The following is a 922746-nucleotide window of genomic DNA, read 5'->3' as shown; positions in this document are numbered from 1 at the left end:
AGCTGGTGCAGGCCGCTCACCGCTGGCTGGGCGAGCAGCGCCTGCAGCTGGCGGAAGATCCGGAAGCTGCCGAGGCACATGCCGCCCTGCTGGCGCGCATGGAGAACGAGTCGCTGGAGCGCGCTGAAGAGCGCCTGACGCGTCGCAAGCGCAAGAAGGATGACGAAGAAGAGGACGATGACGACTTCAATGACGACGATTACGACGTCGAAGTCGAATACGCGCCCTGAGGTCTCGGTTCGTTCGGTGGCTGTCCTGCGCGACAGCCTCTGAGTAACGAGCGACCCGCTTCGCGATTCACGCCCCGCCCCGAGCCTCATGGTCTCGCGGCGGGGCGTTTTCGTTGTCGGGGCCGGCGAGGAGTGATGACAGCGGGCTGGCGGGAGCAGACAATGGCAAGCAGGGAGGCAGGGCCTGCCGGGCGAGGGATTACATGACAGGAGAGAGCGCGGTGTCGGAGCAGAAGGTGGCGGAAGTGGCGGAACTGGGCAGTCAGACGGGGCGCGAGGCCTTGGCCAATGCACGACGCGTGGTGGTCAAGATCGGCAGTGCGCTGCTGACCGATGACGGCCGCGGGCTGGATGATGCCGGCATCGGCCGCTGGGTCGATCAGATCGCGGCACTGCACGCGCGGGGTGTCGAGGTGATCGTGGTGTCCTCCGGGGCGATCGCCGTCGGCATGTCGCGGCTGGGCTGGTCGGCTCGCCCCAGCGGCGTGCATGAGCTGCAGGCGGCAGCGGCGGTCGGTCAGAATGGCCTGACCCAGTGCTATGAAGAGCATTTCCATCGTCACGGCCTGACCACGGCGCAGATTCTGCTGACCCACGATGACCTCTCCAATCGCAAGCGCTACCTGAATGCACGCTCGGCGCTGCGCACCCTGGTCGACCTGCGGGTGGTGCCGGTGATCAACGAGAACGACACCGTGGTCACCGACGAGATCCGCTTCGGTGACAACGACACCCTCGGTGCGCTGGTCGCCAACCTGCTCGAGGCCGATGCGTTGTTGCTGCTCACCGATCAGGAAGGCCTCTATGATGCCGACCCGCGTCATGACCCGGCGGCCAGCCTGATCGAGGAAGCCCAGGCCGATGACCCGATTCTGGTCAAGGTGGCCGGTGGCGGTGGCGTGCTCGGGCGTGGCGGCATGGCGACCAAGGTGCGCGCGGCGCGTCTGGCGGCACGTAGCGGTGCGCTGACGGTGATCGCCTCCGGTCGTCAGCCCGAGGTGATCACCCGGCTGGCTTCCGGAGAGCGCTTCGGCACGCTCCTGCTGCCAGAGCATGCACCGATCGCGGCGCGCAAGCGCTGGATCGCGGGGCAGCTGCAGGTGCGCGGCACCCTGACGCTGGATGCCGGTGCCGTCAATGTATTGACCACGCGTGGCTCCAGCCTGTTGCCGGTGGGCGTCAGGAAGATCGAAGGCGCCTTCAAGCGCGGTGATCTGGTGCAGTGCGTCGATGAATCCGGTCAGCGCATCGCCAAGGGGCTGGTGAATTACAGCGCCGAAGACGCCGGGCGGATTCTCGGCCTGCCCAGCCATCAGATCGAGGCGACGCTGGGCTATATCGAGGCGCCGGAACTGATCCATCGCGACAACCTCATCGTGCTGTAGCGCCCATGAGGCTTGCTTCCTGGCTCTGTACCTGGGGCAAGCTCAGGCTGGCGATATGCGCTCGGGTCATGCTAGACTCTGCCGTCCTGTCGGGTGCTGGTCCGCCCCGATGGCGAAGGTTTGGCGGGGCTTCCACGTCAAGTCGCTGATTTCTCGAAAGTCTTCACATCAGTGTCGAAAGGCGAGAGATGATCGGACTCGCTGTCGCGGTGCGACAACGTCTTCCAAATTCAAGTTCATGAGTACGCGCCTACGGGTGGACTCATAAGGAGCATCAAAGTGGCAAATTCCAAGCAAGCACGTAAGCGCGCTCGTCAGGCTGAAGTTCGTCGTCAGCACAACTCCGCACAGCGTTCCGCCGTGCGTACCAGCATCAAGAACGTGCTGAAGACCGTCAAGACTGGCGATCACGCTGCTTCCATGGCCGCTTTCAATGTCGCGCAGAAGGTCCTCGACCGTTACGCCGACAAGGACATTCTGTCCAAGAAGAAGGCCGCTCGTCTGAAGAGCCGTCTGAACACTCGCGTCAAGGCACTGGCTGTCTAAGACGTGTGAGTGTGAAAAAACCGGCTTCGGCCGGTTTTTTTGTGTCTGTCTGTCGAGTGGATGACATCGGTGTCAGGTCAGGGAAGCGAGAGGGGTGTCAGGGTGAGCAAGCCGCAGGATGAGTCGCCCGCAGGCGAAAAGGAAGTCAGGGGAGAAGACGGCAAGGCAAAGGCCGCCGCGCAGTCCGCTTCACAGGCGAGTGCCCAGGGCGAGACCCGCTCGGGCGACAGCCTGCCGGTGCGGGGTGGCCTGTTGCGTTCCGGGTTGATCGTCAGTGTGATGACGATGCTGTCGCGCGTGCTGGGGCTGGCGCGCGATGTGACCATCGCATCCCTGCTGGGTGCCGGCAGCGGGGCGGATGCCTTCTTCGTCGCCTTTAAGATCCCCAACTTCATGCGCCGCCTGTTTGCCGAGGGTGCCTTCAACCAGGCCTTCATTCCGGTGCTGTCGGAGTATGCGACCCGCCGGACACGGGAAGAGGTCCGCGAGTTGCTAGACGCCGTCAGCGGCAGTCTTGGTGTCATACTCGCGTTGATCACCGCGCTGGCGATGCTGTGTGCGCCCTGGCTGGTGTGGGTCTTCGCACCCGGGTTCGGTGATGATACCGGCAAGCTGGCACTGACCGGTGACATGCTGCGCCTGACCTTCCCGTATCTGCTGCTGATCTCGTTGACCGCCTTCGCCGGCAGCGTGCTCAATACCTGGAATCGCTTTGCGGTACCGGCCATCACGCCGGTGCTGCTCAACCTGAGCCTGATCGGCGCGGCGCTGTTGCTGGCCCCGCGCTTCGAGACACCCGCCATGGCGCTGGCCTGGGGCGTGTTGATCGCAGGTGGCGTGCAGTTGTTGTTCCAGGTGCCATTCCTGCTGCGGCTTGGCCTGATGCCCAAACCATGGCCGAATTTCGCCCATGAAGGTGTACGCCGCATCCTCAGGCTGATGACCCCGGCGCTGTTCGGTGTCTCGGTCTCGCAGATCAATCTGCTGCTGGATACCGTGCTGGCCTCGTTTCTGGTTACCGGCAGCGTGTCGTGGCTCTATTACTCCGACCGTCTGGTCGAGCTGCCGCTGGGCATCATCGGCATCGCCATCGGGACGGTGATTCTGCCGGCGCTCTCCAAGCGCCACGCCGAGCAATCACTGGAGCATTTCCAGAAGATGCTCGACTGGGCGCTGCGCTCGGTGCTGTTGATTGGTGTGCCGGCGGCATTGGCGCTTGGCGTGCTGGCCGAGCCCCTGCTGATCACGCTGTTCCACTACGGCGCGATGACCGACAACGATGTGGTGATGTCGGCCCAGAGTCTGCGTGCCTACAGCTTCGGCCTGTTGGCCTTCATGCTGATCAAGGTGCTGGCGCCGGGCTTCTATGCGCGTCAGGACACGAAAACGCCGGTCAAGATCGGTATCATCGCGATGGTCGCCAACATGGCCTTCAATCTGGCGCTGATCGTGCCGCTGGCGCATGCCGGGCTCGCGCTGGCCACGGCGCTGTCGGCCTTCCTCAATGCGGGCCTGCTGGCGCGCGGCCTGTATCGTGATGGCGTGCTGCGCTTCCAGCCCGGCTGGGGACGCTATTCGCTGACCCTGATCGGCGGTTGCGCTTTGATGGGCGGCGGCCTGATGTGGCTGTCGCCGGACTGGACCACCTGGCTTGGTTGGGGCCTGTGGGAGCGCTGTGCGATGATGGGAGCTCTGGTCGTCGGCGGTGTGCTGGCCTATGCGGCGTGGTTGGGGCTGTGCGGTGTCCGCCCGCGCCATTTCCGCATGCAGAGCTGAGCCTGCTGCCCGGGTACCACTACCACCCAGGTTGGTGCCCTCGGTTCCAGCTGTTTTCTCCCTGGCGGGGCTACGGTGGCTGTCAGCGCCGTGCCCCTTCGCTATAATCGACCACTTTCGGCGGCTTGTGTGATGCACGCATGGACTTGATCAGAGGACTCCACAATCTCGCCCGCCTGCGCAAGCAGGATGGCAGTCGCGGCTGTGTGGCCACCATCGGCAATTTCGATGGCGTGCATCTCGGCCACCAGGCGATTCTGGAGCAACTTCGCGAGCGCGCGGCAGCCTATGGTCTGCCCGCCACGGTGGTGGTGTTCGAGCCGCAGCCGCGTGAGTTCTTCGCGGGTGACAAGGCGCCGCCGCGGCTGACGCGTCTGGCGGACAAGGTGCGTCTGCTGGGCAGTCATGGCGCCGAGCGCGTACTGTGTCTGCCCTTCAATGAGGCGCTGCGCTCGCTGTCGGCACGTGAATTCATCGAGCAGGTACTGATCGATGGGCTCGGTGTGCGTCACCTGGTGGTCGGTGACGACTTCCGCTTTGGCTGCGATCGCGCCGGAGACTTCGCGTTGCTGGAACGCATCGGCGCCGCCGAAGGCTTTGCGGTGGAGCATACCCGCACCTTCGAGATCGCCGACGAGCGTGTGTCCAGCACCCGCGTGCGTGAGGTGCTGGCCGCAGGCGACATGGCGCTGGCCGCCAGACTGCTGGGGCGTGCCCACCACTGGCAGGGGCGCGTGGTCGCGGACCGCCAGCTGGGTCGCACGCTGGGCGTGCCGACCGCCAACCTGCCGTTGCCGAATGCGCCGCTGGCGGTCTCCGGCGTCTATGCGGTGATGGCGCATCTGGCCGATGGCCGCGACTGCCCGGCGGTGGCCAATATCGGCTGGCGCCCGACGGTCGGCACGCCGCGGCCGGTGCTAGAGGTCCATCTACTGGACTTCGCGGAAGACCTCTATGGCCAGCCGATGCGCGTCAGCTTCTGCGCCTTCCTGCGCGGTGAGCAGCGCTTCGATGGCCTGGAAGCCCTCAAGGCCGCCATCTACGCCGACATCGCCCTGGCGCGACGCTTCTTCGCGCTGGCCGCGGGCGAGACGCCTGCCGGTGACGAGCAGGCGTTGCTCGATTGCATGACCTCGATGGCTGACCTGCCGCTGGCCAGCCGTCCGCTGAGCGCATTGATGACGGATGCGCCGACGGCACCCTTACACGGCACTGCTGAGGTGTCTGATTCCACAGCTCGGGAAGCCCAGGCTTCCCGCCCCCACGACGGCTGACCCGAAAGGCTATGAGCGACTACAAGCACACTTTGAATCTGCCCGATACCGACTTCCCGATGCGCGGCAATCTCCCCAAGCGTGAGCCGGACCAACTGGCGCGCTGGAACGAGATTGACCTCTATGCGCGTCTGCGTGAAGCAGGCAAGGGCCGTCCGAGCTTCGTGCTCCACGATGGCCCTCCCTATGCCAACGGCAATATTCACATCGGTCATGCCGTCAACAAGATTCTCAAGGACATCATCGTCAAGTCCAAGACGATGGCGGGCTTTGACGCGCCGTACGTGCCGGGCTGGGACTGTCATGGTCTGCCCATCGAGCACAAGGTCGAGACGACCCACGGCAAGCATCTCGAGTCCGAGAAAGCCCGCCACCTGTGCCGTGAATACGCCGGCGTGCAGGTGGAAGGTCAGAAGCACGAGTTCATCCGTCTCGGCATCGTCGGTGACTGGGGCAACCCGTACCGCTCCATGGACTTCGCCAACGAAGCCGGCGAGATCCGTGCGCTGGCCGAGATGGTCAAGGGCGGTTATGTCTTCAAGGGCCTGAAGCCGGTCAACTGGTGCTTCGACTGCGGCTCTGCGCTGGCGGAGGCGGAAGTCGAGTACGCCGACAAGACCTCTGATGCCATCGATGTCGCCTTCGCGGCAGATGACAGCGCGGCGCTGGCCAAGGCCTTCGGCCTCGAGTCACTGAGCAAGCCGGTGGCGATCGTGATCTGGACCACCACTCCGTGGACCATCCCGGCCAACCAGGCGCTCAACGTTCATCCGGACTTTGTCTACTCGCTGGTCGATACCGGCGAGCGCCTGCTGGTGCTCGCCGAGGAGCTGGTCGAGGACAGCCTGGCGCGCTTCGGGCTGAGTGGCGAGACGCTGGCGACCGTCAATGGCGCGGCACTGGAGAATCTCAACTTCCGCCACCCGATCTACGATCGTCTGTCGCCGGTCTATCTGGCCGACTACGTCGAGACCGGTGCCGGTACCGGTATCGTCCACTCCGCGCCGGCCTACGGCGAGGATGACTTCCACACCTGCCGTCGTTACGGCATGAGCTTCGACGAGATCGAGAGCCCGGTGCAGGGCAACGGTGTCTACGTGCCGGACCTGCCGGAATTCGGTGGTCAGTTCATCTGGAAGGCCAATCCGAACATCGTCGCGCGTCTGGAAGAACTCGGCGCGCTGATGGCGCACGAGAAGATCACCCACAGCTACATGCACTGCTGGCGCCACAAGACGCCGGTCATCTATCGCGCCACGGCCCAGTGGTTCGTCGGCATGGACATCGCCGGCACCGATGGCGTGACCCTGCGTGACAAGGCGCTGTCCGCCATCGAGGACACCACCTTCATCCCGGCCTGGGGCCAGGCGCGCCTGAAGAGCATGATCGCCAACCGCCCTGACTGGTGCATCTCGCGTCAGCGCAACTGGGGCGTGCCGATTCCGCTGTTCCTGCATCGCGCCACTGGCGAACTGCACCCTGACAGCGTCGCGCTGATGGAAGCGGTCGCGGATCGCGTCGCCGAGCACGGCATCGATGCCTGGTGGTCACTCGACAGCCAGGAGCTGCTGGGCGATGAGGCCGAGAACTACGAGAAGGTCACCGACACGCTGGACGTGTGGTTCGATTCCGGAACGACCCACTGGCATGTGCTGCGTGGCTCGCACCCGCATGGTCACGATCAAGGCCCGCGTGCCGACCTGTACCTGGAAGGTTCCGACCAGCACCGTGGCTGGTTCCACTCGTCACTGCTGACCGGCTGTGCCATCGATGGCCACGCGCCCTACAAGGCACTGCTGACTCACGGTTTCACCGTGGATGCGCAGGGTCGCAAGATGTCCAAGTCCGTCGGCAACGTGGTCGCACCGCAACAGGTGATGGACAAGCTGGGTGCTGACATCCTGCGTCTATGGGTGTCCTCCAACGACTATTCCGGCGAAATGGCCGTCTCGGACGAGATCCTCAAGCGGACCGCCGATGCCTATCGTCGTATCCGCAACACCTCGCGCTTCCTGCTGTCCAATCTGAACGGCTTCGAGCCCGAGCGTGATGCGCTGGCCTTCGACGACATGCTGGCGCTGGACCAGTGGGTGGTCGATCGTGCCGCCCAGCTGCAGGCACGTGTCGAGCTGGCCTACGAGGAATATCGCTTCCTCGACATCTACCAGCAGGTGCTGACCTTCTGCTCGCGTGAGCTGGGCGGCTTCTATCTGGATGTCATCAAGGACCGCCAGTACACCACGCAGCCGAACTCGCGTGCGCGCCGTAGCTGTCAGACGGCGCTGTATCACGTGATCGAGGCGCTGGCACGCTGGATGGCGCCGATCCTCTCCTTCACCGGTGAAGAGATCTACGCCAACATCCCGGGTCCGCGCAAGGACACCATCTTCCTCGAGACGGCCTACACCGGCCTGACCACCCTGGCGGATGATGCCCCCATGGGGCGTGAGTTCTGGGAGCAGGTGCTGCACGTCAAGCAGGCGGTCAACAAGACGCTGGAAGGCGCGCGCAACGCCGGTCTGGTCAAGAATGGCCTGGCGGCGGAAGTCACCCTTTACGTCAATGACGAGCTCAATACGCTGCTGGCAAGTCTCGGCGACGAGCTGCGCTTCGTGATGCTGACCAGCGGCGTGACCCTGGCGCCTCTCGAGGCGGCTGGCGCGGCAGAAGAGACCGACGTATCCGGCCTCAAGGTGGCGGTCAAGGTTAGCGAGAATGCCAAGTGCGAGCGTTGCTGGCACCACCGTCCGGAAGTCGGCACCCTGCCGGAACATCCGACGCTGTGCAGCCGCTGCGTGACCAACCTGCCGGACGGCGAAGGCGAGACGCGTCACTTCGCTTGATCGCTGATGCGGCCGCGGGATCGTTCAGCCCCCGCTGAGCGCTGATATCGAACGCCGGGCTCTGGCCCGGCGTTCGTGTCTTGCCGGTCGCAGACTCATTTCACGACAGGAAGGTAACATGACGTCTTCTTCACAAGGCCCCGCGACGAATACCCCCTCGGCCGGTAGTGAGCCGATGCGCTCGCCGCTGCGCTGGCTGTGGCTGTCGCTGGTGATCGTGGTGCTGGACCTGGCCACCAAGTGGCTGGCCAGCAGTTCGCTGGTCTATGGTCAGGCCAACGAAGTGCTGCCGATCTTCAATCTGACGCTGCTCCACAACACCGGCGCGGCGTTCAGCTTTCTGGCCGGCCATGATGGCTGGCAGCGCTGGTTGTTTGCGGGCATCGCGGTGGTGGCAGCCATCGGCCTGAGCATCTGGCTTGCGCGCCTCAAGCGTCACGAGACCTTCACCGCGCTGGGCATCGCGCTGGTGCTGGGGGGCGCGCTTGGCAATCTCTATGATCGTGTCGTGCATGGCTTCGTGGTGGACTTCCTGTCCTTCCACTGGGGCAATGCCTTCTTCCCGGCCTTCAATGTGGCGGACGTCGCCATCAGCCTGGGAGCCGTGGCACTGATTCTTGAATCTTTCCGTGGCCGCTCCGAATGAGCGCCACAAGCGAGGTCAGCATGAGCGAGCATCGTATCGCCGATAACATGGAGGTCAGCCTCCATTTCCGTCTGCGTCTGGAAGACGGCACCGAGGTGGACTCCACCTTCGACAAGACACCGGCCACCTTCCAGGTGGGTGACGGCAATCTGCCGCCGGGCTTCGAGCGTTCGATCATGGGCATGGCGGCGGGCGAGACCGGCAGCTTCACGATCACGCCGGAGCATGCCTTTGGTCAGCACAATCCGCAGAACGTGCAGACCGTGGCACGCAAGAGCTTCGATGACGAGATCGAGGTCGGCATGGTGATGTCCTTCGCTGAGCCGTCGGGTTCGGAGCTGCCGGGCATCATCCGCGAGATCGATGAGCGTGACGTCAAGGTCGACTTCAATCACCCACTGGCCGGGCGTACTCTGACCTTCGAGGTCGAGGTACTGTCAGTCGCCCCCGCGACCACGCACTGAGTCTTCTTTTCAAAGGTGCGTTCCCCGTGAACGCACCTCGCCATCAAGCGGAGCCTGTCATGCAGATCAAGCTGGCCAACCCGCGCGGTTTCTGCGCCGGAGTGGATCGCGCCATCGATATCGTCAACGGGGCGCTCGACGTGTTCGGGCCGCCGATCTACGTGCGTCACGAGGTGGTGCACAACCGTTTCGTGGTCGACTCCCTCAAGGAGCGCGGCGCCATCTTCGTCGAGGAACTGCACGAAGTGCCGGATGACGTCATCGTCATCTTCTCGGCGCACGGTGTCTCGCGTGCCGTGCAGGAAGAGGCCGAGCGTCGCAACCTCAAGGTCTTCGATGCCACCTGTCCGCTGGTGACCAAGGTGCACATGGAAGTCCTGCGCTATGCGCGCAAGGGCCAGGATTGCGTGCTGATCGGTCATGAGGGCCACCCGGAGGTCGAGGGCACCATGGGCCGCTATGACACTTCCAGGGGTGGCACCATCCATCTGGTGGAAGACGAGTCCGATGTGGCGCGTCTGGAGGTCAAGGACCCGGAGCAGCTGGCCTTCGTCACCCAGACCACGCTCTCGATGGATGATACGGCGCGGGTGATCGACGCGCTGCGCGAACGCTTCCCGGCGATTCAGGGCCCGCGCAAGGATGACATCTGCTACGCGACCCAGAATCGTCAGGACGCCGTGCGCATGCTGGCGGAAGCCTGCGATGTGGTGCTGGTGGTCGGCAGCCCCAACAGCTCCAACTCCAATCGCCTGCGCGAACTGGCCGAGCGCATGCAGACCCCGGCCTGGTTGATCGATGATGCCGAGCAGATCGAGGCCGCCTGGCTCGAGGGTATCGGCAGTATCGGTATCACCGCAGGGGCCAGTGCACCCGAAGTGCTGGTGCAGGGTGTGATCGATCGTCTGATGGCGCTGGGAGCCTCGGCACCCGAGGAGCTCGAGGGTCAGGAGGAAAACATCGTCTTCTCCATGCCCAAGGAGCTCAAGGAGCGCTTGATCGCCTCGGATCAGATTCGCGAGCTGTAACGCCTTGTAAGTTTCTGCCAGTGAAGAAGCCGCGACCCCGTCGCGGCTTTTTTGTGCACGCCATTCGCAATTTGCCATTCAATTCAGCATTTTCTTGTATAAGTGACAGCATTTCTGAGCTAGATCGTTGATCCATTTGGCACGCATTGAAAAAAAAATGTAATGCGCAGTTACCAAAATGATACATAATAGAGGTATGGTTCGTATTCTGGAGAATTCCCCATGCCGCGACTGTTGTCGGTCACCGGTGTCAGCAGTGCAGTTGCACGCCGTGAGCCGAAACCGGGGCGCGGGGCATCTGGCAGACGTCGGGCTCAGGGCTTCACCTTGATCGAGATGATGATGGTGGTCGCGATCATCGGCATTCTGGCGGCGGTCGCCATACCCTCCTATCTGGGTTATGTGGAGCGCAGCTGGCGCTCCCATGCCCAGCAGGCGCTGGGGCAGCAGGCCAGACAGCTGCATGGCTTCTACTATCAGAATTTCTCCGAGGCACCCGTGGGGGATGATGACCAGCCGACGGATGGCGTCAGCCGTATAGAGGACAGCGGTGGCAATCTTCGCTACCTGATCACGTATCGCAGTCTGTCTGCCTCGGCCTTCGTCCTGCAGGCGACGCCTCAAGGGGCACAACTCAATGATGACTGCGGCGTGCTGTGGATGGATCAGGACATGAATACCGGTGCCGAAGGAGGAGGCCGGTGCTGGTGATGGTGGGCCCCACAAGACAGACTCGAGTCCGGCATGGCCGGTCGACCCCTAGCGGCAAGGAGAAGTACCTCTCATGCGCCAATCCCGTGGTTTCACCCTGATCGAGCTGGTCGTGACAGTGGCGATCATTGCCATCATCGCGACCTGGGCGGTGCCGGCCTGGCAAGGTCTGGTGCAGCGCTCTCAGGTGGAGTCCGATGTGCGTGCCCTGACCCATGCGCTCGGCATGGCGCGCAGCACCGCCACCACGCGCGGTGTGGATGTGAGTGTCTGTCCCTATGCGCCGAGTGTTGCCACCCCCGATCCCACGACTTGCGACGACGATTGGGCGAATGGCTGGGTCGTCTATGTCGGGAGTACTTCCAACTTCACCCTCGACGACCGCCTGTGGATCCATCAGGACAGCAATGCGGTTGCCCAGTCGGGTGGTGCCTCCAGGATCACCTATAACGATCGCGGCACGCTGACTAGTGGCAACAGTACGCTGGTGTTCTGTGCGGCATCCAATGCGACCTCTGTGGTAGTGGCGCCTTCAGGCCGTGTTCGTCTTGAATCAGGAGGGGACTGCTCATGACAGCATCGCTGATGATCACATCCCTCAAGCAAGCCCGGCAGCCGAGAGCGCTGAGGAAGACATTGCTGTCTCGCCTGCAACGGCGTCGTTCCGCTCGTCACTCTCAGCGCGGCGTCGGCCTGATCGAGGCGCTGGTCGCGGTCATGCTGCTGGGGGTTTCCCTGCTGGGCCTGGGGTTGTTGCAAGTTCAGACGCTACAGCATCAGCGCGTCAGCTACAGCAATACCGTGGCACAACTGCTGTCGCTGGACATGGCCGAGCGTATCCGCGCCAATCTTGAGGCCATCGATCAATATGATGATGCCGACACCACCGATGCGCCGGCGGATGGATGCAGTTCGGATTGCGTGCCCGCAGAGCTGGCGGACCAGGACATCATTGATTGGCGTGACGCCATCATCAGCTCCACGTTGACCAGCGGCGTCGGCAGTGTGGAAGTCGACGAGCGTGTTGTCGGCGGCGCCGGTATCGGCGTTCATGATGTGAGTGTCCAGGTACAGTGGAGTGACCCCATCAGCGGGGGAGTTGACCAGCAGACCTATCGTTTTGAGGTAGAGCCATGAATCGCTGTTCCCCTGAATCGGTCCGCCGACGCTTGGCCCCCGACACCGCCCGTTCTCATGGCTTGAAGCGCCAGGCGGGCGTGGGGCTTGTCGAGCTGATGATCAGCCTGGTGCTGGGGCTGCTGATCACGGCGATGGCGGTGCAGATGTTCTCGACCTCACGCAGCACCGTGAGTACCCAGGAGGCGCTTTCCTATCTGCAGGAATCGGCCCGTTACGTGTCCTTCCGGCTTCAGCCGCTGATGCGCAATGTGGGCTACGCAGGCTGTGCCAATAGCCGCGATATCACCAATGCCAGCTCAGTGGATGCATCACACGACCTCACAGCGCCTTTCGGTGGTCAGCAGCGTACCCAGCGGGGCCTCAGCTATTTCAATCTGACGTTCGTCGCTGCCAGCAAGGATGGCGATGAAACCACGCTGACCAGCAGCATGACGTCACTGGGCGGCCCTCTGTCCGTGCGCAATGGTAGCGAAGATGCCTTCGTGACCAACGAGTATGCGCTGGTCAGTGATTGCAGCAGCACCGATGTCTTCAGGGTGTCGGGCACTACCCAGGGCAATGTGGAAACCAACGACACCCTGTCACGTTCCTACGGCAGCTCTCAGTCCTCGAATGCCTATCTCTACCCGGTACAGGCCTGGGAGCTACGGCTGGATGACCAGGCCAACGATTCTTCGGTGCGTTCACTGTATCTCGACCGTATCGATGCCAATTTCGCGCGCGAAGAGCTGGCTTCCGGCGTCGAGGGATTCGATGTCAGTTTCAGCCTGGATACCACCGGCAATGGCAGTGTCGATCGCGTCAAGGTGCCGGCCGCCACGGTGCGCAGCGAAGGCCGTTGGGATGAGGTGCGTCGTATCGAGATCGCTCTGACGCTCGAGAGCCTGCCGGGAGTGGTGCCGGGCGGGGATAACGATGGCCGTTTGACGCGAACCTTCAATCTCACGTTCACACCGCGCAACCTTCAACTGAGGGGCAGCTGATGAATGCATCGTCTTCACCGTCCAGAGTCTGCGCGGCCACCCGGGGGCCAGCACGTCAGCAAGGCATCGCCTTGCTGATCGTGTTGGTGATGCTGGTCGTGATCGGTCTGCTGGCCGTCACAGGGGTCGAGGACAGTCAGCTGCAGACACGCATGGCCGTCAACAGCCGAAACTTCGAGCAGTCCTATTACAACGCGGAAACCAGCCTGAGCATCGGTGAGCGTGCGCTGCAGGAAAGCCTGGAGGATGGCACCTGGAGCCTGAACAGCTTTGATGACTCGCCTGGCCTGATGCTGGCACTACCCGAGGATGCACCGCCGATCAATCCGCTCTCGGAAGCGGATTGGCAAGCCAGCGGTATCCAGACGCTGGACAGTGATACCGGCGCGGTCATCGGGGCCTATGTGATCGAGTATCTGGGCAAGGTCGGCGAGCCGCCGCTGAATGCCAGCAACGAAGTGAATGCGGTGGGCACGCGCCTGGATGCCTTCCGTATCAACGCGATGGGCACAGGAGGCGGCAATGGTGCCTCCTGGACAGTAGTGCAAAGCGAGATGGAACTGGGCCCTTACTTCTGAGAGGAGCATGAACATGCGTTATCTGCTGAGTGGTGCCCTGTGCCTTGTCGCCTTGCCCTGTCTGGCGGCCCCGGGGGAAATCGCCCGCGCCCCGGTCACGGAAGCGACCGGGGTCCAGCCCAATATCCTGTTCATTCTGGATGATTCGGGCAGCATGGCCTGGGAAGATACTCTCAACAAGGGGGTGGAACACTGGAGCCTCCAGCCGGCTTCCTCGCTGATGGGTTACACAGGGGTGTATTCCAAGAGCCTTGTTACGGTAAGAAACAATCATGATGCCGATGATCGTATCGTTTCCTATACGGATCTTGGCGGGGCGATCGGGGCCTGTATGGGCTTCAATGTCATGGCCTACAATCCTGCGCTGACCTACACCCCCTGGGCGGGTGCTGATCGAGCGGGAATCGCCTATCAGAACATGAGCCTGTCGAATGTCCGTGAAGATCCCTACGAGCCTACCAGCTGGGCCAGGATGAGCGATGACGCCTACTACGTCCGCTGGGACGACAATGGTGATGGGGACTATGACTACGGTGAATGCGGGCTCTACCGGGATGGTGCGGGGCGCCTGTATCTGGACGAAGATCATGTCGTTGAAGTAGAAGATCTGTCCGCGGCACAGCAAGTCAATTTCGCCAACTGGTTCACCTACTATCGCGACCGCATGCTGGTGGCCAAATCTGCCATGGCCGGTGTGATCAACGCCAATGAGTCCCGAGTAGGGCTGCGCACCATCCAGGGCCGCAACAATCGCAACGTTGCGGACATGACGGATACTGATGAACGTGAAGCCCTGCTGGAGGAGCTGTTTACCGCCTATCCCTCCGGTGGCACCCCTCTGCGTACCGCGCTCAAGAATGCCGGGGAGTATTACTCCAGCACTGGTCGTTCGGCCCCCATTCTGAGTGCGGATGAGGGCGGCATGTGCCAGCAGAACTATTCCATCATGATGACCGATGGCTACTGGAATGGCTCCAGTCCCAGCGTCGGCAACGTCGACGGTGGCAGTGGCGACTTCATCAGTGCCAGTCACCGTGACAGCTATTCCGATACGCTTGGCGATGTCGCGATGAAATATTATCGCGAGGACCTGCGGACTGACTTGATCGACAGCGTGCCGACCATACCGGGAGTGGATGAAAATTCCGCTCAGCACATGGTGACCTACACCGTCGGGTTCGGCGTGGATGGCTCACTGTCCGAGAACCCTGCTGATCTCGAATCTGCCTTTACCTGGCCACAGCCGGTTGCCAACGCCAATACCACCATCGACGATCTGCGCCATGCGGCCTGGAACGGGCGTGGTGAATATCTCAGCGCCGCCAATCCGCAGGCATTGATTGATGCGTTGAACAATATCGCTCAGTCGATCGCAGGACGCGCGGCCAGTACCGGTAGCCTGGACATCAGCAGTGGTGGGCAGACCAGCGGCGCGTACGTGATTCAGACCATCTATGACCCCGCTGATTGGTCGGGTGATGTCGTTGCACGCAAGATCGGCACCAATGGCACCTTGAGCGCCACCTCGGATTGGTCCGTCGCGGAGTGGTTGCGTGACGATGATAGCCGTAGCTCCAGTCGCAAGGTAATTACCTATAACCCGGGAATCGCGGAAGTTGACGAGAAGGCCTTCTTCTTCGATATCGAGGAGGCCGGATCACTGGAGGCCGAACAGGTACTGGATCTCGTGGGTTTCCTCGATGAAACCCTGCTGTCAGAAACTCTGTTGGCAACGCTGCGTAGAACCGTTCGGGATGATGACGATGACGATGACGATGACGACGACGACGACGATGATGATGATGATGATGGCATTCTAGGTGGAGTCGGCTCAGTGGTCGGAGGCGTCACCAATGGCGTGGCTCAGCTGACGGGACGCGTCCTGGACACTACCGGTACCTTCCTGAAGCTGGATGGCACCAATCTTGGCGTCAGAACATCGGATCTCGAGAACCTGATCGGCTATCTCAAGGGTGATGATGCCTATGAAGGGACCTTGTTCCGCGAGCGTGATGACAACTATCTCGGAGATATCGTCCACGCCTCCCCAGCGATCGTCGGGCCGCCTTCGGCCAGCTATCGCAATGACATGGAAGTGTCCTCGTACCGCTCCTTCAAGACGCTGTATGAGGATCGCCAGAACATGATCTACATCGGTGCCAACGACGGCATGCTGCACGCCATCGACATGGAGACCGGTGAAGAGAAGTTCGCCTACATGCCGTACGCCGCCTTCAGCATCGAGAACGGGCGTGGTATTCGCCAGCTCGCTGATCAGAACTATGTCCACCAGTACTATGTCGATGCCACGCCAGTTGCGCGTGACGTGCATGTTCAACTGGGGGATGAGGATGCGCCCGGTTGGCACTCGGTCCTGTTGGGTGGACTGGGCGCTGGTGGCAAGGCGGTCTACATGCTGGATATCACTGATCCTGAAGGCTTCGAGTCATTGGGGGAGTCCAATGGCACCTCGCCGGCCGATATCGTGCAGTGGGAATTCACCCACGAGGACCTCGGCTATACCTTCAGCGATATCCAGGTAGCGCGCCTGGATGATGGCAAGTGGTATGCCATCTTCGGCAATGGCTACAACGCCGACAGCGACGGACGTGCAAAGTTGTTCATCGTGGACCTGGAAGATCCCGACAACTATGCGCTGCTGGATTCTCAACAGGGCAGCAATGCCGGTGGGTCGTGCACCTCTGCCAGCAGTGACTGCAATGGCATGTCGAGTCCTGAGCTGGCTGACATCGATGCCGATGGCATCACCGACTGGGTCTATGCCGGCGATCTGCATGGCAATGTCTGGGTATTCGACATGCGCGACTTCTCGCTGAGCAACATCGGCAGCAGCGAGATGTCGCGTCTGTTCCAGTCATGTGCCGTTGCCTTGAACAGCACGTCATCGACCTGCCCGGCAGCTTCCCGTCAGCCCATCACGTCGCGGGTAGCCGTGGCACGCAGCGGTGTCTTCAACAGCACCGTCGATACGCCGTACCTGAATGTGTACTGGGGCACCGGGCAATTGCTGACCCTGCAGGATGCGGTCGATACCTCGACGCAATCCTTCTACAGCGTGCTGCATACCGGGTCTTCGACTCGTCGTCATCATGGCCAGCTGGAAAAGCAGAGCTTCTCCAATATCAGTGGCGTGAGTGACGCGCGTACGGTCACGGGGGTAGGCGTCGATTATTCCAATCAGAACAACAATGGTATCCAGTACGGTTGGTACCTGGAGCTGCCTGACGCCGGTGAGCGCCTGGTGACCATTCCGGCTGTCCGCGGTGATCTGATTGTCTTCAATACCACCATCCCGGGCTCCAATGGCCCCTGTACTGGCGGGGCCAGTGGTTGGCTGAATGCCCTCAGCTTGCGCAACGGCCTGCAACCGGTACGCAGTTACAACAATGTGCAGCAGGTCTTTGATTACAACGCGGATGGCGAGGTCAACGCGAGCGACAACGTCAACAATCAGGTCGTGCTCTCGATCAAGACAGAAGGCGAGCCCACCTCACCGAAATTCCTGGGTGATACCCAGTATGTCGGTCAGGGTGGCACCAATCAGGTGGTCGAAATGGCCATGGACTTCGGGATCGATGGGCTGGAAGGCCGTAGTGCCTGGTATCAGCTGCGCTAGGAGAGAGACCATGAAGACATCACGACTCAAGCTGGCTGGTAGTGGACTGTTGCTGGCGGCAGGCTTGCTCTTCACGAGCTGGAGCGCCCGAGCTCTGGCGGAAGATACCCCGATACCGCTGGTCATGGAGCAGAGCATCACGGGCGTCATCGACGAGCGAGAGGGAGATCAGCTGCTCGTCGACGACATGGGGTTCGTGCTTCAGCCGGATAGCCGGATACTCAATCGCAATGGGCGCGAGCTGAAGGCCTTCCATCTCACGCCGGGGCAGGAGGTCGAGGTGCGCTTCGACCCACGTGGTGAGCCGAAGCAGGTCATCGACATCACGCTGCTGCGTCGGGGGCGCTGATGAGCAGGCGAACAGGGGGGGCTCGGGCACAAGGCGGCTTCGGTCTGCTGGAGCTCATGATAGCCGTGGCCATCATCGGCATTCTGGCGGCGATCGCCTATCCCAGCTATCAGGATCAGGTGGAGCGCTCACGTCGTACCGACGCCACCACCGCACTGCTGGCGCTTGCCCAGACGCAGGAGCGCATCATGGCAACCTGCGGTGAATACGCGACGGCCAGCGTGACAGCGGCGACCAGCTGTGGAGATGCGCTCGGAGGTGGCGGCGATGGTATCGGGCTGGGACAGGCAGATGCCGTCAGTGAGGAAGGTTTCTACAACCTGGTCGTCGCAGGAGATGCAGACAGCTATACCCTGACCGCCACTGCCACCGGCAGTCAGGCCAATGATCAGGACTGCGCCACCTTTACGCTCACGGAGTTGGGAGTGAAGGGAGCGGCAGTCCTTGAGGACTCGGAAGATACCGACAGCAGTGATTGTTGGTAGGCACTGACAACCGACATTGCATGGCAAGCGCCTGAAGCCTCGATCTACGATGATCGGGGCTTTTTTGTCTGGTGGGTGAGGCTCAGCCCAGAAATATGGAATAACGGTGATTATGGGGAGTTTTCGGAATGATGGGTAATCTTGTGTAACATAATGATTCCATCTGTGGTTCATAGACGTTAAATTGCCCAATTTCACGCCCTGCAGGGTGCTTTGGCCTGCGTGGCTTTCAGGGGTAAGACGATGCAGCTTTTTCCTGCACTTCGGCATGGATGTCGGCAGGGCCGCCAGCAAGGCTTCACGTTGATTGAACTGATGATCACGCTGGCCATTCTCGTGATCACCATTACGATCGCCGTGCCCGCTTGGCAAGGGGTAGTCGCGCGCAACGCCGTCACCGGCACGGCCGAGACGCTCGTGGCTTCCATCAACTATGCGCGTAGCGAGGCGGTGGCCAGCGGTAACGACATCACGCTCTGCCCCCTGAATGCCCAGGGTAATGCCTGCATGAATTCCACCAGCTGGAGCAATGGCTGGGCGGTGGTGCAGGGCAGTCAGGCCGAGGCACGGGCGTCGCTGGGCGATGACCTGTTGCGCGTGTTTGATGCCGCCATCACCGTGCAGGCGAGTGTTGCCGGCGTGACCTTCGATGATCAGGGTGCGACCTCTGATTCCACCTGGTTGTTGATCTGTGACCAGTCGGGCGGGCAGGGTCATCGCCAGCTTGAATTGACGCCCATCGGACGAGTATTGACGGAGACTTATGGCAGCGATGACCAGAGTTGCTGAGCTTGGCGTGCCCCGCGCAAGCGACGGTCAGCAAGGTACCAGCCTGCTTGAGGCGTTGATCGCGCTGCTGTTGATGGGGCTGACATTGCTGGGTTTCGGGCTCATGCAGATGGAGAGCCTGCAGGCCAACAACGAGAGTTATGCGCGCACCGAAGCTCGTATTCTCCTGGTCAGCATGGCTGAGCGCATCCAGGCCAACCCCGATGGTGTGGATGACTATGATGGTCTTTCCACCGCGGGGGCAGGAAATCCGGGGGGGTGCCCCTGCAGTGTTGCCGAGCTTGCCGCCCGTGACGTGGCGGTGTGGGCGGACAGGCTTGAGGACAGCAGTCTGAACGCGCCGGTCGGGTCCATCGCCAGTAGTGGTAGCGACCTTCTCACCCTGACCCTCGGCTGGAGCGGCGCCGCGCAGCTCGGGCAGAACGAAGACAGCATGGACGCCGATGCCCAGGCATTGAGCGAGACCCTACAGATACGAGTGGTGCCCTGATGTCGTCGAAAGCCTTCCTCTCGCTGCGAGCCTTTGCATCGCGCTCGCCTCGGGCGTCGCGCTCGATTCCCTCACGGCGTGCCCAGCAAGGCGTCGGCCTGGTCGAATTGATGCTGGCGCTGGTGCTGGGGCTGTTCATTTCCGCCATGGCGCTGGAATACTTTTTGGCCTCGCGTTCTACCCTCAACACCACGTCTGCCGTCTCTTACCTGCAGGAATCTGCGCGCCACGTCACGCGTCGCCTGCAGCCATTGGTGCGCAATGCCGGTTTTTCCGGCTGTGCGTCGGTGAGCAGTGTCAGTGATGGTACCGGCAGTCATGCGCTGTCCGATTCTCCTCTGACGGCCGAGTCCGATACGGTGGCGGAGATCACCTATGACCGTCTGGCCTTGCAGGTACCGGCGCTGGGGGCGCAACGCGGTTGGCAACTCGGGGCGAGCGTCGCCCAGGGCGATACCTCGCTGACCCTGGAGGACTACACCTCCGGCACGCTGGAAACGGACAGCGTCGTGCTGATCAGCGACTGCGAGAGCGGCGACATTGCACGCCTCTCGGGCGATGGCAACAACTCGCTCGATCTGTCGAGCGCCGTCGAGCACGGCTATGGCGGCACCATACAGACCCAGGCGTATGTCTATCCACTGCAGCGTTGGTACCTGTTGCTGTCACAGGCCGATGACGATTCCCCCGTTCGGCTCTGTCTGAACGGCGAGGATGTCGATGGTGACCCGACCGCAGGCTGTGGCGAAGAAGTGGCGCGATACGTCGAAGCGTTCAACCTGACCTTCGATACGGCCTCCGGCAGCGGTAGCGCGAGTCGCTTTGCCGTGGAGCGTAGCGTGGCGGAAGTGGAAGCCGCGAACGACTGGAGCAGTGTTAGACGGATCCACATCAGTCTGACCCTCAAGACGCCGCCGACGATCAATGTCGAGGGAGAGGGGGACGGTGAGTTGCAACGCACCTTCGATATCACCCTGAGCCCGAGGAATATCGGTCTATGAACCAGTTGAGTTCTCCCCGGCCGCCGCGCCAGCAAGGCATGGCATTGCTGGTCGTGCTGATCATGCTGATCGTGGTGGGCGTGATGGCGGTGACAGGCAATGAAGATACCCAGTTGCAGACCCGCATGTTGATGAATACCCAGTTCTACGACAACGCCTATGCGGAGGCCGAAAGTCTTCAGCAACAGGCGGAGAGTCGTCTGCTCGAGGGGGAGCTGACCCTGGATGATTTCGGCGGGGACGGCTTCTACGACGTGACGGCGGGGGAGGAGCTGGGCTTCGATCCTCTGCAGGCAGACGCCTGGGAGGGAGAGGGTGTCTTGAGCGGTGATGCGGCTGACAACGGCAACTATGTCATCGAGTACCTCGGGGAGACGACGGAAGGCGTTCTGAATGACGATAACCTGAGCAGCAGCAAGTTGTTGAATGCCTTCCGCATCACGGCCGCCGGCTGGAGTCTTGAGAGCGCAGGTGACCCTGAGAGCAAGAAGCGTGCACTGGCAGTGGTGCAAAGCGAAATCATGATGGCCGATTGAAGGGAATCTATCGATGAAATCGAAGCACTCACCCCGCCGCAGCGGCTTGCGTCGTCTTCACCTGCCAGCCTTGCTGTCAGGCGGACTGCTGGTCGCCTTGCCCGTGCTGGCAGACAGCGACACGCTACTCCAGTTGCCCACCACCCAGAGCGTCGGCGTTACCCCCAACGTCCTGCTGGTATTGGATGATTCGGGCTCGATGACCTGGGAAGACACCTTTGATGGTGGTAGCTCCTACCAGGGTTACAGCATGCTGTATGCAGAGCAGGAAGTTTGCACCACCACGACGAACAACGGGAACGGCAGGAGGAACAATAGAACGACGACAACCTGCGAAGATGTCTTCAAGCCGCAAGACCTTTCTAATAAATACTTCTGTGCCGATTCCAATAGCCAGGCCTATGACCCGGATCAGACTTATCTGCCCTGGAAATTGGGCAATGGTGACGAGCGCTACGATGACATGGACCCGACAGCGGCGTGGATTGATTTCAATGAAGGCGATGATGAAGACAATCTGGTTGACCTGACGGACCCGGACCTCGAGTTTCGTTATTATACTGGCAGCAATTGTAGTGACAGTAGTGAAGTCCAGGTCTCGGATCTCACCCCGGATGAGCAGGTCAACTATGCCAACTGGTTCACTTATTATCGCAGTCGCCTGAATGTCGGCAAGGCTGCCGGGCTCGAGCTGCTTTCAGATATCGAATATCGTACCGGCTTCATTACCATCAACCCCGGTTCTGAAACGGCCACCAAGGTGAAGGTCGATGATATTCTGGATTCGATCATAGAATATGTCACCAATGTACTGGGTAATCTGGTATCAGTCGTCACGACAAGTGACAGTGGCAACGATCATCTTGATGATATCAAGGATGCCATCGTCAAAACGGAAATCAGCTCAAGCAACACCTATGTATCGACGCCCTTGCGTGAGGCACTCTATCGCGCTGGTGAATATTACAGTGACAATTACTCCAGCCTGGGCTCCACACCGATTCTTTCCGAAGATGAAGGTGGCATGTGTCAGCAGAACTTCACTGTTTTGATCACGGATGGTTTCTGGAATTCCGAGAACTCTACCGCCTCCAATAACATTGAAAGCAAGATCGGCGATGCCAATGGTGACGGACGGACCTGGCGGGAAAGTTATAACTACAATTATGGCGGTTATGCCACGTTGGCGGATGTTGCTTATTATTATGCCCATAATGATCTGTTGCCGAAGCTTGGAAGCGGGACCTATGAAAAGCAGGTAATGACGACCTATACGGTGGCATTCGGTGTCGAGTCGACCAGTAATGATTGGGATGACAAGGATCGCGTCATCGAGAGCAGCTCCAGCACCATCGATGATCTGGAACAGGCGGCCATCGATGGCGGCGGCTCCTACTTCAATGCCTCCAGCCCGACGGACCTCGTCTCGGCGCTGGCGGCAATCGCCTCCGAGATCGTCGCGGTAGGCAACAGTGTCAGTGGTCTCTCCACCAACCTGACGACGGCCAGTGTCGAGACGGACAGCCGACTGGTCGAGAGCCGCTATTCCGCCTCGACCTGGACGGGAGATGTGGTGGCTTCGTCGGTTCAGGAGGGCAAGGATGTCGAGGACGACGACCAGGTCTGGAGTGCTGCCACCCAGCTGAGTGAGGCATTGGAGGATGAGGATGGCCTTGAATCGCGTACGGTCTTTACCATGTCCGGCGGCAACGGAGTCGAGTTCACGCCCGACAACGCGGGCCGCCTGAGCTCCAGCCAGCGCAATGATCTCGCGCGCATGGAGGTCGGTGGCAACTCCACCGATGACTACGTGGAGGCGGCGATCGAGTGGCTGCGGGGCAGCGATGAATACGAAGGTGATGGCCTGCGCAATCGCACTGGCGTCCAGCTGGGCGACATCATCGGCTCGTCGCCTGTCGTCGTGACACGTGACGACTCAACGACAGAGGGCAGTGTCTTCGTCGGGGCCAACGACGGCATGCTGCATGCTTTCGACCTCAAGACCGGCAACGAGCAGTTCGCCTATATTCCGGAACTGCTTTACAGCGAAGAGGACGACGCAGGGCTGGGGTATCTGACGGACCCGGGCTATCAGCATCGCTACTATGTCGACGGTGAACTGCGTCTGGCCAGCCTGAATGGTGAGGAGTGGCTGGTATCCGGTCTCGCCGGTGGTGGGCGCGGCCTGTTCGCGCTCAATGTCACCAAGGCCGTGGCAGGCGAAGACTTCGACGAAGATGATGTGGTGCGCTGGGAATTCGGTGCCAGCGACGATGATGACATGGGGCATGTCTACGGCAGCGCGCATATCGTGTCACTGAACAACGGCGACAGCGCGGTGCTGGTCGGCAACGGGCTGGAAACGGCCGATGAGAACGCCGCGCCGACGTTGTTCGCGCTGGAGCTTGATGGCGTCAATGCCGGCGGCGTGATCGCCAAGCTGTCCCCCAGCGGAGTGACCGGCGGATTGGCAAACCTGCAGGTCGCGGACCTCGACAGCAATGGCACCGTCGATTTCGCCTATGGTGGGGATCTGCAGGGACGGCTGTGGAAGTTCGATCTCAGTGATGATGACAGCAGCAAGTGGACGGTCACGCGTCTGTTCACGGCCTGTGCCACGAGTCTTTCGGGTGGCGAATGTCCGACGGCCGCGCTGCAGCCCATCACGGTCAAACCGACGCTCAGCCGCTACTCCGGCGGCACGCAGACCATGACCTCGCCCAATCTGCTGGTCTCCTTCGGAACAGGGCAGGACATGTACGCTGATGCCGAGGACGAGGCCTGGGTCACCCAGAGCCTCTATACCGTGCTGGATGCTGGTGGCAGCCATACCAGCTTGATGCGCAGCAACCTCGAGGAGCGGACTTTCGTCAGTGGCAGCTACACCAACGGCGAGCTGACAGGCCGGACCCTTGGCGGCGACAGCTTCAGCTATTACCCCAGCCAGCTGGAAGATCAGGACAGCGATCGCTTCGGCTGGTATCTGGATCTGGACGCCTCCGAGCAGGAAGAGCTGGTCGAGCCGGCCAATCTGCTCTCCAACCTGGTGGTCTTCTCCACCAGCACATCCAGTACCGGAACCAACTTCTGTGAAAGTACCGGCGGTGGCTGGCTGGTCGCGCTGGACACCGAGACAGGGCTGCCGACCTATGACGATAGTCAGGGCAGCTATGTGACCATCTTCGACTTCAACCAGGATGAGGCCTTCAGCGCCGATGACCTGGTCGGCACTCTCGTTGATGACACCGTCGCCGTCGGCAATGTCATCGTCAGCGTCAAGTTGAGCGGCACACCGACATCCAGTGTCAGTGTCGGCGATACGGTCTACGTGGGTACCAGTTCGCTAGGCAGCGAGGAGGGCGGTGTCTCGTCCTACGATCTCAACGTATCCAGCTCGACGGATACCGGCCGTGTCTCCTGGTATCAGCTGCGCTGAGCCCGTCTCGGTCATGAGGCAAGGATGACATGCTGCGCCGCCACGCCTTTCCCGGGGTGGCGGCGCCTTGCCTTTCAGCAAGGTGTACTTCCTTCAGGCAGGCTTGCCCGGAGCCTTTTAGCCGAGTCTTGCGCCTTGGTCTTTCACTCAAGCCCTTCGTCTTAGCCTTTCACCCAAGTCCTTCATTCACGTTCTTCAAGGAATCACTTCATGGCCAGTATTTTCTCTTCCCGTTCGCGTCTGTCTCGGCGTCGGTACGCCTCAGGCTTCACCCTGACGGAGATCATGATCGTGATCGTCATCGTCGGCATCCTCGCGGCGATCGCCTACCCGAGCTATCAGGATCAGGTGATCCGCTCGCGTCGTGCCGATGGGCAGGCGGCACTGATGTCATTGGCCCAGGCCCAGGAGCGTTACATGGCGCGTTGCGGCGGCTACGCGACCAGCATCGCCGGCGACAGTGATTGTGATGAGGAAGGGCTGGGACGTGCCACCGAGTCGCCGGAAGGCTATTACGCCCTGAGCCTGGAGGATGGCGCCACGACGACCCGCTTCACGCTCATCGCAACCGCGGTGGCGCCTCAGAGTGCCGATACCGACTGCCCCGCGCTGACTCTTACCAATACCGGTGTCCGTGACACGACCGGCGATGGCGATTGCTGGTAGCCGCGAAGCCCTCGGCTATGGCCAATGCTGGAGACGCTGCTCAATGCTGGAGACTTGGCGCAATGCTGGATTGCATGTGGCTCGCTTGCACCGCCTTGCGGGCGGCGTATTCTTGACCCCTTTCCCGGGCTGATGGCAGGAGCGAACAGGCGTGAATGACTTTGTGGTGGTAGGCGGTGGCGTGATCGGCATGCTGACCGCGCTGGAGCTGGCGGATGGCGGTGCCGAGGTCACGCTGATCGAGCGAGGCCAGTGTGGGCGTGAGGCGTCATGGGCGGGCGGTGGTATCGTCTCACCGTTGTATCCGTGGCGTTATAGCGCGCCGATCTCGCGCCTGTCTGCCTGGTCGGAAGGCTTCTATCCTACGCTGGCCGAGCGTCTGATCGCGTCCACCGGCATCGACCCCGAATATCGCCAGCAGGGTCTGCTGTACCTGAATGTCGAGGATGCCGAGCAGGCACTGGCCTGGTCCCGTGAATATGCCAAGCCGCTGACGCGCGTGGACGCCGGCTTCGTCTATGACAAGGCACCGGCGGTCGCGCCCGGTTGCGAGTCGGCGCTGTGGATGCCGACGCTGGGCAGCATCCGCAATCCGCGTCTGGGCAAGTCATTGCGTGCCGCGCTCGACGCTCACCCGCGCGTGCGCCTGCTGGAGAATGTCGCGGTGCAGGGCATTCTGCTGCAGGACGACACCGCCATTGGCGTACAGACCGCCAATTCGGTGTTGTCTGCCGGGCAGGTCGTGGTCTGCGGTGGTGCCTGGAGTCGTGAGATTCTGAGCGAAGCGGGGCTCGAGCTGCCGGTACGTCCGGTGCGCGGTCAGATGGTGCTGTTCAAGGCACCCAAGGGGCTGGTGGAGCGCGTGGTGCTCAAGAATGGACGCTACGTGATTCCGCGTGCCGATGGTCGTGTGGTCGCGGGGTCGACGCTGGAAGAGGTCGGTTTCGACAAGGCCACCACCGAGGAAGCTCGCGAGTCACTGATCAAGAGCGCCTGCGAGATCATCCCCGCGCTTGCCGAGTGTGAGGTCGAGCACCACTGGGCGGGACTGCGCCCGGGTTCACCGACCGGCACGCCGTTCATCGGCGCCGTGCCGGAGCGCCGCCATCTGCACGTCAACGCGGGCCACTACCGCAATGGCTTGGTACTGGCGCCGGCCTCGACCCGCCTGCTGGCGGACCAGTTGCTGGGCCGTACGCCGATCATCGACCCCGCCCCCTACCAGCCTGAGGCCCTGCTGGCCGAGATCGCCACGCTGGATACGGCGTCAAATGCCGGTGAGACCCGCTGGGCCTGAGTGATTGTGTGCCGTCTTTCGTCATCGAGCGCTTTGCCTCGGTGGCGAATCATTTGCGCGGTCCTTCATCGAGGAAGTGTTGCTGGTGTTCCTGGCAGCAGAAGTGCAGCGCCTCATGGCGGATGGCGTCATTTTCCGGCAGATGCAGATCGCAGTAGGCGCAGCGCACCATGTTCTGAGCCTCGCGCTCGGCAGGCTGGCCGTCACTGTGGCTGTCCTGGCTCAGCTTCCATTGGCGATACATGCGGTAAAGGCGCAGGCCGGCCCAGAACAGGGCGACGAAAACCAGCAGACGGATGATCAACAGGCTCATTCCTATATGACTCCCAGATGAGGCGGCGCGCGTGGCTTTTGCCAGCGGCGCGACCTTGCGGGACAATGGCGGCCAACATGATGACAGGTGGGCCGGTGCACGGCTCAGTGATCTGAGCCAGATGTCTGGCCACAGTGTACTGGCCCCTTATCGAACCGCCAATCGAGAGATCCTTACCGCATGCAAGATCTGACTCTGGTGATGGCCCAGCTCGACCCGCTGGTCGGTGATATTCCCGGCAACACTGCGCGTGCCATCGAATCGGTGCGTGAAGCGAGTCTTGAGCACAAGGCCGATGTCGTAGTACTGCCCGAGTTGTGTCTGACCGGCTACCCGCCGGAAGACCTGCTGCTGCGCGAGTCCATGGAAGCGCGCCTGGAAGAGGCACGCGCGCAGATGGCGAAGAAGGTCGCGCCGGGCGTGATGGTCATCGTCGGCTATCCCGGCATGCGAGATGGCAAGCGCTACAACCTCGCTGGCGTACTCAAGGACGGTGAATGGGTCGCCGAATATGCCAAGCAGGCCTTGCCCAACTATCAGGTCTTCGATGAGCAGCGCTACTTCACGCCGGGCAGCGAGCCGTGTGTGGTCGAGTGCCGTGGCGCCCGTCTGGGCATCGTCATCTGTGAAGACCTGTGGGACGGCGCACCGATCCGTCAGGCGCGGGATGCCGGTGCCGAGATTCTCGTCAGTCTCAATGCCTCGCCCTATCATCTGGAGAAGCCGGCCGAGCGCAATCAGCTGTTCGCCGAGCGGGCAGCCGAGGTCAATTGCCCGCTGGTCTACGTCAATCAGATCGGTGGTCAGGATGAGCTGGTCTTCGATGGGGGCTCTGCCGCCATCGATGCCGACGGCAAGACCTGCGTGCAGGCGCCGTGGTGGGATGTCGGCCTGATGCCGGTGCAGTTCCTGAAGGAGGAAGGTGGCAGCTGGGTGCCGCAGAGCGGCGAGATCGCCGAGCTGCTGTCGCCGGAAGAGTCACTCTACTGTGCGCTGGTCACCGGGCTGCGTGACTACGTCAACAAGAGTGGCTTCAAGGGCGTGGTACTGGGTCTTTCCGGCGGCATCGATTCCGGGCTGTCGCTGGCGATTGCCGTCGATGCCCTCGGTGCCGACCGCGTGCATGCCGTGATGATGCCGTATCACTACACCGCGGACATCTCCAAGGAAGACGCTGCCGAGCAGGCCAGGCTGCTGGGCGTGAATTACGAGGTGATGCCCATCGCGCCGATGGTCGAGGCCTTCACCGAGACCCTGGCGGAGAGCTTCGCCGGCAGCGAGCGCGACACCACCGAGGAGAATCTGCAGTCGCGCTGTCGTGGCGTGCTGCTGATGGCCATCTCCAACAAGAAGGGCCTGATGGTGCTGACCACCGGCAACAAGAGCGAGATGGCGGTGGGTTACGCCACGCTCTACGGCGATATGGTCGGCGGCTACAACGCGCTCAAGGATGTCTACAAGAGCTGGGTGTTCCGCCTCGCCAACTGGCGCAACACCATGGGCCCGGCGATTCCGGAGCGTGTCATCACGCGCCCGCCGTCCGCCGAGCTCGCCGAAGACCAGCTCGACAGTGATTCGCTACCGGATTACGACACCCTGGATGCGATTCTCACCCACTATATCGAGGGTGACATGAGCGCCGAGGCGATCATCCGCTCGGGCTTCGAGGAAGAGGATGTCTATCGCGTGGTGCGTCTGGTCGACCGCACCGAGTACAAGCGTCGTCAGGCGCCGGTGGGCGTGCGCGTCACGCCACGCGGCTTCGGGCGTGATCGTCGCTACCCGATCGTCAATGGCTGGGTGGCCGGCGATTGAGGCGATTCATGTCCGGTGTCAGGGATTGCGGATTCTTTGCGCAAGCCGCTGAAAGCGCCTGAATCCGACGATTCTGGCCATGCTGTCAGCACGAAAAAAGCCCGTGATCGATGATCACGGGCTTTTCGATGGTGACGCCTGCCGGTCGTCAGACCGTCAGGTCGTCAGCCTTCACGTAACGCGGCTCGAAGGTACGGCCATCCAGACGTTCGTTGTCCGGATCATTCTGGATCAGCACCTTGAGCGTCTCGCTGGCACGGTCACGCAGACCGAGGCCCAGATAGCCCTCGACCATCACGGCCAGCGCATCGCGGGTGGCAGGAGTGTTAGGGTAGTGCTCAATGACCCACTCACCACGCTTCACGGCAGCCAGATAGGCCTGCTTGCGCAGGTAGAAATCGGCTGTCTGCAGCTCGCCGCGCGCCAGTACGTTGCGCAGATAGATGATGCGCTGACGGGAATCTGCCGCGTAGGTGCTGTTGGGGAAGCGACGCACCAGCTCACCGAAGTCGACGTAGGCATCGCGTGTCGCGCCCAGGTCACGCTTGGAAATATCGATCAGATCGAGGGATTCCAGGCTGAAACGACCCGCGCTGTACGCTGCCAGTCCACGCATGTAGTAGGCATAATCGACCTGCGGGTGATCGGGGTGCAGGCGAATGAACCGGCTGGCCGCGGCACGTGCCGCCTCCCAGTTGTCGACCTGGTAATAGGCGTAGATCAGCTCCAGCTGCGACTGTTCGGCGTAGCTGCCGAACGGGAAGCGAGTATCCAGGGCTTCAAGTTGTTGCACAGCGGAGTTGAAGCGGCTGGTATCCAGGGAAACCTGGGCCTGACGATACAGGTCCTGCTCCTGAAGATCCGGTGCCGGCTCGTTGGACGCACAGCCAGCCAGCAAGGTGCTGGCCAGGGCGAGGGCAGTCAAGGGAAGGGCGCGCATCGGTTTCCTCATCTCGGGCAATCCATGGCGGGCATGCTAGAATCCGCCGATCCGCACTCACTATAAAGCAAAGGCCCTTTCGTGCGAAACGGCCTCAGAGAGCAATATGGCAGACACCATCAACCGCGAAGAGCGGATCCCGGAGGCGATGATTGGCATGCGCCTTGATCAGGCCTGCGCCGAGATCTTCTCCGACTATTCCCGCGAGCGTCTCAAGCACTGGATCAAGACCGGTGCGCTGACCCTCGACGGTGCCGCCGTCAAACCCCGCGAGAAGGTCTATGGCGGTGAACGTCTGGCCCTGACCGCCGAGCTGGAAGAAGAAGTCAGCCACGAGCCGGAAGATATCGAGCTCGAGATCGTCTATGAAGATGACGACGTGCTGGTCATCAACAAGGAGCACGGCATGGTCGTGCACCCGGGTGCGGGTAACCACGATGGCACGCTGCTCAACGCCATCCTGCATCATTGCCCGGGCAATTCCATGATGCCGCGTGCCGGTATCGTGCATCGTCTCGACAAGGACACCAGCGGACTGATGGTGGTGGCCAAGTCATTGACCGCCCAGGCGGACCTGGTCGAGCAGCTGCAGGCCCGTACCGTGTCACGCGAGTACGATGCCGTCGTCACGGGCGTGCTGACCTCCGGTGCCACCGTGGATGCGCCCATCGGGCGTCACCCCAAGGACCGCAAGCGTCAGGCCGTCACCCACAGTGGCAAGCCGGCGGTCACCCACTTCCGCGTGGTCGAGCGTTTCCGGGGGCACACCCATATCCGCTGCAAGCTGGAAACCGGGCGTACCCACCAGATTCGCGTGCACATGGCACACCAGCGCTATCCGCTGGTCGGAGACCCGGTCTACGGCGGGCGTCTGAAGCTGCCGCCGGGGGCCAGTGACCCGCTCAAGGAGCTGCTGCGTCAGTTCCCGCGTCAGGCACTGCATGCCCGCCGTCTCGCCTTCATCCACCCGATCACGGGCAAGGAAGTCGAATTCCGCGCCGAGATGCCGGGCGACATGCTGGTGTTGATCGACTATCTCAAGGAAGACATCGCTCGCTGAGGCGGCAGGCTCGCGCGACACGCCGCACAAGGAGAGGTTATGCACGACGAGAGTCTACGCCCGACCCTGATACTGCCGGACTGGCCCGCGCCGAGCCCGGTGCAGGCCTTCGTGACCACGCGTGAGAGCGGCCCCAGTCAGGGGCCGTATGCCGGCTTCAATCCGGCGCTGCATGTCGGCGATGACCCGGCGATGGTGGCGCAGGTGCGCGAGCTGCTCGCCGCGGAAGTCGATGACGGCCGTCCGCTGGCGTGGCTGGACCAGGTGCACGGCACTCAGGTGGTAGATGCCTTCGATGTCTGCCACGCCGAGGGCCGGCCAGATACTCCGCCACGGGCGGATGCCTGCATCAGTACCGGCACCGGGCAGGCCTGTGTGGTGATGACGGCGGACTGCCTGCCGGTGCTGTTCTGTGATCGGCAGGGCACGCGTGTCGGCGTGGCGCATGCGGGTTGGCGCGGGCTGGTCGAAGGCGTGCTGGAAGCCACCATCGAGCATCTTGGTGATGACCCCGGCGAGCTGATGGCCTGGCTGGGCCCGGCGATCTCCAATGCCCAGTTCGAGGTAGGCCCCGAGGTGCGTGATGCCTTCATCGCGGATCTGCCCGAGGCCGATGATGCCTTCGAGGCCAGCCCCTACCGGCTAGGTCACTACATGGGGGATCTCTACAAGCTGGCACGCCTGCGTCTCGAGCGTGCCGGAGTCGGTCATGTCAGTGGCGGCCACTTCTGTACCGCCTCGGAATCACGCTTCTATTCACACCGGCGTGACGATGGGGTGACTGGACGCCTCGCCACAGTGATCTGGCTGCGCTGAGGCGCTGATCAGGAATCGCTGATCGAGAATTGGGTCAGCGCATTCCACAAGCTCGACATGCAGTACCCACAAACGCCCCGTTGACCTGATGTCTCAGGTTGGCGGGGCGTTTCTGCATGTGGCAAAGATGATGGCCGGCGGGTCGTCATCGTGGCGGCGGGAATCTGACCTGGATCAGGCAAATGTCACACCATGCTGCAGCGCGGCGAATCCTGCCTTGAAAGCCGTGCGCCAGCCCCCATCTTGAGAGTCAGATACGAAATGTTACAGGCGAAGCTCCTGAGAAAAGGAGTACCGCCATGACTCTCAGGAGAAGGCACCATGCGCATCGACAAACTCACCAGCAAGCTGCAGAACGCTCTGGCGGATGCCCAGTCACTCGCCGTCGGGCGAGGCCATAATGAAATTCACCCGCAGCATCTGCTGCTGGCACTGCTGGAAGACCGCGATGGCGGTCTCAAGGCACTGGTCAACAAGGCGGGCGGCGATGCCACCAGCCTGATGAGTGGCCTCAAGCGCCAGCTGGATGATCTGCCGACCGTGTCCCAGTTCGACGGGAATGTCGCGCCCTCGCAGGCACTCGGCAAGCTTCTGAATCTGGCCGATCGTGAAGCGCAGAAGCGCGGCGATCAATACATCGCCTCCGAGCTCGCGCTACTGGCCGCGCTGGAGCTGGGTGGTGATCTGGGCAAGCTGTTCACCTCATCGGGCATCAAGAAGCCCGCTCTGACCTCCGCCATCGATGCACTGCGTGGTGGCGAAGCCGTGGGCGACGCCGATGCCGAGAACAATCGTGAAGCGCTCAACAAATACACGCTGGATCTCACCGAGCGCGCGCGGGATGGCAAGCTCGACCCGGTGATCGGGCGTGACGAGGAAATTCGCCGCACGATTCAGGTCCTTCAGCGTCGCACCAAGAACAACCCGGTGCTGATCGGTGAGCCCGGCGTCGGCAAGACCGCCATTGTCGAGGGGCTGGCCAGCCGTATCGTCAATGGCGAGGTGCCGGAAGGCCTCAAGAACAAGCGCGTGCTATCTCTCGACATGGGCTCGCTGCTGGCAGGGGCCAAGTTCCGCGGTGAGTTCGAGGAGCGCCTCAAGTCCGTCCTCAAGGAGCTGGCGCAGGAAGAAGGTCAGGTCATCCTGTTCATCGACGAGCTGCACACCATGGTCGGCGCGGGCAAGGCCGAAGGCGCGATGGATGCCGGCAACATGCTCAAGCCGGCACTGGCGCGTGGCGAGCTGCACTGTGTCGGTGCCACCACGCTTGACGAGTATCGCCAGTACATCGAGAAGGATGCCGCGCTGGAGCGCCGCTTCCAGAAGGTGCAGGTGGATCAGCCCAGCGAGGAAGACACCATCGCCATCCTGCGTGGCCTGAAGGAGCGCTACGAGGTGCACCACGGTGTCGACATCACCGACAGCGCCATCATCGCCGCCGCACGGCTGTCCTCGCGTTACATCACGGACCGCCAGCTGCCGGACAAGGCGATCGACCTGATCGATGAAGCCGCGTCACGCATCCGCATGGAGCTGGATTCCAAGCCGGAGGAGATGGACCGTCTCGACCGCCGCCTGATCCAGCTCAAGATGGAGCGTGAGGCGCTCAAGAAGGAGACCGATGAGGCGGCGCTCAAGCGTCTCGGCGCGCTTGAGGACCAGATCTCGGAGCTGGAGCGGGAATACGCCGACCTCGATGAAGTCTGGAAGGCCGAGAAGTCCAGCATCCAGGGCGCGGCCCAGTTCAAGGCCGAGCTGGAACAGGCTCGTATCGATCTGGAGCAGGCGCGTCGCGCCGGCGACCTCAGCCGCATGTCGGAACTGCAGTACGGCGTGATTCCGGGGCTCGAGAAGCAGATCAGCGAAGCCGGCGAAGGCGAGGCGGATACCTCCGGCCACGTGTTGCTGCGCTCCAATGTCACCGAGGAAGAAATTGCCGAGGTCGTCTCGCGCTGGACCGGTATTCCGGTCGCCAAGATGCTCGAGGGCGAGCGTGACAAGCTGCTGCGCATGGAAGAGGCGCTGCACGAGAAGGTGATCGGCCAGGACGAGGCGGTGATCGCGGTATCCAATGCGGTGCGGCGCTCACGCGCGGGGCTGTCGGACCCGAACCGTCCCAACGGCTCCTTCCTGTTCCTCGGCCCGACCGGGGTCGGCAAGACGGAGCTCTGCAAGTCGCTGGCCAACTTCCTGTTCGATACCGAAGAGGCGATGGTGCGCATCGACATGTCCGAGTTCATGGAGAAGCACTCCGTGGCTCGCCTGATCGGCGCGCCTCCCGGCTATGTCGGCTATGAAGAGGGCGGCTATCTGACTGAGGCCGTGCGCCGCAAGCCGTACTCCGTGCTGCTGCTCGACGAGGTCGAGAAGGCGCATCCGGATGTCTTCAACATCCTGCTGCAGGTGCTGGAAGATGGCCGTCTGACCGATGGCCAGGGGCGCACCGTCGACTTCCGCAATACCGTGATCGTGATGACCTCCAACCTGGGGTCGGAAATGATCCAGCGCATGAGTGGCCTCAATGGCGAGCTCGCGGACGAGGAAGACACGCAAGAGAGTGTCGATCGCAAGGCGGCCTTCCAGTACGACGACATGAAGACGGCAGTCATGGAAGTCGTCGGCAATCACTTCCGCCCGGAGCTGATCAACCGCATCGATGAAGTGGTCGTGTTCCACGCCTTGGGACAGGCGCAGATCGCCTCCATCGCCGGCATTCAGCTCGAGCGGCTCAAGGCGCGTCTGGCCGATCGCGATCTCGGCTTCGAGATCACCGATGCCGCGATGGCGCTGCTGGCCAAGGCAGGCTTCGATCCGGTCTACGGTGCGCGTCCGCTCAAGCGCGCCATCCAGAGCCGTATCGAGAACCCGCTGGCCCAGGCGCTGCTGGGCGGTGAATTCGTGCCCGGTGACGTGATCCAGGTCGGCGAAGAGGGCGGAGAACTGACCTTCACGCGCTGAATCGCGCACCCGTGAGTGACGCCCCACCGTGACGGAAGTCTGTCTTCCGCTTGCGGTGGGGCGTTTTCGTGTCTGCCGTCCGGGCGCAAAATGACAACCCGGGGTGAGGCAGGCTGAAATTCACGAAGCAGAAAATTGCGAATTTATTGCCATTGGTGAGGTTTCACGCACGCTTATGGCCTGATTCATTGTTATCGGTGTGGCATTTGGCGCAGGCGGCGCACACTGGCGTAAGGTTGAGTTGACAGCCCCTTGCGGCTGTTGGACTCTTGACCATTCCTGATTGCGGGCGCGGCCATTCGGGCGACCCTCGAAGCGCCGCGTGAAGGACAGACGCTGAGTCGCTGTCCGCCTGTCAAAGGATACGCCGGTCCGGGTACGCCAACCGTACCGACCGGCCATCAGCCCCGACCGCATCCAACCGATGCGACAAGAGTGCAGGCCCTAACCGGGCCGCAGACGCCAGGGTTTGGCATCAGGTGCCGCAATTTCTGCGGTAGCGACATTCAGGTCGCACTCGATCCGGCTTGCGCATTGCCGCCGGACGCACTCGAGACCTCCAGGGGAGAATAACCAAGTGGAATTGCTTTCCGGCGCTGACATGATCGCCCGCGCCCTGCACGACGAGGGCGTGGAATATATATACGGCTATCCCGGTGGAGCGGCGCTGCACATCTATGACGCCCTGTTCCGTCAGGACAAGGTCCAGCACATTCTGGTCCGCCACGAACAGGCTGCTACCCACGCCGCCGATGGCTACGCACGCGCTTCCGGCAAGCCCGGAGTCGTGCTGGTCACCTCAGGCCCCGGCGCGACCAATGCCGTGACCGGTATCGCCACGGCCTACATGGACTCGATTCCCATGGTCGTGCTGTGTGGCCAGGTCGCCAGTCACCTGATCGGTGAAGACGCCTTCCAGGAAACCGACATCGTCGGTGTGACTCGCCCGATCGTGAAGCACAGCTTCTCGATCAAGCACCCGAGCGAGATTCCGGAAGTCATCAAGAAGGCCTTCTATCTGGCCTCCAGCGGACGCCCGGGGCCGGTCGTCATCGACATCCCGAAGGACATGACCGCCCCGACCGAGCGTTACGAGTACAGCTACCCCAAGAAGGTACGCATGCGCTCCTATAGCCCGGTCACCCGTGGCCACAGTGGCCAGATCAAGAAAGCCGTCGAGCTGATGCTCAAGGCACGTCGCCCGCTGTTCTTCACCGGCGGTGGTGTGGTGTCCGGGCGTGCCAGCGAAGCGCTGACTGACCTGGTACGCCGCCTCAACTTCCCGATCACCACCTCGCTGATGGGCATCGGTGCCTACCCGCAGGGCGATCGGCAGTGTCTGGGCTGGCCCGGCATGCACGGCTCCTACGAGTCGAACAATGCCATGCACCACACCGATCTGATCATCTGCATCGGTGCGCGCTTCGATGACCGCGTGACCAACAACACCTCGAAGTTCTGCCCGACGGCCAAGATCATCCACGTCGACATCGACCCGAGCTCGGTCTCCAAGACCGTGCGCGCCGATGTGCCGATCGTCGGTCCGGCCGATGCCGTGATCAACGAGATGATCAGCCTGGTGCAGGGCCGTGAGCTGGCCAATCCCGATGCACTGGAGGCCTGGTGGTCCCAGATCGATGGCTGGCGTGCCGAGCGTGAAGGCAAGCTGTATGAGCCGTCCGCCCCGGGCGAGCCGCTCAAGCCGCAGCAGGTGGTGGAAGCCGTGCACCGCGCGACGCGTGGCGAAGCCTTCGTCGCCACCGATGTCGGTCAGCACCAGATGTTCGCCGCCCAGTACTACAAGTTCCAGCGCCCCAACCGCTGGATCACCTCCGGTGGTCTGGGCACCATGGGCTTCGGCTTCCCGGCGGCCATGGGGATCAAGATGTCCTACCCGGATGACGATGTGGTGCTGTTCACCGGGGAAGGCAGCTTCCAGATGATGATGCAGGAGTTCTCGACCTGTAAGCAGTACGGGATCGGGGTCAAGATCATCAACCTCAACAACCAGTCGCTGGGCATGGTGCGTCAGTGGCAGGACCTGAACTACAAGTCCCGTCACTCGCATTCCTATATGGAGTCGCTGCCTGACTTCGTGCAGCTGGCGGGCGCCTATGGCTTCCGTGCCATCAAGGTGCACACGGTGGAGGAGCTCGAACCTGCGCTGGAAGAAGCCTTCCGCAACAAGGACGAGCTGGTGTTCCTCGACATCTATGTCGACCCGCGTGAACACGTCTATCCGATGCAGGTGCCTCTCGGCTCCATGCGTGACATGCTGCTTACGAAGACGGAGCGGACCTGATGCGCCATATCATCTCCATTCTGATGGAAAACGAACCGGGCGCGCTGTCACGGGTCGTCGGCCTGTTTTCACAGCGCAACTTCAACATCGAGACCCTCAACGTGGCCCCGACCGAAGACGCGACCCTGTCCCGTCTGACCGTCACCACGGTCGGTGAAGATCGCGTCATCGAGCAGATCACCAAGCACCTCAACAAGCTGGTGGATGTGGTCAAGCTGGTGGATCTCACCGAGGGCAGCCACATCGAGCGCGAGCTGATGCTGGTCAAGGTCAAGGCGTTGGGCGCCCAGCGTGACGAGATCAAGCGTACGGCGGACATCTTCCGTGCCCAGATCGTCGACATCACGCCGAGCCTCTACACCATCCAGATCACCGGTGACGGTGGCAAGCTGGATGCCTTCCTGGCGGCGATGCAGCCGGTAGGCGTGCTGGAAGTGGCACGTACCGGTGTCTCCGGCATCGCCCGCGGCGAGAAGGTGTTGAGCCTGTAAGACGGTGGTGGAATCGCAAGACAAGAACGGCGCCCCTCGGGGCGCCGTTTTCGTTTGATCGCTATCAGGCATCAGTCAGCGGGTCGCTGCGACGAGCCGGGCAGTTGCTCCCATAACGCGCGCACCAGCGGATGACGCAGGCGTTTCTCCTGTACGCACAGACCGACCTTGTAGGGAGTCAGGGGCGGATCGACATCGAGGATGCGCACCTGATCGGCCAGCGGCGAATTGTCGAGGACGATCTGTGGCACCACGCCGATCCCGAAGCCCAGTCCCACCATGCTGACGATGGCCTCGTTGCCGGCGACCTGGGCATACAGGCGCGGCTTGATGCCACGCTCATGGCACCAGGCATCGAAGCGCTCACGTGCCAGGCCGGTCTCCGACAGGATCATCGGCACGCGTGTCCAGTCGATGTGGTCGTCGCCCGCCGCCGAATCGTCCGCCTCGCCGATGCCTTCCAGTTGCTGGCCGGGGCCATCACGACGCGGGGCAATGAAGCGCAGCGGTGACTCGGCGAAGTCAGTGAAGGCGAGACGTGAAGGCAGCACATCGGGGCGCGCGGCGATCGCCAGGTCCTCGTGGCCCATCAAGACGCGCTCCAATGCCACGGCGGGGTCACCGGTATGCAGCTTGAGCTCCACATGCGGATGGCGGGCACGGAAGGAGGCCAGAATCTCATACAGGAAGCTGTAGCTGGCGGTCACCGAGCAGTACAGGGATAGCTCGCCACGCAGCTCATCGCTGTCTTCCAGCAGTGACTGGCGAATGTCATCCCATTGACTCAGTAATTCGCGAGCATGACGACGGAAGCGTTCTCCTGCCGGCGTCAGCGCGACGCTGCGGTTGTCGCGTTCGAACAGACTGACGCCCAGTTCCTCCTCCATGGCACGAATGGCACGTGACAGGGCAGAGGCGCTCAGGTGGCAGGCAGTGCTGGCGCGCCCGAAATGCAGCGTTTCGGCGAGGGTCAGGAATTGCTTGAGTTGACGATTGTCCATGCCGGGGTCCGCTGTCGATGAGTGCTGAAGAGGGAAATGTCTTGTGTTGCGCTATATGGCATATGATGGTGCAAATATAGCATTTTACGCAATGTCGAGGTGCAGGTAAGGTGGACTCATCGCCGCGCAGGAGGAGGACGGCAGACCTTGATCCAAGGTGCACGACCTCCCGGGGACGCAGAGCGGCCGAGACAGATGGCCGTCGGCGCTGGACACTGACACAAGCCTTTCCCTTGCGGGAAGGGGCGCAAGAACAACAGACACTCTTTCAAGATCTCACGCCATCCCGCTGACGGGGTGAGCCGCCAGGAGCAATGACGATGAAACTCTATTACGACAAGGATTGTGACCTCTCCCTCATCCAGGGCAAGAAAGTGGTCATCCTCGGTTACGGTTCCCAGGGCCACGCCCACGCGAACAACCTGAAGGAATCCGGCGTCGACGTCACCGTAGCCCTGCGTCGCTCTTCCTCCAGCTGGGCCAAGGCCGAAGCGGCTGGCCTGAAGGTTGCTGAAGTCGAGGAAGCGGTCAAGGCGGCCGACCTGGTCATGATCCTGGCGCCGGACGAGAACCAGAAGGCCATCTACGAGAACCAGGTGGAACCGAACCTGAAGCAGGGTGCGACCCTGGCCTTCGCTCACGGCTTCAACGTCCACTACAACCAGGTCGTGCCGCGTGCTGACCTCGACGTCATCATGATCGCGCCGAAGGCACCGGGTCACACCGTGCGTTCCGAGTTCGTGAAGGGCGGCGGTATCCCGGACCTGATCGCCATCCATCAGGATGCGACTGGCCAGGCCAAGGACATCGCGCTGTCCTACGCGGCAGGCGTCGGTGGCGGCCGTACCGGCATCATCGAGACCACCTTCAAGGACGAGACCGAAACCGATCTGTTCGGTGAGCAGGCTGTCCTGTGTGGTGGCGCGGTCGAGCTGGTCAAGATGGGCTTCGAGACCCTGACCGAAGCGGGCTACGCACCGGAAATGGCCTACTTCGAGTGTCTGCACGAGCTCAAGCTGATCGTCGACCTGATGTACGAAGGCGGCATCGCCAACATGAACTACTCCATCTCCAACAATGCGGAGTATGGCGAGTACGTGACCGGCACCGAAGTCATCAACGAGCAGTCCCGTGTCGCCATGCGCAATGCACTCAAGCGCATCCAGAGCGGTGAATACGCCAAGATGTTCATCCAGGAAGGCAACACCAACTACCCGTCCATGACGGCCCGTCGTCGCCAGAACGCCGAGCATCCGATCGAGCAGACTGGTGAGAAGCTGCGCGGCATGATGCCGTGGATCACTGCCAACCAGCTGGTCGACAAGTCACGCAACTGATTCTTCGTTCTGGATCTAGCGTGAAATGAGCGGGGCGCTCTCCATCAGGAGGGCGCCCCGCTTGCGTTGCTGCTCTATAAGCGCTATCGAATGGGAGAGGGAAGTGACAGTCGACGGTGAGGCCGCTAGGGTGTCACCACTATTCGCGCTCACTGGCAGGTGTAGAATGTGATTACCCTGCCACGACGAGGCATGATGCAAGGAATCCCATGACTGACGAAAATCGACATCTCGGCGCAGAAGAAGCCCCCGAAGAACCGACCCGCCGTAGCAGTTCCGTGCTGGACAAGGTAGTGGAAGAATTCACCGACGACAGCGAAGTCGTGGAAGAGGCCATCGAGGACGGTAAGCCCGTTCGTCGGCGTGGCATCTATCTGCTGCCCAATCTGTTCACCACCTCGGCACTGTTCTCCGGTTTCTTCGCTGTGGTGTGCGCGCTGAACGGGGAGTTTGCCAACGCCTCCATCGCCATCTTCGTCTCGATGGTGCTCGACGGCCTGGACGGTCGTGTGGCGCGCCTGACCAACACCCAAAGCGCCTTCGGTGCCGAGTACGACAGCCTTGCGGACATGTTGTCCTTCGGCGTGGCGCCGGCACTGGTCACCTTCAGCTGGATTCTGCAGGATGTCGGCAAGATCGGCTGGATCGCCGCCTTCGTCTACGTGGCAGGCGCTGCGCTGCGTCTGGCGCGCTTCAATGTCCAGATCGGCTCCACCGACAAGAAGTGGTTCATCGGTTTGCCGAGCCCGGCCGCGGCGGCACTCGTGGCCGGCTGCGTATGGACCATGCACAACTTCGACGCCGAGACCTTCGCCTTTAAGTCGCTGATGGTCTTCGTGGTCGCGGCTGCCGGTATCCTGATGGTGTCGAACATCCGTTATTACAGCTTCAAGGAGATCGACCTCAAGGGGCCGGTGCCCTTCGTCGCGCTGCTCGCCATCGTGCTGGCCTTTGTGGTCATCTCACTGGAGCCGTCCGTGATGCTGCTGGGCCTGTTCGGTTGTTATGTCGCCAGTGGCCCGATCATGGCGCTGGGGCGCAAGCTGCGTGGCAACAAGTAGGCGTCAGCTGCCATCAATGTGATGATCGATATTCGGCCCCGTCATTCCTGGCGGGGCCGAATGCGTTTCTGGCTGGGGAAGAGGTGTGTCAGCAAGCAAAGGAGAGACGAAGGCTAGAAGAAAAGAGAAGCAGAATGAGGAGAGAAGAGAAAGGCAGAGCAGAGATGTCACCCGTATGTCCCGAGAATAACATTCTCTTGAAAAATCCCTTGCCCTCACGGCGGTTCGTGCGTAAAGTACGCATCCGCTGCCGGGGACGCATGGCGTTACCAGCGGTAAAAGAGGTTTGCAGGTGGTTGTTTTGCATGATGTTTTTGAAGTCCGCTTCGACATCATCGATTGACAATCCCGGGTGATTCGCTAGAATACGCCGCACTCCTTACGGAACAGGTGATCGGGCAACGCTCCTCACCGCTTGATGATGCTTAGAGGCAGTCGATTGACTCATCATCAAGTGCTTGACTTATCAAGCGTTCCGGGTAGAATATGCCTCCTCGCTTAACAGCGACGCTCTTTAAAAATTTGATCAGGTAATTCGTGTGAGCGCTTGCCGATGAGTGGTGACAAGGTCACCAAATATCGGAGCAAGCCTCTCACGAGAAGTTTGACTCTGAACCAAGTTTGGTCTGCTTAACAGACTATCAAGCTTTCAACTGAAGAGTTTGATCATGGCTCAGATTGAACGCTGGCGGCAGGCTTAACACATGCAAGTCGAGCGGAAACGATTCTAGCTTGCTAGAAGGCGTCGAGCGGCGGACGGGTGAGTAATGCATGGGAATCTGCCCGATAGTGGGGGACAACCTGGGGAAACTCAGGCTAATACCGCATACGTCCTACGGGAGAAAGCAGGGGATCTTCGGACCTTGCGCTATCGGATGAGCCCATGTCGGATTAGCTTGTTGGTGAGGTAATGGCTCACCAAGGCGACGATCCGTAGCTGGTCTGAGAGGATGATCAGCCACACTGGGACTGAGACACGGCCCAGACTCCTACGGGAGGCAGCAGTGGGGAATATTGGACAATGGGCGAAAGCCTGATCCAGCCATGCCGCGTGTGTGAAGAAGGCCTTCGGGTTGTAAAGCACTTTCAGCGAGGAAGAACGCCTTGGGATTAATACTCCCGAGGAAAGACATCACTCGCAGAAGAAGCACCGGCTAACTCCGTGCCAGCAGCCGCGGTAATACGGAGGGTGCAAGCGTTAATCGGAATTACTGGGCGTAAAGCGCGCGTAGGTGGCTAAGTCAGCCAGGTGTGAAAGCCCCGGGCTCAACCTGGGAACGGCATCTGGAACTGCTTGGCTAGAGTGCAGGAGAGGAAGGTAGAATTCCCGGTGTAGCGGTGAAATGCGTAGAGATCGGGAGGAATACCAGTGGCGAAGGCGGCCTTCTGGACTGACACTGACACTGAGGTGCGAAAGCGTGGGTAGCAAACAGGATTAGATACCCTGGTAGTCCACGCCGTAAACGATGTCAACTAGCCGTTGGGTCCCTTGAGGACTTAGTGGCGCAGCTAACGCAATAAGTTGACCGCCTGGGGAGTACGGCCGCAAGGTTAAAACTCAAATGAATTGACGGGGGCCCGCACAAGCGGTGGAGCATGTGGTTTAATTCGATGCAACGCGAAGAACCTTACCTACCCTTGACATCCAGAGGACTTTCCAGAGATGGATTGGTGCCTTCGGGAACTCTGAGACAGGTGCTGCATGGCTGTCGTCAGCTCGTGTTGTGAAATGTTGGGTTAAGTCCCGTAACGAGCGCAACCCCTATCCTTATTTGCCAGCGAGTAATGTCGGGAACTCTAAGGAGACTGCCGGTGACAAACCGGAGGAAGGTGGGGACGACGTCAAGTCATCATGGCCCTTACGGGTAGGGCTACACACGTGCTACAATGGCAAGTACAAAGGGTTGCAATACGGCGACGTGGAGCCAATCCCATAAAGCTTGCCTCAGTCCGGATTGGAGTCTGCAACTCGACTCCATGAAGTCGGAATCGCTAGTAATCGTGGATCAGAATGCCACGGTGAATACGTTCCCGGGCCTTGTACACACCGCCCGTCACACCATGGGAGTGGACTGCACCAGAAGTGGTTAGCCTAACCTTCGGGAGGGCGATCACCACGGTGTGGTTCATGACTGGGGTGAAGTCGTAACAAGGTAGCCCTAGGGGAACCTGGGGCTGGATCACCTCCTTATCGACACTGTCTACTGCTCGCGGCAAGTGCTCACAACGAATTACCTGATCTTATTGCTGGCTTAGCCGGCAGTGGCAAGCGTGCTCATCAGAGCGCGCTTCTCACTGTTCTCTGAACAGCCGCTCTTTAACAATGTGAATCATGCTGACGATGGAATGTGCGCCAAGCACATCTCCATCAAAACGATATGTCGGAGAGGTCCGACAGATTCGTGATCCTTGACAGACCCCTTGGGGTTATATGGTCAAGCGATTAAGCGCATACGGTGGATGCCTTGGCAGCCAGAGGCGATGAAGGACGTGATAGCCTGCGATAAGCGTTGGCGAGGTGGCAAATACCCTGCGACCCAACGATTTCCGAATGGGGAAACCCACTCACCATCAGGTGAGTATCTATAGGCCAATACATAACCTATAGAGGCAAACCCGGGGAACTGAAACATCTAAGTACCCGGAGGAAAAGAAATCAACCGAGATTCCCCAAGTAGCGGCGAGCGAACGGGGACCAGCCCTTAAGCGTGACAACTGACAGACGAACAGGCTGGGAAGCCTGACGATACAGGGTGATAGTCCCGTAGTCGAAGTCTGAGTCACGTGAAATCGAGTAGGTCGGGGCACGAGAAACCTTGACTGAACATGGGGGGACCATCCTCCAAGGCTAAATACTCCTGGCTGACCGATAGTGAACCAGTACCGTGAGGGAAAGGCGAAAAGAACCCCGGCGAGGGGAGTGAAATAGATCCTGAAACCGTATGCGTACAAGCAGTGGGAGCACCTTCGTGGTGTGACCGCGTACCTTTTGTATAATGGGTCAGCGACTTATATTCTGTGGCGAGCTTAACCGTATAGGGGAGGCGTAGGGAAACCGAGTCTTAACTGGGCGACCAGTCGCAGGGTATAGACCCGAAACCGGGCGATCTATCCATGGCCAGGGTGAAGATTGAGTAACATCAATTGGAGGCCCGAACCCAAGTATGTTGAAAAATGCTGGGATGAGCTGTGGATCGGAGTGAAAGGCTAATCAAGCCCGGAGATAGCTGGTTCTCCTCGAAAGCTATTTAGGTAGCGCCTCACGTATCACCGCTGGGGGTAGAGCACTGTTTCGGCTAGGGGGTCATCCCGACTTACCAACCCGAGGCAAACTCCGAATACCAGTGAGTGCAGCGTGGGAGACACACAGCGGGTGCTAACGTCCGTTGTGAAAAGGGAAACAACCCAGACCGTCAGCTAAGGTCCCAAAATCCTGATTAAGTGGGAAACGATGTGGGAAGGCTCAGACAGCTAGGAGGTTGGCTTAGAAGCAGCCATCCTTTAAAGAAAGCGTAATAGCTCACTAGTCGAGTCGGCCTGCGCGGAAGATATAACGGGGCTAAATCAGGTACCGAAGCTACGGGTTCATCCTCTGGATGAGCGGTAGAGGAGCGTCGTGTAAGCCAATGAAGGTGGATTGAGAAGTCTGCTGGAGGTATCACGAGTGCGAATGCTGACATGAGTAACGATAAGGGGAGTGAAAAACTCCCCCGCCGGAAGACCAAGGTTTTCTGTTCTACGTTAATCGGAGCAGAGTGAGTCGGCCCCTAAGGCGAGGCGGAAACGCGTAGTCGATGGGAAACGGGTTAATATTCCCGTACCGGATGTGGTTGCGATGGGGGGACGAAGAAGGCTAGGTGAGCCAGGCGTTGGTTGTCCTGGTGAAAGCATGTAGGCCGAGGAATCAGGCAAATCCGGTTCCTCTGAGGTCGAGATGCGAGACGAACTGACCACGGTCAGGAAGTCATCGATGCCACGCTTCCAGGAAAAGCCTCTAAGCTTCAGATCACATGCGACCGTACCCCAAACCGACACAGGTGGTCAGGTAGAGAATACCAAGGCGCTTGAGAGAACTCGGGTGAAGGAACTAGGCAAAATGGCACCGTAACTTCGGGAGAAGGTGCACCGGTTCGAGTGAAGGACTTGCTCCGTAAGCTCTTACCGGTCGAAGATACCAGGTGGCTGCAACTGTTTATTAAAAACACAGCACTCTGCAAACGCGCAAGCGGACGTATAGGGTGTGACGCCTGCCCGGTGCCGGAAGGTTAATTGATGGGGTTAGCTCACGCGAAGCTCTTGATCGAAGCCCCGGTAAACGGCGGCCGTAACTATAACGGTCCTAAGGTAGCGAAATTCCTTGTCGGGTAAGTTCCGACCTGCACGAATGGCGTAATGATGGCCACGCTGTCTCCACCCGAGACTCAGTGAAATTGAAATCGCAGTGAAGATGCTGTGTACCCGCGGCTAGACGGAAAGACCCCGTGAACCTTTACTATAGCTTTACACTGGATGCTGATGTTGTCTGTGTAGGATAGCTGGGAGGCTTTGAAACCACGTCGCCAGATGCGGTGGAGCCAACCTTGAAATACCAGCCTGACATCATTGGCGTTCTAACTCAGGTCCGTTATCCGGATCGAGGACAGTGTATGGTGGGTAGTTTGACTGGGGCGGTCTCCTCCTAAAGAGTAACGGAGGAGCACGAAGGTACCCTCAGCACGGTTGGAAATCGTGCATTGAGTGCAAGAGCATAAGGGTGCTTGACTGCGAGACAGACACGTCGAGCAGGTACGAAAGTAGGTTCTAGTGATCCGGTGGTTCTGTATGGAAGGGCCATCGCTCAACGGATAAAAGGTACTCCGGGGATAACAGGCTGATACCGCCCAAGAGTTCACATCGACGGCGGTGTTTGGCACCTCGATGTCGGCTCATCACATCCTGGGGCTGAAGTCGGTCCCAAGGGTATGGCTGTTCGCCATTTAAAGTGGTACGCGAGCTGGGTTTAGAACGTCGTGAGACAGTTCGGTCCCTATCTGCCGTGGGCGTCGGAAGTTTGAGAAGAGCTGCTCCTAGTACGAGAGGACCGGAGTGGACGAACCTCTGGTGTTCGGGTTGTCATGCCAATGGCATTGCCCGGTAGCTACGTTCGGACGGGATAACCGCTGAAAGCATCTAAGCGGGAAGCCCCCTTCAAGATGAGACTTCCCTGAGGCCTTGCGCCTCCTGAAGGGCCCTTGAAGACTACAAGGTTGATAGGCTGGGTGTGGAAGCACAGCAATGTGTTGAGCTAACCAGTACTAATTGCCCGTGAGGCTTGACCATATAACACCCAAGGGGTTTGCCCAGGCAAACCGCCGGGATTACGACAGGATCGAGACATATCGGTCAGCATGATTCATATTGCGAGTCGCGAGGCCACAAGCCTCGAGACTCAGGCATCGCAAGATGCCACCGTTTCGCCTGACGACCATAGCGAGCGTGAACCACCCGATCCCATGCCGAACTCGGAAGTGAAACCGCTTAGCGCCGATGGTAGTGTGGAGTTTCTCCATGTGAGAGTAGGTCATCGTCAGGCACTTATCCCGAACCGCCCCTGTAGCCCAGCTGCAGGGGCGGTTCTCTTTGTGCGCAGGAAAAAATTGGCGCGTAAAAAGTCCATGGATGGCCATCTCATGGGAGGCCCGCATCAAGGGCAGTCATGAAAAGCTCGTCAGGCACTTGTCCCGAATCACTCCTGTCGCCTTGCTATAGAGGCGGTGCTGTCTGTGGCAGTGCATTGAGGCGCAAGGCGCCCTGCTGAGGAAGGGAGGCGTGTAGGGATACGCCTGTGGACAACCGGGATATGGGAGTGGCACCTGAATTATCCACAAGGGCTTGTCGAGCAGAGGAGTTTCCGGGAGTAGGCAAGCCTTGCTGAAACCGAGGGTACAGCCGGCTGATGGTGGAGTTGATCAGGCGTCGCGGGTACTGCACCTCAGGGTTGCTCATGTTTTTTACGATCAGGCTGAACTAAAGCTCTATTGGTGACTCTGAGTATGTGAGTTTCGACGTTCCCTTGCTTAGAAACTTGTCTGTGCTATCCCATCAGCAGACTTTTTGCGATCTGGCGCTCCTGCCTTGCAGTCGAGCAGCCTATCCGCCGGTCACTTCCCCAGTGGCCGGTTTTTTTATGCCTGTCATTCGAGGCGGAGCCTTGGTGGTCTTCGGCGAACTGTTGTGAAGCCCTGGTAGATCTTCTGCAGCGAGACACAAAAAAGCGGCCGGATGAGTGATCATCCGGCCGCTTTTGCATCTGACGTGGCCTTCATGGAGTGAAGGCCACGTCAGTGAGCAAGGAACGTCTTAGCTGTTCTGCTCGATACCCTGGATGTGCCAGTCGGCGCCATCACGCAGCTCACGGACCAGGTGCCAGGTCTCGTTGAACTCGTTCTGCTCGCCATTTTCATCCAGCACGCCGTGGAACAGAACGGTCGCTTCCGCCTGCTTGCCAATTTCCTGCACGCTGCCCAGTTCAGCAAACAGACGCACGATCTCGGTACGGTTGTTGGCCGGTTGCTGAGCGCGCTCTTCACGCAGCAGGTTGTAGAGCTCTGGCGTGACGTACTCCTGAATGCGCGGCAGGTCATTGTTGTCCCAGGCGCGCTGCAGAGTCATGAAGTGTTCCTTGGCGCCGCCGAGGAACTGCTCCTTGTCGAACCAGGCCGGTTCGCTGGTCGGGGCACCGCCCGTCAGGCCTGCCCCGATACCACCAGCCGGAGCCAGCGACTCGCCTTGCGGCTGATGCGCTTCACGCGCCTGCACATTGCGCGGCTGGTCATCGTGGCGTGTAGAGGAACCACCACCGCTACCTGCCGGCCCACCGCTCGCCATGGAGGCCTTCTTGCGCGCGCTGAGGAACTTGAATGCGATGAAGGCGATCACCGCGATGATCAGGAAGTCTGTCATGCGCAGACCATCGAAGGCGCCGCCGAAGAACAGCGATGCCAGCAGACCGCCTGCCAACAGGCCTGCCAGAGGTCCGGCAAACTTGGACAAGCCGCTGGAGGGCTTGGACTTCGCTGCAGTGCTGTTGCTGGTGGCCTTGTTGCTGCCAAACAGTGAGCTGGAGGATTTTCCGCTGTCAGCGGATCGTGAGTAGCTACCGAAACTCTTGCCGCCGCCGAGGCGCTTGGCCTCTGCGTGTTCGACGCTCAGACCGAAGCCGAGCAAGCCGACCATCAGCATGATGAACAGATGGCGCATGTGGGATCTCCTTGGATGCGCTAGCGTGTAAGTGGAGGCCCCATTCTAGCCCTAGAATCGTCGTAGGAGGACCAATGGACGACGAAAAGACGCAACACCTGATGGCGAGGCGCTCATTGCTGTTGCTGATCGATTTCCAGGCACGCCTGATGCCGGTTCTGAGTGGCGGAACAGAGGCCATCAACAGCGCCGTCTGGCTGGGAGGCATCGCTCAGGCGCTGGAAATTCCCGTCTGGCTGACCGAGCACTGCCCCGACAAGTTGGGCACAAGTGCCCCGATGACGCATCTGCTGAGCGAGCGCACCCGTTGCTTCACCAAGCGCAGTTTCAGTGCGCTGGATGCGCAGGACTTTCGCAAGGCATTGGAGCAGAGTGGCTGCGACCAGTTGGTGGTATGTGGTGCCGAGGCGCACGTCTGTGTGATGCAGACTGTGCTGTCTCTGTGTGGCGCAGGCTATCGAGTGGCGCTGGTTGCCGATGGCGTCGCCAGTCGCCGCCCGCGGGAGGCGGCGCTGGGAGTGGCCCGTTGCGAGGCCGCGGGTGCCAGTATCGTCAGTGCCGAGATGGTGGCGTATGAATGGCTTGGATGTGCAGATCACGTCCTGTTCGGCGATATTCATCGCCGTTACCTCAAACCGCGTGCTGCAGAAAACCTGGATTTCCCGGGGCTGGGCGGATGAGGCGTCAAGTGACTTACCGGTCACGTATCAGGTGCGTGCCGCGTCGGCCTCACTGCGCGTGAAGACCAGCGTATCGCCTTCAGAGGCGGCATTGGAGAAGCGATAACCGGCCACGTCGAAGTCCTTGAGGTCCTCGGCTGTCTCGATATCGTGCTTGAGCATCCAGGCGCTCATCAGGCCGCGTGCACGCTTGGCGTAGAAGCTGATGATCTTGGACTGGCCATTCTTCTCGTCCTTGAAGACCGGCGTCACGATGCGGTGGCGGAACGCCTTGGCATCGATGGCCTTGAAGTATTCATTGGAGGCCAGGTTGACCAGAATCGGCGTGCCACTGTCTTCCACGGCCTGCTCCAGTGCCGGTGTCAGCGTCTTGCGCCAGTAGGCGTAGAGGTCCTTGCCGGCCGGGTTGCTCAGACGCGTGCCCATCTCGAGACGGTACGGCTGGATGAGATCCAGCGGGCGCAGCAGCCCATAGAGGCCGGAGAGAATGCGCAGCTTGTGTTGTGCGCGCTCAAAATCTTCCTCGCTGAACGAATCCGCCGCCATGCCCTGATAGACATCCCCCTGGAAGGCCAGCACCGCCTGTTTGGCGTTATCCGGCGTGAAGGGCGGCTGCCATTCCTGGAAGCGAGCGGCATTGAGGCCGGCCAGCTTGTCGGAGAGCTTCATCAGGCTTGCGATGTCCTGCGGCGACTGTTCGCGCAGGATGTCGATCAGCGGTTGAGCCTGCTCGAGAAAATCGGGTTGGCTATGACGGGAGGTCACGGGGGCGTTGTCGAAATCCAGCGATTTGGCGGGCGAAATCACACTCAGCATGTAGACCTCCTGGCAGGGAAAGGTCTCAGTATATCAGGCAGACAAGATGGCCCCGAGTCCGCCAGGACTATCGGGGCCATAGATTGCACTGCGTGACGCCAGAGGCATCAATAGCGGCGGATCAGGAAGACCCCCGCGAACAGCAGCAACACGCCTGCCACGCGCCCCAGCGAAAGATCATGCTGCGGGAAGGTCGCCCAGCCGAAGTGGTCCAGCACCACCGAGGCCGTCAGCTGCCCCGCCAGGAAGGTGGCCATCATGGTGGCTGCACCCAGCTTAGGCACCAGTATCACGCTGGCCGCGACGAAGAAGGCGCCCAGCAGACCGCCGGTCCAGCTCCACCAGGGGGCTGCCTTGAGGGCGCCGACGCCCGGCATGGGCAGGCGCATGGCCAGCACGATGACGACCAGCGCGATCGAGCCGACCACGAAGCTGACCATGGCAGCCATGAGCGAACTGTGGGTCTGCAGGGCCAGCGTGGAATTGACGCCAGCTTGAATCGGCATCATGGCACCGGCGGCGACAGCCATGAGGATCATGCTCAATTCAGCGGGATTCATGAGGGGTCCTTGGTCACGAGCAGGCCGGTCATGATGACCGGCCTGTCGGGGGTGTGTATTCGCTACGGGTCAGTGGCGATTCAGGGGCACGGGTTGGGTGCGGTGTTGTGGATCATCTCGATCTCGGCCAGCACTTCCTCGCTCAGCTCCACCTCGAGGCTTTTGATGTTGCTTTCCAGCTGGGTCATCGTCGTGGCACCGATGATGTTGCTGGTCAGGAACGGGCGAGTGTTGACGAAGGCGAGAGCCATCTGGGCCGGGTTCAGGCCGTGACGACGCGCGATGTCCACGTAGCAGGCGATGACGTGCTGAGCCGGCTCGGCGTTGTAGCGCTGGAAACGCTCGAACAGCGTCAGGCGAGCGCCTTCCGGACGGGCGCCGTCCAGATACTTGCCGGACAGGGTGCCGAAGGCCAGCGGCGAGTAGGCCAGCAGGCCGACATCTTCGCGATGCGCGAACTCGGCCAGGCCCACTTCGAAGCTGCGGTTGACCAGGTTGTACGGGTTCTGGACGCTGGCCACGCGCGGCAGATTCAGGCGCTCGGCCAGATTGAGGCACTGCATCACGCCCCACGGCGTCTCATTGGACAGACCCACGGCGCGAATCTTGCCCGCGGTGACCAGTTCGCCAAGCGCGGAGAGGCTTTCTTCCAGCGGCGTCATGTCTTCATCTTCGGTCGGCTGGTAGCCCAGCTTGCCGAAGAAGTTGGTCTTGCGGTCCGGCCAATGCAGCTGATAGAGGTCGATGTAATCGGTGCCCAGGCGACGCAGGTTATCGTCACAGGCGGCGATGATCTGCTCACGCGTCAGGCGTGAACCACCGCGCAGGTAATCCATGCCCGGGCCGGTGACCTTGGTGGCGATCTTGACCTGATCACGATTGCCGCGAGCCGCCAGCCAGCTGCCGATGTATTCCTCGGTACGGCCCTGGGTCTCGCCATTCGGGGGCACCGGGTACATCTCGGCGGTGTCGATGAAGTCGATGCCAGCGTCGAGCGCGCGGTCCAGCTGCTGGTGGGCATCGGCTTCGCTGTTCTGCTCGCCGAAGGTCATGGTGCCAAGGCATAGCAGACTGACGTCGATGCCAGTACGGCCAAGAGCTCTACGTTGCATGCAGGATTCCCCTATCGGGTAGGTGTCAATGTAGCGGGCAGGACGAGTGCTTCCAGCACGCGCGTGGCGCGCGGTTCGCGCGCGTACTTTACCCCAAGGATGGCGCACATATTAGCAGCGTAACAAAAACCCACAAGGCGGGCTTGAGTCCCCCCGATTGCGCGAGTATGCTTGGCGCCCCGCTGTCAGGGGAGCAGTCTTTCTAGGCCGCCCGCAAGGGCAAACTGACAGTGTTGGCAAGGAGAATAGCGTCGCGGGCTCAGGATCGGGCCAGGACACGGCGTCACCCCTCTTATTCTGTATCAAGGTTACTCGTCATGCCGCAGGCCCCAACCCTGATGACTGGACTGAAATACCGCCTGGCGGAGCGTCTGTTCCACGCCTCCTGGCTGTCCGGCTCTCAGCAGAAGCATCGTCTGACCATGCGTCTGTTCAATCACTGCGCCAATGCCGGTCACACCGGTGCGTTGTCTTTGTACGGGCACATGCTGTTCCAGCGTGGCAACTCCGCTCAGGAAAAGGCCAAGGGCGCGCGTTTCGTCATCAAGGCCGCGCAGGCCGGCGACGTGCATGCCCAGTATCAGGCGGCGCGTATCTATGAGTATGGCTGTGCCCAGTATCAGAGCGATCCGGCCAAGGCCGTGACCTGGTACGCACGTGCCGCCGAGTGCCGCCATGCTCTCGCAGCCCAGCGTCTGGCGCGTGCCTATCGTGAAGGCTCCCTCGGTCTGGCGGTCTGCCCGCACAAGGCCGAGCAGTGGGAAGCCCACGCCCGCACGGGTGGTGAGGCAGACCTGCACTGAGCTGATGTGCTGCCCTTGCTGCCACTGATAACGCCCTCTTCGTGAGGGCGTTGTCGTCTCCGGCCCTCCTGCGCGTGTCTCTGAACGTGATGTGAGCGTGATGGAGCAGATCGACCTGATGTCTGCGTTGACAGCGTCGCGCTCAGGACTCGCCAAGCAGGGGGCAATTCCCGTAACCTGAAGACATTCAACCTCTTCTCGCCCGGGCCCTGTCTGCCTGAGATACCTTGGGAGATTCGTGTGACGCTGCCTATTCTGCTCGATATTGAAGCCTCCGGCTTTGGCCGTGGTAGCTATCCGATCGAGATCGGGCTGGCGCGTGCCGACGGCAGCAGTTGCGCCTTCCTGATACAGCCTCTTGATGAGTGGGTGCATTGGGACCCGAAGGCGGAGCTGTTGCACGGCATCTCACGGGCACGGCTGGCACGCGAAGGGCGACCAGTGCGTGAGGTGGCGCAGTGGGTCAATGATGAGCTGGGGGAGGCGGGAATCGCTTACAGCGACAGCTGGGGCTACGACAATACCTGGCTCTCGCTGTTGTTCTATCATGCCGGCATGCTGCCGCGCTTTCGACTCGAAGCGCTCAGACGGCTGCTTGATGAGGAGCAGCTGAATTGCTGGGCGGAGCTCAAGGAAGCGGTGATCGCCGAGGGCGGCATCCAGCGTCATCGCGCCGGAGACGACGCCCGTCTGCTGCAACTCACCTGGCAGAAGGCCCAGGCGATCGGTCGCAGCGAGTAAGCCTGCGCCAGATGCCTCGGGGCCTACGTCTGGCGGCATGAGTGTCACTGCTGTCAGGCGGGGGGCGTCAAGCGGAGCAGCGAGCACGAGATGGCGCCTATAAAGCCAAAAAAGCGGCAGCCCACTGGGCTGCCGCTTTTTTCATGCTGCCGATTTTTATGCTGCTGATGTCATCAGTGCCATGACGAGGCTCAGGCGCCGGTCACCGCCAGCAGCACCTTGCCTGTGCTGGCGTTGTCCTGCACATAGGCATGCGCGGCATCGGCCTGCTGGATTGGCCAGCTCTTGTCGATATGCGGGCGCAGCTCGCCCCGCGCCAGGCGTGGCCACACATGCACGTAGAGCGCATCCAGCACCATGCCCTTGCCCTCGGGGGAGCGTGAACGCAGGGTCGAGCCGATCAGGCGCTGACGCTTTATCAGCATGCGACCCAGATCCAGCTCATCCATGCGCCCACCCATCAGGCCGATCAGCACCATGCGGCCATCCTGTTTCAGCACCTGCTGATTGTCGGCCAGATAGCCGCCGCCCACCGGGTCGAGAATCATGTCGGCGCCGCCCCAGTCGTTCACGGCCTCGACGAAGCTGCCATCGTGGCGATTCCAGCCGGCATCCGCGCCGAGGCGCAGGCAGGTGTCGAGCTTCTCCTGGCTGCCGACCGTCACGAAGCAAGGATGTCCGAACAGCCCGCATAGCTGGATGGCGGTGGTACCGATGCCACTGGCGCCGGCATGCAGCAGCACGCGCTCCTTGTGCTTGAGATTGCCCTCGATGAACAGGTTCAACCAGGCGGTGGCGAACATCTCCGGCAGGGCGGCGGCGTCTCTCAGGCTATAGCCCTCCGGCACCGGCAACACCTGCAGGGCATTGACCACCACCTCCTCGGCATAGCCGCCACCGGCCAGCAAGGCGCAGACCGGATCTCCCACCTGGAAGCGCTCCACGTGGCGGCCGACCTCGAGGATGGTTCCGCTAACCTCGAGGCCAAGAATCTCGCTTTCCCCGGCCGGCGGCGGATACTGACCCGCACGCTGCATCAGGTCAGCGCGATTGACGCCGGCCCAGGCCACCTGGATTCGCACTTCGTCCGAGGCGATGCCTTCGGGAGCCTCCGTTTCCTGCCAGACCAGTGCCTCGTTCTCGACGGCTATCGCATACATTCGCTCTCTCCTTGGCTGGGCAGACCTGCTGCCTTGCTGTGACCGCGTCGTACGCAGACGGATCTCTGTCATCTCACTGTACGGGGACTGTGATGCACCTGTCATGAAGTGGCGTGATGCTGACGTGATATCAAGCCCCATGATCCAGACATCGCGTTCCGCACTCCGTGCGGCCAAGGAGAGAGCATGATCGATACTGCCCGCGTCATCGCTGCCAAGTACCCTGCCTTTGCCAGACGCCATCCCTTGATCCGTCGTCCGGCGCTGGCCTTGTTGCGGCGCCTGGTCCACGAGGGTGAGATCAATGCCTTCCTCGGCGAGAACTCGGACCAGCGCGGCTTCGACTTCATTGACCGCGTGCTCGATCACTTCTCCTTCGGCTACTCGGTGTCCTCGCGGGAGCGTGAGAACATCCCCGCCTACGGGCGGGTCGTCATCGTCGCCAACCATCCGCTGGGATCACTGGATGGCCTCGCGCTGCTCAAGCTGGTCGGCGAGGTGCGCCGCGACGTCAAGATCGTCGCCAATGACATCCTGATGAAGGTCGAGCCGCTGGCACCCTTGCTGCTGCCGCTGGACAACCTCAGTCGCCGTGGCTACCGCAAGAGCAGTGGTCAGATCTGCGATGCGCTGATGAATGAAGAGGCCGTGATCATCTTCCCCGCCGGCGAGGTCTCGCGTGCAGGCCCGACCGGGCCGCGTGATGGCAAGTGGCTGTCGGGCTTCCTGCATTTCGCACGCAAGACCAACGCGCCGGTGCTGCCTATCCACGTCAGCGGTCGCAACTCGACGCTCTTCTATGCGCTGTCGTCGATCAACCGCAGCTTCGGCACGCCTCTGCTGGCGCACGAGATGTTTCGTCAGCGCGAGCGTCAGCTCAAGCTGCGCATCGGCGAGCTGATCCCGCTGGAGCGCCTCGACAGTGATGCCCTGAGTACCAATGCCAAGACACGCCTGCTGCGCAAGCACTTGTATCGCATCGGTCGTGGCAAGCGCGGCCTGTTCGTGACCGAGAAGGCCATCGGTCATCCGGAGGAGCGCCAGGCGCTGCGTGAGGAACTGACGCCCTGTGAACTGCTGGGCGAGACCCGCGACGGCAAGAAGATCTATCTGTTCGATGCCTTCCCCGGTTCCAGCGTGATGCGCGAGATCGGCCGGTTGCGCGAGATCAGTTTCCGGCGGGTCGGCGAGGGCACCGGCGAGCGACGCGATATCGATCGCTATGACGCCCACTACCGGCATCTGGTGCTGTGGGATGACGCTGATCTCGAGATCGCCGGTGCCTACCGCATCGGTGAGGTGCGCAAGATCATGGCGGCACATGGCGAGAAGGGGCTCTACAGTCCGACCCTGTTCCGCTTCACGCCGGAGATGTTCGAGCGCATGCAGGACGGTCTGGAACTGGGGCGCAGCTTCGTGCAGCCGCGTTACTGGGGGCGGCGCAGCCTCGATTACCTGTGGCAGGGGCTGGGCGCCTATCTGCGCTGTCATCCCGAGATTCGCTGGCTGTTCGGCCCGGTCACGCTCTCCAACAGCTATCCGGAGGCCGCCAGGGCGTTGATCGTCAGCTACTACCGTCACTATTACGGGGATGATGAGGGGCTGGCGCGCGCACGGGCACCGGTCGCCCAGAGCGTGCCGGGCAGCAGCGCCCATGAAGCGGAGCGGCTGTTCGATGGTCAGGACGCCGATGGCGATTTCCGCCGCCTGCGTGCCCAGCTGGATGCGATGGGCGTGACGGTGCCGACGCTCTACAAGCAGTACGTCGAGGTCACCGAGCCCGGTGGCACCCGCTTCCTCGATTTCAGTGTCGACGCCGATTTCGGTTACTGCATCGACGGCCTGGTGATGGTCGATGTCGAGCAGGTTACCGCCAGCAAGCGGGCGCGCTATATCGGTAGCCCCGTTCAGCAACAGGTCGCCTCAGGTGACGCCGTTGAGGCAGTTGGTGAGGCGGTGCACTGCTGAAAGAGCGCGCTGAGCTGAGATGGTCGCTTGCATCGTCACTCCCCATGGCGCTGGCGTCATGCGCTTGAAGGGGAGTGACGCGACAGCCTGTCAGGCCTTACGTCTCATGCCTTACATCTCGGGCGCCAGACGCTCCAGCAGGGGCGTGATCTCGCGCTCGCTGATCAGGCGCGCGCGAGTGTCCGCATCGAGGAAGCCCGCCTCGACGGTGCGATCCAGAAACTCGAGCAGGGGGGCGTAGAAGCCGTCGCTGTCGAGCACCGCGATCGGCTTGGCATGGAAGCGCAGGTACTGCCAGGTCCAGGTCTCGAACAATTCCTCCAGGGTGCCGATTCCGCCCGGTAACGTCACGAAGGCATCCGCCAGCGCGGCCATCTGTGCCTTGCGCTCATGCATGTCGGCCACCTCGATCAAGCGCGTGAGGCCGGTATGCGCCTTCTCGTTGCGGACCAGCACCTGCGGGATCACCCCGATCACCTCGCCACCCGCCGCCAGCGCGGCATCTGCCAGTGCGCCCATCAGCCCGGCGCGCGCGCCACCATAGACCAGCCCCCAGCCGCGCTCGGCGATGGCGCGGCCCAGTGCTTCGGCCAGTTGACGATGCTGTGGGGAGACGCCCTCGCGGGAGCCCAGATAGACACAGATGCGATGCATGTTGCTCTCCTGAATGTTTCTCGGCGGCGCTCACTGCTGGCTGCCGTGCCTTGATGTCATGTCCTGCCTATCCTACGCGAGTTGTGCGGCGACGCTATGACGCCGGTGAGGAACTCGGCATTGCCTCGTGGCCAACGCTGGCACGTGCTGACTTTCGGCGTTGACGCCTGCATTCGCGGGCCTGCTCTGCTACCCTTGCCGCCCCCGCAGGCGACGGCTGGCGGGCGCTGGCGCCCCGTGAGCTTGCACCGGGATGCACCCCAACTCATCGCGTCGTCGTCTTCGACGGACGCGGAACAACAAGGCAGGAGAGGCAGATGGCGCAGGTGCGCGGACGCTTTGCCAGTCGGCTGGGCTTCTTGATGGCCGCCGCTGGTTCGGCAGTAGGACTTGGCAACGTATGGGGCTTCCCGTCCCAGACGGCCAACAACGGAGGCGGGGCCTTCGTGGTGATGTATCTGGTGCTGGCCTTCCTGCTGGCATGGCCGGCCTTGATGGCCGAGCTGGTCATCGGCCGTCATGGTCAGGCCAACATCGTCACCAGCATGAGTCTCGGTCGAGGCATCACCAAGCGCTTCGGCGCGCTGGCGGGCTGGGTGGGCATGCTGACCGCCAGCCTGATCCTGGCCTTCTATGCCATCGTCGCGGGCTGGTTGCTGGGGTATACCGCCGCGCCGGTCGCTGATGCACTGGGCATGGCCTCCGCGTCCAGTTGGCTGACCACCTTCGATTTCACGCGCAATGTCTCGCTGACGGCGGTCTTCCTCGCCCTGACGATGGCAATCGTGGTCGGTGGCGTGCGCGGCGGGATCGAGAAATGGTCCACGCGTCTGATGCCGCTGTTGCTGATGCTGCTGGTCGGATTGATCGGCTACGTTTTGACTCTGCCGGGCGCCGATGAGGGCCTGAGTGTCTACCTGACGCCGCAGTGGGACCGCATCTTCGATGCCGATCTGATGCTGAGCGCGATGGGCCAGGCGTTCTTCTCGCTGTCGCTCGGCGTGGGCGCGATGCTGATCTACGGCTCCTATCTGGGGCCGGAGCAGAACCTGCCGCGTCTGGGCGTGCTGGTGACGCTGATCGATGTCGGCATCGCCTTCCTCGCCGGCCTGCTGGTGATTCCGGCCATGTATGCCGCGCGTCATCTGGGCGTCGAGATCTTCGATGCCGACGGCCTGCTCAAGAGCTCGGACACCCTGCTGTTCGACACGCTGCCGGCGCTGTTCGGCCAGATGGGCGGGGCAGGTGACATCTTGATGGTGGCATTCTTCGCGCTGATGAGCGTGGCGGGCATCACCTCGTCCATCTCGATGCTGGAAGTGCCGGTGTCCTTCGTGGTCGAGCGTGGCTGGCTGGGTCGGCGTGCCGCTACCCTGGCTGTCGGGGCCACCATCATGGCCATCAGCCTGACCATCGCCGCCAACTTCGGGGTGCTGTTCGGTCTGGTGATCATGTTGACTACCCAGTACAGCCAGCCGCTGGTCGCGCTGGTGATGTGCCTGCTGGTCGGCTGGGCGATGTCGCGTCATGCGCTGCTCAAGGAAATCCAGAGCGGGGCGCCGGACATCGAGTCCAGCCTGTTCTGGAAGATCTGGCCGTGGTACGTGCGCCTGATCTGCCCGCTGTGCATCGCGCTGGTCTTCGCGCACTCGCTGTAGGCCTGACGCTCGTCCCAACGCAAGAAGCCCGCCAATTGGCGGGCTTCTTCGTCTTCTGCACTCAAGCCGACGGCGTCGGGTCGATCGTTGTCAGGGCTCAGGGCAGCTCGGACAGCACGTCGTAATGGGCATCGACCCAGTGACCGATGGCGTTGCCCTCGGCGTAGGCGAGATGCTGGGCGTACTGGGTATGCAGGCAGCGCACCTGATTCCAGTCGCGGATGCCGCCGACGCCACGTTCACGCATCAGCTCGGCGAAGCCCTGGGACTCGATGGCGCTGCGCTCGGCCTCGCTCATGAAGCTCCAGCGTTCGGCGACATAGGCTTCATGACTGGCACGATAGCGCGCCAGCAGGTCCTCATCGGTCTTGAGGCTCTCTTCCAGTTCCTTGATGACGCCTTCGGCCTCGATGCGTGACAGCGAGATCTTGAGGCGTTCGTCGCACAGCCAGTAGAGGGTCGGGAAGGGCTTGCCATCCACCAGCGAATGCATGCGCAGCACCAGCGGGGTGCCCTCGCCATCGGTGGCGGCCACGGCCTGGATGCCGCGCGGCTTGCGCCCGAGCTGGCGCTCGATGATCTCGAGCTCCCGCGCGTCGGGACTATGATTGGTCAGAATCACCATGCTTGCAGTCAGGCTCCAGCACACACTTGTTGGACCGGGAGACGGCCCGGAAGAACGCCTGGTTGAGCTGTTGGGGGCTTGGCACATAGCCATGCCACTCGCGCTCGCAGTAGTCACTGCCGCGCGCCATCAGCTCCGGGGCCAGACGATTGAACCAGCCATCATAATCGTAGGGGTCAAGGCCCGGCAAGCTGATGTGCGGGTAGTCGGCGAAGCGCTCACTGAACCATTGCTCCAGCGCCGCCTCGACCTGCGCATGCAGCTCGGTCATGTCCGGGTAGATCCACTTGCTGTAGCGAATGCCCATCGGGCCTCCTCGCTGACGCGGTGCTGGGGCGGGTGGTCGTCATGGAGAGTCCATCGTGCAAGGTCTGCCAGGAAGTGCCTGCCCTTGGATGTCACGCCCGTGGCCGTCAGTCGTCACGGGCCAGCGGCGCGAACTGGCCATTGCCCAGCTCACACAGTAACGCGGGGGCGAGCGCTATCTCCAGTCCTCGGCGGCCACCGCTGATGAAGATTTCCGCCTGTGTCGCGGCGCTGTCATCGACCCACAATGGCAGGCGCCTCTTCTGCCCCAGCGGACTGATGCCGCCGACCACATAGCCGGTGGCACGCTCGGCGGCCTCATGCGTGGCCAGCGCCGCCTTGCGGGCGCCACAGGCGCGTGCCAGTGCTTTGAGGTCGAGCGTGCCGCTGACCGGCACCACGGCGACCACCAGCGGCTGACGTGCATTGCCGCCTTCCAGCTGGCAGACGAGGGTCTTGAAGACCTGAGCGGGTTCAAGCCCCAGCGTGCGGGCGGCTTCTTCCCCGTAGGCGGGTGCACGCGGGTCGTGGGCATATTCGAGTGTGCGGTGCGGCTTGCCCTTGAGCAGCTTGAGCGCGGGTGTCATGCCGGCACGCTCCCCTCGGAGGCTGCGCTGTGCGTCCCGAGTGCCCGGGCGGCCTCGCGCAGAGCCGGGACATCCAGTTCGGCGCTGTCGGTGTGTTCGTGCACATGGCTGACCAGGGTCGCGCGCAGCTCGCCCTCGATGGGCAAGGATTGCTTGGCATGATGATCGAACTGCACCAGCACGCAATGCCCGCGTGCACCGCACACCCCGTTCTGCCAGGCCTCCTGGGTCACGGTGAAGGAGCTGCCGCCGAGGCGCGACAGCCAAGTGCGAATCTCCACCGGCTGGCCATATTGCAGCTCGGCGAGGAAGTCGACCTCGATGCGCGCCATGATCAGCGGCCACTTGCGCGGGTCGAGGTCCGGCACGAAGACGCGGAACAGGTCATTGCGCGCCCACTCGAACCAGGCCGGCAGGCGCGTGTTGTTGACGTGCCCGAGGGCATCGGTGTCGAAGAAGGCCGGTTCCAGCGTCTTGAAGTACATGTCATCGCTCCTGGGCATCCATGCGGCATTTCAGCCTATCAGGAAGCTCAGGCGCTGGCTGTACGTCGTGAGGCTAGTCGACGTTGCAACGGCGTGAACACGCCCAGCCACGCCGTTGCGACCACAAAGCCGAGGAGGGTCCCCAGACCGACTCCCATGGAGGGATAGCTGAGCGAGACCACCAGTGCATAACACAGCAGCGAGCCGAGGCCGGCCGGATAGTGCTTGATGACGGTGGCGACGGCCACTGGCCCCTGGGTGAGATGCAGAATCACCAGCAGCGGGTACATGGTGACCGGGAAGGCCGCGACCAGGCCTGCCCATGAAGGCGGTAGCAGGTGGGCCAGCGCGGTGATGCCGAACACGATGCCGGCGGCCAGTCCGGCGCGCGCCAGCAGCGAGACCCAGGAGAAGGGCGACTTGCGTGCCGTACTCTCCGGTACGCCGCGATAGAGGCGCATGCACAGCACGATGGCGATCAGCGTCACGATCACGCCGCTGACGCGGGTGAACTCGAACTGTGCCAGCGCCACGCTGGCCGCCAGCCAGCCCAGCAGGCCGCCCAGGGTGCCATTGATGACGCCACGTAGCCCTTCGGCGCGGCCGCATAGCCAGTAGCCGACACCGAGGGCGAGAGTCGATGAGAAACCGGCCAGAGTATAGACGGCGCTCTGGCCGGCAAACTCGGGGGAGATCTCCACGCCGATGAAGCCCAGCGTGATGGCCGTGCCGAGCGGATAGCCGGACAGCAGCCCGGCCATGCGCGTCGAGAGACGCTCCGCGACCAATGACAGCCCGATCACCACCGCCACCGAAATCAGTAGCTTGAGCAGTTGCAGGCCCAGCTCACCCTGAAGCGCTGCACTCATTGGGCGGCGTCCCAGAATTGACGACGCACCAGCGAGATCTTGCCCACCGCCTTGCCGGAGGCCTGATGACGATGGGCCTCGGCGACCTCGCTGAAGTCGAACTGACGCTCATCGAGACGCACCTTGAATTCGCCTTCCTCGACCAGTTCTACCAGCTTGCCCAACGCCTGGCGCTGCTGTTCATGCCCGATGCCCGCGCTGAGCGGCAGCAGGATCGACAGCACTTCCAGACTGCGGCTGCCAGCGTGCAGCGGCGAGAGATCCACCGTGGTGCGCGCATTGATGGTCACGATGCGCCCGCCCAGCTTGCTGGCTGCGAAGCTGGCGGCCAGGTTGTCGCCGCCCACGCAATCGAAGACCAGATCGAAGCCCTCGCCACCCGTCAGTCGGGCCACGTAATCGGCCACCGCTTCCTCGCGATAGCGAATGACGTGGTCCGCGCCGCAGTCGCGTGCCGCCCGGGCCTTGTCATCCGTGGAGACGGTCGTGGCGACTTCCGCGCCGATGCAGCGGGCGATCTGCAATGCCACATGGCCGACGCCACCGGCGCCGCCGTGGATCAGCACGCGTTGTCCCGCTTCCAGCCGGCCACGCTCTACCAGTGCCTGCCAGGCGGTGATGAACACTGCCGGCAACGCGGCGGCTTCCATGAAGCTCAGGCGGCGCGGCTTGCGGGTGATCAGGCGTTCATCGGCGAGCATGTAATCCGCCAGCGCGCCCGGATGAGCGGCGACACCGCCGGCAAAGCCGAGCACCTCGTCGCCGGGCGAGAAGGTCAGCACGTCATCCCCGACGGCATCGATCACACCGGCCACGTCGCCGTGCAGCACGCAGGGTGCTGGCGGCAGGAGAGGCACCTGGCCGCTGGCCAGCTTGAGATCGAGTGGATTGACGCTGGAGGCGGCGACACGAATGCGCACCTGGCCGGGGCCGGGAGTGGGTAGCGGGCATTCGGTCGCCACGAAGTCGGCATCCGGGCCGGGATTGCGCAGCACCATGGCATGCATGGAAGCGAGCATGAGACGTCCTCATTGATACGGGTTCCGGCCAGTGTGGCCAGTGAGCGCCACACCCTACCCATTGCACTGCGTTGCGGCAATCCGACTTGAGTGGTTTCAGTCGTCCAATGCACGGAATTGCACGATCGACAACGAAAAAGCCCCTGCCGATGGGCAGGGGCCTTGAGTCATGCGGCGGCTGACGGCTGTGTCAGACCCGCCTGGGCGTGATGGGGATCACGCGTTCTGGCGCTTGGCCTCCTTGTCGACCGGTGCGATCTCGCCGGACTTCAGCTTGGCCAGGTACTGGGCCAGCTCACGCTTCACGACCGGCATCAGGTAGTAGAGGCCGATGATGTTGGCGATGGACATGGCGAAGATCATGGCGTCGGAGAAGTCGATGACCGGGCCGAGGCTCATGGAGGAGCCGATGACCACGAAGGCGAGGAAGATCAGCTTGTAGACGATCTCGGCACCCTTGCCCTCACCGAACAGGTAGGTCCAGGCCTTCAGGCCGTAGTAGGACCAGGACAGCATGGTGGAGAAGGCGAACATCAGCACCGCCAGCGCCAGCACATACGGGAACCACGGGAAGGCGGTCTCGAAGGCGTAGGAGGTCAGCTGGACGCCGCCGAGGCCTTCGACCTGGTAGGCACCGGTGATGACGATGACCAGCGCGGTCATGGTGCAGATGACGACGGTATCGATGAAGGGTTCGAGCAGGGCGACGATGCCTTCGGTCGCCGGCTGGGAAGTCTTGACGGCAGAGTGGGCGATGGCCGCGGAGCCGATACCGGCTTCATTGGAGAAGGCAGCACGCTTGAAGCCCTGGATCAGCACGCCGACGATACCGCCGCCGACCGCGACCGGTGCGAAGGCACCTTCGATGATGGCGCCGAAGGCAGCCGGAATCGCGCTGAAGTTGAAGCCGAGGATGATGATCGCCGCGATCACATAGATGACAGCCATCATCGGCACCAGCTTCTCGGTGACACGTGCGATGGACTTGATGCCACCAATGATGACCATGCCGACGATGGCGGCCATCACGAGACCGAACAGCCAGCCGTAGCCGACCAGGAAGCTGGCATCACCGCCGGTGACGTTGACGGCCTGCTGATAGGACTGGTTGGCCTGGAACATGTTGCCGCCGCCGATGGAGCCGCCGATGGCGCAGATGGCGAAGAACACCGCCAGAACCTTGCCCAGCCCCGCCTTGCCATTTTCCGCGAAGCCCTTGGAAAGGTAGTACATCGGGCCGCCGGAGATGGAGCCATCCGCGTTGACGTTGCGGTACTTCACGCCAAGGGTACATTCACAGAACTTGGAGGCCATGCCGAGCAGACCGGCCAGAATCATCCAGAAGGTCGCGCCCGGGCCGCCCAGCGAGACGGCGACCGCGACACCGGCGATGTTGCCCAGGCCAACCGTGCCGGACAGTGCCGTGGCCAGTGCCTGGAAGTGGGATACCTCGCCTTCATCCTTCGGGTCGGTGTAGTCACCCTTGACCAGGCGCACGGCATGGCCGAACAGGCGGAACTGCACGAAGCCGAAATAGAGCGTGAAGACGACCGCCGCGATGATCAGCCAGCCGACGATCAGCGGGAACTGGGTGCCGGCCACCGGCACGGAATAGAAGATGGTCGAGACGATCGGGTTGACGATCGGTCCGACGATGTCACTGATGGCCTGGTCCATGCCTTCGGCACGGGCGGAGCTAGCGGCCATGAGGGCTGCCATCGCGGCAGCCCAGGGGGCCAGGGAGCGGAATCGACTCATGAGAGGTAACCTCGAAAAGCGAATTGTCGTTATTGTCGGGTGCGAATCTCTGCAGGCGGCTGGTGCGGGAGGCGCCTGTCTCAGGGAACGATGGTGACGGGCACCGAGGCCTCTTGAATCAGATGGGCGGTCACGCTGCCGAAGATGCGTGAGCGGACGCTTTCCCCCTTGCGGCCGACGATGATCTGCTCGGCATTCACCTCACGCGCCAGCAGGCTGAGAATCTCGGCGGCATCGCCGTGGCGAACACGCCCCTCGACCTGATAGCCCTCCTTTTCCAGCTCGCTGATGGCAGGCGTCAGCACACGCTCGCGGGCCAGCTTTATCTCGCTCTCGCGGCGGCTGGCACGCTGGGCGTTCTCCTCCGGCGTGTTGAAGCTGTAGGGCGACCATTCGACCACGTAGCAGAGAATGATCCTGGTTTCCGCGCCCACCAGAGAGGCGACGCGCTTGGCATAGGCAATGGCACTGTCGCCGCCCGGGGTTCCATCCAGTCCGACAATCAGGGAGGTGGTCATTGAGCTTCTCCTGAAGCTTGCTGGTCGTCGTGTCGCGCCAGCGGATTCTTGTTGAATTACCGTTTCGTTGCGGTTGAAAGAACTTTACTCCTCGCTCACACAAGAAATCCCTTCGGGTGTATCGCTTCACAAAACGATGATTAAACGAAATGACGTCAGTTAGGCGTTGACGAGTTTCAGGTTTCCACTACGCCATTAGCTGGTGGTGAGAAGATTCGCTGAGAAAATTGCTACCCATGACTGTCAGCAATGCTGAGAGCGGGACGAGCTGCCTTTTGAGGACGTCAGCAGGGTCACTGCCAGAGTCGCTGTCAGTCGCAGGGGATGAGCGGGCGTGAAGAGGATGTGGCTCGGGAGTGACGCAGGGGCAAGGAGCAAGAGCCGCAAGGAGAAGGAGCCGTAAGGAGGGTGCGGGCAGAGAAACTGCAGAGCGGGCAGGAACGGGCGGGAGCGGGTAAGGGGGGAAGCAGGGGAGGGAAAGCAGTGCAGAGGAGAGGGCGGTGAGGGAGGAGAGCAGAGGAGAGAGAAACGCAGCGCTGCTCACCAACAGCGCTGCGGACGCACGACAATCGAGCGCGGCTAGATGAGCCGCTGGTGCGTCAGGTCTTGCCAGGCGGCTTCGATGGGCCAGGCCAGCGGCTGGCGCAGATGTTCCGGTAATGCCATCAGAGCGGCCGTGGGACTGTCGTGTTCGCGCATGCGCAACCAGCAATAGGCCCAGGCGCAGGCGTCCTCCGGCCCCTGCGGCACCGGGCGTGCCGGCATCTGCATCAACAGGAACAGCGCTGCCTTGGGTGCCCATAGCGGCGCACCGCCCTCTGCGGCCCACTGCTCCAGCGTCTCGCCATCGGGATTGCTGGCGGGCTGGCCTAGACTTGCAACGCGCGCGGTATCGGCCAGCAGCACGGCGAGACGCTCGCTGTCGCCGCGGCCATGGGTCAGCCAGGCGCGCAACAGACCGGGCAGCCCGCGCTGGGCCTGTGGGTAAAAGGTGTCTTCAGACATGCACAAAGCCTTATGCTGTAGTTGGTCCACAGGTATTCTTCTTGCCGCCCTCGGGCGGCGTGAGTCGAGCGCACTGCTCGCGTTGCCTGCCAAATTTGCCCGCCACAGGGAGACATCATCTTGCCATTCGATTTCATCACCCCGCTCGATCGACGCCAGTATCCCTCCCAGAAGTGGGATCGCTACGCCTCGGACGTCATGCCCCTCTGGATTGCCGACATGGACTTCAGCGCCCCGCCCGCCGTGACGCGAGCGCTGGCCGAGCGAGTGGCACATCCGGTCTACGGCTATGCCAAGCCGTCGGAGAGCCTCGATGACAGCCTGTGTGACTGGAGTCGCGAGCATTATGGCTGGGAGGTGCCGCGTGACGCCATCGTCTGGCTGCCGGGCGTGGTGCCGGCCTTGCACCTGGCCAGTCTGGCATTGACCTCTCCCGGCGCGGGGGTGGTCACGACGACCCCGATCTACCCGCCCTTCCTCAAGGTGGCCCAGAAGACCGGGCGACTGGCGCAGATGGCACCGCTTGCTGAGCCCGAGACGCAAGGCGGCCCCTGGCGTCTGGATCTGGAGGCCCTGGAAGCGGCCATCACGCCCGAGACCGAGCTGCTGCTATGGTGCCACCCGCACAATCCTACCGGCCGCGTCTGGCGTGAGGAAGAGCTCGAGGCGCTGGCGGAGCTGGTCGAGCGTCACGATCTGCTGGTGGTCTCCGATGAGCTGCATGCCGATCTGGTCGTGGACCCGACGGCCCGCCATATTCCGCTGGCCAGCCTGAGCGAGCGACTGGCGGCGCGCTGCGTGACCCTGTGGGCGCCCTCCAAGACCTTCAACACCGCCGGGCTTACGTTCGCCTGCGCGGTGATCACCGATCCCAAGCTGCGTGCACGATTCACCGGCGCCGCCAATGGCTTGATGCCCGATACCAATGTGCTGGGCATGGCCGCGACCGAAGCGGCGTGGCGCGAGGGTGAGCCGTGGCGTCAGGAGTTGCTGAGCGTGCTGCGTGACAATCTCGATCTGCTGGAAAGCCATGTGGCACGCTGGGACGGCGTCAGCATGTCGCGCCCGCAGGCCACCTATCTGGCCTGGCTGGATATGCGCAAGGCAGGGCTTGGAGAGTCTCCGCAGCAGACCCTGCTCGAGGAATGCGATGTCGCGCTGTCGGATGGCGCAGATTTCGGCTGGCCGGGCTTCGTGCGCTTGAACTACGCCACCACGCGCGTGCAGCTGGAGCAGGCGCTGCAGCAGATGGACGAGCGCCTGCAGAAAGGCTGAGGTTGCTAAAGAGAGCCGGAGTTGATCTGGGTCAGCCTGGGGCGTTTCGTTGGCAGCTATCTCTCATTGCAAACTTGAATTGAGAATCATTATCGTCAACTCTGAAGACAGGCCGCTCATCGGGAGGGGCTTGTCATCAGGAGATGCGACGATGAGACATGAGGTGGCAGAGACGCCGCGACAGGGGCGGCCAGCAAGCAGGGATGCAGGCGTGACGGCCTGTCGTGAATGGTGTTGTCAGGGCGGGAGCCTGCGCCTGGCGCGTTCATCGCCGCCATCTTCCCGCTGTCGTGCACCCGCGGCGTCATCTGCCACCCCGTCTGCGCCAGACGCCGTGACCTCTGCGGGCCAGGAGCTTGAGGTGGACTTTCCGCCCAGCGTGCGCGAATCGCGTGCTCGCCCCTCGCTTCTCAAGGGCTGGAGCCGTCGTTAGCCCTTGAATCGGCGCGACGGCTGGCCCTCGATGACAAGGCCCCGCTTCCTTTACCGGAGGCGGGGCCTTGTCGTCTGCGTGGCTGTTCAGCTCATCAAGACGGTCAGCGGTGCGAGCAGCTCATCAGCACGATCAGTACATCAGAGCGAACAGTTGGCGGCGGAAGCGCACGGTCAGCTCATGGGTGGCGCCGAGGGCATCGAAGACACGCAGCAGCGTCTTGCGTGCCAGATCCTCGCCGTACTGGCGGTCGGTCTTCACCAGGCTGATCAGGGCATCCAGCGCCAGTTCGTAGTGGCCATCCGCCAGGTCACGCATGGCGCGCTGGTAGCGGGCTTCGCTGTCGTCCCGCTCGATCATCGCCTGCACCTCTTCGGGAGAGGGAGCCTCGGCGATGAAGTCGATGCGCGCACGCACGCCACGCGCCTGGGCGCCGTCACGGTCTTCCGGCTTGAGGGAGTCCAGCAGCTGGCGGGCTTCTTCACCATTGCCCTCGGCGACCAGCACCGAGGCGAGGTGGATGCGGTATTCCGGTGTGTCGGGGGATTCCTGCGCCAGTTGCTGATACAGCGCCTTGGCGGTGACGAGGTCGCCGCTTTCCAGCGCAGTAGCTGCCTGCTCTGAAAGGCTGGGGCCTGCCCCTGCCGCCGGCTGGACCTTGTGCTGCTCGAGGAACTGGCGAATCTCGGCTTCCGGACGCGCGCCGGTGAAGTTGCCTGCCAGACCGCCCTGGATGACCAGCTTGACGTCCGGCACCGAGCGTACGCCCAGCTGGGCGGCGATGTCCTGCTGCTCCTCGGCGTTCAGCTTGGCCAGGATGAAGCCACCCGCATATTCACGTGCCAGCTTCTCGAGGATCGGTGTCAGGACGAGGCAATGCTCACTCTGCGGCGACCAGCAATCCAGCAGTACCGGCACTTGCTGTGAGGCTTCCAGTACCTGCTGAAGATTGCTCATGTCCACATCGATGATGTAGGTGTTGGCGTCTTCTGCCTGGCGCGGTGCACTGGCGGCACCGCCGCCGACCACCCCTTGTGGCTGGGCGGCGGTGGTGTCATTGCCGGTCAATGGCTGGCCGGTATTGGGATCGATGATCATGGTGCATGCCCCGAAATTCTGTCTGCGATTCAAGGCTCGCGCGCGAGCCGGTTGGCCTGATGATGCGGCCCGTCGCAGTGGAGTTCAAGGCGCTGCCGGACACTTCCTCACGTGCGCGCCCCGGGCGCGTCGGTTCATGGCAGCAGAGTGTCGCCGGCCAGGCTGGCGATGCAGGCAGCTTCGCTCTCGCTGAGCGGCATCACGGACAGGCGTGCACGGCGCACCAGGTGGCTGTCCGCCAGCTCGGGCCGGGCCTTCAGGCGCGCGATGGGCAGGGAGTTGCGCAGCGGGCGAAGGTAGCTCAGACGCGGGGCGACCCAGCGTGGAGGCTTGTCGGCATCGATGTCCGCCACCTGACGTGGGTCGAAGCCCTTGTGCTCGGGGTCACTGGCCGTCGGGTCGGGCAGGGCGAGTTCGCTGACGACAGCCAGTCCGACCACTGCAGGTACCTTGCAGCTGGAGTGCTGGATGAGCACGACATCACCGAGCTGCATCTCGCGCAGGAAGTTGCGCGCCTGATAGTTGCGCACGCCATCCCATAGCGCCGGTGTTTCGCGGCGCAGGTCATCCAGCGAGAAGGCATCGGGTTCGGTCTTGACCAGCCAGTGACGCATGCAGGCACTCCCTTGGGGCTGACGTGATGAGTGGGAAGGTGATGGGCGTTGAGAAAGGGACAAGCGAGGTCCGGGCGCTGGCCTCAGCGATATCCTCGCACAGGAATTTCACGCATACGAAAAAGGCCTGATGCATGGCATCAGGCCTTTCGAATTCTTGGTAGCGGGGACCGGATTTGAACCGATGACCTTCGGGTTATGAGCCCGACGAGCTACCAGACTGCTCCACCCCGCAACACTGGGTACTGCCTTTGCTCCAACTCTGACGCATCAGAGGTTGGTAGCGGGAACCGGATTTGAACCGATGACCTTCGGGTTATGAGCCCGACGAGCTACCAGACTGCTCCATCCCGCAACATCACGTTGGTGTCTGACCAGCAATTGCCTGATAGGCAACGATTTGTCAGTGGTAGCGGGGACCGGATTTGAACCGATGACCTTCGGGTTATGAGCCCGACGAGCTACCAGACTGCTCCACCCCGCATCAACGTGGGGCGTAGTATAAGGATATACAGTGCTGCGTCAACCGTTATCCCGTAATTGGCGCAAACTTCTCGTGCCCGGTGAGTCGTCACCAACCCGTCTGCGTGCCTCGAGCGATTATCGGCATCTTGTGTGAGAGATCTGCTACATACATTCCCGCTGCATCCTGTCCATACTGAGGAGGACGCGCCTCGCGCAGGCGGATGGCAGGCGTCACAGAGTGCACGATTGTCATCAGGCTGTTAGAGACGCGGGTCATTGTTGTCGTTGCAGGCATTCTCGTTTTCTCAGGGCGGGGGTGTCCGCAGATTCGCCAAGCTGTGCCCAAGCCAAGGACACAGGACGTTCCAGGATTAGGGAGACACAATAAGATGACTCAAACAGCACCCGTCGCATGGGTTACCGGTGGTACCGGTGGCATTGGTTCCGCCATCTGCCGCGAGCTGGCGAACCAGGGGTATCAGGTAATTGCGGGTTACAGGAACAAGGAAAAGGCAGAGGGGTGGCTGACGGAACAGCGCGCTGCCGGGTTCGAGAACATCGCACTGTCCGGCATCGAGCTGGACAACTTCGAAGCCTGTCAGGCAGGCGTCAACGAAATCCGCGAGCGCTTCGGTCCAATCGCGGTACTGGTCAACTGCGCCGGCATCACGCGTGATACCTCCATGCGCAAGATGAGCTATGAGCAGTGGCGCGAAGTCATCAACTGCAACCTCGACAGCGTCTTCAATACCTGCCGTGCCGTCATCAATGACATGCTGGAGCACAAGTACGGCCGCATCGTGAACATCTCCTCCATCAATGGCCGCAAGGGCCAGTTCGGCCAGGTCAACTACTCGGCCGCCAAGGCGGGCATGCATGGCCTGACCATGGCCCTGGCGCAGGAAACCGCGACCAAGGGCATCACCGTCAACACTCTGTCGCCGGGCTATATCGCCACCGACATGATCATGAAGATCCCCGAAGAGATCCGTGAATCGATCCGCGAGACCATCCCGGTCAAGCGCTACGGCCAGCCGGATGAGATCGCACGCGCGGTTGCCTTCCTGGCCGACGAGAAATCCGGCTTCATCACCGGTGCCAACCTGGACATCAATGGCGGTCAGTTCATGGGCTGATGCTCTGTGATAGCGCGAGCCAGAACAGGGTTGGCACCCGGCCCCGCCTGACGAGAGAATGAAAAAGCCCCCGTCTCGAGAGAGGCGGGGGCTTTTCGTTGCGTTACTCGCTCAGGCGTCAACGGTTCAGGCGTGCTGGCTCAGTGATTGAACAGCGCATCGAAGCGCGGCAGCTCGGTCTGCCAGGCGTCCCAGTCCAGCGGACCGTTGGCGAGCAGCGCATCCAGCACCTCATCCAGCTCTTCTTCACGCTCCATGCGCTCACCCAGCTGCTGGTTGATGCGCGCGACCTGCACGGTCAGGCGGCGTGATTCATCTTCGCTGCCCAGCGGGGCCTCGAACAGAATGGCCAGGTGAACACGCAGCTCGGCCAGGCGCTCGTTGGCAGCGCTGCAGTTGCTCGGCAGGGCCTGGCGCATCTGGTTGCGCGCCGCATTGGCCTGACGGCTGTTGTCGTCGAAGGCCGAGGTGTTCGGCAGCTCGACATCCTGCACGTCGCCGTTGCGCGCGCTGGCATCCGCCACGGCGTGCTGCTCGAGCAGATCACGCCATTGCTGCCATTCCTCGCGCAATTGCAGGGCGTGCAGTTCATCCAGACGCTGCTCGCGACGCTTGAGAATGCCGGTCCAGCGACGACGCATGCCGTCGCCCCGCTTGCCACGCGGAAGCGGGCCGAGGGTGTCGGCTTCCTTCAGGGCGTCATCGAGCAGTGCGGCGTCTTCCAGCGTCTCCGGCTCCCAGTTGTCGAGGCGCTCGATCAGCGCCTGCCACTGATCCAGGCGGGCCTGCTCGCGGCTGTCGCGGTCTTCGCGGTCCTGATCGCGTGCGGCGAAGATACGATCGCACGCCGCGCGGAAGGCGGCCCACAGACGTTGTTCTTCGCCCTTGGGCGCGCGGCCCATCTCGCGCCAGCGACTCTGCAGTGCCTTGGCCTGTTCGGCACGGGCACGTGCCGGCGAGTCCTCATTGGCCAGCGTCTCGACGGCGTCGACCAGTGCCTGCTTGGCGGCGGCGATCTGGCCTGCACGGCTGTCGATCAGCCCCTGCAATGCGGTCAGCGCCTCACCGAAGCGATGCGACAGCTGGCGACCGGGGCCCGCGGGCACCGGCGTGTGGCGCCGCCATTCCTCACGGGCGCGATCACGGATCTGGCGCAGGGAGTCGGGGTCGGCATCATCCATGGCGTGGCCGTTGAGCGATTCGAGTTGCTCGCAGAGCGCTTCGCGCATGGCCAGATTGTGTTCACGCAGCTGCTTGCGCGATTCACGGTAATCCCGCAGGCGCAGCTTGATGGCGTCAGAGGCGGTGCGGAAGGCCTGGCTAGCATCGCGGCTGGCGGCCGCATCACCCAGTTCACGCCATTGCTGAATCAGCTGCTGATGCTGGCGGTCACGCTGCTCATCGCTGATGTCTTCGCGCTCGCTCAGGGTGGTGATGGCCTCGAGCAGCTGCTCGCGCTTGGGCGCCGCGACGAAGTTCTGCCAGTCACGGAGTTCCGCGACACGTGCGCCCAACTGGCGCAGGCGTGTCTGGCGGGCATTGTCGAGCTGGCCTTCGGTGCGATCGCGCAGCGAGCGATGCAGACGGCTGGCCGGCTTGAGCTTGCCGGCATCGAGATCCGCTTCCAGGCGTGCCAGTTCGGCATCCAGCGCTTCCAGGTCCAGGCTCGCCTTGCGCGCAGTGCTGTCGGCCTCGCGGGAGGCATCAGCCGACTCGGCGTCTGGTGCAGGGCTGCCATCGACCGCGTCTTGCTCTTGCGCCGCCTCTGTCGGCTCTTCCGGCTGTGCCGCGCTGATCGCCTGACGCACAGCGCTCAGGCTGGCGGTCTGCGGCAGACCCGCAGGCCAGGCCACTTCGCTTTCCAGGCGACGCAGCTGGTCGATGTCATTGTCGATCAGCGCGGCATCCAGCTCGCCCTGGCACAGCTGATGGCGATGCCAGGCGTCGAGTGCATCCTGCAGCTGCTGTTGCAGGCGCTGCTGACGTTCGAGCAGTTCGGCCGGGGCCGAGAACTGGTCGGTCAGCTCGCGCCAGCGCTCTCCCTGCAGGCGGCGTTGGGCCTGCAGGCTGGCGAAGTCGTGATCATTGACGCAGTCGCGGCTGTAGAGGTCTTCCCTCGCCTGGTCCACGGCGCTGAGAATCTCTTCCAGGTGCGTATTGAGGTTGGCGCTCAGACGCTCATGGGCGCGAATGGCTTCCTCGCGGGCCTCATGGTCGCTGATGACCTTGTGCGCCTGCTGACGTGCCTCTTCGAAGCGCTGCTGGATGTCGTAGTCCGCGGCCGGCAGACGCTCCCACTCGCGCAGCAGCGAGCGGTAACGCGAGGGCACGCTGTCTTCCCATGCCTGACGCGGCAGCTTTTCCATCTGGCGCAGCAGGTTGTCGCGGCTGGCGGCCAGCGCATCGGCCTGCTGGGCATCGGCACGACGCCGAGCGAGGGTGTCGCGCGCCTGACGCTGCACGTGACGATCACGCTTGGCATCACGTACCAGACGCTCGAGACCGGCCTGGCTGGTGATGCGGGCGGCAGCGGCATGACGCACGGCAGCGATGGTGTTGTGGCAGGCCTGGTGGATCAGCGCCTCTTCATCTTCCAGACGGCTCAGTGCCGTCAGGCGAAGTTGCTGGTTGTCGCCGCGAGCCGCCACGGCGGACAGCAGCTCGCGATCGTCCAGGCGCGCGACCAGCTGTTCACGGCTCAACAGAGAGGGCGCATCCTGGCCGCCGCTCAAGAGTTCGATCAGGCGCTCGCGTACCAGGCCATCGGCGCGGTCGAGCAGTGGCAGCAGACGCTCGGGAGATTGCATGCGCGTCAGGGCGGCATGGCGGACTTCCAGAGCATCATCTTCGAGAATCAGGGTTTCCAGGATCTTGCGCTGGTCTGGAATCTCCGGATCAAGCTGGTCAGTGGCAGCGGAGCGAATGGCAGGGTTGGCGTGTTGCCAGCGAGGAGTGAACAGGCGGCCAGTGAGGCGGGAGAGCAGTCCGGTCATGAGAGAGCGGTTATCCAGGCAAAAAATAGAGGGGCGCAACAATTGGCCGCACACTCGGCGGGTGCAATCGGGTGGGCACGACGGAGTGGGCGGAGTGACGGCGCATGAATTTCGTCACCCCGCTATCTTACCAGTCACAGCCCCCTGTTGTGTGGTATCGCATGTCGATCGATGTGCCTTATTGCACGCGCGCGGCGGCGTGCAGGGCGACCGGCGGCGGGTGTCAGGTCGGCAAGTGAGCCACGTCGTAGGCTCGCGACACCTGACAGTGCCTGCTGCTGGCCGTATCATCAGTTGCAGCACTGTGTTCGCTCACATAGTTTTGTACGTTACCGCTATGCCATTCAGTGTCTGTCATTCATGCTCGGCGCCTATCAAGCAGTCGCTGTGCCGTGTGCGACGGCGAGCTATGTTATTCAGGTGGCCTTTCCCATCGAGGGTCGCCTTGAGGATGCCGTGAACAGCACGGGCATCATCAAGAGTGTCGGAGGGCTTCGACACTCATTACGCAACCGGAGTCAGGTCATGAGTCTCAGTACGGACAGGGCCCCTCAGGCCTTCACCTTCAAGGGCGGCATGCTGCCGATGACGGTCATGGAGCTGGTCAGCGGTGATCCGGAGCAGATCCGTGCTCAGCTGGCCAGCAAGCTCAGCCAGTCGCCGGCCTTCTTTCAACATACGCCGGTGGTGCTGAGCGTCGAGAAGCTCGACGAGCCGCATCTGGCGCTGGAGCGCATCTGTGCCGTCTGCCGTGGCCACAAGCTGCTGCCGGTCGCGGTGCGTGGCGGTGGAGACCCGGTGCGTCAGTCCGCCTGGGCGTTGGGGCTGGGGTGGTTCCCGCCGCAGGAGAATCGCGGGCGCTCCCTCGAGTCCGTGCCGCCGGTGGCCGCTGAGCCGGTCGCCGAGCCTGCCGACACAGTCGCGGACAGCGCGGCCGAGAAAGCGGAGCCAGCCCATGCCAGCAAGGTGTATCGCGGTACGGTGCGCTCGGGCCAGCAGGTCAGCGCACCGGAGGGCGATCTGGTCATCATCGGTGCGGTGAATGCCGGCGCCGAGATCCTGGCCGCCGGCAGCGTGCATATCTATGGCGCTCTGCGTGGCCGCGCGCTGGCCGGTATCCATGGCGATCGCAATGCCAGCATCTACTGCAAGGAACTGCACGCCGAGCTGCTCTCGGTGGCCGGAACCTACAAGCGGCTCGATGACATCGACAATCGCCTGCTGGGTGCCAATGTCGAAGTCGTGCTTGAACACGATCAACTCTGTATCGCACGACTCGGCTGACCCCAGCACTGTGTTCTGAACGATATCCAATATTTACAGGTGATCCTCGCTCGGCGAGGGACTCTCAGCAAGGAAGATACCTTTGGCCAAGATTATCGTAGTGACGTCAGGCAAGGGCGGAGTCGGCAAGACGACCAGCGCCGCCGCCATTGCCACCGGACTGGCTTTGCGCGGCAACAAGACCGTAGTGATCGATTTCGATGTGGGCCTGCGTAACCTGGACCTGATCATGGGCTGCGAGCGCCGTGTGGTCTATGACCTGGTCAACGTCATCCAGGGCGAAGCCAATCTCAAGCAGGCCCTGATCCGCGACAAGCGCATCGACAACCTGCACATCCTTCCGGCCTCCCAGACCCGTGACAAGGACGCGCTGACGCTGGAAGGCGTCGAGAAGGTGCTCGACGCGCTGCGCGAGGAGTTCGACTACGTCATCTGTGACTCGCCGGCCGGTATCGAGCGTGGTGCCCAGCTGGCGATGTACTTCGCTGACGAGGCCGTGGTGGTGACCAACCCGGAAGTCAGCTCGGTACGTGACTCCGACCGCATCATCGGCCTGCTGTCTTCCAAGACGCGTCGCGCCGAGAATGGCGACACCCCGGTGCGTGAACACCTGCTGATCACCCGTTACCATCCGGCGCGCGTCACCGGCGGTGACATGCTCAACCTGACCGATATCCAGGAAATCCTGTCGATCCCGCTGATCGGCCTGATTCCGGAGTCCGACGCCGTGCTGCGCGCGTCCAACCAGGGTGTGCCGGTCACGCATGACCAGAAGAGCGATGCCGGCCAGGCGTACGTGGATTGCGTGTCCCGCCTGTTGGGCGAGGAAGTGCAGCTGCGTTTCCATGAAGTCGAGAAGCGCGGACTGCTGGCCAGAATGTTTGGAGGGGGGCGCAAGTGAAATTACTGGATTTTCTGAAGCGAGAGCGCAAGAAGACCGCCAATGTCGCCAAGGAGCGGCTGCAGATCATCGTCGCGCACCAGCGCAGCCAGCGTGACCAGCCGGATTACATGCCGATGCTGGAGCGAGAGCTGCTCGAGGTGATTCGCAAGTATGTGCAGGTCGACCAGGATGCCATCAACATCTCGCTGGACCGCGAAGACGACTGCTCGGTGCTGGAACTCAACGTCACTCTGCCGCGCCCCGGCGAGGCCTGAGTTCGCGGGGCGTCGGGTGCCTGCCACCTGAGGCGTTGCCGAGCGTGCACCGTCTGCGACGCCCCGACCCAGCCCATGTCCATTGCCTGCCAGAGCACCGTGCCAGCCTTGCTGGAGACGGTGCTCTGGCACGTTCATTTTTCGACCGCCCGCGTGGAGACATCCTGTGGCAGAGCCCACCTTCCTGTGGCACGACTACGAGACCTTCGGCGCCGACCCGCGCCGTGACCGTCCTTCGCAGTTCGCGGCCATCCGTACCGATGCTGACTTCAATGAGATCGGCGAGCCGCTGACCCTCTATTGCAAGCCGGCCGATGACTTCCTGCCCCAGCCGATGGCATGCCTGATCACCGGCATCACCCCGCAGCAGGCCGAGCGTCGCGGCATTCCCGAGGCCGAGTTCGCCGGGCGCATCAATGACGAGATGAGCGTGCCGGGGACCTGCACGCTGGGCTACAACAGCCTGCGCTTTGATGATGAAGTCAGCCGTCATCTGTTCTACCGCAACTTCCTCGATCCCTACGGACGCGAGTGGCAGAACGGCAATTCGCGCTGGGACCTGATCGATGTTGTGCGCGCCTTCCATGCCCTGCGCCCGGAAGGCATCGAATGGCCCAGGCGAGAAGATGGTGCACCCAGCTTCCGTCTGGAGCACCTGACGGCGGCCAATGGTATCGAGCACGCCGGCGCGCATGACGCGCTGGTGGATGTGCGCGCCACCATCGCGCTGGCACGCCTGCTCAAGTCGCGCAATGCACGGCTGTTCGATTATCTGCTCAAGCTGCGCAACAAGCGCCATGTCGCCAGTCTGCTGGATATCGGCGCACGCAAGCCGATGTTGCACATCTCGCGTCGCTATCCGGCCTCGCGGGCCTGTGGCGCACTGGTGGTACCGCTGGCGGAGCATCCTTCGAATGCCAATGGCGTGATCGTCTATGACCTCTCGGTCGACCCGGCGCCGTTGATGGAGCTGTCACCGGAAGAGATCCGAGCCCGTGTCTTCGCCAGTGCCGATGACCTCGCGGAAGGCGAGGAGAGGATTCCGCTCAAGGTCATCCATCTCAACAAGAGTCCGGTACTGCTGCCGGCCAATGCGCTCAAGGATGTGTCCGGGCCGCATGAGGGCGAGTACGGCGAGATCGCCGCCCGCTTCAAGATCGACCCCGCCCAGTGTCGCGTGCACTGGAAGTGGCTGAAGGACAACGCCGGTGTCGGCGTGAAGGTGGCGCAGGTATTTGCCGAGGCGCCGCCGGCCGGTCCGGCCGATCCGGACCTGATGCTCTACTCCGGTGGCTTCTTCTCGCCCGCGGACCGCAAGGAGATGGAGCGGGTACGCGCCACCCATCCCGAGGCGCTGGACGATACGCCGTTTGCCTTCCAGGATGGTCGGCTCGAGGAGATGCTGTTCCGCTATCGTGCGCGCAGCTACGGCTACACGCTCAACTCCGCCGAGCGCGAACGCTGGGAGCAGTGGCGCTGGGAGCGCATGAACGATGAGCAGGTCGCGAGCCTGACCGTGAAGGGCTTCGTCAGCGAGATCCAGCGGCTGGCCCAGAGCGAACAGGACCCGGACCGCGTGCAGATTCTCGAAGAACTGGCGATGTACGTGGAAGGCATCATGCCGCCACAGGCCTTCGGCTGATGAGGGGCTAGCCGGCCCGCTGTGCTTGCCGGCAAGGCATGAAGGAACAAGACCCCGACGCGGTGATTGAACTGCACCTCGTCGGGGTCTTGTCGTTTCAGGCGCCCGGCCGGTGAGGGCCAGCGCTTTGTTTGCCCGTCAAGCCGCTGGCGGGCTGTCGAGACTCAATGCTGAGCATTGCCGCTGGCCTCGGCAGAGGGTGCCGCCAGGGTCGCGCCTGTCTCGGCGCGCGGTGCCTCGGGCAGCGGCGGCAGGTCCAGTTCCGTGAGGCGCTGCTCGAAGTCGCTGGGCGTGCCAGGGTCGAAGGCCAGTTCCAGCGCGCTGGAGTCATTCAGCTGCTGCCAGATGGCGCGGATATCCTGCGCGCTGACCTGCTCGACGGCCGCGACCAGTTGCTGGCGACGGTCAAAGCCTGTCCAGCCGAAGCTCAGCTCGCTCCAGTTGCGCGCTGCCAGCTCGGACAGCTTGCGTGGCTTCTGGGTCAGGCTGTCGACGACGGCGTCACGGTAGCTGGCAAGCGCTGCCTCATCCAGCGACTGCACGCGGCTGTCGAAGCGGGTGAGGAAGGCATCCATGCGCGAAAACAGCGTCTTGCTGTCCTTGGACGGCGACTGCACCAGCAGGCTGAGCCCCGGCGCATCGAGCATGGGCGAATAGCGCGCGGAGACGATATAGCCGAGTTGCTCCTCGGTGCGCAGCTGGCTGTAGAAGGGCGCTTCAAGCAGCTGACCCAGCACCGCGATGCGTGCCTGGGTCTGCAGCGTACGGTCCTTGCCCTGCAGGTAGCGCAAGGCGCCGGCATCGCCGCGTGTGCTGTCCGGGCGCAGCACCGTGTGCTGTGTGACCTGACGCACTTCCAGGTCTGGCACCGCCTCGCGCGTGATGCGCGGCGCGAGCCCGTTGATCACCAGCTGGCCGGTCTCGCGGGCCTGGTCGGCGGTCAGATTGCCGGTCACCATCGCCTGCACGTGCAGCTTGGCAAGGAAGCGCTTGCGGAAGTTGTCCAGTGACTGGGCGTCGATCTTGTCCAGAGCCGCCAGCTGTTGCTCGGCGGTGCTCGGCAGACCGACCAGCGTTTCGCTGAGACTGCGGCCCAGGCGCGTGTAGAGCGGTGCCTGAACGCGGTTCTGCAGGCTGCGGCGCAGGCGTTGCGTGATGCGCTCCAGGGGGGCGGGGGCCATCTCGCCATTCACCAGCTGATCGAGCACTTCGCGCATTTCCGGCTGCTGGCCATCCCGCCAGCCACTGAACTGCAGCGTGATGCCACGCCCATGCGCGTAGACCAGCGCGTCCTGCCCTGCCAGGCGTGCCGGATACAGACGTGCGTTGAGGCTGTCATTCAGCCACGCCGCCAGCACCTGACTCATGGCCTGGTCTTCCACCGAGCGACTGACGTCGGGATTGAGCAGGCCGAAGCGCCATTCAGCTTTCGGCACGCCGAAGCTTGCATCGCCCTGATACCAGAGCTCGGCACCGGGCTCATCGATCAACTGGCTCGGCATGGCGTCGGGCAGGTCGAGTACGCGGAAGTCCTTGGCCAGATAGGGGTTGGGTCTGGGCAGCGCCAGTTGGCTGGCCAGGGTGTCGTCGCCGGCGGTCTGAGCAGCGGCATCCGCCGTCAGACGCGTCAGGGTGTAGGGCGCCTTGAACCACTCGCCCTGCTGATCCCCCTCCACCTGCGGGCCGGAGTAGACCTCGAGCAGGTTGTCGGGGGTCAGGCGAGCGAGGGTGTCCTGGATCAGGTCCGGGTCGAAGTCATGCATCAGGTAGGGCGCCGCCAGCACGTCCTCGATCGGGTAGCGCGTCATCATCATCGCCAGATTGCTGGCCAGATTGACCGGCGAGCTGCGCTGCTGGAAGCGGAAGCTCTGCTCGCCCAGCTGCGCCTGCTCGGTATAGCGCCAGTCGTTGATGCCCTCAGCGCGGATCAGGGCCAGGTAATCGAACAGCGCGGCACGGATCTGTGTCTGATGCTGCGCGCCCTCCGGGGTCAGGCTGATGTCGACGCTGAGCAGGGCATGCTCGCCATCACTGAGGCCACCGCCGGCCGAGAGGCCATCTGCCCAGCCCTTGTCCTTGAGCACCGCTAGCAGACTGCCTTCGCCCTCATGGCCGATCAGGTTGGCCAGGTAGCTGACCGGCTGTGAGCGGTAGTGGGCGATCGGATCGTCGATGGGGAACATGAACGACAGCTTGCGCTCCTGCTTGAGCGCCTTGACCTCGAGGCGTGCCGGCAGCTCGTCACCGCTGGCCAGGGGCGTGGTGATCTCGGGGCGCGACAGTCCACGGTCGGGCACATCACTGAAGTTGTCACGGGCCAGCTGTTCGAGCGTTTCCAGCGACTGCGGCCCGACCAGTGACAGGCGCATCACATTGGCGCCGTAGTGAGCCTGATAGAAATCGACCAGGCGCTGGCGCAGGCTACCGGCCTCGGTGTCCTTGAGGGTCTCGAGGCTGCCGACACTGAAGCGGTTGAAGGGGTGTTCCGGGTTGAGGGCCGCTTCGACAGCCTCGTAGATGCGCCGACCATCGTCCTGCAGGCGTGCCTGATACTCGGAATTGACCGCATGGCGCTCGCGATCCACGTAGTCGGCGTTGAACTGCGGGGCGACGAAGAAGCGCGCAAAGCGCGGCAGTGCCTCCTCGAAGGCATCCGGGTCGATGTCGAAGAAGTAGTTGGTGTCCTGGCTGGCGGTGAAGGCGTTGTGCTGGCCGCCATGCTTGGTGATGAAGTCCTGGTAGGCATCCGGATCCGGATAGCGATCGGTGCCGAGGAACAGCATGTGTTCCAGGAAGTGCGCCAGCCCCGGGACGTCGTCGGGATCCTGGGCGCTGCCGACTTCGACATCGACGGCGGCGGCGGCCTTGTCGGCCTTGGCATCACTGACCAGCAGGACCTTGAGCCCGTTGTCGAGGGTCAGGCTGCGATAGAGCCGCTGATCATTCTCGCTCTTGATGACGGGGCTGGTCTGCTCGGCTCTGGCGGGCACCGCGCTTGAGGCTGAGTTGGCAGCCGGCGCGAGGGACGATGCGGGTGCAGAACCCGGGCGGGCATCGGCATGACTGATGGCTGGTGCCAGGCCACTCATGATGATGGCGGCAATGGCCGTGCTCAGTGCAAGAGGGCGAAATCCTGAAGGCAGTGACATCTTCTCTCCTGATTCATGCCACCGCTGCTCGGGCAGGTGGCGCTGACTCGGTGATGGTTCTCATTGGGCGAACATGCGCGTGAGGCGGTAGAGCGATGCAGTGCCGCCATCCTCGATACGTGCCGTCGGCGCAGGCGGATTCAGGTCAGCATCGGGCCGGTGGGGTGGGCGACGCTCCACTCCTGATGCTCGGGGTCGTTGACGAGCCGTGCGACCGGAAAGGCGGCCAGGCTGGCATTCGGCGTCAGCATGCTGCGTACCGTCTCCAGTGGCGTCTCGGCATTCAGCCAGTCGCGTACCTGATGCGGCGCGATCACGGCGGGCATGCGATCGGTCAGGCGTGACGTGACCCCGGCACACTCGACACTGATCAGCGCGAAGCTGTCGCGACCCTCGGGGGGCAGCCCCTCCATCAGGGGGGCGCTGAAGTGACGCGTCCACAGGGCGGCCAGCAACAGCGGTGCGCGGGTCGGGTGCGTGACCAGAAACGGCTGCTTCATGCGCGGTTGTTCCTTCCACACATAGACACCGCCGACGGGGATCAGTGCCCGCTGGCTGATGAACGACTCGCGGAACATGCGTCGCGTTTCCAGCGACTCTGCACGTGCCACGTGGGGGGCGTGATCCATGATCTCCAACCAGCTGGGTGTCAGGCCCCAGAGTGCAGGCACCAGTCGCAGGCGGGGGCCTTCCAGACGCAGCATCGAGGCGGGCATGCGCGGGGCGCGATTGGCGCTGACCAGCAGTTCGCTGCGCAACTGGCGTTCGAGCGCGGGAGTCGCCAGCGACCCGAACAGTTCGTCGGGGGGCAGGTCAGCAGGGTAGGGGGGGATATACAGACGACCGGCCACGGGAATCCTTTGAGGCGATGAGGCGAAGGGAACATGCAGCGGCAGCTGCTGCCTGAGATGGGGTGTGGATCGCGCTGCACGCCACGGATGCCAGCATGCCACACCTTGGTGGTGCTTGCGTTTGTGCTCAGTCTCGATATGCTGGACGGAAACACTGTTCGATTCAATGACCGATACGGGGTGCTCCAAGAGATGCCCGCAAGGCGTCGCAACCCTTTGCCCACCCGTGCTGTCCGAACACACACCGCGTCAGATTCGCTACGCGGTAACGCATCTCAAGCATCAGAGGAATTCGATGGCCCGTCCACGTCAGCATGCACCGGAAGCGCTGCATGCGCGGGTAATGGAGACCTGCGATGAATGGCTCAAAGCGCAGCCCGTTCACGCCCTGTCTCTGCGCAACCTGGCTCGCGAAGTCGGTTGTGCGCCCAGCACCCTGCTCAAGCTCTATGGCAGCTTCGGCAACCTGCTCCAGCACGTCAATCTGGCGACGCTGGACAGGCTGCGCGATGCGATAGCCGGACAGGAGACGCCGAGTCCTTCGGAGCGCCTCAAAGCCCTGGCGCGCGCCTACTGGGGTTTCGCCCAGCGCGACCCTTACCGCTGGCAGCTGCTGTTCGACTTCCCGCTCGCCCAGGAAGGGGAGCTGGACCAGCGTCAGAACGCGATGATCGAAGGGCTGTTCGAACGCGTGGAGGTGGCTTTGGTCGAGTACGCCCCACGCGTCGAGTCCGTCGAGGCCAAGCGCATGGCACGCACGCTGTGGGGTAGCGTGCACGGTCTGGTGCAGCTGGGCATGAACGAGCGTCTGGGCCTCTGGCAGGGGCAGCCACTGGAAGTGACGGAGCTGCTCGATCAGTTGCTGGACACCATGTTGGCGGGGCTCAAGGTACGCAGCGAGGCTGCGTGTGCGGGGGATGCCACGGAAGCTGGCAAATGAGTCGAGAACTGCTCCGGCGACCCCGCTTCGCACCCTTCTTCTGGACCCAGGCCCTCGGGGCCTTCAATGACAATCTGTTCAAGAACGCCTTGCTGCTGCTGATGACCTTCGTGGTCATCGAGCAGCGGGGCTGGGACACCGGTATCGTCAACAACCTGGCGGCCGGTCTGTTCATCCTGCCTTTCCTGCTGTTCTCCGCCTGGGGCGGCCTGTTGGCTGACCGCCTCGACAAGCAGCGCCTGATCGTGCGACTCAAGTGGCTGGAGCTGGCTACCATGAGCGTGGCGGCCGGCGCCTTGATCTTCGAAGCCTGGGAGTTGCTGCTGGCGCTGCTGTTCATGATGGGCACCCAGTCGGCACTCTTCGGCCCGGTCAAGTACGCCATCCTGCCCCAGCACCTCAAGCCGGATGAGCTGGTCAGCGGCAATGCCTGGGTCGAGCTAGGCACCTTCCTCGCCATCCTGGTCGGTACCCTTGCCGCCGCGGCCTTGATGGCACTGGGCGGCGAGCTGGCACGCTGGGCGCTCTCCGCGTCGCTGGTCTCGCTGTCCCTTCTTGGCGTGATGGCGGCCGGCAGGATTCCGTCGGCACCCTCCGCTTCGCCCGGCCCCGTGCCGTGGCGTCCGCTCTCCGGCAGCATCGCGGTGATGCGTGAAGGGCTGAGCAATCGCCGGCTACGCTGGGCGCTGCTGGGCATCAGTGCCTTCTGGTTCCTCGGCGCCAGCTATCTGACGCAGTTGCCGGCCTATGCGCGCGATATCGTGCATGGGGCCGAAGGGGCGACCTCTGCCTTGCTGGCGGCCTTCGCCATCGGCATCGGGCTGGGATCGCTGGCCTGCGAGCGAGTCTCGCGCGGGCGTCTCGAGACGGGGCTGGTGCCCTTCGGCGCGCTGATCATCTTCGCTGGCGGGCTGGACCTTGCCCTGCGCCCGGCGCTGGCCGAGGCACAGATGGCCACGCCGCTGATCGAGCTGCTGGGCATCGCCGGTTTCTGGCGCATGTGGCTGGATCTCGGTGTCATCGGTTTCGGCGGCGGCCTCTATATCGTGCCGCTTTACACCCTGCTGCAGATCCGCAGTCCTGAAGATCACCGCGCGCGCATGATCGCCGCCAACAATGTGCTCAATGCGCTGCTGATGGTGCTGTCGGCCGGTGCCGGCATTCTGGTGCTGGGCGTGATGGGGCGCGATATTCCGGACTTCCTGCTGTTGCTGTCCCTGATCAGCGGGCTGATCGCGGTGGTCTGCATGCTGCGTGACCCGCGGCCCTTCCTGCGCCTCAATATCTTCATCCTCATCCACCTGATGTATCGCCTGCATCTCAAGGGTCGCTGGCGGATACCGGCGGAAGGGGCAGCGCTGGTGGTGTGCAATCACGTCAGCTTCATGGATGCGCTGATTCTGGGCGGGGCCAGTCCGCGGCCGCTGCGTTTCCTGATGGATGCCGAGATCTATCACTCGCCGTGGCTGAAATGGTTCTTCCGCATCGCCGGGGCGATTCCGGTGGATTCCTCACGCAAGGACCCGGCAGGGGTGCGCCGTTCGCTGGAGGAAGTCGGCAAGGCGCTGCGCGAGGGAGAAGTCGTGATGATATTCCCCGAGGGCAAGCTGACGCGTGACGGTGAGGTGGGGCGCTTCCGGCGCGGGCTGGAGCTGATTCTGGCGCGTGACCCGGTGCCGGTGATTCCGATGGCACTGGGTGGTCTGTGGGGGTCCTGGTTCTCCCACGGCGGCGGGCCTGCCTTCGCCAAGTTTCCGCGACGCCTGCGCGGGCGGGTAGAGCTGTGTGTCGGGCGTACCTTCGACCCTGCCGGCACCAAGGCAGTGGAGCTCGAAGAGGCCGTGCGTGATCTGCATCGCAAGGCGACGCGCCTGGCGCGCTCCCGTTAACCGCTGGTCTCTCACTCTTTTCAGCGCTGCATGAAAATGCCGCCCATGCCGACACGATCGTCAGGCAGGGGCGGCATTTCACGTTCTGGCGACCAGTGGATGGTCACTGGCGTCGAGCGCGGCGTCGCGTCAGTCGCTGGACTGCTCGGAGGGCGCGGTGTGGCGCGTGACCCAGAAGCCGAAGACGCCGATGGTCCAGGCGCCCAACATGACCAGCGGCACCGCCAGCATGTCATCGCCGCTCAGCCACAGGCTGGCCAGGGCGCCATAGAGGCCGCCGCCGAGATACAGCACCGTGCCGGAGATGGCATTGGCAGCGCCGTGGCCACGTGTGAACAGCGACTGGTAGTCGGCCATCACGTTGGGCGTGATCATGCCGCCGGCGCCCAGCACGAACAGGATGCCCGGAATTAGTGTGGCGACCTGGACGTTGTCGGTGATGACCAGCGAGATCAGCCAGGTGATGCCGATCCCCTGCATGCACAGCGCCATCTGAACCAGCTTGCGTGTGCGCAGATGCTTGAGGCCGAAGTGGTTGAGACGGTTGCCGATCAGCATGGCGACGACATTGGCGCCGAAGGCCAGCGCGAACTCACCGGGGGTCAGCCCCAGCACGCCCTGATAGAGATAGCTCGCGTTGGTCAGGAAGGTGAACATGATGCCGGGGCCGCACAGCAGCAGCATCAGGTGCCCGGGCACGCCGCGCGTGGTCAGCACCCTGCGATAGCTGGCCAATGCGCCGCGCAGGCTGAGCGGTGAACGCTCGCTGGCAGGCAGGGTCTCCGGTAGCCACTGGCGAATGGCGACTCCGGCGATCACGCCATAGACGGCCAGGCCGATGAAGACCATCTGCCAGGTGCTCAGCGCCAGGATGAGGGCGCCGAGGCTGGGGGCGACCAGCGGTGCTGCCATCAGCACCATCATGACGTTGGTCATCAGGCGCGCGGCGTCCTTGCCGGTCGCGACATCGCGCACCACGGTGCGAGAGACGCCGCCGGTCATGCCGGTCGCGATCCCCTGCAGGACACGGAAGACCATCAGCCATTCCAGGCTATGCGTCATGGCGCAGCCGAGACTCGCGATCAAGAACAGCACGATGCCGCCCAGCGCGATCGGGCGACGTCCCAGGCTGTCCGACAACGGGCCACCACTCAGCTGACCGAAGGCGTAGCCGGCCAGAAAGAAGGTGATGGTCAGGCCGAGGCGGGAGTGATCGACACCGAATTCCGCGGCCATGGCGGGGATCGCGGGCAGGAAGGCATCCATCGATAGCGGGGCGAGCGCCACCATCAGGGCCAGCAGCACGGTGAAGTGAGGTTGTCGATGCAGGGCGGGAGTCGCCGTTGGGGCGGAAGCTGAAGTCATGAGGGCCATTCGAAGGTTGTGGGGCATTGCAGGGGGAGCGGTGATTCAGCCTGCTCTGGCGCAGGTCCGTGGCGTCTGGCGCTGGCGGGCAGCGCGAACGCGCACAGCATAGCGTGGGTTCGGGCCGCTTGCGTGTCGTGGTCTGCAACACCGTATTGCAGCTGGTTCTTGCACCTGAGCAGCTGCGTCTGAGCACCCGCAAATGAGCACCTGCAAATGAGTGCCTGGGCGAATTGGCGTGCCCCAGACGCGACAGGCCCGCCAATTGGCGGGCCTGTCGTCGAGAGTGCCGTGCTGCGTGGCAACGCGCATGGCGCGTCAGCTGCGCGTGGTGCGAGCCGCCTGCCAGCAGCGTGCCGAGGTGATCTGGTTGTCCTTCACCTGCTGGATCTCGATGCGCGTGGTGCCGATGGCGAGACTGGCCGGGGCATCGGGGAATGATTCCAGGTGCTCCAGAATCAGGCCGTTGAGCGTCTTGGGACCGTCAGTCGGCAGCTGCCAGCCGATGGCCTTGTTGATCTCGCGGATGTTGGCGGTGCCCTCGATCACGTAGCTGCCGTTGTCCTGCGGGTGGATCTCCTGATGCGTACCGGCGACATCAGTGGTGAACTCGCCGACGATCTCCTCGAGGATGTCCTCCAGCGTCGCCAGCCCCTGCACATCGCCATACTCGTCGACCACGATGCCGATGCGACGCTTCTGCTTCTGGAAGTTGAGCAGCTGGGTATGCAGCGGCGTGGATTCCGGGATGAAGTAGGGCTCGCGGGCTTCCTGGATGATGGAGGCCTTGGTGACCTCGTCCAGCGACAGGAAACGCGCCGCGTTGCGCAGGTGCAGGATACCGATGATGTTGTTGATGTCACCCTTGTAGACCGGCACCCGCGTGTGCTGACTGGCGCGGATATGGCTGAGGATGATGTCGAGATCATCGTCCAGGTCGATGCCGAAGATCTCCTGACGCGGCACCATGATGTCATCGACGGTGACGTTCTCGAGATCGAGAATCGACAGCAGCATGCCCTGGTGGCGCCGCGGGATCATGCTGCCGGCTTCGTGGACCACGGTGCGCAGCTCGTCGCGGGTCAGGCTGTCGGCGCCGCCGCTGACATCGCGCACGCCGAACAGGCGCAGCAGGCCATTGGAGATGCCATTGACCAGCCAGACCAGCGGGTAGAGCAGCTTGAGCAACGGTTCCAGCACCAGCGAGGCCGGATAGGCGATGCGTTCCGGATTCACGGCGGCCATGGTCTTGGGCGTCACTTCGGCAAAGATCAGCACCACGATGGTCAGCACGGCGGTCGAGACGGCCGGGCCCGAGACATCACCGAAGTAATGGATCGCGATGATGGTCGCCAGCGAGGCGGCCAGGTTGTTGACGAAGTTGTTGCCGATCAGGATGACGCCGATCAGGCGGTCCGGGCGGGAAAGCAGGCGGGTAACACGCTTGGCGCCGCGCTCACCGCCCTTGGCGCGGTGACTGAGACGGTAGCGGTTGATCGACATCATGCCGGTCTCGGAACTCGAGAAGAAGGCAGACAGGATGATCAGGATGACCAGTAGGCCGAACAGCAGCCCCAACGGGGTGTCGTCGCTCAAGAGTGAAGGGTCCTCGGTGGCGGATTTAGGCGCATGATACTGACACGCTCGCTGCAATGCATCAGGCGCAGCGAGCGATCTCTGTCGGGGTGGCAGGGCTTAGTGGGAAAATACCACTTGCAGCACGAACTTGGTGCCGAAGAAGGCCAGCGCCAGTACCAGGCAGCCGCCCAGTGTCCAGCGGGCGGCACGCTGGCCGCGCCAGCCCAGTACGTGATGCCCGAACAGCAGCACGGCGAAGATGATCCAGGCGCCGAGGCTGAGCACCGTCTTGTGCGCCAGATGCTGGGCGAACATGTTGTCCAGATAGATGGTGCCGCTGATGATCGACACGCTGAGCAGGATCATGCCGGCCCAGATCAGCTCGAACAGCGCACGTTCCATGCTGGTCAATGCCGGCAGCACCTGGACGATGCCGCGGGTATGACGTTTCTTGAGCGCGTGCTGTTGCAGCGACAGCAGTCCGGCCTGCATGGCCGCGATGCTGAAGAAGGCCAATGCGGCTACCGAGGTGAAGATGTGGGCGACCAGACCGGGGGAGAGCGGATTCTCGGTGGTGGCGCTCGGCAGGTTCATCACGCCGAGCACGCAGGCGGCGGCGACCGGGAACAGCGCCGCGCCCCCGGCGATCACCGGCTTGAACAGGCTGGCGACGACCAGCAGCAGGCAGATGGCCCAGCTGACCAGCGACGCGCTCTCGAACAGTCCGAGGTGCAGCGCGCCGCCGTGGTTGAGCGTGACCCAGACGATCACGGCATGGCAGGCGATGGCGATCAGCGCCAGACTGCGCACCAGACGCGTGCGTGCCGGAACGCGGCGTGTCAGGGTAAGGCCCTGCCAGAGGCCGGCGCCGAGATAGAAGATGATGGCCAGAAAGGCAAAAGGCAGAGCCTGCATGTGCTGTTGTCCAGGTGCCGGAGGGTAGCGGGAGATCAGGCCTCGCTTGAGGCACTGTCTATCTGCAGAGACTATACCGAATGCGCCGCCGGGATTGCATCCACTCGCGGTGTCCTGTCGCGTGTTCTCGCGGGCGATGAGGCCTGCGCGGCGACAGACTCCGTATTGCATGACGATTGTCGGCACTGTCTCCTGCAGGCATGTCATCACCAGGATGGCGACTTGCAAGCCTTGCATGCATGGAGACACGGCCGCCCTGTGCGTATAATGCGCGACAGGATAACCATTCACGCGCTGGGGCGTCATGCCGTGCGCCGGTCACGAGGTGGCTTACGCCCTCGTCCCCGCAGCGCGGACCCCAGACGTCCCTAGCCGGAGAGGCCCATGTTTCAAAGTTTGAGTGATCGCCTGTCGCATACGCTGAAGTCGATTACCGGCCAGGCCAAGCTGACGGAAGACAACATCAAGGACACCCTGCGCGAAGTGCGCAAGGCGTTGCTTGAAGCCGATGTCGCGCTGCCGGTGGTCAAGGCCTTCATCGAGCGAGTGCGCGAACGTGCCGTCGGTCAGGAAGTGTCCAAGAGCCTGTCGCCGGGCCAGCAGTTCGTCAAGATCGTCCAGCAGGAGCTGGAAGCGATCATGGGCGAAGCCAATGAAGGCCTGACGCTCAAGGGCAGTCCGGCCGTCATTCTGATGGCAGGCCTGCAGGGTGCGGGCAAGACGACCACCGTCGCCAAGCTGGCACGCTACCTGCGCGAGCGCGAGAAGAAGAAGGTGCTGGTGGTCTCGGCCGACGTCTATCGTCCGGCCGCCATCGACCAGCTGGAAACGCTGGCCAAGGAAGTCGGGGTCGATTTCTTCCCCTCCGACTCCTCCCAGCAGCCGGTGGCCATCGCCGAGGCGGCGATGAAGCACGCGCGCATCCAGTTCCACGACGTGGTGCTGGTCGATACCGCCGGTCGTCTGCATGTCGATGCCGACATGATGGACGAGATCGCCGCCCTGCACCGCAGCGTCAATCCCGACGAGACACTGTTCGTCGTCGATGCGATGACCGGTCAGGATGCCGCCAACACCGCCAAGGCCTTCCACGAAGCCTTGCCGCTGACCGGTGTCGTGCTGACCAAGGCCGACGGTGATGCGCGTGGCGGTGCGGCCCTGTCCGTGCGTCACATCACCGGCAAGCCGATCAAGTTCATGGGCATGGGGGAGAAGGTCGACGCCCTCGAGCCCTTCCACCCGGATCGTATCGCCTCGCGCATCCTCGGCATGGGCGACATGCTGTCGCTGATCGAGGAAGCCGAGCGCACCGTCGACAAGAGCAAGGCCGAGCAGCTGGCCAGCAAGGTCAAGAAAGGCGAAGGCTTCGATCTCGAGGACTTCCGTGACCAGTTGCAGCAGCTCAAGAACATGGGTGGCATGGGTAGCCTGATGTCCAAGCTGCCGGGCATGGGGCAGCTGGCGGAAGTCGCCCAGAGCCAGGCCAGCGAGAAGGAGCTGGGCAAGCTCGAGGCGATGATCAACTCCATGACGCCCAAGGAACGTCGCAACCCGGATCTCATCAATGGGTCGCGCAAGCGCCGCATCTGCATGGGTTCCGGTACTCAGGTGCCTGATCTCAACCGTCTGCTCAAGCAGCACAAGCAGATGGCCAAGATGATGAAGAAGGCCGGCAAGAAAGGTGGCATGCAGAAGATGATGCGTGGCATGTCCGGCATGATGGGCGGTGGCGGTGGTCCTGGCGGCCCCGGTGGTATGGGTGGCATGGGTGGTATGGGTGGCCCCGGCGGCATGGGCGGCGGACGCTTCCCGCGTCGCTGATTGCTGACCCGATGCCCGATGCAGCGCTGATGAGACATGGGCGCTGACACCAGGAATTGCGCTCCGTGGCACGTCCCGTGCCACGGAGCGTGTGTATGGCCTTGGAAAAAGGTTTCCAAGGCTTGCCAATTTCCGTAGAATGTCGCCTCTTCGTGTGGACCCTCCATGCGAAGACGAGTTCTGTGGCACGATTTTCACTTCAACACGAAGGACAGATTACGCAATGGTTACCATTCGTCTGGCACGTGGTGGCGCCAAGAAGCGTCCCTTCTACCACCTCGCTGTGGCTGATTCCCGCACAGCTCGTGATGGCCGCTTCATCGAGCGCGTCGGCTTCTTCAACCCGGTCGCTCGCGGCCAGGAAGAGCGTCTGCGCGTCGATCTCGAGCGCGTCGCTCACTGGCAGCAGCAGGGCGCACAGGTCTCTGACCGTGTCGCTCAGCTGATCAAGGAAGCTGGCAAGCAGCAGGCTTGATTCCAGGATGCCTACTCAACCGAACAACCCGCAGCCGACCGCAGCGTCATCGCATGACGATGATGTCGTGGTAATGGGGAAGCTTACCAGCCCCTATGGCGTCAAAGGCTGGCTCAAGGTGTATTCCTACACCAGCCCGATTGACGGCATCTTCGATTACGCTGGCTGGATGCTGAAGCTGGACGGGAAGCAGATTCCCGCCCGCCTCGCTCAGGCGCGTCGCCATGGCAAGGGCCTGGTGGCACAGCTCGAAGGTATCGACAGTCGCGAAGCAGCACAGGAGCTGGCCGGGGCGGAGATTCTCCTGCCCAAGCAGCACCTGCCGCAGCTGGAAGTCGGTGAGTACTACTGGCATCAACTGGAAGGTCTCGAGGTGGTGACGCTGGATGGCCAGCGCCTCGGGAAAGTGAGCACCCTGATGGAAACCGGTGCCAACGACGTTCTGGTGATAAAGCCTAACGACGACAGCATCGATGAGAAGGAACGGCTCGTGCCGTACCTTCCCGATCAGGTGGTTCGCGATGTGGATCTCACTGCTGGGCGCATGAGCGTCGACTGGGATCCCGAATTCTGATGTTAAGCACAGAGAGCTGACGCCTGTGTGGATTGGTGTAGTGAGCCTGTTTCCGGAAATGTTCACGGCGATTACCGCCAGTGGCGTGACCGGCCGAGCGGTCGACAAGGGCCTGCTCGAGGTCGATTTCTGGAATCCTCGCGACTACGCCACCGACAGGCACCGTACGGTCGATGATCGTCCCTACGGCGGTGGTCCCGGCATGTTGATGAAGGTCGAGACCCTGCGTGGCGCCATTCGTGACGCCCGCGCCGCTGGCGGTGACAACGCTCGTGTGATCTATCTCTCCCCGCAAGGCCGCAAGCTGGATCAGGCCGGTGCCCGCGAACTGGCGACGCAAGAGCGTCTGATCGTGGTGGCCGGACGCTATGAAGGCATTGATGAGCGCGTGGTGGAAGAGGAGATCGACGAGGAGTGGTCGATCGGCGATTACGTCCTGTCTGGCGGGGAACTGCCGGCCATGGTCCTGATCGATACGGTGGCACGCCTGGTGCCGGGCGTACTCGGGCATGAAGCCAGCGCGGAGGAGGATTCCTTCACCGATGGCCTGCTCGATTGTCCGCACTATACCCGCCCTGAAGTCATCGACGGCAAGCGGGTGCCGGATGTTCTGCTCAGTGGCAATCATGCCCTGATCAAGCGCTGGCGGTTGCAGCAGTCTCTGGGACGTACCTGGCTCAGGCGTCCGGATTTGCTGGAGAGTCGCACGTTGACTCGTGAGGAGCGCAAGCTGCTCGACGAGTTCATCGCGCAGCACGCCCGGAAAGGCAAGGCCTGACCGCTGCGAACCGAAGGTTCGCTGTCAGGAGAAGGCCGCCACCGTGGCGGAGGTGCGGCACGGCCCGGAGTCATCTTGCGGGAGTTCCGTGGCGCGTCACACACAAGGTCGATCCCCGTGTTCAAGGCCGTTTGCGGTGCCGGGGTCATGACGAACATCAGCCTCAGGGTTGATGCTAACGAATTTGGAGCTAGCGATGAGCAGCAAGAATAAACTGATCCAGGCGATCGAAAACGAGCAGATGGCCAAGGAAATCCCGGCCTTTGCACCGGGCGACACCATCGTCGTCCAGGTCAAGGTCGTCGAAGGTACCCGCGAGCGTCTGCAGGCCTTCGAAGGCGTGGTGATCGGCAAGCGTAACCGCGGTCTGAACTCCGCCTTCACCGTCCGCAAGATCTCCCACGGTGTGGGCGTCGAGCGTACCTTCCAGACTTACAGCCCGCAGGTTGCCGCTATCGACGTCAAGCGTCGTGGTGACGTCCGTCAGGCCAAGCTGTACTACCTCCGTGAGCGTAGCGGCAAGTCTGCACGCATCAAGGAAAAGCTGGGCTAAGCGCTCCGCATTCCCTGACTGCAGAACTCGGCAGTACTGCGGAGGAGCGAATTGCCACTTGCTCCTCCGCCATACGAAGACCCCGCCATGCGATGCATGGCGGGGTCTTCGTGTTTGTGCATCAGGGAAATCCGGTGTGACTTGCAGCAGATTCATTTCATCGTCAGGGCATCACGGTAGAATCGAGGCTCACGCAGGCTCGGTGCCGCGGTACATGACGGCCACGGCGAGCGCGGATGGCGCGTCATTCAGGATGGGGAAGCGGGAATGATGGACGACGATGCGTTGGTCGAGGCCTTTCTCGATACGTTGTGGCTAGAGCGGGGTGCCAGTGACAATACGCTCGGCGCCTATCGCAGTGATCTCGCGGCCTGGCGGCGCTGGTTGGTCGATCAGTCGGAGACGAACGCTGACGCGGTGCCGTTGCTGAGCGTGGCACCGCAGAAGGTGCAGGCCTTCTGTGACTCGCGGCGTGAGTCGCATGCGCTGCGCTCCACGGCGCGCCTGCTGTCGGCATTGCGGCGCTTCTATCGCTGGGCACTGGCCGAAGGCATGATCGAGGCGGACCCGCTGCATGAGGTGCGCCTGCCGCGCGTGATTCCCAGCCTGCCGGGCACGCTGGATGAGGAGGAGGTCGAGCGCCTGCTGGAGGCGCCGGATCTCGAGACGCCCATCGGGCTGCGCGACCGCACCATGCTCGAAGTGCTCTATGGGGCGGGGCTGCGTATCAGCGAACTGGTCAATCTGAGTGTCGATGCGCTCAATCTGCGCCAGGGCGTCGTGCGTGTCACCGGCAAGGGCGATCGTGAGCGGCTGGTGCCGCTGGGCGAGGAGGCCTGTGACTGGTTGTCACGCTGGCTGTCCGTTGGCCGACCTGCGATGATGGCCGACCAGACGCGTCCGGCACTGTTTCCCGGCCGGCACGACAAGGCCATGACGCGACAGACCTTCTGGCATCGCATCCGGCGTCACGCCGTGACTGCGGCCATCAGCAAGCCTCTGTCACCGCATACGCTGCGCCATGCCTTCGCCACGCACCTGCTCAATCACGGTGCCAACCTGCGTGTCGTGCAGCTGTTGCTGGGACATCGTGATCTTTCCACGACCCAGATCTATACCCATGTGGCCCAGGCGCGTCTGGAGCGTCTGCATGCCGAACATCATCCGCGTGGCTGAGTGTCCTTCCCTCTGCGCGCGGACGCCAAGGAGTGTTTGATGAGCAAGTCTTTCCGTCGTCCGCAGGCCCTGTCCCGTGCGATCCGCCTCCTGAGCGCCGGCGCCATGCTGACGCTTGTGGCGCCATTGGCCCAGGCTGATGCGCTGGATGATCTGCGCGACAAGCTCGTCGTCAATGGCCAGCCGCTGCCGGTCGAATCACTGGCCTCCAGCCCGATCGATGGTCTTTATGAGGTGCGCCTGACCAGTGGCGAGAGCTTCTTTACCGATATCGACGGCAAGCATCTGATCGTGGGTGAGATGTACCGCAATGATGGCGACAAGGGGCTGGTCAATCTCAGCGAGCAGAAGGCCAATGGCGAGCGCCTCAAGCTGCTGGCCGAGGTGAGTGAGGATGATATGGTCATCTTCCGCCCCGCGGGTGAGGTCAAGGCGGTGATCAGTGTCTTCACCGATACCACCTGCCCGTACTGCCGCAAGCTGCACCAGGAAGTGCCGGAGCTCAATGCACGTGGCATCGAGGTGCGCTATCTGGCCTTCCCGCGCGGTGGCATGCGCTCGCAGGGCGCGCGTGAACTGGCGCAGGTGTGGTGCGCCGAGAATCGTACCGAGGCGATGAACCAGATCAAGAATGAAGGCGAAGTGCCCAAGCAGGCGGCCAGCTGCGATGCGCCGGTGCAAAGCCAGTATCAGCTGGGCACGCGCATGGGAGTGCAGGGCACCCCGGCCATCGTGATGCCGGATGGCCAGATGGTGCCGGGCTACCTGCCGGTGGAGCGTCTTGCCACCATGCTGGGCATCGATGACTGAGCCACACGAATCACATGAACCACAGGCGACAAGACTGCGCGTTGACAGGGCGTCCTGCCTTGCTACCGTGGTCACGACAGACGTACGTGCAGGATGTCTGGATAATAGACCGACGTGAGATCGGCAAGGCCGTCGCTGACAGTGGCGCGGCCCTCAAGGCTGGATACCGTAACAAGAGAGGAAAGCGACGTTGAAACCGGTGAAAGTAGGAATCTGTGGTCTAGGGACCGTAGGCGGCGGCACTTATAACGTGCTGATTCGCAATGCCGATGAGATTGCGCGTCGTGCTGGACGCCCGATCATCGTCGAACAGGTCGGCGCACGACGCGACAATCCTGACTGCGATATCACCGGCGTCAGCCGCACGCATGACATCTTCGAGGTCGCGCGCAATCCCGAGATCGACGTGCTGGTCGAGCTGATCGGCGGCTACGATGTCGCCTATCAGCTGGTGATGGAAGCCATCGCCAATGGCAAGCATGTCGTGACCGCCAACAAGGCGCTGATCGCCGTCCACGGCAACGAGATCTTCCGTGCCGCGGCCGAGAAGGGCGTGATGGTGGCCTTCGAGGCCGCAGTGGCCGGTGGCATTCCCGTCATCAAGTCGCTGCGTGAAGGCCTGGGTGCCAACCGTATCCAGTGGCTGGCCGGCATCATCAACGGCACCGGCAACTTCATCCTCAGCGCGATGCGTGATGAAGGTCGCAGCTTCGAGGACGTGCTGGCCGAGGCACAGGCGCTGGGCTATGCCGAAGCCGATCCGACCTTCGATGTCGAAGGCATCGATGCCGCGCACAAGTTGACCATCCTGGCCTCGATCGCCTTCGGCGTGCCGCTGCAGTTCGACAAGGCCTACACCGAAGGCATCTCGCGCATCACGGCCGAGGACATCGAGCAGGCCGATAACCTGGGTTACATCATCAAGCATCTGGGCATCACTCGCGCCACGGCCAAGGGCCTCGAGCTGCGCGTGCATCCGACGCTGATTCCCAAGGAGCGTCTGCTGGCCAACGTGCATGGCGTCAAGAATGCCATCGAGGTGATGGGCGACGCTGTCGGTCCGACTCTTTACTACGGTGCCGGCGCCGGTGCCGAGCCGACGGCCTCTGCCGTGGTCGCGGACCTGCTCGACGTGGCGCGCGATATCGCCACCGACCACCGCTACCGCGTGCCGTATCTGGCCTTCGCCGAGATCAATCAGCACGGCGACACCCTGCCGATCCTGCCGATGGAAGAGATCGAGACGGCCTGCTATCTGCGTCTGCACGCAGTGGACCGCCCGGGCGTGCTGGCGCGTGTCGCGTCGATCCTCTCCGAGCAGGGCATCTCCATCGAGGCGATCATCCAGAAGGAAGCCACCGAAGGGGAGCTGGTGCCGATCATTCTGCTCACGCACCGTGCGCGCGAACTGCACATGAACGAAGCGATTCGTCAGCTGGAAGCGCTGGTGGATGTCGCCGGTTCCGTGGTGCGCATTCGTGTCGAGGATCTCGACGACAACGCCTGATCGCGGGCAAACGGGGCGGGGCTATCGACGGTGATGGCACTGCCCCGCTGGGCAGCCGGCGCAGGCCGGAAGAGCAAGAATCATAACGGTGGCAAGAGCCACGGGAAGACACGACATGCGTTATATCTCCACGCGCGGCCAGGCGCCGGCGCTCGGTTTTGAAGATGTGGTTCTCACGGGGCTTGCCAGCGATGGTGGCCTGTACGTGCCGGAAACCCTGCCGCAGTTCAGCGCCGACGAACTGACGGCGATGGCCGGTGAGTCCTACGCGGAAATCGCCTTCCGTGTCATGAAGCCCTTCGTCGATGGCGCCATCGATGACGAGACCTTCCGTGACATCGTGCGCGAGACCTACGCGACCTTCAGTCACGATGCCGTCGTGCCGCTCAATCAGCTCGACAGCAACCATTACCTGCTGGAGCTGTTCCACGGCCCGACACTGGCCTTCAAGGATGTCGCGCTGCAGCTGCTGGGTCGCCTGCTGGATCACTTCCTCGCCAAGCGCGGCGAGCGCGCGGTGATCATGGGCGCGACTTCCGGTGATACCGGTTCCGCCGCCATCGAAGGCTGCCGTGCCTGCGATCATGTGGATATCTTCATTCTGCATCCGCACAACCGTGTCTCCGAAGTGCAGCGCCGCCAGATGACCTCCGTGCTGGCACCCAACGTCTTCAACATCGCCATCGAAGGCAACTTCGACGATGCTCAGGCGATGGTGAAGGCCAGCTTCGCCGACCAGGACTTCCTGAACGGCACGCGTCTGGTCGCGGTCAACTCGATCAACTGGGCGCGTATCATGGCCCAGACCGTCTACTACGTGGCCGCCGGTGTGGCGCTGGGCGCCCCGGCGCGTCAGGTCAGCTTCACGGTGCCGTCGGCCAACTTCGGCAACATCTTTGCCGGTTATCTGGCCTCACGCATGGGGCTGCCGGTGCGCCAGCTGGTGATCGCCACCAACGCCAACGACATCCTGCATCGCACCATCTCCTCCAATGACTTCTCGCGTCAGGAGCTGAAGGCGACGCTGGCACCGTCGATGGATATCGTGGTGTCCTCCAACTTCGAACGTCTGCTGTTTGAGGCCTATGGCCGCGATGGTCAGGCGATCCGTGAGCTGCTCGAGCACTTCTCGCGTGAACCGGCAGCGCTGGCGGATGCCCCGCTGGCCAGGCTGCGTGAGCTGTTCTCCAGCCACAGTGTCGATGATGAGACGATCCTCGAGGTCATCCGTGAGGCGCACCATCGCACCGGCGAGATTCTCGATCCGCATACGGCAACTGGCTATCGCGCGGCAGAGGTCTGCCGTACCGATAGCGCGACGCCGATGATCACGTTGGCGACGGCGCATCCGGCCAAGTTCGCGGAAGCGGTGGCGCGAGCCGGCTTTGCTGGTGTCGATCTTCCGCCGCATCTGCATGACCTGCTGGAGCGCGAGGAGCGTTACAGCGTACTGCCGGCAGAATTGGCGGCAGTGCAGGACTTCGTGCGCGAGAATCGCCGCGGGTGATTGCAATAACTGCCGGTTGGCCCGCTCGGGGTGATCGGCAGTCATCTTTTCATGGCCGTCATGTCTGCAGTCCGCTGCCGAGATGACGGCCATGTCGTTTGTCAGGAGCTCTTCATGTCTGTCACTTCCCCCGTGTCGCCCCCATTCTCGCAAGACCCCATGAGTCGTCCGGACGAGCGCACGCTTGCGGCCAGCATTGCGCGGGTCATTCAGCCGCGCGCGCGTGACGAGCATCTCTATCAGCAGGGCATCGCGACCGGGCTCAGCGAATTGCAGGCACGTGTACTGGCAGGGCGCCTGACGCTGGAGAGCTGCAAGGCCCCTCTGGAGGCGCTGGTCACGCCGGCGCTCCGGCATATCGAGCATCCCGAACGGCTGGCCGATGGCCGGCGTGCGGCAGAGCGCATCGCGAGCGCCGTTGTCGAGGGGGAGCATATCGGCATCCTCACCGACTATGACGTGGATGGCATCACCTCGCATGTGGTGATGCTACGCACGCTGACCGAGCTGTTCGATGTGCCCTACGACCGCGTGCACAGTCTGATCGGCCATCGCATCCATGATGGCTATGGCATCAGTCTGCCATTGGTTGAACGCATCATGACGCTCTCGCCGCGCCCGTCATTGATCGTGACCGCGGATTGCGGCTCCAGTGATGAGGCGCGTCTGGCGTTGCTCAAGGAGGCGGGGATAGAGGTCGTGGTGACGGATCACCACGCGTTGCCTCAGGAAGGGCCGCCGGCTTCCGCCTACGCGACCGTCAATCCGACGCGAGACGACTGCGCCTACCCCGACGCGACCATTGCCGGTTGCATGGTCGCCTGGCTGACCATGTCCTTGACGCGCAACATCTTGATTGAACAGGGTAGGTTGCCGAGCGACGCACCCAAGTTGTCGCCGTGGCTGTCCTATGTGGCGCTGGGAACGGTGGCGGACTGTGTGTCACTGGGAGGAAGTGCGATCAACCGCGCGGTGGTCAATCTGGGCCTTACGTTGATCAACCGCATGCAGGAGCCCTGCTGGCGCGCGATGGCAGAGCGGCTCGGGGCGGATAGTGTGCCCTTCAATGCCGAGACGCTGGCCTTCCAGATGGGGCCGCGCATCAACGCCCGCTCGCGTCTGGATGATCCCTACGCCGCGCTGCATTTCATGCTGGCGCGTGAAGACGACGCGGCGCAGCGTGCACTGGAAGTGCTCGATCAGGACAACCAGTCACGCAAGGCGATCGAAGCCGAGATGGTGGAGTCGGCACGTGCCCTGGCCCTCACCTCCTTGCGGGAAGGGCACCAGGTGATCGTGGTCCACCTGGAGGATGGTCATCCCGGGGTGCAGGGCATCGTCGCTTCGCGTCTTGTGCAGCAGTTCGGGCGACCGACCATCGTGCTGACACCAGCCGCGGTGCCCGGCATGTTGACGGGCTCCGGGCGCTCCATCGAAGGATTGCACCTGCGGGATGCGCTGCAGCGCGCCCATGATCTCGCGCCGCAGTGTCTGCCGCGCTTCGGTGGGCATCGCGGCGCCGCCGGGGTGGGCTTGCCGCTGGCGGAAAAGGATAACTTCACTCGTGCCCTGCAACAGGCAGCCGCGGAGCAGTTGGGGGAGAGGGCGCTCAATCCCTTGATTCTCAGTGATGGTGAGTTGGTGGAAGGGCAGTTGAGTCTGGAGACGCTGGATGAGCTCGAGCGTCTGGCGCCCTTCGGGCGTGAGTTTGAGTCGCCTCTCTTCGAGGGCAGCTTCCTGGTCGAGAGTCTCAGGCCGGTAGGCGCCGATGGCACGCACTTGTCATTGGAACTCTCGCTCGGGCGTACGCGCCTCAAGGCGATCTGGTTCCGTGCGCTGTCGCCGGGAGAATCACCGGCATTCGGCGTGGGGGCCTCTCTGGAGTGTGCCTACAAGCTGTCACGCAATCGCTGGCGGGGGAGAGAGTCACTGCAGTTGATGCTGGAGCACGCAGTGCCTGCATGAGCTTGTTTGAATTGACAGGGATGTCTGGCTAAAAAGCCCTTGCCATCAAACCGATTCCTGCGTAAAGTACGCATCCGCTGCCGGGGACGCATGGCGTTACCAGCGGTGAAAGAGGTTTGCAGGTGGTTGTTTTACTTGATGTTTCTTGAAGCTCGCTTCGACATCATCGATTGACAATCCCGGGCGATTCGCTAGAATACGCCGCACTCCTTACGGAACAGGTGATCGAGCAACGCTCCTCACCGCTTGATGATGCTTAGAGGCAGTCGATTGACTCATCATCAAGTGCTTGACTTCTCAAGCGTTCCGGGTATAATATGCCTCCTCGCTTAACAGCGACGCTCTTTAAAAATTTGATCAGGTAATTCGTGTGAGCGCTTGCCGATGAGTGGTGACAAGGTCACCAAATATCGGAGCAAGCCTCTCACGAGAAGTTTGACTCTGAACCAAGTTTGGTCTGCTTAACAGACTATCAAGCTTTCAACTGAAGAGTTTGATCATGGCTCAGATTGAACGCTGGCGGCAGGCTTAACACATGCAAGTCGAGCGGAAACGATTCTAGCTTGCTAGAAGGCGTCGAGCGGCGGACGGGTGAGTAATGCATGGGAATCTGCCCGATAGTGGGGGACAACCTGGGGAAACTCAGGCTAATACCGCATACGTCCTACGGGAGAAAGCAGGGGATCTTCGGACCTTGCGCTATCGGATGAGCCCATGTCGGATTAGCTTGTTGGTGAGGTAATGGCTCACCAAGGCGACGATCCGTAGCTGGTCTGAGAGGATGATCAGCCACACTGGGACTGAGACACGGCCCAGACTCCTACGGGAGGCAGCAGTGGGGAATATTGGACAATGGGCGAAAGCCTGATCCAGCCATGCCGCGTGTGTGAAGAAGGCCTTCGGGTTGTAAAGCACTTTCAGCGAGGAAGAACGCCTTGGGATTAATACTCCCGAGGAAAGACATCACTCGCAGAAGAAGCACCGGCTAACTCCGTGCCAGCAGCCGCGGTAATACGGAGGGTGCAAGCGTTAATCGGAATTACTGGGCGTAAAGCGCGCGTAGGTGGCTAAGTCAGCCAGGTGTGAAAGCCCCGGGCTCAACCTGGGAACGGCATCTGGAACTGCTTGGCTAGAGTGCAGGAGAGGAAGGTAGAATTCCCGGTGTAGCGGTGAAATGCGTAGAGATCGGGAGGAATACCAGTGGCGAAGGCGGCCTTCTGGACTGACACTGACACTGAGGTGCGAAAGCGTGGGTAGCAAACAGGATTAGATACCCTGGTAGTCCACGCCGTAAACGATGTCAACTAGCCGTTGGGTCCCTTGAGGACTTAGTGGCGCAGCTAACGCAATAAGTTGACCGCCTGGGGAGTACGGCCGCAAGGTTAAAACTCAAATGAATTGACGGGGGCCCGCACAAGCGGTGGAGCATGTGGTTTAATTCGATGCAACGCGAAGAACCTTACCTACCCTTGACATCCAGAGGACTTTCCAGAGATGGATTGGTGCCTTCGGGAACTCTGAGACAGGTGCTGCATGGCTGTCGTCAGCTCGTGTTGTGAAATGTTGGGTTAAGTCCCGTAACGAGCGCAACCCCTATCCTTATTTGCCAGCGAGTAATGTCGGGAACTCTAAGGAGACTGCCGGTGACAAACCGGAGGAAGGTGGGGACGACGTCAAGTCATCATGGCCCTTACGGGTAGGGCTACACACGTGCTACAATGGCAAGTACAAAGGGTTGCAATACGGCGACGTGGAGCCAATCCCATAAAGCTTGCCTCAGTCCGGATTGGAGTCTGCAACTCGACTCCATGAAGTCGGAATCGCTAGTAATCGTGGATCAGAATGCCACGGTGAATACGTTCCCGGGCCTTGTACACACCGCCCGTCACACCATGGGAGTGGACTGCACCAGAAGTGGTTAGCCTAACCTTCGGGAGGGCGATCACCACGGTGTGGTTCATGACTGGGGTGAAGTCGTAACAAGGTAGCCCTAGGGGAACCTGGGGCTGGATCACCTCCTTATCGACACTGTCTATCGCTCGCGGCAAGTGCTCACAACGAATTACCTGATCAAGTTAGTTTATCGAGTAGTAGTGTCGGGTCTGTAGCTCAGTTGGTTAGAGCGCACCCCTGATAAGGGTGAGGTCGGCAGTTCAAATCTGCCCAGACCCACCAAAAGCTTCGTGCTTTTGTCGACACGGTTTTGCCGACTTTGGGGCCATAGCTCAGCTGGGAGAGCGCCTGCCTTGCACGCAGGAGGTCAGCGGTTCGATCCCGCTTGGCTCCACCATCAAGTTCCGGTTCAAGCTTCTACTACCTGATAACGCTGACAGTTCACAGTGACAAGCATATCGCCTTCCTCGAGAAGGTTGTGTGACTTCTCACTGTTCTCTGAACAGCCGCTCTTTAACAATGTGAATCATGCTGACGATGGAATGTGCGCCAAGCACATCTCCATCAAACGATATGTCGGAGAGGTCCGACAAAATCGTAATCCTTGACAGACCCCTTGGGGTTATATGGTCAAGCGATTAAGCGCATACGGTGGATGCCTTGGCAGCCAGAGGCGATGAAGGACGTGATAGCCTGCGATAAGCGTTGGCGAGGTGGCAAATACCCTGCGACCCAACGATTTCCGAATGGGGAAACCCACTCACCATCAGGTGAGTATCTATAGGCCAATACATAACCTATAGAGGCAAACCCGGGGAACTGAAACATCTAAGTACCCGGAGGAAAAGAAATCAACCGAGATTCCCCAAGTAGCGGCGAGCGAACGGGGACCAGCCCTTAAGCGTGACAACTGACAGACGAACAAGCTGGGAAGCTTGACGATACAGGGTGATAGTCCCGTAGTCGAAGTCTGAGTCACGTGAAATCGAGTAGGTCGGGGCACGAGAAACCTTGACTGAACATGGGGGGACCATCCTCCAAGGCTAAATACTCCTGGCTGACCGATAGTGAACCAGTACCGTGAGGGAAAGGCGAAAAGAACCCCGGCGAGGGGAGTGAAATAGATCCTGAAACCGTATGCGTACAAGCAGTGGGAGCACCTTCGTGGTGTGACCGCGTACCTTTTGTATAATGGGTCAGCGACTTATATTCTGTGGCGAGCTTAACCGTATAGGGGAGGCGTAGGGAAACCGAGTCTTAACTGGGCGACCAGTCGCAGGGTATAGACCCGAAACCGGGCGATCTATCCATGGCCAGGGTGAAGATTGAGTAACATCAATTGGAGGCCCGAACCCAAGTATGTTGAAAAATGCTGGGATGAGCTGTGGATCGGAGTGAAAGGCTAATCAAGCCCGGAGATAGCTGGTTCTCCTCGAAAGCTATTTAGGTAGCGCCTCACGTATCACCGCTGGGGGTAGAGCACTGTTTCGGCTAGGGGGTCATCCCGACTTACCAACCCGAGGCAAACTCCGAATACCAGTGAGTGCAGCGTGGGAGACACACAGCGGGTGCTAACGTCCGTTGTGAAAAGGGAAACAACCCAGACCGTCAGCTAAGGTCCCAAAATCCTGATTAAGTGGGAAACGATGTGGGAAGGCTCAGACAGCTAGGAGGTTGGCTTAGAAGCAGCCATCCTTTAAAGAAAGCGTAATAGCTCACTAGTCGAGTCGGCCTGCGCGGAAGATATAACGGGGCTAAATCAGGTACCGAAGCTACGGGTTCATCCTCTGGATGAGCGGTAGAGGAGCGTCGTGTAAGCCAATGAAGGTGGATTGAGAAGTCTGCTGGAGGTATCACGAGTGCGAATGCTGACATGAGTAACGATAAGGGGAGTGAAAAACTCCCCCGCCGGAAGACCAAGGTTTTCTGTTCTACGTTAATCGGAGCAGAGTGAGTCGGCCCCTAAGGCGAGGCGGAAACGCGTAGTCGATGGGAAACGGGTTAATATTCCCGTACCGGATGTGGTTGCGATGGGGGGACGAAGAAGGCTAGGTGAGCCAGGCGTTGGTTGTCCTGGTGAAAGCATGTAGGCCGAGGAATCAGGCAAATCCGGTTCCTCTGAGGTCGAGATGCGAGACGAACTGACCACGGTCAGGAAGTCATCGATGCTACGCTTCCAGGAAAAGCCTCTAAGCTTCAGATCACATGCGACCGTACCCCAAACCGACACAGGTGGTCAGGTAGAGAATACCAAGGCGCTTGAGAGAACTCGGGTGAAGGAACTAGGCAAAATGGCACCGTAACTTCGGGAGAAGGTGCACCGGTTCGAGTGAAGGACTTGCTCCGTAAGCTCCTACCGGTCGAAGATACCAGGTGGCTGCAACTGTTTATTAAAAACACAGCACTCTGCAAACGCGCAAGCGGACGTATAGGGTGTGACGCCTGCCCGGTGCCGGAAGGTTAATTGATGGGGTTAGCTCACGCGAAGCTCTTGATCGAAGCCCCGGTAAACGGCGGCCGTAACTATAACGGTCCTAAGGTAGCGAAATTCCTTGTCGGGTAAGTTCCGACCTGCACGAATGGCGTAATGATGGCCACGCTGTCTCCACCCGAGACTCAGTGAAATTGAAATCGCAGTGAAGATGCTGTGTACCCGCGGCTAGACGGAAAGACCCCGTGAACCTTTACTATAGCTTTACACTGGATGCTGATGTTGTCTGTGTAGGATAGCTGGGAGGCTTTGAAACCGCGTCGCCAGATGCGGTGGAGCCAACCTTGAAATACCAGCCTGATATCATTGGCGTTCTAACTCAGGTCCGTTATCCGGATCGAGGACAGTGTATGGTGGGTAGTTTGACTGGGGCGGTCTCCTCCTAAAGAGTAACGGAGGAGCACGAAGGTACCCTCAGCACGGTTGGAAATCGTGCATTGAGTGCAAGAGCATAAGGGTGCTTGACTGCGAGACAGACACGTCGAGCAGGTACGAAAGTAGGTTCTAGTGATCCGGTGGTTCTGTATGGAAGGGCCATCGCTCAACGGATAAAAGGTACTCCGGGGATAACAGGCTGATACCGCCCAAGAGTTCACATCGACGGCGGTGTTTGGCACCTCGATGTCGGCTCATCACATCCTGGGGCTGAAGTCGGTCCCAAGGGTATGGCTGTTCGCCATTTAAAGTGGTACGCGAGCTGGGTTTAGAACGTCGTGAGACAGTTCGGTCCCTATCTGCCGTGGGCGTCGGAAGTTTGAGAAGAGCTGCTCCTAGTACGAGAGGACCGGAGTGGACGAACCTCTGGTGTTCGGGTTGTCATGCCAATGGCATTGCCCGGTAGCTACGTTCGGACGGGATAACCGCTGAAAGCATCTAAGCGGGAAGCCCCCTTCAAGATGAGACTTCCCTGAGGCCTTGCGCCTCCTGAAGGGCCCTTGAAGACTACAAGGTTGATAGGCTGGGTGTGGAAGCACAGCAATGTGTTGAGCTAACCAGTACTAATTGCCCGTGAGGCTTGACCATATAACACCCAAGGGGTTTGCGCAGGCAAACCGCCGGGATTGCGACAGGATCGAGACATATCGGTCAGCATGATTCATATTGCGAGTCGCGAGGCCACAAACCTCGAGACTCAGGCATCGCAAGATGCCACCGTTTCGCCTGACGACCATAGCGAGCGTGAACCACCCGATCCCATGCCGAACTCGGAAGTGAAACCGCTTAGCGCCGATGGTAGTGTGGAGTTTCTCCATGTGAGAGTAGGTCATCGTCAGGCACTTATACCGAACCGCCCCTGCAGCCTTGCTGCAGGGGCGGTTCTCTTTGTGGTGAGAAAAGTTGCGCACAGGAAAAGTGGTGCTCGGAGAGGTGCACGCATTGCGTGAGAGGGGAGAGATAGGAGATAGCTCTGCCTGGACGGTGTTTCTCCCTGTAAGAGTCGCGGACGGCCGCCCCACGACCGTCATGAAAAGCTCGTCGGGCGCTTATCCCGAACTATCCCGAACCGCCCCTGTAGCTTTGCTGCAGGGGCGGTCTGCGTTGGACATCGAGGTGGGCAGAGTAAGGTAAAGCGGGAAGACGCTTTGCCGAGGTAGTGACGCAACGATATGCAGAACCGCTGGGAGAGCGGGTGTGGATAGGTGGGCACCAACCAGGAAGACAAGTTGTCCACACCCTCTGGAGGTGTGAGAGTGTCCCGTCTTGCGAGGCAACGGTCGCTGTTGCATGGCGCTGTCCCGGGAGAGCGACAGGATTTTGGCAGACACATCGGACCCGCTAGAGGCTGACATGAAGACGCCCTGCCACACAGTGTGTGGCAGGGCGTCTAGAGTTGCCTTCACTGATCAAATGAAGGCGCTACGGATCAATGGTAGAGCTGTGGTTCATGACTTGGCCAGCCAGAACCACCAGACGATGGCAGCGATCAGGCCAAGCCCTATCAGATTGACGAGTATGCAGATCATGCTGACTCTCCTTGTGGCATGGTGGAAGAATTTCCTGTGCTGTCCGTATGTGACCGAGCTGCCCCCGAGGGAGTGAACCCCCGCAGGCGGTTGGCGTTCGTCACGACCGTCACGGAAGACAGTGACATGGCCAGCCCGGCGATCACCGGCGACAACAGCATGCCGGTGAAGGGATAGAGAATGCCTGCCGCAATCGGAATGCCGATCAGGTTGTAGCCGAAGGCGCCCACCAGGTTCTGCTTGATGTTGCGCAGCGTGGCCTGACTGATGGCGATCGCGTCCGCGACCCCGCCCAGCGACGGCTGCATCAGCGTGATACCGGCGGTCTCGATGGCGACATCGGTGCCTTCGCCCATCGCGAAGCCGACATCGGCCAGTGCCAGCGCCGGCGCATCATTGATGCCGTCGCCGACCATTCCCACCACATGGCCTTCCTGCTGCAGGCGGGCGATCTCATCGTGCTTGTCGTCCGGTGAGACGCCGGCGCGATAGTCGTCGATCCCGGTCTCGCGGGCCACGGCAGCGGCCGTGTGCTGATTGTCACCGGTCAGCATGATCACCTTGAGACCGACGGCATGCAGGCGAGCGATGACATCTCGGCTATCGTCACGCAGCGGGTCTGACAGCCCGAAGACAGCGATCAATTCAGCGTCACGTGCCATCAGGATCAAGGTGCATGCATTGTCCTCCAGGGAGGTGATCTGATCCTTCAAAGGCGCAAGGCTGATCTCTGCATCCTCGAGCATGGCAGCGTTGCCCATGCGCCATGTGCGGCCTGTATCGTCCTGGGCCTGAATACCGCGCCCGCTGATGGTCTGGTAGTCATGGAAGGCCTTGCTGCGCGAGGCTTCGGGACGTCTGGCTTCGATATGTGCCAGCAGTGCCGCGGCCAGCGGGTGCTCGGAGCCACGCTCCAGTGCATGGGCGGCATCCAGGATGTCCTGCTCGCGTTCCCCCGCGGCCAGATGCGTTTCAGTGACTTCCGGCTTGCCGCGCGTCAGGGTGCCGGTCTTGTCGACCACCAGTGCGGTCAAGCGACTGGCGGTCTGCAATGCCTCACCGCTGCGCACCAGCACACCATGCTCTGCCGCCTTGCCGACCCCGATCATGGTCGAGATGGGCGTCGCCAGACCCAGTGCACAGGGGCAGGCGATGACGAGTACCGCCGTCGCGACCACCAGCATATGCACGCCAGTCGGCGCCGGCCCGAAGTTGAACCAGAGAAGCGCCGCGACGATGGCGATGATCATCACGCTGGGCACGAATACGCCGGAGATGGTATCGGCCAGCCGTCCGATCGGGGGGCGCGAATTCTGTGCCTGACGCACCTGACTGATGATGCGGCCCAGTCGTGTCTCGCTGCCGATGCGCTCGACCTCGAAGACCAGACTGCCACGCGTATTGAGCGTGCCGGCCGCTACCTCGTCGCCGATACCGCGTGACACGGGCAACGGCTCCCCGCTGAGCATCGATTCATCGATGTGGCTCTGACCCTCGGTGACCTTGCCATCCACCGGGATGCGCTCACCGGGGCGAATGCGCACGTGGTCCCCGCTGCGGACCTCATTGATATCGATCTCGCGCTCTTCGCCCTCGCGAATGACCCGAGCGGTACGGGTCTGCAGATCCAGCAGCGCACGCAGTGCCTGCTGAGTACGGCCGCGAGCGCGAACTTCCAGCGCCTGACCAAGACTGATCAGGCCGATGATCATGGTCGAGGCTTCGAAGTAGAGGCCTCGCGCCGCCTGCGGCACGGTCTCGGGGAAGATCAGCACGCCCATGGAATAGAGCCATGCCGCCCCGGTACCGAGTGCCACCAGCGTGTCCATGTTGGCCTGGTGATGCGTGAAGGCCTTCCAGGCGCTAGTGAAGAAGCTGCGTCCTGCCGTGGCCAGGACTCCCAGCACGGCCATGCCGATGGCGAGCCACACTCCGCGTTCGAGCCCCTCGAAGCCGGGATGATGGAAGAACATGCTGATCATCAGCGGGATACCGATGCCCAGTGACAGCACGCTGTCACGGATGCGAGAGCGATATTCCTGGTCAGCCTCTTCCTGCTGTTGCGCGTCATTGGCGCCCGGGTCTTTCACTACGCTTGCCCCATACCCCACGCCTTCGATGGCCGCGATGATCTCGGTGGTCGCAAGCTGGCTTTTGACCTGTGCCGTGCGCGAAGCGAAGTTGACCTCGGCATGTTCCACGCCATCCAGGCCATCCAGTGTCTTCTGAATGGTGGCGACACAGCTGGCACAGGTAATGCCGGACAACGATAGCTCCAGACTTCCGCTATCCGTCGGGCTGGCCGGAGAGGGTTCTGCTGCCGATGGAGCCGCCGTTGCGTGATCCTCCGTGGTGTCGTCGGACTCAGTGAGCTCCGCTGATGTGTCGCCCTCGGCAGGAGGTTCCAATGCATAGCCCGCCTCGACGACAAGACGTTCAAGCAAGGCTTCCGGCAGCCAGCTGGAGACCTGCAGGACGTTGTCTGCCGGCGTACCGCTGACGGTCGCGGACGAATCCCAGTGCTGAATGGCATTGCGCAGCTTGGCGACGCATTTCTGGCAGTGCATGCCGTAGACGTTGATCTCGAGGTTCGCAGGGGTGGCCGGTGCTGCCGGGGTGAGCGGATAGCCGCTGTCCTGTGCCACCTTCGCCACCCCTTCCTCATCCAGGCGCGTATGCATCAGCAGCAGCTGGGCTTGGGGGGCGCCGACCAGTTCGGCCTGATCATCCTGTGCCAGCAAGGCCTTGCGGATTCGGCTGACACATCCCTGGCAGCTGATGCCTTCCGTGTTCATCACGCTGATCGTGGCAATGGGGTCGTGGCTCATGAGGTCCTCCCGGTGTCAGGGGTGTACGTTCCGCTCTCTTCTGAGGGGGGCGGGAACGATTGCCCCTCGATCAGGCAGCACACGCTGTTGCCATCCGGCACGCCGTCCGGCATGTCCTGCCAGCTCTCCATGGCATGCTCCATACGCTCTGCCAGGGCTTCCAGCTCGCGGATGCGCTCACGCACTCGGGGCAGATGTTCCTTGAGCAGGTCTCTCACCATGGGGCAGGGAGAGTCATGCTGGTCAGCCTGCTGCAGAATCTGCTTGATATCGGCAAGGCTGAAGCCCAACTGGCGTGCCTGACTGATGAACTTGAGACGTACCAGCGCCTGCTCATCGAAGCGCTGGTAGTTGTTGACGGGATCACGTCGGGCCGTGATCAGCCCTTGGCGCGTGTAATGGCGAACGGTTTCAGCGGTAACGCCTCCCGCGCGGGCCAGTTCAGCGACTTTCATTGCATCATCTCCTGGTGATCAAGAGTGGCGGAGAGAGCATTCGGTTGCCCTGAAGGTCTATCGGCAGCCAATGTTCCGTGAATGATCCTCAGTGTAAGACCTATGTGCAGCACATAGGTCAAGCGACCCGCTACATACGAAAAACCTGATGTTCGACCAATAGGCTAGAGAGGAAAGCGAGAGCCGCACCATGTTTTAAACGCTGGCGAACAGACGCTAAATGATCGCCAGGACATGGGGTTAGCAACACGATGACAGTGCAGACATGAATGAAAGTTCCCCAGATACTAGAAATCTCCCTATTCAAACAAACGTTCGCCCTTGACTTGAACGAGCGACTCGCCCAAAACGTAGGTGTCAGGGCTATGCATCAACGAACGATAACAACAACATGCAGCTCTCCAAGCCACCTGCAATGGGACGCCATCCATAATGAAAAACAAGATGAACAAACTCACCCTCGGGGTCGCGCTGGCAGCGGCTGCCACGGCTTATGCCGGTGGCGTTCACGCGGGGGCCTTCCAGCTGAACGAGCAGAGCGTCAGTACTCAGGGCACCTCCTTCGCCGGGCGCGCCTCGAATGCCAATGATGCTTCCACCGTCTTCGGCAACCCGGCCGGCATGTCCTTCCTGGATCGCGCCCAGATCACCGGTGGGGTGACCTATCTGGACGTCAATACCGATATTGATGTCGCCAGCGCGAATGATGCACTCGGTCGGCCAGTCTCTGGCGGAAATGATGGCGACATGGTGCCGGGGGCGGCAGTGCCTTCCTTCTATTACGTGCAACCGATTAACGATCAGGTAGCACTGGGCTTCGGGGTCTATGCGCCCTTTGGTGTGATCACCGATTATGGCTCTGATTTCCGTGGCCGTTATTTCGCCAATTACAGTGAAGTCGAGGTGGTCACCGCCCAGCCGACCATCTCCTATCGCATCAATGACAAGTGGGCCATCGGTGCCGGTGTGACCTACAACAGCATCAAGGGTGAGTTGACGTCGAATACTGTCGATGTCGGCGCAGGGGATGGCAAGGTCAAGATCAAGGGCGACGATGCCGCCTGGGGCTACAACGTCGGGGTCATCTTCCAGCCGGTGGAAAGTACCCGTCTCGGTCTGTCCTATCGCTCCAAGGTGGATTACAGCCTGGACGGCGAGGCCAAGTACAACAATGTCTTCACTGGCGCGGGCTTTGCGAATACCGAGCAGGATGCGTCGCTGGACGTGACCTTGCCGGAAAGCATCGACTTCTCCGTGACGCACAAGCTGGATGATCGCTGGACGCTGATGGCGGGCGTGACCTGGGTGCACTGGAGCCGCTTCGACGAGATCGCGGTGGAAGTCGACAACATGAACGACATCGTCGAGGAGCAGGGCTACGAGGACAGCTGGCAGTATGCGGTCGGTCTGAGCTATCAGCTCAATCCGCAGTGGGTGCTGCGTACCGGCATGGCCTTCGATGACAGCCCGACCGTGGATGAGCATCGCAGTGCGCGTATCCCGTCCGGGGATCGCACCATCTTCTCGCTGGGGGCCGGCTGGACGCCGATGCCGGAGCTGACCATCGACATGGCCTACACCTACCTGTGGGAAGAGACGGCCACCGTCAGCCTGAGCGAGCCCAACCGTGGGACCTATGAAGCCGATTACGAGAATGAAGCGCATGGCTTCGGTCTTGGCGCGACCTATCGCTTCTGAGTAGGTAAGCGGCTGATACGCTGAGCGGATCTCAGGACAACCCATACAGAAACGCCCGGTCACATGACCGGGCGTTTTTTGTTGCCCCCGCCGGAGGCCATCCGGCAGGGGCGGGACCATCGCCTCAGCGCGAGCTTCGGCGGTCCGTCACCAGCGTCTGACATGACGATCAGAAGTCGTAGCGTGCCAGGAACATCAGCTGGTCGCGGTCGGCGCTGTACTCGCTGCCGTCTGACTGGCGGCTGTTGTCGAAGCGATACTCGGTGGCCAGCGTCAGGTCCTTGACCCGCCAGGCCGCGCCCAGAATCTGATAGGCGTAGCGGGCTTCGCTGTCGGTGTCTTCCAGGTGGTTCAGGCCGCCATAGAGCTCGACGCTGTCATCGCCCCAGATGACCTCCTTGAACTTGTAGTTGATCACGAATTCCGCGCCGCGCGCCTTGTCGACGAAGGCTTTCGAGGAGTCCAGGGTGCTGCCGGCGATGTGGTTGCGATATTCCCCGCCGACGAGCGCGATGTACCAGTTGCCCGGCGACCAGTGACCGCCGAGCAACCAGGCATCGACATCGCCGTTCTCGCTGTTGCCGCTCTCGTAGTCGCTCAGCTCCGTATGGTGGAAGACCCCGCCCACCGTGACGTCCTCGTTCGGATGCCAGTTGAGCGCGGCTTCATAGCTGTAGTCGCGCTCATAGCCTGAGTACTCGGTCTCGGTGGTGAAGACGCCGTCCTCGAAGAGCGAGGTCTCGTTGCTGTGCTGGCCATCATGACCGAGCTGGTAGAGCAGGCCGACGGTGAACTCCCCGAAACCCTTCTTCCAGTACAGCGAGTTGTCCGGGCGTCCCGTGCCATGCAGACCCCCATCTCCGCTGCGGCCTTCGAAGGTACCGGATGCCTCGCCACCATTGATCCAGAACCAGTCGGTGTTGACGGCCACCATGTCGTACCAGGGGCCATACTGCTTGCCGACCGTGAAGCTGCCCCATTTCTCGTGTGCCGCTCCCGCGTAGAGCATGCGCTTGTAGTGAGCATCGGTGCCATCCTTGAACCAGGGGTCGAAGCCCCATTCGGCGCGGATGATGGAGCTCCAGCCCTGCTCGAACTGATGCTCGTGGATCAGGCGAACCCGCGAGCCGCCGTTGTAGACCTCATCGTGTGCGCCATCCTGGATCACGGCAAACGCCGCCAGGCGGCCACTGAACTCGACGCGGTCGGTATCCGTCTTGTAGACCTCGATGGCCTGAGCCATGGGGCTCATGCTCAGCAGTCCCATGCCGAGCAGGGCTGTGCCAATCGCGTGACGCAGACGAGGGTGAGTGAGAAGGGGGATGCTGGCTGTTGTTGTAGGTTGCATCGTCATCCTGTGCATGTCTTTCCATCGGTGTGGGGAATGCCGGAGCATCCTGCTCCGGCCTCGGTCGGGTGCAAGCACCCGGTTGGCAGCCAATGTCGATTCGCGTGACCGACTCGGCTGCCCTTGCCTGAGCCTTTTCTCAGGCAAAGCGGGGTCTTGATGGGCGCCGCAGCGCCCATCAGGCATGTCATCTTTTCAGGGTGTCAGTGGTGCGCCTGGCCCAGGTCCGGGGCGAAGGCGGCCTGCATCAATTCACGCGTATAACGCTCACGGGGTGCCTCGAAGATGGCGTGGGTACTGCCGCTTTCCACCACCTCGCCTTCCTTCATCACGATGAGGTGGTCTGACAGTGCACGCACGACCGCCAGGTCATGGCTGATGAACAGGTAGGTCAGGCCATGACGCGCCTGCAGGTCGCGCAGCAGGTCGATCACCGTGACCTGTACCGAGCGATCCAGCGCCGAGGTCGGCTCATCCAGCAGCAGGAATTCCGGCTTGAGCACCAGGGCGCGCGCGATGGCGATACGCTGGCGCTGGCCACCGGAGAATTCATGCGGATAGCGATTGCGCATGCCGGGGTCGAGGCTGACCTCACAGAGTGCCTCACAGACCTGTGCGTCGCGTTGGGCGCGATTGAGCTCCGGATGATGCACGCGCAGGCCTTCGCTGATGATCTCGCCCACGGTCAGGCGCGGCGACAGGGAGCCGAAGGGGTCCTGGAAGACGACCTGCATGCGCGAGCGCAGTGGCCGCATGCCGGACTTGTCCAGCGCGGCGATGTCCACGCCATCGAAGTCGATGTTGCCCTGGCTCTTGAGCAGACGCAGCAGGGCACGACCCAGCGTGGACTTGCCGGAGCCGGACTCGCCGACGATGCCGATGGTCTGGCCACGACGGACCTCGAGATCGATGCCGCGCACCGCCTCGAAGGCGACCTTGGGGCCGAACAGCGGACGCTTGATGGTGAAGCTGACGCGCACATCGCGTGCCGACAGCAGTACCGGTGCATCCGCGGCCACCGGTGCCTTCTCGCCGGCCGGTTCGGCATCGATCAGCATGCGGGTGTAGGCGTGCTGCGGGTTGTCGAAGACCTCGTGGGTGGTGCCGGTCTCCAGCAGCTCGCCGTGGCGCATCACGCAGACGCGGTCCGCGAAGTGGCGCACGATGCTCAGGTCGTGGGTGATGAACAGGATCGCCATGCCGTAGCGTTGCTGCAGCGACTTGAGCAGCCGCAGGATCTGCGCCTGCACCGTGACATCCAGCGCGGTGGTCGGCTCATCGGCGATCAGCAAGTCCGGCTCGCAGGCCAGCGCGATGGCGATCATCACGCGCTGACGCTGACCACCGGACAGCTCATGGGGGTAGCTGTCGATACGTCGCGCCGGCTCCGGAATGCCGACCTGCTCGAGCAGCTCCAGCGCCTTGTGACGGGCCGCGCGGCCCTTGAGATCACGATGCAGTGCCAGTACCTCGATGATCTGCCGTCCGATGCGATGCAGCGGGTTGAGCGAGGTCATCGGCTCCTGGAAGACGGTGGCGATGCGGTTGCCGCGCAGCTCGCGCATGCGCCGCGTCGAGGCACTCAGCAGGTCTTCGCCGCGCAGGCGGATGGCGCCCTTGATCTCGGCGAGTTCCGGCAGCAGACGCAGGATGGCGGTGGACGTGACCGACTTGCCGGAACCGGACTCGCCGACCAGCGCCAGCGTCTCGCCCTTGTTGAGGGTGAAACTGACGCCCTTGACGGCGGGTACCGCGCCGTCCGGGAGCTGGAAGTCGACCTTGAGGTCATCGACTTCCATCAGCGGCGGTGTGCCCGGCGCCTCGGCGGCCAGCCCCAGGCGAGTCAGGGTGTCGGCGCGTGCCTGGTCGGCGGCATTGCGCGCTGGCGGCAGGCTGGAGGCGGTGCCGGAGGGTGAAGGTGAAGAGGTCATGATCAGCGCTCCGGTTCAGCGAGTCTTGGGGTCGAGGGCGTCACGCAGGCCATCGCCGAGGAAGTTGAGGCAGAACAGGGTCGCGGCGAGGAAGGCCGAGGGCACCAGCAGCATCCAGGGCGCGGTCTCCATCATGTCCTTGCCTTCGGAGATCAGCACGCCCCAGGAGGTCAGCGGTTCCTGCACGCCAAGCCCGAGGAATGACAGGAAGCTCTCCAGCAGGATGACCTTGGGCACCGTCAGCGTGACGTAGACGATCACAGGGCCCAGCGCGTTCGGGATCAGGTGGCGGGTGACCACCTGCAGATCGCGCACGCCGAGTGCATGCGCCGCCTCGACGAATTCACGCTTCTTGAGTGCCAGCACCTGGCCGCGCACGATGCGCGACATGTCCAGCCACTCCACTGCACCGATGGCGGCGTAGATCAGGAAGATGTTGCGACCGAACACCACCATCAGCAGGATCACCAGGAACATGAACGGCAGCGAATACATGATGTCGACGAAGCGCATCATCAGGTTGTCGGTGCGTCCGCCGAAGTAGCCGGAGACAGCGCCGTAGAGCACGCCGATCACCAGGCTGACGAAGGTGGCGACCAGCGCCACCGACAGCGAGATCTGGCCGCCATGGAGGGTACGGGTCAGCAGGTCACGGCCGTTGACGTCGGTGCCGAAGATGTGGCCGGAGGCCAGGTCCGGGCCGGTGCCGATGGCGTTCCAGTCGACCTCGTCGAGTTCGTAGGGCGTCAGCCATGGGCCGATCAGGCAGGCCAGCACGACGAGGGTCATCACCACCAGACTGCACATGGCGGCGCGGTTCTGCTTGAGACGACGCCAGGCATCGCGGGTCAGGCTGTCGCCTGCCGGTGCCGCAGGGGGCTGGCCGTCGAAGGCACTGGCAGCGCCGGTGCCGTGGGGGGCGGGAGTTGTCTGTGACATGTCAGGGCCTCGGGTCAGTCGTCGTAGCGGATCTGCGGGTCGAGCATGCTGTAGAGCAGATCGACGATCAGGTTGAGCAGCAGGATCAAGGCGCCATAGAAGACCACCGTGCCCATCACCAGGGTGTAGTCACGATTGAGCGCACCCTGCACGAAATAGCGCCCGATGCCGGGAATGCCGAAGATCTGCTCGATCACCACCGAGCCGGTGATGATCCCGGCGATGGCCGGGCCGAGGTAGGAGACCACCGGCAGCATCGCCGGTCGCAAGGCATGGCGCAGAATTACCTTCCACTCGCTCAGCCCCTTGGCGCGGGCGGTGCGGATGTAGTGACTGCCCAGTACCTCGATCATGCTGGCGCGCATCATGCGGGCGATGTAGGCGATCTGCTGGATGGAGAGTGCCACCACCGGCAGCAGCAGGTTCTGCCAGGCGCCACCGTTCCAACCGCCGGCCGGCAACCAGCCGAGCAGCACGCCGAACACCAGCGCCAGCAGCGGGGCGATCACGAAGTTGGGCACCGCGATCCCCGCCAGCGCAGTACTCATCACCACGTAATCTGCCGTCGAATTGCGCCGGATGGCCGCGATCACCCCCAGCGGCACCCCGATCAGCAGCGCGGCCAGAATCGCCCACATGCCCAGCTCCAGACTGGCCGGGAAGCCCTGGCTGATCAGCTCGCTGACATCGAAGTCCTTGTACTTGAAGGACGGACCGAGATCGCCCTGCACCAGATCGCCCAGATAGCGCAGATACTGCATCGGCAATGGCTCATCCAGGTGATAGGCCGCGCGCAGGTTCTGCTCGATTTCCGGCGGCAGGCGGCGCTCGCCATCGAAGGGGCCGCCCGGGGCGACCCGCATCAGGAAGAACGACAGGGTGATCACGATCAGCAGGGTGGGAATCGCCTGCAGCAACCGTTTGAGGGTGTAGCTCAGCATCCAGTGCTCCGTTCGGGCCGCTGCCCGGGTGTGTCGTTGTTATGGGTGGCTGTCATCGGTCAGTGCGAGGTGTCGATATGCAGATAGCGACTCGGGTGAACGTCCAGCGCGTTGGGGGCCCAGCCGCTGATGGCGGGGGTCACGAGGCTGGAGGTGACGTAGTCGTAGAGCGGCAGCACCACATCGTGGTCGAGCAGATACTGCTCGGCATCGTGCAGTTGTTGCCGGCGAGCATCGTCATCGCCCTCGCGCGCCACCGCCTCGATCAGCGCATCGTAGGCCGGTGAGCTGAGCCCGGGTGCGTTGGAGGTGTTGTCGCTGCTGAAGGCGTTCAGGAAGTCGTAGGCATCGGCGATGGTCGCGATCATGCCGTAACGGCCGACCTCGAAATCGCCCAGCGCCAGATCCCGGTAATGCACCGCAGCCTCGGTATTGGTCAGCGTCACTTGCACGCCCAGCGGCTTCCACATCGCGCCGAGCGCCACGGCGATCTTCTTGTGGTCTTCCAGGGTGTTGTAGCGCAGAGTCAGCTCAAGCGGGTGGTCTGGCCCGTAGCCCGCGTCTGCCATCAGCTCGCGGGCCTTCGCCATGCGCCGGTCCATCGACCAGTCGGCGAAGTCGAAGCGCGCGCCCTGATGTTCACTCAACGCCTCGGGCACGAAATGCCAGGAGGGGATCTGGCCCATGCCGAGGATGTTGTCGGTGATCACCTCACGACGCGTGGCCAGATTCAGCGCACGACGGATGCGTTTGTCGGCGACCGGAGAGCCATCACGAAGATTGAAGACATAGAAATACTCGCCGAGGATCGGGTAGGTATGCAGGGCCTCGGGCAGATTGTCCTGAATCCATGCGAAATGGCTGGCGGGCACCCCGTAGGCGAGATCGACCTCGCCCGCGCGGAAGCGATTGAGTGCGGCATGCGTCTCCTCGATGGGCAGATAGACCACCTCGCCGAGGGCGACGTTCTGAGCACCGTGATAGCGTGCATTGGGTGTCAGGGTGATATGTGACTGTGGCGTCCATTCCTTGAGCACGAAGGCGCCGGAAGTGACCATGTTGGCCGGACGTGTCCAGTCATCGCCCTTGGCCTCGATCACGTGGCGGGGCAGCGGGGCGGCTTCGCTCATCGCCAGTGTCTGTTCCAGTGTTGCCGACGGATGACTGAGCGTGATGGTGAGTGTCTGCGCATCGGGCGCGGCCACGCCGAGCTGATCCGAGGGCAGCGCGCCGGTATTCACTGCGCGGGCATTGACGATCGGGTAGTAGAGGGTGGCGTTGTGGGCCGCGGTAGCCGGTGTCAGCAGGCGGCGCAGCGCAAAGACCGCATCCGCGGCGGTCAACGGCGTGCCGTCTGACCACTCAAGCCCCTCGCGCAGATGGAAGGTCCAGATCCGTCCATCGGCGGACGACTCCCAGCGCTCTGCCAGCCCGGGAATCAGCTCGCCGTCGGCGGAGTAGGCGATCAGCGGCTCGAACAGATCACGCACGATGCGTGTCTCCCAGGTGCCGCTGGTCTGCTGCGGGTCCAGCGAGCCGGGTTCGGCGCCATTGGCGATGCGCAGGATCTGTTCGTCCTGGCTTGCGGGGCTTATGGAGCTTGTAGCTTGTGCTGCCATGGCGCTACCGGAAGCGCCAAGGGAGAGGGAAAGAACGGACAGCAGCAGGCCTGCGCCGAGGCTTGCCGCGCATTGCATCGGTGAGGTGGGGGACATGCATGAACTCCTTGTCACGCCCGTGGGGCACGACGTCATCTTCTGGTGCCATCCTTGGCAGATGCCACGCTCCTGCCCTGACGGACACGAGCGTGGACCCATGACGATCTGGAGAGCGGCGAGCCAGATCAGAGGCTCACAGGGCTCGCCTCACTCGGAGAACGAGACCCAGCGCGAGCGGTGGGTATCCTCGATATTGTCCTGCCAGCCGCTGAGCTTGGGGTTCACCAGATTGCGCGACACGTAGTAGTAGATCGGCAGCACGGCATAGTCATCCAGCGCCTTGCGCTCGGCGTCCTGCATCAGGGCCTCTCGGTCATCCATGTCGAGCGTATCGGCGGCCTTGTGCATGTCGTCATCCAGCGCCTGGTTGGAATAGGCGCCGTAATTGTTGGGCACGCCGGTTTCCAGCAGGTTGAGGAAGTTCTGGGCGTCGTTGTAGTCGCCGATCCAGCCGGCGCGACCGACATCGAACTTGCCCTGGCGCATGTCCTCGTAGTGCACCGCGACCTCGGCATTCAGCAGATTGACCTTCACGCCCAGCGGTTTCCACATCGCGGCGGCGGCAATGGCCACCTTCTTGTGGTCTTCGCTGGTGTTGTAGCGCAGGGTCAGCTCCAGCGGGTTGTCCGGGCCGTAACCGGCGTCCTCCATCAGAGACCTTGCCTTCTGCATGCGTTCATCCATCGACATGTCCTTGAAGGGCATCTCCTGGATGTCGTAGTGGTTCACGCCGGTGGGTACGAAGCTGTAAGCCGGCACTTCGCCGGTACCGAGAATCTTGTCGGTGATGACCTTGCGGCGGATGGAGAGGTTGAGTGCCTCACGCACCCGCGGGTCTGCCGTGGCATGGCCATCGCGCGAGTTGAGCACGTAGTAGTAGATGCCCAGGTAGGGCGCGACGTGGGTGGCGTCCGGCAGGTTGTCCTTCAGCCAGCCGTATTGCTGGGTCGGGAATTCGCGTGCGATGTCGATCTCGCCGGCACGGAAGCGCTTCAGGGCGCTGTTGCGCTCCTCGATGGGGTAGTAGATCACCTCATCCAGCGCGACCTCCCTGGCATCGTGGAATTCAGGATTCTTGAGCGCGACGATGCGGGTCTGTGGCTGCCACTCGCTCAGCTCGAAAGCGCCGTTGGAGACCATCTTGCCGGGGTCGGTCCAGTCCTTGCCGTACTTCTCCACCACATGTTTCGGCAGCGGGTAGGCGGTGTAATGCGAGAGCTGGTCCAGGAAGTAGGGCGTCGGGCGCTCGAGGGTGATCTCGAGAGTGTGGTCATCCACGGCTCGCACGCCGAGGGTATCCGGCTCGGCCTCGCCGCTGTTGATGGCCTTGGCATTCTTGATCGGATACAGGATATAGGCGTAATCCGAGGCATTCTCGGGTGTCATGATGCGCTTGAGCGCGAACACGAAGTCCTCGGCGGTCACCGGCTCGCCGTCGGACCACTTGCCGTCCTGACGCAGCGTGAAGGTGTAGGTCTTGCCGTCCTCGGAGATGTTCCATGACTCGGCCGCGCCGGGGATGCGCTCGCCATCGGCGGCTTCGGTGACCAGCCCCTCGAAGAGATCGCCCACCACGTCATTTTCCCAGGTGCCGGAGATCTGCTGCGGGTCCAGCGAGGCCGGTTCCCCCATGATCGCCAGCTTGAGGGTATCGGCCATCACGCCCGGGGACGCGGCGATGCTCCCGACCAGCAGCAGGGAGCTTGCCAGGCGTTTGAGCGCGAAGCGTTTGGGGAGCACCGGGGTATGAGAGGGGGAGTGCAGTCGTGCCATGATAGGGAGGCTCGCTATTGTTGTTAGGGGTAATACGAGTGTCGCCTTCTACCATCGAATCTTTTGCTGCCCGCTGTCCATGTTAAAAAATGGATGGCTTATGCATGCATTCGATAAACGTCATGCAATGCGTGGAAAATCGGGCCATTCGGGGCTGACGGACGTTTGAATGACTTTGGTCGTATTCGCCGCCTGCCCGCTGAGGGGCGGCATGCCTGACAGCCGAGAGCCATTGCTTGCCAGCTGGCCACGGATGATGGGCCGGGCATGGTCGCCACGCCGGGAAATGGCTACAATATCGGGCTTTGCGCGCTGTCGATCTGCACATCCACCTTCGGGTGGCATGTGGCGGAACCCGTCGCTTGCGACAGGATCGCCGCGCACCCATTCACGCATCATCGCCTCAAGACAGGACGACCATGCAAGAGATCAATCCGATCACCAACCTCATCAAGGACCTGTCCGAAAGGGCAGAAGTCCTGAGGGGGTACCTTTGACTATGCCGAAAAGCAGGATCGGCTAGAGGAAGTCACTCGCGAGCTCGAGAATCCGGATGTCTGGAATGACCCGGACTACGCGCAGAAGCTCGGCAAGGAACGTGCGTCGCTGGAGCTGGTCGTCAAGACCCTCGACGACATGAGCAACGGTCTGTCCGACTGCTCCGACCTGCTGGAAATGGCGGTCGAGGAAGAGGACGAAGGCACCGTGGACGAAGTCGTCCGCGAGCTGGACCAGCTCAAGGCCAGTCTCGAGAAGCTCGAGTTCCGTCGCATGTTCTCGGGTGAGATGGACGCCAATAACGCCTACCTCGACATCCAGGCAGGCTCCGGCGGTACCGAAGCGCAGGATTGGGGCAACATGTTGCTGCGCATGTACCTGCGCTGGGCCGAGCATCACGGTTTCAAGACCGAGATCGTCGAGGCGAGCGCCGGTGAAGTCGCCGGCATCAAGTCCGCGACCATCCACGTCGAGGGCGATTACGCCTTCGGTTGGCTGCGCACCGAGCTGGGCGTGCACCGTCTGGTCCGCAAGAGTCCCTTCGACTCCGGCGGCCGTCGTCACACCTCGTTCGCGTCCGTGTTCGTGTCGCCGGAAATCGATGACAACATCGAGATTGACATCAATCCGGCCGACCTGCGCACCGATACCTATCGCTCCTCCGGCGCCGGTGGTCAGCACGTCAACACCACCGATTCCGCGGTACGTATCACCCACGTGCCGACAGGCATCGTGGCGGCCTGCCAGACCGAGCGTAGCCAGCACTCCAACCGTGACCGCGCCATGAAGATGCTGAAGGCGCGTATCTACGAAGCCGAGATGCAGAAGCGCAACGCCGCCAAGCAGGAACTCGAGGACTCCAAGTCCGATATCGGCTGGGGCAGCCAGATCCGCTCCTACGTCCTCGATGACCAGCGCATCAAGGACCTGCGGACCAGCGTCCAGTCGAGCAACTGTGACAAGGTGCTCGACGGCGACCTCGATGACTTCATCGTCGCCAGCCTCAAGATGGGGCTCTGAGCGCGAGTCCCCTCGCGGCCCAGCGCCTATTCGCCTCCGCCGGTCTCGCCGGCGGAGGCCACGAATCCCCGTATCGCGGTCAGCCCTGATGGTCACAATCGTCAGGCTGATCATGATCTGTCGTGGCCCAGGCCATGACCCTTTGACACGAGACAGGCCCCTCCATGTCGACAGAGCAGACCCCCGCCATTGATGAGCAGCAGGCCGCCGAACAGGCTCAGGAAGAGAACCGCCTGATCGCCGAACGTCGCGCCAAGCTGAATGCCCGCCGCGAGCAGGCCGCCGCCGAAGGCAAGAGTGCCTTCCCGAATGATTTCCGTCGTGACAGCCTCGCCGCTGACCTGATGGAAGAGCTGGGCGAGAAGGACAAGGCCGAGCTGGAGACGCTGGACCGCAAGGCCGCCGTCGCCGGGCGTATCATGCGCAAACGTGGCCCCTTCATCGTGCTGCAGGAAGTCTCCGGCCAGATTCAGCTCTACGTCGACAAGAAGGGCCTGCCGGAAGCGCTGCTCGAGGACATCAAGAGCTGGGACATCGGTGACATCGTCGGTGCCAGTGGCCCGGTGCACAAATCCGGCAAGGGCGATCTGTACGTCATGATCGAAAGCGCGCAGCTGATGACCAAGAACCTGCGTCCGCTGCCGGACAAGTTCCATGGTCTGTCCGATCAGGAAATGCGCTATCGCCAGCGCTATGTCGACCTGATCATGAACGAGCAGTCACGCCGCACCTTCGCGCTGCGTGCCGGCATCGTCGCCTCCATTCGTCGTTTCCTCAGCGATCGCGGCTTCATGGAAGTCGAGACGCCGATGCTGCAGCAGATTCCGGGTGGCGCGACCGCACGTCCGTTCATCACGCACCACAATGCGCTGGACATGGAAATGTACCTGCGCATCGCGCCGGAGCTTTACCTCAAGCGTCTGGTGGTGGGTGGCTTCGAGCGCGTGTTCGAGATCAACCGCAACTTCCGCAACGAAGGGCTGTCGACGCGTCACAACCCCGAGTTCACCATGCTCGAGTTCTACTGGGCCTACGCGGACTACCGTGACCTGATCGCGCTGACCGAAGACATGATCCGCACCGCGGCCCAGGAAGTGCTCGGCACCACGCAGATCACCTGCCAGGGTAGCGAGTACGACCTGAGCCAGCCGTTCATCCAGATGACCATGCGCGAGTCGATCATCAAGTACGGCGATGGCATCACCGAGGTCGACCTGGCCGATTACGACGCCGCACGCGCCACGGCGGAGCGACTCGGTATCCAGGTCAAGCCGATCTGGGGGCTGGGCAAGCTCGAGACCGAGATCTTCGAGGAAGTCGCCGAGCACCGTCTCGACCAGCCGACCTTCATCACTGAATATCCGGCCGAAGTCAGCCCGCTGGCGCGTCGCAACGATGCCAACCCGCACGTGACCGATCGCTTCGAGTTCTTCGTCGGTGGCCGCGAGATCGCCAATGGCTTCTCGGAGCTCAACGACGCCGAGGACCAGGCCGAGCGCTTCCAGGCTCAGGTGGCCGAGAAGGACGCCGGTGATGACGAAGCCATGTTCTACGACGCCGACTACGTGCGCGCGCTGGAATACGGCATGCCGCCGACCGCCGGTGAAGGCATCGGCATCGACCGTCTGGTGATGCTGCTGACCGACAGCGCCTCCATCCGCGACGTGCTGCTGTTCCCGGCGATGCGTCCGCAGCAGGGCTGAGCAGCAGGCCGCCAGCCCCTCAGATGCGTCAGCGTGATGCGCCATCGTGAGGGGCCACGCTGAGGGCACCCACAACGCCTCCGATTTCTGATCGGGGGCGTTGTGGTCTCTGCCTCACACGAATGACTGACGATAAGTGCCTCGCGGGGCATGCTCGGGGTTGATGAGGCAAGGTGGCGCTTGGCTTTGTTGCCCGCGAGCGGCCATAATGGTCGGCGTCCAGTCTGCTGGCGCCCTGGCACTGCCAGAGTGGCGCGCTGGACACCTCGAGGCTCACCCGCATCGCGTGCCTGCTTCATGAGCGGCGCTGCCATCCACGGTGTGTCCTGTCTCGGAATTGTCCCTGAATGTCCTGGAGAGTGCAGAATGAAGCTGCTTAACCGTTCCGCCCTGAGCGTCAAGCCGACCCAGGCGTTTGTCGACTGGATCAACTCGCTGGAATCCGAAGGCGAGGGAGGCGAAGATCTGGCGCTGGAGGATGTCAATCAGGAGAGCACCGTCTACCTGATTCCCGAGATGGACACGCGTGAGGCGCTGGATGGCTTCGTCTCCGAGCGCTGGCTGGACGTGCTGGAAAGCGAGCTGCGCGCCTGGGAGGAAGACACCCGCCATTGGCCGGAGCCGATGGACAAGGCGCTCTTCGAGCGCTTCCTGACCGTCGAGCACAGTTATCTGGCGGTCGACCTGGACGACGAGGCACCGCTGGAAGTCAGCGAAGTCGATGACGAGCTGCTGGCCGATCTTGACTGACTCTCCGACATGATGGCTGCCGTCGCCTCACTTTCCGCAAGCGCTGTCGGCAAGCGCCGTCAGCAATGACTGTCAGTGATGGCGACAGGCGCTACAATGGCCTCGGGCATAATGCCCGAGGCCATTTGCGTTGTGACGATCGCATCGTCACCCTCTATTTTCCGCATGTCCGTCGTGCGGCTTCCCCCCTTCAAGGAGATTGCGCATGAGCATCCAGACCCAGATAGACACCAAGCTCGCGACGCTTGACCCGTTGATGGTCGAAGTCGTCAACGAGAGCCATATGCATAGCGTGCCGGCCAATTCCGAGACCCACTTCAAGGTCACCCTGGTCAGCGACCGCTTCAGCGGCCTGTCGCGGGTCAAACGTCACCAGCAGTTATATTCATTGCTCAGCGAAGAGCTGGATGGCCCGGTGCACGCACTGGCGCTGCACCTGTACACCGCGCAGGAGTGGGCGGCACGCGGCGGCGAGATTCCGGATTCCCCCAACTGTCTGGGCGGCGGCAAGCACTGACCATGACCCCTGAACCGCAACGCCTGCAATATCTGGACGCGATGGGACTGACCGCCTGGGTCGGTCGCTATCAGCTGCCCAATGCCTTGCCCACCCAGGCGTGTGACTGGCCCGAGCCGCAAGCGGTGGAGGCGGTCGCACCCCAGGCGCGCCTGCACGCGCTGATCGATGAGGCGCCGCGTCCGGCTGCTGCCCACCAGGCGGAGAATGCCAGTCATGCCTCCTCCGCTCAGGCTGGCGGCATGGCCGGCAGCGCGACGCCACGCCCGGCAGGGCCTTCTCCGGCCTCGAGTGCGCGCGCCTTGCTGGGCATGGCGCCGGCGGCGGTCGAAGCCCCCGCTGCGGCTGCCTCGCCGGCGCTCGGCGCTGCCGAGACCAGCAGCACCGCCCCGTGGGGGACGCCACCGACGCAGGTCTCGGCCGAGGCACCGACAGCGGATGAGGCTGTGACGCCACCAGCGGCAGACAAGCCGCCACTGCGTTTCAGCGTTCAGCTGGCGGCGCTGGGGGGGCGCTGGTTGATCATGCTGCCCGGTGACGAGGCACCACATCTGGAAGGGGAAGCCTTGCTCAAGGCGCTGTGGCGTGCCGCCGGCATCGAGGCGGCATCAGGACTCACCTTCAGCCACTTCCGCTGGCCGCTGTTGCCCAACCTCAAGGCCAATGCGCCACTCGAAGAAGCTCGCGAAGGATTGCATGCCTTCCTGAGTGGTCCGGCGCGGCGCGGCTGGCAGCCGGAGCGGCTGTTGATCTTCGGCAATGATGAGGCAAGCCAGACGCTGCGCGAGGTGCTTGGCATCACCGCTTCCGAGCGCGGCGAGGCGACCTCAAGTCTGCTGAATCTGCCGGTCTGGCAGGGGCCGGCATTGCCGGCGCTGGCGCGCTCCAGTGAGGCCAAGCGTAAACTTTGGCCATTGTTGATTCGCTGGGGACGCGAGTGGCAGTCGGCATCGCCGCAGATGGACGCCTCATGAGCGAGTCAGCTGCCCGGCGCCTCAAGATCCGTGAGCTGGCCGATGATCAAGCGACCCTGCTGGCGCTTGAGGCTATCGAGGCCAGCCAGGCACACGGCCTGAGCCAGTCACAGCTGGTCGATGTGCTCAACGATGACGCGCGCTGCGTGCTGGGTGCCTGGTGGCAGGCCTGCGAATCGTCGGACGGTAAAACGCCGACCGCGGAGCTGATCGGCTTCGTGGTACTGGCGCGCGGCCCCTTCGAGGCCGAGATCGAGGCGATCACCGTGTACGCAGCACGGCGCGGGCAGGGGGTAGGTGCACGCCTTTTGGCCGCCGCCATCGCGCAGGCGCGTGGCTGGCAGCGTGACTCGGGGCTTGAGCGTCTGCTGCTGGAGGTGCGCGCCAGCAATGCTGCCGCCGTAGCCCTCTATGCGAAGGCTGGGTTCACCCGAGATGGAGTGCGCAAGGGCTACTATCCGCTGGCGGACGGCGGGCGAGAAGATGCCTGGCTCATGTCGCTGCCGTTGGTGTAATCCTGGCCCCTCTGTCTTGGGCTCCGGCTATCTCCCTTGTGCTGGTGCCGATACAAAAACGCCGCCGACAGTCTCCTGTCGGCGGCGTTTTCATGAGCTCTCGTTCAAGTGCTCCTGTTCAAGAGCATTGTTCAAGAATGCAGGTTCACGTGGCCCTGCGCGGACGCGCGGGGCATCAGGCGCTCTGGGTTTCGCTTTCGGTCTCGCTGAAGCGTGCGACCAGCGCTTCCAGACGGCTCGCCCACTGGTCACGCTCTTCCTGCAGTTGAGCATTGGTCTGGCGCAGTTGCTCCAGCTCTTCGCCCTGACCTGTCTTGGCTTCGGTCAGGCGCTGGTTCTCTTCCTTCAGCTCTTCGACTTCCATCTTCAGCATCTCGATGCTGTCGATGGCCTGGCCGACTTTCTGCTCAAGTTGGGTAAAGAGTTCGGTGCTCATGCTATCTCCTTGTCGAGTCACGGTCGTGGCCCGAGGGGGTTCGTTTAGGGCGGTAAAGGTATGCGGTAAATGCTGGTGCGATGAATATCGGCCATGTCGGGAATCCTTGCCGGATGGCGCAGCGATACCCGCCTGCAGGCAGACTACGACGCCGCCTGAGTCGACACAAGTGGGAAGGTGGCTCAGGCGGGCGCAAGGCGCCGATACAGGCGGCCGTGACTGTCGCCGGCACGGCTTTCCCGGTGCAGCTGCCAGTTGGCGGGCACCACGGGGTCGAGGCCGGATTCCACTTCCAGATAGATCATGGCGTCATCGCTCAGCCAGCCATGTGATTCAAGCAGTGCGCAGCTCGCGGCGGCCAGCTCGAGCCGGAAGGGCGGATCGAGCAGCACCAGGTCCATGCCGCCCGCTGCGGGAGTGGCCGTCTCGAGCCAGTGCAGGACATCGCCGGTCACCACCTGTGTTGGCAGACTGTCGCCGTTGGCGAGGGTCGCAAGATTGGCCTCGAGCGCACGCGCGACGCGGCTGTCGCGTTCCACGAAGGTGACATGCGCCGCCTCACGGGACAGCGCCTCGAGGCCCAGCGCGCCGCTGCCGGCATAGAGGTCAAGCACGCGGGCGCCGCCGACATGAAAGCCCAGCCAGTTGTAGAGCGTCTCACGCACGCGGTCGGGCGTCGGGCGCAGGCCCGGCGCATCGATCACGTTGAGCAGGCGGCGCTTGAAGCGCCCGCCGATGATGCGCAGGCGACCTGGCCCACCGGCGGGCTGGCCACGCTTGCCGCTCTGCTTGCCGTGCTGCTTGTCAGCGCGCGAGGGCGCGTTGGATTTGCCCCGTGCGGGGCCTTGGGAGGATGCGCGTTTTTTCATGCCGCGAGTCTAGCATGTGCGACGCCGGATGCCGCGCGGTGCGTACCTTCAGCCCCGAAGGGATGGTAGGATGACGCCACTTTCACGAGTTCAGGACTGTCTCGCCATGTTCGGTTTTTTCAAGCGCAAGAAACACAAGGCTCAGGAGCAGAAAGCCTCCGAGCAGCAGGCCCTCGAGCAACAGGCTCTTGAACAGACACAAGACGCCACCCCCCACGAGCAAGCCGATGCCGAGCAGGCAGCGCGGCTCGAGGCGAAGCGTCTCGAGGCCGAGAAGGTAGAGGCAGAGCGCCTTGCCGGTGAAGAGGCGGCTCGGGCCGAGGCTCAGAAGGCCGAAGAGCAGCAGGCCGAGGCTCAGAAGCTCGAAGAACAGAAGGCCGAAGCTGAAGCCGAGCGCCGCGCCTCTGAGCAGGCGGCTGCCGACCAGGCCGCCAAGGCAGAAGCCGAGCGCATCGCGCAGGAACGCGCAGCGCAGGAGCAGGCCGCTCAGGAACAGGCCGCCCGAGACGAAGCGGAGCGCATCGCCCAGGAGCAGGCCGCTGCAGAACGCGCCGCCGCCGAAAAGGCCGCCCGCGAAGAGGCGGAGCGTCTGGCTGCCGAGCAGGACGCCCAGGCAGAGGCCGAGCGCATCGCAGCCGAACAGGCCGCCCAGGCCCGTGCGGAAGAAGCCGCCAGTGAAGCGCGTGCCGAAGAGGCACGTATCGCGGCTCGCGAGGAAGAAGAGCGTCAGGCCGCCGCGCAGCTGGCCGCCATCGAGGCCGAAGAGCAGGCCGCGCTGGAACAGGCTCGCCAGGAAGAAGAGGTTCGTGCCGCCGAGGCTGCCGCCGCTGGCGCAGACGCCGTGGTCGAGGACGACGATGCGCGTGACACGGCCCGCGACGGACGGGAAAAGCCGCGTCGTGGCTTCTTCGCGCGCATCAAGGCCGGCCTTGGCAAGACACGCGCCAATCTTACCGAGGGCGTCGCCAGCCTGTTCCTCGGCAAGAAGCAGATCGATGATGAGCTGATGGAAGACCTCGAGACCCAGCTGCTGATGGCAGACGTGGGCATCGAGGCGACCACCGAGATCATCGACAACCTGACCGCGCGCATCTCGCGCAAGGAATTGAAGGAGCCGCAGGCGCTCTACGAAGCGCTGCAGGAAGAGCTGCGCGTGATGCTGGCGCCGGTCGCCAAGGACCTGGAGCTGCCGGCCAAGGGCAGCGGTCCCTTCGTGATCCTGATGATCGGCGTCAACGGTGTCGGCAAGACCACCACCATCGGCAAGCTGGCCAAGCGCTATCAGAGCCAGGGCCGCAGCGTGATGCTGGCGGCGGGCGATACCTTCCGCGCCGCGGCGGTGGAGCAGCTCAAGGTGTGGGGCGAGCGCAACAAGGTGCCGGTCATCGCTCAGCATACCGGCGCCGACAGTGCCTCGGTCATCTATGACGCCCTGGAAGCCGCCAAGGCGCGTAACGTCGATATCCTGATCGCCGATACCGCGGGCCGCCTGCACAACAAGAGCCACCTGATGGAAGAGCTCAAGAAGGTGCAGCGCGTGATGGCCAAGCTGGATGTGTCCGCGCCCCACGAGGTGATGCTGGTGCTGGATGCCGGCACGGGCCAGAACGCGCTGTCACAGGCTTCCACCTTCCATGAAGCGGTCAACATCACCGGCCTGACGCTGACCAAGCTGGATGGGACCGCCAAGGGCGGCATCATCTTCGCGCTGGCCAAGCAGCTCAATCTGCCGATCCGCTATATCGGTGTCGGGGAAGGTGTCGATGACCTGCGTCCCTTCGCGGCTGATGACTTCGTCAATGCCCTGTTTGCACGTGCGGGCGATGAGGCAAGCGAAGAGGCCAACGCCGAGTCGCGCGAGGCATGATTGCCTTCGAGCATGTCGGCAAGCGCTATGGAGGGCGCTTCGATGCACTGGCCGGGCTCGACTTCAGGGTCGAGCGTGGCGAGATGGTCTTTCTGACAGGCCATTCCGGTGCCGGCAAGAGCTCGTTGCTCAAGCTGATCATGCTCCTCGAGCGCCCCTCGCGCGGGCGCATCATGGTGGCGGGGCATGATATCGGGCGGCTGCATACCTCCCAGGTGCCGTATTACCGCCGCCAGATCGGCGTGGTCTTCCAGGACCACCAGCTGCTGACCGACCGCAACATCTTCCACAACGTGGCCCTGCCGCTGATGATCCAGGGTGTCCCGCCGCGTGAACAGGCGCGGCGGGTGCGAGCGGCGCTCGACAAGGTCGGCCTTTTGCATCGTGAGAAGGCGCTGCCGATCGAGCTGTCCGGTGGTGAGCAGCAGCGCGTCGGCATCGCGCGTGCCGTGGTCAACAAGCCCGCGCTGCTGCTGGCAGATGAACCGACCGGCAATCTGGACCCCGCACTGTCTGCCGACATCATGCGTCTGTTCGAGGACTTCAATCGCATCGGTACCACGGTGATGATTGCCAGTCACGATCTGGCGCTGATCGCCCGCCTGCACCATCGCACGCTGGAGCTGTCCGATGGCCGTCTGATCGCCGACAAGGATGCCCGATGAGTCCCCCGCGTTCCCGCAACGAGTCTCCCTCTTCTTCACGCGAGCGTGGCCAGCCCCGCGCCGAGATGCGCTCGCGCAAGGCTGCCGCGAATGCACCTGAATCACCGGAGGCCGCCGAGCGTGCGGTGCGCAAGGGTGCGCGCTCCAGTCGTGTCTCGGTCGAGAGCCGCTATCGCAGCTGGCTGCGTCATCACGCTGCCATGGCACGCGACAGCGCACGTCGCCTGCTGGTCGCGCCCATCGCCAGTCTGCTGACCATGCTGGCCATCGCCATCGCGCTGACGTTGCCGGCGGCGCTGTGGCTGGCACTGGACAGCGCGCGCCTGCTCGACAATGAACTCAATGACAGCGCTCAGCTCACCCTCTATCTCGAGACGTCGGTCGACGAGAGTCAGGCGCTGACGCTGTCGGACTCGCTGCGCGATGCCGCCGGTGTCGGGGGAGTGCGCCTGATCACCGCCGCCGAGGGCATGCAGGAATTCGCCCAGGCGCTGGACCTCAAGCGCTCGCTGAGCCTGCTGGATGACAACCCCCTGCCGGCCAGCATCGTCATCACGCCGCTGGACACCACGCCGGAATCCGTTCGTGCCCTGGCCACGCGCCTCGAGGGCGAGCCGGGTGTCGCCAGCGCACGTCTGGATCTGGCCTGGCTCGAGCGGCTGCGCCAATTGGGTGAGCTGGGTCAGAAAGTGACGCTGGGTCTCGCGTTACTCTTCGGGCTGGGCGTGTTGCTGGTGGTGGGCAATACCATCCGCCTGTCAGTGGAGAGTCGCCGTCAGGAGATCGAGGTCGTGACGCTGATCGGGGCGACCCACGCCTTCGTGCGGCGTCCGTTCCTCTACAGCGGTGCCTGGTACGGTCTGGGGGGAGGGCTGCTGGCCTGCGGAATCCTGGCGCTTGGCGGCAACTGGCTGGCGGCCCCCGTGACGGCCCTTGTACAAAGTTATGGCGGCAACTATATGTTGCCCGCACTAGGCGTTGCAGGGGGTGCCACGCTGCTGTTTTCGAGTACAATATTGGGCTGGATAGGGGCCTGGATCGCGGTCGGACGTCATCTAGCGAGTATTTCTCCGCGCTGATTCCGATAATTTTTCGCGGTTTTCAGCCAGTATTTCTGTCCAGGAAGGTCAACAGTTACGTTCCGACAACATTCATGTCGGGCGTCAGTGAAGGGGGCTGGCGGGTGGTTAAACGCACTGAACACCCGACAGCGTTACGAAGTGCTACTCGTCATGACAATTGTACACGTCATGTACAGCTATTGACGGGAACCTGTCGCACCCTTCACAGTCTCACTACCTGCATGCGTGTTAGGCAACCATGGAGACATCTGCACTATGAGCACCAGTCTTCAGCCACTTGGCCACCTGTCACCGGGTCAAGATCTAAACGGCTATATTCAGTCGGTGAACCGTATCGCTGTGCTTACTGCCGAAGAAGAGCATGAGCTGGCCCTGCGGTTGCATGAAGAGAATCATCTGGAATCGGCCCGTCGACTCGTCATGTCGCACCTGCGCTTCGTCGTGCATATCGCGCGCAGCTACAGCGGCTATGGCTTGCAGCAGGCGGACCTGATCCAGGAAGGTAATGTCGGTCTGATGAAGGCCGTCAAGCGTTTTGACCCTCACCAGGGTGTACGACTCGTTTCCTTTGCCGTGCACTGGATCAAGGCCGAGATTCACGAGTTCGTGCTGCGCAACTGGCGCATCGTGAAGGTCGCGACCACCAAGGCTCAGCGCAAGTTGTTCTTCAACCTGCGTGGCGCCAAGAAGCGTCTTGCCTGGTTGAACAACGATGAAGTGGATGCCATCGCGGGCGATCTGGACGTCAAACCTGCCGTGGTGCGTGAGATGGAAAGCCGTCTCTCTGCCCACGATGCAGGCTTCGACGCCGGTCCCAGCGACGATGAGAGCTCTGCCTATCAGGCGCCGGCCAACTATCTGGAAGATCACAGCCTCGATCCGGCTGCCCAGGTGGAACAGCAGGACCTGGAAGACGACTCCCACGGTCGTCTGCTCAAGGCGCTGGCGGCACTGGATGAGCGCTCACGCGACATCCTCCAGCAGCGTTGGCTGAGCGACAACAAGTCGACTCTGCACGAGCTTGCTGACATCTATGGCGTCTCTGCCGAGCGTATCCGTCAGCTCGAGAAGAACGCGATGAAGAAGCTGCGTGAATCGATGGGTGACATGAGCGAAGGCTTCGCTGCCTGAGCTTGATGACCCCATGACATGAGCCCGCGATTTTCAGGCTCGCTGTCACGTGAAAATGCCCCGCCGGATTTCCCGGCGGGGCATTTTCGTTGAGGGAGAGTGGATCCCGAGGAATCCGTCGTTATTGGTTGAACACTGCAACACAATGTTTCATTCTGTCACACTAAGACATGAAACATTTCTACTGGTGACCCCGTGGACCCGACTTCCTCGCACGTCAATGGCACACATTCGCTGTGGCGAATCTTTGGGCTCAATGCGGCCTTGATGGTGGTGTTGGGTGGCCTGTTTCTGGCCAGCCAATGGTTTGATGTGCGTGAACAGGAAATGCGTCGCCTGGAGCTGCTGGATACCCAGCTGCATATCTCCACCGAACAGCTGATCGCCAATGTCTCGCGCGAGATGATGGTGCTGGAACGCGTGTTGAGCAGCGAAGGCAAGGAGCAGTGGCGTGGCTCGCTGGATAGCGCACTGGGCCGTCATCCCTCACTGGTCTCGCTGATGGTGGTGCCGTTTGCTGATTACCGTGGCAGCAGCCTGCGTCAGATCGGCGTGGGACGTAGTTGCAGCTGGCAGCTGACCCAGCCGGAAGCCCAGGCGTTACCCGGGCGCAGCAGCCTGCTGTTCGGCTCCGCACTGCCGCTGGCATCCGGTCAGCCGGGCTTGCCGTTCTATCGGCACATGGATATAGAGGGCATGTCCTGGCTGCTGATCGGCTGCCTGGACTTCTCCGAGTCACGCAGCCTGTTGGCCAACCCGAATTCCGATGATGGGCAGCGTCTGCGTCTGTTCTCCACCAATGGCCTGTTGCTGTTCTCGAGCCCACAGGAGCATGCGCTGGGCGTGACCGGCAAGCTGCCGCTGTCCTCGATGGCCAACATGGGCAAGTACATCTCCGAGCGTGGTGTGCGCCGTTATCATGTGCCGGGCTTCGATGGCCAGCCGCGCATGGCGGCGGGCAGCTATATCGCACCGCTCAAGCTGTTCAGCGTCGTGAGTCAGCCACTCTCCAGCCTGTGGTGGCTGTGGTGGAATCGTATCTGGTTCGGGATGTTGCTAGGCGGCATCTTCCTGGTCGTGCTGGTGGTCATGGTGGCGCGTGCCGAGCGCAAGCGCGCTGAGCGCCACGATGAGCTGGAGGGCGCGCTCGAGTCGATGACGGCACGTTCTCGCACCCTGGTGACGTTGATGGATAACCTGCCGGGCGTGGTGTATCGCATCGAGGTCAACACTGGAGTGCTGACCTTCATCAGCAATGGCTCGGCCGAGCTGTTCGGACGCTCGGCCGAATCACTGGTTGGCGCCGGCATCACCCTGACCGAGCTGATCCATCAGGAAGACCGTCAGTCCGTCAGCGCCGCCCGTCATTGGGCGATGTGCGCGCAGATGCGCCATGAGCAGGTCTTCCGCATCATCGCCGACCATGAGCGTTGGGTGCTGGACCGCAGCGTGATGATCGAGGGCGAGGATGGCGTGCGCTACTGGGAAGGCCTGCTGCTGGATATCAGTGCGCACAAGGAATCCGAGCGTCAGCTCGATTTCCTGGCGCGCCATGATGCCCTGACGGGGCTCTATAACCGCAAGGCCTTCATGGCGGCGGCCGATGAACGCGTCGCGGCGGGTGGCTTGATGATCTACGCCGATATCGACCGTTTCTCGACCGTCAATGATGGTCTGGGCCATGAAGCCGGTGACCAGCTGCTGGTCGCGGTCGGCGAGCGTCTGCGTCGTCTGCTGCCGCCGGGTGGTCTGGTGGCGCGTCTGGGGGCCGATGAGTTCGGCCTCTATCTGCCGCATGGCAATGATGATCCGGCGCAGGTAGTGGAGGAGATCCAGCAGAAGGTCGAGCGTCCCTTCACGATTCTGGGTCGCCCGCTGATCATCAGTCTGACGGCCGGCTATGTGCTGTCCGAGACCAATGGCGATGCCCAGGCGTTGATGTTGAATGCCGATGTGGCGCTCTATCACGCCAAGTCGCGCGGCGATCATGCGCTGCGCTGGGAGTCCTCGCTGGACAAGCATGTCGCGTCGCGCATGACGCTGGAGCAGGACCTGCGTCAGGCCATCGGCAGCGAGCAGCTCTATCTGCATTACCAGCCACAGCTGGATAGCCACGGTGAGCTGCAGGGTGTCGAGGCGCTGCTGCGCTGGCAGCATCCGGAGCTGGGCATGATCTCGCCGGCCCAGTTCATTCCGCTGGCCGAGGAGACCGGCCTGATCTTCCGCCTCGGACGGTTCGTGCTCGAGGAGGCCTGTGCCCAGATGGTGCGCTGGCAGGACGCCGGCCTTCACATGCCGCGCATGGCGGTCAATCTGTCGGCGCGCCAGCTGACCTCGGGCTACGAGAACGAAGTCTTCGGCGTGCTGGAAAGTCAGAAGCTGTCGCCGACGCGGCTGGAAGTCGAGGTGACCGAGACGCTGCTGATCCAGGACATGGAAGGGGGGCTTGCCGTGCTCGGCGCGCTGCGCGAGCTGGGCGTGCGTGTGGCGCTGGATGACTTCGGGCAGGGCTATTCGTCGCTGTCCTATCTGTCATCCCTGCCGCTGGATGTGCTCAAGGTCGACCGCAGCTTCGTGATGAAGATGGATGCGGTCGCCGGCTCTGACGGCGGTATCCGCTGTCCCAATCAGCAGGCCATCCAGCTGGTCGGCGCCGTGATCAGCCTGGGGCACTCGTTGGGCCACGAGATCGTCGCCGAGGGGGTCGAGACGGACATGCAGTTCGAGGAACTCAAGCAACTGGGCTGCGACACCTATCAGGGTTACCTGCTGGCGCGGCCGATGTCCGCCGAGGCCATACTGGAGCGCTTCAGCGTCAACGCCTGAGGCGTCGTCCGATCTTGCCCGGTCGCGACATGAGATGGCCTGCCCCAGAAGAAACGCCCCGCCTGCGATGACTGCAGGCGGGGCGTTTCTTCTGGGGCGGCTCATATGCGCGGGGTAGACCCTCAGACGGCAATGCGCTCCTGACTGCTCAGCAGCAGATCGCGGCTCAGCAGCTGCCACTGGTCTTCCCAGTGCTCGGTCGGGCGCTTGCGATAGTCGCTGCGCACGTACTGGCCGATGCGGCCTTCCGCACACGCCAGCAGCAGGTTGGCTGCTGCCGTGACGGTGATGGCCGGCCGCAGCCCTTCGCGAGGCTCGGCTTCGCGCAGTACCTGCTTGATCTGCGTCTCGAGGCGCTCGAACAGCTGCGCCATGCGCGTGCGCAGGCGTGCCGTCTCGCCGGTGAGGGCGTCACCGTTGAGGAGGCGACACAGCCCCGGGTTCTTCTCGGCAAAGCCCAGCAGCAGGCTCAGGATGTGATGCACCCGGGCATGCGCAGTGTCGTTGTCCTGAATGATCAGCGCGATACGCTCGAACAGCGTGCTCTCGATGAATTCGATCAGTCCTTCGAACATGCGCGCCTTGCTGGGGAAGTGGCGATAGAGCGCCGCCTCCGAGACACCGACCTGTCGTGCCAGTGCTGCAGTCGTGATGCGTTTGCCGCTGTCCTCTTCCAGCATCAGAGCGAGTGCCTGGAGGATCTGTTCGCGACGTGATTGTTTTGGATTCGCCTGCGTCATGGAATCTTGTCGTTTATCGCGGCCTGCAGCAGTGTGCTACGGGCGGGTCCGTGTCCTGAGGCATGTCGCTTGCCTCGCGCGAAACACCGGGGTCGAGCCCCGGCTTGTCACCTTACGCCTTGTCAGTGTCCGCTTCCGCGTTGCTGATCAACGTGCCGACCCCGGCATTGGTGAAGATTTCCAGCAGGGTCGCATGTGGCACGCGGCCATCGATGATGTGAGCACTGCGCACGCCTTGCTTCACGGCGTCCAGTGCACAGCTGATCTTGGGCAGCATGCCACCATAGATGGTGCCATCCTCGATCAGGCCATCCACCGCCTCGGTGGTCAGGCCGGTCATGACTTCGCCTTGTGCGTTCATCAGGCCAGCCACGTTGGTCAGCAGCATCAATTTCTCCGCGCCCAGTGCCTCGGCGACCTTGCCGGCGACCAGGTCGGCATTGATATTGTAGCTGCGACCCTCGGCATCGACCCCGATGGGCGCGATGACGGGAATGAAATCGTTGCGTGTCAGCAGTTCGATCAGGTCCGTGGAGACATGCTCGACTTCACCGACATGACCAATGTCGATGATTTCAGAGGCATTCATGCCCGGCGTCTGGCCGCTGACCTTGAGCTGACGGGCACGAATCTGGCCACTGTCCTTGCCGGTCAGGCCGATGGCCTTGCCGCCACTCTGGTTGATCAGGTTGACGATGCCCTTGTTGACCAGGCCGCCCAGCACCATCTCGACCACGTCCATGGTCTCGGAATCCGTGACGCGCATGCCATCGACGAAGCGTGATTCGATGTTCAGCTTCTCGAGCAGCGCGCCGATCTGCGGGCCGCCACCATGCACGACCACCGGATTGATGCCGACTTCCTTCATCAACACCATGTCGCGAGCGAAGGAGTCGATCAAGGCTTCTTCGGTCATGGCGTTGCCGCCGTACTTGACCACCACGGTCTTGCCCGAGAACTGCTGGATATAGGGCAGGGCTTCGGACAGGACCTCGACCACCTGATGCGGGTCGCGGTTGGCGTGGCTCATCAGCGTATCACTCCACAGAAAATGGTCCGGAAAGAGAGTCCGGACACTGTCACTCGAAACGGTCTTTCAGCACGCGCGGTGCGCGCTGTCATGCAAATCGGTTGCTTCAGGCACCCGACACGCCCGGATGAGCGGCGGTAGTGCCTGGCAAGGCGAGGGCGGCTATCAAGCGGCAGACCGCCGCCCCCGTTGCGGCTCATGCCATCCTGTCGATGGCGAGCGAGTGCGGGATCAGAACGGTGCCTGGATGCTCGGCTCGGCCTGCTTCAGCGCGGCGCGGAAGCTGTCCTTGATACGCTCCAGTGCGGCTTCTGACTTGCCTTCGAAGCGCAGCACCAGCATCGGCGTGGTGTTGGAGGCGCGGCACAGGCCCCAGCCATCGGCGTAGTCGACACGAATGCCGTCCAGCGTGGTCTTGACGCCGTCGCTACCGAAGTCGCCTTCGCTGGCCAGTCGCTCGACGATAGCGAACTTGTTCTCGTCGGTCACTTCCACATTGATCTCGGGGGTGCCGAGGTCCTGCGGGAAACGGGCGAAGAAGGTGTCGGCATCGACATCCTGCTTGGCGAGGATTTCCAGCAGGCGCGCGGCGCCGTAGATGCCGTCATCGAAGCCGAACCAGCGCTCCTTGAAGAAGATGTGGCCGCTCATCTCGCCGGCCAGTGCCGCGCCGGTTTCCTTCATGCGTGCCTTGATCAAGGAGTGGCCGGTGCGCCACATTTCCGGCGTGCCGCCGGCCTTCTCGATCACGGTCGCCAGATTGCCGGTGCACTTGACGTCGAAGATGATGCGCGCGCCCGGCACGCGTTCGATCAGGTCTTCCGACAGCGCCATCATCAGGCGGTCCGGGTAGAGGATCTCGCCCTTGGGCGTCACGACGCCGAGGCGGTCGCCGTCACCATCGAAGGCCAGACCGATGTCCGCGCCGGTTTCCTGCATGGTCTTGATCAGGTCCTGCAGGTTTTCCGGCTTGCCCGGATCCGGGTGGTGATTCGGGAAGTTGCCGTCGATCTCGTCGAACAGCGGCACGGTGTCGACGCCCAGGCGACGGATCAGCTCCGGGCCCAGCTCGCCAGCCACGCCGTTGCCGCAATCGACCACGGCCTTGAGCGGACGCTTGACGACCACATCACCGGTGATCTGTTCCAGATAGCGTTCACGCACGTCCTCTTCACGCAGGCTGCCTTCGCCCTGTGCCAGATCGCCTTCCTGCAGGCGACGGTAGAGATCGGTAATGGTGTCACCGGACAGGGTCTCACCGGCCAGCACGATCTTCAGACCGTTGTAGTTGGCCGGGTTATGGCTGCCGGTCAGCATCACGCCGGAGCGGGTGCCTTCCAGGATATTGGTGGCATAGTAGAGCACCGGTGTCGGCACCATGCCGATGTCGACGACATCACGGCCGGCATCGCGCAGGCCCGCGATCAGCGCCTTGGACAGGCGCGGGCCGGAGAGACGGCCGTCACGCGCGACCACGACGGTGGATTCACCGCGTGCCGCGGCTTCGCTGCCGATGGATTGGCCGATGGCGCGCACGCCGTCTTCGGTGAGGGTCTTATCCACGATGCCACGGATATCGTAGGCGCGGAAAATTGAAGCGGGTACCTGACTCATGGTGCATCCCTGTCGGTTGAATCAATCGTGAAGTCGCTTGAGGCGTCATGCGTCTCGAACGCTATCGCTGCATGACGCACAGTGTGGAAACCTGCATGGCTTCCTTTTGATAGGAAGCCCGGCAGCCGGCGCGAGCTTGCCGCTCGGCCGCCCTCTGGCATGACGGGTCAATCAGTGGCGACCGGAGTGGCCGAAGCCGCCTTCGCCGCGCTGGCTGGCCTCGAATTCAGAGACTTCCACCAGCTCCGCCTGTACCACCGGGACTAGCACGTACTGTGCCAGACGCTCGCCGGGCTCCAGCACGAACTCGCTGTTGCCGCGGTTCCAGACCGAGATCATCAGTTCGCCCTGGTAGTCGGAGTCGATCAGGCCGACCAGATTGCCCAGCACGATGCCGTGTTTGTGCCCCAGGCCGGAGCGCGGCAGGATCATGCCGGCCAGTGCAGGGTCTGCGATATGGATCGCCAGCCCCGTGCGCACCAGCTCACAGGCGCCCGGCGCCAATGTCAGCGGCGCGTCCAGCAGTGCGCGCAGGTCCATGCCGGCGCTGCCGGGAGTGGCGTGATGCGGCAGCGGGTAATCGCGAACGCGCTCGTCGAGAATCTTGAGTTCGAGCCGGGGGCGGGTCATCTAAGGTGCTTCCTGATCGTCGGTGACAGTCGGTGTAACGGTCTGGATGGCAGGGTCGAGGCTGACCCTGTGCTGATGGAGTGCCAGGGCGCGCTTCAATATGGCGCGCGCCAGCTCCGTCTTGGGACAGGCCACGATGGCCTGTTCGTGTTGCGTATTCGGGTTCTGATCGAGCGGCTGCCACAGCAGGGTGGCGGCATTGTTGTCGCTGCCGAAGCCAAGGCCCGGCGTGCTCACATCATTGGCGACGATCATGTCGAGCTGTTTACGCGCAAGCTTGTCGCGTGCATAGCGGAGCACGTCGCGGGTCTCGGCGGCGAAGCCGATCACCAGTGGTGCCCGCTGACCGGCGGCGCGGCGGGCCTGCGTCTGGGCGGCGATACCGGCGATGATATCCGGATTGCGGATCAGCGTGACCTGCATCTCCTCCTCGCCCGACTGCTTCTTGAGCTTGTGGCCGGCGACCGTGGCCGGGCGGAAGTCGGCGACTGCCGCGCAGCCGATGAACAGATCGCTCTCGCGGGCGGCTGCCTCGGCGGCGGCCTGCATGTCCAGTGCGGATTCGACATCGATGCGCTCGACGCCAGCCGGTGTCGTCAGCGCTACCGGACCACTGATCAAACGCACGCTGGCGCCCAGCGCCGCGGCCTCGGTGGCCAGCGCATAGCCCATCTTGCCGGAGCTGTGATTGCTCAGATAGCGCACCGGGTCCAGCGGCTCGCGGGTCGGGCCGGCGGTGATGGTCACCGTCAGGCCTGCGGCCGGCAATAGCATTTCATTGCTCTGGAGGCGGGGGTCACTCTGGTTCATGAGGTCACTCTGGCTCATGAGGTCGCTCAGCGCCGTGACGATCTCTTCCGGCTCCAGCATGCGCCCCGCCCCCACGTCGCCACAGGCCTGTTCGCCGCTGGCCGGGCCGAGCAGCGTCCAGCCATCGGCACTGAGCTGTCGGGCGTTGCGCTGGGTGGCGGGGTGCGCCCACATGGCCTGATTCATCGCCGGGGCCATCACCCAGCGCGCACTGTTGGCCAGGCACAGAGTGGTAAGCAGATCATCGGCATGACCATGCACCAGGCGGGCCATCAGATCGGCGGTGGCAGGCGCGATCAGGATGACCTCCGCCCAGCGTGCCAGTTCGATATGCCCCATGCCGGCCTCGGCCTCGGGGTCCAGCAGGGAGGTGTGCACCGGGTGACCCGACAACGCCTGCAACGTCAGCGGCGTAATGAAGGCTTGAGCACCTTCGGTCATGGCGATGCGCACTTCACAGCCCGCCTTTTTCAACAGGCGGGTGATCAGAGCGGCCTTGTAGGCCGCGATGCCGCCACTGATGCCCAGCAGAATGCGCCGTCCGGCGAGTGAATGCATGGTGTGTCCTGCGTCCCTGATGCGTCGATTGCTACGCTCGCGCGTTTGCCCTCTACCATATCACCGTGATGCAACCTTGCGTAGCGCCGCTAGCTCGCGACGCCGAGTGTCGCCATGGCCCATGCGAGCGCTCGCTTCATGGGGTAGGGGCTTTCTCGAGTGGCATGCCGGTGCCAGACGCAGGCCTTCAGGGCGGCAAGCGTTGATGATCACAATGGCGAAAGAGACGGCATCTGACCACGCTTCTCATGCTTTGGACTGTCAGCCACCGGGGCGGCAGGCAATGGGAGAAAAGTGCATGGGGATTCGAGAGTGGCCAGTCGGAGAGCGTCCGCGCGAGAAGCTGTTGTCGTCAGGGGCAGGGGCCTTGTCAGATGCCGAGCTGCTGGCCATCTTTCTGCGCGTGGGTATAAAAGGACGCTCGGCGGTGGATCTGGCGCGCGACCTGCTGAACACCTTCGGTGGTCTCAGGCCATTGCTGGAGGCGACCCAGCAGGACTTCTGCGCGGCGCGCGGACTGGGTGACGCCAAGTATGTGCAGCTGCAGGCTTCGCTGGAGCTGTCGCGTCGCCATCTGGAGAGCCTGTTGATGCGCGGGGCCGCCCTGACGTCGCCTCTGCTGGTGCGGCGTTATCTTTCCTCGCACCTGCGCGACCTGCCGCATGAGGTGTTCGCCGCGCTGTTTCTCGACAGCCAGCATCGCGTCATCCGCTTCGAGACACTCTTCACCGGCACGCTGGATGCCGCTGCCGTCTATCCGCGTGAAGTGGTCAAGCGGGCACTGGCCCTCAATGCCGGCGCCCTGATTCTGGCCCACAACCATCCCTCTGGCGTTGCGGAGCCCAGTGAGGCCGACCGGCGCATCACGCAGCGCCTGGAGGAGGCGCTGGGGCTTTTCGATATTCGCGTGTTGGATCACTTCGTGGTCGGAGACGGCGAAGTGGTCTCGTTTGCCGAGCGTGGCTGGCTCTAGCCGAGGGTGTCGAGGAGGCTGAGGCGCTGAGTGCCCGGTGACGGCACAGCCCCCCCAGATGCGGTCGCCGCAGGCGTGCGAAATGCGCAGGGATTGCAAACCAGGGCACTGGTTGTGGTAATGTTGCGCCTCCCGTATCACCCACCACAGAATTCGCGACCACTCTGGCCGACATTGGCTGAGTGAAGCGTTTGGCTGAGAAGCGTCTGTACCGATGTGACACGTCGGGCATGGGCGTGCTGGCGAAAAAAATCCGTATAGGACGTGCTTTCACGTTCCTCTTCGGGTAAAATGCTGCGCCTGCACGTTCCAGCACCCGAAAGCTTGTCTTCCGGAACGGACGTAAACACTTTGAAATCAGGGCATGAGGCGGCGCCTGCCACTTCCGGTTTGCCCGACAGGTTTTGAACAACTTAGCCAACGCAGCGGTTGGAGGCTCCAATGTCCAAAGTATGTCAGGTTACCGGCAAGCGCCCGGTGACTGGTAACAATGTTTCTCACTCCCAGCGCAAGACTCGTCGCCGGTTCCTGCCGAACCTGCACACCCACCGTTTTTGGGTTGAATCCCAGCAGCGCTTCGTCAAGCTGCGCGTCTCTACCAAGGGCATGCGCATCATCGACAAGAAGGGTATCGACGAAGTCCTCAAGGACCTCACTGCACGTGGCGAGCGCTTCTAAACACTAGAAGACAGCCCCTGTAGCAATGGCAACCGAGCCGAGGGCAATACGCCCGATCGTTCGGTGAATGCGACTGTGGAAGGAAACTGAAAATGCGTGACAAGATCAAGTTGGTGTCAAGTGCCGGTACTGGCCACTTCTACACCACCGACAAGAACAAGCGTAACACTCCGGACAAGCTTGAATTCAAGAAGTACGATCCGGTCGTTCGCAAGCACGTGATGTACAAGGAAGCCAAGATCAAGTGATCTTGTCTCCCGCCAGCGTGCTGTCGGAACCCTCGAAAACCCGGTCCTGACCGGGTTTTCGAGTATCTGGATGTCGCTGTTCTGGGCATCCTGCAACAGGGTGGCGGCTTCTGTCGTCACCCTGTTGTGCGTCTGGCGGTCAGTCGAGGAGAGAACATGCCCGAATTACCGGAAGTCGAGACGACCCGTCGCGGTATCGCGCCGCTGGTCGAAGGCCAGGAGGTCACAGAGGTGATCGTGCGTCAGCCGCGTCTGCGCACCCCCGTGCCCGGTGAGCTCGCCGAGTGGCTGGTGGGTCAGCGTTTCGGCACGCTTGCGCGTCGCGCCAAGTACCTGCTGTTGCCGATCGCCGATGGCCATCTGCTCTGGCACCTGGGCATGTCCGGTAGTCTCAGACTGGTGCCCATCGGCACGCCGCCACGCACGCATGATCATGTCGATGTCGTGCTCGGCAATGGCCATGTGCTGCGCTATCACGATCCACGTCGCTTCGGCTTCGTCGACTTCGTGCGTGGTGACCCGCATGCCGATACGCGCCTGGCGCGACTCGGCCCGGAGCCGTTGTCTGATGCCTTCAGTGGCGAGCATCTCTTTGCGCGCTCCCGCAAGCGTCGCGTGGCGATCAAGCCGTTCCTGATGGACAACGCCAATGTGGTGGGCGTGGGCAATATCTACGCCAGCGAGGCGCTGTTCATGGCCGGTGTCGACCCGCGCCGCCCAGCCGGTGAAGTGACGCGCGAGGAGTGCGAGCGCCTCGCCAACGCCGCCAGCAGCGTGTTGGCCGCGGCGATCGCCCAGGGCGGAACCACGCTGCGTGACTTCGTCGGCGGAGATGGCAAGCCGGGCTATTTCGCGCAAAGCCTCAACGTCTACGGGCGGGGTGGCGAGCCCTGCCGCGAATGCGGCCACGAGATCATGAGTCTGGTGCTGGGCCAGCGCGCCAGCTGCTTCTGCCCGTATTGTCAGCGCTAGCGGCGAGCCGCATCAGACCACTGCTTGACCGGGGGCTCCGTGACCGGGGCCGCCATGACGACTAGAATAGGCCCGTTCGGGCGCGTCCTGTCGTCGTCCTGTCCCTTCCTCTGCTTTCTGGATATTTCCCGTGACTGAACGTCTGCGCCTGAAGAAGAATGCTGATCGCCGCCTCAAGGCCGGCCATCTGTGGCTGTACTCCAATGAAGTCGATACCGTCGCTACGCCGCTCAAGAACTTCGAGCCGGGTGCCCAGGCCATCATCGAGGCCAGCAATGGTCGTGCGATGGGTGTTGCCTACGTCAACCCGAACTCGCTGATCTGCGCGCGCATTGTGTCGCGCAACCCGGAACAGCGTCTGGATCGCTCGCTGCTGGTGCACCGCTTCAACCAGGCGCTGTCGCTGCGCGAGAGTCTCTATGACAAGCCGTTCTATCGTCTGGTCCACGGCGAAGGCGACCTGCTGCCGGGGCTGATCGTTGATCGCTTCGGCGACGTGCTGGTCTGTCAGCTCAACACCTTCGGCATGGAGCGTCTGGCGGAAGTGATCGTCGATGCGCTCTTGAAGGTCGTCAAGCCGACGGCCATCGTGTTCAAGAACGATTCCAGCGGTCGCCGTCAGGAACAGCTCGAGCGCAACGTCGAAGTCGTCTACGGCGAGCTGCCGGAAAGCGTGCTGCTGGAAGAGAACGGCGTCCAGTTCACGGCGCCGGTGCTCGACGGCCAGAAGACCGGCTGGTTCTACGACCACCGTGCCAACCGTGCCTGGTTGAACCGCCAGGTCGAAGGCAAGCGCGTGCTGGATCTGTTCAGCTACGTCGGTGGCTGGGGTGTGCAGGCGGCGGCGCATGGCGCCAGCGAAGTGCTGTGTGTCGATGCTTCCGGCGCGGCACTCGAGCGTGTCTCTGACAACGCCGTGCTCAATGGTGTCGAGGATCGCGTCTCCATCGCGGAATCGGATGTCTTCGAGGCCCTCTCGGCCCTGCGTGCGGAAGGCGAGCAGTTCGACGTCATCATCGCGGATCCGCCCGCCTTCATCCGCAAGCGCAAGGACATCACCAACGGCGAGCGCGCCTATGCACGCCTCAACCGTGAAGCCATGCGCCTGCTGGGTCGTGACGGCCTGCTGATGTCCGGCTCCTGCTCCATGCATCTGGCGCCGGAGCGCCTGATGGATGTGGTGCGCGGCGCCGTGCGTCACCAGGACCGCCACGGTCAGGTTATCTTCCAGGGCCATCAGGCCAGCGACCACCCGGTGCACCCGTCCATCCCCGAGACGTCCTACCTCAAGGCCCTCGGTGTGCGCGTCTATCGTGACTGATGACGCCTGACGGATAGCAGGACTGATGGCTGTGCCATCCGGCATCGACGACAACGCCGCCCTTCGGGGCGGCGTTGTCGTCTGTGGCTTGTGAGTCGTCTGTGGCTTGTCTATCGACTACAGCTCGCTTTTGGCTAATCGTCCATGGCTCATGGACTCTGGTAGTCTGATGGCATGTATAGACGACTGACATCTCATCACAATCTCGTGCTGCTCGATCACTGGCGCAACCTGCTGGAAAGCGAGGGCATCCCCTGTGAGCTGCGCAATCGCCTGCTCGGTTCGGCCGCGGGCGAGTTGCCCGTGCTCGACTGCGAGCCCCAGCTGTGGGTGGCAGAGCATGACCTTGTGCATGCCCGCCGCCTGCTGGCGAGTATCGAGGCCGCGCCGGTCCTGCCGGACTGGCAGTGTGCCTGTGGCGAACATCTCGAGGGCAGCTTCAGCGAGTGCTGGGCCTGTGGTGCAAGCGCGCCGCAGCAGCCCGCACCACAGGTGCGCCCGCGCGATGAGGACCCGGAGTTCGTGGCATGAGCAAAGGCACCCCGAAGGCGAGCGCCGCGTCGCCGTTGACGCAAGATTCCCCCGGCTGGGCACTGCCACGTCCGTTTCTGTTGCCGATCAGAGTGAAGGAGAAGGCGCTGGATGGTTATGGTCACGTCAACAATGCCGAGTATGTGCGCTGGCTGGAGGACATCAGCTGGGCACACTCCGAAGCGTTGGGGCTTGGCCTGGCGCACTACCGTGAGCAGGACCGCGGCATGGCGGTCCACCGTCACGAGATCGACTATCTGGCCAGTGCGCGACTTGGCGATTCGCTGATGCTGGCGACCTGGCTGGTGGATTGCGATGGTCGCCTGAGTCTGACGCGTCGCTTCCAGCTGCGCCGGTGCTCGGATGGCCAGACGCTGCTGGAGGCGCGCACGCGCTTTGTCTGCATCGAGCTCTCGACTGGGCGTGCCCGACGCATGCCCGGCGCCTATCGTGAATGCTATTCGGCGGCGCTGGTGAGTGAGGAAACTGCCAGTCAGCGATGATTCGTCGCATTCCACTGCATCATTGGCGTGTTTTGGTGAATCTTGCTGGTATCTGATTGGCGAGACGCTGACGAGTCTGCTGTGCTTGTAGCAGGCGTCGTGATGACGTCAGTGCATTCCGCCAGCAGTGCAAGGAGTTCACCATGCAGATTGCCGTGCCGAAGGAAATCAAGAACCACGAGTATCGCGTCGCCCTCACGCCTGCCGGTGTGCGTGAGCTGATCGCCCAGGGCCATGAGGTGATCGTCGAGTCTGGCGCCGGGGAGGGCAGTGGCTACCCCGATGCTGAATATCAGGGCGTGGGCGCGCGTCTCGAGTCGGACGTCGAGCGGGTCTTTCGCGACGCCGAGCTGATACTCAAGGTCAAGGAGCCGCAGCCGGCCGAGGTGGCGCGGCTCACCCGCGGCCAGACCCTGTTCACCTATCTGCATCTGGCCGCCGCCCGTGAGCTGACCGAGAGCCTGCTGGAGAGTGGCGTGACGGCCATTGCCTACGAGACCATCACCGACACCGCCGGTGGTCTGCCGTTGCTGGCGCCCATGAGTCGCGTCGCCGGGCGCATGGCGATCCAGGCCGGTGCGCATGCACTGGAGAAGGCGCAGGGTGGCATGGGTGTGCTGCTGCCCGGCGTGCCCGGTGTGCCACCGGCACGGGTCACGGTGATCGGCGGCGGCGTGGTGGGGGAGAACGCGGCACGCATGGCGCTGGGGCTGGGCGCCGAAGTGGTGATTCTCGATACCTCACTGGCGCGTCTCGAGGCGCTGGATCACCGTTATCAGGGCCAGATTCGTACCGTCTATTCGACCTCCGAGGCGCTGGAGGAAGCGGTGCGCCATTCGGCATTGATCATCGGTGCCGTGCTGGTGCCCGGGGCGGCGGCCCCCAAGCTGATTCGTCGCGAGCATCTGCGCAAGATGACGCCCGGCGCCGTGCTGGTGGATGTCGCCATCGATCAGGGCGGTTGCTTCGAAACCAGCCAGGCGACTACGCACGCCGAGCCGACCTACGTGGTGGATGGCATCGTGCATTACTGCGTGGCCAACATGCCCGGCGCGGTGGCGCGTACCTCGACCCAGGCGCTGACCAGCGCGACGCTGCCGTATATCGTGCGCCTCGCCAATGGCGGCTATCGCGAGGTGCTGAGTCGGGACAGCCACTTTGCGGCGGGCCTCAATGTGCACGCGGGGCAACTGATCCTGCCGGAAGTCGGCGAGGCCTTCGACATGCCGGTCACTGCGCTCGCCGAGGCACTGGTGAAGGATTGAGACGAGGGAGTGAGCCGGGCGCGCCGGCCCTTACGAAGGCTGCACGCCTCAGGGTAAGATGTGGGACATATAGCGACAGGTCATGGTGGCTGCGTTCGAGGGATTCGAGCGGTGCTGCCGCGACCTGTCGTGATCCATTGTGAGCGAGTGCAGCCCCGCGGCACGACCTCCCGACCCAGACGCCCAAGAAGTGCATCCATGACCAAGACCCGCGTTCTTACCGGCATCACGACCACCGGCACCCCTCATCTCGGCAATTATGTCGGCGCCATCAAGCCTGCCATCGAGGCCAGTCAGGACCCGACGGTCCAGTCCTTCTACTTTCTCGCCGACTTCCACGCCCTGATCAAGTGTCAGGACCCGAAGCGCGTGCAGGAATCGCGTCGTGAGATCGCCGCTACCTGGCTGGCACTGGGTCTGGACACCGACAACGCCATCTTCTATCGCCAGTCGGACGTGCTGGAAATCCCGGAACTGATGTGGCTGCTCAACTGCGTGTGCGCCAAGGGCTTGATGAACCGCGCGCATGCCTACAAGGGCGCCGTGGCCGAGAATGAAGAGAGCGGTATCGAGGATCTCGATCGCGGCATCAGCATGGGTCTGTTCAGCTATCCGGTGCTGATGGCGGCGGACATCCTGATGTTCAATGCGCACAAGGTGCCGGTGGGGCGTGACCAGATCCAGCATATCGAGATGGCGCGCGACATGGCCGGGCGCTTCAATCACCTCTTCAAGGGCAACTACTTCACCATGCCCGAGGCGGTGACCGACGAGAAATCCCAGCTGCTGCTGGGTCTCGATGGTCGCAAGATGTCCAAGAGCTACAACAACACCATCCCGCTGTTCGGCACCGAGAAGCAGCTGCTCAAGAGCGTGCGCAAGATCAAGACCAACTCGCTGGAGCCGGGCGAGCCGAAGGACCCGGATACCTGTTCGCTGTTCCAGATCTATTCAGCCTTCGCCACCGAGGCGGAAGTCGCCGCCATGCGTGAGCAGTACGCGGCCGGCATCGGCTGGGGCGACGCCAAGAACCAGCTGTTCGAATACCTGAATGACCACCTCAAGGCGCCGCGTGAGCGTTATGTCGAGCTGATGGAAGACCCGGCGCATGTCGAGGCGATCCTCAAGCGCGGTGCCGAGCGTGCCCGCGAAGAGGCCGCACCGATGATGGAGCGTCTGCGTCGCGCAGTCGGTCTGGGCAACTTCATCTAGACAACTCCACGCGAAGCCGCTTGTGAGCGTTTGACCGTGATCGCTCGATCAGCCCCCGTCATCTTCAGGATGACGGGGGCTTTCGTTATGGGGCTTTCTGGGAGTGTGTGGGGCCTTCTGAGAGTGTGTGGTGCCCTTGGCGTGTAATGGAGAGAATCGTGGTGTAAGCGCTCGGGACGCAGCATCAGGCATATGCCTGACTGGAATGAATGGAATGCTGAAAATTCATTCTCAGATATAAGGCGACGGAGTAGACTTGCCTTATATGGTGAATGAAACATGATCGATAAACAGGGGAACGCGACATGAGTCAACAAGCGATGCCGGGCAGGGCCAGTGAGCCTGCCGGGCCCACGACGACCATCAACCCGAAGGCCATTCTGGCCGGAGGCTTGCTGGTGGTGGCTGCCATCCTGCTGGGGCTGGTATCCGGCTGGCGCCAGGGCCTGCTGTTGCTGGTGGGCGGCGCGCTGGGCGTGGTGCTCTATCACGCCGCCTTCGGCTTCACCTCCGCCTGGCGAGTGTTCATCACCGAGCGCCGCGGCCGCGGCCTGCGTGCCCAGATGCTGATGCTGGCGATCGCCGTGGTGCTGTTCTTCCCGGTACTGGCCTCGGGCAGCCTGTGGGGGCAGGAGGTCTCCGGTTTCGTCTCGCCGTTGGGGACCTCGGTGGTGGTCGGTGCCTTCCTGTTCGGGCTCGGCATGCAGCTCGGCGGTGGTTGCGCCTCGGGCACGCTGTTCACCGTCGGTGGCGGCAATGCGCGCATGGTGATCACCCTGATCTTCTTCTGTGTCGGCTCGGTGATCGGCACCGCGCACTTCAGCTGGTGGCAGAGCCTGCCGTCGCTGCCCGCCGTCTCGCTGGTGGACAGCTTCGGCGCGCTGGGGGGCATCATCGTCAGCCTGGTGCTGTTCGCCATCATCGTGCTGGTGACACGTACGCTGGAGAAGCGTCGTCACGGTGAGCTCGAGAAGGCGGCCGAGACCGACAGCCAGCCGCGTGGTCTGTCACGCTTCCTGCGCGGCCCCTGGCCGCTGCTGGCGGGAGCAGTGGCATTGGCGCTGCTCAACTTCGTCACCCTGGCGCTGGCCGGTCGCCCGTGGGGCATCACCTCGGCCTTCGCGCTTTGGGGCACCAAGGCCTATACCGCGCTGGGCTTCGATGTCAGTGACTGGGGCTACTGGCAGGCGGCGGGCAATGCCAAGGCTCTGGCGGCACCGCTCTACACCGACATCACCACGGTGATGAACATCGGCATTGTTGTAGGGGCGCTGGCGGCCGCGTTGCTGGCCGGCAAGTTCGCGCCGAAGTGGAACATTCCGCTGCGCTCGCTGGTGGCTGCCGTGCTGGGTGGCCTGCTGCTGGGCTACGGTGCGCGTCTGGCATTCGGCTGCAACATCGGCGCCTACTTCGGTGGCATCTCCTCCGGCAGCCTGCATGGCTGGCTGTGGCTGGTGATGGCCTTCGCCGGCAACATGCTGGGTGTGAAACTGCGCCCGTTCTTCGCGCTTGCGCCGCGCAAGCCGGCATCGCGTGCCGATCTGGCCTGAGCCATTCTCAGCACGTGACCGCGAACGCCTCGCTCCTTCCCCGTCAGGGGGATGAGCGGGGCGTTTCTCGTCATGCAGCACCCTTGTCTGCGCAACGCACGCCGACCCTGCACAGGCTGCCGGAGATAGCACTGCGCGTGCTATCATCATGCCTTGTTCGCACGTGGAAACTGCACGTCGAAAGGTCCCTCGGACGCCCGGTTGCCAGCAGGTCTTCTGCGGTGCTTCAGCGGGCATGCTGCGCGTGTCTGCCGGCATGCCAGAAGCTTGCCGAGCGTGAGGTCGTCCCCACTGATTCAAGAGTCTCGCCATGACGGATACTTCCAAGCGCGCCCTGTACGTTCCCTACGCCGGCCCGAGCCTGCTCGAGATGCCGCTGCTCAACAAGGGCAGCGCCTTCAGCCTCGAGGAGCGTGTCAGCTTCAATCTGATGGGCCTGCTGCCGCAGAATGTCGAGAGCATCGAAGAGCAGGTCGCGCGCGTCTACAGCCAGTATCAGCAGTGCGCCACCGACCTCGACAAGCACATCCTGTTGCGCTCGGTGCAGGACGACAACGAGACCCTGTTCTTCCGTGTGATCGAGGAACACCTCGAGGAGATGATGCCGATCATCTACACCCCGACCGTCGGTCAGGCGTGCGAGGAGTTCTCCAACATCTACCGCAACCACCGCGGCCTGTTCATCTCCTACCCGGACCGCGAGCACATGGATGACATCCTGCGCTCCGCGACCAAGGACAACGTCAAGGTCATCGTCGTCACCGATGGCGAGCGTATCCTGGGGCTGGGCGATCAGGGCATCGGCGGCATGGGCATCCCCATCGGCAAGCTGTCGCTGTACACCGCCTGTGGCGGCATCAGCCCGGCCTACACCCTGCCGATCTCGCTGGACCTGGGTACCAACAACCAGAAGCTGCTGGACGATCCGCGCTACATGGGCTGGCGTCACGAGCGTGTCACCGGTGATGACTACAACGCCTTCGTGGCCGAGTTCATCACTGCCGTGAAGCGTCGCTGGCCGAAAGCCATGATCCAGTTCGAGGACTTCGCGCAGGCCAACGCCATGCCGCTGCTCGAGCGTTACCGCGATGAAGTGTGCTGCTTCAATGACGACATCCAGGGCACCGCCTCCGTCGTGGTTGCGACCCTGATGGCGGCCTGCAAGGCCAAGGGCGAGAAGCTCTCCGATCAGCGCGTGACCTTCCTGGGTGCCGGCAGCGCCGGTTGTGGCATCGCCGAGATGATCGTGGTGGCGATGGTCAAGGAAGGCATGGACGAGGCCGAGGCCCGCAAGCGCGTCTTCATGGTCGATCGCTTCGGCCTGCTGACCAGCGACATGGAAGGCCTCTACGACTTCCAGAGCCGTCTGGCTCACGACGTCGACAGCGTGGCCGACTTCGGCGACCGCGGCCTGCTGGATGTGGTCAAGGCCGCCAAGCCTAGCGTGCTGATCGGTGTATCCGGCCAGCGTGGCCTGTTCAGCGAAGACGTGATCCGTGCCGTGCAGGCCGGTTGCGAGAGCCCGCTGGTGATGCCGCTGTCCAACCCGACCTCACGCGTCGAGGCGACGCCGGCGGAAGTCATCGAGTGGACCGACGGCAAGGCGCTGGTCGCCACCGGCAGCCCGTTCGCGCCGGTCGAGCACAATGGCCACACCCACGCGATCGCCCAGTGCAACAACGCCTACATCTTCCCGGGCATCGGTCTGGGTGTGCTGGCGTCCAACGCCTCGCGCATCACCGACAACATGCTGATGGCCGCCGCCAACGCGCTGGCCAACAACGCCCCCATCGTCCTGAAGGGCGAGGGCGCGCTGCTGCCGTCGCTGGGCGACATCCAGGACATCAGCCGTCAGATCGCCTTCGACGTGGCACGTCAGGCTCAGGCCGACGGCGTGGCGCTGACCTCCAGCGATGAGATCATCCAGGCCAACATCGAGAAGAACTTCTGGCAGCCGCGTTACCGCGCTTACCGTCGCAAGGCGTTCTGATCGTGCCTGCGCCGTCAGTGAGCGCATGAAGCAGATTGCCTGAAACAGGTTGCCTGAAACAGAGTGTGCATATGAAGAAGCCCCCGCAGGCCATGCCTGCGGGGGCTTTTGTATTGCAGTCAGCGCTGCGGTGAGCGGCTGGCGGGTTACAGCATGCCGCGCAGCACGTAGTGGAGGATGCCGCCGTGGCGGTAGTACTCCAGCTCGTTGTCGGTATCGATGCGGCACAGCGCCTCGATCTTCTGCTCACCCTTGTCGCTCTTGAAGGTGACCTGGACCTTGCCACCGGCCGTCAGGTCATTCAGGCCGCTGATGCTGATTTCCTCATCACCGGTCAGCCCCAATGACTGGCGGCTCTCGCCTTCGGGGAACTGCAGCGGCACCACGCCCATGCCGATCAGGTTGGAGCGGTGGATACGCTCGTAGGACTCGGCGATCACCGCACGCACACCCAGCAGCAGGGTGCCCTTGGCGGCCCAGTCACGTGAGGAGCCGGTGCCATACTCCTTGCCGGCGACCACCACCAGTGGCGTGCCTTCCTCGGCGTACTTCATGGCGGCATCGTAGATGGCCATCTGCTCGCCGGACGGCACGTGGCGGGTCTCGCCGCCCTCGACGCCATCGAGCATCTCGTTGCGGATACGCACGTTGGCGAAGGTGCCGCGCATCATCACTTCGTGATTGCCGCGACGTGAGCCGTAGGAGTTGAAGTCCTTGACCTCGACGCCGTTCTCCTTGAGGTAGCGACCCGCCGGGCTGTCCGGCTTGATGGCACCGGCCGGTGAGATGTGGTCGGTGGTCACCGAGTCGCCGAGCATTGCCAGCACGCGGGCGTTCTCGACATCCTGAACGGTTTCCGGTTCGCGCTGCATGCCTTCGAAGAACGGCGGATGCTGGATGTAGGTGGAGTCCTTCCACTCATACACCTCGGCCTCCGGCACTTCGATGGCCTGCCAGGTCTCGTCACCATCGAAGACCTCGGCGTACTCCTTGCGGTACATCTCGGTGCGTACCTGCTCGACGGCCTCGGCGATCTCGGCCTGACTCGGCCAGATGTCCTTCAGGAAGACGTCATTGCCATCAGAGTCCTTGCCCAGCGGCTCCTTGGAGAGATCGACACGCACGGTACCGGCGAGTGCATAGGCGACCACCAGGGGCGGTGACGCCAACCAGTTGGTGCGCACGTTGGGATGCACGCGACCTTCGAAGTTGCGGTTGCCCGACAGTACCGAGGCGACCGTCAGATCACGCGAGTTGATGGCTTCCTCGACCGGGTCCGGCAGCGGGCCGGAGTTGCCGATACAGGTAGTGCAGCCATAGCCGACCAGGTTGAAGCCCAGCTCGTTGAGGTCATCCTGCACGCCGGCAGTCGCCAGGTAGTCGGTGACAACCTTGGAGCCCGGTGCCAGAGAGGTCTTGACCCACGGCTTGCTGCTCAGGCCCTTCTCACGTGCCTTGCGCGCCACCAGACCCGCCGCCAGCATCACGCTGGGGTTGGAGGTGTTGGTGCAGGAGGTGATGGCGGCAATCACGACATCACCGTGGTCGAGACGGAAGGTCTCGCCATTCAGCTCGCTGTAGTCGGTATCCTTCTCGTAGCTCTGTTCGACATCGACGGCGGTTTGGCCACCTTCGGACAGCCATTTGCCGTCTTCGATGTCCGGCACTTCGCCCAGTTGATCGCCGAGAATCTTCTCGAAGGTCTGCTTGATATCGGTGAGGGCGACGCGGTCCTGCGGGCGTTTGGGGCCGGCGAGGGAGGCGACGACCTCGGTCATGTCCAGTTCGAGCGTATCGGAGAAGACCGGCTCGTGACCCGGCTCGCGCCACAGGCCCTGCTCCTTGGCATAGGCCTCGACCAGTGCGACCTGCTCATCGGAGCGACCGGACAGACGCATGTAGTTGAGCGTCTCGTCATCCAGCGGGAAGAAGCCACAGGTAGCGCCATACTCCGGGGCCATGTTGGCGATGGTCGCGCGGTCGGCCAGCGGCAGGTCATCCAGGCCGTCACCGTAGAACTCGACGAACTTGCCGACCACGCCACGGCTTCTCAGCATCTGGGTGACGGTCAGCACCAGGTCAGTCGCGGTGATGCCTTCATTGAGCTTGCCGGTCAGCTTGAAGCCGACCACTTCCGGAATCAGCATCGAGACCGGTTGGCCGAGCATCGCGGCTTCCGCCTCGATACCGCCGACACCCCAGCCGAGTACGCCGAGGCCATTGATCATGGTGGTGTGGGAGTCGGTGCCGACCAGGGTGTCGGGATAGGCGAAGGTCTTGCCATCTTCCTCGCGGGTGAAGACGGCGCGGCCGAGATACTCCAGGTTCACCTGGTGGCAGATACCGGTGCCCGGCGGGACGACGGAGAAGTTGTCGAAGGCCTGCTGGCCCCAGCGCAGAAACTCGTAACGCTCGCGGTTGCGCTCCATCTCGATGCGCACGTTGTCCTTGAAGGCGCTCGGGTCACCGTAGTGGTCCACCATCACCGAGTGGTCGATGACCAGATCCACCGGGGTCAGCGGATTGACCTTCTCGGGGTTGGCGCCAAGATTCTTGACGGCGTCACGCATGGAGGCCAGATCGACCACGCCGGGCACGCCGGTGAAGTCCTGCATCAGCACGCGCGCCGGACGATAGCCGATCTCGTGGGTGCTGGAAGCGGTCTTCTGCCAGTCGGCCAGCGCCTTGATGTCTTCCTTGGTCGCGGTTTCACCGTCCTCGAAGCGCAGCTGGTTCTCCAGCAGCACCTTGAGCGTGAAGGGCAGTCGCGTCAGGTCGCCAAGCGTGTCGGCCGCCTTCTTGAGCGAGTAGTAGTGATAGCGCTTGTCTCCGACTTCCAGCTCGGAGAGGGTGTCAAGCGAATCCAGTGACTGAGAGCGCTGGGAACCCATGATTCTCCTCCTTGTCGTTGTCTTCACCGGCCAGACTGCTGAAGTGTCGTTCAACAGGCGCGTCAGGTGCCTCGGCCGGATGCGACGCGTCGCGAGAGCGACTGCCAGGTCGCGGATGGTTGCCTGTATAAGGCTATGGTCATCATGTGACAGGAATTCAAGCGCACACCATCATCGAGGATAGTGTGAAGCAAGGAACCCTGCGTCGCGTTCGCTGCCATAGAGATTGCCGCCACGAAACTCTCGCGGCGTGAATGGTGCCCTCAAGACACCCGAGACAGGGGTATCCGGCGCAGGGTATCCGAAACGCTGGCATCCGAAGCGGTGAGATCCGCAACGTCCGTCGCGTTCACCATCAGGCACAACGGAGGCTGTCATGAACGAACAAGGTCGCAGGCCGAGCGAATCCGGCGAGCTGCTGGAAGATGATGAGGTTCTGGATGCGGCGGTCGAGCAGTGGCTGGCGGAGCATTCCTCGGGGCAGTCCGATGAATGGCCGGGCCATGAGTTGCTGGAAGACAAGCAGGAGGGGGCGGTCAATGAGGCGCTGCATGAGGCGGAAATCAACTGCCCCTACTGCGACACGCCCTTCACGGTGTTCCTGGATCTGGACGAGGGCAGTCTGACCAACATCATCGATTGCGAGCGTTGCTGTCAGCCGATCCAGGTGCGCCAGCAGGTCGACCCGGTCAGCGGAGAGCTCGAAGGCCTGGATATCGGCCAGGATGACGACGTGCTGTGACGGCATTTCTGACGGTATCTCACCTGCGCGGCGCGCTGGAACCGGCGCCGGCAGGCGTCAGTGATGCAAAGTGACAGGCTTGCAGGGCAGGGCGCGGTAGATGCTGTATTCTGCAGCCAAGGTCACTTATGATCCCGACACCCGCTGTTGGCGTCATCGAGCTGCCATAGGCAATCTCTATGGTGGTGATTGCAGCAAACATTTGGCATCTGCCACACGTGGCGATTAGTCTGTGTGGCGATTCATCACAAAGGCGGCCCGCTGCCTTTATCATCATTATTCCTCAGGAGATCACCATGAGCGTATTGGTCGGACGTCAGGCCCCGGATTTCGAAGCCGCAGCAGTGCTGGGCGACGGTACCATCGTCGACAACTACAAGCTGTCTGATTCCAACGGCAAGCTGCGCGTGCTGTTCTTCTGGCCGCTGGACTTCACCTTCGTTTGCCCGTCTGAAATCATCGCCCACGACAACCGTCTGGCGAAGTTCAAGGAACTCGGCGTCGAAGTCATCGGTGTGTCCATCGATTCCCAGTTCACTCACCACGCATGGCGCAAGACCTCTCCGGACGCTGGCGGCATCGGTGAAGTCGGCTTCCCGATCGTGGCTGACGTCAAGCACGAAGTCACCCAGGCATACGGCATCGAGCATCCGGAAGCTGGCGTCGCTCTGCGCGCTTCCTTCCTGATCGACGAAGACGGTGTCGTTCAGCACCAGGTCGTCAACAACCTGCCGCTGGGCCGCAACGTCGACGAGATGGTCCGCATGGTCAAGGCCCTGCAGTTCCACCAGACCAACGGCGAAGTCTGCCCGGCAGGCTGGGAAGAAGGTCAGGAAGGTATGAAGGACACCGCTGAAGGTGTTGCCAAGTACCTGGCAGGCCACTCCAGCAGCCTGTAAGTCGCTGCCTGGACGAGATCAGCTCACGCGTTCGCGCTGACTGATCCCGCGACTGCCTTTCGAACCTTCGTTGATGAGTGTCTCGAGAGGTAGGCGAACCGGAAGCCGTCGCCCCTGGCGGCGGCTTCCGCGCATCTGGGCAACGCCATCCTGCGTGGTCGTGCTTGAGCATAAGCTTCTGCGATGCCGGTCTGAGTCCGGTGCTGAAAGCTGGCGGCGTCTGCGCTACTCTGCGCAGTCCTTGTTCGCCTCGATCAGCCCAGCGAGCCTGCGAGTACAGCGATGACAAGTGCCTTCAGCGGGAAGCCTGCACGGGCGCCAGCAGGCCCGCATCATCATGCCGTGTCCTGAATCATGCCGATCGCATGCGCCGTGCGTAGCGTTGTCGGTATCGTTCAGTACATTGATCGCCAGCAGCCGTCATTGCTGTTGGTGAAATCCTCCGCCTTCATCTGTCACTGAGGTCATCCATGAGCAATGTCCGTCACGAACGTCTGATCATTCTCGGTTCCGGCCCGGCGGGCTACACCGCCGCCGTCTACGCTGCACGTGCCAATCTCAAGCCGCTGCTGATCACCGGCATGCAGATGGGTGGCCAGCTGACCACCACCACCGACGTCGACAACTGGCCGGGCGATGATGCCGGCGTACAGGGGCCGGAGCTGATGGAGCGCATGCGTCGGCACGCCGAGCGCTTCGAGACCGAAGTCCTGTTCGATCACATCAACGAAGTGACCCTCGGCGAGCGTCCGTTCCTGCTCAAGGGCGACAACGGCAGCTACAGCTGTGACGCCCTGATCATCGCCACCGGCGCCAGCGCGCAGTACCTGGGCCTGCCGAGTGAGCAGCAGTTCATGGGCCAGGGCGTCTCGGCCTGCGCGACCTGCGATGGCTTCTTCTATCGCAATCAGGAAGTCGTGGTGGTCGGTGGCGGCAACACCGCTGTCGAGGAAGCGCTGTATCTGTCCAACATCGCCTCCAAGGTCACGCTGGTGCACCGTCGCGATAGCCTGCGTGCCGAGAAGATCCTGCAGGACAAGCTGTTCGACAAGGTCGAGAACGGCAACATGGCGGTCGAATGGCACCACACCCTCGACGAAGTGCTGGGCGACAACTCCGGTGTCACCGGCGTGCGTTTGCGTCATGTCGAGAGCGGCGCCACCAAGGAGCTGAGCTCGATGGGCGTGTTCATCGCCATCGGTCATCGTCCGAACACCAGCCTGTTCGAAGGCCAGCTCGACATGCAGGGCGGCTATCTCAAGGTCCAGTCCGGCCTGGAAGGCAATGCTACCCAGACCAGCATCCCCGGCGTCTATGCCTGTGGCGATGTGATGGACCACGTCTACCGCCAGGCGATCACCTCTGCCGGTACCGGCTGCATGGCGGCGCTGGATGCCGAGCGTTATCTGGACGGCCTGACCGCCTGAGGTCGCCCTGTCGATTTCGACACGATCTGTGTCGAGAGTCTCTGATTCGACACTGTCTGAGTCGAGAAATTCTGATTCAGCACTGCCTGACCGGCCCCGCAGCCCCGCTGCGGGGCCGGTTTGCGTTCAAGGCCCTGGCCGGTCTGCACCGGGAGAGCTGTGTGCCGCTGGCGGCTCAGTAATGGGGCGGCAGCTCGTCGTGTGGCTGCGCACTGAAAGGTGCTGTCGAGTCTGCATCGCCTTGCTGCTCACGCAGGGTGCGTAGCTGGCTGGCCATCAACGCGGTCAGGCGCTCGAGGGTCTCTATCTGACGCTGTTGGGCGATGACGGTGCGATCGAGGGTCTCGAGCCAGTCATCCTGATGCGCGAGGCGCGATTCCAGTGTTTCGAGTCGGGCTTCCAGGTTGGGATCAGTCGAGGTTGTCATGCATCTGGGCTCCAGAGGGTGAGGGAATCGTCCGCGTGGGCAGTGGGGGGAGAGGGTGAGGCAGTCGCTGATGGATGAGGACTCATGGCATCACCCATGCCACGATTTCTGAGCGATGGCACGCCGAATCGTCGCTGCAGTCGTTGCCTGGATCGTGGTCGAATTACCGCAAAGTGTTGAAGGATTGTCACTGAGTTGCCTCAGACGCATCAGGAAGAGGCGTGATAGACTGTTGACAGTGCGATTGACTTATTTTTCGTATATCGCACCCATTGACGGCCTTCGATTGCCTGCGCTTCGCGCGTCATTGACAGGGCCGGTTCCATCGACTGATGTGGAGTTACCTGCATCACGAGCCACGACGTCGCCAGAGCGATGCACAGGCATCTTCGCGTGTATCAGTGACGGTGACGGGCACCGCCGTGAGGCGCTGCATTCAGGCAGTTTCCCGACTGACGATGGCTGCTGCAATCCTGTCGTGCGGTCAGGCGCTGTCCATTGCGATCAAGGGCAGAACATTCTGATAGGGATCATCCGAAGCACTCATTTCTGCCCTCGCGTTACACCTCCACCCATTACCTAGAGAGTTTATCTTGATGAGTTCCAAGACGTTCTTCCGTTGCTTCATCATCAGCCTGTTGCTGGCACTGCCGGCACCGTTGCTGATTGCTGCCTTCATCACCCTGACCGGCGGCCAGCTGGCCGACACCCTGAGCCAGGCGCTTAGCGTCGAGGGCTTCGAGCTGGCGTACGCGGCTGCCGTCGCGGCCGTGTTCATCCTGCTGTTGATCGCGACGCTTGCCATTCCGGTGCTGTCTCCGCGCTCTGCGGTACTGGCTGAAGTCGAGGACGACGATCGTGAGATCGGCGAGGTCAAGTGGTTCAACGTCAACAAGGGCTACGGTTTCGTGACCCGTGAAAGTGGTGAAGATGTCTTCGTTCACTTCCGTGCCATTCGTGGCAAGGGCCACCGTACCTTGGCCGAAGGTCAGAAAGTGCGTTACCACGTCATCAGCAATGAGCGTGGCCTGCAGGCGGATGACGTGACAGTCATCACCTGATCGCTGACTCGCTCAGTGAAAGACGACAACGCCCCGCAGGCTAGCCTGCGGGGCGTTGTCGTTTCATGGACTGTCTCACCAGAAGAGGCGGGTCACTCAGCCCTTGTCCGGCCAGGTAAACGCCTCTTCGCTGCCATCGGCCATGACACGGAAAAAGCGGTCCGGCTCATCACCGGGCTGCCAGCTGCCCAGCGAGCAGCGCGTCTCGACCTGCAGGGCCCTGGCGGCGGCGCGTGCGCAGTCGACATCGCGTGCCCAGGGAGTACTGGCGCTATCGAACCACAGGCTGGCGAAGCCATCGGCGACCTTCTCGACCACCAGCACCGCGATCTCGGCGCCATCACGCGTGAGGCGTGTACGGTGCTGCAGCTTGCCGGCCGGCTGGAAGACGACGACCTGACCGAACTGCTCGCCCAGCCAGGCGCCCAGCGCTTCCAGACTCAAGGGCTTGAGGTAGATCTCGATGTCCGGGTATTGCTCATCGGCGTCATTGTGCGGGGTGTCGCTCATGCCGTGGTCTCTCGGGTCGCGGGGACAAACAGGTATTCCAGGATGTGCTCGTAGGCGCTGGAGAGTCGGTCCAGATCACTGGCCATGACGCGTTCGTCGATCTTGTGGATGGTCGCATTGACCGGCCCCAGCTCGACGACTTGAGTGCCGAGCGTGGCGATGAAGCGACCATCGGAGGTGCCACCTGAGGTGGACAGCACCGGCTTGCATCCCAGCGCGCGTTCCACGCCGTGCACGGCGGCATCGACCAGCGCGCCTTCCGGCGTCAGGAAGGGCTCGCCGCTCAGGTTCCACTCGATCTCGACGTCCAGCCCGTGCTTCTCGAGGATCTCGTAGGTGCGACGCTTGAGGTCATCGGCGGTCAGCTCGGTGGAATAGCGGAAGTTGAATACCACTTCCAGCTCGCCGGGGATGACGTTGGTCGCGCCGGTACCGCCACGGATGTTGGAGATCTGGAAGCTGGTCGCCGGGAAGAAGTCGTTGCCGTTGTCCCAATGCTCGGCGGCCAGGGCGGCCAGCGCCGGGGCGGCATCGTGGATCGGGTTGCGCGCCAGATGCGGGTAGGCCACATGGCCCTGGATGCCCTTGACGTGCATGACCGCACCCAGCGAGCCGCGACGGCCATTCTTGATCACGTCACCGGCGTAGTCGGTGGAGGACGGCTCGCCGACGATGCAGTAGTCGAGGCGCTCGTGATGCTCGCGCAGATACTCGACCACCGCACGGGTGCCGTGGACCGCCGGGCCTTCCTCGTCGGAGGTGATCAGGAAGGCGATGCGGCCTTCGTGGTCCGGGTTGGCGGTCACGAAGCGCTCGGTGGCGGTCAGCATCGCCGCCAGCGAGCCCTTCATGTCGGCGGCACCGCGGCCACACAGGAAGCCGGCGTCATCGATGCACGGTGAGAATGGCGGGTACTGCCAGTTGGCTTCCGGGCCGGTGGGCACGACGTCGGTGTGGCCGGCGAAGGCCAGCACCGGACCATGATGACCGCGTACTGCCCAGAAATTCTCCACATCACCGAAGGGCAGGCGGGTGATCGTGAAGCCAAGTGCCTCGAGACGGTCGATCATCAGGGCCTGGCAGTCCAGATCATCCGGTGTGACCGAAGGGCGTGAGATGAGATCGAAGGCCAGCTCCAGCGTCGGAGACAGATCGGCGGGGCGTGGCGGAAGCGGTGCGTGTGAATCAGTCATCATGGGCCATCGCTGCAGGCGTCATCGCAAGGAGCGACAGCGCGAAATTCGGGAGGAGAGACGAAGTGTCTTCACGCCGGCCCGGACACTGCTGCCCGAGCCGGGAAATGCCACGACGGCCTGTCAGAGGTGCAGCCCCTGACAGACCATCGTCACGCGCCTCAGTTATGGGCGTGCAGGGCATCATTGAGCGCGATGGCGCTCTTGTTGGTGCGGCACTCGACACGGCCGGTGACGGAGTTGCGACGCAGCAGCAGGTCGTCCTGGCTCGCCAGCTCACGGGCCGCGACGGTCTCGACTTCCTGGCCTTCGTTGTCGAAGACCATGACCTTGGTGCCGGCGGTGATGTAGAGGCCAGCTTCCACGGTGCAGCGATCGCCCAGCGGGATGCCGATACCGGCATTGGCGCCGATCAGGCAGCCTTCACCGACCTTGATGACGATGTTGCCGCCACCGGACAGGGTGCCCATGGTGGAGCAACCGCCGCCCAGATCAGAACCCTTGCCGACGAAGACGCCTGCGGAGATGCGGCCTTCGATCATGCCCGGGCCTTCGGTGCCGGCATTGAAGTTGCAGAAGCCTTCGTGCATCACGGTGGTGCCTTCGCCCAGGTAGGCGCCCAGACGCACACGCGCGGTATCGGCGATACGAATGCCGGTCGGCACCACGTAGTCGGTCATCTTCGGGAACTTGTCGACGCAGTCCACGGACAGGGTGCGACCTTCCAGACGGGCCTTGAGGCGACGCGCCGGCAGCTCCTCGATGTCGATGGCGCCTTCGCTGGTCCAGGCGACATTCTTGAGCAGACCGAACATGCCGGTCAGGTCGATGCCGTGCGGACGCACCATGCGGTGAGACAGCAAGTGCAGCTTGAGGTAGACCTCCGGCACGCTCTGCGGGGCAGCGTCTTCCTCGAGGAACATCGCGACCAGCGGGCGCTGGCTGGCGGCCAGGCTCTCGGCCAGTTCGGCCTGGGCGCTGTCACCGGCGTCGCGCAGGGCGCTGGCCAGGGCGGCGCAGTGTTCCGGCAGGAAGCTGGTGGCGGTGGTGCCAGCCGGTGCGTCCAGTGCCTTGCGAGCGGCGTCAGCAACGGCAGCGGTCGGCTTGAACAGCGGGGCAGGATAGTAGACTTCCAGCCAGTCGCCGGTGGTGTTCTGGGTGCCGATTCCGAGGGCAAGGCTCAACATCGTGTCAATCTCCGGGGTGTCCAGTGGTGTAAGAGGTAACTCAGTCCTGCGGTTCGTAGACCGCCTTGTCATAGCCGATCACCAGATCCACCTCGTCCTCGGCCGGATGGCGTTCGAGGATAGGGCGCTTGATCAGGGTCGGGTGCTCCAGCATCAGTGCACGTGCCGAGTTGGCATCGAGGCTGTCACGTTGTTCATCGCTCAGGTTGCGCCAGCTGGTGCTGCGTTTGTTGAGCAGGCTGCTCCAGGCGGTCTGCTCCAGCCAGGATTCCAGCAGAGTGGCGGAGAGGCCATCCTCGCGCAGGTCATGCCAGCGGTAGGGCACGCCCCGGTCGTTGAGGGCGCGGCGCGCCTTGCGGCAGGTATCGCAGGTCTTGATGCCGTAGAGCACGTGCATGGCGGTCTCCTTGAGCCAATCCGCCCCGCCGGGCGGGGCTGTCATCCAGTATTGGGTTGCTGTCAGCCCGTGCGGGCCTGGCGCTCAGCGCAGGCGTTCGACGAAGCGACGCAGGCGCCGGGCGGCTTCGACGGTCTGTTCCAGTTCGGCCACCAGTGCCAGACGAATGCGTCCGGCACCCGGATTCACGCCGTCCACCTCGCGCGCCATGTAGCTTGCCGGCAGCACGCCGACCGCCTCTTCACGCAGCAGCTCGCGGGTGAAGGCGGCGTCGTCCCCGCCCGGCACGGCCGGGTAGAGATAGAAGCTGGCTTCCGGAGTCGGGAAGTCCATCACCGGTGCGAGGATCTCGGTCACGGCGGCAAACTTCTCGCGGTAGGCATCGCGATTGGCCAGCACGTGGGTTTCATCATTCCAGGCAGCGATGGAAGCGTACTGGTGATGCAGCGGCATCGCGCAGCCGTGATAGGTGCGGTAGTGACGGAAGCGGCGGATCACCTCGCCATCGCCGGCCACGAAGCCTGAGCGCAGGCCCGGCAGGTTGGAGCGCTTGGACAGCGAGTGGAAGACCACGCAGCGCGCATAGTCATCGCGGCCCATGGCGGCACAGGCTTGCAGCAGTCCCGGCGGCGGTGTGGCTTCGTCGAGATACAGCTCCGAGTAGCACTCATCGGAGGCGATCAGGAAATCGTGCTCGTCGGCGAGGCGAATCAGCTGCTGGAAATCGGCCAGCGGTGTCACGGCGCCGGTGGGATTGCCCGGCGAGCAGACGAAGACGATCTGGGTATCACGCCACACCTCGGCCGGCACCGCGGCGTAGTCGGGGCGGAAGCCATTCTCGGCAGGGCAGGGCAGGTAGGTGACCTCACCGCCGGCCAGCAGCGTCGCGCCTTCGTAGATCTGATAGAAGGGGTTCGGCACCAGCACGCGCGCCGGACGGCTGCTGTCCAGCGAGGCCTGGATGTAGGCGAACAGTGCCTCGCGGGTGCCGGTGACCGGCAGGACCTGCTGGTCGATATCCGGCGTGGCGTTGAGCAAGAAGCGCTTCGCGAGCCAGTCGGCAATCGCCTGGCGCAATTCCCCCAGACCGCCGGTGGCGGGATACTTGGCCACGCCCATGATGTGCTCGCGCAGGGTGTCGAGCACGAACTCGGGCGGCGCGTGACGCGGCTCGCCGATGGTCAGTGCAATCGGGTCCAGAGCGGGATTGGGCACGACGCCCTCGCGCAGCTTGGCCAGGGTTTCAAACGGGTAGGGCTTGAGCTGGTCGAGATCCGGGTTCATGCACGTTCCATGGGTGATGGCCGTGGCAGCCAGGCTGCCGGCCGAGCAGGGAGGAAGGCGTCCGCGAGTCGCCGGACTGCCATGCAGGTCGACTCGCGATTATAGGGAAGCCGGCCGGTCCCCTCAATCGCGGGGTGCCGGCCGGCGCTTTCCCTCTGTACTCTCGTCACGTGCCGTCACGCGCCTCAGCCGCGCTCGCCGACCTCGAGGACTTCGGTCAGGGCGTCACGCAGGCGTGTCTGGCGCTCGGGATCGGTGATGGGCTCGCCGGCGCGGTCGGTGATGAAGAAGATATCCTCGACGCGCTCGCCGAGGGTGGCGATCTTGGCGGCATCGATGGCGATCTCGTGCTCCATGAACACGCGGCCGATGCGCGCCAGCAGGCCCGGGCGGTCCGAGGCGATCACCTCCAGCACGCTGCGGCCGTTGGTGTAGTCCTGACTCAGCGTGATGCGCGGCGCGATGCGGAAGTGCTTGAGCTGGCGCGGCGTGTGGCGATTGACGATCACCGAGTAGTCATCCGGGTCATCCAGCTCCTCGACCAGATGGGTGCGGATATCGGCCAGGCGTGCGGCGTCGCGGATCGGCTCGCCGTCATCGTCGAGCAGGATGAAGGTGTTGAGCGTCCAGTTGTGACTGGAGGTGGCGATGCGCGCATCGTGGATCGAGAGCCCCAGCTGCTCCAGCGCCGCGGCGGTGGCCGCGAACAGGTTGTCCACCGAACGCGTGTGGATGAAGACCTTGGTGCCGCCTTCGGTCATCTCCTCGGTGGGCGCGCTGGTCAGCACCAGCGGCAGCGGCTCGCCATGCTCGTCGAGCTGCGGTGCCGCCTGGCGCGCGAGGATGCCCTGGGTGTGCCAGGCCACCTCGCTGGGCGCGTAGCGCACGAAGTAGTCGTCGCCGAGGCTGGCCCACAGCGCCTCGGCGTCAGTGCGGGTAGTGCCCATGCCAGCCAGCAGGGACAGCGCCTCCTCACGGGTCTCGGTGATCCACTCATGGCGCTCCGGCGGATGCTCGAGGCCACGACGCAGCGCCCGGCGTGTCTCCATGTGCAGCTGGCGCAGCAAGGCCGCACGCCAGCCGTTCCATAGCGACGGGTTGGTGGCGTTGATGTCGGCCACCGTCAGTACGTAGAGGTAATCGAGGTGCGTCTCGTCGCCGACGATCTCGGCGAAGCGGGTGATGATCTCGGGGTCGGCGATGTCCTGCTTCTGGGCGGTCATCGACATCAGCAGGTGGTGGCGCACCAGCCAGCTCAGGGTGCGGGTGTCGCGCGGGCTGAGGTCATGACGGCGCGCGAAGTCCTCGACTTCCACGGCACCGATCTCGGAGTGGTCACCGCCACGGCCCTTGCCGATGTCGTGATAGAGCCCGGCGATCCACAGCAGCTCCAGCTTGGGCAGCTCGCGGATCAGGGTCGCGGCGACCGGGAATTCCTCCTCGGCATCGGGGGCGCGGAATTCCTGGGCGACCTTGAGCAGGCGCAGGGTATGCGCATCGACGGTGTAGACGTGGAAGAGGTCATGCTGCATCAGTCCCACGGCACGCCCGAAGGCCGGCAGATACTTGCCGAGAATGCCGTAGCGCGCCATGCGCTTGAGTACGCGGGGCACGTTGCCGCCACAGCGCATCAGCTCCATGAACAGGCTCTGGTGGCGTACGTCGTCGCGGAAGGCGTCGTCGATCTGGTGGCGATGATCACGCAGCGCGCGGATGGTATCGGCGCGCACGCCCTCGATCTCGGGGTGCTGCGCCATCAGCAGGAACAGCTCCAGCAACGCGGCGGGACGGCGGCGGAACACGCCTTCCTCGCGCAGGCTGATGTAGCCGCTGCGGATCTCGAAGCGCGGATTGAGCGGCACGATGTTGACCGGCTCATCGTGGCGCAGGATGGCCTCGTCGAAGTGCTGCAGCAGCATGTCGTTGAGGCCCGCCAGGGCGGTGACGTGGCGGTAGTAGCGCTTCATGAACTGCTCGACCGCCAGATGTTCGGGCGTGTCGCGGAAGCCGAACAGCTCGGCGATGGTGCGCTGGTGGTCGAACAGTAGACGGTCCTCGGCGCGCCCGGCCAGCATGTGCAGCGCGAAGCGTACCTGCCACAGGAAGGCCTGGCCCTGGCTGAGAATGCGCAGTTCGGCATCATTCATGAAACCCAGCGCGACCAGGTTGTCATAGCGCTCGACCCCGAAGTGACGCTTGGCGACCCAGCCGATCATCTGGATGTCGCGCAGGCCGCCGGGCGATGACTTGATGTTGGGTTCGAGGTGATATTCGGTGTTGGCGAACTTGTGGTGACGGGCGATCTGCTCCTGCCACTTGGCCTCGAAGAAGGCTTCGGCCGGCCACAGACGGTCGGTGGCCAGACGTTCACGCATGGCCTCGCGCAGCCGCTGCGGGCCGGCGATGACGCGGGATTCCAGCAGGTTGGTGATGACGGTGACATCGGCGCGTGCCTCACGCTCGCAGTCACTCAGCGAGCGCACGGACTGGCCGATCTCGAGACCGATGTCCCACAGGAAGGTGATGAAGTCGGACAGCGCCTCACGGTAGGGCGTGTCGTCGTCCTGCTCCAGCAACAGCAGCAGGTCGATGTCGGAATGCGGGTGCAGCTCGCCGCGGCCGTAGCCGCCCACGGCGAGCAGGGCGATGCCGTCATCCGGCCAGGTCTGACGCTGCCAGGCGATGGCCAGCAGGCGATCGATGGCGCGGGCACGACCATGGATGAGGTCGCGGATGTCGGCGCCCGCCTTGAAGCGAGCCTCGAGACGCTCCTGTACCTGTGCCAGAGCCCGCTTGAATAGTGGGATGGGGGTCTTCGTCGTGGCCAGCTCGCCGTCGAAGGTGACGGCATCGTAGAGCGCTTCACGCTCGACGAAGTGATAGTGGTGCAGGAGCATCTTGATCAACCCTCGAGGAAGGAGAGGTCCTCTTCCGTGCGACGTGTCAGTACCTCGACGCCGGTGGCGGTGACCAGCAGGGTGTGCTCCCACTGGGCCGAGAGGCTCTTGTCCTTGGTGACGGCCGTCCAGTCGTCCTTGAGGACCTTCACCTTGTAGCCACCGACATTGACCATCGGCTCGATGGTCAGGCACATGCCTTCCAGAAGCTCGGCGTCGGCACGGGCTTCGTAGCCGTCATAGTGCAGCACCTGCGGGTCTTCATGGAAGCCGGCGCCGATGCCGTGGCCGCAGAAGTCACGCACGACACTGTAGCCTGCCGCTTCGGCATGCTTCTGGATCGCGCGACCGATTTCTGACAGGCGTACGCCCGGACGTACCAGCTCGATGCCTTTATAGAGGCATTCCTGGGTGACGCGGCACAGACGCTCGGCCTGGATGCTCGGCTCGCCGACGATATACATCTTCGAGGTGTCGCCGTGATAGCCGTCCTTGATCACGGTGATGTCGATGTTGAGGATGTCGCCTTTCTTTAGCTTCTTGTTGTCATCGGGGATGCCGTGACAGACCACGTGATTGATCGAGGTGCAGATCGATTTCGGGAAGCCGTGGTAGTTGAGCGGCGCCGGAATGCAGCCCTGAACTTCGGTGATGTGATGGTGCGCGATGCGGTTGAGCTCGCCCGTGGTGACGCCGGGACGGACATGCTCGTCGAGCAGCTCCAGCACTTCAGCCGCCAGACGGCCGGCGACGCGCATCTTGTCGATTTCTTCAGCTGTCTTGATGGGAATGTTCATGAGGACTCGAGGCAGGAGATAAGAGGGATGAAACGCCGCCAGGCCGCGCGTGACGGGGGAATGGCGCGACGCATCGCATGCCGCGTCGGGCAGTGGCGACTTCATATCGTGGTCGAGCTATGGTATAAAGCCGCGCGCTTTCCTGCAAATTCTCCTCGATCGGCTACCTCCGGGCGCCTGGCCGAGGCGAGATTGAAGGACTGACGTACATAACCCCAATCCACACACGTTCCGTCACATGGTCCCGGGTGCCGCGCAAGCGGTCGGATCCATGGGGGACGTGGAGGCCCAACCCGATATCCAGGAGATATTCACATGGCGCAAGTCAACATGCGCGATCTGCTCAAGGCAGGCGCACACTTCGGTCACCAGACCAAGTACTGGAACCCGAAGATGTCCAAGTTCATCTTCGGCGCTCGCAACAAGATCCACATCATCAACCTCGAGCACACCCTGCCGGCGCTGAACGAAGCCGTGTCAGTGGTCGAGAAGATGGCTGCCAATGGCAACAAGATCATGTTCGTGGGCACCAAGCGCGCTGCCGGCAAGATCATCAAGGAAGAAGCTCGCAAGGCGGGTCAGCCGTACGTCAACCATCGCTGGTTGGGCGGCATGCTGACCAACTTCAAGACCATCCGTCAGTCCATCAAGCGCCTGCGTGAAATCGAGCAGATGCATGAAGACGGTACCTTCGCGAAGCTGACCAAGAAAGAAGTCCTGATGGCCACTCGTGAGCAGGAGAAGCTCGAGCGTTCCATCGGCGGTATCAAGGACATGGGCGGCCTGCCGGACGCAATGTTCGTGATCGACGTTGACCACGAGCGCATCGCGATCAACGAAGCCAACAAGCTGGGTATCCCGGTCATCGGCGTCGTCGATACCAACTCCAACCCGGACGGCGTGGACTACGTCATCCCGGGTAACGATGACTCCATCCGCGCCATCCAGATCTATGTCCAGGCAATTGCAGGCGCCTGTGGCAAGAACAAGGAAGAAGAGCTGGCCGGTGAGTTCGTCGAAACTGCTTCTGAAGAAGACGCAGCAGAGTGATCCTGGCGGCTTGATCTGACTGTCACAAACGCTGCGCTACACTAAGTGCGGCATGGCCTAGCCAGGTGGCAGTCAGGTCAGGCAATGAGGGGGCCACGGCCCCCTTATTTGCGACCGTTCAGCGGTCGTGACCGAATTCCCGTATTCAAAGACGTCGACACGACAGAGGTTTCATCCCATGGCAGCTATCAGCGCATCTATGGTCAAGGAACTGCGTGAGCGTACTGCGCTCGGCATGATGGAATGCAAGAAGGCTCTTACCGAAGCCGGTGGCGACATCGAGCTGGCGATCGAGAACCTGCGCAAGAACTCCGGCCTGAAGGCCGCCAAGAAAGCTGGCCGCGTGGCCGCTGAAGGCGCCATCGTCATCAAGGTCGCCGACGACGCCAGCTACGGCGTGATGGTCGAAATCAACTCCGAGACCGACTTCGTCGCTCGTGATGACAATTTCAAGGCCTTCACCCAGCTGATCGCCGATCGTGTGTTCGCTACCAAGAACACCGACATCGCTTCCCTGATGGAAGGCGAGCTGGAAGACACCCGTGGTCAGCTGGTTCAGAAGATCGGTGAGAACATCTCCGTTCGTCGTGCCGAGCTGGTCGAAGCGCCGGCTGGCGGCGTCGTCGGTGGTTACGTCCACGGCGGCCGCATCGCAGCACTGACCCTGCTGAACGGCGGTACCAGTGAAGCAGCCAAGGACGTCTCCATGCACGTCGCAGCCGTCAACCCGGTCTGTGCACGTCCGTCCGACATGCCGCAGGAACAGATGGACGCTGAAAAGGCCATCATCCTTGCCCAGCCGGACATGGCAGGCAAGCCGGCGGAAATCGCCGAGAAGATGTCCCAGGGTCGTCTGAAGAAGTACCTGGCCGAGAACAGCCTGACCGAACAGCCGTTCGTCAAGGATCCGAACCAGACCGTCGCCGAGTTCGTCAAGGCCGCCGGTGGTGAAGTGGTATCCTTCGTGCGCATGGAAGTCGGTGAAGGTATCGAGAAGGAAGAAGTCGACTTCGCAGCTGAAGTCCGTGAGCAGGCCAGCCGCGCGTAAGGGCTGACTGTTTTCGCTTCTCATGATGGCGTGCGCATAGTCGCACGCCATCGTGTATCTGGCCCCCGCCTTCGGGCCGCCCCGTTCCCCGTATGTCAGTATCAGGAGAGATTCGCATGGCCACCATTTCCGCTGAACGCAATGCCAAGTACAAGCGCATACTGCTCAAGCTTTCCGGTGAGGCCCTGATGGGCGATGGCGATTTCGGCATCGACCCCAAGGTGCTGGATCGCATGGCGCTGGAAATCGGTCAGCTGGTGGGCATCGGCGTCCAGGTCGGCATCGTCATCGGTGGCGGCAACCTGTTCCGTGGCGCAGCCCTGCAGGAAGTCGGCATGGAGCGTGTGACCGGTGACCATATGGGCATGCTGGCGACCGTGATGAATGGTCTGGCGCTGCGTGATGCGCTGGAACGCTCCAACATCCGTTCACGCGTGATGTCTGCCATCCCGATGAGTGGCGTGGTAGAACATTATGATCGCCGTACCGCCATCCGTTATCTGACGTCTGGCGATGTGGTCATCTTCTCCGCCGGTACCGGCAACCCGTTCTTCACCACCGATTCCGCTGCCTGTCTGCGCGGTATCGAGATCGACGCGGATGCCGTCATCAAGGCGACCAAGGTGGATGGTGTCTACGACAAGGACCCGGTCAAGTTCCCGGACGCCGTGAAGTACGACAGCCTCAGCTACGATGATGCGCTGGACCAGAAGCTTGGCGTGATGGATTTGACCGCCATCTGCCTGGTACGTGACCATGACATGCCGGTGCGGGTGTTCAACATGAACAAGGCAGGCGCGCTGCTCAACCTGGTGGTGGGTGGCAAGGAAGGCACGCTGATTGATAGAGGGTAAGACTGTGATCAACGACATCAAGAAAGACGCCGAATCACGCATGAAGAAGACCATCGAGTCCCTCGGTGCCGCCTTCGGCAAGATCCGTACGGGTCGTGCGCATCCCAGCATCCTGGATGCCGTGACGGTCGATTACTATGGTAGCCAGGTACCGCTGAATCAGGTGGCCAACATCACCACCGAAGATGCGCGCACCCTGACTGTCGTGCCGTGGGAAAAGCCCATGGTGCCGAAGGTCGAGAAGGCCATCATGACTTCTGACCTGGGTCTCAACCCGTCCACCGCCGGTGACGTGATTCGCGTCCCGATGCCGATGCTGACGGAAGAGACGCGTCGCGGTTACACCAAGCAGGCGCGTGCAGAAGCGGAAAACGCCCGCGTGGCGCTCCGCAATGTGCGTCGTGACGCCAATGGCGACATCAAGAGCCTGCTCAAGGACAAGGACATCTCCGAAGACGATGCACGTCGCGGAGAAGACGAGATCCAGAAGCTGACCGACAAGTATGTGGCGGAAGTCGACAGTGCTCTGGAGCACAAGGAAACCGACCTGATGCAGGTCTGATCGGGTCTGCCGCCGGCGTTTGCCGGCGGCATCCGGTGCTCGTAGCGAGACCCCATGACGTCACCGAATTCCCCCTCCACGCCACGCCATGTGGCGATCATCATGGACGGCAACAACCGCTGGGCGAAGTCCCGCGGCTGGGCTGGCATACGCGGCCATCGCGCCGGTGCCGAAACCGTCCGCAGTACCATCCGTCGCGCTGCCGAGCAGGGCGTGGAAGTGCTGACCCTGTTTGCCTTCTCCAGTGAGAACTGGAAGCGTCCGGCCAATGAAGTCAGTGCGCTGATGGAGCTGTTTCTGCTGGCGCTCAAGCGCGAGGTCAAGAAGCTTCATCGCCACGATATCCGACTCTCGGTCATCGGCGAGCGCAGTCGTTTTTCCAATTCGATTCAAAAGCATATCCAGAGCGCCGAAGACATGACGCGCGGCAATCGCGGCATGCACGTGGTGATCTGCGCCAACTATGGCGGCCGCTGGGATATCGCCGAGGCCGCCCGCCGTCTGGCGGAGCAGGTCGAGCGCGGCGAGCTCAAGGCAGCGGATATCGACGAGTCGCGCCTCGGGGCGGAAGTGTGCCTGAGTGAACTGCCGGAGGTGGATCTGTGTATCCGCACCAGCGGTGAGCAGCGTATCTCCAACTTCCTGATCTGGCAGCTGGCCTATGCCGAGTTCTATTTCTCGCCCGTGCTGTGGCCTGATTTCGACGCGGCGGCCTTCGATGAAGCGCTCAGCGCCTACGCCCTGCGTCAGCGTCGTTATGGCATGACCAGCGAACAACTCGACGCCGAGGGGCTCTAGTGCTCAGACAACGAATCATCACCGCGCTCATTCTTGCGCCGCTGGCGCTGTGGGGGCTGTTCGGCCTCGACGGTGCCGCCTTTGCCACCTTCACCGGGGCTGTCGTCGCGCTGGCCGCCTGGGAGTGGTCCAACCTGTCTGGCGTGCGTGCCGGCATGGCACGCCTCCTGTTCCCGTTGGTGCTCAGCGTGCTGATGCTGCTGGTCTGGCAGGTCGATGGCGCTCTTGCGCGTTGGCCGCTGTATCTGGCGGCACTGGCATGGCTGGTCAATCTGCGCTGGGTGATGCGCTATCCGGCCGCCAGCCAGGAATGGCAGGCGACCGGCGTGCGGCTGGGTGTCGGTGTGCTGGCGCTGCTGCCGACCTGGTTCGGTTTCGTGCAGCTCAAGGCCAGTGGCGGCGAGTGGCTGCTGTATGTGCTGCTGATGGTGTGGGCGGCGGATATCGGTGCCTACTTCTCCGGTAAGCGCTTCGGCAAGCGCAAGCTGGCGCCACGCGTCAGTCCGGGCAAGTCCTGGGAGGGCGTCTACGGTGGCCTGGTGGCCACCGGCCTGCTGGCGACCGGCTATGCGCTGGCGGGGCTGGCCGACTGGCTGCCGCTGCTGCTGGTCACGTTGGGCGTGACGGCTGTCTCGGTGTTGGGTGATCTGCTCGAGAGCATGTTCAAGCGCCAGCGTCAGATGAAGGATTCAAGCCATCTGCTGCCCGGTCATGGTGGCGTGATGGATCGCATCGACAGCCTGACCGCGGCGGTACCGTTGTTTGCCCTGCTGTTGCCGTGGGTGCTGGGAGGTGGTGCGTGAGCACGAATGTGAACGTGAGCGTGAGCCACGAGACTCCTCTTGAGGCGTCTGCGTTGCAGCGCATCACCATCCTCGGCGCGACCGGCTCCATCGGGTCCAGCACCCTGGATGTGATCGCGCGCCATCCCGAGCGCTATCGGGTGCATGCACTCAGCGCTGCCACGCGTCACGAGGCGTTGCTGGAGCTGTGTCTGACGCATCGCCCGCAGGTGGCGGTGATCGCCTCATCCGAGGCGGCTGCGTGGCTCAGTGAGGCACTCGAGGGCGTCGAGAGCTATCAGGGCACGCCCATCGAGGTGCGCCATGGTGAGCAGGCGCTGGTCGACATCAGCGAGGCGCCTGAAGTCGATAGCGTGATGGCCGCCATCGTCGGCGCGGCTGGCCTGTTGCCGACGTTGGCTGCGGTGCGGGCTGGCAAGCGCGTGCTGCTGGCCAACAAGGAAGCGCTGGTGTGTGCCGGGCAGCTGTTCATGGATGCGGTGAAACAGCACGGGGCGACCCTGCTGCCGATCGATTCCGAGCACAACGCCATCTTCCAGTGCCTGCCGGCCCAGCATCGTGATGGTCTGGCGCCGATCGGCGTCGAGAAGCTGTTGCTGACCGCCTCTGGTGGCCCGTTCCGCGATGATGTCGAATGGCCCGTCGAGCGGCTGGCGACGGTGACGCCGGACGAGGCCTGCGCGCATCCCAACTGGTCGATGGGGCGCAAGATTTCCGTCGATAGCGCCACCCTGATGAACAAGGGCCTGGAGCTGATCGAGGCCTGCTGGCTGTTCGCCTGCGGGCCGGACGACATTCAGGTGGTCGTGCATCCCCAGAGCGTGATTCACTCGATGGCGGCCTACAGTGATGGCTCGGTGCTGGCCCAGATGGGCAATCCTGACATGCGCACGCCGATCGCTTATGCGCTGGCGTGGCCGGAGCGTATCGATGCCGGTGTCGAGCCGCTGGACCTGTTTCAGGTCGCGCGTCTCGATTTCCGTGCCGCCGACGAGACGCGCTTCCCGTGTCTGCGGCTGGCGCGAGAGGCCATCGCGGCGGGCGGCACTTGGCCTGCAGTGATGAATGCCGCCAACGAGGTGGCAGTGGCTGCCTTCCTCGAGGGTCGCCTGGCCTTCGATCGTATCCCGACAGTGGTACAGGCTGTCATGCAGGCACGCCCGCCGCTGGCGGTGGATGGCCTCGAGGTGATTCTCGCCGAAGACGCGGCGGCGCGTGAGCTGGCCGCCGCCGAGTTGGCCCTCGCCGGGCCCTGAAATCCTATCTTGCACTGTCTTGTCACTGTCTTCGTGAGCGTGGCAAGGCAGGCTGCCCATCTCGGGCACCAATCTCCAGGAGCGCGTGATGGGTGTGATCCAGAATATTCTTGCCGTGATCGTCGTGTTGGGGGTGTTGATCACCATCCATGAGTACGGTCATTTCTGGGTCGCGCGTCGTTGCGGCATCAAGGTGCTGCGCTTCTCCATCGGCTTCGGCAAACCCTTCTGGTCGTGGACCGATCGTCACGGCACCGAGTACGGGGTCGCCGCCATCCCGCTGGGTGGCTACGTCAAGATGCTGGATGAGCGCGAAGGGCCGGTCGATCCGGCCGAGCGTCATCTGGCCTTCAATACCAAATCCGTCTGGAAGCGTATCGCCGTCGTCTCGGCGGGCCCGCTGGCCAACTTCCTGCTGGCCATCGTCGCCTATTGGGCATTGTTCGTCGCCGGTACCACGACGGTGGTGCCGATGGTTGGTGCCGTGGCGCCGGACTCGCCGGCCGGCCGCGCTGGCCTGGCGCCGAAGACCGAGATCGTCGCCATCAATGGTCAGGCCACTCCCTCGTGGGATGAGGTCAACCTGCGCTTGATCGGTGCGATCGGTGATGACAGCCTGACGCTCACCACGCGTGCCGAGGGTGCCAGCGCCACGCGCGAGCAGTCCCTCGATGTGACACGCTTCCTGGTCGATCAGGATCCGCCGCGTCCGCTGGTGACGCTGGGCATCACGGCCTGGCGTCCTCAGTTGCCGGCGGTGCTGGGGCGTGTGCTGGACGGTGGCGCCGCACAGGCGGCAGGTCTGCAGGCAGGTGACCGCATCGTCAGCATCGATGGCACCCTGGTGGTCGACTGGATCGATTTCGTCGAGCGCGTGCGCGGTGCGCCGGGCGAGACGCTGTCAGTACTGGTGGCACGTGATGGCAAGGAAGAGACGCTGTCACTGACGCCTGCCAGCAATTCGCTCGATGACGGGCGTGTGGTGGGGCAGGTCGGCGCCGGCGTCGAGAACGTCAGCTGGCCCGAGCAGTATCAGCGCGAGCTCAGCTTCGGGCCGCTGGCGGCCGTCGGCCAGGCCGTCGGCAAGACCGGCGAGATGACGGTGCTGACGCTGGATTCGATCCGCAAGATGCTGGTCGGTCTGATCGCACCGTCCAATCTGTCTGGCCCGATCACCATCGCGCGTATCGCCGGCGACACGGCGCGCTCTGGCCTCGAGGCCTTCCTCGGCTTCATGGCCTATCTCTCCATCAGCCTGGGTGTCCTGAACCTGCTGCCGATTCCGGTGCTGGATGGCGGTCACCTGCTGTTCTATCTGGTGGAAGCCGTGCGCGGCAAACCACTTTCGCAAGGGGTCCAGGATGCAGGGTTGAAGATCGGCATGGCGCTGGTCGGCTCCCTCATGCTGATGGCCATCTATTTCGATCTCATGCGTCTTTGGTGATGGATTCGGGGAGTCATCAGCACGTGATGGCTCCCGCAGGATGAACCGAATCTGAACTGTCGATGCCCATGGGGGTCAATTCATTGCACGGGCTGGTCAATGCGATCAACTCCCGTCATCATGCCCACACGACTTCGGCCCCGATTGCCGATCCTCACTCGCAGCTGTCTTGTCAGTTGCAGGGGGTTGTGTATAAGGTGCCTGTTCACCCAAGCGGGCGGAATCCAGAGAAGCGAAGCGACTGCATGAAACTCAAGACCATTGGATTGGCAGCTGCGCTGCTCGGGGCCAGTCAGGGCGCCTTGGCCGCATCTTTTAAAATTTCGGACATCCGGGTAGAGGGCCTCCAGCGCGTGTCTGCGGGCACCGTCTTCAACGCCTTCCCCGTCTCCGCGGATCAGAATGTGGAAGAAGAGGACCTGTCCTCGGCAGCGCGTCAGCTGTTCGATACGGGCCTGTTCGACGACATCCGCCTCAAGCGTGATGGCGATGTCCTGATCATCGATGTGGTCGAGCGTCCGACGATCTCCAAGATCGAGATTGACGGCAACTCGCAGATCCCCGACGAAGACCTGCGCAAGGGCCTCAAGGAAGCAGGGCTGGCCGAGGGTCAGGTTCTGCAGCGCTCCACGCTGGAAGAGATGCAGCGTGAGCTCGAGCGTGTCTACCAGGCTCAGGGCCGCTACAGCGCGCGTATCGAGACCTCTGTCGAGGAGCTCGAGCGCAACCGCGTGCAGGTCAACATCGACGTCAAGGAAGGCGCGATCGCCAAGATTCATCAGATCAACATCGTCGGCAACGATGCCTTCGATGACGAGACCCTGCGCGAACAGCTGGAGCTGGAAGACAAGCCGAGCTGGTTCTTCGGCTGGTTCTCCGATGATGAATATTCGCGTGAGAAGCTGACCGGCGATATCGAGACCCTCAAGTCCTGGTATCTCGATCGCGGTTACGTCAACTTCCAGGTGCGCTCGACCCAGGTGTCCATCTCGCCGGACAAGTCCGAGATCTTCGTCACCATCAACGTCGATGAAGGCAAGCCGTACAAGATCGGCAACATCGGCTTTGCCGGTGACCTGAAGATGAAGGAAGAGCGTGCCCGCGATCTGGTCAAGCTCGCCCCGGATGCCCTCTATTCCCAGCGTGATGTGACCGCTTCCAGCGAGGCGCTGCGCCAGGCGCTGGGTGCCGACGGCTTCGCCTTCGCCAAGGTCAATGCGGTGCCGGAGGTCAACGAGGAGAGCGACACCGTCGATCTGACCTTCGCGGTCGACCCCGGCAAGCGCGCCTACGTGCGTCGCATCAACTTCAAGGGCAACACTACTACCGCAGACGAAGTGCTGCGTCGTGAGATGACCCAGCTGGAAGGTGCGCCGGCCTCCACCGACAAGATCAAGCAGTCCAAGCAGAAGCTTGAGCGCCTCGGCTTCTTCAAGCAGGTCGATGTCGACACGCGCCCTGTCGCCGGCGAGCCGGACCAGCTGGACGTCAACTACAACGTCGAGGAGCAGCCGTCAGGCTCGATCTCGGCGTCGGTCGGTTTCTCCCAGGGAGACGGTGTCATCTACGGGGTGGGTCTGTCGCAGAAGAACTTCCTGGGCACCGGTAACGAAGTCAACATCAACGCCCAGAAGTCGGATGACTACACCAACGTCAGCTTCGGCTATACCGACCCGTACTGGACGCTGGATGGCATCTCGCGCGGCTACAACATGTTCTACCGCAAGGTGGACTACGACGATGATGACGACGTCGCCAGCTACGCGACCGACAGCTTCGGCGGTGGCATCAACTTCGGTTACCCGATCAACGAGCTGTCACGCCTGAACTTCGGCGGCGGTTACGAGTTCGTGCGCGTCAAGGACTTCGATGACAGCCCGGCGGAGGTCACCCAGTTCATCGAGGATGAAGGCGAAGACTTCAACCTCTACAAGCTGACGGCCAGCTGGTCTCGCAACAACCTCAACCGTGGCATCCTGCCCACGGCGGGCAGCTCTCAGTTGCTGTCGCTGGAAGTGGCGGTGCCGGGCTCCGATGCGGATTACTACAAGCTCCGCTACAAGGGATCCAAGTTCTTCGAGCTGAGTCAGGACTGGTCACTCAAGTTCCGTACCGAGCTGGGCTATGCCAACTCGTTCTCCGGCGATACCTATCCGTTCTTCAAGAACTTCTATGCCGGCGGTCTGGGCAGCGTGCGTGGCTATAGCTCCAATACCCTGGGGCAGGCCACCACCGAGCAGAACGATGGCGACGACGATACCATCGGCGGCAACATCCTGATCGAAGGTGGGGTGGACCTGATCTTCCCGATGCCCTTCATCAAGGACAAGCGCTCCGTGCAGCCGTCGTTCTTCGTCGATGCCGGTAACACCTATCTGACGTCGTGCTACGACGTGAGCTCCAGTGATACCAGCAGCTGTGAAAGCGGCGTCGACCTGGGTGAGCTGAATTACAGTGCCGGTATCGGCCTGTCGTGGATCACGCCGGTAGGTCCGTTGACCTTCAGTGTTGCCCAGCCGATCGGTGACGATGACGACGATGACACCGAGATCTTCCAGTTCTCGCTGGGCCAGACCTTCTAAGGCCGTACGATGCCGCACCCGCTTTGGCCGGTGCGGCTTTCGTCACGACCACCGGCGGCGCTGTCCCTGTTCTGTCGCCGGTCCTCACACCGTCAGTCACTGAGTCATCAGTGACTGAACAACAGGCCTACAAGGAGTTTGTGTGATGCGTAAATTGACCCGCGCCCTGTGTCTGGCTGGTGGCCTTGCCGCCATGGCGACTCCGATGCTGGCACAGGCCACCGAAGTCGCGGTCCTCGACTGGCGCCAGGCGCTGTTGAGTTCCGACTCGGCCAAGATTTCCATGAACCAGCTCAAGAATCAGCTGGCCGGCAAGCAGGACCAGGCCAAGGCACTCGCCAAGGAACTGGAATCCCTGCAGGCCAAGCTGCAGAAGGATGGCGCCGTGATGTCCGATTCCGAGCGTCAGTCCGTGCAGCAGCAGCTGCGCCAGAAGGGTGGCCAGTTCCAGCAGCTGCGTGGCCAGGTCCAGCAGCAGCAGCAACAGGCGGAGCAGACCTTCCTCAAGCAGTCCAAGCCGAAGCTCGACAAGGCCATCCAGCAGGTCGTCGACAAGCATGGCATCGAGCTGCTGGTCGATCGCAATGCGACGGTCTACAGCAAGGACGGTATGGACCTGACCAATGAAGTGACTCAGGTGTTCAACTCGCTCAACTGAGTGCATCCCGCGCGCGCAAGCGTGCGGGATGTGTTGCATCCGAGCATGCCAACGCGAATGCGAGCCAGAGGCGCCCAGCGCCCAGAGACAGAATGAAAAAGCGACAATTCTCTTACACTCTCGAGGATCTGGCTCAGCGGCTGGGCGCTCGTCTCGTCGGTGACCCGGCTGTCCGGGTCACCGGCCTGTCGACGCTGGTCGATGCTGAGCCCGGCGATATCGCCTTCCTCGCCAATCGCGCCTACCTCAAGTATCTCGGGGAAACCGCCGCGACTGCCGTGCTGCTGCATGAAAGCCATCTTGAAGAGTGCAAGGGCAATGCCCTCGTGCTGGACAATCCGTATCTGGCCTACGCTGAGCTGTCGCGTCTGTTCGACCCGCTGGCGGTCGAGCCTCAGGCGAGCGTGCACACCAGTGCCGTCATCGACGAGACCGCAACCCTGGGGGCCAATGTCGAGGTCGGCCCGCAGGTCGTGATCGGTCCGGGTGTCAGCATCGGTGACAACACGCGCATTCAGGCGGGTTGCGTGATCGGGGCTGACAGCGTGCTGGGCGAGGGCTGTCTACTGCATCCCAATGTCACGCTCTATCATGGCGTGGTGATCGGGGCCCGTGCGGTGCTCCACAGCAGCTGTGTCATCGGCGCCGATGGCTTCGGCTTTGCCCACGATGGCAAGGGCTGGCACAAGATCGCCCAGCTCGGCGGCGTGTTGATCGGCGATGATGTCGAAGTCGGCAGCTGCACCAGCATCGATCGTGGCGCGCTCGGCGACACCATCATCGGCAATGACGTCAAGATCGACTCCCAGGTCCAGATCGCGCACAACGTGCAGATCGGTGACCACTCGGCGCTGGCGGGCTGTGTCGGCATCGCCGGCTCCACCAAGGTCGGGCGCTATTGTCTGATGGGCGGTGGCGTGGGTCTGGCGGGGCACCTGGAAATCGCCGATGGCGTGCAGGTGACCGGCATGAGCCTGGTGACCAACTCCATCACCAAACCGGGCGTCTATTCCTCCGGCACCGGCGCGATGGACAACGGCCTGTGGCGCAGAAATGCTGTACGTTTCAAGCAGTTGGATCAGTTGGCGCGACGCTTGAATCAGGTCGAGAAGAGTTTGAAGGACAAGTAGTACTGCAAGCCCGGGTAGTACCTGTCCAGAGCAGAGTCTCGCACCTGCTTGGCGCACTGTCGGGCAATGAGCGGCTGCCAGCCACGCGCAAGGACGCTATAATGCGCGCCATTGCCCGAACGGCGGTCCGGACCGTCATTACATGCCTGCCCGCGAGCGGCAGGCATTTCGTTATTTCAGAGGTTGCAAGCCAATGGTTATGGACGTCAACGAGATCCGTGAGTATCTCCCGCACCGCTATCCTTTCCTGCTGATCGATCGTGTCATGGACCTGACCCTTGGCGAGTTCATCGTCGCGCGCAAGAACGTCAGCATCAATGAGCCGTTCTTCAATGGTCACTTCCCGGAGCACCCGATCATGCCGGGCGTTCTGATCGTGGAAGCCATGGCTCAGGCGGCGGGTATTCTCGGTTTCAAGACCGTCGACAAACGTCCCGCCGATGGCTACATCTATTATCTCGTCGGAAGCGACAATGTGCGCTTCAAGCGCCCGGTGATGCCGGGTGACCAGCTCGAGATCAGCGCCCGCGTGCTGCGCGAGAAGCGTGGCATCTGGAAATTCGCCTGTCAGGCCAAGGTCGACGGCGATCTGGTCTGCGAGGCCGAAATCATCTGTGCCGAGAGGAAGGTCGCTTGATACATCCTACTGCCATTGTCGATCCCGGCGCCCGCCTGGCCGATGATGTCGAGGTCGGCCCCTTTTGCGTGATCGGGGCTGATGTCGAGATCGGCGCTGGCACGGTGGTGGGGCCGCATGTCGTCATCAAGGGCACCACCGTCATCGGTGAGCGCAACCGTATCTTCCAGTTCGCGTCAGTGGGCGAGGACTGTCAGGACAAGAAGTACGCCGGTGAGCCGACGTGCCTGGAAATCGGGGATGACAATGTCATCCGCGAGGGCGTGACCCTGCATCGCGGCACCGTCCAGGATGCCAGCCTCACGCGTATCGGCAGTCGCAACCTGTTCATGGCCTACTCGCATGTCGGCCATGACTGCATCATCGGTGACGACTGCATCATGGCCAATCAGGCGACGCTGGGTGGCCATGTCCATCTCGGCAACCACGTCATTCTGGGTGGCCTGTCGGCGGTGCATCAGTTCTGCCATATCGGTGAACATGCCATGGCGGGTGGTGGCTCCATCATCACCAAGGACATCGCGGCCTTCGTGATGGTCAATGGCCATCCGGCGGAAGCGCATGGCCTCAACAGTGTCGGCCTCAAGCGTCGTGGCTTCAGCCGCGAGACCATCTCCGCGCTGAACACGGCCTACAAGACGGTCTTCCGTCAGGGCCTGACGCTGGCGCAAGCCCTCGAGCAGCTGGAAGCCGAGCCGCCGCTGGCCGAGCGCGATGTCTTCATCGCCTCGCTCAAGGCGTCCACTCGCGGTCTGACTCGCTGAGCATGCGCATCTACCTGGTAGCCGGGGAGCTCTCCGGTGACATTCTCGGTGCCAGCCTGATGCGCGCGCTCAAGGCGCGCTATCCCGATGTCGAGTTCCGTGGCATCGGGGGGCCGCGCATGCAGGCCGAGGGCTTCGACAGCCTCTATCCGCTGGAAACGCTGTCGGTGATGGGGCTGGTCGAGGTGCTCAAGCATCTGCCGGCGCTGATCAAGGTGCGTCGCCATCTGTTGCGCGACGCCCTCGAGTGGCAACCCGACGTGATGATCGGCATCGATGCCCCGGACTTCAATCTGGGGCTCGAGCTGCGCCTGCGCAAGCAGGGCATCATCACCGCGCACTACGTCAGTCCCTCCGTGTGGGCCTGGCGTCAGGGGCGCGTGAAGACCATTCGCCGCGCCGTCGACCGCATGCTGACCTTCCTGCCCTTCGAGGCCGCCTTCTATCGTGAGCATCAGGTGCCGGTGACCTTCGTCGGCCATCCACTGGCCGATGAATTGCCGCTCGAGGATGATCGCGCTGCTGCCCGTGAGCAGCTGGGGATCGACCCGCAAGTGCAGCTGCTGGCGGTATTGCCGGGTTCCCGCGCCAACGAGATCCGCTTTCTCGGCGAGACCTTCCTGGCCGCCATCGAGCGTCTCTGTCAGCGTTATCCCGGCCTTGAGGTGGTGATCCCGGCGGCCACGCCGCTGCGGCGTACCGAGCTCGAGTCGTTGATGGCGGAGCGCGAAGGGCTGGATCGCAGTCGCATCCATCTGGTGGATGGCCAATCGCGTGAAGCGATGACCGCCGCCGATGCGGTGCTGCTGGCATCCGGCACAGCGGCGCTCGAGTGTCTGCTGTGTCATCGCCCGATGGTAGTGGCCTATCGCATGGCGCCGATGACGCACCGCATCGCGCGGCATATGGTCAAGACAGAGTGGATTTCCCTGCCCAATCTGATCGCCCGCGAGACGCTGGTGCCGGAGCTGATCCAGGACGCCGCCACGCCGGAGTCCATCGAGGAAAGCCTTGCGCCATTGCTGTCACGTGCCGCCGGTGACGTCGCCCGCCAACGAGAGCTGCGTGAGCGTTTCACCGCCATGCATCGTGAACTGACCTGTGATGCCAGCGCCGCGGCCGCCATCGCCATCGGTGAACTGGCAGGACGCTGATCTCGCGTGTCGCCGCCAGACATTGCGCTACCCTTGATTGAATCACCTCGACAGGCAGATCGCATTGGCGCTCTGCCTGTTGTCTTACGCCTCGAGATATCATGACCGACTCTGCCGACAGTCACACCACCACGCCTTCTGCGCGCAAGCGTAAACCCGCCGATGATTTTCCGCCGCTGGTGATTCCCTATCAGGGGCAGTTGCTGGCCGGTATCGACGAGGTCGGGCGTGGGCCGCTGGTCGGCCCGGTGGTGGCGGCAGCGGTGATTCTGGACCCGAATGACCCCATCGAGGGCATCACGGACTCCAAGAAGCTCAGCGAGAAGAAGCGTCTGGCGCTCTACGAACAGATTCGGGCTCGTGCCTGGGCGTGGTCGATCGCCGAGGCCACCAGTGACGAGATCGATGAGCTGAATATCTATCAGGCCACGCACCTGGCCATGCGCCGCGCCATCGATGCACTGGGCGTGCGCCCGGAATACCTGCTGGTGGATGGCAACCGCCTGCCGGGGCACGAGATTCCCGGTATGGCGGTGGTGAAGGGCGATCTGCGCCACGCTGCCATCGGTGCGGCCTCGATTCTGGCCAAGGTGCATCGCGACGCCCAGATGGCAGCGCTGGATTCATGCTTCCCCGTCTACGGCTTCGCGCGTCACAAGGGCTACCCGACTCGCGAGCATCAGGCCGCCATCGAGGAACATGGCATCCTCACCCTGCACCGCAAGAGCTTCGGGCCGGTCAAGCGGCTGTTCATGTCGGGGCACGTGCCACAGGCCGTGCCGTCGGACGCGCTGATCGCGCTTCCGGCCCCGCAGGCAGCGATTCCAGAAACGCCGACGCCAGAACTGGATGAGAGCGCCGCGTCGGCAGCGCCGAAGACAGAGCTTCAGACAGAGCCGATGTCAGAGACGAGCGCGATGCTGAGCGAGGCAAGCGAGACAAGCCAGCAGCCCACGGCAAAAAAGCCGCCAGCCGTGGTCTGACTGATGCCAGTGAGACCACGGCATCCCCGTCAGTCGAGCCTGCTCGGCCAGATGCTGCGCCTTCAGATGCCATGCCTTCAGGCGATGGCGCTGACAGGCTATCCTTGAAGCACGAGCCCGAGCCCGAGCCCGAGCCCGAGCCTTCAGCCTCGCAGCCGCCGACAGCACCAGCCGCAATCGAATCCTTCACCGTCACGCCGACTTCACGAGCCGATTCCATGACCACGCCCTTTGTTCACCTGCGCGTTCACACCGAGTTCTCCCTCGTCGATGGTCTGCCCGGCGTCAAGCCGCTGATCAAGGCGACCGCCGCGGCGGGCCAGCCGGCTGTCGCGGTGACTGACGAGGCCAACCTGTTCGGGCTGGTCAAGTTCTACTCCAATGCGCGCGCTGCCGGCATCAAGCCGATCATCGGTGCCGACATGTGGCTGATCAATCCCCAGGATGCCACGCGCCCGTATCGCCTCACGCTGCTGGCGATGAACGACACCGGCTATCGCAACCTCACCGAGCTGATCTCGCGCGGCTGGACCGATGGTCAGAAGCAGGACCGCGCCTACCTCGAGAAAGAGTGGATCTTCGAGCAGGCCGAGGGCCTGATCGTGCTGTCCGGAGGCCGTGAAGGCGAGATCGGCCGTCATCTGCTGTCGGACCACGAGGACAGCGCCCGGGCGCTGCTCGGTGAATGGAAGGCGGTGTTCGGGGATCGCTTCTATCTGGAGCTGACCCGCACCCAGCGTCAGTACGAGGAAGAGTGTCTGCACCTGTCGGTGGCGCTGGCCGAGGCCACCGATACGCCGGTGGTCGCTACCAATGATGTGCGCTTCCTCAAGCGTGAGGACTACTGGGCCCACGAGACGCGTGTCTCCATCGGCGAAGGCAAGGCGCTGGATGACCCGCGGCGCGAGACCCGCTACAGCGATGAGCAGTACCTTAAGAGTGCCGAGGAGATGAGCGAGCTGTTCTCCGACATTCCCGAGGCGCTCGAGAACAGTGTGCTGATCGCGGCGCGCTGCTCGGTGACCGTGCAGCTGGGCACCTACTTCCTGCCCGAGTTCCCGGTGCCGGAAGGCATGACGATGGACCAGTTCTTCCGCAAGGTCTCGCATGATGGTCTGACGGAGCGCCTCGAGAAGCTCTATCCGCGCGACAAGCATCCACGCGACAGCGAGGCCTGGGCCGAGATCGAGCAGCGCTACCGCACGCGGTTGGACTTCGAGCTCGACATCATCCTGCAGATGGGCTTCCCCGGTTACTTCCTGATCGTCATGGACTTCATCCAGTGGGGCAAGGACAACGGCGTGCCGGTAGGACCCGGCCGTGGTTCCGGTGCCGGCTCGCTGGTGGCCTATGCCCAGAAGATCACCGATCTGGACCCACTGGAATATGACCTGCTGTTCGAGCGCTTCCTGAACCCGGAACGTGTCTCCATGCCCGACTTTGACGTCGATTTCTGCATGGAGAAGCGTGACCGCGTGATCGATTACGTGGCCGAGCGCTACGGGCGCAACGCGGTCTCGCAGATCGTCACCTTCGGTACCATGGCCGCCAAGGCCGTGGTACGTGACGTGGCGCGCGCCCAGGGCAAGCCGTACTCGTTGGGCGACAAGCTCTCCAAGCTGATTCCCTTCGAGGTCGGCATGACGCTGGAGAAGGCCATTGAGCAGGAGCCGCAGCTCAAGGAATTCATCGACAACGACGAGGAAGCCCAGGAAATCTGGGAGATGGCGCTCAAGCTCGAGGGCACCACGCGCGGCACCGGCAAGCACGCCGGGGGCGTGGTGATCGCGCCGACCAAGCTGACCGACTTCGCGCCGCTGCTGTGTGATGAAGACGGCAGCGGTCTGGTGGTCCAGTTCGACAAGAACGACGTCGAGGAGGCCGGGCTGGTCAAGTTCGACTTCCTGGGGCTGCGCACCCTGACCATCATCGACTGGGCGACCGAGATGGTCGACAAGATCCGTGAGCGGGAAGGGCTGGCGCCGCTGGATATCGATGACATTCCGCTGGATGACGCCAAGACCTTCGACATGCTGCAGAAGGCGGAGACGACGGCCGTCTTCCAGCTGGAATCCCGCGGCATGAAGGAGCTGATCAAGAAGCTCAAGCCCGATTGCCTGGAAGACATGATCGCCCTGGTGGCCCTGTTCCGTCCCGGCCCGCTGCAGTCCGGCATGGTGGATGACTTCATCAACCGCAAGCACGGTCGTTCCGAAGTGTCTTATCCACACCCGGATTACCAGCATGAGCTGCTCAAGCCGGTACTGGAGCCGACCTACGGCATCATCCTGTACCAGGAGCAGGTCATGCAGATCGCGCAGGTGCTGGCCGGCTACACGCTGGGCCAGGCCGACATGCTGCGCCGTGCGATGGGCAAGAAGAAGCCGGAAGAGATGGCCAAGCAGCGCGCCGGCTTCATGGAAGGCTGTGCGGGCAAGGGCATCGACAAGGACCTGGCCGGCAACATCTTCGACCTGGTGGAGAAATTTGCCGGTTACGGTTTCAACAAGTCGCACTCGGCGGCCTATGGCCTCGTCTCCTATCAGACGGGCTGGCTGAAGGCGCACTATCCGGGGCCGTTCATGGCTGCGGTGATCTCGACCGAGATGCAGACCATCGAGAAGGTGGTGCCGCTGATCGAGGAGTGCCGCCATATCGGCCTCACGGTCACGCCGCCGGATGTGAACCTCGGTGGCTACAAGTTCACCGTCGACCTGGAAGGGCGCGTCGTCTACGGCCTGGGCGCGATTCGCGGCGTGGGCGAGGGCCCGATTGATGCCATCGTCAGCGCGCGCGCCGAAGGTGGCCCGTTCAGTGACATCTTCGACTTCTGCAAGCGCATCGATGCCAAGAAGATCAACAAGCGCACCCTGGAAGCGCTGATCCGCTCCGGCGCGCTGGACAATATCGGCCCGTCGCGTGCGGTGCTGATGCTGGCGGTGGAGGATGCGCTCAAGGCCGCCTCCCAGAATCACGCCAACAATGATGTCGGCATCACCGACATGTTCGGCGATGCCTTCAGCGAGCCGGAAACCGATGTCTACGCCGGCTATCGCAAGGCGCGCGAGTGGACCGACAAGGAGCGTCTCACCGGCGAGAAGGACACGCTGGGGCTCTATCTGACCGGCCATCCCATCGATGAGTACGAGGGTGAGCTCAAGCGCTTCATCAATGCGCGCATCAGTGACCTCAAGCCGTCGCGGGAGCCGCAGCGCATCGCCGGGCTGGTGATCGCCATGCGCACCATGAAGTCCAAGCGGGGCGATACCATGGCCTTCGTGACCCTGGACGACCGCACCGGGCGTATCGAGGCCTCGATGTTCGGTGAGCTCTACGATCAGGTGCGCAACAAGCTGGTGCCTGACAGTGTGGTGATCGTCGAGGGCGAGGTCAGCCAGGATGACTATTCCGGTGGCCTGCGTCTGCGTGGCAAGGACGTCACGCCGATCATCGATGCACGGGCGCGCTTCGGCGAGGCGGTCGAGATGAGCATCGCCGCCGAGGACATCGGTGGTCGCTTCACTCAGCAGCTGACCACCTTGCTGACGCCACACCTGGCCAGCGAAGGCCTGCCGATGCGCCTGCGTTATCGCAACGCGGCAGCGGAGGCCTGGCTGGAGCTGGGCGAGCAATGGCGCGTTGCGCCCAGTGACGAGTTGTTGATCCAGCTGGGTGAGGTGGAAGGCCAGCGCGGTGTGCGCCTCAAGTACCGTGATTGAGGTGCTGGCCGACAGGATGGTGCCTGCCTCGCCAAGCGGCGGGGCAGGCTCAGCATCGAGATGAGCGGCGTGGGCGCAGAGTTAATCCATGCCTAACAGGCGGGCAAGGTTTGCACCTGTCGAACAGGGTGCGATAATGCCTGTCCATCTTTTCCGTACCCAATTCCATGCCGACTGTGACCGCCGCGAGCCACAGATCGCCTGAGCGTGTGCTCAGGGGGAGTGACCCGGCCGACTCGCTTTCCTGGCTGCCCGAGACGACGAACGAAACGCCTTATGAATCCCAATTATCTGGACTTTGAACAGCCGATCGCCGAGCTGCAGGCCAAGATCGAGGAACTCCGTCTGGTCGGTAACGACTCCCAGGTCAACCTGTCTGACGAGATCGCTCGCCTGCAGGAAAAGAGCACCAAGCTCACCGAGTCCATCTTCAAGGACCTCGGCGCCTGGCAGGTATCTCAGCTTGCACGTCACCCGCAGCGCCCGTATACCCTCGACTATCTCGAGAACCTGTTCACGGACTTCGATGAGCTGCACGGCGACCGTCACTATGCGGACGACGAAGCGCTGGTCGGCGGTATCGCGCGTCTCGATGACAAGCCGGTGATGGTGATCGGTCACCAGAAAGGTCGCGACGTGAAGGAAAAGGTGCGTCGCAACTTCGGCATGCCGCGTCCGGAAGGCTACCGCAAGGCCTGCCGTCTGATGGAGATGGCCGAACGCTTCAAGATGCCGATCCTGACCTTCATTGACACCCCGGGTGCCTATCCGGGTATCGGTGCCGAGGAGCGTGGTCAGTCCGAGGCCATCGCCTACAACCTGGCGGTGATGTCGCGTCTGAAGACGCCGATCATCTCCACCGTCATCGGTGAGGGTGGTTCCGGCGGCGCACTGGCGATCGGCGTGTGTGACGAGCTGAACATGCTGCAATACTCCACCTACTCGGTCATCTCGCCGGAAGGTTGCGCCTCCATCCTGTGGAAGAGTGCCGAGCGTGCCGCCGATGCCGCTGATGCGATGGGCATCACTGCCTCGCGCCTCAAGGAGCTGGGCTTCGTCGACAACCTGATCAAGGAGCCGCTGGGTGGCGCACACCGCAACCCGCAGTCCGCCGCCGACAGCATCAAGGCTGCGCTGGGCGAAGGTCTGGAGCGTCTTGGTGCTCTGGATACCGATGCCCTGCTGGAGCGTCGTTACCAGCGCCTGATGAGCTACGGCGCCCCGGCATGATCCCGGCGCCTCTCGCGTGATGCGCGATCGGCTCATGCCCGTGTGACCAGGACGCCTCCGGATTCTTCCGGGGGCGTTCTTGCGTTCAGGGCCGGCGTTTCCTCCTCTCATTTCCTTCATCCGCTTCGCGACAGGAGCCTGACATGTCTCTGTCCTCTTCACTGGATTCGGTGTGCCTGCGCGCTCAACCGCTGAGCGAGATGGCGGAGTCACGCGCACTCGTCGCCGTGCGTGAGGCGCTCGAGGCCAGCGATGCCAGCCGCACGGTGTGGATCGCGCTCTCGGGCGGGCTGGATTCGGTGATGCTGGCGAGGTTGGCTGCCAGGGCGGTACAGGGCTGCCCGCGGCGACTGCGCCTGGTGCATGTGCATCATGGCCTGCAGGCGGCCAACGATGCGTTCGAGCAGCTGGCGCGCAGGCTGGCCTCGCGTCTCGGGCTGCCGCTGAGCGTGCGTCGTCTGGCGCTGGCCGAGGCGGCACTCAAGTCGCGAGGGCTGGAGGCGGCAGCGCGCGAAGGGCGGTTGGCGGCACTGAGCGCCTGCCTGGCGGCGGGGGATAGCCTGTGGCTGGCGCAGCATCAGGATGATCAGGCCGAGACGCTGCTACTCAACGCGCTGCGTGGCAGTGGTGGGCGCGGGCTGGCGGCCATGCCGCCTGAGCGGGCGCTGGCCGTGGACGAGGCATCCCCCGGGCGGGGCCAGACCGCCCATGAGCGGGCACGACTGCTACGGCCGCTGTTGGGTATCCCACGCCATGAAATCCAGACATTGGCGAGCCAGCAGGGCTTGCAGGCCGGGCACGACTGGTGCGAAGACCCCAGCAATGTCGATCAGCAGTTCGATCGCAACTACCTGCGCCACAGTGTCGTGCCGCTACTGCGGGCGCGCTGGCCGCAGGCCGTGGCCAGCCTGGCGCGTTCGGCGCAGCAGTTGCAGGAAGAGCAGTCACTGCTTGATGAGCTGGCGGCCGAGCTGCTGGCGAAGGTTCAGGTGACAGGCGTGGAGCGCGTAGCTCAGAGACAGGCGCAGGGGCGGGAGCAAGAGACGCGGCTGTCACTGGCGGAGCTGGCAGACTTGAGTGAGCCACGCCAGCGGCTGGTCCTGCGCCATCTATGCCAGTCGCGCGGCTGGCCGGTGCCACCGCGCGGGCGCTTGATGAGTCTGCAGCGGTTGATCGCCACGCCGCCCGACTCGGTGGCCGAGGTGCACTGGGCCAATGCCGAATATGCCGTCAGCGTGCGCGCGTGGCGCGGCCAGCTGTGGTGGCAGGTGTCAGATACCGTTATTGAGCAGGGTGTGCGTCATCGACAAGGCGATACCGGCTGCGGGAGAAGTGGTCGCCAACCCGGTGAGACGCCTTCCTCTGAGTGGGATGCTGAGGCGTGCAAGGCATGGCGGGCGCTGGGGAGGGGGGAAGAGCATGTTGCCTTCACGTCGCGTCAGCCGGGAGATGTGCTGCGAGTGGCAGGGCGGGGGCGGCGCGATATCAAGCGCTTGCTGCAAGAGGCTGATATCCCGCCGTGGCAGCGTGACCAGCTGCGTGTGGCACGCATGCACGACGGGACAGTCGCGGGGCTGTGGCACCCCTCGCGGGGCTGGTGGCTACTGGCCTCACTCGCTCGGCAGTGAGGCCAACGGGCGATCTCGCCGATGTCTTGCTCGGCGCTCGCTCAGGAATCGGCCAGTGTCAGCGTCATGCCGGCGGCTTTCTGCAGCTCGCTTTCCTGGCTGAGGTCATCGTTGATCAGGCTGTGATCGCGATATTCCTCGGTCAGATTGAGCGTCAGGTCGTCGCCTTTGGCGCTGAGATGCATGCCGAGCACCGGCGCTTCCGAGCGTGAATGGTTGAGCATCACCGCCATGCGCAGCAGGCGTGCCAGACGCGCCAGACGCGGTTGCTGCGGCTCCGGCAGCGCCGCCAGTTCATTCTTGGGGAACTTGCGGCGGTGGGCGCGGACCAGGAAGGCCAGCGCGCGCTGTTCCGGACGCGAGAAGCCGAGCAGGTCGGAATGCTCGAGCAGGTAGGCACCATGGCGATGGAACTGACTATGGGAAATCGCCTGGCCGACTTCGTGGAGTTCGGCGGCCCAGCTCAGCAGCTGACGTGACGTGGACCCCAGCGCCCAGTCGCCGGCGACCTGATCGAACAGCTGCAGGGCGGTGTCGCGCACATTGCTGGCGTGGCGGGTATCGATGCCGTAACGACGCTGCAGCGACTCGATGGCCGACAGGCGTGAATCCTCCGGCGTGTTGCGTCCGATCAGATCGAACAGCACGCCTTCACGCAGCGCGCCGTCGGAGTAGCGCATCTGCTCCAGTCCCAGTGCCTCGAAGACACCGCACAGGATGGCGATGCCCGCCGGGAAGACGGTGGCGCGATCGCTCTTCAGGCCCGGCAGACTGACCTTGTCGAGACGTTTGAACTCCAATAGCGCCGCGCGCAGCTTGTGCAGTCCTTCACGTGTGACCATGCCATGCGGTGCCCAGCCATGCGCTTCCAGCACGTTGGCGGCGGCCTTGATGGTGCCGGAGGAGCCGACCGGGTCATCCCAGCCCATCTCGCGATAGGTGCGCTGGATGCTGGCCAGTTCCGAGCGTGCAGCCAGCTCGGCGCGGCGCATGCGCTTCTCGCTGATCTCGCCATCCTGGAAGAAGGCCTTGGTATAGGCGACACAGCCCATGTGCAGGCTTTCCAGCAGCTGGGGCTCGAACTGCTCACCGATGATGAACTCGGTGGAACCACCGCCGATATCGACGATCAGGCGCTTGCCGTGCACATCGGCCAGTGCATGCGCCGCGCCCAGATAGATCAGGCGGGCTTCTTCGCGCCCGGCGATGATCTCGATGGGATGCCCCAGCAGGTCCTCGGCACGCTCGATCAGCTCTTCACTGTTGTGCGCGGCGCGCAGGGCGTTGGTGCCCACGACCCGCAGATGGTCGGCCTCGATGCCATCGATGAAGGGCGCGAACTGGGCGAGGCAGTTGAGGGCGCGCTCCATGGCTTCTTCGCTGAGCATGCCGTCTTCGTCCAGCCCTGCCGCCAGCTGGACCTTCTCACCCTGCTTGGCCACGACCTGCAACTGCCCCGCCTGATGGTTGGCCAGCAGCAGGTGGAAGCTGTTGGAACCCAGATCGATGGCAGCCAGCTTCAAGAGCGGGGCCTCGTTGCCGGCACTGCCTTCATCAGAGGCGGCGGGTTGCGGGTGCTGGGAGGGTGCTGATTCACTCAAGGGCGGAGTCCTTAACGGCGGGTCATTCATGGCAGGCATCATGCACTGCCTCCTTCACGCCAACTCCTGCGACGGCTTCCTTGCGTAACGATCATGGCGCAATTGAAGTTGTCGTGAGCGTGGGCGGCCACCGGACGCGAGCCTGTTGCCGGGCGATGAAGCTGGCAGCAGAGCAGGGCGATGACTCTCGCAAGATTGCGGCGACTGGCCAGAGGTGTCAAACCGGCGGCACACACGGCTGGGCCCGCCACGAGGGACTGGCGGCACATTCAGCGCATGGGGCATGCTATTCTAGCGGCGTGATGTGACAGAACGACGAAGTCGCGGGTCATCATCACGCACAATGAGTCGCAAGCCATCACGCAGCAGAATCAGCAAGACCAACCGGGTCTGGGAGATAACGTCGCGATGAGCGAACGTGTGGTACCGATTGCAGAAAGGGACTTCGAATCCGTGGTGCTGGAAAGCGAGCATCCGGTGCTGGTGGATTTCTGGGCTTCCTGGTGCGGGCCGTGCAAGAGCGTGGCACCGACGCTGGAATCCCTGGCAGAGGAATACGAAGGGCAGCTCAAGATCGTCAAGGTCGATGTCGATGAAGCCCCTGAGCTTGCCGCCCGTTTCGGCGTGCGCGGTGTGCCGACATTGATGCTGTTTCTGGGAGGCAATGTCGAAGCCAGCAAGGTGGGCGCCATGCCGCGCGCGCAGCTGGCAGCCTTTCTGGATGCCAATCTGTGAATCGGGTCTTGCCGCCGCCAGGTGCCTTGAGGCGACAGTGAAAGCGCCACGTCAGCGGCGGCTATCACAGCACTGGCTGGCCGGTGGCGAGCTATTCAGGCAGCGCCGGATGCGCCACCAGGCCGCCGGGGCTTGCGTTCAGGGGCTGGCTTGACTACCATCGAGGCGTTCGCCTGATTACACGCTCTCTGATTGCGTCATGTCGACCGTCCCACGGTCCCCCAGTTGTCAGCCAGCCCTCTGGTAATGCTGCCCGCGACACGCCGGCCAGCCACCAGGCGATTCATACCGCTAGATTCCATATCGAGAAGACTTTTCTGTCAGGAAGCATGACGCTCCGTGTCCCTTCGACCGGTCCGTCGTCGCTGGACATCCGTAGCTCGACACTCCGTTGCTGAATTCGTTGTTCGGCCGTGGTGAGTGATCTTTCCTGAACTTTTGGCACCTGTCTTCATCCAGCTCAGGCGCTTGCCTCCGGGAATGCTGTCGAGTTCTGTCTGCACCTTTGCAGTGCCGGTCCTTGCCTTCTGCCCGTCTTCTCGATTCCCTTCTTATCTATCAGCCCTGCTGACCTGAGCCACGTTCAAACAAAACCGATGAATCTTACCCAACTCAAGCAAAATACTGTCCCCGAACTGCTGGAACTTGCCCAGACGATGGGCATCGATAATCTGGCACGTTCGCGCAAGCAGGACATCATCTTCGCCATCCTCAAGAAGCACGCGAAAAGCGGTGAGGACATCTACGGCGACGGCGTTCTGGAAATCCTGCAGGACGGCTTCGGCTTCCTTCGCAGTGCAGACTCTTCCTACCTCGCGGGCCCTGATGACATCTACGTTTCACCGTCCCAGATCCGTCGCTTCAATCTGCGCAAGGGCGACACCATCTCCGGCAAGATTCGTCCGCCGAAGGAAGGGGAGCGTTACTTCGCGCTGCTCAAGGTCAATCAGATCAACTTTGACCGCCCCGAGAACGCCAAGCACAAGATCCTGTTCGAGAACCTGACGCCGCTGTTCCCGCAGTCGCGCCTGCTGATGGAAATCGGCAACGGATCCACCGAAGACATCACCTCGCGCATCCTTGATCTGACCGCGCCGATCGGCAAGGGCCAGCGTGGCCTGATCGTCTCGCCGCCCAAGGCGGGCAAGACGATGATGCTGCAGAACATCGCCGCCTCCATCACGCGCAACAATCCCGAATGTCACCTCATCGTGCTGCTGATCGATGAGCGTCCCGAGGAAGTCACCGAGATGTCGCGCACCGTGCGTGGCGAAGTCGTGGCCTCCACCTTCGATGAGCCGCCGGCCCGTCACGTCCAGGTCGCCGAGATGGTGATCGAGAAGGCCAAGCGTCTGGTCGAGCACAAGAAGGATGTCGTCATCCTGCTCGATTCCGTGACCCGTCTGGCGCGTGCCTACAACACCGTGGTGCCGTCTTCCGGCAAGGTGCTGACCGGTGGTGTCGACGCTCACGCGCTCGAGAAGCCGAAGCGCTTCTTCGGTGCCGCGCGCAACATCGAAGAAGGCGGCAGCCTGACTATCCTCGCCACGGCGCTGGTCGATACCGGTTCCAAGATGGACGAAGTCATCTTCGAGGAATTCAAGGGCACCGGTAACATGGAAGCCCACCTCGACCGCAAGCTGGCCGAGCGTCGTGTCTTCCCGGCCCTCAACATCCGTCGTTCCGGTACGCGTCGTGAAGATCTGATCGCGTCCGAGGATGAAATGCAGCGCATGTGGATCCTGCGCAAGCTGCTCAACCCGATGGAAGATGTGGCGGCCACCGAGTTCCTGATCGATCGCCTGAAAGATACCAAGACCAATCTCGAGTTCTTCGAGGCCATGAAGCGCCGCTGATCGACACTTGGCCCAGCCGGTTGGCTGGCCATGTTCTCGACAGTTGCTTGTAATGTGCTTGCCAGGACGCCCACTTCCTCCCCGGGAAGTGGGCGTCCTGCGTTGCTGACCTGCCGAGTGCCGGCTGGCAATGGTATGCTCGGGACTTGATCAAGCCGAGCGGAAACTCCCATGCAGTATCGAGACTTACGCGATTTCATCGCGGCGCTGGAAGAGAAGGGCGAACTCAAGCGCATTCGTGCCGAGGTGGACCCCTATCTGGAGATGACCGAGATCTGCGACCGTACTCTGAAGGCGGGCGGTCCGGCGTTGCTGTTCGAGAACGTCAAGGGTCACAGCATGCCGGTGCTGGGCAATCTGTTCGGCACGCCGCGGCGCGTGGCGCTGGGCATGGGCCAGGAATCCGTCGAGGCGCTGCGCGAAGTCGGCGAGCTTCTGGCCTTCCTCAAGGAGCCGGAGCCGCCCAAGGGCTTCCGGGATGCCTGGGACAAGCTGCCGATCTTCAAGCAGGTGATGAGCATGGGACCGAAGAAGGTCAAGCGTGCGCCCTGTCAGGAGATCGTCCTGGAAGGGGATGATGTCGATCTCGACATGATTCCGATCCAGCACTGCTGGCCCGGAGATGCTGCGCCACTGGTGACCTGGCCACTGGTGATCACGCGCGGTCCGCACAAGGAGCGCCAGAATCTCGGCATCTATCGCCAGCAGAAGCTCGGCAAGAATCGCCTCATCATGCGCTGGCTGGCACATCGCGGCGGCGCGCTGGACTTCCGCGAATGGCAGAAGGCCCATCCGGGCGAGCCCTTCCCGGTCGCGGTGGCACTGGGTGCCGATCCGGCCACCATCCTCGGCGCTGTCACGCCGGTGCCGGATTCACTCTCCGAGTATGCCTTTGCCGGTCTGCTGCGCGGCTCGCGCACCGAGCTGGTCAAATGCGGCCTGTCGGATCTCGAAGTCCCGGCCAGCGCCGAGATCATCCTGGAAGGCTATTTGTATCCGGATGACGTGGCACCGGAAGGCCCTTACGGCGATCACACCGGCTATTACAACGAGGTCGAGACCTTCCCGGTCTTCACCATCGAGCGCATCACCCATCGGCGCGACCCCATCTATCACTCCACCTATACCGGGCGTCCGCCGGATGAGCCGGCGATTCTCGGCCTGGCGCTCAATGAAGTCTTCGTGCCGATTCTGCGCAAGCAGTTCCCGGAGATCGTCGACTTCTATCTGCCGCCGGAAGGCTGCTCCTACCGCATGGCGGTCGTGACGATGAAGAAGCAGTACCCCGGCCACGCCAAGCGCGTGATGATGGGGGTCTGGAGCTTCCTGCGTCAGTTCATGTACACCAAGTTCGTGATCGTGCTGGATGATGATGTCGATGCCCGCAAGTGGGAAGATGTCATCTGGGCCATCACCACGCGCATGGACCCGAGCCGTGATACCGTTCTGGTCGACAATACGCCGATCGATTATCTGGACTTCGCCTCGCCAACGGCGGGTCTTGGTTCCAAGATGGGCATGGACGCGACCAACAAGTGGCCCGGCGAGACGGACCGCGAGTGGGGCGAGCCCATCGTGATGAGCGAAGAGATCACATCCCGTGTCGATGAGCGCTGGGACAGTCTGGGCATTCTGGACTGATTCCGCGACTGACCATCAACACCCATGCATTTACCCTGCTGTTGCGCGACGCGCTGGCGGCAGGCATCAGATAACAAGAGGATACGATGACGGCGCGGACCCTGACCTGTCATGTCGAGAGTGTGGAAGATCTGACCCCGGACGTGTTTCGTGTGCGCTTCGCTGCACGTCCCGAGGCTCTGGCGCACGCGCCGGGCCAGTATCTCGAGATGAAGCTCGATGACACCACCTGGGTACCGTTCTCCATCGCCAATGCCGCCAGTGATGATGGCGTGCTCGAACTGCATATCCAGCATTGGCCGGAGCGCAGCAATTCCGCGCGTCTGCGCAGCCTGCTGGTCGCGGCCAATCAGCTTGAGCTGCGTCTGCCCAGTGGTGAGTGCGTGCTGGACCTCGATGACCCCAGCCCCATCGTGCTGATCTGTGCCGGCACCGGGTTCTCGCAGATGCACGCCATGCTGCAGGCGGCGTTTGCACGTGGCCTGACCCAGCCCATCGAGCTGTGGTGGGCGGCGCGCGAGCGGCGTGATCTGTATCTGGAGAGTGCGGCGCTCAACTGGGCCGCCAGTCAGCCCAACTTCCGTTATTTCCCGGTGCTGGAAGAAGCGCCGGAAGTCGGTGATGCCCACCATCGCGCGCTGGAAGCGGCCGGTGTCGAGGCCGCGTTCAATGGCCATCTGGGGCGTATCGATGAGGCGCTGCGCAAGCACGCGGGCAGCATGGCGGGCAAGCGCGTCTATCTGTCCGGCTCGCCGGGCATGGTCTATGCCTGTGTCGATGCGCTGACGCCATTGGGTGTCGAGGCCAGTGCGCTGAGCTCCGATGTGTTCAGCTATGCGCCACGCGAGCCGCTGCTGGACCCGTCGCTGGTCCGTGCCTGAAGCTGCCTGACATTGCTTGAAGCTGCCTGACCTTGTTTGAAGGAGTCGAGTGAATGAGTCAGTCCCCGATACTGATCACCGGTGGCGCCCAGCGTCTGGGGCGCTATTGTGCTGAGCGATTGATCGATGATGGTCATCCGGTCATCATCAGTTATCGACGCGAGCGGGAAGAGCTCGACGCCCTGCGCGCGCTGGGCATTCGCACCGTGCAGGCGGACTTCTCCAGCGAGGCAGGCATCCAGGCCTTCATCGCGGCGATTCGTGAGCTGACGCCGACGCTGCGGGCCATCGTGCACAATGCCGGCGACTGGGCGCCGGATGGCGACGGCGAGGGGCAGGGCGAGCTGTTCGAGCACCTCTTCCGTGTCCACATGCAGGCGCCGTATCTGATCAACCTGGCGTTGCGCGATCTGCTGGAAGCCGGAATCGAGACGCAGGCGGACATCGTCCACATGAGTGACTTCGTGGTCCAGAAGGGCTCGCGCAAGCATGCGGCCTACGCGGCCAGCAAGGCGGGGCTCGAGAATCTGACCTTGTCGTTCGCGTCGATGTTCGCGCCACGCATCCAGGTCAACACCATCGCGCCGGCGCTGATCATGCTGCGCCCGGACGATGATGATGACTATGCCGAGCGTGCGCGTGCCAAGTCGTTGATGCAGCAGGTGCCGGGGCCGGGCGTCATCTGGCAGGCATTGCGCTATCTGCTGGATAGTCCCTATGTCACCGGCACGACCCTGCCGGTGGATGGTGGCCGCCACCTGCGCTGATAGCTTCTGTCAGCGAGTCTTCAGGCTATCGTTCTTGGCATTCGAGGCGTGACATTCGAGACCTGAGCACAGTACGAAAAAAGCCCCCGCTGAGATGCGAGGGCTTTTTTCGTTGTTGCGATTGTTTCTGCGGTCGTCGTGCGATCGTTGGCGCGACATCCTGCACTGGCGAAGCGCTTACAGGATGTGGCGGCCTTCGACCGGCGTCAGCTGACCTTTCTTGAGGGTCGGGCCCATCTGGTTGCCGGAGGGGGCGCCCTGCGGGTTTTCCAGCGTGATCACCAGATCGCTGTCGGGGAAGGCGGCCAGATACTCCTTGGGCACCTCGACCTTCATGGTGCCGGAGTGCGGCAGGATGCCCAGTGACATCGGCTCCTTGCCATCCTTGGCCATCAGCCACAGCTCGCAGACCTTGCCGGGGGCCGGTGCCTCGGGCCTGACGGCCTGCACCATCATCTCGCCCGAGTGGGAGGCGTTGACGATCCAGCCGGGGCTGCTGTCAGAGTTGTTGACCACGAACACGTAGTCGCTCTCCATGCTCGCGTTGTGTCCCAGGCTGAAGGTCAGGGTGACCGCCAGTGCCAGGCTGAACGCCGTGGCGGTCATGCCCTGCCACAGGCCCAGGCGACGCCACCAGGGCTGACGGGCGGTGCCCGTCGCCTCGGCGATGCCTTGCCAGACATGGGCCGGTGGCGTGACGGGGGAAAGCTGTTCATTGAACACGTTGAGATGCTCGCGCCAGCGCTCCACATCACGTTGCAGGTCGTGGCTGACGGCCAGCAGTGACTCGAATGCCGCGCGCTCGTCGCGTGTCAATGTGCCGAGCGCATATTCGCCCGCTGCGGCTTCGCGCAGTTCCGGGTCGCTCAGATCAAATGACTCATGCATGTCTTCAACCTCTCGAGTCCACGACGGACCCAGCTCTTGACGGTGCCCAAGGGCTGGTCCAGTTGATTGGCCAGATCCTGGTGGGTGAGACCTTCGAAATAGGCCAGTTCCAGGGCGCGGCGCTGATCGTCATTCAGCTCGGCCAGGCACTGGTGGAGTTCACCACTGTGCTGGGCCAGGTCGACATCTGCCTCGATATCACTCCGCCCCGGCATGGCAGCGATCAATTCATCGCTGTCATGCTCACTGGGTCGCTGTCGACGTATCCAGTCGATGGCGATATTGCGGGTCATGGTGCCGAGCCAGGTCATCGGGCGGGCGCGGCCGGCGTCATACTGGCCGGCGGCGGCCCATACCCGGATGTAGACCTGCTGAAGACAATCCTGCGCGGATGCCTCATGTCTCAAGATACGCAGCAACTGAGCGTATAGATGCGCACTGGTTGCTCGATAGAGCTGATCCAGTGCCTTGGCATCCTGCCGGGCGCATCCCGACAGATACTCAATCAGTGCATCATTTCGGGAATCCTGCATGCATGCATTCCAAGCTGTGGGCGCGGTGTCAGGCACCGCTGGACGAATGCGTGTTGCCGATCATGTTGCTCGACAACCAAAGATTATACTGATGCCACTTCAGGCTGATAGCCCTTATTTATGCGTGCGGGCAACGGTTTGTTGCCGGTTCACGCTTGCGCAGGACGATCTGGAGTGCAAGGATAGATCCATTACCTTTTTCATCGTCACTACTGGATATCGGCCCGACCCATGAATCAGACCATCAGCCACCGCCCGTCCACTTTCGCTGCTTGCCCTTCGGGCCAGGTCGCGGCGGCGTGTGCGGCCGGCTATTGGTATTGGTTTACACAGGGGCGCGCCTGAGGTTACGGCGCGCCTGTCTCGTACGGGCTGCCACCACCTTGAAGAACCCCCGGTCGCAGCCACGGCCGGGGGTTCTTGCGTTTCGGGCCTTGCGAAATCCATGACGAGAGGCATGTCACCCTAACGTGCCGACAATGATTGCAGCATGAATGACGAGAGGAATGACCATGTGCACCACTATCCTGACTACCCGCTTTTCTCTTGCCTCCGCTCGGGTCGTGCATGGTTATTGGCGCTGGCGATTTAGCGGCGTCCTGCCTCTTTCCGCTGTCACCGCGGGGCAGGGCGAGCAACACCGGGGTGACGATTCGCGAAGTCCCTGTCTGTCAGAATGAATATTGCGTGATGGAGCCGAGGCTTCATCACAGGAGAAAAGACCATGAACGCCAGCCTTGAACGCGTGTTGACCGCCAACCCGCACACTGCCGACGCTACTGCTGACCCCTTGACTGCCGAGAACGCCACCGTGACCCGCTCTGATGCCGCCCAGACACCGACCACACCCGGACGCATCAGTCGTGAAGCCCTGCCCAGCGCCAGCGAATTGCGCGAGCAGCTGCCGGTGGACGCCGACCTGGCCGGCCAGATTCGCCAGCATCGCGATGAGATCAATGCCATTCTCGACGGCGACGATGATCGTCTGCTGGTGGTGGTCGGGCCGTGCTCCATCCATGATCTCAAGGCCGCGCGCGAGTATGCCCAGCGCCTGGCGGTGATCGAGCCGCAGGTGCGTGATCGCCTCAAGCTGGTGATGCGTGTCTATGTCGAGAAGCCGCGCACCACGGTGGGCTGGAAGGGGCTGGCCTATGATCCGCATCTGGACGGCAGCGATGACATGGCCACCGGCCTGCGTCAGGCCCGCGAGCTGATGCGCGAGATCAACCAGCTGGGCCTGCCGGTCGCGACGGAGCTGCTGCAGCCGCTGACCGCCGCCTACCTGGAAGACCTGCTCGGCTGGGCGGCCATCGGCGCCCGCACCACCGAGTCGCAGATCCATCGCGAGATGGCCTCCGGCCTCGGCTGTGCGGTGGGCTTCAAGAACGGCACTGACGGAGGCGTCGAAGTCGCCGTGCAGGCCATCGGGGCGGCGGCGCATGGGCATCGCCACTTCGGCATGGATGACTGCGGGCGTCCGGCGCTGATCGAGACCGCGGGCAATCCGCATACCCATGTGGTGCTGCGCGGCGGCCATGGCCAGCCCAACTATGACGCTGCCTCGGTGGCCGCCTGCCGGCGTGAGCTGGAAGGCGCTGGCCTGACGCCGCGCCTGATGGTCGACTGCAGCCACGCCAATTCCCGCAAGGACCACCGCCGCCAGAGTGAGGTGATGCTGGATGTGCTCTCTCAGCGCCTGGCGGGGGATGATGCCTTGATCGGCGTGATGCTCGAGAGTCACCTCAATGAAGGCAAGCAGGCCTTGCCGGCAGCGGAGAAGCTTTCCCAACTGCGTCATGGCGTGTCCGTCACCGATGCATGCCTGGGCTGGGAAACCACCGAGCACCTGCTGAGCCTGGCCGCTGAGCGCCTGCGCGAGGCTTGATGCCAGGTCTCACAGATCAGGTCTCACACATCAGGCCTCAGGCGACAGGCTCAGACGTCAGGCTCGCGCTTCGGTGGAAGGATGACGTCGCGCTTGCCTGATGTTTGCTGAATTGGTCGGCTTGTCCTGAAACTCCCAGCGCCCAACGGTCGAAAGGCCGTTGGGCGCTGTCGTCTCTTGTCCTTGTTGCCCGTTCGTCACGGAATTGTCATCGGGCTCGCGTATCACTCTTGTTGCCTTCGGCATGCCTCAGAGGACATGCCTGAACAGAACAACCCGAAACCTGACTACGGGGAAGCGACATGAGCAAGGAAATCGAAGACCATCGCCTGCTGAATCCCAGCAGCAACGAGACGTTCTCATCCGTCATCGAGCGACACATCTCGCGTCGTCGTGTCCTGCAGGGTGGCCTGGGCATGGCGGCTGCCAGCATGCTGGGTGGTTTCGGTCTGGCGGGGCTGAGCACCACGGCCAATGCCGCCAGCAACGCTGCGGGCGAGAAGACGGCTCTGGCGCTGGCCTTCGAATCGATCAAGGGTTCCCGCACGGATGCAGTCGTGGTTCCCAAGGGGTATACCGCACAGGTGCTGGCGCCGTGGGGCACGCCGCTCAATGCCAAGGCACCCAAGTGGAGCAAGGACCTGGCGATGACGCCGGAGATCCAGCTCAACACCGTCGGCATGCATCACGATGGCATGCATAACTTCGCCTTGAGCGACGACACGGCCTCCAGCAACTTCCTGCTGGTCATGAACAACGAATACATCGATCAGGATGCTCTGTGGGCACCCAAGGGCGGCGCGACCAATGCGGATTCCGGCAAGCGTCCGGCCGATGAAGTGCGCACCGAGATCAATGCCCATGGCGTGACCATCGTCGAGGTCAAGAAGGCCAGCAACGGCAAATGGGAAGTGGTGGGCGATTCGCGCTACAACCGCCGCTACACCAGCGCCAGCGAAATGAAGCTGAGCGGCCCGGTGGCGGGCAGCGATCACGTCAAGACTGCCTTCTCGCCGGATGGCATGCGCACCCGTGGTACCAACAACAACTGCGCTAACGGCTACACCCCGTGGGGCACCTACCTGACCTGCGAAGAGAACTGGCCGGGTTACTTCGTCAAGCGCAGCGATCGTCAGCTCGATGACGACCGCATCGGCATCGAGACCGAGCGTGGCCGCTATGGCTGGGAAACCGCCGCCGGGGATGCCAGTGAAGTCGATGGCGAGTTCGCGCGTTTCGACAACACGCCGACGGCAGACAGCGCCGACAAGGATTACCGTAACGAACCGCGGACCTTCGGCTATATCGTCGAGATCGATCCCTACACCGGCGAGCAGGCCATCAAGCGCACCGCGCTGGGCCGCTTCCGTCACGAAGGTTGCTGGCCGGGCAAGCTGGTCGAGGGTGAGCCGGTGGTCTTCTACTCCGGTCACGATTCGCGCAACGAGTACATCTACAAGTTCGTGTCGGACGCCAAGTGGGACGCCGCTGATGCCCGTGGTGCCGGTGACGTCAAGGACCGCCTGGCGATCGGCGACAAGTATCTGGACAAGGGCACCCTGTATGTCGCCCAGTTCTCCGCCGATGGCACCGGCAAATGGCTCAAGCTGACGCCGGACGCCGTGACCCGGGATGGCCGTACCCTGGCCGAGGCTCTGGGGCTGGCGGCCGATGACCTGGCAGGCATCATCATCCACACCACCGATGCGGCTGACCTGATGGGGGCGACCCCGATGGACCGTCCGGAGTGGGGCGCGGTGGACCCGGTGTCCGGCGAGGTTTATATGACGCTGACCAACAACTCCAAGCGCACCGAAGAAGGCACTGACGCCGCCTTCACCAACGATGGCACCGCCATCGAGGAGCCGGGTGTCGGTTACAAGACCGCGCCGACCAACGCGGCCAATCCGCGTGGCAACAACGAGGCGGGGCAGATCATCCGCTGGCGTGAAGCGGGCGATCACACCGCCTTCGATTGGGAGATCTTCGTGTTCGGCGCAGCAGCCAGCGATGCCGACAACCTGTCCGGCCTGACCGAGATGAACGAGTTCGCCAGCCCCGATGGCCTCTACTTCGACGGCCGCGAAGGTCAGGACAGCATCCTGTGGATCCAGACCGACAACGGCTACGAAGGCATTACCGAGGTCACCAATGACCAGCTGCTGGCGGTCGTGCCGGCAGGGCTCGAGCAGGCCGAGGGGGACGCGGCCGTGATCGGTGCCGACAACCAGGCACAGCTCAAGCGCTTCGCGGTGGGCCCGAACGGTTGTGAAGTCACCGGTATCTTCACTACCCCGGACAAGACCGCGATGTTCATCAACATCCAGCACCCGGCCAACTGGCCGCAGAGCGATGATGCCACCGCCACGACCGACGGCAGTGTGCGTCCCCGCGCCGCGACCGTGGTCATTCAGCGCGAAGATGGCGGCCAGATCGGCGTCTGATGAAAGCCGCGCGCCAGGTGTGAATGTGAAGCCCCCGTATCGATGATGCGGGGGCTTTTTCATGTGTCTGGAGGTAGCGCCTTTTCGTCCCAGAACGCTCATCGTTCAAGAGAAAGGAGAGGGCCAACGACAACGGCCCCCACGCAAGCGTGAGGGCCGAGAGTTCATGAGCTTTGTGGTGTCCTGTCGTTGTCGAGCGCGATCAGGCCTTGGCAGCGTAGGCGAACAGCAGGGTTTCCTGCACGCTGATCGGCTCCGCGTCGCCGGCATCCAGCTGGGTGTAGTGGCCATCGCTTTCCAGGCGCCAGCTCTGGCAGTTGTCGACCAGGTAGGTGTCGAGGTCCTTGCGGATACGCTGGGCCAGCTTCTTGTCGAGCAGCGGGAAGCAGGTCTCGACGCGGTGGAACATGTTGCGCTCCATGTAATCCGCGCTGGAGCACCAGGTTTCTGGCTGACCGGCATTGTGGAAGTGGAAGGTGCGCGTGTGCTCGAGGAAGCGACCGATCACCGAGCGTACGCGGATGTTGTCGGAAATCCCCGGCACGCCAGGGCGCAGACAGCAGACGCCGCGGATGATCAGGTCACACTGCACGCCAGCACGCGAGGCGCGGTAGAGGGCGCGAATCAGCTTGGGCTCGGTCAGTGAATTGCATTTGACGATGATGTGGGCGCGCTTGCCCTTCTCGGCATTGCGCGCTTCACGGTCGATCATCTCCACCATGCGCTCGTGCAGCGTGAAGGGGGCGTGCAGCAGCTTCTCGATATCGCGCTGCTTGCCCATGCCGGTCAGCTGCTGGAAGACCTTGTGGACGTCCTCGCACAGTGTCTCGTTGGCGGTCAGCAGGCTGTAATCGGTATACAGACGCGCCGTCTTGGCGTGGTAGTTGCCGGTACCCAGGTGTGCATAGTGGCGCAGTTCGCCGTTCTCGCGTCGCACGATGTGCAGCATCTTGGCGTGGGTCTTGTAGGCCATCACGCCGTAGATGACGATGGCACCGGCTTCCTGCAGGCGTGAGGCCAGCTGCAGGTTGTCGGCTTCATCGAAGCGGGCGCGCAGCTCGATCACCACGGTGATCTCCTTGCCCTGGCGTGCGGCCTCGACCAGCGAGGAGACGATGTTGGAGTCGGCCCCGGTACGGTAGAGGGTCTGCTTGATGGCCAGCACGTTCGGGTCACGCGCCGCCTCGGCGAGCAGGTTCTCGACCGGGGAGAAGGACTGGAAGGGGTGATGCAGCAGGATGTCCTCGCGACGGATCGCATCGAACAGGCTGTTGTCGCCCTTGAGCGCCTTGGGAATGCCCGGGGTGAACGGGGCGTAGAGCAGGTCCTCGCGGCCGACGTCGCCGATGACTTCCATCAGGCGGTTGAGGTTGACCGGGCCCTTGACCTGATAGAGGTCGCGCGTCTCCAGATCGAACTGCTTGAGCAGGAAGGTGTAGAGCGCTTCCGGGCAGTTGTCCGCCACCTCGAGACGCACCCCGTCGCCGTAGCGGCGCGCCAGCAGCTCGCCGCGCAGCGCGGAGGCCAGGTCGGAGACATCCTCGGCATCCACCGAGAGATCGGCGTTGCGGGTCAGGCGGAACTGATAGCAGCCCTTGATCTTCATGCCCGGGAACAGCTCCTGGGCGTGAGCGTGGATCATCGAGGACAGGAAGACGTATTCGGTGTACCCCGGTTCGACCAGGCCGTCCGGGATGCGGATCAGACGCGGCAACGAGCGCGGAGCCGGCAGGATGGCCAGACCCCCTTCGCGACCGAAGGCATCCTTGCCTTCCAGCTCGACGATGAAGTTGAGGCTCTTGTTGACCAGGCGCGGGAACGGGTGCGACGGGTCGAGGCCGATCGGGCTGATGACCGGCTGGATCTCTTCCTCGAAGTAATCGCGCACCCAGGCCTTCTGGGCGTTGTTCCATTGATTGCGGCGGCGGAAGCGGATGTGCTGCTCTTCCAGTGCGGGGATCAGGTCCTCGTTGAGCATGCGGTACTGGCGTTCGACCTGCTCATGCGTGATGCGGGACACCTCATCGAGCACCTTGCTCGGCAGCATGCCATCACAGCCGGGGTCGGTGCGATCGAAGGCGATCTGATGCTTGAGACCCGCCACGCGAATCTCGAAGAACTCGTCCATGTTGGACGTGAAGATCAGCAGGAACATCAAGCGGTTGAGCAGTGGATGCGAGGTATCCTTGGCCTGTTCGAGTACGCGGATGTTGAACTGCAGGTTGGACAGCTCGCGATTGAAGTACAGCGCCGGATCAGCGAGATCAGCTTCGGGCGAGGGAGTGGCCTTGGCATGGATACCGGTACGCGTCCGGTTGACGCGCAGGGGCAGCGGTTCCTGAGCCGGCGGCTCATCCGTCGCCAGCTCGATCTCGCCTTCCCTTGGGGTGGATGCTGCCCGGGGGGCAGCATCCTTGTCGCGACTGTCAGCGACTTCCGGCAGGGTCGCCGTGTCGTTGTCGGTGTCTTGCTTGGGCGTCTGTTCCATCATCAACTCCATGATCCCGGTCAGCCGCATCCGCAATGGCCGGGGTTGTCAAAGGCGGTTTTTCTGCGCCAGCAATTCGGCCGCCTGGCGAGCAAAATAGGTGAGGATGCCGTCGGCCCCCGCACGCTTGAAGCACATCAGCGACTCGAGAATGACCTTGTCGGCATCCAGCCAACCGTTCTGGAAAGCGGCCATGTGCATGGCGTACTCGCCGCTGACCTGATAGGCGAAGGTCGGCACTTCCAGCTCGCGCTTCACGCGCGTTACCACATCAAGATAGGGCATGCCCGGCTTGACCATCACCATGTCGGCGCCCTCGGCGATGTCCATCGCCACCTCATGCAGGGCTTCGTCGCTGTTGGCGGGGTCCATCTGGTAGGTCTGCTTGTCGGCCTTGCCCAGATTGCCGCTCGAACCGACCGCGTCACGGAACGGGCCGTAATAGTTGGAGGCGTACTTGGCCGAGTAGGCCATGATGCGCGTGTTGATCAGGCCTTCCTGTTCCAGCATGTCACGGATGGAGCCGATGCGACCGTCCATCATGTCGGAAGGTGCCACGACATCGGCACCGGCTTCCGCATGTGACAGCGCCTGCTTGATCAAGGTCTCAACAGTGCGGTCGTTGAGCACGTAACCGTCTTCGTCGAGAATGCCGTCCTGGCCGTGAACGGTGTAGGGATCGAGCGCGACATCCGTGATGATGCCCAGCGTCGGAATGGCTTCCTTGAGTGCACGCACTGCACGCTGCACGAGACCATTGGCATTGTAGGACTCCTCGGCCAACAGGCTCTTGGCTTCAGCGTCTATCACCGGGAACAGCGCGATGGCCGGCACGCCGAGGGCATGCACTTCACGGCACTCTTCCACCAGTAGATCGATGGAGCGACGCTCGACACCGGGCATGCTGGTCACGGCTTCACGACGCTTTGAGCCTTCGAGAACGAAGACTGGCAGGATCAGATCATCAGCCGTCAGCTGATTTTCACGCATCAGGCGGCGAGAGAAGTCGTCCTTGCGCATACGGCGCATACGAGTCGCAGGAAACTGGCGCGGGGTACGTTGGCTCAAGAAATGCTCTCCGGGTCGGGTGGTCCGCTCCCGTGATGGTCGCAGGCAGTCTAGGTCTATAATATTTCATTGATATTACAGTGATGCCAGCGGTCATGGGGCAGGGCCAGTCACGTGAGGTGCCAGCAGGGACTGAACATGGCGACAAGGCGTCTGTCGGGCGACGAGAAGGCCTGGCTTGCGGCCTGCAAGTGGGTAGCCCGTGACGGTAGCCGTCGTCCCTGTGGCAGGGTCAATCCAGTATATCAGCGTTGACTTGTGGCCACAGGCGCAGGAGATGTGTCGCGGTGTCGCGCCTCATGCACGCCCACCTGGGTCGGGTGTAGTGGGGCTGCAAGACGACTCCGGACACCGCGGCAAGCCACCGGCACTAGCGTCTTGATGACATCCGAGTGGACGAGGGGCGGCACTTGAGTTGTGCCAGGGCCGCCCATAGTCTTGAGGAGATGCGCAGTGACATGCCTCGCCTGCACGCCTGTCACTGTCTGCCGCGTGGCGGCCGCGCATCTTCGCTGCCGCTGAAGCGTCTCGCGCCTGGCGTGATGCTAGGCATGAAATGAGGCTCGGCATTCGAATCAGTCACGCGCTTGTATTAGTCTTTTCTGACCTGTCCGGCAATCGCCGCGCACAGCTCATCGTCAATGGAGTAACCCATGACCAAGCAGGTAGCCCTGATCCTTTCCGGTTGCGGTGTCTTTGATGGCTCCGAGATCTATGAAACTACCCTGACGCTGCTGCGTCTCGATCAGCTGGGCATTGCCTATGAATGCTTTGCACCGGATATCGCGCAGCATCACGTGATCAATCACGGCACTGGCGACGAGATGGAGGAGACACGCAACGTGCTGGTCGAGTCCGCGCGTCTGGCACGTGGCAAGGTGCGCCCGCTGGAAGAGCTGTCAGCGGACGACTTCGATGCGCTGATCCTGCCCGGCGGCTTCGGCGCCGCCAAGAATCTGTGTGACTTTGCCGTCAAGGGCGAAGACCTCGAACTCGTCGCGGGCCTGCAGGAAGTGGTGCAGCCCTTCCATGCGGCCGGCAAGCCGATCGGCGTGATGTGCATCGCGCCGGTGATGGTGCCCAAGCTGCTGGGTGAGGGCATCTCGGTCACCATCGGCAACGATGCCAGTGTTTCCGGGGCGATCAGCGCCCAGGGCGGTCTGCACAAGAGCTGCGAGGTGACGGATATCGTCGTCGACGCCGCCAACCGTGTCGTCACCACCCCAGCCTATCTGCTGGCGGAGCGCATCAGCGAAGCGGCCCAGGGCATCTTCAAGCTGGTCGAGCGTATCGATAGCTGGATCGAGGACGACAAGGCGCGCGCCGCCGAGCAGGACTGATCTCGACATGCCAGTGCGTCTGTCGTGATAGAGCGCGCCTGGTGTGAGCAAATTCCTTGGAAGCATAAGCCCTTGGAAACAGAAAGCCCCGCCGGGTTACCGGCGGGGCTTTCTGTTTCTGATGCTCTGGTTCTGATGCTCTGTTTCTGGTGCCCGGATTCTCGAATACACGATTGCAGGCAGCCACGTTCAGGGCGTTTCCTGCGAGGCCTCATCGTCTGAGGCTGCACGCCGACGCTTGAAGAGGCGCGAGGCCAGAATGCCGACCTCGAACAGCAGCCACATCGGAATCGCCAGCAGCGACTGCGAGATCACGTCCGGCGGTGTCAGCAACATGCCGACCACGAAGCAGGCGATCACGATATAGGGGCGCTTCTTGCTCAGCGCCTCCACCGTGGTCGCGCCGGTCCAGATCAGCAGGAAGGTGGCGATGGGAATCTCGAAGGCCACCCCGAAGGCGAAGAACAGCTTGAGGACGAAATTCAGGTACTGATTGATGTCCGTCATGATCGCCACGTTCTCGGGGCCCGTGGTGGTGAAGAACTGGAACAGGAGCGGGAAGACGACATAGTAGGCGAAGGCCGCACCGGCATAGAACAGCAGGATGCTGGAAGCCAGCAGCGGTAGCGCCAATGCCTTCTCGTTCTCATAGAGGCCCGGCGCGATGAACGCCCAGGCCTGATAGAGCACGGCGGGAATCGCCAGGAACAGCGCCACCACCAATGTCAGCTTGAAGGGCGCCAGGAAGGGCGAGGCCACTTCGGTGGCGATCATCTGTGAACCCGGTGGCAGCAATGCCATCAGCGGTTCGGCGACATACAGGTAGATCTGGTTGGAGAAGCCGTACAGCGCGGCGAAGACCACCAGCACCACCAGGGTGGCGCGCAGCAAGCGCGAGCGTAGCTCGATCAGGTGCTCAATGAGCGGCGCATGTGCGGCGTCGCCCTGACCACCTGACGGTGAGGCATGTGGATCACTCATCAGGAACGTGGCTCTCGTGATTCACGGGTGTCGGAAGCAGTGCCCGGCTCAGTGGCCGGCGCACCATTCTCGGCAGGACGGGGGCTGGGGGCAGCGCCGGAAGCGCCTGCATCGCTGGGCGTGCTGGATTCGGTGATGCCACGCTCGACATCGCGTGCCTCGTTGCGCGCATGAGCGAGCGTCTCATCGAGCTGCTTCTTCTGCTCGTTGAGCGTCTGACGCAGTTCCTCGGCTTCCAGCTGGGCACTGATTTCCTGCTGAATGCCCGAGACACTGCGCTTGATGCGTCCCAGCCACAGACCCGCAGTGCGGGCGGCCCGGGGCAGACGCTCCGGGCCGAGCACGATCAGCGCCAGCAGCGCGATCAATGCCAGTTCAAAAAAGCCGATATCGAACATGCGGGTTACGAGCGCTTGTCAGCGGTATCGCGGCTCTCGGCCTCGACATCGATGGTGTCGCCACGCTTTTCCTCATGCGCGACCTTCTGCTGGGCAGTCGGCTCGTCGCTCTTCTTCTCTTCTTCCTTCATCGCGCCCTTGAAGCCCTTCACGGCACCGCCGAGATCAGAGCCGACGTTGCGCAGCTTCTTGGTCCCGAAGATCAGGATGATGATGCCGAGCACGATGAGAAGCTGCCAGATACTGATGCCACCTAACATGGGAAATTCTCCATTTGGGCCGCCGACACCGGGTCATTGGGCCTTGAGACTTGCAGGGTGCTGGCACCGCTGCCGGAAAGCCGACTTGCGCCGGAAGAATACGGGTCCTTCACTGGCCGCGAGCGGCCTTTTCATCATGACCGGAAACACCGAAGCGGCGTGCCAGCTCATCCAGCACTTCCTGATGATCCAGCCCCAGGTGCGACAGCATGACCAGTGAATGGAACCACAGGTCAGCGGTCTCACCGATCACGGCACGCTGCGAGTCCACGTCGTCGTGAGCGAAATCCTTGGCGGCCAGTACGGTTTCGGTCGCCTCTTCACCAATCTTCTCCAGTACCTTGTTGAGGCCCTTGTGATGCAGGCTCGCGACATAGGAGGAGGTCGGGTCAGCGTCGCGCCGTTCTGCCAGTACCACTGACAGACGGTTGAGAATATCACTCATGAATCATCATTCCTGAAAGCTTGGGTCTTGCGTTAAGTCATCGAGTTCTGCGCTGACGGCACGCCTGCATGGCAAACGGCACGGCGTGGGCAGGCGACTCAGGATGCAAGTGTTATATGTCATTCATATTGCACTGCGTCCCATGGAGCGGCAAGTTTCGTTGCGCGCCTAGCCAGACAGGCCATCATGCCTGTCTGCGGACTAGCGCCACAGCAATAACACGATTCCCAGTCCTGCGCCCACCAGTACTGCCACGGGCTGGGTCTGTGCCCAGGCCATCAGGGGCTGCCAGCCGAAGGCACCGGCCACCAGCAGCAGGCCTGCACGCAGCCGCCAGCTGGTGCTTGAGGCGTGATTTACCCGATCGCGCAGTGTGGTGATGGCCTCTGTCTGGCGCTGACGGGCGCGATGCTCTTCCTCGATGCGCTCCATGGCCTGGAAGGCCATCGCCGGCAGCTGCGGCAGCTGATGCGACAGCTCCGGGGCCTGCTTGACCATTTCAGCCCAGAACGCCTTGGGACCGGCGCGCTCCTTCATCCAGCGCTCCAGATAGGGACGGGCGGTGGCCCACAGGTCGAGGTCTGGATACAGCTGGCGGCCCAGGCCCTCGATGTTGAGCAGGGTCTTCTGCAGCAACACCAGCTGCGGCTGGACTTCCATGTTGAAGCGGCGCGCGGTTTGGAACAGCCCCAGCAGTACCTGGCCGAAACTGATGTCCTTGAGCGGCTTCTCGAGAATCGGCTCGCAGACGGCGCGGATGGCTGCGGCAAACTCGTTGGCGCGCGTGCCTTCGCCGACCCAGCCGGACTCGATGTGCAGCGCCGCGACCTCGTAGTAATCCTGGCGGAAGAAGGCCAGCAGGTTGCGGGCCAGATAATCCTGGTCCTCGCGGGTGAGGCTGCCGACGATACCGCAGTCGATGGCGATGAACTGCGGGTCGTGCGGGTTCTCGCGCGAGACGAAGATGTTGCCGGGGTGCATGTCGGCGTGGAAGAAGTTGTCACGGAATACCTGGGTGAAGAAGATCTCCACGCCGCGTTCGGCCAGCTTCTTGAGGTCGGTGCCCTGCGCGGTCAGCTCCTCGATATCGGCGACCGGAATGCCGCGGATGCGTTCCTGCACCATCACGCGGCGGCGCGTCAGTGGCCAGTGGATGGTCGGGACGTAGAGCAGCGGCGAGTCGAGGAAATTGCGCTTGAGCTGGGAGGTGTTGGCGGCCTCCTTGTGCATGTCGAGTTCGTCGAACAGCGTCGCCTCGTAGTCGGCGACGACCTCGACCGGGCGCAGGCGACGGGCTTCCGGCGAGACCTTCATCAACAGGCGCGCGAACATGTAGAGCAGGCCGATGTCCTTGCGCATCACTTCCTCGATGCGCGGGCGGATGACCTTGACCACCACATCCGAGCCATCGTGCAGGCGTGCCGCGTGGACCTGGGCGATGGAGGCTGAGGCCAGAGGCTGGGCCTCGAATTCGGCGAAGGCTTCCTCGACCGACATCTCGAGTTCCTGCTCGACCAGCTCACGCGCGACCTGGTTCTCGAACGGCGGCACCTGATCCTGCAGGCGCTTGAGTTCGTCGGCGATGTCCGGCGGCAGCAGGTCGCGGCGCGTCGAAAGCATCTGACCGAACTTGATGAAGATCGGGCCGAGGGCCTCGAGTGCCAGGCGCAGACGCTCGCCACGCGTGCGTCTGCCGATGGGGAATAGTCGCAGCGGCGACAGCTTGAGCAGCGGGCGCAGCAGAGCCGGTACGCGCCCCGGCGGCACCAGGTCGTCGAGGCGGTAGCGGGCGATGACCCACAGGATGCTCAGCAGGCGATAGAGTCTCACGACGGCTGGCACTCCTGCTCGGCAGGTTGAGGAGAGGTGGCGGCCTCGAGATGACGGCGCAGCCGCGCCAGACGCGCTTCGGTGCGATCCAGACACTGGGTCAGCTCGGTCAGCTCGTCGCGCGCGACACGCATCTGCGCCTGACCGGGCAGCCAGCGCGCTTCCTCGGTGAGATACTCGCGCAGGTCCAGCTCCAGCTCGCGGCGGCTGATCAAGCCGAAACGCCCGAGGCTGCGCAGGCCGCTGGCCAGGCTATGGCCGGGGGCTTCGCCGAACCATTCACTGAGCGCGCCTTCCCAGTCCAGGTCGAGGTCCATCACCAGGTCACGGGCGCTCTCCAGCAGATGGATGCGCCCACGCACGGCGAGGCGACCCTCGAACATCAGGCGCTCGATGGATTCACCCGACAGCAGGGCGGCGGCGGTCTCCATGTCGAGCTCCACCACCACATCGCCATCGCTCTCGTTGGCCTGTGGCAGGCGCAACAGGTGCAGGCCCTGCAGGTCGAAATGCACCAGCAGGTCGAAGGCGGGGCGTTCGACACGCACCAGCAGGCGTCGGCCTGCCAGTGCATTCAGGCGCGACGTCGAGGCCGGGTCGCGAGCGAGCAGCTGATTCAGCGTCCGCTCAGCGGTCGCCAACAGCAGGGGGGTCAGCAATGCCATGACAGCCTCAGAGCTTGATACCGCGGTGCAACGCGACGATGCCGCCCGTCAGGTTGGTGTACTCGACGCGCTCGAGACCGGCCTCTTCCATCATGCCGGCCAATGTCTTCTGGTCGGGGTGCATGCGGATGGACTCGGCCAGGTAGCGGTAGGAGTCGGCGTCGCCGGCGACCATCTCACCCATCTTGGGCAGCAGCCGGAAGCTGTACTGGTCATAGGCGGTGGAGAGCAGCGGATTGACCGGCTTGGAGAATTCCAGCACCAGCAGGCGGCCGCCCGGCTTGAGGATGCGCTGCATGGAGCGCAGGGCCTTGGCCTGGTCGGTGACGTTGCGCAGCCCGAAGGCGATGGTGATGATGTCGAAGGTGTTGTCCGGGAAGGGCAGGGCCTCGGCATTGGCCTGCACGTATTCGACGTTGCCGCCGACGCCACGGTCGAGCAGCTTGTCGCGGCCGACGTTGAGCATCGAGGCATTGATGTCGGCGAGCACCACGCGGCCTTTCGGGCCGACCAGACGCGAGAACTTCAGCGTCAGGTCGCCGGTGCCACCGGCGATGTCCAGCACCGACTGACCGGGACGGGCGCCGGCACGCTCCAGGGTGATGCGCTTCCACAGACGGTGGATGCCGAACGACATCAGGTCATTCATCACGTCGTACTTGGCGGCGACACTGTGGAAGACATCCGCGACGCGGCCTGCCTTCTCGTCCACGGCAACTTCCTGATAACCGAAGTGAGTCGTACGCTTGTCCATGACTTCCCCTGTTGTGACGCCGCCGTGGCGACGTCAGCACGATATGGTGAGCTTTCGCAGTGGCTCGATTGTAACCGCTGGCCAGCGGACTGTCTTTTGGCAAGACGTCGACTCGGACATCTTGCCGTGCCCATTGGCATCAGTGGCTTACAGCTGGTTGAGCGGAATGCCCAGTGGCTCGCGCGAGGCGCCGGCCTCTTCCAGCTGACGCAGGTAGTAGGCCCACATGGCGTCGCGGCGATTGGCCAGTTCCCACAGGTATTCCCAGGTATACAGGCCGCTGTCATGGCCATCATCGAAGTGCAGCTTCAGCGCGTAGCGACCGCTCTGGGTGATGTTGGCCAGTCCGACGTAGCGCATGCCGACCTGCAGGGTTTCCTGGCCGACACCGTGGCCACGCACTTCCGCCGATGGCGACATCACGCGCAGGAATTCGGTGCTCAGGCGGAAGCTCTGACCATCGGCGTAGCCCAGCTCCAGTTCGCGCTCTGACTTGTGGTAGTGCACGCGTGTCGGTACCGGGGCCTCTTCGCCATTGCGGGCATGGCGCTCGTTGAGGCGGTAGTCGCGCTGCTGGCCGCTGGTATCAGCGTCGTGGGACGCGGCGGCGTCCTTGGGGGTGTCGTGGCTCATCGGGGCATCCTCGGGCTTGCATGCCGCGCGGCGGCGTGTGGGCGCAGGGCGGCATGGCGAAGGCAATAGGCGTCGAGCGCGGCGCTTGGCCGGTCGATATGTCTTGTGCGCATGATGCACTGACGCCCGATCCGGGCCAAGCCGGATCGGGCGTCAGAAGTCCCCTCAGGAACGGGTCTGGCTTCCATGAGGGGCTGTCAGGCGCGTGAGCGTGTCGTCAGAGGATGTAGCGCGACAGGTCTTCATCACGCGCCAGATCACCCAGGCGGGCATCGACGTAGGCGGCATCGACCTTGAGTTCGCCTGGCTGATCGCCACCCTCGTAGGAGATCTCTTCCAGCAGACGCTCCATCACGGTGTGCAGGCGACGGGCGCCGATGTTCTCGGTGCCTTCGTTGACCTGATAGGCGATCTGCGCGATGCGCTCGATGGCGTCATCCGCGAAGCTCAGCTCGACGCCTTCGGTCGCCAGCAATGCCTTGTACTGACGGATCAGGGCGGCGGATGGCTCGGTCAGGATGCGCTTGAAGTCTTCCGGCGTCAGGGCGTTGAGCTCGACACGGATCGGCAGACGGCCCTGCAGCTCCGGAATCATGTCCGACGGCTTGGACAGGTGGAAGGCACCGGAAGCGATGAACAGGATGTGGTCGGTCTTGACCATGCCGTGCTTGGTGGACACGGTGGAGCCCTCGATCAGCGGCAGCAGATCGCGCTGCACGCCTTCACGGGACACATCGCCGCCACTGCCGGATTCGCCACGCTTGGCGACCTTGTCGATCTCGTCCAGGAAGACGATGCCGTTCTGTTCGACGGCCTCGATGGCACGGCTCTTGAGGTCTTCATCGCTGACCATTCTGGCCGCTTCTTCCTCGTGAACCAGCTTGAGCGCTTCCTTGACGGTGATGCGACGGCTCTCTTTCTGCTGCTTGCCCATGTTGGAGAACATGGACTGCAGCTGGCTGGTCATCTCTTCCATCCCCGGCGGGGTGGCGAAATCGAGACTCTGGCTGGCCGGGCTCAGCTCGATGTCGATTTCCTTGTCGTCCAGCTGGCCTTCGCGCAGCTTCTTGCGGAACATCTGGCGCGTGCTGCTGTTGTTGGCGGCAGCGTCGTACTCTTCGCCACGCACACGCGGCAGCAGGGCGTCGAGGATGCGCTCTTCGGCGGCATCCTCGGCCTTGTCGCGCACTTCCTTCATGGCGTCTTCGCGCACCAGCTTCATCGCGACCTCGACCAGGTCGCGGATGATGGATTCCACATCACGGCCGACATAGCCGACCTCGGTGAACTTGGTCGCCTCGATCTTGAGGAAGGGCGCGCCGGCCAGCTTGGCCAGACGACGAGCGATCTCGGTCTTGCCGACACCGGTCGGGCCGATCATCAGGATGTTCTTCGGCGTGACTTCCGGACGCAGGTCGTCATCGAGCTGCATGCGGCGCCAGCGGTTGCGCATGGCAACCGCCACGGCGCGCTTGGCTTCAGGCTGACCGACGATGTGCTGATCGAGGGCGTTGACGATTTCCTTCGGGGTCATCTGGGACATCTCAGGACAGCTCCTCGATGATGGCATTGTGGTTGGTGAAGACGCAGATATCGGCCGCGATGGAGATGGACTTCTCGGTGATCTCGCGGGCGGAAAGCTCGGTATTCTCGATCAGGGCGCGGGCAGCGGCCTCGGCGTAGTTGCCACCGGAGCCGATGGCCAGCACGCCGTGCTCGGGCTCGACCACGTCACCGTTGCCGGTGATGATCAAGGAGGCATGCTTGTCGGCGACTACCAGCATGGCCTCCAGCTTGCGCAGGGCGCGGTCTGAGCGCCACTCCTTGGCAAGTTCCACGGCGGACTTCACCAACTGGCCCTGATACTTCTCGAGCTGCGCTTCGAAGCGTTCGAACAGCGTGAAGGCATCGGCGGTACCGCCGGCGAAACCGGCCAGTACCTGATTGCGATACAGACGACGCACCTTGGCGGCGTTGCCTTTCATGACGGTGTTGCCAAGGGATACCTGGCCGTCACCAGCCAGGGCGACCTGGCCGTTGCGACGCACGGAGACGATCGTGGTCATGGATAACTCCTGAGAGAGCATGCCGGCGATTGGAATAAGGTGAACGGGGCCGGGCATGGCATTTCTGGGCAGACGAGGCCGTGGCCTCGTCGCGTAAAACGGGTGGTGATCGTCAGCCTGGCGCTTGCCACTGCTTGCCGCGATCCTGCACCGCCTGGCGGGCGGCACGCGGGCCTGATATCTCACCGGAATGCTGTAGATGGGGGCGCCGATACGGGTTTCAAGTCATCGGCGACTCAGCGTTGACGGCGAGCGGCTCTGGTCTGTGCCCTCATGCAACGGGCCCGCTCAAGGGATGAGCGGGCCCGTCTGTCGCAAGGCTCACGCCTGGCTTACTGCAGCTTGATCAACAAGGGCTCGATGCCCTGGGTGTTCATCAGGTCCTGGGCGCGATTGAGCTCGCGGGTGTCCTTGTAGGGGCCGACCTGCACCCGGTGCCAGACGGTACCGCCGGAGGCATTGACGTCACTGACCTTGGCCAGCAGGCCAAGGTCCTTGAGCTTGCCGGCCAGCTTCTTGGCATCGCTCATCTCGCGGAAGGACGCCGCCTGCAACATGTAGTTGGTCAGCGAGGCCTCGGACTTCTTGGTGCTCTCGGCGCTGCCCGGACGCGGCGTGGACTTGTACTCATCCACCTTGGGCGCGATCACCTCGGTTTCCGGCAGCAGGGTGTAGAACTCGAAGGTCGGCATGTTGCCGGCCGACTCTTCAGCGGCTTCCTTCTGCTGCTGGTTGCCCTGTTTGGCGGCCTGCTGCCCGTTCTGCTGTCCGTTCTGCTGCGTGTTGGCCTTGGGCACGATGGCCGCGACCGGCAGACGCGGGGCCTGTTTCTCGAAGTACTGCGCGAGAGCGAAGCCGGCGATCAGACCGATGATGCCCCACAGCCAGCCGGGCAGACCACGACTCTGGCTGGCAGCGGGTTGCCGACGGGGGCTCGCCCCCTGACGGGAGGCGGGCTTCTTGTTGGCGGGGCGGCGAGCAGCCATGGCTTACATCTCCTCGGGAGCGCTGACACCCAGCAGGGCCAGGCCGTTGCGGATGACCTGAGCGGTCGCCAGACCCAGCGCCATGCGCGCATTGCGGGTCGCGTCGTCCTCGACCATCACCTTCACCGCGTTGTAGCAGGTATGGAAGTCGGAGGAGAGGTCCTGCAGGTACTGGGCGACCTGCTGCGGCTCGCGCACCTTGGCGGCGTGGGCGACGACGTCCGGGAACTGTGCCATGCGATTCATCACGGCCTTTTCCTGGTCGCTGGTCAGCAGGGAGAGCTGCGCCATGGCCAGGGCTTCGTCGAAGGGCTTCTCTTCGCGGCTGGCCTTGCGCAGCACGCTGTGCACGCGGGCATGGGCGTACTGGATGTAGTAGACCGGGTTGTCATTGGACTGGGAGCGCGCCAGGTCGATGTCGAAGGTCAGCTGGGAGTCGGCGCGACGTGCTGCCAGGAAGTAGCGGGTCGCGTCGCGGCCGACTTCCTCGATCAGGTCGCGCAGGGTCACGTAGCTGCCGGCACGCTTGGACAGCTTCACTTCCTCGCCGGAGCGCATCACGGTGACCATCTGGTGCAGCACATAGTCCGGCCAGCCCTTGGGAATGTCCGCCTGCAGAGCCTGCAGACCGGCGCGCACGCGGGTCACGGTGGAGTGGTGATCGGCACCCTGCTCGTTGATGACCTGGGTGAAGCCACGCTGCCACTTGTCGAGGTGGTAGGCAACGTCGGGCAGGAAGTAGGTGTAACCGCCGTCACGCTTGCGCATCACGCGGTCCTTGTCATCACCGAAGTCGGTGGTACGCAGCCACAGGGCGCCGTCGTCTTCATAGGTATAGCCGTTGTCGACCAGGCGCTTGACGGTCTCCTCGACCTTGCCGTCGCGGTAGAGCGAGGACTCGAGGAAGTAGACATCGAATTCGACGCCGAAGGCCTTGAGGTCCAGATCCTGCTCGTGGCGCAGGTAGGCGACGGCGAAGACGCGGATGGCCTCAAGGTCATCGGTATCCGCGGCGCCGGTCACCTGCTTGCCATCGGCTTCGACGGTGTCGCCGGCCATGTAGGAGGCGGCCAGTTCTCTGATGTAGTCACCGCGATAGCCATCGGCCGGCCAGCTGGCATCATCCGGGCCCAGGCCCTTGGCGCGCGCCTGGACGGAGAGCGCCAGATTGTTGATCTGGGCGCCGGCGTCGTTGTAGTAGAACTCGCGCGTGACGTCGTGACCGGTGGCGGCCAGCAGGCGGCACAGCACGTCGCCGACTGCGGCCCCGCGGCCGTGACCGACGTGCAGCGGGCCGGTCGGGTTGGCGGAGACGAACTCGACCTGCACCTTCTCGCCGGCACCCACGTCGCTGTGACCGAAGCTGTCGCTTTCACTGAAGACGCGACGCACGATGTCGGCTACCGCACCGGTGTCAGCGAAGAAGTTCAGGAAACCGGGGCCGGCGATCTCGACCTTGGAGACGGCATCGGAGGCCGGCAGCGCCGCGATCAGCTTCTCGGCCAGATCGCGCGGCTTCATGCCGGCGGCCTTGGACGTCATCATCGCCAGGTTGCTGGCGTAGTCGCCGTGGCTCTTGTCCTTGGTCGGGTCGACCTTGATCTGCGGGCTGGCGTCGGCGGGCAGGGTGCCGTCGGCCTTGAGGGTTTCCAGGGCCTGGCCCAGCAGTTCGATGATCGTCTCTTTCATGGAATATCGGTCTCTTCACGGCTCGGGTCGCACCGCGTGCCATACAGCAGGCGGTTGCAGGCATCAGGCCTGCGGGCAATGGGGGAGTGCGGATGATGCTGCACGATGGCGGGCATTATCACCGATCCTGCGGTTTGCATAAACCGTCGTGATCAATCGCGCCGCATTCCGCGCCCTGCAGGGATAGTGGTCAGTTCATCGCAAGTGGCGTTGAGGGCTGTCACACCGCTTGGGTATCACTCAGGCCATGCCGATGGGATCGACATCCAGCGACCAGCGCAGGCGGCGTGCGTCGCGGTCCTGTTCACAGAGCGTCACCAGCCAGGCCGCCGCTTCATGCAATGGGCCGCGTTTCGCACAGCGCAACAGCAATTGGGCGTGATAGCGATTCTGGCGACGCTCCATCGGTGCGGGCACCGGGCCGAGGCAATCCACCTTGAGATTGGCAGCCTCGAGGTGCTGACGCAGGGCACCACCGACCTTCAACAGCCACTGTTCGACCTGTTGCTGGTCTGTGGCCTCGGCGCGCAGTAGCGCCAGATGGCTGAACGGCGGCAATTGCGCGATGCGGCGCTCCTCCAGCAGCTCGCCGGCCAGCTGTGGGTAGCCGGCCTGGATCAGTGTCAGCAGGTTGGGGTCTTCCGGATGGCGGGTCTGGATCAGTACCTCACCGGGGCGTTCGGCGCGTCCGGCCCGCCCCGCGACCTGCACCAGCAGCTGGGCGGACTGCTCAAGCGCGCGGAAGTCGGCGGCATAGAGGCCACTGTCGGCGTTGACCACCACCACCAGGGTGACGTGGGGAAAGTGGTGGCCCTTGGCCAGCATCTGGGTGCCGACCAGCAGGCAGGGCTCGCCGCGTCGAATCACTGCCAGCGCCTCGCTCATGGCGTCCTTGCGCTGAGTGCTGTCGCGGTCGATGCGCAGTATCGGTACGTCGGGGAATTTCTCGCCGAGCAGCTCTTCGGTGCGCTCGGTGCCCGCGCCCTGCGGACGAACGTCGCCGCTACCGCAGGCCGGGCAGGCGTCCGGCAGCGGGCGGGTGCGTTCGCAGTGATGGCAGGTCAGCTGCGGGGGATGGCGATGCAGGGTCATGCGTGCGTCGCAGTTGTCACATTCGGCGATCCAGCCGCAGGCATGGCAGGTCAGGGTCGGCGCGAAGCCGCGTCGATTGATGAACACCAGTACCTGATCGCCCTGGGCGAGGCGTTTCTCGATGGCCTCCAGACTCTGGGTCGAGAGGCCGCCCAGCGTCATGCGGCCGCGCAGGTCGACGGGGTGCAGGCGCGCCGGCTGGCTGCGGCCGGCGCGCTTGAGCAGGTGCAGATGCGTGAAGCGCCCCTCGCGGGCATGGCGCAGGCTTTCCAGAGACGGCGTGGCGCTGCCGACCACCACGGGTATGCCTTCCTGCTTGCCGCGCACCAGCGCCAGATCGCGGGCGTGATAGCGCAGCCCGTCCTGTTGCTTGAAGGAGCCATCGTGCTCCTCGTCGACGATGATCACCCCGAGGCTTGCCATCGGCGTGAAGATGGCGGAGCGGGTACCGATCACGATGCGTGCCCGGCCGCTGCGGGCGGCTTCGAAGCCATCGAGACGTTCGCCATCGCTGACGCCGGAGTGCAGCATTACCTGCGGTACGCGAAAACGCTTGCGGAAGCGCTCCAGTGTCTGCGGCGTCAGGCCGATCTCGGGTACCAGCACCAGCGCCTGGCCGCCGCGGTCCAGCACCGCCTCGATCAGCTGCAGGTAGACCTCGGTCTTGCCGGAACCAGTCACGCCTTCCAGCAGCGTGGGTGAGAAGTGACTCAGACCGTCGTGCAGGCGCGAGAGGGCACGGCCCTGTTCATCATTGAGGGCAAGGCTGGGCTCAGCAAGAACCCCCTTGCTGGCCTGCTCCGGCGTGGCGCCGGTGACGGGTTCCTCGCGCGATTCGATGTAGCCGCGGCCGCGCAGAGTCTCCAGCTGCTGGCGGGTGAAGCCCTGGGCGGTGATGGCGCTGTGCACCAGGCCATGGCGATGCTGCGCGAGCAGCTCCAGCAGCGCGATCTGGCGGGTGGCTCGCCCCAGGCTTGCCGGCTCGGTGGCGCGCCCTTTGTCGGTCAGCGTCCAGCGTTCACGGGTACGCGCCTCCAGGGCGCGCCCCTGACGCAGCAGCGAGGGCATCGCCTGGGCGAAGGTATCGCCGAGCGAGTGCTGGTAATAGCGCGCGGTAAACTGACATATCCACAACCAGTCGGCCGGGAGCGGTTCGTCATCGATGACTTCGCTGACAGGCTTGAGCTTGTCGATGGGGAAGCTTGAGTCGCTGCGCAGTTCGGCGATCACCCCGACCAGCTGGCGACGCCCGAATTCGACGCGCACGCGCAGGCCCACCTGCCAGCCGTGGCGGGGCAGCTGGCGGGATGGCAGATAGTCGAACAGATCGCGCAGCGGGCCGGGGATCGCGATGCCCAGCACACGTCCCGGCAGGTGAGTTGCAGTCTTGTCGGTAGTGTCAGGCACGCAAGGTATCCGGATATGAGGTGATATGAGGCGTTCAGTAAAACGGGAATATGCCGTGGCACGCAGTCTACAGAGTGTTGCCCGCAATAAACGGTACAAAGTTTGGTCTTGCGGCAGATGACTGGTAAAATGCGCGGCCTTCCGTCGGAAACGGCGGAATGACCGGTTCAATCCAAAACCCGTGTACGGTGCCTGGCAAGTGATCAGGTGGCGGTGCACAGCGACCTGAGGTTACACATCATGAAACAGGGTATCCATCCGGACTACCAGCGCCAGACCGCAACTTGCTCCTGCGGCGCGCAGCACGAAATCGGTACCACTTCCAAGCAGACTTTCGCGCTTGACGTGTGCTCCGAGTGCCACCCGTTCTACACCGGCAAGCAGAAGCAGGCTACCACCGGTGGTCGCGTCGAGCGCTTCAACAAGCGTTTCGGTGCTGCCATCAAGCGCTGATACCTTCAGCTGCTTGTCGCTTTCATGGCGCTGCGCATCTTGCAGCGCCATGGACGAAAAACCCGCTCACGAGCGGGTTTTTTTGTGCCTGTCATTCAGGCCACTCTGAAGAGAGCCGCAACCACGCCAGCCGGTCCGGGATGCCCTTGGTAAGACGTCACCCCTGCGCTGCGGTTGCTGAAAGGAAAGATTGTTTCCGATTTGGCACTTTTTCTACTCTGTCTCTGCATCAAGCGCGCCGGAAAGACGGGTTGCGTCAGTGAGCGGTCGAAAATCGAGAATCTTGCGCGAATCGTGGCGTCATCTCGGGCTGAAATCGGCGCGAGAGACGGTCAGCGATAAGCAAAGGTTTATGGCTGGGCAGGGCATCCATAACGTTAGACGAATGGCTAAAACATTTTTTAAACGAACGTTTTAAAGTCATGCATAACAGCAAGTTGCGTCGGTTGTTCAGGGGTGTCTTTTTCTATATTCTTGAGCAGCCAACCCCCCGCCAAAATACCGGATGACACGCATGTCTGATGCCATGAAGAAAGCAGCACTGCAATATCACGCCGAACCGATTCCCGGAAAGCTCTCCATCGAGCTGACCAAGCCGACCGAGACCGCCAAGCACCTGGCGCTGGCCTACAGCCCGGGCGTTGCCGAGCCGTGCCGCGAAATCGCCGCCGACCCGGAAAATGCCTACCTGTACACCGGCAAGGGCAATCTGGTCGCCGTCATCTCTGACGGGACTGCCATCCTTGGCCTGGGCAATCTGGGGCCGCTGGCTTCCAAGCCGGTCATGGAAGGCAAGGGCGTGCTGTTCAAGCGCTTCGCTGGCATCAACTCCGTCGATGTCGAAGTGGATGCGGAAAGTCCGCAGGCCTTCATCGACACCGTGCGTCGCATCCACACCACCTACGGTGGCATCAACCTGGAAGACATCAAGGCACCGGAGTGCTTCGAAGTCGAACAGGCGCTGATCGAACAGTGCAACATCCCGGTCTTCCATGACGATCAGCACGGTACCGCCATCGTCACCGCGGCCGGCATGCTCAATGCCCTGGACATCGCCGGCAAGAAGCTGGAAGACGCGCGTATCGTCTGCCTGGGCGCCGGCGCTGCCGCCATCGCCTGCATGAAGCTGCTGGTGGCCAGTGGTGCCAAGGTCGAGAACATCTTCATGCTCGACCGCAAGGGCGTGATCCACAGCGGCCGGGACGACCTGAACCAGTACAAGGCGATGTTCGCCACCGAGACCGAGCTGCGCACGCTGGACGACGCCATCGATGGCGCCGACGTCTTCGTCGGTCTGTCCGGTCCGAACCTGCTCAAGGCAGAGCAGCTCAAGAAGATGTCCGCCAATCCGATCGTCTTCGCCTGCTCCAACCCGGACCCGGAGATTCACCCGGATACCGCTCGCGAAGCACGCCCGGACGTCATCATGGCGACAGGTCGCTCCGACTACCCGAACCAGGTCAACAATGTGCTGGGCTTCCCGTTCATCTTCCGTGGCGCGCTGGATGTGCGTGCGACGCGCATCAATGAAGAGATGAAGCTGGCCGCCGTTCACGCCCTGAAAGACCTGGCGCGTGAGCCGGTCAGCCAGGATGTACTGGATGCCTACGAGATCGACAGCCTCGAATTCGGCCCGGGTTACATCATCCCGACGCCGATGGACTCGCGTCTGCTCGAGCGTCTGCCGGCAGCCGTGGCCCAGGCGGCCATCGATTCCGGTGTGGCGCGCAAGCCGTACCCGGCGCACTACCCGCTGACCAGCACGGATCAGGTCTACGGTTAAACGTCAGCGGTCGGATGGCCGGTTGGCGGCGTCGCTTGAGCGACGCAAGACATGAAAAAGCCCTCGTCGGAGTTTCCGGCGAGGGCTTTTTGTTGGTGGCTGCTTTCAGCCTAGAGCCATGAGCCGCGAGCCATGAGCCACCAGCGACTGGCGTCTGGGCATGCAGGCGTCAGGCCTGTGCTCAGAAGCTGTAGAGGATGGAAGCCGCCGTGGTGGTGTCAGTCTTGGCATCCGACTCGTCGGGCGGGTTGGTGTTGTTCTCGATCTCATGGGAAAGCTTGAGGGCGAGGCTTGCATTGATGGCGACCGTCAGCGCGGTATAGCTGCGACTGATCACGTTCTCGCGCGTGGCCTCTGCCGAGAACTGCTGCTCGAACTTGGAGGTATCGGACAGCTGCCAGCGGTAGTCCATCGCGCCATAGCCCAGCAGGTAGTTCTCGTGATCCCCTGCCGTGATGTCATCGAAGCGATAGCCCGGCCCGGCCTCGAGGGAGAGGTTGTGCTCGGGGCCATCCAGTATCGTGATGCCTTCACCGACGATGGAGGTGACCTGATGGTTGTAGCCGGAGAAGCGCTCCTTCTCCCAGCGCAGCAGCCCGAAGGCGTAGTGATCATCGCTGAGGTCATAGCGCTCGCGCTGGCCGACCAGGTATTTGTCGGTTGTGGTCTCGCCACTGCTGGAGACGTGCTTGGCCTCCACACGGAAGGTGTGGGTCCAGGGTTTCAGGTGCCAGGACAGGCTGGTCTTGCCCAACAGGGTCTCGCTGTTCGAGTTGCCCGACAGTTTGGTGAAGCCCAGCTCGGCCTGGCCGCTGAAGGGCTCAGAGTCCTCGCTGGCGGGTGGCGGTGCATAGAAGAGGTCGTCTGCGACAGCCGTGTCGAGGGGAAGCAGGGCCAGGCACAGAAACGCGGTCCTGCGCAGTGTGGGCAATGGGTGAAGCATGCGAACTCCGGCATGTTTGAGGCATGACATCATCATCGGCAATGTGGCTGCGAGATGACGCTTGCTGAGCGAGGCGGTCTGGCGCGTCATACGGACGCTACCAGTGGATCGCGATACGGGGGAGCCTTGCGAGTGCTCAGATGGCAGAAGAGCGACCAGCGGCCGCTCTTCCTTGGGCTCTCCCCCTGCCGATGAGGCTGGCAGGCGAGGTCTGGAGATCAGATCAGAAGATGGCCTCGAAAGTTCCGGTGCCTTCCGAACCGCTTTCCTGCTCCAGCTCCTTGCGGATGGTGCGTTCCTGATAGGGCGGCAGATTATCCTTGCGGAACAGCTCACTGATGCCGCCGGACTGACCGCTGCGCAGGCGCTTGCCGGTGTCCGGGTCGATGGTCGCCGTCACGATGTTGTCCGGACGCTCCATGGTGGAGGACGGCATGCCCTTGAGGGCGCCGCGCATGTAGTCGACCCAGATGGGCAGGGCGGCCTGGGCGCCATACTCGGCCAGGGTGTCGTTGGAGTCCTTGCCGACCCATACCGTGGCCACCAGCTTGCTGTTGAAGCCGGAGAACCAGGCATCGCGCTGGTCGTTGGTGGTACCGGTCTTGCCGGCCAGGTCATCACGACCCAGCGCCAGGGCACCACGGCCAGTACCGCGCTTGATGACATCCTGCATCATGTCACGGATCAGATACATGGATTCGGGTGAGGCGACGCGCTCGGCCAGCGGGTATTGGCGACCGTCACGATTGACGGTGACCATGCCCGGCGCACAGTTGGCGCAGGCTACCGGCGGATGCGCTTCATAGTCAGTCTCGTCATCGCCACGCGTGATGGTATCGATGTACCAGGGCTCGACACGGAAGCCGCCATTGGAGAGCACGGCATAGCCGCGTGCCATCTCCAGCGGGGTCAGCGAGGCGCTGCCCAGTGCCAGGGACAGACCATTGGGCAGCTCGTCACGCTGGAAGCCCAGCTTGACCAGGAAGTCGAGCGTCTTGTCGAGGCCGACCGTCTGCAGCAGACGCACGGAGACCAGGTTCAGCGAGCGGTACAGCCCCACGCGGATGCGGGTCGGGCCGGTGAACTTGCCGCCGGCATTTTCCGGACGCCACACCTTGCCACCATCCTGAAGCACGACAGGGGCGTTGTTGATGATGGTGGCCGGAGACATGCCGGCCTGTTCGAGCCCGGACAGATAGACGAACGGCTTGAAGATCGAGCCTGCCTGGCGGCGTGCCTGAATCGCGCGGTTGAACTTGCTGGCGGAATAGCTGAAGCCACCTTGCAAGGCGAGGATGGCGCCACTTTCCGGGTCCAGCGAGACGATGGCGGATTGCGCGTCCGGCAGCTGGCCCAGACGGTAGCCGTCGTCCTGCTTGATCACGCGTACCAGATCACCGGCCTTGGCGATCTCGGCGGCCGAGCCCGGTACGCCGCCACGCCATTTGGCGCTCTTGTACTCGCGTGCCCACTTCAGACCGTCCCAGTCGAGAGTCACGGCGGTGGCGTCGGCCAGCAGTACCTTCATCTGCTTGCCGGTGCTTTCCACCACGATGGCGGCCTTCAGCGGGCCGTAATCCGGGGTACGGTCGAGCACTTTCAGCCAGTTCGAGACATCACGGTCGATGCCGGCGATACGTTTCTCGCTCTTCTGGGCCGCCTGCTTGGCGGTTTCCAGTACTTCCGGCGACTTGGAGAGCTCTTCCTCGAGGCCAGCCTGATCGGTCTGGTCCTGGGCTTCCGCCAGGGAGGCTGCGATGTCGGATTCCTCGACCCCGCGCCAACCGTGGCGAGTATCGTAGGCGATCAGCCCCTTGATCAGTGCGTCGCGTGCCATTGGCTGCAGCGAGCTGTCCAGCGTCGTGGTGATGCGGACGTTGTCGGTGTAGGCCTTGTCGCCGAAACGATCGACGGCGAAGCTGCGTGCCATTTCCGCGACGTAGGGTGCCTGGACCTCTGGTCTGGAGTAGTGGCGTGCCGCGGTGATCGGTGCCTTGACGGCTTCGTCATAGGCCTGCGGCTCGATGTAACCCAGCTCCTTCATGCGCAGCAGGATCCAGTTGCGACGGATCAGCGCGCGCTGCGGGTTGGTCAGCGGGTTGAAGCTCGACGGCGCCTTGGGCAGGCCGGCCAGCATGGCCTGCTCGGCCAGGGTCAGCTCATCCAGTGACTTGTCGTAGTAGGTGCGCGCAGCGGCGGCGATCCCGTAGGCACGATGGCCCAGGAAGATCTTGTTGACGTAGAGTTCCATGATCTCCTGCTTGGAGAGGATCTCTTCCATCTGCAGGGACAGCAGGATCTCGCGAATCTTGCGCGTGAAGGTCTGGTCCAGCGTCAGCAGATAGTTGCGTGCCACCTGCATGGTGATGGTACTGCCACCGGACTGGATGCTGCCGCTGGAGGCCAGTTGCACGGCCGCGCGCGCCAGCCCCTTGGGGTCGATGCCCGGGTGGGAGAAGAAGTTGCTGTCCTCGGCGGCGAGGAGGGCGTCGACGAAGGTCTCGGGAATCTCGTCGTAGGTGACCGGGATGCGGCGCTGGTCACCGTATTCGCCGATCAGCTTGCCATCGCGGGTATAGATGCGCAGCGGCGTCTGCAGCTTGGTATCCTGCAGCTGATGGACGTCGGGCAGGCCTGGCGAGAAGTACAGCGAAGCGCCAACGATGGCCAGAAGTCCCGCGGCACATAGTGATAGCAGCAGCCAGAACACTGGCGAAAATAGTCGTCTCAATAGCTTCATGGGCAAGACAGGGTCCGTGGGTAAGAAAAGCGAGTGGCTGCGCGGGATTGGCAATTCCATTGCTGGGGCATTATAAGTAGCGGGTTCAGATGCGGCCAGCGTTGAACCCTGACTTGCGCGTCTGTTGTGTTATTCTGGGAAACATAATGTAACATCCTGGAATGATAGAGGGTGTCGCGGCAACGTCGTCAGGGAACCGGCGGCCAGCCAGTCTGGCAAGATCGTCATCAGAGCAGGGGAACGCCAATTGCTGGGACTCAAATCCGCCGGCAAGGGACTCATCGGGGTCGATATCACGTCGGCCACGGTGAAGCTCCTGGAACTGTCCAGGCAAGGAAATCGATACCAGATCGATAGCTATGCGGTGCGTCCACTCAAGGAAGGCGCAGTCGTCGAGCGACGTATACGGGACATGGACGAAGTCGTGCTGGCCATCAAGCGCGCGGTCGAGCAGGCACAGCCGCGCTCGAAGCGTGCCGTGGTCGCGGTTCCCGCGAGCGCAGCCATCACCAAGACACTGAGCTTCCCGGCCAATCTCGCCGATGACGAGATCGAACAGCGCATCGCGCTCGAGTCCGAGAAGCACTTTCCCTTTCCGCTGAACGATGTCGCGTTCGACTTCCAGCATCTGGGCGTCAATCCACGCAATCCCGATCAGCAGGACCTGCTGCTGGTGGCGTGTCGCAGCCTGGACGTCGATCAGCTGACCTCGGCACTCTCCCAGGCCGGCCTCGAGCCGGCTGCCGTCGATGTCGAGACCTTCTCCCTCGAGCGCGCCTTCGGCGAGCTGCGTCATCAGTTGCCGCCGACCTATGACAACGAAGAGTGCGTTGCCGTCGTCGATATCGGTGCGACGATGACCGCCTTCCACGTCATCCAGAATGGCCGCATCGTCTACAGTCGCGACGCCGTCTTCGGGGGACGCCAGCTGACGGACGAGATCATGAATCGCTTCGATCTCTCCAATGATGAGGCGGGTCTGGCCAAGAAGCGGGGCGGTCTGCCGGATACCTATGACAGCGAAGTGCTGGGTCCGTTCCGCGAGACGCTCATCCAGCAGATTGCACGTTCGCTGCAGCTCTATTACACCGCCGGCAAGCGTCGTGAGGTACAGCGTATCCTGCTAGGGGGCGGTACGGCCGCCATCGTCGGGCTGCGTGAAGGCCTGGCGGAACACACCGGGCTTGAAGTGATCATGGCCAACCCCTTCACTCACATGAGCGTCAATCCGCGCGTCGACATCCAGGCGCTGGCGGGCGATGCCCCCGCGATGCTCACGGCCTGCGGTCTTGCGATGAGGAAGCGCTCATGACCATCGAGATCAATCTGCTTTCCTGGCGTGAAGACCGGCGTGAGAAGCGCAGCAAGCGCTTCATGGGCATACTGGCGCTGGCGGCTGTCGTCGGCATCGGTGGCGGCTATGGCATGAGCGAGTATTACCAGAGCCAGCTCGAGGCGCAGCAGCAGCGGCATGCCTTCATCGAGAAGGAAATGGCCCGCCTCAATCGTGACATCAAGGAAGTCGAGGACATCGAGGCGCGCCGCACCCAGATGCTCGACCAGATAGAGCTGATACGCAGTCTGCAGTTCTCGCGTCCGGAAACGGTGCGGGTCTTCAATCAGCTGGTGACGTCTCTGGTGGACGGCGCCTGGTATCAGAGCATCAGTCGCAGCGGGCGCCAGCTCAAGGCGAATGGCACGGCGGAAAGCACGCGCCAGGTCTCGGGCCTGATGCGCGCCATTGCCCTGTCGGATTCCTTCGGCACCCCGACGCTCTCCGATGTGCAGAGCAATGACGACGATCAGCGCAGTTTCAATATCATGATTCCGGAGCGCCCGACGGGGTCGGCGCTGAATGCTGCCGATGCGGAAAATGACAAGAAAGGAGGTCGGCGATGAGTTTCATCGATGCTGAAATCCGCCGCCTCAAGTCGACGGATTTTCGTGATCTAGACCTGAAGGAAGCCGGCATCTGGCCGGTCACGCTGCAGGCCGTGCTGGCACTCATCGTGCTGGGCGCCCTGTTCTGGGCGTCCCATTGGTTCCTTGCGGCGCCCAAGGCAGAAAACCTCGAACGTCTGCGCGCCCAGGAAAGTCAGCTGCTGCAGCAGTTCGAAAGCAAGGCGTTCAAGGCCGCCAACCTGCCTGCCATGCGCGAGCAGATGGTGGAGCTGGAGTCCCGCATGGGACAGCTGCTGGAGATGCTGCCCACCGACGCGGAAGTCCCGGCGCTGCTGGATGACATCAGCGAGACGGCGATCAACAACCAGCTGGCGGTCGAGTACATTCGTCTGAAGCCGGCGGAGAATCGCAACTTCTACGTCGAACAACCTTTCGATATCAAGGTGCGCGGCGACTATCATCGTATCGCCGCCTTCATTTCCGGTGTCGCGGGGCTTTCCCGCATCGTGACGCTGCATGATTTCGTGCTGACGCCGGTCGCCAACAGTGATGATCTCGAGCTTTCGTTGCTGGCCAAGACCTACAATTATCGCCAGACCCCGGCAACATCAGGAGGCAAGCAATGAGCCTGATGATACGTCGAAATGCCGTGATGGGAAGCATGTTGCTGGTGACTCTGCTGGCGGGTTGTGGAGATCCGCAGCTGGGTGCGCTGGAGGGGGAGCTCGAGTCCTTGAGAGGGCGTCCTTCCGGCAAGGTGCAGGAGCTGCCGCCGCAACCCGAGTATCATCCCGTCACCTATGACATGGCGGATGCGCGCAGTCCTTTCCAGTCACGCCTGCCGGAGCCCGAAGAGGAGCTGACAGCCGTCGACAACGGTGTGCGACCGGACCTCGATCGCCCTCGTGAACCACTGGAAGCCTGGCCGATGGAGCAGCTCAGCATGGTCGGGACGCTGGATGTCGATGGCGCGCGTTCGGCGTTGATTCTGACGCCGGAGCAGGAAGTGCAGCGTGTGCGGGTCGGCAACCACATGGGCAGCAACTTCGGCAGGATCACCCGTATCGGTGATACGCAGATCGATATGGTGGAAATCGTGCCCAATGGTCAGGGCGGTTGGATAGAGCGGTCTCGCGCCATGGCGCTGAAAGAGCCCGTGTCGACAGGTGGTTGAGATCACTGGCGTTGGCAGTAGCCATATTGTCACGGAAGACGAACGGTCGACCCGCAAGAGTTGGCGACCGACACCATAACGCTTCGATAAGAATAAGGCGCGATCAGCCCGACGGTTGAACGGAGCCACGGCGAGACAGGGGACTAGGGAACATGACGCGATTGCAACGAATGAGTCTGCTGGGGCTGGCGGCAGTCGGTAGCCTGATGGCGAATGTGGCGATGGCTGCGTCGTCGCTGCAGGACCTCAACTTCACCGCCCTCGGGGGCGACCGCATGGAGCTCAAGCTCGACTTCGTCGGCGGAGTGCCGGAGGTCAAGGGCTACCGTATCGAGACGCCGCCGCGCATCACCATCGACCTCCTGGATACCAGCAGTCAGCTCGACAAGCGTCGCTTCGATCTGGGGCTCAGCGGCGTGGACGAACTGGTGGCGCTGGAGGCCGGCTCGCGCACGCGTCTGGTCATGAAGCTCAACCAGTCCAAGCCGTACGTCACGCGCACCGAGGGCAACAGCCTCTACGTCATCATCGGCGAGCAGGGCGGTGCGCCGGGCGCTCAGCCTGCGGCTGCCTCCCAGGCTAGCGCCGCCAACGTGCCGCCTGACAACCGTGCCCTGGAAGTGGCCAGCGAGCCGGCCGTCAGTGGCATCGATTTCCGTCGTGGCACGGATGGTGAAGGTCGCGTCGTGATCAACTTCAACCGCTCCAACGTCGAATCGCGTGTCACCGAGCGCGGGCGCAAGATCTACGTCGACATCAAGGGCGTGAAGCTGCCGCCGGAGATGAATCAGGTGCTGGATGTCGGCGATTTCGCCACGCCGGTGACGCGTATCGATCCGCAGCGTACTCGCGATGGCGTGCGCCTGGTGGTGGACGCCAGTGGTTACTACACCCAGCTTGCCACCCAGGCAGGCAACGAGCTGGTGCTCGAGGTCAAGCCGCTGACGCGTGAAGAGCAGGCGGAGCGCATCAAGGACAAGTTCCCCTACACCGGCAAGAAGATCTCGCTCAACTTCCAGAACATCGAAGTGCGCTCCGTGCTGCAGATCATCGCTGACTTCACGGGGCTCAATCTGGTCGCCAGTGACAACGTCACCGGCAACGTGACCCTGAACCTGAAGGAAGTGCCCTGGGATCAGGCGCTGGATCTGGTGCTCAAGTCCAACGGTCTGGCCAGTCGTCGCATGGGTAACGTGCTGATGGTCGCGCCGGCCGAAGAGCTGGCGGCACTCGAGCGCAAGGAGCTTGAGGCGAACCAGCAGGTCAAGGAGCTGGCGCCGATGACCACCGAATACATCCAGGTGCGTTATGCCAAGGCGGCGGATCTGGCGGCGTTGCTGCGTGGTGAAGGCGGTATCGGTCTGCTGTCCGAGCGGGGCCGCGTGATGGTCGATGAGCGTACCAACACCATGCTGATCCAGGATACCCGCGACACGCTCGAGTCCATTCGCGGCACGCTGGAATATCTCGATATTCCGGTGCGTCAGGTGCAGATCGAAGCGCGCATCGTCATCGCGCGCAGCAGTGTCTCCAGCGAGATCGGTGTCAATTGGGGGCTTTCCAACAGCAGCAACGGCAAGTTCGGCCTGGAAGGCGCGTCGACCGGTACGACCAGTGATGGCGGCCTGAGTGTCAATCTCGGCGATGACAGCGATCCGGGCAGCACCTTCAGCTTCGGTTACCTGTCCGGCGATATCCTGCTGGACCTGGAGCTCTCGGCGCTGGAAAGCGAAGGCAAGAGCCAGACCATTTCCCAGCCCAAGATCATCACCGCTAACCAGAAGAAGGCCGTCATCAAGCAGGGTCAGGAAATTCCCTATGAGGAGGCGACCTCCAGCGGTGCGACCAACATCGAGTTCAAGGAAGCGGTGCTGGCGCTGGAAGTGACGCCGCAGATCACACCTGACAACCGCATCATCATGGATCTGTTGATCAACAATGACGATGTCTCCGATGACAGCTTCAATGGCGAACCGGCCATCGATACCAATGAAATCGAGACGCAAGTGCTGGTCAATGATGGCGAAACCGTGGTGCTGGGCGGCATTCTGACCTCCGAGCAGATTCGCAGCGTCTTCAAGACGCCCTTCCTCGGGGACCTGCCGGTGATCGGGAATCTGTTCCGCTATACCGAAGAGTCCAACGAGAAGGTAGAATTGCTGGTATTCATTACTCCGAAGATCATCGAGGACGGCCTGGCGGTGCGCTGATGCATGTGATTCCCAACGTATTCCTTGTCGGCCCCATGGGGGCCGGCAAGAGCACTATCGGCCGCCTGCTGGCGGCCGACTTGCATCGTGAATTTTGCGATAGCGACCATGTGATTGAAGAGCGCTGCGGAGCCAGCATACCGTGGATTTTCGACGTCGAGGGCGAGTCCGGCTTTCGTGAGCGTGAGCAGGCTGTCATCGATGAGCTGACCTCGCTCAGGGAAGTCGTGATGGCCACCGGTGGTGGCGCCATCATGGCGGAGGCCAATCGGCGCGTACTGCGCGAACGCGGCACTGTCGTGTACCTCTATGCGCCTGTCGAACAGCAGCTCAAGCGAGCCGGTCGTGATCGCAATCGTCCGCTGTTGCAGCAGGATGACCCCGGGCGGGTGCTCAAGCGCCTGTTCGAGTTGCGTGACCCGCTTTACCGCGAGACGGCCGATATCATCGTGCGTACCGATCGGCGCAGCCCTCGGGCGGTCACCAACGAGATCCGTCGCCGCATCAAGGCGCTGGCTGACCCGTTGCACGCCCCTGGCTAGTCTCATCAGCGGCTGGTGGCCCTGGCGGGCATCCGTCGCTGTCATCTGTTTGCCCAAGGAGAATTCTGATGTCCCTGGCACCTGCTCATCGTCTTGATGTCGCGCTCGGCGAGCGTAGTTACCCCATTCATATCGGGCCGGGCCTGACCGCACGTGGTGATCTGATTCGTGAGCACCTTGCGGGGCGTCAGGTGATGATCGTCACCAACAGCGTGGTGGCGCCGCTGTATCTGGACGCATTGAAGGCCTCGTTGGGCGAGGGGCTCGATATCCGCGAGGTCATTCTCGACGACGGTGAACAGACCAAGCACATGGCCAGCATCGGCCTGATCTGGGATGCCCTGCTCGAGGCCGGCTTCAATCGCCGCTGTACCTTGATCGCCCTCGGTGGCGGTGTGATCGGTGACATGACCGGCTTCGCGGCGGCCTGCTATCAGCGGGGTGCGGCCTTCATCCAGGTGCCGACCACGCTGCTGTCGCAGGTGGATTCCTCGGTGGGTGGCAAGACCGGTGTCAACCATCCGCGTGGCAAGAACATGCTGGGTGCCTTCTGGCAGCCGCGTCTGGTGCTGATCGATACCGCAAGCCTCAAGACATTGCCGCAGCGTGAGTTGTCAGCGGGCATGGCCGAGGTCATCAAGTATGGTCTGCTGTGGGATGAAAGCTTCCTGAGCTGGCTGGAAGACAACATGACGGCCTTGATGGCGCTGGATGAGACCTTGCTCGGTGAAGCCATTCGCCGCAGCTGTGCCATCAAGGCGGATGTCGTGGCACAGGACGAGACCGAGCAGGGCGTGCGTGCGCTGCTCAATCTGGGGCACACCTTCGGGCATGCCATCGAGACGGACCAGGGCTATGGCGTCTGGCTGCACGGTGAAGCCGTCGGCACCGGCATGCTGATGGCGGCTGAGCTTTCGGCGCGCATGGGCTGGCTGTCGAGTGCGGATGTGGAGCGTGTCTCGCACATCATCGCCAAGGCGGGCTTGCCGCTGGCGGCTCCGGAAGACATGGGTGTCGAGGACTTTCTCAAGCACATGCAACTGGACAAGAAGAATGTCGACGGTCGTCTACGCCTGATCCTGCTCGAGCGCATCGGCCGAGCGGTGATTACCGAAGAGGCGCCAGCCGGCGTGCTGGCCGACATGCTGGAGCACTGGCCACGCAGCTCTCGTTGATACTGACACCGGCTACGAGACTCTGGTCAGCCATCGGCTGGTACATGAGCGCTGCACGACCACGCAAGCCGTCACCCTTCGGGTGGCGGCTTTTCTTTTGGCGGGTGTCAGCGCGCCGTGATGGAGCCATTGGTGGAGCGTGATTCCTGAATTGGTATGCCGTATGCGTAATCGGTATGGGGTGAATCGAATAAAAACGCTGTTTTTTATTTAACCAATACTAAAGTTGCAAGGCGAAATTCATGAGGCATGTCTACCCGCTAAGCGCTTGAGCCTACAGGGTTTTTTGGTTGAAGGTTCTTCTAACCTTCGGTTTTGTCAGGTTTTTTTGGTCGATGGGCGACCTGTGGAGAATTGCGCAGGCGGGAAGCTGGGGGATATGCTCGAGGGAAATCTGGCGTCGTGCAGCGACACTGATGGCGCCACTATCGGCAGGTACAAAAATAAAGATAACCGATAACTATAACCGGGAAAATGCTTGAAAAAAAGCATCTGGACACATGATTTCTCCGTGAGGCACGCCCCATGAACAAAGGTCTCCACCATCCGGGAGAGTTCCGCGACAACTGCGGCTTCGGCCTGATCGCCCATATGGAAGGGCAGGCGAGCCACGAACTGCTGCAGACCGCCATTGAATCCCTGACCTGCATGACCCACCGTGGCGGGATTGCCGCTGACGGCAAGACCGGCGATGGCTGTGGCCTGCTGCTCAAGATGCCGGACGGCTTCATGCGCCAGATCGCTCGAGAAACCCTCGGGCTGGAACTGGGCACTCGTTATGCCGTCGGCACGCTTTTCCTGCCGAATGATGACGCGCGTGAACAGTCCGCGCGTGACGCCTTCGAGTCGGCGCTGAGCGCGCGCAACCTCGAGGTGCTGGGCTGGCGCGACATGCCGGTAGATGACAGCGTGTGCGGCCCGATGGCCCGCGACTGCCTGCCGCGCATCCGTCAGGTCTTCGTCGGTGCCGCCGACGAGCGCACTGATATCGCCTTCAATGTCGATCTGTTCATGGCGCGCCGTCATGCCGAGCAGGCGCTGAAGAGTGAAGAGGACTTCTACGTCTGCTCACTCTCCGGCAAGGTCATCTCCTTCAAGGGTCTGGTGATGCCGGAAGATCTTCCGCGTTTCTACAAGGACCTGGGCGACCCGCGTCTCGAGACCGCGATCTGTGTCTTCCACCAGCGCTTCTCGACCAACACCGCGCCGCGCTGGCCGCTGGCCCAGCCGTTCCGCTTCCTCGCCCACAACGGCGAGATTAATACCATCGAGGCCAACCGCGGCTGGGCCAACGCGCGCAAGGAGAACTTCGTCTCCGAGCAGCTGCCCGAGATCGCCGAGCTGGACGAGATCGTCAACACTGTCGGCTCCGATTCCTCCAGCATGGATAACATGCTGGAAGTCCTGCTGACCGGTGGCATGGATATCTATCGCGCCATCCGCATGATGGTGCCGCCGGCATGGCAGAACGTCGAGCAGATGGACTCCGATCTGCGTGCCTTCTACGAATACAACTCCATGCACATGGAAGCCTGGGACGGCCCGGCGGGCATCGTGCTCACCGACGGTCGCCACGCCGTCTGCATGCTGGACCGCAACGGCTTGCGTCCGGCGCGTTGGGTCATCACGCGCAATGGCTTCATCACGCTGGCCTCCGAGATCGGCACCTACGATTACAAGCCGGAAGATGTCGTCGCCAAGGGGCGCGTCGGGCCGGGGCAGGTGCTGGGCGTCGATACCGAGACCGGTGAAGTGCTGCACACCGATCAGGTCAGTGAACGCCTGAAGGGCGCGCATCCCTACAAGCGCTGGCTGCGTGAGAACGCCAACTATCTCGAGTCTGCATTGACCGAGCTGGCGCGTTTTCAGCCGATGGATGCCGATCAGCTGGACGTCTACCAGAAGATGTTCCAGGTCAGCTTCGAGGAGCGCGATCAGCTGCTGCGCCCGCTGGCCGAGAGCGGTCAGGAGGCGGTCGGCTCCATGGGCGATGACACGCCGATGGCCGTGCTGTCTCGCCAGAACCGCGTGCTGACCGACTACTTCCGCCAGAAGTTTGCCCAGGTCACCAACCCGCCGATCGATCCGCTGCGTGAAGCGATCGTGATGTCGCTGGAAACCTGCTGTGGCGCCGAGCTCAACATCTTCGACGCGACGCCGGAGCACGCGCATCGCCTGATCCTGACCACGCCGGTGCTGTCACCGCGCAAGTTCAATGCGCTGGTCAATCACGAGGATCCGGCCTTCACCTCCCAGACGCTCAAGCTGCACTACGATCCGGCGCAGGACTCCCTCAAGCAGGCGCTCAAGGGCCTCTGTCAGCAGGCCGAGGAAGCGGCGCGCAATGGCAAGGTGATCCTGGTACTCAGCGACTGTGGCTTGAAGAAGGGACAGCTGCCGATCCACGCCGCACTGGCGACTGGCGCCATCCATCACTACCTTGGCGGGCTGGCACTGCGCCCGCGCGTCAACCTGGTGATCGAGACCGGCTATGCGCGTGATGCGCACCAGATGGCAGTGCTGTTCGGAGTGGGCGCCACGGCGGTCTACCCGTACCTTGCCTATCAGGTGATGGCTGACATGCATCGCACCGGCGAGCTGTCCGGCAATCCGGCGGATGCCCGCGAGAACTATCGCAAGGGCATGCAGAAGGGCCTCTACAAGATCCTGTCCAAGATGGGCATCTCGCACATCGGCTCCTACCGTGGCTCGCAGCTGTTCGAGGCGGTCGGCCTCAACAGTGAAGTCATGGACATGTGCTTCACCGGCATGGCCTCGCGCATTGAAGGCGCTGGCTTTGCCGAGCTGCAGTTCCAGCAGGAGCTGCTGGCCCGTGAGGCTTGGCTGCCGCGCAAGCGCATCAAGCAGGGCGGGCTGGTCAAGTACGTGCACGGCGGCGAATACCACGCCTACAACCCGGATGTCGTGGTGAAGCTGCAGCAGGCCGTGCAGCAGGGTGACTACGGCAAGTGGAAGGAATTCGCGCGCCTGGTCAACGAGCGCCCGGTGGCGACCATTCGTGACCTGCTGACCCTCAAGCCGGTCGCCGAGCCGCTGCCGATCGAGGAAGTCGAGTCCGTCGAGTCACTGCTGCCGCGCTTCGACAGCGCCGGCATGTCGCTTGGCGCCCTGTCTCCCGAGGCACATGAAGCGCTGGCCCAGGCCATGAACGAGGCCGGTGGGCGCTCCAACTCCGGGGAGGGCGGTGAAGACCCGGCGCGTTACGGCACCGTGCGCTCCTCCAAGATCAAGCAGATCGCCTCCGGTCGCTTCGGCGTCACGCCGGCGTACCTGGTCAATGCCGAGGTGCTGCAGATCAAGGTCGCCCAGGGCGCCAAGCCCGGTGAAGGCGGTCAGCTGCCGGGCGGCAAGGTCAACGACCTGATCGCACGTCTGCGCTACGCCGTGCCGGGGGTGACACTGATCTCGCCTCCGCCGCACCACGATATCTATTCCATCGAGGATCTGGCGCAGCTGATCTTCGATCTCAAGCAGGTCAATCCGTCGGCGCAGGTTTCGGTCAAGCTGGTTTCCGAGCCGGGGATCGGCACCATCGCCACCGGTGTCGCCAAGGCGTACGCCGACCTGATCACCGTCTCCGGCTATGACGGCGGCACCGCAGCCAGCCCGATCACCTCCATCAAGCACGCGGGCTCCCCGTGGGAACTGGGGCTGCCCGAGGTGCACCAGGCGCTGCGCATCAACCAGCTGCGTCACAAGATTCGACTGCAGACGGATGGTGGCCTCAAGACCGGTCTGGACGTGGTCAAGGCCGCGATCCTGGGCGCCGAGAGCTTCGGCTTCGGCACCGCGCCGATGGTCGCGCTGGGCTGCAAGTACCTGCGTATCTGCCACCTGAACAACTGTGCCACCGGTGTCGCGACCCAGCACCAGGCGCTGCGCGACGAGCATTTCCGCGGCACCGTCGAGATGGTCAAGCACTACTTCCGCTTCATCGCCGAGGAAGTGCGCGAGCTGATGGCACTGCTGGGCGTGCGTCAGATCACCGACCTGATCGGTCGTACCGATCTGCTCGAAGTGCTGGAAGGCGAGACCAACGCGCAGCGTCGTCTCGATCTCACGCCGTTGCTGGGCAATGACTTCGTGCCCAAGGACGCGCCGCAGTTCTGCCAGGTCAGCCGCAACGAGCCACATGATCCCGGCGCCAAGAACCTCGAGATGCTGGCCGCGATGGAATCGGCGATCGACAGCCGCAGCGGTGGCGAGTTCAGCTTCCATGTCACCAACTGCGATCGCTCGGTGGGCGCGCGCGTCTCGGGCGAAATCGCCAAGCGCTATGGCGAGGCCGGGTTGGCGGGCTCGCCGCTCAAGGTCAGTCTGACCGGTGTGGCAGGCCAGAGCTTCGGTGTCTGGAATGCGCACGGACTCGAGATGCACCTGGAAGGTGACGCCAACGATTACGTCGGCAAGGGCATGAACGGCGGCAAGCTGACCATCGTGCCGCCGCGTGGTTCGCGCTTCGAGAGCCACAAGACCGCCATCATCGGCAACACCTGCCTGTACGGCGCGACCGGTGGCAGGCTGTATGCCGCGGGCACCGCCGGCGAGCGCTTCGGGGTGCGTAACTCAGGTGCACACGCCGTCATCGAAGGCGCGGGTGACCACTGCTGTGAGTACATGACCGGTGGTCTGGTGTGCGTGCTGGGCGAGACAGGCGTCAACTTCGGTGCCGGCATGACGGGCGGCTTCGCCTACGTGCTGGACGAGAATCGCGACTTCGTCGATAAGTACAACCACGAGCTGGTGGAAATCCACCGCATCAATACCGAAGCCATGGAGGCCTATCGTCGCCATCTGCGCGAAGTGATCGAGGAATACGTGGCCGAGACCGGCTCCGAGCGCGGGCGCGACATCCTGCGTGATTTCCCTGACTTCGTGCGTCACTTCTGGCTGGTCAAGCCGAAGGCAGCAAGCCTCAACGGCCTGCTCGACCAGTCACGGCGTCAGCCGGAGTGATCGCATCCCTCACCCCTGCATGCCTCGGGTGAGGGCCCGCACCGCGACGGTGCCCGGATTTTGAGAGAGGATTCATCATGGCCAATCAGCTCGCCAACGACTTCCAGTTCATCGATGTGGGTCGTCAGGACCCGCAGAAGAAAGATGCTCGCGTGCGTGCCCGTGAGTTCAACGAGATCTATGCCGAGTTCAAGCCGGTAGAAGCCGCCAGCCAGGCGCATCGCTGCCTGGGCTGTGGCAACCCCTACTGTGAGTGGAAGTGCCCGGTACACAACTACATTCCCAACTGGCTGAAGCTGGTCTCCGAGGGCAATATCCTCGAGGCCGCCGAGCTTTCGCACCAGACCAACTCGCTGCCGGAAGTCTGTGGTCGTGTCTGCCCGCAGGACCGTCTCTGCGAGGGCGACTGTACCCTGAATGATGGCTTCGGTGCCGTCACCATCGGCTCGGTGGAGAAATACATCACCGACACCGCCTTCGCGATGGGCTGGCGCCCCGATATGTCCAAGGTCAGCTGGACCGACAAGCGCGTCGCCATCATCGGCGCAGGACCGGCGGGTCTCGGTGCCGCCGATATCCTGGTGCGCAATGGTGTGCGTCCGGTGATCTATGATCGCCATCCGGAAATCGGCGGTCTGCTGACCTTCGGTATCCCGGAGTTCAAGCTCGAGAAGGGCGTGATGACGCGTCGCCGCGAGATCTTCGAAGAGATGGGCATGGAGTTCCGTCTCAACGTCGAGGTCGGGCGTGATGTGACCTTCGATGCGCTGCTCGAGGAATACGATGCCGTCTTCCTGGGCATGGGCACCTACAACGCCATGAGTGGCGGCTTCCCGGGCGAGGATCTGCCGGGCGTGCACAAGGCGCTCGACTTCCTGATCGCCAACGTCAATCACTGCCTGGGCTTCGAGAAGGACCCGGCGGATTACGTCTCCATGGAAGGCAAGAAGGTCGTGGTGCTCGGCGGGGGTGATACCGCGATGGACTGCAACCGCACCTCCATTCGCCAGGGCGCGGAAAGCGTGACCTGTGCCTACCGTCGTGATGAGGCCAACATGCCGGGTTCACGCCGTGAGGTGACCAATGCTCGCGAAGAGGGCGTCGATTTCCTCTTCAACCGTCAGCCGGTGGCAGTGGTCGGCGATGGCAAGGTCGAGGGCGTCAAGGTCGTGCGCACCCGTCTGGGTGAGCCGGATGCCAATGGCCGTCAGCGTCCGGAAGTGGTGCCGGGGTCTGAAGAGATTCTGCCGGCCGATGCCGTGGTCGTGGCTTTCGGCTTCCAGGCAAGTCCTGCGCCGTGGTTCGCCGACTTCGACATCGCCGTCGATGAGCGTGGTCGCATCGCGACCAGCACCGAGCGTCATGCCTTCCAGACCACCAATGCCAAGGTGTTCGCTGGCGGAGACATGGTGCGCGGCTCCGATCTGGTGGTGACCGCCATCGATGAAGGTCGCCGCGCCGCTGAAGGGATTCTTGATTTCCTGGAAGTGTAAAGGGCGACTCGAGTCACGCATCAGGCCCGCCACGGCGGGCCTGATGCGTGATGGCGGGCGCATCGGATGGTGATGCGAGGTGGGCAGGTGGTGGCATTCAAATTGAGCCGGAGCAGCCTTTCCGCTAGACTGGCGACCCATCCTGATCCGTTCCCCCGGATCTCTCCTACAGCTCACGTTTTCGGCAGGTTTCCATGACACGATTTATCTTCGTGACGGGCGGCGTTGTGTCCTCGCTTGGCAAGGGCATCGCATCCGCTTCGCTGGCGGCTATTCTCGAGGCCCGTGGCCTCAAGGTCACCATCCTCAAGCTGGATCCGTACATCAACGTCGATCCGGGCACCATGAGCCCGTTCCAGCACGGCGAAGTCTTTGTCACCGAAGATGGCGCGGAAACCGACCTCGACCTCGGTCACTACGAGCGTTTCATCCGCTCGCGCATGACCCAGGGCAACAACTTCACCACCGGTCGCGTCTACGAGCACGTGCTGCGCAAGGAGCGCCGCGGTGACTATCTCGGTGGAACGGTGCAGGTCATCCCGCACATCACCGACGAGATCAAGCGTCGCGTGATCGCCGGCGGTGAAGGCTATGACGTCGCACTGGTCGAGATCGGCGGTACCGTGGGTGACATCGAGTCGCTGCCGTTTTTGGAGTCCATCCGTCAGCTGCGTGCGCAGCTGGGTGGCGAGCGTGCACTCTTCATGCACCTGACGCTGGTGCCGTACATCAAGACGGCCGGCGAGACCAAGACCAAGCCGACCCAGCACAGCGTCAAGGAGCTGCGCTCCATCGGTATCCAGCCGGATATCCTGATCTGCCGCAGCGAAGTCGAGATCGAGGAAAGCGAGCGTCGCAAGATCTCGCTGTTCACCAACGTCGAAGAGCGTGCCGTCGTCTCCCTGCAGGATGCCGACACCATCTATCGCATTCCGTTGATGCTCCACGAAGCCGGCCTCGACGAGATCGTCTGCGACAAGTTCCGCCTGGAGGCCAAAGAGGCCGACATGTCCGAGTGGGTCGCGGTGCTCGACGCCAAGCTCAACCCGCTCAAGACCATCAACATCGCGATGGTCGGCAAGTACATGGAGCTGCTCGACGCCTACAAGTCGCTGAACGAGGCGCTGATTCACGCCGGTATCCAGGGGCGTGTGAAGGTCAACGTCGACTTCATCGACTCCGAGGAAATCGAGCGCAACGGCACTGATCGTCTGATCGGCAAGGACGCGGTGCTGGTGCCGGGCGGCTTCGGTGAGCGCGGCGTTGAAGGCAAGATCGCCACTGCGCGCTTCGCGCGTGAGAACAAGGTGCCGTATCTGGGCATCTGCCTGGGCATGCAGGTTGCCGTCATCGAGTTCGCGCGTAACGTGGCGGGCTGGAGCGATGCCAACTCTACCGAGTTCACCCATGACACCCAGCACCCGGTAGTCGGTCTGATCACCGAGTGGCTGACGCCGGAAGGCAAGATCGAGACCCGCGACGCGGCGTCTGATCTGGGCGGTACCATGCGTCTGGGCGGTCAGGCCTGCAGCCTGCTCAACGGCTCCAAGGCACATCAGGCCTATGGCAGCGACGAGATCGTCGAGCGTCACCGTCACCGCTATGAGGTCAACGACCAGTTCGTGCCGGCCTTGGAAGAAGCGGGCTTGATCTTCTCCGGTCGCAGTGTCGACAACTCGCTGGTCGAGATGGTCGAGCTGCCGGATCACCCGTGGTTCGTGGCATGTCAGTTCCACCCGGAATTCACCTCCACGCCGCGTGATGGCCATCCGCTGTTCACCGGCTTCGTGAATGCCGCGCTCAATCACAAGGCGGCGCGTACTCGCGGCGAGTGATAGGGTGTTGAGCGGGCGCCACCCCGGGTGGCGTCCGTAGGTCTTCTCCGCGGTGGCTCAGGCCTTGATGTTCGCCAGAGCATCATCAGGCAGATTGCCGATGGACAACGATTTGATGGACGGTGCAGAGATGAGCAACGAACAACGCGTGATAGATTTTGCGGGTCTGCAAGTCGCCAACGATCGTCCGATGACGCTTTTCGGTGGCATGAACGTGCTCGAATCGCGGGAGCTGGCGCTGGAAGTCGCCGAGCAGTATGTCGAAGTGACGTCGCGCCTGGGCATGCCTTACGTCTTCAAGGCCAGCTTCGACAAGGCCAACCGCAGCTCCATGCACTCCTACCGCGGTCCCGGGATGGAGAAGGGGCTCGAGATCCTGGCCGAGATCAAGTCTCGCTTCGGTGTGCCGATCATCACGGACGTGCATGAGCCGCATCAGGCAGCGGCCGTGGCGGAAGTGGCCGATGTCATCCAGCTGCCGGCCTTCCTGGCGCGGCAGACGGACCTGGTCGTGGCCATGGCGCGCACCGGCGCCGTCATCAACGTCAAGAAGCCGCAGTTCCTCGCGCCGCACGAGATGCGCCATATCGTCGCCAAGTGCGGTGAAGCGGGCAATGACCGGATTCTGCTGTGCGAGCGTGGCTCCAGCTTCGGTTACAACAACCTGGTGGTCGACATGCTCGGCATGGCCGAGATGAAGGATAGCGGCCTGCCGGTATTGTTCGATGTCACCCACTCGCTGCAGCGCCCGGGCGGGCGAGCCGATTCCGCTGGCGGGCGTCGTGAGCAGGTCTTCGATCTGGCACGCTCCGGTGTCGCATTGGGGCTGGCGGGTCTGTTCCTCGAAGCGCATCCGGACCCTGACAACGCCAAGTGTGACGGCCCCTGCGCCTTGCCGCTGGACCAGCTCGAACCCTTCCTGCGCCAGCTGCAATCATTGGATGCGCTGGTCAAGGGCTTCGCGCCACTGGATATTCGCTGAACATGACTACTGGCCGTTCACCCCTGTGTGAGCGGCCTTTTTGCACTATGGGCAAGATGCCCGTCGTGGTGTTTCAATCCCCCGTGTAGAGGACGACACAAGATGGCCAATATCGTCGAAATCCGCGCCCTTGAGGTGCTCGATTCCCGTGGTAACCCGACCGTACAGGCCGAGGTCGTGCTGGAAGGTGGCCAACGCGCCAGTGCCTGCGCGCCTTCCGGTGCCTCCACCGGTTCGCGTGAAGCGCTGGAATTGCGTGATGGCGACAAGAGCCGTTATCTGGGCAAGGGCGTGCTGAAGGCAGTCGAAGCCGTCAATGGCGCGATACGCGAGCGCCTGGTGGGCATGGATGCACTCGACCAGCGCGCGCTGGACGATGCCATGCTGGCGCTGGACGGTACCGAGAACAAGGAATCGCTGGGTGCCAACGCGATTCTTGCCGTCTCTCTGGCAGCTGCCAAGGCGGCAGCGCAGGCCAAGGGTATCGAGCTCTACGCTCACATCGCCGAGCTCTACGGTCAGCCGGGGCAGTACTCCATGCCGGTGCCGATGATGAACATCATCAACGGCGGTGAGCATGCCGACAATAATGTCGACATCCAGGAGTTCATGGTCCAGCCGGTCGGCGCGCCGACCTTCCGTGAAGCACTGCGCACCGGCGCCGAGATCTTCCACGCGCTGAAGAAGGTGCTGCAGGGTCGCGAGCTGAGCACCTCCGTGGGTGATGAAGGTGGCTTTGCACCGAACCTGGCATCCAACTCCGAAGCACTGGCCGTCATCAAGCAGGCCGTCAGCGATGCGGGCTACACCCTGGGCACCGATGTGACCCTGGCGCTGGATTGCGCGTCTTCCGAGTTCTACAAGGACGGTCAGTACAACCTGTCCGGCGAAGGCAAGAGCTTCGACTCACGTGGTTTCGTCGACTATCTGGCCGGCCTGGCCGCGGAATATCCGATCGTCTCCATCGAAGACGGCATGGACGAGTCCGACTGGGAAGGCTGGAAGATGCTGACCGACGAGCTGGGCGACAAGGTGCAGCTGGTCGGCGACGACCTGTTCGTCACCAACACGCGCATCCTGAGTCGTGGTATCGATGAAGGCATCGGCAACTCCATCCTGATCAAGTTCAACCAGATCGGCTCGCTGTCCGAGACCCTGGATGCGATCAAGATGGCGCAGGCCGCCGGCTTCACCGCGGTCATCTCCCACCGCAGTGGCGAGACCGAAGACACCACCATCGCCGACCTCGCCGTCGGTACCTGTGCTGGCCAGATCAAGACCGGCTCTCTGTGCCGCTCTGACCGTGTCGCCAAGTACAACCGCCTGCTGGTGATCGAGCAGCAGCTGGGTGACGTGGCTTACAACGGCCTGAAAGAGATCAAGGGTCAGTAATCGCCTGTGATATGAGGGGCTCCGCGCCCACAGCATCGCAGGGGTAACTTGCAACGGGGTCGTGCCTTCTGGCACGGCCCCGTTGTGCATTGGAGGCGATGATTGAGTGCTATTGAGGGGGATGCAGGAAACAGGCCGCTTTCAGGCACTGAATTCGTGTAAGTCATCTCTTACAAATCTCGCAGGACAATCGAGACACTGACTGCGAGTTGCCTGCGGATTTGAACGTATGTTCTTCTATATGTAGTTGATTTTATTGATTATATTTTACTTGACGGCCCGTTCAGGTATAGCGGGTTAAGAGGTTTGGCTAGTTGCCTCGCCAGCGAATGCTGCCCAGAATGGCTGCATGGATGTGAGGGTGCGGCGGGACACCGCAGTCTCGGCAGGATGCCAACGGGATGATCAGGAAAGACTTGATGGCGAGACAGGATGTTTCGCCTCGCTGAGCAGGACGCTCGGCGAAAAAAGGACCTGACATGGACGTCGGTAGCAGTGAGCTGCATATCCTCGCTTGAAGGAGTCAGGCGAGAGATGCCAAGGAAGCAAGGATAGCGGGCATGGCACCGGAGTGTGTCAGGATCAGGATGATCCGTCGGCGATGGGAAGCGCCACACAGGCAGGAAGCACGATAACGACACGGAGTGTCGGAGAGCCCCAGGCTCTGATATGCAGTCAGGAAGCTTGCCCTTCACAGGAAGTGACGGATGACGGGACATCATCCGCGTCAGGAATGATGGGGCAGACAGCGGCAGCATCAAGTGGCAGGAAGCCACGACAAGGAGGGTCGGACAGGGAATGTCGTGAGGCTGTCAGCTGCACAGGCACGGAGCGGTACAGGCAGGACGCCGGGCAATGCATGGGCAGGACAGCAGGACAGGCAAATATCTGCACTAACGGGCATTGCGGTGGGACAGCTGCGCAAGCAGTGCTGCAATGCCCGCCACGCGTGACGGTGCGCCCCGAATGACAGGATGTCGTGAAGGGCAGGGACAGCACTCAGGAGTGCGATCCAGGATGGATCGACAGGAACACGCTTGGAGCGGGCGACCTTACGGGGTCGCCCTTTTTTATGCCCGTATGCCAGGGGCTGAGCTCCTGGTACGAGCCCTTGGTACGAGCTCCTGGCACGAGCTTGGGGCGCCGACTTCAGGCATCAGATACAGAAACGGCAGCGGCTCCCAGGGGGAATCGCTGCCGTTTCTGTCATGAGAGCCGAGCTTGCCCGGTCAGGGCGGGCAAGCCGCTTGCCGCGCGAGATGCGGGTGACTTGAGGGGCTTACTGCTCCAGATACTCAAGCTTGCCATCGACACCATCCCACTTCTCGGCGTCTTCCATGGCGTCCTTCTTCTCGCTGATGTTCGGCCAGACTTCGGCCAGGTCGGCATTCAGCTCGATGAATTCCTTCTGGTTCTCCGGCACTTCATCTTCGGAGAAGATGGCTTCGGCGGGGCATTCAGGCTCACACAGCGCGCAGTCAATGCACTCATCCGGGTTGATCACCAGGAAGTTCGGGCCTTCGTAGAAGCAATCCACCGGGCAGACTTCCACGCAGTCGGTGTATTTGCAGCGAATGCAGTTCTCGGTGACGATGAATGCCATGCAGGTCTCCTGACGCGGATTGGCGTCTCTCTCGTAGGTCGTGGTCCAGGCGCCCACCATGTGTCGTCTCGGCGACATCATGGTCTTCAGGTTATAAGCGGCGCAGATGTTATAAGGCGTTATTCTAGTGGCGCTCTGCCGGCCCCGCAATCAGCAGGGGCGGATCGTTTTGGAATGGTGCTATGCCCGAAGGTTGCTGTCGAGCCTTGCCACTCATTCTCGGTCCGGGTGCGCCAATCCTGGCCCGGTGTGACGGCGCTCAGCGCTGACGGTGCCATTCGTAGATCAGCTCCAGGGCTCGCTTGGGGCTCAGATCATCCGGATCCAGGCCATTGAGGGCCTCGACGACCGGATGCGGCGGTGCCGCGAACAGGTCACTCTGTTGCGGTACCGGCTGCCCCAGCGCATCCTCGCGCGCCACCTGCGGACGATCGACCTCCTGCTGCTCCAGACTGGTCAGCTTCTCGCGTGCCCGCAGGATGACGCTCTGCGGGACGCCGGCCAGCTGGGCCACCTGCAGGCCATAGCTCTGGCTGGCAGGGCCTTCCTCGACGCGGTGCATGAAGACGATGCCATCGCCATGTTCTGCGGCCGTCAGGTGCACGTTGGCGACGGCATCGGCATGCTCGGGCAGCGCCGTCATCTCGAAGTAATGGGTCGCGAACAGGGTGAAGGCACGCGTGCGCGCCAGATGCTCGGCGCTGGCCCATGCCAGTGACAGACCATCGAAGGTCGAGGTGCCACGGCCGATCTCATCCATCAACACCAGGCTCTCGTCAGTGGCGTTGTGCAGGATACTGGCGGTCTCGGTCATCTCGACCATGAAGGTCGAGCGTCCGCCGGCCAGGTCGTCCGAGGAGCCGATGCGGGTGAATATGCGGTCCAGTGGGCCGATGCAGGCACGCGATGCCGGCACGAAGCTGCCGGTATGCGCGAGCAGAGCGATCAGTGCCGTCTGGCGCATGTAGGTGGATTTACCGCCCATGTTGGGGCCGGTGATCACCAGCATGCGCCGCGTATCATCGAAGCGCACATCGTTGGGAACGAAGGGGTGATCGCTGACATGTTCGACCACCGGATGGCGGCCGCCTTCGATATCGATGCCCGGGGTTTCGCTGAGTTCTGGGCGCACGAAATCGAGAGCGGCGGCGCGATCGGCGAAGGCGGTCAGCACATCCAGTGACGCCAGCGCACGGGCCGTCTGCTGCAGGCCATCCAGTTCGGTATTCAGGTCATCCAGCAGGTGCTCATACAGCAGCTTCTCGCGCGCCAGTGACTTGGACTTGGCGGACAGCGCCTTGTCCTCGAACTCCTTCAGCTCGGGGATGATGAAGCGCTCGGCATTCTTGAGGGTCTGGCGACGGATGTATTCCGGCGGGGCCTCGGCCGATTGCGAGCGCGGCAGCTCGATGAAGTAGCCATGCACGCGGTTGTAGCCGACCTTGAGGTTGCTCAGGCCGGTGCGCTCGCGCTCGCGGGTCTCGAGTGCGACCAGATACTGGCCAGCGTTCTCGGACAGGCCGCGGTACTCGTCCAGTTCATCGTCGTAGCCATCGGCGATCACGCCACCATCGCGCAGCACTACCGGCGGATTCTCGACCAGCGCCTCGCTGAGCATCGCGGAAAGTGCCGGGAACAGGCGGATGGCATCGCGCAGGTCATCGATGGCGCTGCCTTTCTCGACACTGGCTAGTACGGCGCGCAGCTCGGGCAGGGTGTTGAGGCCATCGCGCAGGCGTGCCATGTCACGAGGGCGTGCGCTGCGCAGCGCGACACGGGCGAGGATACGCTCCACATCGCCGATGCGCTTGAGCAGGCCTTGCAGCTCGAAGGGATAGTCGCCATCCAGCAGACGTTGCACCGCCGCCTGGCGCTGGCCGATCTGGAGTTGATCGCGCAGCGGGCGGTTGAGCCAGCGCTTGAGCAGGCGTGAGCCCATCGCGGTCGCGGTGACGTCCAGCACACTGGCCAGCGTGTTGTCGCTGGTGCCGCCCAGGTTGGTATCGATCTCGAGGTTGCGACGGCTGGCGGCATCGATCACCACCGAGTCATCGCGGCTCTCGACGGCCAGCGCGGTCACGTGGGGCAGGCCGGTGCGCTGAGTGTCGCGTGCATAGTCGAGCAGGGCGCCTGCTGCCGTGACGGCACGTGTCAGGTGGCTGCAACCGAAGCCGTTGAGGTCCTGCACGCCAAACTGATCACACAGCAGGCGCAAGGCGGTCTCGTGATCGAAGTGCCAATCGCTCTGACGGGTCAGGCCGGGGCGCGAGGCCAGGCTGGCGGGCAAGGTGCGGTTTTCACCAACCATCAGCTCTGCAGGTGACAGGCGCTGAATCTCGGCAAGCAGTTCATCATCGCCGCTGACTTCCAGTACGCTGAAGCGACCGGAGGAAAGTTCCAGTGCCGCTACACCCCAAGTGTCGCCATCACGATGCAGTGCCACCAGCAGGTTGTCGCGACTGGCATCCAGCAGCGCCTCATCGTGCAGCGTGCCCGGTGTGACGATGCGCACGACCTTGCGCTCGACGGGCCCCTTGCTGGTCGCCGGGTCGCCGATCTGCTCGCAGATGGCGACTGACTCGCCCATCTTCACCAGGCGTGCCAGATAGCCTTCGGCGCTGTGGTAGGGCACCCCTGCCATGGGGATCGGTGAGCCACCGGAGCTGCCACGCGCCGTCAAGGTGATATCGAGCAGTTGTGCTGCGCGCTTGGCGTCCTCATGAAACAGTTCATAGAAGTCGCCCATGCGATAGAACAGCAGCACGCCGGGGTGCTCGCGTTTGATCTTCATGTACTGCGTCATCATCGGCGTCATCTGGGGCGCGCTGTTCTTGGCCATGGCCATGGACTTCCTTGACTGCACTGCAATGGGAAAAAGCACACATGCGAGAGCACGGCATGCGGGATGCGCGATATTCTACGGACTGGCGCGGCCGGCTCCAATGCCTGTGATGTCTCATGCTCGCTGCCCTTTTCACCCGATGACCTCCACAAGGAGAAAGTTCGTGAGTCAATTGACTGGTACGGCCCCCGAGGCTGCGTGCGCGAATACCCTGGCTGAGCAGTTGCAGGCACTGGCAGTCGCGCGCGGCGTGCGCGTCACCACCGCCGAGTCGTGCACCGGAGGCGGGGTGAGTGCCGCGATCACGGCGATTGCCGGCAGCTCCCGCTATTTCGATGCGGGCTACGTGACCTATTCCAATGCCACCAAGCAGCGCCTGCTGGGGGTCAGCGAGGCATCGCTTGAAACCTTCGGTGCCGTCTCAGAGGCGGTCGTGTGCGAGATGGTGCGCGGCGCCTGCCGCGATAGTGGCGCTGAGCTGGGGGTGGCGATCAGCGGTGTGGCCGGCCCCGGCGGGGGAAGTGACGAGAAGCCCGTCGGCACCGTGTGGCTGGCGTGGGGGAGCGAGGCGCGCCAGCAGGCACGCTGCTGTCACTTTTCCGGCGACCGGCAGGCCGTGCGCGACGCCGCCGTGCGGGAGGCGCTGCAGGGCTTGATCGAGCGCGTGGAGGCCTTGCAGATCGGCACCGAAGACTTGTGAGCCCGATGCAAGCCCCGCATTGAGGGTGCTGCCTGAAAAAGCGCATCACCGGACTGGCAGAGTGACGCAACTTGCGGCATTATACTGTCCATGTATACAGGGTTTTGCCATGACACCTCAGCCGCTAGTCTGACGGTGTCTGCTCAGCTCTCAGTGACAGAATTCTCTATTCCAGGTGGCAGCCCGTGTGGCTCCGCCGTTCGACAGGAGGCCACATGGCAAAGGACGACAATCGTACCAAGGCGCTGAACGCGGCGCTGTCCCAGATCGAGCGCCAGTTCGGCAAGGGCGCCGTCATGCGCATGGGCGATGCCCCGCGTGTGGCCATCCCGTCGGTTTCCACCGGTTCTCTGGGGCTGGATATCGCACTCGGCATCGGCGGCCTGCCCTTCGGACGCGTGGTCGAGATCTACGGTCCGGAATCCTCGGGCAAGACGACACTGACCCTCTCTGTCATCGCTCAGGCGCAGAAGCAGGGCAAGGTCTGTGCCTTCATCGATGCCGAGCACGCGCTGGATCCGTCCTACGCCGAGAAGCTGGGCGTCAATCTGGACGAGATGCTGGTCTCCCAGCCGGACACCGGTGAGCAGGCGCTCGAGATCGTCGACATGCTGGTACGCTCCGGCGGCGTTGACGTCATCATCGTCGACTCCGTGGCAGCACTGACGCCGCGTGCCGAGATCGAAGGCGAGATGGGTGACTCACACGTCGGCCTGCAGGCGCGTCTGATGTCCCAGGCACTGCGCAAGGTGACGGGTCACATCAAGAACGCCAACTGCATGGTGGTGTTCATCAACCAGATCCGCATGAAGATCGGCGTGATGTTCGGCAGCCCCGAAACCACGACTGGCGGTAACGCACTGAAGTTCTACTCCAGTGTGCGTCTGGATATCCGTCGTACCGGTTCCGTGAAGTCCGGTGATGAAGTCACCGGTAACGAGACCCGCGTCAAGGTCGTCAAGAACAAGGTCGCGCCGCCGTTCCGTCAGGCCGAGTTCCAGATTCTCTACGGCAAGGGCATCTATCATGCCGGTGAGGTGATCGACCTGGGTGTGCAGTGTGGTCTGGTCGGCAAGTCAGGCGCCTGGTACAGCTATCAGGGCAGCAAGATCGGTCAGGGCAAGGCCAACTCCGCCCAGTACCTGGAAGACAATCCCGCCATCATGGAGGAGATTGAAGCCCAGATCCGTGCCCAGTTGCTGGCAGCACCGGAAGCCAAGGAAGAGCCGAAAGAGACCGCGGCCGCCGAGAGTGAAGACGACCTGGATATCGATCTCGATTGAGGCTCGTCCCGAAGAAAGAGCAAGAGCGCCAGCCGCCAGGCTGGCGTCATCGCACCGTATCGTTTCCGGCTCGGTGAGATGACCCCAAGGCGCCCGCCCCGATGACTCGGAGGCGGGCGCCTTGCGTTCACGTCCATCGATGTCCTTCTGCTCAACTCCGGGAGCATGACCATGCACGATGACAGCGCTGAAATGAGTGGGCCTGAGTATCAACCGCTCGACTCAGGCGCGATGACGCCGCAACGGCGTGCGCGCAATGATGCCATCGCGCGCCTGGCGCGCCGCGAGCATAGCCGCCGCGAGCTGCACGACTATCTCAAGGAGCGTGACTACCTGCGGGCGGTCAGCGATGACGAGTTGGCAGAGCGCCAAGCCGCGGGCGAGGAGGGCGCGCAGGCGGCCTTGAGTCGCGATGAGGTCGAGCTGCTGATCGAGGAGGTGCTGGAGCGCATGGCCGAGGAGGGCCTGCAATCCGATGAGCGCTTTGCCGCCAGCTTCCTGCGGACGCGCGTCCTGCGCGGCCAGGGACCGAGGCGTATCCAGCAGGAGCTGCGCCAGCGTGGTATCGATAGCGAGACGCTCAATGCCGTGATGCGTGCCGCCAGTGACCCGACGCCGGATGCCTTCGGCCATGTCGAGGCGGTGGATTTCTTCGAGCTGGCGCGCGAGACGCTGGCCAGGCGCTTCTCCGGCCCCGGCGAGGGACACAAGGAGCGCGCACGGCGCGAACGCTTTCTGCTCCAGCGCGGCTTCGACTATGAGCAGCTGCGCTATGCCATGGAGTCCGCCTGGAGTGATGAGGGGGAATAAGGCTAGCGGGTGGCTGTTTGGCTCTCATGACGCGCAAACCGGCGCTTCAAGACATTTCCCCCCCTTTAGCTTGCGCGAACAGGCGTTATACTAGGTCGTCTTGCGACGGCACGGGGCAGGCGCCTTCTTTCATGCTTTTCATTGCACCTCCATGCATACCCACATGGATGAACATGCAGAAACCATGCGGAAGTCATGCAGAAGACCCCCGGAGCGTCTTTACGCACATCGCTACGGAACCTCTATGAAAAGCGCAGAAATCAGAAACGCCTTCCTGACCTATTTCGAGAAGCAGGGCCATACCATCGTTCCCACCAGCTCCCTGGTGCCGAACAACGATCCGACCCTGCTGTTCACCAACGCCGGCATGGTGCCCTTCAAGGATGTCTTCCTGGGCCGTGACCCGCGTGGCTACAGCCGTGCGACCTCCGCGCAGCGCTGCGTGCGCGCCGGTGGCAAGCACAATGACCTGGACAACGTCGGCTATACCGCCCGCCACCACACCTTCTTCGAGATGCTGGGCAACTTCAGCTTCGGCGACTACTTCAAGCGCGAAGCCATCCAGTTCGCCTGGAAGTTTCTGACCGAAGAACTCGGCCTGCCGAAGGAGAAGCTGTGGGTCACCGTGCACGTCAGCGATGACGAAGCCCGTGACATCTGGTTCAACGAGGTCGGCATCGACCAGAACCGCTTCTCGCGTCTCGATGAGGACAACTTCTGGCAGATGGGCGACACCGGTCCGTGTGGTCCGTCCTCCGAGATCTTCTATGACCACGGCGAAGATGTCGCCGGTGGCCCGCCGGGCAGCCCGGACGAGGATGGCGATCGCTACATCGAGATCTGGAACCTGGTCTTCATGCAGTTCGACCGTGACGCCGAGGGCACGCTGCACCCGCTGCCCAAGCCGTCCATCGATACCGGCATGGGTCTGGAGCGTGTCGCGGCCGTGATGCAGGGCGTGCACTCCAACTACGAGATCGACCTGTTCCAGAATCTGCTGGCCGCCGCGGCCGAGATCATCGGTCACGACAACATCGCCACGCCGTCACTGCGTGTAGTGGCTGACCACATCCGCTCGTGCGCCTTCCTGATCGCCGATGGGGTGCTGCCGTCCAACGAAGGCCGTGGCTACGTGCTGCGTCGCATCATCCGTCGCGCCGTGCGTCACGGTCACAAGCTGGGCGCGCGTGGCAGCTTCTTCTACAAGCTGGTCGCGGCTCTCGACAGCGAGATGGGCGATGCCTATCCGGAACTGCGCGCCGCTCGCGAGCAGATCGAGCGTGTGCTGCTCAAGGAAGAAGAGCAGTTCGCACGTACGCTGGAACACGGCATGAAGCTTCTGGAAGAAGCCATCGCTGGCCTCGAGGGCAATACCCTCGACGGCGAGACCATCTTCAAGCTCTACGACACCTACGGCTTCCCGTATGACCTGACCGCCGATATCTGCCGCGAGCGCGAGCTGATCCTCGATGAGGCAGGTTTCCAGGCGGCCCTCGAAGCACAGCGTGATCGCGCCCGTGCCGCCAGCAACTTCGGCGGCGACTACTCCGCCAACCTGGTGCTGGAGGGCGAGACCGTCTTCACCGGTTACGACCAGCTGGAAGGGGAAGCCACCGTCACCTCGCTGTTCGACGCCGAAGGCAATGCCGTCGAGCAGCTCGAGGTGGACACCAAGGGCATCGTGGTGCTCGATACCACCCCGTTCTACGGCGAGTCAGGCGGTCAGGCCGGCGATACCGGTTATCTGCATCTGGATGGCGGCCGCTTCCAGGTCAGCGATACCCAGAAGCAGACCGGCCATCACCTGCACCACGGTGTGCTGATCGAGGGCGCTCTCAAGGTCGGTGACAAGGTGCGTCCGCAGGTCGATGCCGAGCTGCGTGCGGCTTCCGTGCGCAACCACTCCGCCACGCACCTGCTGCACGAAGCGCTGCGACTGGTACTGGGGGAGCACGTTCAGCAGAAGGGCTCGCTGGTCACGGCCGAGCGTCTGCGCTTCGACTTCAGCCACTTTGAGGCGATGACGGCCGAGCAGCTGTCCGAGGTCGAGCGCATCGTCAATGCGCAGATCCTGGCAAATGCCGAGACCACCATCGAGTTCATGAGCCTCGATGAGGCCAAGGCGCGCGGCGCAGCGGCCCTCTTCGATGCCAAGTATGGTGAGGAAGTTCGCGTGCTGACCATCGGTCAGGATGCCTTCTCCATCGAGCTTTGCGGCGGGACTCACGTCAAGCGCAGCGGCGACATCGGCCAGATGCATATTCTCGCCGAGACAGGCATCGCGTCCGGCGTGCGTCGTATCGAGGCCATTACCGGTCGCGCCGCGCGTGACTTCCTGCTCGCGCAGGAAGCGACTCTTGCTCGCCTCGGTGAGCGCCTCAAGGCCAAGCCGGAGCAGGTCGAGGAGCGCGTCAGCAGCCTGCTGGAGCGCAATCGCGGCCTCGAGAAGGAGCTTGAGCGCCTCAAGGCCAAGCTGGCGTCCGCTTCGGCCAGCGACATGCTCAGTGACATCGCGGATGTCCAGGGCATCAAGGTGCTGGCCAAGCAGGTCGAAGGCGTCTCCGGCAAGGAGCTGCGCGGCCTGATGGATGACCTCAAGTCCAAACTCGGCTCCGGCATTCTGGTGCTCGGCGTCGCGGACGGTGACAAGGTCAGCCTGATCGCCGGTGTCACCGACGACCTGACCTCGCGCGTCAAGGCGGGGGATCTGGTGCGCCACGTGGCCGAGCAGGTCGGCGGCAAGGGTGGTGGTCGTGCTGACATGGCCCAGGCCGGTGGCAGTGACGCCGCTTCGCTTCCGGGCGCACTGGCCGGTGTGCCATCATGGGTAGACGCCCAGCTGGGCTGACAGTACAAGATGAAGGCCGGGCTCCTCTTGAGGAGACCCGGCCTCTTTTTGGGCTCACATGAGCTTCATGTGGGGACAACGCAAACGGACACGGATAACGGAAACGCACATGGCGCTATACGTTCAGAAGTTCGGAGGCACTTCGGTCGGCTCGGTGGAGCGGATCAAGGCCGTCGCCGAGAAGGTCAAGCGATTCCGCGATGAAGGCCATCAGATTGTCGTGGTCGTCTCTGCCATGAGTGGCGAGACCAACCGACTGATCGGTCTCGCCAGCGAGATCAATGATGACCCGACACCGCGCGAGATGGACATGCTGGTCTCCACCGGCGAGCAGGTCACCATTTCCCTGCTGGCCATGGCGCTGCAGAAGATCGGCGTCGACGCGACCTCCTACACAGGGGCGCAGGTGGGCATCCGCACCGATAGCGCGCACACCAAGGCGCGTATCCAGCACATCGATACCGATGACCTGCGTGAAGACCTCGACGATGGCAAGGTGGTCGTGGTGGCAGGCTTCCAGGGTGTCGATGAAGAGGGCAACATCACGACGCTGGGTCGTGGTGGCTCTGACACCACCGGTGTCGCCCTGGCTGCCGCACTGAAGGCGGATGAGTGCCAGATCTACACCGATGTCGATGGTGTCTATACCACTGATCCGCGCGTGTGCTCCAAGGCACGTCGTCTGGAAACGGTGACCGTCGAGGAAATGCTGGAAATGGCGAGCCTGGGCTCCAAGATCCTGCAGATCCGTTCGGTGGAATTCGCCGGCAAGTACAATGTTCCCCTGCGTGTGCTGTCTTCCTTCGAGGATGGCCCGGGTACCCTGATCGTCGCTGAGGAAGAAGACAACATGGAAGAACCGCTGATCTCCGGCATCGCCTTCAATGTCAACGAAGCCAAGCTGACTCTGCTCAACACGCCGGATATCCCGGGTGTCGCTTCCAAGATTCTGGGCCCGATCGCCGATTCCAACATCGAAATCGACATGATCGTCCAGAACGTCTCTCCGGACGGCAATACCACTGACTTCTCCTTCACCGTCGCCAAGACCGACTTCAAGGCGACCCAGCGCATCCTGACCGAGACGGTGATTCCGTCCGTCGGTGGTGGTGAGATGCGCGGTGATGACAATATCGCCAAGGTCTCGCTGGTCGGTGTCGGCATGCGTTCTCACGCCGGTGTCGCCTCCAAGATGTTCCGCGTACTGGCAGAAGAAGGCATCAATATCCGCATGGTCTCCACTTCAGAGATCAAGATTTCCGTCCTGATCGACGAGAAATTCATGGAGCTGGCGGTTCGCTCCCTGCATACCGCTTTCGGGCTGGATGCAGAAGCGATCAGTGACGAGACTGCCTGAGTACCACCACGGAGCGTGCAGCAAGGAAGTCGTAAAGACACCGACAATCAATGACTTGCTCAAGTCGTGAAGCGTCGGTGCCCAGGCTGGGGACATTGGTCTGGCTGACGTGCGGCACCTGAAGTCGATAGCGCCCGATGTATTTTCTGTCATTCTTCGGAATGTCAGTCTGTGCATCGGGCGCTTTCATTCAACGTGTCTATCGGGTGTGATGAAGGTATGGCATTGGCCGTCGGAGCATGCATAGCGCATAATTCGAGCTTCATGCATCAGGGTGGTCGACTTGTCCCGGTCGATTGCCGCCTCCACATCCCGTTGAAGTCCCAGCTGTTTTGAATTTCTGACAAGGAGATAAGTCATGCTCATCCTGACCCGTAGAGTGGGTGAAACTCTGATGATCGGAGACGACATCACTGTCACCGTTCTCGGAGTGAAAGGTAATCAGGTGCGTATCGGTGTGAACGCGCCCAAGGACGTTGCCGTCCATCGAGAAGAGATCTATCAGCGCATCCAGCGTGAGAAAGAAGACAACGGCGATGCCATCGCCTGACGGCATGCTGCGCCTGCACGTCGCACAACCCTGCACGACCCGATGAACGCCAGCCATTGTCCCCATGGCTGGCGTTTGCGTGTGTGGGTCTGGCGCAGGCGAGGGCAGTCCGCCTACCCCATGAACAACGACGTACTTGCTTCCATGAGCAGCGGCTCATGCGGGGTGATGAGAGGGTGGCTTGTTCAAGTCTGTGTTCCGTAAGGGAAAAATTTGGCTTTTTTCTCAAAAAGGGGGAGACAAGCCGATTCTGGTTCGGTAATATGCCCGCTCCCTCGAACGAGACGCGACGACAGGCTAGCCATCGTCATGTTCTGGTTCATGCGGGGAGATTGCTTGGGGGCGCGCAGCCTCGAGCCTGTCGTCGAGTGGTGATGAGATGTTCAGCATCGAAGCCAAAAAATCGACACAGGGGCTGGACAAAGCCCAATCAAATGAGTAAGATATGCGCCGTACCTGATGAGGAGAGGTGGCCGAGTGGCTGAAGGCGCTCCCCTGCTAAGGGAGTATAGGGTTTATAGCCCTATCGAGGGTTCGAATCCCTCTCTCTCCGCCATTAGGTACAAATGCAGTAAGATGCGCCCTTAGCTCAGCTGGATAGAGTACCTGACTACGAATCAGGCGGTCGGAGGTTCGAATCCTCCAGGGCGCGCCACTGCAACGCAAGACATGAAGTTGGCAAGACGCAGTACTCGTACGATAAAGTCCTGAAGTCATTTGAAATGCTCAGGCCACAGATTTCAAGGTTTATGCGCCCTTAGCTCAGCTGGATAGAGTACCTGACTACGAATCAGGCGGTCGGAGGTTCGAATCCTCCAGGGCGCGCCAATTGAAAAACCCGCTTCACTGAAGCGGGTTTTTCTTCGTCTGAAGAAAAGTCAGGCAATGAAAGAAGTCAGGCTTTGAGGCCAGGTTCTGAAACAAGGCTCTGAAGCAAGGCTCTGAGGCAAGGTCAGCACCGAGTGATCGCCGCCTGCACGGCCCCGATCCCCGCATTGCTGATTATCTGAGTGTTCTACCGCTTTCCTTGACTGTGATGTCACGCCTTCGGGCGCCCTTTTCGCGAGGGGCGCCCTTTTTTTGGTTCGCTGATCGGGACAGCGAGCGGATCGGGTGTTGGCCGGTGCTGATGTTCAGGTTTCGGTTCCAGTTCAGGCTCCAGTTCAGGCTCAGGCCGGGGTGGTCACGGCTTCTGCTTTCGATGCCTGCGGCGACTCTGGTACCTGAACCGATTCCGGCATGCGAGTCACTGAGGTGAGAAGACTCGGTGCCAATCCCAGCCCAGTGTCGGCCACCAGTCCGGTGAAGAACTCAGCGCGCCCCTTGTGGCGTTTGATGGCCTGGAAGCGGTTCTCGGCTTCTGCGTTGCCGCTCTGGCGCATCATGTTCATCCACTGCTTGAGCAGAGGCACCATTACCTTGTCGGGGAGGTGGGCGCAGCGTTCAGCGTGAGAGAGCAGCACCTGCGCACGCTGTGTCCAGTCCGTCTCGGGCAGCAGTTCGCCGGTCGCCTGCCAATGCTTGATGCGCGCTGCCAGGAAGGGGTCGGCCAAGGCGGCACGCCCCAGCATGACATCGCGACAGCCTGACAGGGAGCGCGCCCGCCAGTAGCAGTGCATGTCCCAGATATCGCCATTGGCGACCACTGGAATGGAAAGCTCGGAGGTGATCTTGCCGATCCATTCCCAGTGCGCCGGCGGGCGATAGCCTTCCTGTTTGGTGCGCCCATGTACCACCAGCTGAGTCGCACCGCCTGCCTCGGCCGCCTGGGCGCAGGCCAGCGCCAGGCGCCGATCATTGAAGCCGAGACGAATCTTGGCTGTGACCGGTACGCCCGTGCCCTCGAGTGCCTTGCGCACGCCCTCCACCGCGCGGAAGACGCGTTCCGGTGAGCGCAGCAGCGCCGCGCCGCCATCATGTCGGTTGACGGTCTTGGCCGGGCAGCCGAAATTGATATCGACGCTGGGGGCACCCAGGCGCGCCGCGACCCGGGCATTGATGCCCAGTGCCTCGGGGTCGGCTCCCAGCAGCTGCAGGGCGACCGGGGTCTCGTGTCGTGTTCGTGCCGTCTGTATCGGAGAGGCGTCGAGCAGCTCCGGACAGATGCGCTTGAAGACGCGCGGCGGTAACTTGACGTGGGTCACGCGCACGAATTCCGTCACGCACCAGTCGTAGCCGCCAAGGCCGGTGAGACATTCGCGCGTGATGTCATCTATCACGCCTTCCATCGGCGCGATGCCGATGCGGCCGGCCCGCGCGAGGGCCTGTGGGGTCAACGATGGTGTCATTGCAATTGCCGTGGAATCAGGCACTTTAGAGCGACCAACAAGCATTGAATGCAGCTGCATGGGCATACCGACAGAGGCTATCGGCGGCGGAGCCTATCCGTCGTGCCGTGTCCGGCGTGACCGAAGACATTGGCGTTCAGCGCAGGCGCTGCGCCGTAGTGCGGCTCGATAACGAGAAAGACTCGAGGACACTGGCATGCAAGAGAATGATCTGCTCGGTGAAGGCTTGAACCTGATGGTGTTCGGGATGGGGTTCGTGTTCGTGTTTCTAAGTCTGCTGGTGGTCGCCATGATGGCGATGGCCAAGCTGGTGGATCGCTTCGCGCCCGCACCAGCGCCCGCAGCGCCAGGTGTTGCGCGGGCGCCGGCTTCCCCGGCCCCTGCGGCAGAGGACGACAGCGAACTGACGGCCGTCATGGCCGCGGCGATTCATCGCTTCCGGCAGGACCAGCACCGGCACTGACGCTTTCGCGGCTTCGCCGATAGCGTCTGACCACTGCCAAGAATAGCAGGCGGCGATTCTATCACGAGCAGTACGGTGGGTAGACCTCCCCCCGAGTGCAATATTCTGTGCTTCAGGCTGACGCAACAGGCTGCCTGCAGCGCGCGCAGAACTCGATATCCACAATATAAAGAACAAGGGATCACTCATGGACAAGCAACCGCTGGGCATCACGGATGTGGTACTGCGCGACGCGCATCAGTCACTGCTGGCCACGCGCATGCGCCTCGATGACATGTTGCCGATCGCCGCCAAGCTGGACGACATCGGCTTCTGGTCGCTGGAGAGCTGGGGCGGCGCGACCTTCGACGCCTGCATTCGCTACCTGGGCGAAGACCCCTGGGCGCGCATTCGTGCCTTGAAGGAAGCGATGCCCAAGACCCAGCAGCAGATGCTGCTGCGCGCCCAGAACCTGCTCGGCTATCGTCATTACGCCGATGATGTGGTGGATACCTTCGTCAAGCGTGCCGCGATCAGCGGTGTCGATGTCTTCCGTGTCTTCGACGCCATGAATGACCCGCGCAACCTCGAGCGTCCGCTCAAGGCGGTGCTGGATCAGGGCAAGCATGCCCAGGGCACCATCTCCTACACCGTGAGCCCCGTACACACTCTGGAGATGTGGGTCGAGCTGGCACAGAAGATCGAGTCCATGGGCGCCCAGTCACTGGCGATCAAGGACATGGCGGGCCTGCTGACGCCGTACACCGCCTATGAACTGGTCTCGCGCCTCAAGGCGAGCCTGTCGATCCCGATCCACATGCAGTGCCACGCCACCACCGGGCTTTCCACCGCCACGGCCCTCAAGGCCATCGAGGCGGGCATCGACAATGTCGACACCTCCATCTCCTCGATGTCGATGACCTACGGCCATAGCCCGACGGAATCCGTGGTCGCGATGCTGGCGGGTACCGAGCGCGATACCGGGCTCGATCTCGAGAAGCTCGAGGATATCGCGGCCTACTTCCGCGAAGTGCGCAAGAAATACGCGGCCTTCGAAGGCAGCCTGCGCGGTATCGACTCGCGTATTCTGGTTGCCCAGGTGCCGGGTGGCATGCTCACCAACATGGAAGGCCAGCTCAAGGAGCAGGGCGCCGGTGACAAGCTGGATGACGTGCTCGCCGAGATTCCGCGTGTGCGCAAGGACCTGGGCTACATCCCGCTGGTGACCCCGACCTCACAGATCGTCGGCACCCAGTCGGTGATGAACGTGATGATGGGCGAGCGCTACAAGTCGATCTCCAAGGAAGTGCAGGCGCTGCTCAAGGGCGAATATGGCGCGGCGCCGGCGCCCTTCGACAGTGAGCTTCAGTCCCGCGTGCTGGAAGGCGCCGAGCCGATCACCTGCCGCCCGGCAGACAACCTGACGCCGGAGATGGAGCGTCTGCGTGAGGAGCTCAAGGGCAAGGCCAGCGAAGAAGGCATCACGCTGGAAGGCGGCGAGCGCGAGACCGATGACGTGCTTACCTACGCGCTGTTCCCGCAGATCGGCCTCAAGTTCCTGCGCAACCGTGGCAACCCAGATGCCTTCGAGCCCGCGCCGCAGGCTGTCGATGACAAGGCGTCCAAGGCCGCCGCAGCGCCGGTCTCCAGTGCTCCGGCCGTCAGTGCTCCTGCCGCGTCCAGCGGTCCGCAGACCTACACCCTGAACGTCAACGGCAAGCAGTATGTGGTCGAGGTCGCTGAAGGCGGAGACATCACCCAGGTGCAGGCCAGCGCGCCAGCAGCTCCGGCAGCCGCAGCGGCACCTGCCGCTCAGGCCGCCTCCGGTGAGCCGGTAAGTGCGCCGTTGGCGGGCAACATCTTCAAGGTCAATGTCAGTGTCGGTGACAGCGTGGCCGAAGGGGATGTGGTCATCATCCTCGAGGCGATGAAGATGGAGACCGAGATCCGTGCCCACCAGGCTGGTACCGTCTCCGCGGTGAAGGTCAAGGAAGGCGACAGTGTCAGTGTCGGCGACGTTCTGATCACCCTCTGAGCCGGTGTGTCCGGCCCGTCGTCATGCACGGCGGGCCGGTCGGTGATGCTCCTCTGCAAGGCGACACGACATGGACAAGATACTCAACCTCTGGCACGGCTCGGGGCTCTACAACATGAGCTTCGGCCAGCTGGCGATGATCGTCATCGGCCTTGGCCTGCTTTATCTGGCGATCCGCAAGAACTTCGAACCCCTGCTGCTGGTGCCGATCGGCTTCGGCGGCATTCTGGCCAACATCCCGGAAGCTGGGCTGGCGCTATCTGCCGCCGAGCAGGCGGCCCATCTCGGCAAGCCGGAGCTGCTGGCTTCGATGGCCAATCTGCTCAACGTCAACATCGCCAGCCTGCCGCTGGATGAGGCACGCCACGCGGTAGAGCAGGCGCTGCATGGCGAGATTCCCGCCGCGCTCAAGCAGCAGGCCAGCAACATGGCGCTGGATGGCGGCTTCTCCAACGGCATGCTCTACAGCTTCTACAGCGTGGCGATCGCCTCTGGCATCGCGCCGCTGGTGATCTTCATGGGCGTGGGCGCGATGACGGACTTCGGCCCGCTGCTGGCCAATCCCAAGACCCTCTTCCTCGGCGCGGCGGCACAGTTCGGCATCTTCGCGACCCTGCTGGGCGCAGTGGCGTTGACCTCGATGGGCCTGATGGACTTCAGCCTGCAACAGTCGGCGGCCATCGGCATCATCGGGGGTGCGGACGGCCCGACCTCCATCTATGTCGCCAGTCTGCTGGCGCCGGAGCTGCTGGGCGCGATCGCCGTGGCATCCTACTCCTACATGGCACTGGTGCCGATGATCCAGCCGCCGATCATGCGCGCGCTGACCACCGCCAAGGAGCGCAGCCTGGTCATGACCCAGCTGCGCCCGGTGTCCAAGACCGAGAAGATCCTGTTCCCGCTGGTGCTGCTGATCATGGTGGCGATGCTGCTGCCGGACGCCGCACCGCTGCTGGGCATGTTCTGCTTCGGTAATCTGATGCGCGAGTGTGGCGTGGTGGAGCGTCTGTCGGATACCGCCCAGAACGCACTGATCAACATCACCACCATCTTCCTGGGACTGTCGGTAGGCTCCAAGCTGCAGGCCGACAAGTTCCTGGCGGTGGAGACGCTGGGCATTCTGGCCCTCGGCGTGGTCGCCTTCGGTATCGGCACGGCCTGCGGGGTACTGATGGCCAAGCTGATGAACAAGGTCTCCAAGACGCCCATCAACCCGCTGATCGGGTCGGCCGGTGTCTCGGCGGTGCCGATGGCGGCGCGTGTCTCCAACAAGGTCGGGCTCGAGTACAACCCGCACAATTTCCTGCTGATGCATGCCATGGGGCCGAACGTGGCCGGCGTGATCGGCTCGGCGGTTGCCGCGGGGGTGATGATCAAGTACCTCGGCTGATCGTCTTTGCAGCACTGATACGACAACGCCCGCCATGGCTATCATGGCGGGCGTTGTCGTATCTGGGGCCTTCATCAGCGGCGCTTTATCTTGTCTCGGCCGAGGGACGGGAGGGCGTGATAGAGACGGTGCGTTGGCTCGGCTGCATGCGGGATGCCGGGTCATGGATGGCTTGCCATAGGCTCAGCAGAGCGGCGCGATCGACGCGTTGGCTGGGCAGCCGCTGGCTGTCCTGCAACGCCTGCCAGTCCCCGTCCGAGGTCTCGCGAGCCAGAGCGAAGCGGAAGGGGTGATAGCCGGGCGAGCCCAGGCGTGTATCGGTCACGGCCAGCAAGGTCTCTCCCTGTGGCGTCTTCTCACGTTCCGCTCGCAGATAGGGCGCCGCGAACCAGCGCAGACGCTGGCCATCCTCCAGCTTCGCGACCTCGGCATCCAGCGCTGGCTGGCGCGGGAAATCGCGGCGTGCGAGAGACGCCAGCTGCGCGTCGGAGTCGAACACGCTGACCATCCATTCATGATCCGCCTGCGGTGTGGTCGCACTGACACGCCACAGCAGGCTGTTGAAGGGAGTCGGCTGCACCATGCGCGGGGCGTCGGCGAAGCCCTGGCTGGCCAGCAGCGGCGCCACGCGATGTTCGACCCAGCTCTTGGCGGCCAGCCCCCAGCCCAGATAGAAGCTCGAGAGCATGAGACCCGCGCTCAACAGGTGCCCGGCGCGACCACGAATCGCCACCCACAGGCCGGTGATCAGCAATGGCAGGGTGTACAGCGGGTCGATGATGAAGACGCTGGCCAGACTGATGGGGCGGCTGGGCCACGGCCACAGCAGCTGGGTGCCGTAGGTGGTGAAGCTGTCCAGCAGCGGGTGGGTGACCAGGCACAGCACGCAGTAGACGATCAGCCGGCCACGGCCGAGGCTCGCCAGACGTGGCAGGCGCGCCAGCAGCCAGCCGAGCACGATGCCCAAAAGCGCCAGCACCGGCAGGGAATGGCTGAAGCCGCGATGATGGGTGTAATCGGCGACCGCGTCGCCGTAGTCGATCATCACGTCGAGGTCGGGCAGGGTGCCGAGTGCCGCACCGCCGAGCAGTGCATAGCGGATGGCCGCGCCGCGTTTCGGGCTGGGCAGGCGACGAATGGCCGGCGTCATGACGGCGCCGCCAACGACGGCTCCGAGACAGATCTGGGTAAGGGAGTCCATGCGTGGGCTACCTGTGAGGAAGAAGAGGGCGGGAGTCGTGGGTTAAGGCGTCAGTCATCTGCGCGGATCGCTGCCAGGGCGCCCGGCTCGGCCCAGCGCGGTCCGGCATCCAGCACGCGTGCCTGCACCGGGCAATCATCACGATGACAGCCGGGCAGATAGCCGCAGCTCATCAGCAGCTCGTTGACGATCTCGGGGCCGGTGAAGCGGAAGGTCTTCTTGAACAGCTTGATCCAGGCGGACAGCGGTTGTGGGTGATGGGTATCCAGCCAGGCGCTGAAGCTGCCGTGGGTATCCTTGAGCTGCATCACCACGCCTGCGTTGTGGATCACGGCATTGATCTTGAGTCGGTTGCGAATGATGCCGGCATTGCTGAGCAGGCGCGCGCGATCCTCGTCCCCGTAGGCGGCGATGCGCGCGATGTCGTACTCCTCGAAGGCCTCGCGGAAGGCCGCGCGCTTCTTGAGTACCGTCAGCCAGGAGAGGCCGGCCTGATTGATCTCGAGCACGAAGCGTTCGAACAGCACTCGGTCATCGCTGACCGGAAAGCCGTATTCATGGTCATGATATGGGCCATGAATCGGGTGCTGGGGAGCATTCTCGCAATAGGTGCTGGCGGTGACGACGTCGGCCATCAGTCCTCCTGTACCGCGAAGCGGCCGCTGCCGAGAAAGACGACGGCCAGAGCGCTGGCGAGGAAGAAGCCTTGCAGTTCAAGCGCCCAGCCGCCGGAGGGCGACACGCTCAACAGCTGGCCCATGTGCGCCACGGCAAAGGCGAACAGCATGTTGGCGACCACGATCAGGCCCGCGATGCGTGAGTGCACGCCGAGCACCAGCATGATGGGCGCGATGATCTCGCCGATATAGACGCCATAGGCCACCACGCCCGGGATGCCCAGATTCTCGAGCTCGCCGGCGATCCAGCTCAGCGTGCCGCCGTCACCAAGCAATTTCGAGAGGCCATGAAACAGCAACAGCAGGCCCAGCATCAGGCGCAGTATCAGCTTGCCGAGGTCGTCATTTTCGAGAAATTGCACGATAGAGCTCCTTGCTCAGCGGTCGTCGGGCTTGCTCAGTAGTCGTCGGGCTTGCTTAGCGGTCGTCGGGATACAAGGCGGTTGTCTCAGGCATTGGGGTTGTCCACCAGAATGCGCGAGAAGCGCACGATCTCGGCATTGCGGTTGGACCAGCCAAGGCGCTCCCAGAAGCGATGAGCGTCATGGTTGTCGTGTAGGGTATCCAGATGCACCTTGTCGATGCCTTCGCAGGCCAGGGCTGCCAGACAGCGGTCGACCAGCGTGCTGGCGATGCCCTGGCCACGCATGTCCGGCGCCGTCATCACATGCTGAAGATAGCCGCGCTTGCCGTCATGGCCCGCCATGGCGCAGCCGACCAGGCGCTCATCGAGAAAGGCCAGGTGGCTCATGCCGGGGTTGCGCGCCAGATAGCGGGCGACAGGGGCATGGCGGTCGGCATCGCGGATGACCACTCCCGGGGTCGCCTCCATCATGGCGATGAAGGCAGGGTGGTCTTCCGGTGTCATTGGGCGATAGGTCAAGGTTGGCATCGTGTGTCCTGGCAAACGGCGGTCGTCGGGGATGCCATATCCTATCAGTCCCTCGGGATATCGAAATGCCCAGGCTGCGCCGCGACACGTGCCAGCCACGCCTGAATGGCGGGATAGTCATCCAGCGCGAAGCCGCCTTCATCGGCAACATGCGTATAAGCATAAAGGGAAATGTCGGCGATCGTGAATCGCTCCCCGACCAGCCAGTCATGCTCGGCGAGGTGGTGCTCCATCACGCGCAGGGCGCGCTTGCCGCCCTCCTGCTTGGCGGCGTACTCGGCGCGGCGCTCATCGGGGAGGCCGAGGTAGCGGTTGATGAAGCGGGCGGTGGCGATGTACGGCTCATGGCTGTACTGCTCGAAGAACTGCCACTGCAGCACCTTGGCGCGCAGGAAGGGGTCACTCGGCAGGTAGTCGCTGCCATCGGCGAGATAATTCAGGATGGCGTTCGACTCTGACAGCGTCTCGCCGCGGTGCAGCTCCAGCAGCGGAATCTTGCCATTGACGTTGCGGGTCAGAAATTCCGGCGTGCGGGTGTCGCCGGCCAGAATGTCGACCTCGATGTAGTGATGATGGCGTTCGAGCAGGTGCAGCAGCAGCTCGACCTTGTAGCAGTTGCCGGAGCGGCGATCACCGTAGAGTGTCAGCATGCAGGGGGCGTCCTGTGCGAGCGTGGAATTGGCGTCTCGACAGTCTAACCAACCTCGCCCGCATGAACAGTGATTATTCGAACAGTGTTCGACGCTCTGGCGTCATTCGTGTACTCCGGACGCAGGCCGAAGGGCAGCCGAGGATCAGCCGAGGATCATCACCACGCAGGAAGCGGTCAATACGCCCATCACGCGGTTGAAGATCTTCCAGGCGCGCTCGGTGTTCAACAGGCGCCCGATGGCGGTCCCGAAGCCCGCCCACAGCGAAATGCATGGCAGCGCGACCAGCTCCGCGAAGCCTGCCAGCAATACGGCGTTGAGCAGTGCCGGGCCTTCCTCGGGCAGAAAGCTCGCCATCAGCGCCATGCCCATCACCCAGGCCTTGGGATTGGCGAACTGGAACAGGCTCGCTGCGAGAAAGGTCATCGGGCGTGCATCCTGCTGGCTGGCGAAGTCAGGGGGCGGGGCGGTGGCGATCTTCCAGGCCAGATAGAGCAGGTAGGCACTGCCCAGTACCTTCAGCAGCGTCTGCACGATGGGATATCGCTCGAAGACCAGCCCCAGCCCCAGCGCGATGGCGATGAACAGCACCAGGCAGCCGATCAGGATGCCGAAGATATGCGGCAGGGTGCGCCAGTAACCATAGTTGGCCCCCGAGGCCGTCAACATCACGTTGTTGGGGCCTGGCGTCAGGGTCATCGACAGCATGAAAAGCGTGGCGGGGGCCAGAAAGGCGAGGGATTCCATGGGTGTCCTTCAGCGTGGTGGGCGTTGTCGAGGTGGCTCGTATGATTGTATGGGTTCAATTTGCAGGTGCCGGCACATTCGCGTGTTTTGTGGCTTGTTGGCGGCATGTTTTGAGCATAATCTGATGACAATTACCGTCAACAGGTTTTTTGTCACCATGACAATGTGGATTCCGACCCTAGACCCCGCCATGCCGCGTTACCGTGCGCTGGCGGAGGCCATCCGCCTCGATATCGCCTCGGGTCAACTCAAGGAAGGCGAGCGATTGCCGCCTCAGCGGCGACTGGCGGACGCGCTGGGCGTGACCATCGGCACGGTGACGCGAGGCTACGCCGAGGCCGAGCGGAGTGGCCTGGTATCGGCGCGTGTCGGGAGCGGCACCTACATCAACGGCGCCAACCGGAGCGCGCATGGATCCTTCAGCAGCTTCGGGCATGCCCTGCGTGCCAGCAAGGCATATGGATTGGCGGCAGAGCAGGAAGGGGCGCTGCCGGCAGCGTCCGGCGTGATCGATCTCACCATGAGCCTGCCACCGCCTCACCCCGCGCGGCAGCAGGGAATGGCGGCGGCGCTGGCCGCGATCAGCCAGTTGCCCGAGGCCTTGCAGCGCAGTGTCGAGTATCAGAACGAATTCGGGGACGCCAGCCACCGTCAGTTGCTGGCAAGCTGGATGGGCGAGCTCGGCATGCCCGTCGACCCCGAGGAGCTGATGCTGACCCAGGGCGGCCAGAATGGCATCACGCTGGCGTTGTCGGCGCTGCTGGCGCCCGGGGATGCCGTGGTCACTGGCGCGCTGACCTATCCCGGGCTGATCGTCGCCAGCGCCGAACGTGGCCTCAAACTGTTGCGGGTGCCGCTGGACGAGGACGGCATGGACGTCGAGGCGCTGGCGCGGCTGTGCCGTCAGCAGGCGCCCAGAATGGTCTATGTGATGGCCGAGCAGAACAATCCGGGCGCGGCGCAGTTGTCTCATGCACGGCGCGAGGCCCTGGTCGCCCTCGCGCGCCAGCATGACTTCTGGATTCTGGAAGATGGGGTGCAGTATCTGCCCGACGAGGAGTGCGGCACGCGGCTCTATCAGATGGCGCCGGAGCGCACCCTGTATGTCTTCAGCACCTCCAAGTTGCTGGCCGGCGGCCTGCGCCTGGGCGTATTGCGAGCGCCGGTGGAGGTACTGACACGCATCGGCGCAGTGCTGCGCAGCCACAGCTGGATGGTGGCGCCGCTGTTGATGGAAACGGTCTGCGCCTGGCTGACCAGCGGCAACGCGACACAGCTGGTGGAGTGGCAGATGGAGGAGATGCGCGCGCGCCAGAAACTGGCCTGCACGCTGCTGGCGGAGTGGGCGCCGGCGGCGCGGCCGTCCTCGTTCGATCTGTGGCTCGAGTTGCCGGAAGGGCAGCGTAGTCAGGCGATGGTCGCGTCATTGGCCGGGCGGGGTGTGCATGTCACCAGCGCCGAGCCCTTCTGTGTCGGCAATGAGCCGCCGCCGCAGGCCATCCGGCTGTGTCTGAGCGCTGCCGAGAGCCGTGAGGCGCTGACCCATGCGCTGGGCATCGTGCGCGAGCAGCTGCAGGCGCCGCCTGCGCTGCGCCCCATGACGCTCTAGCGCTTCGCCGCGCTCACTCCTTGCTGGTGACGGACTCCTGCGCCAATCTGGCCTGCTTGAGCGGCACGCCCCAGCGATAGCCGCCGAGCCCGCCATCGCCGCGCACCACACGATGGCAAGGCGTCAGCAGAGCCAGCGGGTTGGCACCACAGGCATTGGCGACGGCGCGGCTGGCGGTCGGCCGCTCGAGCGCCTCGGCCAGCTGGCGGTAGGTCAGGGTATCGCCGCACACGGTGGCGTTGAGCTGCTGCCAGACGCTCAATTGAAAGGCGGTGCCACGCACATCCAGCGGCAGTTCGAGCAGCAGCGCATGACTGGTATCCGGTTGCTCACACAGGGCGAGCAGCCGTGCCCCCAGTGAGGCATGCAGCAGGCGACTGGCCGCGTGAGCGTTGCCGTTCTGCCCGTCTGTCTCTGCCTCCATCTGCTGCCAACTGGCTCTGGGCAGGCGTGCTTCCAGCGCCTGTTGGCCTGCCTCACGACTGTCACTGAGCTGTATGACGACCACGCCGCGCGCGCTGAGTCCTGCGCTCAGCCAGCAGGATTGCTCAGGGACACCGAAGCGACATGGCCAATGCAATGCCAGCAGGTCTTCTCCCTGGCCGCCAGAACGACGGGCTCTGGGCGTGATGCCATCCTTGCGCGCATAGGCACGGCTGCTGGAGCGATAGCCGGCGGCGATGATCGCCTCGGTCACGCCATGGCCCTCTTCCAAAAGCGCATGGAACTGCATCTGGCGCAGACCCGCCGAATACTCGGATGGTGACAGGCCCAGCAGTGCCGTGAAGCGGCGCTGAAGATGCGAGGCACTTATCCTGTGCTCCGCAGCCAGGCATGCGAGTGTCGGGGTGGGCTCGCCTGCGGCGACGGCCTGTTCCAGCTGCCGACACACCGTCAGTGGCCAGGGCGAGGCGGGGGGGGAGTCAGCATTCGCAGGTGTCGAGCGGGCGGCAATGGAGGCGCATGAATATGAGGCGTTCGATTCCGGCATCGTCGGTGCTCCAGACGTGGCGCTGGCGGGATGGCGAGTCTGCTCGTCGACCTGAGGGCGATCAGGCTTGTCGGACTGCTCAGGATGACAGCGCCGACAGGCGCGCATGCCCGCGGCTCGCGCCGCGTGGGCGTCGGCAAACAGGCGCAGGTTGTCGCGGCGTGGCGCTGGGGATGGGCAGCCGATACGGCAGAAGATGCCAGTGGTGATCACGCCGTAGCGCAGCGCCTCCCCGGCGATCGGCTGGCGCGCCAGCAGACGCTGCCAGATGGCCTCATCGCACCCTTGAGCGCCGCCAGCGGCAGGTGGTGCCGTCATCCCTGCCGCTGTCTTTTCGCCGGACACTGATGTCATCGTTCATCTCGCTGTGCAAGGTTCACGATCAGTATCGCCATACGCTCGGGGCGGTGCACTCCGTATCTTGTGCTGACTGTCAGGATCGCGCTCGCAGCGCTTGCCGGGAGTCGCTCAGAACTCGAGGGATTCCTGGCGCTTCTCTTCTTCTTCGGCCTGCTTGCGCAGCTTCTTGCGGATGGCGGCCTTGTGGAAGCGCAGCTTCTGTTCCTGGGTTTCCAGGTTGAGCGGCGGCACCGGCACCGGCTGGCCGTTGGTGTCGACCGCGACCATGGTCAGATAGCAGCTGTTGGTATGGCGGATCAGGCGACCCTGGATGGATTCGGCGACCACCTTGATGCCGATCTCCATCGAGGAGCGGCCGACATGATTGACCGAGGCCAGGAAGGTGACCAGCTCGCCGACGTGGATCGGCTGCTTGAAGCGCACCTGGTCCACCGACAGAGTGACGACGTAGCTGCCGCTGTAGCGACTGGCACAGGCGTAGGCGACTTCATCCAGCTTCTTGAGGATGGCGCCACCGTGCACCTTGCCACTGAAGTTGGCCATGTCGGGGGTCATCAGCTCGGTCATGATCAACTGATGCTGGCCGGGCAGAGCTTCGTTGAGGGCGGTCTGTTCTGGCTGGTTCTCGCTCATGGGGGCGTCCTTCAGGCACGGGCCTGTCAGGTGAGTGGGAGCTGTCAGGGGCTCTCAGGTGAAGCAATGGCTCTGGCATGTTGCGCAGAGAGGGATAATGGCTAGTCTGCGGGATTCGTGACGTCTTGGCACCCCGTGAGCGGCATATCAGCTATCTATAAACGACCTTGCCCCCACAGTCGCCTGTGGGGGCAAGGGGCTTGCGGGATCATCAGCCAGGCTATCTGAATGGCTGGCTGAAAAGACTAGCTGACACCGCTGTCAGGCAGGTATCAGAGCAGCGTCAGACCCAGCGAGATGATAATGCCGGTCACCAGCAGCTGCACCAGGCAGAAACCCATGATGTCCTTGGCCTTGAGGCCGGCGATGGCGAGCACCGGCAGTGCCCAGAAGGGCTGCAGCATGTTGGTCCAGGCATCGCCCCAGGCGACGGCCATGGCGACGCGTGACAGGTCGGCACCCAATGCCTGAGCGGCGGGAATCATGACCGGTGCCTGCACGGCCCACTGGCCGCCACCGGAAGGCACGAACAGATTGACGATACCGGCACTGATGAAGGACCAGAACGGCAGGCTGTCGGCGGTGGCAATCGACACGAAGCCTTCGGACAGTGTGGCGGCCAGTCCCGACTGCACCATGATCGCCATGATGCCGGCGTAGAAGGGGAACTGGATGACGATGCCTGCGCCACCCTTGATGGCTTCATTCAGGCTGTCCAGCAGCTTGCGCGGCGTGCCATGCAGCACGATGGCCAGGAACAGGAAACTGAAGTTGATCACGTTCAGGTTCAGCCCGCCGCCACGGATCACGAAGTGATCCACCAGCCAGGCGAGGCCGAACAGCCCGACGACCCAGGCGAGAATCGGCGAGTTCTCGAGACGCTCGGCGGGACGAGGTTGGTCGCTGATCTCGGTGTGCTTCTCCTCGAGCAGGGCCGGGTCCACGTACACGCTTTCCTTCTCGAAGGGCATCATGGCGCGATTGACCAGCGGCATGATGATCAAGAGCGCCGCGACGATGGCGATGTTGAAGAAGGCAAAGATGGTGTCCGAGGTGGGCACGATGCCGATGCTGTCTTCGGTGAAGTGGCCTGCGGTAGCGATGGTCAGCGGAATCGAGCCCGAGATGCCCGCATGCCAGATCACGAAACCGGAGTAGGCACTGGCGATCAGCAGGCGGTAATCGACCTTGATCATCCTGGCCAGCTGCTTGGCGAACAGTGCCCCGATGACCAGCCCGAAGCCCCAGTTGATCCAGCTGGCGATCAGCGACACGAAGGTGACCAGCATGATGGCGCTGCCGGGCGTTCTGGCCAGCGAGGCGATGCTGGCCAGGCCTTTCTTCACCGGCGGGGTGTTGGCGAGCATGAAGCCTGAGATCAACACCAGCAGCATCTGCATCGAGAAGGTCAGCAGATTCCAGAAGCCGTCGCCCCAATAGCGCATCACCTCGGCGGGGGAGCGCTGTTCGATGAGCATGGCGGCTGCCGCTGCAACGACGGTCAGCAACAAGACGAAGATATAGGGGTCAGGCAGATAGCGCTCAACCAGCTTGACGGCTGGCCGTGATAGCGATTGCAGCATGTGAGAGTCCCTGTTGGCTTTTTATCAGTATGGGAAACGGGTTGGCACGCTCACATTAGTCCATTCGCTATCAGGAGAATATCGCGCGATGGTCGAGTGGCACGCCAATGCCAGCGGCAAGCCTTTCAGCGCTGCATCAACCTGTTGAAGTCTCCAATTGGCAAGGCATCAGCGCCAATGATGGCGACGATGATGCAGGTAGTAGCCGCCGAGCACCGCAGAGCGCACGCTGGTGAACAACAGGAAGGCCAGCCACAGTCCATGGTTGCCGAAGCCCTCGAGCAGTGGCCATAGGCCGATGAAGGCCAACAGAGATATCACCAATGTATTGCGCATTTCACGCGTCGCCGTGGCGCCGATGAAGATGCCGTCCAGCAGGTAGCTCCACACCGCGACCAGCGGCATGGCGACCATCCAGGGCAGATAGAGGGTGGCCAGGGCGCGGACTTCGGGAATGTCGGTCAGCAGGTGGATCAACGCCGGTCCGCAGAGCCAGAGCAGGCCGCTGGCCGCTGTCGCGGTGATCAGGGAGAAGCGGGTCGCCGCCCCCACGCTGCGTGCGAAGCGTTGCCAGTCGTTCTGGCCGACGGCTCGCCCGACCTCTGACTCCGCCGCCTGGGCGAAGCCATCCAATGCATGGGACGTCATCATCACGAACTGCAGCAGTACTGCATTGGCCGCCAGAACATCATCCCCGAAGCTGGCTCCCTGCGAGGTGAAATAGGCCGTCGCGCCCAGCAGGCACAAGGTGCGCACGAACAGATGCTGATTGACGCGGATCAGTGTGCCCCAGGCGGAGATAGACAGCAGTGCTGCGCGATCACTGCGCCCCGGCATGCGTCTGAGCTGGCGCGCGACCAGCCACAGGCCCGTGGCCAGCGCACAGTAGTCGGCGATCACGCTGGCCAGCGCCACGCCATCGCTGGTCATGCCAAGCCCGGGCACGAAGGCCAGATCGAGCAGGATGTTGACGCCATTGGTCAGCACGAGGATGCCGAGCGTGACGCGCGAATTCCCCAGCCCCAGGAACCATCCCAGAATCACGTAGTTGATCAGCACCGCCGGAGCCGACCACAGACGGATGCTGGCGTAGTCATGGGCCAGGGCGCGGGTGGTCTCGCTGGCCTCCATCAGCGATAGTCCCAGAGTGATCAGCGGCGAGCCGGCGATTATCAACACCAGCCCGATGGCCAGTGCCAGCCCGATGCCCTGGCCTAGCAAGGTGCGCAGGCCATCGTGGTCTCCCCGGCCATGGGCCTGTGCCGTCATGCCGGTCGTGCCCATGCGCAGAAACCCGAAACCCCAGTACAGGAAGCTGAAGAGGACAGCGCCCAGCGTGACCGCCCCCAGATACACCGCGTCCTCGAGATGCCCGACCACGGCGGTATCCACCAGCCCCAGCAACGGCACGGAAATGTTGGAAAGGATGATGGGCCAGGCAAGGCGCCACATATGGCGATCGGCGGAAGGCAGTGTGGCGGTCTTCAGGGAGGGGACGGGCATGATGGGTCCGAATGAAGGGTGAAGGTAACGTCGGCCGGGAGCGGTCGGCGAGCCATGGCGTTGATCAGGATAAGGCTTGGCAGGGCTGGGCGTAATGGCGCTAGAGCGCTAATCTAGTTCTGGTGACTTGATGGCAAGGCTTGCCATGCGCCAGCCGAGAGATTCACTGGCGCGAAGACCCATAATAGGGACGCATGGAGCGTCCGGACGCAAGGGAACTGACTATGAAACGCACGATACTTCAGCGAAGCACGCGATTGCGCACTGGCCTTGCAGCAGCTGGCATGATGCTGGTGCTGGCGACGCCGGTGCAGGCCATCGAGCTGCCCAGCGAGCAGGGCGATGATACGCCCAGTGCAGGCATGATGGTGGCCGATGCCCTCATCGGACGTCCACTGTTGCTGGCCACGACCGTCGTCGGTGCTGCCATCTTTGTCGTGTCGGCTCCCTTCGCGGCCATGGGGCAGAATATCGATGAGACGGCGCGCGTACTGGTCGCGACCCCGGCGCAGGCGACCTTCGCTCGCTGTCTGGGCTGCAAGACCACGCGTGTCGATTGGGATTGATGTCCTGATCGCGGCTGGTGAGCGCGCGCCGCTCATGGCTGGACACGACAACGCCGACCTCGAGGGTCGGCGTTGTCGTATCTGAAGGACGGTGAGAGCGGCGATCAGTGCGCGGGTTGCCTGGCGTGGCTATCGGCTGCGGGCGGCAGTGAGTTGAAGCACAGCACGCGTTTGCGTCCAGCGCGCTTCGCCTGGTAGAGCGCATTGTCGGCCATGTTGAACAGCGCGTCGGTGGCCTGGCTGTCATGCGGCGCGTTGGCGACTCCGGCGGAGAAGCTCAAGCCGGTCAGCGGCCCCAGTGTCTCATGCTCGAAGACTTCTTCGTGGAAGGCTTCGAGAATGGCCTCGACGCGTGCGCGTGACACCGCTGCGCTGGCCCCGGGGATCAGGATCACGAACTCCTCGCCCCCGTAGCGACAGGCTTCATCGGAGCTGCGCAGCGACTCACGTATCAGGTTGGCCAGGCGCGTGAGGACCTGATCGCCCATCTCATGTCCGTAGGTATCGTTGACCTGCTTGAAGTGGTCGAGATCCATCACCACCAGGGACAGCGGGTTGCCGATGCTGGCCTCGGCCAGTTTCTGGGGTAGCACCTCATCGAGGTGGCGGCGGTTGAAGAGGCGCGTCAGCGTGTCCTTGCGTGCCTCATGTGCCAGACCCCGCTTCAACTGCAGGTCGGCCAGTGCCAGCATCACCAGGTGGCTGACATCTTCCGCCAGGGGCTGCAGGCGTTCCAGGCTATCCTCTTCCGGCGGGATCAGCAGCACGAACTCTCCCACCTGGCCATCCCCGACCGTCAGCGTCTGTTTGAGATGACGAGCGTCGGTGGGCGGTGTTCCCCAGTTGATATGCATCGTCTGATTGATGTCATTCGGGTCATGCAGGGTCACGCTGCCTTCGCAGCCGGCGAACAGGCTGGGCAGACGAACGTTGAGCTGGGTGATGATCTCATCGAGCTGAGAACAGGTCAGCAGGCATTCCGCGAGATGGTGGATCTGGCTGCGGCTCTCGGAGAGTCGCGACAGCTTGAGGTTGGCAGCCTGCAGGTCGCGCTGGGCACGCTTGCGATCGGTGATGTCGTGAACGATGGAGAACAGCAGGGTGCGGCCGTTCAGGTCCACCGGGCCGGTAAAGATCTCGACATCACGCAATTCACCGTTGGCAAGCTGGTGGCTGGCCTCGAAGTGGTTGTCGGTACGGTTGACGACCGCACGGATGCGCTTGGAGAGCGACTGGCTGGCCAGCACGTTGATACGGCCCAATGGCATGCCGCACATCTCGCCGATGCTGTATCCATAGAAGTCGGCGGCGACCGGATTGGCATCGATGATCTCGGCAAGCTCCGGGTCGATCAGCAGCTTGATGGCGTTGCCGGTGCTAAAGACTTCCTGATACAGGGTCGCGTTCTCCTCGAGCAGCTCGATGGCGCGACGGCGGTCCTCGATATTGTTGATCAATACCAGGGTGCGCTCTTCGCCCTCCAACGGCGTGAGGGTGACTTCTGCCCAGAACATCTGACCCGTGTCGGTCTGCATGTGATATTCGTCCTGGAAGCTGCCGCCCTCGCGTTGCAGCTGGCCCCAGGCACGTTTCATGCGACTGATCTCGTCCAGTGAGAACAGCCCCCACAGCGATTGCTGGAAAAGCTCGGCATCACTCTTGCCCAGCAGGGCATGCATGGCCGAGTTGGCGTCCGCGATGGTGCCATCCCGGTCGGCGACGATGATGCCCACGGGGGCGGAATGATAGATGGAGCGCAGGCGGGCACGGCTGCTTATCAAGCGTTGCTGCTGCTCCTTGATCCAGTCGATGTCGCTGTGAGTGCCGATCATGCGCAGGGGCCTGCCATCCTCGGCACGTTCCACCACGCGTCCCTGATCGAGAATCCACTTCCACTCACCGTTGCGCGTCAGCATGCGGTGCTCGTTGCGATATTCTGCGCTGTGACCTTCAAAGTGCTGTTTCAGGTCGTCGAGGGTACGCGGCATGTCATCCGGATGGATGCGTGACTTCCACTCATCGAAGCTGCTGCCGATCTCGTGTTCCTGGAAGCCGAGCGTCGCCTTCCACTGCGCAGAGTAGAAGACATGATCGGTATCCTGCTTCCAGTCCCAGACGCCGGCACCTGACCCTTCCAGCGCGAACTGCCAGCGTTGTTCGGCCTCACCCAGGGCATCGCTCATCTTCTGCAGCTGCTGATAGGGGTAGACCATGCGTGATGAATAGATGGCGTGATAGATCATCGCGTAGGCCACCACCTTGTACAGGTGCCCGAGCAGGTTGAAGACATCGAAGGCAGTGGCATAGAGCGTGAAGCACAGCTCGGATATCCCCGTGGCCAGCGCCGCGACCGCCAGCCAGCCGGCATTGGTGCCTTCAGGCAGTCGGCGCGCGCCGAGCAGAAGTACCGCGGCCAGCGCAGCGCTCAGCGCCAGGGCCCACTCGTAGCCGATCTTCCAGGCGGTCAGGCCGCTGCCGACGATGAAGGTCTCTGGCAGGAAGTCCAGATGAAAGAGGCCTATCCAGCTCACCACCAGCCCGATGGCGAGCGTCAAGCCAAAGGCCACGGGCAGATAGCGGCTCGGAACGGGGCGGGCAGTCAGCAGGCAGGGAGCCAGCAGCGCGATAATGAAGGCGGTTCGCCCTGCCAGCCAGAAATGGATGGCCTTGCTGACGGAGGCTTCGCTGACGAAGTCGGGCATGCCGTCATAGCTGAAGATATGCACCATGTCGAAGAAGGCGGAGAGCATGAAGGCACAGCCCATGACCAGAAAGCTGGTCGGCAGTGTCCGACGGTGCCCCTGGAAGATGGAGACGGCAGACATCAGAGCGACCAGTATCGCGCCCATTTCCAGCAGTGAATGCGGGACGAGGTACTGTCCGACCGAGGTGAACAGCTGCGGACGCGGTACCACGATCAAGGCCACCATGATCGCCAGCATGACAAGCAGCATCCCCGTGCCGGCATTGGGCAGCTGGATGCGTGTCCCCTGGAAAGGGCGCTTGAGAACGGTAGAGAGAGAGCGAGAGGACATGGGCAATCCGTGCGCGTGTAAGAGTACGATCGGTGACTTTATTACTACAGGATAGAATAGATTGTTTACATTGCCCTAACAGAAAATAACCTGACGTAGCGCTTGGTATTGATTGCGTAGCCATTTAGGCAGGGGCCGCTAGCAGGCAGCCGCGATCCTTTTCTCGCGTCAGCACTGGCGCCAGCAGGGGGCGGCGGGAGCAGGCAATGACGGGGACAGCGGGAGTGCTTGATCGAGAACGAGGTGTGTTAACAGCCGACGTCTTTGCCAGTCGGTGTTAATGCCAGTCGGTTACGTTACCCGTTGGTGTCTTGCAGCAAGAGGCGCCGCGTTGGCGAGTCTGGCGCTGAAGCGCCTGTCAGGGTCGAGCTTGAGGAAACGGCTTGAGGAAAGGGCTTATAGAGAGGGCTTGCGGAGAAGGCAGGAGGTGTCAGGCAAGACGCAAGCAGCGGCCGTCACGACGGATGTGGCGCAGTACGGGCCACGTCATCGTCGTGACGGCTGCCGGAGCGTAGCAGGCGGCAATCAGTTGCCGAGTGCGGCCGTGATGATGTGGTACTTGTCCATCAGCTCTTCCTGGCTTTCCTTGTTGGCCGGGTCGAGCGGGATGCAGTCGACAGGGCAGACCTGCTGACATTGCGGCTCATCGAAGTGTCCGACGCATTCGGTGCACAGGTCCGGGTCGATGACGTAGATCTCTTCCCCCGGCGAGATGGCCCCATTGGGACATTCCGGCTCGCAGACGTCGCAGTTGATGCACTCATCAGTGATGATCAGGGCCATGATGCTGTCCTCAGCTTGTGGCGGTGTCGTCGTCGGTAGCGGAGAAATGCCGGGCGAGGGTCTCGGCCACCAGCGGATGCACCAGACGCGACACATCACCGCCATGACGCGATATCTCGCGCACGATGGTCGATGAAATGTAGGAGTTCTGTAATTCCGGGGTCAGGAACAGGCTATCGACGTGCGGTGCCTGGGCCCGGTTCATGTTGGCCAGCTGCAGTTCGTATTCGAAATCGGAGACCGCACGCAGGCCGCGCAGAATGATACGCGCATTCTGCTGCTCAAGCAGCTCTGTCAGCAGGCAGCTGAAACCGATGACCTCGACATTGTCGAGATGCGCCAGAATCCGGCGTGCCAGATCGATGCGCATCTCCAGCGGCAGCGCGGGGCGTTTGCTGGGGCTGTAAGCCACCGCGACCACCACCTTGTCGAACAGGCGGGCGCCGCGCTCGATCAGGTCGGTATGGCCATTGGTGATCGGGTCGAAGGTGCCGGGATAGACGGCAATGTTCTTGGGCATGACGAACTCGAGCTCTGTCGGCAGCGGATCAGCCTGGTGACCGGCTGCAGTGGACGACGAAGGATGAGGAGCCGCAGCAGACCGGGACGCAGTGGCTGTCGCGCCGCCGGCTCCCCCGGTACGCCGAGTGTAGAACCCCTCGCGCGGCTTGCCAGTCGCGGGAGGGGATTCGTCACCGAGTGCGCACCCCGGGGGGTAGCGAGCCGGTCTTGCAGCGAGCCGATCTTGCAGTGAGCCTGGCTTACAGCGAACCGAAGGGGTTGTCGACCTTGAGCGAGACGGGCTTCGCATAGCCGGGGATACGGATCTCGCGATCCGTGATCTCCAGCTCCGGACCTTCAAGCACGCCTTCACCGAAGCGATAGGTCGGCGTGAATTCGCCGCGCTGTGCCTTGTCCAGATAGTCGGCGCGACGCTGTTCGCAGAGACCGCTGCGTTCACGCCAGGCGGCCAGTGCCTCCTCACCATGTCGCGCCGCCAGCAACTTCAGGGTGACGTCTGCCGACAGCACCACGCCACTGGCATTGTTGCCACCGAAGCCCTTGGCATTGATGAAGGCGACGTCTGCTGCGAACTCGCGTGCCTCGCGACGGATGTCGAGGTGGCTGTGATGCACGTCATCGGCGATGGCATCCAGCGTCGGGATACCCGGCAGGATGCCGGCCGCCATGCTGCCGAGCGCCGATACCGCCTGATCACCCGCGGCGCTGCCCTGGCTGTGGCCGACGAAGGATTTTACCGCCACCACAGGCCAGGACTGGATGTCGTTGGCGCGAGCCACTTCATTGAGCACGTGGGATTCGGTGGTGCGGTTCTTCGGCGTGGAGGTGGCATGGGCGTGCACGAAGCTGCGCTGGCGCACGCCTTCATCGCCGACGATATCGCGCGCCAGCGCCACCGCCTTGCTCAGGGTGATGTAGTTGCCGACACCGGGTGCCGAGATGGAGCGCTTCCAGCCGTCGGCATTGACGAATACGTCCGGCACGCTGCCGATGATGCGAGCACCGGTGTCCAGCGCCAGATCATCTGCCATCAGGATCACGAACTGGGTCGCTTCCGCGATGGTGAAGCCACAGTTGCGCGCGAACGGGCGACAGGCTTTCTGGTAATCGCTGTCGGTGAGCACTTCCAGCGCGTCGAGGGCCTTGAGGCTCTCGTCATCGGCCAGGGCACCCATGCTGCGGAAGCCCTCGATGACTTCCGGCGTGATCGGCGCATCAGCGGTGCCGACCATCACCACACGGCGACGGCCGCTGCGGATGTCGTTCAGGCCCAGCTTCAGGTTGTAGAGGAAGCTGGCACAGGCGCCCATCGCGGCCCCGGCGCCGCCGACATTGCCCAGCACGTAAGCATTGAGAAAGTCGGCGGGCATCTGGGCATAGCCCAGCGGCATCTGCTTGGAGGTGGCGCGCTCGCCGGCCACGAAGGACTTCATCAGTCCGCCCCAGCCTTCGGCATCCATCTGGCCGATGGAGTTGCCGGCGTAGACGGCAATATCGTCCGGATCGAGGCTATCGCGCAGCGCATCCCAGTCCAGGCCGCTGTCGCCGAGGCAATCGCTGGCGCCGAAGATGGTCATCGACAGGCCGCGCGGGTGATGCACGCTGCGATAGAGCTGCTCCGGCGCGAAGCCGCTGGGCAGCTGCCCCGCGGCGCGCACCAGCGCCTGACGATGATCGGGCAGCAGGACATCGAATTCGCCGGCCGGTACCGTGACTTCGACATGACGGTTGTCCAGCTCGCGGATCTGCCAGTCGGCAGGCGGCTGTTCCGGCAGCTGGCGGCTGCGCAGCGTGAAGGTCAGGTCCTGGCCCAGCGTCAGCTTTGACTGACGGTTGGCAGGTATGCCGGTCGCGTTGAAGCGCTCGTCTTCAATGCGACGAATCAGGGTGTGGGACAGCACCTGGTCTGCCAGACGCTCCGCAAGCGCCTGAGCCTCGGCGGGCTGGCCTTCGGCATCGAACCACTGGCCCTGATCATCGCAGCGGGCGAGGTTCATGAGCGACGCGAGACCCAGCAGGGTCTCTTGACGGTCTGTCTCCGGCAGGGAGTCGAGCACCGTGCGTCGGAACGCCTGATGGCCCGAAGTTCTGCCGGCGGCATTGACGCCGCCCATGCCGACGATCACCGGTAAGTGTGACAAGCCGCTTTCCTCGTAAAAATACTGTGAGTCGTTGGTCTGGGCGATACCTCTGCGGATATTCGTCCAAATGATGGGCGGATGATAACACCCCCTCAATACAGGCGTCATGCACCCCCGCCTCCACGCGGGCGCGCCAGCGAGCGCTTGCTGCGAACACTGTGCGATATCTCTGCACTCAGTGCGAGTCCCATTGGTCTCTTTTTGTGCTCGTCATGCCTCGGGGAGGATCGTGATTAAACGTTTGTTTGATTTTCGGGAGGCAAGCTGCCATTCTGTCGTGGCTGTTTGAGTTGGTGTAGGCGCGTGCCGCGAGGCAGGCGCCTTTTTTTGTGTCCAGGCCTTCCTGCACCGACAGTATCAGATGGGCTGTACGCCACATGGCGCAGCCCGCTACAGGCGTATCTGCTAGACTCCGCGCGTGATTTTCCTGCCCGTTGCTATCGGAACTGCTGATGTACGCCAACTCCCGCCAGATCGATTCTCCCCAGACCGGCCCCCACGAGGATATCGAGCGTCGCGTGCGCCGTGCGATGGCGCACCCGCTGCGCAAACCCGTGGCGGAGCATACCCGCGAAGCGTTCCTGCAAGCGCAACAGTGGTTGTCGGCTCAGGCGAAGCCCCTGTGGCTGGACAGTGGCTGCGGCGTCGGGCGATCGACGCGTCAACTGGCACTGGCGCATCCGGATCATGCCGTCATCGGCGTGGACCGCAGCGAAGACCGTCTCAGTCGCAAGCATGGCGAGCTGCCGGACAACGCCTTGCTGGTGCGCGCGGACCTCGTCGACTTCTGGCGCCTGGCGCTCGCTGCGGGCTGGGCACCTGCGCACCACACCCTGCTGTACCCCAATCCTTATCCCAAGGCGCGCCATCTCAAGATGCGCTGGCAGGGCCACCCGGTATTCCCGATCATCATGGCGCTGGGCGGCCAGCTGGAGCTGCGCACCAACTGGGAGATCTACGCCCGGGAATTCGCCCAGGCCATCGGGCATGCCACCGGTGTCGAGGTGACGGCGCACGCCTTCGAGCCGCAGGGCGATTATCTGACGCACTTCGAGCGCAAGTATCACGAGTCTGGCCAGGCGCTGTGGCGACTCGAATGCCAGCTGGAACACACGCCCGAGCGCTACCCGCTGCAGGTCTGACGCGAATCACGCCGGTGGCAGGTTCTGGTTGGCGATAGCGGCGTGGCTGTTGTGGAAGGTGTCGCGCAGGGACTGGCGCAGCCAGCTGGCCGCAGGGCCACGAGGGCTGTCGCGACGCGAGATCAGTTCGATATCGATGTCGGCAGTGGCGCCCAGTGCGCTCAAGTCCAGAATCTTCAGGCGCTGCTGGAAGGGCGGGTAGTGGGCGATATGGCGCGGAACCTGCGCCCAGCCCAGTCCGCGCGTCGTGAGCTCAGCCATCGCATAGAAGCTGTTGAGCTGCCAGAAGCGCTGTGAACGCGGCCCCTCGTGGCCGGGCTCCAGTTGCTGACGCTGGCCGATCATCAGCTGGCGGTGATCGGCCAGGTCACTGTGGGTCGGGCTCTCAAGCTGGGCCAGCGGGTGATCGCGTGCCACGATCAGCACCTGCTCCAGTCGCCCCAATGCCTCGCGTTCCAGCGCCATGACCCCCAGCGGCTGATAGAACAGGATGCCGAGATTGGCCTGGTGCTGCTCCACCCAGCGGGCCACCTCATCCTGCGCGCCATTGAGCAGATTCAGCGTCAGCGTCGGATATTGCACCGCCATCTTTTCCAGCACCGCCATCACCGGCGGCATCTCCACCAGCGCCTCATCGATCGCCAGCGTCAGGCTGGCTTCCAGCCCCTGGCTGAGGGTGCGGGCGCGTGCCTCCAGGCGCTGGCACTGCATCAGCACGCTGTTGGCTTCATGCAGCATGGCCTCGCCCGCGGGCGTCAACACCGGCGTGCGAGGGCCGCGATCAAACAGCTCGCAGCCCAGGTCCAGCTCCAGGTTGGCGATGGCGGTGCTGACCGCGGACTGCGCGCGACCCAGACGGCGCGCTGCCGCCGAGAAAGAGCCTGTCTCCGCCACGCAGCGCAGTGTCTGCAGTTGCTCCAGTGTCCAGTTCATTGCCTCGCCTCGCGCCTTGATCCATCTGAATAATGGATGGATACCAACTTTAAACCATCTTGTATCTCTCTAGAATGCCTCCTCCATCCGCGTCGTCCAGCCCATCCGGCATCACACGCGGTGATCGAGAGGAGGTATGACATGCGTTCCAAGAAAGAACGTCTGGCCCAGGCAGGATTGCTGGAATTGGGCGGCATCCTGCTCGTGGCGCCGCTGTCGGCGCTGGTCACGGGGCATGACCTGGCGAGCATGGGCAGTCTGGCGGTGGTGATGTCCACACTGGCGGTAATCTGGAGTACGGTCTGGAACTGGATGTTCGATCGCTGGGTACCGACCCGCCAGCGCAGCGCGATCCAGCGCATCGTTCAGGCGCTCGGCTTCGAGCTCGGCCTGGTACTGGTGACCGTCTTCATCGTGGCCGCCTGGCTCGACCTGGGGCTGTGGCAGGCATTGCTGCTGGATCTGGGCTTCGTTGCCTTCTTCCTGGTCTGGGCCATGATCTTCAATCCGCTGTTCGATGCCGTGATGAGTCGTCTGCTGGCGCGCAAGGCCGCGCGTGAGCAGCAGCTGGCACCCCACAATACGAGGTGATTCGATGAGTTATGTCTTCCTGGCAGTGGCCATACTGGCGGAGGTCATCGCGACCAGCGCGCTCAAGGCCTCCGAGTCCTTTTCGCGACTCGGCCCCAGCATGATCGTGGTGGTGGGCTACGGCATCGCCTTCTATTTCCTGACGCTGGTACTGCGTGACCTGCCGCTGGGCGTGACCTATGCGGTGTGGTCCGGGCTCGGCATCGTGCTGGTCACCGTGTTCGGTGCGGTGGTCTATCGCGAGATGCCGGACCTGCCGGCCATCCTGGGGTTGGCGATGATCGTGGGCGGTGTCGCCGTCCTGCATCTGTTTTCCAGCGCCAGTCCTCATTAAGCTAGGGGCATCACGGCGCCTCCCGGCTGTGACATGGATGCTCACCGACGACGTCACTGGATGCCTCATGCCCCTATTTCGCACTGCACCGACCTCTGCGCGACCCTCCCGACTGTCTCCCCTGTTGCCCTTGCTGAAGGCGGCGCGCCCCGCAGTAGCGGGCAAGTCGCTACGTTTCACGCGCTCGCTGCGCCGACTGGCCATGGCGGCCGGTGCGACGCTTGTCGTGGCGGGCCCGGCGCAGGCGGCGGGTTTTGACAACCTGACGCGACTGACTGACAAGGGCTTCATCGTCAGTGCCCAGGCGCGCATGCTCGATACCGGCGAGACGCTGGCCTCGGTCAATCCCGACCAGCAACTGACGCCGGCTTCGCTCTCCAAGCTCTATATCGCCGGTGCGGCGCTGGACCGCTTCGGCCCGCAGTACCGTTTCTCCACGCGTCTGCGCAGCACGGGCACGGTCAGCGGCGGCGTCTTGACCGGTGACCTGGTACTCGAGGGCAGCGGCGACCCGGCGCTGACCAGTGAAGAGCTGTGGCGGCTGACCGAGGAGTTGCGCTTTCGGGGCATTCGCCGTGTCGAAGGGCGCCTGCTGATCAGCCAGTGGCGTTTCGGGCCGGTGCCCTGCATCAGTACCGATCGCTGCAATGCCTCGCGTCGTTCCAGCAATGCCTATGATGCGCTGCTGTCGTCCGCGGCCAGCAACTATGCCAGCTGGTGCGTCAAGGTGATGCCGGGCGCGGGCAGTCAGGCGCCGGCGCGACTGGCCAGCTGCGACACCACCCAGCCCACCGAGATCTTCGACAACCAGGTCACCACGGTCGGCGCGGGAGGCAAGAGCGCCATCAATGCTCGCCGTACCACCAGCAATGGTCGCGATACGCTGGTCGTCACCGGCACCATCGCCGCCGACAGCCAGCCGCGCAGCATCTACCGCGCCGTCTCCAATCCTGCGCTGTACACCGGTGAGCTGATGCGCGACATCCTGGCGCGCGCCGGGATCACGGTGACCGGCGGGGTGGACATTACCTCGACGGCGCCGCCCTCCAGCGCCGCGCAGCTCGGTAGCGTCGAAGGCAAGCCGATGCAGGAGTTGCTGACGCGCATGCTCAACTACTCCAACAACTTCATGGCGGACCAGCTGACGCTGGCGCTGGTCGGCGGCAGTCAGGCCACCTTGCGCCAGGGCGGCGCCAAGCTCGAGACCTTCGCCAGCGCGATTCCCGGTCACGGCCCGCTGACGATGTATTCCGGCAGCGGCCTGACCTCCCAGAACCGCACCAGCGTCAGTGGGCTGGTGGCGTTGCTCGACAGCATGTATCACCGCCCGGCGCTGTTCCCCACCTTCGTGGCGGGTCTGCAGGCACCGGTCAATGGCCCGATGCGCTTCATCCGGCGTGGCAGCGAGACCTTCCGCAATCACGTGATGGTCAAGACGGGCACGCTCAACAATCCGGTGCCGGTGCGTGCCATCTCGGGATACTTCCGCACGCAAAGTGGCCGCTGGGGTGCCTTCGCGGTGATGGTCAATGGGCGGGCGGCAGTGCCTTATCTGTCCTGGCCGCAGGTGCTGGACCCGGTCGCCGAGGACCTGACCGCGATGATCGAGCGTAACTGAGCTTCTGATCGCGCGCATGAACACGAAAGCCCCGCCAATCGGCGGGGCTTTCGTGTTCATGGCCTGAGTGACAGACACAAAAAACCCCGCCCGAAGGCGGGGTGGACCTCCACACGCCCGGCATGGCTGAGGGGAGGGCACTCGGGACGCTCGACAGGGCGCAACGAGATAACAAGAGCATAGCGTTGTGTGACGGCGTTGGCTAACGCCAAAATCGCTATTGCACCGCAACAATCAAGGACTTGAAGCGTTTCTGGCGCTGCGAGGGCAAATTTTCCGTCGCGGGTCGTGCGTCGAGTGCCTTCAGCGCGTCGGATCGAGCAGCACGCGACCGCTGACGCGTCCGTCGATCATCGCCTCGGCACGTTCGGCCAGGCCTTCCAGGCCGACCGTCTCGAGCTGCATCTGGGCGTGCATCTCGTCCGGCAGGTCGGCCAGACGCTGCCAGACCTGTTGACGGCGCTCTGCGTTGATCATGACGCTATCGACGCCCAGCAACGAGACGCCGCGCAGGATGAACGGCATCACGCTGGTGGGCAGGTCGGCGCCCGCCGCGAGGCCCACGGCCGCCACCTTGCCATCGTAATTCATCTGCGCCAGCAGATTGGCCAGCACCTGGCCACCGGCGGTATCCACGGCGCCTGCCCAGCGGCTCTTTTCCAGCGGACGGCCCTTGTCCTCGAAATCACTGCGCAGATGGACCTCACTCGCGCCCAGTGACTCAAGCCATTCACGCTGCTCGGCCTTGCCGCTGACCGCGTGAACCTCGAAGCCTTGCCCTGCCAGCATCTGCACGGCCCAGCTGCCGACCCCACCGGTGGCGCCGGTGACAATCACCGGGCCCTGCTCGGGCGTCAGGCCGGCCTCCTCGAGACGCATCACGCACAGCATGGCGGTCAGGCCGGCGGTGCCGAAGGCCATGGCCTGCTCGGCGCTCAGGTTGGCGGGGCGCTTGACCAGCCACTCGGGCTTGACGCGCATGCGCTCGGCCAGGCCGCCCCAATGGCGTTCGCCCACGCCCCAGCCGGTCAGGATGACCTCATCGCCCGGCTGATAGTCCGGCGAGTCGGAGGCCTCGACGCGTCCCGCGAAATCGATGCCCGGCACGAAGGGCAGCTCGCGCACGATCTTGCCACGGCCGGTGATGGCCAGCGCGTCCTTGTAGTTGAGACCGGAACGCTCGATGGCCACCGTGACAGGCAGGTCAGGCAGCTGATCATCGGAGAGTTCGACGACTCGGGCGCGTGGGGTCTCGTCGTGCAGCATCAGTGCGCGGGACATGGCAGTCTCCTCGTGATTGGCGTTGGTGTTGGCGCTCTTCCTGCGTGAAGGTGTCACGGCGTCTGGCGTGAGACGCGCCATCTCACAGTGCCTGCAAGCGACGCTGCGGGGAAGTCTCGGGATATCGACATTGGGATGAGACTGACGCAACCGGGGCCGCTGATCAGATGAAGCTGCGCACGGTGGCCAGCCCGACCAGCGTCATCAGCACCGTGTAGGGCAACGCCATCCACACCATGCGCCCGTAGGAGAGTCTGACCAGCGGCGCGATGGCGGAGGTGAGCAGGAACAGGAACGCCGCCTGGCCGTTGGGGGTCGCAACGCTGGGCAGGTTGGTGCCGGTGTTCACCGCGACCGCCAGCGCATGGAAATGCTCGCGGCTGATGTTGCCGGCCACGAACTCGTTCTTGACCTGGGTGATGTACACCGTGGCCACGAAGACATTGTCCGAGATGGCCGACAGCAGCCCGTTGGCCAGGAACAGCGCGCCAGCCTGTTCTTCGATGGGCAGACTGAGTACCCACTGGATGAACGGCTGGAACAGATGCTGCTCGTGGATGACCGCGACGATGGTGAAGAACACCACCAGCAGCGAGGTGAAGGGCAGCGATTCCTGGAAGGCGCGGCCGATCTGGTGCTCATCGGTAATGCCATTGCCGGCGGTCAGCAGGATGATCACTGCCAGTCCGATCAGCCCGACCTCTGCTATATGCAATGCCAGCGCCAATACCAGCAGCACGGCTACCACGGCCTGCACGATCAGCGCGGCGCGCTCCCGTGGCGTACGCCGTGAATCCTGATGATGGTCATAATCCTCGAGAATGCGTCGCACGCTGGCGGGCAGACGTTGGCCGTAGCCGAACCAGCGTCCACGTTCCAGCAGCACGCACAGGGCGAGGCCGGCGAAGAAGGTCGGCACGGTGACCGGCGCCATGGCGAGGAAGAAGTCGACGAAGTCCCATTCGGCGGCCTTGGCGATCACCAGATTCTGCGGCTCGCCGATCATGGTGCTGACGCCTCCCAAGGCGGTTCCCACCGCGCCATGCATCAGCAGCGAGCGCAGAAATCCGCGGAAATCCTCGAGGTCTTCACTGTGCACGGCCTCGACACTGACATCATTGGCATGATCATGCTGGGTATCGAAATGCTTGCCCGAGGCCACCTTGTGGTAGACGGAGTAGAAGCCCACCGCGATACCGATGATCACCGCCGTCACCGTCAAGGCATCGAGAAAGGCGGACAGCAGGGCGCTGGAGAGACAGAACATCAGCGACAGCCAGGTCTTGGAGCGCACGCCGAGGATGATCTTGGTGAAGGCATACAACAGTAGCGGCTTCATGAAGTAGATGCCGGCCACCATGAACATCAGCAGCAGGATCACCGGCAGGTTGCGCTCCATCTCCTGCATGATGGCCTCCGGCGAGGCCATGCCGATGACGACGGCCTCCAGTGCCAGCAGACCGCCCGGCTGGAGGGGATAGCACTTGAGCGCCATCGCCAGCGTGAAGATGAATTCCCCCAGCAGCAGCCAGCCGACGATCACGCCACCCTGCGGGCCGCTGAACCACAGCAGCAGCGGATTGGTGATCAGAAACAGGCACATCAACTGCTTGTACCAGCGTGGCGACTGGCCGAGGAAGTTGCGCGCCAGTCCGCGGCTGAGTGTCTGGCGTGTGTCATGTGATAGCGAAGACATGGGCAGTTTCCGGCGTTGATTTGTTGTTGTTGGAGGACAGGATCGGCAATGCCGCTTCAGCGTGTGCTTTGCTATCATCGCCGCCGTCATCGAGCGCCTGGCGGTATTAGAGCACGCCCGTCGATGAGGTCTCGGGTAGCCTTTGGTCGTGAAAATCGCGCAGGCTGCGCTGCGCTGTCGCTGGCCGGTGTGCTGCGAGCTCTCCCGAGGCGTGTTGCTGGCAGACGTCGTCCGATTGAAAGATCGGCCTTTGCAGCCTCCGTGCTGCTTCTGTACGAGACCCGAAGATGAAATCACGGCATACCGGCTTGACCCACCTCAAGCATTCCGCGCGATACTCGCTCAAGGGCCTCAAGGCCGCCTGGAGCAACGAAGAAGCCTTCCGCCAGGAGATCGTGCTGTGCGCCTTGCTACTGCCGTTTGCCTGGTGGATCGGTGACTCGCATGTCGAGTGGCTGCTGCTGGTCGGCTCCACGCTGATCGTGCTGATGGTCGAACTGCTCAACTCGGCGGTGGAATCCGCGATTGACCGCATCGGCCCGGAATTCCATGAACTGTCCGGGCGCGCCAAGGATATGGGCTCGGCGGCGGTGATGATCAGCCTGATCTTCGCTGGCCTGACCTGGGGCACCTTGCTCTACGACAAGCTGTTCGGCTGAGCATCTTCGCCCCGAGCTCATCATTGGAGGCTCAGCGGGCTGGGTCGTGTCATGTGCCTGCGGCCTCCGTTATGCTGAGGGCTGGATCGAAGGAGACGACCATGCCCCAGCCATCCCCCGCACAGTCCCGCCCACTGTTGCCCGCTGATTTCCTTGCGCCGTCATCGCTGCTGGCCGAGCAGTCGGCTGACAGCCGTGCCACGCTCGAGAGCGCCCTGCACGTAGCCCGGGAGCGCCTCGAAGAGAGTCTGACCCAGGCTGAGAACCTCAGCGAGATGCGTGGCGATGACAGCTCTCCGCTGGCGACCTTTCTGACCCTCGATAAGCGTCAGCGCAGCCAGCTGGGACGTCTGATCACGCTGTCCGACTTCGCGCTGGAGACGCTGTGCCGCCGCCCTGAACTGCTGTCCGAGCTGCTCGAGAGCGGCGAGCTGGAGCGTACCTTGCCGGTCGCCCAGCTCACCGAGCGCCTCGCCGCCGGACTCGCCAGTGCCGATGATGAGAAGGCGATGCAGCAGGTGCTGCGGCGCTTCCGCCAGCTGCGCATGCTGGGCATCGTGTGGCGCGACCTCAACGGCGCCGACATGTGGCAGACCGCAGCGGCGGTCTCGCACCTCGCCGAAGTCACTCTCGAGGGCGCGCTTGGCTGGCTGGAAGCCTCGCTTGAGCCGCGTTATGGCCGCCCCGCGCCGGACCGCTTCGGCGAGCCGCAGCGGCTGGTGGTGCTTGGCATGGGCAAGCTGGGCGCCGGCGAGCTCAATCTCTCCTCTGATATCGACCTGATCTTCGCCTTCCCCGACAAGGGCGAGACGTCTGGCGGCCGCAAGTCTCTGGATCATCAGGAATATTTCACGCGTCTCGGCCAGAAGCTGATTGCCGCGCTGGACGCGATGACCGCCGATGGCTTCGTGTTCCGTGTCGACATGCGGCTGCGTCCGCTGGGGGACGGCGGGCCACTGGTCGGCAGTTTCTCGATGCTGGCCAGCTACTACCAGGATCAGGGTCGCGAATGGGAGCGCTACGCGATGCTCAAGGCGCGCCCGGTGGCGGGCAGTGTCGCTGCCGGCGAGCGCCTGATCGCGCACCTGCGGCCCTTCGTCTATCGCAAGTATCTGGATTTCGGCGCCATCGAGTCGCTGCGCGAGATGAAGGCGATGATCAATCGCGAGGTCAAGCGGCGCGGGCTGTCCGACAACATCAAGCTCGGCTCCGGCGGCATTCGCGAAGTGGAATTCGTCGCCCAGGCCTTCCAGCTGATTCGGGGCGGGCGTGAGTCGGAATTGCAGGTCACCTCGCTCAAGCAGGCCTTTGCGCGCTTGCCAGCCCTGGGCTTGCTGCCGCAGGCGGTCGTGGATGAGTTGGTGCCGGACTACGTCTTCCTGCGCGATCTTGAGCACGCCCTGCAGGCCCAGGCCGACCGCCAGACCCAGACATTGCCGCTGGATCCGCTGGGCCGCGAGCGCCTCGCCCTGGCCATGAACCTGCCCGACTGGGAGGCGCTCACCGCGCGGCTGGAAGAAGTGCGCAAGCGCATCCGCCATCACTTCGACAACGTGATTGCCGCGCCGGAAGACGACGAGGCTGAGCAGGGCGAAGGCCAGCAGGCGCTGGATGAGTGGCGAGCACTGTGGCGTGGCGAGCTGACGGCGGAGGAGGGCGAGGCACTGCTCGCCGAGAGCGGCTTTGAGAGTGCGGCCGAGAGTTTCCGGCGTCTCGACAGTCTGCGGCGGTCACGGGCGGTACAGGGCATGCAGCGCATCGGCTTTGATCGTCTCGATGCGCTGATGCCGCCTTTGCTGCAGGCGCTGGGCTCGGCGGCGGGCGACCCGGAAAAGCCCGGCGAGCACGATGCCAGCCGAGTGCTGGAGCGCGTGTTGCCGCTGATCGAGGCAGTGCTACGCCGGACGGCCTACCTGGCGCTGCTGCGCGAGAACCCGGATGCGCTGGCGCAGTTGATGCGCCTGTGTGCGGCAAGCCCCTGGATTGCCGAGCAGCTGGCGCGCTATCCGGTGCTGCTCGATGAATTGCTGCACCCGCATGATCTGTACTCACCCGCCGACAAGACGCGCCTCGCTGATGAGCTGCGCACCGCGCTGTCGCGCATACCCGAAGATGATGAAGAGGCGCTGCTCGAGGCCTTGCGGGTGTTCCGCCATGCCCAGGTGCTGCACGTGGCGGCCTCCGATATCGCCGGTGCCCGCCCGCTGATGAAGGTCAGCGACTACCTGACCTTCATCGCCGAGGTGGTGCTGGAACAGGTGCTGGCGATGGCGTGGAAGACCCTGACTCGCAAGCACGGCTTCCCCATCGGGCGCGATGGCCAGCCGATCACTGGCGACAGCCTGAGTGGCAGCTTCGTGATCGTCGGCTACGGCAAGCTGGGTGGCATCGAGTTGGGCTATGGCTCGGATCTGGATCTCGTCTTCCTGCATGATGCGGCCAGCAAGGGCCAGACGGATGGCCCGCGCCCGCTGGACAATCCACTGTTCTTCACGCGTCTGGGGCAGCGCATCATCCACCTGCTGACGGCGGTGACGCCGGCCGGTGCGCTCTACGAGGTCGACATGCGCCTGCGTCCGTCAGGCAACTCGGGGCTGCTGGTCTCGAGTCTGGCGGCCTTCCGGGACTATCAGCTCACGCAAGCCTGGACATGGGAGCATCAGGCGCTGGTGCGTGCGCGGGCCGTGGCGGGAGACCCGGCACTGGCGCTGGCCTTCGAGGAGGTGCGCCGTGAGGTGCTCGGTCAGCAGCGGGACGAGAAGACGCTGCGTCAGGAGGTGATCACCATGCGCCACAAGATGCGTGATCACCTGGGCAGCAGCGCCAAGGACCGCGAGGCCGGCCAGTTCCATCTCAAGCAGGACGCCGGCGGCATCGTCGACATCGAGTTTCTCGCCCAGTACTGCGTGCTGGCGCTGAGTCATCAGGTGCCCGCTCTGCTCGAGTGGAGCGACAACATGCGACTGCTGGAAACCCTCGAGTCCTGCGGACGGCTGCCGGGCGAGCAGGCCGGCGAGCTGCGCGAGGCCTATCTGGCCTACCGCGATGTCAGTCATCGCCTGGCGCTGGAAAAGCACGGCAGCCTGATGCGGCTGGAGCAGCACCCGGTGATTGCCGCCCATCGTGAGCGGGTCATCACCCTCTGGCAATCACTGCTGGGCGAAGATCAGGTCGGTCACGAGGGGGTTTAACGTCAAATCAATGCTCGCAATCCCCTGTCGCTGTCCCCAAGAAAGGGTGCACCAGACAACGTTGACAGGGGAGGTCAGCATGATGGAGTGGATCGCGAATCACTCGAAAACCATCTCGGCGATTGCCAGTATCGGCTCGTTCTTCATCTGGCTGGTCTACGCGCAGCTGCTGTATCACAACTTCCGTCGCCAGCGTCGCCCGCGAGTGCTGATCAATCGCGGCAAGTCCAAGGGTATCGATAGTCTGTGCATCGTCAGCAACATGAGTGCCGAATCGATCTTCATCGAGCACATCATCGCCAGGCTGGATACCAGTCATGGCAGCCTGCTGATGGATGTCACCGAGTTCGAACGCAGCTATCAGGAAGGTGACGAGCAGGGTGACAATCAGCAGGACGGCGACAGCGAGCAGTCCGCTCAAAAGGCCTCCAGCAGCAGTGAGTGGCGCATCTCCGATACTACGCGTCAGGGGCCGCTGGGCTCGGGCGACTTCCTGCATATCGGTACCTTTGCGGAAGTCATCGAGCGCATGGCGCGCCGCAATGGCATCTCGCTCGAGGGTCACTGGCCCAGCAATGAGCAGCTGAAATTCCAGCGCCTGACGCTGCGTATCATCGGCATCTATGGCAGTGAAGACCATCCGATCGGTGTCGAGCGTGCCTTCCGCCTGCACGATGCCAATGGAGAATGCGCATTGGTACCGGAGCGCTGGGATTCCAATCGCCTGTCATCACGCAGGCAGCGTCACAAGTTGCGCAAGCTTCTGGATCGCATCAGTGGGGAGGACATCAGCGAGCAGTCCACTTTCCAGCCCCCGAGTGACGAGGAGTCGCGCACCAAGGCTTCGTGAGTGCGGGCGCATGAGGCTGATGCATGAACCACGGGACGCATGAATCATCGTAAGTATGACGGCGGTGTCTTCACACTGTCAGGGCGACGAGGATGGGGTAGGCTTTCCAGAGCCCATTCACGGAGAACCCTCGGATGCAGGAACGCGTCACGCCCTTTCAGTTGTTCATTCTGGTGCTGTCGATCTACGTGATCGGCGCCATGGTGGTGGACCTTGTCTTTGAGTTGTCACCGCAGGTCCAGCGGCTGCTGGAGTACATGGACTACGTGGTCTGCCTGTTCTTCTTCATCGATTTCTGCAAGCGCTTCGCCAGTGCCAAGAGCAAGCGCGAGTACATGAAGTGGGGCTGGATCGACCTGCTGGCCTGTATTCCGGCGGGGCTCTTCCAGGGCGCGAGGCTGTTTCGCGTGGTGCAGGTGCTGCGGGTGCTGCGCGCCATCAAGTCGATGGAAATGATCTGGAAGCTGCTGTTTCGCAACCGGGCCGAGGGGGTCTTCGCCTCGGCGGCCACCGCAACGGTGCTGCTGGTGGTGTTCGGCGCCCTGACCATGCTGATGGTAGAGACACCCAATCCCGACAGCCCCATCAATACCGCCGAGGAGGCGTTGTGGTGGGCAGTGGTGACGGTGACCACCGTCGGCTATGGCGACTACTACCCCATCACCACACTCGGTCGCGTGGTGGCGGTGCTGCTGATGGTGGGGGGTGTGGGGCTGTTCGGGAGTTTCGCCGCCTATATCAGCTCGATCTTCATCGAGGATGACAGTGAGCAGGAGGCGCGCGCAGCGCGTGCCCAGCGTGACATGACGCGTGCGCTCTACCATCAGATCAGCGAGCTGACGACGGAAGTGCGCGAGCTGCGTGAGCGACTGGATCAGGTCGCGCAGGAGCGGGGCGAGTCGCTGGCTGAGCGCGAACTCCACCGCGAGGCGCTGCATCGCCAGGTGAATGAGGAGATGGAACAGCGCCTGGGGGATGCCGCTCCGCCAGACAAGGAGGGCCCCGCCGGCGAACGTTGAACCGGCAGGCAGGCAGCCAACCAACCAACCAACAAAGAAGCCCCTGGCACCGTGAGGTGTCAGGGGCTTTTTACATACTGTCATCAGGCGTCAGGCAAGCAGACACAGGCGCTGCGACTGCCGTGCATGACGCAGGCGATGATCAGTCGAAGTTGCGCGAGTAGAAGATCTCGAGCATTTCACGACGCAGACGGCCTTCGATGTTGGTGGCTTCCTCGAAGGTCAGCTCGCGACGCGAGGTGCCGAAGAGGTAGTTGTCCAGCTCGAAGTCCTTGAGCAGCATCTTGGTGTGGAACATGTTCTCTTGATACACGTTCACATCGACCATCTGGTAGGCACGCTTGGTGTCTTCCGCCAGGTAATCCTGGATGGAGGTAATGTCGTGATCGATGAACAGCTTCTTGCCATCCACGTCGCGCGTGAAGCCACGCACGCGGTAGTCCATGGTCACGATATCGGAATCGAAGCTGTGGATCAGATAGTTCAGCGCCTTCAGCGGGCTGATCATGCCACAGGTCGAGACATCGATATCGAGGCGGAAGGTGCTGATGCCGTTGTCCGGGTGGGACTCGGGGTAGGTGTGCACCGTGACGTGAGACTTGTCCAGATGGCCGACGACCGTTTCCGGCAGCGGGCCCGGGCCCGGCGCGGTCTGGGACACGTCCTGCTCTTCCAGCTCGTGCTCGGCGATCAGGATGGTCACGCTGGCGCCATGCGGCTCATAGTCCTGGCGTGCGATGTTCAGCACGTGGGCACCGATGATGTTGGTGACATCCTTGAGGATCTGGGTAAGACGCTCGGCATTGTAGAGCTCATCGATATAATCGATATACGCCGTGCGCTGCTCTTCGGTCTGCGCGTAGCAGATGTCGTAGATATTGAAGCTCAACGAACTGGTGAGGTTGTTGAACCCGTGAAGGCGGAGTTGATCGCTCACGTCCAGGCCTCCTTGAAATGGGAGGGTGGTATGACATCCGATGCGCCATTGCATTCAGTCAGAGAGGCAGGCATCGGGCCGAAGAGGACATCTCGAAAGGCCCGTCCCGGCCGCTGGCAGCATGACTCACAGGGAGCATTGCATACCATCCTTGCCACGAGACGACCGGTGAGACGACCGGTTTGAGGGGCGTATTATGCACAGGCAGGGCTGACACGCCAGCGACAATTCCCGCCGATCCCGGCGAGATGTCGTGAGTGGTACGCTCCCTCCCGCCGTCGGCGGGGCCTTGAGGGGCGGGAGGGTGAGGCGTGATCAGGCCGCGATGTCGATGACTTCGTAGGAGTGGGTGATCTCGACACCCCCGGCGGTCAGCATCAGGGAGGCGCTGCAGTACTTCTCGGCGGACAGTTCGACGGCACGCTTGACCTGGGATTCCTTGAGGTTGCGACCGGTGACCACGAACTTGACGTGAATCTTCGTGAACACGCTCGGCACGCTATCGGCACGCTCGGCGCTCAGTTCGGCGTGACAGTCGGTGACCTGCTGGCGGGCCTTTTCCAGAATCTGGATGACATCGAAGCTGGTGCAGCCGCCCAGACCCATCAACATCATTTCCATCGGACGCGGGCCGGTGTTGCGACCGCCGTTGTCCGGATTGCCGTCCATGACCACGCTGTGGCCGCTGCCGGATTCGGCGAGGAACTGGCGACCATCGGTCCATTTGATGCTGGCGTTCATTGCCATGTCGGAACGTCTCCTTCTGATAAGTCGTTGATGTGCTGCCGGCCCGAGGTCAGTGGCTTCAAGGGTCGGGGGCTCCAGTTACAAGAGCGCGGAGAGCACGATGGCGCACAGGGTAGCATTGTCATCGGCGCGCCCGGAGGAACGTCCAGCGCTGAGCTTATATCTCGCTGACTCAAGCCTTGTCGTGGCTCAGCAGCTCATCCAGCTCGGCCAGACGCTGTGGGGTGCCGACATCGATCCAGGCACCGCGATGATGCAGGCCGCGCACCTCGCCATGCTGCATGGCCTCACGCAGCAGTGGCGCCAGCTTGAAGACGCTGTCAGGGCCCTGGTAGGCCGGCGTCTCGGCGATGGCGCGGCGAATCAGCCGTGGTGACAGCCACGACACACCGGAGAAGGTCAGGCGGCTGCCGGTCTGCACGTCCTTCTCGTCCTGTTCGTCGCTCTCGGCGCGGGCGTCATCCTTCACTATCCCCGTCGGGGTGAGCAGGAAGTCCCCCTCGGGATGATGTGGCGGGTTATCCACCAGCACCAGACCCGCCAGCGCCTGGGGCTGATCGGCGAGCGGAGCAAGTGAATGGCTCGCCAGCGCCTGGATGGTCAGCAGCGTGAGGTCGACGTCACACCAGACATCGCCATTGATCAACAGGAAGGGCGTGTCGTCGCCTGCGTCCTGCGTCAGCGCCTCGGGCAGTGACAGGGCGCGAGCGATGCCGCCGCCGGTTTCCAGCGGCGTCTCCTCGCGCGAGAAGATCAGTGTCAGGGAGCGCTTGCGCCCCTGCCAGCGAGCTTCGAGCTGGCCCCGGGCATTCGGTTTCGCGGCGAAGTGGCTCACAATCCTGTCGGCCAGGTGGCCGACGTTGATGACGACCCTGTCCACATCGATCGCTTCCAGGCGCAGCAGATGGTGCTCCAGCAATGGCAGCCCGGCGACTTCCAGCAACGGCTTGGGGGTGTGGTCGGTCAGCGGGCGCATGCGCGTGCCGAAACCGGCCGCCAGAATCATCGCGCGCATCAGTGGCTCCCTGGCTGGTCATCGGCAGTTGCTGCGCTTTCCTTGCTTTCCCCACCTGCCGCAGCGCTCTTCGCCGTGTCAGCCGTGGCCGCATTGCGCTGCAGGCGGGCAGCGCGATCGGCGAGTGCTGCCAGCTCATCGTAATCATCGAGGTTGATCTCGGGGCGCTCGCCATTGGCGAGACGCAGATCACGTGCTTCGCACTCCTCGGCCAGGCGCAGCGACAGTGCCGGCGTCAGCACCTCATCCAGCCAGTGGGTGAAGGAGATCAGTTCCGGGCAGAAGGCCAGACCCTCGCGCAGGTGACCGAGGAAGCGCGGCATCAGCGTCAGGTAACGTGGCTTGGCATCCCGCAGTGTCAGGCGCGCGAAGATGCCGAGAATCTTGAGATTGCGCTGAACGCCCATGCGCTCGACGCTCTGGCGGTATTCCAGCGGGCTCGGTGCCGGCAGGCCGGCCGCGGCGTAGCGTGGCAAGGCGGCCAGACGCGCCTGCTCGATCCAGCGCGCCATGGCGGGTTCCGGCCAGCGCCAGTGACGGTCGCGTAACAGCGAGATCAGGTCGTAGTTCTCGGGGCCGCTGACGGCGTCCTGGAAGTCGATGATCCACAGTCGCGGCTGGTCCTGGAATGCCGACTGATGCAGGAACAGGTTCTGGGCATGGAAGTCGCGATGCACGGTCACCACCGGTTGCGCGCTGGCGGCCGTGAGCAACTGCCCCGTCAGCTTGTCCCAGGCGGCGTAGCGGCGGTCATGCGGCATGTCGAGCAGCTGGCCGAGGCACCACTCCGGAAACAGCGCCAGTTCGGCGGACAGCCGGGCGTCGTCATAGGCAGGCAGGTTGCCGGGCGGCAGCTGATGCAGCTGCTCGAGCAGCCCGATGGCTTCGCCATAGTAGTGGTCGGCGTGCTCGGTGCTGGTCAGGGCGGTCATCAGCGGGGTGTCGCCGAGGTCTTCCAGCTCGAGGAAGCCGAGTGACTCGTCGAAGGCGAAGATCTCGGGCAGCGGCAGGCCAGCGTCGCGCCATTGGCGGGCGATGGCGACGAAGCCGTGGCTGTCTTCCTTCTCGGGCGGGGCATCCATCAGGATGCGCGCCGGCGTGGCCGGGTCGAGCTCCTCGAGATGCAGGCGGAAATAGCGGCGGAAGCTGGCGTCGTCAGCCACGGCGCTCATGCGCACGGCCTCTGGCGTGAGGTCGTGGCGGGCGGCGGCCCAGGCGTGCAGCGCCTGGCGGCGGGCGTCGGATGTCATGGGGCTTGGGCTCCTGTCGGCGTGTGCGGGGCCGGCTGTCAGTTGACGCCTGTGCCGCGGCCCCGCATGCTGTCGTGTGGTGACGAGAAGGCAGGCGGAACCGGCAAGCAGGAAGGCCGGTTGCTGGGCCTGTATAATACCGATTCCCCCAGCCAAGGACACAGAGCAGCCATGGCCCAGCGCAGCCATTCATCCCATCCGGGCAAGCCGACGACCGCTCCCGGGCGACGTCAGCGTCGCTTCGCGACTCCCTCTCTGTCTGCTCATTCCCGGCAGGCACCGATAGCCCGATTGGGCGATGACCGCCCGGTCTGGCAGCTCAAGCCACTGGTTTTCCGTCTGTTGTGGACCCTGGCGCCACTGGCCGCCGGCGCCCCTCTGATGGCACAGGCCGCTCCGCCCGAGCCCCTGTCAGCCAGTCAGCTCGACTGGCAGCCCTATGATGAGGTGCCGCGGGGCAAGCTGTGCTCCGGGCGCTATGTCACGCCGGCCTACCGTATCGAAGCGGGTGACACGCCGGAGCAGGTCACGACCTCGGCTGACAAGGCCAACTACGGCAACGATGGCGTCGCCACCCTGATGGGGGAGGTGGTGCTGCGCCGCGGCGATTCCCAGCTGGAATCGCCCGAGGTCAGCGTCAACGAGGCGCGTGACACCGCCACCGCCAAGGGGCCTGTCACCTATCGTCAGCCCGGGGTCCTGCTGCGCGGCGACGACGCGCGGGTCTCGCTCAACAGCGATGCGGCCAGCGTCGACAACGGCCACTACGTCTTTCACGAGCAGCATGTGCGCGGCGACGCGGTGCAGCTGGCACGTCTCGAGGACGGTCGCTACCGCCTGAAGGATGCCAGCTTCACCTCCTGTGAGCCGGGCAACAGCCTGTGGCGCCTGGTCGGCAGCGACATCACCATCGATCAGGATTCCGGCTGGGGAACGGCCAAGCATGCGCGCATGGAAATGGGCGGCGTGCCGGTCTTCTACTGGCCCTACGTGCGCTTCCCGGTCGATGACCGTCGCCACACGGGCCTGCTGTGGCCGCAGTTCAGCTACACCAGCTCCAGCGGCTTCGATTACGCCCAGCCGATCTACCTGAATCTGGCCCCCAATTACGACGCCACCCTCACGCCGCGTTACATCTCCGAGCGTGGCGAGATGCTGGAAGGCGAGTTCCGCTATCTATTGCCGCGTGGCGATGAAGGCAGCATCGAGGGCGCCTGGCTCGCCGATGACGATGGCGGCAGCGACCCCGACGATGATGAGGAAGACCTGATCGGCGAGGACCGCTGGTACATCAACTACCAGCATGCTGGCCGCTATGATGCCCGTACCGACTACCAGTTGAAGTACGGCGCCGCCTCCGATGGCAATTATTTCGACGACTTCGGGCGCAACTTCGGGGAAACGGAAACCGATAGCCTCGAGCGTCTGGCACAGCTCGATTACCACGGCGATGTCTGGGACCTGCAGTTCAAGGCGCAGGGCTATCAGCGCATGGACTACCCGCTGGATAACGATGACAAGCCGTTCTACCGTCTGCCGAGTCTGACCGCGGATGGTCGCTGGAGTCAGTCCAACGGCTTCTACGAAGAGTGGAATTCCAACGCGACCTATTTCTGGCGTGATGTCGATGAGACGGATACCGACATCGACGAAGACCAGGCCGCCAATGGCTCGCGCCTGCGACTGGCGCCGGCGCTGGGCTGGCGCAGGGATCAGAGCTGGAGCTTCATCGAGCCGCGCGCGCAGCTGGTCAGCCTGTCATACAGCCTGGACTACGGTGACCGCGAGACGGACCGCAGCACCAGCCCGTCCGCCACCATCCCGGTACTGTCGCTGGACAGCGGCCTGATCTTCGATCGCGAGACCGAATGGTTCGGCGACGGCTATACCCAGACGCTGGAACCGCGCCTCTATTACGCCTACGTGCCGGAGGTTGATCAGTCCGATCTGCCCGACTTCGACACCTCGGAAGACGCCTTCAGCTGGAATCAGCTGTGGTCGCCGTACCGCTTCAGCGGGGGTGACCGCGTCGGCGATACCAACAAGGTCTCCTACGGCGTGTCGTCACGCTTCATCAGCGATGAAAGCGGCCGTGAACGCCTCAAACTGGGCGTCGGCCAGTCGAGTTACCTGTCGGACCGCAACATCGACATGGACGGTGATCCGGACAAGACCTCACGCTCCGACTTCGACAGCTACTCCGACTACTATCGTGCGACGCGTGACCGCTCACCGGTGGTCTTCCAGGCCGATGTGGTGCTCAACGACCAGTGGACCGCCTCCCAGGCCGTGTTCCAGGATTTCGATCGTGGCGTGACCGAAAGTGCCCAGACCTCGCTGCGTTATCGTGCGGAACAGGGCACGGTACTGAACTTTGGCTTCAATCGTGAGATCGAAGGCTTCGTGCCTTACGACGATGAGGACGAGGATGACGTGCTGGGCTATACCCGCAACGAGTGGGACTTCTCCTTCGCGACGCCGATGAGCGAGAGCTGGTCGCTGCTGGGCCGCTACATGTATGACAGCACCAATTCCCGTTCACTGGAGAAGGTGTTGGGCGTGCAGTACAACGATTGCTGCTACGGCGTGCAGGTCACCTGGCGTGAATGGCAGGATGACAACGACACCGCCAACACCATCTCGGATGACGAAGAGAAGAATGGCATCTTCCTGACCTTTGAGTTCAAGGGCTTGGGAGGCGTCGGCCAGAGTGCTGACAGCTATCTGGAACAGGCCGTACCGGGCTATCGCAACGCGGGCTTCTGAGTCGCCGCGCCAGGCCGTGAATGACGCCAAGGCGCCGCCGCAGGGCGGCGTCATCAACATTTTTACGCCGAGAGAACATGTGATGCGCAAGACCCTGATTGCCCCGCTGGGGCTGGCATTTGTGCTGGCGAGTCTGCCGGCCGGTGCCGCCGAGTTGCTCGACCGCGTGGTTGCCGTGGTCAACAAGGACGCCATCATGCAAAGCGACATGGAGCAGCGCGTCACCCAGGCGAGTCAGCAGTTGCAGAGCCGTGGCATCAACCTGCCGCCGCGCGACGTGCTGGAGCGTCAGGTTCTTGATCGTATGGTCAACGAGCAGATTCAGCTGCAGCTGGCGGAACAGGCCAACCTCAGCATCGATGACACCCAGCTCAACGCCACCCTGCGCGGCATCGCCAAGGACAACGGCATGAGCCTGGAAGCCTTCGCCGACAAGCTCGAGCAGGACGGCATGTCACTGGCCCAGGTGCGCGACCAGGTGCGTCGTGAGCTGCTGGTGCAGCAGATCCAGCAGCGCAGCGTCGCCAGCCGGGTGCGGATCTCCGATCGTGAGATAGACCGCTATCTCAACCAGCAGAATGTCGGCAGCGACGTCCAGTACCATCTGGCCCACCTGTTGGTGGCATTGCCCCAGGAGCCGACGCCGGATCAGGTCAAGGCCGCGCGCGCCAAGGCCGACAGCCTGCGCCAGCAGATCGAGCAGGGCACCGATTTCGCCCAGCTGGCTGCCGCCGAATCCGCCGGTAGTCAGGCACTGAGTGGCGGCGATCTCGGCTGGCGTTCCGGTGGTGAGCTGCCGACGGTGTTCGCCGATGTCATCCCGAGCATGCAGGCCGGTCAGGTCTCCGAGCCGCTGCGCAGTGCCAGCGGTTATCACCTCGTCAAGCTGATCGAGAAGCGTGGCGCGGGCAAGGCGTTGATTTCCCAGACGCGCGCTCGCCACATCCTGATCCAGCCCAACCCGAACCTCAGCGACCAGCAGGCGCTTGAGCGTGCCGAGTCCATTCGCCGCCGTCTGCTGGGGGGCGAAGACTTCGCCGCGCTGGCCCAGGAGTTCAGCGACGACAAGGGCAGCTCTCTCAAGGGTGGCGAACTGGGCTGGGTCAGCCCGGGCCAGACGGTCTCCTCCTTCGAGACGGCCATGAATGGTCTGGACGTGGGCGAGATCAGCCAGCCGGTCAAGAGTCGCTTCGGCTACCACATCATCGAAGTCGAGGAGCGTCGCCAGCAGGATGTGACCAACTCCAGCCAGCGTGACAAGGTCCGCAAGACCCTGTTCCAGCGCAAGCTCAATGATGAGCTCGAAGCCTGGCAGCAGCAGGTGCGTGCCGAGGCCTACGTCGACAACCGTCTCGATGAGCAGTAAGTCCGAGTGGAGCAGCGAGACACTGTCATGAATCGTCGCGAAGAGATTGCGCCCGACATCATCGCCCTGACCGCCGGTGAGCCGGCGGGCATCGGTCCCGAGCTGCTGGTCATGCTCGCCGGTCAGGCGGAAGCGTTCCCCGCGCAGCTGGTCGCCGTGGCAGACCCCGCCTTGCTGGTCAGTCGTGCCCGCTTGCTGGGTCTGCCGCTGGTGGTGCATGAGTTGTCGCCGGGCGATCCGCTGCCGCCGGTTCGCAATGGTGAGCTTGCCGTGTGGCCGGTGCCGTTGGCAGTGCCCAGCGAGCCGGGCGTGATCGATGCGCGCAATGGCGATCATGTGCTGGCGATGCTGGATGTCGCCATCGCTGCCTGCCAGGCCGGTCATGCCAGTGCCATGGTGACGGCGCCGCTGTCCAAGGCCGCCGTGATCGAGGCCGGGCATGCGGGCTTCACCGGCCACACCGAATACCTGCGCGATGTCTGCGGGGTGGAGGAGGTGGTCATGATGCTGGCGTGCCCCGGGCTGCGGGTGGCGCTGGCCACCACGCACCTGCCGCTGCGCGAGGTGGCCGATGCCATCACGCCCGAGGGCCTGACGCGGGTGATGAAGATTCTCGCCAAGGACCTGACGCGCTACTTCGGCTGTGCCGCGCCGCGCATCGCGGTGTGCGGGCTCAATCCGCATGCCGGCGAGGGCGGGCACCTGGGGCATGAGGAGATCGAGGTGATTTCCCCGACGCTGGATGCCCTGCGCGCGACCGGCATGCAGCTGGATGGCCCGCTGCCGGCCGACACCCTGTTCACGCCGCGGCATCTGGAGGGCGTGGATGCGGTACTGGCGATGTACCACGACCAGGGCCTGCCGGTGCTCAAGTATGCCGGCTTCGGTGAAGCCGCCAACATCACGCTGGGCCTGCCGATCGTGCGTACCTCCGTGGATCACGGCACGGCGCTGGACCTCGCCGGCAGCGGTCTTGCCGACGTCGGCAGCCTGTTGCAGGCCGTGCGTGTCGCCATCGAGATGGCAGCCGCCGCGCGAGCCTGAGATAATCCCCGCATCACTCGGGCGTGACCGCATGGCGGCACGTCAGGCGTGCGCCACAGCGTGGTGTCTCGCTACCCCAGTCATTCGACCATCGAGGATGGTCTCGCCGCCCCGGTCTGCCTGTGTCCCTGCAGGCCATGGCGGCGTCTTGTTGTCGGGAATCCCGACGGATTCCCAGGAGGAAGGTCAGCCCCATGTCCCAACATTTCCCCGCGCATCGCGCTCGCAAGCGTTTCGGTCAGAACTTTCTGCAGGACCTTGGCGTCATCTCTCGCATCGTGAATGCCATTCGTCCCGCGGAAGGCGAGCGCCTGGTCGAGATCGGTCCGGGGCAGGGTGCCTTGACCGGCCCGCTGTTGGAAGCGGCAGGCAAGCTGGAAGTCATCGAACTGGACCGTGACCTCATTCCGGGCCTGCGCGTGCAGTTCTTCAACTACCCGGACTTCGTGATCCATGAAGGCGATGCCCTGCGCTTCGACTTCCCGGAGCTGGTCGGTGATGGCCCGGCGCTGCGCGTGGTCGGCAACCTGCCGTACAACATCTCCACCCCGCTGATCTTCCATTTGCTGGAAGCACGCGGCGCGATTTCCGACATGCACTTCATGCTGCAGAAGGAAGTCGTCGAGCGTCTGGCCGCCGAGCCGGGTGGCACCGACTGGGGCCGCCTGTCGGTGATGACCCAGTATTACTGCGCGGTGGAAAACCTGTTCCTGGTGCCGCCGAGCGCCTTCTTCCCGGCACCGAAGGTGGATTCCGCCATCGTGCGTCTGGTGCCGCATCTTGAGTTGCCGCATCCGGCCAAGGACGAGAAGCTGCTCGCCGTCATCGTGCGCGAAGCCTTCTCCCAGCGCCGCAAGACGCTGCGCAACAACTTCAAGGGTCGCATCGATGCCGACCAGCTGACTGCGCTGGGCATCGATCCCTCGCGTCGTCCGCAGACGCTGACCGTCGCTGAGCTGGTGATGATCAGCAACCACCTCAGTGAGCAGGGCATGACGGTGGACAAGGCCGACAAGGCACCGAAGAAGCGTCCGCGCAGCAATGTCGGCCACGGTGCGCCGGCAGCCGACAGTGCCAGTACTAGTGATAGTGACAGTGATGAACGTCTCGATGCCGAGAGCGATGCCAAGGGCGACGCCCGCAACGCCAGCGACCACGACGCATGAGTAGCGTGGCGGACATCCGTGTCGACGCCGTACCCGAGTACTGCGCCGACGAGAGTCGTCCGAGCGAGAACCGACATGTGTTCCGCTACACCATCACCGTGCACAACGGGACGGATGAGACCGTGCAGCTGCTGGCGCGCTACTGGAAGATCACCCAGGGCAGCGGCGATCAGCAGGAAGTACGTGGCAAGGGCGTGGTCGGCAAACAGCCGCTGATCGCGCCCGGCGAGAGTTTCCGCTATACCTCGCGCGCCGTGCTCGACATGCCGGTCGGTGTGATGCAGGGGGCCTATACCTTCTGTGACGCGACCCATGCGCGCACCTTCGAGGTCGCCATCGCACCGTTCCGGCTCGCCGGGCCGCATCAGGTTCACTAGGGTGGCCGCGTGATGCAGTGTTTCGTATTCAAGACAGCAAGTCAGACCGCCACGGCGGTCAGGGAGTGGGCATGACGCAGTGGGCGATTGGCGATTTGCAGGGCTGCCACGAAGAGTTCGAACGGCTGTTGCAGCGCCTCGATTTCATGCCGGGGCGCGATGTGCTGTGGCTGGCGGGAGACCTGGTCAATCGCGGGCCGGGCTCGCTGGAATGCCTGCGCCTGGTCAAGTCGCTGGGTGATGATGCGCGGGTGGTGCTGGGCAACCATGACCTCCACCTGCTGGCGGTGGCGGAAGGTTTCAGCCGTCACAAGCGCTCCGATACGCTGACGCCGATTCTCGAGGCGGCGGATCGCGACGAGCTGCTGGACTGGCTGCGTCGTCAGCCGCTGATGGTAGATGCGCTGGTCGGCAATCGCCGCACGGTGATGAGCCATGCCGGCGTGTTGCCGAGCTGGACGCTGGACCAGGCGGCCGGCTATGCCCGCGAAGCGCACGCCGTGCTGGCGGGAGACGACTATCGGAGCTTTCTCGGCGAGATGTACGGCAATACGCCGGACCGCTGGCAGGAGGAGCTCGAAGGCACGCCGCGCCTGCGCTGCATCGTCAATGTCTTCACGCGCATGCGCTTTCTGCACAGTGATGGCCGACTGGATTTCGCGGCCAAGGAAGGGCTGGACAGCGCGCCGGAGGGATGTCGCCCCTGGTTCCAGTACCCGCGTCCCGAAGGGGCCTGGGATGATTCGCCGCGCCTGCTGTTCGGCCACTGGGCTGCTTTGGAAGGCGAGGCACCGGCGGCGCGTCAGGATGTCGAGGCGCTGGACACCGGCTGCGTGTGGGGCGGTGGCCTGACGGCGCTCAATCTCGAGACGGAAGAGCGCGTCTTCGAGCCGGCGCTGTCCTCGCGCTGAGCGCCCTCCCGTCGCCAGTGACAGCAGGTCTGCCGTCGCTGGCGAATGCCTTTCCCCTTACTCAACAAGCGGAGTCCGCATGAGTTTCGAACATCTTGATCTCGCAACCCTCAGTGACTGGCGCCAACGCGACCCGTCGCTCGTGGTACTCGATATCCGCGATCCTCTCAGCTTCACGCAGGGGCGTATCCCGGGCAGCCGTCATCTGGACAACGCCAGTGCCGGTGCCATCCTGGAAGACACCCCGCGTGACAAGCCGCTGGTGGTGGTCTGCTATCACGGCCATTCCAGCCAGCAGGCCGCCGCCTGGCTGGCGGGGCAGGGCTTCGAGAAGGTCTATTCCCTCGATGGTGGCTTTACCCAGTACCAATTGACGCATGGCGATGACGTCGAGAGCGGTAGCTGACGCCGCCTGCACGTGACAGCCGCCACTGGCCGTACTTCCTCACTTTCCTCATTCAGCTTTGTATCTCGTGCCGCAGGGCAAGGACATTCGCATGACTCAGACGACGCCTTCTTCACCGACCGATTCGCGTGACCGCCTGTTGAGTGGGCTTGAGGTCTATCGCGTGGGCGGCGCGGTGCGTGATGCGCGCCTGGGTTGGCCGTGGCACGAATGTGACTTCGTGGTGGTGGGGGCAATGGTGGAAGACATGCAGGCGCGTGGCTTCCGGCCGGTCGGGCGGGACTTCCCGGTCTTCCTGCATCCGCAGACCCAGGAGGAGTACGCGCTGGCGCGTACCGAGCGCAAGTCCGGTCACGGTTATGCAGGCTTCAGCGTGCATGCCAGCCCCGATGTGACGCTGGAAGAGGACCTCATTCGTCGCGACCTGACCATCAATGCCATGGCCGAGCCGCTCGATAGCACGCCGGGGCAGGGCGAGGTGATAGACCCCTACGGTGGCCTGGCGGATCTCGAGGCGCGCGTGTTGCGTCACGTCTCGAGCGCCTTCAGCGAAGACCCGCTGCGCGTATTGCGCGTGGCACGCTTTCTGGCGCGCTATCAGGGGCTCGGTTTCACCGTCGCGGATGAGACGCGGCAGATGATGGTCGCCATGGTCGAGAGCGGCGAGGTCTCGCATCTGGTGGCCGAGCGGGTCTGGAAGGAGACCGAGAAGGCGCTGGGCGAGGCCAGTCCCGAGGCCTACTTCCAGCTGCTCGATGAGCTGGGGGCGCTGACGGTGCTGATGCCGCCGCTGACCCGCGATGCCGAGCAGCTGGCAGCGGCGCTGGCGCGTCTGGACCGCCTGCCGCGACAGCTGGTCGATGAGGCGGAGATGATCTGCTGGCGCATGGCGCGCCTGGTAGAGCACCTGTCACGCGACGAGATCGATGCCTTGGCGCAGGACTTGCGCCTGCCCAGCGCCGTGCGAGACGCCGCCCAGCAAGCACGTCTGTGCCGGGAATTGAGCGAGGCCTCGCGGCGGGAAGGTGGTGTGAGCGCAGCCGATCTCAAGGCCTGGCTGGATGGTGTCGATGCCTGGCGACGTGGCGAACGCCAGTCCGTGCTGGTGGCCCTGCTGGCCGTCGAGGACAAGGGGTTGGCACGGTTGGGCAATGCCGCTTGGCAAGCCGCGACGGCGGTGTCGCCGCAGTCTCTGGTCGAACAGGGCCTGAAAGGGGCGGAGATCGGGCGTGCGCTCAGTGAACAGCGCCAGCAGGCCATCGAGCAGGCGCTGAGCGAATGGCAGGCCATGCCGGAAGTGCACGCGCCTCATTGCGGCTGCGGACACAGTCATTGATCACCTGCCCGCTGCTGAGCACCTGATCTGAACAAATGATCCGAGTACATGACCCCGAAAGCCCCGGCCCTGCGCCGGGGCTTTTGTGTCTCGGTAGCAGGAAGGCGGCGTTGTGAGAGCGAGCGTAGTTTTTCAAGAAGAACGCAGCGTATGAGCAGAGCGTGCTTACAGGCGCGGCTCGCTGCCATCGCTCAGGCGGCGCAGATTCAGCGCATGACGAATCACGATCAGACTGGCGAAGACCAGAATCACGCCGCTCATCTGCGGCGCCAGCCACAGGCTGAACAGGGGTGCCGCCAGTCCGGCCACCAGCGAGGCGATGGCCGCCGTACGCAGTCGCCAGGCCAGCCCGACCCACAGCGCGGCGCAGCTCAAGGCGACGCCCGGCGCCAGCATCAGCAGCACGCCAAAGGCAGCGGCCACGGCCTTGCCGCCGCGATGGCCGCGGTGCCATAGCGGCAGGCTGTGGCCAATCAGCACGGCCAGCCCGATCAGTCCCAGTGCCCAGGGCGGCAGCGAGAGCGCCAGCCCCAGCCAGAGTGCCGGCATGCCCTTGGCGGCATCGAAGACCAGCACCAGGGCGGCGGGCAGTGCGCCATGCAGCCGCAGCACATTGGAGAAGCCCGGATTGAAGGACCCCGCCAGGCGTGGGTCGGGCAGCCCCAGTCGCTGACAGATCCACACCGCGCCCAGCACCGAACCGCTGGCATAGGCCACGGCCATCAGCAGGCTCAACTGTTGCCAGGTGGCCAGTTGCGCGGTCCACTCGATCAGGCCCGTCAGCATGATGTCGACTCGCTGCGAGCCCGAGGTGTCGCACACAGGCAGGGAGAGAGGGGCTGGCAGCTTGGCCAAGCAGGGGCCGGGTGCAGTAGAATCAGTCGCATGATGGCGGGGCCTTGGGCGTCGTTTTTATTCGTTCATTCGACAAGCATAGAGGTAACGCCGTGGATCGTGTGCTGATCGAGGCTCTGGCCGTGGAAACCGTGATTGGTGTCTATGACTGGGAGCGTACCATTCGCCAGCGTCTGGTGATGGATCTGGAAATGGCCACGGATATTCGTGCCGCAGCTGCCGACGATGACCTGACGCACACCCTGGACTACGCCGCCATCAGCGCGCGCATCCAGACCTTCGCCGCAGAGAGTCGCTTCGAGCTGGTGGAAACCTTCGCCGAGCGCCTGGCAGCCCTTCTGCGTGAAGAGTTCGGCATTCCCTGGCTGACCATGACGGTGCGCAAGCCGGGTGCCGTGCCGGAAGCCGCCGCCGTTGGCGTTCGCATCGTGCGCGGCAGCCTCGAGACCGCCTCGGATGTGCCGGCATGAGTCTGGTACTGATCTCCATCGGTAGCAATATCGAGCGCGAGTATCATGTACGGGTCTGCCTGGATGCCCTGCAAGCGACCTTCGGCAACCTGACGCTATCCTCTGTCTACGAGAGCGAGCCGGTGGGCTTCGTCGACGGGCGCAACTTCCTCAATCTGGTCGCAGGTTTCGAGAGTGACTGGAGCGTCGGCGAATTGCAGGCCTGGTGCAAACAACTCGAGCTGGCCAATGGTCGCCTCAAGAACAGCGCCAAGTTCAGCCCGCGCACCCTGGATCTGGACCTGCTGACCGTCGGTACCCTGACCGGAGAGGTCGATGGCGTGATGCTGCCGCGCGATGAGGTCGATCGCAATGCCTTCGTGCTGCTGCCGCTGGCCGAGTCGTTCGGCGAGGAGCGCCACCCCGTCACCGGCGAGGATTACGCCTCGCTGTGGAAGGCGTTCGTGGCCGCCGGGCGTGCCGAACAGCAGCCGTTGTGGCCGGTGGACTTCAGCTGGCGTTGCCGCATGATCTCGCGCGCTGGTGCCACGGTCTGACGCCATCAGACACCACGTTGCCGGTGTCAGTGACCGGCGGTGAGTATGACCGGCTCCTCAACGACAACGCCCTGCCGACTCTCATCGGCAGGGCACTGGCGTCTGGCAGGGCACTGGCGTCTGGCAGGGCACTGGGGTCTGGCAGGGCACTGGGGTCTGGCAGGACTTAGCCTCAGTCCTGCGCTGTGCTCGGAGCCGCCAGGCTGTCCAACGGCCAGCGCGGCACGGCCTTCATCGGGCCAGTGTCCTGCTCGCCGGCATTCAGGCGTTGCGCGCCCACGTAGGCGATCATCGCACCGTTGTCGGTGCAGAAGCGGCCGCGCGGGTAGTAGGCGCGGGCATTGCGCTTGGTCAGCTCATGGCTCAGGCGCTCACGCAGGCGGGTGTTGGCACTCACCCCGCCGGCGACGACCAGGCGCTTGAGGCCTGTCTGGTCCAGCGCGCGACGACACTTGATGACCAGGGTGTCGACCACGGCTTCCTCGAAGGCGCGTGCGATATCGGCGCAGTGCTGCTCATCCAGGTCATCCGCGGCCTTGGCCTTCTTGAGCGTGACCATGGTGTGGGTCTTGAGACCGGAAAAGCTGAAGTCGAGGCCCGGGCGGTCCGTCATCGGGCGCGGGAAGCGATAGCGCCCTGGGTCGCCCTGTTCGGCCAGCTTCGCGACCTGCGGGCCGCCGGGATAAGGCAGTTCCAGCATCTTGGCGGCCTTGTCGAAGGCTTCGCCGGCCGCGTCATCCACGGACTCGCCGAGCAGCTCGTATTCGCCCAGTCCGCGCACCGCGACCAGCTGGGTGTGTCCACCGGAGACCAGCAGCGCCACAAAGGGAAATTCCGGTGCATCGTCTTCCAACATCGGTGCCAGCAGGTGGCCTTCCATGTGGTGGACGCCGAGCACCGGTACCTGCCAAGCCTTGGCGAGCCCGTGTGCGGTGGACGCGCCAACCATCAGCGCGCCGACCAGGCCCGGGCCTGCGGTATAGGTGATGGCATCGATGTCAGTGGCCTTCAGCTGTGCTTCGTCCATGACCTGCTGGATCAGCGGCAGCAGCTTGCGAGTGTGATCACGCGACGCCAGTTCCGGCACCACGCCGCCGAACTCGGCGTGCATGGCGATCTGGCTGTAGAGGGCATCTGCAAGCAGGCCCTGGTCCGTGTCGTAGATGGCGACGCCGGTCTCGTCGCAGGAAGTCTCGATGCCGAGCACACGCATGGCTGACTCTCAGGAAATATCAGAAGTAGAGGGCGGCACGGCCAGCGAGGCTGCCTGAGCGAGCCCGAGAGGCGTGTGTGCCGTGAATGCGCGACATTCTACTGGCTGTGAGCACGGGTGTCGCGCCAGCTGGCGTTGAGGGAGAGAGGATTTCCGGTTTCCGCGTTTGCAAAGCCGGGGGCGGGTGTCTAGAATATGGCACTCTGCAAGACTGGGTCGTGCATCCGACCACCCCGCAAAAGCTCCCCGAATCATGATTCCAGCCAGCGACGGCTACCCTCACCGGTGGTGTCGCAGGCGACTGATTGATGCTGGATCGACCTGCAGGTGGCGGTTTACCGTCGCTGGCTGGTGGCTCCTGAGGAGTGGCTGCACCGGATGTGCGTTCAAACCGAACTCATGATCTCAAGGTAGGTGAGTGTTTAATGCCTTCAGTTAAAGTACGTGACAACGAGCCGTTCGACGTCGCCCTGCGCCGTTTCAAGCGCTCCTGCGAAAAAGCCGGTGTTCTTTCCGAAGTGCGTCGTCGTGAGCACTACGAGAAGCCGACAGCTGTTCGCAAGCGTCAGCAGGCGGCCGCTGTAAAGCGCCACGCCAAGAAGGTTCAGCGTGAGCGCAAGCGTTTCGAGCGTCTCTACTGATCCGTACTTTTGGGGAGTGATATTCTGCTCTCTGGAAGGACACCAAGCGGCTGCCTCACGGTGGCCGCTTGTTTTTGTCTCTAGTGGTCCGTTTGTTCTCGAGCCGTGTGCCGTTGCCTGGCACATGTCGCTAACTCGAGGAATGGCCTGACCCGAAGGTAGCCGCTCACTCCACTGAGCCGACACTATCTTGCGGTCAGTCCGTTTTTCCACGACTTCTGGCGAATCATGGCTGGTCTCATCCCTCAAGGCTTCATTGACGATCTGCTGGCCCGCACCGATGTGGTCGAGGTGGTGGGTGAGCGCGTCCAGCTGAAGAAGGCCGGCAAGAGTTATGTCGGCCTCTGCCCGTTCCATCAGGAAAACTCTCCCTCGTTCAACGTCATCCCGGACAAGCAGTTCTATCACTGCTTCGGGTGCGGGGCGAGCGGCAGTGCCCTCAAGTTCCTGATGGAATTCGATCGCTTGCCGTTCCCCGAGGCCGTCGAGCAGTTGGCCTCGCGGCTGGCGCTTGAAGTGCCGCGCGAAGGCGGCAACCAGAGTCCGCACGAGCGCCGTGAGCGGCAGCGTCGTGAGCAGGCCCGCGAAGAAGGCGTCAATCTGCTCGAGGCGGCCGCGGACTTCTATCGTCAGCGCCTGACGGAACCGGCCGCGCAGCCGGCGCGTGAGTATCTGGAAGGGCGGGGTCTGTCGCGCGAGGTCATGCGTGATTTCGGCATCGGCTTCGCGCCGGAAGGCTGGGAGCATCTCAAGCATCACCTGAGCAAGCTGGGTGTCAGCGAGGATGTGCAGATCGAATACGGTCTGCTGATTCACCACGAGGAAAGCGGTCGCCGCTATGACCGCTTCCGCGATCGCGTGATGTTCCCGATCCGTGACTGGAAAGGCCGCACCATCGCCTTCGGTGGTCGCGTGATGGGCGATGCCAAGCCCAAATACCTGAATTCTCCCGAGACTCCCGTCTTCCACAAGGGGCGCGAGCTCTACGGTCTGTATGAAGCCCGTGAGGCGAATCGCAAGCTGGAACGCATGCTGATCGTCGAAGGCTACATGGACGTGGTGGCGCTGGCGCAGTACGGCATTCGCAATGCCTGCGCGACCCTGGGCACCGCGACCAGTGAGGAGCACCTCAAGCGCCTCTATCGCCTGGTCGATGAGGTGGTGTTCTGCTTCGACGGCGACAAGGCCGGTCGGCAGGCGGCGCGTCGCGCGCTGGAGACCGTGCTCGAGGTCATGATCGATGGACGTCAGGCGCGCTTCCTGTTCCTGCCCGAAGGCGAGGACCCGGATTCCCTGGTACGCAGCGAGGGTCAGGAGGCATTCGAGAGGCGTGTCACCTGCGCCTCCGGGCTCTCCGAGTTCCTGTTCGAACAGGCCGCGGAAGGACGTGACCTCAAGCGCATGGAGCAGCTTGAGCGATTCGTGACCCAGGCGCTGGAGTGGATCTCGCGCGTGCCCGAAGGGGTGCTGCGCTCGCTGCTGCTCAAGGAGCTGGAGCGGCGCAGTGGTCTGGAGCGTGAACGGCTGGATGCCATGCTGGTCGAGCGCGCCGCGGCGCGTGAAGCCCAGCAGGCTCGGCTGCGTCAGCACCAGCAGCTACGTCAGCAACCGCAGCATTTGCAACAGCAACAACGTCAGCCCGGCGCGCCGCGCTCAGCGCCCGCTGCCAGTCCTCAGGACGGCGCGACGTTGAGCGACGCACAGGATGAGTGGTCGTCGCTGGAGGCGATGGCAGATGCCGGCTTCGGCGACAGCGAGTCCGATGGCTGGCAGCCGGATGACTGGCAGTCGCACGGCGAGATGTCTGCGGGCCAGGGCGCTCAAGCTTCGCGCGCGACGCCGGCCAGGTCCCAGAAGCGCAACTCGGTCAGCATGCTGACGCGCCTGTTGCATCTTCTGGTGCACGAGCCGCAGCTGGTCGCCGAGCTACCTGACGCCAATGAGTGGATCGAAGGAGCGGGCGAGCCGGCCGACAGCGAGGATGCGCAGCTGTTGAACGATGTGGTGCGTCTCTTGAAGGCGGGGCAGTATCGTTCGCCACAGGTGCTGTTGGCGCACTTCCTCGGCACCGCACAGGGACCGAGACTTGAGCAGCTGGCAGCCCGTGAATTGCTGATTCCGCGTGACGTGCGCAGCGAAGAGCTGAAGGGGCTGGTGGAGCATTGCCAGCATCAGCAGGCGCGCACCACGCCGGAAGCGGAATATCAGGCCTTGCTGGCCAAGGAAAAGCGTGGCGAGAAGTTGTCGGCAGAAGAGAAGCAGCGGCTGATGGCCCTGCTGATGGAGCTGGCAACACGGCGCTGACGCAGTCTCGGTGCCAGGAAGGCCGACAATGGTGGAAATGCCGTGAGAGCTGAGGTGATGGCGCAGGAAAATACGTCCCATGGCCTTGAAAGACGCACTCATGCCCACTATTTAATGAGGTAGCTCCCGATGCGGACTGCCGCAACGTAACCGATAACGCTAACACACCTGGATGGTCCGGCAAATACGCCGCTGGCAGCATCTCCTGATGGCACGCTATACTGGTGCGCTTGATGCTCTCTTCGTCCCTATACCGGCGCCATGCTCACTCGCTGAGCCGCGTCGCGTCCAGGTGCTTCATTCTTCTTCGTCGAGATAGGGGTTCTATGGCTGGTAATGCGCAGCAGCAGTCGCGTCTCAAGGAGTTGATCGCGCGCGGCAAGGAACAGGGTTACCTGACCTATGCCGAGGTCAACGATCACCTGCCCGAGGATATCGCTGATCCCGAACAGGTGGAAGACATCATCAGCATGATCAACGATATGGGCATCAAGGTCGCGGAAGAAGCGCCCGATGCCGATACCCTGATGATGTCTGATTCCTCCACTGACGAGTCTGCCGCCGAAGAGGCCGTTGCTGCCCTCGCCGCGGTGGAAAGCGATGTGGGACGCACCACCGACCCTGTCCGCATGTACATGCGTGAGATGGGCACCGTGGAACTCCTGACCCGCGAAGGCGAAATCAAGATCGCCAAGCGGATCGAGGAGGGCACGCGTGAGGTGATGTCGTCGCTGGCATTCTTGCCGGGGGCAGTCGACTCCATCCTGGAAGCCTACGACGGCACTCTGGGCGAAGACGGCGGACGTCTGTCCGATCTCTTCTCCGGTTTCATCGACCCTGACGAAGGCGTGCCGGGTGTCGCCGAAGTCGAAGTCGAGGAAGTCGAAGAGATCCCCGAGGGCGAAGAGTCCGAAGGCGACGAAGACGAAGATGACGATTCCGCTTCTGAAGGCGGCCCGGACCCCGAGCTGGCCCGCGTCCGCTTCGAGCAGATCCGTGAGCAGAACGAGGCGACCAAGGCCGCCATCGAGAAGTACGGCTCCGGCTCTGCCGAGGCGAAAGCCGAGCAGGACCGTCTTGCCGAGCTGTTCTCGCCGATCAAGCTGGTGCCCAAGCACTTCGAGCGCCTGGTCGGCCAGGTTCGCGTGTCCGTCGAGCAGGTGCGCGAGCAGGAAAAGGTCATCCTGCAGATCTTCGTCAAGCGCGGCAAGGTGCCTCGCAAGAGCTTCATCAAGGCTTTCCCGGGCCATGAGTCCGACATGGACTGGTTCGACAGCTTCATCGGTGGCAGCAAGAAGTACGCCGACAAGCTCGAGCCGTTCCGTGCCGACGTGCTGCGTGCCCAGCGCAAGATCGCCTTCGAGCAGGACATGGTCCAGCTGCCGGTCAGCGAGCTGAAGGAAGTGAACCGTCGCCTGTCGATCGGTGAAGCCAAGGCGCGTCGTGCCAAGAAGGAAATGGTCGAGGCCAACCTGCGTCTGGTCATCTCCATCGCCAAGAAGTACACCAACCGTGGTCTGCAGTTCCTGGATCTCATCCAGGAAGGCAACATCGGTCTGATGAAGGCCGTGGACAAGTTCGAGTACCGTCGTGGTTACAAGTTCTCGACCTACGCCACCTGGTGGATCCGTCAGGCGATCACTCGCTCCATCGCGGACCAGGCGCGCACCATCCGTATTCCGGTGCACATGATCGAGACCATCAACAAGCTGAACCGTGTCTCGCGTCAGATGCTGCAGGAAATGGGTCGCGAGCCGACGCCGGAAGAGTTGGGCGAGCGTCTCGAGATGCCGGAAGACAAGGTGCGTCGCGTGCTCAAGATCGCCAAGGAGCCCATCTCCATGGAGACGCCGATCGGTGACGATGATGATTCGCACCTGGGTGACTTCATCGAGGACGGCACCATGGTCTCGCCGATCGACTCCGCCACCGGCGAAGGCCTGATCGAAGCGACCCGCGGCATCCTGTCCGGCCTGACCGCACGTGAAGCCAAGGTGCTGCGCATGCGCTTCGGTATCGACATGAACACCGACCATACCCTCGAGGAAGTCGGCAAGCAGTTCGATGTCACCCGTGAGCGTATCCGTCAGATCGAAGCGAAAGCGCTGCGCAAGCTGCGTCACCCGTCACGCTCCGAGTCACTGCGTTCCTTCATGGAAGAGTGATCTGAAGCGCTCGGGGCCACGCCTCGACTGCTGGCCCCGCTGACAAGACAACGCCCGCCCCCATGCGAATGGGAGGCGGGCGTTGTCGTTTGTGGGGCTTTTCGTTACGGGCTTTTCTTTGCGTGGCTTTCTCTACGGGGCATGTCACCTTCGAGCTGTGTCGTTCCAGAGCTGCGTGATGTGCCCTGGGGGTTATCAGGCGCCGTGGCGCAACTGGTGAGACGAAGGCGTTGCCGCCACGCTGAAGACGACACGGCCCTTGATGCACTGACGGGAGACCGGGCCCATCTGCTCGCTGCTCAAGCCGTCGGGATGCTCGCCGCGCAGCCATAGGCGGCCGTTATCATCGATACGATGCAGGCGTTTGACCAGCTGGCCCAGTCTGGGATGTTCCACCACGACGGTGGCGCCGGGCGTCAATCGCCAGCGACTGGGCCAGCGCATGCTGATGATGAGGCTGTGCTGCGGGAGACTGGGGGCAAGACTATGACCGTGCAAGCGGTAGCTACTGAACCAGCGCATGTGAGGCTCCTTGAGAATGAGGGCATGACACGGTCAAGATCCTGTCGGTGCTTTCCTGTGGCAGTGGCGATAGTTGAATTGTATCCACTGCTTAGTAAAATATAATCATTCTCATTTGATGTCCAGCCGTTTCCTGTCAGCGCCTCGCGCAATGGCTATCGAGAGACGGCTGTCTAGCGCAGCCTGTCGAGAGAAGGCTGTCGAGTAGAGACTGTCGGGCAGAGACTGTTGAGAGTAGAAACGAAAAAAAGCCGCGGCTCAGGTGAGCAGCGGCTTTTGGGAGAGTCACGGGTCTGTCTGTCTCTTGCGCTTCGTGCTGTGCTTCATGTCATGTCACGTCACTTCGCGTTGTTTCATGGGGCAGCGCGAAGTGACGGCCGTGCGACAGGTCTTGCATGCAGCTCGGCAAGAGGGTTTTGCTGCCGGGCTCAGTCGTTGGCGTTGAGCTCACGCAGCAGGGCGCGGCGCTGGCGGCCCATGCGGATCGCCAGCAGCACGATCTCGATCACGGCGATGGCCATCAGGGTGTAGCCGAACAGTTCGGTGACTTCCTCGGCAGCATTCTTGACCGAACGAAGGTAGGAGTCCCCCATCAGGGTTTCCCAGAATTCCGAGCGGCCGTAGAGGCGTGAGAAGACGTAGGTCCCCAGGAAGCCTGCGCCGAACAGGCCGAACGCGAAGCTGCGTCCGAAGTGCTCGAACTCGGCAATGAAGCGGCTGCGGTTGCGCCATACGCCGATGATGACCGGGATCGCGACCACGCTGACCAGGAACTGCCAACTGCCATCGCCGATCATGCCGTCGAGCAGGGCGTCCTGTTCACGGATCAGGGACGCCGCGAACAGGCCGAACAGCAGCAGGCTGATGGTACGCAGGTCCGGCAGGCGTGAATGTACCACCCACATGGTGGCTGCGCTCAAGGCCAGCAGAGTGCTCTGCATGTGTTCTGTCCAGCTGGCTTCGCTGAAGCCGACATCACCGAAGTGGTGGGCATCATGCATGACCAGCGACATCATCGCGGCTACCAGTGGCGCATAGATGGCCAGGCGCAGGCAGGCTTGCATGAAGAGCGAAGTGGGCTTGCGCCCATACAGCGGTTGTTCGGCGCTGATGGGGAGCGGGACAGCGTTATGGTGCTGGGTATGCGAAGTCAGGCGAGACAAGGGACTCTCCGGACAGTCCATGGACTGCCTGTCAGGGTGAGGGTGTTGTTTGCCTGCTCATTATAACGATGCAAAGGTGCTCAGTTAATATTCTGGTAAGAAAACTGTGAGATTCCATTTCAGCATCGATGTTGCGCCGAGCGGGAATGTTCGTCAGTTCTGACGTAACCGATCACGCTCGGCCTCCTCGACGATCCAGTCATGCACGGCCTGGATCCGGCCATCATCCAGGGTGCCGTGGGGATGGACGATGACGTAGCGCTTGCCGGTCAGTACCCGCTGCGTGAAGGGCGCGATCAGCGTGCCGCGGGACAGCTCGTCGGTGATCAGCGTGCGCCTTGCCATCGCGACTCCCATGCCGGCGATGGCAGCTTCCATCGACAGATGGTTGCGGTTGAAGGTATAGCCACGCTGAACGTTGATCTCGGGGGCGCCGATGCTGGCCAGATAGAATTCCCACTCGGCGTGATCGTGACTGCCGCGCCAGGCGGTGATGTCGTGCAGCAGCGGATACCAGGCGAGGTCCTCTGCGCTGCGCAGCGGTGGGCGGCCGCGCATCAGACCGGGATGACAGACGGGGAAGATCTCCTCTTCCATCAGGTCGGTGACCTGCATACCCGGGTAGTGACCATCGTTGAGGTCGACCGCCAGCTCGAAATCGCCCTCGCGCAGTGGCGAGTCACTGTCTTCGGCGCGCACGTGCAGCTCGATATCCGGGAAGCGTGCCTGCAGGCGCGGCAGCCGGGGCGCCAACCATTTGGAGAGAAATGACGGCACCGAACGCAGCCTGAGTACACCGCTCATCAAGCCGCTGCGCAGCCGTTTGACCTCCAGTCCCACCGCGCTATAGGACTGCTCCACCACTCGCGCCAGTCGCGCGCCTTCCCCTGTCAGTTCGAGTCCGCGTGAACGACGCAGAAACAGCTTGAAGCCCAGCCGCTCCTCCAGCTGCTTGATCTGCTGACTCACCGCGCCCGTGGTGACGTGCAGTTCTTCCGCCGCACGCGTGAAGGAGCCATGACGCGCGGCGCAGGCGAAGACCTGTAGCCAGGCATGGGTCTGACCGTTCAGGTGGCGCAGGCTCGGTGTGGTGGCGGGCGTGCCGGTCGCCGTCGGCGGCACGACGGGGCCAGTGCCAGGCGAGTTGTCGAGGGAAGACGTCATGGGCGGGTCTCATGCAAGCGCTGGAGGCAGATAAAGAGGGAGAAACCGCGATGGCCAGACGCAGATGGCGATGATAGCTAAAGGCATCAGGGCACAAGGTGGCGTGAAGAGCATAGTTTACGCCGTTTTTGATGCATAGAGTTTAGTCAGGCTAAACCCACGACCAATTTTTATGGTTTGTCGCGTCCCGTCCCCATCCATCATCATTGCCTCATCCACTGGCAGGCGCTCAGGCGCGGCGAGTTTCCGAGATGAGGTGTTGTCATGTCCATCAGTGTATTTGATCTCTTCAAGGTCGGTGTCGGCCCCTCCAGCTCGCACACCGTCGGCCCGATGCGTGCTGCTGCGCAGTTCGTCGAGACCCTGCGCTCGCGTGACCAGCTGGAGCGCGTGGCGCGAATCGAGGTGCAATTGCATGGTTCGCTGTCTGCCACCGGCGTAGGCCATGGCACCGACAAGGCGACCATTCTCGGCCTGATGGGCGAGCTGCCGGAAACGATCGACCCTGCCATCATCGACCCCTGCATCGAAGAGCTGCTGGAGTCCCAGACACTGCTGCTCGACAACCGCATCGCGGTGCCCTTCGTGTGGGTACGTGACATGCAGTGGCACGATGCGCCGCTGCCATATCACCCCAATGCCATGCGTCTGATCGCCTACGGCCATCGCGATGAGCTGTATCGCAATGTCTATTACTCAGTGGGCGGCGGTTTCGTGGTCGACGAAGTCGAGGCCGCGCGTGACCCGCTGCTGGAAGATGAAAGCCTGCGTCTGCCGTATGGATTCAACACCGCCAATGAACTGCTGGCGCTGTGTCGCATGCACAAGATGCGCATCAGCGAGCTGATGATGGCCAACGAGTGTGCGCTGCGCAGTGAGACCCAGGTGCGACGTGGGCTATGGCGCATCTGGGAAGTGATGAACGAGTGCATCGACAACGGTCTGACGCACGAAGGCGTGCTGCCCGGCGGGCTCAACGTCAAGCGCCGTGCCAAGCGTCTGCACGCGCGTCTGCTGGATGTGGAATCCAGCAAGTCGATCATCACCTCGACCTTCTCGGCGATGGACTGGGTCAACCTGTTCGCGCTGGCGGTCAATGAAGAGAACGCGGCCGGCGGCCGCATGGTGACGGCGCCGACCAATGGCGCGGCCGGCATCATTCCGGCGGTGCTCAGCTATTACATGAAGTTCCAGGAGGATGCGCGCGAGGAGGACGTGGTCGACTTCCTGCTCACGGCAGCCTCGGTGGGCATCCTGTGCAAGAAGAACGCCTCCATCTCCGGGGCGGAAGTCGGTTGTCAGGGCGAGGTGGGCTCCGCCTGCGCCATGGCGGCCGCCGGGCTTGCCGAGCTGATGGGCGCGACGCCGGAGCAGGTCGAGAACGCGGCGGAAATCGGTCTGGAGCACAATCTGGGACTGACCTGTGACCCGATCGGCGGCCTGGTGCAGATTCCCTGCATCGAGCGCAATGCGATTGCCTCGGTCAAGGCGATCAATGCCGCCCAGATGGCGATGTGTGGCGATGGCGATCACTTCGTCTCGCTGGACAAGGCGATCCGCACCATGCGTGACACCGGCCGCGACATGCAGGACAAGTACAAGGAGACCTCCAAGGGCGGTCTCGCGGTCAACGCCATCGAATGCTGATACGACCGGTTGCCACCCCAATATGAGCTGATATGACTTTCCGCCGGAGGCCTGCTGCCTCCGGCCAAACCCGTTGTCTCTTGTCAGGTACATGATCTCCGGCCAGAGGTCATGATCTCGGCAACCCTCGTTGACGCCTCTTCGGCGCGGTATTCCGCGACGGACAGGCGTCTTTTTTATGGCGGAAATAGCGCTCATCTCGACTCTTCAGCTCGGGTTGCTGGGGGAAGCTGCCAGCCTTGAGATGTCTCGGGAGGGCTACTTTGTAAAGAAGTCGCTGATATATCGGCTATTGGTCGAGTGAGCGCGCTTGCCGCTGGCAGCGCGCCTCTCGCTATTCTAGTTTACGTTAACGTCAGTTGCGCTGGTCGCAACGATGGCGCATATCGAGGGTCTGTCAGGGGCGTCTGTTGATGGCGCCTGTTGATGCTGCGTATCGATGACGAGCCGTGATGTTGTGGGCAGACGTTGCAGGCATCCGCGCTGACGAACAGCCCTCATGTCTCTTGGAAGACACAGACCACCGGCTTGCCGGTCAGGACGGAGTACTGACATGCCATCACCGCCCATTCAGGGGCCGCGTGCCAGCGGGGGCGCATCAGCGACAGCCCCGATTCTCGAGACGCGTGGCTTGAGCAAGGATTTTCGGGGTTTCACGGCCGTCGATGACGTCAATCTCCAGGTGCAGGAAGGGCATATCCATGCCCTTATCGGCCCCAATGGTGCCGGCAAGACGACAGTCTTCAATCTGCTGACGCGCTTTCTACCGGCCACCCGCGGCGAGATTCTCTATCGCGGCAAATCCATCACTCGCATGAAGTCGCATGAGATCGCGCGCCTTGGGTTGGTGCGCTCCTTCCAGATATCGGCGGTGTTTTCCCAGATGACGGTGCTCGAGAACGTGCGGGTCGCCCTGCAACGCCCGCAGGGCACCTCGTTTCATTTCTGGAAGCCGGAACGCAGCCTCGACAGCCTGAACGAGCAGGCATTGCATCTGCTGGAGCAGGTAGGGCTGCGCGATGACGCCCACCGTATGACCGCCAGTCTGCCCTATGGCCGCAAGCGGGCGCTGGAGCTGGCGACCACGCTGGCGCTTGAGCCCACGCTGATGCTGCTGGACGAGCCGACCCAGGGCATGGGCGCCGAGGATGTGGACCGTGTGGTCGAGCTGATTCGTGTCGCGGCGCGGGGCCGTACGGTGCTGATGGTCGAGCACAACCTGAGCGTGGTCAGCCGTCTGTGCGATCGCATCAGCGTGCTGGCGCGCGGCCGGGTGCTGGCGGAAGGCGATTACGCCAGCGTGTCGGCCAACCCCGAGGTGCGTGAAGCGTATCTGGGCAGTGAATCGCCCGAGTCCACGGCGGATGAGCACAAGGAGGTTTCATGACGGTGGTTATGGAGCAGGCGACGGACAGGCAAGCCTCGGCGGCCGACTCGCCGCTGGGGGAAGAGCAGCTCTGCCTGCGCGAGCTGAACGCCTGGTATGGCGAGTCCCATGTGCTGCATGGCGTCAACATGACGGTGCGGCGCGGCGAGCTGGTGACCTTGCTGGGGCGCAACGGGGCCGGTCGCAGCAGTACGCTGCGCGCGATCATGAATATGGTCGGCCGGCGCAGCGGCGAGATCCTCATCAAGGGGCAGGACAGCATGGAGCTGGCGCCGCACCGCATCGCCCATCTCGGTGTCGGCTTCTGCCCCGAGGAGCGTGGCATCTTCGCCAGCCTGAGCGTCGAGGAGAATCTGCTGCTGCCACCGCTGGTCAAGAGCACAGGACATGACCAGGGCCGGAGCCAGGGCATGTCGCTGGATGAGCTCTATGCGCTGTTCCCCAATCTGCATGAGCGGCGCACCAGTCAGGGCACGCGCCTCTCCGGTGGCGAGCAGCAGATGCTGGCGTTGGCGCGCATCCTGCGCACCGGGGCCGACCTGCTACTGCTGGATGAGATCACCGAGGGGCTGGCGCCGGTCATCAACCAGAAGCTGGCCGAAGTGCTGATGATGCTGAAGGCGCGCGGCATGACCATCGTGCTGGTGGAGCAGAACTTCCGCTTTGCCGCACCGCTGGCCGACCGTCATTACCTGATGGAGCACGGCACCATTCTGGAAGAGATCAGCGCGGCCGAGTTACTGGCCCGACACGAATATCTGCACAAGGTACTGGGGGTCTGAGCTCCCGCTCGAGCTGAGCTGCACAGGGCTGGCCGCCATGCATGGTCTTTGCACTCGCCAATCTGAAGTCCGTACGTCTCACCACAACAATCACAATATTGCCGGGCAATCCGGTCTGGAGATGTCATGCACGCCACCGCTTTATCCCACGCCACTGCTACATCCAATGCTAATGCTACACCCAACGCCACTCCTGTCGCGTCACCGTTGTCACGCTGCATCACGGCGGCCACACGTCGCCGCCTGTTGCCGCTGTCCGCGCTCATGATGGGGTCACTGCTGTCGGCGGGAATCACGCAGGCCGATATCAGCGATGGCGTGATCAAGATCGGCTATCTGGCCGACATGTCGGGCACCTATCGTGACCTGGCCGGCCCGGGCGGTCTCGATGCGCTCAAGATGGCGGTCGAGGACTTCGGTGGCAGCGTCAACGGCATGCCGATCGAGGTATTGAGTGCCGATGACCGCAACAGCGCCGATGTCGGTGCCAATACAGTGCGCGGCTGGATCGATCAGCAGAATGTCGACATGGTCGCGGGCCTGGTGGCCTCATCGGTGAGCATCGCGGTGACGCGGATTCTCGCCGAACAGGACACGTTGGGTATCGTCTCCGGCTCGGCGGCTTCCAGCATCACCAATGAGCATTGCACGCCCAATCATGTCCACTGGGTGTATGACACCTATCCGCTGGCGCACGGTACGGCCAAGGCCATCGTCGATGAAGGCGGCGACAGCTGGTTCCTTTTGACCGCGGATTACGCCTTCGGTCATGCCCTGGAAGGCGATGTGGAAAAGGTGGTGAACGAGAACGGCGGCACCATCGTCGGCAAGGTACGTCATCCGTTCCCGACCAGTGATTTCTCCTCCTACATCCTGCAGGCGCAGGGCTCCGGAGCCAAGATCGTCGGACTGGCCAATGCCGGGTCGGACACCGTCAATGCGCTGACCACGGCGAGCCAGTTCGGCGTGGTACAGGCCGGGCAGTCGCTGGCGGGGCTGTTGATCTTCCTCAACGACGTGCACGCGCTGGGGCTTGAGGTGGCTCAGGGGCTGCAGCTGACCACCGGCTGGTACTGGGACCTCAACGACGAGACACGTGTCTGGTCGCAGCGTTATCACGAGCGCAATGCGCGCATGCCGACCATGGTGCAGGCCGGTATCTACTCCAGCACCCTGCATTACCTGAATGCGGTCGCGGCCACCGGCAGCGATGACACCGCCACCGTGCGCGCCAAGATGGGCGAGACGCCGGTCAACGACATGTTCGCCAACAACGGCACCATCCGTGCCGACGGGCGCATGGTGCACGACATGTATCTGGTCAAGGTCAAGGCGCCCTCCGAGTCCCAAGGCGAGTGGGATGTCTATGACGTGATCCGCACCATTCCAGGCGCTGAAGCCTACCGACCGCTGGCGGACAGCCAGTGCGAGCTGGTCAAGGGCTGAAGCTGAACGTCAGTCGAGTCGCTGAGACGTATGGCATGGCGCTGCCGGTCAGATGATCGGCAGCGCCGAGCGGCTGAGGCGAATGGGCGCTGAAAAGGAATGTGCGGATGACCATGATTCTTGGAATACCCCTGATGGTGCTGTTCGGTCAGCTGATGCTGGGGCTGATCAACGGTGCCTTCTATGCATTGCTGAGTCTTGGGCTGGCGGTGATCTTCGGTCTGTTGCGCATCATCAACTTCGCGCATGGTGCCCAGTACATGCTGGGCGCCTTCGCGGCGCTGCTGGGAGCGCAATATCTGGGGCTCAACTACTGGACGGCGCTGATCGTGGTGCCGCTGGTGGTGGGTGCGTTGGGCATTGTTGTCGAGCGCTTCCTGCTGCGGCGCATCCAGCATCTTGATCACCTCTATGGCCTGCTGCTGACCTTCGGGCTGGCGCTGATCCTCGAGGGCACGCTGGTGAATCTGTTCGGTGTCTCGGGGTCGAGCTACCCGATTCCCGAGGCGCTGAGTGGCGGCTTCAAGCTGAGCTTCATGTTCCTGCCCACCTATCGCGCCTGGGTGCTGGTGGCGGCGTTGGTGGTCTGCTTTGGCGTCTGGTTCCTGATCGAGCGCACGCGCCTCGGTGCCTATCTGCGCGCGGGAACCGAGAATCCTGAGCTGGTGCAGGCCTTCGGCATCAATGTGCCCTTGATGGTGTCACTGACCTACGGACTGGGCGTGGCGCTGGCCGCCTTCGCCGGCGTGCTGGCCGCGCCCTTGTATCCCGTCTCGCCGACCATGGGCTCGAGCCTGCTGATCGTGGTGTTCGCGGTGGTGGTCATCGGCGGGATGGGCTCGATTCTCGGCGCCATCCTCACCGGGCTCGCGATGGGGCTGATCGAGGGGCTGACCAAGGTGTTCTATCCCGAGGCCGCCAATACCGTGATCTTCGTGGTGATGGTGATGGTGTTGATGCTTCGCCCCGCCGGGCTGTTCGGAAAGGAGGCCTGACATGGCCGTACTGCAACAGGATCACCAGGCCGCGCGTGCAGGCAGCGCGCCGCGCAGAATCACCCCGCTAGGCATGCTGTATCTCGTGCTGTTCCTGCTCGGGCTGCTGGCACCTTGGGTCGCCTATCCCGTCTTTCTGATGAAGATTCTGTGCTTTGCGCTGTTCGCGAGCGCCTTCAATCTGCTGCTCGGCTTCGTGGGGCTGCTGTCCTTCGGGCACGCCGCCTTTCTGGCCACGGGCGCCTACATCACCGGCTTTCTGCTCGCGGAGTATCCGGGGCTGAGCCCCGCGCTGGGCATCGTGGCGGGGACTCTTGGCGCGGTAGTGCTGGGGACGCTGTTCGGGGCGCTGGCCATCCGACGACAGGGCATCTACTTCGCGATGATCACGCTGGCCCTGGCCCAGATGATGTTCTTCTTCTTCATCCAGGCGCCGTTCACCCATGGGGAAGATGGCCTGCATGGCGTGCCGCGCGGTGAGCTGTTCGGCGTGTTCGATCTGGCGAACAATCACACTCTCTATTACGTCGTGTTCGCGATCTTCGTGGCGGCCTTTGCCCTGATCCGCCGTGTGGTGCATTCGCCCTTCGGTCAGGTGCTGAAGGCCATCCGCGAGAATGAACCGCGCGCCATCTCGCTGGGTTATCACACCGATGCCTACAAGCTGGTGGCCTTCGTGCTGTCGGCGGGTCTGGCGGGTCTGGCGGGAGCGACCAAGACGCTTGTCTTCCAGCTCGCCTCGCTGGGCGATGCCAGCTGGCACATGTCGGGGGAGGTGATCCTGATGACGTTGCTGGGCGGCGTCGGCACGCTGCTCGGGCCATTGGTGGGTTCCGGGCTGGTCATCGGGCTGCAGCATCAGTTGGCGCAATCCGCGCTGGGGGATTGGGTCAGCGTGATACTGGGCGCCATCTTCGTGGTCTGCGTGCTCAGCTTCCGCAGCGGCATCATCGGGGAATGTCAGCGCTGGATTGCGCGTCGTCAGCAGCGGGAAGAAAAATGAGTGGCGAGGCGGCGAGAAGGAAAAGCGAGAAGCACGAAGGGAGATCAACAAGAAGGAGTGAGCGGCCCATCGTGCTCTGAAGCAAAGGCATCAATGACTTGCCGATGACGTCAGGCATAAAAAAAGTCCACCCAAGTGGGTGGACTTAAATGCCATTGTATATCGAGGGGGATACGCCGGTCCCGGATCCTCGACTCAGCAATGAGCACGCCATGCGAGATAGCCGCCATTTGCCATCTCGCTGTATTGATTGCATGCTCGATGCCAGGTTTTCAACATCCTCAATAAAAACAATAGCTTGAGGAATTTTTGTCCGTTCCTGGCCTGCCAAGTGGCGGTCAGCTGAGTCGTGGCGTGCGCACTGTTGGGTGATTCATGGTGCGTTGCAGCATGGCCGTGCACCAAATATGTGCCGTTTTTCGACCATATGCGTACGTCATCAATAACTTATGTGGCTTGCGGGTGTGGATAGCGGGTGTGGATAGCGGGTGTGGCTAGCAGGCATCGCCCGCCCGCTAGCACTGTATCTGTACCTCGCCGCCAGCCAGACGCACAGGCCACACCGTCAATGCGAGCGTGTCGTCGTCAAGACATTGGCCATCACTGAGTCGATAGCGCTGCTTGTAGAGCGGCGAGATCACCAATGGCTCTCCGGCGTGATCGCCCAGCAGGCCGCGGGCAATCACGTTGGCGCCTGACACCGGGTCATGATGGTCGATGGCGAACAGCGTGAGGTCGTCGCTATCGGCTGTGGCCGGCAGCGTGAACAGGGCGATCTGGCAGGCCTGGCCATCCGCCTCAAGCCAGGCGGCGACGCCGGAGCCCGGCACCAGGTCCTCGCGCTGACAGAGTGTCACCCAGCGATGGGGTGATGTCGCCGTGGCGGAGTGGGGCGATGCAATATTCCATGTCGTGGCAGGTGCAGGCGATGTCATGAGCGTACCTCCGTGGCCAGGTGGGTCGTTGACTGAGGCTGATGTTCTGCCACTGCTTCGCGTGCGCCACCGTCGCTGGTGATCAGATTGCCACTGGCCAGTTCATCGCGGCTGGCGGGGCGGATCTGGTCGCGTTCGACGATGTTGACCACGGCCGGGTCGGGGCGCTGATCATTCACGTAATTGCGGAAGCGTTTGAGCTTCTCGGGGCTCTTGAGCGCATTGGCCCATTCACATTCGTAGCGGTCCACCACCTGCTGCATCTGCTCCTCGAGTGTCTCGCCAAGCCCCAGGCTGTCCTCGAGGATCACCTCCTTCAGATAGTCGAGGCCGCCTTCGAGACCCTCGCGCCAGACGGAGGTGCGCTGCAGGCGATCGGCGGTGCGAATGTAGAACATCAGGAAGCGGTCGATGGTGCGGATCAGGCTCTCGTCATCCAGGTCGGTCGCGAACAGCTCGGCATGACGCGGACGCATGCCGCCGTTGCCGCAGACATAGAGGTTCCAGCCGTTCTCGGTGGCGATCACGCCGACATCCTTGCTCTGGGCCTCGGCGCATTCGCGGGTACAGCCGGAGACGGCGAACTTGAGCTTGTGCGGGGAACGCAGACCCTTGTAGCGGTCTTCCAGCGTCAGCGCCATCGCCATGCTGTCCTGCACGCCATAGCGACACCAGGTGCTGCCGATGCAGGATTTCACCGTGCGGGTGGACTTGCCGTAGGCGTGGCCGGTCTCGAAGCCGGCGGCGATCAGCTCGCTCCAGATGTCCGGCAGTTCATGCAGCTGGGCACCGAAGAGGTCGATACGCTGGCCGCCGGTGATCTTGGTATAGAGGTTGTAGCGCTTGCCGATCTCGCCGATGGCGATCAGCTTGTCCGGCGTGATCTCGCCGCCGGGAATGCGTGGCACCACGGAATAGGTGCCGTTCTTCTGCATGTTGGCCATGAAGGTGTCATTGGTGTCCTGCAGCGGAATGTGCGAGGACTCGGTGATCGGTGCGTTCCAGCATGAGGCCAGAATCGAGCCGACCGCCGGCTTGCAGACCTCGCAGCCCAGGGCATCGGGATGGCGACCGTGGCTAGCCATCAGCTCGGCGAAGGTCTGGATGCCTTCGACGCGTACCAGTGAGTAGAGCTCCTGACGGGTATGCGCGAAGTGCTCGCACAGCGAGCGATCTACCTCGACACCACGGCTTTCCAGCTCGGCATCCACCACCTTCTTGAGCAGCGCCGCACAGCCCCCGCAGCCGGTACTGGCCTTGGTGCAGGCCTTGATGGCGCCCAGATCGCTGTTGCCGGCGTCGATGGCGCTGCAGACATCGCCCTTGGAGACGTTGTGGCAGGAGCACAGGGTGGCGCTGTCAGGCAGAGCATCCGCGCCCAGGGTGATGGCTTCGCCACTGGCATCCGGCAGGATGAGTGCCGCCGGGTCCCTGGGCGCCGCGATGCCATTGGTGACGTACTGCAGCAGGGTGTCGTAGCGCGAGTTGTCACCGATCAGTACCGCACCCAGTACCTGCTTGCGATCCTGTGAGACGATCAGGCGGCGATAGACACCGTCGGCCTCGTCACAGTAGCGATAGCTGATCGCGCCTTCGCTCTTGCCGTGGGCATCGCCGATGGAGCCGACATCCACCCCCAGCAGCTTGAGCTTGGTGGACATGTCGGCGCCCTGGAAGCGGAAGCGCTCCTGCGCATCGCTTGTGGCATCGCCAGCGCTGGCGGCCAGCAGGGACGCCACGCCGCGTGCCATCTGATAGCCGGGCGCGACCAGCCCGAAGATGCGCGATTGCCATAGGGCGCACTCGCCGATGGCAAAGATTTCCGGGTCCGAGGTGCGGCATTCGTCATCGATGATGATGCCGCCGCGCTCGCCGATCTCGAGGCTGGCGCTACGGGCCAGGGCATCCTGAGGACGGATGCCGGCGGAGAAGACGATCAGATCCGCTTCCAGATGCTCGCCGTCGGAGAAATTCATCCGCCACTGGTACTCCTCGCCGGGCACGATGTCGGTGGTGGCGCGATTTAGGTGTACGCCGACCCCCAGCGCAGTGATGTGTTGCTTGAGTGCCAGGCCGCCATCCTCATCCAGCTGCACCGGCATCAGGCGAGGCGCGAATTCGACCACATGCGCCTCCAGGCCGAGTGACTTGAGGGCGTTGGCGGCCTCAAGTCCCAGCAGGCCGCCACCGACCACCACGCCACGCGTCTTGCCGTCGGCAGCGGCGCGTATCTGGTCGAGGTCTTCCAGGGTGCGGTAGACCAGCCGATTGCTGGCGGCAGCTTCGCTGCCTGGCTCGCCAAGGCCCTGGATGGGCGGCACGAAAGGTGTCGAGCCGGTGGCCAGCACCAGGCTATCGTAGGGGTAGCGCCCTTGGGGAGTGATGGCATGGCCGCCGTCGCGATCGATCGCCGTGACGCACTCGTCGAGGTGCAGCGTGATACCGGCTCTGGCGTAATCCTCCACGCTGCCGAGCGCGAGAGATTCGGCATCACGCCCGGTGAAATACTCCGAGAGATGCACGCGGTCGTAGGCGATATGGCGTTCTTCGCCGAAGACATGAATCTGGTAGTGCGCGGTGGCGCCCAGTGCGATCAGCTGTTCGACGCAGTGATGGCCAACCATGCCATTGCCGATGATGATCAGGTGTTTCATGCGGCCTCCTCGAAGGTGTCAGGGGTGTTGTCGTTCTTGTCTGTGGTGTCGATCTTGTCGGTCTTGTCAGAAGCGTCTTGAGTGCCCGACTTGCCACTGGGATCATCGGGTGCCGTCGGTGGTTCGTCCTGCGTCAGTCCCGCCAGGGCTTCTGCCGGCATCAGCAGGAGGCCTTCGCGAATCCTGGTCAGAGGTGTGCCGGCCTTGAGGGCATCGAACAGGGCGTTGCCGGCACTGACGTCGCCGTAGAGCACCACGCCGACCAGGCGCTCCTCGCGCAGCAGCAGTCGGCGGTAGTCGCCCAGGGCGTGGTCCTGATAGACCAGCACCTCATCATTCGGCAGTGGGGCAAGCTCACCGCAGCTATAAAGGTCTATTCCGCTGACCTTGAGGCGCGTCGCCAGTGGCGCATTGCGATAGGGCGAAGTCGGTTGCGCGAGAAGCTGGCGGGCGAGCACTTCGATCTGCGCCCAAATGGGCTCGATCAGGCCGAAGGTCTCGCCATCCACCTCACAGCATTCGCCCAGCGCGTGAATGTGCGGATCGCTCGTGAGCAGGTAGCCATCGACCTGGATGGCGCGCTGGCAGGCCAGCCCCGCAGCACGCGCAAGCTCGATCTCGGGGCGAATGCCGGTGGCGGCGATGGTCAGTCCGGCGCGCAGTTCGCGGCCATCCTTGAGGCGTACGCCGCCGATGCGGCCCTCCGGGGTCTCGAGCCACTCTTCGAGGTGCGCGGCCGTGATGATGTCGAGGCCACGCTCGCGAAGTTCCTGCTCCAGCAGCCCGGCTGCGACCTGATCCAGCTGACGGTTCATCAGGCGCTCGCTGCGCTGCAGCAGCGTCACCTCAAGGCCGCCCTTGCGCAGGCCCTCGGCGGCCTCGAGCCCGAGCAGCCCGCCGCCGATGACTATCGCGCCAGTGCCCTGGTCATTGGCGGCGAGGCAGGCAGCCTGCATCTGCTCGACATCCTTCAGATCGCGAAAGCCCATCAGCCCCGGTGGCCAGTCATTGGTGTCGAGTGCCTGTAGCTGATGAGCAGGGAGTGGCAATGGCAGCGCCGGACGTGAGCCTGTCGCGATCACCAGCCGCTGATAGGGGATGCAGCCACCGCTGGCGGTCTCGACACAGCGGGCGGCGCGGTCGATCTGGGAGACAGGATCACCGCTGACCCGTGTGATGCCGTGCCGCGAGAACCAGCCGGCCTGCTGGCTGATCAGGTCATCGGCGTGTGTCTCGCCCGCCAATAACGGCGAGAGCTGAATGCGGTTGTAGGGCAGGTTGGGCTCTTCGCCGATCACCGTGACCGGCCAGGGCAGTTGCTGATCAGGGCTCAGCGAGACCAGCTGCTCCAGCAGTTTCTGCGCCGCCATGCCATGGCCGATGATGACCAAACCTGGCGCATTCCCGCGGGTGAGAGATGATGCGTGCATGCTGCCTCCTTGCGCTGATGTTCTGACGCATGAAAAAGATGCATAAAAAAAGCGCCTGCTTGCCGCCGTGATGATCACGACGTCAAGCAGGCGCCTTTGCCTGGAAGATGAGGGCTAAGCATTGGATAGCGAGTGGCAGTATCAGGTGACGATGTCGCTGTTACCCGGCACTGCGGCAGGTCTGGCGGACCGTTGGCTGCTGCATGTCACTCATCAGAGTGATGCGTTGCGAGACCTGCGATTCGGGGTCGTCATTGACCCAACCTGCCAAGACAACAGCGAATTTGATGCCGATTGATAAAAAAACTCTTGTTTTCATTGGTTTGTGAGCAGGGCGAGAGTTCAGTGCAGCTACCTTGACGAGGGGAAGGGGCATGAGAGAGTGCCTCAACGTCAGAGTGTGGTGCAGACATCTCTCGAGGTGCACAGGGCTGGTGCGTCAAAGGGTGTCAGGTAGCGAGGGGGCTCAGGTTCTCTCATTACCTTGCAGAGCCTGTGTAGCGCAAGTCGCTGTTATCCAAGATGAAGTGTTGCTGTTGGTCTGGTATCTGCCTTCTTCAGGACAATACCTGTGCGGCATGATCGAGGGATATGGGTTCGAGTCGACGAGGACTCGGAGCGCTTCATCCAGCCAATGGCGGCGATATCTGTCATGTCTCGCAGCGACCCGTTCAGGGTCTGACCGCTATCAACAACAGGCAAAGGCGCCTGATGACCGACATTCGTGTCCGGTCGTCAGGCGCCTTTTTCGTGGCCAATGTTTTCGTGCTCCAAGCACCAGGGAGTGATATCGATGCAGATCAAGAGTCCCCCGCACACCTCGGACCCCACCTCGTGTCGTGCCACCACCACTTGCCCATATTGTGGTGTCGGATGTGGTGTGGCTGTCGAGCTTGAGCAGGCGCCGGGCGGTCTGCGCATCGCGTCTCTGAGTGGTGATGACGACCACCCGGCCAATTACGGACGTCTGTGCGTCAAGGGCTCTGCGCTTGCCGAGACACTGTCACCCAGCGGACGCCTGACACATCCGCAGATACGTGATGCTGCAGGTGTGCTGCGAGAGGTCAGCTGGGATACGGCGCTGGATTTGATCGCCGCTCGCTTCGGTGAGCTGCGCAGCACCCATGGTGGGGACAGCATCGCCGCCTATCTGTCGGGACAGCTGTTGACCGAGGACTATTACCTCGCCAACAAGCTGTTCAAGGGCTTCATCGGTACGCCTCACCTGGATACCAATTCGCGGCTGTGCATGGCCTCGGCCGTCGTGGCGCACAAGCGTGCCTTCGGGGCAGACGCTGTGCCTTGCAGCTATGAGGATCTCGAACGTGCCGAACTGGTGGTGCTGGTCGGCAGCAATCTGGCATGGAATCACCCGGTGCTGTTCCAGCGTCTCAAGCAGGCACGTATCGACAATCCGCTGCTGCGTATCGTGGTGATCGACCCGCGCCTGACCGATAGCTGCGAGATCGCGGACCTGTACCTGGGCATTCGCCCCGGCAGTGATGCGCGCCTCTTCAATGGCCTGCTGGCCTATATGGCCGAACGCGGACGCACCGACCGTCTCTATCTGGAGGCCCACACCCAGGGCTTCGATGCAGCGCTCAAGCAGGCGAAGCGTGACGACTGCTCGCTTGCGGTGATCGCGCGGGATTGCGATATCGACGTGGAGCGTCTCGAGACCTTCTATTACTGGTTCGCCACCCAGCTGCATGTGGTCACGCTGTTTTCCCAGGGCGTGAATCAATCGACCAGTGGCACCGACAAGGGCAACGCGATCATCAATTGCCATTTGGCGGGCGGCAAGATCGGGTTACCGGGGGCGGGGCCGTTTTCCATCACCGGGCAGCCCAATGCGATGGGCGGTCGCGAGGTCGGGGGGCTGGCCAACCAGCTGGCGGCACATATGGATTACGACACGCCGGGCGCGCGGGCGCTGGTCAGCGAATTCTGGCAGGCCCCGAACCTGCCCGAGAGGCCAGGTCACAAGGCGGTCGAGCTGTTTGCGGCGCTGGGGCGCGGCGAGATCAAGGCACTGTGGATCATGGCGACCAACCCGGCGGTGAGCCTGCCGGATAGCGCACGAGTGCGTGCGGCGCTGGCGGCCTGCCCGCTGGTGATCGTCTCCGAGTGCATGGCCGACAGTGACACCCTGGATTACGCCGATGTGGTGCTGCCGGCCAGCAGCTGGAGCGAGAAGGATGGCACCGTCACCAACTCCGAGCGCTGCATCTCTCGCCAGCGGGGCCTGCTAACTCCGCCGGGCGAAGCGCGTCATGACTGGTGGCAGCTGGCGGAGGTCGGCAAGCGCATGGGCTTTCAGGAGGCTTTCCGTTACTCGGGCCCCCACGCGATCTTTCGAGAGCACGCTCGTCTCTCGGGGTTTCGCAATGCTGCGCCGCGTCTCAAGGCCGGTCGCAAGCCATCGGCGACTTCTTCGGTCAAGCGGCTGTTCAACATCGCGCCGCTGGCGGAGCTGGATCGCGCGGGCTACGACGCGCTCAAGCCGATCCAGTGGCCGGTACGCCGTGGGGACAAGGGCGAGCTGGTCGGCACGCCGCGCCTGTTCGAAGATGCCACCTTCAATACGCCCAATGGTCGCGCACGCCTGGTGCCCGTAGTACCCCAATTGCCGCAACAGGCGCTAAGCGATGCGGCGCCGCTGCGCCTCAATACCGGGCGCATTCGTGATCAGTGGCACACCATGACGCGCACCGCGCGCAGTGCCCGCCTGATGAATCATCGTGCCGAGCCTTTCGTGGAGCTTCATCCGCAGGATGCCGCGGCTCGCGATTTGCAGGATGGTGGTCTCGCGCAACTCAAGGGGCGTGATGAGCAGGGCGGGCTACGTGGGGATTATCGGGCTCGCGTGCGCATCAGCAGTGGCCAGCGTCGCGGGGAGGTGTTCATTCCGATGCACTGGAGCGACCACTTCGCGAGTCATGCCCGGGTCGGTGCGCTGCTGGCGGGGCTCGTTGATCCCTTTTCCGGTCAGCCGGAATCCAAGCATGGCGCGGTCGAGGTCGCGCCATTGCCGTGCGAGTGGCAGGCCACTCTGTTGATCGCCCCCTCCATCCTGGCTGAGCGTGAGGATCTGGCAGATGCCGTGACCCAGCTCGACGGGCGCTACTGGGCGCGTATTCCGCAATCGGCATTGGTGCGCTACCAGCTGGCAGGTCAGGGTCAGCCGGATTGGCCGCATTGGTGCGAAAGCCATCTGGGTGTCCCGGCGGGGCTCTGGGCGCAGGACACCGCCCTGGGAGGCATCAGTGCCGCGGGCTTTCGTGATGGGCGCCTTGTCTGGTGGTTGAAGGTGATGCCGGGTGACGCGCATCTCGATCGCCAGCCCAATATCGCCTGGCTGGGCGAATGCTTCGCATCAGAGCAGCTCTCCGTGCATGAGCGCCGCAGCCTGCTGGCCGGTCGTCTCTCCGGGCAGGCGGATGTCGGGGCGATGGTCTGTGCCTGTCATCAGGTCGGCGAGCTGACCATTCGCCAGGCCATCCAGTCCGGTGACGATTCCGTGGAAGCCCTGGGCGCGCGCCTGGCCTGCGGCACTCGCTGCGGTTCCTGCCTGCCTGAACTCAAACGTCTTGTGGAAGAGGAGCGATCCGATGAGCGGACTGATTCGTTGGAAATGGCGTGACCTGATGTCGGTATCCAGCAGCACAGAGTCTCTCGGGATTCTCATGGCGCGGCTGACCGATGGCCTGATGTCGCGACGCGGATGGCGTGGCGAGAATCGGCATGCGCCAGCGCGCAGCGACGCCAACGGGATTTCTCCCGCCTGGGAGGCGTTTCTTCCGGGCCAGGTCGCGCTGGTGGGCGCGGGGCCGGGGGATCCGGACCTGATGACGCTCAAGGCTTGGCGAATGCTGAATGCTGCGGATGCGGTTGTCTATGACCGCCTGGTCGGCGATGAGATTCTCGCTCAGCTACCGGTTCACTGTGAGCGCTATTACGTCGGCAAGGCCTGCGGCAATCATAGTGTGCCGCAGGAAGAGATCGGTGCGCTGATGGTGCGCCTGGCGGGGGAGGGCATGCGAGTCGTGCGCCTCAAGGGCGGCGACCCCGGTGTCTTCGGGCGCATGGGGGAGGAGCTCACGGCCCTCGATGATGCCGCCATCACGCGTCATATCGTGCCGGGCATCACCGCAGCTTCCGGTGCGGCCGCTGCCCTGGGGATGCCATTGACGGACAGGGCGCATGCACAGCGTCTGCGTTTCGTGACGGCTCAGCTCTGCAGCAAGAGCGAGCAACCTGAATGGCAGCAGCTGGCGCGTCGCGATGAAACGCTTCTCTTCTATATGGGGCTCAATCGTCTCGAGGTGATCTGTGATGAGCTGCAGCGTCATGGATTGCCGGCGGACTGGCCGATGATGCTGGTCGCCAATGCCAGCCTTCCCGAGCAGCAGACTCTACATGGCACCTTGGGCAATATGGCGGCACGTCTGGCCAAGCATCTGCTGCCGACCCCATGCCTCATCATTGTGGGCAGTGTCTGTCAGATGGCGGCGGGGCGAGAGAGTGCGCTGGCCGATGCCGTCGCGCATGCAGCGGCTCACATGTCTTGCAGGGAGGCTTTTGAAGAATCATGTTGAGGGTTTGGAAGGTGCGCTTGATGGGGTGGCGCTGGAAGCGCCCGTGGAAAACTGACGGTATAGAGGGCTTTCCATGTGGGCCCTTTGAGGTCTGGCTCTGATGGCATTGGTAACGCATGGGCCTGCTTTGCACTCTTTTGGGCATTACTGCCAAATAGCCCTTGCCCTCACGGCGGTTCGTGCGTAAAGTACGCATCCGCTGCCGGGGACGCATGGCGTTACCAGCGGTGAAAGAGGTTTGCAGGTGATTGTTTTGTTTGATGTTTTTGAAGCCCGCTTCGATATCATCGATTGACAATCCCGGGCGATTCGCTAGAATACGCCGCACTCCTTACGGAACAGGTGATCGAGCAACGCTCCTCACCGCTTGATGATGCTTAGAGGCAGTCGACTGACTCATCATCAAGTGCTTGACTTCTCAAGCGTTCCAAGTAGAATATGCCTCCTCGCTTAACCGCGACGCTCTTTAAAAATTTGATCAGGTAATTCGTGTGAGCGCTTGCCGATGAGTGGTGACAAGGTCACCAAATATCGGAGCAAGCCTCTCACGAGAAGTTTGACTCTGAACCAAGTTTGGTCTGCTTAACAGACTATCAAGCTTTCAACTGAAGAGTTTGATCATGGCTCAGATTGAACGCTGGCGGCAGGCTTAACACATGCAAGTCGAGCGGAAACGATTCTAGCTTGCTAGAAGGCGTCGAGCGGCGGACGGGTGAGTAATGCATGGGAATCTGCCCGATAGTGGGGGACAACCTGGGGAAACTCAGGCTAATACCGCATACGTCCTACGGGAGAAAGCAGGGGATCTTCGGACCTTGCGCTATCGGATGAGCCCATGTCGGATTAGCTTGTTGGTGAGGTAATGGCTCACCAAGGCGACGATCCGTAGCTGGTCTGAGAGGATGATCAGCCACACTGGGACTGAGACACGGCCCAGACTCCTACGGGAGGCAGCAGTGGGGAATATTGGACAATGGGCGAAAGCCTGATCCAGCCATGCCGCGTGTGTGAAGAAGGCCTTCGGGTTGTAAAGCACTTTCAGCGAGGAAGAACGCCTTGGGATTAATACTCCCGAGGAAAGACATCACTCGCAGAAGAAGCACCGGCTAACTCCGTGCCAGCAGCCGCGGTAATACGGAGGGTGCAAGCGTTAATCGGAATTACTGGGCGTAAAGCGCGCGTAGGTGGCTAAGTCAGCCAGGTGTGAAAGCCCCGGGCTCAACCTGGGAACGGCATCTGGAACTGCTTGGCTAGAGTGCAGGAGAGGAAGGTAGAATTCCCGGTGTAGCGGTGAAATGCGTAGAGATCGGGAGGAATACCAGTGGCGAAGGCGGCCTTCTGGACTGACACTGACACTGAGGTGCGAAAGCGTGGGTAGCAAACAGGATTAGATACCCTGGTAGTCCACGCCGTAAACGATGTCAACTAGCCGTTGGGTCCCTTGAGGACTTAGTGGCGCAGCTAACGCAATAAGTTGACCGCCTGGGGAGTACGGCCGCAAGGTTAAAACTCAAATGAATTGACGGGGGCCCGCACAAGCGGTGGAGCATGTGGTTTAATTCGATGCAACGCGAAGAACCTTACCTACCCTTGACATCCAGAGGACTTTCCAGAGATGGATTGGTGCCTTCGGGAACTCTGAGACAGGTGCTGCATGGCTGTCGTCAGCTCGTGTTGTGAAATGTTGGGTTAAGTCCCGTAACGAGCGCAACCCCTATCCTTATTTGCCAGCGAGTAATGTCGGGAACTCTAAGGAGACTGCCGGTGACAAACCGGAGGAAGGTGGGGACGACGTCAAGTCATCATGGCCCTTACGGGTAGGGCTACACACGTGCTACAATGGCAAGTACAAAGGGTTGCAATACGGCGACGTGGAGCCAATCCCATAAAGCTTGCCTCAGTCCGGATTGGAGTCTGCAACTCGACTCCATGAAGTCGGAATCGCTAGTAATCGTGGATCAGAATGCCACGGTGAATACGTTCCCGGGCCTTGTACACACCGCCCGTCACACCATGGGAGTGGACTGCACCAGAAGTGGTTAGCCTAACCTTCGGGAGGGCGATCACCACGGTGTGGTTCATGACTGGGGTGAAGTCGTAACAAGGTAGCCCTAGGGGAACCTGGGGCTGGATCACCTCCTTATCGACACTGTCTACTGCTCGCGGCAAGTGCTCACAACGAATTACCTGATCTTATTGCTGGCTTAGCCGGCAGTGGCAAGCGTGCTCATCAGAGCGCGCTTCTCACTGTTCTCTGAACAGCCGCTCTTTAACAATGTGAATCATGCTGACGATGGAATGTGCGCCAAGCACATCTCCATCAAAACGATATGTCGGAGAGGTCCGACAGATTCGTGATCCTTGACAGACCCCTTGGGGTTATATGGTCAAGCGATTAAGCGCATACGGTGGATGCCTTGGCAGCCAGAGGCGATGAAGGACGTGATAGCCTGCGATAAGCGTTGGCGAGGTGGCAAATACCCTGCGACCCAACGATTTCCGAATGGGGAAACCCACTCACCATCAGGTGAGTATCTATAGGCCAATACATAACCTATAGAGGCAAACCCGGGGAACTGAAACATCTAAGTACCCGGAGGAAAAGAAATCAACCGAGATTCCCCAAGTAGCGGCGAGCGAACGGGGACCAGCCCTTAAGCGTGACAACTGACAGACGAACAGGCTGGGAAGCCTGACGATACAGGGTGATAGTCCCGTAGTCGAAGTCTGAGTCACGTGAAATCGAGTAGGTCGGGGCACGAGAAACCTTGACTGAACATGGGGGGACCATCCTCCAAGGCTAAATACTCCTGGCTGACCGATAGTGAACCAGTACCGTGAGGGAAAGGCGAAAAGAACCCCGGCGAGGGGAGTGAAATAGATCCTGAAACCGTATGCGTACAAGCAGTGGGAGCATCTTCGTGGTGTGACCGCGTACCTTTTGTATAATGGGTCAGCGACTTATATTCTGTGGCGAGCTTAACCGTATAGGGGAGGCGTAGGGAAACCGAGTCTTAACTGGGCGACCAGTCGCAGGGTATAGACCCGAAACCGGGCGATCTATCCATGGCCAGGGTGAAGATTGAGTAACATCAATTGGAGGCCCGAACCCAAGTATGTTGAAAAATGCTGGGATGAGCTGTGGATCGGAGTGAAAGGCTAATCAAGCCCGGAGATAGCTGGTTCTCCTCGAAAGCTATTTAGGTAGCGCCTCACGTATCACCGCTGGGGGTAGAGCACTGTTTCGGCTAGGGGGTCATCCCGACTTACCAACCCGAGGCAAACTCCGAATACCAGTGAGTGCAGCGTGGGAGACACACAGCGGGTGCTAACGTCCGTTGTGAAAAGGGAAACAACCCAGACCGTCAGCTAAGGTCCCAAAATCCTGATTAAGTGGGAAACGATGTGGGAAGGCTCAGACAGCTAGGAGGTTGGCTTAGAAGCAGCCATCCTTTAAAGAAAGCGTAATAGCTCACTAGTCGAGTCGGCCTGCGCGGAAGATATAACGGGGCTAAATCAGGTACCGAAGCTACGGGTTCATCCTTATGGATGAGCGGTAGAGGAGCGTCGTGTAAGCCAATGAAGGTGGATTGAGAAGTCTGCTGGAGGTATCACGAGTGCGAATGCTGACATGAGTAACGATAAGGGGAGTGAAAAACTCCCCCGCCGGAAGACCAAGGTTTTCTGTTCTACGTTAATCGGAGCAGAGTGAGTCGGCCCCTAAGGCGAGGCGGAAACGCGTAGTCGATGGGAAACGGGTTAATATTCCCGTACCGGATGTGGTTGCGATGGGGGGACGAAGAAGGCTAGGTGAGCCAGGCGTTGGTTGTCCTGGTGAAAGCATGTAGGCCGAGGAATCAGGCAAATCCGGTTCCTCTGAGGTCGAGATGCGAGACGAACTGACCACGGTCAGGAAGTCATCGATGCCACGCTTCCAGGAAAAGCCTCTAAGCTTCAGATCACATGCGACCGTACCCAAACCGACACAGGTGGTCAGGTAGAGAATACCAAGGCGCTTGAGAGAACTCGGGTGAAGGAACTAGGCAAAATGGCACCGTAACTTCGGGAGAAGGTGCACCGGTTCGAGTGAAGGACTTGCTCCGTAAGCTCTTACCGGTCGAAGATACCAGGTGGCTGCAACTGTTTATTAAAAACACAGCACTCTGCAAACGCGCAAGCGGACGTATAGGGTGTGACGCCTGCCCGGTGCCGGAAGGTTAATTGATGGGGTTAGCTCACGCGAAGCTCTTGATCGAAGCCCCGGTAAACGGCGGCCGTAACTATAACGGTCCTAAGGTAGCGAAATTCCTTGTCGGGTAAGTTCCGACCTGCACGAATGGCGTAATGATGGCCACGCTGTCTCCACCCGAGACTCAGTGAAATTGAAATCGCAGTGAAGATGCTGTGTACCCGCGGCTAGACGGAAAGACCCCGTGAACCTTTACTATAGCTTTACACTGGATGCTGATGTTGTCTGTGTAGGATAGCTGGGAGGCTTTGAAACCACGTCGCCAGATGCGGTGGAGCCAACCTTGAAATACCAGCCTGACATCATTGGCGTTCTAACTCAGGTCCGTTATCCGGATCGAGGACAGTGTATGGTGGGTAGTTTGACTGGGGCGGTCTCCTCCTAAAGAGTAACGGAGGAGCACGAAGGTACCCTCAGCACGGTTGGAAATCGTGCATTGAGTGCAAGAGCATAAGGGTGCTTGACTGCGAGACAGACACGTCGAGCAGGTACGAAAGTAGGTTCTAGTGATCCGGTGGTTCTGTATGGAAGGGCCATCGCTCAACGGATAAAAGGTACTCCGGGGATAACAGGCTGATACCGCCCAAGAGTTCACATCGACGGCGGTGTTTGGCACCTCGATGTCGGCTCATCACATCCTGGGGCTGAAGTCGGTCCCAAGGGTATGGCTGTTCGCCATTTAAAGTGGTACGCGAGCTGGGTTTAGAACGTCGTGAGACAGTTCGGTCCCTATCTGCCGTGGGCGTCGGAAGTTTGAGAAGAGCTGCTCCTAGTACGAGAGGACCGGAGTGGACGAACCTCTGGTGTTCGGGTTGTCATGCCAATGGCATTGCCCGGTAGCTACGTTCGGACGGGATAACCGCTGAAAGCATCTAAGCGGGAAGCCCCCTTCAAGATGAGACTTCCCTGAGGCCTTGCGCCTCCTGAAGGGCCCTTGAAGACTACAAGGTTGATAGGCTGGGTGTGGAAGCACAGCAATGTGTTGAGCTAACCAGTACTAATTGCCCGTGAGGCTTGACCATATAACACCCAAGGGGTTTGCCCAGGCAAACCGCCGGGATTGCGACAGGATCGAGACATATCGGTCAGCATGATTCATATTGCGAGTCGCGAGGCCAAAAGCCTCGAGACTCAGGCATCGCAAGATGCCACCGTTTCGCCTGACGACCATAGCGAGCGTGAACCACCCGATCCCATGCCGAACTCGGAAGTGAAACCGCTTAGCGCCGATGGTAGTGTGGAGTTTCTCCATGTGAGAGTAGGTCATCGTCAGGCACTTATCCCGAACCGCCCCTGTAGCCTTGCTGCAGGGGCGGTTCTCTTTGTGCGTAGAAAAGTGGTGCGCAGGAAAAGTGGTGCAGAAGAACAGCCGTGCTGGGGTAAATGCCTTCAGCACAAGACAGAGTTGCATGAGCTATATTAGCTATATGATACAAGGATGCCTCTATCACTTCTGTGATAGAGGCATCCTTGTATATGGACCCGTATCACTTGAAAAGCGTGTTGGCACTCTAGTGTGGTTGGACTCTACCGACAGGCATTCCACGCTGTTGAGAGATATCTTTATCGGGAGATATCTTTGCTGTTGCAGCACCTGCTCGGTGACTGCACAGTCATTGAATATCACTCATTGAAGTTATCCATTAACAGGCGCAGGGAGGCGGCATGTCGAGGGACTTTTCATATTATCCATCAAGACTTCTATTGGCAGGGATAATGGCTCTTTTGCTGGGGCTGATGTCATCAGAAATGGCAACTGCCGGTGAGAGAGAGAGGAAGATAGAGCGCTGTCAGTTCATCAAGGACAAGATCGAATATTATACCGATAGGCGCCGCGGCGGCGGGTCGTCGGGCCAGATGCGAAGCTGGCAGTCCCAGCGCAATGACTACAAGCAGCGCTATCGGGATGAAAACTGTACGCGCGTCAGGACAGCACTGAAGTGACTCCCCTATTGACGTGATAATAGTGAAGCGCAGTGCGCTACTCTTAGTGCTGTGGGTTGTAGGTTGTAGATAGACGCAGCCAAATTGACGATGCCCCTCTTGAGAATGTCTCAAGAGGGGCATCGTTGCTCAGGGCAACTCGCTCAGGGCGATTCGTTCAGGGACGTTTGCGCAGGCGTGTCAGGCCCTCCTGGGCGCTGGATGCCACCAGCTCGCCGTGCCGGTTGTAGAGGCTGCCGCGAGCGAAGCTGCGCGCGCCTCCCGCCCAGGGGCTATCCATCTCATAGAGAACCCAATCATTGACGCGTACATCGCGGTGGAACCATAGCGAGTGGTCCAGGCTCGCCATTTGCAGTTCGGGCGATCCGAATCGCACGCCATGCCCGCCGAGGCCTGTCGCCAGCAGATTGAAGTCGGAGCTGTATGTCAGCAGGTAGCGATGCAGGGCATCATCTTCCGGCAGCTCGCCTGCCAGTCGGAACCACAGCCGCTGGCGTGGTGGTGGGCAGGCGTCATCATCACTCGCCGAGCCTGGCGCCTTCAGTCGCAGAAACTCGATGGGGTGGCCTTCGTAGCGCTCGATGCGTGCCCCCTGTTCGATCAACTGCTCTGGAGATTCGATATCGGGCATGGCGAGCTGATGCGCGAAGCCTGCCTCCTTGCCGTGGAAGGAGGCGCTACAGAAGAAGATGGTCTTGCCATTCTGGATGGCACTGATGCGGCGGGTCGTGAAGCTGCCGCCATCACGCACGCCGTCAACCTGATAGATGACGGGCTTGTGGGCATCGCCCGGGCGCAGGAAGTAGCCATGCAGAGAGTGGACCTGGCGTTCGACCGGCACCGTGCGTGTCGCTGCGGAAAGCGCTTGTCCGAGTACCTGTCCGCCAAACAGCTGAGGGAAGCCGAGGTCCTGACTGTGCCCTCTGAACAGGTTCTCTTCCAGGGTCTCAAGACCCAGCAGGGTGACCAGTGCCTCAAGAGGCGCAGTAGCTGTTTGGGTCATGAATCTATCCTTGTGCTGAGGGGCAGGCGCTCGGAGCAGTGCCAGACCGCACGCGGTGGCAATGCAGGAGGAAGCGCGAGCGCCAAGCCGTTATCATGGTGAGCGAAACAATGGCCTCAGGATACCGGAGAACAACGGTGAGTGACGAGTTGGCGATAGCGCCGCAGGCCCGGAGTGGGCCACGTGGGGATCATTACTACATGCACCGAGCGCTGGACCAGGCACGGCTGGCATTCGAGGCTGGCGAGGTACCTGTCGGCGCGGTGGTGGTCAATCCCCAGGGCGACATCATCGGCACTGGCTACAATGCGCCGGTCAGCACCCCTGATCCGACGGCACATGCCGAGGTGCAGGCCTTGCGCGCGGCGGCGGCCAGACTCGGCAATTATCGTCTCGACGATTGCACGCTATATGTGACGCTGGAACCCTGCATGATGTGCACTGGCGCCTTGATCCACGCGCGGGTGAAGCGGGTCGTCTACGGGGCAGCAGAGCCGAAGACAGGCATGGTGGAATCGCGTGCCAATCTGTTTGCACAGCCCTGGCATAACCATCACGTCGAGGTGGAAGGGGGGCTATTGGCCGCTCAGGCCAAGCGCTTGCTCAAGTCCTTCTTCGCTGAACGGCGTGGTGAGCTTCCGTGCTGAATCCTCTGAGTCGCCATTGTGTTGGTCGCCATGGGCCGTCAGGCAGCGACCTGCACCTGATTGCGACCACTGGACTTGGCGCGATACAGCGCCTCATCCGCTGCCTGCAGCAGGGCATCCAGCCGCAATGGCGCGCGCGCCACGCATGCCATGCCCACGGATACCGTGACGACGCTGTCCGTAGCGGGCTGCGGCAGTCCTGCAGCCTGCACGGCACGCCGCAACTCTTCCGCCAGAGTACGGCCTACCGCGCGTGGGCATTCCGGAATGCACACCACGAACTCCTCGCCTCCGAAGCGTGCCAGTATGCCGCCGGCAGACTCCACGGGCGCCCGTGAGACGGCGGCAATCTTCTGCAGGTAGCGATCTCCCTCCAGATGTCCCAGCTTGTCGTTGATCGTCTTGAAGAAGTCGATATCCAGAATCATGACCGTCAGAGGCATCTTGCCACTGAAGCTCTGCACCTGCTCGAGGAAATAGCGACGATTCGGTAGCTGAGTCAGCTCGTCGTGACGTGCCAGCCACTGTATCTCGTTCTGCAGTCGCTCCCGCCGTACCATTTCTTCGCGAAGTGCATCATTGGCACTCTTGACGATGCCGTGCTCCTGCGAGACGCGGCGATACATGTAGATGACGAGGAAGAGCAGGTAGGCCAGCAGCATCCCCGTCAGCAATGTCACCTCCGGCAGACGGCCACGAGTGGCCGCCAGATACTGCTGTGTCGGTTGCAGGCCCAGGGTCAGGTCAGTGGCGGGCAGCTCGATGGGGATGCGATGTCCCCAGGGCGCCAGACGGCTTTCAGGGCCGACATGGATATAGATGTTGCCACGCTCTGACAGGGTGACCGCAAATGCCTCATTGCGTGCCGTATCCATGGCCCTGTCGAGCAGAGGGGCCAGGTCGACCACCATGGCGATCGCCCCCAGGATGGTGCCATCACGAGGGTCACGTACCGGTAGGTAGGACACCATGCCCTTGCCGCCCTGAATCAGGTCGATGATACCGGTGTGGCCCTCGATGCCGAGTTCCAGAGGATTGCGCAGCGGCGTGTCCGGCTGAGCATCCAGCAGGCGTACACCCAGCACATCATGATTGCGACCCTTGTCCGGGAAGACGCGCGTTATCACGCTGTCCGAGTCGATGAAGGCGATGTTCTGGAAGTAATCGAAATCCTTGTAATAGCTTCGCGCCAGGCGTTGCCACTCTCCGCGTGACGGTCTCTGTCCCATCAGGCTCCAGAAACCGGCAAAACGCCGCATCGCATTGAGTTGGTCGTTGATCTCGCGAGATAGCTCCGTGGCGATCTTGTCGCCTAGTACGTAGGTCGACTGATTGATGCGATTGTTCTCGTCCTGGCTTTGCTGCTGCCAGGCGAGAAGGCAGACCAGGGTGATCGAGGAGGAAATGATCAGCGGTATGAGATTGCGGCGCCACATCTGCATGAATGCCGGCTGTAGATCGATCCATTGAGCGATCAACAGCAGACTGACGAAGCTGGTCAGCGTGACGCGTTCCGGGCCTGCCAGCACCATGCTGGCGACGGAAAGACTGGCGTCGGACATCATGGCAAACAGCAACAGCAGCGTGACTTGCGTCAGCTGGATGGCAGAGCCGAATCCCAGTCGCATGCGCAACAGGGCGCAGGTCGTGAGGCCGAAACAGGCAAACAGGATCAGGATAGGCGGGCGGATATTGGCAATGTGCCAGTCGCCCGGCAGATTGATCAGCAGGTCTCCCCAGTGGTCCACTCCCACCCAGCTTTCCGGTAGCAGGAAGGTACAGATCAGCAGGATATTGAGGATCAAAGAGGCGCTGAGGAACAGCTGACTGAGGGAAGTATTGCGCCAATGCCAGGCAGCCTGGCCGGCGGCTTGCAGGGTCAGCATCATCAGCAGCAGCGCATTGGCTTCATTGCCGGCAGACGGCCAGAGTCCCAGCAAGGCGATGCCGAACGCGATCAGGCTTAGCGACATCAAGACGAGTCTGCGTGTCATTCCCTGTCCTTAGAGGCTCTTGATGCATGGTGAAGATGCGTGCACTTGAGGCACCGAAGTGCTGACGGTCCGAACTCCATCCTCAGAGAATCGGAGGCACTGTATCGAAGGGATTGCTGTCGCCTTCGTCGTCGGTAATCGGACGCTCATCCAGCTGATAGAACTGCTGCTGGCTACGGTAAACATAATTCAGTATTTCATAATAACGACGGATATTGCGGACATAGATGACAGGTTCTCCGCCGCGTGCATAACCATAACGGACTTTCTGGTACCACTCACGATTCTGAAGCAAGGGCAGGGCTTCGCGGACATCCTTCCAGCGATTCGGGTCGCCGCCCTTCATCTTCACGATGCGTCTGGCGTCAAACAGGTGACCCAGGCCGACATTGTAAGCTGCCAGCGTCATCCAGGTGCGATCCGGTTCCTTGATCTCCTCCGGCAAGCGTCCCTTTATACTCACAAGATAGCGTGAGCCGCCATCGATGCTCTGAACGGGATCCAAACGGTTGGCGATATTCATTTCGCGCGCCGTCACGTTGGTCAGCATCATCAGGCCGCGCACCCCCGTGGGAGAGGTGGCCTTGGGTTGCCAGTGCGATTCCTGATAGCCGGTTGCGGCCAGCAGTTTCCAGTCGATGCCGGTTTCGCGCGCGGCTTCCTTGAAGGTGTTGATATAACGCGGCAGGCGGTCGCGTGCCTGGCGGATGAAGGTACGTGCGCCGACATACTCGAGATAGTCATCATGGCCGAAATAGCGCTCGACCAATTGATCGAGGGTGCCATCCTGACGGCGTGTCTCGAGAAAATCATTGGCGGCGGTCAGCAATGAAATGTCGCCATGCGCGGGGAAGGCCCAGGCCAGCGTCAGAGGATCGCCCACGTCGAAGCCGTTCTCCACATTGGGGAAGAACAGGCGGTTGAGCTTGAATTGGTGGGCATAGACGACCGCCGCATCCAGTTGATCTTCCTCGATGCGTTGCAGCAGGTCCGCCACCTCAAGCTCGCCGGTTTCCTTCCAGCTGAGCTCGGGGATGTCCTGCTGGACTTCCCGCAGTACCAGGCTGGTGCCGGCGCCCTTGATGACGCCGATGCGCTTGCCGACCAGATCCTTCAATTCCTTGGGCGGGTGCATGCCGCGCCGATAGACCACCATCGCCTGCAATTCGAGGATGGGGCGCGAGAAGCGCAGGTCCTGTTCGGAGAGATCCAGCGGCAGGGTCGCGGCCGCAAGATCGGCCTGATCATTGAGCACGCTCTGGGTCAGGCTCTCGATATTGTGCTCGGAATCCATCGACAGACTCACGCCAAGATAATCGGCGAAGTCTCGTGCCAGTTCGTACTCGAAACCGGTAGGCCCCTGACGACCACGATAGAAGGTCGTGGGGGTATTGCGGGTGGCGACCTGAATGAAGTCGCGTGCACGGACATCATCCAGCCGCGTGGGCATCTCGATGAGGGTGCGCTCAGGCAGTATCAGCAAGGCGAGGGCCAGTGCCGCGACGAGGAAACGCCGCGCATGGCGCAGCAGCTGTCGCACGGGCGGAATGAGAGAAGAGGGCGAGGTCTTGAGCATGCGTCAGCATCATTCACGGCAGGGCTTTCACCATACCGACAGCGCTTCACACTGTCATCCAACGCATGTGACTGCCGGGCTTCGTTCACGGGCGGCTTTCACGTATGATATGCGCTTGCTGCCGCCGCTCGGCGGTTGTCCGTTCACGCTGCTTCAGAGGCTTTCCCTGACCATGCTCGAACTGCGAGGCGCGCCTGCCCTTTCCGCCTTCCGTCACTCCCGTCTACTGGCTGCATTGCGCGAGCTGGTGCCGGAGGTGGAATCCCTTCATGCCGAGTACCTGCATCTGGCCGAGGTCGATGGTGAACTGAGCAGTACTGACCGGACCACGCTCGAGCGCCTGCTGGACTACGGCCCCAGTCGCGACGAGAGCTCTCCCGAAGGTCATCTCTTCCTCGTCGTTCCCCGCCTCGGCACGCTGTCGCCCTGGTCTTCCAAGGCCACCGACATCGCTGCCAACTGTGGTCTCCCGCAAGTCCGCCGCCTCGAACGTGGCATCGCCTACCGCATAAAGCTCGATGCCCCTCTGAGCGAAGAACTCTTCGCCACGCTGTCTTCCCGACTGCACGACCGCATGACCGAGACGGTACTGACGCGTACTCAGGACGCGGCGCGCCTCTTCCAGCATCAGGCCCCGGCAAAGCTTGCCCATGTCGACATTCTCGGCGGTGGTCGTGACGCACTGGTGCAGGCCAATGGCTCTCTGGGCCTGGCACTGGCGGATGACGAGATTGATTATCTGGTCGAGTCCTTCAAGACTCTGGGCCGCAATCCTGCCGACATCGAACTGATGATGTTCGCCCAGGCGAACTCCGAGCATTGCCGCCACAAGATCTTCAATGCGGACTGGACCATCGACGGCGAAGCGCAGTCGCACTCGCTGTTCAAGATGATCAAGAACACCTACCAGCATCATCCGGATGGTGTGCTGTCCGCCTACAGTGATAACGCTGCCGTCATGGCAGGCCCGACCGCCGGGCGTTACTTCCCGACGGGCGAAGGCCACATCTATACCTATCATCAGGAACCGATCAACATCCTGATGAAGGTCGAGACCCACAACCACCCGACCGCCATCGCTCCCTATCCGGGCGCCGCGACCGGAGCCGGTGGCGAGATTCGTGATGAAGGCGCGACCGGTGTCGGCTCCAAGCCGAAAGCGGGTCTGACCGGCTTCAGCGTCTCCAACCTGCGTATCCCGGGTTTCGAACAGCCGTGGGAGCACGACTACGGCAAGCCGGAGCGCATCAAGACCGCCTACGACATCATGCTCGAAGGCCCGATCGGTGGCGCTGCGTTCAACAACGAATTCGGCCGCCCCAACCTCAACGGCTACTTCCGTACCTATGAGCAGGATGCCTTCGGTGCTGGCGGTATCGAGCGTCGCGGCTATCACAAGCCGATCATGCTGGCGGGCGGCTACGGCAACATCCGCAGCCAGCACGTCGAGAAGGGCGACATTCCGGTCGGCGCCAAGCTGATCGTGATGGGCGGCCCGGCAATGCTGATCGGTCTGGGCGGCGGTGCTGCCTCTTCCATGGCCTCCGGCAGCTCCAGCGAAGACCTCGACTTCGCCTCCGTGCAGCGTGACAACGCCGAGATGGAGCGTCGCGTGCAGGAAGTCATCGATCGCTGCTGGGCGCTGGATGACAAGAACCCGATCTGCTTCATCCACGACGTCGGCGCGGGCGGTCTGTCCAATGCCCTGCCGGAGCTGGTCAAGGATGGCGGTCGCGGTGGTCTGTTTGATCTGCGCGCCGTGCCGAGCGCCGAGTCCGGCATGAGCCCGCTGGAAATCTGGTGCAACGAATCCCAGGAACGCTACGTGCTGGCGGTGGCACCGGAGAATCTGGCCACCTTCGAAGCCCTGTGCAAGCGTGAGCGTTGCCTCTACGCCGTGGTCGGTGAAGCCCTCGAGGAGCACGAGCTGATCGTCAAGGATGGTCACTTCGATACGCGTCCGGTCGATCTGCCGATGGACGTGCTGTTCGGCAAGCCGCCCAAGATGTCACGCAGCTTCGAGCGCCAGACGCTGGAACTGCCGGCCCTGGGTCTCGACAACCTCGACCCGCGTGAAGCGATGACCCGTGTTCTGCAGCTGCCCACCGTCGCCTCCAAGAAATTCCTGATCACCATCGGCGACCGCTCGATCACCGGCATGGTCGCGCGTGACCAGATGGTCGGTCCGTGGCAGGTGCCGGTGGCGGATTGCGCCGTCACCACCAGCTCCCTCGACAGCCATGTCGGTGAAGCGATGGCGATGGGCGAGCGCACGCCGGTCGCACTGATCTCGCCGGCCGCCTCCGCGCGTCTGGCCGTCGCCGAGGTGATCACCAACCTGGCCGCCGCTCCGATCGCCAGGCTGTCTGACATCAAGCTGTCCGCCAACTGGATGAGCGCTGCCGATCACACCGGCGAGAATCAGGCGCTGTTCGAAGCCGTCCACGCCGTCGGCATGGAACTGTGCCCGGCGCTGGATCTGACCATTCCGGTCGGCAAGGACTCCATGTCCATGCGCACCGCCTGGCAGGACGAGAACGGCGAAGACAAGTCGATCACCGCGCCGCTGTCGCTGGTGATGACAGGCTTCGCGCCGGTCACCGATGCCATGCGTACCCTGACGCCGCAGCTGCGTCGCACGCTGAATGGCGAGGCCGTGGAGACGGACCTGATCCTGATCGATCTCGGTCATGGCGCTCACCGTCTCGGTGGCTCCGCGCTGGCGCAGGTCTATGGACAGGTCGGCAACGAAGCGCCGGATCTTGCCAAGCCCGAAGACCTCAAGCACTTCTTCGAGGCCATCCAGCGCTTCAATGTCGAAGGCAAGCTGCTGGCCTATCACGACCGCAGCGACGGTGGTCTGTTGACTACCTTGATGGAAATGTCCTTCGCGGGACGTGTCGGTCTCGACATCTCCCTCGACTGGACCGCCGCCGAGCCGGGTCAGGCCACCGGCGCGCTGTTCGCCGAAGAGTTGGGCGCCGTGGTGCAGGTGCGTCGCGAGCATACCGAGTCCATCCTCGCCGAGCTCAAGGCCGTGGGGCTCGAGCACAGTGGCGTGATCGCCACGCCGCGTGCCGATGAACAGATCAACATCACGCTGCTGGGCCAGAACCTGCTCTCCACCACCCGCGCCAGCGCCGAGCGTCTGTGGGCCGAGACCAGCTATCGCATGCAGGCCGCACGTGACAACGCCGATTGCGCCAAGAGTGAATTCGAGTCCATCAACGACGTGCGTGATCCGGGCCTCACCGCCCAGGCCACCTTCGACGTTAACGAGGACATCGCGGCACCGTACCTGAATACCGGTGCACGTCCGCGCATGGCGATCCTGCGTGAGCAGGGCGTCAATGGTCAGCTCGAGATGGCGGCAAGCTTCGACCGCGCCGGTTTCGAGGCGGTGGACGTCCACATGAGCGACATCCTTGAAGGGCGTGTCGATCTGGACACCATGCGCGGACTGGTCGCCTGTGGCGGCTTCTCCTACGGTGACGTGCTGGGCGCCGGCGGCGGCTGGGCCAAGTCGGTGCTGTTCAATGCGCGTGCGCGTGAACAGTTCGAGCGCTTCTTCCAGCGTGACGACAGCTTCGCGCTGGGCGTCTGCAACGGTTGCCAGATGCTCTCCCAGCTCAAGGAGCTGATCCCGGGGGCCGAGGCCTGGCCGCGCTTCGTGCGCAACGAGTCCGAGCAGTTCGAGGCGCGTGTCGCGATGGTCGAGGTCGAGAAGAGCGCCTCGCTGTTCCTCGATGGCATGGAAGGCTCGCGCCTGCCGATCGCCATCGCGCATGGTGAAGGGCGTGCCGAGTTCCGCGACAGCGCGCACCTGCGCAAGATGCAGAGCAGCGGCCAGGTCGCGCTGCGTTACGTCGACAACTACGGCCAGACCACCACGCGCTATCCGGCCAACCCGAACGGCTCGCCGTCCGGTATCACCGGTCTGACCACCGATGATGGTCGCGTGACCATCATGATGCCGCACCCGGAGCGCGTGGCACGTGCCGTCACCAACTCCTGGCGTCCGGATGACTGGGAGCAGGATGGTGCCTGGTTGCGCATGTTCCGCAATGCACGTCGTTGGGTCGATTGATCCCACGGTCGGTCATCACGGGATGACAGCATGAGAGACGCCCCCATGGCAAAGGCCATGGGGGCGTCTTGCGTTGGGGCCGAAGCAAGGCGAGTGATACAGGACTCGCGTCTGGCTTGCTCAACATGGCGTTCCATGGCGCGAGCTGGGTGTCGGACGCCGGGTAGCTTAAGGTGGAGGCCAAGCCTCATGCCCGAGGTCGTGAATCCCTGCCTGACACATTACAAGGATGTCGTGATGAAGCTGAAATGGTCGCTGTTGCCGCGTTATTCCGTGTTTCTGCTCTGTATCCTGGGGGCGCTCATCTGCCTTCCACTGGCGATGCAGAATGCCTGGCTGTGGCCGTTGGCCATCCTCTTTGTGCTGCTGGTCGCGGTTGGTCTCAATGACTTGCGGCAATCGGATTACGCCGTGCGTCGCAACTATCCGGTGATCGGCAACATGCGCTATCTGTTCAAGGCGCTGCGTCCGGAGATGCGTCAGTACCTGTTCGAGTCGGACACCGATCAGCTGCCGTTTTCCCACAAGCAGCGCGAGCTGGTCTATGCCCGCGGACGCCAGCGCAATTCGTCGCAGCCGTTCGGCACCTTGCTGGATGTCTATTCCGACAGCTATGAGTTCATCGGTCACTCCATGCAGACCTCGAGCGTGCCGGACCCCAAGGGCTTTCGTCTCAATGTCGGCAACTCCCAGTGCTCGCATCCCTACAATGCCTCGCTGTTCAATATCTCGGCGATGAGCTTCGGCTCCTTGAGTGCCAATGCCATCCGCGCCTTGAACAAGGGGGCCAGGCTGGGCAACTTCGCCCATGACACCGGTGAGGGCAGCATCAGCCCCTATCACCGTGAGTTCGGGGGCGATCTGATCTGGGAGATCGGCAGTGGCTATTTCGGGTGCCGCAATGACAAGGGCGGCTTCGATGCGGAGAAATTCGCGAAGAAGGCGGTCAGCCCCCAGGTCAAGATGATCGAGATCAAGCTCAGTCAGGGCGCCAAGCCAGGGCATGGCGGAATTCTGCCCGCCAGCAAGATCAGCGCGGAGATTGCCGAGACCCGCGATATTCCGATGGGCGAGGACTGCATCTCGCCTGCGAGCCATAGTGAATTTTCCACGCCCGCCGGGTTGCTGAGCTTCATCCAGCGCCTGCGCGAGCTGTCGGGTGGCAAGCCGGTGGGCTTCAAGTTGTGCCTCGGTCAGCCGTGGGAATTCATGGCCATCGTCAAGGCGATGCTCGAGACCGGGATCGTGCCCGATTTCATCGTCGTCGATGGCAGTGAGGGCGGTACCGGCGCCGCACCGACCGAATTCACCGATCACCTCGGCACCCCGCTGCGTGAAGGGTTGCAGTTCGTCCACAACTCGCTGGTGGGCGCAGGGCTGCGTGATGAGGTGCGCATCGGGGTCAGCGGCAAGATCATCAGTGCCTTCGATATCGCCTGCGTGATGGCGCTGGGGGCGGACTGGGTCAATGCCGCACGCGGATACATGTTCGCGCTGGGCTGCATCCAGTCACTGAGCTGTCACACCAACAAGTGCCCGACGGGGGTCGCCACCCAGGATGATCTGCGCCAGAAATCGCTGGTCGTGGAAGACAAGGCCGATCAGGTGCGTCACTTCCATCACAACACCCTGCATGCGCTGGCCGAGATCCTGTCGGCGGCGGGCCTGCACACGCCGTGGCAGATCACCCCGGACCACCTGGTGCATCGTGTCTCCGAGAATGAGGTCAAGCTGTTCTCGCACCTGCATCCCTTCCTGACCAAGGGCGCGCTGCTGGCGCAAGGGGATGACTATCCTTTCTATCGTCGTGTCTGGGCGATGGCCCAGGCCGAGAGCTTCCAGCCTCGATCGTTGTCAGAGGTGTCGGGGGCCAAGCGCGAGTAGACAAACGTCACCCCTGCGACCAAACGACCGTTCAACAACCGGGCGCAGGCAGTCACACTGGGACGCAGCGAGTCCTGCCCATGGGCAGCTCGACGAACGCAGTGTGGTTGCCTGCGCCTTTTGGGTTTATCACTGGATGAGTGCCATCGCTCGGCACTGTCGTGAAATCGTTCGAGCGCGTGCTTGCTCGTTATCCGTCGCAGGGAGACCGCCATGTCTGACGCTACCCACCTCACGCCTGAACGTTATGTGACCCTCTCGATCAGTGAGCATGTCGCCGACGTGCGCCTCAATCGTCCTGACAAGCACAACGGCATCGACTGGAAGATGATCGATGCCCTGCTTGCGGTACAGCAGGAGCTGCATGCCCGCGCCCGGGAGTCAGGCCTGCGCGCCATCGTGCTGTCGGGTGAGGGGCCCAGTTTCTGTGCGGGGCTGGATATCGCCGCCATCATGGGCGACGCCGCCCGCGTGCCGCAGTTGCTGGTCGCGGGGGCCAACGGCTGTGCGCCACAGCGCAATACCGTGCAGCAGCTGGCGCTGGGCTGGCGTGATGTCGGGGTGCCGGTCATCACCGCCTTGCATGGCAATGTCTTCGGTGGCGGCCTGCAGATCGCGCTGGGGGCAGACATTCGCCTGTGTGATCCTGATGCGCGCCTGGCGGTGCTCGAGATCGACTGGGGCATCATTCCGGACATGGGCATCAGCGTCACTGCGCGTGGCGTACGACCGGACTGGCTGCACGAGCTGACGTGGAGCGGACGCAAGGTCGAGGCCAACGAGGCGCAGAGCGCCGGGCTGGTGACGCGTATCATCTCCAGCCCGCAGGAAGAGGCGTTGGCCCTGGCGCGCCAGATTGCCGGGCGCTCTCCCAGCGCCATCCGCGCCATCACGCGTCTCTATGATGAGGCCCTCGCTGCGCCGGAAGCCGAGGCGCTGGCGCTTGAGGCACAGCTGCAGTCCTCGTTGCTGGGGCGCGCGGAACAGACCGAGTGCATCAAGGCCAGGCTCGAGGGGCGTGCGCCGCGCTTCTGATCCTGACGGGCCAAGACTGACGGGCTCAGGTTATCCACACCCACTTTGCCGCTGCAGTCGCTGATGCGGATAATGGGGACATTGTCCCTTCCTGCGATTCGGCGGCCCCTTGATGTCAATGTTCCTGTCAGCCCTCACGTTCCTGTCAGCCCTCACGTCCCTGTCAGCCCTCACTTCTCCGGGGCTGCCTGTCGGCAGCGTTCCCATTCTCCCGTCTTGCTGGACGACGTTGCATGTTTGAGCTGCGTCCCTATCAGCAGGAGGCCGTGCGGCGTACCGTCGAGCATTTTCGCAAGAGTGATGAGGCGGCGGTGATCGTGCTGCCCACCGGCAGCGGCAAGTCACTGGTGATCGCGGAGCTTGCGCGTATCGCACGTGGCCGTGTGCTGGTGCTGGCGCATGTGCGCGAACTGGTCGAGCAGAACCACGCCAAGTACGAATCCTATGGCAAGGAGGCCGACATCTTCAGTGCCGGCCTCAAGCGCAAGCAGGCCTCGCGTCAGGTGGTGTTCGGCTCGGTGCAGTCAGTGGTGCGCAACCTCGATGCCTTCACGCCGGCAGAGCCGACGACTGATGCTCAGGCAGCGCCCTTCACGCTGCTGGTGATCGACGAGTGTCACCGTGTCTCGCTGGAGAAGGACGCCAGCTATCGCAAGGTCATCGATCACCTGCGTGAGCACAACCCGCGCCTCAAGGTGCTGGGGCTGACGGCGACGCCGTACCGCCTCGGGCAGGGCTTCATCTTCCATCGTCACTATCATGGCATGGTGCGCGGTGACGACGACTGCTTCTTCCGTGATTGCGTCTTCGAGCAGCCGCTGCGCCTGATGGTGCGCCAGGGCTTTCTGAGTGAGCCGCGGCGCGTCGATGTCGCGGTGGCGCGCTATGATTTTTCGCAGCTGGCACCCGGCATCGGCGGCAGCTTCCAGGAGGCGGAGCTCAACGAGGTGGTGCAGGGCTCACGCGCGACGCCCGGCATCGTGCTGGATATCGTTGCCCAGGCACGCGAGCGGCGCGGCGTGATGGTGTTCTGCTCCACCGTCGAACATGCCGAGGAGGTCACGGGGCTTCTGCCCGAGGGTGAGGCGGCGCTGATCACCGGCGAGACCCCCGGCGAGGAGCGCGAGCGGCTGATCCATGCCTTCAAGGTCCAGCAGCTCAAGTATCTGGTCAATGTCGCGGTACTCACCACCGGCTTCGATGCGCCGCATGTCGATCTGATCGCCATCCTGCGGCCCACGGAATCCGTCAGTCTCTATCAGCAGATCGTCGGGCGCGGCCTGCGCCTGAGCCCCGGCAAGACGGACTGCCTGATTCTCGACTACGCCGGCAATCCTTGGGACCTCTACGCGCCGGAGGTAGCGACGCCGAAACCGGCCGGCGACACCGAGATCGTGCAGGTCGAGTGCCCGGTGTGCGGCAACGCCAATCTTTTCTGGGGACGCAAGGATGGCGAGCTGGTGGTCGAGCACTTCGGGCGCCGCTGTCAGGGGTTGGTCGAGTCACCGGAAGGCGAGGGCAGGCCGCTGGTGCAGTGCGACTTCCGTTATCGGGCCAAGGCCTGTCCGCAATGTGGTGAGGCCAACGACATCGCCGCCCGCCATTGTCACGCCTGTCAGGCACGGCTGGTGGACCCGGATGACAAGTTGCGCGATGCGCTCAAGCTGCGCGACGCACGGGTGCTGCGCGTCAGTGGCTGGCAGCTGGAGGAGGCGCGCAACGGGCGCGGCCTGCCACGCTTGAAGGTGACCTACTACGACGAGGACGGCACCGATCTGTCCGAGTGGTTCGCGCTCGAGACCTCCGCCCAGCGCCACGCCTTCCGCTTGAGCTTCCTCGCGCGTCATCTGCGCGCGCCGGGCAGTGACTGGGCGCCCAAGGACATCGCCGAGGTGCTGGCAGGCGAGGCGCGCCTCAAGGCACCGGACTTCGTCATCGGGCGCAAGAGTGGGCGTTACTGGCAGATCCGCGACAAGCTGTTCGACTATGCCGGGCGCTATCGCACCGGTATCGCCGCCGGCTGACAGGTGCGCTGGCCGCTGCCTGAGCCATCAGCTGGCGCCTGTTGTCAGGGACACGACGTCGCGGGGATGCTGATCGGGGCCTCGGGTTGCTAGACTGACGGCTTCATACGCCTCAGGGAGAACTCACAAGGTGAGTGCCACCGATACCTCGGCCAGGCTGGTGTCCGGCTTACGCCCCACCGGACACCTGCAACTCGGACACTATCAATCAGTGATCCGGCGCTGGACCGAGCTGCAATACCATCACGATGCCTATTTTCTGGTCGCCGACTGGAACGCGCTGGCGGTCAGCGGTCACGCGCCTCACGAGATCGAGCAATACAGCTGGGCGATGGTGATCGATTGTCTCGCCTGTGGGGTCAACCCCAAGGTCGCTACCCTGTTCATCCAGTCCTGGGTGCCGGAGCTGACCGATGTGCACATGATCCTGGCCAGCGTCACGCCCAAGGCATGGCTGGAGCGTCTGCCCAGCTATCGTGAGATGGTCGCCGGGCTCGGTGAGCAGCAGGGTGCCAGCTTCGCGATGCTGGGAGCACCGCTGATGCAGGCGGCCGACATACTGGCGCTGCGGGGGCAGGTGGTGCCCGCCGGCCCTGAGCAGCGTGCGCATATCGAGTTCACCCGTGAGGTCGCCCGGCGCTTCAATCATCGCTATGGCCGCGATGCCGGCTTCGAGGAGCAGGCCGAACGCGCCATCGCGCGCCTGGGCAAGAAGAGCGGCCGCCTATACCGCGAATGGTTGAGCGACTATCAGGAAGAGGGCGATCTCGAGGCCTTCGAGCGTGCGCGCGGCCTGCTGGCCGAGACCAGCAAGCTCAACCGCAACCAGCAGGAACGCCTGCTCGGCTATCTGGAAGGTGGCGGGCGTCGCATCCTCGGCGAGCCGGAACACTGGCAGGGCGAGGTCGAGCCGCTGCTGGGCATGGAGCTCAAGACGCACAAGGCCGCACGCGAAGACGCCATCTTCCTGCGCAGCGGTCGCGACGATATCGCGGCCTGCGTGCGCGAGATGCCCACCGACCCTGCGCGCGTGCGCCGCCAGGACCCCGGTGACCCGCAGCGCTGTCCGCTGTGGACGCTGCATGAAAGCTTTACGCCCGCCTCGGACCGCCAGTGGGCGGCAAAGGGTTGCCGCGATGCCAGCATCGGCTGCCTGGACTGCAAGGGCTGTCTGATCGAGCATGTCGACGCGGCGCTGGCGCCGATTCGTGAACGTGCCGAGGCGCTGGAAGGTGAGCATGGCAAGGTGCGCACCATGATGACAGAAGGGGCCGAGCGGGCCCGCGACACCGTGCGCGACACCCTGGATGAGCTGCGGCGCGTGATCGGCCTGACCTATCGCTAGACACGGGCGGCGCCGAGCGCGGGCCCGGCGTATCACCGGTGGCGTAAAGACTTGGGGGATAGGGCGCGAGCCGCTAGAATGCCCGTCCCCCAGACCCATCTTCACCCGCCTCCTGCAGGAGATGTCATGAGCGACCTGCTCGATGGCGCCAGTTTTGCCCTCACCGATGGGCATCAGCCCGCACCTCTCGTCACGCCCCCGACGGCGGCGTCGACGGTGCTGGCGCGCGTCAACGACACCGCGCTCACCGAGATGCCGCAGGATCTGTACATCCCGCCGGAGGCACTGCGGGTCTTTCTCGAGACCTTCGAGGGGCCGCTGGATCTGCTGCTCTACCTCATCCGTCGCCAGAATCTCGATATCCTCGCCATCAATGTCGCGGCCATCACCCATCAGTACATCGAGTATGTCGAGCTGATGCACGCCATGCAGATCGACCTGGCCGGTGAATACCTGCTGATGGCCGCGATGCTGGCGGAGATCAAGTCGCGCAGCCTGCTGCCGCGCCAGCCGAAGGAGAGTGATGATGACGAGGAAGAGGACCCGCGCGCCGAGCTGATCCGTCGTCTGCAGGAATACGAGCAGACCAAGCTGGCCGCCGAAGGGCTGGATGAGATGCCGCGTCAGGGTCGCGACTGGTTCGTGGCCACGGCAGATCTGCCCGAGCTCGAGACGCGCGTGGTGCACCCTGATGTCGACCTGTCGGAATTGCTCGGCGCGCTGTCCGGTCTCTTGCGTCAGGCGGACCTCGTCCAGGCGCACACCATCTCGCGTGAGGTGATGTCGACCCGCGAGCGCATGCTGGCGATCATGAATCTGTTGAGTCATGAGCACTTCACGCCCTTCGAGAAGCTGTTCACGCTCGAGGAAGGGCGTGCCGGCGTGGTGGTCAGCTTCATGGCGATTCTGGAGCTGGCCAAGGAGTCGATGATCGAGGTCGTCCAGAATGCGCCGCTGTCACCGATTCACGTGCGCGCGCGCACGCCGGAACCGGACCCCGAGGATGATGAGGACTGGCTGGCGCTGGAATTCGCCGACGAAGATGAGGTGGCGGCCGATCAGGGGGCGTTCGATGACGCAGCGTACGATGACGCAGCGTCCGATGAGGCGCAGACGTCATCTTCCATACCCCCATCCGACGAGCAGGAGAACGCGGCGTCATGAGTTTGCGCGATGTCCCGCTGGACCAGATCATCGAAGCGGCCCTGCTGGCCGCCGGCGAGCCGCTGACGCTAGAGCGCCTGGCCGGTCTGTTCGATGAGTATTCAAGCCCGACCAAGCCTGCGCTGCGCGAGGCATTGGGCAAGCTGGAAGCGCGTCACCCGGCTGACACAAGCGCGCTGGAGCTGATCGAGACCGCCAGTGGCTGGCGGCTGCGCGTTCGCCAGCAGTATTCCCCCTGGGTATCGCGGCTATGGGAAGAGCGTCCGCAACGTTATTCGCGCGCCTTGCTGGAGACCCTGGCGCTGGTGGCCTATCGTCAACCGGTGACCCGCGGCGATATCGAGCAGGTGCGTGGCGTGACGGTCAGCTCCTCGATCATGCGTACCCTGGTCGAGCGCGGCTGGGTGAGGGTGGTCGGCCACCGTGATGTGCCGGGGCGTCCGGCGGTCTTCGCCACCACGCGTCAGTTCCTCGATGACTTCGGGCTCAAGACGCTGGAAGAGCTGCCGCCGGTGCATGAACTGAAAGGCTTCGAAGGACTCGAACAGCTCGAGGCAGACCTGTATGATGTGCCGCCCTCTCAGACCTTGCCATTGCCGGATGACCCGGACGGCGAGGTGGAGGAGGCGCCGGCAGACGGCGCTGATGCGGGGACTGGACCAGAGCATGAGACAGCGCCTGAGTCAGTGCCTGACGCAGAGGCAGAGTCAAAGACTGAGTCAGCTCTTGAGACAGGTCTCGAGACCGACACTGGCACCCCGGTACCTGATGACTGGCAACCGCCGGACGTCACCGCCGAGCAGCTGGAAGAGGCGCTGAAGATGCGCGCACTCGACACCTCCGGCGCCTCGGATGACACACCGAACACAGCAGTACCTTCCGCCTCACAGGCGGAAAATGATCACGCCGGGATGGCGTCCACCGGCTCGGGGTTCGACTTCGCCACACTCGAAGCGCGCCTCAGCCAACGTTTGCGCGGTGCAGACGAGGATGACGACGCTGCCGATGCGCAGCCGCACGACTCCTCCGCTGCCGGGACCGTCGATGATGACGACCCTGCGTAGGCGAAACTCCTATAGATGAAATGGTTCATGTCATGAGCAAGACAGACTCTGATAAGCGCAAGACCTCTCGCCCCGGCAGCAGCCAGGCAGGCAACAAGCAGGCTGGCGGCAAGCACGCCGGTGGCAAGGCCGTGACCGGCAAGGCCTTCGCGGACAAGAACGTGGCAGATTCTGCCGACAAGCGTGGCGAGCAGGCTCGCCCGACCCGTGATACCGGCAAGTCCACGCGCGGCAGCAAGGCCAATGTCGGCAAGAAGCCGGCCGCCGCCGATGCGCCGGAGCTGCGTCCGCTGCCGCCGCAGGCCAAGGGCGACAAGCTGGTCGAGGACGAGAAGCTGCAGAAAGTGCTGGCGCGCTCCGGTCTCGGCTCGCGCCGTGAGATGGAAGTCGCCATCAGCGCCGGTCGCGTCAAGGTCAACGGCAAGGTCGCCCAGCTGGGCGATCGCGTCGGCCCGCGTGACCAGGTCAGCCTCGATGATCGCCCGCAGAGCCTTAAGGGCGCCGAAGAGACGGCGCGTCGCGTCATCATGTACAACAAGCCGGAAGGCGAGCTGTGCACGCGCAAGGACCCGGAAGGCCGCCGCACCGTCTTCGAGCGTCTGCCGCGCCTGAAGGGCGAGCGCTGGATCGCGATCGGTCGTCTCGACATCAACACCAGCGGTCTGTTGCTGTTCACCACCGATGGCGAGCTGGCCAACCGTCTGATGCACCCGTCGACCCAGATCGAGCGTGAGTACGCCGTGCGTGTCATGGGGGAGGTCAAGCGCGAGCACGTCGTCAACATGGTCAATGGCGTGATGCTTGAAGATGGTCCGGCACGTTTCACCGATGTGCAGGAATTCGGTGGCGAAGGCATCAACAGCTGGTTCCACGTCGTGATCATGGAAGGGCGCAACCGTGAGGTTCGCCGTCTGTGGGACTCCCAGGGCCTGACCGTCAGCCGTCTGAAGCGCGTGCGCTACGGCAACATCTTCCTCGACAAGCGCGCTCGCGCCGGTGAGTGGGTGGAGATGGAGCAGAGCGAGATCGATGAACTGTCCACGCTGGCAGGTCTCGAGCATCGCAAGGCGCCGGCTCTGACGCCGGACGAGCAGAACCGCTGGAGCCGCGACAAGCAGAAGCGTCGTCCGGTGCGCGCCATGAAGAAGCCGCCGCAGCGGACGCGCAAGCCGCGCTGATGGCGTAGTCGGTGAGGACGGCAACATGTCGTCATTCACTGACATGGCATAAGCTCGTGGACATGCCACAAGCTCGTGCGACCTAAGTGGTAGCCCGCAAGCCCGCGCCCATCGCGGGCTTGCGGGTCTTTGTCTCAGGCACTGGCGCGGGCGTTTCGCGAGGTACCAGCGGACAAGCTGGTCATTTACTTGAAGTTTTTTTGCAAAAGGCTTGCGTCGAAACGGGATCGGCGGTATCTTACGTCCCGCTTCGCAAGGGTCGTTAGCTCAGTGGTAGAGCAGTTGGCTTTTAACCAATTGGTCGAAGGTTCGAATCCCTCACGACCCACCATTCTCTGGAATGGTCTCTTGCAAAGCACCCGGCGGCGGGTCGTTAGCTCAGTGGTAGAGCAGTTGGCTTTTAACCAATTGGTCGAAGGTTCGAATCCCTCACGACCCACCATCCGCCACCCAGTTTTGGGTCGTTAGCTCAGTGGTAGAGCAGTTGGCTTTTAACCAATTGGTCGAAGGTTCGAATCCCTCACGACCCACCAGATCTTGCCCCGTGCCTTCATTGGCGCGGGGCAATTTTTGTTACGCGAAAGGAAAGAGTCCGTTGCCCCAGGTCGACTGGAGCCGCGATCGCGCCAGGCGTATCCTTGTGGGCGAGCCAAGGCTCATGTCCGCTCAGTGCGGACGCCGCTGCGGGCGATAGACGCCCAAGGCACACGCCGCAGTCTGGGGAGCCCAGCTGCAGCGCTGGCAGGGCCGCCGCGGGCCGTTCGTATCCGGGCCGAGCCCTGACCCACTCAGCACAGGGGGAGCCCCTGTGGGCTAGGTGAGAGACACATGAACAGCCTGACTAATGCCATGCCGGGTCGTGAGGCCCACAATGCCGTCCGTGAGCAGGTGCGCGAGCATCTGGCCCGCGCTTACTGTCCGACGCGCCCCGCCGCCGAAGATGCTGCGCTGATCGACGAGATCAAGCAGCTGCTCATCGAGCGAGATGCCGCACTGGTCGCGCATTACTACTGCGACGACGCCATCCAGCAGCTGGCCGAGGAAACCGGCGGCTGCGTCGCGGACTCCCTCGAGATGGCGCGTTTCGGCGCTCGCCATGACGCCTCGACGCTGATCGTCGCCGGGGTGCGCTTCATGGGCGAGACCTCCAAGATCCTGTCGCCGGAGAAGCGCGTGCTGATGCCGACGCTGGAGGCGACCTGCTCGCTGGACCTCGGCTGCCCGGAAGACGAGTTCGCGGCCTTCTGTGATGCGCATCCCGACCGCACCGTGGTGGTGTACGCCAATACCTCGGCGGCCGTGAAGGCGCGCGCCGACTGGGTGGTGACCTCCTCGATCGCCGTCGATGTCATCGAGCACCTGCACGCCCGGGGCGAGAAGCTGATCTGGGCGCCGGACAAGCATCTGGGCGCTTACGTGCAGAAGCAGACCGGTGCCGACATGCTGCTGTGGGACGGTGCCTGCATCGTCCACGACGAGTTCCGCGCCCAGGGCATCAGTGACCTGCTCAAGGTCTACCCGGACGCCGCGGTGCTGGTGCACCCGGAATCACCGCAGTCAGTGGTCGAGCTGGCCGATGTGGTCGGTTCCACCTCGCAGCTGATCAAGGCCGCCGTCGAGCTCGACAACCAGCAGCTGATCGTCGCGACCGATCGTGGCATCTTCTTCAAGATGCAGCAGGCCGCGCCGCACAAGCAGCTGTACGAGGCGCCGACCGCCGGCAATGGCGCGACCTGCAAGAGCTGTGCGCACTGCCCGTGGATGGCGATGAACGGCCTGGAGAATCTGGTCGCCGTGCTGCGTCGCGATCCGTCGGAAGCGAATGCCGAGGAAGTCTTCGTCGATGATGGCCTGCGTGAGCGCGCCCTGAAGCCGTTGACGCGGATGCTGGAATTCAATCGCGGCTGAGCGCTGACGCTGATCGCCGTCGTTTGATGTCTGCATGAACCAGAACCGCCGCTCCCGATTCCTCGGGGCGGCGGTTTTTGTTTGCCTGGAGCAGCGAGAGGGAAGGTGCCTCAGAACTCCTCGATGGCGTTGCGGTAGCGCTTGAAGTCCTCCCGGCGTGAACTGATACGGTTGGCCATGCTGAAGTCGCCGTTCTTGCGCGCGGCCTCGTCGGCCAGCTTGAGCTGCGCGAAGGCCTTGTCCATGCGCCCCTCCAGCTGGTCGAATTCGGCGCGATACAGGAAGGCTTCGGCGGTGTGGCCGCTGCGGCCACTGGCTTCGGCGGCAAGGCTCCAGACCTTGGGGTCATCGGGATGATCGCGGCGCATGTCCTCCAGCTGCTGGCGCGCAGCGGCGGGGTCCTGTTGCAGCGCGACTTCCGCCATGGCCAGTCGCGTCGGCAGATAGTCGGGTTGCAGGCGCAGCAGGCGTCTGGCGCGCCGGGTCGCCTCCTCATAACGCCGGGCATCCCGCGCGACCTCGACCGCACTGGCGCTGATCAGGGTCAGGTCAGGATGCTTGTCGTGCAGGCGGTCCAGCGCGGCCAGCGCCTTGTCAACCTGGTTGTGCTCCGCCGCGGCCAGCGCCTGATAGTAGGCAATCGCGTCGGGGTCGGGGTTGTCTTCGCGCAGTGTCGTCAGTCCCTGCTCGGGCTGGCGCAGGTTGAGCGCCAGCAGGGCGCGGGCACGGATCATCGCGTAGGCGAGCTGCGCGAGCGGGTCCGGTGTCACCTTCTGCATGGCGTCGGCGCGGGCCTGGGTATCGCCGATACGCGCCTCCGTCACCGGGTGCGTAAGCAGGAATTCCGGTGCGTTGCCGCCCTGCAGGCTGGCCATGCGTTGCATGGCGCGGAACATGCGCGGCATGGCTTCGGGGTCGAAGCCGGCGCGTGACAGCGCATCGATGCCGACGCGGTCGGCCTCCTGCTCGAAGCGGCGCGAATAGGCCAGCTGATCGGAAATGGCAGCGGCCTGGGTGCCGGCCATGGTCGCGATGCCCGCTGAGCCACCACCGCCCGCCGCGATCACCATGCCGGCGAGGAAGCCGGCCAGCGTCGGCAGGCGTGTCTCGGCCTGGCGCTCCATGTTGCGGGCGAAGTGATGCTGGGAGAGGTGCCCCAGCTCGTGGGCGAGCACCGAGGCGAAGGCATCGCGGTCCGGCGCGAAGGCGAACAGCCCCGTATTGACGCCGACCACGCCGCCGGGCACGGCGAAGGCATTCAGCTGGCTGCTGGCGACCAGCGTGATGATGAAATTGCGGTCATCCAGCTCGCTCCACGGTGCCAGTTGACGCACGATGCTACCGATCCAGTCCAGAGTGATGGGATCATCCCATTCACGCACATGGGCGCGGAACTGACGCAGCCAGGCGCGACCGATACGATATTCATCATTGCTGGAGATGCCGCCGCTCGCACTCCCCAGGTCAGGCAGTCCATAGTCGTTCTGGGACGCGGCTGGGGCACTGGCGACCGGCGCGCCCATCAGCAACAGGCCGAGCAGGGCGCTCGACAGGGTGGCAAGCCCGCGGCGTCCGATGCGGATGCGTCCGCTCAAGGGGGGCAGCAACGACATGCAGGCAATCCTCTTCGATATGGCGCAAGGTGCGGTCGGCCCACAGGATTGCCGGGCGCCGCACTGGCGTTGGCGGCCCTGCGTGAGGCCGGGCAAGACGCAGCCGCGCAGGGCGGAAAGTTGCTTTGTCAGGCAAGGTGCCCTTAAATCGGGGCGTTTTCAAGCTGCACCCTCCATGGCGTGCGGCAGAACATCATAACGAGAACGGAAGGGCAGATGGCATTCGAACGACCTGGCGCTGAGACTGCGAATCCGATGGCTGACTCCACGGCCGATACCCACCTGCAGACGCTGGATGCGCGCGGCCTGCACTGTCCGTTGCCGCTGCTGCGCACCAAGCTCAAACTGGCTGGCATGAGTGCCGGCGAGCAACTCGAGGTCCTCGCCAGCGACGCCGGCGCCTGGGGCGACATTCCTGCCTATCTGGCGCTGAGCGATCACGCGCTGGTCTCGCGGGAAGAGACGCCAGAGGGCGATTATCGCTTCGTGATCAAGGCGCTGTGCGAGGAAGATCCGTCATGACCATGAAGACGTTGTTGCGTGGCTGGATCGAGCGCTATTTCTCCGACGAGGAGGCGGTGGTGCTGTTTCTGGTGCTGGTGCTGGTGTTCGCCGCCGTCATTCTGCTCGGCAGCATGCTGGCGCCATTCTTCACCGCCCTGATCGTCGCCTTCCTGCTGCAGAGCGGCGTGAGCTGGATGGAGCGCCGCGGCCTGCCACGCCTGGCGGCGGTCAGCCTGATGACGCTGGTGTTCATGGGCATCATGCTGGCCAGTGCGCTGATCCTGCTGCCGCTGGTCTGGCATCAGCTGGCCAATCTGATCCAGGAGATTCCCGGCATGTTCGCCTCTGGGCAGCGCTGGCTGGGCGAGCTTCAGGAGCGCTTCCCCGGCCTGATCACCCCGGAGCAGGTCCAGCAGTGGGTCGGCGCCGCCGGACGAGAGCTGACCCAGTTCGGGCAGCGCGCGGTATCGCTGTCGCTGGCGTCGCTGGGCAACCTGATGGGCGTGGTGATCTACCTGGTGCTGGTGCCGATCCTGGTGTTCTTCATGCTCAAGGACCGCGAGCGGCTGGTGGACTTCACGCTGGCGCTGCTGCCGCGCAAGCGCCTGCTGATGAGTCGGGTCTGGAACGAGATGGATGACCAGATCGCCAACTTCGTGCGCGGCAAGGTGATCGAGATCGTCATCGTCGGCGGCGTCAGCTACGTCACCTTCGTCGCCTTCGGGCTGCCGTATTCGGCGCTGCTGGCGATCGTGGTCGGCTTCTCGGTGCTGATTCCCTACATCGGCGCGGCAGGGGCGACCTTGCCGGTTGCTGCCGTCGCCGGTTTCCATTACGGGCTGGGCGATACCTTCATGTACGTGATGATCGCCTACGGCATCATCCAGGCCCTGGATGGCAACGTGCTGGTGCCGCTGCTGTTCTCTGAAGCGGTCAATCTGCATCCGGTGGCGATCATCCTCGCGGTGCTGTTCTTCGGCGGAATCTGGGGTTTCTGGGGGGTATTCTTCGCCATCCCGCTGGCGACCCTGATGAAGTCGCTGCTCTATGCCTGGCCGCGCCGGGCGCGCGCCGAGGAGAATCGGGTCGCGGACAAGAGCGCCTGATCGAAAAAGCCCCGCCAATCGGCGGGGCTTTTTCATGGCTGAGGCGGCTGGCGCACAGGCGCACTCTGCTCAGCTGTTTCTCCACGAGCTGCTGTCACACGGACAGCTGTCACTCGAGCTGCTGCCATTCGAGACTAGCGTTCAGCGTTGAGCTCGCGGGCGGCTTCCAGCACTTCCTCGACATGGCCCTTGACCTTCACGCCACGCCATTCGCGCGCCAGATTGCCGTCGGCGTCGATCAGGAAGGTGGAGCGCACCACGCCGAGACTTTCCTTGCCCATGAATTTCTTCATGTGAATGACGTCAAAGATCTTGCACAGGGTCTCGTCCGGGTCGCTGATCAACTCGAACGGGTAGCCCTGCTTTGCCCGGAAGTTCTCGTGGGTGCGCAGGCTGTCGCGGGAAACGCCGAGAATCACGGTGTTGGCCGCTTCGAATTCCTCGAGGTTGTCGCGGAAGTCACCGCCTTCGGTGGTGCAGCCCGGCGTGTGGTCCTTCGGGTAGAAATAGATGACGGCTTGCTTGCCCTTGAGGCTGGCCGGAGTGACTTCGGTGTCACTGGTGGCCTGGGCGGTAAAGTCGGGAATTGGCTGACCGAGGCTGACGCTCATCGTGCTCTCCTGGCGATGACTGGCGGCCATGTGGCGGCTGACAGTCAAGAATGATGAAAAAAACCGGCAGTGATGGGCATCGCGCTTGCCCGCTTCTGCGGCGTGTCCTGCATTACACGCAGGGCGTCCTGACTTGTCAAAGACAGGGCAGAACTCTTGTGTTTCACCGTCTTGGCGACCGACGCCATCGCGCCCATCTGCCGTGCATCTGCCCCATGGACAGGCGAGGGAATCCACCGCTTTGCACAACCGGTGCAGATGGCGTCTGTACAGGCTTCGATGGTCTTTGTAACATCATCACCCTTGACGCGACTCGCGTGTCGGCGTGCCCACGCAATCAGAGTCCTGCGTCAACCAATTTATGTCAGATGTCTGTCCCCGAAATCCGTTGTTTCAACAGCGCAGGGACACGCCTGGCGCATCAGGCACCAGAGGAGAATTCGAGGGATGATCACAGGTAGCATTGTCGCACTGGCGACCCCGATGAAGGCCACCGGCGAGATCGACTGGGACGCCCTGCGCCAGCTGGTCGCCTTCCACCTCGAAAATGGCACCGATGCCATCGTCGCCGCCGGCACTACCGGCGAGCCGACCACCATGTCCTTCGCGGAGCACTTCGATGTCATCCGCTGTGTGGTCGAGACGGTCGCCGGCAAGATTCCGGTCATCGCCGGCACGGGCGCCAACGCCACCTCCGAAGCGGTCGAACTGGCGCGCTACGCCAAGGAAGTCGGTGCGGATTACTGCCTCTCCGTGGCGCCGTACTACAACAAGCCGACCCAGGAAGGGCTCTACCAGCACTTCAAGGCCGTCGCCGAGCAGGCCGGTATTCCGGTCATTCTCTACAACGTGCCGGGTCGTACCTGTTCCGATATCTACAACGAGACGGTCTTCCGCCTCGCCGAACTCGACAACATCGTCGGCCTCAAGGATGCCACCGGCAACCTGGAGCGCGGTCAGGAACTGATCGACCGCCTCAAGGGCACCGACTTCGCGCTCTACTCCGGCGATGACCCCACCGCCTGCGACTTCATCCTGATGGGCGGTCACGGCGATATCTCCGTGACGGCCAACGTCGCGCCGCGCCTGATGCACGAGATGTGTGAAGCCGCCGTGGCCGGCGATGCCGAACGCGCCCACCAGATCAACACGCGCCTGATGCCCCTGCACTCCGCGATGGGCGTCGAGTCCAACCCGATCCCGGTCAAGTTCGCCATGCACCGCATGGGCCTGTCGCCGGAATCCGGCGTGCGTCTGCCGCTGACCTGGCTGTCCGAGCAGTATCACTCCACGGTCGAGGAAGCACTGCAACTGGCCGAGGTGCTCAACTGATGAGTCAGCGTTTCGTACCACTGGCCCTGCTGACGGCGCTCGCGGTCGCAGGCTGTTCCAGTGATGGCTACTACTACGATCGCAACAGCGAGTATGCCGATGCCAGCATCGCGCCGCCGCTGGAGCTGCCGGACACGATCAATCGTGGTGATTACCAGGATTCCATGCCGGTGCCGCAGGCCAGCAGTGACTTCCTGGCCAGCGACGACTTCGAGGCACCGCGTCCCCAGCCACTGGCGACCAGCGAGCAGGGCGGGCGTGAGTTCGTCGCCATGCGTCAGAGCGGCGACGCCCGCTGGTTGGCCGTGAACGCCGCGCCGGCGGCGGTATGGACGCGTCTGCAGTCCTTCGTGCGCGATCAGGGCCTCGATGTGCAGAGCATCGATGCCGGCAAGGGCGAGATCACCACGGCCCAGGGCATCATCAGTGTCAGCCAGGGGCTGCGTGCCGATGCCTCCGAAGTGCGTTGTCAGCAGGGCGGCGATGTCGCCGGCAGCTGCCTGAACGCGCTGAGCGGCTATCTGGCCGCGTCTTCCGCCGATAGCGGTGTCTCGCTGGCAGCCCAGTCGCTCAGTCGTGATGACCGTGTGCGCCTGGAAGGCCGCGATGGCACCTGGCAGGTCGATCTGGCGCTGGATACCGAGCGCAGCTGGGCCGAGCTGCTCTATCAGCTGCAGAAGAACTTCAACACCGACTACCAGACGCTGACCGATCAGGACCGCTCGCGTGGCGAGTTCATGGTCGATTACATCCCGCGTGAAGAGCGTGATGGCGGCTGGTTGGGTATCGGCGGCGATGGTGACCCGGTGCCGATGGTACTCAAGCTGCGCGCCGAGAATGACCACACCCTGGTCACGGCGACCCGTGCCGATGGTGAAGAGACCACGCCGGCACTGGCGCGTGAGCTGCTCGACGCCGTGGCGTCGACACTGCGCTGAGCATGTGGCTCGACACGCCTTGCGCCGCCTCATCTGACGACTCGTCGGGTGAGGCGGCTGCGTCGTTTCAGATCCCCCTCCCGGTGGCAGGCAGTGGGACGCTGGCGGCTGGCCTGACGGCCGCCCGTGGGCCTAGTGACGGCGCTCAAGGCGTGATGGCGATGGCTTCGCTGGGCAGCGGCAGCAAGGGCAATGGCACCTTGATCCGTACCCGCGAGGCACTGGTGCTGGTCGATTGCGGCTTCACCCTCAAGGAGACCGAGGCCCGTCTGGCGCGCCTTGGCGTGCATCCCTCGCAGCTGGACGCCGTGCTGGTCACCCATGAACATGGTGATCACCTGAGCGGCGTGGGGCCGCTGGCGCGTCGCCACGCTGTGCCGGTGCATCTGACCACCGGCACCTGGCTTGCCGGGCGCGCGAAGAAGCTGGGCACGCTGCCGAGTCGCCATCTGATCACGCCGCAGCAGGAATTCGCGATCAAGGATCTCGAGATTCTGCCGGTCACGGTGCCCCACGATGCGCGCGAGCCGGTGCAGTTCGTGTTCAGTCGACGTGGCGAGACGGCCACGCGGCGTCTGGGCGTGCTGACCGATCTCGGTCACGTCAGCGAGCACGTGCTGAGCTGCTTTGCCGACTGCGATGGTCTGGTGCTGGAGTTCAACCACGACCCGCAGATGCTGGCCAGCGGGCCGTATCCGCCCAGCCTCAAGCGGCGGGTCGGGGGGCGGCTCGGCCATCTGGCCAATGCCCAGGCATGCGCCGCCTTGCCCCATCTGGGGCTGTCGCGCCTGCAACGGCTGGTGGCCTCGCATCTGTCGGAGAGCAACAACCATCCGTCCTTGGCCCGGGAGGCACTGGCCCCCTGGCTTGCGGATGACGATAGTCGCCTGATCATCGCCGCGCAGGACAGCGGCTTTGGCTGGCAGGCCATCGCCTGATATTCATGACGCCCGGTCGCTTCGCGATCGGGCGTTTGTGATTCTGGATGAGCTGACCAGATGGACAGCTCTCGAATCACGCCATACACCAACGCCACGGTCCTTCTCGACTGGGCGTGACAGACTCAAGCGTGATCGATTCATCGTCGACCGCCTCAACACTCGACGCGTCTAGCGTCATCAGGGGGAATCTCATGGAAAAGCGTGAAGAGCTCTACGCTGGCAAGGCCAAATCCGTCTTCGTCACTGACGACCCGGATCTTCTGCTGCTGGAATTCCGCGACGATACCAGCGCCTTCGACGGCAAGCGTATCGAGCAGCTGGAACGCAAGGGCATGGTCAACAACAAGTTCAATGCCTTCATCATGGAGAAACTCAAGGCGGCCGGTATCCCGACCCACTTCGAGCGTCTGGTCAGCGACAACGAGTGCCTGGTCAAGCGTCTCGACATGATGGCGGTGGAGTGCGTGGTGCGTAACATCTCCGCCGGCTCACTGGTGCGTCGTCTGGGTGTCGAGGAAGGCATCGAGCTCAATCCGCCGACCTTCGAGCTGTTCCTCAAGAACGACGAGAAGGGCGACCCGATGATCAACGAGTCGCTGGTCGAGACCTTCGGCTGGGCAGAGCCCAAGCACCTGGCGCGCGCCAAGGAACTGACCTTCCAGGTCAACGACATCCTCAAGCAGCTGTTCCTCGATGGCGGCATCCTGCTGGTCGACTACAAGCTCGAGTTCGGTGTCTTCAAGGGTGAGGTCGTGCTGGGTGACGAATTCTCGCCGGACGGCTGCCGTCTGTGGGATGCCGAGACGCGCGAGAAGCTGGACAAGGACCGCTTCCGTCAGGGGCTGGGCGGCGTGATCGAAGCCTACGAGGAAGTCGGTCGCCGCATCGGTATCGATTTCTCGGCCTGAGCCTGAATCCGAGGCCAGGTCTGAGGTGATGCACTGACGCTCTGACGTCACAGACAGTGTGTCAAAGGACGGCCCCCTGCCACTGGCAGGGGGCCGTTCGTGTTTGGCAGGGGCAATTGTCTGCCCGGGAGCGTAGCTGTGAGGAAAGCGGCGTGGCGCTTCAGGAGGCGCGCAGGCTGGCCAGATCGATCACCTGGCGGGCGACAGCCGCGAGGGCGTGGTCCTGGCCTTCGTCATCGAGACTGCCGTCCTCGTGGAAGGCATTTCCGGCACGCGATACCGCGATCTGCTGGGGCGCGACCAGCATGCCGAGGTTGTTCAGGTAAAGGCGCACGAAGGGCAGCGCCCGCATGCCGCCCATGGCACCGGGTGAGGCCGAGACGATGCCGACCGGCATGCCGCGCAGGGCGTCCATGCCGCTCTGGCCGTCCGCCGCCGGACGAGACAACCAGTCGAAGGTGTTCTTGAGCAGCGGGCTGAAGAAGCCGTTGTACTCCGGCGTCGCCAGCAACAGCCCCTGATGGCTGGCCAGCATCTCCTGCAGGCGGTCGGCACTGGCGGGACGGCCATTGGCCTCTTCGCTGTCGCCATCGTAGAGCGGCATCGGGAAGTCGTTGAGGTCGAGCAGGCTGACCTCGGCACCTTCCTGTCGGGCGTGGTGTGCCAGGCGCTCGATCAGGCGTCGATTGACGGAGGCCTTGCGGGTACTGGCGGCAAAGGCAAGCAGACGGATACTCATGCGGCGGACTCCCGGTGAAACGAGTGGAGATGAAGGAACGCACGCCCAGTATGGTCGGGTCTCGTGACGGTTTGCCAATCCAATCTGGCATTGTCTTGATCTGGCGCGCGCAATCCTTCGATCCGCTCCATGCAAGGCGTTGATCCCACTGCGCAAGGCGCTGCTCTGACCCGCGCAGGGGCTTGATCAGACGGCCATGATGGCCGCGACCTCCATCGTCAAGGAGCCATCGGGTTGCGTGCGGGCCGTGAAGCGCACATCCACGTCCACCAGCCGCACGCCATACTGGCGCTTGCCATCGGCGGGCCTGGCGGCGTGATAGGCGGGGCGCGGGTCCTGGGCGAGCACTTCTTCGATCAGTGCGCGCAGCGTGGCGCTGTCAGCCCGGGCCGCCAGTGTCTGCTCGGCCAGTGCGCTGAAGACGACGCTGTGACGCGGCGGCGGCGCAGGCGCATAGCCGGCACGTGCCTGGGGCACGGCATCGACCCACGGCAGATACGGCTTGATATCCATCACCGGCGTGCCATCGAGCAGGTCGTGACCGCGCAGCAGCAGGCGCACGCCGTTGCGCTTGCCCGACTGCCCGCCATCCGGCGTGGCGTTGACCGCCGTCTCGACGCCTGCCAGTTCGACTACTGACTGCCCCAGTCGGTTGGGGCGGTGGGTGCTGCGTGAGGCGAAGACGCCGGTGCGCGCATTGCCCCCCAGGCGCGGCGGGCGGATCAAGGGCGTCCAGCGTGTGGGACTGGCGTGGAACAGGAAATGGACCCACAGATGGCTGAAACCCTCGATGTCGCGCACGCAGTCCGGGTCATCGAAGGGCGGCAGCAGATGCAGGATGGCGGTGGCGTGGCGCGCCAGCCCTGGCTGGCGGGGAATGCCGAACTTGTCCGGGTAGCAGCTTTCGATGATGCCCACCGGCTGCATGGCCTGTTGCCCCAGCGCCGCGGCCTGCTCACGCAGATGAGGGGGCAGCAGCGGCAGGCGTCTGGCCAGTGCGGCATCGCTCATCGGGCGCTCGGCCGTGTCGGCGGTCGAGTGGGGGCTGGCGGGCTGATCGGAAGAGGACATGGCAAGACCGTGGCAGAGGCTGAAGTGATGATGGCGCAGAATGTCGTGTGACATTCCAGGCCGCCATGATGCCATGCCTGTCGTCGCACGGCATGACTGGTCTCACTGGGTCGGCTTGTGTAGTCTGCCGCGAGAGCAGCGCCGCATGGCGCTGAATCGTGATGCTGGCGACGGGGCGTGAATGCCCCGCGCGACTCTTGAGGGCAATTTTGATCATGTCAGACCCTATCGCCATTGCCGCTGCCGATGGCCTGCCGTCGACACTGGACCTCGACCGCCTTGCACTGGCGAGCCAACAGTTGATCGAGGCCGGTCAGGCGCTGGACGCTGCCGGGCAGGTACCGGCCACCGGTGGCAACTTCTCCTGTCGTCTCAGTGATCGCCTGATGGCGGTCACCGCCTCGGGCTGCCACAAGGGCCGCCTGACCAGTGGCGACATTCTGGTCAGCGATTTTGCCGTCAGGCTACAGGGCACTTCCCGCAAGGCCTCTGACGAGGCGCGCCTGCATGGTCAGCTCTACGAAGACCTGCCCCACGCCCGGGCGATACTGCATACCCACTCCAGGGCCGCCACCGTGCTGTCGCTGTGCCATGAGGGCGACACCCTGAGCCTGGAGGGCTTCGAGCTCAACAAGGCGCTGGAAGGCGTCAAGAGTCATGAGACGGCGGTACGTCTGGCCGTCTTCGACAATACTCAGGATATCGATGCGCTGGCGCTGGACGTGCGCGCCCGGCTGGCCGCCGATGCCGGTCTGCACGGCTACCTGATTCGCGGCCATGGCCTCTATACCTGGGCCAGCAGCATGACGGCCTGTCGCCGCCATGTCGAAGCGCTCGATTTCCTGATGGGTTGTGAACTGGAACTGAGGAGACAGCGATGAGCTTTCTGGCCATCTACGCCGAGCAGGACGCCTCGCGTCCGCAGTTGATCACCAATGATGGCGCGCAGATCGCCAGCGAACTCGAGGCCGAAGGCATTCGCTTCGAGCGCTGGACGGCGGGCTGCGAGATGAGTGATCCCACCGACCAGACGCAGGTGCTGGCGGCCTACGCCGACGATGTCGCGCGCCTCAAGTCCGAGAACGGCTTCGTCACCGCCGACGTGATCGGCCTGACGCCGGATCACCCTGACCGCGACACCCTGCGCGGCAAGTTCCTCGATGAGCACCGCCATGCAGAGCATGAGGTGCGCTTCTTCGTGCGCGGCAGCGGTATCTTCTACCTGCATCTGGGCGAGCGTGTGCTGGCGGTCGGTTGCGAGAAGGATGACCTGATCGCCGTGCCGGCCGGCACGCCGCACTGGTTCGACATGGGGCCGACGCCGGACTTCACTGCCATCCGCCTGTTCACCAATCCGGAAGGCTGGATCGCCAACTTCACCGACAATGACATCGCCGCCCGTTTCCCGCGTCATGAAGCGCTGGCCGAGCATTTCACCCAGTCCGCCGCCCCGCATTCCCAGGAGTCCGCATGATTCGCGCCATCGTCACCGACATCGAGGGCACGACCGGATCGATTCGCTTCGTGCATCAGGTGCTGTTCCCCTATGCGCGCGCCAACCTGGGCGATTTCGTGCGCGCCAACGCCGAGCGTGAGGACGTCGCCGAGCAGCTGGCCGCCACCCGTGAGCTGGCCGAGGCACCGAAGGCCGATCTCGAGGCCGTGATCGCCATTCTGGAAGGCTGGATCGACGCCGACCGCAAGGCCACGCCGCTCAAGGCGCTGCAGGGCATGGTGTGGGCGCAGGGTTACGCGGACGGCGACTTCACCGGCCATGTCTATCCCGATGCCGTGAAGGGATTGCGTGACTGGAAGGAACGCGGACTGTCCTTGTATGTCTACTCTTCAGGCTCCATCCAGGCCCAGAAGCTGCTGTTCGGGCATTCCGATGTCGGCGATCTGACTCCGCTGTTTGCCGGCTACTTCGACACCACCACGGGCCCCAAGCAGGAAGCCGAGAGCTATCGCCGCATCGCTGGTCAGCTGGGCATCCCGGGCGCGGAGATCCTGTTCCTGTCGGATGTCGTCGCCGAGCTGGACGCTGCCGCTGCCGCCGGCTTCCATACCTGGCAGCTGGTGCGAGAGCCGGACATGGTCACGGGAGATCACCCCCGGGCCAGCCGCTTCGATGAGGTTTCCTTCAGCGGTTGAGCGGGACGCTTCAGTGACAGGTGTCTGCCATGAGCCTGTCAGGTTTTCCATGAGTACATCGTCCTCGTTCGAGGACACAAGGAGGACGAACGATTGCACAGCCAGACCGATAGCCGTGAAGTGGCCAGGGAGCGTGTTCATATCGTGCCGGCGCAGCCGCAGCATGCCGCGGACCAGGCCGAGGTGTTCTACCAGGCCGTCATGCAGGGCGCTGCCGGCCACTATGATCTGGAGCAGCGACAGCAGTGGGCCGCGCGTGTCCCGCGCGACGCCGAACGCTGGGCCGCGCGTCAGCATCGCTTCGAGGTGCTGGTCGCGGAGCGTGATGGTCGCTGCATCGGCTTCTGCGAGTACGCCCCCGAATGGCCGCTGGCGCGCATCGAGATGCTTTACGTCTATCCGAGTCTGATGAGGCAGGGCATCGGCAGCCAGTTGCTGGCGGCGGCCGAGCGCGACCTGCGCGAGCGCAAGGTGCGCGTGATGAGTCTGGAGGCCAGTCTGACGCTGTCGCCGGGCCTGGCCCGCCGTGGCTGGCACAGCCTGGGGCTTGAGCACGTCAAGCGGGATGGCATCTGCCTCAAGCGCGAGCGCTTCGAGAAACGCCTCGACGAGTGACGCGTGCGTCACGGTGATATCGGAAATGAAGACGCCCCCGCCGGTCATCCGGCGGGGGCGTCTTGTGTCTGGCATGGTGTCGCGTCTGGCACGGTGTTGCGTCTGGCAGTGTGTCAGTCATGCCGCGTGATCAGATCGATCACGCCATGGTATCGACGATGCCACCTTCCACGCGCAGTGCGGCGCCGGTGGTGGCGCTGGCCTGCTCGGAGGCAGCGTAGACGCTCATGTTGGCGACTTCCTCGGGGCTTGCCAGGCGTTGCAGGATGGAGCTCGGGCGGGCCTGCTTGACGAAGTCGGCCTCGACCTCTTCAAGTGACCTGCCTTGCTCCTCGGCGTTCTGCTTGAGCATCTCGAGCACGCCCTCGGAGCGGGTCGGCCCCGGCAGGATGGCGTTGACGGTGACCTGCGTGCCGGACAGCACCTTGGCGAGCCCGCGTGAGACGGACTGCACCGCGGATTTGGTCATGCCGTAGTGGACCATCTCGCTGGGGATGTTGAGCGCCGATTCGCTGGACAGGAACTGGATGCGGCCCCAGTCGCGCTCCTTCATGCCACGTGCATAGTGGCGGGACAGGCGCACTGCCGACATCACGTTGACCTGGAAGAACTGCTCCCAGGTGTCGTCATCGGTGTCGAAGAAATCCTGCGGGGCGAAGATGCCGACATTGTTTATCAGGATATCGGTGTCCGGTACGGCGTGAATCAGCGTGTCACAGCCGTCGCGAGTGCCCAGATCGGCGGCCACGCCCTGTACCTCGCTGCCGGGCACCTTGTCTCTGAGGCTGGCGACGGCCTCATCGACACGCGCCTGGGTGCGGCCGGTCAAGGTGACGCTGGCGCCTGCACGGGCAAGCCCCGTGGCGATGGCGAAGCCGATACCGGCAGTGGAACCACTGATGATGGCGCTGCGGCCGCGTAGATCAATCTGCATGCAAACCTCCTTGCAGGAAGCGACGACGGGGACGAGAGCCCAGGCCGATGCCATGCGCCGTGTCGCTTTCGTCATCCGGGTGTTCTCACTGAGTGGCGATGCCGGGCGCACAATGCAAGGGGGAGTGGCGATGCAGATCAGATCTTGCGCAGGTGCATGTGGCGCAACGCCCCGCCGGGGCCGAGGTCGCGGTCCTCGAGTCGCTGCACCGCATGGCCCTCCAGCAGGTTGTCCAGTGGCACATTGAGATTGGTCGCCACCAGCCGGGCCAGTGGGTTGAGCAGACGACGCAGTCGCCCGGCCGGGCGATTGCCGCGCAGGCCCTTGTCGAGTAGCGACAGCTCGCCATCGCTGGCCAGCACGCGCAGCGCTTCATCGAAGGCGCGCTGAGGCTGGGGCACCACGGCGATGATCAGGTGGGCGATGACCACATCGAAATAGCCATCGGGGAAGTCGAGCGCCATGGCGTCGCCCGGCTTGACGTTGGCATCGAAGCCCAGCGTCTCGGCGCGCTCGCGACAGCGGCTCAGCATGGCGGGGGAGGCGTCGATCACCTCGAGCTCGATGTCGCGGGGCAGGAAAGGCAGGTCGAGCCCGGTGCCGCCGCCGAGCAGCAGCACGCGGGTGCCCGCCTGGATATCCAGGGTCGCGATGGCGTCGCGCCGCGCGGAGCGCAGGATGCGAGCGGCCACACGGTCATAGATCGGCGCGTAGAGACTCCAGCGGCGCGTCTGCCAGCCGCCGCCTGATGCCCTGGGGGCTTCAGACGGCGGCTGATGAGGAGATGGCGGGGACATGGGGCGCCTCCCTGGCGGCATGGCAATGCGTCGTGACAGATGGGCCGGCGTCAGCGGCGATCTCTGCAGGACAGGAGCTGGCCAGCAGGGAGGCATTCCCCTGTCGTTGGCTAGCGGGTCTCGACAGTGTAGATGCGCATCGACAGGTCGATGGAGGTCACGTCCTTGGTCAGCGCGCCGATCGAGATGCAATTCACGCCGGTGGCGGCGATACCCGGCAGGGTCGACTCGCTGACGTTGCCGGAGGCTTCCAGCACGGCCGGCTTGGCATGCGCCTTGTTGCGCGCCACGGCCTCGATGAGCTGATCGTTGTCGAAGTTGTCGAGCATGATGACGTCGGCACCGGCATCCAGTGCCTGGGCCAGCTCCTCGAAATTCTCGACTTCCACTTCGCAGGTGACGTCGGAGGCGATGTCGCGCGCCTCACGCACCGCTGCCGCGATGCTGCCACAGGCAGCAATATGGTTTTCCTTGATCAGGAAGGCGTCATAGAGACCGATGCGATGATTGTGGCCACCACCGCAGCTGACGGCATACTTCTGCGCGACACGCATGCCCGGCAGGGTCTTGCGGGTATCGAGCAGGCGCACGCCACTGCCCTCGACCAGCGAGGCATAGTGGTTGGCGCGAGTCGCGGTGCCGGAGAGCGTCTGCAGTAGATTGAGCGCCGCGCGCTCGCCGGTCAGCAGCGAGCGTGCCGGGCCTTCCAGCTCCAGGAAGGGCGCGTCGGCCTCGAGGCGATCACCGTCGCTGGCCAGCCACTTGAGGCTGACGCGCGGATCGAGGCGACGAAACAGCTCATCGACCCAGGGCACACCGCATAGGATGGCCGGTTCACGGCTGATCACGCGCGCCTTGGCCCACTGGCGCTCCGGAATCAATTCGGCAGTGATATCGCCACCGCCGACATCCTCGGCGAGCAGGCGGGCGGCGCTGGTACGGATATCCTCGGCGAGGGCGTCGTGGAAGTTCATGCGCGTCTGATCCTTGTGCGAAGAGTGCTGCCGGTGCCGGGGTCTGTCCGTGTGCCGAGGCAGTGGCACAGACCCGTGGCTGCCGAGCATGCCATAATGTGCGCCATTATAGGAAAAGCCACGCGAGCGGTCAGTCCCCGCGTGCGACGACCTTCCCGTCTGGAGTCTTCGATGCCCCCCTTGTCCTCTTCCCCGCGGTCGGGCCACCTGACGCGTCTGGCGGTCACCCCCGAGCACTGGCTGGAGAGCGCCCGTCAGGTGCCGTCTCCCAATCACAATGCTCGTCCCGAGGGAGAAGTCTCGGCGCTGGTGCTGCATTCCATCAGCCTGCCGCCCGGACGCTTCGGCGGCCCGGCCATCGAGCAGCTGTTCACCAACCAGCTCGATCCCGGCGCCCATCCCTACTTTGCCGATATCCATCAGCTGCGCGTCTCGGCGCATGTGCTGATCCAGCGCGACGGTCGCCTGGTGCAGTTCGTGCCCTTCGACCGCCGTGCCTGGCACGCCGGTCGCTCGCGCTGGCATGACGGTCAGCGTGAGCGTGTCGAGCTCAATGACTTCACCATCGGCATCGAGCTCGAGGGCGATGAGGTGCATCCCTATCGTGATGTCCAATATCGCACCCTGGCACGCACCGTGGCCGGTCTGATGGCGAGCTATCCCGCGCTGACGCGCGAGCGCATCACCTCGCATGCGCGGATTGCGCCGTTGCGCAAGACGGATCCTGGCCCGGCCTTCGATTGGGCTTACTTCGATCGCCTGCTGGACGACATTCAGGACTAAGGTCGCAGGTGCCTCGCGATGATGCATTGCAGCATCGCGAGGCCTCTCCAGGCAGGAAACGCCCAGTGGCGGGGCGCGTTGGTAGTTTTACTACATCATGGCCGCCGAGGGCGGCTCAGCCTGGGGTATGAGTGTCGACCGCAAGGCGCATGAGACCAGTGCTGCCGCGGGGCAGCCAAGCGTTGCACCTGCCCGGTGAGTCTTGCTGCCCTGAATTGGCACGCGGGGGTGTTTGCGGTATCTTTCACGCCAAATGACTGCATCTTGTGCCCTGCTTTGGCGCAGGATGCGCGTCGAGATTGACGGCCGGCAAGACCCGGTCACGACAGGTCTATCGGAGATGCGACCCACTCAGAAGGTCGTGCCCACACTGAAGAGCGCCACTGGTTTCGATATCGCTGTTCGTCGAAACGTTTGACAAAAAATTTCTTCACTCGGAGAGACGTCTATGAGTCTGGAGGCAAGAGAAGATCTCGATCCGATCGAAACCACGGAATGGTTGGACTCCCTGGAATCGGTTCTGGATCGTGAGGGTGAGGATCGTGCCCAGTACCTGATGTCACGCCTGGCCGACCGCCTGCGTCGTGATGGCCATCAGGTGCCCTTCTCGGTGACCACGCCCCATCGCAACAGTATCCCCGTGCACCGCGAAGCGCGCATGCCGGGCGACCTGTTCATGGAGCGTCGTATCCGTTCGCTTATCCGTTACAACGCCATCGCTCAGGTGATCCGCAACAACCGTGCCCACAAGGGCTTGGGCGGTCACATCTCGAGCTTCATGTCCAGTGCGACGCTTTATGACGTAGGTTTCAACCACTTCTTCCGTGCACCGGAAGGCGATTTCGAAGGCGATCTGCTTTACATCCAGGGTCACGTGGCGCCGGGCATCTACGCCCGTTCCTTCCTGGAAGGTCGTCTCAGCCAGGAGCAGATGGACAGCTTCCGTCAGGAAGTCGACGGCAACGGCCTGTCTTCCTATCCGCACCCGTGGCTGATGCCGGATTACTGGCAGTTCCCGACCGTCTCCATGGGTCTGGGTCCGATCCAGGCGATCTACCAGGCGCACGTCATGAAGTACCTCAACTCGCGTGAGTTGAAGTCCATGTACGACCGCAAGGTGTGGTGCTTCATGGGTGACGGCGAGTGTGACGAGCCGGAATCCCTGGGTGCCATCTCTCTGGCTGGCCGCGAGAACCTCGACAACCTGATCTTCGTCATCAACTGCAACCTGCAGCGTCTTGACGGTCCGGTGCGCGGCAACGGCCGCATCATGGACGAGCTGGAAGGCGTCTTCCGTGGTGCCGACTGGAACGTGCTCAAGGTCACCTGGGGTCGCTTCTGGGATCCGCTCTTCGAACAGGACAAGAAAGGCATCCTGCAGAAGCGCATGGACGAAGCGGTCGACGGCGACTACCAGAACTACAAGGCTAATGGCGGCGCGTACACGCGCGAGCACTTCTTCGGCAAGTACCCGGAGACGGCCGATCTGGTCAAGGACATGTCAGACGACGATATCTGGCGTCTGAACCGTGGTGGCCATGACCCGTACAAGGTCTACGCGGCGTATCACGAGGCGGTCAACAACGCCAATGGTCGTCCGACCGTCATCTTGGCGCACACCGTCAAGGGTTACGGCATGGGCATGGGCGATGGCGAAGCGGCCAACGAAGCCCACCAGGTCAAGACCATGGAACACGAAGCGCTGAAGACATTCCGCGATCGCTTCGGTATTCCGCTGACCGACGAACAGCTCGAGGAAGTGCCGTACTACAAGCCGGCGGACGACAGCCCGGAAATGAAGTACATGCACCTCATGCGCGAACGTCTGAACGGCTACCTGCCGCAGCGTCGCACCGAGTACGAAACGCTGGAAATCCCGCCGCTGGACGACAAGATCTTCGCGTCCCAGCTCAAGGGTTCCAACGGGCGTGAGGTGTCCACCACCATGGCCTTCGTACGCGTGCTCAACGGTCTGGTCAAGCACAAGACCCTCGGCGAGCGTGTCGTGCCGATCATTCCTGACGAAGCGCGTACCTTCGGCATGGAAGGCATGTTCCGTCAGCTGGGCATCTACACCGCGGCAGGCCAGAAGTATGAGCCGGTCGACAAGGGTCAGATCATGTATTACCGCGAGGACCAGAAAGGTCAGGTCCTCGAGGAAGGTATCTCCGAAGCAGGCGCCATGTCTGCGTGGGTGGCGGCGGCTACGTCCTACGCCAACCACAACCTGCCGCTGATGCCGTTCTACGTCTACTACTCGATGTTCGGCTTCCAGCGCATCGGTGACCTGGCGTGGGCCGCAGGCGACCTGCAGGCACGTGGCTTCCTGGTCGGCGGTACTGCCGGTCGTACCACCCTGAACGGTGAAGGTCTGCAGCACCAGGATGGCCACAGCCATATCCTGGCCTCGACCATCCCGAACTGCCGTACCTACGACCCGACCTACGCTCACGAAGTGGCGGTCATCGTGCAGGACGGCATGAAGCGCATGTTCGAGCAGCACGAGCCGGTCTTCTACTACCTGGCGGTGATGAACGAGAACTACGAGCAGCCGGCACTCGAGTCGGTGCCCGCAGAGGACATCATCAAGGGGATGTACCTGCTCAAGGAAGGCGGCAAGGACGGCAAGGCACGCGTTCAGCTGCTGGGTTCCGGCACCATCCTGCGTGAAGTCGAGGCAGCCGCCGAGATGCTCAAGCAGGACTACGGTGTCGACGCCGACATCTGGAGCGTCACCAGCTTCAACGAGCTGCGTCGCGAAGCGCTGGAACTGGATCGTCAGGCCTTCCTCAAGCCGGAAGAGACCCCGGCCAAGCCGCACATCACCCAGTGCCTGGAAGGACGTGACGGCCCGGTCGTGGCTGCCACTGACTACATGAAGCTGTTTGCTGACCAGGTTCGTGCCTGGGTGCCGGCTGACTATCACGTGCTCGGTACCGACGGTTTCGGTCGTTCCGATACCCGCGAGAAGCTGCGTCACTTCTTCGAAGTCGACCGCAACTTCGTCACCGTCCAGGCGCTGAAGGCGCTGGCGGATCGTGGTGAGATCGACCGCAAGGTGGTCGCGGAAGCGATCAAGACCTACGGCATCGACCCCAACAAGCCGAATCCGCTGAACGTCTGAGCGGAGATCGCGGAACAGGCGAGCGGCACTCCCTCCTCGACATCAAGATGATGCGAAGGTGAATCGGGTGCCGCTCCCCGTGCACGTTTTGGAAGGAGCACGATCTTGAGCAGCGAAATCATCAAGGTTCCCGACATTGGCGGTAGTTCCGATGTCGAGATCATCGAGATAGCGGTGGCGGTCGGAGATGTCATCTCCGCCGAAGACACCATGATCACTCTTGAGTCCGACAAGGCCAGCATGGATGTGCCGGCACCGAAGGGCGGCAAGGTGGTGAAGATTCTCGTCAAGGAAGGCGACACCGTCTCCGAAGGCGACGATATCCTGGAGCTGGAAGCCGAAGGCGGTGGTGACACCTCCTCTGACGCTTCTGAGGAGCAGGAAGCGCCGAAGGAAGAGGCTCCCAAGCAGGAAGCCTCTGAGCAGCAAGCGTCGAAAGAGTCCGCTTCTGCACCGAAGGCCGCTTCCGGTGGCACCCGGACCGTCGACATCGTCGTGCCGGACCTGGGCGACTCCGAGGCCGTGCCGATCATCGAGATGGCCGTCTCCGAAGGCGACGAAGTCGACGCCGAAGATGCGCTGATCACGCTGGAATCCGACAAGGCCAGCATGGACGTCCCGAGCCCGCACAAGGGCAAGATCGTCAAGCTGACCGTCAAGGAAGGCGACAGCGTCTCTTCCGGTGATGTCATCGGTCAGATGGAAATCGCCGGTGAAGGCGGTGACAGCGCGTCTGATTCCGCGCCGGCCGAGCAGGCGTCTTCCTCCGAGTCCTCCTCTGAAGACACGTCTTCCGAGGCACCGGCTGCTGAAGAAGAGCCGGCCTCCGGTGAGCCGGAGCGCAAGGAATTGCGTGTCCCGGATCTCTCCGGCAGCGACAGCGTGCCGATCATCGAGATGGCCGTGGCCGTCGGTGATGAGGTCAACGAAGAAGACGCGCTGATCACGCTCGAGTCCGACAAGGCGACCATGGACATCCCGAGCCCCTACAAGGGCAAGGTGGTGGAGCTTTCCGTCAAGGAAGGTGACACCGTCTCCGAGGGTGACCTGATCGGTTACATCGAGGTCGCGGGTGCCGCGCCTGCGCCGAAGGCTGCCAAGTCCGAAGCGCCGGCTGCTCCCAAGGCGGAGAAGAGCGAGCAGAAGCCGGCTCCGACACCGGCCGGTGCGCCGAGCCCGGAAGCCCAGATGGCCGCTCACAAGCCGAGCAAGGGTGCCAAGGTCCACGCAGGGCCTGCGGTTCGCCTGCTGGCACGTGAGTTCGGTGTCGATCTGGCAGACGTCTCCGGCAGCGGCCCGAAGGGCCGTGTGGTGAAGGAAGATGTCCAGGCCTACGTCAAGCAGATGATGCAGAAGGCCAAGTCCGCACCGGCAGCCCCTGCCGCGCAGGCCACCGGCGGTGCCGGTATCCCGCAGGTGCCGGATCAGGACTTCAGTCAGTTCGGTGAGATCGAAGAGAAGAAGATGGGCCGCCTGATGAAGGCCGGTGCCACCAATCTGCATCGCAGCTGGCTCAACGTCCCGCACGTGACCCAGTTCGATGAAGCTGACATCACCGAGCTCGAGGCCTTCCGCAAGTCCATGAAGGCCGAGGCGGAAGCGGCAGGTGCCAAGCTCACGCCGCTGCCGTTCATGATCAAGGCGGCTGCCCACGCGCTGGCCAAGTATCCGCAGTTCAACGTCAGCCTCAAATCTGACGGCGAGACCCTGGTGCACAAGAAGTACGTGCACATCGGTATCGCGGTGGATACGCCGGACGGCCTGATGGTGCCGGTGATCCGCAATGCGGATCAGAAGAGCCTGCTGGAGCTGGCCCGCGAATCCGTGGAGCTGGCCAAGAAGGCACAGACCAAGAAGCTCAAGCGCGAAGAGATGACCGGTGGTTGCTTCACCATCTCGAGCCTTGGCTCCATTGGCGGTACTGCCTTCACACCGATCGTCAACACGCCGGAAGTCGCCATCCTGGGCGTCTCCAAGGCGCAGATGAAGCCGGTGTGGGACGGCGCTGCCTTCCAGCCGCGTCTGATGATGCCGCTGTCACTGTCCTACGATCACCGTGCGGTGAACGGGGCGGATGCAGCACGCTTCACGGCGTATCTGGCTCAGGTGCTGACCGACGTGCGTCGTCTGCTGCTCTGATCCGTACCTTGCATGACAAGGGCAGGTGCCAGATGGCCTGTCGACAGAACGGCCTCCTTCGGGAGGCCGTTTTTTGTGCGTGTGCGTTGGCGTGGCAGGGCGGCGACAGCTGTTGCTGCCCTGCACAACATGCGATGCTTCCCGCCAACCTGCCGCGATCTGCCGCATCGTGCTGGCACGACCCGGGAAGGCCGGTTCTCGCAACACACAAGGAGCAAGACAATGGAATGGTTGATGGACCCTTCGGCATGGGTGGCTCTGGCGACCCTGACCGCGCTCGAGATCGTGCTGGGCATCGACAACATCATCTTCCTGTCGATACTGGTCGCGCGGCTGCCCGAGTCCCAGCGTCAGCGCGGGCGCATGATCGGCCTGGGCCTGGCGATGGGCATGCGCATCGTGCTGTTGATGTCGTTGTCATGGCTGATGTCGCTGACCGCGCCCCTGTTCAGCGTGGCCGACTTCAGCTTCTCGGGACGTGATCTGATTCTGGTCTTCGGGGGCCTGTTCCTGCTCGGCAAGAGCACCCACGAGATACACGCCAATCTGGAAGGCGAAGACCCCGCCGAAGAGGGCGCGAAGAAGGGCAGCGCCAGCTTCATGGCGATCATGGTCCAGATCGCCTTGATCGATATCGTCTTCTCGCTGGATTCGGTGATCACGGCGGTGGGCATGGTCGATCACCTGATGGTGATGGTCATCGCCATCGTCATCTCGGTGGGCATCATGATGGTGGCTGCCAAGCCCATCGGTGATTTCGTCGATCGTCATCCGACCATCAAGATGCTGGCACTGTCCTTCCTGATCATGGTCGGCATGATGCTGATGGTCGAAGGCTTCGGTGTTCACGTGCCCAAGGGCTACATCTACGTGGCGATGGCCTTCTCGCTGGCGGTGGAAATGCTCAACATTCGTCTGCGCAGCAAGCGCGCCAAGGCCGTGCGCCTGCGCCGCAGCAGCCAGGCGGAAGACGTGACCGAGTGAGACATTGGCACACCAACGGCTGACATGACTCAGCCTGATCACGCCATGGCGACTGAGCAAGGTGGCCCGGCGTGAGTGGAAAGACGCCCTCTGCGACCGCGTGCCGCAGGGGGCGTTTTCGTGTCATGACAGCCGTGTATGGCAGGTCGTGAACCGGCGAGGAGGACGACAGGCCCTCCTGCGCGCCAAAACAGTGCCAAAGGGCGGCATACGCGCCTTTGGTGTGCTTGTGCCGGCGTCGTGTGAACGGTATCGTCAGCTCTACATTGCATGGCGATGACATAATGAGATCATCCGTGCGCGCCGTCGTTTCGCGCAGCACATATTGGTCCGCTACCCATATTCATCCTGGTCATCGATACGCTCGATGCGTTCGGCCCTCATGAGGTAGTCGAGCGTCTCGACGCCGCGAGCTTCGCCGCTTCACCTCGATCGTGTCGACGACCAGAGCGCCTTGGATGGCTATCTGCCGCCGAGGGCAAGGTGCACCAGCGCCAGATGACCCTTTACACCCGTTTGATGCTTTTCATCTGCACACTCAAGGAGCAGTACCGATGCGTTTGATCCTGTTGGGCGCCCCCGGCGCCGGCAAGGGCACCCAGGCCCAGTTCATCTGCGAGCGTTTCAATATCCCGCAGATCTCCACCGGAGACATGCTGCGCGCCGCGGTCAAGGCCGGCAGCGAGCTGGGACTCAAGGTCAAGGAGATCATGAATACCGGCGGACTGGTGTCCGACGAGATCATCATCGCCCTGGTCAAGGAGCGCATCAGCCAGCCCGATTGCGAGAACGGCTTCCTGTTCGACGGCTTCCCGCGCACCATTCCGCAGGCTGACGCCATGAAGGAAGCAGGCGTGAAGCTGGACCACGTGGTCGAGATCGCCGTCGCTGACGAAGAGATCGTCAAGCGTCTGTCCGGTCGTCGTGTGCACCCGGATTCCGGTCGCGTCTATCACATCGAGTACAACCCGCCGCGCGAAGAAGGCAAGGACGACGTCACCGGCGAAGCCCTGATCCAGCGTGAAGACGATCGCGAAGCCACCGTACGCAACCGTCTGTCCGTCTATCACGAGCAGACGGAACCGCTGGTCGAGTACTACTCCAGCTGGTCTGCCACTGGCGATGCCCAGGCACCGGCCTACCACCGCATCGAAGGCGTCGGCTCGGTCGACGACATTCGTGCCCAGCTGGTCAGCGCACTGGAGCACTGATTGCCTGGCACGTTTCAGGTGGCTCAGATGGAACAGGTCTGATCGCGCTGGTGAAGCCGGCCGCCTGACGAAGAACGCCCGCAGACATTGTCTGCGGGCGTTTTCTTGTTCTTCGCATACTGGCGCGAATCAGGAATCAGGCGTTGCGGCAGACCGCTTGCCGGCGTGGGCTTGGGGGTTGCAGCAGGAGTGACGCCCGTGACCGACACCTGCCGTGGACAGCCTGCGTCTTTTGCTGCCCGCGGGGGACGGGTAGAATCGCGTCACATTTTTCTGACGACGAACCGCCCATGACCACGCTTCTGGCCATCGATGCATCCTCTTCCGCCTGTTCCGTTGCCCTGTGGCAAGACGGCGTTGTTACTGCCGAGCGCTGTGAGGCTCCCCGTCAGCACACCCAGCGCATGATGCCGATGATCGAGGCGCTGCTGGGTGCCGCCGATCTGACTCTCAACGACCTCGATGCCCTGGCCTATGGCCACGGACCGGGCTCGTTCACCGGATTGCGCATCGCTGCTGGCACCATCCAGGGCCTCGCCTTCGGTCTCGATGTGCCGGTGATTGGCGTCTCGACGCTGGCGGCCCTGTCACTGCAGGCCCACCGCCTGCATCACGCGCGTTTCGTGCTGCCGATGCTGGATGCACGCATGGGCGAGCTCTACACCGGCGCCTATCGCGTCGTGACGCGCGCTGACGGCGAGATCGAGGTCGAGCAGGTGCTACCCGAGCAGGTCTGCGCTCCGGGCCTGCTGGAGCTGCCTGCGGCGCTGCGCGAACACGACTGGTTGGCGGTCGGCTCGGGTCTGGTGATGCACGACGAGCTGTCCCAGAGCGTGCGCGCCAGCCTGGCGCTGCAACTGCCCGAGCCGCAACCGGATGCCGAGGCCATGGTGATGCTGGCCGCCCAGGCGTATGCCCGCGGTGAAGCGGTGTCGGCGGTCGAGGCCCAGCCGGTCTACCTGCGCAATGAGGTGGCATGGCGCTGATGGCATCAGGGATTGCCATCTCGTTGCGTCATCGTGGGTTCAACCAAGGCTGACATAAGGTTCACGCATCATCATGTCGCGCCCGACACTCGCGGCGCGGCTTGATGCAAAGCGTTGTTCTGTCACTACGGCACGTGCAGTGCCACAGACGATGTCTGTCGTCCGTGTGGGCCAATGAGGCCCGTCTCTCTTAAAAGGATGTTTCATGGAACTCATGCATGTGGTGGCGTTGGCCGTCATTCAAGGTCTGACGGAATTTCTGCCGATTTCCTCCTCCGCTCACCTGATTCTGCCCTCCCAGGTGTTCGGCTGGCCGGACCAGGGGTTGGCGTTTGATGTCGCGGTACATGTCGGTACCTTGCTGGCCGTGGTGATGGCCTTCCGCAAGGACGTCGCCAATATTCTCGCTGGCTGGTTTGGTCAGTTCAGTGGCGGCGGCACGCTGGCGGCGCGCCAGACCGAAGACAGCCGCCTGGGCTGGGCGGTGTTGCTGGCGACGCTGCCCGCCGTGATCTTCGGCGGCCTGCTGGGCGATGTGGTGGAAACGGCCGGGCGCTCGATCGCGGTGATCGGCACCACCACCATCGTCTTCGGTCTGCTGCTGTGGTGGGCGGACGTCAAGGGCACACGCACGCGTGATCTGGCGACGCTGACGCTCAAGGGCGCGTTGATCATCGGCCTGTTCCAGGCACTGGCCCTGATTCCCGGCACCTCGCGTTCGGGCATCACTATCACTGCCGCGCTGCTGCTGGGCTTCGAGCGTCAGAGCGCCGCGCGCTTCTCCTTCCTGCTGTCGATTCCGCTGATCGTCGCGGCCGGCCTGCTCAAGGGCCTGGAGCTGATCGAGACCGGCAGTGAGGCCCAGTTGTTCGATGTCGCCCTCGGCGTGGTGCTGTCCTTCGTCTCCGCGCTGGTGTGCATCAAGCTGTTCCTCAAGGCCATCGACAGCATCGGCATGTTGCCCTTCGTCATCTACCGCCTGCTGCTGGGCATGATGCTGTTCGGCATGCTGTTGCTGCTGTAAGCCATGCGCGCGATGACGTAAGCTTGTCCACTTACGGCGTCGCTCTTGCGGCGCCGTCGGCGTTTGTCAGCCTGATCGCATGCCATGCGAGTTTTCCTTTCCCTGCGTTCACCGTTTCTCTTCACCGTTTCTCATAGAGCCCATCCATGCTGCCACCCGAAGACTCCCTCGCTGCCCATGATGCAGCGGCCGATGCCGCTCCCGTGATCGCCATTGCCCGTTCACGTCTGCAGGCACGCCCGGAACTCGCCATGCTGGCGGCGCATTTCGGTATCGCGCTGCGGGAAGATGACGAGATGCCGGCGCTCAGACTTGAGGTGGCGCTGGACGAGCAGGGCGCCCCGCGCCTGGTGATCGCCGGAGACGAGCGCGAATACGGCAAGCCGTTGTGCGTCGATTTCGTCGCCGGTCGTGCCGATCATCGCCGTCGTTTCGGTGGGGGGCGCAACCAGCTGATCGCACGCGCCTGTGGCCTGAATCGTGGCGCACTGCCGAGCATCGTCGATGCCACCGCAGGGCTCGGGCGTGATGCCTTCGTGCTGGCGAGTCTCGGGGCGCCGGTATTGATGATCGAACGCGTGGCAGCCACGGCGGCGATCCTGGTCGATGGCCTCACCCGGGCACAGGGCTGTGCGGACGACGAGATTCGCCAGATCGCGCTGCGCATGCAGGCGCTGCACGGTGATGCCACGCGGGAGCTTGGGGCGCTGGTAGCGCAGTGGGATCAGCCACCTCAGGTGGTGCATCTCGACCCGATGTACCCGCACCGTGACAAGTCGGCCCTGGTCAAGAAGGAGATGCGTGTCTTCCGAGCTCTGGCCGGTGATGATGCGGATGCCCCGGCGCTGCTTGAGGCAGCGCTGGAAGTCGCGACGCATCGCGTGGTGGTCAAGCGGCCGCGTAAGGCGGAGCCGATCGGCGGGCTCGCGCCGAGTCATGTGGTGGAGGAGAAGACCAGTCGCTACGACGTCTATGTGAAGCAGGCGCTGCGCTGATAGCTGATAGCTGATAGCGCTGATGCCTGACGATGGCGGTCCCAGCGCGCTCTCCCGCCAAACGAAAAAGCCCCCGCTCGCGATCTGATCGCGGCGGGGGCTTTTTTGAATCAAGGGGCCTCGGCCCTTCATCTCATTCGCGCCGAGAGGAGGCGTCGGGCGCCTTGTGGTCTGCTGGCATGGGGTCGTCAGCGGCCTCGCTGTCGTCGAGGGCTGGATGCTTCTCCTCGGCCATGCCTTCAGTCGGGGCGTTGTTCTCGGTCTCGTTCTCGCTGTCGCGAAGGCGCACATGCTGCAGGCGATGGCGCAGGGCGGGATCGAACAGATCGCGGCCGTGCACCTGCAGGTCTTCCAGCGCATCGCCGAAGCATAGCTGGCCGCTCTCCAGCCAGATGAAATCCAGTTCCAGCAGGGTATCGAGCAGGCCGCTGAACAGACGCTTGTCGAAGAACTCCGGCGCATTGAGGCCCGACAGCAGGGTCAGGCGTTCGGCCAGGGCGCCGGAATGGCTCTCGAGAGACTCGCGGTCCAGCGTGCCGCTGCCGTGCTGCAACAGGGCGGCGATCAACAGATAGCCGCGTTCCAGCGTCGGTTGTACCGGCTGAGCCAGCAGGCGCAGCTGCTCGGAAGGCTCCTGGCTGGCCACCGGACGTGACCAGCGCTCCGGTGTGTCGCCAGTCGCCGCTTGATGCTCCAGCAGACCTTCCTCGCTCATCAGAGCCAGCGTGGCGGCGATATCCGCCTTCAGCTCAGGGGCCTCGGGGACGAACAGCTCGCGCACCAGCAGCGGCCAGGCGGGACTGATCTGGTCTTCCAGTGCCTCGAGGGTGTACTGGGCCGTATTGCGGAAGGCGAAGGCGATCAGCGCCGGCAGCGCCAGCAGGTGCAGCACGTTGTTGCGATACCAGGTCAGCAGACTGGCCTGCTCCGGGGTGGCGATCACCAGCTCGCCAAGGCTCTGCGGACGCAGGGTGACCAGCCCCAGATGCGCGCAGTGTGCGACCCACTCATCCGGCGTGCCCTCGGGCAGGCTGTGGTCATGGCGACCCGGCAGCTTGTCGGCCAGACGCACCAGCATCGCCAGCTGGCGTTGCAGCAGGCTGGCCTCGATGGCGTGGTGGGCGGTGGACAGCAGCACCAGCGCCGTCAGCGAGACCGGGTTGAGCGCTGCAGCGGCATTGATGCGCGTGGCGATCTCATGCCCCAGTTGCGGCACCGCCTGGGTCAGCCATTCTGGTCGGCGCTGATGACGGCTGGCCTTCCAGTCAGGCGCGGTCTGATCCAGCCATTCGCCCAGCTTGAGCGGCTCACCGATGTTCAGGTAGACCTTGCCGAAGGGCTGCTTGAGCTGGCCGAGCACGCGGATGAGGTCCAGCGGTGATTCCTTCTTCTTGCTGGCTCCCGACAGTTCGCGCTGATAGCTCAGGCTCTCGAAGACTTTCTCGTAGCCGATGTAGACCGGCACGAAGGCCACTTCGCGGTGTGTATCCCGCAGGAAGGAGCGCAGGGTCATCGCCAGCATGCCCGGGCGCGGAGGCAGCATGCGGCCGGTGCGTGAACGGCCACCCTCGATGAAGTATTCCAGCGGATGGCCGCGGGTGATCAGCTGATGCACGTACTCGTCGAAGACGGTGGCGTACAGGCGATTGCCGCGGAAGCTTCTGCGCAGGAAGAAGGCACCGCCACGGCGCAGGATCGGGCCGATGATCGGCATGTCGAGATTCTTGCCCGCCGCGACGTGGGGCGTCATCAGGCCCTCGTGGAACAGCACGTAGGACAGCAGCAGGTAGTCGATATGGCTGCGATGACAGGGCACGTAGATCAGCTCGCAGTCGCCGGCGATGGCCTTGACCTGCGACATGCCACGCACCTCGACGCCGTCGTAGAGCTTGTGCCACAGCCGCTTGAGGGCATGCGCCAGAAAGCGCTGTACCGGATAGCCCATGTTTGAGGCGATCTCGCGACCATACTGCAGGGCGCGCTTCTCCAGACGTGCCGGTGGTTGATTCTGCTCGCGTGCCAGCTCGCTGATCACGTCCTGCACGGCGGGTGCCTTCTGCAGGTTGCGAATCATGGTGTGGCGGTGGGAGAGGTCTGGCCCCAGCAGGCGGGTACGCACGCGCCGGAAATGCACACGCAACAGGCGCGAGATGCGGCGGTGCGCCAGCGCCGAGTCCTGCGGGCCTTCCCTGAGCGCTTCATGCAGCTTGAGTGGTTGTCCGAAATGCACATCCACCGAGCGGCCATGGGCCAGAATCGCGATGGCGCGGCGCAACACGCCCGTCACCCGCCAGCTATCGGCGGAGATGAACTTCCAGAAGCCGAATTCCTTGCCCGGGGCGCGTCCCCAGAACACGCTGACCGGCACCAGCTGCACCTCGACATCACTCGGGGCATCTTCCAGTGCGGCGATCAACTTCTCGAGCCGGCGAGACAGCAGACGCCTGTCGCTGCGCGAGCGTCGCAGCAGACGAAGACGAGAGTGCCTCAGTCGCAGGTCGCCTATGCTCAGAGACAGGGTCGGAGAGGGCAGGCCGCGCGCCTCGCACAGCTGCTCGACCACCAGCTCGTCGGACAGCGCCTGGTACGGGAAGACGTAGACCACCGGCAATGTCGGATCGAGATTCAGGGCGCTATGGTCCAACGCATTGATGTCGGGCTCCACCGCACGCAGCTCCACCCACTTGTCCAGCAGGCGGCGACTGACATTGCGCAACGGGCGCAAGACTAAGGTGACTGGCGACATGGTGAGGCTCTCGAAGGTGTGGACAAGGACGGACTACCGGGAACGACAATCTGTCGGCGTTCACGAATAAAGCATCGGGACGATGAATGAGGGTTGATTGCGACGTTTTCATGGTCTGGCTGGTAGTGCTCAGCGCGAGCATGATATTGAACATTATACGCATTCTGCCCGCAGACGCCGTGGCAGGGTACGTAATGACACAGCGCACAGTGGCAGCATCTGGCGGTGCATCGTCATGAGCACCGACATGGGCATCGTGCCGTGCAGGGGAATGACGGGAGGCAAGGCATGCTGGGGATGTGGCGATCAGGCAATCGATTCACCTTGCTGCCGGAAGGCGCGCGTTTTCTGCCCAGCATGCTGGAGGCAGTGGAGTCCGCGCGCCATTCCATTCTGCTGGAGCTGTATCTGGCCGAGAGCGGCCACCTCAGTCGCGTACTGATCGATGCCCTATGTGGCGCGCGCCGCCGCGGCGTGACGGTGCTGGTGCTGCTGGATGGCTTCGGCTCGCTGGGCCTTGAGGAAGCTGACCGCCAGCGCATGATCGAGGCGGACATCCAGCTGCGGATCTACAATCCGCTCTCCTGGTGGCGGCTGGGGCGCAATCTGACACGTGACCATCGCAAGCTTTTGGTGGTCGACGGGGAGGTGGGGTTTACCGGCGGCTTCGGTGCGGTGGATGTCTTCGCCGAAGCCTGGTCGGAAGTCGCGATACGCATCGAAGGGCCGTGCATCAGTGACTGGGTGCGCCTGTTCGCACGCGTGTGGGACTCCGCGGCCAGTCGTGGCCATGGCAGCCGACTGGCGGTGCGCAGCATCAATGTGCGTGCGTGCCGGGTCGAGGGCTATCTGAGCATGCGTGGGCGGGTGGTCTGGGGGCATGGTTTCCGCTATCAGGCCATCCGTCATTCCCTGCAGCATCAGGCCAGCAGCTCACGCAAGCGGCTGTGGATCTGCACGCCATACTTCGTGCCGACCTTCAGCATGCGGCGGCGTCTCAAGCGTGCGGCGCGCCGGGGTGTCGATGTCCGGTTGCTGATCGCCGGCCAATATCATGATCACCCGGGCGTGCGCTCGGCGGGACAACGCTTCTATGCCGGGCTGCTCAAGGCGGGCGTGCGCATCCATGAATTCCAGCCACGCTTTCTGCACGCCAAGTTCTCGCTGGCGGATGATTGGGTGACGCTGGGATCGTGCAACTTCGATCATTGGAGCCTGCAGTGGAATCTGGAGGCCAATCAGGAGGTACAGGACCATCGCTTCGCCGCCGACGTCGCCACGCTGTTCGAGCATCACTTCGCCCACAGTGTCGAGATCACCCAGGCTGCCTGGCAGCGTCGGCCGCTGATGCAGCGCTGTCGCGAGTGGGGCTATGGCACCCTGGATAGCCTGGTGACGCGGCTGCGCTGACCGGCTCTCAGCCGTTCCAACAGGCGCGGCTGCGTGGAACCAAAACGACGGACGACCCATGAGGCCGCCCGGCGTTGTCGTTTTCAAGGCTGCATGGCGAAAAGCACCATGGCGGGCTCAGCGTTTCTTGCCGCCGCCCTTGCCACCGTTCTTGTTGCCACCCTTGCCAGCGCCCTTGTTGCCGGCATGCTTGCTACGCGGAATACCGGCTGCGCCCGGTGCGGCGGATCCCTTGCGACGCGGCGACGGCTTGGGGCTCTCCGGCGGGACACGGTAGAGCAGGTAGAGATCCAGCAGCAGTTCCGGCAGCTGGTTGACGAAGCGCTGGGCACCGATCGGGTCGGCAATCAGTTCGCCGATTTCCGGGTCTTCATCGTCGAACACGCCGGAGATGGCCATGAACGGCAGCAGCAGTTCGGCGGCCGCCTCTTCCTGGGAGCCGAACCAGGCCTCCTCGTCCATGAACACGCCTTCCATGAAGCCGGCACACCAGTCGCCGATCGGCGTCTCGACCGGGTCGGCACCGCCCAGCTCCAGCTCGAACAGCAGTTCCGGCAGCACGCCGTGCTCGAGGGCATCGATGGCGTTGGCGCGCATCTGCTCGAACAGGGAGACGACTTCCGCTTCCTGCTGCGGGCTTTCATAGCTTGGCTGTCCCTGGAAGAGTTCCGGCAGCCACAGGCTGGAGGGCACTTCGCGCGGCGCGATGGCCAGTGCCAGCATGAAGCCATGCGCACTGATGATATCGAGAGCTTCCGGGCCGACGATGTCGGACTCGAGGAATTCGTCGAGGATGTCGAGGGATTCATCATCCAGCAGCGGCTGGGTCTGGACAGGCTCGGCCATGGGGGAGTCTCACGTGCGATAAGGGGAGAAGTCGAACAGTGCCACCAGACTACCGGGGTGAACCAAGGGGAGCCGGGCAGGCGTGAATGGCGCTAGTGTATCATTTCACGCCTCGAGGAGTGGTACGCTCGCTCGTCATCAGCTCATCCGTTCCTTCGCCCTGCTGTCTGGTCATCGTGTCATGTCATCATCCACTCGTCGTGTCGTCAGCCGTTACCGCTTTGCGCCCGATCATGCCCTGGCCTGCCTGGGGGAGACCCCCGCGACGCCGCTGCCGCTGGCCGATGCCGCCGCGCTCGAGGCGCTGACGGCGCCTGCCCTGCACGCGACGCTGGAGGCGCAGGTACTGGCATGTCTGGCACGCGCGCGTGTCCTGTTCCCAGAGCTGCGCATGCCATCGGTCTCCTGCCGCCTCAAGGGGCGCACGGCGGGCACGGCGGATTCGGCGCGCCAGCGGCTGCGCTTCAATTGGCAACTGCTCAGCGAGAACCGCCATCACTTCCTCAGCCAGACCGTCCCCCACGAGGTCGCGCACTGGGTGGTGATGGAGGTGGTCGAGCGCGCCGGCAAGACGCGTGTCAAACCGCATGGCCCCGAGTGGCAGCAGGTGATGACCAACCTCTACGGCATCCCGCCGGAGGTGACGCATCGCATGGATGTCTCGACTGCCAGCCCGACGCCCTGGGCCTATGGTTGTGGCTGCGATACCGCGCACTATTTCAGCTCGCGACGCCATGCCAATGCCCAGCGCGGTCATCGCTATCGCTGTCGACGCTGTGGCCAGGAATTGAGCGGGCCATTGAATGACCCGGCGCGCGATGCGTCGACTGCGCGTTGACGCGCATTTCGCTCGCCAGGGCGTCATTGCAAAGTGCGAGACGTGCCAGTAGGTGTCTTTTCAGGCGGTTTCTGTCCTCCGAACGTCGCTGTGACCTTGGTGTAATTTGTTGATAAACAGTTGAAATAATTAACAAAAATTTATCTACCAAGGTCTAGTGTGTGGCCCCCCCATGCTTGGGTTTAAGCTGAAATGGACTTGCCTCGGCTCGCTTGCGCTTCACGCATGCCGCGTGGGACAGCGAGTCGCCAGCCAACCCGTCAGAGGTCACTCCACATGAGCGAACATGCCAAGGTTCATCCGGTCACTCCCGATGTCGCCGCCCACGCCTGGGCAGACCGCGAGCGTTATCAGGTCATGTATCAGCAGTCCGTCGAGGCGCCGGAGACATTCTGGGCTGAGCAGGCCCAGTCACTGGACTGGTTCGATGCGCCATCGGTGATCCGCAATACCAACTTCGGTCCCGGTGATGTCGATGTGCGCTGGTTCGAGGACGGCAAGCTCAACGTGGCGCACAACTGTCTCGATCGCCATCTGGCCGAGCGTGGCGATCAGGTCGCCATCATCTGGGAAGGGGATGACCCGAACGAGTCCCAGTCGATCACCTATCGCGAGCTGCACGCGCGTGTCAGCCAGTTTGCCAATGGCCTCAAGGAACTGGGCGTCAAGCGGGGCGATGTGGTCACGCTGTACATGCCGATGATTCCCGAAGCCGCGATGGCGATGCTGGCCTGTACGCGCATCGGTGCCGTGCACTCGGTGGTGTTCGGTGGCTTCTCGCCGGACGCGCTGGCGGGGCGTATCGTCGATTCCAGCTCGCGCATCGTGATCACCGCCGATGAGTCTCTGCGGGGTGGCAAGCGCGTACCGCTCAAGGAGAACGTCGATGAGGCGCTGGAGCGTGATGGCACCGACTGTGTCGACCACGTGCTGGTGGTGCGGCGTACTGGCGGTGAGGTGAGCTGGGGCAGTCGCGATGCCTGGTTCCATGAGCTGGTGGACCGCCAGTCCAGTGATTGCCCGGCCGAAGCGATGGGCGCGGAAGACCCGCTGTTCATCCTCTACACCTCCGGTTCCACCGGCACGCCCAAGGGTCTGAAGCACACTACGGGTGGTTATCTGCTCTATGCCGCGATGACCCATCGTTACGTGTTCGATTATCACGATGGCGATATCTACTGGTGCACGGCGGATGTCGGCTGGGTGACGGGCCACAGCTACATCGTCTACGGACCGCTGGCCAATGGCGCGACCACGCTGATGTTCGAGGGCGTGCCCAGCTATCCGACCCACGGGCGCATCGGCGAGATCGTCGACAAGCACCAGGTCAACATTCTCTATACCGCCCCGACCGCCGTGCGCGCGCTGATGGCACACGGTGACAGCGTGATGGACTCAAGCTCGCGCACGAGCCTGCGGCTGCTCGGCTCGGTGGGCGAGCCGATCAACCCCGAGGCCTGGGAGTGGTTCCACCGCGTGATCGGCAATGGCAATTGCCCGCTGGTGGACACCTGGTGGCAGACCGAGACCGGCGGCATCATGATCGCGCCGCTGCCGGGCGCGACCGATCTCAAGCCTGGCTCCGCCACGCTGCCGTTCTTCGGTGTGCAGCCGGCGCTGGTGGACAACGAGGGCAATATCCTCGAGGGAGCGACCGAAGGCAACCTGGTGATTCTCGACAGTTGGCCGGGGCAGGCACGCTCGATCTGGGGCAATCACGAACGCTACGTGCAGACCTACTTCTCCACCTATGCGGGCATGTACTTCACCGGCGATGGCTGTCGTCGTGACGAGGAGGGTTACTACTGGATCACCGGACGCGTGGATGATGTGCTCAACGTCTCTGGCCACCGCATGGGCACCGCCGAGATCGAGTCCTCGCTGGTGGCGCATGAGGCGGTCGCGGAGGCGGCGGTGGTGGGTTATCCGCACGACATCAAGGGCCAGGGCATCTACATCTACGTGACGCTCAACGACGGCATCGAAGCCAGTGATGAGCTCAAGAAGACGCTGACCCAGTGGGTGCGCAAGGACATCGGCCCGATCGCCTCGCCGGATGTCATCCAGTGGGCGCCGGGGCTGCCCAAGACGCGTTCCGGCAAGATCATGCGCCGCATTCTCAGGAAGATCGCCGCCAACGAGACGGACGGCCTCGGCGATACCTCGACCCTGGCGGACCCGTCAGTGGTGGATGACCTGATCGAGCAGCGCGCCAACCGCTGAACGCGTCGGGTGACGGTCATCGAGGCCTGACAAGACACGCAGCGACAGCGAAGCGCGGGAGCCTGGCTCCCGCGCTTTTTTGTGCGCGTCTGTCTATTCACGTCTGCCTGTGGGGATCGGCCAGTTCACTTTCATAGCCCGCGCTTTTGCGCCGTGCGAGACGTGAAAGGTTGGCCATCTGGGAGGCGCTGGCTTGATAATGACGCGGCAGCGCATGTGTCAGCGGAGGCCGTTCGCGCCTCGCTGCGCATTTCCCCCATCAATTCAAGATCAAGGCCGCCCCCATGTCAGCAGGCAAGTCGGATGCATCCTGCCCCGCCTCTCAGCCAGCCAGTTCTCCCGCCGCGTCGTCATCCCATGAGGGCGAGAATCGTCCTCGCGCCGTCGTCCTGATGTGCCTGTCGGCGATCTCGTTCGCGCTGATGGGGGCGATGGTCAAGCTGAGCGGCGATCTGCCGCTGTTCGAGAAGGTCTTCGTGCGCAACCTGGTCAGTCTCGGCGTGGCGGTGGTGATGGTGCGCATGGCGGGCGCGCGTCTGCTGGGCCATTGGCATCACCAGCCGATGCTGATGGCGCGGTCACTGATCGGGCTTGGCGGCGTGATGAGTTTCTTCTACGCCATCGATCACCTGCTGCTGGCAGATGCGACTATTCTGAATAAGCTATCACCGTTCTTCGTCAGCCTGTTCGCCGGCCTCTTCCTGGCCGAGCGCCTTGGTGGCTGGCGGCTGGTCGGCATGCTGGTGGCCTTCTCCGGCGCGGCGCTGGTCATCAAGCCGCAACTGGCATTTGCCGAGGGCGGCGTGGAGGCATTGTTGCCCGCCATGGTCGGGTTGGGTTCGGCAATGCTGGCGGGAGCGGCCTATACGCTCATCCGTGCGATGAGAGGGCGCGAGGCCTCGGCGACCATCGTGCTGCATTTCTCGCTGGTCTCCAGCGTGGTGACATTGGTGCCGATGTTGATGAATCCGGTGATGCCGAGCGGTCCTCAGGCGCTGGCCTTGCTGGGTATCGGCATCTTTGCCGCCGGCGGTCAGATTCTGATGACCACCGCCTATCGCCTTGCACCGGCGGGGGAAGTGTCGATCTATTCCTATCTGACCATCGTGTTTTCGGCGTTGGCGGGCTGGGCCATCTGGGGGGAGGTGCCGGATATCGCCAGTCTGATCGGCTTCGTGCTGATTGCCGGTGTCGCACTGATCGGCTGGCATGCCAGTCGCGTTGCGGGTAGGGTTGTCTGACTCACCATCCCCAGGATGCTGTCAGAATCAGCGCACGGATTGTTCGCTCGCCGGGCATCAATCCGTGCGATACTCGTGTTCCCCGAGCGAAACATCAGTACATCTTCCGATGGTGGGCTGCTTTGTTAAACGCACGTTTTATGGGGTAACATGCCAGAAAATAACGGCGATTGTTGACCGGCCAGGAAGGTCGGTGATGATCACCATCGGGGTTTTGGAGGAGACTCAATGGCCTTTGCCCAGAAGTTCATCGTTGCAGACGATCACCCGCTCTTTCGTGCCGCACTGACCCAGGCGCTTAGACAAGTCGCCTCTCAGGCGGAGATCGTCGAGGCTGACAGCATGGAAGCGACCAACGAAGTCGTTGCCCGCCATCCCGATGCCGACCTGATCCTGTTGGACCTGCACATGCCGGGAGCCCACGGCTTCTCCGGTCTGATCCAGTTGCGTGGCCAGACACCGGACATCCCGGTGGCGGTCGTGTCCGGTAGCGAGGAGCCTTACGTGGTGCGCCGCGCCATCGATTATGGCGCCTCCGGCTTCATTCCCAAGTCCGCCAGCCTGGATGTCATCGCCGAAGCCATCGGCGAGATCCTCGAAGGTGAGGTCTGGCTGCCGACGGACATCGCCGAGGCCATGGGCGAGTCTTCCGAAGATGAATCGCGCTTCGCCGAGGCGATCGCGTCACTGACGCCGCAGCAGTTCCGCGTGCTCAACATGCTGACGGAAGGTCTGCTCAACAAGCAGATCGCCTATGAGCTGAATGTGTCCGAGGCCACCATCAAGGCCCACGTGACCGCCATTCTGCGCAAGCTGGGCGTGCATTCGCGCACCCAGGCCGTCATCGCGGCCCAGCGTCTGGAAGTCGAGCCGCCGAAAGTCCGCTCCTGATCCTGCGTCAGTGCTTGAGCTGAGGCTCTTCACGAGAGTCGCGCCTTCAAGCCACAAAAAGCCCGCCCTGTCGCTGACAGGGCGGGCTTTTTGCGTCATGGATGAAAGGGCTAGAAGGCTAAAGAGCTAAAGGGTGAAAGAGCTGAAGGTCGAAAGAGCGACAGGCCAGCCCACCTGATCAGGGGGCTGGGGCATCCGTCGCGGCGTCGGGGGCATCGCTCGCGCCACTGGTGTGCTTCTCGGCGCGGTTGGCCTGCAGGGTGCGCGTCAGAAGCGCACGCAGCGCGGCGGGTCGCACCGGCTTGAGCAGCAGATGATAGCCCGCACGGCGCACTTCCTCGGCGACCTCATCGGTGCGGTCGGCGGTGATCACGATGCCCGGCACCGAGCCCGCCAGACGTTCATCCAGCGCGTCCAGCGCCATCAGGCCAGTCACCTCGTTGTCGAGGTGGTAGTCGGCGAGGATGGCATCCGGATCACCATCCAGGTTGCGGATCACCGACTTGGCGCCGCCGATCGAGGTCGCCGTGAACACCTCGCACCCCCAGCCGGACAACATCGCCTTCATGCCCTCGAGAATCAGGCTCTCGTTGTCGATGCACAGGACGCGAGTGCCGGTCAGCTTGTTGCCGGCGCGCTTGCGAGCCGGGATGGCATCCGGCAGCTCGGCCGCCGGCAGCTCCTTGCTGATCGGCACGCTGACGGCGAAGACGGTGCCGATGCCGACCCAGCTGCGCACCGTGATCGGGTGGTCGAGCACCCGGCTCATGCGTTCGGCGATCGACAGTCCCAGGCCGAGGCCCTTCTCGCTCTCCTTGTGACGCTCGGTCTGATCGAGACGCCGGAATTCCTGGAAGATCTCGGTCAGCTTCGACTCGGGAATACCGGGTCCGGTGTCCCAGACCTCGATGCGAATGCGATCACCCAGGCGGCGACAGCCCAGCAGCACATGGCCCTGGCGGGTATAGCGCACCGCGTTGGAAAGGAAGTTCTGCACGATGCGTCTGAGCATCTGGCCGTCGGAATCCACCGCCAGCTGCGTCATCACCACTTTCAGGTCCAGCCCGCGGTCTTCCGCCATCACCTCGAACTCGGCCTTGAGCGGCTTGAGGATGTCGGAGAGGCGGAACACGCTGCGGCGTGGTGCCAGCGCCCCGGCATCCAGCTTGGAGATGTCGAGCAGGGTGCTGAGCAGTTCCTCGGCGGCCTGCAGCGAGTTGTCGATGTGGTTGGTGGTGGTCTTCATCTCGCCTTCGACCTGCTGGGCGAGGGCGGAGGTGAACAGACGCGCCGCATTCAGTGGCTGCAGCAGGTCGTGGCTGGCCGCGGCCAGGAAGCGTGTCTTGGAGGCGTTGGCATCCTCGGCCAGCTGCTTGGCCTGACGCAGTGCCTGCTCGGCCTCGGCGCGCACGCGGTTCTCGGTGCGCAGGGCCTCGTTGACCTGCGACAGTTCCTGGGTACGCACGCGCACGCGCTCCTCCAGGTTCTCGTTGGTCTCCTTGAGGGCGATTTCCGCCAGGCGTCGCTCGGTGATGTCCTGATAGAGCGCAAAGAAGCCGAGGATGTTGCCCTTGGTGCTGAAGTGCGGCGTATAGGTGACCAGCATGTAGCGCACGCCGCCTTCCGGGGCTTCCAGCGAGATCTCGAAGGAGACGCGCTCACCGGACAGCGCGCGCGTCATCCACGGTGCGCGCTGGCGATAGATGTCTTCCGGCATCGCCTCTTCGGCGGGCTCGCCGATCACGGCGGTACGGTCGATGCCCATCACCGCTTCATAGGCACGGTTGGTGAAGAGGTAGCGACACTCCTTGTCGAAGTAGGCGATCAGCGCCGGCACGTTGTCGGTGTAGATGCGGATGTTGTTTTCCGAGCGGATCAACGCCTCTTCGGTGCGCTTCTGCTGGGTGATGTCCTGATAGGTGTAGACGAAGCCGCCACCAGGCATCGGGTTGCCCTGGATCTCCATCACGCTGTCATCCTGGCGATAGCGCACGTAGCGGTGCGGCTCGCCGTTGCGGATGGCATCCAGCAGCTGGTCGACGTGCTCTTCGGGGTCGCCCGGGCCGTATTCGCCGTTGTGGGCGTTGTAGCGGAAGATGCGATCGATGGGCGCGCCGACCCGAATCAGGTTGTCAGGGAAGCGGAACATGTCCAGGTAGCGCTGGTTCCATACCACCAGGCGCATGTGCTGGTCGACCACGCTGATGCCCTGGTGGATGTTCTCGATGGTCGCCTGCAGCAGGGCGCGGTTGAATTCGAGCACCTGCGAGGCTTCATCGACGATGGAGATGACATCCGAGATGCCGATGCCGCGACCCTGCAGCGCCGAGTTGACGACGATGCGTGCCGAGGAGGCGCCGAGCACCGAGGCCAGGAAGCGTTCGGTGAACTGGATCAGGTCGATGGAGGCGCGTGCATGCAGCTCCAGCGGCTGGCCGCTGCGGCGCGCGTAGTCCTCGAAGGCGCGCTCGACCTGCTCGTGGCTGAGGAAGCGCTCGCACAGGACGCGCAGGTCCGAGACGGAGGTGGAGCCGGTCCAGGGGCGCGAGACGCTGGTTTGACGGGTCTCGACACTGTCGACGAACAGCGAGGCCTGGATGCGCTCGACCACGCGCTGCGGCGTCATCTGCGAGACGAAGATGTAGCAGAACAGATTCAGGCCGAGCGACAGCATCACGCCGTGGGTCAGCGGGTCATTGAAGCGGAAGCCGAACAGGCCATGCGGCGACAGCCAGTCGATGCCCAGCGGCCCTTGATTGACGATTTCGGCCGGCATCAGGCCCGCCTGTGCCAGTGCCGGCACGAGCAGAGTCCAGGCCCAGACCGCGAAGCCGACATTCAGGCCGACGATGACGCCGAGACGATTGCCGCGCTTCCAGTAGAGGCCACCCATCAGCGAGGGCGCGAACTGGGCGACGGCGGCAAATGACAGCAAGCCGATGGCCGAGAGGGTGCTGTATTCGGCGATCAGCAGATAGAAGCCGTAGGCCAGCGCCAGGATCATCACGATGGTCAGGCGGCGCGCCAGCAACACGATATGGCTGTAGTCGCGGGCTTCGGTATCGAACCAGCGCAGGCGGAACAACAACGGGATGACGATCTCGTTGGAGATCATGATCGAGACCGCGACGGCGGCGACGATCACCATGCCGGTGGCGGCGGAGAAGCCGCCGATGAAGGTCAGCAGGGTCAGCCAGGTCTGGTCTGCTGCCATCGGCAGCGCCAGCACGAAGCTGTCCGGTGACACCGAACCATCGGGGAACATCGTCAGGCCCGCGGCGGCGATGGGCAGCACGAAGAAGGAGATGGCGACCAGATAGATCGGGAACATCCAGCGCGCACGTCGCGCGTCATCGTGGTGGGTGTTCTCGACCACCGCGACGTGGAACTGACGCGGCAGGCAGAAGATCGCCAGCATCGCCAGCAGCGTCTGGGCCCAGAAGCCGGTGCCGAAGGTCTGGGTCTCCAGCTGCTGTTGCAGCTCCAGATAGGTGTCGGCCTTGGTGAACAGGTCGCCCAGGCCATTGAACATGCCCCAGGTGACATAGACGCCCAGGGTCAGGAAGGCGACCAGCTTGACCAGCGATTCGAAGGCGATCGCCTGCAACAGACCGACATGGTGCTCGGTGGCGTCGGTGTGGCGGGTGCCGAACAGGATGGCGAACAGCGCCATGATCGCCGCGACATAGAAGGCGGTATCGCCCAGCCAGGCGGTCCGCGTGACATCGCTGGTGTCGGTGAGTACCTGATAGGCACTCGAGACGGCCTTCAGCTGCAAGGCGATGTAGGGCAGGGTGCCGACCAGGGCCACCAGCGAGGCGAACACCGCCAGCGACTGCGTCTTGCCGTAGCGCGAGGCGATGAAGTCGGCGATCGAGGTGATGTTCTGGCGTTTGGCGACCCGAATCATCTTGAGCAGAATCGGCCAGAACAGCAGACAGGCCAGAATCGGCCCGATGAAGATGCTCAGATAACTCCAGCCGCTGGTCGCGGCCTGCCCGACGCTGCCGTAGAAGGTCCAGCTGGTGCAGTAGACCGCAAGCCCCAGACTGTAGACCGCTGGGCGCCGATTCGGCGACCCGTGTTTCTTGGCGTTGCGATCCCCCCGCCATGCAATCGTGAACAGCACCGCGATATATGCGAGTGCCACTGCGATCAGCCACCAACCCTGGAACATGTCGCTCTCCTCTCTGGAAGCGCCATTCTACGCAGCCCCGCCACGAGTCCCAAGCACTGTGGATGGCAGGTGCCGCGCTCCGGCAGCCATGCCGGGCATATCTCACTCTCCATTGACACGCAGATGCCTGAATCCCTGCACGCAAGACGTCGCATCTGGCGTCTGGACGATGAGCCAATCCTTCGTCATCGGCGAGTCTCCTGCGCAGAACATGTCGATCGATCCGCCCATCATTCTTCGCCCATTTGGCCAATAGACCAAGGGATTGCACCTTTAGGATATGAAGCAACCTGTTGATTTATAATGATATGTATCGGTCTTGATATTGGTTGATCAGGGCGGGCTAACATTCTCGACTAAAGTCAGCCTGCAGCGTTGCAGGGGCTTGTCTACTGTCAGATTCGAGTCGCCAAGTTTCCTGTCATGCCTGAAAAGGGACAGGAAATACCCATCAACCTCTGAGCTAGGATCATCCGCTGACGGATGATCATCGATCTCTGGATCGCCAATCACTTCATTTCGCCAATCACAATAACAATGCGAGAACACCATCATGAAGGAAGCGAATGCCAAGGCGTATTGGTCCGCCAATATCAAACTGATCATGGGCTATCTCGTGGTCTGGTTCGTGGTGTCCTATGGATGCGGGATATTGCTGGTGGACGTGTTGAACAACATCCAGTTCTTCGGTTTCAAGCTGGGCTTCTGGTTTGCGCAACAGGGAGCGATCTACTTCTTCCTCGCACTGATCATTCTGTATGCCCGTTCGATGAACAAGCTCGATGAGCGCTTCGATGTGCACGAGCAATGAGTCAGTGACACGCCGGGCGCAGGCCGCTCGTCGTGACGCGCCGTTGTGTGAATAAGAACAATATGATCGACATCGCCAAGGACACTGCCAATGGATGTTCAACTGCTGACCTATCTGTTCGTGGGCGCATCATTTGCGCTCTATATCGGGATCGCGGTGTGGTCGCGAGCCGGTTCCACCAAGGAATTCTATGTCGCCGGGGGTGGCGTTCACCCCATCGCCAACGGGGCAGCGACCGCCGCTGACTGGATGTCGGCGGCCTCGTTCATCTCGATGGCGGGCATCATCGCCTATGTCGGCTATGACGCCTCCGTCTACCTGATGGGCTGGACCGGTGGCTACGTCCTGCTGGCCATGCTGCTGGCGCCGTACCTGCGCAAGTTCGGCAAGTTCACGGTGCCTGACTTCGTCGGTGACCGTTACTATTCAAGCGTCGCGCGTACCGTGGCGGTGGTCTGCGTCATCTTCATTTCCTTCACCTATGTCGCCGGCCAGATGCGCGGCACCGGCATCGTCTTCGCGCGCTTCCTCGAGGTGGACGTGAATGTCGGCGTGGTGATCGGCATGGCGATCGTCTTCTTCTACGCGGTACTCGGCGGCATGAAGGGCATCACCTATACCCAGGTCGCCCAGTACTGTGTGCTGATCTTCGCCTTCCTAGTACCTGCGGTCTTCCTGTCGATCATGATGACGGGGCACGTGCTGCCGCAGACCGGCTTCGGCGGCACCCTGGTGGACGCACAAGGCAACGATACTGGCGTCTATCTGTTGCACAAGCTTGATCAGGTGGTGACCGATCTCGGCTTCCGCGAGTACACCGAGGGTTCCAAATCCACCATCGATGTCTTCTTCATCACCGCCGCGCTGATGTGCGGTACCGCTGGCCTGCCCCACGTCATCGTGCGCTTCTTCACGGTGCCGACGGTCAAGGATGCGCGTATCTCCGCCGGTTGGGCGCTGTTCTTCATCGCACTGCTCTACACCACTGCGCCGGCCGTTGGCGCCTTTGCGCGGGTGAATCTGGTCGAGACCGTCAACGAGACGGCCTATGAGGAGCTGCCGGGCTGGTTCTACAACTGGGAGAACACCGGGTTGATCGGCTGGGTCGACAAGAATGGCGATGGCATCATCCAGATGCGTGGCGGTGACCCCTTCGCGGGCAAGCCGAGCTACGAAGGCAGCGCCGACAGCCAGGCAGCACGCGGTGAGCACGGTCAGCGTCTGGTGACCAACACGCCCACCGACAACGAGAGCGAGGTCTACATCGACCGCGACATCATCGTGCTGGCCAACCCGGAGATCGGCAACCTGCCGGCATGGGTCATCGCACTGGTGGCGGCAGGTGGGGTGGCGGCAGCACTCTCGACGGCGGCCGGTCTGTTGCTGGTCATCTCGTCAGCCATCTCGCATGACCTGCTCAAGAAGACCTTCAAGCCTGATATCAGCGAGAAGCAGGAGCTGGTGGCGGCACGCATGGCGGCGGCCGTGGCCATCGTGATCGCCGGTTACTTCGGCATCAATCCGCCAGGCTTCGTGGCGCAGGTGGTGGCCTTTGCCTTCGGGCTTGCGGCGTCGAGCTTCTTCCCTGTCATCCTGCTGGGGATCTTCTCCAAGCGCATGAACAAGGAAGGTGCCATCGCGGGCATGCTGGTCGGCCTGGTGTTCACCTTCAGCTATATCGTCTACTTCAAGTTCATCTCGCCGGAACTCAACAGCGCCGAGAACTGGTTGCTGGGCGTGTCGCCGGAAGGGATCGGCTCGCTGGGCATGGTGCTCAACTTCGTCGTCGCGGTCATCGTCTGCAAGATGACCCCGCCGCCGCCCGAGCACATCCAGCATATCGTCGAGGACATTCGTGTTCCGCGCGGGGCCGGAACAGCAGTGGATCACTGATTCAGGCAGCAGGGTCTGTTCGCGAGCACGCAGCAGCGGCGCGAGCAGGCCCCCGTTTCCCGAAGCCCCGTCTTGCACCTGCAGGCGGGGCCTCGTGGTTTGAGGGCTCGTGCATCGATCAGCGGTGCGTGCGCAGAGGGGAGTCGCTGTCATGCAAGCGTCACTGGTGGATATCGCGTTCGAGGAGCCGCCGTTCAGCCTGCTGGATGAGCGTCTTCGGCAACGGCTGGCCGAAGGGGTGGACCTTCACTATTTCGAGGCGCTGGCGCAGCCGCTGGTGCCGGGGGCCGTCGGTGAGGCGGTCTACATCATTCACAAGGGCGAGGTGGCGGAACTGGCCGCCGATTCGGCACTGCCGGACGCCGCCATGCTCGGCAAGGCACAGCGCGAGGGACTGGATGCCTGGGTCAGCCTGCGCATCGGTCATTACACCGCGGGGGACCTGTTCGGGGCGCTGACGCTGCTCAATGGCCATTGCCGTACCCGCTTCGTCTGCGAGCAGGAGACGCTGTGCTACCAGCTGCCCGCAAAGCTGTTCTTCTCGTTGTGCGAGGAGTGTCCTGCCTTCGGTGAGTACTTCCAGCACAGCCTGAGTGACAAGGCGCGGCTGCTGGCGGCGCAGCGTGATACCCGTCAGGGCGCGAGTCGCGACCAGGCGGGCTTCATGCTGGCGCGGGTGATGGACTGCATGCGTCCGCCGCTCAAGCTGGCGGCCAGCGCCAGTATCGAGCAGGGCGTCAAGGCCATGCAGACGGCGGGGGCGGACAGCCTGATCATCACTGTCGAGGGGCGTCAGGGCGTGGTGACACGCACGGACCTGCTCAATGCGCTGGTGATTCAGGGCTTGGCGCCCAGCCATCCGCTCGCCTCGCTGGGCAGTTTTGCGCTGGTGGCGGTCACGGCGGAGGAGTATCTGTTCCAGGCGCTGGTGCAGATGACCCGCCACCGGGTCGCGCGAGTCGTGGTCAAGGAGCGCCTGACGCCTGACGCGGCGGTCGTCGGGGTCATCGAGCTGACCGACGTGCTGGGGTTCTTCTCCAATCGCAGTCAGCTGGTGAGTCTCGAGATCGAGCGCGCCTCTGACATGGCGGCGCTTGAGCAGGCCAGTGCGCGTCTGCCGGAAATGGTCAGAGCGCTGGCGATGCAGGGGGTGCACATGCGCCATGCCATGGCGCTGTTGAGTGCGCTCAACGGGCGTCTGATCGAGCGCACCTTCGCCATGCTGGTGGAGGAGGAGCACCGAGCCTCGAGTTGCCTGATGCTGATGGGCAGCGAAGGGCGCGGCGAACAGATCCTCAAGACCGATCAGGACAATGGGCTGATCATCGCCGATGGCCACCAGTGGCCTGAAAACGAGGACACCCTGCAGCGCTTCAGTGACGCCCTGGCGGGTCTCGGCTATCCACCATGCCCGGGCAACATCATGGTCTCCAATCCGGAGTGGGTCGCCACCGAGTCGCGCTGGCGCGGCAAGATCGCACGCTGGTGCGCCGGGCGCGATGGCGAGGCGCTGATGAATCTGGCCATCGTCTTCGATGCGCGCGCCAGCGGCGGCAATGAAACGCTGGTCGACAGCTTGCGCGGACACCTGGTGCGCCACGCCACGCGCGATGAACTGCTGCTGTCGCACTTCGCGCGCCCGGCGCTGCATTTCTCGACCCCGCTGACGCTGTTCGGCTCCTTGCGCTCGCCGCGCCACGGCATCGATATCAAGAAGGGCGGCATCTTCCCCATCGTGCATGGTGTTCGCACCATGGCGCTGGAACGTGGAGTGATGGCCACTGGCACCTTCGCGCGGCTTGAGGCGCTGGTCAGTGATGGGCGTATCGAGGCCAGCGACAGTGCCGACCTTGCCGAGGCACTGTCGCTGTTCGCCGAGTTGCGTCTGCGCCAGCAGCTGCGCCATCTGGAAGAGGATGAACATGGCGCGGCGGCTGGCGCTGGCGGGAAAAGCGACTCGCGAAAGGATGGCCAGGACACGACCGCGGCGGCGCGTGAGGCGAAGAGTCGCAACCTGATCATCACCCAGTCGCTGTCCTCGTTGGAGCGTGATCTATTGCGCGATGCCTTGAGTCGAGTCAAGGACTTCAAGCAGCGCCTGTCACATCGTTATCACCTGGAATACTGAACCGGCCTCATGGCCGAGGGGAGGTGGCATGTTCGAACAACTGAGACGCGCCAGTGATCGTCGTCGCCATGCGCAGGGCGAGTTCGCCGAACTCTTTCGTCCCTGGCATGCCGCCGAGCGGGGCGGGGAGCGTGTGGCGCTGGACTGCGAGACCACCAGTCTCGATGTCGGCCATGCCGAGCTGGTCTCGCTGGCGGCGGTGCGTTTCGATGCGCGCCATATCCATACCTCCAGCGCGTTGTCGCTCTACCTGCAATGCCCGCAAGGTCTGCAGGGCGACTCGATCCGTATCCATCGTCTGCGCGGTATCGATCTGCATGGTGGAGAAGCGCTGGGGGATGCACTACGGCAGCTGCTGGAGTTCATCGGCAATCGCCCGCTGGTGGGCTGGTGCATCGACTTCGATGTCGCGGTGATCAATCGTCACCTGCGCCCACGTTTCGGCTTTGATCTGCCCAGCCAGCGTCATGATCTCGCGCGCGATTACGCTCGGCGCTGCAAGCATGAGCAGCCGGATGCCGCCCCGGACCTGCGTTTCGAGGCGATGGCTGACGCCCTGGGCGTGCCGGTGATCGGTCGCCACAGTGCGCTGGGGGACGCCGTGACCAGTGCGCTGATGGCGCAGCGCCTGATGCAGGCACCGCTGTCGCCCTCGCTGGCCAGCCAGGCCTGAGCGGGGCCTATAGGTCAGGTATCAGAGGTCTCATCAGCCGACATCATCCTCAAGGCTATTATTCCAAGGTCTGTTGCCGGAATGTCCAATGGCCCGGCTCACTGCCTTTGTCCACACTGGCTGCCATACGACACGCCCGCTGCGGTGAGAGGTCGACTCTGATTACACGCCAGTGCACTACCGGCCAGCAGGACGGCCAAGCCATGCAGGATGCAAGACCGAGCAGCTTTGATAACCATAATGAAGCGGCGACAGCGAGCAAAGGCCATGCGTGACAAGGACCTGCTGTCAGCCAGCCTCTGTCAGGCCTGAGGACGGAATCATTCTCTTCAGGATCGTCATCACTGCGCCAGGTGATGACTGTCGGGCCCCGGGCATCTGCTCGGGGCCCGGCTTCAGATAAGGCATCCGCTCGCGATTGCCTTCCTTATGATTCAGGGGTACTTGCCCACGAGGTGCGACATGCTGATCGCGACCAATACGCTGTTGATTCTCGGCCTGGCCATCGTGCTGTTTGCCTACGGCCTCTATATTCGCCGGACACAGGACATGCGCGGTGTGCTGATGTTCTGGTCTCGCAAGCTTGCGCTCACTGCGCTTGAATTCAGACTGCAACGCTTCGGTATCCTCGTGATGCTGGGCGGGGTGGTGATCCGCTATCTGGAAGTGCTGCGTCTGTTCTAGCCTGCGCCCGTTCTAGTCTGCGCCTTTTCTAGCTTGCACGGACGTCCTGCAAGCGCCGCGCTTCCCCACGGCGCATGCCATACGCCAACGCCCGCTGACTGCGGGCGTTGGCGTATCTTGCGTCGGCGTCACGCCACCTTGCCTGACAGCTGCAGGCCACACCGCCTGAAGCATGCTGCCTCTGTGACCGTCTACTGGCCAATGCTAGACTGTGCGCCCTTCCAAACTGCCAGCCTGATGCCCCATGTTCACACCCGATAGCGAGCTTTCGTCCAGCCCCACTGATGCGGCCACTGCCAAGCGCGAACTGAACAAGTTGCAGAAGCGCCTGCGGCGCAATGTCGGTACCGCCATCACCGATTACGGCATGATCCGTGATGGTGACAAGGTGATGGTGTGCCTGTCCGGGGGCAAGGATTCCTACACCATGCTGGATATCCTGATGAACCTGCAGCGCAATGCGCCGGTGCAGTTCACGCTGGTGGCAGTGAATCTCGATCAGAAGCAGCCAGGCTTCCCGGAACATGTGCTGCCGGCATGGCTCGAGTCGGTGGGCGTCGAGTACCACATCCTCGAGCGCGACACCTATTCCATCGTCAAGGAGAAGGTGCCGGAGGGCAAGACGACCTGCGGGCTGTGCTCGCGCCTGCGTCGCGGCTCTCTATATGGCTTCGCCACCGAGATCGGTGCGACCAAGATCGCCCTCGGCCACCACCGCGACGACATCCTCGAGACGCTGTTCCTGAACATGTTCTTCGGTGGCAAGCTCAAGACGATGCCGCCCAAGCTGCTCTCTGACGACCAGCGCCATATCGTGATCCGTCCGCTGGCCTACTGCCGTGAATCGGATATCGAGGCCTATTCCAACGCCCGCGAATTCCCGATCATCCCCTGCAATCTGTGCGGCTCGCAGGAGAATCTGCAGCGTCAGGTGGTCAAGGAGATGCTGCAGGACTGGGAGAAGAAGCATCCGGGGCGTCTGGAAACCATGTTCCATGCCGTCACCTCGGTGGCGCCATCACATCTGGCAGACCGCGACCTGTTCGATTTCGCGGGCCTGGATGAGCAGCGTGACCGCTTCCAGGCCTCGCGTATCGATGCGCTGGACATGAATTCCGAGCAGGCCGACATGGCTGATGATCTGTTCGAGGCCGAGCGCCGCGTCAAGCCGCTGGCCGGCTCGGCGGCCTCGCTGGGGCATGAGCTGTAAGCCACGCGCCCCTGGCCATCGTCAGACATCATGAGCGCCACCTCGCTTGCGGGGTGGCGTTCTGCATTTCGGGCGCCAGGTTGCCATTCCGATCTTGGAGGATGTCGCACGTAGCGTGAGTCAGGGTTGAAGGCCCGCGACCATTGTCGTCTCGCTTGCTGGCGCGACAGTCCGCATGCTTTGGTCATGTCAGGTGACTGAAGGGCAGGGAGGCGGCGATGGGCAATGATGTGGACAGTGACGAGCGCGGCAATGGCCAGCAGGGCCAGCGACTGGCGACGACCGTGCTGCATGGCTTCGATGAATATCGATCACGCTTCAAGCAGATTTCCAGCGACGCGCGGCGGCGCTTCATCGAGGCCGACTGGCGTGAGGCACAGCAGGCTTCCGCCGCGCGCATCAACCTCTACGATGAGAAGGTCGCCGCCACCATGGAGCGGCTGGAGCGTGCCTTCGAGCCCGAGCGCCTGTGCGAGTGCACCCTGTGGGGCGAGGCCAAGCGGCAGTACATGGCGCTGATCGATCAACGCCTCGACTACAAGCTGGCCGAGACCTTCTACAACTCCATCTTCTGCAGCGTGTTTTCCCATCGCCACATCCGCGATGACTGGATGTTCGTCTCGCCATCCCGCCAGGGGCCGGCACGCCATTCCGGCTTGAGCATCAGCCATCGTGTGTCGGTCGAGGGTGACTGGGCAGGGGCACTCGAATCCGTGCTCGACGAGGCGCCGCTGGGGATCGCCTTCGAGCACCAGGGGCGCGATGTGACGCTGGGCGCCGAGATGTTGCTCGCGACGCTGCCTGAGGCGGTGCGCGATGCGCCGGACGCCGCCTTCGAGATGCTGCGCAGCGTCTTCTATCGCAACAAGGGGGCCTATCTGGTCGGGCGCATCGAGGGTGGCGGCCAGACCCTGCCACTGGTGTTGCCGGTGCTGCATACCGAGCGCGATGGTGTCTATCTGGATACCGTGATCATCGAGCCGGAAGAGGTCTCGATCATCTTCTCCTTCACGCGGGCCTATTTTCAGGTCGAGATCGAAGTGCCCGGCGAGGTGGTCGGGTTCCTGCAGACCCTGATGCCCGAGAAGCCCATCGGCGAGCTGTACGCCGCCATCGGCTTCTACAAGCATGGCAAGACCGAGCTGTTCCGCGGCCTCAACCAGCATGTGGCGAGTCGCTCCGATCAGTTCATCATCGCGCCCGGCGTGCGCGGCATGGTGATGGCGGTCTTCGTGCTGCCCAGTTACCGGCTGGTGTTCAAGCTGATCAAGGACCGCTTCGCCCCCGGCAAGGACATGAGTCGTGATCAGGTGCGCGAGAAGTACCGTCTGGTCAAACGCCATGATCGCGTTGGGCGACTGGCCGATACGCAGGAATTCTCGAACTTCACCGTCGGCAAGGACCACTTCGACCCGGCCTGCCTTGAAGAGCTGCTGGAGGTGTGCAGTTCCTCGATCAGCCTGCGCGGCAACAAGGTGCTGATCCGTCACTGCTATACCGAGCGCATGATGACGCCGCTCAACCTGTATCTCGAGGAGTGTGACGCCGAGGAAACCCGCGCGGTGCTCAATGACTATGGCAACGCGATCAAGCAGTTGGCTGCCGCTGACATCTTCCCCGGCGACATGTTGCTCAAGAACTTCGGCGTCACGCGCCACGGGCGGGTGGTCTTCTATGACTACGACGAGATCAGCTACCTGACCGAGTGCAACTTCCGCGAGATTCCCGAGGCACGTTACCCTGAGCAGGAACTGGCCAGCGAGCCCTGGTATTCGGTGGGGCCCAACGACATCTTCCCCGAAGAGTTCGGCCCTTTCCTGTTTGCCGACCTCCAGCTGCGCAAGCTGTTCTACGAGCTGCATCCCGAGATCTTCCAGGCCAGCTGGTGGCGTGGCCTGCAGGACGCCATCGCGCAAGGGCGCGTGATCGATGTCTATCCCTATCGCAACAAGCGGCGCTTCGGTGTCGATCGCAGTCAGGACTTCATCGATGACTGAATGTGATCGCCATGCCCGCTGTTCGATCCTGTCCAACGCCAGAGAGAGTGCTAGATGAGTGAAGGCTTCAAGGACCCCGGTGCACGTCACGGACGCCATCTGGTCGTGTTGAGTGGCGCCGGCATCAGTGCCGAGAGCGGCCTGCGCACCTTCCGCGCCGAGGATGGCCTGTGGGAAGAGCATCGTCTGGAAGACATCGCGACGCCGCAGGCCTTCCGACGTGACCCCCAGCAGGTGCTGCGCTTCTACGATGACCGCCGCACCCAGGTACGACGCGCCAGGCCCAACGCGGCCCACAAGGCGTTGGCGGAGCTTGAGCAGCACGGCTTTCGCGTCTCGGTCATCACCCAGAACATCGATGACCTCCACGAGCGAGCGGGCTCGCGCGAGGTCGTGCATCTGCATGGCGAGATTCTCAAGGCGCGCTCCAGCGTCGATCACGGCCTGCGCTATCCCTTGCCGCGTGGTGGCATTCGCCTCGGAGACCTGTGTGACAAGGGCAGTCAGCTGCGCCCGGACGTGGTGTGGTTCGGTGAGGCGGTGCCGCTCTATGCGGTCGCCGAGGAGATCGCCGCCGAGGCGGACCTGTTGTTGATCGTCGGCACCTCGCTCAAGGTCATGCCGGCGTCCAACCTCTATGCAGCAGCACCGCTGGATGCCCCCATCGTGCTGGTCGACCCGAATGCCGATGAACTGGCCGAGCCCGGCGTGCTGCCGCTGGCCGAAAGTGCCGGGCAGGCAGTACCGCGCCTTGTGCGCCATTGGTTGTATCAGGGCCACCTGGGGCTGCCTGATACGTTATGATGCGCGCCTTCAGGCCTGCCATGGGAGGCGGGCCAGCAATTTCCGGGAAATCGATGCCCCGGGCGACCGAAAAGTGAAAAGCATGTTCGAGACGCTGAATCGTTTCTTCCCCTTGTGGGCGCTGGTCTTTGCCGGCATCGCCGTGGTGGCTCCGACGCCGTTCGTGGCGCTCAAGGACACCATTCAGCCTCTGCTGGCGCTGATCATGTTCGCCATGGGCCTGACCCTGTCACGTGACGACTTCATGCGCGTGGCACGCCGACCGGGGCCCATCGCGCTGGGGCTCTTGCTGCAGTACAGCGTGATGCCGCTGGCCGCCTTCCTGATCGCGCGTCTGCTGGGGCTGGACCCGGCCCTGACGGTGGGCATGGTGCTGGTCGGCGCCACGGCAGGGGGGACCTCCTCCAACGTGATGACCTGGCTGGCTGGCGGACACGTGGCGCTATCGGTCTCGATGACCATGGCCTCGACGCTGCTCTCCATCGTGATGACGCCGCTGCTGACCTGGTGGCTGCTGGGCACCGATATCGACGTGCCGGTCAGCGGCATGCTGCTGAGCATCGCCAAGCTGGTGGTCGCCCCCATCGTGCTCGGCGTGGTCGTGCATCACTTCGCGCGTGACCTGATCCGCGAGTGGGAGTCGGCATTGGCGAGTCTGGCCATGCTGGCCATCGTGCTGATCATCGCCATCGTGGTCTCGCTCAACGTCGGGCGCCTCGCCACGCTGGGCCCGCTGGTCGCGCTGGCGGTCGTGGCACACAATGCCATCGGCCTGAGCGCCGGCTATGGCCTGTCGCGCCTGTTCGGACTGGATGAACGCACTTCGCGCACCATCGCCATCGAGGTCGGCATGCAGAATTCCGGCCTGGCGGCGTCACTGGCCAGTCAGTTCTTCTCCGCCACGGCGGCGCTGCCGGGGGCGATCTTCTCCATCTGGCACAATGTCTCGGGGTCGCTGCTGGCAGGCTACTGGAAGCGTCGCCCGCCCAAGTTCGTGACCGGCAGCAAGCACCGCTACGAGGTCTGATCCCGCGAATCGGCAGCCTGAGTCGGAACAGAAGAATGGGAGAAAGGGACGCGCATGCTAGAATGCGCGTCCCTTTTTCTTTGGTTCTGACTGCTCATCATGTGTGATTCCCGCCCCCCGCCGGCTGATGGCGACGATATCGCCGCCTGTGCGCCTCACTCTGCTTCCGCTGTCGCCTCCAGCACCGATGGCGACGCTGTGGCAATCGACACCGTCGCGCCAGGCGAAGGCAGTGGCATCACCACGCTGCCCAGTGGCGAGCCGGAGGCGTGGCACGGGCGGCACCCGCGCCGCGAGTTCAAGGCGCGCGGCAGTCAGGTGATTCGCTGTGAGGCGTGCCGCCTGCCCAGGCTCAATTGCCTGTGCCCGTATCAGGTGACTGCCGAGTCGCGGATCAAGTTCTGGCTGATCACGCATCCGCTGGAGCACTACAAGCCGACCAATACCGGACGCCTGATCACGGACGTGCTGGCGGGCACCGAGGTCTTCAGCTGGTATCGCGTCGAGCCGGACCCGCGCCTGCTGGCGCTGCTGGAAGATGAGCGCTATCAGCCCTTCATCATCTTCCCGGACGACCAGCCTGACTACGCCGATCGCGTGGTCGACGTGAACGCCATCGCCGGCGTCGGCGCCGATGTGGCGACCCATACCGCCAGCGGTGAGGCGCGCATTCCGGTGTTCATCCTGCTCGATGGCACCTGGCGTCAGGCGCGGCGCATCTTCCGCAAGAGCCCCTATCTGGACGGCCTGCCGGTATTGCCGCTGCATACTCAGCGCCTGACCCGCTATCACCTGCGCAAGCCTGCCTCCGAGGCGCACCTGTGCACGGCGGAAGTGGCGGCGGAGCTGCTGCGTCAGGCGGGGGAAGAGAACGCGGCCAGCGTGCTGGATGACTACTTCGATGCCTTCAACGATTGCTATCGTGCCAGCCGCATCCACTACGTGCTGGAGCCGACCGCGCCGATGCGCCGCCTGCTGGCGCGCCGTGACGCCACTAGCGGCGAGTCATAGTCGAAGCGCCACAACGAAACGCCCCCGTCGGAGTCCTCCGGCGGGGGCGTTTGCGTTCAAGGTGATGCTCTCGGCGCGTTGGGGGTTATCAGCGCGGCTGTCAGCGCCGCCAGAAGGCCGGCGTGAACAGCACCAGGATGGTGAAGATCTCCAGACGTCCCAGCAGCATGGCGAGAATCAGGATGCCCTTGGCGGCCCCCGGGATATCGCCATAGTGGGTCGCGACCTCACCCAGCCCCGGCCCCAGATTGTTGAGCGCCGAGCCGACCGCTGACCACGCCGTCACCTGGTCAAGCCCGGTGGCGAGCATGCCCAGCATCATCAGCACGAACAGCATCAGGTAGACGGAGAAGAAGCCCCACACCGCTTCAGCCACGCCCTCGGAGATGCGCATCTTGCCGACCTTGACTGACAGGATGGCATTGGGGTGGATCAGACGATGGATCTCGCGCACGCCCTGCTTGAGGATCAGCAGGATGCGGATGACCTTCATGCCGCCACCGGCGGACCCGGAGCAGGCGCCGATGAAGGCGGCGATGAACAGCATCATCGGCAAGACGCCCGGCCAGCCGGTGAAATCGGCGACGCCGAAGCCGGTGGTGGTGGCTACCGAGACGGCCTCGAACAGGCCGTGGCGCAGTGCCTTGCTGTCATCGTAGCTGCCGGTGAGCAGCAGGCCGGCGATGGTGACGCAGGTCAGGATCAGCAGCAGGATCAGGAAGAAGCGTGTCTCCGGATCACGCAGATAATGGCTGATGCGGCCCTCGCGCCAGGCGGCGAAGTGCAGGCCGAAGCTGATCGAGGACACCACCATGAAGAACACGCAGATCATCTCGATGCTGGCTGAATCGAAGTAGCCGATGCTGGCGTCGTGAGTCGAGAAGCCACCGACCGCGACGGTCGAGAAGCTGTGGCCCAGAGCATCGAACCAGCTCATGCCGGCCGCCCAGTAACTGGCGAAGCACACCAGCGTCAGCGCAGCGTAGATGTACCACAGCGCCTTGGCCGTCTCGGTGATGCGCGGCGTCAGCTTGGAATCCTTCAGCGGGCCGGGAATCTCGGTGCGGTAGAGCTGCATGCCGCCGATGCCGAGTGTCGGCAGGATCGCCACCGCCAGCACCACGATCCCCATGCCGCCCAGCCATTGCAGCTGCTGGCGGTAGTAGAGGATGGAGTGGGGCAGCAGATCGAGCCCCGTCATCACCGTGGCGCCGGTAGTGGTGAGCCCCGAGAACGACTCGAACATGGCATCGATGATGGTCAGGTTCGGGTCTTCGGCGAGCAGGAAGGGCAGCGAGCCGAAGGCGCCCAGCACGGTCCAGAACAGCACCGTGATCAGGAAGCCATCGCGGTTGCGCAGCTCCTTGCGGGCGTGCCGATTGGGGTAGAACAGCGCGAAACCGGTCAGCAGGGTGATGCCCATCGCCACGGCGAAGGCACTCAGGGTGTCGTCCTCGAAGACCCTCGAGATCAGCATCGGCGGCACCAGCGTCAGGCTGAACAGCATCAGCAGGATACCGAGGATGCGAGAGATCACGCGTAGACTCATGCGGCGCCTCCCCGGGAGAGGCGCAGGGTGGCGAAGCCGCCGAATGATGTTCGGGGCGGGCGCGAGCGGGGGGCGGAAGTCATGGAGGCCGGCATCAGAAGAAGGTCAACCCGACCTGGAACAGACGCTCCACCTCGCGGATGCGACGCTTGTCGACCACGAACAGGATGACGTGATCGTTGGATTCCACCACCAGGTCATGATGCGCCACCAGCACTTCCTTGCCGCGTACCACGGCACCGATGGTGGTGCCCTCCGGCAGGTTGATATCCTCGATGCGTCGGCCTACCACCTTGGAGGAGCGCTCATCGCCGTGGGCGATGGCCTCGATGGCCTCCGCCGCACCACGGCGCAGCGAGTGGACATTGACGATGTCGCCCTTGCGCACGTGGGTCAGCAGGCCGCCGATGGTTGCCTGCTGGGGCGAGATGGCGATGTCGATCTCGCCGCCCTGCACCAGGTCCACGTAGGCTGCGTTGTTGATCAGCGTCAGCACCTTCTTGGCGCCGAGTCGCTTGGCCAGCATCGACGACATGATGTTGACCTCGTCGTCGTTGGTCAGCGCGCAGAAGATGTCGCAATCCTCGATGTTCTCCTCCAGCAACAGACGCTTGGAGGTGGCGCTGCCGTGCAGGACCACGGTGCGATCGAGGCGCTCGGAGAGGTCGGTGCAACGCGCCAGCGAGTGCTCGATGATCTTGACCTGATGACTGTGCTCCAGCGTCTCGGCCAGACGCTCACCGATATGGCCGCCACCGGCGATCACCACACGGCGGAAGTTGCGATCGACGCGTCGCAGCTCGCCCATCACGGTACGGATGTCCTTGCGTGCCGCGATGAAGAAGACTTCATCATCGGCTTCGATCACGGTGTCACCGCGCGGGATGATCGGGCGGTTGCGACGATAGATGGCGGCGACGCGGGTATCCACGTTGGGCATATGGCGACGCAGGAAACCGAGCTCCTGACCGACCAGTGGCCCGCCGTAATAGGCCTTCACCGCGACCAGCTGGGCGACGCCATTGGCGAAGTCGAGTACCTGCAGGGCGCCGGGATATTCGATCAGGCGGCGGATGTGGTCCGTCACCACCTGCTCGGGGCTGATCAGCACGTCGACCGGGATGGCGTCATGCGAGAACAGGCCCTTGCGGGTCAGATAGGCGGTCGAGCGCACGCGCGCGATCTTGGTCGGCGTGTGGAACAGGCTGTGGGCGATCTGACAGGCGATCATGTTGACCTCGTCAGAGTTGGTCACCGCGATCAACATGTCGGCATCCTCGCCACCCGCCTGCCGCAGGATCTGCGGATAGCTCGCCGGCCCCGTGACCGTGCGGATGTCGAGTCGGTTGTGCAGCTCGCGCAGCCGTTCGCTGTCGGTATCCACCACCGTGATGTCATTTTCTTCATGGGCCAGGTGTTCGGCGAGCGTTCCGCCAACCTGACCTGCGCCCAGAATGATGATTTTCATGTCCGGCTCGTCCGCTGTTGCTCAGTCGGCACAGGATAAACCAGTGCCAGGACGGAAGACAGCCGCGCCCCGAGAGTCGGGGCGCGGCTGTCCGGGAATGTCAGGCGTGGCATCTCATGTCATCACGGACGTCGCGCCGACACGGCTCACCTGGCTGTGATCAGGCGCTGGCCTTGGTGATGTGGGCTAGGTAGAAGCCGTCGTGACCATTGACCTGTGGCAGCATCTGGCGGCCAGCACCGGAGACACGGCCCCAGTCGGCCTTGATGGTCTCGGCCTTGGCGTCCGGCGTCGCGGCCAGGAAGCGGTCCATCACGCGGGCGTTTTCCTGGGTGATGATGGAGCAGGTGCCGTAGACCAGGGTGCCGCCGGGCTTGAGCATGCCCCACAGATTGGCCAGTAGCTTGCCCTGCAGGCGTGCCAGATCGCCGATGTCATTCGGGCGACGCAGCAGCTTGATGTCCGGGTGACGACGGATGACGCCACTGCCGGAGCAGGGCGCGTCGAGCAGGATGACGTCGAAGGCTTCGCCGTCCCACCAGTCGCGTTCGCTGGCATCGGCACACACGACGCCGGCACCCAGCTCCAGACGCTCCAGCGTCTCTTCCACGCGCTCGAGGCGCTCGCCGTCGATGTCGATGGCGGTGGCGTCCAGGCCCGGGAAGCGCTCCAGCATGTCCGCCAGCTTGCCGCCCGGCGCGGTGCAGGCATCCAGCAGGCGCACGCCTTCACCCTCGGCGTTGATGGCCGTCACGGCCGGTGCCAGCAGCTGACCGGCCAGCTGTGCCGCTTCATCCTGCACACTGACCAGGCCTTCCTCGAAGCCCGGCAGGGCGCTGACGTCGCAGGCGCTGGTCAGGGTGATGCCGTGCTCGGCGAAGGGGCAGGCTACGCCTTCGATCTCGGCTTCCGCCAGCTGGGCGAGGTAGTCGTCGCGGCTGATGGCGGAGACATTGACGCGCAAGGTCATCGGCGCCTGGGCATTGTTGGCCTCGGCGATGGCCTGCCAGTCGTCCGGCCAGTTGCGCTGGAAGGTATCCAGCAGCCACTGGGGATGGGACAGAGCGACGGCGGGGTCCTTGTCGACCTCGGCTTCCAGCGCTTCCTGCTCACGCTGGAAACGACGCAGACAGGCGTTGAGCACGCCGGTGGCCCAGCCCTTGCCGAGGCCACGGGCGGCGCCAGCGGTCTCACCGACGGCGGCGTGCGGGGCGATGCGCATGTACAGCAGCTGATAGAGGCCGAGCAGCAGCAGGGCGTGGATGTCCTGATCCTGCGACTTGAAGGACGACTTCAGCAGCTTGCCCGCCAAGGCATCCAGACGCGGCAACTGACGGCAGACGCCGAAGCACAGTGCCTTGTAGAGGCCCTGGTCACGCCCGGCGACGCCGGACGGCAGGCTGTCCAGGTTCAGCGAGGTACGCGCGGCCAGCACCGGGGCCAGCGTGCGCGCAGCCGCGACACGCACCGCAGCGCCCGGCGAGGCCGGTGCATTGTCAGGCTTGCGACGGGCGCCGCCATGCTTGTGAGCGCCGCCCTTGCTGCGGGCCGGCGGCAGGGAGTTGCGCTTCTTGCCGTTGCCCTTGGAGGACGGGTTGTCTGACTGGCTCATGCGGAAGTCTCGGTCTGGAAATCGGTATCAGGGGCGTGATCTGCGCCGAGGACGAGGCCCTCGGGGAAGCGCGCAGCACGGGAATTGAGCAGGTCCTTGACGGACAGCGGCTTGGCGCCGGGCAACTGGGCGCGAGTGATCTCGAGCACCTCATGGCCATCGCCGCAGGCGATGCGCAGGCAATCCTTGCTGGGTGCCAGCAGGGTGCCGGGCGCCACGCAGTCGGTGAGGCGTCGCTCGCCGGTGCGGGACATCCACAGGCGCAGCGGCTCGCCCGCAAGGCGTGTCCAGGCCACCGGCCACGGATTGAAGGCGCGGATGCGCGCGTCCAGCTCGGCGGCAGGGCGGGTGAAGTCGAGTTCGGCCTCGGCCTTGGAGAGCTTGGCGGCGTAGGTCACGCCGTCTTCCGGCTGGCGGGTCGCGGGCAGGTCGCCTGCGGCGATGGCGTCGAGAGCCGTCACGATGGCCTCGCCGCCCTGGGCCGCCAGCGCATCGTGAAGCTCGCCACCGGTGGTGCTGGCGGTGATCGGGGTGCGGCGGATCAGCAGCATGTCACCGGTATCCAGACCGGCATCCATCTGCATGATGGTGACGCCGGATTCGCTGTCACCGGCTTCGATGGCACGCTGGATCGGCGCGGCACCGCGCCAGCGCGGCAGCAGAGAGGCGTGGATGTTCAGACAGCCCAGGCGCGGGATATCGAGCACCGCCTGCGGCAGGATCAGTCCGTAGGCCACCACCACCATGATGTCGGCGTCGAGGTCGCGCAGAATCTGACGATCGGCCTCGTCCTTGAAGTTGAGCGGCTGATGGACAGGGATATCGTGCTGGAGTGCCAGCTGCTTGACGGGGCCGGGGGTCAGCTTGCGACCACGCCCGGAGGGGCGGTCAGGCTGGGTGTGGACACTGATGATCTCGTGGCGACTGCCCAGCAGGGCGGACAGACACTCGGCGGCGAAATCGGGGGTGCCGGCAAAGGCGATGCGCAGGGCTTTCGACATGTGCTATGACTCATGTAGGAGCACGGAGGCGGCCGTGCTCAAGGTGCTGACGGTTGCGGCAGGACGGCCAGCGCGACAGGAGCGGCTGATGGACCAGTAACCGCACGAAGGCCGAGGGGATGCCCTCGGCCTTCGTGCGGTGCCGCCATGCGCTCAATATCGGCCGTGTGGCCGAGCGTGAGGGATCAGGCTTCTTGCAGCTTGTGACGCTTCTGCATCTTCTTCATCACCCGATCACGCTTGAGCGGGGAGAGGTAGTCGACGAACAGCTTGCCTTGCAGGTGGTCGTGCTCGTGCTGGATGCAATGTGCCAGCAGGCCATCGGCTTCCAGTTCGTAGGCATCGCCGTTGCGGTCCTGAGCCTTGAGCCGTACCTTCAGATAGCGCGGGACTTCGGCATAATATTCAGGAATCGACAGGCAGCCTTCCTGCATCGGTTGCTGTTCATCACCGATCGGGGTGTATTCCGGGTTGATCAGCACCAGCGGCTGGGACTGATCTTCGCTGACGTCGATGACGATGAGACGGCGATGCTCGTCGACCTGTGACGCGGCGAGGCCGATGCCGCGGGCGTCATACATGGTCTCGATCATGTCGTCGATCAGGGTCTGCAGCTCGGCGTCGATCGTGTCGATCGGGGCGGCAACGTTGCGCAGACGCTCATCAGGGAATTCAAGGATTTCGCGTTTGGCCATGGCTGGTGTAATTACCGTTGTGCTGTCAGAAAGGATTTGCCTGATATTGTAGTGTGCGCAAGCGAGGAACGGAACCGAATGCCGTCAATGCTGCTACTATCGCGGCAATAGTCAGGATTGATCTGACATGGCGATGGACAGGGGTCAGCAGCCACCAGGCGCGGGGCAGAGCGGGTCTGCGCGGTGCGGAGTTCAGAACAAGACCATCACCACCGAGCGATGGGTGGCAATAACGCAAGGGACGCAGGAATGGGCATGAAACGACTGGTCGGCAATGCCGTCTTTACGGCACTCCTCGGCATGGCGACGCTGGGGGCAAGCGCAGGGATGTCGCTGGCACAGGCAGCAACCGTGCGTGATGACGTACCTTCCACCTACGTGGTGGTGCGTGGCGATACGCTCTGGGACATCTCCGGGCGTTTTCTGCGTGAGCCCTGGCTGTGGCCGGAAGTCTGGCGCGCCAATCCGCAGATAAAGAATCCGCACCTGATCTATCCGGGCGATCGCATCTCGCTCTACTACGAGAATGGCGAGCCACGTCTACGCCTGGAGCGCGGCCAGGGCGGTGTCGTCAAGCTGTCTCCCCAGATTCGCAAGATTCCCAAGCGCGAGGCGGTGCCACCGATTCCGCTGGAGAAGATCTCGGCCTTTTTGAAAGAGCATCGCGTGATTGACCCGGCGTTGCTCACCGATGCGCCCTATATCGTGGCCGGGGATGACACCCGCCTGATCAGCGGTGCCGGCGATACCATCTACGCCCGTGGCAACTGGTCCTCCAATGACACCTACAGCGTCTACCGCAAGGGGCAGCGCTATCTGGACCCGGACACTCAGGAGTTTCTGGGGCTGGAGATGATCAGCATCGGCGACATCAAGCTTGAGCGTCGCGAAGGGGATATCGGCGTGCTGCGTGTGCTGTCGGCCAATCGCGAGATTCTCAATGGTGATCTGTTGCTGCCGGCGGACGGTGGTGCGATCACCACCAGCTTCCAGCCCCAGCCGCCCGAAGAAGATGTGGGTGGCGTCATCCTCGCGGCCCCCGATGGGCTGCGCAACATCGGTCGCAATGACATCGTGGCGCTCAATCGCGGCAGTCGTGAAGGTATCCAGCCGGGGTACGTCTTCGGTATCGAGCGCCGTGGCGAGACGATCACCGACCCCGTCACCGGTGAGCCGATTACCCTGCCCGGTGAGGAAGGTGGCCTGGTGATGGTATTTCGCATCTACGACAAGGTCAGCTACGCGCTGGTGATGCAGGCAGCACGTCCCTTGAGCGTCGGTGACAAGTTGCTGGAGCCCCACGGCTGATCGAAAGCTCCCTGTCACTCGCAAGCTTCGGCATGGGGAATACCTCGTCGTGCTGAAGTGAACAACCAGGGTGAGTCAATAATCCGCTCGGGAGGTGTGGCGTGTCGATCGATGTCGAACAACGCGGCCCCTCGCGGGCGGATTTCGTCTTTCTGGCGCGCCTGCCGGGCTTTGGCACGCATACCGCGGCCAAGCTGCGTGAGCGGGCCGACTGGCCGCAGGGCTGGCTGGCCGTATTGCCGCCACGCCTCGCGGCACCGCTGCGCCTGTGGTGCGAGCGTCCCGAATCCTCGCCGCTCTATCAGCAGGTGATGACAGACCTTGCCTGGCATGCGCCGGCACAGGGCTATCATCTGCTCACCCCCGCTGACCCCGAGTGGCCCGCCATGCTTGATACCCTGCCGGACCCGCCGTTGGCGCTCTGGGCGCTGGGGCGGCAGTCGCTGCTTGAGTTGCCCATGCTGGCTATCGTCGGCGCGCGCAAGGCGCGCCAGGCAGGCCTGCGGCATGCGCATGACTTCGCGGCTGAGCTGGTCTCTCGTGGCTGGAGTGTCGCCAGTGGGCTGGCGCTGGGGGTCGATGCCGCGGCGCATCAGGGGGCCCTGACGGCATCAGCGCGTCTCGGTGCGCACGACTATGCGGCCAGTCCCTCGACGCTGGCGGTGCTTGGCTGTGGGGTCGATGTGGTCTATCCCGCTCAGCATCATCACCTTCGCCAACGGTTGTTGGAGGGCGGCGGCCTGCTGCTCTCGGAGCACCCGCCTGGCACCGGCGCGCATGCGCGTCATTTCCCACGCCGCAATCGGCTGATCACTGGCCTGTCACTTGGCGTGCTAGTGGTCGAAGCCACGCTGCGCAGTGGCTCGCTGGTCAGCGCCCGGTTGGCGATGGAGCAGAATCGCGAGGTGTTCGCGCTGCCGGGACGCATCGATGACATCGCCTCCAGCGGTTGTCTGGAGTTGATCCGTCAGGGGGCGACGCTGGTACGCCATGTCGATGACATGCTGGCGGAGCTCGAGCATCTGCTGCCGGCTCACTCGACCGAGCCGCCATCAACGCAGGCCCGGGTGACGTCATCCAGACAATCCGCTGCCGTCTCTACGGGCTCTCTCTCAACCTCTCGTTTAGTCACTCGTTCAGCTACCCGCGACGCTGCATCGTCACTGTCCCTACCATCGCTCGAGATGCCAGTCTCGCAGGCAGCCACACCCCCTGTCAGTCAGGAGGCGGCACCGTTGTGCTTTCTGGGGGCGGTGCCGCTGGCGCTGGACAAGCTGGTCGAGCTGAGTGGCACCTCGGTCAGCGAGCTGAGCATGCAGTTGCTGGAACTGGAGCTCGAGGGGCGAGTCATGCAGGCGCCGGGTGGCTGGAAACGGCTCTGAGGTTCTGAGCCAAGGTCGCCGTTCTGACATTGATGATCCGAGGCTGCCGGCCTGGCAGTGATGATCCGAGAGGCCGGCACCCTGAACTCATTTGCCCTGTCTGACCGTGCCGCTCTCGGGCTGCCAGGCATTGAGCGCCGCATCACGCATGGCGCGCTTCTCGTGCTCACTGGCACTCCAGTTGCCATCGTAGAGCACGCCTTCCCACTCGCCGTAGGTCGGGTTGGGCAACAGCACGAAGCGACGGCCGAACTGATCCGCCTGGCGGGCGACCTCGGCATTGCGTGCGCGGGTGGTGGACTGCTGGAAGGCCTGATCGAAATCGCCGAGGTTATCGCCCATCAGCAGCGCGATGTCATGCTCGGCCGTGACCCGCGCGCGGCGCGCGGTCTTGTCGGAGCTGTCGGTGCGCGGCATCACGTGCTCGGCATTGGCCTGCGGGAAGCCCAGCGCGGCAAGATTGGCGATGGTGGCCTGCTTGCCAGCCGCCTTGCGGTTGGTGATGTAGTAGACATCGACGCCGCTTTCGTGTGCGTAGTTGAGGAACGCCACGGCGCCCGGTGAAGCCGTGGAGATGGCGTCATCCACCCAGTCAGCCCAGCTCTGGCTGTCGTAGGTACGACCTTCACGCAGTGCCCAGCCGCCGTAGCTGGTGGTGTCGAGCACGGTGTCATCGACATCGACGACCACCGCCAGCGGCTTGTCCTGTGCGTGACGACGTGCCAGCGCCAGATTCAGGCGGTCGTGGGCCACGTTGAAGGCTTGCAGTGACAGGGCATGAAACTCCGCGCTGCGCTGTATCCACAGGGTCGCCAGCATCGCCTGGTCGCTCAAGGGCGCCTGTGCCGCGGCATCCTGCAGCGGGGCAGGGCGTGGTGCCGGGGCGGTCGGCGCCTGGGTGCCAGAGCTGGCGCAGCCAGCCAATGCCAGCAAGAGAGCGGCTGAGGTCGTCAGTGAGAAAGCGCGGCGCATGAATCACATCCTTGTCTGAAGAAAAGAGGAAAGAAGAGCGGGGTGAAACGCCATCAGGCCTGGCGATGGAGACTGTCCAGCAAAGCGTCCAAATGACCTCGATAGTCTTTCGAAACAAGCCTTTGCGTCAGTTCTGCCATATCCTGAGGGCGATGGACACCTCCATCATGCCGTGAACCGGGCGGTGCGCCTATGCCACCCCGGCGCGACGTCGTGTTGCGTCGATGTGCAGCGTCGGTCTCGCGCCGGTGAGCGTGCTAGAATCGCCGCCATCGTGTTGCCGCAGCTAGGAGTTCGAGCAGATCATGAATGTCAGTGATGTTTCGCTGGATCAGCGTGCCCTCGACGGTGCCGCTGCCTGTCTTCGCAATGGGGGCATCGTTGCCTATCCCACCGAGGCCGTCTGGGGGCTGGGGTGTGATCCTGACGATGGTGAGGCCCTGGCTCGGCTGATCAAGCTCAAGTCCCGCGACGCCGCCAAGGGCTTGATCCTGATCGCCGGTGATATCGCCCAGCTGGAACCCTGGCTGGCGGGAGTCACCGTCGAGCAGCGTGAGCAGCTGCTGGCCAGCTGGCCGGGACCCTATACCTGGCTGGTGCCTGACAATGGCCGTGCGCACCCCTTGCTGCGCGGTGAGCACGTCAGTCTGGCCGTGCGCGTGACCGATCATCCGCTGGTCCAGGCATTGTGCGCCGCCTTCGGCGGCCCGCTGGTGTCGACCTCGGCCAACCGTGCCGGCGAGGCACCTGCCATGACCGCAGACGAGGTGCGTGACGCCTTCGGCGACGCGCTGGTCAATGACGTGATCCTCGAGGGGCCGCTCGGTGGCAATCCGCGTCCCAGCACCATTCGTGATCTCGCGACCGGCAAGGTACTGCGCGCCTGAGCAGCAGGATCGTCGCTCGGGTTGATCCAGATCAGTGCCGCGTCATCCAGGCGCCCAAGAGGGGCATTTTCCGACCTGCCGAGCGCAGCGTGTCGCGGTAAGCTGGCAGTTCACCGCCAGCAGCGGCCAACGACGGGTGTCGCCCCGTCACCATTCATTCCCGTGTTACCGGAGGCATCGTGGCCCACGCCAATCTCGAAGACGTCAAGGTCTACCTGCTCGATCTGCAAGACCGCCTGTGCGAGGCGCTGCAAGCCTGCGATGGCCAGGCAAGTTTCCGTGAAGACAGCTGGGAGCGTGCCGAGGGTGGAGGCGGTCGCTCACGGGTCATCGAGAATGGCGGCGTATTCGAGAAGGGGGGCGTCAACTTCTCGCATGTCTTCGGACATGAATTGCCGGCTTCCGCGACGGCGGTGCGTCCGGAACTGGCCGGGCGCAGCTTCCATGCCGTCGGGGTCAGCTGGGTGCTGCATCCGCACAACCCGCACGTGCCGACCAGCCATGGCAATGTGCGCTTCTTCATCGCCGAGAAGGAGGGCGAAGCGCCGGTATGGTGGTTCGGGGGCGGCTACGATCTGACGCCGTTCTACCCGCATGAAGAAGACGCGCGTCACTGGCACCAGACGGCCTACGATGCCTGCATCGCCTTCGGCAGTGATGTCTATCCGCGTTACAAGGCCTGGTGTGACGAATATTTCTACCTCAAGCACCGCGACGAGACGCGGGGCGTGGGTGGCCTGTTCTTCGATGATCTCAACGAGTGGGGCTTCGAACGCTGCTTCGCCTTCCAGCAATCCGTCGGCGACAGCTTCCTCGAGGCGTATCTGCCCATCGTCGAGCGCCGCCGCGACACGGCCTATGGTGCGCGTGAACGCAACTTCCAGCTCTATCGTCGCGGGCGCTACGTGGAGTTCAACCTGGTCTGGGACCGCGGCACGCTGTTTGGTCTGCAGAGCGGCGGACGCACCGAGTCGATCCTGATGTCGATGCCGCCGGTAGTGCACTGGGAATACGGCTACGAGCCCGAGGAAGGCAGTGCCGAAGCGGTGCTGTATCGTGACTTCCTGCATGCCCGCGACTGGCTGGGCGAAGAGGCCTGATCGCCGCATTGACCTGACGCTTTTCTGTGATTGTCCCGGAGTCCTGATGTCCCGTTACGCTGTATTCGGCAACCCGATTGCCCACTCGAAATCCCCGTTGATTCATCGCTCCTTCGCTGAGCAGCTCAAGGACTCCCTGAGCTATGAGGCACGACTGGCGCCGGTCGATGACTTCGCGGCCGGTTGGGCCGAGTTCGTCGCTGAAGGTGGTCAGGGGGCGAATGTCACCATGCCCTTCAAGGAGCAGGCCTTCCGGTTGGTCGATGTGCTGAGTCCGCGTGCCCGTCGCGCCGGTGCCGTCAATACGCTGATGCTCGGCAAGACCGGTCAGCTGTATGGCGATACCACCGATGGTGTCGGCCTGACCCGTGATCTCGAGCGTCTCGAGGCGCCGCTCACGGGCGCGCGCATCCTGATTCTCGGCGCGGGAGGCGCCGTGCGTGGGGTGCTGGAGCCTCTGCTGGCCAAGCAGCCGGCGGCATTGGTGATCGCCAATCGCACCGCCGCCAAGGCCAGCGCGCTGGCCGAGGACTTCGCCGACCTGGCGGGGCAAGGCTGCCTGCTGTCCGGTGGCAGCTATGCGGCCATCGAGGGTCAGTTCGATCTGGTCATCAATGGCACCAGTGCATCGCTGGGCGGTGAGCTGCCGCCGTTGCCGGATTCGCTGTTCTCTCCGCAGGCGCTCGCCTACGACATGATGTATGCCGCCGAGCCGACCGTCTTCATGCGCTGGGCCAGCGAGCGCGGCGCGCGGGTCGAGGATGGTCTCGGCATGCTGGTGGAGCAGGCGGCCGAGTCCTACTTCCTGTGGCGTCACAAGCGCCCGGAGACGGGGCCCGTGGCGGGCATGTTGCGCAGGATGCTGGCGGAGGGATGATCCCCGTGCCTTGCCGGGGATGCACGTCGATTCAGATGGTCAGCCAGACGACAGACGATGAAAAAGGAGCGGGGGACTCGATGGAGTCCCCCGCTCCTTTTTGTTGGCCACGGTCCAGCGTGCTCACGCCTCGCTATTGGCGCTCAGCTGCTCTTGGCGGGGGTCGTGGCACAGGATTCGAGTCGATATCCGTACTGATAGACACTTTTCAGCCTGAGTCCACGGCTGCCGTCCAGCCCCAGCTTGCGCCGCAGGCGGCTGACGTGGGTGTCGACCGTACGGGTCGAGATATCCCCGTTGACCCCCCAGATCATCTCCAGCAGGTAGGCGCGTGAGTAAAGCTCTCCGACGTGGCGCAGCAGCAGGGAGGCCAGCTGGTATTCGCGCTGGGTCAGGGCGACCGGCTCCTCGCCGCACCAGATGGTGTGTTCATCCGGCTCGATCCGATATTGATCGCTGATGGCCACCTTGGGCTGCAGGTAATTGGTGTCGGAGGTGACGAAGCGCCTACCCAGCGCTTCCACACGCGCCGTCAGCTCGGCAGGGCGGATCGGCTTGGCCAGGAAGTCATCGGCGCCGTGCTGAAGCGCATGCACGACATCCTCCACCCCCTGGCTTGCGGTGATGAACAGGATCAGCCCCCGCCAGCCGTGCTCGCTGCGCAGTGTGCGCGTCAGCTCCATGCCGCAGGCATCCGGCAGCTGCCAGTCGATGATCAGTAGGTCGAAGCTGCGCTCGCGCAGCGCGCGCAACAACTGGCTGGCGCGCTCGAAGCCTGCCAGCTCATGTCCCTGGGCCTCGAGACACAGGGTCAGGTAATCACGTTGATCATGATCATCTTCCAGAATGCCGATTTGCATGTCATTGCCTCCCCGCGTGGGTATCGCAAGCAGTCTACGCGTCTCTTGCGTGAGACCGCGTCACAATGGTTCACGTTTGGCATGACGATGGCGACATATACTCGTGTTCATCCCCTCTCGCTGCTTCATGGCGCGGTGCCGCTGCTGGCTCGTGAATGGCGAGGATGAAACGAGACGGTGAACCTCCGGCCGTCATCCATGGTTGTCCATGACCCCTGGAGTCTTCCCATGCCGCTTCTCATTCTCCTGCGACGCCTCACCACGGCGTTACCTCGCATGCGCCACTGGCTTCTGCTGCTGACACTGTCGTTTTCCCCCTTCGCCATGGCCCTGGAGGCGCCGCAGGGGCCGGTGGTGCTGCGTGTCACCGGTGATATCACCCATGCCAATGCCGGAGGCGAGGCGCATTTCGATCGCGCCATGCTCATGGCGCTGACGCAACGGGAAACCGTGACCACCACCCCCTGGCATGACGGCGAAGTGAGCTTCAGCGGTCCGCTCGGTTCGGCGTTGATGGAGGCGGTCGGTGTCGAGGATGGCACCATGCGTATCGTGGCGCTCAACGACTACGCCGCCAGCGCGCCAGTGCAGGACTATTTCGATCATCCGGTGATACTGGCCATGGAAGTCGACGGCAAGCGACTACGTGTGCGTGACAATGGTCCTATCTTCATCATCTACCCCTTCAGTGAGCAGCCGGATCTCCTCAACGAGGAAATCATGACTCGCTCTGTCTGGCAGGTGAAGCGCATTGAAATTGAACGCTGACCCCGTTTTTACCGCTCAACTTCGTGAGCTCTGGCAGGATGCCCGTGCATGAATCCACTTCGTTCTCTGCATTTCAGAACCGCCATCGCCATTGCCGCGACGTTGTTCTTCGTCTCGGCATTGGTGACTGGCGTTCTGGTCTATCAGCGTCAGCAGGCACTCGAGCACAAGTTGCGTGAGAATCTGATCTGGGCGGTCTATCAGTTCGACAGGGAAGTGCGCGAGCTGCGCATGGTGGTGGCCGAGGAACAGAAGACCCCGACGCCGCCCGCCTTGATGGATGACAGCGAGCTGCTGTTGCGGCTCGACATCCTCTATAGCCGGGTGCAACTGCTGCAGAGCGGCCAACTGGGCAGCATGCTGGCGGGGATGCCTGATCTGCATTCCCAGCTGATGGCCATGCTGCCCAGAATCGAGGTGCTGGACAGCGCCATCATGGACCTGGCGAGTCGTCAGGAGCGTGATGCGTCCTTCTATATGCAGATACTCAGCCGGCTTGACTCGCTTCAGGAGCAGACCGGCGAGCTGCTGCTGAACATCAATGCAGAGGCCGCTATCCAGCGCACGAAGGAGCGCACGGAGCTTCTCAACCTGTATGCCCTCGCACTGTCGCTGGTGCTGCTGATGACCCTGAGCGGCATCGTGCTGGTGGTCGCGCTGATCGTCGAGAGTCGTGGGCGAGCCTCCAAGACCCGCAAGCTGGAGGAGCGTACCCAGGAGCTGGATGGCATGGTGCAGCTGGCTCAGGCAGCCAGTCGTGCCAAGTCGGAATTCATGGCGATCATGAGCCATGAGATTCGCACCCCGCTCAATGGCATGGTCGGCGTCTCGGACCTCATCGGCGAGGAAGTCTCGACCCGGCGTGGCCAGCAATACCTGACGATGCTGCGCCAGAGTGCCGAGAGCCTGCAGGCCGTCATCAATGATGTGCTGGATTATTCCAAGATCGAAGCCGGCAAGCTGGAGCTGGATCCGCGCTGCTTCTCGTTGCCCGAATTCCTCGATTCCCTGGCCGCGCATTACCATCGCCAGACAGGCAGTGCCGGCAAGGGATGCTCGCGCATCTTCCTCGAAGAACGTACCGATGACCTGCCTGTCTGGGTGAAGGGGGACGTCAATCGCCTGCGTCAGGTACTGACCAACCTGCTCAACAATGCCTTCAAGTTCTGTCCCCAGGGGACCATCCGACTGAGGGCATCATTGGAAGAGGGCGAGATGTTTCATTTCGAGGTGCACGACAGCGGTTGCGGGATCGCCGCCGACCAGGTGAGCCACTTGTTTGCCCCCTTCACCCAGGTGGATACCTCGATTGCGCGTCGTCATGAAGGCACCGGGCTCGGGCTTGCCATCTGCAAACGACTGGTGGAAGCGATGGGGGGTGAGATCGGCGTCGAGAGCCATCTCGGGCTCGGCAGCCGTTTCTGGTGCCGCGTGCCGCTGCCGGTATTGACCGCCGCCGAGGCTTGCCCGCAGCAGGCCGTGGGAGACACGCCCTTGTCCCACGCAAGCGTGCTGGTGGTGGAAGACAACGAGGTCAATCAGTCACTGGCGCGGGCCATGCTCGAGTATCTGGGGCAGCAGGTCACGGTGGTGGAGGACGGTGAACAGGCACTCGAATGGCTGGCGCAGGCTGGTAACGATGTGGACCTGGTGTTCATGGACATGCAGATGCCGGTACTGGATGGCGTCGAGACGACACGTCGCTGGCGTCAGCACGAGTCCGAGCAACCCGCCAGCGCTCGTCTGCCGATCATCGCGATGACCGCCAACGTGATGCAGGAAGATGCCCGCCGCTGCATCGAGGCCGGCATGCAGGGGGTGCTGCACAAACCCTTCACGCGTGATGATCTGCATCGGGTGCTGCAACAGTATCTGGTCCAGACCTCTGATTCACAGGAGGCTGAGTCACAGAGGGCTGATTCACAGAAGTCTGATTCGCAGCAGGAGGCGTTTGAGCCAGACAAGCCAGAGGCTCCGGCTGGCGAGCCGTCTACCGCCGTGCAGGGGCCAGGCGATGATGTCTTCAGACCGACAGCGGCGGATGATAGGAGCGCGCAGATCGACCCGTCTCCGGCGCTCGATGTGGCAACTGACGACTCAGCCGCGCGCGCCCTGCCCGATGCCGCGCCTTCCTTGCTGCAACACGCGATCTGTCAGGAGCTGCTCACGACCTTGAATGGCGAGGCCTATTCACGACTGCTGAACAATTACCTGACGCGCCTTGAAGGACGCCTCGACGTGATGGTGACCTTGCTGAAGCAGATGGACCTCACGGAGCTCAAGCGCGAGGCGCACTCCCTGAAAGGGGCGTCAGCTTCGCTGGGCTGCAGTGGCATTGCCAGTGGCGCCAAGGCACTGGAAGAGGCCGTGATCAGCGGAGACATGACCCGGGTACACCAGCATGTCGCTATGTTGCGCTCCTTGAGTGTGCCGACGCGGGACAGCCTCCTCGAGGAGGGCTATCTGTTCTCCTGATAGTTGGGACGTGATGGCGTGATGGACAGCCGACAGCATTTCACTACCGCCCCTCTTGTTCTCCCGTTCCCGTCTTCTCTCGCTCTCTTCACCCTTTCTTCACCCTGTCCTTCACTACACAGACGCCACCCATGGTGACATGGGTGGCGTCTGTGTAGTGGGGGTGTTGCGGCATTCCCGCTGTCTGTCCTGCGCTGCGGGGGGACGTCAGTCTTCTCAATGGACTGCGGAGGCGTGGCGCTGGCTGAGTGCATTGACGGCGCTGGGCGGGCAGCGGCTCCAGGCATTGAAGTCGCTGACGGGCATGGGGCGCGCGAACAGATAGCCCTGGCCGATATTGCAGCGGGTATCGCAGAGGTAATCGCGCTGTTCCGCGGTCTCGATGCCTTCGCCGACCACGGCGAGATTCAGACGCTGACCCAGCTCGACGATGGTACGGGTGATGGCGCGCGCTTCCGGGTGGCTGTCGCTGCGCCCGACGAAGCATTGGTCGATCTTCAACTCGTCGAACGGCAGGTTGTAGAGCTGCATCATCGAGGAGAAACCGGTGCCGAAGTCATCCAGCGCCAGGCGATAGCCGCGGTCGCGAATGGCATTCAGCAGGTGACGAGCGTAGGTGAGGCAGTCGATCCCGCAGCTCTCTGTGAGCTCCAGCGTGATGGAGTGCGGATCGACATGATGCTGACTGGCCAGCGCATCCAGCGTCTTCAGCATGTCGCGGGTGCGCAGCAGCTGGGGTGACAGATTGAGCGCGAGATCAAGGTGAAGGCCCTGAGATTGCCATTGGCCCTGCTGGCGGAAGCCATGCTCGATGACCTGCCAGGTGAGTGCCTCGATACGATTGCTGCGTTCCGCCAGGGCGATGAACTGGTTGGGCATGACCATGCCGCGCAGAGGATGCTGCCAGCGCACGAGAGCCTCCGCGCCGCTGAGCCGGCCACTGGCGAGGTCGATCTTGGGCTGGTAGACGAGGTGCAGCTGGCGCTCGGTCAGCGCATCATCCAGTTCATCGAGTGACAGCGGATTGCGTTGCTTGTCCAGCTCTGCCAGCAGCGAGGCCAGGTGCATGATGTCGAAGGGCTTGCCGAGCTGGCCCAGCATCTCCAGGCCGCTGCGCTTGCCTCTGGCGACCATCGCTTGCATGTCGTCGTTGTGACAGGCGCTCATCAGGATGATACCCGCCTCGACATTGCGTTCGCGCAGATAGCCGAGCACATCATCGCCGGTGAAGTCGCCCAGTTCGTAGTCCACCAGGATGAGGTCCGTCTCCAGACAGGCGGGGTTGCAGGCGATGTCCTGCAGCCCTTCGCTCTGCGTGCAGTCGAAACCATGGGCGGAAAGCAGCCCGCTGATGAGCTCACGAAAATCCGGATCGTCGTCAATGATGAGTGCGTGTCGAGTCATGTAAGGCATCCTCAAGCGAGTGTCGGGAATATGCTCGTGCCGCTGTGCATGAAGTGTCTGCATGAGCAGTACAAAGGCGAGCAGGTGATCCCAGATTAGCAATGCGGTTACATGATTCGCGGATATCGACACATTTGACGGCGTCTTTTTACATTCGAGCTGTCAGTGCGATGGATCAGAAGGCTGGTAGCGTGAGCCAGCCAGGAAGAGGCGGGGAGGGGTCGCAAACAAGGAAAAGGCGGGTAGCTGGATGGAGGGCGCCACACACTCGCGCAGCCCCGGGTTCTTCAGGGGCCGCGCGAGTGTGTTACCTGAGACTGGTTAAGCCACGCCACACAGGCGGGGTCAGCGTAGTCGATCGCAGCCGGGCTTCTCGCCGGCGGCGCGGGCCTGCTGATAGGTTGGTAGAGCGGTCTCGAGGCGCTCGTTGAGGGCCGCCATGCGCTGCTCATCACTCGGGTGCGTCGACATCCACACCGGCGGTTGCGCGCCACCGGCAGCATTCATGTTGGCCCACAGCTTGATGCTGGCGCGCGGATCGAAGCCGGCTTCGGCCATCAGGTCCAGTCCCAGCAGGTCGGCTTCGGACTCGTGGGAGCGCGAGAACGGCTTGAGCACGCCATATTCGGCGCCCATGCCCAGCAGCCCCATGAGCTGATCGCCACCGGTACCTTCGAGGCCGGCCAGTGCCTGGGTCAATGACAGCCCGGCGGAGGTCAGCGATTGGGTCGAGACGCGCTCGTTGGCGTGGCGCGCCAGCACGTGGGCGATCTCGTGGCCGATGACGGTCGCCAGCTGATCCTGATTCTCGGCGACCTCCAGCAGTCCGGTGTTGACACCGATATACCCGCCCGGCAACGCGAAGGCATTGGCGGACTCATCCTCGAATACCTTGACCTGCCAGCCGCTGATGCCATAGCTGGCGGGTACCTTGGCGGTCACCGCATCCGCCACGCAGCTGACGTAGGCATCCTGACGACCTTCCACCACCGGCAGCTCCTGTTGGTACTTGCTGAAACTGGCTTCTCCCATCTTCTCCAGCTCCTGATCCGAATAGAGCGTCAATTGGCTGCGGCCCAGAGGAGAACTGGCGCAGGCGCTCAGGGTGACGGACGCCGCAAGCGCCGCCAGCGGGAGCAGACGACGCAGGGCGCGGGGAGATGAGTGATCGAGCAATCCTGGCATTGAGGCCTCCTGGCAATGGTGACGATGACAACCTTCGAGAGCACGGCAGGGCGACGCTGAACGTGCAAGAAACGTGCAGACAGCATAACCGGATAGGCGCAGTGGTGCAGTCAGCGAAATGATACGTTGCTGAGATCACAGCAACGTCAGGCCAGACGGCCCCGCCGGACATGAGATACTGGGCGTGATCTGATGGGCCAGCCACGGCCCTTGCCCCATGTATCTGACAGGGAATCACCATGTCACCAGAGTTTGAACGCCGCCTCTCGCATCTGCTGGACCGACTCGAACCGATGCTGCCGCCGACGGCTGTCGAAGTGGACTGGACGCACGATGTCGCTGCCTTGTGGACCCGCCACCCCCTGGGAGGGCGCCTGACGCCGATCGCGCCGCGTGACGCCCTGACACTCGAGGATCTGCTCGGCATCGCACGCCAGAAGCGTGAGCTGCTGGCCAACACTCGAGCCTTCCTTGCGGGCAAGCCGGCCAACCATGCGCTGCTGTGGGGCGCGCGTGGCACCGGCAAGTCATCGCTGGTACGTGCGCTGCTCAATACTCTGGGCAGTGAAGGCCTGCGGTTGATCCAGATCGATCGTCACGACCTGCCGGCACTGCCGGCGCTGGTCGCCGAGCTGGCCCAGCAACCGCATCGCTTCATCGTCTACTGTGATGACCTGTCCTTCGAGGGTAGCGATGACGCCTACAAGGCGCTCAAGAGCGTGCTGGATGGCACTCTGACGGGCCCGCCGGAGAACGTGCTGCTGTATGCCACCTCCAACCGTCGTCATCTGCTGCCGGAGCACATGAGCGACAATCACGACACGCATATCGTCGATGGCGAGCTGCATCATGGTGATGCGGTGGAAGAGAAGATCTCGCTGTCGGACCGCTTCGGCCTGTGGCTGGCCTTCCATCCCTTCAATCAGGATGCTTACCTGGAGACCTGTCAGCACTGGGTGGAATGGCGTCTCGGTGCGGGCAGCTTCGATGAGGCGGCGCGTGCAGAGGCGCTGCGCTATGCCACCCAGCGGGGTGTGCGTAGCGGGCGCGCTGCCTGGCAGTTCGCCAATCTGTGGGCGGGGCAGAAGACGCTGGAGGTGTGAGCCCGGTGCTTGAGGTGCTTGAAACATCAGTACTCACGACATGAAAAAGCCGCCCCTGCAGATGACTGCAGGGGCGGCTTTTTCATGGGGCAGGCTGGCGGATCAGATCCGCTGGCCTGCCATCACGCACAGGCGCAGTTCACGCCATCAACGGCGCTGCTTGCGTTCCTTGCGGGCTTCCTTGGTGCGCGCCAGTGAACGCTCTTTCGCGCGCTCGCGGTCATCAGCCCCCTGGGCTCCATCGAAGGGGTTGTCGCCGGAGCGGAACTCGAAGCGCATCGGCGTGCCCTTGACCTTCAGCACCTTGCGGAAGGTGTTGGTCAGGTAGCGCTTGTAGGCTTCCGGCAGACGGTTGGTCTGGTTGCCGTGCACCACGATCAGCGGCGGATTGGCACCACCCTGGTGAGCCATGCGCAGCTTGATGCGACGACCGTTGACCATCGGCGGCTGGTGCGCCTGGGTGGCGTCCTGCAGCAGGGTGGTCAGACGCTTGGTCGACCAGCGGGCCACGGCGCTTTCGAAGGCGCGGTCGATGGACGGGTAGAGATCACCCACCGCAGTGCCGTGCAGCGCGGAGATGAAGTGCAGGTCAGCGTAGTCGGCAAAGCCCAGACGACGCTTGATCTCGGAGCGCATCTTCTCCTTGGCTTCGCTTTCCAGGCCATCCCACTTGTTGACCACCAGCACCAGGGCGCGGCCGCTGGTCAGCACGAAGTCCAGCAGGTGCAGGTCCTGCTCGACCAGTCCCTGACGGGCATCGAGCACCATCACGGCGACGTTGCACTTCTTGATCGCTTCCAGGGTCTTGATGATGGAGAACTTCTCCACCACTTCGCGCACGTTCTTGCGGCGACGGATCCCGGCGGTGTCGACCAGCAGATATGGCTTGCCACGACGCTCGAAGGGAATCTCCACGGCGTCGGTGGTGGTGCCGGCCTGGTCAAAGACGACCACGCGCTCCTCGCCCAGCAGGCGGTTGACCAGTGTCGACTTGCCGACGTTCGGGCGACCGATGATGCCGATGCGCACGCCGCGGTCATCCAGCTCCGGATGCAGGTCCTCGTCTTCACCTTCCTCGACTTCAGGGTAGGGCGAGAGCACCTCTTCCAACAGCGTGGTGACGTTGCGGCCATGCTCGGCGGCGATGGCGCGCGGGTCACCCAGACCCAGGGTCCAGAAGTCGGACTTGCCGATCTCCTCGTCCATGCCGTCGGTCTTGTTGACCACCAGCCAGGTCTTCTTCTGATTGACGCGCAGATGATTGGCGATAGCCTCATCCGCCATGTTGAGGCCGGCGCGCGCATCGACCATGAACAGCACGATGTCGGCTTCGTCGATGGCGGCCAGTGACTGGCCGGCCATCATCAGGTCGATGCCTTCCTCGTCACCGCTGATGCCGCCGGTGTCGATGACGGTGTAGGGCTTGCCTCCGACCTTGCCGGTACCGTACTTGCGGTCACGGGTCAGGCCCGGGAAGTCGGCGACCAGGGCGTCACGGGTCTTGGTGAGGCGATTGAATAGCGTCGACTTGCCGACATTCGGGCGGCCGACCAGGGCGATCACGGGGTTCATGGAATCTCACAGCATTCGCAGGGATAGCATCGATGCCGGCCCCGTACGGTCTGCTTCGAACCATGATGGCTGGAAAGCACCTTGTGCAGGCAGGGCGATAGCGATGATATCGGACTTGGGGCACTGGATGACGACGCAGGCGTCGTATGCATCCAGTATGGTCCGCCGACAGGGGGTTAGCACTGTCGGCGGAAAGATTTCGTGGCTGAATCAATGGCTGCGTCGTGCGGCAGGCCTGATCAGCGGGGGCAGCATTCTAGCATTGACAGGGAGTTGCTACCAATGGCGCATTACGACAACGGCAGCCAGATGGCTGCCGTTGTCGTGACGAGGGCTGATCGAGGCGCATGGCAGATTGCGGGGCAGGCTGACATGCGCGCTCGATCAGTGGCTTACGGGGCTTCGAGATCCAGCGCCGTCAGCTCGCCATCGTTGGTGTAGACATAGATGCGCTTGCCTTCGGTCAGCGGGGTGATGCTAATGCCATCGCCCCCCACGTCATAGCGGCCGGCCATCTCGCCGCTCTGGGCGTCGATCAGGTGCACATAGCCTTCGTAGTCACCGACCACCAGCTTGCCATCGACGAAGGCCGGAGAGGTCAGCCAGCGGCCTTCCAGGTCTTCGGACTTCCACAGCACGTTACCCGTGTTGGCATCCATCGCCAGCACATGGCTGGCGTTGTCGATGCTGAACAGGTAATCGCCGACCACGATGGGCGTCAGATAGCTGGAGGACGGCTTGTCCCACAGCGGCTCGCCGTTGCGGGCGTCCAGCGCGATCAGGCGACCGTTGTAGCTGGTGACGAACAGGCGGCCATCCTGGGTCAGCACCGGCTGGCCATCGAGATCGACCAGCTGGTCCACCTCGGTACGACCGGCCGGCACGGCAACGCGCAGGTCCCACAGTTCCTGGCCTGAGCGGTTGTCGAGCGTGACCAGCTTGCCGTTGGCGAAGCCCGCGAAGGTGACCGGCTGGATGACACGCGGCGCACCGGTGCCACGCAGCGTCAGGGCCGGAATCGTGGCCGAGTAGGCCCACTGCTCTTCGCCGGTGAAGCGATCAAGCGCAGTCACGGTGCCATCGACGCTCTGCACCACGACCAGCTCGTCGTTGTACTGCGGCGCGGCCAGCACTTCACTGGAGACTCGCGTGCTCCATTCAATGCTGCCGTCTTCCTGACTGACGGCACTGACCTTGCCATCGCGCGTACCGACGTACAGGCGGGAGGCATCGGCATTCAGTGCGCTGGTGATGCCAGCCGGCAACCGTGTCTGCCAGATGTCCTCGCCATTGTCGGCAGCGAGGGCTTCCAGCTCACCGCCTTCGGCACCGACGAACAGCCTGTCGTTGGCGAAGATCGGTGACAGCGGATAGTGGGCACGGCCAAGGCCATTGCCGACCGATTCGCTCCAGACCGAATCCAGCGCGACCTGGCGGTCGAAATCGACCAGTTCCTTGGGCGCATATTCCGGTTGGGCACTGCTGGCACAACCGGCCAGCAGACTCACGGCCAGCAGCGAGGCCGGTACGCTCAGACGACGAGTGACGCTCATGAAGAAGACTCCGCAGCCAGATCGGCGAGTTTCAGGTCGAGACCGTAGACCGGCTGACCACTTTCCTGCGACAGGGCGCTGGCCTGCTGATAGGCGGCGATGGCCTCATCACGCTTGTCCTGTGCGGCCAGGGCATCGCCACGCACCGCCGCCGCCTGCGCTGCCAGCGGCGCAGGTGGGCTCTTGAGCAGGGCGAGTGCCGCGTCATTGTCGCCACGCTCGACGTTGATGCGCGCCAGACGCAGGCTGGCCAGCCCCTGCAGATAGCTGTCATCGCTGTTGTCGATCACGCTCTGCAGCGCCGTGGCGGCTGCGTCGAGATCGTTGGCCTTGACCGACATGCTGGCATCCAGCAGGTGCGCCATCTGGGTGTAGAGGCTGTCGCCGTGCTCGCTTTCCAGTTCGCCGATCAGCGTACGCGCCTGCTTGACGCCGGCGTCTTCCAGCTTGGGCTGGCTGACGAGGCTGATCAGTTGCTGGTAACGCACGGAGGCCGCTTCGGACTGGCTGGCTTCATAGTTCTGCCAGGCCTTGAAGGCAAAGACACCGGCGCCGGCCAGTACGACACCGGCAATCAGTGACTTGCCGTTCTCGCTCCACCAACGCTTGATGGCTTCAAGCTGTTCTTCTTCGCTTCTGAGCTCTTCCGCCACGGGCGGTCTCCTTGACCTGGCCGGCATGCCGGCACTTGCATTCGAGAGGCGGAGAGCTGGCTCTCCGCCCGATATTCATTGGCAGTCTCAGGCGCCGAAGACGCTGTCGAGACGTTCGCCCAGTGCACGCTGGTTCAGCGTTTCCTGGTCGCGTTCCTCGCGCAGGAACTTGAGCGCCACCGTGCCTTCGATGACTTCATTCTCACCGAGAATCAGCGCGATACGTGCACCGCTCTTGTCGGCCTTCTTCATCTGACTCTTGAAGCTGCCGCCACCGCAATGCAGTACCAGGCGCAGGTCGGGAAGTGCGGTGCGCAGCTCTTCGGCCAGACGCATGGCTTCGCCTTCGGCCTGCTCGCCCATCGACATCAGGTAGACATCGACAGTCTCGCGGACGTCCTGCGGAACCAGTTCCAGCGTCTCGAGCAACAGGATGAGGCGCTCGACGCCCATCGCGAAGCCGACCGCCGGTACCGGCTTGCCGCCCAGCTGTTCGAACAGGCTGTCGTAGCGGCCACCGGCACACACGGTGCCCTGGCTGCCCAGCGCGGTAGTGGTCCATTCGAACACACTGCGCGAGTAGTAATCGAGGCCACGCACCAGGCGCGGGTTGATGACGTATTCGATGCCAGCGGCGTCGAGTCGTGCCTTGAGGCCCTCGAAGTGCACGCGGGACTCTTCATCCAGGTGATCCCCCAGGCGCGGCGCGGCGTCGACGACGGCGGCCATGTCCGGGTTCTTGGTGTCGAGGATGCGCAGCGGGTTGCTGTGCAGACGGCGCTTGGAGTCTTCGTCGAGGACATCCAGGTGCTGTTCGAAGTATTCGACCAGCAGGTCACGATAGGCGGCACGCGCCTCGAGGCTACCCAGCGAGTTGAGCTCGAGGGTGACGTGCTCGAGCAGGCCCAGCTGGCGCCACAGACGCGCGGAGATCAGGATCATCTCGGCATCGATGTCCGGGCCTTCCATGCCGTAGGCTTCGACGCCCACCTGATGAAACTGACGATAACGACCCTTCTGCGGGCGCTCATGGCGGAACATCGGGCCGGTGTACCACAGACGCTGGATCTGGTTATGGACCAGGCCATTCTCCATCGCCATGCGCACGCAGCTGGCGGTGCCTTCCGGACGCAGGGTCAGGCTGTCGCCGTTACGGTCGTCGAAGGTGTACATCTCCTTCTCGACGATGTCGGTGACTTCGCCGATGGAGCGCTTGAACAGCGCGGTCTGCTCGACGATGGGGGTGCGGATCTCGCGATAGCCGTACTGGCCCATCAGCGCTTCCACCTGGTGTTCGAAGTATTGCCATACCGGTGACTGGTCCGGCAGCAGGTCGTTCATGCCACGAATGGCCTGGATCTTGGTGCTCAACGTTCTCTCCTGAATCCTTGCGCATCTCCCCACGGCGCTCGCATGAGTCATGCAGGCGGGTGGGGAGACGAAGGCGCGTCACTCACGACGCGCAAGCCAGCCGAGACAAGCTCAGCTCTGGCGGATGATAGTGTCGGCCTCACGGGCCTCTTTTTCCGCGACCTTGTCGCGGATGAGTCGCTCAAGATCGTCAACCAGGGTGTCATTGGTCAACTTGCTGGCCGGCTTGCCGTCCAGGTAGACCAGGTTGGCGGGGCTGCCGCCGGTCAGGCCGACATCGGTCTCCTTGGCTTCGCCGGGGCCATTGACGACACAGCCGATGACCGAGACGTTCAGCGGCGTCATCACGTCTTCAAGACGTGTCTCCAGCTCGTTCATGGTCTTGATGACGTCGAAATTCTGACGCGAGCAGCTGGGGCAGGCAATGAAGTTGATGCCCTTGGCGCGCAGCTTGAGGCTCTTGAGCATGTCGAAGCCGACCTTGATCTCCTCGACCGGGTCCGCTGCCAGCGACACGCGGATGGTGTCACCGATGCCGTCCATCAGCAGCATGCCCAGGCCGATGGAAGACTTGACGGTGCCCGAGCGCAGGCCGCCCGCTTCGGTGATGCCCAGGTGCAGCGGCTGTTCGATGCGCGCTGCCAGGTCACGATAGGCGGCGACGGCCATGAAGACGTCGCTGGCCTTGACGCTGACCTTGAAGTCCTGGAAGTCGAGGCGGTCCAGATGGTCGATGTGACGCATGGCAGATTCGACCAGCGCCGCCGGCGTCGGCTCGCCGTATTTCTTCTGCAGGTCCTTTTCCAGGGAGCCTGCGTTGACGCCGATGCGGATCGGGATGCCGTTGTCGCGTGCGGCGCTGACCACGGCACGCACACGGTCTTCACGACCGATGTTGCCCGGGTTGATGCGCAGGCAGTCGACACCAAGTTCCGCCACACGCAGGGCGATCTTGTAATCGAAGTGGATGTCGGCCACCAGCGGAATGTTGCTCTGCTGCTTGATGCGACCAAAGGCTTCGGCGGCATCCATGTCCGGCACGCTGACACGCACGATATCGGCGCCGGCATCCTCGAGGCGCTTGATCTGCGCGACGGTGGCGGCGACATCGTTGGTGTCGGTGTTGGTCATGCTCTGCACGGAAATCGGTGCATCGCCGCCGACGGCCACATTGCCGACATGAATCTTGCGCGAGACGCGGCGCTTGATGGGGGAGTGACTATGCATGGGATTCCGGATCATTCACCGAGGGTAAGTTTGGCGACACTGCCGCGCGTGACGCGCGTGAGGTCGACCGCTTCATTCATGTAACGCAGCTCGACGCCAGAGGCATTGCCGATGGTCATCGTGAAGGGCGGCTTGCCTTCCAGCGTCGTGCTGGTGCCGGCCTCGTTGTTGCCGCGCAGCAGGCGCTTGCCATCGGCATCACGAATGTCGGTCCAGGAGTTGATGTTGAACGTCAATTCGAGCTTGCGCGGGTCTGCCGCCGGTGCAGCGTTCTCTGCTGCACTCTCCTGTGAGGTGTCGGCACTGGCATCGGCGACTGCACTCACGTCAGTGGTAGCGGCGCTATCCGTGGCAGCGTCAGACGCTGACGTACCAGTCTCTGCAGCGCCCGGCGCGCCAGCGTTCGTGTCGAGCGTGTCAGCACTCTGCGCTGTCGCCTCGGAGGATGCTGCTGCATCGACGGCAGACGCATCACCGGTAGCAGTGGAGGACGGCGCCGCTTCACTATTGGTGGACTGCGAGAGCGAAAGCTCGATGGAGCCATCGGCATTCACGACCGGTGCGGTGTTGTCCGCATCGCTGCCACCCTCGAGGGCGGAGGTTTCCGCCGGCGAGGTGCGGCCATAGTCGCCGCTCTGCCACCACACGTAGCTGAGGCCGATCAGGCCGGCGATGACCAGCAGGCTGACGAGGCGGAACAGATACTTGCCCATCTTGCCCGGCGGGCGCACCGACGGCGTGGAACTGGGGGTGTAGCGCTCGGCTTCGGTGGTGCCGAACTGGGCGTTGTACTGTCCGACGATGGCCTTCTCGTCCATGCCCAGCAGGCGGGCATAGGCACGCAGATAGCCGCGACGGTACGCGGCGATGGGAATCTGGTCGTAGTGGTCGCGTTCCAGGTCATCGACCAGGCTGGGGCGCAGGTTGAGCTGTGTCGCCACCTCATCACGCGACAACCCCTGATGCTCGCGCTCCAGCTTGAGGCGCGTGCCAGGCAGTGCATCACTGGCGTGCTGATCAGGGGCGGGTTGATGTTCGCTCATGGCGCATCCTTGTAAGGAAAAACTGTCTACCGAACGCACATCCGGGCGCTCTTCCGGTACTGCGGAAACTGCTCCTGACACTGATGCTGGAGCATACTGACTGATGCTGTCGCGCGATTGGCCGGGTGCTGCACGACTCGTTGATCATCATGCGAGTGAGCAGCGTGAAAAGCGATGACCCCCCATGCCAATCGACGCGCACGAACACACGTTCGTCCGCGTCGGCACTATACCAAGCCCGCGCCGAGATTTTCACCGGCATTTCGGTCTTCTCGGTCCTGCTTGCAGCGACCCCGCTCATGAGGTGGCGCCATCAGCGGCGTCGTTGCACCTCGCTCAGGGAGTGCGAATCACCGCGCGACCGGATTCCCGTGTCATGACCTGCTCCAGCTGACGGCTGTAGAGGTCTGCCAGACGGCTGTCGCCGCGAGCCGTGGCCACATCGACGGCCAGGGCGAGACTGTCGCTGTCGGTGCCTGCCAGACGGAAGTAGCGGCTCAATGCCGACTGGGCGGCGTCATTGTCGCCGGCGTCATGTGACATGCGTGCCACCGCCAACCAGGCCTCTGACTCACGCGGGTTGATCTTGACGGCACGCTCGAAACTCTTCGCGGCCTCGCTGGTCTTGCCCAGCTGCATCTGACAGCGGCCCAGATTGGTATAGAGCTGACCACGATTGTCGTAGGTCAGGTCTTCAGCCGCGATCTCGAGCTGTCGACAGGCCTCGACGTATTCACCGCGAGAGTAGAGAAAGGCCGCGTAGTTGTTGCGCGCACGGGTAAAGGACGAATCGCTGGAAATGGCCTGATTGAAATAGTCATCGGCGAGCACGTTCTCCCCCTGGCGCTGATAGATCATCGCCAGCCCGGCCTTGGCCTCGGCATTGCTGCTCTGCAGCTTGAGTGCCTTCTGGAAGGCGCTGTCGGCGCGTTGCAGCTGATTACGACCCAGATAGGCCTCTCCGAGTTCCACGTAGGCGTTCGAGGCCTTGTTGTCATCCGGCGGGGCGTAGGGGTCGTTGGTTTCCACGCGTGTCGCGCAGCCTGCGAGGGTCAGGCCGGCAAATCCGAGGCACAGCAGCAGGGCTCTGGTGCGGCGAGTGATGCCGCGAGCAGCGGTGCGGGTGTGGGAATCATGCTGGCAGGGGCCCTGTGCGACAGTGCCATGGGCGACAGGGTCATGCTCATTGGTGCGATGACGGGGCAGACGACTCGGCATGCAATCCTCGCGTGAATGAAGGCTCGTGATGTGCCTGCGGGCGAGGGTCGCGGCAGGCAACAAAAGCGCCCCCATCAAAGCGCCGCACCTGCCACAAGTCAAGGTGGCAGGGCGGCGCATGGCTATGGCGATAGCGTCAGTTCAGGGCTGGCAGCCGCTCAGTCGGCGTCGAGCTGGATGGCGTTGATGTAACGCTCGGCGCGACGGGTGCGGTCCTTGACCTGCCCGACCAGCTGGCCACAGGCGGCGTCGATGTCATCGCCACGTGTGGCGCGCACCGGTGCGGTGTAGCCCAGCTCGTAGAGACGTTGCTGGAAGCGCATCACCTGATTGCGCGACGGCTTCTCGTAACCGGAATGCGGGAACGGGTTGAACGGGATCAGGTTGATCTTGCACGGCAGTTCGTCGAGCAGCGCGGCCAGTTCCTCGGCGTGCTGGATCTGGTCGTTGACGTCCTTGATCAGGGTGTACTCGATGGTGACGATACGTGCGTCGTCACACTTGGCCAGGTAGCGATGGCAGGAGTCGAGCAGCGCGCGGATGTTCCACTTGCGGTTGATCGGCACCAGCACGTTGCGCAGTTCATCGTTGGCCGCGTGCAGCGAGATCGCCAGGCTGACGTCCATCTCGTCACCGAGCTGGTCCAGCTTGGGCACCACACCGGAGGTGGAGAGGGTGACGCGACGCTTGGACAGGCCATAGGCGTTGTCGTCCAGCATCAGCTTCATCGCCGGCACGACGTTGTCGTAGTTCATCAGCGGCTCGCCCATGCCCATCATCACCACGTTGGTGACCGGACGCTTGCGGGTGTCCTTGCGGTCTTCGGCGCCGCGGGTGGCGACCCACACCTGGCCGATGATCTCGGCGGCGGTCAGGTCACGCTCGAAGCCCTGCTTGCCGGTGGAGCAGAAGCTGCAGTCCAGTGAGCAACCGACCTGGGAAGACACGCACAGGGTGCGACGGTTGCCGTTCTCGGACGGGATCAGCACGGTCTCGACGTAGCTGCCATCGCTGACTTCCAGTACCCACTTGCGGGTGCCGTCCTTGGACTCGCCTTCATAGACGATGCCCGGCGCACGGATCTCGGCGACCTGCTTGAGGCGCTCGCGCAGCGGCTTGGCGAGGTTGGTCATCTCGTCGAAGCTGTCGACACCTTCCTGGTGAATCCATTTCATCACTTGGGTGGCGCGGAATTTCTTCTCGCCGATGCTCTCGAAGAAGGCTTCCATCGCCGGGCGCGGCAGGCCCAGCAGGTTGGTGAGCTTGACGGCGGCAGGCGCCGCGGCATCGGTGGCAGTTGCAGTGGTATCAGTCATGGTATGGGCCGGTCGTGTCAGGGATGGGCAGGCGTCACATAAAGGATAGACGTCTGCAGGGCGACGCTGTCAGCGGAGGTGGCGATGGCTCGCAGACCTCAAGAGGCTCTCATCATCAGCGCAGTGCGCGTGGGCGTCATCTGGCGTGGGGAGAGGGCGCTGCAGCGGCTTTCAGAAAAGCGTATCGGACCTGCTCAAGCGTCGAATCTGCTTCAGGGGGTGCATGCTGTCGCGCGACGCTTCAGCACGTCCGATACCACGACGGCCCCGCCTCGCAGGCAGGGCCGTCGTGTCATGCACGGCTGAGAGACGCGTGCCCCGAAGGGCCTGGCTTCTCAGTCGTACAAGGCGAAATCAACCGCGCGGGCAGATTTCGTTGTCGCCGAAGAAGTAGGCGATTTCGCGAGCAGCAGATTCCGGCGCGTCAGAACCGTGAACGGCGTTGGCGTCGATGGAAGTGGCGAAGTCTGCACGAATGGTGCCGGCTTCTGCTTCCTTCGGGTTGGTAGCGCCCATCAGGTCGCGGTTCTTGGTGATGGCGTCTTCGCCTTCCAGCACCTGGATCATGACCGGGCCGGAAGTCATGAAGCCGACCAGCTCACCGAAGAAGCCACGTTCGCTGTGCTCAGCGTAGAAGCCTTCGGCCTGTTCCTTGGACAGGTGAACCATCTTGGAAGCGACGATCTGCAGACCGGCTTTCTCGAAGCGAGAGTAGATCTCGCCGATCACGTTCTTGGCAACGGCATCCGGCTTGATGATGGACAGAGTGCGCTGAGTCATGGTGAATCTCCTGAGACAAGCTTTGAAGAGCCGCACGGCAGATGCCGCACGGCGGAAAACGGGCTCTGTCGGCATGCGCACGACAAAAGTGGGCGGCATTATAGCGGCAAGTGCCACCGGCTGCATCCATCATGCCTGAGTCGCATGACGCGCAGATGGCAAGCGCCTCGTCGGCATGGGCTGGCGAGACGCTGAGGGCCGGCTCGGACGTCGCGCCTGGCCTGGACGCTGAAGCTCTATTCAGACGCTCAAGCCTGTCTCAGACGCTGAAGCCTGGTCTAGACGCTGAAGCTCTCGCCACAACCACACTCGTCCTTGACGTTGGGGTTGTTGAAGCGGAAATAGCGGTTCAGGCCGTCCTTGACGTAGTCCACTTCGGAACCGTCGAGCACGGTGAGGGCTTCGGTGTCGACATAGACGGTGGCGCCGTGATCGACGAAGACGGCGTCTTCCTCGTTGGCCTCGTCGGCGAAGTCGAGCACGTAGCTGTAGCCGGAGCAGCCGCTGGGCTTGACCGAGACACGCAGGCCAAGGCCGTGGCCGCGCTCGGCCAGCACGACACGGATCTGGTCGGCGGCGGAGGGGGAAATCGACAGGTGTGCCATGAGCAGTCTCCCGGGTCAGGCGCGCAGCGACGTCAGGGCATGCCTGAGTTCGCCGAGCGCGGATTCAATGTCGGTAGCGGTGGTGAAACGTCCGAAGCTGAAGCGCAATGACGCCAGCGCCAGTGGACGGGGCACCCCGATGCCGGTGAGGACGAACGACGGTTCGACGCTGGCGGAATTGCAGGCCGAGCCGGTGGAAATCGCGATGCCGCGCAGCGCCATCAGCATCGCCTCGCCATCCACACCCTCGAAGGCGAGATTGACGATGTTGGGCGCGCTGACCTCTATATCGGTATTGAAGTGCACGCCTTCAAGGCCGGCAAGCCCGGCGACGAACTGATCACGCAGCGCGACGAGGTGCTGGTGATCGGCATCGAACTGCTCGGCGCTCAGGCGGTAGGCCTCACCCATGCCGACGATCTGGTGTGTCGGCAGGGTGCCGGAACGCATGCCGCGCTCATGCCCACCGCCATGGATCAGGGCATCGACCTTGATCTGCGGCTGGCGACGTACATACAGCGCGCCGATGCCCTTGGGGCCGTAGGCCTTGTGGGCGGACAGTGACAGCATGTCGATGGGCTGACGACTGACATCGATTCGTATCTTGCCGGGCGCCTGGGCGGCATCGACATGGAAGGCCGCGCCATGCGAGTGGGCGATGTCGCCCAGTGCATCCAGGTCATTCAGACTGCCCAGTTCGTTGTTCACTGCCATCAGCGATACCAGGATGGTATCGCTGCGCAGGGCGTCGCGCAGGCTGTCCGGGCTGATGCGTCCGTCAGGCTGCGGCGCGATGCGCGTGACCTCGAAGCCTTCCGCCTCCAGCGCGCTGGCGGTATCCAGAATCGCCTTGTGCTCGATGGTCGAGGTGATCAAATGGCGGCCACGCGCGGCATTGGCACGCATGTAGCCGGTCAGCGCCAGGTTGTCGGCTTCGGTGGCACCGCTGGTCCAGACGATCTCGCGCGGGTCGGCACCGATCAGCTCGGCGACCTGACGACGTGCGCCCTCAACGGCCTGCTCGGCCAGCCAGCCCGGCATGTGACTACGCGAGGCCGGATTGGCGAAGGTGCCGTCCTGCGTCAGGTGACGCATCATCAGCTCGGCGACGCGAGGGTCGACGGGCGTGGTGGCGGCATAGTCAAGGTAGATCGGCTGGGACATGGTGACTTCCTGAAGACACGACGGACAGTGATGACGGTGAACGTGATGAAGGCGATCTCGGGGGCGGCGGGGCGCGGCGAGCATCGCCTCGGTTGGCCGTGCTCAGCCTGGCTGGCAAACGCCGCTCAGCTGCCTTGCATGACGGTGATCGGTGTCGGCTCGCACGCCTTGCGCTGACGACTGGCAATCTGGCGAATCTCTTCGCGCGCGACCAGGTCGGCCAGGCTGATGCCGTCGAGAAAGCCGTGGATCTCGTCGGACAGATCACACCACAGATGGTGCGTCAGGCAGGTGTCGCCGGCCTGACAGTCCGACATTCCCTGACAGCGTGTAGCATCGACTGACTCGTTGACGGCGTCGATGATGCACGCCACCGAGGTGGTCTCGAGTTCGGTGTCCAGCAGATAACCGCCACCGGGGCCACGCACGCTCTTGACCAGACCGGCACGTCGCAGACGCGCAAACAGTTGCTCCAGGTACGACAGCGAGATGCCCTGGCGTACGGAAATATCGGCCAGACAGGTCGGGCCGCAACTGGCATGCAGGGCCAGATCGAGCATCGCGGTGACGGCGTAGCGTCCCTTGGTGGTCAGGCGCATGACAGAGTCCGTGAGCAGATGGAGCCTGCGACGTTGAGGACGAGGCCGGGCACAGTCGCCGCCTCTGGCGAGACGGCGTATCAATGAGCCCCATTATGGTGGGGTGGTCTGGCGGGGTCAATCCCGACTGAATTGGTCAACTTTAGCCATGCTGACGTTCGGCGGGCTCCTGCGTATCGCTTGCCTGCTCAGTCGGCGGCTGCTCAGTCGGCGCCTGCTGGGGCGAGGTCTGCTCGGAGCGCGGCTGGTCATCCGGTGCAGTGCCCTGCGATGCGCTGGATGCAGCGGCGCGGGCCTTGGGTGAGGTGCTGCCTTGGGCCGCGGCCACGTCAGCGACGGTCGTCTCGCCACCGCAGGGCCCCAGCTCATCGATCAGCTGGGCAAAGTCGGCGTCGTCGAGCTCGGGCAGGCGCCCGGCGCGATAGCTGGCATCCAGCTTGCGCAGCGTGCCGCACATCTGTTCGATGCGCTTGTCCACGGCATGCATGTGATCGAGCATCGCGTGCATGGAGCGCGCGACCGGATCGGGCATGTCCTGGCCCATGCCGTAGGCATCGAAGCCGAACTTCTCCTTCATGGCCTCGCGGCTTTCCGGGTCGACCGACGGCTCCTCCGCCACATCCGGCTCGGCGCGCTTGACGATCTTGCCGGGAATGCCGACGACGGTGGCGCCGGCAGGCACTTCACGCGTGACCACGGCGTTGGAGCCGACCTTGGCACCGGCGCCGACGGTGAACGGGCCGAGAATCTTGGCACCGGCACCGACGATGACGCCATCGCCGAGAGTCGGGTGGCGCTTACCAGCGTTCCAGGTGGTGCCGCCGAGAGTGACGCCGTGATAGAGGGTCACGTCATCACCGATCAGGGCGGTTTCGCCGATCACGACGCCCATGCCGTGGTCGATGAAGAAGCGGCGGCCGATGGTCGCCCCCGGGTGGATCTCGATGCCGGTCAGCCAGCGCATCAGGGTCGAGCCGGTGCGCGCCAGCCATTTGGCATTGTGGCGCCATAGCCAGTGATTGATGCGATGGGCCACCAGGGCATGCAGGCCCGGATAGTTGGTCAGGACTTCAAAGAAGTTGCGCGCCGCCGGATCACGGGCAAACACGCTATCGATGTCTTCACGCAGTCGAGTGAACATGGCGTGTCCTCAGGAGGTGCGGTTGGCCGTGTCGGCTTGTGCCAGGCGAACCTGCTTGTCCACCGCGGAAAGAATGCCGCGCAGAATGTTGATTTCCATGCTGTCCGGACGCGCGCGCAGATAAAGGCGACGCAGGCGTGCCATCAGCTGGCGCGGCTGTTCCGGATCGAGGAAGTCGACGCTGATCAGTGTCTTCTCGAGATGCTCGAACAGGCGCTCGAGGTCGGCATGGCTGGCCAGCGGGCTATCCCAGTCGATACCGAACGGCTGGGCATCCTCGGCACGCGGCGTCTCGCCGGCGGCTTCCTGGTCGGCCAGCCACGCCTGGCGGCACTCATAGGCCAGCACCTGTACCGCCGCGGCCAGATTCAGCGAGCTGAAATCTGGATTGGTCGGGATGTGCACGTGACGGTGGCAGCGCTGCAGCTCTTCATTGGAGAGCCCGGAATCCTCGCGGCCGAAGACGATGGCCACGCGGGCATCCGGCAGGCGGGCTTCATCGGCCAGGGTGGCACCGAAGGCGCGCGGCGTGATCATCGGCCACGGCAGGTTGCGCGAACGTGCGCTGCAGCCGACCACCAGACTGCAATCCGCCACGGCCTCTTCCAGGGTCTCGTGCACCGAGGCGCTGGCGACGAGTGCATCGGCACCCGAGGCGCGTGAGGCGGATTCCTGGCATTGCACCTGACATCGCGGCGCGACCAGTGCGAGATCGGCCAGGCCCATATTGAGCATGGCGCGGGCTGCACCACCAATGTTGCCGGGATGGCTGGTGCCAATCAGGACAATGCGCAGACGTTCAAGCATGAGGACTTCCAGGATAGCGATTGAAGGGCAGGGCAATCGACGCGGCCCGGTCACCGGGCTGGGCGAGACGTGCGCCAGAACCCGATATCCTAGCATGAAGCCAGCGCAGGGAGCAGTCAGCCGTGGCGTGATCCCGCCGTCTCTCTACGGCGAAGGTCGCGTGTCGCGATGGCAGCTCGAGCCGAGCTCTGATAGACTACGCCGTCCCGTCATGTCGCAACATGTGTTCGCCCTCGTTGGCGCCGCGTGCTGTGGCGGCTGGCAGCCTGCATACATTGCACTATGCAGCGTGCCCCGCGCCGTATCAGGATTCCTGTACGGGCTACATGACCACCTGATCTGATTACACCCAGTTTCGCTCGATTCGTGTTGCGCCGCGCTGATGTCTCACGCGCCGTGGCACCCGTTCTTTAACAGCTCCCGACTCGTCAAGGCCTTGATCATGCATCCGATGGTCCAATTTGCGCTGCGTGCTGCACGCGGTGCCGCAGAGCAGTTCGTCCGTGCTCGTGAACGTATCGAAGTCGCCCGTGGCGACAACGATCTCGACACCTTCATCGCAGACACTGCACGTCGCGCCGAAGCGCACATCGTGCGTCAGCTGGAGCGCGGTTATCCGCAACACGGTCTCTCCGGCCGTTATACCGACCATCGCGATGGTGAAGGTCAGGGTTCTGACTACCACTGGCGCATCGAGCCGGTGCACGGTTACTCCAACCTGGCATCCGCGGCCTCCGGCTTCGCGCTGTCCGTGGTCTGCCTGTTCAAGGGCCGTGCCGAGCACGCGGTGGTCATCGCGCCGTTCACTGACGAAGAGTACATCGTCAGCCGTGGCCGTGGTGCCCAGCACTCCGGTCACCGTATCCGCGTGACCAACGCCACCTCCATCGAAGGTGCGCGTCTGGCGATGGGTCTGCCGGAAAGCTGGCAGCGTCCGCGTCACCTGCCGACCTACCTCTCCATCGTTCAGCAGGTCGGCCCGCAGGTCGAGATGCTGCGCACCAGCGGTTGTGCGCTGCTGGACGTGCTCGAGCTGGCCTCTGGCCGCGTCGATGCCGTCTATGTGCTGGGTCTGGATGCCGGTGACAGCGAGATCGTCAGCCTGTTCCTGAAGGAATGTGGCGCACTGGCAGGCAGTGCCGACGGCACGCCGGTCGTGGTTGCCGAAGGCACCCTGATGGCCGCTGGCGCACGTCTGTACAAGGCGCTGGCGCAGACCATGCAGCCGCACCTGTAAGACTGCACTTGGCAAGACGGTATGATCTGATGGCTCTGTCAGCAACGAGCCGTCTGGAGAACGAAAAAAACCCCACCTCGCATGAGGTGGGGTTTTTTTGTGCCTGGCGATCCGTGCCGGGCTTAACGAGCGGAGGCGTTTACGGCGCGCCGTCCTCGAACTGCTCCTTGGGCGGGGGGATCAGATCCACACGCTTCAGGCCGACCACCAGCAACAGCGCCGCTGCCACGTAGATGGACGAGAAGGTGCCCGCGACCACACCGATGATCAGTGCGATGGCGAAGTTGTGGATCATGTCACCGCCGAGGAAGTACAGCGCCAGCAACACGAGCAAGGTGGTGCCGGAGGTGGACAGCGTGCGTGACAGCGTCGCGTTGATGGCGTCATTGAAGATCGACGGCATGTCATCGGTACGCGATTTGCGGATGTTCTCGCGAATGCGGTCGTAGACGATGATGGTGTCGTTCAGTGAGTAGCCGATCACGGCCAGCACCGCGGCCAGTACCGTCAGGTCGAAGTCGAGTCCGAACAGGGCGAAGATGCCCAGCAGGATGATGACGTCGTGACCCAGCGAGATGAGTGCGCCGAGGGCGAACTTGTACTGGAAGCGGAAGGCCACGTAGACCATCACCACGGCCAGGGCGAGCAGCATGCCGAGACCGGACTGGTCACGCAGCTGATCACCGACCTGGGCGCCGACGAACTCGGCGCGGATCAGGTTGACGCTGTCACCGGTGGCCTGAAGATGCGCCACGATGTCATTGCCGATACCGGCTTCGAAGCTCTGCTGCAGACGCACCAGAATCTCGTTGCTGGCACCGAAGGTCTGGACCGAGACATCCTTGTAGCCGGCGGCTTCCAGTGTCTGGCGCACGCTGTCCAGCGCCGGTGCTGCCTGGTATTTCACTTCCACTAGGGTGCCGCCGGTAAAGTCGAGGCCCAGGTTCAGGCCATGAATCACAAGGGCGCCAATGGCCACGATCGTCAGCACGATGGAGACGATGAAGGCCGCGCGCCGCTTGCTCATGAAGTCAAACTGTCGCATCACGATGGCCCCTCAGATCCAGAGTTTCTTGAGTGTCTTGCCGCCAATGGCAAGATTGATGATGCCGCGCGAGACCATGATCGCCGTGAACATCGACGTCAGAATGCCGATGGACAGCGTGACCGCGAAGCCCTTGACCGGGCCACTGCCGATGGAGAACAGGATCACCGCGACCAGCAGGGTGGTGATGTTGGCATCGACGATGGAGGTGAAGGCGCGCTCGAAGCCGGTATGCACCGCTTGATGCAGCGGCATTTTGGAGCGCATTTCCTCGCGGATACGCTCGAAGATCAGCACGTTGGCATCCACCGCCATGCCCAGCGTCAGCACGATACCGGCGATACCCGGCAGGGTCAGGGTGGCGCCCAGCATCGACATCGCGGCAATCAGGATCGCCAGGTTGGCGGTCAGGGCCACGTTGGCGACGACACCGAAGGCCTTGTAGCGCGCCAGCATGAACAGCACGACCAGCAGCAGGCCCAGCTCGACGGACAGAATGCCGCGCGAGATGTTCTCGGCACCCAGGCTCGGACCGATGGTGCGTTCCTGCACGAAGTAGATCGGCGCGGCCAGAGAGCCGGAACGCAGCAGCAGCGAGAGCTCCTTGGCTTCCGTCGGCGAGTCGAGGCCAGTAATGCGGAAGCTGTTGCCCAGCGCACTCTGGATGGTCGCCAGACTGATCAGTCCCTTCTCGGTGTAAGGGATGCGCTTCTCGACCTTCTCGCCGTCTTCCATCACGGTGCGAGTGCGGGTCTTGTGCTCGATGAACAGTACCGCCATGTTGCGGCCGATCGCGGCACGCGTGACGCGGTTCATGATCGAGCCACCGGTGCCGTCCAGGTTGATGTTGACCTGCGGGCGGCCACTTTCATCGAAGCTGGTGCTGGCGCTGGAGACGCTGTCACCGCTGATGATCACGTCCTTCATGATATTGGCGGTGCGGCTCGGCTGGTTGCGGAACGCGAAGCTCTCCATCTCGCTGGCCGGCGTGTCGCTGGCCGCTTCGAGACGGAATTCGAGGTTGGCGGTGGCGCCCAGTACGCGCTTGGCGGCGGCCGTGTCCTGCACGCCCGGCAGCTCGACCACGATGCGGTTCGGGCCCTGGCGCTGAACCAGCGGCTCGGACACGCCCAGCTCGTTGACGCGATTGCGGATCGTGGTCAGGTTCTGATTGACCGCGTAATCCTGAATCTCCTTGACGGCGGCGGCGGTCAGGGTGAGGTCCAGTACGGCCCCACGCTCGACATCGCGCTCGTCGTATTCGAAGTTCTGGAAGTCGCGCGAGATCAGTGAGCGCGCCTGCGAGCGGTCTTCCTCATCGGAGAACGTCAGGCTCAGGGTACCGTCGTCGACTTCGCTGCCGCGGTAGCGGATACGCTCCTCGCGCAGGGTTTCCTTGATGGCGCTGGCGTTGACTTCCAGGCGCTGCTTGACCGCGGCGTCCATGTCGACTTCCAGCTGGAAGTGGACACCGCCACGCAGGTCAAGGCCCAGCTTCATCGGTGAGGCACCGAGGCTGGCCAGCCACGACGGCGTGGCATCGGCCAGGTTCAGCGCGACGATGGCGTCATCGCCGAGCGTCTCGCTGATCAGTTCCTTGGCGCGCAGCTGCTGGTCGTTGCTGGTAAGGCGAATCAGGCCGGTGGAACCGTTGAGTTCCCCGGATTTGGGCGTGATGCCGGCGTTTTCGAGGGCACTGGTGGCGCGATCGAGGTCTTGCTGGTCGATGGCCTCGGCGCCGCTGGCGGCACTGATCTGCACAGCCGGGTCTTCGGGGTAGAGATTCGGCAATGCGTAGATCACGCCGACGGCAAGTACCAGGCAGATCACCAGGTACTTCCAAAGCGGATAGCGGTTGAGCATGGCAGCCCTGTCCTTGGTGGAGCGGGAGAGAAAAAGCATGCTGCCGGCACAGGGGCCGGCAGCAGGAGGGATCAGATGGACTTGATGGTGCCCTTCGGCAGGACTGCAGCCACGGCAGACTTCTGCACGTTGACTTCGTTGCCTTCGTTCAGCTCCATGGTGATGAACTGCTCGCTGACCTTGGTGATGCGGCCAACCAGGCCACCACCGATGACGACTTCGTCACCCTTGGCCAGATTGCTGATCAGGTTCTTGTGTTCCTTGGCGCGCTTGGACTGCGGACGCCACAGCAGGAAATAGAAAATGACCACGAAGCCGACCAGCATGACGATCTGGCCGATGGCGCCGCCGCCGGCGACAGCCGCTTCGGCTTCCGCGTGTGCGGCAGGAATCAGGAATTCCAGCATGTGTATCTCCAGAGGTTACGAGTGAACTGTTGTTATGCAATGAGCGTGATTCAGGCTCTTCTTCACGTCTGGCTCGAGTCGAATATCAAGACGACCGGAGGATTTGGCCCCCGGTCGTCATTCGCCTCGATCAGTCGGCCAGCGGCGGCACCGGCAGGCCGCGCGCGGCATAGAACTGTTCCACGAAGTCCTGCAATGTACCCGCTTCAATTGCACCGCGCAAACCAGCCATCACGGTCTGGTAGTAGCGCAGATTGTGGATGGTGTTGAGCATCGAGCCGAGCATTTCTCCACAGCGATCAAGGTGATGCAGATAGCCGCGCGAGAAATTGGTGCAGGTGTAGCAATCGCAGTCCGGGTCCAGCGGTGAGGTGTCACGCTTGTGGACGGCGTTGCGGATCTTGACGGTGCCCGTCGGGGTGAACAGGTGGCCGTTGCGCGCGTTGCGGGTCGGCATCACGCAATCGAACATGTCGACGCCACGCCGCACGCCTTCGACGAGGTCTTCCGGCTTGCCGACGCCCATCAGATAGCGCGGCTTGTCGTCCGGCATCCACTCGGGAAGGTAGTCGAGCACCTTGATCATCTCGTCCTTGGGCTCGCCCACGGACAGGCCGCCGATGGCGTAGCCGTCAAAATCGATCTTCTTGAGGCCCTCGAGGGACTTCTCGCGCAGGTCCGGATACATGCCGCCCTGGATGATGCCGAACAGCGCCGACGGCGAGTCGCCATGCGCGTCGTAGGAGCGCTGCGCCCAGCGCAGGGACATCTCCATCGACTTGCGCGCTTCATCATGGGTGGCCGGGTACGGCGTGCACTCATCGAAGATCATCACGATGTCGGAGCCCAGCGAGCGCTGCACCGCCATCGATTCTTCCGGGCCCATGAAGACCTTGGAGCCATCGACCGGTGAGCGGAAGTGAACGCCCTGTTCGGTGATCTTGCGCGTCTTGCCGAGCGAGAAGACCTGGAAACCGCCGGAATCGGTCAGGATCGGCTTGTCCCACTGCGCGAAGTCATGCAGGTCGCCATGGGCTTCGATGACTTCGGTGCCCGGGCGCAGCCACAGGTGGAAGGTGTTGCCGAGGATGATCTCGGCGCCGATGTCCTTGATGGATTCCGGCGTCATGCCCTTGACGGTGCCGTAGGTGCCCACCGGCATGAAGGCCGGAGTTTCCACGGTGCCGCGCGGGAAGGTCATGCGGCCACGACGTGCACGGCCATCGGTCGCGAGCTTTTCAAAGCTCATGAAGCATTCTTTACGCATGGTGCTCTCTTTGCTTGGCGGCGAAACAGGCCGCAGCTGGTGTGTCGATGCCACTATGTCATCAAGCTACTAAGTCGCTATGCCGCAGCATAGCGCGGGGCGCGTTAACTGCGCATGACACGGCCCTCGGCGAATGCCGGGGCCATGTCAGAAAAGGGGAGTCAGGCGCGTTCCAGCAACATGGCATCGCCATAGCTGAAGAACTGGTAGCGCTCTTCCACCGCCGCCTGATAGGCCGCCATGGTGTGCTGGTAGCCGGCGAAGGCCGAGACCAGCATCAGCAGGGTCGATTCCGGCAGATGGAAGTTGGTGATCAGAAGATCCACCACCTGCCATTCATAACCGGGGTAGATGAAGATGTCGGTGTCACCGGAGTAGGGTGCCAGCTCACCACCATGGGCCTTGGCAGCACTTTCGAGGCAGCGCACGCTGGTGGTGCCGACGGCGACCACACGACGGCCGGCGGCACGGGCACGGGCGATCTTGTCGCAGGCTTCCTGACCGACCTCGATCCATTCGCTGTGCATGTGGTGCTCGAGAATGCTGTCGACACGCACCGGCTGGAAGGTGCCGGCACCCACATGCAGGGTGACGAAGGCGGTCTCGATGCCTTTCTCGGCCATGGCGGCCATGATCGGCTCATCGAAGTGCAGGCCCGCCGTCGGCGCGGCCACGGCACCATCACGCTTGGCGTAGACCGTCTGATAGCGCTCGCGATCCGATAGCTCGTCGTCGCGGGTAATATAGGGCGGCAGCGGCATGTGGCCGTGCTGGTTGAGCAGCTCGATCATCGGCGTCTCGCCGTGGAAGCGCAGCTCGAACAGCGCCTCCTGACGACCTTCGACCACGGCCGTGATGCCGCCTTCGAAGATCAGCTCGGTGCCAGGCTTCGGTGACTTGCTGGAGCGGATGTGCGCCAGGCCACGATGGGCGTCCAGCGGACGCTCCAGCAACATCTCGATCTTGCCGCCGGAGGCTTTCTGGCCATGCAGGCGCGCGGGGATCACGCGGGTATCGTTGAAGACCACGACATCGCCGGGTTCCAGCTGCTCGAGCAGATCCGGGAAGCGGCGGTGCACGATCTCGCCGCTCTTGCCATCCAGATGCAGCAGGCGGCAATCGCTGCGTTGCTCTGACGGGTAGCGAGCAATCAGCTCATCCGGCAGGCTGAAATCGTAATCGCTGCGCTGCATCGGGCGCGCGTCGGAAGGTGTGGCAACGCCCGAGGCATCACCGGAATCGATACGTGACATGGCCAACCTGACACTCTGATAGCACGAGGCGCGTGGTGCGCTCCGTGGCATGCGTACATGCACAATGGGGAGATGCCGCCCTGAGACACTGGCGCTCTCGTCGCGAGCGCATGACTCCCTTTCTACGGGTGGGGCAGTCCGGTGCGACACTCTCGAGGCCTTGGCTGTCTGGGCAGACGAAAAAGGTCGCTCATGATACCCAATGCCATCGTCCACGCGAAGACCCGTTTGCGGGCGACACGCCTCAGTCCATTGCGGCGTGGGGTGTGAGGAAGCGCTCCATGTGTCTGATCTGACGCCAAAACTCGTTGACCTTGGCGCAATGTCCCGTATAATTTCGCTCCGTTGCCGGTGTGGCGGAATTGGTAGACGCAGCGGATTCAAAATCCGCCGCTTAATAGGCGTGTCGGTTCGAGTCCGACCACCGGCACCAGAATTGAAAAAGTCGCTTTCGAGCGGCTTTTTGCGTTTCTGGCTCCCACCGATTCATCTTCCTTGTGGTTCTTCGCTCGCTCAGTCTCTGCCCCGAATACCAGCTTTTTCTAATCTCATCACGCCTCGCCTGTCTTGGCGCTGGCGATAGCGATAGCTGCTGCTTGTCTGTGCGCTGTACGTGACCGCAGGGGGCCAGACACAGGAAAGCCCCGATCGAATGTCGGGGCTTTCCTGTGTCTCGTGCATTCAGACGGCGACTTAGGCCTGATGTGGAATGCTCTTTACGCGTCGATAGAGGCTGTTGCTGGCGAGGGAGGGATCGAGGAGCGCGATGCGGGTGTTCTGGATCGCAAGTTCCTGGCGCAGGGTGAACCACTTGCCGACGTATTCATGGCAATCCTGGCAGTGCACCAGGTGGTCGGCTGATGGAGTGTGGTACTGATACTCCATCTTCAGGCCGGAGCATGCCGGACAACACAGTGCGGCTTTAGCTTTCCCTTCCATGTCTCCTCTCCTTCTCAGCAATTGACTGAATCTGGTGAGGTGCAGCGTAGCGGTCTCTTTCCTTGAGTGCGCAAACCCGCCAGTCATCATGGCCCATGAATCAATCGCTCAGACTCATGGATCTTGCTGGCTGGGGAGTGAAGCTTCCCATGCTTGCGCGTCATCCTCTGACAGGGCCTGTCCCTGGCTGCACTTCCTGTGCACTTGGCCCGTCACTACGCTGAACCTGCCGCTCTTCCTGAGCAGCGATCGGGCGCTGCTGACCCGAAAAATCTTGGACACCTTTCAGAAACTGACTGAATTCGGTGCCATTCAGCGTAGTGATCTCTTTCCCTGAGCTCGCAGGCTGCCAGTCATGAAGATTCGTAAACCTACCCGCTCAGGCTTACGAATCTTCCTGGCCGGGAGCGAAGTCCCCAAGCCTGCGCGTCATCCTCTGACAGGGCCTGTCCCTGGCTGCACTTCCTGTGCACTTGGCCTGTCACTACGCTGAACCAGCCGCTCTTCCTTAGCAGCGGTAGAGACGTTACTGGTTATCATAAACTTGTACAACTCCTGATTTGTTGCACAAGTTTTCAAATGTGTAAGATCCTGTACTTTATTATGTTCTCATATAAATCCATGCACGACGGCCGCTTTCGAGGGCGGACTGTCCAGCCCGTGTGACATCTATCGTGAGGGGCATGTTCAGGTCGTCCATATGGCCTGCTGCCGCATCAGTATGGCGCTTGATACACTCGATCGCGCCTGCCCGAAGACTTGATGGGAGCCGTATGTGCCCGATGCTCTCATCCCTTGAGCAACGCAGGATGGGTAGGGTGGGCCCCATCGCGAGCGCCGGGCTACTGTCAGGTGATCCCCCAGGTGTATGTCCGAGGCCGGTGCTGTGTCGCTTTCACCCATTGACTGGAACATGGAATGACCTTCATGCATTGGATGCCGCTGAATCTGTGGTTGTCACTGGTTGCGCTATGCGCGATGGGGGCGATGTCGCCCGGACCGAGTCTGGCGATGGTGCTGCGCCATACCCTGGGCGGCGGCAGGAGTGCGGGGGTCGCCGCCGGTATCAGTCATGCGCTGGGAGTCGGGTTGTACGCCGCGCTGACTGCCTGGGGGCTCGGCGCCTTGATCATTCATTATCCGGGGGCCTTCCATGCGATCATGCTGCTGGGTGCAGTCTATCTGGCCTGGTTGGGGCTCAAGGCGCTGCGGGCAGGCCGCGGTGGAGCGCTGGAGGCGCAGGCCGTCACGACGTCCCGCTCCATGGCGATACGCGATGGTTTCATGGTGGCGCTGGCCAACCCCAAGTTGATCCTGTTCTTCGTGGCGCTGCTCAGTCAGTTGATCACGCCGGAGATAAGCGAGATGGGCAAGTGGCTGGTCGTCGTGACGGCCATGGGCATCGACGGCCTATGGTATGTGCTGGTGGCACTGGTGCTGTCGCACTCGCGGGTGCTGCCCTGGTTGCAGGCGCGCGCGATGTGGATCAATCGTCTGACGGGCGTGGTCTTGCTGGGGCTGGCGTTGCGGGTGGTCTGGGGGCTTTGAGATAGCCTGTCAGCCTGCTGGGGATCTGGTGATTCGTCATCTGGTAGAGAGAAAGGTGAGATAACCCTTGGGTGACAGCTGCAAGTCGATGACAGCTGCAGATGGCGGCGTATTGAAACAACACATTGAGAAAACGGCCCTGGCACCTTGTGTCAGGGCCGTTTTGCATGCGCGTCTTGCGGGTTGTGAGGCGTTTGTCGATAGAGGCGTATGCACGGTGCCGTTAATCGCTGAGCGGCATCATCTCGGCGTACTCCTTGATCGAGACCTCAAGGCTCGTGTCAGGTCTCGCCAGGAAATGCAGTGTCAGCGGCAGCTTGTCGCCTGCAGTGAGTGGCTGAGACAGGCCGATCAACATCAGATGGGGACCGCCGCCGGGAGCCATCGCCAGCGGCGCGTCAGAGGAAATCGCCAGTTGCTTGATTCTGTGCATCTGCATGCGCTCTTGCGTGAGTTGCATGCTGTGCAATTCGACTGTGGCGGCCATCGGCGTACTGGCACCTGTCAGTACGGCATCGCCCTTTGCGATCGACAGTGTCAGGTAGACGGCCCCGGTCGTGGCACCCGGTGGCGTCGGCAGCGCGAAGGCTTGCTCGACATGGGCGATGGCGGATGGGGCTTCCTGCGCCGAGGCGTGAATGGTGGCAAGGGAGAGCAGGGCTAGCGTCGCCAGCCATCTGCTGGCGGTGGTGGCGATGATGCGAAGGGCAGTCAGGCCAGCCGATATCTGTCCGGTGCGTCGCGGCGCGCCATGTCCCTGGCGAGGTTGCCTCATGCTGTGCGCATCTCCTGTGGCGGTGTGTAAAGAGAATGACCCTGGGAGCGGTCCATCATGCCAGTGTGGTGTTTTCTGACGGCAATCGCCTCTAGTGTAGAGGCTAGTGCAGAGGCTATTGCAGAGAGTTCTGTTTTAGGTGGTTTGCACGAATGAGGGGCGTTGCCTGTTGCCAAGGAGTGAAGGCAGGAGTCCGGGCCGCAGTTGAAGGCAGCTTCGTCGCATTCTGCTACCGTGGGACGCATTGGTCGATACCATCCGGCGGTGTTGGTCGTCGCAGGTGGCTATCGAAGTGATTCAAGGACAGGCAAGGAAAAGGGAACGGTGATCCAGGACGAAATCATTCAGCTGGTCGATGCGCAGAATCGCCCTTGCGGCACGGCACCACGTCGCTTGATGCGACGCTACCGCTATTGGCACCGTGCGACCTATGCCTTCGTGCTCAATGGCCGCGGTGAGCTGTGCATCCAGAAGCGTACCCTGAGCAAGGAAGTGTTCCCCGGCTATTTCGATCTCGCCAGCGGGGGGGTTGTCGGAGCCGGTGAGGCCGTGCAGGTGGCTGCCCGACGCGAGCTGGAGGAAGAGATTGGCGTGCGTGGTGCACCGCTCAAGCATTGTTTCGATTTCTGCTACACCGACGCGACCAACCATGTCTTCGGCAGTGCATATCTGGTGCATTACGATGGCCCGTTGACGCTGCAAGCCGAAGAAGTGGCAGATGCCTTCTGGGTCACGCCTGCCGATGCGCTTGCGTTGCATCCTTCAACGCCTGATAGCCGTATGGCCCTTGAACGTCTGATCCGTGATGGCTTTCTGAGCAAGGCCTGAGCTGATGATCTTCGCTTTTCCATATCGAGGCTGCGCAGCAACGCTGCTGGCCCAGCGTCATCTGACGTGTGCTGCCCATCGTGATGGCTGCATCTCCTCCTCCCCACTTTGTTCTGGAGTCTTTGCATGAATGCCAAGGTATCGCCACAGCAGCTGGAAGAGGTGGAAGCCGCACTGTCGACGGTGCTGGCGGGCAAGCCGCGCCAGATCCGTCTGGCGCTTTGTTGTCTGCTGTGTCGTGGTCATGTCCTGGTCGAGGATTTGCCCGGGCTGGGCAAGACGACGCTCGCCCAGGGCCTGGCACGTCTGATCGGTGCGGACATGCAGCGGGTGCAGTTCACCAGTGATCTATTGCCGGCTGACATTCTGGGCGTGTCGGTATTTGATCCGCGTGAGGGCAACTTCCGCTTTCACCCCGGCCCGGTATTCCACTCGCTGGTGCTGGCGGACGAGATCAACCGTGCCACGCCCAAGACGCAGAGCGCGTTGCTGGAGGCGATGGAAGAGCGTCAGGTCACGGTGGAGGGCGAGACCCGTCGCCTGCCAGAACCGTTCTTCGTGATCGCGACCCAGAATCCGCTCCAGCAATCCGGCACCTTCCCGTTGCCGGAATCCCAGCTGGACCGCTTTCTGATGCGGCTGTCATTGGGCTACCCGGAACCCGCTGCCGAGCGCGAGATTCTCAAGGGCAATGCCGGGCGTCAGCATATCGAGGCGCTGCGACCCTTGTTGCCTGTCTCGGTGCTCAAGGAGTGGCAGGCCGCCGTGGACCGTGTGCGTCTGTCAGACCCGCTGCTGGATTATCTGCAGGCGCTGGTGGCGGCGACGCGCAGCTCGCCGGAAGTGGCCTATGGTCTCTCGACGCGCGGGGTGCTGGCGCTGGCCAGTGCTGCGCGTGGCTGGGCACTGCTGGCAGGGCGTGACTATGTGCTGCCGGAGGATGTGCAAGCGGTCTGGGCGCCCGTCGTGGGGCACCGCCTCAGCGAAGGCAGTGTTGCTGAGGGGGAAACCGTGGCGCGCCATCTGCTCGGGCAGGTGGCGGTGGTGCCTGCATGACGCAGGTGGCGAAGCCCGGTACATGGGCGCGCGTGAAAGCCCGCATGCTGCGCAAGATGTCGATTGGCGGAGGCGAGGCGCTTCATCACGCGCGCTTGATGATCCTGCCGACGCCCTTTGGCCTGTTCTGGGCGGTGCTGGTGATCCTGTTGCTGCTGTTGGGTATCAATTACGAGAACTCGCTGGCGCATGGCCTGTCCTTCTGGCTGTTCGCCGTGGCAGTGGTCAGCATCTTTCGCAGCTGGCGCAATCTGGCGGGCGTGCGAGTGCAGCTGATCGCCGATGGCGAGGCGTTTGCGGGCAATACGTTGCGCGTCATGGTGCGCCTCACCGGTCGGGCTCGCTCACATGCCATCGATGTACGACTGGGAGAGGCGCGCCAGCGACTCGAGATCCATGACGGCGAAGGCAGTGCGCCGCTGGAGCTGGCGGCCTTTCAGCGTGGCCAGTTCTCATTGCCGACGCTGACGCTGGAGTCGCGCTGGCCACTGGGACTGGTGCGCCTGTGGGCCTGGGTCGCGATCGACACGCCGGTCCTCGTCTATCCACAGCCAGAGCTTCCCTCCACCCCGCAGGGCAGTCGTCGTACGCTCGAGCAGATAGAGCAGGGCGATTTCGCCGGTCTGCGCCGCTATGTGCCGGGTGATGCGCCAGCGCATATCGCCTGGAAGCACTGGGGGCGCAGCGGCGAGCTGGTCACCAAGCGCTTCGAGACGCCAGCGCGTCCCTCGCTGTGGCTGGATTACGAGGCCTGTCGTGGCGACATGGAGCAGCGGCTTTCGGAGCTCACGGCACGCGTGCTGGCGGCGGAAGGCGCCCAGGCGACCTATGGTCTGCGGCTGCCGGGCCAGACATTGGCCATCGCCAGCGGCGGGGCGCATCGCCGTCGAGTGCTTGAGGCGCTGACGCTGTTCGGCGGCGAGCAGAGGTTGCCATGGTCCGCCCAGCTGGCGGCCAGTGAGGCCGCCGAGCGAGCCGGCGCGAGTCGTCCCTTGAGTCAGGAGGGCAGTGCATGAGCCTGTCGACAGCCAAGGCTTCCCCGGGACGTGCCTCCCTGGGCCGCTCCTCAAAGGACGAGCTCTCCAGTGGCGCATCTTCTCCCTCCTCCAGCGCCAGACGACGCTGGTGGCAGCGCAAACCGCTGACGCCTGATCAGGCATTGGGCTGGCTGGAACTGCGCCACCTGTTCATCGGCCAGTGTCTGGTGTTGGCGCTGCATGTGCTGTGGATGCCGGTGTGGCTTGCCTTGCCGGCCTTGCTGGCGGCGTTGTGGCGCTTTCAGCAACTCCGGGCGCGAGTTCCGCGCGCTGGCATCCTGTTGCGACTGGCGGCGGTGGCCATGGTCGCGGCGGGCCTGTTTCTCGAATACGGCCAGATGCTGCGCCTGGAGGCGATGATCGGCCTGCTGGTCGGCATCTATCTGCTCAAGCTGCTGGAAACGGACAGCCTGCGCGATGGTCGCGTGGTCTGCGGGCTGGGCTTCGTGGTGCTGGCAGCGGCCTTTCTGCACGACCAGGGGCCCTTGATGGCGGCGGCCTCGGTCATGGCCGCGGCGTGGCTGATCGGCGGGCTGGTATTGATCGCCGGCGCACGCGAGCGTCGCGAGGCCATGCGGGAGACTGCCTGGCTGATGGGGCTATCCCTGCCGCTGATGCTGGGCTTGTTCGTGCTCTTTCCCCGCTTGCCGCCGCTGTGGAACGTGCCGCAGCTCAACGAGGCCACCACCGGGCTTACCGACAGTGTCTCTCCTGGCGATATCGCCGCCCTGGGTCGCAGTGATGCTCTGGCGTTTCGGGCGCGTTTCGACAACGGACTGCCTGCGGCCTCCCAGCGCTACTGGCGTGTGTATACCCTGAGCCTGTTTGATGGCGTGCGCTGGTCGCGTGCCACGCCGGAGCGTCTTCAGGAGGCGCTGGGCGGGCCGCCTGAACGTTACGTTCAGCGCGGGACGCGCATCGATGGGGAAGTCGCGCGTCATCGCTATGAGCTGTTGTTGGAGCCGGACCCACGCCCCTGGCGGCCGAGTCTCGGCGCGCCACTGACGACCAGCCGCGAGGCCCGTTACCTGATTGATGGCACCCTTGAGGGGCAGGCGTCACTCAATACCCGCGAGTTGCTGGAGATGTCTTCCTCCGGCGCGCCACCGACCACGGCTCCGCAATGGATGCAGCGCCTTGATCAGCTGTTGCCCGATGATGGCAACCCGCGTGCCCGTGAGTTCGCTCGCGATCTGATGCGGGAGTCGGGGGGAGATCCTCAGGTCTTCCTGCAACGCCTTTTCCAGTATTTCAATCGCCAGCCTTTCCACTACACCCTGACGCCACCGCGCCTCGAGGGGCTCAGTCGTGTCGATGATTTTCTGTTCGATAGCTTGCAGGGCTATTGCACCCATTATGCTTCTACCAGCGTTTTTCTGGCGCGTGCTGCCGGACTGCCGGCGCGAATGGTCGCTGGGTATCTGGGCGGCGAGGCACAGGGCGATGGCATCGGTGGGCCGCAGGAGTTGAGCATTCGCCAGTATGACGCTCACGCCTGGGTCGAGGTGTTCTATGCCGGCCGCTGGCATCGATTTGATCCCACTGCGGCGGTGGCTCCCGAGCGAATCTCGCAGGGGGCGCTGAGTCTGCAGGGGCAGCCGGGCTTCATGGCCGATGCTGGCTTGCGTGCCTTCACGCTGAATAATTCGTTGCTCAGTGATCTGAGACGGCAGTGGGAGCGTTTCGAATACCGCTGGCAACGCAGCGTGGTGGGGTTCCGTCTCGATGAGCAACGTAATCTCTGGAAGCGGCTGTTTGGTGACTTCCGCTGGGAGTGGCTTGTCTGGGGTGTGCTCGGGCTGCTGGGTAGTGTGGTGCTGGCAGGCGTGACACTGGTGTTATGGTCTGGCCGTGAGGTCTCAGCGCACGCAGGTGTGCGAGCCTACCGCAGGTTGGTGAAGCGACTTGAGCGCACGGGCCATGGCCCTCACGTGGGCGAGGCTCCCGGCAGCCACCTCCGCCGTATTGCTCAGCAGCAGCCGCAGAATGTAAAAGCATTGTTACATTTGGCGGATCTGATTGAACAATGGCTCTACAACGATGCTACGGTATTAGCGATCCCTCATGATCAATCACCACCCTTGCGTAGTATCCGACGGCAGTGGTCTGTTCAGTCTCGCAAGATTCGCTGAAGCGCAACGACGACCTTCATGAGTGTGAGTCACTGATTGATAGAGGTTTTTTGTGACTAGATATCTAATCATCATGGCGCGATGCCACTACTGAAAATTGCTAGGTTGCAGTAAGTGATGTTGTGTATCAAAATGTAACTAACCGTCCTTGTCGATCATGCCATTGCCCCCCTTCGCAGCATGATGCAGCACCTTTCCCCAGCAGGAGTATGTCCCCATGGTCCAGGTCATCCGCACAGAAGGCACAGTACTTGTTGTTTCCTCCACTAACGAGGCGCAGCGTGTCGTCAATGGAATGACGCTTGAACCGACAGCTACTCTGGTCGCACCGCAGGGCGCGATCGTGGTGCTGGAAGACGGCACCCAGCTAGTGGTGCCGCAGGGAGCGCCGATTGGCGTAGAAGTCTTGCTGGCCGAGTCGCGTGGAGATGCGCCTGTTGACCCGGCAGTGGAAGCGTTGCGCGAAGCGATCGCTCGAGGCGAAGATCCGACCGCGATTCAGGAAGCTCCCGCAGCTGGTGAGAATGGCGGTGCGCCGGGCAGCAGTCGTAGTGGTTTCCTGGATGCCTCTGGGGTGGGGCGTGAAGGGCGTGTTGAGCGGACCTCCTATGAATATGAGGGCGGCTTTACCGACCCGGAGTTCAATGATGAGGACGAAGATGGCTTGGGGCTGAATCTTGATCCGACACTGCCGACAGAGGTCGTGCTGTCCTTGTCGGTCGATGCCCCGGCGCTGACCTCCGACACCACGCCGACCATCGTCGGTACCACCGATGCCCAAGACGGCAGCATCGTCACGCTGGTCATCACCGACAGCGACGGCAACGAGCAGACCGTCACCGCGACCGTCGAGAACGGCACTTACAGCGTCGACGCCGAGACGCCGCTGAGCGAAGGCGACTACAGCGTCGAGGCCACCGTCACCGATCCGGCCGGCAACACCGCGACCAGCAATGACGTAGGCGAGATCGACGCAAGTGCGCCGAGCCTGACCGTCGATGCCCCCGCGCTGACCTCCGACACCACGCCGACCATCGTCGGTACCACCGACGCCGAAGACGGCAGCACCGTCACGCTGGTCATCACTGACAGTGACGGCAACGAGCAGACTGTTACCGCGACCGTCGAAGATGGCACCTATTCCGTCGATGCCGAGACGCCGCTGAGCGAAGGCGAGTACAGCGTCGAAGCCTCGGTCACCGATCCGGCCGGCAACACCGCGACCAGCAATGACGTGGGCGAGATCGACGCAAGCGCGCCGGCACTGACCGTCGATGCCCCCGCGCTGACCTCCGACACCACGCCGACCATCGTCGGTACCACCGACGCCGAAGACGGCAGCACCGTCACGCTGGTCATCACTGACAGTGACGGCAACGAGCAGACTGTTACCGCGACCGTCGAAGATGGCACCTATTCCGTCGATGCCGAGACGCCGCTGAGCGAAGGCGAGTACAGCGTCGAAGCCTCGGTCACCGATCCGGCCGGCAACACCGCGACCAGCAATGACGTGGGCGAGATCGACGCAAGCGCGCCGGCACTGACCGTCGACGCCCCCGCGCTGACCTCCGACACCACGCCGACTATCGTCGGCACCACCGATGCCGAAGACGGCAGCACCGTCACGCTGGTCATCACCGACAGCGACGGCAATGAACAGACCGTCACCGCCACCGTCGAGAACGGCACCTACAGCGTCGATGCGGAAACGCCGCTGAGTGAAGGCGAATACAGCGTCGATGCTTCGGTTTCTGATACCGCAGGAAACACCGCGACCAGCACCGATACCGGCGAGATCGACCTGACCGCGCCGACTCTGACCGTCGATGCCCCCGCGCTGACCTCCGACACCACGCCGACCATCGTCGGCAGCACCGATGCCGAAGACGGCAGCACCGTCACGCTGGTCATCACCGACAGCGACGGCAATGAACAGACCGTCACCGCCACCGTCGAGAACGGCACCTACAGCGTCGATGCCGAGACACCGCTGAGCGAAGGCGAGTACAGCGTCGAGGCCTCGGTCACCGATCCGGCCGGCAACACCGCGACCAGCAATGACGTGGGCGAGATCGATCTGTCCGCTCCGGCTCTGACCGTCGATGCCCCCGCGCTGACCTCCGACACCACGCCGACCATCGTCGGGACCACCGACGCCGAAGACGGCAGCACCGTCACGCTGGTCATCACCGATAGTGACGGCAACGAGCAGACCGTCACCGCGACCGTCGAGAACGGCACCTACAGCGTCGACGCCGAGACGCCGCTGAGCGAAGGCGAGTACAGTGTCGAAGCCACCGTCACCGATCCGGCCGGCAACACCGCGACCAGCAATGACGTGGGCGAGATCGATCTGTCCGCTCCGGCGCTGACTGTCTATGCCCCGGCGCTGACCTCCGACACCACGCCGACCATCGTGGGTACCACCGATGCGCCTGATGGCAGCACTGTCACACTCGTCATCACCGACAGCGACGGCAATGAACAGACCGTCACCGCCACCGTCGAGAACGGCACCTACAGCGTCGACGCCGAGACGCCGTTGAGCGAAGGCGAATACAGTGTCGAAGCCACCGTCACCGATCCGGCCGGCAATACCGCGACCAGCAATGACGTGGGTGAGATCGACGCAAGCGCGCCGGCGCTGACCGTCGATGCTCCCGCGCTGACCTCCGACACCACGCCGACCATCGTCGGCACCACCGACGCCGATGACGGCAGCACGGTCACGCTGGTCATCACCGACAGCGACGGCAACGAGCAGACCGTCACCGCCACCGTCGAGAACGGCACCTACAGCGTCGATGCCGAGACCCCGCTGAGCGAAGGCGAGTACAGCGTCGAGGCCTCGGTCACCGATCCGGCCGGCAACACCGCGACCAGCAATGACGTGGGCACGCTGATCGATGGTGACTCCGGGTCTGTAACGGAAGATAGTGTCATTGAAGCCACCGGCACCCTAGTAGATGTGGACATTACAGATGTTATCGCTGGCACCCAGAGTGATACCTACGGTACGTTCAGCGTCAACGAGGCTGGCGAGTGGACTTATACCCTCGATAATGACGCTGATGAAGTCCAGGCGCTGGCTGCCGGCGAGACCGTCACCGAGACCTATACCGTCACGCTGAGCGATGACTCGACCACCACGGTCGATATCGTCATCACCGGTACCGACGACCTGCCGGTCATCACGGCCGGTGCTGGCGCCGTGGAAGAAGACGGCACCCTGGAAGCCAGCGGTACGCTGACGGCCACGGATGCCGACAACCCGGATCTGGCCTTCGTCGCCGCCACCGATGACAGCAGTGTCTACGGCAGCTTCGAGGTCGCCGCCGACGGCAGCTGGACCTACACGCTCGACAACGACGCCGCCGAAACCCAGGCACTGGCTGCCGGCGAGACCGTCACCGAGACCTACACCGTCACGCTGAGCGATGACTCGACCACCACGGTCGACATCGTCATCACCGGTACCGACGACCTGCCGGGCATCACGGCCGGTGCTGGCGCCGTGGAAGAAGACGGCTCTCTGGAAGCCAGCGGTACGCTGACGGCCACGGATGCCGACAACCCGGATCTGGCCTTCGTCGCCGCCACCGATGACAGCAGTGTCTACGGCAGCTTCGAGGTCGCCGCCGACGGCAGCTGGACCTACACGCTCGACAACGACGCCGCCGAAACCCAGGCACTGGCTGCCGGCGAGACCGTCACCGAGAGCTATACCGTCACGCTGAGCGATGACTCGACCACCACGGTCGACATCGTCATTACCGGCGTGGACGATGGCGCCGTGATCTCCGATGACAGCGGTGAAGTCACCGAAGACACCACCCTGGAAGCCAGCGGTACGCTGACGGCCACGGATGCCGACAACCCGGATCTGGCCTTCGTCGCCGCCACCGATGACAGCAGTGTCTACGGCAGCTTCGAGGTCGCCGCCGACGGCAGCTGGACCTACACGCTCGACAACGACGCCGCCGAAACCCAGGCACTGGCTGCCGGCGAGACCGTCACCGAGACCTACACCGTCACGCTGAGCGATGACTCGACCACCACGGTCGACATCGTCATCACCGGTACCGACGACCTGCCGGTCATCACGGCCGGTGCTGGCGCCGTGGAAGAAGACGGCACTCTGGAAGCCAGCGGTACGCTGACGGCCACGGATGCCGACAACCCGGATCTGGCCTTCGTCGCCGCCACCGATGACAGCAGTGTCTACGGCAGCTTCGAGGTCGCCGCCGACGGCAGCTGGACCTACACGCTCGACAACGACGCCGCCGAAACCCAGGCACTGGCTGCCGGCGAGACCGTCACCGAGAGCTATACCGTCACGCTGAGCGATGACTCGACCACCACGGTCGACATCGTCATTACCGGCGTGGACGATGGCGCCGTGATCTCCGATGACAGCGGTGAAGTCACCGAAGACACCACCCTGGAAGCCAGCGGTACGCTGACGGCCACGGATGCCGACAACCCGGATCTGGCCTTCGTCGCCGCCACCGATGACAGCAGTGTCTACGGCAGCTTCGAGGTCGCCGCCGACGGCAGCTGGACCTACACGCTCGACAACGACGCCGCCGAAACCCAGGCACTGGCTGCCGGCGAGACCGTCACCGAGACCTACACCGTCACGCTGAGCGATGACTCGACCACCACGGTCGACATCGTCATCACCGGTACCGACGACCTGCCGGTCATCACGGCCGGTGCTGGCGCCGTGGAAGAAGACGGCACTCTGGAAGCCAGCGGTACGCTGACGGCCACGGATGCCGACAACCCGGATCTGGCCTTCGTCGCCGCCACCGATGACAGCAGTGTCTACGGCAGCTTCGAGGTCGCCGCCGACGGCAGCTGGACCTACACCCTCGACAATGACGCCGCCGAAACCCAGGCACTGGCTGCCGGCGAGACCGTCACCGAGACCTACACCGTCACGCTGAGCGATGACTCGACCACCACGGTCGACATCGTCATCACCGGTACCGACGACCTGCCGGTCATCACGGCCGGTGCTGGCGTCGTGGAAGAAGACGGCACTCTGGAAGCCAGCGGTACGCTGACGGCCACGGATGCCGACAACCCGGATCTGGCCTTCGTCGCCGCCACCGATGACAGCAGTGTCTACGGCAGCTTCGAGGTCGCCGCCGACGGCAGCTGGACCTACACCCTCGACAATGACGCCGCCGAAACCCAGGCACTGGCTGCCGGCGAGACCGTCACCGAGACCTACACCGTCACGCTGAGCGATGACTCGACCACCACGGTCGACATCGTCATTACCGGCGTGGACGATGGCGCCGTGATCTCCGATGACAGCGGTGAAGTCACCGAAGACACCACCCTGGAAGCCAGCGGTACGCTGACGGCCACGGATGCCGACAACCCGGATCTGGCCTTCGTCGCCGCCACCGATGACAGCAGTGTCTACGGCAGCTTCGAGGTCGCCGCCGACGGCAGCTGGACCTACACCCTCGACAATGACGCCGCCGAAACCCAGGCACTGGCTGCCGGCGAGACCGTCACCGAGAGCTATACCGTCACGCTGAGCGATGACTCGACCACCACGGTCGACATCGTCATCACCGGCGTGGACGATGGCGCCGTGATCTCCGATGACAGCGGTGAAGTCACCGAAGACACCACCCTGGAAGCCAGCGGTACGCTGACGGCCACGGATGCCGACAACCCGGATCTGGCCTTCGTCGCCGCCACCGATGACAGCAGTGTCTACGGCAGCTTCGAGGTCGCCGCCGACGGCAGCTGGACCTACACCCTCGACAATGACGCCGCCGAAACCCAGGCACTGGCTGCCGGCGAGACCGTCACCGAGACCTACACCGTCACGCTGAGCGATGACTCGACCACCACGGTCGACATCGTCATCACCGGTACCGACGACCTGCCGGTCATCACGGCCGGTGCTGGCGCCGTGGAAGAAGACGGCACTCTGGAAGCCAGCGGTACGCTGACGGCCACGGATGCCGACAACCCGGATCTGGCCTTCGTCGCCGCCACCGATGACAGCAGTGTCTACGGCAGCTTCGAGGTCGCCGCCGACGGCAGCTGGACCTACACGCTCGACAACGACGCCGCCGAAACCCAGGCACTGGCTGCCGGCGAGACCGTCACCGAGACCTACACCGTCACGCTGAGCGATGACTCGACCACCACGGTCGACATCGTCATCACCGGTACCGACGACCTGCCGGTCATCACGGCCGGTGCTGGCGCCGTGGAAGAAGACGGCACTCTGGAAGCCAGCGGTACGCTGACGGCCACGGATGCCGACAACCCGGATCTGGCCTTCGTCGCCGCCACCGATGACAGCAGTGTCTACGGCAGCTTCGAGGTCGCCGCCGACGGCAGCTGGACCTACACGCTCGACAACGACGCCGCCGAAACCCAGGCACTGGCTGCCGGCGAGACCGTCACCGAGAGCTATACCGTCACGCTGAGCGATGACTCGACCACCACGGTCGACATCGTCATTACCGGCGTGGACGATGGCGCCGTGATCTCCGATGACAGCGGTGAAGTCACCGAAGACACCACCCTGGAAGCCAGCGGTACGCTGACGGCCACGGATGCCGACAACCCGGATCTGGCCTTCGTCGCCGCCACCGATGACAGCAGTGTCTACGGCAGCTTCGAGGTCGCCGCCGACGGCAGCTGGACCTACACGCTCGACAACGACGCCGCCGAAACCCAGGCACTGGCTGCCGGCGAGACCGTCACCGAGACCTACACCGTCACGCTGAGCGATGACTCGACCACCACGGTCGACATCGTCATCACCGGTACCGACGACCTGCCGGTCATCACGGCCGGTGCTGGCGCCGTGGAAGAAGACGGCACTCTGGAAGCCAGCGGTACGCTGACGGCCACGGATGCCGACAACCCGGATCTGGCCTTCGTCGCCGCCACCGATGACAGCAGTGTCTACGGCAGCTTCGAGGTCGCCGCCGACGGCAGCTGGACCTACACCTCGACAATGACGCCGCCGAAACCCAGGCACTGGCTGCCGGCGAGACCGTCACCGAGACCTACACCGTCACGCTGAGCGATGACTCGACCACCACGGTCGACATCGTCATCACCGGTACCGACGACCTGCCGGTCATCACGGCCGGTGCTGGCGCCGTGGAAGAAGACGGCACTCTGGAAGCCAGCGGTACGCTGACGGCCACGGATGCCGACAACCCGGATCTGGCCTTCGTCGCCGCCACCGATGACAGCAGTGTCTACGGCAGCTTCGAGGTCGCCGCCGACGGCAGCTGGACCTACACGCTCGACAACGACGCCGCCGAAACCCAGGCACTGGCTGCCGGCGAGACCGTCACCGAGACCTACACCGTCACGCTGAGCGATGACTCGACCACCACGGTCGACATCGTCATCACCGGTACCGACGACCTGCCGGTCATCACGGCCGGTGCTGGCGCCGTGGAAGAAGACGGCACTCTGGAAGCCAGCGGTACGCTGACGGCCACGGATGCCGACAACCCGGATCTGGCCTTCGTCGCCGCCACCGATGACAGCAGTGTCTACGGCAGCTTCGAGGTCGCCGCCGACGGCAGCTGGACCTACACGCTCGACAACGACGCCGCCGAAACCCAGGCACTGGCTGCCGGCGAGACCGTCACCGAGACCTACACCGTCACGCTGAGCGATGACTCGACCACCACGGTCGACATCGTCATCACCGGCGTGGACGATGGCGCCGTGATCTCCGATGACAGCGGTGAAGTCACCGAAGACACCACCCTGGAAGCCAGCGGTACGCTGACGGCCACGGATGCCGACAACCCGGATCTGGCCTTCGTCGCCGCCACCGATGACAGCAGTGTCTACGGCAGCTTCGAGGTCGCCGCCGACGGCAGCTGGACCTACACGCTCGACAACGACGCCGCCGAAACCCAGGCACTGGCTGCCGGCGAGACCGTCACCGAGACCTACACCGTCACGCTGAGCGATGACTCGACCACCACGGTCGACATCGTCATCACCGGTACCGACGACCTGCCGGTCATCACGGCCGGTGCTGGCGCCGTGGAAGAAGACGGCACTCTGGAAGCCAGCGGTACGCTGACGGCCACGGATGCCGACAACCCGGATCTGGCCTTCGTCGCCGCCACCGATGACAGCAGTGTCTACGGCAGCTTCGAGGTCGCCGCCGACGGCAGCTGGACCTACACCCTCGACAATGACGCCGCCGAAACCCAGGCACTGGCTGCCGGCGAGACCGTCACCGAGACCTACACCGTCACGCTGAGCGATGACTCGACCACCACGGTCGACATCGTCATCACCGGTACCGACGACCTGCCGGTCATCACGGCCGGTGCTGGCGCCGTGGAAGAAGACGGCACTCTGGAAGCCAGCGGTACGCTGACGGCCACGGATGCCGACAACCCGGATCTGGCCTTCGTCGCCGCCACCGATGACAGCAGTGTCTACGGCAGCTTCGAGGTCGCCGCCGACGGCAGCTGGACCTACACGCTCGACAACGACGCCGCCGAAACCCAGGCACTGGCTGCCGGCGAGACCGTCACCGAGACCTACACCGTCACGCTGAGCGATGACTCGACCACCACGGTCGACATCGTCATCACCGGCGTGGACGATGGCGCCGTGATCTCCGATGACAGCGGTGAAGTCACCGAAGACACCACCCTGGAAGCCAGCGGTACGCTGACGGCCACGGATGCCGACAACCCGGATCTGGCCTTCGTCGCCGCCACCGATGACAGCAGTGTCTACGGCAGCTTCGAGGTCGCCGCCGACGGCAGCTGGACCTACACGCTCGACAACGACGCCGCCGAAACCCAGGCACTGGCTGCCGGCGAGACCGTCACCGAGACCTACACCGTCACGCTGAGCGATGACTCGACCACCACGGTCGACATCGTCATCACCGGCGTGGACGATGCCCGTGATCACCGCCGGTGCGGTGAAGTCACCGAAGACGGCACTCTGGAAGCCAGCGGTACGCTGACGGCCACGGATGCCGACAACCCGGATCTGGCCTTCGTCGCCGCCACCGATGACAGCAGTGTCTACGGCAGCTTCGAGGTCGCCGCCGACGGCAGCTGGACCTACACGCTCGACAACGACGCCGCCGAAACCCAGGCACTGGCTGCCGGCGAGACCGTCACCGAGACCTATACCGTCACGCTGAGCGATGACTCGACCACCACGGTCGATATCGTCATCACCGGTACCGACGACCTACCGGTCATCACGGCCGGTGCTGGCGCCGTGGAAGAAGACGGCACTCTGGAAGCCAGCGGTACGCTGACGGCCACGGATGCCGACAACCCGGATCTGGCCTTCGTCGCCGCCACCGATGACAGCAGTGTCTACGGCAGCTTCGAGGTCGCCGCCGACGGCAGCTGGACCTACACGCTCGACAACGACGCCGCCGAAACCCAGGCACTGGCTGCCGGCGAGACCGTCACCGAGAGCTATACCGTCACGCTGAGCGATGACTCGACCACCACGGTCGACATCGTCATCACCGGCGTGGACGATGGCGCCGTGATCTCCGATGACAGCGGTGAAGAAGAAGACACCACCCTGGAAGCCAGCGGTACGCTGACGGCCACGGATGCCGACAACCCGGATCTGGCCTTCGTCGCCGCCACCGATGACAGCAGTGTCTACGGCAGCTTCGAGGTCGCCGCCGACGGCAGCTGGACCTACACGCTCGACAACGACGCCGCCGAAACCCAGGCACTGGCTGCCGGCGAGACCGTCACCGAGACCTACACCGTCACGCTGAGCGATGACTCGACCACCACGGTCGACATCGTCATCACCGGTACCGACGACCTGCCCGTCATCACCGATGGTGCGGTGCCGTGGAAGAAGACGGCACTCTGGAAGCCAGCGGTACGCTGACGGCCACGGATGCCGACAACCCGGATCTGGCCTTCGTCGCCGCCACCGATGACAGCAGTGTCTACGGCAGCTTCGAGGTCGCCGCCGACGGCAGCTGGACCTACACGCTCGACAACGACGCCGCCGAAACCCAGGCACTGGCTGCCGGCGAGACCGTCACCGAGACCTATACCGTCACGCTGAGCGATGACTCGACCACCACGGTCGATATCGTCATCACCGGTACCGACGACCTACCGGTCATCACGGCCGGTGCTGGCGCCGTGGAAGAAGACGGCACTCTGGAAGCCAGCGGTACGCTGACGGCCACGGATGCCGACAACCCGGATCTGGCCTTCGTCGCCGCCACCGATGACAGCAGTGTCTACGGCAGCTTCGAGGTCGCCGCCGACGGCAGCTGGACCTACACGCTCGACAACGACGTCGCCGAAACCCAGGCACTGGCTGCCGGCGAGACCGTCACCGAGAGCTATACCGTCACGCTGAGCGATGACTCGACCACCACGGTCGACATCGTCATTACCGGCGTGGACGATGGCGCCGTGATCTCCGATGACAGCGGTGAAGTCACCGAAGACACCACCCTGGAAGCCAGCGGTACGCTGACGGCCACGGATGCCGACAACCCGGATCTGGCCTTCGTCGCCGCCACCGATGACAGCAGTGTCTACGGCAGCTTCGAGGTCGCCGCCGACGGCAGCTGGACCTACACCCTCGACAATGACGCCGCCGAAACCCAGGCACTGGCTGCCGGCGAGACCGCCACCGAGACCTACACCGTCACGCTGAGCGATGACTCGACCACCACGGTCGACATCGTCATCACCGGTACCGACGACCTGCCGGTCATCACGGCCGGTGCTGGCGCCGTGGAAGAAGACGGCACTCTGGAAGCCAGCGGTACGCTGACGGCCACGGATGCCGACAACCCGGATCTGGCCTTCGTCGCCGCCACCGATGACAGCAGTGTCTACGGCAGCTTCGAGGTCGCCGCCGACGGCAGCTGGACCTACACGCTCGACAACGACGCCGCCGAAACCCAGGCACTGGCTGCCGGCGAGACCGTCACCGAGACCTACACCGTCACGCTGAGCGATGACTCGACCACCACGGTCGACATCGTCATCACCGGTACCGACGACCTGCCGGTCATCACGGCCGGTGCTGGCGCCGTGGAAGAAGACGGCACTCTGGAAGCCAGCGGTACGCTGACGGCCACGGATGCCGACAACCCGGATCTGGCCTTCGTCGCCGCCACCGATGACAGCAGTGTCTACGGCAGCTTCGAGGTCGCCGCCGACGGCAGCTGGACCTACACGCTCGACAACGACGCCGCCGAAACCCAGGCACTGGCTGCCGGCGAGACCGTCACCGAGACCTACACCGTCACGCTGAGCGATGACTCGACCACCACGGTCGACATCGTCATCACCGGTACCGACGACCTGCCGGTCATCACGGCCGGTGCTGGCGCCGTGGAAGAAGACGGCACTCTGGAAGCCAGCGGTACGCTGACGGCCACGGATGCCGACAACCCGGATCTGGCCTTCGTCGCCGCCACCGATGACAGCAGTGTCTACGGCAGCTTCGAGGTCGCCGCCGACGGCAGCTGGACCTACACGCTCGACAACGACGCCGCCGAAACCCAGGCACTGGCTGCCGGCGAGACCGTCACCGAGACCTACACCGTCACGCTGAGCGATGACTCGACCACCACGGTCGACATCGTCATCACCGGCGTGGACGATGGCGCCGTGATCTCCGATGACAGCGGTGAAGTCACCGAAGACACCACCCTGGAAGCCAGCGGTACGCTGACGGCCACGGATGCCGACAACCCGGATCTGGCCTTCGTCGCCGCCACCGATGACAGCAGTGTCTACGGCAGCTTCGAGGTCGCCGCCGACGGCAGCTGGACCTACACGCTCGACAACGACGCCGCCGAAACCCAGGCACTGGCTGCCGGCGAGACCGTCACCGAGACCTACACCGTCACGCTGAGCGATGACTCGACCACCACGGTCGACATCGTCATCACCGGTACCGACGACCTGCCGGTCATCACGGCCGGTGCTGGCGCCGTGGAAGAAGACGGCACTCTGGAAGCCAGCGGTACGCTGACGGCCACGGATGCCGACAACCCGGATCTGGCCTTCGTCGCCGCCACCGATGACAGCAGTGTCTACGGCAGCTTCGAGGTCGCCGCCGACGGCAGCTGGACCTACACGCTCGACAACGACGCCGCCGAAACCCAGGCACTGGCTGCCGGCGAGACCGTCACCGAGAGCTATACCGTCACGCTGAGCGATGACTCGACCACCACGGTCGACATCGTCATTACCGGCGTGGACGATGGCGCCGTGATCTCCGATGACAGCGGTGAAGTCACCGAAGACACCACCCTGGAAGCCAGCGGTACGCTGACGGCCACGGATGCCGACAACCCGGATCTGGCCTTCGTCGCCGCCACCGATGACAGCAGTGTCTACGGCAGCTTCGAGGTCGCCGCCGACGGCAGCTGGACCTACACGCTCGACAACGACGCCGCCGAAACCCAGGCACTGGCTGCCGGCGAGACCGTCACCGAGACCTACACCGTCACGCTGAGCGATGACTCGACCACCACGGTCGACATCGTCATCACCGGTACCGACGACCTGCCGGTCATCACGGCCGGTGCTGGCGCCGTGGAAGAAGACGGCGCTCTGGAAGCCAGCGGTACGCTGACGGCCACGGATGCCGACAACCCGGATCTGGCCTTCGTCGCCGCCACCGATGACAGCAGTGTCTACGGCAGCTTCGAGGTCGCCGCCGACGGCAGCTGGACCTACACGCTCGACAACGACGCCGCCGAAACCCAGGCACTGGCTGCCGGCGAGACCGTCACCGAGACCTACACCGTCACGCTGAGCGATGACTCGACCACCACGGTCGACATCGTCATCACCGGCGTGGACGATGGCGCCGTGATCTCCGATGACAGCGGTGAAGTCACCGAAGACACCACCCTGGAAGCCAGCGGTACGCTGACGGCCACGGATGCCGACAACCCGGATCTGGCCTTCGTCGCCGCCACCGATGACAGCAGTGTCTACGGCAGCTTCGAGGTCGCCGCCGACGGCAGCTGGACCTACACGCTCGACAACGACGCCGCCGAAACCCAGGCACTGGCTGCCGGCGAGACCGTCACCGAGACCTACACCGTCACGCTGAGCGATGACTCGACCACCACGGTCGACATCGTCATTACCGGCGTGGACGATGGCGCCGTGATCTCCGATGACAGCGGTGAAGTCACCGAAGACACCACCCTGGAAGCCAGCGGTACGCTGACGGCCACGGATGCCGACAACCCGGATCTGGCCTTCGTCGCCGCCACCGATGACAGCAGTGTCTACGGCAGCTTCGAGGTCGCCGCCGACGGCAGCTGGACCTACACCCTCGACAATGACGCCGCCGAAACCCAGGCACTGGCTGCCGGCGAGACCGTCACCGAGAGCTATACCGTCACGCTGAGCGATGACTCGACCACCACGGTCGACATCACCATTACCGGTGACAACGATGGCCCGGTGATCCGTGTGGACGCGGACGACAGTGCCGCCGCCAGTCTGACAGAAGCGAATGCGCCGCTGTCGGCCACGGGCACGCTGTCCGTGTCGGACGTGGACCTCACCGATAGCGTCACGCCGAGCGTCACCGGCGTCGACGCTGACGGGGATATCGGCACGCTGTCCGAGAGCGATCTGCTCGGCATGCTGGGCGTGGATGCCGCGGCCATCATCGAGGGCACCGGCACTGACGGCAATCTCACCTGGGACTTCGACAGCAGCACGGTCGGGGAAGATTTCGACTACCTGGCGGCGGGTGAGGTGCTGACGCTGACCTATGCGGTGACGGTCACCGACACCGCCGGCGCGACTGACACCCAGAACGTCGTCATCACCATCACCGGCACCGACGACCTGCCGGTCATCTCCGCCGATACCGGCGCCGTGGCAGAAGACGGCACCCAGAGTGTCAGTGGCACGCTGACCGCGACGGACGCCGACAATGCCGACCTGGCCTTTGTCGCGGCCACCGACGGCAGCGACTACGGCACCTTCACGGTCGATGCCGCGGGCAACTGGACCTATGACCTTGCCAACGATGCCGAGGCGACCCAGGCGCTGGCCGCGGGCCAGACGGTCACCGAGCAATACACCGTCACGCTGAGCGATGACTCGACCACCACGGTCGACATCACCATTACCGGTGCCAACGATGGCCCGGTGATCCGTGTGGACGCGGACGACAGTGCCGCCGCCAGTCTGACAGAAGCGAATGCGCCGCTGTCGGCCACGGGCACACTGTCCGTGTCGGACGTGGACCTCACCGATAGCGTCACGCCGAGCGTCACCGGCGTCGACGCTGACGGGGATATCGGCACGCTGTCCGAGAGCGATCTGCTCGGCATGCTGGGCGTGGATGCCGCGGCCATCATCGAGGGCACCGGCACTGACGGCAATCTCACCTGGGACTTCGACAGCAGCACGGTCGGGGAAGATTTCGACTACCTGGCGGCGGGTGAGGTGCTGACGCTGACCTATGCGGTGACGGTCACCGACACCGCCGGCGCGACTGACACCCAGAACGTCGTCATCACCATCACCGGCACCGACGACCTGCCGGTCATCTCCGCCGATACCGGCGCCGTGGCAGAAGACGGCACCCAGAGTGTCAGTGGCACGCTGACCGCGACGGACGCCGACAATGCCGACCTGGCCTTTGTCGCGGCCACCGACGGCAGCGACTACGGCACCTTCACGGTCGATGCCGCGGGCAACTGGACCTATGACCTTGCCAACGATGCCGAGGCGACCCAGGCGCTGGCCGCGGGCCAGACGGTCACCGAGCAATACACCGTCACGCTGAGCGATGACTCGACCACCACGGTCGACATCACCATTACCGGTGCCAACGATGGCCCGGTGATCCGTGTGGACGCGGACGACAGTGCCGCCGCCAGTCTGACAGAAGCGAATGCGCCGCTGTCGGCCACGGGCACACTGTCCGTGTCGGACGTGGACCTCACCGATAGCGTCACGCCGAGCGTCACCGGCGTCGACGCTGACGGGGATACCGGCACGCTGTCTGAGACCGATCTGCTCGGCATGCTGGGCGTGGATGCCGCGGCCATCATCGAGGGCAGCGGCACTGACGGCAATCTCACCTGGGACTTCGACAGCAGCACGGTCGGGGAAGATTTCGACTACCTGGCGGCGGGTGAGGTGCTGACGCTGACCTATGCGGTGACAGTCACCGACACCGCCGGCGCGACGGACACCCAGAACGTCGTCATCACCATCACCGGCACCGACGACCTGCCGGTTATCTCCCCCGATACCGGCGCCGTGGCAGAAGACGGCGCCCTGGAAGCCACTGGCACGCTGACGGCCACGGATGCCGACAACCCGGATCTGGCCTTCGTCGCCGCCACCGATGACAGCAGTGTCTACGGCAGCTTCGAGGTCGCCGCCGATGGCAGCTGGACCTACACTCTCGACAACGAGTCGGCCGCGGTGCAGGGCCTGACGCCGGATGACACCATCGGCGAGCAGTACACCGTCACGCTGACCGATGGGACGACCACCACGGTCGACATCACCATCACCGGCGCGACCGACGCAGTGCCGGTCATCACGTTGGCTGACAAGGAAGTGACCGAGGCCACAGGTGCCACGGTCACTGACACCTTCGAGGTGGCAGCGGATGCCGGAATCGCCAGCGTCACCATCAATGGCACGGATATCACTTCGGCGTCAGTGGATAACCCCATCGTGATTCCAGGTGCGACTGATGATGAAGGCACGCTGACCATCACGGGCTACGATTCCGGCACCGTGTCCTACACCTATGTGGAGGATGGCACGGCTGCGGATCACACGGCTGGCGACGATAGCGTGTTCGACAACTTCGCCGTGGTCGTCACTGACCTGGCTGGGCAGAGCACCAGCGACAGCCTTGACGTCAAGATTCTGGATACTGCGCCGACGGCCAAGCCGGATGAGCGCGATATTGATGAAGATGAGACGGGCGAGCTCACGGGTAACGTGATCGACGGCGCCAATGACAATGAGGACATCCTGGGTGCAGATACGCCGTTCATGGTCTGCAAACTGAACGATACCGGGATTTCCGACGGCGGCAGTGCCACGGTCACGGGTGACTACGGCACGCTGACGCTCAACAGCGACGGCAGCTATACCTACGTTCTGGATACCACCAAGACGCAGTCTCTGGCAGAGGGCGAACCGGCGGAAGATGTCTTCACCTATGTGCTGGAAGATAGCGATGGCGACACCTCCAGCACCACGCTGACCATCAATATAACGGGCTCGGGCGACGCAGTGCCGGTCATCACGCTGGCTGACAAGGAAGTGACCGAGGCCACGGGTGCCACGGTCACTGATACCTTCGAGGTGGCAGCGGATGCCGGAATCGCCAGCGTCACCATCAATGGCACGGATATCACTTCGGCGTCAGTAGATAACCCCATCGTGATTCCGGGCGCGACTGATGATGAAGGCTCGCTGACCATCACGGGCTACGATGCCGGCACCGTGTCCTACACCTATGTGGAGGATGGCACGGCTGCGGATCACACGGCTGGCGATGATAGCGTGTTCGACAACTTCGCCGTGGTCGTCACTGACCTGGCAGGACAGAGCACCACCGACAGCCTCGACGTCAAGATTCTGGATACCGCGCCTGTCGCCAATGATGACACCTACACCATTCGTGAGGACGATACTTCCCCTGATGGTGAGCCGGTGATCAGCACCAATGTGATCTCCAGCGTCGTAGGTGGCGGGCGGGATGAGCTTGGTGCCGATGCCGTGACCATCACGAAACTGGACGGCATCTTGCTGGCAGACAACGGGGGTAGTGTTACCGTCGATGGCAGCTATGGCAGCCTGACCCTCAATACCGATGGCAGCTTCAGTTATGACCTGGACGATGTACGTGCCCAGGCACTGGGTGCCGGTGACCTCGTCAAGGAAGTATTCGAGTACACCATCCTGGATGCGGATGGCGACTCGGATACCGCCGACATCACCATCAATGTCCAGGGTTTGAATGACAAGCCGGTGGCCTATGACGATGGTCCGATCGTGGTCGAGGAAGATACTCCGGTCAGCGGCAACGTCTTGAACAACGACGTCGACGCCGATGGTGATGAGTTGAGCGTCGTCAGCTTCACTGTTGACGGCGATACCTACGACTCGGGCGAGACGGCGGATCTCGGGGAAGTCGGCACACTGCTGATCAATACTGACGGTACCTTCACCTTCACACCCGGTGAGAACTACAACGGTCCGGTGCCTGATACCACCTATGTGATCACGGATGGCACCGAAATTGATGAAGCCATTCTCAGCTTCCAGGATGTCACGGCGGTCGATGACCCGGTTGTCATCAGTACAGATGATGGCGCTGTTGTCGAAGATGGTGTGACACAAGCCTCAGGCACGCTGACCGCGACCGATGTCGATAGTGTTGCGCCGACATTCGTGGCTGCGACCGATGACAGCAGTGCCTACGGCAGCTTCACTGTCAATGCTGACGGTAGCTGGACCTATACACTCGACAACGACACAGCTGCTGTGCAGGGACTGACGTCTGACGACGAGATTGTCGAGCAGTACACCGTCACGCTCAGCGATGGTTCCACCACGACTGTGGATATCGTGATCACCGGTACTGATGATGCACAGCCGGTCATCAATTCACTGGAAGATCAGTCCGTCACCGAAGCGACAGGGAGTACGGTCACCGATACCTTTACCGTGACAGCTGCGGCAGGTATCGCGGCAGTGACGATCGCTGGTGTGGATATCACGGATGCCAACACCTCACCGGTAGTGATCTCCAATCCAGATGGCGAAGGGACGCTGACCGTCACTGGCTATGATGCCGACACCGGGGTGGTCTTCTACAGCTATGTGGAAGATGGCACTGCGGCTGATCATTCCGGTGGCGATGACAGTGTCGTTGACGACTTCGCTGTCGTGGTGACGGATCTTGCCGGTCAGAGCACCACATCCAGTCTGGATGTCACCGTTCTGGACACCGCGCCGATAGCCAATGCTGATACCCGTAGCATGAACGAGAATCGCAGTGCTGCCGTTACCGGCAATGTGGTGGACGGCTCATCTGCGACGGCGGATACCCTGGGGGCCGATGCGGTCACCGTCACCGCCGTCACTTCCGGATCAGAAACCGTCGCGGTGAGCGATGGCGCAGCGGCTGTGATCACTGGGTCTTATGGCGAGCTGACGCTTGAAGCAGATGGCTCCTATAGCTACCAGTCAGCGCGCGAAGATCTGCAGTTCCTCGCGGTAGGTGAGTCGGTCACGGATGTCTATACCTACGTGATCACGGATGCTGACGGTGATACCTCCAGCACCACTCTGACAATCACCATCAATGGTCGCAACGACGGGCCGGCGATCAGCGTCAGCAGTGGCGACAGTGCAGCCGCCAGCCTGACGGAGACGGATTCACCGCTGAGCACCAGCGGTACGCTGTCGGTGACGGATGTGGATCTCAGCAATAGCGTGACGCCGAGCGTGACCAGTGTCTCCAGCAATGGTGATACTGGCGCGCTGGACAATGATGATCTGCTTGCGCTGCTGGGGGTGGACACCGGCGCCATCATCGATGACGAGAACACGGAAGGAACGCTCAACTGGACCTTCGACAGCAGCGCTGCCGGGGAAAGCTTCAACTACCTGTCTGCAGGCGAGTCACTGGTCCTGACCTACACCGTCACTGTCACGGATACGGCGGGAGCGACAGCTACCCAGGATGTCACCATTACCATCCAGGGGACGAATGACGCTCCGGTAGTGACTGCGACTGAAGGCCGCGTCAGCGAAGAAGGGCTCGAAGGTGGTATCGCCGACAGTGATGCGGCTGATGGCTTCACGGATACCACCGATGCCACCACCGTCACCGGTACGGTTTCCATCACGGATGTCGACAGTGACAGTGTCTCGCTGGTACTGACGGCGCCTGCCACGGCCATCACCTCCGGTGGCAGTGCGGTGACCTGGTCCGGCAGTGGCACCCAATCAATGGTGGCAACCGATGCCGAGGGCAATGAAGTCGCGACGGTCACCATCGATGACAGCGGCGCCTATACCTTCACTCTGAGTCAGGCGGTTGATCACTCGGGTGACGGGGAAGATGTCCTGTCTCTGGACTTCGGTGTACTCGCAACGGATAGCGAAGGCGCAAGCTCCACCGGTACGCTGACCATCGGCATCGAGGATGATGCCCCCGAGCAGCAAGAAGCACAGAGCTTCTCCTCGACGTTGGTGGATACCAATCTCACTATCATTCTTGATGTGTCAGGTTCCATGAATGCAACTGATGGAATCGATGGTGAAACTCGCCTGCAGAGCGCTATTGATTCCATCAAGTCTCTGATTGAGGCCTACGATGACTTTGGTGACGTACGTATCAATCTGGTGACATTCTCATCCATCGGTACGGCTCAGAATGCTTGGGTGACCGTAGGAGAGGCTGAGAGCATTCTGGATAACCTGCAGGCCGGTGGTTATACCAATTATGATTCCGCTCTTGCAGCTGCTATCGAGAATTATTCTGAAGATGGAGCATTGGAGGATGCGCAAAGCATTTCCTATTTCTTCTCCGATGGTGAACCTAACTTTGGTGATGGTGATGATGAAGCCCTGAATGTGCTTGTGGGTAATACCATCTTCCGTTCAGATGCAGGTATCTCGGAGAGTGAAGAGAATATCTGGACAGATTTTCTGGTGGAGAATGGCATCAAGTCATACGCGATAGGACTGGGAGGCAGTGTCGATGAAGACAACCTCAATCCAATTGCCTACGATGGTTCAGCGGACGAAGATATCGATAGTACAGTCGTGACCAGCTTCGAGGATCTGGACGATACGCTTGCTGCCACGGTCCAATCACCCGTCAGTGGTCAGCTGGTATCAGGCAGTTCCGTAGATGGCAGTTTGTTGGGAGCGGATGGTGGTTATCTGCAGTCGGTCACTGTGGATGGCACTACCTACAGTTATGACCCGGATACCAATGCTGTTTCTGCCACTGGCATCGACAACAGCAGCTACGATGCGGACAGCCTGGAGTTGACCATCTCGACGGAACTGGGCGGCAGCATGCTGTTCAATCTGGGGACTGGTGATTTTTCCTATACGCCACCGGACAATGTCAGTGAGCGTTCCACGGACAGCTTTGATTACGTCACGGTCGACAACGACGGGGATACCAACGCTTCAAGTGTCAGCATCGACGTCGACAAGCTGTCGGTCCTGATCGGGACCTCTGGCAACGACACCCTGACGGGCGATGGCGATGGCCCGTTCTATGCGGACTATCTGATTGGCCAGGGCGGCAATGACATCTTGAGTGGCGGTGTGGGCAGCGATCGTCTGGAAGGTGGCAGCGGCAACGATACGCTGCGGGGCGGCACCGGCAACGATATCCTGTCCGGTGGTGAGGGCGATGATCTTCTGGTTGGTGGCTCCGGCAACGACATCCTCACCGGCGGCGATGGTGCTGACACCTTCCAATGGCTGAGCGGTCATGACATCAACAGCGAAGGCGGCATGGCGACGGATACCATCACCGACTTCAGTGTCGAGGATGGCGATGTCATCGATCTGTCCGATCTGCTTCAGTCCAACGATGATGCCGATACGCTCTCGAGCTTCCTGCACTTCGAGTCAGATGGAGAAGGGGGCACCAATATCGAGATCAGTGTCGATGGCTCCAACGGCAGCAATATCACGCAGGAGATCAATCTGCAGGATGTCGACCTGACCTCAGGTGGCGACACGGATACGCAGATCATTCAATCTCTGCTCGACAGCAACAGTCTCAAGACGAACGTTGACGGCTGAATCGATGGGATAGGGGAGATGGCTTAGGCTGTCTCCCCTTGTTGTATTAGACTTTGCCGTAGAGACATCTGCGAAGTGCCCTACTAAGGAGGACAGGTTGAGCGATCAACCCACGCCATTAAGACCGGAGCCTGTTGGCGAGAGGGAGGGCGACCCCCTTCTCAATGCGCTGGTCTTCATGGCGCGTTACCACGGCAATCCCAGATCTGCAGCAGTGCTGGTCGATGGTCTTCCCATGGAGGAAGGCCGACTTCCCCTGGCGCTTGTCAGTCGTGCCGCGGCACGTGCCAATCTGAGTGCCAAACTGGTCAACCAGCAGATCACGGCCATCAGCGACATGTTGATGCCGTGCATTCTCATACTCAAGGAAGAGCGTGCTGTCGTCTTGCTGGAGGTCGACAACGACGCAGGCAAGGCCAGGATTCATCAGCCTGAGGCCGATGGCGATGAACTGGTGGACATCGAATCACTGGCTGAGCGTCATGATGGGCGTGTCGTCTATCTCAAGCAGGAGCACCGCTTTGATGAACGCGCCCCGGAAACGCTCAAGCAGAGCGATGGTCATTGGTTCTGGTCGACGCTGAAGCTGTCGCGGCCGATCTACCGTGACGTGATCCTGGCGTCGATATTGATCAACCTGTTCGCCGTGGCATCACCACTGTTCGTGATGAATGCCTATGACAAGGTCGTGCCTAACCTGGCCTTCAACACGCTGTGGGTCCTGGCGACGGGTATGGCGATCATCATGGTGTTTGACTTCGTGATGCGCCAGACACGCGCCTACTTCATGGACACGGCGGGCAAGAAGTCCGAGGTACTGCTGACCTCGAAGCTCTTCTCCAAGACCATGAACCTGCGGATGGAAGCGCGTCCCGGCTCCGTCGGTGGCTATGTGAAGCACCTGCAGGAGTTCGATTCGATCCGCGAGTTCTTTACCTCCGCGACCTTGACCACTCTGGTCGATCTGCCGTTTGCCCTGCTGTTCCTGCTGGTGATCTGGATCGTGGCTGGACCATTGGTTCTGGTGCCATTCGCCGCGCTCGTGATCCTGCTTGTCTACAGTCTGGCGATCCAGAAACCGCTGCGCAGCAGTATCGAGCAGGGTTCGCGCCTGGCGACGGAGCGCAATGCGCGCCTCGTCGAAGCAGTCTCAGGTCTCGAGAGTCTCAAGCTGGCCAATGCTCAGGGTGAAACCCAGCGCCGGTATGAACGCGCCGTCGGGCAGATCGCGCATTGGGGGGTGAAAAGCCGCAATCTGACGACCTCTGTCAGCTCGCTGAGCATGTCGCTGACACAGGCTACCACGGTGGCACTGGTCGTGTTCGGGGTCTATCTGATCGCGGATGCACGCCTGTCTGTCGGTGGCTTGATCGCCGCGGTCATGCTGTCCGGGCGTGCATTGCAGCCGCTGGGGCAGTTGGCGTTGCTGATCACGCGCATCGGCCAGACTCGCAGTGCGATGAGTGCGCTTGAGCAGATCATGGCATTGCCGGAAGAGTCGGAAGATCGTCGTTACGTTCACCGCGAGCACCTGCAGATGCGTATCGAATTCGATCGCGTCGGCTTTGCCTATGCGCCGAATACGCCGCCTGCCGTATCGGATATCTCACTGACCATCAATCCAGGTGAGAGGATCGCGATCATCGGGCGTATCGGTGCTGGCAAGAGTACCTTGCAGCGTCTTGTCTCTGGCCTGTATCGCGCCACGGCGGGCAGCGTTCGCATTGATGGGCTGGATCTCAATCAACTGCACCCCGCCGACGTACGTCGGCATATCGGCCATGCGGGCCAGGACAGTTCACTGTTCTTCGGCTCCATTCGCGACAACATCACTCTTGGCCAACCACACGCCAGTGATGTACAGATCGATCTCGCAGCTGATGCCTCCGGCGTGACCGAATTCACTCGTCATCATCCCGAAGGTCTGGACCGTCAGGTCGGTGAAGGCGGACGCATGCTCTCCAGCGGTCAGCGTCAGACAGTCTTGCTGGCACGCGCACTCTTGATGCGTCCCCCGCTCTTGCTGCTCGATGAGCCTGGTTCGCACATGGATAATCGCGCCGAGCTGCGGCTGCGCAGAATGCTCAAGTCCCTGCCGCGCAGTCAGACGCTGGTGCTGGTCACCCACAAGAGCAGCATGCTCGACGTGGTAGACCGCGTCATCGTCATGGAAGGAGGGCGCATCGTCGCCGATGGGCCCAAGCAGCAGGTGCTGAGCGCCTTGAATGAAGGCCGAGTCGCCGGGCGCAAGCAGGAGGTGAATCGTGGCTAAGGCACCGATTGAGCAGCGTGACCTTCACCATCTCGACGATGTCAGCTCGGCCGTGTTGCTGGCGACTCCCTGGAAGTCGCGCATCCTGATCTGGATGGTGCTCGCATTCGTGGTCATCTTCATCATCTGGGCCAGCCAGGCGAGTCTGGAGGTCGTCACGCGTGGCTCGGGCAAGGTCGTGCCCTCGACGCACCTGCAGGTCGTGCAGAACCTGGAAGGCGGTATCGTGCGCGAGATCTATATCAAGGAAGGTCAGGTTGTCTCGCCCGGGGAGCCACTGCTGCGCATCGATGACACCAGTGCAGGTTCCGATCTGCGCGAGCGTGTCTCGACCCTCGATGGCCTGCAGGCCACCATCATGCAGTACGACACCGAACTTGATTCCATCGAGGTCAACGCCTCCGCGGATGCCTGGAAGGATCAGGTGAGCGTGAAGAATATCGAGTTGCCCTTCGACGAAGAATTCAAGGCGCGCAGTCCCGCTCTGGTATCGCGTGCGATGACCGCATATCGCACACATCTGAATCAGCTCAACAGTGGCCTCAATGGCGCGCGTGAACAGATTCTGCAGAAGGAGCAGGAATTGCGTGAGTTGAGATCGCGCATCAACAGTCTCGAGCGCAGCTATCAACTGTCGCGTCGCGAGCTCGGCATGACGGCCCCGCTGGTGCGTGAAGGCGTGGTCTCTCAGGTGGACCTTCTCAAGATCCAGCGTGAGGTCAACGACCTGCGTGGTGATCTTGAGTCGGCGCGCCTGGCCGTGCCGGGCAAGCAATCGGAGCTGGATGAGGCCATCTCGAACCGGGTCGGCGTCGCGCAGGAATTTCGCTCGCGTGCCGCGGAAGAGCTCGCCAAGACCCAGGCGGATCTGGGTCGCTTGCGTGAGGGGCGCACCAGTCTTCAGGACCGACTCGATCGTACTTTGGTGACCTCTCCGGTTCAGGGCGCCATCAAGACGCTGAATATCAATACCATAGGCGGCGTCATCGAGCCCGGGGAAGACCTGATGGAGATCGTTCCCATCGAGGATCAGCTGCTGGTTCAGGCGCGAGTCGCTCCCAAGGACATCGGCTTCCTGAGAATCGGACAGCCGGCCGTCGTCAAGTTATCTGCCTACGACTTCACCATCTACGGTGGGTTGGAAGGCAAGGTCGATCAGATCAGTGCGGATACTGTGCAGGATGAAGAAGGCAACAGTTTCTACGAGATCAAGGTGCTGACGGAGCAGAACCACCTTGGAAGTGACTCGGATCCGCTCACGATCATCCCGGGTATGCAGGCCAGCGTCGATGTGATCACTGGCAATCAGACCGTACTGCAATATTTGATGAAGCCGATTCTGCGCGCCAGGCAAGGTGCCTTGCGTGAACGTTGATCAAGGATTTGATGGATTCGAGGGTAACTCATAATGAAAAAGACACTCTTGGCGTTGAGCATCGCCGCAGGGATGGGGTTTGGCGTTCAGGCTTCGGCTGCGACTCTTGAAGAGGCCGTATCCCGAGCGGTAATGGAAAACCCGCGCACGCGCATTCAGGTTTCACGCCACATCCAGCGACTCGAGGAAGCGGAAACCCAGCGCGGGGCGTATCGCCCGACGGTGGATCTGACCGGCCGCCTGGGTTATGGCAAGTTCGACTCGGAAGATGACGGCGTCAATGATGACGACGACTGGCACGATTACACGCGTCTTGATCTGACCATCCGTCAGCTGCTCTGGGACGGCAACACGACAATCGAGCGCATCCGTCAGGCCGAGACAGAGGCGGACTACCAGCGCCTGCAGGTCGCGGCCGAGGCCAATGACATCGCGCTGGATACGGCCGGTGCCTACCTGCAGGTCATGCGTGATGAGCTGATTCTCAAGTACGCACAAGCCAATCTCGAGGCTCACCGTCGCATCTCGAATGATATCGGGCGGCGTGCGGAATCCGGCCTTGGTGCGCGCAGTGACGTGCGTCAGGTGGATGGTCGTCTGGCCAATGCCGAAGCCAGCGTGCTGTCATCGATCAACAATCTCGAGGACTCCCGCTCTGCCTATCTGCGTCTGGTGGGTGAGATGCCGTCGGACCTCAGCATGCCGGGCATCGACACCAGCCTGCTCAGCGAGGATGTCGAGAGCGCCTATGTACAGGCCAATCAGCGCAACCCGCTGTTGGCGGCAGCGCGGGTCTCCATTGACGCTGCACGTCATGAAGTGAATGCCGAGAAGGGCGATAACTACCCCGAGTTCAGTCTCGAAGGCAATCGCACGCTGGACAATGATTATGATCAGGACGAGAGCAAGTCAGACGACTGGAGCGTCGAACTGGTCATGCGCTACAACCTGTATCGTGGTGGCCGTGATCAATCCGAGATCCGCGGCCGTCAGGCAGCGCTGGAAGCGGTCGAGCACGACAATGATCGCGTGATGCGCGATGTGCGTGACGAGATTCGTCTGGCATGGAATGCCCGCGAGAACCTCAAGCGCCAGATCGATTACCTGGAAAGCTATGTGCGTGCCGCGACCGATACCCGCGAGAGTTATCGTAAGCAATTCGATATTGGGCGCCGCACATTGCTGGACCTTCTGGACAGTGAGAGTGAGTTGTTCACCTCTCAACAGAACCTGATTCGCGCCCGTTTTGATCTGGAAACCGCCAACTATCGTCTGCTGTCGGCGACCGGCGCTCTGCTGGATTCCATGAGTGTTGCCGTCCCCGTCCAACAACAGGGCTAAGCCACCCACGGCGCTTCCGCACACTGGAAGCGCCGTTGCCATGCTGATGGTTGATGAGGAAATCAGATGAGTCTTTCGCGCCGCCTGTTTACCTTGATGTTGCTGGTATTGTTGGGGTTCTCCCTCGGTATCTTCTTCATCCAGGTCAACAACACCCGTGATGCATTGGCCGAACGACAACGCGTCGAACTCTCGAATCTCGCCCAGAGCTTGAGTCTCGCGCTGGTGCCACATGTAGAGCTTGGCGATGCCGCCAGTGCCGAAGCCTTGATGCGTGCCACGGTGGATGGTGGCCATGTGCGCGATGCCAGACTGGAGAGCGTGGCGATCGCGACGCCCATCGCTTTCAATGTCGTGCGTGAGAGTCTGGCACCGGAGTGGTTTCGTGACCTGATCCCCATGCCGGTGGAATCGGCGAGCCGCGAGCTGCCCGGTGGTTGGGCGTCGCTGGGCACGATCAGCCTGACCGGCGAATCTGCCCAGGGCTATGACCAGCTCTGGCAGCTGGCCAAGCGTCTGGCGCTGTGGCTGTTGCTGGGTGGTCTGATCACGCTGCTGATTGCCTCATTGGTCATGCGCCGTCTGCTGCGCCCGCTGGAGCGCCTCTCGTCTCGCCTCAATGAAATGGAGACCCAGCGCTTCGATGCGCCGCTGGAAGAGACCAGGGTGGCGGAGCTCAAGGGCATCACCTCGGCGGTCAATCGTCTTGGTCAGCGCCTGCAGACCCAGTTCGAGGCTCAGGCCGCGCAATTGGCGCGCCTGCAGCGCCAGGCGGAAGAAGACTCGGTATCGGGGCTTGGCAACCGCGGCTATTTGAATCGAGCGGTCGATGAGTGGCTGAGCGAGCCAATGGGTGGCAGCTTCGCGTTGCTGCGCGTGTCGCATATCGAGGTGGTGTATCGCGAGCAGGGCTACAAGGGGCGTGACGCCCTGGTGAAGGCCATTGCGCGCAAGCTGGAAGATCGCGAACTGGCGGGTGAGGCGATCATCGCCGCGCGTCTGTCCAATAGTGATTTCGGCCTGTTGCTGCCGGAAACTGACGAGACTCGACTTCAGGAGTTTCTCACGCTATTGGCGGAGGATATCGATAACCTGTTGGATGCCAATCCGCTGGTGGACATTCCGCCGCAGAACTGTGCCCTTGGCGCCGTTCGGCGTGAGCCGGGCATGCAGCGCACCCAGATGTTTGCCGTTGCAGATGCCACGCTTCGTCAGGCCATCGAGCAAGGGTCGGGCGTGGAACTGGCCCCTGCGGGTGGCCGTGCGCGTCCGCGAGGCGAGTGGCGCGAGATCATCGAAAAGGCTCTGGATTCCCCCAAGGGGCTCGATTTCGTTGCCCAGCCGGTGTTGCTCAATGATGGTGGCGAGCTCCACCGCGAGCTGTTTGCCCGTCTGCGCGATGGTGATGAACTGCATCGTGCGGGTGATTTCCTGCCCGTGATTCGCCATTTCCGCATGGGGGCGCAGTTCGATCTGCGCGCTCTGGAGTGGCTGGCGTCCTATATCGACAGGATCGAAGTGCCCAGGCTGGCGCTCAATCTGACCGAAGAAACCTTCGACGATGAAGCCAGTTATATTGGTCTGCTCAACTGGTTGGCGGCGCATCCGCGCCTGTGCAAGCGTCTGGATATCGAGGTGTCCGAAAGCATTGCCCTCAGGCATCAGGAGCGTATCAAGATGCTGTTCCGGCATGCTCGTCGACTGGGCGCGCGGGGCGGCATCGACCGCTTCGCCCGAGAGCTGAAGGAACTCAGTTATCTGTCGGCGCTGCGGCCTGATTACGTCAAGATCGACCAGGCGTTCTTCAAGCGCGAAGATGTCGACACCGAGCTGTTGCAGAGTCTGTGCATGACGGCGCACCAGGTCGAGTCGCAGGTCATCGTGACCCGCGTCGAGTCCGAGGCGGACCAGGAGCGGGCAATGTCGCTGGGCGCAGATGGCTACCAGGGCTTCGTATCACCGGCAGTCGATGTCATGGCTAGGCCCGCCAATCCAGCAGAAGATATGCCTCGCTAAGTGACATTCAGGGTGCCTCGACATGAATCATCGCCGCTGGTGGGAGGGTCTTGCGGTCGGGGTGCTGCTGGCGTTGTCGCTCGGTGCAGGTCTGGCACAGGCGGTGGATTCCCGCCAGTTCATCCAGATCTACGGGACAGGTGGCTGGAATCGTGTGCAGCAATGGCAGCAATTGTTGCAGCGGCTGGAGGGCGCGCCGGTCAGGCGCCAGTTGAGTGAAGTGAATGATTTCTTCAATCGTCTCAACTTCACCGATGACCTCAGTGTCTGGGGGGCAACCGATTACTGGGCGACGCCGCAGGAGTTTCTGGGTGCCGGGGCCGGTGATTGTGATGACTTCGCCATGGCCAAGTACCTGACCCTGCGCGAGCTTGGCGTACCGGAAGACCGTCTGCGCCTGCACTACGTCAAGGCGCTCAGCCTCAACCAGTTCCACATGGTCGTGACCTATCAGGGTGCCAATACGCGCAATCCTGATGTACTGGACAACTTGAACAGTTCCATCCTGCCGGCCAGTGAACGCACGGACCTGCTGCCTATCTACAGTTTCAATGGTAGTGCGCTGTGGATGAGCAAACGTCTGGATGGGGGCAAGCGCATCAGTGACAGCCAAGGCCTTTCAAGTCTGTCTGATTGGCAGAAGCGCCGTGCACAAGGAGTGCTGAGAGTGCCGCGCCACAAACGGCCATGAGTCCGGCGGCGAAAGCCCCCTCGAGGAATGGCGATTGAGCTCTGCTCTAAGCACTGCTAAGCACTACCTAAGCACTACAGCACGACAAGACACCCCGTGGCCTTCCGGTCGCGGGGTGTCTTGTCATTCGGGCGTTGCTGGTCAGCGCCCTCGTCAGCTGCCCCGTGCAGATGGCGGGGCGCGCGCTAGCGGGGCGTATTGCCGCGCAGGTGCAGAATCTCGAGCAGATTGCCGTAGCGATGGCGGCTCGGCATCGTGGCCAGCCCCGAAAACAGCAGCCAGAACATGCGCCGGCCACGTGTCAGACGATGCGTATGCTGCAGCAGGCGTGACAGCAGCTGGCTGTCATCGAAACCCTTGAAGTTTGGCGTCATGCTGACCTGTTCTCGTACCAGTACCGGCGCCATCTCCAGGCGATAGAGCTTTTCCAGTTCCTGGAAGCTCAGCCCCTGGGCCTCGACGACTTCTGCCATGTGCTGATACTCGGCTTCACGTGGGTCGCGCTCCAGCCACAGTGGAGACAACGCCAGCCAGATGTCCTGTCGGCGCTCGAGCAGGGCGGCCACATCGGGGGCGAGGTGAGCGTTCTGATCGTTCATGAAAACATCCTGGGCAGAGCCTGTCGGACAGTGCGGCTGGCAACCAGCGGCGAATGCAGGACGGCAGTGGAATGGCAGTACGTGAAAAGGTCTACATGATACGGCAGCTGCCGCGGCTGGCTCCAGTGATATGCAGGCAGATGGCGGATCATGACAGCAGGGCGGACAGCGTCGCCGACAGCCGCTAGAATAGCGCCCATGAGCTGGCACTGAGCCTGCTTTACGGGATTCGAACGCCCTATTTCACGATACGCTTCACCACCCAAGGACGGCCATTGCCTGCTGTCAGGGTGAAGCGAGTATCGCATCGGCGGGTACACGCCGGGCCAACAGCAAACGAGGTTCTTTACGTGATCATCAAACCCAAGGTTCGTGGCTTCATCTGCACCACCACACATCCCAAGGGCTGCGAGCAGAATGTCGCCGAGCAGATCGCCATCACCCGCAAGACAGTTGGTGACAAGCGTGACGGTGGTCCGAAGAAGGTGCTGGTGATCGGTTCTTCCAGTGGCTATGGCCTCGCGGCACGCATCACGGCAGCCTTCGGTTATGGCGCGGACACTCTGGGCGTGTTCTTCGAGAAGCCGGGCACCGAGAAGAAGGCTGGTACCGCAGGCTGGTACAACTCTGCCGCCTTCGACAAGTTCGCCAAGCAGGAAGGGCTCTACAGCCAGGCCATCAACGGCGATGCCTTCTCTCACGAGACACGCGCCAAGGCCATCGAGCTGATCAAGGCCAACATGGGCGAAGTCGACCTCGTCGTCTACTCGCTGGCCTCTCCGGTGCGCAAGTTGCCGGACAGCGGTGAAGTGAAGCGCTCCGTGCTCAAGCCGATCGGCGAGACCTACCGTGCGACCGCCATCGACACCAACAAGGACACCATCATCGAAGCGGAGGTCGAGCCGGCCACCGAACAGGAAATCGAAGATACCGTCACCGTGATGGGGGGGCAGGATTGGGAACTGTGGATGCAGGCGCTGGATGAGGCCGGCGTGCTGGCGGAGGGCGCACGCTCCGTCGCCTTCAGCTACATCGGCACCGAGATCACCTGGCCGATCTACTGGCACGGTGCACTGGGTCGCGCCAAGGAAGATCTGGACCGCGCCGCCGGCAGCATCCACGAGAAGCTATCCGCCAAGGGCGGTCGTGCCCACGTGGCCGTGCTCAAGTCCGTGGTCACCCAGGCCAGCGCCGCGATTCCGGTCATGCCGCTCTACATCTCCATGGTCTACAAGATCATGAAGGAGAAGGGCCTGCACGAAGGCACCATCGAGCAGCTCAATCGCTTCTATGCCGAGCGCTTCTACGGCGAAGGCGAGATCGCTACCGACGAGTCCGGCCGTCTGCGTCTCGACGACTGGGAGCTGAAGGACGACGTCCAGCAGGCCTGTCAGGAACTGTGGCCGCAGGTCACCAGCGACAACCTGTTCGACATCACCGACTACGCCAGCTACAAGCAGGAATTCCTGAAGCTGTTCGGCTTCACCCGTGACGACGTCGACTACGATGCTGATGTCGCCACCGACGTCGAATTCGATGTCGTGCAGATGTAAGCACGGATAAAAGCTCTGATGTACGACAACGCCATCCTTCGGGGTGGCGTTGTCGTATGTGGCGGCCTCATCTTGAGCGTCATGCCAGTCCGGGCCAGGCACAAGTGCCAGAGGCATGGCACAATATGGCGGCAGGTTTTCCCCACCCTCACGCGATGGACCTCGACACACACCCATGCCCGTGGATTCATTGGTTTCCCCCCAGGCCCAGCAACGCCAGATCGGCTTCGTGCTGTTGCCCGGCTTCTCGTTGTTGTCCCAGGCCTGTGCGCTGGAGCCGCTGCAGGTGGCCAACCAGCTCGCGGGACAGACACTCTATCGGGCCGTCACCTTCGGGCTGGATGGACGAGGCGTGGCGTCCGCGGCGGGCTTGAATCTGTCACCGGACAGTCTGGTCGCCAGTGATTCGCGCCATCTGGACGCCTTGTTCGTATGCGGTGCTCAGCCGGCGGGCGAGGCGGGCCTGCAGGAGGTGGCCTCGAATCCCGCGCTGCTGGCCTGGCTCAAGCGTCTGGCCGAGCGTGGCGTGATGCTGGGTGGCATCTCCACCGGTACCCGTGAGCTGGCCCGCGCCGGGTTGCTCGATGGTTATCGTGCGACGATTCACTGGCAGCGCGCCGAACCCTTCCGCCGCGACTTCCCGCAGGTCAACGTCTCCCATCAGCTTTATGAGCTGGACCGCGATCGTGTCACCTGCGGCGGTGGTACCGCGGCGATGGACATGATGATGACGCTGATCGCCCAGCAGCATGGCCGCGCGCTGGCCGAGAAGGTCTCCGAGCACTTCGTCTGCGAGCGCATCCGGCTGGCGGACGAGCCACAGCACGTGCCGCTCAAGAACCGTTTCGCCCATGCGCCGCAACCTCTGGTCGAGGCCGTGACCCTGATGGAGGCCAATATCGAGGAGCCACTGTCCACCCACGAGATCGGCGAGCACCTCGGCATCTCGCGGCGTCAGCTGGAGCGACTGTTCAAGAAGCATCTGCAGGCGGTGCCCAGCCGCTACTATCTGGATCTGCGTCTGGCGCGCTCGCGCCAGCTGCTGCGCGAGAGCGATCAGCCGATCGGCGAGATCGCGCTGGCTACCGGCTTTTCCAGCGCCGCTCACTTCTCCACGGCGTTTCGCAACCATTTCGGGCGCAGCCCCCGCGACGAACGTCTCATGCTGCAGGCCTGAGGCGCGTCATTGTCACTGAAAGCCGTCTCCTGACATAAGTCACCGTCCTTTCGCTGAAAGTCTTTGTCATCTCGCCTCCCTATACTCGAGTGTCATGACCCGTGGCTCGCCGATCATCGGCCGGCCACGCCAAGACCCCGCAATGAGGAAGAGACGATGACTCAGCTGACCCGTGCCGATTTCGACCATGCCATGGTGCCCAACTACGCACCCCAGGCTGCCATTCCGGTACGCGGCGAGGGGAGCCGTCTGTGGGATCAGGAAGGTCGTGAGTACATCGACTTCGCCGGCGGCATCGCCGTCACCTCGCTGGGTCACTGCCACCCGGCACTGGTCAAGGCGATCAAGGATCAGGCCGACAAGGTCTGGCACCTGTCCAACGTCTACACCAACGAGCCGGCCCTGGCGCTGGCCAAGGCGCTGACCGAGCGCACCTTCGCCGACAAGGTCTACTTCTGCTCCTCCGGTGGTGAGGCCAACGAAGCCGCGCTCAAGCTGGCACGCCGTTTCGCCCACGACACCCATGGCGAGAAGAAGGACAAGATCATCTCCTTCCGTCAGTCCTTCCATGGCCGCACCTTCTTCACCGTCAGCGTCGGCGGCCAGCCCAAGTACTCCCAGGGCTTCGGACCGATTCCGGGCGGTATCCAGCACGCCGAATTCAACAACCTCGACTCCGTGCGCGAGCTGATGGGCGATGACACCTGCGCGATCATCGTCGAGCCACTGCAGGGCGAGGGCGGCATCATCCCGGGTGAGCAGGCATTCCTGGAAGGCCTGCGTGAACTGTGTGATCAGCACGATGCGCTCTTGATCTTCGATGAAGTCCAGAGCGGTGCCGGGCGTACCGGCCATCTGTACGCCTACCAGCACTTCGGTGTGGTACCGGACATCCTGACCACCGCCAAGGGCATCGGCGGCGGCTTCCCGCTGGGCGCCATGCTGACCACCGATCGCATCGCACCGGCCATGGCCATCGGCACTCACGGTTCCACCTATGGCGGCAACCCGCTGGCGTGTGCCGTGGGTCTGGCGGCGCTCGAGACCATCGACACGCCGGAAGTGCTCGAGGGCGTCGCACACCGCCACGCGTTGCTGCGCAACGGTCTGGAAGGCATCGCCAAGCGTCACGGTGTCTTCAAGGAAGTACGTGGCATGGGACTGTTGATCGGTGCCCAGATGGCCCCGGACTACGCCGGGCGTGCCAAGGACATTCTCAACCTGGCGATGGAAGAAGGCTTGATGGTGCTGATCGCCGGCCCTGACGTGCTGCGTCTGGCGCCGTCGCTGGTGATCAGTGAGGAAGAGATCCAGAGCGGTCTCGACAAGCTCGACCGCGCCGTGGCGAGCTTCATCGCCGCCTCTGCATCTGCATGAGCAGCGCCATGAGCAGTGCCCCGATGCTGGTGGTACGGCCTGCCGAAAGCCGCGATCTGCTCGCCCTCGAGCGGCTCGCGGCCACGGCCACGCCACGCCTGACCAATCTGCCGGCACATCGTGATCGCCTCGAGGAGCGCATTCTGCGCTCCCAGCGCAGCCTGCGTGCCGAGATCGACTTCCCGGGCGACGAGATCTACTGCTTCGTGCTGGAAGATCTCGACAGCGGCGAAGTGGTCGGTACCGCCTCGCTGCGTGCCGAGGCTGGCGCGCGGGAGGCCTACTACACCTATCGTCAGGAAACGCTGATCCACGCCTCGCAGCAGCTCAACGTGCGCCACGAAGTGCAGACGCTGTCGCTGTCGCATGAGGTGTCGGATGCCACGCTGCTGTGTGCGCTGTCGCTGGATGCCCGCTACCGCGAGACGGATGCGGACAGCCTGCTGCGTCGCGCACGTCTGATGTTCATCGCCCAGTACCCGGAACGCTTCGCCAATGAACTGGCGGTGGCCTTCCCGGGCTATCTGGAAACGCGCGACGAGCGTCAGGTCAGCCCGTTCTGGGACAGTGTCGGCCAGCACTTCTTTGATCGTGATTTCAATGAAATCAATCAGATGGCAGGCGTGCGCTCCAAGAGCTTCATCGCCGAGGTCATGCCGCCGTTCCCGCTCTATCTGCCGCTGCTCACCCCCCAGGCGCGTGCCGCCATCGGGCGTGAGAATCCGCGCCATGAGTACGCCATGCAGGAGATGCTCGCCGAAGGCTTCTCGCGCTCGCGCCACGTCGACATCTTCGATGCGGGCCCCTTGCTGCTGGCGGAGTGCGAACGTCTGCACACCTTCAAGCAGTGCGGTTGGCACCCGGTGCGTATCCGTCCGCAGGAAAGCCTGCCGGATGCGGTGCCGGCGATGGTCGCCAACCAGCGGCTTGGCGATTTCCGCTGCGTGCTGGCGCGCTATGCCCTGACGCCGACCGGCCAGCTGATGCTGACGCCGCAACAGGCCGAGGTATTGGGCGTGGAAGAGGGGCGTGCGGTGCTTGCGGTACCGATGCCCTTGCCGGCGGTCGATGAGGGAGAGCTGTAATGCGCATTCGTCCTATCGCTCGACACGATATCGAAGGTCTCAAGGTACTGGCACGGGAAACCGGCGTCGGCTTCACCTCGCTGCCGGACAATCATGAGTTTCTCAGTGCCAAGATAGAGCGCACCCTGGCGGCCTTTGAGGGCCGGGAGCCCAGCGACGATCGCCTGTACTTCTTCGTGCTCGAGGATGATCGCGACGGCAGCATCGCGGGCTGCTGCGCCATCGAGGCCTGCGTAGGTACCGATGCACCGTTCTATCACTATCGCCTCGGGTCGCTGGCGCATTCCTCGGTGCAGCTCGATCTGCATCGCACCCTGGATACGCTGACGCTGTGTTCTGACCATACCGGCGATGCCGAGGTCTGCTCGCTGTTCCTGCGTGAGGGCTGGCGCAAGGACCGCAATGGTGCGCTGCTCTCCAAGGTGCGCTGGCTGTTCATGGCCCAGTTCCGCGCGGCCTTCCCCGACAAGGTGCTGGCCGAGATGCGCGGTGTCTTCACGCCCGAAGGGCGCAGCCCGTTCTGGGAGTGTCTGGGCAGCCACTTCTTCCCGATGGACTTCAATGAGGCCGACCGTCTCACCGGCATGGGCCAGAAGAGCTTCATCGGCGAGCTGATGCCCAAGTTCCCGATCTATACGCCGTTTCTCTCCGAGTCTGCGCGGGCTGCCATCGGTCAGGTGCATGAGCACACCCGCCCGGCGGTGGCGATGCTCAAGAAGGAAGGGCTGCGCTGGGAAGGCTATGTCGACATCTTTGATGGCGGCCCGACGGTCGAGGCCTATATCGATGATGTGCGCGCCGTGCGTGACAGCCAGCTGGCGAGTGTCGAGGTGATCGCCTCTGATGCCCCGGCCTGCGAGCGTCCCGCCGTGATGGCTGCCACCACCGGCATGGCGGACTTCCGTGCCAGCTGGATCAGCCACGACGTCACCCGGGACGCCGCCGGCGCCTGCCATGTCCGCCTTCACCGTGATGAGGCCGAACGCCTCGGCGTCACCGGCGGCGACACGCTGCGCGTGCTGGCCGGCTGAAGCGTCCGCCACGGGCATCTGCTTCTTCGCGCCATCTCGCAGGCGAATCGCCTTGCGTTCTTTTGCCATCAGCGGGGCAGATCGCCAACTGCCCCGTTATCTCCTTGTTCAGCGTCGCTCGCGCGGCGCGCCCTTTCGATGAGGCATGCCATGACCACTACGAATTCGACTCCCGCCACACTCAACGTGCGTCAACAGCTCTTCATCGACGGCGCGTGGCAAGCAGGCGAGGCCGCGTCCTTCACCAAGACCGACCCCGTCTCCCACGCACCTCTGTGGCAGGGCGCCTCGGCCACTGCCGAGCAGGTCGAGCAGGCCGTCGCGGCAGCGCGTCAGGCATTCCCGGCCTGGGCGCGTCTGGGTTTCGAGGCGCGTCTGGCGGTGGTGGAACGCTTCCGCGATCAGCTGGAGCAGCATCGTGAAGCGCTGGCGATCAGCATCGCCAGTGAAACCGGCAAGCCGCTGTGGGAAGCGCGTACCGAGGTCGGCGCGATGATCGGCAAGATCGCGATCTCGGTGAAGGCTTATCACGAGCGCACCGGCGAGCGTGCCAAGGATGTCGCGGGCACCCAGGCGGTCCTGCGCCACCGCCCGCACGGCGTGATGGCCGTCTTCGGCCCCTACAACTTCCCGGGGCACCTGCCCAACGGCCACATGGTCCCGGCGCTGCTGGCGGGCAATGCCTGCGTGTTCAAGCCATCCGAGCTGACCCCTGCCACCGCCGATCTCACCCTGCAATGCTGGGAGGCCGCGGGCCTGCCGGCCGGCGTGATCAATCTGGTGCAGGGCGCGGCGGACGTCGGCCAGGCGCTGTCCCAGTCCGAGGGTATCGATGGGCTGCTGTTCACCGGCAGTGCCAAGGTCGGCAAGTTGCTGCACCGTCAGTTCGCCGGTCAGGTCGGCAAGCTGCTGGCGCTGGAGCTGGGTGGCAACAACCCGCTGGTGGTGCGTGATGTGCAGGATGAAGCCGCCGCGGTGCTGGCGATCATCCAGTCGGCCTTCGCCTCGGGCGGTCAGCGCTGTACCTGTGCGCGGCGCCTGATCGTGCCGCAGGGCGAGGTCGGTGATCGCCTGATCGAGACACTGGCCACGGCGCTGCGCGAGCTGCGGGTGGCGGGGCAGTTCGAGCAGGACGCCCCCTTCTATGGCGGTCTGGCAAGCGTCGCGGCGGCCGAGGGCCTGCTCAAGGCGCAGGATGATCTCGAAGCGCTGGGCGGCAACGTCATCGTGCGCATGCAGCAGCTGGAAGAGGGCACCAGTCTGCTCAGCCCGGCGCTGATCGATGTCACCGGCCTTGCGCTCGAGGACGAGGAGTTCTTTGGCCCGCTGCTCAAGATCCATCGCTACACCGACTGGGACGAGGCCATCGCGCTGGCCAATGACACCCGCTACGGCCTCTCGGCCGGGCTGATCGGCGGTGAGCGTGCTGACTGGGACGACTTCCTGCTGCGCATTCGCGCCGGCATCGTCAACTGGAACCGCCAGACCACCGGTGCCTCCGGCGACGCGCCCTTCGGTGGCATCGGCGACAGCGGCAACCACCGTCCCAGCGCCTATTACGCGGCCGACTATGTCAGCTATCCGGTCGCCTCGATGGAAGCCGAGGCACTGGCGCTGCCCGCGACCCTGCCGGCCGGTATCCGTCTGTAAGGCCGTCCGTTGGGGCACCGCTGCCGCTTACCCATTGTTGACCACGACGCTTGCCGTGCCTGCTCCCTGAGGTGCCAAGGCGTCGTGGCAGGAGACCTTCATGTCCGACACCCTGTATCACGAGATCAATTTCGATGGCCTGGTAGGCCCGACCCACAACTACGCCGGTCTGGCCCATGGCAACGTGGCCTCGATGCGCCACGGCGGCCTGGCCTCCAACCCGCGCGAAGCGGCGCTGCAGGGCCTCGACAAGATGAAGTCGCTGGCGGATCTGGGTTATGCACAGGGGATTTTACTGCCGCAGCAGCGCCCGGACCTTGGCGCACTGCGTGATCTCGGCTTCACCGGCAGCAACGCCCAGGTGCTGAAGGCAGCCAGTGAGCAGGCCCCGCAGCTGCTGCGCGCAGTATGTTCCGCCTCCAGCATGTGGACGGCCAATGCCGCCACCGTCACGCCCTCGCGCGACAGCGGTGATGGCCGCGTGCATTTCACGCCGGCCAACCTGCAATCCAGCTTCCACCGCTACCTGGAGCCCGCGACCACCGGACGCATCCTTGGCGCCATCTTCGCTGATGATGCACACTTCGCCCATCACGCTGCGCTGCCCGCGACGCCGGCCTTCTCCGATGAAGGCGCCGCAAACCACACGCGGCTGTGCGATGGCCACGGCGGGCCGGGCGTGCATCTCTACGTCTATGGCCGTCAGGCCTTCGGCGGTGACGGCGTCGAACCGCGTCGCTATCCGGCGCGCCAGACGCTGGAAGCCAGTCAGGCCGTCGCGCGTCAGCATGGTTTGAGCGAGTCTCAGGTGGTGTTCGCCCAGCAGCATCCGGACGCCATCGATGCCGGCGTCTTCCATAACGATGTGATTGCGGTGGGCAATGGCCCGGTGCTGTTCTACCACGAGCTGGCCTTCCGCGATGAGGAGGCGGCGCTCAACGAGCTTCGCGCGAAACTGTCCACACCGCTGATCCCGATCCGCGTGCCGCTGGAAGCCGTCAGCCTCGAGGATGCCGTCTCCTCCTACCTCTTCAACTCGCAGCTGCTCTCCAATGACGATGGCAGCATGACACTGGTGGTGCCAGGGGAGTGTCAGGAGAATGAGGCGGTATGGAATGCGTTGCAGAATGCGATTCTGGCTGGCCCGAACCCGATCGGGGAAGTGCTGGTCAAGGACGTAAAGCAGAGCATGCGCAATGGCGGCGGCCCGGCCTGCCTGCGGCTGCGTGTGGTACTGAGTGACGCCGAGCGCGCCGCGCTGTCCGGGCGCGTGATGATGACGGATCAGCTGCACGGCGAGCTGGGTGACTGGGTCAAGCGTCATTACCGTGACAGCCTGACACCGGCGGATCTCGCTGACCCGCAGCTGGCCGAGGAGACACTGGCGGCACTGGATGAGCTGACGCGGCTGTTGAAGGTCGGCAATGTCTACGCTTTCCAGCGCTGATCGCCCTCGCTGAAGTCCACAACGACACAGCCCCCATCGGGTTCGCCGATGGGGGCTGTGTCGTTGTGGAGGTGTGGTCTGAAATTTGAGAAGCAGATACCGTGACGCGACTCAGGCCAGTTGTGGCTGCACCAAGCGCTTGGGCTCGCGGCGCACCGGCCAGTGTACGAGCGCGGCCAGCAGACCGAAGATGCCGCTGGCGATCCACAGCAGGTCGTAGCTGCCGGTCAGCTGATAGACCACGCCACCGCCCCAGGCCCCCAGGAAGGCACCGACCTGATGCGCGGCCAGCACCATGCCGAACACGAAGGCCTGACGCTTCTGACCGAAGTAGAGCGCGACGGCCTGGCTGGTCAGCGGCACCGTCGACAGCCACAGAATGCCCATGATCGCGCCGAAGGCGTAGAGCAGCATGCTGCTGGGCGGGATGACCACCATCGCCATTACCAGCGCGGCGCGGCACAGATAGATCAGCATCAATAGCTGCGGCGGGTGACGGCGTCCGCCCCAGGCACCGAACAGGATGGTACCGGCGATATTGAGCGCGCCGATGATCGCCAGCGTGTTGCCGGCCACGTTCAGGGGCAGACCGCAGGCGACCACGAAATTGGGCAGGTGGGTGGCGATGAAGGCGACGTGCACGCCGCAGACGAAGAAGCCGCCGGCCAGTGCCAGAAAGCGCCGGTCCTGCAGCAGCGGGCCCTGGCTCGGGATATCCTCTGCCTGTGTTTCACTGCCGGCCGGCGGGCGACGCAGCAAGGGCAGGGCCATGGGAATCAGCAGCAGACAGCTGGCGCCGAGCGCCAGCATGGCGATCTTCCAGTCGATCAGCACCAGCATCGGGGTCGCGACCGAGTAGATCAGTTGCCCGAAGGAGCCGCCGGCCGAGGCGATGCCCAGCCCGATGCCACGATGCTGGAGGGGGACCACGCGCGTGACGGCGGCCAGCACCAGCGGGAAGGTGGTCGCCCCGATGCCGATGCCGGCCAGCACGCCGGCGCCCAGCATCCACACTGTCGGGGTCGGCCAGAGGGCGGTGATGCCCATGCCGACCGCATAGCACAGGCTGCCGACCAGAAAGACGCTGAGGGTACCGAAGCGGTCAGACAGCTTGCTGGCGATGGGCGCGGCCAGCCCGAAGACCAGATTCTGGATGGCGAGCGCGAATGACAGACTGCCCATGCCCCAGGCAAGCTCATTGGCCATCGGTGGCAGCATGAAGCCCATCGCCTGCCGCGCGCCGGTGTTGATGGCGAGTATCAGCGCTGCCAGCGCGATTGCCGCCTTCCAGTTCAGTTGCATGTCAGATCCTCATGCCGGGAATCGTTGTTGTCGTTGTTGTCGTTGTTGTCGTTGTTGTCGTAGTTCTTGCAGTTCTTGCAGTCCCTGCACCCGGTGCTGGCCATGGGCGGAACGTCCTCCATGAGGACCCTCGCTACATTTCACTTTATTCTCATGAAAGTACAGATGCCGGATACGCCACTGTCAGACGCGTCTGCGACACTCTCGTCCATACCAGGCAATCACCTGCCTTCGCGGGAGTCCTCGCTTCGGTGCGTCGCCATCATCCTCGACCGCTACCGACCCAGCCCCCAGGCGGACCGATGTCATGCAAACAACTGCCGATGACAAGGCGTGAAACGCTATACTGTGTGGCATGCGAGACAGCATCTGCATGACCATGATGAGCCCAGTGACATCACACTGTTTCCTTCTTGGCACCGTGGTGTCGAATCGTGACCTGTAGAATTCACCGATTCGAATCGTGCCAGGCCTCAAAGCCCGGGGTCGGTCCCTGACGCCGAACCCACGCCACGTCATCAGATGACGTCATGGCTGGCCACGACACCCTGCACGCGTTGTCCGAACCCTGCCCCCCTGCTTCATGCTCCTGAGGAGAAGCCCCTTGGCCAACTTCACTCTGAACGGCAAGGCCGTCAGTCTCGAGGTCGATCCGCAAACCCCGTTGCTCTGGGTGCTGCGTGAGCACCTGGGCCTGACCGGCACCAAGTTCGGTTGCGGAATCGCCCAGTGCGGTGCCTGCACCGTCCACCTGAACGGCACCGCGGCGCGCACCTGTGTCCTGCCGGTACTGGCCGCCGAGGGTGGTGACATCGTCACCATCGAGGGGCTGGCCGAGAACGATGACCACCCGCTGCAGCAGGCCTGGGTCGAGGAGCAGGTGCCGCAGTGCGGTTACTGCCAGTCCGGCCAGATCATGCAGGCCGCCGACTTCCTCAAGCACACGCCCAACCCCACCGATGAGCAGGTCACTGCCGCCATGGCGGGCAACCTGTGTCGTTGCATGGCGTACGTGCGTATCCATCGTGCGGTGAAGCGTGCCGCCGCGATCGCCAGTGAGCGCGATATGGCGCAGGTGATGGGCCAGCAGACCGAGGCTACAGTCGCCACCGCCGGAGTGGGCACATTCGATCCGCGTGCCACGGCAGATGCCGTGAGCCGTTCTGCTGCCGAGGAGACATCTCATGGCAAGGTTTGAAGATCAGCTGGCCGCGCATCAGCGCGAGCTGGCGGCCACGCAGCAGTCTTCCTCCCACCATGGCGGCATCACGCGGCGTGGTTTCCTGATCGGCAGTGTCGCGGGTTCCGCGATGCTGGCCTTCGGGGTCTCCGGCGCGGCGCTGGCCGCCGGGACAGACGGCAAGGGCTCGGCCAGCGAGACGCTATCCGCCGGCGCCTTCGAGCCGACCATGTGGTACGCCATCGCCACTGACGGCACCGTCACCGTGCATATCACCAAGTCCGAGATGGGCCAGCACGTCGCCACCAGTCTCGCGCGTCTTGTGGCCGAGGAGCTGGAAGCCGACTGGGACAGCGTCAAGGTCGATTACGTCGACAGCGCCCCCAAGTGGGGCTACATGATCACCGGCGGCAGCTGGTCGGTTCACCAGAGCTACCAGCCGCTGTCACAGGCGGGGGCTGCCGGGCGTATCGCGTTGATCGAAGCGGGCGCTCAGCAGATGGGCGTGTCCGTCGAGAGCTGCAAGGCGCGCAAGGGACGCGTCATCAGCGGTGAGCAGTCGCTGGGCTATGGCGAGATCGTCGCCGCGGGCCTCGAGCGCAGCTTCACGGAAGATGAGCTGGCGGCCATCGAGCTCAAGCCGGCCTCCGAGCGCCGCGTGCTCGGCACCAAGGGCAACGCGCTGGACGTGCCGCCCAAGACCAACGGTCAGGCGGTCTACGGCATCGACTACACCCTGCCGGAAGATATCGAGGCGCGTGTCGGCAAGACATTGCACGCACGTCCTGTAATGCCGCCAAGCCGCTTCGGCTGCAAGGTCACGGCCGTCGATGACAGCGAAGCCCGCAAGGTCATCGGCTATCGCCAGACCATCGAGCTCAAGGACCCGTCCGGCATCTGCCAAGGATGGTTGGCGGTCATCGCCGACAACTTCTCGGCGGCCATGCGTGCCACCGACCTGCTCAAGGTCGAGTGGAGCAAGGGCGACAGCTATCAGGTCGACGAGACGGCGATCCAGGCCGAGGGCCAACGACTGGTCAGCGCCCCGAGCCGCGACAATGGCTCATTGCTGGTGGATCAGGGCGACCCTGCACCGTTGCTCGAGAATGCCGTCACCATGGTGGAATCCACCTTCACCACCTCAAGCGTGCTGCACTTCACGCTGGAGCCGGCCAATGCGCTGGCCTATGAAGAGGATGGCCACTGGCACATCCACTGCGGCAATCAGCAGCAGTCCCTGCTGACCTCGCTGGTCACCAAGGCGCTGGAGCTCGAGGAAGGCAAGGTCACCCATCACCAGCTGTATCTGGGTGGTGGCTTCGGCCGTCGTCTGCACGGTGACTACGCCGTACCGGTGGCGCTGGCGGCCAAGGCCGTGGGGCGTCCGGTGAAGATGATCTTCACGCGCCCGGATGACAGCCGCTTCGATTGCGTGCGCTCGCCCTCTGTGCAGCGCCTGCGTTCCGGTCTCGATGCCGAGGGCCGCGTGGTGGCCTCCGAGCACGCCGCCGCCGCCGGCTGGCCGACGGCAGCCCTGATGCCAGCTTTCATGGCAGAAGCCATCGAAGGTGGCGGCAAGCTCGACTCCTTCTCCATCAGTGGCGCGGACCACTGGTACAACGTCGGCACCCAGCGTGTCTGGGCGCAGCAGAACAAGGTCGCTCACGAGGCCTTCGTGCCCGGGTATCTGCGCTCCGTCGCACCGGGCTGGACGTTGTGGGCGGTCGAGCAGCATATCGATGAGCTGGCGCTGGCCGCCGAGCAGGACCCGGCCGAATTCCGTCTCTCGTTGCTGGACGCCGAAGGCCGCAATGCCGGCAAGGCACCGGTCAGCACGGGCGGCGCCGAGCGCCTGCGCAATGTGCTCACGCGCGTGATGGAGAAGTCCGGCTGGAGCGAGCGTGACAGCCTGCCGGCAGATACCGGCATGGGCGTGGCGCTGAGCTTCGGTCAGGAACGCAGCATGCCGACCTGGGTGGCCTGCGTGGCACGGGTCAAGGTCGATCGCGCCACTGGCGAGGTCAAGCTCGAGAAGCTGACCAGTGTCGTCGATGCCGGTACGCTGGCACACCCGGATGGCGCCATGGCGCAGCTGGAGGGCTCGCTCTTGTGGGGCGTCTCGATGGCGCTGCACGAAGGCACCGAATACCGCGAGGGTGGCCCGGTGGCGCAGAACCTGGGTGCCTACCAGCCGCTGCGCATGCATCAGGTGCCGCAGATGGATCTCGAGTTCGTCGACAGCACCGAGATGCCGGTCGGTCTCGGCGAGCCGGGCACCACGGTGGTCGCACCGGCGGTGGCCAATGCCATCCAGCATGCGGTCGGCGTGCGTCTGCGTGATCTGCCGATGCGCCCGGCGGCGCTCAAGGCCGCGCTCAGCGAGGCCTGATCCTCACCGGTGAATTCGTCTGATTCCCGCCACTCCGGCATGCCCGGGTGGCGGGTTTCGTGTCTTCAGGCCGAGTGCAGGCTTCTGATATGAGTGATTATTGATGCAACATCTTGATCTTGAAGTGATCTGTCAGGCGATCGACTGGCTGGTACCCGCAGATGGCACGTGCCCTGACAGCCCGATCTGGCTGTGTACGGTGCTGTCCACCTTCGGCTCCTCACCGCGAGAGCCGGGTACCTGGCTGGTGGCGCGTGAGGAGGGGCAACATCGTGGCTCGCTGTCCGGCGGCTGTGTCGAGGAGGACTTTCTGGCGCGCCTGGCTGACGGGGAATTCACCGCGCCCGCCCAGGTGATCCGCTACGGAGAGGGCGGCCATCAGGGGGCGGGGATCGCCTTGCCCTGCGGCGGCATTCTGGAGGTGCTGGTCGAGCGCTTCACGGCCTGCGACGCGGACATCGCGCATCTCGAGGCGCTGCGCGCGGCACTCGAGGGCCAGACGCCGCGTCTGCGGCAGGTGATGCTGGCGGGGGATGGCGCGCGTACGCTTCAACAGGACAGCGGGCTGGGGGAGCGGGTCGAGCCGCTCAGGGGCCCCGCGGGGGAGGTGTGCGGCTATCAGCTACGGGTCGGGCCGGTGGCGCGTCTGCTGCTGGCGGGCCTCTCGCCGGTGGCGGAAGCCTGCGCAGCCTTCGCCGTCAGTCTCGGCTTCGAGGTGATCATCTGCGAGCCACGCGAGGAAGTGCTGGCCGACTGGGATGCCCGCAAGGCACCGCTTGCCGGCGTCACCCTGCGCCGCGAGCTGCCGTCACGCTTCATCGCTGCCGGCGGCTGTCATGCCGCCACCGCCGTGGTCGCGCTGACCCACGACCCGCGTATCGATGACCTGGCGATGATCGAGGCGGTACGTCAGCCCGCGTTCTATATCGGCGTGATGGGCTCGCAACGTACCTCTCAGGCGCGCGCCGAGCGGCTGGCACGCAGCGGTGGACTCAGCGCCGAGGAGATTGCGCGCATCGCGATGCCGATCGGGCTGAATCTGGGCAGCAAGACACCGGCCGAGATCGCGCTGGCGGTGATGGCCGATATCGTGCGCATCCGCCGTGGCCGAGCTCGCGGGAGCCTGTGAAGCTGCTCGCTGGATTCGTCAGGGAGGTTGCCCATGGATGAGTCGATCATCCTGGTCATGGCGGCTGGGCAGAGTCGCCGCTTCGGCAGTGACAAGCGTCAGGCACGTCTGGCGGATGGTCAGACACTGCTGTTGGCGACGCTGTCGCGGGTCATGTCCTGCGAGGTGGGCTGGCGCCTGCTGCTGCGTGAGGACGATGACCCCGCCGCACTGCTGGGAGATGACTTCGCGCGTGAGCATGCCCGGCGGATCTGGCGTGCGCCACAGGCGGGCAACGGCCTCGGTGCCAGTCTTGGCGATGCCTTCCGTCAGCTCAGTGATGAAGCGACATTGGCGCATGTGCAGGTGGCGGCAGTCTGGCTGGCGGACATGGCGCAGATCACGCCGCAGACCTTTCATGCCCTGCAGGCCCAGGCCGATGGCCTGCATATCGTGCGGCCGAGCCTTGAAGGCGAGGGCGGCCCCGGGCATCCGGTGCTGTTCGGGCGGGCGCTGTGGGCAGAGCTTGCGACGCTCGAGAGCGGCGAGGGCGCGCGCGAGGTGATCGCGCGACATCGCGAGGCGCTTCGTCAGGTGACAGTCGGTGATGTCGGTATCCATCACGACATCGATACGCCAGCGATGCTGAAGCTCAGAGACTGAGAAAGAGGGGCTTAGACAGAGGGGCTGAAACTGAAAGCAGTCACATGCGCTGGAAGCAGGTCCTCAGACAGCAAAAGGCCCCGTCACTCCAAGGTGACGGGGCCTTTTGCTGTCTGCCTATCGTGTTACAGCGTGCGCATATCCAGCAGCTTGATGCTCTGGATGCGCGGCTCGCCCCAGCTCAGGTCGAGCACCCACTCGGCGTCGAAATGCGTGTGCAACACGCTGCCATCACGCATGGCGGCGCGGTGCTCACCGCCCATGCGCAGGGTAGCGCTGTCGAGGCTGTTGCGCTGCGCTCGCACCCAACCGAGTGCATGGCCATTGACCAGCAGCTCGCTGCGACGTTGCTCCCAGTTGGCCAGGTACTCGTTGCCGGTCAGGGTTTCATCGAGCAGTTGGATGGAAGCCTCCTCGCCCAGCAGCTCCGCCAGTTCGATAGCAGGCGCCATGCGGTTGAGCATGGAGAACCAGCGGTGCGCGAAGTTTTCGAGTTCGGCCTCGAGGGCCAGATCATTGAAGGTGTCGGCGTACATGGCACCTGCTCCCGAGTGGGTAGATATTGATGGGCATTATGCCGAGAGTCGTGAGCAGTAAACATGCCACGAACGGAATGGCAGTGTTGCCAACGGGGAGTCAATGCTTCAGTGGTTGCTGAAGCCGCGACGCCCCGTGGCGTTTGCCTATCCTCGATCTCTCGGGAGAGTGGACGTATCAGTGGTCGTATCAATGACTGTGGCGGCCTGACCCGGCATTGCTGTCCGGCGTGTCAGCGTCCTGATGCGATGCACGTTTCTCGACCAGGCGACGGATACCGACATAGAACAGCGGTGTCAGCAGCAGACCGAACACGGTGACGCCGATCATCCCGGAGAACACCGCCACGCCCATGGCCTGACGCATTTCGCTGCCGGCACCGGTGGCCAGCACCAGTGGCACCACACCCGCGGTGAAGGCCACGGATGTCATCAGGATGGGGCGCAGACGCAGGCGACAGGCTGTCAGCACGGCGTCCAGACGACTCTGACCTTCATGCTGCTGCTCGCGAGCGAACTCGACCAGCAGGATGGCGTTCTTGCACGCCAGCGCCACCAGCACGATCAAGCCGATCCGCGTGAAGATGTTGTTGTCGCCCCCCGTCAGCCACACGCCAGCCAGCGCCGACAGCAGCGTCATCGGCACGATCAGGATGATCGCCAGCGGCAGCGACCAGCTCTCGTACTGGGCGGCCAGCACCAGGAATACCAGCAGCACCACCAGCGGGAAGATGTAGATCATGGTGTTGCCGGCCAGCACCTGCTGGTAGGTCACCTCCGTCCACTCGTAGCCGATGCCCTGTGGCAGGTTGTCGGCCAGCACTTCCTCGATGGCGGCCTTGGCCTGATCGCTGGAGACGCCCGGCGCCGGTGAGCCGTTGATATCGGCACTGACGAATGTGTTGTAGTGCATCACGCGGTCCGGGCCGGTGGTCGGTGTCACCTTGACGAAGCTGCCCAGCGGAATCATGCGCCCGTTGTCGCTGCGTACCTTGAGGTTGCGGATGTCATCCGGGTCGAGACGCGCCGACTGCTCTGCCTGGGCGCGTACCTGATAGGTACGCCCGAAGCGGTTGAAGTCGTTGACGTACAGCGAGCCCATGTAGACCTGCAGGGTCTCGAAGGCACGCTCCACCGGTACGCCCATGATCATCGCCTGCTCGCGATCCAGATCGATGTCGTACTGCGGCACCTGGATGCGGAAGCTGGAGTAGACACTGGTCAAGCGCGGGTCAGCGTTGCCCTTGGCGGTAATGGTCTGCACGGCAGAGAACAACTCATCGAAGCCCTTGTTGCCACGGTCCTGCAGCTGCAGCTTGAAGCCGCCGGTGGTGCCCAGGCCCAGAATCGGCGGTGGCGGGAAGACGGCGACGAAGGCCTCGTCGATACCGGCGAATTTCTGGTTCAGCTGAGCGGCGATCGCCTGTCCGGACAGCTCCGGAGACTGGCGCTCATCGAAGTCCTCGAGGGTCGCGAACACGATGCCGGAGTTGGAGGCATTGACGAAGCCGTTCACCGACAGGCCGGGGAAGGCCACGGTGTGCGCCACGCCCGGTGTGTCCAGCGCCAGGGCCTGCATCTCGTCGATGACCTCGGATGTGCGATCAAGGCTTGCCGCATCCGGCAGCTGGGCCATCGCGACCAGGTATTGCTTGTCCTGCCCCGGAATGAAACCGCCGGGCACGCTGTCGAACAGCTTGCCGGTGGCGCCGAGCAGGGCCAGATAGATCACGCCGACGATGACACCGAAGCGCAGCAGTTTCTTGATCAGGCCGGTATAGCCGTTGGCCATCGCATTGAAGGCGCGGTTGAACGGTGCGAACAGCCAGCGACCGAACAGGCCGTCGATGACGCGCGTCAGCCAGTCCGGCTTGCTGCCATGCGGCTTGAGCAGCAGGGCGGAGAGCGCCGGTGACAATGTCAGCGAGTTGAAGGCCGAGATGATCGTCGAGATGGTGATGGTCAGCGCGAACTGCTTGTAGAACTGACCGCTCAGGCCGCTGATGAAGGCCGTCGGCACGAATACCGCCGTCAGCACCAGCGCGATGGCGATGATCGGACCTGTCACCTCGCGCATGGCGATCTGGGTGGCCTCGATGGGCGAATGGCCCAGCTCGATGTTGCGCTCGACATTCTCCACTACCACGATGGCGTCATCGACGACGATGCCGATGGCAAGCACCAGTCCGAACAGCGACAGCGTATTGATCGATACGCCCATCAGCTGCATGACCGCAAACGTCCCGATCAGCGAGACTGGCACCGCGATCAGCGGAATGATCGAGGCGCGCCAGGTCTGCAGGAACAGGATCACCACGATCACCACCAGCAGGATGGCCTCGAACAGAGTGTCGATGACCGCCTCGATGGAGCCACGCACGAAGACCGTCGGGTCGTAGACGATGTCGTAGCTGACGCCATCCGGGAAGGCGTCGGACATCTCGCTCATGCGCTCGCGTACGGAATCCGACAGCGCGATGGCATTCGAACCGGGGCGCTGGAAGATCGGCATCGCCACGGCATCCTTGCCATCCAGCTGCGCGCGCAGCGAATAGCTGTCGGCGCCCAGTTCGACACGCGCGACATCCTTCAGGCGTGTCAGGCGGCCATCTTCATCGACGCGGATGACGATGTTCTCGAATTCTTCGGTGCTTTCCAGGCGGCCACGGACATTGAGAAGACGCTGGAACTGGTTGTCATCCGGTGCGGGCTGGGCGCCGACGGAGCCGGCGGCGACCTGCTGGTTCTGCGCACGCAGCGCACTGATCACGTCGCCGGCAGACAGTCCGCGGGCCGCCACGGCGTCCGGGTCCAGCCACACACGCATCGAGTACTCACCGGCACCGAACAGGCGCACGTCACCGACCCCGTCGAGACGGGCGAGATTGTCCTTGAGATTCAGGCGCGCGTAGTTGGACAGCCACAGCTGGTCATAGCGGCCATCCGGGGAGGTCAGGTGGACCACCATCGTCAGGTTGGGCGAGGCCTTCTCGGTGGTGATGCCGAGTTGCTGCACCTCCTGCGGCAGGCGTGGCGTGGCACGTGCCACACGGTTCTGCACCTGCACCTGGGCCTTGTCCAGATCGGTGCCCAGTGCAAAGGTCGCGGTCAGGGTCAGGTTACCATCGGAGGTCGCCTGGGAATCCATGTACAACATGCCTTCGACGCCGGTGATCTCCTGCTCCAGCGGCGTGGCAACGGTTGATCCGATGACCTCCGGGTTGGCACCCGGATAGTTGGCGCGTACCACCACGGTGGGTGGCACGACTTCGGGATACTCGGAGATGGGCAGCTTGAACAGCGATAGCATCCCGCCGATGACGATCAGGATCGACAGCACCGCGGCGAAGACCGGGCGCTTGATGAAGAAACCGGAGATGTTCACGAACGACCTCCGGCTGCCTGGCGCTCGGCCTCGGCGAGTTCCGCGGCGTTCTGATCGTTGTCCTGATTCAGCTGTTGGGCGGTCTGCTGCGCCTGCAGGCGTGAGACACGTGCAGCGAGTGACTTGAGGGCGCCGTCATCGGGCATTTCGATCAGCTTGGGGGTGATCGGCATGCCGGGTCCTGCCTTGGCGGGACCCGCAGCCAGTACTCGGTCACCGGCGGCCAGACCATCGGTCACGGCGCGCAGCGGGCCGAAGCGTGGGCCAGTGGTGATGCCACGGTAGGCGAGGGTGTTGTCCTCACCGACCACCAGCACGAACTGACGATCCAGATCGGTGCCGATGGCACGTTCCGGAATCAGTACGGCATCACGGATCTCGGGTGAGGCGAGACGCAGGCGCGCGAAGGCACCCGGACGCAGCGCGGCATCATCGGCGGTGAAGGTGGCGCCGATGCGTAGGGTGCCGGTATCGATATCGACGCTGTTGTCGATGAAGTCGAGTTCGCCGTGGAAGGGGAAGTCCTCCTGTCCGGCCAGTTGCAGTTCCACCGGCAGATGATCCTCGGCGGTGACGTGAGCGAAGTCCTGGTTCCAGGTCAGCTCGCTGATGTCGATGTAGGCATCCAGCTGGCGGGTCTCGACCAGCGTGGTCAGCACGCTCTGGCCGGCCTGCACGGTGTTGCCACGCGTGATGCGCGCATTGGACAGACGGCCGTCGATCGGGGCGCGGATGGTGGCGTAGTCCAGGTCCAGGCGGGCACGTTCGAGTTGAGCGATGGCACCCTTGAGCTGGGCATCGAGACCAGTGGCATTGGTGCTGCGTGAGTCGGCTTCCTCGCGGGAGATCAGATTGCGCTTGACCAGACTGGCAGCGCGACCGGACTCGCTGCGGGCATTGGCCAGCTCAGCCTTGAAGCGTGCGACTTCGGCTTCCAGGCGCTGAACCTCGGCAACGAAGGGGCGAGTGTCGAGACGTACCAGGGGCGTCCCGGCAGTCACCTGGCTGCCCTCGGTGAACAGCACTTCTTCGACTTCGCCGGAGACACGCGGGCGCAATTGCACGCTCTGGGGGGATTCCAGACGAGTGGTGTAGGTGTGCCAGGCCGCGACCGGCTGCGACCTGGCGGCAACCACTTCCAGCGCAGGAGGTGTCTGTTGGGCGCTGGCTGTCTCTTCACCACTGCCCTCGCTGCAGGCGCTGAGCGCCAGAAGACCCCCAAGGGTCAGCAGCAGGGAAGAGGCGATACGAGGAAGGCGCGCCGGACGTGAGTTCAGTCTCGACATGGGAATCTACCGTTGCAGTATGGGATGCTCGGCATCCTAGAGAGCCTGACTGCGACGGATAAGCCCCTTGGAGCACACTGCTTTGATGCTGAATTTGCACCAATTGTGCAGAGAGCATGGTTTCCACGTCATGCGCTTGAGCGATTGACCCTGTTCAGGTCGTGTCAGGGTTGTCACAAGACAGGTGTCTGAATGCCACTGAACACTGCCTCAACGCAAAAACCCCGCGGCAGATGCCAACGGGGCTTGTTGTCGAACATGTCACCTGTGTCTGTTACCGCTCATCTCATGGCGCAGACATCACGGCATGGCTGGCATGCCGCCTGAGATGAGCTTACTTCTTTTCGCCGAAGTACTTGGTATGGATGGTGTCGTAGGTGCCATCGGCCTTCAGTTCGGCCAGGGCGCCGTTGATCTGCTCGGCCAGGTCCTTGTCACGCTTGCGCATGGCGATACCGAAGCCGTCGCCGAAGTACTTCTTGGGCTCGGTGACCACTTCACCCACGGCCTTGTAGTTGCCGTTGCCGCCGTCGATCAGGGTGGACTTGCCGACCGGGAAATCGAGGAAGGCGATATCGAGGCGACCCGCATCCATGTCCAGCACCAGGTCATCGGCGGTGGTGTAGCGTTTGACCTCGGCATTCTTGCCATAGAGATCAGTGACGTAGTTGTCCTGCAGGGTGCCGCGCTGCACGCCGATGGCCTTGCCGGCCAGGGCCTCGGAGGAGGTGGCGCTCAGCTCGCTGTCGGACGGCGCGAACCAGGCGGACGGCGGGGTGATGTAGGTGTCGGAGAACAGCACCTTCTCGCGGCGTTCCTCATTGATGGTCATCGAGGACATGATGGCGTCGTACTTGCGCGCCATCAGGCCGGGGATGATGCCGTCCCACGCCTGAATGACCCACTCGCAGTCGCGGTTGATCTTCGCGCAGATGGCATTGCCCAGTTCGATATCGAAACCGGTCAGCTCACCGTCGGGTGTCTTGTATTCCATCGGCTCGTAGGGCACGTCGACGCCGATGCGCAGCGATTCGGCCGCCTGAGCGCCACCGGCCATCAATGCTGCGCCCAGCAGGGAGATTCCCAGAAGCTTCTTCATGTCAGTCCCATCCATCATTGTTGTTGGTCATACTGGCTGATCAGTGGCATCAGACACTCCCTCCTGAACACCAGTCGCCTGAGTCGGGAACATAAGGGTGTGTGTCATGCCAGTGGCTCCACACTAGCCCAGACCGAGGCTGCGGTGAAGAGGGTCAATGGACAAATTCAAACGGTCGTTAAACGAGATGAATTCCTGTCGTTATCTCCGGATAAGAAAAAAGCGCCCTCCAAAGGGCGCTTTTGACGTTCAGCTTAATGGTTTCAAGTGTGCCAGTAGGCGTTTCTCCAATTGCCGGAATATGGCAATGATGGTGAAGGTCAGGCACAGGTAGATGGCGGCGACGAACAGGAAGGCCTCGAAGGGCGCGTAGAAGCGTGCGTAGATGTCACGCGCGGCACCGGTGAGGTCCAGCAGCGTCACCACACTGCAGATGGCACTGGCATGCAGCATGAAGATGACTTCATTACCGTAGGCCGGCAGTGCCCGACGGAAGGCACTGGGCAGAATGATGCGACGCATCATCTTGCCGCGTGACATGCCGTAGGCGCGGGCGGCTTCCATCTCGCCCTTGGGGGTCGACTGGATGGCGCCGTGGAAGATCTCGGTTGTGTAGGCCGCGGTATTGAGCACGAAGGCCAGCAGTGCCGGCACGAAGGGATCACGGAAGTAATCCCACAGCCAGGTCTCCTGGATGCTGGGCACATGCACGCTGGTCACGCCCAGTGAGATGTCGAAGCCGTCGAAGAACACCACGCCGTAGTAGATCAGATAAAGCTGGATCAGCAGCGGTGTACCCCGGAAGACGTAGGTGTACAGGTACACCGGCATCTTCACCCAGCGACGGCGCGAACCACGCAGGATGGCCAGTGGCACGGCCACTACCAGTCCGATGATCAGTGACAGGAACACCAGTTGTACCGTGGTGACCAGTCCATCCCAGTAATGCCAGAGCGTGGTGGCGGTGAAGATGTAGTTGTCACTCAACACGTCGTCGAGCATCTGGCCCAGCTGGGCGATGACGCCACTCGGGCCCGCATCATTCAGTTGTTCCATGCGCTGGCCTCCCCGAATCCGGCGTTATAGCGCCTCTTGAGACGCGCAAGCCCCCATTCGGACACGGTGGCGATCAGTAGATAGCCCGCCGCGACCGGCAACAGGAAGGTGAAGGGCTCGTGGGTCGCCTTGGCGGCCTCACTGGCGACACGCACCATGTCGACCAGCCCGATCACCGACACCAGGGCGGTGGTCTTGAGCAGTACCATCCAGTTGTTGCCCAGCCCCGGCAGGGCGTGACGCATCATCAGCGGGAAGCGAATGCGCTTGAAGACCTTCCAGTCGCTCATGCCATAGGCGCGCCCGGCCTCTATCTGACCGGCATCCACCGCCATGAAGGCGCCACGGAAGGTCTCGCCCATGTAGGCACCGAAGATGAAGCCGATGGTGACGACACCGGCAGTGAATTCATCGACATTGACGAAGACATCGATGTCATAGGTGTCGTACAGCCAGTCGGTGACCATGTTGATGCCGATCTGACCGCCGAAGAACAACAGCAGCATCAGCACGATGTCCGGGACGCCGCGGATGATGGTGGTGTAGAGCGTCGCGAGCCAGCGCAGAGGCGTGGAACGCGACATCTTGGCCGTCGCCGTCAATAGCCCCAGCGCGATGGCCAGCAGCTGGGCCAGCACGGCCAGCTGCACCGTGACCCAGGCACCTTCCAGCAGGCTGGGCCCGTAGCCTTGTAGGTCAATCATGGGAAATCTCCCGTGAAGCGCCGAATAACCCGTTCAGCGGCTTACTGGTGGTTGTCGGACGCAGTGGCGGCGCTGGCGAAGTACTTGTCGTTGAGACGCTTGAGCGTGCCATCGGCCTTGAGCGCTTCCAGGGCGCCATCGATGGCCTTCTTGAGGTCGCGGTCGCGCTTCTTCATGGCGATGCCGAAGCCGTCGCCGAAGTATTTCTTCGGCTCGCTGATGGCGCTGCCGGTGTTGACGAAGTTGCCGTCATTGGCGTTGACCAGGGTGTCCTGACCGACCGGCAGGTCCAGGAAGGCGACATCGACGCGGCCGCTGTCCATGTCCAGCACCAGGTCATCGAGCTTGGTGTAGCGGCGCACTTCTGCTGTGCGGCCGTAGAGGTCGGTGACGTAGTGATCCTGCAGGTTGCCGCGCTGCACGCCGATCACCTTGCCCTTGAGGGCCTCGGCATCGAGGCTGTCCGCGCCGGCCAGCGGGCTGTCTGCCTTGACGAACCAGCCGGACGGCGGCGTGAAGTAGGGCTCGGAGAACAGCACCTGACGCTCACGCTCCGGATTGATGGTCAGCGCCGACATGATGACGTCGTACTTGCGCGCCATCAGGCCCGGGATGATGCCGTCGAAGTCCTGCTCGGTCCATTCACAGTGAGTGGCGAGCTGGGCGCAGATGGCGTTGCCCAGCTCGATCTCGAAACCGGTCAGCTCACCGCTGGGCAGCTTGTAGCCGAAGGGCGCGTAGGGCACGTCGATGCCCAGGCGCAGCGGGTCCGGCACATCGGCCGCCTGAGCGGCGCTGGTGGTGATGGCGAAGCTGGAGAGACCGAGGGTGAGACCCAGCAGGGCACGTGTCGCGAACTGTTTCATTGCTTGTCATTCCTGAAGTCTTGGACACCTCGAGGCCTGCCGTTGGCGTGGCGCTCGCGGTGCTGAATCATGTGCCGGTCACGGGATCACCGTGCCGGGTTTTGCCGCAGGCCGAGCGGTTGGCTCAGCGATGGGCCAAGGGTCATTCAACAGTGCTGGTGATCGGGGCTGCTGATCAGGGCGCTTTGTCAGTACTTGGGCGCCAGAAACTGCTTGAGGCGCTCCGACTGGGGATTGCCCAGCACGTCTTCCGGCTTGCCGGCTTCCTCGACCAGCCCCTGATGCAGGTAGACCACCTGGCTCGAGACATCACGCGCGAAGCTCATCTCGTGGGTCACCACCACCATGGTGCGGCCTTCCTCGGCCAGGTCTCGCATGACCTTGAGCACGTCACCGACCAGTTCCGGGTCGAGGGCCGAGGTCGGCTCGTCGAACAGCATCACCTCCGGCTCCATCGCCAGCGCGCGTGCAATGGCACCGCGCTGCTGCTGGCCACCGGACATCTGTGCCGGATAGTAGTCGGCGCGCTCGAGCAGGCCGACGCGGTCCAGCAGGCTGCGTGCGTGGGCGATGGCTTCCTTCTTCGGCTTGGCGAGCACGTGGATCGGCGCCTCGATGACATTTTCCAGCAGCGTCATGTGCGACCACAGATTGAAGCCCTGGAAGACCATCGACAGGCGCGCGCGCATACGCTCGACCTGACGCCAGTCCATCGGTTCTCGGCCACGGCGGCTTTCCTTGAAGCCGATCTGCTCGCCATGCACGAAGATATCGCCGCCGTCAGGCTGCTCCAGCAGGTTCATGCAGCGCAGAAAGGTGCTCTTGCCGGAACCGGACGCACCGATCAGGGTGATGACATCGCCCTTGCGTGCTTGCAGTGACAAGCCCTTGAGCACCTGATTGGTGCCGAAGGACTTGGTGATGTTGCGGACCTCGAGAGGCAGCGCGTCGCTGCTCGGGCTCTCGGCCACGGAAGATCTCATGGTCATGCAGTTACTCCAATCCGGACGTTGCCAGCCCTGGGGGCAATGACACGCCACGAGTCCGCCGCGGGGCGGTCGGGCTCGGGATACAGGTTCGTTGCCGACATGGCACGGCTGCCTGGCACTGCCTTTCACTCTCGCTCGCTGACTTGCGCGACGCAGACGTGATGAGGCGGCAAGGCGTGGCACGGGAGGAGTGGCGGAGAATGCCGTCAGGGGCATGGCCAGTTCCTCACGATCAGTCCGATTGATCGTCGTTCTCGTTGCCAGTGGCCGTCTACAACAGGCGAAAAATGCCTGAGCTTGCATGTCGTGGACGGGAAAGGGGGCCGATTCTACCAGCTCAACGCAGGGTTCACCGCTATCTGGCGTGGAGGAATGTTACGACTTTGGTGGGGCGTGCAAGGACGCACGCGGATGCTATCCGGCCGTAGAGGAGTCGTCTTCATGATCAAGGTCGCCTGTTGTCGTTGTAGTAAGGCTTTCGTCAGTACAATCGCGCCGTCGTGATTTGCCCTGCGGGGGAGTGGGCGGGCAGAACGCCGGCGCTGTTTGTGGTTCAGTCTGTCGGTGTCGAGCTAGGGGCCAGCAGCAAGGCGGCGCGGGCGCCTATCTCCACCTTGGCATTGGGGAAGACCACCCGCAGTGGCGTATCGCCGATGATGCAGGGGCCAGCGGCGGCATCTTCGGCCACCACGCTGCCGGGGGCGAAGGCGGTGAAGTTGGCGACTTCCTCGCTGAAGCACAGCGTGAAGTCGGCTGACTGACGCATCAGTTCCACTTCCACCGTGAAGTAGTCGATGTCCTGTGGGGCTGCTTCGGCGGGCGCCGTGCCGGTCGCCAGCGCCGCGAGCAGGGCCTTCATCGGCGCGAGTGCCGCCATGTCGTTGGCGCCGAACGGGCGTACCTGGCCCAGTTCCAGCGTGAAGGCGTCGGCATCATGGTAGTGGCGCGAATAGTGCGAGAAGGTCCAGCTGTGTTGATGCTGGTGCAGCACGGCCTGGATGCCGGCGGCGCTCAATATCGGCCACTGCGATGCGCTGATGGCGTCGCCATCACTGAAGGGCACCACCGCGAAGCGCGGATAGAGGCTGTCGCGGATGGCGGTGTGCATGTCGTAGTGCAGGCGGCGTGAGCCCTCGGCCAGCGGGAAGCGAGCATAGAAGGTATCCACGGCCGCCATCAGCTGACGTGCGCGCGCCGGCTCATCATCGGATGGACAGTCGTTGCCCGTGACGCTGGCCTCGGCGCGCTTGAACAGCCGATTGAGATTGGTGGTGATGAAACGCTCGCCACTGCGGATGGCGGGCAGGTTGCCCAGAATCAGCAGCAGCGGCGCCCCGACGATCAGATGGCCGCTCTCCAGGCCCGCGATCAGCTCACCGAGCAGTTCGATGGGGGCGGTCTCGTTGCCGTGGATACCGGCGGAGATCACGCACGGGCGCGCCTTGGGCCCCATGGCGTCGGGGGTGATCTCCAGAACGCCGGGCGCGACGATCTCATAGCGACCGCCGGGGATACGGCCCATGCCACGGGCGCTGGCGTGGCCTTCGAGTGTCAGGTCTAGCCAGTCGGCAATCACGAGGCAGTCGGCTCCTGGCGAACATTGGTGGATTCGAAGATCTTGTCGGCGCTGGCGGCCACGAAGCCCTGATACAGCTCGCCATTGGCGTCGGGATAGCGGCGCGCGAATTCGTAGTAGCAGGTGGAGATCTCATGCTCCTCGCCACCGGCGAAGGTGAAGGTCTGGCGGTCGGCGAGGGTGGAGGCCTGCTCCAGCAGCACCTCGGGCGAGCCCTTGATGCGTCCGCCCGCCGGATTGATGCCCAGGCCCAGCGACTCGACGCGCGTCAGTACCTTGTCGAGGGTGTCGTGATGGCTGAGCGCGTTGACGCTGATGGTGAAGTGGTTGGCGCGCAGGCCGATGATCGACAGCCAGGCCGCATACTCACTCTCTTCCATCAGGCGCTGATACTGCTCGAAGGTTGGCGCCTTCCACAGGCGGCCCGACCACAGCACGGAGGGCTGGGTGGCGGCATCCGGCGAGATCTGGCTGACCAGACCGTCGATGATCGCCTGGGCGCGCTCGGAAAGCTCATGACACTTCAGCTCGGAGAGGAAGACACGCGGCATGTCGGGAGACGGCGGCAGATAGCCGAAGGCGCGCAGTTTCTTCTCGCGGAAGTCATAGGGGGCGAAGCGGGTGTAGCCCAGCGCCAGCAGGTGAGGTTCCAGTGCGCTCAAGGTGATCGGCCCGCGATCGAAGGTGCGGAAGGCGACGTGGTCGTTGACGATGGTCTCGCCGTCAGCGATGAAGGCATCCTGGATCTTTTGGGCCTGGGGCGTCATGGCGACGTAGTCATCCCACAGGGCGCTGAAGAACTGCTGGATATCCATGGCACGGGTTCCCTCTGAACTGAGTTTCCCAGTGCAGCGAGGTGTCACTGGCACTGGGCGGCAGCATCAAACGATTGGCATCAGGGCAGCGTGCTCGGCGAGGCGCTACCCCGGAAGATTGTCAGCTCACCATTGGCGAGCCGCGCGCGCGTGACAAGATGCAAGGTCGGTTGGATGAAAGCGACTGTCCGCACCATATAAACGTCACGCGCCGGTTTAGACCTTGGATGGAGCTTGCGCCGTGAGCATAGAGCCGGCGTCTGCGTCATCAGCTCTCGTCGTCAGCGACGGGGCATGCCACACCCTGCTCGACCTTGATCAGCGCGTCGGTGGCGAAGCCGAGCTCGGCGGCCTGATCGACCAGCGCCTGATAGGTGCCGTCATCCAGCTGTGGCTCGCGCGCCAGTATCCACAGGTAGTCGCGATCGGTGCCGGCCACCAGCGACCACTGATAGTCATCATCCAGCGCCAGTACGTTGTAGCCGCCATAGAAGGGGCCGAAGAAGCTGACCTTGAGGGCCGCCGTCTCGCTGCCCCGAGTGAAGTAGGCGCGACCCTCGGCCTGGCTCCATTCCCCTTGCTCGGCGTTGTAGCCGCGGTTGATGACGCGCACGCCGCCATCCTCGCGGGGCGAGTAATCGGCGCTGACGCAGCTCAGGCCTTCCTCGAAGCTGTTGGGCAGGCGGGCGATCTCGTGCCATTCACCGTAGTAACGTTTGAGCTCGAAATTCTCGACGGGCTGGGTGCCGGAGGGGACTCCGGCGCAGCCGCCGAGAAGGCCGAGGAAGCCGAGAGAGAAGGCAAGATGCGGCAGGCGTGTCATTGGCAGGCTCCAAGCGCCATGACGCCCCGTTGATGAGTCGTGGGGCGTGCTGGCGAGATGCGGGTCATGAGAAAAAGGACGAGATGGCATCCCTGTCTCATTGGGGCGTCTGCCGCTGTCTCAAGAGGGAGGGTGGCGCGGCGACATGCTCGAGACGTCGAGCGTCGAGCGTCGAGCGTCGATCATCGAACGTCGAGCGTCACAGTACCAGGCGGAGCGGATTGCCGGTGACGACGACGCCCCGACCGCGTTGCTTGGCCTCGTACATGGCGCTGTCGGCGCGCGCGATGACCGTTTCCGGCGTGGCGCCCGAGAAGGGAAACAGGCTGATGCCGATGCTGGCGCTGACGGCGATGATCAGCGGTTCATCATCGACTTCCAGCGTGATGGGGCGGCTGATGGCATCGATCAGACGTTCCGCCAGCTGCTCGGGGCCCTTGCGGCCGTTGCCCTCACGGCTGATAAGCACCAGAAATTCATCGCCGCCCAGGCGGCCGACGATATCGTTGCCGCGCAGGGTGTTGCCCAGGCGCTCGCCGGTGATGCGCAGCACCTCATCGCCGATGGCATGGCCGTGGCGGTCATTGACGGGCTTGAAGCCATCGAGGTCGATGAACAACGCGGCCTGCACGGTGCCGGGGGTCTGGATGTCGAGTATCTGGTCGAGGCGTGTCAGCAGGGCGCGCCGGTTGAGCAGCCCGGTGAGCGAGTCGCACATCGCGTGGTCGCGCAGATCGTCCCGCTCCCCCGTGATATGGCATTCATGCAGGAAGAGTTGTCGGCTCTGGCGCTCGCGCGAGTAGGCGCTCATGCCCGCCAGCAGATTGACGGCCATCATGAAGAAAGCCTCGTTGGCTTCCACCAGTACCTCGGAGCCATGATGCATCACTGCGCAGCTGGCGGTGCAGCCCATCCATATCAGCAGGCCGCAGGCCATGGCATAGACGAACTGCAGCCCCAGCAGAGTGTAGGTCCAGAAGACCACCAGCATCAGGGTGACAAAATAGACCGGAAAGACACCGTGTTCGTCCTCATGGTGCCCGGCGGCGTGATCGTGCCCCACGTGGAACATCGCCAGCGTCCCCAGCGCTGCCGCCAGCGAAGCCAGGCACAGGATGCCATTGACGTGGTGTTTGAAGCGCGGGAGGCGTGACAGCAGAAACAGGCCCAGCACGCTGACCAGAATACTGGCGCGCAGCATCAGGAAGGCCTCGTAGTGCTCGTCCATGCTGATCTCGATCAGCGCATAGGAAGCGAACACCAGACAGCTCAGCGGGATGGTGATCCGGCTGAGCTTGTGTGAGGTCTCGATCTGTCGACGGCGGTAGCGTCGTTCCAGGGTGTCATCCGCAAAGCAGAGTGTCATGGGGTTCATGGGGCGATACCTGAGTTGCCAGACTCTCAGGATGCCACTGCCTTGCGTGGTATGCCCTGGAGGAACCGCCGCAACCTTTGCGTGCGGTTCAACGCTCTTTCAGGCACTCCGCAGCATGAGGGCTTTGGTGCTCACGACTGGGTGAGGTTGGCGCCGGCCAGCTGGCGCGCCGTGACGCGCAGCGCGGATTCCACCATGTCGTAATCCACATAGCAGCCCTGCAGGTGGCGGCGACCGGTCGTCGGGTCGAAGGACTTGCGGCCATGCATCACGCGGCGGTTGTCGAAGGCCACCATCTGGCCGGCTTCCAGCTTCAGATGCAGGCGGAAGGCCGGTTCTCGCAGGATGCTCCAGTACTGGCGATAGGCGCTGTACCAGGCCTGCATCTGCTCCAGTGGCAGGCGCAGGCTGTCGCGGATCCAGTTGTTGAAACGCACCTCGATGACCTTGTCGTTGGCATCCAGATGGATCACCGGCTCGCGCACCACCAGGTCGGTGGTCTCGTCGGCAAAGCGGAAGTCCACCGGGGTCTCGGCCAGCAGCCTGAAGGCCTGCGGGTCGCGCTCGCGCAGGGCCTCGGCGACCGCCATGCCATCTCCGAAGATGGAGTCTCCGCCTTCGGCCTCATTGGCCAGGCAGTAGAGCATCTGGATGTCCGGCGGCTGACGCCAGTTGGGCAGGTCGGTGTGCAGTTCCAGCGCGATCGGCGTGTAGGCGGCGTTGTTGGGCGCCTGCTTGGAGAAGACCTCGAAGCGGCCACCGAAGTTGGTCGCACGGATAGGGCCGATGGTCGCGGCCACCTGGTCGATCTCGCCACCCGCCGTCGGGCCGGCATCCAGAATCGCGAAGCCGTCGCGGCACAGCGCTTCCAGCCACCCCAGGCGCGCCTGGCCACCGGCCATGTAGTCGGCAAAGGCGGTGACGTGAGGCTGATGGCCCTGCTGCCAGGCCTGGCTTGCGGGAACCGGTGTGGCTGGCGGCGCATCACTCGGGCGACGTTGCAGCAACCAGCCGGCATCGAAGCGGCTGGTGTGGCCATCCTGCCAGACGACGACAAGATTGCCCTGCTCGATACGCATCTGATGCACCGTCAGGGCCGCATCATCCATCAGCATGAAGGTGCGCTCGAAGGTCTGCGGATGACGGCAGAGATCGCAGGCGCAGTGATCGCGCAGCCAGATCAGCGGCAGTCGGGTCTGCTCACCGCTGGCCCATGCCAGGGACGCCAGGGTCTCGTCGTGGTCTGCCATCACCAGCGGTGCGCCCTCGTGGTGGGGCAGGTATTCCTTCATGTCCCACTGATGGCGTGCCTGTGACGCTTCAGTGTCTTGGGTATCAGGGGCAGATGCGATGAGAGTCTCCATGGGCGCCGTCCTTTGTCGTGTGAGCAGTAGCAGGTGAGCCAATGCGTGTCGCGTGGCTGGGTCGTATGGCTGAGCCGTGCAGCTGGGGCATATAGCCGAGCTATGACCCGAGAATGAGACCATTGTCCCCCTCGTCATCACGGCTGGCCAACGCGAAATATGACGGCCATGACTTAGCTGAGCTAATGTGTGGCGATCGACCTTCATGCTCTGATGCGAGATAGCCATGCACGAACCTTCCTCCACGACAGCGAATGCCTTGCCGCGCCCCCTGCCGCCACTGGCCTGGTTGCAGGCCTTCGAAGCCGCTGCACGCCTGATGAGCTTCACGCGTGCCGCCGAGGAGCTCAATGTCACCCAGTCGGCCATTAGCCAACGAATTCGCCAGCTGGAGGACCGCCTTGGCCAGCCATTGTTCGTGCGTCATGCCCGCAGCCTCAATCTGACGCCGGCCGGTCAGGCCTGGTTGCCAGCGTTGCAGGATGGCTTTCAGCGCCTGCAGGAAGGCACGCTGGAAGTCTTCGGCCCCTCGCGCGCCGCGCCGGTCAGCCTGCGTGCGACCCCGATGAGCCAGCAGGCCTGGCTATTGCCGCGGCTGGCGAGTTTCCATCGCGATCAGCCCGAGATCGCATTGCGTCTGGTCAGCGCCTTCTGGCAAAGCGACTTCGATGGCGAGCAAGTGGATATCGAGCTGCGCTACGGTCAGGGCGACTGGCCACAGGTCGAGGCGATCCAGGTGGGGGCAGGGCAGGAGAGAATGGCCGTCGTGGCAAGCCCGGCGCTGAGCGCGCAGCTGACCACGGCGGCGGACCTGGCCGGCATGACGCTGCTGCATGCCGCAGGATTCGCGGTGGGCTGGCGGCGCTGGCTGGTGGCGGCAGATCAACTGGGGCTGGAGAAGACGACCTCCACCATCAGCTGTGATACCCAGGTGATGACGCTGGAAATGGCGCGCCTCGGCATGGGGGTGGCACTGGTGCATGAAGGCCATTTCCGGCAATGGCTGGCGTCCGGCAACGGCGGGCTGGAGCAGGTCTTCGCGCTGACGATTCCCGCCGAGCAGAGCTTCTGGCTGGTGCGCTCCAATCAACGCCCGATGCGGCCTACCGCGCAGCGTGTCTGGGATTATCTGTTGGCGGAGCCACAGTGAGCGATGCAGGCGACGTTTCACGCCACTGCTGATCGAGTCTGCGTGCTGATGATGACCTTCTGAATGATATACCGTTAGCTTGAGGAGGTGCCCGGTGTGGTGAGCGGCCGCTATCTCTTCTCTCTCCTCTCTCGCGATTTCCTCGCCTTGCTGGCGCCTTGTCTGGCTAGTGTGGTCAGGCCTGACAGGCGTAGTCAGTCGGAAGGCGGTGGGCAACGCGCCAATGGCGACTGCTGGAAGAAGCGCTCCAGCAGGGCATATAGCGCCGGATAGGCCGTATTGAGCTCATCCGGTGCCGTGAAGAAATACTCGCAGCAGACGGCGAAGCACTCGGCAGGGTGGCTGGCGGCGTAGTCATCGATGGGCGTCGGCTCACCGCGTGACAGGCGCGCGTTCAGGTCATCCCACACGGCAGTGAAGGTGGTATGCCACTCCGCCGCGCTGATATGGCGCGGCAGGGGCGGAAAGCCATCGGCATCGGTGGCGTTGGCCATGTCGAGCTTGTGAGCGAATTCATGGATCACCACGTTGAAGCCGCTCCAGTCACCACTGGCGGCCAGGTCTTGCCGGGTGACCACCACCGGTCCCTGATACCAGGTCTCGCCGGCACGGGTGTCCTCGAAGACATGCACCACACCGGCGTCATCCATCTCTTCCACCTCACGGCGGATGGCCTGCAGCGGCAGCATGATCTCGTGTACGCGAACGCCGGCGTCCTGCCAGCGCTCGGCATGCGCCCAGCCGTTGAGTAGCAGCATTGCCTGGGCGGCCAGTGCCAGCGCCTCGACCTCTTCGAGAGGTTCGGCGCTGGTCAGCTTCCAGTCGCTCAGCTGATGGCGAGCGCGCCGTTCAAGACGCGCCAATGCCTCGGCGTCGAGCCCATCGAGAATCGGCAGGCGCTCACGGACTGCCTGCCACGCATCATCCTGCGCTGTCTCGCCATCTGGCGATGCGGTCGAGACAGCGCCGGCGTCGGGGGCTGCGCTGTCACGGCCGTGGCGATTGGAGCGCTGCCACAGCCGTTGCCACCAGTGCGTCATCGGCTCAGTCCTGACGGCTGCCGGACTTCCACGACCAGTCACGCAGACGCAGCTCGAAGAGGTCCTTGCGGCGATCCTTAAGATTGGTCACCGAGCCTTCGCTGCGCACGACCTTGAGACGCTCCAGATCGAGATCCGAGAACATGATCATCTCGGTGTTCGGCGTGGTTTCGGCCATCACCGCATCATGCGGGAAGGAGAAGTCCGAGGGCGAGAACACCGCTGACTGGGCGTACTGGATGTCGAGGCTCTCGATGGACGGCAGGTTGCCGACGCTGCCGCAGACCACCACGTAGCATTCGTTCTCGATGGCACGCGCCTGGGCGCAGTTGCGCACGCGCAGGTAGCTGTTCTTGGTGTCGGTCCAGAACGGCACCATCAGGATGTCCATGTCCTGATCGGCCAGCAGACGCGACAGCTCCGGGAATTCCACGTCGTAGCAGATCAGCATGCCGATGCGTCCGGCGTCGGTCTCGAACACGGCCAGCTCGTCACCGCCCTTGATGATCCAGTCGCGGCGCTCCTGCGGCGTGATGTGCAGCTTGGCCTGACGGTCGATCTCGCCATCGCGGTGACACAGATAGGTGACGTTGTAGAGCTCGTTGTCGTCACCGATCTCGACCATGGAACCGGCCACGATGTTGATGTTGTAGGCCACCGCCATGCGCGAGATTTCCTGCTTGAAGCGCTCGGTGAAGCCGGCGAGGTAGCGGATGCAGCGCACCGGGTCGCTCTGGTCTTCCAGAAGGCCGATCAGCGGCGTGTTGAACAGTTCCGGGAAGACGGCGAAGTCACTCTGGTAATCCGACAGGGCATCGACGTAGTACTCGACCTGTTGCAGCACGGATTCGACGCTGTCGAACTTGCGCATCTGCCACTGCACGGCGCCGACGCGAATCATCGTCTTGCGACTTTCCAGCACGCGCTCGACGGGCTCGAACAGGATGTTGCTCCACTCCAGCAGCGTGGCGTAGCCCTGGGAATCCTCGTCTTCGGGCAGGTACTGGCGCAGCAGGCGCTTGACCAGAAAGCCGTTGGCCAGCTGGAACGACAGGATGGGGTCATGGATCTCGCGACGCTCCACCTTGTCGATGTACTCGGAGGGCGAGAGCTCGGCGGCATATTCGTGGTACTGGGGAATGCGTCCACCGGCCAGAATCGAGCGCAGATTCATCGAGCGGCACAGCTCCTTGCGCGCCTCGTACAGACGGCGACCGAGGCGATAGCCGCGGTAGTCGACGTCGATCAGCACATCCAGACCGTAAAGCGCATCGCCATCCTCCTTGTTGAGGATGATCTCGCGCTGACCGATCAGGTCGTCGTACTTGTGCGGGTTGGAGAAGGCGTCGTAATCCACCAGCGCCGTCAGGGCGACACCGACCAGCCTGTCGCCATCCTCGATCACGATCTGGCCATCGGGGAATTCGGCGATCAGACGGTTGATGGTGTGCTCAGGCCAGGCACCACCGATGTCGTCGTAGATGCCGTCCATCAGGCGCTTGAGCTGGGGGTAGTCCGATTCCTGCAGGTTGCGCAGGTTCAGGTGCAGGTCTTCGACGGACATCGAGACTCCTTGGAAATAATGAAAGAGGGGATCAGGGCAGGAAGTGGCTGGCGCGAAAGTGATAGACCCCATTATTCGCGCTGTCGAGGCCGGGTGTCATCAATATCCTTTGGTCAATGTCCGGCCCTGGTCACGCAACCCTCCTCAATGGGTCCAACCTCGCGTCACTGCAAGGGCCGGCGCGCCTTGGCGCCCTGAATGGCGCTCGGTGCGATATTGAACGAATGCTCATTTTGCTTGCATTTGCGCGGCACAACGTCCAAAACATTGCCAGGGGCAGGACGCGCGCAGCGAAGTCATGCCGTTTACATCAAGCCTCAATGACAACAGGCCTCAATGACAACCAAGGAGTCCCGCATGACCCCAGTCCTCTATGAATTGCGTGGCCGTGATGACCGCCTGCGTTTCTCACCGTTCTGCTGGCGCGCACGTCTGGCCCTGGCGCACAAGGGCATCGAGGCAGAACTCGTGCCGATGCTGTTCACCGACAAGAGCCCGATCGACTTCTGCGATTCCACCACGGTGCCGGTGCTCAAGGATGCGCACGGCGTGGCGATGGACAGCTATGACATTTTCAAGCATCTGGACGCGCATTATCCGAACGCCGGCAATGGCCCGCTGATCGGTGACGCCCAGGCGCAGGCGCGTCTGAATTTCGTCAAGGTCTATGCCGAGCAGGTCATGGCCGTCGGTTTCTTCCGCCTGGTGGCGCTGGATCTGGTGCAGGCCATTCACCCGGATGACCGCGAGTACTTCCAGAGCGCCCGTGAAGCCCGCTTCGGCATGTCCTTCGAGGAGTTCCATAACGTCGAGATCGCGCGCGGCATTCTCGACAGCGCCTTCAAGCCGCTGCGTGGCCTGCTCGCCAATCAGCCTTTCATGGATGGTGATGCCCCGGCGGCGGCAGATTACCTGATCTTCGGTTTCTTCATCTGGGCGCATATCGTCTCTGACACCTCGCCCTTCGGCGAGACGGAAGACCCCAGTGATCCGCTGGTGCAGTGGCGCGAGCGCATGATGGATCTCTACGACGGCATGGCGCGCAAGGCGCCACGTGCCAGCGAGATTGCGCAGTAGTCTCGCATCGGAGATGACCTTTCTCATGGCCCGAACGCTGAAGGGCGTTCGGGCCATGTCGTGCTGTTCCAGACAAGGAGCCCATGATGATCGATCTGTATTACTGGACCACGCCCAACGGCCACAAGATCACGATCTTTCTGGAGGAAGCCGGACTCGAGTACCGTCTCATTCCGGTGAACATCAGCAAGGGCGAGCAGTTCGCGCCGGAGTTTCTGGCCATCTCGCCCAACAATCGCATGCCGGCGATCGTCGACCATGCGCCTGCTGATGGCGGTGAGCCGATCTCGGTGTTCGAGTCCGGCGCGATTCTGGAGTACCTGGCCGACAAATGCGGCAAGTTCCTGCCGCGCGAGACGCGCGCGCGTAATGATGTGCTGCAGTGGTTGCACTGGCAGATGGGCGGCCTGGGGCCGATGCTCGGTCAGGTGCACCACTTCAAGCACTACGCGCCAGAACCGGTGGAGTACGCCATCGAGCGCTATCACAAGGAAGGCGAGCGCCTCTACGGCGTGCTGGAGCGCCAGCTTGCGGGGCGTGACTTCGTGGCGGGGGGCGAGTTGAGCATCGCCGACATGGCCATCTGGCCATGGCTGAAGGCCGAGAAGCAGGAGATCGATCTGGCCCGCTTCCCGGCGGTCGCCGCCTATCGCGCCCGCATCGCCGAGCGTGACGGCGTCAAGCGGGCGATGGCACGTATCGATGACATCAATCCGGCCGCCAATGTGGCGATGGATGATGAGGCGCGCCGTCATCTGTTCGGTCAGCAATCCTGACAGGCAGTCAATGGCGGGCAGCCAGTGTTGATGTGAGCTGTGAAACTGAGACGTCGTGAAACCGGGACGTCGTGAAGCCACCGCTCAACGGCCTGAGGCGCTGTCAGGCCGACAGGTCAGCGGGTCCAGTCCGTCGGCACACGACGGCGGATATGGTCGAGCAGCGCGCCGAGCTTGCGCGGCGGGTGGCCGAAGGGATAGTGCAGGCTGACCGGAATCGATGGCCCCTTCCAGTCGGGCAGACAGGCCTCGAACTGTCCCGGGTGCGCCTTCGCCCGAGTGCGCACGTGGTAGTCCGGCAGCAGGCCGATACCGGCGCCATGCGCGATGTGGTCGGCGTGCACCACCACGTTGTCGACCGTGAAGCGTGATGGCGGCAGGCTCAGGCGATACTCGCCTTCCTCGGGGTGGTTGAGCACCAGGTTGGGGTGATGGCGATCGATCAGATTGACCCAGTCATGGGAGGTCAGCTCGCTGGGGTGCTGCGGATGGCCATGCTGGCGCAGATAGCTGGGGTGGGCATAGAGATGCTGCTGCTGTTGCCCCAGTATCTCCTCGCGCAGCCCGGTGTCCTTGACCGGACCTTCCCATAGCCACAGCATCACCTGGTCGTCATCACGTGACGGCGGCAGGTGGTTGGCGGTCAGGGTCAGACGGATGCCCGGATACTCTTCGATGAAGTCGGTCAGCACACGATTGAACCAGCCACGCAGGAAGTGCGGATGCGCGCTGACGGTGATATCACCGCTGATCTCCTCGCGCAGTTCATCCAGTGCGATCTGCGAGCGCTCGCCCAGTGACAGCATCTGCTGGCAGTACTGATAGAACAGCGTGCCGGCCTCGGTGGGAATCAGGCGGTTGGCCTGGCGATGCAGCAGTGGCTGGCCGAGTTGATGTTCGAGATGACTGATCCGGCGGCTGAGCGTGGACTTGGAGATACCGAGATGCTCGGCTCCAGCGCCCAGATTGCCGTAGCGCATGATGGCATCGAAGGCACTGAGGCCCTGAAATTCGTCAAGTACTGGAGGCATGACTTGGTGGCACCCGCCGCTGTTGTCTGCCGTTGAAGCGGCAAATAGCGTGAAAGAAAGCATGAAAGCAGGAATCGCGTCGTTGCCGGGGTGTGGGCCAGCGTCTCCCTGCCATTTTGGCCAGCATTGTAGCCGATCTGGGCGAATGAATGGCATACATGTGAGTGATTCGCGTTTGCTTGTAGCTGGATGCGGCGAAACATTCGCCAGCCGGCGGCCGTCGTTGACCAGCGCGTGGCTGATGACAGGCGGATGCTGACAGGCAATCAGCGAGCCTCATGCCGCTGGCGTTCGACATTCAGGGTCGACGGTTTCCGCGCCCTGCGCGGCAATTGCGCCCACATGAGATGCACATGGCGAGCGAGCGCGGCATCATGGCGAGCTCAATGCGCGGCGGGCCTCGTCGCTGCGTTTCCCTGTTCAAGGACCCTGTAGATGTCATTCGCTACCCGCTTGCGCGCCCGGGCCGCCTTGCTTGCCTCTCCGCTTCGGCTTGCGTCATCAGTGCCGACTCCTTCATCAACGCTATCTCCTTCATCAGCGCTATCTCCTTCATCAGCGCTGTTGAGGGGCGCCAGCCTGGCGACCCCGTTGATGCTGGCACTGCTGGCCGCGCCGGTTCAGGCAGACGAGCGCCCCCAGATCCGTGTCATGGCCGCCGCCTCGCTGCATGATGCGCTGGATGCCATCGAGGCGCGCTACGAGCGTCTCGCCGACGTGGACATCCAGCCGGTCTACGCCTCCTCCTCGACCCTGGCGCGTCAGCTGGCCAATGGTGCCCCGGCGCAGCTGTATCTGTCGGCCAATGAGCGCTGGATGGACTGGCTGGAGCAGCAGGCCGGCATCGTCGTCACCGGCCGTCACGACCTGCTGGGCAACCGTCTCGCGCTGGTCGCGCCTGGCCCCAGCCAGCTGGACGCCAGTGTCAGCAATGCCGAGGACGTCACCGATGTGGTCGAGCGCCTCGCCGCCACCGGCAACAACACTCGCCTGGCCGTCGGCGACCCCGACCACGTGCCCGCGGGCATCTATGCGCGTCAGTCGCTTCAAGCGCTGGGGCAGTGGCAGACGCTGCGCTCGCGTCTGGCCAGCGCCGAGGACGTGCGCGCCGCGCTGGCGCTGGTCGAGCATGGTGAGGCCCCGCTGGGGATCGTCTATGCCACCGACGCCGCCATCAGCCATCGGGTGCATCAGATCGGCCTGCTGCCGGACAGCAGCCATGACCCCATCCACTATCCTGCCGCCTTGATCAGTCGTGGCGGTGATGCGCCGTCGTCACAGGCCGAGGCCTTCTCGGCCTGGCTCTCCAGCAACGAGGCCGGTGCCATCTTCCATCGCTTCGGCTTCAGCACGCTCGCCCATCAGGCTCCTGCTGCGCAGCATGACGGCGACTAGCCGCTGGCTCAGCGTCGAGGCGCTCGCGGCACACGCTGGCATGTCATCGACAAGATGAGGCCGCTACACTGGAAGCCTGCTGTCACATCGGCGTGATCAAGGAGGGCAGGGCTGTCTGCCGGCGCCTCTGGTCACGCCATGTGTGAGAACCTGTCTTCGTCTGAGGAAGATCCATGCTGAGTGCGCTGGAATGGGAAGCCCTGAGCCTGAGCCTCAAGGTGGCTTGCGTCGCGGTCGGCCTGAGCCTGATTCCCGGTTTTGCGGCGGCCTGGTGGCTGGCGCGACGTGAGTTTCGTGGCAAGGCGCTGGTCGATGGTCTGCTGCATCTGCCGCTGGTGTTGCCGCCTGTGGTGGTCGGGTATCTGTTGCTTGTCACCTTCGGGCGCAATGGCGCCATCGGCCAATGGCTGGCCAAGATCGATATCGTGCTGCCCTTCACCTGGCAGGGCGCGGCCCTGGCGGCGGCGGTAATGGCCTTTCCGCTGATGGTGCGCGCGATGCGCCTGTCGCTGGAGGCCATTGACCCGGGCCTGGAGGCCGCGGCCCGCACCCTGGGGGCCAACCCGCTGCGCGTGCTGTTCACGGTGACCATGCCGCTGGCGCTGCCGGGCATTCTCACCGGCGGCATGCTGGCCTTCGCGCGTGCGCTGTCGGAGTTCGGTGCCACCATCACCTTCGCCGCCAATATCCCCGGCGAGACCCGCACGTTGCCGTTGGCGCTCTATACCTTGATCCAGACCCCGGGCCAGGAAGGCGCCGCGGCCAGGCTGTGCGCCATCGCCGTGGTCATCGCGATGCTGTCACTGCTGGCCTCCGAATGGTTGGCACGGCGCGCGCGACTGCGCATGGAGGGGCGTGATGCTTGATTTCCACCTCCATCGTCAGCAGGGCGCCTTCACGCTGGATGCCACGCTCAAGGTGCCGGCGCGCGGCGTCACGGCGCTCTTCGGGCGCTCCGGCAGCGGCAAGACCACCATCCTGCGCCTGATCGCAGGCCTCGAACGTCCCGACCATGGCCATCTGCGCCTGGATGGCGAGTGCCTGACGGGCGGCGAGAATGATATCTTCGTGCCGGCGCATCGTCGCAGGCTCGGGGTCGTCTTCCAAGAGCCGCGCCTGTTTCCGCACTACAGCGTGCGCGGCAACCTCCGCTACGGCATGCCGCGTGCCCTGACGCCCGCCCAGCGCCAACAGAATCAGTCACGTCTGCATGAGATGGTGACGCTGCTGGGCATCGAGGACCTGCTGTCGCGCATGCCCGGCCAGCTCTCCGGTGGCGAGGCGCGACGTGTCGCGATCGGCCGCGCCCTGCTGTCAAGCCCGCGCATGCTGTTGCTGGATGAGCCGCTGACCGGCCTCGACGGTGCACGCAAGCAGGAGCTGCTGCACTACATCGCGCGGCTGGCGCGCGAGATCGAGATACCGATCCTGTTCGTCAGTCATGATACCCGCGAGCTGTTCGCGGTCGCTGACCGCCTGGCGCTGGTGGACAACGGCCGCATCACGGCCAGCGGCGAGATCGGTGACATGCTGTCACGGTTGGACCTGGCACCCCAGACAGGCCGCTTCGAAGCAGGCTCGCTGCTGACCGCCGAGGTGCTGTCGCATGATGATGACTGGCAGCTGACGCGTCTGGGACTGGGCGCCGGGTTGAGTCTCAAGCTGGCGCGGCTGGCGATGCCGGTGGGGCGTCGTGTGCGGTTGCGACTGCGGGCGCGTGACATCAGCATCGCGCTGGAGACGCCGACCCACACCAGCCTGCGCAATGCCTTGCCGGCCGTGATCCACGAGATCGAGAGCGAGCGTGGCCATGCCAGCGCCGAGCTGGTGCTGGGTATCGCTGGCCAGCGGGTGAGGGCGCGAGTCGACCGTCTGGTGTGTCAGGAGCTGGGCCTCAAGGTGGGACTGGGCGTCAAGGCGCTGATCTCCAGCGTGGCGCTCTCGGGCCCCGACGTGATCAGTCTGGACGCCATGGATGACGATATTCCCGTGATGGATGCGGCACAGACACATGCGGCACAGGCAAATGCGACGCAAAATGATGCAGGCTCTACTTCATCTGCGAGCTGATGCCGCTCGGTTGCACCCTACGCTGACTTGTCAAATTGATGGATTCTGGAAAGGAACTTCTCATGCAGTTGACCCACCTGTGGCGGTATCCCCTCAAATCCGGCGCCGCTGAAGCGCTGGAGGCAGTGACGCTCGGTGAGGAAGGTCTCACGCAGGACCGCCGCTTCGTGGTGGTCGCGGCGCGGGGCAAGTTCGTCACCGCGCGCACCCATCCGCAGATGCAGCGACTGGCCTTGCGCGAAGACGCCAGTGGCCAGTGGCGACTGTGGCATCTGGACCGTCCCGAACTCGGCAGCATCAGCTTTGCCACCAATGAACAGAGCGAGCGTCTCGATATCCAGGTCTGGGCGGATCAGTTCAGTGCCTTGAGTGTCAGTGCCGAGGCGGACGCCTGGTTGAGCGAACAGCTCGGCATGCCGGTGCGTCTGTGCTGGTTGGGTGAGCGCTCCGAGCGCTATCGTGAGGTCATCGGGCAGCGTGTGAGTGCCGCCGACGGCTTCCCGCTGCTGCTGGCCAACGAGGCCTCGCTGGAAGCGCTGAATCGTGAGACGCCGACGGCGGATCATGGCATGGATCAGTTCCGGCCCAATCTGGTGATCAGTGGTGCCCAGGCCTGGGCCGAGGATGGCTGGCAGGAAGTGATGATCGGCGATGTGCGTTTCCGCCTAGTGTCGTCCTGTACGCGGTGCGCGATGGTCAATGTCGATCCGGCCACCGGCGAGAAGCGTGGCGACAGGGAGCCGCTCAAGACACTGGCGCGGGTGCGCCGTTTCGAGGATGGTCAGGTGCACTTCGGTTACAACCTGGTGGCGGTGGAGCCGAACCGGCATCAGACCTTGCGTGTCGGCGATCCTGTCGAGGTCATGGCTTTCAAGTGATGCCACGGCCGCAACCCGAATGCCCGCCATCATCGATGGCGGGCGTTTGGGTTCAAGGGGCGTTTGGGCTCAAGGGATGCTTGGCAAGACAGTTGGCGAGGCGGTAGGCAAGACAGTAAGCAAGCTCAGCCCGGCGGCCCGAACAGGGCAGGCTGACCATGTGCCTCACGCCAGACATCCAGTGCCGCACGGTGCAGCTGGCTGTGGCGCCATGCCAGCGCCTCGATATCGCGGTCATAGCCGCCGCCGATCACGCAGGCGACGGCGGCGCCCGCCGCGCGACAGCGCTGGATGACATGCCGCTCGCGCCGGTAGAGGCCGCGGTCGCTCAGTGCCAGATGGCCGAGCCTGTCCGCGGCATGCGGATCGACACCGGCATCGAAGATCACCAGCTCCGGGCGTACCCGCGCCAGCACCTCCTCGAGCGTACGCTCCAGCACCGCCAGATAGTCCTCATCCCCCATGCCCCTGGGCAAGGGCACGTCCAGATCACTTTGCTGCTTGCGCGCCGGGAAGTTGCTCTCGGCATGCAGTGAGAGCGTGAAGACCCGTGGCTCATCAGCGAAGATCAACGCCGTGCCGTCGCCCTGATGGACGTCGAGATCGACGATCAGCACCCGCGTCACGCCGTCGTCCAGCGCCTGATGCGCCGCCACACCGATGTCGTTGAGCAGGCAATAACCGCTGGCGGCCTCCGGGTGGGCGTGATGGGTGCCGCCCGCGGTGTTGCAGGCCAGCCCGCGTGTGAGCGCTTCGCGCACGGTGGTCATGGTGCCACCCACCGCCAGCACGCTGCGCTCGCGCAGTGCCTCGCTCCATACGAAACCGCTGCGCCGCTGGGCCTGATGACCCAAGGTGCCAGTGAGAAATTCATGCACGTAGCGGCGGGTGTGCACGCTCAGCAGGTCGTCTTCCTCGGCGGGCTGGGGTGTCACCCAGTCGACGGCCGAGGCGCAATCAACCAGCTGGCGGTCCAGCAGCCGCTTGAGCACGCTGAACTTGTCCATCGGAAAGGGATGCTTCTCGGGCAGCGCGATCCGATAGCCGGGATGGTGAATCAGCGCCAGCGGCGGGCAGTGGGCATCAGCGACGGGGCACAAAGTGCACCTCCTGCCCGTCGGTGGTCAGCTGGCGGATGGCGGTGGGGCGGCCGTCGCTGTCCAGGTCGACCAGCCCGATGCCGCAGGCGTTCAGCAGGCGTTCGCCCTGGCTGGCCGCATCGTGGCGGCGCGGTGTGACGCGCATGTTGCGCCGGCGTGTCAGCAGATTGAGCGGCGAGCGCGGGGCGTACAGCCAGCGATTGAGGCGATCGAGCACATCCAGCAGGCCGACCGGGAAGCGATTGCGGATGCCGCTGCTGGTGATCTGCCAGATGTTCGGGCTCGAACGGCGATGCTTGAGGCGCACGTCGTAGGCGAAGGAGTAGTGCACATCGCCGGAAAGGATCACGAAGTTCTGCGGCGTGCGCGAGTGGCGAAAGATGTTGAGCATCACGCTGGCGGCGCCGCGATGCGCCATCCAGTTCTCGGCATCGACCATCAACGGCTTGCCCGCCAGCGTGAACAGCTTCTGGATGCTCTCGATCAGCTTGACGCCGAACATCGGCGCCGGGGATACCAGCACCACGGCGGGATGGCCGACCAGCCGTTGCTGTAGCTCGCTCAGTGCCTCCCAGTCCATCAGCCCCGAGGGATGCGAAAGCTTGCGCTCGCTGCGCCAGCGGCGGGTGCGCGTATCGGCCACGATCAGTGGCGGCGTGGTATCGAGCTGATAGTCCCAGCTCTCGCAGCGATGCAGGTGGGCGATCAATGCCTCCTGACGCTCGACATTGAAATGGCCGTCGGCGGCCTTGTCAGTGCCAGTCAGGGCATGAGTGAACAGTTCCCGAGTCTCCTCCAGCAGCTCCGCCAGTGGCTCCGGTCCGTTGCCCGCGGCCTGGCACAGCAGGTAGCCGGTCAGGGCGTTGCCGATGATGCGGCGCGAGAAGGGGTGGCCATAGGCGGCTTCCTCCCAGGCGGCGCTGAGGTTCCAGTCATCGGTGACATCGTGGTCATCGAAGATCATCAGACTGGGCACATTGGCCAGCAGGCGGCGTACCTGACCGAGGCCGCCACAGAAGCGCCGCAGATGGTGGGCCTCGGTGGCATGGCGCTGGCGAGTGGCGTCGTCATGGCCCTCGAGCGCCGAGGGGTCTTCCAGTGTGATACCCAGCGCCTCCCACGGCACGTCAGACCACACCAGCAGGTACATGGCAATGACTTCCGACAGGCCGATCAGATGGTTGTCGGCACCGGTGGAGGTGAAGATGGGCTTGCGCTTGGCACCGAAGAAGCTGGCGGCCACGCCTTCGTTGGCCGGCATGTCCGGCAGCAGCTGCGGGCGGTGGTAGAGGTGTGAGGGGTGCTGGCGCAGCTCGCGAGTGTCGGAGACCTCGGCCTCCATCAGCGTCTCCTCCGGCAGACCCAGCCCCGCGATCAGCTGATCGATCGCGCCCAGCATCGGCCCCGCGACATCGTCGGCGTAGATCTGATCGCCGGTGAACAACATCACTTCCGGCCACTTGGCGACGGTGTGGCGACGCTCGCTCAACCAGCGATCCAGCGCCACCAGCCCATCTCCACCGGGGCCCTTTGGCGGCGTCTCAAGGCGGTCGGTCGACGCAGCATCTTCCGCACTCTGCTGCGCCTGTTGCTCATCGTCACTCAAGCCGTGATGCGGCTTGCGGCAGCTGCCATGCGCGACACGCGTCAGGCGTGACGGCAGACGAAAGCGCGGCAGGCTTTCACCGGGATAGCAGATCTGTGGCGCCCAGTCGGCGATGCCCTGCCATTCGGGCGTGTCTGAGGATGCTGCTGCCGTTGTCGAGGATGGCTCCGCCAGGCCCAGCTCGTAGGCAATGGCGCAGTCGGCAGGCAAGGGTGTGCCGGGATGCGCTTCGATCAACAGCAGCCAGGCGTGCTCCCCCAGCGGCATCGCCAGATGCTCCGTCAGCCGACAGCTTTGTGCTGTCGGCAGGCCATCCTCACCTCGCGAAAGAGGCGTCGCGTCCTGTTCCGGCAGCAGCCACACCCGCGCCTGCTGTGGGCGAGAGGTCACCAGCCACAGCATCACGCCCTCGGCAGTGACACGGCGCAGTATCGGGCCTGCCAGCACGCGGGGCAGGGCAGCAGTCGGTGTGGGAGAGCCGTTGGCAGGCAGCGAGGCGGACGAAGTGGCAGACATGAAACAGGCTCGATGGCAGGTGGAGAGGGATAGCGGACAGCTGACGTTTCGCAAGCGATAGCGGAACAGGCGACGAACGGCAGCCAGGGGCGCAGGCCAGGGCCTGGGCCTGTGAGTGGCTCCGTGCGTTGACTGTGACAACTCGTCGTGGCGCGAGGTTCGCAGGCTCGCAAAGCATGCGCGAGCTAGCGTAAAGTTGGGCCCTTGAATGCACATGGCGTTCGCACAATAGCATGGGAAACCGGCATGAATGATTCATCGGCGAAGCGCCTCGTGAGCTCGTTGTCCAGGCCAGTCAAGCGCGCGCACGGTACGCGCAGCTCTGTCTGGCGCAAGGTCGCTCTGGCCGCAAGTCTGACAGCAGGCCTGGCCGCGAGCCTCGCAAGCCCTGTGGCCCTGGCCGCCGAGGCGCCTCTGGCGACAGGCGAGCGCCACGCGCTGGCGGCCAATGACTGCTTGCCTGTCCCCAGCGGGCCGGTGGTGTTGACGGTGGAGGGCGCTGTCAGCTGTGGCAATGCCGGTTCCCTGCAGGCTCCGCGGGCGCGTTTCGATCTGGCGATGCTCGAGGCCATGCCGTCGCGCGTGGTGGCCACCCACACCCCCTGGACCCAGGGGCGTGTCAGTTTCTCCGGCCCGCTGCTGCGAGAGCTGGTGGCGCGGGTGTCTGATGATGCCAGGGGGCTCAAGGTGCGGGCACTGAATGACTTCGTGGCCGAGATTCCCCTCAGCGACATCGAGGACTTCGATGTCCTGCTGGCGACGCGACGCGATGGCGAGCGCATGCCGGTGCGGGATCTCGGCCCCTTGTTCGTGCTGTATCCCTTCGATGCTCATCCGGAATTGCTCAATGAGCAGGTACGCTTTCGCAGTGTCTGGCAGGTCACCGGGCTGACGCTGGAGTAAGCGAGGGCTGGCGTCTAATCCCTCAGGCGCAAGATGACATGGAGTCATGCAGTGAATCAGTCGCCGGATGAAAGAACCCCGTTGTCAGGCACCGCTGCTGATCAGTGCTTTGCTGATCAGGGCATTGCCGCGTCGGGCGTGGCCGGAACCGACACTTCCCCCGCACGCTGGCCGCTGTGGCTGGGCATGGCGATCAGCATCCTGTGTCTGCTGGCTTCCATCGGCATCGGCGGCACCATCCTGCACAACCAGATCAGTCTGGAAGACCGCACCCGCGACGACGCCGTCTGGTCGATCTACAAGCTGGATCGCGAGGCGGTCAGCCTTTCCTCCTCGATAGCGCGCTTTCGCGTCGCCGGGCCAGATGACCGTGCCAGTATCTGGAATGAGGTACTGCAGAATTACGAGCTGCTCTACAGCCGCACCTATATCTTCCGGCGGGGGGATTTCCAGCGCCACCTGATGACCCTGCCGGCTGTGCCGCTGCTGGCCGATGAGTTGATGAGCCAGATCGAGTATCTCGATCTGCGGCTGGAAACGTGGCGGCATGGCCCGGTGTTCGAGGGCACGGGCCCGGTGCAGGGCGCCCAGGCTGGCGACGCTTCCGCAGACAATGACGCCGCACAGCGCTCCCGGGTGCCGGGGCCCGAGGGTCACGAGGCTGCGGAGTTCCAGCAGCTGAGCGATGCGTTGGCCGATACCACCCAGACGCTGTTGTTGCGGGTACGTGCACGTCTGGCCGAGGAGCTGGCCCACGAGCGTCAGAGCCGCGACAGCCTGGTGCAGCTGATGTTGCTGTTGCTGGCGCTGATGCTGCTGGCCACCTTGATGGTCTGCCGTCAGGTCTGGCTGCAGGCCCGCGGGCGTGAACAGGCCCGTCAGCAGATGTTGACGATGTCGTCGGCCCTCAAGCACGAGGCGGCGCGTGCCGAACAGGCCAGTCGCGCCAAGTCCGAGTTTCTGGCCACCATGAGCCACGAGATTCGCACTCCGCTCAATGGCGTGATCGGCATGAGCGAGCTGTTGCTGGCTGAACCGTTGCAGAGCAGTGCGCACCGCTATGCCAGCAGCCTGCGCGACAGCGGCGAAGTGTTGATGGGGCTGGTGGATGATGTCCTCGACTTCTCCAAGATCGAGGCCGGCAAGCTCAGCGTCGAGCGGCGTCCCTTCGAACTGCACACGGCCATCGATGGCGTGATCGACCTGCTGCTGCCGCAGATGGACAGCACGCGCATCGTCTTCGATGACCGCCGCTCCGCCCAGCTGCCCGAGCAGGTCATGGGCGATTCGGTGCGTCTGCGTCAGGTGCTGCTCAATCTGCTCTCCAATGCCTTCAAGTTCACCGAGCAGGGGCGTGTGTGTCTGCTGGTCGAGGCACTGCCGGCGGGGCGCGTTCGCTTCGAGGTCGATGACACCGGTATCGGGGTCAGTGAAGAGCAGGCCGCCCAGCTGTTCGAGCCCTTCACCCAGGGCGATGCCTCCACCGCGCGCCGCTTTGGCGGTACCGGGCTCGGGCTTTCGATCTCGCGGCGGCTGGTCGAGCTGATGGGCGGACGACTGGGTATCAAGCAACGCCCGGGCAAGGGCGCCTGCTTCTGGTTCGAGCTGCCGCTGCCACGCGCCGCGGCGCTCAAGCGACCGGCCTTCACGTCCGCGCCTCTGCCGCTCAGCCGTGGCGAGCATGTTCTGGTGGTCGACGACAATCACATCAATCGCGAAGTGGCCCACTCCATGCTCAGTGGCCTGGGCTACACGGTGACGACGGTCGACAGTGGCGAGGCGGCGCTGGCGTGGTATGCGCGCCAGCGCGATACGGTGCTGGTGCTGCTCGACCTGCGCATGCCGGGGCTGGATGGATTTGCGGTGGCGCGTCGCTGGCGCGCCATGGAGCACAGTGACAGGCGTGCGCCGAGCCTTATCGTCGCGATGACGGCCAACGTGGCGGCGGGGGAGCGTGCGCGCTGCCTCTCGGCGGGCATGAACGACTTCCTGTCCAAGCCCATCCGGCGTCAGCAGCTCGCCAGCATGCTGGCGCGCTGGCAGTCGGGTAGCCAGGACCTCGGCGAATGGCGCGTCAATGCCCTCGCCAGCACCCAGCCCTTCGACCCGATCAGCTATTCCCCTACCACTGAGCGACCGCCCCACTTCGAGGCACCGCCGGAAACCGATGAGGCACTCGCGCGTGCGGCGTCACTGGTGGCATCACTCGACTCCCCCGCTGCGCGGCGTCGCATGATCCATGAGGCCCAGGCGCGTGCCACTGAGGCCGAGGCTCAAGCTGAGAATGAGGCAGACAGGTTCAGTGAGCCGTCGGCGGCTGGCCCCATCAAGCGGTGTGAGCCTGAGGGCAAAGGCGAAAGCGAAGGCGAGAGTAAACGGGAAGGGGAAAAAGAGGGGCACATGAGCATGAATACAGGGGAGTCATGGACATCTGGCGGGTCAGCGGCGGAGCTTTCTCAGGCCGCGACGCCTGCGCTGCGGGATGAACTGGATGCCGACAGCATCGCGGCCCTCGAGGCGGCCTTCGAGAAGCAGCTCGAGCAGCAGTCCCAGCGCCTGTCGCGGGCGGTGGATCATATGGACCTGAAGCAGCTGCAGCATGAAGCCCACCTGCTCAAGGGCAGCGCCGCCACCCTAGATCATGACCTGCTGCGTGACGCCGCCCTGCAGCTGGAGCTGCTGCTGGCATCCGACACGCCGCGCACCCGCATCGAGGCCGCAGTGGCGGCGCTGCTGGCCGAGATTCGCGATCACCGCATCGCCCATGATGCCGGTCAGGCCTGCCGCTAGCTCAGTCTGGCGCTAGCTCAGTCTGGAAGAGCCTGGCGCCAGCACAATTTGGCAGCAGCCAAGCCGCCTTCGGCCAGACACATCACCTCAGACATCACCTCAGTGCTGACGGCGGCGCAGTTCGCGTTCCACCAATGTCACGCCGGGCGTGGTCTTGCCCTGAATGCCCTGCAGTGCCAGCGTCAGCGTCGCATCGGCGATCTGCTGGTGGCGCTGGGGAAGTGAATGGATCGGCAGCGGCAGGAAGTCGAGCAGGCGGTCGTCGCCGAAGCTGGCCATCGCCTTGGGCGGATTGGCCGGCGGCCCCTCGGCGAACAGCACATCGAGCACACCATCCATCAGGGTATAGGAGGCGGTGACGATGGCGTCCGGCAGCGGTGAATGGCGGAGGTGCTCGGTCAGCGCCGCTGCACCAGCCTCGCGCTCGTAACGTGCGGCATGCAGGATGGTGGCCTCAAGCTCGCTGCTGCCGGTGCGCTGCTGATAGTGCGCCAGCGCCGCCTGCATGCCGCTGGCCCGCGCCTGCGTGATATCGATCTCCGGCAAGGCATCCAGCCACAGCAGTCGTTGCGGCGCGTGTTCCAGCACGGCCTCGGTCAGCTGGCGGGCGGCATCTTCGTTGTTGCTGACCACGCTGGCGAAGTGGCGGGTATCCAGTGCGCGATCGACACCGATGACCGGGAAGCCATCCAGCGCCAGTTCGCGGTAGAAGGGGTCATCGGGAGACAGGCAGCTGGCGGTGATCAGCGCATCGACCCGCCGCGCCTTGAGCATGCGCGCCAGCTCGCGCTCGGTTTCCGGCTCATCGTCGGAGCAGACGATGAACAGCTGATAGTCACGCTCACGCGCCCCGCGCTCCAGCAACTTGGCCAGGCGGGCATAACTGGCGTTCTCCAGGTCCGGCAGCATGAAGCCCAGTGTGCGGCTTTCGCCACGCCGCAGCGCGGCTGCCTGGGCATCGATCCGATAGTGATGACGTTGTACCACCGCCATGACGCGCTCGACCGTCTGGGGGCTGATACGTCGTGCCTGTGCCTGCCCATTGACCACATAACTGGCGGTGGTGCGTGAAACGCCTGCAAGACGCGCGATTTCTGCCAGGGTCATGCCACTGTCCTTGCTGGAAAGGGGAACGGGATCTGCGTGCTCCATGTGCGAGGAATGATGCGCACTTGTGGGCTCGGGTGCAAATCCTCTCTGCGCCGGGCATGCCTCGCTCGACGCCTCTCGAGCCCGCGCCACAGGCGGCTCTACGCCCAATGTCTAGTCACCAGAAGCACGTTTTCGGTTTGTGTTCGCTTGATCGGGCGCAAGAAAACGGCCAGCATGAGTCCCATTGAGGTGACACGATTCAGCACGCTCGTCATCACGCCATGACGCCGCTACCCTGTCGGAACTCGCCAAGTGACGTGTCGCGCAGCTGAAAGACACGCTTGCAGCGCACCGCCAACATCCAGGCTCCTCATCAGAAGGGAGCCTCAAGGAGCCAGCCATGCTCAGTCTTGATCGCGAGGATATCCTTCTCGCCGCCCATGCCAGCGACTGGCGCGATGCCTTGCAACAGGCCGCCGATGCTCTGGTCGCCGGTGGGCGCGCCACGCCCGACTACCGTGAGGGCCTGCTGGCGCGCGAAGCCCAGTCTTCCACCTACCTGGGGCAGGGAATCGCGATTCCCCACGGCACGCCGGATAGCCGCGAGGCCGTGCTGGCCACCGGGGTGCGTGTCCTGCAGTTTCCGCAGGGCGTGGAGTGGCACGATGGCAATCGCGTCTTCCTGCTGGTGACCATCGCGGCACAGTCCGATGAGCATCTCGACATCCTGCGCGCGCTGACGCGTGTGCTCGATCGCGACGGCGTCAGTGAGCGCCTGGCCTCTGCGACTACCGCCGAGGAAGTGCTGAGCGAGCTGGGCCGCGAGGTGGTACCGCCGCGGCTGGATGCCGAGACGCTGCTGTGCGGCTTCCCCGCGCGCGATCGTGATGAGCTGGTGCTGGCGGGGGCCGCGCGCCTGCGCCAGGCCGGCTGTGTCAGCGATGGTTTCATCTCGGCCATGCTCGCCGCCCAACCGGTGGCATTGGGGCAGGGCGTGTGGCTGGCGCAATCGCAGCAGGATGTCTCCCGCTCGGCGCTGGCCATCGTCACGCCGGAGAAGGCACTGGAGACGCGCCACGGACGCATCACTGCGCTGGCCTGTCTGGCAGTCGATGCCCGGGAGGGCCAGCATCAGCCGTTGCTGGAAAGCCTGCTGACGCTGCTGGAAGAGGGCGCGGGGGAAAGCCTGCCGGGCCTGTCGGCCAGTGCCTTGCTGGCGCGGCTGTCGGGGGAATCCGCCACGGCGCAGCTTGCCCAGGTCGTGTTGCTCAACGCCCACGGCCTGCATGCGCGTCCGGCCAAGCAGCTGGTGCAGGCGGCGCGCGAAGCCGGAGAGCGGCATGGCGTCATTCCGGCGCTGCGACTGGAAGGCGATGACAGCGGTGTGATCAGTGCTGCCAGTCTGACCAAGGTGCTGGGGCTGGGGGCACGCCGCGGCCAGACGCTGATCTTCAGTGCCTCCGGCGATGACTCGGCGGCCAACCAGGCAGCGCTGGGCATGATGGTGAGTGCGGTGCAGGCCGGTCTCGGGGAAGCGGTGGAGCCGCTGGCCGATTGGCGTGCGGACGCCGCCACGCCGCTGGAGGCCAGCGAGCAGCAAGCCGCCAGTGACCCTCAGCAGGCCGCTCCTGCCGCCGATAGCGTGGTGCCCGCGGTGGCCGCCTCACCAGGCATGGCCATCGCGCCGTGTTGGGTGATGCGCCTGCCGCGCTTCGTCTATGAGACGCGCAGCGATGCCGGCGCCGATCGTGAGGCCGAGCGCCTGGTGATCAGTATCCAGACCGCCCGCGAGCAGTTGCTGGCGCTGGTCAATCGCGCTGAAGGCGCCGAGATGGCCGAGATTCTCTCGATGCACGAGGAGATGCTCGGCGATCCGGAGCTGTTTGCCGCGGCGCGCGAGAGCCTCGATGAAGGCCACAGCGCCGAAGCGGCCTGGTGGTCGGCCATCGACAGTGCCGCCAGCGCTCAGGAGAACCTCGCCGATCGCCTGTTGGCCGAACGCGCCGCCGACCTGCGCGATGTCGGCCGGCGTGTGCTCGGCGTGCTGACCGATACGCCGCTGCCCAGCGCCCCCGAGACACCACATGTGCTGGTGACCGAGGACATCGGCCCGTCGGATGTGGCACGCCTGGATACCACTCGCGTGCGTGGCCTGGTCACGGCGCTGGGCGGGGCGACCTCGCACAGCGCGATTCTGGCGCGCTCGCTGGGCATCCCGGCGGTGGTCGGGGCTGGCCCGAGCGTGCTGGCGATCGCCGATGGCAGCGAACTGATCGTCGATGGTGAACGAGGCCGCGTCAGCGTGATGCCCTCTGCCAGTCGCCGTGCGCGCGCCGAGGAGGCGATCGCCGGGCATGAGCAGCGCCAGGCCGCTGCCTGGGAGTCGCGCATGGCGCCCGCCACGACCCTGGATGGCCATCATGTCGAGGTGGTCGCCAATCTGGGCAACACCGCCCACGCCGGTGATGCCGTCGAGCGCGGTGCCGAGGGTGTCGGTCTGCTGCGCACCGAATTCGTGTTCATGGCGCACCCGCAGGCGCCGGATCTCGCCACCCAGACCGCCCAGTACGGTGAGGCACTGGATGCCCTCGAAGGTCGACCGCTGGTGGCACGCACGCTGGATGTCGGCGGCGACAAGCCGCTGCCGTACTGGCCGCTGCCCCGTGAGGACAATCCTTTCCTGGGCCTGCGCGGCATCCGTCTGGCGCTGACGCGTCCGGAAGTGCTCGAGACACAGGTGCGCGCGCTGCTGACGGCCGCCGGTGCACGGCCGATTCGCCTGATGTTCCCGATGGTCAAGGACCTGGCCGAACTGCGTGGCGCGCGTGCCATCGTCGATCGCGTGCGTGCCGAGCTGGACGCCGCCTACGCGGCTGAACATGGTCAGCCGCCGGTGCGCGACGTGCAGGTCGGCGTGATGATCGAGATCCCTTCGGCGGCATTGACGGCGGCCAGCATCGCGCCGGAAGTCGACTTCTTCTCGGTGGGCACCAATGACCTGACCCAGTACACCCTGGCGATCGACCGTGGTCATGCGACGCTTTCGGCACAGGCCGATGGCCTGCATCCGGCGGTGTTGCGCCTGATCGAGATGACCGTCAGTGCCGCCCACGCCCACGGTGCCTGGGTCGGCGTCTGTGGTGAACTGGCCAGTGATGACCAGGCCGTCGGCGTGCTGGTCGGGCTGGGCGTGGATGAGCTGTCGGTGTCCAGTCGCCAGATTCCGCTGGTCAAGGCGCGGGTGCGTGAGCTGGACCTGGCCACGGCGCGTGAGCAGGCGCGGGTCGCGTTGGCCCAGCCGACCTCGGAAGACGTGCGCAGTGCTCTGGAAGCGCTGCTCGAGCAGGGCGGGCCTTCCGCTGCCGAGGTCACGTCAGGCGCTGCGGCCAGTGATGCGGACAGTAATGCGCACAGTGATGGACACAGCCCGCGGGAGTCAGTGTGATGAGTGACAACACGAGGCGTCAGGCCGCCGACTGCCCGGTATTGTGCGTGACGCTCAACCCGGCGCTGGACATGACCATCGGTCTCGACAGCCTGGTGCCGGGCAAGGTCAACCGGGCGCGCAGCCACCATCTCGAGGCGGCGGGCAAGGGCATCAACGTCGCGCGGGTGCTGGCGACGCTGGGGCATCCGGTGACGCTGAGCGGCTTTCTGGGTGCCGACAACCAGGCCGACTTCGAGGCTGCCTTCAGCGAGTGGGGGCTGCATGATGCCTTCGAGCGCGTCGCGGGTGCCACCCGCATCAACGTCAAGCTCGGTGAGGCCAGTGGTCGCGTCACCGATATCAACGGCGCGGGCATGCAGGTCGATGAGGCCGCCTTCACGCGGCTCGAGGCACGCATCGATGACTGGATCGATCACCAGCACGCCGAGGGTAGCCCAGAGCGCTGTGCCGTCGTCATCGCCGGTAGCCTGCCGCCGGGCGTCAGCAGCGAGCAGCTGGCGAGCCTGGTGCAGCGGGTGCGTACACGCCGCATTGCCTGCTGGCTGGACACCAGCGGCACGGCGCTGGAAGCCGGTCTGGCGGTGCCGCCCAGCGGCGTGAAGCCCAACGAGCAGGAACTGGCGCTGTGGGCGGGCGAGCCACTGGAGACCGACGCTGCCCGTCAGCGCGCGCTGGCGAGTCTGGTCGCGCACGGCATAGAGCAGGCGCTGATCTCTGCCGGTCCGGAAGGCGTGCTGTGGGCAAGCCCCGGCGCCGAGACACTGCGGGCACGCCCGCCGCGCATGCGAGTGGTCAGTACCGTGTGTGCCGGTGATACCCTGCTGGCCGCCATGCTGCATGGGGTGCTCTGCCATCCGACACCCACGGCGGCCATGCGTGAACGGATTCTGCGTCATGCCACGGCGCTTTCCGCCGAGGCCGTGACCCACCCGGGGCCGGGCAATCCCGCCGCCCCGGAGCTTGAAACACTCCAACAACACACCAGCATCGAGACATTGGCCAGTGCCGAGGTCGCGACAGCCGGAGAGCCACGCCCATGAATGTCATCATCGTTACCGCCTGCCCGAGCGGCATGGCGACCAGCTTCCTGGCGGCACGCCGCCTGGAGCAGGCCGCCCGTCGTCGCGACTGGGAGCCCCTCATCGACATGCGCTCGCAATTCGAGCGTGAACTCGTGCTGAGCGATGCCCAGCTCGCCGCCGCCGAGCTGGTGATCGTCGCGGCGTCGCCGATGACCAGCGCCGGTCTCGAGCGTTTCGTCGGCAAGCGCGTGCATGTCGCGCCCATCGAAGAGGCGCTGCCGGACCCCGCCGCCTTCCTGGCCAATGCCGAGGCTCGCGCCCGCGTGCTGGAAGCCAAGGACATCGCCGACGTTGCTGCGACTGTCAGCACGACGGTCAGCGGTGCAGCAAGCGCAGCTGGTGGAGACGTGGCGCACACGCCGTCCATCGTCGCGGTCACCGCCTGCCCGACCGGGGTGGCGCATACCTTCATGGCCGCCGAGGCCCTGAGCGAGGCAGGGCGAGCGCTGGGCTACCCGACCCGTGTCGAGACCCAGGGCTCGGTGGGCGCGCAGGATGCGCTGACCGAGGCCGAGATCGCCGCGGCCGAGGTCGTGATCCTGGCCTGTGACATCGAGGTCGACCCGACCCGCTTCGCCGGCAAGCGCGTCTGGCGCACCTCCACCGGCACCGCGCTCAAGAAGCCGCGCGACACCATCGAGCAGGCGCTGGAAGGTGCCGAGGTGGAATCCGCCACGGCCGCGGGCGGTCAGGGCGGCCAGCAGAAGGGCGAGAAGCGCGGTCCCTACAAGCACCTGCTGACAGGTGTGTCTTTCATGTTGCCGATGGTGGTGGCAGGTGGCCTGATGATCGCGCTGTCCTTCGTGTTCGGCATCAAGGCCTTCGAGGAGGAGGGCACGCTGGCGGCGGCGCTGATGCAGATCGGCGGCGGTTCGGCCTTCAAGCTGATGATTCCGGTACTGGCGGGCTATATCGCCTACTCCATCGCCGATCGTCCGGGCATCACGCCGGGCATGATCGGTGGCTGGCTGGCCGCCACCCTGGATGCCGGCTTCCTCGGCGGCATCATCGCCGGCTTCCTGGCGGGCTACAGCGCGCTGGGGCTGAGCCGTTTCGTCAAGCTGCCGCAGTCGATCGAATCGCTCAAGCCGATCCTGATCATCCCGCTGGTGGCGAGCATGGTCACCGGGCTGGTGATGATCTATGTGGTCGGCACGCCGGTGGCGGGGCTGATGACGGCGCTGACCGAGTTCCTCGAGTCCATGGGCTCGGCCAATGCCGTGCTGCTGGGCATTCTGCTCGGCGCGATGATGTGCTTCGACCTCGGTGGCCCGGTCAACAAGGCCGCCTACGCCTTCGGTGTCGGCCTGCTGGCCAGTGAGACCTACGCGCCGATGGCGGCCATCATGGCGGCCGGCATGGTGCCGGCGCTGGGCATGGGGCTGGCCAGTTTCATCGCGCGTTCCAAGTTCGCCGAGCCGGAGCGTGAGGCGGGCAAGGCCAGCTTCATTCTCGGCCTGTGCTTCATCTCCGAGGGCGCGATTCCGTTCGCCGCCAAGGACCCGCTGCGCGTGATTCCGGTCTGCATGGTCGGCGGTGCCGTCACCGGTGCCCTGTCGATGCTGGTGGGCGCCAAGCTGCTGGCGCCGCACGGTGGTCTGTTCGTGCTGCTGATCCCCAATGCCATCAACGTGCCGCTGATGTACCTGGGCGCCATCGTCGCCGGCACCCTGGTGACGGGTATCGGTTATGCGCTGATCAAGAAGGGCGCACAGCAGGTCGAGACCGTCGCCGCGACCTGATCGCTGGCAGGCAAGCAAGGACGCAAGCCGTAAACGTACAAGGCAAGACGCAAAAAGCCCCCGCCGGTCTCCCGGCGGGGGCTTTTGCATTGCAGGCCGAGCGCAGGCGCTCAGCGACGGCTCAGTTCAGCTCCGATCAGTCCAACTCCGATCAGTCCAACTCGGACTTGCCGATCACGCCCGGCATCGCCGGGGCTTCGTTGACCGTATCGTGGCGCACGAAGGCCAGATGCTGCTGGTAGGCGGTGACGACTTCGTCGAGCACCTGGGCACGCGACAGGCCGTTGAGCTCCTGACCGCTGCCACCCTCGGAGAGGTGCACTTCCAGACGCAGATAGAAGTCATCATTGGCGTCGATGAAGCTCGGCGTCTGCTGGCGCACCGCACGCACCTGGTAGACGAAGTTGGAGGCGTCCTCGAACTCGACTTCCAGCGTCACGCGGGGCAGCGGCTCATCTTCCAGCGTCTCTTCGGTGACGCTCGAGACCTGACCGCGACGATTGAGCTCCTCGGCCAGCTGGTTGAGGGCCGGGCGGATGGAGCGCTTGAGAGTCGCCTCGGAACTGCCGCTCTGGGCGAAGTCGAGCACGTGGTCCAGACGCTCATGCCAGTCGACGCCTTCGTAGACGCAGCTGTTGTCCTGACGCACGTTCTCCTTGCGGTCCTCGATCATCAGCGCCTTGTACATGCCGATCATCATGAAGATCAGCACGATGGAGAAGGGCACGGCGGTGATCACCACGGCGCTCTGCAGCGCGCTCAGCCCCCCGACCATCAGCAGTGCCAGCGTCAGCAGGCCGATGATGGCGGACCAGAAGATGCGCAGCCAGATCGGCGCATCGTGGTTCACGTCCTTGAGGATGGAGGTGAAGTTGGCCAGTACCAGGGCGCCGGAGTCGGCGGAGGTCACGAAGAACACGATACCCAGAATCGCCACCACGGCGGTGGTGATGGTGGAGTAGGGCAGCTGCTCCAGGAAGGTGTAGATGGTGTTCTGTGGTGCGTTCAGGGCTTCGGTGGCCAGTGTGGCGACGTCCTGATTGGCAACCATGTCGATGGCGGAATTACCGAACACGCTCATCCACACCATCATGAAGCTCAGCGGAATCAGCAGCGCGCCGAACACGAACTGACGGATGGTACGGCCACGCGAGATACGTGCGAGGAACAGGCCGACGAACGGGGTCCAGGCGATCCACCAGCCCCAGAAGAACAGCGTCCAGCCGCTCATCCACTCATCGGTGCCCGGCGTGTAGGCGTAGGTATCGAAGCTCTTGGCGGTGAACTGGGTGATGTAATCACCGACGTTGAGCACCAGGGCGTTGAGCAGCTGCGAGGTGTCGCTGACGGCGAGCACGAAGATCAGCAGCGCGGTGGCCAGCAGCATGTTGAACTCGGACAGCAGACGGATGCCTTTCTCGACACCGGTGATCACGGAAATGGTCGCCAGTACCATCACGCCGATGATCAGCGCGGCCTGAACGGCAAGGTTCTCGGGCACGCCGAGCATGAACTTGAGGCCGTAGTTCAGCTGGATGACGCCGATGCCCAGAGAGGTGGCGATGCCGAATACGGTGGAGATGATCGCGAAGATGTCCACGGCGTTGCCGATCGGGCCGTTGATGCGGTTGCCGAGCAGCGGGTAGAAGGCCGAACGGATCGCCAGCGGCAGGCGGTGGCGGTAGCTGAAGTAGGCCAGCGACATGCCGGCGAGCACGTAGATGCCCCAGCCGGAGAGACCCCAGTGGAAGAAGGTTTCCACCATGGCGTTGCGGATTGCCGCCTGGGTCTCGGGGTCACCGGTCACCGGTGCCACGTAGTGGGACAGCGGTTCGGCGATGCAGTAGAACAGGATGTCGATACCGATACCGGCCGCGAACAGCATCGCCGACCAGGACAGCAGTGAGAATTCCGGGCGTGAATCATCCGGCCCGAGGCGAATGCGGCCGAAGCGCGAGCAGGCGATCAGTACCCCGAAGACCAGATAGGCGACGATGGCCAGCATGTAGAACCAGCCGAAGGTATCAATGGTCCAGCTCAGGGCGCTGCCGATCCAGGCGTCAGCCTGTTCGGTGAACAGCATCGCGAAGGCCAGGAAGGCGAGGATACCGATGATCGATCCGTAGAAGACCGTCGGGTTGATACGACTCGAGGACGGCGTGGCGTTCTCGGCGGAAGCAGGTTTCTGCATGAGCAACTCCTTATCAGGGGAAGTTTCACTCGTGCGTGGTGCTTAGCTGCCCGTCAGCCGCAGACATTGCGGGTGGCGTGCAGGAAAAGACGGACACGAACGGCACGGGCCGTGCTCAGCTCACGCGCGGGGCGGAGCTTGCAGCAGCGGCAGTGTCGACTGCCGTGACGATGCGATTGCAGGGGCATCGCTGGGCAGCAAGCAAGAAATGCCGATGGGCAATTCATGAGAGACGCCGGGGCCGCACCGCGGTGCGGCCCCTTTCCTGCAGGCCAGATTGGCCGCAGAAGCACGATGGCGGGTCGAGCGCTGGGGAACGCCTGGCCTTCATCGTGCTGCTCTCATCACTTCGAACGTCTACTCGGCGTCCCTGGACGTCACCCGACCTTCTCGCGAAGGGCGGGTCACTCCGGTGTCTGCTCGCGAGCCCGTGGCGGTCGCCGTCGCCTGCTCCCTCGAAGTTGCCGGGGTGGCAGGCGTCAGTCTCGTCGGCATCTGCCGGGTCCGCTTTCCTGTGACGGTTGCAGGCATCCCGTCGTGCTGCCACCGGTCGAGATCGGCAGCGGAGGGGAGCTCAGCAGTCAGGAAAACGCGACTCACATCATCACGCCGTGTAATGCTCGAAGCCTTGCAGAATTATTTTAATTGATTGTTCAATAAAAATATAACCCCCCTTTGGGGAAAAAGGCAGTGCAACTGTCGCTTTCGCTTATCCTCGTGTCGCGATCAGATCGCCGCGAGGCCCGATGGCAGAGCCTCGCAGGCGCGGTGTCGTGCTCTGGAAAATCGCTGTCGGTAAAAGGACACAACGACGCCGCCCCGACCACAGAATCGTGGCCGGGGCGGCGAAAGTGACGTCAGCAGGGCCGCTGAATGGCTGTGTCCGGGACGCGATCGTCCGGGGCGCGATCGTCCGGGACGCGATCGTCCGGTTCTTGCCTCGCCGGATTGTCGATCAGCCGGCTTTCAGCTGCCCGGGTGATGGCCTGACTCAGGCATCTTCAGACGGGTCGTCGTCATGCATCGGGCCGCGCTGCATGTCGCCGCCCTTCATGTCACCCTTCATGCCACCATGATGCTTGCCAGCGTGATGGCGCATGCCATTGGCCATGAAGGCTTCCAGCGCATCGAGCTGCTCGGCGGACAGCACATCTGCGAGTTTCTCGCGGCCTTCCTCACGCAGCTCCAGGCGCTGCTCCTTCATTTCCTTGCGCATTTCCTGGCGGGCGGCGACACGCTCCTGCTTGGTGTCGGCGTCCTGCATGGCATCACGCATGTCGTCGTGCATCTCTTTCATGCTGTCATGCATCTCGTCACGCATTTCCTTGCGGACTTCCTTGAGCGCCTGCATCTGGTCATCGCTCAGGTTCCAGCTGGCCAGCAGCGCCTTCATGCCTTCGCGCTGCTGACGGTCGGCCATCTTCGGACCGCGCTTGTCACGCTGGTGCATCAGGTCCAGCACCTTGATCTGGTCTTCGCTGAGCACCTTGGCCAGACGATCGTGCTGGGTCTTGCGCAGTTCCTCGAAGGCGGCCTTGCGCGCTTCACGCGAGTCGAAGTCCTTCTCCTTGAGTGACGCCATGTCGTCGCGCATGGACTTGAAGGAGTCCTTGAGGGCGCTGCGCTGGTCATCATCCAGGTCCCAGCTGTCGAACAGGGCACCCATCAGCTGCATGCGCTGCTTGCCGTCGTCGGCCATGTGCTTGCCGCCGCGTTCGCCGCCATGCTCGTCGGCATGCTTGCCTTCGCCGTGACGTTTACCGTCATGCTTGCCGTGCATCGGCTTGCCGGCAGCCCAGTAGGCTTCGAGCACCTTGACCTGATTCTCGTCGAGAATCTCTGCCAGCGCGGCCTTGTGTTCTTCACGCTGTGCCTGGATGGCGTCGCGGCGCGCTTCGCGGGAGTCGAACTTTTGCTCCTTGAGCTGCTTGCGGCTTTCCATCTGCTGTTGCTTGAGTGCGTCGAGCTGTTGCTGCTGTTCATCGCTGAGATGCCAGCTGGCGAGAATCTTGTCGAGGCCTTCCTTGCGGTCGGCGCCGTCATGGTGCTTGTCGTTGCTTGAGGCCATGGCGGTCATCGGCAGTGCCAGGGCGGTCAGCAGACCGGAAACGATGAGCTTGCGAGAAATGCGGTTCATGGCGTACTCCGAGTGTCTAGGTAAAGGGCCGGAATCAAGCGATAAGAGCATTATCAGCAGTGAATGTGCCGGCATTGTGCAAGGTTTCATGGGGTTGCGTGCAACGCGCTTCGGCGGAACATGCAACGGCTTGCTGCGTCGTCTTTGTGCAGCGTGATCTTGTGGCCTGAATCCTGTAGAGGCTGAGTCCTTGATCAAGGTGATGGCGCCAGGATTCAACCCGGGGCGCTCAGACGTGGTTGCCGTCAGCCGCCGTGGTGGCGCTTCTTCGCCACCTTGGCGTTCGCCTGGGCGTTCGCCGGATAGTGGCGGTCGAACTGCTGGTGGAAGCGCTGGGTCTGATGGCCGTTCAGGATGCGATCGACATCGGCCAGGTAGGCCTTGCGCGCCTTGGCAAGCGCCTTGGCGTCGTGATGGCTCTCCGCGGCCTGACGTTGCTGGCGATAGTGGCGATATTGCTTGTCGAGGGCGGCACGCTGGCTGACGTTCAGGCTGATGCCATCCAGCAGCACGTTCAGCGAGACATCGGCGGCGCTGGCACTGGTCACGCTCAGCGGTGATGCCATCAGCATGACGCTCAGTACGCCGGCACCGATCAGGCGAGTGCGGGAGAGAGCACGACTGGCAGGACTGTGGGACATGACGAATACCTCACTTGTGGCGTAGACCCGCGCTTGAGCAGCAGTTAATGGCTCTCGCTTGGGCAGTGATGACAGTATCCGCCTTAGTTGGACAGCAAGTTCGCACCGCGGGTGCAACAAAAACGCAACCGCCGTCTGTGGTCACAGACGGCGGTTGTCATGTTTCTGAAAGGTTTCGATGCCTGCGTGAGGCGGGGTGTCAGTCCAGCACGTCAGGCTCGAACTTGTAGCCGACCCCATAGATGGAGCGAATCACGTCGCGCTCCGGCCAGACATTGGCGATCTTGCGGCGCAGCTTCTTGACGTGGGAATCCACCGTGCGCTCGGAGACGATGCGGTGGTCGCGGTACATGTGGTCCATCAGCTGATCGCGGGAGAAGATGCGCCCCGGCGACTGCATCATCACCTTGAGCAGCTGGAACTCGACGGCGGTCAGGCCCAGGTCACTGCCATCGGCCAGCGCCTGCCAACCTTCCTCATTGAGCACCAGCTGGCCCTTGTCGGAGGTCTGCGAGAGGGTCTGATCAAGGGCCTGGCTGCGACGCAGCACGGCCTTGATGCGCGCCACCACCTCACGCGGGCTGAAGGGTTTGCAGATGTAGTCATCGGCGCCCAGTTCCAGTCCCAGCAGGCGGTCCACTTCCTCGACCCGCGCGGTCAGCATGACGATGGGCAGCAGATTGTCCTCGGCCCGCAGCTGACGGCACAGGGTCAGGCCGTCGGTGCCCGGCAGCATGAGGTCCAGCAATACCAGGGCGGGTGTCTCGTCATTGACCGCCGCGATGACAGCGTTGCCGTCGTCGACATGCCGGGTACGATACCCGCTGCCGTCCAGATAATCGCACAGCAGGCTTGCGATCTTGGGCTCGTCTTCCACCACCAGAATCAGCGGTTTCTGGGGCTCGGCCCGGGCGTCAGTGGTGTCGGCGTGAACGTCGCTCATGGTCAAGAGTCCTTGCAGATGAAAATGACTGTTTCAAGTAGACAACAGCGGCAGGCGAATGTCCCATCGCAGTCCGCCCAGTGATGACTGGCCCGGTACCAGCTCACCATCATGGGCACTGACCAGCGCGCTGGCGATCGACAGGCCCAGGCCTGAACCCCCGCTGGAGCGATTGCGCGAGTTCTCGACCCGGTACAGGCGCTCGGTGAGGTGGGCAAGCTCGGCGTCCGGGACGCCGGGGCTCGAATCCTCCCAGCGCACCACCGCCCAGCCGGGGTGGCCGGCGCCATCCCCGGGTGAGGCAGCCTCGCGCAGCAGGCTGACCTTCAACTTGCCGGGCGAGTCGGTGTAGGCGCGGGTGTTGCTGGCCAGATTGCTCCACAGCTGATGCAGGCGCTGCATGTCGCCCTGCACGCGCAGTGGCAGCTGGATGTCGGTCTCCAGCTGGATGCCGCTGTCTTCCAGCCAGCCGCGCAGGTCGTCCAGGCTATCGTTGAGCTGGGCATCCAGCTCCAGCGGCTCGCGCCAGGCTTCCAGGGTGCCGGCGTCGCTCTGGGCCAGCAGGCGCAGGTCCGACACCAGGCGGTTGAGGGCATCCACCTCCTGTTCCAGCGAGCCGAGGCTGTCCTGGCTCATCGGGCGGATACCGTCCTGCATGGCCTCTATCTCGCCCTTGAGCACCGCCAGCGGCGTGCGCAGTTCATGGGAGATATCACTCACCCAGCGCTGGCGGGAATCGCGGTTGGTCTCCAGCGTCTGCGCCAGCGCATTGAAGTCACCGGCCAGCCGCGACAGCTCATCCCGCCCGCGCACCGGCAGGCGGGTGGCATAGTCGCCGCTCGATAGACGGCTGGCGCCACTGGCGAGGTCTCGCACCCGGTGGCCCAGCCACCAGGCGATACCGGCCGCCGCCAGCAGCGAGGCGAAGGTGGAGGACAGGATGATGGTGGTCAGATTGCGTGATTGGCGCTCCAGATACTGGTCCTTGCCGCGGCGCAGGAATTCACTCACCGGCAGGTAGCCCAGCTCGCCGATCTTCTCGCCGTCCAGTATCAGGTCCTTGAACTGCATGCCGGGGATGGGGCGTGGCGGCCCATTGAGGCGTTGGCCGCGAGTATCGCGCAGCATGTAGTCCTGGGGGCGATTGAGGTTGGCGCCCGGCGGTATCTCGAATCTGTCCGGCGGCGCCTGGGAATGCACGATGCGCCCCCAGTTGCGCCGGCTCTTCATCCAGTCCCAGTTGCCTTCCGCGGCGTAGGCGCTGACCAGGTCGGACGAGATCAGCTCGATGCGCTCCTGCTGGGTCTGCTCCAGATACTCCGCAAATCCTCTGTCCATGCTGTGGGAGATGAACATGTAGATGCTGCCGCCGATCACGACATTGGTCAGCAGCAGGATCACGAACAGCCGCACGGACAGCCGTGAGCGCCAGGCGGTGATGGCGGGCATCATGATGGTTGTTCCTCCTGACGCGGGGTGCGGGGCGGCAGCCCCAGCAGGCGTCGCAGGTTGTGCTGCAGGTCTTCCAGCAACAGATAGAGCGAGGGCACCAGGATCAGCAGGATGACCGTCGCGAACAGGATGCCGAAGCCGATGGAGACCGCCATCGGGATCATGAAGCGCGCCTGGCGCGAGGTCTCGAAGATCATCGGCGCCAGGCCGAAGAAGGTGGTCAGTGTCGTCAGCAGGATGGGGCGCAGACGCCGCGTGGCCGCCATGATGATCGCCTCACGCGCGGTGGCGCCGGCCAGACGCTGGCGGTTGGCGTAGTCGATCAGCACCAGGGCGTCGTTGATGACGATGCCCGACAGCGCCAGCATGCCCATCAGGCTGATCACCGACAGGCCATAGCCCATCAGCTGATGGCCGATGACTGCGCCGATCAGGCCAAAGGGAATCGCCGTCATCACCAGCAGCGGCTGCAGATAGCTTCTGAACGGCAACGCCAGTAGCAGATAGAGTGCCGCCAGCGTCAGCAGCAACGACACCTGCAATGACCCCAGGTTGTCGGCGGTCTCCTCCTGACGCCCGCCATAGCCGATGCTCAGGCTCGGATACTGGCTCTTCAGCTGGGGGTAGACGTCGCTTTCCAGACTGGTGATCACCTGACTGACCGCGTCGGACGGAGTCACGTTGGCGGTGACCTCGATCACGCGGCGCCCGTCGATGCGCAGGATGCTGGACGCGGCGCGTCCCTGCTCGATGTCGGCCACCAGCCCCAGGGGGACGCTGACGCCGTTGCCGGTCTGTACGCCGAAGTTCTCCAGCTGGGCGAGGCTTGCGCGCTGGTCTTCGGGCAGCAGCACCTTGACCTCGACCTCATTGCGGCCCTGCTGCTGCTTGAGGGCAGTCGCGCCGGACAGCGGCCCGCGCAGCTGGTTGGCCAGGGTGGCGCCATCCAGGCCCAGCGAGCGACCGTAGGCATTGAGCTGCAGATAGAGCTCGCGCTTGCCGTCATCCAGGCCGCTGTCGACGTCCGACAGCGAGCTGTAATCCTCAAGTGACGTCGCCAGCGACTCGGCGGCGGCCATCAGCGCGCCACTGTCAGACGAGGAAAGCCGGATGGTGAGGCCGGCGCCACGACCCGGGCCGCCGATGTCGGACTCGAACAGCAGCGAATCGGTATTGGCGATGGTGCCGGCTTCCTCACGCCAGGCCGTGATCAGCTGCGAGGGCGACCAGTTGTCCTCCACCGTGGTGTCCAGGTTGGCGATGATGCTCAGCGAGTTGCCTTCGATCTCGGCGCTGGTGGAGAAGATAGCGGGGGCGTCGTCGCGCTCGCGGACTCGCTCCAGCGCGTCCAGCAGCAGGGTGCGTACCTCGCGGTCCTGGCTGATCGGGCTACCCACCGGCAGGTTGGCGGTGACGCCGGCACGGTTGGACTCGACACGCGGCATCAGCGAGAAACCGAGGCGGCCACTGGCCATCCAGGCCATCGCCAGTACCAGCAGCGCCAGGCCGCAGATGGCGGTCAGGCCGCGATAGTTCAGGCACCCCTCGAGGAAGGGCTGGAAGCGGCGTCGCGTGAAGCGCTCGAGGCCGTGCTGAACGCCATGGCGCACGCGGTCCAGCGGTGCCAGCCAGCGGATCGGCTTCTCGCTGGTGTGACCCAGGTGTGCGGGCAGGATGAAGATCGCCTCGATCCAGCTCAGCGCGAAGATGCTGATCACCACCAGCGGGATGATGCCGAACACCAGCCCGAGGAAGCCGGGCAGGAACAGCAGCGGAATGAAGGCGACGATGTTGGACAGGATCGAGAACGCCAGCGGCACCGCGATCTCGCGCGCGCCGAGAATGGCGGCTTCGCGCATGCTGGCGCCGCGCTCGCGGTGCGAGTGGATGTTCTCGCCGACGATGATGGCGTCATCGACCACGATGCCCAGCGCGATGATGAAGGCGAACATCGAGATCATGTTGATGGACACGCCGACCAGCGGCAGGAACAGCATCGCGCCGAGGAAGGCGGTGGGAATGCCCAGCGTGACCCAGAAGGCGAGACGCGCCTCGAGGAACAGCCCCAGCAGCACCAGTACCAGTACCAGCCCCATCCAGGCATTCTTGAGCAGCAGCTCCAGACGGTCCTGATAGACCAGCGAGTCATCGTCCTCGACGCTCAGCGTCAGACCACGCGGCAGGCTGGCGGTCAATTGCGGCAGCATCGCCATGGTCGCCGCGGACAGTTCGTTGGGTGTCTGGGAGCCGACCTGATAGATGTCCAGGCCAATCGCCGGTTCGCCGTCGTAGAGCACTTCCTTGTCGCTGTCGGCGAAGCCATCGGTGACGGTGGCGATATCGCCCAGACGCACGACATTGCCTTCCTGGCTGGAGATCACCGGCAGCTGCGCGAACTCGGCGGCGCCGTCGCGACGCGCCTCATAGCGCACCAGGTATTCGCCCTGCTGGGTGTCGAGGCTACCCCCGGCCAGGTTGAGCGCCTGATTGCCGATCAGGCCGGCGATATCCTGATGCGACAGGCCATAGCGGCGCAGCGCGCCTTCTTCCAGCGCGACATGCACCTCGCGGTCACGGATGCCGGTCAGCTCCACCTTGGTGATGTCGTCACTGTCGAGCAGGCTCAGGCGCAGACGCTCGGCGACATTGCGCAGGGTCTGGTCATCGGTCTGGCCATGCAGCTTGAGCTCCATCACGCTGCGCGAGCGGCCCGCCAGCGAGTAGACGGGCGGATCGGATTCATCGGGCAGGGTGGTGATGCTGTCGATGGCCTGCTGGATGTCCTGATAGGCGCGCATGGTCTCGACGCCGTCCTGCAGCTCGATGGACAGCGAGCCGAGGCCTTCCTCGGCGGTGGCGGTGATCTCCTCGATGCCCTCCACGTCCTGTACCGCGGACTCCATCGCCTGCAACAGGCTCTCGGAGACCTCATCCGGCGTGGCGCCGGAATAGCTGACGCTGACGTTGATGATCTCGAGTTCGAAGGAGGGGAAGACCTCCTTCTTGATCTGACTGGACATCAGCAGGCCGCCGAGAATCAGACACAGCATCAGCAGGTTGGCGGCGACGCCGTGATCGTGCATCCAGCGGATGGGGCCCTTGAGGCGCGACTGTGCCGTCATGAGTCACTTCCGGTGGTCGTGGTGTTCTGGTCGGCTACCGTGGCGTTCCTGTCGCCAGTCGCCGTGTCCTTCTCGACTGTCGCGGTGCTCTTGTCGCCAGCCGTGGTCTTGTCGTCAGTCGCCTTGGCATCTGCCGCCTGGGCGGTCGGCGTCGGCGCATCGCCGCGTGCGCGCAGTGCCATGCCGGCTTCGACGCTGCTCAGGGAGCTTGTAATGACGCGCTCGCCGTCCACCAGACCGTCGGCGACCAGCAGGGTGTCATTGCCCAGATGGCGCACGCCTATCGAGCGCTTCTCGAGATGACCGTCCTGCGTCAGCACCCAGACCTGCTGCCCGCTGCGCAGTGCACTGATCGGCAGTTCGATCAGCGAGGCGGTGCGCTGGGGTGTCAGGGTCGCCTCGACCACATCGCCGATGCGCAGTGCCGGAGTGCTGGCGCGCGCCTCCTCGGAGACATTGAGCGCCAGCGGGTCTTCCACCGCCACCATCACCTGGGTCAACAGGCCGTTGTCTTCCAGCGACGGCAATACGCTCCACACTTCGCCACGCCGATGCTGGCCATCCGGCCAGGCCTTGCTCGAGAGCAATACCGGCGTGCCCTGGCCATCACGGGCGTGGGTCGAGAGCCATTCCATGTCGGCCTGCGGCAGATTGAGGCGCACCCAGAAGCGGTCGGTGGCCACCAGCGTCAACAGGTCAGTGAAGGCGTTGAGGTCACTGCCTTCGCCGACCAGACGCTCGCTGATCAGACCGTCGTAGGGGGCGCGAATCTCGGTGCGTGCCAGATTGAGCTTTGCCTGATCGCGGCTGGCGCGGGCGCTTTCCACGGCGGCCTGGGCCGACTTGAGCTGAGGCTCGCGCAGGACCAGTGCTTTCTGGGCCGCCGGCAGGTTGCGACCGAAGGTCTTGTATTCCGAGGCGGCGCGGATCTGCTCGCCCTTTTCAGAGGCGAGGCTGGCTTCTGCCGTGGCGAGATCCGCCTCGGCCTGCCGCAGTGCCAGCTGATAATCCAGTTGGTCGAGACTGGCCAGCAGCTGATTCTCGCGGACTTCGCGGCCGGCCTCGATGCCTTCGGGGAAGGGCGCCAGCTGACCGCTGACGCGCGTGGAGACCGTGGTCTGACGATCGGCGATCACGCGACCGAAGCCCTCAAGCGTCGGGGCGTTGGCAGCGTGGCTGACCGTCACTACCTCGACCGTGGGCGCAGGCGCCTCGCTGGGGGCACGCTTCGGCGCACCGGGGCGATGATTCATCCACCAGGCGGCGAGGGCGATCGCCAGCGCGAGAATGATCAGCGCCAGCAGGCGCATCCAGATCAGGCGCCGCGAGGACGGTGCAGGGCGGCCGTCAGGGGCGGGCGACGCGGAAGACGACGCTGGCGTCTCAGGGCTATGGTCCATGCGGACTCCGAACGAAAAGTGACTGGCCTGATGCGCAGCCGTCTTCTGGCCAGTCGCTGTGGCGTCGGTCAGAGCGGGCGGTGGATCATGGCCATGAAAGGCAGACGAATGGGTGGATGATCGCATGATGCCATTCAGGCGCAATGCCAAAATGGGAAATAGCGTGCAACAAACGCAATCTACAATTGCGCGATTGGCACCCCACAAAAAAGCTGCCACTCGAAGTGGCAGCTTTTCATGAGTCCGTCGGGCGGGTGGCATCTCTGACGGATGAATCGCGCTATCAGCCTGGCTGAACCGCGTGGGCAGGCCAGATTTCAGTAGTTGAAATAGTTGAAATAGTTGAACTGGATAAACTAGAGGAACAGGCCGATCAGCAGCGCCATGCAGACCCCGATCACGCCGATCAGGGTCTCCATTACCGTCCAGCTCTTCAGCGTTTCCTTCTCGGTGAGGCCGAAGTAGCGGCTGACCAGCCAGAAGCCGGAGTCATTGACGTGACTGAGCACGGTGGCACCACTGGCGATGGCGATCACCACCAGGCCCAGCACCGGGCCTGACAGCGCCAGCGTATCGATCACCGGGGCCATCAGGCCGGCGGCGGTGATCATCGCCACGGTGGCCGAGCCCTGGATGACACGCACGGCGGTGGCGATCAGGAAGGCAAGCAGGATCGGCGGCAGGTTGCTGTCGGCCATCAGGTTGCCGAGCACGTCACCGACCCCGGAATCGATCAGCATCTGCTTGAAGACGCCGCCCGCACCGGTGACCAGGATGATGATGCCGGCGGGTTCAAGTGCCTTGGTGGCGACTTCCATCACCTGTTCGCGCGTCATGCCACGGCGCGTGCCCAGCAGGGTGAAGGCCATCAGGGTGGCCAGACTCAGCGCCACGAACGGATGGCCGAGGAAGCCCAGCCAGCCGACCAGCGGGCTGTCATCACCGAACAGGAAGCCCGAGACGGTGTTGAGCACGATCAGCGCCAGCGGCAGCAGTACGATGGACAGGATCAGACCGAAGCCCGGTGCGCGCTGATTGACCTCTTCGTCGCTCATCACGCTGCCGGTATTTCCCATGTAATCCGGGATCCTGGCGTCGATACGCGCCGCGATGAAGCGACCGAAGATCGGCCCCGCGACGATCATCGCCGGCAGGCCACACAGCGCCCCGAACAGGATGACGTAGCCGAGATCTGCACCGATCAGCTTGGCGACCGCGATCGGCCCCGGCGTCGGCGGAATGAAGGAGTGCGTCACGGCCAGACCGGCCAGCAGCGGGATGCCGTAATAGAGCAGCGAGCGGCCGCTGCGACGCGCCAGCGCGTAGACCAGCGGCACCAGAATGATGAAGGCGACATCCAGGAATACCGGAATCGCGACCAGAAAGCCGGTCAGCGCCAGCGCCCATTGCGAGCGTGAGGTGCCGAAGCGCCCCAGCAGGGTGTTGGCCATGCGATCGACACCGCCGGACACTTCCAGCATCTTGCCGAACATCGCGCCGAGACCGACCACGGTGGCAACGAAGCCCAGGGTGTTGCCCATGCCGTTGGTGACGGAGTCGATGATGGCGTCGGGCTGCATGCCGGTGGCCAGTCCGACCCCCAGACTCACCACCAGCAGGGCAACGAAGGCATGCAGGCGCAGGCGCATGACGAGGTAAAGCAGCAGCAGGATGCCGCCGAGGGCGGCAAGGACGAGGGTGCTATCTGGGGACATGATGGCGAACTCTTGCGGCTGGCAACGGCGTGATCATCAGCCATTGCCCAAAGGCGTATTGTGTGAGGCGTCGTGGGTCGTGCAGGATGGAAGTTACCGGTAACATTAACGCTTACGCAATGATCCGAAAGGTGCATGAGGGGCAAAAGACGGTCGCGTCTGGCAGCAGATTGTCCGCCAACGGGCGGTCGCTCAGCGCGCGACAGCCGTCCCGAGGCGCCGGGCAAGGGATTGATCGGCTACATCGGGTACGCCGGTGGGGCCATCGTTTTCATTCAGGGGGAGAGGGTTTTCATGCAGCAGCAGGCAGAAGGAGCATCAGCGGTCGCGTCGATGCCGACCAGGTCAGAGGCTCTGGCCGCTCAGGGTGGCGTGCGTCTGGTGGTCATGGGGGTGTCGGGCTGTGGCAAGTCGCATGTCGGGCAGCAGCTGGCGGCGTGCCTGGGCGCGCAGTTCATCGATGGCGACGATTATCACGGTGAGGCCAACGTGGCCAAGATGGCGCGCGGTATCCCGCTGGATGACGACGATCGCCACGGCTGGCTGGCCCGTCTGGCCGAGCTGATCGAGGCGGCGCGTCGCGACGGACGCAGTCTGGTACTGGCCTGCTCGTCCTTGAAGCGACGTTATCGGGATCAACTGCGTGGCGGGGACCCCGCGCTGGGCTTCGTATTTCTCGAAGGCACGCGCGAGCTGCTGCTGGAACGCCTCGAGGCGCGAACCGATCATTTCTTCAAGGGCGCTGACATGCTCGACAATCAGCTGGCGACGCTCGAGGTGCCCGGCGACGACGAAGGGCGCATCCATACCCTCGATATCAGCGCCACGCCGCAGGCGCTGGTCGAGAGTGTCTGTCAGCAGGTCCTCGACGCGCCAGAGCGCTAGTCAGTCGCCGGGCGTATCACGCGGACAGGCTGCTGCCACGTATTACGAGGAGAAAGTATCATGGCGCCAGGCTGCCACCTTTCTGCAGACTGAAGCCCAGATCTTCCCACAGGCCGTGGGGCGTGGCGTCGAGATCACCGCTCAAGCGCGCCAACAGCAGAGCGGCGGCGCGCTCGCCGATCTCGCGGCGTGGCGTGACCACGCTGGCCAGCGGCGGCCAGGTGCCGCGGGTCATCTCCAGGCCGTTGAAGCCGGCCAGTGCCAGCTGGTCGGGCACCGACAGGCCGCGGCGTTGACACTCGAACAGCCCGCCGGCCGCCAGGTCGTCATTGCAGCAGAACACGGCCTGGGTCTCGGGCCAGCGAGTCAGCATCTCATCGAGCAGCTCGCCGCCCATGCGCACGCTGGAGGGCGCATCGGTGGTCAACAGCGCCTGCTGCGACAGGCCGGCGGCCTCCATTGCTGCACGCCAGCCGCCCAGGCGCTGTTCGACGCGGCGGTCCATGCGCGCGCCGAGAAAGCCGATATGGCGATGCCCCAGGGCGATCATGGCCTCGGTCATCGCGCGGCCAGCGGCGTGCTGGTCCAGTCCTACCGCCATGTCGAGCGGCGTCTCGCGTTTCTCCATGCATTCCACCACCGCACAGCCCGAGCGCGCGATCATCTCGCGGGTACGAGGGCTATGGCGACTGCCGCACAGCACCAGCCCGTCGATGCCGAAGGAGAGCCAGGTCTCGATCAGGCGCTCCTCTTCCTGCATCGAATAGCCGGTATGGCCGATCAGCAGCTGATAGCCCGCGGCGGCCAGTGGGGCTTCCAGGCCGCGATGCAGCTCCGAGAACACGGCGTTGGAGAGCGAAGGAATCAGCAGCGCGATCAGTCGCGAGTGACCACTGGCGAGGCTGCCGGCCTGACGATTGGGCATGTAACCCAGCTCGCGGGCACATTCGGTTACCCGCTCGCGCATCGCGGCGGATACCTTCTCGGGCTGATTGAGCGCGCGCGACACCGTGACCTTGGTGACGCCCAGTCGGGCGGCGATATCGGCCAGGGTGACGCGCTTGAGGCGGGAAGCTTTGTGTGGCTGAGAGGGCATGGACATTCAAGCGGCTGCGGAGGAGGACAAGAGTGTCCCTGTTAAGGCGGCCCGGGAGCAAGCCTTGCCCGACGGATCAGACGTGACTCAGCGAGAGCAGGAACAGAATCATCGGCGGCGCCGCCAGCGACAGCAGGAAGCCCGAGACGACGGCGACCGGGACGCAGGCCACGCCGCCGGTCTGCTGGATCACCGGTAGCGTGAAGTCCATCGAGGTGGCCCCGCCGATGCCGATGGCCAGCGGCGTGTAGCGCTGGATGGTCAGAGGGATCAGCACGAAGGCCAGCAGCTCGCGCGCCAGATCATTGAAGAAGGCGGCGCCGCCGAGAATCGGGCCGAGCTGATCACCGATCAGGATCCCCGACAGGGAGTACCAGCCGAAGCCAGCCGAGATCGCCATGCCCTGATTCCACTCCAGCGCCAGCAGAGGCGCTGCCAGCAGGCCGCCGACCAGCGAACTGGCCATCACCGTCAGCGCGATGACCAGACCGTGTCGATTGAGCAGTATCTGGCGCAGGCTCATGCCGGAGCTTCTAAGCTGGCAGCCGATCAGCGCCAGCAGCACATAGAGCGCCCATTCGGCGAGGGTGTCGGTATCAAGCTGGGTGCCGAAGGTCTTGAGCAGTACGCCGGCGCCAACGCCGAGCGCGACCACGGCGGCAAGGGTCAACGAGCCCGACAGCGCCTGCCAGCGGGTCATCGGCGCGCCATCTACCGCCTGGGCGGGATTGGCGCGCAGCGGGCTGCGCCGCGACAGCCACCACAGCGCCAGCAGATTCAGCGGCGTGATGATGGCGAACAGCGTCAGCGCCTGCCCGCTCATGGCGGCCATGCCGGCACTCAACTGCTCCAGCGCCGCCAGCCCCATGCCCATCAGGAACAGGATGAGATAGATGGAGGCATTGACCAGCCGGTTGACCACCGCCAAGCGATCAGGATCGGTGAGGCGTACCAGGTAGCCGAGTATCAGCGGCAGCAGAATGAAGATGAGACCTGACAGCATGACCCTTCCCTGGCGTTACCACCCGGACAACAGGGGTGGCGCAAGTGATTGATTGGCGGTGAATACCGCCGAAGGGCCTTACTATATCGGTTGGCGTGGAGTCTGGATAACCCCGCTAGCACCATTGCGCGAGAGACTTGCTGATGACGTATCAGCGGGGCTTATGATCAGCCGCTTCAGAGGTGGGAGCTGTCATCACTGGCGGGCGCTGCTCAGCTGGTTGAGGGTCAGATGGGCCGAGCGCGGCGGTACCTCGCCGTGGCGGTTGCCGTCCTTGTCCATGACGTCTTCGTAGTCGAGGTAATCGAGGCCGACCATCAGGCCCGGCCAGCGCGGCGCCAGCCAGATACGGTAGTGCTTGTGCTCACGATGCTTGCGCCACGCCTCGATGCGCAGGGTGCGGAAGGTGCGCTGTGCCGCCTGGCGCGTTTCCTGGCCCTGGATCTCGTACATCAGGGTGCGCTGGCGACCCTTGTGGTCGAGATAGTCCAGTGAGCAGGGCGTCGCGGCCAGACAGGCCTGCTCGCTCCATTGGCTGTCAACCTGCTGGCTCAGCAGTACCAGCAGGCTCTGACGGTCAGGCAGGCGGGTATCGCCTGGCTCCGGTGCTTCCCGGTTGTAGTCCTTGCCGATGCCGGCCAGCCGATAGCCGGAACGATAGCCCTCGGGCAGCAGGCGATCCTCCGCGAGCGTGAAGCGGCCCTGCTCATAGCCACTGGCGACCTTGATGGAGGCCTCCATGCTGGCGATGTACAGCTCGCCGCTCTGGCTGACGCGCTGGGTGATGGGCACGTCCGGCCAGCCTTCCAGCACCAAGGTGTAGTGGGCGGTGAAGGGCACCGGCGCGATGCTGGCGACAGGCGCCAGGGGCGCCTCCGGGCTGACAGCGGCCTCATCGCTGGCCGCTTGTGCACTGCCCGCCAGCAGCAGGAGCGCCCCCAGACCTGCGCGGCACAGTCGCTGCCATGCCGAGGGCCGATCAGCGCGTGTGGCGGTGCAAGCGTCGCGACACGTGGGGGCTTGAGAGACGTGAGACAAGGCGGAAGATGGCAGGGTCATGGTGACTCCCGAGATCGGCACTGGAGCCGTGGCCTGTGGATGGGGTGTCGAGCGGTCAGGCAGCGACGGGGCAGAGCGACTGTACATGATGATGTAATGATGTTGAGGCGATCCACAATCAAGCCAACGCCCGTCAGGCGGTCACGACGATATTTCAGCGCTTGCTCATGTGCAATGGATAGGTACTCTGTAACAGCCTTGTCCTTCCGCCGCGCGCGGCGCGTACCTAGACGTTGGGTCCAATCAGGAGATCATCATGGCCAGCATTGTCATCATTGCCGGGGATTTTGTAGAAGATTATGAGCTGATGGTGCCGTTCCAGGCGCTGCAGGCGATGGGGCATCGCGTGGATGTCGTCTGCCCGGACAAGACGGAAGGCGATATCGTCAAGACCGCCATCCATGACTTCGAGGGCGACCAGACCTATACCGAGAAGCCGGGCCACAACTTCGCGCTCAACGCCAGCTTCGCCGAGATCGCCGTCGAGAGTTACGACGCGCTGCTGATCCCCGGTGGCCGTGCCCCCGAGTATCTGCGTCTGGATGAGCGTGTGCTGACGATGGTGCGTCACTTCGTCGAGGCCGACAAGCCCATCGCCGCCGTCTGTCATGGTCCGCAGCTCTTGGCCGCCGCCATGTCGCTGGAAGGCCATCGCGTCAGCGCCTATCCGGCCTGCGCCCCTGAGGTGAAGCTGGCGGGCGGTGAGTTCGTGTCGCTGGAAGTGACCGACGCCGTGACCTCCGGCAAGCTGGTGACCGCACCGGCCTGGCCGGCGCATCCGGAATGGCTGCGTCAGTTCCAGGCGCTGCTGGTGTGATGCATTCCTGCTAGCCACGCCGTCACATCGGCTTTGCCTTACGACACCCTGCCACCCGGCGGGGTGTCGTCGTTTCAGGCCCCGTCGTTTCTATGGGCAAACGCCTCGATCCAGGCCCGCTGCGGGGCGAGTCGCGATTGCTGGGCGGCTCGCCATGCGGGATCGCCCAGCGTGGTGGCATACCGCTCGGCGTGATCACAGGCCAGCAGCAACCAGCTGCCGGCCAGCGACTCACCGCGAGCGCGCCTGAGCGCCAGACTCTCGAGCAGCCCCGCGAAGGCGGTGCCGGTGGAGGGGCCGACTTCAAGCCCGGCATGCTCGGCCAGCCATAGCGCGGCCGCCTGACTGCGCGCATCCGCGATGCGTCGGTAGTCATCGAAATGCGCGGGGTCGAATGCCTCTAGCACGCAGGGGCGTCCGATGCCTTCGATGGGGTTGGCCGCCTGCGGGGCGGGCAGGCGGGTCGTACGGGTGCCGTGGGCACGATGGTGCTGCCAGCAGGCGTGATAGACGGAGTGCTCGGGGTCCACGCCGATCACGCGGGCACGATGTCCTGCCTGATGCAGATGGCGCAGATGACGCGCGAAGCTGGCGGCGCTGCCGCCGGTGCCGGCGCCGAGAAATACCGCCTGCAGCTCGGGCAGCTCACGTGCGGCGATCTGTGCCAGACACTCCCCAGGCAGGCTCGTATCGCTTGCCCCGTCGCTTGCCCTGTCACCGGCAGTAGCGGCATGGCGGAACTGGTTGATGAAGTGACCGCCGCTGTCATCGGCAAGCGCCTGCGCATGCTGGCAAAGCCGAGCGGAGTCTTCGATTTCCACCACGCGCCCGCCCTCGCCACGAATCGCTTCCTGCTTGTAAAAGGCGGTGCCCCTGGGCACCACGGCAATGAATTGAAGCCCCAGCCGGCGTGCCAGCCACGCCTCGGAGACCGCCGTGGAGCCCGAGGAGGCTTCGATCACCGGACAGCCGGGTGTGAGCCAATCCTTCAGCAGGGCCTGCTCGAACAGCGACATCGCCAGGCGATGCTTGAGCGAGCCGCTGGCATGCGCCCGCTCGTCCTTGATCAGGATGCGCGCCTCGCCCAGTCCGCGCAGGCTGAGTTCCAACAGCGGGGTCACCGGAGTGGCGGCTTTCAAGGTCGCAAGCCTGGCGAGGCTGCGTTGGCGCCATGATTCACGCTGAGTCGCATGCGGGGCGTACTGTTCTGGGGGCGTAGCTGTGAGCGTACTGGCGTCGGTGGCCGCCATGAAAGGTGCTGTCGAAGGGGAGGCAGTGATCGTCATGGCGGCGGTTCCGGTCGCAGGAAGGAGCTTTCATGGTACGACCAGCCGCCAAGCAAAACTTGCCAGTATGCATGGCGTGAGCCATGTTTCATGGCAAGAATTCATTGCGAGGTGAGGGTAATGGAGAAAATAGTGCTCGATGCCACGGACCGCGCCCTGCTGCGGCTGCTGCAGCGCGATGCCAGCCTGTCGCTGGCGGCGCTGGCGGAAGCCGTGCATCTGACCACGTCTCCCTGCTGGAAGCGCCTCAAGCGCCTGGAAGAGTGTGGCGTGATCACCGCACGGGTGGCGTTGCTGAATGCGGAGCTGATCGGCATGGGGCTGACGGCCTTCGTGCAGCTCAAGACCCGCGATCACTCGCGGGCCTGGTTCGAGCGTTTCGTGGCCATCGTCGAGGAGATCGAGGAAGTCACCGAGTTCTATCGCATGGCTGGTGACTACGACTACCTCCTCAAGGTGCAGGTCGAGGACATGAATGCCTACGACCGCGTCTACAAGCGGCTGGTCAATACCATCGACGAGCTGAGCGACGTGTCGGCCCGCTTCGCGATGGAGCGCATCAAGACGACCACCGCACTGCCGCTGTGATGGCCGTCAGGCGGTGACGTCTATCGCCGGTTGAGCACCGCGCGCCAGCGCGCTCAATACCCGTGCTCGCGGCTGATGCCGGTCAGCACTTCACCTCGCTGAATGCGGCGAATGTTGTCGGCCAGCTGGTCGGCGGCCTCGGCCACCGGGGTCGGCGCGGCGGCATGCGGCGTGATGATCACGCGCGGCTGGTGCCACAGCGGGCTGTCCTCGGCCAGTGGCTCGTGCTGGAAGACATCGAGCAGGGCGCCCCTGAGCTTGCCTTCCTCGAGCGCCGCGACCAGATCTTTCTCGACCACGCTGCTGCCACGCCCCGGATTGATCAGCACGGCGTCGTCGGGCAGAGCCCGGAAGACGTCGGCGTTCAGCACGTCTCTCGTGGCCGGCGTATTGGGCAACAGGTTGATCACCGCCTTGAGACCGAGCGACTCGTCACCCAGCACTTGCTTGAGCGAGCGGCCGCCGGCGCCGCTTTCATGGTGGCAGGTCACGCCCTGCAATGTATGGGCGCTGCGGCTGAAGCCATGTACCGGATAGCCGTCTGCCGCCAATGATTCGGCGATCTGGCTGCCGATGGCGCCGAGCCCGAGTACCGCCACCGGGTACTGATGGGCGCGCACCACGCGGTGCGGGGCCCACTGGGTGTCCGCCTGCTGTCTGGCGTAACGGTCGAAATCACGCCGAAAGTGCAGCAGGCCATAGCGCACGTAATCCAGCATGTGGCTGGCCATGCCGGCATCGCTCAGCTTGAGCACTGGCACATCGTCAGGCAGTGCCGGGTTGTCGAGCAGGCTGTCGACGCCCGCGCCCAGATTGAGGATCGCCTTGACGTCATGATCGCGGTGGCGCTCGAACAGCGCGGCAGGCGGTGCCCACACCACCAGCACGTCGCCCAGCATCTCGCCGTCATCGGCAACGATTTCCAGCGGCGCGTGTTTTGATGACGGTTCCGACGACTCACGTTGCCGCGACCCCTTGGCGTCGGCGGCATCGCACAGGCGCTGACGCAGAGCATCGCACCAACGTTCGGCGCGTTCATGATGTACCAGTATTCGCATGCTGTTCTCCTCTTCAGGGACGCTGGGTGGCGGGGCGGGATTACTGAACTGTCCTGGTCTGTACGCAGGCGCTGTTCGTGGCTCTATTCAAAGGGGCTGGTGTTGTCACCTCGCCATGCGCGACTGCCGCGAGAGCATGGCCTGCTCACGGGCGGCAATGGCGCAGGCCTTGCAAGGGCACAAGCGAAGGGCGACAGTGCCAGAGTCGTCCTTTGACCCGTTGTTGGCAGAGTGACAGACTCGAATCCAGAGGGGAATTCGGATGTACGCATGTACGCCGACCCTGCCGACCCGCAGAGCGCATCGTTCGCTCGCGGCGCAGGCAGGCATTGTCAGCCCGGTGCGGCTGGCAGGTCGGTCACCCGCTGCCTGGCCCTGCGTATGGCCACTGGCTCCGCCCCAACGTGCTGCTTGCCTCAAGGCCTGATCGAAAAGGAGCGCTGCATGAGTCAATTCCCGCCCCATATTGGTGCGCCCCAGCCAGCCTTCGCTGGCCTGGCCACCTTGCCCAGCAGCGAGGCACCGGCCACCGAGAGTGACTGGACGCCACGCGCGCTGTCCGCTGGCCGCCAGGCCTTCACCATCGGCGAGTATCGCGCGCGCATCCAGCGGGTGCGTGAAGCCATGGCGCGCGCCGGTATCGATGTGATGGTGATTTCCGACCCCTCCAACATGGCCTGGTTGACCGGCTATGACGGCTGGTCCTTCTATGTGCACCAATGCGTGCTGCTGGGGCTTTCCGGTGAGCCGGTCTGGTATGGGCGTCGTCAGGACGGCAACGGCGCGCTGCGTACCTGCTGGATGGGTGAGGACAACATCCTGTGGTATCCGGATTACTACGTGCAGAATCCGGACATGCACCCGATGGAGTTTCTCGCCCAGTCGATCCTGCCGCAGCGTGGCTGGCACGACGGGGTCGTCGGGGTCGAGCTCGACAACTATTACTATTCGGCGCGGGCGCATCTGGCGCTGGTCAAGGAGCTGCCCCACGCGCGGCTGGTGGATGCCAACTCGCTGGTCAACTGGTGTCGGGCAATCAAGTCCGAGCAGGAAATTGCCTACATGCGCGTGGCCGGGCGCATCGTCGAGCGCATGCATTCGCGCATTCTGGAGATGATCGAACCGGGCTTGCCCAAGAGTGCGCTGGTCGCGGAGATCTATCGGGTCGGCGTCGAGGGTGTGGTCGGACCGAATGGCGAGATTCTCGGTGGTGACTATCCGGCAATCGTGCCATTGCTGCCGACCGGCAGTGATGCCGCTGCGCCGCACCTGACCTGGGATGACACGCCATTTCGTGAAGGCGAGGGCACCTTCTTCGAGATTGCCGGCTGCTACAAGCGCTATCACGCACCGCTCTCACGCACCGTCTTTCTGGGGCGTCCGCCACGCGATTTCGTGCGTGGTGAGTCGGCGTTGCTGGAAGGTATCGAAAGTGGCCTGGCTATCGCCAAGCCCGGCAATCGCTGCTGTGACATCGCCCTGGCGCTGGGCGCGGCGATGGACAAGTACGGCTTCGACCGTGGCGGCGCACGCTGCGGCTATCCCATCGGCATCAGCTATCCGCCGGACTGGGGTGAGCGCACCATGAGTCTGCGCCCTAGTGACGAGACCGTGCTGGAACCGGGCATGACCTTCCACTTTATGCCCGGCATGTGGATGGACGACTGGGGGCTCGAGATCACCGAGTCGATCCTGATCACGGAAAACGGTGCCGAGCCGCTGTGTGATGTGCCGCGCCAGCTGTTCGTCAAATAGCCTGCCGACAAGTGTCAGCAGCCCGCCATAACAAGGAGTGGTGTCATGCGAGAGTCCCCCGTCAGTCTGACCATCGATCTGTTCGCCGATGGCGTTCAGCACGGTTTCTTCAAGCTGCCTATCTCGACTGACGAGTCGGCGTGGGGTGCGGTGATGACCCCGATCAGCGTGATCGCCAATGGTGAGGGGCCGACGGTATTGCTGACCGGCGGCAACCATGGCGATGAGTACGAAGGCATCACCGCGCTCTACAAGCTGGCGGCGCGTCTCACGCCTGAGGACGTCAAGGGTCGCGTCATCATCGTGCCGACCATGAATGCGCTGGCGGCCAAGGCCGGGCGGCGTTGCTCGCCTCTCGATGGCGGCAATCTCAATCGCAGCTTCCCCGGCAGCCCCACCGGCGGCCCGACCGAACAGATCGCCGATTATTTCACACGGGTGCTGGTACCGCAGTGCGACTATGCGCTGGACCTGCATTCCGGCGGTCGCACCCTGGATATCCTGCCGTTCGCGGCCGCGCACCGTCTCGACTATCTCGAGGAGTCGCTGGGCGTCGAGCAGTGTCGCCTGCAGGAAGCCGAGAGCCTGGCCGGGGCGCTGGCCTTCGGGGCGCCCTCGGCGATGATGATGTTCGAGCTGGACGCCGAGGCACTCTACGACACCGCGGTGGAGCGTCAGGGCAAGGTCTTCGTCACCACGGAGCTGGGCGGTGGTGGTTCGACCACGCCGGAGCGCCAGGCGATCGCCGACCGTGGCGTCGACAATTTCCTCGCCTTCAGCGGTGTGCTGCGCGCGCGCAGTCGCGCGGATCTGGATCAGGACATCGAGCGCCAGCGTGCCAGCCAGGCGGGCGCGCCGCTGTTGATCGACATGCCAGATGCCAGCTGTTACGTGCAGAGTGAGCATGAAGGGCTGCTGGAGCTGTGCGTGGCACTCGGTGAGCAGGTCACGGCGGGGCAATGCGTGGCGCGGGTCTATCCGCTGGGGCGTGCCGGTCAGGCAGCCGTGGAATATCGCGCCGAGCGTGATGGCGTGCTGGTGGCGCGCCGCTTCCCGGCCCAGGTGAGTCTGGGCGACACCCTGGCGGTGATCGCGGAAGTCGTGGACGACCTGGCGCGAGAGGCCTCATGAGCGCGAGCCCCTCCCGCTCGCTGCCAGCGCCGAAACTGGATGCCTTCGATCTCAAGATTCTGGCGATACTCGAACGTGATGGCCGCATCACCAAGTCGCGGCTGGCCGAGGAGATCAACCTGTCGGTCAGCCCGTGCTGGGAGCGGGTCAAGCGCCTCGAGCAAGCGGGCATCATCGAGGGCTATGCCGCCATCATCAATCAGCAGCGCCTGAGTGATCAGCAGGGTGGCGCTGCTTCGGGGGCTGCCCCGCGCACGCCAGTCTGGGTCGAGATCCACCTCAAGCATCATGATGCCGGCAGCTTCCAGCGCTTCGAGCGTGCCATGCGAGAGGCGGACGAGGTGATCGAGTGCGTCGCCGTCGGCGGGGGAGTCGACTATCTGCTGCGTCTGGAGACCGCCAGCATCGATGCCTATCAGCGTCTGGTCGATCATTGGCTGGTGTCAGAGTTGGGCATCGATCGCTATTTCACCTACATCGTCACCAAGCAGGTAAAATAGCGCGCCAGCCCCGTCGCCCATCCTCCCATGCAGCACGAGATACTCTCACCATGGCGTCTTTCACCGCCTCTTCCGGCTCCGTCGATCGTTCGTCCCACGTCACGACCGGAGCCCCCGCCGCCCCGGTGCTGGTCTTCGACTCCGGTGTCGGCGGCTTGTCCGTCGCCGCCGAGATCCGCCGTCAGTGGCCGCAGTTGTCGCTGGCCTATGTCTGTGACAACGCCGCTTTACCCTATGGCACCAAGCCGGATGACTGGTTGATACCGCGCATCGTTCAGGTGTGCGTGGCGGCTGTCGAGGCAAGCGGGGCACGGGCGTTGGTGGTCGCCTGCAATACCGCCAGCACCCTGGCGCTGACGGCACTGCGCGAAGCACTGTCGATTCCGGTGATCGGCACCGTGCCCGCCATCAAGCCTGCTGCGGCGTTGGCACGTGCGCGCCAGAGCGCAGCACGGCGTGAGGAGTGCGAGCCGCCGGTCTTCGCGTTGCTGGCGACGTCCGCCACGGTGAGACGTGCCTATACGGAGCAGTTGATCCACGATTTCGCGGCGGATTGTCGGGTGATTCGCGTCGCCGCCGATCCGCTGGTCGCGGAGGCCGAGCGGCGTCTGCGTGGTGAGCCGGCGCGTCCTGAAGTGGTGGCGGCCAGTCTGGCTGACCTGGCGGCGGTCGAGGCGCTGGAAGTGGTGATTCTCGGCTGCACGCATTTCCCGCTGCTCGGCGCTGACATCTCGCAGGTGCTGGGCGAGTCTCGGGTGGCGCTGGTGGATTCCGGCGCGGCAATCGCCCGCCGTGTGGCGGAGGTGCTGGCGCTTGGTGCTGCGGCCCGAGTGGCTGGACAGCAAGTCGCTCAGGCGGTTCAGCCAGCATCACATGAGCACATTGCGCTGGCGACGGATGCCCGGCAGCCGGGGCTGGCCACGGCGTTGGCCAGTCAGGGTTTCGCCGCACCGCAGGCGCTGTCGTTCGACGACTGAAGCGCAGGGGCGTTGACTCTCGCGGCCCCCTTGCACCTGCTTGCCCCCATCTTGGCCCGCCATTTGGCGCTTGAGCTTCGCGCTGCCGATGGTAGGCTAGCGCGCCCAACCTTTGAATGGACGTGATCGGCATGGTTCACCATGACGTTCCCGCGTCCCTTTGCTCATCGTTTCAGTGCTGCGGTATGCCCGCAGGCAGGAGTCAGTGTGGCCATCGCCGTCGTCGATCCCAGTCAGTATGAACATCAGCTCGCCGAGAAGGCCGAGCAGACCCGTGCACGTTTCGCTGCCTTCGATGCGCCGGAACTCGAGGTATTTCCCTCGCCGCCCAGCCATTACCGCATGCGTTGCGAGTTCCGTATCTGGCACGAGGATGATGACCTCTATTACGCGATGTTCGAGGTCGAGTTCGACGACGAGGGCAACAAGAAGAAGACAGTCGTGCGCATGGACGACTTCCCGGTCGCCAGCCAGCGCATCAATGCGTTGATGCCGCTGCTGCGTGAGCGCCTCAAGGCAAGCCCGGTGCTGCGCGAGCGTCTGTTCCAGTGCGAGTTCCTCACCACCCTGAGTGGCGAGGCACTGGTCACGCTGATCTACCATCGCAAGCTCGGCGAAGACTGGGAAGCCGAGGCGCGTGCGCTGGAAGAAGAGCTCGACATCATGATCATCGGGCGTTCGCGCAAGCAGCATATCGTGCTGACGCGCGATCACGTTTTCGAGCGTCTCGAAGTCGATGGTCGCGAGTACGTCTATCAGCAGGTCGAGAACAGCTTCACCCAGCCCAATGCCGAGATATGCCGCTCGATGCTCAGCTGGGCACGTGACGTGACCCACCCCGACAAGGCGAAGGCCGAAGGTCGTGAGCAGGGCGATCTGGTCGAGCTCTACTGCGGCAACGGCAACTTCACCATCGCGCTGGCCGAGAACTTCCGTCGCGTGCTGGCCACCGAGATCTCGCGCACTTCCGTGGCCTCGGCGCAGGTCAATCTGGCCGCCAACGCCATCGACAATGCCCAGGTCGCACGCATGTCAGCGGAAGATTTTTCGCTGGCGCTGGCGGGTGAGAAGGAAGGTCGCCGCGTCGCGGAGATGGACCTCGACAATCACGACTTCCGCACCGTGCTGGTCGATCCGCCGCGTGCCGGCCTCGATGCCGACAGCTGCGAGCAGACCGCCCGTTACGAGCGCATCGTCTATATCTCCTGCAACCCGCAGACGCTGATCGACAACCTTGAGGTGCTGTGTCGCACGCACCGTATCGAACGCTTCGCGCTGTTCGATCAGTTCCCGTATACCGACCACCTCGAGTGCGGTGTCTATCTGGTTCGCAGATAAGCGCATCTTCAAACCGACAGCCGATGTCACGCCCGCATGAGCGAGGCATCGCGGCAATCGTTTGAAAAACCAGCGCCCCGTCGTCATCTACCTGTCAGGTAGGGGACGACGGGGCTTTTTTGCGCACATGACAGTCACTCGAATTAGACTTTCGTTTCATGCGCGCACCGCCAAGTCAATACCCGATGCACAGATGTAATGCTGCATGACCAATATGGAACAGGCATGGGGCAGAGGCGCAGACTGCGCTAGTCTGTGATGCACTGCATGAGTCTGTGCTGCAACGCCTTTCTTGGCCGGCGCAGACTCTCTATGACTATTTTCCCTGATACATCCATCAGGTCAGTCGAGGTGATTGATGCTACACGTGGCGACGGACGGCAAGCAGGAATTTCTTGCGCAGCTCGAAGAGCAGCTGGACAAGCGACTTCCCAAGGACAAGGTGGACGTGATCGCGGCGTTTGCGCGCGACTATCACGCAACGGCCTCCTTCGAGGACATGGCCGAGCGCAAGCTGGATGACCTCTACGGTTCCACCCTGGCCGTATGGCACTTCCTGCAGAGCCTCGAGGCTCCCAAGGTGCGTGCCTACAACCCGGACTTCGAGAAGCATGGCTGGCAGTCGACGCACACCATCATCGAAGTGCTGCACCCGGACATGCCGTTCCTGGTCGATTCCGTGCGTATCGAGCTCAACCGTCGTGGCATCACCGTTCATGCCATCCACAACGCCGTGCTGGCAGTCGCCCGCGATGACGCCGGTCAGCTGGAGCGCGTGACGGCACCGCGTGCCGAGAACGCCCCGCAGAACCGTGAGTCGCTGATCTACATCGAAGTCGATCGTCACAACGACGCCGAGACCCTGGAAGACCTCGAGACCAGCCTGCGTGAAGTGCTGGCCGAAGTGCGCGTTGCCGTCGCTGACTTCGATGCCATGCGCAGCCAGGGCGCCCAGGCGCTGCAGGAACTACGCGACAACCGTCCGCCGACCGTCTCCGAGGCTGATCACCAGGAAGCCTGCGACTTCATGCAGTGGATGGGCAACGACCACTTCACCTTCCTGGGCTATGACGAGTACACCGTCGACGAGCAGGAAGACGGCACGCGCGTGCTGAACAAGGTCGAAGGCTCCGAGCTTGGCGTGCTCAAGCTGGATCTTGATCGCTATCACGAGCAGTCGCGTCACCAGCAGAGCGTCAACAGCGATCAGTACGTGCTGATCCCGGAGCTGCTGTCCTTCGCCAAGAGCGCCTTCCACGCCCGCGTGCATCGTCCGGCCTACCCGGACTACATCACCGTCGAGCGCTTCGATGAAGAAGGCCGCGTGATCGGCGAGCGCCGCTTCCTGGGGCTCTACACCTCCACGGTGTACAACCAGAGCCCGCGCAACGTGCCGATTCTGCGTCGCAAGGTGCAGGACGTCATGGAAGCCGCCGGCGTCAACCCGAAGGGCCACAACGGCAAGCACCTGCTGCAGATTCTGGAAGTCTATCCGCGTGATGACCTCTTCCAGATCTCCACGGACGAGCTGACCCGTACCGCCACCAGTATCCTCAACATCCGTGAGCGTCGTCGCGTGCGTCTGATCGTGCGTGAAGACCGCTTCGGCAAGTTCTTCTCGGTGCTGGTGTTCGTGCCGCGCGACGTCTATTCCACCGACCTGCGTGTGCGCATCCAGAATCTGCTCTGTGAAGAGCTGAATGCCACCTTCGGTGACTTCACGCCGTATCTGTCCGAGTCCGTGCTGACGCGTATCCAGTTCATCCTGCGCTTCAAGGGCGATGAGCCGGGCCAGTACGACATGCGCGCGCTGGAGAACAAGATCGCTCAGCTGGCCCGCAGCTGGCGCGACGAGCTGCACGCCGCCATGGTCGAAGGCTTCGGTGAAGAGCAGGCCAACGAGCTGATGACTCGCTATCGTGATGCCTTCCCGGGCAGCTACCGTGACGACTTCTCGCCGCGCACCGCCGTCTATGACGTGGGCCACCTGCGTGCGCTGGACGAAGGCCAGGCCGTCGGCCTGAGCACCTATCGTCTGGTCGAGGACGACAACTCCGGCGTCAACCTGAAGCTGTTCCACAAGCATCAGCCGATTCCGCTTTCCGACGTGCTGCCGGTGCTGGAAAACCTCGGTCTGCGTGTCATCGGTGAGCGTCCCTACGAGATCACCCGCACCGATTCCTCCTGCTGGGTGCACGATTTCGACCTCGAGCATCACGGCAAGGGCGCGGTCGAGCTCTCCGAAGTGCGCGAGAGCTTCATCGAAGCCTTCAAGAAGATCTGGTCCGGCGAAGCCGAATCCGATGCCTTCAACCGTCTGATCATCGGCTCTGGCCTGGATTGGCGTGAAGTGGCGATGCTGCGTGCCTATGCGCGCTATCTGAAGCAGATCCGCTTTGGTCTCTCCCAGGCCTACATCGCCAACGCGCTGGGCAGCCATCCGGACATCACCCGCGAGCTGGTGCAGCTGTTCAACCTGCGCTTCGACCCGCAGGGGCAGGGTGGCGAGGATGACGTCAACGCCTGCCGCGAGCGCATCAATGGTCTGCTCGACCAGGTCTCCAGCCTGAACGACGACCGTCTGCTGCGTCGCTACGTCGATCTGATGATGGCCACGCTGCGCACCAACTTCTTCCAGCCGGCAGAAGATGGACAGGCCAAGGACTACATCAGCTTCAAGCTCGACACGCGCAGCATTCCCGACGTGCCGAAGCCGCGCCCGATGTTCGAGATCTTCGTCTACTCGCCGCGCGTCGAAGGTGTACACCTGCGTGGCGGCAAGGTCGCGCGTGGTGGTCTGCGCTGGTCTGACCGTCACGAAGATTTCCGCACCGAGGTGCTGGGTCTGGTCAAGGCACAGCAGGTCAAGAACGCGGTCATCGTGCCGGTCGGCGCCAAGGGCGGTTTCGTCTGCAAGCGCATGCCGGAAACCACCGACCGCGACGTGATCCAGAAGGAAGGTATCGCCTGCTACCAGATCTTCATCCGCGCACTGCTCGACATCACCGACAACCTGTCCGGTGGTGATGTGGTGGCTCCGACGGCCGTCGTGCGTTACGACGAAGACGACCCCTACATGGTCGTCGCGGCCGACAAGGGCACCGCGACCTTCTCCGACATCGCCAACGCCATCTCCAACGAGTACGGCTTCTGGCTGGGCGATGCCTTCGCCTCCGGTGGCGCCAATGGCTACGACCACAAGGGCATGGGCATCACCGCCAAGGGCGCCTGGGTCAGCGTGCAGCGTCACTTCCGCGAGATGGGCATCAACATCCAGGAAGACGAGTTCAGCGTGGTCGGTATCGGTGACATGGCCGGTGACGTCTTCGGCAACGGCATGCTGCTGTCCGAGAAGATCCGCCTGGTCGGTGCCTTCAACCACCGCAACATCTTCGTCGATCCGAACCCGGACACAGCGAAGAGCTTCGCCGAGCGCGAGCGTCTGTTCCGTCTGCCGCGTTCCAGCTGGGACGACTACGACAAGAGCCTGATCAGCGAAGGTGGCGGTCTGTTCTCGCGTGATGCCAAGACCATCGCCATCAGCCCGCAGATGAAGGAAGTCTTCGACATCAGCGAAGACCGTCTGGCACCCAACGAGCTGATCAACGCGATGCTCAAGGCGCAGGTCGACCTGATCTGGAACGGGGGTATCGGGACCTACGTGAAGGCTTCCAGCGAGACTCACGCCGAAGTCGGCGACAAGGCCAACGATGGCCTGCGCATCGACGGCCGAGAGCTGCGCTGCAAGGTGGTGGGCGAAGGCGGCAACCTGGGTCTGACCCAGCGTGGTCGCATGGAAGCCGCGGCCAAGCGTGGCGTGCGCGTCAATACCGACTTCATCGACAATGCCGGTGGCGTGAACTGCTCGGATCACGAGGTCAACATCAAGATCCTGCTGGACGACATCGTCGCCCGCGGTGACCTGACCGACAAGCAGCGCAACCAGCAGCTGGCCGAGATGACCGACGAAGTCGGCGAGCTGGTGATCAAGGACAACTATCGCCAGACCCAGGCACTGTCGCTCTCCGAGCAGCAGTCCAAGGAAGGCATGGGCGTCTTCCGTCGCTTCATCAATGAGCTGGAAGCGGCCGGCACCCTGGACCGAGAACTCGAGTTCCTGCCGTCCGATGAAGCGCTGATCGAGCGTTCCAACGCCGGTGAAGCCCTGACCCTGCCGGAACTGTCCGTGCTGGTCTCCTACGCCAAGAGTGACCTCAAGACCAGCTTGATCGCCTCTGACGTGCCGGATGACAGCTACGTGCAGCAGCACCTCGAGCGCGCCTTCCCGCGCGTGCTGATGGAGCGCTTCCCGGAAGAGATGTACCAGCACCGTCTGAAGCGTGAAATCGCCGCGACCCAGATCGCCAATGATCTGGTCGACCACATGGGTATCGCCTTCGTGCGTCGCCTGGAAGACACCACCGGTGCCGACAAGGCGGAAATCGCGCGTGCCTACATCGTGGCGCGTGACAGCTTCAATCTGGAAGCGCTGTGGACCCAGATCGAGGCCCTCGATCACCAGGTGCCGGCAGAATTGCAGTACCGCATGATGGGCGATCTGATGCGCCTGATGCGCCGTGCCACTCGCTGGTTCCTGCGTCAGCGCAGCTCCATGAGCGTCAAGGAATGCATCGGCCACTTCGCACCGCGTCTGGCCCAGCTCTCCGAGAGCATCGGTGAGCGCCTCAAGGGCGAAGCCCGTGAGAACTGGGAAGCGCGTCGCGACAGCTACGTCGAGGCAGGCGTGCCGGAGGCCCTGGCCAGCACCATCGCCGCGACCTCAAGCCTCTACGCAGGGCTTGGCATCATCGAGGCAGCCAAGGCGACTGGCGAGAAGATCAATCGCGTGGCGGAAGCCTTCTACGGCATCGGCCATCGTCTCGAGCTGCCGTGGGTCGGTGACAAGATCAACGGCCTTGAGGTACAGGACAGCTGGCAGGCGCAGGCCCGTGAAAGCTTCCGCGATGATCTGGATCGTCAGCAGCTGGCCCTGACCGTCAGCGTGCTCAAGCAGGACAATGCCCCGCGCGAGATCGATGAGCGTGTCGACAGCTGGATGGTCAGCCACGAAAGTCTGGTCAGCCGCTGGTGCTCACTGCTCGGCGAGATGAAGGGCGGTGCTCAGCTGAGCTTCCCGCTGTTCGCGGTCGCCCTGCGCGAGCTGGTCGATCTGGCCGAGTCCAAGCGCGAAGCCTGATGTGTTCGGCCTCGAATGCAGCATGAGGCTGACGCAAGCGGCGGGTAGCTGAAGACTCGCTGATAGAAGCCCTCACCATTGGTGAGGGCTTTTTCATGTCGGGCATGAATAAAAAAGTGATAGCTGGAGCCTGCGGTAAGGTAACTGTCGTCAGCTGTCTGGTATGCTGAATGGCGACCAGTGCACAGACTGATACAGGCCCTGATGGTAGGACCCTTTTCTGTAGACCCTGTTTTCAGTCCTTGATCTTCAGACCCTCATTTCAAGTCTCGGAGTCGCTGCGGCGCTCGCTGGAGGCTTCTGTTTTCAAAGCATCAGTACAACAAGGCAGAGACACCATGTCACATCGTGCATTACCCCTCGCCTGCGCCCTTGCGCTCGGCCTGTCCACTCTGGCATCCCAGGCCGTGCTGGCCGATGGCAGCCCCGCTCAGCAGCGTGCAGAAGCAGCCGCTGGCAAGCTGGACATCTCCAAGTTCCTCAAGCCGCGCAGTGATGCCCACAGCCAGAACTTCCTGTTCGGCGGCACCAGCGTGCATCAGTTCACCATCAAGGAAGCCGGACGTTACGAAATCGATGGCGTCGCCAGTTTCGATGTGACCGACCCCTACACCATGAAAGCCACGCTCGAGAGTGAGCAGGGCGAGGTCGTGGCCACCGCAGAAGGTGACAGGGCCTCCAATGGCTTGACCCTGAATACCGAGCTTGAGCCGGGCGTCTACAAACTGCGTGTGCGCGCCGACAAGTTGGGGGCTGGCAAGTCAGGCGGCAACACCTATGAAATTAACGTCGCAGGCCTGAGCGAGAGTGGCGAGAAGTTGAGTGCCGAGGAAAGCGGCATCGAGACCGGCAACGGCCTGGTCTTCCTGGATACCGATAGCGATGGCCGTCGTACTGCCTTCGTCGATGCCAACGATGAAGTCGCGACCATCAAGCCGGCCACCGTTGCCGCCGCCGAACAGGCCGCCCGCGAGAAGAAGGCTGCCGAGACGGGCAATGCGGCGGCTGAAGGTGCTTCCGCTTCAGGCGCCGCCACTGCTGCTACGGCAGCCGCGTCTGGAGCAGCCGAGACGTCTGCCGCGGCTGCCACGACCGCTGCTGCCACGGGCAGTGCAGCCGTGACGGAAGCCGAAGCGGAGCCGGATCGTCGTTTCGACGAGATCGTCACCGATGTGCGTATTCTCGAGAAGGGCGAGGTCATGACCTTCGATGTCGCGGATCGTGGCACCGTGACCATCGACAGCGAGACCTTCCCGGGCAGCGAAGGTACCTACAAGCTGCAGATGCGCCTGCTGGACGAGAACGGCAACACCGTCGCCAGCGACAAGGGCGAAGGCTTCCAGGGCGACTTCCACCTCAAGACCGTGCTGGAACCGGGGCGTTACACCGTCTGGGTCAGCGGTCAGAAGTTCGGCTCCTCCATGCAGGGCGTCAACAACTACACCGTGCGGGTGCAGCAGCTCGACGTGAAGTGATCTGCAAGGGATGAGCCCGACACTGTCGGGAGTGTCACCAGGGCGGCCCATCGGGTCGCCCTTTTTTGCTGCCCTGAGCATGAGCAATGGTGCCGGCCTTGGCATGAGCGATGCTGTCGATGGCAGCGCGAGCAATTGTCTCGACAGCTGTGCGAGCGTTCCGGGCGCGCAGTGTCTGTCACCGCAGGCTTCGGGTATACTTCGCGCCCAGCTACGCTGTCGTCACGACCCTGCCGCCCGCTGTCTGGAGATCATCATGTACTCGTTTGCTCGCTCGCTTCTTTTCAAGCTCGACCCGGAAACAGCTCATGGTGTGACGCTGAGTGCGCTGGACATGGCGCACCGCCTCGGCATGGCGCGCGGTCTGGGCGGTGAAGCGCCGCGTGATCCGGTCTCGCTGATGGGGCTTGAGTTCCCCAATCGCGTTGGCCTGGCGGCAGGTCTCGACAAGAATGCCGATCACCTCGATGCGCTCGCCGCTCTGGGCTTCGGCTTCGTGGAGGTCGGCACGGTGACGCCGAAAGGGCAGGACGGCAATCCGAAGCCGCGTCTGTTCCGGCTGCCGGAGCATCAGGCAATCATCAACCGCATGGGCTTCAACAATGCCGGAGTCGAGCATCTGGTCGCGAAGGTCAAGGCCAGCCAGGCGCGTGGTGCTTCCGGTGTCGTGTTGGGGATCAACATCGGCAAGAACCTGACCACGGCGGTGGATGATGCACTGAGCGACTATCTGGTCTGCCTCGATGCCGTGCATGCGCATGCCGACTACATCACCGCCAATATCTCCTCGCCCAATACCCCGGGGCTGCGTAACCTGCAGTTCGGCGACCATCTCAGCCAGCTGCTGGCCGGGCTTCGTCAACGTTGCGATCAGCTCGATGCCGAGCGCGGCAGGAAGGTGCCGCTGGTGATCAAGATCGCGCCTGATATGGACAGTGAGGAGATTCTGTTCGTGGCGCGGGCGTTGGCGGACAACGGCATCGATGGCGTCATCGCCACCAATACCACCATCGAGCGTACGGCGGTGGCGGGTAGTCCGCATGCGCAGGAGGCGGGCGGACTTTCCGGCGCACCGGTGCGTGAATCCTCCACCCGTGTGATTCGTGGCCTGCGTGAAGCGCTGCCGAACATGCCGATCATCGGTGTGGGCGGTATCACCGATGGCGAGAGTGCACGTGAGAAGATTGCCGCGGGGGCGGATCTGGTGCAGCTGTATTCCGGGCTGATCTACCGCGGCCCGGCTTTGGTCGGCGAGTGCGCGCGTGCACTGGAAAAGGCCGATACCCTGATCAAGGTGTGATCCGGGCCTGGGCTTCGTCGCAGCGTGATGCTGGCATCCTTCGCTTACGGCGCTTCAAGAGAGGGCCGAGTGGGGAAGGGCAGACATAGAAAAGCCGCCTTCTGACAGCAGAAGGCGGCCTCGGTACCGGCGTGAATGATGATATGACAGCGGCAGGGAAGTGATGCGTGATCTGCCGTTGTCGTGTTGGCTGCCATGTCCAGCCAGCGTGCACGATGCGAAGCGCTTTTGCCGTCAGAAACGGCGGTTGGGGGTTGGCCCCTTGAGCTCATCGGGTGCGTGGATGGTTGAAGCAGGCCTGGAAAGAACCTGCTGATGCAGTCAAGGTGAACGTTTGCCCGAGTCGTGCTCCGCGCTGGACCGTCGTCCTCGCAGGCCGTCGCCTGCTGCGCCTCCTCTTCTGGAGCCATACCACGATTGAAACGACACGAGCGCCAACATCTCGGCCTTTCAGGAAGTGAAGCGAGTCGGCCCCATTGCCTACTGCATCTCTTGCCTGTCAGTGCCGCGCGTCATCAAGATAGAAATAAGGCGTTACCTCCCTGGTGATTTGACGTGTCGCTGGGCGACTTCCGTGGGATTTTCCGGGTGATGTCGTCAAACCGACTCACCGTGAACACCTCGAGTCCTCTCTGTACGTGCCAGCCGACCCTGGAACATGCCAGGCACGGGTGGCGTGATGCCGGAGAATCCGCTTGGGCAGCGCATCAGGCTGCGTCGGCGGGGTGAAAGGCGCCAGGCGCCGTATTGCCAGTGTCATTCCGTGACGTGCCGCTTTCCTGAAATGGGATGACCTCCTGGTCGCGGATGATGAACCTTGGCGTCATGCGGTGCTCAGCTGAGCACCATGGGGTTCTTGTGGATGCCGGAGACGCCGGTCATTCCCGACCATTGGTCCCCGCGGCCTTCACGCCAGCCGCTCATCCAGAATTCACGTAGATTGACATCGATACTGGGACAATCATCACGGGAACGGCCGGTGACACCAGCCTTGTAGCCGTGAACATAGGCACGCTGAAAGCGATCACGTTTCTGTCTCTTCATGGATGACCTCTAAGTGAGAACCCATCGGCACTGTGTGTCAGTGATGGCGAAACGTACCCGGCGAGACCTTGTCTGGCCGCGGTTGTCCTGCCATTGGACATGCCGAGTGAGAGAGTTGGCCGATGCCCTGTCGGGCACTGCCGGCCTCGTGCATCATCACCTCGCGTCGTTGGCCATTCTTGTCGGAAAAGGTCACGAGTGTGAGATGATGGAAGGTCTTGCCTGTATATGCTCGAGCGTGATGGTGAAAAGGCGACTGCCTTGCCGCGCCGGAAGTCCGATCTCCTGAGCGGCACAGGTAGGCTGCCCGAATGAGGCTCGTGTTCCTTGATCCTCGATTTCGCATGGCGTGCCACCTTTCCGAATTGCAGCTACACCTATAGTTTTTAGAACACTGCCTCTGGCTTGTCGACAGCCGTATAGGAATATCGCTAGTGCCAGAAGCCAACTCACAGGAATAAGTCCGGCACCTGCCGGTGAGAGATTCATGACTGATACGACCTCTGCGACTACACCCCGCGCGCCCAGCAACTCGCTCTCTACCTGGTTTGCGACCTGCCCGCGTGGCATCGAAACGCTGCTGGCCGATGAGCTGACGGCTCTGGGTGCCGAGGTGACTGGCACGACCGTCGCTGGCGTACACTTCAACGGTAGCCAGGAAACCGCCTACCGCACCATCCTGTGGTCGCGACTGGCCAACCGCATCATTCGTCTGCTCACTCGCGTGGGTGGCGTCGACACCGGCGAGCAGCTGCGCAAGGCGAGTGCGGGTGTCGATTGGGCGATGGAATTGCCGGATCGAGCCTCTATCGCCGTCGATTTCCATGGAACATGGAAAGACATTCGGCACACCTTCTTCGGTGCCCAGACCGTCAAGGACGGCATCGTCGAGGCGATGTTCGAGGAAGGCCGCAACAAGCCGACCGTCGATGGCAAGAATGCCGATCTGCGCATCTACGCGCACCTGCACAATGGCTACATCACCCTGGGCATCGACCTCGTGGGGCGCAGTCTGCACCAGCGTGGCTACCGTCCTGATCTCGCCCATGCGCCGCTGAAAGAGAACCTGGCGGCGGCCCTGCTGATGCGTGCCGACTGGCCGGCGCGTGCGGCGCGTGGCGAGAGCCTGGTCGATCCGATGTGCGGTTCCGGCACGCTGCTGATCGAGGCAGCCTTGATGGCCGCGGATATCGCGCCGCAGTCGCTGAATCAGGAGTTCGCCTGCTGCCACTGGGGGCGCCATGACGAGCGCATCTGGAAAGGCCTGTGGGAGGAGATGGAGCAGCGTGCCATTGCCGGACGCCGCAAGGTCACCGCGCGTCTGTTCGGTCGTGATCACAGCCCGCAGGCGATTTCTGCCGCGCGCTCCAACGCCATGCGTGCCGGCATTCCGGCACTGATCGAGCTGGAAGGCGCCTCCGTCGCCGAGCTGACCTGTCCCGAAGGCGCCACCACGGGCCTGGTGATGACCAACCCGCCCTACGGTGAGCGTCTGGGCGAGCTGCCGGCTCTGGTGCCGCTCTACGCAAGCCTCGGTGAGCGCATGAAGCGTCACTTCGGCGGCTGGACGCTGGGCATGTTCACCGGCAATCCGGATCTCGGCCACCGTCTCGGCCTGCGTGCGCATCGTCAGTACGCCTTCCGCAACGGCCAGCTCGACTGCAAGCTGTTGATGATCGATGTGGCGGCGCGTGAGCGTGCGGTCGACGAAGACAGCGTGGCGGAAGATTCCCGCAGTCAGCCCGCGCTGAGCGAGGGCGGCCAGATGTTCGCCAATCGCCTTAAGAAGAACCAGAAGTCACTGGCGCGTTGGCTCAAGCAGAGCGGAACCACCTGTTATCGCCTTTACGATGCCGACATGCCGGAGTACGCGCTGGCCATCGATATCTATGGCCGTCACGTGCACGTGCAGGAATACACGCCGCCCAAGTCCGTGGATGCCAGTCAGGCGCAGCGCCGCCTGATGGATGCACTGGCGGCGATTCCGCAGGTGCTGGGCTGCTCGCCCAACGATATCCATATCAAGCAACGCACCCGTCAGGCGGGCAAGGCGCAGTACACGCGTCAGGACAGCTCCGGTCAGCGTATCGAGGTGCAGGAAGGCGACGCCAGGCTGTGGGTGAATCTCAAGGACTACCTGGATACCGGCCTGTTCCTGGATCACCGTCCGGTGCGCAAGCTGCTGGGCAAGGAAGCGGACGGCAAGCGGGTGCTCAACCTGTTCTGCTATACCGCGACGGCCACCGTGCATGCGGTGCTGGGTGGCGCGAGTGAAAGCGTCAGCGTCGACATGTCCAATACCTATCTGGACTGGGGGCGCGAGAACTTCAAGCTCAACGGCATCAGCGAGAAACGCCACCAGCTGGTGCGTGCCGACTGCCTGAAGTGGCTGGAACGCTCCCGCGAGGAGTTCGACCTGATCTTCCTCGATCCGCCGACCTTCTCCAACTCCAAGAAGATGGAAGGCACCCTGGATATCCAGCGTGATCACGCGCGCCTGATCGACCTGGCGATGGCCAGTCTGGCGCCGGGCGGCACGCTGATCTTCTCCAACAACCATCGTCGCTTCGTGATGGATGACAGCGTCAGCCAGCACCATGTGGTGGAAGACCTGTCGCGCAAGCTGCTGGACCCGGACTTCAAGCGTCGTCCGGATATCCACCACGTCTTCCGCATCCGTCGCGCCAGCGATGTGAAGGGCTGAGCGATGGCCGGCGTCCCGCTGTGGCTTTACACCACGGCGGGCTGTCATCTGTGTGCCCGGCTGGAAGCCACGCTGCAGGCGCTGGGGGCGGATGTCACGCTCACGCGGGTCGAGATCGCCTTCGACGCGCAGCTGAGCGAGCGTTACGCGACGCGCATTCCTGTACTGGCAAGCGCAACGGGTGCGGAATATTCGCTGGCCGATGGCGAAGAGGTGTTGCCGAAGTGGTTGCGCGCGCAGGGCGTCGAAATGACGCCTCAAGCCGAGCGCGACTCAGCCACTGAGCCACAGGGCCCCAGCCTGCGCAACGGGCGTCGTTTTCTGCGCTGAGCGGTGCAGACGTGTCGCTTGACGTTGATGCAAAAAGACCGCCGCTACCTCAGGGTAGCGGCGGTCTTTTCGTGTCCGGCACCGTGCTGCGCGCTAACTCTCCAGCAGCGACATCTGGCGCATGGCGTCTTCGGCTTCCGGACTGTCGGCCGTGGCCTCCAGCACCTTGGTGTAGCCGCGTGAGGCCTGGATGTGGGCGAGGTCGCTGACCCAGGTCATGGCCTGTTCGTGGCTTTCGGCGAGATCGTGCTTCAATCCGCCGAACTGGGTGCCGATCTGGCCCCATGAGCGGCTGACGATCCAGTCGCCGAACATGTCCTGATGCACATGGACCAGAACGTAATCGTGGTGGCTTTCCCAGCGGATGATCACGCGTGACTCCCGAGGCGAAACGATGGTGGCTGGACTCAATCATGAGCTTGTGACGCCCGTTGCGTGCGCCTAAGATGGCACGGCGGCGGGCAAGCAAGCATACCATTGTAATCTTCACGTGCCTTGCGGCAAGGTGTGAAGTCACTCAGGCGCTCATGCTGGCCCGTGAACCCGCAGCGACACTCATTGCCACAGCAAGGAAAGGCAACAGATGCACATCATCGTGGACGATAACGTCCCTCTGGCAGAGGAATTCTTCTCCGAACTGGGAGAGGTGACCTGCATGCCGACTCGCGAGATCACCAATGCCGTCCTCAAGGACGTCGACATGCTGATCTGTCGCTCTACCTTGCGCGTGGATCAGGCGCTGTTGGAAGGAACGCGGGTGCGCTTCGTCGGCTCGCCGATCATCGGCACCGACCATGCCGATCTCGAATGGCTCGCGGCCAATGATATCCACTTCACCAACGCGCCGGGCTGCAATGCCGACTCGGTAGTGGATTATGTGCTGTCGTCGCTGTGGCATCTGGCCGAGCAGGAAGGGCTGGATCTGCAGCTGGACCGCCGCTTCGGTGTGGTCGGGGCCGGGCAGGTCGGGTCACGACTGGTCAAGCGTCTCGAGTCGCTGGGTGCCGAGGTGCTGGTCTGCGATCCGCCGCGTGCCGCGCTTGAGGGTCAGAGCGATGAGCGCCCCGAGAAGTCCCGCTTCGTGGACCTCGATGAGCTGGTCGCCGAGTGTGATGTCATCTGCGTACACACCCCGATGGTCACCGGCGGCGAGCACCCGACCCACCATCTGATCAATGCCGAGCGCATCCGCGCCATGAAGCCCGGCAGCGTGCTGCTGAGTGCCGGCCGCGGTGGCTGTGTCGATACCGCGGCGCTCAAGCAGCGCCTCAAGGAGCAGGCTGATCTGCTGACCGTGCTGGATGTGTGGGAAAACGAGCCGGATATCGATGCCGAGCTGGCCGCGCTGGTGGACATCGCCACGCCGCACATCGCCGGGCATAGCCTGGATGGCAAGATGCAGGGTACCGAGATCATCTATCAGCAGGCCTGTCGTCACTTCGGGCTGCCGGCGCGCCGCAAGCTGGGTCAGCTCAAGCCGGATCCGTGGCTGCGCAAGCTGGTGCTGACGGGCTGGGCGCCGCCGGAAGAGGCGCTCGGGCTCTGCGTGCGCGCCTGCTATGACGTGCGCCGCGATGCGCTGGGCCTGCGTCGCTATCAACGCCGTTTCGGCAATGCCGAAGGGTTCGTGCGTTATCGACGGGAATATCCGCTGCGTCGCGAGTTCTCCACGCTGCGCGTCGAGCTCAAGAAGAATGCCCGCGAACTGCGTGAGGTGCTGGAGGGCTTCGGCTTCTCCCGCGTCAAGCTGGTCAGCAAATGATCACGAGGTGATTCGCAAGGCCTCTGGAATGCCCCTGTCAGCTCTGCTGGCGGGGGCGTTCGCGTTGTGGAGGTCGCCTGGTGGACGATGACCTTGCCGCATGCCTGAATCCTTGACCATTTCGGTCTTCGACCTTGGTCGATATAATGCGCCCCAGATCGTCTGGCGACACGCGCCGGGGCTGGTCTTGATGGCATGCCCCGCCTGACGCTGCGGCGTTGCTCCCCATTCTCCGTGTCTTCTGCCATGCCCGTCACCACGCGGCGTGTCGGTGTCCTCATTTCTTGAAGATGGTGTCTTGAATGCAACAACACCCTGATAACTCTGCTGAGGACAGCGGCTATCGTCCGCCTTCTCTGCTGGATGCCCTGATTCCCATCGTGCTGGTCATCGCCATGCTGGTGCTGGCGGTGGTGCTGTTCGGTGCCGATGCCTCCTGGGGGCCCAATCAGGTCGCGCTGCTGTCCGGCGCGATGATCGCGGGCCTGATCGGTCTCAAGAACGGCTATCGCTGGAGCGATATCGAAGAGGGGATCAACAAGGGCATCCAGATCTCGTTGGGCGCGATCCTGATCCTGCTGGCGGTCGGCGCGATGATCGGCACCTGGATTCTCGGCGGCACCGTGCCGGCGATGATCTACTACGGCCTGGACGTGATCGCGCCGCAGTACTTCTATGCCTCCGCCTGTCTGCTGTGCGCGCTGGTGGCGCTGTCGGTGGGCAGCTCGTGGACGGTCGCCGGTACCATCGGCATCGGTCTGATCGGCATCGCCGATGGCCTGGGGCTGTCCGAGGCGATCACCGCCGGCGCGGTGATTTCCGGGGCCTACTTCGGTGACAAGCTCTCGCCGCTGTCCGATACCACCAATCTGGCGCCGGCAGCCGCGGGCACCACGCTGTTCGCGCACATTCGCCATATGCTGTGGACAACCGTGCCCAGCATCCTGCTCGCGTTGGCAGGCTTTCTGTGGCTCGGTCACGACTCCGTCTCCAGCCTGCAGACGCCGGAACAGGTCGCCAATCTGCGTGCCCAGCTGGGCGAGCAGTTCAATATCGGCCTGCACCTGCTGATTCCCCTGCTGGTGTTGCTGGTGATGGCCGTGCGTCAGATGCCCGCCTTCCCGGCCATCTTCATCGGTGCGGCGCTGGGCGCCGTCTTCGCGGTCATCTTCCAGCCACAGGCGGTGATGGGGCTGGCAAGCGTCACGGACATGTCCACCGCCATGGCGCTGCTCAAGGGCGTGTGGATGTCGATGTTCGACGGCTATGTGTCTCACAGCGGTGATGAGGTGATCGACTCGCTGCTCTCCAAGGGTGGCATGAGCAGCATGCTCAACACCGTATGGCTGATTCTGTCGGCGATGACCTTCGGTGGCGTGATCGAGCGCCTCGGTCTGCTGGAGCGTCTGGTGCAGAGCCTTCTGGGCGCGACACGCAATGCCGGTTCGCTGGTCATCACCACGCTGGGTACCTGCCTGGCCTCCAATGTGGTGACCGGCGATCAGTACATCTCGGTCATCCTGCCGGGGCGCATGTATCGCGCCGAGTTCCGTCGCCGCCGCCTGGCGCCGGTCAACCTGTCACGCGCGCTGGAAGACTCCGGCACCATCACCTCGCCGCTGATTCCCTGGAACAGCTGTGGCGCCTACATGGCGGCCACCCTGGGCGTCGCGACCTTGAGCTACCTGCCCTTTGCGCTGTTCAACCTGATCAATCTGGCGCTGGCGGTGGCCTATGCCATGGTCGGCTTCAAGCTGGAGCGCCTTGAAGAGGGTGAGGGATCCGAAGGCGTGGAGCCGACGCCGCTGGCCGAGTCGCTGGTGCTGGATACGCCCCACGAGACCTCGGAGTCACGCTGACTCAGACCTGGGACATAAAGAGAAAAAGCCCGTCACGTGGTTCACGTGGCGGGCTTTTTTGCTGTCTGCAGGGGCCATTGAGGCTGTGCAGGATTGGCCGAGCTTACTTGTAGGCAGCGGCCTTGAGCGCGGCGATACGGTCATCCAGCGGCGGGTGGCTGGCGAACAGTTGCTCCATCAGCTTGCGGCTTTTGCCGGTGGTGATGGCGAAGGCGGTCATGGTGTCGGGCATCTGGTCCGGCAGCTCATGTTCCTGCTTGAGGCGAGCCAGGGCGTTGATCATCGAACCGCTGCCCGCGAGACTCGCGCCTGCGGCATCGGCACGGTATTCGCGCCAGCGCGAGAACCAGGCGACGATCATCGAGGCCACCAGGCCCAGCACCAGTTCAAGGACGAAGACCACGGCCATGTAGCCGAAGAAGCCCAGGCCGCCGCTGTTGTCATCTCGCTTCAGGAAGGCATCGATGGCATGCGCGGCAATGCGCGCGAAGAACATCACGAAGGTGTTCACCACGCCCTGGATCAGCGTCAGCGTCACCATGTCGCCGTTGGCCACGTGCCCGATCTCGTGCGCCAGCACGGCGCGCACTTCCTCGGGACGCATGCGATTGAGCAGGCCGGCCGAGACGGCGACCAGCGCATCATTGCGGTTCCAGCCGGTGGCGAAGGCATTGGATTGCTGCGCCGGGAAGATACCGACTTCCGGCATCTTGATGCCTGCGTCGCGCGCCAGTTCACCGACGGTATCCAGCAGCCAGCGCTCGGTATCGTTCTGCGGCTGTTCGATGATCACGGTGCCGGTCGAGGACTTGGCCATCATCTTGGACAGGAACAGCGAGATCACGGAGCCGGCCATGCCGATGATGAAGCAGAAGATCAGCAGCGCCGTGTAGTTGATGCCGTTGGCTTCCATGTAGCCATCGAAGCCCAGCAGGCGCAGCGTGACACTGGCCAGCAGCACCACCGCCAGGTTGGTGATCAGGAAAAGGGCTATCCGCATCATGGGGTCAGGTCTCCAATGCCAATAAATCGGTAGGGCGCAATTATCTGCCCGCGATACTGACAGTGAGATGAATCACTGGCAGTGGCGCGGGCAGAATTTGCGTCGACAGTCTGCAAGGACGCTCTGCAAGGACAGCAAGGTATCACCACTGGAGGCGACCTGCGTAGCCCCTTGATCGCGGGGGCTGGGCCGACGTCAGGCCTTGCGACGTCGCGCCAGGAAGCGGCCGAGGCGTTCGATGGCTTCTTCCAGCTGGTCGGCGTAGGGCAGGGTGACGATGCGCAGGTGATCCGGATTCGGCCAGTTGAAGGCGGTGCCTTGCACCAGCAGCATCTTCTCTTCCAGCAACAGCTCCAGCACCATCTGTTGGTCGTCCTCGAAGGGATACATCTCCGGGTCGAGCCGCGGGAACATGTAGAGCGCGCCCTTGGGCTTCACGCAGCTGACGCCGGGAATCTCGTTGAGTTTCTTCCAGGCCGCGTCACGCTGGGCCAGCAGGCGTCCGCCCGGCAGGACCAGGTCATTGATCGACTGATAGCCGCCGAGCGCCGTCTGGATGGCGTGCTGCGCCGGCACATTGGCACACAGGCGCATGCTGGCCAGCATGTCGAGGCCGGAGATGAAGTCGGCCGCCGGGCGCTTGTCACCGGAGAGAATCATCCAGCCGGAGCGGAAGCCCGCGCAGCGGTAGCTCTTGGACAGGCCGTTCATGGTCACGATCAGCAGATCATCGGCCAGCGCGCCGGTGGAGACGTGCTCGGTATCGTCATAGAGGATCTTGTCGTAGATCTCGTCAGAAAACACCACCAGACCGAATTCGCGCGCGACCTGCAGGATGTCCTTCACCACCGCGGGCGGATAGACCGCGCCGGTCGGGTTGTTCGGGTTGATCAGTACGATGCCCTTGGTGTGGCTGGTCACCTTGGCGCGGATGTCCTCGATGGAGGGCGCCCAGTCCTGCGCCTCGTCACACAGATAGTGCACGGCGCGACCACCGGCCAGGTTGGCCGCAGCAGTCCATAGCGGGTAATCCGGCGCCGGTACCAGCAGCTCGTCGCCATCATCCAGCAGTGCCTGCATGGCCAGCACGATCAGCTCCGAGACGCCGTTGCCGACGTAGATGTCCTCGATCCCGACACCCTGGATATCCTTGCGCTGGCACTCCTGCATGATCGCCTTGCGCGCAGAGTAAAGCCCCTTGGAATCACAATAGCCCTGCGCGGTCGGCAGGTTGCGCATCACGTCCTGCAGAATCTCTTCCGGTGCCTCGAAGCCGAAGGGCGCCGGGTTGCCGATATTGAGCTTGAGAATGCGATGGCCCTCGTCCTCGAGACGCTTGGCGTGTTCGAGAACCGGCCCGCGAATGTCATAGCAGACGTTGTCCAGCTTGTGTGACTTGCGAATTTCGCGGGGCTTTCTTTGCTCGGTATCCATGATGCTTTCCGTAGATCTCCGTCACGTAAGGTGTAGGGGCGAGCGTCCAGCATATCGCGCCGCTGGCCTGCCGCGCCACGGCCAAGGGCCAATAGCGTGGTTAAATTTGTGGTTTGAGATGTTCAGGCAGAAAAAAATCCCGCCAGAGGTTTTCTGGCGGGATTTTCAACTGGCATTCAAGCGTCTCCCGCGGGCGGGAGCCGGACGAGAGTCGCGTTAGCGCCTTGTTCTGGTAGCGTTATTCGCTCTCTTGCTCACGCGTTTCGGCTCCATCTTCCGTCTCGCCACTGGCTTCCGGCACCGGCTCGGCAGGAATGTCCGCCGGCGTTTCCAGCGTCAGACGTCCGAGCTTGCCATCGCGCAGTTCGTGCAGCAGCACCTCGGCACCGCGGTGCAGATCGATGATGCCACCGGCACGCAGGCCACCGCGCTTGCTGGCGATCTCTTCCAGAATCGCGACCCCATTGAAGCCGGACAGCGCCATCAGATCGACCTTGCGTGGGCCATCACTCTCGACTCGCTCGGCGTCAGGGTTGGCGCTGTAGGCCGGCAGTGACTTCAGCTTGTAGCGTGCGGTCAGCTCCGTGGGATAGCGCTTGGCCAGCTCCGCCGCGACGATCACCGCCACATCGGTGTAATCGATGGCGGTGTCACGGATCGCGCCACTGCCGGCCAGACGATAGGCGCTGGCCTGGTCCTCGATCTTCGGCCACATCACTCCGGGGGTATCGATCAGGGCGATGCCACCGTCGATGCGAATCTTCTGCTGGCGCTTGGTGACGGCGGGCTCGTTGCCGGTCTTGGCGATCTTGCGACCCGCCAGACCATTGATCAGCGTCGACTTGCCGACGTTGGGGATGCCCATCACCATCACGCGCGCATCACGATCAGCACGTATATGACCGGCCATCTCGCGGCACAGTCGCGGAATCTGCTTGAGATCACGTGCCTCGAGCGTCGTGATCGCCAGTGCGCGGGTGTTGGGCAGGGCGTCGAAATACTCGACCCATTCACGGGTACGTGCCGGATCAGCCAGATCCGCGCGCGACAGCAGCTTGAGTACCGGCTTGTGGCGGGTCAGCTCGGACAGCACCGGATTGGTGCTGGAGTAGGGGAGACGGGCATCAAGTACTTCTATTACCACGTCGATCTCGGGCAGGGCGTCCTTTATCTGACGGCGTGCCTTGTGCATGTGTCCCGGATACCAGCCCAGCATGTTGCTTTTCTCCTGCCGTCAGGGGTATGACGGTTGTTCTGTCACCTCTGTCCTGCCTCCTTCTTCCCGCATGCCATGAAAGGCGCTCATCCATCAGGGGTGGCGCTGCATGGCATGCGGGTGAGGAGGGGACGCGTATGGCGACGCATTCTATCAGAGGCGGCCTGGCCATGGAGGCGCGCTATCCGGTCATCACTGCCCAGCGCCTCTATCGACTCTCCATGCCCCGGGCGTCAGGCGCGTATCGGCTTGAAGCGCAACGCGACGGAGTTGATGCAGTAGCGCTGACCGGTGTCAGTTGGGCCATCCGGAAAGACGTGCCCCAGATGGGATTCGCAGCGGCGACAGCGCACTTCCACGCGACGCATGCCATGGCTGGTATCGAAGTGCTCCTCGACAGCGGCATCGGCATAGGGGCGGTCGAAGCTTGGCCAGCCACAGCCGGAATCGAACTTGGTGTCGTTGTCGAACAGCTTGGCGTCACAGGCGATGCAATGATAGGTGCCCGGCGTCGGGCTGACTTCGTGATCGCCGGTGAAGGGGCGCTCGGTCCCTGCCTCGCGCGTCACCCGGTATTGTTCCGGCGTCAGTCGCTTGCGCCACTCCTCTTCACTGCGAATCAACTTGTCCTGAGTCTGCGGGTCTTGTTCGCTCATGGTCTTTTCTCTCTATCTATGCGTTTCTCGAATGCGTGCTCGTGCGAACCTGCAAGCAAGTTCTCCTGCGCGGCAATTCGAAAAGAGTGGCTGCCGGTCTTCACGCGAAACCCGGTACATACCCCCAGAATGCGGGCGTCAGGGCGTGACCACAAGCATGTGGTGGGTGAACTTGGCCAACGCCGGAAAAATCCTGTTGAAGCAGGGGGTTGACGAAGGGGAAGGGGCTTTGTAATATACGCGCCACCTCGACGAGGCAAGAACGTTACGTCCCATTCGTCTAGTGGTCCAGGACACCGCCCTTTCACGGCGGTAACAGGGGTTCGAACCCCCTATGGGACGCCACTTTCTTGCAGCGTAGAGACCGGAGTGCGGGAATAGCTCAGTGGTAGAGCACAACCTTGCCAAGGTTGGGGTCGCGAGTTCGAATCTCGTTTCCCGCTCCAGTGTGTCCCATTCGTCTAGTGGTCCAGGACACCGCCCTTTCACGGCGGTAACAGGGGTTCGAACCCCCTATGGGACGCCATCTTCGGTCTTGTGTGGTCGCATGATCTGCTTGTGTTGCGGGAATAGCTCAGTGGTAGAGCACAACCTTGCCAAGGTTGGGGTCGCGAGTTCGAATCTCGTTTCCCGCTCCAGTACGTCCCATTCGTCTAGTGGTCTAGGACACCGCCCTTTCACGGCGGTAACAGGGGTTCGAACCCCCTATGGGACGCCATGCAGAGCATGACGGTGTGGCAAGCCAGCAGTAAGACAGATGTCGTGGGCGCAGGTTCATGACACCCGGTGCGGGAATAGCTCAGTGGTAGAGCACAACCTTGCCAAGGTTGGGGTCGCGAGTTCGAATCTCGTTTCCCGCTCCATTTAGATTAAGCATGACTTTTTCTAACGTGTGTCCCATTCGTCTAGTGGTCCAGGACACCGCCCTTTCACGGCGGTAACAGGGGTTCGAACCCCCTATGGGACGCCATTCTGTTTTACGCCGAAGTTTTGTGTTTCGACAGGCGGGAATAGCTCAGTGGTAGAGCACAACCTTGCCAAGGTTGGGGTCGCGAGTTCGAATCTCGTTTCCCGCTCCAGTCGAATGTGACGTTGCAAGCAAAAGCATGACATAGCTGTACACCATCGCCTGACAGACACGATCATCGTGTTACGTCACTGGCGATTTTTTTGTGCCTGAAATTCCTCTTCATCCTGTTCTGCGCCGCTCTCTGATGCTGCCCCTGGCGTGATTTTTCCCTCTGCTTGTTTCCCGTGGCGCACTAATGCCTTTCTGCCCTGTGTCTGATGTGGCAGCGCCGAATGCGTTACCATGCGCATCCAATATCTTGCATCTGATTTTCATGTTAGCGGACTGCGAAACGGTGTCATCACTGTTGCGCAATTGTTCTCAGATGCGTCTTTTCTGCTGTGCTGGCTGACAGCGTCAATCGATTACAGGTGTCCGATGTCACGACCTGCCTTGTCTATCCGTGGCCTGACCAAGGTCTACGGCAACGGTTTTGAGGCGCTCAAGGGGATTGATCTTGACGTCCCCGAGGGCGATTTCTTCGCGCTGCTGGGCCCCAATGGGGCCGGCAAGTCCACGACCCTCGGCGTGGTGAGTTCGCTGGTGCAGAAGACCGCAGGCAAGGTCGAGATCTCAGGAATCGATATCGACAAGGACTTCTCGAAGGCCAAGTATCACCTTGGTGTGGTGCCGCAGGAGTTCAACTTCAATCAGTTCGAGAAGGTGCAGGACATCGTGATGACCCAGGCGGGTTATTACGGCATGCCGATGAAGGAAGCGCGCCCGCGTGCCGAGCGCCTGCTCAGGGATCTCGGGCTGTGGGACAAGCGCGACACCCCGTCACGCATGCTGTCCGGTGGCATGAAGCGCCGCCTGATGATTGCCCGCGCGCTGATCCACAAGCCGCGCCTGCTGATTCTCGATGAGCCGACTGCTGGCGTGGATATCGAATTGCGCCGCTCGATGTGGGAGTTCATGCGCCGCATCAATCGGGAGGAGGGCACCACCATCATCCTCACCACGCATTACCTGGAAGAGGCAGAGAGCCTGTGCCGCAATATCGCCATCATCAATCACGGCGAGATCGTGCATAACACCAGCATGCGTGAGCTGCTCAAGGAGCTGGATGCGGAAACCTTCCTGCTCGACATTCGTGAGCCGCTGATCAAGGCGCCGGTGATTGCCGGGTTCGAGGTCTCCTTGAGTGACCCTCAGCAGCTGGCGCTCGCCGTGCGCAAGGGCCAGTCGATCAATACCGCCTTCGCGGCGCTGGATCGCGCCGGGATCACCGTGGTGTCGATGCGCAATCGTGCCAATCGCCTCGAGGAGCTGTTCGTCGACCTGGTCGAGCGCTCCAACGCCGAAAGCGGTATCGCCTCCAATGTCGCCAAGGAGATCACGCAGTGAACCCCCGTCAGCTATGGGTGGCTCTGGTCACCATCGTCGTCAAGGAAGTCCGTCGTTTCACGCGCATCTGGCCGCAGACGCTGCTGCCGCCTTCCATCACCATGACGCTCTATTTCGTCATCTTCGGCAATCTCATCGGCTCGCGCATCGGCACCATGGATGGCATCAGCTACATGGATTACATCGTGCCGGGGCTGATCATGATGTCGGTGATCACCAACTCGTATTCCAACGTGGCCTCGTCATTCTTCTCCAACAAGTTCCAGCGCAGCATCGAGGAGCTGATGGTCTCGCCGCTGCCATCGTGGATCATCCTGCTCGGCTACATCATCGGTGGCGCCGTGCGCGGGCTGGGGGTCGGCATCATCGTGACCGCCGTGGCCTTCCTGTTCACGGATCTCGACATCCATCACCCCTTCCTGACCATCATGGTCGTGGTGCTGACGGCGCTGCTGTTCTCCATCGGTGGCTTCATCAATGCGCTGTTCGCCCGCAAGTTCGATGACATCTCGATCATTCCGACCTTCGTGCTCACGCCGCTGACCTACCTGGGGGGCGTCTTCTATTCCATCCACATGCTGCCGGAATTCTGGCAGACGGTGTCGCTGGCCAACCCGATCCTCTACATGGTCAACACCTTCCGCTACGGCATTCTGGGGGTCTCGGACATCAGTGTCGGCCCGGCGATGGCGGCCATCGTGGCCTTCATCATCGGCCTGTTCGCCTTCGCGCTGTGGTTGCTTGAGCGTGGCAAGGGCATCCGCAGCTGAAGATGTCGCCCAGACGATGATGGTAAGATGCGCACTAACGCGCCAGTGCATGCAACGCCGGCTTCTGCCGGCGTTCTGCTGTCTGCGCCCCTGATATCGATGCGTTATTGGCCTATTTCACTGGAGTGCTGTCATGGCTCACCCCACTGCCGTCAACGTGCCCGACGAGGCGCGCCCCGAGACCCTCAAGGATGCCCCGCTCGGGCGAGAGTCCGCCTATCCCGAGCACTACGATGCCAGCCTGCTGTTTCCCATCGCGCGGGCAGCCAATCGTGGTCCCATCGGTATCGATGATGCGGCGTTGCCGTTCGTCGGTGAGGATGAATGGCACGCCTTTGAGGTCTCCTGGCTGGATGAGGCCGGCAAGCCGTGGGTGCGCGTGGCACGCTTCCGCCTGCCGGCAGCCTCGCCGAACCTGATCGAATCCAAGTCCTGGAAGCTCTATCTCAACAGTCTCAATCAGAGCCGTTTCCCCGATCAGGCGGCGGTGCAGGCAACGCTGGAGCGTGACCTCGCCGCCGCGGCCGGTGCGCCGGTCGAGGTGCGTCTGCTGGCGCTGGACGATAGCGAGCTGGACGTCGGGCGCCTGCCGGGAGAGTGTCTCGATGACTTGCCGATCAGCGTCGAGCAATATACGCCGTCACCGGAGCTGCTCAGCGCCGATGCCGCCGACATCGTCAGCGAAGACCTGCACAGCCACCTGCTCAAATCCAACTGCCCGGTCACCGGCCAGCCGGACTGGGGCAGCGTGTGGATTCGCTACCGGGGGCCGCGTATCGATCGCGAGCGCCTGCTGGCCTATCTGATCAGCTATCGCCAGCATCAGGACTTCCACGAGCACTGTGTCGAGCATCTGTTCGTTGATCTGATGGCACGCGTGAAGCCAGAGTCTTTGCTGGTGATGGCGCGCTATGTACGTCGTGGTGGCCTGGACATCAGCCCGTGGCGTGCCACGGAAGATCTTGAGTCAGAGGCCCGCGCCAGCCTGCCGCTGCGCCTTTCTCGCCAGTAACCGCTTCGGAAGGCATGTTTCCGACAGGCTCGCTCAACTCGCCGATCCCTGGGCCCGATTGTCTTGTCAATCAGGCAGATAGCAGTGAGTGATGAGACGGCGTGCTGCCGACATGCTAGTGTGAGAATCATTCTTATCTGAAGTCTGCGACAGGAGAGACGATGGACGCGCTGACGTTACTGCATGAACGCAATTCCATGGGCAAGTTGATGGCGCCGGCCCCGAATGAGGAGCAGATGGAGGCCATCTACCAGGCCGCCCTGCGCGCGCCGGACCACGCCGAGCTGACGCCCTGGCGCTTCATCGAATTCACGGGCAGCGGGCTTGAGCGCCTGGGTGAACTGTTCGCCCAGGCCGAGCGCAACAAGTCGCTGGCGGGTGACGAGACCGCCCAGGCAGCGGCCAGCAAGAAGCCGCTGCGTGCGCCGATGGTGATCGCGGTGATCGCCAGGGTCACGCCGGACCACCCCAAGGTGCCGCGTGTCGAGCAGGTGGTCAGCGCTGGCTGTGCCGCCCACGCCATGCTGTATGCCGCTCAGGCCCAGGGGCTCGGTGGCATGTGGCGCACCGGCGGCTACGCCTTTGACCCCATCGTGCACGCAGGGCTGGGCATGGGTGAGCAGGATGAGCTGGTCGGCTTCCTTTATCTCGGCACTCCGGGCGGACGCCTCAAGCCATTGCCGAACCGCAAAAGTGCCGACTTCGTCGAACGCTGGCAGTGAGGCGCTGAATGAACGAGCAGTTGCGCTCGAGTGGTGAGGCCTGGCCACCGTTGCCCCTGCCGCGTGACGGGCAGGGGCGGTCGGGCACTCTCGCGGCGCCGGTCAGTGATGATCTTTCACGGTTCCGTGATTGGCTGAGTCAGGCGATCCCGCTGGCCGCTCATCTGGGGCTTGTCGGGATGCAGTGGTCAGAGCCCGAGCGTGCGACGGGGCAGCTGAGCTGGCACCTGCATCTGCCGCCCAATCTCAACGACAAGGGCACGGCGTTTGGCGGCGCCATGAGTCTCGAGGCGACCCTGTGTGGCTGGAGCTGGCTGACGCTCTGGCTGCGTGCCCGCGGTATCCAGCGCGATATCGTGGTGTCGCAGGCCAGTCAGCGGTTTCTGGCTCCGGTCAGTGGCGACTATCACATCCTCTGCGCGCCGGATGACATGGCAGCGCTGGACGAGGTAGGCGAGCGCCTGGCAGCAGGGCGGCGAGCGCGACTGTCGCTGACCCAGCAGCTGTGGTGTCAGGTCGAAGGGCAGTCCGCTCCGCGACTGTGTTTCGAGGCCCGTGGCGATTACGTGGTGCTGGGGCCGTGACGACGAGTGCGGCCTCGGCCCAGTGCGCAGGTTGAGAGCGCTGACGCTATCTATCTGAAAGTTTTTGGAAAAAAGGCTTGCGCCACTCGAAGGTTATCGATAATATACGCCGCGTTCTCAAGGGAAACACGACGCAGTCGGGTGACCGATGAGAGCACTGATCTGGAGGGGTGTCCGAGTGGTCGAAGGAGCACGCCTGGAAAGTGTGTAAGTCGAAAGGCTTCGAGGGTTCGAATCCCTCCTCCTCCACCAGATTCAGAAAAGCCCGCATCTCACGATGCGGGCTTTTCGCGTTTCTGAGGGATGGTCTGTCGCTTGCCTCTCATTCAGCGGCGTCTGAGCCGCTTGTCTTCCTTTAATCCGCTCTCATCTATTCCGCTCTCATCGCGCGCGCCAGCATGTCCGCCATGGGTTTGCCGATATAGCTGGCAAAGCTGCGCTCGCCAGTACGGATCATCACTTCCGCCGGCATGCCGGAAAGCAGACGCATGCTGTCCGTCATGTCGCCTTTGCCGGCTTCGGTGACACGAATCCGTGCCTTGTAGTAGCGCGCTCGGGTCGCTTCATCCTCGAAGCTGTTGGCGCTCAGGTGGGTCACCTCACCATCGATGATGTTGGACAGGCGCTGGTTGAACGCGCTGAAGCGGATTTCCGCCGGCTGACCAAGGTAGAGGTGGTCGATGTCGTGGTCCGGGACCCTTGCCTCGACGATGAAACCATCGCCGGCGGGCACGATATCGAGCAGGGGGTCGCCGCTGCGTATCACCGCCCCCAGCGTATGCACCTTGAGCCCGACCACGGTGCCGGCAACCGGGGCGATGACCTTGGTGCGCCTCAGATTGTCATTGAGCGCGACCAGCCGCTCTTCCGCATCGGTGACTTCGGCCTGCACCTGACGCAGGGACTCGCCGATCTGCTGCTGGAATTCCTGCAGGCGAATCTGTTTCTGCAGCTCGTTCTCGCTGATCTGCGAGCGCAGGCGCGCGACCTCGGCAAACTGGCCCGCGTTGTCGCTCTGGTATTCGAGGCTCTCGCGCTCCATTTCCCGCAGACGCTGATTGTTGATCAACCCGTTGCGAAACAGCTTGCGATGGTTGGCAACGTCATCATTGAGTGAGTTGATGCGTCGTCGCGTGATGGCCTGGGTATTCTCGAGGCCTGAAATCTGCTCGTTCATCTGCACGATCTGCTCATCCAGCGCCGCCATGGCACCGTTCAAGGATTGGCGGCGGACCTCGAACAGACGCTGCTGGACTTCGAGGACTTCCTGCACCCGCGGATTGGTCGAACTGACCAGCGAATCGGGGAAGTCCAGGCTGTCGGCATTGCTGTATTCCGCCAGCAGACGAATCTCACTGGCTCTGGAGATCAGATATTCGGCTTCGACGATCTTCTGCTGCGAGCGTGCCTGGGTATCGTCGAAAACGATCAGCACATCACCGGCCTCGACATGATCGCCATCCTCGACCTCGATCGATTCGACGATACCGCCCTCGAGGTGCTGAACCGTCTTGGTGAAGCTTTCCACCGATACGGAGCCCGGTGCGACGACGGAAATGGCCAGGTTCGCCATTACCGACCAGCTGCCGAATCCGCCCACCGCGACCAGCAGCACGGCCAGACCGAGGCGTCGATAGCCATGATCGCGCAGCGGCACGTCACTCTCGGCACTGGTATTGCCGGATGTGGAGTGGGTCATGAGGCGCTCTCCTCGCCGCCTTCATGGCGGCCTCTGGCACTGGGCTTGAGCTTGGTGACGCGCTGGACGCCTGTCGATCGGGCCTGATGCCCGTTGCCTGCCACGGCACGCGCAACGGAGGGCTCACGCGTCGGCGCGGACAGTGACACCACCTGGCCGTCATTGAGTACGAGAATGCGATCGACCTGCTGCAGCAGGCGCTGGCGGTGAGTGATGATCAATGCCGTGGTGCCTTCGCGACGCAGACGCATCAGGCATTCGGCCAGTGCCTGTTCACCGCTGGCATCCAGATTGGCGTCAGGTTCATCGAGTACCACCAGCACCGGTTTGCCGTAGAGGGCTCGGGCCAGGCCGATTCGTTGGCGCTGACCCGCGGAGAGGGCGGCGCCGCCATGCGACAGCCAGGTGTCATAGCCCTGGGGGAGTCGCAGGATCATCTCGTGCACCCCGGCGCTCTGTGCGGCTTGCACCACGAGTTGCGCATCGACTTCCTGGAAGCGAGCGATGTTCTCGGCAATGGAGCCATCGAACAACTCGATGTCCTGGGGCAGATAGCCGAGGTGAGGCCCAAGCGCGGTTCTCTTCCACTGGGAGATGTCCGCGCCATCGAGTCGCACGCAACCCAGCTGCACCGGCCACAGTCCCAGCACCACTCGCGCGAGAGACGACTTGCCTGAAGCGCTGGGGCCCACCACGGCAATGTGCTCGCCCTTGGCGAGTGTCAGGTTGATGTCCTTGAGGGTCGGCAGGCGCTCGCCTGGCGGGGCGGCGTTGACCGCCTCGAGCTTCAATCGGCCCTTGGGGATCGGTAGCGGCATGGTAGGCGCCTCGGCTGGCACGGCCTCAAGCAACTCCTCCAGACGGGCGCGTGCGGTTCTGGCACCGCTGAAGCCTTTCCAGCCATTGATCATCTGATCGATCGGCGCCAGCGCACGTCCCATCAGAATCGAGCCGGCAATCATCATGCCCGGTGTCAGGTCACCGGCCAGCACCAGATAGGCGCCCAGCCCGAGAATCAACGACTGGAACATCAGGCGCAGGATCTTGGAGGTGTTGGTCAAGAGACCTGCGCGGTCGCTGGCTTTGGACTGCAATGCCAGATATTCCCGATGGCGTGCCGCCCAGCGCCCCTGAATGCCGGGCAGCATGCCCATGGCGTGCAGCACTTCGGCGTTGCGCAGATTGCTGTTGGCAAGATCCTGGGACAGGACGTGCTGTCCGTTGGCATCGGCCAGCAGCTGTCTGGTCGTCTTCTCATTGATCAAGGCGATGATGGCCAGCACGAGACCCGCGCCCAGGGCAAACAGGCCAAACCACGGGTGAAACAGTGCCAGTACGGCGATATATACCGGCACCCAGGGGGCATCGAAAAACGCGAACAGGCCATTGCCGGACAGGAATTGGCGCAGGGTAGTGAGGTCATTCAGCGGTTGCGCGGATGGCTTGCCCGGGGTGGTCAACGAGCGCTTGAACATGGCGCCATAGAGCCGAGGGCTGAGCAGTACATCCAGACGATTGCCGACCCGCACAAGGATTCTGGAACGCACCAGCTCCAGCGCGCCCATCACCATGAACAGGAACACGACCACCAGAGTCAGCATCAGCAGCGTTTCCTGGCTGCGTGTCGTGATGACGCGATCATAGACCTGCAGCATGTAGAGCGGAGGCACCAGCATCAGCAGGTTGATGAAAAGACTGAAGAGACCGACGTAGACGAAGCTTCGCCGGCAATGGTCCAGGACCTTTTGCAGGTCATTGCCTTCCTGAGGGGTGGCCATGATCTCGTTCCCTAGCGTCATTGTTGTTCTTTTTATCCAGTTCACCGTTGTCGACGGCTGCTCTGCGCCTGGATCTTTTCATGATGAGCTGTCTAGCGATGGAATGAACCGCATTGCCCAGCAAGTCATATTGACTATCTGTTTATTAGATTTTTGTGTTTTATTTTTTAGATATCCTATTGAAATATTACGTCTGAAGAGGTGACTGGCAAGTGAATATTTCGATGATCATGAAAAAATTTCCAGGGTTTTATATTGTTGGTTTTTGCTGTTCATTTTGCTCATCTCTTAACCTATAAATCCACCTGATTCGCACCTTTATAAAAGTATGTGACCTCTAGCTTTTTGATGGATCAAATCTTTTGGTGCTCGGTATTGTTTTTCTCCTAATCTGGCGCATGACAAGGGCTCAAAGAAATCATTTTTTATTATTTTAGATTGCTATGATGTTGTTTTTATTGGTCTTGTTTTATTTCTCTGGATCTTTGCATATTGCCATTCCAAGTGAGGTGTCAAAAACCTCTTGTCTTGCCATAGGCCACGTCTAGACTCGTTTTTGACGGGTTGAAGGGGATTTGCCGGTCATTTTCGCAAGCATCGGGATAGCGTTGGAGTTTAGACAACACGGGAGTTCAGCTCCGGTGTGGGGAAGTCATGTCATGAGGTTTCAAGATGGCGTAGCGGATTCGCCACGATAATAATATTCAGGGGGTAAGGAAAATGTATTCCATGTCATTCGTATCCAGCCGTCATGATCTCAGCAAAGGACGTCTCCGCAACGGCGACCGTCTGGAAGAAAACGCTTTCCAGAGTCACGATATCAATGTCACGCCGTTTCCCTCGACGTGGGGAGATTCGATCATGGCAGTGCGAATGACCCTGGAAGATGCCCAGAATCGATTGTCGGTATTTGAGCGTTTCGAGCGTCCCTTTGTCTTTGATCATCTGCCTGCCCCCATGTCCGGCAAGCTCAAGATGATGATCGAAGCATTGGATGACGCGGGCGAGGTACTGCCCGGGTCTGGTGAGCAGTTCGGCTTCGAGATCGAAGCCCCCGATGTCGTCGTCGAGGAGGCGAGTGAGCTGGGCGGCACGCCACAAGCTGACCCGGAAGATGCGCCTCCGGCTGACCCCGGTGAGGCCCTGGCCCTCCAGAGCGAGGATGTCATCGGCGAGCCCATCGCTCAGGAAGACCCGCTTGCCCAGGCGCTGCTGGCCAGTGATGACGAACCTGCCGCAGGCGCCGAGCCTGCGCTTCTGGCCGAGCCCGCGCCTCTGGCAACGGCGGCGCTCATCGCGCCGGAAAGCTTTGCTACCCTGCGCATCGAGGCGGAAGACCTCACGGACTCGGATGGTGATGGCAATCTTGCCTCCCTGAGTGGCACCGGTATCGAGGTGGTGTCGGGAGCGCAGAGCCCCCTCAATACCGAGAATGCCTCAGGCAGTGCCTATGTGGACTTCGCCGCCGCGACCGGCGAGACGCTGACCTTCAGCTTCAGCGTTGCCGAGGCCGGCGAGTATGAACTCGCGCTGGGGTATGCGCTTAGCCAGAATGGCGACGGGTCTGATCGCAACCGTCCTCTGCGCCTGGACGTCAACGGTGAGCTTCAGGATCGAATGTTTGACCTGCCGAGCACGACCCTGACCGGCGACGCCACTGATTTCAGTGAGTTTGGTGAGCGTACCATTCGCGTTCAGCTGCAGGCAGGCGAGAACACGGTGTCGTTTACCTCCAACGGTGCCAGTGGCCCTAACGTCGATTATCTGGAAGTGCGTGCGCCAGACCCGGACGTCTACGTCATCCAGGGCGAGGATCTCGATATCGGCCCGACGTCTGACGTCGCAGATGCTGGCACCAATCGCGTGGTGACGGTCGACAACATCGCCAGCTTCACCGATGGCGGGGAAACCTTCCGGGTCGGGGCCGAAGGGGCCAGCTATCTCGACTGGGCATCTGGCAATGCCGAGGCCTACGGAGAATTTACCCTTGAAGTGGCTACCGCCGGCACGTACAGCGTTACCGTGACCTATGCGTCCAGCTCCCCGCGCCCCATTGGTCTCTTTCTGGTCGATGACGACACGCCAAGTCAGGTCGGCACCTTCCAGTTCGCAGCGGTAGAGGCGCCGGACTACTACCCCGATGATGTCGATGATGTGCCCGCGGGCAACCAGCCAGGCAATGGCGGGCCTTCCGCGTGGGAGGGCTGGAGCACCGAGACGCTGGAAATCACGCTTGCCGCCGGCAGCAATACCCTGCGTCTGGGCGGCGCGACCAATGGCCCGAATATCGACAAGATCGAGGTGGCGCTACTGGAAGCTGACGAGGTAGATCCTGTCGATCCGGTGATTGCGCCAGTGGTGGTGCAAGCCGAGGACGCCGCATTGGGCGCCGACAACGGGGCCGCCACCTTGGTGCGTGACGCCGCGAACCCCGAGGCCGGTGGCTTTGTCGGACTGCGCCCGGACTTTTCCGGCACCGGTTACGTGGATTTCGGCAGTGCGCCGGGTGACAGCCTGACCTTCACCGTCAATGTGACCGAGGCGGGTGACTACGACCTCAACTTCCGCTACGCCAGCAATGGTGCGCGTCCGCTGGATCTGTCGATCAACGCAGGCGAGCCCACCGCGCTTGCCTTTGTCGCGACGGACCCCAACGCCACCAACGTCGACCCTGAAGGCTTCGATGTCTGGGAGTACCAGACCCTGACGACGCGACTGGAAGCCGGCGACAACGCCATTACCCTGGCGATTCCGCAAGGGCGCAACAATGGCCCCAATGTCGATCGCCTGGAAGTCACCACCGCGGGCACGGGGCCGGTAGGGGACGTCGTGGCGGATGACGATGCCTCTGTGCTGGCCTTTTCCGCGGTGGAGCCCCTGCTCAATGGCGCGACCGTCGGCGAAGCCGGCTTCAGCGTCACCGGGCTTGATGCCGACATCACCTTCGTCGGCGTGACCTTCGATGAGGGCGTCACGGTCCAGGAGGTGGTGCCGACGTCGGAAGGCAGCTTCACGCTGGATCTGTCAGGTTTCGCCGATGGAGACCTGTCGGTCACGCTGATTGCCATGGATGCCTGGGGCAACCGTGCCGAACAGAGCGTGGCACTGACGCTGGATACCACTGCCGATGAGGGGGGCGACCTGGCCCTTGCGGGCCCGGAAGAGGCCATCGAATCGGCCGACAGTGCCAGTGTGGTGTTCAGTGTCGTGGGAATCGATGCTGGCTCGACTCTCGAGATCAGCTTCGACGGCGGCGTGACCCGTCAGTCGGTCGTCAGCGATGGGGATACCCTGACGGTCGATCTCTCGGCGCAGGCCCCGGGCGATATCACCGTGACCTTGATCGTGACGGATGCTGCGGGCAACGAGGCGAGTGCCACGGATACGGTAACGCTGGCCGCTGCTGGTGCCGAGAGCCTCGCCATCAGCTTCGATGACGCTACCCTCAGCGCCTACAACGCCACCCAGGACAACCCGTCCGTCGGCACGGGGGCGGTGGTGGAAGACGACGGCGGCACCCTGACGCTGACCGATAACGTCTGGAAACGGGCGGCTCTGCCTAGTGACTACACGATCACTGATGCCACCCTCCTGACGGTGGACGTGGCCATCTCCGGCTCGCCGGTGCCCGAGATCGTCGCTATCGGCTTCGATGCGGACTCCAACCCCTTCAATGGCGGCAACAGCGTCTACCAGCTTGGCGGTACCCAGACCCAGGGCGGCTTCGTCGATCTGCGAGGCCAGGGGGTCGACAACGGTGATGGCACCTTGCGCTTCATCATCGACCTGTCAGCGCATGAGGGCACCACCCTCGAGTCTCTCGTCTTCGTCAATGACGACGATGCGGGTGCCAAGGGCAGCACGAGCTTCAGCGCCGTCAGCCTGTCGGAAGCCGACACCGGCGACACCAACAGCGCACCGCGCGTGGTGGGCGGTGGCATCGCCGACCTGAGTCTCGACGAAGGCGCGAATCTTGAAGTCGATCTGCCCTTCGTCGATGACGATGGCGACGACCTCACCTACAGCTTCCTGGTCACCGATGGCGATGGTCAACCCGTCAGCGCTCCGGGGCTGAGTGTCAGCGACAATGTGCTGTCCGGAAGCCTCGACGGACTAGCGCCGGGCAGTTACACCGTGACGGTGACCGCCGATGATGGCACCACCAGCACTGACACCGACTTTGCCCTGACGCTCGAGAACGTCAACGACGCGCCGATGGCCGAGACCGTCGCCCTCGAACCGTACTTCGGAGAAGTGGGCGAAGACTTCCTCCAGATTCCGCTGTCGGACTTCGCGGCGCTGTTCTCCGATGCCGATGGCGATAGCCTGATATTGACGGCCGAGGACCTGCCGGCCGGGCTCGAGGTGGTCGATGGCATCATCCAGGGCACGCCCAGCCAGGGCGGTACCTTCGATGTCATCGTGCGGGCCACCGACCCGGGCGGCCTGTCAGCGACCCAGACGCTCAGCTTCATCATCGAAGGCATCCAGGTCGGCGATAGCATCACGATCGAGGCGGAAGACTTCACGGATCTCGACGCCAGCAATCTGATCGTCACCGGCAGCGCGTCCGCCTCCAATGAACAGCTGATTCGCCTGACTAGCAATGCGCCGGCCACGATTGGCACCGACCTTGCGGCGGGCGGCGTGGAGCCCGGCTGGTACATCGCGCGGCTTTACGTGTTCGATGAGACCGATGGTGAAGGCACCTTGACCCTGACCATCGGTGACACCGTGCTTGAAGCGCGCAACACGACAACCGACAGCCTGAGTGCTGACGTGGTGTTGAATGACGACTTCGGCACCTTCGTCGGCAGTGGCGCGCGCGGCAACGCAGGCCAGAGCGGTAACCGCAAGGAAATCGTCTTCGAGACACCCTTCGAGGTGACCGCCGGTGATCTGGCGAGTCTCGAGCTGATGGGGGCCGATGGCGAATTGATGCGAATCGATTCGCTGGTCTTCGAACGTATCGATGAGCCGGTCAATGGCGCGCCGACCCTTGAAGGGCTGGAAGAGAGCTTGAGTGTCGACGAGAACGGCACTGCCGTGGCCAGCCTGATACTGGATGACCCGGACGGTGACGACCTGACCGTGACGCTGTCCGGTGCCGATGCGGCGCTGTTCCGCTATGACGAGGTGAGCCAGGGCATCGCCTTCATCACTCCGCCGGACGCGGAGCTTGCCGCCGACAGCGATGAAGACGGCGTCTACGAGTTGACCGTGACGGTCTCCGATGGCGAGGACAGCGTGTCACAGGACACTCTGATCACCGTGGCCGATCTCAACGAGAGCATCGCCATCACCCAGACCGAGTTTGCGGTAGACGAGAATCTGACCGAGATAGGCGCGATTCCCCTCGTCGATGAGGATGGAGTGGCCCTTGGCCTCGACGCCCCGGTATTCGCCATCACCGGCGGGGTCGATGCTCCGCTGTTCAGCATCGACCCGAGCACCGGCGTGCTGAGCTTCACCAGCCCCCGCGATTTCGAGCTGGCGGTCGATGATGACGAGGACGGTGTCTATGAAGTCGAAGTCAGCGTCACAGATGGCGAGCTTTCCACCACCGAGCAGCTCTCGGTCACCGTCAATGACGTCGACGAGGCGCCTTTCTCGGCCCTGAGTCTGCAGGCCGAGGACGGGGTGGTCGAGAGCTTCGATACCGATGCCAACGCCACCGACACCCAGGTCCGTGATCCGGACAACCCCGAGCCGAATCAGCCCACCGGCCTGCGTCCGGGCTTCAGTGGTACCGGCTATCTGGACTTCGGGGATACCCCGGGAGACAACGTCAGCTGGCAGATCGACGTGGCTCAGGCCGGTCAGTACGACATCAGCGTGCGTTACGCCAGCAACACCGATCGTCCGCTGGATCTGGTGATCAACGGCGGTGACCCGCTCGCCCTGGCCATGATCAGTACCGACCCGGATGGTGCCGGTAGCGAGGAGGGCTTCGACCACTGGCTGTTCGAGACCGTCACCGTCACCCTGGCGGCGGGCAGCAATTCCATCGCCCTGGCGATCCCGGCGGGTGCCAACACCGGCCCCAACATCGATCGCATCGAAGTGACCGCGGCAGGCAGCGGCCCGATCCCGGAGGATGTCAGTGCCGATGAGGATGGAAATCTTGCCATTGTCGCCGCTGACGGGACGCTCGAGGCCAGCCAGCTGGCGGCGGCCGTCTTCAATGTCTCCGGCATCGATGACGACGTGACCAGCGTTGCCATATCCTTCGATGGTGGCGCGACCCGCAATGAGGTGACGCCGGATGTCGATGGCAACATCACCCTGGACCTGAGTGGCCTGCTTGATGATCAGAGTGGCGATCTTGTCGTCTCGCTGTTCGTCATCGACGCCACCGGTAACGAAGCCAGCGCCAGCGAGGTGGTCAGCTTCGAGGACGACGACGTGGCGGTGGCGCCGATCACCCTGCAGGCGGAAGACGCCGATATCGTCGATGTGGGCGGTAGTGCGATAGGCGAGGAGACGCGGGTGGTCGATGCCGACAATCCCGATGACTTCGGCAACCATCGCCCCGATGCGGTGGGTGATGCCTATCTGGACTTCGGCTCCAATCCCGGCGACCAGATCACCTTCAACGTCAACGCGCTGGAGGCCGGTAGCTACACCGCCACCGTGCGCTTCGCCAACGGCGGCAATGCAGCGCGGCCGCTGGATCTGACCGTCAACGGCACTGATCAGGGCCAGCTCGGCTTCGCCAACGCCACCGGGACGGATGCCTGGGATCAGTGGCAGACGCTGGAGGTCGAGGTGATGCTTGCCGAGGGTGCCAATACCTTCACCTTGACCATGCCTGCCGGTGCCACCGGCGGGCCCAATATCGACCAGGTGGTATTCGACTTCAATGAGTCCGACGTCGGCTCCCCGGCGTTCAACTTCGCCATCGAGGGTGAGGCGTTGACCATCGTCGATGTCGATGGCGACACCCAGGTGCGTGATGCCGACAACCCGGAAACCAACACTGCAGCCGGGGCCGACGGTCTGTGGGATGACTTTACCGGCAGCGGCTATCTGGACATGGGGGCCGACGCCGGTGACGCCGCCGAGTTCCAGGTGAGTGTGGATGAGGCGGGTACTTACACTCTGGAAGTGCGCTACACCAACGCCGGCTCCAACGGCGCCGATCGCCCCATGGACATTCTGGTCGACGGTCAGAGCCAGGGCAGTCTGGCCTTTGCCTCCACCGGTACCGACGCGGCCGGCTGGGAGAACTGGACCACCACCACCCTCGAGGTGGAGCTCGCAGCCGGCGACAACACCATTCGCCTTGCCAACCTGGGCAATGCCGGCCCCAACATCGACAGCCTGACGGTGAGTCGTGACGGGGTGGAACCGGACCGTCCGGTGGAGCCGGGCGAGCGCTTCTCGGTCAAGATCAACTTCCAGCCCGAAGGCACCGCGGTGCCGGATGGCTACATCGCCGACAACGGCAAGGCATTCGGCACCCAGTCGGTGACCGTGGACGGCCAGACCTATCAGTACGGCTGGGTCACCGAGGCGTCGATCTACGACGCCGAGCCCGGCACCGAGCCGCTGGATATCAGCGCGCTGACCAGTGTGGCGGTCAATGACCGTACCGATGACATCGCGGGTCTCGATCCGCGCCAGGGCACCTACGCCCACTTTGACCAGCCCAGCGCCAACTATGTGCGCGCCGGATGGGAGATCGAGCTGGAGAATGGCTACTACGAGGTCACCATCTCCATCGGCGACACCAGCGGGCCCTACGACAGCCACAATGTGCTCAATGCAGAGGGCGAGCTGTTCAATGACCCCTTCACCCCGTTCCGTCCTGAGGATTTCCTGGCGGACGGCAACCCGTCCGATGATACCGAGGGCTTCCGCTCGGACCTGGTCACCCGCATCGTTCAGGTCAGCGACGGGCGTCTGACGCTGGATTCCCTGGGACTCGACAGCGAGAACACCGAGATCCAGTACCTCGAGATCCAGGCACTGCCGGACCTGACGCCGGAAGATGACCGCATCGCGGCCGAGGACTACGCCTTCTTCACCGATGCCCGTGCCATCGCCGGGGTTGGCGAGAACGAGCTGGAGGTGGACCTTGATCCGGAGGATGGCGGCATCCCCACCGGGGTCGATCCGACATCCGACATCTTCGTCGGCATCTCGGTGGTGGATGGGCGCGGCGGAGCCCTGCTGGAAAGCCTGGGGGATGGCTCCATCCGGCTGTTCGAGACACTCAGCGGCGAGGAAGTCACTTTCAATGCCAATACCACCGGCGGCTTCGACTCGCTGACCATCTCACCGAGCCAGACGCTCAAGCCCTTCACCAGCTATACCCTGGTGATCGATGGTTTTCAGGACCGTGGCCCCAACGACGATACCGACGCGCCGACGCGCGAATTCCAGAAGTACACCAACACCTTCGTCACCGGCGAGGAGCCGGAGGTGGTCGCGCGCGACGTGGCCTTCAACGACGTGGTGGAACTCAACGGCGCCTCTGACGACGCCTATGGCTTCACCTCGCTGGAGATGAGCTCAGACGGCGCCTTCATGTACGTCGCCACCATCAGCGGCGAGCTGCTGCGTTATGACGTCGATCCCGTCGACGGTTCGCTGTCCAATCGCCAGGAACTTGCCCTGCCCGATGACTACTTCGATCAGCCGGGGGAAGATCAGCAACGCGGCATCATCGGCCTGGTGGTGGACCCAACCGATCCCGACGTGCTGTGGATCACCGACAACTATCCGATTCCGCTATCAGGACGTGACAACGGCGTACCGGACTTCAGCGGCCGGGTGACCAAGATCACCCTGGACGATGGCCCCGATTTCTCGGGAACCGCCGAGGCCTACATCACCGGTCTGCCGCGCTCCAATGGCGACCATGTGACCAATAGTCTGGAGTTCCGTGCGAATCCGGATTACGACGCCGAGACCAATCCCGATGTCCCGAGTCATCTGCTGTATCTGATCCAGGGCTCCAACTCTGCCATGGGCGAGCCCGACAGTGCCTGGGGCAATCGCCCCGAGCGTCTGCTGAACGCGGCGATACTGGAGATAGACCCGACCCGCGATGTTTCCAATGGGCCCTTCGACGTCTCCACCGAACCGCTGCCCGACGATGGCCTGAACCAGCGCTTCGATGATTCCGACGGCCACCCCAAGGATGACCCCATCCCCATGGGCGACGGCGAGTTCCTGGTCTTCGATGATCGCGGCGTCGCCACGGTGCAGGATGAGTCCGGCAACGTGCTCGAGTCCTACTACGACCCCTACGCCAGCGATGCGGTGCTGACGATCTTTGCCACCGGGGCGCGCAATGCCTACGACCTGGTATGGCATTCCAATGGCTTCCTGTACGTGCCGACCAATGGCTCGGCGGCTGGCGGTAACGTGCCAGATGATCCCTCCACACCCGAGGATGAGCGCTACACCAGTGTCGAGAAGCAGGATGACTACCTGTTCCGTGTCGAAGAAGGGGGCTACTACGGACACCCCAATCCGCTGCGTGACGAGTACATTCTCAATGGTGGCAACCCCACCTCTGGCACTGATCCCAACCAGGTCGACAAGTACCCGACAGGTACCGATCCCGAGGGCACCTACGATATCGCCGGGGTCTACTCGCTGGGCGAGAATCGCTCGCCCAATGGCGCGGTGGAATACACCAGTGATGTCTTCGGCGGCAATCTGCAGGGCAACGTGCTGTTCACCGAGTATTCCGGTGGTGACGATGTCCGCTCCATCACCCTGGATGCCAATGGCAACGTGATCGGCGATGACGTGCTGCGTGATCCCGAGGGCAACGTCATCAGCTACGTCGACCCGCTGGACATCATCGAGAACCCGGCCACCGGTCAGCTTTATCTGCTGACCCTGAACCGCGGCAATGGCCAGAGCCAGATCATTCGCCTCGACCCGGCCCCGGGTGGGGTAGTGGACCCGGTGGATCCCGTCGACCCTGTCGATCCGGTTGATCCCGGCGATGATCTGGTCTCGCTGCTGGCCATCCAGGCCGAGGACAGGACGCCTGAGGACGGCACTGCCGTGACGATCGCTACCGGGGCGGAGATCCAGATTCGCGACATCGACAATCCCGAGACCAACCAGCCCGATCTACCCAATGGCCTGCGTCCCGGTGCCTTCGGAGTAGACGGAAATACCGTGGATGACGATGGCGTGCCTGGCGGTTATGCCGACTTCGGCAGTACCAATGATGACTTCATCACCTTCAGCTTCGCGCTGGACCCCGAACAGGCCGGTGACTCGGTGCTGCGTCTGCGCTATGCCAATGGTGGCAACGCTGACCGGCCTCTGGAAGTGTTCGTCAACAACGTGAGCGTCGGGGTGTATGACTTCAGCCCGCCCGAGGGCCTGAGCGGTGATGCAGCCTGGGCCGAGTGGCTGACAGAAGACGTGGCGGCCACGCTGGTCAGCGGCCAGAACACGGTGCGCTTGCAGGCCACCGCTGACACCGGCCCCAATATCGACCAGCTGGAGATCCTGCAGGAAGCGCCGGACACGACTCCGGGCTTCGATGAGTATGAGGCCGAGGGTGCCGCGCTCGATGGGGCGGTGGTGGTGCTGGCCAGTGAGGAGGATCGCAATGCCTCCGGCGATGGCTTCGTCGACTTCGATGGCAGCGGTGACCAGACCATTACCTGGACGATCGATGTTGCCGAGACCGGCAGTTACGACATCGCCTTCCGCTATGCGCTGGCGGCGACCAAGGCTGACCGGCCGCTGGGTCTGAGCATCAATGGTGTCGACCTGGGGCAGGTGAACTTCGAGGGCCAGAGCAACGGGGATGAAAGCGACTGGTTCTTCCAGAATGCCCTGGTCGCGCTGCAGCAAGGCAGCAACACCATCACCCTGACTGCGCCGGGAGCCGTGGGGCCGAACATCGATCTGCTGAGAGTGCCGGATGCGCCGTCTGACACCTTCGTCCCCGTCTATGCCGATGTCTCGGACGGGTCGCGCATCGAGCTGGAGAGCGGTGACAGCGCACGCACCCTCAACGAGCTGACCGCCGACTTCTACTTCAGCGTGGACAGCAGCGGCCTCTATCGGCTCGACCTGGCCGCGAATGCGGGCGCCGATGACGGTCAGGGCCTGGCCCTGACGCTCAATGGGCAGGCCCTGGATACGCTGGCCTATCCGGGAGAGGGGGATGCCGGGGAAGAGGGCACCTATGTCGAGCTTGAGGCGGGCGTGGAGTACAACCTGCGAGCGGTGTCCGCCGCCGATGGTGCCGATGACCTCGACTACCTGGACGTGACGCCGGTGGTCGGCAATGACAATGCCGACATCGCGGTGCAAAGCGGCGATGCCGCCTATTACTCCGATCGCCTGCATTTCAGCTATCTGGAGAACAACAGCGCCTCCAACGCCGACCGCGACTTCAAGGAAAGTGCCACGGTGACGATTTCCAACACCGGAACGGAGTTGCTGGAAATTCTCGAAGCCGATATCGAAGGTCCCTTCGTGCTGCAGGACCCCGCTGCCTTCGACGGCCTGACGCTGGCCGCCGGGGAGTCGCTCGAGGTGACGGTGCTGTTTGACAGTGCGAGCTACGAAGCGCCCACCACCGACGCCGGTGACGGAGTCTTCGAAGGACGCATCCGACTGGTGACCAACGACCAGGACTCGCCGGTGGCCGAGATCCATATGGCGGGCTTCTGGCAGGCACGCGACGAGGGTGGCTGGGAGCCCAACGTCAATGAGGTGTGGGAGGTCTTCGGCCTCGGTAACCGCATCGATGGCTTGCCGACCGCGGGTGGTGGCCAGAACTCGGTGCTCAACGACTTCGATCTGTATCGCCCGATCAATGATGACGAGGTGCTGTCGCGCTACTGGACACTGGCGGATGGGGTTACAGAAGCCAAGATCACCCAGCTGGCGGCCTATCATGGCAACGGCGGCGCGACACTGGGCATCCATAACCCCGGCAACAAGGGGCAGGATGTCATCTTCTCCAATCATGCGGGGGACAATAATCAGACGATCCTGCCGGTACTGGGCAACGGCGAATTCGCCACCGCGACCTTCGGGCTCGATGACATCCCCGCCGAGTGGGCCGGGAGTGGCGTGTTCGGGATTGAAGTGGCCAACCTGTCCACTGATCCGTCACTCAACCCGTCAGGTGGCGGTACGCCGCCAGCCGATGCCGAGGGTATCGAGCGTGGCTATACCGTGCGTATGTTCCGGGCGCTGGATGCAGAGGGCAACGTGATCCCCGATACCTATGTGGGCATCATGGACTACACCGGCATCAACTATGACTACAACGACAACATGTTCCTCATCGAGGGGGTAACGCCGGTCGCTGGCGGTGACCTCACGGTGATCAACAACGATGTGCTGCCGTCCAATGATCGCCTGGTGATGTCGCGCATCGAGAATCCGGTCAACAACCAGGTGGTGCATGACGAGGCCACTATCACCTTGCGCAATGACGGCTTCGAGGACCTGACCATCGACGATGTCGTCGTCAGTGACACGACGCTGTTCGAATTGACCCAGCCGTTCAGTACGCTGACGCTGGCACCGGGGGAATCGGCGGATGTCACGGTGCGTTTCATCGCTGATGACCCCAACGATGGCAGCCTGTATGAGGCCAGCCTGATCATCACCTCAAGCGATTCCGATGAGAGCGAGAAGGTCATCCAGCTTGCAGGCCTGGCCCAGAACCAGTCCGAGAGCGGTCAGGAGCCGACGGTGCAGGAGATCGTCAACGCCTTCGGCTACTCCACCAACGTGGTGCAGGACCAGATGAACCAGGGCGGCCTGGTGGAGGCCAACGGAGACGAGATCCTGTCCCCGTACTTCCAGCGTGCCGATGGTGATGAACCGATCAGGATCACCCAGATCGCCGCCTATCATGGCCAGGGCGACATCGCGCGACTGTTCGTGCATGACGTCGACAGTCGCGAGCTCGAAGAAGTCATCGTGCATGACGAGCAGGATGGCCAGACGCTGTTCCCGCGGGCGCTCGATAGCGGCGATCAGCAGGCAGTGGTGAGTCTGGATCGCGATGATCCTTTCGGCTTCTACGCCGAGATATCCGATCGCCAGGGCTATATCTCCTGGTCCGACCCGGATGCCAACCTCTACGAGGACACCATCGATGCCATCGGCAATCCCGGCAGCAATCTGAATTGGGATGAAAGTGATGGCCACCTGATTCGCGTCTACGTGGCCAAGAATGCCGACGGCAACGTGATTCCGGACACCTATATCGTCATCCAGGACTACGCGGGGGTGAATTACGACTACAACGACAACATCTTCCTGGTCGAGAACGTCACCACCTACGACCCCACCGGCGCGGAAGATGCCGATGGCAATGGGCGTGTGGACCTGTACGACGATGACGACAACGACGGCGTGCCGAACTTCCTCGACACGCCTGATCCGGTCGGACAGAGTGCCTTCAATGACGATCAGACGGCCTGGGCGGTCGGGGCCGATGGCCTGAGCCTGGAGGCACGCCTGTTCGACAACGGCGGCCAGGGCGTGGCCTACAACGACACCACGCCGGCCCATCAGGGCGATGGCTTCCGCTCCGATGAGGCGGTGGATATCTCCAACGGCACTCTGGCCATCGGCTATGTCGCCGACGGAGAGTGGCTTGAATACACCCTGAATGTGGAGACAGCCGGTAGCTATGCGCTGAACTTCTCCGCCTCGGCGGTCTCCGACGGCAAGTCGATCACCGCCGCCTTCGAGCAGGACGGCAGCTTCTATACCGACGCCCAGGCGGTGGCGGTGCCGGACACCGACGCCTTTACCAACTTCACCGATGTGGGGCCCTTGACCTTCGAGCTGGAGGAAGGCGAGCAGGTGCTCAGGCTGACCTTCAACGGCGGACAGCTGGATCTGGCGTCTCTCGACCTGTCGCTGGTGGCACCGGTGGATGACGGTCAGCAGGCGTTCACCGACGATGGCCAGCCCTGGCAGGTAGGCAGCGAGTTCAGCTTGGAAGCGGTGAATTACGATGAGGGTGGCCAGGATGTCGCCTACAACGATTCCAGCGAGGTGCAGCAAGGCAGCAACGTGCGTGGCGAAGGGGTGGATCTGGCCAACGGCGGCACTGCCATCGGCTGGATCCAGGATGGCGAATGGGTGGAATACACCCTCGATGTCGAGCAGGCCGGCACCTATGACATTGCCTTCCTGGCAGCGCGGGGCTCCACCGGTGGCGCGCAGCGCACCGTGACCGCGACCTTTGCCAAGGAGGGCGACACTCCCTATGCCAGCGTCACGCCGGTGGAGGTCGAACCGACCGGTGGCTGGACCAACTATGTGGAAACCGACACTGCCCAGGTGACCCTGGAGGCCGGCGAGCAGGTGCTGCGGCTGACCTTCAACGGCGGCGCCATGGACCTGCAGGGCTTCACGCTGTCACGGGATGGCCAGCAGGCCTTCAATGTCGGCGGCGTTCCCTGGCAGGTGGATGCCGATGAGGGCCTCATCCTCCAAGCGGTCGACTTCGACGAAGGCGAGCAGGGCGAGGCTTACAATGAACTCTCCAGTGCCCAGCTTGGCTCGGGGTATCGCGACACCCCGGTGGACACCGTCGGCGAAGGCGAGGCGATAGGCTGGGTGGAGGATGGTGAGTGGCTTGAGTACACCATCGATGTCGAAGAGGCGGGCTCGCACACGCTGTCGTTCGTCACCTCCGCGCCTGACAATGGGCGCAGCATTACCGCCTCGGTGGAGAAGGATGGCGAGTTCTACGATGAGGACAGTGGCACGCTGCCCAATTCCGGCGCCTGGGGCGTCTACGTCGATGGCCCCTCGCTGACGCTGGACCTGGAGGAGGGGGTGCAGGTGCTACGCATCACCTTCAATGGCGGCTCGCAGGATCTGGCGTCGTTCCAGATCACGCGTGATCCCGACATCGCCCCGGCCAGCGCGCCAAGCAATACCGCGCTGATGAGCCTGGTCGACGAGGGCGATATCGCCCCGGTCTCCAATGATGAGGAAGTGCCGATGAGTGATGATGTGACCCTTCAGGGCGTGCAGGATGACGCCCCGGGGAGTCTGCTCTGAGAGTGTGACGCAGCACGACGGAGCAATCCGCGACACGGGCGCGGGACGGCAACGGTGGCAGAATGAGGCACAAGGCGAGCACTGAGCGCAAGGCGCCTCGCCTGCTGTCACCGTCATCCGTCCCGGCACCCGATGCATGTCACTGCCAGCCTGAGCGTGAGTGAGTGTGAAAGTCAGCACGTCACTCGCGCCCAGGCTGGCAGCGGCGTTTGTGGTTCAGTCATGCACGGCTGTCTGCTGTGGCATCGTCTCTCGCACCGCACACCGCACACCGCACACCGCACACCGCACACCGCACACCGCACACCGCACACCGCACACCGCACACCGCGCTATCGGCGCTCCCTGCCTTGTCTGCCTGTCTGCCGACCGGGCGATGGATACACACGCATACAGCGTCTGTCATCCTGAGCTGTTATCATGCCCGCCTTCAGACTCACCCCATCGCCTGTCTCACCTTCCCCGAACGCATGATCCCGCGTCATGACGACTGTCATGTCGTCAGGGACGTGGTCGGGTGACGTCGGGCCTGCTTCCGGGATATCCGGGGCATAAGATGGCGTGGGGCAAGACCGATTCCGCCTGCAAGAGGACACGAGATGGCTCGTATTGCCATGGCACGCCACATTCTGGTGAAGACCGAGGCCGAGGCGCAGCGTCTCAAGCAGTCACTGGAGCGCGGCCAGCCGTTCGAGAAACTGGCGAAGAAGCACTCCACCTGTCCCTCCGGCAAGCAGGGCGGTGACCTGGGCGAAGTGCGCCCTGGCCAGATGGTCGGCGGCATTGATCGCGCCATCTTCAAGGGCCCGCTCAATACCCTGCAGGGGCCGCTGAAGAGCAAGTTCGGCTATCACCTGCTGGAAGTCTTCTTCCGCGGCTGATGCCTGCCAGGCCTTTGCGGCCCCCGTATTTCCCGGCGCCAGCGTGACGCTTCGTCACCGCCCACCTTTTTCATTTCAAACGGATATTCCCTCGTGATCTCTACCGCCAATCTCACCATGCAGTTCGGTGCCAAGCCGCTGTTTGAAGACGTCTCCGCCAAGTTCGGGCGTGGCAATCGCTACGGCCTGATCGGTGCCAACGGCTGCGGCAAGTCGACCATGATGAAGATTCTCGGTGGCGATCTGGAGCCGTCGGGTGGTCACGTCATGCTCGAGCCCAACATCCGTCTGGGCAAGCTACGTCAGGACCAGTTCGCCTATGAGGAATACACGGTGCTCGACACCGTCATCATGGGCCACGAGCGTCTGGCCGTGGTCAAGGCCGAGCGTGACCGCATCTACTCGCTGCCGGAGATGAGCGAGGAAGACGGCATGAAGGTCGCCGACCTCGAAGTCGAATTCGCCGAGCTTGACGGCTACACCGCCGAAGCGCGTGCCGGTGAGCTGCTGATGGGCCTCGATATCCCCATCGAGCAGCACCTGGGGCCGATGAGTGAAGTCGCGCCGGGCTGGAAGCTGCGCGTGCTGCTGGCGCAGGCGCTGTTTTCCGATCCTGACGTCCTGCTGCTCGATGAGCCGACCAACCACCTGGACATCAACACCATCCGCTGGCTGGAAGGCGTGCTGACCGCGCGGTCCAGCACCATGATCATCATCTCGCACGACCGTCACTTCCTGAACAGTGTCTGCACCCATATGGCGGACCTGGATTACGGTGAGCTGCGTCTGTTCCCGGGCAACTACGACGAGTACATGACCGCCGCCACCCAGGCGCGTGAACAGCTGCAGGCCGACAACGCCAAGAAGAAGGCGCAGATCGCCGAGCTGCAGTCCTTCGTCAGCCGCTTCTCCGCCAACGCCTCCAAGGCCAAGCAGGCGACCTCGCGTGCCAAGCAGATCGACAAGATCCAGCTCAACGAGATCAAGCCGTCCTCACGCGTCAGCCCGTTCATCCGCTTCGAGCAGACCAAGAAGGTCCACAACAACGCGGTGATGATCGACAAGCTCTCCAAGGGCTTCGACGGCAACACCCTGTTCGAGAACTTCAGCTTCACGGTCGCCGCCGGTGAGCGTGTCGCCATCATCGGCCCGAACGGCATCGGCAAGACCACGCTGCTGCGCACCCTGGTCGGCGAGATGCACCCGGACGCCGGTGAAGTGAAGTGGACCGACGCCGCGGACGTCGGCTACTACGCGCAGGACCACGCCCATGACTTCGCCAACGACATGAGCCTTTATGACTGGATGGCGCAGTGGACCGGCGGCGGTGAGCAGGTCGTGCGTGGCACCCTGGGTCGCATGCTGTTCTCCAATGATGACATCCAGAAGTCGGTCAAGGTCATCTCCGGTGGCGAGCAGGGCCGCATGCTGTTCGGCAAGCTGATCCTCAAGCAGCCCAACGTGCTGGTGATGGATGAGCCGACCAACCACCTGGACATGGAATCCATCGAGGCGCTCAACCTCGCGCTGGAAAACTACCCGGGCACCCTGATCTTCGTCAGCCACGACCGTGAATTCGTCGGCTCGCTGGCCACCCGCATCATCGAGCTGAAGGCCGATGGCGTGGTCGACTTCTCCGGCACCTACGATGACTACCTGCGCAGCCAGGGCGTCATCGTCTGAGACGCGCCGTGACTGGCTAGTCTGTCCGGTCTGACAAGACACCCTCATCGTCTCTGACGGTGGGGGTGTCGTGTTTTCATGTCCGGCCGCTGGCTGCGGCAGGCTTCTGGTAGAATGCCGGCCCGCCTGTGTCTGCACAGCCGATTTCCTTTCTTTTCCTCGCTTCACGGAGTGTCCCGCATGGCCACATATGACGTCATCATCATCGGCGCAGGCGCGGCAGGCCTGATGTGTGCCGCCACGGCAGGCTATCAGGGCAAGCGCGTGCTGGTGCTGGACCATGCCAACAAGGCGGGCAAGAAGATCCTGATGTCGGGCGGTGGACGCTGCAACTTCACCAATCTGGATGCCGGCCCCGCCAACTTCTTCTCGCGCAATCCGCACTTCTGCATCTCGGCGCTCAAGCGCTACACGCCGCATCACTTCCTTGAGCTGGTCGAGCGCCATGGGCTGGAGCACGTCGAGAAGAAGCCGGGGCAGCTGTTCTGCGCCGATTCCGCCAAGGACCTGCTGGCGATCCTGATGACGGAGTGTGAGTGGGCCGGGGCGGAGATTCGCCTCAGCACGCGCATCACCTCGCTTGAGCGCGCGGGCGAGGGCATGCGGGTCGAGACCAGCAATGGTACGCATACGGCAGGGCGCGTGGTGGTGGCGACCGGTGGCATGTCGATCCCGACGCTGGGCGCGACAGGCTTCGGCTACGACATCGCGCGCCAGTTCGGGCTCGAGGTCACCGATACCTATGCCGCGCTGGTGCCGTTCACGCTGACCTCGCAGTGGAAGGAGCGCCTGTCGCCGCTGTCCGGGCTGGCCTGTGACGTGAGCGTGACGGCGGGCAAGGGCCATTATCGCGAACCGATGCTGATCACCCACCGCGGGCTTTCCGGCCCGGCGATGCTGCAGGCCTCCAGCTGGTGGACACCGGGACAGCCGTTGAGCATCGATCTGCTGCCAGGTACGGACGCCTATGCGGAGCTGCTGGCCCTGCGTGAGCAACACCCCAAGCGCCAGATCGGCCCCTGGCTGGGCGAACGTCTGCCCAAGCGTCTCGCCCAATCACTGATCGAATGGCAGGACGCCGATGCCGGCCGCATCAGCGAGCGCAGTCTGGCCGAGCTCTCCAATGCACGTCTTGAACAGCTGGCCAAGGCGCTCAATCACTGGCAGCTCAAGCCCGCGGGTACCGAAGGCTGGCGCACCGCCGAGGTCACCATGGGGGGCGTGGTCACCGATGCCATCTCGCAGAAGGACTTCAGTGTGCGCGATCTGCCGCAGCTGGCCTTCATCGGCGAGGTGCTGGATGTCACCGGCGAACTGGGTGGCTACAACTTCCAGTGGGCGTGGTCTTCGGCGGTGGCCTGCGGCCTGAACTGCTGACCAGCACCTAATGCTCATTACGCCATGATATATATTTATATATCATGGCGGCCATTAAGATATTTGCATAAGCCTTCAAGATCAGGAAAGAGGGTATAGCTGTTTACGCCATGCCTGTCTAGAGCTTTGAGCATCTTTGATTTATTTTCATTTGGTATGGTGATCTCTATTACTGATTGTTTTATATCCTTGTTTTTTTCAAGTGCTACAAATGATTTTGTTTTTTTTGAATATTTGTGTGAAGTAAACCATCCATGTTGAGCAACAATGCGAGGATTGTTTAGCGTGGGGCGGAAGACTCTAGTTGCTCCAACCTCGAAAGGGCTTTTTTCCGTCCCATGTAAATATTTTTCAGCATAAAGTACGTACACGTACGCATCGGATTTACTATTATTAGAGCATGCAAACCATAAAGCAGCTAAAGGATTACTTGACCAGTCAAGTAAACGAGTTTTTAGCCCAAAATGCTGTGCCACTACAAGCAAATCCCAATCCGACATATCTCTTTCTGTGATTAATGAACCTCCCATTCTACGTAACTCTCTAAGCGTCTCTTTCTCTGCTTCAGTTGTATCTTTTTTGTAATTTTCTCTACATACGCTGGGTAGTAGATTGCCTTTGACAGGTTGCCCTCTAAATAAAATTAATTCAGATTCATTGTCTAAAGACTCTATTAGGTGTATGTACTCAGAAAAACTTGTGACTTTATTTGTTTCCATGTTTTCCTTAAAGATACTTAATTGTAAGATGAGTTATGATATGTATTCTATTTTTATATCATAGTATACATGTTTTAGGACGTATTGAGCTTCTATAATATAGATCGTCATAGAAAATAGAGCAGCTTCAGCGTGCGCGATCTGCCGCAGCTGGCCTTCATCGGCGAGGTGCTGGATGTGACCGGCGAACTGGGTGGCTACAACTTCCAGTGGGCGTGGTCCTCGGCGGTGGCCTGCGGCCTGAACTGCTGACCAGCACCTTCTCGCCACTGGCTGCGTCTCACGCCATCTGCTGGCGGATGACGGGCAGGCGTTGCTCCACCAGCGCGACGAAGGCCTCGATCACCGGGCGGACCGGTATGGTCGGGTAGTGCAGCTCAAGCGGTACCGCGCCGAGTGCCGGGCGCAGGGGGATGAACTGGCAGCCATCGCGCTGCAGGCGGCGGATGCAGCCGGGCGCGATGGCGATGCCCAGACCGGCCGCGACCTCACTGAGCAGCGTCTGCATCAAGGCCGGTTGGCGCTGGATGCGGGGCGAGAAGCCGGCATCGCCGCAGGCACTGATGATCTGATCGAACAGCCCCGTCGCCTGCCCGCGCTGAAACAGCACGAAATCCTCCTGCGCAAGCTCGCTGAGAGCCAGTCGCTTGCGGTGCGCTAGGCGATGCCCCTCGGGCACGACCGCCATCAGCCTATCCTCATAGACGGCCACGGTGGTCAGGCTGTCACGCTGCTCGCTGGGCAGCGGGCGCGACAGGCCGATGTCGATCTCGTCACGCGCGAAGGCATCCAGCTGCTGCTGGGCGCTCATCTCATGCAATGACAGGCTGACCTCGGGATGGTCTGTGGCGAAGTCGTGCATCAGGCCGGGCACGAAGCTCGCGCAGGCCGAGCTCATGTAGCCGATGCGCAGCGTGCCGGTCTGGCCGTTGGCGGCCATCGCCACGCGCTTGCGTGCCTGCGCCTCCAGCACCAGCATGCGCTGCGCTTCTTCCAGCAATGCCTCCCCCGGTGCCGTCATCTTCACTTCCCGCGTATTGCGCCATAGCAGCTTGACGCCCAGCTCGGCTTCGAGGTCGGCGATCTGGCGGCTGATGGCGGGTTGCACGGTATGCAGCTCGCGGGCGGCGGCCGAGAAGCTTCTGTGTGTCGCCACCGAGACGAAGGTTTTCAGTGTGCGGAGTTCCATGCCGGCCCTTGTGGCTGATTGATGTTCAGTCAGTATAAGTCATATCAAGTATTGTCATTTCTATTATAAGCCTGCACTCGCTAGTCTGAAGGCCTGCCAAACCTCCCTTCACCAGTCTCTGCCGTCTCGCCTTGTCTCCTGCCTCTGGCTGCCTGCCGCTGGTCTTGTCTCGCGAGCACGCAAGCAAGCGAGGGGGCGGGGCGCGTAGCGTCTGACAGGAGGGTCCTGTTTCCGAGTGGAGCCGATATGACGACATCAACTTCCCGAGGAATCGCGCAGGATACGCGCGATTCCTCTCGATCACTTTCTGGCGGCGGGCGTTTCACGCTGCTGGCCATCGCCTGTCTGACCATCATGGTGGGAACCGTGGTCGCGCCGGGGCTTCTGAGCATCGCCTCGGCGCTTGAGGTGGAAAGCCATGCCAGCTGGCTGATTACCCTGCCGTCGCTGGGTGCCGTGCTGTTCGCGCCCATCGCCGGGCGCATGATCGATCGCATCGGCGCCTATCGTGCACTGACAGGCGGGCTGTTTCTGTATGGTCTGCTGGGGGCAGGCGGTGCCCTGCTGGAAGGCACCGTCGTCGTGTTCGCCGATCGCATTCTGCTCGGTGGCGTGACCGCAGTGGTCATGGCGGGCGGCACCACGCTGATCTCCGAGTGGTATCACGGCCATGCACGTCTGGCGATGATCGCCCAGCAGGGCATGTCCATCGAACTTGGCGGCGTGATCTTCCTGTTCGTCAGTGGAGTGCTGGCGGGTATCGCCTGGCAGCTGCCTTTCCTGCTCTACCTGCTGGCCTGGCTACTGCTGGTCATGCTGTGGATGATGGTGCCCAGGCAGTCACCTGCAGCCCCTGAGGAAACGGCTGGCAAGTCGGGTCAGCAGGCGCTGTCAGCTTCGCTCACCAGTGTCTATCTGGCGGCGGCCATGGCCATGACCCTGTTCTTCACCGCCATCGTCATGCTGCCCAAGCGCCTGAGCCTGCTGGGGCTGAACGAGGCCTCGACCGGCATCTTCCTGGCGGCGATCTCGCTGGTCGCGGTGGTGGCGGCCATGCTGATGCCGAAGGTCTCACGTGCCTTGCGCGAGATACCGACGCTGGCACTTGCCTTCCTGCTGTATGCCGCCAGCCTGTTCGTCTTCCAGCAGGCCGAGAACATGACGCTGATGAGTGTCGGTGCTGTCTTGTCCGGCATGGGCTTCGGCTTCTCGATCCCCTTGCTCAACCACATGACGGTGGAGCGCAGCCACGCCTCGGTGCGCGGTCGCAATCTCTCCTACCTGACGATGGCGATCTTCCTGGGACAGTTCCTGACGTCCTTCCTGGAGTTCCTGCCCGGTGACGGCAGCAATGTCTTCGGCGCCGCCGCCGTGCTGGGGCTGATCTTCGCGGTGCTCTATCTGGGCGTGTATCTGCTCAAGCGTGACAGCCGCAGCGCTTGATCGCGGTAGGATTCACGGAGCTGCACGTCGCAATGACGAAAAAAGCCCCGCCACCTGAGTGCCAGGTGGCGGGGCTTTCGGTATGTATCGTGATTACTTGTCGAACAATATTCTCAGTCGGCGAATCATCACCCAGCCCATCAGGCCGCGCTTGAGCAGGCTCAGGCCCTTCTTTGGCCGGAAACCGCCCCGCGCCGCGATCAGACCGCCCACCAGCACCAACGGGCCGCGGTATTGCTGGACCTTGGCCCAGCCGCGGTCGATGGGGGCGGTGGCCTCCTTGAGTTCGCGCATCGCATGGCTGACATCGAGGCGCTGCTGACTGATGCGTGCTTCGAGTTCCGCACGTTTGGCGTCACGCGGATGGGCTGACCGACGTCCGTTGCCCTGTACGGGAGGTAGCGCCGGCTCGCGTCGCGCGAGGGATTGTCTGGAAGAACTCATCTCGCCTCCTTGGCAGGCACTGGCAAGCGGGGCATCAATGGTTTTCGCGTTGGCGCTGGCGCTCCAGTGCGTCAGCACGCACATCCTTGAGGCTGTCGCTGTCACGGCTCAGGTTGCTGAGCGTGGAGCGCAGCAGACTGCGCTGGGAAGCGATCACCTTGACGCGCCAGGCGATCAATCCCCCCAATGCCAGCAGGACCCCGCCGCTCAGAGCGATGGCCAGCAGGCGATGGGTATCCCAGAAGGCCACGACCACCAGCAGTATCGCCAGGCCGATGCCGAAGCAGATCAGCATCAGGGCGATACCCGACAGCAGCAGCATCACGAACAGCCGTTCGCGTTCTTCCTCGAGCTCCAGCACGGCGAGACGCAAGCGCGTCTCGCCACTCTCGACCAGGCTCGCAGTCAGACGTCGGATGGCGCCAAGTACGCGTTCAACCGGCCCTTGCTCCTGCATCAGCGACGGCCAAGCAGCATGCCGACGACGACACCGGCGGCCGCGCCGATACCGACACTGGTCCACGGGTTGTCGTGCACGTAGCGATCAGCGCAGTCCACGGATTCGCGCGCGCCAGCGGCGAGACGATCGCCCTGTGCACTGAGGCGGGCGCGGGTAGCTTCCAGGCGAGTCTGGGCGCGGGCGCGGGCTTCCTTCATGCTCTCGCGGGAATCTTCAGCCGAGGCGTGCAGCAGTTCCTCGACGGTCTGGGACAGATGGCGCAGATCTTCCTTCAGCTGGTCGGTGTTGGCACCGGTCGCGGAAGTGGTGTGATCGCCGATCTTTTGCATAGCCATGGTGTAACTCCTTCCCGTATGTCGAATCAGATTTCGCGAATGGTGAGCGCGGTGTTGTCTGCGCTTGACTCTCGAACTCTCTCTTCCCTGGGGCGCCGCAGGCGGCAGGGCATGACCTGAATCCGCTTGCGCGAGACTTCCTGCAAGCATCGTCAGCACGTCGTCATGACGCGTCTTGCGTGGTCATGCACAAGTCGTGGGGGTCGAACGCGACAAACACAAGGGCAAGATACGCACAGAGCACGATATCGCCATGTCATATGCGGGAGACATGATCTGGATCATGGGCGTGCCATTGGATTCATATGGGCGGTCCACATGAGCGGTGGTCCACATGGGCGGCGCCTACGGGCGGGGCAGATGGCAAGACGGGCAGCCTGGGCTGCCCGTTGCGGGAGGGTCATGCGAGTGCTTGCGTCAGCACTCTTTGATCAGAACTTCTGGATCAGGTCTCTTTGATCAGGTCTCTTTGATCAGGTCTCTGGCGAGCCGGCGAAGAAGGTATTGATCGAGAAGCCCAGGCCAAAGCGATTCACGCTGTGGTCGTAGTCGATCAGGCTCTCACCGTAGCCGTGGTAGTACTGCACGTAGCCACGTACCTTGCCGAACAGCGGGAAGGAGTAGTCGAGCTGGTTGCCGTAATTGCCCTTGGAGGGGTTGCCACGCACCATCCAGGTGAATTCGTGCTGATCCGCGGTATAGCCGACCGTGATGTCGCCGTAGCCGATGTAGTTGTAGAGGTCCGGGTTGTCGTCTTCGTCGGACTCCTCCGGCACGCGCCAGTGCGGCGTGACCGCGATGGCCCAGTCGCCGTTCTGGAACATCATGTCGGCGTAGACGCGGTTCCAGCTGCGCGACAAGGGGTCGGAACGGCCATTGGACTGATGCGCGAAACCGATGCGGTTGCGGGTATTGGTCCAGCCGAACAGCTCATAACGATTGTCGAACTGCAGGAAGGCTTCCGGCTCGTAATTGGTCTCGCGGAACGGCGCCGAGGCATCGGAGTTGTAGGCCTGCCACCAGCTGCGCTGGGTATAGGCGAAGAACACGTCGCCATTGTCACCGAAGATGTCATCCATCAGCTCGACCTTGAGGCTGAGCTGATATTTCACCTCGGTCTTGTCCACCTCGCCTTCCCGGGTGACTTCGGCAAAGCCATTGGCATCCGGGTTGGTGTTGTAGGCCCAGGGCAGCAGGTAATTGCGCTTGTAGGCGGTGATGGCCAGCGGATTCTTCTCGGCATCGTCCTCAAGAACGACACGCTCCTTGGCACGCTGCTGAGCCAGGCTTTCATCGAGGGGCGCGTCAGCGCTCTGGCCTTGTGCCCGCTCGGTCTCGGCCGCTTCCGCCGAGTAGCGGTCGTAATCCGCATCGTCCCGGTTGGAGAGGAATACCTGCTCGGTACGCGGGTCACTCTCGACGTCCTGCGCCGTGTCCGGCGCAGAAGCTGCCAGTTCGCGCCACTCGGTCTGGCTCATGGCACCCGCACGGGCCTGGGCGGCAGTCATGCCCAGTGCTTCGGGAGCGAAGCGCTTGCCGTTGACCAGTACTACGCGTCCCTCGGTATCCATGGTGTAGGGCACGTCGGCTGCTGCAGGTGCGGCAGCACCCAGCAGTACTGTGGCCAGCACTCCCGAGAGGCGTGCAGGGACGGACCGGAATCCGATGGAGGCAAGGCGGAGGGGCATGGAAGTATCCTGTCGGTTACACCGCGGCGGGGGAGCAGGGCATTATGGAGCAATGTTCATGACATGTCTGCCATTCTACTGGCGGCGCAGTGTCCGGTTCCAGCACGAAGATTCCGACAGGTGCGTCGCCTCGATGCGACGATGCATGCCGCTCACGCTGGCCTGAAAGCACCGCTTTTCCATCCTGTCATTCTTTGCTTCATTCTTCACTTCGCTCTCTCGTTCATTCTCCCTCTCATCCTATGCTGGGCGCCGCTGGCAGACGTTTGCCGACAAGGATTGCGTGGGATGCAGCGCCAGTCGACAATGCGGCCCTTGCCCGCGTTTGCGACCTGTCACGATGTCATCCTGCATGGCTGACGGCGGCCAGGCGGGGCAGTGGAGCCGATGAAAAAGCGCGGTGGTGACCATTGAGGAGACAGCTGTGACAGGTAACAAGTCCTTGAGACTGATGATGTTGGCAGGCGCCTTGCTGCTGATGGTGCTGCTGGCCTGGGTGCCGGCCACGGCCAGTGCGGACGCCCCGAAGCGTGCTGATGTCCAGACTCAGCTTGAAGACCTGCAGAGCGTCGAGAAGCCGGATGCCGACACGCGTCAGCGTATCGCGGACCTCAAGGATACCCTGACGGTGCTGGACGACCTCGCCGAGGCCAGCAGCAACCTGAGTTCTCTCAAGAATGAGGTCAAGGAGGCGCCGGCGGAGCTGGCGAAGGCACAGGCTGAGCTGGCGCGTCTGCCCCAGGATTACACCCCACCCAGCATCGCGTCACTGGAAGGCGAGTCGGTCGAGGCCCTGGACAAGCGCATGACCTCGATCCTGGACTCGCTGCAGAACCTGCAGGACAAGCTGGCCGACACCAACCGGCGCCTGATCAATGCCCAGAGCCTGCCGGAGCGTTCGCGCTCGACCCTGGCCGATGCTCAGCAGCAGGTGCAGCGCCTGCAGACCCAGCTGGGTGGCAACACCGATGACGACCTGTCCGGCACCGGTCGTGATCTGATCGAGGCCCGTCTGGCATTGGCCGAAACGCGTGGCGAACTGAGCCATTCAGAGCTCAATTCAAGCTCTCTGCTGCGTGAGCTGGCCCAGGTGCGCAAGACACTTTACAGCCGCCAGATCGCCAATCTGGAGCAGGACCTGGAGCAGATCCAGACCCTGGTCAACGACAAGCGCCGCAACCAGTCCGAGCAGACCATCGCCGATGCCACCAGTGGCGAGAACGCCGCGCTGGCCGACAATCCCATCTTCCAGCAGGTACTCAACCGCAACCGCGAGCTCAGCAGCCAGCTGCTGGCGATTACCGATCGCGTCAACGCCGTGATTCGCGATGGGCTGGAGGTGCGCACCCAGCTTGATCGCGTCACCCAGGTCGAGCGCACCATGAGCGAGCAGATCGAGGCCATCAAGGGCAGCGTCCTGCTGGCGCGTATCCTGCGCGAGCAGCAGAGCCGCCTGCCGCAGGTCGATGTGCGCAAGGACTTGAAGGAAGAGATCGCCGACCTGCGCCTCAAGCAGTTCGAGCTCAACAAGGTGCGCGAACAGCTCGCCGATATTCCGGGCTATCTCAATTCGCACGTGCTGGGCGAGGCCGCGGCGCTGGAGCGCCCCGGCGGCAATGCCGATGTCAGCCAGGTCAGCGCCGAGCTGCGTCAGGCATTGATCGGTCAGCTGGAGGCGCGCAAGGAGCTGGTCGACAAGCTCGACAAGGAATACGACAGCCTGTTGGCACGTGCCATTGACCTGCAGCTCAACCAGCAGCAGTTGCTCGAAGTCTCCGGACGTCTGCGCCAGACCATCGAGGAGCAGCTGTTCTGGGTCGCCAATGGCAAGCCACTGGATCTGGAATGGCTGTCACGCACCCCGGAAATGCTTGCCGAAGAGCTCAAGCCCACCGTCTGGCGCGGCGTGGTGGCAGGGCTGTCCAAGGGCTTCCAGCTCAATGACCTGTGGGTGGCGTTGCCGGGCTTGCTGCTGCTGATCTTCATCACCTGGAAGCGCTCGCGCATCCGCGCGCGCCTGGCGGATCTGCACGCCCAGATAGGGCGCCTGAAGCAGGATACCCAGCTGCATACGCCACGCGCCATTCTGCTCAACGTCCTGTTGGCCATACCCGGCGCGCTGGCGCTGGCACTGGTCGGCAGCGTGCTGTCGCTGGGTGAAGGCGTCATGCTATGGGCGCTGGGGCAGGCGCTTTTGAAGCTTTCTCTGGCGTGGGGCATCTTCGCCATCTTCCGCCGGCTGCTGGTCAAGGACGGCGTCGCCGAGCGTCACTTCCAGTGGCCGGCCACCTACGTAGCGGAGCTGCGCCGCCACATCTGGTGGCTGGGCTTCGCGCTGCTGCCGGTGGTGCTGACCACCAACATCATCAGCGAGGCTGACCTCAATCTGCTCGAACGTCCGCTGGGGCTAGCCATTCTGTTCGTGGGCCTGATGGCGATGAGCTTCTGTCTGTCGCGGCTGATACTGGCCCACGTCCCCTTCTTCGGCCTCAAGCTGTTCCGACTGATTCTGGGTCTTGCGATGGCGCTGGTGCCGGTGGCGCTGGGCGTGCTGATCTGCCTTGGCTACGAGTACACCGCGCTGCGCCTGTGTGGCCGCTTCATCACCACCATCTTCCTGTTCGGAGCCTGGATTCTGGTGGAAGCCACCGTGGTGCGTGGTCTGGCAGTCGCCGCGCGGCGACTGGCGTATCGTCGCGCCGTGGCGCGTCGCCGCGCCCAGGTCCAGGAGGGCGCCGAAGGCGGTGTCGAGGTGGTGGAAGAGCCGCCGCTGGACATGGAGCAGGTCAACTCCCAGTCATTGCGTCTCTCGAAGCTGATTCTGGTCATCAGCTTCCTGGCGATCTTCTATGTGGTGTGGGCCGATCTGCTCAATGTGCTCAGCTATCTCGACAGCGTGGTGGTGTGGGAAATCGCCGCTTCCGTCGAGGGCGATTCGGCGACGCCCATCTCGCTGGCGGATTTGATCGCGGGCATGATCACCCTCGCCGTGGCGGTGATGATGGCGCGCAACCTGCCGGGCCTGCTGGAAGTCTCGATCCTGTCGCGGCTCGAGCTCAAGCAGGGCTCCAGCTATGCGATCACCTCGCTGCTGTCCTATGTGATCATGGCCACCGGTTTCGTGATGACTTTGGGCAGCATGGGCGTCAGCTGGGACAAGCTGCAGTGGCTGGTGGCGGCGTTGAGTGTCGGGCTGGGCTTCGGTCTGCAGGAGATCTTCGCCAACTTCATCTCGGGCCTGATCATCCTGTTCGAGCGCCCGGTGCGCATCGGCGACACCATCACCATCGGCAACCTGCATGGTACGGTCAATCGCATCCGGATTCGCGCCACCACGGTGACGGATTTCGATCGCAAGGAGATCATCATCCCCAACAAGACGTTCGTTACCGACCAGCTGATCAACTGGTCGCTGTCGGACAACGTCACGCGGGTGGTGCTCAATTTCGGTGTCGCCCATGGCAGCGATCTGGATCTGGCGCATCGTCTGTTGATGCAGGCCGCCCAGGAAAACAAGCGGGTGCTCAAGGACCCGGAGCCACTGGTATTCTGCCTGACCTACAACCAGGACAACTTCGGTTTCGAGCTGCGCATCTACGTCAATGACCTGACCGATCGCCTCTACGCCACCGATGAGATCAATCGCTGGGTCGATGCACGCTTCCGCGAGCACTGCCTCAAGGTCGCCTTCCAGCAGATGGATGTCTGGCTGCATCGCGCCGATGGCACCGAGCGCCTCGTCGAGCAGCGCAGCGCCTCGGCGGAGCCATTGCGCCCCGCCAGCGGCTCATTGGAAAGCAGCGAGGCGGAAAGTACGCAGTATCAGAGCAGCGAGCACCGGGAAGGTGGCGCGCTGATCGCGCGTCGCAAGCCCGCCGATGGTCTGGCAGGCCGTGAGGACGCCGGGCTGCGTGAGGCCGCACCGGATGCCGAGGACGGCGACGGTGACGGCGGCGGAGATGCCGGTGGCCGTTGATGCCGAGGCCGCTGCTCATGTCATTGAGTGCCGTATGCCATCACGCACAAGGCGCCCCTTGGGGCGCCTTGTGCGTGATGGGCACGGTCCTGTGTCCAGCGCGCCCGGTAATGGCGCCTTTTGCAGATCGAGCCGTGAAAGAGAGGGTGTGCTAGTCAGGCCTGACGACACGGATCATTGGTTCAATTCTGGCGGCGTTGCTGACGGGGTCTGGCCCTGACCCTGACCCAGGTTCGCCTCACCGGCAACGGGAGCGGGTGCCTCGAATTCCAGCACCCAGCGGCTCAGGAAGCTGGCCTGCTTGAGGCGATCGAGTGTCGCCAGCAGGCCAGGGCCGATCTCGATCGGGCGTAGCGCATCGCCCAGCTGCTCGCGCATATGCTGGGCACTGCCCTTGCCACGCACCTCGGGGTGCAGCGCGCCCAGCTGACTGTCGCTGGCCACCGCCTGCTGGCCCTCCAGACTCAGCCACCAGTCGAGAAAGGCTTCACCGGCCTCGGGATGAGGCGCCTGCTGGGGTATGAAGGCCAGCCGGCGCTGAATCAGCACATAGTCTTCCGGCACGATCACCACCAGCTCCGGATGGGCGCGGGCAAAGGTCACCGCGTAGGGGCCGACCAGGTTATAGGCGATGTCCACCTCGCCGCTGGCCAGCGCCTCGAGCATGGCACCGGTGGTGCTGGCCAGCCTGGCATCGGCCTGTCCCATGGCGCGGACCAGCGTCCAGTAGCGCGGCGATTGCCGGGCATCGGACACGGCATAGGTAAAGCCGGAGCCGCTGCTGCGCGGGTCATAGCTGATGATGCGGCCACGCAGCTGCTCGCGGCGCGTCTCGAGCAGGTGCCAGAAGTCGCGATGACTGCGCAGCACATCGAGGGGATTGCGCAGGCCGTCGAGGTCCGCCAGGCGCTTGAGCGCATCGCGTCGTGCCACCATCACGATCGGCTCGAAGCTCATCGCATACAGCTCGTTGCGCCAGCGTGAGTTGGCCGGCCAGGCGTTCAGGTTGGGGGCCTCGAGTGCCAGAGCATGACCCTGATTGGCGAGTCGGTACTGCAGCCCCATGGCCGAGGAGATCATCAGATCCGCCTGCGGTGTCAGCGGTGCCTGCAGGTACTGTGCTTCAAGTCCCAGGGCGGAGCGATTGACGTAGTGCAGCACGCGCTCAGGATGCTGACGGCTGTAACGCAGCAGCAGCGGGCGAATCTCGGGCAGATCCAGCGCGGCGTGTATCGTCAGGTCTGCCGCGAGGCTGGCGTCGCTGTCAGGCGCGGGCGCCGCGACTGGCTGGCCGCCCTGCAACCACAACGATTGATGCTCTTCGAGCAGCGGATCGAACGCCGCCCGGGCCCCCGCCTGGGTTGCGGCCTGACTGACGGGACTCAGAAGCATGGCCAACCCCAGGCAGACCACCAGTCTTCCAGCGCGCTGTCTGCCCGGGCCTTGATTCACAGGGCCGTGACTGTCAGGGCCGTGATTGTCAGAGCTGTGATTGTCAGGGCGCTGCCGCCCGATTCGCGGTCGTCGCGCTAGCATGCTGTGCCTCCTGTCGGTGCAGGCTTGCCGGCCTGTGCCGATTCATCGTCCCCATCCACTCTCACCTCAGGCGCTGCACAAGGTGCTAGATGCAGACTGACGCATAACCCGCAGGACGCGCCTGTCTCGTCTGTCTTGTCTGCGTCGGCTGCGCGGGTTGCATCGTCTGTGCGGGATGCAGGATCAGCAGCCTGCGTCACGCTGCGTGCTGTCGCGTCGCTGAGCGTCAGGCGCGCATCATGATGTCGCGCGATACCATCGACGATCGCCAGCCCCAGTCCGGCACCCTCGTGATGCTTGAACTCATCGGGCTGCTGCGCTGGCATCTGATCGTGACTGTCCGGCTGGGTGTTGCGGTGGAAGGGGCGCAGCACCAGCAGGCGTCGCTCGGCGTCGATACCCGGGCCGTCATCCTCGACACTCAGCCGCCAGCGGCCCGCCAGCGTGGCACTGTCCGATAGTGCTGGAAGAGCATCGCTCGGCGCCGCCATCCGGTTCAGGGTGAGTGTGACGGTACGCGCGCCGTGCTTGCAGGCATTGTCGATCAGGTTGGCCAGTGCCTCCTCAAGCTGCCACTCGACGCCCAGCGTCCAGGCGGCGCCGTCGATATCCGGGGCGATCTCGAGGCCGAGGTCCACCCCGGCGCGATCACAGCGCAGGAACAGGCGGCTGACGGTGGCGCGCGCCAGCGCCGACAGCTCCAGCGGCACGCGCGGCGGCTGCACCTCCGGGTTGTTGAGGCGTGTCAGCGACAGCAACTGATTGGCCAGATGGGCGGTATGGCTGGCGGTGGCCTGCATCTGGCCCAGCGCGGCATGCCAGGCGCTGGGGTCCTGCTGGCGCAGTGCCAGCTCGGCGTGCGCGGAGAGTCCTGCCAGCGGGGTGCGCAGCTGGTGTGAGGCGTCACCGATGAAGCGCTCCTGATTGGCGCGCACTCGGCGCATGCGCGCCAGCAGGTCATTGATGGTGTGCTTGAGCTCCTCGAGCTCGCGCGGCAGGGGCAGGTTGAGCGGTGCCAGGCTGCGCGAGTCACGTTCGCGAATGGCACGCCGCAAGCGGGTCAGCGGCGACAACGCCAGTCGCACGCCGATCAGCACCACCAGCAGTGCCAGGGTTGCCATCCCCGCCAGACGCACCAGCGAACCACTGAACAGCTCACGCGTCAGGGTGTCTCGCCCCTCGCGGGTATGGGCGACGCGAATGCTGTAGCGCTGGCCGTGGCGTGGGTCGTCGCCCCAGCCGCCCAGCCGGGTATCCAGGCTGCCCAGCCGCAGTGCCTGTCCCTGCCAGGCGATATCGCGAAACGACAGCTCGCCGCTGCGTCCGAGCGTTTCCTGTGGGGCCAGGCGACCATCGGCGGCGCGATTGGCGTCCGGCAGGTGGGTATTGCCGGTGACCTGCTCGCCATCGGCGTCCACCAGGCTGTAGAAGACGCGTTCCTGGGCGTCGGTGGCCAGCATCTCGAGGGCGGCGGGCGGCAGGTCGAGCCACAACTGGCCGTCCTGCCATTTGACCTGTTCCGCGATGGTGACCAGCGAGGCCTCGAGCAGCCGGTCGTAGGCGCGGTCCGCTGCCTCGCGCGCCGACAGGAAGGCCTGCACCAGCAATAGAGTACCCAGCGCCAGCAAGGGCAGCAGCAGCCAGCTCAGAAGGCGTCGATAGAGGCTGATGCTGCGTTTTGCCTCTGTCTGTGGGCGTGGTGAGGGGGCGGAATTCAAGCGCTGGTGTCCATGGTCTGTTCCAGTAGATAGCCAAGGCCGCGGATGGTGCGCAGATTGACGTCGCTGCCTTCCAGGCGCTTGCGCAGGCGATGCACATAGACCTCGATGGCATTGTCGCCCACGGCTTCCTCCTCACCGAAGGCCTCGCGAGTCAGACGCGCCTTGTCGACCGGCTCGCCGGCATGCTGGATCAGACAGCCCAGCAGGCGCTGCTCGCGGGGCGGCAGCGCCAACGGGGCCTCGGCGAGCAGAAAGCGTGCATTGAGTGGCTCGAAGGTCAGGCTGCCGAGAGTCAGGCGTGGGGCGATGCCAAGCGAGGGCGCCGGCTGCTGGCTGGCCTGCTGACTGGCCTGAAGAGTGGCATGGCGGCGCAGCAGGGCGCGCACGCGGGCTTCCAGCTCATCGAGCACGAAGGGCTTGGCAAGATAGTCATCGGCGCCCAGGTCCAGTCCGCGCACGCGATCTTCGATGGCGCCACGCGCGGTGAGAATCAGCACCGGTGTCTGGCGATCATGCTGGCGCAGCGCGGCGAGAATCTCGAGTCCGGAAGCGCCGGGCAGGTTGAGGTCGAGCACGATCAGCGCGAAGCCGTGATCGCGGCTGGCCGCCAGGCGGGCAAGCGCCGCGGCGCCGTCGGCCAGGTGGGTGACCGCAAGGCCCTCGGCGCAAAAGACGCTGCACAGCGTGCTGGACAGCAGGGCGTCGTCCTCGACCAGCAGCAGGGCCGGGGGCGGGGCGGTGGCTGGGCTATGCGCTGATGCGTCAGCCGCTGAATCGTCAGTCGCTGAGGGGAGTGAGTCGGGAGAAGTCATCCGGGCTCCGCAAGGGCGCGTCAGGTACGCGACAAGAGTGATGAGAGTCAGGCTCAGGGCCGGTCTGCGACCTGCACGGCCCGCTTGAAGGCACAATATTGCCTCAAACAGGCAGCCAATGGCGCTTGCGCCAGCGTATCATTGGTGGCCTGTTTCGTGTCGCTGACAAGGAAGCCAGCATGCCATCCATTCCGCCATTGCAGCGCCTCAAGGCGCGCGCCTCTCGTCTCTCGCCAGCCCATTGGCTCACGGCTGTCATGTCGCTCAAGGCTGTCGCCTCGTTCAGGCCGCTGCTGACCTCGCTGGCGCTGGGCGTGGTGGGCGGCTGGCTGTTCCAGCTCACCGGCATGCCGCTGGCGTGGATGCTGGGGCCGCTGGTCGCCAATCTGCTGGGCGCGATGGCCGGGCTGAAACTTGGTGTGCCGGACCGGCTGCGCAATCTGTTTCTGGGGGTGCTGGGTCTGACGCTGGGCGCCCGCGTCTCGCCGGAGCTGGTCTCGCACCTCTCCAGCTGGTGGTTGTCGGCGTTGTTGTTGCTGGCGGGGGTGTGGGCCTCGACGCTGGTCTGCGCCGCCTGGTATCGCCGCTGTGGTTTTGACGCCACCAGTGCGTGGTTTTCCTCGGTGCCCGGCGCGTTGACGGCGATGGTGGTGATCGGCGAGCGTATCGGTGGCGATCCGCAGCGCATCGCGGTGGCGCAGTCGTTGCGGGTGCTGCTGGTGATCATGATTCTGCCACCGCTCTATTGGGTGCTGGAGGGCGCGGCGGGTACGCCCGGCATCGGCAGTGATGTGGCGGTAAGCGGCTTGTGGCTGATCGCGGTGCTGCCGATGCTGCTGCCCCTTGCCAGGCGACTGCGCATTCCCAATGCCTCGCTGCTGGCGCCGCTGTTGCTGGCACTGGTGCTGTCGCTGGGTGACGTGGTGCGTTTCTCGCCACCGGTATGGGGGACCGATGTCATGCAGCTGATACTTGGCTGCGCCATCGGGGCGCGCTTCAAGGGCCTCAAGCCGCGTGTGCTGGTCGGGGTGATGGGCCAGTCGGGCGTGGCGACCCTGATCGCGCTGTCGGTGCTGGGCTGTTTTGCCGAACTGATCCATCAGCTGATGGGCGTGCCGCGTGATGTGGCCTTTCTCGCTCTGGCCCCCGGCGGTATCGGCGAGATGGCGTTATTGGCGGTGGCGCTCGATCTCGACCCGATCTTCGTCGCCTTCCATCACCTGCTGCGCCTGATCGTCCTGATGCTGTTGCTACCGGTGATGACGCGTCATTTCCGTCACCGCCGAGCGCGTGAGGCAACGCAATAACCCGAGGCGTGATCTCCCCTTGTGAGGGCGGCGATGCGCTGTTATAGTGTGCGCCTTGATCACGCCAAGTGCTTGAAGTTCAAGCGATTGGCTCGGTAGTTCACCGAATGATCATATCTGTGGTGGCCCTGTCGGTCCTCCCGCAATGCTAGGCTGCAAACCCCGCCAGGCCCGGAAGGGAGCAACGGTAGTGGCTGACGCGTGTGCCGGGATGTGGCTGATGGGGCCGCCTCCATTTCAGGGTCCTGAAAGTGGCTGCTCGTGAAATGTCCGCATCATCCCGCCTGCTGTACAACGCTCTATTGCAATCCTCTGCAAGACCTTCGCTTCACGCTGCCTGAAGCCTTTCGCCATGCCCTCGCTGTCTGAATCTGTCATCTCCTGCCTGACCCGAGCCCCGCTTGGCGTTTCGTCGTGCCCGCAATTCGGGGGCGCACCACACCTGTCATCCGGCGTCGCGCCACCAATCCTGCTGCGCAAGTGGCATCGTGCTTTGAAGCCACTCGGCAAGTCGCTAGAATGAGCGCATTCTCAGCGAGGCCTTTTCATCGGTCTCCGTCTGTCGACCGTCGGGGGTTAAAGCCCAACCGGGTCGTGCAGGTTTCAGCTCATGTTTCAGATCGCCCAAGGAATGCCCCGCTCAATGAGCTATCAGGTATTGGCGCGCAAGTGGCGCCCGCGCAATTTTCACGAACTGATCGGTCAGGAGCATGTCAGCCGTGCGCTGGTCAATGCCCTCGATCAGGGGCGCCTGCACCATGCCTATCTGTTCACCGGGACTCGCGGTGTCGGCAAGACGACGCTGGCACGCATTCTGGCCAAGTGCCTGAACTGTGAAGAAGGCGTCAGCTCCAGGCCGTGTGGCGTGTGTGGCACCTGTCGCGAGATCGATGAAGGCCGCTTCGTCGACCTGATCGAAGTCGACGCCGCCTCGCGGACCAAGGTCGAGGACACGCGTGAGCTGCTGGACAACGTCCAGTACGCCCCGACCCAGGGCCGCTACAAGGTGTACCTCATCGATGAGGTGCACATGCTGTCGACCCACAGTTTCAATGCGCTGCTCAAGACGCTGGAAGAGCCGCCGCCCCATGTGAAGTTCCTGCTCGCGACCACGGATCCGCAGAAGCTGCCGGTCACCATCCTGTCGCGCTGCCTGCAGTTCACGCTCAAGAACATGCCGCCGGTGCGTGTGGTCGAGCACCTGTCTGACATTCTCGCCCGCGAGGAAGTTAGCTTCGAGGAAGACGCGCTGTGGCTGCTCGGCAAGGCCGCCGATGGTTCGATGCGTGACGCCATGAGTCTGACCGACCAGGCGATCGCCTTCGGCCATGGTCAGGTGCGGCGCGAAGATGTCGCCGCCATGCTCGGCACGCTGGATCACCGCCATGTGCTGGCGCTGCTGGAGTGTCTGGCCTCGCTGGATGCCGCCAGTCTGCTGGCGGAGGTGGCGACACTGGCCGAACAGGGGCCGGACTACGGCGGGGTGCTGGATGACATGGCCTCCGTCTTCCATCGCCTGGCGATCGCCCAGATGGTGCCGAGCGCACTGGACAACGGCCATGGTGACCGTGATGCGCTGCTGGCACTGGCCAGCCGCTTCACCGGCGAAGACGTGCAGCTCTATTATCAGATCGCCCTGCAGGGACGTGGCGACATGGCCAACGCCCCCGATGCGCGCACTGCGCTGGAAATGACGCTGCTGCGCATGCTGGCCTTCCGCCCGCAGGGCGTACCGCGCCCGGCGCAGACGCCGCTGCCGATGATCGGCCAGGCGGAGGGTGCGAACGCGCCTGGCGCTCAAGCCTCGGCGCCTGTCCAGCAAGCGCCCGTCCAACAGGCTTCTGTTCAAGCAGCTCCGGCTCAGCAGGCCCCTGTTCAAGAAGCCCCGGCTCAGCCTCAGCAAGCGCCGGCGGCCCCGGTGGCGGCCGCGCCCCAGCCTGCTGCACCAGTTGCTGAGCCAGCGACCGAAGCAAAGCCGCCGATGGCCGATGAGCCGCCCCCGTGGGCGACGGAGGACGTTCCGCAGGACGCCCGGGATGCCGGCTTTCGCGACGTAGCGCAAGACGCGCCTCAGCCAGCGGCCGCGCCAGAACCGGAACCAGCACAGACAGCGGCTTCCGCACAGACCCCCGCTGCTCCCAGCTCGGCGATGTCACGCCTGAGTGCCGCCTTCGGTTCGTCAGCACAGCCAGAGGCTGCTGAGTCATCGGCCCCGCCGCCCCCTGAAGCTGAAATGGCAGCGCCAGCACGACCCGAGCCCGCTGCATCGCCGGCGCCTGAGCCGGTCGTGTCTGAGCCTGTCATGCCGGAGCCGGTCGTGTCTGAGTCTGTCACGCCCGAGCCGGTCGCCAGCGAGCCGGCCGTGGCAGCGCAACCAATGCCGGAGCCGGCACCTACGGCAGTGCCTGCACCAAGTGCCCCGAGTGCCGATGGTCGCTTGAATCATGCGGCGTGGCTGGAGCTGTTCCCCTCACTGGGGCTGGGCGGCATCACGCGCAATATCGGCGCGCATTGTCTGGTCGAGCACGATGACGGCACCCACCTCAAGCTGAGGCTGGACCCCGCCCAGTCGGCGATGATGGCTGAAGTCCATCAGGACCGCATTCGCAAGGCGCTGGCGGGCCAGGGCGTGGAGCGTGTGCTGGAGATCAGCGTCGCGCCGCTGCCGGAAGGTCTGGAAACGCCGCACAGTCGTCGCATTCGTCTGCTGGGTGAACGTCACGTGCGCGCGGTTGAAGCCTTGCGTGCTGACCCGCATATCCAGTCCATGGAGCAACAGCTGGGCGCGCGCCTGATCGAGGAGAGCGTCAACTCCTTCGAGCCGGACGATTTCTGACGCTCTGGGCAGTTTCGACCGAGTGTCGACGGTGCCGGTCACCACTGATGCTTCCCCGGATTTACGGTGTGTGTGCCGGCAAGGCATGCACACCACAGGCCGGAGGTGCCACGACATGGCACGTCTGGCAGACAGTTTTTATCGTTAGGTCATGTTCAACACGTTATTGATGAGGTGAGCCATGTTCGGTGGAAAAGGCGGTATGGGTAACATCATGAAGCAGGCGCAGGAAATGCAGGAGCGCATGCAGAAGGTCCAGGAAGAAGCCGCCAAGGCGGAAGTCCAGGGCGAATCCGGCGCGGGCATGGTCAAGGTCACCATGAACGGTCGTCATGACGTCGCGCGCGTCGAGATCGATCCGAGCCTGATGGAAGAAGACAAGGAGCTGCTGGAAGATCTGCTGGCGGCCGCCGTCAATGACGCGGTGCGCAAGGTCGAAGTCAATTCCAAGAAGCAGATGGAAGAGGCGACTGCTGGCATGAACCTTCCGGCCGGCTTCAAGATGCCGTTCTGATGGGATTTTCGCCGCTGGTAGATCAGTTGCTGGATGCCTTGCGCGTGTTGCCGGGCGTTGGCCCGAGAACGGCACAGCGCATGGCGCTGCATCTGCTGGAGCGTGATCGCATGGGCGCCGATCGTCTGGTCGGTGTGCTGGGCGAGGCGCTGGAGCGCGTCGGCTATTGCGCGCGCTGTCGCACGTTGACCGAGGAAGAGGTCTGTCAGCTGTGCCTGAGTCCGCGGCGTGATGAGCGCGTGCTGTGCGTGGTGGAATCGCCCGCCGACCAGCTCGCCATCGAGGGTGCGGGTGGCTATGTGGGGCGCTATTTCGTGCTGCACGGCCATCTGTCACCGCTGGATGGCATCGGGCCCGAGGATATCGGGCTGGATGCGCTGGAAACCCGCGTCCGTGAGAGCCAGATCGAGGAGCTGGTGCTGGCCACCAACCCGACGGTCGAGGGCGAGGCCACCGCTCATTACATCGCCGAGCAGCTTCGCGATGTGCAGCACGGTGGGCAGCCGCTCAAGCTGACGCGCCTGGCCTATGGCGTGCCGATGGGTGGTGAGCTTGAATACGTCGATGGCGGCACGCTCAGCCGTGCCTTCAGCGGTCGTCTGCCGTTCACCCTCGGCGAGATCTGATGCGATGCCGGTACCGGTTCCGGTGCCGACGATGTTCAGCACCGGCACTGGCTCCAAGGCAGCTTCGGCTTCAAGGCAGCTTCGGTATTGAAGCAACTACAGCAGCACGTCTGCGGGCGTGGTGGTCAGGAACCACCACGCCCGCGGTCGTTTACCGCCCGGTGTCTGGCGAGTGCCCGTCACCTTCAATTTCCGCTTGCCCGGGCAAGCCTGTCACCACGAGATTTCCTTGCTGATGAGTGATCAACCCGCCACCGCACTGCTGTCAGAGCTTGATTTCGAGGCCGTCTGGGTCGAGACCCCCGAGGCGCTGGCCGATGCCTGTGTTGAACTGGAAGGCGCCGATTGGCTGGCGTTGGACACCGAATTCATCCGCGAGTCGACCTTCTTCCCGATTCCGGCACTGGTGCAGCTGATGGCCGCCCATGACGGTGAGCTGCCCGGTGCGGATGGCAAGACGCCGCGCATCTTCCTGATCGACCCCACGGTGGTGCCGGCCAGCGAGGCGCTCAAGCGTCTGCTGGGAGCAGAGGGGCCGCTCAAGCTGCTGCACGCCTGTGGCGAGGACATGGAAGTCTTCCTGCGCTGGGCGGGCGTGGCGCCGACGCCGCTGATCGATACCCAGATCGCCGAAGGCCTGACCGGTGGCGAAGCCTCGATGGGCTATCAGCGTCTGGTCGAGCGCGTGGTAGGCGTCACCGTGCCCAAGGAAGAGACGCGTTCCAACTGGCTCAAGCGCCCCTTGAGTCAGGCGCAGTGTGATTACGCCGCGCTGGATGTGCTGTTCCTGCCGCAGGTGTGGTCCGAGCAGCGTGATGCGTTGCTCGAGCTGGAGCGCATGGCATGGCTTGAAGAGGATTGCCGGGATCCGGGCAGCAGCGGCGGTGCCACGCCGGACCCGGAGTACTGGAAGCGTCATCGCAGCCTGTGGAAGCTCTCGCCGCGCGGCTTGGCCGCCTGGCAGGTACTGTGTGACTGGCGTGAGGAGCAGATTCGTCTGCGTGACGTGCCGCGTTCACGCCTGCTGGCCGATGCGCAGCTGTTCGGTATCTGCGAGCGACTGCCGACCAATCGCTTCGAGCTGGCCAAGGTCGATGGCATGCATCCGCCGCAGATCAAGCGCCACGGGGACACCGTGCTGACGCTGCTCAAGGACGTGGCGATGATCGATGACAGTCAGCTGCCGCGCGTGCCGCCATCGCCGTTGGCGCCGGAATGGAAGAACTGCATGAAGCGCCTCAAGCGTGAGGTCAATGCGGTGGCCGAGGCACAGCAGCTCAAGCCGGAGATTCTCGGCAAGCGCCGTGACATGGAAGCGCTGGTGATCGCCGATCACGAGGGTGAGCCGTTGCCCTTGCCGCAGGGCTGGCGTGGTGAACTGCTGGCCGCGCGCCTGGCCAAGGCGCTCGAGAGCTGACGCTCGCCGCTTCCGTGGGCCAGACTGCAAAGGGGCATGCGCGAGGTTCGCGCAGCCTGGTCTGCCAGCAACACAGGTCAGAAACAGGTCAAACAGGTAGTGAGCTCTCGGGTCATGCCCGTGACGTGAGAGCTCACTGATGCGCGCAAGCGCTGCAAGATGATGGGTAGCCCGATGACAGACGACAAGATGATCTGCGAGATCTACAAGAGCGCCAAGAAGGACGAGATGTACCTCTACGTCGAGAAGGCGCGTGGACTCAAGGATGTGCCGGAATCCCTGCTGGGCATCTTCGGTACGCCGACACCTTTGATGACACTGCTGATTCGTGCCGACAAGCCGCTGGCGCGCGTTGCCAGCACCACGGTGCTCGAGAAGATTCGCGAGCAGGGCTTCTACCTTCAGATGCCGCCGGCCAAGGAAAATCTCCTCAAGGAGATTGGCGTGACACCGCCGGAAACGCATTACTGACGCCCTGTCCGGCAGACAAGACCGTACTGATGAAACGACCCTGCTGCCCGGCAGGGCGAGGAGAGCAAGATGAGCGATGTTCCGCAGCCTGACGGCGGAAAGCGTGAGCGTTTCTGGGAGCGCCACGCACTCTCGGAGCTGAATACCGCCGAGTGGGAGGCGCTGTGCGATGGCTGTGGCCAATGCTGCCTGCTCAAGTTCGAGGATGAAGACAGTGGTGATATCGCGGTACTCGATGTCGCCTGTCGCCTGCTGGATGTGCGCAAGGTCAGCTGCCGCGATTATCCCAATCGCGCCACGCGCGTACCGGGCTGCATCCCGCTGGATGTCGAGACGGTGGGCAAGCTGCGCTGGCTGCCGGAAACCTGCGGCTATCGTCGCCTGAATGAAGGTCGTGAGCTGCCTGAATGGCACCCGCTGTTGACTGGCGATGCCAGGAGCGTCAAGCGCGCCGGGGTCTCGGTGTCACGCTTTGCCGTCTCCGAGGTATCGGTGCGCCAGCAGGACCTGGAAGACCACATCATCGCGATCATCGATCCCGAGAGCTGAGTCGCGCCGCGGGCGCGTGTCAGTTTTCAGGTGGATGTCTCCAGAGAAGCGCAGCTCGATGAGCTGCGCTTTCTTGTTTCTGACATTCTGTATCTGGCATTCCGTGCCTGTCATTTCGAGTCAGGCAGTTCGAGTCAGGCATTCACTGGCCTTGTCGTTGACTCCTCTGACCCCCAGTCACGTTGGATCTTTTATATAAGTTAATTCACATAAGTTGCTCTGCATGGTCCATGGCGCGTGCATGCACTCAGACGCGCAATGTCTGGTTGTAAATAAATGAACGTTCATTTATTTTGTTGAGATTCGTTCAAGACCAGAACAGACCAGAGGCAGACGGGCCATGCGCCATCGTGATGAACACAAGCAGCAGGCGTTGCTGGAAGCCACGCTGCATGAGGTGGCCGAGCATGGTTTCGCCGTGACCTCCGTGGCGCGCATCGCGCGCGCCGCCGGCATGTCGCCCGGCACGCTCTATCTTTACTACCGTGACAAGGATGCCCTGCTGGAGGCGACCTTTCGTGAGGTCAGTCGGCGCATCATCGCGGTCGCCATCGAGGCCTTCGAGGCCGAACCGGCAGAAGCGATCGAGGCCGAGCCGTCACCGTTGTCGCCGGCTGCCCGGCAGCTGAAATCGGCACTGTGTCGAGTGTGGAATGCTCTGGTGGCGCTGGGACGCCATCAGCCGGCGTTGTTCCGCTTTCACGATCAGTTTCTGCACTCTTCCCATATGCAGGACGCCCTGAGGGTGGCCAATCAGGAGCGCGCCGCGCCCTTGCTGGACGCCTTCGCGCTGGGCCAGCAGACCGGCATCCTCAAGCAGATCGATCTCGCCCTCATCGAGGTATTCATGTTCCGGTCGATCTACAGCCTGTTGCAGGGCTCCGGGTGCCAGGTACCGGCCATCAGCGCTGCCAGCTTCGACCAGGCCTTCGAGATGGCCTGGGACGCGATCGCGCTTCGCCAGTGAGGGCAGCCAGTCCAGCAGCGCAGCCGGACAGATGACAGATTTTCGCTTATGCCATTCCATTCCAACGACTCAAGGGCCCGCTGATGAAACTTCGACCTGGCGCCAAGCCACACCTGCGTACTCCTTTCGCCTGGCGGGGAGGCCGCGCCCTCAAGCTGTTCGCCGGACTCCTGTTGGCCCTCGGGCTTGCGGCCTGCAGTGAGGCCGAGGCACCGCTGGAGAAGCAGAAGGTACATCCGGTCAAGTTGCTGTCACTCTCGGATGAAGGCGACGGTGTCATCCAGCGCTATCCCGGCGTGGTCGAGGCCTCGGAGCGCTCCAACCTGTCGTTCCGCATCGGCGGTGAGCTGCGCGAACTCAAGGTCCAGGCCGGCCAGGAGGTCGAGAAGGGCGAACTGATCGCGCGTCTGGATGATCGCGATGCCAGAAGCGAGCTCAACAATGCCCGCTCCAGCTTCAATCTGGCGCAGGCCACCTACAAGCGCATGAAGTACTCGGTGGAGAAGGGGGCCATCAGTCGGGCGCGCTTCGATGAGGCGCAGGCCGAATTCCAGTCGGCGCAGGCCCAGTATTCCCAGGCGCAGGACCAGCTCAGCTACACCTATCTCAAGGCACCCTATGACGGGGTGATCGCGCGCGTGCCGGTGGACAACTATCAGGTGGTCGCCGCCCAGGAAACCATTGCCGTGCTGCAGCAGCCGGGGCAGATCGACGTGATCTTCAACATGCCGGAGCGTCAGGTGCGTGCCATCGATCGTGAGCGTGCCGAGGCCGGGCGCCTTGAGGATGCTGCCCTGGCCTGGGTGCGCTTCGGCAGTGGCGAGTCGCGCTATCCGGCCCGCTACAAGGAGCATGACACCAGTGCCAGCGAGGGCTCGCTGAGCTATGAAGTCACCCTGACGCTGCCGGAGCCGCAGGACATCACTGTGCTGTCAGGCATGAGCGCTACCGTGGAGCTGGACATGCAGCAGCTGACGGCGGCGACCCAGGGCCAGTGGCGCGTGCCGATCGAGGCGGTGGTCACCCGGGAAGAAAGTCCGGATCAGGCCGTGGTGTGGCGCTATGTGCCCAATGGCGGTGACGCTCAGGCGAGCGAGTCGATCAATGAGAACGCCACCACGGACACCGGCTCAGACGACGGCAAGAATGAGGGCAAGCGCGAGGGCAAGCAGCAGGAAGCTGGCGCCCAGGGCACCGTCGAGGCCGTGCCGGTCACGGTATTGCAGGCCACCGGCGAAGGGCTGGTGATCACGGGAGAACTGAGTGCCGGTGACCGTCTGGTCACGGCGGGCGCCAGTCGCATGGAAGCCGGGGAGCCTGTGCGTCCCTGGGTCAAGGAAGCGGGGCTCTGATCCATGGTCGATTATTTCCTGAGACACAAGGTCATCAGCTGGATGGTCGTGCTGCTGCTGTCGGTGGGCGGCGTGACCTCCTTCTTCGGGCTCGGCCAGCTGGAATTTCCCGAGTTCACCATCCGCAACGCGGTGGTGACTACCCAGTATCCGGGCGCGACGCCCAAGCAGGTGGAAGAGGAAGTCACGCTGCCGCTGGAGAAGGCGATCCAGCAGATTCCCAATCTCAAGCGCGTCAGCTCGGTCAACAGCTCCGGTCTTTCCCAGATCACGCTGGAGCTCGAGAGCAGCGTGCGCGAAGGCGAGATGCAGCAGTACTGGGACCTGCTGCGTCGCAAGATCAATGATGCCCAGTCGAGCCTGCCGCCCGGCAGTGGCTCCTCGATCGTCAATGACGACTTCGGCGATGTGTTCGGGCTGCTCTACAACCTGAGCGGCAAGGGCTATTCGGCGCATGACCTCGAGGACCAGGCCGACTTGCTGCAGCGCGAGCTGACGCTGGTGGAGGGGGTCAAGAAGGTCTCCATCGTCGGCGCGCGCAGCGAGCAGGTCATCGTCGCGCTGGATCGTGATCGCATGCAGGCGCTGAACATCTCACCGGATCAGCTCGCCAACCTGCTCAATGCCCAGAACGTGGTCGGTGACGCCGGGCGTATCCGCCAGAACGGCCTGTCGCTGGAACTGCAGCCAAGTGGCGAGTTCCAGAGCGTGCAGGACCTGGAGCGTCTGGTGGTCGGGCGTCCCGGCAATGGTGGCCTGATTCGTCTCGGCGATATCGCCTCGGTCAGCCGTGAGTACACCGAATCGCCGTCGCGTCTCTACCACACCGATGGTGAGACGGCGTTGTCACTGGGCATCTCTTTCGCCTCCGGTGTCAATGTGGTCGAGGTCGGCGAACTGGTCGACAAGCGTCTTGGCGAGCTTGAGTCGCGCATGCCGCTGGGCATGGAGCTGACGACGGTCTATCACCAGCCGCAGGTGGTGGATGAGGCGGTGTCCGGCTTCTTGATCAACCTGGCCGAGGCCGTCGGCATCGTGATTCTGGTGCTGCTGGTGTTCATGGGCGTCAAGAGTGGCGTGCTGATGGGGCTGGTGCTGTTGATCACCATTCTCGGTACCTTCGTGATGATGTCGATTCATGGCATCGAGCTGCAGAAGATCTCGCTGGGGGCCTTGATCATCGCGCTGGGCATGCTGGTGGACAATGCCATCGTGGTCACCGAGGGCATGTTGATCGGCCTCAAGCGTGGCAAGACCAAGCGTCAGGCCGCCTTCGAGGTCGTCAGCCAGAACCGCATGCCGTTGCTGGGGGCCACGGTGATCGCGATCACCGCCTTCGCGCCCATCGGTCTGTCGCCGGATGCCACCGGCGAATTCGTCGGGTCATTGTTCTGGGTGCTGTGCTACTCGTTGCTGTTGAGCTGGATCACCGCCCTGACGCTGACGCCGTTCTTCTTCGACATGTTCTTCCGCGAAGCGCGGGAGACGGCAGGCAGTGACACGGACGAGAATCAGGAAGAAGACCCCTATCGTGGCGTCATCTTCCGTGGCTTCCGCAGCCTGCTGAGCTGGGCGATTCGCCTGCGCTGGCTGACCCTGGGGGGCGCGGTGGCGTTGCTGGTGGTGGCCGTGATGAGCTTCGGGCAGGTCAAGAACGCCTTCTTCCCGGATGCCTCGACACCGCTGTTCTTCGTCGATGTCTGGATGCCGGAAGGCACCGATGTGCTGGCGACGGAAGCGCGCATCGCGGACCTTGAGCAGCAGGTGCTCAAGATGGACAAGGTCAATCATGTTACCAGTGTCACCGGCGGGGGCGCCCAGCGCTTCACGCTGACCTACTCGCCGGAAGACAGCTATGCAAGCTTCGGGCAGCTGATCGTCGAGACCCGGGACCGGGCCAGTCGCGAAGCGCGCATGGAGGAGGTGATACGCCTGATACGCGCCGAGTACCCTGAAGTCGAATACAAGGTGCAGGCGTTGCAGGTCGGGCCCTCGGCGAAGGCGAGTCTCGAGGCGCGCCTCTATGGCGAAGACCCCGCAGTGCTGCGTCAGCTGGCGGGCAAGGTGCGTAGCGTCTTCGAGGAGGAGCCGCTGGCCGACAGCATTCGTCTGTCATGGCGCAATCGCGTCAATCGCATCGAGCCAGAATTCCTGGATGATCAGGCGCGGCGTGTCGGTGTGACGCGTGATTCACTGCATCAGGCGCTGCTGATCAACAGCGACGGTGAGAGTGTGGGTGTCTATCGCGAAGGTTCCGAGCTGATCCCGATCCTGCTGCGCGGAGAGGAGCGTCAGCGCTTCGACCTCGACACCCTGGCGAGCCTCAACGTCTGGAGCGATGAGCAGGAGACCTACGTGCCGGCGGGTTCGGTGATGGGGCCGCTCAAGACCGAGTTGCGTGACCCGCTGATCAAGCGTCGTGATCGTCAGCGCATGCTGGCGGTCTACGCCGAGCCGATGCCGCTGTCCGGGGAAACGGCGGCCAGCGTACTGGGGCGTATCCGTCCCAAGATCGAGGCCATCGAGCTGCCCGAGGGCTACCACCTGGAGTGGGGTGGCGAGTACGAAACCTCATCCGAAGCTCAGCAGGCGCTGTTCTCCTCGCTGCCGATGGGGCTGCTGGGCATGTTCGTGATCACGGTGCTGCTGTTCTCCAATCTGCGTCAGGCGCTGGCCATCTGGTCCATCGTGCCGCTGACGCTGATCGGTATCGTCAGTGGTCTGATCGTGTTCGGCGCACCCTTCACCTTCATGGCGTTGCTCGGCACCTTGAGTCTGATCGGCATGGTACTCAAGAATGCCATCGTGCTGGTGGAAGAGATCAACGTGCAGCTCGATGAGCAGGAGGATCGCTTCCAGGCGGTGGTGCAGGCGGCCGTCAGTCGTGTGCGACCGGTGTCGATGGCGGCGATCACCACCATGCTGGGCATGATTCCGCTGTTCCCGGACGCCTTCTTCTCGAGCATGGCGGTAGTGATCGTGTTCGGGCTGGGCGTGGCGACCCTGCTGACGCTGGTGGTGCTGCCGGTGGCGTACTGCGCCTTCTTCCGCATCCCGACCAGCAAGAACTCCATGAAGACATCCTGATGTGATGATCCTGATGTGATGAGAATGCGGTAATCTTGGTCTGCGCTGTCTGCGGCCACCCACACCATGACGCCCGATGACAGTGCCTTTGTCATCGGGCGTCATGGTGTGGTTCATGCTCGCTATCCTGCGTGAGGGGCATCGCCGCAAGCCCCTTTCCGTTACACTATGCGCCGCCGGTCGCGAGTTGCCCGGTCGCAAGTGTTGCGTCAGTCGAATCCTATCGAGTCGTGAGGTGTGCCTTGGTCGAACCCCTGAGTGCCTGGTGGGGGCAACAGCTGGTGTTGTGCGGTTGGGGCTTCAGTGCAGCGCCGGAAACGGTGTGGACACCGGCCCAGGCGTGCGCGCGTCTGAAGGCCCAGGAAGTCCCGGATGCGGGGGAGCTGGGGTGGCGTCTGCTGGAGGCCTTCCCCAATGACACCCCGGACCCGCTGCACCAGCTGGAGGCGTTGGAATTGCTGGCGCTGGCACGTACCGCGGGCTGGCTGTCAGAGGCGCGCACGCGTGCCTGGCTGATACGTCTGCTGACAGCGATCGGTGGGCGTTTCACCTCGCTGGATGACTGGCTCAAGGCGCTGGCCCATTCGCGCAGCGATGCGGGCTGGACGCGAGGCGATGATGGCTTCTTCGAGGCCAGCCTCGCGTTGTCCCAGTTGGAGCACGAAGACGCCGGCGTCACCTGGCCACGCCTGCAGGAGGCGCTGGAAGCACAGCCTCCGGTGGCGGTCACGCAGCTCTGGCCTCAGGGCGAGCGCGACCGGGTCTGGATGGCGCGCGCCATCTTCTCGCCGTGGCTCGGTGGACAGTCATTGACCAATGATGACAGCGGCCCGCACGAGGACGGTGCCAGCGGCTTTGACGCCGCGGCGCACTGGCCGGATGTCACGCGCTGGCTGGCCGAGACCTGGGCGATCACCGGGCGTGATGAGCTGATACGTCTGCTGCTGTGGCTGGCCTCGCAGGGGCATCGCTATGGCTGGGACATCGACAGCGCACGCCTGATGACGGCCAGCGACAGCGAGCGTGCCAAGTGGCTGGATGAGCTGGAAGCGGATGCGGCTCAGGAAGAGGCCGAACGCAAGTCGGAAGGACGCAAGGGGGCTCCCGCGCATGCTTCCTCCAGCATCGACGTCGCCGACGGCGGGCTGGAAAAGCCCCCGTCACCGACGGCCTACGGCGAGCTGCTGTTGCAGTATCTCGATCGTGGTGAGCCGCTGGAATTCGCCGCCTGGGACTGGCTGCGTCTGGTCGATCTCGCCTTTGCCGGGTTATGTGCCGGCTGGCTGAGTCGTGAGGAGGGCGAGGACTTCGCCGCCCACGGCATCGACCTGCTGGTGCGCCGCTATGCCGACTGGCAGGGCGTGGCCCGCGCCTATCAGCGTGGTCGCAGCCTGTTCGAGGGTGTCGATCTGACCCGCGACACCGAGAGTGACTGGCGTCCGCTGATGGCGTCGCCGCTGACGCCGCTGCGTTGTGAGCTGCATGCGCTGTTACCTGCCGCCCAGCGTGAGCGCTGCCGCGCGGCGATCCGTGCGTGGCGCAATGACAGCCGCCACTGGGTGCTGGCCATCGCCAGTATCCGCGAGCCGGACCTGCTCTATCGTCAGGGGCTTGTTGCTGAGGTCGATGCGGCGCGCCGCGAAGAGGCACGCCAATATCTCAACGAGACGCTGGCGCTGGATACCCGCGACGGCGTGCAGGGCATGGCACGTTTCTGGCTGCCGGCGCAGGCGCATCATCTCAATCAGCTGGCTGCCGACGCCGCGCGTGGTGCCTTGCCCGACGCCCAGACCCCCTTCGGACGTGCCGATGCCGTCGAGCTTGAGCGCCGTCAACGGTTGGCCGTCTGTCATCGCTATCCCGCCAGCGTGGTGATGGCCGAGAAGTACGCCTTCTATCTGCTGATGGTGCAGGACAGTGGTGATTTCCCGGCCGATGAGCTGGCGCAGTGTGCCGAGCGTCTGCGCAGCGCCCTGTGTCGCTACTACCCGGACGCCATGCGTCTGCTGGAAGCCTGGGCGGTGTGGGAATCCGCGGTGCCGGAACTCGAGGACCATCCGCTGGTCAACGAGATCCGCTGGCATCTCGATGACCCCGGCAGCCTGTTCCATTGGCTCGACTGGCGCGCCAGTGACTGGCAGGAGCCGGGGCTGCGTCCGAGTCTGGATCGCTTCACGGCGCTGGCGCTGAGCGGTCCGCTCAATACACCGTGCTGGGGCGAGCCGATGGTCGAGTACGGGCGGGGCGTCGAGGAACTCAGCGGCTGGCTCGAAGGTCATTATGGTCTCGCCAATGCCGAGGCGCTCAAGGGCTTCCTCGACTTCCTGCGCGATGCCGGTGATCGAGATGAATACCAGATCAATTACGGCCCCTACACTCTCAATCGCGCCCGCCTCGATAACGAGATCGACGTGCTGGAAAGCGCCGAGCGCGGCGATGACGAGCAGGTGCATCTGGACCGTCTGCGTCGCGTTAGAGACAACGAGGCGCGCTGCAACGAGCTGGACATGGCGGCGTGGGACATCGCCCAGATGGTGGACCTCGCGATTGCCGGGCGACAGCTGGGCTGGCTGGACGAGGCGACCTTCACCGCCTATCTGGACAGTGCCTATGCGATGGCGCGCGACCACTACGGCAGCTGGAAGGAATATGCCCGGGGACTGTTTGCCGGCTATGCCTTCTTCATGGGTGACACCGACCAGCGTGACAGCTTCCTGCGCGGCTTCCGCGACGCGCTCATCCAATGGTTGACGGCGGCGCCCCCGCTGGCCGGCGCCTGGTCGAGTCTCGATTTCCCGGGCGCGCGGCCGGGTCATTGGCCGGCATTGCATCTGGATGTGCTGAGCGGAGACGCTCGCACGCTGCACTGAGCGGGATTCCATTCAGATTGGGTGAGCGGTAGAGGGTACCTCATCTGATACTTTGGTCTAACTTGTGCGGCAATGGCATACGGTTTGCGGAAACATGAACTACTATCCTGCGAACGACTCGGGTTTGTCATCTGACTGTCGTCATCGTGTTGCAAGGTGTGCTGCTGCCTGATTTGGCCCACCCTGTCAGATAGTCGCCGTGTTATCTCTGATCGATCAACGATCATCGTCATGCATCAATGGTTATCGCCGTCCGCAAGCGCTGCTCACCTTCACCCTTCCAGCGCCGGGCCCACGACGAGGAATGCTGGATGCGCCACGCGTTATTATGCTGTTTTCTGATCCTGCCACTGGGTGTGGCAGGCTGTGCCAGTCACTCAACACCGTCCAATGATGTGGCCTACTACGATGTGGACCTGCCGGAATTGCCGAAGCTCAAGCGCTATCGCCAGTCCACGTCCCAGCCGGCTGCCGAGCCGCAGGACTACGCCATGTCAGGGCCGAGCATCCGCGATGTCCTGCTGGAAGAGCATGACCGCTGGGCCGGGACGCCCTATCGTCTGGGGGGAACCAACACCCGCGGCATCGATTGCTCCGCCCTGATGCAGCATGTCTTCAGTGATGGTTTCGGTATCGATCTGCCGCGTACCACCACCGACCAGGTGAAGCGTGGCAAGCGCATCGACAAGTCGCAGCTCAAGCCGGGCGATCTGGTCTTCTTCCGACCCTCGCGTCGCTATAACCATGTAGGTGTCTACGTCGGCAACGGCTACTTCCTGCATGCGTCCACCTCGCGTGGCGTGAAGCTGTCGCGGCTCGACAACGTCTATTGGTCCCAGCACTACTGGCAGTCGCGTCGCCCGATGCCCTACGAGGCCATGCAGATGAAGCTGGCCATGCGTAGCCAGTGAGCTGATCACGTGTCGCACTGAAACAGACAAGTGTCTTCCTGGACATCACCCGGCCCTGGCCGGGTGATGTCGTTTCTGGGCCCGGGAAAATGTCAGCCACTGCTCAGGAAGGGGGCTCCAGCGCAGTGCTGCTTGTCTGATTCCCAGCGCTCTGGGCGTCCGTGGCGGGTCTATCGGCCGCCGAGTGTTCAATGACGAAATCGACCAGCGCCTGCTCGGCACGCGACAGGCCGCGTTCGCGGCGCCAGGCGAGTGACAGCTCAAGCCAGGCGGGCTCATCGAACGATACGGCGGTCAGGTTGTTCTCTTCACGGTCGTCCTCGACCACACGCTTGAGGAAGGTGGTGATTCCGAAGCCCCGCGCGACGATCGCCTTGTTGAGGGCGATCAGGTTCGATTCGAAGGCGATGCTCGGCGCGAGGCCATGCCGGCTGGCCAGGCGCTCGATGAAGTCGCGATGAAAGTAGCCGCGCTTGAAGACCACCAGCTCCTCGGCGAAGAACTCCTCGACGCTGATCTGCGTGCGGGCGGCCAGCGGATGATCGTTCGCCAGGCAGACCACCATTTCCTCGCTCAGGAAGTGGCGTCGAATCAGGCCGTGGGTGTCGCTGCCGAGCTGGTCCTCGACGATGACGCCCAGGTCCAGCTCGGCATTGTCGATCATCCGGCGCAGGCTCAGGGTGCCGCCCTCGATCACGCTGAGCTTGATGTCGGGGTAGCGTGCCTTGAACGCCATCAACAGGGGCGGGAAGTAGTAGGAGCCGAGCATCGAGGAGACGCCGATGCGCACCTCGCCCTTGACCAGCCCCTCGAGCTCCGCCATCGCCAGTGCCGCGCGCTGTGCCTGTTGCAGCAGGGGCCGGGCATGCTCGAGCAGCGTATCGCCGGCCGGTGTCAGGCGCAGACCGCGTGAGCCCCTGACCAGCAGTTGGGTGCCCAGCCGGCCTTCAAGCCCGGCGAGCGACTGGCTGACCGCTGACTGGGCCAGGCCAAGTGCCTGAGCGGCGGCGGTGAAGCTCTGATGCTCGACGACACTGACGAATATCTCCAGTGAACGCAGATCGAAGGGCAGTTTCATCGCGGGGTCCTTTTGATCGCGAGGTTCTTTTCATCGTGAGGTTCTTTATCAGCGCGGATTCTGTCTTGGCGCAGTTTGCGTCATCCCTGTCTCGCCGTTGTCATCAGCTTTGCTGATGGGTGGCATCATGTCGAGCTATTTTACTGATGCGAGTGCGCGGCGCAGACTGGCGCCATCCCCATGCTTGATTGAGTGCAGGTACCTGATGGCTTCATCGCTCTCCGCGTCTTCTTCCCACGACTCCGCCAGTTCAGGCTTGGCTACCCAGTCCGAGCTGCCCGAGCCACTCAAGGCACACGGGCGTGACTGGCGGCGCATGACCCAGGCGCTGTGCCTGGGCTCCTTCGTGGTCTTCATCAACCTCTATCTGGTGCAACCGCTGCTGCCGCTGCTGGCGACGGATCTGGGCCTGAGCTCGCTGCAGGCGAGTCTGTCCCTGTCGGTAAGCACCCTGACGCTGGCTATGGCATTGCTGGTGTTCGGCCCGCTGTCCGACGCGCTGGGGCGGCGGCGCATTCTGCTGTGGACCTTGGCCGGCGGGGTGGCCTGTTCAGGGCTGGCACTGTTCGCCGAGGGCTTCTGGTCGCTGCTGGCGGTGCGCGCACTGCAGGGCTTTCTGCTCGGCGGTCTGCCGGCGGTGGCAGTGGCGTACATGAGTGACGAGATGGAGCAACCCGCCTTGATGATGGCGGTGGGGCTCTACATCAGTGCCAATTCGCTGGGCGGCATTTCGGGGCGGGTCGCGGGGGGCGTGATAGCGGAGCACTGGGGCTGGCAGGCCAGCTTCGCCGCCATCGGCGGCGTCAGCCTGCTGGTGCTGGGGGCGTTATGGCAGCTGCTGCCGCGCCAGAGACGCTTCGTCGCCCAGCCGCTCAAGCTGAGCAGCATGCTGGCAGGTCTGAGTCGCCATCTGCGCAATCCTCGTCTGTGGCCGGTGTTTCTGCTCGGTGGGCTGAATTTCTTCATCTTCGTCAATCTCTACAGCTACATGACCTTTCGATTGAGTGAGGCGCCCTGGTCACTCAGCAGTCAATGGCTGGGGCTGTTGTTCCTGACCTATCTGGCAGGCACCTTCGGCGCCTCCCAGTCTGGCCGGCTGGCACGGCGTCTGGTACCGGGAGGTGTGGCTGAGGACGGCGAGGCCGCGCTGGCGATCGCTCAGCGACGCGGTCAGGCGCTGACCATGATGCTGGGCACCGGCATCGTGATGCTCGGCACGCTGTTGACGTTGAGTCACTCGCTGGTCGGGATGTTGATCGGTCTGAGTCTGAATGCCTTCGGCTTCTTCCTCGCGCATGCCACCGCCTCGGCCTGGGTCGGGCGCAATGCCGAAGGCGCGCGGGCCAGTGCCAGTGCGCTGTATCTGACTGCCTACTATCTGGGCGCGAGTCTCGGCGGCTTCTGGCTTGAACCCTTCTGGCAGGCGGCCGGCTGGCCCGGGGTGGTGGCCGCCAGCGTACTGGTACTGGTGGTAACCTTCTCGCTGGCAATCCTGTGCTGGCGCCGGGCTACTACGCAGTATTGAGTTTGAAAGCGGCACAGGCACCATAGCACGCATACGACAACGGCTCGCCAGATGGCGAGCCGTTGTCGTTCAGAGAACCTGGAGGGCGGAATCAGTGCGCGGGGGCGTCGTCACCCCAGATCTCTTCCAGACGGTCATCGCGGCCACAGCCGGCGCGATAGAAGCGATAGCGCACCGGGTTCTTCTTGTAGAAATCCTGATGGTAATCCTCGGCCGCATACCAGGGCCCTGCCGCCTCGATCTCGGTGGCGATGCCTTCGGGGAATCTGTCCTTCAGTGCATCGCGACTGGCTTCGGCGGCCTCACGCTGTGTCTCATCCACCGGATAGATGCCGCTGCGGTATTGGGTGCCGGCATCACAGAACTGGCGATCCACCGCGACCGGGTCGATGTTGTGCCAGAAGACATCCAGCAGGGTGTCGTAGCTGACCTTTTCGGGCTCGTACACCACCTTGACCGCTTCGGTGTGCCCGGTGCCGCCCGAGGAGACCTGCTTGTAGGTCGGATTGTCCTGTTCGCCGGCGGTATAGCCGGAGGTGGTCGAGATCACACCGTCCAGCTTGTCGAAGGGCCCCTCCATGCACCAGAAGCAGCCACCGGCGAAGATGGCGACGTCCTGGCCTTGAGCAACACCCTCGGCGACGCCCTTGGGCGCCGTTTCCGGGTCGAAGGCATTGGCGTGGCCGACAAGCAGCAGGCCGCCGAGGAGGCTTGCCAGTGGCGTGAGACGTCTGAGCGCTGGGAAGGGGATTCGCGTATATCGGGTCATGGTGTCTCCGGGAAAGGCGTCATTCCTTCGAGATGAGTACACGGAAATTTCCATGTCTCGGTGAGCCGTGAGATGACTGGCGTTGTTGAGTTCTCACTGCCTGTATCAGGTTTCTACGCGAATAAACGTGGGATGGATGCGAACATGCAGAATGAAACCTTACCGTTGTCGTGATCAAGTCACTGTCATTCACCCCGCTAGGCGAATCAGTGCATCCAGTCAGCGTCATGCCTCGTAAGGACACGGTACATCCCAATGACATGCCCATGACGGCAGGAATCGAAAAGGAAATCGCCAGTGAATAAACGCAAGTTACTGCTTCTAGGCGCCATCGTCGCTGCCATCGTGGTGTTCTTTGCCAGCGGGGCGCAGGATTACTTCACCCTGCAGAGCCTCAAGGCCAGCCAGTCGGAATTCCAGGCGTTGTTCGCGGAATCGCCGTACAAGGTCGCGGGCACCTTCTTCGTCGTCTACGTGGCGATGGCGGCACTTTCACTGCCCGGGGCAGCACTGCTGACGCTGCTGGGCGGCGCGCTGTTCGGCTTCGGCTGGGGGCTGTTGCTGATCTCCTTCGCCAGCACCATCGGTGCGACGCTGGCCTTCCTGATTTCCCGTACTCTGCTGCGCGAGAGCATCGAGAAGCGCTTCCGCCGTCAGCTGGAATCCCTCAATCGTGGCGTCGAGCGTGAAGGCGGTTTCTATCTGTTCACGCTGCGCCTGGTACCGGTCTTTCCGTTCTTCATCGTCAATCTGGTGATGGGCCTGACCCGCATGCGCGTGGTCACCTTCTACGTGGCAAGCCAGCTGGGCATGCTGGCGGGCACCGCCATCTATGTGAATGCCGGTCGTGAGCTGGGCCAGCTGGAGTCTCTGTCCGGCATCCTCTCGCCGGGACTGATCGCCTCCTTCATCGCGCTGGGCCTGTTCCCGCTGATCGCCAAGAAGATCGTCGGCGTGCTGCGCAAGCGCAAGCAGCAGGCGGCCTTCACCAAGCCGAAGACCTTCGACTACGACATGGTCGTCATCGGGGCCGGTTCCGCCGGGCTGGTGACCAGCTATATCGCCTCCGCCGTCAATGCGCGTGTCGCGCTGATCGAGCGTCACAAGATGGGCGGTGACTGCCTCAATACCGGCTGTGTGCCCTCCAAGGCGCTGATTCGTGCCGGGCGTGCAGCTCATGAGATTCGTCAGTCACAGCGCTTCGGGATCACCGCCAATGAGCCGGAGATCGACTTCGCCAAGGTGATGGGGCATGTGCAGGATGTGGTCGAGAGTGTCGAACCGCATGACAGCATCGAGCGTTACGAGAGTCTGGGCGTGGAAGTCCATACCGGCAACGCCAGACTCAGGACGCCCTGGGAAGTGGAAGTCGATGGCCGCGTGCTGACCACGCGCAACGTGGTGATCGCCACTGGTGCCCGCCCGCGTGTTCCTGCGATCCCCGGTATCGAGCTGATCACGCCGTTGACCTCTGACAACCTGTGGGATCTCAGGGTGCAGCCCAAGCGCCTGGTCGTGCTGGGTTCCGGCCCGATCGGCATGGAACTGGGTCAGAGCTTCGCGCGCCTGGGCAGTCACGTCACCATCATCGAGGGTGCCCCACGGGTGATGCCGCGTGAGGACGAGGAAGTCAGCACGCTGATGCACGAGCAGCTGGCTGGTGAGGGCGTCGATCTGCGCATCAATTCCACCGCCACGCGCATCGAGGTGCTCAAGGACAAGGACAGTCAGCCGATGCGCCATCTGGTCGTGAGTTCTCCCGACGGTGAGGAGAGCTGGATCGAGTTCGACGAGCTGCTGGTGGCCATCGGGCGCGAAGCCAACGTCGAAGGCTTCGGTCTGGAAGAGCTGGGCATCGCGGTTTCCGAGCGCGGCACCATCGATGTCTCCGAGTCGCTGCAGACCCTGCAGCCGAACATCTGGGCATGCGGCGATGTGGCCGGCCCCTACCAGTTCACCCATGCGGCGGGTCATCAGGCGTGGCACGCGGCGGTCAACGCGCTGTTCGGTGGTCTGAAGACCTTCAAGGTCGACTACCGTATCATGCCGATGGTCACCTACACGGAGCCGGAAGTGGCACGTGTCGGCCTCAACGAGACCGAAGCCAAGGCCCAGGGCTATGAGTACGAGGTCACCCATTACGAGATGGGCGAGAGCGATCGTGCGCTGGCCGAGCGGGCCACCGAAGGCTTCGTCAAGGTACTCACCGAGAAGGGCCGTGATCGCATCCTGGGTGTGACGCTGGTCGGTGCCTATGCAGGCGAATGGTTGGCAGAATTCACCATGGCCATGAAACACGGCATCGGCCTCAACAAGATACTCTCCACCATCCATCCGTACCCGACACTGTCGGAAGCCAACAAGGCCGCGGCGGGCATGTGGAAGAATGCCCACAAGCCGGAAGGCGTGCTCAAGGTGCTGGATCGTTACTTCACCTGGCGCCGCAATGGTCGCTTCGAACCGACCAAGACGCTCAAGGCGACGGACACCGCGAGTGCTCCGGCTGCTGAAAAACACTAATTGATGACTGATGCCGCGCACCCGCATGTCCGGGACGCGGCATTTTCCTATCAGGAGATCCCCTCATGGAGACGAATCACAAGCCGGGCCGTCGTCGTGCCCTGGCGTTGATGGGCGGATCCTTGCTGTTGATGGCAGGTGTCAGTGCCAACCCCTGGTCCACGGCACTGGCGTATGCGGCCGATGCGAAAGCAGGACGTCCGGTGCCTGAGCTTGCCTCCCTCAAGTGGCAGGAGATCGCCGACAAGGCGCGTGGACAGCGTATCGATTTCCACGCCTGGGGCGGCAGTGAGGCGACCAACGCCTATCTGCGCGATCAGGCGAGTATCGCGGCAAGACAGCAGGGTATCGAGGTGCGTCACGTCAAGATTTCCGACACCGCGGAAAGTGTCTCGACTCTGCTGGCGGAGAAGGCCGCAGGACGCAGTGATGGCAGCATCGATGTGATCTGGATCAACGGCGAGAACTTCCGTGCGCTCAAGCAGGCCGAGCTGGTGTGGGGCCCCTTCGTCGAGCGCCTGCCCAACAGTGACTATCTGCTCGAGGAGATCGGCGCGCGCGATTTCGGACTCGCCACCGATGGTCTGGAGGCGCCCTGGGGGCGTGCGCAGTTGATCTTCATGTACGACAGCGCGCTGCTGGAGTCGCCGCCGCGCTCGATGCAGGCGTTACTGAAGGTGGCCAGAGAGCATCCCGGGCGCGTGACCTATCCGCAGCCGCCCAGCTTCCACGGCACCACCTTCCTCAAGCAGGCATTGCTGGAATTGATGCCCGTCGAGCAGCGCGAGGTGCTGGCATCTCCCGTGGCGAGTGATGCCCAGTTCGCTGAGGTGACCGCACCGCTGTGGGACTATCTCGATGCGCTGCATCCTCTGATGTGGGCGCAGGGCGAGCGTCAACCAGCCGGTGCCGAAGAGCAGATGAAACTGCTCGCCCAGCGCAGCGTGTGGATCGCGCTGACCTTCGTGCCCCAGGAAGTGGCCAATGCCCGTCAGGAAGGGCGGCTGCCACCGACCATCGAACCGTATATCCATGACGGTGGCACCCTCGGCAATGTGCACTATCTGGCGATTCCGGCCAGTGCACCACACAAGGCCGCTGCACTGGTGTGGATCAATCAATTGATGTCCGCTGAGGCCCAGGCCGCCAAGGCCGACCCCTCGCGCTGGGGCGATGACACGGTGCTGGATGTCGCCCGCTTGCCGCCACAAGAGCGCGCTGCCTTCGATGCCTTGCCAAGACTGCCCGGCAGCATGTCGCCCGAGGCATTGGGCACACCGCTCAGCGAGCCACACCCGAGCTGGACCGATGCGTTGGAGGCCGAGTGGGCGCGACGCTATCGCAACTGACGCAATGGGTCGCTGATCGCTGGCGTGTCGCTCCCGCCACTGGTCATGCGCCGCTGACGCCCGCCCGCGTGCTGCGCTGGGGCGTCTTGCTGTTGCTGCTCGGGCCTACGGCACTGGGGCTGGCCGGACTGGTCGCTCCGGCCTTCGGGCTGTGGCCGACGCTGGGCTTCGATCAAGTCTCGGCGGTCGCCTGGCAGCGCTGGTGGGCCTTGCCCGGGCTGGCGGAGGGCTTTCGACTGACGCTGGTCAGTGGCCTCGGTGGCACGCTGCTGGCGGTGCTTTTGACCATGGGGTGGGTCTCGGCGGCCGCCGGGACTCGCTTCGGTGAGCGCATGGAGCGCCTGCTGGCCCCGATACTGGCGATGCCGCATCTGGCGCTGGCGCTGGGGCTCTTGTGGCTGGCTGCCCCGAGTGGCGTGCTGATGCGCCTGCTGATGGCACCCTTCGAGGTGCTGGTGCCGCCGCAGTATCCGCTGCCGGATGCCCATGGCATCACGCTGGCGGTCGGTCTGGCGCTCAAGGAGGCGCCATTCTTGATGCTGATGGCGCAGACGGCGCTCTCGCGTCTGCCGGTCACCGCGCAACTGCAGGCGGGGCAGGCGCTCGGCTACAGCATCCCCCAGCTGCGCTGGCGCATTCTGATGCCCCAGGTGATGCGCGCGATCGCCTTGCCCATCGGCGCGGTGCTGGCCTACTCGCTGGCGGTGGTGGATGTCGCCCAGGTGCTGGGGCCGACGCGTACGCCGACGCTGGCGGTGCGCCTGGTCGAACTGTGGCGTGACAGTGACCCGACGGCGCGCCTGCCGGCGAGTGTCGGCGCCCTGATGCTGGCCCTGCTGGTGATCGGGATGATGGCGCTGGGCGCGGCTCTGGGACGCTCTCTGCTCACCTGGCATCGCGATTGGGTATTGAGCCATCACCCGGCGCGCGCAAGTCGTCTGGCGCTGACGAGTGACGTCATGTTCGGGCGTGTCGCGCGCGGAGTGCTGGGCGTGGTCACGCTGATCTCACTGCTCGCCTTCGTGGTGATCGGCGTGCAATCGGTGGCCAGAAGCTGGTTCTTCCCTGCGCTGCTGCCGTCTCGCTGGGGCTGGGAGAGCTGGCAACAGGCTCTCGCTGGTCTGGGGGATGCCTTCAGCAACAGCCTGTGGCTGGCACTGCTGGTAGCGACACTGGCCGTCATCCTCAGCGTGGCGGTGTTCGAGCGTGAGCGGGAAAGTGGCCGCCTGCGCGGCTTCGTGGTCTGCCTCTATCTGCCATTGCTGTTGCCGCAGGCAAGCTTTCTGTTCGGGTTCCAGGTCGGCTGGTTGAGCCTGGGTGCCAGTCCCGGGTGGGCAGGAGTGGTGATCGGCCATCTGCTGTTCGCCTTGCCTTACGCCTGGCTGACGCTGGCCGGCCCCTGGGCGCGCTTCGATACCCGACTCGAGCAGGCGGCACGTCTGCTGGGGCGTCCACGGCTCGAGGTGCTGATCGGTATTCGCCTGCGCCTGATGCTCAGGCCGCTGGCCATCAGCTGGGCAGTAGCCTTCGCGGTCAGTATCGCGCAGTACGTGCCGACGGTGGTGCTGGGCGGTGGGCGTGTCCCGACCCTGACCACCGAAACCCTGGCGCTGGCGACGGGGTCCGACCCACGCCTGACTGCGGTAGCCGCCTGCTTGCAGGCCTGTCTGCCATTGCTGGTTTTCCTGCTGGCACGTGCGGTACCTGCCGGGCGCTCGGTCTCGCCGACGCGCGGTTGAGCGCCTGTCAGGCGCTGGAATGATGATGACCTCAACGATCTCATGGGAGTAGATGCAACATGCTGGACAAGTGGACCTCACGCTGGGTACAGCCACCTCTGAAACGCCTGGCACGTAGCGCAGCGGCACGCGGTCTGCATCCGGATCAGCTGACTCTCGCAGGCTTCGCCATCGGCATGCTGGCGTTGCCGTTGCTGGCGTATGGACATTTCGGGCTCGCGCTGGTCGCTATCCTGATCAATCGGGTGGTGGACGGGCTGGATGGCGCGCTGGCGCGGCATGCCGGCCTGAGCTCCGATGCCGGTGGCTTTCTGGATATCTGTCTCGATTTCCTGTTCTATGCCGCCGTGGTGGTGGGCTTCGCACTGGCTGATTCGGCCGCTAATGCGATGGCGGCGGTGGCACTGTTGTTCGCCTTCGTCGGTACGGGTTCGAGCTTTCTGGCCTTTGCCATCATGGCGGCCAAGCACCAGCTGGAGCGTCCCAACTTTACCCGCAAGGCCTTCTATTATCTGGATGGCCTGACCGAGGGCACCGAGACCATCGCCTTCTTCGTGCTGGCCTGCCTGATGCCACAGCATTTCGCATTGTTGGCGTGGGTCTTCGCTGCGGCATGCATCCTGACCACGCTGACACGCGTATGGGGAGGGTATGTCACCTTGCGAGCCCAGGACCGAAGCGAGCAGCACGGCAATGACCTGGGCTGATGTGTGCCAAGCGCGGTACCTGGCCCGGCAGGTGACTCGTCCCGCCATCTTTTCTCATTGCGTTGTTCAAGCGCTTCGGAGTCTTGCCAATGAAAACCACTTCCCGTCAGTTGTCTTCCTTCTTCCCCATGCTCGCGGCAGTCGCCTCCAGTGGCCTGCTGGCGGCGGTGATGCCCTCTGCGGCACTGGCGGCTGACAAGACCTTCACGCCGGCCGAGATTCTCGCCTGGGGCGAGAAGACCTTCGAAGGCCAGACCGCGTATCGCGTGGTGGAGCGCGAAGGCCGACCCGCTCTCGAGGCGCGTGCTCAGGGGCAGGCCTCCGCGCGCTATCTCGAGGAAGATATCTCGCTCGAGGAGACGCCCTATCTGAAGTGGTGCTGGCAGGTGGACAGCATCTATCCGGGCGTGAACGAGAAGACCAAGGGAGGGGATGACTACCCGGCGCGCCTCTATGTGGTCAACAAGACCGGTATCCTGCCGTGGCAGGTCGAGGCCATCAATTACGTCTGGTCCAGCAATGAAGCGCGAGGCAGCCATTGGGACAACGCCTTCACGGATCGCGCCATACTGCTGGCCGTTGAATCCGGTGACGAGAAGATAGGGCAGTGGGTGGCAGAGGTGCGCGATCTGCGTGCTGATTACGCGTCACTGTTTGGCAGCAAGCCGAGCGAGATTGCCGGACTTGCGTTGATGGCTGACGGTGACAATGCCGGTGGTGATGCCACGGCGCTGTTTCGTGGCTTGAGCCTTTCCAGCGATGCCACGCCGCCCAGCTGCGGCGCCTGATCCGGGAGCCTGAGAAAAGAGCTGGGCCTGAAGCGCTGGAAAGAGTGGGCTTGAAAGGGTGGGCTGAGCCACTCCGACAAGCCTGCCAAGTCAGCCAGCCAGACACGAAAAAGCCCCGCGACTGATGACTCAGTCGCGGGGCTTTCGGTTCCGGCCTCACACACTGTGTGAGGCGCTCACCCGAGGTGATGCCTCGGATGAGGGAAGAGGCGGAGCTTAGTGCTCCACGCCGCCTTCGCCGTGAACGTGGCCGTGTTCCAGCTCTTCGGCAGAAGCTTCACGCACGTTGGTGATCTGTACGTCGAAGTTCAGGGTTTCGCCGGCCAGCGGGTGGTTGCCATCGACGGTGACAGTGTCGCCTTCGACCTTGGTGACGGTGACCATCAGCGGGCCGCCTTGGGTCTGTGCCTGGAACTGCATGCCAGCTTCGATGTCTTCGACACCCTGGAAGGCTTCACGCGGCACTTCCTGGACCAGGGCTTCCTGGACTTCGCCGTAACCTTCTTCCGGAGAGACGGCAACTTTCAGCTCGTCGCCGGAAGTCTTGCCGTCGAGTTCCTTCTCGAGGCCCGGGACGATGTTGCCAGCGCCGTGGATGTAGGCCAGCGGCTCGCGACCTTCGGAGCTATCCAGCACTTCCCCTTCGTTGTTGGTCAGGGTGTAGTGGAAGGATACGACGGCATTCTGGGCGATTTGCATGATGAGAGCCTTTCGATAGGTATATGAACGTCAATGGTAACGTGCCCCTGAGGTGACTGTCAGGGGGGAAACTGGAAAAAAGCCGCGTATCACGTGGCTTCTGGCCCGCTGATGACATTGCCTGAGAGGCAATCCAGCGCACGTTACCTTGTCTTGAAAGTATAGGTGACGCTCGCAGGCGTGCATTTCAACCCTGAGGCCGGGTTTTTTCTCACCCTCGAAGCCATCGGTGGAGGAAGGGGGAAAACGATTGGATTATCAGGTGTCTGGCGGGGTTGCCCTGCCAGCGCACGGCGGCCGTCCTGCTGACGGCCATACAAGGTTGGGGCGATGGCTTGCGAGGGCCACGGGGTCTGGTTACTCTGCCTACTCGGATATTGCGGATTCTGACGCGCGGCCCGGGGTGGCCTCGCTCTGCACACTCTGTCCCGTCGCCTGACGGGAAATGACAACTCAGGCGCCATGCGACCCTATTTTTTCAGGAGAGAATTTCGATGACCGTGACATTGATCTGGCTGGTGAGCTTCGCTGCGATCTTCATGCTGTGCTTGAACCGCTGGGAAGGCTCGCTGGGTGCCACCGTCAAGCGTGTCCTGCCGGAAGCTCTGAGCATCGATAGCGGTGACCGCTACGTCTGGGGTGTGGCCCTGGGTATTCTGGGCGCGACCTTCATCGTCAATCCCATCTCCATGCTGATGGCATTGATCGTGCTGGCGCTGATCGTTCTGATCGGCGGCAAGCTGATCTGCTGGGGCATGAGCAAGGTCAAGATGCACTGATCTCACCATCAGCAACCCTCCGGGAAGCATGACGTTTCCCGCAGACAGAAAGGCCGGGCTATCTGCCCGGCCTTTCTGTCTCCGCTCATCAGACACTTCTCATCAGGCTCTTCTCATTAGATTCTGCTCATCCATCGCGTCTTGTCAGTGCCGTCTGCAGCTCGGCGCCGAGTCATAGCCAGGTCGAGAGCGTCAGCGAGCCGAATTGATCGCTCTCCTGCTGCGTCTCGAATTCGTGGGTGCGCCACACGTTGACGAACGCCAGCTGCCAGCGTTGCCAGCTGAGCGCGAAGCCCAGTTGCAGGTCGCCGACCAGCGGACGACGGTCCACCGAGGCGCTGTCCTCGAAGCCATTGCCGTCCAGCAGCATGTTGTAGGCCATCGCGCGGCCTTCGATATTGGCGAACAGATACCAGGCAAAGTCGCCGTCGGGATGAAAGTACTGACGGCCGCCCTGGGCCGGTGCCACTGTCGGTATCCCGTAGCTGCGGGTCAGCCCCTGGCCGATACGTATGCCGCCACCGACGCCCGCATAGGTGTAGAGGTTGCCCAGCGCCACGGAAGCCGAGGGGCCGTACTCCACCTCAAGCCCCGCGGCCCGGGCCGGCAGCCATAGCTGCGTCTGCCAGCCGGTGCTGATCACCGGCTCGTTGTTCAGCTGGTGATCCCAGCCTTCCGGTTCATCACTGCCGGTGATCTCGTGGACTCCCTTCTGAGCCTCCTTGGCGCCCGAGGCCGGGCCGACGATGCCGAGATCCAGATTGAAGGTGTCCACCCGTCGCCAGTCATCTCCCTCTTCACCAGCGAACAGCGATACGCCACCGAACAGGTAGCCCGCGTAGGGGCGGTCGTCCTGATCCGGTTGTTCGCGAGAGATGTCATTGGGGGTATAGATCTGCTGTCCGAAGCGATAGGCCGTGGCGTCCAGTCGCGCCGCGCTGAAGCCGGGTACCCAGTCCGCGAATGAGCGTGACCAATGCTGATCCGGTGTCGCGAAGGTATAGCTCAGCGCAAAGCCATTGGTGTAGTGGCCGTCATCGCCGGAGGCGAGAAGGTCATTCTCGACCTTCAATGACAGCACGCCACCCTCGTCCTCGGCTGCCTCCACCATGGGGGCCAATGCCACTGCACCGAGCATGATCAATGCCATGCCCAGGCGACGGGTCGAGAAGGCTGGCGCCACCTGCGGCGCGTGGCTGAGGGCGGCGGTACCCCCGGGGCCGTCATTGACTGTGCTGGGATAAGCGTGAGGGCAGTTTCTTGAAGGGGATGTGCCACAAGACATCTTGCTGGCGCCTGGGAGAGAACCTGTTGGACGGGCAGTGACGGGACGCATCGCAACTCCTGGGACGAAAAGTTGTACACAGAGTCAAGTTAGGCTGCACATGTATAACTTTGCACAAAAAATCACGATTTCATAGCCTGTTAATCAATAGGCGATCTGCAGATTGTTCGCTGAGGCGAGCCGTTCATGCGTGTAACCGGAGGAGGGAATGCGAAGCGAGGGGAGAGGCAGGAGAAAGCGGGAGTTGCAAGCAGGAGGAGATGGAGCGGAGGTAGATACAGGAGCGCAAGAGATGTGAAAGACGCGAGAGACGCGGGGATCCACTCGCTTGGCGAGTCGAGGGGAAAGTGTGGCAGCGTTTCCCGCGCAGAGCTTGCGACAGGAATCGGTAAAGGGCGCGGAAGCAGAACGGCCGGCGCTCCGGCAAGGGAGCGCCAGCCATCGAGAGACTCAGTAAGGCGCGACACTCAGGTTGGCGCCGTAGCCGACCAGGCGGACACGTTGGCCAACCGAGAAGGCGGTGTCGGCTTTCTGGACGACGATGAGGCTGTCGCCGGCATCGCGGCGGACTTCAATCTCGTAGGCGTCGATCTGGTCGACGTTGTCGGCGATCGACTTGCCGGCCACGCTGCCGCCGATGGCGCCCGCGGCAGTGGCGATCGCACGGCCGGAGCCGCCGCCGATCTGGCTGCCTAGCAGGCCGCCGACGACCGCACCACCCAGGCCACCGAGCACGCCGCTGCCTTCATCCTGTGCCTGGATCTGTACCGGACGCAGTGAGGTGATGGTGCCATAGCTGACGGACTGCGCGCGCTTGGCCTGATCGCCGGTGTAGACGTTGCCGGAATAGATGTCGCTGTTCGCGCAGCCGCCAAGCGTCAGTACGCCGAGTGCGATCACGGGCAGCCAGCGGCGTGCGCCAGTCGATCGTTTATGAGTCAGTGAGAGTGTCATGGTGTGTCTCCTCGCATGATGCGGTGCAGCTTGAGGTTGTGATGGAGAATGCTGAGTGCTGAGAGAGCAAGGCTCAGGTAGGCGATCACTTCCTTGGGCCGCCAGCAGGTTCTTGTCACGACGGGCGTGCGAGAACACTGTTTCTTAACATTATAGACCACATCGACCATGCCGGGTTCCCGACCTGAAACGCTGAGGTGACGCAACTTCTGCACTTCCCTGTCGCGCGAGTGCTACCGCGTCAGCATTCTGCATGAGCCATGCCGGGTGAATGTCAGCGCAGGGGCGTTCGTCGACGTTGGCTAGTAGTCACGTCGGACATTCGCGGCGGGTATTCACGGCGCCAAGGCACGAAAAAGCCCGCGTGAGCGGGCTTCGGTCAGTCTGCGGGTGGCACCTCGCGCAATCTCGTCATTTCGAGGTGCTATGTCCAGGTGTCATACCGCGATGTCAGCGGTCTAGAACTGGTCTTCTTCCGTGGAGCCCGTCAGCGCGGTGACGGAGGAGTTGCCGCCCTGAATGACATTGGTCATGTCATCGAAGTAACCGGTGCCGACTTCCTGCTGGTGCGCCACGAAGGTGTAGCCCTTCTCGGCTGCGGCGAATTCGGCTTCCTGCACCTTTTCGACGTAGTGCTTCATGCCTTCGCCCTGCGCATAGTCGTAGGCAAGATCGAACATGTTGAACCACATGTTGTGGATACCGGCCAGGGTGATGAACTGGTACTTGTAGCCCATGTCCGACAGTTCCTGCTGGAACCTGGCGATGGTGGCGTCGTCGAGGTTCTTCTTCCAATTGAATGAAGGCGAGCAGTTGTAGGCCAGCAGCTGGTCCGGGTATTCCTTCTTGATCGCTTCGGCGAAGCGGCGCGCTTCCTCGAGGTCCGGCTTGGCGGTTTCACACCAGATCAGGTCGGAGTAGGGCGCGTAGGCCAGGCCGCGGGCAATGGCTTGATCCAGACCTGCATTGACGCGATAGAAGCCTTCGTCGGAGCGCTCACCGGTCAGGAACGGCTTGTCGTAGTCATCGACATCCGAGGTGATCAGGTCAGCGGCGTTGGCATCGGTACGTGCGATGACCAGGGTCGGGACACCCGCCACGTCAGCGGCCAGGCGAGCGGCGACCAGCTTCTGCACCGCTTCCTGAGTCGGCACCAGCACCTTGCCGCCCATGTGGCCACACTTCTTGACCGAGGCCAGCTGGTCCTCGAAGTGCACCCCGGAGGCGCCCGCACGGATCATGGCGGTCATCAGCTCGTAGCCATTGAGCACGCCACCGAAACCGGCCTCGGCATCCGCCACGATAGGCGCGAAGTAATCGACGAAGCCGGCATCGCCCGGGTTGGCACCTTTCTGCCACTGGATCTGGTCGGCGCGGCGGAAGGTGTTGTTGATGCGTTTGACCACGGTCGGCACGGAATCCACCGGATAGAGCGACTGATCCGGGTACATGGCTTCACTGGTGTTGTTGTCGGCGGCGACCTGCCAGCCAGACAGGTAGATGGCCTCGATACCGGCCTTCACCTGTTGCATGGCCTGGCCCCCGGTCAGGGCGCCCAGACAGTTGACGTAGCCCTTCTTGGCATCACCATTGACCAGTTTCCAGAGCTTCTCGGCACCGCGGGTCGCCAGGGTATTGGCTTCCTGGACGGAACCGCGCAGGCGCACCACATCCTCGGCGGAATAGGGACGAGTGATCCCTTTCCAGCGCGGATTCTCGGCCCAGTCCTTTTCGAGCGCGGCAATCTGATCGGCACGTGTGTGACTCATGGTGGCATCTCCTGATGGCTTCGTCGTCGGGGCTCAGCCCCTGGCGTGTTGTCTGTGTCTTGTTGCTGTTCGCTTGTCTATCGTCTGGCCGTTGACGCGAGAGCGCCGCGTGAAATGGGAGTGGCGGTGCTCGGCGTCTTGAGGTTGCTGCATGACAGTTTGTTGTTGTTATTGATCTTTCAGGCGTTGTCAGTGGAGTCACGCCGTGCGACAGCAGGCGTCGTCGGTGGCGTTGTCGAGCTCCACTGGCTCGGCAAGTCTGAAGCGAGCCTTGATCACGCCAAGGCAGGCAGTTTCCAGGCCGGGTGCGGCTGTCAGCGTGATGCTGTCCAACCAGGGCATCAGGAAGTACAGACTGGCTTCCAGCGTGGGTAACGTGCAGTGGCTGAGGGTGAGGGCGATGCGCGGTGGTCTGCCGTTCGGCGCGCGCAGCCGTGAGATCAGCTCTCCCCAGCACAGCGCTTCGCGCACGCTGCTGATCTGGGCAATGGCCAGCACCGAATGACGTTCGCCGCGATGCCGCGCGGCGGCCAGGGTCCAGAGGGCCCGGGGGAGCGGACGGTTGCCCAGTTGCATCCCCTTCACGTCATCTGTGAGTCCGGCAAGTGCCAGCTGGTCAGACGCGTCCTGCACGTCGGTGGTCGCTGTCTGCTCTGCATGGCGCTGCAGCTGCCATCCGCTGGCCTGTGAGCGCAGTTGCCACTGGTCGCCGGGAAGCTGCCAGCGCTGGTCGCGACTCAGATGACAGATCGTCTGCGCCTGTGCCGCCACCGTCTCCGCTGTCTGCGGTGGCAGCAGGTCCTTGAGGGGGCGCGCCAGCTTGAGAATCCGCGTGCGGATCTCGGCGTTGTGCCATTGTTCGGCCAGAGAGGCATCTTCAGGATGCCCGAGTACCTGGTCACCTCTACCGCCCATCAGGGTGGTCTGCGTTCGTGTGTCTGAGGTGAGCATGGGCGAATCTCCTGAAGGCGGTGCCGGATCTGGCAGCGTGTCATGTCGCAGTGCAGCGTAAATGACCTGATCTCTAGCATCGCTCCGAAACTGAGTGCTGTCTTTCATTCCTTGGTCGCATTAAAACGATCGTTTTATATCGGTTTCAACGTTGCGGAATTCTCGTTGGCAAACAGTCGTTTTAATATTTCTCAATGACGTCATGATGTCAGTATCCATGGGGCTTTTGGAATGATGATTTGGTCAAGGAGCGGGTTGTAGCCAGACTACAAGACACTTCAAGGCACAAAAAAACCGGCCCCAGATGGGGCCGGTTTTCCTGAGCATGACGCTAAAATTCAGTTCAGAATCAAGCGCATGCTGCGGTGCGGTATGCCGGCGTCGAGAAACTCGCCGCCGTAAGCCGTGAAGCCGAGGCGTTGATAGAATTCCAGCGCATGGGTCTGAGCATCCAGCAGTACTTCAGCATGGCCAGCCTCACGCGCAGCATGGATGACCGCTTCCATCAGGCGTTGGCCAAGCCCCAGCCCGCGCGCTTCGGCGAGGATGGCGACGCGGCCGACATGGCCGTCCGGCAACAGACGGGCCGTGCCGACGGTACGACCATCCAGATGCACGAGGAAGTGTTCGCAGACATCGTCGCGTCCGTCCCACTCTTCCTCCTGCGGCACCTGCTGTTCCTCGATGAACACGACGCGGCGGATCTCGCTGGCCTCGTTGCCCAGCGTCTGCCAGTCGCCCCGTTCCAGGCTGATCATGGCGTCACTCATTCTTCATCGTCCTCTTCGTCCTGAAGGTCACATTCCAGTATCAGGCTGCCGCGGTTGATCAGCGCCGTCAGCAGGCTGACCACGGCACTGCGATCAAGGTCTGCCGTGGTGTAGTCAAGCAACACCGCCGTGAGGCGCTGATCAGAGGCCAGCGCTTCCGCCAGCGGCTGAGGGGCCGGGATGCCATCGCCATCGACGAACAGCGTGCTGGTGCCATTCTCACCGTGACGGAAGGCGAAGCGTGAGCCCAGGGAGCGCACCAGTACGCCTTCATCTTCCAGATACTCGACCAGCTCATGCGTCTTTAGGGCCGGTTCGCGGGTGGCGAGCTGCTCCAGATACTTGGGCTGGGTCATGTAGCGACCGAACCACTGTGCCAGCTGGGTCGGGTTGTCCAGCGTGCTGAGCAGCAATTCGCGCACACGCTCCAGCGAGGCGTCGTCCAGCTCGCCGGCATTGGCGACCGGTGCCATGCCCTGATCACGGTAGCGCAGCGATTCCGGCAGGCTGGCACCCAGATAGTCGGCGTAGGAGGTGACGACTTCATCGGCGGACGGTGCACGGAAGCCGACGGAGATGGTCATGCAGTCATCGGACTGGCTGACGCCGTGGTGCGCCAGGCGCGGCGGCACGTAGAGCATGTCGCCGGGTTCCAGCACCCAGTCCTCGCCCGGCGTGACCTCGAAGTGCTTGAGGATGCGCAGGTCGATGCCATCGATGATCTCGGCGTCGTCACCGTGCATGCCACCCAGCTGCCAATGACGCTGGCCCTGGGCCTGCAGCAGGAAGACATCGTAGTTGTCCAGATGCGGGCCGACGCTGCCACCGGTCGGCGCGTAGCTGATCATGATGTCATCGAGGCGCCAGCGCGGCAGGAAGGTGAAGGGCTCGAACAGCGCGGCGACATCGGGGACGTAATGGTCCACCGCCTGCACCAGCAGGCTCCACTGGCTGTCGTCCTTGGCGTCGAGACGCGCGAAGGTCGCTTCATCGAAGGGGCCGTGGCTGACCTGCCAGGCCTTGTCCGGGCCGTTTTCCTCGACCAGACGCGCTTCGATGCCATCTTCACAGGCCAGGCCGGCCAGTTCATCGGCTTCCAGCGGCGTCTCGAAGTCTGCGAAGGCCCCGCGGATCAGCAGTGGCTTCTGCTGCCAGTAATCGCGCAGGAATTCACGGATGCTCAGGCCGCCCAACAGTGCCAGTGGCGTGTCGGTGTCGCGGGGGGCGGGGGATGTGCTCATGCAGAACCTCTCGAACGCGAACGGCAGCCTGTCAGGGGGCAGCGGTCTCGCGATGACGTCGTTGAAGCCGTTTTGCCGGATGGCAGAAGGCGATGCGTTCCATGCCAGCCCAGGTGGGGCGTGGCATGTCGTGCCCACTGACGGAGAGCATCAGTGGTCGTGAATCCAGTGTGTCGCTTAATGTGCAGCGTGCTGCATGCTGGCTAATACGCAATGCATGACGCCGGAGCAGAGGCCCCGGCGTCTCAAGACTTGCAGTGACCTGCGCCGCTTAGAGCGCCTTGGCCTGTGTGATGGCGTTGCCGATGTAGCTGGCCGGGCTCAGCGCCTTCAGCTCGGTCTTGACGTCTTCCGGCAGTTCCAGCGTCTCGATGAAGGCGGCGAAACCGGCCTGGTCGATACGCTTGCCACGGGTCAGCTCCTTGAGCTTCTCGTAGGGCTTCTCGATGCCGTAACGACGCATGACGGTCTGGATCGGCTCGGCCAGCACTTCCCAGCTGTTGTCCAGATCAGCGTTCAGACGCTCCGGATTGGCTTCCAGCTTGCTGATGCCTTTCAGGGTCGCCTGATAGGCGATCAGACCCTGCGCCAGGCCGGTGCCCAGGTTGCGCAGCACGGTGGAGTCGGTCAGGTCACGCTGCCAGCGGGAGATCGGCAGCTTCTGTGCCAGATGGCCCAGCACGGCGTTGGCGATGCCCAGATTGCCTTCGGAGTTCTCGAAGTCGATCGGGTTGACCTTGTGCGGCATGGTGGAGGAGCCGATCTCGCCGGCCACGGTACGCTGCTTGAAGTAGCCCAGCGAGATGTAGCCCCAGACGTCACGATCGAAGTCGATCAGGATGGTATTGAAGCGGCAGATGGCATCGAACAGCTCGGCGATGTAGTCGTGCGGCTCGATCTGGGTAGTGTACGGGTTGAAGGTCAGCCCGAGGCTCTCGACGAAGGTTTCGGCGTTGGCCGCCCAGTCGATGGCCGGATAGGTGGTCAGGTGGGCGTTGTAGTTGCCCACGGCACCGTTGATCTTGCCGAGCATCTCGATGCGTTCGATCTGGGCCAGCTGACGACGCAGACGCGCGGCGACGTTGGCCATTTCCTTGCCGAGGGTGGTCGGGCTGGCCGTCTGGCCGTGGGTGCGCGAGAGCATCGGCTGTTCGGCGTGCTGGTGGGCCAGCGCGACGATCGCTTCGGTCACTTCACGCATCTGCGGCAGCAGCACCTTGTCCAGGCCGCCACGCAGCATCAGGGCGTGAGACAGGTTGTTGATGTCTTCACTGGTGCAGGCGAAGTGGATGAACTCGGTGACGGCGTTGAGTTCGGCGTTGCTCTCGACCTTTTCCTTCAGGAAGTACTCGACCGCCTTCACGTCGTGGTTGGTAGTGCGTTCGATGTCCTTGATGCGCTGGGCATCCTCGACACTGAATTCACTGACGATGCTATCCAGAACGGCGTTGGCATCCGCGGAGAAGGCCGGCACTTCAGCGATCTCGGCGTGGGCGGCCAGGCGTTGCAACCAGCGCACCTCGACGATGACGCGGGCACGGATCAGGCCGAATTCACTGAAGTGCTCGCGCAGGGCCTCGGTCTTGGCGCCATAGCGGCCATCGACGGGAGACAGGGCGGTGAGGGCGGACAGCTGCATGATGAGAATCTTCCGATGGTGGCAGGACATGATGCGCTGCCGGTTCAAGTGTCTCGGAGCCCGGTTGATGGGCTCCAGCGTTGTTGAAGCGAATTCGGGTGTGGATCAGGTTGCGTCAGGTGACGCGCTGGCGCGAGCGCGAGCGGTCTCGGCTCAGCCCAGCTGCTGCAATGACTTCTTGAGCGCGCTGCGCTGGAAGACCAGCTTCCAGCGACGGCCACCCTGCTGGTCCCACAGCAGGGCGAAGCGCACGCCTGCCAGCAGGGCACAGCGGATGCGTTCCGGCATCATGCGCTGCTGCAGCAGGCCGGGGTCGCCCTGCACCACGATCCGATAGTGGAAGGTGGAGAGGGTCTGCTGGTAGAGCTCGCCCAGACTGGCGATCACGTTCTCGTGGGTCGGCCCGAAGTGTTCTGCCTGGCCCTGGATGCGTGTGAGACCCGCGCCCAGCTTGTCCAGCATGTCCGGGTCCTTCTTGAGCTTGCTCATCAGCATCACCAGCGAGAAGCCATAGCGCATCACCACGGGCGAGACCTGGCGACGTTCCATCACTGCACTGACGGTGTCGATGCCGAGCCGCAGGCGATTATGGTGCCCGCCGTAGATGGCTTCGAAGCTTTCGGGATTGGTATCCAGCGTGGCATTGACCAGGGTTTCCCAGGCGCGCTCATCGCACTGGCCATGGCGGGCCAGCTCATCGACCAGCGCAGCTGCCTGGAAGACGCCCGCCAGCGAAAGTGCCTGGCGGGTAGTGGTATCAGTGACGGGACGGATCGGCACGCTGGTCATTGCGCGGCGGACTCCTCGGGGCCAGAGAGCGGGGCGGTGGAAGCGCTGGCGTCCACCGCCGGAAGTTTCCAGGCGGCGTCGATCACGCCGCCGCCCAGACAGATGTCGCCGAGATAGAAAACGGCGGACTGGCCGGGCGTGACGGCGCGTTGCGGTTCATCGAAACGCACCTCGACACGCTGGCCGTCATTGACGATCAAGGTCGCGGCCTGATCTTCCTGGCGATAGCGGTTCTTGCAGCGAATGCGCAGCTCGCCATTGGCGTCGGTCTGCGGCGGCTCGCCCGCGACCCAGTCGACGGATTCGGTGCTCAACGCCTGAGTGTAGAGCAGGTCGTGGTGCTTGCCTTGCACGGCGATCAGCACGTTGCGCTCCAGATCCTTGGCACACACGAACCAGGGCGCGTCCGGATAGCGCTTGAGGCCGCCAATTCCCAGCCCCTGGCGCTGGCCGAGGGTGTAGTACATCAGGCCCATGTGCTCGCCGATGACGTCGCCATCGGGGGTCTCGATCTTGCCGGGCTGAGCGGGCAGGTACTGCTTGAGGAAGTCGGCGAAACGCCGCTCGCCGATGAAGCAGATGCCGGTGGAATCCTTCTTGCGCGCGGTGATCAGCTCATGCTTCTCGGCGATGGCGCGCACTTCGTGCTTCTCGAGCTCACCGACAGGGAACAGGGTGCGCGCGATGGCCGCCTGCGGCACGGCATGCAGGAAGTAGCTCTGGTCCTTGTTGGTATCCAGGCCCTTGAGCAGGCGCGGGAGACCATCACGCACGCCGCCACGCACGTAGTGACCGGTGGCGATCAGCTCGGCGCCCAGCATCTCGGCATACTCGAGGAAGACCTTGAACTTGATCTCGCGGTTGCACAGGATGTCGGGATTCGGCGTGCGGCCCGCCTTGTACTCGGCCAGGAAATGCTCGAAGACGTTGTCCCAGTATTCCGCGGCGAAGTTGGCGGTGTGCAGCTTGATGCCGAGCTTGTCGCACACGGACTGGGCGTCGGCCAGGTCTTCGAGGGCGGTGCAGTATTCGCTACCGTCGTCTTCGTCCCAGTTCTTCATGAACAGGCCTTCGACGTGGTAGCCCTGCTCCATCAACAACAGGGCAGAGACGGAGGAGTCGACACCGCCGGACATGCCGACGATGACCTTGGTTCTGGTACCGGTTTCAGCGGTCATCAGTTCTCTCGTCACCCGCATGGCCGCGGGTTGTCACAAACAGGGGAGGCGGCAGCCCCGTCATTCTGGCGCCGCTTGAATTGGCGGGATTATACCTGAATGCGGGGGGGGGATTCACCCCGCCTGCGCCGTCTACCGCACTGGGCCAGATGCGCCGCTCGCAGCATGCCCGGCGGCGGACTTGCTGCGCGGACAATCGCTCAATCGTGCAGCACATCCAGCGGGAAACGCTTGCCGCGCTGGCTATCGCGGATGCGACGGGTCACCAGCGGGCTGCGCAGGCGGCCCATGTCCTCGAGTTGCTCGATCTCCTCAAGCGACAACCAGTGCGTTCTGACGATGTCAGGGTCCAGCGGCGTGCACAGGTGCTCAAGGGCGGCGGCCTCGAAACTGTGGGAGTGGAAGTGGGTGCCATCCTCGGCCACATGCACATAGAGGCCGAGATAGCCGGTCAGCAGGATGCGCCAGGCAGTTTCCTCGCGGACTTCGCGTTGCACGCCGTCGATGATGCGCTCATGGGGTTCGAGATGGCCGGCGGGCTGGTTGAACACCGTGCAGGGCCCGCCCTTGTCTTCCTCGACGATCAGGTAGCGCCCGGCGCGTTCGACGACGCAGGCGACGGTGACATTCGGGGTCCAGCGAGCAGCCATCAGGATTTCCTTCCTTTCTTGGGAGATGAGAGACGACGGGAGGGGGCGCCGGGTGTCTTGCCTTCAGTCTGGCCAGAACTCCGACTGGAACCCCGACCTGAGCCCTTGCCGCTCTTGCCCGCGCTGTTGCCTCTATCGCCACTGCCCCGTGGGCCAGCGTTGCCGGTGCGGCGCTCGCCCGGCTTGCCCGTCGCGCCCTTGTGGCGTGGCGAGCGGGACTCACGGCGAGGTGGCGCTGGCATCTCGACTTCCTCGCTGCGCCATTCACCGGGGGCAAGGCCATCGAGCTTCCACGGGCCGATGGCCGCGCGGATCAAGCGCAGGGTCGGCAGGCCGACGTGGGCGGTCATGCGGCGTACCTGGCGATTGCGACCCTCGCTGATGATGATCTCGAGCCAGTGGGTCGGAATGCTCGCGCGATAGCGCACAGGGGGTTGCCTGTCTGGCAACTCGGGGGGCTCGATGCGCCGCACTTTGGCTGGGCGCGTCATGCCATCCTTGAGTTCGACACCGGCACGCAGCGCGGCGATGGCCTGCTCGTCAGGGGCACCTTCCACCTGCACCCAGTAGGTCTTGGGCTGCTTCTTTCTCGGGTGTGCGATCTGGTGGGAGAGCGCGCCATCACTGGTGAGCAGCAGCAGTCCCTCGGAGTCATAGTCGAGGCGCCCGGCGGCATAGACATCCGGCACGTCGATGAAATCCGCGAGTGTCTGGCGGCCCTGATCGCGGTCGGTGAACTGGGTCAGGACGCGGTAAGGTTTGTGAAGCAGATATATGAGAGACATGGTTTAGACTTTTGTCGCGGCTGCCGTATAAGCCTACTGTGAGAAGCGGCACGGGTGCTATACTCGCGCCTCCACTGAATCCATGACAGGGGAGTTATCAATGGGGTTCCAGAAGATTGTCGTCCCGGAAGGCGGTGCCAAGATCACCGCAAATTCCGACAATACCCTCAACGTTCCGAATAATCCGATCATCCCGTTCATCGAAGGCGATGGTATCGGTGTGGACGTGACTCCGGCCATGAAGATTGCCATCGACGCTGCTGTCGACAAGGCCTATGGCGGCGAGCGCAAGATTCACTGGATGGAAGTCTACGCCGGTGAAAAAGCCACTCACGTTTATGATGCTGACACCTGGCTGCCGGAAGAGACTCTCGAGGCTGTCAAGGATTACATCGTTTCCATCAAGGGTCCGCTGACCACTCCGGTGGGCGGTGGTATCCGCTCCCTGAACGTCGCTCTGCGTCAGAAGCTGGATCTGTACACCTGCCTGCGCCCGGTGCGCTGGTTCACTGGTGTGCCGAGCCCGGTCAAGAAGCCGGCTGACGTCGACATGGTCATCTTCCGCGAAAACTCCGAAGACATCTATGCCGGTGTCGAATGGAAAGCGGGAACGCCGGAAGCCGACAAGGTCATCAAGTTCCTGCGTGAAGAGATGGGTGTCACCAACATCCGCTTCCCGGAGAACTGCGGTATCGGCGTCAAGCCGGTCTCCGAAGAAGGTACCAAGCGTCTGGTCCGTCAGGCTGTCCAGTACACCATCGACAACGACCGTGAGTCGCTGACCCTGGTGCACAAGGGCAACATCATGAAGTTCACCGAAGGTGCCTTCAAGGACTGGGGCTACGAAATCGTCAAGGACGAGTTCGGCGGCGAGCTGCTGGATGGCGGCCCGTGGATGACCTTCAAGAACCCGAACAACGGCAAGGACATCGTGGTCAAGGACGTCATCGCTGACGCCATGCTCCAGCAGATCCTGCTGCGTCCGGCGGAATATGACGTCATCGCTACCCTGAACCTGAACGGTGACTACCTGTCCGACGCTCTGGCGGCGGAAGTGGGTGGTATCGGTATCGCGCCGGGTGCCAACCTGTCCGACACCGTCGCCATGTTCGAAGCGACTCACGGTACTGCACCGAAGTACGCTGGCCAGGACAAGGTCAACCCGGGCTCCGTCATCCTCTCTGCCGAGATGATGCTGCGTCACATGGGTTGGGTCGAAGCGGCTGATCTCGTGCTGAAAGGCGTCGAGAAGGCCATCGCCAAGGGCGAAGTCACCTATGACTTCCATCGCCTGATGGACGATGCCAAGCTGCTGAAGTGCTCCGAGTTCGGTCAGGCTGTTGCTGACAACATGGATGCCTGAAACCCTGCGTTGATCTGATGCCCAGGCATCAGGTTACGTGACAGGTTTCAGCAGAAGGCCCCCGGACATGTCCGGGGGCCTTCTTGCGTTTGAGATGGAAGCTTCTCGGTTGCGCGCTCAGTCTGCTGCCAACGATTGCCCTTCATGGGCGTCGTGCGTGGATGTTCTGTGCTGGGCGTGCTGCGCGGTAATATCCCGGCCTGCATCGGGCGGCGAGACGCTTGAATGGGGCGCCAGTTGGCCATGCCTGTCGAGAGGTGCTTGTCGTGTATGTGAGCGAAAATGCATGCAAATGCTCGCATTCATGTCAGAGCGTCGCGATGCAGGCATGAACGTGTACGCTCAGGCGTGCGCGACTAAAGCTTGCAACCAGATCGACAAGCCCCCATCTTTTCCTTATCACACCCACATTGAGACGACGTGGCAGCGCTTGACCTTCTCCGCGGCGCGTTGAGGCAATCTGCTTCGTCACGGCTTGTGTTCACCGGATCAGCCCCTTATGTTCAAGACAGAGACATCGCGCGGCAGTCCTCCCTTTCTGGAGACACTGTCGATCAGCAATCAGGCCCCGTCGGCTCAGGAACCCGGATACCAGGAAGACCACGAAGGTGATCTGGCATTCGAGACCGCTGAGCCTGAACTGGCTCCACCACCCATGTACAAGGTCGTTCTGCACAATGATGACTTCACGCCGATGGACTTCGTCGTGGAGGTGCTGACCACCTTTTTCAACAAGGATCAGGAGCAGGCAGTACAGATCATGCTCGCTGTCCATCATCAGGGAAAAGGAACCTGTGGCATCTTCAGTCGCGACATCGCGGAAACGAAATGCCACCAAGTCAATCAATATGCTCGAGAGTGCCAGCATCCGCTGCTGTGCGACATCGACCGGGCGGAGTGATCCGTCCAAGACGCGGCCTAGAGGGGACTTGCCATGTTGAGCAAAGAACTTGAACTGACCCTGAACACGGCCTTCACCGTGGCACGTTCCAAGCGCCACGAATTCATGACCGTGGAACACCTCCTGCTGGCACTGCTGGACAATGCCTCCGCTGCCGATGTCCTGCGCGCCTGTGGTGCCAATCTGGACAAGCTGCGAGTCGACCTTCAGGACTTCATCAATTCCACCACCCCGCTGATTCCGGAAGAGCAGGAAGACCGCGAGACGCAGCCGACGCTGGGCTTCCAGCGCGTCCTGCAGCGTGCCGTCTTCCACGTGCAATCCTCCGGCAAGAGTGAAGTGACCGGCGCCAACGTGCTGGTGGCCATCTTCTCCGAGCAGGAAAGTCAGGCCGTCTACTTTCTCAAGCAGCAGAATGTCGCGCGTGTGGATGCGGTCAATTACATCGCGCATGGCATCTCCAAGGTCGCGGGTCACACCCAGACGCCCCAGGCGTCGGTCGAGAATGAAGAGAGCGAAGAGGCGAGCAGCGAAGGCGGCAACAACCCGCTGACCAACTACGCCACCAACCTCAACGAGCAGGCGCGTCTGGGCAAGATCGACCCGCTGATCGGCCGCGATGGCGAGCTCGAGCGCGTGGTGCAGATTCTGGTGCGTCGCCGCAAGAACAACCCGCTGCTGGTCGGTGAGGCCGGTGTCGGCAAGACCGCCATCGCGGAAGGTCTGGCCAAGCGCATCGTCGAGGAGGACGTGCCGGACGTCATCAAGGAAGCCGTGGTCTACTCGCTGGATCTCGGCGCGCTGCTGGCCGGCACCAAGTACCGCGGTGACTTCGAGAAGCGTCTCAAGTCGCTGCTGGCGGAGCTGCGCAAGGAGCCGAACTCGATCCTGTTCATCGACGAGATCCATACCGTCATCGGTGCGGGTGCCGCGTCCGGTGGCGTGATGGATGCCTCCAACCTGCTCAAGCCGCTGTTGTCTTCCGGCGAGCTGCGTTGCATCGGTTCCACCACCTTCCAGGAATTCCGTGGCATCTTCGAGAAGGACCGCGCCCTGGCGCGTCGCTTCCAGAAGGTCGATGTCATGGAGCCGTCGGTGGATGACACCATCCGCATTCTCAAGGGGCTGCGTGGCCGCTTCGAGGAGCACCATGCCATCAAGTACACCGATGCCTCGCTGGAAACGGCAGTGCGTCTGGCGGACCGCTACATCAACGACCGTCAGCTGCCGGACAAGGCCATCGACGTGATCGACGAGGCCGGTGCCCATCAGCGCCTGCTGCCGGAGAGCATCCGCGTCGACACCATCGATACCGAGCAGGTCGAGGCGATCGTTGCCTCCATCGCCCGCATTCCGCCGAAGACGGTCTCCAGCTCCGACAAGAAGCTGCTGTCCAACCTCGAGCGTGATCTCAAGATGCTGGTGTTCGGGCAGGACGACGCCATCACCGGGCTGTCCGCGGCGATCAAGCTGTCGCGTGCAGGCCTCAAGGCGCCGGACAAGCCGGTGGGCAGCTTCCTGTTCGCTGGCCCGACAGGTGTCGGCAAGACCGAGGTCGCTCGTCAACTGGCGGCGTTGATGGGCATCGAGCTGGTGCGCTTCGACATGTCCGAGTACATGGAGCGTCACACCGTCTCGCGCCTCATCGGGGCACCGCCGGGGTACGTCGGTTATGATCAGGGCGGTCTGTTGACCGAAGCCATCACCAAGCAGCCGCACTGCGTACTGTTGCTGGATGAAATCGAGAAGGCGCACCCGGAAGTCTTCAACCTGCTGCTGCAGGTAATGGACCATGGCCGTCTGACCGACAACAACGGTCGCGAAGCGGACTTCCGCAACGTCATTCTGGTGATGACCTCCAATGCGGGTGCCGAGCAGGTGGCGCGTCGCTCCATCGGCTTCAAGCACCAGGATCACTCCACCGACGCCATGGAAGTCATCCGCAAGACGTTCTCGCCGGAATTCCGCAACCGTCTGGATGGCATCATCCAGTTCGGCGCGCTGGATCTCGCCGTGGTGCGCAATGTGGTCGACAAGTTCCTGGTCGAACTGCAGGCGCAGCTGGATGAGAAGCGCGTGCAGCTGGATGTCGCTGATGAGGCGCGCGACTTGCTGGCGACTCTCGGGTATGACCCGGCAATGGGCGCTCGCCCGATGGCACGCGTGATTCAGGAGAAGCTCAAGAAGCCGCTGGCAGAGATGATTCTGTTCGGCGACCTGTCCGAGTCGGGCGGCATCGTACATGTCACGGTCGACAACGGGGAGCTGCACCTGGAAACGGAAGCGGAAATGGCGTGATCTGACGCTCAGCTTGCTGCCCGGAACGGGCGACATGAACGGTCAGTGCTCAAGCACTGGCCGTTTTTTATGCCTGTCTCTCAGCAAGCTGTCCGCACATGGTGAGCATGGAGTCGATTGCTCAAGCTGGACACGCGCGCACGCCAAGGGGCTCGCGCCATCCTCGAGGGAAGGGCGGGGAGTTGGATGAGTACAGGAGGAGGCGAATGCGTATCGGGGGAAGCGAATGCGTATTGAGGAGAAAATGCCCAGCGGGGATGAGCCGCCTGTCATCATTGAATGGGAGCGAAGACCAGATTGGCGTTCGGGCTCAAGACGCATTCATGGGACAAGGCGGCATCATCGGAATACTCAGGCATACGCCATCGAGGTGGCGGGTGTCTCGCCGCGAAGGGCAAGTCTTGCAACCTCGATGCGTTCCGGGTCCGGGCGGAGGGTTCAGGCGGAGGTGACGCTGGTGCCTGAGGTGCCGGGAACGACCGGTTCAGCCAGCCGGTGTCATGATGATCGCATGCAGGTCCAGGACGTGCAGAGTGATCGATGGCATGGCAACCGGCAGGGCAGTCTGACCGTGCTTAGCGCGAACGGTAGACGATACGGCCCTTGGACAGGTCGTACGGAGTCAGCTCAACCTTGACCTTGTCGCCAGTCAGGATGCGGATGTAGTTCTTGCGCATCTTGCCGGAGATGTGAGCGGTCACGATGTGGCCGTTTTCCAGTTCAACACGGAAAGTGGTGTTCGGAAGGGTGTCGACGATGACGCCTTCCATTTCAATATGATCTTCACGCGCCATATAGGCTGATCCTCACTTATTACAGGGAATACTGCTGGTAGTTCCGAGCCGCCTCAGCACAAAAAGTGCCCGATTCGGGACTTCGATACGCGATATTGTGCCGTAAGGGCGGCGGCAAGGCAAAGTCGAAGCGCGATTGTACGCTCCTTGAGCGCCTGTGGGCAGCTCAGGAGGAAGATAAAAATCGGCATCTTGCGTCGGGGCAAATCCCGGAAGGCGGTTGGTCGGCACTCGGCGCTGTCTGGTGGTCCCAGCCAGCTGAGCGTTGCGTCACCTTGGCGTTGTCAGACTGCTTGCGTCGAGTGGGCGCCCGTAGCGTGTCACTTGCCGGATGTCACTGACGCGCCTTGCTTGACCAGGCTCAGTGGCAGATGGCTGTCGGTATGGTTGGCCGGTATGCGTCGCCGCCAGTGGCTGCCATCCAGATACTCGAGCGGCTGGAAATGCTGCTTGTAGTTCATCTTGCGGCAATCGCGAATCCAGTAGCCCAGGTAGAGGTGGGTCAGGCCTTCGCGGCGTGCCTGCTCAATCTGCCACAGCACCGCGTAGGTCCCCAGCGAGCGCTGATTCAGTGACTCATCCGGATCGTAGAAGGTATAGATGGCGGACAGGCCATGACTCATGCGGTCCATGGCGGCGACGGCCACCAGACGGCCATCGAGACGAAAGCTCACCAGGCGGGCATAGTCATCGCGGGAGGTGAGGAAGGTGCGATACTGCTCATGACTGGGCGGGAACATGTCGCCATCCGCGTGACGGCTGCGGATATAGTGGGCGTACAGGCGATAATGCTCGGGGTCGAAGAGTGCCGGCCCCTCTTCGATGACCAGGTCGGCATTGCGACGCATCAGACGCTTCTGGGTGCGGTTGGGTGTGAAGTCGGCGATCGGCACGCGCACGGAAATGCAGGCACGGCAATCACCGCAATGCGGACGATAGAGGTGAGAGCCGCTGCGGCGAAAGCCGAGCAGGGCAAGGGCGTCATAGACACCGGAATTGGGCGCTTCCTGCGGATCGAGAAACAGTGTGGTCGCCTGGCGGCCTTCCAGATAGCTGCAGGCGTGCGGTACCGTCAGAAAGAAGCGCAGATCGCGTTGCGGTTGCTTGGGGGTATTGCTGCTCACCGTTGCATCATCTCCCTCTTGGAATTGCCGTGGCCATCATTCCCGGGCGTGCTGCGTGGGCCAGGATGTCAGTGACCACTTGCCCTCATGCCCTTGGCCAGTGGCATACTGGTCAAGATAGCTGATGAAATCGCTGCGGGCGATGCTGCGGGCACCAAGACTTGCCAGGTGCGGAGTATGCATCTGACAGTCGATCAACGGAAAATCCCGTGCCCTCAATTCCTGGCACAGGATCACCAGCGCCAGTTTCGAGGCATCGGGTACGCGCGAGAACATCGACTCGCCGAAGAAGATGCGTCCACAGGCGACGCCATACAGGCCGCCCACCAGAGAATCGCCCTGCCAGACTTCAACGCTGTGGGCATGTCCCATGGCATGCAGGGCGATGTAGGCCTGCTGCATTTCTGGCAATATCCACGTGCCCGCCTGGCCATCGCGAGGAATGCTGGCGCAGGCATTGATCACACCGGTAAAGTCGCGGTCGATACTGTAGCTCAGGCCTGCATTGCGCAGGCGCTTGGCCAGACTGCGGCGTACACGGACTTCCTCTGGCTTGAGCACCATGCGTGGGTCCGGTGACCACCACAGGATGGGGTCACCCGGACTGAACCAGGGAAATATGCCGCGGGGGTAGGCTGCCAGCAGCCACTCGGGACTGAGTTCGCCCCCTGCACACAGCAGGCCGTCGGGCTCGTTCAGGGCGGTGGATGCATGCGGAAAGCGGACAGGGGCAGGGGGAAGCCAGGGAAGCATGGGCAGCCTCTTGTCGGTTCGGAAAGATGCACGGAGCAATGGGCTCCTGGCGCCTTGGCGTCATGAGCAGACGTGAATCGGCAATTATGACGTCACTGCCATCGAATGGTTATGATAACCGGCTGAAGGTACATGGAAAATCGCCCACAAGGTGCAAGGGGGATGGCGACTTGACTGCCAAGAGTGCCAGAAAGACAAGTCGGGAACAGGCCAAGCCTGAAACCCGTAGCCGCCGTGCGGCAGCAACACCCAGGAAGCGTGCCCGCCAGAAAGCGGACTCGCCGGGCTTCTTCGCGCGTCTGCGCGGTGCTTCGTCCACTGAGGCCAGCCCGGCACGCAAGACGCCGAGCGTCTCGAGCAAGCCTACGAGGAAGGATGCCAGCGGCCAGCCTGCTGCCAAGGCTAGAAACAAGCCGCGCGTGCAGGAAGAGAGCCCCGCAGCCCAGCGCCGCGCCGAGCGTCAGGCAGAGCGCGCCGAACGCCAGGCCATCCGCGCCGAGCAGCGTGCGGAGAAGGCAGCGCGACCACCGTCACGCCTGACTACCACCCTGCAGGGCGTCAGCCGTGAAGGCGTGGTCATTCTCATGCTCAGCCTCTGCGTCTTCATGCTGCTGGCGCTGTTCAGCTATGCGCCGACGGACCCCGGCTGGTCCTACAGCGGTCCTGAGCTGACGCCCAGCAACTGGATGGGCAGCATCGGCGCCTGGCTGTCAGACGTACTGTATTCGCTGTTCGGCGGCAGTGCCCTGTGGTGGCCGGCGATGCTGGGCTTCGGTGCCTGGCGTCTTATGCGTCAGCCCAGTACTGAGCTTGTGTGGGACCCGACGACCATCGCGGTGCGCGCTGGCGGCCTGTTCCTGCTGATCATGGCGACCTGTGTCATCGGTGATATCCAGTTCTACAGCCCAGATAGCCAGCTGACCAACGGCGCGGGTGGCATTCTCGGCAAGGGCATCGCCGGCGCGCTGACGCCATTGATCGGCATGGGCGGCACGGTACTGGTCGCGATGGCCAGCTTCCTGTGCGGCTTCACGCTGTTTACCGGCATGTCGTGGCTGACGGTCATGGATGAGCTGGGCAATGGCTGCATGCGGGTGTCCGGCTGGTTCGCCGAGCGCTTCAACAGCCGCCGCGACGACCAGGACGCCTACGATGACGAGGCAGCCTACGCCGAAGAGTCGCTGACGCACGAGGACGGTGAAGAGGATGACTCGGATCGCGACCCGGCCCCCAGACTGAGCTGGTGGCAGCGCCTGTTGCCGGGCCACCGTGCCCGAGAGGAGGAGTGGGACGAGGACAGCGACGAGATTCTGCTTGGTCGCCGTCAGGAGGCAGAGGGCATCGCCGCCGAGCCGCGCGGCCAGCGCCGTGTCGAGCCGTCTCTGGATGGCGGCACCGACGAGGCCATCAGCGCTCGCGATGACTTCGCGGATGACCGCAGCACCGATATTCCGTGGCAGACCGCTGAAACCACGCCTTCCGCCAAGGTGCCGGGCGCTGCCTACACCGAGCGCATGACGGTGCAGAGCGCCAATGTCAGCATCGAAGGGGTTGATCTGGCTGCGGCTCTGAAGACCGCCGTGGCGGCAGAGGCTGCCTCCGCGCCGCGTGTCGCGCATGCCGATGTCACGCGCTCCCGTCTGCCGCAAGCCGCTGCCATTGAAGCCGAGCGTCAGCGTCATGCTGACGCCACAGCCACGGCACAAGCTCCCAAGGCGCCGACGCCAGGCCCTGCCGTCGAAGATACGGCATCAGCCTCCGGCAGCTTGGCTGCCCCTGCTGCCTGGGATGCCGCCTCTGCCTTTACGCCGACCGCTCGTCACGATACGGCTCGTCATGAGGCTGCCCGTCACGAGACGGCGCAAGACGCTCAGGCGCAGAGCGAGGCCGAATCTCACAAGGCTCAGGCCCAAGAGCTGGCTCGCGAGCAGGAAGCGCAACGCTTGGCTGAACAGGAAGCGCAGCGTCTGGCAGAGCAGGAGGCGCAGCGCGAAGCAGAACAGAAAGCACAGCGCGAAGCCGAGCAGAAAGCGCAGCGGGAAGCCGAGCATCAAGCGGCAGAGCGACAAGCGCAGCTCGAGAAACAGGCGCAGCTTGAGAAAGAGGCACAGCGCGATGCGCAACTTGCGCGCGAGCGCAGCGGTGCCGCGCCGGATAGCCGCAACCAGCCGCCGGAGCCCAGGGACGACGATGATGCGCCCCTGCACGGCAATGGTGGTCAATTCGCCACGGCCGCAGGGCTGGCTGCCGGTGCGGGTGTGATGGCGGCCGGTGTCGCGGCGGCCTCATCCGAGACTCCCGCTCGCAAGGCGGTCGTCTCCTGGGATGATGCCTTCGAGCAGCCGACGGGCAACGCGCCGACACCGGCAGACGCGCCTGCGCCGCCGCAGCATGCTCCTGAGCCGCGTCAGCCTGCAGCTCCTCATCAACCGGCCGAGCCGGTCGCGCCAGCAGAACCTGATTCCGTTGCGCCTCAGGCCGAGCATGTGCCGCCTTTCGAGGCGCCGACAGCCACGCAGGAAGCGACACCCGCACCGGTTGAGCGCCCGTCCTGGGCCTATGACGGCGATGAGTCCGGCATGGTGCCGGGCGGTGGCCGTCTGGCGACGGCGGAAGATGCGCAGGCGGCTGCCAGTGATCCCTCCGGCCCGACCCTGTGGACCGTGGAGCACATGCAGAGTCAGCGCCATGAAGGTGCCGATCACGAGGATGAACCGGAAGGGGATCTGCCGCAGCTGAGCCTGCTGACACCGCCGGACGAGCAGAAGCCCAACTACAGTGAAGAAGAACTCGACCAGATGGCCGAGCTGCTGGTGGTGCGTCTGCGCGAATATGGCGTCAAGGCCGAGGTGGCGGATGTGTGGCCGGGGCCGGTCATCACGCGCTTCGAGATTCAGCCGGCGCCGGGCGTCAAGGCGTCCAAGATCTCCAACCTGTCGACGGACCTGGCGCGCTCACTGCTGGTCAAGAGCGTGCGGGTGGTGGAGGTGATTCCGGGCCGTCCCACGGTCGGCATCGAGATCCCCAACCCCAACCGTGCCATGATCCGTCTGCGCGAAGTGTTCGATTCCGATGCCTACCAGCTGGCGGAATCTCCGGTGACATTGGCACTGGGTCAGGACATCGGTGGCGCACCTGTCGTGGCCAACCTCGGCAAGATGCCGCACCTGCTGGTCGCCGGTACCACCGGCTCGGGCAAGTCGGTCGGCATCAACTCGATGCTGATCTCGATGCTGCTCAAGGCCACGCCGGACGAAGTGCGCATGATCATGGTCGACCCCAAGATGCTGGAGCTTTCCGTCTATGACGGCATTCCGCATCTGCTGGCGCCGGTGGTGACCGACATGAAGGAGGCCGCCAACGCCCTGCGCTGGTGTGTCGCCGAGATGGAACGTCGCTACAAGCTGATGGCCGCCATGGGCGTGCGTAACCTTGCCGGCTTCAATGCCAAGATCGATGAAGCCGAGGCGCATGGCGCCCAGATCGCTGATCCGCTGTGGGAGCCGCAGCCCTGGGAGATGCACCAGCATCCGCCGGTGCTCGCCAAGCTGCCCTATATCGTGGTGGTGATCGACGAGTTTGCCGACATGTTCATGATCGTCGGCAAGAAGGTCGAGGAGCTGATCGCACGTCTGGCCCAGAAGGCGCGTGCCGCGGGGATTCACCTGATTCTCGCCACCCAGCGTCCGTCGGTGGACGTGGTGACCGGCCTGATCAAGGCCAACATCCCGACGCGCATGGCCTTCCAGGTCTCCTCCAAGATCGACTCGCGCACCATCCTCGATCAGGGCGGCGCCGAGGACCTGCTGGGCCACGGTGACATGCTCTACCTGCCGGCCGGTGCCGGCATGCCGACGCGCGTTCACGGCGCCTTCGTCGATGATGACGAGGTTCACCGTGTGGTCGACGACTGGAAGCGTCGCGGCTCGCCGGAGTACATCGAGGAAATCCTCACCGGTGGCGTGCAGGCCGATGCATTGGCCGGTCTCGAGGCCGAAGGCGAGGACAGCGATGCCGAGCAGGATGCGCTTTACGATGAGGCAGTGGCCTATGTGGTCGAGTCGCGTCGTGCTTCCATCTCTGCCGTGCAGCGTCGCTTCAAGATCGGGTACAACCGCGCCGCGCGTCTGGTCGAGGCGATGGAGATGGCGGGTGTCGTCTCCGCGATGGGCACCAATGGCTCGCGGGAAGTGATAGCGCCCAACCACAGCGGCTAGTCGCCGCAGGCCTGGTCGTTGCACGCTGGAACACACGAAGGGGAGCTTTTTGCTCCCCTTCGTGTCAAAGACGTCAGATAACAGATCACTGTCAGCAGGATATTGGCAGCAATCATCCCGAATCGCTGAAATGATGAGGGTCAGATGCAGGGCATCGGTGCCCGTTGCCGAGGCTTGCCACTGGTCTTCCTCATCGCAAGGAGTGTCATGATTACACCGTCACGTTCTTTCATTTCTTCGTTGACCGCTCGTCTGGCCAAGGGGCTGGGCGCCGCGCTGATGCTGGGCATGGCTGCTCTGCCAGCTCACGCCGAGGAATCGGCAGGCGATCGCCTGTCGCGCCTGCTGGAGCCGCTCAAGACCTATGCTGCCGACTTTGACCAGCAGATCCTCGATGCCTCCGGTCAGCGTCTGCAGGAAGCCAAGGGCAAGATGTGGCTGTCGCGCCCGGGCAAGTTCCGCTGGAGCGTCGATGCGCCGTACCGTCAGGAAGTGGTGTCGGATGGCAAGGAAGTCTATCTGCATGACCCGGACCTCGAGCAGGTCACCGTGCAGCCGCTGGATGAGCGCGTCACCCACACGCCGGCGCTGTTGCTGTCCGGTCGTGCCAGTGAGCTGACCGCCAACTATGCGGTCAAGCGTCAGCAGCAGGGCGCACGTGAGACCTTCACGCTGACACCCAAACAGGCCGATACGCTGTTTGAAAGCCTCAAGCTGACCTTCGACAGCGAGCAGCTCGACATGCTGCAGATGGCGGATTCCACCGGTCAGCGCACGGCGATCGACTTCAGCAACGTGCAGTACAACCCGTCGCTGCAGGATAGCCGTTTCGTGTTCCAGATCCCGCAAGGCGCCGACGTCATTCGCGAGCAGTGATCACGCTCAAGGGGCAGCGCAAACCCTGAATATGCTTGAACAAACAGGAACGCCCGGACCAGATGGTCCGGGCGTTCCTGTTTATCGCGGTTATTGCTCGGCAGCCATGTGTGCGCAGGATTCGCCGCAGATCAGTTCTGCCCGGGCATCTCGCCACGGTCTGCGGCGGCGTCCTGCTCGCGGCGCCAGCGCTCAATCTCGGCGAAGCGCTTCTCGCCACCATGCTGGGTCGGGCGATAGAACTGCTGGGTCGGCAGCTCTTCTGGCCAGGCATTATGGGAGCTGCCGGCCGGATAGCCATTGGGCTCGTTGTGGGCATAGCGATAGCCTTCGCCCATGCCCAGCTCCTTCATCAGCGTGGTCGGGGCATTGCGCAGATAGACCGGCACCCCGAAGTGGGGCTGCTGGCGCACGAAGGCCTTGGCTTCCTTCCAGGCCACCTCGATGGCGTTGCTCTTGGGCGCGATGGCCAGGTGGATCGCCGCGTGGGCGATGGCGCGCTGGCCCTCATAGTCCCCCAGGCGCAGATAGGCGTCCCACGCGGCGATGGTCAGCGGCAGGGCGCGTGGGTCGGCGTTGCCGACATCCTCTGAGGCAATCGCCGTCAGGCGCCGCACGACATCCAGTGGGTCGCCGCCACCATCCATGAAGCGCGCCATGTACAGCAGCGCCGCGTCGGGCCGCGAGGAGCGTATCGACTTGTGGATCGCCGACAGCAGGTCGTAATAGTCATCGCCCTGCTTGTCGAAACTGGAAGCCTGATGGCCGAGCACGGCCTCCAGCGAACTGTCCTCGAGTATCTCGCGCGTTCCCCCCTCGGCGTCTGGCTCACGGCGCACGAAGTCACAGGCGGTCTCCAGCAGGCCCAGGGCACGGCGTGCATCGCCGGAGGCCGAGCGCGCGATGCGGGTCAGCGTCTCGCGGCTGGCGTCGATGTGACGCTTGCCGAGGCCGTTGACCTCATCCTGCAGGGCGCGCGTCAGCACCTCGATCAGGTCTTTCGTCTCCAGGGCCTTGAGCACGTAGACCCGCGCCCGTGACAGCAAGGCGGAGTTGACCTCGAAGGACGGATTCTCGGTGGTCGCGCCGATCAGCGTCAGCAGGCCGGATTCCACATGCGGCAGCAGGGCATCCTGCTGGCTCTTGTTGAGGCGATGGATCTCATCGAGAAACATCACCGTCTGGCGATCGCTGGCCTGGAAGTGTCTGGCGCGCTCCACCACCTCGCGGATGTCCTTGACGCCGGCCATCACCGCCGAGAGCTGCTCCAGATGGGCATCACAGCCCTTGGCCAGAATCTCGGCCAGCGTCGTCTTGCCGACGCCCGGCGGCCCCCACAGGATCATCGAGCGCACCACCCCGGAGGCCACCATCTGGCGCAGCGGCATATCAGGTCCGACCAACGCTGTCTGTCCGATGTAGTCATCCAGGGTGCGGGGACGCATGCGGAAGGCCAGTGGCGCATGGGAATTCGAGGCGGTATCGGCAAAAAGATCCATCGGCGAGTCTGGCTCCGGCAGGCGTGGGGCAGTATTGCGCTCATCATGGCCGATCCTGCAGGCCTGTACAAATCAGCAGGGTGGCGCGCTCGATCAGCGGCCTCAGGCCGCGCGTGGCATTGCACCAGACTGTCATGTTTTCCTGACAGCATGACACGCTCATTTAGGCAATCCCACCCAACGTCTAACTGGCGCTCGGGGGATGTGTCCTACACTTCTAGGTGACGACATTGCTACATTCGGTAGCAATGCCCGAGGCGGCAGCGCTGTCTGCCAGCATCGGCCACCTGTTCCGTAAGGAGGAGGAAGTCATGCCCAATGTGACTCAGCTGCGCCAGGACCACGCCAACATGGCCCGTCTGCTGCACGTGCTTTCGCACCGCCACAAGACGCTTGTCAGTGGTGAGCGTCCCGACTTTCGCATGATGCGTGAGGTGGTGGATTACATTCTCGATTACATGCAGGGCTTCATCATTCCGCTGGAGCGTCAATGCACCCAGATGCTGTGCGAACGCTCCGAAGACGCCGCGCCACTCTGTCAGCGCCTTATCCAGCAATATCGCACCCTGCACGAGCGTCTGGACAAGCTGTCTGACAACCTCGACAGCATCCTGATGGACCAGATCATCCCGATGGATCAGTTCAATGCCGACCTGCGCGAATATGTGGAGGCACACCGTGATTATCTGCGTGCCGAGCGCCAGGAGCTGTTCCCGCTGATGCGCGACAACCTCAGTGACGAGGAATGGCAGCAGCTGACCGATGCCATTCCGCATGCGCGCAGCGAGCTTGAGCGCCTTCAGGAAGCCTACCCGGAACTCTACGCCGAGCTGACCGAGAGTGATGTCGTGACCGCCTGATCCATGGCGGTCCAATCAGTGACGTTCTGACACTTGACGTTCTGAGCCATGACGCTCTGATCTATAACGGTCTAGTCAGGAACTCGCCACACAGAAAGAATCCGCACTTTGCCCGCCACAACAGAAAGAACGCCAAGTCGTTGGCGGGTATTCCGAAAGTCTCCATGTCGTATCTCCCCCACACTGAGGTCATCACATGACGCCCGCCGCGTTTCGGTGGGCGTCGTCCTTGGCGGTGTTCCGCCTTCTCAGATGACGGCCGTGCGGCCCGGGAGACAAGCGATGAGTGCTCAATCTCTTGCACGACAGTGGGCAACTTCCCAGGACGGAGCGACGTCCGAGCACACCCAGTTCGCCAGCGAAGGCATTGCCCTGGAAGATCCGCGCCTGTTTCGCCAGCTCGCCTATGTGAATGGCTGCTGGGTGCATGGCGAAGGTGGACGTGAGGAGGCGGTCTTCGACCCCGCCACCGGCGAGCGCCTCGGCCAGGTGCCGTGGCTCGAGGAGGCGCAGATCGACGCCGCCATCGCCACCGCCGATGAGGCCCAGCGGGAATGGCGCAAGCTGCGCGTCGATCAGCGCGATGAGCTGCTGGATGCCTGGTACGACCTCATCCGCGCCCACAAGGAAGACCTGGCCATGCTGATGACGCGTGAGCAGGGCAAGTCGCTGGACGATGCGCGTGGCGAGGTGGAATACGGCGCCAGCTTCGTTCACTGGTTCGCCGAGGAGGGCAATCGTGCCTTCGGCGAGACCATCCCCAGCCACATCCCCAATGCCGCGCTGGGCACCGTGCGTGAGCCCATCGGCGTGGCTGCGCTGATCACGCCGTGGAACTTCCCGCTCGCGATGATCACCCGCAAGGCTGCCGCCGCGCTGGCGGCCGGTTGCACGGTGCTGGTCAAGCCGGCCGGCGAGACGCCGTTCTCGGCGCTGGCGCTGGCGGAGCTGGCCGAGCGCGCCGGCATTCCCGCCGGTGTCTTCAGCGTCATCACCGGCGAGGCCTCCGAGGTCTCGAAGCAGCTGTGTGATGACCCGCGTGTCGCGGGGCTCTCGTTCACCGGCTCCACCCGGGTCGGGCGTCTGCTGCTGAAACAGTGCGCCGACAGCGTCAAGCGCGTCTCGCTGGAACTGGGCGGCAATGCGCCCTTCATCGTCGGGCCGGACATGGACCCCGAGGAGGCGGCGCGCGCCGCCGTCGATGCCAAGTTCCAGACCTCCGGTCAGGACTGCCTCGCGGCCGACCGTATCCTGGTCCACGACAGCCTCTACGAGGACTTCCTGAGCCACTTCGCGCGCATCATGAAGCAGCTCAAGGTCGGCAACGGTCAGGTGAAGGGGATCGACCTTGGCCCGCTGATCCACCGCGATGCCGTCGCCAAGGCGCAGACCATCGTCGATGACGCCGTCGAGCGGGGCGCGCGACTGATCCACGGCGACCAGAGCATGGCGCCGGGCCCCAACTTCTTCATGCCGGTACTGCTGGCCGACATCACGCCCGACATGCGCGTCTGGCGCGAGGAAACCTTCTCGCCGGTGGCCGGCATCACCGCCTGGCACGATGAGGAAGAGGTGATCGCGATGGCCAACGACACCGAATACGGCCTCGCCGCCTACGTCTATACCCACGATGTGCGCCGCATCTGGCAGCTGATGCGTGGCCTGCGCTTCGGCATGGTCTCGGTCAATTCCGTCAAGATGACCGGCGCGCCGATTCCCTTCGGCGGCGTCAAGCAATCCGGCCTGGGCCGCGAAGGTGGCCGTCAGGGGCTCGAGGAATATCTCGATATCAAGTACTACTGTCTGGGTGGACTGGAAAGCGCCTCCGGAAGTTGAGACGGACACCCTTCACTGTCACATGTCGATCATGGCGACTGGTGGCCATTGAGCAACCCCACCGGTCGATCGCCCCTAGTTGAGCATTCGGAGAGTCACATGAGCACCGATAACACCCAACGTCAGTCTGTCGGCTTCGATGACAGCATCAGCACCGACGAGCTGATTCGTCGTGATCGCAAGGTCACCTTCCATGCCTCCACCCACCTGCGTGATTTCGCCCAGGGCGATGCCCCGGGCCGCGTGATCACCGGCGGCGAAGGCATTCGTATCCGTGAGCGCGACGGGCGTGAGCTGATCGACGGCTTCGCCGGTCTCTACTGCGTCAACATCGGTTACGGGCGCACGGAAGTCGCCGATGCCATCCACGAGCAGGCCCTCAAGCTCAGCTATTACCACACCTATGTCGGCCACTCGAACGAGCCGCAGATCGCGCTGTCCGAGAAGATTCTCGAACTGGCCGGGCCTGGGATGTCCAAGGTCTACTACGGCATGTCCGGCAGTGATGCCAATGAGACCCAGCTCAAGCTGGTGCGCTATTACCACAACGTGATCGGCAAGCCGGAGAAGAAGAAGGTCATCTCGCGCTGGCGCGGCTATCACGGCTCCGGCATCGCTTCCGGCTCGCTGACCGGGTTGGCGGCCTTCCATGATCACTTCGACCTGCCGATTGCCGGCATCCTGCATACCGAGGCACCTGACTACTATCGTCGTCCCGCCGAGTGCGCCGAGATGAGCGAGTGTGAATTCTCTACCTGGTGCGCCGACAAGCTCGAGGCGATGATCCAGGCCGAAGGGCCGGAGACCATCGGCGCCTTCATCGGCGAGCCGGTGCTGGGCACCGGTGGCATCGTGCCGCCGCCGGAGGGCTACTGGGACGCCATCCAGGCCGTACTCAAGCGTCACGACATCCTGTTGATCTGCGATGAAGTGGTGTGTGGCTTCGGGCGCATCGGCAGCCAGTTCGGCTATCAGCACTTCGGCATCAAGCCGGATCTGGTCACCATCGCCAAGGGCCTGACCAGCGCCTACCAACCGCTGTCCGGGGTCATCGTCGGTGACCGCGTGTGGAAGGTGCTGGAGCAGGGCACCGGTGAATTCGGCCCCATCGGCCACGGCTGGACCTACTCCGGTCATGCGCTGGGTGCCGCCGCCGGTGTCGCCAACCTGGAGATCATCCGTCGCGAGGGTCTGGTGGACAACGCCCGCGATACCGGTGCCTATCTGCAGAAGGCCATGAAGGAAGCCTTCGCCGATCACCCCATCGTCGGCGACGTGCGTGGCATCGGCCTGCTGGCGGCGCTGGAGTTCTCGCCGCAGCCGTCACAGCGCAAGGCGTTCGATTCCGCGCTCAAGGTCGGCCCGCGCATCTCGGCGGCAGCCCTCGAGGAGGGGCTGATCGCCCGTGGCATGCCGCAGGGCGACATTCTCGGCTTCGCGCCGCCGCTGGTGGTCACCCCCGAGGAGATCGATGACATCATCGCCCGCGCGCGCCGCGCCGTGGACAAGGTTCACCAGGAACTGATCGCGAGCGGCGACCTCGCTTCCGGTGATTCCGCTTCTGGTGGCCTCGCTTCTGGTGACAAGTAGGCCATGGCATTGACCCTACCCCCGCTCAAGAGCACACGGGAAACGCCGCTGGCGCTGGCCGATATCTATGCCGCGCGCCAGCGGCTGTTTCATTCATCGATAGCCACGGGCGTCGAACGCACGGCGCTGGTGCCTTCACCGGCGCTGTCGCGCCGCTTCGATGCCGAGATTCTGCTCAAGCTGGAGACCCGCCAGCCCACCGGCGCCTTCAAGCTGCGCGGGGCCAGCAATCTGCTGGCCGCCGTGGCGGATCAGGCCGCTGGAGAGGCCTTCGAGCGCCTCCAGCGCGGCGTGACCACTGCCTCGACCGGTAATCACGGTCGCGCGCTGGCCTACGCCGCGATGCGCCGTGGCTTGAAGGCGGTCATCTGTCTCTCCGAGCAGGTGCCCGCCAACAAGGTGCGTGCCATCGAGGCGCTGGGTGAACTGGGCGGTGCCACTGGCGGCAGTGTCGAGGTGCGCCGGATCGGACGCAGCCAGGACGAGGCCTTCCACGAGGTCAATCGGCTGGTCGAGGAGGAGGGCATGCTGGCGGTGCCGCCCTTCGATGATCCGCTGATCGCAGCCGGTCAGGGCACCATCGGGCTTGAGTTGATGGAGGATTGCCCGCAGCTCGATCGGGTGCTGATCGGACTGTCCGGCGGCGGCCTGCTCGGCGGGATCGGGGCGGCGCTCAAGGCGATTCGCCCCGAGACGCAGGTGCATGGCATCAGCCTCACCGAAGGCGCGGCCATGTGGCATAGCCTGCAGGCAGGCACACCGGTGGAGGTGGAAGAGGTCGCAAGCCTCGGCGACTCACTGGGCGGCGGCATCGGGCTTGGCAATCACACCACGCTGCCGCTGGTGCACCGCGTGATGGATGAACACCATCAGGTCAGCGAGCGTGCCATCGCCCGCGCCATGCTGATGCTGCTGGAAGAGGAGAAGCTGCTGGTCGAGGGCGCCGCCGTGGTCGGGCTTGCCGCACTCGAGGCCTCGCGGCTGGGCGAGACTGACCCGTCACTCGCCGAGTCGATCCGCGGTCAGCGTGTCGCGCTGATCATCAGCGGCAACGGCGTCAGTCTGGAGACCTTCGATCAGGCCCGAGCGCTGCTGGCGGACGATCAGCAGTGATTTTTTCGCCCATGGCTCACAGCGTGAGACAGATGGCGGCATACCAGGAGGAGGGCGCATGACACAACCGACTCAAGAAAGGATGCAGACGTATTCCCGTGAACAGATCGAGCAGGTCGTGGGGCTGGACACCACGGCACTGGGCACCATCCGCGATGCCTTCATCGCGCTGGGGCAAGGCAAGGTAGTGCAGCCGCCGATCCTGTCGATGGCCATCGAGGAGGCCAACGGCGAGGTGGACGTCAAGACCGCCCACATCCAGGGGCTCAAGCACTTCGCGATCAAGATCAGCCCCGGCTTCTTCAACAATCCCGCCCGCGGCCTGCCAAGCCTCAATGGCCTGATGGTGGTGTTCTCGGCCGAGACGGGGCTGGCCAAGGCCCTGCTGGATGACGGCGGCTATCTCACCGCCATTCGTACCGCGCTGGCCGGTGCCGTGGCCGCAGAGGCCCTGTCACGCCCCGACAGCAAGCGCGTCGCGCTGATCGGTGCCGGTGAGCAGGCGAGCCTGCAGCTGGAGGCGCTGCGGCTGGTACGCGACATCGAGAGTGTCGATGTCTGGGCACGCGACAAGGAGCGCGCCGAGCGTTTCGCGCGTGAGACGGAGCAGCGGCTGGGCCTCACCGTGCGCAGTCATGACAGCCTGCATGCGGTGTGTCAGAACGCCGATATCATCATCACCGCCACGCCGTCCCACACGCCGCTGCTGGAATACTCGATGCTGCCGGAAGGCGTGCATGTCACCGCGATGGGCTCGGACAGCCCAGAGAAGCGCGAGCTGGAAGCCGATGTGCTGACCGATTGCGACTACTTCGTGTGTGACAGCCGCGCCCAGTCGGAAATCAATGGCGAGCTCAAGGGGCTGGATGACGACCAGGCCAAGGCATGCGAGGTGTACGAGCTGGGCAAGCTGCTGGCCGATGGGCGTCGTCTGCGTGAGGGTGATGAGGCTGAAACCTCCATTACGGTGGCGGATCTTACCGGCACCGGCGTGCAGGACACCGCGATTGCCAGCCTGGCGCTGGCTCGACTCGCCCAGCGCTAGCGCCGCACGCAGCGACAGCGGGTCACGAAGGTGCGACGGACTTGCCCAGCGCGGCGGCGCATGCGAGGGTCACGCAGTAACGGCAGGAAGCCGTTGACTCCCTCGTCCACTCGGAGCCTGTCGTGACTCGAACCATGCCTTCACCCTCTGCTGCGCCGCGCGCCCTCAATGCTGCCCCCGGGGTAGAGGTCCGCCGCTCGCCGCTGGCGGACCTCTGTGCCGACTGCGATGCCGTGACGCTGCTGCCACCGCTATCCCCGCCGGGTGAGGGTTATCTGCGTCATTTCTGCCAGCTGGATTCCCCGCTGGCGGTGTTCGATCTCGACGATACCCTGCTCGATGGCGACTGCACCGGCATGTGGATGCGCTGGATGGCCGCCTGCGGCTGGATCGAGGATGTCGCGGCCTTCATGGCCATCGGCGAGCGCCACCAGAGCGAGTATCACGCCGGCACCCTGGATATCCACGAGCACACCGGCCATCTGCTCAGCCCGCTCATCGGGCGGCATCGCGATGAGGTGCGTCGCGAAGTCGATGATTTCGTGGAAGAAATGGTGATGCCGCGCCTATTGGAAGGCGGCATCGCGCGGCTGGCCGAACACGGCGAGGCGGGCCATCGCACCCTGATCATTTCCGCCTCCATGCATCACCTGGTCGGCCCCATCGCCAGTCGTCTGACCGCCGATGGCGCGCTGGCCACCCATCCTGCCTTCGATGATGAGGGCCGCTTCACCGGCGAGACCACCGGCATCGTCACCTTCCGCGAAGGCAAGCTGGCGGCGCTGGATGCCTGGCTGGAAGACGCCAGCCAGCTCAAGCGTGCGCCGCAGGCACTGTGGGGCTACTCCGACTCCCACAACGACCTGCCGCTGCTCGAGCGGGTCGATCATCCCCATGCCACCCAGCCGGATGCGCCGCTGCGCCAGTTCGCCGAAGCGCGTGGCTGGCCGGTGGTCGACTGGCGTCAGTCGCACCTGTCCATCGAATCCGACTGAGCGTGCATGAAACCGTCAAATGACTCCTACCTCGCGCGCGATCACAGCCCGGATGCCAGAGCCCTGCAGGCGCGTGGCGTCGCGCTGACGGCGCTGGGCGTGCTGCTGATCTCGCCGGATGCCCTGTTGATCCGGCTGGCGGATGTGGCGGATGGCCCGCTGGTGTTCTGGCGAGGGCTGCTGACGGCGATCGGTTTTGCGCTGATTCTGCTGGCAAGTCAGCGTGGCAACCTGGCGCAGCGTTTCACTGCCAGTCTGTCGCGCATGCGTGGCTGCGGACGCACGGGACTGTGGGTCGCGTTGCTGTTCACCGGCTCCACGCTGGGCTTCGTGCTCGCCAATCAATACACCCGCGCCGGCAATGTCTTGATCATCCTGGCGGCGGGGCCGCTGTTTGCCGCCGTGATGTCGCGTCTCTGGTTGGGCGAGCGTCAGCCAGCGCATGTCTGGGGGGCAATCCTTGTCTCCCTGGCAGGCGTCACGCTGCTGGTGATGGATGATGCTGGCAGCGGTAGCCTGATCGGCAATCTGCTGGCGTTGGTGTGCAGTCTGTCCATGGCGGCCAATTTCACATTGTGTCGTACGCGTCCTGCCCTCGACATGAGCCCGATGCTGACGCTGTCTGGATTGCTCACCGGGCTATGCGGCCTGCTGGCCTGTGCATGGCTTTCGGCCAATGGTGCCGAGAGCGTGCCCAGCCAGCTATGGCCATCCGAGTCGCCGGACTTCGCCCTGCGTGCTGTCTGGCTGACTCTGCTGTGCCTGGTGCTTTCGCCGCTGGGCTTCACGCTGATCCAGCGTGGCCCGCTGTATCTGCCGTCCGCCGAGGTGGCGCTGCTGATGCTGCTGGAAAGCGTGTTCGGCATCCTGTGGGTGTGGTGGGTACTGGAGGAACCGCTGACCCTGCGCGGCTGGGTGGGCGGTGCCATGGTGCTGGGTGCGATGCTGATCAAGAGTCTGATCGACCGCCGCCTGCGTCACATGCCGGCCACGCGTACGCCTTCTGCGGATGCGTCTGCGGGCGGCAGCTGATACAATCCCGCCCATCCCCGAGTTTATTCACTGTCAAATGACAGCCCTCTGGACGCCTCACGGCGACCGGAGCGAATAGCTCATGGCGCGAAGAAAGCCATAGGGCGACCGGAAACGACGACGACTTCACGACGCGAGCCAGGCGCGAGCGGCACTGCCCCTGACGGCAGTGATGAAGAGTGCCACAACCGGACGTCAGACTGACTCGACAGCGCCAGGATTCAGCACGCACACCACCTTCCCCAACCTGTTGCGGACGACTCGATGACAAGCAGCCTCAAACAGCAGTGGCTCTCCAACCTCCGGCCCGACATCCTGTCCGGCCTGGTGGTGGCGTTGGCCCTGATCCCCGAAGCCATCGCCTTCTCCATCATTGCCGGTGTCGACCCCAAGGTCGGCCTGTATGCCTCCTTCTCCATCGCCGTGGTGACCGCCATCGCCGGTGGCCGTCCGGGCATGATCTCCGCCGCCACCGGTGCCATGGCACTGCTGATGGTCGACCTGGTCAAGGACCACGGCCTGGAATACCTGCTGGCCGCCACCGTGCTGACCGGCGTGATCCAGATCATCTTCGGCTACTTCAAGCTTGGCTCGCTGATGCGCTTCGTGTCGCGCTCGGTGGTCACCGGCTTCGTCAATGCGCTGGCGATCCTGATCTTCATGGCCCAGCTGCCGGAGCTGACCAACGTCACCTGGCACGTCTACGCCATGACGGCGGCCGGTCTCGGCATCATCTACCTGCTGCCGCTGGTGCCGAAGGTCGGCAAGCTGCTGCCGTCGCCGCTGGTCTGCATCATCGTGCTGACCATCTTCGCCATGGTCGTCGGTCTGGATATCCGCACCGTCGGCGACATGGGCGAGCTGCCCGACAGCCTGCCGGTGTTCCTGATTCCGGACATCCCCTTCAATCTGGAAACCCTGTGGATCATCCTGCCGTACTCGCTGCCGCTGGCGGTCGTGGGCCTGCTGGAATCCCTGATGACGGCCACGCTGGTCGATGACCTGACCGACACGCCGTCCGACAAGAACCGTGAGTGCAAGGGCCAGGGCGCAGCCAACGTCGTCACCGGCTTCCTCGGCGGCATGGCGGGTTGCGCGATGATCGGCCAGACGATGATCAACGTGAAGTCCGGTGGTCGTACACGTCTCTCCACCATGGTGGCGGGTGTCGTGCTGCTGATTCTGGTCGTGTTCCTCGGCCCGTGGGTCTCGCAGATTCCGATGGCCGCACTGGTCGCGGTGATGATCATGGTCTCCATCGGCACCTTCTCCTGGCAGTCGATCCGTGATCTCAAGACTCACCCGATGTCCACCAACATCGTCATGCTGGGCACCGTGGCCGTCGTGGTCGCGACCCACAACCTGGCGATCGGCGTGCTGGTCGGCGTGCTGCTCTCGGCGCTGTTCTTCGCCAACAAGATCGGTCAGGTGCTGCATATCGGCAGCGACATGAATGCCGATGGCCGTACCCGCGAATACCGCGTGGTCGGTCAGGTGTTCTTCGCCTCCAGCGAACAGTTCCAGGCCGGTTTTGACCTCAAGGAGACCGTCGAGCGTGTCGTCATCGACGTCAGCCGTGCGCACTTCTGGGACATCACCGCCATCGGCGCGCTGGACACCGTGGTGGTCAAGTTCCGCCGCGAGGGTACCGAGGTCGAGGTGCGTGGCCTCAACGAAGCCAGCGCCACGCTGGTGGATCGCTTCGCGGTGCATGACAAGCCGGACGCGGTCGAGAAGCTGATGGGTCATTGATCGCGTTGGCGCCGCCCGCCTGATCATGGCCGGTGGCGACAGCAGCGTGATTGATGCGTATAGACGGCGGGCAGTCCTTCATGGGCTGCCCGCCGTTTGCGTTGGTGGGGTCGGAAAGTGGTAATCTCGAAACAGGCGCCTGAAGCGCCACCTTGATCGTCAGCATAAGGAAGCACGCCATGAGCCAATCCTCTGCCAGTGCCCTGACAGGCCATGACAAGGTCACCGCCTGCATTGACGGCTCCGCCTTTGCCGTCTCCGTGTGTGATGCCGCCGTATGGGCAAGCCAACGTCTCTCGGCGCCGCTGAGCTTCCTGCATGTGATCGACCGCCAGGAAGGGGTGGGCGAGACCAACAGTGATCTCTCCGGCAGCATCGGGCTCGGCGCGCGCGAGCATCTGCTGGAAGAGCTCGCTACCCTGGATGAGCAACGCGGGCGCATCGCCCAGGAGCAGGGCCGCCTGATGCTGGAGGCCGCCTACGAGCGCGCCGTGCGGGCGGGCATCGCGGAGCCGCGCCCACGCCAGCGCAATGGCGAGCTGGTCGAGACACTCGCGGAGCTTGAGGACGAGATCCGCCTGCTGGTGATCGGCAAGCGCGGTGAAGGGGCGGAGCAGGCCAGCGAGCACCTGGGCAGCAATCTGGAGCGCGTGATTCGCAGCCTGCATCGTCCCGTGCTGGTGGTGCCGGGTGAGTTCGCTGTGCCGACGCGGGTGCTGATCGCCTTCGATTGCAGCACCACCATCAAGCGCGCCGTCGAGGTGTTGGCGGCAAGCCCGCTGCTGCAAGGCGCTGAGCTGCATCTGGTGATGGTCGGCGCGGAAACTGTGGAACATCAGGCCCCGCTGGACGCCGCGCGCGACACCCTCACCGCGGCAGGTTTCAGCGTGCAGGCCAGCTTCAAAGCGGGGGAGGTGGAAGCCTGTCTGCGCGAATATGCCAAGGAGCACGCCATCGACATGCTGGTGATGGGCGCCTACGGCCATTCGCGCATTCGCCAGTTGCTGGTCGGCAGCACCACCACCGAGATGATTCGCAACGCCACGGTGCCGCTGCTGATTCTGCGCTGAGCCGTCTTTGAGCCGCTTTTGTGGCTCTCTTGGCATCGGCTGATAAGCGAGCCATTCCATCATTGCCGTGACGCCGCGCTTCCGAAATCTCTCGGGCGCGGCGTCTTGCTGTCTGGCGGGCATCATTGTGCTAGCACCGGCCTAACGGCGGCCGGGTATATCGAGGGTCGTAAGTGCACGCACGTCTACACGCATTCCCTGCATCAGTGGCAGCACGCGTGAAACCACAGGTTCCTCTGATACAGGGCAATATTCCCCGCAGGTCGCGTTGCGCCGCTCGCGCGAATCTGGAACGCTGATGGACTGACTTCACCCTGCTTCGACAGCGGTCTTTTCTGCATCAGCGCCGCTGGCGGCATTTTTCCACTCCCCAAGAAGAACAGCACAAGGACACTCTCGATGAACATCCAACGCCATGACACCAAGCCGCGCATGAGCCGCGCCGTGATCCACAACAACACCATCTACCTGTGTGGTCAGGTCGCCGGGCCGGAACAACGCTTCAGTGATATCACCGATCAAGCCAACAGCATGCTCGCGCGTGTCGATGCGCTGCTGGAAGAAGTCGGCACCGACCGCGAGCACCTGCTCTCCGCCACCGTCTATCTCAAGACAATGGACGACTTCAAGACCTTCAACGACATCTGGGACACCTGGGTGCCACAAGGTCACGCCCCCGCCCGTGCCTGCGTACAAGCCGCCATGGCCAGCCCGGAACTGCTGTGTGAAATTACCGTGGTCGCTGCGGTCAAGTAATTAGCAGTATGATTTTTCTAATCCCGCCAGAGATTTCTCTGGCGGGTTACTTTAATTAAATCGAAGATTTCCTATGTGTATAAAAGGCATCAAGTATATTGTCTTGTTTTTTAATTTTTTATTTAATAGATGTAGAGTTTTTTTTCGGAAATGTGCTGGTTCACATCAGTATGATTTAGGTATAATTCAACCAGTGCTTGTTTTTTCCTCTCTTGCTTTTTTGTTAGGTGTTGTATCATCACTTTTAGAGGTTTATAGTTTCGATCCTAGTAGTTATCTTGTTTTCATACAAGAGTTTATAGCAACTGGGCCAGCCTTCTTGATTTCTTGCATATGCTTAAGTGTTGCTTTTTTATGTGAGTTTTTTAACTTTACATTACCTCGCTTTCTCTCTGCAATCATTCGGGCATATCTCAATGTTGGTATCGAAGTAGGTATTCTATCCTCACTGACCACTTTTTTTCTTGGTTTAGGGGCGCTCGTCTCTTTTTATATCTTCGGCTCTCATGAGCAGATCCTGATCAGTGTAGAGTTAATCGAATATGGAACTTGGTTTATGCTTGTATGGTTGCCATTTATATTTGCAAGGAAGGTCTATCTTGGATGTAAAGACAAGGCGATGTATTATTTTCCAGTTGTTAATTTGTTCGTTTGCGTGTTAATTTTAATCTACACGGATTTGTTTGGCTTTAACAAATATTTTCTAACTGCTTTAGGCCTTGTTACAATGATGTATTTTTTGTTCAAGCTAAAAGAAGGTTATGCCGAATATTTTAGTGTGCAGTATAAATAAACGTTATTAATTTTACTTAGCCATAATCTAATTCGAGGTTGTATAAATATAATGGATGAATTAAATTCAGCATACGAAAAAGGCCAATACTTGCAAAATCTCTTGTTAATGCATGCTACCGGTGGAGATGGTAATGATCAGCATTATAAAATCCTACGTGATGAACTAGTCAGAAATGAAAATTTGAAAGAATTTATACCTAGTTGGCTCAGAGTTAACAGAGATTTGAGCCAGTTTTGGATGTTTATAAAGAATCGCTTTAAAACTTATCAAGAACGTAGATCTTTTTTAACCGATGAACTAGCTCCACTACTTAGCTATCTTGAGTCTGGAGATCTTCATCCTGCAAGAAAAAGTATTGATGATATTTTGAAAGCTTTTGATGTAGATTCAATACACTATGCTTGGACTAAAGCTCTATCTCGTAAGATCAATGATCCAGAGGGAGCGATAACGATTTCACGGAGTATGTTGGAGAGCACTTGTAAGCATATTCTTGATCGTAAAGGTATAGAATATAATAGTCTATCTGTTGAGCTCCCAGAGCTGTATAAGAAAACTGCTAAGGCTTTGAACTTAGCTTCAGAGCAACATAGTGAATTAATTTATAAGCAAATTTTGGGTGGGTGCTCGGGGATCGTGTCAGGCTTAGGTAGTCTTCGTAATAAGCTTGGGGATGCTCACGGCCAAGGAAAAAATCCTGTAAAACCTCAGGCAAGGCATGCAGAACTTGCGGTAAATCTTGCTGGAGCCATGTCATTGTTTTTAATATCGACTTATAATAATAGTTGTGATCGCTAGCTTTTTATACTGCTAGCCTAACAGTTTTATAGTGGCCTCATATATTACCCATTCCCGATAAAAGCAATCTAAACGTTCTGTCTCGCTGCGGTGTGATGCTTCAGCGAGGCGTTCGCGTGCGTCTGTAGGCAGCATGGCGATACGGGCGTCGAGGTCGTGGATGTGGTGGGGGTTGCGGTATTCGAGGTCCAGCCCGAGCGGGGCGGTGGCGAGGCCGACGAGGACATGGCCGTGGCGGTGGGCGATGGAGACGTAGAAGCCCGCCGGTAGCGCAGGGTGATGGGGTGCCTGGCCACGCGGCGACCAGTCGGCCAGCGCAAGCTGGATGCCTTGAGCAGCGGCGAGTTCACCGAGCAGAAGGCGGGCGAGGTGCGATTCGGCTTCACGTTGCTGGCGACGGCGGACTTTGGCAGATGACACGGAAGTGTCCGCGTTATCCACATCCGCATGTCGAGCGCGCAGCGAGCGACGGCGAGAAGCCTCAGCCGAGGAGTTGATAGAGGGGGCAGCCGAATCAGCACAGGAGGCTGGCAGCACACACGCCTCGGCCAGCCACAGGCGGGCTGGCCGAGAGGAAGATGCAGAGCAGGGATTCGGCAAGGCGCAGGCATCGCCGCCAGTCGCAGATACCAAGGCGGCGGCGAGGGCGTGGGGATCATGCGAGATCAGCGGCTCGGCACTCAGCGGCTCAAGACTTGGCGAACCTGTGCTCAGTGAATCAGTGTTCAGCGAGCCCGTGCTCGGAGAAGCGGAGCCATCCGCTGCAGCATATCCCAGCACCACGCAGCGATAGGCAGGGTGATCGGTCGGGCGCATCGCAGGCTCGCCTGCCGAGTTATCCTCAACCGGCTCGCCTGCCTCACGCACATTCTTGCCTTCCCTGGCCGTCATGATGGCGAATCAGTTCTTCGGATGCAGGATCACCAGGTCCCCACGCAACGCGACGCCCGCGACGATATTGCCTGCATGGCACTCGTACTTCTCGCTGCTGGAATAGGGCACCTTGTCATAGTCGCTGCGAATGTTGATGACCGCATTGGCCCCGTATTCGCGCGCCTTCTCCTGCAGCTCACGCAGCGCCGACAGGAACACCCAGCGACAGGCTTCCGCATCGCTCTTGTTGGTCGCGTTGGTCTTCGGGTTCACCCGTGCCCAGCCGCGCTTCTCGATGCGCTCGTAGGGCTGCTTGTCACCGAAGAAGAAGGCCACGTCCTTGCCCAGTCGCTGACTGGCCGCAGTGCTGGCCATCACCGGCATGATCGGCAGGAAGTGCTGCGTGTCCCGCGCCTCTGCCGGCGCGGAGGCCAGCAGGCTGGCAGTGCCGATCACCAGGGCGGTGCCCATTGCCATGCCTCGTGCAGAGCGAGTGGCACGCAACACCCAAGAGAATGACTGAGCAACGGATGACGCCATGTGAAACCTCTCCTTACCGTGTGATTGACTGGCTCGATGCCAACGAATATCGCCGTCAGACAGCCAAAGGCGTGAGCCAATCACACCATAGACCATGCAGCGGGCGCGTATCTTGCGCCAGAACTGACCCGCTGCAAAGTCGTCTGGTAGCGACAGTCGTGCGCTAGCTCGCTCGCAGTGGAGTCACTCCTGCCAGCGACGCAGAATCAGCGAGGTATTGATGCCACCGAAGGCGAAGTTGTTGCTCATCACGGTGTCCGTCTCGATCTCGCGGCCTGCGCCGGTGAGGTAGTCGAGCTGCGCGCAGCGCGGGTCGAGACTGGTGAGATTGGCGGTGCCGTGGAACCAGCCCTCACGCATCATCTCGATGGCGATCCAGGCCTCCAGCGCGCCACAGGCACCCAGGGTATGGCCGGTGAAACTCTTGAAGGCGCTGATCGGCGTGGAATCGCCGAACACGGCATGGGTGGCGTGGCTCTCGGCGATATCGCCGCGCTCGGTGGCGGTGCCATGGGCGCTGACATAGCCGATCTCTGAGGCCTCGACACCGGCATCCTCCAGCGCCATGCGCATCGCGGCTTCCATCATGTTGGCGTCCGGCCGGGTGACATGGCGGCCATCGGAGTTGGTGCCGAAGCCGAGAATCTCGGCATGGATGGTCGCGCCGCGCGCCAGGGCGTGTTCCAGCTCTTCCAGAATCAGCGTACCGGCGCCTTCGCCGATCACCAGGCCATCACGTTCGGCATCGAAGGGCCGCGGTGACAGGTCCGGGCGCTCATTGCAGGTGCTGGTGGCGAACAGGGTATCGAACACGGCGGCGTCGGCGGCGGACAGCTCCTCGCAGCCACCGGCGACCATCGCGGTCTGGCGGCCGAAGCGGATCGCCTCATAGGCGTAACCGATGCCCTGACTGCCCGAGGTGCAGGCGCTGGAGGTGGTGTGAATCCGTCCCTTGATGCCGAGGAAGACGCCGATATTGACCGGCGCGGTGTGCGCCATCATGCGGATATAGGAATTGGCGCTGAGCCCGTCGGTGGAGTGGTTGATCAGCATGTTGCCGAAATCGGCCACCGCATCCGGCTCCCCGGCGGAGGCGCCGTAGGCGATGCCCATCTGGCCGCTCTCCTTGAGCGGGCTGTCACTCAGTCCCGCGGCTTCCAGCGCCAGCTCGCTGGAGCGGGTCGCCAGCTGCGCCACACGCCCCATGCTGCGCAGCGCGCGGCGGTTGTAGTGTTTCGGCAGTTCGAAATCGTTGACCGGCGCGCCGAGACGGGTGTTGAGGCCGTCGTACTTGTCCCAGTCCTCGATATAGCGGATGCCGGTGCGCCCGGCGGCCAGGTTGGCGCGCAGGGTCGGCCAGTCATTGCCGATGGGCGAGAAGCCATGCATGCCGGTGACCACGACACGTCTGCCGCGCAACGCGTGAGAGGAAGCTGTCATCAGAACATGCCCCCGTTCACCGCGATGGTCTGGCGGGTGATGTAGCCGGCGTCCTTCGAGCACAGGAAGGCCACGGTGGCGGCGACTTCCTCGGCTTCCCCCGCGCGGCGCATGGGAATCATCTTCAGCGCCTCTTCCATCTCGACGCCTTCGGTCATCTCGGTGGCGATGACGCCCGGTGCGACGGCATTGACGGTGATGCGGCGCTTGGCCAGCTCCACCGCCAGCGCCTTGACCGCGCCGATCAGCCCCGCCTTGGCGGCGGAATAGTTGACCTGTCCCCGATTGCCCATCATGCCCGACACCGACGACATCACGATGATGCGCCCCGGCTTGCGGCGGCGCACCAGCGGCATGGAAAGCGGCTTGATGACGTTGTAGAAGCCATCGAGATTGGTGCGGATCACGCTGTCCCAGTCTTCATCGGTGAGCGCCGGGAAGGCGTTGTCGGCATGGATACCGGCATTGCAGACCACTCCGTAGTAGCAGCCATGTGTCTCGATATCGGCTTCCAGCGCGCTGCGCGCGGCCTCGCGATCGGCGACATCGAAGCTCAGGATGCGCGATTCACCGCCCAGGGCGCTGATCTCACGCGCGACCTCCTCGGCAGCGTCACGGCGCGAGCGACAATGCAGCACCAGGTTGTAGCCTTCGCGGGCCAGACGCAGCGCGATGGCGCGGCCGATACCCCGGCTGGAGCCGGTGACCAGAATCCACTCGCGTGTCTCATGGGCGGCGGTGGCAGTTTCAGTAGTGGGGGATGTGACAGACATCAGACATTACCTTGCGATGAGGCACCGGCAGCATCCTGCTGTCCGGGTGAGGATTCTTGAGCGGGGGCTTGTGTAGACGCCGCGGAGGGCAGCGCCTCGGGCGCGGGTTCGAAGACATTGACGCCGGCACGGGCGACAGTGGTGCCGTGCTCGTCGCTGATGGTGGCCTCGAAGGCGCCCAGACCGTTGTCGGCGCGATAGTCGAGCTGAACATGAATCTGCCAGCGACAGTCGCAGGAAAAGGCGGCGACTTCGCTCTCATAGCGGCGACTGCCGAGCAGAAAGCCGACCCGTGGCGGCTGACCGCTGCGCGCGGCCTGAATACCCGACCAGGCAGCGATGGCCTGCGCCATCCATTCAAGCCCGACCCAGGCGGGAATTACGGACTGGCCGTCGGCATTCTGCTCGGCGAACAGGTTGTCTGGCGTCGGGGTGATGTCGGCGCTCAGCGAGTGCTCGTCACAACGCAGGACGCTATCCAGCAGGCACATGCCGGCATCATGGGGCACATAGGGGGCGATGGCGCAGGGCATGGCGGGATAGCACGCCTCGCCAGCAGGTGTGTCAGGGGCAGTCGTTGAGTCGGGGTCGGTGCTCGGGGTCAGCATGCAGAGGACTCCGGGTCGGGGGTGTGGCGCTCCAGCACCAGCGAGATATTGTTGCCGCCGAAGGCGAAGGCATTGCTCATCACTCTGAGCGGCGGGGTCTCGGGGCGGTCACGATAGACGATGTTGAGCGCGGGCAGTGTCGGGTCCAGCGCTTCACGCGGCGTGGCATGCGGCGGCAGACGGCCATGTTCCAGCGCCAGCCAGCAGAAGGCGGCTTCCAGTGCCCCGCAGGCGCCCAGCGTGTGGCCGGTGAGGGCCTTGGTCGAGCTGACGGCGGGCAGGCGGAGCTGATCGATATCAGAATCGGCACCGGCATCAGAACCGCTGTCAGGATCGACAGCGGCACCGAACAGGCGGCTGATGGCGAGGCTTTCCATCGCATCATTGAGTGGCGTGGCAGTGCCGTGCAGGTTGATGTAGTCGATCTCGCCGGGGGCGCGACCGGCACTGGCGAGCGCGCCGCGCATGGCGGCCTCGGCGCCGCTGCCATCGGGGCAGGGCGCGGAAATATGATGGGCATCGCTGGATTCACCGACGCCGGTCAGCTGTACGCCGCCACGCTCCGGCGTGACCACGAACAGCACCGCGGCCTCGCCCAGATTGATGCCATCGCGTTCGGCCCCCAGCGGCAGGCTCTCCTTGCGGCTGACGGCCTCCAGGCTCATGAAACCCTTCACCGTCATGTGGCACAGGCTGTCGGCACCACCGGCGATCACCGCATCGCACTGGCCGGAGGCCAGCAGACGCCGTGCACTGGCCAGCGCCTTGGCGCTGGAGGTGCAGGCGGTGGACAGGGTATAGACCGGCCCGCGCGCGCCACTCAACCAGGCCACGCACTCGGCGGGTGCGCCCAGTTCCTGACGGCGGTATTCAAAGTTCTCCGGCCAGCTGTCGGCGCTCGGCGTGCCCTGAGCGACGGCGGCGCGCTGGGCGTCCATCGCGGCTTCCGTTTCCCCGATGCCGGAGGTGCTGGTACCGAGCACCACACCGATGCGCTCCGGCGCGATGCCCTGGCGCTTGAGAGCCTCAAGCTCCGGTGCCAGCTGCTCAAGCGCGGTGGCCAGCAGCCGATTGTTGCGTGAGCGCAGCGGGGCCGGCCAGTCACTGTCATCCACCAGCCGCGCGGTGACGCGTCCCAGTGACAGCGGCGTGCCGGGGCTGAAGTCATCGCTGACACGCAGGCCACGGCTGGCGCTGAACAGCGCACTGCTGATCAGGCCGTGGTCTGCGCCCAGCGGACAGACGATGCCGGGGCGTGACAGGCGGCAGGCGTTGCCAGTGTCGCGGCCCTTCGTGGTAGCAGTGGCCACGGTTGCAACAGATTCAGTCATGCGCGGGAGCTTCCGGTGAGTCGTCAGGGGCGTTCTGTGTGCTGGGCGCTGCCAGCGGTTCCAGCGTCAGCTGCATGTCGGCCGCCGGGTCGCGCAGTGTCACGCGGCCGCTGGCATCGCGGGTCAGCTCGGCGATGGTCACATCGTCTTGCAGGATGATGCGCTGCGCGGGCTGACGAGGTTGCTGCCAGTCGCCGCGTTGTACCAGCTGCCAGCCTGTGTTCGCAAAGGCGGTATCGATCGCGGCCTGCGGCCAGTGCACCCAGGCGATACGCCGTGCCAGCCAGTCGGCGGTGAAGGGCAGCTTCTCGAGCACTTCCGGGCGTGCCTTCTCGAAACGGCTGCCGTCGGCGTCATGTACCAGCGTCAGCAGGCGTTGGCCCTGCACGCTGAGCATGACCAGCCGCATGGCCTCGGGCGATTGGTGCAGTACGCCGATGAGAGGCGGCAGGTTGCGCTCCTGCGCACTCTCGTCAGCATCAACAGCACGCTGCGCGCCGCCTTCACTCTCTATACGCGCCACACGCAGAATCAGACGTTGGGTACTGGTCTTCTCGAGACTCGCAAGCGTCGGCATCGGGCTGGCAGCCTGTAGCGGCTGCGGGGCGAGCAGGCTGCAGCCGCTCAACAGCAGACCGGCGGCCACGGCAAGGCTGGCCAGCCTGAGGCGGCTGCGCAGTCCTGTGGAATCAGCGTGAGAGACGAAAGGCATGTTGTTCATGAGGCTACTTTACCTGTTCTCGCCGACGCTTGCTGTGCGACCGAAGGCGCTCAGGCCAGCGACCGGGTCGCTTTCCTGCACCCTGTCAGGCGTGATTGCCTGCTCGGGCGCGGTCAGTCTGGCAAGGGCCGTCAGACGGCGGCGACTGGCGCTGACGAAGGGGTTGGCCGTGTCCCAGGCGTAGCCGGCGAGCACCGAGCTGATCATCTGGCGAATGCGATCCGGCGAGCTCGGGTGATAGATGATGTCGGTCAGGCGGCTGTCATACCAGGCGGTGACGAACTCGCGGAAGACCTCGATACCCCGCCGCAATGGCTGCTCGTATTCGCTGTCCCAGTCGGGGCGCTGCTCATCGCGGGTCGCGGTAAGCTCACGCTCGACCAGCGGTGCGGCACGCAGCGCCGATTCCAGCGCGATGGTCACGCCGGAGGAGAACACCGGGTCCAGAAACTCGCCGGCATTGCCGAGCAGCGCATAGCCCGGGCCATGCAGGCGGCTGACATCGGCGCTGTAACCGCCCAGCGACTGCACGGCATTGGCGGGCGTGGCATCACGCAGCAGCTCCGCCAGGCGCGGTTCTTCCATCACCCACTGCCACAGGCGTGTCTGCGCATCGTCTTCGGCGGCAGGCTCGATCAGCTCGCGCGGGCCGACCACGCCCAGCGAGGCGCGGCCATTGGCGAAGGGAATCAGCCAGTACCAGACATCGGAATGCACCGGGTGCGAGGCGATCAGGATATTGTCGCGGCGATAGCCCTCGGCGGGCGGCGTGAGGCCGGCGATGCCATCGTGGACATGACCGAACAGCGCCATGCGCGGCTCCAGGCGCGGGTCACGCTCAAGCGATTCGAGCCGCGCCAGCACGCGGCCATAGCCGCTGGCATCCAGCACGAAGGCGGCCTTGAGCTCGCGGCCATCTTCCAGCGTGAGGCAAGGCCCCTGGGCATGGCCGGTGGTGTCGCTCTGGGCGGCGCGATCAGGAGTGAAGCCCGTGACCGTGACGCCGAATTCGACCTCGGCACCTGCCGCCCGCGCGCCCTCGATCAGACGCTGATCAAAGTCGGCGCGCTCCACCTGCCAGGTGGTGCCGGGGCCGTCGCTGAACTTGTCGCGGAAGTCGATGACGCGATGCTCACCGCGGCGGGTGAAGGCCGCACCGGTCTTGCGCTGATAGCCTCCGGCAGCGGCGGCCTCCAGCAGGCCGCAGGCCTCCAGATGCTGCATGCAACGTGGCAGCAGGCTCTCGCCGATGGAGAAGCGCGGGAAGTGACTTCGCTCCAGTACGCGCACCGCATGGCCCGCGCGCGCCAGCCACGCTGCCGCCGCCGCACCGGCAGGCCCGGCGCCGATGATGATGACTTCCTTGCGTGGTGGGTTGTTGCTGCGATCTGCCGATTCCATGGCCTCGTCCCCTGTTGTTGTCGATATCGATATCGTTGTCGTTATGTGTTGATGCTGCGCTGCGTTCCCTGCGGCTTGCTTGCCTCTCGCTTTTGCCTCTCGCTTCAGACCCGCCTCAACTGCGTGCGAAGGGTACCAGGCACCAGGTGGCGCTCAGCCCCAGCAGGCAAGCCAATCCCAGTGCCGCCAGCGCCGGCGTCTGACTGAAGCTCAACAATCCAAAGGCTAGCAGGCTGGAGGCACACGACAGCGAAATCGCCAGCAGGCTGGCCTGCGATGCCCGGCTGGTGTTGGCCTCTGCTTTGCCTTTTTCGGCTTTTTCCTTCGCGCTGAGCGCGGGATTACCTTTCTCTGCGCTGCGCGCCGGATGCTCGGCACAGAAGATGCCCGCATCCAGGCCAATCCCCAGAACCAGCAACAGGCCCAGCAGATGGAACAGGTTGAGGCCGACGCCTGCCAGCGTCAGGGCCGCCAGTGTCAGTACCAGGCCTCCCAGCGGCGGCAGCAGGGCGCGCCAGGTGCTGCGGCGATAGCGCAGCGCCAGCAGCAGACTGATCAAGACCACCGCGCCGCCGACCAGCCAGGCCATCTCGCTGCGAATTCTGCCCAGCGTCGTCGAGAGCCTGGCGACCTGATCGACATACTCGAGGCTGTCGTCATCTGCGGCGAGGCGTGCAAGCGCTGCGCTGCCCTCGGCCGTGACATCGCCGAAGCGCACGATGCCGATGGCGGCGGTGCGGGAGTCGAGCCACAGTCGCTGGCCCATCTCACCGGCGGGCAGCGCGACCCAATCGGCCGGGCACAGCGGGTGGGCGTCAGCGATGGCCTGCTCGGCGCGCTTGACCAGTTCGGGCGGCAGGCCTGCGGTGCGCAGCACCTGGGGCAGCAGGGTGCGGGTACGTTCACGCATGGTGCCGAGGTTGGCCTGCTGCTGTTCAAGCGTCGGCAGTTGCTGAGCGAGGCTCGCCCAATGGCCCAGCTGCTGTTGGGCATTCAGCTGCTGAAAGGTGCCTTCCAGCGCATGCAGGCGCGAGAGCAGGGCGGCGTCATTCTCGGCCTGCACGATCAGGTAGCGCAGGCCGTCCGGTTCGGCGAGCAGGCGCTGGACCTCGCGTTGCTCGTTGATCAGCGACGCAGGCGAGGGGTTGAGCTGAGTAAGGCGGTCATCGCTGCGCAGTCCGTAGAGGCTGGCCAGCGCGGCCACCAGCAGCAGACCCAGCGCCTGCCAGCTGCGCCTGCCGGGAATGGCGCGCGCCAGACAGCCTGCGGCGCGGGCGGCGGGGGAGTCCTCGCGGGTGGCCTGTGCCGGCAGTGGCAGTTGCGGCAGCCACAGGCGCACGCTCAGCCAGGCACCGATCAAGCCGAGCGCCGCGAACATGCCCATCTGGCGCAGGCCGGGCATCGGCGTCAGGGTGATGGCCAGATAGGCGGCGAGGCTGGAGCACAGCCCCAGCGTCAGGCCCGGCCATAACGCAGTGAGTCCGCCACGGCCCTTCGTCGCCAGTCGGCGCATGCACTCCAGATGCAGTACGTAATCGATCGAGATGCCGATCAGGCTGGCGCCGAAGGCCAGCGTCAGCACATGCAGGCTGCCGAAGGCCCACCAGGTCAGCGGCAGCGCGAACAGCACCCCCGTGGCTACCGGCACCAGCAGCAACGGCAGCCGCCGTGGGGTGCGGAACACCGCCCACAGCAACAGCAGCACGCCGATCAGCGAGCCGAGCCCGATGGTCGACATTTCCTGTCTGGCCTGTTTGGCACCTGAGCTTGCATGGAAGACCAGCCCGGAACGCAGCAGCTGAATGTCGGGATAGTCGGCTTTCACGCCATTCACGGCCTGCTCCAGCGCCTGCTGATCACCCATCGCGTAGGCGCTGCCGGTGAGGGTGGCGCTGATCAGGCGGTAACCGTTGCCGGGTTGGTCAGCGCTTGACGTCGGCGCGCGCAGCAACAGCTGGCCACCGGACAGCGACAGGTTGGCGGGTGTCAGCCAGCTCTGCCAGGCGCCGGCGAGACCGAAGGGGTCGCGGATCAGGTCGCGCTGGCCGCCGGGCTGGAACAGCTGTCTGAGGGCGCGCGCCTGCCACTCATCGTCACTCAGGCCTGCAAGCGACGGGGCGATCAGCGCCGGCTGGACCTCTGCCGGCAGGCGCAGGCTTTCGAGGCTCTTGCCGTCATCCAGTCTCGCGATGGGCGCGAGCGCCTGACGCAGCGCCTGGGCGGCAGCGTCACGCTGCTTGCGTGCGGCGGCGCTGGCATCGTCTGCGCCGACCAGAATCACCAGTCGGTTGGCGGTGTCATCCAGCGATTCGGCGCGCGCCGCCAGCGGGCTGCGTTCCTGCTCTGGCAGCATGGCGGTGATGCGGGTATCGATCGCCCCACGCCATGGGCTCTGCGGGATGATCTTCGCGGCCAGCAGCAGCGCGCACAGCAGCAGGGCGGCGGCCCACAGCCAGCGCCAGACGGCGCGATCCAGCCCATTGCGTGACTCACGGCTGGGTGATGTCATCGTTCGCAGTGACCGCCGGCGGTGAGGGTCAACTCGAGACGGTCGCCGTCGCCGCTGGCGAGGTTCACGTGTTCCAGCCAGCTGCCACCGTCGATCTCGAGGTGCTCGATGGCCTCGGCGAGGCGAGCATCGTTGGGCGTCAGGCTGGCCTGCCAGTCCTCCGGCGTACCCGTCAACGTCAGGGAGAAGTGCTCCTCCAGCGCCTGCCAGTCGCCGTGGAAGAAGCTGATCAGCAGCTCCGCCATCGCCTGCTGGTCGGCCGGCAGCGGTTCGCCATTCGGGCCTTGGCTGGCATCGGGACGCATCTCGAGACGGTCTTCAATCGGCGAAGTGGTTTCCCACACCAGGCCTTCGGGTGCGTTAGGGTCGCCGATCAGGCGGAAATGACCCCGGCTCTCGAGCTCTGCGCCGACATCCTCGAGCCAGCGCGTCTGCTGAAAATCACCGCAGACCGGGGCGGTGCGCGCCAGCTGTTGTGTCAGGGCACGGGCGTCGAATCTGGCGTCTGAGTCGCTGGCCCAAGAAGCGTTGGTCCAGGAGACACTCGCAGTCAGCAACAGGGCAGTGGCGGCAATGGCAAGGCGTGACGTCATCACGGCGTTCCTCGGGTGTCGGAAGGGGAGTCAGGTGAATCGCTTGCGTGTGTCAGCGCTTGTTCGGCTTGCCACTTCGCCAGCCGCTCGCTGAGCGCAGGCGGTGAGGCCAGCAGCATCTCGCCATCCTCCAACCCGACGGCGACCTGCACGCTGTAGCCACGGGTCAGGCGCTTGCCGCTCTCGACATCGCGGATCACGTAGTCGAGCTTGAGGCGGTTCTCCCACTCGCGCAGCCGTGCGGTGACGGCAATGCGCTGACCGAAGCGTGCCGGGCCGGCATAGCGCAGGCGCAGGTCGATCACCGGCCAGGCGTAGCCGGAATCGCGCATCTGCGGGTAGTTGTAGTCGAGCATGTCGAGCAGCTTGCAGCGGGCGATCTCGAGATAGCGCACGTAATGGCCGTGCCAGGCGACTTCCATCATGTCGACGTCGTGGAAGGGCACTTCCATCTCTACCGTGGCGGTCGGCATCGGCGTGTCTGTGGGCTGATTCATGGCTTGTCTCTCGTTCAATGCTGCCTCGCTCAAGGCTTTTTCCTCGCTCAAGGCTGTTTCGCTCATGCGTGGGCCTCGCCGGCGCTCAGGGTCCAATGACGTTCACGGATGCGCGCGCACAGCAGGCGCAGGTCGGCTTCCAGAGCGCGGTCTTCCTCGAGGGGCGCGATGTCTTCACGCAGCTCACGGGTGAAGGCGGCCAGTCTGGGCGGCGTGGCGGCTTGACCCGTGAGGTCGGCGCGCTGCTCGCTGCCCTGCACGGCGGCATGCAGGGTGGCGGCGGCGACCTGCTCCACCAGTGTCAGCACGCGCAGCGCATCCCGCGCGGCGATGGTGCCCATGCTGACCTTGTCCTGATTGTGGCACTCGGTAGAGCGCGAGAAGACGCTGGCGGGCATGGTCAGCTTGAGGGCTTCCGCCGTCCAGGCCGAGGCGCCGATCTGCACCGCCTTGTAGCCGTGATTGAGCGGCGCGCGTTCAGGCGTGGCACCGCTGAGGTTGCTGGGCAGGCCACGGTTGTACCGGCTGTCGACCAGCAGGGCCAGCTGGCGGTCGAGCAGGTCGGCCAGGTTGGCGACCGCCGTCTTAAGGCTGTCCATCACCATCGCCACATGACCGCCGTAGAAGTGGCCGCCGTGGAGAATCTTGCCCGCCTCGACATCGATCAGCGGATTGTCGTTGGCGCTGTTGAGCTCGGTCTCGAGAAAGCTGCGCCACCAGTTCAGGCTGTCCTCGACCACGCCGATGACATGCGGCGCACAACGCGTCGAGTAGCGGTCCTGCAGGCGCGGCGAGTTGATCGGCGTGGCGTCGACTTCCGGCGCCGCCGGGTGGGCCAGATCATCGCGCAGCCACTGCGCCACGCGGGCCTGACCGGGGTGCGGCTTGGCAGCGAACAGGTCGGCATCGAAGTGGTAGGGGTTGCCTTCCAGCGCCTGCACGCTGAGGGCGGTGATGCGCGCGCTCAGGCGGCTGAGGTAGGTGGTGCGGCCGTAGGCCAGCGCGGCGAGGGCCGTCATCACGGCGGTGCCGTTCATCAGTGCCAGGCCTTCCTTGGGGCGCAGCACATAGGGCGTCAGGCCGTGCTCGGCGAAGACCTCTGCCGTCGGGCGTAGCGCATGGGGCTGATCAGCACTGGGGCGCACCCAGACTTCCCGCTCGCCACACAGCACGGCGGCCACATAGGACAGCGGGGTGAGGTCACCGCTGGCGCCCACCGAGCCTTCCTCGGGAATGCGCGGCAGGATGTCGTGATTGAGCAGCCATACGAGGCGCTCCAGCAGCGCCATGCTGACCCCGGAGACGCCACGGCACAGCGAGACAAGGCGCACCATCACCACCGCGCGACTGCTGACCACATCCAGATTTGCGCCCATGCCACAGCCGTGGAAGGTATAGAGGTGGCGCGGCAGGGCTTCGAGGTCATCGGCCCCCTGCACGGCACGCGTCACGGAATCGCCGTAACCGGTGGTGACGCCGTAGACCACGCCTTCCTCTTTCAGCAGGCGTTCCAGCAGGGCCGGGCCGGCCTCGATACGGGCGCGGAAGGCGGCATCCGGGGTCAGGCGCACCTCACGGCGGCCTTCGGCGACATCGATCAACTGCTCGAGGGTGATATCACTGCCGTCGAGCATCAGGGCGGAGGAAGAGGTGGCGGGCTGTGACATGACGAGGTACCTGGCGAAGAGATAAGCGTGAAAATGCGCTGAACTTGAAGGCCGAACAAGGTGAAGGCAGCAGAGCCGGGCGCGAAGCATCGTTGTCGCAGGCCCGGCGCGGATCAGGCGTCCTGTTTCGGAGCCGACGTGCTGTCTGGCGCCTGATGCCAGAAGTCGAAGAAGTTGAACCACTGCAGTGGATGGCGCTTCACGCGCGCTTCCAGATGGCTGGCGTGACGTTGCATGGCCTGCTGGATCCACGCCTCACGACCGCTGCGCTTGACGGCGCGGCTGTCATCGAAGGGCGCGAAATCGACCCGGAAACGCGGATGGGCACCGCCCTGTTCGCGAATGCAGCTCAGGGTATAGACGTGACAGCGCAGCAGCGCGGCCAGCATGAAGGGCCCCTGCGGGAAGGGCGCGGGCTGATCGATGAAGTCACAGTGCAGCACGCGCGGTGAGGCCGCGGCACTGGCCGGCGACGCGGGCCTGCTGCCTTCTGCCATGTTGGCTTCGACCGAGTTGGTATCGGCCTTGGCATCGTCGACGGTGGGCGGAATCGGCACGCGGTCGGCGGCGATGACCACGAAGCCGCCGCGATTGACGCGATCGCCCAGTGCCATGGCAGTGGCAGGCGTGATCTCGCTGACCTCGATCATCTGCGGCGGCTTGCGGCCGGTGGCCTGCTCCAGCAGCTGATTGAACTTCTCGGCGTGGCGCGTGTGCACCAGCGCGCACAGGTCGATGTCGTGGCGCTCGCCGATGGCATTGATCACATCCAGATTGCCGTGGTGGGCGACGAGGATGATGCCGCCCTCGCCACGCAGCGCGGCGTCGCGCAGGTCTTCCGGGCCGGTGCCGGTCAGCGAGGACAGCGGAATCTCGCCGCTCCAGGCCGAGACCTTGTCCATGATCGCCTCACCGAACTGCATGAAGTGGGCAAAGCTTCTCGCCCACAGGCGCACGCCGCCAAGCTCTGGCTCGAGGCGCTTGAGGAAGTCGAAGGAGGCGCGCCGCGCCACCCCGCGCAGCAGGAAGTACCACACCAGCACCGGAAACAGCGCGATGCGAAACGGCCAGGCACCGAGGCGACGACGAATCGTCACCATCAGGCGCATGCCAGTGGTGGAGCCGGTTTCCGACAGGCGTGCCCAATGGGTCATTCGTGTTTCCCCTTCGCGTCGTCAGGCTGCGAGGGGCGACTGACATGAGTGGATGATGTCTTGCCATTGCGTCCCGACAGCGTGCGCCAGGCAAGTTTCGGTGAGCGCAGCAGCATGCCGAGGAACAGCCGCGTGTGCATGGCGCTGATCAACAGGTTGTCGTGACCGGGGCGGAAGTGACTGACGCCTCCGGTGGGGTAGCTGACATGCACCGGCAGGTTGGCGACCTCACCATCGGCCCAGTACCAGCGCACCAGCACCTCGGTGTCGAAGGACATGCGGTCGCCACAGGCATGACGCGCCAGCAGCCGGTTGGTGGCGGCCAGCGGGTAGAGGCGCACGCCGCACATGGTGTCGCGGATGGCCAGTGACAGGGTGTTGATCCATACCCAGATGTGCGAGGCGTAGCGGCCATAGAAGCGGATGCGCGGCACGCTGGCGTCGTATTGCGGATAGCCGATCTGCAGGCAGTCGGGATTCTCCTGCATGCCGTTGAGGAAGGCGGGCAGATCACTGACGTCGTGCTGTCCATCGGCGTCCACCTGCAGGGCATGGGTGAAGCCGAGCTGCTCGGCGGCCTGCAGCCCACTGCGCACGGCAGCACCCTTGCCGCCATTCTGCTCACGACGCACCAGGTGATGACCTTCGGCTGCCAGCTGATCCAGCACCTCGGCGCAGGGCGCGCTGCAGCCATCATCCACCAGCACGATGGGCAGCCCGAGCGGTGCCAGACCCGCACACACGCCGGCGATGGTAGCGGGGTGGTCGTAGACCGGAATCACCACGCAGGCGCGCAGTGGCGACTCGCTGACGGGGGGCGAGGATGTGTGGCCGGTCATCGGCGCCTGGGGTTGGCTCATGACGCCTCCGGTGTGGGTGTCGGCTGGGGTGAACTAAGTGGCGAACTGAGTGGCGAACTGAGAGGTGCGCTATCGGTATCAGCACCGTAGCGCAAGCGGCCACTGGCGTGCAGTCCCGCACGGGATTCCAGACGGAAGTCGACGCGTAGACCGTGGCTGTCGGCGACCAGTGTCGTGGCCAGCGTGAAGCGCATGCCCGGCAGCAACAGGTTGGAGAACTTGATGCGTTCCAGACGCTGAAAACGACTTTCCGCCACGCCGACGCCCGTCAGGCGCAGGCGGCGGCCGAGATCGCGTGCCCACTTGAGCATCACCACGCCGGGCACCAGTGGCTGGGCGGCGAAATGACCCCCGAGGTAGCACAGGCTGTCGGGCACCTCGGCTTCCAGCGTCAGCTGCTGCGGGCCGCTGGAGGTTTCGCCCAGCCAGCGTGGCAGACGATGATCGTCGAGATCGGCAAACAGCCGCGCGACGGAGTCCGCAGTGAACTTGCCCTGGGCATTCAGCGGCAGGCGCGTGACGAAGCGCCAGTAGCGCGGCAGGGCGATGCGCTCGAAGCCCGGCATCAGCGCGCGGCGCAGACGCGCGATCAGGTCGCGGCGGCTGGCGTGGTCCTGTGGCAGCGCGCTCTCCTCCATCACCACGACTGCGCCCAGGCGGTGATCGCGGGTGGGCATCGGCAGGCAACGTACCTCCAGCACCTGCGCTTGCTCGCTGAGGCAGCGCTCCACCGCGCTCAACGAGACCCGCTTGCCGGCCAGCTTGACCAGCCGATCACTGCGCCCCAGCAGCTGGAAGCATGGCGCTTCATTCTGATCGCCCGGCGGCAGAGGTTCAGTCGTCAGCGGCGCGGCGTTGTCGGCCTGCTGCCACCACTGGTCCGGCTGCTCCAGAAACGGCGAGCGCACCGCGAAGGTGGGCGAGAAGCGCAGCTCGACTTCGGGCAGTGGTGTCCAGTGGGGCGTCTCGTGCTGGCGACGATGCGCGATGCCGCCCGTTTCGGTGCTGCCGTAGATCTCGATCACCGGTGCCTGCAGGCAATGCTCGGCGTGGCGGGCGGCCTCGGCCGGTAGCGGAGCACCTGAAGAGAAGACCCGCAGCACCTGAGCCTGATGCTGAACCTGTCCCGCCACGCGGCTTTCGTCATTGGCCTGGGGCAGGCGCGCCAGCTGGGCCGGCGAGCTGACCAGCTGGCAGCGATGCCCGAGGCCGGACAGCTGCGCGATGGCGGCGGCCAACTGCTCCGGGTAGTGGCAGGCTTCGCTGAGAAAGGGCACCCCTTCGCTGAGCGGGCGCAGCAGCGACACCAGCAGACCATAGATGTGCTGATGGCTGACCTGGCTGAGGCTGACGGTGTCTGTGCCTGGCCCAGACGCTGAGTCGGTGTCTGAAGGGCCCGGCGCCAGCGGCCACAACGCGCGATGCACGGCCAGTTCGGCCTCGAGCTGATCGAAGCGCTTGGCGATGCGCAGCGGCTCGCCGGTGGAGCCGGAGGTGCAGAGCTCCAGCGCGAGACGCGCGCCATCAGGCGTGATCTCGGGGCGTGTACATGGCGCGGTGCTCGAATCGAGCGGCTCGGTCGGCCAGCCAGCGGGGCTGGTCTCGGGCAGCTGGCCATCACTGCTCGCGGCCAGACGGGCCAGGGTATCCGGACGGTCATCGCCGGGCAGCACGGCGAGCATGCCGCGCTCCCATAGCGCCAGCAGCTGCACGCAGGCGCCAAGCGCCGTGGGCTGGAACAATACCCAACGTGCGCCGGGCCGGCGGCCAGCATGCACAGTGGGCAGGTTGTCCAGCCACTGATGCCAGGCATCGACGCGTGCCATCAGCGCGGCACGACTCAGTGGGCGCAGCGGCTGACCGGGACTGGCCAGCCAGCAGGCCGGTGCCTCGGGCGCGAGTCGGGCGAGCTGACGCCAGCCCTGACGTATGAGGGGGGTGGCGCGCTGGGCGGTGTCTTGCTCAGTGGCGCTGCTGGCAGGCTGGCGGGCATCAGGCATGTGAGGCAGGCAACTCTTCAGAAAGTCGGATTCATCGGGAACGGGCGGCTGACGGGCGACAGCCTGAGCGCTCAGTCATCGGCGCGGCGCAGGCGACGGCGTACCAGCCATTCGCCGCTGAACAGCAGCCCCATCAGCACGTAGCTCACCAGACCGTTGTAGAGCGTCCAGGTCGCCAGGTCGGCATACAGCGCCGTGGCCGCGGCCACACTGGCATTGAAGACGAAGAAGCCGCACCACACTCGGGTGACCTTGCGGGTATAACGCACGCCGGCGGCGGGCAGATCAGGCTCCTTGAGACGTGCCAGGCGCTCGATGACCGGCATGCCGCGCCACAGACTGGTGGCGAACACGCTGAGCATGGCCAGATTGACCAGCACCGGATAGGCGCGCAACCCCAGTTCCGCCTCGCTGAGCAGGCTGATGATGATCAGCAGCGCGGCCAGCGTCAGGCGCAGGATCAACGGCAGGGGCAGACGCTGGATCAACAAGGCGCCCAGCGCGATCAGTGCCCACACCCAGGGCGAGACATGTCCGCTGGTCGCATCGCCCGCCGGGTCTGCCGTCAGCCGCGAGAGCAGGGCATAGACCAGCAGCGGCCAGCCTACGGCGGCCACGACACCCAGCCCGCCGAGCAGCAGGCTCGGCAGTGACGGGCGCCGCCTTCGACCAGAGGACGATGACGTCATGCCTGGCGCTGCATCAGCTGCTCAACGGCGGTCACGACGTCATCGAGGCTGCGTACGCTCTTGAAGTCATTGGCGTCGATGCGTCGGCCGGTGAACTTCTTGAGTTCGACCACCAGATCCACCGCATCGATGCTGTCGATGTCGAGGTCTTCATAGAGCAGCGCCTCGGGGTGGATGTCAGCGGCATCGATCTCGAACAGCTCGATCAGGGTGCTGCGGACATGCGCGTAGATCTCTTCGCGGGACGCGGTCTGTTGCTCAGCGCTCACGACGGGTCTCCACGAGTTCACGCAGGGCATTGAGGCTGGCGAAATGCGCGCGGGTGTCCTCGGCTTCGGCGTCCAGCGTGATGCCGTACTGCTTCTGCAGCGCGAGACCGAGTTCCAGGGCGTCAATCGAATCCAGCCCCAGGCCGTCCACGAACAGCGGCTCATCGGCGACGATGTCGTCCGGGGTGATGTCTTCAAGCTCCAGGGTGTCGATGATCAGTTGCTTGAGTTCCAGTTCCAGCTTGGCGCTATCGCTCATGAGTATTCCTCGTGTCGGCGTACCGATAATGGCCGGTATGAATGGCAGCAGGCTTTATTAACGGCGGGAAGGCCGAATATCTTAATCGCTTTTTCTCGCTATCGGATCAATAGCGAGATCAGGGCAGCATGGCTGACCGCGCTGTCATGACTCGCGGATCCGTTGCTGAAAGGCGGCCAGTTCAGCGGCAAAGTCGCTGGCCAGGCGGCGCGTCAACTGGCGGGCATCGCGTGACAGCGGTACCTCATCTTCTGTTGCCGGTGGCGGTGCGACATGTGACGTCATGTCCGGCAGCACCTTGATGTTGAGCATCACCCGCCGGGCCGGGATGTGATACCAGGGCTCGCCCTTGGTCAGGGTGCTGGGCTGGCAGTCGATCAGCACGGGGGTGATCTCGCTTGGCGTGCGCAGTGCGATGTTGGCGGCACCACGGCGGAATTTCAGGGCGCGCCCGGGCACGCTACGTGTGCCTTCGGGGAACAGGATCAGGGCGTTGCCCTTGGCCAGGCTCTCGCGGGCGGCATCCAGCACGCCCTGCGGCTCTTCATTGGTGATGTAGCCTGCGGCACGGATGGGGCCACGGGTGAAGGGGTTGCGCGCCAGTCGCCCCTTGACCACGCAGTCGGCGTGGGGAATCAGCGCGAGCAGGAAGACCACATCGATCAGCGTCGGGTGATTGGCCAGCACCAGCAGGCCCGGACGTTGCAGGCGCTCGCAGTCGTGCAGGCGATAGTCGAGCACGCCCAGGCCGCGCATCAGAGCCACGAAGCCGCGCATGCAATGATGGATGATGCTGCGCGCAAGCTTCTGTTGCTTGTCGGGGCGGCGCACCACCAATGTCAGCAGTGGCCACATTCCCCCCACCAGCAAACCGCCCAGCCCGAAGGTCAGGAAGCTGATGGCCGTGGCGATGCCACGCCACAGGCGTCCGAGGGGAGACGACAGCATGCGCGGCATCAGTCTGCTGGTGGCGTCGGTGAGGCGGCGTGAGCGCGGCTCAGCTGCCAGTGATGGCGGCGACAGACGAGCGTCTCGCTCCCGGCCTGCTCAAGCCAGGCGATGACCTCAAGTGGCGTCGGGGCGCTGTCCGTCAACGTCTCGCCCGGCGTGGCGCTCAGTGTCCATGCACTGTCGTCGTCACTGCTGCGGCTCAGGCGCAGGGCGACGGCGCTGGCACAGACCGGGTAGTCGCCGTGGTGCAGGAAGGCCTCCGGTGCGGCGATATCGGAGAACAGCACGATGACGTCCTCGCGCTCGCTCAGATAGCCGAGCGCCTCGCTCATCAGCGCCTCGAATTCGTTGCCACAGGCGGCGAGGGCTTCCAGCGGTTGATGGGACTTGCCGGTGATCGAGTACATGCCCAGCACGGCGTTGTGCACCGAGAGCGAGAAGCGCGCCGGTGACAGGGCCTCATCGGACTGGGTGGCGGCATCCAGCAGAGCGAGAATCTTGCCGGTATCGCCATGGCGCGAGGCATGGATGATGGGCAGGTCGGCGTCAGGGTCGAGCGCGAACAGCAGCTTGCAGCAGGCCTGGCCGACCGGGCTGAGTCGACGACGCTGCATGGCCGGGACTTGCTCGGCACGCGGGGAGGGGGTGATATCTACGCGGCTGTCGTGGGCGGTGCGGGTCGCACTCGCCTGCCAGGCTCGCCAATCAGTCAGACGCATGAGATTCTTGTCCGTGAACGCATCGTTGCCATATTGGGGCCTCAGTGTACCGTACAGGGGTTGGGCAGCCCAACCGGACTCAGGCGTGTTGGCACTGAGCAGGCGGCGTGGCTACGCGTGTCGTTGGCAGGATAGCAGCTTGCAGGGCGGCACAAGGCACCTGACGTGAGGTGTCGGGGTGTGATGTCCTGCGGCGGGTCACCGCTGTGGCGGCGCTGGACAGCGGCGGAAGAGGGTGTAGGGTATCGCCGCACTGAAACTGGCGCTCGGGGCGTCATGGGGTAAAACGCTGAGGACGCACAATGATGACTGTCATCAACAGGTCGGTGGCATGAAGGCTGGCGCGCCGAAACGGCGGCGCAGACGGGCGCGCGCAGGGCAGGCGACCCGAGCGCACTCGCAGGCGCTGGTTCGCCTTCTCTCGCTCTCGGAGTGGTTGCCGGTCATCCGGGTGCTCGGCCTGCTGCTGTGCGTGGTGGCCTTGATGATGCTGGCGCCCTTGCTGGTGTTGCTCGGCGAAGCGGATGCGGATGCCAGCGCCTTCCTGATCTCGCTGGGCATCACGCTCGGCTCGGCGGCCATCATGCTGACGGTATCGCGCAAGGTGGAGCTGCAGCTCAAGCCACGTGCGATGTTCGTGCTGACGACGCTGAGCTGGGTACTGGTATCGGCCTACTCGAGCCTGCCGTTGATCTTCGGGGCCACCCACTTGGGCGTGACCGATGCCGTGTTCGAATCGGTGTCGGCGATCACCACCACCGGCTCGACCGTGCTGTCAGACATCGAAGGGCTCTCGGATGGTCTCAAGCTGTGGCGCGGCCTGATGCAGTGGGTCGGCGGCATCGGCATCATCGTGATGGCGATCGCGATCCTGCCGTTTCTGAAGGTCGGCGGCATGCGCCTGTTCCAGACCGAATCCTCGGACTGGTCCGACAAGGTGCTGCCGCGTGCCGGTGGCGTGGCCAAGGCCATCGGGCTGGTCTACGTCGGGCTGACCTTGCTGGCCATCGTCTGTTACTGGCTGGGTGGCATGCACTGGCTGGATGCGCTGGTGCATGGCATGACGTCGCTGGCCACCGGCGGTTTCTCCAATTACGACAGCTCGATGGGCGTCTATTCCGACCGGCCCTATCTGCTGTGGATGGCCTCGGCTTTCATGTTGCTGGGGGCGCTGCCCTTCGTGCTGTTCATCCGTGCCTGGCAGGATCAGGCCGGCGTCCTGTGGCGTGATGCCCAGGTGCGCGGCTTTCTGCGGCTGCTGGGATGGGTGATCGCCTTGCTGACGCTGTATCGCGTCGTCAATGGCGAGGCCATCTTCACGGCGCTGACCCAGGTGACCTTCAATGTCATCTCGGTGGTGACGACCACCGGCTACGCCAGCGACGACTACAGTGCCTGGGGGCCCTTTGCGGTGGTGGCCTTCTTCTATCTGACCTTTGTCGGCGGCTGCAGCGGCTCGACCAGCGGCGGCATGAAGATCTTCCGCCTGCAGATCGGCCTGATCATGCTCGGCAACCATCTGCGCTCGCTGATCCATGCCAATGGCGTCTTCTCGCAGCGCTACAACGGCCGCGCGCTGCCCGATGAGGTGGTGCGCGCCGTGATCGCCTTCTCGTTCTTCTTCTTCATCACCATCGGTGGCCTGGCGCTGGCGCTGTCGTTCATCGGGCTGGATCTGGTCACCGCGGTGACCGGCGCCGCCACGGCCGTCACCAACGTCGGCCCGGGGCTGGGTGAGATCATCGGCCCGGCGGGCAACTTCTCGAGCCTGCCGGACAGTGCCAAGTGGTTGCTGTGCCTCGGCATGCTGATGGGGCGTCTCGAGATATTGACCGTGCTGGTGCTGTTCTCGCCCAGCTTCTGGCGCAAGTAGTGCTGTCCAGTCCTGCCCAACGAAAAAGCCACCGTCGATTGACGGTGGCTTTTTCGTGGCTTTGGTCGTGCCAAGTGCGGGGGCGAAGTGTCTTGCGCCGTCTTACTGTGCGACCTTCTCGCCGTCCGTCGCCTCGGCGGCATCGAGCTTCTCATCGAGATCGATGGAGAGCCCTTCGCGATTGAGGATCGGGTTGGCGTATTGCACCAGCCACCAGTCCTTGAGCTCTGCGGGCACCTCCGCGAGGCGATTCTCGAAGGTGGCGCGCTCGGCACCGCTGATGGCCGAGACATCCAGCGCCGAGGCCAGGCGCGGCTCCTCTCGCAGCTGCGGGCGGCTGGCGGCCAGCTTCTCGAGTGCCAGCTGATGGCTCGGGTAGAGGGTGTAGTAGGCCAGCACCTGACGGTCGACTTCCTTCACCACGTCTTCCGGGGTCTCGAAGTCGCCCTTGAGCGGCTCGCCGAACACCAGCTTGACGCGCCCCTTGTGGCCGCTGATGCCCGCCGCGATGGACTTGATGTCCTCGTACTGAACCTTCTCGTAACGGCCTTCATTGGCGACGGCCGCCAGCTCACGCGCCTTCTGCAGGTCGCAGGGGTCGAACTCGTAACTGATCGACACCGGCACGATGTTGAGCTCGCTGACCGCCTCGCTGAACGGACGCGTCTTGTCGGCGGTGCGTGCCGCCATGGTCAGCATCTTGATGATGGCGCTTTCGGTGCCGTCACGGCCGTCCTTGGCGCGCCCTTCACGCTGGGCCAGCCAGATGGAGTGCTGGTCGTGGGTCAGCGAGTGGCGGATATAGCCCGATAGTGACTGGTAGGCGGCCAGCATCGCGCGCTTGCCCTTGGCGGAGCGCGGCACGATGAAGCTCTTGTTGAGGCGCATCAGGTCGGTGACGAAGGGTTTCTGCAGCAGGTTGTCACCGATGGCGATGCGCACCGTGTCACGCCCGTGACGATAGAGAGCGTAGTTGACGAAGGCCGGGTCCAGCGAGATGTCGCGATGGTTGGACAGGAACAGATACGGCGTGTCCGGGGACAGACGCTCCAGTCCCACCGTCTCGAAGCTGGTGGTGGTGGTGTGGATCATGCGCGCCATGTAGACGGCAATGCGGCTCTGGAAACTGGCAACATCCTTGACGCCAATCATCTCGCGCTTGATGGCCAGGCGCGCGATCTGGCGTGCCAGCCACGGGAAGCGCTGGGTCAGGCCCGGCAGGCGGAAACGCGTCAGGGTGTCGAGCAGCTCGCGGTCCTGCTCCAGGCGTACCAGCACCTCCGCTACCTCGTCGTCATGGTAGGGGCGAATATCGGCGAACGGGTCCTGTTCGCTGGTCGTGGCAGGCTTGGGTGTTGCAGTGTCAGTCATCGACGCACGTCATCCGGGTTTGTCATTCTGAAAAAAAAGAGAAGGTCGGCAGCGGGCCCAAGGCTCAGCTGGCGGGCTGGGCTTCACCACCCAGCCAGGCGGTCATCTGCTCGATCACGCCGGACAACACCTGGGCCATCAACGCGAAGTCGGTCTCAAGACGCAGGATGGGGTCTTCGCCATCATCCTGGGCGTTGGCTTCATCGACCACGGCATCGGCGAACTTGAGGCTCTTGAGCGCCATGTCCTCACCGAGCACCAGCGCGACGCGGCCATCGACTTCCAGTGCCAGCTTGCTGACCACGCGGCCCAAATTCAGCGCCGTCTGGATTTCCTCGCCGTCGAGATCGAACTGGCGCGCACGCAGTACGCCATCTTCGCCGCCCGGCGCCTTGAGTTCGACCTGATCACCGACGATCAGGTCTTCCGGGCGCGAGCTGACATCCTTGAGCCAGGTGGTCATCACCTGGGATGGCGGCTGCGCGACGGCCAGCGGGGTGACCTTGAGCGTGCCCAGAGTCTGGCGCAGCAGGTCCAGCACTTCCTCGGCGCGCTTGGCATTCGAGGCGTTGACGGCGATCAGGCCGCGACGGCTGTCCCACCACAGGTCGGTGCGCGAGGAGCGCGTGAAGGCGCGCGGCAGCAGCTCCTCGTAGATCTGCTCCTTGAGGGTCAGCTTCTCGCGGCGACGCAGCGGACGACCTTCGGCGGTCTCGCGCTCGGCCACGCGCTCCTCGAGCTCTTCCTTGACCACGGCGGAGGGCAGTACGCGCTCCTGGCGCAGGGCGCTGATCAGGAAATGACCCTGAATCTCGTGCACCAGCAGATCGCTGTTGCGGCCGCCCGGTGCCACCCAGCCGATACGCTTGGCTTCGACGCCGGTGACAGGGCGGAAGACATGCTCCGGCAGGGCATCGGCGAGACGACCCTCTTCCAGCGGTGCGCTATCGTGCAGGCGATACAGTTGCAGGTTCTTGAACCACATGCGACCAGTCCTTGAGTCCGGTGAACGGGGGCTGCCCGTCTGAATGGCGCATATTATGGCGAAACTCATGCGGCGGGTCATCCGCCGTGGACGTGACCCTGCGTCACACTGCGGTTGCCGACCATCGCGCGCGAGCGCAAGGACATACTGTGTGCACGCTGTGGCGCTAGTCTTGAGTCGACCTGGCGGTGCGCGGTCTGGCGGTTTGCGGTATCGCTCACCAGGCAAAGACCAGTAGATATCGATCAGCAGGCATCGACCTGTAGGCATCGACCATCAGACTTGAGACGCGGAGGGTGGCAGAGTGATCGATGACGTTGTTGTAGAGACCGCTGTGGGGACTGCTGAGGAGACGGTAGTGGAGGCTTTCGTGAAGAGCAGAGCATCGGGCGCGAGCGCGCTGAAACGGGCACGACCACTGACGCTGGCGGCGCTGACCCTGCTGCTGTTCGGCTGCAGCGAGGAGCATGACGCCAACGACAAGGCTGCCAGTGCAGCCGAGACCAGTGCAACGGTCACGAAAGAGACAGTCGTTGCAGAGGAAGTCACGGACGGCGAACCTGCCCCGGCGGCGGTCGGGCTGGATCCTGAGATGTTTGCCGAGGGCGCGATCGTCGGCGAGGTCGAGACCGTCGATTGCACCCTGAGCGGCGGCACCCAGACGACCTGCTATCAGTTCCGTGTGGCCGGTGCGCCCGCGGACCCGGAAACTTCGCCGGTGGGGCCTTTCTGCCCGCCCAATATCCACTCCGGTGAGGAGGAAGGCGGCACCTGGATGGATGGCGAGGGCACCCTCTATCAGGTGGACGGCGAATTCATCAAGAATCTGGCCACTCTCTACAAGGACAAGGAGTGGCAGATGTACGACGTCAACACGGGCGAGATCACCGTGATCGATGGCGCGCGTGGTTGTGAGGTGGCGGGGAACCCGAACCCCATCGACGGCTTCGACAATTTCTGTCTCGAGTGTCCGCTTGAGGAACTGGGCGGCGGCATCGAGAAGACTGTCGTGATCCCCAAGGTGCCGGTACCGGCCGCCGAGCCGACCTCGCTTGCCGGCCACTCCAATACCGGCGTGGCGCTCAATGGCGTGATGTTCGGCCCGCCGGCGCCGCTGGAGCTGATCCTGAGCTCTCACACCCTGGGGGTGCTCGACGATTGTGGCGCGCATGCCAACCCGCATGAGGGCTATCACTATCACACCGCCACCGGCTGCTCCGAGATCGGCATTCAGGAGGATGGCCATTCGCCGATGATCGGCTATGCGCTGGATGGCTATGCCATCTATGCCAGAGAGGACAAGGATGGCAATGTTCCCGCTGACCTGGATGAGTGTGGCGGCGAGACGGATCCGGTGCGTGGCTATCACTATCACGCCTCCGCACCGGGGGTTAACCAGATCTTCGGCTGCTTCATGGGTGAGAAGGGGCACTTCCTCGACGAGGAGGGCGGCGAGAGACCGCCGCAGGGTCCGCCCGGCGAGTAGCCGTCTTACCGTGATGGCGAGCAGGGCAGGCGTCACCATTCAGCCAAGCGTTTGTTTTTCTGTCAGTCACCGGCATAAGATCAGCTGACGATGGCCACACGACGCGATCGTTTCACGGACGGGAGACAGGGATGCAACACGACAGCAATCCACCGCAGGCAGCGGACGCCAGTCATACAGACGTCGGCAGTCACACAGACGTCGTCAGTCGCACGACCCTGACGGTGCGTGGCTACCATCTGGATGGCTATGGGCACGTCAACAATGCCCGCTATCTGGAGTTCTATGAGGAAGGGCGCTGGGAGTTCATGCTCGCGCATCTCGACCTGGCCGCGCTCAAGCGCGAAGGCATCGCGATGGTGGCGGTCAACCTCAACCTGGATTGGCACTATCCCGCCACCGTCCATGATGAGCTGGTCATCACCACGCGGCTGTCAGAGCTCGGGCGCCGCAAGATGATCATGCGCCAGGAGATCCATCTGGGTGAGCGGCGCATGGGCGAGGTGCATCCGCGCTCCGGAGCGCTGGTCTCCAGGGCGGACTTCACCTTCGTGCTGATGAATACCGACACCGGTCGCGCCATGCCGCTGGACGGCGAGATCGGCGCGCTGCTGGGCGCGTTGGTCAGTGAAGAAACGGCCTGATCGTCCTCAGCGGCGAGGCATGAGTCAGCAGGCTGCGCACATTGACGGCCGTACTACCGTACTGAGGTGTCCTTGCGGCGTCGTGTGAGCTGCTAGGCGCGCTCGCAAGTGATATAATGCCGCCACTTCGGTGCCGCGGAGCTGGCACCCCGTGTCTGCTTCACGCCACTGCCGCGCTGCAGTAACGACGGAGCATGCGTCGTTGCTGCAGTGGCGCCAACAGTTGAGTTCAAGGATTTGACGAATCATGGGTGAGATCGCCAGAGAGATACTGCCAGTCAACATCGAGGACGAGCTCAAACAGTCGTATCTCGATTACGCGATGAGCGTCATCATCGGGCGTGCCTTGCCGGATGTCCGCGATGGCCTCAAACCGGTTCACCGTCGCGTACTGTTCGCGATGCACGAGCTGAACAATGACTGGAACAAGGCCTACAAGAAATCTGCCCGTGTCGTCGGCGATGTGATCGGTAAATACCACCCGCACGGTGACAGTGCGGTCTATGACACCATCGTCCGCATGGCCCAGCACTTCTCCATGCGTTATGTGCTGGTGGATGGTCAGGGCAACTTCGGTTCCATCGATGGCGACAGTGCCGCGGCGATGCGTTACACCGAGGTGCGCATGGCGCGCCTGGCGCACGAGCTGCTGGCCGACCTCGAGAAGGACACCGTCGATTGGGTCGACAACTATGACGGCACCGAGCGCATTCCTGCCGTGCTGCCGACCAAGACCCCGAACCTGCTGGTCAACGGCTCCTCCGGTATCGCCGTGGGCATGGCCACCAACATCCCGCCCCACAACATGGGCGAGGTCATCGACGGCTGTCTGGCGCTGATCGACAACGGCGATCTGACCGTCGATGAGCTGATGGAATTCATTCCGGGGCCGGACTTCCCGACCGCCGGTATCATCAACGGCCGTGCCGGCATCCTCGATGCCTACCGCACCGGTCGTGGTCGTATCTACGTGCGTGCCGTGCATACCATCGAGCACAACGACAAGAACGGCCGTGATCACATCATCATCACCGAGCTTCCCTACCAGGTGAACAAGGCGCGTCTGATCGAGAAGATCGCCGAACTGGTCAAGGACAAGAAGATCGAGGGCATCGCCGAGCTGCGTGACGAGTCCGACAAGGACGGTCTGCGCGTGGTCATCGAGACCAAGCGTGGCGAGTCCGGTGAAGTGGTCGTCAACAACCTCTTCTCCCAGACCCAGCTCGAGACCGTGTTCGGCATCAACATGGTCGCGCTGCACGAAGGTCAGCCGAAGATCCTGAATCTCAAGCAGATTCTGGAATCCTTCGTGCGTCACCGTCGTGAAGTCGTGACCCGTCGTACGCTGTTCGAACTCAAGAAGGCGCGTGAGCGTGGCCACATTCTTGAAGGTCTGGCAGTGGCGATCTCGAACATCGATGAGGTGATCGAGCTGATCAAGGGCTCGCCGAGCGCGGCGGAAGCCAAGGAAAAGCTGATCGATCGTGAATGGCAGCCGGGCCAGGTGGTCGAGATGCTCGAGCGCGCCGGTGCCACTTCCTGCCGTCCGGAAGATCTGCCGGAAGGTCTGGGTCTGTCCGAAGACGCCAAGCATTATCGTCTGTCGCCGGCCCAGGCTCAGGCTATCCTCGAGTTGCGCCTGCATCGCCTGACCGGCCTCGAGACCGAGAAGCTGCTGGCCGAGTACTCCTCCATCCTCGAGCGCATCGCCGAGCTGATGGAGATCCTGTCCTCTGCCGACCGCCTGATGGAAGTCATCCGCGAAGAGCTGCGCGAAGTGCGTGCCCAGTACGCCGATGAGCGCCGCACCGAGATCATGACCAGCCGTCGTGACCTGACCATCGAAGACCTCATCAACGAGGAAGACATGGTGGTGACGGTCTCGCGCAGTGGTTATGCCAAGACCCAGCCGCTGTCTGACTACCAGGCCCAGAAGCGTGGTGGTCGCGGCAAGTCCGCCACCGCGATGAAGGACGAGGATGTCATCGAGCACCTGCTGGTCGCCTCGACCCACGACACCGTGCTGCTGTTCTCCAACAAGGGCAAGGTGTACTGGCTCAAGGTCTACGAGATGCCGCAGGCGTCACGTGGCTCGCGCGGCAAGCCGCTGGTCAACCTGATTCCGCTGGATGACGGCGAGTGGGTCACCACCATCCTGCCGGTGCGTGACTACGCTGCCGACAGCTACATCTTCTTCGCGACGGCCAACGGCACGGTCAAGCGCACCGCGCTGAGCCAGTTCTCGCGTCCGCGCAGTGTCGGTCTGATCGCGCTGGATATCGAGGAAGGTGACCGTCTGATCGGCGCCGATATCACGTCCGGTTCCGACCACGTCATGCTGGTGTCCTCCAACGGCAAGGCGATCCGCTTCGAAGAGCAGAACGTGCGCGTGATGGGCCGTACCGCCCGTGGTGTACGCGGCATGCGTCTGCTCGACGATGCACAGGTCATCAGTCTGATCATTCCGCGCACCACCGCGATCGATGACAATGAGATCGAGGTCGATGAGGCGGCGGACGCGACGGCGGAAGGCGTCGAGAGCGCTGATGTGGCAGCCACCGATGGCATGACGGAAGACAGCGTCGCCAACGGTGAGGTGCCGCAGTGCTACATCCTGACCGCGTCCGCCAATGGCTTCGGCAAGCGCACGCGTCTGGAAGAGTTCCCGCTGCGTGGCCGTGGTGGCCAGGGCGTGATCGCGATGCAGACCAGCGAGCGCAACGGTGACCTGGTCAGCGCGGTGCAGGTCAGCGACAACGACGAACTGATGCTGATCACCGACCGCGGCACCCTGGTGCGTACCCGCGTCGCCGAGGTGTCTACCACCTCGCGCAACACCCAGGGCGTGACCTTGATCCGCACCGCGGAAGAGGAGCGTCTGGTGACGACGGTGCGTGTCGACGAGCCGGAAGAGGTCGTCGTGGTGCAGGATGAGCTGGACGAAGAGGCGCTGAGCACCGATGAACAGGTGCAGGCGGGAGATGATTCCGAGTCGACGGATACCCCGCCGACAGACGCGGAATAAGACGCTGGATTGCGACCGCCTTCGGGGCGGTCGCTTCACTTTCGGGAAATAAGACAACATGACACGCAAGTTCAACTTCTGCGCCGGTCCTGCTGCACTGCCGACCGCTGTCCTGGAGCGCGCCCGCGCCGAGATGCTGGATTATCAGGGCCGCGGACTGTCCGTCATGGAGATGAGTCATCGCTCCGACGAATTCGTGGCCATCGCCGAGAAGGCCGAGGCGGACCTGCGCGAACTGCTCGAGATTCCGTCCAACTATCGCGTGTTGTTCATGCAGGGTGGCGCCTCGACCCAGTTTGCAGGTGTGCCGCTGAACCTGCTGGGCGCGGGTGGCAGTGCCAACTATCTGTACACCGGTATCTGGGGCAAGAAGGCGATCAAGGAAGCCGAGCATCTGTCGGTGGGCAGCCACGTGGCGGCCTCCAGCGAGAGCAATGGCCTGATCGCCGTGCCGCGCCAGAACGCGATCCAGCTCTCGGGTGATGTGGGCTATCTGCACTACACCGCCAACGAGACCATCGGCGGCCTCGAGTTCGACTATATCCCCGAGGTGGCAGCGGATGGCGTGCCGCTGGTATGTGACATGTCGTCTTCCATCCTGTCCGGCCCGCTGGATGTCAGTCGTTTCGGTGTCATCTACGCCGGCGCCCAGAAGAACATCGGTCCGGCGGGCCTGACGCTGGTCATCGTGCGCGAAGATCTGCTCGATCGCGCCCGCAAGGACTGTCCGACCATGCTGAACTGGAAGACGGCCGCCGAGGCCAATTCCATGTTCAACACCCCGCCGACCTATGCCTGGTATCTCTCCGGGCTGGTGTTCGAGTGGCTCAAGGACGAGGTCGGTGGCCTTGCTGCCATGGACGCGATCAATGATCGCAAGGCGCAGGCGCTCTATGCCGCCATCGATGGCAGCGACTTCTATTCCAACCCGATCGTGACCGAGAACCGCTCACGCATGAACGTGCCGTTCGTGCTGGCCGATGACCGTCTCGACAAGACCTTCCTCGCCGAGTCCGAAGCGGCGGGTCTCTTGAATCTGGCCGGTCACCGCAGTGTTGGCGGCATGCGTGCCAGCCTCTACAACGCCGTGCCGGAAGCTGCCGTCACTGCATTGGTGGACTTCATGGGCGACTTCGCGCGCCGTCACGGCTAAGGGAGGAGTGAGATGTCGGATTCCAAGCAGAATCCCGTGTCGCAGGCGACGGGCAAGCCGGTGACGCTGGACGACCTGCGTCAGCGCATCGACGCCATCGACAACGAGCTGCTGAACCTGATCAGCGAGCGCGCGGGCTGCGCGCAGCAGGTCGCTGAGGTCAAGCTGGCGGCCGGTGACGTGGGCGAGGACGGCCAGGTGCAGTTCTACCGCCCGGAGCGAGAAGCCCAGGTGTTGCGCCGCATCATGGCCAACAACCCCGGCCCGCTGAAAGGCGAGGAGATGGCGCGTCTGTTCCGCGAGATCATGTCCGCCTGTCTGGCGCTGGAACAGCCGATCCGCCTGGCCTATCTCGGCCCGGAAGGCACCTTCACCCAGCAGGCCGCGCTCAAGCACTTCGGTGACAGTGCCGTGACCAAGCCGATGGCCGCCATCGACGAGGTGTTCCGCGAAGTGGAAGCGGGTGCGGTGCAGTACGGTGTGGTGCCGGTGGAAAACTCCACCGAGGGCGTCATCAACCACACGCTGGATTCGTTCATGGGCTCGCAGCTCAAGATCTCCGGCGAAGTGGTGCTACGCATTCACCATCACCTGCTGGTGGGCCCGAACACGCGTCGCGAGAAGATCTCGCGCATCTATTCCCACGCCCAGTCGCTGGCCCAGTGCCGCAAGTGGCTGGATGCCCACTTCCCGCACGCCGAGCGCATCGCGGTGTCCTCGAATGCCGAGGCCGCGCGTCAGGTGCGCACCGAGTGGCACAGTGCGGCGATTGCCGGTGACATGGCGGCCAAGCTCTATGAGCTGGAGAAGGTCGAGGAGAAGATCGAGGACAGCCCCGACAACTCCACGCGCTTCCTGATCATCGGTGACAGTTCGGTACCGGCGTCCGGCGATGACAAGACCTCCATCGTGGTGGCGATGCGCAACCAGCCGGGGGCACTGCACGACCTGCTGGCGCCGTTCCACCGCCACCAGATCGACCTGACTCGCGTCGAGACGCGTCCGTCACGTTCCGGTGCCTGGAACTATGTCTTCTTCATCGACTTCCGTGGCCACCGCGATGACCCGCTCATCACGGCGACGCTGGAAGAGCTACGTCAGTGCGCGGCGGACGTCAAGGTGCTCGGGTCCTACCCGGTCGGTGTGCTGTGAGCGAGGTTGACCACACGCGCCATGCTGCGTCGTCTGACCTGCTGTCCTCGCTGCCGTCAGCGGAGCGCCTGGCCGGCGAGCGGCGTATCCTGCTGGTCGGGCTGGGCTTGATTGGTGGCTCGCTGGCCGCGGCATTGCGCGCGGCGGGCCATCGCGGCGAGATTCTCGCCTGTGATCGTGACTCCAACGAGATCTGCCTCGGTCAACGCATGGGGCTGATCGACGGTGGCAGCACGCAGCTGGCGGCGCTGGTGCCGGGCGCCTCGCTGATCGTGCTGTGCGTGCCGGTGATGGCGATGCAGAGCGTGATGGCCGAACTGGCGCCGTTGCTGGAGGATGACGCCATCATCACCGATGTCGGCAGCACCAAGGGCGCGATCCGCGACGCGGCGCTCAGCGTCTTCGGTCGCATGCCGCCGAATCTGGTGCTCGGTCACCCGATCGCCGGGTCCGAGAAGAGCGGTGTCGCGGCGTCCAATCCCGAGCTCTATCGCGATCACAAGGTGATTCTGACGCCGGAGCCGGACAGCGACCCCGAGGCCGTGGCACGTGTGGCGGCCATGTGGTCGGTATGTGGTGCCCAGCTTCTGAACATGAGCGTGGCGCGCCACGATGAAGTGCTGGCGCGTACCAGCCACCTGCCGCACCTGCTGGCGTTCTCGCTGGTCGACAGCCTGGCGCGTCAGGATGAGCGGCTGGAGATCTTCCGTTACGCGGCGGGCGGTTTCCGTGATTTTACGCGCATCGCGGGCAGTGACCCGGTGATGTGGCGCGACGTCTATCTGGCCAACCGCGATGCGGTGCTGGAGGCGTTGGATGAATTCGAGGCCGGGGTAGCGCGGGTGCGTGCTGCCGTGACCGCGGGCGATGGTGAGGCGATGCTGGGGATATTCACCCGCGCAAGCCACGCCCGACACTACTTCAATACCCTCTTGAAACAGACGAGTTATCAGACAATGGAACAGCAGAACGTGCGGTACCGTGCACTGCCGGGTGGGCAGGTTCAGGGGCGCATTCGTGTGCCGGGTGACAAGTCCATGTCACATCGCTCCATCATGCTGGGCGCGCTGGCGAACGGCGTGACCGAGGTCGAGGGCTTCCTCGAGGGTGAAGACAGCCTGGCCACGCTGCAGGCCTTCCGCGACATGGGCGTGGTCATCGAAGGCCCGCATCAGGGTCGTGTGACCATTCATGGCGTGGGCCTCAACGGCCTGAAGCAGCCGCCGGGCCCGCTGTATGTCGGCAACTCCGGCACCGCGATGCGTCTGTTCGCCGGTCTGCTGGCCGGTCAGGCCTTCGATACCGAGCTGACCGGTGATGCCTCGCTGACCAAGCGTCCGATGGATCGCGTCGCCAACCCGCTGCGCGAGATGGGGGCGGTGATCGATACTGCCGAGAACGGCCGTCCGCCGCTGCGTATCCACGGTGGCCAGCCGCTCAAGGGCATCCGTTACGAGATGCCGATGGCGTCCGCCCAGGTCAAGTCCTGCCTGTTGCTGGCCGGTCTCTACGCCGAAGGCGAGACGCGTGCCATCGAGCCGGCGCCGACGCGTGACCACACCGAGCGCATGCTCAATGGCTTCGGCTACAAGGTCGAGCGTCAGGGCGCCGAGGCGTGGCTGACCGGTGGTGGCAGCCTCGAAGCCTGCCCGATCGACGTGCCGGCCGACATCTCCTCCGCGACCTTCTTCCTGGTCGCTGCGGCCATCACGCCGGGCTCCGATCTGGTGCTGGAACACGTCGGCATCAACCCGACACGCATCGGTGTGATCAACATCCTCAAGGCGATGGGTGCCGACCTGAGCGTCTCCAATGAGCGCGAAGTCGGCGGCGAGCCGGTGGCAGACCTGCACATCCGCTATGCGCCGCTCAAGGGTATCGATATTCCGGAAGACCAGGTGCCGCTGGCCATCGACGAATTCCCGGCGCTGTTCATCGCCGCCGCCAACGCCGAGGGCATGACCCGTCTGCGTGGCGCCGAGGAACTGCGCGTTAAGGAATCCGATCGCATCCAGGTGATGGCGGATGGCCTGGCGCAGATCGGCGTCGAGCACGAAGTGGTCGCGGACGGTATCGACATCCGTGGCGGCGCCTACGGTGGCGGTCTGGTCGACAGCCACGGCGATCACCGCATCGCGATGGCCTTCAGCGTGGCGGCGCTGCGCGCCCAGGGCGAGATCCTGATCGATGACTGCGCCAATGTCGCGACCTCCTTCCCGAACTTCGTCGCGCTGGCAACGGAAGTCGGCATGCAGGTCGAGAATCTCGGTGCCGTGGCACCCGGCCAGGAGGCTTCATGAGCGGGGAAGCGACACCTCATCACAGTCAGATCTGCGACGCGCCTGTGCTGACCCTTGATGGCCCCGGCGGGGCCGGCAAGGGCACCATCAGCCGGCTGGTGGCAGCGAGCCTGGGCTGGCATCTGCTGGATTCCGGTGCGCTGTATCGCCTGACGGCGCTGGCCGCCGAGCGTCATGGCGTGGCGCTGGAAGACGAGGATGCCGTGGCGACCATCGCCGAGCACCTCGATGTGCAGTTCGATGCCGAAGGCGATGCCACCAGCGTAATTCTGGAAGGCGAGGACGTCACCCGCGACATCCGTCTCGAGTCGGTCGGCAACAATGCCTCCATCATCGCGGCCCAGCCGCGCGTGCGCACCGCACTGCTGGCGCGCCAGCGTGCCTTCGCGCGTGCGCCGGGCCTGGTGGCCGATGGTCGCGACATGGGCACGGTGGTCTTCACCGGTGCGCCGCTCAAGATCTTCCTGACGGCAAGCGCCGAGGAACGGGCGCGTCGTCGTCATGCCCAGTTGCAGGAAGCGGGTGTCGATGCTAATATTTCGAGCCTTTTGACAGAAATACAGGCGCGCGATGCGCGTGACATGGGCCGGGCAGTCGCCCCGCTCAAGCCTGCAGACGACGGCGTGATCCTCGATACGACGGATCTCGACATCGACCAGGTGATCGAACGCATCCAGCAGCTGCTGGTCGAATACGGCCTGGTAGCGGCGCGCTGAGACTCGAGTCTCAGCCTGTGAATCGTCAGAACAACGGATTGATCGCCTGCTGTTGCAATACGGCCTCCGGGTCGGGCAGCAGCGGGTTTCGCTCGCTTCGCGAGTGATGATGCAGAACCCAGATGACACCGAGGTGTCATCAACCCCCCGGCAAGGTGTCATGGGGTGCATCGGCGGCAAGCGGAAAGCCGGTGTATCTCGAACCAGCGTCAACGCCCCCGGGGATATGTAGATATGGCCCGTGCTTGCTGGTGGTACGGAGACTGCGGTGCAAGCCGCCCCAAACGTTGATCATGTAGGAATACCATGAGCGAGAGCTTTGCTGATTTATTTGAACAGTCACTCCAGGACATCAACATGGAGCCGGGCGCAATCGTGTCCGCTACCATCGTGGATATCGATGGCGACTGGATCACTGTCAATGCCGGTCTGAAGTCTGAAGGTCAGATTCCGTCTGAACAGTTCCGTGACGAAAGTGGCCAGCTGTCCATCAGCATCGGCGACGAAGTCATGGTTGCACTGGAAGCCGTGGAAGATGGCTTCGGTGAGACCCGCCTGTCCCGCGAGAAGGCCAAGCGTGCCGAAGCGTGGAAAGAGCTGGAAGCCGCCTTCGAGAAAGACGAGATCGTCAAGGGCGTGATCAACGGCAAGGTCAAAGGTGGCTTTACCGTCGACATCAACACCATCCGTGCCTTCCTGCCGGGTTCTCTGGTCGATGTCCGCCCTGTGCGCGACACCGCCCATCTCGAGAACAAGGAACTGGACTTCAAGGTCATCAAGCTCGACGCCAAGCGCAACAACGTTGTCGTGTCTCGTCGTGCCGTCCTCGAAGCCGAGAACAGCGCTGAGCGTGAAGCCCTCCTGGCCACTCTGCAGGAAGGTCAGCAGATTCAGGGTATCGTCAAGAACCTGACCGACTACGGCGCCTTCGTCGACCTCGGCGGCGTTGACGGCCTGCTGCACATCACCGACATGGCATGGAAGCGCATCAAGCATCCGTCCGAGATCGTTGCTGTCGGCGACGAGATCAATGTCAAGGTGCTGAAGTTCGACCGCGAGCGCAACCGTGTGTCTCTGGGTCTCAAGCAGCTGGGCGAAGATCCGTGGGTCAACATCAAGGCTCGCTACCCGGAAGGCGCCAAGATCAACGCACGCGTCACCAACCTCACCGACTACGGCTGCTTCGCCGAGCTGGAAGAGGGCGTCGAAGGTCTGGTCCACGTATCCGAAATGGATTGGACCAACAAGAACATCCACCCGTCCAAGGTCGTCAATGTCGGCGATGACGTGGAAGTGATGATTCTGGACATCGACGAAGAGCGTCGTCGTATCTCCCTGGGTATCAAGCAGTGCACCACCAACCCGTGGGAAGACTTCAGCGGCAAGCACAACAAGGGCGACCGTGTCTCCGGTACCATCAAGTCAATCACTGACTTCGGTATCTTCATCGGTCTGGAAGGCGGCATCGACGGCCTGGTTCACCTCTCCGACATTTCCTGGAACGAAGCTGGCGAAGAAGCCGTGCGTCGTTACAAGAAGGGCGAAGAAGCTGAAGCGGTCATCCTGTCCATCGATCCGGAACGTGAGCGCATCTCTCTGGGCGTCAAGCAGCTCGAGAGCGATCCGGTCTCCGAGTACCTGGCCGTCAACGACAAGGGCGCCATCGTGTCCGGTCGTGTTGTCGACATCGATGCCAAGGAAGTTCAGGTAGAGCTGGCGACCGACGTCATCGCTATCCTGAAGGCTTCTGAAATCAGCGCTGACCGTGTCGAAGACGCACGCAACGTCCTGAGCGTCGGCGATGCTGTCGAAGCCAAGATCGTCGGTGTGGATCGCAAGAGCCGCCTGATCAACCTGTCCGTCAAGTCCAAGGACCAGGTTGAAGCACCGCGTCGCGATGCTGCCAAGCCGCGTACCCAGGAAGTCGAGAGCAACGGCCCGACTACCATCGGTGATCTGATCAAGCAGCAGCTGGGTCAGGAGTGATCCCGAGACACTCCGCCTCCTCGTGAGGTGGTGTGTCCGGATCCACGCTGAGGTGACATGCCTCTGGTTGTCACCTCAGCGTCTCCGAATCGGTATCCTGTGTGAGGTACTCCCTCATGCGGGGACGAAAAAAACCGCCACCCCTCGGGGTGGCGGTTTTTTCATGCCTGGTCGTTACGGGTGGCTGCTGGTCATTGCTGATCGTTGCTGGCCATTAGCAGTCGCCACCTGCCAACCACCTGATCTGGCATTGTTCAATGCGCCTGCGAGGCTGCGGGCTGACTGACCTTGGCCAGCAGTTGCATCTGACGTAGCGAGATCGTGCAGTACAGGCTGCGGTAAAGCGTCGGTTCCTGCGTCGGGTCGGTCTTGAGCAGGCGAGCTTCCAGCTGGTGGATGTCGCTGGCCAGCTGTTCCGCGTCCGGGGTCTGTGTCTGTCGTGCGGCTGTCTGAGTCATGTAAAGGCGCTCCGTGAGTCCATGGTCGTGGATGGGATCAGGGTCGGCTCTTCGTGTGGGTGTCTCGAGGGGCGTCGCCACGCGGCCTTTCATGTGCTGGCGTGGCGGCGTCTGCCTGCTCTTGCGGCAGTTCTCGACCTGCATGGCAGGTCTCAAGGTCGCATAGGAGCCTTTGCCTGACACCGCAGCCTTCGCACGTGAACTCCTTGCTGGGCTGCAGCTACTGCATGGGTCTGTACCGTATGTCTATGCCGGTATCGCTATACCGGTATCGCTATACCTAAGCTGTGTGACGGGTTCTGCGGTGCCTGACGTCTTGCCTATCAAGCATAGCGGAAGGTCTACAGTGCACCTTGATCCATGTCAGAAGGATGACGTTGCGCTGACAGGCTGTTGCGAAGTGGCAAGAGCCAAGTGGGCAAGAGCCAAGTGGCAACGGCCCGAGTCTCGGTACATGACGGGGCGGCCGTGCACGACTCAGGACGCCTCGTGGTCGCTCTGTTCGCTGTCTGTGCCAGCGTTCGCCGCTGCCGTCTGGCGCTCAAGATTGGAGAGCATGCCACGCAGGATGGAGAGCTCGCGACGTGTCGGCTCGGCACGCGCGAACAGGGCGCGCAGCCGCTCTTCGGTCTGGGAGTGGGGCTGGTTGAGGAAGCCGGAGCCCTGCAGGGCGCGACCGAGATGCTCATGGAAGTAGCCGAGCTGTTCGCGGGTCGGCAGCTGGTCGTCCTCACGGCGCGCGACAGGCGCCTCCTGAGGCTTGTCGAGCGTCAGGCGCCATGCACTGCGGCACTCGTGCGCCAGCACCTGGACGGCCTGTGAGACGTTGAGGATACCGTAGTCCGGGTTGGTGGGGATCGATACCTGATGCGTGCAACAGGCGATCTCCTCGTTGGTCAGCCCGAAGCGCTCGCGGCCGAATACCAGCGCCACCTTGCCATCGCGCGCGATATCCATGGCGTGCGCCGCCATCTCGCGTGGCTCATCGAAGTGGGGCAGCGGAACGCTGCGCAGGCGAGCACTGGCCCCGATGACCAGCTGGCAGTCATTGACGGCGTCTTCCAGGCGCTCGACCACGCGCGCATTTTCCAGCAGCTCCGCGGCGCCGCTGGCCATGCGTGTCGCTTCCTCATCGGGGAAGCAGCGCGGATTGACCAGCACCAGGTCCTTGATGCCCATGGTCAGGATGGCGCGAGCGGTGGCGCCGATATTGCCGGGGTGGAAGGTCTGCACCAGCACGACACGCACATTGTCGAGGGCGCTAGTGGTCGGGGAAGCGGCGGGGGTATCAGTCATGAGAAGGTCCTGGGCAAGCGGGGCGCGCGGCCTGAGCGGTTGGCGTCATCGGTCGTGACCGTATGCATTTCAGCATCAATACATCGTCAGCCTCGATGCACTGTCATCACCAAGCGCAATGACTCGGGTCGCGGCAAAAAGTGGCGCCTAGTGTAGCGTGGTGAGCGGGAGGCGTCAGGTGCCGAGAGCCGCGCTGCTCACCGTGCGGAGCTCGCAGCGCTCGCCGGATGACAGGCATGAAAAAACCGCCCCTGCTTGCGCAGGAGCGGTTCGGGTCACGACGGGTGAGTCGTGGGGTGAGGCTGGCTTACATCATGCCGCCCATGCCACCCATGCCACCCATGTCGCCGCCGCCGGCAGCGGCCTTGTCTTCCGGATCTTCAGCGATCATGCATTCGGTGGTGATCATCAGACCGCCGATGGAGGCCGCGGACTGCAGTGCAGAACGGGTCACCTTGGCCGGGTCCAGAACGCCCATCTCGAACATGTCACCGTAGACACCGGTAGAGGCATTGTAACCGTAGTTGCCTTCGCCAGCCTTGACGTTGTTGAGCACGACAGAGGCTTCTTCACCGGCGTTGGTGACGATCTGACGCAGCGGCGCTTCCATGGCACGCAGTGCGATGGCGATACCGTGAGTCTGATCTTCGTTGTCGCCTTTCAGGTCGACCAGCTGACCCAGCACGCGAACCAGGGCAGTACCACCGCCAGGTACGACGCCTTCTTCGACGGCTGCACGAGTGGAGTGCAGGGCGTCTTCGACGCGAGCCTTCTTCTCTTTCATCTCGACTTCGGTGGCAGCACCGACGCGGATGACGGCAACGCCGCCGGCCAGCTTGGCGACACGTTCCTGCAGCTTCTCGCGGTCGTAATCAGAGGAGGTTTCCTCGATCTGAGCGCGGATCTGGGAAACGCGAGCTTCGATATCGCCTTCGTTGCCGGCGCCATCGATGATGGTGGTGTTTTCCTTGGACATGGTCACGCGCTTGGCGGTGCCCAGGTGATCCAGGTTGGCCTGCTCGAGGTTGAGACCGACTTCTTCGGAAATCACGGTGCCACCGGTCAGGACAGCGATGTCCTGCAGCATGGCCTTGCGACGGTCACCGAAGCCCGGTGCCTTGACGGCAGCGACCTTGACGATACCGCGCATGGTGTTGACGACCAGAGTCGCCAGCGCTTCGCCTTCGATGTCTTCGGCGATGATCGCCAGCGGCTTGCCGGACTTGGCGACGCCTTCCAGCACAGGCAGCAGTTCGCGGATGTTGGAGATCTTCTTGTCGACCAGCAGGATGTACGGGTCTTCGAGTTCGACCGCCATGGTGTCCTGGTTGGTGACGAAGTACGGAGACAGGTAACCGCGATCGAACTGCATGCCTTCGACCACTTCCAGCTCGTCTTCGAAGCCACGACCTTCATCGACGGTGATGACGCCTTCCTTGCCGACCTTCTCCATCGCTTCCGCGATGATCTCGCCGATGCGAGAGTCGCCGTTGGCGGAGATGGTGCCGACCTGGGCGATGGCCTTGGTATCGGTGCACGGCACGGACAGCTCACGCACGGCCTTGACGGCTTCGATGACGGCCTTGTCGATGCCGCGCTTCAGGTCCATCGGGTTCATGCCCGCGGTCACGCCTTTCAAGCCTTCGTTGACGATGGACTGAGCCAGCACGGTGGCGGTGGTGGTACCGTCTCCAGCCACGTCAGACGTCTTGGAAGCGACTTCCTTGACCATCTGGGCGCCCATGTTCTCGAAGCGGTCCTTCAGCTCGATTTCCTTGGCGACGGAAACGCCGTCCTTGGTGACGGTCGGAGCACCGAAGGATTTTTCCAGTACCACGTTACGGCCTTTCGGGCCGAGGGTAGTCTTGACCGCGTCGGCCAGGACATTGACACCACGCGCCATGCGCTTGCGTGCATCATCGGAGAAACGAACGTCTTTTGCAGCCATGTTTATCTCTACCTTTAATCAGTAAGTCGAAGCGTTGGAACCCGGAAAAGCTGAAACTCAGCCTTCCACCACGGCGAGGATGTCGCTCTCGCTCATGATCAGCACCTCTTCGCCGTCGATTTTCTGCTTCTCGACGCCGTAGCCATCCTTGAAGATCACGGTATCGCCGACTTTCACGTCCAGCGGGCGAACTTCACCGTTTTCGAGGATGCGACCGTTACCGGCGGCGAGAATCTCGCCACGGGTCGGCTTTTCCTGGGCGCTGCCGGGCAGAACGATGCCACCTGCAGTTTTCTGTTCTTCTTCCACGCGACGAACCACGACGCGATCGTGCAAGGGACGAATGTTCATTGCTCACGTTCTCCTGATGGTAAATCCCGCCAGCTCCCGTTCTTTGTCGGTGAGTCTGGCGTTCAATGGGGTTGCCTACCGAGTGTTGGGCCCCGCCGCTGGGGGCGTGGCCGTTATCCATTGCACCGCTTTTATGGTGGCGGGGGGACAGCTTTCAAGTAGGCGATCATAAAAAAATTTCAAATCGGCGCATCTGGTGCGTCACATGAAAGCTACGCACCCTGGATGCAGTCTGTCTTCCGCAAGGTTCCACTAGATGAATCAACGGCTTGAGTGTATCCGAGCCGTTCACCGTAGGCATATAGCTGGCAGCCTCCAGACGGTGTCCATTGGTACAAGACGCCAGAGAGGGGTCATCGGCTCAGGGTGAGCATCATTGCAGGATGCAAGGTTCGGACGGGTAGCTCACGGAGCGCGAACCCGACCAGTGACTGGCATTGGCACAGGGGCTGGACAGGGCAGGTCATTACAGAACAGAAGAGAAGAGCATGATGGGGCCTGTAAGGCGAGGTATCACGAATCAAGAAGGCCCGGCACTGGCTTCCAGTACCGGGCCCATCGTTCTCATGCAAGACTTTCAAACATGACTCTCAAGCAGGCGATTGCGCTTGGTGCTTGTGCGTGACAAGGCGCTAGAGGCGCGGCTCGTCACGGCTGATGTAATCGCCTTCCAGCGGCTCGCCGGTCTGCTGGCTGTTGCCTTGCTGTCCTGCATGGTTGCCGCTTGCGTGCTGCTGATCGCCATCGCTGCGTGATGCACTGTCAGCACGGGCGTCGGCTTCCCAGTCGCCCGTGCGGGTGCTGCGCGAGCTTCCCGCAGCCGAGAAGCGGCTCTTGAAGAAGCGCGCGATCGCGCCGTTGCCGCTCAGGCCGCGCGTCAACAGTCCCCGTGAGGCGGGGAGCAGGCACAGCAGGCCTAAGGCGTCAGACAGAAAGCCCGGCGCCATCAATAGGGCGCCGCCGAAGATGAGCGCCGCGCCTTCCATCAGCTCGCCGGAAGGCATCTCGCCACGTTGCAGGCGCTCCTGGGCGCGCAACAGTGTCGCGCGACCTTCACGGCGAATCAGATGCAGGCCGACGGCGCCGGTGATCAGCACCAGCGCCAGGGTCGGCAGCAGGCCGATCTGGCTGCCGAGGCTGAACAGCACCACGAAATCCAATAACCCGAACAGGGTAATCACTAACAGTATGGGCATCGTCTCTCCCGAAGCAGGTAGATGGCAGGTTGCGCCAATGCGTCAAGGGTAAACCAGCCGCCGGATGGGGAACAGTCGAATCGGGCTCATGAACGGGCCCTGATCTGTTGATGAGCCGCTGATGAGCCACTGATGGTCGACGGCGTGCATGGCTGGCGCTGTAGGAGTAGCGGTGCCATGCTGCATGTTGCAGTGCACAATAGAAGGGCTGGACAGAGAGAGCCGGACAGAGAGAGCCGGACAGGGCGAGTTGGACAGCGAGAGCCGGCCAGCGAGAGTCGGACAGGCCGGCCGCAGGCGGCGGGCCGAGGCTCACGCATCAGCATTCCCTGCTTTCGTGCACGCTGTCGACGGCGTGCGTTGACGCCGTCAGTGCGTTGCGTTGGCGGATCTCGCCTGCGTTGAGGCAGGACACGCCGCGATCTGTTGCACTGCATCATGAAAACTCACCGCGAGCTGGCAGTAGGCGTCATCCCGAGGCATTCTCTATCACGATGACGCTCAACACTGAAGGGCGCGGTGCGGGACACTCGACACATAGATCGTGACGCCCGTACGGCATGCGGGCCTCGCATCCGGCAGACGTTCCTCACTGCCGGCAGACAATCTGGGAGACGGGACATGAAGCTTGACGACAAGGTCATCGCGATTACGGGCGGCGCTCGTGGGCTGGGGTTGGCCATGGCGCGCTATCTGGGCGAGAAGGGAGCGGTATTGGCGCTGCTGGACATCGAGCAGGACGGCCTGGATGACGCCGTCGCGAGTCTGGAGGCTGCCGGCATCAAGGCGCAGGGCTTCGTGACCAATGTCGCGGAAGAGGACTCCGTCACCGCGGCCTTCTCGGCCATCAAGGGCGCATTGGGGCCGGTGAGCGGTCTGGTCAACAATGCCGGCATCACCCGCGATGGGCTGCTGATCAAGGCGCGTGATGGCGTGGTGGAGAAGACCATGTCGCTGTCCAGCTGGCAGCAGGTCATCGATGTCAATCTGACCGGTGTCTTCCTGTGCACGCGTGAAGCGGCCAGCCAGATGATCGAGGCCGGCCAGCCGGGGGTAATCGTCAATATCTCCAGCATCTCACGCGCCGGCAACATGGGGCAGAGCAACTACACCGCCGCCAAGTCCGGTGTCGCGGCGCTGAGCGTGACCTGGGCCAAGGAGCTGGCACGCTACAAGATTCGCGTCGGTGCCGTGGCGCCGGGCTTCATCGCCACCGAGATGACCGCCGGCATGAAGCCCGAGATGCTCGACAAGATCAAGAGTGGCATCCCGATGCGCGACCTGGGCCGCCCGGAAGATATCGCCAGCAGCGTGGCCTTCATCTTCGACAATGACTACTTCACCGGGCGAGTGATCGAATGTGATGGTGGTCTGCGCATCTGACCCGATGGCTGGCGTCAGCCGATGAGACCCAAGCCCCCGCGATGGCAGCATCGTGGGGGCTTTCTCATGGCGCATGCATCCAACGCAGGCTGCTGCGCGTAGAAGTCAGTGTTGCCGTTCATTGCTACAAGGAGATATGTCATGCAACGTCGCCAATTCATGGGGCTGGTGCTGGGAGGCGGAGCGATGCTGGCGCTGCCCAGGCTGTCTGCCGCGCGCCCGGAGCTGGAACTCGAGCGTGGTGCGGACATCACGCCGCTGACCCTCGAGGAAGACGAATGGCGCGCACGCCTGAGTCCGGAGCAGTATCGCGTACTGCGCGAGGAGGGCACCGAACGTTCTGGCTCCAGCGAGCTCAACAAGGAGCATCGCGAGGGTGAGTATCGCTGTGCCGGCTGTGATCTGGCGTTGTTCTCTTCTGCCACCAAGTTCGAGTCCGGCACCGGCTGGCCCAGCTTCTTCGATCATATCGAAGGACGCCTTCTGACCAAGACCGACTACGGACTCATCTGGCCGCGCACCGAATATCATTGTGCGCGCTGTGGCGGGCACCAGGGGCATGTCTTCGAGGATGGCCCCAAGCCCACCGGCCTGCGCTGGTGCAACAACGGCGTCGCACTGCGCTTCGTGCCCGCGTGAGACGCTTTGGATGCATCTCGGCTGGCGCAGTGAGCGGCTAAAGCAATCTTGCCGCTTTGTGGTAACGTGACGGCATCGTGATACAGACGGCCCGGTCGATTCCACGACCGGGCCGTCTGTATATTGCCGCATGAATTCTGCTGTAAGGGACTGACGTTTCATGGACGCTACTGCAACCGACGCTACCACCTCCCGTCCTGCACCGACGCTGTCGCCCGCTGCCACCACTCGCCGCATTCAACAGGCGTTGGCCGGTGAGCTTGGGGTGCGCGAAGAACAGATCACCGCTACCGTCGAGCTGCTGGATGGCGGCGCGACCGTGCCCTTCATCTCGCGCTACCGCAAGGAAGCCACTGGCGGACTCGATGACACCCAGATGCGACAGCTGGAAGAGCGCCTGCGCTATCTGCGTGAGCTGGAGGAGCGGCGTCAGGTAGTGCTCGAGTCGATCGCCGAGCAGAACAAGCTGAGCGCCACGCTTGAGCGGGATGTGTTGGCCGCCGACAGCAAGCAGCGTCTGGAAGATCTTTACCTTCCCTATCGCAAGAAGCGCCGTACCAAGGCCCAGATCGCGCGTGAAGCGGGGCTTGAGCCTCTGGCCGATGCGCTGCTCAATGACCCGACGCTGGAGCCGGAAGCTCAGGCGATCGGCTTCGTCGCTGTCGACAAGGATGTGGCCGATACCAAGGCGGCGCTGGATGGCGCCAAGCAGATCCTGATGGAGCGCTTCGCGGAAGATGCTGCCCTGGTCGGTCGTCTGCGGCAGCGCCTGTGGGACGACGGCATCCTGAGTTCGCGCGTCATGAAGGGCAAGGAGCAGGAGGGCGCCAAGTTCTCCGATTACTTCGAGCATGATGAGCCGCTGCACAAGGCACCCTCGCACCGTGCACTGGCCATGCTGCGGGGTCGCAACGAAGGCGTGCTGAGCCTCGCGCTCAAGCTGGAAGGTGAAGACGACCTGCCGCGTCACCCGATGGAAGGCGCCATCGCGGCGCATTTCTCCCTCGAGGATCAGGAGCGTGCCGCGGACCGCTGGTTGAAGGAAGTGGTGCGCTGGACCTGGCGCGTCAAGCTCTATACCCGTCTGGAAAGCGAGCTGATCGGTCGCCTGCGCGAGCGTGCCGAACAGGAGGCCATCCAGGTCTTCGCCGACAACCTGAAGGACCTGCTGCTGGCAGCGCCGGCAGGACCCAAGGCCACGCTGGGCCTGGACCCGGGCTTGCGTACTGGCGTCAAGGTCGCGGTGGTGGATGCCACCGGCAAGTATGTCGATCAGGCCACCATCTATCCGCATGCGCCACACAATCGCTGGGACGCCTCGGTGGCCGAGCTGGTCAAGCTGGTCGAGCGGCATGATGTCGAGTTGATCGCCATCGGCAACGGTACTGCCTCGCGCGAGACCGACAAGCTGGCCGCCGACGTGCTGACGCGCCTGTCCGGCCGTCGACTGCAGAAGGTGATGGTCAACGAGGCTGGTGCTTCCATCTACTCGGCTTCGGAGTATGCGGCCCGCGAATTCCCGGATCTGGACGTGACCATTCGCGGCGCGGTCTCCATCGCGCGTCGTCTGCAGGACCCGCTGGGCGAGCTGGTCAAGATCGAGCCCAAGTCCATCGGCGTCGGCCAGTACCAGCACGATGTCAGCCAGGTGCAGCTGGGGCGCAGTCTGGAAGCCGTCGTCGAGGATTGCGTGAATGGTGTCGGTGTCGATCTCAACATGGCCTCCAGTGCGCTGCTGTCACGTGTAGCTGGCCTGAATGTTACGCTTGCAGAGAATATCGTCGCGCATCGTGATGCCAATGGCCGTTTCGCTTCACGTCAGGAATTGCTGAAAGTCAGCCGCCTGGGTCCGCGCACCTTCGAGCAGTGTGCCGGCTTCCTGCGTATCGCCTCCGGCAAGAATCCGCTGGATGCCAGCGCCGTCCACCCGGAGGCCTATCCGCTGGTCGAGCGCATCGCCAAGGCGCACGGGCGTGATCTGCCGAGTCTGCTGGGTGACAGCGCCTTCCTGCGCACCGTGAAACCGACGGAATTCACCGATGAGCACTTCGGGCTGCCGACGGTGACCGACATCCTGCGCGAGCTGGACAAGCCTGGGCGTGACCCGCGCCCCGAATTCCGCTTCGCGGAGTTCAAGGAAGGCGTCGAGACCCTCAAGGATCTCGAGCCGGGCATGAAGCTTGAGGGCGTCGTCACCAACGTGACTCACTTTGGAGCCTTCGTGGATATCGGCGTGCATCAGGATGGCCTGGTACATATCTCTGCCCTGTCGCAAAAATATGTTGCTGACCCGCGAGAGGTGGTCAAGGCGGGCGACATCGTGAGCGTCAAGGTGATGGAAGTCGACATCCCGCGTGCGCGTATCGCGCTGAGCATGCGCATGAGCGATACTCCCGCTGAGAAAGGCGCGGCAGGCGAGGCACGACGCGGCGCAGAGGGCGGTCGCGGTGGACGCTCGCAAGGCGGCGGTGGCCGTCAGGAGCGCGGCGGTCGCGGCAGCAATTCTGGTGCGAGCGGCGGCGCGGCACCGGCCAACAATGCGATGGCGGCAGCACTGCTCAATGCGCGCAAGTCGAAATCATAAGCCTTGAAAGCATTTTTTACGCGCCCATAATGTGGGCATACTGACCTGACGCGAACGGTACCTGCCGTTCGCGTCTTGCATGGCATCCGGTGCAGCACGCGGGCCATGGTCATCCAATTCGACCGGAGAGGCTGGGCTTCTCCCCATGCGAAAGGGTTCATACCTTGTCCGAGCAACTCGCGTCCGCCATTGCGCGACTCACGCCCCAGGCCCGTCAGGGTCTCTTCGGGCGCCTGCGCCGTGGTATCGAGAAGGAAGGCCTGCGGGTTACCGCTGGCGGTGACATCAGCCAGACGCCGCATCCGCGTTCTCTGGGGTCGAAGCTGACCCACCCGTACATCACCACGGACTATTCCGAGTCTCTGCTCGAGTACATCACCCCGGTGTCCACTCGTCCCAAGGAGTCGCTGGAGTTTCTGGCTGACCTGCATCGTTTCAGCTATCGCAACATGGGCGATGAGCTGATCTGGCCGGCCAGCATGCCACCGCGCCTGCACGGCAACGACAGCGTGCCGATCGCCGACTACGGTACCTCCAACAGCGGCACCATGAAGCATGTCTACCGCAAGGGGCTGGATGTCCGTTATGGACGCATCATGCAGTCGATTGCCGGTATCCATTACAACTTCTCGTTGCCGGATGATTTCTGGAGTCTGCTGCAGGGGCTGGAAGGGGCAGAGGCGGAAGATGCGCGTGACTTCCGCTCACGTCGCTATTTCGAGCTGATCCGCAACTTCCGTCGCCACAGCTGGGTGCTGCTCTATCTGTTCGGCGCCTCGCCGGGCATCGATGAGAGCTTCCTTGACGGTGGCAATGATGATCGCCTCAAGCGTCAGGCGGACCGCAGCCTGGTCTCGGCCTATGCCACCAGCCTGCGCATGTCGGACCTGGGCTATCAGAACAAGGTCCAGGCACAGCTCAAGATCTGCTTCAACTCGCTGGACAACTTCGTCGGGACGCTGCGTCACGCCATCGTTACGCCGTGGAAGGACTACGAGAAGCTGGGCGTCAAGCAGGCCGATGGCAGCTGGTCGCAGCTCTCCAGCAACATCCTGCAGATCGAGAACGAGTACTACTCCGACATCCGTCCCAAGCGTGTCACCCGGCAGAACGAGACGCCCAGTCAGGCACTGGAAGGGCGTGGTGTCGAATACATCGAAGTGCGCTGTTTGGACCTCAACCCCTTCCTGCCGGTCGGGATCGACGAGACGCAGATCCGCTTCCTCGATACCTTCCTGATCTGGTGTCTGCTGACCGAGAGTCCTTGGATCGACGACGAGGAATGCGCCACGCTCGACAACAGCAAGCGTCGCGTGGTCGAGGCAGGGCGTGATCCGGAACTGACCCTGAGTGTCAATGGTGAAGAGCGTCGCCTGCGCGATCTGGCGGCCAACATCATGGATGAGCTGGGCGAAGTCGCGGGCCTGCTCGACAGTGGCGACAAGACAGGCAACGCGCACCGTGATGCGCTGGCGGCGCTCGCGCCGCGCTTCGACGATGCGCAGACCACACCGTCGGGCCGTCTGCTGACCAGCATGCTCGACAATGGCAGCAACTTCGTCGACGAAGTGCTGGCGCTGGCCAAGGGCCAGGCCGAGCAGTTCAAGTCAGAGCCGACGGAGCGTGCACGCGGCTATCTGCTTGATCAGCTGGTCGAGACCTCGCTGCAGCAGCAGGGCGATATCGAGAAGGGCGATCATCAGGATTTCGACACCTTCATGGCCGAGTACTTCGCGTCCGCCCATGGCACGCAACCGGCGTGATCTCGTGACGCAACGCCAATTCATGTTCGGGTCATCACGACACGGCATGATAGGCGTCAGTCGCTGATAGTGACGGATTCGGCTATCGCTTCATCATCGGCGCCTCAGGCTTGAGGCGCCGATGATGTATGTGGCCTGTGCCGCCTGATTGAGCGCGGTTGCGGGGCACGACGCGGTGCATGCCTCAATGCAGTCGCAGGGCCTTGAAGGCCTTGCGGCTGCGTCATTTCTCACCCATGACTCCACTGGAGTTTTACCGGCAAGGACGGCAAATGACACAAGCGGACAAACAATCGGGGCAGCAGCCGGTAGCGCGCAAGAGCGGACTGGCGAGCTGGAGCGGGCGTCAATGGTGTCTGTTGGGAGCGCTGGGGTGCGCCTTTCTGCTGGGCGTGGCCTTCGTGCTGCAGTTCGCCTTCGATCTGGCGCCGTGTTCGCTGTGCATCTTCCAGCGCGTGGCGGTGGCCGTGGCAGGCGTCTTCTTCCTGCTGGGGGCCTTGCATGGCCCCGGGCGCGTCGGCACGCGCATCTACGCGCTGGGCGCACTGGCCGGCAGCATCGGTGCGGTCGTGCTGGCGGGGCGTCATATCTGGCTGCAGTCTCTGCCGCCGGATCAGGTGCCGGCCTGTGGCCCGGGCCTCAACTACATGCTGGAAGTGCTGCCGGTATGGGATGTGATCACCCAGGTGCTCAACGCCTCCGGTGAGTGCGCCCAGATCAGCGCGCAGTGGCTGGGTCTCTCGATCCCGCAGTGGTCGCTGATCGGCTTCTGTGGGCTGGCGCTGGTACCGCTGGCGATGCTGTGGAGCAGCTTGCGCCGTTGAGGCAATATGCCCTGCCACCATGGTGGGGGGTTGGCAGCGTGCACGGCATGGAGGATAGTGGGTTGGCAGCGGGGCGAGCACCGGATGTCAGCCCCTATCGTTCGGGTCATGCCAGAGGAGGCGCCCATGCTGGAGGAATGCACCACTGCGGCGGAACGCTTTCGTGGCGTTCATCAGTTGGTTGATCGCTGGCTGGATCAGCGACGCGAGATGCTGGTCTGCTTCATGGATCTGCACGAGGCTTGCGTCAGTGGCCTCGAGCAGCTCGAGATGACGCGCGTCAATCGCTTCATCGAGCTTCTGATGGACTACATCTCGGCGGGGCATTTCGAGGTCTATCCCCAGCTCAAGGAAGAAGGCCGTGTCTTCGAGGACACCGCGGCACTGGCGGTCTGTGAGCAGCTGATGCAGCGTCTGGAGCCCTCCACCGAGCTGGTGCTGTCCTTCGATGAGGATTTCTCCAGCCCTACCCGCTGCCAGCACTATCGCGCACGACTGCCGGAATGGCTGGCTCGTCTGCAGCAGGGACTGACCGAGCGTTTCGCGCTGGAGGATCAGCTGATCCAGCGTCTGCATGCGGTGCATGAGCCTATTGCCCGGTCGGGCCAATCGGTGTCCTGAGGCCGAATCCCTCCAGTCGCCCATCAAGCCAGTCGCCCATCAAAAAGCCCCGCCAGCAATCGCTGGCGGGGCTTTTTGATGCTCATCCCGATGTGTGTCTCGAAAGAGGCTTACATCAGTGAAGAGGCTTCCGGACGCTCGATCTCGGTCAGTTCGATCTCGCCGGTCAGCAGGTCACGCTCGAAGGCGTCCTTGTCGATTTTGAAGCCAAGGAATTCCTGCGCGAGATACATGTCCTTCTCGGCATTGCCCAGACAGCTGGTGCCACCCGGTGACGGCGTCATGTTGAAGACGATGCCGGTGCCCGGATTGATCTTGGCTTCGCCCATCACGAGCTTCTGCTTGCTCTTGTCGATCAACTGCGGGCGAACGCCACCGAAGCCCTTGGCGAAGCTGACGTCCTTGACGTCCAGGCTCGGCACGATCTTCTTGATGTCGCCGTGGAACAGACGCTCACGCAGCACCGGCACCTCGAACATGAAGTTCTTGAAGATGTAGTTGCGGATGTCGCGCACCTTCATCAGGTCCCACAGGGCCTTGACGACGTTGCGGTCCATACGCAGCACCTTGAGGAACTCCCAGAAGGTCTTGCCGTTGTAGCGCTCCAGCAGCGGCAGCATCAGGGCGGTCGGACCGAAGCGGGTCTTGCCTTCCACCAGCACGTCCGGGTCGCCGTGGACGGCGGCGAACGGCAGGTTCTCGTTCTGGATGGTGTAGACCTTGCCGTTGAGCACCTTCGGAGTGAAGTAGAAGGAGCCGGCCATCGGCAGGCAGGACTTGTCCAGGCCGTAACCCATCTTGTGGGCGAACAGCAGGGAATGTCCGCCGGCGCTGACCACGACATAGCGTGCGCTGAGCTCGCCCTTGTCGGTCTTGACCTTGTAGACGTCACCTTCCTTGCGGATGTCTTCCACGGCGGTCGAGAGGCGAACGTCGAAGTTCATGCCTTTCTCGGCCGCTGCCTTCTCGCCCTCGCTGACGAAGGCCTCCGACAGGGTGGTGTAGTTGACGGCGGTGTATTCGTCGGTGGAACCCAGCGCGACGATTTCCTCGTCAGGACGACGACCTTCCACCACCTTCGGCTCCAGCTCGGCGATATCATCACGCTCGAGCAGCTTCAGGTTGGGGAACAGCTGCTTGAAGGTGTCGAAACGCTTGCGCAGGAACTGGCATTCCTTGGCACCGACCGCCAGCACCATCTTCGGATACTTGTAGACGATGTGATCGCGCTCACTCTCGCTGAGCTTGGTGGCGAAGTTGACCACCATGCCCGCGGTGCGCTTGGTCACACGCGCCTTCTCGACCGTGTAGTTGGTCTCGATGTCGCCGCAGTGAATGGTCTGGGAGTTGTTGCGACCGTGCGAGTTGACGATCGCGACGTGGTCGTACTTTTCCACCAGGCCGACCGACTTGAGGTCGGTGTAGCGGGCGAGTTCATAGAGAAGGGCGGTGCCGGACACGCCGCCACCCACAATCAGGACATCGTATGTCGTTGAGGACATGGCTGCTCACGCTCAAGGTTGGTGAGGGACATCCCCCGGACCCGACCGGGATTCCGGAGGCCGTCCTGCCGTGACGGGGCAAAGTTGCCGCACCAGGCTCGACGGTTCGATGGACACACATTATAGACACATCTTGTGCGAAATGATTCAGCAAATAAGGTCGACTTTATGGTGAATGCTTGTAGCCACATGAAAACCTTATAGCTGAGGCTGCTCGACCTTATGGATCAATAAAAGCCATGTAAATCATGGTGTTATCAGTCGCGCAGCGAAATGATGCGCCAATCACGCGCATCAGCGGCAGCGCGCAGTTGCTCATCCGGGTCCACTGCGATGGCAGTATCGACACGCTCCAGCAGCGGCAGGTCATTGATGGAGTCGCTGTAGAAGGTGCTGCCATCCAGGGTGTGGTCACGCTCGGCCAACCATGCCTCGAGGCGGGTCACCTTGCCGGCCTGGAAGCTGGGGACGCCGCTGACGCGTCCGGTGTAGCGGCCGTTGACGATCTCGGGCTCGATGGCGATCAGCTCATCGACGCCGAGGCGGTCCGCGATGGGAGCGGTAATGAAGCGATTGGTGGCGGTGATGATCAGCAGGGTGTCGCCGCGTGCCCGGTGACGTGCCAGCAGCTCTTCCGCTCGCGGCAGGATGATGGGCTCGATCTTGGCGGCCATGAACTGCTGGTGCCAGGCCGCCAGCTGCTCCGGACTGTTCTCGGCCAGCGGCTTGAGTGAGAAGGCCAGGTATTCGTGAATGTCCAGTTCGCCACTCTGGTAGAGCTGGTAGTAGCGCTCGTTGGCTTCACGGTAGACGTTGGCGTCGACAGCGCCCTGTTCGACCAGAAATTCGCCCCAGGCGTGATCACTGTCCCCGGCGATCAGGGTATTGTCGAGATCAAAGATGGCCAGACTCACGGAAAACTCCTTGCTCTGCCCAGCCACTCTCGGCTGGACGACAGACACGGACAACAGAGCACGATAGGGTGCCGGCCCAGTGTTTGCGCGGGTGTACGGTGGCCGACGAGCAGTCTCGCACGACCGTGTTGCACTGCAATAGCGTGAAGGCAGCGATTATTGCAGAGGTGCTCGGGCTTTCACACCGCCAAACCGCGTATTGAAGCGCTTTCAGCCTTTGTGGAAGAATGGTTTCAATTAACGAATCAAAGGTGACATCCGTGATCGACGCTGACGGCTTTCGCCCCAACGTTGGCATCATCATTGCCAACTGTGAGGGCCAGCTGCTCTGGGCGCGCCGGGTAGGACAGAATGCGTGGCAGTTTCCGCAAGGGGGCATCAAGCCAAACGAGACACCGCAACAGGCGCTGTTTCGTGAACTCGAAGAAGAGATCGGCCTGAAAGCTGAGGACGTCGAGATACTGGCCTGCACCCGTGGATGGCTGCGCTACCGGTTACCCAGACGCATGGTAAGAACGCACTCCCGACCGATCTGCATCGGTCAGAAGCAGAAGTGGTTCCTGTTGCAGATTCGCTGTCAGGACAACCGCGTGAGTGTGGATACCACGCCCAATCCTGAATTCGATGGCTGGCGTTGGGTAAGCTACTGGTATCCACTGGGGCAGGTCGTGGCCTTCAAGCGCGAGGTCTATCGGCGCGCCCTGCGCGAGTTGGCTCCGCGTCTGCAGCGTCTGGTGGACACCGAGCGGCTCAAGGCGCTCGCCGAGGGGGCCTCGCTGCATGAAGCGCGGGGCGCTTGCGGTACGCCTGGCGCCAGTGGCTCACCGGTCGGCACTGCCAATGCGGCGGCGGCCAAGGGGCTCGATGGCACAGGTGCCATTGACCCCGGGGCCGGTGACGCCAGTGCCGAGGGGCCAGGGCGTCATTCGTCCGGCAGATGGCGTTGATGGGCGCGGGTGGCTGAGCGTGGGTCACGCCGCCCTGGCTGTGCAATCACCTTCTCGACGTCTTCGATGCGCGAGATACACCATGCTTGAGGTACTCCATGCTTGAGGTGCTACGTCGTATCGTTCAGGAGGTCAATGGCGCACGTTCTCTGGACGCGGCACTGGCGACCATGGTGTTGCGCATACGCAAGGCCATGAAGACGGATGTCTGCTCCGTCTATCTGCTGGCACCGGAAAGCGATCGCTTCGTGCTCAAGGACACCATTGGTCTGCGCTCGTCGTCGGTGGGGCAGGTCAGTCTGGCACGTGGCGAGGGCCTGGTCGGGATGGTGGCGCTCAGAGAAGAGCCGCTCAACCTCGAGGATGCGCCCGCACACCCCCAATTCCGCTATTTCGAGGAGACCGGAGAGGAACGTTTCTCCAGCTTCCTCGGTGTCCCCATCATTCATCAGCGTCGCGTGCTCGGGGTGCTGGTCATCCAGCAGCACGAGAAGCGCCGTTTCGATGAAGGTGAGGAAGCCTTCCTTGTCACCCTTGGCGCTCAGCTGGCGGGAGTGCTGGCTCACGCGCTGGCCACGGGGGCGCTGGGCAAGCTGGCCGGCACCAGCGGCCAGGCGACCTTCTCCGGCGTGGCCGGCTCGCCCGGTATCGCCATCGGCAAGGCCTTCGTGCTGTCCCCACCCGCCGACCTGGACGCCGTCCCCGATCTCATCCCCACCGATATCGAATTCGAGATCGCACGCCTCAAGGAGGCGATCAACGCCGTGCGCGAAGAGATTCGCGTCGCGGCGGAGCGCCTCGCCAGCCGTATCTCCACCCAGGAACATGCGCTGTTCGAGGTCTATCAGCAGATGCTGGGTGACGCGGCGCTGGGACAGGAAGTCGAGAAGCGCATCCGTGAAGGGCAGTGGGCGCCGGCGGCGCTGGCCGATATCGTGCGCCGCCATGTGCAGTACCTCGAGCGTGTCGATGACGACTATCTGCGCGAACGAGCCGCCGACATTCGGGATCTTGGACGCCGAGTGTTGTCACACCTTCAGGAAGAGGGTGACAGCGGTCCGATCGAATATCCGGAGAACACCATTCTCATCGGCCACGAGATCAGCCCCGCCACGCTGGGGGAGGTTCCGCGTGAACGCCTCAAGGGGCTGGTCGCGGTCAGTGGCTCGAGTACCTCGCATGTCGCCATCCTCGCGCGTGCGATGGGGATTCCCACCGTGCTTGGCATGGTGGATCTTCCGTTGTCGCGACTGGGCGGTGCACCGGTCATTCTCGATGGTCACCGTGGTCGACTGGTGGTGCGTCCCGAGCTTGAGCTCGGCGCCTACTATTCACGGTTGATCGAGGAGGAGCAGGCGTTGAGTGCGCTGCTGGAGCAGGAGCAGGATCTGCCAAGCGTGACCCCGGATGGTCATGTTCTGCCGCTGATGGTCAATACCGGCTTGGCGCTGGATTCCGTCGCGTCGCTCAAGTCGCGGGTCGGCGGAGTCGGGCTTTACCGCACCGAAGTGCCGTTCATGATGAGTGACCGCTTCCCCAGCGAACAGGAGCAGGCGCGTCTGTATCGTGAGCAGCTGCTGGGCTTTGCGCCGCTGCCGGTCACCATGCGCACGCTGGATATCGGCGGCGACAAGGACCTGCCCTATTTCCCGATCAACGAGGCCAATCCCTTCCTGGGCTGGCGAGGCATCCGGGTGACACTCGATCACCCCGAGGTATTGATGGTGCAGCTGCGGGCCATGCTGCGTGCCGCGGAAGGGCTGGACAATCTGCGCATCATGCTGCCGATGATCTCGGGAATCGAGGAAGTCGATGCGGCGCTGGCGCTGGTCAATCGGGCGCTGGTCGAGCTGGCCGAAGAGGGCATCAACGTCTCGCGACCGAGTGTCGGCGTGATGATCGAAGTACCGGCGGCGCTCTACCAGCTGGAAGCGCTCGCCACCCGGGTCGACTTCTTCTCGGTGGGCTCCAATGATCTCACCCAATATCTGCTGGCGGTGGATCGCAACAACCCGCGCGTGGCGAGTCTCTACGATGCCTGCCATCCGGCGGTGTTGCGCGCCCTGGCACGTCTGTCGGAAGAGTCGCGTGCGCTCAAGATGCCGGTGAGCGTCTGCGGTGAGCTGGCGGGCGACCCCGCCGGGGCCTTGCTGCTGCTGGGCATGGGCTTTGACAGCCTGTCGATGAATGCCCCGAGCCTGCCGCGCGTGCGCGCGGCCATTCGGCGAGTGTCACTGAGTGCGGCGCAGGGACTGGTGGACGAGGTACTGTGCCAGCCCACCGCCGATGAGGTTCATGCCCTGTTGCTCCATCGCCTGCAGGCGTGGGATCTGGACCACCTGCTGCCACCGCGCGACAACGCGCCAGTGGCACAGAAGGCCGGCGAGACGACTAGCTGAGTCGCCAGCTGCCGATATCTCCTTCCTCGCCGCTCTCCGTGGCGATCGAGCGTGTCCTGGCCCTGCGGCTGGCGATGGTGTGACCTTCAGGGCTGAAGCGGCGTTCCAGCAGGGTCAGGATCTGCACCACATCGGAGGCATCAGCCGTGTCCCTGGCCGAGTGGCGTTGCCAGCGCACCAGGGTCGAGGCCCGCGTGCCATATTCGGTACTGACGATGAACGGGCTGGACAACAGGACTTCGCGTTCGAGGGCAAGCCCGGTGGCCGGCAGCTGATTCACCGCGGGCCGCCAGTCATCCTTGAGCAGGCCAAGTAGCGCATCGTCGCTCAATGGTCGAGCGGTTGTTTCGCCAGCACGGGCTGACGGGGCGAGGAGGGCTGCCAGGCGTTCGCTCAGGCGTCGTTGCTTGGGCCAGTCGACATCGGGATGGCTGTTGCTCAGGCTGTGGATGCCCGCGTCGAGTCGGCTCACCTCGGCCCCTTGCGGGCCATGATGCAGACGCCACAACGCCTTGCCATCGCAGACCAGCAGGTTGCACCAGTCCACGGCTTCAAGCGTCAGCGCAGACAGCTTCTGTGCATCCGCTCCCTCCAGTGCCGCGGGCACGCTCTCTCCTGCGACCAGTGCGCGCAACCAGTCTTCAAGGCGCCAGCGTGAGCATCGGCCCAGTGCCTGACGTGCCGCTGCCGCGACCAGCTGGCCACGGCTGATGCTGGCCGTCGGGGCAGGGCGGTCCAGCTGGCGCACGTTGGTCAGCGTGGCGAGGCTGCCGGCGGGGTGCATGACCAGCCAGCCGCCGCCGGCCACCAGGTCGCGCCCGCCGCACAGGACACCATCCGGCCATACGCAGAGCCCGGCGGTGGCGCGTGCGTGAAATTCATCTCGATTGCCGATCAGTAGCAGGCATTCGCCCCGCGCCGAGTCCGGTTGCCAGTCAAATGCCATCAGGCACATGTCGCCACTCCATCAGGGGGTCGGGAGAAAATAGCGCCTCTGTCACGCTGGCACTGCATGACGCCTGACGGCGGCTTGCGTATGCTGCTGCTTTGTCTCGACAGCTTGCGCTGGTCAGCGGTCGGGCTTGCCGACGCCTCACCTACAGGATGCTTTCAGATCATGTTCTCGCGCCGTGCTTCCTCTGTCGAGCCACCGCCTGCTGTGGCAGTGGCTTCGAATGCCCAGAATCCCGCCAGTGGCCTGGAGAAGGTCTGGGCGCGCATGATTCGGCTGACGGCTGGCCCGCTGCTGCTGGCGGAGCTGGCGGTGGCGTTGAGCTTTCTGGTCGGGGCCGCCGTGGTCTGGGACAGCACGCAACATGCCGCCGTCGATACCGCGCTGGGGGAGCTCAGGCAGGAGCATTCACTGGCCACGGCGCTGGTCAGCGAGCGTCTGGAGACCCAGCAGCGTCGCCTGCAGATTCTGGCGCGCTATGCACGGCGCCATCTGGACTTCGGGGCCAACACGAGCAGCGCCTATGACGATGGCCTGGACCAGTTCTCGCTTACCGAGCAGGGTCAGTTGTTCAGACCGGTATCGCGTGGGGGAGCCGCACTCTACGGCGAATTCACAGGACCGTTGAGCGATGAGGATCGCGACGCCGGACGACGACTGATGCATATGCAGTGGCTGCTGTCGGACCTCTACTCGTCGGACCCCCTGATCTCACGCCTGTTCGTGAGCCTCGATAACAGCATGGTCATGCTCTACCCCTGGTTCAACGTGCTGGACGCCTTTGCGCCGGGCAGCGATTTCATGCCCTATACCGGCGTGCTGCCGGACACCGTGCGTCAGCTTGCCGAGAACACCGACAATGGAGCGGCGCGCGTGGTCTGGCTGCCGCAGCACCCGGGGCCAGCCGGTCTGCCACAGATCACGGCGCTGGCGGAGGTCTCTCTCGGCAATGGTCAGAAGGCGCGTGTTGGGCTGGATCTCGCGCTGCCGCAGATGGAGGCACGTCTGCTACTGCCGGGCCATGCCCCTTCGGATGCCTTCTGGCTGGTCGATGACCACCTGAACGTATGGGCGGCCAGCAGCAATGTCGGCGACGGCCTTTCTCAGGAGCTGCCCGCGGATATCGCCCGCGAGATGGATACCAGCCTGCGCGGCGCCACGCTGGATGACCCGCATGGGACTCAGGTGGTGGTGTGGGACAGCTTGCCGGTCACGGGTTGGCGCCTGGTGTCCAGCACGCGACTCGAGGTACCCGGTCAGGTGCCGCTGCTGACCCTGCTGCTGGGCAGTGGTGGCGCGCTGCTGCTGGTGTTTGCCGTCGTCATGCTCATCTTGCAATGGCGGCTCAGGCGCATGGACCAGCGCCTGGGGCAGCCCCTGGAGTGGTTGGCGCGCCAGAGCGAGCGTATCGAGAACGGTGAGGTGATGGAGGAGTATCCGCCGGTGGGGCGGCAGGCCTATCCGGCGGATGACATCCTGCGTCGCCATCGTGGGGCCGTGGCCTTGCTGCGTCGGGGTCGTGGCCATGAGCTGGATGCCTTGCCGCTGCCGGCCTTCGTGATGCGCCATGGTCTGTTGGCGATGGCCAACCCGGCCTTCGAGAAGCTGTTCGGGCTGGTATTGCATGAGGCGCTGGGGCGGTCGGTGGGCAGCTTGCTGATGCTGGAGCCCAACCCCAGCGTGCCCAGCAGTCGTGAACTCCGGGTACATGACGCCGAGGGCCGCATGCGGCGGATGCGGCTGGAACTGTGTCGCTTCAACAATGACCCGGCGCAGGTGCTCGGCGTGATGATCGATGAGTCAGAGCACGATCAGGCCAGCCAGCAGTTGCTGGTCGCGCGTGACCGTGCCCGCGAAGAGGCGCGTCTGAAGAGTGATTATCTGGACATGCTGCACGCTGAACTGACGCCGCCGCTGCAAGGTCTGGTGCGCAAGCTTGGTCAGCTCAGGCGTGAGCGTCATATCGAGGATGCTGAGCTCAGCCTGCTGCAGGGGCGTCTCGACAGCGTGGCGCAACTGCTGGATGCCCTGACCGAGCGCGAGGAAGTGGTGCGGACGCCGCTGGAAGAGAATGACTTCTCACCGACCGAGACGCTCGGGGCACTGCTCGAGGATATGCAGCAGCGCCATCATGATGTCGGCTGCCCCTTCGAGTGGCAGCTGGGGCCGATGCCGGAGGCATTGCGCGGTGATGTGCGTCGCCTTGCGCAGCTGTTCGAGCATCTGGCGGAAGGCTGCGTGCGTCACGAGAGCGCCAGTCATCAATCCTTGCTGCTTGAACAGCAGCAAACCTGTGACCTGCCGGCCTGTCGCGATGCAGCGTTCTCTGCCGAGGGCTCAGACGATGAGGGCGCTGGCTGTTGTTGCCTGCGGCTCGAACTGCGTGGGCATGTCGGTCTCGATATCAGCCATCAATCGCCCTCGAGTCTTGTCATGGCGCGGCGCTTGATCGACGAGCTGGGCGGCAGCTATCGCCAGATCAACGTGGACGACGAGCAGGCGCTGGAAATCCTGCTGCCGATGACATGGCCGGGCAAGTCCACTGAAACCCGTATCCTGGTAGTGGATGACGGGCCGGTGAATGCGATGCTGGCGCGCACGGTGCTTGGGCGGCAGGGGTTGTTGGTCGATACCGCCAGCAGCGGTGAAGAGGCGCTGGCCGCACGTGAACAGCATTTCTATGCACTGGTGTTCATGGATATCTTCATGCCCGGCATGGATGGCGTCAGTGTCAGCCAGCGCTGGCGCGAGCAGGAAGCCGCCGCCGGCAGCGGGCGGCGCAGTGTCATCATCGCGCTGACCGCCAATGCCAGTGAAGCCGATCGCGAGCGCTTCTTCGCCGCCGGGCTGGATGATTATCTGGGCAAGCCCTACCGTCCCCAGGCGCTGATCGACAAGGTCAGCATGTGGCTGCCTGACGTGACACTGACGCCACGCGCGTCCGGCAACAGCGAAGGTTCGCTATCAACAGACGGCTGACGGTCATGGCGCTGAGAGGCCCGGGCCACTCTCGGCAGACAGTCACCGCAATGCAGCATGAGAGGAGTCGGGTATGTGGTGGTGGTATCCCCTGTTGGGCGCAGTCGCCGGCATGATTGCGGGGTTGTTCGGGATAGGCGGCGGTCTGGTCATCGTGCCGGTGCTGGCCGCGGCCTTCGTGCTGCAAGGCGTCGCGCCGGAGGTGTTGATGCATCTGGCGATCGGCACCTCGCTGGCCACCATCGTGGTGACCTCGCTGTCGTCGGCGCGGGCGCATCATGAGCGCGGTGCGGTGCGCCTCGACTGGCTCAAGCGTCTGTTGCCCGGGCTGGTGGTCGGCACCGGGCTCGGCGTGGTGCTGGCCAGTGAGCTGAGCGGCGAGACGCTCAAGCTGGCGTTCGGCGTCTTCGTGCTGCTGGTGGCGGCAAAGCTCGGGCTGGACCTCAAGGTGGGCCAGATGGCCCAGGCCCCCGGGCGGGTCGGTCAGTTCGTGGGCGGCAGTACCGTCGGCGTGATTTCCTCGCTGTTCGGCATCGGTGGCGGCACGGTGATGGTGCCGATGCTCTCCAGCTGGCAGGCTCGCATGACTGAAGCGGTGGGGACTGCGGCCGCGGCAGGCTTTCCCATCGCGCTGACCGCCGCACTGACCAACATCGTGGTCGGCTGGCATGCCCCCAATCTACCGGAGCACGCCATCGGCTATGTCCACTGGGTAGCGTGGCTGGGCATCGTGCTGGTGTCGGTGCCCTTCGCGCGCCTCGGGGCGCGGCTGGCGCATGCCTTGCCGGCCCTGCTGCTCAAGCGCCTGTTCGCGCTGATTCTGGTCATCGTCGGACTGCGGTTTCTGCTGGCGTGAGCGGGAATACGCTGCCTCAGGCAGGTCGTGTTCATGCTTTGACTGTTATGCTCTGCCCGCCTGAGAGGCGATGACTGCATCGCCCAGTACGTTGGTAGAGCCCGACTTCCTCATTCAAGGTTTTCACATGTTGCAATATCCTGAGATCGACCCCGTGGCGCTGGCGCTGGGGCCCTTCAAGATTCACTGGTACGGGTTGATGTACGTGATCGGTTTCGCGGCGGCCTGGGGGCTGGCGCGAGCACGTCGCGCACGTGTCGGCCTGAGTCAGGACGCGGTGGGCGACCTGATCTTCTTCGGTGCCCTGGGTGTGGTGCTGGGTGGCCGCCTGGGGTACGCGATCTTCTACGGCTTCGACAAGCTGCTGGCGGATCCGGTGTGGATCTTCAAGGTCTGGGATGGCGGCATGAGCTTCCATGGCGGCCTGTTGGGCGTGTTGATCGCGATGCTGATGTTCGCACGTCGTCATCAGCTGACCTTCTTCCAGCTGACCGATTTCATCGCGCCGATGGTGCCGATCGGCCTCGGTGCGGGGCGCTTGGGCAACTTCATCAATCAGGAGCTGCCGGGTCGCATCACTGATGTCTCCTGGGGCATGGTCTATCCGCTCTACGGGCCGGAACCGCGTCATCCCTCGCAGCTCTATCAGTTTGCACTGGAAGGCGTCGCGCTGTTCGCTATCCTGTGGTTCGTCTCGCGCGAACCGCGTCAGAAGGGCTTGATCTCCGGCCTGTTCCTGCTCTGCTACGGTGGCTTCCGGTTCATCACCGAATTCTTCCGTCAGCCGGATTCCCAGCTCGGCTTCATCGCCTTTGACTGGCTGACCATGGGCCAGCTGCTGTCGCTGCCGATGGTGCTGTTCGGGCTGCTGTTGATGGCCTGGTCGCGCGGTCAGGAAGTGGCGCAGCCGCCGGTGCCTCGGGCTTCCTGAGGTGGCAAAGCAGGCGTGAATACAGGGGGCATTCGGTGTAAACTGGCCCCCCTGCCAGATACGCAAGAACGCGGCCATCGGGCCGCGTTCTTGCGTATCTGGCAGCGTCAAATATCGTCGATTGAACGATTCGAATTCATGAAGAGGCTGGCGCAGGGCGATCCACGGCTCCGCTCGCTGCGCCAGCCTCTGACACGCCGTACGGACTCGCCACCATGCAACCCTATCTAGACCTGATGCGCCATGTGCTGGAAAACGGCACACAAAAGGGCGATCGCACCGGCACCGGCACCCTGAGTGTCTTCGGCCACCAGATGCGATTTGATCTGGCCGAAGGCTTTCCGCTGGTCACGACCAAGAAGCTGCACCTGCGCTCGATCATCCACGAGCTGCTGTGGTTCCTGAAGGGCGATACCAACATCGCCTACCTGAAGGAAAATGGCGTGCGTATCTGGGATGAGTGGGCCGATGAGAATGGCGACCTCGGGCCGGTATACGGTTACCAGTGGCGCAGCTGGCCGAACCCGCAAGGCGGTTCCGTCGACCAGATCAGCAACCTGATCGAGCAGATCAAGACCAACCCGGATTCGCGCCGTCTGATGGTCTCGGCCTGGAACCCGGCGCTGGTGGACGAGATGGCGCTGCCGCCCTGTCATGCACTGTTCCAGTTCTACGTCGCCGATGGTCGTCTGTCCTGCCAGCTCTATCAGCGCAGCGCGGACATCTTCCTCGGCGTGCCGTTCAACATCGCAAGCTATGCACTGCTGACCCAGATGGTCGCGCAGGTGTGTGGCCTCAAGCCGGGCGAGTTCATCCATACCCTCGGCGATGCCCACCTTTACAGCAATCATCTCGAGCAGGCGCGTGAGCAGTTGACGCGTGAGCCGCTGGCGCTGCCACGACTGGTGTTGAATCCGCAAGTCACGGATCTGTTCGACTTCACCTTCGATGACATTGCCATCGAAGGTTATGAAGCCCATCCGCATATCAAGGCGCAGGTAGCTGTATGAGCGATAATGAATTTTCCCCGCTGACGGCGGCGGCTGACACCGTCGTGCCCGTCGCGATGATTGCCGCCATGTCGGTCAACCGTGTGATCGGCGTCGACAACCAGTTGCCGTGGTATCTGCCGGAAGACCTGAAGTTCTTCAAGCATGTCACCCAGGGCAAGCCGGTGATCATGGGGCGCAAGACCTTCGCCTCCATCGGCAGGCCGCTGCCCAATCGCCTCAACATCGTGGTCACGCGTGACAGCGAGTTCCGTCACGATGGCGTGCGGGTCTGCAGTGACCTGGCCGCCGCGCTGAGCATGGCGGACCACCACGCGATGATCGAAGGCGTGGATGAGATCATGGTGATCGGTGGCGGTCAGATCTACGCCCAGGCGCTGCCGGTGGCGACGCGTCTCTATCTCACCGAGGTTGCGGTCGAGATCGAGGGCGATGCCCATTTTCCGGCACTGGATGCGAGCTGGCAGGAAGCGCAGCGTGTCCCGGGGGAGAGTGGTGAGGGCCTGCCGGCCTATGACTTCGTGCGCTTCGAGCGCCGCGACGTCTGAGCCACCGGCTGGCCGGCGTGACCTTTACAGTCAGCAGGTACTGACACAGACTGGTGCCAAACGGAACTGCCCATAGCGTGCAAGGGAGGCTCAGGCCTTGACGATGGATCGCCTCGAAGCGCTGTATTCTGCGCTTGAACATGAAGCCGACACACAGCGACAGCAGCGTGACGGAGAGCGCCAGGCCCGTGCGGCCCTGGAGTCGGAAAATGCCCGCCTGCGCGATGCGCTGGCCCAGCTGGAGCAGCAGGCGACGTCTGCTGCCACGGCAGATGCCGATGCGCATCAGCGTGCCCTCGCAGAAGCCGAGCGTGCACTGGCCGCGGAGCGTCGTGAGCGTGAGCAGCTCGCTGAGCAACTCGCGGCGGCGCGCCAGACCCTGCAGGAGCAGCAGGCGCAGTTGAGCGCGGTGAATGAGGCGTTGCTGGCGCGAGATGCGCAATTGCGCGAACTGGCTGAGCAGGTTGAGCAGGCTTCTGCGCCGCCCCCCTCCACGAATGCGAATGCGGAGGCGGAGGCGGGGCTGGCAGCGCAGCAGGAAGCTCAGGCAGAACGCCTGGCCTCAGAGCGCCTGAACGTGAGTCAGCCGGTAGCTGCCACCCAGTCAGCGTCGGCTGCCGACTCGTCCGGGGCTCAGACGCCGCAAGCTCAGGTACCGCAGGAGCCGGAAGCGCATCAGCCGAGTGAGGCCGATCAGGGCGTGGCCCCGCAAGCACAGCAGGCTTCTCAGCCTGAGGCGGCGCCATCTCCCCATGCGCTGCTCAAGCAGTGGTACAAGCGCTACCCGGATACCTTCTTCAAGGGTCACACCCGGCCGTTGAAGATCGGCATCCATATCGAGCTGCTGGAAAACGAGCCCTGGGATGACAAGCTGGTGCGGCGCGCGCTGGCGGGTTATGTCCATCTACCGCGATATCTGAAGGCGGTACGGGCGGGCACGCAACGCGTGGACCTCTCGGGTCAGTCGGTGGGTGCCGTGACGGAAGATGAGGCACGTCATGCTCGTCAGCAGCTTGATGAGCTGACGCGCCAGCAGAAGGCGCGAGAAGAGCAGGCAACCGATCAGCGCATCAGCCACAAGCTCAGCGAGCTGATGACCAAGCATCGTCCCTGAACACAGTCCTTGAGCACCGTCCCTGAGTACCGTCCCTGAGAATGTTCTGGCAGGTGGTGTGACAGCTGAGGAAGACGCTCGGTCGACAATGATCGGTGCTAACAGACAAGGCCCCTGTGCGGATTCCCGCACAGGGGCCTTGTCGTTGGTGGGCGGAAATCCGCACAGCTCCCTCATAAACTGCCAGCGCCGGCGGAATTCGGCTCACTTGTGTGAGAGTGTTGCGCGACTTGTTCGTCTGCAACTCATTGAATTGTCTGGATTGTCTTGTCTATCTGGCGGCTGTGGCGCAATGCTCGCAGTGTCTCGGCTATCCCTGCTCGCGCCACACCTCTGCGCGGCTTCATGTTGGAGTCGCGCAGACGGGATATCGAATGCCTTACAAGATCAACAATATCCGCAATTCAAGAGGATTCGCCATGCGCCTTATCAAGCCAGCCCTGACCGCTCTGAGTGCTGCCATCCTGTTTGCCTCAGCGACGGCCATGGCCGACCCGATCACCATCAAGTTCTCTTACGTGGTAGCCGAAAACACCCCCAAGGGCCAGATGGGCAAGAAATTCCAGCAGCTGGTAGAGGAGCGTCTGGGCGACAAGGTGGAAGTCGAGCTCTACCCCAGTTCGCAGCTGTACGGTGACGACAAGGTGCTGGAAGCCATGCTGCTGGGCGATGTGCAGCTGGCGGCACCGTCACTGTCCAAGTTCCAGAAATATACCGATCAGCTGCAGGTCTTCGATCTGCCCTTCCTGTTCAAGGACATGGGCGCCGTCGAACGCTTCCAGAGCAGCGAGACGGGCCAGTCATTGCTGACGTCGCTGGAATCCAAGGGGTTGGTGGGGCTCGGTTATCTGCATAACGGCATGAAGCAGCTGTCCGCGTCATCGCCGCTCAAGACACCGGAGGATGCCGACGGCAAGAAATTCCGCATCATGACCTCCGATGTGCTCGAGGCCCAGTTTGACGCGGTGGATGCCGTCTCGCTGAAGAAGCCGTTCTCCGAGGTCTTCATCCTGCTGCAGACCAAGGCCATCGACGGCCAGGAGAACACCTACTCCAACATCTACTCCCAGAAGTTCTTCGAGGTGCAGCCGTATATCACCGAATCCAACCACGGCGTGCTGGATTACATGGTGGTGTCCTCGGCGCGCTTCTGGAATGGCCTGCCGGATGATGTACGTGGCGAGGTCAAGTCGGCGCTCGATGAGGCCATCGTCTACGGCAACCAGCTCTCCGAAGCCAAGAACATGGAGGCCAAGCAGGCCATCATCGATTCCGGTCAGAGCGAGATCATCACGCTTGACGATGCCCAGCGTCAGCAGTGGGTCGACGCCATGAAGCCGGTATGGGGCGAGTTTGCCGACGACATCGGTCAGGACATCGTCGACGCCGCGGAAGCTTCCAACCAGTAAGCCACCAGGCCATCCATCGCTTGCCCCATCTTGAGCGCCAGGACATCGGTGAGCTCGCGTGGGGCAAGTGTCCTTGAGCGACATGAGGATTCTTGCCATGGCACTACGATGGCTTTACAAGGCGGAAGAGACACTGTTTTCGCTGCTGCTGGTAGCGATGGTGCTGCTGGTCTTCGTCGAGGTGGTGTTGCGCTTCGTCTTCAATACCGGCATCAGCTGGTCACAGGAGGCCACGCTGTATCTGGCGGGCTGGTTCGTGCTGATCGGCGTGTCCTGGGGGGTCAAGCAGGGCGCGCACATCGGCGTGGACGTCGTGGTCAAGATGCTGCCGATGTTATGGCAGCGCGTGGCGACCTTGCTGGCGCTGGCGATCTGCATGGCGTACTGCGTGATGCTGCTGGTCGGTAGTTATGAATATCTCTCGCTGATGAAGATGATAGGCATCGAGCTTGAGGACATCGCGATTCCCAAGTGGTACGCCCTCACCATTCTGCCCATTGCCATGTTGCTGCTGATGCTGCGCTTTGCGGTGCTGGGCTGGAAGGTGATTCGTGGCGATGCCAGTGGCTTCGGTTTTCATGACGAAGGCGAGGACAGCATGCATCTGGTGCAGACGGAGGCGCCGGGTGGCCGAGACAGCGGTGATGTTGGCCGTGACAGTGATCAGGGAACACCACGATGACCATAGCCACTTTGTTTGCGCTGCTGTTCGGCGGCATCTTTCTCGGCATGCCGATCGCCTTTGCGCTGGGCTTCTCCAGCGTCACCACGATCCTGCTGTTTTCCAATGACTCACTGGGGTCGGTGGCGATCAAGCTGTTTGAGGCGCTGTCGCATCACTACACTCTGCTGGCGATCCCGTTCTTCATTCTCTCCAGCACCTTCCTCTCGACCGGTGGCGTGGCACGTCGCCTGATCACCTTCGCCACCGATGCCATCGGCCACGTGCGCGGTGGGCTGGCGATGGCCTCCGTATTGGCGTGCATGCTGTTTGCCGCTGTATCCGGCTCTTCTCCGGCCACGGTGGCGGCAATCGGCTCCATCGTGATCGCGGGCATGGTGCGCCAGGGGTATACCGAATCCTTCGCGGCGGGCGTGATCACCAATGCCGGGACACTGGGCATCCTGATTCCGCCGTCCATCGTGATGCTGGTGTATTCCGCCGCCACGGAAGTCTCGGCGGCCAAGATGTTCATGGCCGGCCTGATACCGGGCCTACTGATGGGCGGTATTCTGATGGTCGCCATCTATATCGCGGCGCGGATCAAGAAGTTGCCGGCACAGCCTTTTCCCGGCATGCGGGTGCTTGCGCGCTCCGGCCTGATCGCCATGGGCGGTCTGATGTTGATCTTCATCGTGCTGGGCTCGATCTATGGCGGCGTGGCCAGTCCCACTGAAGCCGCGGCCGTGGCCACGGTGTATGCCTGGTTCATCGCCGTGGTCGGCTATCGCGACATGGGCCCCTTGAAGAACGTGCCGTGGCGCAAGGGCAACGAAGCCTGGGGGAGTGCGGGGTTGCGCGCGCTGTGGCAGGTACCTGCCGGTCTCCTGGGCTCCTTCACCGATCAGGAGGTCAAGAAGGTGGTGCTGGATGGTGCGCGCGTCTCGATGATGCTGCTGTTCATCATCGCCAACGCGATGCTGTTTGCGCATGTCCTGACCACGGAGCGCATTCCGCACACCATCGCCGAAACCATCATCGGCTGGGGGCTGCCGGCGTGGGGCTTCTTGATCGTGATGAATCTGCTGTTGCTGGCGGCGGGCAATTTCATGGAGCCTTCGGCCATCCTGCTGATCATGGCGCCGATCCTCTTCCCTATCGCGACGCAGCTGGGGATCGATCCGATCCATCTCGGCATCATCATGGTGGTCAACATGGAAATCGGCATGCTGACGCCTCCGGTGGGGCTGAACCTCTTCGTGACGGCGGGAATCACCGGCAAGCCGATGACCTGGGTCATTCGGGCAGCACTGCCGTGGCTGTCGCTGTTGCTGCTGTTCCTGGTGTTGATCACCTACGTACCATCCATCTCGCTGTTCCTGCCCAACTGGTTGAGCAGTTGAGGATCACTGTCCACTGAACAATGTGTGATGACAGGGCTTGATGACAGGGCTTGATCATTGAGCTTGATGACTGATCTTGATAGCAGACTCATGAATGAATCATTGGCACAGGGACGGTGCCTTTCATGAAGATAAAGCTGAGAGGAAACCACAACTTGGCATCAGACAAGCACAGCAGTTGACGGGGTTTTGTTCTGCGACTTTTGTCGCAAGCGAGGTTTTTCCACAATGAATCCGAGATTAACGCTAAGCGTTGCGCGCGATGACGCAGGAAACCGCGTCAAGACGCATGGTTGTCATGAATCCTTCATTCTTGAGCCCTAGAGTATGCTCACGCCAGACAACCGACCGATGGATAGGTTCAGGAGTGGTGATCGAAAACAGTGTTTTTTTCTGTTGCACATCCTGAAAGCCCGGTATATGGTTTCCCTGCGAGCATTGGATAATAACTAGGCCACAGAGTTTTAGAGGCGTCATCAAGCGCCCGGAACCTTGGTCACTGCCACCGGCAGACACGATCGAACAGTTAACGCTAGTTAAGGAACTATCGCGATGAAAAAGACACTTCTGGCTACTGCCATCGCCGGCGCTGCTGCCCTGGCTGCTACTTCTGCTTCCGCTGCTACTGTCTACAACCAGGACGGTACCAAGCTGGACATCTACGGTAACGTTCAGCTGGCATACTCTTATGTCGACCAGCTCGGCGGTGACCCGGAAAGCGAGCTGGGTGACAACGGTTCTACCTTCGGTGCCAAGGGCGAGCACAAGATCAACGACGATATCGTTGGTTACTTCAAGGCCGAGTGGGAATATGACGCTGACGAATCCAAAGGCGGCGGTAATGGCCTGAACGATGGCGACCAGTCCTACGTCGGTGCCAAGGGTTCCTTCGGTGACGCGCGTATCGGTTCCTGGGATCAGCTGATGGACGACTGGATCCAGGATCCGATCTCCAACAACGAATACTTCGATCTGACTGACTCCAGCGGTAACATTTCTGGCGACAGCTCGGTTCGTGAAGGCAACAAGCTGCAGTACATGTCTCCGGTCATGGGTGGCATGCAGTTCGCCGTCGGTTCCAACTTCGAAGGCGACGGTGAAGACGAGAACGTCACCGATTCCAACCAGGCATCCTTCTATGCCGGTGGTAAGTACACTGTCGGTGGTTTCTCCATCGCTGCCGTGTATGACGATCTGGGCCAGTTCGACGGCGTAGATGACGGTACTGGTGCAAGCCAGGGTGATATCGGTGAGCAGTATGGTCTGACCGCTCAGTACACCGTTGATGCACTGCGCGTTGCTGTGAAAGCCGAGCGCTTCGCTGCCGATGCTGACAACGCTGATGTCGACTACTACGGTATCGGTGCGCGTTACGGCTACGGCATGGGCGACGTCTACGGCGGCTACCAGTACGTCGATGCAGAAGATGGCTCTGACCTGGCTGCTGACAATGGCGGCGACGACAGCTTCAACGAATTCAACCTGGGTGTGACTTACAACATCTCTTCCGCGATGTACACCTACATCGAATACGCCCAGTACGACCGTTCTGGCGATGCTGGTGACGGCGCTGCAGTCGGCATCTACTACGGCTTCTAAGACGTCTTCAATCGTCTAGCAAGCTAACGAAAGCCGGTCCCTCGGGGCCGGCTTTTTTACGTCTGTCTCTTCTGCGATGACTGACTTTCTGTCAGATGAAGGGAGGGTGGTCAGTGTTCAAGCATGAGAGACATGATCACCAAAAAGCCCCTTTGATCTGATGATCAAAGGGGCTTTTATCATGTGCTTTCCGGGAAAATGATAACGCTGGTCTGTTGTTCGTCGGCGTTATTGTCCGGCCATCATTTCATGGCGTCGAGATCTTCACGCTTGGGCAGTGCGGCATAGGCACCCGGGCGAGTCACGGCGAAGGCGCCGCAGGACGCAGCACGCTCTAGTGCGGCGTTGAGATGGCTCTCGTCTTCGCACCAGTCGCTCAGGTTGTCGGCATGGATGCCGGCTTCGCTGAGGGCTGACAGGAAGCCGCCGATGAAGGCATCGCCACCGGCCGTGGTATCGACCGCCTTGACCTTGGGCGGCGTGATGCTGACGGTCTCGATGTCGCCGCTCTGCTTGCGCACCAGGGCGCGAATCACGCCCGGACCATCGGTAAGCACGATCAGGCGCACACCGGCCTTCAGGCGCGCTTCGAGCCAGTCGGTCTGCGGCTGGCTGCCGGTCAGGGCCTCGACCTCTTCCTGGGACAGCTTGAGGATGTCGGCGTTGTCCAGCAGACGCGTGACCAGGGTCACATCGACCTGCTGGTTCGGCCACAGGTTGTGACGCAGATTGGCATCCACGCTGACCAGAGAGCCTGCGGCACGTGCGCGAGACGCCAGCACGAAGCTGGTGTCCGCGATGCCGGCGTCGGTCAGGCTGTTGCTGCACAGGTGGAAGATGGCGGGAGTCGCGAACAGCTCAGGTCCGGCGTGCTCCGGACGGAACAGCAGGTCAGCGGCCGGCGGACGATAGAAGTCGAAGCGGCGTTCACCCTCTTCATCGCGAGACACGAAGGCGAGCGCGGTGCGCGCCTGGCTGGTGCGCTTGACGTGATCCATCTGCACGCCATGGGCGCTCAGCTCGTCGTGCAGGAAGTCGCCGAAGCTGTCCTGACCCAGCATGCCGACGAAGTGGCTCGGCAGGCCGAGGCGGGCACAGGCCACCGCGACGTTGGCCGGTGCGCCGCCCGCGTAGGGCGTGAAGGTTTCCTGCTCGACGGCCTGGCCGCCGAGCTTGTTGGAGAGCATGTCGACGAGCGCTTCGCCGAACGCGATTACCGGAGTCATCAGGAGGAGGTTTCCTTGCGAGTGGTCGTCGTGGAGCCTTTGGCTTTCTTGCCCGGCTTGTCGTTGCTGTCATCCGCCTGGGTGGCGCCACCGGCAGGGAAGTGCTCGCGGACCAGTGCCAGCAGACCCTGGGTGGACGGATCGAAGGCCTTCACGTCGGTATCGATACGCGCGCTGATTTCCCCGGCGATGCGCTTGCCGAGCTGCACGCCCCACTGGTCGAAGGAGTTGATGTTCCAGATCACGCCCTGCACGAAGACCTTGTGCTCGTAGAGGGCGATCAGTGCGCCGAGGTTGCGCGGGGTCATCTCATCCAGCAGCAGGGTGCTCGACGGGCGGTTGCCCGGGCAATTGTAGTGCGGATCGAGGTTGCTGCCATCCTGGCTGCCTTCCATGAAGGCGTTGGCCTGCGCCAGCATGTTGGTGATCAGCGCGAAGTGGTGCTCTTCGGTGCCCGGCTCCGGCTTCAGCGAAGCGATGAAGTCGATGGGCACGTAGCGAGTGCCCTGGTGCAGCAGCTGGAAGAAGGCATGCTGACCGTTGGAGCCGGTCTCGCCCCAGACGATCGGGCCGGTCTTGTAGTCCACCGGGCGGCCGAAGATGTCGACTGACTTGCCGTTGGATTCCATGTCCAGCTGCTGCAGGAAGGCAGGCAGCTGATGCAGGGCCTGATCGTAGGGCACGATGGCCTGGGTCTCGGCACCCATGAAGTTGATGTACCAGATGCCGATCAGCGCCATCAGGACCGGCATGTTCTCGGCCATCGGGGCATTGATGAAGTGCTGGTCCATCTCATGGGCGCCTTCCAGCAGCTCCATGAAGCCTTCATAGCCGATGGACAGGGCAATGGGCAGGCCGATGGAAGACCACATGGAATAACGACCGCCAACCCAGGCCCAGAATTCGAAGACGTTCTCTTCGCGAATGCCGAATTCCTTGGCCGCCTTGCGGTTGGTGGAGGCCGCGACGAAGTGGGCGCCGACGTCGGCATCCTGACCGGCGTGCTCCAGGAACCAGCGGCGCGCCGTCTTGGCGTTGAGCAGGGTTTCCTGGGTGGAGAAGGTCTTGGTGGAGACGATGAACAGCGTGGTGGCCGGATCCAGGCGCTTGAGCACCTTCTGGATGTGGTTGCCATCGACGTTGGAGACGAAGTGGAAATTGATTTCCGGGTGGCGATGCTTGAGCAGCGCACGGCAGGCCATGTTGGGGCCCAGATCAGAGCCGCCGATGCCGATGTTGACCACGTCGCGAATCCGCTGGCCGTCGAAGCCTTTCCATTCACCGCTGCGCACGGCTTCCGAGAAGGCGCGGATCTGCTCACGCGTCTTGTGGATTTCCGGCATCACGTCCTTGCCATCGACGATGACCGGCGTGTTGGTCTGGCTGCGCAGTGCGGTGTGCAGCACCGGGCGATTCTCGGTGACGTTGATGATGTCGCCGGAGAACATCTGCGCGCGACGTTGAACGAGTGCAGAGTGCTCAGCCAGTTCGACCAGCGCCTCCATCACCTCATCGGAGATGTGGTGCTTGGAGTAGTCGAGGAACAGGCCGCCGACGCGCAGGCTCATCTTCTCGAAGCGCTTGGGATCCGCCGCGAAGTAATCGCGGATGCGGTCGTTGCGGGTCACCTCGCCCAGCCGGGTCAGCGCCTGCCAGGAAACACTACGGGTCAATTGCAGCATGGAAGTGTCCATCGTATGGGTTGTTGAAGTTCATCGGGGCGGGTCGCATTCTGTGGCGGCCCGACGCACGCTTGCAGGCGAGGCGAGAGTCACTGTCAGCCGGGAGTCGTGTCGATGACACGATTCAGGCGCTGAGCGCTCTCGGTTGGTCAACAAGGTGCGCAAGGTGCGGGCCACGCCTTGAGCCGCGTGGCCGGTTGTCATTCACTCGCCGCTCGTCTCATCACCGCTCAGCAGTGAGATGTGCTGAGCCAGCAGGTGCTGAGCGCCCGGCGGCAGCCAGACCGGATCGAGGCGCGTGCAGGCGGTCTCGACACACAGGAAGCCGCGTGCATTCTCGACGCTGGTGTCGGCCGGCGGCGCGTCTCCCGGGTGCCAGACCACCGTGGAGTCAGAACCCTGCTTGGCGATACGCAGCTGACGCTTGCCGTCTTCGAGCACCTGAACCTGGCTGGTCTGGTAGATGCGGTCCAGCGGGCCGCGTATGCCCAGTTCGCCCTGCTGGTCGAAGCGCGAGAAGTCCTGGCGCTTGTCCAGATAACTGGCGCCGGCCAGACCGGTGACACGACACTCGAAGGCATTCGGCACTGCGAAGTAGGTATGCAGCGCGCCGGTCATCTTGATCGGGGCGTCGCCACGGTTTTCCGTGATCAGCTCGACCTTGAGGAAGCGGCGGCTGGCAAAGATCACCACGCGAGGAGAGAGGGCGGCATGCAGCGCTGAGACCGGCGAGGCATGGATCTCGACGCCTTCCTCTTCCTCGTCCACCGCATCGATGCGCCAGTCGGCCTTGCGAGCGGGGCCATGCAGTTCGCTTTCGCCTTCGGGGTATTCATCTGCGAACCAGGGCCAGCACAGCGGAATGCCGCCACGAATGCTGCCCGGCTGGGCGGCGGGCGTTTCCGTCACCCACAGCCAGGGAGAATCGCCCGTTGGCTGATAGTGCAACACCTGAGCCCCCTGGTGGCAGACCACCAGCTCGCCCCACTCCTGGTTGAGGATCAACAGCGAGCGGCCCTGCCATTCGACAGTGCGTTGGTCAGCGGTGTCGGCGATCAGTGCGCGCAGACTTTCGGGGATCATCTCGAGCTACCTCGATGGTTCAGGAGGTGGCGGTGCATCATGCCACCTCTTCGTTGTGCAGAGCCTCGGCGGCACCCAGCAGGCCGGTCCACGGCGCGGTCACCACCCAGGTGGGTATCGCGGCATTGTAACGGCTCAGACGATTCTTGTCGGTGAAGGCGTGGCGGAAATCGCTGCGCATCAGCAGATCCAGGTTGCGCGGCAGCACGCCACCGCACAGATAGACCCCGCCACGCGCCCCCAGCGTGAGTGCTGCATCGCCGGCGACCGCGCCAAGAATCTTCATGAAGCGCATCACGGCATCAAAGGCGAGAGCATTCTGCGGTTCATCGTGATGCAGGTGCTCATGCGCTGCCTGACTGACACTGGCAGCACTGTCGAGAGGTGTCGGCAGGCCGCGAAGCTCGCCCAGGGCCTGATAGATCTCGAGCATGCCCTGGCCACACAGCAGGCGCTCCACCGAGACGCGACCATGGCGACGGCGGAAGATACCGAGCAGGCCATCCTCGACCTCGTCGGTAGGGGCGAAGCTTGCATGCCCCCCTTCGGTCGCGAGCGGAATCCAGTTGTGCGTGCCGCGCACCAGACCCGCGACACCCAGCCCGGTGCCGGGGCCGATCACCAGGCGTGGCGAGGCCGCGTCACCACTTCCTGCGGTGAGCTCCTCACCGATGGCCAGGCGTTCGCTGGCCTCGATGTGTGGCACGCCCAGCGCCATGGCGGTGAAATCATTGAGGCACTTGAAGCGCTCAAGCCCCAATGATTCGCGCACCTCGCGCTTGAGAAACGTCCAGTGATTGTTGGTCATGCTGACGCGTTCATCATGCACGGGGCAGGCAAAGGCCAGGCAGGCCTCGACGGGTCGCTCGGCCTCTGACAGGCCCAGCATCCGATAGTAGGCCTGGATGGCCTCCTCGAGTCCTGCATGCTCGGCGCAGGCGAGCGTCTGGATGTGCTGCAGGGTGTGGCTACCCGGCTGGACGAGTGCCAGCCGGGCATTGGTGCCACCGATATCGCCTACCAGAGCAAGGCGATGGGAGGTGTCGCGGGTCATCGTCCGGCATCCTTCCTTTGCGTCAGTGCCTCGGGAGAGTGACAGGGTTGGCCCATCACATCAGGTCGTGGCCGCTGCCCGGCAGATCGCCGTAGCCCGCAAAGCTGGAGGCGCCTTCCTCTGCACCGCCGACCAGTGAACGCATGCCGGAGAACAGCTCGCGGCCCAGGCCGTGATGATAGCTGTCGCGAGTGATGGTCTCGGCCTCGCGCTCGGCCCATTCGGCTTCATCGACCAGCGCCGTGAGGGTGCCGGCATTGGCATCCAGGCGGACCACGTCACCTTCGCGCAGGCGGGCCAGCGGACCACCGTCGAGCGCTTCCGGCGTCATGTGAATGGCGGCCGGGACCTTGCCCGAGGCGCCAGACATGCGGCCATCCGTCACCAATGCGACCTTGAAGCCGCGGTCCTGCAGGATGCCAAGGTAGGGCGTCAGCTTGTGCAGTTCCGGCATGCCGTTGGCACGCGGACCCTGGTAGCGCACCACGGCGACCATGTCCTGCTCCAGCTCGCCGGCTTCGAAGGCGGCCTTCATCTCATCCTGGTCACTGAACAGCTTCACCGGCGCTTCGACGAGACGATGCTCTTCCTTGACGGCAGAGACCTTGATCACGCCACGGCCCAGGTTGCCGTCCAGCACGGTCAGGCCGCCTGTCGGGGCGAAGGGGTTGGCCACCGGACGCAGCACATCTTCGTCGAGGCTGTCGGTGGGGCCGTCCTTCCATACCAGCTTGCCGTTCTCGAGGAAGGGCTCGCGGACATAGCCGGCCAGGGTGCCGCCGTCCTGGGTGGGGATGTCGTGGAGCAGACCCGCCTTGAGCAGTTCACGGATCAGGAAGCTCATGCCGCCAGCCGCCTGGAAGTGATTGATGTCGGCCTGGCCGTTCGGGTAGATGCGCGTCAGGCTCGGCACCACCGCGGAAAGCTCGGTGAAGTCATCCCAGGTGATGGTCACGCCTGCTGCGCCGGCCATCGCGACCAGGTGCAGGGTGTGGTTGGTGGAGCCGCCGGAGGCCAGCAGGCCGACCATGGCATTGACGATGGCGCGGGCATCGATCTGGCGATAGAAGGGACGGTAGTCGCCGCCGACTTCACTGTTGCGGATGGTCTGCTCGGCGGCGTGACGCGTCAGGGCTTCGCGCAGCGGGGTGCCCGGATTGACGAAGGATGCGCCCGGCAGGTGCAGGCCCATCAGCTCGACCATCAGCTGATTGGAGTTGGCGGTGCCATAGAAGGTGCAGGTGCCCGGGCTGTGGTAGGACGCGGACTCGGCTTCCAGCAGCGCATCGCGGCCGACCTTGCCTTCGGCGAACAGCTGGCGAACACGCGCCTTCTCGTTGTTGGGCAGGCCGGAGGGCATCGGGCCGGCCGGCACGAACAGCGTCGGCAGGTGACCGAAGCGTGCGGCGGCGATGAACAGGCCCGGGACGATCTTGTCACACACGCCGAGGAAAAGAGCGCCATCGAACATGTTGTGCGACAGGCCGACAGCGGCTGCCATGGCGATCAGGTCGCGTGAGAACAGCGATAGCTCCATGCCGGGCTGTCCCTGGGTCACGCCATCGCACATCGCGGGCACGCCGCCGGCGAACTGGGCGGTGGAGCCCATCGCCTGGACGGCTTCCTTGATGATGCGCGGATAGTCCTCGAACGGCTGGTGGGCGGACAACATGTCGTTATATGACGAAATAATGCCCAGGTTGGCCGAGTTCATCAGCTTGAGACGATTCTTGTCGGTCTCGCCACAGGCGGCAAAGCCGTGCGCCAGGTTGCCGCAGGAGAGCTCGGAGCGGTGTACGCCGCGGCGCTGCTGGCTTTCCATCAACTGCTCATAGGCGGCGCGGCGTTCGCGGGAGCGGTCGATGATGCGCTGGGTCACGTGCTCTACGGTCTGGTTGACTGACATGCTCTTACCTCATGTATCAGGCGGCGCAGGGCGCCGAGGCTGGCGAAAGAAAGCATTTCCCGCTGTGTGGGCGTGCTGCTATCCGGCGACGCTATCCAGTGGTGATGGCGGTGTAAAGCCTCTGGCCTCACTCGCGTCGCGTCGTTCGGTTACCGGGGTAGCCTACAGTAGCGCGTCATGGCGCTCGAGAAACGGTTTTGTTCGGAATATTCGGTAAATTTAACAAAAAAACTGCTTGAAGACTGGACGACTTTCGGCCAAATTATGGGAAAAGCGTGTAGGATAATTTCATGGAACGTATTGCAAGCTTCCGTTCTTCGATCAGGTCTGGTCCTGCACCCGCCATACGCCACAGGAGTTGAGTCATGACATTACGCGTCGCCATCAATGGTTTTGGTCGCATCGGTCGCAACGTGCTGCGTGCGCTGTATGAAGGTCAGTACAACGACCGTATCCAGGTCGTCGCCATCAATGATCTGGGTGATCCGAAGCTCAACGCTCACCTGCTGAGCCGCGATACCGTCCATGGCCGTTTCGCCGAAACCGTCTCGCACGACGAAGAGAACCTGTTCGTCGGTGACGACAAGATCCGCATCCTGGCCGAGCGTGACCCGGCCCAGCTGCCGTGGTCCAGCCTGGACATCGACCTGGTGATGGAATGCACCGGTCTGTTCACCAAGCGTGCAGCCGCTGCCAAGCACATCGAAGCCGGCGCCAAGCGTGTGCTGATCTCCGCGCCGAGCGGTGATGCCGATGCGACCGTCGTGTTCGGCGTCAACGAAGATGTGCTGAAGGCCGAGCATCAGGTCGTCTCCAACGCGTCCTGCACCACCAACTGCCTGGCGCCGGTCGCCAAGGCGCTGAATGATGAAGTCGGCATCGAGAATGGCCTGATGACTACCATTCACGCCTACACCAACGATCAGAACCTGTCGGATGTCTACCACTCCGACCCGTACCGTGCCCGCAGCGCGACCCATTCCATGATTCCGACCAAGACCGGTGCCGCCGCGGCGGTGGGGCTGGTGCTGCCGGAACTGAACGGCAAGCTGGATGGCCTGGCGATCCGCGTGCCGGTCATCAATGTGTCGCTGGTCGATCTGACCTTCACCGCGTCGCGTGATACCTCCATCGAAGAGATCAACGCCATCGTGGCCAAGGCCGCCGAAGGCTCCAGCGTGCTGGCCGTCAACGAGCTGCCGCTGGTGTCCATCGACTTCAATCACGATGCACACTCTTCCACCTTCGACAGCAATCACACTCGCGTCAGCGAAGATCGCCTGGTCAAGGTCATGGCGTGGTACGACAACGAGTGGGGCTTCTCCAACCGTATGCTCGACACTGCGCTGGCAATGCAAGCCGCCAAGTAAGCGCTTGGTGAGTCCCGCGCGGCCTTTGATCCCTCGTTGATCAACCGACAAGGCCGCGCGGGGCAGCAAGAATTCGGGGGTCTGTCAGTCTGTCGGCAAGACAGCAGGACAGGCTCTCAACAGGTGAGGACGAGTGGCCCGAGGATTCTCGCGTCGCGCTCAGGCTCCACGGACAAGGCAATGCCATTCGTCCCCTTTGAATCGGTGGTCGGTCAGGGTTGGCGCCAAGACCGGCTTCGATGCTGCTCGGAATGACATCGCGTCATCCATTTTTGAACCTCTCCCAACGGGAGAGGTTTTTTTTGCGCACCATAAAAGTGCGGGAGGTGCTCCAGAGCGCAAAGTGTCGTTGCATCGCGTCAATGGCGTGCCCTTATGGCAACTTTTCTTGGCACGATCGCGACAGAGTTGGCCCGGGTGGTGTGAAACGTGCACTGATACGTCGAGAAAGGTGGTCAACATGTCGTCATCGTAATTCACGCCCGAGTGAAATTAGCGAAACTGTGGCGGTGTGTTACACTTCTGACCTGTTGGCCTTGCGTTCATCGGTTAGCCAGGTCATGACAACGTCAAATCATGCAGGCGGTCACATGGCCTGTGAGTGATCCATTGTTGTGCGCAATTCAGGGAAGGTATTGCCACACTGCCGCACACTCTCCGGCAGTTATCTCGACTTCCACAGCAGGCTGTCTCAGATGCACGATGCCATCCGCGAAGCTCATGAATTGATCGGTGCCACCTTGCGCGACCCGCGCACCCAGCGACAGGGCAAGGTCGTGGGTATGGACCTGGGGCGTGAGCAGCCGGCGATCTATGTGCTATGGCAGGAAAGTGCCGCAGCGGAGCGCATTGGCATGGAGCCGGACGATTTTCGCGCGTTGCTCGAGCACCTGCGGGCGCGCCTGCCGGTCAAGGCGCCTTCCGCCCAGCAGGACAAGGACAGCAGGCAGCCACGGCGTCACAAGCGCAAGGCCCCGCGCGCTACTGCCCAGCCGGCTGGCGAGGGCAACGACGGCCGCAGCGGCGCACCTGATGCCCCGCCCTCCGCGCTCATCGATGATGCCATGCCGCGTTCCGCTCAAGGCTAGAGCTTTTCCAGGCCAGCTCTGTTCAAGGCAAGTCCCCAAAAAGCCCGAAGCTTATGCTTCGGGCTTTTTGCATCCTGAGGTTTTCCCTTCGGCGCCGCTTGCGTGATATTCGCCCACAATATTGCGCCTGCGCTGCCGATAAGGGAAATAGTCTGACGCAAAGGCAAAGGTTGCAATCGTTCCCATGCCATCATCTGCCCGGATCTTCGCGTAACCAAGCGTTGGGGGTACTGCTGGCTGCAAGCGCCATGGATAGGGCATTCTTGAGAGAACCGCATGACAGAGAAGGGGTTTCACGTTGTCTGAATCATTCGCGGATAGTCGTTTGCTGCAGCATCATTATGCTGTCGTGGCAGATGTGTTGTTCACGCTCAGTGCAGATGGTCAGCGCCTGATTGCCATGAATGCAGCGGCGGAACGTCTGCTGGGATATACGGTACGGGATTTTCTCAAGCAGCCGGAGCTCTGGCTTTCGCTGGTGATCACCGCCGACCGGCAGCGGTTGAGTGACTTTCGCGCCTCGATGGGGCGGTTCGAGCGCACGACGTACCGCATGCGGGACCGCAGCGGACAGTTGTTGTTGCTCGAGGAATGCCTGTGGAGTTCCGGCGTGGGGCATCCGTTGTGTGGGCGTGTGACGGATATCACGCAGCGGGACAAGGCCAATGAACAGGAGCAGCAACTGGCGCGTGCCTATCGTCTGATGATGGTGCGCAGCCGTGACCCGATGGCGATCCTGCTGCTCAAGGATGAAAGTCTGGTGATCAGTCATGCCAACCCGGCCTGGCATCTCTATCACGATGCGGCCTGTGCGCATTCCCGCCTCTCGCTTGAGCACCTCTACCTGCCTCATGTCCTGCGTAGCCTCGAGAGAGCCGAACCATGGCAATGCGATATCAGTCTGTCGCTGCCACGAGGGGAATCCAGATTGTCCGTGCAGATGGTCAGTCTGGGACGTTCACTCGCCGATGAGGGGCGTCAGGTGGCCGTGATGGCACGCGACATCACGCAGGTACACCAACGTCTCGAGAATGTGATCGATCAACAGCAGCGTCTGGCGCGGCGGGTGGATGAGACGCCCGGCGCTCACTACGCGACCGCTGGAGAGTGGCCTCCAGAGGAATTGGAGTATCTGTCGGCAGGTAGCGAGGCGCTCACCGGGCTCTCGCATGATCTGCTGATGGCAAGTCCGGGCCTCTGGCAGGCCCGGTTGGTGCCGGAAGAGCTGGCCATCTGCCAGCAGCGCTTCGACGAGGCCGTGCGGGAGCGCCATAGCCGTCTGAGCCTGTGTTACGCCTTCGTGCATGTGGATGGGCGCAAGCGCTATCTCCAGGATGACATCCAGCTGAGTTACTCCCCTGAGGGAGAGGTCACCGCCGTGCTCGGCAAGCTCAGTGACGTCACGCAACGCGAAGCGCATCGGCGCCAACTGGACAACCTTGTCCAGCAGATGCGCGGCGTCGTCTTCCAGTGTCGCCTGAGCCAGGAGGGCGAGCTGCGTTATACCTACCTCTCGCCTGTCGCCTCGCAACTGCTGGGGCTCGACCCGCAGGCCGTCATCGACGATCCCATGCTGCTGCTGGCACGCATCGTGGATCACGAGCGTGAGCAGCTGCTCGTCTCATTGCAGAGCAGCGCCCGGCAGCAATCACCCTGGGAGGCGGAGGTACGCTATCAGCATCCGGATGGTCAGGAACGCAGGTTGGCGTGTGTCGGGCTGCCGCAGGTGATCGACTCCCCCGAAGGCGGCGTGATCTGGAATGGCTATTGTGACGATGCCACCGCCCGATACCGTATCGAGGATGAGCTGCGCCAGAGCGAGGAACGCTATCGCTTCATCCTCAACTCCGTCAGCGATCTGGTCAGCATCGAGGACTCCCACGGGATCTGTCAGTACATCAGTCCCTCGGTGGAAAAGCTCTGCGGTTATCGCCCGCAGGAGATCATCGGCCAGGAGATCAAGCAGCTGATCCACCCTGATGACATGCAGCGCATCGCGCAGGAAGTCCATCGTGCCGCCTGTCTCGGTGAGGTGTTTCGAATCGACTTCAGGATTCAGCACAAGGCCGGGCATACCCTGTGGTTCGAGTCGATCTCGACGCCCTCGATGGACCCCGTCTCCGGGCGTTATCAGCGCGTGCTGTCGGTGTCGCGCAACATTCATGAGCGCAAGCTGGTCGAACAGCGCCGTGAGCATGAAGCGATGACGGACGCGATGACGGGCGCCATGACCCGCGCCAGCTTCCTCGACACGCTCGATACCCTGCTGAGTTCGTCATCGCGGGAGCAGATGGCGTTGATCCTGTTTGATATCGACCACTTCAAGCGCGTCAATGACACTCACGGCCATGCGGCGGGTGATCAGGTGCTGATCAGTCTTGGCGAGGAGTGTCGTGCCCAGCTGCGGCGCGACGACTGCTTTGCGCGTCTGGGCGGCGAGGAATTTGCCGTGCTGCTTACCGACGCCGGCACGGCCACCGGTGTCGGAATGGCCGAGCGGCTGCGACAGCAGATCGCGGCGCTGGAGGTGCGCTTCAAGTCGCTGACACTGCGCTGCACCATCAGCATGGGAGTGGCGACACCACAGCCGGGGGAGACCCGGGATGGCTACCTGCACCGTGCCGACATGGCACTCTACAGTGCTAAGCGCAGCGGTCGCGATCGGGTGGTGCTGGCATCGCAGTCCTTGAGCGAGGACAATTGAGCCAGCACCGGTGATCAACCGGGCACACCTGCAGCCGGTGTGTCGGATTGTGGATCGCGTCATGCAAGTGGATCAGGTCATACAAGGAGTAGGCGATGCGAATGTTACGTGGCTGGTGCGCTGGCACCCTGTTGTTTGCACAGTCGGTATTTTCCGCCGGACAGGCCATGGCCGCCGAGGAGGCACCGCTGGTCAATCGTCTCGAGGGGCCGCAGGTGGTGACGGAGACGGTGACCTATCGGGCCAATGGTGAGGAGCACGTGGGCCTGATCGCACGCGATGCCAAGGCGCAGGGGCGCCGGCCCGGCATCCTGCTGGTGCATGAGTGGTGGGGCTTGAACAGCTATGCCCGCAAGCGCGCCGAACAGCTGGCAGGACTTGGTTATGTGGTCATGGCCGTCGACATGTATGGCGGTGGGCGCACGGCCGAGCATCCCAAGGAGGCAGGGGCCTTCTCCTCCAAGGTGATGAGTGACTGGCCGAAGGCCGAATCCAGCTTCAATTCGGCGCTGGCGGTGCTGCGCTCACGTCCGGAAGTCGATGGCGAGCGCATGGCGGCGATCGGCTACTGTTTCGGCGGTGCCGTGGTGCTCAACATGGCGCTGACCGGAGCCCCGCTCAAGGCGGTCGTCAGCTTCCATGGCAGCCCGTCGATTGCCGTGACGGAGCCTGAGCCGTTCGCCGGTCGGGTCGTGATCCAGAATGGCGCGGCAGATACGCTGGTGCCGCAGGAGGATCTCGACAAGCTGGTCGCGACCTTCCAGTCTCTCGAGACGCGTACCACGCTGATCCAGTATCCGGGCGCCAAGCACGCCTTCACCAATCCGGAGTCGGATGCCAAGGCGGCCAGGTACGATCTGCCGCTGGGCTATGATGCAGCCGCGGATTCGGCTTCCTGGCAGGTCATGCTCAACCTGTTCAATGAGGTCTTCAAGACGCCGAAGAAATCCGTCAAGACCTGAGCCGTCAAGGCCTGAGCCGTCGCCATCTGTGCTGAAGGTGATCGACATGAAAAAGCCCGCCCGGGGAGTTTCCGGGCGGGCTTTTTCATGGGGCTTTTCCAGGAGCTATTTCATGAACCTGTTTCAAGGTCTCTGTCATGAGGTCAGGGCAAGGCGCTCAGCGATCGCTGAGCGTGCCTCAATCCAGCTCCTTGAGTGACAGCACCTGATGCGCCAGGCGAATCATGTCGGGGTCGCCGGTATGTTTGCTCGTGACATCGGACAGCTTGATCACAGGCACCCATTCCTGACCCTCGGGACGGGCTTCGGTCATCTTGATCACCATGTTCATCGGCTGCGGGCCGACATCATTGGTGAAGTTGGTGCCGATGCCGAACGACATGCCGATACGCCCGGCGCAGTAGCGCACGATACGATCGACCTTGTCGGTGTCCAGGCCATCGGAGAACACGATGGTCTTGGTCTTGGGGTCGATCCCCAGTGACTCATAGTGGCGGATGGTGGTCTCGGCGAATTCGATGGGGTCACCACTGTCGTGGCGCACGCCGTCAAACAGCTTGGCGAACTTCTTGTCGAAGCTCTTGAAGAAGGCCTGACTGGTGAAGGTGTCAGACAGGGCGATCCCCAGGTCGCCGCGATAGACCTTGACCCAGTTCTCCAGCGCCAGGATGTTGGCCATCTTGAAGCCGAAGCGCGCGGCATGAAACATGAACCACTCATGCGCGTGCGTGCCGATCGGCTTGATGCCGTGGCGCTGTGCCATGTGCACGTTGCTGGTGCCGATGAAGCAGCCGCGGCCGTGGTCCTTGAGGCCCGCGACCACCTTGTCGTGCACATCGTAGGAGTGCCGACGACGAGTGCCGAATTCCGCCACGCGGATGCCGAGTCGCTTGTAGTGCTCGATCTTGGCCAGGGTGCTGTCGCGCAGTGCCTGATCGCTGTCGCGCTGATCCCCGCCCAGCTGATACCAGAGCTCGCTGATCATCGCCATCAGCGGGACCTCCCACAGGATGGTGCGATACCAGTAGCCTTCGATATGTACCTCCAGCTCATCACCGGTCTGGGTGATGGTGATCTCGGAGGGATCGAAGCGGAAGCCCGCCAGGAAGTCACGGTAGGTCGGGTCCAAGAAGGGGCAGTGAAGCTCGAGGAAGGATTTCTCTTCCACGCTCAATGCCAGTTCGGCCATGTTGTCTACCGCGATACGCAAGGCCTCGCCGAACCCCGGCGGGAATGAATGCTCGCCACGGTTGATGAAGGCGTAGCGAGCGCGTGCATAGGGAAACAGTTTCACCACGGCGTTCTGCATGGTGAACTTGTAGAAATCATTATCGAGAATCGAGTACAACATCGAGGCTCGCTCAGTATCAAGGCGGCTCGGGGGAACCGGAATCGCTGGCAGGGCAGGCGCTGCGAGAAGCAGGTATGCCCCGCTGGCACGGGGAAGCAATGTCGACGCATTATCCGTGCAGGCGCGCTGCACGTTCAAGCCGGAGTGCCCAGGCGTAGGTCAGGTGCTGAAGGCCATGATGCCGAACATGGTCAGCATCATGCCGCCGAACATCAGCAGGCCGGCCAGCGACAGGGCGATCAGCAGGTAGCCGAGAATCAGTCCTGCCAGGGCCCAGCTGTCACCGGCTTCGCCACTGCGGCGGATCTGGCTGCGCGCAATGTGGCCACATACGACGCCGCCGAGTGCCGCAGGCGCGAGCAGGCAGCCGAGCACGCTCAGGGCAAAGGCGGCCACTGCCATGAGATTCGTGCTGGCATGGGTGTCCTGCGCGGGCGGGGTCGGTGCATAAGGCCCTTGAGAGGACTCTTGAGCGCGCCCCCGGGTCTGTGAGCCGCTCGTGGATGTGTCATCGGGCGGCGTGGGAGTTTCTGTCATGTGGGTCTCGTTGTCCTGCATCATGACGACACACTAGCATGTCCTGGGATGTGCGGCATGTCTGCACCAGCGGTGGGCATGGCAAGACTATGAGGAGAGTACGGTGACAGGGCAATGGCAGGCGGATGATGAGGCTGCTCAGGCGGTGACAGGGGCGGTGACAGACCAGAAGCAGACTGTGAGCGCTGCAGATGTCGCAGAGAAACAGGGCTGGCGCCTGGAGGTGCTGGATTCTCTCGACGCCCTCACCGCCAGTGAATGGAATGCGCTGGCAGGCGATGACTATCCCTTCCTGCAACATGCCTATCTGAGCGCGCTGGAAAGCTGCGGTGCGGCCAGTGCCGCCAGTGGCTGGCATCCTGCCCATCTGGTGGTGCGAGATGCCGACGGCCGCTTGCTGGCAGGGCTGCTGCGCTATCTCAAGCTGCACTCGCGTGGCGAATATGTATTCGATCAGCAATGGGCGGAGGCCCTGGAGCAGGCCGGTGGGCGCTATTATCCCAAGCAGTTGACTGCCGTACCGTTCACTCCCAGCGATGGCCCACGCCTTGCCACCTCGCCGCAGTTGACGTCGCCTGCCGCCCGACGTGCCTTGCTTGAGTGGTTGTGGCCGCATCTCAAGGCTGGCATCGCGCCCGCGGCTGAGCCGGGTAGCGCGCTGCGTCGTTATGAGCACAGCGGATTTCATCTGCTGTTTGTCGCGGCAGAGGAGCGCCAGGACTGGCTGGCGGCGATTCCGGAGCTGATTTCGCGTCCTGGGATGCAATATCACTGGCAGTCACGCGGTGAGCCGGATTTTGCCAGCTGGCTTGAGAGTCTGCGCTCCAAACGGCGCAAGGAGATCCGTCGCGAGCGGCGCAAGGTCGCCGAGCAAGGCTTCACGCTGGCCAGGCTCGAGGGGGCGCAGATTGGCCCTGACGATATCGAGGCATTCTACCGCTGCTACTGCATGACCTATCTCGAGCGCGGCCAGCGCCCTTATCTGCCGCTCGATTTCTTCCATCAGCTCAGACGCAACATGCCCGAGCGGCTGCTGCTGGTGCAGGCGCGTGATGAGCAGGGCGCACCGGTGGCGGCAGCCTTGTGTCTGATCGGCAGTGATTGTCTGTATGGTCGTTGGTGGGGCAGCGAAGTCCACGCCGACTGTCTGCACTTCGAGGTCTGCTATTACCAGGGGCTCGAATTCTGCCTGCAGCGAGGGCTCAAGCGCTTCGATCCCGGCACCCAGGGAGAGCACAAGATCAGCCGCGGTTTCGCGGCGTATGCCACCGGGTCGCTGCATTGGCTGATGCATCCCGGGCTTCAGGAGGCGGTGGCCGAGGCCGTCGAGGAGGAGGCGCGCTGGCTGAGCAAGGCGCGTCAGCAGGTGACGGCAATGCTGCCTTACCGGGAGGCCGCGCCTCAGACAACGCAGGAGTGATGGCCCTCAGCTTCCGTCACTGCTATCCGCTGGCGGATTTTTCCGCGGAGTCATAGGCAAGAAAGATTGCGAATAGAGCGCTACACTGAGTTATATATGAATGCTCTAATCCAGAGGCGCCCATGCTGATCAAGGACTGTGATTCACGGGAATATGACCTGCTGGTGCTTGAGGTGCTGGCGCAGGATGCTGCGCTTGCCGCGCCCGAGCGCCACAAGGTGCTGGAGGCCCTGCGTGCGATACGTGCCCGTCAGGCGCGTCGCCGTGCGCTGGCAAGCCAGCTGGATGCCTTGTTGGGGACACGGGATGATTGGGTCGTGCTGCATGATGTGCGCCTGGCGCAGGCAGAGGGCGTGATCGAGATCGATCACCTGCTGATCAACAGCCTCATGCAGGTCTGGGTGCTGGATGCCTCCTGTTTTGATCTGACGCTCTCGATCACCCCCTTTGGTGAGCTGTTGGCCTATAGCGGCCGAGTCGCGCAGGGGAGCGAGCCCCCCTCAGACGAAGATGGGGTCATGGCGCATGCCGTGACGCCGTGCCCCTTGCAGACGATCCCTGAGCGTAGCCGCGCCATCGTGCAATGGCTGGAGGCCTCCGCGTTGTTGCCTGTGCGCCTGGGGATGACGCTGCAGCCGCAATTGCGCTATCGCATCGTGGTGGCCGATGCGGCTCAAGTCAGTCGCCCGCCGGAAGATATCGTCGACAGCCGTGCGCTGTTGTCCTTCGCGCGCCTCAAGCGTCAGTGCCTGCAGGTGAGCGGCAAGACCGCTTACGTGACACGGCTGCGCAGTTTTACCCACCGCCTCGATCAGCGCCGCCTGCGCCAGCTGGGACGCGCCATCGCGACCCAGCATGTGGCTCCCAACACGGATTGGGTGGCAAAGCTGGGCCTGGCCGCTGACACGCGCGCGTCGGAGGGTGACGCTGCCACTCAGGTGTCTCCGCTGGCCTATCTATGGCAACCGCCGCTATCACCTGAAGCACTGCCGCAGATCTCAGGCGAAAGCGCTGCCATGGCGGCAGAGTCTGATGACATGGAGGGGACATCGGATGACACGACGCTGGCGGTCCAGCGTGGCGTGACATCTACGGCTGCCCTGAAACGGCAGTGCGGTTTTGGGGGCCGAGGGCTGCAGGCCGCGCATTGGCAGCCCGGGCACCAGGCTCTGGATCAGGGCAGCCAGGAAGATCCCGCTAGCCCGCAGGCGGCAGGCGAGCAGCCGGGGGCTGCGCCCAACGATCAGCAGGGTGCGTCTTCCGCCCAGTCGCAGGATGAGGAAAGCCTGCCGCGCTGCCAAGGCTGTCGGCGATGGCTTTCCTCCCAGAGTGTCGACTTCTGTCGCCAGCCAGATCAGGCACGTGCGCTGGGCGGGCGCCTGCTCTGCAAACGCTGCCGCGCCGCCTCATGCCAGTGAGGCAGCAGCACGGCGCTATCCTCAAGTTCAGCCTTTCAGCTTCGGGCCTCTGTCCCAGCCCTGTGTCTGAGTCCTATGGTCCAGCACTTTGGCCCAGTCTGGCGTTCCAGGGCGTGGTGTGTGGCATGACGGGGCCCCAGGGCGTCAATTTTCTTTTCGACTTCTGATTGTTTTTCTCCAGTGCAATCAAGTGACTGCATCAATCCGAGCGTACAGGCCATTCGTTGCGATGTTTTTGATGTTGCAGTGCAACAAAGACTGTCTTATGCTGCGTTGCAGCGAGGATGGAACCTGGTCGATAGCACTATCTGACCGCGACGGCTTGATAGTGACGGCTTGATAATGATGGCTCGGTCACTACGGTGCACCAGCCCGGTTCAGTCCTGATAACCGAACGGAGCAAGGCTCCGGTTCATTTCAGCGTGATGCCAATACCCTGGAGGGTGCCTACATGTTCAATGCCAACTTCGAGAAGTCCGCTCAGCAGTTCGACGATATGTTCCTGTCTCCGCTGCGTGCTTTCAGCGCCCTGAGCATCGATTACAGCGAGAAGCTGATCGGCGCCCAGATGGAACTGACCAAGTCCTATGCTGATGCTTCCCTGACCCAGGCGCGTTCCATGCTCGAGATCAAGGACAGCGAAGGTCTGAAGAACTTCGTCAAGGAGCAGCAGGAAACCGTGAAGACTCTGGGCGAGAAGCTGCAGAACGACACCCAGAAAGTGGTCGAGCTGAACCAGGAATACGCCAAGAAAGGTCAGGAACTGGCAGAAAGCAACGCCAAGTCCGCCTCCGAGGCCATGCAGAAAGTCGCCAAGTAAGCGACTGCTGCTGACGTTCTCAGGCGAGCGTCCTCAATGCCCACTCGGTCTTCCGGGTGGGCGTTTGCGTGTCTGGAGTATCGCTGGGGAGGTGGGGAGGCGCGCGACGCTAGCGGCGAGCGCTGCCTTGGGCCACAATGACCTGCCACGCCGCCGGTGATTGCCGGCAGCATTTATTCGATCAGTGACAGGTGATAGACATGGCACAGGCCACAGCGCGTCATATTCTCGTTTCCAGCGAAGAACAGTGTGTAGCTCTCAAGACCGAAATCGAGAACGGCCGCGATTTCGCTGATGCCGCTCGCGAGCACTCCTCCTGCCCGTCCGGCCGCAGTGGCGGCGACCTGGGCGCCTTCGGCCCGGGCATGATGGTCAAGGAATTCGACGAAGTCGTGTTCAGCGCCCCGATCAACACCGTGCAGGGCCCGGTGAAGACCCAGTTCGGTTATCACCTGCTGGAAGTCACCAGCCGCACGTGAGCCTTCTGTCACGCTCATGAGATGTCATGAGCGTTTGACAGGATGTGACGAAAACGCCCCGACCATCACTGGTCGGGGCGTTTTTTGTGTCGCTCGGAAAGTCAGCTTTCCTGTGCGTCAGGCGCTTGCCTACACCTCCTGATAGAGCTGGCTGCCTTCACGCTTGAACTTGTCGGCCTGCTCCTGCATGCCGGCCATCACGCTGTCGGCATCGCCGGTCAAGCCATGTTCGTTGGCATAATCACGCACTTCCTGGGTGATCTTCATCGAGCAGAACTTCGGCCCGCACATGGAGCAGAAGTGGGCGACCTTGGCCGAGTCCTTGGGCAGCGTCTCGTCGTGGAAGCTGCGCGCGGTGTCCGGGTCCAGACCCAGATTGAACTGGTCTTCCCAGCGGAACTCGAAGCGCGCCTTTGAGAGCGCATTGTCACGGCGTTGCGCGCCCGGGTGGCCCTTGGCCAGATCGGCGGCATGTGCGGCGATCTTGTAGGTGATGATGCCGGTCTTGACGTCGTCCTTGTTGGGCAGGCCCAGGTGCTCCTTGGGGGTCACGTAGCATAGCATGGCGCAACCGAACCAGCCGATCATCGCGGCGCCGATGCCGGAGGTGATGTGATCGTAACCCGGGGCGATGTCGGTGGTCAGCGGACCGAGGGTGTAGAAGGGCGCCTCGTCACACTCGCTGAGCTGCTTGTCCATGTTCTCCTTGATCAGGTGCATCGGCACGTGACCCGGGCCCTCGATCATGACCTGGACATCGTGCTGCCAGGCGATCTTGGTCAGCTCGCCGAGCGTCTCGAGCTCACCGAACTGGGCGGCGTCATTGGCATCGGCTACCGAGCCCGGGCGCAGGCCATCGCCCAGTGACAGGCTGATGTCGTAGGCCTTGCAGATCTCGCAGATGTCCTCGAAGTGGCGATAGAGGAAGCTTTCTTCGTGATGCGCCAGACACCACTTGGCCATGATGGAGCCGCCGCGCGAGACGATGCCGGTCACGCGACTGGCAGTCAGCGGCACATAGCGCAGCAGGACGCCGGCGTGGATGGTGAAGTAATCGACGCCCTGTTCGGCCTGCTCGATCAGCGTGTCGCGGAAGATCTCCCAATCGAGGTTCTCGGCCACGCCATCGACCTTCTCCAGTGCTTGATAGATCGGCACCGTGCCGATGGGGACGGGAGAATTGCGCAGAATCCATTCACGGGTCTCGTGGATGTTGGCGCCGGTCGAGAGGTCCATCACGGTGTCGGAACCCCAGCGGATCGCCCAGGTCATCTTGTCGACCTCTTCCTCGATGGAGGAGGTGACCGCCGAGTTGCCCAGGTTGCCGTTGACCTTCACCAGGAAGTTGCGGCCGATGATCATCGGCTCGCTTTCCGGGTGATTGATGTTGGCGGGAATGATGGCGCGGCCGCGTGCGACTTCCTCACGCACGAATTCGGCGGTGATCTCGTCGGGGAGGTTGGCGCCGAAGCTGTGGCCCGGGTGCTGGTGGCCCAGAATGCTCTCGACGGATTCGCTGCCCTGATATTCCTCACGCAGCGCGATACGACGCTGATTCTCGCGAATCGCGATGTATTCCATCTCCGGCGTGATGATGCCCTGGCGCGCATAGTGCAGCTGGGTGACATTCTTGCCCGGCAGGGCACGACGCGGGCGGTGGTCCAGCTCGAAACGCAGTGATGACAGGCGCAGGTCGGCCTGGCGCACGCGGCCATATTCACTGCTCAGCTGATTGAGCTGTTCGGTATCACCGCGTTCCTCGATCCACTTCTCGCGCAGTGGCGCCAGACCCCGGCGGATGTCGATCTCGACCGCCGGATCGGTGTAGGGGCCGGAGGTATCGTAGACGACGATCGGCGGGTTCTCTTCCAGACCGCTGGAGGTCTGGGTCGGCGAACAGCCGATCTCGCGCATGGGCACGCGGATGTCCGGGCGGGAGCCTTCGATATAGATCTTGCGCGAGCCGCTCAGCGGCGCGATGGCGGCGGCGTCGACCTGTGCTTCGCTGGCGAGGTGGCGGCTGCCATCCTTGCGACCGGCACGCGCGCGTGCCTTGGGGGCAGCATCAGGCTGCGAGGCGAGCGGTGACTCGGCGGCGTTGGTGGCTTGCGGGTCTTGTGTCGTCGGGGCAGTGCTCATGCAGGTCTCCTCAAAGGGCGACGTCACGGCTGACGTCATCATGGGAAGACCGTGCGCAGGGAGAGGATGGTCGTCACCGACTCCTTGCCAACAGGTGGCCCGGGAGCGAGGCGGCCGCGCGCAGCGGCTGGCCATCAGCTTGATTCCTACGCCGGTCCTAACCGGTTCAGGTTCCACGGGACCCCTTGCTGGCAAGCTCGCGCGTCAGGGCGGCGAAGCATGCATGCAGGATCTCAGCCGGTTCCACCGGCACCCCGTCAAGCGTGTGCAGATTTCAATGCGAAAGTGTGTTGTCCGAAGCGTCAGGCTTGCCTCGGAAAGCGTTCTCGCATCCAGGCTCTGTTGGCCTGTCAGTCGTGCCATCCAGGGGGGGATGGCGTCATCCCGAGCGGCTCATGGCGAGCGCCGGGACGTCAGTCTGTCATGATTCAGTCGCGATCGAGGCCCATCTGCCAGAAGTCGATCTCGAGTCGCGTGGCGTCCCGGAAGACATCGACCAGTTCACCCAGTCGGCGCTCCGAGACCTCCGAGAGACGCGCATCCAGCCATTCACGTTCAGCTTCGACGGCTTCCTTGAAGTCATCGCTTGAGTACATCGCGATCCAGTCCGCGTACGGGTTGTTCTCGATCTCGGTGGTGTCCTGATCGAGCAGCCACTCGGCGATCTCGCCGTAGCCGATCAGGCAGGGCGCGAGCGCCACATGCAGATCGAGCAGGTCACCGCGCTGGCCGCAATCGAGCACGTAACGGGTATAGGCCAGGGTGGCGCGCGATTCCGGCAGCTCGCTCAGGTCATCCTCGCTGATGCCCCACTCGCTGCAGTAGCCGATATGCAGATCGAGCTCGGTATTGAGGATGGTGTCGAGACTGGCCGTGGCCTGACGCAGCTCCGCGAGGGTGCGGCTCTTGTAGGCGGCCAGCGCCCAGGCGCGCGCGAAGTGGATCAGGAACAGGTAGTCCTGCTGCAGGTAATGGCGGAAGGACCCCTCCGGCAGACGACCTTCGCCCAGCTGGCGAACGAAGTCGTGCTCGAGATAGTCACGCCATTCCTCGGCGCAGGCACTGGTCAGGTCGTTGAAACTAGGCATGACGCATCCCTCGGTGAGCGTGCTGACGACCCGTGATGGGGCGACAGGTCTCTGGCGCAAGCGTGGCCAGTACCGGAACAGGAGCAGGGGAAAAGCGGGGGAGGTGCCGACAGTCACCGTGAGAGAGTGGTGACGATATCGAGTGGCATCGCTTCGCGCTTGATCCCTACGCCGGTACTAGCCGGATCAGGTTCGGCGGGATCGTCATTCACGCAAGGACATTGCCTGCGCATGACATCTCAGCCGGTCTTACCGGCACCCCGTCAAGCTGTGACATGTGAGTCACTGTGCAGCGAGTGTAACAGCCCTGCGGCGCAGAAGAAGGGCAGTGTGAGCAAAAATGCATACGACTTTGGGAGGCATGCCGGGCGTGTGAAGAGCCTTAAGCGGGCTTGCTAAGAGCCTCAAGCGGCAAGGTCGGCCATGAGCGCCGGCAGGTGGCACGAAAGACGCTCCAGGTCACGCGGTTCATCGACATCCCAGCTGATCGGCAGGCAAGTGGCCGTTTTCCCGGCCCGTGCCAGTAGCGCTAGAGTGTCCCGGCAGACATGGGCATGACTCCAGCGGGGCAGCTGGAAGGCCTGCGGGCAGGGCGCCTTGAGGCCGATCAAGCCATAGCCGCCATCGTCGGTGGGCTGCAGGACCGTGTCGTGGGTGCGTAGTCTGTGGGCTGCTTCACGCAGACGCTGGCTGTCCAGCGCCGGCAGATCGGAGCCCATCAATAACACCGGCCCCTCGGGCAGATGCCGGGCCATGGCCCGGGACATTCGCTCACCGAGATCTCCCTGCGGCTGTGCCTCGAAGGTGAGGTCGGCAGAGGCATCGACAACGCTTCGCAGCCGGGATTCAAGTGCTGCTCGCAGAGCCGCCTGTTCAGGGGTATGACTTGACGGCTCGGCAGAGGGCGTCAGCATCACCACGACCTTGCCGAGGCGCGCGGCGCAGGCCTGGTCAACGATATGGCTCAGCATCCGCTCATAGAGTCGAGCTGCACCCTCGGGGCCGAGTGCGGGAATCAGGCGTGTCTTGCAGTGGCCGGCGATGGGCAGGCGACCGAAGATGATGAGAGTCGGGCGCACCTCTGACGCGTTATCAGCGGTGGGCAAGGTAGGCAACGCCGTATCACGCATGGGGCATGCCGCGCTGCTCACAGGCCTGCGCTGCGGCGCGATAGCCGTAGAGGCGTGCCAGACGTGCAGGGGAGACGCCACACCAGGCCGCCAGCCGCAGCCCCCACATCTTGACGATGGTGCGCCAGACGCCGTGGGTCTCCCAGCGTCGACCGCTTGTCGTGACACGCGCCGTCAGGTTCATAGGCGGGGTCAGATGCTTGAGCTGGGCACTCAGCCAGATATCTTCCATCAATGGCATGTCGGCAAAGCCGCCGATGGCCTCGAAGGTCGAGCGCTGCACGAACTGGGTCTGGTCGCCCGTGCTGATGCTGGTCAGCCGCGAACGCAGATTCATCATGGCGGCGATCATCGGTAACCACGGCGACTCGCCCTTGATGCTGACATCGAAGCGGCCCCAGTCGCTGCGGCGATGCGTCGTGACGGCCTCCTTGAGCAATGCCAGCGCATTGTCGGGCAAGTCGGTATCGGCATGCAGAAACAGCAGCCATTCTCCGCGTGCACGCGCGGCTCCGGCATTCATCTGGCGTGCCCGGCCCGGCTCACTGCTCAGCACGACATCACACAGCGGTCGGGCCAGTGAGGGGGTGCCATCCGTCGAGCCACCATCCACCACGATCACTTCACAGTCGCCGCCCGCGCGCAGGCGACTCAGGGCAATGAGGGTTTGCACGATGCCGGCTGCCTCGTCATGCACCGGCATCACGATGCTCAGCCAGGGAGCGCGCGTCAGGTGCGTGCATGTGCTCGACAGGGAGTCCCGGCTGGCGGGCGTCCGTGATGCTGGGGGTGGCTGCTGGTTCATGGCGGCAGGCTCCGACGATGGCGTATTCGTTGGATCATACGCATGAGTCTGTAGGCTGGATGCACGAGCGAACGACGCTCTCTCAACGCGTCATCGTTCATTAAACGCTTGGCGTGGCCTCAGTGTCGCTCCATGGACACACGATGCCTAGATGGCCATTGGGCGCATGTGGGGACACAGGACTACATTTCTGTAATTCGCAGGCGGGGTATGCAAGGCAGGTCTTCTGAGTCTGCAGCAGGTACCTACTGCAGCCAAAGGCCCTCTGCCAAGCAGCTCCTGGGAAGAGAGCTTGGAGAGGGCACTTTGAGAGAGCGCTTGGAGAGAGCTTGGAGTGATGGCTTTGAGAGAGCGCCTGGATAAGGGCCAGGGCTTCGCTTCTCAAAGGCCCGTTCTGATCAAGGTCAGGCCATCAATCGAAGGTGAGGCGATAGAGACCTGCCGCGCCGCTATCCGAGGTGAAGTACAGACTGCCATCAGGGCCGAACAGGACATCGAGCGGGCGAATCCAGCGTTGGCCGCTGCTGCTGTCCTGCAGACCGGTCAGTATCGGCACCAGGCGTGCTTCAGTGTCTGGCGTCGCCAGCTTGAGGCCCAGCAGGCGAGGCTCACGGCGGCTGGCCGGGTCACCCGCGGCGTTGCCGGAGGGCGCCGTACCCCAGCTGCCGTGGACTGCCACCACGATATCCATGTCAGCAGCCAATGGGTGCCCTGGCGGTACCACCGCGATTCCCATCGGCGCACTGCGAGCGGGGATCTCGGCCAGTGGCGGCGCGATCTCGTCACGTTCACGCGGTGAATCGCTCGCGATGCAATCATCCGCCTGCCAGTTGCCATCGACCCACTGATACCAGGGCATGCCATGGAAGCTGCCTTCGCGGGCTGCGACCACCAGCTCGCGGGGTTGCTCATAGCCCCAGTGGTCGGGGCCGTTGTTGGTGGCCAGCAGGCGCGGCTCACCTGCCATGCCCGCCTGCCAGGCGAGGCCTACCGGGTTGCGCAGTCCACTGGCCCAGGGCCGCCAGTGCGGCGCATCGCCGGACTCCTCAAGACGCAGCACGCCACCGCGGCGTTCACTGAAGGAGTAGCCCTGCTCGCTGCCTGCAAGGTATTGATTCGAGCAGTTGCCCTGGATACCCAACGCCAGATAGAGGCCACCATCAGGCCCGAGACTCAAGGTGCGCGAGTTATGGCCACCGCCGCCGGGCAGGGCGATCAGCTCACGAAAGTCATCGCGGGTGAGAGACTCGCCGGGTGAATAGTCGGCGACCAGCAAGGCTGCAGTGGTCGCGACATAGAGCCTGTCACCGCGCACCACCAGCGAGTGAGGGTAGCCCGACAGTTCGACCAGCGTCTTCACGGCAGAGAGGCTGCCGTCCGGCGTCAGCTGAGCGCGATAGACACGCTCGGCCCGCGAGCCGATCAGCAGCTCGCCAGCATCAGTGAGATGCAGCATGCGTGGACTGTCGAGCGAGGCCAGCCGCTCGAGCGTGGCACCCTCAGGCAGCTTGAGCGCTGGGGCATCGCTGGGCACTTGCTGAGCGCTCACCAGCGACAGTGAGGAAGAAGTACCTGTCTCTGTCTCCGCCTGGGCCGGCAGAGACAATGCGAGACAGGCCACCGCGACGCTTGTGACCAGGCGTGTCATCAGGCGTGCCGGTACCGCTCGAGGCAGTGCGGGGCGCCGGGGCGATGCGCTTGTGAGGTGAGCGGCGTGAGTCTCGATCGGCATCCTTGCCTCCTGTCGTTGAGCCATGCGCATTCAGTCTGGGAGCTGATGGCCTGTTGCGCCAGTGCTGCCCTCAGCCGCGCTTGCTGGCCTTGCGGCGATGCTTGAAGTAGCGGCGCCAGCCCTTGAGCGAGAAGAAGGAGTAGGTGCGCGCATAGAAGCGGGACTCCTGCCAGCCAGGTTGTTGCTCCATTTCCTGCGGGCTCTTGCGCCAGCGCTTGTATTCCCACTGATACTGGGCCGGCGCCAATGCGATCGCCGCTTCCACCGAGGCATTCACCCCGCGTGCCGAGGCGACTTCCTCTTCGCAATAGACCCCCTCATCCGCGGCGAGGAAGTGGATGGCGAAGCCATGGCCATCTTCCAGGCGTTGGGCGACACCGGTGACGACGCGCGCATCGGTTCTCGCCACCAGCTTGGGCAGCAGGGTGGCGGTATAGGCGGGGCGGCCATAGAAGTCGGCGAAGACGCCGCTGCCACGGCCCGGCTCCTGATCCGGCAGTATGCCGATCGCTTCGGCGCGCTTGAGTGACTTGAGCAAGGCAGCCACGCCACGCGAATTGGTGGGCACCAGACTCGCGCCCATGCGTTCACGGCCATTGCGGATGATCGGGTCGAGTCGCTCGAACTTGGGCGGCTCGTACATGGCAGTGAACGGAAAGTGGCTGGAGAGCCAGAAATTGAGCACTTCCCAGTTGCCGAAGTGCGGTGCCAGCACGATGACGCCGCGTCCCTCGGCACGCGCCTCGTCGAGCAGATTGCGACCGTGGACCTCGAGAATCGAGTCGCGTACGGCGTCTTCATCGCCCAGCCATACCTTGCCCAGTTCCAGCATGGTGGCGGTGGAATGCGCGAGGCTGTCGCTCGCCAGACGCGCGCGCGCCTGCTTGTCGAGCTGCGGGAAGGCCTGGCCAAGATTCTGACGCGTAACCCGGCGCTCGCGGGGATTGCACAGCTGCACCACACGCGCCAACGGGCGCGCCAGCCACCAGAGCTGGCGGGTGCTGAGCCCGGACAGTCGTTGCCACAGACAGGCCACGGAGTTGGCCTTGAGAGGAGTCAGGCGCTGTTCCATGGCCTGTTCGAACCGCTTGAGAGTCTTGTCCATCGTCACACGTGAAGTTCCGGTGGTCTGGCGTGAAAGATCGCGCCTGGTCTGACGCGAAGGCAGGCGCCGTGACATCGTCAGGTGTCGCGGTGCCGTACTCGAATGATGCTCATTGTGCCAGAGGGGGGCGTTGCCTGCAGACTCCATCGTGGCAGGCGCAGGACACTGGCGCGGGGTATCATTCAGCACTCAGACAGTCGTCGCGTTCGATACGTTCACCTGCAGCGGAATTGCCAGTGCCGCTACGGTATCGCGCGTGGTGCCGAGATGTCGCCGCCAGCCGTATGGTGACGTCGCCCCCATCGCCAGCGTCCCTTGCCGCGGAGCCCTGATGTCAGCCCCTGATTCCCTCGTTCCCCATCCGCCTGCAGATACTGTCTGCCCGCTGTGTGAGGCGTCCCAGAGCCAGCATGTACTGCACCTGGTACAGCGGCGCAGGCCGTGCCCCAAGACCGGTCAGCGACCTCCCGCCGACGAGCGCGATTATCTGCGCTGCCCGGAGTGTCATCTGCTGTATCTGGCGCCGTCCCAGCGCCTGGATGCCAGGGCAGAGCAGGATATCTACGACCAGCACGAGAATGACCCGGCAGACCCGCGTTATCGAAGCTTTCTGGCCAAACTCTTCACGCCGATGTGTGAGCGGCTCGCGGCCGGTGCCAGCGGACTCGATTTCGGCTGTGGTCCTGGGCCTGCCCTGGCGCAGATGTTCGAGGAGGCGGGTCATCCGATGGCGCTGCACGACCTCTATTATCACCCGAACCCGGCAGCGCTCACCCGCCAGCATGACTTCATCGTCAGTACCGAGGTGATCGAGCATCTCTACGCGCCGGGGGAGGTCTTCCGCCAGTGGTTGCGCTGCCTCAAGCCCGGCGGCCTGCTGGGGGTGATGACGCAGCCCGCCTCGGATGATCCGGAGGCGCTCAGGCGCTGGCACTACCTGCGTGATCCGACGCATGTGTGCCTGTTCAGCCCGGCCACCTTTGCCTGGCTGGCACGCACGCATGGACTCGAGCTTGAGCAGGTCGCCAACGACAGCGTCATCTTCCGCGTGCCCCAACCCACCTGACAAGGGCGCGGGACAGGGCATGGATAAGGTGCGGGACAGGGCATGGATAGAGCGCAGGAAAGCGCGCAAGACAGCGCGCAGCGACACCCAAGACGACATTGTCGCCAAATGACGCAAAAAGGCTTGGATTTGGCGCTGACTGTCACTATATTGCCCGCGCCTTGACGTATTCTCGCAGGGCAAACTTCCCCTCCCGACGATATCCGCACCTTGCGGCATTGGCTGATCGCTGACTGGCGGCCGGCCGAGGATCTGGTCATGCCCCGTCATCTGCTGTTGATGTCCCTTGCGCCCCTGCTCGGCCTTGCCTTGCTGGGGATCGGTAACGCCATGTTGACCTCGCTGGTCCCGTTGCGGCTGTCTGCCGCCGGCGTCTCGAGCGAGGCGATCGGCCTGATCAGCTCGGCCTATTATCTAGGCCTCGGGCTCGGCGCGCTGGTCAACGACCGCCTGCTGCTGCGCATCGGCCATATCCGCGCCTATGCCGGCTTCGCCTCGCTGGTGGCGGTCGCGGCACTGGCCATGGGGCTGGGCGATCATCCGGTGGTGTGGTTCCTGCTGCGCATGATGATCGGCTGGTCGCTGGTCGGGGTGTATCTGGTCATCGAGAGCTGGCTGCTGAGCGCCGCCGACCCTGCCGTGCGGGGGCGACTGCTGGCGCTCTACATGATCGTGCTCTACGGCGCGGGGGTGCTCGGTCAGTTGCTGCTGGGCGTGACCGCCATGCTGAGCCTCGAGGCGGCCTTCATGCTGGTGGCGATGCTGGCGGCGGCCTCGGTATTGCCGTTGGTGCTGTTGCCGCGTGTCTCGCCGCTGATCGAACAGTCCGAGCCCTTGAGCCCGTGGCGCCTGATTCGCATCACGCCGACAGGCGTGTTCGGCTGTCTGGCCTCGGGGCTGGTGGTGGCGGTCATCTACAGCCTGCTGCCTCTGGCGCTGGGCGATGGCGGCGCCCTGAGCACCGCGGAGATCGGTCAGCGCATGGCGCTGGTGATTCTCGGTGGGATGCTGCTGCAGTACCCCATCGGCCGCTGGTCAGACAGCCACGACCGCCAGCAGGTGCTGATCATCCTGTCGATCGCCATCGTCGGCTTCGCTGCCTTGCTGATGGGGCCGGCGCGCGAAGGCATCGCCCAGCTGGTGGTGCTGTTCCTGCTCGGTGGTGCCGCCTTCACGCTCTATCCGGTGGCGGTCAGCCACGCCGCCGACCGTGCGCCTGCCGGTGCCCTGGTGCGCATGAGCCAGGGCCTGCTGTTGATCAATGCGGTGGGGTCGACCCTGTCACCGCCTGCGGTATCGCTGCCGATGGCCGAGATGGGCGCGATGCCCGGCATGGCACTGAGTCTGGCGGTGATGGGCGGCGGCATGCTGCTCTTCTTCGTCTGGCGCCGCGTGATGCGCCCGGCACCGCAACCGTTGGCACCCTTCGAGACTCATGCTCCGCAGACACCGCTGGGCACCGAGCTTGCGGTCGGGCCTGAACTGGTCGAGGCCGCCGAGGAGCACCTGCGTGACGCCGAAGCCGATGACCCGCTGGTCGAGGTCACGCGTGAGCTGGCCACTGACATGCCGGAGCTGATTACCGACGCCTCGCTGGATAGTCTCGAGGAGATCGAGGTCAAGGAAGAGCATGCCTTGCAGGAAGAGCGGACGCTCCCGAAATAGTCACCTTTCAGATCAGCGTGCCGGGTCGACCAGATTGCCCTGTGAGGTGTTGCGGCGGAACCAGCCGGTGACGCTGGCGCGCGCCTGATGCGTCGGCAGTACCTCATGGGGGATCTGCTCGGAGAGAAAGCACACGAAGGTGCCGGCCTCGGGGGTGACACGCGCCATCTCGCGGCTGTCATCCTCGGGGTCGTAGAGCACGATCTCGCCGCCGCCATCGCGCGGCCAGTCCTCATTGAGATAGAGCACGCTGGAGATCAGGCGATTGCCGCGGCCGCGAAAACTGTCGAGATGCTTCTTGTAGAAGCTGCCGACCGGATAGTGGGCGAAGTGGGCCTCATATTCGAACAGCCCCAGATAGAGGGCACGGTTGAGCTCATCCTTGAGCACGTTCATCGCTTCCAGGTAGGCGCGCTGGGCGCGTGAGTTGCGGTCTAGCCAGCGAATCGCGTCGCCGCGGATGTCCGGGCGCAGATCATGCTCGCGTCCGCGTCCGATACCTGCCGCCGTCAATTGCTGACGCGTCTCCAACACCGTCAGTTCATCATTGAGCTGACCGATGACCTGCCGCGGCAGGAAGTCGGGGCGCACGCTGTAGCCATGCTCGACCAGTTCATCGATCAGCAGGTTCAGTGCGACAGGGTCCAGCAGTGGGGCGGGTGCAGGTGCAGCGGGCATCAGGCGCTCCGAACGGGAAGTGGCATGGCATCGTGGGCGAGGAGTTATAGTCGAGTGCCATTGTCGGTGCAATATCGTCGAGGCAATGACAGCGCTGCGATGCCATCAGGGCGATGACGAGCCGCTCGGCGGGAACGCACCCTGTCTGGTTCAGGAACTCAGGAACTCAGCAGCTTGGAAATTCAGAAATTCAGGAAGTCAGGAACCTGGAAATTCAGAAATTCAGAAATTCAGGGTCTTGAGGTTCAGGGTCGAGGTGGCACGGGGCGCGGCGGCAGATGGCGCAGCGGAGCACCAGGCGGTGGCGCTGCCTTGAGGCTCACGGCATGGCCGAAGCCGATGGCCATCAGTTCGACCAGCATCATCGAGGACAGCCCCCACAGCACCTGGTCAGCCACGCGATAGCTGGGCACGTACCAGGTCTCGTCGCCGACGGTGATGACATCGGTATGCGCGCGCTCATCTCTCAGCAACATGCTCAAGGGCATCTCGAAGATACGCGCAATCTCACCCGGGTCGGCCTTGAGTGGCAGGTCCGCGGCGATACGTCCCACGAAGGGGGTCACCGCCATGCCATGCAAAGAGATCACCTCGCTCAATTGACCGAAGACCTCGACCTCGCCAGGGGCGAGGGCCACTTCCTCTTCGGCTTCGCGCAGCGCGGTGGCCAGCAGGCTGATATCATCAGGCTCGGCCTTGCCGCCGGGGAAGGCTACCTGGCCGGGGTGCTGACTGAGATGGCTGGCACGACGCGTCAGCAGCAGCGTCGGTTCGGGACGATCGATCAGCGCGATCAGCACGGCGGCGCGTGGCAGCTTGTGGTCAGTCGCCAGGGGTTGATGTGCTTGCAGGCGTTGGCGCAGGGCTTCTAGCATGTCGTTTCCTCGTAGGCATTCATGATGTGGCGCGAGGGTCCTGGCGGTCAAGGCGACTGCCATGCCGCTGGGCCCACCGCGCAGCGAGGAAGCGGGGACGGGATGTCACTGAAGGGCGCCTTGAGATTTCATGGGAGAGCGAATGAATTATTGCAGTCACTGTGGTGAAAAGGTGCGTCTGGCAGTGCCGCAGGGCGATGATCGTCTGCGCTACCTGTGTGATAGCTGCGGCACCATCCATTATCAGAATCCGCGCATCATCGCGGGCACCCTGCCGGTGCGGGACGGCAAGGTGCTGCTCTGTCGGCGTGCCATCGAGCCGCGCCTGGGGTATTGGACCCTGCCGGCCGGCTTCATGGAGAACGCCGAGACCACCAGCGACGCCGCTGCCCGCGAGACACGCGAAGAAGCCGGGGCCGAGGTCAAGCTCAAGGGGCTCTATACGTTGATCGACCTGCCGCACATCAATCAGGTCTACATGCTGTTTCGGGCCGAGCTGATCAGCGACTACTCGGCGGGCGTCGAGAGCCTCGAGGTGGCGCTGTTCGCCGAGGAGGAGGTCCCCTGGCAGTCGCTGGCCTTCCCGACCATGGAAGTGACGCTGCGTCGCTACTTCGAGGACCGCCGCCACGGCGAGGGTGACGAGCATTTCCCGCTGCATCTCGAGCAGATCGACCTGGAGACCCGCGAGCACTTCTTCAATACCACCTTCCTGCCCGCGAGCTAGATCGTACGGCCAGTGCTGACCTCGCGTGCCTCGCTCTTCGGGGCGCGCGGGGTCAGAACGTTTCCAGTCGCCAGCAATCGAAGGCGACTTCTTCATAGGGGTGGGCGTCGCGCAGCGCCGCCACGGCAGCGGCGATGAGCGAATCGTCACATACCAGCTCTATCTTCAGTTCGGCAACGCGCTCCAGCGTGCCGCAGGTCCCGATATGCGGATTGGCGCTGGCCAGTGGCCGAAACTGGCCGGTGCCGCGTGTCTCGAAGCAGCAGGCCTCATAGTCGCCGATGCGCCCTGCACCGGTGGCAAAGACGGCTTCCTTGACGTGTTCGGCGTCATTCTCCGGGACGAAGAACGCAAGCTTGTACATCGGATGACTCCTGGCAGAAGGGTGAGAGGGCGCTGTCATCAGGTGGCCCTGATCGACAGGGGGGCGTCAAGCGTGGCAACGGATGCTGGCAGTGCCTGCGTCACGCTCCCGGATGATGGCATAATGCGCGCTGCAACGGCCAAGGACATCGCCATGCTCAAATGGATCAATATCTCACTGCTGCTGCTGCTGGCACTGCTCCAGTATCGGCTGTGGTGGGGCGAAAATGGCATCACCGAATTATTCGATATTCGTGCACGCGTGCAGCAGCTTTCCAAGGAAGATGCGGTGCTGGACAACCGCAATCAGCGACTCGGTGCGGAAGTGGTCGACCTCAAGAATGGTCTGGCGGCCATCGAGGAGCGTGCACGCAATGACCTCGGCATGGTGCGCAAGGACGAGCAGTTCCTGTGGGTGCCCAATGTCGCGGTGCCGGAACGCAAGGCGCCTTCACCCGATGAGGTGGCGGACGGTGCGCTGGAGGGCAAGGGCCTGGAAGGCGGGCTGCCCAAGGTGATCACGCCATGATGCCGACAGACACCTCGCGCGAGCCCCGTCTGTGGTATCTGGTGCCGGCCGCTGGCGTAGGCAGCCGCATGCAGGCCGACCGCCCCAAGCAATATCTGGAGCTGTCGCCCGGCGGCTGCGTGCTGGAGGCGACGCTGGCGACGCTCAAGCGCGCGCTGCCCGAGGCAGGGCTCTGTCTGGTGCTGGGCGCCGATGATGGCTATTTCTCGCCATCGATGGTGCCGTGGCAGGACTGGCTGCGCGCCGATGGCGGCAGCGAGCGTGCCGACAGCGTGCTGGCGGGTCTGGATTGCCTGAGCCGCCACGCCCACGACGATGACCTCGTGCTGGTGCACGATGTCGCGCGCCCCTGCGTTCGCGAAGCCGATATCCATGCGCTGGTGGCGACCGCTCGCCGCAGTGCCGATGGCGCCATCCTGGCGGCCCCTGCCAGCGACACCATGAAGCGCGCCGCCCCGGCCGGCGACTCCCGCTCGCATGGCGATGCAGAAAGTGCGCCGAGCATCGCGCATACCGAATCCCGCGTCGGCCTGTGGCATGCCTTCACGCCGCAGGCCTTTCCGCTGGGCCTGTTGCGGCGTGCGCTGCGTGAGGCGCTTGGGGAGAACCCCGCGCTCATCACGGATGAGGCCTCGGCACTGGAGGCCTGTGGCCGTGCCCCCGTGCTGGTCGCCGCCGCCCGCGACAATCTCAAGATCACCCATCCGGAAGACCTCGCCATGGCGCGCCTGCTGCTGGCCGCGCGCGAGGCGCTTCCCGATAGCTTCCGGACGCCTGCCTGACATGACTGAGCATTCTGCAACATCCTCCAGCGCTTCTTCCTCATCCCATTCCGAGTCCCGTGCCTCACATGCGGGTCATGTGCCGATGGCCCTGCGCATCGGCCACGGCTTCGATGTGCATCGCTTCGGCGATGGCGATCACCTGATGATCGGTGGCGTGAAGATCGCCTACGAGCATGGCTTCGTGGCGCATTCCGACGGTGACGTGCTGCTGCATGCGCTGTGCGATGCGCTACTCGGCGCCTGTGGCATGGGCGATATCGGCAAGCATTTCCCGGACACCGACAGCGAGTGGTCCGGTGCCGATAGCCGTGTCCTGCTGCGCCACGTGATCGGGCTGGTCAATGCCGCCGATTTCGGGGTCGGCAATGTCGATCTCACCGTGATGGCGCAGGCGCCGAAGATGGCGCCGCACATCCAGGCGATGCGTGAAGTGATCGCCGAGGACCTGCGCGTGCCGTTGGCGGTCGTCAACGTCAAGGCCACCACCACCGAGCGGCTTGGCTTCACCGGTCGCAAGGAAGGCATCGCCGCCGAGGCGGTGGTGCTGCTGGGCGCGTTGCCGGCCGCAGGCGGAGCCGAGCATGTCTGAAGTGAATGACATGTCTGAGTCGCCCGAGGCGGACGCGCTGTTTGCCGAGGCGCTGGCGGCGCTGGACGCTGCAGGCAGCGAGGCGTGGGTCAAGGAAGCCGAATTGATGCAGCGCTGGCCGCATGCGCATGGTGGCCCGCTGGGAGCAGGCGACTTCCGCCACACGCCGGAGGATTTCCGGGTCACCGAGTTGATGGATTTCGTGCCCGAAGGCCACGGCGAGCATCAGTGGCTGTGGGTCGAGAAGCGCGGCCTGACCACCGATGATCTGTGCCGTGAACTGGCCAGCCTGTGTGAGGTCGTGCCGCGCGATATCGGCGTGGCCGGTCTCAAGGACAAGCAGGCGATCACCCAGCAGTGGGTCTCCGTGTGGTTGCCGGGGCGTGAAGCGCCGCAGGACCTCGGCGAGGCGCTGGCCGAGAAGGGCGTCCGCGTGCTGGCCAGCGTGCGTCATCCGCGCAAGCTCAAGCGTGGCGTGCATCGCGGCAACCGCTTCGCGCTGCGTGTCAGCGGTGAGGCCGTCGCGCATCCCGAGTTCGAGGCGCGCTGGCAGACGCTGATGCGTGAGGGTGTGCCCAACTATTTCGGTCCGCAGCGCTTCGGTCATCAGGGACATAATCTCGGCCGGGCACGTGCCGTGCTTGTGCGTGGCTGGCGCAAGCGTGATGACCGCAGCGGCATGCTGCTGTCGACCGCGCGCAGCTTCCTGTTCAACGAGGTGCTGGCTGCGCGCCTCACGGCGAATTGCTGGGCGACGGCGTTGAGCGGAGAGGTATTCGCGCTCAACGGGACGGGTTCACGCTTCGTCACCGACGGCAGCGAGTCGGCCGAGACGCTGGCGCAGCGCCTGGCGAGTGGCGATATTCATCCCACTGGCCCGCTGTGGGGCACCGGGCGTGCCGAGGCTCATGCTCAGGTCGCCCAGCTCGAGCAGGTCCTGGCCACGCGTTGGCCGCAGCTGTGCGAGGGGCTCGAGAAGGCCGGCGTCAAGGCGGAGCGTCGTCCGCTGCGCCTGATGCCCGGCAAGCCGCGTCTGGAGTGGGATATCACGCCAGAGCAAGCAAGAACCGAAGGCAGCGAGGCCAGTGCCTGGCTGCACTTCGATCTGCCGCGTGGAAGCTTCGCGACGGGCCTGTTGCGTGAGCTGATCGCCCACCCGCTGCTGTAGTGCCGTCAGGCGACATGACGACTATCCGATGATTCGCAAAGGAGTGAGATGATGCGCAGGATTCTGCTTTCCAATGATGATGGCGTGCACGCTCCGGGGCTCAAGGCGCTGCATGACGCGCTGGCCGGGCAGGCACGCATTCGTGTGGTCGCGCCGGACCGTGACCGCTCAGGGGCCAGCAACTCGCTGACGCTGAGTCGGCCGTTGTTGCTGTCCGCGATGGAGAACGGCTTCTACAGCGTCGATGGCACGCCCGCGGATTGTGTCTATCTGGGCGTCAATGGTGTCTGGGACGAGAAGCCTGACATCGTGATTTCCGGCATCAACCATGGCGCCAATCTGGGTGATGACGTGCTGTATTCCGGTACCGTGGCCGCGGCGATGGAAGGCCGCTCGCTGGGCATGTCGGCGATCGCGATGTCACTGTGCGGCAAGACCCATTTCGAGACCGCCGGACGCGTGGCGGCGAGCCTCGTCGGCGCGGCCGAGACCCTGGCTTTGCCGCCGCGCTCATTGCTCAACGTCAATGTGCCGGATGTGCCGTGGAGCGAGATTCGCGGCTTTCGCGTCACGCGTCAGGGCCATCGTGGCCCGGCGGGCGCTCCGATCGAGGTCAAGGACCCACGTGGCCGTACCCGCTACTGGATCGCGCTGGCCGGCGATGGCATCGATGATGGGGATGACACCGACTTCGCCGCCATCGCGGCGGGCTATGTCTCCATCACGCCGTTGATGACCGACCTTACCTCCCATGGGGCGCGCCACGATGTAGAACAGTGGCTCGATGCGCTGACCTGAGCGATGCAGCGCCAGGCAAGGCTCAAGGTTTCGCTGTGAAGTCCTCGCTCGACAGGATATGAATCAAGACCATGAAGGACGTGTATCAGAACGCTTTCCCGCTTGCGCAGTCAGACAGCGCAGCGGGAATCGCCGGGCCCCTGCATCTCAGGCGACCGGACACGGCGCAGCTGAGCGGTATCGGCATGACGTCCCAGCGCACGCGAGACCGCATGGTGGCGCGCCTGGAGGATGCCGGCATTCGCGATGAGCGGGTGCTGGAGCTGATGGCCAGTGAGCCGCGTCATCTGTTTCTCGATGAGGCGCTGGCGCATCGTGCCTATGAAGATACCGCACTGCCGCTGGGGCAGGGGCAGACCCTGTCCCAGCCTTACATGCACGCCCGCATGACGGAGCTTGCCCTCGCGCAAGCGCCGCGCCCGCGCGAGGAGTGTCGGGTGCTGGAGGTCGGCACCGGTTCGGGCTATCAGACATTGCTGCTGGCGCGTCTGTTCGCTCGGGTGTCTTCGCTCGAGCGCATCGCCGTGCTGCACGCCAGGGCCGCTCAACGCCTTGGCTGGTTCGGGCTCGACAATGTCGAGTTGCGCCATGCCGATGGTGGGCATGGCTGGCAGGATGATGACTCGGCATTTGATCTGATCGTGGTGACCGCCTGCGCGCCGCATCTGCCGCAGGCGTTGTTGAAGCAGTTGGCCCCGCAGGGGGTGATGATCGTGCCATTGGCCGAGGACGACAGTGATCGTCAGTGGCTGACACGAGTGCGCCGTGTCGGCGACACTCAGGATATTCAGCGGTTCGAGGCCGTGCGCTTCGTGCCGTTGCTCGAGGGAGTGATCAGGTGAAACGAGCTTTGAGCGTGTTCTTCAAGGGCGCTGGCATGGGGGCGGCGGATGCCGTGCCCGGGGTATCAGGCGGCACGATTGCCTTCGTGACCGGCATCTATGAGGAATTGATCGAGTCCATCAAGCGCTTTGGCCCCTCCGCCATCGGCGTATGGCGTGAGCATGGCGTCAAGGCGCTGTGGCAGCATTTGAATCTGGCCTTTCTGCTGCCGCTGGTCGCTGGCATCTTCGCCAGCCTGATCAGCGTGGCACATCTGGTGACCTGGTTGATGGAGGCGCAGCCGCTGCTGCTCAATGCCTTCTTCTTCGGGCTGGTAGTGTGCTCCGGGGTGGTGGTAGCGCGGCGTATCACCACCTTCCGGATGGGCTATCTGGTGTGGTTGGCGCTGGGGCTGGTGCTGGCCAGCAAGTTGCCCAGCCTGTTGCCTGCCGCCACCGATGCCTCCTGGGTGCTGGTGGTCGGCGGTGCCATCGCCATCAGCGCCATGCTGCTGCCGGGTGTCTCCGGCAGCTTCCTGTTGCTGACCATGGGCCTCTACGGCACGGTGATGACTGGCATCAAGAGTTTCGATCTGCAGCTGATCGTGCTGTTCGGCAGCGGCTGTGCCATCGGGCTATTCACCTTCTCGCGTTTGTTGTCGTGGTTGTTCCGTCATCATCACACCGCGACACTGATGCTGCTGACGGGCTTCATTCTCGGCTCGCTGCCGGTATTGTGGCCGTGGCGCACCATCACCGATTATCGTCTGGGACCCAAGGGTGAACAGGTTCCGCTGGATTACCACTTCATGATGCCGGATACCTACACCAGTGTGACCGGTGAGCCTGCCCAGCTGTGGGCGGCACTCGCCCTGATGCTGGCCGGCGTATTGCTTGTCTGGTTTGCCGGAGAACGCTCCGGCCCGGATGACGACTCCAGCAATTCCCGCAAGGAGCAGGAACATGCGTGACAGGATGGACAAGGGAATCAAACTGACGTTGGCAGGTCTGGCGCTGGGTGCGCTGACAGCCTGCAGCACGGCGACCACTCGCCCGCAGGTTCAGGACCTCAACGCCGGCAATGCGCGTATCACCTCCGACACCTATACCGTTCAGCGCGGTGACACCCTATATGGCATCTCCTGGCAGAGTGGCCAGGATTTCCGGGATGTGGCGCGGATGAATGGCTTGAATCCGCCCTATACCCTGCAACCGGGGCAGACGCTGCGTCTGGATCCCAACACCCAGCTGCCGGCAAGTGCGGCGGGTGCTTCCGGCACGAGCATCGCCTCGAGCGGTGGCGTCGTTGCCACGCCGTTGGGCGGGGGCAGCGATGGTTCGATCGCCGGCGGCAGTGAACTGCCGGACTGGCTGGCGCCGGATGAGTCCGCCATGGCTCAGCAGCAACAGCGCACCAGCCAGGCCCAGTCCCTGACGACCGGCTCAGGTGGTGTGTCATCGGCTGCCACCGGGGCCGCAGCGGCTGCCGGACTTGGGCCTGTCTACCAGGAAGGCAGTGAAGAAGCACTCGTCGAGACGGCGCGCAACGCCGCCAATGACAGCACGGAGCAGGTCAGCAGCAGTGCTGCGCAGGCCAGTAGCTCGGCCAGTCAGACAGCCAGCGAGGCAGCTGCCAGTGCGGCGGCTGCCCAGGCCGAGGCGCGCAAGGCCGCCAAGGAAAAGGCCGAGCAAGCCGCCGCTGCCGCAGCAGCAGAGCGCGAGAAAGCGGCCGCTAGCGTGAAAAATGAGGCTGCCAAGGTTGAAAAGGGCACCAATGTCGCTGGCGAAACCGCCAAGGCTGCACCGGCCAAGAAGACCTATGTCCCGGTAAAAAACGTTGACTGGCAGTGGCCTACGCAAGGCGAGATCATCGGCAAGTTCGGCGAGTCCGAGAGTGTCACCGGCGGCATTGATATCGCTGGTCAAAAGGGGCAACCTGTCAAGGCAGCAGGGCCGGGAATCGTGGTCTACGCCGGAAGCGGAGTACGTGGTTACGGTAACCTCATCATTCTCAAGCACAACGACCGCTATCTGAGCGCCTACGCCCACAACGACACTCTGCGTGTATCAGAGAACGATGTGATCGACGCCGGACAGGTCATCGCCACTCTGGGAGCCACTGACGCTGAACGTGCGCAGCTGCACTTCGAGATTCGCGAGGATGGGCAGCCCAAGGACCCACTGAAATTCCTGCCTAAACGCTGATTCCCACCGCTGCCACAACAACAAGTTCCTGGCACCAGACCAGAGACAACGGGGTATCGACATGAGCATGCTGGAAAAGGATATCGATCAGGCTGAGGTTGAGTTGTCCCTTGAGGATGTCGAGGACGACGATACGCTTGAGGCAGAAGCGGAAGAGGCGGCATTCGAACGCGCCTTGAACCGTGAAGAGCGCAAGCACTACCAAAGCCTAGATGCGACCCAGATCTACCTGAACGAGATCGGTTTTTCCCCGTTGCTCAAGCCCGAAGAGGAAGTCTACTTCGGGCGTCTGGCACAGGCGGGTGACCCTGCCGGTCGCCAGCGCATGATCGAGTCCAACCTGCGTCTGGTGGTCAAGATCGCACGGCGTTATCTGAATCGTGGTCTGTCGCTGCTCGATCTGATCGAGGAAGGCAATCTGGGGTTGATCCGTGCGGTGGAGAAGTTCGACCCCGAGCGCGGTTTCCGCTTCTCGACCTACGCCACCTGGTGGATTCGCCAGACCATCGAGCGGGCACTGATGAATCAGACGCGCACCATTCGTCTGCCGATCCACGTCGTCAAGGAACTCAACATCTACCTGCGTGCCGCGCGTCAGCTGACCCAGAAACTGGATCATGAGGCCACCGCGGAGGAGATCGCCGATTTCCTGGACAAGCCGGTTGATACCGTCAAGAAGATGCTGGGGCTCAATGAACGCGTGTCATCCGTCGACTATCCGATGGGCGGCGAGAGCGACAAGCCGCTGATCGAGACGATCGCCGACGAGAATGACACCAGCCCGGAGTCCAGCCTGGTGGATGTCGACGTCAAGGCGCATGTCGATGAGTGGTTGGCGGAGTTGACCGAGAAGCAGATGGAAGTGGTGGTACGCCGCTTCGGGCTGCGCGGTCATGAAGCTGCGACGCTGGAAGAAGTGGGCGAGGAAATCGGTCTGACGCGAGAGCGGGTGCGTCAGATTCAGGTCGAGGCGCTCAAGAAGCTGCGACGCATGCTCGAGAAGCAGGGGCTGACGCTCGAATCCATCTTTGAATGATGCGCGGGCACAGTCGTCATGGCTGTCGATGCCCTGATGCAGGTTGCCAGTGAAAACGGCCCGCTCGTGATTCGAGTGGGCCGTTTTCATATTGTGTCATCATTATACTGGCAGAGTGGGGTGCTCTGACGTTCAAGCGCTGGGCACTCCCCGAGTTTGTTGTCAATCTGCTGAGATTGTTGTCAATTTGGAAACGCTGTATCGTGCAACAAAGTTAGCCAACTAACTGGACGCCCAAATGAGCGGCGATTAGACTAAGGCCACTTTTCCCACGATTCGCTTGAGCAGGGCTGAGGCAGTAGTCCAGCCGATGTGTGAGCTACCTTTTACCTTGTCCTGGTGCTTTCGAGGCGCCATGCAGGTCACGACTGTCACTGATCAGGAACAACGCATACATGGCCAACATTCGCATACTGCCACTGGTGCTGGCGATGGGTTTTGCGACCCAGGCTCAGGCTGCCAATCTGCTCGACATCACCCGTGATGCATTGACTCACAACGCCAGCCTGTCCTCCTCCCGCTCGCTCTATCAGAGCGTCGAGGACAATGAGCGTATCGAGCTTGCTGACCTGCTGCCCCAGATCACTGCCACGGGAACCGTGTCGCGTACCGATGTCACTGGTAATTCCCAGAGCGGCACCGAGGGCGATTACACCGACAGCAATATCGTGGTCAACGTGAACCAGCAGCTGTTCGATGCCGCCGACTGGTATGAGCTCGCGACCAGCAAGGACACCACCCGTCAGCAGAAACTGCTGCTGGATTCCGATCAGCAGCAGCTGCTCTATGATGTGGCGTCTGCCTACTTCACCATCCTGAACAATCGTGATGTGCTCGACGCGCGTATTGCCCAGGAAAAGGCCTTTTCCCGCCAGCTTGACCAGGCCAACCAGCAGTTCGAGGTCGGTCTGATCGCGATCACGGATGTGCAGGAAGCCAGGGCATCCTTCGATGATGCGCGTGCCCAGCGCATCGCGGCCGAAGCCGATCTCCAGGTCAGCTTCGAGGCCCTGCAGCAGTTGACGGGCCAGCAATACGATTCCATCGATGGTCTGGAGGAAGATCTGGCGATCGAGGCGCCGGTGCCGGCCAGCCGCAGCAAGTGGGTCGAGATGGCATTGTCCAACAACCCGCTGATCGGTGCTGCCCAGAAGGGGGTCGATGTCGCCAGAGGCGATGTGAAGACCTCCCGCGCAGGCCACCTGCCGGAAGTCGGCGCCTTCGCGACCTACTCCTATGATGAAACCGACATCGATACTGCCGGGGGTTATCAGGAATACAACCAGATCGGTATCCAGGCCTCCCTGCCGATCTATACCGGTGGCCGCACCTCCGCCCAGGTGCGTCAAAGTACCCATCTGCTCGAGCAGAGCCAGTATGACCTGCTCGATCAGCAGCGCTCTACCACTCAGAGCGTGCGCTCGCTCTACAGCCAGGTGCGCAGCGACGTCCTGACCGTCAAGGCGCGCAAGCAGGCAATCGTCTCCAGTCGCAGTGCACTGGAAGCGACTCGCTCCGGTTATGAAGTCGGGACCCGTAACATCGTCGATGTGCTGGACGCCGAGCAGGCCCTGTATCAGGCGCTGGCGGACTACGCCTCATCGCGTTACACCTATGTGCTCGACCTGCTCAATCTGCGTCAGGCGGCGGGCATCATCGATATCAACAGCGTGCGTGACCTCAACGAGAGCCTCAAGGCAGATCGTCAGGTATCACTGGTGCTGAATGATGAGAGCTCCGACGAGCTGGAAAACGCGACGCCCTGATCGTCCTGCGCTGGCTGTCGCCACGTGCTGCATTCACCCCCACAGGCCCTGCCTGCGGGGGTGAATGCGTTTTGGGGACACCAGTTCATCAGGCAGTGTTTGTCTGACAGGAAGACGCCGAAAAGGCAGCGTGCAAGAGCGGCGCGGCCTGGTGGTTGGTGGTTTTGCGGCGGTTTTGGTCGAAAGTCCTGCATATATTCCAACAGGTAGTTATTTCTGTCGGTGATTTGGGGAAAGTTTGGTGGTTTGCAGCGTGACCTGGCGGCGATGATGGAAAATAATTGAGGGGTTTGCTCTGCAGTCTGTCATCTTCACCTATCACCCTGGAGTCCCCTCATGTCCCGCCCACTGCGCGCTGATATTGATCTCGATGCATTGCGTCACAACTATCAGCTGGCCTGCGAGCTGGCGCCGCATTCGCGCGCCCTGGCCGTGATCAAGGCGGATGCCTACGGGCATGGCGCTGTGGCGTGCGCGCAGGCACTGGCAGACCTCGCGCCCGCCTTTGCGGTAGCCACGATAGAGGAGGCGCTGGCGCTGCGGGCGGGTGGCATCTCTCATCCGGTGGTACTGCTTGAGGGGGTATTCGAGGCCGCGGAGTACGCCCTGGCGGCCGAGCATGACTTCTGGTGCGCCATCCACAGCGAATGGCAGTTGGTGGCGCTCGAACAGAGTGAGCTTGCGCAGCCGCTGTCCTGCTGGATCAAGTTCGACTCGGGGATGCATCGTCTCGGCTTCACGGCCGAGGAGGTGCCGGGCGCCAAGGCGCGCCTCGAGGCGAGTGGCAAGGCGCGTGATCTGCACCTGATGACGCACTTCGCCAGCGCTGACAGCCTGACACCGGACTACTTCCAGCAGCAGATGGCGGCGGTGACAGCCTTGGCGGCCAGGACAGAGCTGCCGCTGTGTCTGGCCAATTCACCGGCGACGCTTGCCTGGCCAGAGACGCATGCTGCCTGGAACCGCCCGGGAATCATGCTCTACGGCGCAGACCCGCTGGAAGGTGCCAATGACGCCAGCCGGCGCCTGAAGCCGGTGATGACGCTGTCTTCGGCCATCATCGCCGTGCGTGAGATCGCCATCGGCGAGCCGGTGGGGTACTCGGGCCGCTTCGTGGCGACGCGTCCGACGCGTATCGGTGTCGTCGCCTGTGGCTATGGGGATGGCTATGATCGCCACGCCGTGGATGGTACGCCGGTGCTGGTGGATGGCCAGCAAACGGTGCTGGCCGGCAAGGTGTCGATGGACATGCTGACGGTGGATGTCACGGACCTGCCCGAGGCGGGTGTCGGCTCACGGGTGGTGCTGTGGGGCGAGGGGCTTGAGGTCAATCGCGTGGCCGCCAGCTGTGACACCATCAGCTATACACTACTGACCGGGCTGCTGCCGCGCGTGCCCAGACACTACCATGGCGGCGTTGGCAGTGTGGCGGACGACAAGGGGGGCGCGCATCTGGCCAGTGCTCAGCCGCTGGATACGCATGCCTGACCTGACGGCAAGGCTCGCGCGGTCTACAATGGCCGCCGTTGCCCGTCGAACGAGAGAGTCATGGCCAAGAAGAGCTATCCCGAGAGTTTTGCACACCCCCGCTACTGGCTGACCTGGCTGGGCATCGGTGCCATGAAGGCTTCGGCCTATCTGCCCTGGTGCGCCAAGTTGTGGCTGGGGCGTGGCCTTGGTGAGCTGGCATGGCGCTTCGGCAAGCGTCGTCGTCACATCACCGACACCAATCTCAAGCTGTGCTTTCCCGAGTGGAGCGAGGCGGAGCGCGCGCGTCAGGTACGCAAGACCTTCCACGCCAACGGCATCGGTATCTTCGAGACGGCCACCGGCTGGTGTCGTGATCCCGAGCATATGCGTGATCGCGTGACCTTCAAGGGGCAGGAACACATGGAGCGCGCCATGGCCCAGGGCAAGGGGGCGCTCATCGTGGGCATCCACTTCTCGACTCTGGATCTGGGCGGCGCACTGCACTCGCTGTTCTTTCCGGCCGATGTCGTCTATCGCCCGCACGACAACCCGCTGTTCGAGCGCTTCATGACGCGTGCGCGCAATCGCATCTTCGGGACCGCCATCGATCGTCACGACCTGCGGGGCGTGGTACGTCGCATCAAGAGCGGCCATGGCGTGTGGTATTCACCGGATCAGGACTTCGGCCGTGATGTCAGTGTGTTCGCGCCGTTCTTCGGCATTGATGCCGCCTCCATCAAGCTGACGGCTAAGATCGCCCGCATGACGGGCGCGCCGGTGATGCCCTTGATGTTCCACCGCAATCCGGACAATCGTACCTATACGCTGGAGTATCTGCCGGCGCTGGACAACTTCCCGAGCGGTGATGACGTCGCCGATGCCACACGCATCAATGCCTTCATCGAAGGGGCGATCCGCAAGCATCCCGAGCAGTATCTGTGGCTGCACCGTCGCTTCAAGACACGTCCCGAGAAAACCGATCCGTCCCTGTACTGAGGTGAACCATGAGCAACGACATCTCTTCTCACGTCACCTTGGCCGAGGTGGAAGCGCGGCTGGCCGCTGGCGATACCTTCGTGCTCAATCAGGTCGCTGAATGGTGCCCGGATTGCACCGAGCGTCAGCGTCCGGCGTTGCCTGCCTTCGAGGCGGCGCTTGCCCGTGGCGGTCTGCCACTGGTGACCCTTTGCGTGCAGCAGACCCGCGGGGTCTATCTCAGCGATGCTCATGCACAGCTGAGTGAGCGTATCGGTGGTGCGGGCTATCCACGTACCTTGCTGGTTCGTCACGGTCAGCCGGCGAGTCTCAACAGTGGATTGAACCGCGTCGAGGTGATGAGCGAGTCGGAGCTCATCGCCTATGCCGAGGCAATGATCGCTGCGCTGTAAACGTCACTTGCGCCCATGTGTGAGCCGACGAGCCCTGCCGTCAGGCGGCATACATGGGTCTTTATCGAAAACGCCCCGCCAGGAAGCTCCTGGTGGGGCGTTTTCGATGGAGATAAGGTGGCACCCGACAAGTAGCGCCACTTGTCCGAGCTGCATGCGTGCGGCCAACCGGATGCCACCTGCCGTGTGCCTGTAATGGACCTGCGGCTGATGTGTGAGGCTTTCAACCCGCGCTGGAAAATCTTTTACCAATTCGAGACATGGCCTTGACTTTACTTGTATTGATTACCATCTTCACATGGACAAGGTGATCAAGCGGTCTGTCGTGACTCTGCCCTTCGGCAATCACGCCAGCTGCCACACCTGATGAGCGAAGGGCGAGCGCGTCGAATGAGACGCCATATGCAGAGGCAGGCATTGTGCCGCTGCTGTCGTCGGCCACTACAGGTTCTCCATGACATAAGGAATTGCCATGCTCAACTATGCCATCATCTTTCTGATCGTTGCCGTGATTGCCGCTGTACTCGGCTTTGGCGGTATCGCGGGTACTGCGGCCACCATCGCCAAGGTACTGTTCGTCGTCTTCCTGGTGCTGTTCCTGGTGTCGTTCTTCAAGGGGCGTCGCAAGCCCTGATACGGACGGCTTTCATCACGATGCAAACGCCCGCAGACGGTATCGACCGCTGCGGGCGTTGTGCGTTCTGTCGCTGGCCTTCTACCACTGAGGGCTGGGCAGGTTTAGTCGATGGTGACCGGCCTGCAGACCGTGTTCGATGAAGCGACGATCCACCTCGAATTCGGCCTGGGCGAGAATCGCCTCCACCACCTTGTCGGCATGCTGTTGCAGCAGCACCAGGTGACCGTGTTGTGCGCCCATCAGGGACAGGGTCTTCAACAGCTCCAGCAGGGCCAGGCAGATCGAGAGGTCATCACGGCCATAATGCAGAATCGGCGTGATGGAGCGGTAGAGGAGGCTTGCGAAGGACTCCATCTGCCAGCTGACACGAACGGCCTTGTGATCATCCACGCAACAGTTGCACAGCGGTATCGACATGCGCTCGCTGAGCAGTTCGGTCAGCTGGTGCATGCACAGACGTGCCGTGCCGGGGTCATTGATGCCGGGCGACAGCGCCTTGATGGCGACCTCCATCAGCTGGGTCAGGCCGTGCTCGTGCAGGTCCTCGACGGACTCTCCATCCAGATAGCCAAGCGCAGCACGCAGATTCTTGATCAACTCGGCCTGCTGCTCTTCGTCGAGCTCTTCCCCCGCCGTCGCGCCCTCTGGCAGGCCGTTGGGCCACTCGATGCGCATCAAGGGCATGCCGCTGACGATGAAGGCGCCCAGCGCGAAATCCAGATGCACCACCATGTCATGCTTGATGGCCAGCTGGCGCAGCGCCGAGAAATCGACCTGCTGGATGTAGCCACGCCTGCGTGCCCGCAGTAGCTGGCACTGGTCGTCGTCACGGCTGACCTCGCGCTCGCAGAAGCCATCGTCACGATTGCGCTCACGCAAGCGCTCCAGCGAGTGGCGGGTGCGTCCGGACAGGCGTCGCGCGACGGCGTTGATCTGCACCGACTGCGATACCTGATGGATGAAGTAGACGAACATCCCCAGGCAGTTGACCATCATCAGCACGCCCAGATAGACCGCCAGCGAGCGCCACAGAGTCGGGGAGTCGCCCGTATTGGGCACCATCAGGTTGACGAGCAGGAACAGCAGGCTGCCCAGATAGTGGCCGAGTACCAGCTGGTGATGGCGCTCGGTCACCAGACCCAGCAGAAGCTTGTGGGAGAACTGCGCGCCGGCCTGGGTGAGCACGCTCATCACCATGGTGAAACTGAAGACCATCAGCGAGATCAGGCCGCCGACCAGTGCCGCCAGCAGGGTGCGCGGTGTGTCATGTTCCTTGAAGGTCAGTGCTTCGAAAAAGTCGCTATACGGCAGCGAGGAAGGATCCGGCAGTCCGGAGGGCATCACCGAGATCAGTCCCAGCAGGGTATAGACCATGGCCAGCATGCTGGGGAGATAGGCGATGCTGGTGGTCCAGGTTCGCAGCCACATGAGGGGTTGCTGTAGCCAGCGATTCATAGACGGTTCCCGAATGGATGAATTGGCAAGCTCCTGTTATGACGGCTTGCGCCGAGCACTGCAAGTCAGGGTGGCGTGCTGGGAGGAGGGGGTGGTGGTGAGGAGGGAAGGAAAGACGCTGAACAAGGCGGACAGAGCGGACATACTGGAACGAACAGTAGGGCCCGACGGCAAGACGCCCCCACCGGGTGAACGGTGAGGGCGTCTAGAGGCTTGCGTCGATCAGCGTGGCGGATCCCGCCGGGTCATCAGGCGTCGATACGCTTGTACTTCATGCGCTTGGGAGCATCGTTGCCGACACGCGCGTGATAGTCCGCTTCATATTCGGTATAGCTGCCTTCGAAGAACACCACGTTGGAATCACCCTCATAGGCGAGGATGTGGGTCGCGATGCGATCCAGGAACCAGCGGTCGTGCGAGATGACCATCGCGCAGCCAGGAAAGGCCAGCAGGGCTTCTTCCAGTGCACGCAGGGTCTCGATGTCCAGGTCGTTGGACGGCTCATCCAGCAGCAGCACGTTGGCAGCCTGCTTCAGGGTCTGGGCCAGCTGCAGACGCCCGCGCTCACCACCGGACAGATCAGACAGACGCTTCTGCTGGTCAGTGCCCTTGAAGTTGAAGCGACCGACATAGGCGCGCGACGAGACTTCATGGCCGTTGATGTTGAGCATGTCCTGACCGCCGGAGACGGCTTCCCAGACGGTCTGATTGTCTTCCAGGCCATCACGCAGCTGCTCGACGTAGGCGACCTTGACGGTCTCGCCCAGCACCACTTCGCCGCTGTCCGGGGTGTCCTTGCCGGTCACCAGCTTGAACAGCGTGGATTTACCCGCACCGTTGCCGCCGACGATACCGACGATGGCGCCCTGGGGAATGGTGAAGGACAGATCATCGAACAGCAGCTTGTCGTCGAAACGCTTGGTGACGTTGTGCAGTTCGATGACCTTGTCGCCCAGACGCGGTCCCGGCGGAATGTAGATCTCGTTGGTCTCGTTGCGCTTCTGGAAATCGCCGGACTGCATTTCCTCGAAGCGGTTGAGACGCGCCTTGCTCTTGGCCTGGCGGCCCTTGGGATTCTGACGAACCCACTCGAGCTCCTGCTGGATGGCCTTGTTGCGTGAGGCTTCCTGCTTGGCTTCCTGCTGCAGGCGAGCGTCCTTCTGCTCGAGCCACGAGGAATAGTTGCCTTCGAAGGGGATGCCCTGGCCACGGTCCAGCTCGAGAATCCAGCCGGCGACGTTGTCGAGGAAGTAGCGGTCGTGGGTGATGGCGACCACGGTGCCAGCGTAGTCGTGCAGGAAGCGTTCCAGCCAGGCGACGGATTCGGCGTCCAGGTGGTTAGTCGGCTCGTCCAGCAGCAGCATGTCCGGGCTCGAGAGCAGCAGACGGCACAGTGCGACACGGCGGCGCTCACCACCGGACAGCACGCCGACATTGGCATCCCACGGCGGCAGGCGCAGTGCTTCGGCGGCCACTTCCAGCTTGCGCTCGAGGTTGTGGGCGTCGGAGGCCTGGATCAGGTCTTCCAGCTTGGCCTGGCGCGCGGCGAGGGCGTCGAAATCGGCGTCCGGCTCGGCGTAGGCGGCATAGACTTCATCAAGCTCGGTCTGGGCGTTCTTGATGTGGGCCAGGGATTCTTCCACGCACTCGCGCACGTTCTTGGAATCATCCAGTTCCGGCTCCTGGGGAAGGTAGCCGACATTCAGACCCGGCATGGGACGTGCTTCGCCGTTGTAGTCCTGGTCGACGCCGGCCATGATGCGCAGCAGCGAGGACTTGCCCGAGCCGTTGAGACCGAGCACACCGATCTTGGCACCCGGGAAGAAGGACAGCGAGATGTCCTTGAGAATCTCGCGCTTCGGGGGAACGACCTTGCCCACCCGGTTCATGGTATAGACGTATTGCGCCATGGAATCCCAATTTGGTTGGAGAATGGAATGACGCGCAGATGATAGTGCCCGGCGTCACGCTTGGCCAGCCGGGCAGCCTGTGCCAGGCGAGCGAGGCGACTCACTGCATGACATTCCCTGACCTGGCGTCGACCCCTACCATCACCTGTCTGCTCCCTGGCTTCCGTGCCCCTGCACGTCGCTGGTGGCAAGCTTACTCCTCTTCGCCCCAGTCACTGGCCTCGATCAGATCATCGTCGTCGGCTTCATCGTCCCAGCCTTCACGGATGGAGCGTGCCAGAGCGCGCTCCTCGAGCAGGGCTTCAAGACGTTGGCGGGAGTCATTGCGTTGTGGCTTGGCAGGTGCGCTGGAGGACGACAGCTCGAAGTCCACATCGGTGGGGCTGTCTTCGGCGAGTGCCGTGGCATCGATATCATCGAGGAATTGTTCACGGGCCATGGGCGGACCTCACGATCTTGAAACGACCTACCCGATATCCAGCGCCTGGACTGGGCTGTGATACCGGGCACCGCCAGCGGCGATGCGCCGAAGGCTCTCTGGCTATATACCGCCCGTCGGCGAGGATGACAAGCCTTTCGCTCAGCTCGTCGGAGCCTTCGCCAACTGCCAATGGCGAGAGGCGCACAACGACAACGCCCACCAGTGGGGTGGGCGTTGTCGTTGACGGTGGTATGCACCACCTGATCTTCGGTGACCGCTCTTGCGTGACCGTGCTTCACTGAGCAGTCTTCAGCGTCCGGCTTTCAGCGCCGGCGGTCAGTTGGACTCGCTGGGGTGCTCCGCGCGCAGGCGCTCCAACTCTTCCTTGGCGGTCATCAGGCCGGTGACATCCTTCTGGACGCCAACGAAATACTGCAGGTTGTCATGCTCATCGAAGACCGGTGTCATGGACAGTTCATTCCAGAACAGACTGCCATCCTTGCGATAGTTGCGCAGTATCTCGCGGCATGGGCGCTTGTCGCGCAGCGCGGCTCGAATGTTGTCCAGCTGTGGCTGATCGCGATCATCATTCTGCAGGAAGCGGCAATCGCGGTAGAGAATCTCGTCGGCGCTGTAACCGGTGAGGCGCTCGAAGCCCTGATTCACGTAGATCAGGATGTTCTCATCGCCTTCCTGTTCCGCCACCACGATGCCATCGTCCGAGGCATTCACGACTCTCTCGAGCAGCTCGGGGCTGATCATGTGGGGTCTTTTCATCTGACTCTGATCCTTGCGGCTTAAGAACCCGGCCCTGAAGACCGAGCCCGAGAGTACGGGTATAGGGTGCCTGTCCGTGTGCCCGGACATTCCAGCACCATGATCGGTTTCACTATGGCGGGGAGACGCGGCTTATGCAATCGCAGCCGCTAATGTGACAGGGCCTGACATCGTTGTCAGGCCCTGTCAGCGCAAGAATCGATCAGATGAACAAGGGAAGGAAGGGGGGTAAAGGGGAGCCATCATGCCGCCCCGTCATGTTCAGCCGTCCTCCACCTCCGGCAGGCGCTGCGCGCAAAGTGCGGCACAGGCCGCGACGACTGCCAGAATCATCAGCAACCATTCACTGCCCAGCCACTGGGCAAGCCCGCCGATCAACAACCCCAGCACCAGCATCAGCACGCCGGTCAGGGTGTTGGAAAGTGCGACGTAGAGGGCACGATTGTCAGAGGTGGCGAGATCGACCACGTAGGTCTTGCGCCCCAGGCGGATACCGGCGTGGGCGATCACCAGCAGTCCGTAGACCAGCGCGTAGCTCCAGATGTTGTCGGCCAGCGCTTGCGGCCACCAGGCCATGCTGCCGGCCAGGGCGCAGCAGACGGCGGCGCCGGCCCCTGCATTGCGCATCACGCGGCGGCTGGAGGTGTCAGCCAACCTGCCCCAGATGGGGCTGGCCAGCATGCCGGCCAGTCCTGATACCACCACCAGTACGCCCAGCCCACCCAGGCTCTCACCGCTCTGCTGCTGGCCGAGCAGGGCGATGTAGGGAAGTGCCAGCGCGCTCGAGAGCAGCAGGGCACGTGCCAGATTGAAGTTGCGGAAGGCGGCGTCATGCTTGAGCTGAATGACCCCATCGCGCACCGTCTCCCAGGCATTGGCGCCGCCGCTGGTGGCGCCGCTGTCCTCGCGGATCATGGCGGCGCACAGGGCATTGAGTGTCCAGCCCAGCGCCGCGATGGCCATCAGTATCGCCAGTACCTGCTGCCCGGGCTGCTCGCCCAGCAGCATCAGGGCGACACCGGCCAGCAGGGTCATCGCCCCCGCCACACTGCCACTCCAGCCCATCAGGCGCCCGCGGCGCTGCTTGGCGATGGTCTTGCCCAGCACGTCCTTGGTGGCGATGGAGGCCACCCCGCGTCCGAGGGACAGCAGGACCAGCAGGATCAGTACCAGGCTGCCCGCGAGGGTGCCATCGAGTCCGTGGCGCGCGGCGAAGTTACCCTCGGCAAGCAGGGTGATCATCACCAGCCCCAGCGCCATGAGTGCCTGGATGGAGGCTCCGGCGACCCACACCCACTTGCGTTGTGGCAGTGGGCGAATGAAACCTGCTACCAGCAGTTGAGGCAGCAGGGCGCCCGCCTCGCGAATCGGTACCAGCAGCCCCACCATCCACACCGGCGCCCCGATCAACCCCAGCAGCCACGGCAGCACCAGCCGCGCACTGGCCATCTCGTCGGCCAGCTTGGTGCCCAGCGAGGCCAGCAGGTGACGCCAGAAATTGCCGGGTTGCTGGTGACAGGCGTCCTCGGAGATGTCCTTGCACATGCGCGAATCTTCATCGCCGGTCATGCGCTCGAAGAAGCGACTCTGACCGCTGCCCGACGGCCTCTCGTGGGCTTTTTCTGCAGACTCCCGCTCAGTCTCGCGCTCTTGAGCGCCTGACGGTGAGGAGGCCTCGGGGGAGGGAGAAAGGGGTGACATGTGACCAGGGCTCCGCTATCGGCGTCGTGTACGGGAAGTCGTGATGCAGATCACGTCCGGACTGCCGGTTGAAGAAGGATCGATCGCAATGCGACGTCAACTGAAGGAATGACTGCGTCGAGTATAGTTTATGTATAGTTTGTGTGTAGGTTTCTGGTGTTGACCATTGCGCGCCAGTGCAGTGAAGTGATCATTACATCATTGATTGGAGTAGGCACCACCATGGATCAGGCGTCCACGCTGAAAGTCCGGATTCACTACTGCACCGGCTGCAACTGGCTGTTGCGAGCGGCCTGGTATGCACAGGAACTGCTGTCCACCTTCGGGGAAGACCTTGGTGAAGTGGCCTTGGCACCAAGTCACGGCGGCCATTTCGAGGTGCTGTGCCAGGCCACTCCGCAGTCGGAGTGGCTGGTCCTGTGGGAGCGCAAGCGCGACGGCGGCTTCCCCGACAGTCGTGATCTCAAGCAGCGCGTGCGTGATGTGCTCGACCCTGAGCGCGATCTGGGCCATATCGACCGCGCCAGTCGTGAGCAGGGCTCGTAAGCAGGGCTCGTAATCAACCCACCTGTGCCATGAGTGTGCTCACCACCATTTCTTGCGCTTGAGCAGCCACATCTGCATCGCCACCACGCCCAGCGTGAGGCCAACGAAGGCAGCGAAGCCCCACTGGCTGTCGCTGCCCGGTATACCGCCGACGTTGACACCCAGCAGGCCGGTGAGAAAGCCCAGCGGCAGGAAGACGGCGGTGATGACCGACAGCAGATACATGCGCTGGTTGAGCTGCTCGTTGTGCTCGCTCATGCGCTGTTCATGGATGATCAGCGCACGCTCCTGCATGGCCTGGAAATCCTCCACGTAGCGCGACAGCTGGTTGGCGATCTCGCGCAGGTCCAGACGCGCCTGCTCATCGATCCACAATGGCCCCTGGGAGAGTTGCGCCAGACAGTCGCGCTGCGGCCCCATGAAGCGTCGCAGGGTGATCAGGGGGCGACGCAGGCGGGTAATGTCATCGGGGTCGATCTCGACATCATTGAGCTGGTCTTCCTCGATGATGGCGAGCTGTTCATCGAGGCGATGGCTGAGCTCCGCCACGCGATCGACCAGCGCATCGCTGATCATCGCCAGCAGCCAGGAGATGCTTTCCGCGCCCTGACCGGCTTCGAGCTGCTCACGCACCTGAGTGATCGACTGGAATGGGCGGCGGCGCAGGGTGATCAGGCGGGTCGGGCTCATCCACAGGCGCAGTGACAGCAGGTCTTCCGGCGCGGCGCCGGGATTGAGGTTGATGCCGCGCAGCGTGGTGACCATGCCGCCGCCGAAGCGCGCCACACGCGGACGGGTGTCCGGCTCGGTCAGGGCCTCGATGCTCGGCTCATCCAGCTGGGCAAGGTCGTCCAGGTAGTCATTGACGTCGCCGCGGGTGTAATCGAGGTGCATCCAGATCAGCGCTTCGGGGTCCTGCCACTGCTCGCGCAGGCTATCGTCATCGAGCAGTCTGGCGCCGCCCTTGCCATCCAGGCGATAGGCGCTGACCAGTGCCGTGGTCGGGGCATCTGCCGCGGGCGGCGCGGCTGACGGCGAGGCTTGCGGATCGGTGGCATCAGTCATTCACAAATTCCTTTTTGGTGGCGCGGCTTGCAGCAGCGGGCAGGGCACGCGATGCTCGAATGTCAGGCCGTGGGCAGTATCGGTGTCATCGCCATGACCTTGATCGCCATGACCTTGATCGCCAGGAAGGCGATACCCGAAATGCGAGGAAGGATGCCATGAGTCAGGATAGGGAAGCCATGCTCTACGGTCTGGGTGCCGTGGCCTTGTGGTCGACGGTGGCGACCGCCTTCAAGCTGGCGCTTGCGCAGATGTCGCCGCTGGAGCTGGTATGGCTGGCGGCACTGGTGTCGTGGCTGTTGATCGGCGTGCTGATGTGGCGTCAGGGCAAGCTGCGCGAAGCGCTCACCACCGGCTGGCGGGGCGGTTGGCGCACGGCACTCTGGGCCGGACTGATGAATCCGGTCGGCTACTATCTGGTGTTGTTCGGCGCCTATGCGCGACTGCCGGGCCAGGAGGCGATGGCGCTCAACTACACCTGGGCATTGGCGATGGCCTTTCTTGCCGTGCCGATCCTCGCACAGCGCCTGACGCGCATCGACGTCGCGGCGGGGCTGATCGCCTACGCCGGCGTGTGGACCATCGCCACGCGTGGCGAGATATTCGATGTCGCCTTCGCCGACCCGCTGGGCGTCGGGCTGGCGCTGGGCTCGACCCTGCTGTGGGCGCTCTACTGGTTGCTCAATGCGCGTGACCCGCGCGCGCCTCTGGTCGCCCAGTGGCAGAACTTCAGCATCGCCTTGCCGGTGCTGACGCTGCTGGTGGCCGTCGGGCCGGGCTTTGGCAACTTCATCGGCGCAGGCGCCAACCCCCAGGCGCTGATGGCGGGCATCTATGTCGGCCTGTGCGAGATGGGCATCGCCTTCGTGCTCTGGCAGCTGGCGGTGCACAAGGTGTCGCGCACCGCCAAGGTCTCCAATCTGATCTTCCTGTCGCCGCCCATTTCATTGACGCTTCTGCACTTCATCGTCGGCGAGCCGATTCTGACCTCGACGCTGGCGGGGCTGGTGCTGATTCTGGCCGGACTGGGCCTGCAGCAGCTGCAGAAGGCGCCGGCAGAGCTGTCACGGTCGACCTGAGCGAGCCGCGCCGTCGGCACACAGCCCGCCACTTGATCGTCAGTCGTCGGGCAGGATGAGGCGATCGGCATCCACCACGATCAGCGGGTCCGGGGTGCCGATCATCTTCTTGTCCTTGCCGGGGTAGTCGAGCTGGCTGAGCACATGGCGCAGCGCGCCGATACGGGCCCGACGCTTGTCGTCGGAGCGGATCAGCGTCCAGGGGGCATGATCGCTGTGCGTGCGCGCGAACATCGCCTCGGCGGCATTGGTGTACTCATCCCATTTCTTCTGCGCCACGGCGTCCATCGGTGACAGCTTCCAGTGGGTCAACGGGTCGGCGGCGCGCTTGGCGAAGCGGATCGATTGCTCTTCTCGGGATACCGAGAAGTACAGCTTGATCAGATGCAGGCCATCCTCGACCCATAAGCGCTCCTGTTGAGGCACCTGATCCAGAAAGCGTTCGACTTCCTCCGGGGTGGCGAAGCCCATCACCGCCTCGACTCCTGCGCGGTTGTACCAGCTGCGATCGAACAGCACGATTTCCCCACTGGTGGGAAAGCGCGAGACGTAGCGCTGGAAATACCACTGACCCTTTTCCGTCTCGTTGGGCTTGTCGAGGGCGACGATGCGCGCGAAACGCGGATTGAGATACTCCATGAAGCGCTTGATGGTGCCGCCCTTGCCGGCGGCGTCACGCCCCTCGAACACGATGGCCAGACGTTCGCCACTGTCACGCAGCCAATGCTGCACCTTGAGCAGCTCGATCTGCAGCGCGCGCTTCTCGGCCTCATAGACCTTGCGCTTGAGGCGCTCGTCGTAGGGGTAGGCGTCACTGGAGACCGGCCCCAGCGTCATGCGCGGGGCATCGCCAGTGGCGTGATTCTTGCTCCTCTTGCTCTTGACGTCCTTGCTCTTGACGTCCTTGCCCTTGGCATCCCTTGCCTTCGAATGCGCCTTGCCGGCATCCGCCTTCCTGTTGTTGGATTTACTCATGGCAGTACTCCCTGTGAGGATGGGGTCTGGCCCTGACGAGCGGCACGTGGTTTCAGGGCTGATGACGTCAGCGGTGCAAGCCTTCATGGCCCCGCTGGCCTGTCTGACAGGCACTGGTCAGGCAGGCGCGGATTGTCATCTCGCGGCAAGGTAGGCGCATGCAAGCTGTCGTGACATGCGCCGCGCCTGATATTGATCACTCCGCTGATGTCGCGTGTTGCGCCAGTGGCGCGAGTGTCGGCCAGATGGTGTCGAGCAGCTGAGGTTGCGCCTTGGCGGTGGGATGAATGCGGTCCTGCTGCATCAGCTTCTCGCTGGCCGGCGCCGTGGCGATGCCTTCGAGGATGAAGGGCACCAGCGGCACGGAATATTCGTCGGCCAGATCCCGGTAGACCTGGCGGAAGGCATCGGTGTAGGCCGGGCCGTAATTGGGCGGAATCTCGATGCCCAGCAGCACGGGCTGGGCGTCAGCGTCCTCCACGGCCTCGATCATGCTGGCCAGGTTGGCCTGCATGCGGGCGGGAGGCAGGCCACGCAGGCCGTCGTTGCCGCCCAGCTCGATCATCACCAGTGAAGGATCGTGCCGTTCGAGCAGTGCCGGTAGACGATTGAGGCCGCCTTCGGTGGTATCGCCGCTGATGCTGGCATTGATGACCTCAGGCGCATCGCTGCCCAGGTTGTCCTCGAGGCGCTCGTCGAGCAGCGCGACCCAGCCCTGGCGACTGTCGATGCCGTAGCCGGCCGAGATGGAGTCACCGACCACCAGCCAGGGGGCCGGCGCGTCGGCCAGCGCCACCTGAGGGCTCAGCACGGCCACGAGGGACAATGCCGTACTGGCGAGGGCATTGCGCAGCCACTTGAGTCCCGGCGTGCCGGGGACTTTGCCACCACTCGCCAGGCATTGGGTGTCACGGCGATTCACTAGCCATTTCTGCATTCATCATCTCCATCATCTGCACACTATTCATACCCGTTTCGGGGTTTGGAGTTCGTGCCCACCCCGTTCTCTACCATAAGCGAGCAGACACGATGTCACATAACACCTCCATTAACGACGCGATGCATGCCTCGGATCAAACCTCGTCATACGTGCAGACCAGCGCAGCGCCTGCACCGGTGCTGGAAGTGAGCGGGCTGGCGCAGCGGGTGACCAGTGGCGAAGGGCGCCTGACCATCCTCGAGGATCTTGAGCTTGCCGTGCAGGCCGGGGAGAGCGTCGCCATCATCGGGGCCAGTGGTTCCGGCAAGTCGACGCTCCTGGGCCTGCTGGCGGGGCTGGACAGCCCGAGCGAGGGCGATATCCGCCTGTTCGGAAGCTCCTTGGCGGGGCTTGATGAGGATGGCCGTGCGGCGCTGCGCGCGGGGCAGGTCGGCTTCGTGTTCCAGAACTTCCAGCTGCTGCCGACGCTGACGGCGCTGGAGAACGTGCTGATGCCGCTGGAGCTGGCCCCGCAGGGCGATATCGAGGCGCAGGCGCGAGACTGGCTGACGCGGGTCGGGCTGGGAGAGCGACTCGATCACCTGCCGCGCCATCTGTCTGGCGGCGAGCAACAGCGCGTGGCCATCGCGCGCGCCTTCGTCGCGGGGCCGGGACTGGTGTTCGCCGATGAGCCGACCGGCAATCTGGACACTGCCACGGGCGAGCGCATCGCGGAGCTGCTGTTCACCCTCAACCGCGAGCGGGGCACCACGCTGATTCTGGTCACCCATGACCTGACGCTGGCCAGGCGCTGTGATCGCTGCCTGAATCTCGAGGCCGGCAAGCTGGTGGAGTGGAAGGATGACGCGAGTGCGCCGGCCGTGGCGACGCCACAAGGAGGCGACGATGTCTGAGTCCCGGGTGTCTGATCGTGCGGCGACATCTTCCGCCGATGCCCAGCGCACGCGTGCGGCACGCTTGCCGCTGGCGCTGCGTGGCCTGCTGCGCGACCTGCGCGCCAGTGATGTGCGCGCCCTCTTTCTGGCGCTGATGCTGGCGGTCGCCGCGACCACCATGATCGGCTTCTTCCTGGATCGTCTCGATCGTGGCCTCAATCGCCAGGCGAGCCAGCTGCTCGGCGGTGACCTGGTGCTGGAGTCCAGCAACCCGCTCGACCCGCGCTTCGCCGAGGCCTTCCGCGCTGCGGGGCTTGAGATGTCGCCGCAGCTGGGCATGGTCTCGATGGCCTCGCACGGTGACAGCTTCGTGCTGTCGAGCCTCAAGGCGGTGTCGCCGGGCTATCCGCTCGCCGGACGGGTGGAGCTGGAGTCGGATGCCTCGGGCGAGGAGGCGCAGGCACCAGGCACCAGCTCGCGTGCGGAGATTCCGCCACCGGGCGAGGCGTGGATCGTGCCGCGCCTGGCCATGGCGCTGTCGGCGGAGGTCGGCGACACCCTGACGGTCGGGCGCAAGCAGCTGATCATCAGTGGCCTGATCACGCGTGAGCCTGATCAGCAGGGCGGCTTTTCCGAGTTCAGTCCGCGCCTGATGTTCAACATGGAAGATCTCGATGCCACCGGTCTGATCCAGCCCGGCTCGCGCATGGAATATCGCCTGCTGGCCGCGGGTGACCCGGCGGCGGTGCAGCAGGCGCGTGATGCCATCGCACCGCTGCTGGCGAGTGCCGACAACGCCGAGGTGCGCCTCAAGGATGTGCGCGAAGACCGCCCGCGTCTGGGGCGCTCACTGGAGCGTGCCGACAAGTACCTGAGTCTGGCCGGGCTGGTGGCGGTGCTGCTGGCCGGGGTCGCGGTGGCGATGTCGACGCGCCGCTATGTGGAACGGCACCTGGATAGCGCCGCACTGTGGCGCTGCTTCGGTGCCTCTCAGCGTCAACTGTCGCGGCTGTTCGCGGCCCAGCTTGGCTGGTTGGCCCTGCTGGCGAGTACCGGGGGGGCGGTGCTGGGCCTGTTGGGGCAGATGGGGCTGGTGGCGCTGCTGGAGCGCTTCCTGCCGCTGGAGCTGCCCGCACCGGGGCCGTTGCCGCTGGCGTTGGGGATTCTGACGGCGCTGGCGGTGCTGGTCGGCTTCGCCGGCCCGATGCTGCTGCGCCTGCGTCAGGTCAGCGCGCTCAAGGTCCTGCGGCGTGAACTGGCCCCGCTGCCTGCCTCGGCGTGGGTGGTGGTGGCGATCGCCAGTCTGGTGTTCGGTGCCCTGATGTGGCTCTACTCGGGGGACCTCACGCTGGCGGCCGGCCTGCTGGTCGGTGGCATCATCGCGCTGGGGATGCTGATGGTGGTGGGGCAGCTGCTGCTGTCGCTGATGCTCAAGGTAGTGGCACGCATGCGCGGTCAGGGCGGCTGGAGCCGGCCGATTCGCCTCGCCGGCGGCATGCTGGCCAGGCGGCGCGGTGCCAGCCTCGGTCAGTTGGTGGCCTTTGCCGTGACCTTCGCGGCGATGGCGTTGATCGCGCTGGTACGCGGTGACCTGATCACCCGCTGGCAGGCGCAGATTCCGACCGATGCGCCCAATCACTTCGCGATCAATATCCAGCCCGGAGAGCAGCAGGCCTTCGGCGAGCAGCTGACCGCAATGGTGGATGAGCAGGCCGGCGACAGCCAGAGCGAGCTCTATCCGATGGTGCGTGGACGCATCACGGCGCTCAAGGGCGAGTCGCTGCTGGGACGCACCCAGCAGCGACTCCAGGCTGCTGGCAGCAATACGTCGGCCCAGTCTGATCAGCCAGCGGCAGGCGGCATGCAGGAAGGGCGCAGTGACGAGGGGGATGGTGCGCAGCAGGGCGTCCCGCAGCGTGAGCTGAACCTGACCTGGCATCGTGACCTGCCGGACCACAACCGCCTGTCGGCGGGCGAGTGGGCGCCGATCAGTGACTTCGCCGATGCCGACAGCGAGACGCGCAGTCGCCTCGCCGCCACGCAGGGTGTGCCGGTGTCGATGGAGGAGGAGCTTGCCGAGCGCATGGGGCTGGTCATCGGTGACAGCCTGTCGTTCACCATCGGCAGCGAGACCGTCAAGGCGCAGGTGGTCAATCTGCGTCATGTCGACTGGGACAGCTTCCTGCCCAACTTCTACGTCATCTTCCCGCCCGGTGCGCTCGAGAGCTTCGCCCACAGCTACATGACGGCGTTTCATCTCGAGGATGAGCGCAAGCTGGCGCCGCTGGTGCGCGACTACCCCAGCGTGTCGTTGATCAACATCGACGCCATCCTGACCCGCGTGCAGGAGCTGATCGCCCAAGTGTCGCGCGCGGTGGAGCTGATTCTGGGGCTGGTGCTGCTGGCAGGGGCCAGCGTGCTGTACGCGGCGCTGGTGGCCAGTCGTCCGGCACGTGAGCATGAAGGCGCGCTGTACAAGGTGTTCGGCGCAGGTCAGGGGCTGCTGGCACGCCTGCAGGCCGCTGAGTTCGTGCTGCTCGGCCTGCTCAGTGGGCTGCTGGCGGCGATGCTCGCCGAAGGCGCGGCGGTCGGACTCTATTCCGGCTGGCTGGGGCTGCCGGTGGTGCTGCATCCCTGGCTGTGGGTGCTGCTGCCGCTGGCGGGTGGCGTGTTGATCGGCGGGCTGGGCTTCTGGCTGTCGAGAGACGTGAGGCGTCAGCCGCCGATGGCGGGGCTGCGCGCCCTGCAGTGAGCGGTGTCAGGCCTCGCCATCGCAGCGCTGGATGATGACGCCAGACGACGTCAACCTGCGGCCACATGATCGTCGTCTCGGTCATGGGGCCGCCTTGCGTTAACAATGATGCTGATTCATGTGAATCGCACCGCTGGCTGAGGTATCATGCTGGTCCTGATCTTACCCCCAGATGGCGAGCCGGCCGCGCCGGAATTCGCTGTCGTCATCACCCTTCAGGCGAGGACACCCGATGTTCACCCGTGACATGCAGATTGCCGGTTTTGATGATGCGCTCCTGAGCGCGATGGACGACGAAGTCGTTCGCCAGGAAGCTCACATCGAGCTGATCGCCTCCGAGAACTACGCCAGCCCCCGCGTCATCCAGGCGCAAGGCTCCCAGCTGACCAACAAGTACGCGGAAGGTTACCCGGGCAAGCGTTACTACGGCGGTTGCGAGTTCGTCGACAAGGTCGAGCAGCTGGCCATCGATCGTGCCTGCGAACTGTTCGGTGCCACCTACGCCAACGTTCAGCCGCACGCCGGTTCCCAGGCCAACAGTGCCGTCTTCCAGGCGCTGGTCTCGCCGGGCGACACCATCCTGGGCATGAGTCTGGACGCGGGGGGTCACCTGACTCACGGTGCACGTCCGAACTTCTCCGGCAAGCACTACAATGCCGTGCAGTACGGTCTGGGCGAGAACGGCCTGATCGACTACGCCGAAGTCGCGCGTCTGGCGCGTGAGCACAAGCCGAAGATGATCATCGCCGGCTTCTCCGCCTACTCCCAGATCATCGACTGGGCCGAGTTCCGCAAGATCGCCGACGAAGTGGGTGCCTACCTGCTGGTCGACATGGCCCACGTGGCTGGCCTGGTCGCCGCTGGGGTCTACCCGAGCCCGCTGCCCCACGCACACGTCGTCACCACCACCACGCACAAGACCCTGCGCGGTCCGCGTGGCGGCCTGATCCTGTCCGCCGAAGGCAATGCCGACATCGAGAAGAAGCTGAACTCCGCTGTCTTCCCGGGCGGCCAGGGTGGCCCGCTGATGCACGTCATCGCGGCCAAGGCAGTGTGCTTCAAGGAAGCGATGGACCCGGCCTTCACCACTTACCAGAAGCAAGTGGTCAAGAACGCCAAGGCGATGGCGTCCGTGTTCCTGGAGCGCGGCTTCGAAGTCGTCTCCGGCGGCACCGAAGACCACCTGTTCCTGCTGTCTCTGGTCAAGCAGGGCCTGACCGGCAAGGACGCTGACGCTGCGCTGGGCCGTGCCCACATCACCGTCAACAAGAATGCCGTACCGGGTGACCCGCAGTCGCCGTTCGTCACCTCCGGTCTGCGCATCGGTACTCCGGCCGTCACCACGCGTGGTTTCCAGGAGCAGGAGTGTCTGGAACTGGCCGGCTGGATCTGCGACATCCTCGACGCGATGGTCGCTGGCGATTCCGCCGCTGCCGAAGCCGAGGTGCAGGCCAAGGTCTCTGCTGTCTGTGCACGTCTGCCGGTCTACGCCTGAGGCGTGACGAGGTGCCAGCCCGGCTGGCCCTCACCGCAGCAGGGCTGACAGTGGCGTAATGCTGTCATGCACCAGACAAGAAACGCCTGTCGCGCAAGCGGCAGGCGTTTTTTTGTGCTTGCACCACGGCCAGCCGAGGCCGAGCGGTGTGGTGCGCAGCGGGGTGGGAGAGTGGTCAACCAGCGCTCAGAAAGATCAGCCTGTGCCTGGGGGCGGACGCGCTACGCTATTCTCGATGCCGGGCACACTCTGCTCATCTTCGTGCAAGGAGGCTTCCATGGCCGTCATGCAGCACCATGCCTTTCTGATCCTGGTCGAGAACAGCGGCAATACCTCACTGAGCAGTCAGGGCAGCGGCGAGGTCCGCATTTCCGTCGCCACGCTGGGGACGCTGAGGGCCGCCGAGCGGCTGGTCAGTGAACTGGTCGCCCAGGGCGTCAGCCAGATCGAGCTGTCGGCCAGCTTCGGCGCGGCAGGCGAGGAAGCGCTGAGAACGGTGGTCGCGGACAGCGGTGCCGAGCGTACGGTGTCGATCGGGCGTGTGCGATTCACGGCATGACGCCAGCACACGGGAAATTGCCAGCACCTGAATAGTCCTTTCGCAACATGGGGTTGCGTAAAGGTGTGACCAAAGTCGGGTCTCACCCTTGGTCTAGGGTGTCTTGTTGGAATGTCTGACATGGGCTATTCCTTGACGGACAAGAGCGCGCCGCGATGCATCCCGTGAAGGATGTGCGCGAGCTACAAATGACGCGCCACGCCATCAAGGAATGTTCGATCATGACCACGCCTCCCACGAGTGCCGCTGGCGGCAGCCCGCGCGCCAAAGCCTCTTCTTCTACGCCCGAGTCCGCAGCAGAGGCTAGCGCCGGCGACACCTCGACCGCGCGTGTCGATGTCGCCGAATGGCTGGCGCAGGCCATCTTCGAGAATCGCTACCCGCCGGGCAGCCTGATTCCTCGTGAGCTGGACCTGTGTGATCAGCACGCCCAGAGCCGCGCCACCGTGCGCACTGCGATCCAGAGCCTGGTCAATGCCGGGATTCTCACCCGCACCACCGGCCAGGGCACCCGCGTCAATCCTCTCAGCGAGTGGCATCTGCTCGATCCGCGTGTCACCGGCTGGATGACGCGCTACGCGATGCCACATCCGCAGCTGGCGCGGGATATCTACGCCTTCCGCATCTCCATCGAACCCTTCGTCGCCGCCCTGGCGGCCACCGAGGCCACCGCCCAGGACCTGTCCGCCATCGAGCAGGCCTACGACGGCATGGCTGCAGCGGTGCATGGCGGCAGCGCCATGGAGGAGTTCGACCGTGCCGATATCGCCTTTCATGACGCCATCTTCGCCGCGACCCACAACGTCATCTGGGCGCAGCTTGGCCATGTGCTCAAGCCGTCGATCAGCCTGCTGGTGGCGACTTCCAATCACAATGCCTCGGAGCTGGGTGACAGCCTCGGCCGCCATCGCGCAGTGATGGAGGCGATCCGTCTACGCCAGCCCGATGCCGCCCACGCCGCGACCCTGCATGTGCTGGACCGCACCGGCCAGGACCTCGGGCTTGCCATGCCTGCGGTCTCTGAAGGCAGCCATCCCGCCGGGCGCGCCCAGGAACCGCTGGAGCTGCTGCGCCGCTTCGGCCAGTTGCCCAGTCTGTCTGCACCGCTATCAAGCGAGTGAACGGCACCTCGTGGCGTTCGCCACGCCGAGAAGTGCCTGCACGTCTTCCACTGTCCACAGAACGTCATAACACGTCATAACAACAAGTCAGGAGTTTCACCATGCCGCGTTCCACTACCTCGCCGCTCACCAATGCCGCACCCGCCCGTGTCACGCTCAAGGCGCTGGCCCTGTCCACCGCCGTGGCCGCCGCGCTGGTCGCCACACCGAGCTGGGCCGCCGAGTACGAATGGACCTTCCAGACCTCCGAGACGGCCGGTGAGCCGCAGTTCGAGGTCAAGAAGGCCTGGGCCGAGAACATCAAGACCATGTCGGATGGCCGCATCGCCATCGAGATCCTGCCGGTCAATGCCGTGGTGCAGGCCAACCAGACGCTGGACGCCGTCAGCGCCGGCATCCTGCAGGGCCACCTGACGGACCCATCCTACTTCTCGGGCCAGAATCCGGCCTTCGGCATGCTGGGCAACCTGGTAGGTGCCTGGGGTGACCCGCTGGAATATCTCGAATACATGCAGCACGGCGGCGGTGAAGCGCTCTACAACGAGCTGGTCGAGCCCTACGGCGTGCATCTGATCGGCGCGGGCGCCACCGGGCTTGAGTCCTTCGTCTCCAAGAAGCCGGTGCGTACCGTCGATGACCTCAAGGGCCTCAAGGTGCGTGCGCCGGAAGGCATGGTCTACAACATCTTCCAGAAGGCCGGCGCGGCGCCCGTCAACCTGCCGGGCTCCGAGGTCTACACCGGCCTGGAGAAGGGCGTGATCGACGCGGCGGATTACACCGTCTTCGCCACCAATGATGACCAGGGCCTGCACAGCTTCGCCAAGTACCCGTCCTACCCGGGCTTCCACTCCTTGCCGATGGTGGCGGTGTCGATGAACAAGGGCATCTGGGACGGCCTGCCGGCGGACCTGAAGGCGATCATGGAGACCGCCACCGACGCGATGGCCTACGACATGGTCTTCACCCTCAAGGCGCGTGACCTCAAGGCGGTGAGCGCGGCGCGCGCCAATCCTGATATCGAGGTGATCGACATGGCGCCGGAAGAGCGCGCCAAGTTCCGTCGCATCGCCCAGCAGGAATGGAAGGTATGGGCCGAGAAGAACGAGCTGACCGGCAAGGTCTACGAGTCCGTGGTCACCTTCCTGACCGACCGCAACCTGATGTGAGTCGGCTTGCGCGCGGGATGGGCGCCAGCTGCCGCGTAGCGCCAGTCAGCTAGCCACGCGGATAGCCGCTCTGTCAGTCATGGGGTGGCAGAACGATAAAGACGCGGGAGATCAAGGTCGGCGTGCTCACTGGGCGCGCCGATTCTCCTTGAGGAAGCGAGTCAGCAAGGAATTCGATATGGCAGAACATGATGTGGCGTCGCCCGGGCTTCCCGAGGCGTCGGATGACCACGACCCGAATCTGGGCACGCGCACGCCGCTGGACCGTCTGGTCGGCAAGGGCACGCGCGCCGCGGCGTGGCTGGTGTTGTTGGCGATGGCGATCAGCGTGTTCGAGGTAGTGATGCGCTATGGCCTCGATTCGCCGACCTCCTGGGTGCATGAGACGGTGATCTTCCTGGTCGCGACCAGCTTCGCGCTGGGTGGTCCGGCGGCACTGGCCAACAATCGCCACATTCGCGTGCGTGTGCTCTACGACCTGGTCGGCACGCGCTTTCGCTACGTGCTGGACTGCTTCAATGACGTGATGACGTTCGTCTTCTGTCTGGCGATGAGTTACGCAGGCTGGGTCATGTTCTGGCGTGCCTCGCACAGTCCGCTGGGCGAGTGGCAGCTGGAGCGCTCCGGCACCTCATGGAATCCGCCGTTTCCGGCGTTGACCAAGGGCGTGATCCTGTTCGCGCTGGCGGTGATGACCTTGCAGGCGCTGTGGCATCTCTACCAGACCTTCTTCTCGTCCCGCCCGCCTGAGGGCGGCACTGAGACGCGTGGCGCATCTGACGCCGCAGCTGACCACAAGGAGCCGCGCTGATGGATATCGCAACGGCTACGATGCTGCTGGTCGGCGGCATCTTCGCGCTGCTGGTCACGGGATTGCCGCTGGCCTTCGTCACCGGGCTGGTGGCATTGGCCTACACCTTCGGCTGGTTCGGCCCGATGGCGCTGCCGCTGGTCACCAGTCGTGTCTATGGCTTCGTCACCGAGTATTCGCTGGTGGCGGTGCCGATGTTCGTGTTGATGGCCTCGCTGCTGGATCGCTCGGGGATCGCCAAGGACCTGTTCAATGCCATGCGCGTGATGGCAGGTCGCCTGCCCGGCGGCGTGGCGATCCAGACCATCGTGGTGGCGTTCTTCCTCGCCGCGATGTCCGGCATCATCGGCGGCGAGATCGTGTTGCTGGGGATTCTGGCGCTGCCGCAGATGCTCAGACTCGGCTATGACAAGCACATCGCCATCGGCGTGGTGTGTGCCGGTGGCTCGCTGGGTACTATGATGCCGCCCTCCATCGTGCTGATCATCTATGGCCTGATCGCCAACCAGTCGATTGCCGATCTGTTCACGGCGGCGATCACCCCGGCTATCGTGCTGATGGCAAGCTACATCATCTACGTGCTGATCCGCTGTCTGCGCAACCCTTCGCTGGGGCCGGTGATGCCCGAGGAGGAGCGGCGTGCCAGCTTCCAGAGCAAGCGTGAGCTACTCAAGGCCATCGGCGTACCGGCGGTCATCGCGGGGCTGGTGCTGGGCTCCATCTACGGTGGCGTGGCCTCGGTGACCGAAGCCGCGGCGATGGGCAGCTTCGGCGTGCTGGTGGCGGTGATGCTGCGCGGCGAGTTCTCCATCACCCTGATGCAGCGTGCGCTGTCCCAGACCATGAACACCTGCGGCATGATCATCTGGATCGGTATCGGCGCGGCGGCACTGGTCGGGGTCTACAACCTGATGGGCGGCAACCGCTTCGTGTCGAGCATGATTCTCGGTCTGGATATCCCGCCGCTGGCGATCATCATGGTGATGATGGCGATCCTGCTGCTGCTGGGGCTGTTCCTTGACTGGATCGGCATCGCGATGCTGACTCTGCCGATCTTCGTGCCGATCATCGTCCAGCTCGGCTACGACCCGGTATGGTTCGGCGTGCTGTTCGCGGTCAACATGCAGGTGTCCTTCCTGTCGCCACCCTTCGGGCCTGCTGCCTTCTATCTGAAAGGTGTGGCACCGGAAGGCATCAGCCTCAAGGATATCTTCGTCTCGCTGCTGCCGTTCATCGCCATCCAGCTGTGTGTGCTGGCGATGTTGCTGCTGTGGCCGCAACTGTCACTGTGGTTGGTCTAGTCTCAACAGGCTTGGCTGATGGCCGCAGATTCGACGCCCTCGCAGATGCGAGGGCGTTGTCGTTGGTGGCGACAGATTTGCGCCGTCGTGTGGCGAGGCATCATGCCATGCAAGCTTTATGCACTCCCGTGGTGCAAATGATCGGACGCATGAACACAGTCATGGCGAGAAGGAGCAGGCTGTCATGGCTTCTGCACCATCTTGGCACATTCCCTGCAATGCTCTTGCAATGCCTGTCCGGTGCCACGAGATCCTGTCGAGGTGACCCCCGACACGCTGCAGCACTTCATGAGGAGAGTTCACATGTCAGAGACTCAAGCACCGCTGTTGTTGCTGACCGATCTGGATGGCTCGCTGCTGGATCACCATGATTACTCGCCGGACCCGGCGCGCAGCTGGCTGACCCGCCTGCGCGCGCGCGGTGCCTGGATCGTCCCCAACACTTCCAAGACCGCGGCCGAACTCACGCCACTGATGGACTCACTGGGGCTGGCGGGTCAGCCGTGGATCGCCGAGAACGGCGGCGTCGTGGCGCTGCCGGCCTCCTGGCTGAGTGCCTATCCACTGGAGGAGGCCAGCGCCCCGGATGCGCACGGTCTGTGTCGTATCGCGGTGGCCATGCCCCGCGACAGGATTCTCGCGGTACTTGAGAAGCTGAGCGGAGAATTTGCCTTCGAGGGCTTCGCCTCGATGTCGGTGGCAAGAATCAGCGAGCTGACGGGGTTGGGGGAGGCGGATGCGGCGCTGGCGGGTGAGCGTGATGCCAGTGAACCGCTGGTGTGGCACGACGCGCCGGAGCGCCTCGAGGAATTCCGCACGCGTCTGGCCAGCCATGGCCTCAAGCTGACACGTGGTGGGCGCTTTCATCATGTGACCGGGGACAGCGACAAGGGCGTGGCAGCGCGCTATCTGATCGCCCGCTACCGGCTCTGTGAGCGGGTGCGCCCCTGGACGCTGGGCTTCGGTGATGGCGCCAATGACCTGCCACTGCTGGCCGCCGTCGACAACGCTGTGCTGATTCCCGGCATCGGGGATACCTCGCAGCGTGATCGGGAGCTTGCCGATTATCCGATACTGGCGGATGAACGCCGCTGTTTTCGCGCCAATCTCCCCGGACCGCAGGGATGGGTCGAGGGATTGCGTCACTGGCTGGCCAATGGCCAGCCGGAAGAATGGACATCCAGAGGTCTGGGCGCCTGACGCCTGCCTGATGCGTGTCTTCGGCATGACAAGGAGCTGACATGAGCGATTTTTACCAGAATGGCATCATCACCAACTTCCATAACCTGACCGATCGTCCGGTGGAAGATCTCGAAGCGGACCTGATGCGCTTCTCCCGCAAGCGACCGATGAGCCTGATTCTGCCGTCGCTGTATTCCGAACTGGAAGGCCCCGCACTCAAGCATATCGTCGAGGAGCTGGCGCAGGTGCCGTATCTCAGCGAGATCGTGATCGGGCTGGACCGCGCCGACCGCGACCAGTTCGAGCATGCCAAGGAGTTCTTCTCACATCTGCCGCAGCATCACCGCATCCTGTGGAACGATGGGCCACGTCTGCGTGCACTGGATGAAGAGCTGACCGAGCATGGTCTGGCGCCGATGGAGGCCGGCAAGGGGCGCAACGTCTGGTACTGCTCCGGCTACGTGCAGTCATCAGGCATTGCCGAGGCAGTGGCACTGCATGACTGCGATATCGTCACCTATGATCGCGGCCTGCTGGCGCGTCTGATCTACCCGGTCGCCCATCCGCAGTTCAACTACGAATTCTGCAAGGGGTATTACTCGCGCATCGCCCAGGGCAAGCTCAATGGCCGCGTGGCACGCCTGATGGTCACGCCGTTGATCCGTGCGCTCAAGAAGGTCTATGGCCCGCTGCCGTATCTGGATTATCTCGACAGCTATCGTTATCCGCTGTCCGGCGAGTTCTCGATGCGCACCGACGTGCTGGCGGACATTCGCATCCCCAGCGACTGGGGGCTGGAGATCGGTGTGCTGTCCGAAGTGCATCGCAACTATTCCACCAAGCGCCTGTGTCAGGTGGACATCGCCGATGCCTATGATCACAAGCATCAGCCGCTGTCCGAGGAAGATGCGCTGGGCGGCTTGAATCGCATGAGTCTGGATATCGCCAAGGCCATGTATCGCAAGCTGGCCACGCTGGGTGTCGAGATGCACGGCGAGACCTTCCGCACCATCAAGGCCACTTACTATCGTATCGCGCTGGATCTGATCGAGACCTACTACAACGACGCCGTCATGAATGGCCTGACGGTGGACCGCCACAGCGAGGAAGCGGCGGTGGAGCTGTTCGCCTCCAACATCATGGATGCCGGCAGCGCCTTCCTCGACAATCCGCGCGACAAGCCCTTCATCCCCAGCTGGAACCGGGTGCAGTCAGCCGTGCCGGACCTGCTCGAGCGCATGCACGAAGCGGTGGAACTGGACAACCAGTAACGCTCGCGGCGGGGAACAGCAAGACCCACGACAACGGGGCTGCCACTGGCAGCCCCGTTGTCGTGGGTGGCAGGAGAAAGCGCGGGCGTCAGACGACCTCGATGGCCGGCGGGCGTACCGCTTGCTCCATCAGCCAGGCCGCCTGATAGGGGCGGCGTGCCATGGTGGGGTCATAGGCCTTGTCGTGGCACAGGTGGTCGGTCAGCGCGACGCCTTGCCAGCTTTCCGGCAGTGGCAGTACCCGCGGCTGATCGGTGACATTGAGGGCGAACAGCAGACGGCGCCCTTCATGGGTGACGCGCTCGAAGACGAAGAAGTCCGGGCCGACATCGAAGACATTCTGGTCGGCATCCGGGTGGAAGCAGGGTTCGTTGCGGCGCAGTGCCATGCGGCGTTTGAGGGCGTGGAAGACCTCATGGGTCGCGGTGTTGGGGCTGGCCAGCAGCGCTTCCAGTTCATCACGCTGCCACTTGCGGCGGTTGATGGCGCGCAGATGGCCATCGCGTTCGACGCCTTCCTGGTGATTGGGGGTCGCGGTCAGCGAATGGATATACAGCCCCGGGATGCCCTGCAGGCTCAGCATCAGGGTCTGACTGGCGATGAAACGCTCGATCTGCCACGGGTCCTGGCCGCGCCGCGTGCCCTTGAGCGCATCGAAGTAGCTGATGTTCAGCTCATAAGGAGTGTCGGCGCGGCCCGGGTTGGCACGCATGCTGACGTAGCCACCGAAGTCATGCACCAGCCGCACCAGGGTGTCGCGCTCGTGATCGGGCAGCAGGCCTTCCAGCGCACGCACGCCGATGCCATCGTGACTGGCGGTGAAGTTGAAGTAGCTGCAGCTGGACGGCAACGACGGCAGGCTGGTGGCCCACTCGGTCAGGGCGCTGGCATCGCCGGAGGTCAGGGTGTGCAGGGTCAGCGGCGGCAGCGTGAACTGATAGATCAGGTGAGCTTCATCGGCCTGGGCGCTGTCCTCGATGGCGGTGAGGTCGTGTCGTGACAGACGATCGAGCCCGAAGTAGGACATGTTTTCGGCGTGGGGCACGTTGGTCTCGGTGATCAACAGACTGCCCGGCGCCAGGTGGTCGACGATGGCGCGCAGCAGACGCACCACGGCATGTGTCTCCGGCAGGTGAATGCAGGAGGTGCCCTGGCGTTTCCACAGGAAGGCCACCGCATCGAGACGGATGATGCCCGCGCCCTGCTCGAGGTAGTAAAGCAGGATGCCGATGAATTCGAGCAGCACATCGGGATTGGCGAAGTTCAGGTCGATCTGGTCATCCGAGAAGGTTGCCCAAAGATGGCGCAGGCCGCGGCGGGTATGCACCGGCGTGAGCAGGGCGGACGGACGCGGGCGCACGACCTCGGAGACATCGGTGTCGGGGTCCATCTCGATGAAGTAGTCGCGGCCGGGCTGCACGCCGGCCAGATAATCGGCGAACCACAGTGACTCGCGCGAGCAGTGATTGATGACCAGGTCTGCCATCAGGTCGCGCTGCTCGCTCAGGCGCCGGATGTCCTGCCAGTCGCCGAGGACCGGATTGACCTCGCGATAGTGGATGACGCTGAAGCCGTCATCGCTGCTCCACGGAAAGAAGGGCAGCACGTGGACACCGGACAGGCTGTCGTCCAGTCGGCTGGCGAGGAAGTCGTGCAGGGTCGCCAGTGGCGCCTCGCCTTCCTGCTGCAGGCTGTCGCCGTAGGTGATCAGCCACTGGTCGCGCTCGCTCCAGAGCGGCTCGCCTTCCGGCACGCGAGGGTTGAGGCGCGTGCGATGGAAATCCAGCACCGTCTCAAGGCGTCTGAGAACTTCCTCATGACGCTGTGGATAGATCTCGGCGAGCAGACGTGTGGCGTGCGCCTGGAAATCAGTCTGCGAGAGGCGTCTGGAGAGAGAAACTCTGGTGCGTGGCCTGGCGTTGCCCTCGCTCGGCGCAGGGCCGGAGGCAGTGGATGTCGAGTGATCGGGAGATGACGTATCGGACATGGGCAATCCTCATGGCAGCAAAAGCGTTCAGGCTCTGCCTCGTGAGACGCAATGGGCAGAGCGTGTCGCGGGTGATCTTCGTGAAGCCCGCCGGTGCAATCCTGCGGGGCCGATGGCAAGGCAGGAGGGCGCGCATCAGATGAAGTCGACTGACGGCAGCCGAGTGACATTCCTGAATCGTGCATCGCTCAGCGACGCTCGTGGGTGACGGTCTGGCGCCTTTGACCCTGAGTCATGCACGCCTCGGGCCAGATTCGACAAGCCTGCAAGGCAGGACGGCCAGCCCGCATGTGCCGGCTGGCCGTCCTGTCTGGCGTCATGTGGCCCGAAGCCAGCTGACGCCACTGCGCTTCATGACATGCTTTACTTGCGTAGCACGCGATACAGAATCAGCAGAATGACGGCGCCGAGCACGGCGATGACAAAGCTGGCCAGATTGAATCCCGTCACTTCACCGAAGCCCATCAGGGTGCCGACCCAGCCACCGACCACGGCACCCAGGATGCCGATGATGCTGGTGACGATGATGCCGCCCGGGTCCTTGCCGGGCACGATCACCTTGGCGATGATGCCGGCAACAAGACCGAATATGATCCATGCAATGATTCCCATGTCGCAGCTCCTTGCGTCATCGTGATCAATCTCGCGGCAGAGATCATCCGCCGCCAGTCGTGAAAGGGTTTCACGGCTCGGGCAAGCGCCCTTGTGAGGCGCTGCACCCTGATATCATCTTTCGGTTATCGCGCGGGGATTTCAAGCCTGCCGGGCAGGTTGATTGATGCTTTCGCCGCGCGCTGGCCACCTCGGGCGACGATGCAGGAAACTCCTGTCGCCCCTTTGGTCGCTCCCCAAGGCTAGTTCAGATAGGTCGAGGCTGACATAGGCTCCCGTGGCGGGGCCTTAACGGTTACAATACCCGCCATTCGCTGTCATTCGGCTGCGCTGCGCCACTTCCTCGCTGTGCTTCGCGCGGGGTCGCAGCCACCTCGCACCCAAGCAGGCTCTCCAACATGCACTGTCCCTTCTGTGGAACTCATGAAACCAAGGTCACGGATTCCCGACTGGTGGTCGAGGGTGACCAGGTGCGGCGTCGGCGCCAGTGCGCGGCCTGCGGTGAGCGTTTCACGACCTACGAAACGGCGGAGCTGGTCATGCCGCGCGTGGTCAAGGGTGACGGTTCCCGTGAGAGCTTCGATGAACACAAGCTGCGGGCCGGCATGCTGCGCGCGCTGGAAAAGCGCCCGGTATCCTCCGAACTGATCGAGGCCGCAGTGGAGCGCATTCGTCAGCGTCTGCGCGCCACGGGCGAGCGTGAGATCGAGGCGCGGCGCATCGGGGATGAGGTCATGCAGCAGCTCAAGCGGCTGGATCAGGTCGCCTATATCCGCTTCGCTTCGGTCTATCGTCGCTTCCAGGATCTTGATGAGTTCCGCGCCGAGATCGACCGTCTCGCCCAAGAGCCCAGTTTCCTGCCGGGCGAGGAAGACGCGCGGCCCTGATGTCTCGACACGGTCATCCTTGCAGATGACCTCGAGGCCTGCGCCTGCTGGTCCTGTCGCGTCACGCTGCGTGGCTCAGGCCTCGGGGTATTGGCCGCCGCCTGGGCTACGCCTGACCTTCTCTCGTTTCACGCCAAGGTATCGCATGTCTCTTTCTCCCCGTGCTTCTCGTGCTCACCGTGACAGCCATTCTCGCGATAGCCACTCTTGCGACCGCAGTGCCCCCTCGGCGCGTGATGCGCGCCACATGGCCCACGCCCTGCGCCTGGCGCGCCTGGGCAGCTACACGACGCAGCCCAATCCGCGTGTCGGCTGTGTCCTGGTAGAGGCCGAGACCGACGAGGTGATCGCGAGCGGCTTTCACGTGCGTGCCGGGGAAGGGCATGCCGAGGTCAATGCGCTGGCAGAGGCGGGCGAGCGCGCGCTGGGCTGCGTGGCTTATGTGACACTGGAGCCCTGCTCCCACACCGGGCGCACCGGCCCTTGCTCGCTGGCCTTGATCGCGGCGGGGGTGTCGCGGGTGGTGATCGCGATGCGTGATCCGAATCCGCAGGTTGCCGGGCGCGGCATCGCGCTGCTGCAGGGCGCGGGCATCGCGGTGACGGTCGGGGTGATGGAGCAGGAGGCGCGAGCGCTCAATCCCGGCTTTCTGTCACGCATGGAGCGCGGTCGGCCTTTCGTGCGCCTCAAGCAGGCCATGAGTCTGGACGGGCGCACGGCGATGGCTTCCGGCGAATCCCAGTGGATCACCGGCCCCGAAGCGCGCAGTGCCGTGCAGCGCCTGCGTGCGCGCTCCAGTGTGGTGATGAGCGGCATCGAGTCGGTCATCTTCGATGATTCGCGTCTCAACGTGCGCGCCGACCAGCTCGGGCTCGAAGACCATCCGCTGGGGCTCGAGGCGCTGGTGGCGCGTCAGCCGTTGCGCGTGGTGGTGGATAGCCATCTGCGTCTGCCGCTGGCGGCGCGCATTCTGGCGCAATCCGGTCGTACGCTTCTGGTGTGTGTCGCGGATGAGACAGCGGCTCAGGCAGAACGGCGCAGACTGTTGGAAGCGGCCGGCGCCGAGGTGCTGGCGCTGCCGGCGGGCCCGGAGGGACGCGTGGACCTCGAGGCCCTGCTGCGCCATCTGGCCGAGCACGAGCAGGCCAACGAGGTGCTGCTGGAGACCGGTGCGGTCCTGGCCGGCGCCATGATCCAGGCGGGGCTGGTCGATGAGATGCAGATCTTCATGGCACCGGCGCTGCTGGGTGGCGAGGCTCGCCCGCTGCTGGCGCTGCCGGGGCTGGATCGCATGGCACAGCAGCGCCGGGTCGAGATTCGAGACATCCGGGCGGTGGGGCGTGATTGGCGCATCACCGCAGTGCCATTGGCATCGCCAGACCCGCAGGAGAGCGGCGACTGATTTCTTCTTTTAACGCAAGCACTTGCCGCCGTCTGGCGACAGCTGCGTCGCTGGGTGCTGGCGCAAAACGGGGTGGCGGGGTACCCTGACGCCCGACTTTTTGATAATACGCGTGGGTCCGGCATGGGCCGGCGCAGCCCGTAAAGTGGAGCAAGCATGGCGCTATCAGGCATCGCAGCACTCGTCGAGGATATCCGGCAAGGCAAGATGGTCATCCTCATGGATGACGAGGATCGTGAGAATGAAGGCGACATCATCATCGCCGCGGAAGCCGTGACAGCCGAGCACATCAACTTCATGGCACGCCACGCGCGTGGCTTGATCTGCATGCCGATGTCGCGTGAGCATTGCGAACAGCTCCAGCTGCCACTGATGGTTCAGGCCAACGGCTCCGGCTTCGGCACCAAGTTCACGCTCTCCATCGAGGCCACCGAAGGTGTCACCACCGGCATCTCGGCGGCAGACCGCGCCCGCACCGTACAGGCTGCCGCCGCGCGCAATGCGCGCCCGCAGGACATCGTCCAGCCGGGGCACATCTTCCCGCTGATGGCGGAACCGGGTGGCGTGCTGCGTCGTGCCGGCCATACCGAGGCGGCCTGTGATCTGGCCTCCATGGCGGGCTTTGGCGCGACCGGCGTGATCTGCGAGATCATGAACGACGACGGCAGCATGGCGCGTCGTGAAGAGCTCGAGCGCTTCGCCGCCGAGCACGACCTCAAGGTCGGCACCATTGCGGATCTGATCGAGTATCGCATCCACAATGAGCAGACCGTGGAAGTGCTGGACAGCGAGCAGGTCGAGACCGCCTTCGGTGAGCTGACGTTGCACTGCTTCAGCGATCGCATCCAGGGCCGTCACCACCTGGCGCTGGTCAAGGGCACACCGAACGCCGAGTCTTTGACCACCGTGCGTGTGCACGTGCAGGACCCGATGCGCGACCTGTTGACCCTGCGTCAGCCGGGCAGCAGCAGCTGGGCGCTCAATGATGCGCTCGCCGAAGTCGCCGCCGCCGATGCCGGCGTGCTGGTACTGCTGGACACCGGCAGCGACGCGATGGATTACAAGGATCGTCTCGATGTCTTCCTCGGACGACGTCGTACGCCGCGCACCAACGAATCCGATGGTGCGGGCAACTATCTGACTACCGGTACCGGTGCCCAGATCCTTCGGGATCTCGGTGTTGGCCGGATGCGTCTGCTCAGCTCGCCGTGGAAATTCTCTGCTCTGTCCGGGTTTGGCCTCGAAGTGGTCGAACTGGTCGGCAGTGATGACACGGCTGGCGAGACAGGCGCAGACGCCGCAGGCGCGTAAGCGCTTCGGCACCCCAAATGGCGGGGGAGGTCGCGCAATCCTGGCGGCCTTCCCCGGTATGATTGATATCCCCGCCCCGGTTCTCCGGGGCGCTAGCATTGTGGACTGACCATGCAACCGATTGCTCAACTCGAAGGCACTTTCACCAATGTCGATGGCCGTTACGTCATCGTCGTCGGGCGTTTCAACCACCATGTCGTCGACAGCCTGGTGGAAGGCGCGGTCGATTCTCTCGTACGCCACGGCGTCGATGAGGAAAACATCGACCTGATCCACGTGCCGGGTGCCTGGGAAATTCCGCTGGCCGTCAAGGCCGTGCTGGCCAAGGTCAAGCCGCACGCCGTCATCACGTTGGGTGCGGTGATCCGCGGTGGTACACCGCACTTCGAATATGTCGCCGGTGAGTGCAACTCCGCGCTGTCCCGTCTGCAGCTCGAATTCGATACCCCGGTCGCCAATGGCGTGCTGACGGTGAATTCCATCGAGCAGGCCATCGAGCGTGCCGGCACCAAGGCTGGCAACAAGGGTACCGAAGCGGCCATGGCGGCGATGGAAATGGTCTCCCTGCTCAAGGCCATGGGAGGTGACGCGTGAGCGAACGCAAGGAACGTACCGAGCGCGAACCGTCCAAGCAGCAGCAGGCGCGCCGCGCCGCTCGCGAGCTGGCCGTGCAGGGCATCTACCAGTGGCAGATGACCGGCAAGAACATGACCACCATCGAAGCCGAGTTCCGTGGACAGCAGGTCGATGATGACGTCGAGCTCCACGAGAACTGGGTCGAGGTGATGCGCATCGCCGACCAGGCCCTGTTCCACGAGCTGCTGCACAATGTGCCGCGCTTCCAGAAAGAACTGGATGCCAGCATCAGCCCGCTGCTCGACCGTCGCCTGCAGGATCTTGACGAGATCGAGCTGGCCATCCTGCGTCTGGGCGCCTACGAGCTGTCCAAGCGTATGGAAGTGCCGTATCGCGTGGCGATCAACGAAGGGGTCGAGCTGGCCAAGACCTTCGGTGCCACCGACGGGCACAAGTACGTCAACGGGATCCTCGACAAGCTGGCAGTCAAGCTGCGCAGTGCCGAGGTGACCCAGGCTCGCCTGCGCTGACATGCCAGGTGAATTCGAGCTGATTGCCCGCTACTTCCAGCGCGATCTGTCCGGGGCACCGGGCGTGTTGCTGGGGCCGGGTGACGACTGTGCACTTCTTGCCGCCAGTGATGGCATGCAGATGGCGGTCAGTGTCGATACCTCGGTGGCGGGGGTGCACTTCCCGCCGGATGCGCCTGCGGCGTCCATCGGCCATCGCGCCCTGGCCGTCAATCTGTCTGATCTGGCGGCGATGGGGGCGAGTCCGCGCTGGGCGTTGCTGGCTCTGACATTGCCGGACGTGGATGAAGACTGGCTGCATGGTTTTGCGGCCGGTTTCCACGCGCTGGCAGAGCGCTACGGCATCGCGCTGGTGGGCGGCGACGTCACGCGCGGCCCGCTCTCCATCACGATCACCGTGCATGGCGAGCTGCCGTGCGTGCTCGAGCCTGCCCAGCAGGTCGACAGTGTGACCCGCCCGATCCTGCGGCGTGACGGCGCTCGCGAGGGGGACCTCATCGCGGTCACCGGCCTGCCGGGGCTGGCGCATGCCGGCCTCAAGGCCTGGCAGGATGGGGTCCGCGATGTGCTGAACCCCTGCCTGGCGGCCTACCTGCGACCTGAACCGCGCGTCGATGCGGGACTGGCGCTGCGTGAGCTGGCCAGTGCGGGCCTGGATGTCTCCGATGGCGTGATGGGTGATCTGGCACATATCTGTCGTGCCAGCCAGCTGTCAGCGGCGCTGGAGCTCGGCGAACTGCCGTTGGCGCCGGAGCTGATCACGGCGCTGGGCGAGCAGGGCGCCCGCGAGGCGGTCCTCAATGGTGGCGACGATTACGAGCTGTTGCTGACGCTGCCCGCAGAGAACCTCGAGGCGGCCAGGCTCGCCCTGCGCTCGCTCAACCTGTCCTTGAATGTCATCGGTCGCATGCAGGCGGCGGGCAGTGATGCGCCGCGCGTGATGCTGATGGACAAGGGCATTGAGCAGGCCGCGACGGGCCAGAGCTGGCAGCATTTCTCTGCCTCGCAGGCCTCTGAGCCAGACGGCTCCTGCGACGATGCATCGCCACGCAACGTAAACGGGGTGGCACCATGAATCGCGCTCCCGCCAGTGTCTGGCGGCGCCCCGTCCACTTCCTGGCCTTCGGGCTGGGCAGTGGTACCGCGCCCTTTGCACCGGGCACCTTCGGTACTCTCGCGGCAATCCCGTTCTACTGGCTGATGACCAACCTCACGCTGTGGCCGTATCTGGCCATCGTGCTGGTCGCGTCGCTGGTCGGGATCTGGATCTGTGATCGCACCTCGCGCGATCTCGGCGTGCATGATCACTCCGGGATCGTCTGGGACGAATTCGTCGGCTATTGGATCACGATGGCTGCCGTGCCATTCTCTTGGCAGGCAGCGCTATGGGGCTTCGTGGTCTTTCGGGTCTTCGATATTCTCAAACCATGGCCGATTCGCTGGGCCGACCGCCGGGTCGCCGGTGGCTTCGGCATCATGCTGGATGATGTCTTCGCCGGTATCTACGCCTGGTCGACGATGCATCTGTGGCTGTGGTTGCACTGACGTCTCGCTGCCTTGGTGGCGAGGCTCACGCACGTGTTTCACTGATGGAAGCAGATGCGACAAGAGGCACCGCGCAGACGGTGTGATGCTCCAATAACGGACAAGGGTTAATGCGATGGGCAAGGGACTGGTAACCGTGACGGCAGTGGTCGTCATCGGGGCAGCCGGCTATGTCGGCGGCGTGGCTTACTCGAGCCAGCGTTTTGAAGATGAGATGGCCCGCATGGTGGCAGAGCTCGACAGGAGCTCTGACATCAAGGCGACCCGTGAAGAGGTCGACAGCGGCTGGTTCGGCTCCACGGGCCGGGTAGAGATGGAGCTCGCCACCGGGGACGGTGAAGGTCCCATGCGCATCGTATTGCCTTATGAGGCCGGCCACGGCCTGCTGTCGACCAGCATGAAGGGCAACGTCAAGGTGTTGTACGGTACGCCGTCACGCGACGTCTTCGCCGAAGTGCTCGGCGATGGCAAGGCGATCGCCTTCGATGGCAGCGTCGACAACTTCAGCGGCGCCAGCGACACCACCCTGACCTTGCCGGCCTTCGACTGGCAGGACCCGGAGAGCGGCACGCGCATCGACTTCCAGGGCGGCGAACTGCTGGCTTCCCACGATGGCGGTGATACCCCGGAAATCACCGTGGATGGCGAGATCACGCCGTTCGATATCACCAATGGCGCCGAGAAGGTCAGCGTCGGTACCCTGAGCCTCAACGGCATCTATCGCGGGGCGGACAATGACTTCCGCCAGGACGACAAGATCGTGCTGGACACCTTGACCATCGACAACGGCACCGGTCAGCCGCCAGTGGTCGCCAGCGATATCCGTTACAGCGGCGAAACGCGCCTGGACCCGACCGAGCTGCGCTATCTGATGAAGCTGTCGGTGCAGGATGTCAGCGCGGGTGATCAGCAGATGGCCAGCGGTGATGTGTCCATCTCGATCGATCGTCTGCAGGGCGCAGCCGTCTATGACTTCATCACCCAGCTGCAGGGCTTGCTGGAAGAAGCGGGCAAGCCGTTCGAGGAGCTGAGCGAAGCGCAGCAGGTCGCCATGCTCGAGAAGGTCGAAGCGCCGCTGTTCACCATGCTGAGCACCTCTCCGCGCATTACGCTGGAATCGCTGAATGCCAAGAGCGATGCCTTCGGTGTCGACATGCAGGGGGATGGCCAGATGATTCTCGATGGTGCCGATATCACTGACCTGACCATCCAGGAGCTGCAGACCGTACCGGGTCAGCAGGCCTTCCTAAACCGTCTGAGCGGGCGTTTCGAATTCCGCAATGTACCGCCGATGATGGCCATGATGGCGGGTGTCTCTCCGCAGGCAGCCGACCGCAACCTCGTGGTCGAGATCGATGGTGACAGCGTGAGGATCAACGGCACCCCGATCTACTGAGGGAGATGCGAGGCGCCGGTGTCACGAAAGCTCAGAGATACCGCGCCGCGCAGTATGCCGGAAACGACAATGCCCGCCTCATGGCGGGCATTGTCGTTTCCGGGGGCGCATCTCGTGCCACCCTGAACACGCAGCGTTGCGCCTCCGGCGCGGCAAGCGTGCCTTGATAAAGTGGCTCACTGGCCGCATTGGGGGAGATGATCGCCTCAACCGAGGCCTGGTTTCATGAGGGTTGCATGCCACGTCACGAAGAGATTTCCGATAACGACGACATTCTTGCCGGCTTCGAGGATGACAGCCAGTCACAAGAGCCTTCTTCTTCCGCCTCGGGTGGGCTGGTGCCGAGTGGTGACCAGCTGCCGGAGCGCATCTACCTGCTGCCGATTCACAATCGCCCGTTCTTCCCGGCCCAGGTTCAGCCGCTGGTGATCAACAAGCAGCGTTGGGCCGAGACCATGCAGCTGGTCGGCAATACGCCGCATCATGCTGTCGGCCTGGCCTTCGTCGGCGATGTCGAAGTGGATGAGCTGGGGGTCGAGCACTTCCCTGAGATCGGCTCTGCCGTGCGCGTCCACAAGCCCGAAGACGGCGATGACCAGGTACAGTTCATCGCCCAGGGGCTGCGTCGCTTCCGCATCACGCGATGGCTGTCGCGCAAGCCTCCCTATCTGGTCGAGGTCACCTATCCGCGCGAGCCGGTCGATGCCGAGAGCGATGAGGCGCGCGCCTACGCGATGGCGATGATCAACGGCATCAAGGAGCTGTTGCCGATCAACCCGCTGTACGGTGAGGAGCTCAAGCAGTACCTCAATCGCTTCAGCCCCCATGAGCCAGGCCCGCTGACCGACTTCGCCGCTGCCATCACCTCGGCCAAGGGCGCTGAGCTGCAGGAGGTGCTGGAGTCGCTGCCGGTGATGGAGCGCATGCAGAAGGTGCTGCCCCTGTTGCGCAAGGAAATCGAGGTTGCACAGCTGCAGACCGAGATCTCCCAGCAGGTCAATGCGCAAATGGAGAAGCATCAGCGCGAATTCTTCCTGCGCGAACAGCTCAAGGTCATCCAGCGTGAACTGGGCATCTCCAAGGATGACCGCGAGAACGATGTCGATACCTTCCGTGGCCGTCTCGATGAGCTCAAGGTGCCGGAGCGCGTCCAGTCACGCATCGATGATGAGCTCGACAAGCTGTCGGTGCTGGAGACCGGCTCGCCGGAATACGGCACTACGCGCAACTATCTCGATTGGCTGACCTCGCTGCCGTGGGGCATCACCTCCACCGACCAGCTGGATCTCGCCCATGCGCGCAAGGTGCTCAATCGCGATCATGACGGGCTGGATGATGTGAAGTCACGCATTGTCGAGTTTCTGGCCGAGGGTACCTTCAAGGGCGATGTCGGCGGCTCTATCCTGTTGCTGGTCGGTCCGCCCGGCGTGGGCAAGACTTCCATAGGTCGCTCCATCGCCCAGGCGCTGGGACGTGAGTTCTATCGCTTCTCGATCGGTGGCATGCGCGATGAGTCCGAGATCAAGGGTCATCGCCGCACCTACGTGGGCGCCATGCCCGGCAAGCTGGTGCAGGCGCTCAAGGAGGTCAAGGTCGAGAATCCGGTGATCATGCTCGATGAGATCGACAAGCTGGGGCAGTCCTTCCAGGGCGACCCGGCCTCGGCGCTGCTCGAGGTGCTGGACCCGGAGCAGAACGTCGACTTCCTCGATCACTACCTCGATGTGCGCCTCGATCTCTCCAAGGTGCTGTTCGTGTGTACCGCCAACACGCTGGACAGCATTCCCGGCCCGCTGCTGGACCGCATGGAGCAGATCCGCCTCTCCGGTTACATCGCCGAGGAGAAGATGGCGATCGCCAAGCATCACCTGTGGCCGAAGCTGCTGACCCGCGACAACATTCCCAAGAAGCGCATCAATCTGAGTGATGCTGCGCTGCGTCAGGTGATCGAGGGCTATGCCCGTGAGGCCGGCGTGCGCCAGCTGGAGAAACAGCTGCACCGTATCGTGCGCAAGGCGGCGGTGAAGTTGCTGGAAGAAGAGCTTGCGACCGTGAAGGTCTCGGTCAAGAACCTCGAGGAATTCCTCGGCGCGCCGATCTTCCGTCGCGAGAAGGTCCTGGCCGGCGAAGGCGTGGTGACCGGGCTTGCCTGGACCAGCATGGGCGGTGCGACCCTGCCCATCGAAGCCACTCGGGTGCATGGCCTGACACGTGGCTTGAAGCTGACCGGCAAGCTGGGCGACGTGATGCAGGAATCGGCCAACATCGCCTACTCCTACACCCTGGCCAATCTCGAGGCCTATGATGCCGAGGCGGACTTCTTCAACGAGTCCTTCATTCACCTGCACGTCCCTGAGGGCGCGACGCCCAAGGACGGCCCCAGTGCCGGCGTGACCATGACCACGGCGTTGATGTCGTTGGCCAAGCATCAGGCGCCGCGCAAGGGGCTGGCGATGACCGGTGAGCTGACCTTGACCGGCCAGGTGCTGCCGGTAGGCGGTATCCGCGAGAAGGTGATCGCCGCTCGGCGCAGTGATATCTATGAGCTGATTCTGCCGCAGGCCAACCAGCGCGATTACGATGAGCTGCCGGAATATCTGAAGGAGGGCATGATCGTGCACTTCGCGGCGCGCTACGCGGATGTCTCGCGTGTGGTCTTCGACAATGACAGCGCACAGCGCCACTGACAGCGCACGGCGCAGAATGGATGGCGACATCCGACGAAAAGCAGAAGCCCCGCCAATCGGCGGGGCTTCTGCTTTTCAGTGGGGCGTCGTGTGTAGGCAGGCGCATGCTCGCGGGCATTCAGGCGGTATCGAGCTGTTCCAGCACGGCCGCCTCAGCGGCATTGCGCCCGACGCTGGCGATGCCGTTGTCGCGGCCGGATTCCGACTTGTACATCTGACTGCGACCGATCTGCTGGCTGTTGGCGGCCAGCAAGGTGAAATAGAAACGTCCGTCCTTGGCGACTTCCCGGGTGAAGCGTTTTTCTTCGACGGCATTCTTGCGCACGGACTCCACGCCGTTCAGGCAGCCGCGCTTGTCGGCATAGCCCTGACTCTGCAGGATCTTCTCGCCGTTGCCTGCCTTCAGTGCAAAGTAGAACTTGCTGTCCTTGCCCCGAGTGATGACGAATTTTCCGGCCATGGGTGACTCCTGTTCCTTGTGGGGTGTCTGGCATTGCCTGATGTGTCGTCCTTCAGTGTAATCAGCGCCTCCCGCCACAGGCCCACGCTAGAGGCCGCTTCATTCAACGCTGTCGGCGCCTGTCGGCATCTTTCGGGGCTGCTGATGGCGTGGGCGGTGCTATCTGGTAGGCAAGCGGGGGCGGTACATGACAGAATTGTCCCCAGGCTGACAGCGTAGACCCATGAGGTACGCGTCTCCTCTGGACACCAGGTGTGCGTACCCCGTGCGGGGCGCCGCCTGACCAAAACAGAAGCCGCTCCCGTTCGGAGTGATTCTGCAGCGGATTGCGCAGAAGCGCGGCGTCAGTTTGACCCTGCCAGGCGCGATTCCATGAATCAGTCCCTCTTCGCACAGGAGAGCGGCCAAGCACTATTGACGAGGACACCATGCCAGAGTATCGCTCCCGTACGACCACCGCAGGTCGTAACATGGCCGGCGCTCGCGCCCTGTGGCGCGCCACCGGCATGAAAGATGGCGACTTCCAGAAGCCGATCATCGCCGTTGCCAACTCCTTCACCCAGTTCGTGCCGGGCCACGTCCACCTCAAGGACATGGGTCAGCTGGTCGCGCGCGAGATCGAGAAGGCCGGCGGCGTCGCCAAGGAATTCAACACCATCGCGGTCGATGATGGCATCGCCATGGGCCACGACGGCATGCTGTATTCGCTGCCGTCGCGTGACCTGATTGCCGATAGCGTCGAATACATGGTGAATGCCCACTGTGCGGATGCGCTGGTGTGCATCTCCAACTGTGACAAGATCACCCCGGGGATGCTGATGGCCGCCATGCGCCTCAATATCCCGGTCATCTTCGTCTCCGGCGGCCCGATGGAAGCCGGCAAGACCAAGCTGCTGGATCACGGCCTCGATCTGGTCGATGCCATGGTCATCGCCGCCGATGACAGCGTCGACGACGAGACGGTTGCCGAGATCGAGCGCAGCGCCTGCCCGACCTGTGGCAGCTGCTCGGGCATGTTCACGGCCAACTCCATGAACTGCCTGATGGAAGCGCTGGGTCTGGCATTGCCGGGCAACGGCACCGTACTGGCCACTCACTCCGATCGTCGTCGTCTGTTCGAGAACGCCGGGCATCGCATCGTCGAGCTGGCGCGCCGTTACTACGAAGGCAACGAAGAGCACCTGTTGCCGCGTGCCATCGGCTCCCGCGCCGCCTTCGCCAACGCGATGACGCTGGATATCGCCATGGGTGGCTCGACCAACACCATCCTGCACCTGCTGGCCGCCGCTCAGGAAGCCGGTGTCGACTTCACCATGTCCGACATCGACAAGCTGTCCCACAGCGTGCCGCAGATGTGCAAGGTGGCGCCGAACACCCAGAAATATCACATCGAGGATGTCCATCGTGCCGGCGGCATCATGGGGATTCTGGGCGAGCTGGATCGTGCCGGTGTGCTGGATACCTCAGTGCCGACCGTCTATGGCGACTCGCTGTCTGCGGCGCTGGAAGAGTGGGACATCATGCGTTCGCCCACTGATGAAGTCGTCGAGTTCTATCGCGCCGGGCCGGGCGGTATTCCGACCCAGACCGCCTTCTCGCAGAGCGCGCGCTGGCCGAGCCTGGATGGTGATCGCGCCCAGGGCTGTATCCGCGATTACGACCATTGCTTCTCCACTCAGGGCGGCCTGGCCGTGCTGTACGGCAACATCGCCCTGGATGGTTGCGTGGTGAAGACCGCTGGCGTCGATGACTCCATCCTGGTCTTCGAAGGCCGTGCCTACGTCTGCGAGTCCCAGGATCAGGCGGTGGAAGACATCCTGGCCGACAAGGTCAAGGAAGGCGACGTCGTGATCATCCGCTACGAAGGGCCGAAGGGCGGACCGGGCATGCAGGAAATGCTCTACCCGACGTCCTATCTCAAGTCCAAGGGGCTGGGCAAGGCGTGTGCGCTGCTCACCGACGGCCGTTTTTCCGGCGGTACCTCGGGCCTGTCCATCGGCCACGCGTCTCCGGAAGCGGCGGCGGGCGGTGCCATCGGTCTGGTCGAGCATGGCGACACCATTCTGATCGACATCCCGAACCGCACCATCAACGTCAAGCTGAGCGACAGCGAGCTGCATGAGCGCCGTGAAGCGATGGATGCCCGTGGCAAGGATGCCTGGAAGCCAAGCATCCAGCGCAACCGTCGTGTCTCCGCCGCGCTCAAGGCCTATGCCTTGCTGGCGACCTCTGCTGACAAGGGTGCCGTGCGCGACCTGAGCAAGCTGGACTGAGAATCGGCTTCAGATATCTGACCCGGTCTCTGAGCAGGCCTCTGCGCTGAGACACCGCGCAAGCCTGTGTGAGTCAAACGACAACGGCCACCCTTCGGGGTGGCCGTTGTCGTTGATGGGGATGTGCCTGAAGGGCATCCGCGGCAGGCCGCATCCACGAAAGGCGCCACTCAGGGCAGGTCGGGCGAGGGGAAGCCGCTCGGGGCCTGGGGGCTTGCGAAGGTGTCCGTCGGAATGACCGGCTCAAGCTCCAGGAAGCGCACGCGATTGCGTCCCTGGCGTTTGGCCTTCTTGAGTGCGTGCTGGGCGCGCTCGCAGAGCTCGAGCCGGTTGGCCAGCGTGAGCGTATCGGGCGCCGGGTGATAGCAGGTCAGCCCGATGCTGCAGGTGACCGGCCCGTCGAGACCATGCAGTTCTGCCGTGGCATGGCGGACGCGCTCGGCGAGGATGATGGCGCCGCTGGAATCTGTCTGGCCCAGCACCGCAATCAGCGAGCCATCATCACGCTGGCTGAGCAGGTCGCTCTTGCGTGTCGCGTTGCGCAGGATGGTGGAGACCTGCTGCAGTGCGCGGTCTCCTGCGGCGCGGCCGTACTGGCGATTGAAGTCGGTAAAGGCATCCACGTTGAGCAGCAGGATCGACAGTGGCTGCCCGTGGCGTGCACTGCGTGCTATCTCGCCATCCAGCTGTTGCTCGAAGATCTCGGCGGGCAACAGCTTGTCCAGCACCGACGGCACGGCCGGACCCGGGGGCGCCATGCTGGCCAGCTTGTGCCGCATGCGGGCCAGGCTCTCCTCGTGGGAGCGCTGCTCGCTGAGGTCCTGGTGCTGGCTGAGAATGACGCCGGAGTGGCTGTCGATCACATCCAGATGCAGCATGACTTCGATGATCTGCCCCTGTCTGCCCAGATAGCGATGCGGCTGCTCGAAGTGGGTGATCTCGCCGGCCTGCATGGCCAGAAGCGCCTCCTGACAGGCCTGCATGTCAGCAGGGTGGGAGACATCCTCCAGCGCGCCGCGCTGCAGTTCACTCCTCTCCGTCCCCAGCAGTTGGGCCAGCGCCGGATTGAGACGTGTCCAATGGCCATGGAAGTCCATGATCGCCATCGGGAGCTGGCAGCGCGAGAACAGCAGCTCCATCTCCTGGTAGGCGAGGCGCAGGTTGCTCAGTTCACTAGTCAGCCGCTTGCGCGCATTCTCACGATCGATCAAGCCTCCCAGCAGGCTGGCCAGTGTCTCGACCAGTGCACGATCGCTGACGCTGAAATCTGCCGCGCGCGGTGAGTTGTCGCCGAAGCAGACGGTGCCGGTCAGACGGCCTTCGGTCCATACCGGGGCGGCGATGTAGCTCTGGAAGGGCATCGACTTGAGGGCCGGATGAGCCTCGAGTGCTGGCGTGGTCGCGATATTGGCGTAGGCGATGCAGCCTGCCTGCTCAACGACTTCATTGCAGAAGGTCTCGTTCAGCGGTGCGATCGCGCCCTCGACCTTGCCGGGCGGCGGGTTGACCGCCGCCATGATTTCATAGCGATTGGCCTCAGCGTGGCCGAGGATGCCGGTGGTCATCCCCAGCAGGCGGCAAGCGGTCACCAGGTACTCTCTGAGCTGTTCGCTGAAGGTACCCGCAGGCGCGAGTGTCAGGGTAAACAACGCTTGCAGCTGGGCAGGCCCGAGATTCTCATTGAGGAAGACAGTCGCGGCGGCGGCTTGTGGTGAGAGCTCTGGGGTATCAACTGGACTCGAGTACCCCGAGGAGGGTGGCCGTGCGGGCGGGGTGGGCAGCATGTGACATCCTTATCTTGCATGTTGCGGGGAGAGGAAATGACCAAACAGTGAGTATGGCGGTTGAGAGCGATGAACGGGTGCTTTGCCGGGCCAGGAAATCAACTGTTCATACACGTAAGACTGGTGGGGCTTTTCGAGGTGCGGCTGGATTAGAGACATGTCAGGTCGTGAATCTGGTAGAGCCACAAAAGAAACGGGGAGGCCGGTCGATGGCTGATCGACGGCCTCCCCGACAAGTTCTTTCTCTGCCCACCATGATGCGTCGTCATGCGTGGCAGAGTCTGTGTGCCGCTTGTCCTGTCATCCGTGTCCTGTGCCGTTTCACACCTGATGTCACCGGTGGGGCAGGCAGGATCCCGCTGTTGTCATGCGTATCGTTGTTGGCTCAGGCGGCTTCTGCCAGCTGAGGTTCCGCTGTCGCATCCATATCGATGGCTTCCAACGCCAGTTCGATCGAGAACCAGTTGTCGTTCAGCCACAATTCCAATGCTTCATTGCTCATGCACATCGTCAAGTCTCCCCGAGAGTAGTGGCAAGCGCGTGTGTGTCATGGTGTGCTGCCGGTAAGCAGCAATCATCAGTATGGCGTCTCCTTGCCGAGAGCGAATGAAGTTTGCGCGACGATATGATGTCAGCAGCCTTGGATAGCGAAAGCAGGACATCACCCATGGTCAAATGACCATGGGTGATGTCCTGCTTTTCGTGAAGGATGAGTCTCTCAGTCTCGAGAGCTTGCTTGCCGGGGGAAGCTTCTATTTGCCAAGGAGCGCTTCAGGCTGTTGGCGAGTCGGCAGGCTGTTGGCGTGGTATCAGACTGAAAGGAGCGAGCCTCAGCGGCGAGTGAAGGAGCGCAGCAGGCTGCGAATCAGGGTCCGTCCCAGCTGTGACCCCAAGGCGCGCATCACGGACTTGAGCAGGGTCTCCATGACGCCCTGACGCTGCCTGCCACCGGAGCGTGGGGCGCTTTCGGCCACCGGACTTGTTTGCTCGGAGTCGCGGCTGGCAGCGGCTTGAGCGCTTCCATCATGTTCTGCAGTAGACGGCGTGGTGTCAGGCGTTGCCGCTGGTGTCTCCTGTGGCCGAACCTGGGCCGTCGCCGAGCTCGTCAGTTGCGCCTCGAGACGCTCGTGAGCCGATTCACGATCTATCACCTCATCATAGCGACCGGCCAGTGATGAGCTTGCCAGCAACGCTGTGCGCTCGCTGTCACTCAACGGGCCTATCCGCCCACGCGGCGGCGCGATCAAGGTGCGCTCCACCTGGGTGGGCGTGCCCTTGCTGTCGAGCACCGAGACCAGTGCCTCGCCCACGCCCAGCTCCGTGATTACCTGAGCCGTATCGAGGGCCGGGTTGGGGCGGAAGGTCTCGGCAGCGGTCTTGACGGCTTTCTGGTCGCGTGGAGTGAAGGCGCGCAGGGCATGCTGGATCCTGTTACCCAGCTGGCCGAGCACGTCATCGGGGATGTCGGCGGGGGATTGGGTCACGAAGTAGACGCCGACCCCCTTGGAGCGAATCAGGCGCACCGTCTGCTCAAGACGCTCAAGCAATGCCTTGGGTGCGGCGTCGAACAGCAGGTGAGCCTCATCGAAGAAGAACACCAGCACCGGGCGATCGGCATCGCCGCGTTCGGGGAGGGTGCGAAAGAGCGTCGACAGGAACCACAGCAGAAAGGTGGTATAGAGGCGGGGACTCTGCATCAACTCACGCCCATCGAGCAGATTGATGAAGCCGCGTGTCTGGTCTCCCTCGCCCGTGGTCGCCAGCATGTCATTGATGTCGAGCGCCGGTTCGGCGAAGAAGCGCTCGCCGCCCTGGGTGGCCAGTACATGCACCCGGCGCAGCATGGCACCGAGGCTCTGGGGGCTGACACTGCCATAGCGCTCCTCGAAGCATTCGCGTTCACGCTCGATATGCTTGAGCAGGCTGATCAGGTCCTTGAGGTCGATCAGCTCCAGTCCTTCACGCTCGGCATGATCGAAGGCCAGGTACATCAGGCCACTCTGGGTGTCGTTCAATTCCAGCAGGGTCGACATCAGCTCAGGCCCCATGGAAGCCACGCTGGCGCGCACCGCATGCCCGCTCTTGCCGAACAGATCCCACAGCCTGACGGGCGCGGCCTGAGGCTGCCAGTCATTGATGCCGAGGCTGGCGAGGCGTTCATCGACGCGTGGATGCGGGGCACCCGCCGCGGCAATGCCCGAGAGGTCGCCCTTGACGTCGGCGGTGAACACCGGCACTCCCATGCGCGAAAACTCTTCTGCCAGCACCTGCAACGTGACGGTCTTGCCGGTACCTGTCGCGCCGGCGACCAGACCGTGACGATTGGCCAGTGCCCCGGCTAGCGTGATGTGGCCCTTGGGTCCCTGTCCTGCGAGTCCCCCGATCAGCACGTCTGGCATGTGAGTCTCCTGTCATTCAGGTGGTGGCGGTGCCTGCAGAGGGAGGTGTGGCGACCACTGCCGATGACCGCAGAAATGGGCGATGTCATGGAGTCATAGGGTTACAAAATGTTTCGTTGAGTAAAATACTGCAAGACATCTTGCGCCGCTTGACGCATGGCATCAGACAATCGGTGTGCGGCAAGCCGCCTGCTGAGCGGCCAGAAGCCCATATGGGCGCTAATTAAACGCGAGCCGATATCTCACTCTTGTATAGGAAATCGGGAAGAAAGATATTTTTCTTTCCCTTCTCAGCTTGAAAGTCTGGCCCTGTAGTTCCATATCTTTAGGCACCAGGGCGCATGTGACGCAACACGCCTCGGCAGATTGGCGCTTTCGTCAAGAGTGACACCAGCAGGTTCGGGTACAACTCTGGTGACGGTTTTGAAGATTGCTCTACAAAGTAGCCGACGCTCAAGGGTGTTTGAACCATGCGCCGCAAGGATTTGACGCAGTACCACAAGACGTCGCTGAGATAGGATGAACGCGTCTTGTGGAGCCTGGAGCTCGAGACATCCAGTCTCGGGATTCTTGAAGGCTTACCGGCAACGGCCGAGCGAATCATCTGCTCGTCTCTTGCAACAGACCGCTACTGGAGGATGGATCATGAACAAGCTGACTGCTGCACTTTTCGCGACTGCCCTGGCACTGCCGACCACTGCTGCCTATGCCGAGCACCACGAATCCAGCAACACCGGTTCCGCCAATACCGGCGCTCATTCCACCATGGTAGAAGGCGGCACTGCTGCGGGTCATGAAGATGGCAAGGTGCATGACGACGCCGAACGCAACACCGAGAGTGGCTCTGCCAACACCAAGAAGGATTCCATGATGGTGGAAGGCGGTACTGCACAGTCCGAGTCCGCCAAGCACGGCAAGGTGATGGACAAGGGCGAAGACCACATGGGCGTCAGCCCGGAATCCGGTTCGGCCAATACCGCCGATGGCAGCATGAAGACTGAATAAGCATGTCTTGACGGTCTGGTCTCGGGCCAGACCCGCAATGGATCTTGCGGTGCCTGAACGAGTTGCCAGCACGACTTGCTTGAGTGCATCGCGAGTGAAACGACAAGCCCCCGCCATTGGCGGGGGCTTGTCGTCGTAGTGAAGCATGAAAAGGCAGGGAGTTCAGGGCGGGAATGAGGTGGGCTGGGCTCTTGGATACTTGAGGCCAGTACCTGTCATCGGTGCCTGCCATCAAGCCCTTACCACCAGCGCGGGCTGTAGGTGTCTTCCCCGGCCAGCAGGCGTTCGCGTGCCATGAACAGCGCCGCGATCGCGCGTGCCTCGTGGAAGTCCTCGCGTGCCAGCAGCGCCGGCAGTTCATCGAGGCGGTGGCGCTCGACGACCAGCGGTTCCGGCTCATCCCCCGGCAGGCGCTTTTCGAACAGATCGCGCGCCAGCATCACGTTCATGCGGTGATCCATGTAGTTGGGCGCCAGGCTCAGTTCGGCCAGGGGTTCGATGTTGTGTGCGCCATAGCCACATTCTTCCATCAATTCGCGATTGGCGGCGGTCACCGGGTCCTCGCCCGGGTCGATCAGCCCCTTGGGCAGGGTCAGCACATATTGCTCAGGGCCAGCGGCATATTCGCGGATCAGCAGCACATGGTCGGGGTCGGGCATGGCGACGATCATCACCGCGCCATGACCGCCGCTCTTGAGGCGCTCGAAGCTGCGGGTGGCGCCATTGGAGAAGGTCAATTCCAGCGCTTCGACGGCGAACAGGCGCGAGCGGGCGACCTCGTGGCGTGAGTCGATCCGCGGTGGCGTCAGCGTGTGGCTGTCGCCTGCATGACTCATGGTCGGGTGAACGGTATCTGGCGCATCATCCATCGCAAGTCCTCGCGAGGCAGTGTGAGAAGAGAGAACACTGTCGCTCATCGTGGCAGGCCGCCGCGAGCGGGGCAATCACAAGCCGCCATCACCCCTCGTTGCACATGCGCGCCCGTGGGCCATGCTTTACACTATGAGGCCAAATTTCCCTCTGGCTGACAGAACCCGATGCTTGACTGGAACACTATCGACACCGTGCTGTTGGACATGGACGGCACTCTGCTTGACCTTCACTTCGACAGCCACTTCTGGCTCGAACACCTGCCCAGGCGCTATTGCGAGCTGCACCGCCTCGATGAGGCGCTGCAGGCCGATCTCAAGGCGCGCATCATCAGCGAGTCCGGCACGCTCAACTGGTACAGCCTCGATTACTGGAGCCGTGAGCTCGAGCTCGACGTCGTCGCCCTGAAGCGTGAAGTGCAGCATCTGATCGGCTATCGCCATGAGGCCGAGGACTTCCTCGCCTGGCTGCGCGATCAGCCGCAACGCGTGGTGCTGGCGACCAACGCCGACCGTCATGGCATCGATCTCAAGTTCGCGCTGACCGGCATGGGCGACTACTTCGACGCCGTGGTGTCGTCCGCGGATCTGGGCCACGCCAAGGAAGAGCAGGCCTTCTGGCACAAGCTCAACGAGATCGAGCCCTTCGATCCGGCGCGTACCCTGTTCATCGATGACAATCCCCAGGTGCTGGAAAGTGCCCACACCTATGGCATTGCCCATCTGCTGGGCGTGCGACAGCCGGATTCGAAACGCCCTGCGCGTGATTTCGAGCGTGTGCACGGCCTGGACGGCTTTGCGGAGCTGACCGAGGGTGCGGGCTCTGAGGTGGCCAATGCCGGAGCCTCGAGCGACGGGGAGGGCAAGGAGGCGTCATGAGCGATCAGGTACGTATCGACAAGTGGTTGTGGGCGGCGCGCTTCTTCAAGACGCGTGGCATGGCCAAGAAGGCCATCGAAGGCGGCAAGATCCAGTACAACGGCGGCAAGGTGAAAACCTCCAAGACCGTCGAGGTCGGCGCCGTGATCGAGGTGCCGCAGGGCTGGGATCGCCTCGTCGTCGAGGTGCTCGCCCTCAGCGACCAGCGCCGTGGCGCGCCCGAGGCCCAGAAGCTCTATCAGGAGACGCAGGAGTCCCGCGAGCGCCGTGAGCGTGAGGCCGAGACGCGTCGCCTCGGCAATCAGGGCATGACGCCTCCTCCCGGCCGTCCTGACAAGAAACAGCGTCGCAACATCCATCGCTTCCAGCGCCAGGATGCCGATAGCTGAACCAGCGCGAGTCACCGCCGGGTGCCTTGGCACCGACCGGCACAATTTCCATGCCGATGTGTGTCAGCACATCGTTGTTGGCGGCCTGACGTGGGGCGCTTGTGCGCTCTCCCTTCACGCCTGCCTTGAGGTCCCTCAATGAGCGAACACGACATGCAAGACTCCCATTCCACTGACGATGCGGCCGCGCCGAGCTTCGATCAGATCCAGCGCTTCCTGTTCGATGCCACCAACGTGCGTGGCGAGATCGTCACACTCGACAAGGCCTACGCCGAGGTGCTCGATCGTCACTCCTACCCGCAGGCCATCTCGCGCCAGCTGGGTGAGATGCTGGCGGCCGTGGCGCTGCTGACCGAGACCATCAAGCTCGATGGCACCATGACGCTGGAAGTGCGCGGTACCGGTATCGTGCGCCAGCTGATGGCCGAGTCGAACCCCGGCGGCGAGCTGCGCGCCATCGCACGCCTCAGCGATGAAGCGGTGTTGCCGACGGAAGAGTCCAGCCTGCAGGAGCTGGTTGGCCAGGGTCAGATCGTGATCACCCTCGACCCGCGTGAAGGCAAGCGCTATCAGGGCATCGTGGCCATCGATCAGGACAGCCTCGCCGGCTGCCTGGAGAGCTACTTCAGCCAGTCAGAGCAGCTGCCGACCCGGCTGTGGCTGATGGCCGATGGCAAGCGCACTGGCGGCGTGATGCTGCAGCAGCTGCCCAACGATGACGCCAACAAGGACCCGGATGCCTGGGAGCGCGTCGTGCACCTGGCCGAGACCCTCAAGGCCGAGGAGCTGCTGACGCTGGATCAGCAGGAAGTGTTGCATCGTCTCTATCACGAAGAAACCGTGCGCATCTATGAGCCCAAGGCGCTGCGTTTCGGCTGCACCTGTTCGCGCGAGCGTCTGGGCGCCGCCCTGCACAGCATCGCCGCCGACGAGTTGCGTCAGATCGTCGCCGAGCAGGGCGAGCTGGCCACCCAGTGTCACTTCTGCCATACCCGCTATTCCTTCAGTGCCGCGGAAGTGGAAGCGATCATCGAGGATCCTGACGCCGAAAGCCCCGTCGTGCATTGAGCATTTTCCGACGCGCCGACGACTGGCCACGGGGATGATGATTGTCTGACATATCGTCGTCCGTCAGACGACGGCGCCTGCGCCAAAGTGTTGCAACAATGGGCGTTTCCGCCCGACACCCTTTTTGCCATAATGCCTTGCCAGCACAGGGCCGGATGCCCTGTGCTGGTGGTATCGACGGTGTCATGGCATGCCGTCATGCGCGATCGGGCAGCAACGATCGATCACAAAATAAGCCTGTGGCATGTACCTCGGGCATCTGGCTTCAGCCATCAAGAGAGAGGGCGGCCCTGAGCCGCGGAGACGCGAATGAGCAAGCATCAAGACAGTGCGGTGACCACTCACACCAATCTCAGCAGCGCAGAGCTGATCGAGCTGGCAGTGGCTCGCGGCGAAGGACGTCTGGCCGACAACGGCGCGCTGGTCGTGGAGACGGGAGCGCGTAGCGGACGCTCCCCGAACGACCGCTTCATCGTCGACGAGCCGTCCACCTCGGACGCCATCGACTGGGGCAGCGTCAATCGCCCGTTCAGCCCGGAGCGTTTCGACGCCCTGTGGGAGCGCGTCGAGGACTATCTCGGCGAGCGCGACAGCTTCGTCTCCGAGCTGCATGTCGGTGCAGACCTCGAGCACTACCTGCCGATCCGCGTGACTACCGAGACGGCCTGGCACAACCTGTTCGCGCGTACCATGTTCGTGCGTCCGGACAGCTTCAATGCCAAGGACAAGAGCGAGTGGACCATCCTCAACGCGCCGCATTTCACCTGCGAGCCTGAGCGTGATGGCACCAACTCCGACGGCGTCGTGCTGATCAACTTCGCGCGTCGTCGCGTCCTGCTGGCGGGCATGCGTTATGCCGGTGAGATGAAGAAGGCCATGTTCTCGGTGCAGAACTTCCTGCTACCGGAAAAGGACGTGCTGCCGATGCACTGCTCCGCCAACGTCGGTGATGACGGCGAGACCACGCTGTTCTTCGGCCTGTCCGGCACCGGCAAGACCACCCTGTCCGCCGACCCGGCGCGTTACCTGATCGGTGATGACGAGCATGGCTGGGGCGAAGGCACCGTCTTCAACATCGAAGGCGGCTGCTACGCCAAGTGCATCGACCTGTCCGAGAAGAACGAGCCGGTGATCTGGAACGCGATCAAGTTCGGTGCCGTGCTGGAAAACGTGGTGCTGGATGACCGTCGTGGCGCCGATTACGGCGATGACCGTCTGAGCCAGAACTCGCGTGCCGCCTACCCGCTGGAGCACATCGAGAAGCGCGTGCCGGAAAACCGTGCCGGCGAGCCGAATGCCATCGTCTTCCTGACCTGCGACATGTCCGGCGTGTTGCCGCCGGTGTCCGTGCTCAGCAAGCAGGCTGCTGCCTATCACTTCCTGTCCGGCTACACCGCCAAGGTCGGCTCCACCGAGATGGGCTCCACCGCCGGTCTCGAAGCCACCTTCTCCACCTGCTTCGGCGCGCCGTTCTTCCCGCGTCCGGCACGTGAATACGCCGACCTGCTGATCAAGCGCATCGAGGCGTTCGGCTCACGCGTCTACCTGGTCAACACCGGCTGGACCGGTGGCTCCTACGGTGAGGGCGGCTCACGCTTCTCCATCCCGACCACGCGCGGCATCATCAGCGCGATCCAGAACGGTGCGCTGGCAGATATCGAGACGCGTCACATCGACGTGCTCAACCTGGATGTGCCGGTGCGCGTGCCGGGCGTCGACTCCAGCCTGCTCGATCCGCGTGAGACCTGGGAAGACCGCGCCGCTTACGACAGCAAGGCGCGTGACCTGTCAGCCAAGTTCGTCGAGAACTTCAAGAAGTTCGCCGGCGTGGATGAGGCGATCATCGCGGCAGGCCCGACTCTGGTCTGACGATCAGCGGGATTGATCGCAAGCGGTAAGCAAGAAGCCTCGCCCGGTGTTCCGGGCGAGGCTTTTTCGTGTCTGCTGCTTTTCTCGTCGACAGCTGCCGTCATCACCTGCTTTCGGGCGTGTCAGGGTTGTCAGGGACTGCCACCGGCGGCCAGCGAGCGGTTGGCAGGGCCGTCGAAGGTATCTTCGGCAGCGAGCGGCTCCTGGCCTTGCGCAGCGCCGGTATGTTGCTCGATACCCTCACCTTGCTCAACACCACCACTTTGTTCGAGGCCGGGCTCAGTGTTGCTGGCCTCGGTGCGGCGTGACGCACCTTCGTTGGCAGTTTTGGCAAGATCTTCGTCGGTGGTGTCGGCAAGGCCTTCGGGCGAGCGTTCGGCGACGAAGGGCGCCGGCGCTTGATACCACCAGCGGGTTGTCCAGGCACGCATCACCCGCTCCGGGTACCAGGTCTTGCCGAGGCTGCCGTTGTAGCGCGCCAGCGCATCGGTGATGTCGCCTTTCTCGCGTTTGAGATAGTGGGCAAGGATGGTGGCGCCGTAACGCAGGCTGGTGTCCTGATCGAGCAGATCGTCACTGGGCTCGCCGATCTCACGCTTCCAGAACGGCATGACCTGCATCAGGCCGCGCGCCCCGGCGTGGGAGACCGCGGTGGGTTTGAAGGCGCTCTCGACCTGGATGACGGACAGGATCAGCTCCGGTGCCAGACCTGTGCGTGTGGCTTCGCGGCGTACCTTGCGCAGCAGGTCGATACGCGCAGCTCGGTCCGGCATGTAGCGTTCCAGACGCTGCTGCATGCTCAATACCCAATGCAGGGCATCGATGGGGTCCTCGAAGGCCTCGGGCTCGGCCAGGGCTTCGCGCAGGCTGTCACGCAGCCCCGGCGACAGTCCGTGCTCGGGGATCGCGGCGGCGGCCTGCACCGGGGGGCTTGTCAATCCGGCAGACGCGGCGCCGAACGTCAACAGAACAGCGGCCAGCCACGGGCGCAGACGGCGGTGTGATGTATCTCCTTCAGCGCCTTTCACGGGCGGCACTGAAGGGGAAGTCGATGAGATGGTCATGCGCAGTCCCTGCGTATCAGTCATGGCGCCATTATGCCGTTACCGCGGCGTTGACGGTAATGGGGTGTCAAGTGAAGGCCTAAAACGAGACAGCCCGCCCCTCAAGAAGAGGGGCGGGCTGTCCTGGGTGCTGCGATGGCGTCAGCCGTGAGCGAGTGGCTCAGGCTGCTTGAGTTCAGCTAGCGCTGCGCTCGGCCAGGAAGTCCAGCAGGCTGTCGACGGCGATCATGGTCGCTTCCGCATCGGTGCGACCCTTGTACTCGTACTCGCCATTGTCGAGACCGCGATCACCGATCACCAGGCGGTGCGGAATGCCCAGCAGCTCGCCGTCGGCGAACTTGTTGCCCGGGCGCAGATCACGATCATCCAGCAGCACGTCGTAACCGGCAGCGGTCAGCTCCTGATAGACACGCTCGGCCGTCTCGCTGACACGCACGGACTTGTGAGCATTCATCGGCACGATGGCGACCTGGAAGGGCGCGATGGCTTCCGGCAGCACGATGCCGCCCTTGTCGTTGCCCTGCTCGATGGCGGCGGCGACCACGCGGGTCACGCCGATACCGTAGCAGCCCATGGACAGCGGCTGTGCCTTGCCGTTCTCGTCGAGCACGGTGGCGTTCATGGCTTCGGAGTACTTGGTGCCGAGCTGGAAGATATGACCCACCTCGATACCGCGCGCGATGTCGATCACGCCCTGGCCATCCGGCGACGGATCACCGGCGACGACGTTGCGGATGTCGGCGATTTCCGGCAGTGGCAGGTCGCGCTCCCAGTTGAGGCCGAAGTGGTGCTTGCCTTCGATGTTGGCACCGGCACCGAAATCGCTCATCAGGGCGACGCTGCGGTCGATGATGATCGGCATCTCGAGGCCGACCGGGCCGAGGGAGCCGAAGCCGGCACCGACGGCGGCACGCACTTCTTCGTCGCTGGCCATGGTCAGCGGCTCGGCGACCTGGGGCAGGTGCTCGGCCTTGATCTCGTTCAGCTCGTGGTCGCCACGCACCATCAGTGCGATCAGACCACCTTCGACGCCTTCGGCCGCCTTGACGATCAGCGTCTTGACGGTCTTCTCGATGTCCAGACCGTGCTGCTCGACCAGTGCGGCGATGGTCTTGGCGTTCGGCGTGTCGACCAGCTGCATCTCCTGGGTCGGTGCCGCGCGCTCAGGCGTCTCGCCCAGCGGTGCCGGCAGCGCTTCACACTTCTCGATGTTGGCGGCGAAATCGGAGCCAGTGGAGAAGGCGATGGCGTCTTCACCGGAGGCGGCCAGCACGTGGAATTCGTGGGAGCCGGTGCCACCGATGGAGCCGTTGTCGGCGATGACGGGACGGAAGTCGAGACCCAGGCGCGTGAAGATGCGCACGTAGGTGTCGTACATCACCTGATAGGTCTCTTTCAGGGATTCTTCGCCCAGGTGGAAGGAGTAACCATCCTTCATCACGAACTCGCGCGAGCGCATCACACCGAAGCGCGGACGAATCTCGTCGCGGAACTTGGTCTGGACCTGGTAGAAGTTGGCCGGCAGCTGCTTGTAGCTGTTCAGCTCACGACGCGCGAGGTCGGTGATGACTTCCTCGTGGGTCGGGCCGACACAGTAGTCGCGCTGGTGACGGTCAACGAGGCGCAGCAGCTCGGGGCCGTACTGCTCCCAGCGACCGGATTCCTGCCACAGCTCGGCTGGCTGCACGGCGGGCATCAGCAGCTCCTGGGCACCGGAGCGGTCCATCTCTTCACGCACGATGCGCTCGACCTTGCGCAGTGTGCGCAGGCCCAGTGGCATCCAGGTGTAGAGGCCGGAGGTCAGGCGACGGATGAAACCGGCCCGCAGCATCAGCTGGTGGCTGACGACTTCGGCGTCGGACGGGGTTTCCTTGAGAGTGGAAATCAGCAGTTGACTGGCACGCATGGGCTCAGCGATCCCTCGACTTGTCGCTTTGATCGGTACGCTTCGCAGTCGCGAAGCATGAACAGGCAGGTCTTCGGCACGCCTTTTACAGGCGCATCAACGAAGCAGACTGAGCGCATTGTACTGCCGCGAGCCTTGGAGGGGCAAAGTGCATGGCCAGACTGGAAAAATCCGCGCCGGCCTGCCGATACTGGTGACACGGGATTTCCCTTTGGAGAGGGCCGTGAACGGCTTTCTCAGGGGAGGTCTGACAAGGAGACAAGGATATGTCGTCACTCGATCAGCGCATGGGATACGCGCGTGCCAGGCATCGTTGGCCCTTGAAGGTAGGGTTGGCGTTGGTTGCATTGGGAGCGTGCCTGAGCGTTTCCCTGTGGCTGGTGAGCCTTTGCCTGCCGATCCCTTTCATCGATGAGGGAGTGCATTTCGCGCAGATTCGCCAGTTTCTCGCCGGCGACTGGAGCCAGCACCCCAAGCTGACCACCCTGACGCTATATCACGCCAGCATGGCGGTGGTGCTGATGGCGCTCCAGACGTTGGGGGAGTGGCTCAATCTTCCTCTGGCGGGTGATGCCATGGCCGGGCGCTGGCCTGAAATGCCCTCGGTGAACTGGGTGCGGGGTCTGTCTCTGCTGGGGTTCAGTGCCATGGCATTCATCGTCTGGCGGGCGCTGCCGAGCGTCTATCGGCGCCTGGACCCCATGCTCGATGAGAGCGACGCCCAGCAACAGGCGAATCGTCAGAGCTGGCAGTGGCTATGGCTGCCGATCATCTTCCCCTATCTGGCGCTGGTGTATACCGACCCGTGGATCATCGTGCTGGTCGCGCTGCAGCTCGTCGCGCTGGTGCGTGAGCGGCGTCTGGCGTTGCTGGTGTTGATCCTGGCCGGCCTCGGCTTGCGACAGGACAGCATCGTGCTGCTCGGGCTGTGGGGTGGTCTGTTGCTGTTCATGACGCATATGCAATCAGGGGCTCAGTCGCAGGCTGTCGGCATGGCGCCACCGCTGCGCTCGCCATTGCGCCAGCTCTCGGTCTGGTGGGGCCTGATCGCGCACTGGTGGTGGGTGGCCGTGATTCCGGTGACCGCCTTCATCGGGTTTGTCGTCTGGAACGGCGGCATTGCCATGGGCGATACCACCCGTCATCAGGCCGGTTGGCACACCGGCAATCTCGGCTATTACCTGGGCGTGATCGGCGTGGTGTTTCTGCCGTTGTGGTTGGCTGACTTGCCGCGCCAGTGGCATCTGCTGCGCCGTCTGTGCACCCAGGGCGACTGGCCGTGGCGAGGCTTTCTGCTGCTGGGGACGCTGGCAGGCGTGTGGGTCATGCTGGTGGTGAGCTTTGAGGTGACGCATGACTACAATTTCCAGCGCTGGACGATCCGCAATATCTGGCTGTTATGGCTCAAGGAGCACCCGGCGGGGCTGTGGGTCACCATGTTGCTGACCACCAGCATGGCGCTCTGGTGGCTGAGAGCACCGCTGCGGTTGGGGCATGGTGGCCTGTTGCTGGTAATGCTCGCCTTGATGATCTGCACGCGCGAGCTGATCGAGACGCGCTACATGCTGCCCTTGATCACGGTCTTCCAGTTGCTGCGCTGTGCAGAGCGTCCGCAAGTGGAGCGCGCGATGACGCTCTGGGCAGTGGCGATGGGGACGATGCTGCTGGCAGGATTGGTGCTGACACGCACCCTGCCATGAGACGCGGGCAGGGTGCTTTGGTGGTTCACTCAGTGGCGGGTGCTTCAGACCTGCTGGCGTTTCGCAGCTGGGGGCTGGGTGTCACCGCCAGTGGGGCGGCTATCAATGCCATCACCGATACCAGAGCCACCGCGTGGTGGTTCGGCAACCCAGGCATAGGCGGCCTCGCGCTCGTCGGGCGAAAAGTGGCGAACCTCGATGGAGCGCACCAGGTGCTTGCTGAACTCGGTGACATGGCGCAGCCAGTCTGCCTTGCTGATGATGGCTTCGCGCTCGAAGTCTCCCAGGTGGCGCAGGGCATAGCCGATGTCATTGAGCAGGGCGGCCGGAGTGATCAACCCGAAGCGCTCGATTTCCACCAGCAGCGAGATGCGATCGTGACGTGCCAGGCGTTCGTCGCATTCCTTGATGACGGGAGTGAGTGCTGCCTGGTCGATACTGCCGTCCAGATGTAATGCCACAACATGATCGGCGGGGCTCTTGAGCAATGTCAGCATGATGGGCTCCTGGCGATGGATGAAGGGAGAGCGATACTCCTTCGCTACAATCCAGTGTGGCTGTCTATTGCGATATCAGCCAGTCAGGCATTGCGCTGCGGGCGCAAGCCATACCATAGCGGCAGGGCGACCAGCAGGCTGCCACCCAGCAGGTTGCCGATGCCGGCGGGTATGATGTTCCAGCGCATGGCATCCCACCAGCCGGGACCTGCCCCTGTCGGCATGATCATCGAGAAATAGGCCATGTTGGCCGGGCTGTGCTGGAAGTTGCCCGCCACGAACAGGCTGACGGCCAGTACGATGGGCACGAACTTGTCGATGATGGTGCGCCCCATCACGGCCAGAAACGCTGCCATGCCGACCATCCAGTTGCCCAGCATTCCCGACAGTACCAATGAGAACCAGCCTTCGGCGCCACCTACCTGCTGATAGTGCATCTTCTTGGCCACCACGCTTTCCAGCAGCTGGTAATGCTCCGGGGAGTAGACCTGTGCCAGCGAGATGACCCATCCGGTCAGCAGTGTGCCGATCAGGTTGCCGATCCAGGCCAGCACCCAGAACTTGAGGCCGCGACGCAGCATGTCACTTCGCGAGCAGTTGAGCGCACTTACCGGCAGGATGACATTGGCTTCAGTGAACAGGGCGGCACCGGTCAGGATGACGAGAAAGAAGCCCACCGAGAAGCCGACGCCCTGCAGCAGCAATTGCAGGCCATGCGTCTCGACACCTGTGGAAAGCAGGATCGAGAACAGTGCCCCCATGGTGATGAAGGCACCCCCCAGGATCGCCAATACCAGTATCCGTGGTGCCGAGAGGGTGTGAATGTGTTCGCATGCCTCGCGACAGATTTCCTGTGCCACATCATGTGATGCGATGAATTGGGCGGCAGGGCGGGGTGAGTCACTGGGCATGGGCAGTCCTTTTGATGATCTGCTGTGGATGAGCTGCTGCGGAGGGTCTGGCTCTGATGATCTGTCTCTGGTGGCCTGTCTTTGATGGCAGGGGAGCAGCAGCAGAACACGAGGTCACCATGCCAGGTTCTGATTCAGCAAAGCTTAGACCTTGGGGTAAAGGCGGATAATTCAATCAAGGTGTCTTGAGAGTCGCCAGATTCGAGACCAGAGCCAGGGCCGGGGACAACGCATGTGAAGAAAGCCAGCGGTGACAGATTGTGGAGTGGATCTGTGGAGATGATCTGTAGAGAGGGCTTGTAGAGAGGGCTTGTAGAGAGGGGCTGTAGAAATAGCAGTCAGTACTGGTGAATATCAGTCCCTCCGACGTTTTATCAGACATGAAAAAGCGCCGCCCCTCGTGAGAGGAGCGGCGCTTTTGAATTCAGTAGTGATCTTGCATCTGGTACGGCCAGCCGGACTCGAACCGGCACGCCCGAAGGCAGGAGATTTTAAGTCTCCGGTGTCTACCGATTCCACCATGGCCGCGCAGACTGGCGGGTAATCTATCATATTTCAGATCAAGGTCAACTTTAATGCACGTGAAGTGATGTTTGTCGCATGATTCAACTGATTGTTATGCAAAAGGTTTGTGGTGATATCGCTATGGTGGGACAGCTAGGGATGAGGTGCGAAATACCCGGACTGTCGTTCAGGCAATGTAAGCCCTCGTCTTGGAAGCCATCGTCGTGCAAGCAGCAATGTCGACATCAGCAATGAAGCGCTAGCGTAAAAGTGACAGAGAGAAATGGTGAGGAGCGAAAAAATCGAAACAGGAAATGACGAACGGTGAAACAGGATAGAGAAGAGAAGTTCTGACGACCTGAGGGGGTAGGTGTCATAACCATTCCAGAAGGAAACAGGGGATGTTTCGGTATCTGAAATGGAGGCTGGAGTCGGAATCGAACCGGCGTACACGGAGTTGCAGTCCGCTGCATGACCACTCTGCCATCCAGCCTCAATGATCGAGATGTCAGTCGAAACTGATGTCTGATCCGAGGAGTATCCACTGATGCTGCTGTAGATACATGAGTCAGTAAATCAGGTGAAGTTGCGCTACCTGTGTTACTGGAGCGGGAAACGAGATTCGAACTCGCGACCCCAACCTTGGCAAGGTTGTGCTCTACCACTGAGCTATTCCCGCTGAACTCGAGGTCGAATTATACGGATAATTCCCATGCTGTCAAACAGTTAATGAAAAATTGTCTCGCGAGTCAGGTCGCTGGAAACGAAAACGCCCACCGGCCTGAGGGGCGGTGGGCGTTGAGGCATTCGCAGCGTCTCGTGGCTGAATGGCGGGGTCAGACCGAGCGCACCAGTTCCGGCCAGGCGGCGCGCAGGTAGCTGATCATCGACCACAGCGTCAGCGCTGCCGAGATATAAAGCAGGGCCAGGCCGGCATCCCCCCCGACACTGCCCGGAGCGAAGAACAGCAGCATGAACAGGGCCAGCATCTGGGCGGCCGTCTTCAGCTTGCCGACCCAGGACACCGCGACGCTGCCGCGCTTGCCGATCTCGGCCATCCACTCACGCAGCGCCGAGATGACGATCTCGCGACCGATGATGACCAGGCTCGGGATGGTCATCCACAGGCTGTCGTAGCGTTCGATCAGCAGGCCCAGTGCCACCGCGACCATCAGCTTGTCGGCGACGGGGTCCAGGAAGGCGCCGAAGGGCGTGGTCTGATTCCACAGTCGGGCCAGATAGCCATCGAACCAGTCGGTGATGGCGGCCAGTGCGAAGAGCAGCGCCGTCAACGGCAGGCTCCATGCATAAGGCAGGTAGAAACATACCACCAGCAGCGGAATGAACAGGATGCGGATCAGAGTCAGGATATTGGGGATGCTCATCGTGACGGCACGAGTCCTTGCATGAAGCGTAGGTGGCTGGGCGCAATCGAGGGCGAGTCGAGCCCCTGAAGAAAGCCGATCGATCGGCGCCGCACAAGTCGTCTATTCTAGCCTGCCGGCGACGCATTCAGCCATGCCAAACGGCAGGTTATTCAAGCCAACGCTCTGTCACTCTTCCTTGAGCGTTGAGTCGATGGTGCCAGAGGCAGCCATGTCGTGCACGGGGTCAGCCATGCAGCGCTTGATGGATCAGCTCGGCGAGCGATTCGCTGATGCCGGGCACACGCGCCAGTTCCGGTTTGGAAGCCTGTTTCACCCCCTGCAGGCCGCCGAAGAACTTGAGCAGCTCGCGGCGCCGTTTGGGGCCGACTCCCGCGATGCCCTCCAGGCTTGAGGTACGCCGCGCCTTGTCACGCTTGGCGCGGTGACCGGCGATGGCGAAGCGGTGCGATTCATCGCGGACATGCTGGATCAAGTGCAGCGCCGGTGAGTGGCTGTCGAGGTCCAGGGTGTCATGTACCGTCTCGATGAACAGCGTCTCGAGACCCGCCTTGCGCGTGGTGCCCTTGGCTACCCCGAGCAGGATGATATCGGTCACCCCGAGTGACTCGAACACCCCGCGTGCCATGTTGAGCTGCCCCTTGCCGCCATCGACCAGCAGGATATCCGGGCGTTTGCCTTCGCCTTCCTGCAGGCGCTTGAAGCGCCGCGTCAGTGCCTGTTGCATGGCGGCGTAGTCATCGCCGGCCGTCACGCCTTCGATATTGAAGCGCCGGTAATCCGACTTGATCGGACCGTCATGATCGAAGACCACGCAGCTGGCCACGGTCGCCTCGCCATGACTGTGGGAGATGTCGAAGCATTCCAGGCGCTTGGGCACCTCATCGAGTCCCAGCGCGTCGCGCAGCGACAGGAAGCGGTTGGACAGCTGCTGGCGGCTGGCCAGCTGGGTGGCCAGATGTTGCTCGGCGTTGGTCTGCGCCAGTGTCAGCCACTGGGCGCGATGGCCACGCACCTGATGCGCGACCCGTACCCGGCGTTCGGCCTTCTCGCTCAAGGCGCCTTCCAGCAGATTGGCGTCTTCGAGGGCCAGCGAGGTCAGCACCTCATCGGGCATCTCCCTGTCCTGGCCGAGGTAGTACTGGCTGACGAAGCCGGTCAGCAGCTCGGTGCTGGTCAGGTCCAGACCATTGCCGGGCGAGAAGTGGCGCGCGCCGAGCATGCGACCCTGACGGACCGAGACCACGCTGATGCAGAGTCCGCCGGGGCGCTCGGCCAGTGCCAGAATGTCCGCGTTGCCGGTACCGGTATCAACGTATTGCTTCTCTTGCATGCGGCGCAGCTGGGCGACCTGATCACGCAGGCGGGCCGCTTCCTCGAATTCCAGCCGCATGGCCGCGTCTTCCATCGCCTGGCTGAGCTCATCGGTGACCTTGTCGCTCTGGCCGTTCAGGCACATCACCGCATGTTCCATGTCGCGGCGATAATCCTGCTTGCTGATGTAGTCGACACACGGCGCGGTGCAGCGGTTGATCTGATATTGCAGGCACGGGCGCTCGCGGTGGGCGAACACCGAATCCTCGCAATTGCGCAGGCGGAAGATCTTCTGCATCAGGGTCAGTGATTCGCGCACCGCGACGCTGCTCGGGTAGGGGCCGAAGTAGCGTCCGTCATTGCGCTTGTGGCGCACGCGCTTGAACTCCAGCGCCGGGTAGTCGTGATGCTGGCTGATGAAGACGTAAGGGTAGGACTTGTCGTCGCGCAGCAGGATGTTGTAGGGCGGGCGCAGCTCCTTGATCAGGGTCTGCTCCAGCAGCAGGGCCTCGGTCTCGCTGCGCGTGATGGTGACCTGCACATCGGCAATGCGCCCGACCAGCGCCTGGGTCTTGGCATTCAGTCCGGTATTGCGAAAATAGCTGGAGAGGCGCGCCTTGAGGCGCTTGGCCTTGCCCACGTACAGCACGTCACCTGCGCTATCCAGCATCCGGTAGATACCGGGCGCGTCGCTGACATGCTTGAGGAAATGGCGGGCATCGAAGCCGGTTGCCTCGCCGCCCGCGAGAAGATCACTGCTCGCGTCGCTGGTGATCAGGCGGCTGGAGACACGCGCGGCGTCGCGGCGTGCGCGGCTATCAGCCTGCGCACTCGCTGAGGAGGCAGGTTGGGCATCAGGCTGGCTGGCGGTGTCTGCCGGCTCCTCATTCTCGGGCGATTGAGAAGTGGTGTCCGTCATCGTGGGGTCAGTGTGCTGCTTGGCCATGAGGTTCCTCATCCAGAGATGCCTCGAGTCTATCAAACAAGGGCGATTGCTCGCAGGCATGGGGGCAACAGGGCCATGCTGCAATGCCTGCTGTCATGACCGGCGCCGGTCAGGACGTGCCATTCAAGAACGCCTCAGGCAGAAATGCCTCAGACAGAAACGCCTCATGCAACGACGCCACCCGGGGAAGGTGGCGTCGTTGCATGAGGCGTTGTCGGCGCTGCTCGGAAGTGTCACGAGCAGCGCGGGCCTGCAGTGTGTGACGGGCTGGCAAGGTGTGCTTGCTCAGGCCTCGTCAGGACGATCCAGCACGTAGTCATCCAGCAACTGGTGACGCATGGCCAGATGCGTCATCTCCACATCGCTGGTCACGCCAAGCTTGTCGAAGATGCGGTAGCGGTAGGTATTGACCGTCTTCGGGCTCAGGTGCAGGCGGTCCGAGATCTCGCTGACGCGATGGCAATTGACGATCATCGTCGCCACCTGCAGTTCTCGGCTCGACAGCTGATCGAAGGGATTGCTGCGCTGGGTGTCCATGCCCGAGAACACCAGGCGCTGGGCGATTTCCGGGGAAAGATAGCGTTCGCCAGCGGCCACCTGATGGATGGCGCGAATCATCTCGTCAAAGGGCGTGCCCTTGGAGATGAAGCCGAAGGCTCCCGCTTCCAGCAGGCGTTTGGCGAAGGACTCTTCCAGGTAGGCGGTCAGCACGATGACTCTGACGTCGGGCAGGCTGCGCACGATCTTCTGCGTGGCTTCCAGGCCATCGACGCCGGGCATGCGAATGTCCATGAGCACGATATCCGGGCTGTGCTCACGGCAGAGTTTGATCGCGGTTTCGCCATCCGAGGCTTCTGCAATCACCTTGAGCCCATCCTCTAGCTCAATGGTACGGACGATGCTGGTACGCACCAGGTGGTGGTCGTCAGCGACAAGAACCTTGATCAAGGCGGCTCCAGTAAAGATGTCAACAAGCAGTGAAATGAATGCGGGATCCAATGTACCCATTGGGCAAGGGCTTGTCGATGCCCTGTCATCCAGTGCGTCGCGTTCAGGATAACCACTACTGATATAGTGCTAGCGTGTTTCCTGCTCCCTGTGATTGGCCGTGAGTCGGTCAGCGAGTCCCTTCGCAGAACAGTGCCTCGCGATGTGATCCTGAGACTTCATGCGCTCCACAAAGCGCAGCAAAAATAAGAGGTTGACGACGTATTCGTCGCTCTGTAACATGCGCTCCATCGTGAAGACGGGGCCTTAGCTCAGCTGGGAGAGCGCAACACTGGCAGTGTTGAGGTCAGCGGTTCGATCCCGCTAGGCTCCACCATGATTCACGACAAGTCTGTCTCGGTTTCACGTGTTTCTTGCCTGCAAGTGACATGCGAAATGACAGTCTGATTCGGGGCCTTAGCTCAGCTGGGAGAGCGCAACACTGGCAGTGTTGAGGTCAGCGGTTCGATCCCGCTAGGCTCCACCAGAATTCTTGAAAAAGCGGTCATCCTTCGGGGTGGCCGTTTTTTTGTGCTTGGCTTTCCGCTCGTCCCTGTCAATTTCACCCATATAGCTGCCAGTGTTCGGGTCTGCCAATGCTGAGGGAGATGGGCAAGAAATCTCACCCAGGCTCATGATTGGCTGAAATGTCTGAAAATAATTGCCTGATCATCTCAATGGATTGATGAGAGGCAGGCTTGGCGCTAGATTGGCGACATGAGCAGACAAGAGATCACACGCCTCGTGGCGAGCCTCGCCCACGAGGAAGGCATTCGAGAGACCGCAGTGAAGGGCGTGCAGCTCTTTCGCATGACGGAGCCCGTGCGCTGCGCGCCGGCCATCTATGAGCCCGCCGTGGTGGTGATCGTCAGCGGTGCCAAGGAGGCGATACTGGACGGCGAGCGGCATGTCTATGACAGCCGCCAGTATCTGTGCTGTCCCATCTCGATGCCGGTCGAGGCGGGCGCCCCCATGGCGTCGCCAGAGACACCGCTATTGGGCGTCTACCTCTCGCTGGACACGCGGGTGATGACGGAGCTTGCCATCGAGATGGAAAGCGCCGCGGGGCTTGTGCACAAGCCGGGCAGGGGTCCGCTACCGCCGGGGCTTGCTCTGGCGCATTGGGACGCCGCCTTCAGCGATGCCTTGTTGCGACTGCTGCAGGTGGCACAGAGTCCCGCCGAGGCGGCGATATTGGGAGAAGGGCGGCTGCGGGAGCTTTACTACGCCGTCCTGAAGGGCGAGGCGGGGGAGTCGGCGCGGCGCGCCTTCGGCGTGGGCAATGAGATCGCGCGGGTAATCGATTACCTCTCCAGCCGCCTGGATGAGCCGGTCAGCATTGACGACATGGCCGGGCGGGTCGGCATGAGCCGCGCCGTCTTCCACCGCAAGTTCAAGCAGGCGACCACGATGTCGCCGATCCAGTTCGTGAAGTCCATGCGCCTCAATACCGCCGCCATGCAGATCGCCACTGGCAAGACCGTCAGCGAGGCGGCCATGGCCGTGGGCTATGTCAGCTCCTCGCAATTCAGTCGCGAATTCAAGCGTCTGTACGGGCAGTCGCCCAAGCAATGGAGTCAGTTCAAATAGCGACACGCCACGAGCGGGCCATGAAAAAACGGCCATCCGAAAGGAGGCCGTTTTTTCATGGCTGGCGATCATCCTGCGCGTGGGGCGCTAGAGCACCGCTTCACTCTCCTCGACACGCTCGAAGAGGATCAGATGGTCGGCCTGGATGCGCAGCATGACCTGCTCGCCGGGCTGATAGTCGTGATGGCTGTTGAAGGCCGCCTCGACTTCCCGCCCGGAAGGCAGCGCCAGCCGGTAGAGGGTGCTGGTACCGGCGAAGGTCGCGCTGAGCACACGCGCCTTGAGGTCGGTGGCTTCCGAATCTCCTTCGGCCAACACCAGGTCATCCGGGCGCAGCAGCACATCCACCGGCGTGTCGGGTGCATACGGATAGGCACGGTTGCCGCGAATCACGCCCAGCTCCGTGCTCACGCATTCGTTGTCCTTCAGCGTACCGGGGATGAAATAGCCCTGGCCGATGAAGTTGGCGACGAAGCGCGTGGCGGGTTCGTGATACAGATTGAACGGCGTGTCCCACTGCTGCAGATGACCGCCGTGGATCACACCGATCTGGTCGGCCATCGCGAAAGCCTCATTCTGATCATGGGTGACCAGCACCGCGCTGATGCCGAGGTGCTTGAGAATCCGCCGCACCTCCTGGCTCAGCTGACGACGCAGCTCCACGTCCAGATTCGAGAACGGCTCATCGAGCAGCAGAATGCGCGGCTCCGGTGCCAGCGCACGTGCCAGGGCCACGCGCTGCTGCTGGCCACCGGACAGCTCATGCGGGAAGCGCTCGCCGAGATGGGCGAGGCCGACCAGCGTCAGCAGCTCCGTCACCTTGTCATTGCGCGCTTCGCGGCTCATGCGGCGCACGCCGAAGGCCACGTTGTCCGCCACGCTCAGATGGGGAAACAGCGCGTAATCCTGAAAGACCATGCCGACATGGCGCTGCTCCGGTGCGGTCAGATGAGTCGCGCTGGACAGCACCTCGCCTTCGAGACGAATCTCGCCCACCGCGACCGGTTCGAAGCCGGCAATCGCGCGCAGCAGCGTAGTCTTGCCGCAGCCGGATGGGCCGAGCAGGCAGGCAATGTCACCCTTGTTGAGGGAGAAATTGATGTCGCGGGTCACGACGGTGGTGTCGTAGCGACATTCCAGCGAATCGATCTGAAGGAGCGGTTGCATGATGGCAGGTCAGTCCGGATGGCGATGAAGGCAGCGGAGCAGAGGAGTGTCCGTCTCGCTTGGGCATACGCGTGCGCCGCCTGCGTGGATGCAGGCGGCGCCAGGCAGGACGATCTCAGTCCTGACGACCCAGCATCAGGAACTCGAGCAGTGCCTTCTGGGCGTGCAGGCGGTTGCCTGCTTCCTGCCAGACGACGGCGCGCGGGTCATCCAGCAGACCCATGCTGATCTCTTCGCCGCGGTGTGCCGGCAGGCAATGCAGGAAGATGACGTCGTCGGCGGCCTTGTCGAGCATGGCTTCATCGACCTGGAAACCGGCGAAGTCGGCTTCACGCTTGAGCTGCTCTTCTTCCTGGCCCATGGAGGCCCAGACATCGGTGGTCACCAGGTCGGCACCCTTGACCGCTTCCTGCGGATCACGATGGATGCTGACGCGCTGGCCAGCCGCCGCGACGATCTCGCTGTCCGGCTCGTAGCCTTCCGGGCAGCAGATGCGCAGAGTGAAATCGAACTGACGCGCGGCGTTGATCCAGGAATGGCACATGTTGTTGCCATCGCCGATCCAGACCGCTGTCTTGCCCTTCACGGAGCCGCGGCATTCGGTCCAGGTCATCACGTCGGCCAGCAGCTGGCACGGATGATAGTCATCGGTCAGTGCATTGATGACCGGCACGCTGGAGGCGTCGGCGAAGGCTTCGATGTCGGAGTGGGCGAAGGTGCGGATCATCACGCCATCGACCATCTCGGAGAGTACGCGCGCGGTGTCGCCGATCGGCTCGCCACGGCCCAGCTGGGTGTCGCGCGGCGACAGGAACAGCGCATGGCCACCGAACTGGGCCATGGCCGTCTCGAAGGACACGCGGGTACGCGTGGAGGACTTCTCGAAGATCATCGCCAGGGTGCGGTTGGCGAACGGCGTATAGACCGGACCTTCCTTCTTCAGCCCATCCTTGATGGTGATGGCGCGCTGGATGAGGTAGTCGAGTTCTTCCGGAGAAAGGTCAAGCAGGGTCAGAAAGTGCCGGGTGGCCATCGAGCGGGCTCCTGTCAGGGTCTCGGGCAGCGCCATCGAAAAGGGCGCCATGCGTCGGAGGGAAGGAAGTCGCCGACGATCACGGCGCCCGGATGGCGCTGCCTGTCAAAAGAGCCATCCTAGCCAGCTCGGCACGAGCGTGCAACGCTCACGCCGTTATCAAGGCGGCCATGGCGCGCGCTGCAGGGCCGATGCGCGCTGCTGCAGACAGCAATCCACAACTCGGGCACTATCGGGGGCTGAATTCATGGCTTACCCCCAGTAGAATGAGGGAATGACACTCACGGGCCTTGCGCCCACCGTCCGAGGATTGCACATGAGCACTACCATCGAATCGATCGAAAAGCAGATTGGCGAGAACCCGATCCTCCTGTACATGAAGGGCACTCCGCAGCTGCCGCAGTGCGGTTTCTCTGCGCAGACCGTGCAGGCCGTCATGTCCTGCGGCGAGCGTTTCGCCTTCGTCAACATTCTCGACAACCCGGACATCCGCGCCGAGCTGCCGAAATACGCCAACTGGCCGACCTTCCCGCAGCTGTGGGTCAACGGCGAACTGGTCGGCGGTTGCGACATCGTGGTCGAGATGTACCAGAACGGCGAACTGGAGCCGCTGATCAAGCAGGCCGCTCAGGAAGCGTCAGCCGAGTGATCGGTATCTTCTGATCGGAGTCGATTTGACCCGAACAATTCCGTTCAGAAAAAACGCCCCCGCAGCCTGGCTGCGGGGGCGTTTTCGTGTCTGACAGTCAGAAATCCGTCAGTCAGGGCGCAGGCGTATCGAGCGAGGCCGGCACTTCATCATTCATGCCCTGTTCCTTCATCGCCAGGTCCCAGCCGCCCAGGTCCTTGAAGCGGTTGACCATCGCGCAGAACAGCTCCGCGGTGCGTTCGGTGTCATAACGCGCCGAGTGGGCGGAGGCGTTGTCGAACTCGATGCCGGCGGCGCGGCAGGCGCGCGCCAGTACCGTCTGGCCATAGACCAGCCCCGCAAGCGAAGCGGTATCGAAGCACGAGAACGGGTGGAACGGATTGCGCTTGATACCGCAACGCTCGACCGCCGCGTTCAGGAAGCCCTGATCGAAGGCCGCATTGTGGCCGACCAGCACCGCACGTGTGCAGCCGTGCGCCTTGATGGCCTTGCGCACCGGGCTGAAGATCTCGCCCAGCGCCTGATTCTCGGCCACCGCGACCTGCTTGCGCACCGGGTTGTCGAGATCGATCCCGGTGAAATCCAGTGCCGACTGTTCGATGTTGGCGCCCTCGAAGGGGGCCACGTGGAAGGCATAGGTCGCATCCGGCACCATGTTGCCATCGTCGTCCATGGTCAGCGTGACGGCAGCGATCTCGAGCAGTGCATCACCGGCGGCATTGAAACCACCCGTCTCGAGGTCGACCACCACTGGCAGAAAGCCACGGAAGCGCTGTGCCATCTGTGTGCGCTCGCTCGCCTGGGTCATCAAGATCTCCAATCCCGTCATAGCATCTCGTGCTGCGCCGTGCATATTGCCGACGCTCAAGGTGGCCAATTGTAGCAGGGCGAAAAGGGCGCGTCGCGGCGCTGGCCGCGTGCCGGGGTGTCTCTGGCCCTCCTGGCAGTATCGGTGAGGTGCCAGCCTCGCTATAATCGGCGTCACATCGTGATTCGGGTAGATGAGCGGCTGCGCTTGCGCGGCCTTCGCTCGTCTGGACCGGGCGATCCAACCCCACCTGCGGCCACGGTGTTCATCAGTGGTACGCGGGAACTACAAGCATCAACTCAGGAGTCAAGCATGTCCGACGTGCAAAAGGTCGTTCTCGCCTACTCCGGCGGCCTGGACACTTCAGTCATCGTCAAGTGGCTGCAGGAAACCTACAACTGTGAAGTCGTGACTTTCACAGCTGACCTCGGTCAGGGCGAGGAAGTCGAGCCGGCGCGTGCCAAGGCAGAAGCCCTCGGCGTGAAGGAGATCTACATCGAAGACCTGCGCGAGACCTTCGTCCGCGATTACGTCTTCCCGATGTTCCGTGCCAACGCCATCTATGAAGGCGAGTACCTGCTGGGCACCTCCATCGCACGTCCGCTGATCGCGCGTCGTCTGGTCGAGATCGCCAACGAGACCGGCGCCGACGCCATCTCTCACGGCGCGACCGGCAAGGGCAACGACCAGGTGCGTTTCGAGCTGGGCGCCTACGCGCTGAAGCCGGGCATCCAGGTCATCGCGCCGTGGCGTGAGTGGGACCTGAACTCCCGCGAGAAGTTGATGGAATACTGCGAGCAGCACGGTATCGAAGTCGACTACGCCAAGAACAAGAAGAAGTCTCCGTACTCCATGGACGCGAACCTTCTGCACATCTCCTATGAAGGTGGCGTGCTGGAAGACCCGTGGACCGAGTGCGAAGAAGAGATGTGGCGCTGGAGCGTCAGCCCGGAGCAGGCGCCGAATGACGCGACCTACATCGATCTGACCTACACCAAGGGCGACATCACTGCCATCGACGGCAAGGAAATGGCCGCTCACGAAGTGCTCGAGTACCTGAACAAAGTCGGCGGCGCCAACGGCATCGGCCGTCTCGACATCGTCGAGAACCGTTACGTCGGCATGAAGTCGCGTGGCTGCTACGAAACACCGGGCGGCACCATCATGATGCGTGCTCACCGTGCCATCGAATCCATCACTCTGGACCGTGAAGCGGCTCACCTGAAGGACGAGATGATGCCGAAGTACGCCGAGCTGGTGTACAACGGCTACTGGTGGAGCCCGGAGCGTCGCATGCTGCAGGCGGCCATCGATGAGTCCCAGAAGGTCGTCAACGGCGTCGTGCGTCTCAAGCTCTACAAGGGCAACGTGATCGTCGTCGGCCGTCAGTCCGAAGACTCGCTGTTCGACGCCTCCATCGCGACCTTCGAAGACGATGCGGGCGCCTACGACCAGAAAGATGCTGCCGGCTTCATCAAGCTGAACTCCCTGCGCCTGCGTATCGCGGCCAGCAAGGGACGTGGCATCGAGTAATCTCTGATCCGATAGCCTGATCTCGGAACACCATGACGCCGGCCCCTGCTGCAGCCATTCGCTGCCATAGGGGTCGGCGTCGTGCTATCCGGCTGTCTGTGCCACGTTGTCAGGCTGTCGATGTCGCGCTGTCCGGCTGCGGATGCCGCGCTGTCGCCGGCCGGAGCCGGGCGCGCTTTCGTCTGATGAGGTGCTGATCATCCAGGGCACGCATGACGCTCAGGGACGTTGCTGGGCGCTTTTCTCCCCCGTGGGTGCATGCGATGCTGACAGAAGCCCCTTTTCATTGTCATTTCTGCACGTAGATCGCCGGCGACCGTCATGGCGGCCGGCCAAGGAAGATGTCTCATGCTGGGTATGCTGAAGAAACTGTTTGCCGCAGGCGAGCCTGCGCCGGTCAAGGAGCCGGAAGCCACCGAATACAAGGGCTATCTGATCGTGGCGATGCCGCAGAAGCACGATGGTCAATACCGGGTGTCGGGCGTGATTCGCAAGCCGGTGGAAGACGGCGAGATGCTGGAGCACCGTTTCGAGCGCTCCGACACCGTGCCGGGCGAAGAGGGCGCCGTGGAGCTGACCCTGCTCAAGGCAAAGCGCACCATCGATGACCTGGGTGACAGCATCTTCGAGCGCTGACCGCCCCGGAGCTGACCGCTGCGTATTGCCCCCACCTTCAGGAGCACGCTCATGATCACGGTTCACCATCTGGAAAACTCGCGCTCGCAGCGCATCCTGTGGCTGCTGGAAGAGTTGAATCTTGAATACCGTCTGCAGACCTATGCCCGCGACAGCAACAGCATGCGCGCGCCCAAGGCGCTGAAGGAGATTCACCCGCTGGGCAAGGCGCCGATCATCACCGACACCACGCTGGCGGGAGAGAACGCCGAGCCGGTGGTGGTCGCCGAGTCCGGCGCCATCATCGAATACCTGATCGATCTGTACGCCGGCCAGGGCAGCGGCAGCACTGCCCATCTGCGCCCGCCCGCCGGCAGCCAGGCCGAGCGTGACTATCGCTTCTGGCTGCACTTCGCCGAAGGCTCCGCGATGCTGCCGCTGATGCTCAGGCTGGTATTCTCGCGCCTCGACAAGCCGCCGGTGCCGTGGCTGGTGCGCCCGATCGCACGCAAGCTTGCCAAGGGGGTCAACGACCGCTTCATCAGCCCGGAGATCAAGGCGCATCTCGTCTACATGGATACCTGTCTCGAGCATCGCCAGTGGCTTGCCGGTGACTCGCTGACCGGTGCCGATATCCAGATGAGCTTCCCGATCCAGGCGCTCGATGCGCGCCAGGGGCTCAAGAATCATCCGAATATCCAGGAATGGCTGGCGCGTATCCGTCAGCGCGAGGCCTTTCAGCGTGCCGTGGCCAAGGGTGGCGAGCTGGCACTCTGACGCGCTTATGCTTTTGCGCTCTGAGGTGCTGATGCCCGGGCGCGATGTGCAAACATCATATGGCTTGCGCATTTTTGCGCTATTGATGTGATTGAGACTTTCGTCGGGATTCTTTCGGCGTTCGGGCTGTCACATCTGGATCTTATATCGATAAGTCCTGTTTTAGGTGTTTAAGCTACAGTTAGTGCTTATTGACCTCGGGCGGGCGACAGCCTCCCAGCCACGAGGCTGGGCGGCGAAGCGCCAAGGACGCAAGACCCAACCGCTGGAAAGCGCCGCAACACAGAACGACAAGACTGAACGTCAAGACAGTTCGTCAAGGCATAACAACAAGACAGAACAGAAGACCGTGAGCGATGCATCGACAAGCGAGTGGGGAGTCCGCCGTGGTGTCGATGGATGAACAGGATGCAGGACAAGGAGTCGACCGGGGGCCTGGCATGGCACGCAAGAGTCTGCGTGAACAATCACTGGAACAAGCACTCCAGCAGATGGAACGCGACAAGGCTCGCCTTGAACGCCGACTAGCGGGGCTGGAAGAGAAACTGTCGACGACGCTCGACGGTACCGGCCTGCGCCTCTGGCAACTCGAAGTGCCCAGCGGCAAGCTCACCATCTTCAACTATCGCTGGGGGCGCATGCTGGGCTATCAGCCCGGCGAGCTGAACGCCCATTTCGATGTCTGGCGTGAGCACCTCCACCCGGAAGACCGCGACGAAGTGCTCGCCAACCTCAATGATCACCTTGAGGGGCGCACCGAGGTCTATCAGGTCGTGCATCGCATGCTGGCCCGCGACGGCAGCATCACCTGGGTCGCCGACCGCGGGCGAGTGGTAGAACGCGATGAGCACGGCAATGCCCTGCGCCTGCTGGGCACGCATACCGATATCAGTCATGAGAAGGACTATGAATCGCGCCTCAATGCGCTGGCCAGCACCGATGCCCTGACCGGGCTTGCCAATCGCCAGGCCATCAACAGCTGGCATCAGCGACCGCTGGCGGATGACAGTGCCTTGATCTTCATCGACCTGGACGGCTTCAAGCAGGTCAACGACCAGTTCGGCCATCGTGCCGGCGACGAAGTGCTGGTGCTGGTCGCGCATGGTCTGAACGATGAGCTGCATCGACTGGGCATCCACCATCATCTCTCGGCGCGTTTCGGCGGCGACGAATTCCTCTTTCAGCTGCCCCGCATGTCACTGCCGCGTGTCGAACATGTCGCCCGTCGCTGGCTGGAGCGCTTCACGCACCCTCTCGAGATCAGCGGTGGCCTCGGTCGCATCGGCCTGAGCATCGGCATCTGCTTCGGGCGCGATGCCGACAATCGCTTCGGGCTGGCGCTGGAACAGGCCGATCAGGCGATGTACCGGGTCAAGCACCACGGCAAGCACGGCTTCCGAGTGCACGCGCCGGTAAAGTACTCTTCCGGCGAATACCGGGCCTGCGAATACCAGACCGGCGAATACCAGGCCTCGAATCTGGCAGCCCCCGGCAGTCGTCTGCCTTCCTGGCTGCATCCGGAGCCCGCGCCGAAGCCCGCGCCGAAGCCCGCGCCGGTATCGCAGCAGGCGCCGGCGCCCAGGCCAGCCTCCCAGTCGCCGCCCAGGCAGCAGGCAGCTTCTGCCGGTACCGAATCTGCCGATACCAAGCCTGTCGATGCCAAGCCTGTCGATGCCAAGCCAGCCGATACCGAGCGTGGTGATAGCGTGTCTGCTGATTCCGAGTCTGCCGATGCCAGGGCCAAGGAGGAAAGGTGACTCGCATGACAAACGAGCCTGAGTCTCACTGGCTCCCGACATCGAAAGCCCCCCGCACGCGCAGGCGTCGGGGGGCTTCTGTCTTTCCGGCCGCTCGATTGACGGGCGTGGCGCAACGCTGCAGCGCGAATGCCATCATTTTCTGATATGACTATTGCAACCGGCAAGGTCGCGAACGACGCTGGGGGACGGCAAGGCAGGGTGAGCCGAGGCCCCTTGGTGTCATGAAAGCCTCATGAATGCGTCATGGCACAGGACAGGCATGAACGGCGGCCTCAATCGCCGCCTATATCAGCAGGGCGAGTGTCCTCAAGGAGAGAAGGATGAGTAGCAGCGAGTCTGGCCGACAGTTCATCAATCAGCCACGTCAGGTCGTCGCAGAGGCGCTGGAAGGCTGCGCACGACTGCGCCACCCGGATGGCAGTGGCGTGCGGCTGTCAGATCCCGCCAGTGGCATGCACCTGGTAGTGCGTGATGACTGGGCGCGTGATCAGGTCGCGCTGATTTCCGGTGGCGGATCGGGGCACGAGCCCGCGCACGCAGGCTTCATCGGCGCAGGCATGCTGACGGCCGCCGTATGTGGTGAGCTGTTCGCCTCGCCGACGGTGGACGCCGTGCTGGCGGCGATCCGCGAAGTCACCGGTGAGGCCGGGGCCTTGCTGATCGTCAAGAACTACACCGGTGATCGCCTCAACTTCGGACTGGCCGCCGAACGGGCGCGTCAGGAAGGCTTCAAGGTCGAGATGGTCATCGTCGCCGACGATGTGGCACTGCCCGACAACCCGCAGCCACGCGGGCTGGCCGGCACGCTGCTGGTGCACAAGGTCACCGGTGCGCTGGCGGCACGCGGGGCGGGCCTCAAGGAAATCACCGCCGTCGCGCGCCGCGTCGCCGACAGCTGTTCGACCCTGGGCGTGGCCTTCAATGTCGGCCGCCATCTCGGCAAGCCGCGTGAGCAACGTGCACCGGAACTGGGGCTGGGCATTCACGGCGAGCCGGGCGCCATGGCGCTCGAGCTTGGCGGCGACGCGGATACCCACGGCGTGCATGCGGTCATGGACATCGTGGTCACGGCGCTGGTGCAGGGCCATTCGCGCAAGGAGGCCGGCGGCGACCTGCCGGCCAGCGGCCATCTGCTGCTGATCAATGATCTGGGCGGTTGCTCGGCGCTGGAACGCAGCCTGCTGCTGAACGAGGCGCTGACCCATCCGTCGCTGCAGGCGCTGGGCATTCATGCCGTGGTCGGCCCGCAGCCGCTGATGACCTCGCTGGACATGCATGGCTTCTCGCTGACGCTGCTGCCGTTGGATAGCCTGCTGGAAGAAGCGCTGAGCGCCAGCTGCGCGCCGCTGGCCTGGCCGGGCGTGCAGTCGGTGACGCCACTGACGCACTTCACGCCGAGTCAGGACGCCGCAAGAACGCTCAGCGACGAAGCCTCGGATACCAGACGTGCCCAGGCCAAGGCCGACTGCCAGGCGCGTGCCGCCCGCGGCGTGAAATCGCGCGCCGGACTGCCGGGCGATCCGCAGGTCGAGCAACGGCTGCGCGCGGCGCTGGAAATCCTGCTTGCCAGCGAGGCGGACCTTGACCGCCTCGATGCCATCAGCGGCGACGGCGATACCGGCAGCACCTTCGCCAGCGGTGCGCGTGCGGTGATCGAGGCATTGGAAGACTGCGAGCTAGCGTGTGGCGATTCCGGCGAGCTGATGGCCACCATCGGCAAGCAGCTGGCCCACGGCATGGGGGGGTCCAGTGGTGTGCTGCTCTCGACGCTGTTCACCGCCGCCGCCACCCGCTGGAAGGAGCAGTCGGAGGCGAATGGCCAGGCCCCGCTGGGCCAGCGCTGGCACGACGCCCTGAGTCACGGCGTCGCCCGCATGCAGCATTACGGCGGTGCCTCACGCGGCGACCGCAGCCTGCTGGATGCGCTGTTGCCGGCCCTGGAGGCACTGCAGTCTTCGCTGCAGACGACACCGAGTGGTCGCGTCGACTGGGCCGCGATGGCACGGGCCGCCCGCCAGGGCGCGGATGCCACCGCCGAGATGACCAAGGCACGGGCCGGACGCTCCGCCTACGTACCTTCTTCCCATCTGGTCGGCAACAGTGACCCGGGCGCGGAAGCCGTGGCGCGTGTCTTCGAAGCGCTGGCCGATGCCGCCGAGGAAGCGGCGGGCTGATTCGATTGACCGGCTGAGCCGATTGACCCGAATGATCAGCGTCTGGGCTCCCCGGACCCACAAAGCTCATAAACCAAAGCCCCATAAACCAGAAGGCCCGCCCCATGAACCTCGTGTTCATGGGGCGGGCCCTTTTGCGTCATGCGGAAGGCCGTCAGGCGACTTTCTGGCGAGTCGGCAGACGAATCAGGCGGGTGGCGATGGCGGTGCCCAGCAGGGTGATGCCCATGCCGGTGAGGATGCGCGCATCGATCACCTCATCGAGCAGCATGTTGCCCCACAGCAGCGCGCTGACCGGTACCAGGAAGGTGACGGAAGTGGTCGCGGTGGCGCCGGCGCTGGCCAGCAGGCGGAAGAAGATCAGGAAGGCGAGGCTGGTGCTGAGTACCGCCAGCGCGATGGCGCTGCCCCAGGCCTCCAGACTGACGCTGGCCTGTGGCCACATCCACAGGCCCGGAATCAGCAACAGCAGGGAAGACATCAGCGAACTGCCCGCGGCCAGCACCGGTGAGGGCAGGTGGCTCAGGCGCTGGCGTGAGAAGTTGGAGGCGAAGCCGTAGCAGAAGGTCGCGCCCAGGGCGGCGAGGATGAACCAGCCATCGCCGCCGAGCTGGAAATCGAGGCGATCACTCGACAGTACATAGACCCCGCTGAAGGCCACGGCCAGTCCCAGATACTGCTGCTTCTGGATCGGCGTGGCGAACAGCGCCATGCCCAGCAACGCGGTGAACAGCGGCGTGGTGGCATTGATCAGCGAGGTGAAACCGGCCTCCAGCTGGGTGGTGGCCAGCGCCAGCAGGCAGAAGGGCAGCGCCTGACTGGTCAGCCCCAGCACCGCAAGCGGGCCCTTGTGTTCCCACAGCATCTTCAGACGGCCCGCGCCCAGCAGCAGCGGGGCGAGTACCAGCGCACCGATGCCCATGCGCAGCAGTATCAGCGTGGTCGGGCCGAATTCCGGCGCGGCCACGCGCATGAAGATGAAAGACATGCCCCACAGGGTGGACAGCAGGACAAGACGCAAGGCATCGCTGGCGGACATGGTGTTCTCGACGTGGCGTGTGAAAGGCAGTCCGCTAGGCTAGCCCCTCATGCGCATCACGGGAAGCACGACCTTGTGTCTGTCGCTCTGCTTTCCCAGCCCCCCCAGCTCCAGCTCCAGCCCGCTGGCCTCAGGCGGAGGGTATCGCGCCGCGCTGGATGGCGGCGATATCGCGGGCGGCGCGCTCGAGTGCCGGCAGATGCTTGAGCATGTCCTCACGCGACTGACGCATCACCGGCGCCTGGATCGCCACGCCGATGTTGGAGGGCCCATCGGGATTGGGCGCCAGCACCGCGATGCACACCAGACCGGGCAGAAATTCCTCGTCATCCAGCGCGAAACCCTGCTGGCGGACCTGCTCGATCTCGGCCTCGACGGACTCGATGTCGGTCAGGGTGTTGCGCGTCATCGCGTTCAGCGGTGTGCCGGTCAGCAGGCGGCGGCGCTGGGCGGGCGGCATCTGGGCCAGAAACAGCTTGCCGCTGGCGGAGCAATGCACCGGCACCCGGGAACCGGGGTGCAGATAGAAGCGCAGCGGGGCCTGGGTCTCGACGCGGTCCAGATACAGCACTTCGCTGCCTGACAGCGCGGTGATGTTGCAGCTTTCGCCCACCTCTTCCATCAGCCGGCTGAGCACGCCGTGGCGGGCGCCCTGCACGGTGTCGTTGAGCAGCAGATTTTCCGCCAGACGGCGCAGACGGCTGCCCTTGCTGTAATGGCGATTGTCCGCCTCGCGCTGCAGCATGCCGCTGCCTTCCAGCTGCTGCAGCATGCGGTGCAGCGTCGGCTTGGGCAGGCCGGTCTCTTCCACCAGCCCCTGCAGGGTGAAGAACTGGTCCTTGGCGGCGATCACTTCCAGCAGCGCCAGCAGGCGCTGGGCAGGTGTATCACCCTCTATCTTGCTGCCTTCCTTGCCGGTGTCCCTGTCAGCGTCCTTGCGGTCACGCGGCAGGCTCGCCTGGGGCTGGGTGGCACTGTTCATGGGCTATTCCCTCCTTCAATCCGTGCGCGGGGCAGTGTGGCGCCGAAACGCTCGGCCCGTCAGTGCCTTGCGTTGCTGTGCCTACTTTAACAGTACTCCATTCATCGAAAGAAGTTTCTAAAAAAGGAGTGTTTTTGATCATTTTCCGAAATTAGGCTTGACGGACCGCGCGGCGAGGGCTAATTTTGGTCACATGTTTCGTTAATCGGAACTAAATGTATCAATAAACATAAAATTTAGAGTTGGAGACGCCATGAGCACTCAAGACAGCGCAGACAATCGCAAGGTCGTGCAGGGCAAGCAGAAGATGACCCCTTCCGAGGCCTTCGTGGAAACCATGGTCGCCAATGGCGTCACCGACATGTTCGGCATCATGGGCTCCGCCTTCATGGATGCGATGGACATCTTCGCCCCGGCCGGCATCCGTCTGATCCCGGTGGTGCATGAGCAGGGCGCTGCCCACATGGCCGACGGCTATGCGCGTGTCTCCGGCCGTCACGGCATGGTCATCGGCCAGAACGGCCCGGGCATCTCCAACTGCGTCACCGGCATCGCGGCCGCTTACTGGGCGCACAGCCCGGTGGTCATCGTCACGCCGGAAGCCGGCACCACCGGCATCGGCCTGGGCGGCTTCCAGGAATGCAAGCAGCTGCCGATGTTCCAGGAATTCACCAAGTACCAGGGCCACGTCACCCACCCGTCGCGCATGGCGGAATACACCGGCCGCTGCTTCGATCGCGCCATGTCCGAGATGGGCCCGACCCAGCTCAACATTCCGCGTGACTACTTCTACGGCGAGATCGAGTGCGAGATTCCCAAGCCGGCACGCGTCGACCGTGGCCCGGGTGGCAGCAAGAGCCTGGATGAGGCAGCCGAGCTGCTGGCCAGCGCCAGGTTCCCGGTCATCGTTTCCGGTGGCGGTGTGGTGATGGCGGATGGCGTCGAGGAGTGCAAGGCACTGGCAGAGCGTCTCGGCGCGCCGGTGGTCAACAGCTACCAGCACAACGATTCCTTCCCGGCCAGCCACCCGCTGTGGTGCGGTCCGCTCGGGTATCAGGGCTCCAAGGCGGGCATGAAGCTGATCTCCCAGGCCGATGTCGTCATCGCGCTGGGCACGCGTCTCGGGCCGTTCGGTACCCTGCCGCAACACGGCATGGACTACTGGCCGAAGGACGCGAAGATCATCCAGATCGACGCCGACCACAAGATGCTGGGCCTGGTGAAGAAGATTTCCGTCGGCATCTGCGGTGACGCGCGTGAAGCGGCCATCGCCCTGACCGAGCGCCTGTCCGGTCGCAATCTCGAGTGCGATGCCACCAAGGATTCGCGTCTCAGCACCATCCGCGAAGAGAAGGCCGCCTGGGAAGCTGAGCTTGACGAGTGGACCCACGAGAAGGACGCCTTCAGCCTCGACGCCATCGACGAGGCCAAGGACGAGAAGCCGTTCTCCGGCGGCGAATACCTGCACCCGCGTCAGGTCCTGCGCGAGCTGGAAAAGGCGATGCCGGAAGATGTCATGGTCTCCACCGACATCGGCAACATCAATTCCGTGGCCCACAGCTACCTGCGCTTCGACAAGCCGCGCAGCTTCTTCGCCCCGATGAGCTTCGGCAACTGCGGCTACGCCTTGCCGACCATCATGGGTGCCAAGACTGCCGCGCCGGAACGTCCGGCCATCGCCTACGCCGGTGACGGCGCCTGGGGCATGAGCCTGATGGAAATCATGACCGCCGTGCGTCACGACATTCCGGTCACCGCCGTCGTCTTCCACAACCGTCAGTGGGGCGCCGAGAAGAAGAACCAGGTCGAGTTCTACAACCGTCGCTTCGTCGCCGGTGAGCTGGACAACCAGAGCTTCGCCGAGATCGCACGCTCCATGGGGGCCGAAGGCATCACCGTCGACCGTCTGGAAGACGTGGGCCCGGCGCTCAAGAAGGCCATCGACATGCAGATGAACGAAGGCAAGACCTGCGTCATCGAGGTGATGTGTACGCGCGAACTGGGCGACCCGTTCCGCCGCGACGCCCTCAAGAAGCCGGTGCGTCTGCTCGAGAAGTATCAGGATTACGTGTAACGCCCGGCCCTTGCGCGCCTGAGTGGACAGGCGCGCAAGCGAACATGGCGCAACACGCAAGCTAGACGGAACCTCTCCCTTGCCCCGGCCATTTCTGATGTCCGGGGCTTTTTGGATGTGTCGGCTGCCTGCAAGGGCAGCGAGGAGACAGACATGAAGGCACTCAACAACATTCTGGCGCGGGCCAAGGCAGACCCGCGTCGTATCGTGCTCTGCGAAGGGCAGGACATGCGGGTGGTGCAGGCGGCGGTGAGCGCGGCGGAGCAGGGCCTGGCGCAGGTGATGCTGGTGGGCGACCCGACCGTCACCGCCGCCACCGCCAGAGAAGCCGGGCTCGAGAATGGCTCGCTGGGAAGCTGTGAGCTGATCGACCCTGCCACCTGCGAGCACACCGCCAGGCTTGCCGAGGCGCTGCACGCGCATCGCGCGGCCAAGGGCATGACGGCGGATCAGGCCGCCGAGAAGATTCGTGATCCGCTGACGTTCGCCAACATGCTGGTGCGTGAAGGGCTGGCGGATGGCTCGGTGGCGGGAGCGGTGAATACCACCGCCGATGTGGTGCGCAGCGCCATCCAGTTACTGGGCCTGGCGCCGGGCAGCAAGCTGGTCTCCAGCTTCTTTCTGATGATGCTGTGCAAGCCGTTCCACAACCTGAAGGGCGGCATGATCTTCTCGGACTGTGGGCTGGTGATCGACCCCGACGCGGAAGAGCTGTCGCAGATCGCGTTGGCCGCCGCCGACAGCGCTCAGGCCCTGCTCGGGGAAGACCCACGGGTGGCGATGTTGTCGTTCTCCACCAATGGCAGCGCGCATCACGCCTCGGTGGACAAGGTGGTGCAGGCCGCGCATCGCGTGCGGGAGCAACGCCCGGAGATCGCCATCGACGAAGACGTGCAGCTCGACGCCGCCATCGTGGCGGAAATCGCCGAGCGCAAGCTGCCCACCTCGCGCGTCAAGGGCACCTCCAACGTGCTGGTGTTCCCCAATCTGGAAGCTGGCAATATCGGCTACAAGCTCGCCGAACGCATCGGCGGCGCAGAAGCCATCGGCCCGCTGCTACAGGGCCTCGCCAAACCCGCCAACGACCTCTCGCGCGGCTGCTCCACCGCCGACATCCTCAATGTCATTGCGGTGACTGTCGTCCAGGCGCAGCAGCGTAATCAGTAAGTTTTCTCCTTCTTTGATTTTATTAGTTATATTATAATTTAGTAGGTCGGGCAGGTGAAAGCCTGCTCGCTCTAATAACTAAGCCGTTTATAATATGCTTCTCCAATCTAACTAAAGCTTTGTATGTCGGACTCGAGTGCCTTAACTTCTCTTCTTTTTATATTGTTAAATATTTTTGCCACTTCTTTATCACTTAGCTTTAAATCTTCTGGGTTACAGTTACGATATAGGGCAATAACCATTCTCATATGTGTGTGGTCAAATCGATCGAAGTTAGGGAAGTAGTTATTCCTCCAGCGGTTGTAATTTATTTCATGCCAAGCTCTGACAAAAGATTTATTCCGCATATCAACTTTAAATCTTTTGTTTAATCTTTTTATTAGTAAGTCAAGTTCATGTAATAGCTGAAGATCATTTATTTCTGAAAAGAAGAACAGCCATCCTTTGCCTTTATTTTCTGAGATACAACCTGTAATCCTTAAGTCAAGTCGCCATTTTAATAAAGGGATAGATTTGTTTCTTGAAGATGCATATGCTGTATAGATGCCTGTTAAAGAATCTATCAGTTTCTGTTTGGAAGACTTTCTAGCTGTGATATTTCTGTAGCCCTCTGATTCGGCCTCATATACATATCCTACGTATGAAAAATTATTGGTAATCCTACAGCTGGTAGATTTTTCTGGGTTCCCCTCGGGTGTATATACTTTTAGTCCTGTTTTTTTACAGTGATTGCTTATATAATTTATATGAGCTTCTGATTCGTCTTTATTGCATAATATAAAAATATCGTCTACATACCTGCGATAGAACACAGACGTAGAAGATTGGAAATTACTATCGAGATTTCTCAGATAGATGGCTGATAGTATATTGGAAATCGAAAGCCCTTGTGGAACACCCACTTTATGACCTGCGATGACATCACTAGCTCTAGAAATAGCTTTGTCTATCAATGATATTATATTGTCATCCCGAATAAATCTCCTTAATCTCTTCTTAAGTTCTTCATGCCTTATTGAGGGGTAAAAGTTAGATATATCTAGCTTTACTACCCAGTTGTATTCTTTTTTTGTTAAGGATTTTTTGATATCTCTTGTAACATTTTGAGGTATAGATTGCTTAGTCTTGTTTCCTAGTCTGCGTTGTAAAAATTGATTAAGTGCTTTTAACGTAATTCTGTCTCTTATTGTTGGTATATAAACAACTCTAGGTAGCTTCTTGGCTCCTTTGCTTATTACTTTTTCTTTATATCTGGTAAATCTATAAGTACCGTCAATAACTTTTCTTTCTATTAACTTAATATTGCCTTCTAATTCTCGTTCGAAGACTGCAGGTGTGATATTATCTACGCCCATAACATTAGATAGCTTTACATCTTCTAAGAAAATGTTTTTTAAGTTTTCATAGGAAAAGTAGTCATGGAAATCTTGCTTAACAGTTTTCATGTTCTAGATCTCAAGAAAATACGTAAAATGCTAAAATAACCGGCAATAAAAACAAAACTGAAAGTAATAAAAAGCGTTTGATTTTATATTTTAATAGTTTTAGATAATGTATAGGCTTAGGGTTACGGTCTAATGCATCTTTTGAAGCAGAATTTAGTTTTTCATCTATTAAAGCACGGATATAATCGCTACTATCGTGGTTTTCACAAGAATTTAATAGTTGGTTATAGGTGTGGTTGTGTTCTTTAGTGGCTTTACCAGAAGATTTGATATCCAGATAGAGCTGATGTAAAGCAACATAGTTTTCTTTTACTTGTGCGGCTCGCTCTGAATATTTTGAGCCAGAGCCATATAAGGAAACGCTTAAAACAAATATTGAAAAACAGGTGAAAGTAAGGGAGGCATGCTGGTTGTTGTTATTGCACACCAATAGCCATACCGATACAAATACTGCTGACAAGGAGTACCACAGGGAAAGTAGATCCAGCCATTCTTTGTTGGCTAACAGCCTTCTCTCAGTGTGAATTCTGGAAACTCTTGTCCACCAAACTTTACTTTCCATTATTATTCCCTGTCACAATGTTAGGGTGCTCCAAGGTGCTAGGATTTGATGACAATTGTCGACTATAATATTAGGAATAGCCTTATCTAAATAGATAAAGTGGTTACCACCCCACTTCACTCTTACTGTCACCTATTAATATTTCGTAATAAGCGCCACTTCAGTGGTCACCTCGGAGCAGGGTAAGAATAACAAAAAGGATGTTGTTTTCAAGGCATTTGTTGAATAGAGTTAACCTTGAGCTCTGGTGGAGCACATGTTGGTATTTGTATGTATGATGCTCTCCGGTCTAGGGTGTGCTCCTATAGAGCTATACAAGTCAGTAATTTATGCTGATGATAAATCCCTATAAAGGAGGGGGGGAGGAGCATCACATCCCCTGATGCCGACACGCCAGCGCCATGTGATAGACGATTTCATCGGCGAGGGCGTTGTCGAGGGTGCGTTCAAGATCGATGATCAGCTGGTTGGGGTAGTAGGCGCTGAGGTCCAGCCCGACGCCGAGGCCGAGGATGGCCTGGCGGCCGGAGCGGGTCTGTTGCGCGACCACCTGCTTGAGGTGGCTGTCGAGGTACTGTTCGTCATTGGCCATGTTGGTGGCGCTGTCACAGGGGCTGCCATCGGAGATGACGACCAGCAGACGGCGTGCGCCTTCGTCGGCAGGGGCGTTGTCTGCGAGACGTGAGCAGGCCCATTGCACGGCTTCGCCATCCACGCCTTCGCGGTAGAGATCGGCCTTGAGCAGGGCGCCGAAGTGGCGGCGCGCGCGGCGCCACGCCAGTGAGGCGGGCTTGAAGATCAGATACTGCACTTCATTCAGGCGGCCCGGACGCGCGGGCTTGCCGGCGCGTCGCCAGTCCTTGAGCGCGCGGCCGCCATTCCAGGCGCCAGTGGTGAAGCCGAGCACCTCGGTGGGCACACCGGCCATGTCCAGCGCGCGGGTGAGTATCTCGATCAGCATCGCCACTGCCTCGCCATGCACCTTCATCGAACCGGAGCAGTCGATCAGGAAACTGACCTGGGCACTGGCCTCGGGCACCCAGCGCTCGCGCTGGAAGACCCGCCTCTCGGCCGGCGAGGAAATCACCTGACTCAGCCGCCGCCCATCGATGATTCCTTCCTCCTCCCCGAAGTGCCAGCCCTCACGCTGCGGCGAGCTGAAATGGCGCGCCAGCTGACGTGCCAGGCGCCGCACGTTGATCTTCTGCTCCGCCAGACGCGTATCCAGCGCCTGACGATACTCATCGAGCAGGGCCGCACGCATGCGCCTGGCCGGTTCCAGCTCGCGGTCATAGGCCGTGGTGAACACCTGATAGGGCAGCAATTCCTCCGGCGCGCCACGCCGGTGACTCGGCAGCGGCGATGCCGCCTGCTCCTCGAGCAGACTCGCTTCCTCATCCTCGTTTTCCAGAAACAGCGCGAAGCGTTGTCTGGCATCGGAGTCGTCCTCCTCCTCGCCGTCCTGCTCCTCCAGCGATTCGGCCAGCTCCTGCTCCAGCCACAGGCTGATGTTCAGCGCGTGCTGCTGGTAGGCCGCCTGATCGAAACGCGTGCGTCTCAGCCCCGCCATGTCAGCGCCCAGCGCCTGATAGAAGGAGGCGCGCGTCGTCTCGATGTAATCCTCCGTCTCGTGGATCACCGCGCAGGCCATCAGGCGTGACCAGCACGACTGGATGACGCTGTAGATCAGGATGCCGCTGCTCGTCTCGGTCAGGCCCGCGTGATAGAAGGCCAGGCACCAGTCGGTGAAGCGCCGCGCCAGATTCTCTCGCACGCCGGGCATGTCAGGATCGACCAGCGCCTCGACGCGCAGCTGCTCCAGCAGGTCATAGATCAGGCGGGTTTCCGGCAGCGCCGGGCGCACCGCTATATGCAGCGCCTCATCGGTGTGGAGCAGGCGCAGCGCGATGGCATCGCTGACCGCGCGATAGTTGTCGAGCGTGCAGTCGTCTTCCTCAAGGCGCAGATGCGGCGTGCGCAGTGGTAACGCCTGCGCATGCCGACTCAGGCGCCGCCCCCGATAGGCCCAGCCGGCCTGACCGCTGAGTGCCCCGAGACTCGCCGCCGCAAGCTCCTCGAGATACTGCTGACGACGGCGTACCTGCTGGGCCGCACTCATGCCCGGGCTCCCTTGTCGCTGTCCTGTTCATCCATCAGATCGCTCTCCATCAGCGCCGCGGACTCCTCAAGCTCCCTGGCGAAACAGCGCTGATAGAACTCGGCGACCAGCGGGCGCTCATGCTCATCGCACTTGTTGAGGTAGGAGAGACGGAAGGCCAGCGCCGGGTTGCGGAAGATTTCGCAGTTCTCCGCCCAGGTGATCACGGTACGCGGCGACATCAGGCTCGACAGATCACCATTGGCGAAGCCCTTGCGGGTGAGGTCGGCCACCGCGACCATCGCGCGAATCAGCGCCTGGCCACGTGCGTTGTCCTTGGCGGGCACGCGGGCCAGCACGATCTTCACTTCCTCATCACGCGGCAGGTAATCCAGCTTGGCGACGATGTTCCAGCGGTCGATCTGCGCATGGTTGAGCAGCTGGGTGCCGTGATAGAGCCCATCCTGATTGCCAAGCCCGACGGTATTGGCGGTGGCGAACAGGCGGAATTGCGGATGCGGGCGAATCACGCGGTTCTGGTCCAGCAGCGTGAAGTGGCCGTCGCGCTCCAGAATGCGCTGGATGACGAACATCACGTCCGGGCGGCCGGCATCGTACTCATCGAAGATCAGCGCGATGGGGCGGGTCAGCGACCAGGGCACGATGCCTTCCTGGAATTCGGTGACCTGCACGCCGTCGCGAATCACGATGGCGTCCTTGCCGACCAGATCCAGCCGGCTGACATGGCCATCGAGATTGACGCGCAGGCACGGCCAGTTGAGGCGCGCGGCGATCTGCTCGATATGGGTCGATTTGCCGGTGCCATGCAGGCCCTGAACCATCACGCGACGGTTGTTGGTGAAACCGGCGAGGATGGCGAGGGTGACATCGGGATTGAAGCGATAGGCCGTATCGATTTCCGGCACGTGGGCGTCGCGCTCCAGAAAGACCGGCACCTTGAGATCACTGTCGATGCCGAACAGCTCGCGCACGCCGCGCAGCTCAGTGGGCTGCAACTGGCCGGCGGGCAGGGGTTGCTCGGCAGAGGAGGCGGGGCCTGCATCGCTGGCAGGGCTTGTATCGCTGCTGGAAGGCGTCAAGGTGGCGTCGCTCACGGGGTGTCTCCCTCGTCATTCTTGTTGGTGGCTGCCCGGCAGACCTGTCGCGGGGATGTCGGTAGACCTGTCACAGGGAGACAGGCAAACCGGGCAGCGGCAATGGTTTGAATATAGCTTTGTTTCTAAAAATAATGCAAATCGTATCGAAATATGAGATTTGTGATTATTCATTCCCCGCAGGAGCAAGGCAGATGAGCGATACCCTGATCATTGGTGGCGGCGTGATGGGCATGATGATGGCGTGGCAGCTGGCTGAGGCCGGCCAGACGGTTACGCTGCTGGAGCGCGGCCAGTGCGGACGTGAGGCATCGTGGGCCGGTGGCGGCATCGTCTCGCCGCTGTACCCGTGGCGTTACTCGAGCGCCATCTCGTCACTGTCACGCTGGTCAGAAGGCGAATACCCGAGGCTTGCCGAGGCGCTCAAGGACGCCACCGGCATCGACCCGGAATACCGCCAGAAGGGCCTGATCTATCTGCGGGTCGAGGATGAGGCGCTGGCACTGGACTGGGCGCGCACCCAGCACAAGCCGCTGGAGGTGATCAAGCGGGAGGCGCTCTACACGCGCGAGCCGCATCTGGCCAGTGGCCATCAGCAGGCGCTGTGGATGCCGACGCTGGGCAGCATCCGCAATCCGCGCCTCGGACAGGCGCTGCGCGCACGTCTGCTGGCGCATGTGCGTGTCGAGGTGCGCGAAGGCTGCGAGGTGCAGGAGCTGATGATCGGCGCGGATCACCGCGTCACGGGCGTACGGCTGGTTGATGAGACCGTCAGCGCAGACAACGTCGTGGTATGTGGCGGCGCCTGGAGCGGCAGGCTGCTGGCCGCGGCCGGTGTACTGCTGCCGGTGCGCCCGGTGAAGGGCCAGATGATGGTGTTCAATCCTGTGGCGGCGGGGCTTTGCAGTGTGGACGAGCCACTATTGTCGCGGGTGGTGCTGTGCGATGGCCGCTACGTGATTCCGCGCGCCGATGGGCGGATTCTGGTCGGCTCGACGCTTGAGCATCAGGGCTTTGACAAGTCCACCACCTCAGAGGCGCGCGAGTCACTGCATGCCAGCGCCGCAAGCATTCTGCCCGCACTGGGTGAGCTTGAACCGGAGCATCACTGGGCCGGCCTGCGTCCGGGCACGCCGGATGGCACACCCTTCATCGGCGCGGTGCCGGGCCTTGCAGGGCTTTATGTGAATGCGGGCCATTATCGCAACGGCCTGGTGCTGGCGCCGGCTGCCACGCGTCTGCTCAGTGACATGCTGCTCGGGCGTGAGAGCTTCATGTCAGCGGAGGCCTTCACGCCACCGGGCGTGGCAGCGCCTGAGGCCCTCGCAGGCTGAGTCGCCCGAGGGCGGCGATTGGACGGCCTTGGTACAGCATCAGCGCGGCGCGATGGGACCAGTTGGCACCAGAGCAGCCTCGCTGGTGCCAACTGGCCCAATCGGTGGCGGCCAACTGGTGCTAAAGGGCGGTGCTGGTGTCGGCGTAGTCTCGGGTCATGGCGCAGCGCTTGCTGTCGCCCTTGCGCAAACGACACGCTCGAACAACAAGCCCAACAACAAGACTGCGGAGCCCGACCCATGACTCACCAAGCCACCATCGAACTGCTGACTGCCTTCTGCGATGCCCTCAACCGACACGACATCGACGACTGCCTGTCGATGATGACCGATGACTGCGAATTCCTCGCCATCGCCGGGCCGGAGCTGGAAGGCAAGACCTTCGCCGGTCAGGACGCCGTGCGTGCGGGCCTCTCCGCTGCCTGGCAGAACGCGCCGGATGCCCAGTGGATCGACGCGGAAATCTTCGCCGATGGCGAGCGTGGCTTCGTCATCAGCACCTATACCGGCACCACCGCCGATGGCGCGCGCAGCGAAGCGCGCATGATCGACGCCTTCACGCTGCGTGACGGCAAGATCGCGATCAAGAATGCCTTCCGCAAGAACCGTCCGCCCGTCAATGTCTGAGCGCCAGCGGCGCATCGATCAGGGAAGCGATTTCTGAAGCTGTCTTTGCCCCAGGGGTAGCACGTCATGGCGTGAGGTCATGGCGTGCACCCTGCGGGTGAGAGGAGGTGTTCGAGATGGAAACTATCGTGCAGCACGGCGCCCGGCCAGATGAGGTGGACAGCGAGTCAGAACAGCGCCCGGCCACTCAGGCTTCTCAGCCGTATGACCCGGCCTATGACCCGCTGGTGAGCGCCACCCCCGGCGAAGGGCGCGACTACGCGCCGACCTACTGGGTCGCCACCGCCGGTGAGCCGCCGCAGGATGATGGCCCGGTGATGGGCGATATCGATGCCGATGTGGTGATCGTCGGCTCCGGTTTCACCGGACTCACCGCCGCCATCGTGCTGGCCGAGAAGTACGGCATCAAGGCCACCGTGCTGGAGGCCAATCGGGTCAGCTGGGGCTGCTCGACCCGCAATGGCGGTCAGGCGCAGTGCGCCACAGGCCGCCTCAAGCGCTCGCAGTGGATCGAGCGCTACGGGCTCGAGGCCGCCCACGGCCTGCACCGTGAGTGCGTCGAGGGCATGGAGAATTTCAAGGAGCTGATCAAGGACATCGACTGCGATCCGCAGCCGGGCGGTCATCTGTATATCGCCCACCGCGAGCGCATGATGCCGGGGCTGGAGAAGGAAGCGCGCCTGTTGCGCGAGACCTTCCATTACGATGCCCGCATCATCGATGGCGCCACAGTGCGCAATGAGTGGGTCGGTGACGAAGAGGCCTGCGGCGCGATGCACGAGCCGGAAGGTATCGGCGTGCACCCGGGCAAGTTGGCCTTCGGCTATCTGCGCAAGGCGCGCCGCCTGGGCGTCAAGGTGCACCCGGCAAGCCCGGTGGAGAGCTGGGAGACCCGCGATGGCGTGCACTATCTGAGAACGCCGGGTGGTGTGGTCAAGGCGCGCTCGGTGGGCATGGCTACCGGCGGTTACACCTCCGGCAAGCTGCATCCGGAGCTCGACAAGCGTCTGATGCCGGTGCTCTCCAACTCGCTGGTGACGCGCCCGTTGACGACGCAGGAAATCGAGGCGACCCGCTTCCATACCCATCAGGTGCTCACCGACACCCGCGTGCTGCGCCACTACTATCGCCTGCTGCCGGACAACCGCCTGCAGATCGGCAGTCGCAGTGCCGTCTCGGGGCGTGACGCGCCCAAGGCGCAGTACGAGCAGCTGCTGATCGCCGACATGCATCGCAAGTTCCCCGCGCTGAGCGGCATCGAGGTCGATTATTCCTGGTGGGGCTGGGTGGATGTCAGCCACGACATGATGCCGCGCATCCATCAGCCGGACCCGAAGCAGAGCGTCTATTACGCCATGGGCTATGGCGGCAACGGCGTGATGTATTCCGCCCAGGCGGGCAAGCGCCTCGCCCAGTGGATCGCCAGGGACGCGGCGGACCTGGTACTGCCGATCTTCCAGTCACGCCTGCCGTATCCCAATGTGCTCAACAAGGTCGAATCGCCGCTGTTCGCGCCGTTCCGCCGCACCGGCCAGCGGTGCCTGTATCGCTGGTACGCGATGAAGGACGAGGCGCAGTAGTCTGCAAGTGTGATTGTCTGCAAGTTCAATTGCCTGAAAGCCAAGAGGCTCCCTGATTGCCAAGTGTTATTGGTCAGTCAGGGAGCCTCTTTTTAGCTATAGGGTAATCATTTGTCATAATCTCCTGTCGAGAATCAGGCGCTCATGTCGATGACGCTTTCGGGTGCCTCCAACGCCAGCGGTACCAGCGCGGACAGCTTGATGATGCCGGCCTCGATGCGCGCTTCCGGAATCGCCGAGAAACCGAGGCGCAGGTAATGGCGATGACGATCGCGATTGCAGAAGAAGTGCAGGTCGCCGACCTCGATCAGAATGCTCTGCTCACGGGCGAGGGCAGCAAGGCGATGGGCGTTGAGCGTGTCGGGGCCATGCATCCAGAAGCAGGAGCCGCCGTAGGTAGCAGGCGTGCTCATCATCGGCAGATGGCGCTGGATGGCGTCACGCATCAGCAGGAAGCGACGCTGCATCACCTGATGCATCTGATTGATGAGGCTGTCGTGATAGCCACGCGCGATGAAGAGTCCCACCGCACGCTGATTGTTGGTCGGCGGATGGCGCAGCATCAGGCGGCGCAGGGCGCGGGCCTCTCGAATCAGCGTGGGGTGCGCGACCATGTAGCCCAGTCGCAGGCCGGGGGCGAGGGTCTTGGAGAGGCTGCCGACATAGATGACCCGCTTGTGGCGGTCCAGGCTCTTGAGCGCCGGTGTCGGGTTGTCGGCGTAGTTGCTCTCGCTCTCGTAGTCGTCCTCGATGATCAGGAAGTTGCCGGTCTCGGCCATGTCCAGCAGCTGGCGGCGACGCTCCAGTGGCAGGGTGACGGTGGTCGGTGACTGATGGCTGGGCGAGACATAGACCAGTCGGCAGTCCTCGAGCGACTCCACCGGCTGCATGCCCTTGTCGTCGATAGGCAGCAGCTGGATGTCGTCAGTGAAGGTGCTGGCGATGTTGTACATGTCGACATAACCGGGGTTTTCCATCGCGAAGCGCTGGCCCTGCTTGAGCAGGAGCATGCAGCTGATCCACAGCGCCTGCTGTGTACCCACCGTGATCAGGATTTCTTCCGGGCTTGCCCAGACACCGCGGCGGGGCAGCAACCGCTGATGGATCTGCTCGATCAGCAGCGGGTCATCATTGTTGAGGTGGTCCACCGACCAGCTGCGAATCGATGGCACGCTCATCGAGTCACGGCTGCATTCCCGCCAGTGTTGGGTGGGGAAGAATTCCGGGTCGAGCTGGCCATAAAGGAAGGGGTAGTCGTACTGGTGCCAGTCGCCCGGCTTCTCGATGGTGCGCTGCCTGGAGGGCTTGATGGCCAGGCGCTCATCCCAGTCGAGACTGTCGGCATCGATATCATTGAGGCGTACCGGTGTGTCGGCACGGCCCTTGAGAATCTCGGGATTGATGAAGTAACCGCTGCGCTCCCGCGCGATCAGAAAGCCGTCTTCCAGCAGCTGGTCATAGGCCAGCATCACGGTATTGCGCGCGACGTTCAGCTCGCGGGCCAGCTTGCGACTGGAGGGCAGCGCGACATCACGTGGCAGATGGCCTTCGAGAATCGCCTGGGAAATCTGCTCGCGAATCTGGAATTGCAGGCTTTCCTTGCGCGAGGAATCGAGGTGAAACAGCGGATGGCTCATGCGTGTTCTCTGTTGTTTTCTCGAGCGTGTTGTCACGTGGGCTTCTTGACGGAAGCTCCCGTTTTATATGCATTTTTTATACCCGATTGCCCCGTCATTCGCACATTCTGAGGCAGTGCTGGCTGCTGTTGACCGCAAGGTTTCCTCTGCTGGCATGCCGTCATTGAGGCAGACCTCAAGGGGGAGAGCAACCGTGCTGCAAGACTGGCCCCATCGATGCCGACGGACTGGTTCTATCGAGGAATGGCGCACGGGGAGAAAGTGATCTGGCAGGTACAACGAAAGCACAGTTCAAGCACGACGCGACTTCACACTCCCTTTCCTGGGGCTGTAGATGAGCAGGTGATGGCAATCGTGAATGACATGAGGCGCTGCAAGATAGTGGTGCAGACGCGAAGTCATTGACGATATGAGGTGCAGTACCCCGCTCGCTATCACGCGCAGCCGTCAGGAGCCCGCAACAACAATAACGACGGGACAGACACGATGATCGACTCGACACAGACCCAATCAGCAGATCTCCGCTTCTTCTCTGGCGCCAGCGCGATCAAGGCGTCATTGGCCGTCGCGGTGACGGCCGCGAGTCTGACCATGGCCGCTGGCGCCAATGCCGCGACCTGGAAGATGGCCCTCGGTGATGCGGCCGGCGGTACCCAGTATGAACTGGGCAAGACCTTCGCAAGCCTGGTGGAAGAGAAATCCGGCGGCGACATCAAGGTGGACCTGTTCCCCAACGGCCAGCTGGGCAGCGAGCAGGATACCGTCAACAACGCCAGCATGGGGCTCGTTGACCTGTCCGTGGTGGCGATCAACAACCTGACGCCATTCTCGCCGACCGTCGGCGTGCTGACCCTGCCGTATGTCATCCACGGCCCGGACGATGCCAAGGCGCTGACGCAAGGCAAGATCGGCGATGAGCTGCGCGAGAACACCCTGCGCGATTCCGGTATCCGCATTCTGGGCTGGGCCTATTCCGGCTGCCGTCGTCTGACCAATTCCAAGCAGGCCGTCGCCTCACCCGAGGACCTGGCCGGCATGGTCATCCGCGTGCCCAAGAACGAGATCATGATCTCCTCCTACCAGTCCTGGGGCGTCAATCCCAACCCGCTGGCGTGGTCCGAGACCTTTACCGCCCTGCAACAGGGTGTCGTCGATGGCCAGGACAATCCCTACATCACCATCGATGCCATGAAGTTCTACGAAGTGCAGAACCACGTCACCGACAGCTGTTACGTGTTCTCGATGGAACCCCTGATCATGGGCGAAGGCACCTTCCAGAGTCTCAGCGAAGAGCAGCAGAAGCTGGTGCTGGCGGCGGGTGAAGAAGCGACGTCCCATAGCTACGACTACCTGCTGGCCACAGAGGATTCCATCAAGAAATCACTGGTGGAAGAGCACGGCATGACCATCACCCAGCCCGCCAATGACGAGAAGGAATGGATCGCCAAGGCCTCCAGCATCTGGCCGGACTTCTACGACAGCATCGGCGGCCGCGACAAGCTGGTCGAGGTGCTCGAGACCCTTGGGCGCGATCCGTCCACCGCGCCTTGATGATTCGCTGAACGGCTGAGGCTCCAGGCCCGCCCGTATTCCCCTGCCTGCCGGCACCTGTCATGAGCATGCCAAGCATGTCGTCGACATGTGATCGCTGGCAGGGGAGACGTGGCGTCAAGTGGTCATCGCTGGCGATGTCGGGGGATGTGTATCCATGCGGGTATTGTTGAAGTTTCTGGATAATATCGAGAACTATCTCTGCCAGTTTCTGCTGGTGGTGTTCGTCATCATTCTCTTCACGCAGATCATGCTGCGTAACCTTTTCAGCTACTCGATTCCCTGGGGAGACGAGTTGGCGACCTATGCCTTCGTGTGGTTTGCCTATCTAGGCGCCGTCTACGCCACACGCATGTCGGCGCATAACCGCGTGACCTTCCAGTTTCGATTCCTGCCGCGTTGGGTGGAAACCCTCTGCGGTGTGCTGACCGATATCATCTGGATCGCCTTCAATGCGGTGTTCATCTATTACAGCTACGACTTCGTGTTCAACAAGATGAATCTGTTCTGGAAGTCACAGACGCTGGGTGTGCCGATGAAGTACTTCTATCTGATTCTGCCGCTGGCCTTTACCGCCATGACGGTGCGCATCATCCAGACCAATTATCTCAAGTTCGTGCGCAAGGAAGACATCGTGGACCCGGATTCCCAGGCAATGGAGGAATTGAAGCAGGGCGGTGACGGTCAGGCCACTGATCCACAGGCCAGTGATGTACAGGTCAGTGATAGACAGGAGGGCGGCAAGTCATGATCGATTCCACCATCATCTACATCCTGTTTGGCGTCTTTTTCCTGCTGCTGGTGCTGGGCGCACCGATCACCGTCTCGCTGGGTGTCGCGGCGCTGGCGACCTATCTGAGCATCGATGAAAACCCGATGGCGTTCGTGCAGATCGCCTTTACCTCGGTGGGTTCATTCCCGCTGATGGCCTTGCCGGCCTTCATTCTGGCCGGGGCGCTGATGGAGGCCGCCGGCATCTCGCGACGGCTGGTCGATATCGCCGAGGCCTTCGCCGGGCCGGTAACGGGCGGACTTGCCGCCGCCACGGTGTTTGCCTGCATGTTCTTCGGTGCGATTTCCGGTTCGGGGCCGGCCACCACGGCGGCGGTCGGCATGCTGATGATTCCGGCGATGGCCAAGCGCGGCTACGATCGTGGCTATGCCTCAGCGATCACGGCCTCTTCCGGGGGGCTGGGGGTGGTGATTCCGCCATCGATCCCGATGGTGATCTTCGGGATTTCCGGCATGGGGCTGCAGCCGCCGCCCGAAGCGGTGGCCATGCACGGTGACTTCCAGACCCTGTCCATCCCGAAGCTGTTCATCGCCGGCGTCATGCCCGGCGTGGTGATCGCCGGTTTCCTGCTGCTGATCAACTACGTGATCTCGAAGAAACGCGGTTATCGTGGCCTGACCAACAGCTGGTCATGGCCGCATATCCGCGCCACCTTGAAGAAGGGCGTCTGGTCGATGCTGGCGCCCTTCATCATCCTCGGCGGTATCTACAGCGGCCTCTTCACGCCGACCGAATCCGCCATCGTCGCCATCGTCTACACCCTGATCGTCGGCATCTTCCTGCACAAGGAACTCAAGTGGAAGCCGACGCTGCGCACCCTGGAGACCACCACCTGGATCACCGGTCGCGTGCTGCTGATCCTGTTCACGGCGACGGTGTTCGGGCGGCTGCTGGTCGAGCAACGCGTGCCGGCGCATATCGCCGAGGGCATGCTGGCGATGACCGACAACCTCTACCTGATCTGGGCGATGATCATCTTCTTCCTGCTGTTCGTCGGCATGTTCATGGAGACATTGGCCGCGATCATGATTCTCACCCCGGTGCTGCTGCCGATCATGTACATGCTGGGGATGGACCCGGTGCACGTCGGCATCGTGGTGGTCTGCGCGTTGGCCATCGGCTTCCAGACGCCGCCATTGGGGGAGAACCTCTTCGTGGCCTCGGGGATAGGCGGGGCCTCCATCGAGGAGATTTCCCTGAAGGCATTGCCGTTCGCGGCGGGCTCGGTGGCGGCCATCTTCCTGATCGCCTATGTGCCTGACATCTCGCTGTGGCTACCCAGGGTGATGGGGTACTGAAGCGCCATCTGAACGCTAGCCCTGCAATGAACGAGGAGAAGGACGATGCCGGCAGTCAAACGAATTCTGTGTTGTGTAGGCCTGCGCGGAGACTGTGAGCGGGTACTGGCGCGCTCGGTGTGGTTGGCGGGTGCGACGGGCGCCGAGCTGCATGTGCTGCATACCGTCAAGTCATTGTCGGATGACGTGATGAACACCCTCAAGGTCAACATCCGTCACAAGCCGACGCTGGAGGGTCTGATGCAGCAGCGGCTCGATCAGGCCAGGGAGCGCCTGGAAAAGATGCTGGAGGACTTCTGGAACACCCATGACGACGGCGATCCGCGCCCGGTGATCGCCGGGCTGAATGTGGTGGAGGGCTATCCGGCCTCGGAGATCATCCGCTACGCCACGCGCCATGACTGCGACATGATCATCATGGCGACCAACAAGCGCGGCTTCGTGGCCTCCTATGCGGGCAAGGTCACCAAGGGGGTGATCAAGCGCGCCAGCATTCCGGTGGTGGTGGTACCGACGCCCTGAGCGCAGGAGAGAAACGCTTGAGGGATAGCGGTACTCAGAAAGTTGGCACATGAAAAAGCTCGCTGAAAAACGCTCGCCCCCGCAGACAATCACTGTCTGCGGGGGCGAGCGTTTTGGATCATGGCCCATCGTCAGCGTGGCTCAGGTGTCACTCGGGGCTGGACGAGATCATTTCATGCGTCATGTGCGCACAAGGTGCACGCCTCAGAGCGTGCCTTCCAGCTCAGTGGCGATCTGGCGCATCAGCGGCGCCCACTCCAGCAGGGAGTCGATGGAGTGGCGCAGGCGCGGCGCGTGGATCGCCAATGTCGCCTGGATCTGGCCGACCTCATCGAAGACCGGCACCGCGATGGCGACCATGCCCTGGATGAACTCCTCATCATCGGTGCTCAACTGATTGCGCGCCACGGTGTCGAGCGCCTCTTCCAGCGTGGCCCGCGAGGTCAGGGTGCAGGGCGTGTGCGCTTCCAGCGCCAGATGGGCGAGCAGGGCGCGGCGGCGATGCAGCGGCATCAGCGCCAGAAACAGCTTGCCGCTCGCGGTGCAGTGCAGCGGCAGGCGTGAGCCGGGCGCCAGCTGGATGCGCACCGGCCAGTTGGTTTCCACGCGGTCGTAATACATCACCTCGTGGCCATCGAGCAGCGTCAGGTTGCAGGTCTCGCCGACTTCCTTCGCCAACCGTTCCAGCAGGACACGGCGCGGCACCTTGAGGCCCTCATTGGCCAGTGCGCCCAGCGACATGCGCCGAAAGCGCGGGCCGGGCAGCAGGTGACGGCCATCCAGATCACGGCTGATCAGCTGCTGTTCTTCCAGCTGCTTGAGCAGGCGATGGATGGTCGGCTTGGGGATGTCGAAGCGCTTCTCGAGATCGGCGGCGCTGACGGCGTGCTGGGTGGTGACGATTTCTTCCAGCAGGCCGAGTGCGCGAAAGAGTGTCGAATTGGTGGGCGTGTCTTTGCTCATCTAGTGTCCTCATCCTGCTGTCGGGCGCATGTCACACGGGGTGATCGGAGCCGACAGGGGCAGGGTGGCAAGGCGTCAGTGCATCGATTCATCACGGCAGCGGACCCCTTGGCGAAGGCTGCCCTGATGAGACGAAGACAGCCCCTCGCGGGGCTGTCGATGAGGCTAGTGTTACAGGTTTACCAGGAACAGGGAAAGGGAAGGCACCAGGCAGATGGCCAGCCAGCAGGCGATCAGCGCGATGAAGTAGGGAATCACGTACTTGACCAGTCTGACGTAGGAAATGCCGGTGATGCTGCTGGCCACGTACAGGTTGAGCCCGAAGGGTGGCGTGACGAAGCCGATGGCGGCACCGACCAGGAAGATGACCGAGAAGTGGATCGGATCGACCCCGGCCTGCTGGGCGATGGGCGCGAGAATCGGCGCCAGGATGATCGTCACCGGCAGACTTTCCAGAATCATGCCCGCCAGCAGGATGATCAGCATGCAGGTGCCCAGCGTCAGGTAGTAGTTGTCGATGCCGCTGAGCATCTCGCTCAGCGCCTGACCGGCACCCAGTACCGACAGCAGCTGCTGCATGACCACCGAGATGGCGATCAGCGGTGCCAGCATGCCGGCGATCTGGCCTGAGCGCAGCATGATGGTCGGCAGCTTCTTCAGGCTGATCTCGCGGGTGATCAGCAGTCCCGCGATCATGGTGAAGCCCACGGTGATGGCGGCGGCTTCGGTCGGCGAGAACTTGCCCGAGTAGATGCCGTAGACCACCACGCCGATGGTCGCGAAGCCCAGATAGGCCTTGCGCGCCAGTCTGGCGCTGACACCGGCCTTGAAGGGTTGCAGCTGGCCCCAGCCATTCCGGCGTGCCACCAGATAGCAGGCGACCATCATCGCCACCACCATCAGGGCGCCCGGCACCATGCCGGCGATGAACAGGTCACTGATCGACAGGTTCATCATGAAGCCGTAGACGATGAAGATGATGCTGGGCGGAATGATGATGCCCACGGTGCCGCCGGAGGCCGCCGTCGCGGCCGCGAAGCGCTCGTCATAGCCGTTCTTGACCATCTCGGGCTGCATGATCGAACCGATGGTGGCGGTGGTGCCGGCGTTGGAGCCGGAAATCGCCGCGAACAGGCCACAGGCGCCGAGGGTCGACATGCCCATCCCGCCGCGCATCCAGCTCAGCGTCGAGTAGGCGAAGTCGGAGAGTCGCTTGGCGATGCCCGCCGCGTTGATCAGGTCCCCCGTGAGGATGAACAGCGGCAACGCCAGCAGGCCGAAGAAGCTCAGGCCCTGGAAGAGGGTGACGCCGACATTGGCCAGCGTGAAGTCGATCACCAGACTGGTGCCGACCACCCACAGGCCGATGACGAGGAAGATGGGCACGCCGAGCAGGAAGAAGGCGGTCACGCCCGCCGTGATCAGGGAGATCCAGATACCGTCTGTCATGCTGACCTCCTCAGTCCATGATGGACGGTTGCAGGTTGAAGGAGTCGCCGCGGCGATAGCGCGCCCAGTCGGCGTAGAGGTTCTGCAGTACGCGATAGATGATCATCACCCACGCCAGCGGCGTGGCGAGGTAGAACCACCACTGCATGACGTTGTCGGTGCCCGGCACGATGGCGTAGTTGTCGTAGGCCAGCGTCACCTGGGTGGTGGTGAAGTAGATCACCATCAGCCCGAAGCCGATCCACAGCACGGCATCGAGGATCAGGCAGGCGAACTGGCCAGTGCGTGGCAGCTTCATGCGAATCTCGTTGAGGCTCAGGTGGGTGCGCTTCTTGACGTTGAGCGAGGCGCCGAACCAGGTCAGCCACAGAAATAGCAGCACGGGAATGCTGGTGCTCCAGGGGGCCTGCAGGCCGAAGAAGAAGCGCCGGATGACTTCGACGAAGATGATGCCGGCCATGCCGGAATAGGCGATCAGGATGACGACCTGTTCCAGATGGGCATCCAGCCACAGGAAGGGACGCGCCCAGGGCGCGGCCTTCTTGAGGGCAGATTGCTTGGTCGGTTGACTGAAGATGGTGGTATCGCCCATTACCCCCTCCACCAGCGCTGCGGCTTGACGTTGACGGCGGCGATATCACGCGGAATCTCGCGCGCGACATCATGGATTTCCTGATAGATATCGAGACCGCCGGACCACTTGTTGAGGCGCTCGCGCCACTGCTCCCACGGTTCGGGATTGAATTCCGGCGAGCACATCTGCTCCGCGCGTGAGCGTTCGGCGTCCGACAGCGGCGCCACGCGTACATTGTTCTCGGCGAAGACGGTACCGGCGGCGGGGTGTTCGGTGGCACCGACGATCTCGAAGCGCCCGGCCTCGTTCATGCCCTGGGTAAAGATCTGCGCGCAGTAGGCGGACTCCATCACCTGGTCCTGCAGTTCGGCGCCGAGGCTGTCGAACTTGGGCAGGCTCATGCCGGTGTGTTCGGTACCGGCGAAGAAGCGCAGGTCGACCGCCTGCGACACCACCGGTGCCATGCCGGCGTAGGCCACGGCGCTCATCCAGGTCTCGGCGCCATCCAGCAGGCCCTGGCGCAGGCCATCGAGGGTCTCTTCCCAGGCGACCGGCACCGGGTTCAGGCCCAGCTGTTCCATCGCGATACGGCCCATCTGGGTGCCGGTGACGCGGTTCTTGGTGCCCTTGAGATCATCGATGCTGGTGACCAGCGGTCTGTCTTGCCACTTGAGGCCGAGCATGATGCCGCGCAGGTCACAGTGGGTGAACAGGAACTGCAGGTTGTGGCGCTGGCGCAGCGGTTCGCGCAGCAGCTGCTCACTCTTCTTGTGATAGAAGAAGTGGAACATCGAGGCGACGGTGGGGAACAGATAGGCGAAATCGAGCACGTTCAGATAGGGCGCGCTGCCCGAGGAATTCTGGGTGGAGGCCGAGTAGATATCGACGATGCCCTGCTGGGTCTTGCCGACGCAGTCCAGCTGGTTGCAGACCTCGTTGCTGCCCATGAATTCGACGCGGATGGCGCCGTTGGTGCGTTCTTCCAGATCCCGCGCGAAGAACAGCTGGCCGGACTTCTGGATATCGAGATTGCGCTCGTTGAAGCCCGAGGCACCGAAGCGCAGCTGGAACTTGGGCGCAGTCTTGTAGCGTTTCTGCTGCTCCTGATCGGCGGCACGCGCCAGCGTGGACGCGGTAAGACCTGCGCCGAGGCCGGTGGCGGCCAGCAGGGTCGAGGTCAGACCGAAGCGACCCGAGATGTCGAGGAAGTCACGGCGTGACAGCTTGCTGAGTGGCGATGGCATGGTAGTGCTCCCGGTATTGTGTTTGCTTTTGTGGTGGGATGCAGGCCTGGCGGCCGGGAAGTGATGTCGTATCACTCGCCCTGTGTTGGCGTTGTTATGGGTCTTGCGGTGCGGGGCTTGCTTCCGCTGCTTGTCCGGCAAGCCGTTTGTTGATCACTTCTTTAGCCAAGTGCTTGTTTATCCGTCCTTATTTGCTGTCCTTATATGCCCGTCTTTATTTGTCAGGCGTTTCGCAGTGCCTGTTCAGGGCGTGTCTCTTCAGAGCATGTCGGGGCGCTTGTCAGACATATCCGCTATTTCTTCAAAGCCTCTCCAAAACTCCCAAAGTCTCTTCAGAGTCTCCTCAAGCCCTTTCCAGACTCTTCTCAAACTCTCCTCAAGCACCTCTCCAGCGCCCATGAGCCCTGCTTCTGGCCTCTATGGTGATTGCCCATGTTGGCGGTCTGTATCGTTCTCGCTAGTTCGTCTTACATAGTTGGTCGTATAACGAGACGAAAAGTACCGTTACCGGCGTTTCAAATCTCAATGTAGGGCACTTTTTCAGCTTTGGCAAAGATATTGAGACGCTGTGTTTCGTATTTGACGAATTTCAATTTTGATACCATTATTATGAGACAATATGTCTCGATATGGTATATAAAATAATGAAAACAACACGTTACGCCAATGCAGACGCATCAGCCGCCTATGACTACATCGTGATCGGAGCGGGTTCAGCCGGTTGCGTGCTAGCCAATCGTCTAAGCGAAGACCCCTCCATCAAGGTCCTGCTGCTGGAAGCCGGCGGCTCGGACTGGAATCCGTGGATTCATGTGCCGGTGGGCTACTTCAAGACGATGCACAACCCGGCCACCGACTGGTGCTATCTCACCGACCCTGACAAGGGTATCAATGGTCGTCGGCTGCAGTGGCCGCGGGGCAAGGTGCTGGGCGGTTCCAGCTCGCTCAATGGGCTGCTGTATATCCGTGGTCAGCATGAGGACTACGACGACTGGGCGGCGGCAGGCAACAAGGGCTGGGACTTCAAGTCAGTGCTGCCGTACTTCCGCAAGTCGGAGTGTCAGGCGCGCGGCGCAGATGAGTGGCACGGCACCGATGGGCCGCTGCATGTCTCTGACCTGCGCCTCAAGCGCGAGATCGCCGAGCGCTTCATCGAGGCGGCGGTGGAGGCGGGGATTCCGCGCAACCAGGACGTCAATGGCGAGCGCCAGGAAGGGGTCGGCTATTTCCAGCAGACCACCTACAAGGGCCTGCGCTGCAGCACGGCCAGGGCTTTCCTGCGCCCGGCCCTCACGCGCAGCAATCTGACGCTGGTCAAGCATGCGCACTGTCGTCGCGTGTTGCTGGAAGGTAAGCGCGCCGTCGGGGTCGAGTATGAGGTGAAGAACACGATTCACAGGGCGCGCGCCGAGCGCGAGGTGCTGCTGTCCAGCGGCGCCATCGGCAGCCCGCAGATTCTGCAGTGCTCCGGTATCGGTGAGCCCGAGCATCTGGCCAGTGTCGGCGTCGACTGCCTGCACGCGCTGCCGGGCGTCGGGGAAAACCTGCAGGATCATCTGCAGGTACGGCTGGTGTTCAAGACCCAGTGCCGCACCCTCAATGACGAGGTGCGTCATCCGCTCAAGAAGCTGGCGGTCGGTACCCAGTACCTCTTCACGCGTACCGGCCCGCTGACGCTGGCGGCCAGCCAGGTGTGCGCCTTCACCCAGTCGCGCGAGGGGCTGACGCGCCCTGATATCCAGTTCCACATGCAGCCGTTGAGTGCCGACAAGCCCGCCGATGGCGTGCATCCGTTCTCGGCGTTCACGTCCTCGGTGTGCCAGCTGCGCCCGCACAGCCGCGGGCAGGTGCGCATCACCAGCGCCGATGCCAGCATCTACCCTTCCATCCAGCCCAACTATCTCAGCGCCGAGGAAGACCGCCGCGTGGTGGTCGATGCCATCAAGGTGGCGCGGCGTATCGCCCAGGCAGCGCCGCTGGCCTCGGTGATCAGCGAGGAGTATGTGCCGGGCGCGCACTACCAGAGCGATGAGCAGCTGCTGGAAGCCGCGCGTCAGTTCAGCCAGACCATCTATCACCCGGCGGGCACCTGCAAGATGGGCCACGATGCGCTGGCGGTGGTAGATGACGAGCTGCGTGTCCATGGCCTGCACGGCTTGCGCGTGGTGGATGCCTCGATCATGCCGGTGATCGTGTCCGGCAATACCAATGCGCCGACCATCATGATCGCCGAGAAGGCCGCCGACATGATCAAGGCCGCCCAGGTGAACATGGCCCAGGCCAGCTAGCAGGCCTTCGTGCTTGTACGACACATCGCGGCGGGGCAGCTTGCCCGTCACCGCTTGCTGGTCTGATTGAGGAATCCGCGTGGCCACTGACAACAGTTCATCACTGCACGACACACCCGCCCCGCCCACCAGCCTGTGGCGGACCCTGGAAGGGCGCGTGCGC

Annotated in this window: 702 protein-coding genes, 26 tRNA genes, 9 rRNA genes, 1 other RNA gene, 6 pseudogenes and 2 riboswitches (2 of these 746 running past the window's edge); of the genes and pseudogenes, 442 read left to right on the top strand and 302 right to left on the bottom strand. The window is 63.1% G+C overall.

The window, feature by feature from the left end; translation table 11 throughout:
• The 24 genes from cgtA to thiO (F8A90_RS16340) all read left to right on the top strand — a co-directional run.
• On the top strand, positions 1-230 hold the 3' portion of the coding sequence (gene cgtA / locus F8A90_RS16455) for an Obg family GTPase CgtA (protein WP_166020072.1). Its footprint begins 967 nt before the window's first position; only the last 230 of its 1197 coding nucleotides appear in the window; the start codon falls outside the window, past its left edge; its stop codon occupies positions 228-230.
• Positions 231-433: 203 nt separating this feature from the next.
• Positions 434-1615, top strand: coding sequence for a glutamate 5-kinase (gene proB / locus F8A90_RS16450; protein WP_200018032.1), 1182 nt, complete (start codon positions 434-436; stop codon positions 1613-1615).
• A 279-nt stretch (positions 1616-1894) separates the two neighbouring features.
• The gene (rpsT, locus tag F8A90_RS16445) at positions 1895-2161 is read left to right on the top strand and encodes a 30S ribosomal protein S20 (RefSeq protein ID WP_043335965.1); all 267 of its coding nucleotides are present in this window, start codon (positions 1895-1897) and stop codon (positions 2159-2161) included.
• A gap of 279 nt (positions 2162-2440) precedes the next feature.
• Positions 2441-3937, top strand: coding sequence for a murein biosynthesis integral membrane protein MurJ (murJ, locus tag F8A90_RS16440; RefSeq protein ID WP_233593669.1), 1497 nt, complete (start codon positions 2441-2443; stop codon positions 3935-3937).
• Positions 3938-4077: 140 nt separating this feature from the next.
• Complete coding sequence (gene ribF, locus F8A90_RS16435) at positions 4078-5211, top strand: bifunctional riboflavin kinase/FAD synthetase (protein WP_166020075.1); 1134 nt, start codon at positions 4078-4080, stop codon at positions 5209-5211.
• Positions 5212-5222: 11 nt separating this feature from the next.
• Positions 5223-8054 carry an isoleucine--tRNA ligase gene (gene ileS, locus F8A90_RS16430; RefSeq protein WP_200018030.1) on the top strand — a complete coding sequence of 944 codons (2832 nt, stop codon included), beginning with the start codon at positions 5223-5225 and terminating at the stop codon, positions 8052-8054.
• Positions 8055-8172: 118 nt separating this feature from the next.
• A complete protein-coding gene (gene lspA, locus F8A90_RS16425; protein ID WP_233593367.1) occupies positions 8173-8700 on the top strand; it encodes a signal peptidase II in 528 nt (175 codons plus the stop codon).
• Between the two features lie 20 nt (positions 8701-8720).
• Entirely contained in the window at positions 8721-9164 is a 444-nt protein-coding gene (gene fkpB, locus F8A90_RS16420) for an FKBP-type peptidyl-prolyl cis-trans isomerase (RefSeq protein ID WP_200018025.1), read from the top strand.
• Positions 9165-9223: 59 nt separating this feature from the next.
• Positions 9224-10192, top strand: coding sequence for a 4-hydroxy-3-methylbut-2-enyl diphosphate reductase (gene ispH, locus F8A90_RS16415; RefSeq protein ID WP_166020078.1), 969 nt, complete (start codon positions 9224-9226; stop codon positions 10190-10192).
• A gap of 222 nt (positions 10193-10414) precedes the next feature.
• A complete protein-coding gene (locus tag F8A90_RS17650) occupies positions 10415-10903 on the top strand; it encodes a type IV pilin protein (RefSeq protein WP_166020079.1) in 489 nt (162 codons plus the stop codon).
• Positions 10904-10976: 73 nt separating this feature from the next.
• Positions 10977-11477 (top strand): GspH/FimT family pseudopilin, encoded by a 501-nt coding sequence (locus tag F8A90_RS16405; RefSeq protein ID WP_200020091.1) that lies wholly within the window; start codon positions 10977-10979, stop codon positions 11475-11477.
• On the top strand, positions 11474-12040 hold the full coding sequence (pilV, locus tag F8A90_RS16400; protein ID WP_200018024.1) for a type IV pilus modification protein PilV: 567 nt from the start codon (positions 11474-11476) through the stop codon (positions 12038-12040). Before F8A90_RS16405 ends, pilV begins: the two co-directional genes overlap by 4 nt.
• On the top strand, positions 12037-13026 hold the full coding sequence (locus tag F8A90_RS16395; protein ID WP_200018022.1) for a PilW family protein: 990 nt from the start codon (positions 12037-12039) through the stop codon (positions 13024-13026). Before pilV ends, F8A90_RS16395 begins: the two co-directional genes overlap by 4 nt.
• Positions 13026-13604 carry a pilus assembly PilX family protein gene (locus F8A90_RS16390; RefSeq protein WP_200018017.1) on the top strand — a complete coding sequence of 193 codons (579 nt, stop codon included), beginning with the start codon at positions 13026-13028 and terminating at the stop codon, positions 13602-13604. The genes F8A90_RS16395 and F8A90_RS16390 overlap by 1 nt, the downstream gene beginning before the upstream one ends.
• A 13-nt stretch (positions 13605-13617) precedes the next feature.
• Positions 13618-17241, top strand: a complete 3624-nt coding sequence (locus F8A90_RS16385; RefSeq protein WP_200018015.1) for a pilus assembly protein — start codon at positions 13618-13620, stop codon at positions 17239-17241.
• A 10-nt stretch (positions 17242-17251) separates the two neighbouring features.
• A complete protein-coding gene (locus F8A90_RS16380) occupies positions 17252-17590 on the top strand; it encodes a hypothetical protein (RefSeq protein WP_166020084.1) in 339 nt (112 codons plus the stop codon).
• Between the two features lie 56 nt (positions 17591-17646).
• On the top strand, positions 17647-18075 hold the full coding sequence (locus F8A90_RS16375; RefSeq protein WP_442778878.1) for a type IV pilin protein: 429 nt from the start codon (positions 17647-17649) through the stop codon (positions 18073-18075).
• Positions 18076-18318: 243 nt separating this feature from the next.
• Complete coding sequence (locus F8A90_RS16370; protein WP_267906748.1) at positions 18319-18864, top strand: GspH/FimT family pseudopilin; 546 nt, start codon at positions 18319-18321, stop codon at positions 18862-18864.
• Positions 18848-19354: a hypothetical protein gene (locus tag F8A90_RS16365; protein WP_200017998.1), complete on the top strand. Its 507-nt coding sequence runs from the start codon at positions 18848-18850 to the stop codon at positions 19352-19354. Before F8A90_RS16370 ends, F8A90_RS16365 begins: the two co-directional genes overlap by 17 nt.
• Entirely contained in the window at positions 19354-20355 is a 1002-nt protein-coding gene (locus F8A90_RS16360) for a PilW family protein (protein WP_200017993.1), read from the top strand. Before F8A90_RS16365 ends, F8A90_RS16360 begins: the two co-directional genes overlap by 1 nt.
• Positions 20352-20891, top strand: coding sequence for a pilus assembly PilX family protein (locus F8A90_RS16355; protein WP_166020089.1), 540 nt, complete (start codon positions 20352-20354; stop codon positions 20889-20891). Before F8A90_RS16360 ends, F8A90_RS16355 begins: the two co-directional genes overlap by 4 nt.
• Positions 20892-20904: 13 nt before the next feature.
• Positions 20905-24327: a pilus assembly protein gene (locus tag F8A90_RS16350; RefSeq protein WP_200017991.1), complete on the top strand. Its 3423-nt coding sequence runs from the start codon at positions 20905-20907 to the stop codon at positions 24325-24327.
• A gap of 210 nt (positions 24328-24537) precedes the next feature.
• On the top strand, positions 24538-24993 hold the full coding sequence (locus F8A90_RS17635) for a type IV pilin protein (RefSeq protein WP_200017990.1): 456 nt from the start codon (positions 24538-24540) through the stop codon (positions 24991-24993).
• Positions 24994-25144: 151 nt separating this feature from the next.
• Positions 25145-26290, top strand: a complete 1146-nt coding sequence (thiO, locus tag F8A90_RS16340) for a glycine oxidase ThiO (protein WP_200017989.1) — start codon at positions 25145-25147, stop codon at positions 26288-26290.
• A gap of 49 nt (positions 26291-26339) precedes the next feature.
• Here thiO (F8A90_RS16340) and F8A90_RS16335 read toward each other — a convergent pair whose 3' ends face one another.
• Entirely contained in the window at positions 26340-26603 is a 264-nt protein-coding gene (locus tag F8A90_RS16335; RefSeq protein WP_200017983.1) for a PP0621 family protein, read from the bottom strand.
• A 180-nt stretch (positions 26604-26783) separates the two neighbouring features.
• On the opposite strand from F8A90_RS16335, the gene F8A90_RS16330 reads away from it, so the two are divergent.
• Entirely contained in the window at positions 26784-28418 is a 1635-nt protein-coding gene (locus F8A90_RS16330; protein WP_200017981.1) for an NAD+ synthase, read from the top strand.
• A gap of 148 nt (positions 28419-28566) precedes the next feature.
• Here the strand turns inward: F8A90_RS16330 and F8A90_RS16325 are convergent, their stop codons facing one another.
• Positions 28567-29370 (bottom strand): outer membrane protein assembly factor BamD, encoded by an 804-nt coding sequence (locus F8A90_RS16325; RefSeq protein WP_054556941.1) that lies wholly within the window; start codon positions 29368-29370, stop codon positions 28567-28569.
• A 94-nt stretch (positions 29371-29464) separates the two neighbouring features.
• On the opposite strand from F8A90_RS16325, the gene rluD reads away from it, so the two are divergent.
• From rluD to ilvN, 5 genes are all read left to right on the top strand, one after another.
• Positions 29465-30418 carry a 23S rRNA pseudouridine(1911/1915/1917) synthase RluD gene (rluD, locus tag F8A90_RS16320; protein ID WP_054556942.1) on the top strand — a complete coding sequence of 318 codons (954 nt, stop codon included), beginning with the start codon at positions 29465-29467 and terminating at the stop codon, positions 30416-30418.
• A gap of 39 nt (positions 30419-30457) precedes the next feature.
• On the top strand, positions 30458-31234 hold the full coding sequence (gene pgeF / locus F8A90_RS16315; RefSeq protein WP_200017974.1) for a peptidoglycan editing factor PgeF: 777 nt from the start codon (positions 30458-30460) through the stop codon (positions 31232-31234).
• Positions 31235-31555: 321 nt separating this feature from the next.
• Positions 31556-34192 carry an ATP-dependent chaperone ClpB gene (gene clpB, locus F8A90_RS16310; protein WP_200017965.1) on the top strand — a complete coding sequence of 879 codons (2637 nt, stop codon included), beginning with the start codon at positions 31556-31558 and terminating at the stop codon, positions 34190-34192.
• A gap of 577 nt (positions 34193-34769) precedes the next feature.
• Positions 34770-36494: an acetolactate synthase 3 large subunit gene (locus F8A90_RS16305; RefSeq protein ID WP_136939691.1), complete on the top strand. Its 1725-nt coding sequence runs from the start codon at positions 34770-34772 to the stop codon at positions 36492-36494.
• A complete protein-coding gene (ilvN, locus tag F8A90_RS16300; RefSeq protein WP_043337227.1) occupies positions 36494-36985 on the top strand; it encodes an acetolactate synthase small subunit in 492 nt (163 codons plus the stop codon). The genes F8A90_RS16305 and ilvN overlap by 1 nt, the downstream gene beginning before the upstream one ends.
• Positions 36986-37056: 71 nt before the next feature.
• On the opposite strand, the gene ilvY is transcribed toward ilvN, so the two are convergent.
• A complete protein-coding gene (gene ilvY, locus F8A90_RS16295) occupies positions 37057-37986 on the bottom strand; it encodes an HTH-type transcriptional activator IlvY (protein ID WP_200017963.1) in 930 nt (309 codons plus the stop codon).
• A gap of 320 nt (positions 37987-38306) precedes the next feature.
• On the opposite strand from ilvY, the gene ilvC reads away from it, so the two are divergent.
• The 5 genes from ilvC (at position 38307) to rrf (F8A90_RS16270) (ending at position 45956) form a co-directional block, all read left to right on the top strand.
• Positions 38307-39323 carry a ketol-acid reductoisomerase gene (gene ilvC, locus F8A90_RS16290; RefSeq protein ID WP_043337232.1) on the top strand — a complete coding sequence of 339 codons (1017 nt, stop codon included), beginning with the start codon at positions 38307-38309 and terminating at the stop codon, positions 39321-39323.
• 209 nt (positions 39324-39532) lie between these two features.
• A complete protein-coding gene (gene pssA / locus F8A90_RS16285) occupies positions 39533-40384 on the top strand; it encodes a CDP-diacylglycerol--serine O-phosphatidyltransferase (RefSeq protein ID WP_200017962.1) in 852 nt (283 codons plus the stop codon).
• Positions 40385-41034: 650 nt separating this feature from the next.
• Positions 41035-42575, top strand: a 16S ribosomal RNA gene (locus F8A90_RS16280).
• Between the two features lie 242 nt (positions 42576-42817).
• Positions 42818-45703: ribosomal RNA gene (locus F8A90_RS16275) — 23S ribosomal RNA — on the top strand.
• 137 nt (positions 45704-45840) lie between these two features.
• Positions 45841-45956, top strand: a 5S ribosomal RNA gene (gene rrf, locus F8A90_RS16270).
• Together the 16S, 23S and 5S rRNA genes form the textbook arrangement of a ribosomal RNA operon.
• A 767-nt stretch (positions 45957-46723) precedes the next feature.
• Here rrf (F8A90_RS16270) and F8A90_RS16265 read toward each other — a convergent pair.
• Positions 46724-47623 carry a Tim44 domain-containing protein gene (locus F8A90_RS16265; protein ID WP_200017960.1) on the bottom strand — a complete coding sequence of 300 codons (900 nt, stop codon included), beginning with the start codon at positions 47621-47623 and terminating at the stop codon, positions 46724-46726.
• Positions 47624-47697: 74 nt separating this feature from the next.
• On the opposite strand from F8A90_RS16265, the gene F8A90_RS16260 reads away from it, so the two are divergent.
• Positions 47698-48303 carry an isochorismatase family protein gene (locus F8A90_RS16260; RefSeq protein WP_233593366.1) on the top strand — a complete coding sequence of 202 codons (606 nt, stop codon included), beginning with the start codon at positions 47698-47700 and terminating at the stop codon, positions 48301-48303.
• 27 nt (positions 48304-48330) lie between these two features.
• On the opposite strand, the gene yaaA is transcribed toward F8A90_RS16260, so the two are convergent.
• From yaaA to F8A90_RS16245, 3 genes are all read right to left on the bottom strand, one after another.
• The gene (yaaA, locus tag F8A90_RS16255; RefSeq protein WP_200017958.1) at positions 48331-49119 is read right to left on the bottom strand and encodes a peroxide stress protein YaaA; all 789 of its coding nucleotides are present in this window, start codon (positions 49117-49119) and stop codon (positions 48331-48333) included.
• A gap of 107 nt (positions 49120-49226) precedes the next feature.
• Positions 49227-49679 carry a DMT family transporter gene (locus F8A90_RS16250; RefSeq protein ID WP_043336565.1) on the bottom strand — a complete coding sequence of 151 codons (453 nt, stop codon included), beginning with the start codon at positions 49677-49679 and terminating at the stop codon, positions 49227-49229.
• Between the two features lie 80 nt (positions 49680-49759).
• On the bottom strand, positions 49760-50791 hold the full coding sequence (locus F8A90_RS16245; protein WP_043336563.1) for an NADP(H)-dependent aldo-keto reductase: 1032 nt from the start codon (positions 50789-50791) through the stop codon (positions 49760-49762).
• A gap of 317 nt (positions 50792-51108) precedes the next feature.
• On the opposite strand from F8A90_RS16245, the gene F8A90_RS16240 reads away from it, so the two are divergent.
• Entirely contained in the window at positions 51109-51594 is a 486-nt protein-coding gene (locus F8A90_RS16240) for a tetratricopeptide repeat protein (RefSeq protein WP_043336560.1), read from the top strand.
• A 240-nt stretch (positions 51595-51834) separates the two neighbouring features.
• Positions 51835-52335, top strand: a complete 501-nt coding sequence (locus F8A90_RS16235; protein WP_442778877.1) for a 3'-5' exonuclease — start codon at positions 51835-51837, stop codon at positions 52333-52335.
• A 191-nt stretch (positions 52336-52526) separates the two neighbouring features.
• Here F8A90_RS16235 and F8A90_RS16230 read toward each other — a convergent pair whose 3' ends face one another.
• Entirely contained in the window at positions 52527-53495 is a 969-nt protein-coding gene (locus tag F8A90_RS16230) for an NAD(P)H-quinone oxidoreductase (RefSeq protein ID WP_200017956.1), read from the bottom strand.
• Positions 53496-53681: 186 nt separating this feature from the next.
• Between F8A90_RS16230 and F8A90_RS16225 the strand changes: the two genes are divergently transcribed.
• Positions 53682-55463 (top strand): GNAT family N-acyltransferase, encoded by a 1782-nt coding sequence (locus F8A90_RS16225; RefSeq protein WP_200017954.1) that lies wholly within the window; start codon positions 53682-53684, stop codon positions 55461-55463.
• A 111-nt stretch (positions 55464-55574) separates the two neighbouring features.
• Here F8A90_RS16225 and F8A90_RS16220 read toward each other — a convergent pair whose 3' ends face one another.
• On the bottom strand, positions 55575-56117 hold the full coding sequence (locus F8A90_RS16220) for a TIGR00730 family Rossman fold protein (RefSeq protein ID WP_200017952.1): 543 nt from the start codon (positions 56115-56117) through the stop codon (positions 55575-55577).
• 317 nt (positions 56118-56434) lie between these two features.
• Here F8A90_RS16220 and F8A90_RS16215 point away from each other — a divergent pair, with 317 nt between their 5' ends.
• Positions 56435-57775 carry a sodium-dependent transporter gene (locus tag F8A90_RS16215; protein WP_200017945.1) on the top strand — a complete coding sequence of 447 codons (1341 nt, stop codon included), beginning with the start codon at positions 56435-56437 and terminating at the stop codon, positions 57773-57775.
• A gap of 97 nt (positions 57776-57872) precedes the next feature.
• On the opposite strand, the gene F8A90_RS16210 is transcribed toward F8A90_RS16215, so the two are convergent.
• From F8A90_RS16210 to F8A90_RS16170, 9 genes and pseudogenes are all read right to left on the bottom strand, one after another.
• The gene (locus F8A90_RS16210; protein ID WP_166017774.1) at positions 57873-58400 is read right to left on the bottom strand and encodes a DUF501 domain-containing protein; all 528 of its coding nucleotides are present in this window, start codon (positions 58398-58400) and stop codon (positions 57873-57875) included.
• The gene (locus F8A90_RS16205; RefSeq protein ID WP_200017944.1) at positions 58378-58707 is read right to left on the bottom strand and encodes a hypothetical protein; all 330 of its coding nucleotides are present in this window, start codon (positions 58705-58707) and stop codon (positions 58378-58380) included. The genes F8A90_RS16210 and F8A90_RS16205 overlap by 23 nt, the downstream gene beginning before the upstream one ends.
• A 106-nt stretch (positions 58708-58813) precedes the next feature.
• Positions 58814-59293: an aminoacyl-tRNA deacylase gene (locus F8A90_RS16200; RefSeq protein WP_200017943.1), complete on the bottom strand. Its 480-nt coding sequence runs from the start codon at positions 59291-59293 to the stop codon at positions 58814-58816.
• Between the two features lie 95 nt (positions 59294-59388).
• Positions 59389-59778, bottom strand: a pseudogene (locus F8A90_RS16195) (acyl-CoA thioesterase); the annotation flags it as partial.
• Positions 59779-59825: 47 nt separating this feature from the next.
• Positions 59826-60647, bottom strand: coding sequence for a hypothetical protein (locus F8A90_RS16190; protein WP_200017940.1), 822 nt, complete (start codon positions 60645-60647; stop codon positions 59826-59828).
• Positions 60644-61666, bottom strand: coding sequence for a zinc-binding dehydrogenase (locus F8A90_RS16185; RefSeq protein WP_200017938.1), 1023 nt, complete (start codon positions 61664-61666; stop codon positions 60644-60646). The genes F8A90_RS16190 and F8A90_RS16185 overlap by 4 nt, the downstream gene beginning before the upstream one ends.
• 216 nt (positions 61667-61882) lie before the next feature.
• Positions 61883-63373 (bottom strand): alanine/glycine:cation symporter family protein, encoded by a 1491-nt coding sequence (locus F8A90_RS16180; protein ID WP_233593365.1) that lies wholly within the window; start codon positions 63371-63373, stop codon positions 61883-61885.
• 131 nt (positions 63374-63504) lie between these two features.
• Positions 63505-63942, bottom strand: coding sequence for a universal stress protein (locus tag F8A90_RS16175; protein ID WP_166017785.1), 438 nt, complete (start codon positions 63940-63942; stop codon positions 63505-63507).
• A gap of 579 nt (positions 63943-64521) precedes the next feature.
• Positions 64522-64947, bottom strand: coding sequence for a hypothetical protein (locus tag F8A90_RS16170; protein ID WP_166017787.1), 426 nt, complete (start codon positions 64945-64947; stop codon positions 64522-64524).
• A gap of 120 nt (positions 64948-65067) precedes the next feature.
• Between F8A90_RS16170 and F8A90_RS16165 the strand changes: the two genes are divergently transcribed.
• A complete protein-coding gene (locus F8A90_RS16165) occupies positions 65068-66222 on the top strand; it encodes a MalY/PatB family protein (RefSeq protein WP_166017789.1) in 1155 nt (384 codons plus the stop codon).
• Positions 66223-66787: 565 nt separating this feature from the next.
• Here the strand turns inward: F8A90_RS16165 and F8A90_RS16160 are convergent.
• The 5 genes from F8A90_RS16160 to F8A90_RS16140 form a co-directional block, all read right to left on the bottom strand.
• The gene (locus F8A90_RS16160) at positions 66788-67753 is read right to left on the bottom strand and encodes a tetratricopeptide repeat protein (protein ID WP_200017936.1); all 966 of its coding nucleotides are present in this window, start codon (positions 67751-67753) and stop codon (positions 66788-66790) included.
• A gap of 134 nt (positions 67754-67887) precedes the next feature.
• Positions 67888-68367, bottom strand: a complete 480-nt coding sequence (locus tag F8A90_RS16155) for an EVE domain-containing protein (protein ID WP_200017934.1) — start codon at positions 68365-68367, stop codon at positions 67888-67890.
• A gap of 158 nt (positions 68368-68525) precedes the next feature.
• Positions 68526-68602, bottom strand: a tRNA-Met gene (locus tag F8A90_RS16150).
• A 43-nt stretch (positions 68603-68645) separates the two neighbouring features.
• Positions 68646-68722: transfer RNA gene (locus F8A90_RS16145), tRNA-Met, on the bottom strand.
• Positions 68723-68774: 52 nt separating this feature from the next.
• Positions 68775-68851, bottom strand: a tRNA-Met gene (locus F8A90_RS16140).
• A 370-nt stretch (positions 68852-69221) separates the two neighbouring features.
• Here F8A90_RS16140 and phbB point away from each other — a divergent pair.
• Entirely contained in the window at positions 69222-69968 is a 747-nt protein-coding gene (phbB, locus tag F8A90_RS16135) for an acetoacetyl-CoA reductase (RefSeq protein WP_166017794.1), read from the top strand.
• 140 nt (positions 69969-70108) lie between these two features.
• Here the strand turns inward: phbB and F8A90_RS16130 are convergent, their stop codons facing one another.
• Positions 70109-72961, bottom strand: coding sequence for a DUF349 domain-containing protein (locus F8A90_RS16130; protein ID WP_200017932.1), 2853 nt, complete (start codon positions 72959-72961; stop codon positions 70109-70111).
• 525 nt (positions 72962-73486) lie between these two features.
• On the opposite strand from F8A90_RS16130, the gene minC reads away from it, so the two are divergent.
• The 4 genes from minC to sbcB all read left to right on the top strand — a co-directional run bounded on the left by minC (position 73487) and on the right by sbcB (position 77045).
• Positions 73487-74245, top strand: a complete 759-nt coding sequence (gene minC, locus F8A90_RS16125; protein ID WP_166017798.1) for a septum site-determining protein MinC — start codon at positions 73487-73489, stop codon at positions 74243-74245.
• Positions 74246-74327: 82 nt separating this feature from the next.
• Positions 74328-75146 (top strand): septum site-determining protein MinD, encoded by an 819-nt coding sequence (minD, locus tag F8A90_RS16120; RefSeq protein ID WP_054557277.1) that lies wholly within the window; start codon positions 74328-74330, stop codon positions 75144-75146.
• A complete protein-coding gene (gene minE, locus F8A90_RS16115; protein ID WP_043336475.1) occupies positions 75143-75403 on the top strand; it encodes a cell division topological specificity factor MinE in 261 nt (86 codons plus the stop codon). Before minD ends, minE begins: the two co-directional genes overlap by 4 nt.
• A gap of 166 nt (positions 75404-75569) precedes the next feature.
• Complete coding sequence (gene sbcB, locus F8A90_RS16110) at positions 75570-77045, top strand: exodeoxyribonuclease I (protein WP_176678103.1); 1476 nt, start codon at positions 75570-75572, stop codon at positions 77043-77045.
• A gap of 164 nt (positions 77046-77209) precedes the next feature.
• Here the strand turns inward: sbcB and F8A90_RS16105 are convergent, their stop codons facing one another.
• Together F8A90_RS16105 and F8A90_RS16100 are read right to left on the bottom strand one after the other, a co-directional pair.
• Positions 77210-80194, bottom strand: a complete 2985-nt coding sequence (locus F8A90_RS16105; protein ID WP_233593364.1) for an insulinase family protein — start codon at positions 80192-80194, stop codon at positions 77210-77212.
• Positions 80195-80334: 140 nt separating this feature from the next.
• Positions 80335-81045: an SOS response-associated peptidase gene (locus tag F8A90_RS16100; RefSeq protein WP_082388948.1), complete on the bottom strand. Its 711-nt coding sequence runs from the start codon at positions 81043-81045 to the stop codon at positions 80335-80337.
• 295 nt (positions 81046-81340) lie between these two features.
• On the opposite strand from F8A90_RS16100, the gene F8A90_RS16095 reads away from it, so the two are divergent.
• Together F8A90_RS16095 and F8A90_RS16090 are read left to right on the top strand one after the other, a co-directional pair.
• A complete protein-coding gene (locus F8A90_RS16095; RefSeq protein WP_166017802.1) occupies positions 81341-81985 on the top strand; it encodes a TetR/AcrR family transcriptional regulator in 645 nt (214 codons plus the stop codon).
• Complete coding sequence (locus F8A90_RS16090; protein WP_200017930.1) at positions 81982-83874, top strand: MFS transporter; 1893 nt, start codon at positions 81982-81984, stop codon at positions 83872-83874. The genes F8A90_RS16095 and F8A90_RS16090 overlap by 4 nt, the downstream gene beginning before the upstream one ends.
• A 129-nt stretch (positions 83875-84003) precedes the next feature.
• Here F8A90_RS16090 and F8A90_RS16085 read toward each other — a convergent pair whose 3' ends face one another.
• The 3 genes from F8A90_RS16085 to F8A90_RS16075 all read right to left on the bottom strand — a co-directional run bounded on the left by F8A90_RS16085 (position 84004) and on the right by F8A90_RS16075 (position 87732).
• Complete coding sequence (locus tag F8A90_RS16085) at positions 84004-85239, bottom strand: multidrug effflux MFS transporter (protein WP_200017928.1); 1236 nt, start codon at positions 85237-85239, stop codon at positions 84004-84006.
• A gap of 318 nt (positions 85240-85557) precedes the next feature.
• Positions 85558-86835: an HlyC/CorC family transporter gene (locus F8A90_RS16080; RefSeq protein WP_043336457.1), complete on the bottom strand. Its 1278-nt coding sequence runs from the start codon at positions 86833-86835 to the stop codon at positions 85558-85560.
• Positions 86836-86934: 99 nt separating this feature from the next.
• Complete coding sequence (locus F8A90_RS16075; protein WP_166017808.1) at positions 86935-87732, bottom strand: cytochrome C assembly family protein; 798 nt, start codon at positions 87730-87732, stop codon at positions 86935-86937.
• Between the two features lie 384 nt (positions 87733-88116).
• Here F8A90_RS16075 and ffh point away from each other — a divergent pair, with 384 nt between their 5' ends.
• The 15 genes from ffh to rrf (F8A90_RS16000) all read left to right on the top strand — a co-directional run bounded on the left by ffh (position 88117) and on the right by rrf (F8A90_RS16000) (position 104558).
• Positions 88117-89553 carry a signal recognition particle protein gene (ffh, locus tag F8A90_RS16070; protein ID WP_054557273.1) on the top strand — a complete coding sequence of 479 codons (1437 nt, stop codon included), beginning with the start codon at positions 88117-88119 and terminating at the stop codon, positions 89551-89553.
• Positions 89554-89776: 223 nt separating this feature from the next.
• On the top strand, positions 89777-90028 hold the full coding sequence (rpsP, locus tag F8A90_RS16065; protein WP_043336448.1) for a 30S ribosomal protein S16: 252 nt from the start codon (positions 89777-89779) through the stop codon (positions 90026-90028).
• Positions 90029-90035: 7 nt separating this feature from the next.
• Positions 90036-90602, top strand: coding sequence for a ribosome maturation factor RimM (gene rimM, locus F8A90_RS16060; RefSeq protein WP_166017810.1), 567 nt, complete (start codon positions 90036-90038; stop codon positions 90600-90602).
• A 25-nt stretch (positions 90603-90627) separates the two neighbouring features.
• Complete coding sequence (gene trmD, locus F8A90_RS16055) at positions 90628-91380, top strand: tRNA (guanosine(37)-N1)-methyltransferase TrmD (protein ID WP_043336440.1); 753 nt, start codon at positions 90628-90630, stop codon at positions 91378-91380.
• Positions 91381-91576: 196 nt separating this feature from the next.
• Positions 91577-91933: a 50S ribosomal protein L19 gene (gene rplS, locus F8A90_RS16050; RefSeq protein WP_043336437.1), complete on the top strand. Its 357-nt coding sequence runs from the start codon at positions 91577-91579 to the stop codon at positions 91931-91933.
• A 267-nt stretch (positions 91934-92200) separates the two neighbouring features.
• Complete coding sequence (gene xerD / locus F8A90_RS16045; RefSeq protein WP_442778876.1) at positions 92201-93109, top strand: site-specific tyrosine recombinase XerD; 909 nt, start codon at positions 92201-92203, stop codon at positions 93107-93109.
• Between the two features lie 39 nt (positions 93110-93148).
• Positions 93149-93919: a DsbC family protein gene (locus F8A90_RS16040; protein WP_200017926.1), complete on the top strand. Its 771-nt coding sequence runs from the start codon at positions 93149-93151 to the stop codon at positions 93917-93919.
• Positions 93920-94109: 190 nt separating this feature from the next.
• Entirely contained in the window at positions 94110-95426 is a 1317-nt protein-coding gene (locus F8A90_RS16035) for a homoserine dehydrogenase (protein WP_166017814.1), read from the top strand.
• Between the two features lie 115 nt (positions 95427-95541).
• Positions 95542-96933 (top strand): threonine synthase, encoded by a 1392-nt coding sequence (gene thrC, locus F8A90_RS16030; RefSeq protein ID WP_166017816.1) that lies wholly within the window; start codon positions 95542-95544, stop codon positions 96931-96933.
• Positions 96934-97092: 159 nt separating this feature from the next.
• Complete coding sequence (locus F8A90_RS16025; protein ID WP_200020087.1) at positions 97093-98898, top strand: single-stranded-DNA-specific exonuclease RecJ; 1806 nt, start codon at positions 97093-97095, stop codon at positions 98896-98898.
• A 481-nt stretch (positions 98899-99379) separates the two neighbouring features.
• Positions 99380-100920: ribosomal RNA gene (locus F8A90_RS16020) — 16S ribosomal RNA — on the top strand.
• A 76-nt stretch (positions 100921-100996) separates the two neighbouring features.
• Positions 100997-101073: transfer RNA gene (locus F8A90_RS16015), tRNA-Ile, on the top strand.
• Between the two features lie 39 nt (positions 101074-101112).
• A tRNA-Ala gene (locus F8A90_RS16010) sits at positions 101113-101188 on the top strand.
• A gap of 231 nt (positions 101189-101419) precedes the next feature.
• Positions 101420-104305 (top strand): 23S ribosomal RNA (locus F8A90_RS16005).
• Positions 104306-104442: 137 nt separating this feature from the next.
• A 5S ribosomal RNA gene (rrf, locus tag F8A90_RS16000) occupies positions 104443-104558 on the top strand.
• 684 nt (positions 104559-105242) lie between these two features.
• Here rrf (F8A90_RS16000) and F8A90_RS15995 read toward each other — a convergent pair.
• Both F8A90_RS15995 and F8A90_RS15990 read right to left on the bottom strand, forming a co-directional pair.
• Entirely contained in the window at positions 105243-108074 is a 2832-nt protein-coding gene (locus tag F8A90_RS15995; RefSeq protein WP_233593363.1) for a heavy metal translocating P-type ATPase, read from the bottom strand.
• Entirely contained in the window at positions 108071-108529 is a 459-nt protein-coding gene (locus F8A90_RS15990) for a MerR family transcriptional regulator (RefSeq protein WP_200017924.1), read from the bottom strand. The genes F8A90_RS15995 and F8A90_RS15990 overlap by 4 nt, the downstream gene beginning before the upstream one ends.
• A gap of 444 nt (positions 108530-108973) precedes the next feature.
• Here F8A90_RS15990 and F8A90_RS15985 point away from each other — a divergent pair, with 444 nt between their 5' ends.
• Positions 108974-110227 (top strand): OmpP1/FadL family transporter, encoded by a 1254-nt coding sequence (locus tag F8A90_RS15985; protein WP_233593362.1) that lies wholly within the window; start codon positions 108974-108976, stop codon positions 110225-110227.
• A gap of 169 nt (positions 110228-110396) precedes the next feature.
• Here F8A90_RS15985 and F8A90_RS15980 read toward each other — a convergent pair whose 3' ends face one another.
• The 6 genes from F8A90_RS15980 to F8A90_RS15955 form a co-directional block, all read right to left on the bottom strand.
• The gene (locus tag F8A90_RS15980) at positions 110397-111479 is read right to left on the bottom strand and encodes a porin (protein WP_200017921.1); all 1083 of its coding nucleotides are present in this window, start codon (positions 111477-111479) and stop codon (positions 110397-110399) included.
• Positions 111480-111778: 299 nt separating this feature from the next.
• Positions 111779-113374 carry an ABC transporter ATP-binding protein gene (locus F8A90_RS15975; protein WP_191237856.1) on the bottom strand — a complete coding sequence of 532 codons (1596 nt, stop codon included), beginning with the start codon at positions 113372-113374 and terminating at the stop codon, positions 111779-111781.
• 147 nt (positions 113375-113521) lie between these two features.
• Complete coding sequence (locus F8A90_RS15970) at positions 113522-114445, bottom strand: ABC transporter permease (protein ID WP_200017920.1); 924 nt, start codon at positions 114443-114445, stop codon at positions 113522-113524.
• A 14-nt stretch (positions 114446-114459) separates the two neighbouring features.
• Entirely contained in the window at positions 114460-115386 is a 927-nt protein-coding gene (gene oppB / locus F8A90_RS15965) for an oligopeptide ABC transporter permease OppB (protein WP_043337152.1), read from the bottom strand.
• Positions 115387-115445: 59 nt separating this feature from the next.
• Positions 115446-117101 (bottom strand): peptide ABC transporter substrate-binding protein, encoded by a 1656-nt coding sequence (locus tag F8A90_RS15960; protein WP_200017919.1) that lies wholly within the window; start codon positions 117099-117101, stop codon positions 115446-115448.
• A 150-nt stretch (positions 117102-117251) separates the two neighbouring features.
• Entirely contained in the window at positions 117252-118877 is a 1626-nt protein-coding gene (locus F8A90_RS15955) for a peptide ABC transporter substrate-binding protein (protein ID WP_200017918.1), read from the bottom strand.
• 419 nt (positions 118878-119296) lie between these two features.
• Between F8A90_RS15955 and prfB the strand changes: the two genes are divergently transcribed.
• From prfB to F8A90_RS15925, 6 genes are all read left to right on the top strand, one after another.
• A protein-coding gene (gene prfB / locus F8A90_RS15950) for a peptide chain release factor 2 (protein WP_107335890.1) occupies positions 119297-120395 on the top strand; the annotation gives its coding sequence in 2 pieces (ribosomal slippage) (positions 119297-119371 and positions 119373-120395; 1098 coding nt in all).
• 164 nt (positions 120396-120559) lie between these two features.
• Positions 120560-122098, top strand: coding sequence for a lysine--tRNA ligase (gene lysS / locus F8A90_RS15945; RefSeq protein ID WP_200017917.1), 1539 nt, complete (start codon positions 120560-120562; stop codon positions 122096-122098).
• A gap of 366 nt (positions 122099-122464) precedes the next feature.
• Positions 122465-122848, top strand: a complete 384-nt coding sequence (locus F8A90_RS15940) for a hypothetical protein (RefSeq protein WP_043336300.1) — start codon at positions 122465-122467, stop codon at positions 122846-122848.
• A gap of 205 nt (positions 122849-123053) precedes the next feature.
• Positions 123054-123365 carry a BolA family protein gene (locus F8A90_RS15935; RefSeq protein ID WP_200017915.1) on the top strand — a complete coding sequence of 104 codons (312 nt, stop codon included), beginning with the start codon at positions 123054-123056 and terminating at the stop codon, positions 123363-123365.
• A 2-nt stretch (positions 123366-123367) separates the two neighbouring features.
• Positions 123368-124339: a hypothetical protein gene (locus F8A90_RS15930; protein ID WP_200017911.1), complete on the top strand. Its 972-nt coding sequence runs from the start codon at positions 123368-123370 to the stop codon at positions 124337-124339.
• Positions 124336-124854: a GNAT family N-acetyltransferase gene (locus F8A90_RS15925; protein ID WP_200017910.1), complete on the top strand. Its 519-nt coding sequence runs from the start codon at positions 124336-124338 to the stop codon at positions 124852-124854. Before F8A90_RS15930 ends, F8A90_RS15925 begins: the two co-directional genes overlap by 4 nt.
• 175 nt (positions 124855-125029) lie before the next feature.
• Here F8A90_RS15925 and zapB read toward each other — a convergent pair whose 3' ends face one another.
• Both zapB and rsmD read right to left on the bottom strand, forming a co-directional pair.
• On the bottom strand, positions 125030-125290 hold the full coding sequence (zapB, locus tag F8A90_RS15920) for a cell division protein ZapB (protein WP_200017907.1): 261 nt from the start codon (positions 125288-125290) through the stop codon (positions 125030-125032).
• A 182-nt stretch (positions 125291-125472) separates the two neighbouring features.
• Positions 125473-126159, bottom strand: a complete 687-nt coding sequence (rsmD, locus tag F8A90_RS15915; protein WP_200017906.1) for a 16S rRNA (guanine(966)-N(2))-methyltransferase RsmD — start codon at positions 126157-126159, stop codon at positions 125473-125475.
• Between the two features lie 451 nt (positions 126160-126610).
• Here rsmD and ftsY point away from each other — a divergent pair, with 451 nt between their 5' ends.
• The 5 genes from ftsY (at position 126611) to F8A90_RS15890 (ending at position 133730) form a co-directional block, all read left to right on the top strand.
• Entirely contained in the window at positions 126611-128026 is a 1416-nt protein-coding gene (gene ftsY, locus F8A90_RS15910) for a signal recognition particle-docking protein FtsY (RefSeq protein WP_200020085.1), read from the top strand.
• Positions 128023-128691 carry a cell division ATP-binding protein FtsE gene (gene ftsE / locus F8A90_RS15905; protein WP_200017904.1) on the top strand — a complete coding sequence of 223 codons (669 nt, stop codon included), beginning with the start codon at positions 128023-128025 and terminating at the stop codon, positions 128689-128691. The genes ftsY and ftsE overlap by 4 nt, the downstream gene beginning before the upstream one ends.
• A gap of 65 nt (positions 128692-128756) precedes the next feature.
• Complete coding sequence (ftsX, locus tag F8A90_RS15900) at positions 128757-129770, top strand: permease-like cell division protein FtsX (RefSeq protein ID WP_200020084.1); 1014 nt, start codon at positions 128757-128759, stop codon at positions 129768-129770.
• A 258-nt stretch (positions 129771-130028) separates the two neighbouring features.
• Positions 130029-130904 carry an RNA polymerase sigma factor RpoH gene (gene rpoH, locus F8A90_RS15895; protein WP_043336284.1) on the top strand — a complete coding sequence of 292 codons (876 nt, stop codon included), beginning with the start codon at positions 130029-130031 and terminating at the stop codon, positions 130902-130904.
• 195 nt (positions 130905-131099) lie between these two features.
• Positions 131100-133730: a putative bifunctional diguanylate cyclase/phosphodiesterase gene (locus F8A90_RS15890; protein WP_200017903.1), complete on the top strand. Its 2631-nt coding sequence runs from the start codon at positions 131100-131102 to the stop codon at positions 133728-133730.
• 122 nt (positions 133731-133852) lie between these two features.
• Here F8A90_RS15890 and slmA read toward each other — a convergent pair whose 3' ends face one another.
• From slmA to coaBC, 5 genes are all read right to left on the bottom strand, one after another.
• Complete coding sequence (gene slmA, locus F8A90_RS15885; RefSeq protein WP_043336281.1) at positions 133853-134470, bottom strand: nucleoid occlusion factor SlmA; 618 nt, start codon at positions 134468-134470, stop codon at positions 133853-133855.
• Positions 134471-134582: 112 nt separating this feature from the next.
• Positions 134583-135500: an acetylglutamate kinase gene (gene argB / locus F8A90_RS15880; RefSeq protein WP_043336279.1), complete on the bottom strand. Its 918-nt coding sequence runs from the start codon at positions 135498-135500 to the stop codon at positions 134583-134585.
• A gap of 231 nt (positions 135501-135731) precedes the next feature.
• Complete coding sequence (locus tag F8A90_RS15875) at positions 135732-137114, bottom strand: phosphomannomutase/phosphoglucomutase (RefSeq protein ID WP_200017902.1); 1383 nt, start codon at positions 137112-137114, stop codon at positions 135732-135734.
• A 171-nt stretch (positions 137115-137285) separates the two neighbouring features.
• Complete coding sequence (gene dut / locus F8A90_RS15870) at positions 137286-137744, bottom strand: dUTP diphosphatase (protein WP_107335897.1); 459 nt, start codon at positions 137742-137744, stop codon at positions 137286-137288.
• A complete protein-coding gene (gene coaBC, locus F8A90_RS15865) occupies positions 137745-139112 on the bottom strand; it encodes a bifunctional phosphopantothenoylcysteine decarboxylase/phosphopantothenate--cysteine ligase CoaBC (protein WP_200017901.1) in 1368 nt (455 codons plus the stop codon). It lies immediately after the preceding gene.
• A 298-nt stretch (positions 139113-139410) separates the two neighbouring features.
• On the opposite strand from coaBC, the gene radC reads away from it, so the two are divergent.
• From radC to F8A90_RS15810, 11 genes are all read left to right on the top strand, one after another.
• Positions 139411-140085 (top strand): RadC family protein, encoded by a 675-nt coding sequence (radC, locus tag F8A90_RS15860; RefSeq protein WP_043336272.1) that lies wholly within the window; start codon positions 139411-139413, stop codon positions 140083-140085.
• A gap of 441 nt (positions 140086-140526) precedes the next feature.
• On the top strand, positions 140527-140763 hold the full coding sequence (gene rpmB / locus F8A90_RS15855; protein ID WP_043336270.1) for a 50S ribosomal protein L28: 237 nt from the start codon (positions 140527-140529) through the stop codon (positions 140761-140763).
• A gap of 92 nt (positions 140764-140855) precedes the next feature.
• Positions 140856-141011: a 50S ribosomal protein L33 gene (gene rpmG, locus F8A90_RS15850; RefSeq protein WP_016417370.1), complete on the top strand. Its 156-nt coding sequence runs from the start codon at positions 140856-140858 to the stop codon at positions 141009-141011.
• 156 nt (positions 141012-141167) lie between these two features.
• Positions 141168-141983 carry a bifunctional DNA-formamidopyrimidine glycosylase/DNA-(apurinic or apyrimidinic site) lyase gene (gene mutM / locus F8A90_RS15845; RefSeq protein WP_200017899.1) on the top strand — a complete coding sequence of 272 codons (816 nt, stop codon included), beginning with the start codon at positions 141168-141170 and terminating at the stop codon, positions 141981-141983.
• Between the two features lie 130 nt (positions 141984-142113).
• Complete coding sequence (locus F8A90_RS15840) at positions 142114-143304, top strand: class I SAM-dependent rRNA methyltransferase (protein ID WP_153636615.1); 1191 nt, start codon at positions 142114-142116, stop codon at positions 143302-143304.
• A 174-nt stretch (positions 143305-143478) separates the two neighbouring features.
• Positions 143479-143835: a putative signal transducing protein gene (locus F8A90_RS15835; RefSeq protein WP_200017898.1), complete on the top strand. Its 357-nt coding sequence runs from the start codon at positions 143479-143481 to the stop codon at positions 143833-143835.
• Positions 143832-144338: an acyl-CoA thioesterase gene (locus F8A90_RS15830; RefSeq protein ID WP_200017897.1), complete on the top strand. Its 507-nt coding sequence runs from the start codon at positions 143832-143834 to the stop codon at positions 144336-144338. Before F8A90_RS15835 ends, F8A90_RS15830 begins: the two co-directional genes overlap by 4 nt.
• Before the next feature lie 143 nt (positions 144339-144481).
• Positions 144482-145603: an alanine dehydrogenase gene (gene ald, locus F8A90_RS15825; protein ID WP_200017896.1), complete on the top strand. Its 1122-nt coding sequence runs from the start codon at positions 144482-144484 to the stop codon at positions 145601-145603.
• 198 nt (positions 145604-145801) lie between these two features.
• Positions 145802-146815, top strand: a complete 1014-nt coding sequence (locus tag F8A90_RS15820) for a tryptophan--tRNA ligase (protein ID WP_200017894.1) — start codon at positions 145802-145804, stop codon at positions 146813-146815.
• 305 nt (positions 146816-147120) lie between these two features.
• Positions 147121-148365 carry a YeeE/YedE family protein gene (locus F8A90_RS15815; protein WP_442778875.1) on the top strand — a complete coding sequence of 415 codons (1245 nt, stop codon included), beginning with the start codon at positions 147121-147123 and terminating at the stop codon, positions 148363-148365.
• A 310-nt stretch (positions 148366-148675) separates the two neighbouring features.
• Positions 148676-150355: an NAD-dependent malic enzyme gene (locus tag F8A90_RS15810; protein WP_200017893.1), complete on the top strand. Its 1680-nt coding sequence runs from the start codon at positions 148676-148678 to the stop codon at positions 150353-150355.
• Positions 150356-150501: 146 nt separating this feature from the next.
• On the opposite strand, the gene acnA is transcribed toward F8A90_RS15810, so the two are convergent.
• Positions 150502-153246, bottom strand: a complete 2745-nt coding sequence (gene acnA, locus F8A90_RS15805; protein WP_200017892.1) for an aconitate hydratase AcnA — start codon at positions 153244-153246, stop codon at positions 150502-150504.
• A 376-nt stretch (positions 153247-153622) separates the two neighbouring features.
• On the opposite strand from acnA, the gene F8A90_RS15800 reads away from it, so the two are divergent.
• The 3 genes from F8A90_RS15800 (at position 153623) to trxB (ending at position 156314) form a co-directional block, all read left to right on the top strand.
• Positions 153623-153988: a CPXCG motif-containing cysteine-rich protein gene (locus F8A90_RS15800; RefSeq protein ID WP_200017891.1), complete on the top strand. Its 366-nt coding sequence runs from the start codon at positions 153623-153625 to the stop codon at positions 153986-153988.
• 296 nt (positions 153989-154284) lie between these two features.
• Positions 154285-154887: a peroxiredoxin gene (locus tag F8A90_RS15795; RefSeq protein WP_043333044.1), complete on the top strand. Its 603-nt coding sequence runs from the start codon at positions 154285-154287 to the stop codon at positions 154885-154887.
• Between the two features lie 470 nt (positions 154888-155357).
• A complete protein-coding gene (gene trxB, locus F8A90_RS15790; RefSeq protein WP_200017890.1) occupies positions 155358-156314 on the top strand; it encodes a thioredoxin-disulfide reductase in 957 nt (318 codons plus the stop codon).
• A gap of 175 nt (positions 156315-156489) precedes the next feature.
• Here trxB and F8A90_RS15785 read toward each other — a convergent pair whose 3' ends face one another.
• On the bottom strand, positions 156490-156741 hold the full coding sequence (locus tag F8A90_RS15785) for a SlyX family protein (RefSeq protein WP_200017888.1): 252 nt from the start codon (positions 156739-156741) through the stop codon (positions 156490-156492).
• 596 nt (positions 156742-157337) lie between these two features.
• Here F8A90_RS15785 and F8A90_RS17725 point away from each other — a divergent pair.
• On the top strand, positions 157338-157802 hold the full coding sequence (locus F8A90_RS17725) for a cold-shock protein (RefSeq protein ID WP_200017886.1): 465 nt from the start codon (positions 157338-157340) through the stop codon (positions 157800-157802).
• Between the two features lie 96 nt (positions 157803-157898).
• On the opposite strand, the gene F8A90_RS15775 is transcribed toward F8A90_RS17725, so the two are convergent.
• The 7 genes from F8A90_RS15775 to map all read right to left on the bottom strand — a co-directional run bounded on the left by F8A90_RS15775 (position 157899) and on the right by map (position 166067).
• Entirely contained in the window at positions 157899-158312 is a 414-nt protein-coding gene (locus F8A90_RS15775) for a hypothetical protein (protein ID WP_043333036.1), read from the bottom strand.
• Positions 158309-159505 carry a succinyl-diaminopimelate desuccinylase gene (gene dapE / locus F8A90_RS15770; protein WP_200017885.1) on the bottom strand — a complete coding sequence of 399 codons (1197 nt, stop codon included), beginning with the start codon at positions 159503-159505 and terminating at the stop codon, positions 158309-158311. The genes F8A90_RS15775 and dapE overlap by 4 nt, the downstream gene beginning before the upstream one ends.
• Positions 159506-159666: 161 nt before the next feature.
• Positions 159667-160692, bottom strand: coding sequence for a 2,3,4,5-tetrahydropyridine-2,6-dicarboxylate N-succinyltransferase (gene dapD / locus F8A90_RS15765; RefSeq protein WP_131432783.1), 1026 nt, complete (start codon positions 160690-160692; stop codon positions 159667-159669).
• 40 nt (positions 160693-160732) lie between these two features.
• Positions 160733-161089 carry an ArsC family reductase gene (locus F8A90_RS15760; protein ID WP_200017883.1) on the bottom strand — a complete coding sequence of 119 codons (357 nt, stop codon included), beginning with the start codon at positions 161087-161089 and terminating at the stop codon, positions 160733-160735.
• 84 nt (positions 161090-161173) lie between these two features.
• Positions 161174-162373 (bottom strand): succinyldiaminopimelate transaminase, encoded by a 1200-nt coding sequence (gene dapC, locus F8A90_RS15755; RefSeq protein WP_200017881.1) that lies wholly within the window; start codon positions 162371-162373, stop codon positions 161174-161176.
• Positions 162374-162558: 185 nt separating this feature from the next.
• Entirely contained in the window at positions 162559-165270 is a 2712-nt protein-coding gene (locus tag F8A90_RS15750) for a [protein-PII] uridylyltransferase (protein WP_200017879.1), read from the bottom strand.
• Between the two features lie 5 nt (positions 165271-165275).
• Positions 165276-166067 (bottom strand): type I methionyl aminopeptidase, encoded by a 792-nt coding sequence (gene map / locus F8A90_RS15745; protein WP_043333030.1) that lies wholly within the window; start codon positions 166065-166067, stop codon positions 165276-165278.
• Positions 166068-166382: 315 nt separating this feature from the next.
• Here map and rpsB point away from each other — a divergent pair, with 315 nt between their 5' ends.
• From rpsB to tilS, 18 genes and pseudogenes are all read left to right on the top strand, one after another.
• On the top strand, positions 166383-167117 hold the full coding sequence (rpsB, locus tag F8A90_RS15740) for a 30S ribosomal protein S2 (protein ID WP_175089676.1): 735 nt from the start codon (positions 166383-166385) through the stop codon (positions 167115-167117).
• Between the two features lie 178 nt (positions 167118-167295).
• Positions 167296-168165 (top strand): translation elongation factor Ts, encoded by an 870-nt coding sequence (tsf, locus tag F8A90_RS15735; RefSeq protein ID WP_166018611.1) that lies wholly within the window; start codon positions 167296-167298, stop codon positions 168163-168165.
• Between the two features lie 116 nt (positions 168166-168281).
• On the top strand, positions 168282-169019 hold the full coding sequence (pyrH, locus tag F8A90_RS15730; protein ID WP_225347344.1) for a UMP kinase: 738 nt from the start codon (positions 168282-168284) through the stop codon (positions 169017-169019).
• 4 nt (positions 169020-169023) lie between these two features.
• Positions 169024-169581: a ribosome recycling factor gene (gene frr / locus F8A90_RS15725; RefSeq protein WP_043333023.1), complete on the top strand. Its 558-nt coding sequence runs from the start codon at positions 169024-169026 to the stop codon at positions 169579-169581.
• A 54-nt stretch (positions 169582-169635) separates the two neighbouring features.
• Positions 169636-170379 carry a polyprenyl diphosphate synthase gene (gene uppS / locus F8A90_RS15720; protein ID WP_043333020.1) on the top strand — a complete coding sequence of 248 codons (744 nt, stop codon included), beginning with the start codon at positions 169636-169638 and terminating at the stop codon, positions 170377-170379.
• Positions 170379-171182, top strand: a complete 804-nt coding sequence (locus F8A90_RS15715; protein ID WP_200017877.1) for a phosphatidate cytidylyltransferase — start codon at positions 170379-170381, stop codon at positions 171180-171182. Before uppS ends, F8A90_RS15715 begins: the two co-directional genes overlap by 1 nt.
• A 53-nt stretch (positions 171183-171235) precedes the next feature.
• A complete protein-coding gene (ispC, locus tag F8A90_RS15710) occupies positions 171236-172438 on the top strand; it encodes a 1-deoxy-D-xylulose-5-phosphate reductoisomerase (protein ID WP_200020082.1) in 1203 nt (400 codons plus the stop codon).
• An 88-nt stretch (positions 172439-172526) separates the two neighbouring features.
• Positions 172527-173882, top strand: coding sequence for a sigma E protease regulator RseP (rseP, locus tag F8A90_RS15705; protein WP_200017876.1), 1356 nt, complete (start codon positions 172527-172529; stop codon positions 173880-173882).
• A 245-nt stretch (positions 173883-174127) separates the two neighbouring features.
• Positions 174128-176464, top strand: a complete 2337-nt coding sequence (gene bamA / locus F8A90_RS15700; protein ID WP_172978726.1) for an outer membrane protein assembly factor BamA — start codon at positions 174128-174130, stop codon at positions 176462-176464.
• A 145-nt stretch (positions 176465-176609) separates the two neighbouring features.
• Positions 176610-177122, top strand: a complete 513-nt coding sequence (locus F8A90_RS15695) for an OmpH family outer membrane protein (protein ID WP_043333014.1) — start codon at positions 176610-176612, stop codon at positions 177120-177122.
• 92 nt (positions 177123-177214) lie between these two features.
• On the top strand, positions 177215-178252 hold the full coding sequence (gene lpxD, locus F8A90_RS15690) for a UDP-3-O-(3-hydroxymyristoyl)glucosamine N-acyltransferase (RefSeq protein WP_200017875.1): 1038 nt from the start codon (positions 177215-177217) through the stop codon (positions 178250-178252).
• Between the two features lie 193 nt (positions 178253-178445).
• The gene (fabZ, locus tag F8A90_RS15685) at positions 178446-178889 is read left to right on the top strand and encodes a 3-hydroxyacyl-ACP dehydratase FabZ (RefSeq protein ID WP_043333010.1); all 444 of its coding nucleotides are present in this window, start codon (positions 178446-178448) and stop codon (positions 178887-178889) included.
• Positions 178886-179653 (top strand): acyl-ACP--UDP-N-acetylglucosamine O-acyltransferase, encoded by a 768-nt coding sequence (lpxA, locus tag F8A90_RS15680; protein ID WP_200017874.1) that lies wholly within the window; start codon positions 178886-178888, stop codon positions 179651-179653. The genes fabZ and lpxA overlap by 4 nt, the downstream gene beginning before the upstream one ends.
• Positions 179654-179655: 2 nt before the next feature.
• Entirely contained in the window at positions 179656-180807 is a 1152-nt protein-coding gene (gene lpxB, locus F8A90_RS15675; RefSeq protein WP_200017873.1) for a lipid-A-disaccharide synthase, read from the top strand.
• Between the two features lie 101 nt (positions 180808-180908).
• A pseudogene (gene rnhB / locus F8A90_RS15670) lies at positions 180909-181553 on the top strand (ribonuclease HII); the annotation flags it as partial.
• Positions 181554-182008: 455 nt separating this feature from the next.
• Positions 182009-185509, top strand: coding sequence for a DNA polymerase III subunit alpha (dnaE, locus tag F8A90_RS15665; protein WP_200017870.1), 3501 nt, complete (start codon positions 182009-182011; stop codon positions 185507-185509).
• A 276-nt stretch (positions 185510-185785) separates the two neighbouring features.
• Entirely contained in the window at positions 185786-186739 is a 954-nt protein-coding gene (gene accA / locus F8A90_RS15660; protein WP_043333001.1) for an acetyl-CoA carboxylase carboxyl transferase subunit alpha, read from the top strand.
• 143 nt (positions 186740-186882) lie between these two features.
• Entirely contained in the window at positions 186883-188367 is a 1485-nt protein-coding gene (tilS, locus tag F8A90_RS15655; RefSeq protein WP_200017868.1) for a tRNA lysidine(34) synthetase TilS, read from the top strand.
• Between the two features lie 41 nt (positions 188368-188408).
• On the opposite strand, the gene ppx is transcribed toward tilS, so the two are convergent.
• Entirely contained in the window at positions 188409-189998 is a 1590-nt protein-coding gene (gene ppx / locus F8A90_RS15650) for an exopolyphosphatase (protein WP_200020081.1), read from the bottom strand.
• Positions 189999-190376: 378 nt separating this feature from the next.
• Between ppx and trxA the strand changes: the two genes are divergently transcribed.
• The 5 genes from trxA to folM all read left to right on the top strand — a co-directional run bounded on the left by trxA (position 190377) and on the right by folM (position 195848).
• Positions 190377-190703, top strand: coding sequence for a thioredoxin (trxA, locus tag F8A90_RS15645; protein WP_166018619.1), 327 nt, complete (start codon positions 190377-190379; stop codon positions 190701-190703).
• 596 nt (positions 190704-191299) lie between these two features.
• Entirely contained in the window at positions 191300-192559 is a 1260-nt protein-coding gene (rho, locus tag F8A90_RS15640; RefSeq protein WP_043332997.1) for a transcription termination factor Rho, read from the top strand.
• A 171-nt stretch (positions 192560-192730) separates the two neighbouring features.
• Positions 192731-194200, top strand: a complete 1470-nt coding sequence (gene ubiD, locus F8A90_RS15635) for a 4-hydroxy-3-polyprenylbenzoate decarboxylase (RefSeq protein WP_054556519.1) — start codon at positions 192731-192733, stop codon at positions 194198-194200.
• An 86-nt stretch (positions 194201-194286) separates the two neighbouring features.
• Positions 194287-195081 carry an FAD-binding oxidoreductase gene (locus tag F8A90_RS15630; RefSeq protein WP_200017863.1) on the top strand — a complete coding sequence of 265 codons (795 nt, stop codon included), beginning with the start codon at positions 194287-194289 and terminating at the stop codon, positions 195079-195081.
• 53 nt (positions 195082-195134) lie between these two features.
• Positions 195135-195848 carry a dihydromonapterin reductase gene (folM, locus tag F8A90_RS15625; RefSeq protein WP_166018621.1) on the top strand — a complete coding sequence of 238 codons (714 nt, stop codon included), beginning with the start codon at positions 195135-195137 and terminating at the stop codon, positions 195846-195848.
• A gap of 177 nt (positions 195849-196025) precedes the next feature.
• Here the strand turns inward: folM and F8A90_RS15620 are convergent, their stop codons facing one another.
• Together F8A90_RS15620 and F8A90_RS15615 are read right to left on the bottom strand one after the other, a co-directional pair.
• A complete protein-coding gene (locus F8A90_RS15620) occupies positions 196026-196736 on the bottom strand; it encodes an anti-sigma factor (RefSeq protein WP_200017862.1) in 711 nt (236 codons plus the stop codon).
• Positions 196715-197269 (bottom strand): sigma-70 family RNA polymerase sigma factor, encoded by a 555-nt coding sequence (locus F8A90_RS15615; protein ID WP_166018623.1) that lies wholly within the window; start codon positions 197267-197269, stop codon positions 196715-196717. Before F8A90_RS15615 ends, F8A90_RS15620 begins: the two co-directional genes overlap by 22 nt.
• A 724-nt stretch (positions 197270-197993) precedes the next feature.
• On the opposite strand from F8A90_RS15615, the gene F8A90_RS15610 reads away from it, so the two are divergent.
• Both F8A90_RS15610 and F8A90_RS15605 read left to right on the top strand, forming a co-directional pair.
• Positions 197994-199154 carry a 3-deoxy-7-phosphoheptulonate synthase gene (locus F8A90_RS15610; protein ID WP_200017861.1) on the top strand — a complete coding sequence of 387 codons (1161 nt, stop codon included), beginning with the start codon at positions 197994-197996 and terminating at the stop codon, positions 199152-199154.
• A gap of 302 nt (positions 199155-199456) precedes the next feature.
• Positions 199457-201598, top strand: a complete 2142-nt coding sequence (locus F8A90_RS15605) for a PhoX family protein (protein ID WP_200017860.1) — start codon at positions 199457-199459, stop codon at positions 201596-201598.
• A gap of 202 nt (positions 201599-201800) precedes the next feature.
• Here F8A90_RS15605 and ppk1 read toward each other — a convergent pair whose 3' ends face one another.
• Both ppk1 and hemB read right to left on the bottom strand, forming a co-directional pair.
• The gene (gene ppk1 / locus F8A90_RS15600) at positions 201801-204086 is read right to left on the bottom strand and encodes a polyphosphate kinase 1 (RefSeq protein ID WP_200017859.1); all 2286 of its coding nucleotides are present in this window, start codon (positions 204084-204086) and stop codon (positions 201801-201803) included.
• Positions 204087-204134: 48 nt separating this feature from the next.
• On the bottom strand, positions 204135-205154 hold the full coding sequence (gene hemB / locus F8A90_RS15595; RefSeq protein ID WP_200017857.1) for a porphobilinogen synthase: 1020 nt from the start codon (positions 205152-205154) through the stop codon (positions 204135-204137).
• Between the two features lie 653 nt (positions 205155-205807).
• On the opposite strand from hemB, the gene elbB reads away from it, so the two are divergent.
• Positions 205808-206494, top strand: coding sequence for an isoprenoid biosynthesis glyoxalase ElbB (elbB, locus tag F8A90_RS15590; RefSeq protein ID WP_200017854.1), 687 nt, complete (start codon positions 205808-205810; stop codon positions 206492-206494).
• A gap of 189 nt (positions 206495-206683) precedes the next feature.
• Here elbB and tatC read toward each other — a convergent pair whose 3' ends face one another.
• The 13 genes from tatC to F8A90_RS15525 form a co-directional block, all read right to left on the bottom strand.
• Positions 206684-207475, bottom strand: coding sequence for a twin-arginine translocase subunit TatC (gene tatC, locus F8A90_RS15585; protein WP_166018629.1), 792 nt, complete (start codon positions 207473-207475; stop codon positions 206684-206686).
• Complete coding sequence (tatB, locus tag F8A90_RS15580; protein ID WP_200017852.1) at positions 207475-207873, bottom strand: Sec-independent protein translocase protein TatB; 399 nt, start codon at positions 207871-207873, stop codon at positions 207475-207477. Before tatB ends, tatC begins: the two co-directional genes overlap by 1 nt.
• Before the next feature lie 5 nt (positions 207874-207878).
• Positions 207879-208133: a Sec-independent protein translocase subunit TatA gene (gene tatA / locus F8A90_RS15575; protein WP_043332981.1), complete on the bottom strand. Its 255-nt coding sequence runs from the start codon at positions 208131-208133 to the stop codon at positions 207879-207881.
• A 109-nt stretch (positions 208134-208242) separates the two neighbouring features.
• Positions 208243-208578, bottom strand: a complete 336-nt coding sequence (locus tag F8A90_RS15570; RefSeq protein ID WP_043332980.1) for a phosphoribosyl-ATP diphosphatase — start codon at positions 208576-208578, stop codon at positions 208243-208245.
• A gap of 201 nt (positions 208579-208779) precedes the next feature.
• Positions 208780-210408: a ubiquinone biosynthesis regulatory protein kinase UbiB gene (gene ubiB, locus F8A90_RS15565; RefSeq protein WP_166018631.1), complete on the bottom strand. Its 1629-nt coding sequence runs from the start codon at positions 210406-210408 to the stop codon at positions 208780-208782.
• A complete protein-coding gene (locus F8A90_RS15560) occupies positions 210405-211073 on the bottom strand; it encodes a ubiquinone biosynthesis accessory factor UbiJ (protein ID WP_200017851.1) in 669 nt (222 codons plus the stop codon). The genes ubiB and F8A90_RS15560 overlap by 4 nt, the downstream gene beginning before the upstream one ends.
• A 7-nt stretch (positions 211074-211080) precedes the next feature.
• Positions 211081-211827, bottom strand: a complete 747-nt coding sequence (gene ubiE / locus F8A90_RS15555; RefSeq protein WP_043332974.1) for a bifunctional demethylmenaquinone methyltransferase/2-methoxy-6-polyprenyl-1,4-benzoquinol methylase UbiE — start codon at positions 211825-211827, stop codon at positions 211081-211083.
• A gap of 147 nt (positions 211828-211974) precedes the next feature.
• Entirely contained in the window at positions 211975-212334 is a 360-nt protein-coding gene (locus tag F8A90_RS15550) for a gamma-butyrobetaine hydroxylase-like domain-containing protein (protein ID WP_233593664.1), read from the bottom strand.
• 343 nt (positions 212335-212677) lie between these two features.
• Complete coding sequence (hslU, locus tag F8A90_RS15545) at positions 212678-214003, bottom strand: ATP-dependent protease ATPase subunit HslU (protein WP_043332972.1); 1326 nt, start codon at positions 214001-214003, stop codon at positions 212678-212680.
• Between the two features lies 1 nt (position 214004).
• Positions 214005-214526, bottom strand: a complete 522-nt coding sequence (gene hslV / locus F8A90_RS15540; protein WP_043332970.1) for an ATP-dependent protease subunit HslV — start codon at positions 214524-214526, stop codon at positions 214005-214007.
• Positions 214527-214858: 332 nt separating this feature from the next.
• The gene (locus F8A90_RS15535) at positions 214859-215512 is read right to left on the bottom strand and encodes an SPOR domain-containing protein (RefSeq protein WP_200017850.1); all 654 of its coding nucleotides are present in this window, start codon (positions 215510-215512) and stop codon (positions 214859-214861) included.
• Between the two features lie 3 nt (positions 215513-215515).
• Positions 215516-217201, bottom strand: coding sequence for an arginine--tRNA ligase (gene argS, locus F8A90_RS15530; protein WP_200017849.1), 1686 nt, complete (start codon positions 217199-217201; stop codon positions 215516-215518).
• Positions 217202-217441: 240 nt separating this feature from the next.
• Positions 217442-219700: a primosomal protein N' gene (locus F8A90_RS15525; protein ID WP_233593360.1), complete on the bottom strand. Its 2259-nt coding sequence runs from the start codon at positions 219698-219700 to the stop codon at positions 217442-217444.
• A gap of 240 nt (positions 219701-219940) precedes the next feature.
• On the opposite strand from F8A90_RS15525, the gene rpmE reads away from it, so the two are divergent.
• Together rpmE and F8A90_RS15515 are read left to right on the top strand one after the other, a co-directional pair.
• Positions 219941-220153 carry a 50S ribosomal protein L31 gene (gene rpmE, locus F8A90_RS15520; protein ID WP_054556509.1) on the top strand — a complete coding sequence of 71 codons (213 nt, stop codon included), beginning with the start codon at positions 219941-219943 and terminating at the stop codon, positions 220151-220153.
• A gap of 514 nt (positions 220154-220667) precedes the next feature.
• Positions 220668-221936 carry a malic enzyme-like NAD(P)-binding protein gene (locus tag F8A90_RS15515; protein ID WP_043333076.1) on the top strand — a complete coding sequence of 423 codons (1269 nt, stop codon included), beginning with the start codon at positions 220668-220670 and terminating at the stop codon, positions 221934-221936.
• A gap of 181 nt (positions 221937-222117) precedes the next feature.
• Here the strand turns inward: F8A90_RS15515 and F8A90_RS15510 are convergent, their stop codons facing one another.
• A complete protein-coding gene (locus F8A90_RS15510) occupies positions 222118-222879 on the bottom strand; it encodes a DUF481 domain-containing protein (RefSeq protein ID WP_043332961.1) in 762 nt (253 codons plus the stop codon).
• Positions 222880-223102: 223 nt separating this feature from the next.
• Positions 223103-225619 (bottom strand): penicillin-binding protein 1A, encoded by a 2517-nt coding sequence (locus tag F8A90_RS15505; protein WP_200017847.1) that lies wholly within the window; start codon positions 225617-225619, stop codon positions 223103-223105.
• A 247-nt stretch (positions 225620-225866) separates the two neighbouring features.
• Between F8A90_RS15505 and pilM the strand changes: the two genes are divergently transcribed.
• The 12 genes from pilM to eno all read left to right on the top strand — a co-directional run bounded on the left by pilM (position 225867) and on the right by eno (position 243301).
• A complete protein-coding gene (pilM, locus tag F8A90_RS15500; RefSeq protein ID WP_107335932.1) occupies positions 225867-226931 on the top strand; it encodes a type IV pilus assembly protein PilM in 1065 nt (354 codons plus the stop codon).
• Positions 226928-227518 (top strand): PilN domain-containing protein, encoded by a 591-nt coding sequence (locus F8A90_RS15495; protein WP_166018637.1) that lies wholly within the window; start codon positions 226928-226930, stop codon positions 227516-227518. Before pilM ends, F8A90_RS15495 begins: the two co-directional genes overlap by 4 nt.
• Positions 227515-228147 carry a type 4a pilus biogenesis protein PilO gene (locus F8A90_RS15490; protein WP_166018638.1) on the top strand — a complete coding sequence of 211 codons (633 nt, stop codon included), beginning with the start codon at positions 227515-227517 and terminating at the stop codon, positions 228145-228147. Before F8A90_RS15495 ends, F8A90_RS15490 begins: the two co-directional genes overlap by 4 nt.
• Complete coding sequence (locus tag F8A90_RS15485) at positions 228144-228695, top strand: pilus assembly protein PilP (protein ID WP_200017845.1); 552 nt, start codon at positions 228144-228146, stop codon at positions 228693-228695. The genes F8A90_RS15490 and F8A90_RS15485 overlap by 4 nt, the downstream gene beginning before the upstream one ends.
• 152 nt (positions 228696-228847) lie before the next feature.
• Positions 228848-230905, top strand: a complete 2058-nt coding sequence (locus F8A90_RS15480; RefSeq protein ID WP_166018640.1) for a type IV pilus secretin PilQ — start codon at positions 228848-228850, stop codon at positions 230903-230905.
• The gene (aroK, locus tag F8A90_RS15475) at positions 230905-231447 is read left to right on the top strand and encodes a shikimate kinase AroK (protein ID WP_200017843.1); all 543 of its coding nucleotides are present in this window, start codon (positions 230905-230907) and stop codon (positions 231445-231447) included. The genes F8A90_RS15480 and aroK overlap by 1 nt, the downstream gene beginning before the upstream one ends.
• 68 nt (positions 231448-231515) lie before the next feature.
• A complete protein-coding gene (gene aroB, locus F8A90_RS15470) occupies positions 231516-232622 on the top strand; it encodes a 3-dehydroquinate synthase (protein ID WP_166018641.1) in 1107 nt (368 codons plus the stop codon).
• A 525-nt stretch (positions 232623-233147) separates the two neighbouring features.
• Positions 233148-237599: a glutamate synthase large subunit gene (gene gltB / locus F8A90_RS15465; RefSeq protein ID WP_166018642.1), complete on the top strand. Its 4452-nt coding sequence runs from the start codon at positions 233148-233150 to the stop codon at positions 237597-237599.
• 77 nt (positions 237600-237676) lie between these two features.
• On the top strand, positions 237677-239092 hold the full coding sequence (locus F8A90_RS15460) for an FAD-dependent oxidoreductase (RefSeq protein WP_166018643.1): 1416 nt from the start codon (positions 237677-237679) through the stop codon (positions 239090-239092).
• A 194-nt stretch (positions 239093-239286) separates the two neighbouring features.
• Complete coding sequence (locus F8A90_RS15455; RefSeq protein WP_043332948.1) at positions 239287-240927, top strand: CTP synthase; 1641 nt, start codon at positions 239287-239289, stop codon at positions 240925-240927.
• 130 nt (positions 240928-241057) lie between these two features.
• The gene (gene kdsA / locus F8A90_RS15450) at positions 241058-241909 is read left to right on the top strand and encodes a 3-deoxy-8-phosphooctulonate synthase (protein ID WP_192839151.1); all 852 of its coding nucleotides are present in this window, start codon (positions 241058-241060) and stop codon (positions 241907-241909) included.
• Positions 241910-242011: 102 nt separating this feature from the next.
• The gene (eno, locus tag F8A90_RS15445; RefSeq protein WP_200017841.1) at positions 242012-243301 is read left to right on the top strand and encodes a phosphopyruvate hydratase; all 1290 of its coding nucleotides are present in this window, start codon (positions 242012-242014) and stop codon (positions 243299-243301) included.
• Between the two features lie 1279 nt (positions 243302-244580).
• Here eno and fdxA read toward each other — a convergent pair.
• Together fdxA and mutS are read right to left on the bottom strand one after the other, a co-directional pair.
• Positions 244581-244904 (bottom strand): ferredoxin FdxA, encoded by a 324-nt coding sequence (fdxA, locus tag F8A90_RS15440; protein ID WP_043333067.1) that lies wholly within the window; start codon positions 244902-244904, stop codon positions 244581-244583.
• A gap of 259 nt (positions 244905-245163) precedes the next feature.
• Positions 245164-247743, bottom strand: coding sequence for a DNA mismatch repair protein MutS (gene mutS, locus F8A90_RS15435; RefSeq protein WP_200017839.1), 2580 nt, complete (start codon positions 247741-247743; stop codon positions 245164-245166).
• Between the two features lie 166 nt (positions 247744-247909).
• Here mutS and F8A90_RS15430 point away from each other — a divergent pair, with 166 nt between their 5' ends.
• The 9 genes from F8A90_RS15430 (at position 247910) to F8A90_RS15390 (ending at position 256122) form a co-directional block, all read left to right on the top strand.
• Entirely contained in the window at positions 247910-248446 is a 537-nt protein-coding gene (locus tag F8A90_RS15430) for a CinA family protein (RefSeq protein ID WP_442778874.1), read from the top strand.
• 215 nt (positions 248447-248661) lie between these two features.
• Positions 248662-249729, top strand: coding sequence for a recombinase RecA (recA, locus tag F8A90_RS15425; RefSeq protein WP_166018647.1), 1068 nt, complete (start codon positions 248662-248664; stop codon positions 249727-249729).
• A gap of 171 nt (positions 249730-249900) precedes the next feature.
• Complete coding sequence (locus F8A90_RS15420) at positions 249901-250539, top strand: regulatory protein RecX (RefSeq protein ID WP_442778873.1); 639 nt, start codon at positions 249901-249903, stop codon at positions 250537-250539.
• Positions 250540-250783: 244 nt separating this feature from the next.
• The gene (gene alaS, locus F8A90_RS15415; RefSeq protein ID WP_200017837.1) at positions 250784-253387 is read left to right on the top strand and encodes an alanine--tRNA ligase; all 2604 of its coding nucleotides are present in this window, start codon (positions 250784-250786) and stop codon (positions 253385-253387) included.
• 109 nt (positions 253388-253496) lie between these two features.
• A complete protein-coding gene (locus tag F8A90_RS15410) occupies positions 253497-254744 on the top strand; it encodes an aspartate kinase (RefSeq protein WP_043332939.1) in 1248 nt (415 codons plus the stop codon).
• Between the two features lie 358 nt (positions 254745-255102).
• Positions 255103-255294 carry a carbon storage regulator CsrA gene (gene csrA, locus F8A90_RS15405; protein WP_043332937.1) on the top strand — a complete coding sequence of 64 codons (192 nt, stop codon included), beginning with the start codon at positions 255103-255105 and terminating at the stop codon, positions 255292-255294.
• Positions 255295-255757: 463 nt separating this feature from the next.
• Positions 255758-255850, top strand: a tRNA-Ser gene (locus F8A90_RS15400).
• Between the two features lie 22 nt (positions 255851-255872).
• Positions 255873-255949: transfer RNA gene (locus tag F8A90_RS15395), tRNA-Arg, on the top strand.
• 96 nt (positions 255950-256045) lie between these two features.
• Positions 256046-256122: transfer RNA gene (locus F8A90_RS15390), tRNA-Arg, on the top strand.
• 341 nt (positions 256123-256463) lie between these two features.
• On the opposite strand, the gene F8A90_RS15385 is transcribed toward F8A90_RS15390, so the two are convergent.
• Positions 256464-257522: a tRNA dihydrouridine synthase gene (locus F8A90_RS15385; RefSeq protein ID WP_200020078.1), complete on the bottom strand. Its 1059-nt coding sequence runs from the start codon at positions 257520-257522 to the stop codon at positions 256464-256466.
• A 256-nt stretch (positions 257523-257778) separates the two neighbouring features.
• On the opposite strand from F8A90_RS15385, the gene F8A90_RS15380 reads away from it, so the two are divergent.
• From F8A90_RS15380 to F8A90_RS15370, 3 genes are all read left to right on the top strand, one after another.
• Positions 257779-258045, top strand: coding sequence for an OadG family protein (locus F8A90_RS15380; protein WP_166018649.1), 267 nt, complete (start codon positions 257779-257781; stop codon positions 258043-258045).
• Between the two features lie 187 nt (positions 258046-258232).
• A complete protein-coding gene (gene oadA / locus F8A90_RS15375) occupies positions 258233-260059 on the top strand; it encodes a sodium-extruding oxaloacetate decarboxylase subunit alpha (RefSeq protein WP_200017836.1) in 1827 nt (608 codons plus the stop codon).
• A gap of 70 nt (positions 260060-260129) precedes the next feature.
• Positions 260130-261449, top strand: coding sequence for a sodium ion-translocating decarboxylase subunit beta (locus tag F8A90_RS15370; RefSeq protein WP_192839147.1), 1320 nt, complete (start codon positions 260130-260132; stop codon positions 261447-261449).
• A gap of 85 nt (positions 261450-261534) precedes the next feature.
• Here F8A90_RS15370 and F8A90_RS15365 read toward each other — a convergent pair whose 3' ends face one another.
• From F8A90_RS15365 to F8A90_RS15340, 6 genes are all read right to left on the bottom strand, one after another.
• A complete protein-coding gene (locus F8A90_RS15365) occupies positions 261535-262650 on the bottom strand; it encodes a metal-dependent hydrolase (RefSeq protein ID WP_200017835.1) in 1116 nt (371 codons plus the stop codon).
• Positions 262651-262700: 50 nt separating this feature from the next.
• Complete coding sequence (locus F8A90_RS15360) at positions 262701-263285, bottom strand: DNA-3-methyladenine glycosylase I (RefSeq protein ID WP_200017833.1); 585 nt, start codon at positions 263283-263285, stop codon at positions 262701-262703.
• A complete protein-coding gene (locus tag F8A90_RS15355; protein ID WP_325096925.1) occupies positions 263285-263689 on the bottom strand; it encodes a DoxX family protein in 405 nt (134 codons plus the stop codon). Before F8A90_RS15355 ends, F8A90_RS15360 begins: the two co-directional genes overlap by 1 nt.
• Before the next feature lie 86 nt (positions 263690-263775).
• Complete coding sequence (locus F8A90_RS15350) at positions 263776-264219, bottom strand: GNAT family N-acetyltransferase (protein WP_153636581.1); 444 nt, start codon at positions 264217-264219, stop codon at positions 263776-263778.
• Between the two features lie 44 nt (positions 264220-264263).
• The gene (locus F8A90_RS15345) at positions 264264-264869 is read right to left on the bottom strand and encodes a glutathione S-transferase family protein (protein WP_166018654.1); all 606 of its coding nucleotides are present in this window, start codon (positions 264867-264869) and stop codon (positions 264264-264266) included.
• Between the two features lie 144 nt (positions 264870-265013).
• Positions 265014-265616, bottom strand: coding sequence for a LysE family translocator (locus tag F8A90_RS15340; RefSeq protein WP_176677998.1), 603 nt, complete (start codon positions 265614-265616; stop codon positions 265014-265016).
• A 157-nt stretch (positions 265617-265773) separates the two neighbouring features.
• Here F8A90_RS15340 and F8A90_RS15335 point away from each other — a divergent pair, with 157 nt between their 5' ends.
• Positions 265774-267225 carry an aminotransferase-like domain-containing protein gene (locus F8A90_RS15335; protein WP_200017832.1) on the top strand — a complete coding sequence of 484 codons (1452 nt, stop codon included), beginning with the start codon at positions 265774-265776 and terminating at the stop codon, positions 267223-267225.
• A gap of 13 nt (positions 267226-267238) precedes the next feature.
• Here the strand turns inward: F8A90_RS15335 and F8A90_RS15330 are convergent, their stop codons facing one another.
• The 4 genes from F8A90_RS15330 to F8A90_RS15315 form a co-directional block, all read right to left on the bottom strand.
• Entirely contained in the window at positions 267239-268570 is a 1332-nt protein-coding gene (locus tag F8A90_RS15330) for a methylated-DNA--[protein]-cysteine S-methyltransferase (RefSeq protein ID WP_200017830.1), read from the bottom strand.
• Positions 268571-268684: 114 nt separating this feature from the next.
• Positions 268685-269209, bottom strand: a complete 525-nt coding sequence (locus F8A90_RS15325; RefSeq protein WP_166018658.1) for an acyl-CoA thioesterase — start codon at positions 269207-269209, stop codon at positions 268685-268687.
• A 272-nt stretch (positions 269210-269481) separates the two neighbouring features.
• Positions 269482-270792 (bottom strand): short-chain fatty acid transporter, encoded by a 1311-nt coding sequence (locus F8A90_RS15320; RefSeq protein WP_200017828.1) that lies wholly within the window; start codon positions 270790-270792, stop codon positions 269482-269484.
• A 168-nt stretch (positions 270793-270960) separates the two neighbouring features.
• A complete protein-coding gene (locus F8A90_RS15315; protein ID WP_200017826.1) occupies positions 270961-272295 on the bottom strand; it encodes an MATE family efflux transporter in 1335 nt (444 codons plus the stop codon).
• Positions 272296-272579: 284 nt separating this feature from the next.
• On the opposite strand from F8A90_RS15315, the gene F8A90_RS15310 reads away from it, so the two are divergent.
• The gene (locus tag F8A90_RS15310) at positions 272580-272861 is read left to right on the top strand and encodes a hypothetical protein (protein WP_233593359.1); all 282 of its coding nucleotides are present in this window, start codon (positions 272580-272582) and stop codon (positions 272859-272861) included.
• Positions 272862-272965: 104 nt separating this feature from the next.
• On the opposite strand, the gene F8A90_RS15305 is transcribed toward F8A90_RS15310, so the two are convergent.
• From F8A90_RS15305 to F8A90_RS15290, 4 genes are all read right to left on the bottom strand, one after another.
• Positions 272966-275896, bottom strand: coding sequence for a sensor domain-containing diguanylate cyclase (locus F8A90_RS15305; protein WP_200017824.1), 2931 nt, complete (start codon positions 275894-275896; stop codon positions 272966-272968).
• A gap of 525 nt (positions 275897-276421) precedes the next feature.
• Positions 276422-276679: a YfhL family 4Fe-4S dicluster ferredoxin gene (locus F8A90_RS15300; RefSeq protein ID WP_043334597.1), complete on the bottom strand. Its 258-nt coding sequence runs from the start codon at positions 276677-276679 to the stop codon at positions 276422-276424.
• Positions 276680-276689: 10 nt separating this feature from the next.
• Entirely contained in the window at positions 276690-277199 is a 510-nt protein-coding gene (gene coaD, locus F8A90_RS15295; RefSeq protein ID WP_043334599.1) for a pantetheine-phosphate adenylyltransferase, read from the bottom strand.
• Between the two features lie 241 nt (positions 277200-277440).
• Positions 277441-279315 (bottom strand): beta-ketoacyl synthase, encoded by a 1875-nt coding sequence (locus tag F8A90_RS15290; RefSeq protein WP_200020076.1) that lies wholly within the window; start codon positions 279313-279315, stop codon positions 277441-277443.
• A 479-nt stretch (positions 279316-279794) separates the two neighbouring features.
• On the opposite strand from F8A90_RS15290, the gene trmB reads away from it, so the two are divergent.
• Complete coding sequence (trmB, locus tag F8A90_RS15285; RefSeq protein ID WP_054557238.1) at positions 279795-280484, top strand: tRNA (guanine(46)-N(7))-methyltransferase TrmB; 690 nt, start codon at positions 279795-279797, stop codon at positions 280482-280484.
• Between the two features lie 6 nt (positions 280485-280490).
• Here the strand turns inward: trmB and F8A90_RS15280 are convergent, their stop codons facing one another.
• Entirely contained in the window at positions 280491-281417 is a 927-nt protein-coding gene (locus tag F8A90_RS15280; RefSeq protein ID WP_107335951.1) for a LysR family transcriptional regulator, read from the bottom strand.
• A gap of 141 nt (positions 281418-281558) precedes the next feature.
• Here F8A90_RS15280 and F8A90_RS15275 point away from each other — a divergent pair, with 141 nt between their 5' ends.
• From F8A90_RS15275 to dacB, 3 genes are all read left to right on the top strand, one after another.
• Positions 281559-282008, top strand: a complete 450-nt coding sequence (locus F8A90_RS15275) for a PACE efflux transporter (protein ID WP_200017822.1) — start codon at positions 281559-281561, stop codon at positions 282006-282008.
• A gap of 4 nt (positions 282009-282012) precedes the next feature.
• Entirely contained in the window at positions 282013-282342 is a 330-nt protein-coding gene (locus F8A90_RS15270; protein WP_175089610.1) for a DMT family transporter, read from the top strand.
• Positions 282343-282409: 67 nt separating this feature from the next.
• Positions 282410-283960 (top strand): D-alanyl-D-alanine carboxypeptidase/D-alanyl-D-alanine endopeptidase, encoded by a 1551-nt coding sequence (gene dacB, locus F8A90_RS15265; protein ID WP_233593358.1) that lies wholly within the window; start codon positions 282410-282412, stop codon positions 283958-283960.
• Positions 283961-284263: 303 nt separating this feature from the next.
• On the opposite strand, the gene F8A90_RS15260 is transcribed toward dacB, so the two are convergent.
• Together F8A90_RS15260 and nhaB are read right to left on the bottom strand one after the other, a co-directional pair.
• A complete protein-coding gene (locus F8A90_RS15260; protein WP_200017817.1) occupies positions 284264-285241 on the bottom strand; it encodes an MDR family oxidoreductase in 978 nt (325 codons plus the stop codon).
• A gap of 163 nt (positions 285242-285404) precedes the next feature.
• Positions 285405-286937, bottom strand: a complete 1533-nt coding sequence (gene nhaB / locus F8A90_RS15255) for a sodium/proton antiporter NhaB (RefSeq protein WP_200017816.1) — start codon at positions 286935-286937, stop codon at positions 285405-285407.
• A 287-nt stretch (positions 286938-287224) separates the two neighbouring features.
• Between nhaB and F8A90_RS15250 the strand changes: the two genes are divergently transcribed.
• The 4 genes from F8A90_RS15250 to F8A90_RS17695 all read left to right on the top strand — a co-directional run bounded on the left by F8A90_RS15250 (position 287225) and on the right by F8A90_RS17695 (position 292656).
• On the top strand, positions 287225-287596 hold the full coding sequence (locus F8A90_RS15250) for a diacylglycerol kinase (protein WP_043334615.1): 372 nt from the start codon (positions 287225-287227) through the stop codon (positions 287594-287596).
• A 101-nt stretch (positions 287597-287697) separates the two neighbouring features.
• Positions 287698-290787: a bifunctional [glutamate--ammonia ligase]-adenylyl-L-tyrosine phosphorylase/[glutamate--ammonia-ligase] adenylyltransferase gene (glnE, locus tag F8A90_RS15245; protein ID WP_200017814.1), complete on the top strand. Its 3090-nt coding sequence runs from the start codon at positions 287698-287700 to the stop codon at positions 290785-290787.
• 79 nt (positions 290788-290866) lie between these two features.
• Positions 290867-291637: a hypothetical protein gene (locus F8A90_RS15240; protein ID WP_200017812.1), complete on the top strand. Its 771-nt coding sequence runs from the start codon at positions 290867-290869 to the stop codon at positions 291635-291637.
• 134 nt (positions 291638-291771) lie between these two features.
• Complete coding sequence (locus F8A90_RS17695) at positions 291772-292656, top strand: ion transporter (RefSeq protein ID WP_200017811.1); 885 nt, start codon at positions 291772-291774, stop codon at positions 292654-292656.
• A 142-nt stretch (positions 292657-292798) separates the two neighbouring features.
• Here the strand turns inward: F8A90_RS17695 and speD are convergent, their stop codons facing one another.
• The 4 genes from speD to F8A90_RS15215 form a co-directional block, all read right to left on the bottom strand.
• Positions 292799-293593, bottom strand: a complete 795-nt coding sequence (gene speD, locus F8A90_RS15230) for an adenosylmethionine decarboxylase (protein ID WP_043334620.1) — start codon at positions 293591-293593, stop codon at positions 292799-292801.
• Positions 293594-293908: 315 nt separating this feature from the next.
• A complete protein-coding gene (locus F8A90_RS15225; protein ID WP_166018699.1) occupies positions 293909-294334 on the bottom strand; it encodes an OsmC family protein in 426 nt (141 codons plus the stop codon).
• A 178-nt stretch (positions 294335-294512) separates the two neighbouring features.
• Positions 294513-295355, bottom strand: a complete 843-nt coding sequence (locus F8A90_RS15220) for a nucleotidyltransferase family protein (protein WP_200017810.1) — start codon at positions 295353-295355, stop codon at positions 294513-294515.
• Positions 295355-296605, bottom strand: a complete 1251-nt coding sequence (locus F8A90_RS15215) for an aminoglycoside phosphotransferase family protein (protein ID WP_200017808.1) — start codon at positions 296603-296605, stop codon at positions 295355-295357. The genes F8A90_RS15220 and F8A90_RS15215 overlap by 1 nt, the downstream gene beginning before the upstream one ends.
• Positions 296606-296986: 381 nt before the next feature.
• Between F8A90_RS15215 and F8A90_RS15210 the strand changes: the two genes are divergently transcribed.
• From F8A90_RS15210 to F8A90_RS15175, 8 genes and pseudogenes are all read left to right on the top strand, one after another.
• The gene (locus F8A90_RS15210; protein WP_200020074.1) at positions 296987-299371 is read left to right on the top strand and encodes an LPS-assembly protein LptD; all 2385 of its coding nucleotides are present in this window, start codon (positions 296987-296989) and stop codon (positions 299369-299371) included.
• A gap of 82 nt (positions 299372-299453) precedes the next feature.
• Positions 299454-300737, top strand: a complete 1284-nt coding sequence (locus F8A90_RS15205; protein ID WP_175089601.1) for a peptidylprolyl isomerase — start codon at positions 299454-299456, stop codon at positions 300735-300737.
• Positions 300738-300764: 27 nt separating this feature from the next.
• Positions 300765-301781 carry a 4-hydroxythreonine-4-phosphate dehydrogenase PdxA gene (pdxA, locus tag F8A90_RS15200; protein WP_200017795.1) on the top strand — a complete coding sequence of 339 codons (1017 nt, stop codon included), beginning with the start codon at positions 300765-300767 and terminating at the stop codon, positions 301779-301781.
• Between the two features lie 194 nt (positions 301782-301975).
• Positions 301976-302764 (top strand): annotated as a pseudogene (rsmA, locus tag F8A90_RS15195) (16S rRNA (adenine(1518)-N(6)/adenine(1519)-N(6))-dimethyltransferase RsmA); the annotation flags it as partial.
• A gap of 179 nt (positions 302765-302943) precedes the next feature.
• A complete protein-coding gene (gene apaG, locus F8A90_RS15190; protein ID WP_200017791.1) occupies positions 302944-303324 on the top strand; it encodes a Co2+/Mg2+ efflux protein ApaG in 381 nt (126 codons plus the stop codon).
• Between the two features lie 71 nt (positions 303325-303395).
• Positions 303396-304235, top strand: coding sequence for a symmetrical bis(5'-nucleosyl)-tetraphosphatase (locus tag F8A90_RS15185; RefSeq protein WP_200017788.1), 840 nt, complete (start codon positions 303396-303398; stop codon positions 304233-304235).
• A gap of 79 nt (positions 304236-304314) precedes the next feature.
• Positions 304315-304641 (top strand): thiosulfate sulfurtransferase GlpE, encoded by a 327-nt coding sequence (glpE, locus tag F8A90_RS15180; RefSeq protein ID WP_054557228.1) that lies wholly within the window; start codon positions 304315-304317, stop codon positions 304639-304641.
• Positions 304642-304732: 91 nt separating this feature from the next.
• Positions 304733-305977: a polynucleotide adenylyltransferase gene (locus tag F8A90_RS15175; RefSeq protein ID WP_200017787.1), complete on the top strand. Its 1245-nt coding sequence runs from the start codon at positions 304733-304735 to the stop codon at positions 305975-305977.
• A 165-nt stretch (positions 305978-306142) separates the two neighbouring features.
• Here F8A90_RS15175 and F8A90_RS15170 read toward each other — a convergent pair whose 3' ends face one another.
• On the bottom strand, positions 306143-306763 hold the full coding sequence (locus F8A90_RS15170; RefSeq protein WP_200017785.1) for a glycerol-3-phosphate acyltransferase: 621 nt from the start codon (positions 306761-306763) through the stop codon (positions 306143-306145).
• Between the two features lie 161 nt (positions 306764-306924).
• Between F8A90_RS15170 and folB the strand changes: the two genes are divergently transcribed.
• Both folB and folK read left to right on the top strand, forming a co-directional pair.
• Entirely contained in the window at positions 306925-307302 is a 378-nt protein-coding gene (gene folB / locus F8A90_RS15165) for a dihydroneopterin aldolase (RefSeq protein WP_200017783.1), read from the top strand.
• Positions 307299-307838, top strand: coding sequence for a 2-amino-4-hydroxy-6-hydroxymethyldihydropteridine diphosphokinase (gene folK, locus F8A90_RS15160; protein ID WP_200017781.1), 540 nt, complete (start codon positions 307299-307301; stop codon positions 307836-307838). Before folB ends, folK begins: the two co-directional genes overlap by 4 nt.
• A 172-nt stretch (positions 307839-308010) precedes the next feature.
• Here folK and tsaD read toward each other — a convergent pair whose 3' ends face one another.
• Positions 308011-309051, bottom strand: coding sequence for a tRNA (adenosine(37)-N6)-threonylcarbamoyltransferase complex transferase subunit TsaD (tsaD, locus tag F8A90_RS15155; protein ID WP_200017780.1), 1041 nt, complete (start codon positions 309049-309051; stop codon positions 308011-308013).
• 425 nt (positions 309052-309476) lie between these two features.
• On the opposite strand from tsaD, the gene rpsU reads away from it, so the two are divergent.
• From rpsU to rpoD, 3 genes are all read left to right on the top strand, one after another.
• Positions 309477-309692 carry a 30S ribosomal protein S21 gene (rpsU, locus tag F8A90_RS15150; protein WP_024951433.1) on the top strand — a complete coding sequence of 72 codons (216 nt, stop codon included), beginning with the start codon at positions 309477-309479 and terminating at the stop codon, positions 309690-309692.
• A gap of 228 nt (positions 309693-309920) precedes the next feature.
• Entirely contained in the window at positions 309921-311996 is a 2076-nt protein-coding gene (gene dnaG, locus F8A90_RS15145) for a DNA primase (RefSeq protein ID WP_200017777.1), read from the top strand.
• A 326-nt stretch (positions 311997-312322) separates the two neighbouring features.
• On the top strand, positions 312323-314161 hold the full coding sequence (gene rpoD / locus F8A90_RS15140) for an RNA polymerase sigma factor RpoD (RefSeq protein WP_043334650.1): 1839 nt from the start codon (positions 312323-312325) through the stop codon (positions 314159-314161).
• 195 nt (positions 314162-314356) lie between these two features.
• Here the strand turns inward: rpoD and F8A90_RS15135 are convergent, their stop codons facing one another.
• From F8A90_RS15135 to F8A90_RS15125, 3 genes are all read right to left on the bottom strand, one after another.
• Positions 314357-314683: a hypothetical protein gene (locus F8A90_RS15135; protein WP_054557224.1), complete on the bottom strand. Its 327-nt coding sequence runs from the start codon at positions 314681-314683 to the stop codon at positions 314357-314359.
• Between the two features lie 428 nt (positions 314684-315111).
• A complete protein-coding gene (locus tag F8A90_RS15130) occupies positions 315112-315846 on the bottom strand; it encodes a hypothetical protein (protein ID WP_200017775.1) in 735 nt (244 codons plus the stop codon).
• A gap of 153 nt (positions 315847-315999) precedes the next feature.
• On the bottom strand, positions 316000-317010 hold the full coding sequence (locus F8A90_RS15125) for a LysR substrate-binding domain-containing protein (RefSeq protein ID WP_200017773.1): 1011 nt from the start codon (positions 317008-317010) through the stop codon (positions 316000-316002).
• 264 nt (positions 317011-317274) lie between these two features.
• Between F8A90_RS15125 and F8A90_RS15120 the strand changes: the two genes are divergently transcribed.
• The 6 genes from F8A90_RS15120 (at position 317275) to F8A90_RS15095 (ending at position 324270) form a co-directional block, all read left to right on the top strand.
• Positions 317275-318657, top strand: coding sequence for an L-serine ammonia-lyase (locus F8A90_RS15120; protein WP_200017772.1), 1383 nt, complete (start codon positions 317275-317277; stop codon positions 318655-318657).
• 553 nt (positions 318658-319210) lie between these two features.
• Positions 319211-320044 (top strand): ABC transporter ATP-binding protein, encoded by an 834-nt coding sequence (locus tag F8A90_RS15115; protein WP_200017769.1) that lies wholly within the window; start codon positions 319211-319213, stop codon positions 320042-320044.
• Entirely contained in the window at positions 320041-320826 is a 786-nt protein-coding gene (locus tag F8A90_RS15110) for an ABC transporter ATP-binding protein (protein WP_200017767.1), read from the top strand. Before F8A90_RS15115 ends, F8A90_RS15110 begins: the two co-directional genes overlap by 4 nt.
• Positions 320827-321090: 264 nt before the next feature.
• Positions 321091-322272, top strand: a complete 1182-nt coding sequence (locus F8A90_RS15105) for an ABC transporter substrate-binding protein (protein WP_200020073.1) — start codon at positions 321091-321093, stop codon at positions 322270-322272.
• A gap of 107 nt (positions 322273-322379) precedes the next feature.
• Positions 322380-323267, top strand: a complete 888-nt coding sequence (locus F8A90_RS15100) for a branched-chain amino acid ABC transporter permease (RefSeq protein ID WP_077378138.1) — start codon at positions 322380-322382, stop codon at positions 323265-323267.
• Between the two features lie 73 nt (positions 323268-323340).
• Complete coding sequence (locus F8A90_RS15095; RefSeq protein ID WP_200020072.1) at positions 323341-324270, top strand: branched-chain amino acid ABC transporter permease; 930 nt, start codon at positions 323341-323343, stop codon at positions 324268-324270.
• A gap of 515 nt (positions 324271-324785) precedes the next feature.
• Here F8A90_RS15095 and nirD read toward each other — a convergent pair.
• From nirD to F8A90_RS15080, 3 genes are read right to left on the bottom strand one after another with little or no spacing between them, the layout of a single operon-like run.
• A complete protein-coding gene (gene nirD / locus F8A90_RS15090; RefSeq protein ID WP_200017765.1) occupies positions 324786-325205 on the bottom strand; it encodes a nitrite reductase small subunit NirD in 420 nt (139 codons plus the stop codon).
• Positions 325202-327859 (bottom strand): nitrite reductase large subunit NirB, encoded by a 2658-nt coding sequence (nirB, locus tag F8A90_RS15085; RefSeq protein WP_200017763.1) that lies wholly within the window; start codon positions 327857-327859, stop codon positions 325202-325204. The genes nirD and nirB overlap by 4 nt, the downstream gene beginning before the upstream one ends.
• Entirely contained in the window at positions 327856-329289 is a 1434-nt protein-coding gene (locus F8A90_RS15080) for an NAD(P)/FAD-dependent oxidoreductase (protein WP_200017761.1), read from the bottom strand. Before F8A90_RS15080 ends, nirB begins: the two co-directional genes overlap by 4 nt.
• Before the next feature lie 793 nt (positions 329290-330082).
• Here F8A90_RS15080 and F8A90_RS15075 point away from each other — a divergent pair.
• From F8A90_RS15075 to F8A90_RS15050, 6 genes are all read left to right on the top strand, one after another.
• Positions 330083-332932, top strand: coding sequence for a molybdopterin-dependent oxidoreductase (locus tag F8A90_RS15075; protein ID WP_200017759.1), 2850 nt, complete (start codon positions 330083-330085; stop codon positions 332930-332932).
• Entirely contained in the window at positions 332901-333887 is a 987-nt protein-coding gene (gene cobA, locus F8A90_RS15070; protein ID WP_233593356.1) for a uroporphyrinogen-III C-methyltransferase, read from the top strand. Before F8A90_RS15075 ends, cobA begins: the two co-directional genes overlap by 32 nt.
• A gap of 602 nt (positions 333888-334489) precedes the next feature.
• Positions 334490-336030, top strand: a 16S ribosomal RNA gene (locus F8A90_RS15065).
• A 242-nt stretch (positions 336031-336272) separates the two neighbouring features.
• Positions 336273-339158, top strand: a 23S ribosomal RNA gene (locus F8A90_RS15060).
• Positions 339159-339295: 137 nt separating this feature from the next.
• Positions 339296-339411 (top strand): 5S ribosomal RNA (gene rrf, locus F8A90_RS15055).
• Between the two features lie 390 nt (positions 339412-339801).
• Entirely contained in the window at positions 339802-340080 is a 279-nt protein-coding gene (locus F8A90_RS15050; RefSeq protein WP_200017750.1) for a hypothetical protein, read from the top strand.
• 157 nt (positions 340081-340237) lie between these two features.
• Here the strand turns inward: F8A90_RS15050 and F8A90_RS15045 are convergent, their stop codons facing one another.
• Positions 340238-341083: an acyl-CoA thioesterase gene (locus F8A90_RS15045; protein WP_200017749.1), complete on the bottom strand. Its 846-nt coding sequence runs from the start codon at positions 341081-341083 to the stop codon at positions 340238-340240.
• A 200-nt stretch (positions 341084-341283) separates the two neighbouring features.
• Between F8A90_RS15045 and tadA the strand changes: the two genes are divergently transcribed.
• On the top strand, positions 341284-341730 hold the full coding sequence (gene tadA, locus F8A90_RS15040) for a tRNA adenosine(34) deaminase TadA (protein ID WP_200017747.1): 447 nt from the start codon (positions 341284-341286) through the stop codon (positions 341728-341730).
• 38 nt (positions 341731-341768) lie between these two features.
• Here tadA and F8A90_RS15035 read toward each other — a convergent pair whose 3' ends face one another.
• Both F8A90_RS15035 and mltF read right to left on the bottom strand, forming a co-directional pair.
• Positions 341769-343724: a GGDEF domain-containing protein gene (locus F8A90_RS15035; RefSeq protein WP_200017745.1), complete on the bottom strand. Its 1956-nt coding sequence runs from the start codon at positions 343722-343724 to the stop codon at positions 341769-341771.
• Positions 343725-343806: 82 nt separating this feature from the next.
• Positions 343807-345300 carry a membrane-bound lytic murein transglycosylase MltF gene (mltF, locus tag F8A90_RS15030; RefSeq protein WP_166020219.1) on the bottom strand — a complete coding sequence of 498 codons (1494 nt, stop codon included), beginning with the start codon at positions 345298-345300 and terminating at the stop codon, positions 343807-343809.
• 172 nt (positions 345301-345472) lie between these two features.
• Between mltF and purL the strand changes: the two genes are divergently transcribed.
• The 12 genes from purL (at position 345473) to nadA (ending at position 360989) form a co-directional block, all read left to right on the top strand.
• The gene (gene purL, locus F8A90_RS15025; RefSeq protein ID WP_200017744.1) at positions 345473-349387 is read left to right on the top strand and encodes a phosphoribosylformylglycinamidine synthase; all 3915 of its coding nucleotides are present in this window, start codon (positions 345473-345475) and stop codon (positions 349385-349387) included.
• A 237-nt stretch (positions 349388-349624) separates the two neighbouring features.
• The gene (locus F8A90_RS15020) at positions 349625-351271 is read left to right on the top strand and encodes an FMN-binding glutamate synthase family protein (RefSeq protein ID WP_200017741.1); all 1647 of its coding nucleotides are present in this window, start codon (positions 349625-349627) and stop codon (positions 351269-351271) included.
• A 213-nt stretch (positions 351272-351484) separates the two neighbouring features.
• On the top strand, positions 351485-352306 hold the full coding sequence (locus F8A90_RS15015) for a crotonase/enoyl-CoA hydratase family protein (protein ID WP_200017740.1): 822 nt from the start codon (positions 351485-351487) through the stop codon (positions 352304-352306).
• A 233-nt stretch (positions 352307-352539) separates the two neighbouring features.
• Positions 352540-354330, top strand: a complete 1791-nt coding sequence (locus F8A90_RS15010) for a DEAD/DEAH box helicase (RefSeq protein ID WP_200017739.1) — start codon at positions 352540-352542, stop codon at positions 354328-354330.
• A gap of 130 nt (positions 354331-354460) precedes the next feature.
• A complete protein-coding gene (locus F8A90_RS15005) occupies positions 354461-355675 on the top strand; it encodes a tryptophan--tRNA ligase (RefSeq protein ID WP_200017738.1) in 1215 nt (404 codons plus the stop codon).
• Positions 355676-355801: 126 nt separating this feature from the next.
• Complete coding sequence (locus F8A90_RS15000; RefSeq protein WP_200017732.1) at positions 355802-356839, top strand: segregation and condensation protein A; 1038 nt, start codon at positions 355802-355804, stop codon at positions 356837-356839.
• A complete protein-coding gene (gene scpB / locus F8A90_RS14995; RefSeq protein WP_200017730.1) occupies positions 356836-357903 on the top strand; it encodes an SMC-Scp complex subunit ScpB in 1068 nt (355 codons plus the stop codon). Before F8A90_RS15000 ends, scpB begins: the two co-directional genes overlap by 4 nt.
• Positions 357904-358220: 317 nt before the next feature.
• Positions 358221-359081, top strand: coding sequence for a 23S rRNA pseudouridine(2605) synthase RluB (gene rluB / locus F8A90_RS14990; RefSeq protein WP_043336411.1), 861 nt, complete (start codon positions 358221-358223; stop codon positions 359079-359081).
• Between the two features lie 256 nt (positions 359082-359337).
• Positions 359338-359412: transfer RNA gene (locus F8A90_RS14985), tRNA-Lys, on the top strand.
• A 36-nt stretch (positions 359413-359448) separates the two neighbouring features.
• Positions 359449-359523, top strand: a tRNA-Lys gene (locus F8A90_RS14980).
• 16 nt (positions 359524-359539) lie between these two features.
• Positions 359540-359614, top strand: a tRNA-Lys gene (locus F8A90_RS14975).
• Positions 359615-359930: 316 nt separating this feature from the next.
• On the top strand, positions 359931-360989 hold the full coding sequence (gene nadA / locus F8A90_RS14970; RefSeq protein ID WP_200020070.1) for a quinolinate synthase NadA: 1059 nt from the start codon (positions 359931-359933) through the stop codon (positions 360987-360989).
• A gap of 110 nt (positions 360990-361099) precedes the next feature.
• On the opposite strand, the gene F8A90_RS14965 is transcribed toward nadA, so the two are convergent.
• Positions 361100-362602 carry a M48 family metalloprotease gene (locus F8A90_RS14965; protein WP_200017721.1) on the bottom strand — a complete coding sequence of 501 codons (1503 nt, stop codon included), beginning with the start codon at positions 362600-362602 and terminating at the stop codon, positions 361100-361102.
• A gap of 255 nt (positions 362603-362857) precedes the next feature.
• Between F8A90_RS14965 and F8A90_RS14960 the strand changes: the two genes are divergently transcribed.
• A complete protein-coding gene (locus tag F8A90_RS14960) occupies positions 362858-363124 on the top strand; it encodes a sulfurtransferase TusA family protein (RefSeq protein WP_043336423.1) in 267 nt (88 codons plus the stop codon).
• The gene (locus F8A90_RS14955) at positions 363121-364212 is read left to right on the top strand and encodes an AI-2E family transporter (RefSeq protein WP_043336373.1); all 1092 of its coding nucleotides are present in this window, start codon (positions 363121-363123) and stop codon (positions 364210-364212) included. Before F8A90_RS14960 ends, F8A90_RS14955 begins: the two co-directional genes overlap by 4 nt.
• Positions 364213-364346: 134 nt before the next feature.
• Here the strand turns inward: F8A90_RS14955 and F8A90_RS14950 are convergent, their stop codons facing one another.
• The gene (locus F8A90_RS14950) at positions 364347-364823 is read right to left on the bottom strand and encodes a peroxiredoxin (RefSeq protein WP_200017715.1); all 477 of its coding nucleotides are present in this window, start codon (positions 364821-364823) and stop codon (positions 364347-364349) included.
• 447 nt (positions 364824-365270) lie between these two features.
• Between F8A90_RS14950 and dapA the strand changes: the two genes are divergently transcribed.
• The 4 genes from dapA (at position 365271) to purC (ending at position 368942) form a co-directional block, all read left to right on the top strand.
• Positions 365271-366155, top strand: coding sequence for a 4-hydroxy-tetrahydrodipicolinate synthase (gene dapA / locus F8A90_RS14945; protein ID WP_043336386.1), 885 nt, complete (start codon positions 365271-365273; stop codon positions 366153-366155).
• A complete protein-coding gene (locus tag F8A90_RS14940) occupies positions 366155-367093 on the top strand; it encodes a hypothetical protein (protein WP_054556839.1) in 939 nt (312 codons plus the stop codon). Before dapA ends, F8A90_RS14940 begins: the two co-directional genes overlap by 1 nt.
• Positions 367094-367248: 155 nt before the next feature.
• Positions 367249-368031: an MBL fold metallo-hydrolase gene (locus F8A90_RS14935; RefSeq protein WP_166020199.1), complete on the top strand. Its 783-nt coding sequence runs from the start codon at positions 367249-367251 to the stop codon at positions 368029-368031.
• 194 nt (positions 368032-368225) lie between these two features.
• On the top strand, positions 368226-368942 hold the full coding sequence (gene purC, locus F8A90_RS14930; protein WP_200017714.1) for a phosphoribosylaminoimidazolesuccinocarboxamide synthase: 717 nt from the start codon (positions 368226-368228) through the stop codon (positions 368940-368942).
• Between the two features lie 160 nt (positions 368943-369102).
• Here the strand turns inward: purC and F8A90_RS14925 are convergent, their stop codons facing one another.
• Together F8A90_RS14925 and tsaA are read right to left on the bottom strand one after the other, a co-directional pair.
• Positions 369103-369681 (bottom strand): NADPH-dependent FMN reductase, encoded by a 579-nt coding sequence (locus F8A90_RS14925; protein ID WP_200017713.1) that lies wholly within the window; start codon positions 369679-369681, stop codon positions 369103-369105.
• 186 nt (positions 369682-369867) lie between these two features.
• Positions 369868-370608 carry a tRNA (N6-threonylcarbamoyladenosine(37)-N6)-methyltransferase TrmO gene (tsaA, locus tag F8A90_RS14920; protein ID WP_200020069.1) on the bottom strand — a complete coding sequence of 247 codons (741 nt, stop codon included), beginning with the start codon at positions 370606-370608 and terminating at the stop codon, positions 369868-369870.
• 359 nt (positions 370609-370967) lie between these two features.
• Between tsaA and F8A90_RS14915 the strand changes: the two genes are divergently transcribed.
• The 4 genes from F8A90_RS14915 to F8A90_RS14900 all read left to right on the top strand — a co-directional run bounded on the left by F8A90_RS14915 (position 370968) and on the right by F8A90_RS14900 (position 373518).
• Positions 370968-371633: a methylthioribulose 1-phosphate dehydratase gene (locus F8A90_RS14915; RefSeq protein WP_200017712.1), complete on the top strand. Its 666-nt coding sequence runs from the start codon at positions 370968-370970 to the stop codon at positions 371631-371633.
• On the top strand, positions 371630-372226 hold the full coding sequence (locus F8A90_RS14910) for a 1,2-dihydroxy-3-keto-5-methylthiopentene dioxygenase (RefSeq protein WP_200017711.1): 597 nt from the start codon (positions 371630-371632) through the stop codon (positions 372224-372226). The genes F8A90_RS14915 and F8A90_RS14910 overlap by 4 nt, the downstream gene beginning before the upstream one ends.
• Positions 372223-372903 carry an acireductone synthase gene (gene mtnC, locus F8A90_RS14905; RefSeq protein ID WP_107335985.1) on the top strand — a complete coding sequence of 227 codons (681 nt, stop codon included), beginning with the start codon at positions 372223-372225 and terminating at the stop codon, positions 372901-372903. Before F8A90_RS14910 ends, mtnC begins: the two co-directional genes overlap by 4 nt.
• 93 nt (positions 372904-372996) lie before the next feature.
• Positions 372997-373518, top strand: a complete 522-nt coding sequence (locus F8A90_RS14900) for a GNAT family N-acetyltransferase (protein ID WP_233593355.1) — start codon at positions 372997-372999, stop codon at positions 373516-373518.
• Between the two features lie 139 nt (positions 373519-373657).
• Here the strand turns inward: F8A90_RS14900 and F8A90_RS14895 are convergent, their stop codons facing one another.
• The 3 genes from F8A90_RS14895 to nadC all read right to left on the bottom strand — a co-directional run bounded on the left by F8A90_RS14895 (position 373658) and on the right by nadC (position 376223).
• Positions 373658-374452 (bottom strand): SDR family NAD(P)-dependent oxidoreductase, encoded by a 795-nt coding sequence (locus tag F8A90_RS14895; RefSeq protein WP_200017709.1) that lies wholly within the window; start codon positions 374450-374452, stop codon positions 373658-373660.
• 137 nt (positions 374453-374589) lie between these two features.
• Positions 374590-375249, bottom strand: a complete 660-nt coding sequence (locus tag F8A90_RS14890; RefSeq protein ID WP_166020189.1) for a class I SAM-dependent methyltransferase — start codon at positions 375247-375249, stop codon at positions 374590-374592.
• A gap of 110 nt (positions 375250-375359) precedes the next feature.
• Positions 375360-376223 carry a carboxylating nicotinate-nucleotide diphosphorylase gene (gene nadC, locus F8A90_RS14885; RefSeq protein ID WP_200017707.1) on the bottom strand — a complete coding sequence of 288 codons (864 nt, stop codon included), beginning with the start codon at positions 376221-376223 and terminating at the stop codon, positions 375360-375362.
• Positions 376224-376394: 171 nt separating this feature from the next.
• Here nadC and ampD point away from each other — a divergent pair, with 171 nt between their 5' ends.
• The 8 genes from ampD (at position 376395) to F8A90_RS14845 (ending at position 387469) form a co-directional block, all read left to right on the top strand.
• On the top strand, positions 376395-377006 hold the full coding sequence (ampD, locus tag F8A90_RS14880) for a 1,6-anhydro-N-acetylmuramyl-L-alanine amidase AmpD (RefSeq protein ID WP_052384569.1): 612 nt from the start codon (positions 376395-376397) through the stop codon (positions 377004-377006).
• 448 nt (positions 377007-377454) lie between these two features.
• On the top strand, positions 377455-380130 hold the full coding sequence (gene aceE / locus F8A90_RS14875) for a pyruvate dehydrogenase (acetyl-transferring), homodimeric type (protein WP_166020184.1): 2676 nt from the start codon (positions 377455-377457) through the stop codon (positions 380128-380130).
• Between the two features lie 105 nt (positions 380131-380235).
• Positions 380236-382269 carry a pyruvate dehydrogenase complex dihydrolipoyllysine-residue acetyltransferase gene (aceF, locus tag F8A90_RS14870; RefSeq protein ID WP_200017705.1) on the top strand — a complete coding sequence of 678 codons (2034 nt, stop codon included), beginning with the start codon at positions 380236-380238 and terminating at the stop codon, positions 382267-382269.
• 222 nt (positions 382270-382491) lie between these two features.
• Positions 382492-383253, top strand: coding sequence for a TerC family protein (locus F8A90_RS14865; RefSeq protein WP_043333781.1), 762 nt, complete (start codon positions 382492-382494; stop codon positions 383251-383253).
• Positions 383254-383807: 554 nt separating this feature from the next.
• Positions 383808-384464, top strand: a complete 657-nt coding sequence (gene adk, locus F8A90_RS14860) for an adenylate kinase (RefSeq protein ID WP_131432716.1) — start codon at positions 383808-383810, stop codon at positions 384462-384464.
• Between the two features lie 290 nt (positions 384465-384754).
• Positions 384755-385450: a tRNA (adenosine(37)-N6)-threonylcarbamoyltransferase complex dimerization subunit type 1 TsaB gene (gene tsaB / locus F8A90_RS14855; RefSeq protein WP_200017700.1), complete on the top strand. Its 696-nt coding sequence runs from the start codon at positions 384755-384757 to the stop codon at positions 385448-385450.
• A 205-nt stretch (positions 385451-385655) separates the two neighbouring features.
• On the top strand, positions 385656-386474 hold the full coding sequence (locus F8A90_RS14850; RefSeq protein WP_200017695.1) for an undecaprenyl-diphosphate phosphatase: 819 nt from the start codon (positions 385656-385658) through the stop codon (positions 386472-386474).
• Positions 386475-386770: 296 nt separating this feature from the next.
• Positions 386771-387469 carry a class I SAM-dependent methyltransferase gene (locus F8A90_RS14845; RefSeq protein ID WP_233593662.1) on the top strand — a complete coding sequence of 233 codons (699 nt, stop codon included), beginning with the start codon at positions 386771-386773 and terminating at the stop codon, positions 387467-387469.
• Positions 387470-387602: 133 nt separating this feature from the next.
• Here F8A90_RS14845 and plsB read toward each other — a convergent pair whose 3' ends face one another.
• Positions 387603-390215, bottom strand: a complete 2613-nt coding sequence (plsB, locus tag F8A90_RS14840; RefSeq protein WP_200017693.1) for a glycerol-3-phosphate 1-O-acyltransferase PlsB — start codon at positions 390213-390215, stop codon at positions 387603-387605.
• Between the two features lie 288 nt (positions 390216-390503).
• Here plsB and F8A90_RS14835 point away from each other — a divergent pair, with 288 nt between their 5' ends.
• Positions 390504-391625 (top strand): phospholipase D-like domain-containing protein, encoded by a 1122-nt coding sequence (locus tag F8A90_RS14835; RefSeq protein WP_200017679.1) that lies wholly within the window; start codon positions 390504-390506, stop codon positions 391623-391625.
• Positions 391626-391742: 117 nt separating this feature from the next.
• Here the strand turns inward: F8A90_RS14835 and F8A90_RS14830 are convergent, their stop codons facing one another.
• A complete protein-coding gene (locus F8A90_RS14830; RefSeq protein ID WP_200017678.1) occupies positions 391743-392471 on the bottom strand; it encodes a YecA/YgfB family protein in 729 nt (242 codons plus the stop codon).
• A gap of 181 nt (positions 392472-392652) precedes the next feature.
• Between F8A90_RS14830 and F8A90_RS14825 the strand changes: the two genes are divergently transcribed.
• The 4 genes from F8A90_RS14825 (at position 392653) to F8A90_RS14810 (ending at position 397664) form a co-directional block, all read left to right on the top strand.
• Positions 392653-393309: a SprT family zinc-dependent metalloprotease gene (locus F8A90_RS14825; protein WP_200017676.1), complete on the top strand. Its 657-nt coding sequence runs from the start codon at positions 392653-392655 to the stop codon at positions 393307-393309.
• 276 nt (positions 393310-393585) lie between these two features.
• Positions 393586-395532 (top strand): acetate--CoA ligase, encoded by a 1947-nt coding sequence (gene acs / locus F8A90_RS14820; RefSeq protein ID WP_200017674.1) that lies wholly within the window; start codon positions 393586-393588, stop codon positions 395530-395532.
• A gap of 284 nt (positions 395533-395816) precedes the next feature.
• On the top strand, positions 395817-396773 hold the full coding sequence (locus tag F8A90_RS14815) for a DMT family transporter (RefSeq protein WP_233593354.1): 957 nt from the start codon (positions 395817-395819) through the stop codon (positions 396771-396773).
• A 228-nt stretch (positions 396774-397001) separates the two neighbouring features.
• Entirely contained in the window at positions 397002-397664 is a 663-nt protein-coding gene (locus tag F8A90_RS14810) for a response regulator (RefSeq protein ID WP_043333788.1), read from the top strand.
• 178 nt (positions 397665-397842) lie between these two features.
• On the opposite strand, the gene F8A90_RS14805 is transcribed toward F8A90_RS14810, so the two are convergent.
• Positions 397843-401841 (bottom strand): hybrid sensor histidine kinase/response regulator, encoded by a 3999-nt coding sequence (locus F8A90_RS14805; RefSeq protein WP_200017672.1) that lies wholly within the window; start codon positions 401839-401841, stop codon positions 397843-397845.
• A gap of 553 nt (positions 401842-402394) precedes the next feature.
• Between F8A90_RS14805 and F8A90_RS14800 the strand changes: the two genes are divergently transcribed.
• The 10 genes from F8A90_RS14800 to F8A90_RS14755 all read left to right on the top strand — a co-directional run bounded on the left by F8A90_RS14800 (position 402395) and on the right by F8A90_RS14755 (position 414079).
• Complete coding sequence (locus F8A90_RS14800) at positions 402395-402652, top strand: DUF4212 domain-containing protein (RefSeq protein ID WP_043333789.1); 258 nt, start codon at positions 402395-402397, stop codon at positions 402650-402652.
• 90 nt (positions 402653-402742) lie between these two features.
• Complete coding sequence (locus tag F8A90_RS14795) at positions 402743-404545, top strand: sodium:solute symporter family protein (RefSeq protein ID WP_200017669.1); 1803 nt, start codon at positions 402743-402745, stop codon at positions 404543-404545.
• Positions 404546-404696: 151 nt separating this feature from the next.
• Positions 404697-406673 (top strand): DUF294 nucleotidyltransferase-like domain-containing protein, encoded by a 1977-nt coding sequence (locus F8A90_RS14790; RefSeq protein WP_233593353.1) that lies wholly within the window; start codon positions 404697-404699, stop codon positions 406671-406673.
• A 28-nt stretch (positions 406674-406701) separates the two neighbouring features.
• Positions 406702-407346 (top strand): 3'-5' exonuclease, encoded by a 645-nt coding sequence (locus F8A90_RS14785; protein WP_200017667.1) that lies wholly within the window; start codon positions 406702-406704, stop codon positions 407344-407346.
• Between the two features lie 462 nt (positions 407347-407808).
• Complete coding sequence (locus tag F8A90_RS14780) at positions 407809-408030, top strand: hypothetical protein (RefSeq protein ID WP_043333792.1); 222 nt, start codon at positions 407809-407811, stop codon at positions 408028-408030.
• A 244-nt stretch (positions 408031-408274) separates the two neighbouring features.
• The gene (gene ttcA, locus F8A90_RS14775) at positions 408275-409240 is read left to right on the top strand and encodes a tRNA 2-thiocytidine(32) synthetase TtcA (protein WP_200017665.1); all 966 of its coding nucleotides are present in this window, start codon (positions 408275-408277) and stop codon (positions 409238-409240) included.
• A 218-nt stretch (positions 409241-409458) separates the two neighbouring features.
• Positions 409459-411237, top strand: coding sequence for a bifunctional isocitrate dehydrogenase kinase/phosphatase (aceK, locus tag F8A90_RS14770; RefSeq protein WP_200017663.1), 1779 nt, complete (start codon positions 409459-409461; stop codon positions 411235-411237).
• Positions 411238-411291: 54 nt separating this feature from the next.
• Entirely contained in the window at positions 411292-412041 is a 750-nt protein-coding gene (locus tag F8A90_RS14765; RefSeq protein WP_052384572.1) for an SIR2 family NAD-dependent protein deacylase, read from the top strand.
• Between the two features lie 82 nt (positions 412042-412123).
• The gene (locus F8A90_RS14760) at positions 412124-413068 is read left to right on the top strand and encodes a bile acid:sodium symporter family protein (RefSeq protein ID WP_166020156.1); all 945 of its coding nucleotides are present in this window, start codon (positions 412124-412126) and stop codon (positions 413066-413068) included.
• A gap of 99 nt (positions 413069-413167) precedes the next feature.
• Positions 413168-414079: a tRNA-uridine aminocarboxypropyltransferase gene (locus F8A90_RS14755; RefSeq protein WP_200017661.1), complete on the top strand. Its 912-nt coding sequence runs from the start codon at positions 413168-413170 to the stop codon at positions 414077-414079.
• Positions 414080-414179: 100 nt separating this feature from the next.
• Here the strand turns inward: F8A90_RS14755 and F8A90_RS14750 are convergent, their stop codons facing one another.
• The 5 genes from F8A90_RS14750 to def form a co-directional block, all read right to left on the bottom strand.
• Positions 414180-415628 (bottom strand): TrkH family potassium uptake protein, encoded by a 1449-nt coding sequence (locus F8A90_RS14750; protein ID WP_043333794.1) that lies wholly within the window; start codon positions 415626-415628, stop codon positions 414180-414182.
• 94 nt (positions 415629-415722) lie between these two features.
• Positions 415723-417096, bottom strand: coding sequence for a Trk system potassium transporter TrkA (gene trkA, locus F8A90_RS14745; RefSeq protein WP_043333795.1), 1374 nt, complete (start codon positions 417094-417096; stop codon positions 415723-415725).
• A 160-nt stretch (positions 417097-417256) separates the two neighbouring features.
• Positions 417257-418708, bottom strand: coding sequence for a 16S rRNA (cytosine(967)-C(5))-methyltransferase RsmB (rsmB, locus tag F8A90_RS14740; RefSeq protein WP_082388816.1), 1452 nt, complete (start codon positions 418706-418708; stop codon positions 417257-417259).
• Positions 418705-419709, bottom strand: coding sequence for a methionyl-tRNA formyltransferase (gene fmt, locus F8A90_RS14735; RefSeq protein WP_200017659.1), 1005 nt, complete (start codon positions 419707-419709; stop codon positions 418705-418707). Before fmt ends, rsmB begins: the two co-directional genes overlap by 4 nt.
• A gap of 185 nt (positions 419710-419894) precedes the next feature.
• Positions 419895-420404 (bottom strand): peptide deformylase, encoded by a 510-nt coding sequence (def, locus tag F8A90_RS14730; RefSeq protein ID WP_043333797.1) that lies wholly within the window; start codon positions 420402-420404, stop codon positions 419895-419897.
• Positions 420405-420659: 255 nt separating this feature from the next.
• On the opposite strand from def, the gene F8A90_RS14725 reads away from it, so the two are divergent.
• Together F8A90_RS14725 and dprA are read left to right on the top strand one after the other, a co-directional pair.
• A complete protein-coding gene (locus F8A90_RS14725; RefSeq protein WP_166020149.1) occupies positions 420660-421712 on the top strand; it encodes a LysM peptidoglycan-binding domain-containing protein in 1053 nt (350 codons plus the stop codon).
• A gap of 101 nt (positions 421713-421813) precedes the next feature.
• Positions 421814-423094, top strand: a complete 1281-nt coding sequence (dprA, locus tag F8A90_RS14720) for a DNA-processing protein DprA (RefSeq protein WP_233593352.1) — start codon at positions 421814-421816, stop codon at positions 423092-423094.
• Between the two features lie 87 nt (positions 423095-423181).
• On the opposite strand, the gene F8A90_RS14715 is transcribed toward dprA, so the two are convergent.
• The gene (locus F8A90_RS14715) at positions 423182-424066 is read right to left on the bottom strand and encodes a 5'-nucleotidase, lipoprotein e(P4) family (RefSeq protein WP_200017657.1); all 885 of its coding nucleotides are present in this window, start codon (positions 424064-424066) and stop codon (positions 423182-423184) included.
• 305 nt (positions 424067-424371) lie between these two features.
• Here F8A90_RS14715 and F8A90_RS14710 point away from each other — a divergent pair, with 305 nt between their 5' ends.
• The 3 genes from F8A90_RS14710 (at position 424372) to aroE (ending at position 426930) form a co-directional block, all read left to right on the top strand.
• Entirely contained in the window at positions 424372-424953 is a 582-nt protein-coding gene (locus F8A90_RS14710) for an L-threonylcarbamoyladenylate synthase (RefSeq protein WP_166020146.1), read from the top strand.
• Positions 424954-425132: 179 nt separating this feature from the next.
• On the top strand, positions 425133-426053 hold the full coding sequence (gene hemF / locus F8A90_RS14705) for an oxygen-dependent coproporphyrinogen oxidase (protein WP_200017653.1): 921 nt from the start codon (positions 425133-425135) through the stop codon (positions 426051-426053).
• A 43-nt stretch (positions 426054-426096) separates the two neighbouring features.
• Positions 426097-426930 (top strand): shikimate dehydrogenase, encoded by an 834-nt coding sequence (gene aroE, locus F8A90_RS14700; RefSeq protein WP_200020064.1) that lies wholly within the window; start codon positions 426097-426099, stop codon positions 426928-426930.
• A gap of 143 nt (positions 426931-427073) precedes the next feature.
• On the opposite strand, the gene F8A90_RS14695 is transcribed toward aroE, so the two are convergent.
• Positions 427074-427790: a response regulator transcription factor gene (locus F8A90_RS14695; protein ID WP_166020143.1), complete on the bottom strand. Its 717-nt coding sequence runs from the start codon at positions 427788-427790 to the stop codon at positions 427074-427076.
• 276 nt (positions 427791-428066) lie between these two features.
• Between F8A90_RS14695 and F8A90_RS14690 the strand changes: the two genes are divergently transcribed.
• Both F8A90_RS14690 and F8A90_RS14685 read left to right on the top strand, forming a co-directional pair.
• Positions 428067-428558, top strand: coding sequence for a molybdopterin-dependent oxidoreductase (locus tag F8A90_RS14690; protein ID WP_166020142.1), 492 nt, complete (start codon positions 428067-428069; stop codon positions 428556-428558).
• A gap of 48 nt (positions 428559-428606) precedes the next feature.
• Positions 428607-431033: an ATP-binding protein gene (locus tag F8A90_RS14685; protein WP_200017652.1), complete on the top strand. Its 2427-nt coding sequence runs from the start codon at positions 428607-428609 to the stop codon at positions 431031-431033.
• Positions 431034-431249: 216 nt separating this feature from the next.
• On the opposite strand, the gene F8A90_RS14680 is transcribed toward F8A90_RS14685, so the two are convergent.
• Both F8A90_RS14680 and F8A90_RS14675 read right to left on the bottom strand, forming a co-directional pair.
• Positions 431250-432437: an EAL domain-containing response regulator gene (locus tag F8A90_RS14680; protein WP_159055832.1), complete on the bottom strand. Its 1188-nt coding sequence runs from the start codon at positions 432435-432437 to the stop codon at positions 431250-431252.
• Between the two features lie 345 nt (positions 432438-432782).
• Positions 432783-433622 carry a M48 family metallopeptidase gene (locus tag F8A90_RS14675; RefSeq protein WP_200017651.1) on the bottom strand — a complete coding sequence of 280 codons (840 nt, stop codon included), beginning with the start codon at positions 433620-433622 and terminating at the stop codon, positions 432783-432785.
• Between the two features lie 239 nt (positions 433623-433861).
• On the opposite strand from F8A90_RS14675, the gene F8A90_RS14670 reads away from it, so the two are divergent.
• The gene (locus F8A90_RS14670) at positions 433862-434725 is read left to right on the top strand and encodes an ATP-binding protein (protein WP_200017649.1); all 864 of its coding nucleotides are present in this window, start codon (positions 433862-433864) and stop codon (positions 434723-434725) included.
• Between the two features lie 147 nt (positions 434726-434872).
• On the opposite strand, the gene der is transcribed toward F8A90_RS14670, so the two are convergent.
• From der to F8A90_RS14600, 14 genes are all read right to left on the bottom strand, one after another.
• Positions 434873-436297 carry a ribosome biogenesis GTPase Der gene (gene der / locus F8A90_RS14665; protein WP_166020134.1) on the bottom strand — a complete coding sequence of 475 codons (1425 nt, stop codon included), beginning with the start codon at positions 436295-436297 and terminating at the stop codon, positions 434873-434875.
• A gap of 392 nt (positions 436298-436689) precedes the next feature.
• Positions 436690-437850 (bottom strand): outer membrane protein assembly factor BamB, encoded by a 1161-nt coding sequence (bamB, locus tag F8A90_RS14660; RefSeq protein ID WP_200017647.1) that lies wholly within the window; start codon positions 437848-437850, stop codon positions 436690-436692.
• A complete protein-coding gene (locus F8A90_RS14655; RefSeq protein ID WP_233593351.1) occupies positions 437847-438503 on the bottom strand; it encodes a YfgM family protein in 657 nt (218 codons plus the stop codon). Before F8A90_RS14655 ends, bamB begins: the two co-directional genes overlap by 4 nt.
• 87 nt (positions 438504-438590) lie before the next feature.
• On the bottom strand, positions 438591-439874 hold the full coding sequence (hisS, locus tag F8A90_RS14650) for a histidine--tRNA ligase (protein WP_442778871.1): 1284 nt from the start codon (positions 439872-439874) through the stop codon (positions 438591-438593).
• Between the two features lie 111 nt (positions 439875-439985).
• Positions 439986-441101, bottom strand: a complete 1116-nt coding sequence (gene ispG, locus F8A90_RS14645) for a flavodoxin-dependent (E)-4-hydroxy-3-methylbut-2-enyl-diphosphate synthase (RefSeq protein ID WP_043333809.1) — start codon at positions 441099-441101, stop codon at positions 439986-439988.
• 11 nt (positions 441102-441112) lie between these two features.
• Positions 441113-442144, bottom strand: a complete 1032-nt coding sequence (locus F8A90_RS14640; protein ID WP_200017643.1) for a RodZ domain-containing protein — start codon at positions 442142-442144, stop codon at positions 441113-441115.
• Between the two features lie 336 nt (positions 442145-442480).
• Positions 442481-443362 carry a type IV pilus biogenesis/stability protein PilW gene (pilW, locus tag F8A90_RS14635; protein WP_200017641.1) on the bottom strand — a complete coding sequence of 294 codons (882 nt, stop codon included), beginning with the start codon at positions 443360-443362 and terminating at the stop codon, positions 442481-442483.
• A gap of 158 nt (positions 443363-443520) precedes the next feature.
• Positions 443521-444678 carry a 23S rRNA (adenine(2503)-C(2))-methyltransferase RlmN gene (gene rlmN / locus F8A90_RS14630; protein WP_043333811.1) on the bottom strand — a complete coding sequence of 386 codons (1158 nt, stop codon included), beginning with the start codon at positions 444676-444678 and terminating at the stop codon, positions 443521-443523.
• A 354-nt stretch (positions 444679-445032) separates the two neighbouring features.
• Positions 445033-445458, bottom strand: coding sequence for a nucleoside-diphosphate kinase (ndk, locus tag F8A90_RS14625; RefSeq protein WP_043333812.1), 426 nt, complete (start codon positions 445456-445458; stop codon positions 445033-445035).
• A 278-nt stretch (positions 445459-445736) separates the two neighbouring features.
• The gene (locus F8A90_RS14620) at positions 445737-446063 is read right to left on the bottom strand and encodes a HesB/IscA family protein (protein ID WP_166020123.1); all 327 of its coding nucleotides are present in this window, start codon (positions 446061-446063) and stop codon (positions 445737-445739) included.
• A gap of 15 nt (positions 446064-446078) precedes the next feature.
• The gene (locus tag F8A90_RS14615) at positions 446079-447227 is read right to left on the bottom strand and encodes an aminotransferase class V-fold PLP-dependent enzyme (RefSeq protein WP_200017638.1); all 1149 of its coding nucleotides are present in this window, start codon (positions 447225-447227) and stop codon (positions 446079-446081) included.
• A 125-nt stretch (positions 447228-447352) separates the two neighbouring features.
• The gene (locus tag F8A90_RS14610; protein ID WP_043333815.1) at positions 447353-447826 is read right to left on the bottom strand and encodes a Fe-S cluster assembly transcription factor; all 474 of its coding nucleotides are present in this window, start codon (positions 447824-447826) and stop codon (positions 447353-447355) included.
• Positions 447827-447968: 142 nt separating this feature from the next.
• Positions 447969-448967, bottom strand: coding sequence for a serine O-acetyltransferase (gene cysE, locus F8A90_RS14605; protein ID WP_233593350.1), 999 nt, complete (start codon positions 448965-448967; stop codon positions 447969-447971).
• A gap of 9 nt (positions 448968-448976) precedes the next feature.
• Positions 448977-449774, bottom strand: coding sequence for an RNA methyltransferase (locus tag F8A90_RS14600; protein ID WP_166020119.1), 798 nt, complete (start codon positions 449772-449774; stop codon positions 448977-448979).
• A gap of 442 nt (positions 449775-450216) precedes the next feature.
• Here F8A90_RS14600 and F8A90_RS14595 point away from each other — a divergent pair, with 442 nt between their 5' ends.
• Entirely contained in the window at positions 450217-451011 is a 795-nt protein-coding gene (locus F8A90_RS14595; protein WP_043333816.1) for an inositol monophosphatase family protein, read from the top strand.
• A gap of 139 nt (positions 451012-451150) precedes the next feature.
• Here F8A90_RS14595 and secF read toward each other — a convergent pair whose 3' ends face one another.
• The 5 genes from secF to queA all read right to left on the bottom strand — a co-directional run bounded on the left by secF (position 451151) and on the right by queA (position 456786).
• A complete protein-coding gene (secF, locus tag F8A90_RS14590) occupies positions 451151-452056 on the bottom strand; it encodes a protein translocase subunit SecF (RefSeq protein ID WP_107336021.1) in 906 nt (301 codons plus the stop codon).
• Positions 452057-452068: 12 nt separating this feature from the next.
• Positions 452069-453919, bottom strand: a complete 1851-nt coding sequence (gene secD, locus F8A90_RS14585; RefSeq protein ID WP_200020063.1) for a protein translocase subunit SecD — start codon at positions 453917-453919, stop codon at positions 452069-452071.
• Between the two features lie 71 nt (positions 453920-453990).
• Positions 453991-454326 carry a preprotein translocase subunit YajC gene (gene yajC / locus F8A90_RS14580; RefSeq protein ID WP_153636512.1) on the bottom strand — a complete coding sequence of 112 codons (336 nt, stop codon included), beginning with the start codon at positions 454324-454326 and terminating at the stop codon, positions 453991-453993.
• A 130-nt stretch (positions 454327-454456) separates the two neighbouring features.
• Positions 454457-455575 carry a tRNA guanosine(34) transglycosylase Tgt gene (gene tgt, locus F8A90_RS14575; RefSeq protein WP_442778870.1) on the bottom strand — a complete coding sequence of 373 codons (1119 nt, stop codon included), beginning with the start codon at positions 455573-455575 and terminating at the stop codon, positions 454457-454459.
• A gap of 179 nt (positions 455576-455754) precedes the next feature.
• Positions 455755-456786 carry a tRNA preQ1(34) S-adenosylmethionine ribosyltransferase-isomerase QueA gene (gene queA, locus F8A90_RS14570; protein ID WP_166020229.1) on the bottom strand — a complete coding sequence of 344 codons (1032 nt, stop codon included), beginning with the start codon at positions 456784-456786 and terminating at the stop codon, positions 455755-455757.
• Positions 456787-457193: 407 nt separating this feature from the next.
• On the opposite strand from queA, the gene F8A90_RS14565 reads away from it, so the two are divergent.
• Positions 457194-457279 (top strand) — tRNA-Leu (locus F8A90_RS14565).
• A gap of 260 nt (positions 457280-457539) precedes the next feature.
• Here the strand turns inward: F8A90_RS14565 and F8A90_RS14560 are convergent.
• A complete protein-coding gene (locus F8A90_RS14560) occupies positions 457540-457785 on the bottom strand; it encodes a hypothetical protein (RefSeq protein ID WP_200017634.1) in 246 nt (81 codons plus the stop codon).
• A gap of 936 nt (positions 457786-458721) precedes the next feature.
• Between F8A90_RS14560 and F8A90_RS14555 the strand changes: the two genes are divergently transcribed.
• Positions 458722-459333: a LysE family translocator gene (locus F8A90_RS14555; RefSeq protein ID WP_200020062.1), complete on the top strand. Its 612-nt coding sequence runs from the start codon at positions 458722-458724 to the stop codon at positions 459331-459333.
• Positions 459334-459556: 223 nt separating this feature from the next.
• Here the strand turns inward: F8A90_RS14555 and F8A90_RS14550 are convergent, their stop codons facing one another.
• Complete coding sequence (locus tag F8A90_RS14550; protein WP_200017632.1) at positions 459557-460108, bottom strand: copper chaperone PCu(A)C; 552 nt, start codon at positions 460106-460108, stop codon at positions 459557-459559.
• Between the two features lie 324 nt (positions 460109-460432).
• Between F8A90_RS14550 and F8A90_RS14545 the strand changes: the two genes are divergently transcribed.
• From F8A90_RS14545 to F8A90_RS14490, 12 genes are all read left to right on the top strand, one after another.
• Positions 460433-460936 (top strand): NUDIX hydrolase, encoded by a 504-nt coding sequence (locus F8A90_RS14545; protein WP_233593349.1) that lies wholly within the window; start codon positions 460433-460435, stop codon positions 460934-460936.
• 126 nt (positions 460937-461062) lie between these two features.
• A complete protein-coding gene (locus F8A90_RS14540; protein ID WP_200017630.1) occupies positions 461063-461992 on the top strand; it encodes an AAA family ATPase in 930 nt (309 codons plus the stop codon).
• A 44-nt stretch (positions 461993-462036) separates the two neighbouring features.
• Positions 462037-463008 (top strand): DUF58 domain-containing protein, encoded by a 972-nt coding sequence (locus F8A90_RS14535; protein WP_200017628.1) that lies wholly within the window; start codon positions 462037-462039, stop codon positions 463006-463008.
• On the top strand, positions 463005-465161 hold the full coding sequence (locus tag F8A90_RS14530) for a transglutaminase TgpA family protein (protein ID WP_200017626.1): 2157 nt from the start codon (positions 463005-463007) through the stop codon (positions 465159-465161). The genes F8A90_RS14535 and F8A90_RS14530 overlap by 4 nt, the downstream gene beginning before the upstream one ends.
• Before the next feature lie 217 nt (positions 465162-465378).
• Positions 465379-472230 (top strand): VCBS domain-containing protein, encoded by a 6852-nt coding sequence (locus F8A90_RS14525; protein WP_200017624.1) that lies wholly within the window; start codon positions 465379-465381, stop codon positions 472228-472230.
• Entirely contained in the window at positions 472143-475070 is a 2928-nt protein-coding gene (locus tag F8A90_RS14520) for a VCBS domain-containing protein (RefSeq protein ID WP_325096959.1), read from the top strand. Before F8A90_RS14525 ends, F8A90_RS14520 begins: the two co-directional genes overlap by 88 nt.
• The gene (locus F8A90_RS14515) at positions 475031-486010 is read left to right on the top strand and encodes a VCBS domain-containing protein (RefSeq protein ID WP_200017619.1); all 10980 of its coding nucleotides are present in this window, start codon (positions 475031-475033) and stop codon (positions 486008-486010) included. The genes F8A90_RS14520 and F8A90_RS14515 overlap by 40 nt, the downstream gene beginning before the upstream one ends.
• Positions 486011-486107: 97 nt before the next feature.
• Positions 486108-488282 carry a type I secretion system permease/ATPase gene (locus F8A90_RS14510; RefSeq protein WP_233593348.1) on the top strand — a complete coding sequence of 725 codons (2175 nt, stop codon included), beginning with the start codon at positions 486108-486110 and terminating at the stop codon, positions 488280-488282.
• Entirely contained in the window at positions 488275-489657 is a 1383-nt protein-coding gene (locus F8A90_RS14505) for an HlyD family type I secretion periplasmic adaptor subunit (protein WP_054555704.1), read from the top strand. Before F8A90_RS14510 ends, F8A90_RS14505 begins: the two co-directional genes overlap by 8 nt.
• A 33-nt stretch (positions 489658-489690) precedes the next feature.
• Positions 489691-490998 carry a TolC family outer membrane protein gene (locus tag F8A90_RS14500; RefSeq protein ID WP_200017613.1) on the top strand — a complete coding sequence of 436 codons (1308 nt, stop codon included), beginning with the start codon at positions 489691-489693 and terminating at the stop codon, positions 490996-490998.
• A 66-nt stretch (positions 490999-491064) separates the two neighbouring features.
• Positions 491065-493014, top strand: a complete 1950-nt coding sequence (locus F8A90_RS14495; RefSeq protein ID WP_166020035.1) for a bifunctional diguanylate cyclase/phosphodiesterase — start codon at positions 491065-491067, stop codon at positions 493012-493014.
• A 22-nt stretch (positions 493015-493036) separates the two neighbouring features.
• Positions 493037-493705: a transglutaminase-like cysteine peptidase gene (locus F8A90_RS14490; protein WP_200017611.1), complete on the top strand. Its 669-nt coding sequence runs from the start codon at positions 493037-493039 to the stop codon at positions 493703-493705.
• A 185-nt stretch (positions 493706-493890) separates the two neighbouring features.
• Here the strand turns inward: F8A90_RS14490 and F8A90_RS14485 are convergent, their stop codons facing one another.
• On the bottom strand, positions 493891-494304 hold the full coding sequence (locus tag F8A90_RS14485) for a DUF7079 family protein (RefSeq protein WP_166020033.1): 414 nt from the start codon (positions 494302-494304) through the stop codon (positions 493891-493893).
• 350 nt (positions 494305-494654) lie between these two features.
• On the opposite strand from F8A90_RS14485, the gene fabV reads away from it, so the two are divergent.
• From fabV to astB, 7 genes are all read left to right on the top strand, one after another.
• Entirely contained in the window at positions 494655-495857 is a 1203-nt protein-coding gene (fabV, locus tag F8A90_RS14480) for an enoyl-ACP reductase FabV (RefSeq protein WP_166020032.1), read from the top strand.
• Positions 495858-496032: 175 nt separating this feature from the next.
• Positions 496033-497034, top strand: a complete 1002-nt coding sequence (locus F8A90_RS14475; protein WP_200017609.1) for a GlxA family transcriptional regulator — start codon at positions 496033-496035, stop codon at positions 497032-497034.
• Positions 497035-497190: 156 nt separating this feature from the next.
• Positions 497191-498411 carry an aspartate aminotransferase family protein gene (locus tag F8A90_RS14470; protein WP_200017607.1) on the top strand — a complete coding sequence of 407 codons (1221 nt, stop codon included), beginning with the start codon at positions 497191-497193 and terminating at the stop codon, positions 498409-498411.
• A gap of 23 nt (positions 498412-498434) precedes the next feature.
• Positions 498435-499496 (top strand): arginine N-succinyltransferase, encoded by a 1062-nt coding sequence (locus tag F8A90_RS14465; RefSeq protein ID WP_200020059.1) that lies wholly within the window; start codon positions 498435-498437, stop codon positions 499494-499496.
• Positions 499496-500527, top strand: a complete 1032-nt coding sequence (astA, locus tag F8A90_RS14460; protein ID WP_200017605.1) for an arginine N-succinyltransferase — start codon at positions 499496-499498, stop codon at positions 500525-500527. The genes F8A90_RS14465 and astA overlap by 1 nt, the downstream gene beginning before the upstream one ends.
• Before the next feature lie 150 nt (positions 500528-500677).
• Positions 500678-502177 carry a succinylglutamate-semialdehyde dehydrogenase gene (gene astD / locus F8A90_RS14455; protein ID WP_200017596.1) on the top strand — a complete coding sequence of 500 codons (1500 nt, stop codon included), beginning with the start codon at positions 500678-500680 and terminating at the stop codon, positions 502175-502177.
• A gap of 100 nt (positions 502178-502277) precedes the next feature.
• Positions 502278-503624: an N-succinylarginine dihydrolase gene (gene astB, locus F8A90_RS14450; RefSeq protein ID WP_200017594.1), complete on the top strand. Its 1347-nt coding sequence runs from the start codon at positions 502278-502280 to the stop codon at positions 503622-503624.
• Between the two features lie 111 nt (positions 503625-503735).
• On the opposite strand, the gene F8A90_RS14445 is transcribed toward astB, so the two are convergent.
• Positions 503736-504926 carry an MFS transporter gene (locus F8A90_RS14445; protein WP_200017592.1) on the bottom strand — a complete coding sequence of 397 codons (1191 nt, stop codon included), beginning with the start codon at positions 504924-504926 and terminating at the stop codon, positions 503736-503738.
• Positions 504927-505530: 604 nt separating this feature from the next.
• Between F8A90_RS14445 and F8A90_RS14440 the strand changes: the two genes are divergently transcribed.
• The 4 genes from F8A90_RS14440 (at position 505531) to F8A90_RS14425 (ending at position 510266) form a co-directional block, all read left to right on the top strand.
• Positions 505531-506124: a (2Fe-2S)-binding protein gene (locus F8A90_RS14440; protein ID WP_442778869.1), complete on the top strand. Its 594-nt coding sequence runs from the start codon at positions 505531-505533 to the stop codon at positions 506122-506124.
• Complete coding sequence (locus F8A90_RS14435) at positions 506111-508495, top strand: xanthine dehydrogenase family protein molybdopterin-binding subunit (RefSeq protein WP_200017588.1); 2385 nt, start codon at positions 506111-506113, stop codon at positions 508493-508495. Before F8A90_RS14440 ends, F8A90_RS14435 begins: the two co-directional genes overlap by 14 nt.
• A gap of 103 nt (positions 508496-508598) precedes the next feature.
• Entirely contained in the window at positions 508599-509624 is a 1026-nt protein-coding gene (locus F8A90_RS14430; RefSeq protein WP_200017586.1) for an XdhC family protein, read from the top strand.
• 33 nt (positions 509625-509657) lie between these two features.
• Positions 509658-510266, top strand: coding sequence for a nucleotidyltransferase family protein (locus F8A90_RS14425; RefSeq protein ID WP_200017584.1), 609 nt, complete (start codon positions 509658-509660; stop codon positions 510264-510266).
• Positions 510267-510391: 125 nt separating this feature from the next.
• On the opposite strand, the gene F8A90_RS14420 is transcribed toward F8A90_RS14425, so the two are convergent.
• The 13 genes from F8A90_RS14420 to F8A90_RS14360 all read right to left on the bottom strand — a co-directional run bounded on the left by F8A90_RS14420 (position 510392) and on the right by F8A90_RS14360 (position 526140).
• Positions 510392-510802, bottom strand: a complete 411-nt coding sequence (locus F8A90_RS14420; protein ID WP_200017581.1) for a hypothetical protein — start codon at positions 510800-510802, stop codon at positions 510392-510394.
• Between the two features lie 190 nt (positions 510803-510992).
• The gene (locus tag F8A90_RS14415; protein ID WP_200017572.1) at positions 510993-514187 is read right to left on the bottom strand and encodes an efflux RND transporter permease subunit; all 3195 of its coding nucleotides are present in this window, start codon (positions 514185-514187) and stop codon (positions 510993-510995) included.
• A complete protein-coding gene (locus F8A90_RS14410) occupies positions 514184-515473 on the bottom strand; it encodes an efflux RND transporter periplasmic adaptor subunit (RefSeq protein ID WP_200017570.1) in 1290 nt (429 codons plus the stop codon). Before F8A90_RS14410 ends, F8A90_RS14415 begins: the two co-directional genes overlap by 4 nt.
• Before the next feature lie 334 nt (positions 515474-515807).
• A complete protein-coding gene (locus tag F8A90_RS14405; RefSeq protein WP_166020020.1) occupies positions 515808-516572 on the bottom strand; it encodes a transporter substrate-binding domain-containing protein in 765 nt (254 codons plus the stop codon).
• A 249-nt stretch (positions 516573-516821) separates the two neighbouring features.
• The gene (locus tag F8A90_RS14400) at positions 516822-517574 is read right to left on the bottom strand and encodes an ABC transporter permease (RefSeq protein WP_166020042.1); all 753 of its coding nucleotides are present in this window, start codon (positions 517572-517574) and stop codon (positions 516822-516824) included.
• Between the two features lie 41 nt (positions 517575-517615).
• On the bottom strand, positions 517616-518332 hold the full coding sequence (locus F8A90_RS14395; protein ID WP_200017568.1) for an ABC transporter permease: 717 nt from the start codon (positions 518330-518332) through the stop codon (positions 517616-517618).
• A 41-nt stretch (positions 518333-518373) separates the two neighbouring features.
• Positions 518374-519198, bottom strand: a complete 825-nt coding sequence (locus tag F8A90_RS14390; protein WP_200017560.1) for a transporter substrate-binding domain-containing protein — start codon at positions 519196-519198, stop codon at positions 518374-518376.
• A 188-nt stretch (positions 519199-519386) separates the two neighbouring features.
• Positions 519387-520181 (bottom strand): ATP-binding cassette domain-containing protein, encoded by a 795-nt coding sequence (locus F8A90_RS14385; RefSeq protein ID WP_200020058.1) that lies wholly within the window; start codon positions 520179-520181, stop codon positions 519387-519389.
• Between the two features lie 559 nt (positions 520182-520740).
• Entirely contained in the window at positions 520741-521763 is a 1023-nt protein-coding gene (locus F8A90_RS14380; RefSeq protein ID WP_200017559.1) for a succinylglutamate desuccinylase, read from the bottom strand.
• The gene (locus tag F8A90_RS14375; protein WP_166020016.1) at positions 521760-522578 is read right to left on the bottom strand and encodes a DUF1338 domain-containing protein; all 819 of its coding nucleotides are present in this window, start codon (positions 522576-522578) and stop codon (positions 521760-521762) included. The genes F8A90_RS14380 and F8A90_RS14375 overlap by 4 nt, the downstream gene beginning before the upstream one ends.
• A 268-nt stretch (positions 522579-522846) precedes the next feature.
• Positions 522847-523401 (bottom strand): lipocalin family protein, encoded by a 555-nt coding sequence (locus tag F8A90_RS14370; RefSeq protein ID WP_200017558.1) that lies wholly within the window; start codon positions 523399-523401, stop codon positions 522847-522849.
• Positions 523402-523600: 199 nt separating this feature from the next.
• Positions 523601-524776 (bottom strand): GGDEF domain-containing protein, encoded by a 1176-nt coding sequence (locus F8A90_RS14365; RefSeq protein ID WP_200017557.1) that lies wholly within the window; start codon positions 524774-524776, stop codon positions 523601-523603.
• 131 nt (positions 524777-524907) lie between these two features.
• A complete protein-coding gene (locus F8A90_RS14360) occupies positions 524908-526140 on the bottom strand; it encodes a TauD/TfdA family dioxygenase (protein ID WP_233593347.1) in 1233 nt (410 codons plus the stop codon).
• A 226-nt stretch (positions 526141-526366) separates the two neighbouring features.
• On the opposite strand from F8A90_RS14360, the gene F8A90_RS14355 reads away from it, so the two are divergent.
• On the top strand, positions 526367-527290 hold the full coding sequence (locus F8A90_RS14355; RefSeq protein ID WP_200017556.1) for a LysR family transcriptional regulator: 924 nt from the start codon (positions 526367-526369) through the stop codon (positions 527288-527290).
• Positions 527291-527484: 194 nt separating this feature from the next.
• Here the strand turns inward: F8A90_RS14355 and F8A90_RS14350 are convergent, their stop codons facing one another.
• Complete coding sequence (locus F8A90_RS14350) at positions 527485-528330, bottom strand: zinc-dependent peptidase (RefSeq protein WP_200017555.1); 846 nt, start codon at positions 528328-528330, stop codon at positions 527485-527487.
• A gap of 4 nt (positions 528331-528334) precedes the next feature.
• Positions 528335-529894, bottom strand: a complete 1560-nt coding sequence (locus F8A90_RS14345; RefSeq protein ID WP_166020011.1) for a carbon-nitrogen hydrolase family protein — start codon at positions 529892-529894, stop codon at positions 528335-528337.
• Positions 529895-530251: 357 nt separating this feature from the next.
• Between F8A90_RS14345 and F8A90_RS14340 the strand changes: the two genes are divergently transcribed.
• Complete coding sequence (locus F8A90_RS14340; protein ID WP_166020010.1) at positions 530252-530971, top strand: glutathione S-transferase N-terminal domain-containing protein; 720 nt, start codon at positions 530252-530254, stop codon at positions 530969-530971.
• An 86-nt stretch (positions 530972-531057) separates the two neighbouring features.
• Positions 531058-531747, top strand: a complete 690-nt coding sequence (locus F8A90_RS14335; RefSeq protein WP_200017554.1) for a glutathione S-transferase C-terminal domain-containing protein — start codon at positions 531058-531060, stop codon at positions 531745-531747.
• Positions 531748-531863: 116 nt separating this feature from the next.
• Here the strand turns inward: F8A90_RS14335 and F8A90_RS14330 are convergent, their stop codons facing one another.
• A complete protein-coding gene (locus F8A90_RS14330; RefSeq protein ID WP_200017553.1) occupies positions 531864-532778 on the bottom strand; it encodes a LysR family transcriptional regulator in 915 nt (304 codons plus the stop codon).
• A 594-nt stretch (positions 532779-533372) separates the two neighbouring features.
• On the opposite strand from F8A90_RS14330, the gene modA reads away from it, so the two are divergent.
• From modA to F8A90_RS14310, 4 genes are all read left to right on the top strand, one after another.
• On the top strand, positions 533373-534173 hold the full coding sequence (modA, locus tag F8A90_RS14325) for a molybdate ABC transporter substrate-binding protein (RefSeq protein ID WP_200017552.1): 801 nt from the start codon (positions 533373-533375) through the stop codon (positions 534171-534173).
• Between the two features lie 173 nt (positions 534174-534346).
• Positions 534347-535039 carry a molybdate ABC transporter permease subunit gene (modB, locus tag F8A90_RS14320; protein ID WP_166020006.1) on the top strand — a complete coding sequence of 231 codons (693 nt, stop codon included), beginning with the start codon at positions 534347-534349 and terminating at the stop codon, positions 535037-535039.
• The gene (modC, locus tag F8A90_RS14315) at positions 535032-536243 is read left to right on the top strand and encodes a molybdenum ABC transporter ATP-binding protein (protein WP_200017551.1); all 1212 of its coding nucleotides are present in this window, start codon (positions 535032-535034) and stop codon (positions 536241-536243) included. The genes modB and modC overlap by 8 nt, the downstream gene beginning before the upstream one ends.
• Positions 536244-536305: 62 nt before the next feature.
• Positions 536306-537121 carry an MOSC domain-containing protein gene (locus F8A90_RS14310; RefSeq protein WP_200017550.1) on the top strand — a complete coding sequence of 272 codons (816 nt, stop codon included), beginning with the start codon at positions 536306-536308 and terminating at the stop codon, positions 537119-537121.
• A gap of 125 nt (positions 537122-537246) precedes the next feature.
• Here the strand turns inward: F8A90_RS14310 and F8A90_RS14305 are convergent, their stop codons facing one another.
• Positions 537247-538221, bottom strand: a complete 975-nt coding sequence (locus F8A90_RS14305; RefSeq protein ID WP_233593346.1) for a histone deacetylase family protein — start codon at positions 538219-538221, stop codon at positions 537247-537249.
• Positions 538205-540343, bottom strand: a complete 2139-nt coding sequence (locus F8A90_RS14300; protein ID WP_200017549.1) for an alkaline phosphatase D family protein — start codon at positions 540341-540343, stop codon at positions 538205-538207. The genes F8A90_RS14305 and F8A90_RS14300 overlap by 17 nt, the downstream gene beginning before the upstream one ends.
• 246 nt (positions 540344-540589) lie before the next feature.
• Between F8A90_RS14300 and F8A90_RS14295 the strand changes: the two genes are divergently transcribed.
• Both F8A90_RS14295 and F8A90_RS14290 read left to right on the top strand, forming a co-directional pair.
• Positions 540590-541246 carry an oxidoreductase gene (locus F8A90_RS14295; RefSeq protein ID WP_233593345.1) on the top strand — a complete coding sequence of 219 codons (657 nt, stop codon included), beginning with the start codon at positions 540590-540592 and terminating at the stop codon, positions 541244-541246.
• A 51-nt stretch (positions 541247-541297) separates the two neighbouring features.
• Positions 541298-544036, top strand: a complete 2739-nt coding sequence (locus F8A90_RS14290; RefSeq protein WP_200017548.1) for an ATP-binding protein — start codon at positions 541298-541300, stop codon at positions 544034-544036.
• Between the two features lie 99 nt (positions 544037-544135).
• On the opposite strand, the gene cra is transcribed toward F8A90_RS14290, so the two are convergent.
• Positions 544136-545143 carry a catabolite repressor/activator gene (gene cra, locus F8A90_RS14285; RefSeq protein WP_200017547.1) on the bottom strand — a complete coding sequence of 336 codons (1008 nt, stop codon included), beginning with the start codon at positions 545141-545143 and terminating at the stop codon, positions 544136-544138.
• Between the two features lie 385 nt (positions 545144-545528).
• Between cra and ptsP (F8A90_RS14280) the strand changes: the two genes are divergently transcribed.
• The 3 genes from ptsP (F8A90_RS14280) to F8A90_RS14270 are packed head-to-tail and all read left to right on the top strand — an operon-like array spanning position 545529 to position 551400.
• Complete coding sequence (gene ptsP, locus F8A90_RS14280) at positions 545529-548573, top strand: phosphoenolpyruvate--protein phosphotransferase (RefSeq protein ID WP_200017546.1); 3045 nt, start codon at positions 545529-545531, stop codon at positions 548571-548573.
• Complete coding sequence (locus F8A90_RS14275; protein WP_200017545.1) at positions 548573-549616, top strand: 1-phosphofructokinase family hexose kinase; 1044 nt, start codon at positions 548573-548575, stop codon at positions 549614-549616. The genes ptsP (F8A90_RS14280) and F8A90_RS14275 overlap by 1 nt, the downstream gene beginning before the upstream one ends.
• Entirely contained in the window at positions 549613-551400 is a 1788-nt protein-coding gene (locus F8A90_RS14270; protein ID WP_200017544.1) for a PTS fructose-like transporter subunit IIB, read from the top strand. Before F8A90_RS14275 ends, F8A90_RS14270 begins: the two co-directional genes overlap by 4 nt.
• Positions 551401-551551: 151 nt before the next feature.
• On the opposite strand, the gene betT is transcribed toward F8A90_RS14270, so the two are convergent.
• The 8 genes from betT to F8A90_RS14230 all read right to left on the bottom strand — a co-directional run bounded on the left by betT (position 551552) and on the right by F8A90_RS14230 (position 565001).
• Complete coding sequence (gene betT, locus F8A90_RS14265; RefSeq protein WP_200017543.1) at positions 551552-553591, bottom strand: choline BCCT transporter BetT; 2040 nt, start codon at positions 553589-553591, stop codon at positions 551552-551554.
• Between the two features lie 991 nt (positions 553592-554582).
• Positions 554583-555728 (bottom strand): Spy/CpxP family protein refolding chaperone, encoded by a 1146-nt coding sequence (locus F8A90_RS14260; protein WP_200017542.1) that lies wholly within the window; start codon positions 555726-555728, stop codon positions 554583-554585.
• 245 nt (positions 555729-555973) lie between these two features.
• Positions 555974-556369 carry a hypothetical protein gene (locus F8A90_RS14255; protein WP_200017541.1) on the bottom strand — a complete coding sequence of 132 codons (396 nt, stop codon included), beginning with the start codon at positions 556367-556369 and terminating at the stop codon, positions 555974-555976.
• Between the two features lie 199 nt (positions 556370-556568).
• Positions 556569-557312, bottom strand: coding sequence for a response regulator (locus F8A90_RS14250; protein ID WP_166019994.1), 744 nt, complete (start codon positions 557310-557312; stop codon positions 556569-556571).
• Between the two features lie 33 nt (positions 557313-557345).
• Entirely contained in the window at positions 557346-558764 is a 1419-nt protein-coding gene (locus tag F8A90_RS14245) for an ATP-binding protein (protein WP_166019993.1), read from the bottom strand.
• Positions 558761-561886 carry an efflux RND transporter permease subunit gene (locus F8A90_RS14240; RefSeq protein WP_233593344.1) on the bottom strand — a complete coding sequence of 1042 codons (3126 nt, stop codon included), beginning with the start codon at positions 561884-561886 and terminating at the stop codon, positions 558761-558763. Before F8A90_RS14240 ends, F8A90_RS14245 begins: the two co-directional genes overlap by 4 nt.
• Positions 561883-563286, bottom strand: coding sequence for an efflux RND transporter periplasmic adaptor subunit (locus tag F8A90_RS14235; RefSeq protein ID WP_200017540.1), 1404 nt, complete (start codon positions 563284-563286; stop codon positions 561883-561885). The genes F8A90_RS14240 and F8A90_RS14235 overlap by 4 nt, the downstream gene beginning before the upstream one ends.
• Before the next feature lie 356 nt (positions 563287-563642).
• The gene (locus F8A90_RS14230; RefSeq protein ID WP_200017539.1) at positions 563643-565001 is read right to left on the bottom strand and encodes a GntP family permease; all 1359 of its coding nucleotides are present in this window, start codon (positions 564999-565001) and stop codon (positions 563643-563645) included.
• A 333-nt stretch (positions 565002-565334) separates the two neighbouring features.
• Between F8A90_RS14230 and F8A90_RS14225 the strand changes: the two genes are divergently transcribed.
• Positions 565335-565886, top strand: coding sequence for a gluconokinase (locus tag F8A90_RS14225; protein ID WP_166019990.1), 552 nt, complete (start codon positions 565335-565337; stop codon positions 565884-565886).
• A 58-nt stretch (positions 565887-565944) separates the two neighbouring features.
• Here F8A90_RS14225 and F8A90_RS14220 read toward each other — a convergent pair whose 3' ends face one another.
• From F8A90_RS14220 to F8A90_RS14210, 3 genes are all read right to left on the bottom strand, one after another.
• Entirely contained in the window at positions 565945-566982 is a 1038-nt protein-coding gene (locus F8A90_RS14220; protein WP_166019989.1) for a LacI family DNA-binding transcriptional regulator, read from the bottom strand.
• 76 nt (positions 566983-567058) lie between these two features.
• Positions 567059-567985, bottom strand: a complete 927-nt coding sequence (locus F8A90_RS14215) for a lysine exporter LysO family protein (RefSeq protein WP_200017538.1) — start codon at positions 567983-567985, stop codon at positions 567059-567061.
• A gap of 195 nt (positions 567986-568180) precedes the next feature.
• Positions 568181-569044 carry a hypothetical protein gene (locus F8A90_RS14210; protein ID WP_200017537.1) on the bottom strand — a complete coding sequence of 288 codons (864 nt, stop codon included), beginning with the start codon at positions 569042-569044 and terminating at the stop codon, positions 568181-568183.
• Between the two features lie 256 nt (positions 569045-569300).
• Here F8A90_RS14210 and F8A90_RS14205 point away from each other — a divergent pair, with 256 nt between their 5' ends.
• Positions 569301-569861: a DJ-1/PfpI family protein gene (locus F8A90_RS14205; protein ID WP_166019986.1), complete on the top strand. Its 561-nt coding sequence runs from the start codon at positions 569301-569303 to the stop codon at positions 569859-569861.
• 74 nt (positions 569862-569935) lie between these two features.
• Here the strand turns inward: F8A90_RS14205 and F8A90_RS14200 are convergent, their stop codons facing one another.
• Complete coding sequence (locus tag F8A90_RS14200) at positions 569936-571147, bottom strand: PLP-dependent cysteine synthase family protein (protein ID WP_200017536.1); 1212 nt, start codon at positions 571145-571147, stop codon at positions 569936-569938.
• Positions 571148-571279: 132 nt separating this feature from the next.
• Here F8A90_RS14200 and F8A90_RS14195 point away from each other — a divergent pair, with 132 nt between their 5' ends.
• A complete protein-coding gene (locus F8A90_RS14195) occupies positions 571280-571735 on the top strand; it encodes an Lrp/AsnC family transcriptional regulator (RefSeq protein ID WP_043334316.1) in 456 nt (151 codons plus the stop codon).
• 53 nt (positions 571736-571788) lie between these two features.
• Here the strand turns inward: F8A90_RS14195 and F8A90_RS14190 are convergent, their stop codons facing one another.
• Entirely contained in the window at positions 571789-572793 is a 1005-nt protein-coding gene (locus tag F8A90_RS14190; RefSeq protein ID WP_200017535.1) for a 2-hydroxyacid dehydrogenase, read from the bottom strand.
• Between the two features lie 444 nt (positions 572794-573237).
• On the opposite strand from F8A90_RS14190, the gene doeA reads away from it, so the two are divergent.
• From doeA to F8A90_RS14150, 8 genes are all read left to right on the top strand, one after another.
• On the top strand, positions 573238-574548 hold the full coding sequence (gene doeA, locus F8A90_RS14185; RefSeq protein WP_166019983.1) for an ectoine hydrolase DoeA: 1311 nt from the start codon (positions 573238-573240) through the stop codon (positions 574546-574548).
• Positions 574549-574593: 45 nt separating this feature from the next.
• Positions 574594-575679: a N(2)-acetyl-L-2,4-diaminobutanoate deacetylase DoeB gene (doeB, locus tag F8A90_RS14180; RefSeq protein WP_200017534.1), complete on the top strand. Its 1086-nt coding sequence runs from the start codon at positions 574594-574596 to the stop codon at positions 575677-575679.
• The gene (locus F8A90_RS14175) at positions 575676-576179 is read left to right on the top strand and encodes an Lrp/AsnC family transcriptional regulator (protein WP_200017533.1); all 504 of its coding nucleotides are present in this window, start codon (positions 575676-575678) and stop codon (positions 576177-576179) included. Before doeB ends, F8A90_RS14175 begins: the two co-directional genes overlap by 4 nt.
• A 50-nt stretch (positions 576180-576229) precedes the next feature.
• A complete protein-coding gene (murI, locus tag F8A90_RS14170) occupies positions 576230-577156 on the top strand; it encodes a glutamate racemase (RefSeq protein WP_200017532.1) in 927 nt (308 codons plus the stop codon).
• A 207-nt stretch (positions 577157-577363) separates the two neighbouring features.
• The gene (gene trmA, locus F8A90_RS14165; protein WP_200017531.1) at positions 577364-578494 is read left to right on the top strand and encodes a tRNA (uridine(54)-C5)-methyltransferase TrmA; all 1131 of its coding nucleotides are present in this window, start codon (positions 577364-577366) and stop codon (positions 578492-578494) included.
• A gap of 358 nt (positions 578495-578852) precedes the next feature.
• Positions 578853-583691: an NAD-glutamate dehydrogenase gene (locus F8A90_RS14160; RefSeq protein ID WP_166019978.1), complete on the top strand. Its 4839-nt coding sequence runs from the start codon at positions 578853-578855 to the stop codon at positions 583689-583691.
• A 338-nt stretch (positions 583692-584029) separates the two neighbouring features.
• Positions 584030-585166, top strand: a complete 1137-nt coding sequence (locus F8A90_RS14155) for a hypothetical protein (protein WP_200017530.1) — start codon at positions 584030-584032, stop codon at positions 585164-585166.
• 256 nt (positions 585167-585422) lie between these two features.
• Complete coding sequence (locus F8A90_RS14150; RefSeq protein WP_200017529.1) at positions 585423-586466, top strand: quinone-dependent dihydroorotate dehydrogenase; 1044 nt, start codon at positions 585423-585425, stop codon at positions 586464-586466.
• Positions 586467-587300: 834 nt separating this feature from the next.
• Here F8A90_RS14150 and rmf read toward each other — a convergent pair.
• Positions 587301-587510, bottom strand: coding sequence for a ribosome modulation factor (gene rmf, locus F8A90_RS14145; RefSeq protein ID WP_043334308.1), 210 nt, complete (start codon positions 587508-587510; stop codon positions 587301-587303).
• Between the two features lie 487 nt (positions 587511-587997).
• Between rmf and rlmKL the strand changes: the two genes are divergently transcribed.
• Positions 587998-590214 carry a bifunctional 23S rRNA (guanine(2069)-N(7))-methyltransferase RlmK/23S rRNA (guanine(2445)-N(2))-methyltransferase RlmL gene (rlmKL, locus tag F8A90_RS14140; protein ID WP_200017528.1) on the top strand — a complete coding sequence of 739 codons (2217 nt, stop codon included), beginning with the start codon at positions 587998-588000 and terminating at the stop codon, positions 590212-590214.
• 3 nt (positions 590215-590217) lie between these two features.
• Complete coding sequence (locus F8A90_RS14135; protein ID WP_200017527.1) at positions 590218-590544, top strand: glutaredoxin family protein; 327 nt, start codon at positions 590218-590220, stop codon at positions 590542-590544.
• Between the two features lie 93 nt (positions 590545-590637).
• Here the strand turns inward: F8A90_RS14135 and F8A90_RS14130 are convergent, their stop codons facing one another.
• Positions 590638-590916: a WGR domain-containing protein gene (locus tag F8A90_RS14130; protein ID WP_043334304.1), complete on the bottom strand. Its 279-nt coding sequence runs from the start codon at positions 590914-590916 to the stop codon at positions 590638-590640.
• Between the two features lie 211 nt (positions 590917-591127).
• Between F8A90_RS14130 and pdxB the strand changes: the two genes are divergently transcribed.
• Both pdxB and nhaC read left to right on the top strand, forming a co-directional pair.
• Positions 591128-592306, top strand: coding sequence for a 4-phosphoerythronate dehydrogenase PdxB (gene pdxB, locus F8A90_RS14125; protein WP_043334303.1), 1179 nt, complete (start codon positions 591128-591130; stop codon positions 592304-592306).
• Positions 592307-592608: 302 nt separating this feature from the next.
• A complete protein-coding gene (gene nhaC / locus F8A90_RS14120; RefSeq protein ID WP_200017526.1) occupies positions 592609-594165 on the top strand; it encodes a Na+/H+ antiporter NhaC in 1557 nt (518 codons plus the stop codon).
• 103 nt (positions 594166-594268) lie between these two features.
• Here nhaC and htpX read toward each other — a convergent pair whose 3' ends face one another.
• From htpX to msrB (F8A90_RS14100), 4 genes are all read right to left on the bottom strand, one after another.
• Complete coding sequence (htpX, locus tag F8A90_RS14115; protein ID WP_166019971.1) at positions 594269-595168, bottom strand: protease HtpX; 900 nt, start codon at positions 595166-595168, stop codon at positions 594269-594271.
• A gap of 195 nt (positions 595169-595363) precedes the next feature.
• Positions 595364-596602 (bottom strand): pyridoxal phosphate-dependent aminotransferase, encoded by a 1239-nt coding sequence (locus tag F8A90_RS14110; RefSeq protein WP_200017525.1) that lies wholly within the window; start codon positions 596600-596602, stop codon positions 595364-595366.
• A gap of 238 nt (positions 596603-596840) precedes the next feature.
• Entirely contained in the window at positions 596841-597818 is a 978-nt protein-coding gene (gene ylqF, locus F8A90_RS14105; RefSeq protein WP_200017524.1) for a ribosome biogenesis GTPase YlqF, read from the bottom strand.
• A 233-nt stretch (positions 597819-598051) separates the two neighbouring features.
• A complete protein-coding gene (msrB, locus tag F8A90_RS14100; protein ID WP_043334292.1) occupies positions 598052-598474 on the bottom strand; it encodes a peptide-methionine (R)-S-oxide reductase MsrB in 423 nt (140 codons plus the stop codon).
• Between the two features lie 269 nt (positions 598475-598743).
• On the opposite strand from msrB (F8A90_RS14100), the gene F8A90_RS14095 reads away from it, so the two are divergent.
• From F8A90_RS14095 to F8A90_RS14030, 14 genes are all read left to right on the top strand, one after another.
• Positions 598744-598819, top strand: a tRNA-Glu gene (locus F8A90_RS14095).
• A gap of 26 nt (positions 598820-598845) precedes the next feature.
• Positions 598846-598920 (top strand) — tRNA-Gly (locus F8A90_RS14090).
• A gap of 4 nt (positions 598921-598924) precedes the next feature.
• A tRNA-Glu gene (locus F8A90_RS14085) sits at positions 598925-599000 on the top strand.
• 37 nt (positions 599001-599037) lie between these two features.
• Positions 599038-599112 (top strand) — tRNA-Gly (locus tag F8A90_RS14080).
• Between the two features lie 4 nt (positions 599113-599116).
• Positions 599117-599192 (top strand) — tRNA-Glu (locus F8A90_RS14075).
• Between the two features lie 70 nt (positions 599193-599262).
• Positions 599263-599337: transfer RNA gene (locus F8A90_RS14070), tRNA-Gly, on the top strand.
• Between the two features lie 31 nt (positions 599338-599368).
• A tRNA-Glu gene (locus F8A90_RS14065) sits at positions 599369-599444 on the top strand.
• A gap of 34 nt (positions 599445-599478) precedes the next feature.
• Positions 599479-599553: transfer RNA gene (locus tag F8A90_RS14060), tRNA-Gly, on the top strand.
• A 368-nt stretch (positions 599554-599921) separates the two neighbouring features.
• Positions 599922-600890, top strand: a complete 969-nt coding sequence (locus F8A90_RS14055) for an ABC transporter ATP-binding protein (protein ID WP_200017523.1) — start codon at positions 599922-599924, stop codon at positions 600888-600890.
• Entirely contained in the window at positions 600887-601660 is a 774-nt protein-coding gene (locus F8A90_RS14050; protein WP_043333883.1) for an ABC transporter permease, read from the top strand. The genes F8A90_RS14055 and F8A90_RS14050 overlap by 4 nt, the downstream gene beginning before the upstream one ends.
• A gap of 133 nt (positions 601661-601793) precedes the next feature.
• The gene (gene queF, locus F8A90_RS14045; RefSeq protein WP_200017522.1) at positions 601794-602672 is read left to right on the top strand and encodes an NADPH-dependent 7-cyano-7-deazaguanine reductase QueF; all 879 of its coding nucleotides are present in this window, start codon (positions 601794-601796) and stop codon (positions 602670-602672) included.
• Positions 602673-602833: 161 nt separating this feature from the next.
• Positions 602834-603394, top strand: coding sequence for an NAD(P)H nitroreductase (locus F8A90_RS14040; RefSeq protein ID WP_200017521.1), 561 nt, complete (start codon positions 602834-602836; stop codon positions 603392-603394).
• Between the two features lie 8 nt (positions 603395-603402).
• Positions 603403-603978, top strand: coding sequence for a YiiD C-terminal domain-containing protein (locus tag F8A90_RS14035; protein ID WP_200017520.1), 576 nt, complete (start codon positions 603403-603405; stop codon positions 603976-603978).
• Positions 603979-604142: 164 nt separating this feature from the next.
• A tRNA-Ser gene (locus F8A90_RS14030) sits at positions 604143-604230 on the top strand.
• A 118-nt stretch (positions 604231-604348) separates the two neighbouring features.
• Here the strand turns inward: F8A90_RS14030 and F8A90_RS14025 are convergent.
• Both F8A90_RS14025 and F8A90_RS14020 read right to left on the bottom strand, forming a co-directional pair.
• Entirely contained in the window at positions 604349-605677 is a 1329-nt protein-coding gene (locus tag F8A90_RS14025) for an HlyD family type I secretion periplasmic adaptor subunit (RefSeq protein WP_200017519.1), read from the bottom strand.
• Positions 605674-607455, bottom strand: a complete 1782-nt coding sequence (locus F8A90_RS14020) for a type I secretion system permease/ATPase (protein ID WP_200017518.1) — start codon at positions 607453-607455, stop codon at positions 605674-605676. Before F8A90_RS14020 ends, F8A90_RS14025 begins: the two co-directional genes overlap by 4 nt.
• Positions 607456-608316: 861 nt before the next feature.
• Here F8A90_RS14020 and F8A90_RS14015 point away from each other — a divergent pair.
• The 4 genes from F8A90_RS14015 to F8A90_RS14000 all read left to right on the top strand — a co-directional run bounded on the left by F8A90_RS14015 (position 608317) and on the right by F8A90_RS14000 (position 626432).
• The gene (locus F8A90_RS14015) at positions 608317-622491 is read left to right on the top strand and encodes a carbohydrate-binding protein (protein ID WP_233593343.1); all 14175 of its coding nucleotides are present in this window, start codon (positions 608317-608319) and stop codon (positions 622489-622491) included.
• A 599-nt stretch (positions 622492-623090) separates the two neighbouring features.
• A complete protein-coding gene (locus F8A90_RS14010) occupies positions 623091-623372 on the top strand; it encodes a peptidylprolyl isomerase (RefSeq protein WP_043333877.1) in 282 nt (93 codons plus the stop codon).
• A 93-nt stretch (positions 623373-623465) separates the two neighbouring features.
• The gene (locus F8A90_RS14005) at positions 623466-625055 is read left to right on the top strand and encodes an ABC-F family ATPase (RefSeq protein ID WP_043333876.1); all 1590 of its coding nucleotides are present in this window, start codon (positions 623466-623468) and stop codon (positions 625053-625055) included.
• Between the two features lie 180 nt (positions 625056-625235).
• Positions 625236-626432: an NAD(P)/FAD-dependent oxidoreductase gene (locus F8A90_RS14000; RefSeq protein WP_200017517.1), complete on the top strand. Its 1197-nt coding sequence runs from the start codon at positions 625236-625238 to the stop codon at positions 626430-626432.
• A gap of 35 nt (positions 626433-626467) precedes the next feature.
• Here F8A90_RS14000 and F8A90_RS13995 read toward each other — a convergent pair whose 3' ends face one another.
• Positions 626468-627151 (bottom strand): FRG domain-containing protein, encoded by a 684-nt coding sequence (locus tag F8A90_RS13995; protein ID WP_200017516.1) that lies wholly within the window; start codon positions 627149-627151, stop codon positions 626468-626470.
• Positions 627152-627274: 123 nt separating this feature from the next.
• Here F8A90_RS13995 and F8A90_RS13990 point away from each other — a divergent pair.
• Positions 627275-627403 (top strand): annotated as a pseudogene (locus tag F8A90_RS13990) (NAD(P)/FAD-dependent oxidoreductase); the annotation flags it as partial.
• 28 nt (positions 627404-627431) lie between these two features.
• Here F8A90_RS13990 and F8A90_RS13985 read toward each other — a convergent pair.
• Positions 627432-628340, bottom strand: a complete 909-nt coding sequence (locus F8A90_RS13985; RefSeq protein WP_200017515.1) for a LysR family transcriptional regulator — start codon at positions 628338-628340, stop codon at positions 627432-627434.
• Positions 628341-628586: 246 nt separating this feature from the next.
• Between F8A90_RS13985 and F8A90_RS13980 the strand changes: the two genes are divergently transcribed.
• Entirely contained in the window at positions 628587-629783 is a 1197-nt protein-coding gene (locus F8A90_RS13980) for an MFS transporter (protein ID WP_200017514.1), read from the top strand.
• 93 nt (positions 629784-629876) lie between these two features.
• Here F8A90_RS13980 and F8A90_RS13975 read toward each other — a convergent pair whose 3' ends face one another.
• From F8A90_RS13975 to F8A90_RS13960, 4 genes are all read right to left on the bottom strand, one after another.
• On the bottom strand, positions 629877-630227 hold the full coding sequence (locus tag F8A90_RS13975) for a YqjK-like family protein (protein ID WP_166018947.1): 351 nt from the start codon (positions 630225-630227) through the stop codon (positions 629877-629879).
• Positions 630228-630261: 34 nt separating this feature from the next.
• A complete protein-coding gene (locus F8A90_RS13970) occupies positions 630262-630684 on the bottom strand; it encodes a phage holin family protein (protein ID WP_166018946.1) in 423 nt (140 codons plus the stop codon).
• Positions 630684-631022 (bottom strand): DUF883 family protein, encoded by a 339-nt coding sequence (locus tag F8A90_RS13965; protein WP_082388358.1) that lies wholly within the window; start codon positions 631020-631022, stop codon positions 630684-630686. Before F8A90_RS13965 ends, F8A90_RS13970 begins: the two co-directional genes overlap by 1 nt.
• Before the next feature lie 473 nt (positions 631023-631495).
• Positions 631496-632710: a phospholipase A gene (locus tag F8A90_RS13960; protein WP_233593342.1), complete on the bottom strand. Its 1215-nt coding sequence runs from the start codon at positions 632708-632710 to the stop codon at positions 631496-631498.
• Between the two features lie 424 nt (positions 632711-633134).
• Between F8A90_RS13960 and mscK the strand changes: the two genes are divergently transcribed.
• A complete protein-coding gene (gene mscK / locus F8A90_RS13955) occupies positions 633135-636686 on the top strand; it encodes a mechanosensitive channel MscK (RefSeq protein ID WP_233593341.1) in 3552 nt (1183 codons plus the stop codon).
• Positions 636687-636860: 174 nt separating this feature from the next.
• On the opposite strand, the gene F8A90_RS13950 is transcribed toward mscK, so the two are convergent.
• The 3 genes from F8A90_RS13950 to F8A90_RS13940 all read right to left on the bottom strand — a co-directional run bounded on the left by F8A90_RS13950 (position 636861) and on the right by F8A90_RS13940 (position 640755).
• Positions 636861-638078, bottom strand: a complete 1218-nt coding sequence (locus F8A90_RS13950) for an ABC transporter substrate-binding protein (RefSeq protein ID WP_200017513.1) — start codon at positions 638076-638078, stop codon at positions 636861-636863.
• A gap of 137 nt (positions 638079-638215) precedes the next feature.
• A complete protein-coding gene (locus tag F8A90_RS13945) occupies positions 638216-639940 on the bottom strand; it encodes a sensor histidine kinase (protein WP_233593340.1) in 1725 nt (574 codons plus the stop codon).
• Positions 639937-640755: a response regulator transcription factor gene (locus F8A90_RS13940; protein ID WP_200017512.1), complete on the bottom strand. Its 819-nt coding sequence runs from the start codon at positions 640753-640755 to the stop codon at positions 639937-639939. The genes F8A90_RS13945 and F8A90_RS13940 overlap by 4 nt, the downstream gene beginning before the upstream one ends.
• Positions 640756-640934: 179 nt before the next feature.
• Here F8A90_RS13940 and F8A90_RS13935 point away from each other — a divergent pair, with 179 nt between their 5' ends.
• The 13 genes from F8A90_RS13935 (at position 640935) to F8A90_RS13875 (ending at position 657662) form a co-directional block, all read left to right on the top strand.
• Positions 640935-642062 carry an AbrB family transcriptional regulator gene (locus F8A90_RS13935; RefSeq protein WP_325096924.1) on the top strand — a complete coding sequence of 376 codons (1128 nt, stop codon included), beginning with the start codon at positions 640935-640937 and terminating at the stop codon, positions 642060-642062.
• A gap of 129 nt (positions 642063-642191) precedes the next feature.
• Positions 642192-642288, top strand: an RNA gene (gene ffs, locus F8A90_RS13930) — signal recognition particle sRNA small type.
• 417 nt (positions 642289-642705) lie between these two features.
• Positions 642706-644898 carry a DNA polymerase III subunit gamma/tau gene (gene dnaX / locus F8A90_RS13925; protein ID WP_200017511.1) on the top strand — a complete coding sequence of 731 codons (2193 nt, stop codon included), beginning with the start codon at positions 642706-642708 and terminating at the stop codon, positions 644896-644898.
• Positions 644899-645079: 181 nt separating this feature from the next.
• Entirely contained in the window at positions 645080-645412 is a 333-nt protein-coding gene (locus tag F8A90_RS13920) for a YbaB/EbfC family nucleoid-associated protein (protein ID WP_043333871.1), read from the top strand.
• Complete coding sequence (recR, locus tag F8A90_RS13915; RefSeq protein WP_043333870.1) at positions 645412-646038, top strand: recombination mediator RecR; 627 nt, start codon at positions 645412-645414, stop codon at positions 646036-646038. Before F8A90_RS13920 ends, recR begins: the two co-directional genes overlap by 1 nt.
• Positions 646039-646273: 235 nt before the next feature.
• Entirely contained in the window at positions 646274-647455 is a 1182-nt protein-coding gene (rnd, locus tag F8A90_RS13910; RefSeq protein ID WP_200017510.1) for a ribonuclease D, read from the top strand.
• 174 nt (positions 647456-647629) lie between these two features.
• Positions 647630-647926, top strand: coding sequence for a YcgL domain-containing protein (locus F8A90_RS13905; RefSeq protein ID WP_043333897.1), 297 nt, complete (start codon positions 647630-647632; stop codon positions 647924-647926).
• A 69-nt stretch (positions 647927-647995) separates the two neighbouring features.
• The gene (locus tag F8A90_RS13900; RefSeq protein ID WP_166018941.1) at positions 647996-648475 is read left to right on the top strand and encodes a YcgN family cysteine cluster protein; all 480 of its coding nucleotides are present in this window, start codon (positions 647996-647998) and stop codon (positions 648473-648475) included.
• Between the two features lie 340 nt (positions 648476-648815).
• Positions 648816-649442, top strand: coding sequence for a TetR/AcrR family transcriptional regulator (locus F8A90_RS13895; RefSeq protein ID WP_166018940.1), 627 nt, complete (start codon positions 648816-648818; stop codon positions 649440-649442).
• 83 nt (positions 649443-649525) lie between these two features.
• A complete protein-coding gene (locus F8A90_RS13890; RefSeq protein ID WP_166018939.1) occupies positions 649526-650794 on the top strand; it encodes an efflux RND transporter periplasmic adaptor subunit in 1269 nt (422 codons plus the stop codon).
• Positions 650795-650797: 3 nt separating this feature from the next.
• Complete coding sequence (locus tag F8A90_RS13885; RefSeq protein ID WP_200017509.1) at positions 650798-653881, top strand: efflux RND transporter permease subunit; 3084 nt, start codon at positions 650798-650800, stop codon at positions 653879-653881.
• 242 nt (positions 653882-654123) lie between these two features.
• Positions 654124-656751: a DUF1266 domain-containing protein gene (locus F8A90_RS13880; RefSeq protein WP_200017508.1), complete on the top strand. Its 2628-nt coding sequence runs from the start codon at positions 654124-654126 to the stop codon at positions 656749-656751.
• Between the two features lie 311 nt (positions 656752-657062).
• Complete coding sequence (locus tag F8A90_RS13875) at positions 657063-657662, top strand: C40 family peptidase (RefSeq protein WP_200017507.1); 600 nt, start codon at positions 657063-657065, stop codon at positions 657660-657662.
• Positions 657663-657765: 103 nt separating this feature from the next.
• On the opposite strand, the gene F8A90_RS13870 is transcribed toward F8A90_RS13875, so the two are convergent.
• The gene (locus F8A90_RS13870) at positions 657766-658740 is read right to left on the bottom strand and encodes a LysR family transcriptional regulator (RefSeq protein WP_200017506.1); all 975 of its coding nucleotides are present in this window, start codon (positions 658738-658740) and stop codon (positions 657766-657768) included.
• A 205-nt stretch (positions 658741-658945) separates the two neighbouring features.
• Here F8A90_RS13870 and F8A90_RS13865 point away from each other — a divergent pair, with 205 nt between their 5' ends.
• A complete protein-coding gene (locus F8A90_RS13865; protein WP_200017505.1) occupies positions 658946-660265 on the top strand; it encodes an MFS transporter in 1320 nt (439 codons plus the stop codon).
• 91 nt (positions 660266-660356) lie between these two features.
• Here the strand turns inward: F8A90_RS13865 and msrA are convergent, their stop codons facing one another.
• Positions 660357-661034: a peptide-methionine (S)-S-oxide reductase MsrA gene (gene msrA / locus F8A90_RS13860; RefSeq protein WP_200017504.1), complete on the bottom strand. Its 678-nt coding sequence runs from the start codon at positions 661032-661034 to the stop codon at positions 660357-660359.
• Between the two features lie 297 nt (positions 661035-661331).
• On the opposite strand from msrA, the gene F8A90_RS13855 reads away from it, so the two are divergent.
• The 5 genes from F8A90_RS13855 to F8A90_RS13835 all read left to right on the top strand — a co-directional run bounded on the left by F8A90_RS13855 (position 661332) and on the right by F8A90_RS13835 (position 668137).
• Positions 661332-663554 carry an FAD-dependent oxidoreductase gene (locus F8A90_RS13855; protein WP_200017503.1) on the top strand — a complete coding sequence of 741 codons (2223 nt, stop codon included), beginning with the start codon at positions 661332-661334 and terminating at the stop codon, positions 663552-663554.
• A gap of 65 nt (positions 663555-663619) precedes the next feature.
• Positions 663620-664903, top strand: a complete 1284-nt coding sequence (locus F8A90_RS13850) for an ABC transporter substrate-binding protein (RefSeq protein WP_200017502.1) — start codon at positions 663620-663622, stop codon at positions 664901-664903.
• Positions 664879-666642 (top strand): ABC transporter permease, encoded by a 1764-nt coding sequence (locus tag F8A90_RS13845; RefSeq protein WP_200017501.1) that lies wholly within the window; start codon positions 664879-664881, stop codon positions 666640-666642. The genes F8A90_RS13850 and F8A90_RS13845 overlap by 25 nt, the downstream gene beginning before the upstream one ends.
• Positions 666643-666701: 59 nt before the next feature.
• Positions 666702-667349 carry a CDP-alcohol phosphatidyltransferase family protein gene (locus F8A90_RS13840; protein WP_200017500.1) on the top strand — a complete coding sequence of 216 codons (648 nt, stop codon included), beginning with the start codon at positions 666702-666704 and terminating at the stop codon, positions 667347-667349.
• An 89-nt stretch (positions 667350-667438) separates the two neighbouring features.
• On the top strand, positions 667439-668137 hold the full coding sequence (locus F8A90_RS13835) for a DUF3047 domain-containing protein (protein ID WP_233593339.1): 699 nt from the start codon (positions 667439-667441) through the stop codon (positions 668135-668137).
• 216 nt (positions 668138-668353) lie between these two features.
• Here F8A90_RS13835 and F8A90_RS13830 read toward each other — a convergent pair whose 3' ends face one another.
• Positions 668354-668836, bottom strand: coding sequence for an FKBP-type peptidyl-prolyl cis-trans isomerase (locus F8A90_RS13830; protein ID WP_043333860.1), 483 nt, complete (start codon positions 668834-668836; stop codon positions 668354-668356).
• A gap of 494 nt (positions 668837-669330) precedes the next feature.
• Here F8A90_RS13830 and F8A90_RS13825 point away from each other — a divergent pair, with 494 nt between their 5' ends.
• Positions 669331-669615, top strand: coding sequence for a hypothetical protein (locus tag F8A90_RS13825; RefSeq protein ID WP_166018928.1), 285 nt, complete (start codon positions 669331-669333; stop codon positions 669613-669615).
• A 172-nt stretch (positions 669616-669787) separates the two neighbouring features.
• Here the strand turns inward: F8A90_RS13825 and F8A90_RS13820 are convergent, their stop codons facing one another.
• From F8A90_RS13820 to F8A90_RS13770, 11 genes and pseudogenes are all read right to left on the bottom strand, one after another.
• Positions 669788-670798: a lipid A deacylase LpxR family protein gene (locus F8A90_RS13820; RefSeq protein WP_233593338.1), complete on the bottom strand. Its 1011-nt coding sequence runs from the start codon at positions 670796-670798 to the stop codon at positions 669788-669790.
• Positions 670799-671350: 552 nt separating this feature from the next.
• Complete coding sequence (locus F8A90_RS13815) at positions 671351-671854, bottom strand: glycine zipper 2TM domain-containing protein (RefSeq protein WP_052384587.1); 504 nt, start codon at positions 671852-671854, stop codon at positions 671351-671353.
• A 458-nt stretch (positions 671855-672312) separates the two neighbouring features.
• The gene (gene aceA, locus F8A90_RS13810) at positions 672313-673623 is read right to left on the bottom strand and encodes an isocitrate lyase (RefSeq protein WP_200017499.1); all 1311 of its coding nucleotides are present in this window, start codon (positions 673621-673623) and stop codon (positions 672313-672315) included.
• Between the two features lie 198 nt (positions 673624-673821).
• Positions 673822-674574 carry a hypothetical protein gene (locus tag F8A90_RS13805; RefSeq protein WP_200017498.1) on the bottom strand — a complete coding sequence of 251 codons (753 nt, stop codon included), beginning with the start codon at positions 674572-674574 and terminating at the stop codon, positions 673822-673824.
• 338 nt (positions 674575-674912) lie between these two features.
• Positions 674913-675344 (bottom strand): GNAT family N-acetyltransferase, encoded by a 432-nt coding sequence (locus F8A90_RS13800; RefSeq protein ID WP_200017497.1) that lies wholly within the window; start codon positions 675342-675344, stop codon positions 674913-674915.
• Positions 675341-676585, bottom strand: a complete 1245-nt coding sequence (locus tag F8A90_RS13795) for a cupin domain-containing protein (RefSeq protein ID WP_200017496.1) — start codon at positions 676583-676585, stop codon at positions 675341-675343. Before F8A90_RS13795 ends, F8A90_RS13800 begins: the two co-directional genes overlap by 4 nt.
• 271 nt (positions 676586-676856) lie before the next feature.
• Positions 676857-678224 carry an adenylosuccinate lyase gene (gene purB / locus F8A90_RS13790; protein WP_200017495.1) on the bottom strand — a complete coding sequence of 456 codons (1368 nt, stop codon included), beginning with the start codon at positions 678222-678224 and terminating at the stop codon, positions 676857-676859.
• 153 nt (positions 678225-678377) lie between these two features.
• Entirely contained in the window at positions 678378-679013 is a 636-nt protein-coding gene (gene hflD / locus F8A90_RS13785; RefSeq protein ID WP_200017494.1) for a high frequency lysogenization protein HflD, read from the bottom strand.
• On the bottom strand, positions 679010-680191 hold the full coding sequence (gene mnmA, locus F8A90_RS13780) for a tRNA 2-thiouridine(34) synthase MnmA (protein ID WP_200017493.1): 1182 nt from the start codon (positions 680189-680191) through the stop codon (positions 679010-679012). The genes hflD and mnmA overlap by 4 nt, the downstream gene beginning before the upstream one ends.
• 200 nt (positions 680192-680391) lie before the next feature.
• Positions 680392-680841 (bottom strand): NUDIX domain-containing protein, encoded by a 450-nt coding sequence (locus tag F8A90_RS13775; protein WP_043333853.1) that lies wholly within the window; start codon positions 680839-680841, stop codon positions 680392-680394.
• Between the two features lie 170 nt (positions 680842-681011).
• A pseudogene (locus F8A90_RS13770) lies at positions 681012-681626 on the bottom strand (pseudouridine synthase); the annotation flags it as partial.
• 100 nt (positions 681627-681726) lie between these two features.
• Here F8A90_RS13770 and icd point away from each other — a divergent pair.
• The 3 genes from icd to clpA all read left to right on the top strand — a co-directional run bounded on the left by icd (position 681727) and on the right by clpA (position 686188).
• Complete coding sequence (icd, locus tag F8A90_RS13765) at positions 681727-682989, top strand: NADP-dependent isocitrate dehydrogenase (protein ID WP_043333852.1); 1263 nt, start codon at positions 681727-681729, stop codon at positions 682987-682989.
• A gap of 499 nt (positions 682990-683488) precedes the next feature.
• On the top strand, positions 683489-683890 hold the full coding sequence (clpS, locus tag F8A90_RS13760) for an ATP-dependent Clp protease adapter ClpS (protein WP_082388342.1): 402 nt from the start codon (positions 683489-683491) through the stop codon (positions 683888-683890).
• Positions 683891-683923: 33 nt separating this feature from the next.
• Positions 683924-686188 carry an ATP-dependent Clp protease ATP-binding subunit ClpA gene (gene clpA, locus F8A90_RS13755; protein ID WP_043333850.1) on the top strand — a complete coding sequence of 755 codons (2265 nt, stop codon included), beginning with the start codon at positions 683924-683926 and terminating at the stop codon, positions 686186-686188.
• A 575-nt stretch (positions 686189-686763) separates the two neighbouring features.
• Here clpA and infA read toward each other — a convergent pair.
• From infA to aat, 3 genes are all read right to left on the bottom strand, one after another.
• Positions 686764-686982 carry a translation initiation factor IF-1 gene (gene infA / locus F8A90_RS13750; RefSeq protein ID WP_024953359.1) on the bottom strand — a complete coding sequence of 73 codons (219 nt, stop codon included), beginning with the start codon at positions 686980-686982 and terminating at the stop codon, positions 686764-686766.
• A gap of 320 nt (positions 686983-687302) precedes the next feature.
• The gene (locus F8A90_RS13745; protein ID WP_200017491.1) at positions 687303-688106 is read right to left on the bottom strand and encodes an arginyltransferase; all 804 of its coding nucleotides are present in this window, start codon (positions 688104-688106) and stop codon (positions 687303-687305) included.
• 36 nt (positions 688107-688142) lie between these two features.
• Positions 688143-688859, bottom strand: coding sequence for a leucyl/phenylalanyl-tRNA--protein transferase (aat, locus tag F8A90_RS13740; RefSeq protein ID WP_166018918.1), 717 nt, complete (start codon positions 688857-688859; stop codon positions 688143-688145).
• 170 nt (positions 688860-689029) lie between these two features.
• On the opposite strand from aat, the gene F8A90_RS17720 reads away from it, so the two are divergent.
• Together F8A90_RS17720 and lolA are read left to right on the top strand one after the other, a co-directional pair.
• On the top strand, positions 689030-693076 hold the full coding sequence (locus F8A90_RS17720; protein ID WP_200017490.1) for a DNA translocase FtsK: 4047 nt from the start codon (positions 689030-689032) through the stop codon (positions 693074-693076).
• A 207-nt stretch (positions 693077-693283) separates the two neighbouring features.
• Positions 693284-693952, top strand: a complete 669-nt coding sequence (lolA, locus tag F8A90_RS13730; protein ID WP_200017489.1) for an outer membrane lipoprotein chaperone LolA — start codon at positions 693284-693286, stop codon at positions 693950-693952.
• A 131-nt stretch (positions 693953-694083) separates the two neighbouring features.
• On the opposite strand, the gene F8A90_RS13725 is transcribed toward lolA, so the two are convergent.
• Positions 694084-695451, bottom strand: a complete 1368-nt coding sequence (locus F8A90_RS13725; protein ID WP_200017488.1) for a replication-associated recombination protein A — start codon at positions 695449-695451, stop codon at positions 694084-694086.
• A 311-nt stretch (positions 695452-695762) separates the two neighbouring features.
• Between F8A90_RS13725 and F8A90_RS13720 the strand changes: the two genes are divergently transcribed.
• The 12 genes from F8A90_RS13720 to F8A90_RS17610 all read left to right on the top strand — a co-directional run bounded on the left by F8A90_RS13720 (position 695763) and on the right by F8A90_RS17610 (position 709094).
• A complete protein-coding gene (locus F8A90_RS13720; protein ID WP_166018914.1) occupies positions 695763-696311 on the top strand; it encodes a hemerythrin domain-containing protein in 549 nt (182 codons plus the stop codon).
• A 282-nt stretch (positions 696312-696593) separates the two neighbouring features.
• Positions 696594-698147 carry an NAD-dependent succinate-semialdehyde dehydrogenase gene (locus tag F8A90_RS13715; protein ID WP_200017487.1) on the top strand — a complete coding sequence of 518 codons (1554 nt, stop codon included), beginning with the start codon at positions 696594-696596 and terminating at the stop codon, positions 698145-698147.
• Between the two features lie 99 nt (positions 698148-698246).
• Positions 698247-699737: an aminotransferase gene (locus tag F8A90_RS13710; RefSeq protein ID WP_200017486.1), complete on the top strand. Its 1491-nt coding sequence runs from the start codon at positions 698247-698249 to the stop codon at positions 699735-699737.
• Positions 699738-699740: 3 nt separating this feature from the next.
• Positions 699741-700850 (top strand): pyridoxal-phosphate dependent enzyme, encoded by a 1110-nt coding sequence (locus F8A90_RS13705; protein WP_200017485.1) that lies wholly within the window; start codon positions 699741-699743, stop codon positions 700848-700850.
• A 58-nt stretch (positions 700851-700908) separates the two neighbouring features.
• Positions 700909-701895 (top strand): cyclodeaminase, encoded by a 987-nt coding sequence (locus F8A90_RS13700; RefSeq protein ID WP_233593337.1) that lies wholly within the window; start codon positions 700909-700911, stop codon positions 701893-701895.
• A gap of 134 nt (positions 701896-702029) precedes the next feature.
• Complete coding sequence (locus tag F8A90_RS13695) at positions 702030-702890, top strand: HAD family hydrolase (protein ID WP_200017484.1); 861 nt, start codon at positions 702030-702032, stop codon at positions 702888-702890.
• 6 nt (positions 702891-702896) lie between these two features.
• Entirely contained in the window at positions 702897-703922 is a 1026-nt protein-coding gene (locus F8A90_RS13690) for a DMT family transporter (protein WP_200017483.1), read from the top strand.
• A 264-nt stretch (positions 703923-704186) separates the two neighbouring features.
• On the top strand, positions 704187-705674 hold the full coding sequence (locus F8A90_RS13685) for a SulP family inorganic anion transporter (RefSeq protein WP_054555610.1): 1488 nt from the start codon (positions 704187-704189) through the stop codon (positions 705672-705674).
• Between the two features lie 179 nt (positions 705675-705853).
• Positions 705854-706744 (top strand): universal stress protein, encoded by an 891-nt coding sequence (locus F8A90_RS13680; RefSeq protein WP_200017482.1) that lies wholly within the window; start codon positions 705854-705856, stop codon positions 706742-706744.
• A 399-nt stretch (positions 706745-707143) separates the two neighbouring features.
• Positions 707144-707500, top strand: coding sequence for a RidA family protein (locus F8A90_RS13675; protein WP_200017481.1), 357 nt, complete (start codon positions 707144-707146; stop codon positions 707498-707500).
• A gap of 193 nt (positions 707501-707693) precedes the next feature.
• Positions 707694-708293, top strand: a complete 600-nt coding sequence (locus F8A90_RS13670) for a hypothetical protein (protein WP_200017480.1) — start codon at positions 707694-707696, stop codon at positions 708291-708293.
• A gap of 51 nt (positions 708294-708344) precedes the next feature.
• The gene (locus F8A90_RS17610) at positions 708345-709094 is read left to right on the top strand and encodes an abortive infection family protein (RefSeq protein ID WP_233593336.1); all 750 of its coding nucleotides are present in this window, start codon (positions 708345-708347) and stop codon (positions 709092-709094) included.
• A 12-nt stretch (positions 709095-709106) separates the two neighbouring features.
• On the opposite strand, the gene F8A90_RS17605 is transcribed toward F8A90_RS17610, so the two are convergent.
• The 20 genes from F8A90_RS17605 to F8A90_RS13565 form a co-directional block, all read right to left on the bottom strand.
• The gene (locus F8A90_RS17605) at positions 709107-709985 is read right to left on the bottom strand and encodes a hypothetical protein (RefSeq protein ID WP_233593335.1); all 879 of its coding nucleotides are present in this window, start codon (positions 709983-709985) and stop codon (positions 709107-709109) included.
• Between the two features lie 9 nt (positions 709986-709994).
• The gene (locus F8A90_RS13655) at positions 709995-710507 is read right to left on the bottom strand and encodes a heavy metal-binding domain-containing protein (RefSeq protein ID WP_200017478.1); all 513 of its coding nucleotides are present in this window, start codon (positions 710505-710507) and stop codon (positions 709995-709997) included.
• Positions 710508-710690: 183 nt separating this feature from the next.
• Entirely contained in the window at positions 710691-711947 is a 1257-nt protein-coding gene (locus F8A90_RS13650; protein WP_200017477.1) for a beta-ketoacyl-ACP synthase, read from the bottom strand.
• Positions 711947-712720 carry a 3-oxoacyl-ACP reductase FabG gene (gene fabG, locus F8A90_RS13645; RefSeq protein ID WP_200017476.1) on the bottom strand — a complete coding sequence of 258 codons (774 nt, stop codon included), beginning with the start codon at positions 712718-712720 and terminating at the stop codon, positions 711947-711949. The genes F8A90_RS13650 and fabG overlap by 1 nt, the downstream gene beginning before the upstream one ends.
• On the bottom strand, positions 712720-713328 hold the full coding sequence (locus F8A90_RS13640; protein WP_200017475.1) for an ApeP family dehydratase: 609 nt from the start codon (positions 713326-713328) through the stop codon (positions 712720-712722). Before F8A90_RS13640 ends, fabG begins: the two co-directional genes overlap by 1 nt.
• The gene (locus F8A90_RS13635) at positions 713322-714659 is read right to left on the bottom strand and encodes a beta-ketoacyl-ACP synthase (protein WP_200017474.1); all 1338 of its coding nucleotides are present in this window, start codon (positions 714657-714659) and stop codon (positions 713322-713324) included. The genes F8A90_RS13640 and F8A90_RS13635 overlap by 7 nt, the downstream gene beginning before the upstream one ends.
• The gene (locus tag F8A90_RS13630; protein WP_200017473.1) at positions 714652-715380 is read right to left on the bottom strand and encodes a DUF3261 domain-containing protein; all 729 of its coding nucleotides are present in this window, start codon (positions 715378-715380) and stop codon (positions 714652-714654) included. The genes F8A90_RS13635 and F8A90_RS13630 overlap by 8 nt, the downstream gene beginning before the upstream one ends.
• Positions 715381-715389: 9 nt before the next feature.
• Positions 715390-716781 carry an NAD(P)/FAD-dependent oxidoreductase gene (locus tag F8A90_RS13625; RefSeq protein WP_200017472.1) on the bottom strand — a complete coding sequence of 464 codons (1392 nt, stop codon included), beginning with the start codon at positions 716779-716781 and terminating at the stop codon, positions 715390-715392.
• 115 nt (positions 716782-716896) lie between these two features.
• Complete coding sequence (locus F8A90_RS13620) at positions 716897-719290, bottom strand: MMPL family transporter (protein WP_200017471.1); 2394 nt, start codon at positions 719288-719290, stop codon at positions 716897-716899.
• Positions 719287-719883, bottom strand: a complete 597-nt coding sequence (locus F8A90_RS13615) for a LolA-related protein (RefSeq protein ID WP_200017470.1) — start codon at positions 719881-719883, stop codon at positions 719287-719289. Before F8A90_RS13615 ends, F8A90_RS13620 begins: the two co-directional genes overlap by 4 nt.
• On the bottom strand, positions 719883-720380 hold the full coding sequence (locus tag F8A90_RS13610) for an acyl-CoA thioesterase (protein WP_166018895.1): 498 nt from the start codon (positions 720378-720380) through the stop codon (positions 719883-719885). Before F8A90_RS13610 ends, F8A90_RS13615 begins: the two co-directional genes overlap by 1 nt.
• Positions 720381-720442: 62 nt before the next feature.
• Positions 720443-722047 carry an HAL/PAL/TAL family ammonia-lyase gene (locus tag F8A90_RS13605; protein WP_200017469.1) on the bottom strand — a complete coding sequence of 535 codons (1605 nt, stop codon included), beginning with the start codon at positions 722045-722047 and terminating at the stop codon, positions 720443-720445.
• Positions 722048-722160: 113 nt separating this feature from the next.
• On the bottom strand, positions 722161-723201 hold the full coding sequence (locus F8A90_RS13600) for a glycosyl transferase (protein ID WP_200017468.1): 1041 nt from the start codon (positions 723199-723201) through the stop codon (positions 722161-722163).
• Positions 723198-724061 carry a glycosyltransferase family 2 protein gene (locus tag F8A90_RS13595; RefSeq protein ID WP_233593334.1) on the bottom strand — a complete coding sequence of 288 codons (864 nt, stop codon included), beginning with the start codon at positions 724059-724061 and terminating at the stop codon, positions 723198-723200. The genes F8A90_RS13600 and F8A90_RS13595 overlap by 4 nt, the downstream gene beginning before the upstream one ends.
• The gene (locus F8A90_RS13590) at positions 724058-726061 is read right to left on the bottom strand and encodes an AMP-binding protein (protein WP_200017467.1); all 2004 of its coding nucleotides are present in this window, start codon (positions 726059-726061) and stop codon (positions 724058-724060) included. Before F8A90_RS13590 ends, F8A90_RS13595 begins: the two co-directional genes overlap by 4 nt.
• A gap of 71 nt (positions 726062-726132) precedes the next feature.
• A complete protein-coding gene (locus F8A90_RS13585) occupies positions 726133-726750 on the bottom strand; it encodes a hypothetical protein (protein WP_233593333.1) in 618 nt (205 codons plus the stop codon).
• Positions 726747-727019, bottom strand: coding sequence for an acyl carrier protein (locus F8A90_RS13580; RefSeq protein ID WP_233593332.1), 273 nt, complete (start codon positions 727017-727019; stop codon positions 726747-726749). The genes F8A90_RS13585 and F8A90_RS13580 overlap by 4 nt, the downstream gene beginning before the upstream one ends.
• The gene (locus F8A90_RS13575) at positions 727009-727278 is read right to left on the bottom strand and encodes a phosphopantetheine-binding protein (protein WP_200017466.1); all 270 of its coding nucleotides are present in this window, start codon (positions 727276-727278) and stop codon (positions 727009-727011) included. The genes F8A90_RS13580 and F8A90_RS13575 overlap by 11 nt, the downstream gene beginning before the upstream one ends.
• Positions 727279-727422: 144 nt before the next feature.
• Positions 727423-728226 carry a lysophospholipid acyltransferase family protein gene (locus tag F8A90_RS13570; RefSeq protein WP_200017465.1) on the bottom strand — a complete coding sequence of 268 codons (804 nt, stop codon included), beginning with the start codon at positions 728224-728226 and terminating at the stop codon, positions 727423-727425.
• Between the two features lie 8 nt (positions 728227-728234).
• Positions 728235-728948, bottom strand: coding sequence for a beta-ketoacyl synthase chain length factor (locus F8A90_RS13565; protein WP_200017464.1), 714 nt, complete (start codon positions 728946-728948; stop codon positions 728235-728237).
• A 331-nt stretch (positions 728949-729279) separates the two neighbouring features.
• On the opposite strand from F8A90_RS13565, the gene F8A90_RS13560 reads away from it, so the two are divergent.
• On the top strand, positions 729280-730821 hold the full coding sequence (locus tag F8A90_RS13560; protein ID WP_200017463.1) for a TrkH family potassium uptake protein: 1542 nt from the start codon (positions 729280-729282) through the stop codon (positions 730819-730821).
• A gap of 102 nt (positions 730822-730923) precedes the next feature.
• Here F8A90_RS13560 and F8A90_RS13555 read toward each other — a convergent pair whose 3' ends face one another.
• On the bottom strand, positions 730924-732192 hold the full coding sequence (locus F8A90_RS13555) for a 1-acyl-sn-glycerol-3-phosphate acyltransferase (RefSeq protein ID WP_052384259.1): 1269 nt from the start codon (positions 732190-732192) through the stop codon (positions 730924-730926).
• Positions 732193-732256: 64 nt separating this feature from the next.
• A complete protein-coding gene (locus F8A90_RS13550) occupies positions 732257-733177 on the bottom strand; it encodes a recombination-associated protein RdgC (protein ID WP_043331446.1) in 921 nt (306 codons plus the stop codon).
• Between the two features lie 370 nt (positions 733178-733547).
• Between F8A90_RS13550 and F8A90_RS13545 the strand changes: the two genes are divergently transcribed.
• The 8 genes from F8A90_RS13545 (at position 733548) to rpsA (ending at position 745639) form a co-directional block, all read left to right on the top strand.
• Positions 733548-734663 carry a YHYH protein gene (locus F8A90_RS13545; protein ID WP_200017462.1) on the top strand — a complete coding sequence of 372 codons (1116 nt, stop codon included), beginning with the start codon at positions 733548-733550 and terminating at the stop codon, positions 734661-734663.
• 131 nt (positions 734664-734794) lie between these two features.
• On the top strand, positions 734795-735307 hold the full coding sequence (locus F8A90_RS13540; protein ID WP_166018886.1) for an acyl-CoA thioesterase: 513 nt from the start codon (positions 734795-734797) through the stop codon (positions 735305-735307).
• 247 nt (positions 735308-735554) lie between these two features.
• Complete coding sequence (gyrA, locus tag F8A90_RS13535) at positions 735555-738332, top strand: DNA gyrase subunit A (protein ID WP_200017461.1); 2778 nt, start codon at positions 735555-735557, stop codon at positions 738330-738332.
• Between the two features lie 58 nt (positions 738333-738390).
• Complete coding sequence (gene serC, locus F8A90_RS13530; protein ID WP_200017460.1) at positions 738391-739485, top strand: 3-phosphoserine/phosphohydroxythreonine transaminase; 1095 nt, start codon at positions 738391-738393, stop codon at positions 739483-739485.
• 12 nt (positions 739486-739497) lie between these two features.
• Positions 739498-740637, top strand: a complete 1140-nt coding sequence (gene pheA / locus F8A90_RS13525) for a prephenate dehydratase (RefSeq protein ID WP_200017459.1) — start codon at positions 739498-739500, stop codon at positions 740635-740637.
• A 68-nt stretch (positions 740638-740705) separates the two neighbouring features.
• Positions 740706-742937 carry a bifunctional prephenate dehydrogenase/3-phosphoshikimate 1-carboxyvinyltransferase gene (locus tag F8A90_RS13520; protein ID WP_200020041.1) on the top strand — a complete coding sequence of 744 codons (2232 nt, stop codon included), beginning with the start codon at positions 740706-740708 and terminating at the stop codon, positions 742935-742937.
• Positions 742934-743653 (top strand): (d)CMP kinase, encoded by a 720-nt coding sequence (gene cmk / locus F8A90_RS13515; protein WP_043331443.1) that lies wholly within the window; start codon positions 742934-742936, stop codon positions 743651-743653. Before F8A90_RS13520 ends, cmk begins: the two co-directional genes overlap by 4 nt.
• A gap of 306 nt (positions 743654-743959) precedes the next feature.
• Positions 743960-745639: a 30S ribosomal protein S1 gene (gene rpsA / locus F8A90_RS13510; RefSeq protein ID WP_043331442.1), complete on the top strand. Its 1680-nt coding sequence runs from the start codon at positions 743960-743962 to the stop codon at positions 745637-745639.
• A gap of 254 nt (positions 745640-745893) precedes the next feature.
• On the opposite strand, the gene F8A90_RS13505 is transcribed toward rpsA, so the two are convergent.
• The 5 genes from F8A90_RS13505 to F8A90_RS13485 form a co-directional block, all read right to left on the bottom strand.
• Positions 745894-746097, bottom strand: coding sequence for a hypothetical protein (locus F8A90_RS13505; protein WP_043331440.1), 204 nt, complete (start codon positions 746095-746097; stop codon positions 745894-745896).
• 477 nt (positions 746098-746574) lie between these two features.
• Positions 746575-747393, bottom strand: a complete 819-nt coding sequence (locus F8A90_RS13500; protein ID WP_166018881.1) for an RNA methyltransferase — start codon at positions 747391-747393, stop codon at positions 746575-746577.
• Between the two features lie 307 nt (positions 747394-747700).
• A complete protein-coding gene (gene groL / locus F8A90_RS13495) occupies positions 747701-749341 on the bottom strand; it encodes a chaperonin GroEL (RefSeq protein WP_200017458.1) in 1641 nt (546 codons plus the stop codon).
• A gap of 57 nt (positions 749342-749398) precedes the next feature.
• A complete protein-coding gene (locus F8A90_RS13490) occupies positions 749399-749692 on the bottom strand; it encodes a co-chaperone GroES (protein ID WP_043331438.1) in 294 nt (97 codons plus the stop codon).
• A gap of 632 nt (positions 749693-750324) precedes the next feature.
• Positions 750325-750888 carry an FxsA family protein gene (locus tag F8A90_RS13485; RefSeq protein WP_200017457.1) on the bottom strand — a complete coding sequence of 188 codons (564 nt, stop codon included), beginning with the start codon at positions 750886-750888 and terminating at the stop codon, positions 750325-750327.
• Between the two features lie 621 nt (positions 750889-751509).
• Between F8A90_RS13485 and F8A90_RS13480 the strand changes: the two genes are divergently transcribed.
• The 6 genes from F8A90_RS13480 to rsd all read left to right on the top strand — a co-directional run bounded on the left by F8A90_RS13480 (position 751510) and on the right by rsd (position 758702).
• Positions 751510-752271 (top strand): SDR family oxidoreductase, encoded by a 762-nt coding sequence (locus F8A90_RS13480; protein WP_200017456.1) that lies wholly within the window; start codon positions 751510-751512, stop codon positions 752269-752271.
• A gap of 141 nt (positions 752272-752412) precedes the next feature.
• Positions 752413-752910, top strand: a complete 498-nt coding sequence (gene msrB / locus F8A90_RS13475) for a peptide-methionine (R)-S-oxide reductase MsrB (protein WP_200017455.1) — start codon at positions 752413-752415, stop codon at positions 752908-752910.
• A gap of 160 nt (positions 752911-753070) precedes the next feature.
• Positions 753071-755494, top strand: a complete 2424-nt coding sequence (locus F8A90_RS13470; protein ID WP_200017454.1) for a Tex family protein — start codon at positions 753071-753073, stop codon at positions 755492-755494.
• 164 nt (positions 755495-755658) lie between these two features.
• Positions 755659-757257 (top strand): glutamate--cysteine ligase, encoded by a 1599-nt coding sequence (gene gshA / locus F8A90_RS13465; RefSeq protein WP_166018875.1) that lies wholly within the window; start codon positions 755659-755661, stop codon positions 757255-757257.
• A 272-nt stretch (positions 757258-757529) separates the two neighbouring features.
• A complete protein-coding gene (locus F8A90_RS13460) occupies positions 757530-758081 on the top strand; it encodes a disulfide bond formation protein B (protein WP_200017453.1) in 552 nt (183 codons plus the stop codon).
• 126 nt (positions 758082-758207) lie between these two features.
• Positions 758208-758702: a sigma D regulator gene (gene rsd / locus F8A90_RS13455; protein ID WP_200017452.1), complete on the top strand. Its 495-nt coding sequence runs from the start codon at positions 758208-758210 to the stop codon at positions 758700-758702.
• A 110-nt stretch (positions 758703-758812) separates the two neighbouring features.
• Here the strand turns inward: rsd and F8A90_RS13450 are convergent, their stop codons facing one another.
• Positions 758813-760204 (bottom strand): FAD-dependent oxidoreductase, encoded by a 1392-nt coding sequence (locus tag F8A90_RS13450; RefSeq protein WP_200017451.1) that lies wholly within the window; start codon positions 760202-760204, stop codon positions 758813-758815.
• Positions 760205-760461: 257 nt separating this feature from the next.
• Positions 760462-761118, bottom strand: coding sequence for an HAD family hydrolase (locus F8A90_RS13445; RefSeq protein ID WP_200017450.1), 657 nt, complete (start codon positions 761116-761118; stop codon positions 760462-760464).
• A gap of 260 nt (positions 761119-761378) precedes the next feature.
• Between F8A90_RS13445 and F8A90_RS13440 the strand changes: the two are divergent.
• Positions 761379-761852 (top strand): annotated as a pseudogene (locus F8A90_RS13440) (RNA pyrophosphohydrolase); the annotation flags it as partial.
• 311 nt (positions 761853-762163) lie between these two features.
• The gene (ptsP, locus tag F8A90_RS13435; RefSeq protein WP_166018871.1) at positions 762164-764464 is read left to right on the top strand and encodes a phosphoenolpyruvate--protein phosphotransferase; all 2301 of its coding nucleotides are present in this window, start codon (positions 762164-762166) and stop codon (positions 764462-764464) included.
• Here the strand turns inward: ptsP (F8A90_RS13435) and F8A90_RS13430 are convergent.
• Positions 764457-765419: an NRDE family protein gene (locus F8A90_RS13430; protein ID WP_200017449.1), complete on the bottom strand. Its 963-nt coding sequence runs from the start codon at positions 765417-765419 to the stop codon at positions 764457-764459. The genes ptsP (F8A90_RS13435) and F8A90_RS13430 overlap by 8 nt on opposite strands.
• A gap of 162 nt (positions 765420-765581) precedes the next feature.
• On the opposite strand from F8A90_RS13430, the gene F8A90_RS13425 reads away from it, so the two are divergent.
• From F8A90_RS13425 to F8A90_RS13380, 10 genes are all read left to right on the top strand, one after another.
• Positions 765582-768395, top strand: a complete 2814-nt coding sequence (locus F8A90_RS13425; protein WP_200017448.1) for a response regulator — start codon at positions 765582-765584, stop codon at positions 768393-768395.
• A gap of 73 nt (positions 768396-768468) precedes the next feature.
• Positions 768469-769251: a sulfite exporter TauE/SafE family protein gene (locus F8A90_RS13420; protein ID WP_043331430.1), complete on the top strand. Its 783-nt coding sequence runs from the start codon at positions 768469-768471 to the stop codon at positions 769249-769251.
• 127 nt (positions 769252-769378) lie between these two features.
• A complete protein-coding gene (lgt, locus tag F8A90_RS13415; RefSeq protein ID WP_200017447.1) occupies positions 769379-770182 on the top strand; it encodes a prolipoprotein diacylglyceryl transferase in 804 nt (267 codons plus the stop codon).
• Between the two features lie 215 nt (positions 770183-770397).
• Positions 770398-771192, top strand: a complete 795-nt coding sequence (locus tag F8A90_RS13410) for a thymidylate synthase (protein WP_200017446.1) — start codon at positions 770398-770400, stop codon at positions 771190-771192.
• A complete protein-coding gene (locus tag F8A90_RS13405) occupies positions 771189-771740 on the top strand; it encodes a dihydrofolate reductase (protein WP_200017445.1) in 552 nt (183 codons plus the stop codon). The genes F8A90_RS13410 and F8A90_RS13405 overlap by 4 nt, the downstream gene beginning before the upstream one ends.
• Before the next feature lie 103 nt (positions 771741-771843).
• On the top strand, positions 771844-772854 hold the full coding sequence (locus tag F8A90_RS13400) for a ProQ/FINO family protein (RefSeq protein ID WP_200020040.1): 1011 nt from the start codon (positions 771844-771846) through the stop codon (positions 772852-772854).
• Between the two features lie 419 nt (positions 772855-773273).
• Complete coding sequence (locus tag F8A90_RS13395; protein WP_200017444.1) at positions 773274-774263, top strand: TRAP transporter substrate-binding protein; 990 nt, start codon at positions 773274-773276, stop codon at positions 774261-774263.
• Between the two features lie 97 nt (positions 774264-774360).
• The gene (locus F8A90_RS13390; protein ID WP_200017443.1) at positions 774361-774945 is read left to right on the top strand and encodes a TRAP transporter small permease; all 585 of its coding nucleotides are present in this window, start codon (positions 774361-774363) and stop codon (positions 774943-774945) included.
• The gene (locus F8A90_RS13385) at positions 774942-776327 is read left to right on the top strand and encodes a TRAP transporter large permease (protein ID WP_200017442.1); all 1386 of its coding nucleotides are present in this window, start codon (positions 774942-774944) and stop codon (positions 776325-776327) included. The genes F8A90_RS13390 and F8A90_RS13385 overlap by 4 nt, the downstream gene beginning before the upstream one ends.
• Before the next feature lie 552 nt (positions 776328-776879).
• Positions 776880-777926, top strand: coding sequence for a porin (locus tag F8A90_RS13380; RefSeq protein WP_166018862.1), 1047 nt, complete (start codon positions 776880-776882; stop codon positions 777924-777926).
• Positions 777927-778168: 242 nt separating this feature from the next.
• Here F8A90_RS13380 and F8A90_RS13375 read toward each other — a convergent pair whose 3' ends face one another.
• The 5 genes from F8A90_RS13375 to edd form a co-directional block, all read right to left on the bottom strand.
• Positions 778169-779152 (bottom strand): carbohydrate kinase family protein, encoded by a 984-nt coding sequence (locus tag F8A90_RS13375; protein ID WP_200017441.1) that lies wholly within the window; start codon positions 779150-779152, stop codon positions 778169-778171.
• The gene (gene pgi, locus F8A90_RS13370) at positions 779152-780834 is read right to left on the bottom strand and encodes a glucose-6-phosphate isomerase (protein WP_054555572.1); all 1683 of its coding nucleotides are present in this window, start codon (positions 780832-780834) and stop codon (positions 779152-779154) included. The genes F8A90_RS13375 and pgi overlap by 1 nt, the downstream gene beginning before the upstream one ends.
• A 204-nt stretch (positions 780835-781038) precedes the next feature.
• Positions 781039-781917: a D-hexose-6-phosphate mutarotase gene (locus F8A90_RS13365; protein ID WP_200017440.1), complete on the bottom strand. Its 879-nt coding sequence runs from the start codon at positions 781915-781917 to the stop codon at positions 781039-781041.
• Between the two features lie 37 nt (positions 781918-781954).
• Positions 781955-782971: a glucokinase gene (gene glk, locus F8A90_RS13360; RefSeq protein WP_200017439.1), complete on the bottom strand. Its 1017-nt coding sequence runs from the start codon at positions 782969-782971 to the stop codon at positions 781955-781957.
• Positions 782972-783026: 55 nt separating this feature from the next.
• A complete protein-coding gene (gene edd / locus F8A90_RS13355; RefSeq protein WP_054555569.1) occupies positions 783027-784877 on the bottom strand; it encodes a phosphogluconate dehydratase in 1851 nt (616 codons plus the stop codon).
• A gap of 365 nt (positions 784878-785242) precedes the next feature.
• Between edd and gap the strand changes: the two genes are divergently transcribed.
• The 4 genes from gap to F8A90_RS13335 all read left to right on the top strand — a co-directional run bounded on the left by gap (position 785243) and on the right by F8A90_RS13335 (position 791001).
• Positions 785243-786247: a type I glyceraldehyde-3-phosphate dehydrogenase gene (gene gap / locus F8A90_RS13350; protein ID WP_043331416.1), complete on the top strand. Its 1005-nt coding sequence runs from the start codon at positions 785243-785245 to the stop codon at positions 786245-786247.
• A gap of 695 nt (positions 786248-786942) precedes the next feature.
• Positions 786943-787335: a hypothetical protein gene (locus F8A90_RS13345; RefSeq protein WP_200017438.1), complete on the top strand. Its 393-nt coding sequence runs from the start codon at positions 786943-786945 to the stop codon at positions 787333-787335.
• A gap of 298 nt (positions 787336-787633) precedes the next feature.
• Entirely contained in the window at positions 787634-790039 is a 2406-nt protein-coding gene (locus tag F8A90_RS13340; RefSeq protein WP_200017437.1) for a PAS domain-containing protein, read from the top strand.
• A 95-nt stretch (positions 790040-790134) separates the two neighbouring features.
• Positions 790135-791001: a dienelactone hydrolase family protein gene (locus F8A90_RS13335; protein WP_233593331.1), complete on the top strand. Its 867-nt coding sequence runs from the start codon at positions 790135-790137 to the stop codon at positions 790999-791001.
• Between the two features lie 178 nt (positions 791002-791179).
• Here F8A90_RS13335 and pncB read toward each other — a convergent pair whose 3' ends face one another.
• Both pncB and F8A90_RS17600 read right to left on the bottom strand, forming a co-directional pair.
• Positions 791180-792352, bottom strand: coding sequence for a nicotinate phosphoribosyltransferase (gene pncB / locus F8A90_RS13330; RefSeq protein ID WP_166018855.1), 1173 nt, complete (start codon positions 792350-792352; stop codon positions 791180-791182).
• 159 nt (positions 792353-792511) lie between these two features.
• Complete coding sequence (locus tag F8A90_RS17600; protein ID WP_233593330.1) at positions 792512-792889, bottom strand: DUF4190 domain-containing protein; 378 nt, start codon at positions 792887-792889, stop codon at positions 792512-792514.
• Positions 792890-792992: 103 nt separating this feature from the next.
• Here F8A90_RS17600 and F8A90_RS13320 point away from each other — a divergent pair, with 103 nt between their 5' ends.
• The 4 genes from F8A90_RS13320 to F8A90_RS13305 all read left to right on the top strand — a co-directional run bounded on the left by F8A90_RS13320 (position 792993) and on the right by F8A90_RS13305 (position 797026).
• On the top strand, positions 792993-794309 hold the full coding sequence (locus F8A90_RS13320; protein WP_233593329.1) for a GNAT family N-acetyltransferase: 1317 nt from the start codon (positions 792993-792995) through the stop codon (positions 794307-794309).
• A gap of 122 nt (positions 794310-794431) precedes the next feature.
• Positions 794432-795727, top strand: coding sequence for a nuclease-related domain-containing protein (locus tag F8A90_RS13315; RefSeq protein WP_200017436.1), 1296 nt, complete (start codon positions 794432-794434; stop codon positions 795725-795727).
• 451 nt (positions 795728-796178) lie between these two features.
• The gene (locus F8A90_RS13310) at positions 796179-796547 is read left to right on the top strand and encodes a phasin family protein (protein ID WP_043331409.1); all 369 of its coding nucleotides are present in this window, start codon (positions 796179-796181) and stop codon (positions 796545-796547) included.
• A 200-nt stretch (positions 796548-796747) separates the two neighbouring features.
• Positions 796748-797026, top strand: coding sequence for a peptidylprolyl isomerase (locus F8A90_RS13305; protein WP_200017435.1), 279 nt, complete (start codon positions 796748-796750; stop codon positions 797024-797026).
• Between the two features lie 129 nt (positions 797027-797155).
• On the opposite strand, the gene thiC is transcribed toward F8A90_RS13305, so the two are convergent.
• The 6 genes from thiC to F8A90_RS13275 form a co-directional block, all read right to left on the bottom strand.
• The gene (thiC, locus tag F8A90_RS13300) at positions 797156-799165 is read right to left on the bottom strand and encodes a phosphomethylpyrimidine synthase ThiC (protein ID WP_200017434.1); all 2010 of its coding nucleotides are present in this window, start codon (positions 799163-799165) and stop codon (positions 797156-797158) included.
• Positions 799166-799291: 126 nt separating this feature from the next.
• Positions 799292-799432, bottom strand: a riboswitch (TPP riboswitch).
• Positions 799433-799593: 161 nt separating this feature from the next.
• Positions 799594-800253, bottom strand: a complete 660-nt coding sequence (gene tenA, locus F8A90_RS13295) for a thiaminase II (RefSeq protein WP_200017433.1) — start codon at positions 800251-800253, stop codon at positions 799594-799596.
• Positions 800254-800399: 146 nt separating this feature from the next.
• Positions 800400-800526: riboswitch (TPP riboswitch) on the bottom strand.
• A 131-nt stretch (positions 800527-800657) separates the two neighbouring features.
• Positions 800658-801332, bottom strand: coding sequence for a TIGR04282 family arsenosugar biosynthesis glycosyltransferase (locus F8A90_RS13290; RefSeq protein WP_200017432.1), 675 nt, complete (start codon positions 801330-801332; stop codon positions 800658-800660).
• A 43-nt stretch (positions 801333-801375) separates the two neighbouring features.
• On the bottom strand, positions 801376-802086 hold the full coding sequence (locus F8A90_RS13285) for a TIGR04283 family arsenosugar biosynthesis glycosyltransferase (protein WP_240916651.1): 711 nt from the start codon (positions 802084-802086) through the stop codon (positions 801376-801378).
• A gap of 514 nt (positions 802087-802600) precedes the next feature.
• A complete protein-coding gene (locus F8A90_RS13280; RefSeq protein ID WP_200017431.1) occupies positions 802601-803920 on the bottom strand; it encodes a PQQ-dependent sugar dehydrogenase in 1320 nt (439 codons plus the stop codon).
• A gap of 70 nt (positions 803921-803990) precedes the next feature.
• Positions 803991-805025 carry a lysophospholipid acyltransferase family protein gene (locus F8A90_RS13275; RefSeq protein ID WP_233593327.1) on the bottom strand — a complete coding sequence of 345 codons (1035 nt, stop codon included), beginning with the start codon at positions 805023-805025 and terminating at the stop codon, positions 803991-803993.
• 331 nt (positions 805026-805356) lie between these two features.
• Between F8A90_RS13275 and F8A90_RS13270 the strand changes: the two genes are divergently transcribed.
• Positions 805357-806091 carry a class I SAM-dependent methyltransferase gene (locus F8A90_RS13270; protein ID WP_200017430.1) on the top strand — a complete coding sequence of 245 codons (735 nt, stop codon included), beginning with the start codon at positions 805357-805359 and terminating at the stop codon, positions 806089-806091.
• 258 nt (positions 806092-806349) lie between these two features.
• A complete protein-coding gene (locus F8A90_RS13265) occupies positions 806350-807756 on the top strand; it encodes an MFS transporter (RefSeq protein ID WP_166018847.1) in 1407 nt (468 codons plus the stop codon).
• Between the two features lie 12 nt (positions 807757-807768).
• On the opposite strand, the gene F8A90_RS13260 is transcribed toward F8A90_RS13265, so the two are convergent.
• Together F8A90_RS13260 and F8A90_RS13255 are read right to left on the bottom strand one after the other, a co-directional pair.
• Entirely contained in the window at positions 807769-808434 is a 666-nt protein-coding gene (locus F8A90_RS13260) for a 2OG-Fe(II) oxygenase (RefSeq protein ID WP_200017429.1), read from the bottom strand.
• A gap of 245 nt (positions 808435-808679) precedes the next feature.
• Positions 808680-809309 carry a CoA pyrophosphatase gene (locus F8A90_RS13255; RefSeq protein WP_200017428.1) on the bottom strand — a complete coding sequence of 210 codons (630 nt, stop codon included), beginning with the start codon at positions 809307-809309 and terminating at the stop codon, positions 808680-808682.
• Between the two features lie 142 nt (positions 809310-809451).
• On the opposite strand from F8A90_RS13255, the gene F8A90_RS13250 reads away from it, so the two are divergent.
• Entirely contained in the window at positions 809452-810036 is a 585-nt protein-coding gene (locus F8A90_RS13250; RefSeq protein WP_166018844.1) for an NUDIX hydrolase, read from the top strand.
• Positions 810037-810088: 52 nt separating this feature from the next.
• Here the strand turns inward: F8A90_RS13250 and F8A90_RS13245 are convergent, their stop codons facing one another.
• A complete protein-coding gene (locus F8A90_RS13245; protein WP_166018843.1) occupies positions 810089-810400 on the bottom strand; it encodes an NGG1p interacting factor NIF3 in 312 nt (103 codons plus the stop codon).
• A gap of 123 nt (positions 810401-810523) precedes the next feature.
• Between F8A90_RS13245 and ftsB the strand changes: the two genes are divergently transcribed.
• From ftsB to F8A90_RS13180, 13 genes are all read left to right on the top strand, one after another.
• A complete protein-coding gene (gene ftsB / locus F8A90_RS13240) occupies positions 810524-810928 on the top strand; it encodes a cell division protein FtsB (protein WP_225347115.1) in 405 nt (134 codons plus the stop codon).
• Entirely contained in the window at positions 810925-811710 is a 786-nt protein-coding gene (locus F8A90_RS13235) for an IspD/TarI family cytidylyltransferase (RefSeq protein WP_233593326.1), read from the top strand. Before ftsB ends, F8A90_RS13235 begins: the two co-directional genes overlap by 4 nt.
• A gap of 91 nt (positions 811711-811801) precedes the next feature.
• On the top strand, positions 811802-812302 hold the full coding sequence (ispF, locus tag F8A90_RS13230) for a 2-C-methyl-D-erythritol 2,4-cyclodiphosphate synthase (protein WP_200020035.1): 501 nt from the start codon (positions 811802-811804) through the stop codon (positions 812300-812302).
• Positions 812295-813470 (top strand): tRNA pseudouridine(13) synthase TruD, encoded by a 1176-nt coding sequence (truD, locus tag F8A90_RS13225; RefSeq protein ID WP_325096922.1) that lies wholly within the window; start codon positions 812295-812297, stop codon positions 813468-813470. Before ispF ends, truD begins: the two co-directional genes overlap by 8 nt.
• A 51-nt stretch (positions 813471-813521) precedes the next feature.
• On the top strand, positions 813522-814268 hold the full coding sequence (gene surE, locus F8A90_RS13220) for a 5'/3'-nucleotidase SurE (RefSeq protein ID WP_200017427.1): 747 nt from the start codon (positions 813522-813524) through the stop codon (positions 814266-814268).
• 185 nt (positions 814269-814453) lie between these two features.
• Positions 814454-815110: a protein-L-isoaspartate(D-aspartate) O-methyltransferase gene (locus F8A90_RS13215; RefSeq protein ID WP_233593656.1), complete on the top strand. Its 657-nt coding sequence runs from the start codon at positions 814454-814456 to the stop codon at positions 815108-815110.
• The gene (locus tag F8A90_RS13210) at positions 815107-816060 is read left to right on the top strand and encodes a DUF368 domain-containing protein (protein WP_233593325.1); all 954 of its coding nucleotides are present in this window, start codon (positions 815107-815109) and stop codon (positions 816058-816060) included. Before F8A90_RS13215 ends, F8A90_RS13210 begins: the two co-directional genes overlap by 4 nt.
• Complete coding sequence (locus F8A90_RS13205) at positions 816053-817294, top strand: peptidoglycan DD-metalloendopeptidase family protein (protein ID WP_233593324.1); 1242 nt, start codon at positions 816053-816055, stop codon at positions 817292-817294. Before F8A90_RS13210 ends, F8A90_RS13205 begins: the two co-directional genes overlap by 8 nt.
• 61 nt (positions 817295-817355) lie before the next feature.
• Positions 817356-818330: an RNA polymerase sigma factor RpoS gene (gene rpoS, locus F8A90_RS13200; RefSeq protein ID WP_166018840.1), complete on the top strand. Its 975-nt coding sequence runs from the start codon at positions 817356-817358 to the stop codon at positions 818328-818330.
• A gap of 395 nt (positions 818331-818725) precedes the next feature.
• Positions 818726-820096: a TolC family outer membrane protein gene (locus tag F8A90_RS13195; RefSeq protein WP_200017425.1), complete on the top strand. Its 1371-nt coding sequence runs from the start codon at positions 818726-818728 to the stop codon at positions 820094-820096.
• A 336-nt stretch (positions 820097-820432) separates the two neighbouring features.
• On the top strand, positions 820433-821584 hold the full coding sequence (alr, locus tag F8A90_RS13190; protein ID WP_200017424.1) for an alanine racemase: 1152 nt from the start codon (positions 820433-820435) through the stop codon (positions 821582-821584).
• A 60-nt stretch (positions 821585-821644) separates the two neighbouring features.
• On the top strand, positions 821645-822562 hold the full coding sequence (lpxL, locus tag F8A90_RS13185) for an LpxL/LpxP family Kdo(2)-lipid IV(A) lauroyl/palmitoleoyl acyltransferase (RefSeq protein ID WP_200017423.1): 918 nt from the start codon (positions 821645-821647) through the stop codon (positions 822560-822562).
• Between the two features lie 8 nt (positions 822563-822570).
• Complete coding sequence (locus F8A90_RS13180) at positions 822571-822954, top strand: TlpA family protein disulfide reductase (protein WP_200017422.1); 384 nt, start codon at positions 822571-822573, stop codon at positions 822952-822954.
• A gap of 223 nt (positions 822955-823177) precedes the next feature.
• Here F8A90_RS13180 and F8A90_RS13175 read toward each other — a convergent pair whose 3' ends face one another.
• Positions 823178-823396, bottom strand: a complete 219-nt coding sequence (locus F8A90_RS13175; protein ID WP_166018835.1) for a hypothetical protein — start codon at positions 823394-823396, stop codon at positions 823178-823180.
• A 30-nt stretch (positions 823397-823426) separates the two neighbouring features.
• Here F8A90_RS13175 and F8A90_RS13170 point away from each other — a divergent pair, with 30 nt between their 5' ends.
• Positions 823427-823588 carry a DUF1328 domain-containing protein gene (locus tag F8A90_RS13170; RefSeq protein WP_084208047.1) on the top strand — a complete coding sequence of 54 codons (162 nt, stop codon included), beginning with the start codon at positions 823427-823429 and terminating at the stop codon, positions 823586-823588.
• Between the two features lie 81 nt (positions 823589-823669).
• Here F8A90_RS13170 and F8A90_RS13165 read toward each other — a convergent pair whose 3' ends face one another.
• The 5 genes from F8A90_RS13165 to F8A90_RS13145 form a co-directional block, all read right to left on the bottom strand.
• A complete protein-coding gene (locus F8A90_RS13165; RefSeq protein ID WP_166018834.1) occupies positions 823670-825019 on the bottom strand; it encodes a DUF2254 domain-containing protein in 1350 nt (449 codons plus the stop codon).
• Between the two features lie 275 nt (positions 825020-825294).
• The gene (ettA, locus tag F8A90_RS13160) at positions 825295-826956 is read right to left on the bottom strand and encodes an energy-dependent translational throttle protein EttA (protein ID WP_166018833.1); all 1662 of its coding nucleotides are present in this window, start codon (positions 826954-826956) and stop codon (positions 825295-825297) included.
• A 193-nt stretch (positions 826957-827149) separates the two neighbouring features.
• Complete coding sequence (locus F8A90_RS13155; protein WP_166018832.1) at positions 827150-827395, bottom strand: PA3496 family putative envelope integrity protein; 246 nt, start codon at positions 827393-827395, stop codon at positions 827150-827152.
• Between the two features lie 318 nt (positions 827396-827713).
• Positions 827714-828154, bottom strand: coding sequence for a PAS sensor domain-containing protein (locus F8A90_RS13150; RefSeq protein ID WP_043331389.1), 441 nt, complete (start codon positions 828152-828154; stop codon positions 827714-827716).
• Between the two features lie 261 nt (positions 828155-828415).
• Complete coding sequence (locus F8A90_RS13145; RefSeq protein WP_233593655.1) at positions 828416-829723, bottom strand: MFS transporter; 1308 nt, start codon at positions 829721-829723, stop codon at positions 828416-828418.
• A 354-nt stretch (positions 829724-830077) separates the two neighbouring features.
• Here F8A90_RS13145 and F8A90_RS13140 point away from each other — a divergent pair, with 354 nt between their 5' ends.
• On the top strand, positions 830078-830401 hold the full coding sequence (locus F8A90_RS13140) for a SelT/SelW/SelH family protein (protein WP_166018830.1): 324 nt from the start codon (positions 830078-830080) through the stop codon (positions 830399-830401).
• A gap of 39 nt (positions 830402-830440) precedes the next feature.
• On the opposite strand, the gene F8A90_RS13135 is transcribed toward F8A90_RS13140, so the two are convergent.
• Positions 830441-831466 (bottom strand): zinc transporter ZntB, encoded by a 1026-nt coding sequence (locus F8A90_RS13135; RefSeq protein ID WP_166018829.1) that lies wholly within the window; start codon positions 831464-831466, stop codon positions 830441-830443.
• Between the two features lie 158 nt (positions 831467-831624).
• On the opposite strand from F8A90_RS13135, the gene F8A90_RS13130 reads away from it, so the two are divergent.
• Entirely contained in the window at positions 831625-832545 is a 921-nt protein-coding gene (locus F8A90_RS13130) for a DMT family transporter (RefSeq protein ID WP_166018828.1), read from the top strand.
• A gap of 39 nt (positions 832546-832584) precedes the next feature.
• Here F8A90_RS13130 and ppk2 read toward each other — a convergent pair whose 3' ends face one another.
• Together ppk2 and F8A90_RS13120 are read right to left on the bottom strand one after the other, a co-directional pair.
• The gene (gene ppk2 / locus F8A90_RS13125; protein WP_233593323.1) at positions 832585-833520 is read right to left on the bottom strand and encodes a polyphosphate kinase 2; all 936 of its coding nucleotides are present in this window, start codon (positions 833518-833520) and stop codon (positions 832585-832587) included.
• A 196-nt stretch (positions 833521-833716) separates the two neighbouring features.
• Positions 833717-834457, bottom strand: a complete 741-nt coding sequence (locus F8A90_RS13120; protein WP_200017420.1) for an arylesterase — start codon at positions 834455-834457, stop codon at positions 833717-833719.
• A gap of 122 nt (positions 834458-834579) precedes the next feature.
• Here F8A90_RS13120 and F8A90_RS13115 point away from each other — a divergent pair, with 122 nt between their 5' ends.
• The 10 genes from F8A90_RS13115 to F8A90_RS13070 all read left to right on the top strand — a co-directional run bounded on the left by F8A90_RS13115 (position 834580) and on the right by F8A90_RS13070 (position 846993).
• A complete protein-coding gene (locus F8A90_RS13115; RefSeq protein ID WP_200020031.1) occupies positions 834580-835353 on the top strand; it encodes an ABC transporter ATP-binding protein in 774 nt (257 codons plus the stop codon).
• Positions 835346-838087, top strand: coding sequence for an ABC transporter permease (locus tag F8A90_RS13110; RefSeq protein WP_233593322.1), 2742 nt, complete (start codon positions 835346-835348; stop codon positions 838085-838087). The genes F8A90_RS13115 and F8A90_RS13110 overlap by 8 nt, the downstream gene beginning before the upstream one ends.
• A 232-nt stretch (positions 838088-838319) precedes the next feature.
• Positions 838320-839582: a serine hydroxymethyltransferase gene (glyA, locus tag F8A90_RS13105; RefSeq protein ID WP_054555546.1), complete on the top strand. Its 1263-nt coding sequence runs from the start codon at positions 838320-838322 to the stop codon at positions 839580-839582.
• A gap of 277 nt (positions 839583-839859) precedes the next feature.
• On the top strand, positions 839860-840141 hold the full coding sequence (locus tag F8A90_RS13100; RefSeq protein ID WP_107336213.1) for a hypothetical protein: 282 nt from the start codon (positions 839860-839862) through the stop codon (positions 840139-840141).
• 221 nt (positions 840142-840362) lie between these two features.
• Entirely contained in the window at positions 840363-841262 is a 900-nt protein-coding gene (locus tag F8A90_RS13095) for a FadR/GntR family transcriptional regulator (protein WP_200017419.1), read from the top strand.
• A gap of 101 nt (positions 841263-841363) precedes the next feature.
• A complete protein-coding gene (locus tag F8A90_RS13090) occupies positions 841364-842428 on the top strand; it encodes a TRAP transporter substrate-binding protein (RefSeq protein WP_200017418.1) in 1065 nt (354 codons plus the stop codon).
• A 178-nt stretch (positions 842429-842606) separates the two neighbouring features.
• A complete protein-coding gene (locus tag F8A90_RS13085) occupies positions 842607-843239 on the top strand; it encodes a TRAP transporter small permease subunit (RefSeq protein WP_200017417.1) in 633 nt (210 codons plus the stop codon).
• Complete coding sequence (locus F8A90_RS13080; RefSeq protein ID WP_043331381.1) at positions 843239-844540, top strand: TRAP transporter large permease; 1302 nt, start codon at positions 843239-843241, stop codon at positions 844538-844540. The genes F8A90_RS13085 and F8A90_RS13080 overlap by 1 nt, the downstream gene beginning before the upstream one ends.
• 303 nt (positions 844541-844843) lie before the next feature.
• The gene (locus tag F8A90_RS13075; RefSeq protein WP_200017416.1) at positions 844844-845740 is read left to right on the top strand and encodes an HAD-IIB family hydrolase; all 897 of its coding nucleotides are present in this window, start codon (positions 844844-844846) and stop codon (positions 845738-845740) included.
• A 41-nt stretch (positions 845741-845781) separates the two neighbouring features.
• On the top strand, positions 845782-846993 hold the full coding sequence (locus F8A90_RS13070) for a glycosyl transferase (protein ID WP_166018819.1): 1212 nt from the start codon (positions 845782-845784) through the stop codon (positions 846991-846993).
• Between the two features lie 88 nt (positions 846994-847081).
• On the opposite strand, the gene F8A90_RS13065 is transcribed toward F8A90_RS13070, so the two are convergent.
• Together F8A90_RS13065 and F8A90_RS13060 are read right to left on the bottom strand one after the other, a co-directional pair.
• Positions 847082-848980, bottom strand: coding sequence for a sugar phosphorylase (locus tag F8A90_RS13065; protein ID WP_200017415.1), 1899 nt, complete (start codon positions 848978-848980; stop codon positions 847082-847084).
• A gap of 363 nt (positions 848981-849343) precedes the next feature.
• On the bottom strand, positions 849344-849592 hold the full coding sequence (locus F8A90_RS13060) for a GlsB/YeaQ/YmgE family stress response membrane protein (protein ID WP_166018817.1): 249 nt from the start codon (positions 849590-849592) through the stop codon (positions 849344-849346).
• 398 nt (positions 849593-849990) lie between these two features.
• Between F8A90_RS13060 and nrdR the strand changes: the two genes are divergently transcribed.
• The 9 genes from nrdR to lon all read left to right on the top strand — a co-directional run bounded on the left by nrdR (position 849991) and on the right by lon (position 859926).
• The gene (gene nrdR / locus F8A90_RS13055) at positions 849991-850479 is read left to right on the top strand and encodes a transcriptional regulator NrdR (RefSeq protein ID WP_043331377.1); all 489 of its coding nucleotides are present in this window, start codon (positions 849991-849993) and stop codon (positions 850477-850479) included.
• A gap of 247 nt (positions 850480-850726) precedes the next feature.
• Complete coding sequence (ribD, locus tag F8A90_RS13050; protein ID WP_233593321.1) at positions 850727-851881, top strand: bifunctional diaminohydroxyphosphoribosylaminopyrimidine deaminase/5-amino-6-(5-phosphoribosylamino)uracil reductase RibD; 1155 nt, start codon at positions 850727-850729, stop codon at positions 851879-851881.
• A gap of 156 nt (positions 851882-852037) precedes the next feature.
• A complete protein-coding gene (gene ribBA / locus F8A90_RS13045) occupies positions 852038-853192 on the top strand; it encodes a bifunctional 3,4-dihydroxy-2-butanone-4-phosphate synthase/GTP cyclohydrolase II (protein WP_200017413.1) in 1155 nt (384 codons plus the stop codon).
• A 111-nt stretch (positions 853193-853303) separates the two neighbouring features.
• On the top strand, positions 853304-853786 hold the full coding sequence (gene ribH, locus F8A90_RS13040) for a 6,7-dimethyl-8-ribityllumazine synthase (RefSeq protein ID WP_043331374.1): 483 nt from the start codon (positions 853304-853306) through the stop codon (positions 853784-853786).
• On the top strand, positions 853783-854298 hold the full coding sequence (gene nusB, locus F8A90_RS13035; RefSeq protein ID WP_043331373.1) for a transcription antitermination factor NusB: 516 nt from the start codon (positions 853783-853785) through the stop codon (positions 854296-854298). Before ribH ends, nusB begins: the two co-directional genes overlap by 4 nt.
• A 1-nt stretch (position 854299) precedes the next feature.
• On the top strand, positions 854300-855373 hold the full coding sequence (gene thiL / locus F8A90_RS13030; RefSeq protein WP_200017412.1) for a thiamine-phosphate kinase: 1074 nt from the start codon (positions 854300-854302) through the stop codon (positions 855371-855373).
• Complete coding sequence (locus F8A90_RS13025) at positions 855370-855843, top strand: phosphatidylglycerophosphatase A family protein (protein WP_043331372.1); 474 nt, start codon at positions 855370-855372, stop codon at positions 855841-855843. Before thiL ends, F8A90_RS13025 begins: the two co-directional genes overlap by 4 nt.
• Positions 855844-855958: 115 nt before the next feature.
• On the top strand, positions 855959-857239 hold the full coding sequence (locus tag F8A90_RS13020; protein WP_166018813.1) for a DUF945 family protein: 1281 nt from the start codon (positions 855959-855961) through the stop codon (positions 857237-857239).
• Between the two features lie 236 nt (positions 857240-857475).
• Positions 857476-859926 (top strand): endopeptidase La, encoded by a 2451-nt coding sequence (lon, locus tag F8A90_RS13015; protein WP_200017411.1) that lies wholly within the window; start codon positions 857476-857478, stop codon positions 859924-859926.
• 118 nt (positions 859927-860044) lie between these two features.
• Here the strand turns inward: lon and F8A90_RS13010 are convergent, their stop codons facing one another.
• Positions 860045-860386 carry a YegP family protein gene (locus tag F8A90_RS13010; protein ID WP_043331370.1) on the bottom strand — a complete coding sequence of 114 codons (342 nt, stop codon included), beginning with the start codon at positions 860384-860386 and terminating at the stop codon, positions 860045-860047.
• Positions 860387-860814: 428 nt separating this feature from the next.
• On the opposite strand from F8A90_RS13010, the gene ilvD reads away from it, so the two are divergent.
• On the top strand, positions 860815-862659 hold the full coding sequence (ilvD, locus tag F8A90_RS13005) for a dihydroxy-acid dehydratase (RefSeq protein ID WP_107336223.1): 1845 nt from the start codon (positions 860815-860817) through the stop codon (positions 862657-862659).
• A gap of 170 nt (positions 862660-862829) precedes the next feature.
• Here ilvD and F8A90_RS13000 read toward each other — a convergent pair whose 3' ends face one another.
• Positions 862830-864443 carry a diguanylate cyclase domain-containing protein gene (locus tag F8A90_RS13000; RefSeq protein WP_200017410.1) on the bottom strand — a complete coding sequence of 538 codons (1614 nt, stop codon included), beginning with the start codon at positions 864441-864443 and terminating at the stop codon, positions 862830-862832.
• 830 nt (positions 864444-865273) lie between these two features.
• Positions 865274-866842: a helicase HerA-like domain-containing protein gene (locus F8A90_RS12995; protein ID WP_200017409.1), complete on the bottom strand. Its 1569-nt coding sequence runs from the start codon at positions 866840-866842 to the stop codon at positions 865274-865276.
• 645 nt (positions 866843-867487) lie between these two features.
• Between F8A90_RS12995 and F8A90_RS12990 the strand changes: the two genes are divergently transcribed.
• On the top strand, positions 867488-867847 hold the full coding sequence (locus F8A90_RS12990; protein ID WP_200017408.1) for a hypothetical protein: 360 nt from the start codon (positions 867488-867490) through the stop codon (positions 867845-867847).
• 239 nt (positions 867848-868086) lie between these two features.
• Here F8A90_RS12990 and nudE read toward each other — a convergent pair whose 3' ends face one another.
• On the bottom strand, positions 868087-868683 hold the full coding sequence (nudE, locus tag F8A90_RS12985; protein ID WP_200020029.1) for an ADP compounds hydrolase NudE: 597 nt from the start codon (positions 868681-868683) through the stop codon (positions 868087-868089).
• A 201-nt stretch (positions 868684-868884) separates the two neighbouring features.
• On the opposite strand from nudE, the gene yrfG reads away from it, so the two are divergent.
• The 4 genes from yrfG to F8A90_RS12965 all read left to right on the top strand — a co-directional run bounded on the left by yrfG (position 868885) and on the right by F8A90_RS12965 (position 872921).
• The gene (yrfG, locus tag F8A90_RS12980) at positions 868885-869595 is read left to right on the top strand and encodes a GMP/IMP nucleotidase (protein WP_200017407.1); all 711 of its coding nucleotides are present in this window, start codon (positions 868885-868887) and stop codon (positions 869593-869595) included.
• The gene (locus F8A90_RS12975; RefSeq protein WP_043331366.1) at positions 869592-869984 is read left to right on the top strand and encodes an RNA-binding S4 domain-containing protein; all 393 of its coding nucleotides are present in this window, start codon (positions 869592-869594) and stop codon (positions 869982-869984) included. Before yrfG ends, F8A90_RS12975 begins: the two co-directional genes overlap by 4 nt.
• Positions 869985-870137: 153 nt before the next feature.
• Entirely contained in the window at positions 870138-871052 is a 915-nt protein-coding gene (hslO, locus tag F8A90_RS12970; protein WP_052384283.1) for an Hsp33 family molecular chaperone HslO, read from the top strand.
• Positions 871053-871361: 309 nt separating this feature from the next.
• Positions 871362-872921 carry a phosphoenolpyruvate carboxykinase gene (locus F8A90_RS12965; protein WP_166018807.1) on the top strand — a complete coding sequence of 520 codons (1560 nt, stop codon included), beginning with the start codon at positions 871362-871364 and terminating at the stop codon, positions 872919-872921.
• A gap of 131 nt (positions 872922-873052) precedes the next feature.
• Here the strand turns inward: F8A90_RS12965 and F8A90_RS17715 are convergent, their stop codons facing one another.
• Positions 873053-873859: a lytic transglycosylase domain-containing protein gene (locus tag F8A90_RS17715; RefSeq protein ID WP_325096921.1), complete on the bottom strand. Its 807-nt coding sequence runs from the start codon at positions 873857-873859 to the stop codon at positions 873053-873055.
• A gap of 301 nt (positions 873860-874160) precedes the next feature.
• Complete coding sequence (locus tag F8A90_RS12955) at positions 874161-875891, bottom strand: proline--tRNA ligase (protein ID WP_200017405.1); 1731 nt, start codon at positions 875889-875891, stop codon at positions 874161-874163.
• Between the two features lie 266 nt (positions 875892-876157).
• Between F8A90_RS12955 and F8A90_RS12950 the strand changes: the two genes are divergently transcribed.
• On the top strand, positions 876158-877591 hold the full coding sequence (locus tag F8A90_RS12950) for a hypothetical protein (protein WP_200017404.1): 1434 nt from the start codon (positions 876158-876160) through the stop codon (positions 877589-877591).
• Positions 877592-877635: 44 nt separating this feature from the next.
• On the opposite strand, the gene F8A90_RS12945 is transcribed toward F8A90_RS12950, so the two are convergent.
• From F8A90_RS12945 to uvrY, 8 genes are all read right to left on the bottom strand, one after another.
• The gene (locus F8A90_RS12945; protein ID WP_200017403.1) at positions 877636-878088 is read right to left on the bottom strand and encodes an STAS/SEC14 domain-containing protein; all 453 of its coding nucleotides are present in this window, start codon (positions 878086-878088) and stop codon (positions 877636-877638) included.
• A gap of 83 nt (positions 878089-878171) precedes the next feature.
• Positions 878172-878999 (bottom strand): formate/nitrite transporter family protein, encoded by an 828-nt coding sequence (locus F8A90_RS12940; protein ID WP_200017402.1) that lies wholly within the window; start codon positions 878997-878999, stop codon positions 878172-878174.
• Between the two features lie 443 nt (positions 879000-879442).
• A tRNA-Leu gene (locus F8A90_RS12935) sits at positions 879443-879527 on the bottom strand.
• 395 nt (positions 879528-879922) lie between these two features.
• A tRNA-Cys gene (locus F8A90_RS12930) sits at positions 879923-879996 on the bottom strand.
• Between the two features lie 111 nt (positions 879997-880107).
• Positions 880108-880182, bottom strand: a tRNA-Gly gene (locus tag F8A90_RS12925).
• 157 nt (positions 880183-880339) lie between these two features.
• Complete coding sequence (gene pgsA / locus F8A90_RS12920; protein ID WP_043331361.1) at positions 880340-880888, bottom strand: CDP-diacylglycerol--glycerol-3-phosphate 3-phosphatidyltransferase; 549 nt, start codon at positions 880886-880888, stop codon at positions 880340-880342.
• Between the two features lie 226 nt (positions 880889-881114).
• The gene (gene uvrC, locus F8A90_RS12915; protein ID WP_267906747.1) at positions 881115-883148 is read right to left on the bottom strand and encodes an excinuclease ABC subunit UvrC; all 2034 of its coding nucleotides are present in this window, start codon (positions 883146-883148) and stop codon (positions 881115-881117) included.
• Between the two features lie 285 nt (positions 883149-883433).
• Complete coding sequence (uvrY, locus tag F8A90_RS12910; protein ID WP_043331360.1) at positions 883434-884096, bottom strand: UvrY/SirA/GacA family response regulator transcription factor; 663 nt, start codon at positions 884094-884096, stop codon at positions 883434-883436.
• Positions 884097-884396: 300 nt separating this feature from the next.
• On the opposite strand from uvrY, the gene F8A90_RS12905 reads away from it, so the two are divergent.
• The 3 genes from F8A90_RS12905 (at position 884397) to F8A90_RS12895 (ending at position 885725) form a co-directional block, all read left to right on the top strand.
• Positions 884397-884472 (top strand) — tRNA-Ala (locus F8A90_RS12905).
• Between the two features lie 74 nt (positions 884473-884546).
• Positions 884547-884622, top strand: a tRNA-Ala gene (locus F8A90_RS12900).
• Positions 884623-884852: 230 nt separating this feature from the next.
• On the top strand, positions 884853-885725 hold the full coding sequence (locus tag F8A90_RS12895; protein WP_200017401.1) for an AraC family transcriptional regulator: 873 nt from the start codon (positions 884853-884855) through the stop codon (positions 885723-885725).
• Between the two features lie 87 nt (positions 885726-885812).
• Here the strand turns inward: F8A90_RS12895 and F8A90_RS12890 are convergent, their stop codons facing one another.
• Together F8A90_RS12890 and argF are read right to left on the bottom strand one after the other, a co-directional pair.
• Entirely contained in the window at positions 885813-886892 is a 1080-nt protein-coding gene (locus F8A90_RS12890; RefSeq protein ID WP_200017400.1) for an ABC transporter ATP-binding protein, read from the bottom strand.
• Positions 886893-887007: 115 nt separating this feature from the next.
• Positions 887008-887925 (bottom strand): ornithine carbamoyltransferase, encoded by a 918-nt coding sequence (argF, locus tag F8A90_RS12885; protein WP_200017399.1) that lies wholly within the window; start codon positions 887923-887925, stop codon positions 887008-887010.
• A 316-nt stretch (positions 887926-888241) separates the two neighbouring features.
• On the opposite strand from argF, the gene grxD reads away from it, so the two are divergent.
• Positions 888242-888574 carry a Grx4 family monothiol glutaredoxin gene (grxD, locus tag F8A90_RS12880; protein ID WP_166018798.1) on the top strand — a complete coding sequence of 111 codons (333 nt, stop codon included), beginning with the start codon at positions 888242-888244 and terminating at the stop codon, positions 888572-888574.
• A 112-nt stretch (positions 888575-888686) separates the two neighbouring features.
• Here grxD and rnt read toward each other — a convergent pair whose 3' ends face one another.
• A complete protein-coding gene (gene rnt, locus F8A90_RS12875) occupies positions 888687-889382 on the bottom strand; it encodes a ribonuclease T (RefSeq protein WP_166018797.1) in 696 nt (231 codons plus the stop codon).
• Between the two features lie 267 nt (positions 889383-889649).
• Between rnt and F8A90_RS12870 the strand changes: the two genes are divergently transcribed.
• From F8A90_RS12870 to F8A90_RS12850, 5 genes are all read left to right on the top strand, one after another.
• On the top strand, positions 889650-890915 hold the full coding sequence (locus tag F8A90_RS12870; protein WP_225348161.1) for an argininosuccinate synthase: 1266 nt from the start codon (positions 889650-889652) through the stop codon (positions 890913-890915).
• A 348-nt stretch (positions 890916-891263) separates the two neighbouring features.
• A complete protein-coding gene (locus tag F8A90_RS12865) occupies positions 891264-891551 on the top strand; it encodes an HlyU family transcriptional regulator (protein ID WP_233593320.1) in 288 nt (95 codons plus the stop codon).
• A 51-nt stretch (positions 891552-891602) separates the two neighbouring features.
• Positions 891603-892307: a glutathione S-transferase gene (locus tag F8A90_RS12860; protein WP_200017398.1), complete on the top strand. Its 705-nt coding sequence runs from the start codon at positions 891603-891605 to the stop codon at positions 892305-892307.
• Positions 892308-892747: 440 nt separating this feature from the next.
• Positions 892748-894064, top strand: a complete 1317-nt coding sequence (locus F8A90_RS12855; protein WP_200017397.1) for a GGDEF domain-containing protein — start codon at positions 892748-892750, stop codon at positions 894062-894064.
• Between the two features lie 323 nt (positions 894065-894387).
• Entirely contained in the window at positions 894388-896241 is a 1854-nt protein-coding gene (locus tag F8A90_RS12850) for a dihydroxyacetone kinase subunit DhaK (protein ID WP_200017396.1), read from the top strand.
• Between the two features lie 154 nt (positions 896242-896395).
• On the opposite strand, the gene F8A90_RS12845 is transcribed toward F8A90_RS12850, so the two are convergent.
• A complete protein-coding gene (locus F8A90_RS12845; RefSeq protein ID WP_166018794.1) occupies positions 896396-897280 on the bottom strand; it encodes a DMT family transporter in 885 nt (294 codons plus the stop codon).
• Positions 897281-897410: 130 nt separating this feature from the next.
• Positions 897411-898262 carry an IclR family transcriptional regulator gene (locus tag F8A90_RS12840; RefSeq protein WP_200017395.1) on the bottom strand — a complete coding sequence of 284 codons (852 nt, stop codon included), beginning with the start codon at positions 898260-898262 and terminating at the stop codon, positions 897411-897413.
• Positions 898263-898515: 253 nt separating this feature from the next.
• On the opposite strand from F8A90_RS12840, the gene xsc reads away from it, so the two are divergent.
• Positions 898516-900336 carry a sulfoacetaldehyde acetyltransferase gene (gene xsc / locus F8A90_RS12835; RefSeq protein ID WP_233593319.1) on the top strand — a complete coding sequence of 607 codons (1821 nt, stop codon included), beginning with the start codon at positions 898516-898518 and terminating at the stop codon, positions 900334-900336.
• Positions 900337-900489: 153 nt separating this feature from the next.
• Complete coding sequence (gene pta, locus F8A90_RS12830; RefSeq protein WP_200017394.1) at positions 900490-901503, top strand: phosphate acetyltransferase; 1014 nt, start codon at positions 900490-900492, stop codon at positions 901501-901503.
• A gap of 107 nt (positions 901504-901610) precedes the next feature.
• Here the strand turns inward: pta and F8A90_RS12825 are convergent, their stop codons facing one another.
• From F8A90_RS12825 to F8A90_RS12810, 4 genes are all read right to left on the bottom strand, one after another.
• Positions 901611-902948, bottom strand: a complete 1338-nt coding sequence (locus tag F8A90_RS12825; protein ID WP_200017393.1) for a reverse transcriptase domain-containing protein — start codon at positions 902946-902948, stop codon at positions 901611-901613.
• A gap of 10 nt (positions 902949-902958) precedes the next feature.
• Positions 902959-903510: an SLATT domain-containing protein gene (locus F8A90_RS12820; RefSeq protein WP_200017392.1), complete on the bottom strand. Its 552-nt coding sequence runs from the start codon at positions 903508-903510 to the stop codon at positions 902959-902961.
• 370 nt (positions 903511-903880) lie between these two features.
• Positions 903881-905629 (bottom strand): cobaltochelatase CobT-related protein, encoded by a 1749-nt coding sequence (locus F8A90_RS12815; protein ID WP_200017391.1) that lies wholly within the window; start codon positions 905627-905629, stop codon positions 903881-903883.
• Positions 905626-906723 (bottom strand): AAA family ATPase, encoded by a 1098-nt coding sequence (locus tag F8A90_RS12810; protein WP_233593318.1) that lies wholly within the window; start codon positions 906721-906723, stop codon positions 905626-905628. The genes F8A90_RS12815 and F8A90_RS12810 overlap by 4 nt, the downstream gene beginning before the upstream one ends.
• A 194-nt stretch (positions 906724-906917) precedes the next feature.
• Here F8A90_RS12810 and thiO (F8A90_RS12805) point away from each other — a divergent pair, with 194 nt between their 5' ends.
• The 3 genes from thiO (F8A90_RS12805) to F8A90_RS12795 all read left to right on the top strand — a co-directional run bounded on the left by thiO (F8A90_RS12805) (position 906918) and on the right by F8A90_RS12795 (position 910264).
• Positions 906918-908057 carry a glycine oxidase ThiO gene (gene thiO, locus F8A90_RS12805; RefSeq protein ID WP_200017390.1) on the top strand — a complete coding sequence of 380 codons (1140 nt, stop codon included), beginning with the start codon at positions 906918-906920 and terminating at the stop codon, positions 908055-908057.
• A 240-nt stretch (positions 908058-908297) separates the two neighbouring features.
• The gene (locus F8A90_RS12800) at positions 908298-908684 is read left to right on the top strand and encodes a nuclear transport factor 2 family protein (protein WP_054555520.1); all 387 of its coding nucleotides are present in this window, start codon (positions 908298-908300) and stop codon (positions 908682-908684) included.
• A 116-nt stretch (positions 908685-908800) separates the two neighbouring features.
• On the top strand, positions 908801-910264 hold the full coding sequence (locus F8A90_RS12795) for an NAD(P)/FAD-dependent oxidoreductase (protein ID WP_200017389.1): 1464 nt from the start codon (positions 908801-908803) through the stop codon (positions 910262-910264).
• A gap of 134 nt (positions 910265-910398) precedes the next feature.
• On the opposite strand, the gene pdxR is transcribed toward F8A90_RS12795, so the two are convergent.
• Positions 910399-911901, bottom strand: coding sequence for a MocR-like pyridoxine biosynthesis transcription factor PdxR (pdxR, locus tag F8A90_RS12790; protein ID WP_200017388.1), 1503 nt, complete (start codon positions 911899-911901; stop codon positions 910399-910401).
• A 486-nt stretch (positions 911902-912387) separates the two neighbouring features.
• On the opposite strand from pdxR, the gene F8A90_RS12785 reads away from it, so the two are divergent.
• The 4 genes from F8A90_RS12785 to F8A90_RS12770 all read left to right on the top strand — a co-directional run bounded on the left by F8A90_RS12785 (position 912388) and on the right by F8A90_RS12770 (position 916065).
• Positions 912388-913452 (top strand): TRAP transporter substrate-binding protein, encoded by a 1065-nt coding sequence (locus F8A90_RS12785; RefSeq protein WP_233593317.1) that lies wholly within the window; start codon positions 912388-912390, stop codon positions 913450-913452.
• Positions 913453-913609: 157 nt separating this feature from the next.
• Positions 913610-914203 carry a TRAP transporter small permease gene (locus tag F8A90_RS12780; protein WP_200017387.1) on the top strand — a complete coding sequence of 198 codons (594 nt, stop codon included), beginning with the start codon at positions 913610-913612 and terminating at the stop codon, positions 914201-914203.
• Positions 914200-915543, top strand: a complete 1344-nt coding sequence (locus F8A90_RS12775) for a TRAP transporter large permease (RefSeq protein ID WP_200017386.1) — start codon at positions 914200-914202, stop codon at positions 915541-915543. Before F8A90_RS12780 ends, F8A90_RS12775 begins: the two co-directional genes overlap by 4 nt.
• Before the next feature lie 45 nt (positions 915544-915588).
• A complete protein-coding gene (locus F8A90_RS12770) occupies positions 915589-916065 on the top strand; it encodes a universal stress protein (protein ID WP_200017385.1) in 477 nt (158 codons plus the stop codon).
• 204 nt (positions 916066-916269) lie between these two features.
• On the opposite strand, the gene F8A90_RS12765 is transcribed toward F8A90_RS12770, so the two are convergent.
• The 4 genes from F8A90_RS12765 to F8A90_RS12750 form a co-directional block, all read right to left on the bottom strand.
• The gene (locus F8A90_RS12765) at positions 916270-917028 is read right to left on the bottom strand and encodes an IclR family transcriptional regulator (RefSeq protein ID WP_200017384.1); all 759 of its coding nucleotides are present in this window, start codon (positions 917026-917028) and stop codon (positions 916270-916272) included.
• Positions 917029-917199: 171 nt separating this feature from the next.
• On the bottom strand, positions 917200-918477 hold the full coding sequence (locus tag F8A90_RS12760; RefSeq protein ID WP_166018783.1) for a TRAP transporter large permease: 1278 nt from the start codon (positions 918475-918477) through the stop codon (positions 917200-917202).
• 10 nt (positions 918478-918487) lie between these two features.
• Positions 918488-919069 (bottom strand): TRAP transporter small permease, encoded by a 582-nt coding sequence (locus F8A90_RS12755; protein WP_200017383.1) that lies wholly within the window; start codon positions 919067-919069, stop codon positions 918488-918490.
• Positions 919069-920295 carry a TRAP transporter substrate-binding protein gene (locus F8A90_RS12750; protein ID WP_200017382.1) on the bottom strand — a complete coding sequence of 409 codons (1227 nt, stop codon included), beginning with the start codon at positions 920293-920295 and terminating at the stop codon, positions 919069-919071. The genes F8A90_RS12755 and F8A90_RS12750 overlap by 1 nt, the downstream gene beginning before the upstream one ends.
• Before the next feature lie 644 nt (positions 920296-920939).
• Here F8A90_RS12750 and F8A90_RS12745 point away from each other — a divergent pair.
• Together F8A90_RS12745 and F8A90_RS12740 are read left to right on the top strand one after the other, a co-directional pair.
• Positions 920940-922583, top strand: a complete 1644-nt coding sequence (locus F8A90_RS12745) for a GMC family oxidoreductase (protein ID WP_200017381.1) — start codon at positions 920940-920942, stop codon at positions 922581-922583.
• A gap of 79 nt (positions 922584-922662) precedes the next feature.
• A protein-coding gene (locus F8A90_RS12740) for a YeiH family protein (RefSeq protein ID WP_233593316.1) crosses the window boundary here: on the top strand, positions 922663-922746 show its start. Its footprint extends 984 nt past the window's final position; only the first 84 of its 1068 coding nucleotides appear in the window; its start codon is at positions 922663-922665; its stop codon lies beyond the right edge, outside the window.

Source organism: Cobetia sp. cqz5-12 (assembly GCF_016495405.1).
GTDB lineage: Bacteria > Pseudomonadota > Gammaproteobacteria > Pseudomonadales > Halomonadaceae > Cobetia.
Note: the sequence above shows the minus strand (reverse complement) of the source record. Positions and strands in the feature narration are given on the sequence as shown.

What these genes read in the sequence shown, in the direction of transcription:
- rpoD (WP_043334650.1), top strand. Translation starts at nt 312,323, where the DNA reads ATGGCTGGTAATGCGCAGCAGCAGTCGCGTCTCAAGGAGTTGATCGCG.
- serC (WP_200017460.1), top strand. Translation starts at nt 738,391, where the DNA reads ATGACACGCAAGTTCAACTTCTGCGCCGGTCCTGCTGCACTGCCGACC.
- argS (WP_200017849.1), bottom strand. Translation starts at nt 217,201, where the DNA reads ATGAAAGAGACGATCATCGAACTGCTGGGCCAGGCCCTGGAAACCCTC.
- F8A90_RS15350 (WP_153636581.1), bottom strand. Translation starts at nt 264,219, where the DNA reads ATGCCAACCTTGACCTATCGCCCAATGACACCGGAAGACCACCCTGCC.
- F8A90_RS16350 (WP_200017991.1), top strand. Translation starts at nt 20,905, where the DNA reads ATGAAATCGAAGCACTCACCCCGCCGCAGCGGCTTGCGTCGTCTTCAC.
- F8A90_RS12855 (WP_200017397.1), top strand. Translation starts at nt 892,748, where the DNA reads ATGGCACGCAAGAGTCTGCGTGAACAATCACTGGAACAAGCACTCCAG.
- F8A90_RS16085 (WP_200017928.1), bottom strand. Translation starts at nt 85,239, where the DNA reads ATGACTTCAGCTTCCGCCCCAACGGCGACTCCCGCCCTGCATCGACAA.
- pilW (WP_200017641.1), bottom strand. Translation starts at nt 443,362, where the DNA reads ATGCCGAGTCGTCTGCCCCGTCATCGCACCAATGAGCATGACCCTGTC.
- F8A90_RS14535 (WP_200017628.1), top strand. Translation starts at nt 462,037, where the DNA reads ATGCTGCGCAAGATGTCGATTGGCGGAGGCGAGGCGCTTCATCACGCG.
- ndk (WP_043333812.1), bottom strand. Translation starts at nt 445,458, where the DNA reads ATGACTCAGCGCACTCTGTCCATCATCAAGCCGGATGCCGTTGCCAAG.
- F8A90_RS15000 (WP_200017732.1), top strand. Translation starts at nt 355,802, where the DNA reads ATGAGCGACCTGCTCGATGGCGCCAGTTTTGCCCTCACCGATGGGCAT.
- F8A90_RS14400 (WP_166020042.1), bottom strand. Translation starts at nt 517,574, where the DNA reads ATGCTCGACGACGTGTTGAGTGACAACTACATCTTCACCGCCACCACG.
- F8A90_RS14350 (WP_200017555.1), bottom strand. Translation starts at nt 528,330, where the DNA reads ATGACGCACTGGTGGCAACGGCTGTGGCAGCGCTCCAATCGCCACGGC.
- mutM (WP_200017899.1), top strand. Translation starts at nt 141,168, where the DNA reads ATGCCCGAATTACCGGAAGTCGAGACGACCCGTCGCGGTATCGCGCCG.
- F8A90_RS14470 (WP_200017607.1), top strand. Translation starts at nt 497,191, where the DNA reads ATGACTCAGCTGACCCGTGCCGATTTCGACCATGCCATGGTGCCCAAC.
- eno (WP_200017841.1), top strand. Translation starts at nt 242,012, where the DNA reads ATGGCCAATATCGTCGAAATCCGCGCCCTTGAGGTGCTCGATTCCCGT.
- F8A90_RS13600 (WP_200017468.1), bottom strand. Translation starts at nt 723,201, where the DNA reads ATGACCCATTGGGCACGCCTGTCGGAAACCGGCTCCACCACTGGCATG.
- elbB (WP_200017854.1), top strand. Translation starts at nt 205,808, where the DNA reads ATGACCAAGCAGGTAGCCCTGATCCTTTCCGGTTGCGGTGTCTTTGAT.
- F8A90_RS15330 (WP_200017830.1), bottom strand. Translation starts at nt 268,570, where the DNA reads ATGACATCAGTGTCCGGCGAAAAGACAGCGGCAGGGATGACGGCACCA.
- F8A90_RS17650 (WP_166020079.1), top strand. Translation starts at nt 10,415, where the DNA reads ATGCCGCGACTGTTGTCGGTCACCGGTGTCAGCAGTGCAGTTGCACGC.
- F8A90_RS13775 (WP_043333853.1), bottom strand. Translation starts at nt 680,841, where the DNA reads ATGGCTGCTCGCTGGACCCCGAATGTCACCGTCGCCTGCGTCGTCGAA.
- F8A90_RS13590 (WP_200017467.1), bottom strand. Translation starts at nt 726,061, where the DNA reads ATGCCTGATGCCCGCCAGCCTGCCAGCAGCGCCACTGAGCAAGACACC.
- mtnC (WP_107335985.1), top strand. Translation starts at nt 372,223, where the DNA reads ATGATTCGCGCCATCGTCACCGACATCGAGGGCACGACCGGATCGATT.
- F8A90_RS14110 (WP_200017525.1), bottom strand. Translation starts at nt 596,602, where the DNA reads ATGGATACCGAGCAAAGAAAGCCCCGCGAAATTCGCAAGTCACACAAG.
- rsmD (WP_200017906.1), bottom strand. Translation starts at nt 126,159, where the DNA reads ATGAAAAAACGCGCATCCTCCCAAGGCCCCGCACGGGGCAAATCCAAC.
- F8A90_RS14390 (WP_200017560.1), bottom strand. Translation starts at nt 519,198, where the DNA reads ATGAAACAGTTCGCGACACGTGCCCTGCTGGGTCTCACCCTCGGTCTC.
- F8A90_RS14680 (WP_159055832.1), bottom strand. Translation starts at nt 432,437, where the DNA reads ATGACTCGACACGCACTCATCATTGACGACGATCCGGATTTTCGTGAG.
- F8A90_RS13235 (WP_233593326.1), top strand. Translation starts at nt 810,925, where the DNA reads ATGATGCCGACAGACACCTCGCGCGAGCCCCGTCTGTGGTATCTGGTG.
- lspA (WP_233593367.1), top strand. Translation starts at nt 8,173, where the DNA reads ATGACGTCTTCTTCACAAGGCCCCGCGACGAATACCCCCTCGGCCGGT.
- ppk2 (WP_233593323.1), bottom strand. Translation starts at nt 833,520, where the DNA reads ATGAGTAAATCCAACAACAGGAAGGCGGATGCCGGCAAGGCGCATTCG.
- F8A90_RS14615 (WP_200017638.1), bottom strand. Translation starts at nt 447,227, where the DNA reads ATGTCCCAGCCGATCTACCTTGACTATGCCGCCACCACGCCCGTCGAC.
- ftsB (WP_225347115.1), top strand. Translation starts at nt 810,524, where the DNA reads ATGCGCGCTGCAACGGCCAAGGACATCGCCATGCTCAAATGGATCAAT.
- F8A90_RS14425 (WP_200017584.1), top strand. Translation starts at nt 509,658, where the DNA reads ATGGATGAGTCGATCATCCTGGTCATGGCGGCTGGGCAGAGTCGCCGC.
- folK (WP_200017781.1), top strand. Translation starts at nt 307,299, where the DNA reads ATGAGTCTGGTACTGATCTCCATCGGTAGCAATATCGAGCGCGAGTAT.
- rpoS (WP_166018840.1), top strand. Translation starts at nt 817,356, where the DNA reads ATGAGCATGCTGGAAAAGGATATCGATCAGGCTGAGGTTGAGTTGTCC.
- F8A90_RS14215 (WP_200017538.1), bottom strand. Translation starts at nt 567,985, where the DNA reads ATGCTGTCAGGTCTCATCTTCATTCTGCTGCCGCTGATACTCGGCTAC.
- ffh (WP_054557273.1), top strand. Translation starts at nt 88,117, where the DNA reads ATGTTTCAAAGTTTGAGTGATCGCCTGTCGCATACGCTGAAGTCGATT.
- F8A90_RS17695 (WP_200017811.1), top strand. Translation starts at nt 291,772, where the DNA reads ATGCAGGAACGCGTCACGCCCTTTCAGTTGTTCATTCTGGTGCTGTCG.
- minC (WP_166017798.1), top strand. Translation starts at nt 73,487, where the DNA reads ATGAGTCTCAGTACGGACAGGGCCCCTCAGGCCTTCACCTTCAAGGGC.
- ftsE (WP_200017904.1), top strand. Translation starts at nt 128,023, where the DNA reads ATGATTGCCTTCGAGCATGTCGGCAAGCGCTATGGAGGGCGCTTCGAT.
- aroK (WP_200017843.1), top strand. Translation starts at nt 230,905, where the DNA reads ATGCATGTGATTCCCAACGTATTCCTTGTCGGCCCCATGGGGGCCGGC.
- F8A90_RS14620 (WP_166020123.1), bottom strand. Translation starts at nt 446,063, where the DNA reads ATGGCACACCTGTCGATTTCCCCCTCCGCCGCCGACCAGATCCGTGTC.
- mnmA (WP_200017493.1), bottom strand. Translation starts at nt 680,191, where the DNA reads ATGACCGCTGAAACCGGTACCAGAACCAAGGTCATCGTCGGCATGTCC.
- nhaC (WP_200017526.1), top strand. Translation starts at nt 592,609, where the DNA reads ATGCAACAACACCCTGATAACTCTGCTGAGGACAGCGGCTATCGTCCG.
- F8A90_RS15360 (WP_200017833.1), bottom strand. Translation starts at nt 263,285, where the DNA reads ATGGCCGACGTCGTCACCGCCAGCACCTATTGCGAGAATGCTCCCCAG.
- F8A90_RS13610 (WP_166018895.1), bottom strand. Translation starts at nt 720,380, where the DNA reads ATGAATCAGCCCACAGACACGCCGATGCCGACCGCCACGGTAGAGATG.
- gyrA (WP_200017461.1), top strand. Translation starts at nt 735,555, where the DNA reads ATGGGTGAGATCGCCAGAGAGATACTGCCAGTCAACATCGAGGACGAG.
- hslV (WP_043332970.1), bottom strand. Translation starts at nt 214,526, where the DNA reads ATGACCACGATCGTCTCCGTGCGTCGCAACGGCCAGGTCGCCCTGGCT.
- ttcA (WP_200017665.1), top strand. Translation starts at nt 408,275, where the DNA reads ATGTTCACACCCGATAGCGAGCTTTCGTCCAGCCCCACTGATGCGGCC.
- surE (WP_200017427.1), top strand. Translation starts at nt 813,522, where the DNA reads ATGCGCAGGATTCTGCTTTCCAATGATGATGGCGTGCACGCTCCGGGG.
- cysE (WP_233593350.1), bottom strand. Translation starts at nt 448,967, where the DNA reads ATGTTCACTCGACTGCGTGAAGACATCGATAGCGTGTTTGCCCGTGAT.
- F8A90_RS13565 (WP_200017464.1), bottom strand. Translation starts at nt 728,948, where the DNA reads ATGCGTCTGACTGATTGGCGAGCCTGGCAGGCGAGTGCGACCCGCACC.
- F8A90_RS12815 (WP_200017391.1), bottom strand. Translation starts at nt 905,629, where the DNA reads ATGAGTGCGGCCCAGCAGGTACGCCGTCGTCAGCAGTATCTCGAGGAG.
- nadA (WP_200020070.1), top strand. Translation starts at nt 359,931, where the DNA reads ATGCCGGGTCGTGAGGCCCACAATGCCGTCCGTGAGCAGGTGCGCGAG.
- F8A90_RS12825 (WP_200017393.1), bottom strand. Translation starts at nt 902,948, where the DNA reads ATGAAAACTGTTAAGCAAGATTTCCATGACTACTTTTCCTATGAAAAC.
- F8A90_RS16360 (WP_200017993.1), top strand. Translation starts at nt 19,354, where the DNA reads ATGTCGTCGAAAGCCTTCCTCTCGCTGCGAGCCTTTGCATCGCGCTCG.
- F8A90_RS15490 (WP_166018638.1), top strand. Translation starts at nt 227,515, where the DNA reads ATGAGTTTCATCGATGCTGAAATCCGCCGCCTCAAGTCGACGGATTTT.
- purB (WP_200017495.1), bottom strand. Translation starts at nt 678,224, where the DNA reads ATGCAGCTGTCCGCCCTCACCGCCCTGTCTCCCGTCGATGGCCGCTAT.
- F8A90_RS15175 (WP_200017787.1), top strand. Translation starts at nt 304,733, where the DNA reads ATGACTCAGACGACGCCTTCTTCACCGACCGATTCGCGTGACCGCCTG.
- F8A90_RS15315 (WP_200017826.1), bottom strand. Translation starts at nt 272,295, where the DNA reads ATGCCCGTCCCCTCCCTGAAGACCGCCACACTGCCTTCCGCCGATCGC.
- alr (WP_200017424.1), top strand. Translation starts at nt 820,433, where the DNA reads ATGTCCCGCCCACTGCGCGCTGATATTGATCTCGATGCATTGCGTCAC.
- F8A90_RS12800 (WP_054555520.1), top strand. Translation starts at nt 908,298, where the DNA reads ATGACTCACCAAGCCACCATCGAACTGCTGACTGCCTTCTGCGATGCC.
- htpX (WP_166019971.1), bottom strand. Translation starts at nt 595,168, where the DNA reads ATGATGCGGATAGCCCTTTTCCTGATCACCAACCTGGCGGTGGTGCTG.
- F8A90_RS14490 (WP_200017611.1), top strand. Translation starts at nt 493,037, where the DNA reads ATGAATCATCGCCGCTGGTGGGAGGGTCTTGCGGTCGGGGTGCTGCTG.
- gltB (WP_166018642.1), top strand. Translation starts at nt 233,148, where the DNA reads ATGAACAAAGGTCTCCACCATCCGGGAGAGTTCCGCGACAACTGCGGC.
- F8A90_RS14600 (WP_166020119.1), bottom strand. Translation starts at nt 449,774, where the DNA reads ATGCTTGAACGTCTGCGCATTGTCCTGATTGGCACCAGCCATCCCGGC.
- thiL (WP_200017412.1), top strand. Translation starts at nt 854,300, where the DNA reads ATGCCAGGTGAATTCGAGCTGATTGCCCGCTACTTCCAGCGCGATCTG.
- F8A90_RS13630 (WP_200017473.1), bottom strand. Translation starts at nt 715,380, where the DNA reads ATGAACAACATGCCTTTCGTCTCTCACGCTGATTCCACAGGACTGCGC.
- rpmG (WP_016417370.1), top strand. Translation starts at nt 140,856, where the DNA reads ATGCGTGACAAGATCAAGTTGGTGTCAAGTGCCGGTACTGGCCACTTC.
- F8A90_RS14815 (WP_233593354.1), top strand. Translation starts at nt 395,817, where the DNA reads ATGTCAGCAGGCAAGTCGGATGCATCCTGCCCCGCCTCTCAGCCAGCC.
- F8A90_RS16095 (WP_166017802.1), top strand. Translation starts at nt 81,341, where the DNA reads ATGGCCCGTCCACGTCAGCATGCACCGGAAGCGCTGCATGCGCGGGTA.
- F8A90_RS15210 (WP_200020074.1), top strand. Translation starts at nt 296,987, where the DNA reads ATGGCACAGGCCGCTCCGCCCGAGCCCCTGTCAGCCAGTCAGCTCGAC.
- F8A90_RS13425 (WP_200017448.1), top strand. Translation starts at nt 765,582, where the DNA reads ATGTTCTCGCGCCGTGCTTCCTCTGTCGAGCCACCGCCTGCTGTGGCA.
- F8A90_RS15250 (WP_043334615.1), top strand. Translation starts at nt 287,225, where the DNA reads ATGAAATCACGGCATACCGGCTTGACCCACCTCAAGCATTCCGCGCGA.
- F8A90_RS14485 (WP_166020033.1), bottom strand. Translation starts at nt 494,304, where the DNA reads ATGAACGATCAGAACGCTCACCTCGCCCCCGATGTGGCCGCCCTGCTC.
- aceE (WP_166020184.1), top strand. Translation starts at nt 377,455, where the DNA reads ATGAGTCTGGAGGCAAGAGAAGATCTCGATCCGATCGAAACCACGGAA.
- F8A90_RS15220 (WP_200017810.1), bottom strand. Translation starts at nt 295,355, where the DNA reads ATGCGCGCGATGATTCTGGCGGCCGGTTTCGGCACGCGCATGCGCCCG.
- F8A90_RS15485 (WP_200017845.1), top strand. Translation starts at nt 228,144, where the DNA reads ATGAGCCTGATGATACGTCGAAATGCCGTGATGGGAAGCATGTTGCTG.
- F8A90_RS15320 (WP_200017828.1), bottom strand. Translation starts at nt 270,792, where the DNA reads ATGCTGCAATCGCTATCACGGCCAGCCGTCAAGCTGGTTGAGCGCTAT.
- ribF (WP_166020075.1), top strand. Translation starts at nt 4,078, where the DNA reads ATGGACTTGATCAGAGGACTCCACAATCTCGCCCGCCTGCGCAAGCAG.
- proB (WP_200018032.1), top strand. Translation starts at nt 434, where the DNA reads ATGACAGGAGAGAGCGCGGTGTCGGAGCAGAAGGTGGCGGAAGTGGCG.
- tatA (WP_043332981.1), bottom strand. Translation starts at nt 208,133, where the DNA reads ATGTTAGGTGGCATCAGTATCTGGCAGCTTCTCATCGTGCTCGGCATC.
- F8A90_RS13250 (WP_166018844.1), top strand. Translation starts at nt 809,452, where the DNA reads ATGAATTATTGCAGTCACTGTGGTGAAAAGGTGCGTCTGGCAGTGCCG.
- F8A90_RS13490 (WP_043331438.1), bottom strand. Translation starts at nt 749,692, where the DNA reads ATGAACATTCGTCCCTTGCACGATCGCGTCGTGGTTCGTCGCGTGGAA.
- F8A90_RS15020 (WP_200017741.1), top strand. Translation starts at nt 349,625, where the DNA reads ATGAAGCTGAAATGGTCGCTGTTGCCGCGTTATTCCGTGTTTCTGCTC.
- F8A90_RS12965 (WP_166018807.1), top strand. Translation starts at nt 871,362, where the DNA reads ATGAGCAAGCATCAAGACAGTGCGGTGACCACTCACACCAATCTCAGC.
- F8A90_RS15975 (WP_191237856.1), bottom strand. Translation starts at nt 113,374, where the DNA reads ATGGAAGTCGATGACCTCAAGGTCGACTTCCAGCTCCCGGACGGCGCG.
- tatB (WP_200017852.1), bottom strand. Translation starts at nt 207,873, where the DNA reads ATGTTCGATATCGGCTTTTTTGAACTGGCATTGATCGCGCTGCTGGCG.
- F8A90_RS15015 (WP_200017740.1), top strand. Translation starts at nt 351,485, where the DNA reads ATGTCTGACGCTACCCACCTCACGCCTGAACGTTATGTGACCCTCTCG.
- F8A90_RS15420 (WP_442778873.1), top strand. Translation starts at nt 249,901, where the DNA reads ATGCACGATGACAGCGCTGAAATGAGTGGGCCTGAGTATCAACCGCTC.
- F8A90_RS12845 (WP_166018794.1), bottom strand. Translation starts at nt 897,280, where the DNA reads ATGTCCGCCAGCGATGCCTTGCGTCTTGTCCTGCTGTCCACCCTGTGG.
- F8A90_RS14690 (WP_166020142.1), top strand. Translation starts at nt 428,067, where the DNA reads ATGCGCCACTGGCTTCTGCTGCTGACACTGTCGTTTTCCCCCTTCGCC.
- F8A90_RS14205 (WP_166019986.1), top strand. Translation starts at nt 569,301, where the DNA reads ATGGCCAGCATTGTCATCATTGCCGGGGATTTTGTAGAAGATTATGAG.
- F8A90_RS16325 (WP_054556941.1), bottom strand. Translation starts at nt 29,370, where the DNA reads ATGAGGAAACCGATGCGCGCCCTTCCCTTGACTGCCCTCGCCCTGGCC.
- F8A90_RS15990 (WP_200017924.1), bottom strand. Translation starts at nt 108,529, where the DNA reads ATGAAAGTCGCTGAACTGGCCCGCGCGGGAGGCGTTACCGCTGAAACC.
- dapA (WP_043336386.1), top strand. Translation starts at nt 365,271, where the DNA reads ATGATCACAGGTAGCATTGTCGCACTGGCGACCCCGATGAAGGCCACC.
- queA (WP_166020229.1), bottom strand. Translation starts at nt 456,786, where the DNA reads ATGCAGCGCAGCGATTACGATTTCAGCCTGCCGGATGAGCTGATTGCT.
- F8A90_RS15980 (WP_200017921.1), bottom strand. Translation starts at nt 111,479, where the DNA reads ATGAGCCCCATGGCTCAGGCCATCGAGGTCTACAAGACGGATACCGAC.
- rimM (WP_166017810.1), top strand. Translation starts at nt 90,036, where the DNA reads ATGCCTACTCAACCGAACAACCCGCAGCCGACCGCAGCGTCATCGCAT.
- F8A90_RS16240 (WP_043336560.1), top strand. Translation starts at nt 51,109, where the DNA reads ATGCCGCAGGCCCCAACCCTGATGACTGGACTGAAATACCGCCTGGCG.
- F8A90_RS13095 (WP_200017419.1), top strand. Translation starts at nt 840,363, where the DNA reads ATGACCACGCCTCCCACGAGTGCCGCTGGCGGCAGCCCGCGCGCCAAA.
- F8A90_RS15050 (WP_200017750.1), top strand. Translation starts at nt 339,802, where the DNA reads ATGTCGAGGGACTTTTCATATTATCCATCAAGACTTCTATTGGCAGGG.
- F8A90_RS14310 (WP_200017550.1), top strand. Translation starts at nt 536,306, where the DNA reads ATGCAGTTGACCCACCTGTGGCGGTATCCCCTCAAATCCGGCGCCGCT.
- F8A90_RS15495 (WP_166018637.1), top strand. Translation starts at nt 226,928, where the DNA reads ATGACCATCGAGATCAATCTGCTTTCCTGGCGTGAAGACCGGCGTGAG.
- F8A90_RS16395 (WP_200018022.1), top strand. Translation starts at nt 12,037, where the DNA reads ATGAATCGCTGTTCCCCTGAATCGGTCCGCCGACGCTTGGCCCCCGAC.
- rsd (WP_200017452.1), top strand. Translation starts at nt 758,208, where the DNA reads ATGCTGGAGGAATGCACCACTGCGGCGGAACGCTTTCGTGGCGTTCAT.
- F8A90_RS14355 (WP_200017556.1), top strand. Translation starts at nt 526,367, where the DNA reads ATGCACGAACCTTCCTCCACGACAGCGAATGCCTTGCCGCGCCCCCTG.
- F8A90_RS14430 (WP_200017586.1), top strand. Translation starts at nt 508,599, where the DNA reads ATGCAACATCTTGATCTTGAAGTGATCTGTCAGGCGATCGACTGGCTG.
- F8A90_RS13060 (WP_166018817.1), bottom strand. Translation starts at nt 849,592, where the DNA reads ATGGGAATCATTGCATGGATCATATTCGGTCTTGTTGCCGGCATCATC.
- tsaB (WP_200017700.1), top strand. Translation starts at nt 384,755, where the DNA reads ATGACCACGCTTCTGGCCATCGATGCATCCTCTTCCGCCTGTTCCGTT.
- F8A90_RS13000 (WP_200017410.1), bottom strand. Translation starts at nt 864,443, where the DNA reads ATGCTGCCCACCCCGCCCGCACGGCCACCCTCCTCGGGGTACTCGAGT.
- F8A90_RS13900 (WP_166018941.1), top strand. Translation starts at nt 647,996, where the DNA reads ATGAGCGATGTTCCGCAGCCTGACGGCGGAAAGCGTGAGCGTTTCTGG.
- F8A90_RS15610 (WP_200017861.1), top strand. Translation starts at nt 197,994, where the DNA reads ATGAACGCCAGCCTTGAACGCGTGTTGACCGCCAACCCGCACACTGCC.
- F8A90_RS15325 (WP_166018658.1), bottom strand. Translation starts at nt 269,209, where the DNA reads ATGAGCGAGAACCAGCCAGAACAGACCGCCCTCAACGAAGCTCTGCCC.
- F8A90_RS13400 (WP_200020040.1), top strand. Translation starts at nt 771,844, where the DNA reads ATGGATCGCCTCGAAGCGCTGTATTCTGCGCTTGAACATGAAGCCGAC.
- F8A90_RS16390 (WP_200018017.1), top strand. Translation starts at nt 13,026, where the DNA reads ATGAATGCATCGTCTTCACCGTCCAGAGTCTGCGCGGCCACCCGGGGG.
- F8A90_RS15110 (WP_200017767.1), top strand. Translation starts at nt 320,041, where the DNA reads ATGACGGTGGTTATGGAGCAGGCGACGGACAGGCAAGCCTCGGCGGCC.
- clpA (WP_043333850.1), top strand. Translation starts at nt 683,924, where the DNA reads ATGTTGAGCAAAGAACTTGAACTGACCCTGAACACGGCCTTCACCGTG.
- F8A90_RS16155 (WP_200017934.1), bottom strand. Translation starts at nt 68,367, where the DNA reads ATGCGTCACTGGCTGGTCAAGACCGAACCCGATGCCTTCTCGCTGGAT.
- F8A90_RS15280 (WP_107335951.1), bottom strand. Translation starts at nt 281,417, where the DNA reads ATGAACTGGACACTGGAGCAACTGCAGACACTGCGCTGCGTGGCGGAG.
- F8A90_RS13405 (WP_200017445.1), top strand. Translation starts at nt 771,189, where the DNA reads ATGAGCGATAATGAATTTTCCCCGCTGACGGCGGCGGCTGACACCGTC.
- F8A90_RS13570 (WP_200017465.1), bottom strand. Translation starts at nt 728,226, where the DNA reads ATGCTGTCGTCTCCCCTCGGACGCCTGTGGCGTGGCATCGCCACGGCC.
- msrB (WP_200017455.1), top strand. Translation starts at nt 752,413, where the DNA reads ATGCAACGTCGCCAATTCATGGGGCTGGTGCTGGGAGGCGGAGCGATG.
- tenA (WP_200017433.1), bottom strand. Translation starts at nt 800,253, where the DNA reads ATGCCTAGTTTCAACGACCTGACCAGTGCCTGCGCCGAGGAATGGCGT.
- hslO (WP_052384283.1), top strand. Translation starts at nt 870,138, where the DNA reads ATGCAAGACTCCCATTCCACTGACGATGCGGCCGCGCCGAGCTTCGAT.
- F8A90_RS14175 (WP_200017533.1), top strand. Translation starts at nt 575,676, where the DNA reads ATGAGCGCGAGCCCCTCCCGCTCGCTGCCAGCGCCGAAACTGGATGCC.
- thrC (WP_166017816.1), top strand. Translation starts at nt 95,542, where the DNA reads ATGCGTTATATCTCCACGCGCGGCCAGGCGCCGGCGCTCGGTTTTGAA.
- F8A90_RS12850 (WP_200017396.1), top strand. Translation starts at nt 894,388, where the DNA reads ATGAGTAGCAGCGAGTCTGGCCGACAGTTCATCAATCAGCCACGTCAG.
- F8A90_RS15100 (WP_077378138.1), top strand. Translation starts at nt 322,380, where the DNA reads ATGACCATGATTCTTGGAATACCCCTGATGGTGCTGTTCGGTCAGCTG.
- F8A90_RS13960 (WP_233593342.1), bottom strand. Translation starts at nt 632,710, where the DNA reads ATGCCCCTCCGCCTTGCCTCCATCGGATTCCGGTCCGTCCCTGCACGC.
- F8A90_RS13100 (WP_107336213.1), top strand. Translation starts at nt 839,860, where the DNA reads ATGGCCGTCATGCAGCACCATGCCTTTCTGATCCTGGTCGAGAACAGC.
- ilvY (WP_200017963.1), bottom strand. Translation starts at nt 37,986, where the DNA reads ATGGACAATCGTCAACTCAAGCAATTCCTGACCCTCGCCGAAACGCTG.
- F8A90_RS15305 (WP_200017824.1), bottom strand. Translation starts at nt 275,896, where the DNA reads ATGTCCTCTCGCTCTCTCTCTACCGTTCTCAAGCGCCCTTTCCAGGGG.
- F8A90_RS15270 (WP_175089610.1), top strand. Translation starts at nt 282,013, where the DNA reads ATGAGTTATGTCTTCCTGGCAGTGGCCATACTGGCGGAGGTCATCGCG.
- F8A90_RS13110 (WP_233593322.1), top strand. Translation starts at nt 835,346, where the DNA reads ATGTCTGAGTCCCGGGTGTCTGATCGTGCGGCGACATCTTCCGCCGAT.
- nrdR (WP_043331377.1), top strand. Translation starts at nt 849,991, where the DNA reads ATGCACTGTCCCTTCTGTGGAACTCATGAAACCAAGGTCACGGATTCC.
- F8A90_RS14800 (WP_043333789.1), top strand. Translation starts at nt 402,395, where the DNA reads ATGAAGGAAGCGAATGCCAAGGCGTATTGGTCCGCCAATATCAAACTG.
- F8A90_RS15810 (WP_200017893.1), top strand. Translation starts at nt 148,676, where the DNA reads ATGACGGATACTTCCAAGCGCGCCCTGTACGTTCCCTACGCCGGCCCG.
- F8A90_RS13395 (WP_200017444.1), top strand. Translation starts at nt 773,274, where the DNA reads ATGCGCCTTATCAAGCCAGCCCTGACCGCTCTGAGTGCTGCCATCCTG.
- tsaA (WP_200020069.1), bottom strand. Translation starts at nt 370,608, where the DNA reads ATGCAGCCGGTGGGCATCATCGAAAGCTGCTACCCGGACAAGTTCGGC.
- trxA (WP_166018619.1), top strand. Translation starts at nt 190,377, where the DNA reads ATGAGCGAACGTGTGGTACCGATTGCAGAAAGGGACTTCGAATCCGTG.
- alaS (WP_200017837.1), top strand. Translation starts at nt 250,784, where the DNA reads ATGAAAAGCGCAGAAATCAGAAACGCCTTCCTGACCTATTTCGAGAAG.
- glyA (WP_054555546.1), top strand. Translation starts at nt 838,320, where the DNA reads ATGTTCACCCGTGACATGCAGATTGCCGGTTTTGATGATGCGCTCCTG.
- rpsU (WP_024951433.1), top strand. Translation starts at nt 309,477, where the DNA reads ATGCCTTCAGTTAAAGTACGTGACAACGAGCCGTTCGACGTCGCCCTG.
- radC (WP_043336272.1), top strand. Translation starts at nt 139,411, where the DNA reads ATGGGGATTCGAGAGTGGCCAGTCGGAGAGCGTCCGCGCGAGAAGCTG.
- F8A90_RS14270 (WP_200017544.1), top strand. Translation starts at nt 549,613, where the DNA reads ATGAATGTCATCATCGTTACCGCCTGCCCGAGCGGCATGGCGACCAGC.
- F8A90_RS13460 (WP_200017453.1), top strand. Translation starts at nt 757,530, where the DNA reads ATGACACAAGCGGACAAACAATCGGGGCAGCAGCCGGTAGCGCGCAAG.
- F8A90_RS14685 (WP_200017652.1), top strand. Translation starts at nt 428,607, where the DNA reads ATGAATCCACTTCGTTCTCTGCATTTCAGAACCGCCATCGCCATTGCC.
- F8A90_RS15570 (WP_043332980.1), bottom strand. Translation starts at nt 208,578, where the DNA reads ATGAGTGATATTCTCAACCGTCTGTCAGTGGTACTGGCAGAACGGCGC.
- clpB (WP_200017965.1), top strand. Translation starts at nt 31,556, where the DNA reads ATGCGCATCGACAAACTCACCAGCAAGCTGCAGAACGCTCTGGCGGAT.
- modC (WP_200017551.1), top strand. Translation starts at nt 535,032, where the DNA reads ATGCTTGATTTCCACCTCCATCGTCAGCAGGGCGCCTTCACGCTGGAT.
- F8A90_RS12795 (WP_200017389.1), top strand. Translation starts at nt 908,801, where the DNA reads ATGGAAACTATCGTGCAGCACGGCGCCCGGCCAGATGAGGTGGACAGC.
- secD (WP_200020063.1), bottom strand. Translation starts at nt 453,919, where the DNA reads ATGCTCAACCGCTATCCGCTTTGGAAGTACCTGGTGATCTGCCTGGTA.
- F8A90_RS13980 (WP_200017514.1), top strand. Translation starts at nt 628,587, where the DNA reads ATGACGACATCAACTTCCCGAGGAATCGCGCAGGATACGCGCGATTCC.
- ilvC (WP_043337232.1), top strand. Translation starts at nt 38,307, where the DNA reads ATGAAACTCTATTACGACAAGGATTGTGACCTCTCCCTCATCCAGGGC.
- F8A90_RS13625 (WP_200017472.1), bottom strand. Translation starts at nt 716,781, where the DNA reads ATGGAATCGGCAGATCGCAGCAACAACCCACCACGCAAGGAAGTCATC.
- F8A90_RS14235 (WP_200017540.1), bottom strand. Translation starts at nt 563,286, where the DNA reads ATGGACCATAGCCCTGAGACGCCAGCGTCGTCTTCCGCGTCGCCCGCC.
- tsf (WP_166018611.1), top strand. Translation starts at nt 167,296, where the DNA reads ATGGCAGCTATCAGCGCATCTATGGTCAAGGAACTGCGTGAGCGTACT.
- lpxB (WP_200017873.1), top strand. Translation starts at nt 179,656, where the DNA reads ATGCGCATCTACCTGGTAGCCGGGGAGCTCTCCGGTGACATTCTCGGT.
- F8A90_RS13615 (WP_200017470.1), bottom strand. Translation starts at nt 719,883, where the DNA reads ATGACGTCACGCCTTGCCATTGCCGCCACTGCCCTGTTGCTGACTGCG.
- F8A90_RS16205 (WP_200017944.1), bottom strand. Translation starts at nt 58,707, where the DNA reads ATGGGCATTCGCTACAGCAAGTGGATCTACCCGGACATGACCGAGCTG.
- F8A90_RS13805 (WP_200017498.1), bottom strand. Translation starts at nt 674,574, where the DNA reads ATGCTCACCTCAGACACACGAACGCAGACCACCCTGATGGGCGGTAGA.
- F8A90_RS13120 (WP_200017420.1), bottom strand. Translation starts at nt 834,457, where the DNA reads ATGCAGAAATGGCTAGTGAATCGCCGTGACACCCAATGCCTGGCGAGT.
- glpE (WP_054557228.1), top strand. Translation starts at nt 304,315, where the DNA reads ATGAGTTTCGAACATCTTGATCTCGCAACCCTCAGTGACTGGCGCCAA.
- F8A90_RS13480 (WP_200017456.1), top strand. Translation starts at nt 751,510, where the DNA reads ATGAAGCTTGACGACAAGGTCATCGCGATTACGGGCGGCGCTCGTGGG.
- F8A90_RS15515 (WP_043333076.1), top strand. Translation starts at nt 220,668, where the DNA reads ATGTCTGATGCCATGAAGAAAGCAGCACTGCAATATCACGCCGAACCG.
- F8A90_RS13835 (WP_233593339.1), top strand. Translation starts at nt 667,439, where the DNA reads ATGAAAACCACTTCCCGTCAGTTGTCTTCCTTCTTCCCCATGCTCGCG.
- ribBA (WP_200017413.1), top strand. Translation starts at nt 852,038, where the DNA reads ATGGCGCTATCAGGCATCGCAGCACTCGTCGAGGATATCCGGCAAGGC.
- coaBC (WP_200017901.1), bottom strand. Translation starts at nt 139,112, where the DNA reads ATGCATTCACTCGCCGGACGGCGCATTCTGCTGGGCATCAGTGGCGGC.
- F8A90_RS13585 (WP_233593333.1), bottom strand. Translation starts at nt 726,750, where the DNA reads ATGACGTCATCGTCCTCTGGTCGAAGGCGGCGCCCGTCACTGCCGAGC.
- dapE (WP_200017885.1), bottom strand. Translation starts at nt 159,505, where the DNA reads ATGACTGATTCACACGCACCGCTTCCGCCACGCCCCGCCGATCTGTCT.
- rmf (WP_043334308.1), bottom strand. Translation starts at nt 587,510, where the DNA reads ATGAAGAGACAGAAACGTGATCGCTTTCAGCGTGCCTATGTTCACGGC.
- F8A90_RS15925 (WP_200017910.1), top strand. Translation starts at nt 124,336, where the DNA reads ATGAGCGAGTCAGCTGCCCGGCGCCTCAAGATCCGTGAGCTGGCCGAT.
- F8A90_RS13795 (WP_200017496.1), bottom strand. Translation starts at nt 676,585, where the DNA reads ATGAGCACATCCCCCGCCCCCCGCGACACCGACACGCCACTGGCACTG.
- F8A90_RS13450 (WP_200017451.1), bottom strand. Translation starts at nt 760,204, where the DNA reads ATGTCCTCAACGACATACGATGTCCTGATTGTGGGTGGCGGCGTGTCC.
- F8A90_RS15955 (WP_200017918.1), bottom strand. Translation starts at nt 118,877, where the DNA reads ATGGCACGACTGCACTCCCCCTCTCATACCCCGGTGCTCCCCAAACGC.
- F8A90_RS13135 (WP_166018829.1), bottom strand. Translation starts at nt 831,466, where the DNA reads ATGACTGATGCCACCGATCCGCAAGCCTCGCCGTCAGCCGCGCCGCCC.
- F8A90_RS15380 (WP_166018649.1), top strand. Translation starts at nt 257,779, where the DNA reads ATGCAAGAGAATGATCTGCTCGGTGAAGGCTTGAACCTGATGGTGTTC.
- aroB (WP_166018641.1), top strand. Translation starts at nt 231,516, where the DNA reads ATGTCCCTGGCACCTGCTCATCGTCTTGATGTCGCGCTCGGCGAGCGT.
- F8A90_RS13905 (WP_043333897.1), top strand. Translation starts at nt 647,630, where the DNA reads ATGACAGACGACAAGATGATCTGCGAGATCTACAAGAGCGCCAAGAAG.
- F8A90_RS12785 (WP_233593317.1), top strand. Translation starts at nt 912,388, where the DNA reads ATGATCGACTCGACACAGACCCAATCAGCAGATCTCCGCTTCTTCTCT.
- rseP (WP_200017876.1), top strand. Translation starts at nt 172,527, where the DNA reads ATGGGTGTGATCCAGAATATTCTTGCCGTGATCGTCGTGTTGGGGGTG.
- apaG (WP_200017791.1), top strand. Translation starts at nt 302,944, where the DNA reads ATGAGTAGCGTGGCGGACATCCGTGTCGACGCCGTACCCGAGTACTGC.
- F8A90_RS12820 (WP_200017392.1), bottom strand. Translation starts at nt 903,510, where the DNA reads ATGGAAAGTAAAGTTTGGTGGACAAGAGTTTCCAGAATTCACACTGAG.
- F8A90_RS13485 (WP_200017457.1), bottom strand. Translation starts at nt 750,888, where the DNA reads ATGCCCATACTGTTAGTGATTACCCTGTTCGGGTTATTGGATTTCGTG.
- ampD (WP_052384569.1), top strand. Translation starts at nt 376,395, where the DNA reads ATGCCCCCCTTGTCCTCTTCCCCGCGGTCGGGCCACCTGACGCGTCTG.
- F8A90_RS14835 (WP_200017679.1), top strand. Translation starts at nt 390,504, where the DNA reads ATGCTGGGGATGTGGCGATCAGGCAATCGATTCACCTTGCTGCCGGAA.
- recA (WP_166018647.1), top strand. Translation starts at nt 248,662, where the DNA reads ATGGCAAAGGACGACAATCGTACCAAGGCGCTGAACGCGGCGCTGTCC.
- thiO (WP_200017390.1), top strand. Translation starts at nt 906,918, where the DNA reads ATGAGCGATACCCTGATCATTGGTGGCGGCGTGATGGGCATGATGATG.
- dacB (WP_233593358.1), top strand. Translation starts at nt 282,410, where the DNA reads ATGCCCCTATTTCGCACTGCACCGACCTCTGCGCGACCCTCCCGACTG.
- F8A90_RS16250 (WP_043336565.1), bottom strand. Translation starts at nt 49,679, where the DNA reads ATGAATCCCGCTGAATTGAGCATGATCCTCATGGCTGTCGCCGCCGGT.
- F8A90_RS13840 (WP_200017500.1), top strand. Translation starts at nt 666,702, where the DNA reads ATGCTGGACAAGTGGACCTCACGCTGGGTACAGCCACCTCTGAAACGC.
- F8A90_RS15260 (WP_200017817.1), bottom strand. Translation starts at nt 285,241, where the DNA reads ATGTCCCGCGCACTGATGCTGCACGACGAGACCCCACGCGCCCGAGTC.
- F8A90_RS13875 (WP_200017507.1), top strand. Translation starts at nt 657,063, where the DNA reads ATGCGCCACGCGTTATTATGCTGTTTTCTGATCCTGCCACTGGGTGTG.
- lgt (WP_200017447.1), top strand. Translation starts at nt 769,379, where the DNA reads ATGTTGCAATATCCTGAGATCGACCCCGTGGCGCTGGCGCTGGGGCCC.
- trmB (WP_054557238.1), top strand. Translation starts at nt 279,795, where the DNA reads ATGTACGCCAACTCCCGCCAGATCGATTCTCCCCAGACCGGCCCCCAC.
- F8A90_RS14925 (WP_200017713.1), bottom strand. Translation starts at nt 369,681, where the DNA reads ATGAGTATCCGTCTGCTTGCCTTTGCCGCCAGTACCCGCAAGGCCTCC.
- nadC (WP_200017707.1), bottom strand. Translation starts at nt 376,223, where the DNA reads ATGAACTTCCACGACGCCCTCGCCGAGGATATCCGTACCAGCGCCGCC.
- F8A90_RS16175 (WP_166017785.1), bottom strand. Translation starts at nt 63,942, where the DNA reads ATGACCACCTCCCTGATTGTCGGACTGGATGGAACCCCGGGCGGCGAC.
- tadA (WP_200017747.1), top strand. Translation starts at nt 341,284, where the DNA reads ATGCACCGAGCGCTGGACCAGGCACGGCTGGCATTCGAGGCTGGCGAG.
- F8A90_RS13920 (WP_043333871.1), top strand. Translation starts at nt 645,080, where the DNA reads ATGTTCGGTGGAAAAGGCGGTATGGGTAACATCATGAAGCAGGCGCAG.
- F8A90_RS13680 (WP_200017482.1), top strand. Translation starts at nt 705,854, where the DNA reads ATGAGCCAATCCTCTGCCAGTGCCCTGACAGGCCATGACAAGGTCACC.
- pgeF (WP_200017974.1), top strand. Translation starts at nt 30,458, where the DNA reads ATGCACGACGAGAGTCTACGCCCGACCCTGATACTGCCGGACTGGCCC.
- F8A90_RS13935 (WP_325096924.1), top strand. Translation starts at nt 640,935, where the DNA reads ATGCCATCCATTCCGCCATTGCAGCGCCTCAAGGCGCGCGCCTCTCGT.
- F8A90_RS15455 (WP_043332948.1), top strand. Translation starts at nt 239,287, where the DNA reads ATGACACGATTTATCTTCGTGACGGGCGGCGTTGTGTCCTCGCTTGGC.
- pyrH (WP_225347344.1), top strand. Translation starts at nt 168,282, where the DNA reads ATGGCCACCATTTCCGCTGAACGCAATGCCAAGTACAAGCGCATACTG.
- F8A90_RS13710 (WP_200017486.1), top strand. Translation starts at nt 698,247, where the DNA reads ATGAGCACCGATAACACCCAACGTCAGTCTGTCGGCTTCGATGACAGC.
- F8A90_RS12775 (WP_200017386.1), top strand. Translation starts at nt 914,200, where the DNA reads ATGATCGATTCCACCATCATCTACATCCTGTTTGGCGTCTTTTTCCTG.
- icd (WP_043333852.1), top strand. Translation starts at nt 681,727, where the DNA reads ATGGGGTTCCAGAAGATTGTCGTCCCGGAAGGCGGTGCCAAGATCACC.
- F8A90_RS13410 (WP_200017446.1), top strand. Translation starts at nt 770,398, where the DNA reads ATGCAACCCTATCTAGACCTGATGCGCCATGTGCTGGAAAACGGCACA.
- F8A90_RS13255 (WP_200017428.1), bottom strand. Translation starts at nt 809,309, where the DNA reads ATGCTAGAAGCCCTGCGCCAACGCCTGCAAGCACATCAACCCCTGGCG.
- F8A90_RS13070 (WP_166018819.1), top strand. Translation starts at nt 845,782, where the DNA reads ATGAGCGATTTTTACCAGAATGGCATCATCACCAACTTCCATAACCTG.
- F8A90_RS15510 (WP_043332961.1), bottom strand. Translation starts at nt 222,879, where the DNA reads ATGCTTCACCCATTGCCCACACTGCGCAGGACCGCGTTTCTGTGCCTG.
- F8A90_RS17725 (WP_200017886.1), top strand. Translation starts at nt 157,338, where the DNA reads ATGAGTTCCAAGACGTTCTTCCGTTGCTTCATCATCAGCCTGTTGCTG.
- F8A90_RS14830 (WP_200017678.1), bottom strand. Translation starts at nt 392,471, where the DNA reads ATGGCCGAGCCTGTCCAGACCCAGCCGCTGCTGGATGATGAATCCCTC.
- xsc (WP_233593319.1), top strand. Translation starts at nt 898,516, where the DNA reads ATGAGCACTCAAGACAGCGCAGACAATCGCAAGGTCGTGCAGGGCAAG.
- F8A90_RS13260 (WP_200017429.1), bottom strand. Translation starts at nt 808,434, where the DNA reads ATGCCCGCTGCACCTGCACCCGCCCCACTGCTGGACCCTGTCGCACTG.
- trkA (WP_043333795.1), bottom strand. Translation starts at nt 417,096, where the DNA reads ATGAAAATCATCATTCTGGGCGCAGGTCAGGTTGGCGGAACGCTCGCC.
- F8A90_RS15290 (WP_200020076.1), bottom strand. Translation starts at nt 279,315, where the DNA reads ATGGGCGGCGTCAATGCCGCCGGCAGAACTTCGGGCCATCAGGCGTTC.
- ilvN (WP_043337227.1), top strand. Translation starts at nt 36,494, where the DNA reads ATGCGCCATATCATCTCCATTCTGATGGAAAACGAACCGGGCGCGCTG.
- F8A90_RS13695 (WP_200017484.1), top strand. Translation starts at nt 702,030, where the DNA reads ATGCCTTCACCCTCTGCTGCGCCGCGCGCCCTCAATGCTGCCCCCGGG.
- F8A90_RS14150 (WP_200017529.1), top strand. Translation starts at nt 585,423, where the DNA reads ATGTACTCGTTTGCTCGCTCGCTTCTTTTCAAGCTCGACCCGGAAACA.
- F8A90_RS14795 (WP_200017669.1), top strand. Translation starts at nt 402,743, where the DNA reads ATGGATGTTCAACTGCTGACCTATCTGTTCGTGGGCGCATCATTTGCG.
- F8A90_RS16370 (WP_267906748.1), top strand. Translation starts at nt 18,319, where the DNA reads ATGCAGCTTTTTCCTGCACTTCGGCATGGATGTCGGCAGGGCCGCCAG.
- F8A90_RS13140 (WP_166018830.1), top strand. Translation starts at nt 830,078, where the DNA reads ATGGATCAGGCGTCCACGCTGAAAGTCCGGATTCACTACTGCACCGGC.
- hslU (WP_043332972.1), bottom strand. Translation starts at nt 214,003, where the DNA reads ATGTCCCAGATGACCCCGAAGGAAATCGTCAACGCCCTCGATCAGCAC.
- F8A90_RS14405 (WP_166020020.1), bottom strand. Translation starts at nt 516,572, where the DNA reads ATGAAGAAGCTTCTGGGAATCTCCCTGCTGGGCGCAGCATTGATGGCC.
- F8A90_RS14300 (WP_200017549.1), bottom strand. Translation starts at nt 540,343, where the DNA reads ATGTCTGCCACTTCGTCCGCCTCGCTGCCTGCCAACGGCTCTCCCACA.
- F8A90_RS14845 (WP_233593662.1), top strand. Translation starts at nt 386,771, where the DNA reads ATGCCGGCGCTCAGACTTGAGGTGGCGCTGGACGAGCAGGGCGCCCCG.
- F8A90_RS15750 (WP_200017879.1), bottom strand. Translation starts at nt 165,270, where the DNA reads ATGCTCCTGCACCACTATCACTTCGTCGAGCGTGAAGCGCTCTACGAT.
- F8A90_RS13145 (WP_233593655.1), bottom strand. Translation starts at nt 829,723, where the DNA reads ATGACCGGCGATGAAGATTCGCGCATGTGCAAGGACATCTCCGAGGAC.
- F8A90_RS16215 (WP_200017945.1), top strand. Translation starts at nt 56,435, where the DNA reads ATGGCGCAGGTGCGCGGACGCTTTGCCAGTCGGCTGGGCTTCTTGATG.
- F8A90_RS16330 (WP_200017981.1), top strand. Translation starts at nt 26,784, where the DNA reads ATGCAAGATCTGACTCTGGTGATGGCCCAGCTCGACCCGCTGGTCGGT.
- F8A90_RS14755 (WP_200017661.1), top strand. Translation starts at nt 413,168, where the DNA reads ATGTGTGATTCCCGCCCCCCGCCGGCTGATGGCGACGATATCGCCGCC.
- F8A90_RS13950 (WP_200017513.1), bottom strand. Translation starts at nt 638,078, where the DNA reads ATGCTTCTGAGTCCCGTCAGTCAGGCCGCAACCCAGGCGGGGGCCCGG.
- F8A90_RS15760 (WP_200017883.1), bottom strand. Translation starts at nt 161,089, where the DNA reads ATGCACGTGCTCTACGGCATCAAGACCTGCGATACCTGCCGCAAGGCG.
- F8A90_RS12860 (WP_200017398.1), top strand. Translation starts at nt 891,603, where the DNA reads ATGATCACGGTTCACCATCTGGAAAACTCGCGCTCGCAGCGCATCCTG.
- F8A90_RS16200 (WP_200017943.1), bottom strand. Translation starts at nt 59,293, where the DNA reads ATGACACCCGCGCTCAAGCTGCTCAAGGGCAAGCCGCACCGCACACTC.
- F8A90_RS15215 (WP_200017808.1), bottom strand. Translation starts at nt 296,605, where the DNA reads ATGACATCCGACGCCCGCCGCCAGGCGCTGCACGCCTGGGCCGCCGCC.
- F8A90_RS15345 (WP_166018654.1), bottom strand. Translation starts at nt 264,869, where the DNA reads ATGCTGACACTCTACGGTGATCGCCGCTCCGGCAACTGCTACAAGGTC.
- F8A90_RS13280 (WP_200017431.1), bottom strand. Translation starts at nt 803,920, where the DNA reads ATGCCGATCGAGACTCACGCCGCTCACCTCACAAGCGCATCGCCCCGG.
- F8A90_RS13850 (WP_200017502.1), top strand. Translation starts at nt 663,620, where the DNA reads ATGGAGACGAATCACAAGCCGGGCCGTCGTCGTGCCCTGGCGTTGATG.
- F8A90_RS12840 (WP_200017395.1), bottom strand. Translation starts at nt 898,262, where the DNA reads ATGAACAGTGCCACCCAGCCCCAGGCGAGCCTGCCGCGTGACCGCAAG.
- grxD (WP_166018798.1), top strand. Translation starts at nt 888,242, where the DNA reads ATGAGCACTACCATCGAATCGATCGAAAAGCAGATTGGCGAGAACCCG.
- hflD (WP_200017494.1), bottom strand. Translation starts at nt 679,013, where the DNA reads ATGACCAGCGTGCCGATCCGTCCCGTCACTGATACCACTACCCGCCAG.
- yaaA (WP_200017958.1), bottom strand. Translation starts at nt 49,119, where the DNA reads ATGCTGAGTGTGATTTCGCCCGCCAAATCGCTGGATTTCGACAACGCC.
- zapB (WP_200017907.1), bottom strand. Translation starts at nt 125,290, where the DNA reads ATGAGCACCGAACTCTTTACCCAACTTGAGCAGAAAGTCGGCCAGGCC.
- F8A90_RS15095 (WP_200020072.1), top strand. Translation starts at nt 323,341, where the DNA reads ATGCTGTATCTCGTGCTGTTCCTGCTCGGGCTGCTGGCACCTTGGGTC.
- F8A90_RS14610 (WP_043333815.1), bottom strand. Translation starts at nt 447,826, where the DNA reads ATGCGCCTGACCACCAAGGGACGCTACGCCGTCACCGCGATGCTCGAT.
- clpS (WP_082388342.1), top strand. Translation starts at nt 683,489, where the DNA reads ATGTTCAAGACAGAGACATCGCGCGGCAGTCCTCCCTTTCTGGAGACA.
- F8A90_RS13885 (WP_200017509.1), top strand. Translation starts at nt 650,798, where the DNA reads ATGGTCGATTATTTCCTGAGACACAAGGTCATCAGCTGGATGGTCGTG.
- astB (WP_200017594.1), top strand. Translation starts at nt 502,278, where the DNA reads ATGTCCGACACCCTGTATCACGAGATCAATTTCGATGGCCTGGTAGGC.
- F8A90_RS14340 (WP_166020010.1), top strand. Translation starts at nt 530,252, where the DNA reads ATGACCCCAGTCCTCTATGAATTGCGTGGCCGTGATGACCGCCTGCGT.
- aat (WP_166018918.1), bottom strand. Translation starts at nt 688,859, where the DNA reads ATGCTTCCCTGGCTTCCCCCTGCCCCTGTCCGCTTTCCGCATGCATCC.
- rluD (WP_054556942.1), top strand. Translation starts at nt 29,465, where the DNA reads ATGGCAGACACCATCAACCGCGAAGAGCGGATCCCGGAGGCGATGATT.
- F8A90_RS16230 (WP_200017956.1), bottom strand. Translation starts at nt 53,495, where the DNA reads ATGTATGCGATAGCCGTCGAGAACGAGGCACTGGTCTGGCAGGAAACG.
- F8A90_RS16180 (WP_233593365.1), bottom strand. Translation starts at nt 63,373, where the DNA reads ATGGCCGCTAGCTCCGCCCGTGCCGAAGGCATGGACCAGGCCATCAGT.
- F8A90_RS12780 (WP_200017387.1), top strand. Translation starts at nt 913,610, where the DNA reads ATGCGGGTATTGTTGAAGTTTCTGGATAATATCGAGAACTATCTCTGC.
- doeB (WP_200017534.1), top strand. Translation starts at nt 574,594, where the DNA reads ATGCGAGAGTCCCCCGTCAGTCTGACCATCGATCTGTTCGCCGATGGC.
- F8A90_RS12940 (WP_200017402.1), bottom strand. Translation starts at nt 878,999, where the DNA reads ATGCCCAGTGACTCACCCCGCCCTGCCGCCCAATTCATCGCATCACAT.
- acs (WP_200017674.1), top strand. Translation starts at nt 393,586, where the DNA reads ATGAGCGAACATGCCAAGGTTCATCCGGTCACTCCCGATGTCGCCGCC.
- gap (WP_043331416.1), top strand. Translation starts at nt 785,243, where the DNA reads ATGACATTACGCGTCGCCATCAATGGTTTTGGTCGCATCGGTCGCAAC.
- F8A90_RS13555 (WP_052384259.1), bottom strand. Translation starts at nt 732,192, where the DNA reads ATGACTGACACTGCAACACCCAAGCCTGCCACGACCAGCGAACAGGAC.
- F8A90_RS15930 (WP_200017911.1), top strand. Translation starts at nt 123,368, where the DNA reads ATGACCCCTGAACCGCAACGCCTGCAATATCTGGACGCGATGGGACTG.
- F8A90_RS13650 (WP_200017477.1), bottom strand. Translation starts at nt 711,947, where the DNA reads ATGACAGCTTCCTCTCACGCGTTGCGCGGCAGACGTGTCGTGGTCACC.
- F8A90_RS15505 (WP_200017847.1), bottom strand. Translation starts at nt 225,619, where the DNA reads ATGAAGCTATTGAGACGACTATTTTCGCCAGTGTTCTGGCTGCTGCTA.
- F8A90_RS15365 (WP_200017835.1), bottom strand. Translation starts at nt 262,650, where the DNA reads ATGGACTCCCTTACCCAGATCTGTCTCGGAGCCGTCGTTGGCGGCGCC.
- ribD (WP_233593321.1), top strand. Translation starts at nt 850,727, where the DNA reads ATGGCCCACGCCCTGCGCCTGGCGCGCCTGGGCAGCTACACGACGCAG.
- F8A90_RS15800 (WP_200017891.1), top strand. Translation starts at nt 153,623, where the DNA reads ATGAACGAACAAGGTCGCAGGCCGAGCGAATCCGGCGAGCTGCTGGAA.
- map (WP_043333030.1), bottom strand. Translation starts at nt 166,067, where the DNA reads ATGAACATTCCCATCAAGACAGCTGAAGAAATCGACAAGATGCGCGTC.
- rpsB (WP_175089676.1), top strand. Translation starts at nt 166,383, where the DNA reads ATGGCGCAAGTCAACATGCGCGATCTGCTCAAGGCAGGCGCACACTTC.
- F8A90_RS15080 (WP_200017761.1), bottom strand. Translation starts at nt 329,289, where the DNA reads ATGCACGCATCATCTCTCACCCGCGGGAATGCGCCAGGTTTGGTCATC.
- ubiD (WP_054556519.1), top strand. Translation starts at nt 192,731, where the DNA reads ATGCAGTATCGAGACTTACGCGATTTCATCGCGGCGCTGGAAGAGAAG.
- F8A90_RS15535 (WP_200017850.1), bottom strand. Translation starts at nt 215,512, where the DNA reads ATGGCTGCTCGCCGCCCCGCCAACAAGAAGCCCGCCTCCCGTCAGGGG.
- F8A90_RS15120 (WP_200017772.1), top strand. Translation starts at nt 317,275, where the DNA reads ATGTCCATCAGTGTATTTGATCTCTTCAAGGTCGGTGTCGGCCCCTCC.
- astA (WP_200017605.1), top strand. Translation starts at nt 499,496, where the DNA reads ATGCGCATTCGTCCTATCGCTCGACACGATATCGAAGGTCTCAAGGTA.
- F8A90_RS14295 (WP_233593345.1), top strand. Translation starts at nt 540,590, where the DNA reads ATGAATGATTCATCGGCGAAGCGCCTCGTGAGCTCGTTGTCCAGGCCA.
- fmt (WP_200017659.1), bottom strand. Translation starts at nt 419,709, where the DNA reads ATGTCGAAAGCCCTGCGCATCGCCTTTGCCGGCACCCCCGATTTCGCC.
- F8A90_RS15410 (WP_043332939.1), top strand. Translation starts at nt 253,497, where the DNA reads ATGGCGCTATACGTTCAGAAGTTCGGAGGCACTTCGGTCGGCTCGGTG.
- F8A90_RS13025 (WP_043331372.1), top strand. Translation starts at nt 855,370, where the DNA reads ATGAATCGCGCTCCCGCCAGTGTCTGGCGGCGCCCCGTCCACTTCCTG.
- F8A90_RS12890 (WP_200017400.1), bottom strand. Translation starts at nt 886,892, where the DNA reads ATGCAACCGCTCCTTCAGATCGATTCGCTGGAATGTCGCTACGACACC.
- cobA (WP_233593356.1), top strand. Translation starts at nt 332,901, where the DNA reads ATGAGCGGACTGATTCGTTGGAAATGGCGTGACCTGATGTCGGTATCC.
- F8A90_RS16170 (WP_166017787.1), bottom strand. Translation starts at nt 64,947, where the DNA reads ATGTCTGAAGACACCTTTTACCCACAGGCCCAGCGCGGGCTGCCCGGT.
- groL (WP_200017458.1), bottom strand. Translation starts at nt 749,341, where the DNA reads ATGGCTGCAAAAGACGTTCGTTTCTCCGATGATGCACGCAAGCGCATG.
- F8A90_RS16355 (WP_166020089.1), top strand. Translation starts at nt 20,352, where the DNA reads ATGAACCAGTTGAGTTCTCCCCGGCCGCCGCGCCAGCAAGGCATGGCA.
- F8A90_RS14915 (WP_200017712.1), top strand. Translation starts at nt 370,968, where the DNA reads ATGTCAGACCCTATCGCCATTGCCGCTGCCGATGGCCTGCCGTCGACA.
- trxB (WP_200017890.1), top strand. Translation starts at nt 155,358, where the DNA reads ATGAGCAATGTCCGTCACGAACGTCTGATCATTCTCGGTTCCGGCCCG.
- F8A90_RS13655 (WP_200017478.1), bottom strand. Translation starts at nt 710,507, where the DNA reads ATGGCGTCATCCGTTGCTCAGTCATTCTCTTGGGTGTTGCGTGCCACT.
- F8A90_RS16265 (WP_200017960.1), bottom strand. Translation starts at nt 47,623, where the DNA reads ATGCGCCATCTGTTCATCATGCTGATGGTCGGCTTGCTCGGCTTCGGT.
- oppB (WP_043337152.1), bottom strand. Translation starts at nt 115,386, where the DNA reads ATGCTGAGCTACACCCTCAAACGGTTGCTGCAGGCGATTCCCACCCTG.
- F8A90_RS13700 (WP_233593337.1), top strand. Translation starts at nt 700,909, where the DNA reads ATGACACAACCGACTCAAGAAAGGATGCAGACGTATTCCCGTGAACAG.
- secF (WP_107336021.1), bottom strand. Translation starts at nt 452,056, where the DNA reads ATGCGACAGTTTGACTTCATGAGCAAGCGGCGCGCGGCCTTCATCGTC.
- F8A90_RS15275 (WP_200017822.1), top strand. Translation starts at nt 281,559, where the DNA reads ATGCGTTCCAAGAAAGAACGTCTGGCCCAGGCAGGATTGCTGGAATTG.
- F8A90_RS13080 (WP_043331381.1), top strand. Translation starts at nt 843,239, where the DNA reads ATGGATATCGCAACGGCTACGATGCTGCTGGTCGGCGGCATCTTCGCG.
- F8A90_RS14715 (WP_200017657.1), bottom strand. Translation starts at nt 424,066, where the DNA reads ATGCGCCGCGCTTTCTCACTGACGACCTCAGCCGCTCTCTTGCTGGCA.
- pncB (WP_166018855.1), bottom strand. Translation starts at nt 792,352, where the DNA reads ATGTTGTACTCGATTCTCGATAATGATTTCTACAAGTTCACCATGCAG.
- F8A90_RS15205 (WP_175089601.1), top strand. Translation starts at nt 299,454, where the DNA reads ATGCGCAAGACCCTGATTGCCCCGCTGGGGCTGGCATTTGTGCTGGCG.
- F8A90_RS13830 (WP_043333860.1), bottom strand. Translation starts at nt 668,836, where the DNA reads ATGCAAATCGCCCAGAATGCCGTCGTATCCTTCCACTACACCCTGACC.
- F8A90_RS13170 (WP_084208047.1), top strand. Translation starts at nt 823,427, where the DNA reads ATGCTCAACTATGCCATCATCTTTCTGATCGTTGCCGTGATTGCCGCT.
- F8A90_RS15940 (WP_043336300.1), top strand. Translation starts at nt 122,465, where the DNA reads ATGAAGCTGCTTAACCGTTCCGCCCTGAGCGTCAAGCCGACCCAGGCG.
- F8A90_RS16075 (WP_166017808.1), bottom strand. Translation starts at nt 87,732, where the DNA reads ATGCAGGCTCTGCCTTTTGCCTTTCTGGCCATCATCTTCTATCTCGGC.
- F8A90_RS16130 (WP_200017932.1), bottom strand. Translation starts at nt 72,961, where the DNA reads ATGACCGGACTGCTCTCCCGCCTCACTGGCCGCCTGTTCACTCCTCGC.
- F8A90_RS14240 (WP_233593344.1), bottom strand. Translation starts at nt 561,886, where the DNA reads ATGACGGCACAGTCGCGCCTCAAGGGCCCCATCCGCTGGATGCACGAT.
- thiC (WP_200017434.1), bottom strand. Translation starts at nt 799,165, where the DNA reads ATGAGCACTGCCCCGACGACACAAGACCCGCAAGCCACCAACGCCGCC.
- F8A90_RS17610 (WP_233593336.1), top strand. Translation starts at nt 708,345, where the DNA reads ATGGATGAATTAAATTCAGCATACGAAAAAGGCCAATACTTGCAAAAT.
- rpmB (WP_043336270.1), top strand. Translation starts at nt 140,527, where the DNA reads ATGTCCAAAGTATGTCAGGTTACCGGCAAGCGCCCGGTGACTGGTAAC.
- F8A90_RS16025 (WP_200020087.1), top strand. Translation starts at nt 97,093, where the DNA reads ATGAGTCGTCCGGACGAGCGCACGCTTGCGGCCAGCATTGCGCGGGTC.
- F8A90_RS15830 (WP_200017897.1), top strand. Translation starts at nt 143,832, where the DNA reads ATGAGCAAAGGCACCCCGAAGGCGAGCGCCGCGTCGCCGTTGACGCAA.
- F8A90_RS12760 (WP_166018783.1), bottom strand. Translation starts at nt 918,477, where the DNA reads ATGACAGACGGTATCTGGATCTCCCTGATCACGGCGGGCGTGACCGCC.
- F8A90_RS15615 (WP_166018623.1), bottom strand. Translation starts at nt 197,269, where the DNA reads ATGCAGGATTCCCGAAATGATGCACTGATTGAGTATCTGTCGGGATGC.
- F8A90_RS12945 (WP_200017403.1), bottom strand. Translation starts at nt 878,088, where the DNA reads ATGCTGACATTGCTCAAGAGCCCCGCCGATCATGTTGTGGCATTACAT.
- cmk (WP_043331443.1), top strand. Translation starts at nt 742,934, where the DNA reads ATGAGCGGGGAAGCGACACCTCATCACAGTCAGATCTGCGACGCGCCT.
- scpB (WP_200017730.1), top strand. Translation starts at nt 356,836, where the DNA reads ATGAGTTTGCGCGATGTCCCGCTGGACCAGATCATCGAAGCGGCCCTG.
- F8A90_RS13275 (WP_233593327.1), bottom strand. Translation starts at nt 805,025, where the DNA reads ATGGACAAGACTCTCAAGCGGTTCGAACAGGCCATGGAACAGCGCCTG.
- aceK (WP_200017663.1), top strand. Translation starts at nt 409,459, where the DNA reads ATGGGCAATGATGTGGACAGTGACGAGCGCGGCAATGGCCAGCAGGGC.
- F8A90_RS14940 (WP_054556839.1), top strand. Translation starts at nt 366,155, where the DNA reads ATGAGTCAGCGTTTCGTACCACTGGCCCTGCTGACGGCGCTCGCGGTC.
- F8A90_RS13245 (WP_166018843.1), bottom strand. Translation starts at nt 810,400, where the DNA reads ATGTACAAGCTTGCGTTCTTCGTCCCGGAGAATGACGCCGAACACGTC.
- F8A90_RS13605 (WP_200017469.1), bottom strand. Translation starts at nt 722,047, where the DNA reads ATGTCACAGCCCGCCACCTCTTCCTCCGCCCTGATGCTCGACGGCAGT.
- F8A90_RS14330 (WP_200017553.1), bottom strand. Translation starts at nt 532,778, where the DNA reads ATGCCTCCAGTACTTGACGAATTTCAGGGCCTCAGTGCCTTCGATGCC.
- F8A90_RS14020 (WP_200017518.1), bottom strand. Translation starts at nt 607,455, where the DNA reads ATGGCCACCCCTCAGGAAGGCAATGACCTGCAAAAGGTCCTGGACCAT.
- F8A90_RS13865 (WP_200017505.1), top strand. Translation starts at nt 658,946, where the DNA reads ATGGCTTCATCGCTCTCCGCGTCTTCTTCCCACGACTCCGCCAGTTCA.
- F8A90_RS13720 (WP_166018914.1), top strand. Translation starts at nt 695,763, where the DNA reads ATGCCCAATGTGACTCAGCTGCGCCAGGACCACGCCAACATGGCCCGT.
- ispH (WP_166020078.1), top strand. Translation starts at nt 9,224, where the DNA reads ATGCAGATCAAGCTGGCCAACCCGCGCGGTTTCTGCGCCGGAGTGGAT.
- F8A90_RS14365 (WP_200017557.1), bottom strand. Translation starts at nt 524,776, where the DNA reads ATGAACCCCATGACACTCTGCTTTGCGGATGACACCCTGGAACGACGC.
- F8A90_RS14160 (WP_166019978.1), top strand. Translation starts at nt 578,853, where the DNA reads ATGCTACACGTGGCGACGGACGGCAAGCAGGAATTTCTTGCGCAGCTC.
- kdsA (WP_192839151.1), top strand. Translation starts at nt 241,058, where the DNA reads ATGAGCAACGAACAACGCGTGATAGATTTTGCGGGTCTGCAAGTCGCC.
- F8A90_RS12895 (WP_200017401.1), top strand. Translation starts at nt 884,853, where the DNA reads ATGAGCAGACAAGAGATCACACGCCTCGTGGCGAGCCTCGCCCACGAG.
- pdxB (WP_043334303.1), top strand. Translation starts at nt 591,128, where the DNA reads ATGCACATCATCGTGGACGATAACGTCCCTCTGGCAGAGGAATTCTTC.
- F8A90_RS15170 (WP_200017785.1), bottom strand. Translation starts at nt 306,763, where the DNA reads ATGCTGACGGGCCTGATCGAGTGGACCGCGCAACTGGCCACCTGGCAA.
- accA (WP_043333001.1), top strand. Translation starts at nt 185,786, where the DNA reads ATGAATCCCAATTATCTGGACTTTGAACAGCCGATCGCCGAGCTGCAG.
- rsmB (WP_082388816.1), bottom strand. Translation starts at nt 418,708, where the DNA reads ATGAGCCAGTCAGACAACCCGTCCTCCAAGGGCAACGGCAAGAAGCGC.
- F8A90_RS14525 (WP_200017624.1), top strand. Translation starts at nt 465,379, where the DNA reads ATGGTCCAGGTCATCCGCACAGAAGGCACAGTACTTGTTGTTTCCTCC.
- rpmE (WP_054556509.1), top strand. Translation starts at nt 219,941, where the DNA reads ATGAAACAGGGTATCCATCCGGACTACCAGCGCCAGACCGCAACTTGC.
- F8A90_RS15630 (WP_200017863.1), top strand. Translation starts at nt 194,287, where the DNA reads ATGACGGCGCGGACCCTGACCTGTCATGTCGAGAGTGTGGAAGATCTG.
- aceA (WP_200017499.1), bottom strand. Translation starts at nt 673,623, where the DNA reads ATGAGTCACACACGTGCCGATCAGATTGCCGCGCTCGAAAAGGACTGG.
- F8A90_RS14465 (WP_200020059.1), top strand. Translation starts at nt 498,435, where the DNA reads ATGCTGGTGGTACGGCCTGCCGAAAGCCGCGATCTGCTCGCCCTCGAG.
- F8A90_RS13825 (WP_166018928.1), top strand. Translation starts at nt 669,331, where the DNA reads ATGACCGTGACATTGATCTGGCTGGTGAGCTTCGCTGCGATCTTCATG.
- F8A90_RS14395 (WP_200017568.1), bottom strand. Translation starts at nt 518,332, where the DNA reads ATGATTGACCTACAAGGCTACGGGCCCAGCCTGCTGGAAGGTGCCTGG.
- F8A90_RS16090 (WP_200017930.1), top strand. Translation starts at nt 81,982, where the DNA reads ATGAGTCGAGAACTGCTCCGGCGACCCCGCTTCGCACCCTTCTTCTGG.
- F8A90_RS13085 (WP_200017417.1), top strand. Translation starts at nt 842,607, where the DNA reads ATGGCAGAACATGATGTGGCGTCGCCCGGGCTTCCCGAGGCGTCGGAT.
- pssA (WP_200017962.1), top strand. Translation starts at nt 39,533, where the DNA reads ATGACTGACGAAAATCGACATCTCGGCGCAGAAGAAGCCCCCGAAGAA.
- pgsA (WP_043331361.1), bottom strand. Translation starts at nt 880,888, where the DNA reads ATGAGCATCCCCAATATCCTGACTCTGATCCGCATCCTGTTCATTCCG.
- F8A90_RS13310 (WP_043331409.1), top strand. Translation starts at nt 796,179, where the DNA reads ATGTTCAATGCCAACTTCGAGAAGTCCGCTCAGCAGTTCGACGATATG.
- rnd (WP_200017510.1), top strand. Translation starts at nt 646,274, where the DNA reads ATGAGTGATCAACCCGCCACCGCACTGCTGTCAGAGCTTGATTTCGAG.
- rnt (WP_166018797.1), bottom strand. Translation starts at nt 889,382, where the DNA reads ATGACCCAGGCGAGCGAGCGCACACAGATGGCACAGCGCTTCCGTGGC.
- tatC (WP_166018629.1), bottom strand. Translation starts at nt 207,475, where the DNA reads ATGAGTGATCCACATGCCTCACCGTCAGGTGGTCAGGGCGACGCCGCA.
- F8A90_RS14710 (WP_166020146.1), top strand. Translation starts at nt 424,372, where the DNA reads ATGAATGTCAGTGATGTTTCGCTGGATCAGCGTGCCCTCGACGGTGCC.
- queF (WP_200017522.1), top strand. Translation starts at nt 601,794, where the DNA reads ATGGCTCACCCCACTGCCGTCAACGTGCCCGACGAGGCGCGCCCCGAG.
- oadA (WP_200017836.1), top strand. Translation starts at nt 258,233, where the DNA reads ATGGACAAGCAACCGCTGGGCATCACGGATGTGGTACTGCGCGACGCG.
- F8A90_RS14530 (WP_200017626.1), top strand. Translation starts at nt 463,005, where the DNA reads ATGAGCCTGTCGACAGCCAAGGCTTCCCCGGGACGTGCCTCCCTGGGC.
- F8A90_RS12770 (WP_200017385.1), top strand. Translation starts at nt 915,589, where the DNA reads ATGCCGGCAGTCAAACGAATTCTGTGTTGTGTAGGCCTGCGCGGAGAC.
- F8A90_RS14760 (WP_166020156.1), top strand. Translation starts at nt 412,124, where the DNA reads ATGTTCGAGACGCTGAATCGTTTCTTCCCCTTGTGGGCGCTGGTCTTT.
- F8A90_RS13430 (WP_200017449.1), bottom strand. Translation starts at nt 765,419, where the DNA reads ATGTGCCTGATGGCATTTGACTGGCAACCGGACTCGGCGCGGGGCGAA.
- F8A90_RS14360 (WP_233593347.1), bottom strand. Translation starts at nt 526,140, where the DNA reads ATGGAGACTCTCATCGCATCTGCCCCTGATACCCAAGACACTGAAGCG.
- F8A90_RS17635 (WP_200017990.1), top strand. Translation starts at nt 24,538, where the DNA reads ATGGCCAGTATTTTCTCTTCCCGTTCGCGTCTGTCTCGGCGTCGGTAC.
- fdxA (WP_043333067.1), bottom strand. Translation starts at nt 244,904, where the DNA reads ATGGCATTCATCGTCACCGAGAACTGCATTCGCTGCAAATACACCGAC.
- F8A90_RS15125 (WP_200017773.1), bottom strand. Translation starts at nt 317,010, where the DNA reads ATGACGTCTTCCCTCGACAACTCGCCTGGCACTGGCCCCGTCGTGCCG.
- F8A90_RS14785 (WP_200017667.1), top strand. Translation starts at nt 406,702, where the DNA reads ATGTTCGAACAACTGAGACGCGCCAGTGATCGTCGTCGCCATGCGCAG.
- F8A90_RS14000 (WP_200017517.1), top strand. Translation starts at nt 625,236, where the DNA reads ATGGCCACATATGACGTCATCATCATCGGCGCAGGCGCGGCAGGCCTG.
- phbB (WP_166017794.1), top strand. Translation starts at nt 69,222, where the DNA reads ATGACTCAAACAGCACCCGTCGCATGGGTTACCGGTGGTACCGGTGGC.
- F8A90_RS13560 (WP_200017463.1), top strand. Translation starts at nt 729,280, where the DNA reads ATGAAGGCTGGCGCGCCGAAACGGCGGCGCAGACGGGCGCGCGCAGGG.
- rlmKL (WP_200017528.1), top strand. Translation starts at nt 587,998, where the DNA reads ATGACTGATACGACCTCTGCGACTACACCCCGCGCGCCCAGCAACTCG.
- astD (WP_200017596.1), top strand. Translation starts at nt 500,678, where the DNA reads ATGACCACTACGAATTCGACTCCCGCCACACTCAACGTGCGTCAACAG.
- lysS (WP_200017917.1), top strand. Translation starts at nt 120,560, where the DNA reads ATGTCGACAGAGCAGACCCCCGCCATTGATGAGCAGCAGGCCGCCGAA.
- purL (WP_200017744.1), top strand. Translation starts at nt 345,473, where the DNA reads ATGCTCGAACTGCGAGGCGCGCCTGCCCTTTCCGCCTTCCGTCACTCC.
- F8A90_RS14670 (WP_200017649.1), top strand. Translation starts at nt 433,862, where the DNA reads ATGTCACCAGAGTTTGAACGCCGCCTCTCGCATCTGCTGGACCGACTC.
- F8A90_RS13115 (WP_200020031.1), top strand. Translation starts at nt 834,580, where the DNA reads ATGCATGCCTCGGATCAAACCTCGTCATACGTGCAGACCAGCGCAGCG.
- F8A90_RS17605 (WP_233593335.1), bottom strand. Translation starts at nt 709,985, where the DNA reads ATGACGGCCAGGGAAGGCAAGAATGTGCGTGAGGCAGGCGAGCCGGTT.
- F8A90_RS14275 (WP_200017545.1), top strand. Translation starts at nt 548,573, where the DNA reads ATGAGTGACAACACGAGGCGTCAGGCCGCCGACTGCCCGGTATTGTGC.
- F8A90_RS14370 (WP_200017558.1), bottom strand. Translation starts at nt 523,401, where the DNA reads ATGACACGCCTGCCGCATCTTGCCTTCTCTCTCGGCTTCCTCGGCCTT.
- F8A90_RS14155 (WP_200017530.1), top strand. Translation starts at nt 584,030, where the DNA reads ATGTCACATCGTGCATTACCCCTCGCCTGCGCCCTTGCGCTCGGCCTG.
- F8A90_RS13180 (WP_200017422.1), top strand. Translation starts at nt 822,571, where the DNA reads ATGAGCAACGACATCTCTTCTCACGTCACCTTGGCCGAGGTGGAAGCG.
- glnE (WP_200017814.1), top strand. Translation starts at nt 287,698, where the DNA reads ATGCCCCAGCCATCCCCCGCACAGTCCCGCCCACTGTTGCCCGCTGAT.
- F8A90_RS13020 (WP_166018813.1), top strand. Translation starts at nt 855,959, where the DNA reads ATGGGCAAGGGACTGGTAACCGTGACGGCAGTGGTCGTCATCGGGGCA.
- F8A90_RS13215 (WP_233593656.1), top strand. Translation starts at nt 814,454, where the DNA reads ATGACGTCCCAGCGCACGCGAGACCGCATGGTGGCGCGCCTGGAGGAT.
- rpoH (WP_043336284.1), top strand. Translation starts at nt 130,029, where the DNA reads ATGAGCACCAGTCTTCAGCCACTTGGCCACCTGTCACCGGGTCAAGAT.
- ileS (WP_200018030.1), top strand. Translation starts at nt 5,223, where the DNA reads ATGAGCGACTACAAGCACACTTTGAATCTGCCCGATACCGACTTCCCG.
- F8A90_RS15970 (WP_200017920.1), bottom strand. Translation starts at nt 114,445, where the DNA reads ATGTCACAGACAACTCCCGCCCCCCACGGCACCGGCGCTGCCAGTGCC.
- F8A90_RS14555 (WP_200020062.1), top strand. Translation starts at nt 458,722, where the DNA reads ATGCCGCTGAATCTGTGGTTGTCACTGGTTGCGCTATGCGCGATGGGG.
- F8A90_RS16380 (WP_166020084.1), top strand. Translation starts at nt 17,252, where the DNA reads ATGAAGACATCACGACTCAAGCTGGCTGGTAGTGGACTGTTGCTGGCG.
- F8A90_RS13205 (WP_233593324.1), top strand. Translation starts at nt 816,053, where the DNA reads ATGCGTGACAGGATGGACAAGGGAATCAAACTGACGTTGGCAGGTCTG.
- F8A90_RS12750 (WP_200017382.1), bottom strand. Translation starts at nt 920,295, where the DNA reads ATGCCATCGCCACTCAGCAAGCTGTCACGCCGTGACTTCCTCGACATC.
- F8A90_RS13715 (WP_200017487.1), top strand. Translation starts at nt 696,594, where the DNA reads ATGAGTGCTCAATCTCTTGCACGACAGTGGGCAACTTCCCAGGACGGA.
- F8A90_RS15010 (WP_200017739.1), top strand. Translation starts at nt 352,540, where the DNA reads ATGTTTGAGCTGCGTCCCTATCAGCAGGAGGCCGTGCGGCGTACCGTC.
- F8A90_RS17600 (WP_233593330.1), bottom strand. Translation starts at nt 792,889, where the DNA reads ATGACAGAAACTCCCACGCCGCCCGATGACACATCCACGAGCGGCTCA.
- pdxA (WP_200017795.1), top strand. Translation starts at nt 300,765, where the DNA reads ATGAATCGTCGCGAAGAGATTGCGCCCGACATCATCGCCCTGACCGCC.
- purC (WP_200017714.1), top strand. Translation starts at nt 368,226, where the DNA reads ATGGAAAAGCGTGAAGAGCTCTACGCTGGCAAGGCCAAATCCGTCTTC.
- dnaG (WP_200017777.1), top strand. Translation starts at nt 309,921, where the DNA reads ATGGCTGGTCTCATCCCTCAAGGCTTCATTGACGATCTGCTGGCCCGC.
- F8A90_RS15795 (WP_043333044.1), top strand. Translation starts at nt 154,285, where the DNA reads ATGAGCGTATTGGTCGGACGTCAGGCCCCGGATTTCGAAGCCGCAGCA.
- pta (WP_200017394.1), top strand. Translation starts at nt 900,490, where the DNA reads ATGAAGGCACTCAACAACATTCTGGCGCGGGCCAAGGCAGACCCGCGT.
- F8A90_RS16245 (WP_043336563.1), bottom strand. Translation starts at nt 50,791, where the DNA reads ATGCAACGTAGAGCTCTTGGCCGTACTGGCATCGACGTCAGTCTGCTA.
- F8A90_RS13090 (WP_200017418.1), top strand. Translation starts at nt 841,364, where the DNA reads ATGCCGCGTTCCACTACCTCGCCGCTCACCAATGCCGCACCCGCCCGT.
- acnA (WP_200017892.1), bottom strand. Translation starts at nt 153,246, where the DNA reads ATGGGTTCCCAGCGCTCTCAGTCACTGGATTCGCTTGACACCCTCTCC.
- ppk1 (WP_200017859.1), bottom strand. Translation starts at nt 204,086, where the DNA reads ATGGAACAGACGCCCAAGCAAGACACCGACAACGACACGGCGACCCTG.
- coaD (WP_043334599.1), bottom strand. Translation starts at nt 277,199, where the DNA reads ATGCCCAAGAACATTGCCGTCTATCCCGGCACCTTCGACCCGATCACC.
- rho (WP_043332997.1), top strand. Translation starts at nt 191,300, where the DNA reads ATGAATCTTACCCAACTCAAGCAAAATACTGTCCCCGAACTGCTGGAA.
- F8A90_RS13975 (WP_166018947.1), bottom strand. Translation starts at nt 630,227, where the DNA reads ATGAGTTCTTCCAGACAATCCCTCGCGCGACGCGAGCCGGCGCTACCT.
- ftsX (WP_200020084.1), top strand. Translation starts at nt 128,757, where the DNA reads ATGCGCTCGCGCAAGGCTGCCGCGAATGCACCTGAATCACCGGAGGCC.
- msrA (WP_200017504.1), bottom strand. Translation starts at nt 661,034, where the DNA reads ATGACCCGATATACGCGAATCCCCTTCCCAGCGCTCAGACGTCTCACG.
- murI (WP_200017532.1), top strand. Translation starts at nt 576,230, where the DNA reads ATGGCGTCTTTCACCGCCTCTTCCGGCTCCGTCGATCGTTCGTCCCAC.
- F8A90_RS14695 (WP_166020143.1), bottom strand. Translation starts at nt 427,790, where the DNA reads ATGCAAATCGGCATTCTGGAAGATGATCATGATCAACGTGATTACCTG.
- F8A90_RS13285 (WP_240916651.1), bottom strand. Translation starts at nt 802,086, where the DNA reads ATGCCGGTGCATGACGAGGCAGCCGGCATCGTGCAAACCCTCATTGCC.
- F8A90_RS12975 (WP_043331366.1), top strand. Translation starts at nt 869,592, where the DNA reads ATGAGCGATCAGGTACGTATCGACAAGTGGTTGTGGGCGGCGCGCTTC.
- F8A90_RS14420 (WP_200017581.1), bottom strand. Translation starts at nt 510,802, where the DNA reads ATGTACGCCGACACCTTCAATGATCTGGCCCTCGAGGCCGAACTCGAA.
- F8A90_RS13195 (WP_200017425.1), top strand. Translation starts at nt 818,726, where the DNA reads ATGGCCAACATTCGCATACTGCCACTGGTGCTGGCGATGGGTTTTGCG.
- F8A90_RS13375 (WP_200017441.1), bottom strand. Translation starts at nt 779,152, where the DNA reads ATGACTCCGGTAATCGCGTTCGGCGAAGCGCTCGTCGACATGCTCTCC.
- F8A90_RS14210 (WP_200017537.1), bottom strand. Translation starts at nt 569,044, where the DNA reads ATGACCCTGCCATCTTCCGCCTTGTCTCACGTCTCTCAAGCCCCCACG.
- F8A90_RS16160 (WP_200017936.1), bottom strand. Translation starts at nt 67,753, where the DNA reads ATGATCATCGATCCCAATACCGGCCAGCCATTGACCGGCAATGACACC.
- rplS (WP_043336437.1), top strand. Translation starts at nt 91,577, where the DNA reads ATGAGCAGCAAGAATAAACTGATCCAGGCGATCGAAAACGAGCAGATG.
- ubiE (WP_043332974.1), bottom strand. Translation starts at nt 211,827, where the DNA reads ATGGACAAGCGTACGACTCACTTCGGTTATCAGGAAGTTGCCGTGGAC.
- dnaX (WP_200017511.1), top strand. Translation starts at nt 642,706, where the DNA reads ATGAGCTATCAGGTATTGGCGCGCAAGTGGCGCCCGCGCAATTTTCAC.
- F8A90_RS15460 (WP_166018643.1), top strand. Translation starts at nt 237,677, where the DNA reads ATGGCCAATCAGCTCGCCAACGACTTCCAGTTCATCGATGTGGGTCGT.
- F8A90_RS15185 (WP_200017788.1), top strand. Translation starts at nt 303,396, where the DNA reads ATGACGCAGTGGGCGATTGGCGATTTGCAGGGCTGCCACGAAGAGTTC.
- F8A90_RS13870 (WP_200017506.1), bottom strand. Translation starts at nt 658,740, where the DNA reads ATGAAACTGCCCTTCGATCTGCGTTCACTGGAGATATTCGTCAGTGTC.
- F8A90_RS16260 (WP_233593366.1), top strand. Translation starts at nt 47,698, where the DNA reads ATGGACGACGAAAAGACGCAACACCTGATGGCGAGGCGCTCATTGCTG.
- F8A90_RS14475 (WP_200017609.1), top strand. Translation starts at nt 496,033, where the DNA reads ATGCCCGTGGATTCATTGGTTTCCCCCCAGGCCCAGCAACGCCAGATC.
- F8A90_RS13725 (WP_200017488.1), bottom strand. Translation starts at nt 695,451, where the DNA reads ATGGATCTTTTTGCCGATACCGCCTCGAATTCCCATGCGCCACTGGCC.
- F8A90_RS14250 (WP_166019994.1), bottom strand. Translation starts at nt 557,312, where the DNA reads ATGAGCGACGTTCACGCCGACACCACTGACGCCCGGGCCGAGCCCCAG.
- glk (WP_200017439.1), bottom strand. Translation starts at nt 782,971, where the DNA reads ATGACCCGCGACACCTCCCATCGCCTTGCTCTGGTAGGCGATATCGGT.
- yajC (WP_153636512.1), bottom strand. Translation starts at nt 454,326, where the DNA reads ATGCTGGAATTCCTGATTCCTGCCGCACACGCGGAAGCCGAAGCGGCT.
- fabG (WP_200017476.1), bottom strand. Translation starts at nt 712,720, where the DNA reads ATGTCTGTCACATCCCCCACTACTGAAACTGCCACCGCCGCCCATGAG.
- F8A90_RS15385 (WP_200020078.1), bottom strand. Translation starts at nt 257,522, where the DNA reads ATGGAAGGCGTGATAGATGACATCACGCGCGAATGTCTCACCGGCCTT.
- F8A90_RS15045 (WP_200017749.1), bottom strand. Translation starts at nt 341,083, where the DNA reads ATGACCCAAACAGCTACTGCGCCTCTTGAGGCACTGGTCACCCTGCTG.
- msrB (WP_043334292.1), bottom strand. Translation starts at nt 598,474, where the DNA reads ATGAGCGAACAAGACCCGCAGACTCAGGACAAGTTGATTCGCAGTGAA.
- F8A90_RS14950 (WP_200017715.1), bottom strand. Translation starts at nt 364,823, where the DNA reads ATGAGCGTCAGCCTCGGTCAGCCAATTCCCGACTTTACCGCCCAGGCC.
- F8A90_RS13335 (WP_233593331.1), top strand. Translation starts at nt 790,135, where the DNA reads ATGCGAATGTTACGTGGCTGGTGCGCTGGCACCCTGTTGTTTGCACAG.
- ptsP (WP_166018871.1), top strand. Translation starts at nt 762,164, where the DNA reads ATGCTTGAGGTGCTACGTCGTATCGTTCAGGAGGTCAATGGCGCACGT.
- F8A90_RS14190 (WP_200017535.1), bottom strand. Translation starts at nt 572,793, where the DNA reads ATGCGAATACTGGTACATCATGAACGCGCCGAACGTTGGTGCGATGCT.
- F8A90_RS14750 (WP_043333794.1), bottom strand. Translation starts at nt 415,628, where the DNA reads ATGAGTCTACGCGTGATCTCTCGCATCCTCGGTATCCTGCTGATGCTG.
- F8A90_RS14810 (WP_043333788.1), top strand. Translation starts at nt 397,002, where the DNA reads ATGGCCTTTGCCCAGAAGTTCATCGTTGCAGACGATCACCCGCTCTTT.
- F8A90_RS16040 (WP_200017926.1), top strand. Translation starts at nt 93,149, where the DNA reads ATGAGCAAGTCTTTCCGTCGTCCGCAGGCCCTGTCCCGTGCGATCCGC.
- F8A90_RS13500 (WP_166018881.1), bottom strand. Translation starts at nt 747,393, where the DNA reads ATGACTGATACCCCCGCCGCTTCCCCGACCACTAGCGCCCTCGACAAT.
- F8A90_RS14725 (WP_166020149.1), top strand. Translation starts at nt 420,660, where the DNA reads ATGAAACGACTGGTCGGCAATGCCGTCTTTACGGCACTCCTCGGCATG.
- F8A90_RS12990 (WP_200017408.1), top strand. Translation starts at nt 867,488, where the DNA reads ATGAACAAGCTGACTGCTGCACTTTTCGCGACTGCCCTGGCACTGCCG.
- dapC (WP_200017881.1), bottom strand. Translation starts at nt 162,373, where the DNA reads ATGAACCCGGATCTCGACCAGCTCAAGCCCTACCCGTTTGAAACCCTG.
- argB (WP_043336279.1), bottom strand. Translation starts at nt 135,500, where the DNA reads ATGAGCCACGCCAACCGCGACCCGCATCAGGTGGTCGAGGTCCTGTCC.
- pilV (WP_200018024.1), top strand. Translation starts at nt 11,474, where the DNA reads ATGACAGCATCGCTGATGATCACATCCCTCAAGCAAGCCCGGCAGCCG.
- F8A90_RS13620 (WP_200017471.1), bottom strand. Translation starts at nt 719,290, where the DNA reads ATGACATCACCCAGCCGTGAGTCACGCAATGGGCTGGATCGCGCCGTC.
- nudE (WP_200020029.1), bottom strand. Translation starts at nt 868,683, where the DNA reads ATGAGTCATGCAGGCGACAGCCACACGCTGACGCCACCGCGGATCGAC.
- F8A90_RS14560 (WP_200017634.1), bottom strand. Translation starts at nt 457,785, where the DNA reads ATGGAAGGGAAAGCTAAAGCCGCACTGTGTTGTCCGGCATGCTCCGGC.
- rpsP (WP_043336448.1), top strand. Translation starts at nt 89,777, where the DNA reads ATGGTTACCATTCGTCTGGCACGTGGTGGCGCCAAGAAGCGTCCCTTC.
- F8A90_RS16225 (WP_200017954.1), top strand. Translation starts at nt 53,682, where the DNA reads ATGATCGATACTGCCCGCGTCATCGCTGCCAAGTACCCTGCCTTTGCC.
- nirD (WP_200017765.1), bottom strand. Translation starts at nt 325,205, where the DNA reads ATGACATCGCCTGCACCTGCCACGACATGGAATATTGCATCGCCCCAC.
- modA (WP_200017552.1), top strand. Translation starts at nt 533,373, where the DNA reads ATGCTGGCACTGCTGGCCGCGCCGGTTCAGGCAGACGAGCGCCCCCAG.
- nhaB (WP_200017816.1), bottom strand. Translation starts at nt 286,937, where the DNA reads ATGTCTTCGCTATCACATGACACACGCCAGACACTCAGCCGCGGACTG.
- F8A90_RS15775 (WP_043333036.1), bottom strand. Translation starts at nt 158,312, where the DNA reads ATGAGCGACACCCCGCACAATGACGCCGATGAGCAATACCCGGACATC.
- F8A90_RS13575 (WP_200017466.1), bottom strand. Translation starts at nt 727,278, where the DNA reads ATGAGCGATAGCGCCAAGCTGGAACTGGAACTCAAGCAACTGATCATC.
- F8A90_RS16220 (WP_200017952.1), bottom strand. Translation starts at nt 56,117, where the DNA reads ATGCATCGCATCTGTGTCTATCTGGGCTCCCGCGAGGGCGTCTCCCCA.
- F8A90_RS12745 (WP_200017381.1), top strand. Translation starts at nt 920,940, where the DNA reads ATGAAAACAACACGTTACGCCAATGCAGACGCATCAGCCGCCTATGAC.
- F8A90_RS16405 (WP_200020091.1), top strand. Translation starts at nt 10,977, where the DNA reads ATGCGCCAATCCCGTGGTTTCACCCTGATCGAGCTGGTCGTGACAGTG.
- F8A90_RS15105 (WP_200020073.1), top strand. Translation starts at nt 321,091, where the DNA reads ATGATGGGGTCACTGCTGTCGGCGGGAATCACGCAGGCCGATATCAGC.
- F8A90_RS14385 (WP_200020058.1), bottom strand. Translation starts at nt 520,181, where the DNA reads ATGAGATCTTCCGTGGCCGAGAGCCCGAGCAGCGACGCGCTGCCTCTC.
- F8A90_RS13270 (WP_200017430.1), top strand. Translation starts at nt 805,357, where the DNA reads ATGTCAGCCCCTGATTCCCTCGTTCCCCATCCGCCTGCAGATACTGTC.
- F8A90_RS14260 (WP_200017542.1), bottom strand. Translation starts at nt 555,728, where the DNA reads ATGAACCGCATTTCTCGCAAGCTCATCGTTTCCGGTCTGCTGACCGCC.
- F8A90_RS13705 (WP_200017485.1), top strand. Translation starts at nt 699,741, where the DNA reads ATGGCATTGACCCTACCCCCGCTCAAGAGCACACGGGAAACGCCGCTG.
- F8A90_RS15960 (WP_200017919.1), bottom strand. Translation starts at nt 117,101, where the DNA reads ATGTCCCCCACCTCACCGATGCAATGCGCGGCAAGCCTCGGCGCAGGC.
- F8A90_RS13345 (WP_200017438.1), top strand. Translation starts at nt 786,943, where the DNA reads ATGCACGATGCCATCCGCGAAGCTCATGAATTGATCGGTGCCACCTTG.
- plsB (WP_200017693.1), bottom strand. Translation starts at nt 390,215, where the DNA reads ATGTCGCCAGTCACCTTAGTCTTGCGCCCGTTGCGCAATGTCAGTCGC.
- F8A90_RS13815 (WP_052384587.1), bottom strand. Translation starts at nt 671,854, where the DNA reads ATGACACTCTCACTGACTCATAAACGATCGACTGGCGCACGCCGCTGG.
- F8A90_RS14850 (WP_200017695.1), top strand. Translation starts at nt 385,656, where the DNA reads ATGGAACTCATGCATGTGGTGGCGTTGGCCGTCATTCAAGGTCTGACG.
- F8A90_RS14780 (WP_043333792.1), top strand. Translation starts at nt 407,809, where the DNA reads ATGCTGATCGCGACCAATACGCTGTTGATTCTCGGCCTGGCCATCGTG.
- F8A90_RS13505 (WP_043331440.1), bottom strand. Translation starts at nt 746,097, where the DNA reads ATGACTCAGACAGCCGCACGACAGACACAGACCCCGGACGCGGAACAG.
- F8A90_RS14960 (WP_043336423.1), top strand. Translation starts at nt 362,858, where the DNA reads ATGGCTGACTCCACGGCCGATACCCACCTGCAGACGCTGGATGCGCGC.
- F8A90_RS14595 (WP_043333816.1), top strand. Translation starts at nt 450,217, where the DNA reads ATGCATCCGATGGTCCAATTTGCGCTGCGTGCTGCACGCGGTGCCGCA.
- F8A90_RS14640 (WP_200017643.1), bottom strand. Translation starts at nt 442,144, where the DNA reads ATGAGCGAACATCAACCCGCCCCTGATCAGCACGCCAGTGATGCACTG.
- F8A90_RS15985 (WP_233593362.1), top strand. Translation starts at nt 108,974, where the DNA reads ATGAACAAACTCACCCTCGGGGTCGCGCTGGCAGCGGCTGCCACGGCT.
- F8A90_RS14825 (WP_200017676.1), top strand. Translation starts at nt 392,653, where the DNA reads ATGTCATCATCCACTCGTCGTGTCGTCAGCCGTTACCGCTTTGCGCCC.
- uppS (WP_043333020.1), top strand. Translation starts at nt 169,636, where the DNA reads ATGACGTCACCGAATTCCCCCTCCACGCCACGCCATGTGGCGATCATC.
- F8A90_RS15340 (WP_176677998.1), bottom strand. Translation starts at nt 265,616, where the DNA reads ATGGAATCCCTCGCCTTTCTGGCCCCCGCCACGCTTTTCATGCTGTCG.
- F8A90_RS12955 (WP_200017405.1), bottom strand. Translation starts at nt 875,891, where the DNA reads ATGCGTGCCAGTCAACTGCTGATTTCCACTCTCAAGGAAACCCCGTCC.
- F8A90_RS14010 (WP_043333877.1), top strand. Translation starts at nt 623,091, where the DNA reads ATGGCTCGTATTGCCATGGCACGCCACATTCTGGTGAAGACCGAGGCC.
- F8A90_RS13365 (WP_200017440.1), bottom strand. Translation starts at nt 781,917, where the DNA reads ATGATCCCCGAAAGTCTGCGCGCACTGATCGCCGACACCGCTGACCAA.
- lolA (WP_200017489.1), top strand. Translation starts at nt 693,284, where the DNA reads ATGATTACACCGTCACGTTCTTTCATTTCTTCGTTGACCGCTCGTCTG.
- tgt (WP_442778870.1), bottom strand. Translation starts at nt 455,575, where the DNA reads ATGAGCTTTGAAAAGCTCGCGACCGATGGCCGTGCACGTCGTGGCCGC.
- F8A90_RS15935 (WP_200017915.1), top strand. Translation starts at nt 123,054, where the DNA reads ATGAGCATCCAGACCCAGATAGACACCAAGCTCGCGACGCTTGACCCG.
- cra (WP_200017547.1), bottom strand. Translation starts at nt 545,143, where the DNA reads ATGACCCTGGCAGAAATCGCGCGTCTTGCAGGCGTTTCACGCACCACC.
- F8A90_RS15240 (WP_200017812.1), top strand. Translation starts at nt 290,867, where the DNA reads ATGATGGAGTGGATCGCGAATCACTCGAAAACCATCTCGGCGATTGCC.
- F8A90_RS14040 (WP_200017521.1), top strand. Translation starts at nt 602,834, where the DNA reads ATGGACGCGCTGACGTTACTGCATGAACGCAATTCCATGGGCAAGTTG.
- F8A90_RS12995 (WP_200017409.1), bottom strand. Translation starts at nt 866,842, where the DNA reads ATGCCAGACGTGCTGATCGGGGGACTCGCAGGACAGGGACCCAAGGGC.
- F8A90_RS14765 (WP_052384572.1), top strand. Translation starts at nt 411,292, where the DNA reads ATGAGTGAAGGCTTCAAGGACCCCGGTGCACGTCACGGACGCCATCTG.
- csrA (WP_043332937.1), top strand. Translation starts at nt 255,103, where the DNA reads ATGCTCATCCTGACCCGTAGAGTGGGTGAAACTCTGATGATCGGAGAC.
- truD (WP_325096922.1), top strand. Translation starts at nt 812,295, where the DNA reads ATGTCTGAAGTGAATGACATGTCTGAGTCGCCCGAGGCGGACGCGCTG.
- F8A90_RS14255 (WP_200017541.1), bottom strand. Translation starts at nt 556,369, where the DNA reads ATGTCCCACAGTCCTGCCAGTCGTGCTCTCTCCCGCACTCGCCTGATC.
- F8A90_RS14965 (WP_200017721.1), bottom strand. Translation starts at nt 362,602, where the DNA reads ATGTCGTTGCTGCCCCCCTTGAGCGGACGCATCCGCATCGGACGCCGC.
- ettA (WP_166018833.1), bottom strand. Translation starts at nt 826,956, where the DNA reads ATGGCGCAATACGTCTATACCATGAACCGGGTGGGCAAGGTCGTTCCC.
- F8A90_RS15875 (WP_200017902.1), bottom strand. Translation starts at nt 137,114, where the DNA reads ATGAGTCAGGTACCCGCTTCAATTTTCCGCGCCTACGATATCCGTGGC.
- ribH (WP_043331374.1), top strand. Translation starts at nt 853,304, where the DNA reads ATGCAACCGATTGCTCAACTCGAAGGCACTTTCACCAATGTCGATGGC.
- F8A90_RS16335 (WP_200017983.1), bottom strand. Translation starts at nt 26,603, where the DNA reads ATGAGCCTGTTGATCATCCGTCTGCTGGTTTTCGTCGCCCTGTTCTGG.
- betT (WP_200017543.1), bottom strand. Translation starts at nt 553,591, where the DNA reads ATGCAGAAACCTGCTTCCGCCGAGAACGCCACGCCGTCCTCGAGTCGT.
- tsaD (WP_200017780.1), bottom strand. Translation starts at nt 309,051, where the DNA reads ATGCGTGTGCTCGGCATCGAGACTTCCTGCGACGAGACCGGCGTCGCC.
- F8A90_RS13995 (WP_200017516.1), bottom strand. Translation starts at nt 627,151, where the DNA reads ATGGAAACAAATAAAGTCACAAGTTTTTCTGAGTACATACACCTAATA.
- xerD (WP_442778876.1), top strand. Translation starts at nt 92,201, where the DNA reads ATGATGGACGACGATGCGTTGGTCGAGGCCTTTCTCGATACGTTGTGG.
- F8A90_RS14890 (WP_166020189.1), bottom strand. Translation starts at nt 375,249, where the DNA reads ATGTCCCCGCCATCTCCTCATCAGCCGCCGTCTGAAGCCCCCAGGGCA.
- pdxR (WP_200017388.1), bottom strand. Translation starts at nt 911,901, where the DNA reads ATGAGCCATCCGCTGTTTCACCTCGATTCCTCGCGCAAGGAAAGCCTG.
- argF (WP_200017399.1), bottom strand. Translation starts at nt 887,925, where the DNA reads ATGGCCACCCGGCACTTTCTGACCCTGCTTGACCTTTCTCCGGAAGAA.
- F8A90_RS13150 (WP_043331389.1), bottom strand. Translation starts at nt 828,154, where the DNA reads ATGAAAAGACCCCACATGATCAGCCCCGAGCTGCTCGAGAGAGTCGTG.
- F8A90_RS13595 (WP_233593334.1), bottom strand. Translation starts at nt 724,061, where the DNA reads ATGAGCCAACCCCAGGCGCCGATGACCGGCCACACATCCTCGCCCCCC.
- F8A90_RS13390 (WP_200017443.1), top strand. Translation starts at nt 774,361, where the DNA reads ATGGCACTACGATGGCTTTACAAGGCGGAAGAGACACTGTTTTCGCTG.
- mltF (WP_166020219.1), bottom strand. Translation starts at nt 345,300, where the DNA reads ATGCTCAAGACCTCGCCCTCTTCTCTCATTCCGCCCGTGCGACAGCTG.
- F8A90_RS14230 (WP_200017539.1), bottom strand. Translation starts at nt 565,001, where the DNA reads ATGTCCCCAGATAGCACCCTCGTCCTTGCCGCCCTCGGCGGCATCCTG.
- F8A90_RS14035 (WP_200017520.1), top strand. Translation starts at nt 603,403, where the DNA reads ATGAACGAGCAGTTGCGCTCGAGTGGTGAGGCCTGGCCACCGTTGCCC.
- rpsA (WP_043331442.1), top strand. Translation starts at nt 743,960, where the DNA reads ATGAGCGAGAGCTTTGCTGATTTATTTGAACAGTCACTCCAGGACATC.
- F8A90_RS14550 (WP_200017632.1), bottom strand. Translation starts at nt 460,108, where the DNA reads ATGAGGCAACCTCGCCAGGGACATGGCGCGCCGCGACGCACCGGACAG.
- F8A90_RS14675 (WP_200017651.1), bottom strand. Translation starts at nt 433,622, where the DNA reads ATGCCAGGATTGCTCGATCACTCATCTCCCCGCGCCCTGCGTCGTCTG.
- F8A90_RS14895 (WP_200017709.1), bottom strand. Translation starts at nt 374,452, where the DNA reads ATGCAGATTGATCTACGCGGCCGCAGCGCCATCATCAGTGGTTCCACT.
- dnaE (WP_200017870.1), top strand. Translation starts at nt 182,009, where the DNA reads ATGACCACGCCCTTTGTTCACCTGCGCGTTCACACCGAGTTCTCCCTC.
- F8A90_RS13385 (WP_200017442.1), top strand. Translation starts at nt 774,942, where the DNA reads ATGACCATAGCCACTTTGTTTGCGCTGCTGTTCGGCGGCATCTTTCTC.
- mutS (WP_200017839.1), bottom strand. Translation starts at nt 247,743, where the DNA reads ATGGCCAAGAACAGCGCGCCCCAGATGACGCCGATGATGACGCAGTAC.
- F8A90_RS14865 (WP_043333781.1), top strand. Translation starts at nt 382,492, where the DNA reads ATGGAATGGTTGATGGACCCTTCGGCATGGGTGGCTCTGGCGACCCTG.
- fkpB (WP_200018025.1), top strand. Translation starts at nt 8,721, where the DNA reads ATGAGCGAGCATCGTATCGCCGATAACATGGAGGTCAGCCTCCATTTC.
- F8A90_RS15035 (WP_200017745.1), bottom strand. Translation starts at nt 343,724, where the DNA reads ATGACACGCAGACTCGTCTTGATGTCGCTAAGCCTGATCGCGTTCGGC.
- F8A90_RS14495 (WP_166020035.1), top strand. Translation starts at nt 491,065, where the DNA reads ATGAGTCTTTCGCGCCGCCTGTTTACCTTGATGTTGCTGGTATTGTTG.
- F8A90_RS15075 (WP_200017759.1), top strand. Translation starts at nt 330,083, where the DNA reads ATGCAGATCAAGAGTCCCCCGCACACCTCGGACCCCACCTCGTGTCGT.
- F8A90_RS15480 (WP_166018640.1), top strand. Translation starts at nt 228,848, where the DNA reads ATGACGCGATTGCAACGAATGAGTCTGCTGGGGCTGGCGGCAGTCGGT.
- F8A90_RS13130 (WP_166018828.1), top strand. Translation starts at nt 831,625, where the DNA reads ATGAGTCAGGATAGGGAAGCCATGCTCTACGGTCTGGGTGCCGTGGCC.
- F8A90_RS13380 (WP_166018862.1), top strand. Translation starts at nt 776,880, where the DNA reads ATGAAAAAGACACTTCTGGCTACTGCCATCGCCGGCGCTGCTGCCCTG.
- F8A90_RS14410 (WP_200017570.1), bottom strand. Translation starts at nt 515,473, where the DNA reads ATGTCGAGACTGAACTCACGTCCGGCGCGCCTTCCTCGTATCGCCTCT.
- F8A90_RS13420 (WP_043331430.1), top strand. Translation starts at nt 768,469, where the DNA reads ATGTGGTGGTGGTATCCCCTGTTGGGCGCAGTCGCCGGCATGATTGCG.
- F8A90_RS16375 (WP_442778878.1), top strand. Translation starts at nt 17,647, where the DNA reads ATGATAGCCGTGGCCATCATCGGCATTCTGGCGGCGATCGCCTATCCC.
- F8A90_RS13985 (WP_200017515.1), bottom strand. Translation starts at nt 628,340, where the DNA reads ATGGAACTCCGCACACTGAAAACCTTCGTCTCGGTGGCGACACACAGA.
- F8A90_RS15835 (WP_200017898.1), top strand. Translation starts at nt 143,479, where the DNA reads ATGTATAGACGACTGACATCTCATCACAATCTCGTGCTGCTCGATCAC.
- uvrC (WP_267906747.1), bottom strand. Translation starts at nt 883,148, where the DNA reads ATGGCCAAGCAGCACACTGACCCCACGATGACGGACACCACTTCTCAA.
- fabZ (WP_043333010.1), top strand. Translation starts at nt 178,446, where the DNA reads ATGGTTATGGACGTCAACGAGATCCGTGAGTATCTCCCGCACCGCTAT.
- ilvD (WP_107336223.1), top strand. Translation starts at nt 860,815, where the DNA reads ATGCCAGAGTATCGCTCCCGTACGACCACCGCAGGTCGTAACATGGCC.
- F8A90_RS15995 (WP_233593363.1), bottom strand. Translation starts at nt 108,074, where the DNA reads ATGAGCCACGACCCCATTGCCACGATCAGCGTGATGAACACGGAAGGC.
- F8A90_RS16190 (WP_200017940.1), bottom strand. Translation starts at nt 60,647, where the DNA reads ATGAGTGCAGCGCTTCAGGGTGAGCTGGGCCTGCAACTGCTCAAGCTA.
- dapD (WP_131432783.1), bottom strand. Translation starts at nt 160,692, where the DNA reads ATGTTGAGCCTTGCCCTCGGAATCGGCACCCAGAACACCACCGGCGAC.
- F8A90_RS14805 (WP_200017672.1), bottom strand. Translation starts at nt 401,841, where the DNA reads ATGTTCCAGGGTTGGTGGCTGATCGCAGTGGCACTCGCATATATCGCG.
- F8A90_RS15370 (WP_192839147.1), top strand. Translation starts at nt 260,130, where the DNA reads ATGGACAAGATACTCAACCTCTGGCACGGCTCGGGGCTCTACAACATG.
- F8A90_RS15115 (WP_200017769.1), top strand. Translation starts at nt 319,211, where the DNA reads ATGCCATCACCGCCCATTCAGGGGCCGCGTGCCAGCGGGGGCGCATCA.
- F8A90_RS13690 (WP_200017483.1), top strand. Translation starts at nt 702,897, where the DNA reads ATGAAACCGTCAAATGACTCCTACCTCGCGCGCGATCACAGCCCGGAT.
- doeA (WP_166019983.1), top strand. Translation starts at nt 573,238, where the DNA reads ATGAGTCAATTCCCGCCCCATATTGGTGCGCCCCAGCCAGCCTTCGCT.
- F8A90_RS14500 (WP_200017613.1), top strand. Translation starts at nt 489,691, where the DNA reads ATGAAAAAGACACTCTTGGCGTTGAGCATCGCCGCAGGGATGGGGTTT.
- F8A90_RS13265 (WP_166018847.1), top strand. Translation starts at nt 806,350, where the DNA reads ATGCCCCGTCATCTGCTGTTGATGTCCCTTGCGCCCCTGCTCGGCCTT.
- F8A90_RS14015 (WP_233593343.1), top strand. Translation starts at nt 608,317, where the DNA reads ATGGCAGTGCGAATGACCCTGGAAGATGCCCAGAATCGATTGTCGGTA.
- tilS (WP_200017868.1), top strand. Translation starts at nt 186,883, where the DNA reads ATGTCTCTGTCCTCTTCACTGGATTCGGTGTGCCTGCGCGCTCAACCG.
- modB (WP_166020006.1), top strand. Translation starts at nt 534,347, where the DNA reads ATGCTGAGTGCGCTGGAATGGGAAGCCCTGAGCCTGAGCCTCAAGGTG.
- F8A90_RS13010 (WP_043331370.1), bottom strand. Translation starts at nt 860,386, where the DNA reads ATGGCCGGAAAATTCGTCATCACTCGGGGCAAGGACAGCAAGTTCTAC.
- F8A90_RS15225 (WP_166018699.1), bottom strand. Translation starts at nt 294,334, where the DNA reads ATGAACGCCAGCATCAAATGGACCGATGGTCGCCAGTTCCTCGCCGAA.
- F8A90_RS14375 (WP_166020016.1), bottom strand. Translation starts at nt 522,578, where the DNA reads ATGGATATCCAGCAGTTCTTCAGCGCCCTGTGGGATGACTACGTCGCC.
- F8A90_RS15300 (WP_043334597.1), bottom strand. Translation starts at nt 276,679, where the DNA reads ATGGCCCTGATCATCACTGATGAGTGCATCAACTGCGACGTCTGCGAG.
- F8A90_RS14335 (WP_200017554.1), top strand. Translation starts at nt 531,058, where the DNA reads ATGATCGATCTGTATTACTGGACCACGCCCAACGGCCACAAGATCACG.
- F8A90_RS14345 (WP_166020011.1), bottom strand. Translation starts at nt 529,894, where the DNA reads ATGTCCGTCGAAGACCTGCACCTGAACCTGCGCAACCTGCAGGAATCG.
- F8A90_RS16105 (WP_233593364.1), bottom strand. Translation starts at nt 80,194, where the DNA reads ATGTCACTGCCTTCAGGATTTCGCCCTCTTGCACTGAGCACGGCCATT.
- F8A90_RS15135 (WP_054557224.1), bottom strand. Translation starts at nt 314,683, where the DNA reads ATGCGCTGGTTCAGTAGCTACCGCTTGCACGGTCATAGTCTTGCCCCC.
- F8A90_RS13155 (WP_166018832.1), bottom strand. Translation starts at nt 827,395, where the DNA reads ATGGCCCGTGAACAATTCCTCGATGATATCGATGCCACGGCACTCGCC.
- F8A90_RS15605 (WP_200017860.1), top strand. Translation starts at nt 199,457, where the DNA reads ATGAGCAAGGAAATCGAAGACCATCGCCTGCTGAATCCCAGCAGCAAC.
- bamA (WP_172978726.1), top strand. Translation starts at nt 174,128, where the DNA reads ATGAAACTCAAGACCATTGGATTGGCAGCTGCGCTGCTCGGGGCCAGT.
- folM (WP_166018621.1), top strand. Translation starts at nt 195,135, where the DNA reads ATGAGTCAGTCCCCGATACTGATCACCGGTGGCGCCCAGCGTCTGGGG.
- F8A90_RS14435 (WP_200017588.1), top strand. Translation starts at nt 506,111, where the DNA reads ATGGCAAGGTTTGAAGATCAGCTGGCCGCGCATCAGCGCGAGCTGGCG.
- infA (WP_024953359.1), bottom strand. Translation starts at nt 686,982, where the DNA reads ATGGCGCGTGAAGATCATATTGAAATGGAAGGCGTCATCGTCGACACC.
- F8A90_RS14025 (WP_200017519.1), bottom strand. Translation starts at nt 605,677, where the DNA reads ATGACCCACTCCACATCCGGCAATACCAGTGCCGAGAGTGACGTGCCG.
- yrfG (WP_200017407.1), top strand. Translation starts at nt 868,885, where the DNA reads ATGCTTGACTGGAACACTATCGACACCGTGCTGTTGGACATGGACGGC.
- F8A90_RS13890 (WP_166018939.1), top strand. Translation starts at nt 649,526, where the DNA reads ATGAAACTTCGACCTGGCGCCAAGCCACACCTGCGTACTCCTTTCGCC.
- slmA (WP_043336281.1), bottom strand. Translation starts at nt 134,470, where the DNA reads ATGACGCAGGCGAATCCAAAACAATCACGTCGCGAACAGATCCTCCAG.
- F8A90_RS13635 (WP_200017474.1), bottom strand. Translation starts at nt 714,659, where the DNA reads ATGACTGAATCTGTTGCAACCGTGGCCACTGCTACCACGAAGGGCCGC.
- F8A90_RS14935 (WP_166020199.1), top strand. Translation starts at nt 367,249, where the DNA reads ATGGCGATGGCTTCGCTGGGCAGCGGCAGCAAGGGCAATGGCACCTTG.
- F8A90_RS14135 (WP_200017527.1), top strand. Translation starts at nt 590,218, where the DNA reads ATGGCCGGCGTCCCGCTGTGGCTTTACACCACGGCGGGCTGTCATCTG.
- F8A90_RS13165 (WP_166018834.1), bottom strand. Translation starts at nt 825,019, where the DNA reads ATGTGGCTGCGAACCTGGACCACCAGCATCGCCTATCTCCCCAGCATG.
- ppx (WP_200020081.1), bottom strand. Translation starts at nt 189,998, where the DNA reads ATGAATGACCCGCCGTTAAGGACTCCGCCCTTGAGTGAATCAGCACCC.
- F8A90_RS16185 (WP_200017938.1), bottom strand. Translation starts at nt 61,666, where the DNA reads ATGCTCGCTTCCATGCATGCCATGGTGCTGCGCAATCCCGGCCCGGAT.
- ylqF (WP_200017524.1), bottom strand. Translation starts at nt 597,818, where the DNA reads ATGCTGGGCTGGTATCCGGGACACATGCACAAGGCACGCCGTCAGATA.
- F8A90_RS16365 (WP_200017998.1), top strand. Translation starts at nt 18,848, where the DNA reads ATGACCAGAGTTGCTGAGCTTGGCGTGCCCCGCGCAAGCGACGGTCAG.
- F8A90_RS16385 (WP_200018015.1), top strand. Translation starts at nt 13,618, where the DNA reads ATGCGTTATCTGCTGAGTGGTGCCCTGTGCCTTGTCGCCTTGCCCTGT.
- F8A90_RS15815 (WP_442778875.1), top strand. Translation starts at nt 147,121, where the DNA reads ATGAGTCAACAAGCGATGCCGGGCAGGGCCAGTGAGCCTGCCGGGCCC.
- F8A90_RS13065 (WP_200017415.1), bottom strand. Translation starts at nt 848,980, where the DNA reads ATGTCCGATACGTCATCTCCCGATCACTCGACATCCACTGCCTCCGGC.
- F8A90_RS15695 (WP_043333014.1), top strand. Translation starts at nt 176,610, where the DNA reads ATGCGTAAATTGACCCGCGCCCTGTGTCTGGCTGGTGGCCTTGCCGCC.
- F8A90_RS14910 (WP_200017711.1), top strand. Translation starts at nt 371,630, where the DNA reads ATGAGCTTTCTGGCCATCTACGCCGAGCAGGACGCCTCGCGTCCGCAG.
- murJ (WP_233593669.1), top strand. Translation starts at nt 2,441, where the DNA reads ATGACGATGCTGTCGCGCGTGCTGGGGCTGGCGCGCGATGTGACCATC.
- lpxL (WP_200017423.1), top strand. Translation starts at nt 821,645, where the DNA reads ATGGCCAAGAAGAGCTATCCCGAGAGTTTTGCACACCCCCGCTACTGG.
- ptsP (WP_200017546.1), top strand. Translation starts at nt 545,529, where the DNA reads ATGCTCAGTCTTGATCGCGAGGATATCCTTCTCGCCGCCCATGCCAGC.
- F8A90_RS13800 (WP_200017497.1), bottom strand. Translation starts at nt 675,344, where the DNA reads ATGAGTGACGCCATGATCAGCCTGGAACGGGGCGACTGGCAGACGCTG.
- bamB (WP_200017647.1), bottom strand. Translation starts at nt 437,850, where the DNA reads ATGAGCGTCACTCGTCGTCTGAGCGTACCGGCCTCGCTGCTGGCCGTG.
- recR (WP_043333870.1), top strand. Translation starts at nt 645,412, where the DNA reads ATGGGATTTTCGCCGCTGGTAGATCAGTTGCTGGATGCCTTGCGCGTG.
- F8A90_RS13675 (WP_200017481.1), top strand. Translation starts at nt 707,144, where the DNA reads ATGAACATCCAACGCCATGACACCAAGCCGCGCATGAGCCGCGCCGTG.
- rlmN (WP_043333811.1), bottom strand. Translation starts at nt 444,678, where the DNA reads ATGACTGATACCACTGCAACTGCCACCGATGCCGCGGCGCCTGCCGCC.
- F8A90_RS12950 (WP_200017404.1), top strand. Translation starts at nt 876,158, where the DNA reads ATGTCGTCACTCGATCAGCGCATGGGATACGCGCGTGCCAGGCATCGT.
- F8A90_RS14790 (WP_233593353.1), top strand. Translation starts at nt 404,697, where the DNA reads ATGCAAGCGTCACTGGTGGATATCGCGTTCGAGGAGCCGCCGTTCAGC.
- ispG (WP_043333809.1), bottom strand. Translation starts at nt 441,101, where the DNA reads ATGCATAGTCACTCCCCCATCAAGCGCCGCGTCTCGCGCAAGATTCAT.
- F8A90_RS14540 (WP_200017630.1), top strand. Translation starts at nt 461,063, where the DNA reads ATGAATGCCAAGGTATCGCCACAGCAGCTGGAAGAGGTGGAAGCCGCA.
- F8A90_RS14955 (WP_043336373.1), top strand. Translation starts at nt 363,121, where the DNA reads ATGACCATGAAGACGTTGTTGCGTGGCTGGATCGAGCGCTATTTCTCC.
- F8A90_RS13540 (WP_166018886.1), top strand. Translation starts at nt 734,795, where the DNA reads ATGCAACACGACAGCAATCCACCGCAGGCAGCGGACGCCAGTCATACA.
- lon (WP_200017411.1), top strand. Translation starts at nt 857,476, where the DNA reads ATGCCACGTCACGAAGAGATTTCCGATAACGACGACATTCTTGCCGGC.
- F8A90_RS12755 (WP_200017383.1), bottom strand. Translation starts at nt 919,069, where the DNA reads ATGGGCGATACCACCATCTTCAGTCAACCGACCAAGCAATCTGCCCTC.
- F8A90_RS16210 (WP_166017774.1), bottom strand. Translation starts at nt 58,400, where the DNA reads ATGGTGATTCTGACCAATCATAGTCCCGACGCGCGGGAGCTCGAGATC.
- F8A90_RS15310 (WP_233593359.1), top strand. Translation starts at nt 272,580, where the DNA reads ATGATGCTGGTGCTGGCGACGCCGGTGCAGGCCATCGAGCTGCCCAGC.
- F8A90_RS13305 (WP_200017435.1), top strand. Translation starts at nt 796,748, where the DNA reads ATGGCACAGGCCACAGCGCGTCATATTCTCGTTTCCAGCGAAGAACAG.
- F8A90_RS14225 (WP_166019990.1), top strand. Translation starts at nt 565,335, where the DNA reads ATGCCGACCAGGTCAGAGGCTCTGGCCGCTCAGGGTGGCGTGCGTCTG.
- F8A90_RS14245 (WP_166019993.1), bottom strand. Translation starts at nt 558,764, where the DNA reads ATGATGCCCGCCATCACCGCCTGGCGCTCACGGCTGTCCGTGCGGCTG.
- F8A90_RS14220 (WP_166019989.1), bottom strand. Translation starts at nt 566,982, where the DNA reads ATGCCCTCTCAGCCACACAAAGCTTCCCGCCTCAAGCGCGTCACCCTG.
- F8A90_RS13315 (WP_200017436.1), top strand. Translation starts at nt 794,432, where the DNA reads ATGCTGATCAAGGACTGTGATTCACGGGAATATGACCTGCTGGTGCTT.
- pgi (WP_054555572.1), bottom strand. Translation starts at nt 780,834, where the DNA reads ATGCTGCAATTGACCCGTAGTGTTTCCTGGCAGGCGCTGACCCGGCTG.
- F8A90_RS14200 (WP_200017536.1), bottom strand. Translation starts at nt 571,147, where the DNA reads ATGACGATCACTGCCTCCCCTTCGACAGCACCTTTCATGGCGGCCACC.
- F8A90_RS15820 (WP_200017894.1), top strand. Translation starts at nt 145,802, where the DNA reads ATGACCAAGACCCGCGTTCTTACCGGCATCACGACCACCGGCACCCCT.
- F8A90_RS13075 (WP_200017416.1), top strand. Translation starts at nt 844,844, where the DNA reads ATGTCAGAGACTCAAGCACCGCTGTTGTTGCTGACCGATCTGGATGGC.
- F8A90_RS13685 (WP_054555610.1), top strand. Translation starts at nt 704,187, where the DNA reads ATGACAAGCAGCCTCAAACAGCAGTGGCTCTCCAACCTCCGGCCCGAC.
- F8A90_RS15335 (WP_200017832.1), top strand. Translation starts at nt 265,774, where the DNA reads ATGACAATGTGGATTCCGACCCTAGACCCCGCCATGCCGCGTTACCGT.
- nirB (WP_200017763.1), bottom strand. Translation starts at nt 327,859, where the DNA reads ATGAAACACCTGATCATCATCGGCAATGGCATGGTTGGCCATCACTGC.
- F8A90_RS13640 (WP_200017475.1), bottom strand. Translation starts at nt 713,328, where the DNA reads ATGCTGACCCCGAGCACCGACCCCGACTCAACGACTGCCCCTGACACA.
- F8A90_RS14055 (WP_200017523.1), top strand. Translation starts at nt 599,922, where the DNA reads ATGTCACGACCTGCCTTGTCTATCCGTGGCCTGACCAAGGTCTACGGC.
- pheA (WP_200017459.1), top strand. Translation starts at nt 739,498, where the DNA reads ATGTCGGATTCCAAGCAGAATCCCGTGTCGCAGGCGACGGGCAAGCCG.
- F8A90_RS15560 (WP_200017851.1), bottom strand. Translation starts at nt 211,073, where the DNA reads ATGGCATTGCTGACCCCCCTGCTGTTGGCGACCGCTGAGCGGACGCTG.
- F8A90_RS13970 (WP_166018946.1), bottom strand. Translation starts at nt 630,684, where the DNA reads ATGCAGGAGCAAGGGCCGGTTGAACGCGTACTTGGCGCCATCCGACGT.
- edd (WP_054555569.1), bottom strand. Translation starts at nt 784,877, where the DNA reads ATGTCAGTCAACCAGACCGTAGAGCACGTGACCCAGCGCATCATCGAC.
- der (WP_166020134.1), bottom strand. Translation starts at nt 436,297, where the DNA reads ATGAACCCCGTGATCGCCCTGGTCGGCCGCCCGAATGTCGGCAAGTCG.
- F8A90_RS13965 (WP_082388358.1), bottom strand. Translation starts at nt 631,022, where the DNA reads ATGGCTATGCAAAAGATCGGCGATCACACCACTTCCGCGACCGGTGCC.
- lpxD (WP_200017875.1), top strand. Translation starts at nt 177,215, where the DNA reads ATGAAAAAGCGACAATTCTCTTACACTCTCGAGGATCTGGCTCAGCGG.
- F8A90_RS14445 (WP_200017592.1), bottom strand. Translation starts at nt 504,926, where the DNA reads ATGCAACTGAACTGGAAGGCGGCAATCGCGCTGGCAGCGCTGATACTC.
- def (WP_043333797.1), bottom strand. Translation starts at nt 420,404, where the DNA reads ATGGCCAAACGCGAAATCCTTGAATTCCCTGATGAGCGTCTGCGCAAC.
- F8A90_RS15620 (WP_200017862.1), bottom strand. Translation starts at nt 196,736, where the DNA reads ATGCATGAGTCATTTGATCTGAGCGACCCGGAACTGCGCGAAGCCGCA.
- F8A90_RS15785 (WP_200017888.1), bottom strand. Translation starts at nt 156,741, where the DNA reads ATGACAACCTCGACTGATCCCAACCTGGAAGCCCGACTCGAAACACTG.
- adk (WP_131432716.1), top strand. Translation starts at nt 383,808, where the DNA reads ATGCGTTTGATCCTGTTGGGCGCCCCCGGCGCCGGCAAGGGCACCCAG.
- F8A90_RS12765 (WP_200017384.1), bottom strand. Translation starts at nt 917,028, where the DNA reads ATGAGCAAAGACACGCCCACCAATTCGACACTCTTTCGCGCACTCGGC.
- F8A90_RS13940 (WP_200017512.1), bottom strand. Translation starts at nt 640,755, where the DNA reads ATGACTTCTCCCGACTCACTCCCCTCAGCGACTGACGATTCAGCGGCT.
- F8A90_RS13470 (WP_200017454.1), top strand. Translation starts at nt 753,071, where the DNA reads ATGGACGCTACTGCAACCGACGCTACCACCTCCCGTCCTGCACCGACG.
- F8A90_RS13550 (WP_043331446.1), bottom strand. Translation starts at nt 733,177, where the DNA reads ATGTGGTTCAAGAACCTGCAACTGTATCGCCTGCACGATAGCGCACCG.
- dut (WP_107335897.1), bottom strand. Translation starts at nt 137,744, where the DNA reads ATGACCCGCCCCCGGCTCGAACTCAAGATTCTCGACGAGCGCGTTCGC.
- ald (WP_200017896.1), top strand. Translation starts at nt 144,482, where the DNA reads ATGCAGATTGCCGTGCCGAAGGAAATCAAGAACCACGAGTATCGCGTC.
- F8A90_RS13895 (WP_166018940.1), top strand. Translation starts at nt 648,816, where the DNA reads ATGCGCCATCGTGATGAACACAAGCAGCAGGCGTTGCTGGAAGCCACG.
- F8A90_RS12865 (WP_233593320.1), top strand. Translation starts at nt 891,264, where the DNA reads ATGCTGGGTATGCTGAAGAAACTGTTTGCCGCAGGCGAGCCTGCGCCG.